Origin of the sequence: Micromonospora polyrhachis (assembly GCF_014203835.1) — a bacterium.
GTDB classification, from domain to species: Bacteria; Actinomycetota; Actinomycetes; order Mycobacteriales; family Micromonosporaceae; genus Micromonospora_H; species Micromonospora_H polyrhachis.
Genome location: NZ_JACHJW010000001.1, coordinates 6,468,119 through 7,152,484 on the forward strand (window position 1 = coordinate 6,468,119; position 684,366 = coordinate 7,152,484).

563 protein-coding genes, 3 tRNA genes, 5 pseudogenes and 2 riboswitches (1 of these 573 running past the window's edge) are annotated in these 684,366 nt (G+C 69.6%); of the genes and pseudogenes, 274 read left to right on the top strand and 297 right to left on the bottom strand.

The window, feature by feature from the left end; all coding sequences use genetic code 11:
• Positions 1 to 768 carry the 3' portion of a glycerol kinase GlpK gene (gene glpK, locus FHR38_RS28580; RefSeq protein ID WP_184538014.1) on the top strand. The gene continues 750 nt to the left of window position 1, outside the view, so 768 of the gene's 1,518 nt are visible here — the last part of the coding sequence; its start codon lies off the left edge, out of view; its stop codon occupies positions 766 to 768.
• A 49-nt stretch (positions 769 to 817) separates the two neighbouring features.
• Entirely contained in the window at positions 818 to 1,864 is a 1,047-nt protein-coding gene (locus FHR38_RS28585; RefSeq protein WP_184538016.1) for a linear amide C-N hydrolase, read from the top strand.
• A gap of 68 nt (positions 1,865 to 1,932) precedes the next feature.
• On the opposite strand, the gene FHR38_RS28590 is transcribed toward FHR38_RS28585, so the two are convergent.
• The 9 genes from FHR38_RS28590 to FHR38_RS28630 form a co-directional block, all read right to left on the bottom strand.
• Positions 1,933 to 3,972 carry an Hsp70 family protein gene (locus FHR38_RS28590; RefSeq protein WP_184538018.1) on the bottom strand — a complete coding sequence of 680 codons (2,040 nt, stop codon included), beginning with the start codon at positions 3,970 to 3,972 and terminating at the stop codon, positions 1,933 to 1,935.
• A gap of 115 nt (positions 3,973 to 4,087) precedes the next feature.
• A complete protein-coding gene (locus FHR38_RS28595; protein ID WP_184538020.1) occupies positions 4,088 to 4,708 on the bottom strand; it encodes a GTP-binding protein in 621 nt (206 codons plus the stop codon).
• Positions 4,689 to 5,075: a DUF742 domain-containing protein gene (locus FHR38_RS28600; protein WP_184538022.1), complete on the bottom strand. Its 387-nt coding sequence runs from the start codon at positions 5,073 to 5,075 to the stop codon at positions 4,689 to 4,691. Before FHR38_RS28600 ends, FHR38_RS28595 begins: the two co-directional genes overlap by 20 nt.
• Before the next feature lie 11 nt (positions 5,076 to 5,086).
• The gene (locus FHR38_RS28605; RefSeq protein WP_184538024.1) at positions 5,087 to 5,506 is read right to left on the bottom strand and encodes a roadblock/LC7 domain-containing protein; all 420 of its coding nucleotides are present in this window, start codon (positions 5,504 to 5,506) and stop codon (positions 5,087 to 5,089) included.
• A gap of 53 nt (positions 5,507 to 5,559) precedes the next feature.
• Entirely contained in the window at positions 5,560 to 7,953 is a 2,394-nt protein-coding gene (locus FHR38_RS28610; RefSeq protein WP_184538026.1) for a sensor histidine kinase, read from the bottom strand.
• Between the two features lie 185 nt (positions 7,954 to 8,138).
• The gene (locus tag FHR38_RS28615) at positions 8,139 to 9,782 is read right to left on the bottom strand and encodes a prenyltransferase/squalene oxidase repeat-containing protein (RefSeq protein WP_312882466.1); all 1,644 of its coding nucleotides are present in this window, start codon (positions 9,780 to 9,782) and stop codon (positions 8,139 to 8,141) included.
• Positions 9,779 to 10,693 (bottom strand): terpene synthase family protein, encoded by a 915-nt coding sequence (locus FHR38_RS28620; RefSeq protein ID WP_184538028.1) that lies wholly within the window; start codon positions 10,691 to 10,693, stop codon positions 9,779 to 9,781. Before FHR38_RS28620 ends, FHR38_RS28615 begins: the two co-directional genes overlap by 4 nt.
• Entirely contained in the window at positions 10,690 to 12,027 is a 1,338-nt protein-coding gene (locus tag FHR38_RS28625; protein WP_184540369.1) for a cytochrome P450, read from the bottom strand. Before FHR38_RS28625 ends, FHR38_RS28620 begins: the two co-directional genes overlap by 4 nt.
• A gap of 1,049 nt (positions 12,028 to 13,076) precedes the next feature.
• Complete coding sequence (locus tag FHR38_RS28630) at positions 13,077 to 14,588, bottom strand: LVIVD repeat-containing protein (protein WP_184538030.1); 1,512 nt, start codon at positions 14,586 to 14,588, stop codon at positions 13,077 to 13,079.
• Positions 14,589 to 14,729: 141 nt separating this feature from the next.
• Here FHR38_RS28630 and FHR38_RS28635 point away from each other — a divergent pair, with 141 nt between their 5' ends.
• Complete coding sequence (locus FHR38_RS28635; RefSeq protein WP_184538032.1) at positions 14,730 to 15,422, top strand: DUF305 domain-containing protein; 693 nt, start codon at positions 14,730 to 14,732, stop codon at positions 15,420 to 15,422.
• 138 nt (positions 15,423 to 15,560) lie between these two features.
• On the opposite strand, the gene FHR38_RS28640 is transcribed toward FHR38_RS28635, so the two are convergent.
• A complete protein-coding gene (locus FHR38_RS28640; RefSeq protein WP_184538035.1) occupies positions 15,561 to 16,154 on the bottom strand; it encodes a pentapeptide repeat-containing protein in 594 nt (197 codons plus the stop codon).
• A 104-nt stretch (positions 16,155 to 16,258) separates the two neighbouring features.
• Here FHR38_RS28640 and FHR38_RS28645 point away from each other — a divergent pair, with 104 nt between their 5' ends.
• Complete coding sequence (locus tag FHR38_RS28645) at positions 16,259 to 17,026, top strand: alpha/beta fold hydrolase (protein ID WP_184538037.1); 768 nt, start codon at positions 16,259 to 16,261, stop codon at positions 17,024 to 17,026.
• A 257-nt stretch (positions 17,027 to 17,283) separates the two neighbouring features.
• On the opposite strand, the gene FHR38_RS28650 is transcribed toward FHR38_RS28645, so the two are convergent.
• Positions 17,284 to 19,632: a PPC domain-containing protein gene (locus tag FHR38_RS28650; RefSeq protein WP_184538040.1), complete on the bottom strand. Its 2,349-nt coding sequence runs from the start codon at positions 19,630 to 19,632 to the stop codon at positions 17,284 to 17,286.
• A gap of 252 nt (positions 19,633 to 19,884) precedes the next feature.
• On the opposite strand from FHR38_RS28650, the gene FHR38_RS28655 reads away from it, so the two are divergent.
• Both FHR38_RS28655 and FHR38_RS28660 read left to right on the top strand, forming a co-directional pair.
• On the top strand, positions 19,885 to 20,157 hold the full coding sequence (locus FHR38_RS28655) for a hypothetical protein (protein ID WP_184538042.1): 273 nt from the start codon (positions 19,885 to 19,887) through the stop codon (positions 20,155 to 20,157).
• Positions 20,158 to 20,173: 16 nt separating this feature from the next.
• On the top strand, positions 20,174 to 21,454 hold the full coding sequence (locus tag FHR38_RS28660) for a cupin domain-containing protein (protein ID WP_221449229.1): 1,281 nt from the start codon (positions 20,174 to 20,176) through the stop codon (positions 21,452 to 21,454).
• A 77-nt stretch (positions 21,455 to 21,531) separates the two neighbouring features.
• On the opposite strand, the gene FHR38_RS28665 is transcribed toward FHR38_RS28660, so the two are convergent.
• From FHR38_RS28665 to FHR38_RS28685, 5 genes are all read right to left on the bottom strand, one after another.
• Positions 21,532 to 22,182, bottom strand: coding sequence for a hypothetical protein (locus FHR38_RS28665; protein WP_184538044.1), 651 nt, complete (start codon positions 22,180 to 22,182; stop codon positions 21,532 to 21,534).
• Entirely contained in the window at positions 22,179 to 24,896 is a 2,718-nt protein-coding gene (locus FHR38_RS28670; protein WP_184538046.1) for an FtsK/SpoIIIE domain-containing protein, read from the bottom strand. Before FHR38_RS28670 ends, FHR38_RS28665 begins: the two co-directional genes overlap by 4 nt.
• A complete protein-coding gene (locus FHR38_RS28675; RefSeq protein ID WP_184538048.1) occupies positions 24,889 to 25,758 on the bottom strand; it encodes a hypothetical protein in 870 nt (289 codons plus the stop codon). Before FHR38_RS28675 ends, FHR38_RS28670 begins: the two co-directional genes overlap by 8 nt.
• A gap of 6 nt (positions 25,759 to 25,764) precedes the next feature.
• Complete coding sequence (locus FHR38_RS28680; protein WP_184538050.1) at positions 25,765 to 26,025, bottom strand: hypothetical protein; 261 nt, start codon at positions 26,023 to 26,025, stop codon at positions 25,765 to 25,767.
• Positions 26,026 to 26,296: 271 nt separating this feature from the next.
• Entirely contained in the window at positions 26,297 to 26,686 is a 390-nt protein-coding gene (locus tag FHR38_RS28685) for a PIN domain-containing protein (protein ID WP_184538052.1), read from the bottom strand.
• Between the two features lie 90 nt (positions 26,687 to 26,776).
• Here FHR38_RS28685 and FHR38_RS28690 point away from each other — a divergent pair, with 90 nt between their 5' ends.
• The 3 genes from FHR38_RS28690 (at position 26,777) to FHR38_RS28700 (ending at position 29,915) form a co-directional block, all read left to right on the top strand.
• Positions 26,777 to 29,326 (top strand): ATP-dependent Clp protease ATP-binding subunit, encoded by a 2,550-nt coding sequence (locus tag FHR38_RS28690; RefSeq protein ID WP_184538054.1) that lies wholly within the window; start codon positions 26,777 to 26,779, stop codon positions 29,324 to 29,326.
• 62 nt (positions 29,327 to 29,388) lie between these two features.
• Positions 29,389 to 29,565 carry a hypothetical protein gene (locus tag FHR38_RS28695; RefSeq protein WP_184538057.1) on the top strand — a complete coding sequence of 59 codons (177 nt, stop codon included), beginning with the start codon at positions 29,389 to 29,391 and terminating at the stop codon, positions 29,563 to 29,565.
• On the top strand, positions 29,565 to 29,915 hold the full coding sequence (locus FHR38_RS28700) for a DUF3140 domain-containing protein (RefSeq protein WP_184538059.1): 351 nt from the start codon (positions 29,565 to 29,567) through the stop codon (positions 29,913 to 29,915). The genes FHR38_RS28695 and FHR38_RS28700 overlap by 1 nt, the downstream gene beginning before the upstream one ends.
• A gap of 61 nt (positions 29,916 to 29,976) precedes the next feature.
• Here the strand turns inward: FHR38_RS28700 and FHR38_RS28705 are convergent, their stop codons facing one another.
• On the bottom strand, positions 29,977 to 30,213 hold the full coding sequence (locus FHR38_RS28705) for a hypothetical protein (protein WP_184538061.1): 237 nt from the start codon (positions 30,211 to 30,213) through the stop codon (positions 29,977 to 29,979).
• Positions 30,214 to 30,634: 421 nt separating this feature from the next.
• On the opposite strand from FHR38_RS28705, the gene FHR38_RS28710 reads away from it, so the two are divergent.
• On the top strand, positions 30,635 to 31,636 hold the full coding sequence (locus FHR38_RS28710) for a phosphotransferase (RefSeq protein WP_184538063.1): 1,002 nt from the start codon (positions 30,635 to 30,637) through the stop codon (positions 31,634 to 31,636).
• On the opposite strand, the gene FHR38_RS28715 is transcribed toward FHR38_RS28710, so the two are convergent.
• On the bottom strand, positions 31,583 to 32,611 hold the full coding sequence (locus tag FHR38_RS28715; protein ID WP_184538065.1) for a LysR family transcriptional regulator: 1,029 nt from the start codon (positions 32,609 to 32,611) through the stop codon (positions 31,583 to 31,585). The genes FHR38_RS28710 and FHR38_RS28715 overlap by 54 nt on opposite strands.
• 114 nt (positions 32,612 to 32,725) lie before the next feature.
• Positions 32,726 to 33,415: a hemerythrin domain-containing protein gene (locus FHR38_RS28720; protein WP_184538067.1), complete on the bottom strand. Its 690-nt coding sequence runs from the start codon at positions 33,413 to 33,415 to the stop codon at positions 32,726 to 32,728.
• 234 nt (positions 33,416 to 33,649) lie between these two features.
• Here FHR38_RS28720 and FHR38_RS28725 point away from each other — a divergent pair, with 234 nt between their 5' ends.
• Together FHR38_RS28725 and FHR38_RS28730 are read left to right on the top strand one after the other, a co-directional pair.
• Complete coding sequence (locus tag FHR38_RS28725; protein WP_184538069.1) at positions 33,650 to 34,978, top strand: M20/M25/M40 family metallo-hydrolase; 1,329 nt, start codon at positions 33,650 to 33,652, stop codon at positions 34,976 to 34,978.
• Between the two features lie 83 nt (positions 34,979 to 35,061).
• Complete coding sequence (locus FHR38_RS28730; RefSeq protein ID WP_184538071.1) at positions 35,062 to 35,733, top strand: hypothetical protein; 672 nt, start codon at positions 35,062 to 35,064, stop codon at positions 35,731 to 35,733.
• 53 nt (positions 35,734 to 35,786) lie between these two features.
• Here FHR38_RS28730 and FHR38_RS28735 read toward each other — a convergent pair whose 3' ends face one another.
• Both FHR38_RS28735 and FHR38_RS28740 read right to left on the bottom strand, forming a co-directional pair.
• Positions 35,787 to 35,978 carry a DUF5703 family protein gene (locus FHR38_RS28735; protein WP_184538073.1) on the bottom strand — a complete coding sequence of 64 codons (192 nt, stop codon included), beginning with the start codon at positions 35,976 to 35,978 and terminating at the stop codon, positions 35,787 to 35,789.
• Positions 35,979 to 36,060: 82 nt separating this feature from the next.
• Positions 36,061 to 37,032: an aldo/keto reductase gene (locus FHR38_RS28740; RefSeq protein WP_184538076.1), complete on the bottom strand. Its 972-nt coding sequence runs from the start codon at positions 37,030 to 37,032 to the stop codon at positions 36,061 to 36,063.
• Positions 37,033 to 37,200: 168 nt separating this feature from the next.
• On the opposite strand from FHR38_RS28740, the gene FHR38_RS28745 reads away from it, so the two are divergent.
• The 5 genes from FHR38_RS28745 to mshC all read left to right on the top strand — a co-directional run bounded on the left by FHR38_RS28745 (position 37,201) and on the right by mshC (position 41,960).
• Positions 37,201 to 38,253 carry an LLM class F420-dependent oxidoreductase gene (locus FHR38_RS28745; protein WP_184538078.1) on the top strand — a complete coding sequence of 351 codons (1,053 nt, stop codon included), beginning with the start codon at positions 37,201 to 37,203 and terminating at the stop codon, positions 38,251 to 38,253.
• An 88-nt stretch (positions 38,254 to 38,341) separates the two neighbouring features.
• The gene (locus FHR38_RS28750) at positions 38,342 to 39,064 is read left to right on the top strand and encodes an Rv2135c family putative phosphatase (protein ID WP_184540373.1); all 723 of its coding nucleotides are present in this window, start codon (positions 38,342 to 38,344) and stop codon (positions 39,062 to 39,064) included.
• Between the two features lie 145 nt (positions 39,065 to 39,209).
• Entirely contained in the window at positions 39,210 to 39,785 is a 576-nt protein-coding gene (locus FHR38_RS28755) for an Rv2134c family protein (protein WP_184538080.1), read from the top strand.
• Positions 39,782 to 40,600 (top strand): Rv2133c family protein, encoded by an 819-nt coding sequence (locus FHR38_RS28760; RefSeq protein WP_184538082.1) that lies wholly within the window; start codon positions 39,782 to 39,784, stop codon positions 40,598 to 40,600. Before FHR38_RS28755 ends, FHR38_RS28760 begins: the two co-directional genes overlap by 4 nt.
• Before the next feature lie 118 nt (positions 40,601 to 40,718).
• Positions 40,719 to 41,960 carry a cysteine--1-D-myo-inosityl 2-amino-2-deoxy-alpha-D-glucopyranoside ligase gene (gene mshC / locus FHR38_RS28765; RefSeq protein ID WP_184538084.1) on the top strand — a complete coding sequence of 414 codons (1,242 nt, stop codon included), beginning with the start codon at positions 40,719 to 40,721 and terminating at the stop codon, positions 41,958 to 41,960.
• A 24-nt stretch (positions 41,961 to 41,984) separates the two neighbouring features.
• On the opposite strand, the gene FHR38_RS28770 is transcribed toward mshC, so the two are convergent.
• From FHR38_RS28770 to FHR38_RS28780, 3 genes and pseudogenes are all read right to left on the bottom strand, one after another.
• Positions 41,985 to 42,776, bottom strand: coding sequence for a GntR family transcriptional regulator (locus FHR38_RS28770; protein WP_184538086.1), 792 nt, complete (start codon positions 42,774 to 42,776; stop codon positions 41,985 to 41,987).
• Positions 42,777 to 42,922: 146 nt separating this feature from the next.
• Positions 42,923 to 43,137: pseudogene (locus tag FHR38_RS28775) on the bottom strand (methyltransferase); the annotation flags it as partial.
• An 86-nt stretch (positions 43,138 to 43,223) separates the two neighbouring features.
• Positions 43,224 to 44,093: a PAC2 family protein gene (locus tag FHR38_RS28780; protein ID WP_184538088.1), complete on the bottom strand. Its 870-nt coding sequence runs from the start codon at positions 44,091 to 44,093 to the stop codon at positions 43,224 to 43,226.
• A 288-nt stretch (positions 44,094 to 44,381) separates the two neighbouring features.
• Between FHR38_RS28780 and metH the strand changes: the two genes are divergently transcribed.
• Positions 44,382 to 47,912 (top strand): methionine synthase, encoded by a 3,531-nt coding sequence (metH, locus tag FHR38_RS28785; RefSeq protein ID WP_184538090.1) that lies wholly within the window; start codon positions 44,382 to 44,384, stop codon positions 47,910 to 47,912.
• 81 nt (positions 47,913 to 47,993) lie between these two features.
• Here metH and FHR38_RS28790 read toward each other — a convergent pair whose 3' ends face one another.
• The 4 genes from FHR38_RS28790 to FHR38_RS28805 are packed head-to-tail and all read right to left on the bottom strand — an operon-like array spanning position 47,994 to position 50,714.
• Positions 47,994 to 48,791 carry an ABC transporter permease gene (locus tag FHR38_RS28790; RefSeq protein ID WP_184538092.1) on the bottom strand — a complete coding sequence of 266 codons (798 nt, stop codon included), beginning with the start codon at positions 48,789 to 48,791 and terminating at the stop codon, positions 47,994 to 47,996.
• A complete protein-coding gene (locus tag FHR38_RS28795; RefSeq protein ID WP_184538094.1) occupies positions 48,779 to 49,732 on the bottom strand; it encodes an ABC transporter ATP-binding protein in 954 nt (317 codons plus the stop codon). Before FHR38_RS28795 ends, FHR38_RS28790 begins: the two co-directional genes overlap by 13 nt.
• A complete protein-coding gene (locus FHR38_RS28800) occupies positions 49,729 to 50,100 on the bottom strand; it encodes a hypothetical protein (RefSeq protein WP_184538096.1) in 372 nt (123 codons plus the stop codon). Before FHR38_RS28800 ends, FHR38_RS28795 begins: the two co-directional genes overlap by 4 nt.
• A complete protein-coding gene (locus FHR38_RS28805; protein WP_184538098.1) occupies positions 50,088 to 50,714 on the bottom strand; it encodes a helix-turn-helix domain-containing protein in 627 nt (208 codons plus the stop codon). Before FHR38_RS28805 ends, FHR38_RS28800 begins: the two co-directional genes overlap by 13 nt.
• 80 nt (positions 50,715 to 50,794) lie before the next feature.
• Between FHR38_RS28805 and FHR38_RS28810 the strand changes: the two genes are divergently transcribed.
• The 3 genes from FHR38_RS28810 (at position 50,795) to FHR38_RS28820 (ending at position 54,107) form a co-directional block, all read left to right on the top strand.
• Entirely contained in the window at positions 50,795 to 51,610 is an 816-nt protein-coding gene (locus FHR38_RS28810; RefSeq protein WP_184538100.1) for a neutral zinc metallopeptidase, read from the top strand.
• 336 nt (positions 51,611 to 51,946) lie between these two features.
• A complete protein-coding gene (locus FHR38_RS28815; protein ID WP_184538102.1) occupies positions 51,947 to 53,293 on the top strand; it encodes a cytochrome P450 in 1,347 nt (448 codons plus the stop codon).
• A gap of 160 nt (positions 53,294 to 53,453) precedes the next feature.
• Entirely contained in the window at positions 53,454 to 54,107 is a 654-nt protein-coding gene (locus FHR38_RS28820) for an HAD family hydrolase (RefSeq protein WP_312882607.1), read from the top strand.
• Positions 54,108 to 54,178: 71 nt separating this feature from the next.
• Here the strand turns inward: FHR38_RS28820 and FHR38_RS28825 are convergent, their stop codons facing one another.
• The 5 genes from FHR38_RS28825 to FHR38_RS28845 all read right to left on the bottom strand — a co-directional run bounded on the left by FHR38_RS28825 (position 54,179) and on the right by FHR38_RS28845 (position 60,744).
• Complete coding sequence (locus FHR38_RS28825; RefSeq protein WP_184538104.1) at positions 54,179 to 56,728, bottom strand: ABC transporter permease; 2,550 nt, start codon at positions 56,726 to 56,728, stop codon at positions 54,179 to 54,181.
• The gene (locus tag FHR38_RS28830) at positions 56,728 to 57,495 is read right to left on the bottom strand and encodes an ABC transporter ATP-binding protein (RefSeq protein WP_184538106.1); all 768 of its coding nucleotides are present in this window, start codon (positions 57,493 to 57,495) and stop codon (positions 56,728 to 56,730) included. The genes FHR38_RS28825 and FHR38_RS28830 overlap by 1 nt, the downstream gene beginning before the upstream one ends.
• Positions 57,496 to 57,863: 368 nt before the next feature.
• Positions 57,864 to 58,550, bottom strand: coding sequence for a response regulator (locus FHR38_RS28835; protein ID WP_184538108.1), 687 nt, complete (start codon positions 58,548 to 58,550; stop codon positions 57,864 to 57,866).
• Entirely contained in the window at positions 58,547 to 59,755 is a 1,209-nt protein-coding gene (locus tag FHR38_RS28840; RefSeq protein ID WP_184538110.1) for a sensor histidine kinase, read from the bottom strand. The genes FHR38_RS28835 and FHR38_RS28840 overlap by 4 nt, the downstream gene beginning before the upstream one ends.
• Positions 59,756 to 59,832: 77 nt before the next feature.
• Positions 59,833 to 60,744, bottom strand: coding sequence for a RecB family exonuclease (locus FHR38_RS28845; RefSeq protein ID WP_184538112.1), 912 nt, complete (start codon positions 60,742 to 60,744; stop codon positions 59,833 to 59,835).
• A gap of 87 nt (positions 60,745 to 60,831) precedes the next feature.
• Here FHR38_RS28845 and FHR38_RS28850 point away from each other — a divergent pair, with 87 nt between their 5' ends.
• The 3 genes from FHR38_RS28850 to FHR38_RS28860 all read left to right on the top strand — a co-directional run bounded on the left by FHR38_RS28850 (position 60,832) and on the right by FHR38_RS28860 (position 63,703).
• Entirely contained in the window at positions 60,832 to 61,974 is a 1,143-nt protein-coding gene (locus FHR38_RS28850) for a site-2 protease family protein (protein WP_376771444.1), read from the top strand.
• A 150-nt stretch (positions 61,975 to 62,124) separates the two neighbouring features.
• Positions 62,125 to 63,105, top strand: a complete 981-nt coding sequence (locus FHR38_RS28855; RefSeq protein WP_184538114.1) for a tRNA (adenine-N1)-methyltransferase — start codon at positions 62,125 to 62,127, stop codon at positions 63,103 to 63,105.
• A 22-nt stretch (positions 63,106 to 63,127) separates the two neighbouring features.
• Positions 63,128 to 63,703, top strand: coding sequence for a hypothetical protein (locus FHR38_RS28860; RefSeq protein WP_184538116.1), 576 nt, complete (start codon positions 63,128 to 63,130; stop codon positions 63,701 to 63,703).
• Between the two features lie 53 nt (positions 63,704 to 63,756).
• Here the strand turns inward: FHR38_RS28860 and FHR38_RS28865 are convergent, their stop codons facing one another.
• Entirely contained in the window at positions 63,757 to 64,056 is a 300-nt protein-coding gene (locus FHR38_RS28865; RefSeq protein WP_184538118.1) for a ferredoxin, read from the bottom strand.
• A 180-nt stretch (positions 64,057 to 64,236) separates the two neighbouring features.
• Between FHR38_RS28865 and arc the strand changes: the two genes are divergently transcribed.
• The 3 genes from arc (at position 64,237) to dop (ending at position 69,940) form a co-directional block, all read left to right on the top strand.
• Positions 64,237 to 66,015, top strand: a complete 1,779-nt coding sequence (gene arc, locus FHR38_RS28870; RefSeq protein WP_184538120.1) for a proteasome ATPase — start codon at positions 64,237 to 64,239, stop codon at positions 66,013 to 66,015.
• A 183-nt stretch (positions 66,016 to 66,198) separates the two neighbouring features.
• Positions 66,199 to 68,208, top strand: a complete 2,010-nt coding sequence (locus FHR38_RS28875; RefSeq protein ID WP_184538122.1) for a hypothetical protein — start codon at positions 66,199 to 66,201, stop codon at positions 68,206 to 68,208.
• Between the two features lie 214 nt (positions 68,209 to 68,422).
• On the top strand, positions 68,423 to 69,940 hold the full coding sequence (gene dop / locus FHR38_RS28880) for a depupylase/deamidase Dop (RefSeq protein WP_376771445.1): 1,518 nt from the start codon (positions 68,423 to 68,425) through the stop codon (positions 69,938 to 69,940).
• A 55-nt stretch (positions 69,941 to 69,995) separates the two neighbouring features.
• Here dop and FHR38_RS28885 read toward each other — a convergent pair whose 3' ends face one another.
• Positions 69,996 to 74,249, bottom strand: coding sequence for a LamG-like jellyroll fold domain-containing protein (locus FHR38_RS28885; protein WP_184538124.1), 4,254 nt, complete (start codon positions 74,247 to 74,249; stop codon positions 69,996 to 69,998).
• A gap of 618 nt (positions 74,250 to 74,867) precedes the next feature.
• On the opposite strand from FHR38_RS28885, the gene FHR38_RS33370 reads away from it, so the two are divergent.
• From FHR38_RS33370 to FHR38_RS28900, 3 genes and pseudogenes are all read left to right on the top strand, one after another.
• Complete coding sequence (locus tag FHR38_RS33370) at positions 74,868 to 81,116, top strand: RHS repeat domain-containing protein (protein ID WP_312882468.1); 6,249 nt, start codon at positions 74,868 to 74,870, stop codon at positions 81,114 to 81,116.
• Positions 81,117 to 81,661: 545 nt separating this feature from the next.
• Positions 81,662 to 82,410, top strand: a pseudogene (locus FHR38_RS28895) (transposase); the annotation flags it as partial.
• A gap of 218 nt (positions 82,411 to 82,628) precedes the next feature.
• Positions 82,629 to 84,128 carry an ISL3 family transposase gene (locus tag FHR38_RS28900; RefSeq protein ID WP_221449231.1) on the top strand — a complete coding sequence of 500 codons (1,500 nt, stop codon included), beginning with the start codon at positions 82,629 to 82,631 and terminating at the stop codon, positions 84,126 to 84,128.
• A 246-nt stretch (positions 84,129 to 84,374) separates the two neighbouring features.
• Here FHR38_RS28900 and FHR38_RS33665 read toward each other — a convergent pair whose 3' ends face one another.
• Complete coding sequence (locus FHR38_RS33665; RefSeq protein WP_376771446.1) at positions 84,375 to 84,530, bottom strand: hypothetical protein; 156 nt, start codon at positions 84,528 to 84,530, stop codon at positions 84,375 to 84,377.
• 287 nt (positions 84,531 to 84,817) lie between these two features.
• On the opposite strand from FHR38_RS33665, the gene FHR38_RS28910 reads away from it, so the two are divergent.
• The 4 genes from FHR38_RS28910 to prcA all read left to right on the top strand — a co-directional run bounded on the left by FHR38_RS28910 (position 84,818) and on the right by prcA (position 87,721).
• On the top strand, positions 84,818 to 85,510 hold the full coding sequence (locus tag FHR38_RS28910; RefSeq protein WP_184538128.1) for an ISAs1 family transposase: 693 nt from the start codon (positions 84,818 to 84,820) through the stop codon (positions 85,508 to 85,510).
• A gap of 34 nt (positions 85,511 to 85,544) precedes the next feature.
• Positions 85,545 to 85,760 carry a ubiquitin-like protein Pup gene (locus FHR38_RS28915; RefSeq protein WP_184538130.1) on the top strand — a complete coding sequence of 72 codons (216 nt, stop codon included), beginning with the start codon at positions 85,545 to 85,547 and terminating at the stop codon, positions 85,758 to 85,760.
• Between the two features lie 203 nt (positions 85,761 to 85,963).
• Complete coding sequence (gene prcB / locus FHR38_RS28920) at positions 85,964 to 86,803, top strand: proteasome subunit beta (RefSeq protein WP_184538132.1); 840 nt, start codon at positions 85,964 to 85,966, stop codon at positions 86,801 to 86,803.
• Positions 86,804 to 86,863: 60 nt separating this feature from the next.
• Entirely contained in the window at positions 86,864 to 87,721 is an 858-nt protein-coding gene (prcA, locus tag FHR38_RS28925; RefSeq protein WP_184538134.1) for a proteasome subunit alpha, read from the top strand.
• A 106-nt stretch (positions 87,722 to 87,827) separates the two neighbouring features.
• On the opposite strand, the gene FHR38_RS28930 is transcribed toward prcA, so the two are convergent.
• The 6 genes from FHR38_RS28930 to rfbB are packed head-to-tail and all read right to left on the bottom strand — an operon-like array spanning position 87,828 to position 93,106.
• Positions 87,828 to 88,853, bottom strand: a complete 1,026-nt coding sequence (locus tag FHR38_RS28930) for a glycosyltransferase family 2 protein (protein ID WP_184538137.1) — start codon at positions 88,851 to 88,853, stop codon at positions 87,828 to 87,830.
• The gene (locus FHR38_RS28935; RefSeq protein ID WP_184538139.1) at positions 88,850 to 90,154 is read right to left on the bottom strand and encodes a lipopolysaccharide biosynthesis protein; all 1,305 of its coding nucleotides are present in this window, start codon (positions 90,152 to 90,154) and stop codon (positions 88,850 to 88,852) included. The genes FHR38_RS28930 and FHR38_RS28935 overlap by 4 nt, the downstream gene beginning before the upstream one ends.
• 1 nt (position 90,155) lies before the next feature.
• A complete protein-coding gene (locus FHR38_RS28940) occupies positions 90,156 to 90,857 on the bottom strand; it encodes a glycosyltransferase family 2 protein (protein WP_184538140.1) in 702 nt (233 codons plus the stop codon).
• Positions 90,850 to 91,221, bottom strand: a complete 372-nt coding sequence (locus FHR38_RS28945; RefSeq protein ID WP_184538143.1) for a DUF2304 domain-containing protein — start codon at positions 91,219 to 91,221, stop codon at positions 90,850 to 90,852. Before FHR38_RS28945 ends, FHR38_RS28940 begins: the two co-directional genes overlap by 8 nt.
• The gene (gene rfbD / locus FHR38_RS28950) at positions 91,218 to 92,114 is read right to left on the bottom strand and encodes a dTDP-4-dehydrorhamnose reductase (protein ID WP_312882469.1); all 897 of its coding nucleotides are present in this window, start codon (positions 92,112 to 92,114) and stop codon (positions 91,218 to 91,220) included. Before rfbD ends, FHR38_RS28945 begins: the two co-directional genes overlap by 4 nt.
• A complete protein-coding gene (gene rfbB / locus FHR38_RS28955) occupies positions 92,111 to 93,106 on the bottom strand; it encodes a dTDP-glucose 4,6-dehydratase (RefSeq protein ID WP_184538145.1) in 996 nt (331 codons plus the stop codon). Before rfbB ends, rfbD begins: the two co-directional genes overlap by 4 nt.
• Before the next feature lie 99 nt (positions 93,107 to 93,205).
• Between rfbB and rfbA the strand changes: the two genes are divergently transcribed.
• The 3 genes from rfbA (at position 93,206) to FHR38_RS28970 (ending at position 95,905) form a co-directional block, all read left to right on the top strand.
• Complete coding sequence (gene rfbA / locus FHR38_RS28960; protein ID WP_184538147.1) at positions 93,206 to 94,066, top strand: glucose-1-phosphate thymidylyltransferase RfbA; 861 nt, start codon at positions 93,206 to 93,208, stop codon at positions 94,064 to 94,066.
• A 215-nt stretch (positions 94,067 to 94,281) separates the two neighbouring features.
• Complete coding sequence (gene pafA / locus FHR38_RS28965; RefSeq protein ID WP_184538150.1) at positions 94,282 to 95,640, top strand: Pup--protein ligase; 1,359 nt, start codon at positions 94,282 to 94,284, stop codon at positions 95,638 to 95,640.
• 64 nt (positions 95,641 to 95,704) lie between these two features.
• Positions 95,705 to 95,905 (top strand): hypothetical protein, encoded by a 201-nt coding sequence (locus tag FHR38_RS28970; protein WP_184538152.1) that lies wholly within the window; start codon positions 95,705 to 95,707, stop codon positions 95,903 to 95,905.
• A 51-nt stretch (positions 95,906 to 95,956) separates the two neighbouring features.
• On the opposite strand, the gene FHR38_RS28975 is transcribed toward FHR38_RS28970, so the two are convergent.
• Positions 95,957 to 97,042, bottom strand: a complete 1,086-nt coding sequence (locus FHR38_RS28975; protein ID WP_184538155.1) for a DUF3866 family protein — start codon at positions 97,040 to 97,042, stop codon at positions 95,957 to 95,959.
• Between the two features lie 133 nt (positions 97,043 to 97,175).
• Between FHR38_RS28975 and FHR38_RS28980 the strand changes: the two genes are divergently transcribed.
• From FHR38_RS28980 to FHR38_RS29005, 6 genes are all read left to right on the top strand, one after another.
• Positions 97,176 to 98,192 (top strand): helix-turn-helix transcriptional regulator, encoded by a 1,017-nt coding sequence (locus FHR38_RS28980; RefSeq protein WP_184538157.1) that lies wholly within the window; start codon positions 97,176 to 97,178, stop codon positions 98,190 to 98,192.
• A complete protein-coding gene (locus FHR38_RS28985; RefSeq protein WP_184538159.1) occupies positions 98,189 to 99,214 on the top strand; it encodes a helix-turn-helix transcriptional regulator in 1,026 nt (341 codons plus the stop codon). The genes FHR38_RS28980 and FHR38_RS28985 overlap by 4 nt, the downstream gene beginning before the upstream one ends.
• Before the next feature lie 10 nt (positions 99,215 to 99,224).
• Entirely contained in the window at positions 99,225 to 99,470 is a 246-nt protein-coding gene (locus tag FHR38_RS28990) for a hypothetical protein (RefSeq protein ID WP_184538162.1), read from the top strand.
• 209 nt (positions 99,471 to 99,679) lie between these two features.
• On the top strand, positions 99,680 to 99,979 hold the full coding sequence (gene tatA / locus FHR38_RS28995) for a Sec-independent protein translocase subunit TatA (protein ID WP_184538164.1): 300 nt from the start codon (positions 99,680 to 99,682) through the stop codon (positions 99,977 to 99,979).
• Between the two features lie 19 nt (positions 99,980 to 99,998).
• A complete protein-coding gene (tatC, locus tag FHR38_RS29000) occupies positions 99,999 to 100,931 on the top strand; it encodes a twin-arginine translocase subunit TatC (protein ID WP_184538166.1) in 933 nt (310 codons plus the stop codon).
• Positions 100,932 to 100,994: 63 nt separating this feature from the next.
• The gene (locus tag FHR38_RS29005) at positions 100,995 to 101,942 is read left to right on the top strand and encodes a diacylglycerol kinase (protein ID WP_376771447.1); all 948 of its coding nucleotides are present in this window, start codon (positions 100,995 to 100,997) and stop codon (positions 101,940 to 101,942) included.
• 45 nt (positions 101,943 to 101,987) lie between these two features.
• On the opposite strand, the gene FHR38_RS29010 is transcribed toward FHR38_RS29005, so the two are convergent.
• Positions 101,988 to 102,761 (bottom strand): HAD family hydrolase, encoded by a 774-nt coding sequence (locus FHR38_RS29010; RefSeq protein ID WP_376771448.1) that lies wholly within the window; start codon positions 102,759 to 102,761, stop codon positions 101,988 to 101,990.
• An 86-nt stretch (positions 102,762 to 102,847) separates the two neighbouring features.
• Between FHR38_RS29010 and FHR38_RS29015 the strand changes: the two genes are divergently transcribed.
• Positions 102,848 to 105,691, top strand: a complete 2,844-nt coding sequence (locus FHR38_RS29015; RefSeq protein WP_184538170.1) for a DEAD/DEAH box helicase — start codon at positions 102,848 to 102,850, stop codon at positions 105,689 to 105,691.
• Between the two features lie 21 nt (positions 105,692 to 105,712).
• Here the strand turns inward: FHR38_RS29015 and FHR38_RS29020 are convergent, their stop codons facing one another.
• A complete protein-coding gene (locus FHR38_RS29020) occupies positions 105,713 to 106,633 on the bottom strand; it encodes a 5'-3' exonuclease (protein WP_184538172.1) in 921 nt (306 codons plus the stop codon).
• Between the two features lie 90 nt (positions 106,634 to 106,723).
• Here FHR38_RS29020 and FHR38_RS29025 point away from each other — a divergent pair, with 90 nt between their 5' ends.
• On the top strand, positions 106,724 to 107,644 hold the full coding sequence (locus tag FHR38_RS29025) for an adenosine kinase (protein WP_184538174.1): 921 nt from the start codon (positions 106,724 to 106,726) through the stop codon (positions 107,642 to 107,644).
• A 61-nt stretch (positions 107,645 to 107,705) separates the two neighbouring features.
• Here FHR38_RS29025 and FHR38_RS29030 read toward each other — a convergent pair whose 3' ends face one another.
• A complete protein-coding gene (locus FHR38_RS29030; RefSeq protein WP_184538176.1) occupies positions 107,706 to 108,383 on the bottom strand; it encodes a macro domain-containing protein in 678 nt (225 codons plus the stop codon).
• 183 nt (positions 108,384 to 108,566) lie between these two features.
• Between FHR38_RS29030 and FHR38_RS29035 the strand changes: the two genes are divergently transcribed.
• The gene (locus tag FHR38_RS29035) at positions 108,567 to 110,183 is read left to right on the top strand and encodes an ADP-ribosyltransferase domain-containing protein (protein WP_184538178.1); all 1,617 of its coding nucleotides are present in this window, start codon (positions 108,567 to 108,569) and stop codon (positions 110,181 to 110,183) included.
• Between the two features lie 110 nt (positions 110,184 to 110,293).
• Positions 110,294 to 110,366: transfer RNA gene (locus FHR38_RS29040), tRNA-Gly, on the top strand.
• 65 nt (positions 110,367 to 110,431) lie between these two features.
• Here the strand turns inward: FHR38_RS29040 and FHR38_RS29045 are convergent.
• Positions 110,432 to 111,091 carry a C39 family peptidase gene (locus FHR38_RS29045; RefSeq protein WP_184538180.1) on the bottom strand — a complete coding sequence of 220 codons (660 nt, stop codon included), beginning with the start codon at positions 111,089 to 111,091 and terminating at the stop codon, positions 110,432 to 110,434.
• 427 nt (positions 111,092 to 111,518) lie between these two features.
• On the opposite strand from FHR38_RS29045, the gene FHR38_RS29050 reads away from it, so the two are divergent.
• From FHR38_RS29050 to FHR38_RS29060, 3 genes are all read left to right on the top strand, one after another.
• Complete coding sequence (locus FHR38_RS29050; RefSeq protein WP_184538182.1) at positions 111,519 to 112,634, top strand: M24 family metallopeptidase; 1,116 nt, start codon at positions 111,519 to 111,521, stop codon at positions 112,632 to 112,634.
• Positions 112,631 to 113,770: an acyl-CoA dehydrogenase family protein gene (locus tag FHR38_RS29055; protein ID WP_184538184.1), complete on the top strand. Its 1,140-nt coding sequence runs from the start codon at positions 112,631 to 112,633 to the stop codon at positions 113,768 to 113,770. The genes FHR38_RS29050 and FHR38_RS29055 overlap by 4 nt, the downstream gene beginning before the upstream one ends.
• A 64-nt stretch (positions 113,771 to 113,834) precedes the next feature.
• Positions 113,835 to 114,293 (top strand): Lrp/AsnC family transcriptional regulator, encoded by a 459-nt coding sequence (locus tag FHR38_RS29060; protein WP_184538186.1) that lies wholly within the window; start codon positions 113,835 to 113,837, stop codon positions 114,291 to 114,293.
• A 96-nt stretch (positions 114,294 to 114,389) separates the two neighbouring features.
• On the opposite strand, the gene FHR38_RS29065 is transcribed toward FHR38_RS29060, so the two are convergent.
• A complete protein-coding gene (locus FHR38_RS29065; protein WP_184538188.1) occupies positions 114,390 to 116,264 on the bottom strand; it encodes a heavy metal translocating P-type ATPase in 1,875 nt (624 codons plus the stop codon).
• A gap of 326 nt (positions 116,265 to 116,590) precedes the next feature.
• On the opposite strand from FHR38_RS29065, the gene kdpF reads away from it, so the two are divergent.
• From kdpF to FHR38_RS29095, 6 genes are all read left to right on the top strand, one after another.
• Positions 116,591 to 116,680 carry a K(+)-transporting ATPase subunit F gene (gene kdpF, locus FHR38_RS32635; RefSeq protein ID WP_184538190.1) on the top strand — a complete coding sequence of 30 codons (90 nt, stop codon included), beginning with the start codon at positions 116,591 to 116,593 and terminating at the stop codon, positions 116,678 to 116,680.
• Positions 116,681 to 118,336 carry a potassium-transporting ATPase subunit KdpA gene (gene kdpA, locus FHR38_RS29075; protein WP_184538192.1) on the top strand — a complete coding sequence of 552 codons (1,656 nt, stop codon included), beginning with the start codon at positions 116,681 to 116,683 and terminating at the stop codon, positions 118,334 to 118,336.
• 23 nt (positions 118,337 to 118,359) lie between these two features.
• On the top strand, positions 118,360 to 120,573 hold the full coding sequence (gene kdpB / locus FHR38_RS29080) for a potassium-transporting ATPase subunit KdpB (RefSeq protein WP_184538194.1): 2,214 nt from the start codon (positions 118,360 to 118,362) through the stop codon (positions 120,571 to 120,573).
• Complete coding sequence (locus tag FHR38_RS29085; protein WP_184538197.1) at positions 120,573 to 121,454, top strand: potassium-transporting ATPase subunit C; 882 nt, start codon at positions 120,573 to 120,575, stop codon at positions 121,452 to 121,454. Before kdpB ends, FHR38_RS29085 begins: the two co-directional genes overlap by 1 nt.
• A gap of 86 nt (positions 121,455 to 121,540) precedes the next feature.
• Positions 121,541 to 124,081 (top strand): sensor histidine kinase, encoded by a 2,541-nt coding sequence (locus FHR38_RS29090; RefSeq protein ID WP_184538199.1) that lies wholly within the window; start codon positions 121,541 to 121,543, stop codon positions 124,079 to 124,081.
• Positions 124,078 to 124,758, top strand: coding sequence for a response regulator (locus FHR38_RS29095; RefSeq protein WP_184538201.1), 681 nt, complete (start codon positions 124,078 to 124,080; stop codon positions 124,756 to 124,758). Before FHR38_RS29090 ends, FHR38_RS29095 begins: the two co-directional genes overlap by 4 nt.
• Positions 124,759 to 124,809: 51 nt before the next feature.
• On the opposite strand, the gene FHR38_RS29100 is transcribed toward FHR38_RS29095, so the two are convergent.
• Positions 124,810 to 125,421, bottom strand: coding sequence for a superoxide dismutase (locus tag FHR38_RS29100; RefSeq protein WP_184538203.1), 612 nt, complete (start codon positions 125,419 to 125,421; stop codon positions 124,810 to 124,812).
• 454 nt (positions 125,422 to 125,875) lie between these two features.
• Between FHR38_RS29100 and FHR38_RS29105 the strand changes: the two genes are divergently transcribed.
• Positions 125,876 to 126,784 (top strand): alpha/beta fold hydrolase, encoded by a 909-nt coding sequence (locus FHR38_RS29105; protein WP_184538205.1) that lies wholly within the window; start codon positions 125,876 to 125,878, stop codon positions 126,782 to 126,784.
• On the opposite strand, the gene FHR38_RS29110 is transcribed toward FHR38_RS29105, so the two are convergent.
• The gene (locus tag FHR38_RS29110; RefSeq protein ID WP_184538206.1) at positions 126,756 to 127,751 is read right to left on the bottom strand and encodes an FAD:protein FMN transferase; all 996 of its coding nucleotides are present in this window, start codon (positions 127,749 to 127,751) and stop codon (positions 126,756 to 126,758) included. The two genes, FHR38_RS29105 and FHR38_RS29110, sit on opposite strands and share 29 nt — an antisense overlap.
• Before the next feature lie 237 nt (positions 127,752 to 127,988).
• Between FHR38_RS29110 and FHR38_RS29115 the strand changes: the two genes are divergently transcribed.
• Both FHR38_RS29115 and FHR38_RS29120 read left to right on the top strand, forming a co-directional pair.
• Positions 127,989 to 128,735 (top strand): response regulator transcription factor, encoded by a 747-nt coding sequence (locus FHR38_RS29115; protein ID WP_184538208.1) that lies wholly within the window; start codon positions 127,989 to 127,991, stop codon positions 128,733 to 128,735.
• A gap of 160 nt (positions 128,736 to 128,895) precedes the next feature.
• Positions 128,896 to 130,332: a sensor histidine kinase gene (locus FHR38_RS29120; RefSeq protein WP_246447931.1), complete on the top strand. Its 1,437-nt coding sequence runs from the start codon at positions 128,896 to 128,898 to the stop codon at positions 130,330 to 130,332.
• Positions 130,333 to 130,455: 123 nt separating this feature from the next.
• Here FHR38_RS29120 and FHR38_RS29125 read toward each other — a convergent pair whose 3' ends face one another.
• The 3 genes from FHR38_RS29125 to FHR38_RS29135 are packed head-to-tail and all read right to left on the bottom strand — an operon-like array spanning position 130,456 to position 132,561.
• Entirely contained in the window at positions 130,456 to 131,622 is a 1,167-nt protein-coding gene (locus FHR38_RS29125; RefSeq protein WP_184538212.1) for an MAB_1171c family putative transporter, read from the bottom strand.
• A 5-nt stretch (positions 131,623 to 131,627) separates the two neighbouring features.
• Positions 131,628 to 132,092 (bottom strand): hypothetical protein, encoded by a 465-nt coding sequence (locus tag FHR38_RS29130; protein ID WP_221449235.1) that lies wholly within the window; start codon positions 132,090 to 132,092, stop codon positions 131,628 to 131,630.
• 28 nt (positions 132,093 to 132,120) lie between these two features.
• Positions 132,121 to 132,561 (bottom strand): helix-turn-helix domain-containing protein, encoded by a 441-nt coding sequence (locus FHR38_RS29135; RefSeq protein ID WP_184538216.1) that lies wholly within the window; start codon positions 132,559 to 132,561, stop codon positions 132,121 to 132,123.
• Positions 132,562 to 132,718: 157 nt separating this feature from the next.
• Here FHR38_RS29135 and FHR38_RS29140 point away from each other — a divergent pair, with 157 nt between their 5' ends.
• From FHR38_RS29140 to FHR38_RS29170, 7 genes are all read left to right on the top strand, one after another.
• Positions 132,719 to 132,943, top strand: coding sequence for a hypothetical protein (locus tag FHR38_RS29140; RefSeq protein ID WP_221449236.1), 225 nt, complete (start codon positions 132,719 to 132,721; stop codon positions 132,941 to 132,943).
• Positions 132,944 to 132,984: 41 nt separating this feature from the next.
• Positions 132,985 to 133,212, top strand: coding sequence for a hypothetical protein (locus tag FHR38_RS29145; protein ID WP_184538218.1), 228 nt, complete (start codon positions 132,985 to 132,987; stop codon positions 133,210 to 133,212).
• Positions 133,213 to 133,301: 89 nt separating this feature from the next.
• Entirely contained in the window at positions 133,302 to 135,155 is a 1,854-nt protein-coding gene (locus FHR38_RS29150; protein ID WP_184538220.1) for an alpha/beta fold hydrolase, read from the top strand.
• On the top strand, positions 135,152 to 135,730 hold the full coding sequence (locus tag FHR38_RS29155) for a hypothetical protein (protein ID WP_184538222.1): 579 nt from the start codon (positions 135,152 to 135,154) through the stop codon (positions 135,728 to 135,730). The genes FHR38_RS29150 and FHR38_RS29155 overlap by 4 nt, the downstream gene beginning before the upstream one ends.
• Entirely contained in the window at positions 135,727 to 136,491 is a 765-nt protein-coding gene (locus FHR38_RS29160; RefSeq protein WP_184538224.1) for a class I SAM-dependent DNA methyltransferase, read from the top strand. The genes FHR38_RS29155 and FHR38_RS29160 overlap by 4 nt, the downstream gene beginning before the upstream one ends.
• Positions 136,488 to 138,338: an ABC transporter ATP-binding protein gene (locus FHR38_RS29165; RefSeq protein WP_184538226.1), complete on the top strand. Its 1,851-nt coding sequence runs from the start codon at positions 136,488 to 136,490 to the stop codon at positions 138,336 to 138,338. Before FHR38_RS29160 ends, FHR38_RS29165 begins: the two co-directional genes overlap by 4 nt.
• Positions 138,339 to 138,367: 29 nt before the next feature.
• Positions 138,368 to 139,918, top strand: a complete 1,551-nt coding sequence (locus FHR38_RS29170) for a phytoene desaturase family protein (RefSeq protein WP_221449237.1) — start codon at positions 138,368 to 138,370, stop codon at positions 139,916 to 139,918.
• A 29-nt stretch (positions 139,919 to 139,947) separates the two neighbouring features.
• On the opposite strand, the gene FHR38_RS29175 is transcribed toward FHR38_RS29170, so the two are convergent.
• From FHR38_RS29175 to FHR38_RS29240, 14 genes are all read right to left on the bottom strand, one after another.
• A complete protein-coding gene (locus FHR38_RS29175; RefSeq protein WP_184538228.1) occupies positions 139,948 to 140,748 on the bottom strand; it encodes an HAD family hydrolase in 801 nt (266 codons plus the stop codon).
• A complete protein-coding gene (locus FHR38_RS29180) occupies positions 140,745 to 141,566 on the bottom strand; it encodes an inositol monophosphatase family protein (RefSeq protein WP_184538230.1) in 822 nt (273 codons plus the stop codon). The genes FHR38_RS29175 and FHR38_RS29180 overlap by 4 nt, the downstream gene beginning before the upstream one ends.
• Entirely contained in the window at positions 141,563 to 142,333 is a 771-nt protein-coding gene (locus FHR38_RS29185; protein WP_184538232.1) for an HAD family hydrolase, read from the bottom strand. The genes FHR38_RS29180 and FHR38_RS29185 overlap by 4 nt, the downstream gene beginning before the upstream one ends.
• Positions 142,330 to 143,487: an ABC transporter ATP-binding protein gene (locus FHR38_RS29190; protein ID WP_184538234.1), complete on the bottom strand. Its 1,158-nt coding sequence runs from the start codon at positions 143,485 to 143,487 to the stop codon at positions 142,330 to 142,332. The genes FHR38_RS29185 and FHR38_RS29190 overlap by 4 nt, the downstream gene beginning before the upstream one ends.
• A 2-nt stretch (positions 143,488 to 143,489) precedes the next feature.
• Positions 143,490 to 145,310 carry an ABC transporter permease gene (locus FHR38_RS29195; protein ID WP_184538236.1) on the bottom strand — a complete coding sequence of 607 codons (1,821 nt, stop codon included), beginning with the start codon at positions 145,308 to 145,310 and terminating at the stop codon, positions 143,490 to 143,492.
• Between the two features lie 34 nt (positions 145,311 to 145,344).
• The gene (locus FHR38_RS29200) at positions 145,345 to 146,541 is read right to left on the bottom strand and encodes an ABC transporter substrate-binding protein (protein WP_221449238.1); all 1,197 of its coding nucleotides are present in this window, start codon (positions 146,539 to 146,541) and stop codon (positions 145,345 to 145,347) included.
• A 132-nt stretch (positions 146,542 to 146,673) separates the two neighbouring features.
• On the bottom strand, positions 146,674 to 147,315 hold the full coding sequence (locus tag FHR38_RS29205; protein ID WP_184538238.1) for a DUF47 domain-containing protein: 642 nt from the start codon (positions 147,313 to 147,315) through the stop codon (positions 146,674 to 146,676).
• The gene (locus FHR38_RS29210) at positions 147,312 to 148,280 is read right to left on the bottom strand and encodes an inorganic phosphate transporter (protein ID WP_221449239.1); all 969 of its coding nucleotides are present in this window, start codon (positions 148,278 to 148,280) and stop codon (positions 147,312 to 147,314) included. Before FHR38_RS29210 ends, FHR38_RS29205 begins: the two co-directional genes overlap by 4 nt.
• A 6-nt stretch (positions 148,281 to 148,286) precedes the next feature.
• On the bottom strand, positions 148,287 to 150,143 hold the full coding sequence (iolD, locus tag FHR38_RS29215; RefSeq protein WP_184538241.1) for a 3D-(3,5/4)-trihydroxycyclohexane-1,2-dione acylhydrolase (decyclizing): 1,857 nt from the start codon (positions 150,141 to 150,143) through the stop codon (positions 148,287 to 148,289).
• Complete coding sequence (iolB, locus tag FHR38_RS29220) at positions 150,140 to 150,982, bottom strand: 5-deoxy-glucuronate isomerase (RefSeq protein ID WP_184538243.1); 843 nt, start codon at positions 150,980 to 150,982, stop codon at positions 150,140 to 150,142. Before iolB ends, iolD begins: the two co-directional genes overlap by 4 nt.
• Positions 150,983 to 150,986: 4 nt before the next feature.
• On the bottom strand, positions 150,987 to 151,853 hold the full coding sequence (locus FHR38_RS29225) for a Cgl0159 family (beta/alpha)8-fold protein (RefSeq protein WP_184538245.1): 867 nt from the start codon (positions 151,851 to 151,853) through the stop codon (positions 150,987 to 150,989).
• Positions 151,850 to 152,920, bottom strand: a complete 1,071-nt coding sequence (locus FHR38_RS29230) for a PfkB family carbohydrate kinase (protein WP_184540396.1) — start codon at positions 152,918 to 152,920, stop codon at positions 151,850 to 151,852. The genes FHR38_RS29225 and FHR38_RS29230 overlap by 4 nt, the downstream gene beginning before the upstream one ends.
• Entirely contained in the window at positions 152,920 to 153,789 is an 870-nt protein-coding gene (locus FHR38_RS29235; RefSeq protein ID WP_184538247.1) for a TIM barrel protein, read from the bottom strand. Before FHR38_RS29235 ends, FHR38_RS29230 begins: the two co-directional genes overlap by 1 nt.
• Positions 153,789 to 154,832 carry a Gfo/Idh/MocA family protein gene (locus tag FHR38_RS29240; protein ID WP_184538249.1) on the bottom strand — a complete coding sequence of 348 codons (1,044 nt, stop codon included), beginning with the start codon at positions 154,830 to 154,832 and terminating at the stop codon, positions 153,789 to 153,791. The genes FHR38_RS29235 and FHR38_RS29240 overlap by 1 nt, the downstream gene beginning before the upstream one ends.
• Positions 154,833 to 154,994: 162 nt before the next feature.
• Between FHR38_RS29240 and FHR38_RS29245 the strand changes: the two genes are divergently transcribed.
• Entirely contained in the window at positions 154,995 to 155,735 is a 741-nt protein-coding gene (locus FHR38_RS29245) for a GntR family transcriptional regulator (RefSeq protein WP_184538251.1), read from the top strand.
• Between the two features lie 79 nt (positions 155,736 to 155,814).
• Here FHR38_RS29245 and FHR38_RS29250 read toward each other — a convergent pair whose 3' ends face one another.
• The 3 genes from FHR38_RS29250 to FHR38_RS29260 all read right to left on the bottom strand — a co-directional run bounded on the left by FHR38_RS29250 (position 155,815) and on the right by FHR38_RS29260 (position 160,320).
• Positions 155,815 to 157,173 (bottom strand): phytase, encoded by a 1,359-nt coding sequence (locus tag FHR38_RS29250; protein WP_312882470.1) that lies wholly within the window; start codon positions 157,171 to 157,173, stop codon positions 155,815 to 155,817.
• 173 nt (positions 157,174 to 157,346) lie between these two features.
• A complete protein-coding gene (locus tag FHR38_RS29255) occupies positions 157,347 to 158,840 on the bottom strand; it encodes a CoA-acylating methylmalonate-semialdehyde dehydrogenase (protein ID WP_184538253.1) in 1,494 nt (497 codons plus the stop codon).
• Between the two features lie 103 nt (positions 158,841 to 158,943).
• Positions 158,944 to 160,320, bottom strand: coding sequence for a hypothetical protein (locus FHR38_RS29260; RefSeq protein ID WP_184538255.1), 1,377 nt, complete (start codon positions 160,318 to 160,320; stop codon positions 158,944 to 158,946).
• A gap of 423 nt (positions 160,321 to 160,743) precedes the next feature.
• Between FHR38_RS29260 and FHR38_RS29265 the strand changes: the two genes are divergently transcribed.
• The 5 genes from FHR38_RS29265 to FHR38_RS29285 all read left to right on the top strand — a co-directional run bounded on the left by FHR38_RS29265 (position 160,744) and on the right by FHR38_RS29285 (position 165,384).
• Positions 160,744 to 161,607: a polyphosphate polymerase domain-containing protein gene (locus tag FHR38_RS29265; protein WP_184538257.1), complete on the top strand. Its 864-nt coding sequence runs from the start codon at positions 160,744 to 160,746 to the stop codon at positions 161,605 to 161,607.
• Between the two features lie 6 nt (positions 161,608 to 161,613).
• A complete protein-coding gene (locus FHR38_RS29270) occupies positions 161,614 to 162,291 on the top strand; it encodes a DUF4956 domain-containing protein (RefSeq protein ID WP_184538259.1) in 678 nt (225 codons plus the stop codon).
• A complete protein-coding gene (locus tag FHR38_RS29275; RefSeq protein WP_246446787.1) occupies positions 162,291 to 164,039 on the top strand; it encodes a CotH kinase family protein in 1,749 nt (582 codons plus the stop codon). The genes FHR38_RS29270 and FHR38_RS29275 overlap by 1 nt, the downstream gene beginning before the upstream one ends.
• Positions 164,040 to 164,151: 112 nt before the next feature.
• Positions 164,152 to 164,634: a GNAT family N-acetyltransferase gene (locus tag FHR38_RS29280; protein WP_184538261.1), complete on the top strand. Its 483-nt coding sequence runs from the start codon at positions 164,152 to 164,154 to the stop codon at positions 164,632 to 164,634.
• 54 nt (positions 164,635 to 164,688) lie between these two features.
• Positions 164,689 to 165,384: a helix-turn-helix transcriptional regulator gene (locus FHR38_RS29285; RefSeq protein ID WP_184538263.1), complete on the top strand. Its 696-nt coding sequence runs from the start codon at positions 164,689 to 164,691 to the stop codon at positions 165,382 to 165,384.
• 27 nt (positions 165,385 to 165,411) lie between these two features.
• Here the strand turns inward: FHR38_RS29285 and FHR38_RS29290 are convergent, their stop codons facing one another.
• A complete protein-coding gene (locus FHR38_RS29290; protein WP_184538265.1) occupies positions 165,412 to 165,828 on the bottom strand; it encodes a VOC family protein in 417 nt (138 codons plus the stop codon).
• Between the two features lie 139 nt (positions 165,829 to 165,967).
• Here FHR38_RS29290 and FHR38_RS29295 point away from each other — a divergent pair, with 139 nt between their 5' ends.
• The 4 genes from FHR38_RS29295 to FHR38_RS29310 all read left to right on the top strand — a co-directional run bounded on the left by FHR38_RS29295 (position 165,968) and on the right by FHR38_RS29310 (position 171,149).
• Complete coding sequence (locus FHR38_RS29295) at positions 165,968 to 166,165, top strand: hypothetical protein (protein ID WP_184540519.1); 198 nt, start codon at positions 165,968 to 165,970, stop codon at positions 166,163 to 166,165.
• A 14-nt stretch (positions 166,166 to 166,179) separates the two neighbouring features.
• On the top strand, positions 166,180 to 167,631 hold the full coding sequence (locus FHR38_RS29300; RefSeq protein WP_184538267.1) for a class I SAM-dependent methyltransferase: 1,452 nt from the start codon (positions 166,180 to 166,182) through the stop codon (positions 167,629 to 167,631).
• Complete coding sequence (locus FHR38_RS29305; RefSeq protein WP_184538270.1) at positions 167,624 to 169,693, top strand: sulfatase-like hydrolase/transferase; 2,070 nt, start codon at positions 167,624 to 167,626, stop codon at positions 169,691 to 169,693. The genes FHR38_RS29300 and FHR38_RS29305 overlap by 8 nt, the downstream gene beginning before the upstream one ends.
• A 172-nt stretch (positions 169,694 to 169,865) precedes the next feature.
• Entirely contained in the window at positions 169,866 to 171,149 is a 1,284-nt protein-coding gene (locus FHR38_RS29310; RefSeq protein WP_184538272.1) for a citrate synthase, read from the top strand.
• A 171-nt stretch (positions 171,150 to 171,320) separates the two neighbouring features.
• Here the strand turns inward: FHR38_RS29310 and pdxR are convergent, their stop codons facing one another.
• Positions 171,321 to 172,802 carry a MocR-like pyridoxine biosynthesis transcription factor PdxR gene (gene pdxR, locus FHR38_RS29315; protein ID WP_184538274.1) on the bottom strand — a complete coding sequence of 494 codons (1,482 nt, stop codon included), beginning with the start codon at positions 172,800 to 172,802 and terminating at the stop codon, positions 171,321 to 171,323.
• A 106-nt stretch (positions 172,803 to 172,908) separates the two neighbouring features.
• Between pdxR and FHR38_RS29320 the strand changes: the two genes are divergently transcribed.
• Both FHR38_RS29320 and FHR38_RS29325 read left to right on the top strand, forming a co-directional pair.
• Positions 172,909 to 173,532: a DsbA family protein gene (locus FHR38_RS29320; protein ID WP_184538276.1), complete on the top strand. Its 624-nt coding sequence runs from the start codon at positions 172,909 to 172,911 to the stop codon at positions 173,530 to 173,532.
• A 29-nt stretch (positions 173,533 to 173,561) separates the two neighbouring features.
• Positions 173,562 to 174,962: an APC family permease gene (locus tag FHR38_RS29325; RefSeq protein WP_184538278.1), complete on the top strand. Its 1,401-nt coding sequence runs from the start codon at positions 173,562 to 173,564 to the stop codon at positions 174,960 to 174,962.
• Here the strand turns inward: FHR38_RS29325 and FHR38_RS29330 are convergent.
• Positions 174,897 to 176,378, bottom strand: coding sequence for a glutamate-cysteine ligase family protein (locus FHR38_RS29330; protein WP_184538280.1), 1,482 nt, complete (start codon positions 176,376 to 176,378; stop codon positions 174,897 to 174,899). The genes FHR38_RS29325 and FHR38_RS29330 overlap by 66 nt on opposite strands.
• A 152-nt stretch (positions 176,379 to 176,530) precedes the next feature.
• On the opposite strand from FHR38_RS29330, the gene FHR38_RS29335 reads away from it, so the two are divergent.
• Positions 176,531 to 176,875, top strand: a complete 345-nt coding sequence (locus tag FHR38_RS29335) for a DUF3817 domain-containing protein (protein WP_184538283.1) — start codon at positions 176,531 to 176,533, stop codon at positions 176,873 to 176,875.
• Between the two features lie 4 nt (positions 176,876 to 176,879).
• On the opposite strand, the gene FHR38_RS29340 is transcribed toward FHR38_RS29335, so the two are convergent.
• Positions 176,880 to 177,437, bottom strand: a complete 558-nt coding sequence (locus tag FHR38_RS29340; RefSeq protein WP_376771499.1) for a hypothetical protein — start codon at positions 177,435 to 177,437, stop codon at positions 176,880 to 176,882.
• A 179-nt stretch (positions 177,438 to 177,616) separates the two neighbouring features.
• On the opposite strand from FHR38_RS29340, the gene FHR38_RS29345 reads away from it, so the two are divergent.
• The 3 genes from FHR38_RS29345 to FHR38_RS29355 all read left to right on the top strand — a co-directional run bounded on the left by FHR38_RS29345 (position 177,617) and on the right by FHR38_RS29355 (position 181,836).
• Positions 177,617 to 178,741 carry a baeRF2 domain-containing protein gene (locus FHR38_RS29345; protein ID WP_184538286.1) on the top strand — a complete coding sequence of 375 codons (1,125 nt, stop codon included), beginning with the start codon at positions 177,617 to 177,619 and terminating at the stop codon, positions 178,739 to 178,741.
• Positions 178,742 to 178,991: 250 nt separating this feature from the next.
• Positions 178,992 to 180,404 carry a hypothetical protein gene (locus FHR38_RS29350; RefSeq protein ID WP_184540408.1) on the top strand — a complete coding sequence of 471 codons (1,413 nt, stop codon included), beginning with the start codon at positions 178,992 to 178,994 and terminating at the stop codon, positions 180,402 to 180,404.
• A gap of 256 nt (positions 180,405 to 180,660) precedes the next feature.
• On the top strand, positions 180,661 to 181,836 hold the full coding sequence (locus tag FHR38_RS29355) for a SigB/SigF/SigG family RNA polymerase sigma factor (protein ID WP_184538288.1): 1,176 nt from the start codon (positions 180,661 to 180,663) through the stop codon (positions 181,834 to 181,836).
• A gap of 92 nt (positions 181,837 to 181,928) precedes the next feature.
• Here FHR38_RS29355 and ctaD (FHR38_RS29360) read toward each other — a convergent pair whose 3' ends face one another.
• The 4 genes from ctaD (FHR38_RS29360) to FHR38_RS29375 all read right to left on the bottom strand — a co-directional run bounded on the left by ctaD (FHR38_RS29360) (position 181,929) and on the right by FHR38_RS29375 (position 186,957).
• Positions 181,929 to 183,944, bottom strand: a complete 2,016-nt coding sequence (ctaD, locus tag FHR38_RS29360) for an aa3-type cytochrome oxidase subunit I (protein WP_184538290.1) — start codon at positions 183,942 to 183,944, stop codon at positions 181,929 to 181,931.
• A 226-nt stretch (positions 183,945 to 184,170) separates the two neighbouring features.
• Positions 184,171 to 184,644 (bottom strand): DUF4383 domain-containing protein, encoded by a 474-nt coding sequence (locus FHR38_RS29365; RefSeq protein ID WP_184538292.1) that lies wholly within the window; start codon positions 184,642 to 184,644, stop codon positions 184,171 to 184,173.
• Positions 184,645 to 184,731: 87 nt separating this feature from the next.
• A complete protein-coding gene (locus FHR38_RS29370; RefSeq protein WP_184538294.1) occupies positions 184,732 to 185,865 on the bottom strand; it encodes a glycosyltransferase in 1,134 nt (377 codons plus the stop codon).
• A gap of 78 nt (positions 185,866 to 185,943) precedes the next feature.
• Complete coding sequence (locus FHR38_RS29375; protein WP_184540410.1) at positions 185,944 to 186,957, bottom strand: glucosyl-3-phosphoglycerate synthase; 1,014 nt, start codon at positions 186,955 to 186,957, stop codon at positions 185,944 to 185,946.
• Positions 186,958 to 187,329: 372 nt separating this feature from the next.
• Here FHR38_RS29375 and FHR38_RS29380 point away from each other — a divergent pair, with 372 nt between their 5' ends.
• The 5 genes from FHR38_RS29380 (at position 187,330) to FHR38_RS29400 (ending at position 193,423) form a co-directional block, all read left to right on the top strand.
• The gene (locus FHR38_RS29380) at positions 187,330 to 188,382 is read left to right on the top strand and encodes a Gfo/Idh/MocA family protein (RefSeq protein ID WP_184538296.1); all 1,053 of its coding nucleotides are present in this window, start codon (positions 187,330 to 187,332) and stop codon (positions 188,380 to 188,382) included.
• Entirely contained in the window at positions 188,375 to 189,469 is a 1,095-nt protein-coding gene (locus FHR38_RS29385) for a zinc-dependent alcohol dehydrogenase (protein ID WP_184538298.1), read from the top strand. Before FHR38_RS29380 ends, FHR38_RS29385 begins: the two co-directional genes overlap by 8 nt.
• Positions 189,470 to 189,581: 112 nt before the next feature.
• On the top strand, positions 189,582 to 191,876 hold the full coding sequence (secA2, locus tag FHR38_RS29390) for an accessory Sec system translocase SecA2 (protein WP_184538301.1): 2,295 nt from the start codon (positions 189,582 to 189,584) through the stop codon (positions 191,874 to 191,876).
• A 189-nt stretch (positions 191,877 to 192,065) separates the two neighbouring features.
• On the top strand, positions 192,066 to 192,806 hold the full coding sequence (locus FHR38_RS29395) for a GAF and ANTAR domain-containing protein (protein ID WP_184538303.1): 741 nt from the start codon (positions 192,066 to 192,068) through the stop codon (positions 192,804 to 192,806).
• A 110-nt stretch (positions 192,807 to 192,916) separates the two neighbouring features.
• Entirely contained in the window at positions 192,917 to 193,423 is a 507-nt protein-coding gene (locus FHR38_RS29400; protein WP_184538305.1) for a DUF2231 domain-containing protein, read from the top strand.
• Positions 193,424 to 193,499: 76 nt separating this feature from the next.
• Here FHR38_RS29400 and FHR38_RS29405 read toward each other — a convergent pair whose 3' ends face one another.
• The 5 genes from FHR38_RS29405 to FHR38_RS32640 form a co-directional block, all read right to left on the bottom strand.
• The gene (locus FHR38_RS29405) at positions 193,500 to 194,426 is read right to left on the bottom strand and encodes a DUF3500 domain-containing protein (RefSeq protein WP_184540412.1); all 927 of its coding nucleotides are present in this window, start codon (positions 194,424 to 194,426) and stop codon (positions 193,500 to 193,502) included.
• A gap of 152 nt (positions 194,427 to 194,578) precedes the next feature.
• Positions 194,579 to 194,806 carry a hypothetical protein gene (locus tag FHR38_RS29410; protein ID WP_184538307.1) on the bottom strand — a complete coding sequence of 76 codons (228 nt, stop codon included), beginning with the start codon at positions 194,804 to 194,806 and terminating at the stop codon, positions 194,579 to 194,581.
• Between the two features lie 155 nt (positions 194,807 to 194,961).
• Entirely contained in the window at positions 194,962 to 195,360 is a 399-nt protein-coding gene (locus tag FHR38_RS29415; RefSeq protein WP_184538309.1) for an ankyrin repeat domain-containing protein, read from the bottom strand.
• Positions 195,361 to 195,548: 188 nt separating this feature from the next.
• Positions 195,549 to 196,091: an MOSC domain-containing protein gene (locus tag FHR38_RS29420; RefSeq protein WP_184538311.1), complete on the bottom strand. Its 543-nt coding sequence runs from the start codon at positions 196,089 to 196,091 to the stop codon at positions 195,549 to 195,551.
• A 57-nt stretch (positions 196,092 to 196,148) separates the two neighbouring features.
• Positions 196,149 to 197,120 (bottom strand): DsbA family oxidoreductase, encoded by a 972-nt coding sequence (locus FHR38_RS32640; protein WP_184538313.1) that lies wholly within the window; start codon positions 197,118 to 197,120, stop codon positions 196,149 to 196,151.
• 57 nt (positions 197,121 to 197,177) lie between these two features.
• Here FHR38_RS32640 and FHR38_RS29430 point away from each other — a divergent pair, with 57 nt between their 5' ends.
• The 4 genes from FHR38_RS29430 (at position 197,178) to FHR38_RS29445 (ending at position 199,602) form a co-directional block, all read left to right on the top strand.
• The gene (locus FHR38_RS29430) at positions 197,178 to 197,735 is read left to right on the top strand and encodes a TetR/AcrR family transcriptional regulator (RefSeq protein ID WP_184538316.1); all 558 of its coding nucleotides are present in this window, start codon (positions 197,178 to 197,180) and stop codon (positions 197,733 to 197,735) included.
• 178 nt (positions 197,736 to 197,913) lie between these two features.
• Positions 197,914 to 198,372 carry a cysteine dioxygenase gene (locus FHR38_RS29435; RefSeq protein WP_221449240.1) on the top strand — a complete coding sequence of 153 codons (459 nt, stop codon included), beginning with the start codon at positions 197,914 to 197,916 and terminating at the stop codon, positions 198,370 to 198,372.
• Between the two features lie 74 nt (positions 198,373 to 198,446).
• On the top strand, positions 198,447 to 198,947 hold the full coding sequence (locus tag FHR38_RS29440; RefSeq protein ID WP_184538320.1) for a rhodanese-like domain-containing protein: 501 nt from the start codon (positions 198,447 to 198,449) through the stop codon (positions 198,945 to 198,947).
• Between the two features lie 58 nt (positions 198,948 to 199,005).
• The gene (locus FHR38_RS29445; protein ID WP_184538322.1) at positions 199,006 to 199,602 is read left to right on the top strand and encodes a winged helix-turn-helix domain-containing protein; all 597 of its coding nucleotides are present in this window, start codon (positions 199,006 to 199,008) and stop codon (positions 199,600 to 199,602) included.
• 53 nt (positions 199,603 to 199,655) lie between these two features.
• On the opposite strand, the gene FHR38_RS29450 is transcribed toward FHR38_RS29445, so the two are convergent.
• A complete protein-coding gene (locus tag FHR38_RS29450; RefSeq protein WP_184540414.1) occupies positions 199,656 to 199,991 on the bottom strand; it encodes a YnfA family protein in 336 nt (111 codons plus the stop codon).
• Positions 199,992 to 200,050: 59 nt separating this feature from the next.
• Here FHR38_RS29450 and FHR38_RS29455 point away from each other — a divergent pair, with 59 nt between their 5' ends.
• From FHR38_RS29455 to FHR38_RS29475, 5 genes are all read left to right on the top strand, one after another.
• Positions 200,051 to 200,722, top strand: coding sequence for a nucleoside/nucleotide kinase family protein (locus FHR38_RS29455; protein WP_184538324.1), 672 nt, complete (start codon positions 200,051 to 200,053; stop codon positions 200,720 to 200,722).
• Positions 200,723 to 200,866: 144 nt separating this feature from the next.
• Positions 200,867 to 201,265, top strand: a complete 399-nt coding sequence (locus FHR38_RS29460) for a TraR/DksA family transcriptional regulator (protein WP_184538326.1) — start codon at positions 200,867 to 200,869, stop codon at positions 201,263 to 201,265.
• Positions 201,266 to 201,296: 31 nt separating this feature from the next.
• Positions 201,297 to 202,187 (top strand): DUF72 domain-containing protein, encoded by an 891-nt coding sequence (locus FHR38_RS29465; RefSeq protein WP_184538329.1) that lies wholly within the window; start codon positions 201,297 to 201,299, stop codon positions 202,185 to 202,187.
• A gap of 308 nt (positions 202,188 to 202,495) precedes the next feature.
• Positions 202,496 to 202,924, top strand: a complete 429-nt coding sequence (locus tag FHR38_RS29470) for a DUF2267 domain-containing protein (RefSeq protein WP_184538331.1) — start codon at positions 202,496 to 202,498, stop codon at positions 202,922 to 202,924.
• Between the two features lie 260 nt (positions 202,925 to 203,184).
• Positions 203,185 to 203,634 (top strand): STAS domain-containing protein, encoded by a 450-nt coding sequence (locus FHR38_RS29475; RefSeq protein ID WP_184538333.1) that lies wholly within the window; start codon positions 203,185 to 203,187, stop codon positions 203,632 to 203,634.
• A gap of 137 nt (positions 203,635 to 203,771) precedes the next feature.
• On the opposite strand, the gene FHR38_RS29480 is transcribed toward FHR38_RS29475, so the two are convergent.
• Both FHR38_RS29480 and FHR38_RS29485 read right to left on the bottom strand, forming a co-directional pair.
• Positions 203,772 to 204,140 (bottom strand): FKBP-type peptidyl-prolyl cis-trans isomerase, encoded by a 369-nt coding sequence (locus FHR38_RS29480; protein ID WP_184538335.1) that lies wholly within the window; start codon positions 204,138 to 204,140, stop codon positions 203,772 to 203,774.
• 153 nt (positions 204,141 to 204,293) lie between these two features.
• The gene (locus FHR38_RS29485) at positions 204,294 to 204,989 is read right to left on the bottom strand and encodes a YqeB family protein (RefSeq protein ID WP_184538338.1); all 696 of its coding nucleotides are present in this window, start codon (positions 204,987 to 204,989) and stop codon (positions 204,294 to 204,296) included.
• Between the two features lie 293 nt (positions 204,990 to 205,282).
• Between FHR38_RS29485 and FHR38_RS29490 the strand changes: the two genes are divergently transcribed.
• Entirely contained in the window at positions 205,283 to 206,602 is a 1,320-nt protein-coding gene (locus FHR38_RS29490; protein WP_184538341.1) for a hypothetical protein, read from the top strand.
• 51 nt (positions 206,603 to 206,653) lie between these two features.
• Here the strand turns inward: FHR38_RS29490 and FHR38_RS29495 are convergent, their stop codons facing one another.
• The 6 genes from FHR38_RS29495 to gdhA form a co-directional block, all read right to left on the bottom strand.
• Complete coding sequence (locus FHR38_RS29495; RefSeq protein WP_184538343.1) at positions 206,654 to 207,274, bottom strand: hypothetical protein; 621 nt, start codon at positions 207,272 to 207,274, stop codon at positions 206,654 to 206,656.
• Positions 207,271 to 207,795 carry a hypothetical protein gene (locus FHR38_RS29500; protein WP_184538345.1) on the bottom strand — a complete coding sequence of 175 codons (525 nt, stop codon included), beginning with the start codon at positions 207,793 to 207,795 and terminating at the stop codon, positions 207,271 to 207,273. The genes FHR38_RS29495 and FHR38_RS29500 overlap by 4 nt, the downstream gene beginning before the upstream one ends.
• A gap of 5 nt (positions 207,796 to 207,800) precedes the next feature.
• Positions 207,801 to 208,115 carry a hypothetical protein gene (locus tag FHR38_RS29505; RefSeq protein ID WP_184538347.1) on the bottom strand — a complete coding sequence of 105 codons (315 nt, stop codon included), beginning with the start codon at positions 208,113 to 208,115 and terminating at the stop codon, positions 207,801 to 207,803.
• A complete protein-coding gene (locus tag FHR38_RS29510) occupies positions 208,112 to 208,609 on the bottom strand; it encodes an Asp23/Gls24 family envelope stress response protein (RefSeq protein WP_184538349.1) in 498 nt (165 codons plus the stop codon). The genes FHR38_RS29505 and FHR38_RS29510 overlap by 4 nt, the downstream gene beginning before the upstream one ends.
• Positions 208,610 to 208,776: 167 nt before the next feature.
• Positions 208,777 to 208,965, bottom strand: coding sequence for a hypothetical protein (locus tag FHR38_RS29515; RefSeq protein ID WP_184538351.1), 189 nt, complete (start codon positions 208,963 to 208,965; stop codon positions 208,777 to 208,779).
• A 123-nt stretch (positions 208,966 to 209,088) separates the two neighbouring features.
• Complete coding sequence (gdhA, locus tag FHR38_RS29520) at positions 209,089 to 210,429, bottom strand: NADP-specific glutamate dehydrogenase (RefSeq protein WP_446685682.1); 1,341 nt, start codon at positions 210,427 to 210,429, stop codon at positions 209,089 to 209,091.
• 312 nt (positions 210,430 to 210,741) lie between these two features.
• Here gdhA and FHR38_RS29525 point away from each other — a divergent pair, with 312 nt between their 5' ends.
• The gene (locus FHR38_RS29525; protein ID WP_184538354.1) at positions 210,742 to 211,518 is read left to right on the top strand and encodes a hypothetical protein; all 777 of its coding nucleotides are present in this window, start codon (positions 210,742 to 210,744) and stop codon (positions 211,516 to 211,518) included.
• A 75-nt stretch (positions 211,519 to 211,593) separates the two neighbouring features.
• Here FHR38_RS29525 and FHR38_RS29530 read toward each other — a convergent pair whose 3' ends face one another.
• The gene (locus FHR38_RS29530; RefSeq protein WP_246447943.1) at positions 211,594 to 212,976 is read right to left on the bottom strand and encodes an MFS transporter; all 1,383 of its coding nucleotides are present in this window, start codon (positions 212,974 to 212,976) and stop codon (positions 211,594 to 211,596) included.
• 92 nt (positions 212,977 to 213,068) lie between these two features.
• A complete protein-coding gene (locus FHR38_RS29535; protein WP_184538356.1) occupies positions 213,069 to 213,305 on the bottom strand; it encodes a hypothetical protein in 237 nt (78 codons plus the stop codon).
• Positions 213,306 to 213,485: 180 nt separating this feature from the next.
• On the opposite strand from FHR38_RS29535, the gene FHR38_RS29540 reads away from it, so the two are divergent.
• Positions 213,486 to 214,601: a geranylgeranyl reductase family protein gene (locus FHR38_RS29540; protein ID WP_184538358.1), complete on the top strand. Its 1,116-nt coding sequence runs from the start codon at positions 213,486 to 213,488 to the stop codon at positions 214,599 to 214,601.
• A 70-nt stretch (positions 214,602 to 214,671) separates the two neighbouring features.
• On the opposite strand, the gene FHR38_RS29545 is transcribed toward FHR38_RS29540, so the two are convergent.
• Positions 214,672 to 215,700 (bottom strand): alcohol dehydrogenase catalytic domain-containing protein, encoded by a 1,029-nt coding sequence (locus tag FHR38_RS29545; protein ID WP_184538361.1) that lies wholly within the window; start codon positions 215,698 to 215,700, stop codon positions 214,672 to 214,674.
• A gap of 285 nt (positions 215,701 to 215,985) precedes the next feature.
• Here FHR38_RS29545 and FHR38_RS29550 point away from each other — a divergent pair, with 285 nt between their 5' ends.
• Complete coding sequence (locus FHR38_RS29550; protein WP_184538363.1) at positions 215,986 to 216,186, top strand: hypothetical protein; 201 nt, start codon at positions 215,986 to 215,988, stop codon at positions 216,184 to 216,186.
• 252 nt (positions 216,187 to 216,438) lie between these two features.
• Here FHR38_RS29550 and FHR38_RS29555 read toward each other — a convergent pair whose 3' ends face one another.
• Entirely contained in the window at positions 216,439 to 217,380 is a 942-nt protein-coding gene (locus FHR38_RS29555) for a hypothetical protein (protein WP_184538365.1), read from the bottom strand.
• A 52-nt stretch (positions 217,381 to 217,432) separates the two neighbouring features.
• Positions 217,433 to 217,972: a hypothetical protein gene (locus tag FHR38_RS29560; RefSeq protein WP_184538367.1), complete on the bottom strand. Its 540-nt coding sequence runs from the start codon at positions 217,970 to 217,972 to the stop codon at positions 217,433 to 217,435.
• A gap of 444 nt (positions 217,973 to 218,416) precedes the next feature.
• Here FHR38_RS29560 and FHR38_RS29565 point away from each other — a divergent pair, with 444 nt between their 5' ends.
• Both FHR38_RS29565 and FHR38_RS29570 read left to right on the top strand, forming a co-directional pair.
• Positions 218,417 to 219,004 (top strand): hypothetical protein, encoded by a 588-nt coding sequence (locus tag FHR38_RS29565; RefSeq protein WP_184538369.1) that lies wholly within the window; start codon positions 218,417 to 218,419, stop codon positions 219,002 to 219,004.
• Positions 219,005 to 219,235: 231 nt separating this feature from the next.
• Positions 219,236 to 219,865 (top strand): hypothetical protein, encoded by a 630-nt coding sequence (locus FHR38_RS29570; RefSeq protein WP_312882472.1) that lies wholly within the window; start codon positions 219,236 to 219,238, stop codon positions 219,863 to 219,865.
• A 29-nt stretch (positions 219,866 to 219,894) separates the two neighbouring features.
• Here the strand turns inward: FHR38_RS29570 and FHR38_RS29575 are convergent, their stop codons facing one another.
• Genes FHR38_RS29575 through FHR38_RS29585 form a run of 3 tightly spaced genes read right to left on the bottom strand, consistent with a single transcriptional unit; the run spans position 219,895 to position 222,458 of the window.
• A complete protein-coding gene (locus tag FHR38_RS29575; RefSeq protein ID WP_184538371.1) occupies positions 219,895 to 220,554 on the bottom strand; it encodes a nucleotidyl transferase AbiEii/AbiGii toxin family protein in 660 nt (219 codons plus the stop codon).
• Positions 220,551 to 220,895 (bottom strand): hypothetical protein, encoded by a 345-nt coding sequence (locus tag FHR38_RS29580; protein WP_184538373.1) that lies wholly within the window; start codon positions 220,893 to 220,895, stop codon positions 220,551 to 220,553. Before FHR38_RS29580 ends, FHR38_RS29575 begins: the two co-directional genes overlap by 4 nt.
• 48 nt (positions 220,896 to 220,943) lie before the next feature.
• On the bottom strand, positions 220,944 to 222,458 hold the full coding sequence (locus tag FHR38_RS29585) for a serine hydrolase domain-containing protein (RefSeq protein WP_184538375.1): 1,515 nt from the start codon (positions 222,456 to 222,458) through the stop codon (positions 220,944 to 220,946).
• 108 nt (positions 222,459 to 222,566) lie between these two features.
• Between FHR38_RS29585 and FHR38_RS33375 the strand changes: the two genes are divergently transcribed.
• From FHR38_RS33375 to FHR38_RS29665, 15 genes are all read left to right on the top strand, one after another.
• Positions 222,567 to 223,718, top strand: coding sequence for a sensor histidine kinase (locus tag FHR38_RS33375; RefSeq protein ID WP_184538377.1), 1,152 nt, complete (start codon positions 222,567 to 222,569; stop codon positions 223,716 to 223,718).
• Positions 223,711 to 224,394 (top strand): response regulator, encoded by a 684-nt coding sequence (locus FHR38_RS29595; RefSeq protein WP_184538379.1) that lies wholly within the window; start codon positions 223,711 to 223,713, stop codon positions 224,392 to 224,394. Before FHR38_RS33375 ends, FHR38_RS29595 begins: the two co-directional genes overlap by 8 nt.
• A 493-nt stretch (positions 224,395 to 224,887) precedes the next feature.
• Positions 224,888 to 225,478, top strand: a complete 591-nt coding sequence (locus FHR38_RS29600) for a hypothetical protein (RefSeq protein ID WP_184538381.1) — start codon at positions 224,888 to 224,890, stop codon at positions 225,476 to 225,478.
• Between the two features lie 227 nt (positions 225,479 to 225,705).
• Positions 225,706 to 226,440, top strand: a complete 735-nt coding sequence (locus tag FHR38_RS29605; protein WP_184538383.1) for a phosphatase PAP2 family protein — start codon at positions 225,706 to 225,708, stop codon at positions 226,438 to 226,440.
• A 23-nt stretch (positions 226,441 to 226,463) separates the two neighbouring features.
• Positions 226,464 to 227,246 (top strand): SIR2 family NAD-dependent protein deacylase, encoded by a 783-nt coding sequence (locus FHR38_RS29610; protein ID WP_184538386.1) that lies wholly within the window; start codon positions 226,464 to 226,466, stop codon positions 227,244 to 227,246.
• Between the two features lie 425 nt (positions 227,247 to 227,671).
• Positions 227,672 to 230,935 (top strand): formate dehydrogenase, encoded by a 3,264-nt coding sequence (gene fdh / locus FHR38_RS29620; protein ID WP_312882473.1) that lies wholly within the window; start codon positions 227,672 to 227,674, stop codon positions 230,933 to 230,935.
• Positions 230,928 to 231,740 (top strand): 4Fe-4S dicluster domain-containing protein, encoded by an 813-nt coding sequence (locus FHR38_RS29625; protein ID WP_184538391.1) that lies wholly within the window; start codon positions 230,928 to 230,930, stop codon positions 231,738 to 231,740. Before fdh ends, FHR38_RS29625 begins: the two co-directional genes overlap by 8 nt.
• Positions 231,737 to 232,696 carry an NrfD/PsrC family molybdoenzyme membrane anchor subunit gene (nrfD, locus tag FHR38_RS29630; protein ID WP_312882474.1) on the top strand — a complete coding sequence of 320 codons (960 nt, stop codon included), beginning with the start codon at positions 231,737 to 231,739 and terminating at the stop codon, positions 232,694 to 232,696. The genes FHR38_RS29625 and nrfD overlap by 4 nt, the downstream gene beginning before the upstream one ends.
• Positions 232,697 to 232,794: 98 nt before the next feature.
• Positions 232,795 to 232,890: transfer RNA gene (locus FHR38_RS29635), tRNA-Sec, on the top strand.
• A gap of 89 nt (positions 232,891 to 232,979) precedes the next feature.
• Positions 232,980 to 234,311: an L-seryl-tRNA(Sec) selenium transferase gene (gene selA, locus FHR38_RS29640; protein ID WP_184538396.1), complete on the top strand. Its 1,332-nt coding sequence runs from the start codon at positions 232,980 to 232,982 to the stop codon at positions 234,309 to 234,311.
• A 6-nt stretch (positions 234,312 to 234,317) separates the two neighbouring features.
• Positions 234,318 to 236,087, top strand: coding sequence for a selenocysteine-specific translation elongation factor (gene selB, locus FHR38_RS29645; RefSeq protein WP_184538398.1), 1,770 nt, complete (start codon positions 234,318 to 234,320; stop codon positions 236,085 to 236,087).
• A 79-nt stretch (positions 236,088 to 236,166) separates the two neighbouring features.
• Positions 236,167 to 236,688 (top strand): SigE family RNA polymerase sigma factor, encoded by a 522-nt coding sequence (locus FHR38_RS29650; protein ID WP_184538400.1) that lies wholly within the window; start codon positions 236,167 to 236,169, stop codon positions 236,686 to 236,688.
• The gene (locus tag FHR38_RS29655; RefSeq protein ID WP_184538403.1) at positions 236,681 to 237,973 is read left to right on the top strand and encodes a beta propeller repeat protein; all 1,293 of its coding nucleotides are present in this window, start codon (positions 236,681 to 236,683) and stop codon (positions 237,971 to 237,973) included. Before FHR38_RS29650 ends, FHR38_RS29655 begins: the two co-directional genes overlap by 8 nt.
• A gap of 83 nt (positions 237,974 to 238,056) precedes the next feature.
• Positions 238,057 to 238,254 (top strand): hypothetical protein, encoded by a 198-nt coding sequence (locus FHR38_RS29660; protein ID WP_184538405.1) that lies wholly within the window; start codon positions 238,057 to 238,059, stop codon positions 238,252 to 238,254.
• A gap of 87 nt (positions 238,255 to 238,341) precedes the next feature.
• A complete protein-coding gene (locus tag FHR38_RS29665; protein WP_184538407.1) occupies positions 238,342 to 239,637 on the top strand; it encodes an exo-beta-N-acetylmuramidase NamZ family protein in 1,296 nt (431 codons plus the stop codon).
• Between the two features lie 74 nt (positions 239,638 to 239,711).
• Here the strand turns inward: FHR38_RS29665 and FHR38_RS29670 are convergent, their stop codons facing one another.
• A complete protein-coding gene (locus tag FHR38_RS29670) occupies positions 239,712 to 240,293 on the bottom strand; it encodes a type 1 glutamine amidotransferase domain-containing protein (RefSeq protein ID WP_184538409.1) in 582 nt (193 codons plus the stop codon).
• A 285-nt stretch (positions 240,294 to 240,578) separates the two neighbouring features.
• On the opposite strand from FHR38_RS29670, the gene FHR38_RS29675 reads away from it, so the two are divergent.
• Complete coding sequence (locus FHR38_RS29675; protein WP_184540424.1) at positions 240,579 to 240,743, top strand: amidophosphoribosyltransferase; 165 nt, start codon at positions 240,579 to 240,581, stop codon at positions 240,741 to 240,743.
• Between the two features lie 8 nt (positions 240,744 to 240,751).
• On the opposite strand, the gene FHR38_RS29680 is transcribed toward FHR38_RS29675, so the two are convergent.
• Complete coding sequence (locus FHR38_RS29680; protein ID WP_184538411.1) at positions 240,752 to 241,405, bottom strand: hypothetical protein; 654 nt, start codon at positions 241,403 to 241,405, stop codon at positions 240,752 to 240,754.
• Positions 241,406 to 241,604: 199 nt separating this feature from the next.
• On the opposite strand from FHR38_RS29680, the gene FHR38_RS29685 reads away from it, so the two are divergent.
• Positions 241,605 to 241,811, top strand: a complete 207-nt coding sequence (locus tag FHR38_RS29685) for a hypothetical protein (protein ID WP_184538413.1) — start codon at positions 241,605 to 241,607, stop codon at positions 241,809 to 241,811.
• Here FHR38_RS29685 and FHR38_RS29690 read toward each other — a convergent pair.
• The 3 genes from FHR38_RS29690 to FHR38_RS29700 form a co-directional block, all read right to left on the bottom strand.
• Positions 241,808 to 242,308 (bottom strand): hypothetical protein, encoded by a 501-nt coding sequence (locus FHR38_RS29690; protein ID WP_184538415.1) that lies wholly within the window; start codon positions 242,306 to 242,308, stop codon positions 241,808 to 241,810. The two genes, FHR38_RS29685 and FHR38_RS29690, sit on opposite strands and share 4 nt — an antisense overlap.
• A 6-nt stretch (positions 242,309 to 242,314) precedes the next feature.
• A complete protein-coding gene (locus FHR38_RS29695; protein WP_184538417.1) occupies positions 242,315 to 242,524 on the bottom strand; it encodes a phosphatidylethanolamine-binding protein in 210 nt (69 codons plus the stop codon).
• Positions 242,525 to 242,667: 143 nt separating this feature from the next.
• Entirely contained in the window at positions 242,668 to 243,549 is an 882-nt protein-coding gene (locus FHR38_RS29700; RefSeq protein ID WP_184538419.1) for a universal stress protein, read from the bottom strand.
• Between the two features lie 146 nt (positions 243,550 to 243,695).
• Between FHR38_RS29700 and FHR38_RS29705 the strand changes: the two genes are divergently transcribed.
• From FHR38_RS29705 to FHR38_RS29750, 10 genes are all read left to right on the top strand, one after another.
• Positions 243,696 to 244,085, top strand: a complete 390-nt coding sequence (locus FHR38_RS29705; protein WP_184538421.1) for a DUF2267 domain-containing protein — start codon at positions 243,696 to 243,698, stop codon at positions 244,083 to 244,085.
• 294 nt (positions 244,086 to 244,379) lie between these two features.
• Positions 244,380 to 245,027, top strand: a complete 648-nt coding sequence (clsA, locus tag FHR38_RS29710; RefSeq protein WP_376771449.1) for a cardiolipin synthase ClsA — start codon at positions 244,380 to 244,382, stop codon at positions 245,025 to 245,027.
• On the top strand, positions 245,024 to 245,923 hold the full coding sequence (locus FHR38_RS29715; protein ID WP_184538425.1) for a DUF881 domain-containing protein: 900 nt from the start codon (positions 245,024 to 245,026) through the stop codon (positions 245,921 to 245,923). Before clsA ends, FHR38_RS29715 begins: the two co-directional genes overlap by 4 nt.
• On the top strand, positions 245,920 to 246,252 hold the full coding sequence (locus FHR38_RS29720; RefSeq protein ID WP_184538427.1) for a small basic family protein: 333 nt from the start codon (positions 245,920 to 245,922) through the stop codon (positions 246,250 to 246,252). Before FHR38_RS29715 ends, FHR38_RS29720 begins: the two co-directional genes overlap by 4 nt.
• A 10-nt stretch (positions 246,253 to 246,262) precedes the next feature.
• Positions 246,263 to 247,126 (top strand): DUF881 domain-containing protein, encoded by an 864-nt coding sequence (locus FHR38_RS29725; RefSeq protein WP_184538429.1) that lies wholly within the window; start codon positions 246,263 to 246,265, stop codon positions 247,124 to 247,126.
• A 63-nt stretch (positions 247,127 to 247,189) separates the two neighbouring features.
• Complete coding sequence (gene gcvH / locus FHR38_RS29730; protein ID WP_184538431.1) at positions 247,190 to 247,570, top strand: glycine cleavage system protein GcvH; 381 nt, start codon at positions 247,190 to 247,192, stop codon at positions 247,568 to 247,570.
• Positions 247,571 to 247,786: 216 nt separating this feature from the next.
• Complete coding sequence (gene odhI, locus FHR38_RS29735; protein ID WP_184538433.1) at positions 247,787 to 248,239, top strand: oxoglutarate dehydrogenase inhibitor Odhl; 453 nt, start codon at positions 247,787 to 247,789, stop codon at positions 248,237 to 248,239.
• Positions 248,240 to 248,289: 50 nt separating this feature from the next.
• The gene (gene ftsR / locus FHR38_RS29740; RefSeq protein ID WP_184540426.1) at positions 248,290 to 248,997 is read left to right on the top strand and encodes a transcriptional regulator FtsR; all 708 of its coding nucleotides are present in this window, start codon (positions 248,290 to 248,292) and stop codon (positions 248,995 to 248,997) included.
• 176 nt (positions 248,998 to 249,173) lie between these two features.
• On the top strand, positions 249,174 to 249,638 hold the full coding sequence (locus FHR38_RS29745) for a bifunctional nuclease family protein (protein ID WP_184538436.1): 465 nt from the start codon (positions 249,174 to 249,176) through the stop codon (positions 249,636 to 249,638).
• 228 nt (positions 249,639 to 249,866) lie between these two features.
• Positions 249,867 to 250,469 (top strand): MerR family transcriptional regulator, encoded by a 603-nt coding sequence (locus tag FHR38_RS29750; protein WP_184538438.1) that lies wholly within the window; start codon positions 249,867 to 249,869, stop codon positions 250,467 to 250,469.
• Positions 250,470 to 250,611: 142 nt separating this feature from the next.
• Here the strand turns inward: FHR38_RS29750 and FHR38_RS29755 are convergent, their stop codons facing one another.
• On the bottom strand, positions 250,612 to 251,109 hold the full coding sequence (locus FHR38_RS29755) for an anthrone oxygenase family protein (RefSeq protein WP_184538440.1): 498 nt from the start codon (positions 251,107 to 251,109) through the stop codon (positions 250,612 to 250,614).
• A gap of 20 nt (positions 251,110 to 251,129) precedes the next feature.
• Complete coding sequence (locus FHR38_RS29760) at positions 251,130 to 251,996, bottom strand: NAD(P)H-binding protein (protein WP_184538442.1); 867 nt, start codon at positions 251,994 to 251,996, stop codon at positions 251,130 to 251,132.
• 45 nt (positions 251,997 to 252,041) lie between these two features.
• On the opposite strand from FHR38_RS29760, the gene FHR38_RS29765 reads away from it, so the two are divergent.
• Positions 252,042 to 252,983 carry an AraC family transcriptional regulator gene (locus FHR38_RS29765; protein ID WP_184538444.1) on the top strand — a complete coding sequence of 314 codons (942 nt, stop codon included), beginning with the start codon at positions 252,042 to 252,044 and terminating at the stop codon, positions 252,981 to 252,983.
• 61 nt (positions 252,984 to 253,044) lie between these two features.
• Here the strand turns inward: FHR38_RS29765 and FHR38_RS29770 are convergent, their stop codons facing one another.
• From FHR38_RS29770 to FHR38_RS29780, 3 genes are all read right to left on the bottom strand, one after another.
• Entirely contained in the window at positions 253,045 to 254,547 is a 1,503-nt protein-coding gene (locus FHR38_RS29770; RefSeq protein ID WP_376771450.1) for a SulP family inorganic anion transporter, read from the bottom strand.
• A gap of 254 nt (positions 254,548 to 254,801) precedes the next feature.
• Complete coding sequence (locus FHR38_RS29775) at positions 254,802 to 255,287, bottom strand: HIT family protein (RefSeq protein WP_184538448.1); 486 nt, start codon at positions 255,285 to 255,287, stop codon at positions 254,802 to 254,804.
• 65 nt (positions 255,288 to 255,352) lie between these two features.
• The gene (locus tag FHR38_RS29780; RefSeq protein ID WP_312882478.1) at positions 255,353 to 256,378 is read right to left on the bottom strand and encodes a saccharopine dehydrogenase family protein; all 1,026 of its coding nucleotides are present in this window, start codon (positions 256,376 to 256,378) and stop codon (positions 255,353 to 255,355) included.
• Between the two features lie 119 nt (positions 256,379 to 256,497).
• Here FHR38_RS29780 and FHR38_RS29785 point away from each other — a divergent pair, with 119 nt between their 5' ends.
• Positions 256,498 to 257,445, top strand: coding sequence for a helix-turn-helix domain-containing protein (locus tag FHR38_RS29785; protein ID WP_184538452.1), 948 nt, complete (start codon positions 256,498 to 256,500; stop codon positions 257,443 to 257,445).
• 146 nt (positions 257,446 to 257,591) lie between these two features.
• Positions 257,592 to 258,485 carry a Vgb family protein gene (locus tag FHR38_RS29790; protein WP_184538454.1) on the top strand — a complete coding sequence of 298 codons (894 nt, stop codon included), beginning with the start codon at positions 257,592 to 257,594 and terminating at the stop codon, positions 258,483 to 258,485.
• Between the two features lie 43 nt (positions 258,486 to 258,528).
• Here the strand turns inward: FHR38_RS29790 and FHR38_RS29795 are convergent, their stop codons facing one another.
• Entirely contained in the window at positions 258,529 to 259,860 is a 1,332-nt protein-coding gene (locus FHR38_RS29795; protein ID WP_184538456.1) for an aminotransferase-like domain-containing protein, read from the bottom strand.
• A gap of 138 nt (positions 259,861 to 259,998) precedes the next feature.
• Here FHR38_RS29795 and FHR38_RS29800 point away from each other — a divergent pair, with 138 nt between their 5' ends.
• The 4 genes from FHR38_RS29800 (at position 259,999) to FHR38_RS29815 (ending at position 263,707) form a co-directional block, all read left to right on the top strand.
• Entirely contained in the window at positions 259,999 to 260,838 is an 840-nt protein-coding gene (locus tag FHR38_RS29800; RefSeq protein WP_184538458.1) for an alpha/beta fold hydrolase, read from the top strand.
• A gap of 5 nt (positions 260,839 to 260,843) precedes the next feature.
• Positions 260,844 to 261,611 (top strand): SDR family oxidoreductase, encoded by a 768-nt coding sequence (locus tag FHR38_RS29805; protein WP_184540428.1) that lies wholly within the window; start codon positions 260,844 to 260,846, stop codon positions 261,609 to 261,611.
• 196 nt (positions 261,612 to 261,807) lie between these two features.
• Positions 261,808 to 262,641: a pentapeptide repeat-containing protein gene (locus FHR38_RS29810; RefSeq protein ID WP_184538460.1), complete on the top strand. Its 834-nt coding sequence runs from the start codon at positions 261,808 to 261,810 to the stop codon at positions 262,639 to 262,641.
• A 157-nt stretch (positions 262,642 to 262,798) separates the two neighbouring features.
• Positions 262,799 to 263,707, top strand: a complete 909-nt coding sequence (locus tag FHR38_RS29815; RefSeq protein WP_184538462.1) for a hypothetical protein — start codon at positions 262,799 to 262,801, stop codon at positions 263,705 to 263,707.
• A gap of 198 nt (positions 263,708 to 263,905) precedes the next feature.
• Here FHR38_RS29815 and FHR38_RS29820 read toward each other — a convergent pair whose 3' ends face one another.
• Positions 263,906 to 264,793 (bottom strand): SDR family oxidoreductase, encoded by an 888-nt coding sequence (locus tag FHR38_RS29820; protein WP_184538464.1) that lies wholly within the window; start codon positions 264,791 to 264,793, stop codon positions 263,906 to 263,908.
• A gap of 118 nt (positions 264,794 to 264,911) precedes the next feature.
• Between FHR38_RS29820 and FHR38_RS29825 the strand changes: the two genes are divergently transcribed.
• Positions 264,912 to 265,784, top strand: coding sequence for a hypothetical protein (locus FHR38_RS29825; RefSeq protein WP_221449246.1), 873 nt, complete (start codon positions 264,912 to 264,914; stop codon positions 265,782 to 265,784).
• A gap of 46 nt (positions 265,785 to 265,830) precedes the next feature.
• Here FHR38_RS29825 and FHR38_RS29830 read toward each other — a convergent pair whose 3' ends face one another.
• The 6 genes from FHR38_RS29830 to FHR38_RS29855 all read right to left on the bottom strand — a co-directional run bounded on the left by FHR38_RS29830 (position 265,831) and on the right by FHR38_RS29855 (position 271,544).
• The gene (locus tag FHR38_RS29830; protein ID WP_184538466.1) at positions 265,831 to 266,232 is read right to left on the bottom strand and encodes an erythromycin esterase family protein; all 402 of its coding nucleotides are present in this window, start codon (positions 266,230 to 266,232) and stop codon (positions 265,831 to 265,833) included.
• Positions 266,233 to 266,498: 266 nt separating this feature from the next.
• The gene (gene pip, locus FHR38_RS29835; RefSeq protein ID WP_376771451.1) at positions 266,499 to 267,467 is read right to left on the bottom strand and encodes a prolyl aminopeptidase; all 969 of its coding nucleotides are present in this window, start codon (positions 267,465 to 267,467) and stop codon (positions 266,499 to 266,501) included.
• A gap of 167 nt (positions 267,468 to 267,634) precedes the next feature.
• Positions 267,635 to 268,129 carry a DUF1062 domain-containing protein gene (locus tag FHR38_RS29840; protein WP_246447956.1) on the bottom strand — a complete coding sequence of 165 codons (495 nt, stop codon included), beginning with the start codon at positions 268,127 to 268,129 and terminating at the stop codon, positions 267,635 to 267,637.
• A 353-nt stretch (positions 268,130 to 268,482) separates the two neighbouring features.
• Complete coding sequence (locus tag FHR38_RS33380) at positions 268,483 to 268,962, bottom strand: GNAT family N-acetyltransferase (protein WP_184538471.1); 480 nt, start codon at positions 268,960 to 268,962, stop codon at positions 268,483 to 268,485.
• 1,071 nt (positions 268,963 to 270,033) lie between these two features.
• Positions 270,034 to 270,963: a CU044_5270 family protein gene (locus FHR38_RS29850; protein WP_184538473.1), complete on the bottom strand. Its 930-nt coding sequence runs from the start codon at positions 270,961 to 270,963 to the stop codon at positions 270,034 to 270,036.
• Positions 270,960 to 271,544: an RNA polymerase sigma factor gene (locus FHR38_RS29855; RefSeq protein WP_312882481.1), complete on the bottom strand. Its 585-nt coding sequence runs from the start codon at positions 271,542 to 271,544 to the stop codon at positions 270,960 to 270,962. The genes FHR38_RS29850 and FHR38_RS29855 overlap by 4 nt, the downstream gene beginning before the upstream one ends.
• A gap of 322 nt (positions 271,545 to 271,866) precedes the next feature.
• Between FHR38_RS29855 and FHR38_RS29860 the strand changes: the two genes are divergently transcribed.
• Entirely contained in the window at positions 271,867 to 272,550 is a 684-nt protein-coding gene (locus tag FHR38_RS29860; protein ID WP_312882614.1) for a hypothetical protein, read from the top strand.
• A 288-nt stretch (positions 272,551 to 272,838) separates the two neighbouring features.
• Here FHR38_RS29860 and FHR38_RS32655 read toward each other — a convergent pair whose 3' ends face one another.
• Together FHR38_RS32655 and FHR38_RS29870 are read right to left on the bottom strand one after the other, a co-directional pair.
• On the bottom strand, positions 272,839 to 273,306 hold the full coding sequence (locus FHR38_RS32655) for an HNH endonuclease (RefSeq protein WP_184538474.1): 468 nt from the start codon (positions 273,304 to 273,306) through the stop codon (positions 272,839 to 272,841).
• 119 nt (positions 273,307 to 273,425) lie between these two features.
• Positions 273,426 to 273,809: a hypothetical protein gene (locus FHR38_RS29870; protein ID WP_221449247.1), complete on the bottom strand. Its 384-nt coding sequence runs from the start codon at positions 273,807 to 273,809 to the stop codon at positions 273,426 to 273,428.
• A gap of 116 nt (positions 273,810 to 273,925) precedes the next feature.
• Between FHR38_RS29870 and FHR38_RS29875 the strand changes: the two genes are divergently transcribed.
• The 4 genes from FHR38_RS29875 (at position 273,926) to FHR38_RS29890 (ending at position 275,797) form a co-directional block, all read left to right on the top strand.
• Positions 273,926 to 274,288 (top strand): DUF2089 domain-containing protein, encoded by a 363-nt coding sequence (locus FHR38_RS29875; protein WP_184538479.1) that lies wholly within the window; start codon positions 273,926 to 273,928, stop codon positions 274,286 to 274,288.
• Positions 274,285 to 274,545 carry a hypothetical protein gene (locus FHR38_RS29880; protein ID WP_184538480.1) on the top strand — a complete coding sequence of 87 codons (261 nt, stop codon included), beginning with the start codon at positions 274,285 to 274,287 and terminating at the stop codon, positions 274,543 to 274,545. The genes FHR38_RS29875 and FHR38_RS29880 overlap by 4 nt, the downstream gene beginning before the upstream one ends.
• 24 nt (positions 274,546 to 274,569) lie before the next feature.
• Positions 274,570 to 275,001 (top strand): SHOCT-like domain-containing protein, encoded by a 432-nt coding sequence (locus tag FHR38_RS29885; RefSeq protein ID WP_184538482.1) that lies wholly within the window; start codon positions 274,570 to 274,572, stop codon positions 274,999 to 275,001.
• Between the two features lie 127 nt (positions 275,002 to 275,128).
• On the top strand, positions 275,129 to 275,797 hold the full coding sequence (locus FHR38_RS29890) for an alpha/beta fold hydrolase (RefSeq protein ID WP_246446792.1): 669 nt from the start codon (positions 275,129 to 275,131) through the stop codon (positions 275,795 to 275,797).
• 175 nt (positions 275,798 to 275,972) lie between these two features.
• Here the strand turns inward: FHR38_RS29890 and FHR38_RS29895 are convergent, their stop codons facing one another.
• Genes FHR38_RS29895 through FHR38_RS29905 form a run of 3 tightly spaced genes read right to left on the bottom strand, consistent with a single transcriptional unit; the run spans position 275,973 to position 278,966 of the window.
• Entirely contained in the window at positions 275,973 to 276,956 is a 984-nt protein-coding gene (locus FHR38_RS29895; RefSeq protein ID WP_184538485.1) for a phosphotransferase, read from the bottom strand.
• 31 nt (positions 276,957 to 276,987) lie between these two features.
• Positions 276,988 to 278,481 (bottom strand): carboxylesterase/lipase family protein, encoded by a 1,494-nt coding sequence (locus tag FHR38_RS29900; RefSeq protein WP_184538487.1) that lies wholly within the window; start codon positions 278,479 to 278,481, stop codon positions 276,988 to 276,990.
• A gap of 8 nt (positions 278,482 to 278,489) precedes the next feature.
• Complete coding sequence (locus FHR38_RS29905; protein WP_184538489.1) at positions 278,490 to 278,966, bottom strand: hypothetical protein; 477 nt, start codon at positions 278,964 to 278,966, stop codon at positions 278,490 to 278,492.
• Between the two features lie 149 nt (positions 278,967 to 279,115).
• Here FHR38_RS29905 and FHR38_RS29910 point away from each other — a divergent pair, with 149 nt between their 5' ends.
• Positions 279,116 to 279,763, top strand: coding sequence for a TetR/AcrR family transcriptional regulator C-terminal domain-containing protein (locus tag FHR38_RS29910; RefSeq protein ID WP_221449248.1), 648 nt, complete (start codon positions 279,116 to 279,118; stop codon positions 279,761 to 279,763).
• Positions 279,764 to 279,821: 58 nt separating this feature from the next.
• On the opposite strand, the gene FHR38_RS29915 is transcribed toward FHR38_RS29910, so the two are convergent.
• Positions 279,822 to 280,064: a hypothetical protein gene (locus tag FHR38_RS29915; protein WP_184538491.1), complete on the bottom strand. Its 243-nt coding sequence runs from the start codon at positions 280,062 to 280,064 to the stop codon at positions 279,822 to 279,824.
• A 22-nt stretch (positions 280,065 to 280,086) separates the two neighbouring features.
• Positions 280,087 to 280,986, bottom strand: coding sequence for a LysR family transcriptional regulator (locus FHR38_RS29920; RefSeq protein WP_184538493.1), 900 nt, complete (start codon positions 280,984 to 280,986; stop codon positions 280,087 to 280,089).
• Positions 280,987 to 281,075: 89 nt separating this feature from the next.
• On the opposite strand from FHR38_RS29920, the gene FHR38_RS29925 reads away from it, so the two are divergent.
• Entirely contained in the window at positions 281,076 to 281,435 is a 360-nt protein-coding gene (locus FHR38_RS29925; RefSeq protein WP_184538495.1) for a YybH family protein, read from the top strand.
• Between the two features lie 52 nt (positions 281,436 to 281,487).
• Here FHR38_RS29925 and FHR38_RS29930 read toward each other — a convergent pair whose 3' ends face one another.
• Positions 281,488 to 281,649, bottom strand: a complete 162-nt coding sequence (locus FHR38_RS29930) for a hypothetical protein (protein WP_184538497.1) — start codon at positions 281,647 to 281,649, stop codon at positions 281,488 to 281,490.
• A gap of 177 nt (positions 281,650 to 281,826) precedes the next feature.
• On the opposite strand from FHR38_RS29930, the gene FHR38_RS29935 reads away from it, so the two are divergent.
• Positions 281,827 to 282,030, top strand: coding sequence for a DUF397 domain-containing protein (locus FHR38_RS29935; protein WP_184538499.1), 204 nt, complete (start codon positions 281,827 to 281,829; stop codon positions 282,028 to 282,030).
• 63 nt (positions 282,031 to 282,093) lie between these two features.
• Complete coding sequence (gene uppS, locus FHR38_RS29940; protein ID WP_184538501.1) at positions 282,094 to 282,870, top strand: polyprenyl diphosphate synthase; 777 nt, start codon at positions 282,094 to 282,096, stop codon at positions 282,868 to 282,870.
• A 27-nt stretch (positions 282,871 to 282,897) separates the two neighbouring features.
• Here uppS and FHR38_RS29945 read toward each other — a convergent pair whose 3' ends face one another.
• On the bottom strand, positions 282,898 to 283,887 hold the full coding sequence (locus FHR38_RS29945) for a helix-turn-helix transcriptional regulator (protein WP_184538503.1): 990 nt from the start codon (positions 283,885 to 283,887) through the stop codon (positions 282,898 to 282,900).
• Positions 283,888 to 284,060: 173 nt separating this feature from the next.
• Here FHR38_RS29945 and FHR38_RS29950 point away from each other — a divergent pair, with 173 nt between their 5' ends.
• Together FHR38_RS29950 and FHR38_RS29955 are read left to right on the top strand one after the other, a co-directional pair.
• Entirely contained in the window at positions 284,061 to 285,068 is a 1,008-nt protein-coding gene (locus tag FHR38_RS29950; RefSeq protein WP_184538505.1) for a tyrosine-type recombinase/integrase, read from the top strand.
• 337 nt (positions 285,069 to 285,405) lie between these two features.
• The gene (locus FHR38_RS29955) at positions 285,406 to 286,257 is read left to right on the top strand and encodes a nitroreductase/quinone reductase family protein (RefSeq protein ID WP_184538507.1); all 852 of its coding nucleotides are present in this window, start codon (positions 285,406 to 285,408) and stop codon (positions 286,255 to 286,257) included.
• Positions 286,258 to 286,310: 53 nt separating this feature from the next.
• On the opposite strand, the gene FHR38_RS29960 is transcribed toward FHR38_RS29955, so the two are convergent.
• Positions 286,311 to 286,682: a VOC family protein gene (locus FHR38_RS29960; RefSeq protein WP_184538509.1), complete on the bottom strand. Its 372-nt coding sequence runs from the start codon at positions 286,680 to 286,682 to the stop codon at positions 286,311 to 286,313.
• Positions 286,683 to 286,746: 64 nt separating this feature from the next.
• Complete coding sequence (locus FHR38_RS29965; protein WP_184538511.1) at positions 286,747 to 288,453, bottom strand: acyl-CoA dehydrogenase family protein; 1,707 nt, start codon at positions 288,451 to 288,453, stop codon at positions 286,747 to 286,749.
• Positions 288,454 to 288,611: 158 nt separating this feature from the next.
• Here FHR38_RS29965 and FHR38_RS29970 point away from each other — a divergent pair, with 158 nt between their 5' ends.
• Positions 288,612 to 289,070 carry an Rv0361 family membrane protein gene (locus tag FHR38_RS29970; RefSeq protein WP_184538513.1) on the top strand — a complete coding sequence of 153 codons (459 nt, stop codon included), beginning with the start codon at positions 288,612 to 288,614 and terminating at the stop codon, positions 289,068 to 289,070.
• Positions 289,071 to 289,103: 33 nt separating this feature from the next.
• Here the strand turns inward: FHR38_RS29970 and FHR38_RS29975 are convergent, their stop codons facing one another.
• Positions 289,104 to 290,009, bottom strand: a complete 906-nt coding sequence (locus tag FHR38_RS29975) for a LysR family transcriptional regulator (protein WP_184538515.1) — start codon at positions 290,007 to 290,009, stop codon at positions 289,104 to 289,106.
• A gap of 122 nt (positions 290,010 to 290,131) precedes the next feature.
• Between FHR38_RS29975 and FHR38_RS29980 the strand changes: the two genes are divergently transcribed.
• Complete coding sequence (locus FHR38_RS29980; protein ID WP_221449249.1) at positions 290,132 to 291,211, top strand: YeiH family protein; 1,080 nt, start codon at positions 290,132 to 290,134, stop codon at positions 291,209 to 291,211.
• 35 nt (positions 291,212 to 291,246) lie between these two features.
• Here FHR38_RS29980 and FHR38_RS29985 read toward each other — a convergent pair whose 3' ends face one another.
• The 3 genes from FHR38_RS29985 to FHR38_RS29995 all read right to left on the bottom strand — a co-directional run bounded on the left by FHR38_RS29985 (position 291,247) and on the right by FHR38_RS29995 (position 294,203).
• Positions 291,247 to 291,963 (bottom strand): thymidine kinase, encoded by a 717-nt coding sequence (locus FHR38_RS29985; RefSeq protein WP_184538517.1) that lies wholly within the window; start codon positions 291,961 to 291,963, stop codon positions 291,247 to 291,249.
• Between the two features lie 64 nt (positions 291,964 to 292,027).
• Positions 292,028 to 293,416 carry an MFS transporter gene (locus tag FHR38_RS29990; protein WP_184538519.1) on the bottom strand — a complete coding sequence of 463 codons (1,389 nt, stop codon included), beginning with the start codon at positions 293,414 to 293,416 and terminating at the stop codon, positions 292,028 to 292,030.
• Between the two features lie 19 nt (positions 293,417 to 293,435).
• A complete protein-coding gene (locus tag FHR38_RS29995; protein ID WP_184538521.1) occupies positions 293,436 to 294,203 on the bottom strand; it encodes a glycerophosphodiester phosphodiesterase family protein in 768 nt (255 codons plus the stop codon).
• 42 nt (positions 294,204 to 294,245) lie between these two features.
• Between FHR38_RS29995 and FHR38_RS30000 the strand changes: the two genes are divergently transcribed.
• Positions 294,246 to 295,505, top strand: a complete 1,260-nt coding sequence (locus FHR38_RS30000) for an RNA-guided endonuclease InsQ/TnpB family protein (RefSeq protein WP_221449250.1) — start codon at positions 294,246 to 294,248, stop codon at positions 295,503 to 295,505.
• Between the two features lie 183 nt (positions 295,506 to 295,688).
• Here the strand turns inward: FHR38_RS30000 and FHR38_RS30005 are convergent, their stop codons facing one another.
• From FHR38_RS30005 to FHR38_RS30015, 3 genes are read right to left on the bottom strand one after another with little or no spacing between them, the layout of a single operon-like run.
• Complete coding sequence (locus FHR38_RS30005) at positions 295,689 to 296,327, bottom strand: hypothetical protein (protein ID WP_184538523.1); 639 nt, start codon at positions 296,325 to 296,327, stop codon at positions 295,689 to 295,691.
• Positions 296,324 to 298,192 carry a dynamin family protein gene (locus FHR38_RS30010; protein ID WP_184538525.1) on the bottom strand — a complete coding sequence of 623 codons (1,869 nt, stop codon included), beginning with the start codon at positions 298,190 to 298,192 and terminating at the stop codon, positions 296,324 to 296,326. Before FHR38_RS30010 ends, FHR38_RS30005 begins: the two co-directional genes overlap by 4 nt.
• A 58-nt stretch (positions 298,193 to 298,250) precedes the next feature.
• The gene (locus FHR38_RS30015) at positions 298,251 to 299,768 is read right to left on the bottom strand and encodes a dynamin family protein (RefSeq protein WP_184538527.1); all 1,518 of its coding nucleotides are present in this window, start codon (positions 299,766 to 299,768) and stop codon (positions 298,251 to 298,253) included.
• Between the two features lie 206 nt (positions 299,769 to 299,974).
• Between FHR38_RS30015 and FHR38_RS32980 the strand changes: the two genes are divergently transcribed.
• The gene (locus tag FHR38_RS32980; RefSeq protein WP_312882482.1) at positions 299,975 to 302,545 is read left to right on the top strand and encodes a helix-turn-helix transcriptional regulator; all 2,571 of its coding nucleotides are present in this window, start codon (positions 299,975 to 299,977) and stop codon (positions 302,543 to 302,545) included.
• A complete protein-coding gene (locus FHR38_RS30025; RefSeq protein WP_184538529.1) occupies positions 302,542 to 303,081 on the top strand; it encodes a LuxR family transcriptional regulator in 540 nt (179 codons plus the stop codon). The genes FHR38_RS32980 and FHR38_RS30025 overlap by 4 nt, the downstream gene beginning before the upstream one ends.
• 67 nt (positions 303,082 to 303,148) lie before the next feature.
• On the opposite strand, the gene FHR38_RS30030 is transcribed toward FHR38_RS30025, so the two are convergent.
• Together FHR38_RS30030 and FHR38_RS33390 are read right to left on the bottom strand one after the other, a co-directional pair.
• Complete coding sequence (locus FHR38_RS30030) at positions 303,149 to 303,748, bottom strand: dihydrofolate reductase family protein (protein ID WP_221449251.1); 600 nt, start codon at positions 303,746 to 303,748, stop codon at positions 303,149 to 303,151.
• The gene (locus FHR38_RS33390; RefSeq protein WP_184538531.1) at positions 303,745 to 304,614 is read right to left on the bottom strand and encodes an SRPBCC domain-containing protein; all 870 of its coding nucleotides are present in this window, start codon (positions 304,612 to 304,614) and stop codon (positions 303,745 to 303,747) included. The genes FHR38_RS30030 and FHR38_RS33390 overlap by 4 nt, the downstream gene beginning before the upstream one ends.
• A 239-nt stretch (positions 304,615 to 304,853) precedes the next feature.
• On the opposite strand from FHR38_RS33390, the gene FHR38_RS33395 reads away from it, so the two are divergent.
• A complete protein-coding gene (locus FHR38_RS33395; RefSeq protein ID WP_184538533.1) occupies positions 304,854 to 305,987 on the top strand; it encodes a methyltransferase in 1,134 nt (377 codons plus the stop codon).
• Between the two features lie 54 nt (positions 305,988 to 306,041).
• Here FHR38_RS33395 and FHR38_RS30045 read toward each other — a convergent pair whose 3' ends face one another.
• Entirely contained in the window at positions 306,042 to 306,833 is a 792-nt protein-coding gene (locus FHR38_RS30045) for a lysophospholipid acyltransferase family protein (protein WP_184538535.1), read from the bottom strand.
• A 182-nt stretch (positions 306,834 to 307,015) separates the two neighbouring features.
• Here FHR38_RS30045 and FHR38_RS30050 point away from each other — a divergent pair, with 182 nt between their 5' ends.
• The 3 genes from FHR38_RS30050 (at position 307,016) to FHR38_RS30060 (ending at position 310,849) form a co-directional block, all read left to right on the top strand.
• A complete protein-coding gene (locus FHR38_RS30050) occupies positions 307,016 to 308,428 on the top strand; it encodes a cytochrome ubiquinol oxidase subunit I (protein WP_184538537.1) in 1,413 nt (470 codons plus the stop codon).
• A gap of 15 nt (positions 308,429 to 308,443) precedes the next feature.
• Positions 308,444 to 309,439 (top strand): cytochrome d ubiquinol oxidase subunit II, encoded by a 996-nt coding sequence (gene cydB / locus FHR38_RS30055; protein WP_184538539.1) that lies wholly within the window; start codon positions 308,444 to 308,446, stop codon positions 309,437 to 309,439.
• Positions 309,440 to 310,102: 663 nt separating this feature from the next.
• Complete coding sequence (locus FHR38_RS30060) at positions 310,103 to 310,849, top strand: MerR family transcriptional regulator (protein ID WP_184538540.1); 747 nt, start codon at positions 310,103 to 310,105, stop codon at positions 310,847 to 310,849.
• Between the two features lie 68 nt (positions 310,850 to 310,917).
• On the opposite strand, the gene FHR38_RS30065 is transcribed toward FHR38_RS30060, so the two are convergent.
• Together FHR38_RS30065 and FHR38_RS30070 are read right to left on the bottom strand one after the other, a co-directional pair.
• Complete coding sequence (locus tag FHR38_RS30065; RefSeq protein ID WP_184538541.1) at positions 310,918 to 311,616, bottom strand: hypothetical protein; 699 nt, start codon at positions 311,614 to 311,616, stop codon at positions 310,918 to 310,920.
• A 96-nt stretch (positions 311,617 to 311,712) separates the two neighbouring features.
• On the bottom strand, positions 311,713 to 312,198 hold the full coding sequence (locus tag FHR38_RS30070; protein ID WP_312882485.1) for a peroxiredoxin: 486 nt from the start codon (positions 312,196 to 312,198) through the stop codon (positions 311,713 to 311,715).
• Positions 312,199 to 312,296: 98 nt separating this feature from the next.
• Between FHR38_RS30070 and FHR38_RS30075 the strand changes: the two genes are divergently transcribed.
• Positions 312,297 to 313,025: an SDR family oxidoreductase gene (locus FHR38_RS30075; protein WP_184538542.1), complete on the top strand. Its 729-nt coding sequence runs from the start codon at positions 312,297 to 312,299 to the stop codon at positions 313,023 to 313,025.
• A gap of 64 nt (positions 313,026 to 313,089) precedes the next feature.
• On the opposite strand, the gene FHR38_RS30080 is transcribed toward FHR38_RS30075, so the two are convergent.
• The gene (locus FHR38_RS30080) at positions 313,090 to 314,082 is read right to left on the bottom strand and encodes an LLM class flavin-dependent oxidoreductase (RefSeq protein ID WP_184538543.1); all 993 of its coding nucleotides are present in this window, start codon (positions 314,080 to 314,082) and stop codon (positions 313,090 to 313,092) included.
• Positions 314,083 to 314,352: 270 nt separating this feature from the next.
• Here FHR38_RS30080 and FHR38_RS30085 point away from each other — a divergent pair, with 270 nt between their 5' ends.
• Positions 314,353 to 314,760: a YciI family protein gene (locus FHR38_RS30085; protein ID WP_184538544.1), complete on the top strand. Its 408-nt coding sequence runs from the start codon at positions 314,353 to 314,355 to the stop codon at positions 314,758 to 314,760.
• A gap of 499 nt (positions 314,761 to 315,259) precedes the next feature.
• Positions 315,260 to 316,261 (top strand): tyrosine-type recombinase/integrase, encoded by a 1,002-nt coding sequence (locus tag FHR38_RS30090; RefSeq protein ID WP_184538545.1) that lies wholly within the window; start codon positions 315,260 to 315,262, stop codon positions 316,259 to 316,261.
• Between the two features lie 304 nt (positions 316,262 to 316,565).
• Here the strand turns inward: FHR38_RS30090 and FHR38_RS30095 are convergent, their stop codons facing one another.
• Positions 316,566 to 317,372 (bottom strand): isocitrate lyase/PEP mutase family protein, encoded by an 807-nt coding sequence (locus tag FHR38_RS30095; RefSeq protein WP_246446793.1) that lies wholly within the window; start codon positions 317,370 to 317,372, stop codon positions 316,566 to 316,568.
• On the bottom strand, positions 317,369 to 318,679 hold the full coding sequence (locus tag FHR38_RS31720; RefSeq protein ID WP_221449252.1) for a cytochrome P450: 1,311 nt from the start codon (positions 318,677 to 318,679) through the stop codon (positions 317,369 to 317,371). Before FHR38_RS31720 ends, FHR38_RS30095 begins: the two co-directional genes overlap by 4 nt.
• Before the next feature lie 64 nt (positions 318,680 to 318,743).
• Between FHR38_RS31720 and FHR38_RS30110 the strand changes: the two genes are divergently transcribed.
• Entirely contained in the window at positions 318,744 to 319,439 is a 696-nt protein-coding gene (locus FHR38_RS30110; RefSeq protein WP_184538546.1) for an ArsR/SmtB family transcription factor, read from the top strand.
• On the opposite strand, the gene FHR38_RS30115 is transcribed toward FHR38_RS30110, so the two are convergent.
• Complete coding sequence (locus FHR38_RS30115) at positions 319,436 to 320,239, bottom strand: endonuclease/exonuclease/phosphatase family protein (RefSeq protein WP_184538547.1); 804 nt, start codon at positions 320,237 to 320,239, stop codon at positions 319,436 to 319,438. The two genes, FHR38_RS30110 and FHR38_RS30115, sit on opposite strands and share 4 nt — an antisense overlap.
• 236 nt (positions 320,240 to 320,475) lie before the next feature.
• Between FHR38_RS30115 and FHR38_RS30120 the strand changes: the two genes are divergently transcribed.
• A complete protein-coding gene (locus FHR38_RS30120) occupies positions 320,476 to 321,243 on the top strand; it encodes a TSUP family transporter (RefSeq protein ID WP_184540453.1) in 768 nt (255 codons plus the stop codon).
• Between the two features lie 90 nt (positions 321,244 to 321,333).
• Here FHR38_RS30120 and FHR38_RS30125 read toward each other — a convergent pair whose 3' ends face one another.
• The 3 genes from FHR38_RS30125 to def form a co-directional block, all read right to left on the bottom strand.
• Positions 321,334 to 322,026, bottom strand: a complete 693-nt coding sequence (locus FHR38_RS30125; protein ID WP_184538548.1) for an RICIN domain-containing protein — start codon at positions 322,024 to 322,026, stop codon at positions 321,334 to 321,336.
• A gap of 164 nt (positions 322,027 to 322,190) precedes the next feature.
• Entirely contained in the window at positions 322,191 to 323,039 is an 849-nt protein-coding gene (locus FHR38_RS30130; protein ID WP_184538549.1) for a TIGR02452 family protein, read from the bottom strand.
• Positions 323,040 to 323,131: 92 nt separating this feature from the next.
• Positions 323,132 to 323,641, bottom strand: coding sequence for a peptide deformylase (gene def / locus FHR38_RS30135; RefSeq protein WP_184538550.1), 510 nt, complete (start codon positions 323,639 to 323,641; stop codon positions 323,132 to 323,134).
• 227 nt (positions 323,642 to 323,868) lie between these two features.
• On the opposite strand from def, the gene FHR38_RS30140 reads away from it, so the two are divergent.
• The 8 genes from FHR38_RS30140 to FHR38_RS30175 all read left to right on the top strand — a co-directional run bounded on the left by FHR38_RS30140 (position 323,869) and on the right by FHR38_RS30175 (position 334,694).
• The gene (locus FHR38_RS30140) at positions 323,869 to 326,658 is read left to right on the top strand and encodes an SCO1167/SCO6262 family helicase (protein ID WP_221449253.1); all 2,790 of its coding nucleotides are present in this window, start codon (positions 323,869 to 323,871) and stop codon (positions 326,656 to 326,658) included.
• Complete coding sequence (locus FHR38_RS30145; protein ID WP_184538551.1) at positions 326,655 to 327,920, top strand: SWIM zinc finger family protein; 1,266 nt, start codon at positions 326,655 to 326,657, stop codon at positions 327,918 to 327,920. Before FHR38_RS30140 ends, FHR38_RS30145 begins: the two co-directional genes overlap by 4 nt.
• A 287-nt stretch (positions 327,921 to 328,207) precedes the next feature.
• Entirely contained in the window at positions 328,208 to 329,455 is a 1,248-nt protein-coding gene (locus FHR38_RS30150) for a cytochrome P450 (RefSeq protein ID WP_184538553.1), read from the top strand.
• 27 nt (positions 329,456 to 329,482) lie between these two features.
• Entirely contained in the window at positions 329,483 to 330,973 is a 1,491-nt protein-coding gene (locus FHR38_RS30155) for a M28 family peptidase (RefSeq protein WP_221449254.1), read from the top strand.
• Between the two features lie 81 nt (positions 330,974 to 331,054).
• Positions 331,055 to 331,606, top strand: coding sequence for a S26 family signal peptidase (locus FHR38_RS30160; RefSeq protein ID WP_221449255.1), 552 nt, complete (start codon positions 331,055 to 331,057; stop codon positions 331,604 to 331,606).
• 63 nt (positions 331,607 to 331,669) lie between these two features.
• Positions 331,670 to 332,269 (top strand): MauE/DoxX family redox-associated membrane protein, encoded by a 600-nt coding sequence (locus FHR38_RS30165; RefSeq protein ID WP_184538555.1) that lies wholly within the window; start codon positions 331,670 to 331,672, stop codon positions 332,267 to 332,269.
• Between the two features lie 8 nt (positions 332,270 to 332,277).
• A complete protein-coding gene (locus tag FHR38_RS30170; protein WP_184538557.1) occupies positions 332,278 to 332,823 on the top strand; it encodes a TlpA family protein disulfide reductase in 546 nt (181 codons plus the stop codon).
• On the top strand, positions 332,820 to 334,694 hold the full coding sequence (locus FHR38_RS30175) for an ABC transporter ATP-binding protein (RefSeq protein WP_184538559.1): 1,875 nt from the start codon (positions 332,820 to 332,822) through the stop codon (positions 334,692 to 334,694). The genes FHR38_RS30170 and FHR38_RS30175 overlap by 4 nt, the downstream gene beginning before the upstream one ends.
• Here FHR38_RS30175 and FHR38_RS30180 read toward each other — a convergent pair.
• From FHR38_RS30180 to FHR38_RS30190, 3 genes are all read right to left on the bottom strand, one after another.
• On the bottom strand, positions 334,612 to 336,504 hold the full coding sequence (locus FHR38_RS30180) for an AfsR/SARP family transcriptional regulator (protein WP_184538561.1): 1,893 nt from the start codon (positions 336,502 to 336,504) through the stop codon (positions 334,612 to 334,614). The two genes, FHR38_RS30175 and FHR38_RS30180, sit on opposite strands and share 83 nt — an antisense overlap.
• A gap of 225 nt (positions 336,505 to 336,729) precedes the next feature.
• On the bottom strand, positions 336,730 to 336,906 hold the full coding sequence (locus FHR38_RS30185) for a hypothetical protein (protein WP_184538563.1): 177 nt from the start codon (positions 336,904 to 336,906) through the stop codon (positions 336,730 to 336,732).
• A gap of 163 nt (positions 336,907 to 337,069) precedes the next feature.
• The gene (locus tag FHR38_RS30190) at positions 337,070 to 338,281 is read right to left on the bottom strand and encodes a chorismate-binding protein (RefSeq protein ID WP_184538565.1); all 1,212 of its coding nucleotides are present in this window, start codon (positions 338,279 to 338,281) and stop codon (positions 337,070 to 337,072) included.
• Positions 338,282 to 338,406: 125 nt separating this feature from the next.
• Here FHR38_RS30190 and FHR38_RS30195 point away from each other — a divergent pair, with 125 nt between their 5' ends.
• Positions 338,407 to 338,607: a DUF5999 family protein gene (locus tag FHR38_RS30195; RefSeq protein ID WP_184538567.1), complete on the top strand. Its 201-nt coding sequence runs from the start codon at positions 338,407 to 338,409 to the stop codon at positions 338,605 to 338,607.
• Between the two features lie 87 nt (positions 338,608 to 338,694).
• On the opposite strand, the gene gcvP is transcribed toward FHR38_RS30195, so the two are convergent.
• Both gcvP and FHR38_RS30205 read right to left on the bottom strand, forming a co-directional pair.
• A complete protein-coding gene (gene gcvP / locus FHR38_RS30200) occupies positions 338,695 to 341,529 on the bottom strand; it encodes an aminomethyl-transferring glycine dehydrogenase (protein ID WP_184538569.1) in 2,835 nt (944 codons plus the stop codon).
• Between the two features lie 84 nt (positions 341,530 to 341,613).
• A riboswitch (glycine riboswitch) is annotated at positions 341,614 to 341,711 on the bottom strand.
• A 140-nt stretch (positions 341,712 to 341,851) separates the two neighbouring features.
• Positions 341,852 to 342,127, bottom strand: coding sequence for a hypothetical protein (locus FHR38_RS30205; protein ID WP_246446794.1), 276 nt, complete (start codon positions 342,125 to 342,127; stop codon positions 341,852 to 341,854).
• Between FHR38_RS30205 and FHR38_RS30210 the strand changes: the two genes are divergently transcribed.
• From FHR38_RS30210 to FHR38_RS30220, 3 genes are all read left to right on the top strand, one after another.
• On the top strand, positions 342,121 to 342,591 hold the full coding sequence (locus FHR38_RS30210) for a hypothetical protein (RefSeq protein ID WP_184538570.1): 471 nt from the start codon (positions 342,121 to 342,123) through the stop codon (positions 342,589 to 342,591). The genes FHR38_RS30205 and FHR38_RS30210 overlap by 7 nt on opposite strands.
• 416 nt (positions 342,592 to 343,007) lie before the next feature.
• The gene (locus FHR38_RS30215; protein WP_184538571.1) at positions 343,008 to 344,150 is read left to right on the top strand and encodes a coiled-coil domain-containing protein; all 1,143 of its coding nucleotides are present in this window, start codon (positions 343,008 to 343,010) and stop codon (positions 344,148 to 344,150) included.
• Positions 344,151 to 344,332: 182 nt separating this feature from the next.
• Positions 344,333 to 344,674, top strand: a complete 342-nt coding sequence (locus FHR38_RS30220) for an RNA polymerase-binding protein RbpA (protein ID WP_088983966.1) — start codon at positions 344,333 to 344,335, stop codon at positions 344,672 to 344,674.
• A gap of 106 nt (positions 344,675 to 344,780) precedes the next feature.
• On the opposite strand, the gene FHR38_RS30225 is transcribed toward FHR38_RS30220, so the two are convergent.
• The 3 genes from FHR38_RS30225 to lnt are packed head-to-tail and all read right to left on the bottom strand — an operon-like array spanning position 344,781 to position 347,775.
• Positions 344,781 to 345,308 carry an FxsA family protein gene (locus FHR38_RS30225; protein ID WP_184538572.1) on the bottom strand — a complete coding sequence of 176 codons (528 nt, stop codon included), beginning with the start codon at positions 345,306 to 345,308 and terminating at the stop codon, positions 344,781 to 344,783.
• A 60-nt stretch (positions 345,309 to 345,368) separates the two neighbouring features.
• A complete protein-coding gene (locus tag FHR38_RS30230; protein WP_312882487.1) occupies positions 345,369 to 346,175 on the bottom strand; it encodes a polyprenol monophosphomannose synthase in 807 nt (268 codons plus the stop codon).
• The gene (gene lnt, locus FHR38_RS30235) at positions 346,147 to 347,775 is read right to left on the bottom strand and encodes an apolipoprotein N-acyltransferase (RefSeq protein WP_184540463.1); all 1,629 of its coding nucleotides are present in this window, start codon (positions 347,773 to 347,775) and stop codon (positions 346,147 to 346,149) included. Before lnt ends, FHR38_RS30230 begins: the two co-directional genes overlap by 29 nt.
• Positions 347,776 to 348,143: 368 nt before the next feature.
• Between lnt and FHR38_RS30240 the strand changes: the two genes are divergently transcribed.
• Positions 348,144 to 349,388 carry an MFS transporter gene (locus FHR38_RS30240; RefSeq protein ID WP_184538573.1) on the top strand — a complete coding sequence of 415 codons (1,245 nt, stop codon included), beginning with the start codon at positions 348,144 to 348,146 and terminating at the stop codon, positions 349,386 to 349,388.
• Between the two features lie 509 nt (positions 349,389 to 349,897).
• On the opposite strand, the gene FHR38_RS30245 is transcribed toward FHR38_RS30240, so the two are convergent.
• Genes FHR38_RS30245 through kdd form a run of 6 tightly spaced genes read right to left on the bottom strand, consistent with a single transcriptional unit; the run spans position 349,898 to position 356,665 of the window.
• Positions 349,898 to 351,253 (bottom strand): glutamate mutase L, encoded by a 1,356-nt coding sequence (locus FHR38_RS30245; RefSeq protein ID WP_184538574.1) that lies wholly within the window; start codon positions 351,251 to 351,253, stop codon positions 349,898 to 349,900.
• Between the two features lies 1 nt (position 351,254).
• Positions 351,255 to 351,671, bottom strand: a complete 417-nt coding sequence (gene kal, locus FHR38_RS30250; protein ID WP_184538575.1) for a 3-aminobutyryl-CoA ammonia lyase — start codon at positions 351,669 to 351,671, stop codon at positions 351,255 to 351,257.
• A complete protein-coding gene (gene kamE, locus FHR38_RS30255; RefSeq protein WP_184538577.1) occupies positions 351,668 to 352,420 on the bottom strand; it encodes a lysine 5,6-aminomutase subunit beta in 753 nt (250 codons plus the stop codon). The genes kal and kamE overlap by 4 nt, the downstream gene beginning before the upstream one ends.
• Entirely contained in the window at positions 352,417 to 354,015 is a 1,599-nt protein-coding gene (gene kamD, locus FHR38_RS30260; RefSeq protein ID WP_184538579.1) for a lysine 5,6-aminomutase subunit alpha, read from the bottom strand. The genes kamE and kamD overlap by 4 nt, the downstream gene beginning before the upstream one ends.
• Entirely contained in the window at positions 354,012 to 355,580 is a 1,569-nt protein-coding gene (locus tag FHR38_RS30265) for an amidohydrolase (RefSeq protein WP_184538582.1), read from the bottom strand. The genes kamD and FHR38_RS30265 overlap by 4 nt, the downstream gene beginning before the upstream one ends.
• A 5-nt stretch (positions 355,581 to 355,585) precedes the next feature.
• A complete protein-coding gene (gene kdd, locus FHR38_RS30270) occupies positions 355,586 to 356,665 on the bottom strand; it encodes an L-erythro-3,5-diaminohexanoate dehydrogenase (RefSeq protein WP_184538584.1) in 1,080 nt (359 codons plus the stop codon).
• A 95-nt stretch (positions 356,666 to 356,760) separates the two neighbouring features.
• Here kdd and FHR38_RS30275 point away from each other — a divergent pair, with 95 nt between their 5' ends.
• On the top strand, positions 356,761 to 358,182 hold the full coding sequence (locus FHR38_RS30275) for a KamA family radical SAM protein (protein WP_184538586.1): 1,422 nt from the start codon (positions 356,761 to 356,763) through the stop codon (positions 358,180 to 358,182).
• 73 nt (positions 358,183 to 358,255) lie between these two features.
• Here FHR38_RS30275 and FHR38_RS30280 read toward each other — a convergent pair whose 3' ends face one another.
• Positions 358,256 to 358,450: a CsbD family protein gene (locus FHR38_RS30280; protein WP_184538588.1), complete on the bottom strand. Its 195-nt coding sequence runs from the start codon at positions 358,448 to 358,450 to the stop codon at positions 358,256 to 358,258.
• Between the two features lie 181 nt (positions 358,451 to 358,631).
• Positions 358,632 to 360,215 (bottom strand): bifunctional NAD(P)/FAD-dependent oxidoreductase/class I SAM-dependent methyltransferase, encoded by a 1,584-nt coding sequence (locus FHR38_RS33400; protein ID WP_184538590.1) that lies wholly within the window; start codon positions 360,213 to 360,215, stop codon positions 358,632 to 358,634.
• Between the two features lie 167 nt (positions 360,216 to 360,382).
• Here FHR38_RS33400 and FHR38_RS30290 point away from each other — a divergent pair, with 167 nt between their 5' ends.
• A complete protein-coding gene (locus FHR38_RS30290; protein ID WP_184538592.1) occupies positions 360,383 to 360,808 on the top strand; it encodes an OsmC family protein in 426 nt (141 codons plus the stop codon).
• A gap of 57 nt (positions 360,809 to 360,865) precedes the next feature.
• Here the strand turns inward: FHR38_RS30290 and FHR38_RS30295 are convergent, their stop codons facing one another.
• Together FHR38_RS30295 and FHR38_RS30300 are read right to left on the bottom strand one after the other, a co-directional pair.
• Entirely contained in the window at positions 360,866 to 361,822 is a 957-nt protein-coding gene (locus FHR38_RS30295) for an endonuclease/exonuclease/phosphatase family protein (RefSeq protein ID WP_312882490.1), read from the bottom strand.
• 61 nt (positions 361,823 to 361,883) lie between these two features.
• Entirely contained in the window at positions 361,884 to 363,041 is a 1,158-nt protein-coding gene (locus FHR38_RS30300; RefSeq protein WP_184538596.1) for a CapA family protein, read from the bottom strand.
• A gap of 331 nt (positions 363,042 to 363,372) precedes the next feature.
• Here FHR38_RS30300 and FHR38_RS30305 point away from each other — a divergent pair, with 331 nt between their 5' ends.
• A complete protein-coding gene (locus FHR38_RS30305; protein WP_184538598.1) occupies positions 363,373 to 364,203 on the top strand; it encodes a hypothetical protein in 831 nt (276 codons plus the stop codon).
• A 69-nt stretch (positions 364,204 to 364,272) separates the two neighbouring features.
• Here FHR38_RS30305 and FHR38_RS30310 read toward each other — a convergent pair whose 3' ends face one another.
• Positions 364,273 to 364,806 carry an ATPase gene (locus FHR38_RS30310; RefSeq protein ID WP_184538600.1) on the bottom strand — a complete coding sequence of 178 codons (534 nt, stop codon included), beginning with the start codon at positions 364,804 to 364,806 and terminating at the stop codon, positions 364,273 to 364,275.
• 187 nt (positions 364,807 to 364,993) lie between these two features.
• On the bottom strand, positions 364,994 to 365,314 hold the full coding sequence (locus tag FHR38_RS30315) for a hypothetical protein (protein WP_246446795.1): 321 nt from the start codon (positions 365,312 to 365,314) through the stop codon (positions 364,994 to 364,996).
• A gap of 272 nt (positions 365,315 to 365,586) precedes the next feature.
• Here FHR38_RS30315 and FHR38_RS30320 point away from each other — a divergent pair, with 272 nt between their 5' ends.
• Positions 365,587 to 366,579 carry a DUF2267 domain-containing protein gene (locus FHR38_RS30320; RefSeq protein WP_184538602.1) on the top strand — a complete coding sequence of 331 codons (993 nt, stop codon included), beginning with the start codon at positions 365,587 to 365,589 and terminating at the stop codon, positions 366,577 to 366,579.
• 60 nt (positions 366,580 to 366,639) lie between these two features.
• Positions 366,640 to 367,689 carry an AI-2E family transporter gene (locus FHR38_RS30325; protein WP_312882617.1) on the top strand — a complete coding sequence of 350 codons (1,050 nt, stop codon included), beginning with the start codon at positions 366,640 to 366,642 and terminating at the stop codon, positions 367,687 to 367,689.
• Between the two features lie 22 nt (positions 367,690 to 367,711).
• On the opposite strand, the gene FHR38_RS30330 is transcribed toward FHR38_RS30325, so the two are convergent.
• Positions 367,712 to 369,016, bottom strand: coding sequence for an NAD(P)/FAD-dependent oxidoreductase (locus FHR38_RS30330; RefSeq protein ID WP_184538604.1), 1,305 nt, complete (start codon positions 369,014 to 369,016; stop codon positions 367,712 to 367,714).
• Positions 369,017 to 369,529: 513 nt separating this feature from the next.
• Positions 369,530 to 369,943 carry a winged helix-turn-helix transcriptional regulator gene (locus tag FHR38_RS30335; RefSeq protein WP_184538606.1) on the bottom strand — a complete coding sequence of 138 codons (414 nt, stop codon included), beginning with the start codon at positions 369,941 to 369,943 and terminating at the stop codon, positions 369,530 to 369,532.
• Positions 369,944 to 370,041: 98 nt separating this feature from the next.
• Here FHR38_RS30335 and FHR38_RS30340 point away from each other — a divergent pair, with 98 nt between their 5' ends.
• Positions 370,042 to 370,860, top strand: coding sequence for an MBL fold metallo-hydrolase (locus FHR38_RS30340; protein ID WP_281384964.1), 819 nt, complete (start codon positions 370,042 to 370,044; stop codon positions 370,858 to 370,860).
• Positions 370,861 to 370,880: 20 nt separating this feature from the next.
• On the opposite strand, the gene FHR38_RS33670 is transcribed toward FHR38_RS30340, so the two are convergent.
• Together FHR38_RS33670 and FHR38_RS31725 are read right to left on the bottom strand one after the other, a co-directional pair.
• Positions 370,881 to 370,961, bottom strand: a complete 81-nt coding sequence (locus FHR38_RS33670) for a DUF397 domain-containing protein (protein ID WP_184540467.1) — start codon at positions 370,959 to 370,961, stop codon at positions 370,881 to 370,883.
• A pseudogene (locus FHR38_RS31725) lies at positions 370,958 to 371,678 on the bottom strand (helix-turn-helix domain-containing protein). The gene FHR38_RS33670 and the pseudogene FHR38_RS31725 overlap by 4 nt, the downstream one beginning before the upstream one ends.
• A gap of 700 nt (positions 371,679 to 372,378) precedes the next feature.
• On the opposite strand from FHR38_RS31725, the gene FHR38_RS30350 reads away from it, so the two are divergent.
• From FHR38_RS30350 to FHR38_RS30360, 3 genes are all read left to right on the top strand, one after another.
• Complete coding sequence (locus tag FHR38_RS30350) at positions 372,379 to 374,115, top strand: sensor histidine kinase (protein ID WP_184538610.1); 1,737 nt, start codon at positions 372,379 to 372,381, stop codon at positions 374,113 to 374,115.
• Positions 374,106 to 374,810, top strand: coding sequence for a response regulator transcription factor (locus tag FHR38_RS33405; RefSeq protein ID WP_184538612.1), 705 nt, complete (start codon positions 374,106 to 374,108; stop codon positions 374,808 to 374,810). The genes FHR38_RS30350 and FHR38_RS33405 overlap by 10 nt, the downstream gene beginning before the upstream one ends.
• A gap of 181 nt (positions 374,811 to 374,991) precedes the next feature.
• Positions 374,992 to 375,504, top strand: coding sequence for a hypothetical protein (locus tag FHR38_RS30360; protein ID WP_184538614.1), 513 nt, complete (start codon positions 374,992 to 374,994; stop codon positions 375,502 to 375,504).
• 107 nt (positions 375,505 to 375,611) lie between these two features.
• On the opposite strand, the gene FHR38_RS30365 is transcribed toward FHR38_RS30360, so the two are convergent.
• The 3 genes from FHR38_RS30365 to FHR38_RS30375 form a co-directional block, all read right to left on the bottom strand.
• Entirely contained in the window at positions 375,612 to 376,271 is a 660-nt protein-coding gene (locus FHR38_RS30365; protein ID WP_184538616.1) for a 4'-phosphopantetheinyl transferase family protein, read from the bottom strand.
• 2 nt (positions 376,272 to 376,273) lie between these two features.
• Positions 376,274 to 377,113, bottom strand: coding sequence for a metallophosphoesterase family protein (locus FHR38_RS30370; RefSeq protein WP_184538617.1), 840 nt, complete (start codon positions 377,111 to 377,113; stop codon positions 376,274 to 376,276).
• A gap of 182 nt (positions 377,114 to 377,295) precedes the next feature.
• Entirely contained in the window at positions 377,296 to 378,606 is a 1,311-nt protein-coding gene (locus FHR38_RS30375) for a COG1470 family protein (protein ID WP_184538619.1), read from the bottom strand.
• Positions 378,607 to 378,793: 187 nt separating this feature from the next.
• On the opposite strand from FHR38_RS30375, the gene FHR38_RS30380 reads away from it, so the two are divergent.
• The 6 genes from FHR38_RS30380 (at position 378,794) to FHR38_RS30405 (ending at position 390,617) form a co-directional block, all read left to right on the top strand.
• Positions 378,794 to 379,381 (top strand): response regulator transcription factor, encoded by a 588-nt coding sequence (locus FHR38_RS30380; protein WP_246446797.1) that lies wholly within the window; start codon positions 378,794 to 378,796, stop codon positions 379,379 to 379,381.
• A gap of 134 nt (positions 379,382 to 379,515) precedes the next feature.
• Positions 379,516 to 383,235 carry a VWA domain-containing protein gene (locus FHR38_RS32675; RefSeq protein WP_184538623.1) on the top strand — a complete coding sequence of 1,240 codons (3,720 nt, stop codon included), beginning with the start codon at positions 379,516 to 379,518 and terminating at the stop codon, positions 383,233 to 383,235.
• Between the two features lie 3 nt (positions 383,236 to 383,238).
• A complete protein-coding gene (locus FHR38_RS30390; protein WP_184538625.1) occupies positions 383,239 to 383,922 on the top strand; it encodes a Pvc16 family protein in 684 nt (227 codons plus the stop codon).
• On the top strand, positions 383,919 to 385,943 hold the full coding sequence (locus FHR38_RS30395; RefSeq protein ID WP_184538627.1) for an AAA family ATPase: 2,025 nt from the start codon (positions 383,919 to 383,921) through the stop codon (positions 385,941 to 385,943). The genes FHR38_RS30390 and FHR38_RS30395 overlap by 4 nt, the downstream gene beginning before the upstream one ends.
• 126 nt (positions 385,944 to 386,069) lie before the next feature.
• Positions 386,070 to 386,855: an eCIS core domain-containing protein gene (locus FHR38_RS30400; protein WP_184538629.1), complete on the top strand. Its 786-nt coding sequence runs from the start codon at positions 386,070 to 386,072 to the stop codon at positions 386,853 to 386,855.
• Between the two features lie 426 nt (positions 386,856 to 387,281).
• Positions 387,282 to 390,617, top strand: coding sequence for a phage tail protein (locus tag FHR38_RS30405; RefSeq protein ID WP_184538631.1), 3,336 nt, complete (start codon positions 387,282 to 387,284; stop codon positions 390,615 to 390,617).
• 10 nt (positions 390,618 to 390,627) lie between these two features.
• Here FHR38_RS30405 and FHR38_RS30410 read toward each other — a convergent pair whose 3' ends face one another.
• A complete protein-coding gene (locus FHR38_RS30410; RefSeq protein WP_184538633.1) occupies positions 390,628 to 391,200 on the bottom strand; it encodes a hypothetical protein in 573 nt (190 codons plus the stop codon).
• Positions 391,201 to 391,400: 200 nt separating this feature from the next.
• Here FHR38_RS30410 and FHR38_RS30415 point away from each other — a divergent pair, with 200 nt between their 5' ends.
• The 13 genes from FHR38_RS30415 to FHR38_RS30475 all read left to right on the top strand — a co-directional run bounded on the left by FHR38_RS30415 (position 391,401) and on the right by FHR38_RS30475 (position 404,146).
• Positions 391,401 to 392,954: a phage tail sheath family protein gene (locus tag FHR38_RS30415; protein ID WP_184538635.1), complete on the top strand. Its 1,554-nt coding sequence runs from the start codon at positions 391,401 to 391,403 to the stop codon at positions 392,952 to 392,954.
• Positions 392,955 to 393,000: 46 nt separating this feature from the next.
• On the top strand, positions 393,001 to 393,444 hold the full coding sequence (locus tag FHR38_RS30420; RefSeq protein ID WP_184538637.1) for a phage tail protein: 444 nt from the start codon (positions 393,001 to 393,003) through the stop codon (positions 393,442 to 393,444).
• 4 nt (positions 393,445 to 393,448) lie between these two features.
• Positions 393,449 to 393,907, top strand: a complete 459-nt coding sequence (locus FHR38_RS30425) for a hypothetical protein (protein WP_184538639.1) — start codon at positions 393,449 to 393,451, stop codon at positions 393,905 to 393,907.
• Entirely contained in the window at positions 393,904 to 394,062 is a 159-nt protein-coding gene (locus tag FHR38_RS30430; RefSeq protein ID WP_184538641.1) for a DUF6760 family protein, read from the top strand. The genes FHR38_RS30425 and FHR38_RS30430 overlap by 4 nt, the downstream gene beginning before the upstream one ends.
• A 181-nt stretch (positions 394,063 to 394,243) precedes the next feature.
• Positions 394,244 to 396,709: a hypothetical protein gene (locus tag FHR38_RS30435; protein ID WP_184538642.1), complete on the top strand. Its 2,466-nt coding sequence runs from the start codon at positions 394,244 to 394,246 to the stop codon at positions 396,707 to 396,709.
• Between the two features lie 43 nt (positions 396,710 to 396,752).
• Positions 396,753 to 397,190, top strand: a complete 438-nt coding sequence (locus FHR38_RS30440) for a phage tail protein (RefSeq protein ID WP_184538644.1) — start codon at positions 396,753 to 396,755, stop codon at positions 397,188 to 397,190.
• A 40-nt stretch (positions 397,191 to 397,230) separates the two neighbouring features.
• Positions 397,231 to 398,010: a CIS tube protein gene (locus FHR38_RS30445; protein ID WP_184538647.1), complete on the top strand. Its 780-nt coding sequence runs from the start codon at positions 397,231 to 397,233 to the stop codon at positions 398,008 to 398,010.
• Positions 398,000 to 399,835 carry a VgrG-related protein gene (locus FHR38_RS30450; protein WP_184538649.1) on the top strand — a complete coding sequence of 612 codons (1,836 nt, stop codon included), beginning with the start codon at positions 398,000 to 398,002 and terminating at the stop codon, positions 399,833 to 399,835. The genes FHR38_RS30445 and FHR38_RS30450 overlap by 11 nt, the downstream gene beginning before the upstream one ends.
• A gap of 12 nt (positions 399,836 to 399,847) precedes the next feature.
• Positions 399,848 to 400,129, top strand: coding sequence for a PAAR domain-containing contractile injection system baseplate protein (locus tag FHR38_RS30455; protein ID WP_184538651.1), 282 nt, complete (start codon positions 399,848 to 399,850; stop codon positions 400,127 to 400,129).
• 2 nt (positions 400,130 to 400,131) lie between these two features.
• A complete protein-coding gene (locus FHR38_RS30460) occupies positions 400,132 to 400,542 on the top strand; it encodes a gp25 family contractile injection system sheath assembly initiator (protein ID WP_184538653.1) in 411 nt (136 codons plus the stop codon).
• On the top strand, positions 400,542 to 402,503 hold the full coding sequence (locus FHR38_RS30465) for a putative baseplate assembly protein (RefSeq protein WP_184538655.1): 1,962 nt from the start codon (positions 400,542 to 400,544) through the stop codon (positions 402,501 to 402,503). The genes FHR38_RS30460 and FHR38_RS30465 overlap by 1 nt, the downstream gene beginning before the upstream one ends.
• Before the next feature lie 48 nt (positions 402,504 to 402,551).
• Positions 402,552 to 403,091, top strand: a complete 540-nt coding sequence (locus FHR38_RS30470; RefSeq protein WP_184538657.1) for a phage tail protein — start codon at positions 402,552 to 402,554, stop codon at positions 403,089 to 403,091.
• Positions 403,088 to 404,146: an NADase-type glycan-binding domain-containing protein gene (locus FHR38_RS30475; RefSeq protein ID WP_184538659.1), complete on the top strand. Its 1,059-nt coding sequence runs from the start codon at positions 403,088 to 403,090 to the stop codon at positions 404,144 to 404,146. The genes FHR38_RS30470 and FHR38_RS30475 overlap by 4 nt, the downstream gene beginning before the upstream one ends.
• Here the strand turns inward: FHR38_RS30475 and FHR38_RS30480 are convergent.
• The 3 genes from FHR38_RS30480 to FHR38_RS30490 all read right to left on the bottom strand — a co-directional run bounded on the left by FHR38_RS30480 (position 404,061) and on the right by FHR38_RS30490 (position 408,720).
• Complete coding sequence (locus FHR38_RS30480; protein WP_184538661.1) at positions 404,061 to 406,991, bottom strand: AfsR/SARP family transcriptional regulator; 2,931 nt, start codon at positions 406,989 to 406,991, stop codon at positions 404,061 to 404,063. The two genes, FHR38_RS30475 and FHR38_RS30480, sit on opposite strands and share 86 nt — an antisense overlap.
• A 520-nt stretch (positions 406,992 to 407,511) precedes the next feature.
• On the bottom strand, positions 407,512 to 407,796 hold the full coding sequence (locus FHR38_RS30485) for an adhesin (protein WP_184538663.1): 285 nt from the start codon (positions 407,794 to 407,796) through the stop codon (positions 407,512 to 407,514).
• A 120-nt stretch (positions 407,797 to 407,916) separates the two neighbouring features.
• Positions 407,917 to 408,720: a hypothetical protein gene (locus FHR38_RS30490; RefSeq protein ID WP_184538665.1), complete on the bottom strand. Its 804-nt coding sequence runs from the start codon at positions 408,718 to 408,720 to the stop codon at positions 407,917 to 407,919.
• 338 nt (positions 408,721 to 409,058) lie between these two features.
• Between FHR38_RS30490 and FHR38_RS30495 the strand changes: the two genes are divergently transcribed.
• The 6 genes from FHR38_RS30495 (at position 409,059) to FHR38_RS30520 (ending at position 415,742) form a co-directional block, all read left to right on the top strand.
• A tRNA-Cys gene (locus tag FHR38_RS30495) sits at positions 409,059 to 409,134 on the top strand.
• Positions 409,135 to 409,161: 27 nt separating this feature from the next.
• Positions 409,162 to 410,532 (top strand): SDR family NAD(P)-dependent oxidoreductase, encoded by a 1,371-nt coding sequence (locus tag FHR38_RS30500; RefSeq protein ID WP_312882491.1) that lies wholly within the window; start codon positions 409,162 to 409,164, stop codon positions 410,530 to 410,532.
• Positions 410,526 to 411,683, top strand: coding sequence for a leucine-rich repeat domain-containing protein (locus FHR38_RS30505; RefSeq protein WP_184538667.1), 1,158 nt, complete (start codon positions 410,526 to 410,528; stop codon positions 411,681 to 411,683). Before FHR38_RS30500 ends, FHR38_RS30505 begins: the two co-directional genes overlap by 7 nt.
• Positions 411,680 to 413,353: an ankyrin repeat domain-containing protein gene (locus FHR38_RS33410; RefSeq protein ID WP_184538669.1), complete on the top strand. Its 1,674-nt coding sequence runs from the start codon at positions 411,680 to 411,682 to the stop codon at positions 413,351 to 413,353. The genes FHR38_RS30505 and FHR38_RS33410 overlap by 4 nt, the downstream gene beginning before the upstream one ends.
• Positions 413,350 to 414,537 (top strand): AAA family ATPase, encoded by a 1,188-nt coding sequence (locus FHR38_RS30515; RefSeq protein ID WP_376771452.1) that lies wholly within the window; start codon positions 413,350 to 413,352, stop codon positions 414,535 to 414,537. Before FHR38_RS33410 ends, FHR38_RS30515 begins: the two co-directional genes overlap by 4 nt.
• The gene (locus tag FHR38_RS30520; protein WP_184538673.1) at positions 414,534 to 415,742 is read left to right on the top strand and encodes a vWA domain-containing protein; all 1,209 of its coding nucleotides are present in this window, start codon (positions 414,534 to 414,536) and stop codon (positions 415,740 to 415,742) included. Before FHR38_RS30515 ends, FHR38_RS30520 begins: the two co-directional genes overlap by 4 nt.
• Positions 415,743 to 415,914: 172 nt before the next feature.
• On the opposite strand, the gene FHR38_RS30525 is transcribed toward FHR38_RS30520, so the two are convergent.
• From FHR38_RS30525 to FHR38_RS30535, 3 genes are all read right to left on the bottom strand, one after another.
• A complete protein-coding gene (locus FHR38_RS30525) occupies positions 415,915 to 417,702 on the bottom strand; it encodes a M28 family metallopeptidase (protein ID WP_184538675.1) in 1,788 nt (595 codons plus the stop codon).
• A gap of 226 nt (positions 417,703 to 417,928) precedes the next feature.
• A complete protein-coding gene (locus FHR38_RS30530; RefSeq protein WP_184538677.1) occupies positions 417,929 to 418,699 on the bottom strand; it encodes a sulfite exporter TauE/SafE family protein in 771 nt (256 codons plus the stop codon).
• The gene (locus tag FHR38_RS30535) at positions 418,696 to 419,523 is read right to left on the bottom strand and encodes a GntR family transcriptional regulator (RefSeq protein WP_184538679.1); all 828 of its coding nucleotides are present in this window, start codon (positions 419,521 to 419,523) and stop codon (positions 418,696 to 418,698) included. Before FHR38_RS30535 ends, FHR38_RS30530 begins: the two co-directional genes overlap by 4 nt.
• Positions 419,524 to 419,715: 192 nt before the next feature.
• Here FHR38_RS30535 and FHR38_RS30540 point away from each other — a divergent pair, with 192 nt between their 5' ends.
• A complete protein-coding gene (locus tag FHR38_RS30540) occupies positions 419,716 to 420,921 on the top strand; it encodes an NAD(P)/FAD-dependent oxidoreductase (RefSeq protein ID WP_184538681.1) in 1,206 nt (401 codons plus the stop codon).
• A 73-nt stretch (positions 420,922 to 420,994) separates the two neighbouring features.
• On the opposite strand, the gene FHR38_RS30545 is transcribed toward FHR38_RS30540, so the two are convergent.
• The 9 genes from FHR38_RS30545 to FHR38_RS30585 all read right to left on the bottom strand — a co-directional run bounded on the left by FHR38_RS30545 (position 420,995) and on the right by FHR38_RS30585 (position 433,370).
• Complete coding sequence (locus FHR38_RS30545; protein ID WP_184538683.1) at positions 420,995 to 421,741, bottom strand: alanyl-tRNA editing protein; 747 nt, start codon at positions 421,739 to 421,741, stop codon at positions 420,995 to 420,997.
• Between the two features lie 566 nt (positions 421,742 to 422,307).
• Complete coding sequence (locus FHR38_RS30550) at positions 422,308 to 423,486, bottom strand: scyllo-inosamine-4-phosphate amidinotransferase (RefSeq protein WP_184538685.1); 1,179 nt, start codon at positions 423,484 to 423,486, stop codon at positions 422,308 to 422,310.
• Positions 423,487 to 423,594: 108 nt separating this feature from the next.
• A complete protein-coding gene (locus tag FHR38_RS30555; protein WP_184538687.1) occupies positions 423,595 to 424,125 on the bottom strand; it encodes a MaoC family dehydratase in 531 nt (176 codons plus the stop codon).
• Positions 424,126 to 424,145: 20 nt separating this feature from the next.
• Entirely contained in the window at positions 424,146 to 425,381 is a 1,236-nt protein-coding gene (locus tag FHR38_RS30560) for an 8-amino-7-oxononanoate synthase family protein (protein ID WP_184538689.1), read from the bottom strand.
• Positions 425,382 to 425,529: 148 nt separating this feature from the next.
• A complete protein-coding gene (locus FHR38_RS30565; protein ID WP_184538691.1) occupies positions 425,530 to 426,375 on the bottom strand; it encodes an HpcH/HpaI aldolase/citrate lyase family protein in 846 nt (281 codons plus the stop codon).
• 78 nt (positions 426,376 to 426,453) lie between these two features.
• A complete protein-coding gene (locus tag FHR38_RS30570) occupies positions 426,454 to 427,416 on the bottom strand; it encodes a quinone oxidoreductase family protein (RefSeq protein WP_184540471.1) in 963 nt (320 codons plus the stop codon).
• Positions 427,417 to 427,462: 46 nt separating this feature from the next.
• On the bottom strand, positions 427,463 to 428,797 hold the full coding sequence (locus FHR38_RS30575) for a preATP grasp domain-containing protein (RefSeq protein ID WP_184538693.1): 1,335 nt from the start codon (positions 428,795 to 428,797) through the stop codon (positions 427,463 to 427,465).
• 566 nt (positions 428,798 to 429,363) lie between these two features.
• On the bottom strand, positions 429,364 to 430,647 hold the full coding sequence (locus tag FHR38_RS30580) for an MFS transporter (RefSeq protein ID WP_184538695.1): 1,284 nt from the start codon (positions 430,645 to 430,647) through the stop codon (positions 429,364 to 429,366).
• A gap of 104 nt (positions 430,648 to 430,751) precedes the next feature.
• The gene (locus FHR38_RS30585; RefSeq protein ID WP_184538697.1) at positions 430,752 to 433,370 is read right to left on the bottom strand and encodes a CHAT domain-containing protein; all 2,619 of its coding nucleotides are present in this window, start codon (positions 433,368 to 433,370) and stop codon (positions 430,752 to 430,754) included.
• Between the two features lie 165 nt (positions 433,371 to 433,535).
• On the opposite strand from FHR38_RS30585, the gene FHR38_RS30590 reads away from it, so the two are divergent.
• From FHR38_RS30590 to fepB, 4 genes are all read left to right on the top strand, one after another.
• Positions 433,536 to 434,846: a S8 family serine peptidase gene (locus FHR38_RS30590; RefSeq protein WP_312882494.1), complete on the top strand. Its 1,311-nt coding sequence runs from the start codon at positions 433,536 to 433,538 to the stop codon at positions 434,844 to 434,846.
• Positions 434,847 to 434,892: 46 nt separating this feature from the next.
• Positions 434,893 to 435,531, top strand: a complete 639-nt coding sequence (locus FHR38_RS30595; RefSeq protein WP_246446798.1) for an RNA polymerase sigma factor — start codon at positions 434,893 to 434,895, stop codon at positions 435,529 to 435,531.
• Complete coding sequence (locus FHR38_RS30600; protein ID WP_184538701.1) at positions 435,506 to 435,967, top strand: hypothetical protein; 462 nt, start codon at positions 435,506 to 435,508, stop codon at positions 435,965 to 435,967. Before FHR38_RS30595 ends, FHR38_RS30600 begins: the two co-directional genes overlap by 26 nt.
• A 211-nt stretch (positions 435,968 to 436,178) precedes the next feature.
• The gene (gene fepB / locus FHR38_RS30605; protein WP_184538703.1) at positions 436,179 to 437,219 is read left to right on the top strand and encodes a Fe2+-enterobactin ABC transporter substrate-binding protein; all 1,041 of its coding nucleotides are present in this window, start codon (positions 436,179 to 436,181) and stop codon (positions 437,217 to 437,219) included.
• Between the two features lie 182 nt (positions 437,220 to 437,401).
• On the opposite strand, the gene FHR38_RS30610 is transcribed toward fepB, so the two are convergent.
• Together FHR38_RS30610 and FHR38_RS30615 are read right to left on the bottom strand one after the other, a co-directional pair.
• Positions 437,402 to 437,827, bottom strand: coding sequence for a nucleoside deaminase (locus tag FHR38_RS30610; protein WP_184538705.1), 426 nt, complete (start codon positions 437,825 to 437,827; stop codon positions 437,402 to 437,404).
• Positions 437,824 to 438,675: an LLM class flavin-dependent oxidoreductase gene (locus FHR38_RS30615; protein WP_184538707.1), complete on the bottom strand. Its 852-nt coding sequence runs from the start codon at positions 438,673 to 438,675 to the stop codon at positions 437,824 to 437,826. The genes FHR38_RS30610 and FHR38_RS30615 overlap by 4 nt, the downstream gene beginning before the upstream one ends.
• A 93-nt stretch (positions 438,676 to 438,768) precedes the next feature.
• Here FHR38_RS30615 and FHR38_RS30620 point away from each other — a divergent pair, with 93 nt between their 5' ends.
• Positions 438,769 to 439,227, top strand: a complete 459-nt coding sequence (locus tag FHR38_RS30620) for an Lrp/AsnC family transcriptional regulator (RefSeq protein ID WP_184538709.1) — start codon at positions 438,769 to 438,771, stop codon at positions 439,225 to 439,227.
• A gap of 96 nt (positions 439,228 to 439,323) precedes the next feature.
• Here the strand turns inward: FHR38_RS30620 and FHR38_RS30625 are convergent, their stop codons facing one another.
• The 11 genes from FHR38_RS30625 to FHR38_RS30675 all read right to left on the bottom strand — a co-directional run bounded on the left by FHR38_RS30625 (position 439,324) and on the right by FHR38_RS30675 (position 453,237).
• Entirely contained in the window at positions 439,324 to 440,391 is a 1,068-nt protein-coding gene (locus tag FHR38_RS30625) for a FecCD family ABC transporter permease (protein ID WP_184540475.1), read from the bottom strand.
• A gap of 29 nt (positions 440,392 to 440,420) precedes the next feature.
• Positions 440,421 to 441,488: a FecCD family ABC transporter permease gene (locus FHR38_RS30630; RefSeq protein ID WP_184538711.1), complete on the bottom strand. Its 1,068-nt coding sequence runs from the start codon at positions 441,486 to 441,488 to the stop codon at positions 440,421 to 440,423.
• Positions 441,485 to 442,303, bottom strand: coding sequence for an ABC transporter ATP-binding protein (locus tag FHR38_RS30635; RefSeq protein ID WP_312882497.1), 819 nt, complete (start codon positions 442,301 to 442,303; stop codon positions 441,485 to 441,487). Before FHR38_RS30635 ends, FHR38_RS30630 begins: the two co-directional genes overlap by 4 nt.
• Before the next feature lie 87 nt (positions 442,304 to 442,390).
• Positions 442,391 to 446,425 (bottom strand): thioester reductase domain-containing protein, encoded by a 4,035-nt coding sequence (locus FHR38_RS30640; RefSeq protein ID WP_184538715.1) that lies wholly within the window; start codon positions 446,423 to 446,425, stop codon positions 442,391 to 442,393.
• Complete coding sequence (locus tag FHR38_RS30645; RefSeq protein ID WP_184538717.1) at positions 446,422 to 447,504, bottom strand: 3-deoxy-7-phosphoheptulonate synthase; 1,083 nt, start codon at positions 447,502 to 447,504, stop codon at positions 446,422 to 446,424. The genes FHR38_RS30640 and FHR38_RS30645 overlap by 4 nt, the downstream gene beginning before the upstream one ends.
• Positions 447,501 to 447,719, bottom strand: a complete 219-nt coding sequence (locus FHR38_RS30650) for a phosphopantetheine-binding protein (RefSeq protein ID WP_184538719.1) — start codon at positions 447,717 to 447,719, stop codon at positions 447,501 to 447,503. Before FHR38_RS30650 ends, FHR38_RS30645 begins: the two co-directional genes overlap by 4 nt.
• Entirely contained in the window at positions 447,716 to 448,354 is a 639-nt protein-coding gene (locus FHR38_RS30655) for an isochorismatase family protein (protein ID WP_184538722.1), read from the bottom strand. The genes FHR38_RS30650 and FHR38_RS30655 overlap by 4 nt, the downstream gene beginning before the upstream one ends.
• A gap of 3 nt (positions 448,355 to 448,357) precedes the next feature.
• Positions 448,358 to 449,968 carry a (2,3-dihydroxybenzoyl)adenylate synthase gene (locus FHR38_RS30660; protein ID WP_184538724.1) on the bottom strand — a complete coding sequence of 537 codons (1,611 nt, stop codon included), beginning with the start codon at positions 449,966 to 449,968 and terminating at the stop codon, positions 448,358 to 448,360.
• Entirely contained in the window at positions 449,958 to 451,142 is a 1,185-nt protein-coding gene (locus tag FHR38_RS30665; RefSeq protein WP_184538726.1) for an isochorismate synthase, read from the bottom strand. The genes FHR38_RS30660 and FHR38_RS30665 overlap by 11 nt, the downstream gene beginning before the upstream one ends.
• Before the next feature lie 131 nt (positions 451,143 to 451,273).
• Positions 451,274 to 452,050, bottom strand: coding sequence for a 2,3-dihydro-2,3-dihydroxybenzoate dehydrogenase (locus FHR38_RS30670; protein WP_184538728.1), 777 nt, complete (start codon positions 452,048 to 452,050; stop codon positions 451,274 to 451,276).
• 290 nt (positions 452,051 to 452,340) lie between these two features.
• Positions 452,341 to 453,237, bottom strand: coding sequence for a LysR family transcriptional regulator (locus FHR38_RS30675; protein ID WP_221449257.1), 897 nt, complete (start codon positions 453,235 to 453,237; stop codon positions 452,341 to 452,343).
• Positions 453,238 to 453,409: 172 nt separating this feature from the next.
• On the opposite strand from FHR38_RS30675, the pseudogene FHR38_RS32685 reads away from it, so the two are divergent.
• Together FHR38_RS32685 and FHR38_RS30685 are read left to right on the top strand one after the other, a co-directional pair.
• Positions 453,410 to 454,006 (top strand): annotated as a pseudogene (locus FHR38_RS32685) (dihydrofolate reductase family protein); the annotation flags it as partial.
• 337 nt (positions 454,007 to 454,343) lie between these two features.
• Positions 454,344 to 455,480, top strand: a complete 1,137-nt coding sequence (locus FHR38_RS30685) for a hypothetical protein (protein ID WP_184538732.1) — start codon at positions 454,344 to 454,346, stop codon at positions 455,478 to 455,480.
• Between the two features lie 55 nt (positions 455,481 to 455,535).
• Here the strand turns inward: FHR38_RS30685 and FHR38_RS30690 are convergent, their stop codons facing one another.
• The 31 genes from FHR38_RS30690 to FHR38_RS30840 form a co-directional block, all read right to left on the bottom strand.
• Entirely contained in the window at positions 455,536 to 456,576 is a 1,041-nt protein-coding gene (locus FHR38_RS30690) for a methyltransferase (protein ID WP_184538734.1), read from the bottom strand.
• Complete coding sequence (locus FHR38_RS33675; RefSeq protein WP_376771453.1) at positions 456,573 to 458,990, bottom strand: aminotransferase class V-fold PLP-dependent enzyme; 2,418 nt, start codon at positions 458,988 to 458,990, stop codon at positions 456,573 to 456,575. The genes FHR38_RS30690 and FHR38_RS33675 overlap by 4 nt, the downstream gene beginning before the upstream one ends.
• Positions 458,991 to 459,129: 139 nt before the next feature.
• Positions 459,130 to 459,852 carry a tryptophan 2,3-dioxygenase family protein gene (locus FHR38_RS30700; RefSeq protein WP_184538736.1) on the bottom strand — a complete coding sequence of 241 codons (723 nt, stop codon included), beginning with the start codon at positions 459,850 to 459,852 and terminating at the stop codon, positions 459,130 to 459,132.
• Positions 459,853 to 460,160: 308 nt separating this feature from the next.
• Positions 460,161 to 460,514 carry a beta/gamma crystallin domain-containing protein gene (locus tag FHR38_RS30705; RefSeq protein ID WP_184538738.1) on the bottom strand — a complete coding sequence of 118 codons (354 nt, stop codon included), beginning with the start codon at positions 460,512 to 460,514 and terminating at the stop codon, positions 460,161 to 460,163.
• A gap of 230 nt (positions 460,515 to 460,744) precedes the next feature.
• Positions 460,745 to 466,306, bottom strand: a complete 5,562-nt coding sequence (locus tag FHR38_RS30710; protein WP_184538740.1) for a non-ribosomal peptide synthetase/MFS transporter — start codon at positions 466,304 to 466,306, stop codon at positions 460,745 to 460,747.
• Positions 466,303 to 469,476, bottom strand: a complete 3,174-nt coding sequence (locus FHR38_RS30715) for a non-ribosomal peptide synthetase (RefSeq protein ID WP_184538742.1) — start codon at positions 469,474 to 469,476, stop codon at positions 466,303 to 466,305. The genes FHR38_RS30710 and FHR38_RS30715 overlap by 4 nt, the downstream gene beginning before the upstream one ends.
• Positions 469,473 to 469,661 carry an MbtH family protein gene (locus FHR38_RS30720; RefSeq protein WP_184538744.1) on the bottom strand — a complete coding sequence of 63 codons (189 nt, stop codon included), beginning with the start codon at positions 469,659 to 469,661 and terminating at the stop codon, positions 469,473 to 469,475. Before FHR38_RS30720 ends, FHR38_RS30715 begins: the two co-directional genes overlap by 4 nt.
• Entirely contained in the window at positions 469,661 to 470,611 is a 951-nt protein-coding gene (locus FHR38_RS30725) for a TauD/TfdA family dioxygenase (RefSeq protein WP_312882499.1), read from the bottom strand. Before FHR38_RS30725 ends, FHR38_RS30720 begins: the two co-directional genes overlap by 1 nt.
• A gap of 20 nt (positions 470,612 to 470,631) precedes the next feature.
• A complete protein-coding gene (locus FHR38_RS30730) occupies positions 470,632 to 476,139 on the bottom strand; it encodes a type I polyketide synthase (RefSeq protein ID WP_184538747.1) in 5,508 nt (1,835 codons plus the stop codon).
• 13 nt (positions 476,140 to 476,152) lie between these two features.
• Positions 476,153 to 479,668, bottom strand: coding sequence for a non-ribosomal peptide synthetase (locus tag FHR38_RS30735; protein ID WP_184538750.1), 3,516 nt, complete (start codon positions 479,666 to 479,668; stop codon positions 476,153 to 476,155).
• Positions 479,665 to 481,986: a lantibiotic dehydratase gene (locus FHR38_RS30740; RefSeq protein WP_184538752.1), complete on the bottom strand. Its 2,322-nt coding sequence runs from the start codon at positions 481,984 to 481,986 to the stop codon at positions 479,665 to 479,667. The genes FHR38_RS30735 and FHR38_RS30740 overlap by 4 nt, the downstream gene beginning before the upstream one ends.
• On the bottom strand, positions 481,983 to 485,063 hold the full coding sequence (locus FHR38_RS30745; RefSeq protein ID WP_184538754.1) for a thioesterase domain-containing protein: 3,081 nt from the start codon (positions 485,061 to 485,063) through the stop codon (positions 481,983 to 481,985). Before FHR38_RS30745 ends, FHR38_RS30740 begins: the two co-directional genes overlap by 4 nt.
• On the bottom strand, positions 485,060 to 488,602 hold the full coding sequence (locus tag FHR38_RS30750; protein ID WP_184538756.1) for a beta-ketoacyl synthase N-terminal-like domain-containing protein: 3,543 nt from the start codon (positions 488,600 to 488,602) through the stop codon (positions 485,060 to 485,062). The genes FHR38_RS30745 and FHR38_RS30750 overlap by 4 nt, the downstream gene beginning before the upstream one ends.
• A 535-nt stretch (positions 488,603 to 489,137) precedes the next feature.
• Positions 489,138 to 490,673: an MFS transporter gene (locus tag FHR38_RS30755; RefSeq protein WP_184538758.1), complete on the bottom strand. Its 1,536-nt coding sequence runs from the start codon at positions 490,671 to 490,673 to the stop codon at positions 489,138 to 489,140.
• A gap of 155 nt (positions 490,674 to 490,828) precedes the next feature.
• Positions 490,829 to 491,770: an amidohydrolase family protein gene (locus FHR38_RS30760; protein WP_184538759.1), complete on the bottom strand. Its 942-nt coding sequence runs from the start codon at positions 491,768 to 491,770 to the stop codon at positions 490,829 to 490,831.
• Between the two features lie 92 nt (positions 491,771 to 491,862).
• Entirely contained in the window at positions 491,863 to 492,579 is a 717-nt protein-coding gene (locus tag FHR38_RS30765) for a GntR family transcriptional regulator (protein ID WP_221449258.1), read from the bottom strand.
• Positions 492,580 to 492,830: 251 nt separating this feature from the next.
• Positions 492,831 to 493,712: a fumarylacetoacetate hydrolase family protein gene (locus FHR38_RS30770; protein WP_184538761.1), complete on the bottom strand. Its 882-nt coding sequence runs from the start codon at positions 493,710 to 493,712 to the stop codon at positions 492,831 to 492,833.
• Complete coding sequence (locus FHR38_RS30775) at positions 493,712 to 494,122, bottom strand: RidA family protein (RefSeq protein ID WP_184538763.1); 411 nt, start codon at positions 494,120 to 494,122, stop codon at positions 493,712 to 493,714. Before FHR38_RS30775 ends, FHR38_RS30770 begins: the two co-directional genes overlap by 1 nt.
• A gap of 31 nt (positions 494,123 to 494,153) precedes the next feature.
• Positions 494,154 to 494,690, bottom strand: coding sequence for a cupin domain-containing protein (locus FHR38_RS30780; RefSeq protein ID WP_221449259.1), 537 nt, complete (start codon positions 494,688 to 494,690; stop codon positions 494,154 to 494,156).
• Positions 494,687 to 495,058, bottom strand: coding sequence for a cupin domain-containing protein (locus FHR38_RS30785; RefSeq protein ID WP_184538765.1), 372 nt, complete (start codon positions 495,056 to 495,058; stop codon positions 494,687 to 494,689). Before FHR38_RS30785 ends, FHR38_RS30780 begins: the two co-directional genes overlap by 4 nt.
• A 36-nt stretch (positions 495,059 to 495,094) precedes the next feature.
• The gene (locus FHR38_RS30790; protein ID WP_184538767.1) at positions 495,095 to 496,699 is read right to left on the bottom strand and encodes an FAD-dependent monooxygenase; all 1,605 of its coding nucleotides are present in this window, start codon (positions 496,697 to 496,699) and stop codon (positions 495,095 to 495,097) included.
• Positions 496,696 to 497,430 (bottom strand): SDR family NAD(P)-dependent oxidoreductase, encoded by a 735-nt coding sequence (locus FHR38_RS30795; RefSeq protein ID WP_184538769.1) that lies wholly within the window; start codon positions 497,428 to 497,430, stop codon positions 496,696 to 496,698. Before FHR38_RS30795 ends, FHR38_RS30790 begins: the two co-directional genes overlap by 4 nt.
• A 37-nt stretch (positions 497,431 to 497,467) precedes the next feature.
• On the bottom strand, positions 497,468 to 498,520 hold the full coding sequence (locus FHR38_RS30800; protein WP_221449260.1) for an Ldh family oxidoreductase: 1,053 nt from the start codon (positions 498,518 to 498,520) through the stop codon (positions 497,468 to 497,470).
• Between the two features lie 20 nt (positions 498,521 to 498,540).
• The gene (locus FHR38_RS30805; protein WP_184538773.1) at positions 498,541 to 499,371 is read right to left on the bottom strand and encodes an ABC transporter permease; all 831 of its coding nucleotides are present in this window, start codon (positions 499,369 to 499,371) and stop codon (positions 498,541 to 498,543) included.
• The gene (locus FHR38_RS30810) at positions 499,368 to 500,135 is read right to left on the bottom strand and encodes an ABC transporter ATP-binding protein (protein WP_184538775.1); all 768 of its coding nucleotides are present in this window, start codon (positions 500,133 to 500,135) and stop codon (positions 499,368 to 499,370) included. Before FHR38_RS30810 ends, FHR38_RS30805 begins: the two co-directional genes overlap by 4 nt.
• 70 nt (positions 500,136 to 500,205) lie before the next feature.
• The gene (locus FHR38_RS30815; RefSeq protein ID WP_184538777.1) at positions 500,206 to 501,198 is read right to left on the bottom strand and encodes an ABC transporter substrate-binding protein; all 993 of its coding nucleotides are present in this window, start codon (positions 501,196 to 501,198) and stop codon (positions 500,206 to 500,208) included.
• A gap of 849 nt (positions 501,199 to 502,047) precedes the next feature.
• Positions 502,048 to 503,973: a hypothetical protein gene (locus FHR38_RS30820; protein WP_221449261.1), complete on the bottom strand. Its 1,926-nt coding sequence runs from the start codon at positions 503,971 to 503,973 to the stop codon at positions 502,048 to 502,050.
• Entirely contained in the window at positions 503,970 to 507,683 is a 3,714-nt protein-coding gene (locus FHR38_RS30825) for a vWA domain-containing protein (RefSeq protein WP_312882501.1), read from the bottom strand. Before FHR38_RS30825 ends, FHR38_RS30820 begins: the two co-directional genes overlap by 4 nt.
• Positions 507,680 to 508,870, bottom strand: a complete 1,191-nt coding sequence (locus FHR38_RS30830) for an ATP-binding protein (protein WP_184538779.1) — start codon at positions 508,868 to 508,870, stop codon at positions 507,680 to 507,682. The genes FHR38_RS30825 and FHR38_RS30830 overlap by 4 nt, the downstream gene beginning before the upstream one ends.
• Positions 508,871 to 508,904: 34 nt before the next feature.
• Positions 508,905 to 513,983 (bottom strand): DNA-binding protein, encoded by a 5,079-nt coding sequence (locus FHR38_RS30835; protein WP_184538781.1) that lies wholly within the window; start codon positions 513,981 to 513,983, stop codon positions 508,905 to 508,907.
• The gene (locus FHR38_RS30840; protein WP_184538783.1) at positions 513,980 to 514,837 is read right to left on the bottom strand and encodes a DUF4132 domain-containing protein; all 858 of its coding nucleotides are present in this window, start codon (positions 514,835 to 514,837) and stop codon (positions 513,980 to 513,982) included. The genes FHR38_RS30835 and FHR38_RS30840 overlap by 4 nt, the downstream gene beginning before the upstream one ends.
• Before the next feature lie 510 nt (positions 514,838 to 515,347).
• Here FHR38_RS30840 and FHR38_RS30845 point away from each other — a divergent pair.
• The 3 genes from FHR38_RS30845 to fmdA all read left to right on the top strand — a co-directional run bounded on the left by FHR38_RS30845 (position 515,348) and on the right by fmdA (position 517,837).
• On the top strand, positions 515,348 to 516,061 hold the full coding sequence (locus tag FHR38_RS30845) for a winged helix-turn-helix transcriptional regulator (RefSeq protein ID WP_184538785.1): 714 nt from the start codon (positions 515,348 to 515,350) through the stop codon (positions 516,059 to 516,061).
• A gap of 191 nt (positions 516,062 to 516,252) precedes the next feature.
• Positions 516,253 to 516,537 (top strand): zinc ribbon domain-containing protein, encoded by a 285-nt coding sequence (locus FHR38_RS30850; protein WP_184538787.1) that lies wholly within the window; start codon positions 516,253 to 516,255, stop codon positions 516,535 to 516,537.
• Between the two features lie 49 nt (positions 516,538 to 516,586).
• Positions 516,587 to 517,837, top strand: a complete 1,251-nt coding sequence (fmdA, locus tag FHR38_RS30855; RefSeq protein ID WP_184538789.1) for a formamidase — start codon at positions 516,587 to 516,589, stop codon at positions 517,835 to 517,837.
• Between the two features lie 120 nt (positions 517,838 to 517,957).
• On the opposite strand, the gene FHR38_RS30860 is transcribed toward fmdA, so the two are convergent.
• From FHR38_RS30860 to coxB, 10 genes are all read right to left on the bottom strand, one after another.
• The gene (locus FHR38_RS30860) at positions 517,958 to 518,893 is read right to left on the bottom strand and encodes a golvesin C-terminal-like domain-containing protein (RefSeq protein WP_184538791.1); all 936 of its coding nucleotides are present in this window, start codon (positions 518,891 to 518,893) and stop codon (positions 517,958 to 517,960) included.
• Between the two features lie 140 nt (positions 518,894 to 519,033).
• Entirely contained in the window at positions 519,034 to 520,638 is a 1,605-nt protein-coding gene (gene qcrB / locus FHR38_RS30865; RefSeq protein ID WP_184538792.1) for a cytochrome bc1 complex cytochrome b subunit, read from the bottom strand.
• On the bottom strand, positions 520,635 to 521,504 hold the full coding sequence (locus FHR38_RS30870) for a ubiquinol-cytochrome c reductase iron-sulfur subunit (protein WP_184538794.1): 870 nt from the start codon (positions 521,502 to 521,504) through the stop codon (positions 520,635 to 520,637). The genes qcrB and FHR38_RS30870 overlap by 4 nt, the downstream gene beginning before the upstream one ends.
• Positions 521,501 to 522,367, bottom strand: coding sequence for a cytochrome bc1 complex diheme cytochrome c subunit (qcrC, locus tag FHR38_RS30875; RefSeq protein ID WP_184538796.1), 867 nt, complete (start codon positions 522,365 to 522,367; stop codon positions 521,501 to 521,503). The genes FHR38_RS30870 and qcrC overlap by 4 nt, the downstream gene beginning before the upstream one ends.
• A 115-nt stretch (positions 522,368 to 522,482) precedes the next feature.
• Positions 522,483 to 522,863: a c-type cytochrome gene (locus tag FHR38_RS30880; protein WP_184538798.1), complete on the bottom strand. Its 381-nt coding sequence runs from the start codon at positions 522,861 to 522,863 to the stop codon at positions 522,483 to 522,485.
• Complete coding sequence (locus tag FHR38_RS30885) at positions 522,860 to 523,816, bottom strand: cytochrome c oxidase assembly protein (RefSeq protein ID WP_184538800.1); 957 nt, start codon at positions 523,814 to 523,816, stop codon at positions 522,860 to 522,862. Before FHR38_RS30885 ends, FHR38_RS30880 begins: the two co-directional genes overlap by 4 nt.
• Positions 523,804 to 524,250 (bottom strand): hypothetical protein, encoded by a 447-nt coding sequence (locus FHR38_RS30890; protein WP_184538802.1) that lies wholly within the window; start codon positions 524,248 to 524,250, stop codon positions 523,804 to 523,806. The genes FHR38_RS30885 and FHR38_RS30890 overlap by 13 nt, the downstream gene beginning before the upstream one ends.
• Entirely contained in the window at positions 524,247 to 524,864 is a 618-nt protein-coding gene (locus tag FHR38_RS30895) for a cytochrome c oxidase subunit 3 (RefSeq protein WP_184538804.1), read from the bottom strand. Before FHR38_RS30895 ends, FHR38_RS30890 begins: the two co-directional genes overlap by 4 nt.
• Positions 524,861 to 526,768: a cytochrome c oxidase subunit I gene (ctaD, locus tag FHR38_RS30900; protein ID WP_184538806.1), complete on the bottom strand. Its 1,908-nt coding sequence runs from the start codon at positions 526,766 to 526,768 to the stop codon at positions 524,861 to 524,863. The genes FHR38_RS30895 and ctaD (FHR38_RS30900) overlap by 4 nt, the downstream gene beginning before the upstream one ends.
• A 23-nt stretch (positions 526,769 to 526,791) precedes the next feature.
• A complete protein-coding gene (coxB, locus tag FHR38_RS30905; RefSeq protein WP_184538808.1) occupies positions 526,792 to 527,838 on the bottom strand; it encodes a cytochrome c oxidase subunit II in 1,047 nt (348 codons plus the stop codon).
• Between the two features lie 131 nt (positions 527,839 to 527,969).
• Between coxB and ccsA the strand changes: the two genes are divergently transcribed.
• The 5 genes from ccsA to FHR38_RS30930 are packed head-to-tail and all read left to right on the top strand — an operon-like array spanning position 527,970 to position 532,648.
• Positions 527,970 to 528,731 (top strand): cytochrome c biogenesis protein CcsA, encoded by a 762-nt coding sequence (gene ccsA / locus FHR38_RS30910; RefSeq protein ID WP_184538810.1) that lies wholly within the window; start codon positions 527,970 to 527,972, stop codon positions 528,729 to 528,731.
• Positions 528,728 to 529,129: a cytochrome c maturation protein CcmE gene (locus FHR38_RS30915; RefSeq protein ID WP_184538812.1), complete on the top strand. Its 402-nt coding sequence runs from the start codon at positions 528,728 to 528,730 to the stop codon at positions 529,127 to 529,129. Before ccsA ends, FHR38_RS30915 begins: the two co-directional genes overlap by 4 nt.
• Positions 529,126 to 531,171, top strand: coding sequence for a heme lyase CcmF/NrfE family subunit (locus FHR38_RS30920; protein WP_184538814.1), 2,046 nt, complete (start codon positions 529,126 to 529,128; stop codon positions 531,169 to 531,171). The genes FHR38_RS30915 and FHR38_RS30920 overlap by 4 nt, the downstream gene beginning before the upstream one ends.
• Entirely contained in the window at positions 531,168 to 531,749 is a 582-nt protein-coding gene (locus tag FHR38_RS30925) for a TlpA family protein disulfide reductase (RefSeq protein ID WP_184538816.1), read from the top strand. The genes FHR38_RS30920 and FHR38_RS30925 overlap by 4 nt, the downstream gene beginning before the upstream one ends.
• Positions 531,710 to 532,648 (top strand): cytochrome c-type biogenesis protein CcmH, encoded by a 939-nt coding sequence (locus FHR38_RS30930; RefSeq protein WP_184538818.1) that lies wholly within the window; start codon positions 531,710 to 531,712, stop codon positions 532,646 to 532,648. Before FHR38_RS30925 ends, FHR38_RS30930 begins: the two co-directional genes overlap by 40 nt.
• Positions 532,649 to 532,673: 25 nt before the next feature.
• Here the strand turns inward: FHR38_RS30930 and FHR38_RS30935 are convergent, their stop codons facing one another.
• The 4 genes from FHR38_RS30935 to FHR38_RS30950 all read right to left on the bottom strand — a co-directional run bounded on the left by FHR38_RS30935 (position 532,674) and on the right by FHR38_RS30950 (position 539,531).
• Positions 532,674 to 533,117, bottom strand: coding sequence for a PPC domain-containing DNA-binding protein (locus tag FHR38_RS30935; protein WP_184538820.1), 444 nt, complete (start codon positions 533,115 to 533,117; stop codon positions 532,674 to 532,676).
• Between the two features lie 499 nt (positions 533,118 to 533,616).
• Positions 533,617 to 534,747, bottom strand: a complete 1,131-nt coding sequence (locus FHR38_RS30940; protein WP_184538822.1) for an enolase C-terminal domain-like protein — start codon at positions 534,745 to 534,747, stop codon at positions 533,617 to 533,619.
• 6 nt (positions 534,748 to 534,753) lie between these two features.
• Positions 534,754 to 537,762, bottom strand: coding sequence for an FAD-binding and (Fe-S)-binding domain-containing protein (locus FHR38_RS30945; RefSeq protein WP_184538824.1), 3,009 nt, complete (start codon positions 537,760 to 537,762; stop codon positions 534,754 to 534,756).
• Positions 537,762 to 539,531: a thiamine pyrophosphate-dependent enzyme gene (locus FHR38_RS30950; RefSeq protein WP_184538825.1), complete on the bottom strand. Its 1,770-nt coding sequence runs from the start codon at positions 539,529 to 539,531 to the stop codon at positions 537,762 to 537,764. The genes FHR38_RS30945 and FHR38_RS30950 overlap by 1 nt, the downstream gene beginning before the upstream one ends.
• Before the next feature lie 158 nt (positions 539,532 to 539,689).
• Between FHR38_RS30950 and FHR38_RS30955 the strand changes: the two genes are divergently transcribed.
• Positions 539,690 to 540,148: a hypothetical protein gene (locus FHR38_RS30955; RefSeq protein ID WP_246446801.1), complete on the top strand. Its 459-nt coding sequence runs from the start codon at positions 539,690 to 539,692 to the stop codon at positions 540,146 to 540,148.
• A gap of 9 nt (positions 540,149 to 540,157) precedes the next feature.
• On the opposite strand, the gene FHR38_RS30960 is transcribed toward FHR38_RS30955, so the two are convergent.
• Positions 540,158 to 540,742: a GNAT family N-acetyltransferase gene (locus FHR38_RS30960; protein WP_312882505.1), complete on the bottom strand. Its 585-nt coding sequence runs from the start codon at positions 540,740 to 540,742 to the stop codon at positions 540,158 to 540,160.
• A gap of 532 nt (positions 540,743 to 541,274) precedes the next feature.
• Here FHR38_RS30960 and FHR38_RS30965 point away from each other — a divergent pair.
• Together FHR38_RS30965 and FHR38_RS33680 are read left to right on the top strand one after the other, a co-directional pair.
• On the top strand, positions 541,275 to 542,321 hold the full coding sequence (locus FHR38_RS30965) for a hypothetical protein (protein WP_184538827.1): 1,047 nt from the start codon (positions 541,275 to 541,277) through the stop codon (positions 542,319 to 542,321).
• 135 nt (positions 542,322 to 542,456) lie between these two features.
• A pseudogene (locus FHR38_RS33680) lies at positions 542,457 to 543,697 on the top strand (S8 family peptidase).
• Positions 543,698 to 543,803: 106 nt separating this feature from the next.
• Here FHR38_RS33680 and FHR38_RS30975 read toward each other — a convergent pair.
• A complete protein-coding gene (locus FHR38_RS30975; RefSeq protein WP_184538829.1) occupies positions 543,804 to 546,560 on the bottom strand; it encodes a DUF6493 family protein in 2,757 nt (918 codons plus the stop codon).
• Positions 546,557 to 547,957, bottom strand: coding sequence for an SWIM zinc finger family protein (locus tag FHR38_RS30980; protein WP_184538831.1), 1,401 nt, complete (start codon positions 547,955 to 547,957; stop codon positions 546,557 to 546,559). The genes FHR38_RS30975 and FHR38_RS30980 overlap by 4 nt, the downstream gene beginning before the upstream one ends.
• A 105-nt stretch (positions 547,958 to 548,062) precedes the next feature.
• Between FHR38_RS30980 and rnhA the strand changes: the two genes are divergently transcribed.
• Positions 548,063 to 548,629 (top strand): ribonuclease HI, encoded by a 567-nt coding sequence (gene rnhA, locus FHR38_RS30985; protein ID WP_184538833.1) that lies wholly within the window; start codon positions 548,063 to 548,065, stop codon positions 548,627 to 548,629.
• Positions 548,630 to 548,815: 186 nt separating this feature from the next.
• Here rnhA and FHR38_RS32690 read toward each other — a convergent pair whose 3' ends face one another.
• Entirely contained in the window at positions 548,816 to 549,496 is a 681-nt protein-coding gene (locus FHR38_RS32690) for a YciE/YciF ferroxidase family protein (RefSeq protein WP_184538835.1), read from the bottom strand.
• Between the two features lie 179 nt (positions 549,497 to 549,675).
• On the opposite strand from FHR38_RS32690, the gene FHR38_RS30995 reads away from it, so the two are divergent.
• Positions 549,676 to 552,330 carry a M14 family zinc carboxypeptidase gene (locus FHR38_RS30995; protein ID WP_184538837.1) on the top strand — a complete coding sequence of 885 codons (2,655 nt, stop codon included), beginning with the start codon at positions 549,676 to 549,678 and terminating at the stop codon, positions 552,328 to 552,330.
• A 67-nt stretch (positions 552,331 to 552,397) separates the two neighbouring features.
• On the opposite strand, the gene FHR38_RS31000 is transcribed toward FHR38_RS30995, so the two are convergent.
• Positions 552,398 to 553,156 carry an SRPBCC family protein gene (locus tag FHR38_RS31000; protein ID WP_184538839.1) on the bottom strand — a complete coding sequence of 253 codons (759 nt, stop codon included), beginning with the start codon at positions 553,154 to 553,156 and terminating at the stop codon, positions 552,398 to 552,400.
• Between the two features lie 69 nt (positions 553,157 to 553,225).
• A complete protein-coding gene (locus FHR38_RS31005; protein ID WP_184538841.1) occupies positions 553,226 to 553,837 on the bottom strand; it encodes an ArsR/SmtB family transcription factor in 612 nt (203 codons plus the stop codon).
• 562 nt (positions 553,838 to 554,399) lie between these two features.
• Here FHR38_RS31005 and FHR38_RS31010 point away from each other — a divergent pair.
• From FHR38_RS31010 to FHR38_RS31020, 3 genes are all read left to right on the top strand, one after another.
• On the top strand, positions 554,400 to 555,008 hold the full coding sequence (locus FHR38_RS31010; RefSeq protein WP_184538843.1) for a hypothetical protein: 609 nt from the start codon (positions 554,400 to 554,402) through the stop codon (positions 555,006 to 555,008).
• 87 nt (positions 555,009 to 555,095) lie between these two features.
• Positions 555,096 to 555,322: riboswitch (cobalamin riboswitch) on the top strand.
• Positions 555,323 to 555,535: 213 nt separating this feature from the next.
• Positions 555,536 to 555,982 (top strand): acyl-CoA thioesterase, encoded by a 447-nt coding sequence (locus FHR38_RS31015; RefSeq protein WP_246448039.1) that lies wholly within the window; start codon positions 555,536 to 555,538, stop codon positions 555,980 to 555,982.
• Between the two features lie 3 nt (positions 555,983 to 555,985).
• A complete protein-coding gene (locus FHR38_RS31020; RefSeq protein WP_312882508.1) occupies positions 555,986 to 556,612 on the top strand; it encodes a LysE family translocator in 627 nt (208 codons plus the stop codon).
• 103 nt (positions 556,613 to 556,715) lie between these two features.
• Here the strand turns inward: FHR38_RS31020 and FHR38_RS31025 are convergent, their stop codons facing one another.
• From FHR38_RS31025 to FHR38_RS31045, 5 genes are all read right to left on the bottom strand, one after another.
• A complete protein-coding gene (locus FHR38_RS31025) occupies positions 556,716 to 557,597 on the bottom strand; it encodes an oxidoreductase (RefSeq protein WP_184540493.1) in 882 nt (293 codons plus the stop codon).
• A 162-nt stretch (positions 557,598 to 557,759) separates the two neighbouring features.
• Positions 557,760 to 558,974, bottom strand: a complete 1,215-nt coding sequence (locus FHR38_RS31030) for a globin domain-containing protein (protein WP_312882509.1) — start codon at positions 558,972 to 558,974, stop codon at positions 557,760 to 557,762.
• Between the two features lie 378 nt (positions 558,975 to 559,352).
• On the bottom strand, positions 559,353 to 559,622 hold the full coding sequence (locus FHR38_RS31035; RefSeq protein WP_184538845.1) for a DUF6289 family protein: 270 nt from the start codon (positions 559,620 to 559,622) through the stop codon (positions 559,353 to 559,355).
• Positions 559,623 to 559,732: 110 nt separating this feature from the next.
• Entirely contained in the window at positions 559,733 to 563,287 is a 3,555-nt protein-coding gene (locus FHR38_RS31040) for a CHAT domain-containing protein (protein ID WP_184538847.1), read from the bottom strand.
• Between the two features lie 8 nt (positions 563,288 to 563,295).
• The gene (locus tag FHR38_RS31045) at positions 563,296 to 563,622 is read right to left on the bottom strand and encodes a hypothetical protein (RefSeq protein WP_184538849.1); all 327 of its coding nucleotides are present in this window, start codon (positions 563,620 to 563,622) and stop codon (positions 563,296 to 563,298) included.
• A 168-nt stretch (positions 563,623 to 563,790) separates the two neighbouring features.
• Here FHR38_RS31045 and FHR38_RS31050 point away from each other — a divergent pair, with 168 nt between their 5' ends.
• Together FHR38_RS31050 and FHR38_RS31055 are read left to right on the top strand one after the other, a co-directional pair.
• Positions 563,791 to 564,189, top strand: coding sequence for a nuclear transport factor 2 family protein (locus tag FHR38_RS31050; RefSeq protein WP_184538851.1), 399 nt, complete (start codon positions 563,791 to 563,793; stop codon positions 564,187 to 564,189).
• Between the two features lie 2 nt (positions 564,190 to 564,191).
• The gene (locus FHR38_RS31055; RefSeq protein ID WP_184538853.1) at positions 564,192 to 565,406 is read left to right on the top strand and encodes a low temperature requirement protein A; all 1,215 of its coding nucleotides are present in this window, start codon (positions 564,192 to 564,194) and stop codon (positions 565,404 to 565,406) included.
• Between the two features lie 14 nt (positions 565,407 to 565,420).
• Here FHR38_RS31055 and FHR38_RS31060 read toward each other — a convergent pair whose 3' ends face one another.
• The 3 genes from FHR38_RS31060 to FHR38_RS31070 form a co-directional block, all read right to left on the bottom strand.
• The gene (locus FHR38_RS31060) at positions 565,421 to 567,505 is read right to left on the bottom strand and encodes a catalase (protein ID WP_184538855.1); all 2,085 of its coding nucleotides are present in this window, start codon (positions 567,503 to 567,505) and stop codon (positions 565,421 to 565,423) included.
• A 153-nt stretch (positions 567,506 to 567,658) separates the two neighbouring features.
• Entirely contained in the window at positions 567,659 to 568,621 is a 963-nt protein-coding gene (locus FHR38_RS31065) for an endonuclease/exonuclease/phosphatase family protein (protein ID WP_246446803.1), read from the bottom strand.
• 118 nt (positions 568,622 to 568,739) lie between these two features.
• A complete protein-coding gene (locus FHR38_RS31070) occupies positions 568,740 to 569,627 on the bottom strand; it encodes a phosphotransferase family protein (protein WP_184538859.1) in 888 nt (295 codons plus the stop codon).
• 145 nt (positions 569,628 to 569,772) lie between these two features.
• Here FHR38_RS31070 and FHR38_RS31075 point away from each other — a divergent pair, with 145 nt between their 5' ends.
• Both FHR38_RS31075 and FHR38_RS31080 read left to right on the top strand, forming a co-directional pair.
• Entirely contained in the window at positions 569,773 to 570,141 is a 369-nt protein-coding gene (locus FHR38_RS31075; protein WP_184538861.1) for a YciI family protein, read from the top strand.
• Between the two features lie 71 nt (positions 570,142 to 570,212).
• The gene (locus FHR38_RS31080) at positions 570,213 to 571,448 is read left to right on the top strand and encodes an RNA polymerase sigma factor (RefSeq protein WP_221449262.1); all 1,236 of its coding nucleotides are present in this window, start codon (positions 570,213 to 570,215) and stop codon (positions 571,446 to 571,448) included.
• A gap of 7 nt (positions 571,449 to 571,455) precedes the next feature.
• On the opposite strand, the gene FHR38_RS31085 is transcribed toward FHR38_RS31080, so the two are convergent.
• On the bottom strand, positions 571,456 to 572,769 hold the full coding sequence (locus tag FHR38_RS31085) for a phospholipase D-like domain-containing protein (RefSeq protein WP_221449263.1): 1,314 nt from the start codon (positions 572,767 to 572,769) through the stop codon (positions 571,456 to 571,458).
• 119 nt (positions 572,770 to 572,888) lie between these two features.
• On the opposite strand from FHR38_RS31085, the gene FHR38_RS31090 reads away from it, so the two are divergent.
• Positions 572,889 to 573,401 (top strand): NUDIX hydrolase, encoded by a 513-nt coding sequence (locus FHR38_RS31090; protein WP_184538867.1) that lies wholly within the window; start codon positions 572,889 to 572,891, stop codon positions 573,399 to 573,401.
• Positions 573,402 to 573,575: 174 nt separating this feature from the next.
• On the opposite strand, the gene FHR38_RS31095 is transcribed toward FHR38_RS31090, so the two are convergent.
• Positions 573,576 to 574,298 carry a CPBP family intramembrane glutamic endopeptidase gene (locus FHR38_RS31095; protein WP_184538869.1) on the bottom strand — a complete coding sequence of 241 codons (723 nt, stop codon included), beginning with the start codon at positions 574,296 to 574,298 and terminating at the stop codon, positions 573,576 to 573,578.
• Between the two features lie 61 nt (positions 574,299 to 574,359).
• Between FHR38_RS31095 and FHR38_RS31100 the strand changes: the two genes are divergently transcribed.
• From FHR38_RS31100 to FHR38_RS31115, 4 genes are all read left to right on the top strand, one after another.
• Positions 574,360 to 575,004: a TetR/AcrR family transcriptional regulator gene (locus FHR38_RS31100; RefSeq protein WP_184538871.1), complete on the top strand. Its 645-nt coding sequence runs from the start codon at positions 574,360 to 574,362 to the stop codon at positions 575,002 to 575,004.
• Positions 575,005 to 575,053: 49 nt separating this feature from the next.
• Positions 575,054 to 575,536 carry a DUF2243 domain-containing protein gene (locus FHR38_RS31105; RefSeq protein WP_312882511.1) on the top strand — a complete coding sequence of 161 codons (483 nt, stop codon included), beginning with the start codon at positions 575,054 to 575,056 and terminating at the stop codon, positions 575,534 to 575,536.
• Positions 575,533 to 576,354, top strand: a complete 822-nt coding sequence (locus FHR38_RS31110) for a cytochrome c oxidase assembly protein (protein ID WP_221449264.1) — start codon at positions 575,533 to 575,535, stop codon at positions 576,352 to 576,354. The genes FHR38_RS31105 and FHR38_RS31110 overlap by 4 nt, the downstream gene beginning before the upstream one ends.
• A 121-nt stretch (positions 576,355 to 576,475) precedes the next feature.
• Entirely contained in the window at positions 576,476 to 577,051 is a 576-nt protein-coding gene (locus FHR38_RS31115; protein WP_184538875.1) for a hemerythrin domain-containing protein, read from the top strand.
• A gap of 292 nt (positions 577,052 to 577,343) precedes the next feature.
• On the opposite strand, the gene FHR38_RS31120 is transcribed toward FHR38_RS31115, so the two are convergent.
• The 3 genes from FHR38_RS31120 to FHR38_RS31130 form a co-directional block, all read right to left on the bottom strand.
• Positions 577,344 to 578,495 carry a putative manganese transporter gene (locus tag FHR38_RS31120; RefSeq protein ID WP_184538877.1) on the bottom strand — a complete coding sequence of 384 codons (1,152 nt, stop codon included), beginning with the start codon at positions 578,493 to 578,495 and terminating at the stop codon, positions 577,344 to 577,346.
• A 76-nt stretch (positions 578,496 to 578,571) separates the two neighbouring features.
• On the bottom strand, positions 578,572 to 579,432 hold the full coding sequence (locus FHR38_RS31125) for a manganese catalase (RefSeq protein ID WP_184538879.1): 861 nt from the start codon (positions 579,430 to 579,432) through the stop codon (positions 578,572 to 578,574).
• The gene (locus FHR38_RS31130) at positions 579,380 to 580,363 is read right to left on the bottom strand and encodes a sensor histidine kinase (RefSeq protein ID WP_184538881.1); all 984 of its coding nucleotides are present in this window, start codon (positions 580,361 to 580,363) and stop codon (positions 579,380 to 579,382) included. The genes FHR38_RS31125 and FHR38_RS31130 overlap by 53 nt, the downstream gene beginning before the upstream one ends.
• A gap of 30 nt (positions 580,364 to 580,393) precedes the next feature.
• On the opposite strand from FHR38_RS31130, the gene FHR38_RS31135 reads away from it, so the two are divergent.
• The 4 genes from FHR38_RS31135 to FHR38_RS31150 all read left to right on the top strand — a co-directional run bounded on the left by FHR38_RS31135 (position 580,394) and on the right by FHR38_RS31150 (position 584,108).
• Positions 580,394 to 581,038: a response regulator transcription factor gene (locus FHR38_RS31135; protein ID WP_184538883.1), complete on the top strand. Its 645-nt coding sequence runs from the start codon at positions 580,394 to 580,396 to the stop codon at positions 581,036 to 581,038.
• A 118-nt stretch (positions 581,039 to 581,156) separates the two neighbouring features.
• A complete protein-coding gene (locus FHR38_RS31140) occupies positions 581,157 to 581,984 on the top strand; it encodes an MBL fold metallo-hydrolase (protein ID WP_184538885.1) in 828 nt (275 codons plus the stop codon).
• 205 nt (positions 581,985 to 582,189) lie between these two features.
• Positions 582,190 to 583,527: a helix-turn-helix domain-containing protein gene (locus FHR38_RS31145; RefSeq protein ID WP_184538887.1), complete on the top strand. Its 1,338-nt coding sequence runs from the start codon at positions 582,190 to 582,192 to the stop codon at positions 583,525 to 583,527.
• Complete coding sequence (locus FHR38_RS31150; protein WP_184538890.1) at positions 583,524 to 584,108, top strand: flavoprotein; 585 nt, start codon at positions 583,524 to 583,526, stop codon at positions 584,106 to 584,108. Before FHR38_RS31145 ends, FHR38_RS31150 begins: the two co-directional genes overlap by 4 nt.
• 140 nt (positions 584,109 to 584,248) lie before the next feature.
• Here the strand turns inward: FHR38_RS31150 and FHR38_RS31155 are convergent, their stop codons facing one another.
• The 4 genes from FHR38_RS31155 to FHR38_RS33020 form a co-directional block, all read right to left on the bottom strand.
• The gene (locus FHR38_RS31155) at positions 584,249 to 585,133 is read right to left on the bottom strand and encodes a hypothetical protein (RefSeq protein ID WP_184538892.1); all 885 of its coding nucleotides are present in this window, start codon (positions 585,131 to 585,133) and stop codon (positions 584,249 to 584,251) included.
• Between the two features lie 141 nt (positions 585,134 to 585,274).
• Positions 585,275 to 586,390 carry a galactokinase gene (gene galK, locus FHR38_RS31160; RefSeq protein WP_184538894.1) on the bottom strand — a complete coding sequence of 372 codons (1,116 nt, stop codon included), beginning with the start codon at positions 586,388 to 586,390 and terminating at the stop codon, positions 585,275 to 585,277.
• Entirely contained in the window at positions 586,387 to 587,481 is a 1,095-nt protein-coding gene (gene galT, locus FHR38_RS31165; RefSeq protein ID WP_184538916.1) for a galactose-1-phosphate uridylyltransferase, read from the bottom strand. The genes galK and galT overlap by 4 nt, the downstream gene beginning before the upstream one ends.
• Positions 587,478 to 587,603, bottom strand: a complete 126-nt coding sequence (locus FHR38_RS33020; RefSeq protein WP_281384968.1) for a hypothetical protein — start codon at positions 587,601 to 587,603, stop codon at positions 587,478 to 587,480. Before FHR38_RS33020 ends, galT begins: the two co-directional genes overlap by 4 nt.
• 132 nt (positions 587,604 to 587,735) lie before the next feature.
• On the opposite strand from FHR38_RS33020, the gene FHR38_RS31170 reads away from it, so the two are divergent.
• From FHR38_RS31170 to FHR38_RS31190, 5 genes are all read left to right on the top strand, one after another.
• On the top strand, positions 587,736 to 588,752 hold the full coding sequence (locus FHR38_RS31170; RefSeq protein WP_184538918.1) for a hypothetical protein: 1,017 nt from the start codon (positions 587,736 to 587,738) through the stop codon (positions 588,750 to 588,752).
• Entirely contained in the window at positions 588,749 to 589,351 is a 603-nt protein-coding gene (locus FHR38_RS31175; RefSeq protein ID WP_184538920.1) for a hypothetical protein, read from the top strand. Before FHR38_RS31170 ends, FHR38_RS31175 begins: the two co-directional genes overlap by 4 nt.
• A gap of 233 nt (positions 589,352 to 589,584) precedes the next feature.
• The gene (locus FHR38_RS31180) at positions 589,585 to 592,224 is read left to right on the top strand and encodes a fibronectin type III domain-containing protein (protein WP_184538922.1); all 2,640 of its coding nucleotides are present in this window, start codon (positions 589,585 to 589,587) and stop codon (positions 592,222 to 592,224) included.
• Positions 592,225 to 592,244: 20 nt separating this feature from the next.
• Positions 592,245 to 593,357, top strand: coding sequence for a DUF58 domain-containing protein (locus FHR38_RS31185; RefSeq protein WP_184538924.1), 1,113 nt, complete (start codon positions 592,245 to 592,247; stop codon positions 593,355 to 593,357).
• Positions 593,354 to 595,426: a transglutaminase TgpA family protein gene (locus FHR38_RS31190; protein WP_184538926.1), complete on the top strand. Its 2,073-nt coding sequence runs from the start codon at positions 593,354 to 593,356 to the stop codon at positions 595,424 to 595,426. Before FHR38_RS31185 ends, FHR38_RS31190 begins: the two co-directional genes overlap by 4 nt.
• Positions 595,427 to 595,465: 39 nt before the next feature.
• On the opposite strand, the gene FHR38_RS31195 is transcribed toward FHR38_RS31190, so the two are convergent.
• The 8 genes from FHR38_RS31195 to FHR38_RS31230 all read right to left on the bottom strand — a co-directional run bounded on the left by FHR38_RS31195 (position 595,466) and on the right by FHR38_RS31230 (position 610,052).
• Positions 595,466 to 596,608, bottom strand: coding sequence for a TY-Chap domain-containing protein (locus FHR38_RS31195; protein ID WP_184538928.1), 1,143 nt, complete (start codon positions 596,606 to 596,608; stop codon positions 595,466 to 595,468).
• The gene (locus tag FHR38_RS31200) at positions 596,605 to 597,135 is read right to left on the bottom strand and encodes a DUF6301 family protein (protein WP_184538930.1); all 531 of its coding nucleotides are present in this window, start codon (positions 597,133 to 597,135) and stop codon (positions 596,605 to 596,607) included. The genes FHR38_RS31195 and FHR38_RS31200 overlap by 4 nt, the downstream gene beginning before the upstream one ends.
• Positions 597,136 to 597,179: 44 nt before the next feature.
• A complete protein-coding gene (locus FHR38_RS31205) occupies positions 597,180 to 597,725 on the bottom strand; it encodes a hypothetical protein (RefSeq protein WP_184538932.1) in 546 nt (181 codons plus the stop codon).
• 1 nt (position 597,726) lies between these two features.
• Positions 597,727 to 599,034 carry a hypothetical protein gene (locus FHR38_RS31210; protein ID WP_184538934.1) on the bottom strand — a complete coding sequence of 436 codons (1,308 nt, stop codon included), beginning with the start codon at positions 599,032 to 599,034 and terminating at the stop codon, positions 597,727 to 597,729.
• Positions 599,031 to 599,357: a hypothetical protein gene (locus tag FHR38_RS31215; protein WP_184538936.1), complete on the bottom strand. Its 327-nt coding sequence runs from the start codon at positions 599,355 to 599,357 to the stop codon at positions 599,031 to 599,033. Before FHR38_RS31215 ends, FHR38_RS31210 begins: the two co-directional genes overlap by 4 nt.
• A gap of 28 nt (positions 599,358 to 599,385) precedes the next feature.
• Positions 599,386 to 609,114: a WXG100-like domain-containing protein gene (locus tag FHR38_RS31220; RefSeq protein WP_184538938.1), complete on the bottom strand. Its 9,729-nt coding sequence runs from the start codon at positions 609,112 to 609,114 to the stop codon at positions 599,386 to 599,388.
• Positions 609,115 to 609,564: 450 nt separating this feature from the next.
• Entirely contained in the window at positions 609,565 to 609,891 is a 327-nt protein-coding gene (locus FHR38_RS31225; RefSeq protein ID WP_184538940.1) for a hypothetical protein, read from the bottom strand.
• The gene (locus FHR38_RS31230) at positions 609,885 to 610,052 is read right to left on the bottom strand and encodes a hypothetical protein (protein WP_184538942.1); all 168 of its coding nucleotides are present in this window, start codon (positions 610,050 to 610,052) and stop codon (positions 609,885 to 609,887) included. Before FHR38_RS31230 ends, FHR38_RS31225 begins: the two co-directional genes overlap by 7 nt.
• Before the next feature lie 107 nt (positions 610,053 to 610,159).
• Between FHR38_RS31230 and FHR38_RS31235 the strand changes: the two genes are divergently transcribed.
• The 12 genes from FHR38_RS31235 to FHR38_RS31290 all read left to right on the top strand — a co-directional run bounded on the left by FHR38_RS31235 (position 610,160) and on the right by FHR38_RS31290 (position 652,255).
• Entirely contained in the window at positions 610,160 to 611,440 is a 1,281-nt protein-coding gene (locus FHR38_RS31235) for an MFS transporter (protein WP_184538944.1), read from the top strand.
• Between the two features lie 46 nt (positions 611,441 to 611,486).
• Complete coding sequence (locus FHR38_RS31240) at positions 611,487 to 611,705, top strand: MbtH family protein (protein WP_184538946.1); 219 nt, start codon at positions 611,487 to 611,489, stop codon at positions 611,703 to 611,705.
• 33 nt (positions 611,706 to 611,738) lie between these two features.
• Complete coding sequence (locus FHR38_RS31245) at positions 611,739 to 617,285, top strand: non-ribosomal peptide synthetase (protein ID WP_184538948.1); 5,547 nt, start codon at positions 611,739 to 611,741, stop codon at positions 617,283 to 617,285.
• 1 nt (position 617,286) lies between these two features.
• Positions 617,287 to 620,622 (top strand): non-ribosomal peptide synthetase, encoded by a 3,336-nt coding sequence (locus tag FHR38_RS31250; protein WP_184538950.1) that lies wholly within the window; start codon positions 617,287 to 617,289, stop codon positions 620,620 to 620,622.
• 7 nt (positions 620,623 to 620,629) lie between these two features.
• Complete coding sequence (locus FHR38_RS31255; RefSeq protein WP_184538951.1) at positions 620,630 to 621,295, top strand: SpcZ; 666 nt, start codon at positions 620,630 to 620,632, stop codon at positions 621,293 to 621,295.
• Positions 621,296 to 621,587: 292 nt separating this feature from the next.
• Positions 621,588 to 635,339: a non-ribosomal peptide synthetase gene (locus tag FHR38_RS31260; RefSeq protein WP_184538953.1), complete on the top strand. Its 13,752-nt coding sequence runs from the start codon at positions 621,588 to 621,590 to the stop codon at positions 635,337 to 635,339.
• Between the two features lie 5 nt (positions 635,340 to 635,344).
• Positions 635,345 to 639,559: a non-ribosomal peptide synthetase gene (locus FHR38_RS31265; RefSeq protein ID WP_184538955.1), complete on the top strand. Its 4,215-nt coding sequence runs from the start codon at positions 635,345 to 635,347 to the stop codon at positions 639,557 to 639,559.
• Complete coding sequence (locus tag FHR38_RS31270; RefSeq protein ID WP_184538957.1) at positions 639,559 to 648,717, top strand: non-ribosomal peptide synthetase; 9,159 nt, start codon at positions 639,559 to 639,561, stop codon at positions 648,715 to 648,717. The genes FHR38_RS31265 and FHR38_RS31270 overlap by 1 nt, the downstream gene beginning before the upstream one ends.
• 144 nt (positions 648,718 to 648,861) lie before the next feature.
• A complete protein-coding gene (locus tag FHR38_RS31275; RefSeq protein ID WP_184538959.1) occupies positions 648,862 to 649,632 on the top strand; it encodes a thioesterase II family protein in 771 nt (256 codons plus the stop codon).
• Entirely contained in the window at positions 649,629 to 650,696 is a 1,068-nt protein-coding gene (locus FHR38_RS31280; protein WP_184538961.1) for a GSCFA domain-containing protein, read from the top strand. The genes FHR38_RS31275 and FHR38_RS31280 overlap by 4 nt, the downstream gene beginning before the upstream one ends.
• Positions 650,659 to 651,354, top strand: a complete 696-nt coding sequence (locus FHR38_RS31285) for a hypothetical protein (RefSeq protein WP_184538963.1) — start codon at positions 650,659 to 650,661, stop codon at positions 651,352 to 651,354. Before FHR38_RS31280 ends, FHR38_RS31285 begins: the two co-directional genes overlap by 38 nt.
• Positions 651,355 to 651,379: 25 nt before the next feature.
• A complete protein-coding gene (locus tag FHR38_RS31290; RefSeq protein ID WP_184538965.1) occupies positions 651,380 to 652,255 on the top strand; it encodes a TauD/TfdA dioxygenase family protein in 876 nt (291 codons plus the stop codon).
• A gap of 10 nt (positions 652,256 to 652,265) precedes the next feature.
• Here the strand turns inward: FHR38_RS31290 and FHR38_RS31295 are convergent, their stop codons facing one another.
• Positions 652,266 to 653,354: an FAD-dependent oxidoreductase gene (locus tag FHR38_RS31295; RefSeq protein ID WP_246448057.1), complete on the bottom strand. Its 1,089-nt coding sequence runs from the start codon at positions 653,352 to 653,354 to the stop codon at positions 652,266 to 652,268.
• 124 nt (positions 653,355 to 653,478) lie between these two features.
• The gene (locus FHR38_RS31300; protein WP_184538969.1) at positions 653,479 to 654,633 is read right to left on the bottom strand and encodes an alpha/beta hydrolase; all 1,155 of its coding nucleotides are present in this window, start codon (positions 654,631 to 654,633) and stop codon (positions 653,479 to 653,481) included.
• A gap of 239 nt (positions 654,634 to 654,872) precedes the next feature.
• Between FHR38_RS31300 and FHR38_RS31305 the strand changes: the two genes are divergently transcribed.
• Positions 654,873 to 655,238, top strand: a complete 366-nt coding sequence (locus FHR38_RS31305; protein WP_184538971.1) for a hypothetical protein — start codon at positions 654,873 to 654,875, stop codon at positions 655,236 to 655,238.
• Positions 655,239 to 655,273: 35 nt separating this feature from the next.
• On the opposite strand, the gene FHR38_RS31310 is transcribed toward FHR38_RS31305, so the two are convergent.
• From FHR38_RS31310 to FHR38_RS31325, 4 genes are all read right to left on the bottom strand, one after another.
• Positions 655,274 to 656,224 carry a cation diffusion facilitator family transporter gene (locus tag FHR38_RS31310; RefSeq protein WP_184538972.1) on the bottom strand — a complete coding sequence of 317 codons (951 nt, stop codon included), beginning with the start codon at positions 656,222 to 656,224 and terminating at the stop codon, positions 655,274 to 655,276.
• Between the two features lie 308 nt (positions 656,225 to 656,532).
• Positions 656,533 to 657,768, bottom strand: coding sequence for an IS110 family RNA-guided transposase (locus FHR38_RS31315; RefSeq protein ID WP_184539125.1), 1,236 nt, complete (start codon positions 657,766 to 657,768; stop codon positions 656,533 to 656,535).
• Between the two features lie 275 nt (positions 657,769 to 658,043).
• Complete coding sequence (locus FHR38_RS31320) at positions 658,044 to 659,369, bottom strand: hemolysin family protein (RefSeq protein ID WP_184538974.1); 1,326 nt, start codon at positions 659,367 to 659,369, stop codon at positions 658,044 to 658,046.
• A 168-nt stretch (positions 659,370 to 659,537) separates the two neighbouring features.
• A complete protein-coding gene (locus tag FHR38_RS31325) occupies positions 659,538 to 660,521 on the bottom strand; it encodes an ion transporter (RefSeq protein ID WP_184538976.1) in 984 nt (327 codons plus the stop codon).
• Between the two features lie 282 nt (positions 660,522 to 660,803).
• Here FHR38_RS31325 and FHR38_RS31330 point away from each other — a divergent pair, with 282 nt between their 5' ends.
• Together FHR38_RS31330 and prfH are read left to right on the top strand one after the other, a co-directional pair.
• Positions 660,804 to 662,003, top strand: a complete 1,200-nt coding sequence (locus tag FHR38_RS31330; protein ID WP_184538978.1) for an RNA ligase RtcB family protein — start codon at positions 660,804 to 660,806, stop codon at positions 662,001 to 662,003.
• Positions 662,000 to 662,665: a peptide chain release factor H gene (gene prfH / locus FHR38_RS31335; RefSeq protein WP_184538980.1), complete on the top strand. Its 666-nt coding sequence runs from the start codon at positions 662,000 to 662,002 to the stop codon at positions 662,663 to 662,665. The genes FHR38_RS31330 and prfH overlap by 4 nt, the downstream gene beginning before the upstream one ends.
• Positions 662,666 to 662,757: 92 nt before the next feature.
• On the opposite strand, the gene FHR38_RS31340 is transcribed toward prfH, so the two are convergent.
• The gene (locus FHR38_RS31340) at positions 662,758 to 666,540 is read right to left on the bottom strand and encodes a S8 family serine peptidase (RefSeq protein WP_184538982.1); all 3,783 of its coding nucleotides are present in this window, start codon (positions 666,538 to 666,540) and stop codon (positions 662,758 to 662,760) included.
• A gap of 161 nt (positions 666,541 to 666,701) precedes the next feature.
• Here FHR38_RS31340 and FHR38_RS31345 point away from each other — a divergent pair, with 161 nt between their 5' ends.
• The 5 genes from FHR38_RS31345 to FHR38_RS31365 all read left to right on the top strand — a co-directional run bounded on the left by FHR38_RS31345 (position 666,702) and on the right by FHR38_RS31365 (position 671,383).
• Positions 666,702 to 667,658 carry a helix-turn-helix domain-containing protein gene (locus FHR38_RS31345; RefSeq protein WP_184538984.1) on the top strand — a complete coding sequence of 319 codons (957 nt, stop codon included), beginning with the start codon at positions 666,702 to 666,704 and terminating at the stop codon, positions 667,656 to 667,658.
• A gap of 151 nt (positions 667,659 to 667,809) precedes the next feature.
• Positions 667,810 to 668,250, top strand: a complete 441-nt coding sequence (locus FHR38_RS31350; protein WP_184538986.1) for a hypothetical protein — start codon at positions 667,810 to 667,812, stop codon at positions 668,248 to 668,250.
• 242 nt (positions 668,251 to 668,492) lie between these two features.
• A complete protein-coding gene (locus FHR38_RS31355) occupies positions 668,493 to 669,371 on the top strand; it encodes a helix-turn-helix domain-containing protein (RefSeq protein ID WP_312882515.1) in 879 nt (292 codons plus the stop codon).
• A 148-nt stretch (positions 669,372 to 669,519) separates the two neighbouring features.
• The gene (locus tag FHR38_RS31360; RefSeq protein WP_184538990.1) at positions 669,520 to 670,371 is read left to right on the top strand and encodes a dioxygenase family protein; all 852 of its coding nucleotides are present in this window, start codon (positions 669,520 to 669,522) and stop codon (positions 670,369 to 670,371) included.
• A gap of 250 nt (positions 670,372 to 670,621) precedes the next feature.
• Entirely contained in the window at positions 670,622 to 671,383 is a 762-nt protein-coding gene (locus FHR38_RS31365; protein WP_184538992.1) for an SDR family NAD(P)-dependent oxidoreductase, read from the top strand.
• A gap of 106 nt (positions 671,384 to 671,489) precedes the next feature.
• Here FHR38_RS31365 and hpnH read toward each other — a convergent pair whose 3' ends face one another.
• From hpnH to FHR38_RS31410, 9 genes are all read right to left on the bottom strand, one after another.
• The gene (gene hpnH / locus FHR38_RS31370; RefSeq protein WP_184538993.1) at positions 671,490 to 672,491 is read right to left on the bottom strand and encodes an adenosyl-hopene transferase HpnH; all 1,002 of its coding nucleotides are present in this window, start codon (positions 672,489 to 672,491) and stop codon (positions 671,490 to 671,492) included.
• Complete coding sequence (locus FHR38_RS31375; protein ID WP_184538995.1) at positions 672,488 to 673,180, bottom strand: phosphorylase family protein; 693 nt, start codon at positions 673,178 to 673,180, stop codon at positions 672,488 to 672,490. The genes hpnH and FHR38_RS31375 overlap by 4 nt, the downstream gene beginning before the upstream one ends.
• Entirely contained in the window at positions 673,177 to 675,288 is a 2,112-nt protein-coding gene (gene shc, locus FHR38_RS31380) for a squalene--hopene cyclase (RefSeq protein WP_184538997.1), read from the bottom strand. Before shc ends, FHR38_RS31375 begins: the two co-directional genes overlap by 4 nt.
• Positions 675,288 to 676,337: a polyprenyl synthetase family protein gene (locus FHR38_RS31385; protein WP_184538999.1), complete on the bottom strand. Its 1,050-nt coding sequence runs from the start codon at positions 676,335 to 676,337 to the stop codon at positions 675,288 to 675,290. Before FHR38_RS31385 ends, shc begins: the two co-directional genes overlap by 1 nt.
• Complete coding sequence (gene hpnE / locus FHR38_RS31390) at positions 676,334 to 677,683, bottom strand: hydroxysqualene dehydroxylase HpnE (protein WP_184539001.1); 1,350 nt, start codon at positions 677,681 to 677,683, stop codon at positions 676,334 to 676,336. The genes FHR38_RS31385 and hpnE overlap by 4 nt, the downstream gene beginning before the upstream one ends.
• The gene (gene hpnD, locus FHR38_RS31395; RefSeq protein ID WP_184539003.1) at positions 677,680 to 678,558 is read right to left on the bottom strand and encodes a presqualene diphosphate synthase HpnD; all 879 of its coding nucleotides are present in this window, start codon (positions 678,556 to 678,558) and stop codon (positions 677,680 to 677,682) included. The genes hpnE and hpnD overlap by 4 nt, the downstream gene beginning before the upstream one ends.
• Complete coding sequence (gene hpnC, locus FHR38_RS31400) at positions 678,555 to 679,445, bottom strand: squalene synthase HpnC (protein WP_221449265.1); 891 nt, start codon at positions 679,443 to 679,445, stop codon at positions 678,555 to 678,557. Before hpnC ends, hpnD begins: the two co-directional genes overlap by 4 nt.
• Before the next feature lie 175 nt (positions 679,446 to 679,620).
• Positions 679,621 to 680,463: a DMT family transporter gene (locus FHR38_RS31405; protein ID WP_184539005.1), complete on the bottom strand. Its 843-nt coding sequence runs from the start codon at positions 680,461 to 680,463 to the stop codon at positions 679,621 to 679,623.
• Between the two features lie 142 nt (positions 680,464 to 680,605).
• Positions 680,606 to 681,916 (bottom strand): MGDG synthase family glycosyltransferase, encoded by a 1,311-nt coding sequence (locus tag FHR38_RS31410; RefSeq protein ID WP_184539007.1) that lies wholly within the window; start codon positions 681,914 to 681,916, stop codon positions 680,606 to 680,608.
• A 309-nt stretch (positions 681,917 to 682,225) separates the two neighbouring features.
• Here FHR38_RS31410 and FHR38_RS31415 point away from each other — a divergent pair, with 309 nt between their 5' ends.
• The 3 genes from FHR38_RS31415 to FHR38_RS31425 all read left to right on the top strand — a co-directional run bounded on the left by FHR38_RS31415 (position 682,226) and on the right by FHR38_RS31425 (position 683,679).
• Positions 682,226 to 682,930 carry a hypothetical protein gene (locus FHR38_RS31415; RefSeq protein WP_184539009.1) on the top strand — a complete coding sequence of 235 codons (705 nt, stop codon included), beginning with the start codon at positions 682,226 to 682,228 and terminating at the stop codon, positions 682,928 to 682,930.
• A 69-nt stretch (positions 682,931 to 682,999) separates the two neighbouring features.
• A complete protein-coding gene (locus FHR38_RS31420) occupies positions 683,000 to 683,257 on the top strand; it encodes a hypothetical protein (protein WP_184539011.1) in 258 nt (85 codons plus the stop codon).
• Positions 683,257 to 683,679 carry a hypothetical protein gene (locus tag FHR38_RS31425; RefSeq protein WP_184539013.1) on the top strand — a complete coding sequence of 141 codons (423 nt, stop codon included), beginning with the start codon at positions 683,257 to 683,259 and terminating at the stop codon, positions 683,677 to 683,679. Before FHR38_RS31420 ends, FHR38_RS31425 begins: the two co-directional genes overlap by 1 nt.
• Positions 683,680 to 683,727: 48 nt before the next feature.
• Here the strand turns inward: FHR38_RS31425 and FHR38_RS31430 are convergent.
• The coding region (locus FHR38_RS31430; protein ID WP_221449266.1) for a hypothetical protein at positions 683,728 to 684,366 on the bottom strand (639 nt) is incomplete at its 5' end.

A 684,366-nucleotide genomic window follows, 5' to 3' on the forward strand; every position in this document is an offset into this window, starting at 1 on the left:
CAGGCCGCCACCGTCGGCCAGGTCTGCTTCGCCCCGGGCGAGGCGAAGAACACCTACGGCACCGGCAACTTCATGCTGCTCAACACCGGCACCGACATCGTCCGGTCCCGGTCCGGGCTGCTCACCACCGTCTGCTACCAGTTCGGTGACCAACCCGCCGTGTACGCTCTCGAAGGCTCCATCGCGGTCACCGGCTCGGCCGTACAGTGGCTACGGGACCAGCTCGGCATCATCAGCGGTGCGGCCCAGAGCGAGGCGCTGGCCGCCCAGGTCGAGGACAACGGTGGGGTCTACTTCGTACCGGCCTTCTCCGGGCTGTTCGCCCCCTACTGGCGTTCCGACGCCCGGGGCGCGATCGTCGGGCTCTCCCGCTACAACACCAACGCCCACCTGGCCCGCGCCACCCTGGAGTCGATCTGCTACCAGACCCGGGACGTCACCGAGGCGATGGCGGCGGACTCCGGGGTCACCCTGGACGTGCTCAAGGTCGACGGTGGGGTGACCGCCAACCGGCTCTGCATGCAGTTGCAGGCCGATATCCTCGGCGTGCCGGTGAGCCGCCCGGTGGTGGCCGAGACCACGGCGCTGGGGGCCGCGTACGCCGCCGGTCTCGCGGTCGGCTTCTGGAAGTCCACCGACGAGCTCCGGCAGAACTGGAACGAGCAGGAGCGTTGGCAGCCGACCTGGTCGCCGGAGCGCCGCGCCGACGGCTACACCAAGTGGAAGAAGGCGGTCCAGCGCACCCTCGACTGGGTGGAGGTGGACTGAACCGAAACGCGGGTCCCGGTCCGCCGGATTCTTCGGCACACTCGACGACATGAGCGTTACGACGATCGGATCGAGGCGCACCGCCGGTTTCCGGTCCATCCGTGCGACGATCGCCCTGAGCCTGACCGTGGTCGTGGCGGCGTGTTCCGGAACCCCGGTGGTGGACCAGCGCGACGTCGGGCCCGAGACCGTCGTGTCGGCCTCCCGGCAGTCCGCCGCCGAGGCCGAGCAGACCCTGGCCAGCCTGCGCCGCGTCGATGACCTTCCGCTGTACGCGATGACCTATACCGGGGACTACGACGCACTGGTCGACCTGACGGCGACGCCAACCCCGTCCCCGTTCGGCTGCTCGCTCTTCATGGCGTCCGGCGATCCGGCTCGGCCACTGTACGGGCGAAACTTCGACTGGGACCCGAATCCCGGGCTGGTTCTGCACACCGATCCGCCGGACGGCTTCGCCTCGATCTCCATCGTGGACATGGCCTACCTCGGAATCAGAGCGGACCCGACCGGAGACCGACGGTTGCTCAACGCGCCGCTGCTGCCGTTCGACGGGATGAACGAGCGCGGCCTGGTGGTGGGACTGGCGGCGGACGACTCCGGCAGTCTCACCTCGGATCCCGCCAAACCCACCGTCGGCAGCGTACGGATCCTGCGACTGGTGCTCGACCAGGCCGCGACGGTCGACGAGGCGGTAGCGGCTATCAGCCGCTACAACCTGGACTTCGACGATGGGCCGCCGCTGCACTACCTGATCGCCGACGCGTCCGGGGCGTCCGCCGTGGTGGAGTTCGTCGACGGTCGGATGCGGGTGTTGCCAGGTGGTCCACGGTGGCAGGTGTTGACCAACATCCGGCTGGCTGACGCCTCGGAGGCGGCTCGGCAGCGGGACCGTCGTTACGCCACGATGGCGGCACACCTGACCGGAGCTGGCGGGACGGTCGACTGGCGAGGTGCCATGGAGATCCTTCGGGCGGTGGCGCAGTCACACACCCGCTGGTCGGTTACGTACGAGCCGCGCACCGGCGCGGTGCACGTGGTGACCGGCCAGCGGTGGGACACGGTGCACGACTTCACCCTGCGGATGGCCGGCTGACCCCCGTCGCCAGGGCGGCGGACTCCCTACCGCCTCACGCGGACCGAGGCAGGCTACGGCCGGTCACATCAGGTCGAGTAGCCGGTGCCCATGGCCCGGTGGTGGGTGAGTGCGGCCAGCAGTCGCGGCATGTCCCCGCCGACATCCCGGGTCAACCGGGGTAGGTCGGCGATGACCAGAGCGTTGATGTCGGTACGCCACAGCTGTGCGAACGCCGGGTCCTGTGTCAGTTGCGAGGCGGCCGCCGGTACGGCGACCAGCGCCGGTGGCGAGTTCGGCCCGGGCGGCACCACGTCGACCCGGGCGAGGCTCGTCCACGGCAGCTCGTAGCGGCTTCGCCGGTCGGGCTGGTACGTGATGCCGAAGGCGTCGACCACCAGGCGTGGGTACGGGCAGAGCGCCCGCCAGAGCAGGGCGAGACCGCCGAGGACGACCAGAAGACCGACACCAGCGATGACGAGCGCGGCGACTAGCTGGTTGTCTCGGGGATCGTCGCTGATCACCGTAATGGCCACGAGGAAAAGGGCGATGGGCAACATGGCGGCACCGAGCGCGGTCAGGATCGTTCCGAGAGCACTCGGTCCGGGGCGGGGCCGGGCGAGCCCGAACCCTGCCCGCCCTGGTCGCCACGCCACCGCCCGTCTGAGCAGAAAGGCGCTGGCCACCGCGCAGCCGAGCAGCGCTACCCCGCCGAGCAGGGTGTGGAGCAGACCGCACAACAGTGGTAGCAGCAGGACCAGCACGGCGAAGATGCTCCACACCGGACGGGCTAGAAACCCTGCCCCGATCGGCCCGGCTGGCCATCCCGCCCCTGGTAGCGGCACCGGGGGCATGGTGGGCGCTGGAGACATGGTGGGCGCTGGCGAGCCCGACAGCGGTGGCCTCGGTGGTGGTGCGGTAGGCGTGGCGGGCGAAGCTACTGGCCGCGCTGTAGTAGGCGCGGCCGGCGGAGCCACCGGTGGCGGGGCGATGACCGGCGAGGCCAGGGGCATCGCCCCGCGTATCGACGGGAGCACGGCGGGTGGGGCCGCCGCCGATGGTCGGTGCATCGCGTGCAGGGCACCCTCAGCCACCACGATCTCGGGTTGTTCCAGCACGGTAGGCGCCAGTCCGGTGGCGCGGTGCAGGGTGGTGGCGACGAGCGGCACCCGGGATGCGCCCCCCACCAGGAAGACACCGGCCAGGTTGTCGGCAGTGGCATCGGCCCGGTGCATCACCTGCGCCGTCAACACCGCCGCCCGGTCGAGGTACGGGCGGGCCGCCTCCTCGAACTCCTCCCGTCCCACCGCCACCTCGCGGTCGACGAGTGGCACGTACAGCCCGGCGGTCGATTGTCGCGACAGCATCTCCTTGGCGGTCCGGGCGTCGTCCCACAGGGTTCGGAAGTGACGCTGGCCGGCGGGATCGGCTGGGGCGGTCACCTGCTGCCAGGCGGCGGAGTCAGCGGGCCGCATGGCAGCGGCGACGCGTGCGACCACCAGTGCGTCGAGGTCCAATCCACCGAAGTCGGTGAGCCCGTCGACTTCACGCACCTCGAAGCCGTTGCCGGTACGCCGTACCACCGCCAGGTCCAGGGTGCCGCCGCCCAGGTCGTAGACGACCAACAGGTGACCGGGACGGACAGCGTGGCCGAGTACGACGGTGAAGTAGCCGGCTGCGGCGACCGGCTCGGAGACAAGCGTCGGGGTGGGGAGTCCGGCACCGACTGCTGCCTCCACCAGCACATTGCGACGGGCCGCGCCCCAACTGGCCGGATAGGTCAGGGCGGTGGTGGTCGGAAGCGTTCCGCAGGCGCGGGTGGCCTCCTCGGTTACCCGTCGCAGGGTGGTCGAGACCACGTCGACCATCGCCACCTGCCGGTCACCCAACAACAGGGTTCCGTCATCGATACACCGCTTCGGATTCGGCTCGAACCGCGCCGGGTCCAGCCGGGCGCTGTGCAGCGCGTCCCGCCCCGGGATCAACTCACCGCCCGGCTGTAGGAACACCGCCGACGGCAGCAGGGGCGATCCGTCGAAGAACAGGGGCCGGCAACGCCCGTCCGGCCAACGCAGCACCGCGACCGTGTTCGTCGAACCGTAGTCGATTCCCAGTTCGTACCCGGACATGCGGGAAGTGTAGGTGACCGGCGATGAGCGGGAGACCCGTCACCATCCGCGGACGACGATGCGATGTGGGTGGATGGCCCGGGCGGAATGATCGTGTGCTCGCGCCCGCGACAGACTAGTGGGTGCCGGCCACCTGCCCGGACTGGTGCACCTGCGCCCGGACCTTCATCGCGTGCTCAAGGAGGGTGATCAGGACGTCCTTGCTGGACTGGCGCTCCCGGGCGTCGCAGAGCAGCACAGGCACCTCCGGTTCCAGGTTGAGGGCGAGCCGGACCTCGTCGAGCCCGTACTCGCGAGCCCCGTCGAAGCAGTTGACCGCGACGATGAACGGGGTCCCATGCTGTTCGAAGTAGTCGATCGACGGGAAACAGTCGGCGAGCCGGCGGGTGTCGGCGAGGACCACCGCACCCAGTGCGCCAAGCGCCAACTCGTCCCAGACGAACCAGAACCGGTCCTGTCCCGGTGTGCCGAACAGATAGAGCACCAGGTCGTCGCCGATGCTGATCCGGCCGAAGTCCATGGCGACCGTGGTGGTGCTCTTACTCTCCACACCGGACAGGTCGTCGATACCGACTCCCTGCTCGGAGAGGAGTTCCTCGGTACGTAGGGGCTGGGTCTCACTGAGCGCGGTGACCATCGTGGTCTTGCCGACACCGAAGCCGCCGGCGATGAGGATCTTGATGGCGGTGGGGACGCCGGGAGCGCCGGCCCGCCCGTCAGAGTGCTCGTAGTCCATTGATTACTGCCTCGAATACGCTGTCGTCGGGAAGTGTGGCCGTCGGCCGGGGGTTGCGTACCTGGACGAGGTGCCGTTCGAGCAGGTCACCGAGGAAGACCCGGACGGTGCCCAACGGCAGGTTCAGGTGTGCCGCGACCTCGGCGACGGACATCGCCCGCTGACAGAGGCCGACAATGGCGAGATGCTCCGGCCCCAGGCCGACCTCGTGCGTCGGCGTCGACCGGGTGGCCACCACCAATGAGATCAGGTCGAAACTTCCGCTGGCCGGCTTGGTCCGGCCACGGGTCATCGCGTACGGACGCACGACCGGACCGGCATGATCGTCGATCCACTGGTCTGCGGTGGATTTCTCAGGGACGCTCATGGCAGCCCCGGTTACTTCTCGTCGGCCGGCTGGTCGGCGGTTCGGGCCGGCGACCCGAGGAACTTGCCGGCCCGGGTGACCAGCATGGCCATTTCGTAGGCGATGAGCCCCACATCGGCGTCCTCGTTGGCCAGCACAGCCAGGCAGGCGCCGTGTCCGGCGGCGGTGACGAACAGGAACGAGGACTTCATCTCGATGATGGTCTGCTGCACCGGACCGCCACCGAACCGCTTACCGGCACCTCGGGCCAGGCTCTGGATGCCCGCCGCCATCGCGGCCAGGTGCTCGGCGTCGTCGCGTGTCATTGCCTGCGAGGAGGCCACGAGAAGCCCGTCCACCGACAGGACGATGGCGTTCTCGGCCTGCTTGACCCGGCCAACCAGGTCGTCCAGTAGCCAGGTCAGGTCGCTCGCAGCTGTCTTCAGCACCACTCGTTGTCCTCTTTCTTCCGGGCGAAGGTCGCGGAACCGATCTTGTAGGTCGGTCAGGTGACCGGTCCGTCCCCGGCAGCGGGAGCGTCCCCCGTATCCGGAACTGCCGGGACGTCGTCGTCCTTGTCGAGTAGTTGGGCCGCTTCCGACCGACCCCGACGGGTGCCCGACTGATAGGAACTCATCATCTGACGGATCTGGTCGGGCGGGCGGGGCGGCTCGACACCCGGCACCGCTTCCTCCGGTGCCGTTTCGGATTGTTGGCGCAGCGGGGTGGCGAGACTGGCCTGGCGTACCCGCAGCGGCAGTCCGGACGGTGTCTGCGTAGCCGACCCGGTGGTCTTTGTCTGGGCTGCCGCAGCGTCCGCCGCAGGCGCGCCGGTCGCCGTGGTGCGGGTCCGGGTGGGCAGCGCCGGGCCCGATGGGTTCACCACCAGGCTCGCACCGGGGGTCCGTACCGTGGGCCGCTCGTCGGTGGTGTTGGTGCTGGTGGCAGCGCTGCTGGAGCGGGCGGTGGTGTCCGCGGTTCCTGACGGTAGGGCCGGGTCGGTGGCGTCGATGCTGTCCGGATCCCCGGTGACCAGATTCGACGGAATGAGCACCACGGCGGTAGTCCCACCGTACGACGATTCCTTCAGCAGCGCGTGGATCCCGTGTCGCTCGGTCAGCCGACTCACCACGAACAGTCCGAGCCGGGCGGCGTTGGCCAGGTTGAACTCCTGGCGACTGACGATCTGCTCGTTGGCGGCGGCGAGGTCCTCCTCGCTCATCCCGAGGCCACGGTCCTCGATCTCGATCGCGTACCCGTTGGCCACCATCTGGCCCCGGACCTCGACCATCGTGTGCGGTGGGGAGAAGGACAACGCGTTCTCGATCAGTTCGGCCAGCAGGTGGATGACGTCACCGACGGCGCGACCGGCTAACCCGATCGAGCCGAGCGGCAGCACTGAGACGCGGGTGTAGTCCTCCACCTCGGCTACCGCACCGCGAACCACGTCGATCATGGGCACGTTGCGCCGCCACGCCCGGCCGGGCGTGGCCCCGGACAACACGATCAGGTTCTCCGCGTTGCGACGCATCCGGGTGGCCAGGTGATCGACCCGGAACAGGTCATCCAGCTCCTCGGCGTCGGTCTCCCGGCGTTCCATCGCGTCGAGCAGGGTGAGCTGTCGGTGGACGAGCGCCTGGGTGCGCCGGGCGAGGCTGAGGAAGACGTCGCGAACGCTGCGACGCAGCTCGGCCTGTTGGACGGCGGTACGGATCGCGGTCTCCTGGACCGCGTTGAACGCCTGGCTCACCTGGCCGATCTCGTCCGTGCCGAAGGCCAGGGGCGGTGCCTCGGTTGCCACATCGACGTTCTCGCCCCGACCCAGGCGGTCGACCACGTTGGGCAGCCGCTCGTCGGCGAGTCGGTGGGCCGCGTCGCGCAGCCGCTGCAACTGGGCCACCAGGGCGCGCGCCGTGGTCACCGAGACGACGATCGAGGCGATGACCGCGATCAGTCCCAGTCCGGCCGCGAGTACCACCCGGAGTACCACCCAGATCGCGATCGGCATGGCCCGATCGACGATGTGTTCACCACCGGTCACGACGATCTCGCGCATGTCGGCCAGCGATGGTTCCACCCCTGCGCGCCACTGCGCGATGTCGATCGAGACCCGGGAGCCGGGGCGGATCGACTGGATGATCCGGTCCTCCATGGTCCGGAGCTGGAGGAATGTCTGGCTGTCGACCAACTGGTCGTAGCGCTCGCGCTCGACGGCAGGCAGCTCCAGGGCGGTTTCGTTGGCGATGAAGCGTTGCGCACCGACGAGCTGCGCGAACTGTGCGTGCTCCGCGGCCGTGATCCGCCCAGCCGCGATGATGCCGGTGACGAGTGCGTCCTCCTGGGAGACCAGCTCTCGTGCGCGATTCAGCTCGATGAGCGCGGTCGTGTCCTTGGCGATCTCATGGTCGTCGAGCTTTGCCATGGAGTCGAAGACGCGGAAGATCGAGTCGATGACCCGGGTGTAGGCGTCCGATGCGGATGCCCGGTCGATGTCCTGGGTGTTGATCGCCGCCCGGGTTCGCGCCAGCCCGTCCAGCCCGCGGGTCAGCTCGTCAAGGCGTTGCTTGAGTTCGGTGCTCGCCGCGAGCTCGACCTGTTGGCTCTCGATCGACCGGCGGAACGCCGCCGCCAGTTCCTCGGATTTCTGGCGCTCCGCGGCCAGCGGGGCCCGCTGCTGCTCGCTGGGCCGCCCGAGATAGGCGACCGAGAGCCGGCGCTCCTGCTGTAGGGCGAGCAACAGCCGGTCGTTCGGGTCGAACACCTTGCTGTCCAGGGTCTGGACCCAGAGGAGGTTGAGGCCATCGCGTAGGGTCACCCAGGCTGCGAAGGCCCACAGCGCGGCCAACGAGACCAACAGGGCGACGACCTTGGTACGGAGATTCGTACTGCGAGAACTCATCACACCGTCCCGGACCGTGGAAGCGAGTTGTCTACGGCGGCCGACGAAGAGCCATCGAGGATCTGCTCCCCGTCAGCCCTTCGTCGGTTCCCGCGATCAATGGGGCACGCTAGCAGCGTCCGAAGAGTGCCTCAAGTTCGCCTGAATCCCTACATCAGTTGTTTCGTCCATGTATATCCGCATTCTTAGGTGGGCAGTGCGGGAGTGATCAGCTCAGGTCGGCGCGCTACCGGTACCAGTGCCGCGATGACGGCCGAACGCACGATCGCGGTCGGCAGATAGAGATCTTTGTCATGCCACAGTGGAACGTTGTTGGGCCGCTGCCACAGTGGAACGCCGTCGGTCCGGTCGGCGGGGGACAGCAGGTACGCCTGTCCTCGGGCCAGCGCGGCACCGAGTCCGGACAGCCCCGACCGCCCGGCCGTCGCCAGCACCTGCATCGCGTACGCGGTCTCCTCGGCGGTGCCGGCCCACCGTCCCCACGAGCCGTCGTCGCGTTGCGTCGCCAGTACCCAGTCTGCGGCGCGGGCCACGGCCGTCGACACCGCCGGTCCCCGTCCGTGCTCGTGCAGTGCGAGCACGCAGCAGACAGTCGCGTAGTAGGGCGAGGCGTGCCAGCGGTCGGCCCAGCCGCCGTCGGATCGCTGTTGCCCACACAGCCAGCCGGCTAGTCGGTCCACCGTTGTCCGGTAGCGCCCCGGTGCCGCCGGGACAGTGGCCAGGTGATGTCCCAGCGCGTCCAGGACGTGTGCGTTGGTGGTGATGGAATAGCCGTCCTCACCCGGCCAGGTGCAGAAGTGCGCCCCGGTGTCGAACGACCAGAGACAGTCGGGAGCGACCGGCTGACCCAGTTGCGCGAGGGCGTACAGGGCGACCGAGCTGCTGTCCGCGTCAGCCGGAAGGCCGGGACCGGCCGGTGCCCCGTCCGGGCCGAGTGCGGCACGCAGGCTCCGTACGAGATCCGCCGGCGGATCGATTGGCAGGTTGGCTCGGGCCAACGTGCTGAGTACCCAGCCCCGTTCGAAGACGGTGATCGGAGTGGCGCAGGGCACCGGGCCGCCCAGCTGGCTGGCCACGAAATCCAGATAGGACCTTGCCGGTCCGGTCACCTCCGGCCCACCGAGCCAGGCGGCGGTGGCCGCCGGCGAAGCGCCGACGGTACCCGGCGGTACCGGTGTGACCCCCCGCGCCGCCCGGGCCGCCTCGCCGGCGGTCTCCAGGGCATGCAGCAGCTTCTCAGGGATCGGAGCCCCCACGGCGAGCCCGTTTCGGACTTGGGTCAGCCGGGCGGGGTCCATCCGTGCCGGCAGGCCGAGGTGGACGCCTGCCCACATCGGGTCCAGACCGACGACGGGAGTGTCGCGGAGTTCGTCGAGATGGGTGTTGAGCAGGTTCACCAGGTCCGGCACGATGAGGTCGGCCGCCGGTGTGTCGGGTACCGACAGCGCCGGATCGGCCAGCCAGCGGACCAACACCCGGAGACCACGTTCGACGGCCGCAGCCAGTTCCGCGCGGGTCGGGCCGGGACCGGTGGGCCGCCGTAGCGTCACGAACAGCGCCTCGGTGGCGCTGAGCGTCGGCACCAACCCATAGCCGTCCGGCTGACCCCACCCGCCATCCGGATGCTGACTCGCCACCAGGTAGCGCACCCGTCCCGCGTGTCTGGTCAGCCATGGTGCCAACGCCACCAGCCGCCCGGTCTCGTAGACGGAGGGGGAGGCCTGTCCCCAGGGCTCGTCGACCATGCCGGCGACCAGCTCATCGGCCGCCGTCGCGAGGTCGACGTCGGTCGGTGGTGCCCATTCGGCGAGCAGGTTGTCGGTGCTCACAGGCTGCCCCAGAAGTCCGTCACCTGGTAGAAACCGCTGGCGAAGCCAAGCTGCCGGGTCAGGAAGGCGGCCTCGCGTGGGCACTCGTCGGTGAGCGGAGAGAGCAGCGTCCGACACCGGTCGACGTGTCGACTGATCTCGTTGGTCACCTCGGCCCGGTCGACGACCAGCATCAGGGCATTGAGGTCGCCCCAGCTGACATCCCGTTCGTACGTGGCCACGTCGTTGATCAGGCGGAGCGCCCGCTGCGCCTCGGCACTCGCCCCGATCAGTTCGGCGATGTGGCGGACGGCCGCTGGTGTTCCGGTCATGACCCAGTGCGAGACGTTGACGAACGAGGCACCGAGGTTGTCGGCGTTGGCCAGGTACTCGGCGAAGCTGGGCAATGATTCCGTTGGACCATCGGCTGGGTTCGTTGCTCGCCACCGCCGCTCGCGGGCCATCCCCGCCAGCATCCGCCGCAACTCCTCACGCCAGACGGGACGGAGCCTTCCGAAGGCTGGCGCGGCAGTCAGTTCGTCCCGGATCTCGGCCAGGAACCGGCCGAGCGGATGGACGACGTCGGTCGCCCCGTCCGCGACCGACAGGCAGTCCGCCACGAGGTCGTCGACCTCGTCGACGGACTTCGCCAGATAGTCGATCTGCCAGTCGGCGGCGAACCCCCACAGCACGGCGCGGGTGGCCACCCGGAGCTGCCCGGGGGTGCACCAGGGAGCGCTGAAGGCCATGGCCAGCGCCACCGTGCCGAACAGGGTCGAGTCGAACGGGTTGCCCGAGAACAGCTCCGGATGCCGGTCGACGCACTTCTGGAGGTCGCGCTGCCCGGTGGCGGCCAGGGCGCAGATCTGTCCCTGCTCGGCTGCGACAGCCAACGCGTCCCGTTCGTCGACCGGCGGTAGGTCGCCACTCATGCGGCGAGCGGGCGCGAGGCGGGGCGTAGGGTCAGCGAGACCCGTTCCTGGGCGCGCAACGCAGCCGCCACCCGGGGCATGGGGATGGTTCGGTTGCGCAGCTGGAACCGGTAGCGGGTCAGCATCGTGGCCACGATGAGCTGTGCCTCCAGGTAGAACAGGTACATGCCCAGGCACTGGTGCGGCCCGCCGCCAAAGGGGAAATGGGCCCAGCGGTGCCGGTTCTTCACCTGCTCGGGGGAGAAGCGGTCCGGGTCGAAGACCTCTGGATGCTCCCAGAACATCTCCATCCGTTGGGTGATGAACGGACTCAGGACGATCGTCGAACCGGCCTTGATGTGTACGCCGTCGATGACGTCGTCGGCGACGGCCATCCGGGGGATCATCCACCCCACCGGGTAGAGCCGGAGCAGCTCGTCGAGGACCATCTTCGTGTAGCGCAACTCGGGCAGGTGCGATCGTCGGACCCGATCCGTCCCGACCACCTGGTCGATCTCCGCGTAGAGCCGGTCGGCGATGTCCGGACGCGCGTCCAGGTGGGGCCACAACCAGGTCAGCAGGTTGATGGTGGTTTCGGTGGTCGCCGCGAACATGGCGACGGTGTCGTTGCGTACCTGGCGCTCATCGAGCGGGCGGCCATCGGCGGTGCGGGCCCGGCACAGCGTGGAGACGATGTCGTCGCCGTCACCGGGGTTGCGGCGGGCCTCCCGGACCACCGGCAGTAGCACCTCGTCGACGATCTTCACCGCCTCTCGGAAGGCGCGATCGCCGGGCATGGGCATCGACAGCGGAGCGAACGGCACCAGGATCCGGGGCAGCACGGCGGTAGCGATCGTGTCCTGGGCATCCACGACCCGCATCGCATCCGGGATCGAGATCCGGTCGGCGAAGAGCACCCGCATGATGGCGCGGGTCACGATCCGGGACAGTTCGGTGTTGATATCGACGGGGGCACCGGTTCGGGACGGCTCGTCCAGTTCGTCTACCGCCTCGTCGATCACCTCGGTCATCCGGTCGACCAGAGCCTCGACCCGTCTCGCGGTGAACAGGGGTTGCAGCATCCGGCGGCTGGCCTCCCAGATCTGTCCCTCGCCAAGGATTCCTTCGCCGAACAGTCGCTTGACTGGTCGCCAGAACAGGCCGTCACCGGACCGGGTGTAGTTTCCGGCGTTGTCCCGCAGGATGCGCTGCACATGTCGGGGATGGGTCACCAGGTGGGGTCGGAACGAACCGATGTTGACCCGCACGATCTCGCCCCCGGACTGGTTCCCATATTCCACAAGGGCCTTCATCGGGTCGCGGACCAAGCTCGGAAGCGCGCGGTACAGGGGCAGAGACCGGGGTGCGCCGGCCTTTGTGGTAACGGACTTCACCGGGGCATCGGACACCGCTGCGTAACTCCTTCTTGTCCAGTCCGCCTTCGCCGTCGCGGAGGGGTCGCGTGACGGGATTCCTGCGATGGTTTCCGTAGCAGAATGGGCGCTCGGGGTAACGATCCTCGGCGAGCATGCCACCATCGGCCGGCCAAAGCTAGATCGAAGTGCAAAGGAGTTCCCACGTTCTGGCGAAATATCTCGCCCGAAAGGTGTAGGAGGTGGCGATAGGGTCGGTGGATCTAGCTGGGACAAGCGCTGTCAGTCGCTATTGCCGCGCTTACCGTGAGGGCGATGCCGGATCTGTCTTCCGATCGGCACCGGTACGATGTGGACCGTCGGGCCGACACGGAGGGTCACCGCGATATGCGGCATGCGTCGACAGTGGTCCGCTCGTTGCCCGCTCGTCGGGCGCGTCCGAGGCGCTGTCACCCCGCGTGGACCTGCGAATCGTGATGCCGGGTGCCGGTTCCCGACCGGCGTCGGGTGTACCCACCGGCCTGGGTCGGCGGACGTTGGTCGTCCCCACGTTGCTTGATCCCCGTCTCACCGTCCCCACCCGACCACAGGCGATCCGTCCGTTCCGTTGGGACCGGGAGTGGAGCCTCACCCGGATGGTGGGCAGGAAGGATCGCCCTAGACCGGGGTGGCTACCGGTCCGCAGTACGCCGGAGCGATGCCCGAGGTCGTTGGGCCTGACCGGGCAGTGGTCACCGCGACCGACTCGGCCCGAGCGAGCCGTCGTACGGCGGGGAGGTGCCCCGACCGGAAGGTCAACGGGCCGGCTCGACCGGTACAGATGCGGGCAAGGTGTCGGCGCTGGTGTACGCGAACGGTCGGCAGTCCGACGTGTGGGCCATCAAGATGATCCGGCACACCGATACGACCGGTAGCGGCCATGCGCCGGTCGTCCGGATGTCCGGACCGATCGTTTTCCTTTAGCTGGGCTGAAGACGCCGACGCGGGCCCGACCCCGGTGAGGGGGCGGGCCGGCGGTCGGGACGATCCGGCTACCAGTCCCAGTAGCCGGGCTGGGTCTGCACGTTGAGTTCCCGGGTGTGTACCAACTTCGCGGTCCAGGTGCGCCAGTCGATGATCTCCAGGACGTCCAGTCCCTTCTGGATGTCACTGGAGTAGATGTGACCGTTGTAGTAGTAGGCCGACCAGGATCCGGCGATGATCAGCCGGGTGTCGGAGATCGGGCCACGCTCCCAGAAGCCGATCTCGACCGGGTGCGCCGAGTCGGTGAAGTCCCAGACCGAGATTCCACCCTGGTACCACGCCTGGACCATGATGTCGCGGCCGAGGACCGGAATCAGTGAGCCGTTGTGTGCGACGCAGTTCTCGAAGTTGGTGTTGGTTCGGGCGATCTTGTGGTAGCTCCGGAAGACGAGTTGCCGGGCGTCGCCCCGGCCGGTGATGTCGTAGATGGCGTTGGCTCCCCGGTTGGGGCCGACCGTCTCGTTGCAGGTGGGGCCACTGCCGCCGCCCAGTTCGTCGGTGAAGACGACCTTGGTGCCGGCGTTGTTGAACGTCGCCGAGTGCCAGAAGGCGAAGTTGGTGGTGTCCCGGACCCGGTTGATGACCCGGGGGGCCTCCCGGTTGCTGATGTCCATCAGTACGCCGTCACCCATGCAGGCGCCGGCGGCGAGGTCCTCCCGGGGGAAGACTGTGATGTCGTGGCAGCCGCTGGTGGTGGCGCTGCCGTTGCGGCCCGGGTTCCCGCCGTCCGGGAAGAGGTTGGGGGTGGCCACCACGGTCGCGGAGGTGGGTTGGGACAGCGGCACCTTGATGATCGAGATTGAGTCGTGTGGCGGCTGGCAGTCCGGGAACGACGCCGCGGGGGAGTACGACGACACGTAGATGTAGACGGAGCGGCGGTCCTTGGCCGGGGCCAGGGTGTGCGTGTGCGAGCCACACGCCGTCTCGACGGCCTTGACGTACCGGGGGTTGGCCTTGTTGGTGACGTCGAAGATCCGCATGCCCTCCCAGGAGGACTCGATCGTGGCCGACTGGGCGACGCTGTTGCAGGAGTCGTCGCTGCGGGACGAATCCGTCGACAGGAACAGCAGGTTGCCGTAGATCGAGATGTCGTTCTGCGACCCGGGGCAGAGGACCTGGGAGACGACCCTCGGTGCGCGCGGGTTCTTGATGTCGTAGATGACGAACCCGTCGTAGTTGCCGACGAAGGCGTAGCGTCCCTGGAAGGCGATGTCGGTGCCGAGGGCGGCCTCGGAGTCGAACGGCGACCGCTTCGGGATGTTGGCGATCTGCCGGATGTTGCCGCTGCTGGCGATCTCGTCGACGCCGAGGTCGACGTCGGCGTCGTCCATGGCGGTGAGCTGCTGCTCGGTGAGGCACAACTCGGGCAGTTCGACGCTGACCGATGGTGGGCCGCACGCGTCGGCCGGGGGGCGTGCGCTGCTGGGTGGGGCGGCGGCGAGACCCAAGAGGACGAGTACGGTCGCGGCCATCGCGAGGGTCTTGAGACGCCGTGGTTGCGGCAGGCTGAGTCTGGTCATCCGGCGGCCACCCTTCGAAAGGGGTTTCTGACTGGCCGACACCTTACTCGTTACTGATATTCATCGATGTGATGTAGGTCATACTGATGGTTCCTGTCGATTCGTTATGATCCCGCCAATCCCCGATCGAAGGGGCGTGTCATGGACCAGATCCATCGACGGACGACCGGCGTCTGCGTGCTGGCCATACTGCTGCTGGTCGGCGGGGCCGGGGCCGGATCCCGCACCGACCCACCACATGCCGGTGCCCTGGCCGCCGTTGCACCCGCCGCCGACGGTGCCGCCCGGCCCGCCGACCTGGTCATCGTGCCCGGCCGACCCGGAGAGCCGGCGACGGTTCAGCCGGCCGACCGGGTCGCCCCGACCGCCGGTCCGCGATACAACACATTGGACGTCTGGTACGTCCGGATGATGATTCCGCACCACACCCAGGCGCTACGGATGGCCGCGTTGGCCCCCGACCGCGCAAGCGACCCCCGGGTACGCGCCCTTGCCGGCCGGATCCAGGCCAGCCAGTCCCCGGAGATCCACCAGATGCGAGCCTGGCTGGATGCGCGTGGTCTGCCCCCGGAGGAGCCCGGCCACGACCACGGCGCCATGCGTGGCATGCAGAGCCCGGCGGCGATGCGCCGGCTTGCCGCCGCCACCGGTGCCGAGTTCGACCGGATGTTCGTGACCATGATGATCGACCACCACCGTGGAGCGATCGAGATGGCCGTCAACCTGCTCCGGGTCGGGGTCGACGTCATCACCGGAGAGATCGCCACCGCCGTCGCCGCCGAGCAGGGCGTGGAGATCGATCGGATGCGGGCGCTGTTCCCCGCCGCCGGATGACTGCTGGCCGCGCCGGGCCTGCCCCGGACGTCAAGCCGCCAGCGGACCGGCTGACCGATCAGCGGGCCGGGTGACCGATCAGCGGGCCGGGTGACCGATCAGCGGGCCTGTAGGCCGATCAGCGGGCCTGTAGGCCGATCAGCGGGCCTGTAGGCCGAGCGCCTGGGCTAGCACGACAGCCTGCGCAGCCGTGATGACGGCATCGGTCAGCTCGACGGTGGTCGGATCGAGCGCGGTCAGGTCGCTGCCGCGCAGATCGCACCGAACGAACTTGGCACTGTGCAACTGCGCGCCGGAAAGGTCGACATCGGCGAGTACCGCGTCCACGCAGTTCGCGCCGGTGAGATCGACCTCACGCATCCGGACCCCCTGTATGGTGGTCCCGCGCAGGTCGGCTCCGGGTAGCCCCACGAACGACCAGTCACCGCCGATCACCCGCAGCGGTCGTAGCGTCGACTGCTGGAAGACGCTGCCGGTCATCTTGCAGCCCGTGAACTCGGCCTCGAAGAGGTTGCACCGCTTGAACGTGCAGCGCAGGAACGCCGAGTCGGTGTGCCGGGAGGCGTTGAAGCGTACGTTGCCGAAGACGCACTCCTCGAAGGTCGCGCCCCGGCTCCACGCCTCGGTCAGATCGACGTGATGGAACTCGCACTCTCGGTAGTGGACATCGATCAGCTCCTCGGCGTACCAGTCCTCGTTGCGGAACGACTCACCCTCGACCAGCTTCGTCACTGGTCGAGGCTATCCGTCGGGAGTACGACGACGTGAACCGACGCCGCTGGCGGACCGTGTCCCGGACCGCGCTGACCGGGCCCCGACGGTGACACACTCTTGGCATGGTTGGCGAGGTACGCGTTCGTGGCGGCGGCGACGGTGAGCCGCTCCTCCTGCTGGTGCACGGACTCGGCGCGACCGCCGAGGTGTGGGATCGTTGGCGGCCGGTGCTCACCCGGCACTGGCCCGGCCGATGGCTGGCACCGGACCTGCCGGGACACGGCGGATCCGCCCCGCTGGCCCGATACTCGTTCGACTCCCTGGCCGAGGCGCTCGCCCGTCTCGTCGAGCCGGGGGTGCCGGTGGTCGTCCTCGGCCACTCGCTCGGGGGCGTGTTGGGCCTGACCCTGGCCGGTACGGATTTCAACCTGTCGGTTGCCGCCGTGGTCGGGCTGGGCATCAAGGTCTCCTGGACCGGCGAGGAACTGGCCAAGGCGCGCGCACTGGCGGACCGCCCGGTCACCTTCTTCGACTCCCGGCAGGAGGCGGCCCTCCGGCAGCTGCGGGTCTCCGGACTCGTCGGTCTGCTCGACCCCGACGACGAGGCGGTCTCGGCCGGGCTCCGCCAGGAGGACGGGCGGTGGCGGCTGGCCCTGGACCCGGCGGTCTTCGGGGTGGGGGCACCCGACATGCCCACCCTGCTGGCCGCCGCCCGCGCGCCGGTCGTACTGGCCCGGGGCGGGGCGGACCCCATGGTCTCCGCAGAGCAGTTACGCACCCTGTCGCCATCGGCGGTGACCCTGCCTGGTCTCGGTCACAACGCACACGTCGAGGACCCCGGCGCGGTGTTCGAACTGCTCCGGCCGTATCGGGCTGGCCGGTCCGGCTGACCGTGCCGCCGCCCGGCCCGGCCCGACGACACGGGGTGGCTCCCACCGATCGGGCCGGGCGAGCGCACCGACCGGGGGAGCCGCGCGGAACATGCGTCCGGACTACGCCGGCAGGCCACCGACCTGACGCGGACCGAACTCGGCGTGGAGCAGTGCGTGGCCATGCCGGCCCAGTTGGCCTTGATCGACGTGCCGGTGCAACCGGAGACGTAGACCATGAACGGGTAGTTCTCGGTGGCGGGCCGACCGCCGACCACTTAGCTGCGGGTCACCTGGTAGGTGCCTGTGCCGCTCCAGTTGACGATGACCAGACCGAAGTGGCCCGCCGCCGAGGCGGTGTAGGTCAGGGTCTCGGCCGCGCCGGTGCCGGCGGAGTTGGCCGAGGCCACCGCCTGGGCCCGGGTCCGGACCCAGGTGCTGGCGGTGGTCTGGTTGCTGCTGACCAGGTACAGCTCCGGGTTCTGGGTGGTGCTTCCGGTGATCTTGATGGTCACCTTCTGCCCGGCTGTCAGGGTGAGGTCACGTACCGCGACGATGCTGTCGCCCGTCATGATGACGTTGCTCGTCCCGACCGGCAGACTCGCTGACCCCTGGGCCAGCTCGATCCGGTACCAGCCGGCGTCTCCGGACGCCTTCACCCGGGGGTGGTAGTCACCCAACGCCCGCCACTTCGAGTCGACGGCGATGAAGTCCACGCCGCTGGTCACCGCGCTGGTGGCCAATCGGGTGGCCTGGGCCCGGTCGTCGTACAGCTCCAGGTCGTGGTTGACCCCGGCCCTGATCGCCACCACCGACCAGTAGTTGGTCGTCGTCTGGTAACCGAAGTTGTGTGGCGTCGGCGACGGCAGCAGCTTCGGCGCGTAGTTGCCCAGCGGGTTCTGGAACCCATAGTCGATGGTGCTCTGGTAGAGCGCCCCGAGAGCACCGGTGGGGGACACGTCGAACCCGTCGGCCGTCCGATGTGCCCAGAACTCGCTGAACGTGTTGGAGACGTGGTGGGTGAAGGTGTGCCACAGGTTGTCGAAACCCTCGCCGTACCGGTCCCAGGAGCCCTCGTTGGTGGAGTCGGTGATGTCGATCATCGCTGCGGCCACCCGGCCCTCGACGGCGTCGCCGTTGTCCCAGCCGCTGGTGCCCCAGGTGGTGTTCTCCAGGTCGAGGAAGGCGCCGCTGGGCCAGCGGTAGAACGGGTCGTTCAGCACGGTGGCCGGGAACCACTCGGCCCAGCCCTCGGTCCAGGCACAGCCCGTCGAGCTGGTCCGCTGTACGTAGTGCGGGGAGCAGTTCGGGAAGGCCGGGTACGCGTCGTTGTAGATGTCGTCCATCAACGCGTGACCGATCTCGTGGATCACCGTCGTCGGTGAGTTTGGTGCGTCCGCGTTCAGATGGACCTCGTTGTTGGCCAGCGAGTAGTAGTTGCCGCTGGTGGAGTCCGGGGCCCAGTTGATGGTGAGCCGGCGGCAGGTGGTGTCGTTCTGGTCGAAGCAGCTGTTCGTGGGCCTCGGGAGGAACAACCAGGTCTGGTTGGCCCGGGCGAAGGCGTGCAGACCACGTTGCAGCGTGGCGTCGTCCGAGGTACGTGAGCCCAGGTCGATCGTGCTGCCCGGCGCGACGTCGGTGAAGGTCTCCGACTGGAAGGTCAGCGGGGTGCCGCTGCGCTGCACCCGCCAGAGGGCGTTCGAGGTGAGCACCCGGACGAAGACGTCCAGACCGTTCTCCGGGTCGGTCGCGGCCAGCGCGTCGAAGCAGATGTTGTAGGCGCCGTTGGCGTTGCTCACCGCAGCGGCCAGCCGCTGTCCATCGGCGGCGTTCACCACCTCGACGGTGAGGTTCATCGCGTTGTGCCACGTGCCGGTCTGATCGGCGTAGGTCCAGTTACCGGTGACCCAGGTGTCGCAGGCGGCGGTGGTCACCACCGGGTCCGCCGGTTCGGGACTGGCCGGGCGCAGCCCGGCCGGCAGACCCGAACGCGCCGAGGTCGGCGTCGCGGTGCTACCGGCCGCGCCGTTCGTGGCCGTCTGGCCGAACGCGGACGTCCGTCCGGGCTCGGCGATGGTAAGGAAGACAACGTCCTTACCCGCGTGCCGCCGACCGGGCTCGGACGCGGTGGCATGGGCCTCGATCTGCGCCCGGCCCGCCTTGATCGCCCGGATCTGGCCGGTGAAGGTCAGCTTCTCCCCGGCCCGCAGCTGGCGGGTGGTCGACGCGACCGCCAGTTCGCCCGCCCGTTCCGGTTCGACAGCGGTCGCCCTGCCGACGGTCAATCCGGCGGGCACGCGGGCCCACTCCAGTTGTGCCGGGAGTTCGAGCCGAATCTCGGTCGGGGGCAGTACGGCATCCGCCTGGACGGTGACCGTCAGGTTGGCGGTCGCCCCGAGTGCGGGTGCCAGGTCCAGAGTCGCGCCTACGCTGAGGCAACTGGCCCACTCGTCGGTGTTGGGCTGGTTGGCCGAGGTGCTCAACGAGCAGGCCCGGGCACTGGATTGGGCCGCCGGTGCTGGCGCGGCGAGCGCCGGAGCGGTGCTGCCCAGGCCGATGGCCATCAGGCCCGCCGTGGTGACGGACAGGGTGGTCCTGCGCCATCTCGCAGCCGTGGCTGCAAACATTCGTCCTCCCCGAAATGTGGCGGCCATCGATCGATGCCGCTTTCGGAGATCATTCCAGACATACGCAAAATCTGTCATCCACCCCAACGCATCATTCGAGGCTCGGAACCGGACAAGACGCTCGACGTGCGACCCTACGCCCCGGAAGGATCGATCCCAATTGCCGGGTTAGAGGCGATCGGGTACCGGGTACCAGCGGATGCACGACGCCCCCGCAGACGACTCGAGGGCGCTGGACCCGAGGGAGCACCGATGAGACTGGACGACGACGACATCACCACCGGCGGCGTACTGCCCGACGAGGGTCCGGCGGACGGCGGGGCGACCCCGGGTAAGCGGGACGGCGGCGCGGACGGCCCAGCGGACCAGGGCCCGGCCGACGAGGGCCCGGCTGATGGCGGGGGAGTTCCCGGTAAACGCGATGGTGGCGCGGACGGCCCCGCCGACCTGGCTGACGAAGGCCCCGCCGACGGGGGTGCGGTGCCGGGTAAGCACGACGGCGGTGCCGATGGCCCGGCTCGATGACCGAGCGGAAACCCAGATGATCTCGTACGCGCCGGGCGGCGGTGGCCGCCCGGCGTCCGCCGTCGTTTCCGAGCCGACCGTGCCGTCGGCGCTCACCCGCTGTGTGGCGGTCGAACCGGCCAAGTTCGCCGCCGGCTACTGGGGGCAGGCACCGTTGCTGTCCCGGGCCAGTGAACTGGCCAACCCGGCCGGCTTCACCGACCTGCTCAGCCCCGCCGACGCCGACGAACTACTCAGCCGGCGTGGTCTGCGTACCCCGTTCCTCCGGGTCGCCAAGGACGGCGAGCTGGTATCGCCGGAACGCTTCACCGGTGGCGGCGGGGCGGGAGCGGAGATCAGCGACCAGGTGCTCGACGAGCGGGTGCTGGAACTCTACGCGGGCGGGGCCACTCTGGTCCTCCAGGGCCTGCACCGCAACTGGCCACCGCTGGTCGACTTCGCGCGGGAACTGGGCATCGAACTCGGTCAGCCACTCCAGGTCAACGCCTATCTCACCCCCGCCGGGAACCAGGGCTTCGCCACCCACTACGACACGCACGACGTGTTCGTACTCCAGGTCGACGGGCGCAAACACTGGCGGATACACGAGCCGGTGCTGACCCACCCGCTGGAACGCCAGCCCTGGGGTGGGCACGCCGACGAGGTGGCCGCGGTCGCCGCCGGTCCACCGGCGCTGGACGTGGTGCTCGCCCCCGGTGACGCGCTCTACCTGCCCCGGGGTTGGCTGCACAGCGCCCAGGCCCAAGAGGAGCGTTCCCTGCACCTGACCGTGGGAGTCCGCGCGCTGACCCGATACACGCTGGTGGAGACCCTACTCGGCCTGGCCGCTGAGGACGTCCGGCTGCGCGCCTCGTTGCCGTACGGGTTCGACGTGGCCGACGCCGACCAGGTGGAGCCGGAACTGACCGAGACCGTGGCCGCCCTGCGCGACTGGTTGGTCGGGGTCGACCCGGCGCTGGTCACCGAGAGGTTGCGGGACCGCTCCTGGCGGGCCTCCCGGCCGGCACCGATCCGGCCGTTGGCCCAGACGGCGGCGATCTCCACCCTCGACGTGGCGAGCCGGTTGGCCCCCCGGCCCGGACTGCGCTGGCGGCTCACGCTCGCCGGCACCGACCGGGTCAGCCTCCGGCTGTTCGACCGGACGATCGATTTTCCGGCACAGTGCGAGGCGGCGCTGCGGGAGTTCCTCACCACCGGGCAGATCCGGGTCGGTGACCTGCCCGGTCTCGACGAGGACGCCGACCGGCTGGTGCTGGCCCGTCGCCTGCTGCGCGAAGCGGTGGCGATACCCGCCTGACGCTGAGCTGCGTGGTGGTCTGAGCTGGGCACGTGGTGGTCTGAGCTGCGTGGTGGTCTGAGCTGGGCACGTGTTGGTCAGCGCAGCAGGGCGAAGAGCACGCCGGTGCCCACCAGCCCGGCGATCAGCACCACCGCCACCGGCCGGGGTCCGAGGACCGCATGCCGACGGTCGGCGAGCAGCTTCGCCGGTGCCAGCCCGACCAGTGGACCGAGTAGCGTCACCACCAGGGCCAGCACGGGCATTCCTACCGCCAGGTCCCCGCCATACCGGTCGCCGACCAGCCGTGCGGCCAGCCCCAGGGCGTACGCCGCCGCCGCCCCCAGGATGCCGAAGAGGGCCAGCAGTGGATGCGTCGAACTCGGCAACTCGTCAGGCTGCTTGGCCCGGTCGAGCAGTTGCCGAACCCCGTCCAACAGGGTGGCGGGATCGGCGGTCGCCCCCCGGGCGGGACCCGGCGGGCTGCCCAGCCGACGGGTGCCGGAGCCCAGCCGGCCACCGAGCACCTGCCAGAGGTGGGCCGCCTCGGCGTCGACGGTCTCGACCTCCTCGGCCGCTGCCGCCACCTCCGTCTCGGCCTGCCGGACCGCCGCCTGGGCCGTACGCAGCGCCCGCTCGGCGCCGACGCACTGGCGTTCGTACCAGGTCTCCGCCTCCGTGCGCTGGGCCTCGGCATGGGCGGCCACCTCGGCGAGCTGGCGGATCAGGCCGGCGTACGACCCGGTCACGACGACGGTCCATAGGGGATGATGGTCTGCCCGATCCGGTGTACCGCCCGATCGAAGAAGAGGCCCCGCCACGGCCGGGGATACCAGTCCGGCCCGCCGTTGCCCGGATAGAGGGATGAGGTCAACTCCCCGCCCTGCACGTCCAACGCCACCCAGGCACCGATCTGGTCGGTACGCGATGCCGGACCGCCCAGATCCGATCGCATCCGGGCCACGCCCCGCCACCAGGCCAGTACGTGGGTACGCCGCTCTGGACCGTTGTGCAGCACGTGCCGCAGGTGGTCCAGTCCGGAGCGCTGCCCCACCCGGGCGGAGAGTCGACCGGTCGCCGCGTCGACCGCGTAGAGCAGCAGGTAGTGCGGCTGCCCCAGAGCGGCGGCGTGGTCCAACCCGTCGGCTGTCTCGGCCATCAGCTCCGCGATCGTCTCCTCGTCGTACCAGGCGGCGTCGGCGTCCAACGCCTCGTAGAGCGAACGGGCCGAGCTGTCGGCGTCCGGGTCGAGGCAGGCGATGGAGAAGCGTGCGGTGCCGGGGCGGTGCTGGCGGGCCAGCGAGCGCGCGGCGGCGTCGAGCACGGCGCACGCCTCGTCCACCCGGGTACCGAGGACGGCCAGGTTACGGCCGGGGGCGCGGGGCAGTCGAAGCCCGGCCGACCGGGCCTGCACGTCGATGATTTCGCCGAGCAGGGCCACCGGGCCCCGGGCCGAGCCGGCCGCCCGGGTCGCTCCGACCTGCTCCGACCCGGCAGCGTCCAACGGACGCAACGCGGCAAAGTCGGGTGCGTCAACCAGCCGGGGGATCGCGTCACCGTCGAAGAGCCGGGCCGGTGCCGCGTCGGGCGGGCGCATCCGCCACAGCCGGTGCTGCAACTCGCTCCAGGTGCCCCAGTCGCTGGCCGACGGGATCCGGGCGACCTGGTTGCCCTCGACCATGCCGGACTCGGCATTGACCACGGCATGGTGCCGGGGCAGGGACTGGGCGGCGTCGTTGCGTTCGGCCAGGATCCGCAGCGCCTTGGGCAGCGCGATCCGCAGGGTGAACTGGGCGACCAGCGCCGGGCGACCCCAGAGCGCCTCGATGCCGCGTACGTCCTGCGAGGCCAGCACCAGGTGGATGCCCTGGGATCGGCCTCGGCGGGCCAAGTCCTCCAGCAGGTCGGCCGCTTCCCGGGCCATGGCGTCCCGGCCGGCGAGCAACATCTGGAACTCGTCCACCACGGCGACGATGCGTGGCCAGCGTCCCTCCGGGTCCACCGCCCGCAGTTCGGACAGTTTGGTGACCTCGTGCCGCTTGGCGGCGTCGGCTCGTCGGCGCAGCTCCTCGGCGAGGAAGCGCAGCAGGGCCAGCCCGAACTCCCGGTCGGTGTTGACGTTGATGCCGACCAGCCGCATGTGCGGCAGCCAGCTCGGGTCCCGCCGGCCCTGCGCGAACCGGGCGAAGGACACCCCCTCCTTGAAGTCGAGCAGATAGAACTCCAGCTCGTGGGGGGAGTAGCGGGCGGCCAGCGCACCGATCCAGGCGAAGATCAGATTCGTCTTGCCGGTGCCCGACGGGCCGCCGATCAGGGCGTGCGGCGGATAGTCCCCCAGGGTCAGCAGCACCGGTCGGCCCTGTGGACCGTCCCCGATCGGGGCGACCAGCGCGGTCGACGAATCCTCCTGCCACAGCTTGTCGTCCGGCGGCAGCAGGTCGGTGAAGGGGGCCGGGGGCGGGCCGGCGGCCACCTCCGTGGCGACCTGTCGACAGGTCTCGGTGACCAGGTGGGCCGGGGGCGGCGGGTCGAGGCGTACCGGCAGGCTGGTCGCCCCGCTGAAGGTGGTTACCTTCGGCCCCACCATCACCCGTTCGACGGTGGGTTCGTCGGGCAGCTCGATGCCCCGCACCACGAGGTGCACCCCGCAGGCCGCACCGGTACGGATCACCCGGTTGAGCTGGCTCCGTTCGTGCCGGGACGGTTCGTCGCCGCCAAGCAGCACCGCCACCCGCCACGGCTCGGGCCGCCGCCCGGTGGCGGCAGCCAGTTCCCGCAGGGAGGTGTACTCCCCGGCGAGTACCGTCTCGTTGATGCGCCGGATCTGGTCGGTGAGGTCGTCGAGCAGGTGGGCCAGGCCCCCCGGACCGACGAAGGTCAGTAGTCCGGCGGTGGACAGTGGTGCGAAGCCGGCCAGCCCGCCGCCGAGGTGCTCCGGGTCGTAGCCGATCAGCCGAAGCGCACCGGGCGTGGCCCGGCCCAGGGCCCGCAGCAGCAGGGCGGCCACGACCGTGTCGCAGCCGGTCCGGTCGGCCCCGCTGACGTGGACGTGGCCGTGGTCCAGCAGGGGGACCAGGGCCGGCACCGGCTCGGCACCGGGTAGAAGTACCGCACCGAGCCGGAGCCGGCCGGCGGCCTCACCGCGTACCGTCGGGGTGGGTTTCCAGTCCGGCCAGGCGGTGCTCGCGGCCCCGGGGGCCTCCTCGCCGGCCGCCTCGGCGGTCCGCCGGGCCAGCGCCGTGATCTGCGCGGCGTACTGCTCGTCGATCTCGGCGAGCCGGCGGTCCCGTTCCGCGCCGACCCGCTGGGGCAGGCGGTGGGCCGCCGCCCCGGTACGGGCCAGCCGGTCCCGGGCGGTGTCCAGATCCGATCGGGCTGCCGCCAGCCGGGCCCGGGTCGCGCCGAGGGCTTGCGAGAGCATGCCTCGGGTCCGGACCACGAGCTGCGTTCGTACGTCAGCCACGGGTCTCCTGAGTCGCTGCGGTGAGGGTCTCTTCGCTGCGGCCGAGTCGGCGCATCAGCAGACCGGTGAGCACACCGGCGGCGACCGCCGGGTCGGCCGGGTGCGGTTGGTCGTTCTGGTCCGGTGCGTTCTTTGGTGGTGGCATCCGGCAGACCCGGGTGAGCACCGTGTCGAGCACCGCCGGGGGTAGGCCCGGCAACAGGTCCTGCACGCCGCCGCGTACCTCGTCGCGCAGCTTGGGCAGGTCCTTGGCATGTGGCGGGTGGCCGAGCAGTTCGGCGGCCAGGTCCCGCAGGAATGGTGGGGCGACGGCGGCCAGGTTGAGCCCGACGTTGGCGTCCACGTCGCGTAACTCGGCGTGTAGGCGTCCCCGATCACCGGAGCGCACCTCGGTGGCGACCCGGCGTAGCAACTCCCCGGCGTCGGTGACCCGCTGGTTCGGCTCCGCGCCCGGGCTTTCCCGACCACCGGTCAGCTCGGCCACCCGGATCGCCCACCAGCGGCGTACCGTCCGTGACCCCCGACCGTCGGGCGCCCCACCCACCTCACCGGCGGGTGGGCCGTCCGCCCCCGGCCGCCGCTCGGCCACCGGCCCGGGCGCGCCGTCCTGCCCCAGCCCGATGGCGGCCAGATAGCTGGCCAACTGGTCCTGGGCGACCCGCAGGGCATGCCCGGCGGTCTCGGCGTGCTCGATGGCGGCGGAGAGCTCTGGCACGCCCATCGGGTCGGCCGACTCCTGCCGCACCCAACGCAACCGCTCCGAGGCCTGCCCGAGCCGCTCCAACGTCGTCAGCACCAGCGCCACGGGCAGTTCGTCGGAGGTGGCCCGGACCTGCGCTCCCAGCTCCTCGATAATCGACATGATGGCTCACAACGTCGATACGTAGAGCTGTGCCTGCTCGACCGCGGCCAGCGTCGCAGCGAGGCATTCCTCCAGCTCTTGGCCGGCCTGCGACAGTGAGGCCTGGGCAGCGTTGACCGTCTCGTGGCCGCTGCCCTCCAAGGCACCGGCCAGGGTTTGCTGTGCCTCGGTCAGCTTCTCGCTGGCCGCCTGCACGGCGGTCTGCCCTTCACCGATCTGTTGCAGGGCGGCATCGATGGCAGCCTTGAGCTCGGCGACGCTCGCCACGACGAAACCTCCTGGGGGCGGGGAGGACTCTCGGTAGAGCGTATCCCCATCGGGGCGATCGGCCATTCCTGGGGTGTTCCAGCCCTGCTGTCCGTTCTGCGCTGCCGATCTCCCGCACGATAGAGGTCGAGGTCGAGCCGGTGGGGGATCGGCGAGCCGGCGACAGAGTCGGATCTCCGACACTTTCGCCGCTGCCGCTGCCGCTGCCGCTGCCGCTGCCGCTGCCGCTGCCCGGCCAGCGGGCCGGCGGGCCGGCGGGCGGCGCGGCGGATTACGGGCGGAGCCACCGCGGCCCCCGAACCGCCGCGTGTAGCGCGGTGACCCGGTCCCGCAGCAGCCGGTCCGCGGTGACCACCACGCAGTGCCGCCCCTCGGCCGTGGCCTGGACCAGCTCGACGATCGCGTCGTCACCGGAGCCCTCGGCGGCGACCACCCGGACCTCGGGGGTGGGTGGGACGCCCCGGGCCACCCCCTCCACCACGAGCACCACCTCGACCGGCGGTGGCAATCCGGGCAGGCCGGCGCGGGCGACCGGGGCCAGCGCGTCCCGCAGCCGTACGGTGGCGCCAGCCCGGTCCCGCCACCACCCGTCAGGCCGCGAACCCACGACGTTCGCGGCATCCACGACCAGAAGCGGCAACAGCTGTGGCTCGGTGTCCATGCGCCCCAGCCTGCCACCGGCGGCACGTTTGTCGGTCCAACCGCCGGGTAGCCCACGCCGACCGTATGTGCCGGTGAGGGGGGCAGCTTCATGACGCAGGGACCTGGTGACCTCGGATCCGACCCGTGGGACGAGTTCCTGGCCCGGTACTTCGGTCGCATGGAGGGCCGTCGCCCGGCGCAGCGGGTGGACATCACCCGGCTGATGACCGCCGACGCCAGGGAACTGCTCGCCGACGCCGCCCGGCGGGCCGCCCAGGCGCGCAGTACCGACCTGGACACCGACCATCTGCTCTGGGCGGCACTGCAACGGGAACCGCTGCGGGACCTGATCCGGCGGGCCGGGGCCGATCCGGACACGTTGCTCGCCGCACTCGGTGGCCCCAAGGGGGGCGAGCCGGCGCCGCCCGGTGACTTCCCGGCGAACCTGTCGTTGACCCCGGCGGCGAAACGAGCGCTGCTCGATGCCCACCAGCTGTCCCGGGCGATGGGCGCGTCGTACATCGGTCCGGAGCACATCCTGATGGCGTTGCCGCTCAATCCCGAGTCTCCCGCCGGGCGGATGCTCGCATCCAGCCGGGTGCAGCCGCAGTCGTTGCAGGCCGCCGGGTCGGAACGGGGGGCACCGGCCGCCAAGCCGGACCGGGGCACGCCGACGCTGGACCAGTACGGCCAGGACCTGACCGACCTGGCCCGGGCCGACCAGATCGACCCGGTGATCGGCAGGGCCGACGAGATCGAGCAGGCGGTGGAGATCCTGTCCCGACGTACGAAGAACAACCCGGTGCTGATCGGCGAGGCCGGGGTCGGCAAGACCGCGATCGTGGAGGGACTGGCCGAGCGGATCATCGACGGGGACGTCCCGCAGACGCTGCTGGGCAAGCGGGTGGTCCAACTCGACCTGGCCGGTCTGGTCGCCGGCACCCGCTATCGAGGTGATTTCGAGGAACGGCTGAAGAAGGTCATCGACGAGATCCGGGCGCACGGCGACGAGCTGATCGTCTTCCTGGACGAGATGCACACGCTGGTCGGCGCGGGCGGTGGCGGTGGCGAGGGCGGCATGGACGCCAGCAACATGCTCAAGCCGGCCCTGGCCCGGGGTGACCTGCGGGTGGTCGGTGCCACCACGCTCAATGAGTACCGCAGGTACATCGAGAAGGACGCGGCGCTGGCCCGGCGGTTCCAGCCGGTGCTGGTGCCGGAGCCGTCGGTGGACGACACGATCACCATCCTGCGCGGGCTGCGGGACCGCTACGAGGCGCACCACCAGGTCCGGTTCACCGACGAGGCGCTGGTCGCCGCGGCGGAGCTGTCCGACCGGTACATCGCCGACCGGTTCCTGCCGGACAAGGCCATCGACCTGATCGACCAGGCGGGCGCCCGGGTGCGGTTGCGTACCCGGACCCCGGCCGGTGACGTCCGGGAACTGGAGCAGGAGCTGGAGGAGGTGCGCCGGGACAAGGACCAGGCGGTCGCCGACGAGCAGTACGAGCGGGCCTCGGAACTGCGGGACCGGTTGCAGCGGTTGCAGGAGCGGATCGAGGCGGCCCAGCAGGGCAACGGCGGCAACGGCGTACCCAAGGTGCAGCCGCAGGAGATCGCCGAGGTGGTCTCCCGGGCCACCGGCATCCCGGTCAGCCAGCTCACCGAGGAGGAGCGGGACCGGTTGCTGCGGCTGGAGGGGCACCTGCACGAGCGGGTCATCGGGCAGGACGAGGCCGTCTCGGCCGTCGCCGAGGCGGTCCGCCGCTCGCGTACCGGGCTGGCCGATCCGGACCGTCCGATGGGCAGCTTCCTGTTCCTCGGGCCGACCGGGGTGGGCAAGACGGAGCTGGCCCGGGCGTTGGCCGAGGCGCTGTTCGGCGAGGCCGACCGGATGGTCCGGCTGGACATGAGCGAGTTCCAGGAACGGCACACGGTAAGCCGGTTGGTCGGTGCCCCGCCCGGCTACGTCGGGTACGAGGAGGCGGGCCAGCTCACCGAGGCGGTGCGCCGTCGCCCGTACGCGGTGGTGCTGCTCGACGAGATCGAGAAGGCGCACGTGGACGTCTTCAACATCCTGTTGCAGGTGCTGGACGAGGGATGGCTCACCGACAGTCAGGGCCGGACGGTCAGCTTCCGCAACACCGTACTGATCATGACGAGCAACCTCGGCTCCGAGTTGATCACCGGCACCCAGCGCAGCGTCGGGTTCGGTGGGGACGGCAGCGAGCAGCAGGAGAGCGCCGAACTGCGGGAACGCCTGATGCGTCGGTTGCAGGAGCAGTTCCGTCCCGAGTTCCTCAACCGGATCGACGAGATCATCATCTTCCGCCGGTTGGAGACCCAGCAGTTGCGGCAGATCACCGAACTGCTGTTGGAGGAGACCCGGCGGCGACTGCACGCACAGGACATCGTCGTGGAGTTCACCCCGGACGGGGTGGACTGGATCGCCGAGCACGGACACCAGCCGGAGTTCGGTGCCCGGCCGTTGCGCCGGACCATCCAGCGGGAGGTGGACAACCGGCTGTCGCGGATGCTGCTCGACGGAAGTCTGTCACCCGGGCAGCGGGTCACCGTTGACGCCCGGGACGGGGCGCTGGCGCTCGACGTGTTTTCGGGGGAACGGACGGACCGCAGCGCGGCGGCGGCGAGCGGCTGACGCTGACGGCCCCGACCCTTCCCGCTGACGGCCTCGCGACCCGCTGACGAGAGGAGTACGACGTGACGGCACCCGAGGAAGAGCACGAGAAGAGCCGCAAGACCGACGCGGTACTGCGCCCGCCGAGTTCGGCCAGCCCGGCCGAGAGTAGGAAGGTGCAGCCGAAAGCCGCCGTCGAGGTGGAGTGGAACGAAGGCGAGCCGGTGGAGCCCACGCCGGCCCCCCGGGAGGAGCGGTGATGGTACGGGAAAGCCGTATCGAACCGGAGGTGGAGGAGCTGTGGGACGAGTTCCACAGCTGTGTCAACGTCACCTCCGAGCAGCTACGTACCTGGTTGATGGTGCAGGGGTCCGGGCCGGAGGCATTCGAGCCGGAACCGCATCTGGGCCTGCCCGAACCGGGCCGGCACATCCTCGCCATCCTCGGGAAGCGCAAGGTCGACCTCACCCCCGAGGACATCCAGGTGATGCGGGAGACCGTCGTGGAGATCCAGGACCTGATCGAGACGCGCCCGGAGGAGGGGTCGCGTAACGAGCAGTGGCGGCACTCCCTGATGAACCTCGGCCACGATCCGCTCAACGAGCGGTGACCCTGGCCGGACGAGCGGTGATTCCAGCCGGCCTGTGCGCGTCGGGGGCCGGCTGGGCTGCTTACTCGGCGGTACCCACGCTCTGGATTTCCAGGCCAGCGGCCGTCGCGGCAGCCTGCCGTTCGGCGCGGATCAGTTCCTCGCGGGCGATCAGGGCGGCGTACTCGGCGATGTCCATCGGAGTAGGCAGCGCCGGCAGGCGGGTGAGGAAGTCCTCCACGTCCTGGGAGGCGGCGGTGTGCGCGGCGGCGATCTGGCGTGCGGTGTCCCGGTCGTCGGGCTGGTACAGGTCGGTCATGCCCGGTGGCTACCCAGTATCGGCCGATTCGCACCCCTACACTGCTGGTCCTGTGCCGGTCAACGTCGCCGGCTGGAGTACTAGATTTCCGGCATGGCGATCGAATGGCATACCCGAATCACGTTCCTGCTTCGGAGGCCGTCGATCTGACGTACGTCCCGTGTGAATCGGTCGGGCTGCCTGGCGAGAATCGCCGCGAGGCGCCGCCACATGACCTGCCTGACCTATTTGGGCCAGGTCAGATGCATCAGACCTGGGATCTCATCGAGCCGTGCGATCCGCCAGATGACGTTTGAGGATTACGCCTGCCATCTGATAGCGGCATGTTCGTGCTGGGGGACACGTCTCCGACCGCATTCAGGTGGGGCCGACGTGGCGAGGGCACCGGTGCCGGGAGCCGGTCTGGGTATGCTCCAGGTCGATGTCTCCCGCTCCGAGCGCGCACGTCGTCGCCCGTGCCTTCCGGTTGGCTGATCCGACCGGCCCGCTGCTCCCCGTCCGGTACGTCAGTAGCGAGACCTGGCGGCTGGACACCCGTCGGGGGCGGTACTTCGTCAAGCGACTGGTCGTCGACGGTTGGCGGGACCAGCTCGATCGAGCCATGGCCTTCGAGCTTCGGGCCCGCGCGGCGGGCATCCGTACACCGGAGGCGATCGAGCCGGCGGACCCGGCCTGGGGACTGGCCGCCGATCTCGGTGACGGCCAGGGCGTGGTCCGGGTGCACACCTGGCTGGAGGGTGCCACGGCCGACCCGGAGGCCGACCTGTCCCACTGGTACGGAGCCACGCTGGCCGCCCTGCACGGCCTGGAGCCGGCGGGGGAGCGTCGTACCGATGGGATGTGGCCACTGTGGTACGGCGTCGAGCCGCCGCAGCGGTGGGCGGACTGGCTCGCCGCCGGGGTGCGGCAGGGGCGGGTCTGGGCTCCGGTGCTCAAGGAGCGACTGACGCTGGTCCTCGACCTGACCAGGCGGATCGAGGCGGCCTACCGGGCGGTGGACGACCACGTGGTGACCCACCGCGACGTGCTGCCGCACAACGTGCTGGTGCCGGCCGACGGCGGGCCGGTGCTCATCGACTGGGACACCGCCGGTCCGGACAGCGCCACCCTGGAGACCGCCGGTGCCCTCTACGACTACGCCCGGCATGGCACCGGCACGGAACCGGAGCCGGGCCGGTTCACTGCTGCGCTCGCCGTCTATCGGGCTCACGGGGGAGTCGTCCAGCCCAGTGAGTTCCCGCTCGCCCGGCGGCTGGGCGTACACCTGGCGCGCTGTGCCGAGCGGATCCGGGTGACCCTCGGTGTCGAGCCGGCCGGCTCGATCGATATCCGGGCTGCGGAGACCCACGTCGCCCAGCGGCTCGCCGCCCTACCGGAGTTCTCGACCAGCCTGTTCCGCTGGTCGCGACACCTGACCGGATGACTGGCCGGCCGCCGCCGGCTGTCGTACCCCGAAATCGGGGTGGTGTCGCAGCCAGGCCAGGTAGGGCGGGTTCCCGGCCAGGGTGTCGCGGTAGGCGGCCATTGCGTGTGCCAGCACCCGGTTGGCGGTCGGGGCGGCGGGCGCCTCCGGATGCCAGCCGAGCAGTAGCCGCCAACGCAGCGGCACACCGGCCAACGGACGGGTCACCAGCCCGGCCACCGGCCGGAAGGTGGCCTGGCACAATGCCACCGCGCCACCGGCGTCGACCAGGTCCACACATCCGCGTACGTCGGTTTCGTACATCCGGCGGGGTGTGAAGCCGGCCCGGGCGCAGGCGGCGGCGAAGCAGTCCCCGAAACAACCGTCGCCGGGGGCGGCCACCCACCGCTCGGATTCCAGCGCGCCCAGGGGGATCTCCTCCCGTACGGCCAGCGGATGCTGCTCGGGCAGCAGGACGAAGACCGGGTCCACCGCCACCGTGCGCCAGATCAGGCCGGACTCGGCGGACGGGGTGGCGTCGCCGCAGACCCCGGCCAGGGCGTAGTCCAACCGGCCGCTGAGCACGAGTTGGGCCAGTTCGTCGACGGACCATGATGCGTAGGTGCTGACCTGGGTATGCGGCTGCTCGGTGGTGAGCCGATGCACCAGTCGACCGAGGATCGGGCTGTTGACGCCGCCGAACCGGTAGCGGCTCATCGTCGAGCCGGCACCGGCCAGCCGGGCCGCCTCGTCCTGCAGTCCTTTCATGGCCGGCAACAACACCCGCGCCCGGGCCAGCACGAGTTCACCGAGGGCGGTGGGGCGGGCGCCGCGCCGGTCCCGTTCGAAGAGGGCACCACCGAGAGTGCGCTCGATGCGTTGGAGCTGCGCGGTGAGCGCCGGTTGGGCCAGCCCAAGGCTGGAGGCAGCCTTGGTCACACTGCCGGTCTCCGCGATCGCACAGACCACCTTCAGGTGCCGTAGCTCCAGGTTCATAGCGTGACGTTAGGACCGCGACGAGATCCATTGAAAGACTTTCGTCTATGAAAGATCCGCTGAAAGAAAGTGGAAGAACAATCGTGGGGCTGCCCGGGTTCAGCTGGACCGCCGTCAGGTGGTGCGCAGGTTCCGCTCTGACCGGCCGTCGGTGACCGTCGACTCCGACGCGTCGTCGTCGGCCAGGTCCTCGGCGTACGTGGGCCGACCGGTCACCGCGTCGCGGACCTTGTCGACCACCCCCAACGCCGGATCCACGAGCTTGTTCCAGTGTGGGCTGTTCGGCACGTCCGGGTGTGGCCGGGTCGGTGCCGCCTCCTCGGCGATCTCCACCCGGTTGCCCAGCCGGATCAGCTCCGCCTCGCTGGCACCGGCCCGCAAACCGGGGAAGATGTCCTGGGTCGCTGCGGTCACGTGGCGGTGCACCTCGCCGGCCACCCGCTCGGCGAGCCGCCCGAACTCCAGCTCGTCCGGATCACTGTCCAGCAGTTCCTGAAGTGCGTCCTCCATCGCCCTATCCGCACCGGCCTGCCGGTCGACCACCGCCGCGCCGTCGCCGACCACCGCCCGTACGGCGGGGTGGAGGTACTGCTGCTCGGCCGACAGATGCCGGGTCAGCGTCGCGGCCACCACCTCGGCCACCTCACGGCGGCGCTCGACGGAGGTGCCAGCATCGGTCAGCTCCCGGCAGAGGGCGACGATCTGTTCGTGCTCCTCGGTGAGGATGTCGAGCACGCTGCGTCCGCCAGGTCGGTACGACTCGTCGTCGCCGATCGGCGGCAGCGGAGGCAGGGGGACGGTCATGGAGGTCTCCTTCACCGGTCCATGGCGGTCGCGCCGGCCATGGAGGTCGCGGGCTGTCGATGGACTCTAGGGCGTCGTGGTTGCCTGTGTCGGGTCGGCGCACCGGCCGGGTGGCGCGGCCTGCTGCCGGTACCCGTACCCGTGATCGATGAAACCAGCGCCGCCGCCGAGGCAGCTGGTCACGAGACTGTCGCGAGTTCTGTCCGACACCGCGGGCAATGGTATGAAGACGGCATGACCAGTCATGCCGCGCCCACCGGCCCGAAGGCCGTCGACGAGGTCGTCGACCTCTGTCGGGATCTGCTCCGCATCGACACCAGTAACACCGGGGACAACGCCACCAGCGCTGGCGAGCGGGCCGCCGCCGAGTACGTTGCCGAGAAGCTCGCCGAGGTCGGCGTCGAGTCCCGGATCCACGAGTCGGCTCCCGGCCGGGCCAACCTGGTCGCCCGGATTCCCGGCGTCGACTCCAGCCGAGGTGCGCTCCTGGTGCACGGCCATCTGGACGTGGTGCCGGCCGACGCCGACGAATGGTCTGTGCACCCCTTCTCCGGTGAGATCCGCGACGGCTACCTCTGGGGTCGGGGCGCGATCGACATGAAGGACTTCGACGCGATGGTGCTCGCCGTCGTCCGGGACTGGCAACGCACCGGGGTACGCCCGCCCAGGGACATCGTGCTCGCCTACACCGCCGACGAGGAGGCCGGCAGCGAGTACGGCGCCCACTTCCTCGTCGAACGGCATCCCGAGCTGTTCGACGGGTGCACCGAGGCGATCGGCGAGGTGGGTGGCTTCTCGTACTCGGTCAACGACGACCTACGGCTCTATCTCATCGAGACCGCGGAGAAGGGGCTGGACTGGCTGCGTCTGCACGCCCGGGGACGCCCGGGACACGGTTCGATGGTGCACGACGACAACGCCGTGACCGCGTTGGCCGAGGCGGTCGCCCGGGTCGGCCGCCACCGGTTCCCGGTGGTGGTGACGCCCACCGTACGGGCCTTCCTGACCGAGGTCTCCGACGCCCTCGGCATCGAACTCGACCCGGACGATCCGGAGACGGCGATCGCCAAGCTCGGTCCGATCGCGAACATCATCGGCGCGACCATCCGCAACACCGCCAACCCGACCCGACTGGACGCGGGCTACAAGGACAACGTGATTCCGAGCCGGGCCACCGCCACCATCGACTGCCGCAGCCTGCCTGGGCAGTCGGAACTCCTGCTGGAACAGTTGCGCGCGGTGATCGGACCGGATCTGGAGGTGGAGTACATCCACCGGCAGCCGGCGTTGGAGACCACTTTCGACGGAGCCCTGGTGGAGGCGATGTCGGCGGCATTGCGCGCCGAGGATCCGGGTGCCCGGGCGGTGCCGTACATGCTCTCCGGTGGCACCGACGCCAAGGCGTTCCACCGGTTGGGGATCCGCTGCTTCGGCTTCGCGCCGCTGCGGCTCCCTGCGGACCTCAACTTTTCCGCCTTGTTCCATGGCGTTGACGAGCGGGTACCGGTGGACGGGCTACAGTTCGGCGTGCGGGTGCTCGACCGGTTCCTGCGCAACAGTTGACCAACCGGGCTACGTGGTAGTCGGCCAGCTACGTGGTAGTCGGCCAGCGGCCCGCGAACTCGCGACGAAGGGACTGCAACACAATGACCGACCAGCACGCCGAGCTGGACGCCGCTCTGGAACGTGTCGTCGAGGCCGCCCGGGCGCACCTGGCCGCGGTCAAGGCTGCCCAGGGCCGGATCGACGACGACGACGTCTGGCAGGCGTACGTCGCCTTCAACAACGCGTCGTACGAGTACGACGAGCGGCTGCTCGACGAATTCGGTGAGGTCACCCCGTGGGACGTCGAGGTGATCGACCCGGAGGAGGCCGACGCGCGGCTCGGTGTCGGCCTCGGAGGGGTGGACGGTACCGAACCGACCGACCCGCATCCGCAGGTGCTCTCGGTGCGTCAGCGCCGCGACTACCGGGTACCCAGCGTCGCGGCACTGATCCGGGTGGCGGAGGCGGCCCGTCGGGCGGGTGCCCCCGACGAGGATGTGTCGGAGCCGATCGAGGGGGTCGGTGAGGCGGTGCTGGAGCTGTTGCAGGTGGGCGATGGCTCGCTCGGTGCTCTGGACATCCCGGAGTTGGAGCCGCTCGACGGGGTGGTGATGGTCAGCGAGGTCGGGGCGCCGTTGGATCTGGAATCCTTCGATGACGACGACAGCGCCGGCCCGTTCCAGCCGGGTAGCGGCGACCGGCTCGTCGGCCGGCTCGACGAGCACCCGTTCCTGCCCTCTGCCGAGGATGCCGAGGACGAGCGGATCGGCTGACCGACCGTCTCGGGTTCGTCACGGAACGCCGGCTCTGGCGGGATTGCGCCCGACTAGTAGGAGAGGCCCGGTTGCGACTTGTTGACCAGCCGACGGCGGAGCACCACCTGACGGGTGCCGTCGCGGAAGAGTCGTACCCGGGCTAACTCCCAGCCCGAGAACTCGGCCTGGATCGCCAACTGCGCCGCTGCGGTCATCCGATCGACGTTGGGTGGTAGCCGCAGCGGCGCGTATTCGTAGTCCATGCCGCTATCCTGCCCACCGCTGGCGAGCGGCACCAGTCCTTCTGTCAGGGCAAAACTGGACGATGCTCACCTATCGCAGGGCTTACCCGTCCCGCTCGGGATAGCCGACCGGCACCGCCGACACGTCGTCCAGGGCCCGGGAGATCTCGGCCGGCAGCGTCATCTGTTCGACCTGCAACGCGCCGAGGAGTTGCCCCACCGTACGGGCACCGAGGATCGGGGCGACCACCCCTGGCCGGTCCCGCACCCAGGCGAGGGCGACCTCCAGCGGGGAGACGCCCAGTCCGCCGGCGGCCGTGGCGACCGCCTCCACGATGCTGGAGCAGCGCGGCTCCAGGTAACCGGCGACGAAGCGCTCGAAGTGCGGCGAGGCGGCGCGCGAGTCAGCCGGCCGGCCGTGCCGGTACTTGCCGGTGAGCACTCCACGGCCCAGCGGCGACCAGGGGAGCACCCCCAGGCCCAGGTCCGCGCAGGCGGGCAGCACCTCCCGCTCGATCCCTCGTTCGAGCAGGGAGTACTCCACCTGAGTGGCGACCACCGGTGCCCGACCGGGGAATGCGGCCTGCCAGGTGGCCGCCCGGGCGGTCTGCCAGCCGGAGAAGTTCGACACCCCCACGTAGCGGACCCGTCCGCTGGCCACCGCGTGGTCCAGTGTTGCCAGGGTCTCCTCCAGCGGAGTGTCCGGGTCGTAGCCGTGGACCTGCCACAGGTCGACGTGGTCGGTGCCGAGCCGACGCAGTGACGCGTCGAGGGTGCGCAGCAGGTGGCCCCGTGAGCCGTCCCGCCGCCGGGCGGGGCCCGGCCGGAGCCCGGCCTTGGTGGCGATCAGCAGGTCATCCCGGGGCGCCAGGGCACCCACCAGAGACCCGAGTACGGACTCCGCCTCACCGTCGCTGTAGACGTCGGCGGTGTCGACCAGATTGCCCCCTGCGTCCAGAAAACTCCTCAGCTGGGCGGCCGCGTCGTCGGCGTCGGTGTCCCGTCCCCAGGTCATGGTGCCGAGTCCGAGCCGCGAAACCGCCAGCCCGCTTCGGCCGAGCGGTCGTTGTTGCATGGGTGAACCTTATTCAGCCGGAGCCCTCAGCGACATCCGCGCTCCCGCTGAACTGGGCCGGTTCGCATGCTTCGTCGGACATCGGACCATACTCGGCGGATCCGACCGGCCGTCAGGCGAGCATTTGTGATTGCGTAACCTGGATCGACCGGCGGATCGGGAGGTCTCATGCGACTCGGGCTCAGTCTCGGCTATCAGACGGCGTGGAGCACTCCCGCCGACCACCTGGCTCTCGCGCAGGAGGCCGACCGGCTCGGCTACTCGGTGGTGTGGGCCGCCGAGGCGTACGGCTCGGACTCGCCGAGCATGCTCGCCTGGCTGGCCGGGCAGACGCAACGGATCGACGTGGGTAGCGCGGTGATGCAGATCCCGGCCCGTACGCCCGCGGCCACCGCGATGACCGCCGCCACCATCGACACCGTCTCCGGCGGCCGGTTCCGGCTCGGCCTCGGCGTATCCGGGCCGCAGGTCTCCGAGGGCTGGCACGGCGTACGGTTCGCCAAGCCGCTGGCCCGCACCCGGGAGTACGTCGACATCGTCAAGTTGGCGCTCAGCCGAAAGAAGGTCGAGTACGACGGCGAGCACTACACGTTGCCCCTGCCCGACGGTCCGGGCAAGGCGCTGCGGCTGGGCTTCCACCCGCCCCGGGAGCAGATCCCCATCTACCTGGCCGCCGTCGGGCCGAAGAACCTGGAGCTGGCCGGTGAGATCGCCGACGGCTGGCTGGCCATCTTCTACGCACCCGAGTTCGCCGCCGAACACCTGGCCTCCGTCACCGCCGGTCGGGCGCGGGCCGGTCGAGAGCTGGCCGGCTTCGACGTCGTGCCGAGCGTGCCGGTGGTGGTCGGCGAGGACATCGCCCAGTGCGCCGAGTTGGTCCGCTGGTACGCGGCGCTCTACGTGGGCGGCATGGGCAGCCGGAAGCAGAACTTCTACAACCAGCTCGCCACCCGGATGGGCTACGGGGACGCCGCTCGCGAGGTCCAGGATCTCTACCTTTCCCAGCAGCAGCGGGACGCGGCGGCGGCGGTGCCACTGGAGTTCATCGACCGCACCTCGCTGCTGGGCCCGAAGGAGCGCATCGCCGAGCGGATGCGGGCCTATGCCGAGTCCGGGGTCACCACGCTGTCCCTGACCCTCTTCGCGGCCGACCGGGACAGTGGAATCCAGACCCTGCGGACCTGCGCGGAGGCGCTGGACCTGGCCGGGGTCGGCGACTGACCCCACCTGGCTTCGACGTTTGGCAGGGCCCCTTGTTATCGCTTTCTGCCTTGGAAGGGGCCCTTCCTGACAGCTGACCGACCTTAGGCTGGTGATCGTGGCAACCCTTCTGCTCCTCCGACATGGCCGGACCACTGCCAACGCCGACGGGGGACTGGCCGGCCGGCAGCCGGTCGAACTCGACGAGACCGGCCGGGCCCAGGCCACCGCGGTCGGGGCGCGGCTGCGCGGCCTGCCCCTGGCAGCGGTGGTGACCAGTCCACTGGTCCGCTGCCGGCAGACCCTCGACCTGGCGTTGCCGCAGTTCGCACCGACGGTCGAGGAGGGACTGACCGAGTGCGGTTACGGTGCCTGGGAAGGCCAGCCGCTGAAGAAGCTGGCCAAGGATCCACTCTGGCCGGTGGTGCAGCAGCATCCGAGCGCGGTGGTCTTCCCGGAGGGGGAGGCGATGGCCGCGATGGCCAGCCGGGCGGTCGCCGCGGTGCGACGGTGGGACACCCGGCTGACCGCCGAGCACGGGCCGGAGGCGCTCTGGCTGGCCTGTACCCACGGCGACGTCATCAAGGCGATCGTGGCCGACGCGCTCGGCGTACATCTGGATCTCTTTCAGCGGATCGTGGCCGACCCGGGTTCGGTGACCGCGATCCGCTACACCCCGATCCGGCCGTTCGTTTTGCGCCTCAACGATGTCGGTGGGGATCTGGCCAACCTGGTGATGCCCCGGCGGCCCCGGCGCCGCTCCCGTAAGGCCGAGTCGGACGCCCCGGTGGGCGGTGGTGCGGGCAGTGGCGCGACCGGTCCGGAACGGTGACCCCAGCGGGATCCACCGTCGGACGAGTCCGTCCACGGTCTTGCTCCGGGAACGGCCGATGGGTGGCTGACCGACCGGGGCGCCTGGCGGCGATTCAGGTCGGTGCGCTGCGCGCCGACGAAGTCGGCCGGATAGGGTCGTGGGTATGACCCACCAGGTGCACGCCTTCGAACCGCCGGAGCGGTTCGTCGCCGGGACTGTGGGCGCGCCGGGGGAGCGCACCTTCTTCCTCCAGGCGCGCGGCGGTGGCCGGCTGGTCAGTGTCGCGCTGGAGAAGGTCCAGGTGTCGCTACTGGCCGAGAAGCTTGAGGAACTGCTCACCGAGGCGCACCGTCGGTTCGGGGTGGAACTGCCCGAACCGACGGCGGCGCTGCCCGACAACGACCCCCTGGACACCCCGGTCGACGAGGAGTTCCGGGTCGGGACACTGGGACTGGCGTTCGACGTCGACACGGCCACCGTGGTCATCGAGGCGATCGCCGCCGGTGAGACGGAGATCGAGCTTGGGGGTGCCGAGGATGCCGCCGCGGTGGACGAGGACGAGGAGCCTGCCGAGGACCTTGACCGGCTACGGGTGCGGCTGACCCCGGCGGCGACCCGGGACTTCATCGAGCGGGCGCGCCGTGTGGTGGCGGCCGGCCGTCCCCCGTGCCCGCTGTGCGGCCAACCGTTGGACCCGGCGGGTCACCTGTGTCCGCGCCACAACGGCTACCACCGGTGACTTCGTCCGACCTGCGGCCCGTGCTCGACGAGAACGACGCCCTGCGCCTGCTGCGGGGCGGCGAGTTCGAGTTGGAGGGTCGGCTGGTCGACGCATCCAACACGACACTGCGCGGCTTCCTCACCCTCGACGGGGTGACTGCCCGGTGTGTCTACAAACCGGTACGCGGCGAGCGGCCGTTGTGGGACTTTCCCGACGGCACGCTCGCCGGCCGCGAGGTCGCCGCCTACCGGTTCTCCCGCGCTACCGGCTGGGGCCTGGTCCCACCGACGGTGCTACGCGACGGGCCGCTCGGCCCAGGTGCCTGCCAACTGTGGATCGACGAGCCTTCGGACGCCGCACCACTGGTTGCGTTCGTGCCGGCGGCAAGCCTGCCGCCCGGCTGGTTCCGGATCGCCGCCGCGCAGGACGAGGAGGGGCAGGCGTACCTCCTCGCCCACGCAGACGACCCGCGACTGGCCCGGATGGCCGTACTCGACGCTGTGATCAACAACGCGGACCGCAAGGGCGGACATGTGCTCACCGGCCCGGCCGAGCGGATCTACGGGGTGGACCACGGGGTCTGTTTCCACGTCGAGGACAAGCTGCGTACCGTGCTCTGGGGGTGGACCGGCCAGGCCCTGCCCGAGGAGTCGGTCGAGGTGCTGACCCGGCTCGCCGGTGACCTCGCCGGCCCGCTCGCCGAGGAACTGGCCGACTGTCTCACCGGGGCGGAGATCGCCGCCGTGTCCGCCCGGATCGCCCGGCTGCTCACCCTCGGGCGGTTCCCGGACCCGCCCGAGGACTGGCCGGCGATGCCCTGGCCACCCATCTGACCCACCCAGCCGACCCGGCTGCGCCCGCCCGCTGGGGTCGTACGCTCGATCCGGTGCTGTCACCTTGATCACCTCCACCCCGGGGTCGGCCGCGGTCGGCGCTGGCTAGGCTGGCGGCATGGAATCTTGGGCGGGGCACGAGGTGCCGAGGCTGCCGGGAACCGGCCAGCCGCTCGCGTTGTTCGACTCGGCGCGCTGCGCCGTCCATCCCACCACCCCGGGTGCGACGGCGACGATGTACGTCTGTGGCATCACGCCCTACGACGCCACCCATCTCGGCCACGCCGCCACGATGATCGCTTTCGACCTGGTGCAGCGGGCGTGGCGCGACGCCGGCCACTCGGTGACCTACGTCCAGAACGTCACCGACATCGACGATCCGTTGCTGGAGCGGGCCGAACGCGACGGTGAGGACTGGGTCGTGCTGGCCATGCGCGAGACCGCCCTGTTCCGGGAGGACATGGAGGCGTTGCGGATGATCCCGCCCGCGCACTACGTGGGCGCGGTCGAGTCGATTCCGGATATCGCCGAGCGCGTGCGGGAGCTGCTTGACTCCGGTGCCGCCTACCGGCTCGACGACGGCACCGGGGACATCTACTTCGACATCGTCGCGGCTCCCCGGTTCGGCTACGAGTCGAACCTGTCGCGGACCCAGATGTTGGAGTTCTTCGCCGAGCGCGGCGGTGACCCGCAGCGGCCGGGCAAGCGTGACCCGCTCGATCCGCTGCTGTGGCGGGGCGCCCGAGAGGGGGAGCCGTCCTGGTCCGGCGGGACGTTGGGCCCCGGCCGCCCCGGTTGGCATATCGAATGCGCGGCCATCGCCCTCAAACTGCTCGGCGACAGCATCGACGTCCAGGGTGGTGGCAACGACCTGATCTTCCCGCACCACGAGTGTTCGGCGGCCCACGCGGAACGGTTGACCGGCACGGAACCCTTTGCCCGGCACTACGTACACGCCGGCATGATCGGGCTCGACGGCGACAAGATGTCCAAGTCCCAGGGCAACCTCGTCTTCGTGTCCCGGCTCCGGGCCGACCAGGTGGACCCGATGGCGGTTCGGCTGGCGCTGCTCGCCGGCCACTACCGGGCCGACCGGCAGTGGACCGACGACCTGCTCAAGACGGCGGAGCAGCGCCTGGCCCGGTGGCGGGAGGCGGTCGAGGTCGCCAGCGGGCCGTCCGGGGCCGACCTGCTGGCCGGGGTACGGGGACGGCTCGCCGACGACCTGGACACGCCGGGCGCGTTGGCACTGGTGGACAACTGGGCGGCGGAGGCCCTCGCCGGGGCCGGCACCGACCAGGCGGCACCCGCGCTGGTGGCCACGGCCGTCGACGCGTTGCTCGGGATACGTCTCCGGTAGTTTTCGCCCGTCCGGATCCGGGCCTCAGCCAAGTACGAGGCCGGGGTCCGGATCGGCGTCCGGCGTGGGGGCGGGGATCCGATACTCCTCGGTCAACGTGGTCATCGGCCCCGGCCAGGTTGCCTGGGAGACCTCGATCGGCCTGCGCCGCTCGTCGTAGGCCACGTGCAGCAGGTGTAGCACCGGGGTGTCCGGGCGGATCCGAAGGATCTCCGCCTCCTCCCGGCTGGGCTGGCGGGCGCTGATCTGGTCGGTGGCCGAGACGTACCGTCGGCCGATGACCTCCTCCGCTTCCTGATAGAGGGGGCGGCCGAAGGCTTCCGCGCGTTCCAGGGAGGTTTCCGCCGCGTCCGCGACGCGGAACCAGGACGCACCGACCTCGACCGGGGCATCCTCGGTGCGTACCAGATGGCGGCGGACCACCAGTTCGCTGCCGTCCGCGACACCGAACGCGTCGGCGACCTCGGCCGGCGCCGGTGCCCGGCCGACCTCGATCAACTGTTGGCGGTAGCGTGCGGCAAGATCGGCGTGGTAGCCCCGGTGGCCACCGTACCGCCCCCGGGAGAGCCGGTTCATGCGTCGGCGGGTACCGCGCACGAAGGTGCCGGAACCCGGCTTGGTGATCAGGATTCCCTCGACCCGGAGCTGGTCGATGGCTCGCTGCACGGTTTGCTTGGCGACGCCGAACATCTCGGCGATGCCGGGGATAGAGGGCAGCCGCTCGCCTGGCGCCCAGTCGCCGCGACGTACCCGTTCGCGCAGTTGAGCGGCGATCTGACGGTGGGGGAACTCCGCCGCCCCCGGATTGATCTCCATCCGTGCCCTCCCCTTCAGGCTTGCCCAACAGCTACAACTAGGTTCCTAGGATGCCCTAGCCGTTGTGAGGCGGTCAGCGGACACGCCGAACCCCGCCTCACGTTTCCTGACCGATGCCGCTGACCATTCGACGGCCCGGCCGGCTGGGGCTTGCGCGCCACGACCGTCCCGTTGGCTCCCGGTGCGTCGAACGCGACCAGTTCCACCTTGGTGAATCCCGCGTCGGTGAGCCATGCGGCGTACTCCACGCGGGAGTAGTTCTTGCCGCCTCGGTCTACCCGAGCATGTTCATGCCCATCAACGCCGCTGCTACGGGACCGGTGCGCTCGTCGTCGAACAGCAGTTCGGAGATCACGATCGCAGCGTCTCGGTGATCTTCTGGCGGCACGCGCCAACCCGCCCCGGGCGGCGGTTACCGCGTTGATTCCGGTGCGCTGGCGGACGCGTTCACCACGAGCCAGCCGTGGGGCCGGCTGAACCGCCTCGACGCCGCAGGTACTTTTCGAACTCCTGGGCGATCTCGTCCCCGGTCAGCGGCTGGATTCCGGCGTCACCCACCCGTTCCTCCAGCTCGCGGACATACTCACCCAGCTCGGCGTCCTGGTCGGCGGCGGCGCGTACCCGCTTCTCCCACTCGGCGGACTCCTCGGCCAGGTCGGCCACCGGTACCGGTAGGTCCAGCAACTCCTCGACCCGGTGGAGCAGGGCGAGGGTGGCCTTGGGGCAGGGCGGGTTGTTGGCGTAGTGCGGTACGTGCACCCAGAAGGAGACAGCGTCGACCTCGGCCCGGGTCGCGGCGTCGTGCAGCACGCCCACGATGCCGGTGGGGCCGTCGTAACGGGTCGGGGTGAGCTGGTAGCGCTCGGCGGTGTCCCGCATGGAGGCGCTGCCGCTGATCGGCAGGGGCCGGGTGTACGGCACGTCGGCAAGCAACGCCCCGAGCAGCACGATCCGATCGACCTCCAGGCTGTGGCACAGCTCCAGCACCTGCTCGCAGAAGGTGCGCCACCGCATGCTCGGCTCGATGCCGCGGATCAGCACCACGTCCCGCTCGGTGCCCTCCGGGCTGGCGACCATGAACCGGGTGGTCGGCCACTCGATCCGTCGGGTCTCGCCCTCGGCCATGGTGATGGTCGGCCGGCTCACCTGGAAGTCGTAGAAGTCCTCGGGGTCGAGCGCGGTGATCTCCCGGGCCTGCCAGACCTGCTCCAGGTGTTCGACGGCGGCGGTGGAGGCGTCAGCGGCGTCGTTCCAGCCCTCGAAGGCCGCGATGGCCACCGGTGACCGCAGTACGGGCAGCCCGTCGAACTCGGTCACGCCGTCACCTCGCTGTGCTTACCGGCGCCGGGCCGGACATCGTCTACGACGGCTCCCGCGCGCTGTCCGGTGGTGGCGTCCCTGTTGTTCCTCACATTGTCAGCCTACGTGCCTGATCGGGATGCGGCCTGCCGGCCGCGCCGGTCGGTCGGTGGGGTGAGCGGCCAGGACGGTGCGGACGAGGTAGGAGGTTCAGGTACGGAGCGGACAGCGCGATCCAAGTCACAGTATGTGGGAGGCTGCGCCCGGCAACCAATGGCTGACGGGTGCCGGTATTAGCCTGGCTGGATGCAGACTTCGCTGCTTGATGTGCTTGCCAGCCGGGTCCTCATCGCCGATGGAGCGATGGGGACGATGCTGCAGGCAGCCGACCTGAGCCTGGACGACTTCCAAGGTCACGAGGGCTGCAACGAGATCCTCAACGTCACCCGCCCGGATGTCGTCCGGTCGGTGCACGGTGCCTACTTCGCGGCGGGCGCGGACTGCGTCGAGACCAACACCTTCGGTGCCAACCTCGGCAACCTGGGGGAGTACGGCATCGAGAACCGGATCGTCGAACTCTCCGAGGCCGGTGCCCGGCTCGCCCGGGAGGTGGCCGACGACTGGTCGACCCCCGACCGGCCCCGGTTCGTACTCGGTTCGGTCGGCCCGGGGACCAAGTTGCCGACGCTGGGGCACAGCAGCTACGCCACGCTGCGCCAGGCGTACCTCGACAACGCGGCCGGCCTGCTGACCGGCGGGGCGGACGCGTTGATCATCGAGACCTGCCAGGACCTGTTGCAGGTGAAGGCGGCTGTGGTCGGTGCCCGGCGGGCGATGGCCGAAGCCGGTCGCAGCGTGCCGCTGATCTGCCACGTCACGGTCGAGACCACCGGCACGATGCTGCTCGGCAGCGAGATCGGTGCCGCGCTCACCGCCCTGGAGCCGCTGGGGATCGACCTGATCGGGCTCAACTGCGCGACCGGGCCGGCCGAGATGAGCGAACATCTGCGCTACCTGTCACAGCACGCCCGAGTGCCGCTCTCGGTCATGCCCAATGCGGGTCTGCCCCAGTTGACCGCGAACGGGGCCTACTACCCGTTGACCCCGGACGAGTTGGCCGAGGCGTTGGACCGGTTCGTCAACGAGTACGGAGTGTCGTTGATCGGCGGCTGTTGCGGGACGACCCCGGAACACATCCGTGCGGTGTCCGAGCGGCTGCATGGCGCGGCGCCGGCGGTCCGCCAGCCGCAGGCCGAGCGGGGTGTGTCCTCGATCTACCACCACGTGCCGTTCGCCCAGGACGCCAGCGTGCTGATGGTGGGAGAGCGGACCAACGCCAACGGGTCGAAGGCATTCCGGGAGGCGATGCTGGCCGCTGACTGGCAGGCCTGCGTGGAGATTGCCCGAGGCCAGGCCCGGGACGGCTCCCATTTGCTGGACCTCTGCGTCGACTATGTCGGTCGGGACGGTACGCAGGACATGCGGGAGCTGGCCGGTCGGTTCGCCACCGCCTCCACGCTGCCGATCATGCTGGACTCCACCGAGCCGGCCGTGGTCGAGGCGGGGCTGGAGATGCTTGGCGGACGCTGCGTGGTCAACTCGGTCAACTTCGAGGACGGCGACGGCCCGACCTCCCGCTATGCCCGGGTCATGCCGATCATCAAGGAGCACGGCGCGGCGGTGGTGGCGCTGCTGATCGACGAGGAGGGGCAGGCCCGTACCGCCGAGTGGAAGGTGCGGGTCGCCGAGCGGCTCATCGCGGATCTGACCGGCCGGTGGGGGCTGGCGCTGTCCGACATCCTGATCGACGCGTTGACCTTCCCGATCGCCACCGGCCAGGAGGAGACCCGCCGGGACGGGATCGAGACCATCGAGGCGATCCGGGAGATCGCCCGTCGCCACCCGGAGGTCAACTTCACCCTCGGCGTCTCCAACATCTCGTTCGGGCTGAACCCGGCGGCCCGGCAGGTGCTCAACTCGGTGTTCCTGCACGAGTGTGTGCAGGCCGGCCTGACCAGTGCGATCGTGCACGCCAGCAAGATCCTGCCGATGTCGAAGATCCCCGAGGAGCAGCGCGAGGTGGCGCTGGACCTGGTCTACGACCGGCGGCGGGAGGGCTACGACCCGGTGCAGCGGTTCATCGAGCTCTTCGAGGGGGTGGACGCTGCTTCGGCCCGAGCCGGCCGGGCAGAGGAACTGGCTGCCCTGCCCCTGGACGAACGGCTCAAGCGACGCATCATCGACGGTGAACGCAACGGTCTGGAGGCCGATCTCGACGCGGCGTTGACCACCCGATCCGCTCTGGTGATCATCAACGAGATCCTGCTCGACGGGATGAAGGTCGTCGGCGAGCTGTTCGGCTCCGGGCAGATGCAGTTGCCGTTCGTGTTGCAGTCGGCCGAGGTGATGAAGACGGCCGTGGCCTACCTCGAACCGCACATGGACAAGGCCGATGACGCAGGCAAGGGGCGGATCGTCCTCGCCACGGTCAAGGGCGACGTGCACGACATCGGCAAGAACCTGGTGGACATCATCCTGTCCAACAACGGCTACGAGGTCGTCAACATCGGCATCAAACAGCCGATCAACGCGATCCTGGACGCGGCCGAGCAGCACCGGGCCGACGCCATCGGGATGTCCGGGCTGCTGGTCAAGAGCACGGTCATCATGAAGGAGAACCTGGAGGAGATGACCGCCCGGGGCGTGGCCGAACGGTGGCCGGTGCTGCTGGGGGGTGCCGCGCTGACCCGCGCCTACGTCGAGGACGACCTGCGTGCCATGTTCCCCGGTCAGGTGCACTACGCCCGGGACGCGTTCGAGGGACTGTCCCTGATGGACCGGGTGATGACGGCCAAGCGGGGCGGCGCGGCGGTGGTGGACCCGGAGCGGGAGGCGGCGCTGGCGGCCCGCCGAGCCCGCCGCGAGCGGCAGCGGGCGATGGTCACCGAGGCGTTGCCCGACCTCGACGATGCGTCGGTACGCTCCGACGTCGCACGCGACGCCGAGGTGCCGAAGCCGCCGTTCTTCGGCACCCGGGTGGTGAAGGGTATTCCGCTGGCCGACTACGCGGCGTTGCTTGACGAGCGGGCCACGTTCCTCGGGCAGTGGGGACTGCGTGGTGCGCGTGGCGGCTCCGGCCCCTCCTACGAGGAGTTGGTGGAGACCGAGGGGCGGCCCCGGTTGCGCTACTGGTTGGACCGGCTGACCGCCGACAAGGTGTTGGAGGCGGCGGTCGTCTACGGCTACTTCCCGGCCTACTCGGAGGGCAACGAACTGGTGGTGCTCGACGAGAACGGGCACAGTGAGCGGGCGCGGTTCGCCTTCCCCCGGCAGCGGCAGGAGCGGCGGTTGTGCCTGGCCGACTTCTTCCGGCCTCGGGACGAGACCCTGGACCGGGGGGAGACGCTGGACGTGGTGGCGCTGCAACTGGTCACCGTCGGTCAGCCGATCAGCGAGTACACGGCGAAGATGTTCGCCCGGGACGAGTATCGCGACTATCTGGAGGTGCACGGCCTGTCCGTGCAGCTCACCGAGGCGTTGGCCGAGTACTGGCACCGGCGGATCCGGGCCGAGCTGACCCTTCCCGACGGTCGTACGCTGGCCGCCGACGACCCGGCGGACCTGGCCGGCCTGCTGCGGAACGACTATCGGGGCTGCCGGTACGCCTTCGGCTATCCGGCCTGTCCGGACTTGGAGGACCGGGCGAAGGTCGTCGAACTGTTGGGGGCGGAGCGGATCGGGGTGCAGTTGTCGGAGGAGTTCCAGCTCGTACCGGAGCAGGCCACCGACGCGATCGTCGTACACCACCCGGAGGCGAGTTACTTCAACGCCAAGTGATGGCCACCTGACCTGAACCTCCGAAGTGGCCGGGCCGGTGTACACCGGCCCGGCCACTGGTCGGGTGACGTCGCGGTCGGATCAGATGACGTCGCGGCGCATCGGAGCGATGACCGCGGCCGTGGCCGCGACGAGTGCGTACGCCACGAGCAGCAGGGCACCGACCGCCGGTGGCAGCAGCTCGATGGGGTTCGTGGCGAGCTGTTCCGACATGGCGTCAGCGAGGTAGGTGAAGTCGGTCAGGGACGCGGTCGCGCCGCCGGGCAGGAGCGGATAGATGGCGTTGACTCCGGGGATCATCATGAGCAGGGTCTCACCCAGGTACAGGTAGCCGACCACCACGCACAGCGCCGCGACCTGGTTGCGGATGAGCGCGCCGATACCGACGCCGATCAGCAGGTAGGTCACCATCGCGACGGCGATGCGGGCGAGCAGGGCCAGTACGGTCCCGGCGGGCAGGCCGAGCGACACGCCCCGGGCGGCGGCGACGCCGAAGAATGCCACGGCGGCGGTGCCGGCGAGGACGGTTCCGTAGGCGAGGCCGGCGACTCCGTACGCGACGAGCTTGGCGGCCAGCACCTGCCAGCGGCGCGGGGCGAACAGAAAGGTGACCGTGGCGGTGTGGTGCCGGTATTCGGAGGTCACCGCGACCGTGCCGATGGCGGCGGGGATGAAGGCGGTGAAGCCGAGGATGCCGAGAATGGACCGGATACCCTCCTCGGTGTCCAGACCGGGCATCGGCGGGGTGAAGTTCTCGGGGCCGATGAGTGTCATGCTGCCGACCAGCCCGCCGCCGAGGAGCGCGGCGGCCAGTAGCAGACCCCACCACATCGGGGTTGCCAGCAGTTTGCGGAACTCCGCGTTGACTATCCGTCCCATTGGGCACCTACCGGTTCGTGAGTGGCCTTCGCCTGGTCGGCGGTGAGGCGAAGGAAGAGCTCTTCGAGGCTGCTGTCGTCGGTGCGGAGTTCGTACACCCGCAACTGGTGCGACGCGGCCAGGTCGGCGACGTAGGCGACATCCGCCCCGTGTACCCGCAGCTGGTCGGGCCCCAGCGCCTCGACGCGCGGCGCGGGGGGGCCAGCCTTCGGATCGGCGGTCAGGACCGTGGCCAGGGCCCCGGCGTCGGGCGAGCGGACCAGCACCGCGGGCGACCCGGCGAGCTGTGCCCACGGTCCGGCCGCGACCAGTTCACCGCGCTGGATCACGACCACGTCGTCCACGAGTTGTTCGACCTCGCTGAGCACGTGGCTGGAGACGAGGATGGTGCGGCCCTGGTCGGCCAGGCTGCGTAGGAACTCACGCAGCCATGACATGCCGGCCGGGTCGAGGCCGTTGCTCGGTTCGTCGAGCAGGAGCACCTGCGGGTCGCCGAGGAGGGCGGTGGCGAGGTTGAGCCGCTGTCGCATACCGGTGGAGAAACCACGCGTGCGCCGGTTGGCCGCGTCGGTCAGACCGAGCAGCGCCAGCACTTCGGTGACCCGGTCGGAGCGGTGTCCGCCCATCGCGGCATAGATCCGTAGGTGGTCGCGGGCGGTGTGGCCGGGGTGGAAGGCGGTGGCGTCGAAGACCGCGCCGACGGTGCGCGAGGGGTGGGACAGCCGCTGGTAGCGCTGGCCGCCGATCGTCGCGGTGCCCGAGGTGGGGGAGACGAGCCCGGTGAGCATCCGCATCGTGGTGGTCTTGCCCGCGCCGTTCGGGCCGAGGAAACCGGTGACCCGACCTGGTTCGACGGTGAAGCTCAGATCGTGTACGGCGGTGATGTCGCCGAACCGCTTCGTCAGGTGGGATACCTGGATCGGGAGACGTTCGCGGGTCATCGGAGGGTCGCAATCGTGTGTCGGATCGCATCCGCGAGTTCCGAGGCGGCCGGATCGGAGAGCACGACCTCGTCGAACTCACCACCGGCCGTGGTGCGGTCGAGGACGAGGTGCAGGCCGGGGCTGCCCCGGCGGGCCGATACGAGTTGGCGGGGGCCGCCGAAGATGCCCCAGATGCCGATCTTGGTGAAGCCGGACACCACGTACCCGCTACGGGCGCCGCGTGCCAGGCTCAACGGCTTGTCGACGCAGGTGACGTGCCGTACCGAGGTGAGCGGAATGGTCAGCTGGTCACGTCGGATCCAGATTCGCTCTCCGGCGGTGAACCGGATGTCGATCCGTTGGTCGGTCAAGGTCACCGATGCCATGAGTCGTTTCCTTCCGTCGTGCCCGGGTCGTCTGTGGGCCCAGGGCTGTCCTCGCTGGTGTCGTTGCTGGTGCTCGGCTGGTCGACCGGCAGCAGGATGGTCGCCAGTAGCCGGGGTACCCGTCCCTGGTCGGGCTGGTTGGCCAGCAGTGGGCGGAGGACCTCGGTGAGGTCGTTGGCGAACCTGGCCAGTTCCGCGTCGGTCAGGTGCAACACGATCTGCTGGTAGCCGGCACCGTCGGCGGCGAGGTCGATGTGGTCCCGGGCGAGATACCGGGAGAAGTCGGAGAGCAGGCCCGACACGAAGGCGGTGAAGTAGCGGGCGTGGTCCTCCGGGGTGGCCGAGGCCAGTGTCGCCGGATCGAGGGTTGCGCCGTGCGCGGGTAGCGCGTACACCCGTTCGACCGTGCCGCGTACCTTTCGCTCCTCGACCACGTCGAGGATTCCACCCTTGACCAGCATCGCCAGATGCCGGTACAGCGTGGCCTGTGGGATGTCCGGCAAGAGTGCGACAAGTTCCCGGGGGGTGTGTCGGGCGCCAGCGACGGCGCGGAGGATCCGGATCCGGGCCGGATGTAGCGCCAGTTCGGCCCAGCGCTCTGTCGGGCTTTCCATGGCCGCAACGTTATCATTATCGAGAATGAGAATGAAATTGGCCTCCGGCTGCCCGTACCCGAGGTGGCGAATCACGCGATATGTGCCGGGGTAGGTGGTGGGCTCGGGAGTCGCCGGGAAGCATCGACCTCGTTCGGTGTGACTGTGGCGGCGAGGAGGATCTCGTGGGAAAGCGGATGGAGACCGGGTCGCGACGGATGTGGACCCTGGGCGGCCTGCTCACCGTGCTGGTCGTCACCCTGGCTTGCGGGCTGAGCCCGAACGGCGAGTCGGATGGCGACCCGGGCGGTGCGCCGGGCTCATCGGCCGGGTCGGAGGACGGGACGATGACCGCGGCGGAGTTCGAGCGGGACGTCGAGGGGGCCGTCGAGGTCGCCGAGCAGTACTGGCGGCAGCGGCTTGCGGAGGCCGGGCAGCGGTTTGAGGCGATTCGTCGGGTGGTCGCCTACCAGCGGGACGGTGAACTCGCGTGTGCCGGGGAGTCGGTGCCCCGCAACAACGCCGTCTACTGTCCGGCCGGGGACTTCATCGCGTACGACGTCAACTGGGCGGTGACGGCGTTCCGGCGGATCGGGGACGCCTTCCTGTTCTATCTGCTCGGTCACGAGTACGCCCACGGCGTCCAGGTCCGGTTGGGCATCCGGTACGAGTTCACGATCCAGCAGGAGTTGCAGGCCGACTGCATGGCCGGGGCGTACATCGGTGACTCGGTGAAGGCGGGGTCGCTGGCCCTGGCCGATGGCGACCTCGACGAGTTGCGCAACGGGCTGCTCGCGGTGGGCGACGCCCCTGGGCAGCCGTGGTTCGCCGAGGGTGCCCATGGTACGGCGGAACAGCGGACCGCCTCGTTCTTCGCCGGCTACGAACGCTCGCTGGCCGCCTGCGAGCTGAAATGAATCCAGGTCTGGCGCTCGTTGTTCTCAGCTAGTTAGACTTCAACAAATTTCGATGACTCTATCGAACTGGGAGGGAGACGGCATGCTTCGCTACCTGACTGCGGTCAAGCGGCGCGCCACCCGGGCGACGCGTGGCACCTGGTACTACTACCCGATCTACTAACCAGAAACGACACTCGATGCCCACCGCCACACCGGGCCGGTACGACCCAGCCCGGCGACCAGGGCGGTGGGCATCAGCGTGTCCAAGCAGCCGATGAAGTGTGGGGGTGTCCGATGGCATCGTGGTGGAGCCGGCTCAGCCGGGGAGGACCCACCGAGGTCGGATCCGTTCCAGTGCCCGGACCGAAGGGACTGCCCTACGTCGGTTCCGCGCTGGACTACGAGGACGATCCACTGGGCTGGATGATCCGGACCCGGACCGAGTACGGCGACGTGGTGCGGCTCGACCCGGAGAGCATCGTGGTGCACGATCCGCGACTGGTCCACCACGTCCTGGTGGAGACGAACGCCGACTTCATCCTCGACAACTCCTTCGTGGGCGGTCGGCGGGGCCGGCAGGAACTCCTCGACGGGCTACCCGAGTGGATGACCGTCCGCCGCTACCTCAACCGAGGACTCGTCCGGCCAGTGCTGCTCGCCCACGTCGGGCGGATCGAGCAGCGGATGAGGCGCACCGTGGACGCGCTCGCGGGCCGAGACGCGGACCTCTTCGACGAGGCCCAGCGGATGCTCGGCGCGGCCACCGCCGACTACTGCATCGGCGGCGGGGACGACGACGTGGACGCAGTGGCGCGGGCCGTCGAGGAGGTGTTCTGGGCCTCGCTCGACGTCACCGACAGCAAGGAGTCCCGCCTTCCGATCGGCCCCCGGCCGGTGGCCCGGCGGGCACGAGCGCTCAACACCAACCTGGTGGAGACACTGACCGACCTGGTCCGCCGCCGCCGGGCCGAGTCCCGCCCGGAGCAGCCCCGGGACGTACTCGACGGCCTGCTGGACCATCCGCTGAACCTGCCGGACCGGGAGGTCGTCGGCGTGGTCCGGCTGCTGATCGTCACCTCGCACGGGCCGGCCGGCGCCGCCCTGTCTTGGTGCCTGCTGCGCCTCGCCGAGCAACCGGCCCTGCTGCGCGCGGTCCGGGACGAGATCATCACCACTCCGGTCCACCCGGACCGGCTGCCCGGGGAGGACTGGCCGTTGACCTCCGCCGTGCTCAAGGAGACGTTGCGGATGCACCCGCCGAACTGGGCGATGGGTCGTACGGTGGCCGTACCCACCTTGCTCGGACCGTACCGGCTGCCGGCGGGTGAACGGGTGCTCTTCAGCCCCTACCTGATCCACCGCGATCCCCGCCACTGGACCGATCCGGAGATTTTCCACCCCGAGCGGTGGCTGGCCGCGACCCGGCCGCACAGCGAGCACGCGTACCTGCCGTTCGGGGCCGGCACCCGGGTCTGCCCGGGAGCCCGGCTCGGCCCGGTGCAACTGGCCATCGCGTTGGCGACGATCGTCCGTGATCACTCGCTGTCCTTTCCTCCGCTGGACACCGTCCAGCCAGCAACCAGCACGCTGCTGGTACCGGTGCACGCGGTGGGCCGGTGGAGCCGGTTGCCCGGTGCCGCTGCGGAGCGGGCGGCGACGGTGACCGCCGAACGGTCCGGGCGGAGCCCCACCGGCCCCTGAGGCATGGACCACACCTGGCGGCCGGATCTGGGACCTTGCCGCCCGGCGGGGAATGATCGAAGGACGGCCCCCGGTGACCGGGGTGTCGCGACCCGTCGACCCGGTCGGGAAATCCGCCGGGCCTGCCCAGGAGGACACCCTGACCATCCATCCGGCTGCCGTGCTCTTCGACATGGACGGCACGCTCATCGACAGCGAGCGGATCTGGGAAGTCGCGCTGCGGGAACTGGCGGCCAGCTACGGCGGTCGGCTGTCGCAGGACGCACGGCTGGCCATGATCGGTAGCAGCATGGCCAATTCCATGGCCATCCTGCACGAGGACCTCGGACAGCCCTGGCGGGACCCGACGGTAGGCGCTGCCTGGCTGGAGCAGCGCGTCGCCGAGCTCTTCGTCGACGAACTGCGGTGGCGGCCCGGTGCCCTCGCCCTGCTCGAAGCGGTATGCGCGGCGCGGATTCCCACCGCGCTGGTCACCTCGACCACCCGGCCGCTGGTCGAGGTGGCACTGGACACGCTCGGCCGGGACCGGTTCGACATCGTGGTCTGCGGTGACGAGGTGTCCGCCCCCAAACCGGATCCCGCGCCCTACCTGACCGCCGCACAGCTGTTGAACGTGCCGATCGAGCGGTGCGTGGCGATCGAGGACTCGCCGGCAGGGGTGGCCAGTGGGCTGGCCGCCGGGGCAGCGGTGCTGGCGGTACCCGGTGACGTGCCCCTCGACGTCGCCGACGGCGTACACCTGGTGGAGAGCCTGGCCAACGCGGACCTGGCATTGCTGGGTCGGCTGCTGACCCCGCTGGACCTGCGGCCCTGACCCGGCGACTCGGACATTGAAGCGGGGCGGCGTCTGTTCGCGACGCCGCCCCGCTCCACCCCCGATCCGAGCTAGTCGTGGGCGATCGCGCCGAGGACGTTGATCCGGGCGGCGCGGATCGCCGGCAGCACCGCGGCGACCACTCCGATGACGGCTGCCAGTCCCACGTAGAGCCCCATCTGTGACCAGGGGAGCACCAGGTCGGTGATGCCGTCCTCGCGCAGCGCGCGGACCACCGCCGCGCCGAGACCGGTACCGACAGTCACGCCGAGCAGTGCCCCGAAGACCGAGATCACCACGGACTCGACGGTGACCATGCGCATCGTCTGACCCCGGCGTAGCCCGATGGCCCGTAGCAGGCCCAACTCGCGGGTCCGCTCCAGCACCGACAGGGCCAGGGTGTTGATGATCCCGAGTACGGCGATCAGGATGGCCAGCGCCAACAGCACCTGGATCATCAACAGGAGTTGGTCGAACATGCTGGTCTGCTGCTCGATGAACGCGCCCCGGTCGGCGACCGACACTTCCGGGCTGTCCGCGAGCAGCGCCTCGACCTGCGGCAGCACCTGATCCACCGAGGCGCCCGGGGCCAGTTGCAGATAGGCCTGGGTGGGCATCGGTAGCCCGAAGTCCTGTGCCGCCCCGGCCGGCAGCACGAATCCGCTGAACAACTCGGACTCGACGTAGATCCCGGTCAGTGTGTACGTCCGGGCCTCACCCCGGGACAGCTGCACCGGCACGGTGGCACCGACCGTGAGGCCGCGCTTCGCCGCCGTAGCCGAGTCGACCAGGAGCTGGTTCGGGCCGAGGGCGTCGATACTGCCGGCGGTGGGGGCGGCCTGGAAGATGTCCCGCAGCGCCGGCACGTTGCTGGTCGCGCTGACGTACGTCCGCTCGCCGCCCACCAGCGCCATGTCGGCGTACAGGCCGGCGACCGAGGCGACCCCGGGCACCTGGGCGGCCCGGTCCAGCACCGTCGGGTCGAAGCTCGGCATCCGGGGTCCGGTCTGCACACCGGAGATGACCAGTTCCGCGTGGATGGTGTCCTCGGCCAGTGTGGTCAGGCTGCTCTTGGCCGAGGACAGGATGACGCTGACGCCGGTGACCAGGGCGATACCGACCATCAGCGCGGCGGCGGTGATCGCCGTCCGGCGGGGATTACGGCCGGAGTTGAGCCGGCCCAGCTTGCCCGGCACCGACCAGGCGAAGAGTCGGCCGAGCAGCGACACCACCGGCTTGCTGATCAGCGGGGTCAGCAGGGCCACCCCGACGAACGAGACCAGCACCCCGCCGAGGATGGTCCAGAGGGTGTTGTCACCGGCCCTACCGGCCAGGCCCAGAGCCAGCAGTGTCCCACCGACAGCCCCCACCACCGCGCCAACGACGGTGATCTTCGTCAGGGGCCGGTCCGGGGTCGCGGCGTCCTGCATCGCGGCGATGGGAGGGATCCGCGAGGCCCGCAGGGCCGGCAGGAGCGCCGCGACCACGGTCACCAACAGGCCCACCACGAAGGCGCTCACCACGGCACTCGCTGGAACGCCCAGCCCGGCCAGGGCCAGCCCACCGGAGATCTGCCCGAAGACGAAGGCCAGCAGCGCGCCGACACCGATGCCGGCCCCCAGGCCGAGCACCGAGGCGATGAGGCCGATGGCGACGGCCTCCACCAGCACCGAGCCGATCATCTGTCGGCGACTGGCTCCCATGGCCCGCATCAGGGCCAGTTCCCGGGTGCGCTGGGCGATGATGATCGAGAAGGTGTTGAGGATCAGGAAGATCCCGACGAACAGCGCCACCCCGGCGAAGCCGAGCAGGATGTTGTTGAAGAAGGCCAAGCCCTCCTTGAGCCCGGCCGAAGCGTCCTTGGAGAGCTGCTCACCGGTCTTCACCACGTACCCGTCGCCGAGCGCGGCGGAGATGGCGTCCCGCAGCGCCGCCGGCTTCACCCCGTCGGCAGCACGCACGCTGACCGTGCTGTAGACGCCGGTCTCGCCGAGCATCAACTGCTGGGCGACGCGTTCGGTGAACGCCACCTCCTGCACCCCGCCCAGGCTCTCCCGGTCACCGCTGTAACCGAAGATCCCGACCAGGGTGAACTCGCGCTTGGGCTCGAGGGTCCACACCGCCACCCGGTCCCCGACGGCCAGGTTGGCGGCCTTGGCGACGGTGGCGTTGACCACGATCTCGTCGTCGGCGGTCGGCCCCCGGCCCTCGCGCAGCCGCACCAGGTCGCTCTCGCCGGTCCAGTTACTGCCCAACTGCGGTGGCCCGAACGAGGTCAGCACCTTGCCGTTCTGTCCCATCACCCGGGCCCCGTCGGCGGCGGCCAGCCCGGTGGCCTGCTCGACGCCGGGCACCGCGCGGATCCGCTCCAGCGTCGCGGCGGGGAAGGTGGTGGCCACCTGCTCGCCCTCGAACTCACTGGTGGCGACCTTCGACTTGGCGCTGACCTCGACGTCGGTCTCGGCGTACGCGTCGGCGAAGACCGAGTCGAAGGAACGGCCGAGGGTGTCGGTGAGTACGAACGCGCCCGAGACGAACATGACGCCCAGCACCACGGCCAGGGCGGACAGCATCAGTCGCAGCTTGCGGGCCAGCAGGCTCCGGAGGGTCGCGCGCAGCATCAGCTGACCGCCTCGGTCAGCGCGTCCAGCTTCTTCATCGTGTCCAGCACCGTGTCCGGGGTCGGCTCGACCAGCTCGGAGACGATCTGACCGTCGGCGAGGAACACCACCCGGTCGGCGTACGAGGCGGCCACCGGATCGTGGGTGACCATGATGATGGTCTGGCCGTGTTCACGTACCGAGTTGCGCAGGAAACCGAGGACCTCGGCACCCGAGCGGGAGTCGAGGTTACCGGTCGGCTCGTCGGCGAAGATCACCTCAGGCTGGGAGACCAGGGCCCGGGCACACGCCACCCGCTGCTGCTGACCGCCGGAGAGCTGGGTGGGCCGGTGGCCGAGTCGGTCAGCCAGCCCGACCGTTTTGATCACGGTGTCGTACCAGGCCGAGTCGGGTTTACGGCCGGCGATCGACAGGGGCAGCAGGATGTTCTCCTTGGCCGTCAGCGTGGGCAGCAGGTTGAACTGCTGGAAGATGAAGCCGATCTTGTCGCGGCGCAGGTTGGTCAGGCCGGCGTCGCCGAGCCCGGTGATCCGGGTGTCGCCGATCCACGTCTCGCCCCGGGTGACCGAGTCCAGCCCGGCGAGGCAGTGCATCAACGTCGACTTACCCGAACCGGAGGGCCCCATGATCGCGGTGAAGCGTCCACGTTCGAACTCCGCGCTGACACCGCGCAGCGCCATCACCTGGGCCTCGCCCGAGCCGTACACCTTCCACACATCGCTGGCGCGGGCCGCCACCTGCGCGTCGCGGGCTACCGTAGCGGTCACTGAGCGTCCTCTCCAGGAAAGCATGGTCCGGCCGGACCCCCGATCCGGCCGGCGACATCAATCGTCGGTGCCGGCGAGCGGCGAACCGTCCACCTGTGGAGGGAACGAACGCGGATTTCCTGGTGCGGGTAGGCCCGGATGCCGAGTCAGGGTTGTCCCTGACCGCCGATTCCCACCTGTTGTCGTACATCCCCCGATGCCACCGACGGTGATCACCGTCGGTCACCAGAGTAGGGGGTCGGGTCGCGCTGATCCGTCGTACGCGGGAACGGTCTTCGGCTACGCCCACCGTACCGGCGTCCCTCCCACCCGAGGAGGAGAGCGGGCATCCTCCTCATCCCCGAGGCGTCGGCAGGTGGGGACGGGGGTTAGGCGCCGGGGCGTACCAGACCGGACTCGTAGGCCAGCACCACGGCCTGCACCCGGTCCCGTAGGCCGAGCTTGGTCAGGACGTGCCCCACGTGCGTCTTGATCGTGGTCTCACTCACCGACAGGGTCCGGGCGATCTCCGCGTTGGACAGTCCCCGAGCGACCTGCACCAACACCTCCCGCTCCCGTTCGGTCAACGCCTCCAGTGCCCTCGGCGGGGTGGCCGACGGGTCGGGCAGGGTCTCGGCGAACCGGTCCAGCAGTCGTTTGAGTATGCGCGGGGCGACCACCGCGTCGCCGGCCGCCACGGTCCGGATCGCCATCACCAGATCCTCGGCCGGCACGTCCTTGGCCAGGAACCCACTCGCCCCGGCCCGGAGCGCACCCACCACGTACTCGTCGAGGTCGAACGTGGTCAGGATCAGCACCCGTACCGGCAGCCGGGCGTCGACGATCGCCCGGGTGGCCGCCACCCCGTCCATCCGAGGCATCCGGATGTCCATCAGCACCACGTCGGGGAGCAACCGCCGGGCCAGGTCGACGGCGTCGACACCGTCCCCGGCCTCACCCACGATGTCCAGGTCGTCCTCCGCGCCCAGCACCATCCGGAACCCGGTACGCAGTAGCGGCTGGTCGTCTACGAGCAGGATCCTCACCGGTCGTGCCGGTACGCCGCCCTCGGTCATGCCGTCCCCTCGCTACTCGGTGCGCCCAACTGCTCCATCGGAATCTTCGCGTAGACCCGGAACCCCCCACCGGGCCGTGGTCCGGTACGCAGGGTCCCACCGTAGAGGGCGACCCGCTCCCGCATGCCGACCAGGCCATGTCCGGTCCGTCCCGGGTTCGGCCCCGGCCCCCGGCCGGTGTCGAAGACCTCCACGATCAGCCAGTAGACCCCGAAGCTGAGCCGGACGTCGGCAGTGGCGGTACCGGCGTGTTTGAGTGCGTTGGTCAACGCCTCCTGCACGATCCGGAAGATGGTCAGCGCCACGCCGGGATCCAGCGGCCCGGGCACGCCGTCGACCCGCAGCGACACCGGCAGGCCCGCCTCGCGTACCTGTTCGACCAGCGCCTCGATACCGGCCAGCCCCGGCTGGGGAGCCAGGTCGGCGGCGGGTTCGGTGTCGGTGCGTAACACGTCGAGCAGGCGACGCATCTCCCGCAGCGTGGTGCGACTGGTGTCCTCGATGGTGCCCAACGCCTCGTCGGCGGTCGCCGGGTCGCGGTTCAACACCCGGCGCGCGCCGGTGGCCAGCACACCCATCACGCTCACGTGGTGGGCGACCACATCGTGCAGCTCGCGGGCGATCCGCCGGCGTTCGTCGGCCACCGCCTGCTCGGCCAGGGATCGCTGATTCTCCTCCGCGACGCGGGCGCGCTCCCGCAACACCTGATCGGAGGCGCGCCGGGCGTTCACCGTACGGCCGACGAAGAAGGAGACCAGCGCGGTCAGCAGATTGTTCAGGACCAGATAGGCGGGCCCCACGTCCAACGAGTTGTCCATGGTCGGATTCAGGACGTTGAGTACGCTCACCGGTGCCCACAGGAGGACGGTGGCGAGGATGGCGGATCGCATCGGGTGCTGCGCGGCCATCGAATAGGTCAGCACGATGAAGGCGAGCGCCTGGGAGACCGGGACCTCGTCGAGCACCGCCGGCGCGATGAGGGACGCCACCAGGCCACCCACGGCGACCCAGGGAGCGACCCGGCGTAACGCCACCGGCGCGGCGGCGAGGAGGCTCCAGCCCAGTTGCGGCAGCAACGGATCCGGCCACAGCTCGCGCGGCAGGGGCAGGACCAGCGCGATCGGCACCACCGCCAGCAGGGTGGCGAGCAGGCTGTCGGCCAGCAACGGCCGATTCCGTGCCCAGCCCGCGACGCGCTCCATCATGTCAGCGACGCTAGCCGCTGTTTCGCGGAGATGATCCTCACCTGTGGTGAGTTGGTCGTCCTCCCTGGGGAGGAGGCTCAGTCGTCCGTACGGGACACCAGTCGCGACGGTGGGGCCACCCGCCGATCCTCACTGGGCACCGGACGCTCGGGGAACGGCGGCGGCGTGCCCCCGAAGGTGGGGCAGTGGGCCTGGTGGCTGCACCAGTCGCAGAGGCGGCTTGGTTTGGGACGGAAGTCCCGATTGGCGGTGGCCTGCTCGATGGCTCGCCACAGGGCCACGACGGTTCGTTCGAAGCGGGCCAACTCGTCGGCGTCCGGGCTGTAGTCGCAGATCTCGGCGTCCTTGAGGTAGAGCAGCCGCAACACCCGGGGGACGACACCCCGGGTGCGCCACAACACCAGGGCGTAGAACTTGAGCTGGAACAGGGCCCGCGCCTCGAACGCCTCCCGAGGCGCGCCGCCGGTCTTGTAGTCGACCACCCGCAGCGCCCCGTCGGGGGAGACGTCGAGCCGGTCGAGGTAGCCGCGGATGAGTAACTGGTCGTCCACGGTGGCGGAGATCAGACTCTCCCGTTCGGCCGGCTCGAGCCGCTGCGGGTCCTCGATCGTGAAGTAGCCGTCGAGAAGTCCACGGGCCGAGTCCAGGAACCCGGCGGCGCCGTCGGCATCGGCGAACAACTCGGCCAGCTCCGGCTCCTCGGCGACCAAGCGAGCCCACTCCGGGGCGATCAGGTCGGCTGCCGCGGCCGGTGTCCGCCCCTGCGCGGGCAGGTCGAACAGCCGTTCCAGTACGGCGTGCACCAGCGTGCCCCGGGCCTGCTCCGCAGTCGTGCGCTCCGGCAACCGGTCGATGCTTCGGAAGCGGTAGAGCAGCGGACAGGTCTTGAAGTCCGCCGCCCGCGACGGGGAGAGCGAAGGGCCCGCCGCTGGTTGCGTTGTCGCCTGTTCCTGCCCGTCCGCCTGCGTCGTCACCATCTCCGCCGTCATGACCGAAAGGCTAAGGCACCCGTACGACGGAACGCGGGGCACGGCCACCGGCGTCACCAGCCCACGGTGTTCCGTAGCATCGACCCGGTGCAGGACAAGCCACAACCACGTCGCCGCCCCGGGCTCACCATCGGGCGGGTGTTCGGGGTGCCGGTCCACGTCAACCTCTCCATGGTGTTGCTCGCCGTCCTGGTGACCGTGATGTACGGCGAATTCGTCCGCCGCCAGCTTGAGCTGTCCCAGTTGACCGGTTACGCGATCGGGTTCGGTTTCGTGGTCTGCCTGCTCGGTTCGGTGCTGTTGCACGAGTTGGGGCACGCGTTGACCGCACGGCACTACGGGATCGGGGTCCGGGGCATCACCCTGGAGTTGCTCGGTGGATACACCGAGATGGACCGGGACGCCCCCAGTCCCCGGGTCGATCTGCTGGTGTCGCTGGCGGGTCCGGCCGTGTCCGCCGTGCTCGGGGTCGCGGCGGTGGCGGCCACCCTCGCCCTGCCCGACGGGACTCTGGTCAACCAGCTCGCCTTCCAGTTGGCGGTGAGCAACGTCATCGTCGCGGTTTTCAACATCCTTCCCGGCCTGCCACTGGACGGTGGCCGGGCGCTGCGTGCCGCGGTGTGGGCGGTCAGCCGGGACCGGCACCTGGGTACGGAGGTGGCCGGCTGGGTGGGGCGAGCGGTGGCGGTCGGGACTCTGCTGCTGGTCGCCCTACTGACCTGGGTGGGGGTGCTCGCCCCGTTGGGCCTGGCCCTGATGTTGCTGGTCGCCTTCACCCTGTGGCAGGGCGCCGGGCAGTCGATCCGGGTGGCCCGGATCAGCCGGCGATTTCCGCTCATCGACCTGACCCGACTGGCCCGGCCGGTCTTTCTGGTGGCGACCGGGACCCCACTGGCCGAGGCCCAGCGCCGAGGCACCGAGGCCGGGCAGCCCGATGCCACGCTGGGCATCGCCGACTCGACCGGCCGGCTGGTGGCCCTGGTCGACCGGGTGGCCGCAGCCGCCGTACCGGCCGATCGGCGGCCCTGGGTCACGGTCGACACGGTGGCTCGCGCCCTGGATCGGGTGCCCCGGCTTCTCGTCGGTCTCACCGGCGAAGAGGTGATCCGGGAGGTGCAGACCCACCCGGGCGCGCAGTACCTGGTGGTGTCAGGCGAAGATGTCGTCGGCGTTTTGCATGTCGCCGATCTGGCGCAGCTTCTGGAACCGAAACGAAAGATGGGTACGTGACCGAGCGAAGCGAGGGAACCATTTGGTGGAGCACCGTGGGTCGTGGTGGCGTCGAGCGTAGCGAGGCGATGGCATGACCGAGCGAAGCGAGGGAACCATTTGGTGGAGCACCGTGGGTCGTGGTGGCGTCGAGCGTAGCGAGGCGATGGCATGACCGAGCGAAGCGAGGGAACCGTAGAAACCTCGGCGGGGGCGATGGTGGTGCGTCGCGGGCCGTTCCGGCCGGGTGATCGGGTACAGCTCACCGACCCCAAGGGGCGGTTGCACACCATCACCCTCGAACCTGGCAAGTCGTTCCACACCCATCGGGGCGCGTTGGAGCATGACGGTCTGATCGGCCTGCCCGACGGTAGCGTGGTGACCTCCACCGGTGGTACCGCCTACCTGGCACTGCGGCCACTGCTCGCGGACTACGTGCTCTCCATGCCGCGGGGCGCCCAGGTCATCTACCCCAAGGACGCCGCTCAGATCGTCGCGATGGGCGACGTCTTTCCGGGGGCGAAGGTGCTGGAAGCCGGGGTTGGCTCCGGCGCGCTGACCTGTTCCCTGTTGCGGGCGGTCGGACCGAGCGGTGAGGTGCACTCCTTCGAACTGCGGGAGGACTTCGCGGAGATCGCGCGGCGGAACGTGGAGTCGTTCTTCGGCGGGCCGCAGCCGACGTGGCAGCTGCGGGTGGGGGATGTGGCGACCTGCCAGGAGACCGGCTTCGACCGGATCATCCTGGACCTGCTGACTCCGTGGGAGGTGCTCGATCTGGTGGAGCGGGCTCTGCTGCCGGGTGGGGTCTTCATTGGTTATGTGGCCACCACACCTCAACTGTCGGAGTTGGTGGAGGCGCTCCGGGAGCGGGGCGGTTTCACCGAGCCCCGGGCCTGGGAGTCGCTGGTGCGGGACTGGCACGCCGACGGGCTGGCCGTACGCCCCGATCACCGGATGATCGCGCACACCGCCTTCCTGGTCTCCGCCCGGAAGCTTGCCCCCGGGGTGACCGCCCCGCCCCGTCGACGTAAGCCGAGCAAGGGCGCGGAGGCGTACGCACTGCGTAAGCAGAGCTTGCGCGAGGCGGCTGCCCGGCCGCCGGTCGAGCCTGGCGACGTCGACGACGTGGCGGGGGAGCAGGTCGGCCAGTGACCATCGATGTCGTGAGCCGGGCATGAGCAGTTCCGTCTTCGACGGCGGGGAGTCGTCCGCGGTCTTTCCGGACTGGTCGCCGTACCACGATCTGGAGGCGGCCGCTCGTGCCTACCTACGCGACCCCGACGTGGCCCTCGAGGCGCTCAGCGGGGTGTTGCGGGGGACGTCGGTGCTGGGCTTCACCCTCGAACGCTTCGTCAACGAGGTGAACGGCGTCTGGCAGGAGGTGGTCGTCTGCGACGGCAACCGCCTGCTCCTGTGGCACGGTGAGGATGTGCCGCCGGATGAGGGACCAGCCGGGGCGATGACGTCGTCGCTTCGGGTGGTGCCGGTCTCGACGGTGACCGAGGTCGGCTGCCGGCGCCGGTTGACCCGTACCCCGGACGGCCCGGTCCGGGTGGACAGCATCGATGTCTATCTGCTGCTCAGCTCGCTCGACGAGGGGTCCGTGCCGGGTACGGAGGGCCATCTGGGTTCACGCCACGACGCGTTGCGGTTCGGCAAGACGTTGGACGACGGCGGCCCCGGGCAGATCGCCCGGCTCGGCGAGTTCGCGCAGGTGGTGTCTATGTCGATCGGTCGACCGATCCAGTGAGACACGCCGGGCGGGGCACCTGTCGGGTGCCCCGCCCGGCGTGGCAGTCACGGTCAGACGGCGTCCGGCCCGGCCACCTCGACGTCGTCGTCGGCCCGTACGACGTGGATGCAGTCGCCGGGGCACTCCTTGGCCGCGTCGATCACGTCGAGTCGCAGGTGAGCTGGCACGTCGACCCGGCTGCCCGGAGCCAGAAGCAGCTCACCGTCGCCATCCTTCACGTAGGCTAGGCCGTCGACGTCAAACTCGAAGACCTCCGGGGCGTACTGCACGCACAGACCGTCTCCGGTGCACAGGTCCTGGTCAACCCAGACCCGCAGCTCGTCGGTTTCGGTCTCGGTCCGTGCCGTCACGGCGCACCCCCATGTTCTCGTCCGCCAACATGCCCGACGGTACCCGAATCGCGGCAGGGCTGTTCAAACGGCGTCCCCCTGACGATCAAGCTTCGGTGACGAGGGCGTTGCATGGGACCGAATCGGCGTCATACCGGTTAGTGTTATGGCAGAACGTTCAAGCCCCCGGGGAGGTGGGACGTGGCACGCAGCGACGACGCGGATTCGCGCGCCGCACGGTGGGAGAAGGAGGCCCACGATCTCTCCACCCAGGTCGCGTTCCTTCAGGAGGAACTCGCCTTGGTGCGGCGCAAGCTGACCGAAAGCCCCCGACACGTCCGGCAGCTCGAGGAGCGGCTTGCGGCGACGCAGGCACAGCTGGCTCGACTGACCGAGAACAATGATCGGCTCGTGAGCACCCTCAAGGAGGCACGGGCCCAGATCGTCACGCTCAAAGAGGAGATCGACCGACTGGCGCAGCCACCCAGTGGCTACGGCGTCTTCCTGGCTCGACATGACGACGGCACGGTGGATGTCTTCACCGGGGGCCGGAAGCTCCGGGTCGCGGTGTCGCCCTCGCTCGACGTGGGAGAACTGCGGCGGGGCCAGGAGGTCCTGCTCAACGACGCCCTCAACATCGTGGACGCGTTCGGTTTCGAGCGGACCGGCGAGGTCGTGATGCTCAAGGAGGTGTTGGAGGATTCCACCGGCCTGGGTGACCGGGCGTTGGTGATCTCCCATGCCGACGAGGAGCGAATCGTCCATCTCGCCGAAACGTTGATCGGTTCGCCGCTGCGGGCCGGCGACTCGCTCATGATCGAGCCGCGCTCGGCGTACGCGTACGAGCGCATCCCGAAGAGCGAGGTCGAGGAGCTGGTGCTGGAGGAGGTGCCGGACGTCGACTACGGTGACATCGGCGGCCTGCACACCCAGATCGAGCAGATCCGGGACGCGGTGGAGTTGCCGTTCCTGCACGCGGATCTGTTCCGTGAGCATCAGCTTCGACCGCCCAAGGGCATCCTCCTCTACGGCCCACCCGGTTGCGGTAAGACCCTGATCGCCAAGGCCGTCGCCAACTCGCTGGCCAAGAAGATCGCCGAACGCCGGGGCGAGGAGAAGCACACCAGTTTCTTCCTCAACATCAAGGGCCCGGAGCTGCTCAACAAGTATGTTGGCGAGACCGAGCGGCACATCCGGTTGGTATTCCAGCGGGCCCGCGAGAAGGCCGGCGAGGGCACGCCGGTCATCGTCTTCTTCGACGAGATGGACTCGGTGTTCCGTACCCGGGGCTCCGGGGTCTCCTCGGACGTGGAGAACACGATCGTCCCGCAGTTGCTCAGCGAGATCGACGGTGTGGAGGGGCTGGAGAACGTCATCGTGATCGGTGCCTCCAACCGGGAGGACATGATCGATCCGGCCATCCTGCGCCCCGGACGTCTCGACGTCAAGATCAAGATCGAGCGGCCGGACGCCGAGGCAGCCAAGGACATCTTCTCCAAGTACATCCTCACCGGGCTGCCGCTGCACCCTGACGACCTAGCCGAACACGGAGGTGATCCGCAAGCCACGGTCGCCGCGATGATCGAGGCGGTCGTGCTGCGGATGTACTCCGAGACGGAGGAGAACCGGTTCCTCGAGGTCACCTACGCCAACGGTGACAAGGAGGTCCTCTACTTCAAGGACTTCAACTCGGGTGCCATGATCCAGAACATCGTCGACCGGGGTAAGAAGTCGGCCATCAAGGAGTTCCTCTCCTCCGGCCGTAAAGGTCTTCGTCTCCAGCACCTGCTCGATGCCTGCGTCGACGAGTTCCGGGAGAACGAGGACCTGCCCAACACCACCAACCCTGACGACTGGGCCCGGATCTCCGGCAAGAAGGGCGAACGGATCGTCTACATCCGTACGCTCGTCTCGGGCGGCAAGGGCACCGAGGCCGGCCGATCCATCGAGACCGCGAGCAACACCGGTCAGTACCTGTAGCACCTGCCGAAGGTTGCCCGGGGCGGATGATCCGTCACGGGCAACCTTCGTTTGTACTACCTTGTCCCAAGACCCTCTGACCCGGATATCGCAACCAATGGCCGCCCCGGAGAATCAACTCCGGCACCTGAATAGACTGCGTCGGCTGTCACACAAACACCGACCCTTCAGGAGTGTGGACCAGTGAACGCCGACATCTTCACCGATCGTCGAGCGGACGGAGCTGACACCGGTCCGGTACCGAGCAAAGCTGCCGAATCCCGCCCATCATCTGGGATCCCCCGGTGGGGCCTGGTAGCGGTCCTGCTACTCGCCTCATGGGCAGTTCCAGCCGGAGCGTACGCCGTACACGCCGCGTGGCTGTTGCCACCATTGGTCCTGATCGGTACGGCCAGCCTTCTGCGCGGTGGACGTACCCTGCTCGATCGGCTGATGCTCGCCACCGGCCTGCTGATCGGCATGATCTGTGCGGTCGGGCTGTTGTTCTCTATCTGGCCATGGGGGCTGCACCCGGTACCGGTCTCGGGTGCTGCGTTCACCGTGTTGCTCGCGGTGGCGGTGTTGACCGGCCGCCGGCCGGCGTTTCCACGGCCCAGTTGGACCGATGGCCTCTCCATCGGCGCTGCACTGTTGCTCATCGGCTACCTGTCCGTGCCGTATCTGCGGGCTTCGGGTTTCACGCAGCGGCTGGGGTTCGTGATGATGGGAGAGGACAACTCCCGGCACATCGCGCTCTTCGATGTAATCGGACGAATGGGCGGGTACCTGTTCGTTGACGAGGCAGGAGCACGCGAGCACATCTTCTCCGGGCTGATCTACTATCCGCAGGGCTGGCACCTTACTGCGGCGTTGCTCGACGGGTTTGTACGCCAATCTGGCACCGCCCCCGGTGGTTCAGCTGCCGTGGACCATTACGTCTTCTGGACCCTGGCCGGCTTCGGGCTGCTCGCACTCTCGCTCATCTGGGCTGCGCAATGGGTCGCCGGGCAGTTGCATGCCCTGCATCGGCTGGTGTTGGTCGGCGCGGCGGTTGCGCTCTGTCTCGGGACGGAGCTGCCTCGTCTGCTGGTTTACGGATACCCGACGGAGGCAGTCGGCTTGGCGCTGACCGCATTGGTGGCCGCGGTGGCGATTCGTCCCCTAGCGGGAATGCGTGAACAGTTGGCGCTGATGGGGGCCTTGTTGGTGGCTATCGGCTTCGTCTACTACCTGTTTGTCTTCCCGGCTGGGGTGATGGTGGCGTTGTGGTTGGTCGCCGACCGCCGTGCTGTCGCCACCCGTCGCGGCACCTTGATCGCGGTGGCGCTGCTAACTGCCGTGCTTGCCCCGCTCACGGCTCTGCTCGGGGTGCTGGTCGCGGACCAGAGCGACGCGTTGGCCGCAGGGGGTCCGGCGGTCGAGACGGCATACGACACGTTGTTGGGCCTGGTTGCGGTCGTTGGGATCGGCCTGGTGGCCCGCTCTGGGCTGGGCAACGCTATCTGGCGGCGGTACCTGGCGGCGCTCTTGGTCACGCTCGGATTCGCCTTCGCGGTCTGGTCGGTCAACGTCTATTCCGGCATCAAGCCTGGCTACTACTTCGGCAAGAGCACCCACCTGGGCATCGTCCTGCTGATCATCGGTCTGGGGGCGGTGATCCGGCTGTTGCCGACTCCCGAACCGGCTACCGGCCCCACCGATGACAGCGCAGCCCGCCTTGCCCGCGCCACCGTCCGCCGATGGCTGCAACCGGCCACCGTCGCTGCGTTCGCCACCCTGGCGATCTTCGCCGGTTCGGGGGTCGTCGGCTGGACCGGAGGTTTCTTCCGGATTCCAGATGACACCACCTGGTCGCGAAAATGGGTGGAGCGCGGATTCCAGAAGCGGTCACTGGCCGAGGTGGTTGCTGCGGCAGAGCGGCAGTTCCCGGCGGTTCCTGGTACCACGACGCTGATCGTGGACCAGAGTGCGATGCACGGCTACATCGATTCGATGTTCCTGTCCGCCATGCAGGGCACCACGGGAGAGACCGAGCCCGGCATCTACGGCATGAAGTTCGTAGAGCCCGAACGCACCCGCCGGATATTGACCCGGTTGACTGGACCGGTCCGCCTGATCGTCGCGCACCAGGCCGGACTGGATGCGGTCAATCAGGTGCTGGTCGATGATCCGGGACTGGCCGCCCGGGTCACGATCGTCCACCTTGCGAGATAGCACGCACTGACAAGGGGCGGGCAGTCGAAGCAGATTCGCGTATCCAGGGGTCCGGCTGCGCGGTCGCCTGCGATCACGCGGACGCGCCGCCCGCCCCCAACCGCCGATGCGGACTACGCTGAAAGCCACGGCCGGCGAAGTGAGGCGAGAGCATGAGCGAGCGTAACGGGCGAAACCAGCCACGCATCCTCAGCGAGCAGAGCGAGGCAGCGGCATGAGCGTACGGCGGATCATGGGCACTGAGGTGGAGTACGGCATCTCGGTTCCCGGCCAGGCCGGGGCCAACCCGATGGTCACCTCGTCACAGGTGGTCAACGCCTATGGCGCCCGACCCGAACTGACTCGGGGCGGGCGGGCGCGGTGGGACTACGAGGAGGAGTCACCGCTGCGGGACGCCCGCGGGTTCACCTACTCCGGCGCGGCCTATGACCCGGCCGAGGCGCTCGCTGACGAGGACCTCGGACTGGCCAACGTCATCTTGACCAACGGTGCCCGGCTCTACGTCGACCACGCCCATCCGGAATATTCGACGCCGGAGGTGACCAACCCGCTGGACGTGGTGCGCTGGGACAAGGCCGGGGAGCGGGTGATGGCCGAGGCTGCTCGCCGGGCGGCGACCATTCCTGGCACCCATCCGATCCATCTCTACAAGAACAACACCGACAACAAGGGCGCCAGCTACGGGGCCCACGAGAACTACCTGATGCGTAGGCAGACCCCCTTCGCGGACATCGTCGCCTATCTGACGCCGTTCTTCGTGACCCGACAGGTCGTCTGTGGTGCCGGACGGGTCGGCCTCGGTCAGGACGGCTCACAACCGGGTTTCCAGATCTCCCAGCGGGCCGACTTCTTCGAGGTCGAGGTCGGCTTGGAGACGACCCTCAAACGACCGATCATCAACACCCGGGACGAGCCGCACGCCGACGCCGACAAGTATCGGCGACTGCATGTCATCATCGGCGACGCCAACCTGTCGGAGATCTCCACGTACCTCAAGGTCGGCACCACCGCCCTGGTGCTGACGATGATCGAAGAGAAGGTGCTCACCCCGGAGTTCGGTATCGCCGATCCCGTCGCCGAACTACGCGCGGTCAGTCACGATCCGTCCCTGACCCATCTCATCCGGCTGCGGGATGGACGCCGGTTGACCGCGCTCGACCTGCAGTGGGCCTATCTCGAACGAGCGCGCGCCTTCGTCGAGGATCGGTACGGCAGCGACGTCGATGATATGACCGCCGACGTGCTCGACCGCTGGGAGAGCGTGCTGGACCGGCTGGGGCGCGACATCATGCTGTGCGCCGGCGAGCTGGACTGGGTGGCCAAGCTGCGCCTACTCGAGGGCTATCGGGAGCGGGAGAAGCTCGGCTGGGCCTCGCACAAGTTGCAACTGGTCGACCTGCAGTACTCCGACGTCCGGCCGGAGAAGGGCCTCTACCACCGGTTGGTGGCCCGGGGCTCGATGACGACGCTCCTGTCTGACGAGGCGGTCCGTACCGCGATGGTGGAGCCGCCAGAGGACACCCGCGCCTACTTCCGTGGCCGCTGCCTGGCCCAGTACGCCTCCGAAGTGGTCGCTGCCAGCTGGGACTCGGTCATCTTCGACGTCGGCCGGGAGTCGCTGGTCCGCGTGCCGATGATGGAGCCGGAACGGGGCACCAGGAAACATGTCGGGGCGCTTTTCGACCGGTGTGCCAGCGCCAAGGACCTACTGGAGACCCTGACCGGCGGCTGAGGTTACACGTGCTGCTGGTCGGTGGGATCGGCCCGCCGACCAGCAGCACGATCTACTACCAGCCGCCGCTGATCATCTCGCGGACCGCTTCCGGTGACTGGTCCCACATGTCACCATAACGCCACAGGATTCCCGTGGCATCGTGGCGAACTATCAATTCAAGTTCGTTGTCGTCGTCGAAATCGGCGATACCGAAAAACGTGTAGCCGTTCCAGCCGGTACCGATTTGCCGTCCGGTGCTTCCCGGGAAGTCGTAGAGTCGCAATGTGTCGGTGGTGCTCATTCGCGTGACGATGTCAGGTATGCCGTCGGAGTTTACGTCAGCTAACCCGTATGGTGAATAGCCCGTTCCCCAACCGTTCCCCATGAAAACGCGAGCACCCGTGCCTCCAGTGAGATCACCCGGATAGTAGTACATGTTCGAGTTTGCCTTGTCCACCGTGATGACGTCCTGGTGACCATCCTGGTTCCAGTCGCCAACGCCGAATATGGTGTGGTTGCACCAGCCGATTCCGAGTTCGGTGGGCTGCGGGCTCAGGTCGTCGGCGGTGCCGAGGAACACCTGGAGCTTGCAGGTGGTGTTGTCACGTACCAACACGTCCTGATATCCATCGTGGTCCCAGTCCGCGATGCCGACTGTGGTGAACTGGTTCCATCCGGTCGCCATCAGCCGGGGTTCCCCAACGGTGTTGCCATTCTTGGGGTACCGCCACAGGTTTCCAGTGGGATCAGCAGCGTAGATCTCGACCACCTTCTGGGTTGTCCCAGGAGGCGTCCACTTGGTTGCCCCGAACGGAACGAGGCTCCCGCTGGGCTGCGTGTTGCTGGCGTTGACCTGGCTCGGCGTCAGCGCGGTGTTCCATACTTGAAGGTTGCTGATCTGCCCCGAGTAGTAGGCCGCCGGGGCGCCCAGATACAGGAAGCGGCCGACGACGAACTTGCCGGTGGCAGGCCACGTCGGTGTATTGGTGTACTGGGCAGTCGCCTTCAGGCTTCCATTGACATAGAGAGCCAGCGTCCGGTTTCCGGCGTTGTAGGTGGCGATCAGATGAGTCCAGACTCCGAGAGCCGTACCAGCGGGAGTAACCGCCTGGGTGTAGACCCACGTGTTGGCGTCTCCTGCAGCCATTCCGAAGCGCCAGGTGTTGTCGACCTCGTTGTTCCACAGGATGAAGCGTGAAGAGTGGGCTCCGTCCTCTGAGACGATCACCCCACCCTGCCCCGTGGGTTTCACCCATACCGAAATGCTGAACGACTTTGTCGTGTCGATGAGCGCCTCATTGCTGGTCAGGTGCCCGGTTCCGGAATGATCGATGTTGGTGCCAGTGGCATCGGTGTTGAGCAGGATGCTGGGGCTGAACAGGTCACCCGTCCGCCAGACCGCGTTCCCGGTGGCGGTCAGCGTCTTGCCGCTGGTGGTTTCAGTGGCAGTCGTGACCGTTCCGCTGCTGCCGTCGTTCATCGGCCAGGTGTAGTTGGAGGTGATCAAGGCCTGGCTTGCCTGGGCAGAAATGGTGCCGGTGCCGGCGGTCAGGTTGGTGACGAGCCAGGCGCCACTGTGTGCGCCTGCACCGATGGTCCACAGGTCGGCCGTGCCGTCGTTGTTGATGTCAGCAGCGCGGAGGCTGTGGGTCGCGCCAGCGTTCCAGTTGGTGGAGAGGGCGTACGGAGTGTAGGTGAGCTGGCCTGTCTCGGTGTTGAAGGCGAGGTTGGTCCAGAGGTGGAGAGCACCGGTGGCCCGGTGCCACAGGAACATCGACGTACCGCTGGTCAACTGGGCGGTACTGATGGTCCAGGAATCCCAGTCGGTTCCTCCGGTCGGGGTGATTGCGGTGGTACGAATTACTTCAACATAACCGGCGGGCCAGCCACCGTTGAGGTAGTAGGTGAGGTGATAGCCGGCGGCGGCATCGCCGCTGGTGCCGATGAGGTCGGGGAACGGGCTGCCCAGTCCGCGGCTATCACCAGCATTGGCTAGTTGTAGCGGCCAGTTGCCGTCTTCGTCCGTGAGTAGGGCTGGATCTATCCCGAACCGGTTGTCGTTCAGTTGCGCCTGGATGACCGACCCATCGCCGTTTGCCCGCAGAATGCCAGTGCTTCCTTGATCTGCGCCCGCAGGGTAGTAGATGAGCACGTCCTGCAGCCCGGTTCCGGTGAACCGGCCCGTTATCGCCTTGGCGCTGTTGAAGTCGCTTGGAGACTTGCTTCCGGCCACCCCGTTGCCGTTGGCGCCGATGTTGGTGATGTTCGTATTGACGCTGGCGCCGCTCTTGCCTGCTCCCAGCCAGAGGCCGGAGGGCAAGCCATTGATGCCACCGGTAGTGACGAGATCGGCCGTTCCGTCGCCATTCATATCAGCGTCTGCGGCGACGGCACTGGGGGCAGAGTTGAAGGTCACGCTGGCGGTCTCACCGAAGTTTCCACCGGCAGAGAGGCTGGTGACGGTGAGGGTGTTGGTGAACCGGGTCGGAGTGACGGTCACGCTTGCATTACCGCTGGTTGCCGTGACGGTAAGCGGTGCTGAGTCATTGAGCTGGTAGCTGTACCCGGCGGGGATACTTCCTGACGGCGGGGCGATGGTGAAGGTGGCACCTTGGCCGATGGTTGTTTGCTCGGCAGGCGGGGTTACCACCGGTGGCCCAGCCCGGGTGGGGTCGTAGTCGAATCGGCAGGTGTCCGACCAGTCGCTGGTCATGTTGAAGTCGGTTGTCTGCACCTTCCACGAGAAGCCGGTGACACTGCCACCGGCAGCAGCGAGGAGGGTGGCCGCCGGTATGACGAGCACCGCCGTACTTCCCGAGGAATAGGTGAGCAGGTTGGGGTTGGACGAAGCGATGGGGGTCTCGGTCGAGTCTGCGGTCTTCCACAGTTTGAAGGAGACCCCGAGGACCCCGCCATTCCGATCCGAGGCCGGGGCATAGAGGGAGACCGGGCCGTCTCCGACAGTGGTCGGAGTCGCGGCCGTGCAGGAGGTCTGGGGGGACGTGGTCAGCCCGGCTGGCTTGTTGGGCTTGTGGTTGTAGAGGATCGTCAGGGTCGGGCTGGTCTCGAGAAACTTCTTCCAACCCCATACGTCGTTGGCTTCGTTGTCGGCGGTGAGGATCAGGGTCTGGGAGGATTTACCAGCGGTGACGTTGTTCCGGATTTCCGGCGTGACGTCAAAGGAAGCGGCTGCGGCCTTGCAGCTGTTGCTGTAGCCGTAGGCGAATTCCTTCTGGTCCACGATTGAGCCGTAGCTGACGTTCTTCCAGTGGTTCCAGGTTGCGTTGGAAGAGGTCAGTGTGGCTGCCGGAGCGTACAGGTTGACCTTCTTGGCGGTACACGAGTACGAGTACGTATTAGTGATCTTGAAGGTGGCCGAGTTGATTACGGCGCCCGCCAAGGTGCCGGTGGGGACCGGAAAGTTGACTAACGTGTGGGACCACTGACTGCCGGAGTTGCCGACCTGCATCCGGCCGTCTGGGTCCGGGGTCTTCTTCCAGAAGTTGCTGGCCGGATGGTCTCGCGAGATCGTCGACCATCCGCTCTTGGCGGCACCTGCGCTTGCCCAGTTGAAGGTGGGATCGATGAAGACCGGGTAGGTGGTTGCCGGCGAGGTCAGCATCGACCGGTCCGGGGTGAGGTCGATCCGGCCGGCGCGGAGATTCGTGCCGATTCGGGCCACCTTTGCCCGCGATCCGGGGGCTTTGGCGGTCGACGCTGTCCCTTGCGCCGCGCTGGCGGCCGTACCGCTGGCCGAGTCCCACATGGTCGCGGCGGGTGCGAACAGAACCTCTTTCCCGGCCCGGTCGCGGCCGGTGATGTTGCCGGCCTTGTCCGTACCCAGCGTGAAGCCCTGTGCCTTCGTGGTGAGGGTGAGCTGGCTCAACGCCGGGTGGGTCGCTGCCGTCGCGTCGCGAACCACCAGGACATGCGAGAAGCCTCCTTCCCTGTTGACCGTGACCTGCAAGTCGACGCCGGAGAGGACGTTCGGGTAGGTCGCGGTCGCGCCGGTCAGGGATGGTTTCGGCAGCGGGAACGGTAGCGATAGCTCCAGGGATCGATCCCCGCTGACCATCGTGGCCATCGGCCCGGTGCCGCCGCCGGAGAGCGTGATCTCGTGCAGGGAAGTGACCGGGGTGATGCGACCATCGCCGTGGCGGACCAGGGTCGCGTCGAGCGGCTTCCAGGCCTTGCCAACCCGCTTCCGGGTGGGCGCCGCCGACTGATGGACCGCCACGGTGCCGTCCGGATTCGCGGTCATGGTCGATGTCGGGGTGGCTGCGGCGGTTGCCTCCACCGGCTTGCCACTTCGCTTGGCCTGAGCCATGGCGCTGTCTACGCCCAGCTCTCCGGTGGTCGACCTGGTTGGGGCCGACGATGCAGGGGACGCTGCGACGACGAGCGCTACTGCGGTAGACGCCAGCAGCATTCCGGTCGCGGCGACGTCACTGACAACGCGTTTCCATCGTGGACTGAGCCTGGACAAGTCTTCCCAACTTTCGCTGAGGGGTGAGGAGAAGATTCGGGCCCACAGCTAACCAGTCTCGGTAGCGCTGGGAGAGTGAGATGTAGCTCTCTGGAGTTGGATTGGTGTGACTATCGATCGATTTGTCGCCCATCGAAAGATCTATCGTTATGATCTCGTGATCTTCGATGAGTTCCGATCATGAGAAGGTGGCTTCGCCACGCGGAGTGGGCGACACAGCGCCCTGCGTGGTTTCTCTGTCTCTCGCTGATCGGGTGGGCTCGCATGGGCAGGTACGGCGGTACGCGGATGCGCGACCGGTGGATGACGACCGTCGCACTGGTAACAACAACGACCCTGGTCGCCAGTTTCCTCGTGGCTACGCCGTCGACTGCGCGTCCGAACGACTCACAGCGGGCTGCCGCCACACCGTCCCCGGGGCCGTCCGTGACCGGCGTCAAACCGTCATCGACCCGGTTCGTGACACCGAGGGACGCAGCCAAGAGCAGCTATCGGCCCAGCCGAGTCAACTGGCCGGCGGCGTCTGCGGCCGACGTGTCACTGGCCCGACCTGCTGCCCTCGGCGCTGTGGGTGCCAAGGTGCGCGTGGGGAAGACGCCAGTTTGGGTGCAGCCGGTGGTGCGGACCAACGACCGAGCAGGCTCCCAGCGAGTCGGCGTACGGTTGCTGGACCGTGCGGCGGCCACGGCCGCCGGGATCGACGGTGTCCTCTTCTCCCTGACACCGGAGCAAGGGGCAGCGGGAGCCGGGACGGTACGTGTCGGTATCGACTACGCGAACTTCGCCGAAGCCTACGGTGGAAACTACGGCTCCCGGCTACGGATGGTCCGGCTGCCCGCCTGCGCCCTCACCACCCCAAATGCGACGGTGTGTCGAACGGCCGAGTCTCTCCCGTCGAGTAACGACCCGGCGAGTCAGACGGTTGCCACCGAGATCCAGATGACCGGCTCGACAACCGCCGAGGCGGTCGTGATGGCGGCAGTGGCATCGGCGGGTGACGAGGGTGGCAAGGGCGGTACCTACGCCGCGACCGACCTGAAGCCCGCTGGCTCGTGGACCGGCGGCGGCAGCAACGGATCGTTCAGCTACTCCTACCCCGTCACGGTGCCCCCGGCCGCCTCGGATCTGGTGCCGGCGGTGGCGTTGTCCTACGACTCGAGCGGTGTGGACGGTCAGACGGCGTCGACCAATGCCCAGGCGTCCTGGGCCGGTGACGGCTGGTCCACGCCACGTTCATACGTTGAGCAGACCTTCGTCTCCTGCCAGGACGATCCAGGGGGCAAGGCGTCGCCCGTGAAGACCTACGATCGGTGCTATACCGGTCCGATTCTGACGTTGTCGCTCAACGGGTCTTCGTCGGCGCTGGTCTGGGACGCTGACAAGGAGGTATGGAAACCGGAGTCGGACAACGGTTCGGTCATTACCCGGGTGACCAACTCGAACAACGGCAGCGGCACCTACCACACCGACTACTGGCGGGTGACGCAGCGCGACGGCACGGTGTACGAGTTCGGTCGTAACCGGCTGCCGGGCTGGTCCGCTGGTAAGGCGGAGACGAAGTCGGTGGACCACACCCCCGTCTATTCGCCGCACTCGGGCGATCCGTGCTACAACTCGGCCGGCTTCTCCTCGTCGGTCTGCACCATGGCGTACCGGTGGAACCTGGACTACGTCACCGACCTGCACGGCAACGCGATGGCCTACTACTACAAGCAGGCCACCAACTACTACGGCCGAAACAAGGGCGCTACCGACGTCTCGTACGTACGGGACAGTTGGCTGGAGCGGATCGACTACGGCTTCACCGACGGTGGGGCCTACGGCACCCCGCCGAACCAGGTCGTCTTCGCCACCGGCCCCCGCTGTGTGGCGGCCACCTGCGAGCCGCTGAACTCCTCGACCAAGGCGAACTGGCCGGACGTACCGTACGACCTGGTCTGCAACCAGGGCACCGACTGTGACGACTGGAGCCCGGCGTTCTTCTCCACCGTCCGGCTGACCTCGATCACCACGCAGCAGTACAACACGGCGACGTCCGCCTATGAGCCGGTCGACTCCCACGCCCTGGCGCACACCATGCCGCCGACCGGGGACGGCACCTCGCCCACCCTGTGGCTGACCTCGATCACCCGTACCGGTCACGACACCAGCGCGGGCGGGTCCGCCTCGGCGATCGCGCTGCCCTCGGTGTCGTTCACCGGCATCAAGCTGGCCAACCGGGTCGATGCGGTGACCGGCGGGCTGCCCGCCTTCTATCGCCAGCGGATCGAGACGATCACCACCGAGACCGGCTCGGTGATCACCGCCAGCTATGAGCTGCCCCAGCCATGTACCGCTCCGGTCTCGCTCGACCCGGCGACGAACACACGATCCTGCTATCCGGTCTACTGGACCCCGGACGGCTACACCGCGCAGTTCCGGGACTGGTTCAACAAGTACGCGGTCACCCGGGTCACCAGCACCGACCCGACCGGCGGGGCACCCGCGTTGTCCAGCAACTACGAGTACCTCGATGGTGCCGCCTGGCGCTACGACGAGAACGAGGTCGTCAAGGCCAAGTACCGCACCTACGGACAATTCCGGGGGTACGCCAAGGTCAGGACCCGCAACGGCGACGGGGTCAACGACCGGAAGACCCTCTCAGAGGCCATCTACTACCGGGGCATGTCGAAGAACAACAACACCACCGTAGTGAACGTGACCGACTCCGCCGGTGGGGTCCACGAGGACCACGAGCAACTCGCCGGACGGGAGTTGGAGACCACGACCCACCTCGGTGACGGTGGCCCGGTCGATTCGTCCACCATCACGTCGTACTGGATATCACCGGCGGTCGCCTCGCGGGCCCGGACCGGACTGCCGGCCCTGACCGCCACCTGGGTCGAGCCGATCAAGACCTACAGTCGGCAGGCGGTGACGGGCGGCGAGGCCACGACCTGGCGGTACACCGAGACCGACCAGTCGTACGACGCCGATCCGGCCAGCGCCACCTTCGGGCTACTCAAGCACACCTACACCCACACCGTTCCGACCGACGCCGCCTACGACCAGTGCACCTCGCTCACGTATGCCGCGGTCAACATCGATAGGAACCTGGTCGGGCTGGTCAGCCAGACCGAGACGGTGGCTGTTGCGTGCGGCGGGTTCACCCAGGGCACCCCGGCATCGGTCCCCGGCAGCGTCAACACGCTCACCGCGCCGGCCAGCGTCGACCGGCCTGCCCAGGTCGTCAAGCACGAACGCACCTACTACGACGACGACGAGGACTTCGACACGACGTTCCCGCAGGCCACCGCCCCAGCCAAGGGCGACGTGACCATGACCCGAGTGGCCGCCGGCTGGTCCTCCGGGGCCTACAGCTACCAGACCGATACGCGGTCGACGTACGACTCGTACGGTCGGGTGGTCGACGCATACGACGCCATCGGCAACAAGGACACCACGGTCTACACGATGAATGCGGTCGGACTGACCACCGGCACGTCGGATACCAATCCACTGGAGCATGAGACGTCCACAACGATCAGCCCTCGACGTGGGCTGACTTTGACCACCACCGACGCCAATGGTGTCGTCGCGCGGCAGCAGTACGACGCCCTCGGCCGAGTGACCTCGGTCTGGCTCAACTCCCGGGCAACCACCACACCGGCCAACCACAAGTTCACCTACACGGTCTCGAAGACCGGCGTGACCGGGGTGACGACCGAGCAGTTGACCAACGAGGGGAAGTATCGTTCCTCCGTCACGATCTATGACGCGTTGCTGCGACCTCGACAGACGCAGGCGACGACTCCGCAAGCCGGACGAATGATCACCGATACCTTCTACGACACCCGGGGCTGGACCCGTGCCACATACAACGGTTGGTGGGACCCGGTGACGACTCCGGTGGTCGGCGCTCCGGCGACGGCCGTGGACCTGGTCGAGAAGGTGCCCAACCAGACCTTCAACACCTACGACGGCCTCGGCCGAGCCGTGATTAGTGCTGCCGCCAAGAACGGCGTCACCGTTTCGACCACCACGACTGTCTACAACGGTGACCGGACCACCGTCATCCCGCCGGTCGGGGGTGTTGTGAAGTCGACCGTGACCGATCCACTTGGCCGGACGAAGGAGCTGCACGAGTATTCCGTGCTGCCCACCCTGAACACCCCGACGGACACCTTCACCGGGATCTTCACGGTGACCGGGGGGACCGCGACGATCAGCCGGTACGGCTACGACCAGCGGGGCAACCAGACCACCCTTACCGACGCCCAGGGCAACATCTGGACCTCGACCTACGACCTGCTTGGCCGGTTGACCAGCAAGGACGACCCGGACGCCGGGGGCAGCAGCATGGTCTACGACGCCAACGGCAACGTCGTCCAGAGCACCGACGCCCGTAACAAGACCATCTCCTACATCTACGATGCGCTGAACCGTAAGACGGGCGAGTACGCGGCGACGGTCGCCAACCAGTCCGCCGCCAACCAGCGGGCGAAGTGGGTGTACGACAACGCTGACAACGCCGTCGCCAATATGACCTACCCCATCGGTCAGCTCACCACCACGACCGCCTATTCGGGTGGTCAGGCGTACACTACGCAGCAGAAGGGGTTCGACGTCTTCGGGAACTCACTCGGCACCACGGTGACCGTCCCGCAGTCCGAAGGACTGCTGGGGGGCAGCTACGTCTTCGGTCACAGCTACACGTCGACACTCGGCCTGCCTCTCAAGGACACCTACCCCGCCAAGGGCAGCCTGCCGGCTGAGACTGTGACGCACGGCTATACCCCGTTGGACCTACCTCGCTCCCTCGGTGGCCTCGCTCCGTACACGCAGAACACGAGCTACGACGCCTGGGGGCGAGTCACCTTCCAGGCGCTCGGTGGCCCCACCACCGTGGCAGGGGTAACGAACACCTATGACGACCACACCGGTCGACTCATCCGGCAACTCGTTGACCGACCCGGTACCCCCACGACTTATATTGATGATCAGCACTACAAGTACGACCTGGCGGGCAACGTCATCAAGAAGACAAGCACCAGGCTCGGTGCCAGCACCCCGTCGGAGACCCAGTGCTACGGCTACGACGGCCTGGCCCGCCTGACCGAGGCGTGGACCGCCACCGATGACTGTGCCGTCGTTCCCACCGCCGGCAACCGGTCCATGGTGGGCAACGCCATCGGGGGCGGTAGCGCGTACTGGACGAGCTGGAGCATCGACGTGCTCGGTAACCGTACACAGCAGGTCGAGCGCAACCTCGCCGGTGGCGCGGATACCGTCACCACCTACAGCTACGACGGCAATGGTGGAGGTCAGCCGCACACCCTCACCGGCACCAGTACGACCGGCGGTGAGACCGGGTCGACCAGCTACGCGTACGACGCTGCCGGCAACACCACCAGCCGCAACGCCGGTCAGGGCAACCAGACGCTTGCCTGGAATGAGGCTGGCAAGCTCACCTCGATCACCGGAGGAACCGGCGGAGACAGCAGCTTTGTCTACAACGCCGACGGGGAGATCCTGCTACAACGGGAACCGGGCAAGACCACGCTTTACCTACCGGGCCAGCAGCTCACGCTCGACACCGCTGCCAACACGGTGAGCGGGTCGCGATACTACGCCCTGCCGGGCGGCGGCACCTGCATTCGGAGTGGCAGCGGTAGCGACTACACTTTCGCCATCGCCGATCATCAGGGCACGCCGAGTCTCTACCTCGACTCCACGGGGCAGAACCCGACCTGGCGGCAGTACACGCCGTACGGGGCGGCACGCGGTGCTGACGGGGCTTATCCCGACAACCGGGGTTTCCTCAACAAGCCGATGAGTCCGAGTGGACTGACGATCGTCGGTGCCCGGGCGTACGACCCTGAGATCGGCCGATTTATCTCCGTCGACCCGCTACAGGACACCGGCCAGCCGCAGCAGTGGAACGGCTATTCGTACACCAACAACACCCCGGTCACCCTTAGTGACCCGACCGGAATGATCCCTGCTGACTGTCGTGATCACGACTGCTACGGCTACAGTGCGCAAGCGCTCAAGAAGAACGGTGGGGGCTGCAAGTACGGCTGTGGCACCACCAAGAACAAAGAGTGGGGCAAGAAGAATCGCAAGACGAGCACCAAGGCCAAGCAGGTCAAGGCGCGGTGGCCGAAGGTGCCGGCCACGGATTTGGATGGAAAGAAGCGCCCTGATGGTCGGGGTGGCCATTGCTTCCTAATGGTCTGTTCGCCCCTGCTGGGACCTAGTGTTGTCCAGTCCCGAACCTGCATCTTTACTTGGTGTATTGATTGGAGCACTGGTGATGGTAGAGATGAATGGTGTTGGGATTGCACGTTGCAACCCATTGCAGAAGGGCTGACCGACCTAAAGACTCGCGCGGTAGAGGGACTGTATGGGGAGGTCAGTGTTTGCTTCCTCGCTTGTGTGGCCGTTCAGGCGAACAGTGACGGTGTTTTCCTCAATGGGGGAGGGCATGGTTGTTGCAAGGTTGGCGGAACTCTCGGTGTCATGAGTGCGCCTCCGGCAGAACAGCAAGGTATCTCCTATGGCGGATGCCTGGTTTACTATGTGGGCGCCTGTTATGCGGGGGGTGAGCGTAAGGGTTCAGGTCCGCCAGATCGTAGTTATTGGCATGGCGGCGGAATCGGGGTCGGGGCCGGGGCGGGCTATTTTGGGGGTGGTACTTTTTGGAGTCGGCGGCTAATCGATTGGTGATCTACGATTTAATTATCCATGATGAAGGGCGTGCAACGTCCGAGGATCCGATACAATCTCTTTTCCTGGGGCTGTTTGTCGTGGTCTTTACTGTTGCTCTCTCGCTTGTCTCAATCAATGAGCTGAGGAGAGGTGGAGGAAGGGTAGAGTCTTCGTGGTTGAGTCCGCTTAGGCAGCTCCGGCAGTATCCGAAGTATTCTTTGACCATACTTGCTGTTTTGTTTATTGCGGGAGTCGTTGCCGTCGTTCAAGGTGTATATTATCTGATTCTGGGTGTGGAGTAGTTTGCTTGTTTAGTTATGGTGGTCGCGACCTTGTGGATGGGTTTCTGAGGGGCTGAATTGTTCGATCGAGGCGGTTATGGCTGGCTACCGTGCGTGGCCGAGTTGGGCTAGCCTCGGCCCTTCGTTAAGGGTTGTCCAAGGAGTGGGCCGGAAACAAGGAAGTGCCTTCTGATCAGGGAAAATAGGACTTGCTGAGGGTCCGATGTTCCTGTCACGGAAGGCACTTGCCGGGTGAAGGCTACCGCAACACGTCCGAAGATCATGGTGACCGGCGGTGGGCGGGGCGTGGTCGGGCACGCGGGTGCCCGTTTGCTCGCCGATCTGGCCGACGTAACAGGGTTGACCAGCGCGTTCGGTGAGGCCTTGACCGGGCTGCGCCAGCGGCAGCGGCGGGGCGGGCACGATCCGGGCCGGATCGCCGTGGACCTGGCGGTGATGCTCGCCGATGGTGGTGAGGCCATCGCCGATCTGGCGATACTGCGTAACGAGGCCGTCCTGTTCGGGCCGGTCGCGTCTGATGCGACCGCGTGGCGGCTGTTGTCCCGACTGGACGAGCCGATGCTGGCCGGTCTACGTGCCGCGCGGGCACGCGCCCGTGAAGTCGCCTGGGCCCAGCACGCCGAGGTGAACGGTGACCTGCCGCAGCCGATGGCGGCCGGCCAGCAGGCCGAGGGTCTGGTCCTGGACATCGACGCGACCATCGTGATCTGCCACTCGGAGAAGGAATCGGCGACCCGTACCTGGAAGAAGACGTTCGGGTTCTACCCGGTGCGCCGTGAGGCGCTGTTGACGGAGACCTACGTGAACGCGCCGAGGTCTGCGAGATCACCGGCCTGTTCGACACGGCCGGCTGGCCTGAGGGCACCCGATTCCTCGTCCGCCGCGAACGCCCACACCCCGGCGCCCAACTGACCTTGTTCGACACCATCAAAGGCTGGCGGCACCAAGTCGTGGCCACCGACACCCCACCCGGCAACGGCAGCATCCAACACCTCGAAGCCCGACACCGCGCCCACGCCCGCGTCGAAGACCGCATCCGCACCGGCAAAACCACCGGCTTCGGCCGATTCCCGTCCCGGAACTGGGCTCTGTCGCCGATCTTGTGATGTGGACAGTTCCATGCCGGGTAGGGCAGGCTCGTTGATCATGTTTGGCGTGTTCGCTTGTGGAGCAGTTACTGCCGCATCTGTCGGGTCTGTCGATCGAAGCTGTTGAGCATCGTGACGGCGTGGTGGTGCTGTCGGGTCGGGCTCGGGCCGCGACCGCGCGGTGCGGCCGTTGCCAGCAGCGGTCGGGCAGGGTTCATGGGCGTTATCAGCGGCGGCTGCGGGATGTCGCGATAGCCGGAACGGCGTTGCTGCTTGAGGTGCAGGTCCGGCGGTCTCGCTGCGAGAACACCGGTTGCCCGGCGAAGACGTTCGCCGAGCAGATCGATGGGCTGACCGCGCCGCATGCGCGGTTGACGCCGGGGCTGCGCGGCATGCTCACGCAGATCGGACTGGCGCTGGCGGGCCGGGCCGGTTCTCGGCTGGCGTCGGTGATCGGGGCCCCTGCGGGCCGCGACACGTTGTTGCGGCTGGTCAAGGCATTACCTGACCCGCTGATGCCGCCGATCACGGTGCTCGGCGTTGATGATTTCGCGTTCCGCAGAGGGCGTCACTACGGCACCGTGCTAATCGATATGATCAGCCACCGTCCGGTTGACATGTTCGACGGCCGTGACGGCGCCAGCCTCGCCACGTGGCTGCGGCAGCACCCCGAAGTTGAGGTGATCTGCCGCGACCGCGCCGGCGGCTATGGCGAAGGTGCCCGCACCGGCGCCCCGGACGCGGTTCAGGTCGCGGACCGGTTCCACCTCTGGCAGAACCTGGGCCAGGCGGTCGAGAAGACCGTCAACGCGCACCGGTCCCGGCTCGTCGCCCCGGCACCGCCACCAGCCGACGACACCATGCCCGCCGAGGTGCAGCCGCTACCCGAGAAGAAGATCGTGACCCGCCTTCGTGAACACCACGTCGCTGTTCACGGACTGGCCGCTCAGGGATTGAACAAGTCGGCGATCGGCCGCAAGCTCGGTTTGCACCGGGCCACGGTCCGCAAATACCTGAACGCCACCAGCGTCGCCGAGTTGACCGTTGTTACCGAGCAACGCGCGCACCTGGTCGACGACTACGTCGCCTACCTGCACCAGCGCTGGAACGAAGGAGAACGCAACGCCACCGGACTGTTCCGTGAAATCAAACAGCAGGGTTATCCCGGCGGGGAACTGGCCGTTCAGCGTTACCTACGCCGCTTCCGCAAAGGCCTCGGCCACGCCCCGCGACCCGGCCCGAAACCATCATCAGTGCGGCAGGTCACCTCATGGATCATGACCCACCCCGACGACCTCGACCCCCGCAACACCGCCAAGCTGCGCGAGGTTCGCAACCGCGATCGGGACCTGAACCGGCTGGTCCAACACGTGCGAGCCTTCGCAGTCATGATGACCGGCCGACACGGCGAGCGCCTCGACGCATGGATCACCGCCGTCGAACACGACACCCTCACGCCCCTGGCCGGATTCGCCCGGAACCTACGCCGTGACCTCGACGCCGTCCGCAACGGCCTGACCCTGCCGCACAGCTCCGGCCCGGTCGAAGGCAACATCAACCGCATCAAGATGATCAAACGCCAGATGTTCGGCCGCGCCGGCCTCGACCTACTTCGCAAACGCGTCCTACTCACGCGCTGAGGCATCTTCACAAAACCGGCGACAGAGCCCCACAGTGGTGTGTCGCGTGGCGAGGTAGGGACGAAGCTCCGATAGGACGAGGTCTTCTCATGGATCTTGTCTTCAACGGAGCTTCGTCGTGGTGCAATGTGTCATGTCCGACGCTGATGTGGCGTCGGTTGCGGGTGTTCCGGTAGCTCAGGCGTACGCTGACCTGCTGGAGTTGCTGTCCGGGGTGTCCGACGGCCGGTCGTCGCAGGGCCGGGATCATCCGGCGGCGGTGGTGTTGGCGCTGGTCGCGGCGGCGACGGTGGCGGGTTGGGTGGCCGACGTGCCACAACCCGCGTTGACCGACTTGTACCTACGCGCCGGTGTGCTGCCGGCGGGTCGGCCGTCGCGGTCAACGCTGTGGCGGGTGCGCACCGATACCGATCCGCAGGACCTGGACACCGCGATCGGGGCCTGGACGACGGCCCGCCGATCGGGTCTCGATCCGGCCGCCAAGGCTCTGCCCGAGAACGATCCGGCACCGCAGTCCGCACCGGCTGACCTGGTCCGCTTGGACGGCAAGACCGTCTGCGGCGCCGTCGATGCCGACGGGCAACAACTACACCTGCTCGCGGCGTTGGCCGGTGGCGTCGAGCCCGGCACACCGGCGGTGGTGATCGGACAGGTCGACGTCGCCGGGGCCAAGACCAACGAGCCGGCCCGTGCCCGGGGACCTGCTCGAGACCCTCGACCTCGACGGCAGGACCGTCACCGCGGACGCGTTGCACACCGTCAAGGCCACCGCCGAACTCATCCACGCCCGCAGCGGCCATTTCCTGTTCCCGGTCAAGGAGAACCGGCGGGCCCTGTTCGACGCCCTCAACACGCTGCCCTTGCCAAGTGCGCCGGTCGCCGCCAGTCGCATCGATACCAGCCACGGACGGATCACCCGGCGCACGATCCAGGTCCTGCCCGCCCCGCCCGGCCTACCATTTCCCCACGTCAACCAGGTCTGGCTGATCGAACGCTACGTCACCGACGCCGCCGGTCGGCACCTCAGCGCCGCCGCCCAGCTCGGCGTGGCCAGCCACACCCCCGAGCAGGCCACACCCGCCCAGATCGCCGCCTTCAACCAGCGCCACTGGGCCATCGAATCGCTGCACTGGATCAGATACACCTGCTACCGCGAAGACGCCAGCCGAGTCCGTACCCGCAACGGACCCCGCGTCCTGGCCTCCATACGCAACCTGGCCATCAACGCCCTCCGCCTGGCCGGACGCTGCGACATCACCGAAGCCACCCGCTGGGCCAGTCGCAACATGACAGACCCTTCACCATCCTCGGACTCGCATCATGGTCTCGAAACGCCCGTGCCCGTGCAAGTGACCGCCCACATCGTCGCCGCTAGGGGGTAAGTTTTCTCCAAGCGATCGTGGAGGAGGCACCCTGATGGCTACTCGTGACACCGGCGGTCAGTCCCAGTCCGGCAAGGCACGTCGAGACGAGGAAATCGAGGACGTCGCGACCGAGGTCAACCCCGAGGTCGCCGAGCGGCACGCCGAGATCACCGAGGACGTGGACGACCTGCTCGACGAGATCGACTCCGTACTGGAGGAGAACGCCGAGGAGTTCGTCCGGGGGTACGTGCAGAAGGGCGGGCAGTGATCATCCGCCGCTAGTATTGCGGCAGGCCCTCCGGCATGGCTGGCTGCTCGGCCGTGACCAGGGGACAACACGATGACTACGAACTCTCCCGGCCTGCGGTCGGGAGGTAGTCTGCTTCAACCGCAACGGTGGCCTTGCCGGCTCCGCGTGGCGACGCGTGGGGTCTTCAGCCGAGGCGATCACGTACCTGAGAGAGGAACCACGTGGCAGCGGGTTTTGATCCATCCGGCCGTCTACCAGATGTGTTCACCAACGCGGGGACGTCCTCCTTCACCCAGTTCCTGAGCATGGCCGCCCCGGATCTGCTGCCCGGTCGCCGGCCGCTGCCACCGGGTATGGCCGCCGACCTCGCCCCGCACGCCACCACCATCGTGGCGATCTCCTGCCAGGGCGGGGTGGTGATGGCCGGCGACCGGCGAGCCACCATGGGCAACCTGATCGCCAGCCGGGACATCGAGAAGGTGCATCCCGCCGACGCGTACTCCCTGGTGGGCATCGCCGGCACGGCCGGTATCGGCATCGAGATGATGCGGCTGTTCCAGGTCGAGTTGGAACACTACGAGAAGATCGAGGGCGCGATGCTCTCCCTCGACGGTAAGGCCAACCGCCTGGCGTCGATGATCCGAGGCAACCTCGGTGCGGCGATGCAGGGGCTGGCCGTGATTCCGCTATTTGCCGGCTTCGACCTGTCCGCCAGTGACTCGGCCCAGGCTGGGCGGATCTTCAGCTTCGACGTCACCGGCGGTCCCTTCGAGGAGCGCGGCTACAGCGCGATCGGCTCCGGCTCGCTGTTTGCCAAGTCTGCGCTGAAGAAGCGCTATCGCACCGGGCTGAGCACCGACGAGGCGGTCCGGCTCGCGGTCGAGGCCCTGTACGACGCGGCTGACGACGACACCGCCACCGGTGGACCGGACCTGACCCGCCGGATCTTCCCGGTGGTGATGACCGCTACGGCCGAGGGCACGCACCGGCTCACCGACAGCGAGAGCGCCGCGATCGCCGAAGCGGTGGTCGCCGGCCGGATGGAGAACCCGGGCGGCTGACTCCGGTCTCACCCGCACACCCGTACGCCGTAGGCACAGTTCAGAAGGAGAACCGCCGCCGTGGCCATGCAGTTCTACGCCTCGCCCGAGCAGATCATGCGCGACCGTTCCGAGCTGGCCCGCAAGGGCATCGCCCGGGGACGCAGCACGGTGGTACTCAGCTACGAGGGCGGCGTCCTCTTCGTCGCGGAGAACCTCTCCAGCGCCCTGCACAAGGTCAGCGAGATCTACGACCGGATCGGCTTCGCCGCCGTCGGCCGCTACAACGAGTTCGAAAACCTGCGCCGGGCCGGGGTCCGGATGGCCGACCTCAACGGGCTCAGCTACGACCGGCGGGACGTCACCGGCCGGGCCCTGGCCAACGGCTACGCCCAGACCCTCGGCGCGATCTTCACCGAGCAGTCGAAGCCGTTCGAGGTGGAGCTCTGTGTTGCCGAGGTCGGTGCCACCCCGGAGGACGACGAACTCTACCGGCTCACCTACGACGGCTCGGTCAACGACGAACCGGGTTGCATGGCGATGGGCGGGCAGGCCGAGGCGATCTCCGGTGTGTTGCGAGCCAGCCACCGTGCCGACATGTCGCTGAGCGAGGCGGTGCAGTTGGCTGTCAAGGCGCTGGGCACGGTCGGTGGCGAAGGCGGTGCCGCCCGGACGATCGCCGCGAACCAGCTGGAGGTCGCGCTCTTGGACCGGCACAAGGTGGGGCGTACCTTCCGGCGGATCACCGGCGCTGCCCTCACCGCACTGCTCGACGGTGGCTCGGCGGCGAAGGACGCCGAGGCGGAGGTCGCGGCCGAGAGTCGCCCCGAGGAGCCGAAGGCACCCGGCGGCAAGCGGGCCAAACCCACCACCTCGGCCGCCTCCGCCGATCTGGAGGGCCAGGAAGGGCAGAAGGGCCAGAAGAAGAAGCCCGAGTAACCCGGATTCTGCGCGCTGAACAGCGGATGGGCCCGCCCCGAGTGGTACGGGGCGGGCCCATCCGCGTTTGAGAACGGCAGGTCAGCTTCGTTGCAGCGACGGCGGGTCAGGCCCGCTTCAGCAGCGGCCGGGACAGCTTCCAGTAGGCGCCGGCGAGTAGGTTGAACAGCCCCATGCCGGGTGGGGCGGCTTCGTTGAGCGCGACCTTGGCGGTCATCCGCTCGGCGATGACGCCGTCGGGCACCCGTCGCTCCGACTGCAACTGTCGCCGCCGGGCCCGTACCCATGCCCGGTTGGTCCAGAGCCAGCCCCAGCCGCGCGCCTTCTGCCGCCCCCAACCCCCGGCCACCGAGGCGGCGAGCATCGCCAGCTCCGTGGTGAGCAGCATCGGCGCGAGGACCGCCAGCGTACGGCCCTCGTAGGCGGTGAGCAGCGTGATCAGCCGGTTACGCTCCACCAGGTACAGCTTGAGGGTGTTACGGGAGAACTCGTAGTGGTGGCGGACCACGGCATCGGGGACGTACTCGATGCGGAAGCCCTGCTGCCACAGCCGGAGGCTCAGCTCGGTGTCCTCGTGGTAGGCGAAGTATTCGGCCGCGAAGCCGTCCAGCTTTCGCCACACCTCGGCGCGCATCGCGAAGCAGCATCCGCTCACCGACGGTACGGTTGTCCGCCGCATGTGCTGGCTGGCCGGCTCGCCGTTGCCACCGGCCCAGGACAGGCCGGTGAAGTGCAGCGGGTTGCCGGAAGTGTTGATCGTGTCGGGGCGGTCGGCCAGCCGGATCGAGGCCATCGCCGCGCCGACCCCGTCCTCGGCGGCGACCGCGACGATCTTGGCCAGGGCGTCCGGAGTGACGATCGCGTCGGAGTTGACGAAGACCAGGAAGTCGCCGGTCGCCTCGGCCGCGCCCACCCGGCAGCCGCCGGAGTAGCCGGTGTTCTCCTCCGGCCGCAGGACGCGTACCCCGGCGAAGCCCTTGACCACCTCCACCCCCTCACCGGTGCAGCCGTTGTCGACCACGATGAGGTCGACGGCGACGTCCGTGCTGGCGAGTACGGCCCGGGCGGCGTCGGCCAGCCAGGGCTCGGCACCGTAGGCGAGCATCACCGCGGTCACGCGGGGAGGGGTCATCGGTAGTCTCCGGTTGCGGGGGACGACGTCACGGGTTGGGGGGTAGTCGTCGGGCCGGTGGTTCCCGCCGATCGGCGGAGGAACAGGGCCATGCCCGCGACCACCACCAGCGAGCCGACCGTGTAGGCGATCTCGACCCGCTGGGCCACCGACATCGGGACGAGGGTGACGACACCGAGGGCGACGGTGCCGACCACCCAGGACAGGGCCTGGGCCCGGTGTCCGTTCCGGGCCAGGATTGCCTGACCGAGCACCATCGCCCAGAGGTAGAGCAGGGTGCCGACGGATAGCCAGGCGAAGTCGACCCGGGTCAGCACGTCCGGCGCGTCGAACAGGGTGCGTACCAGCCAGGGGCCGAGCAGGGTGGCGAAGAACGAACCGACCGCGCCGAGCGCCGTGACGATCATCAGGGCGCGGCGGAGCAGAGAGTTGAAGGCGCTCTGGTCCCCGGCGGCGGCGGAGGCCGCCAGGCCGGGCAGCAGGGACGCCTGCAGGGAGGCGAAGACGAACAGCGGGATCCGGACCAGGACCAGCGCGGAGAGCAGTGCCCCGGCGGTGGCGACGTCATCCGGTTCGAGGAGCCGGACGTTGATCACGCCGATGTTCACCACGACCTGGGCGAGCAGGCTGGAGACGGTGAGCAGCCCGAGCCCGCGCAGCAGCGGGGCCCAGGGCAGCGGTAGGCCCCCGCCGATCGCCCGCAGCACCGGGGGCAGGGTGCAGACGACCGACACCACCGGAGCGAACACCAGCACCATCCCGTACCAGAACGGGGAGGTGACGCCGGCCAGTCCCAGGGCGGCGACCAGGCCGATCCGCAGTGCCCCGTCGATGCCGAGCTGTGTGCCGTACCAGGGGAACAGTTGTAGTCCAGAGAGCAGTCCCCGGGTGGTGTGTGCCACGGCGAGACCGGCCAGGGCCCCGACGAGCACCCAGACCAGGGCGGTGTCCCCGTAGAAGAGCCGTTCGGCGATCAGGTCGGCGGCGGCGACGATCAGTATCCCGAAGAGCGCCAGGAGCGCGGCGGCGATCATGCCGCCGCGCGCCAGCACGGGCCCCGGGGGGAGGCCGTCGGTGCGCCGGGTGGCCACCAGTCGGGCCACCTCCTGCTCGATCGGCATGAACAGGCCCAGCCCGACGGTGAACACGATGGACCACAACACGGACAGTGATGAGTAGTCGCTGGCGTTGAGCTGGTGTCCCGCGACGCCGAGGTGGACGTAGGAGGCGGCACCGAGCAGGGCAAGGCCGCCGCCGACCGCTATCGTCCCGGGCGGAAGCAGGTTGAGCAGACGTTTCATGTCACCTACGGACGAGGGCCAGGAGTAGTACGGCGAACGCGCGACCCAGATAGATCATCGCCTTGAACGGGGACTGGCTGGGGTTGCCGGCCATCCGCTTGCGCATCGCCACCGGCACCTGACGGACCTTGTGGCCACGCCGTGCCGTGTGCACGAGCGTCTCGACCGTGTCGCCGAGGTACTCCACCGGATACCAGGTGGCGAACATGTCGATGAGCTCGCGGTTGGCGGCCCGGAAGCCCGAGGTGGTGTCGGTCAGCCGGGTACCGGCCACCCAGGAGATCACTCCGGAGAGCATCACCATCGCCCACCGACGGGGACCGCCGACCCGGTAGTCGCCCTCGCCCGCGAACCGGGCGCCGATCACCAGATCGGCGGTGTCGAGCGCGTCGACCAGCTTCGGGATGTAGCGCGGATCGTGTTGACCGTCCGCGTCGACCTGGATCGCCACGTCGTAGTCGTGTTCCCGGGCGTACCGGTAACCCAGCCGCATGGCCCCACCGACGCCGAGGTTGAAGGGTAGCTTCGCCACGGCCGCACCGGCGGCGGCCGCCACCTGCGCGGTACGGTCGGTCGAACCGTCGTCGACGACGAGGACATCCACGGTGGGAAGCTCACCGCGAACCTCGCGGACCACGTCGCCGATCGAGCCCGCCTCGTTCAGCGCCGGGATGACGATCAGGACCCGCTTGTTGTTAATCATTGCGCGCCATCACTTCGGTCTCGGTCTGCTGACGTTCTTCGATCTTGGCCCGGAGTAGGGCCAGGTCCTCCGCGATGGTCCTGGTCTCCTCCTCCAGTCGGCTGACCTCCCAGCTCAGATGCACAGACATCAGCAGGAGGAAGACGATGCCGAGGAACAGGACCAGGCTGACCCCGGACTTCGCGCCGATCAGCTCGGCCGGCCGGTCCAGTAGCTTGGGGAAGATGGCCAGCGGGATGACGAGCAGTCCGACGCCCAGCCAGAGCAGGGCGTACTTCTCGCGGAGCTGGCGGCGGCGCAGCAGTTCCACGATTGCCGCGACCAGGACGAGCCCGGTCAGCGCTGTGATGAGGGTGAGCTTCATGCGACCTTCCGAGAGGTGAGCAGGCCGGACAGGGGGAGTGCCTCAGCCAGCGTCACGCGCCAATGCGGTAGCGGAGCCAGTCCTGCCGCCGCCCATCGACCGTGACCCAGCACACTGTACGCCGGGCGTCGTGCGGGTCGTGGATAGCGGTCACTGGTGGTCGGGCGGACCCGGTCGGGATCGAGGTCGGCGAGTTCGAAGATCGCTCGGGCCAGGCCGTACCAGCTGGTCTGACCGGACGCGGTGCCGTGATAGCTGCCGGCGGCTGCCCGGCCGGCCAGGGCCGCCTCACCGAGGGTCACCAACCGCTCGGCCAGCCGGTACGACCAGGTGGGCTGACCCAGTTGGTCGTCGACCACGTCGAGGTGGTCGCGCTCGGCCGCCAGCCGCAGCATCGTGGCGACGAAGTTGGGGCCGTGCGCACCGTAGAGCCACGCCGTCCGTACCACGTATCCGGCGTCGGGCAGGAACCTGGCGACCGCCAGCTCCCCGGCCAGTTTGCTCCGCCCGTACGCGTTGATCGGTGCGGTGGGGGCGTCCTCCAGGTAGGGGACGGTGGCGTCGCCGGGGAAGACGTAGTCGGTGGAGACGTGGATGAGCCGGGCACCGTTCTCGGCGCACGCGCGGGCCAGGTTGGCCACCCCGTCCCCGTTGACGGCGGTGGCCTCCGCCTCCCGGGTCTCGGCCCTGTCGACGTCGGTCCACGCGGCGGCGTTGACCACCACCGAGTGACCGGCGACGGCGGACCGGACGGCGGACCGGTCGGTCAGGTCCAGCTCCGCCCGGGTGGCCGCGGTGACCGGCCGGTCGGCCCGGCCGGTGAGTACGGAGACCAGGTCCCGGCCCAGCATTCCGCCGGCGCCGGTGACCAGCCAGCTGGCCGGAGTGGTCACGCCGCCGGGCCGATGCCGGCCTGTGCCTTCAGCGGCTGCCACCAGTTCCGGTTCTCCCGGTACCACTGGACGGTCTCGGCGAGCCCCCGGTCCAGGTCGATGCTGGGCGCGTACCCGAGTTCATCGCTGATCTTCGTGATGTCCAGCGAGTAGCGGCGGTCGTGGCCCTTGCGGTCGGCGACCGGGACGACCCGGTCCCAGCCCACGCCGCAGGCGTCGAGCAACCGCCCGGTCAGCTCGCGGTTGGTCAGCTCGGTGCCGCCGCCGATGTGGTAGACCTCGCCTGGGCGGCCCTTGTCCTGGACCAGTGCGATGCCGACGCAGTGGTCGTGCACGTGCAGCCAGTCCCGCACGTTGCCACCGTCGCCGTAGAGCGGCACGGTACCGCCGTCGAGCAGGTTGGTGACGAACAGCGGGATGACCTTCTCCGGGAACTGGTACGGCCCGTAGTTGTTGGAGCAGCGGGTGAGCACCACGTCCATGCCGTGGGTGCGGTGGTACGCCAGCGCGAGCAGGTCGGAACCGGCCTTCGAGGCGGAGTACGGGGAGTTGGGCGACAGCGGCCAGTCCTCGGTCCAGGAGCCCTCGTCGATCGAGCCGTAGACCTCGTCGGTGGAGACGTGGACGAACCGGCCGGTGCCGTGCCGTAGCGCTGCGTCGAGGAGGGTCTGTGTGCCCAGGACGTTGGTGGTGACGAACGGGGCCGCGCCGTGGATGGAGCGGTCGACGTGCGACTCGGCCGCGAAGTGCACGATGACGTCGTGGCCGGCGACCACCTGGTCGACTACGTCCGGGTCGCAGATGTCGCCCACCACGAACCGTAGCCGGGGATCGTTGGCCACCGGATCGAGGTTGGCCCGGTTGCCCGAGTAGGTGAGCTTGTCGAGGACGGTTACGGAGCTGGGCACCAGTTGTGGTCCTGTGCCGGTCAACAGCATCCGTACGTACTCAGACCCGATGAATCCGGCTCCGCCGGTGACGAGGATCCTCACGGGATCGGGAGTCTACGCGACGTGACGGTCGGGGGGCCGGGACCGTCAGCACGCTGACGCGCCGCGTCACCATGCTCGGCGTGCCGGTAGGCTCCACGGGTGCGCGGAATCCTTCTCGCCGGTGGCACCGGCTCCCGGTTGTGGCCGATCACTCGAGCGGTGTCGAAGCAGCTCATGCCGATCTTCGACAAGCCGATGATCTACTACCCGCTCTCCACGCTGGTCATGGCCGGGATCCGGGAGATCCTGGTGATCACCACTCCCGAGGACCAGCCGCAGTTCCAGCGGCTGCTCGGGGACGGCAGCCAGTTCGGCCTCAGCCTGGACTACGTCGCGCAGGCCCGGCCAGAGGGCATCGCCCAGGCGTTCGTCCTCGGGGCCGACTTCATCGGGGACGAGTCCGTGGCGTTGATCCTCGGCGACAACATCTTCCACGGGGTCAACCTCGGGCAGCAGCTCGCCGACCACAACGGGCTGGTGGGCGGTCGGGTCTTCGCCTATCCGGTGGCCAACCCCGAGGCGTACGGCGTGGTCGACTTCGACGACGACGGGCGGGTGTTGTCGATCGAGGAGAAGCCAGCCAAGCCGAAGTCCCGGTACGCGGTTCCGGGGCTCTACTTCTATGACAACAAGGTCGTCGAGATCGCCCGGAAGCTCGCTCCGAGTGCCCGGGGCGAACTGGAGATCACCGGGGTCAACGAGGCGTACCGCGAGCTGGGCGAGCTGACCGTGACGGTGCTCGACCGGGGCACCGCCTGGCTGGACACCGGAACCTTCGCGTCGATGATGCAGGCCGCCGAGTTCGTTCGGGTGATCGAGGAACGACAGGGCATGAAGATCGGGTGCGTGGAGGAGGAGGCGTGGCGGGCCGGGCTGATCGACGACGACCAGCTGCGCGCGCTCGCCCTGCCGCTGACCAAGAGCGGGTATGGCGAGTACCTCCTCGACCTGCTTCGCTGAGCCCTGCTTCGCTGAGCCCTGCTTCGCTGAGCCCCGCTCCGCTGAGCCGCACTCGGTCGCCTCGCGTGCCGGTGCGGCGCTGGCCGACACCTCGGCGTTCTGCGGTGGGTAGGACCGATCTGCCGCCGTACGTCCCGGGAGTTTTCGTCACCCGTGGTCAAGATGTCCCGCTGAGACAGTGACCAATGACGGCTTCGGGCGGCTAGTGTCTCATCATGGAACGGCGAATCTTCGGCCTCGAAACCGAGTACGGCGTCACCTGTACCTATCGTGGACAACGGCGGCTCTCCCCGGACGAGGTGGCCCGCTACCTCTTTCGCCGGGTGGTGTCCTGGGGTCGGTCCAGCAACGTCTTCCTACGCAACGGTGCCCGGCTCTATCTCGATGTCGGCTCCCACCCGGAGTACGCGACCCCCGAGTGTGACTCGGTCGCCGATCTGGTCACCCACGACCGGGCCGGCGAGCGGATCCTGGAGGGGCTGCTCATCGACGCCGAGAAGCGGCTGCACGACGAGGGCATCGCCGGCGAGATCTACCTGTTCAAGAACAACACCGACTCGGCTGGCAACTCCTACGGCTGCCACGAGAACTACCTGGTCTCCCGGCACGGCGAGTTCGGCCGGCTGGCCGACGTGTTGATTCCGTTCCTGGTCACCCGGCAGCTCATCTGCGGTGCCGGGAAGGTGTTACAGACCCCGCGCGGCGCGGTCTACTGCCTCTCCCAGCGGGCCGAGCACATCTGGGAAGGCGTCTCGTCGGCGACCACCCGGAGCCGGCCGATCATCAACACCCGCGACGAGCCGCATGCCGACGCCGAACGCTACCGCCGGCTACACGTCATCGTCGGCGACTCGAACATGAACGAGGTGACGACGCTGCTCAAGGTGGGCAGCGCGGACATCGTGCTCCGCATGATCGAGGCGGGCGTGGCGATGCGGGACCTGTCCCTGGAGAACCCGATCCGGGCTATCCGGGAGGTTTCCCATGACATCACCGGTCGCCGCAAGGTACGGCTGGCCTCCAACAAGGAGATCAGCGCCCTGGAGATCCAACAGGAGTACCTTGCCCGGGCCACCGAGTTCGTCGAGCGTCGGGGTGGTGACCAGACCGCCAAGCGGGTGGTCGAGCTCTGGGGTCGGGTGCTGCGGGCCATCGAGACCGGTGACCTCGAACCGGTGGCCCGGGAGATCGACTGGGTGACCAAGCTGCGGCTGATCGAGCGTTACCAGGCCAAGCACGAGCTGCCGCTGTCGCATCCCCGGGTCGCCCAGATGGACCTCGCCTATCACGACCTGCGCCGGGGGCGGGGCCTCTACGGTCTTCTGGAGCGCCGCGGTCAGGTCGACCGGATCGCCACCGACCCGGAGATCTTCGAGGCCAAGGAGACGCCACCACAGACCACCCGGGCCCGGCTGCGGGGCGAGTTCATCCGACACGCCCAGGAGAAGCGCCGCGACTTCACAGTGGACTGGGTGCACCTGAAGCTCAACGACCAGGCCCAACGCACCGTGCTGTGCAAGGACCCGTTCCGGGCGTACGACGAGCGAGTGGAACGCCTGATCGCGAGCATGTAGTCCGGCTCCGGCCGGCCCGGGTGCTCCACTGGCACCCAGGTCGGCCGGGTAGGCTGGGCGCGCTATGGCCTCTCACGAACCCTCCGACCGCGATCGGCGTGACCCCATCGAGGCACGCCGGAGCTGGATCGAACGCCGCCGCCAAAAGATCATCGACGAGGTCGCCCGCAACCGGCGGGGCGAATACACCGTACCGACCTGGGTGCTCGCGGCAGCACTCGTGCTGATCGTGGGCGGCTGGCTCGCCCTGATCTTCATGGTCTGAGTCGGCTGACCGGTGCCACGTTCGGGTCAGCCAGTCGGTTCCACGCTCGGGTCAGCCGGCCACGGTTGCCGCGTACCGGCCGGCGGCGGCAGCGGTGAGGAAGTAGGCGTAGTCGGCGTCTAGGCCGCGTCCCATCGTGGATAGCGGGACCGGGGTCGACCGCAACGCGGCGTCCAGTCCTTCGGTGTCGATCCGTACGACTCGGTGGCGCGCGGCCAACGGGACCAGCGCCTCGTCCACGGCGGCCGCCAGCTCCGTGGGCAGACCGACCGGCAGCACCAGTTCGGCCGGGGCGAGCGCGACCCGGCCGTAGGCGGTCACGCTGTGGTGGGACAGTCCCTGGTGCCGGGGACGAAGGTCGGCGGCGGAGACTCGCAGCGACCCGATCGGACGACCGCCGAGCGCGGCCGTGGCGTTGACCGCCTCGCCCACGGCGACGCCGGAGAACCCCCACCGCGTGCCGGTGCCCAGGTTGCCCGGTCCCTGGGCGACCACGACGATGTCCGCGCCGAGGGCGTGCTGGGCCGCCAGCAGGCCGCTGTGGATGTTGGTCGCCTCCAGGTCGCCGCCGAAGGCCTGACCGACGGTGACCGTTCCCACCAACTCGTCCCGCAGGCCGTCGAGGGTGCGGGAGAACCAGGCCGGCAGGGCACCACCGTCGGTCATCACGTACGCGATCCGGGAGGTGGGGGCGTCGGCGCGGATGCCGGCGACGATCGCTGGTAGGGCCGAGTGCAGGTCGGCGGTGACCACCGGGAGCCCCGCCAGGTCGTCGGCGTCGGCGAGTACGGCCCGGTACGGCGAGGCCTCCTCGTCGACGCCGAGCATGATCGGCTGGAGCGGGGTGTACCTGGCCTTGACCAGGTGGCCGGTGTCCCGGCTGTCCCCAGCACCGGGCGGGTCGGCGGGGAGCCGGTCGGGCAGGGCCACCACCAGCGCGTAACCGCCGGTACCCAGCCCCATCACCAGTGCCCCGACATTGAGCAGCACCCGATCACCGGGCTCGGCCGTGCCGACCAGCGCGGGGTAGGCCAGGGCCCGTAGCTGGGTTCCGTCGGGCAGGGCCACGTCCAGTTCCATCGCCCCGCGCCAGCTTCGCCGTACCGCCGTCACCGTGCCCGACCGCCATCGCACCATGCCCGGCACGCTAGCCGGCTGGCCGCCGGATCCGACAGCGGGGGCGGAAGGTCCGCCAGCACAGCGGGGCAGCAGGCCGAAACCGGGCGCACGGGTGTACGGCCAACAAGCGCGCACTGCTAGCGTCATGCACGTGTCGCGGACCCGCACCGAACGCCTGGTCAACCTGGTGATCTGCCTGCTGTCCACGCGGCGGTTCCTCACCGCCGCGCAGATCGCCGCGACCGTGCCAGGCTATGAACACGATCCGGACGACATCCGCGACCACGAGGCGTTCCAGCGCAAGTTCGAGCGGGACAAGGCCGAACTGCGGGAACTGGGGGTGCCCCTGGAGACCGGCACCGCCAGCGTCTTCGATACCGAACCGGGCTACCGGATCGCGCACCGGGAGTACGCACTACCCGACATTCCCCTCGAACCAGACGAGGCGGCAGCCGTCGGTATCGCCGCTCGGCTCTGGCGGCATGCCGGACTAGCGGCGGCAGCCTCCTCCGGACTGGCCAAACTCCGCGCGGCCGGCATCGACGTCGACCCGCAGGCCACCCTGGGCATGGAGCCGATGGTCACCGTCGACCCGGCGTTCGCGCCACTCACCTCGGCCGCCCGGGAACGGCGGACAGTCACCTTCGAATACCGGGTGCCCGACGACGACGCCTCCACCAGTCGCCGGTTGCAGCCCTGGGGGGTGGTCTGCTGGCGGGGCCGGTGGTATGTCGTCGGCCACGACCTGGACCGAGCCGCGACCCGCTGTTTCCGGTTGTCCCGCATCATCGGCCCGGTCCGGGCCACCGGCCGACCGGGTGCCTTCGTGGCCCCCACCGATGTCGACCTGATCAGCCACGTGGCGCGTTGGTCTGGACCGGTCGAGCAGACCGGCCGGGCCACCGTGCTGGTGCCCTCCGGTCGGGCGGCCGGACTGCGGCGCTGGGCGCACGAAACCCGTCCCGGCGCCGATGGCGACCAGCTGGTCCTGCCATATGCCGATGTCGAGTCGCTGGCCAGCCAACTGGTCCGCTACGGTCCCGACGTGCGGGTGCTGGATCCACCCGAGGTGCGGGAGGCGGTCATCCAGCGGTTGAAGGAAATCACCGCTCGGCACGACGAGGTGATCGCCACCGGTACGTGGCGGACCGACGGGGGGACGAGATGAGTGGTCCGACGCAGCGCGGGGGTGGCTCGCGCGCCTCGGCCGACCGGCTGGCCCGACTCCTCAACCTGGTGCCCTACCTGCTCGCCCGCCCCGGCATCGAGCTGGCCGAGGCCGCCGGCGACCTCGGGATCAGTGAACGGCAGCTACGCGAGGACCTGGAGCTGCTCTGGGTCTGTGGGCTGCCCGGCTATGGCCCCGGTGACCTGATCGACATGGCCTTCGACGGCGATCGGGTGACCATCACCTACGACGCCGGCATCGACCGTCCGTTGCGGTTGACCCCGGACGAGGCACTGGCGTTGGTGGTGGCACTACGGATGCTGGCCGAGACCCCGGGGATGGCCAACCGCGACGCCATCGACCGGGCCCTGGCCAAGATCGAGCATGCCGCCGGGGACCTCGCCGACGCACCGGTGACCGTCCGGATGTCGGGCACGGGAGACGGCGACCAGGTCGAGGCGCTGCGGAGTGCGGTGCAGCGGCAGCGAGCACTGCGGATCACCTACTACACCGCGGCCCGGGACGAGACGACCGAGCGTGTGATCGACCCGGTCCGGGTGCTGGTGATCAGCGGGCAGGCCTACCTTGAGGCGTGGTGCCGGCAGGCGGAGGCGATGCGCCTGTTCCGGACCGACCGGATCGATGCCCTCGACGAGCTCGACGAATCTGCCATGCCGCCGGACCAGGCCCAGCTGCACGATCTCAGTACCGGGATTTTTCGCTCCGCGCCGGACCTGCCCCTGGTGACGCTACGGGTTGGTCGGGGGGGCCGGTGGATCACCGAGTACTACCCGTGTGAACAGGTCCAGCCGGGCGAGGGCGAGGAGTGGCTGGTGTCGCTGCGGGTCAGCGATCTGGACTGGGCTCGCCGGTTCGTGCTCGGTCTCGGCCCGGACGCCACCGTGGTGTCCCCACCCGAGCTGGCCGTGCGGGTACGGGACCAGGCGGCGGCAGCGCTGGACGCGTACGCCCAGCCGGCGTCGCTCTCGGCCGATCCAGCGCCGGTCGCGGTCGGGCACTAGGCTGGCCGCCGTGGTGAAGTGGATCGTGCTCACGGTGGTGTTGCTCGCGCTGGTCGTACTGGCTCTCGCGATTCGGCCGGTGCTCGCCCGGCTGCGTCCCCTGCAACAGGCGGTGCGCAACCTGCAACGCCGGCAGGCCGAGGCGGAGTCGCTGCAGGCGAGTGCCTTCGCGTTGCAGGAGCGGCTGGCCGATCTCCAGCAACAGACCGAGACCGTCCAGCAACGGGCCACCGTGATCAGGGCCAAGCGCGGCTAGCTGACACCGGCATCGCCGGGGTGTGCGAAGCCGGGGGACGGGACGGCCAAATCGGGATGGTGCCCCGGTTGACGGGACACTTGTCGTTGGTCAAGACTTCACCGACCGGGCGAAACTGTCCTACGCCCGGCGGGTGGCGCGGACCGTCAGCACACGTACGATGGGCTGGTTACCCCTTACGTTCCCAATAAAGACCAACAGGAGCTTTCATGGGTGCCCTCAAGCCGTGGCACATCATCGTGCTCGTGGTCGTGCTGATCCTGCTGTTCGGCGCGAAGCGGCTCCCGGACGCGGCCCGTTCGCTGGGCCGATCGCTGCGGATCATCAAGGCCGAGACGAAGAGCCTCGCCGACGACGACAAGGATCTGGCCGAGAAGGCCGACGTCCAGCACGGCCGCCAACCGCTGCAGCCGGACAACGTCGTCCACCCGACCAGCGTGCACCAGCCCGGCTACCAGCCGCCCGCACCGCCGGTGAACGACCCGCAGCGCGTCCGCGACAACCACTGATTCGAGAGGCCCGGTAACTGTGCGGTTCGCCCTTCGTAAGCGCGGTCCGAGCAGCTTCGAGCGGGCCGCCGACGGCTCGATGACGCTCATCGAGCACGTTCGCGAGTTGCGCAACCGCCTGTTCCGCGCATCGTTGGCCATCGTGGTCGGGTTCGGCCTCGGAATGTGGTTGGCCGGCCCGGTCCTGAATCTGCTGAAGAAACCGTACTGCGACTTGCCGAAGGCCCAGTTGGCCAACGGCCAGTGCAACTTCGTGCAGCTCGGTCCGGCCGACCTGTTCCTGCTCAACCTGAAGATCGCCCTCTGGGTGGGGTTGATCGTGGCCGCGCCGATCTGGCTGTACCAGCTCTGGGCCTTCATCGCCCCGGGCCTGCACCGGCACGAGCGGCGTTACGCGTACGCGTTCGTCGCCATCGCCGCGCCCTTGTTCGCCGGCGGTGCGGTGCTCGCCTACTTCGTCACGTCGAAGGGGCTGGAGTTCCTACTCGACATCTCGGCCGCCGACATCAACACCACGTTGGACATCACCCGGTACGTCTCCTTCGTCACCAACCTGATCCTGCTGTTCGGAGTGGCGTTCGAGTTCCCGTTGGTCGTACTCATGCTCAACTTCGTGGGGGTGGCCAGCGCTCGTCGGCTCCTCGGCTGGTGGCGGATCGCGGTCTTCATCTTCTTCGCCTTCTCGGCGGTCGTCACACCGACGCCTGACCCGTTCGGTATGACGGCGCTGGCGCTCTGCCTGTCGGCGCTCTACTTCGTCGCCGTCGGGGTCGCGTTCATCAACGACAAGCGCCGTGGCCGGGGCAAGGAGATGTACACGGGACTGGACGACGACGAGGTGTCGCCGCTGGCCGACGACCGGGAACCGGTCGAGGCGAGCGAGGCGGTCGCCCCGGTCACCCCGGTTTCCGCGCCGACTCCGATCGATCGTCGCTACGACGACATGACCTGATCAGGTCGCCGTTCGCAGCCCACACGGCGAGCACCGTACCGGTGAGGCGGTACGGTGCTCGCCGTGACCGCACACGATCAACTTGCCGGTGCCGTGCCCGACGGTGGGCTCCTCGACGGCCCGGTGGCCGTACTAGCCAATCCCACCGCTGGCCGGGGCCGGCGTCGGCTGCTGTTGCCTGCCGTGTTGGAGCGGCTCGGCGCGGCGGGGCGGGACGTATGGCTGTTGGCGGCCGACACTCCGGACGAGGCGCGGGCGGCGTGTCGCGACGCGGTCCGCGACGGGGCCGCCGCCCTGGTCACCATCGGCGGTGACGGCACCAGCCACCTGGCCATGCAAGCCGTCGGCGGAAGCCGGGTGGCGTTCGGTCCGGTGCCGGCCGGCACCGGCAACGACTTCGCCGTCGAGGCCGGCTACCCGGACGACCCGCTCGCCGCGGCCGACGTAATCGCCGCCGCGCTGGCCGCCGGCCGGACCCACACCCTGGACCTGGCCCGGTTGACCGGGGCCGATGGCGAGCAGCACTGGTACGGCACGGTGCTGGCCGCCGGCTTCGACGCAATCGTCAACGAGCGGGCCAATCGGATGAACTGGCCGCGCGGGCCACGCCGCTACGACCTTGCCATCCTGGTCGAGCTGGCTCGGCTCCGGCCCCGTCGCTACACGTTGCGTCTGGACGGGGAGGAGGAGCACCGGTTCGACGCGGTGCTGGTGGCGGTCGGCAACTGTGCCAGCTACGGCGGTGGGATGCGGATCTGCCCGATGGCCGATCCAGCCGACGGGAAGCTGGACGTGGTGGTCGCCGGGGCGGTCAGCCGGAGCACACTGGTGCGGATCAAGCCGCAGGTCTATCGGGGCACCCACGTGACGCATCCGCAGGTGCGGACCTATCGTGCGCATACCGTCGAACTGCACGCCGAGGAGATCGTCGGGTATGCCGACGGTGAGCGGCTCGCCCGGCTGCCGGTGACCGTGACCGCCGTACCCGGGGCGTTGCGGTTGCTGCGTTGACCTGTCCGGGCCGGTGGGAACCGGGTGGCTTCGACCGGGAGCGGGTCACTTCACCGGTAGGGCGAGGGCCAGCGTGGCGGTCAGACCGTTGGCGAGCCCGGCCTCGGCGGCTGGCAGCACCAGGGTGGCGAGCCCGGCGCGTACCGCCCCCGCATCGGCCGGGGTGTCCCCGACCATCAGCGCCCGCTCCGGGTCCACCCCGAGCATTCCGCAGGCCCGCAGGAAGATCCCCGGGTCGGGCTTGCAGCGGCCCACCTCGTACGACAGCACGAACGCGTCGACCAGGTCGGTGAGTTCCCACGCGGCGAAGAGCGGCCGGATGTCGAAGCCGATGTTGCTGACCACCGCCACCGGGACGCCGGCTGCCTTCAGCGTGCTCAACGTCGAGGCGGTGTCGGTGTAGGGCAACCAGCCCTCGGGACCGAGGAGGCGGTCGTAGAGGGCGTCGGCGAGTCCTTCGATGTCGGTGGCGACGGTGGCCGCCAGGCCGACGTAGGCATCCCGGTGCGCGTATGTATAGAGATCCCGGTCGGCCCACACCTCGGCCAGGTGCGGTGGGACCCGGGTAGGCAGCGGGCCGCCGGCCCGACCAGCGGTGATCAGACGGTCGGCGAGTGAGGTGGCGCGGACCCGGTCCAGGGTGACGCCGCACGCGGTGGCCCCGGCCAGGACCCAGCCGACCGGGTCCTCCACCTGGGCGAGCGTGCCGTGGAAGTCGAAGAGAACCGCGTCGAACGGCCGGCGCGGGGGCACCGGGTCCGGGTTGCTGGCGGCTCCGCTCGGCGTACGGGGCGTGGGGGGTTCGGCATGGTCCGGCACGTGGTGCACCCTACCGACCGGGTCGGACAGGGCTGTCCGACGGCCTGGCCGCATGGAGTTCCCCGGCACGCACTAATCTTGGGGTCATGTCGAGCCCCGCCGAGCGGTACGCCGCGGCGCGCCGCAGGGCCGCGCAGGCCAACATGTTCCCCGCGTTGGAGGAGTTCGCCCTCGATCTCGGGTTTGATCTTGATGATTTCCAGCGTGAGGCCTGCCAGGCGCTGGAACGGGGGAGCGGGGTGCTGGTCTGTGCCCCGACCGGTGCCGGTAAGACGGTCGTCGGTGAGTTCGCGGTGCATCTCGCCCTGCGCGCCAACCGGGCCGGCAGTGCCGGTGCCCCCCAGGCGGCCAGTGCCGATGTCGCGGTGTCGCCACCGGCCGGCGGACCGGCAGGCGCCCCCCGACGTAAGTGCTTCTACACCACCCCGATCAAGGCGTTGTCCAACCAGAAGTACCACGACCTGGTGGATCGCTACGGTGCCGACCAGGTGGGGCTGCTGACCGGCGACAACGCGATCAACGGGGACGCGCCGGTGGTGGTGATGACCACCGAAGTGCTGCGCAACATGCTCTACGTCGGCTCGGCCACCCTGGAGGGCCTCGCCTACGTGGTGATGGACGAGGTGCACTACCTCGCCGACCGGTTCCGGGGCGGGGTCTGGGAGGAGGTGATCATCCACCTTCCGCCGTCGGTGACGCTGGTGTCCCTGTCGGCGACAGTCTCCAACGCCGAGGAGTTCGCCGAGTGGCTGGTCACCGTCCGGGGAGAGACCGAGGTGGTGGTCAGCGAGCACCGGCCGGTGCCGCTGTGGCAGCACATGCTGGTCGGCCGACGGATGTTCGATCTGTTCCACGACGCGGACGCGGCCCGTAAACACGACGTACATCCGGAACTGCTGCGCTACACCCGGGAGACCATGCGCCGGCTGGAACTTGGCGACGCCGCCTCCGGCGGGCCGGGGCAGGGTTGGAATCGCCGCGGCCCCCGCTGGCGCGGCCCGCTCCGAGCCGACGTGGTGGAACGACTGGATCGGGAAGGACTACTTCCGGCGATCCTGTTCATCTTCAGCCGGGCCGGCTGCGCTGCCGCCGTACAACAATGCCTGGCCGCTGGGCTGCGTCTGACCACACCCGATGAGCGAGCCGAGATCCGGCACGTGGTGGAGAGCCGGATCACCACCATCCCCAGTGAGGACCTGTCGGTGCTCGGCTACTGGGAATGGCTCGACGGACTGGAACGTGGCCTGGCCGCGCACCACGCGGGGATGCTGCCGGCGTTCAAGGAGGTGGTCGAGGAACTGTTCGTACGCGGTCTGGTCAAGGCGGTCTTCGCCACCGAGACGCTGGCCCTGGGCATCAACATGCCGGCCCGGTGCGTGGTGCTCGAACGCCTGGTCAAGTTCAACGGTGAGGCACACGTCGACCTGACGCCGGGGGAGTACACCCAGCTGACCGGCCGGGCGGGGCGGCGGGGCATCGACGTCGAGGGGCACGCGGTCGTCGTCTGGTCCCCGGAGGTCGAACCGCGGCACGTCGCCGGCCTGGCCTCCACCCGTACCTATCCGCTGCGGTCGAGTTTCCGGCCGTCGTACAACATGGCGGTCAACCTGGTCGGCTCGGTCGGTGCCGAACCGGCCCGCGCGCTGCTGGAGTCGTCGTTCGCGCAGTTCCAAGCCGACCGGTCGGTGGTCGGATTGGCCCGGCAGGTGCAGCGCAACGTCGAGACCATGGAGGCGTACGACGTCGAGGCCGACTGCCACCACGGCGACTTCGGTGAGTACTTCGCTCTGCGGGTGGCGATCGGGGAGCGGGAGCGGGCCCTGGCCCGGCAGGGACAGGCCCAACGCAAGGCCGACGCGATCGCCTCCCTGGAGCGACTGCGGATCGGCGACGTGATTCGGGTGCCGTCGGGCCGCCGGTCCGGTCTGGCCGTGGTGCTCGAACCTGGCGGCGGCGGCTTCGGCGAACCGCGCCCGCTGGTGCTGACCCAGGACCGGTGGGCCGGGCGGGTCACCCCGGGCGACTTCACCAGTCCGGCCGAGGTGCTGGCCCGCATCCGGGTGCCCCGGCACTTCAACCCGCGTTCGCCAGCCGCCCGTCGGGACCTGGCCGCAGCGGTCATCGCGACCGGGCTGGACCGGCATCCTCGTCGTCGGGCGGGTCGAGCCCGAAGCAACGGCGAGGACCACCGACTGACCGAGTTGCGCGCCGAACTGCGTCGGCACCCCTGCCATGCCTGCCCGGAGCGGGAGGAGCATGCCCGCTGGGCCGAACGGCGGCGGCGGCTGGACCGGGACACCGACGAACTGCGCCAGCGGGTCGCGGGGCGGACCGGCTCGCTGGCTCGGACCTTCGACCGGATCTGCGCCCTGCTCACCGCGCGCGGCTACCTCGCGCCGGAGGGCGGGGTTACCGAGGCTGGCCGGATGCTCGGCCGGATCTGGACCGAGACCGACCTGCTGGTGGCCGAGTGCCTACGCCGGGGGGTGTGGGACGGGCTGTCCCCGTCGGAGCTGGCCGCTGCCGTGTCCGTGATCGTGTACGAGGCCCGTCGGGACACCGACGAGCGGGCGTCCGTGCCCCGGGGTGCGGTGGCCGAGGCGGTCGATACGACGTTGAAGCTCTGGTCCGAAATCGAGTCCGACGAGGCGTCCCGAGGGTTGGAGGTGACCCGGGAGCCGGATCTCGGGTTTGTCTGGCCGATCTACCGGTGGGCCCGCGGCGAGGCGCTGGCCAAGGTGTTGGCCAGTGGGCACGACCTCGACGGTGAGATGCCGGCCGGGGACTTCGTCCGGTGGGCCCGGCAGGTGGTCGACCTGTTGGGGCAGCTCTCCGACTCGGGGGGCGCCTCCAGCGACCTGCGGTCCACCGCCCGGGCGGCCATGACCGCCGTCAACCGGGGCATCCTGGCCTACCACGCCGCATCCTGACCGGAGTCCACCCGGAGCGGGTCACCGCGTTGCGCTGATCGCCTCGATCAGTCGCCGGCAGGAGCTGGCGAGGTTCCACTGTTCGGCGAGTTTCAGCAGCCGCTCCTCGTCGACCGGCACCGGCGGCAGTGCGGTGACCAGCTTCGGCAGTGGTACGTCCAGCGCCACCCGCACCACCTGGGGCGCCACCGTCAGATACTCACGGGCGGCGAGCAGCTTGGCACGTAGCCCCGGGGCGAAGCCGGCGTCCGGGTCGTCCAGCCCGGCCAGGATGGCGTCCAGGCTGCCGTACCGGTCGATCAGCCGGGCGGCGGTCTTCTCCCCGACCCCCGGCACGCCTGGCAAGCCGTCGCTCGGGTCACCGCGCAGCGCGGCGAAGTCGGCGTACCCGACCGCCGGCACACCGTACTTCGCCCGTACGGCCGCGTCGTCACAGTCCTCCAGCTTGGCCACGCCCCGGCCGCAGTAGAGCAGCCGTACGCCCCGGGCGTCGTCGACGAGCTGGAACAGGTCACGGTCCCCGGACACCACCTCGACCGGGCCGGGCTGGGTCACGGCCAACGTGCCGAGTACGTCGTCCGCCTCGTAGCCCGCCGCACCGATCGCCGGGATGCCCACGGCGGCCAGCACCTCCAACAGCAGCGGCACCTGGGGAACCAGGGTGTCCGGCACGACCTCGCCTCCGGCGGGTGCCAGTCGGTGTGCCTTGTACGACGGCAGCAGCGCCACCCGCCACTCCGGACGCCAGTCGTAGTCCAGGGCGCATACCAGTCGGTCCGGTCGACGGTTACGGATCAACGTGGCGAGCATGTCCAGGAATCCGCGTACGGCGTTGACCGGACTGCCGTCGGGTGCCTTGGCCGCGGACTCCGGGATGCCGAAGTAGGCCCGGAAGTAGAGGCTCGGCGCGTCGACGAGGAGCAGGGGAGGGCTTTCGTTCACTCACACAGCCTCGCACAGCGGACTGAGAAAACCGGCGATGCGCCGGCCCGGGTCATCAGCGATACCCTCGGCGGGAACGAGGGAGATCAGTTGTCTGACCAGACCGACGTGCTGGTGCTCGGTGGTGCCGGCGTCGACACCATTGTCCACGTGCCCGACCTGCCGCTGCCGTTCCAGGACAGTTACCACGTCCCGGCGATCGAGATGCGCGCCGGGCAGACCGGTGACAACGTGGCCCTGGGGCTGCGGGCACTGGGACTGCGCACCGTGCACATCGACGTGCTCGGCGACGACCGGGAGGGTGAGCTGGTCCGTGCCCTGCACGAGGCGTACGACATTCCGCTGCTCGCCGTACCGACGGGTGCCGGCACCAAGCGGGCGGTGAACCTGGTGGACCCCACCGGTCGGCGACTGTCGCTCTACGACGGAAGCCGGAGTGACGACAGCGACCGGCTGCCGGCGGAGCTGCTCGCGGCGCACACGTCGAAGGCCCGGCTCGTCCACGTGTCCATCACCCACCCCTGCCAGCACGCCATCGGACAGCTCGTCGACTCTGCGGCGGTCGTCTCCACCGACCTGCACGACTGGGACGGCGAGAATCCGTACCACGAGGCATTCGCCTACGCCGCCGACGTGGTCTTCCTCTCGGCGACGGCGCTGGTCGACGGCCCGGCCGCCCTACGTCGGATCATCGACGCAGGGCGGGCCCGGATCGTGGTCGCCACGGCCGGTGCCCAGGGCGGGTACGCCCTGGTGCGGGGCGAGGACGAGATCCGCCCCTTCACCGCCGTCCGCCCTGTGGCACCTGTCATCGACTCCAACGGCGCCGGTGACGCCTTCGTGGCCGGGTTCCTGTGTGGACACCTGGCGGGGGCACCGGTGGAAACCTGCCTGAGGTACGGCGCGATCGCCGGGGCGCACGCCTGCACTGTCCCGAGCACCCGGGTCGATCCCATCGCGCGGTCCGTTCTGCTCGACCGTGCCGCCATACCGGCAGTGTCGCCCGGCTGAGGCATTGCCGCTGCCGTCCCACGTTCGACAATGGGCGTACCGGGCGTTATCGCGTTACTCGTCAGCGGCGCGGGCCCGACGGTGCGGGGGGCGTAATCCGTACCCGCTCGTCCGCCGGGCGGCTCTCGATGTCGTTGAGCTGCGCGCAGATCGTCTCCCGCAGGTCGTCGTAGTCCTGGAAGCGGTAGTCGTGGAAGAGGGTGTGCGCGGCCCACATCAGATTGGCGCAGACCTGGGCCGGCACCCGGCCGGTCGCCGCGCCCATGCCGACCAGCGCCACCGACCTGATGCTGCCTGGCTGCCGTTCGTTCTGCAGGTGGATGGCCTGGAAGGCCGCAGCGCAGGCCAGTGCCACGTTCAGTGTTTCGCGCACGTCCGCTACGGACTCTTCCATCGTCGGGGTCGAGATCAGGAACTTCGGGTTGGCGGCGCCGGAGGTTACGCACACGGCACTTCCGACCGGCAGGGCTTCTCCGAACCGGTCCCGGATCGCGCGCTGGACACGCAGTTGGATTCCCGGTCCGAGGTGTCGTTTGATGACGGCGTCGACCCCGCCGTCCATCCGTCCACGGGAGTTGGTCGGACTGACCCAGGCATCGACCCGCTGGACGAGGATCGACCCCTTGACGATCTCGACGTCCGGGCTGTCGGCGAACGCCGACCGCCACGCCTGCACCACCTTTGCGTTGACGTCGGTCAACACCACTCTGAGCGGCGGCTGTACGGGTTCGATGGTCATAGCTCACTCCGGGTCGGGGAACGGATTGTCTCCAGCGCCCAGGAAGGTACCGGGCGGCACCGACAAGCAGGATGCCGAAGGAGGCGACGCGATCGATCAGGTGGATGTCCGAGCCCGGTGCTATAACGACAGCCCCTGCCACTCGTGCCGTCGCCGGCACGGTTCGCCTCTCCGGAGCCCACGATGAGCGACACCCACGTCCCACCGCCACTCGACCCGGACGACCAGCTGGGTCTCGCCGAACTTTTCTCCGGTGGCGGCGAGCCGTGGCTGCCGCTGTTGAAGCCGGCCATCGAGGCACAGCCGACAGCACACACCTTCATCGGCCCTGCCCGCAGCCCGAAGATCGTCCCCGTCCGCGAACTGACCTTCCAGGCGCTCAAGCCCAACCCGCCACACAAATGGAAGGTCGTCGTCTTCGGGCAGAACCCGTACCCACGGCCGGAGAGCGCCACCGGCATCGCGATGTTCGACAACACCTTCCACGACTGGGCGGACAGCCAGTTCGGCAAGGTCATTAGCATCCGCTGCATCATCAAGGCCGCGGCGATGTGGAAGCACGGGATACCCAAGAAGACGCCGATCGCCGACATTCGCGCACTGCTCAAAGAGCACGACACCGTCCAGCCACCGGAGTGGTTCCAGGCGATGCTCGCGCAGGGTGTGCTGCTGCTCAACGCTTCGCTCACCGCCAGCAGTGACGGTGTGATGGCCACCGACCAGCACACCGCGTTCTGGCGGCCGGTCGTCGAGAAGCTCGTCGAGGAGATCCTGCGGGCCAAGCAGAACGCCGACGAGCAGGACCGGGGCGTGGTGTTCGCGTGGTGGGGAGCCCACGCCCGTACGCTCAAGAGCGTCGTGCTCCGGCTCCAGAAGAAGTACCCCGGGGTGGAGGTCCGGCACATCGACCACCCGAACCCCGCAGCGCAGGGGGACATCTTCTGCGACGGGGACCACTTCGCCACAGTGAACGCGGCGCTCCGAGCGCTCGGAGCCGACGAAATCGACTGGTTGCCCAGCAAGGGGTGGGACAAGCTCGCGGCCGTTCAGGGCGGTACGGACGCGGCCACAGCCGACCGCATGGGGGCGTTCATCGCCTCCACCATGGAGCTGCACAAGCTCTACCTGGACCGGCTGGCCAGCGTCAAGGACGAGGGTCTGGCTCTCCCCGCCATCACCGGCGTCTTCGACACCCCACTCATGGACTTCCGGGAAGCCGTCGCCCCGGCCGCCAAACTGCTGTCGAATCTCGACTGGCACGTGGTGCGATCGCACGAGTTCGGCAAGCGGCAGACGGACAGCGTGACCAGCGGGTTGTCCGCCGACGAGGTCGCGGCTCTCTACCTGTACACCTGTGAATCGGCGTTCTACCGGCAGATCAATGCCACCCTGCGCAATCCGGATCGCACCAGGATCGTTCCCTATCTCCCGTACCTGCGACTTCTGTTCTCGGCCGTGTCCCGGCTGCCAGCCCGTACCGGGCCGCTGTGGCGCGGGGTGTCGCTGGATCTGCGGGCGCAGTATCCGCTCGGCGAGACCGTGACCTGGTGGGGCGTGTCCTCGTGTACGTCGAAGTTGGGCGTGGCCGAGGCGTTCCTCGGCCGTCGCGGCAAGCGGACGCTCTTCGAGGTACGCCCCGTTCGCGCGGTCAGCATCCGCGACTTCTCCGCCTTCACGGGTGAGGAGGAGTTCATTCTCGCTCCCGGTACGCAGCTCAAGGTGACCGACGTCAAGTCCGAACGTGGCGGCCTGTGCACCGTACGGCTGACCGAACTGGATGAGCAGCGGATGGTGGCGTGACGTAGCTGGAACGCGATCGATGCCAGACGTTCCGGTCGTACCACTGAGTGGCTGCTGCGATCAGAGTGCTACGGTTCTTGCCGGTCATCGGGGAGAAACCTGGATGACAAGCGGACGTAGCGCAGCTGGTAGCGCATCACCTTGCCAAGGTGAGGGTCGCGGGTTCGAATCCCGTCGTCCGCTCAGACGACGACGAAGGGCCAGCCCGGTGTGGGCTGGCCCTTCGTTGTGTTGCTTGTGTGTCTGGATCAGGCGGAGTAGCCGCGGGTGGCGATCCAGTCGGCGAGGTTGTCGGTGGTCATCCAGTAGCTGGCGGTGTTGGGGTTGGCGGAGTCTGCGATTTTCACCTTGTTGCCGTTGTCGGTGTAGCCGGTGACGGAGATGTAGTGGCCGCCTTGGAAGGAGTGGGTGCCGCCTTCTGTGTCGGTGGCGGTGCCGGCGATGTTGGCGACGACGGCGCGGCCGTTGTCGACTGCCTTGCGGATGTCGTCGGCGAGTTTGTTGGTCTGCTTGTCGTCGGCTGACCGGTCGGGGATGGCGATGGTTTTGTACTTGTTGCCGCCGACGACCTTGTTGAGGACGCGGGTGGTGTCTTCGGCGGAGTTGGTGCCGTCTTCGGTGGTGCCGAGTTGCTTGGCGGCTTCGTCTTGGTTGATGTGGTGGCCGGAGGCGCTCAACGCGTTTCGGGTGGCGGCGGGGCCGCAGTAGTAGAAGTTGGTTTGGGCTTCGTACTTGAGGTCGAGTTCCTTGGCCTTACCGCTGTCGCGCTTGTCGTGCTGCACCTTGGCGGCCGGCTTGCCGGTGTCGGCGTGGGCGGGGGTGGTGGTGAAGGGGGCGGCGGCGAGGCCGCCGGTGAAGGCGAGGCCGGCGATGCCGAGGGCGGTCTTGCGCATGGTGGTGGTGTTCATGATGGGTGGTTCCTTTCGTTCCGGGGGTGTGCGGCACGCGCGTCACGTGGGGGTGTGGGGTGCCGCGAACAAAGGAAAGGAAGTAAGTAGGAAGGGGGAAACCCTGGTTCGCTGTGCGTCTTCCTTGGGTGTCCCGGGGGTGTAACGACTGTGGGCCGGCGGCTATTTCCGCCGGGGCCGGGGTGCCGGGCTCCGGGTGCCGGGGGGCGGACCTGTTGGTCGCCTGGGGGCTGTCCGGGAGGCTGTCCGGGGAGGCCGGAGGTGGGGGGTGCTGCTCCGGGCGTCGGTGGGTTCAACGCCTGGGGGTGGGGGGTCATTCCACGGATCCGGACACCGACCAGTGTCGATCATGGGGGCAATCGGGCATGAACCGGACGCCGAGGCGAGGCTGTTCGTAACCGACCCGAACGACCGTTAAGCTGATCGGGTGGATGTTGACGATCTTTTCCCGCCGCACCGGCTGGCCGCCGCCCAGCAGGCCGCCGCCGAGGCAGGGCTCGACGCGTTGCTCATCCCGCCCGGCTCCGACCTGCGTTACCTGACCGGATACCACGCTCACGCGTTGGAACGGCTCACCTGCCTTGTACTGCCCGCCGAGGGTGAACCGACGCTGATCGTGCCAGCACTGGAGCGTCCCGCCGCCGAGGCGTCTCCCGCGTCCCGGGCCGGCGTACGCATCGTCGACCACGTCGACGGTACGGATCCGTACCCGTTGGTGGTGAAGGCCCTCGGCGGCCCGGTTGGCGCGATCGGGCTGGGTGACCGGATGTGGGCCGAGCAGGTCCTCGCGTTGCGTACGGCGCTGCCCGGAGTGATCCAGCGACTGGCCGGTGAGACCCTGCGCGAGCTGCGGATCCGTAAGTCCCTGGCCGAGGTGGCAGCACTCCGGGCGGCCGGTGCGGCGATCGACGCGGTACACGCCCGGATGGGCGAATGGCTGCGGCCCGGCCGCACCGAGGCACAGGTCGCGGCGGACATCGCGGTAGGCATCCGGGACGCCGGCCATGCCAGCGTCGACTTCGTCATCGTGGCATCCGGGCCGAACGCGGCCAGTCCGCACCACGAGCCTTCGGACCGGCTGATCGAGCCCGGCGACCCCGTGGTGGTCGACATCGGCGGGACCATGCCGTCCGGCTACTGCTCGGACTCCACCCGCACCTATGCCACCGGCGGTCGGCCGCCCAGCGAGTTCCTCGAATACTACGAAGTCCTGCACGTGGCACAGCGGGCCGCGGTAGCCGCGGTAGGTCCCGGGGTCACCCCCCAGACGGTGGACGCCGCCGCTCGGGAGATCATCACGGAGGCCGGCTATGGGTCGCAGTTCCTGCACCGTACCGGGCACGGCATCGGCATGGACACTCACGAGGAGCCGTACATCGTGGCTGGTGCCACTCGCCCACTGGAACCGGGGATGACGTTCTCCGTCGAGCCGGGCATATACCTGGCGGGCCGACACGGGGCCCGCATCGAGGACATCGTCGTCTGTACCCCGGACGGCGTGGAACGGCTCAACCTCACCCCCACGGAGCTCACCCCGCTATGACTGTCGACCGGATCCTGCCTACCGACGAGGCATACGACCTGCTCGCCCTCACCACGGAACTCGCCGACCGGGAACTCGCCCCCCGGGTGGCGGAGTTCGAGACCCGGGGCGAATTCCCCCGTGAGGTGCTCCGTACCCTCGGCCGGGCCGGGCTGCTCGGGCTGCCCTATCCCGAGGAGTACGGCGGTGCCGCCCAGCCGTACGAGGTCTACCTGCAGGTGCTGGAGATCCTGGCGAGCCGGTGGCTGGCGGTTGCCGAGGCGGTCAGCGTGCACACCTTGTCGGTCTATCCGGTCGCCACCTATGGCAGCGAGCAACTGCGGGAACGGCTGCCCGAGATGATTGGCGGCGAACTGCTGGGGGCCTACTGCCTGTCCGAGCCGCAGGGCGGGTCCGACGCGGCGGCCCTGGCGACTCGGGCTCGACGGGACGGCGACGAATTCGTCGTGTCCGGCACCAAGGCGTGGATCACCCATGCCACCATCGCCGACTTCTACAACGTCTTCTGCCGTACCGGTAGTTCGGGAGCGTCCGGTATTTCCTGCCTGCTCGCCGATCGGGGCACTCCGGGCATCCTGCCTCAGACGCCGGAACGGACGATGGGCCTGCGGTCGTCGCCGGTGGCGCAAATCGCCTTCGACGACGCGCGGATACCGGCCGACCGGCTGATCGGCACGGAGGGTGTCGGATTCACCATTGCCATGACCGCGCTGGATTCCGGCCGGCTCGGAATCGCCGCCTGCGCCGTCGGGTTGGCCCAGGCGGCACTGGACTACGCGGTGAGCTATGCCCGGGAACGGGAGCAGTTTGGACGTTCCATCATCGACTTTCAGGGGTTGGGTTTTCTCCTCGCCGACATGGCCACCCAGGTGTCCGCCGCCCGGGCACTGACGCTGACCGCGGCCCGGCTGCGCGACGCCGGCCGGCCCTACTCGATCGAGGCGGCGAAGGCCAAGTTGTTCGCCTCCGACATGGCGATGCGGGTGACCACCGACGCGGTGCAGGTCCTGGGAGGTGCCGGCTACGTCGCCGATCATCCGGTAGAACGGTTCATGCGAGAGGCGAAGGTGCTTCAGATCGTCGAGGGGACCAATCAGATCCAGCGAATGGTCATTTCCCGTTCCCTCGCGCGGTGATGAACGACTCGACGCGCGATCGGCACCGCCCCGAAACTCAGTTACTGCGTGTAGGTTCCTGCCTGTGGAGGACATCGATCGGGCTATCATCGCCGCGCTGACCGCGGACGGCCGCCTTTCCTATACAGATCTTGCGGAAAAGGTGGGTTTGTCGGTGTCTGCGGTGCATCAACGGGTGCGCCGGCTGGAACAACGCGGAGTCATCAAGGGATACACGGCCAAGGTCTCGTACGAAGCCCTGGAACTGCCCCTGACCGCGTTCGTGGCGATCCGGCCGTTCGACCCGTCCCAGCCCGACGACGCCCCGGAACGGCTGGCCCACCTCCCCGAGATCGACTCGTGCTACTCGGTAGCGGGGGAGGACTTCTACCTTCTGTTGATCCGGGTGGCCGGGCCAGCCGACCTGGAACGGGTGCTGCAGGAGATTCGTACCGCGGCCAACGTGACCACCCGCACCACCGTCGTGCTTTCCACACCGTACGAGGCCCGACCACCGAAGATCGGAACCGCACCGACAACCTAGGTCGGGGTCGGTCCTCCACTATGGAAGGCCATCGCCCGAACGGTCTTGGGACCGCCGCCCCGGTCCCCGCTGATGCCCGCCCGTCCCGGTGGTCCGCTATCCGGGCTGATGCGGGACGGTCGGCTGGGCGCGTACTCCGCCGGACAACGCGCGCAGGGCGTTGAGGATGACCGCGACGTCGATCCCCTCCTGGAGGAACGCCCCGGCGACCGGGGGAAGCGCGCCGGCCGCCGCCACGATCATGGCGATGACGGCCAGCCCCATCCCGCCCGTCGCGCTCTGCACGGCGATCCGCCGGGCGTACCGGGCGATCTCCACGGTTTCGGCGAGCCGATCCAACCGGTCAACGGTCAGTACCGCGTCGGCGACCTCCGCCGAGGCGGTCGCCCCGCTCGCACCGATCGCCACTCCGACGTCGGCGGCGGCCAGCGCCGGAGCATCGTTGATGCCGTCGCCCACCATCACCGTCACGGCGTGCTCCGACTCGGCCCGTACCCGTTCGACCTTGTCCTCGGGGCGGCACAGCGGTACGACCTCGTCGACCCGGACGATCCGGGCGACCCGCTCGGCCACCGGTGGCTGGTCCCCGGTGAGCATCAGGATCCGGGTGAACCCGGCCTGCCGCAGCCGGTCGATGGTGGGCACCGCGTCGGGGCGTACCGGGTCGCGGAGCAGCAGCACACCGGCCACCTCACCCTCGACGTCGACCCATACCGCCGACATGCCTTCCCGGTCTGCCCGCTGTCGCGTCTGCTCAGCCCAGCCGGGCAACTCGGCGCTCACCTGGCCGACCCGTACGCGGCGACCCTCGACCCGTCCGCTGACCCCCCATCCGGGCTCCTCGGTCACCTCCTCGGGAATCGCCAGTTTCAGCTGGCGGGCAGCGGCCTCCCGGACGATCGCGGTGGCCAGCACGTGCTGGGACAGCTGCTCGACCGACGCCGCCAACCGGAGCACCTCGTCCGGGCTCCGCCCGGGTGCCGCCACCGTCTCCGCCGTCGCCGGGCGGCCCTCGGTCAGGGTGCCGGTCTTGTCGACCAAGAGCGTACGGGCCCGCCCCAGCACCTCCAGTGAGCCGCCGTCCCGGACCAGTACGCCCCGGCGGGCAGCTCGGGACACACCGGAGACGATCGCGATCGGGGTGGCCAGCAGCAGGGGGCACGGGGTCGCCACCACCAGTACCGCCACGGCCCGGCCGAACGAGCCGGATACCGCCCAGCCCAAGCCGGCGACGATCAGCGTGAACGGTACGAAGGCCGCCGCGTACCGGTCGGCGAGCCGGACCACCGGTGCCTTCCGGGCGGTGGCCTCCTGCGCCAGCCGGACGATCCCGGCGTAGGTGCTGTGGGCTGCCGTCTCCGTGGCCCGCATGCCGAACGCCGCCCCGGCGTTGACCACACCACTGGCCACCGGCCGGTCCGGCCCGAGTTCGACCGGCCGGGACTCGCCGGTCACCACCGACTCGTCGATCGACGCGGCCTCCTCGGTGCGGCCGTCGACCGCCACCACCTCGCCCGGGCCCACCAGCAGCCGGTCCCCGGGGCGGACCGCCTCCAGGTCGACCACCTCGACCCCGCCGCCCGCAGTCCGTCGTTTCGCCGTACGGGGTGCCCGGCTGAGCAGTTCGTGCAGGTCGCGCGTCGCCCTACGCTGGGCGTACTCCTCCAGGGCCCGGCCGGTCGCCAGCATCAGCGCGATCACCGCACCGGCCAGGTACTCGCCGATGACGAGGGCCCCCAGGAGTGCCAGCGCTGCGATCACGTCGACCCCGAAGTGCCGGTGAAACAACGAGCGGATCACCGTGTATGCGGTCGGCAGCAGCGTGCCGACCGTCGCGGCAGCCCAGAGCAGTTCGGCGCTCCATCGTGGGCCGGTGAACCAGAGCACCCCACCGGCGACGACCACAATGCCGAGGCCGACCAACGGCCCCCACTCCCACCAGCCGCGCCATCGCGCCAGCCATGACTTCATCGTCGGTCGCCTCCCGGGCACTTGCTGCCCGTACCGATCCTCGCAATCCGATCGCTGAGCCACGCCGGAAACGGCACAGCCCTGAGCCGGCACGGCCCCCGAACCTGGTGTCAAGACGGCGTCAAGAACCAGGACCCGGCCGTAGCGGGACCGTCAGGAGGGGTTATCGGAGCTGGCCAGGGACGTTTGCATGGTCTGACGCGGCCGGTTGTGGCCGTGGTCGACCTGTTGTGGAGGAGACGTTCGGTGCTCGACGTCGTGTTCGTGCTGCTGACAGTGGGACTGTTCGCGGCCCTCACCCTGCTCGTGCGGGCGGTGGAGCGACTGTGAACGCGGTCAATCTCATCGGCTTGATCGTGGCGGCCGGGTTGGCCGTCTTCCTGGTGGTCGCCCTGCTGTTTCCGGAGCGTTTCTAGATGACTACGACGACCGCGGGCGTGATCTTCATCGTCACGCTCGGCGCCGCCCTGGTGGCGGTCTACCGCCCGCTGGGCGACTACATGTTCCGGGTGGTCTCCGCCACCGCCCACTCGCGGGTCGAGCGGGGCATCTACCGGGTGGTGGGGGTGGACCCGGCCACAGAACAGTCCTGGGGCCGGTACGCCCGTAGCCTGTTGGCCTTCTCGGTCCTCTCCCTGCTGTTCCTCTACGGTCTGATGCGGCTCCAGGACAAGCTCTGGCTGTCCCTGGGGCTCGACCCGGTCACCGACCACGTCGCCTGGAACACCGCCGTCTCGTTCGTCGCCAACACCAACTGGCAGGCGTACTCCGGTGAGTCGACCATGGGCCATCTGGTGCAGATGGCCGGGCTGGCGGTGCAGAACTTCGTCTCGGCGGCGGTGGGCATCGCGGTGGCGGTCGCCCTGGTCCGGGGCTTCGCCCGGAGCCGCACCGAGCAGCTGGGCAACTTCTGGGTGGATCTGGTGCGGATCACCCTGCGGATCCTGCTGCCCATCTCGGTGCTCGGCGCCATCGCGCTGATGATCGGTGGCGTGGTGCAGAACCTCTCCAGCGGTACGGAGGTCTCCACGCTGGTCGGCGGGACCCAGACGGTCACCGGCGGCCCGGTGGCCAGCCAAGAGGTGATCAAGCTGTTGGGTACCAACGGTGGTGGCTTCTACAACGCCAACAGCTCCCATCCGTTCGAGAACCCCACCGCCTGGACCAACTGGCTGGAGATGTTCCTGATCCTCGTCATCCCGTTCAGCATGCCGCGGCTGTTCGGCCGGATGGTCGGGCAGAACCGGCAGGGTTACGCCATCGTGGCCGTGATGGCGGTCCTGGCGGTGGCCAGTATCGCCCTCACCAACGTGTTCGAGCTGACCGGCCACGGCACCGTGCCGGAGGCGGTGGGTGCGGCGATGGAGGGCAAGGAGTCCCGGTTCGGCGTGTCGAACTCGGCGACCTTCGCCGCGGTCACCACGTTGACTTCGACCGGCGCGGTCAACTCGTTCCACGACTCCTACACCGCGCTCGGCGGCATGATGCCGCTGGTCAACATGATGCTGGGCGAGGTCGCCCCGGGCGGGGTCGGGGCCGGGCTGTACGGCCTGCTGGTCCTCGCCGTGATCACCGTCTTCGTCGCCGGTCTGATGGTCGGACGCACCCCCGAGTACCTGGGCAAGAAGATCGGGGCCAGGGAGATCAAGCTCGCCTCGCTGTACTTCCTGGTCACCCCGACCCTGGTGCTGGCCGGTACCGCCGCCGCGTTCGCCACCGGCAACAGCTCCACCGCGCTCAACGTCGGGCCACACGGGCTCTCCGAGGTGCTCTACGCGTTCACCTCCGCCAGCAACAACAACGGCTCGGCCTTCGCCGGGATCACCGTCAACACCCTCTGGTGGGACACCGCGCTCGGGCTGTGCATGCTGCTCGGCCGCTTCCTGCCGATCGTCCTGGTGCTCGCGCTCGCCGGATCACTGGCCCGGCAGCGGCCCGTACCCGAAACCGACGGCACGTTGCCGACCCACCGGCCGCTCTTCGTCGGCATGGTCGTCGGTGTGACCGTGGTGTTGGTGGCGCTGACCTTCCTACCCGCGCTCGCTCTCGGCCCGCTGGCCGAGGGCCTGTGAGAGACCTGCTGAGGAAAGAGAAGATGACTGTCACCCCTGCACCGCCCGCCCCGGTGGACGAGCAGCCACCGGCCGGACGAACGGGTACCCGCCCGTCCGCCGGTGAACCGGGTCGGCGGATCGGCGGCGGCCTGCTGGACCCCCGGCAGATGATCCGCTCGCTGCCCGACGCGTTACGCAAACTCAACCCCGTCACGCTGTGGCGCAACCCGGTGATGCTGATCGTCGAGATCGGCGCGGCGCTCACCACGGTGCTCGCCGTCGTCGACCCCAACCTCTTCGCCTGGGCGATCACCATCTGGTTGTGGCTGACCGTCGTGTTCGCCAACCTCGCCGAGGCGGTTGCCGAGGGCCGCGGCAAGGCGCAGGCGGCCACCCTGCGGCAGGCCCGCAAGGACACCATCGCCACCCGGCTCGTGGGCTGGACCCCGGGTGCCCGGCCGGCGCAGTACCGGGAGGAGGCGGTCGCCGCCCCGGAGTTGATGCCCGACGACATCGTGCTGATCGAGGCCGGCGGCGTGATCCCGGGCGACGGGGACGTCGTCGAGGGCATCGCCAGTGTGGACGAGTCGGCGATCACCGGCGAGTCGGCACCGGTGATCCGCGAGTCCGGTGGTGACCGCAGCGCGGTCACCGGCGGCACCCGCGTGCTCTCCGACCGGATCATCGTAAAGATCACCCAGAAGCCGGGGGAGAGTTTCGTCGACCGGATGATCAGCCTGGTCGAGGGGGCCAATCGGCAGAAGACACCCAACGAGATCGCGCTGAACATCCTGCTCGCCGCGCTCACCCTGATCTTCCTGCTGGCGGTGGTGACCCTCCAGCCGCTGGCCATCTTCGCCAAGGACTACCAGGCCGCCGCCCCGGACAGCGCCGCGATCACCGGCGACGGGGTCACCGGTATCGTGCTCGCCTCGCTGCTGGTCTGTCTGATCCCCACCACCATCGGCGCGCTGCTGTCGGCGATCGGAATCGCCGGAATGGACCGTCTGGTCCAGCGCAACGTGCTGGCGATGAGCGGCCGGGCCGTCGAGGCGGCCGGCGACGTGGACACCCTGCTGCTGGACAAGACCGGCACCATCACCCTGGGCAACCGGCAGGCCGCCGAGTTCCTGCCCGTCGAGGGTGTGACCCCGGCGGAGGTGGCCGACGCCGCCCAGTTGGCCAGCCTCGCCGACGAGACCTCCGAGGGCCGCTCGGTGGTCGTACTGGCCAAGAACGAGTACGGCCTGCGGGCCCGCGAGGAGGGCGTGGTCCCGCACGCCACCTTCGTACCGTTCACCGCGCAGACCCGGATGAGTGGCGTGGACCTGGGCGCCGAGGGGGTCGACGGCGGGGTACGGCAGATCCGCAAGGGTGCGGCCACCGCCGTGATGAAGTGGGTCCGCGACAACGGCGGCCACCCCTCGGACACCGTCGGGCAGATCGTCGACGCTATCAGTGGTGGCGGCGGCACCCCACTGGTGGTCGCCGAGTGTTTCGAGGGCAGCCCGGCCTGCGCCCTCGGGGTCATCCACCTCAAGGACGTGGTCAAGAGCGGGATGCGGGAACGCTTCGACGAGATGCGCCGGATGGGCATCCGGACCGTCATGATCACCGGTGACAATCCCCGTACCGCGAAGGCCATCGCCGACGAGGCCGGGGTGGACGACTTCCTGGCCGAGGCGACACCGGAGGACAAGCTCGCCCTGATCCGGCGGGAGCAGGAGGGCGGCCGGCTGGTCGCGATGACCGGCGACGGCACCAACGACGCACCCGCGCTGGCCCAGGCCGACGTCGGGGTGGCGATGAACACCGGTACGTCGGCGGCCAAGGAAGCCGGCAACATGGTGGACCTGGACTCCGACCCGACCAAGCTGATCGAGATCGTCGAGATCGGCAAGCAACTACTCATCACCCGGGGCGCGCTGACCACGTTCTCCATCGCCAACGACATCGCCAAGTACTTCGCGATCATCCCGGCGATGTTCGCCACCGTCTACCCGAGCCTGGACACGCTCAACATCATGCGGCTGTCCAGCCCCGAATCCGCGATCCTGTCCGCGGTCATCTTCAACGCGATCATCATCGTGGCGCTCGTACCACTGGCGCTACGTGGAGTGCGCTACCGGCCGAGCAGCGCGGCGGCCCTACTGCGCCGCAACCTGTGGATCTACGGCCTGGGCGGCATCGTCGCCCCGTTCGTCGGCATCAAACTGATCGACCTTCTCATCCAGTTCATCCCAGGGATCTCGTGATGCGTCTACCAGCCTGGTTCTCCCAGCACCTCGCCGCGCTACGCGCGGTCCTGGTCCTCACCGTCCTGCTCGGGTTGGTCTACCCGCTGGCCATGGTGGCCGTCGGCCGGCTACCCGGCCTGTCCGACCGGACCGACGGCTCGCTCGTTCGCGACGGCGGGGGCAAGGTGATCGGCAGTCGGATCATCGGACAGTCGTTCACCGACGCCGACGGCAATCCGCTGCCGGCCTACTTCCAGAGCCGCCCCTCGGCCGCCGGGGACGGCTACGACCCGACCTCCACCAGCGCCAGCAACCTCGGCCCGGAGAGCGTGGTGGACACCCTCTCCGACGATCCGGAGGAGGCGTCGCAGAGCCTGCTCACCCAGGTCTGCGCCCGCAGCCGCGCGATCGGTGAACGGGACGGCGTGGACGGGCGCCGGCCGTACTGCACCGACGACGGGGTTGGCGCGGTCCTGTCCGTCTACCGCCGGGACGGGCTGACCGGGCCGGTGATCCGGGTGGTCAGCGTCAACCAGGCCTGCCCGGTGACGCCGTTCCTGGCGACCTACGCCGGGACCACCGTCGAGTGCGCCCGGCCCGGCGAGGACTACCGAGGTGGCCTGGTCACCCCGGTACGGGGTGACGCGCCGACCGAGCCGGCGGTGCCGGCCGACGCGGTCACCGCCAGCGGCAGCGGGCTCGACCCGCACATCAGTCCGGCGTACGCCCGGCTCCAGGTGGCCCGGGTGGCCCGGGAGCGGGCCACCGACGTCGCCACGGTGCAGCGGCTGGTCGACGCGTACACCTCCGGCCGTCAGTTGGGCTTCCTGGGGGAGCCGGTGGTCGACGTGTTGGGGCTCAACCTCGCCCTGGACCGGGACCTGCCGGTCCGCCGCTGAGGCGTTGAGGCGTTAGGAAGGGCCCCTTGTTATACAGAAAACGATAGGAAGGGGCCCTTCCTCACATGCGAGGGCAGGATCGACACGTGGCACGTGGCCAGTTGCGGATCTACCTCGGGGCGGCCCCCGGGGTGGGCAAGACCTACGCGATGCTGGAGGAGGCGCACCGACGAGCCGAGCGGGGAACGGACGTGGTCGTGGGGTTCGTGGAGCCCCACGGCCGGCAGGCCACCGCGGCCATGATCGGTGACCTGGAGGTGCTACCCCGGCGGACGATGAGCTACCGGGGCGTGGAGTTCGCCGAGATGGACCTGGCCGCGCTCCTGGAGCGACGCCCCGAGGTCGCCATCGTCGACGAGTTGGCCCACACCAACGTCCCGGGCTCCAGCAACCTCAAGCGCTGGCAGGACGTGCAGGAGTTGCTGGAGGCCGGCATCACCGTGTTGTCCACGGTCAACATCCAGCACCTGGAGTCGCTCAACGACGTGGTGGAGCAGATCACCGGGGCGAAGCAGCGGGAGACCGTACCGGACGAGATCGTCCGCCGGGCAGAGCAGGTCGAACTGGTCGACATGACGCCGGAGGCGTTACGTCGCCGAATGGCGCACGGCAACATCTACCGTCCCGACAAGATCGACGCCGCGCTCGGCAACTACTTCCGGATCGGCAACCTCACTGCTCTGCGCGAGCTGTCCCTGCTCTGGTTGGCCGACAAGGTAGACGAACAGCTGGGCCGCTACCGTACCGACCACGACATCGGGGCCACCTGGGAGGCGCGCGAGCGCGTGGTGGTGGCGCTCACCGGCGGCCCCGAGGGGGAGACGTTGGTCCGCCGGGCCGCCCGGGTGGCGGCCCGCAGCAAGGGGGCCGACCTGCTGGCCGTACACGTTGCCCGAAGCGACGGGCTGGTCGGCGCGGACCCGGCCCAGTTGGCCCGGCAGCGGGTACTGGTGGAGAGCCTGGGCGGCACCTACCACCAGGTGGCAGGCAACGACATTCCCGCGGCGTTGCTCGACTTCGCCCGGGGAGTCAATGCCACCCAGATCGTGCTGGGGGCCAGCCGCCGGGGCCGGTTCGCGCAGTTCCTCTCACCCGGGGTCGGGGTGACCACCACCGCGCGATCCGGGTCGATCGACGTCCACCTGGTCACGCATGAGCAGATCGGGCGCGGACGACGACAGGTCTCGGTCGGCAGCGCGCTGTCGCGCCGCCGCCGCCTGGCCGGGTTCGCCCTGGCCGCGGTGGGCATGCCACTACTCACGTACGGGGGGCTCCTCCTCGAGGACGGCCTCTCCCTGACCAGCGAGATCCTGGTGTTCCTCGCCGGGGTCGTGGGAGTGGCGCTGGTGGGCGGGCTGTGGCCGGCACTGCTGGCGGCAGTGGTCGGCTCCCTGCTCATCAACTACTTCTTCACCCCGCCCACCCGCGACTTCACCATCGCGCAGCGGGAGAACCTGCTCGCGCTCGCGGTCTTCCTCGTCGTCGCGGCGGCGGTGAGCGCGGTGGTGGACCTGGCCGCCCGGCGGACCCGGGAGGCGGCTCGGGCCAGCGCCGACGCGCAGACCCTGGCCACCGTCGCGGGTGGGGTGCTGCGGGGTGCCCGACCGCTGACCGCGCTGCTGGAACGGCTGCGGGAGACGTTCACCCTGCGTACGGTGGCCCTGCTGGAACGGCTGCCGGACGCACCGCCCGGCCCGGACCTGCAACGTGACCCCAATGCCTGGCGGATCGCCGCCAGCGTCGGCCCGCAACCGTGCGCCACCCCGGCCGCTGGCGACGTCGACGTACGGGTCGACGAAAACCTTTCGTTGGTGCTCAGTGGGCGGCTGCTGGACGCCGCCGATCGACGCATCGTCGAGGCGTTCGCCGCGCAGGCGGCGGTGGCGCTGCGGCAGGAGCGACTCAGTGAGGAAGCGGCAGCGGTTCGGCCGTTGGCGGAGGCCGACCGGATGCGTACCGCCCTGCTGGCGGCGGTCAGCCACGACCTGCGTACCCCGCTGGCCTCCGCCAAGGCGGCGGTGACCAGTCTGCGCAGCGTGGAGGTCGAGTTCGACGAGGCCGATCGGGACGAACTACTGGCCACGGCCGAGGAGTCGTTGGACCGACTGGGGCAGCTGGTGGCAAACCTGTTGGACATGAGCCGGTTGCAGGCGGGGGTGCTGGGCCTGTCGCTGACGCCGATCGGGCTGGAGGACGCCGTACCACCGGCGCTGGACGAGTTGGGTGAGCCGGCCCGGCAGGTCCGGGTACGACTTCCCGCCCACCTGCCGGCGGTGTTGGCCGACCCGGGGCTGCTGGAACGGGTGTTGGTCAATGTGGTGGCCAATGCCCTGCGGTTCAGTCCGTCGGACCGGCCGCCCCTGGTCACCGCCAGCGAACACGGCGGACAGGTTGAGCTGCGGGTGGTGGACCAGGGGCCGGGCATCCCGCACGAGGAGTGGGAACAGGTCTTCCTGCCCTTCCAGCGCTACGGTGACCGCGACAACCATGCCGGTGTGGGGCTCGGACTGGCCCTGTCCCGAGGGCTCGCCGAGGCGATGGGCGGCAGCCTGGTGCCGGAGGATACGCCCGGCGGTGGACTGACGCTGGTGCTCAGTCTGCCCTCGGCGGAAGGAGAGAGTCGGTGACCCGGGTGCTCGTGGTCGACGACGAACCGCAGATCCTGCGCGCGTTGCGGATCAACCTGCGCGCCCGCCGCTACGACGTGGCTGTGGCCGCCGACGGTGCCGCCGCGTTGCGGCTGGCCGCCAGTCACCATCCGGACCTGGTGGTTCTGGACCTGGGTCTGCCCGACATGGACGGGGTCGAGGTGATCCGGGGATTGCGGGGGTGGACCAACGTCCCGATCATCGTGCTCTCCGGCCGGGCCGGCAGTCAGGACAAGGTCGCCGCGCTCGATGCCGGGGCCGACGACTACGTCACCAAGCCGTTCGGGGTGGACGAACTGCTGGCCCGGGTGCGCGCGGTGACCCGACGCACCACGGGGGCGGGGGAGGCGGTGCCCGCCGTCGTCGTCGGACGGCACACGGTCGATCTGGCGGCGCACGTCGTACGCGCCGACGACGGCACCGAGCTCCGGCTGACCCCGACCGAGTGGCACCTGCTGGAGATCCTGGTCCGTAACCCGGGCCGGCTGGTGAGTCAGCGTCAGTTGCTGCACGACGTGTGGGGCCCGCAGTACCAGTCCGAGACGAACTATCTACGGCAGTACATGGCCCAGTTGCGGCGAAAACTGGAGGCCGACCCGGCCCGGCCCCGGCACCTGCTGACCGAGCCGGGTATGGGCTACCGCTTCCAGCCGTAGCCCGTACCCGATACCGGCCCGTCCGTCGGCGGGTAGCCGGCGGCGGACGGGTCAGCCCTTGCGGGCGGTGGTTGCCGCGGCGTACCGGGCCGCCACGTCCGGCCAGTTCACGACCTCCCACATGGCCTTGACGAAGTCCGGCCGGACGTTGCGGTACTGCAGGTAGTAGGCGTGCTCCCAGGCGTCGAAGGCGAGCAGCGGCACCGAGCCGATGCCGACATTGCCGTGGTGGTCGTAGACCTGCTCGACGATGAGCCGGCCGCCGACCGGCTCGTAGGACAGCACGCCCCAGCCGGAACCCTGCACCAGGGTGGTGGCCGCCGACATCTGGGCGTGGAACGCCTCGAACGAGCCGAAGTACTCGATGATCGCCTCGGCCAGGTCGCCCTCGGGCCGCCCGCCGCCGTCCGGCGACATGTTCTGCCAGTAGAGCGAGTGCAGCACGTGCCCGGAGAGGTTGAAGGCGAGTGTCTTCTCCAGTCCCACGATGCCGGTCAGGTCGCCCTTGTCGCGGGCCTCCGCGATGCGGTCGAGGGTGTCGTTGGCGCCCTTGACGTATGCGGCGTGGTGTTTGTCGTGGTGCAGCTCGAGGATCTGTCCGTTGACGTGCGGCTCCAGTGCCGCGTAGTCGTAGGGCAGGTCGGGCAGGGTGTAGGTGCTCACGTTCGGACCCTTTCGGCCTGGGAGATGACACTGCAAGGTTTACTCATTTGCCACTCTTATGCAATAAGGGGCGGGGCTCACCCATCGCCGAGCACCCCGGTGTTCTGGCACGCGGTCAGCCGCCACTGCCCGTCCTCCTTCGTCAGGACGAACAGTGGTGGCCGGTCGTCCAGATCGTGTCGGCCCGGAACGGGCCGACGAACTCGTCAGGTAGCTCGTTGTTCTGGCTGTGTTCGACCGCGGCAACCACCTGGCTGATCGCTCTGATCTCGGCCTCGCGGACCTCTTTCGTCGATGTTTGTCGCGCTCATGGGGCCGACCGTATGACCTCAAGTTGACTTGAGGTCCAGCCGTTCCAGAGTGATCAGTCGCACTACGCCAGCCCGCTCGTACGGCGCCCGGTCGTGACATCACCGAGGTTTGGCTGTCGGTCCTGGGTGGGCAGACCATTCGCATGTTCGAGGGGTTCCAGGAAGCCATGGTGGACGTCGGCGCGGTCCGGGTGCGGGTCCGTAGCGGGGGAGCGGGTCCGCCGGTGGTGCTGCTGCACGGGCATCCGCGTACCCACACCACGTGGCACCGGGTCGCGCCGCTGCTGGCCGCCGCCGGACACTCGGTGGTGTGTCCGGACCTGCGGGGCTATGGGCAGTCGACCAAGCCACCCACCACCAGTGATCATGCCCCCTACGCCAAACGGGCGATGGCTGGTGACGTCCTGCGACTGATGCGCCAGCTCGGGTACGAGCGGTTCGCCGTGGTCGGTCACGACCGGGGCAGCTACGTGGCGACCCGGCTGGCGCTCGACACACCCGACGCGGTCACCCAGCTCGTCGTCATGGACAGCGTGCCGATCGGTGAGGCGCTGGCCCGCGCCGATGCCACCTTCGCCACGGCCTGGTGGCACTGGTTCTTCTTCGCCCAGCCGGAGAAACCGGAACGGGCCATCCTGACCGATCCGGACGCCTGGTACGGCGGTGACCCCGGCCGGATGGGGGCGGAGAACCATGCTGACTATCGGGCCGCGATCCATGATCCGGCCACCGTGCACGCGATGCTGGAGGATTACCGGGCGGGGCTCGGCGTGGATCGGGCCGCCGACGACGCCGATCGCGCCGCCGGCAGACGGATCGGCTGCCCTACCCTCGTGCTCTGGTCCACCCGGGACGACATGCAGCAGCTGTACGGCGATGTCGTGGCGGTGTGGCGGAACTGGGCCGAGGACGTGCGGGGCGCACCGGTGGAGAGCGGACACCACATGGCCGAGGATGCTCCGGTGGAGTTGACCGAGAAGATCGTCGAGTTCCTGGCCACGCCGGTGTCCGGAGGTGACCGCTTCAGGAGTGACGCCGCCGGACCGGGGTGAGCGTCGATGCCGGGTGCCAGGCCGGCCAGAGGCCCGGCCGTTCCAGCCCGGCGCCGACCGACTTGCGGATGCCGTCCACGGTGACCAGACGAGCTGCCACGCCGAGCGACTCCAGCCACGACACGGCGTCGTAGCCACGTAGCACCGCCGCCATGCTCAGCGCCTTCGCGGCGACGCAGGTTGCCGCCGCCACCGACACGCCCGCCCACAACGGGGCCGGTGGCAGTCCGGTACGCGGATCGACGATGCCGAAGCCGGGCGGGTTGCGGTCCAGACCGGAGGAGGTCGCCAACGCCCCACCAGCCAACATGATCCGTTCGGTGTCGACAGAGACCGGCCAACCGTCAGCGGGGATGGCGCCGGCGGTGGCCGCGCATCGGCCGACGCCGACCAGCGCACCGCCGTCGTACCGGGAGATGAGCAGATCCGCGCAGCGTTGGGCGGCGTACGCCGGCACGATCGCCCCCAGATCGAGCACCACGGCTGGCGGCACCGTCAGACACCCCTCGTGCAGGATCACGCTCCGCCAGCCGGCTACCGGGCCGGCTGGCCGCGCAGTGTCGGCTGGGGCGGCCGGGCGGGGCAGATCGGTCGGGCCGGGCGCGTGCGCACTGCCGGCAGGGAGGGCACGGTCGGTCGAGGCCGCGTCACCGCCGGAGAGCCACGGCCGACGCAGCCGCAGCCGCAACAGCGCCGCTCCGATGGTCGGGTCGACGTCCCCGTCGGTCAACTCGGCGGCGGAGAGTGCGGCCGACATCAGGCCACCGAGCGGTGGACTGACCGGCGTCGGCTGTCCCGTTGCCCGGTGCACCTGGGCCAGTTCGGTGTCGGACCGGCCTCGACCGCAGACCCGGTTGATCTTCGCAAGCTCGGCCATCACCAGTCTCCGGGCACCGATCATGGTCGTCGGATCGGTGACCGTGACCCGTACCGGTGTTCCCTGGTACGCCCATCGTGCCGTCCGCATACGTCACTCCCGTCGCTACCCGTGGCTCCGCCAGCCTCGCGGCAACGCCTGTACCGGCGGTGTGGTGAACCTGTGAGTCAGCTGTGACGACGGCCGCTGGCGGGCTGGGGTGTCCAGCCTTTGGCAGGCACGGGTACGTCGGTGCCCGGCTGGCCTCGGGGCGGTCATGGCGATCGCACAGGTGACACACAGACCGCCCTGAGGACAGACCCAGCCAGGAACGGCATCATGCAGGTCATGGGCACCGATCCACGAAACACCGGCGGCCAGGTCGAGTTACGCCGACCCGACGGTGAGCCGGTACGGGTGCTGGTGGTCGACGACGAGACGACGTTGACCGACCTACTCGCCATGGCGCTGCGCTACGAGGGCTGGCAGGTGCAGGGCGCGAACACCGGCACCGACGCGGTGCGGGTGGCGAGACAGTTCCAGCCGGACGTCGTCATACTCGACGTCATGCTGCCCGACCTGGACGGGTTCGAGGTGCTTCGGCGGCTGCGCGGGCATCTTCCCGACGTGCCGATCCTGTTTCTTACCGCCCGGGACGCGGTCGAGGACCGGATTGCCGGGCTGACCGTCGGCGGCGACGACTACGTGACCAAACCGTTCAGCCTGGAGGAGGTGGTGGCCCGACTCCGAGCCCTGATGCGGCGCTCCGGGGTGGCGGTAGCTGCCCGGGAGGAGGCGGTGCTGGTGGTCGGCGACCTGACCCTGGACGAGGACAGCCACGAGGTACGCCGGGGCGGGCAGCTGATCTCGCTGACCGCGACCGAGTTCGAGCTGCTGCGGTTCCTGATGCGCAACCCCCGGCGGGTACTGAGCAAGGCGCACATCCTGGATCGGGTGTGGAACTACGACTTTGGCGGCCAGGCCAACGTGGTCGAACTGTACATCTCCTATCTGCGCAAGAAGGTCGACGCTGGCCGGGAGCCGATGATCCATACGCTGCGCGGTGCGGGGTATGTCCTCAAGCCCGCCGACTGACGGCCGATCCGGCGACCGGGGGGCCGCCCCTGCGACGGCGGACCGGGCACCGCAGCCCGGCCGGCGCTGGTGGCCGCGGCCGGAGGACACGGTCCGGCCAGCACCGGTGGGTGCGATCCGGCGGTGGTGGTTACGGCAGTTCGGCCCGGCCCGCAGGTGGCTGGCGGGCCGGTCGCTGCGCGCCCGACTGGTGGCGGCGGTGCTGGCGCTGCTCGCCGCCGTGTGCGTGGCGATCGGCGTGGTCACCACGGTGGCGCTACACCAGTTCCTGGTCGACCAGCTTGATCAACGTCTCGGTACGGCGGCCACCCGGGCGGGCGGGCCACCCGGACGACCGGCCCCCGGTCAGGACGCGTTCTTCCGGGGACAGGCCGCCGGAACGCTCACCGCCAAAATGGAGGGCGGGCAGCTCGTCTGGGCCGCCACCTTCCAGCCGGACGAAGCCGTCGAACAGCGGCCGGTGCCGATGGAGCAACGGTCCACGCTGCTGGCGTTACCGACCGACGGTCGACCCCGATCCCGAGACCTCGGTGAACTGGGGGAGTACCGGCTGGTCGCCCGCCGGACGCCGGCCGGCGACGTCTTCGTCACCGGTCTGCCGATGGCCGAGGTACAGCGCACCGTCTGGTGGATGGTCGCGTTCCAGGCAGGGATAGCCGGTGCCGGGTTGCTGGTCGCCGGTACGGCGGGAGCGTTGATCGTCCGGGGCTCCCTGCGACCGCTACGTCGGGTGGCGGCCACCGCCAGCCGGGTCGCCGAACTGCCGCTGGACCGGGGAGAGGTGGCGCTGCGGGTCCGGGTGCCGGCCACCGACACCGACCAGCGTACGGAGATCGGCCAGGTCGGTGCGGCGCTCAACCGGATGCTCGGGCACGTCGCCGCCGCGCTCACCGCCCGCCAGGCCAGCGAGACCCGGGTACGTCAGTTCGTCGCGGATGCCAGCCACGAGTTGCGTACGCCGTTGGCCGCGATCCACGGCTATGCCGAACTCGCCCGTCGGGGCCGGGAGCCGGTGCCGGCCGACGTCGCCCACGCGTTGCGCGGGGTGGAGTCGGCGAGCGCCCGGATGACCCGGCTGGTCGACGACCTGCTGCTGCTCGCCCGGCTGGACTCGGGACGGCCCCTGGCCACCGAGTCGGTCGACCTGTCGGCGCTGGCGGTCGAGGCGGTCAGCGACGCCCACGTCGCCGGGCCGGAGCACCGGTGGCGGCTGGACCTGCCCGCCGAGCCGCTGCGGATCGACGGCGACCCGGTCCGGCTACCCCAGATCCTGGCGAACCTGCTGACCAACGCCCGGACCCACACCCCACCCGGCACCACCGTCACGACCGGCCTGTCGGCACCCGGTGACGGAACGGTCGAGATCACCGTCGGCGACGACGGGCCAGGTATCCCCGCCGAGTTGCAGGGGGAGGTCTTCGAACGGTTCAGCCGGGGGGACACCTCACGATCGCGAGCCGCCGGTAGCACCGGCCTCGGCCTGGCGATCGTGGCGGCCATCGTGGAGGCGCACCGGGGCACGGTCACGGTCGCCAGCCGGCCGGGGCACACCCTCTTCACCGTACGACTTCCCGGGCTCGTCGTCGGTGCACCGTGACCGGGGTCGCCGGTCTACCGTCGTGGGTGGCCGGATCGCCGGTCTACCGTCGTGGGTGGCCGGGGTCGCCGGGTGTGCTCGGCCCGTGATCCCCACGGCGTGGTCCGAGGACCATCTGTCCTATCAGGACTGGTTGGCCGGGGTGCGGGCGTGGGTGGCGGCCTGTTGGCGTACCCGCTCGACCTCCGTGGAGCGGGTGAACCGTCGCGTGACCTGGGCCAGCCAGGCGCTTTCCGAGGCCAGTGACGGGTCGACGTCCTGGAACGGGTGGTCGGCACCGTAGGTGCGCCCGGCTGCGTGCCCGACCAGGGCGGCGGCGATCACCGCAGCCTCCAGGGTGGCCGGGTCCGCACCCGGGCCGACCCAGCGGGACACGTCCGGATGGGCGTACGAGCGCAGGGCCAGTTGTGCGTCACGGATCTCGATGACCCGGCGGTAGAGCGCGAACTCCGGTCCGGTCAGCAGTCGGGGGGTGGTGGCGAGGGTGACCTGGGGCACCGCCTCGTGCAGCGTGCGCCAGAGGGGATGGATCTGCCGGTAGCGCAGTGCCGCGCGACACCAGCGCAGGGGTGCGGCGAGCCGGTTGCCCCAGGCGGTGAGGGTTGCCCCGATCAGCCAGAGGGCCACGCAGATCGCCCCGATCGACGAGCCCACCGGCAGGGCGGTGGCCAGCGACCAACCGGTGATCAGAGTGATCACCGGCCGTACCCCGGACCAGCCGGCCCAGACGATCCCCAGGGCCGCCCCGGCGACCACGAACCGTAGTCCGGCCCGCAGCGTGGTGGCCTCGATGTGGCGTACGTAGCCGCCGACGCTGTGGATGAAGGTGACCAGGCTGACGGAGATGTAGAGGAAGAAGACCGCGAGGTAGCCGACCACCAGCGGATCGCGGGAGTAGACGTTGACGAAGTTGAGCGTGTGCCGGGTGTCCGCCAGCAGTAGCAGTACGGCCATCAGGGTGATGGCCCCGGCGAGGACGAATCCGTGTCGGCGCAGCCATCGTCGGGTGTGCTGCGGACGGGCGATGCTCTGCCCGAGCGCGCCGAGGAAGTAGGCGGCGACCATCTCCAGCCCGTTGCCGAGCAGTCGGGTGAGGTTGGGCACGGGTTCGAAGTGACTGGCCAGGATCAGGGTCGGCTGCGCCATGGTGGCCAACCCCAGCCCCAGACACAGGAAGAACGCCGACAGGTAGCGCAGGCCGGAGGCCCGGCGGTCACGTCGTACGCGCAGCAGCTTGTAACCGCTTACCCCGACCGCGAGGGCGCATGCGCAGTAGTTGAGCCAGTTCATTCCGCTCAGGGGGTGTCGAAGACTGAACCCAATCGTGCCAGACCGTCGGCGACATCCGGGGAGGCGGTGGAGCCGGCGCGTCGCCGGGCCCGCTGGGCGATCATCGAGGCGACGAGTTCGGCCTCCTGCTCCTGCGCGGCCGTGTAGTCGGACCGCCCGAGGACCCGCCGGACGAGGTCACTGGAGAGGTTGGGCAGCAGGAGACGGGGCAGGGCGTCGAGAGCGGTGTCGCCGATGTGTCCACAGAGGAGATGGCACACCTCGTGCAGCAGGATGTGGTCCTGGTGCAACCGGGTGGTGCTGGCCGAGTAGAAGATGTAGTCGGCCTGGTCGGTGGCGACCAGGGCGCCACAGTGTGTGGCTCGACCGGACATCGGTACCAGTTCGACGGGACGACCGCGTTGCCGGGCCAGCGCGGCGACGAACCCGGTGGGCTCGAAGGGCACCGGAATCGACAGGGCCTCGACCATCCGTTCGCACCTGCGCCACATGGTGCGGTCAACCGTCATCGCGCCCCGCCGCCGCGCTTCGTCGCGCCTCGCGTCGGCTGATCGCCTCGATCATGTCGCTGATCGTGTCGAGCCCCTCGGGGGAGAGGGTGACCGCCCGCAGGGCGATCTGCCGTACGGCGTTGTCCCGCAGGGCGCCGAGTAGTTCCAGTTCACCGGCGATTCGGGCGCTCTGCTCGTCGTCGAAGAAGTAGGCCGGTGGTACCTGGAAGAACTGGGCGAGTGCCTCCAGGTGTCGCTTGGTGGGGTTGTCCCGGCGACCGTTGCGCAGCTGCCAGAGGTAGGTGGCGGAGAAGCTCTCCCCGGTCGCCTCCCGGCAGGCGCTGGCGACCTCCTCGTTGCGGTACTGCTCGCGATCCGGGCGTCGAATGATTTCGAAGAGCCGGTTGATCTTCTCGGCAAGGGTCGACCGGGCCTCGCTCTGGCCCATTCAGCCACTCCTCCTTCCGGAACGGATAGATCCCCCTGTCGGTGTTGACGGGGCGGACGGCCTCCGACATTCTAGCGAGACAGTTTTTAGCTGAGATGAATCGCGAGCTAGCGGTTTGCCATCTCAGCTAAGAGGCTTTGGGGGAGGTGAAACAGCAATGAGCACATTGGTCACGCACACAAACGGGATCTCCCAGGAGATGTTCGGCGAGTTGACGGAGACGGATGGCGGTCACGGCCAGGTGACCATCATGCCGGTGGCGGCCACCCCCGCCTCCGCCGTCGCCCTCGGCGTCGCCGTGGGAGCCGTCGCCTTCCACGCCGGCTACATGGTCGGCATCGCCCGCAACATGGCGGAGGGCAAGTATCCGCAACCGAAGTGACCGACGTCCAGACGATGTCCACAGTTTAGGCAGGTGATGGAATGTCTGTCCTCGTCGAGAAGGTGAACGCCGATCCCGCGCTCGCCGCGATCTCGATCCACGACGCCGACACCCGGCACCAGGTGGGTGGGATGCCGGTGACGGCGACCCCGGGCACCATCGTGACCGTCGCCGCCGGCGTCGGCCTGGTCGGCGCGGTCGCCGGCCTGTTCGGCGCCGGCTACGCCGTCGGTCGCAACCTCGGCGGCACCCGGCCTCAGCCGAAGTAGCCGCCCGAGGACCGAGCCGGTGTGTCGTCCCCCGCGGCACACCGGCTCACCCCGTACCGCCACCACCAGCAGGAAGCACTGAACTTGCCATGAGAAAGCGAGCCCCCCGTCGCCGTCCCGGGCTGCTGTCGTCGTTGACCCGCTCCACCGTGCTGACCTGGACCGAACGGCTCAGCTCGGTGACCCACCTCCTCGCCAGCCTGGAATACCTGACCCGGGGCCAGGACCGACGGTGGGGCGGCGCCAACAACTGGGACGTCAACCGGCGCAACTTCCACGCCCGATCCCCGCGGATCGCCCGAGCCCTCGATGTCGTGGCCGACGACCGGGTCGTACGGGTGTTGCACGTCAGCCGGGCCGTCGCCGCCGTCGCCACCTGGCTGCCGCTGTCCCGGCGGCAGCGGGTCGTCGCCAACACCCTCCTGACCGGCAGCCAGGCCGCCCTGCATGCCCAGCACCTGTACGGAAGCGACGGCGCCGACCAGGTCTCCTTCCTGGTACAGGCGCTCACCACCATTGCCCGGGCCGGACAGCGCCGCTCCGCCATCGTGGATGCCGCCCTGTGGTTCATCTCCCTGCAGTCGGTGCTCTCCTACACGGTCTCCGGGTGGGCCAAGCTGCCCAGCGAGACCTGGCGTAGCGGTCGCGCACTGCCGGGCATCACCCGGACCCTCACCTACGGCGACCCGCAGGTGTGGGGAATCATGAAGCGCTATCCCCGGTTGAACCGGCTCACCGCCCACGGGGTGCTCGCGATGGAGTGCGCCTTCCCGCTGGTCTTCCTCGGTCGGGGCCGGATCACGCCCTACCTACTCGGCGCGGCCGGCGCGTTCCACCTGGTCAACGCCCGGGTCATGGGATTGGGGCGGTTCTTCTGGGCGTTCACCTCCACCTATCCGGCGGTGGCCTACACGACCGGCCCGAAGGAGCGTACCGACGCCGACGGGACGGTGAGCCGACGCGACGACACCATGCCGGCCGCCGTCGCCGCCGCCGGACTGGCCCTGTTCACCGTCGGCCAGGTGATCCGTAACCGGCAACGACGGATCGTCGAGGCGGGCCGGGGCGACGAACGCACGGTCACCGTCTCCTCCGGCAACGTCCTCGCGTACCGGTTCGTCGGCGACCCCGACGGTGCGGGCCCGGTGGTCGTGCTGGAGAGTGGTCTGGCCTCCACCGCGGAGCACTGGGAGTGGGTCTCCGCACCACTGGGGGAGCACTTCACCACCCTTACCTACCAACGGGCCGGCTACGGGATCAGCCGCTACGAGGCCTCGGGGGCGGAACGGTTCGAGACCCAGGTCGACGACCTCGTCGACCTGGTCGGGCAGGTCGCCGGCGACCGGCCGGTCGTACTGGTGGGCCACTCCCTCGGCGGATACCTGGCCCTGCTGGCCGCCGAGCGACTGGGGGAACAGGTACGCGGGGTCGCGCTGGTCGACTCCAGCCACCCGGCGGAACTGCAGCGGTCACTGCGGCAGGCGGAGGGCGGACGCGCGCTCACCAGTGCCCTGGCGCTCATGCCGGCCTCGCTGCGACTCGGTCTCGGCCCGATGTTGCAGCGTCCCGCCTGGCTGACCCAACTGCCCGAGCACGTCCGCCCCCTAGCCGAGGCCCAGTACCGCGATGCCGGTCTGTGGACGACGGCCCGGCGCGAGTGGCGGGTCGCCAAGGCGAACTTCGAGGCTTTCGACGGGCAACTGCCCCGAATCACCGCGCCGCTCGTGGTGATCACCGCCGGCCAGACCATCCGGGACGACTCCGTCCAACAGGAACTGCACGACGAGTTCGCCGCCGCCGCTCCCCGGGCCGAACAGCACCTGATCTCCGAAGCCGACCACCACGAGGTCATCACCCATCCGGACCGCGCGGCCGAGGTGGTCAAGATCCTGACCGCCTTCATCGACGACATCCGGGACACGTCGAAGGGAGGCGCGCGATGAGGAAGACACCGTCGCGTCCCGGGGCCGTCGAGCGGGGACCACTGGCCACGCTGGTCACCGCCGGCCTGGTCACCTGGTTCGGGGTGACCGTACTGAGCCAGCACCCGCAGCCCCTGTTCGACCGGTTCCGTCGCTACGACATCACCGGCCTGCTCATCGGCAACTGGCGCTTCTTCGCACCGGAACCGGCCCAGCACGACTTCCACGTCCTGCACCGGGTGCTCACCGCCGACGGGGAACAGACCCCGTGGGCCGAGACGACCGAGATCCCGAAGCGGCACTGGCGGCAGGTGGTCTGGTTCCCGGAGCGCCGACAGGACAAGGCGGTCTTCGACATCTGTGCCGACCTGATCGTCCACCTGGGCCAGCCGCACATCGAACTGACCAAGACCACCGCGTTCGAGGTGCTGCGCGACTTCGTCGAACTGACCGTGCGCCGGGAGTACGCCGGGGACCGGCTGCCGAAGGGGTTCCAGTTCGTCATCGCCCGCAGCGCCGGGTACGACGAGTCGCACGATCCCGACTACCTGCTCGTCTCCCCGTTCGTCCCGATGAAGGAAGGGCAGCCCGCATGAGCGAGATCGCGGACAGCGGCTACGGACGGCAGTTCGCCGACTTCTACGACCGGCTCGTGCCCGGTGGCCCGCTCGCCGAGCCGACCGCCGCCCGGCTCGCCGAGCTGCATCCGGGTAACGGGCTGCCGACCCTGGAACTCGGCGTCGGCACCGGGCGGGTCGCGTTGCCCCTGGCCGAGCGGGTCGGGGAGATCGTCGGCGTCGACTCCTCGCCGGAGATGCTCGCCGTACTCGCCACCAACCTGGCCGAGCAGCCCCGCCCGGTCACCGGCGTGCACGGCGACATCCGCGACTACACCGACGGGCGCCGCTACGGGCTGGTCTACTGCGTCTGCGGCACCCTGTCGATGCTGCTGGACCCGGCCGAGCAGCAGCAGGTCCTCGACGTGGCGGCGGCACACCTCGCCCCCGGTGGTGTCGTGGTCGTCGAAACCCACAACCCGGCCTTCGCGGAGGCGCTCAACCAGGGACGGGTACGGGACTCGTTCTTCGTGCCCTACCCGGCGCCGGACACCGGGCTGTTGTCCTACTCGACCGTCGACATCGAAAACCGGTTGTGGCACCTGGCGCACATCTGGATCGACAACGGTCGGTCCCGGATCGCGACGGAGCTGACCCGGCTGACCACTGCGGAGGAGGTCGACGCGTACGCCGAGAAGGCCGGCCTGCGTCCGGCGGGCCGGTACGGCGACTGGCTCGGTACGGAGTTCACCGGCCTGGAGCCCATGTTCGTCTCCGTCTACCGGGACGGCCCGGCATGACCACCGGGACCGCCGCCGTGCCCGAGGCCGGCTCACCAGCGGCCGGCCTACCCGGCTTCGACCCGACAGCGGGCGATGACCAGCAGTCCCCGGCCGAGCGTCCGTCGCACTGGCTCCGGATGCTGCTGGGCTATGTCCGGCCGCACCGGGTTACCTTCGGCGCGGCGGCGGTCCTGCTGCTCGCGTCGAGCGGCCTCGGGCTGCTGCAACCGCTCGCCGCGAAGGCGCTCATCGACCGGCTCACCGAGAACAGTCCGATCGGTCCCACGCTGACCGCCCTGACGCTGCTCGTGGTGACGGCCGCCGTCATGCTCGGCATCGGCAACTACCTCATGTTGCGTACCGCCGAAGCGGTCGTGCTGGACGGGCGCCGGGGGCTCGTCCGGCATCTCTTCCGCCTGTCCGTCGGAAGCATGCGTAGCCAGGCACCGGGGGACCTGCTCGCCCGGGTGACCACGGACACCATGCTGTTACGGCAGATCGCCAGTCAGTCCCTGATCGACGTGCTGACCGGCGGGTTGATGCTGGTCGGCGCGGTGGTCCTGATGGCGATCGTCGACCTGGTGCTGCTCGGTGTCACGGTCGTGGTCGTGCTGGTCCTGGTCGTCCTGCTATCCATGATCATGCCGAGGATCCGTACCGCCGCGTTGCGCGCGCAGGAGTCGGTGGGCGAGATGGGGGCGGCCCTGGAGCGGGTGTTGGGTGCCTTCACCACCGTCAAGGCGTCCGGTACGGAAGTGGCCGAGATGGAACGGGTGGATGTGGCCTCACGTACCGCGTACCACCAGGGGATCTCCCTGGCCCGCTGGGGCTCGGTGGCCGGCACCACCGCCGGGCTGGCCATCCAGGTGGCCTTCCTGGTGGTGCTCGGCGTGGGCGGTGCCCGGGTGGCCAGCGGTGCGATGACCGTCTCGGCACTCGTCGGCTTCCTGCTCTACGTGGCCTATCTGACCCACCCGTTGATCCAACTGGTCAGCGCGAGTACCTACCTGCAGGCCGGACGCGCGGCGTTGTCCCGGATCGCCGAGGTGAACGCCCTACCGGCGGAGCCGTTGGACCTGCCCGCAACCCCGACGGCACCGGTGGCCGTCCGGCGGTCGACCCACGGCCTGGGCCCCGCCTCGGTGATCTTCGACCGGATCTGGTTCACCTATCCCGGTCGGGCCGAACCAGCCGTGGCCGACTTCACCCTGACGGTGCCCGCCGGCGGGTTGACCGCCCTCGTCGGGCCTTCCGGCTCCGGCAAGACGACCGTGCTCAGCCTGCTGGAACGCTTCTACGACCCGCAGCGGGGACATCTCCGGCTGGACGGTCGTGACCTGCGCAACTGGGATCTCAACGAGCTGCGGGCGAGCATCGGCTACGTCGAACAGGACGTCGCGGTGCTGGCCGGCACCCTGCGCGAGAACGTGGCGTACGCGACCCCCGGGGCCAGCGAGGCCGAGATCCGGGACGTGCTGCGCACCACCCGGCTCCTGCCCCTGCTCGACCGGTTGGGCGGCGATCTGGATGCCGAGATCAAACATCGGGGGGTGTCGCTCTCCGGCGGTGAGCGGCAGCGGATCGCCATCGCCCGAGCCCTGCTCCGCAAACCACGCCTGCTGCTGCTCGACGAGGCGACGTCACAACTCGACGCGGCCAACGAGGCGGCGCTGCGGGACGTGATCCAGGAAATCGCGCACCACACCACCGTGGTCGTGGTGGCCCACCGGTTGTCGACGGTGCTGGAGGCCACGCAGATCGTGGTGATGCAGGATGGAGCGGCACGGTCGATCGGACGGCACAGCACGCTCGTGCGTACCGACCCGCTCTATGCCGAACTGGCGAAGGAACAGGCCCTGGTGTGACCATCCGGGATTCGGGGGAAGGTGGTGCGGTGAGCGACACGATGGCCGCCGGAGCCGATGTCGGCGTCCGGGCCCGGGTCGACGCGGTCGTGGTCGGGGCCGGACCCAACGGCCTGGCCGCGGCGCTCGTCCTCGCCGGAGCCGGTCTCAGCGTCGAGGTGTACGAAGCGGCCGACACGATCGGCGGCGGCACCCGTACCGAGCAGCTCACCCTCCCGGGCTTCTGGCACGACGTGTGCTCGGCGGTGCATCCGATGGCCCTGGCGTCCCCGTTCTTCCGGGCGTTCGACCTGGCCGCACACGGTGTCGAGCTGCTCCAGCCGGAGATCGCCTACGCCCACCCCCTGGACGGGGGACGGGCCGGTCTGGCCTGGCGGGATCTCGACCGCACGGTCGAGGGGCTCGGGGTCGACGGGCCGGCGTGGCGGTCGCTGCTCGGCCCGCTGGCCACGCACTGGCGGGCACTCGTCGCCACCATCATGTCCGACTTCCGCAGTGTCCCCCGCCACCCGGGCATCGCGCTGCGGCTGGGCCTGCGGATCCTGGAGCAGGGCTCGCCGCTGTGGTCGGCCCGGTTCCGGGGCGAGGTGGCACCCGCGTTGCTCACCGGCGTTGCCACCCACGCGATCGCACCGCCCCGAGCACTGGCCCCGGCCGGTGCGGGGCTGCTGCTGGCCGCGCTCGGGCACGCCGTCGGGTGGCCGCTACCCCGGGGCGGCAGTGCGGCCATCACCCGGGCGATGGCCGCCGAGCTGACCCGCCTGGGCGGGCGGATCGTCACCGGCACCCGGATCGACACCCTGGCGCAGCTCCCGCCGGCCCGCGCCGTCCTGCTCGACGTCACACCGGCGGGACTGTTGCGTATCGCCGGTGACGCGCTACCCGCCGGCTACGCGCGCCAACTGCGTTCCTTCCGGTATGGCGGTGCCGTGTGCAAGGTCGACTTCGCGCTCTCCGGTCCGGTGCCGTGGGCCGCACCCGACGTGGATCGGGCCGGCACCCTGCACCTGGTCGGCAGTCGGGAGGAGGCGGTGGCGGCTGAGCAGGCGGTGGCCGCCGGCCGGCATGCGGCCCGGCCGTACGTGCTGGCGGCCCAGCCGGGCATCGTCGACGACACCCGGGCACCGGCCGGGCGGCAGGTGCTGTGGACGTACGCGCACGTGCCGAACGGGTCCCCCCGGGACGTCAGTGACCAGGTGATCGCCCAGGTGGAGCGGTTCGCCCCCGGCTTCCGGGACCTGATCCTGGCCACCAATGTGATCACCGCCGCTGAGGCGTCGACGCACAACGCCAACTATGTCGGCGGGGACATCTCCAGCGGTGCCACGACGCTCTGGCAGCAGGTGATGCGGCCGGTGCCGCGCTGGGACCCGTACCGTACCCCGCTGCCGGGGGTGTACCTCTGCTCGTCGTCCACGCCGCCGGGTCAGGCGGTGCACGGCATGGCCGGGGTGCACGCCGCAGGTCGGGCGCTGCGACACCGGTTCGGCATCGGTGCCGACCCGCTGCGGTTCGTGGAGTTCCCCGAGTCGGCCGAGAGCGCGGTGGCCGACCGGCCGGGAGGCACCGACGACTGCTGACGGGGTCGTGCGACGGTCCGGAGCGCGGGTCAGGCGAGGGTGGTGATGTGCGAGATGACGTCGGCCACCGCGCCCTCAGCGCACCGGCCGACCACGATGGTCGCCGCCGCGCAGGTATCGGGGTGCCCGCCGTACACCGCGGCTCCGAACCCGGCCACCGCGAACATCGGGATGTCGTTGGGGTTGTCGCCCACCGCCACGACCTCCGCCAGCGGGACCCGACAGCGATCGGCCAGCCAGGTCAACGCCGTGCCCTTGTCCACCCCGAGGGGCAGCAGTTCGACGTAGGTCGGCTCGGACACCAGCGTGGTTACCCCGAGGGCACCCGCCCGGCCGGCGAGATCGTCCGCGACGACCGAGTTCGCGCAGATCACCATGGCCTTGCTGATCTGGTCGGCGGGGAGCTCGTGCCAGCCGGCCACCGGCCGGAGGGACACCCGATCCCGGGCGGCGTACGCGTCCAACAGCGCCGAGTCCACCACCCGGTACGCCCCGTCGCCGACGAAGGCGACGCCGGCCGCCGTCGCCGGCAGATCGTCCAGTAGCTGGCTGACCCCCGCCCATGCCCGCGCCGACAGCCGTTGGTCGAGTAGCACCTCGCCGGTGCTCAGATCGCACACCTGCGCACCGTTGAGCAGGATCGCCGGGCCGGTCAGGCCCAGTTCGGTGTAGTACGGCGCGGCCGACTCGCGGCTGCGGCCGGTGGCGATGACCACCTGGCCGCCGGTTCGGCGGAACCGGCGCAGCGCCTCCCGGCTGCGCGGCACCATCCGCAGCGAACGATCGACCAGCGTGCCGTCGAGGTCGGTGACGATCCACCGGTAGCTCACCAGGTCACCTCGTGGCTGTCCGCGAGCGCGTCGAGGATGACGCCCCCGGTCGGGTCGAGCGTGCCGACGGTGGCCAGGTAGCCGGGGCCCTGCCAGGACGGGGTGGCCGGGCTGCCGGCCGGGCGCAGGCCGAGGAAACGACCACCGGCCTGACGCACGAGGAGGCTGCCTGCGGCCAGATCCCAGGTGCTGACGCTGAGCCCGAGCGCGACGTCGACCCAGCCGGCCGCGACGTGCGCCAGCGACAGCGCCGCGCTGCCCGGCCGTCGGGTGGTCCGGAACTCGGTGATGAACCGGCCGAGCCGGGCCAGCGCCAGGTCGCCGTCCGCGCGTACCTCCCGGGGATTGGGGTAGCTGCTGACCAGCAACGCCTCGGTCTCCTTGGCCGCACCGGCGCTACGCAGCGGTGTCCCGTTGTGGAAGGCACCCGACGGCCCGGCCGTGAACAGGTCCCGGCGCACCGGGTCGTAGATCGCTCCGGCGACCACCGTCCCATCCACCACCGCCGCCACCGAGGTGCAGAAGAAGGCCAGCCCACTGGCGAAGTTCGCGGTGCCGTCGATCGGGTCGACGTACCAGTGCACCCGACCCTGCCCGACCGCGCCACCCTCCTCACCGACGATGCGGCTGTCCGGCACGGCGTCGAGGATGACCTCGCGGATCGCGGCCTCGGCGGCCCGGTCGTGTGCGGTGACGGGGTCGTGTCGGTCGCGTTTGAAGTCCAGCTCCGGCCGGGACCGGAACGCCGTCCGCAACTGCTCGGCGACGCAGGTCGCGGCGCGCTCCGCCACGGAAGCCAGTTCCTCGTCGGCCGTCATACGTACGCCTCCTTCAATAGCACCAGCAGGTCTGCGGGGTCCGCGACCACCGCGTCAGGCTCGTCGGCCACCTCGTACGGCCGGTCGTAGGTGTCCCGTGCGGTCATCAGGATGGTGGCGCCGACGCCCGCCCGACGTCCGCACACCACGTCGCGGTCGAAGTTGTCGCCGACGTACCACACTTGGTCGGGTGACACCCCGAGGCTGCGGCAGCCGATTCCGATCATGTCGGGGTGGGGTTTGCGGATGCGCACCTCGTCGCTGTAGATCTGCAGGGCGAAGTGCCGGTCCAACCCGGCGTGAGCCAGCCAGTCCCGATGGACCACGCCGGAGAGGGCGTTACTGACGATGCCCACCGGCAGCTTCTGCTCGCCGCACCAGGCCAGCAGGTCGGCCAGGCCGTTGCGGGCGTGTCGCTGCGAGCGCAGCTCACCCATCCGTCGACAGAGCAACCAGGCCTGGCTGGTCACGATCGCCCGGGCCTGGGGCGGCCAGTCCACCGCCACGAAGTCACCCCAGAACATCGCCGGGGTCAGCTCGGCTGGGGTGGGCAGCCGCGACATGGCATTCTTCCAACCGGAGTCGGCGGCGGCACCGGCCAGGAGGTCGCGGCGTATCGCGGCTGTGTCGAGCCGCGTGCAGCCACAGCGGTGGAGCAGGGCGCACACCTCAGCCGCGAGGTCGTCGGCCCAGCCGGCGCGGTGCACCGTCTGGACCACCACGCCGCCGAAGTCGAGCAGCAGGGCCCGAGGCGAGATCAGGCTCATCGCACCCCACCCGTACGCACCGTTTGATCGCCGGCACCCGGCCGTTGGTTGATTAGGTCCCAGTCTTCGCTGCGTCGGCCGTCCGCCCCGAACAGGTGCAGGTCGGCCGGGGGTGCCCACACCACCGTGCTGCTGCCGGGCACCGCGTCGAAGGCCCGGAACGTCAACGCGAACAGTTCCGTGCCGTGGCACCGCAACTGCACGGTCCAGCTGGATCCGGTCGGCAGCACCGTTTCCACCTCGGCCGGCGCGTGCCACATCCCCTCGGGTACGTCCGCTTCGGCCGCGAGCCGCAGCGACTCGGGCCGGACGCCGGCCGTACCGTCCTCGGGTGGCCGCCCGCCCAGGTCGGCGAGGTAGCCGGTCAGGTGTGCGCCGAGCCCGGCACCGTTTTGGTTGCCCAGTGGGATCAGGTTCATCGGTGGGCTACCGACGAAGGCGGCGACGAAAACGCTGGCCGGTCGGTCGTAAATCTCCATCGGTGCCCCGAGCTGCTCGACTAAGCCCTCGTTCATCACCGCCACGTGCGTGGCCATGGTCATGGCCTCCAGTTGGTCGTGGGTGACCAGCACCACCGTGGACCCGGAGCGCTGGTGGATGCGCTTGAGTTCGGCCCGCATCTCCAGGCGTAGTCGGGCATCCAGATTGGACAGCGGCTCGTCGAGCAGCAGCACCTCGGGATCCACGGCGAGCATCCGGGCCAGTGCGACGCGCTGCTGCTGCCCGCCGGAGAGCTGCGACGGGTAGCGCTTGGCGTAGTCGGCGATCCGCAGCATTCCCATCGCGGAGCGTACCCGGGTGTCCCGCTCCGGTCCCGGCACCCTGCGCATGCGCAGCCCGAACTCGATGTTGCGGGCGACCGTCATGTGCGGCCACAGCGCGTAACTCTGGAACACCAGCCCCATGCCGCGCTTCTCCGGCGGCACGTACACGCCCTGCTCGACCGAGTCGAGCACCTTGGCGCCGACCCGGATGTCACCCGACGTCGGCTGCTCCAGCCCGGCGATCATGCGCAGGGTGGTGGTCTTGCCGCAGCCGGACGGCCCCAGCAGGCACATGAAGGCGCCATCGGGGATGACCATGTCCAGATCGCGTACGGCGTACTGTCCGGAGAGGTAACTCTTGCTGACCCGGTCCAATTCGATCGACGGCATGTCTAACCTCCCAGTCCGCTGGCGAGACTGCTCCTGGTGGCCCGCTGGGCCAGGTAGGTCACGGCGAACGAGACCACCGCGATGACCAGCACCGCCGCGTTGGCCTGCTGGGTGTAGCCGTAGTCCACGAGGTGGATGGAGAGCGTGGTCAGCAGCGGCATACCAGCCGTCGCGAGCATGATGACGATGGACAACTCCTTGATTCCGGAGATGAACGGCAGGATGACCCCGGTCGCCAGGGAACCCTTCTGGATCGGCACCACGATCCGCCACAGTCGGCGGAACCAGCCGGCCCCGACGACCTGCGCCGCCTCCTCCGGCTCCTTGCCGAGCTGCATCATGGCGGCGATGCCGGAGCGCGACGAGTACGGCAGGTGGGTGACCACCATGACCAGCACCAGCAGCGTCACCGTGCCGTACAGGGCGGGGATCGGGCCGCGTGGCACGGCGAACAGGGTCAGGTACGCCGCGGCGAAGGCGATGCCGGGCACCAGGTACGGCAGGAACGACACCTGTCGGAGCAGCCCGGAGATCCGTGGGCTGCCGGAGCGGGCCACCACATAGCCGACGAGCAGCCCCAGCAGGCCGCACAGCAGCGCCGAGGTGCCGACGATTCGGACGCTGTTCCACATCGCCTCGTACAGTTCACCACCGCGCAGCAGCCCGTGTGGGAAGCCGACCGCCTCGGGAATGTCGGCGGCGAGCCAGAACCGGAGGGTGAAGTTGTCCGCTCGGAACACCCCGGGGGTGTGGGTGACGGTGGAGATCAGCAGCGTGAGCAGTGGTACCACCACGCTGACAACGAAGACCCCGAGCCCCAGCCCGTACGCCGGCCAGCGCCAGCGCCGCAGGTCGGTGGCGCGGTCCATGCCGCCCTTGCCGCCGATGGTGACGAACCGCCGCTGCTCCCGGACCAGGCGCATGTCGAAGAGCACCACCAGCACGCCGAGCAGCACGATGACGGCGGCGAGGACCGCGGCGACACCGGAGGAGCGGGTGTGGATGCTGCGGTAGAGCGAGGTCGACAGCAGTGAGTAGTCGGTCGGCAGGCCGAGGATGTACGGCGTGCCGAAGGTCCCCAACACCCGGCCGAAGATGAGCAGGGTTGCCGAGGAGAGCGAGGGCAGCAGCAGGGGCAGCACCACGCTGCGCATCGCCTGGCCCCGGCTGGCGCCCAGTACCCGGGCCGACTCCTCCAGTTGGGAGTCCATCCGGCGCAGCGCGTTGCCGAAGAGCAGCAGCACGAACGGGTAGTAGTGCAGGCCCAACGTCACGATCATCGGGACTGCGCCGTATGCCAGCCAGTTCGGTGTGGTGACGCCCCAGCTTTCCAGGTAGCCGGGGGTGCCGCCGGAGCCGCCGTTCTTGAACAGGGTCAGCCAGGCCAGCGCGAACGTCCACGACGGCAGCATGTACGGCACGACCAGCGCACCGGCGAGAAACTTGCGTCCGGGGACGTTGGTCCGGGTGACCAGCCATGCCATCGACCCACCCAGCGCCACGGCGAACAGGATCACCCCGATGCCGACGGTCAGGGTGTGCCAGAACGGCTCCCAGAAGAGGTCCGAGCTGATCGGCGAGCGGAACACCCGCCACAGGTAGTAGCTCGTCGAACTTCCCACCGAGGCACCGGCCCGCAGGTCGTCTCCGTACTGCACCCGTACCGCGTCGGAGACGATCGCCACCAGGGGCGCGATCACCAGGTAGGCGAAGGCGCCGATCAGCAGCACCCCGATCAGGGTGGTCGGCTCGGAGAGCAGCACTCGTGCCCGGTATCGCAACTTGCCACGCCAGCCCGTGGCGGGCGGATTGATCACAGACATCTCGTGGTCCTCCCCGACCCCCCGAACCTCTCGGTCAGCCGTGCTTGACGCGCCAGAAGTCCTGGACCGTCTGTGCCTGTTGGTAGTCCTTGAGGAGTTGGTCCGACTGCACGGCGAACAGTTGGGTGTCCCAGTTGGTCAGGCCCGGCGGGTTGTTGGGGCTGGCCGGGACCGCCTTGTTACCGGAGATGCCGCCGGAGCCCATCTCGTGGACGATGCCCTCCTGGGTCATCACGAAGTGGATGAACAACTTGGCCGCGTTGGGGTGCTTCGACTTGGCCGCGATGGCACCGTACTTGTCGTACGAGAAGCCGACCCACGGTGCGAGCCCTTCACAGACCGCCATCTGGTAACCCTTGTCGGCCACGTCGCGGAACTTGGCGATGGACAGCAGGCCGATCCGGGGCTCCTTCTGCTGTGGTGCGGCGACGGCGGCGGTGGTGTCCTCGTCGGCCTTGGTGAGCACCGGCTTGTTGGCCGCCAACCGCTTGATCCACTCCCAGGACGCGTTCTGCTCGCTGGTCCGCAGGGCGGATCCGGCGTGCTTCTGGTAGTCCTGCGCCAGGCTGTCGGCACCGTGGTTGGTGGTCTGTGACAGCCACTGCATCAGGGTCGGTTTGCCCAGCGGGTCCTGCATCACGACCTTGCCGGACCAGGCCGGCTCGGTCAGCTCCCACATGCTCTTGACCGGGCAGCCGTTGGGGAACAGCTTGGTGTTGTACGCCCACACGTTGGCCTTGGAGAGCACCAGCAGCGGATCGCGGTTCGCGTCGGGGATGTCCTTGGCCAGGTCGGGTGGGATCCAGGTGGTGACGACGTTGCGCGGCAGCAGTTCGCCGACGAGCACCGGGCCGTCCTCGAACAGCGTCACGTCGATGGTCACGTTGTCGGCCTGGTTCTCGCGGGTCAGCTTCTCTGCGGTGTCGCCGCTCTTGGACTTCACGCCCTCGGCCTTGATGCCGTACTTCGCCTCGAACGCCTTGGCCACCTCGACGATGTCGCCGCTGGAGTCGTAGGCGAGGACGCTGCCTTCCTTCTTGGCCGCCTCGATGAGGGCGTTGAGGTCGAATGATGCCGCGTCCTGCACGGACGTGGTCGGCAGTGGACTGTCGGCGCCCACACCGTTGCTCGACGGGGCGCAGGCGACTGCTGCGGCGAGCACGATTCCGGTGAGGAGCATCGCCGGCAGTCGACCGGCCGTCTGGTACGAACGCGTTGAATGCCTGCGCACGGTGCAAGCTCCTTCGCTCGTCGGGCACCTGCGGCACCCGGTGGGGGTACGGCCGTCGGCCGCGTGTCAGAAGCGTAACGCCGTTCACATCTTTGTCAAGACATAATTACTTTGTCGAAACCTGTTGAGGATTCACAGCATGCGCTTGAGCATCGCGTCGGCGAGCGCGTCCGCACACTCCGCGAGCCGCAGCCCCAGCACATCGAGGCGGCGGAGTAGCTCCCGTCGCTTCAACATGGCCGCATCCACCTCACCGGAGAGCAACGCCGCCAGAGCGATGCCGTACCGGTGCCGGACCTGACCGGCGCGCTTGTGCGCGACCAGGGCCGCGGCCGGCACGTCCTGTGGCCGGGGCAGAATGCGGTTCACCGCCCGGCGCAGGTCCTTCAGACCCAGATTGACCTGCTCCAGCAGCGCAACCGCCGCACCATCCAGCCGTACCCCGTACAGGTCGGTCTCCCGCACGTAGTCCCGCAGGTGGTCGAGCACGTCGTCGATGGAGCGGGAAAGTCGGAACAGGTCCTCCCGGTCGATCGGCGTGGTCAGCGTGGCGGACAACTCCGGCACCAGCCGGGCCCGGTGACCGTCACCGAGATGCTCCAGATCGGACATCATGTGGCGCGCTTCGGCCGGTCCCACCCGGCCGGTGGTCACCCCGATCGCCAGCGCGACACCGTCCAGCGCCGCATCGATCTGCTGCACCAGGATGCCGATGACGCGGCGATGCGAACGACCAGCCAGGTCGTCGAAGACGCGACGCAGGCGGGAGATCATGTGACCGTCCGGAGCAGGCCGCCCGCCAACAGTCCGGCGAGCAGGCTGGCCGGCAGGGTCACCAGCCAGGCCACCAGCACCGGCATGGCGAACTGCCAACGCACCCGGCGGACACCCTGGCTCGTCCCGGCACCCACCAGCCCGGCCGCCATCGACTGGGTCATGCTGACCGGTGCGCCGAGCCCCGCGCTGCCGAGCACCGAGGTCGCCGCCGCCAACTCGGCCGAGACCAGGCACCAGGGTCGGGGCGGCAGCAGGCCGAAGGTGGCTCCCCGGGCCATCCGCCGCAGGCTGAGCACCGCACCGGCACCGAACACGGTGACCAGACCGAGCAGGACCGGCCAGTGCGGGGGCCGCATACCAACCGAACCGTGCAGCATGGCCAGCCCGACCCCGACCACGGCGAACATCTTCTGTCCGTCGTTGGCGGCGTACGCGAGGCTCTGCCCGGAGAACGCCGCGAGGTGCGTGAGGCGTAGCGCAGTCGTCAGCCGCGAGGTGGTCGGTAGGCGGCGGGCCAGCATCCCGAAGAGCAGGCCCAGGGCGCCGCCGACCAGCGGGGCCACCGCGGCGACCACGAGCACCCCGGCCAACGTGGCCCAGGCGGTGTGCGCGCCGGCACCGGTGGCGGCACCGGCCAGGCCGCCGAGCACGGCGAGGGTGATGCTGGTTGGCACGCCACGCCAGGTGAGCATGCCGACCAGCAGCAGGGACGCGGCGACGCCGACCAGCACAATGAGCGGGCCCCGCCGGTCGGTCGGATCCAGCAACCGGTCGGTGAAGGTACGCGCCACGGTCAGCCCGAACAGCGCCGGCCCGGCTGCGATCGCCGCGAGCAGCACGGCGAGTACGACATACGGCGGGACCTCACGATGACGTACCGCCAGTGCCAGCATCGCCGCGCCGTCGTTGGCCCCGCACACGAACACGAACACCGCGGCCAGCAGTACGAATCCGAGGCTCACCGGAGCTCACCAGTGGCCGCGCTGCGTCGCCTTGCCCTCGGCGTACCCACTCTGCGCCGCTGACAGTTGGCTGGTGGTGCCGACCTGCGCGACCGGTACGTCCCACCAGGCGTCGGAGGGCGGCCCCGGGTCACCGGTGAGGCCGGTACGGACGTAGACCACCGTGGTGCCGGCCGCCGAGCGGGCCTTGGCCAACGCCGTCCGGAGCTCGTCCAGCGTGGCCGGGCGGTCCACCTGCGCGCCCAGGCTGGCGGCGTTGGCCGCCAGGTCGACCGGCAGATCCGGCCCGTCCAGCCGGCCGGTGTCGGGATGTCTGGCCCGGTACGACGTGCCGAAGCGCTCGCCGCCCACCTGCTCCGACAGCTCGCCGATGGAGGCGTAGCCCCGGTTGTCGACCAGCACCACGGTGAGCTTCAGGCCTTCGGCGATCGCGGTCGCCAGTTCCTGCGCCATCATCAGGTAGGAGCCGTCGCCGACCAGGACGAACACCTCGGCCTCCGGGTCGGCCAACCGCACGCCGAGGCCACCGGCGATCTCGTAGCCCATGCACGAGTAGCCGTACTCGACGTGGTACTGGCCGGGCCGGGCAGCGCGCCACTGTCGGTGCAGGTCACCCGGCATGGAGCCGGCTGCGCACACCACCACGTCGGCGGCCTCGGCGGCGTCGTTGACCGCCCCGATCACCTGGGCCTGGGTCAGCGGGCCGCCGGTTGCCGCCCGGCCGGCGTCGACCGCCGCATCCCAGCCGGCGACCAGCGTGGCGGCCCGTTTCCGCCGCGCCACGGGTAGGGACCAGCCGGCGAGCTGCTCCGTCAGCTCCAGCAGGCCCGCCCGGGCGTCGGCGGTGAGCGCCACCGCACCGAGCTTCACCGCGTCGAACGTGGCTACATTGAGGTTGACGAAGCGCACCTCCGGGTCGGCGAAAAGACTGCGTGAGGCGGTGGTGAAGTCGCTGTAGCGGGTGCCGATGCCGAGCACCACGTCCGCCTCCCGGGCCAGGGTGTTCGCCGCGGTGGAACCGGTGACGCCGATCGGGCCGACGGCACCGGGATGACCGTGCGGCAGGGCCCCCTTGCCGGCCTGGGTCTCCACGACGGGAATGCCGGTGGCGGCGACGAAATCGGCCAGGGCCTGCGTGGCGCCGCTGTAGATGACGCCGCCGCCGGCCACGATCAGCGGACGGCTCGCGGTACGCAGCAGTTCGGCCGCGCGCGCCAACGCCGGGTGGTCCGGCCGGGCCCGGGCGATGTGCCAGAGCCGGGGAGCGAACAACTCGTCCGGGAAGTCGTACGCCTCGGCCTGCACGTCCTGCGGCAGGGCCAGCGTCACCGCCCCGGTCTCGGCCGGGTCGGTCAGCACCCGGGCGGCAGCGAGCAGCGCGGCGGGCAGCTGCTCCGGCCGGTTGATCCGGTCCCAGTAGCGGCTCACCGGTCGCAGTGTGTCGTTGACCGAGACGTCGTACGAGCGCGGGTCCTCCAGCTCCTGCAACACCGGGTTGGCGACCCGGGTGGCGAAGACGTCGCCGGGCAGCAGCAGCACCGGCAGCCGATTGACGGTGGCCAGCGCGGCACCGGTCACCAGGTTGGTCGCGCCCGGCCCGATCGACGTGGTGCAGGCGTAGGTGGAGGTACGTAGCCGGGTGCGGGCGTACGCGGCGGCGGTGTGCACCATCGCCTGCTCGTTGCGGGCCTGGTGATACGGCATCCGCGAGCCGGCCTGAAGCAGTGCCTGGCCGAGTCCGGCCACGTTGCCGTGCCCGAGGATGCCGAAACAGCCGGCGATCAACCGCTGCCGTACGCCGTCGCGTTCCGTCTCCTGTTGGGCCAGGAACGTCACGACGGCCTGGGCCACCGTCATCCTCATCGGGTTCTCCCTCGGTACGACGTCAGGGGTACGCGCGGATCGGGCACCTGTTGCTGCCAGGACTCCCGGACCCAGTGGTGCACCGGATCGTCCCGGCAGGCCATGGTGCGCTCCGGCGCCGGCCCGGCCAGCACGTTGAGGTAGTACAGGTCGTATCCGGGGGCGGCGATCGACGGGCCGTGGTAGCCGTTCGGGACCAGCACCACGTCCCCGGTGGCGACCTCGGCGAGCACTTCGGTGCTGCCGTAGACGCGCTGGTAGGCCAAGCCGCTGGTCTCGAAGTAGTAGATCTCCTCCAACACCGCCTCGCCGTCGGCCTCGGTGTCGTGCTTGTGCGGCGGGTACGACGACCAGTTCCCGCCGGGGGTCAGCAGCTCGACCGCGACGAGCTTGTCGCACTCGAACACCTCCGGCGCGCAGAAGTTGTTGACCTGCCGGGTGGCCGGACCGGCGCCACGTATCTCCACCGGCACCCGCTCGGCCGGTCCGTAGCGTGCCGGTAGCCGGCGCGTGGCCCGGGCCGAGGGCAGTGCGCAGCGCAGGCCGGTGCCGGTCCGGACGGTCACGGTGGCGTCGATCGGCAGGTACGCGAAGTCGGTCACCCGCTCGAACACGCTGTCCCGGCCGGTCAGCTCGAAGACCTGCCCGTCGCACCACACCACACCGCCGCCGCTCAGTGGCAGCAGCAACTGTTCGAACTCGCCGGTGTCGAAGGTGATCTCACCGCCGGCGGGCAGCTCCAGCACCCGCAGCCCGCAGTATCGCCAACCGGCCCGTTCCGGGGTCACCTCGACCGGGCAGCCGTCCCCGCCTCGTGCCGTTCCCGCTGGTAGGTACATCTCCTCACCCCAGCAACGCGGCGGCGGTGTCGACGGCGGCGGCCACGTCGTCATCCGGTGGATAGAGCAGCGCCCGCCCCACCACGAGGCCGCGTACGCCTGGATTGGCCAGCGCCTTCTGCCAGGCGGTGTACGCCTCCTCGCCGGCCGACTCGCCGCCCAGCAGCAGCACCGGCAGCGTGGTCGACTCCAGGACCCGGTCCATCTCCGGCACCACCGGCAGCTTGAGCCAGGTGTACGCGGACGACCCGCCCAACGCCTGGCCGACACCGATGGCCCGGATCAGTGCCTCGGGGCGGGCGTCCAGTTGCGCCCGGCCGTCGATCCGGCTCACCGGCAGCGGCTCGATCATGGCCATCAGTCGATGTCGGGCCAGCTCGGTGACGGCCCGTCCGCAGGATTCCAGGGTGCTGACCGTCCCCGGGTCGGCCGGGTCGATGCGGCACAGCATCTTGCCACCATCGAATCCCATCTCCACGATGGTCTGCGTGTCGTAGCCGGTGAACCGGTCGTCGAGTTCGAACACCGCCCCGGTGATTCCGCCCCGGTTCATCGAACCGATCACCAGACGGTCGTTCAGTTCGCCGAGGAGGAGCAGGTCCTCGATGACGTCGGCGGTGGCCATGACGCCGTGTACGCCCGGGCGGGACAGCGCGGTACGCAGCCGCTGGAGCAGGTCGGTCCGGTTGGCCATGGCGTCCGGCCGGTTCCGTACCCCGACGGTTCCCCGGGCCGGATGGTCGGCCGCGATGATCATCAACCGTTCGTCACCCCAGCCGGTCGGCCGGCGTCGGTCGGTGGCGGCCTGTGCCACCAGTTCGGGACGGCCCGCCCGCTGGCGGGTCAGGGCGCGGATCGTGTTCTCCGTCATGGCGCCTCTCCCATCAGTCCGTACACCTCGTCAGCGGTCGGCATCGCATCCGAGCAGGACAGTCTCGCGGCGACGTGCGCGCCGGCCGCGTTGGCGAAGCGCAGGATCCGCTCCAGCGGCCAGTCCGCGAGCAGGCCGTGGCAGAGCGCACCGCCGAAGGCGTCACCCGCGCCCAGCCCGTTGACCACCTCCACCGGCACCGGCGGCACCACGACCCGGGTGCCGTCGGCGCGTTTGGCCAGCACACCCCCGGGGCCCTGTTTGACCACCGCCAGCCGGACGCCGGCTGCCAACAACGCGTCGGCTGCCGCATCGGGGCTGGTCTCGCCGGTGGTGATCGCGCACTCCTCGCGGTTGCCCACCGCCACGGTCACCGCGCCGGTCGCCAGGGCGTCGCGGTAGGCCCGGGTGGCCTGCGTCGGATCGGCCCACAGCATCGGCCGGTAGTCCAGATCAAGCACGGTCTCGCCGGTGTCGGCACCTTCGTGGTCGCGAGGGGTCTCGCCGATGTCATGACCTTCGTGGCCGTGGACGGCTCGGTCCCGCCGCAAGCCGAGCACGACGTGGTGGGCGGTCCGGCTGGGCTCGGCGGACAGGCCGGTGCCGGTGAGCCACACCAGGCGGGCGGCGGCCAGCGCCGACCGGTCCAGGTCGTCCGGACGTATCTCCAGGTCGGGTGCCTTCGGTGCCCGATAGAAGTAGATCGGGAAATCGTCCGGTGGGAAGATCTCGCAGAAGGTGATCGGGGTGGAAAGGCCCGGCACCTCGGTCACGTACCCGTCGTCCACCCCGTACGCCGTCAGCGCCTGGTGTACGAACGCGCCGAACGGGTCGGCCCCGGTCCGGGTGACCACCGCGGTACGGCACCCCAGCCGGGCCGAGGCGACGGCCACGTTGGTCGCGCTGCCACCCAGGAACCGGGCGAAGATGTCCACCTCGGACAGGGGCACCCCGCCGCGCAGCGGATAGAGGTCGACGCCGACCCGGCCGACGGTGATGACGTCGTACGGCACTGCCGGTCGGCTCGGGGCGTTGACCGGGGACCCGTCCAGCGGCACGGATCCCATCACGTACCCACCGAGGCGAGGTAGGCCAGGCTGCGGCGAACGTCGGCCAGCGGACCGGTACCGTCGGCCGGCTCACTCGCCAGCACGGCGTCCTGCTCCATGACGTACCAGCCGGGGTAGCCGGCGTCGGTCAACGCTGTCACGATTTCGGCGATGCCGACATCGCCGTCGCCGAGCGGGCGGTACATGCCGGCCGCCACCGCATCGCGGTATCCGATGGCACCGGCCCGCACCCGCGAGGCGAGGGTCGCGTTGACGTCCTTCAGGTGCACGTGTGCGGTCCGTCCGGCGGCCTTGCGGGCGACCTCGACCGGGTCCGCGCCACCGACCAGCAGGTGTCCGGTGTCCAGGCAGAGCCCCACGACGCTGCCGTCCAGCACCCGCCAGACCTCCTCGGCCCGCTCGACCATGGTGCCGACGTGCGGGTGTAGCGTCGCGACGACCCCGTGGTCGGCGGTGACTCCGGCCAGCGCGTCGAGCCGGCCGAGCAGCGTCCGCCAGCCCGCCGCGTCGAGGACCGGCCGCTGGTCGTAGCCCTCCGCTTCGGTCGCCGCGGCCAGCACCAGCGTGTTCGCGCCGCTGGCCAGGAACGCCGGCAGGTGCGCCAGCACCTCCGGGAGCGGGTCGTGCCCCGGGTCGTGCAGCAGCACCGGCACGAAGCCGCCCACTGCGGTCAGCCCGTACGCCGTGAGCAGTTCCCGCCGCTGTACCGGGTCGGTGGGCAGGAACCCGTCCGGGCCGAACTCGGTGGCGATGATGCCGGTGCCGGCCATCTCGGTCAGCACCCGCTCGGCCGTCATCTGGTGCCCCCAGCCGGGCACCTCGCACACGCCCCAGGAAATGGGGGCCCCGGCGATTCGCATGGCCATCACCGGCTTCCCACCCCGGCCGGATGGGTGAGCCGGACGTCGTCGCCCCGAACCTCGTCGACGCGTACCGGGCGCCGCTCGTGGCGGGACAGCTCGGCGGCCTCGGCCACGTACAGCGCCTCCAGCGCGTCGGCGACCGGACACGGGTTTCCGGTCCGGCCCGCGACCAGGTCCAGGAAGGCCGCCATCTCGGCGGCGTACGCGGGCCGGAAGCGGTGCCAGAAGTCGGGCCAGGCGGGCCCGGCGGACGGGGGCGCGCCGGGCTCGGCGGAGCGTAGTGGGGACCGCCCGTCCAACCCGACGACGTAGGTGCCCCGGGTGCCAGCGAGTTCGGCGCGTACGTCGTATCCCGCGCCGTTGTAGCGGGAGCCTTGCACCGTGGCGAGTGTTCCGTCGGCGAAGGTGAGGATGGTCGTCGCGGTGTCGACGTCGCCGGCCTGGGCGAAGAACGGCGCGCCCCGGTTCGCGCCGGTCGCGTACACCTCGACCACCTCGGTGCCGGTCAGCCAACGGGCGATGTCGAAGTCGTGGATGTGGCAGTCGCGGAAGATGCCACCGGAGAGCGGTACGTAGTTGGCGTGCGGTGGGGCGGGGTCGCCGGTGACCAGGTGCAGTCGATGCAGTGTGCCGACTTCGCCGGCGCGTAGGGCGGCCCGGGCGGCCTGATAGCCGGCGTCGAATCGACGCTGGAATCCGATCTGGACGGGGATCCCGGACTCGGCAACGCGCCGGGCGACATCGACGGTCTGCCTGACGTCCCCGGCGACCGGCTTTTCGCAGAACACCGGCACGCCCGCGTCGACCGCCCGGAGAATGAGCTCGGCATGCGTCGAGGTGGGAGTGGCGATCACGACGGCGTCGGGCGCGGCGGCCAGGGCGGCGTCCACGTCGCCGGCGGGTTGGGCACCGACCAGTTCGGCGGCGGAGCGGGCGCGCCCGGCGTCGGAGTCGGCGATGAGCAGCTGGGACACCTCCGGGTGAACGCGCAGGTTGGCCGCGTGCGCCGTGCCGATTCTTCCGGCTCCGAGCAGGGCGATGCGCATAGAACACCTCCTGGTGAATACGGTGGGGCCGTTGAGTCGGGCAGGAGTTGCTTCTGTGGCTAGATTCTTAGTCCTCGACCGAGCGTCGTGTCAACACTTTGTAAGGACATAATGATGTCTGCTATTGTCATTTGATAGCGAAGGACACCTGCGAGGAGCATCTTGACCAGGCCGCTACCCATCACCCTCGACCGGTCGAGCCCGGTTCCCCTCTACTTCCAGGTCGCCCTGCAGATCGAACAGCTCATCGATCAGGGCGAGCTGCCACCTGGTTCACGCCTGGACAACGAGATCCAGCTCGCCGACCAGACCGGGCTGTCCCGGCCCACCATGCGTCAGGCCATCCAGTGCCTGGTGGACAAGGGGCTGCTGGTCCGCAAGCGTGGTGTCGGCACCCAAGTCGTGCACGGCATGGTCAAGCGGCCGGTGGAGCTGAGCAGTCTCTACGACGACCTCAGCCACGGCAACCAGCGACCCAGCACCATGACGCTCCTGGTCGAGACGATTCCGGCCGACGACGCCATCGCGGTCGCGTTGCGGCTGGCACCAGGCACCGACATCGTCCACCTGGAGCGGCTGCGGTTCGCCCAGGGTGAACCGCTCGCCATCATGCACAACTGGCTGCCCACCGGGTTGACCGAGCTGACCGAGGAACGGCTGGAGCGGCACGGCCTCTACGAGCTGCTGCGCGGTGCCGGGATCCACATGCGGGTGGCCAACCAGCGCATCGGTGCCCGGGCCGCCACCAGCCCGGAGGCCCGGTTGCTGCACGAGCGCCGGGGTGCGCCACTGCTGACGATGAGCCGCACCACCTACGACGACAGCGGCCGGGCGGTCGAGCACGGATCACACGTCTACCGGCCGACGCTCTACAGCTTCGAGATCGCCCTCGTCGAGCGCTGACCCATCCGCCCCGGGTCCGCTCGGGAAGTCGACGCGCCGGTCCGGCCAGGACGGCTCGACCGACGCGTCGACTCGTACCTCAGAAGCGCGGGTTCCAACCCGAGGTGTCGACGGCCAGACCGGCCTCCTCGGCTACGTCCTCCCACTGCACGAACTTGAAGTTGGTGTTCTCTCGCTCCTCACCGTTGTCGTCGACGACGGTTGGCGTGTTCTGACCGTCGTGTACCACGAGCAGTCCCTCGTCGAAGGTGCTGCCGAGCGGTGCGTTGAGCACCATCGCGCCGTCGCAGACCTCGGAACCGTCCGGCTCGTCCGAGTCGTCACCGGAGACGACCCGGAAGTGACCCGTGTACGCGTTGGCACCCTGCAACTGGTAGACGGCGAAGGCGTTCTCGCCCTGACTGGATGCCAGCAGGTATCCCTTGCCGCCGCCCCGGTAGTAGATAGTCAGGCCCTCCACGTCGGAGGACAGGTGGCTACCGCCGTAGCCCGGGTCCGGGCCGTACGCGCACTCGTCGGTGACCGGGTCGTACGCCGCCGGTACGCCGTATTCGCGTACTTTGTCGACGAGCACTGGCGTGCCGAGCAACGTGGCCGGCATCCGCCAGATGCCGACGTCCTCCTGTCCGGCGTAGAGCGTGCCGGTCCGCGCGTCGACCACCATGCCCTCGAACTGCGGGTCCTCGCCCGGCTCAAGGCAGGGCTGCCAGGTCGCGCCGTTGGGCAGGGTGAAGCTTGCCGGCATGGTCAGTGTCCGCTCCACGGTGTAGGTCACCGTGCCGGCCGGGGTGGCGATGAGCCGCAGCAGCGCGAGCTTGGTGGTGTCCCGCTGGCTCACCAGGGCGTACGACCGCCCGGTGGCGCGGTCCTGCCAGGTAGCCAGCCCGTATGCGGTTCGTTTCTCGTTCACCTCATCCTGATTGCTGGAGAAGACCAGTGGTGCCGCCGGGTCGGTGACGTCGACCAGCGGAGGTGCTCCCACCCGCGCGGCCGAGGGGTCGATCCGGTAGACGCGTAGCTGGTCGCGGCCCCGGTCGGAGACGACCGCCAGGTCGCGGGACGCGCCGCCGACCCGCATGCCGTACACCAGGTCGACGTTGTTGAACCGGCCGCCCTCGTCGCCGGGGCGGGGCGGCGCGGGTGCCGCGACGGTCTGCAGGACGGTGCCGGACAGCGAGTACGCCAGTAGGCCCGCCTCCTTGGCGGTGCCGATGACGACGCTCCGGGCGGAGTGCGTCGGGTGTAGCCAGATGGCCGGGTCGTCGGCATTGGCCCTGCCGCCCGCGTCGTCGTCGAAAAGCGCTGGCGTCTCCAGCTTCGCTTCGACCTCGGGCATGCTGCTGGCCTGTGCCGGCAGCGGCGAGAACGGGGAGATGGACAAGGCGGTGGTGATGGCGACAGTGGCCGCCGTGAGTAGGCGACCCCTTCGGTTGCGCACAGTACCTCCAAGGGTGGGGGGAACCCATCGGACAGGAGACCAGTTGCGAAATGAGATTACATTAAGATGTATTGACAAACAATCGGCCGATAAATAGATAGAGATAAACGTGTTCGACCTGCTGGCCGGTCGACCCAGTGGCGGGCGTCGTCTCGCCCGCCCGGAGTGACGTGCTAGGACGCGGTGGGGAAGTGCAGGGTGGGCTGAGCCGTCTCGACCGGCTCCGGCCAGCGGCTGGTGACCACCTTGCCGCGCGTGTAGAAGGCCACCCCCTCGGTGCCGTGGGCGTGCGTGTCGCCGAAGAGCGACGCCTTCCAGCCGCCGAACGAGTGGTATGCCATCGGCACCGGCACCGGCACGTTGACGCCGATCATGCCGATCGTCGTGCCGCGTACGAAACGGCGGGCGGCGGCACCGCCCGAGGTGAACAACGCGGTGCCGTTGCCGTACGGATTGGCGTTGATCACCGCGATCGCCTCGTCGAGGTTCCGCGCGCGGAGCACCACCAGGACCGGACCGAAGATCTCCTGCTGGTACGCCGCCATGGTGGGGGTCACCCGGTCGAGCAGACACGGTCCGACGAAGAACCCGTCCTCGTGCCCGCCGACCCGCAGGTCTGATCCGTCGACGACGATCGCGGCTCCGGCTTCTCGTGCCCCGTCCACCGCGGCGAGCACCCGCTCCCGTGCCTGCGCCGTGACCACCGGACCCATCTGGCTGCCCGGCTGGTCGCCAGGGCCGACCACGATCGCTGCCGCCTGCCGAGCCAGCAGCGTGACCAACTCGTCTCCGACCGGGTCCACCGCCACCACGGCGGAGATGGCCATGCAACGCTGACCAGCGGAGCCGTAGGCCGCTGCCGCGATCTGCCGGGCCGCGTCCGGCAGGTCCGCGTCGGGCAGCACCACCGCGTGGTTCTTCGCGCCGCCGAGTCCCTGTACCCGTTTGCCCGTCGCCGAGGCGCGCTGGTGTACATAACTCGCGATCGGGGTGGAGCCGACGAACGACACCGCCGCGACATCGGGGTGGTCGAGTAGCGCGTCAACAGCCCCCCGATCGCCGTGCACCACGTTGAACACCCCGTCCGGCAGGCCGGCGTCCGCGTACAACCGCGCCACGAAATTGGCGGGGGACGGGTCGCGTTCGCTCGGCTTCTGTACGAAGGTGTTGCCGCAGGCGATGGCGATCGGGTGCATCCACATCGGCACCATGACGGGGAAGTTGAACGGGGTGATGCCGACGCACACTCCGAGCGGTGTGCGCAGCGAGTACGAGTCGACGCCGGTCGAGACCTGGTCCGAGTACGCTCCCTTGAGTAGCTGCGGAATGCCGCAGGCGAACTCGATCACCTCTCGGCCGCGGATCACCTCGCCCCGCGCGTCCTCGACGGTCTTGCCGTGTTCGGCGGTGATCAGGCGCGCCAGTTCGTCCTCGTGCCGCTCGACCAGGTCACGTAGGGCGAACATGACCTTGGTGCGCCGGGACAGCGACACGTCGCCCCATGACCCGTACGCCTTGACTGCCGCGGCGACGGCGAGGTCTACCTCGACCCGCCCGCCGAGCGCTACCTCTGCCTGTGGCTGTCCGGTCGCCGGCTGCCAGACGGTCGCGTACCCACTGCCGCCGGTGACCGAGGTGCCGCCGATCCAGTGCTCGATGGTCCGCATCGGGCTCCCTTCGTCGATGGATCCGCTGTCGAGCCTCATGCGGGTGCCGCAATTTGTCAAGACATACTGATGTCATCGCCGCCAGACGGCAACGCCTCGGTGGCTAGGAGACCAGACAGCCGGGGTTGTTCACCGTTCCGGAGGCCCGGACCGAGGAATTGGCGCCGCTACTGTCCCTGACCCAGACCACGAGCTCCCACGTGGTCGAAGCGGCCGTCAGCACGTCCGAGCCACCGCCCGGTGGGACAGTGCCAGAGAAACGAGTCGAGCCGTTACCACTGAGTGGATATCCGTAGCTGGATCCGCCCTTGACCACCGTCCAGGCGGTGGGGTCGTATCCGGCGGACGCCTGATACAGCTCGCCGGTGATGGTGAAGGCCCAGCTCCGACCACTGTCCCGGCAGAACGGGGTGACCGAGGTGACCAGGCGCCCGCCCGATCCGGATCCCGTTCCCGAGCCCGGATCGGGCTGTGTCTCCACGCCGCCTCCGCCGGTCGACGTGCGCTTGGGGGTGGGGCTCGGCGACCGGCTACCGGACCTGTTCGGTGTCGGCGTCCGGGTCGGCGTGGCGGACGGTGTGCCCGTGCCCGGCGAAGATGGACCCGAGCCGGGAGTTGTCGGACCGTCCGGGTCGTCGGCGTCGATGATCAAATCCGGGGAGGCGTCCGCATCGGCAGGGCCGTTTCCGGGGACATCACGCAGCGCTCCGACAATGAACCCGGTTGCCACCACCAGAAGGATCAACAGGAGCACGCCGGAGAGCACACGGGACGACCAGCCGGTGCGATACATGATCGGGGGAATCAGCCAGCGCAGCCCGGCGGGCCGGGGCACCTCGTCGGCGGGGTCGTGTCGGTGCAGCCCGATCCACCGGTACCGCTCGCTGGTGGCGGTGGCAGCGCCGAGTCGACGCTGGCCACCGTCGCGTACCGGCCAGGTCCGGTCATCGTCGGGGCCGCCCCCAGCGGTCAGCGGCGGATCGGTGGCGGCGACCGGCGTCACTGTCTCGGTCGGCGGGAGGGCCGCGGTGTCCTCGGTGGCACCGCTATCCGTACCGGATGTCGGGTCTTGCGGAGGCTGCGGGGCGGTGGCTGCCGCCGGCCGGTCGGCATGCTCGGGCGCGACGGCCGTGCCAGCTCCGGTCAGGTCACCCCCCATCGCCGGTACCGTCTCGGTCCCGACCTTCTTCTCGGTCGGATCGGACCTGTCGGGTGCCGGTGCGGTGTCCCCCGTTTCGGAGGGCTGAGTAGACCGACCACTGTCGATGGCGATGCGCTTGCGGACCGCCAGCCAGCCGTCGACCGTCACCGGATCACCGCCGCAGGCCCGGACGAAAGCCCTGACCATCTCGGCGCGGGGCAGGGTGGAGCGACCGAGCGCTGCGGCAATGGTGCTGTGCGGCAGCACCTCCCCGGCGGCCTCGGCTCGCCGTTGCAGCTCGCGATAGGTGAATCCGGACCACTGCTTGAGGTCGCGCATCGCAGCGAGGAACGCCGGTGCTGATGTCGCCGACTCAGGCGGTCCGATATCGTCACCGCCGCTCCACTTTGGACTCGTTGCGCCGGATTCGAGATCAGACACGGCCGCTTCTCCCTCTTATCAGGTGACTGACCGCGAATCCACCGGGAGGTAGGAAACGAGCGGCCTCCATATCAGAGCGCAGTCCGGATCATACTCAACCCGCATTGGTCGTATCGTGCTTGTTCACAACGGGTCCGTTTTCCTGTTCCGAGCGTGGCCGACGGGACCCGGACTGCCGTCCGCTGATCCGCGACCACTCTGTCGTGCCGAACATCCCGGGATACCGGGTAGCGACGTCGCCAGCGGGCAACCGTCCGGTTCACAGGTCTTCACAGCTCGTTCCGAGCTGGTTTCCATGTTGGCAGGGTTTTTTTACTCCTCGTGACCCACGAGAGAGGAACGGCGCTGCCAGCCGGATCGGGTGCTGATCATTCCGGTCATGCCCTACGCGCGCCCAGCAAGCTGCATGCCTTCAACCGGTACGAGGTCAAGTACCTGGTGGATGCGGCGGCGGTGCCGGCATTGCGGGGCGCGTTGGAAGAGCGGATGGATCGGGACAGCCACGGTGCCAACGGCGGATACGGCGTGTGGAGCGTCTACTACGACACCACCCGGCTGCGCTTCTACTGGGAGAAGATCGAAGGACTGCGGTTCCGTCGCAAACTTCGGGTCCGCCACTATGGCGACCGGTTCGGCATAGACGACGACACCACCGTCTATGTCGAGATAAAGCAGCGGGTCAACCGGGTTACCCAGAAGCGTCGGGTGGCCCTGCCGTACCAGCTGGCCCGGCAGCTCTGCGACGAGCGGACGATGGTCGACCATGCCCCGGCCCAGGCCGCGTTCCTGGAGGAGGTGCTCGGCCTGGTGTCGGGCCTGGATCTCCGGCCGGTGGCGATGACCGGCTACCAGCGGCAGGCCTTCATCGGCCAGGGATCGGAGCTGGGCCTGCGGGTGACCCTGGACCACCGGGTGCGGGGCCGGGACCGGGACTTCCACCTGGGAGCGGACGCGGAGAACCGGTTCATCGTTCCGCCGTCGAAATCGATCATGGAGGTGAAGGCGAACGAACGGGTTCCCTATTGGCTGACCGATCTGGCGGCCCGCACGAACCTGTCGGTGGTGCGGGTCTCGAAGTACTGCCAGAGCATCGAAACGTTCGACCGCGCCCCGCGATCGATCTTCCACATTTCCGATGATGCCAGCGACGAACTGTCGCCGGTGGTTTCCCGAGGCGAGGGATAAGCAGCAATGGACTTCAACATCCAGGACCTTTCCGGCACGTTCAGTGTCGGCGACATCGCGATCGCGCTCGCCCTGTCGTTCGTGCTCAGCTCGGTGATCGGCTGGATCTACCGGGCCACCCACCGTAACGTCTCCTACAGTCAGTCGTACGTCCAGACCCTGGTCATCCTCGGGATGCTGGTTTCGCTGATCATGTTGGTGGTCGGCTCGAACATCGCCCGTGCCTTCGCTCTGGTCGGCGCGTTGTCCGTGGTGCGGTTCCGTAACGCGATCAAGGAGACCCGGGATGTCGGGTTCATCTTCCTCGTGATGGGCGTCGGAATGGCCTGCGGCACCCGTTTCTACACCCTGGCGGTCATCGCGGCCGTGGCGATCGGCCTGGTCATTCTGGTGATGTACCGGTTCAGTTGGTTCCAGCTGAACGTGCAGCGGCAGGTGGTCAAGGTGCAGGTGCCGCCGGACGGGGACTACACCAACGATATCCAGGACGTGTTGTTGCGGCACACCTCGGAATTCGAGTTGGTGAGCCTGGAGTCCATCCGTGGCGGGGCGCTGACCGAACTGCTCTACACCGTACGACTCAAGAAGGGTGTCAAGCCCGGTGAGCTGATCTCGGCGTTGAGCGAGCGGACAGCCGGACAGCGGGTGACGGTCCTGACCGGCTACGACCAGACGGATCTGTGATGCCGGCACCACTGTCGGCGGCATCCATGCCCCGGCCGGTCCGACGCTCGATGGTTCGGCGGCTGAAACACCGGATTCCGCTACGGGTGCGGCACTACTGGAAGCTGTTGACGGTCTGCGTCGCCTTCCTGACCGTCCTGACCCTGGTGTTCGGTAGTGACCGGATCCGGCCGTACGTCAGCAGTGCCAGTGACGAGGGCGGCGACGCGGTGACGGTCGACCTCGCCGGCCGGCAGGACCTGTTCGACTCGACCACCGCGCACAGCATCTCGTTGACCTTCCGCGATGCCGACTACCAGCGGATGCTCGACGGATACTTCGCCAACGGCGAGAAGGATTACGTCGAGGCGGATCTGATGATCGACGGGACCGCCGTGCCGAGTGTGGGAATCCGCCTCAAGGGCAACTCCACGTTGCGGGGGCTGACCCGGGACGGCGAAGCGCGGCAGAGCCAGGGCGAAGGTGGTCCTCCCGGTGGTGGTATGCCGGGTGGCGGTATGCCCGGCGGTGGCCAGCCCGGGGCAGGGATGCCCGATGGGCAGCCTCAGCAGGATGGGCAGCCTCAGCAGGGTGGCGAGGGAGCACCGGCCGGTGGTGGACAACGTCCGGGCGGCGCGGGGCCAGGCGGAGGAGCGTCGCTCGCGGCCGAGGAGCCCGAGGACCTGCCATGGTTGATCAGCTTTGACGAGTTCGTCGATGGCCGCCGCTACCAGGGGCACCAGGAGATCGCGGTACGGGTCGCCGGCATGGGGGGCGGAGCCACCGTGCTCAACGAGGCGCTGGCGTTGTCCCTGTTCAACGTCGCGGGGGAGCCGGCGCAGCGGTACGCGTACAGCTCGTTCACGGTCAACGACCGGCCCACCACCGCCCGTCTGATCGTGGAACATCCCGACGAGCACTTCGCCGACCAGTTCGACTCACCGGGGGTGTTGTACAAGTCGCTGAGCACCAGCCGGTTCGAATACCAGGGTGAGGACCCGGTCGACTACCAGGACGACTTCAAGCAGATCAACAAGAAGGGCAGTCAGGACCTGCAACCGGTGATCAACCTGGTCAAGTGGGTCACCGAGGCCAGCGACGAGGAGTTCGCGGCCAGGCTCGCCGAGCACGTGGACGTGGAGTCGTTCGCCCGTTACGTCGCGATGCAGAACCTGCTGCTCAACTTCGACGACATGGCGGGACCCGGGCGCAACTACTACCTCTGGTACGACCTGACCACGAAGAAGTTCAGCGTGATCAGCTGGGACCACAATCTCGCCTTCAGCGGCAGTGCCACCCAGGGCCCGCACGACGCGGGCTCGATGGGGGGTATGCGTGGTGGGATGGGTCGCCCGCCCGGTGGTGGTGACGCCACCGGACAGGTTCCTGACGGGGCACCTCCCCAGCTTCCGGAGGGATTCCCGGGTCAGCGTCCGGAGGGGACGCCACCGGGGGCGGGCGACGACGGGGCGGCACCGCAGGGCGCGGACGGCCGGCGGACCGGGCCCACCATGGGGCATGCGCTCAAGGAGCGGTTCCTGGCGAACGACGCCTTCACCGAGGTCTACGAGAGTGCCTATCGTGAGCTGTACCAGCAGTTGTACGGCAGTGGTCGGGCGCTGGAGATCATCGACGGGATCACCGCCGTGATGGCCACAGTGGATGGCTACCAGGCAGAGACCGGGAGCACCGAGGCCGAGCAGCTGCGAACGATCGTCAAGCAGCGCACCGAGAGCCTCGCCAAGAATGAGGTGATCAGTAAGGGATAGCGCCTTCGCGGGCCGGTCCGCCGACATCGACGGTGGACCGGCCCGGTGCGCTGTCCAGCGCTCGGCATCTATGCTCCCGTCCAATGATCGATCTCGGCGGAGGCGGTACCGAATGGGGCACTCATCGATCCGGCGTGCCCACGAGGCGGACCTTCCGGCCATTGCCCGCCTCCGTCGTGAGTGGACCGAGGAAGAGCGCGGTGGCCGCGACGATCCAGAGTTCGAGCAACGCTTCGCCACCTGGTACGCGAGCGAGTCGAGCCGCCGCATCACGTGGCTGGCGGAGGTCGACGGCCGGGTGGTGGGCATGGTGAACCTGGCCGTCTTCGACCGGATGCCGAGACCCGGGTGCGCCCCGGGTCGATGGGGCTATCTCGGTAACGCGTTCGTGCTCAGGGCGTACCGGAATCGGGGCCTCGGGCGGAGGCTCGTCGCCACCCTTCTGGATCATGCCAGCAGAAACCGGTTCGCCCGGGTGGTGCTCAGCCCGACCGAGAAGTCGGTCCCGTTCTACGAACGAGCGGGTTTCGGGCCGGCCGACATGCTCATGGTCAAGGTGCTCGACGAACCCGGACCGCCGGAATCCGGCTGGTGACCACCGCACCGGGGTCGGGTCCTGGTCGCTGAGCCGTACTGGCAGGCTGGGCGCGTGTATCGGGAAACGGGGTCCCGGGTGGCGGGCGCGGTGTTGTGGTGGAACACCGCGCCGGACGAGGCAAGGCCGGGCCGGGTGCTGCCCGACGGCTGCCTCGACCTGATCTGGTCCAGTAGCCGTGGCCTGTTGGTGGCCGGACCGGACACCATCGCGGAGGTGACCACCAGCGTGCCGGGGGAGCGGTACGTCGGACTCCGGTTCCCGCCCGGCACCGGACCGGCCGTGTTCGGCGTGCCGGCGTACGAGTTGCGGGACCGGCGGGTTCCGCTGGCGGAGGTGTGGGCCGCGCCGCTGGTCCGGAAACTGGAGGATCGAGCGGCGGGCCTGGTCGATCCCGGCCGGCTTCTGGAGTCGGTCGCGTACGACCGGCTGTGTGCGAACGGGGGCCCCGATTCGCTCGCCGCTGCCGTGGTCGCCCGGCTCGATGCCGGAGCCGGTGTCACCGCCATTGCCGATGCGCTCGACCTCGGCAGTCGTCAACTGCACCGCCGCTGCCAGGCTCTGTTCGGTTACGGTCCGAAGACTCTGGCCCGGATCCGGCGGATGCAACGGGCCCTGGCGCTGGCCCGGGCCGGGGTGCCCGCCGTCGAGGTCGCCGTCCGGACCGGGTACGCCGACCAGCCGCACCTGTCTCGGGAGGTGCGGGCCCTGGCCGGCGTACCAATCGGGGTGCTCCTGGCCGGCGGCTAGCCGGGTGCCCAGGGTCGCCGGCGGCGGCTAGCCAGCCGGCGGGGTCGGGTTGGCGGCGAAGAGGTCCACCCCGTTGCCATCCGGGTCGTGCAGCACCGCGTACCGCTGTCCCCAGAACGCGTCCCATGGTGTGAGCTCGCCGTGATAGCCGGCCTTGGTCAGCTCGGCGTACACCGCGTCCACCTCCGCTGGGCTGTCACAGGCGAAGGCGAGGCTCGACCCGCCGGCGCTGCCGTCACTCGGTGGCGGGGTCCAGCCCGGATAGAAGGACCGGATGACGTCGAAGGTGTCGAAGGCCATGCGGAGTCCGCCGGGCAGGGTCACCTCTACATGCTGCTCGGTGTCGGCGCTGGCCGGGATGTCCAGCCCGAGACGGCGGTAGAAGGCGAGGGAGCGGCCCATGTCGGCGACAGCCAGGCCGATGAGATCCATTCGAGGTGCCATGTGTCGACCGTAAGCCCTGCTGGCCTGGGCCGTCTTGAAGGAATCGGACACCCGGGACCGGTTCGTGCGTGCCTCTGTGGCGCGACGTTTCCCGGCGTACGGTGTGGTTATCGGCACTCCAAGTCCGACTGTTCAGGACATGTCCGGCGAGGTGCGGACAAGTGACTGGAAGGAGGTGGCTCCGATGGACCTGGCCTATCTTGACGCGGGATCTGGCAGTCTCATCGTGCAGGCGGTGGTCGGCGGCGTAGCCGGGGTGGCGGTGGCGACCCGGCTCTACTGGCGTCGCCTGGTGGCCCGGTTCCGCAAGCCGCCGGCTGCCAACCAGCAGGACTGAGGCGAGGTCGTCGGATGCTACCCCGCTCGTCCGCGCCCGATACCGGCCCTCGACCGGAGCCCGGATCCTTCCGTGATCCCACCAACCGAATCTTCTACGCCGGTGAGCAGGTACTTCGCGGGCTCGGGCCGAGCGCGGCCGAGGACTGGCAGGCCCTGGCGGCCAGCGACTTCTTTCCACCGCTGTTGGCCGCCGGCAAGGTCTGTGGCACCGAGACCGCCGAGGCGGCGACGATGCCGTCGGCCGCCTCGACCGGCTGGACCACGGTGTTGCGACACGAACGCATTCCGTTCGTCTCCTACCCGTACGAGTGGTCCTTCGCCATGTTGCGCGACGCGGCGCTGCTGCACCTGGAGATCCTGCGGTCCGCGCTACCGGCCGGCTTCACCACCAAGGACGGCTCGGCCTACAACCTCCAGTGGCGCGGGGCCAACCCGGTCTTTATCGACGTCGGCTCCTTCGAGCCGGCCCGCGACGGTGAACCCTGGGCCGGCTATCGCCAGTTCTGCCAGACGATGCTCTATCCGCTGATGCTCCAGGCGCATCTCGGCATCGACTTCCAGCCCTGGCTTCGGGCCCGGATCGACGGTGTCGAAGCCGGGCAGATGCGCAAACTCTTCGGCGGCACCCGCCGGTTCTCGGCCGGAGTGTTCAAACACGTCCACCTGCACGACGCGATGCAGGCCCGCAATGCCGGCACCAGCACCGGGCAGGTACGTGAGCAACTGCGGGTGGCCGGCTTCTCACGGGAACTGGTGCTCGCCATCGTCCGTGCCGTCGACAAGCTGGTCCGCCGGCTGGACTGGCAGCCGCCGGCCAGTCACTGGTCGGACTACCAGCAGACCTGCGGCTACTCGCCGGACGACCGGACGCGCAAGGAACGCTTCGTCGACGCCGCGCTGGCCGAGGCGGGCCGGTCGAAGCTCGTCCTCGACCTCGGCAGCAACGACGGTACCTACGCCCGGATAGCCGCACGCCACGCCGGTTACGTGGTCGCGGCGGAGAGCGATCCGGCCGTCGTCGACCAGCTGTACCAGCGGTTGCGCGCCGACCAGGAAACCCGGATCCTACCGCTGGTGGTGGACCTGGCCGACCCGTCCCCGGGTGGCGGTTGGCGGGGGACGGAACGGGCGTCGTTCGCCACCCGGGCCCGGGCGGACGCCGTACTGGCCCTGGCGGTCGTGCACCATTTGGCCATCGGACGTAACGTACCGCTGGGCGCGGTGGTCGACTGGCTGGTCGGGTTCCTGGCCAGCGCCGGCCGACGCGGCCGGTTGGTGGTCGAGTTCGTGCACCCGCAGGACCCGATGGCGCAGCGACTCCTGGCCAACAAACCCGCTGGACTCTTCCCCGACTACCGGCGCGACGAGTTCGAGCGGCTACTCGGGCAACGGTGCGAGATCATCCGGCGGGAGGAGTTGCCGTCGGGGACCCGTACCCTCTACGTCGGGGTCCCGCGTGGCTGAGGCGGCGGCCGACCTGATCGGCGGTGCCGGGTCGGCCCCGGCGCGTCGGCTCACCGAGCGACGGGCCGCGCTGGAGATCGTGGCGCTGTGTGGTCTGGTGATCACCCAGCCGTTGCTCGACGTCACCGGGCGCAGCCCGGACTTCTTCCTCTTCCACGGTGCTGCCGGCCGGGACGTGCTGCTCTTCGTGGCGGCATGCGTGCTGCCGCCACCGCTTGTCCTGTGGGGAATCGGTGCGCTCACCCGGCTGGCCGGGCCAGCGGTACGGGCCGCCACCCACACCGCGACCGTCGGGTTACTGCTCACCGCGCTCGCCCTCCAGGTGGGCAAACACCTGTTGCCACTGCGGGGCGTGCCGCTGGTGTTGGCCGCCGTCGCGCTCGGTACGGCCGGTGGGTACGCCCATCGGCGCTGGTCGGCGCCGGGGCAACTGCTCCGGTTCGCCTCGGCCGGACCGCTGATCTTCGTTCTGCTCTTCGTCCTCGTCTCGCCGGCCTCGGCGGTGGTGCTGCCGCGCGAACGGGGTGGCTCGGGGCCCGGCGCCGCCCGGTCGGCCGGTCATCCACCGGTAGTGCTGATCGTGCTGGACGAGCTGCCGCTGGTCTCGTTGCTCGGGCCGGACGGGCGGGTCGACGCGGACCGTTTCCCGCACTTCGCCCGGCTGGCCGGACAGTCGACCTGGTATCGCAACGCCACCGGAGTGAGTGGCTGGACGCCGTACGCCCTGCCGGCGATGCTGACCGGCCGTTACCCGACCGTCGCCGGCGCGCCGCACTACTCGCGGTACCCGGACAACCTGTTCACCCTGCTCGGCGGCCGGTACGACATCCGGGCCCAGGAGAGCATCGCCCAACTCTGCCCGCCCAGCCGGTGCGCCCGGAGCGCCTCGGCCGGCCCGGTGCTGCCCACGCTGCTGCGCGAGGGTGCCGGTCTGCTCGGCCAGGTGCTTTCACCGACCGACGACGACCGCGATCCGACCTCCTCCTACCGGGAGGTGCCCCGGCAGGAGGCCGAACGCGACCGCCAGCAAACCGCACCGACCGATCCCCGGTTCCGGTGGGACACCCTCGACGACAACCAGCCGGCGCGGTTCACCGACTTTCTCGCCGGGTTGCGGGCGGGTCGCACCTCGGTCCGCCCGACCCTGGACTTCCTGCACCTGTTGATGCCGCACAGCCCGTGGAGCTACCTGCCCTCCGGGGTCCGCTACGACGCACCGCCCGACCTGCCCAACGACGGTACCGGCTGGGTGACCCTGGCCCGGGACCGTCATCTTGCCCAACTCGGCTACACCGACAGGTTGATCGGCGAGACCCTGCGCACCCTGGAGGAGACCGGCGGTCTGGACGAGGCCCTGGTAGTGGTCACCGCCGACCATGGGGTGAGCTTCACCCCGCAGGCCCAGGGCCGGGGTCTGGACTCGGTACGCAGATCACCGGGTGAGGTGCTGTGGGTGCCGATGTTCGTCAAGGAGCCGGGCCAGCGGGTCGGTCGGGTGGATGATCGTAACTGGGAGCACGTCGATCTGCTGCCGACCATCGCCGACCTGGTCGACGTCGAAGTGCCCTGGCGGGTCGACGGCGTGTCGGCAACAGGCGGTGGCCGGGACCGGTCGGAGAAGTACTACTACGACCAGCCGGGCAAACGTATCGCGATACCCGGTCCGGCGGCCTTCACGGCGGTCGTCGGCGCCACGGTCCCGCCCCGGACCAGCCGGTCGGAACTGCTCGGCCGGGCCGTGACCGACTTCGAGGTGGTCGAGACCGGTGTGTCCGCCCGGGTCACCAACCTCGCCGCGCTGCGCCGGGTCGACCCGGCGGAGGGAAAGCTACCGGTGCTGCTGCACGGCACCGTACCCGCGACGGTGCCGGACGGTACCCGGTTGGCGGTCGCCGTCAACGGCCGGATCGGGGCGATCGTCCCGGTCGTCGCACCCGACCCGGGAGGCCGCCGGTTCGCCGCTCTTGTCGGCGACGACGCGCTGTACAACCCGGGGGTCAACCAGCTCGAACTCTTCGAGCTGACCGACGACCAGGCGACCCTGCGTCGGCTGCGCCTGTGACCAACGCGGCATGCCGCGTTCCTAGCCAGTGCCGCCCGCTGCGCGGGCGTGATCACCCGTAGGGTGACGCATCCCTCACCCCGAAGCCATGGCAGGAGGTAGGCAGCGACCGGTTATTACGGTAAAAGCGAAGGCAATTCAGTGAAAATTTTGCCGGCGAAGCGAGGATTAGATGACGGAAGTAAAGCTCGAGCACCCCCAAGGGCAACTTTCGATGCCGGTGCAGCCCGCCGTCGAAGGCCCGTCGGGCATCGGCGTCGGCAAGTTGTTGAAGGAGACCGGGCTCGTCACCTACGACCCTGGCTTCGTCAACACCGCCGCGTGCTCCTCAGAGATCACCTACATCGACGGCGATGCGGGCATTCTGCGCTACCGTGGCTACCCCATCGAGCAGTTGGCCGAGAAGTCGTCCTTCCTGGAGGTCTCCTACCTGCTGGCCTACGGCCAGCTGCCCACCGAGCAGCAGCTCGCGGACTTCGCCGAGCGGATCCGTCGGCACTCGCTGTTGCACGAGGAGATGCGTCGGTTCTTCGACGGTTTCCCGCGTGACGCGCACCCGATGGCGGTGCTCTCCTCCGCGGTGAGCGCGATCTCCACCTTCTACCAGGACAGCCTGGACCCGTTCGACCAGGAGCACGTGGAGATCTCCACGATCCGGCTGATGGCCAAGGTGCCGACGATCGCGTCGTACGCCTACAAGAAGTCCATCGGACAGGCGATGCTCTATCCGGACAACTCGCTGGGTTACGTCGAGAACTTCCTCCGGATGACGTTCGGCGTGCCGGCGGAGGAGTACGAGGTCGACCCGGTGATGGCCAAGGTGCTGGACATGCTCTTCGTCCTGCACGCCGACCATGAGCAGAACTGCTCCACCTCCACGGTGCGGCTGGTCGGGTCCAGCAACGCCAACCTCTTCGCCTCGGTCTCCGCCGGTGTCAACGCGCTCTTCGGGCCGTTGCACGGTGGTGCCAACCAAGCGGTGTTGGAGATGCTGGAGCGGATCCGGGTCGAGGGCGGGGACGTGCAGTCCTTCGTCCGTCGGGTCAAGGACCGGGAGCAGGGCGTCAAGCTCATGGGCTTCGGTCACCGGGTCTACAAGAACTACGACCCGCGCGCCGCGATCGTGAAGAAGGCCGCGCAGGACGTGCTCTCCCGGATGGCCAAGCCGGACCCGCTGCTGGACATCGCGATGCAGCTGGAGGAGATCGCCCTGGCGGACGACTTCTTCGTCTCCCGTCGGCTCTACCCGAACGTCGACTTCTACACCGGTCTGATCTACAAGGCCATGGGTTTCCCGACGAAGATGTTCACCGTGCTCTTCGCGCTCGGCCGGCTGCCCGGCTGGATCGCCCAGTGGCGCGAGATGATCTCCGACCCGGAGACCAAGATCGGTCGCCCGCGGCAGATCTACACCGGCGCGGACGAGCGCGACTACGTGCCGCTCGACCAGCGCTGACCGACCAGCGCTGACCGACCCACGCTGACCGACCCACGCTGAGTCGGCCCGCAGGACGGCCGTCGACCCCACCCGGGTCGGCGGCCGTCGTCGTCTCGCCCCGGCCGCCGTTATCGACCCGGCGGTGCCGCTGTCCGGCCGCAGTGGGCTGTTCCCGGATCGCCGGACGGGTCAGGGACAACCGGCTCGACAACTCGCCGCGAGCCGCCGCAGTCCCGGTGCGATGCGATCCAGGGGGATCGCGCCGTACCCGAGCACCAACCCCGGTCGGGCGTCTGTCGGTGCGCCACCCGGCGTCGTCCCACCGTCATCGCTGCGGCCCACCCCGGTGCGGTAGTCGTCGAGGTCGCGTACCCGGACCCCGGCCTGAGCAGCCTGGCGGACCACCCCGGCCAGCTCCATCGGGACACCCGGCCGGAGCAGGGCGCACAGGTGCAGCCCGGCGGCGGAGGGAACCGGTTCGAGCCAGTCGGCGAAGTCCCGTCGCAGGATCCGGTGGATCAGGCCATGCCGGGCCGCGTACTCCTTGTTGGCCCGGCGCAGGTGTCGGGCCAACAGGCCCTCGTCGATGAAGCGGGCCATTGCCCCCTGGGTGTGCTGGTCGCCGTGCCAGTCGGTCAACTGTTTGGCGGTCCGCAGGGCGGTGCGCAGCGCGGTCGGGGCCACCAGGAAACCGAGCCGCAGGGTCGGCAGCATGACCTTGGAGAAGGAGCCGACGTAGACGACCCGGCCGTCCTGGTCGAGGGCCTGTAACGGTTCCAGGGGCCGGTCCGCGAAGCGGAACTCGCTGTCGTAGTCGTCCTCGACGATCACCGCCCCGTTCCGTTTCGCCCAGGCGAGCAACGCCGACCGGCGACGCAGGGACATGGGGACACCCAGCGGGAACTGATGCGACGGCGTGGTGTAGACCAGCCGGGCCTCGGCCGGCAGGGCCGACACGTCCAGCCCTTCGCCGTCGACCGGCACCCCGACGATCCGGGCACCCAGGGACTGGAACAGGAGGCGGGCCGCCCGGTAGCCCGGTTCCTCGACCGCCACGCAGTCACCCGGCTCGATCAGGATTCGGCCGACGAGGTCCAACGCCTGCTGGGCGCCCTGCGTCACCAGCACGTCGTCGGCTCCGGCCCGTACGGACCGGGAGACGCCGATGTGGCGGGCGATCGCCGTACGCAGGGCGGGGTGCCCGGATGGGTCGCCGTAGCTGGTAGGCGACAGGGCACCGATGCGTAGCTCGCCGGCGACGATCCGGCGCCAGCTCTCCAGCGGAAACAGGTGCGGGTCCGGGATGCCCACGTCGAAGTTGAAGTCCGGAGTGCCCCGGGCCGGGCCGGGCGGGGCGGGCATGGCACGCCAGAGCTGTCGGGGAGTGACCGCACCACCGCTCGGGGCGCTGCGGTCGGGTATCCGGTCGGCGGCCTCGTCACAGACGAAGGTGCCCGCACCGACCCGGCCGACCAGGAAACCCTCGGCGGTGAGCCGGTCGTAGGCGGCGGCGACGGTGTTGCGGGAGACGGCCAGGTGTCGGGCCAACTCCCGGGTCGGGGGCAGCCGTTCGCCCGCGCGGAGCCGACCGTCCAGGATCGCGTCGAGAAGCTGCCGGTAGATCCGGGCGGTCAGGTCGCCCCGGCCGGCGAGGGTGATGTGGATGTCCACCGGACCAACCTACATTGGCCCAATCTGATAGCCGGAAATTGGATCTGATGCCGCGCCAATCCAGCTCCTAGGCTGATCCGCGTCGCACCCCGCTGCCTCGAGGAGGATGACGTTGACCGTCGCCAACATGTGGTTTGACCCGATCTGCCCCTGGGCCTGGATCACCTCGCGATGGTTACTGGAGGTGGAGCAGGTCCGGGACGTGCAGGTGCGCTTCCATGTCATGAGCCTCTCCATGCTCAACGCCGGACGTACCGGCCTGCCCGAGTGGTACCAGAAGTTCCTCAGCCGGGGCTGGGGGCCGGTACGGCTCGCGATCGCCGCCGAGCAGAAGCACGGCAACGACATACTGCGTGACCTCTACACCGCGCTCGGCACCCGAATCCACCACGGGAAGGCGCCGGTCGACCGTGACCTCTATGTCGAGGTGCTCACCGAACTCGGGCTGGCCACCGAACTCGCCGACGCCGCCGAGACGGCCGATCACGACCCGGCCCTGCTCGCCAGCCACCACGCGGGAATGGACCCGGTGGGCGACGAGGTCGGGACCCCGGTGATCCACACTCCCGGTCCGGACGGCCGGTCGATCGCATTCTTCGGACCGGTGGTCACCCCGACGCCCCGGGGGGAGGCGGCCGGAAAGCTGTGGGACGGCGTGCTGCTGGTCTCCGGCACCGACGGGTTCTTCGAACTGAAGCGCACCCGTACCCGCTCGCCGAGCTTCGAGTGACCACCCGCCGACCACGAAACGGGCAGGACATGAGCCGAATGACCGTGCCGCAGGGGGCGGCGCTGTCGATTGGAGCCGTACTCGGCACGGGTGTGATCGCCCTGCCGGCTCTCGCGGCGCAGATCGCCGGTCCGGCGTCCATCCTGGCCTGGATCGCGATGATCGCGCTCTCCGTGCCGCTCGCCGCCACCTTCGCGGCGCTCGGCACCCGGTACGCCGACACCGGTGGGGTCGCCACCTACGTGCGGCGGGCGTTCGGTGCGCGGGCGGCCACGGTGGTGGGATGGTGCTTCTACTTCGCGGTGCCCACTGGCGCGCCGGCCGCCGCGATGTTCGCCGGAGCGTACGTCGCGGAGGCGTTCGGTGGTGACCGTCGGACGGTCCTGCTCACCGCGGCCCTGGTCATCGCGACGGTCACCGTCACCAACGTCGGTGGCCTGCGAATCTCTGGTCGGTTGCAACTCGTCCTCGCCGGCCTGTTGGCCGCGCTGTTGCTGGTCGCCACGGTCACGGCGTTGCCCCATGCCCGGTGGGACAACCTGGAGCCCTTCGCGCCGCACGGCTGGCTCGCCGTCGGTTCGGCTGCTGCCGTGCTCGTCTGGGGTTTCGCCGGGTGGGAGGCGGTCACCTCGCTGGCCGCCGACTTTCGTCGTCCGGCCCGGGACCTGCCCCGGGCCACGGGCATCGCCCTGGTCGTGGTCGGTGTGCTCTACCTGGGGGTAGCCGGCACGAGTCTGCTGGTGCTCGGTGCGGACACCGGCTCCACCGAGGCACCGTTGGCGCACCTGCTCGCCATCGGGGTCGGCGGTGAGGTGCGGGTGCTGACCGCGCTCGTCGCGCTGCTGCTGACCATCGGCACGATGAACGCCTACTTCGCCGGAGCAGCCCGGCTGGGGGCCGCTCTGGGCCGCGACGGCGCGCTGCCCGGCTGGTTCGCGCAGGGCAGCGCGCCGGGGCAGGTTCCCCGACGCAGCCTGGCGGTGCTCGGTCTGCTCTCCGCGCTGGCCCTGGCCGGGGTGGCCGGCACCGGCATCGGTCCCGGGCTGTCCGTGCAGCTCACCAGCGGGTCGTTCACCCTGGTGTACGTCCTGGGCGCGGCTGCGGCGGTGCGCCTGCTTCCGGTTGGCAGTTGGTCTCGACGAGCGGCGGTCGTGTCGCTCGTCGCCGTCTCGGCGCTGCTGGTCATGACCGGGGTGTACGTCCTCTGGACGCTGGCGGTCAGCGTCGCCGCCCTGCTCTACGCCCGCCGGCGGCGATCCGGGTCGCCGGAACTCGAAACTGCTGCGCCGCAACCTGTCATGTCGCGATCCGAGACTGCCGCGCCGCTACCCGGGGTGTCCCCACCCACTGATCGCACCAACGGGTCAGCCGGCCACCGGCCACTCGTGGACCGGACGGTTGCTGTGCATGAGCGGGATGTAGCGGTGTAACACCTCGCGCAGGGCGGCTCGCCGGTCCATGTTTCCGGCATCCAGCAGCCGGCGTAGCGTCGCCACCTGCCAACTTGCCCCGTTCCGCCCGGTGAGGCACCGCTGCTCGATGATGCCCAGTAGTCGATCCCGTTCCGCGGTGACCAGCCCCCACCCGGCCAGGCCCTGCTGGGCCATCGGTAGCAGGCGGCGCAGCACCAACTCGGTGACCGGTAGGTAGCCCAGGTGGGGCCAGTAGACCCGGGCGGCCATGCCGTGTCGGGCGCAGGCGTGGAAGTTCTCCTCAGCGGCGCTGAACGACATTCGCGACCAGAGCGGACGCTCGGCCTCGGCCAATGTCCGTACCAGGCCGAAGTAGAAGGCGCTGTTGGCGATGGTGTCGACCACGGTGGGGCCGGCTGGCAGCACCCGGTTCTCCACCCGCAGATGGGGCCGGCCGTCGACCACGTCGTAGACCGGTCGGTTCCACCGGTACACCGTGCCGTTGTGCAGGCGTAACTCGGACAGGGCGGGGATCCCACCCTGGGCGAGGGTCTGCGCCGGATCTTCGTCGTCGCAGACCGGCAGCAGGGCCGGGAAGTAACGGACGTTCTCCTCGAACAGGTCGAACACCGAGTTGATCCAGCGTTCGCCGAACCAGACCCGGGGCCGTACGCCCTGGGCCTTGATCTCCTCCGGCCGAGTGTCGGTGGCCTGTTCGAACAGCGGGATGCGGGTCTCTCGCCACAGCTCCCGGCCGAACAGGAACGGTGAGTTGGCACCGAGGGCGATCTGGACCCCGGAGACGACCTGGGCGGCGTTCCAGTACGCGGCGAACTGCGCCGGGCTGACCTGGAGATGGAGTTGCGTACTGGTGCAGGCTGCCTCCGGGGTGATGGTGTCGGCTGTCGTCTCCAGCCGGTCCACCCCGTCGATCCGGATCTGTAGGTCCTCGCCCCGAGCGGCGAAGATCTGCTCGTTGAGCTGTGCGTAGCGCGGATTGGCTGAGAGGGTCTGCGCGGTCAGGTGTTCCGCCTCCAGCGTCGGCAGGATGCCGATCATGACCATTCGGGTGCCGACCGCGCGCGCCTTCTCCTCGGCTGCGTTGAGGCTGGCGCGGACATTCTCCTCGTATTCGGCGGTGCCCCGGCCGGCCAACTGTCGCGGTGGCACGTTGATCTCGACGTTGAACTGCCCGAGTTCGGTCTGGAAACTCGGGTCGGCGATGGCGGCGAGCGCGTCCGCGTTGCGCATTGCCGGCATCGACCGCTCGTCGACCAGGTTCAGCTCGATCTCCAGCCCGGTCAGCGGCCGGTCGAACTCGAACCGTGCCGCCCGGAGCATCTCGGCGAAGACGTCGAGACAGGCGTGGACCTTCTGTCGGTGCCTGGCCCGATCCTCTCGGGTGAAGGTCTGAATGCCGACGTCCTCGCCCATGGCCACCGTCCGGTTGTTGGTTGATATTCACCAAATTGCCATGTCAGGTGTGATCAGTCGGATATTTCCGTCGGACGCGCCGGCTGGACCAGCTCGCAACGCCGATGACGAGGGGGGATAACATCATTATTCGACGAATCCGGGAGGGATCCATGCGCCGTACGGCAATGAAGCTGTTCGTGGTGGCGGCGATTGCTGAGGCGATCTCGTGGCTGGCGTTGCTGATTTCGATGGTGGTCAAGTACGGGCCGCCGGAGAACGAGATCGGCGTCAAGATCTTCGGCCCTATCCACGGTGCGCTCTTCGTCTTCTATGGCGTGCTGGTCCTCCTGGTTTCCCGGCTGGGCCGGTGGTCCCTGCCGGTGACCGCCGTCGCGTTGCTCGCCTCCATCCCGCCCTTCACCACCCTGCTCTTCGAACGCTGGGCGCGGCGGCGAGGCCTGCTGACGGTGCCGGAGAGTGCGACGCCGGAGCCGGACCGGATCGCGGTCGGCTGACCGGTCAGGTCGCGGTCAGGACGTAGCCGGCCACGACCAGCCCGAGCACCAGTAGCCCGACCAGCGATTGCAGGACCAGCGCCGGCCCCAGGTGGGACCAGAGGGTCGGTATCCGCGGGGTCAGTAGCTGGCCGGTGGTGATGTTGACGATTCGTTCGACCCGGGGCGCGAGGTCAGCGTCCTTCTGGCTCCGCACCGTCACCTGGATGTGGTCGGCCGGTTCCAGCGCGCTCTGCGGCAGATGGCCGTGGATCTCCATCTCGTAGAGCACCCCGTCGCTGTCCCGCAGTCGCAGCGGAGTCACCAGGAACTCGGGGCCCTTACGTAGCTCCTTGAACTTGCGCCGCCCGCCGCTGCCGGTGCCAGCCCGGAGCACGGATAGCACCAGGACGCCGATCAGACGGGCCACGCTGGCGGCGGTGAGCACCGCGACCAGGGCCGGCCGCCGTATTTTCATCTCTCGCGAGTAGCCGTCCCGGAGCCGGATGACCCGGCCGGTGATGATCGGGCCTCGGGGGTACGCAGGCCGTTCCGGAAACAGCTCCCTGTCCACGTTCACCACCGAGTGTCCGAATTCACACACGGATTGTATCGACGGCGGAACGTGAATGGAGATGAATGAAAACTATTCACGTCGGTGTCGCGGTCGTCGACGTGCCCGATCGCCATGGGCCGCCCGGCTGAGGTGACAAGGCGAGCGCCTCGGGTATGCGTGCGGCGAGTTGGAGAGGGGGGCGACACATGGAGCTGTCCTTCCTGGGGCCGGTCTGTACCCGTCCCGGCCCATGGGCCTCGGTCTACCTGGACGCGTCCCGGGACACCCAGGACGCCCGACCCGCCCTGGACCTGCGTTGGCGGGCACTCAGTGAACGGTTGGCCCAACAGGGGGCCGATCTGGACACGATCCAGGCCCTGGACGCGGTGGTACGCGGACACGTTCCGCTGGCGGGGGACTACGGACTGGCCGCGTTCGCCAGTCACGGCACGGTGGCGCTGAGCGAGTACATGTCAGCCCCACCGGTTCGGGAGATCGCCACCTACGCGCCACTGCCGCACGCCATGCCGCTGGTGGCCCAGCGGGGAGCCCAGGTGGCGTGGGTGCGGGTGCTGGCCGGTCGTACCGGTGCCGACGTCAAGGGCGTCAGCGTCGGCGGGGTGACTCGTCGCGCGCGTGTCAAAGGCAGCGAGCAGTTCCCGATCCGGCGGGTCCAGCCGGGTGGCTGGTCGCAGTCGCACTTCCAGCGTGAAGCTCGAATGGCCTGGAAACGCAACGCCGGGGACGCCGCCGCGGCGACCGCCGAGTTGGCCGACCGGGTCGGTGCCGAAGTGGTGGTGGTGGCCGGTGACAACCAGGCGAGATCGCTGCTCGCGGGTCAGCTGCCGGAACGGTGGCAGGACCGGATCGTGCAGACCGATGCGGGCTTTCGGGCCGACGGCGCCGACCTGAGCGCGATGGATGACGTGACGGTCCAGGCCATCGCCGAGGTCGCCGACCAGCACACCCAGACCACCCTCGACCGGTACGGGGTGCAGGAGGACGTTGGCGGCGGGTTCGATGCCGTGGTGGCGGCGCTGCAACGTGGGCAGGTCGACACCCTGTTGATCGTCGATGACCCATCCTCCACCCAGCGGCTCTGGATAGGTCCGGAACCCACCGAGATCGCCACCTCGGCGGAGCAACTGACCGCCATGTCGGTGCCCGAGCCGCAGCAGGTACGCGCCGACGCCGCACTGATTCGAGCGCTGGTCGGCACCGATGCCGCGATGACCGTGCTCGCCCCCGAGGAGGCGCCGGAGTTGGATGACGGGATCGGGGCGGTGCTGCGCTACGTCGACGCCGGGACACCCGGCCGAGGTAACACCTGACCGAACCGGCTCGCGCCGCGTCACCGGGTGGCAACGCCGTACGGTGACGCGGCGTCGCCGTACGCGCTGCCCGGGGGTGCAGGGGAGCCGATGGACGGGGGAGAACGGGTGTTTGAGGCGTCCCGACACAGACCGGCACCACGCCCGAAATCACTCGCGCCAGGTTGCCCAGGCCTCGTTTGAACCTGATTCGGGCGGGAAGCCGGGGCGGGCGTGGCGCGAACGAGAGAAGGTGAGCCCGGTGCCTGAGATTCCCCAGGGGTGGGCCGCCGATGACGCCGGCACCCAGGCACCAGAACCCGAGCACGTCGTGGCCCCGGACAGCCTGGCCCGGGTGCTCCTGGCCGCGGCGTCCCGCGCACTGCGTCGAGAGGACTGTGCGGACCTCGGTCGGCAGCCGACGTTGTCCCGCTTCCGCAGGACACCGCAACCGGTCCGGCGGTTGGCGGTGGCCCGGGCGGGCAGTCGGGCGGCGATGTCGGTGCCGCGCGCCGGGGAGATCGACGCCGAACGGGTGGCCCGCTGGATGGTGGACCACTACCGAGCGCGATGGTATCCGGGAATGGTGATCGGGTCACCGCACGGTGCTGCGGTCCATCTCGCCACGGCCCTCGGGGTTCCCTGGTTACCGTCGGCGTTCGAGGTGACGGTGCAGTGGCCGAAGGGATGCGTAGACAATCCCGTCGGTGCCCTGGCTCAGGGGGCCCAGGTCGCCGCCCGGATCATCGCCGGCAACCCGGGAGTCGGCATCCGGCAGGTACACGATCCGGCCGTGCGCGGAGTCCTGGCCGGTTCGACGGTGTCCCTCGTGGTGCGCTGGCGCGGACTGCCCGGCCCGTACCGGCGGTTTCTCGGTAACCACCTGGCTCCCGGTGCGCCGGTGCTGCTGCTGCGCGACGCGCGTACCTGGCCGGCGCTCGACTCCGGTCCCGGGCACACGTTCCAGGTGGGCAGCCCTGCCAGTGGACTGGCGCCGGCCGACTTCCTGCCCGCCAGCAAGGTGCTCGACCAGTTGCTGCGTGGGCTCGGTGGTGATCCTGCCCGCTGGGAGCTTCCCGGTGCCGTGAGCCCGCCCGGCTATGCCGAGCACGGAGTCGAACCGGGGTTCGAGGCGAGCTTACGGGACTGGGTGCAGGGCCGCGGTGGCCCGTTACACCGAATTCTTGCCCCCCGTCCCGAGGCGTTGAGCGCCGCCGTCGCGGACGCGTATCGGGGCTGGCTGCGCAGTGCCGGCAAGAGCGGAAACCGGTGTGTGGTGGAGTGTGGACGTCTGCTCGATCCCTGGCAGGTCGTCCGGGCCGGATTGGTGCCGTACTGGTGTGAGAACGCCTCCCGGCGAAGTGTGGCCGGTGCCGAGTGGTGGCTGGCCGGGAGTTCTCCCTTCACCTCCGTGGATGTTCTGCCGGAATCACCTGGAATGCGCTCGCCGGCGCTGGCCGGGCTGCCGCAGTGGCTGGCGGTGGCGTCGTTCGGTAGTCGGCGCAGGGCAGTCGATCGGGTGGCTGCTCGAGGTTATCCGCTCACCCCGATGCCGACCCGGCGCGCAACCGAGGTGCTGCGCGGGCAACCGTACGATCTTCCGACGCCACCGCCGCTACGAGTGGTCGACGCGCTCGCCGCACTCCGGGACAGTGGCAGCCCGCAGGGGCTACTCGTGTGTTGAGACGTGTCCGGTCCGGCAGGGGCGGCAACCACCACCCGACCGAAACGACCTCGGGAAGGCCCGCTCTCGTGATTGAGTACCTACAGAGCGGGAACATGGCTGACTGCAATGGATCGAGTGCGCTGCGTCATAACGACATGTAGTCCGTAGTCGACATTCCGGTCGCAGATTCGCTTCCAGCCCCCACTCCATGGTCCGTGGCAATCAATGACCGGTTCCGCAATCCGGGCGGGGGACCTTCCTGAGGGAGGCGCGGATGTTCGGACAGACCACCACAAACACCACAGGTGTCACAAGCACCACCACAACCACCACAACCACCACCTCACCTACCGAGCGTGGACTTGAGGACCTGGACGCGGCGGCGACGGCCTATGCGGCCCGGATCGTCGGGCTGTCGCCCGAACGGCGGCAGGAGGCCCGGGACGACCTGGTGCGCTTCGCGTTGCCGTTCGCCGGTCGCCTCGCCCGTCGTTACCGGGGGCGGGGCGAACCGTTGGAGGACCTCGAACAGGTGGCACGACTCGGCTTGGTCAACGCGGTGGACCGCTACGACCCGGAACGGGGGTCGTTTACGGCGTACGCGGCCATCACCATCGTCGGAGAGATCAAGCGGCACTTCCGTGACCGCACCTGGGGCGTCCACGTGCCCCGGCGGCTGCGTGACCTCATCCTTGAGGTCGGTCAGGCGACGGCCGCGCTGACCAGCGAACTGTCCCGTGCCCCCACCGTGGCCGAGTTGGCCGAGCGGCTGGAGACCCCCCAGGAGGAGATCCTCGCCGCCCTGGAGTCCGCCGCCGGATACAGCCCGGCCTCGCTGAATGCCCCGGTGGGCGGGGAGAGTTCGGCCGAGTTCGGTGACCTGGTCGGGGAGTCGGACAACGATCTGGAATCGGTCGACGACCGGGTGACGGTCAGCGGACTGTTGTGCCGATTGCCCTGGCGAGAGCGGCGCATCCTCGCCATGCGGTTCTACGGCAACCAGACGCAGGCTGAGATCGCCGCCCGGTTTGGGATCTCCCAGATGCACGTTTCCCGACTCTTGTCCCGGGCGTTGACCTGGCTCCGGCAGGCCATGCTGGCCGATGCCCCGGCTACCTGGCAGACGGGTGGGGAGGCGGAGCAACATCGGATGCGAGTATCGGTGCGGCGGGCCGGTGACCGGGTGGTGGTGGAGGTCGGCGGAGAGCTCGATCGGGAGACCGCGGATCAGTTGCGATGTGCGGTCGTGGACGCGGTCACCGCCGGCCAACCGGCCGAGGTGGTCGTCGACCTGGTCGACCTGGCCGCTGTCGACGCCGGTGGGGTCGCCGCGTTGCTCGCCGGTCGGGACGCCGCACTGCGGAGCGGGACACCGCTGCGGCTCGCCCGGGCCCAGCCCGGTGTCCGGCAGTCGCTCACCGCCGCCGGTCTGGCACCGCTGTACGCCTGATCCGACGCGTCGGCTCGCCAGCCTCGACCGGTGGTCCGTGAGCGCGAGCCCACCACCACACGGGACGGACCTCCTCGGTCGAGGCGTGGATGTCACCGTTGGTCCTTCTTCCCATCGTCGTCGGGGGAGCGCCCGGTACGCCACCGCTCGTCGACCTTGCCACCCCGCTCTTCGATGTCCCGGGTCTCGTCGGGCTGGCTGGGTTCGAAGCCGGGCCGGAGCACCTCGTCCGGCTCGGGCACCTCGATCGGCCGTGCCCCTGATTCCGGTGCCGGGTGGAAGGAGGTGGCGGCCTCCGCGCCATGTGCTCCCTCGACGGTCGGTGGCTCCGGCTCCGGTGGCCGAGCCTCGTGGTGTAGCTCCTGCTCGAAACTCTGTGGCGGTTTGGTGGACCGCTGTGGCAGGTCCCGGCCCAGGTCAGCGACCAGCGGGCCGTACTTCAGGTCGAACGCGGGACGCTCGGAACGAATTCGGGGCAGTTTGTTGAAGTTGCGTAGCGGCGGCGGACAGGTGGTCGCCCACTCCAGCGAGTTGCCGAATCCCCACGGGTCGTCCACCGACACCAACCGACCGAACCGGTACGACTTCCAGACGTTCCAGATGAAGAAGAGCGTCGACGCGCCGAGGATGAACGAGCCGATCGTGGAGATCGTGTTCAGTCCGGTGAATCCGTCCTGCGGCTGGTAGTCGGCATAGCGTCGGGGGAAGCCCTTCGTGCCGAGCCAGTGCTGCACCAGGAAGGTGGCGTGGAAGCCGATGAACATCGTCCAGAAGTGGGCCCGGCCGAGCCGCTCGTCGAGCATCCGGCCGGTCATCTTGGGGAACCAGAAGTAGACACCGGCAAAGGCGGCGAAGACGATCGTGCCGAACATGACGTAGTGGAAGTGCGCCACCACGAAGTAGGTGTCGGTGACGTGGAAGTCGACCGGCGGGCTGGCCAGCAGCACCCCGGAGAGCCCACCGAGCAGGAACGTCACCAGGAAACCGACGGCGAACAGCATCGGTGTCTCGAAGGTGATCTGTCCTTTCCACATGGTGCCGATCCAGTTGAAGAACTTCACCCCGGTCGGGACCGCGATCAGGAAACTGAGGAAACTGAAGAACGGCAACAGCACCAGTCCGGTGCCGAACATGTGGTGCGCCCAGACCGTCATCGACAGGACGGTGATCGCGATCGTCGCGGCGACCAGGCCCTTGTAGCCGAAGATCGGCTTACGGGCGAAGACCGGGATGACCTCGGTGATGATGCCGAAGAACGGCAGCGCGATGATGTAGACCTCGGGATGGCCGAAGAACCAGAACAGATGTTGGAAGAGCAGCGGGCCGTTGTTGGCCGGATCGTAGATGTGCGCCCCGAGCCGTCGATCCGCGTAGAGCGCGAGCAGGGCGGCGGCCAGCAGCGGGAACACCATGATCACCAGTACCGAGGTCAGCAGGATGTTCCAGGTGAAGATCGGCATTCGGAACATGGTCAGTCCGGGCGCCCGCAGGGTCACGATGGTCGTGATCAGGTTGACCGCCCCGAGGATGGTGCCCAGCCCGGAGAGGGCGAGCCCGATGATCCACAGGTCGGGTCCGATCCCGGGGGTGTGGTCGGCCCGGCTCAGCGGCGTGTAGGCGGTCCAGCCGAAGTCGGCGGCACCGTTCGGGGTGACGAGACTGCTCAGGACGAGTGAGCCACCGAGCAGGTAGAGCCAGTAGGCGAAGGCGTTCAGTCGGGGGAAGGAGACGTCGGCCGTGCCGATCTGCAACGGAACGATGTAGTTGCCGAAGGCGAAGACCAGCGGGGTGGCGAAGAGCAACAGCATGATCGTGCCGTGCATGGTGAACAGCTGGTTGTACTGCTCGGTGGAGAGGTACTGCAGGCCGGGGCGGGCCAACTCGGCGCGCAGCAGCAGCGCCATCACCCCACCGATCAGGAAGAACGCGAACGAGGTGACCAGGTACATCAACCCGATCTGTTTCGCGTCGGTGGTGCGCAACAGCCGGCTCAGCGTGTTGCCCGGGACCACCTCACGGACCGGGCCGGGGTATCCGCCGAACCGTGCTGGCACCAGGATCGTTGGCCGCCGGCCGTGCTCCGGCTCGGTGGTAACCCGCTCAGACATCGATCTCACCCCGTACGACCTGGAAAGGACGGCGGTGGCTACCCCGTCCGGCCAGGTCGAAACCAGGGCAGTCAGGAAATTTCGTACTGCCGGGTCGCTGGACCCCAAGTAAGCCGCCGCCCGCCCAGCCCGGGCGAGCGGCGACCAGACGCAAGGAAGGACCCCTTCCTGTCACTTTCTGCCTTGGAAGGGGTCCTTCATAACTCCGCAAGTACGCGGGAGCCGCTCACCTCGTGGCGCGGCCCCGCCGAGGGGTTACCAGGCCCAGCGCGATCATGCCGATACCGAGGAACAGGTGCAGCCAGTTGTCGGCATCGTTGAGCGGAATGAAGTTCGCGGAGCTCTCGTAACCGACCGCCAGGCCGTACAACCACAGCAGCAGATAGACGACCCCGCCCCCGACCAGGAAGATCCGGGCGCCGGAGACGGTACGGGCCAACGCCAGACCGACCACCCCGAAGAGGAGATGGACGAGGTTGTGCAGGATCGAGACCTGGAAGACGCCGAACAGCTTGGCGTCGGAGTGGTGCGTGGCGAACTGCATCGTGTCGTAGTTGGTCGTGATGCCTGGAATGAAGCCGAGGATGCCGATCAGCAGGAACACGGCGGCCACCAGGGCCGCCACCTTACTCACCAGAGCACGTCCGGCCGGGGCGGGCGGCCCGGTGCGCACCGAAGGTCGTGACTTGCTGCTAACCATGCCCTTCACCTCCGTCGGAAACCTTGCCGCCGGGTTCCCGACGCCCATCCGGACAAACCCCGCGGTCCGCCGCGCGGACGATCAGGGCTACCCGGCCAACCGGCGTACGTCGTCGTACAGCTCCAGATAGCGCTCGGCCATCACCCGAGGGGTGAAGCGGCGTACGGCCTCCTGGCGGCACTCGTTGCCCTCGATCCGGTTCGCGGTGTGCACCAACTCGGGTAACTCGTCCGCTGCCCCGGCCAACAGGCCGGTCCGCCCGTGCTCGATCAGCTCGGGCAGGCAGCCCCGGGCGGTCGCCACCACGGGCGTACCCAACGCCAGGGACTCCACCACCGCCGTGCCACCCGGCTCCTCCCAGCACAGCGGGAAGAGACTGGCGCGAGCGCTGGCGACCAACTCGTCGCGGTCCCGTCCGGCGACCGTACCGACCCAGCGCACCCGTACCCCGTCGACCAGCGGGGCCACCTGCTCGTACCAGTAACGCACGTCCGGGTTGTGTCGGGCGGCGTCACCGGCGGCGCTCAGTTCCGTCGGCCGGTGGTACGGCCCGACGGGCCCGGCCAGCACCAGCCGGAAGCCGGCTCGGTGGGCGAGCTGGGCACCGACGTGTTGCCCCTTGCCGGGCGTGATCCGGCCGAGGATCACCACATGGTCCCCCGGCTCGACCGGGGACTTCCGCTCCGTCGTCGCCAGCGGCGTGGCCAGGTGTACGTGTCCGACCGAGTGCGCCCGCAGCGCCTGCGGGGCCCGGGCCAGCTGCGCCGCCGAGACGCCGTTGACCCGTACCCGGTTCGCGCCGTCGACGTACCCGTAGAGGTCCGGGTGTTTGCCGAGGTCCCAGTGCAGGGTGTGCAGCACCGGGGGTGCGTCGCGACCCATGGCGGTCAGGGTGGCCAGCCCGACCGCCTCGACGTGATCATGGACAAGGTCGATGTCGTCGCGTTCACGCAGGGCCCGGACCACCCCGTTCAGGTGCGCCTGAGCCACCCCACACACCTGGTTGTAGGGCCGTTGCAGCGCGGCGAACTGGCCGTCGGCGAAGACCGACAGTCGATCGTCGACCGGTAGGGTGCTGCTGGCAACCGAGGCGAGGACCACCCGTACCCCCAGCCGTCGAAGTTCGGGCACCAGGGTGGCGACCACGTTCTCGATGCCGCCGTAGCCCGGTGGCGGTACCGAGAGCCACGGCCCGGCGTTCATCAGGACCGTCAGCACCATCAGCTCCGCCTCCGTCCCGGATGCCCAGCGGCCGTCGGCACGGTGCCCCTGTTCACGTCGGCCCTCCGGGGTCTGTCGTCACACCGACACCCGGCCGAGTCCGGAGAGCCGGTCCCGCAATTCGATCAGCGGGGGCCGTTCCTGCACGGACACGTCGCTGACCACGATCTCGCGGTCGAGGCTGGGCACGGCTGTCGCGGCACCCCGCCGGAACTGGGTCAGTACGCCGGCCGGCGTCCCGGTGGCGGTGACCCGACCCTGCCGTTGCAGCCGGGACCACGCGGTCAGCATGATCTGCGCGGACATCCGCCCCAACGCGTCGGTGCTCTGGTGCCGGTGCAGACGCTCGCCAAGATCGACCTGGGCGAGCGCATCCAGGCCGACCAACTCCAGTAGATCGATGAGCATGGCGATCTCGACGCCGTAGTCGGAGACGAACGGGATCCGTTCCAGGGCGGTACGTCGACCGGCGTACTCCCCGGCCAGCGGCTGTACGAAGCCGGCCAGCTCCGGCCAGAACAGGTTCAGCAGCGGACGGGCGGCCAGTTCGGTGACCCGGCCCCCGCCGTCCGGGTCGATGTCGGCGCGGTCACCATCCCGGCCACCACGATGCGCGTCACGGCCGGGCGAGTCAGGGTCGACCGAGTCACGGCCGGGCGAGTCAGGGCGGCTTTCGGTACCGATTAGGGGTCGGTGGTAGAAGCCTTTGACGAAGGCGACCGACGGGTCGAGCAGCAGCGGGCCGAGCAGCCCGGTCACAAAGTGCGGCCGGAACTCCCGCAGGTCGGCGTCGACGAACGCGATCACGTCACCGGTGCTGCCTGCCAGGCCGGCCCAGAGCGCGCCGCCCTTGCCGTCGAGTCGGGGGAGGTTCCGGCTGATCTCGTCCTGCCCGACCACCTCCGCGCCGGCTGCCGCCGCCTTGGCAGCGGTCCGGTCCGTGGAGTGCGAGTCGACCACGATCAGCTCGTCGACCAGCGGGACGCGTTCTACCAGGTACCGACGGATCGTCGTGACGATCGGGCCGACCGTGTTCTCCTCGTCGTGCGCCGGAATGACCACGCTGACCCGGGTGTCGCCTTTCGCCGCCATGAGCTGGTCAGCCGTCCACTCTCCGGCCGAGGCGGTGCGATAGGCCGTCCAGGCTTCGACGACGGGTGACACGGTCGCTCGCGAGTGCCGCACGGGCATACCCCCAGATGATCCGACTAGCGCGGGTTCCCTTGTCGGGAGAGCGCTAACCGCGCTCCGTCGAACATCCTGATCTCGCCGACGAACCCGCGCGGTCCGGGGTCGGACACGGGTCCGATCGAGCACACCGGTTTGAGCCCGGCGAGGCCGGGCAGGCGGAATCACGGCCGAGCGCCGGCCGGGGGCGAGACCGGGCAGGCGGAATAACGGTCGGGCAGCCGCCGGAGGCGAGGCCGGACCGCCGGGGCGACGCGGTGGGAGAGAGGAGACGGGATGCGCGGATGCCGGATCGGGCTGGTGGGTGCCGGCAACGTCGCGGACCGGCACGCCCGGGTGCTCACCGGCTTCGACGACGTCACGCTGGTCGGGGTGACCGACGTGGCCCCGGACGCCGCGCTGCGGTTGGCGCAGCGCTACGACGTACCGGTATTCGGCGATCTCGACGCGTTGCTCGACGCGGCACCGGATGCTGTCTATATCTGTGTACCGCCGTTCGCGCACGGCGCGGCGGAGGAGGCGGTGCTCGCCGCCGACCTTCCGCTCTTCGTGGAGAAGCCGATCGCTGCGGACCTGGCGACCGCCACCCGGCTCGCGACGCTGGTCGCCGGGCGAGGCGTGCTCACCGCAGTCGGGCATCACTGGCGCTACCTGTCGGTGGTGGAGCAGGCGCTGCGGATCCTGGCCGATCGGCCGGTACGGATGATCGGCGGTGCCTGGCTGGACAAGGTGCCCCCGGTGCCCTGGTGGGCCCAAGCCGAACGATCCGGTGGCCCGGTTGTCGAACAGGCCGCCCACGTCCTGGACCTGACCCGGTTGCTGGCTGGTGAGGTGGTGGCGGTGACCGCGTACGGGGACGGGGCACCCCCCTGCGACGACGCCGACATCGACGGGGTCACCGTGGCGGCCCTGCGCTTCGCCAGCGGGGCGGTGGGCACCGTGACCTCGGCCTGCGTACTCGACTGGAAGCACCGGGCCGGTGTCGAGGTGTTGGCCGACGGCCTCGCGCTGCGGATCACCGAGGACGAGCTGGTGGTCCGGGACGGTGATCGGGAGCAGCGGTATCCGGGTGACCCGGCGGCGGCCCGGGTGGCCGTGGACCGGGCCTTCGTCGACGCGGTCCGGGGCGTTGGCGCGGACATCCGGATGCCGTACCCGGAGGCCTTTCGCACACACCGCTTGGCCTGCGCCGTGGCCGAGTCGGCGGCGACCGGCCGATCTGTCCGGCTCGACCCGATGGAAGTCGCCCCTCGCGCCTCATCGAGCACGCCTGTCTCGTCGAGCACACCGTCGGTAACAGCCAGGTCGACCGAGGATGCCCATGCCTGACCGGGTGGTGGTGGTCGACGGGCCGGGACGGGTGACGATCCGAGCCGAGGAGCCGACACCGTTGCGAGACGGGACGTTTCGGGTACGGACCCGGTACAGCGGGATCTCCACCGGCACCGAACTCAGCTACGTCAAGGGCACCAATCCCTACCTCTCGGCGGCCTGGCACCCCGATCTCGGACTGTTCCGCCCCGGCGCCCCGTCGGCCCCCTATCCGGTCACCCGGCTCGGCTACATGGAGGTCGCCCAGGTGGTGGAGAGTCGTACCCCGGTCGTGGCCGAGGGCAGCGTCGTGGCGATGAGCTACGGCCACCGGACGGGATATCTGGCCGATCCGCTCACCGATCGGTTCGTCCCACTGCCGGCGGACCTGGACCCGTTGCTCGGGATCTACGTCGCCCACATGGGGCCGATCTGCGCCAACGGGCTGCTCTACGCCGCCGCCGACCTGTACGGCACCGATGTGCGCGACCTCGGCGCCGGGGTCCGGGGCCGGCGGGTGGCGGTGACCGGGGCCGGCGTCGTCGCGTTGCTGACCGCACTCCTCGCTCGCCAGCACGGTGCCGCCTCGGTGGTCGTGCTCGATCCGACACCGCAGCGGCGGGCGGTCGCCGCCGCACTCGGTGTGGAGACCCTCGACCCCACCGCGGGGGACCCGGCGGAGGTGCTCAAGCTCCGCTGGCCGCACGGTCCGGGTGACCGAGGTGCGGATGTGGTCTTCCAATGTCGGGGGCAGCCCTCGGCGTTGCAGCTGTCGCTGCGGCTGCTCCGCCCGCACGGGACCGTGATCGACCTGGCCTTCTACCAGTCCGGTGCCGACGAGGTACGGCTCGGCGAGGAGTTCCACCACAATGCTCTGGCCCTCCGCTGCGCCCAGATCGGTCGGGTGCCCCGGGGCCTGGCTCCCACCTGGGACCGGGAACGCCTCTCCGCCGAGACGATCACGTTCCTGCGGGCGTACGGCGACCTGATCCGGACCCACCTGGTGTCGGCCGTGGTGCCCTTCGACGACGCGCCGACCCTGTTGACCGAGCTGGCCACCGGGCACCGGAACGAGGTACAGGCCGTTCTCGCCAGCGAGCCCTGAGCCGTACCGGACACTCGTTGTCGGGACCGCCCGAAGCCCTCGTCGGGTAGCTCGACATCTCCGGCCAGCCGGGCCACCCGGATCCGCGTCCGGTCGCGTACCGTTGCCCGTCATGGGTGTGTCGCAACGGTTGAAGAGCAGGTTCCGGCGTTTCCTCCAGCGTCCGGGCAGCACCGTCGATCTGGCGCCGCTGGAGAAGCGGCTACCAGCCATTGAGGCGCGCGAGGAGGAGTTGGCGGCGCTGGACGACGCCGAGTTGACCGAGGCGGCCGGCCAGGCCGACGACTACGTGGAGATCTGCGCGATCGGGCGGGAGGCCGCCCGCCGTGGTCTGGACCAGCGGCCGTACGACGTGCAACTGCTCGGCGCGATGGCGCTGCTCTCCGGCAAGGTCGCCGAGATGGCCACCGGTGAGGGCAAGACCCTGACCGCCGCGATCGCCGCGTACGGACACGTCCGGCGGGGCAATGGCCCGGTGCACGTGTTGACGGTCAACGACTACCTGGCCCGCCGCGACGCCCAGTGGATGGAGCCGGTATACAAGCTGCTCGGCCTCACCGTGGGGTGGGTGACCGAGGCGTCCAGCACCGAGGAGCGGCGCTCAGCGTACGCGAAGGACGTCACGTATGTCGCGGTCAGCGAGGCGGGTTTCGACTTCCTACGCGACCAACTCGTCACCGACCTCGCCGACCGGGTCCAGCCGGAGCTGACCACCGCCATCGTCGACGAGGCGGATTCGATCCTGATCGACGAGGCTCGGGTGCCGATGGTGCTGGCCGGGGCCGTGGCGGGTGAACAGGATCCCGTGCACACCGCCGCCGCCCTGGTCCGGGGCCTGCGGGCGGGCCGGCACTACGAGGTCGCCGAGGACGGCCGATCGGTCGCCTTCACCTCGGCCGGGCTGTCCGCGATCGAGGCCAAGCTCGACGGGATCGACCTGTACGCCGACGAGAACATCGAGCAGCTCTCCGCGGTCAACGTGGCGCTGCACGCACATGCGTTGCTGCATCGCGACGTGGACTACATCGTCCGGGACGGCTCGGTGGAGTTGATCGACGAGATGCGCGGCCGGGTGGCCCAGCGTCGACGCTGGCCGGATGGGCTCCAGGCCGCCGTCGAGGCCAAGGAGGGGCTCTCCGCCACCGCCGAAGGCGAGATCCTGGGCACCATCGCGGTGCAGGCGTTCATCGCGCTCTACAAGACGTTGTGCGGGATGACCGCCACCGCGGTGCTCGTCGGCGACCAGCTGCGGGAGTTCTTCTCCCTGGAGGTGGCGGTCATCCCGTCGAACACGCCTTGCGTCCGGCAGGACGAGCCGGACCGGATCTACGCGACCCGGGCCGAGAAGGAAGAGGCGCTGATCGACGAGATCAAGCGCTGCCACGAGGCGGGGCGCCCGGTGCTGGTCGGCACCCTGGACGTCAAGGAGTCCGAGGGACTGGCGGCCGGCCTGAACGCCGCCGGGGTGCCGTGTGTGGTGCTCAACGCCAAGAACGACGACGAGGAGGCGGCGATCATCGCCGAGGCCGGCGCCTACGGCACGGTCACCGTCTCCACCCAGATGGCCGGCCGAGGAGTGGACATCCGGCTCGGCGGTAGCGACCAGTCCGACCGGGAACGGGTCGCCGAGTTGGGCGGGCTCTACGTGATCGGCAGTGGCCGGCACGACAGCCGTCGGGTCGACGACCAGATCCGGGGCCGGGCCGGGCGGCAGGGCGACCCGGGCGGCTCGGTCTTCTTCGTCAGCCTGGAGGACGACCTGGTCGTGCGGCACGCAGGAGACGCGATCCCGTCCTCGCCCCGGATGAACGCCGACGGACTGGTCACCGACGAGCAGGTGGACTTCGCCGTCGAGCACGCCCAGCGGGTCGCCGAAGGCGTCAACCACGAGATCCACCGCAACACCTGGCGGTACAACGTGGTGATCGAGCAGCAGCGTAAGGCGCTTGCCGAACGCCGCGAACGACTGCTCACCTCCGAGGTGGCGGCGATCATGCTGATCGAGCGGTTCCCGGAGCGCACCGAGGAGATGGACGAGGACATCCTGTCCCGGGCGGCCCGGTCGATCGCGCTCTACCACCTCGACCGGCTCTGGGCCGAACACCTGGCCGAGCTCTCCGAGGTCCGAGAAGGTGTGCACCTGCGGGCGCTGGGCCGGCTCGACCCGCTGGACGAGTTCCACCGGGCCGCCGTGCCGGCGTTCAACGCCCTGATCCCGGAGATCGAGGCGCGGACCGTGGCCACCTTCGAGGAGACCGAGTTCGACGAGGACTGGCAGCCCGACGAGGCGAAGCTGGTCCGACCGAGCGCCACCTGGACCTACCTGGTGCATGACAACCCGTTCGGCTCGGAGCTGGACCGCCTGATCGCCTCCGTCGGTCGTCGGCTCAGCTCCAGCTCGCGCTGAGGTCGGGAAGGGCCCTTTCCATCGGTTCAATCCTGGGAAGGGGCCCTTTCCCAACGCCGGTTTGACGGTGGCCCGGTCTGGGTAAGAGGCCGGGTCCGAAAGTCGCGGGGGAGAAGCGAGCATGACACAGGCGATCGCACGAGCTGGGCGTACCGCGTCGCACGCGGTGATGGCGAGGATTCCGCAGCGGTGAGCCTCCAGACGCGGGAAACCGATGTCGAGACCCTGAATGTCCTGGAAACAGCCGCGCTGCTGCGCGAGCTGACCGCCGGTCTCATCAACAGCAACGACTTCGACGATGCCTTGGCCCAGCTGGTCCGAACCAGCCGTGACGCGATACCGGGTGTCACCTGGTGTGGGGTGACCGTACTGCGGGCCGGGGAGCCGGCATCGGTCGCCGCCTCCGACCCGCTGCTGACCGACCTCGACGATCTCCAGTACGGCGCGGACGGACCGGCGATGACCGCCATCCGTCGCCGCGAGCTGATTCTGTCGGGGGACCTGCGTACGGAGACCCGCTGGCCGTTGTGGACCCGGCGGGCGCTGGCGCTCGGTGTGCACGGAGTGCTGTCCGCGCCAGTGGACATCGATGATCATGTCATCGGGTCGATCAGCCTGTATGCCCAGGAACCGAACAGACTGATCGAGTCTCGGCAGCTCACCGCGATGCTGCTCGCCGAACACGCCGGGCTGCTGCTCGCCGCCGTGCGGGACCGGGCCCGACAGGCCGCCCTCGTCGGCGAGTTGGACGGGACGCTGCTCGACGGTGAACTGATCGGCCAGGCGATCGGTGTGATCATGACGCAACGCGGCTGCCCGGCACCGGAGGCGTTGCAGGTGCTCCGTACTGCGTCAGCGGCGTTGTCGATTCCCCTGCGGGACGTCGCCGAGCGGCTGGTCGCCTCGGTGTCGAGACCGCGCGGCAACTGACCGCACACGCCCTGACCAGCACACAAGGGTGACTACTGTCGTTTTGCTGCTTCTCCGTTCGGGTACCGACCTGGACAATGGTCGATGCGCGAACTGGGGAGGTCGCTGTCATGGAGAGCCGGTTGCGAGTCCAAGGCCACCCGATCCAGCCGATGCTGGTGACGGTTCCGTTCGGATTGTTCGTCTGCGCCACGGTGTTCGACCTGACCGACCTGCTCGGCGGGCCCGGCATCCTCGGGGAGGTCGGTTACTGGACGGTGGTGGCTGCCCTGGTCTCGGCGGCGCTGGCGGTGGCGGCGGGCATGGTCGACCTCTGGGACGTTCCAGCCGATCGGACCCGCCGTACGGTGGTCATGTTCAACCTGGCCAACGCGGTGATGGCGGTGCTGTTCGTCTTCGTGTGTCTGGCCCGCGCCGGTGGGCCGGACCGGGGGGCGAGCGGCGGGCTTCTGGCGGTCGAGCTACTTGGCCTGGCCATCGGCGCGGTCGGGGTGCGGCTGGGCGCGGTGCTGGTCCAGCGGTTCGATCGGCACCCGGGCGAGGCGCCGACCTTCGACGCCCTCGGGTCGGCGGCCGGGGTCGGGGTCGAAGGTCCCGCTCATCCCACGCGAAGCTGACCCCGTACGACGTGCCATTCGGGCAGCCCGTGCCACTCGGGCCAAGTGTCGGACGTGGCACCGGCTAGCCGGATGGTCAAGGATGCGCCTCGGCCCGATGCGCGGCGAGTACGTCGTCACCGAAGTCGCTGTACGGCCGGCGGAGCACGGTGTGCGCGTGGTTGCCGTCGTCGCTGGTGTTGTCGTACTCGATCAACAGATCGTCGCCCTGCACCCGGTAGTAGTGGCGCTGGCCCGGCCGGGTCGGCCCCTCCCAGGCGAAGTGCAGGCCACCTCGGGCGATTCGGGTCGCTTCCCGGGCGGCCAGCTCCTCGGGTAACCGGTCCAGGTAGAGCCCTACGAGCTGGTCGAACAGTGATCGGGCGGTCGGTCCGAGATGTGCGGCGGAGATCCCAGCAGGCTCGATTCCGGTGGTGAACCGGGGCCTGGTGGCGCTGCGGATGTCACCGGGAGCCTGGTCGGCCACGATCGCGGCGGCCCGTCCGGCCGGCCCGAGCGCGTCCAGCAGTGCTCGGGCCAGATCCTCTTCCGGGGCCAGCGGCCGGGTCACCGTACGGCCGGCGTAGCTCACCCGGGCCGGGTTGGCCCCGAGGAAGATCGGTGCGGGGGAGACCTGGTCGCCGACGATCGTCATGGTCACGGACAGGTGATGTCCCTCGAACCGCCAGGACCAACGCTCGTCCCGCCGAGGATCGCCGAAGACCGCCACCCAGAAGTCGGCACTGTGTCGGCCCCGGCGCCAGCCCTCCGCTCGGTCGAGCACCTCCTCCAGCGCGATGATCGTCATCGCCTGGGCGTATGCGTGTGGGCTCAGCGCGGTGGCCAGCAGCCGGTGGGCGGCCTTGCGAGCGGCCCGGTCCAGGTCGGCGATGCAGGCACCGGGACGGGGCCGGGGACGGTACTCGATCCACCGGCGGGCCTCGTCGTCGGGAAACGGTCGCGCGGCGAGTGTCCGTACCGGATCGTCCAGGGCGTCCAGCAGGGTGCTCGCGGCCCGCCGCATGTGCCCGGCAAGAGAGGAGTCGTCCACGTCGCATGTATACCGGGCGGAGCTACGACAGGGGCCAGCGGCCTGTCCGTTGTGCGATGTCGATCCTGGTCACGCCCCCGTACGGGGGACCGGTCCTACGGAGCAGGTCGCCGGAGGGGGTGGGGTCAGCCTGGCTCCAGACCGGATCCAGCGCCGCCCGCCCCGCTCGCGCCGTCGTAGACGAAGACGACCAGCGGCTGGCCGTCGTGCTGCTCGTGCCGGGAGGTGCGCAGATAGCGCTGGATCAGTCCGTCGATCTCCAGCTGCACGATCGCGGCATCCTCGGCGGTGAAGAGCGTGCCGTCCCGGGGACCGCCGAGCAGCAGTGCGTCGGGTGCCTTCGACGTCGTCATGGCTGGCCGGCTACCCGTCCTGCCCGGGCCCAAACGGTGGCCGGGCCAGTTCGCCGCCGAAGAGGTGAACGCCCTCGCGGCCGGTCCACCCGGTCCTCGGGGTCAGCCGGGCCTCGGCTTCTTTCAGTATCGGGGCTTCAGCAGGGGCTGCTGCGTCAGGAGGCTTTCTGGTCCAGTAACTCCAGCATCTCGGGCAGGTCGAAGAAGGTGGCGGTCTCGATGGCCGACGGGCTGCCGTGTGTCGGGTCGGCGCCGGCTTCGAGTAGCGCCGCGACACTCTCCGTCGAGCGTCGGAACGTGGCCGCCGCGAGGGCGGTCTGCCCCCGGTCGTTGACCCGGGAGTGGTCCGCACCGCGACTGATCAGGGCGCTGACCGTCTCGGGATGCGCGTGGTAGGCGGCCAGGATCAGCAGCGTGTCTCCCTTGTCGTTGGTCATGTTGACCGGCAGGCCAGCATCCACATAGCCAGCCAGTTCGTCGGTCTGGCCCGCGCGTGCCAGGTCGAACATCCGGTGTGCGAATGCCAGCGTCTCCTCGTCCCACTCCTCGACCATGTGACGAGCCTAGTGGCTGTGCCGGCGGCCAGCACGGTGGTCGACGCGGCCTCGCGGCGCGGCAGTGGCCGTGGTCTTGCCCCCCGGGCACACCGCCGGTCTCCAGCCGCTGGTCGTACGCCAACCCGGCGGCGCGGTCCGGGAGTCCATCCGAGACTGAAGCCGACCGGAGCTGTCCGGGCCGGGGATCAGACCGGTTGGAGCGGGCGATGTGGCTGCGGTGCGAGTTCGACGTGGATCGGATCGCCCGGCCGGACCTCGCCCTCGCGCAGCACCACCGCCATCACACCCGCCTTACGAATCACGTTGCCGTCGTCGTCCCGGCCCAGCACCGCCGCCATCAACCCGTCCTGGAGCCCGTTGATCTGGGCGCACGGGTTGCGCAGCCCGGTCACCTCGATCACCGCCGTACCGCCCAGTTGTAGCCGGGTACCGGTGGGCAGGCCGAGCAGGTCGACCCCGCGTGTGGTGATGTTCTCCCCCAGGGCGCCGGGGGAGACCGTGAACCCAGCCGCCCGCAGCTCGTCGTGCAGTTCACCGTGGATCAGGTGTACCTGGCGGAGGTTGGGCTGCTGGGGATCCCGGGCCACCCGTGAGCGGTGCTTGACGGTCCGACCCAGGTGGGCGTCCCCCTCGACCCCGAGCCCGGCCAGCAGCCGGATGCTGGCCTGGTGGGGCTTGCTGAAGGTGTGGGTCGCGCTTCGGCTTACCGCAGCCACCACCGGTTCCACCAGAACACTCCTCTCGCCGGCCACCGTTGCCAGAGCCAAGGTAGACCGGTCCGGGGTTCAGACGTAGTCCGGACTCATCGCGGCCGTGAGCCGCAGGTGTGCCGCCGCCTGTGTCGCCCGCCCCTGACGCTGGAGGGTACGTCCGAGCAGGTGCCGGACGTAGGCGTCGCCCGGCGACCGGTCGACCAGGATCCGCAGGAGCTGCTCGGCCCGGCCGAGCTGTGCCGAGGCGAAGTAGGCGCGGGCGGCGAGCAGTCGGACGTTCGGGTCGTCGCCGTGGTCGGCCAGCAGCGGGGCCAGCAGGGTGAGGGCACCGAGCGGGTCGCGGCGGTCCAGGAGCGCTTCGGCGTGCCGTAGGCGGCGCACCTCCGTCGGCAGCGTGGATTCCGCGTGTCCAGCGGCGAGGAACTCGCGGATGGCCTCCGGTGCCTGCGCACCGGCCAGCCGCCGGTCACCGACGACGAACGTCGGCGAGGTGACCCCCATTGCCCGACCGTGCAGAAGTTGGTCGCGGAGTAGCTCTTCGCCCGCCGATCCGGCCAGCAGCCGTACCCCGGCGGAAAAGCCGGCGTCGACGGCGATCTGGTCGAGGACCGTACGGTCGCTGATGTCGCGGGCCTCGATGAAGTGGGCACGCAGCAGCCGCTCTGCCACGGCGTCCTGCACCGCCGCCCCGGCTTCGGCGTAGGCGAGGGTGAGCAGTCGGTGCGCGTGGTGGCTGTTGGCCCGCCACGCGGCACCCCAGCGGGGGCCGAGCCCGACGGCGGCGGCCACCTGGGAGACCCGGACCTGGTTCTCGGCGGGGGAGAGCCCTGGCGCGCACTGCCGCAACGCCGCGTCGACGATCGGATCCCGAAGTATCTCGTCCATCGGCTCGGCCTGGTCGGGGGCGGTGGGGTCGATCCGGTACGGCCGCCAGACGACCTCGACGGCGTCGTCGCCGTCCCAGCTCTCCAGGGCCTTTTCGAGGCGACGCTTGCCGATGTACGCCCAGCCGCAGACCACGTCCGCCCAGATTTCGATTCGCATGCCGCCGACACTACACAACACATGTTGGATAAACGACGGGTGTTGTACAGTTCGCCCGTGAATCCTGATGACCCCCGAGCCCGTCGTACCCGGTCCCGGCTTCGCGCCGCGGTGCTGGAGCTGGCGGCCGACCATGACCTGACCGCCGTCACGATGGCCGAGGTCGCCCGGCGTGCCTCGGTCAACCGGGCCACCATCTACGCGCACTACCGTGATCAGGACGAGCTGTTGACCGATGCCATGGAGGAGGCGGTCGCCGAGGTCGCGCGCGCGGCGGGCCTATGTCCGCTGGATGCGCCAGACACCCGGACGCCGCAGCCGCTGGTCGACCTGTTCGCGCACGTGGGCCGGAACGCGACGCTCTACCGCCGGATGCTGGGTGCGCAGGGCAGTGCCCGGTTCGCCACCCGGCTGCGCGACCGGCTGGCCGAGGAACTCGGGAGCCGGTTCCGGGCCGGCGCGCGACCCCCCGGTCTCGACGCCGTGCCGGTCGAGGTGCACGCCAACTATCTCGCCGGTGCCCTGGTGGCGGTCGTCGCACACTGGGTGGCCGAGCCAACTCGCTCCTCGGTCGAGGAGATCGCGTTGGCGACCTGGCGGCTGCTCTGTCGCTGACCGTGCCGCCGAGTGCTCGGGGGCGGGCCTGACGGTCAGGCGAGAGTGGGTTCGATCCGCGAGCGGATGTCGAATCAGTCGGGCTGTCTCGACATCCGAGATTGCCTACCAAGTCGATAGGATTTATCGGCTAAGCTGGTCGCGGCGGGTTCAGGCAGGCAGATCAGCGAGGTAGATGATGGTTACTCTCCAGTCAGGTGCGCCAGACCTGCTCGCGGTCGCCCGTCAGCACGCGACGGATGCGGGCCGCTGGCCCCCGGTCCGGTTCGGTCCCGTGGACCGGTGGTACGCGCAGATCGGAACCACCGACGAGTACGAGGTCTGGTTGCTGACCTGGCTGCCCGGCCAGGGGACCGACCTGCACGACCATGGCGGCTCCGCCGGAGCGTTCGTGGTGGCCGCCGGGACGCTCACCGAGGAGATCGTCGCCGGTGGTCGACTACGCCCAGCCGAACTGTCCACCGGCGACGGGCGACGGTTCGGTCCCCGGCATGTGCACCGGGTGCGCAACCGGACTGGACGACCCGCGATCAGTGTCCATGTCTACCGGCCCGCGCTGGTACGGATGACCAGCTATCGCCTGCTCGACGGGGAACTCCGGGTCGCCGAGGTCGCCGAGGCCGGGGTCGCCTGGTGAACTGTCACCGGCCGTACTCCGAGCCGTCGGCGACCGAAATCGAGAAACCGAGAAACGGGAAGGACGAGATGGTCATGCCAGGCGACACTCCCACTGCGGGGCAGGGCTGTCCGGGCGGGCAGCCGCCGGCCGGCGCGCGCAGCATCGACGAGATCCTCGCCGCCGCCCGGGCCCGGCTGCGACGGCTCGAACCCGAAGCCGGTCACCTGGCCCGCCGAGGCGGTGCCCTCCTGGTGGATATCCGACCAGCCGCCCAACGGGCGGCCAGCGGCTCGATCCCCGGTGCGCTGGTGGTGGAACGTAACGTCCTTGAGTGGCGATTCGACCCCCGTTGTGCCGCCCGGCTGCCCATCGCCGATCGCTACGACCTGCCGGTTGTCGTCTTCTGCCAGGAGGGCTACACCTCCTCCCTGGCCGCGGCGGCCCTACAGGACCTCGGGCTGTACCTGGCCACCGACATCGTCGGCGGATTCGTTGCTTGGCGGGCGGCCGGCCTGCCGACGTTCGGCCCGGCCGACGTCTACGCACAACAATCCGTCCCACCACCGGCGGCCGTGCGGCAATCGATCCCCTGACCCTCGCCGCGCGGCACCCTGCGCGGAGGGCTACCACCCCATCCACAAGGAGGCCTCCATGTCGGTCAGCGCCATCTCCTCGCATCGGCCCCCCTCGGCGAGGTCCGCCCGGACGACGCGGAACCGTCGTCGTCACGACGAACCGAGCACACCGACGGTTCTGACCGTCAGCTTCGATGTCCTGCTGGCCGGTGACGCCTCCGACCGGCCCGCCGCCCGACTGCTCGACCTGCTCCAGGAACTGGTCGACCGAGGGGAGGGAAAGGTCACCGTGTCGACTGACGCCAGATCCGGGACGGCGGCAGTCGGGCCGACCATGACACTCCCGCTGGCGGACGCCGGCACCGATCGTGATGCCATTCAGATCCTCGCCGCCTCACGGCTGGTGCTGCGGAGCGGGCGGGCGGTGCCACTCACCCGATTGGAGTTCGACCTGCTGCTCTTCCTGACCAAGCATCCACGGCGGGTCTTCACCCGGCTCCAGTTACTCAACAACGTCTGGGGATACGACCACGCGGTGGCTCGCACGGTCGACGTACACGTACGTCGGCTGCGCGCCAAGATGGGGGAGGACAGGCCGCTCGTCACCACGGTCTACGGCGTCGGCTACCGCCTCGCCGACGACCTCCGGATCAGCATCGATCCGGAGGGCTGACCCGGCAGGTTTCAGGGGCCTCGCCGGCCCGGTCCGAGCGGCCGACGGGTGGATCAGCCACTGCGCGGGGCGTACATGATCACCGCGACGCCGACCAGGCAGATGCCGGCGCCGATGAGGTCCCAGCGGTCGGGGCGGAACCTGTCGACGAGCACCCCCCACAGCAGCGAGCCGGCGACGAAGACACCCCCGTAGGCCGCCAGGATACGGCCGAAGTTCGGATCGGGTTGGAAGGTCGCCACGAAACCGTAGGCCCCCAGGGCGATGACACCGGCCGCGATCCACCACAACCCCCGGTGCTCGCGCCAGCCCTGCCAGATCAACCACGCGCCGCCGATCTCGGCGAGCGCGGCGAGGGCGAACAACAGCAGGGAACGGGCGACGGTCACGCTCCGGACCGTACCGGAGGCGGGGTGCCGGGCGGTCACCACCGGGCACCATGGTACGGGTGAAGATCCGTCCCATCTCGCCGGAACTGTTGCTGACGGAGCTGGCCGACCGACTCACCGCCGAACGGGCGGGCCCGTGGCTCCGGGTGGCGGTGGACGGTGCTCTCGCCGCGGCCCCCGACCACCTCGCCGACGCTCTCGTCGACCCCCTGCGGGTCCGGGGCCGCCCGGCGCTACGGATCCGGGCCTCCGACTTCCTGCGCCCCGCCTCGCTGCGCCTGGAACACGGCCGTACCAACCCGGACTCGTTCTATACCGGCTGGCTGGACGAAGCCGGGCTCCGACGAGAGGTGTTCCGGCCGACCGCACCCGGGGGCAGCGGCCGCGTTCTGCCCTCGCTGTGGAATGCGGAGATCGACCGGGCCAGCCGGGCCGACTACGTGGACCTGCCGCCCGGGACGGTCGTGCTCGTCAGCGGTCCGCTCCTGCTCGGCGGTGGCCTACCCTTCGACCTGACCATCCATCTTGTCCTGTCCGATGGTGCGCTCGTCCGGCGGACCCCGAAGGACCAGATGTGGACCCTGCCGGCCTATCGCCGCTACGTCGAAGAGGTCGTCCCGGCGGACCTTGCCGACGTGGTGGTCCGGATGGACGATCCACGACACCCCGCCCTGGTGGAGACACTCGTGGCCGACGGCGACCTCAGCGACGGCCGAGAGAGCATTCGGTGACGCGGCGAGCGGCCCACCAGCGGCGACGGTTTTCCGAGTTTGGCCGCTACCGCCCGTGGGTACTCGCCCGGGTCACAGCGGACCTTTGGCCGGACGGTCCGGTTCGGCGACCGGTTCCACGTTCTCATGGAAGGCAGGAAGCGCATGCTCGCCAACGACGTGATCAGCACGGGGCGTTCCCAGGCGGAGACCGCCCAGATCCGCCTCTCCCTGCAGATGCGCTACGACGAGCTGACCGTCGAGTACGACCAGGCCGTGGCCCAGAGCCAGGTGCTGCGGCTGGTCGAGGTGGGGGACACGGCCGGCGACGACCAGGCCGACAGTGGCACCAAGACGGCGGAGCGGGACACCGCCCAGTCGCTGCTGCGTACCATCCTCGATCGACGTGCGCAGTTCGAGCACGCGCTGGCTCGGCTCGCCGACGGGAGCTACGGCTGGTGTGAGGGGTGCACCAAGCCGATCCCGGTCGAACGACTGGAGATCTTCCCGTCGGCCACCTCGTGCGTGACCTGCCAGCAGACCCGCGAGCGTCGGGCCGCGTGACGGGCGGTCCAGCCGGCGTGGGATAGGGCGAATGGGCGAGATCGCTGTCGGGACCGCCTCGTGGACCGACCGGACGCTGATCGAGTCGGGTTGGTATCCGCCGGGGGTGGACACGGCAGAGAAACGACTCGCCCACTACGCCCGACAGTTCCCACTCGTCGAGGTCGACGCGACCTATTACTCCCCGCCGGCCGAGCGCACCGCCCGGTTGTGGGCAGAGCGGACCCCACCGCACTTCACCTTCAACATCAAGGCGTTCAGCCTGCTGACCGGCCACCCGACCCGGGTGGCCGCGCTCTATCGCGATCTGCGACCCACGACCGACAAGCGCAACGTCTACCCGAAGGACCTGACCCCCCAGGCGTACGAGGAGGTGTGGACGCGCTTCCTGTCGGCACTGGATCCGCTGGTGACTACGGGGAAACTCGGGGCGGTGCTGTTCCAGTTTCCGCCTTGGTTCACCCTCCGCCGGGACAACAAGCAGTATCTTCTCGAGGTCCAGCAGCGTTGCCGGCCCTTGCGAGTGGCCATCGAGTTCCGGCATGCCTCCTGGTTCGCCGACGACAACGGCACCGAGACGCTGGACTTCCTCCGCCAGCACGACCTGCCATACGTCTGCGTGGACATGCCGCAGGGGCACCGGTCGTCCGTGCCTCCGGTGCTGGCCGCCACCGCCGACCTGGCGGTCGTCCGGTTCCACGGCCACAGCGACCGATGGACCAGTAGGGACATCCAGGAGAAGTTCGGCTATCGGTACTCGGATCGCGAGTTGGCGCAGTGGGCGCCGAGGCTACGGGAACTGGCGAACGAGAGCGGGCAGACGCAGGTGCTGTTCAACAACTGCGCCGGGGACAACGCCCAGCGCAACGCCGCCACCCTCACCGGCCTGCTGGCGGATCCGGCAGGCAATCCGGTCGGCTGATTCACCCTTCCCGGGTGAGGACACCTCACCCGGGCTCCGGTGAACATCACAGTTGGGTCGTCAAACACGGCCACGGTCAACAGCGACACCGGGACGGGGGTAATCCGAGATGCCATTTCGGGACGTACGAGGGTGGCGCGGGCGGAGTGCCGTGCTGGCCGGCCGGCTGCGGAGATCCGGCCCGGGCAGGACGTGTGTGGTGGGGGCCAGCGCGGTCAGCCCGGCGCAGGTCCCGCCACGACGGGGCAGCGAAGGACCGCCACCTCGGGACGATTGGCGGGTCGAGCCGTCCGGATGGGGGTGGAACCATGTCTAGCATGTCGTCGTCCATCTACGAGACGTCGGTGGACAAGACCAATCTGATCCTCAAGGACATCGAGCAGGCGTACGGGTGGCCGAAGGAACGCCGCACCCAGTCGTACGCGGCGCTGCGGACCGTCCTGCACCTGCTCCGGGACCGGCTACCGGTGCAGGAGAGCGTCGAGTTCGCCGCCCAGTTGCCGGTGTTGGTGCGAGGCATCTACTTCGAGGGCTGGGATCCGAGTGTGGTGCCGATCAAGCTGAACCGGGAGGAGTTCCTCTTCGAGGTACGGCAGGGGTTCCCCTTCGACGTGGATGGGGGAGTGGAGAACCTGGTGCGTACCGTGCTGAATGCTCTCCGCCGGCACATCACCGAGGGGGAGTGGGACGACATCCGGGCGAACGTACCCAAGGATCTCATCACGATCATCCCGTAACCCCTGCCACTCCGGACTGGCCGGCCGACGTACGGACATCGGCTCCCGACCGGCGGGGAGGGTCGTCCGGACCGTCGGACCGCTCTCTCCCGCCGGTCGGTCGACTGTGACCACCTGATCCGGGGCTGTTCAGGGTTGTTCCCTCAGGGGGGTCTCCTCCTCCAGGTGGAGCCCGGATGAGCCTGGACCGGCCAGAGGTGTAGGGCCATTTCAGCCGCTGGCAGGTCGTGGCGGTCGGTGCCGGCGCCTATCGTCGAGATGTGGGGGAGAGCGGAGACGAGTTTCGCATCGAGGTCCACGTCAGCGATCAGATGATCGTCGTCCGGGTGGCGGGGGAGATCGACATCGCCAACGTGGACGAGTTCCGGTCCGTACTCTGGATGCTGCCTGTCCATCCGGCGACGTTGCGGGTGGATCTGTCACGGGTGACGCTGCTCTCCGCAGCGGGGGTACGGGCACTCGTGGGGGTGCATCTGCGGCGGAGGGCCCGGGCCGGTCAACTGGTGTTGTGCAACCCGAACTCGACCGTACGCCGGGTCCTGCGCGCCACCCGCGTCAACCGGGTGATCCCTATCATTGGCGGCAACGCCGCCTCACTCGACTCGACGGTACGACGGCCCTGGCCAGCGGCCGTGCCGGTTCCGCCCAGTCCGAGGACGGCGGCCGAAAGGTGGTGGGAACCGGCCTGTGTCGGCCGACCCGCTTCGTGACTTTCCGAGCCCACCGATCCTTCGGCCGCCGGTCATCCCAAGGCCCGGTGGGGCCAGCTCGACCGTTCGTGTTCCGGGAGCACCCGCGCCGCCGCAGCGGTGTGACCGCGACACAGGTGCTCCGCGTACCGGTCTGGCTAACGCACGCCCAGCAGGTCGACGACGAACACGAGGGTCTCGCCCGGCTTGATCAGGTTGCCGGCACCGTGGTTGCCGTAGCCCAGATGCGGGGGAATGATCAGCTTGCGTCGCCCGCCAACCTTCATTCCGGCCACACCGCGATCCCAGCCTTCGATCACCTGTCCGCCCCCCAGCCCGAAGCTGAACGGCTGGCCACGGCCCCAGGACGAGTCAAACTCCCGACCTGTGGAGAAGGACACCCCGACGTAGTGCACCGTGACGAGTTGCCCGGCTTCCGCCGCAGCGCCATCCCCGACCACGATGTCCTCGACGACGAGGTCGGCCGGCGGCGGTCCCTCGACCAATTCGATTGTGGGCTTTTCCATACCTTGGTCCTCATTACGCAGTGATGTGGGCAATGACTGCCTCGGCCATCCTGCCGTATCCGCGCCCGCCACCCCACGGCAGGGATCAACCTCGAGGCTCCGGAACGTCGGGCACCGCACGGGCCTCCAGCCAACCCAGCGCGGTTCCGGTGGTCAGCGTGGCTGGCTCAACCGCCAGTACTGGCGGTTCTCCTCGTCTCGGACGACCACGCCCAGTTGGGCCAGCTCGGTGCGGAGTTCCACCACGTCCTGGTTCTCTCCTTTACGCAGGGCACGCTCCCGGGCCTTCAACAGAGCGTCGGCGCCGGTCGGCAACTCCGGCAGCCCGGGTACCCAGCGGCGGTACTCGTGCCGGTAGGGGTCGCCCTCGGCGAGCCAGGGGTAACCATGGGCACGGAACGCTTCCGTGAGACGGGTGGCGTCCAGATCGCTCTTCTCCCGGGCCAGCTCGTCCGTCGACCGGCCGAGCAGGACGAGTTGCTTGCCGTCGAGGAAGACCCCGGCGACCGCGCTCCGGTCGATTTCCCGGATCCCTCCGTCCCCCCGTCTCAGGGACACCCGGTCGTTGGCGACGGTGACGGTGAGGCTCTCCTGCGCGCCGAGGAAGGCCAGGACCAGGCCGGCGAGTCCGCCGAGGACGGGTGCCCCGATCGTGGCGTACGGCTCGGGAGCGGAGGCGACGAGTTCGAACGGCCCTTGAAACGGTGCCCACGGCAACGAAGCGACCCATCCCGCCCCGGCCTTGAGTAGCCATCCCAGACCGGCACCGAGCACCGGAAAACCGCCCCACATCAGCAGGCGGTCCCAGCCGGGGGCGCCCACCACCGTCCCGCCGTCGTTCCCCACCATCAGCGGACCTCCCGTCGTGCTGGCCGGATCGGGCCGATGCCCGAGAGTGTCCACGCCATCCCGAAGACCATCCCAGGTCGGTCGTGAGGATGGACTACCGCTCCCGTTGGGCATGATCATGCTGCCAGCATGCTCGGTCGGGGCTGCCGGCGCGACGGCCGGAGGTGCGTGTCGTTGCGACCAAGGTCGACCATCGGATGTCGACTTAAGTCGACCGTACTGACCGGTCGGAACGGGATGAACAGCGATCGCCGGGGCGCGTCGGTGAAGGTTTGTTGCACTAGCCTGTATCGATGCGAAGAAGATCTACATTGACGGCCCTGACGGTCATCGCCGTCACCGCGGTCACCGTCGCGGTTCCTACCGCCGCTTCGGCGGCGCCTGCGACGCTTGACCCCGCCACCTTCACCCTCGACCAGGACTTCGGCCTGTACGACACCGCCCTGGCCAAGCTCGATACCGCACTCGCCGGAAAGAAACGCAGCGTCTCCCAGGTGATGGCCGCGGCGAACCGGACCCGGTCTGCCCTGTGCAACCAGGCTGCCTGGCAGCCGCTGAAGGACCGTTCGGGTGCCGACACCATCGGCTTCTGTTGGCAGGCCGGCGACGACGACTCCCCGGAGTGGTACCCGCAGGGGCTCACCACCACCCGGGAGGCGGCGGCGGACGGCCACTTCGACGGCCACCAACTCGTCGCCTCGGCCTGGTACCACAAGGGCGTCGGGGTGACCTCTCCGGACGGCCGCTGCTTCCGCGACCCGGAGGTTCCGCTGTCGTCCCGACTGCCGATCAAGGGTGTCCGGATCTCCCTGACCGACTGGGACGCCGACTTCGCCAACACCTACCGCCACCTGCTGCTGGTCGAGCCGTACGTCGACAGCGCCGGCCAGGCCACCTACCGGCCCCTGCTGACCGGCGGCGGCGAATCCCTACACGCCGGCGGTATCGCCTGGTACGGCCAGTACCTCTACGTCATGGACACCAGCGGCGGCCTGCGGGTCTTCGACTTCGCCCGGATCTACTCGGTGGCGACCGACTCGGCAACGGCGGTCGGCCGGCAGGCCAACGGCACCTACCAGGCCTTCAACTACGCGTACGTCATGCCGCAGGTGGGACGGGTCGGCTCGAAGACCGGTGGGCTGCGCTTCTCCTTCGGCAGTGTCGACCGGGGTCCCGCCTCGGCCGAGAAGGCCCTGGTCGTCGCGGAGTACGCCGCCGATGCGGCGACCGCGGCCAGCAAGTCCCGACTGGTGCGGTTCCCCTTCGGGGCCGACTCGCGGTTGCGCACCGGCGCGGACGGCCGCACGGTCACCGCGGTGGCGGCGTACAACACCGGCTACCCGCAGATGCAGGGGGTGGCCGCGTACGACGGGCGCTACTGGTTCGCCAGCAGCAACGGCTGTCGGGGCGGCACGATCGCGAGCCACTACGGCACCCTGCGGCACTGGAACAGCAAGACCGGCCGGACCGCCGCCTACCCCTGGGCGTTCGGCCCGGAGGATCTCTCCTACTGGCACGACCCGACCACCGGCGTCGCCGACTACCTCTGGACGCAGACCGAATACCTGGGCAACCGGGTCGTGGTGGCCGTGCCGCAGGCCGACTGGGACTGACCGTGATCCCACGCCGGGACCGGTCGGTTTCGGCGCGGTGCCACCCGTGGGTCAACTGACCCGACGGGAACGGGTGGGCCCGACCATCCGGGTGGTGACGTCCAGCCGGTGTGGGTGTAGCCCGGAGGTGGCGACGAACCGGTCCACCGCGGCCCCGACGTGGTCGCGGATGACCGCCAGCCGGGCGCGCGGCCCCACCTGTAACTGGATCCACAGTTCGGGACGGGCCGCCGCACCGGTCAGGGTGACGGAGGCTCGTCGTACCTCGGGTTCGCTGGCGAGGTCGCGTTCCAGTCCGCGGGCCAGTGCGGTGCCGCGTACCGTGGTGGTTCCCGGTAGGCGTGGCGCGGCTGTCCGGCGGCTCTCGTCTCCGGTCCGGCGATCCGGTTGGCCGAGGGGCACCTCGTGCATTGCCGGCCGTGACCGGGGAAGCAGCAGCCGGGCGAGCAGGTTGAGCCCGAGCAGGGCGAGCAACAGCCCGAGCACGACGAACAGGGCCAGGCCCGCCGGAGTGGTGTCGCGCCACAGGTTGAGCAGCCCCGACCAGAGCAGCGGTGCGTCGGGATCGGTACCGGGTAGGAGGCCGTAGCTGGCGGCGATGCCGACGCCGCCAATGGCTACCAGCAGTAGCCCGATAGCCGTCCACAGCACCCGGTACGCGGCGTTGCTCACCGGACCCGCCCGCCCCTGGCCAGGTCGACGTCGACCGCCGCGGTCTGCGGCGCGGCGATTCGGTCGAGTTCCCGCCGAACGGCCTGTTCGACTGCCGGGCGTACCGACGGATCGCCGACAACGCGGATCCGGGGTTGCCAGCCCCGGCCCCGGCGGCGGATCCGGGCACTCGCCGACGTCACTCCCGGTACCTCGCCGGCCACCCCAGCCAGTCGTCGCTCCACCGATCGACGGTGCAGGTGCCATTGGTCGCCGAGGGTCACGCTCAACCGCTCCGGGGTCCAGCGGCGGAGTTGGCTGAGCAGGATCAGCAGACCGAGCGCGGTCACGCCGATGGCGACGGCCTGGGTGCGCGAGTCATCGAGCCGGGTGCCGGTGAGCCCGTCGTACCAGCCGGTGCGGTCAATCACCGCCGGTGCGCGGTCCCATCCGGCCAGTATCGTCTCCGCGACGATCAACAAACCGCCGACCAGCAGCGCCAGGGCCAGCAGCAGCGACGCCAGCCGGTTGAACAACCGCATGGTCATCACCTCTCCGGTACGGTGACAGCGAGCGCGACCGGGTCGATGTCGTCGACGACGACCTCGACCGGACGGTGTTCGCCGGAGCGGTCCAGGACGGCGCGTACGGCTGCCCGAACCCGTTCGGTCACCGGAATGATCGGGGACCGGTCCACGGCGACGTGCACCTCGACGGGGTTGCCCAGGCGTACTCCCACCACCTTGCCACCCGGAAACTGGGTGGCGACCTCGACCGCGCCACCGGAGGTCAGTCGGGCCACGCCCGGCACGGCAAGGGCCGCGTCGCGTACGGCCGAAGCGAGTCGTTCCTGATCGTTCATTGGACCCGCTGTCCCTGCTGCTGTTGCTGCCGGTCCGTATCGCCCTCGACGTAGACGTCGTCGACGTTGATGTTCACTTCGACCACCTTGAGCCCGGTGGTCGACTGGATCTGATCGATGACATTGCGGCGGACGGCGTCGCAGACGTCTACGATGCTCTGCCCGTACCAGGTCACGATGTCCAGGTCGACGGCGGCTTCGTGCTCGCCCACCTCGACCGAGACACCCTGCCGGGTCGCTCCGTCCCCGCCGCCGGGCACCAGGTTGCGCAACTGTCCGATCCGGCGGCTGGTCGCGGCCCCCATGGCCTGCACACCGGGGATCTCCCGGGCGGCGAGTCCGGCGATCTTCGCGATCACCCCGTCGGCGATCCGGGTCTTTCCCGCCTCGGTGGTCAGTTGGGCACGGGCCGGTCCGGGTCCGGTGCTCCCGCCGAGCGGTGGTCGCGTCCTGGTCTGCCCGTCGCTACGAGCGGCGGTTTCGGTGTCGGTCATCCGCTTCCTCCTCGCGCTTGCGCTCGTGTTCGCTGGTAGCCGTCCGGCTTCTGGGACAGCAGGATGGCCAGCGCGGCCGCGACTCCCCGGCCACCATGGTCGCGATCCGCCCGGCTGGCCGGGTGGACACCGGTCGACTGGGTGTTGCGGGTGGTGGCGGGTGGTGGTCAGCGACGCCGGGACGCGCTGGCCCGGTCGGCCAAACCGCCCACGGTGATGTCGCCATCGAGTACGCGAACAGCGACCCAGCCGAGCAAACCGGCGAGCACCGCGCCGGCTGCGGCGCCGAAGCCGACGAATGCCCAGAGCGCCGCGATCAGGAAGCCGATCACGAAGCCGAACTGTTGTCGGGTCATGAGTCCCTCCGCAGTACGTCCCGCACGGTCGCCAGTGGATACACCGTCGGCGCGGTACTGAACGCCTACCCGTCCGGCAAATTGGTGACATGCGTCACATTGTTTGCCTCGTTCGGTGGTAGTTCAGATCAGGCCCAGGGCGAGCATCGCGTCGGCCACCCGACGGAAACCGTCGATGTTGGCGGCCGCCACGTAGTTTCCCGGCATGTCGTACTCCTCAGCCGTGTCGAAGCAGCGGGCGTGGATGTCCTGCATGATCTGTCGCAGCCGCTGCTCGGAGTAGTCGAAGGTCCAGGAGTCCCGGGTGGCGTTCTGTTGCATCTCCAGAGCGCTGGCCGCCACGCCTCCGGCGTTGGCCGCCTTGCCCGGAGCGAATCGCACGCCCGCCTGCGTGAAGATCCGTACGGCCTCCGGCGTCGTCGGCATGTTCGCTCCCTCCACCACCGTCGTACAGCCGTTGGCGACCAGGGCGGTGGCGTCCGAAGCGCCGATCTCGTTCTGGGTGGCGCACGGAAGGGCGATCTCGCAGGGAACCTCCCAGACGTTGCGACCGACCACGAACTGCGCCTCCGGGCGGACGGCCGCGTAGTCGCTGATCCGGCTGCGGCGTACCTCCTTCAGCTGCTTGAGCAGTTCGACGTCGATGCCCTTCTCGTCCACCAGATAGCCCGAGGAGTCGGAACAGGCGACCACGTTGCCGCCGAGCTGCTGGGCCTTCTCGATCGCGTAGATCGCCACGTTGCCGGAGCCGGAAACGACCATCCGCTTGCCCTCCAGGCTGTCGCCGTCGGCCCGCAGCATCTCCTCGGTGAAGAAGACCGTGCCGTACCCGGTGGCCTCCCGGCGGACCTGGGCACCGCCGTAGCTGAGGCCCTTACCGGTCAGTACGCCGGACTCGTAGCGATTGGTGATGCGCTTGTACTGCCCGAAGAGATAGCCGATCTCGCGTCCACCGACCCCGATGTCGCCGGCCGGCACGTCGGTGTACTCGCCGATGTGCCGGTACAGCTCTGTCATGAAGCTCTGGCAGAACCGCATCACCTCACGGTCGCTACGGCCCTTGGGGTCGAAGTCCGATCCGCCCTTGCCGCCACCGATCGGCATACCGGTGAGCGCGTTCTTGAAGATCTGCTCGAAGCCGAGGAACTTGACGATGCCGAGGTAGACCGAAGGGTGGAAGCGCAGCCCGCCCTTGTACGGACCCAGGGCGCTGTTGAACTCGACCCGGAAACCCCGGTTGATCTGGACTCGGCCGCGATCGTCCTCCCACGGCACCCGGAAGATGATCTGCCGTTCGGGCTCGCAGATCCGCTCGATGATCCTGGCCTCGGCATACTCCGGATGCCGACCGAGGGCCGGGCCGATGCTCTCCAGGACCTCGCGTACCGCCTGATGGAACTCGAGTTCGCCGGGATTGCGCCCCACCACGTTGGCGAACACGGTTTCCAGCGTGTCATTTATCACGATTGATCCTCCAAGGCGGTTGGTCCGCTGTCCGCGATGATCAACCGGAATCGGCTCGGCGAAGACGCGAATCGTACTATTGATCAAATCTGGAATGTCGGGCTGGCCAGCTCTGTTGCAATCCTTGAGACCCAGGGCGCCTCCGCCGGGCAAGCCGGACGCCTCCCTCCGCGTCCGCCGCCCCTGGCCGTCCTGGGGCTACCTCCGCCAGTTTGTCGTAGTACGCCCCACCGGCGACGGCCGTCCGGGCAGGTTTTCCGGCGGTCCTCACCCGGTGCGGACCGCCCTCCCCCCACCGAGAGGCAGACCATCTTGAAGGCCACCTTCAGTCGATGGCTCCCGGCCATCACGCAGACCAAGGCCCCCCGGGCGGCACTGGCCATCGCCGGTGTGGCCATCCTCGGCGGCCTGGCCACCACACCGGTCCTCGGACCGGCGAAGATCAACCCCGCGCCCTCCGGCGTCGACCCGGGCGCGGCGGCCGCACTACGACTGGCTGTCTCCGGTGCGCAGCCCGGCGACGGTGCGCAGTCCGGTAGCGGTGAACCGTCTGCTGCGGCGTCGTCGGGTGCCTCGGGCGACCAGGCTTCCGGTAGCTCGACGGAACCCCGCGTCTCCGCCGTGCCGGAGGCCAAGCCGAGCATGGAGACCCTGATCCCGCATGGTACGCAGGGCGTGCAGGCGAGGACGCAGTTGTCCCCGGAGCAGTTGGACAACGCGACGTCGATCGTGGGCACCGCCAAGCGGATGGGGCTGCCGGAGCGGGCCGCAGTGATCGGTGTGGCGACCGCGTTGCAGGAATCCAAGCTGAACAACTACGGCCACCTCGGCGTGCTCAACGACCACGACTCCCAGGGCCTGTTCCAGCAGCGTCCGTCGACCGGGTGGGGGACGGTGGAGCAGGTCACTGACCCGGAGTACTCGGCGACGGCGTTCTACCACGGCTTGCAGCGGGTGCCCGGTTGGCAGGATCTGCCGCTGACCGCCGCTGCGCAGCGGGTACAGGTCTCGGCGTACCCGTTCGCGTACGCACAGTGGGAGCAGCAGGCCGCGGAGATCGTCCGTGACCTCTGGACGGGTCGATCCTGACGCTCGTACCCTCGGCCAGACCGGCCGCTGGTCCCGCCGGCTGACCACTCCGTCCCGGTCGCCCTCCCCGGCTTCTTATCCGACCGGGCCGTGGCTGCCCTGGCCCCGTACAGGTCGGTGGTGCCTGCCCGCCAGGCTGTCGGCCAGGGCGGCGACGAGCGCGACCAACACGAATCCGATCGCCACGAACAACGACATCCGGAAGGCTCTGGACCAGCCCTCGCCGGTGGTGGCCAGGGTGGCGAAGAAGGCCGTACCGGCACTGGCGATTCCGATGGCGGCCCCGATGCGCTGCCCGGTCTGCAACATGCCGGCCGCGCTCCCGCCCTGCGCCGCCGGGACCTCGGAGAGGGTCAGGGTCTGGTTCGGGGTGATGACCAGGCCACTGCCCAGACCAGCCAGCAGTAGCGGTCCGGCCGTGGCCAGCGGAGCCTGATGCCCAGGGACGAAGTGCAGCGCCAGCACGGTCGCTCCGAGCCCGATCGCGACCAGCGCCAGGCCGGTGGTGACCAGCGGACGACCGAACCTCTCGACGATCCGGCCGCCCAACCCGGCCGCCGCCGCGGAACCGAGAGCGAACGGGGTGATCGCCAACCCGGCGAGTAACGCGCTGTAGCCCAACCCGTTCTGTAGGAAGAGCGTGAAGATGAAGAAGATCCCGGTGAACCCGGCGAAGTAGAACAGGGCGATGAGCGCACCCAGCGAGTAGGAACGTCGGCGGAACAGCGCCAGGTCGAACAACGGGTCGCTGTGCCGTGCGTAGCGGCGTTCCCAGAACAGGAAACCGGCAAGTAGCACCAGCCCAGCCGGCACAAGTAACCACTTCAGCGGGGTGTGCCACTGGCGTTGCTGCACCAGGGGCAACAGCAGCAGCACGACCCCGAAGCCGAGCAGGAGCACGCCAACAGGGTCGAGGCTCTGCCGCCGTCGCTGCGCCTTCGGCTGGGTGGGGATCAGCCGCCAGGCGAAGAGGATGGTCACGATCCCCACGGGCACGTTGACGTAGAAGACCCAGCGCCACCCTTCCTGCGTGCCGTCGAGGGCGATCAGCCCGCCGCCCAGCAGCGGCCCGACGGCGGTCGAGATACCGACCGTGGCACCGAGCAACCCGAACGGACGGCCCCGCTCCGCTCCCTGAAAGAGCTGCTGGATCAACCCGGCGACCTGCGGATTCAATATTCCGGCAGCAGCCCCCTGGAGCAGTCGGGCGACGATCAGCCAGGTGGAGGAGCGGGCCAGTCCGGCCGCCGCGCTGGTCAGAGTGAACAGGGCGAGGCCGAGGATGAAGACGTTACGCCGGCCCCGGGCGTCGCCGAACCGACCTGCGGGCACCAGCACCAGACCGAACATCAGCGCGTAACCGGAGAGCACCCACTGGAGGTCGCTGGGACCGGCATGCAGTGCGGCCTCGATCGACGGCACCGCCACGTTGACGATGCTCACGTCCAGCAGGGTCATGAACGCGGCCACCAGGCCGACGGCCAGCGTCTGCCAGCGGCGCCGGTCAGCCGGTGCCGTGGCGTCCGGTGGGCCCGGTCGGGCGGCCCTGGCTATGCCGGTTGCCTCGCGCACCAGCGGGGACCGAAGTCCAGCCCGGCCATAGGGGAGTCCTCCCGGTGGACCAGATTCTTCACGCCGAGTTCGTGCAGCGGAGCCACCAGTTGCTCCTCGGGAATCCCGGACTCCTGTGCGATGGCTGCCGGATACGGCACCTGCCCACGCGCCTCCAGTGCGGTGACCGCGACGTATACCCGCTGCTCAAGCTCGGACAGCTGCATCTGTTGCATCGTGACCTCCTAAGTCCCCGACAGCGCTGTCGGGCACGCTGCGATGCGGCGGTTACCCGCTGTCGCCGGGTTGACTCCTCTCGGATCGGAGAAGGCACCTCGTTCTGGTGCGACTCCTGCTGATTGCGGGGGACCCGCTCTTGCTGATCAAGCGCGGCAGTGGTCGCCTAGGCTGCTCCTGTGACCGAATGGGACGTCGTGGTCGTGGGCGGTGGGCCGGCCGGCCTCTCCGCCGCATACGCCGCCGCGCGGGCGGGCGCCCGTACCCTCGTGCTGGAGAAGGCCGAGCATCCGCGCTACAAGACCTGCGGCGGTGGCCTGATCGGCAGCTCCCTGACCGCGCTCGCCAACCGGATCCAGGTGCCCGCGTCGGATCAGATCGGTCAGGTCACCTTCACCCGCGACGGTCGGCGTTCCTTCACCCGCCGGAACCGGTCCACCCCGTTGCTCACCCTGGTCCAACGGCCGGAGTTCGACGACCGGCTTCGGCAGGCGGCCGTCGAAGCCGGTGCCGAGGTTCGGCAGCGAACCGCAGCCCGGGCCGTCGAGCAGGACCCGGACGGCGTACGGATCCGCCTGGCCGATGGCAGCCAGGTGACCGCCCGGGTCGCGGTCGGTGCCGACGGGTCGTCCGGGATCACTGCCCGCCAGGTGGGCGTCGAGTACGGCCAGGTGGACCTCGGCCTGGAACTGGAGCTGCCGGTGCCAGCCTCGGTCCAGGCCCGCTGGCGGGGCCGGGTGCTGCTCGACTGGGGGCCCATCCCCGGGTCGTACGCCTGGGTCTTTCCCAAGGGGGAGCAGCTCACGGTGGGGGTTATCGCCGCTAGGGGGCAGGGCGAGCGAACCCGTCGCTACCTGGCGGATTTCGTGAACCGGCTCGGGTTGACCGGCGTGTCACCCGTACACGACTCGGGGCACCTCACCCGATGCCGTACCGCCGATTCACCGTTGCGTAGAGGTCGGATCATCGTTGCCGGGGACGCCGCCGGGCTGCTCGAACCGTGGACCCGCGAGGGCATCAGCTATGCGCTACGTTCCGGCGCGTTGGCGGGCACCGCAGCGGCCAGCGGCGACCTTGACGGGTACGTCCACGCCGTACATCGGCAACTGGTCCCGGAGATGCGGGCCGGCCAGCGTTTGTTGCAGGCATTCTCCCGACGGCCGGAGGTCTTCCACGCGTTGCTGGCCACCCCGCCTGGCTGGCGGATGTTCACCAGGTTCTGTCGCGGTGACGTCTCCTTCGATCGGGCGGTGGCCAGTAGGCCGGTCCGGGCCGCACTGACCATGCTCGGCTGACCGGCCTTCGGTGGTTCCGGCGCGGTGCGGCAGGCCCGGTCAGCGCGTCGCAGGTCAGGGGCACCGCGGGTCAGGGCACCAGGACCGCCCGACCGTGGATCTCGCCCCGGCGCAGCTTGTCGTACACCTCGACGACGTCGGTCAGCGGGAAGGCGTGCACCTCGGCTTTGACCAGGCCCTGCTGCGCCAGGGCGACGACCTCCTGAAGCTCGGCCCGGGTACCCCAGAACGGGATTCGGGCGGTGGTCTCCAGCGGTACCGGAACCGGTCCGGCACCCGTCTGCAGGGTCAGTCCGCCGCCACCAAGCCCGACCAGCATGAGTTGGCCACCGGCGGAGACCACCGACCGGGCCAGGGTCAGCGTCGAGTCCACCCCCACGAAGTCCAGTACGACGTCCGCCCCGTCCGGCGGCGGTCCGACGATCCGCCGGATCTGGTCCACCGCGTCCTGGCCCGCCCGTACGGTGTGCTGCGCGCCCATCCTGCTGGCCAGCGCCAGTGCTTCCTCGTTGCTGTCCACGGCGACGACGGTGACTGCGGTGGTGGCGGCGAGGATCCGTATCGCCATGTGGCCGAGACCACCGATACCGATGACCACACAGCAGGTACCCGGCCGTAGTGACGGGCGGCTCAGTTCGATGGCGTGGTACGGCGTCAGCCCGGCGTCGGTGAGCGGCGCGGCCTGGGTCATTTCCAGGTCGCCGATCTTCAGCAGGTGGGACGCGGGGACCACCACGTAGTCGGCCAGCCCACCGTCCCGACTGATCCCGATGCCGCCGACCGGCACCGTCCGACACTGGTTTTCCAGGCCGCGCAGACAGGCGCGACAGTGCCCGCAGCCGATGATGCCGTAGACGGCGGCGGCCTCGCCGGGTGTCCAGCCGGTGACGCCCGGCCCGAGCGCCTCGACTCGTCCGGCAATCTCGTGACCGAGGGTGATCGGGGTGGGGAAGCCCCCCGGGGCGTCCAGGATGTGCAGGTCGGAGTGGCAGGCGCCGACGGCTCCGACGCCGAGCAGCACCTCGCCGGGCCCGGCTGTGGGCACGGGTACGTCGACCAGTTCCAGGGTTCCCGGGGCGGTTAGGCGAGCGGCGCGCATTGGTTCTCCAATCCAGCCTGGTCGCCGGTGCCGGACTGTCGGCGACCCGGCGAAGACCGTCATCGGGCGGGTCGAAGCACCTGTCTACCCAGGGCGGCCGTGATGATGTCGCCACCTTGGCCCGGTGGTGGCGACGGAATGGGGGACCGGGCCGAAGCGGTGGGTGCGTCGGCTTGGCGACCGACCGGTGCCGGCGGTCGTCTGCTCGGAGGATGATGTCGGAGACGGTAGGTGTGTCGGGTGGATGTCCGTGGGCGGCAGTCGGCCGGAGCCTGGAGGTTGGTCATGACGGAGGACCGGGAGCCCAGGGAGCGGTTTACGGACGAGGAGTTGGCGTTTCTGCGGTATGCCAGGTTTGGTGAGTTGCCAGACCGGGTGTGCCCGGAGGACCGCGTCGAGCTGACGGAGACGGAACCTCGACGCGACCGGCCGGATCCGGCCGGTAACCCCGACCAGTGGGCCCTACGGCTCGGTCCGGGCGGGTGACGGGTCCGGCGGGTCCTGGCCGGGCACGCCCGGGGTGGGGCTGACCCCACCCCGGACTGGGGGGCAAGCTATAGCGCGCTGTCAGTGTCGTACCGGGCAGAATCAGGCACGCACCACTCGGGTGGTAACGGTCCGGGAGTCGTCGTGATGCTCAACGGGGGACGGCGACTCCCGGACCGATTGCGTCCGGCGCATGTTCGACCCCAACCTCTGGTTCTCGTGCTTTTGGGGTGGGGAGGCAAGCACCCACTGTTACCGCACTTTGCGGCTGCGGTAGGCGAACATGACAACGGCGATGACGATGACGCCGACCACGATGCCGAGGGGGATGAGGATCCGGCGTCCTCCGGAAGGCTCCATCATGTCTGCGATGACTGGTCCAGGCAGGGTGATCTTGCCTTCCGCCTTCCGCTCAACCGTGCCGCTGACCAGCACCAACTGCGCGTTCCAGCGCCCCGGTAGCGATTCTGTCAACTCGGCGCGGACCTGACCGCTCTCCCCGGGAAGAATGGTGACGCCTGTCCGCACGCTGAACGGACCAGCCCGTGCCGTGCCGGATTCACGGGACAGGGACAGGGTCCCGGCGAGGTCCAGGGCGCGCTGGCCAGTGTTCTGCACCTGGGCGGTGATGACGGGCCATTCGCCGGGACCAGGAGCGACCGCGAGGCCACCGATGCGGAAGTCCGTTGGCGGTTCACCTCCCGGCCCGACGTCCAGATAGATCCGGACCCCAACCCGGCGAATCTGACCGATGTTGCCGCCGTTGGTCGGTGGCCTGGCTACCTCAGCCCAGACCGCTGCGTACCGTTCGCCCTGCGATGCGGATTCTGGTACGGCGATGGTCACCTTCACAGACGCCTTGGCCCCGGCTGGCAGGTCGATGTGGGATGCGTCGGTGCTGACCCAGCCGCTTAGTTCATTGCCGGTACGTCCGGCTGATCCGGTGAAGACGTTCCCCTCGATCGAGGCACCGGCAGAGTAGAGGTCGATGCGCTGTCGTTCTCGTGATGCATTGCGGACCTCGACCCGTCGATGGATGGTGGTGCCTGGTCTGAGATGGTCGACGATGTAGGCGCGGGCACGTGGATCCTTGACCCGGACGAATGGGATATCCAGCAGCCGGATGCTTATCGTCTCGTCAGCCGCAACCTGACCGTGGCCGTCGGGGCGCGCGTCGGCTGACGATACGGGCACCGCGAATGCCAGGACGGTAGCGGACGCCAGGATCGCCAGCCGACGGATACGGTCACAGGACAGAATGGGTCACGGTTCCCGTGTAGGTGCCAGCGATGGCGGTGCTGGGGATGTTTACCACGATGGTGGGGTTCCAGGTGGCCGAGTTGACGCCGTTTCCGCCGCTGAGGCTGAATGCCGTACGGGGCACGTTGATGATCTCCGCCTCGGCCGGCGTTTCCTGACCAGGCGTGAAGGTGCCATTTCCGGTGGTCGACGTGGCCGTACCCGACCAGTGGAGGATGTTGATGTTCGGGATCGTCTCCGCCGGGGTGCCACCGCCAGTGGTGAGGTCGGTGGCGATGACCGTGGTGTTCCAACTGGCGTTCAACGCGGCACGCTGGTCGGACACCGTCACCGCCCCGAGTTGACCTGACACGGTGCTTCCCGGCACTCCGGCTCCTATGTTCGCCGTCGCCGGTACGGTGATCGCCAGTCCGTCTGGGGCTGTCACGGTCACCGTCACAATCGTGTCCTCCGCTGAGGCGGCGGTGGCGGACCCGACGACCAGGGCCAAGCCGGCGATGACGGCACCCACAAGCTTTGATCTCATGAAGTTTCTCCGCTGATGTGAAGTATGGCTAAAGCGACATTCTGCATGCTAGTTCCGCAATGCGATCAACCCTGTGCAAACAGAACATCTGCGTGAATCCTTCGTGCGCGGCGGCCCACCGGTACGCCCGCCGTGCGGGGCACCGTGCCGACGCGCTCCTTCGCAGCCCTCAGGGTTGATTCCTGCCCGACCCTGTCTGGGGCGGATGCCCGGTTTTCGTTCATGATCAACAGGCTGGCGACGGGCTGACGCGGAATGTTGGCGGTCGGCCGGTCGTTACATCTTGTCTACGCCCCCACCCCGGGACCTCGGGGTTGGGTGTGGCGTTCTGATTCTTTCCCCCCCCCTCTTTCAGGTGAGCGCGGCGCGTATCTGCGCGTGTGTTCCCTGGCGTCTTCTGTCCCCCGGGAGGCGTTTCCTTTCCCCCGTATTGGAGCTTTGGTCATGAACACGATTCTGCGTAAGAGTGTGCTTGCTGCTGCTGGTCTTGCTTTCACCGGTGGTGTGTTCGCGGGTCCGGCGCTGGCCGACCAGACTGTCACCGCGTCGCCGAAGTCGACTGGTGTCGCCGTGCAGGCTGACAAGCCGGCGAAGGACAAGCTGATCCCGCACGGTGTGCAGGGTGAGCAGTCGCGGATTCCGTTGAACGGTGAGCAGACCGGGAACGTGAAGGCGATCGTCAAGGCTACGAAGAAGGCTGGTATGGACGAGCGGGCTGCTGTGGTGGCTGTCGCGACGAGTCTGCAGGAGTCGAAGTTGGAGAATCTGGGTCATCTGGGTGACCGGAATGATCACGACTCGCAGGGGTTGTTCCAGCAGCGTCCGTCTTCGGGTTGGGGTTCGGTGGAGCAGATCACGGATCCGGAGTACTCGACGACGGCGTTCCTGAAGGGTCTGAAGCAGGTTGACGGTTGGCAGGAGATGCCGTTGACGCAGGCGGCGCAGAAGGTTCAGGTGTCGGCGTACCCGTTCCACTATGCGCAGTGGGAGAGCCAGGCTGCTGACCTGGTAGCCGAGCACTGGAACAGCTGACCCGACCAGCAACTGACAGATAACCGAACCGCAACGGGCTCCCGACCGGACGACATCCGGTCGGGAGCCCGTTTTGCTCTCTGCACTCGCAGCCTGGGTGTCTCGCGGTCGAGTCGCTAGGAAGGGCATTCTTCTATGTAAAATGCGATAAGAAGGGGCCCTTTCCTCCTTTCCGGCTGCCGTTATGATCTTGGTGTGTCTAGTGGATCAAGCCCGTCAGGACCTGCATCGGTGCCCATCCGCCAGCCGACCGGGCCGGGTCAATCGCCTCAACCGGCGGGACGCTGGTCGGCTGGTGGTTCGCTCGTCGTGACGTTGCTGGTTGCGATGCTTGGTGTGGCCGTCATCGGAGTCAACGCCGGCATCGCCTATGCCACGGTTGTCTGGTCGAGCGTCATTCCGATCATGACTGGGCTCGTCTTCTGTCTGGCCTTCGCGGTGGCCGTCCGCCTGCTGCATCGCGCGACCTGGCTGGCCGTCCTGTCGATCCTTCCGGCCGTGTTCGTCCTTGTGGGGTCGGTGCAGCTTGCCCCCGAGGCAGTGCTGGAGAGGCGTGGCACCCGGCAAGAGGTGGCCATTGTCGATGTGGAGGTCAATGGCAATCGGCATGCGTTCCACCTTCAGGGTAGTGACGGGCCGCTCGATGAACAGCTGATCTATCAGGGCAGCTTTCCCAGCTATCGGGTTGGTGACAGGCTGACCGTGGTCGTTGACCCGGACGGGGTGGTCGAGCTTGAGGATGCCGACGACGTCGACTCTGCGGGCAAGCTGGGGATGCTCGTCATGGGCGGCGTCGGCTGGAGTCTCATCGCCTCACTGGCCGGATGGCGTGGGCACGTCCGCCGTAAGAAAGGCCGGTAACGCCCTGACAGGCTAGGCGTTCTCCCTGGTCAACGCGGCCAGTCGGCCAGTTGCTGACGAAGGAGTCGTACCTGCGGGTCGGTCAGACCGTAGCGGGCGAACCGTTGATCAGGAAGCCGATCGAGATAGCGGCCGACGTCGCGGATGTCGTCCAGTTCGAGAGCGGGATCGATTCGGTGAGCGAGCTCGATAAGGCGCTGGACCGAATACCGCTCCAACGCGGCGGCGACGTCGATGTAGTCGCGTGCCTCGCGGCGACTGATCAGCGCGGCGGTCTTGCTGGCCACCAGATCCTCGACGTGCATGACCGGACCGAGGTCCATGACGACCGGGCTGCGGTGCCGGTCGAGGCGGCCCAGGGTGAGCCGAAGCTGCCGACCGTCCCGGGCAACGATGAAGTCCTTCATGTCGAGTTCGAATCCGGCGAAGAGCCCGGCCAGGTCCGTGTCGGGTTCCTCGTCGACCACCTCGAACCCGGCCGACTCGAGCGCGAGGCGTACCTCTGCGGTCGCTGCTGCCGCTGCTCCGTCCACGTCGGCGAACAGGTCGACATCCTCGGTCGGGCGGGACACCAGGCCGTGTGCCACCCACGCCACCCCGCCGCCGAGTACGAACCGGTGCTTGTCGGCGACGGAGAGAGCGATGCGGGCGACCTCTCGGTAGAAGCCGTTGACGTGGGTGGTGGTCATGCCGCCTGACGCAGCGTGGGGTGCCGGCTCTCCCAGGCCCGCCGGACACCGTGCGGCAGGTTGAGGTCCGGCCATACCCGCCGCAGGATGGCACCGTTGATGAGTTGCCGCAGGTCTGCGCAGCGGGTGGTCTCGCGCAGTACGTTCTCGTACATCCACAGCAACTGGTCCGGGTCGGCCAGGTCAAAGGTGCGGTCCGGGCTCCACATCAGCCGTAGCGGCAGTTCCACCACGCCCTGGGTCGGCCCGGTCAGCTCGCCGACCGTCGGGGTCACGACGGCCGGGCGTCCCGGGCGGGCCAGGTAGGTGACGCTGGCCAAGGTGGTGGTGTCGCCCCGCATGGCCTCAGGGTAGCCCGAACAGCGCCTGCCGGGTACGTCCCAAGCCGGCTACGCCATGTGATTTGTGGTAGTTCTTCCCCTGGCCGTGCCCGTTGGGTGCTTTGGCGCCCGTACCTCTCGGCCGACGCGTGCCAGCCCGGTAAGGCGTGCCACGAGTACGGCGATGCAGCCCACCATCGCGGTGCCGAGCAACACCATGAAAGTGGGATAAAGGTATGTCACCTGGATCCAGGCGACATCCCGTCCCCGGTAGAGCACGCTCACCACGTGGTGGATCGAGCTGAAGAGCAGCAGTGGCAGGAGGAGTGGAAGCAACCGTGCCACCGTCCAGAGCCATGCCCTTCGGCCTGCCGCCCAGCGGCGTGCGCGAAGCACCCCCCAGCCGGCGAGTAGTGCGGTAACGCTGGCGAGTGCCAGCAGCACTCCGTCGATGACCAGGAGCGGCGTACCGGTCGAGGGAACCGGCGTGCCCTCCAGCAGCGCGATGATGCGTGCGATGAGCGCCGAGGCGTCGCCGTGGGCCAGGCCGGTGTTCGCCATGACCGCGACGCCGTAGCCGGACGCCGGCAGGAGCGCCTGGTACGCCGTCGAGGTGAACAGGTCTCCGCTGTGTTCGATCACCGGTGCTCCGGACGCGCTCGTTGCGATCGACCAGCCCAGGGCGTAGGACCCCGAGACCGTGGAGGGGGTGTGCAGCGTGGTGAGACCAGCGGGGGAGATGATCGCCGTTCCGTTCCGGCCGCGTCCCTGGTTGCCATGCGCGATCAGCCACGCCGCCATGTCGTACGCGGAACTGAGTACCCCGCCGGAGCCGTTGCCGAAGGCCGGCGGTTCGGGTACGGCGACGGCCATACCGAGGATCATCAGGTGACCCCGCGCGCTTGGCGGCAGGTCACTCGCCACGTTGGCGGTGCGACTGTCGGTCATGCCGAGCGGACCGAACACCTGCTGTCGTAGGTAGTCGTCGAACGAGCGGCCGCTGACCACCTCGACCAACCGGGCGGCCACCTGGAAGTTCGGGTTGTGGTACTCCCACCTCGTACCGGGGTCGGCGGCCAACCGGGCGGTACGCATCGTCGCCACGGCCTCCTGCAACGATCTTGGTACCGGCCGGCGGCTGAAGGAGCGGTATGTCGTGTCCGACATGCCAGAGGTCTGATTCAGCAGCTGCCGTACGGTGATCTGGCCTGCCCGGGGGTCGGCCATCGTGAACTCCGGCAGGTACGCCTGCACCGGCCCATCGAGCGCGACCCGACCCGCCTCCACCAGTTGCATCACGGCGAGTGCGGTGAACGACTTGCTTACCGATGCCACCGCCATCGGGGTGTGTGCCGTGATCGGGTCACCGGCCGGGGTGTGGCCGTAGCCGGCGGCGTGCACCACCGTCGATCCCCGAGTGACCGTCACCGCCGCCCCGGGTAGGCCGGTGGCGTCGCGGTACTCCCGTACGACAGTGTCGATGGCCGAGGCGTCGACGCCGGCCGGTGGACCGAGCGGCGTCGTCGGAGTGGGTGATGCGGCGAGTGTCACCGCGCCAGCCAGGGCGAGTATTCGCGTGATCATGGGGGAAGTCTCGGCCGGTCAGGCGATTCGTACATCGGATCGCGGTCCGAATCCAGGGTCGGACCGTGGTCTGATGCCCGGGCGGCAGCCGGCGGATACGGTGTCCGCGTGGTCATCTCGGGACGGCTCGGGCTGCGGCAGCTGACGGCGTTCGACGCCCTGGTGGGAGTTGGTCTTGCCCTCTTCACGGCCGTCCGGACGCCCGGTGCCGCCGTGCTGGTGTGCGGACTCGCCGCACTGTTCTGCCTGCCGCTCACGGTACGCAGGCACTGGCCGGTGCCGGTGCTCACCGTCGTGACGCTGGCCGGGACGGTGGCGATCGCCGTCGGCATTGCCGGTGACGCCGTGGTGCTCGCGATTGCGTACGCGATCTATCCGGTCGCGCTGTCCGTCGTCCCGAGGCAGAGCTGGCTCGCGCTCGTGGGAGTGCTGGGCGCGGTCGCGGCTGCCGGCCTGCTGGGTATCACGGTTCCCGGGCTCCCGGTCATCCCGGCTCGGGCGGGGGAGGAGTCGTTCACGACAACTCCGGTACCCGTCCTGCTATACGCCGCGACCATCATCGCCGGCTCGTGGGCGCTCGCCCGCGCGGTACGGGCCCGTCGCCAGCAGGTGGCCCAACTCGCCGAGCTGCGGGCCGACCAGGCTGTGGCCGAGGAACGGCTACGTATCGCCCGGGATATCCACGACGTGGTCGGACACAATCTCAGCCTGATCGCGATGAAGGCGGCGGTCGCCAACCACCTCGCCGACAGCCACCCCGACCAGGGGCGCGCCGCACTCCGCACGATCGAGCGGGTCAGCCGTAGTGCGCTTGACGACGTCCGAGTCGTGCTCGGTGCCCTGCGCGATCCGGCCGACACCGTACCGAGCTTCACCGAACTCGACCGGCTGGTCGAGGACATCCGCACCACCGGCATCACCGTCGACGTCGAGCGGCCGGCGGATCTGTCACCAGTGCCGGCGGCCGTGCAGGCCTCGGCGTACCGCATCGTGCAGGAGGCGCTGACCAACGTGCTGCGCCACGCTGGCCCCACCCGCTGCCAGCTCACCGTCACTGTCGAGCCCGAGGTGCTGATCATCGCCGTCGTCGATGACGGAACAGTCGGGCGTTCCGACGGACCGGCCGGGCACGGTGTGCGGGGTATGCGGGAACGGGCGGCGATGCATGGCGGCACCCTCAAGGCTGGCTTCGCGCCTGGCGGCGGGTACGCGGTCCGCGCCCAACTACCATTCAGCCCGGTGGTGCCGGACGATGAGTGAGCCGGTACGGGTACTGCTGGCCGACGACGAGGTGTTGCTGCGGGGCACACTACGTCTGCTGATCGAGGCCACCCCCGGGATGACCGTGGTGGCCGAGGCGGGAACCGGTCAGGAGGCCGTCAAGCTTGCGAGAGCACATGCACCCGACGTCGTCCTGATGGACATCAGGATGCCCGGCATCGACGGCATCGCTGCCACGGAGGCGGTGACCGCTGCCCAGAATGCCCCTCGGGTGCTTGTCCTCACCACCTTCGACCTCGACGACTACGTGTACCGGGCGCTGCGCGCCGGGGCCAGCGGTTTCCTGCTCAAGGACACCCCACCCGTGCGACTGCTCGACGGGATCAGGGTGGTGGCCGCAGGTGAGGCGCTGCTCGCGCCAAGCGTCACCCGTCGCCTCATCGACGAGTTCACTACCGGTATGCCGGTGGCGCGGCGCATGCCGAGCAGGCTCGACGGGGTGACCCCGCGGGAACGGGAGGTGTTGGCACTGATTACCCGTGGGTTGTCCAACGCTGAGGTCGAGCAGTCGCTGCACCTTAGCCGGGGGACCGTCAAGACCCACATCGGCCGGCTGATGACGAAACTGGCCGCTCGGGATCGGGCACAGTTGGTGATCGCCGGCTACGAGTCGGGGCTTGCCGACAGTTGGCGCGACTCCGAGCCGTCGTTCTGACCTTTGACAACCTATCTATGACGCCTTCGACGTCAATCCGCGTGGCTGGCAACATTCCTCGTTCCGAATGCTTCCGAATGCGCCTGGTGTCCGGTTCCGGGGGTCCGGGTTCTCCGAACAGGTCTGGCGGACTGCGCGGACTGGGGGATTGATGCCTGGGTGGGGCATTTTCCGCCATGATCAACAGGCCCTGGGTGGGGCTGGCGCGGAATGTTGGCGGCCGGCGGGTGGTTATATCTCGCGTACGACCGAGTAGCGTGACCCCCGGGTGGGTGATCACCCCGGCTGGGTTGCGGGACCGTGGAATGTTGGCGGTTGGCCGGTCGTTACATCTTGTCTACGCCCCCGCCCCGGGACCTTGGGGTTGGGTGTGGCGTTCTGGTTCTTTCCCCCCTTTTCTTCAGGTGAGCGTGGCGCGTGTCTGCGCGTGTGTTCCCTGGCGTCTTCTGTCCCCCGGGAGGCGTTTCCTTTCCCCCGTATTGGAGCTTTGGTCATGAATACGATTCTGCGTAAGAGTGTGCTTGCTGCTGCTGGTCTTGCTTTCACCGGTGGTGTGTTCGCGGGTCCGGCGCTGGCCGACCAGGTGACGGTTGCCGCTCCGGTCAAGTCGGTGGGTGTGGTGCAGGCTGACAAGCCGGCCATGGACAAGCTGATCCCGCACGGTGTGCAGGGTGAGCAGTCGCGGATTCCGTTGAACGGTGAGCAGACCGGGAACGTGAAGGCGATCGTCAAGGCTACGAAGAAGGCTGGTATGGACGAGCGGGCTGCTGTGGTGGCTGTCGCGACGAGCCTGCAGGAGTCGAAGTTGGAGAACCTGGGTCATCTGGGTGACCGGAATGATCACGACTCGCAGGGGTTGTTCCAGCAGCGTCCGTCTTCGGGTTGGGGTTCGGTGGAGCAGATCACGGATCCGGAGTACTCGACGACGGCGTTCCTGAAGGGTCTGAAGCAGGTTGACGGTTGGCAGGAGATGCCGTTGACGCAGGCGGCGCAGAAGGTTCAGGTGTCGGCGTACCCGTTCCACTATGCGCAGTGGGAGACCCAGGCTGCTGACCTGGTCGCCGAGCACTGGAACAACAGCTGACGTACGGCTTACATATCGCGTGAACGGCCGGTGGCCGGCCCCCGAAACCCTGGGGACCGGCCACCGGCCGTTTGCGGGTTGGGACGTGCGGAGTGGGCAACACGTAGACCAACTAATTGATGTCAAGTCGCGAGCGGCAGCGGCCCGGGGAGGGGCATCGACGGTAGGCCGGGGTGGCCGGCTGGGACGGTGCCTCGTTGAACCGGATGCCAGCGGAGTCCAGGTCGGTGACGACCCCGAGAGCAAACCTGGAGGAGGGGATGCGTGGGCAACCGTTGCTGACGGCGTCGTGGCGGCCACCGGCTTGGGCCGCCGCCTCGGGCATGGCCTTCTGCGTTCTCGCCGGGCTGGTCGTCACCGGTCACACCGAGTTGATCGCGGCCGACGCGGCGCTCAGCGCCGCCGCGTACGACTTTGGCGAACGGCACCCGACGGTCCGCGCCGCCGCCGCGCGACTGACCCACCTGGGGCATGGCGCCGTCGTGCTGGCCCTGGTCGGCGGCGCGGCCGGGACGCTGCCGCGGCACCGACGAAGGCGGGGCTTGGTCTTCGCCGTCACGGCCTTCGCCGCCGGCGGGTTGCTGCGCGGGGCGGTGCGGGCCTGGACCGCCCGGGTACGTCCGGTCCGGCCGGGACCCCCCGTCGACGGGTACGCCTTCCCCTCCGGGCATGCCAGCCGCTCGGCGACCGCAGCTCTGGTCGTGGCGGCCCTGCGCTGGCCGGAGCTGTCCCCGGCGACCCGGGGCGTCCTGATCGCCGTGCTGGCCGGCTGGCCGCTGACGGTGGGTGCCAGTCGCGTGGTGTTGGCCGCCCACTGGCCCAGTGACGTGCTCGCCGGTTGGCTGGTCGCCCTGACCGCCGCACCCGTCGTTGCCAGCCTGACCGAGCCACTACCGTCGGCCAGTGTTCGCCGATGCGATCCTTCGCGTCGTGCGATGACTAATCAGCTCGCCGGTTCTTAGCCGGGCACCTACTATCGGCGACCATGACGCGGGCAATCAGCGACTGGGCGTACGGGGTCAGCCGGGTCGCGGTGATGACCGGGGCCGGGATCTCCACCGACTCGGGTATCCCGGACTACCGTGGCCCGGACGGGGTGTGGACCCGTGATCCGGCCGCCGCCGAAGTCTTCACCTATCCCCATTTCATGGCCGAGCGGGCGGTCCGGGTCCGGTTCTGGCGGCGCTATCTGCACCACGCCGCCTGGCACGCCGAGCCCAACGTCGCACACCGGGCACTGGCGGAGTTGGAGTGCTCCGACCTGGCGGTGCGGATCGTGACCCAGAACATCGACGGGTTGCACCAGAAGGCGGGCAACACCGCGCGCAAGGTGCTCGAACTGCACGGCAGTATGCGTACCGTGGTCTGCACCCGCTGTCGGGTGCGGACGCCGGCGGCGGAGACGTTGGCCCGGGTCGCCGAGGGTACGGACGACCCGGCCTGTACGTCCTGCGGTGGCATCCTCAAGCTCGGGGTCGTGATGTTCGGTGAACGTCTCGATCCCGGGATCCTGGATCATGCGCAGCGGATCGCCGTGGCGAGCCAACTCCTGCTCGTGGTGGGCAGTTCCCTCCGAGTGGAGCCGGCGGCGTCGCTGTGCGCGGTCGCGGTCGACGCGGGTGCCCGGCTGGTGATCGTCAACCGGGATCCGACGCCGTACGACTACCTGGCCGTCAACGTGGTTCGTGAGCCGATCGGGACCGCCCTGCCCCGGATCGTTGCTGCGCTAGCCGGCGTCACGGCTTCCCCCCCAACTCTCGGACCTTAGCCAGTGCGTCCCGGATGGACGAATATTCACCCTGGTACGCCCCATTGAGATAGACCTTGTACACCGATCCGGTATAGCCTCGCTCGGATTCGATGGTGACCTGCCCCCCGTTGTCGGTGCGGGCGGACTTGACCAGCATCAGACTTCCTCTCTCCCCAAGACGAATGTCGAGCCGTGTGGCCCGACCCTACTCCCCGGTACAGGGATAGATCGACCCGCGAAAATATCTTCCGGTTGTTGCCGCTCTGGCCAGCGCGAATGTCCATCCGTAGGTGGCGCGCGGAATCGGTGTCTCGGGACGGTCGGCAGGAGGTACCGCGGTCGGCTGGACCGGTCGTCAGATCGGTGATGAGCCCGACAGGCGAGGCCTTTTTCACTATCGTCAGATGGGTCGGGGCTGGTCGCTGCCGGGAGGAGGTGTCGCGGTGGGCGTCCGTACCTGGATCGAGGGCTGGCCGGTCTACCGTCAGCTGGTCGGCACCGACCCGCTCGGGCTCGGCGCGGCGGCCAAGTCCGCCCGTTCGATGGCGCTGACCCCCCGTACTGAGACCGCCGACTCGATGGCCCGTTCGGTCTGCCCGTACTGCGCCGTCGGCTGCGGGCAGCGGGTCTACGTCACCGACGGCAGGGTCACCCAGATCGAGGGCGATCCGGACAGCCCGATCTCCCGGGGGCGGCTCTGCCCGAAGGGCGCGGCCAGCAAGAACCTGGTCACCAGCGAGCTGCGCCAGCAGAAGGTGCGCTACCGCCGGCCGTACGGCACACAGTGGGAGGACCTCGACCTCGCCACCGCCATGGACATGATCGCCGACCGGATAATCGCCGCTCGCGACGAGACCTGGGAGGAGACCGACGAGGCCGGTTATCTCCTGCGCCGGACCCTCGGCATCGCCAGTCTTGGCGGCGCGACGCTGGACAACGAGGAGAACTACCTCATCAAGAAGTTGTTCACCGCCATGGGCGCGATCCAGATCGAGAACCAGGCCCGCATTTGACACTCCGCCACCGTCCCCGGTCTGGGGACCAGCCTCGGCCGTGGCGGCGCTACCGGGTTCCAGCAGGACCTGGTCAACGCGGACTGCGTCATCATCCAGGGCTCCAACATGGCCGAGTGCCACCCGGTCGGGTTCCAGTGGGTGATGGCAGCCAAGGAGCGCGGGGCTCGGGTCATCCACGTCGATCCGAGGTTCACCCGGACCAGCGCCATGGCCGACACCCATGTGCCGATCCGGGCCGGCACCGACATCGCCTTCCTCGGCGGGATCGTCCGGTACATCCTCGACAACGAACTGGACTTCCGGGAGTACGTCCTGGCGTACACCAACGCGGCGACCATCGTCAGTGAGGACTACCGGGACGCCGACGACCTGGACGGGCTCTTCTCCGGGTACCAACCGGAGACGGCCAGCTACGACCAGACGACCTGGCAGTACCACGGCCAGGAGCGTGACGGCGGGAGCGGTGACACCGCCACGCAGCGGGAGACCGGTGCCGGCCTGGAGCACGAGTCGCACGGTGTGCCGGTCGGCGGCGACACCGAACGGGACGAGACGTTGCGCCACCCGCGCTGCGTCTACCAGATCCTCAGACGGCACTACGCCCGCTACACGCCGGAGCTGGTCGAGCGGGTCTGCGGCGTGCCCCGGGACCTGTTCGAGGAGGTGGCCCGCGCCTGGACGGCCAACTCCAACCGGGAACGCACCACCGCCCTGGTCTACTCCGTCGGCTGGACCCAGCACAGTGTCGGTGTGCAGTACATCCGTACCGGGGCGATCATCCAGTTGCTGCTGGGCAACATCGGCCGCCCCGGCGGCGGCGTACTCGCGCTGCGCGGGCACGCCAGCATCCAGGGCTCCACCGACATCCCGACCCTGTTCAACCTGCTACCCGGCTACCTGCCGATGCCACAGCACACGACCCACCCGACCTTCGACAAGTGGGTCGACACCATGCGGCATCCGCAGCAACGGGGCTTCTGGGGCGACGCCGACCGGTTCGCGGCGAGCTTGCTCAAGGCGTACTGGGGGGAGGCGGCCACCCCGGACAACGACTTCTGCTACGACTACCTGCCCAGGATCAGCGGCGACCACGGTACCTACCAACAGGTGCTCGACATGATCGACGGCAAGATCAAGGGCTACTTCCTGCTCGGGCAGAACCCGGCGGTCGGCTCGGCGAACGGCCGTGCCCAGCGGCTGGGCATGGCCAACCTGGACTGGCTCGTCGTCCGGGACCTGTTCATGATCGAAAGCGCTACCTTCTGGAAGGAAGGACCCGAGGTCGAGACCGGTGAGATCGTGCCGGAGCAGTGCCGCACCGAGGTGTTCTTCATCCCCGCCGCCTCACACGTGGAGAAGGAGGGCACCTTCACCCAGACCCAGCGGCTGTTGCAGTGGCGGGAGAAGGCCGTCGAACCGCCCGGCGACTGCCGCTCGGAACTGTGGTTCTTCTACCACCTCGGCCGGATCATCCGGGAGAAACTGGCACCCGCCAACCGGGACCGCGACCGGCCCCTGCTCGACCTCAACTGGAACTACCCCACCCACGGTCCGCACGCGGAGCCGAGCGCCGAGGCGGTGCTCTACGAGATCAACGGGTACGACGTGACCACCGGCCGCCCGCTGGCCTCGTACACGGAGATGAAGGCCGACGGCTCCACCGCCGGCGGCTGCTGGATCTACTCCGGTGTGTACGCCGACGGGATCAACCAGGCCGCCCGGCGCAAGCCCGGCCGGGAACAGAGCTGGGTGGCCCCCGAGTGGGGCTGGGCCTGGCCGGCCAACCGGCGCACCCTCTACAACCGCGCCTCGGCCGACCCGGAAGGGCGGCCGTGGAGCGAACGCAAGGCGTACGTCTGGTGGGACCCGGCCGTCGGTGAGTGGGTCGGCCACGACGTGCCGGACTTCGAGAAGACCAAGCCGCCGTCCTACCGCCCGCCCCCGGGCGCCACCGGTGTGGCGGGGATCAGCGGGACCGACGCGTTCATCATGCAGGGCGACGGGAAGGGCTGGCTCTACGCGCCGGCCGGCACCCTCGACGGCCCGCTACCCACCCACTACGAGCCGGCCGAGTCACCGGTGCGCAATCCGCTCTACGGCCAGCAGGCCAACCCCACTCGCAAGGTCTACGACCGGCCGGAGAACCCGACCAACCCGAGCCCGCCCCAACCACACTGGGACGTCTTCCCGTACGTCTTCACGGTCAGCCGACTCACCGAGCACCACACCGCCGGGGGCATGAGCCGCAACGTGAAGTACCTGGCCGAGTTGCAGCCGGAGATGTTCCTGGAGGTCTCCCCGGAACTGGCCGTCGAGCGCGGCCTGACCCACCTCGGCTGGGCCCACGTGATCACCACCCGGGCCGTCGTCGAGGCCCGGGTCCTGGTCACCGGCCGGGTCACCCCGCTGCGCATCGACGGGCGGATCGTCCACCAGATCTGGCTGCCGTACCACTGGGGAGATCAGGGGCTGAGCCGGGGGGATTCGGCCAACGACCTGTTCGGGATCGTCCTCGACCCTAATGTGCTGATTCAGGAGAGCAAGGTCGGCACCTGTGACCTGCGAACCGGCCGCCGACCCCGGGGACCGGCCCTGCGGGAACTGGTTGACGACTACCGCCGGCGCTCCGGCACCGCCAACGGGCAGTACCCGCCGATGCTGACCACGGACGGAGATTCCGGCCATGACTGAGACGATCACCAGATACGAGCCGGGGGAGCCGGCTGCGGCCGCCGGGTACGTCGACGCGCCACCCCGGATGGGGTTCTTCACCGATACCACCCTCTGCATCGGCTGCAAGGCCTGCGAGGTGGCCTGCAAGGAGTGGAACCAGGTGCCCGCCACCGGGCTGGACCTGCTCGGCATGTCGTACGACAACACCGGCGCGTTGACCGCCAACTCGTGGCGGCACGTCGCCTTCGTCGAGACCGACGCGCACTGGCTGATGATGTCCGACGTGTGTAAGCACTGCACCCGCGCGGCCTGCCTGGACGTCTGCCCGACCGGCTCGCTGTTCCGCACCGAGTTCGGCACGGTCGTGGTGCAGGAGGACATCTGCAACGGCTGCGGCTACTGCATCCCGGCCTGTCCGTACGGCGTGATCGACCAGCGCCGCGACGACGGCCGAGCCTGGAAGTGCACGCTCTGCTACGACCGGATCGGGGCGGGGATGACCCCGGCCTGTGCGCAGGCCTGCCCCACCGAGTCGATCCAGTACGGGCCACTCGACGAACTGCGGGACCGGGCCCAGTCCCGGGTGCAACTGCTGCACGACGCAGGTGTCCCCGAGGCCCGACTGTACGGACACGACCCGGCCGACGGGGTCGGCGGTGACGGTGCCTTCTTCCTGCTGCTGGACGAGCCCGAGGTGTACGGCCTGCCCCCCGATCCGGTGGTGACCACCCGGGACCTGCCCCGGATGTGGCGGCGTGCCGGGGCCGCAGCCCTGGTCATGGCGGCCGTCACGGTCGCCGCGTTCCTGGGCGGGTCGTCGTGAGCCGCGACGGCGTCACCGTCCCGCCCCTGAATTTCGAGTCCTACTACGGCCGCCCCATCATCAAGGCCCCGGTGTGGCGGTGGGACATTCCCGCGTACCTCTTCACCGGCGGCCTGGCCGCCGGCAGTGCGCTGATCGCCGTCGGCGCGGACCTGACCGGGCGCTCGGCGTTACGCCGGTCCGGCCGGCTCGCGTCGCTGGCCGCGGTCGGGGCCAGCACCTACTTCCTGGTCCATGACCTCGGCCGTCCGGCCCGCTTCCACCACATGCTGCGGGTGGCCAAACCCACCTCGCCGATGTCGGTGGGCACCTGGATTCTGGCCGTGTTCGGACCGGCGGCCGGGGCGGCGGCGGTCAGCGAGGTGGGCCCATGGTTGCCCCGACACGGCCTGTTCGGCCTGGCTCGGCGGATAGCGCCCCCGGTCGGCCGGGCCGCCGGTGTGGTCTCCGCCGCGATGGCACCGGCGCTGGCCACGTACACCGGGGTGTTGCTCGCCGACACCGCGGTGCCCTCCTGGCACGAGGCCTACCCCTGGCTTCCGTTCCTCTTCTCGGGCAGCGCCCTGGCCGGTGCCGCCGGCCTGAACCTGGTCGCCGCCCCGCGCGCCGAGGCCGGGCCACTGCGCCGCCTGGTCGTGGCCGCCGCCGGCCTGGAACTGGCCGCTGGCCGCCGGGTCGAACGGATGGGACTGGTCAGCGACCCCTACCGCACCGGCCCGGCCGGGGTCCTGTTGCGTGCGGGGCGGGCACTGCTGGTGGCCGGAACCGTCGGAGCACTACTCGGCCGGCGTAGCCGGGTGGTGTCGGCGCTGTCCGGCGTGGCCCTGCTCGCCTCCTCGGCGGCGACCCGGTTCGCCGTCTTCCAGGCCGGACTCACCTCCGCCCGAGACCCGAGATACACCGTCCTCCCGCAGCGGCAGCGGCTGACCGAGGCCGCTGCGGCAGCCGACAACTGAACCGGCTTACCCACCCGGATTACCCCGATCGGGTCGGTCCGTGTCACCGCTGCGTCTTCCGGCCCGGACGCCTGATTCCGCTGGTTAGAGTGCTCGGTGGAGGCGTTCAGGCGGCTGGTGCCCCTCCCGGTCTTCAAAACCGGTGTGGTCCGGGATCCGGGCCGGGCGGGTTCGATTCCCGTCCGCCTCCGCCAATTCAGGACCGTCCGTCTCCGCCAACCCTGGGACCGGACGGCTGCCCTGACGGGATCCGTCCGGGTCCGTCGAGCCGGCGAGGTGAGGCATGCGCGAAGGGGCGACCGATGCGCGGCGACGTATACCCCGTACCGATCTGGTGTTGACCGATCCGCGCCTGGCCGCCGCCGTGGCCACGTTCGGTCGGGCCCGGGTCAAGGCGGTCGTCGTCGGGGCGCAGCACCGGGCCCGCCGAGGGGAGATCCGGCCCGAGGAGGTGCCCGATGCGGCAGTGGCGGCGCTGCCCGGCAACCGTCCCCGGCCGGTCGTCAACGCCACCGGCGTGCTGCTGCACACCAACCTCGGTCGGGCGGCACTGTCCACGTCGGCCGTGGAGGCGGTGGTCGCCGCCGCCGGCTACACCGCCGTCGAACTCGACCTGGCGACCGGGCAGCGGGCCCAGCGGGGACGCGAGGCGCTCGCCGCGCTCGCCGCCGCCGTACCGGCGGCGGCAGCGGTGCACGTGGTGAACAACGGCGCGGCGTCGCTGGTCCTGGCCGCGACGGTGCTCGCCGCCGGTCGGGACATCGTGGTCAGCCGGGGGGAGCTGGTCGAGATCGGCGACGGGTTCCGCCTGCCGGACCTGCTGGAGAGCACCGGTGCCCGGCTCCGCGAGGTCGGCACCACCAACCGCACCACCCTGGCCGACTACTCCTGGGCGGTCGGTGCGGCCACCGGTTTCATCCTCAAGGTCCATCCCTCCAACTTCGTCGTCCGCGGCTTCACCACCGCCGTGCCAGTACGCGAGCTGGCCACCCTCGGCGTCCCGGTGGTGGCCGACATCGGTTCCGGGCTGCTCGCCCCGGATCCGCTGTTGCCCGACGAGCCGGACGCCGCCTCGATGCTGCGGGCCGGGGCTGCCCTGGTCACCGCCAGCGGCGACAAGCTGCTCGGCGGGCCGCAGGCCGGCCTGCTGCTGGGTGACGCTGACCTGGTCGAGCGGCTGCGCCAGCATCCACTGGCCCGCGCGCTGCGGGTGGACAAACTCACCCTCGCCGCCCTGGAGGCGACCCTCCGCGATCAGGACACCCCCACCTGGCAGGCGCTGCGGGCCGGCCCGGGGCAACTGCACGACCGCGCCGAGCGGCTACGCCAGGCGATCGGCGAAGCCGGTCACAAGACCGAGGTCGTCGGCTCGCTGGCGGTGGTGGGCGGCGGCGGTGCCCCGGGGGTCGAGCTGGAGTCGTGGGCGCTCGCCCTGCCGGCCCTCTACGCCGAGGCGCTGCGCCAGGGCGATCCACCGGTGCTGGGCCGGGTCGAACGCGATCGACTACTGCTGGACCTGCGGGGCGTACCCCCCGAACAGGACGACACCCTGCGTCGGGCGGTCCTGCGGGTGCTGCAACGTTGCGCACCCGACGGTCCGACCCGGAACCGCTGAGCAGTCGTGCGGGTCGTCGCGACCGCCGGGCACGTCGACCACGGCAAGTCCACCCTCGTCCGGGCGCTGACCGGGATGGAACCGGACCGCTGGGCCGAGGAACGTCGCCGGGGCATGACGATCGATCTGGGCTTCGCCTGGACCACGCTGCCGTCCGGTCAGGTCATGGCGTTCGTGGACGTGCCGGGGCACGAGCGGTTCGTGTCGAACATGCTCGCCGGGGTCGGCCCGGTACCTGCCGTGTTGCTGGTCGTCGCCGCCGACGAGGGTTGGATGCCACAGTCCAGCGAACACCTGGCGGCGTTGGACGCGCTCGGTGTCGGGCACGGCCTGCTCGTGGTGACCCGAGCCGATCTGGCCGACCCGCGACCCGCCACCCGGCAGGCCCGCACCGAACTGGCCGGCACCGCACTGCGCGACGTCGAGGCGGTTGCCGTCAGCAGCGTCACCGGGGCCGGTCTGATCGAGTTGCGGAGCGCGCTGGACCGGCTCGCCGGGCGGATGCCACCCCCGCCGTCGTCCACCCCGGTACGGCTGTGGGTGGACCGGGTGTTCACCGTCGCCGGTAGCGGCACGGTGGTCACCGGCACCCTGGGCGGAGGCCGGTTGCAGGTCGACGACGAACTGGAACTCGGCACCACCGGTCGTCGGGTCCGGGTCCGGGCGCTTCAGTCGTTGGGCGCACCGGTCGACCGGGTCAACGGGGTGGCCCGGGTGGCGGTCAACCTACGTGGGGTCGCCCGGGACCAGGTGGCCCGGGGCGACGCGTTGCTCACCCCGGGACGGTTCCAGCCGACCGACCTGGTCGACGTGCGGCTGGTCGGTGACCCGGTGAGCGCTGTGCCGGCCACGCTGACGTTGCACATCGGTTCGGCCGCGGTGCCAGTGCGGGTACGGCCACTGGGGGCCGACACCATCCGGTTGCGGCTGGCCCGGCCGGTGCCGCTGCACGTGGGTGACCGGGCGTTGCTGCGGGACCCCGGCAGGCATCGGGTGGTGGGGGGCGGGACCGTGCTCGACGTCGTACCGCCACCTTTGACCCGACGGGGCGCGGCGGCGCAGCGGGCAGTCGTACTGGCCACGATGGACGGGACGCCGGACGAAGTCGGCGAGTTGGCCCGACGGGGCCCGTCGCGCCGCGGCGACCTGGAGCGGATGGGGGTACGGGTCGGCACCACGCCCGTGGCGGGGGACTGGCATGTCGACGACGCGTACTCGCGGGAGCTTCGTCGTCGCGCGGTCGATCAGGTGTGTCGGTATGCCGCTGACCATCCGCTGGAGCCGGGCATGCCGGTGGAGACGCTGCGCCGAACGCTTGGCCTGCCCGACCGAGCCCTCGTCTCGGCGTTGGTGGCGCCACCCCTGGTGGCCAGTGCCGGTCGGGTCAGCCTGGCCGGGCCGGAAACCGGGCTGCCCGCCGGGCTGCTGCGGGCAGTCGAGCGTCTGCGGGCCGACCTGACCGTCCGGCCGTTCCTCGCCCCGGAGGCGGCCCGACTGGTGGAGCTGGGCCTGGGCCGCCGGGAGATCGGCGCGGCGGTTCGGGCCGGGGCGTTGTTGCGGCTGGCGGAGAACGTCGTGCTGCTGCCCGGCGCCCCGGACGCGGCGGTACGGGTATTGGCCGGCCTGCCGCAGCCGTTCACGCTCAGCGCCGCGCGACGGGCGTTGGACACGACCCGCCGGATCGCCGTGCCGTTGCTGGAGTTGCTGGATCGTCGGGGTGTGACCCGGCGGCTGCCGGACGACGCCCGGGTCGTGGTGACACCGCCGCCAAGCTGATGGTGGACCGACGAAATCTGAGTGCAACCCTTCGGTGCCGTTGCTGGTCCTTTCCATGACGACGTTGCGAAGGAGTGCAATGGATGGACAGGATGCCGTTCACCAGGCGTATCAGGCCTACTACCACCGATTAGTCGGCCAACTCTACGGACTCACCGGCGATCTGCCCGAGGCGCAGGACGTGGTGCACGAGGCGTACGCACGAGCGCTGGCCAGCCCGGCCCGGTTTCTCGACCTGAATGATCCGGAGAAGTGGCTGCGTACCGTGGCGATGAACGTGGCCCGTAGCCGCTTCCGACGTCGCTGGGTGTTCGACCGGCTGCTCCGGTCCGGCCGGGTGGACCGCCCCGACGACACTCTGCCCGGGCTGTCGCCCGACCATGTCGCGCTGGTTGCGGCGCTGCGCAAGCTCAACCGGCCGACCCGGGAGGCGGTGGTGCTCCACCACCTGGCCGATCTGTCGGTGGAGGAAGTGGCCGACACCCTGGAGGTCCCGGTCGGCACGGTCAAGGCGCGGCTGTCCCGGGGACGGGCCGCACTCGCCCGGCTGCTGTCTGACAACCCTGGGACCATGAGAAAGGAGACGGTACGTCATGCCTGAACCGGACTACCACGGTCTGCGGGACCAGGCCGCCCGTTCCGCCCACCAGCCGGCGTTCGAGACGGTGCGGAAACGCGCGGGCCGACTGCGTGCCCGCCGCCGGATGAAAGCTGCGACCGTGGGGGTGGCGGTGGCCGCGCTGCTCGGTATCGGGGGTTTCGCCGTGTTGCCGCCGGCAACCACTGACCCGGACCGGGTGGCGGCCCTACCATCGTCCAGCACGCCAGGGGATGATTCCCGGCCGCGGCTTCTCTGGCTGGCGGTGGGGGGTGACGCCAGCCATCTGTACACGGTGGCCTCCGACTGCATGGAATGCCCCTTCACGTTGAAGTCATCGTCGGACGGGGGGCGGAGCTGGCGGGAGCGGCCCGGGTATCGGGAGTTCCAGAACATGGCACCGCAGAACCTCAAGGTCCTTGGCCCTGAGATTCTGTTCACCAGCGATGCCGTCAAGCAGCCCGGCGGATCGTCGAGCCCGTTGTCCCTTCAGGACAGGTTGATGAAGGGCCCGTTCAAACAGCGATACTGGATCAGTGTCGACGACGGGGTGAGTTGGTCGGAGATGACCACCACTACCACGACGGTTGGCGCGGCCCCTGTCAACGGCGGCTTCGACATGCAGCGTCTGGGCGAGAAGCTCTTGCTCTGTGTGGTCGATCCCGCCAACCGGCAAATCGCGCCGCTGGCCACGCAACCGCCGCTGGTCGAGTTCGAACTGGTCGGCACTCCGGCAAAGGCCGGAGTGTGGGTTCAGGGCTACGACCCCGCCACTCGTCGTCCGGCCGTTGCGGTGAGCCGGGATCGCGGAGTGACCTGGGAGGTGTCGGTCTTCGAGGCGGAGGCACCCGCACGAGCGGTCGGGGGTCTCACTCCAGCGATGTACCTGCCCAATGTCGCCACCACCGACGGCCGGACGGCCTATGCCGTCTTCATCGACGACAGTCGGACCCAGCGGGTCTACCGCAGTACCGACGCCGGCCGGACCTGGGCTCGTACCAACCCGGACGGCCGGATCACGCAGCTTTCGCTGGCGGGTCCGGAGTCGTACGTCACCCCGGACGGGTCCCACGTGCTGACTGCCCAGCATCCCAGTGCCGGTTACGTGTTGTTGGCCAGTCGGGACGGACGTACCTACGCGCCGCTGGCGGACACGGGTCTGCCACCGGCCATCACAGGGTCGCCCGGTGTGGGCGAGATCGCGGAAGGTCGCTACTTCTACCTGACGCGTGAACAGCTCTACCTGTCCGACGACGGCATGCGCTGGTGGCCGGTCGCCGGGCTGTAACCGGCGGGCAGGGCGGCCCGGACCGGACTGATTCGGCGGCGAACGCCGATCGGTACCGGTTCGGGCCGCCTAGCGTGGGACCCATGGATCCTGCGGCGACGTGGCGGGACAAGAACCACCGGTGGCGGATCGAGGCATACCGGGCGCCGGACCTGCGGTTCGCCATCTATGCCACGAACGGGCTGACCGAGTCGGCACCGTTGTGGTTGTTCGGTATGCCGGCGCTGGCCCGCTGGCTGACCATCCAGAGCATCAGCCTGGATGACCTGGAGAGCGGCTGATTGCGTAGCTTTCCTTCTTGACCGTCGTGTATGACGTAGGTAACTTTCGGGGCGTCTCCCTGCCGGGTCGATTGACGGAGGTACGCCTTGGAACGCAGGAATTTCCTCACCGCCACCGCTGCCGCGGGTGCCCTCGGCGTCACCGCTACGACGGTCGCGGGCACCCCCGCCTCGGCCGGAGGCCGGGGCCGAGGCGTGCAGACCGGTCTGGACGTACTCGTCGCCTCCCGGTTCGCCGTACTCGCCGGCCAGCGGGTCGGCGTGATCTCCAACCCGACCGGGGTCGACTCGGACTACCGGCACCTGGTCGACCTCATGCACGAGTCCGGTCGGGTCCAGTTGACCGCCGCGTTCGGTCCGGAGCACGGTTTTCGGGGGTCCGCCCAGGCCGGCGGCAGTGAGGGGACCGGGACCGACGCCCGCACCGGCGTTACCGTCTACGACGCCTACGGCGCGTCCCAGGCCAAGTGGGCCGAGCTGATCACCAGGGCCGACGTCGACACGGTCGTCTTCGACATCCAGGACGTCGGTGCCCGGTTCTACACCTACATCTGGACGATGTACGACTCGATGGTCGCCGCCGCCCGGCTCGGCCGCCGGTACGTCGTCCTCGACCGGCCCAACCCGATCGGCGGACGGGCGTACGGGCCGATGATGACGGCCCCCTACACCTCGGGGGTGGGCAAGAAGGAGATCGTCCAGCAACACGGGATGACCGTCGGTGAGCTGGCCCGGTTCTTCAACGGCGAGTTCCTCCCCGCCGAGGCGGGCCGTCCGGTCGACCTGCACGTGGTCACCTGCCGGCACTGGAAGCGGGACCGGCTCGCCGCCGAGACCGGGGTGCCGTGGGTGATGCCCAGCCCCAACATGCCGACGGTGGACACCGCCCTGGTCTATCCGGGCACCGGCCTCTTCGAGGGGGTTGCCTCGATCACCGAGGGGCGGGGCACGTCTCGCCCGTTCGAGCTGATCGGTGGCCTGGCCACCGACTTCGACTACCACTGGTCCGACCGGCTCAACGCCCGGAACCTACCGGGCGTACGGTTCCGCGAGGCGTACTTCTCACCCACCTCGGCCGGCCAGAAACCGCAGCTGCTGAACAAGCTCTGCGCGGGAGTGGAGGTCAAGGTCGTCGATCCAGCCCGTTACGACCCGATCCGTACTGCGGTGGCGATGCTCGTGGAGGCCCGGAAATATCCGGCCTTCGCGTGGCGGGCCGACACTTGGGACGCCGTCCGCCCGTACTGGATCGACAAGCTGACCGGGTCCACTCGGCTCCGGACGATGATCGATGCCGGCGCGGATGTCGCGGACGTGGTGGGTGCCTGGTCGACCGAGCTGACGGCGTTCAACCGGCAGCGCGCCCCGTACCTACTCTACTGATCGGCGGGGAAGCGCGGTCGGCACCAGAGCGGTGGCCCGTTCCGGAGTTCCGGAACGGGCCACCGACGGTTGGCTCAGATGGAGGTCAACTGGCCGACGTGCAGTCCCTCGGAGAACTCCTCGACCAGCTTCGCGCCGAACGCGGGTAGGTCCGCCGGGCCGCGACTGGTGACCAGGCCCGCGTCGGTGTGTACCGGCTCGTCCACCCAGATGCCGCCGGCGTTGGTGATGTCACTGCGCAGGCTCGGGAAGGACGTCAACGTCCGTCCGTTGATTACATCCGCCTCGACCAACAGCCACGGGCCGTGGCAGATCGCGGCCACTGGCTTCTCCTGCTCGAAGAAGGTACGGACGAAGACCACCGCCGTCGGGTCCAGGCGTAGCCGGTCCGCGTTCGAGACCCCACCCGGTAGTACCAGGGCGTCGTAGTCGGAGGCGTCCGCCTCGGACACCGTGAGGTCCACCTCGTACTCGGCGGACGGGTTGATGTCCTGCCGTACCGACTGGACCGGTTCCGGATGGGTGGAGATCAGATCCACCTGCGCGCCGGCCTGTTCGGCAGCGGCCCGCGACTGGGTGTATTCCACTTCCTCCACCCCGTCGGCCGCGAGGAACGCCACTGTCTTGCCCATCAAGGGAGTGTGCTGTGCGGTCATGATGCCGTCTCCTCCCGCGGCGCGGGTCGACTACGGTGGCCGCGCCGCTGCCGGTGGCCTTCCCCGAGGCCACCGAGCACAAACCGTCGCTGCTGTTCTGCCTGATGGTGCTCTGCCAGGGGCGGGAGTGGGCTCGTTTCATCAACCTGCCTGCCTGGTTCGTCGGGGTGCCGCTTATTCGCCCATGGGGGTGCCGCTTATTCGCCCAGTGGTGGGAAGCGGTTGATGAACGCCCAGGCAGTAGGGCATATCAGCTCTAACGTGAATTTCGTGAAAAATAAGGGTTTGCGGACATTTCTAGCTGTGGCCGCTGGTCTTGCAGTGATCTATTTCGGCAGCCAACCCCCGGAGGGGGGCGGCGTCACCAATGCCCTGGTCGTGTTGGGCCTGGTTGCCGCCGCACTCGTGTGGTTCCTTACCAAGCCTAAGTCCGACAAACCGGTCAGCTGACCCGTCGATCACCGCGCGCCCGCTGTCTTGACCAGACTCTCCGCCGGCGCCTCCCCGAGCGAGACCCGGACCAGGGCCGAGGCCAGCCGGGAGAAGTCGCGTCCGGTGACGAGGCCGGCCAGCGCGTCGGGTGCCGCAGGCAGGCCGAGCCGACGGGCTCCGCTGGTCATCCGCCGATCCGTGTACGGCCGTACATCAGACCACACCGCCTGCACCTCGCGAAGAAAGATATCCGCACCGGTCGGGCCGATTCCGGGAAACTCGGTCAACAGTCGCCGCAACGCCGCCAGGTCGCCATTCGCCTCCCGGTGCAGTCGGCGCAGATCGCCACGCCAGCGCTCCAGGCACAATCGGGCCCCGGTGCCCAGCATCGTCGAGGTCCGCTCGTCGTAACGCCGGTAGTGCCCCCGGCCCAACGCGTCGACCCGGTTCTGCCAGCTGGCCGCCTCCATCGTCTGGGGGGTGCGGTATCCAGCGGCGAAGAGTTCTCGGGCGGCGGCTACCGCGACCCCGGCCCGGATCCGGGTGCTCAGCAGCGTGGCCAGCACCAACAACTGGTACAGCGGTGCCGGGCGGTCGGCGAGTTGGATACCACAGTCCTCAGCGTAGGTGCGGCCATGCCGGTCAAGCAGCGTGCGGACGAGCGCCTGGTTATTGCCCATAACTCCCGCTTACCCGGTAGGAGGCCGGCTAGCCCCGTCACCGGGTAGGACGGGTTCGGTGACCGATGCCTCTCGGGGACCACCAGCGACCCGGGACCTTCGACGGGAGCACCCGCATGCCGGCCGACCCGCCGGGTAACCCGCAGGTGCGCACCCGGTGGCGCGACCACCTTCGCGCCCTGGGCGGAAGGAGACAGACATGACGAACGTACAGCAGCCAGAGTTGCGCCGTAACGGACGTAACCCCACGGTGCAGGACAGCAAGGCACCTGGCCCGGCCGACCGTCGACCGAAGGCCCGTGGTGGTCAGGCCCGTCCGGTGCCACGTGAGCAGATCTCGCCGTACGGCCCGTCGCCCCGGCCGGTTGCCGAGCACACCGACCGGAACGAGCCGTCCGGCGGCTAGCATCTCGACCGGGCCGCCCGCTGTGCCAGTCGGTGCCAGGTCGCTACCGCGACCGCGCCGTAGATCAGGTGCGGGATGATGTCCGAGATCCAGTCCGTCCGGCTCCACTGCCGGGGATCGGTCACGCGGAGCGCGGTCATCGACCCGTCCGAGAGCAGCATCAGGCCGGCACCGAGCAGCGTGGCACCGACCGGCGTCGGGAGCCGTGGCCGTCCGATCACCGCTGCGCCGGCGGCCGCGACTCCCACCCCGATGACATATCCGAGTAGGGGCCCGAGGCCCGAGCGGCGGTTCGCTGCCCGGTCCTCGGGTCCCAGACCCAGGTGTGCCAACGCAGCCAGCTTCCCCGCGGTGCGCTCCGGGGTACTGCTGGCCGGCCTGCCGCGTAACGCCATGTCCAGGTAGGTCACTCCGTTGAGGGCGGTGCTGCCCACCGCCCCCGCGATGGCGCCGTCCAGCAGCGCACGTCCCCGATCTACTTCTGTACCGCGTGCCATCGCCGGTTACCGCCGCTCACCGCGGCCGCGTTCACCCTTGGGGCCGCGTCCACGCTCGCCGCGCAGGATGCCCCGCTGTTCGCGGTCCTCCTGCAGGATACGGTTGGCGACCGCGTTCGCCTCCTGGTCGGCGGCCCGCCCCGAGTCCTCGACGAGTTTGCGCAACCGCGCGCGTTCGACGTCGTACGCTTTGCTGCCCGGCCGTGGTCCTGGCATGGGTGCCTCCCGTGGTGTCCGGTGACGTACGTCGGCCGTCTACCCGCCTTCGGGCGGACCATTCCGCGCATCAGCAGGTCTTACGACGACCCCGGCCCGGTCCATGCCGGACCGGGCCGGTTCGTGGCGGCGCGGGTGTGGGGTCAGTTCTGGTGCCGCACGATGACCACGGGGCAGTCGCCGTGGTGCAGTACCGACTGGCTGACCGAGCCGAGCAGCAGGCCGGTGAACCCTCCCCGGCCCCGGGCACCCACCACCACGAGCTGAGCGGTGGCCGACTCCTCGATCAGCGTCGAGGCGGCGCGTCCCTGCACCAGCCGCTGGACGACCCGCAGGTCCGGATAGCGGTCGGCCAGGCCCGCTACCGCCTCGGCGAGGACCTGCCCCTCCTCGACCCGCAGCGCCTCTACGTCGTAGACCAGCGGCAACATGTCGCCCGGACCGAGCGACGTCGGCTGCCGGTAGGTGTGCACCGCAACGAGTTCCACGCCCCGAAGGACGGCCTCTTCGGCGGCGAAGGCGACCGCTACGGCGGAACGGGTCGAGCCATCGACTCCGACGACCACCGGACCGGTGGTACGCGGAGCGCCGCGAGTGATCAACACAGGGCACTGGGCGTACTCGGCGACCTGGATCGCCACCGAGCCGACCAGCAGGCCGGCGAAGCCGCCGAGCCCGCGATCACCGAGTACGAGCAGATCTGCGTCCCGGGACTGGCCGAGCAACACCGCTGCGGGCTGTCCCTCGACGATTCTTCCGGTGACCGTGATCCCGGGTGCGGCTGCCTCAGCCTGGGTCACCGCGTCCGCCAGAACGCGTTCCGCCTGGTTGCGCAGCCCACCTTCGGCAGGGCCGCCCGGCGGTGGGCCGACCGGAACCCGCAGCATCGGCCAGACGAACGCGTGCACGACGTGGAGGGTGCGTCCCCGGCGGGCAGCCTCGGCAGCAGCCGTCCGCACCGCGTTCAGGGAACTGTCCGAGCCGTCGACCCCGACGACCACGGTCTTGCCAGCTGTTGTACTCATCGCCCCACTATCCCGGACCCCACTGCGGAAAGTGCAGCCGGCATCCGGTCGCCACCGCGTGGTGTCGGCGCATCATCACCCTCTGTCGGGGTAACCATTCGCGGTCGCCGTGGCGGACTCCTGGCACGGCGCGCGGAGGGGGAGTGATGAAGTACGACGAGTTCGTGGCGCGGGTACGGGAGCGCGGTGAGTATCCCGACCACGTAGCGGCGGAACAGGTGATCCGCCTGGTCCTCGGCGTGCTGTCCCAGCGACTGGATCCGGCGGAAGCCGAAGACCTCGCGGCACAGTTGCCGTTGCCGGTGGGGGCGTGGCTGACCGAGGAACAGGGGCCGGCGATGGCGTTCGGAGTGCGGGACTTCCTCGACCGGGTGGCCAGTGCCACGGGTGCTTCCGCGCAGACGGCCCAGTGGGACGCCAGCGCGGTGCTGTGCACGGTCGCCGAGGCGGTCACCGGCGGTGAACTGAACGACGTGCTGACCCAACTTCCCTCCGGCTACGCCGTCTTGTTCGGCCGCGCCAGCCTGAGCGGCTGACCCCGACCAAACCCCTAGCATCCTAGGATGCTCTAGGGGTAGTGGCTACTCTCTCACCACGGGAAGCAACCCGCCGACTCGCATCCGCCAAGATCAACTCCGGCCGGATATAGTGGCACGGCAACGCAGCAGCCCAGACCAGATCCGTCAGCCGGGAGGTCTGGGATGTGTCGATGTGCCGGCGTCGCCCGGGGGCCGGAGAGGTCCCACGACAACCCGGCCGGAGCGCGCACCGGTTCCCAGCCGCTCGCCATCCCGAGGCGAGCACCGGACCGTGTCGCGGAGGGAGGTTCGGTGTCGCGTCGGCCGGCGAGGGCAGAGCATGCCCAGCCAACCGGTGACATCCCTGCCCAGTCTTCGGACATGGGCAGCCAGGTCTTCACCATTCCCAACCTGATCAGCTTCGCTCGGCTGCTGGGCGTGCCGATCTTTCTCTACCTGTTCCTGGTGGCTCGTGCCGACGTTGCGGCCATCGTGGTGCTGGCCGTCGGCGGTACGAGCGACTGGATCGACGGCTACATCGCCCGGCGGCTTCGTCAGGTGAGCCGGCTGGGGGAGTTGCTCGACCCGCTAGCCGACCGGCTCTACATCCTCGCCACCCTCGTCGCGTTCACCGTCCGGGAAGTGGTGCCCTGGCAGTTCACCGCCGCCCTGCTGGCTCGGGAACTGCTCCTCGGTCTCTCCCTACTGGTGCTACGCCGCTACGGTTACGGCCCACCGCCGGTGCACTACCTCGGTAAGACCGCCACGTTCATCTTGCTCGCGGCATTTCCAGTGCTACTGCTCGCCAGCACCGCATCCGCGACTGCTGCCGGTGCCATCGGTTGGGGCCTGGCGTGGTGGGGCCTGGTCCTCTACTGGGCAGCCGGTGTCCTGTACGTGATTCAGGCCGTCGACCTCGTCCGGACGGCTCGGGGGTATCCGCCAGGGGCCACCCGATGAGCAGGACCGAGCCCGAGCCGGCGCGGTCCTACGCGCCGGACTTCCTGACCGAACTGTTCCGCAACCCGCTCGATCCGGGGTATCACGACGCGGCGGAGCATCGCCGTTCCCAGGGGCCGATACGCGGCTGGCGCCGAGGCACGATCCGGGCAGTGAGTCTGGTGACCTTGGTGGCTCTGGGATTCCTGCTGGCGGTTGCCTATCGGCAGACCCTGGCGGAGGAGCCGAGTCGGCGTCAGGCACGGGCCGGCCTGGTCGCGCAGATCAAACAGCGCGAGGTCGAGACCGATGCCCTGGCTCGGCGGGCCGAGGGGCTGCGGGCCGAGGTGGCCCGGCAACGAGACGCTGCCCTGACCGGCAGCGACGCAGCCCGACTGCGGGACCTCGAGGCCATCACCGGGCTGGGACGGGTACGCGGCGATGGCGTGGTGGTCCGGGTTGCGGACGCCTCATCGAAGGCGGACGCGGTCACCGGTGCTGGCGGGACGAACCTCGGGCGGGTGCTCGACTCCGATCTGCAGAACATCGCCAACGCGCTGTGGAGCGCCGGTGCGGAGGCTATCGCGATCAACGGTCAGCGTCTGACCGCAACCTCGACGATCCGGGCTGCCGGGAGTGCGATCCTGGTCGACTTCCGGCCGGTCTCAGGGCCGTACGAGGTGTCGGCCATCGGTCCGGATGAGATGGAGCGGCGGTTCAGGGACAGCGCCGCCGCCCGCCTGCTGCGCAGTGTCGCCGCCAGCCACGGCATGTCCTTCGGTGTTCGCAAGGCAGATGACCTCACCCTGCCTTCGGCGAGTGAAGCGCACTTGCGGTATGCGCAGCCGTCGCCGAAGGCCACCCCGACGCCGTCCGGCTCTGGGGCGTCTCCGAATCCCTCCGGAGGGGGCCGATGATCGCTGTACTCGCCTTGATTGCCGGCGTGATGCTCGGTGTCTGGCTGGACCCGAGTGTGCCTGCCGCGTTGCAGCCGTATCTGCCGATCGCGGTGGTGGCTGCGCTGGATGCGGTGTTCGGTGGGGTGCGGGCGAAGCTCGACGGCATCTTCGACGACAAGCAGTTTGTGATTTCGTTCATCTCCAACGTCCTGGTGGCGGGGATCATCGTGTATCTCGGTGACCAGTTGGGGGTGGGGGGACAGCTGTCCACGGGTGTCGTGGTGGTCCTCGGGGTACGGATCTTCGGTAACGTGGCGGCTATTCGTCGGCACCTGTTCCGGGCGTAGGTTCGATCCGATGAGCGCGGATGAGGAAGAACGCGAGACGGCGGCAGAGTCGTCGGCTTCGGTGACGTCGCCGGAGTCGGAGTCGGAGTCGTCACCGAAACCGTCGGAACCGACTGGGGCGGTAGCCGGGGATGCTCCGACTGACCGTCCGGCTCCGGGAGACTGGTTGGGGCGGGCACGGGCGCAGCTCAGTGGCGCTGGAGCGATGATCGTCGTGTTGCTCGTACTGCTTGGGTTCGCGCTGGTGGTGCAGTTGCGTAGCACGTCGACAGATCCGACGTTGGCGGCGGCCCGGCAGGAGGACCTGGTCCGGATCCTGTCCGACCTGGAGTCGCAGGAGGAGCGGCTCCGGCAGGACATCGCGGCGCTGGAGGAGAGTCAGCGACAGCTGGCTTCGGGAGCGCAGGGTCGGCAGGCGGCGTTGGAGGAGGCGACTCGGCGAGCGAACGAGCTGGGGATCCTGGCGGGGACGTTGCCGGCGCGAGGGCCCGGGCTGGAGATCAGGTTCGTGGCGGGCGCGAAGCCGATTCGGGCTTCGGCGCTCCTGGACGCGGTGCAGGAGTTGCGGGGTGCGGGGGCCGAGGCGATGCAGATCGCGGGTGCCGACGGTACGCCGGTGCGGATCGTCGCGGACACCTTCTTTCTGGACGCGGAGAACGGTATTTCGGTGCGTGGACGGCCGATGAGCGGGCCGTACACGATCACGGTGATCGGGGATCCGACGACGATGCGGACCGCGCTCAACATTCCGGGCGGGGTGGTGGCGTCGGTCAACGGGGACGGCGGTAACGTGATCGTCCAGGAACGCGAGGTTGCTGATGTTTCGGCGCTGAGCGTGCCGAGCGATTTGAAACACGCGCGGCCGGTCTCCTGACCGGCTGCGGCCGCGCCGGTTCGCCGGTGCGTCACCGATCAGTGCGACGAGAAGGACGGTCTGGTGATTCCTGAGGAGCTGCGTTACACGGCCGAGCACGAATGGGTGGCGGGCGATGGGAGCGGGCCGGTGCGGGTGGGTATTACCCATTTCGCGCAGGAGGCTCTGGGTGACATCGTCTACGTCGAGTTGCCGGACGAGGGCGCGGTCGTGACGGCGGGAGAATCGTTCGGTGAGGTCGAGTCGACCAAGAGTGTCTCTGAGTTGTATGCCCCGGTGACGGGTACGGTGGTGGCCCGTAACGACAAGCTTGGCGATACTCCGGAGGTGATCAACACTGATCCGTACGGAGTTGGTTGGCTGGTCGAGATCACCCCGAGTGACCCGAAGTCGATCGATGGTTTGCTGGCTGCTGCGGCCTATCGTGAGTTGACTGAAGGCTGATCGTGGATACATCCCAGCCGTGGGTTGTGCCCGCGCGTCTGGTTGCCCTGTTTTTCGGCGCTGGCTAGGCTCGCCCAGTCGACCGAGAACCCGATAGTTGCGCGTTGCGGAAGTGCCTACCCAGGCAACGGGGAGCCAGCCGCCGGGAGTCAAGCGCCCGGCGGCCAGACCCGCCATTACCCGACGCCGACCGATCTGATCCGTGAGGTGGTCCCCATGACGCGCCCAGACGACGAGTTCCCCCCACTCGACGTCACTTCGACGCTCAATCTCGGTGCCCTCGAGGAAGTGTTGGAGGGTCCGGATACCGATGTGGTGCCGAGCCGCATGTCGGGCTCATTGCCGCCCGGGATGGCGTTGCTGGTCGTTCGGCGCGGTCCTAACGCTGGTGCACGGTTCCTGTTGGACCACGATGTGACTACCAGTGGGCGGCATCCCGACAGTGACATCTTCCTCGACGACGTGACGGTGTCACGTCGGCACGCCGAGTTCCACCGTGATGGTGGCACCTTTACGGTTCGTGATGTGGGCAGCCTCAACGGCACCTATGTGAATCGGGAGCGCGTTGAGGCGGCGACGTTGAGTAACGGCGATGAGGTGCAGGTCGGTAAGTTCCGGCTGGTGTTCATCGCTGGTCCGCGTCCGGAGGAGGAGGCCAGCCGGGGGTGAACGAGCGCGCGGCGGCAGCGGCGCCTGCGGCCGGGCGACCCCAACCGCTGATGAGCATCGGTGAGGTGCTGGCGCATCTGCGGGTGGAGTTTCCCGATACGACGATTTCCAAGCTGCGGTTTCTGGAGGCCGAGGGCCTGATCGAGCCGCAGCGCAGCCCGGCCGGCTACCGCAAGTACAGCTGGGACGATGTGGCGCGGCTGCGGTTTGTCCTGACGGCGCAGCGGGATCAGTATCTGCCGTTGCGGGTGATCCGGGATCAGCTGGCGGCGATGGACCGGGAGCCGGAGGTTACTGGTCGACAGCGGCCGACGTTGGTTGCGGTGGGGCCGGCCGGTGAGGTGCCGGGCCGTGGGCCGGGGGATGTGTCGTCGGCCGAGCCGGGCGAGGTGCGGTTGGGCCGGACCGATCTGGTGGCGCGTAGTGGCATCGACGAGAGCACCTTGACCGAGTTGGAGCGGTTGGGGGTGCTCGTGTCGAGTCCTCCGGGCTGGTACGACACGGATGCGTTGATCATCGCGCAGGCGGTGGCGGGGTTGGCGGCGTACGGGTTGGAGCCTCGGCATCTGCGGGGGTATCGGACGGCGGCTGACCGTGAGGTGGGGTTGTTCGCCCAGTTGGTCGCGCCGTTGGCTCGGCAGAATGATCCGGCGGCGCGGGCGCGGGCGGCGGAGACGGCGCGGGAGTTGGTGGGTTTGTCGCAGCGGCTGCACGCGGCTCTGGTCCGGGTGGGCTTGCGGGCGACGTTGGGCCGTTGATGGGACGCCCGGCTGTCGGAAAGATCTGTCAGTCCGGGCGTGCCGTAGGCTTCGTGGGGTATCCCTTCGTGCGGGAGCAGGGCGGGTGACGCGTGTCGGACGATGACATGCCGGCCCGTGTACCGTGCAGGGAAGGGTGCGGTGCTGGGGAAGTAGACAACGACACGGAGGCGGCGGTGCGCGAGCTGAGCGTGGTCGGGGTTCGGGTGGAGCTGCCCAGCAACCAGCCGATCGTCCTGCTCAGGGAGGTGGAGGGCGACCGCTATCTGCCGATCTGGATTGGTGCGGTGGAGGCTACTGCGATCGCCTATGAGCAGCAGGGGGTCAAGCCGGCTCGGCCGTTGACGCATGATTTGTTGCGGGATGTGCTGTCGGCGTTGCAGGCGCCGTTGGAGGCGGTGGAGATCACGGAGTTGAAGGACAGCGTCTTCTACGCGGATCTGTTGATCGGTGATGGGCTTCGGGTGTCGGCTCGGCCGAGTGATTCGATTGCGTTGGCGTTGCGGGTGGGTGCGCCGATCCGTTGTGCCGAGCAGGTGTTGACCGAGGCGGGGATCGTCATTCCGGACGAGCAGGAGGACGAGGTCGAAAAGTTCCGGGAGTTTCTGGAGCAGGTGCGACCGGAGGACTTCGCGGGCTGAGTTGGTGGTGCCGTGCGGGGCTGGAGATTAGTCTTCGGCCCCGTTTTGTGTGTTCTGGTGGGGTGGGTGGGTTCGTCGCTGGGGGCGGGGGCTTCGGGGTGTCGGGCTGCGGCGTGTCGCGGCAGATCTTGCGGGGTAACCGGAACGGTGGGCGTTAGTGTTGCCTTGTCGAGGGGTGACACGTCCCGGAAACGATGTGTTACCGCACTGGCGGGGGAGGTTTTCCGGATGCACGAGCCACAGGACCCTGACCCAGGTTCGTCCGAGTGTCGTCAGGTCGAGGTGGACCCGACGGGGACCGCCGGTTTGGACGATGGCTCCGTGGGCTATCGCGGAGTTACCGCCTGCCATGCGGTCAGCATCAGCTATCGCCAGTTGGACTACTGGGCGCGTACCGGTTTGGTGGTGCCGAGCATACGCGATGCGTCGGGTTCGGGCACATCGCGGCTCTACTCGTTCCGTGACCTGGTGGTGCTGAAGGTGGTCAAGCGGTTGCTGGATGCGGGGGTGTCGTTGCAGAACATCCGTAAGGCGATCGAGACGCTGCGTTCGCACGGGGTGGCTGATCTGGCCGGCATTACGTTGATCTCCGATGGGACGAGCGTGTACGAGTGTCGTTCGCCGGAGGAGGTGGTCGACCTGTTGCAGGGCGGCCAGGGGGTTTTCGGTATTGCGATCAGCGGCGCGTTCAAGGAGATCCAGGGGTCGTTGTCGCATCTGCCAGCGGAGCGTGCGGCACCGTCGACTTCGGATGGTGATCGGGAGTCTGAGGCGGCGGAGTCGTTCGGTGACGAGTTGGCGGCGCGGCGGGCTCGTCGGCGGGCGGGTTGACCGCCTGAGGTCGGGGGGCGCTTTACCTGGGCTTGGACCTGGGTAAGACGGGTCGCTCCCGTGGTTGGCCTGGTGTTTACGCTGGTCGGGTGAGGTAGAGGTGCTGCGGCCGAACGCAGGAACCCTTGGCCCGTCGGGTGGTTTATGGGCTGCCGAGGCGTCCGCACAGTATGAGCGCCCAGCTGAGGCAGGCGAGTGCGGCGGTGGGGGTGGCGGCTCGGGCGATGTTCCAGCGGACCCATTTCGCCTCGAATTTTCTCCGGATCGTCGCGGGTGTGGTGCTGTTCGGGTTCGCTGTGGCGAGTTCGTTGTTGAGCGGCACGTTGATGCCGAAGGTGATGGCGATCATGGCGGTGTTCAGGAGGAACGCGGCCACGATCCAGGGCAGCATGGGTCGTCCGGCGGTGGGCAGGTGGAGTACGACGGCTGCGGCGGTCAGTAGTGGTGCGCCGACGAAGATGATGGCGAACCAGCCGTTGAGGATGGCTTCGTTGATCTGCCGCATGGTGGTGACGAACGTCTGGTCGTCGGTGCGGCGTAGTCCGGGCATGACCGAGCAGGCGTACGCGTAGAAGAGGCCGGCGATGAGGCCGGTGGTGATGGTTGCTGCGACGAGTGTGGCGGCTCGGAGTAGTGCCATGGTGGGTTTGTCTCCGGTGTTCAGGGGTTCCAGATGCCGGTGGTGGCGGTGTCGTGGGCGTAGTTGGTGAAGTCTCGGGGGTCGCGGCCGAGGGCGCGGCGTACTCCGTCGGTCAGATGGGCGTTGCGGCCGTCGAGGACCCGGGTGAACAGGTCGGTGAGGGCTGCGATTTGTTCTTCGGGTACGCCGTGGGCGGCGGCTGCGGCCGCGTACTGGGCGGGGGTGACCGGGGTGTAGTGGATTTCCCGGCCGGTGGCCTTGCTGATTTCTGCGGCGACGTCGGCGAAGGTGAGCAGTCGGGGACCGGTGAGGTCGTAGGTCCGGCCGGTGTGGGTGTCGCTGGTCAGCGCGGCGACTGCCACGTCGGCGATGTCGTCGACGTCGATGAACGGTTCGGCCACGTCGCCGGCGGGGAGCACGATTTCGCCGTCGAGTACTGGTCCGAGTAGGAAGTGTTCGCTGAAGTTCTGGTTGAACCAGCTGGCTCGCAGGATGGTCCAGTCGACGCCGGAGTCTTTGACGGCCTGCTCGCTGGCTTGGGCTTCTTCTTCGCCTCGGCCGGAGAGCAGCACCAGGCGTCGGGTGCCGCTGTGTACGGCGAGGGTGGTGAAGGCGCGGATTGTCTCGGCGGCGCCGGGGAAGGCCAGGTCCGGGTAGAACACCAGGTACACCGCTTCGACGTCGTGGAGTAGGGGCGCCCAGGTGTTTTGGTCTGCCCAGTCGAATGGGGGCTGGCCGGTGCGGGAGCCGATGCGTACCGGTAGGGCGTGGGTGGTGAGCAGGTTGGCGACTCGGCGGCCGGTCTTGCCGGTGCCGCCGAGGACCAGGGTGGTTTTCGTGTTTTCTGTCATGCCGCTAGTCAAGCGTGTGACCTTGAGACGTGCCATGGTCGTAGAACTCTCTTCCATGTTTCGTCGTCTACGCTCTGTGGGGTGGATGCGTTGGTGGGGTTGTTGGACGGGCCGCGGGCCAGGGGTGCGTTCCTGCTTCGGTCGGTGCTGGATCCGCCGTGGTGTCTGCGGATCGAGGACCGGGCGCCGCTGACGCTGATGGCACTGGTGCGGGGGGACGCCTGGGTGGTTCCCGACGAGGGGGAGGCGGTACGGCTCAAGCCCGGGGATGTCGCGATCGCGCGCGGCCCGGATCCGTACCTGGTGGCCGACGATCCGGCGACTCCACCGCAGGCGGTGATTCATCCCGGGCAGCGGTGCAGTACCCCCAGCGGTGAGCCGTTGTCTGGTCTGACGGACCGGGGGGTGCGGACCTGGGGTGCCGGTGTGGATGGTGCGACGGTCCTGCTCACGGGCACCTACCAACTGGCCAGTATGGTCAGTCAGCGGCTGCTGGCGGCGTTGCCCACGTTGCTGGTGCTGCCGGGGGAGGCGTGGGACAGTCCGCTCGTGGGGTTGCTCAGCGACGAGATGGTGAAGGATGAGCCGGGGCAGGAGGTTGTCCTGGACCGGTTGCTGGACCTGTTGCTCATCGCGGCGCTACGGGCCTGGTTGTCCCGTCCAGAGGGGAACGCCCCGGCTTGGTATCGGGCGCACAGCGATCCGGTGGTGGGTCGGGCGCTGCGGACTTTGCATGACGATCCGTCCCACCCGTGGACGGTTGCCGCGCTCGCGGCCGATGCCGGGGTATCCCGGGCGGCGCTGGCCCGTCGGTTCACCGAACTGGTTGGCGAGCCGCCCATGACCTATCTCACGGGTTGGCGACTGGCCCTGGCGGCGGACCTGCTACGGCGTTCCGATGCCACCATCGGGGCGGTGGCTCGGCGGGTGGGGTACGGCAGTTCGTTCGCCCTGAGCGCCGCCTTCAAACGGGAGCAGGGGGTCAGTCCGCAGCAGTATCGCCTCGCAGGTGCCCGGGACTGATCGCTGCGGGCGGTTTCGACAGTCGCGGCGCGGGTGGCGGTGATCGCGTCCCCGGGGGCGGTCAGTGGCCGCCCGCGAGTTCACCGGTGAGTTTCGCGTGGAGTTGGGCACTGGGCTTGTTCAGGCCGATGATCTCGACGGTTTTGCCGCGCTGGGCGTACTTGGTTTCGATCGCGTCCAGCGCCGCGACGGAGGACGCGTCCCAGATGTGCGCGGCGGAAAGATCGATAATGACCTGATCCGGATCGGTGGCGTAGTTGAACTGGGTGACCAGGTCGTTGGAGGAGGCGAAGAACAACTCGCCTGTGACGGCGTAGACCACCGTGCTCCCGTCGGGGTCGAGGACGGCGGTGACGGTGGCCAGGTGCGCGACCCGCTTCGCGAAGATGACCATCGCGGTGACGGAGCCGGCGACGACACCGATGGCGAGGTTGCCGGTGGCGACCACGCAGGCCACGGTCATCACCATGACGGTGATCTCCCCGGCGGGCAGCCGCTTGAGCGTACGGGGTGCGATGGAGTGCCAGTCGAAGGTCGCCACCGAGACCATGACCATCACGGCGACCAGGGCGGCCATGGGGATGTCCGAGACGATCGGACCGAAGACGATGCACAGGACCATCAGGAAGACGCCCGCCAGGAATGTGGAGAGGCGGGTCCGGGCACCGGACACCTTCACGTTGATCATCGTCTGGCCAATCATCGCGCAACCGCCCATGCCGCCGAAGAAGCCGGTGACGATGTTGGCGATGCCCTGGCCGATGGACTCGCGGGTCTTGGAGGAGTGGGTGTCGGTGATGTCGTCGACCAGCTTGGCGGTCATCAGCGACTCCATCAGGCCGACCAGTGCCATGGCGAGCGCGTACGGGGTGACGATGGTCAGGGTGTCCAGGGTGAACGGCACGTCCGGCAGGCCGGGTACGGGCAACGAGGACGGCAGTGTCCCCTTGTCGCCCACGGTCGGTACCGCTATCCCGGCGGCGATTGTGATCACCGTGAGGATGACGATGGACACCAGTGGTGCCGGGACCGCCTTGGTGATCCTCGGGAAGAACACCATCAGCGCCAGCCCGCCGGCGATCAGCGGATACACGGCCCACGGCACGTCGCGCACCTCCGGCACCTGCGCCATGAAGACCAGGATCGCGAGGGCGTTGACGAAGCCGACCATCACGCTACGCGGCACGAACCGCATCAGCCGCGCGACGCCGAGTGCACCCAGGATGACCTGGAAGACGCCGGCCAGGATGACGGCGGCGATCAGGTAGCCGAGGCCGTGTTCGCGGTTGAGCGGGGCGATGACCAGGGCGACGGCGCCGGTGGCCGCTGAGATCATCGCGGGTCGTCCGCCGACGACCGCGATGGTCACGGCCATGGTGAAGGAGGCGAACAAGCCGATAGCCGGGTCGACACCGGCGATGATCGAAAATGAGATCGCCTCGGGGACCAGCGCCAGGGCGACGACGAGCCCTGCCAGTGCCTCGGTGCGGAACACCTTGGGGGTCAGCCAGGACGGGCGGAGGCCGCGCAGTTGCGCGGCCCACGGTAGCGCGGAGGAAGGCAAGGGGGAACCTGTCGTACTCGGGCATGCCCGCGGTGGTGGGCGTGCGTCTTCGCCGGGGGCGTCGTCGGCCCGGCGGGGTGGAGGAGGAGCGTGGTGGCACTCGCGCCACCTGTGGTGTGGAGACGGCATGGACTCGTCTCCGCCGGCACCGACCTTACCCTAAGGTCACGGTAGAGATCGGTGACGGATGACCTGAGCCCACCGCGCGAAGTCCGGAAGGTAGCCTCACAGCCGGTACCCGACTGGCCGAGTGGTCAGCTCGGCGACCTGGACGTCGCGGGGCGGTCTGGCGCGAGACGCGTCCGCAGCGCCCGGGCCAGACCGTCCATGCGCTTGCTGTCGACTCGCGCATCCCCGGTCACACCCAGTAGCCCGAAAATGTTCGGCCCGAGCCGGTCCGGCGCCAGGTCGTCCATACGAGGGACGATGTGGAAGTGGACGTGGGCGAAGCCCTCGGCTTCGGCGAACTGGACCACGTAGGTCTTCACGCAACCGGTGACCGCCTTCAGCGCCCGGGAGATCCGGACCTGCCACCCGCCCAGGTTCGCCGCTTCGCTGTCGCTCAGGTCGGCGATGGCTGTCACGTGCCGGCGGGGGACAAGGATCAGCCAGCCCGGTAGCGCCGTGTCGAACGCGTGCGCGACCCGCCAGTGCTGATCTGCCGCGACGAACTCTCGGGCCGGGAGTGAGTCGATTCGATTGTTGTTCTCGCAGGCGAGGCAACTCGACGGCGCATCCATGCCGGTGATGCTACAAACGCTCTGTTCCGGTCGATGACCGCACTGATCGTGGTCTGGATCGCCGGTCAGTCACGTGCGTCGAGCGGGCTGTGCAGTGAGAGGTGCGCGGTAAGGGCGCGGAGGAAGTCGGGGGCGTCGAAGACCGCTCCTGCGGAGGCGACGCCGACGGTCCTGGTCCGACCGGTGAGGATGCGGTCGACGGCCTCCACCGCGAGCGGTGCGCTGATGGCGTAGATGTCCTGGCCAGTGGCGACTGCGCGGCGTTCCGCGCCACCGGAGCGGACGATGACGTCAACGACGAAGGTCTGCGCGGACCGACCGTGCTCGTCGACGGCGGTCGGTGCCGAGGCGTCAGGAGCGGACAGGTCCGCGGCGGCCTTGGCGGCCATGTAGGTGCGTACCTCCGGGATGGCCAGGTGGCTGGGAATGGTGACGACGTCGGCCATGGTGAACTCTGCGATGACGCTCTGGGTGCCGAGCGGAGCCGGGAAGGGCCATTCCAGGGTCGGCATCGCGTCGTTGTGGTATTCCAACTGTCCGCGGGTGTAGCGGACACGGCGTCCCCCGCGTCGCTGTCCGGAGACCGCGCCGGAGACAATCGTTCCGTTGGTGGGGTGCCAGCTGCTCAGACCGTAGGCGATGTGTGCCTCGTCCGCGGACGTCCAGTCGCCCATCACGGCGGTGGCCAGCAGGTCGCCGAGACCACCGTAGAAGGCCATCGCCGGGACCACCACGGTGCCGGCGGCGCGGGCGCGCTCGGCGAAGTGCGTGAACGTGTCAAGGTTTGCCTCGATCTCGGCCGCCACGTCGACGTACGGGATGCCGGCGCGCAGTGCCGCCTCGACCAGCGGTCCGGCGGTCGAGGCGAAGGGCCCGGCGCAGTTGATCACGGCGGCCGCGCCGTCCAGTGCACGGTCGAGCGAGGCCGGATCGTCGACCGACGCCTGCTGTGCCTCAAGCCCGGGTTGGTCCTGCGCCATCGCCAGCAACTTGTCCTGGTCACGGCCGAGGAGCAGGGGGACATATCCACGCTCGCGCAACTCCGCGACCACAAACCGTCCGGTGTGCCCGTACGCACCGAACACTGCCACGTTCCGGCCCGATCCCATATCTGCTCCCAGGTGCTCGAAGTGATCCACTGGGGAAATCCTGTCGCCGACGACCCGTCGGTACCAGTGTCTGGAACGACAAGACCCGTACAGTTTCCGACATGAACGCTGTTCCGCGCTCTGTCGCGGTCGCTGCTACCGACGGGATGCTGCACTTCGAGCTGGCCCTGGCCTACGAGGTTTTCGGCTCCGCCCCGGCTACCCTGCCCGGCCCCTGGTACGACGTCACGGTGTGCGGTACGCGCGCTGTACGGGTCGGCCGGTTTCTATTGGAGCCGGACTGCGGGCTCGACCGGCTGGCGTACGCCGACACCGTGATCGTCCCCGCCTTGGCGGACGTCGACGAGGACCCGCCGGCCGACCTGGTCGAGGCGGTACGCGTGGCCCACGAGTCGGGCGCGCGGGTGGTGTCCCTGTGCACGGGCGTGTTCGTGCTTGCCGCCGCGGGCCTGCTGGACGGGCTGCGGGCGACCACGCACTGGGCCCACACCGAGGAACTGGCCGCGCGCTATCCCCGGGTGCAGGTCGATCCGGACGTGCTCTACGTCGACAACGGCAGCGTGCTCACGTCTGCGGGTAAGGCCGCGGCGATGGACCTGTGCCTGCATCTGGTCCGCCGCGACCACGGCTCGGCGGTCGCCAACGTGGTCGCCCGCCGTCTGGTCGTACCACCCCACCGGGCCGGTGGGCAGGCCCAGTTCGTCACCACCCCGGTGCCCGCCCAGGACGGTCATCCCCTGGCCGAACTTCTTCCCTGGGTGATGCGGCGGCTGGACCAGCCGCTCACCGTGGAGGACCTGGCCCGTCGGGCGAACATGAGTTCGCGCCACCTGACCCGCCACTTCCGTTCGGTGACCGGCACCACCCCGCTGCAGTGGCTGCAGACACAACGGATCCGCCACGCGCAGGAACTGCTGGAAACCACGGACGACAGCGTCGACACCATCGCTACGGCCGCCGGCATGGGCACGGCGACGACGCTGCGCCGCCACTTCCACCGCGTGATCGGCGTACCGCCGGACGCCTATCGGCGCACGTTCCGGGTGTGAGGCTGGCGTTCCCAGCCAGCGCCGGTTGGCCTTTCGGAGCCGCCGGCTCTGTCTCCGACTCTGCCTCCGGGTCGGTCGACCGGTTGCTGACTGATACGGGCAATGGCACACTCTTGCTGCTACCCGAGTTGCATTTGGAGGTCCTTGTGTCTGGGTTCGTTGGCCGATCGATCCGTGAGACCGTCGTGAGCGACCCGGAGGCAGGGCCGTACGGCATCGCCGTTGGACCGGACGACGCGCTGTGGGTCACCCTGGTACACGCTGGCCAGATCCTTCGCCTCACCGTCGATGAAAAGTGCGACACGTACGACCTGGACTCCCCGACGTGCGGACCCTCGACGATCACGGCTGGCCCCGACGGTGCGCTCTGGTTCACCCGGTTCCGTGACCACCGGATCGGGCGGATCAGTGTCGACGGGCATGCGACGTCAGTTCCGCTGCCGACCGCAGGTGGCCCGTTCGGCATCACCACAGGGCCAGACGGCGCACTGTGGTTCACCCAGATGCACACCGACCGGATCGGTCGCATCACCTACGACGGCGCGCTCACCGAGTTCGAACTCCCCACCCGGGGAGCCATGCCGTCGGCCATCACCGCCGGGCCGGACGACGCACTGTGGTTCACCCTCAACCAGGCCCACGCCATCGGCCGGATCACCCTCGACGGCAACGTCACCAGCTATCCGTTACCTACCGCAAACGCCGCACCGGTGGGTATCGCCGCCGGAGTCGACGGTGCCCTGTGGTTCGTCGAGATCGGCGCGGGCCAGATCGGCAGCATCACCCCCGACGGTCAGCTCCACAACTTTCCGCTGCCAGACCGCGCCTGCCGTCCGCACGCCATCGTCGCTCGCCCCGAGGGGGGCTGCTGGTTCACCGAATGGGGTGCCAACCGGGTGGGCCTCATCGCCCCGGACGGCACCATCGAGGAGCACGACCTGCCGACCCCGTCCAGCGAGCCGCACGGCATCACGGTCGGCCCCGACGGCGCGGTGTGGACCGCGTTGGAGATCGGCAAGGTTGCCCGCCTCACTCCCTGACCGCCGTCCCCGCGGTGTGCCGGGCGGGGACACGGGCACCGACTCACTCCGGTACGGCGTCCTCGGGTGCACCGCGAGCCAGGCCGGTGAGCAGGTCCAGGGCGTCTGCGAGTGTGTCGTGGGTGGGTGAGCCCAGAGCGAGTCGTACGGCGTTCGGGGCATGGCCCGAACCGACGGCGAAGGCGGCTCCTGGTGCGACGGCGATCCCGTGCCGGGCCGCGGCAGCGACGAAGGTGTCGGCCCGCCAGGGGTCCGGCAGTTCCCACCAACAGTGGTAACCGTTCGGGTCGGCGTGCACGGTGAATCCCGCCAGCCGTTCCGCCCTGATCCGCTGCCGTTGCCGCGCATCCAGGCGTTTCGCCTCGCCGATGGCGGCGGCGGTGCCGTCGGCCAGCCACTGGGTCGCCGCAGTCAGGGCGAACCGGGAGGCTGTCCATGCTCCCGAGCGCAATGCCGACATCACGCGCTGCTCCCCGTCGCCTGCGGGCGGCACGGCGAATCCCAGCGTCAGCCCGGGTGCCAGCCGTTTGGAGAGGCTGTCCAGCAGGATCGTGCGTTCGGGAGCGAGTGCCGCCAGCGGCGGCAGGTCGTCACGGAGGAAGCTGTAGATGCCGTCCTCGATCACATGCAGGTCGGCCCGGCGGAGGGTTTCCACCAGCCGCACCCGGCGTTCCTGCGGCATCGTCACGCCGAGCGGATTGTGCACTGCTGGCTGTAGGTATACGGCGCGCAGCGGCAACGCTGCGGCCACCGCCTCCGGCAGGAGCCCATGCTCGTCCATGGCGAGCGGCACCAGGGTGATGCCGAGTCGGGCGGCGATGCCCTTCACGACTGGATAGGTGAGGCGTTCCACGCCGAGTCGTTCGCCTGCCGGGACGTAGGCGGCGAGGGCGGCGGCTATCGCCTGCCGGCCGTTGCCGGCGAAGAGGATGCGTCGAGGGTCGGGAGCCCAGCCGGCGCGGGCCAGGAACGACGCGGCCGTCTCCCGGGCCGCCGGCGTGCCGGCCGGTCCCATCGCCCCCATGCTGGTGGCGAGAACATCCGGGCGGGACATCCGCGTCAGGCCGGCGGCGAGCTGTTCCGCCTGCTGCGGCAGCATGGGGAAGTTCAGTTCCAGGTCGATTCGGGCCTCGCCTGGCTCGGCGAGCGCGGGCTCGGGACCGGCGGGGGCGGCGCGTACGAACGTTCCCCGGCCCACCTCTCCCACGGCCAGCCCCCGACGGACGAGTTCGCCGTATGCCCGGGCTGCCGTGGAGCCGGCGATGCCATGCTGCCGGGCGAACCTGCGCTGCGGCAGGAGCCGCTCGCCTGGACGTAGGCGTCCGGCGGTGATGTCGGCCGCGAGCTGGTCGGCGATCCGCCGGTAGTCCTCCATCAGTCATCCCCGTTCCGGTTCGAGTCTCTGGATTTGGGCTCTGACACAAATATTGCACCGAGATCAATTCTTTTATTGCACCGAGATATTGCACCAAATAACATCGAGTCGTCAAGGCGGAAACCTGGAAGGATCCCGATGGGCACTGTGACTCTTGGCGACGTCACGCTTGGATACGACGACGAGGGCAGCGGCGAACCGCTGGTCCTCGTGCACGGCCACCCCTTCGACAGGTCGATGTGGGCCCCGCAGGTCGAAACCTTCGGTCGGCTCGGCTGGCGGGTGATCACCCCGGACCTACGCGGCTATGGCGAGAGCACGGTCGTGCCCGGTAAGACCACGCTCACCACCTTCGCCCGCGACATCGCCGCACTACTGGACCACCTGGGAGTCGACCGTTTCGTGCTCGGCGGCCTCTCCATGGGCGGACAGATAGTCATGGAGTTCCACCGACTGTTCGCGGCGCGCATCCGCGGCCTCGTACTCGCCGACACCTTCGCCGCCGCAGAGACCGAGCAGGGCAAGGTGGGGCGTAACGCACTGGCGGATCGGCTGCTGCGGGAGGGGATGGGCCCGTACGCGGACGAGGTGCTGCCCAAGATGGTGGCACCAGCCAACATCGCGGCGCTGCCATCGGTGGCCGCGCACGTGCTGCGCATGATGCGGACCACCGCCCCCGAGGGAGCCGCCGCCGCGCTGCGCGGTCGGGCCGAGCGCCCCGACTACCTGGGCATGCTGCCGCACATCGAAGTGCCCACGCTGGTCGTCGTCGGTAGCGAAGATGAGTTCACCCCGGTCGCCGACGCCCGGGTGCTGCACGAGCACATCCCCGACGCGACCCTCGCGATCATCTCCGGGGCCGGGCACATGCCCAACCTGGAACGGCAGGCAGAGTTCGACGCAGCCCTCCACAGCTTCCTCGACCGCCTGCCGGCCGCCGGCACGCAGCCCACAACGACTGTGACGGAGGTCCGGTGAAGACCATGTCCGCGCGGCCGTACACCGTGCTCGTCACCGGCGCCAGCGCCGGCTTCGGTGCCGCGATCACCCGGCGGTTCGCCGCCGACGGGGCCCGGGTCGTGGCCTGTGCCCGCCGGTCCGACCGGCTCACCGCGCTCGCTGCCGAACTGGGCCCGAACGTACTGCCCCGGCAGGTCGACGTGCGTGACCTGCCGGCGGTGGAGCGCCTCGTGTCAGCCCTGCCCGCCGACTTCGCGGACATCGACATCCTGGTCAACAACGCCGGCCTGGCAAAAGGCCTGCAGCCAGCCCACGAGACCGACCCGGACGACTGGGCCGAGATGGTCGACACCAACTGCAAGGGGCTCCTGCACTGCACCCGGGCGATCCTGCCGGGCATGGTCGCCCGGGGCCGTGGGCACGTCATCAACCTGGGCTCGATCGCCGGTACCTACCCCTACCCGGGCGGCAACGTCTACGGCGCGACGAAGGCCTTCACCCGCCAGTTCAGCCTCAACCTACGATCCGACCTGCACGGCACGGGCGTCCGGGTGACCTGCGTGGAGCCCGGTCTCAGCGGAGGCACGGAGTTCTCCACGGTGCGCTTCGGCGGCGACGATGTCCGGGCAGGCGCGGTGTACGCGGGTACCCAGCCACTGCTGGCCGACGACATCGCCGAGGCGGTGTGCTGGGCGGCGGCCCAGCCGGACCATGTCAACATCAACACTATCGAGTTGATGCCGGTCGCCCAGAGTTTCGCCCCGCTGCAGGTGCATCGGGAAGTCACCTGATCCGAGGCTCGCGTCATCCGCAGCGAACGGCCGCCACGGCCGTTCGCGCCCCGGTCGATGGATCCACGATCGCAGTCGCTCCACTCACAGGGGGCCGACCCGAATGGCTGCTACAACGCCGGATCAGGAAGACTGAACTTTCGTCCAGAGCACAGCAGGAAGCGCGATGCTCGCCGTGTAGCAGGAGATTCGTACGTTGGCTGGAGAGAAGCACCCCCCAGCCGCCGACCGGGACCGCCTCGGTCTGCGGGCGGACTGCGCGAACTGCCTCGGGCTCTGCTGCGTCGCGTTGCCCTTCGCCGCGTCGACCGACTTCGCCGTCGACAAGGCGGCCGGAAAACCGTGTACGAACCTACGGGACGACTTCCGGTGCGGTATCCATTCTCAGCTTCGCCAGCGGGGCTTCACCGGATGCACCGTCTTCGACTGTCTCGGGGCGGGACAGAAGGTGTCCCAGGTGACATTCCAGGGCCGGAGCTGGCGACAGGACCCGGACAGCGCGCGGCAGATGTTCGACGTGTTCGCCAACATGCGGCAACTCCACGAGCTGCTCTGGTATCTGACCGAGGTACTCCAACTCCCGCCGGCCCGCCCGGTTCACCGCGAGGCACGCCGGGCGCTCGACGACGTCGAGCGGCTTACCCACTCCGACCCGCAGATCCTGACCACGGTGGATGTCGCCGCAGTCCGTCGGGACGTCAGTGACCTACTGCTGCGCGCCAGTGAACTGGTGCGGGCAAAGGTTCCCGGCCGGAAGAAGAACCACCGTGGAGCCGATCTGATCGGCGCCCGACTGCAAGGGGCCAACCTTCGGGGCGCCAACCTTCGTGGTACCTACCTGATCGCCGCCAACCTCAGGGATGCCGACCTGCGAGACGCCGACGTCATCGGCGCGGACTTCCGGGACGCCGACCTGAGCGGCGCCGACCTCACCGGAAGTCTCTTCCTCACCCAGCAGCAGCTCAGCGCGGCCCGGGGAAGTGCTGCCACGAAACTGCCCGCAACGCTGCGCCGCCCCCAGCACTGGTAGCCCCTCTCAACCAGGCGGACCGTGCCCCGCCAAGCGGATGAATAGCGGGCGGCAAGCGCGACTCTCCAGGCTTGTCCCCAACCGTCAGGGACCACCTGACGGCGGTCGACCGGTACGCAACAGCTCCGGTTACCGCTTCGGGACAAGGAGAGCAGACATGCGAGTTCCTACCAGATTCGGGCTCGGCCGGGCGGCCGTCGCACTGGCGGTGCTGACGGCCGGAGGCATCGGCTGGGCGGCACCGGCCTCGGCGGCACCAGCCGGGATGGAGGTGATCACCCTGTTGACCGCCCCGAACAGCGCGGACAAGAGCCGTACCCTGACGTGCCCGGTCGGCAAGGTCGTCACCGGGGGCGGGGGGTATCTCACCGCATCACCGGGAGCTGTCGGACGGGTGGCGATGGACCAGTTCGCGCCATCTGCCGACGGCCGGTCGTGGACCGTCGGGATGCGCGAGGTCGGCCCGGTGAAGTACACCGGCGACTGGGCCTTCACCGTCGTCGCCATCTGCGCCACCGCACCCTCCGGCTACCAGATCGTCTCGGAGGTCAAGAGCGGCTGGAACGACTACCACCAGATGTCCAAGACGGCGACCTGCCCGGGAACGAAGAAACTCCTCGGCTCGGGAGCCCAGGTGGAAAACACCAACGGGGCGTTCGTCCTCACCTACGTGGAGCCTGGCTTCAACTCCGTGACGGAACTACCCACGTACACCATCGGCACGGCCCGCACCGTGGAGCAGGGCACGGTGGCGCACGGCCAGGAGTCGCTCCGGGCGTTCGCGATCTGCGCCAACCAGCCGGCCGGCTATGAACGGGTACGGGCCACATCGCCGATGACCAGCCCGTCGATGCACAACGTTCCGGTGTCCTGCCCGACGGGGAAATCGCCCTACAGCGTCGGCGGCGGAATCAACGTCTCCAGCATCCACGAGGACGACCGCACGCAGGTGATGCTCACCGGGGTGCGGTCCAGCGGCAGCCAGGCCAACGCCTGGGCGTACGAGGACGCTGATGGTTGGGCTGAGACCTGGTACGCCAGCGTGACCGTGATCTGCGGTAGCTGACGTGGTCCGGGTGCGGGTGGCGTCACTGGCGGCGCCACCCGCACCCGGCTCAGGACGTTGGCCGCGTTGCGCGGGTCGGATGCCCGGGCCTCGACGAACTGCCGACGTTGCTGTTGTCCTCGATCGCCGCAACGCGCGGCCGGGGCCGGGGCCCGACCGCGTCGAACGTCTGGTCAAGGTCGCCATTCAGGTCCGGAATCAGACTGCGGGTGGCTGGACGAAACGGGTGGCCGCGACGACACCACCATCGACGAGCAGGTCGGTGCCGGTGACGAACGACGACTCGGGGCCGAGAAGGAAGGCGGCGGCATGGGCGATGTCAGTCGGCGTGCCGATCCGGCCGGTGGGCGAGGCATCGATCATGGCGCGCATATGCGTGCCGTGCTCGCCGGCGAGTTCCTCCTGGCCCATCGGTGTGGAGATCACTCCGGGGCTGATCGAGTTGACCCGGGCGGCACGTGCTCCCCAGGCGCGGCTGGCCGCCTGTACGCGAAGATGGTTCGCGCGCTTGGCGAGGCTGTAGGCGATGCCCGAGTCGAGGGTCTCCTCGGCGAGGAAGGGGAGCCGCAGAAGATCGTCGGTGGGGGTGGTCGCCAGCAGCATCTCCTGTTCCGCGGTCAGTGCCATGGCACCGTGGCCGGCCATGCTGGAGATGACCACACCGGCACCGCCCGGGGCGATGAGGGCACCGAACTCATCCAGGACCAACGCGACGCCGAGCAGGTCGACCCGGAGGATCGCTGCCGGGGAAGCCTGCACAGGGGACAGGCCTGCGGTGTGCACTACCTGGCGGACGGCCCCCAGATTCGATGCGGCTGTGGCGAGCGCGCGTACCGATTCGCGGGAGGCGACGTCAACCAGCTGAGTGGTGACGGTGTATCCATCGCCGCGCAGGCCCTCGGCGGCTGCCTGCAGGGTCGCCTCGTTGAAGTCGGCGATCAGGACGGCTCGGCCGTTGCCCAGACGACGAGCAATCGCCTGCCCCATCCCACCCACACCGATGACGACCAGCACCTCTGGGCGCGTGGTGTGTGCGTGACCCGACGTGCTGGTCGTGGCGGCGGCTTCGGTGCTGGAGGTGTTCATTTCACTCCTTGTCGTCCGAACGACCGTGGTCGACGTAGGCTATTCGACCCGGTTGACAGATTCAGCTCCGATCCAGAAATCGGGGCTGATCGCAGCCTGAGATTGCGAAACTACCGTCATGGAATCGCGGCGTAGCCATGTCGACAGGCACCCCATGCTGTACCGCGACGAGGCCCGTCCCGGCGTGGCACCTGGTTCGGTGCCGAGCGCCGGCACCATGTTCGCTGCCCTGTACGGCGAGTTGGTCCCGCACGCCTGGCGCGATCCCAAGTTGGGGCACGATGCCTATTCGCTGTTCTACCACCGGTCGATCGCCATGGGGTGGCTCGACGACCGAGGGGCCGGAGGCGATTTCAAGGACCGGATGCTGCGCGCGCCTGGGCTGTGGGGCATGAACGACGCCGGCTGGGACCATCCTCTCGCTGTTCCCGGGCTGGTCTCCTGGTTCCAGGTCGGAGTCAGTGCCGTGCCCGGTGACCGGCCACTACCCGTACAGCCGTTCCTGCGGTGTGCCCTGGACGCGACAGCGCGGGCCGGCGCACTGGACCTGTCGGCGGTGCAGGTCCTGCTGCCAGTTCAAGGGCTCGATCCGGCGTCGCGGCCACCGTACGCGCCGGTGCCAGCGATCGGTACGGTCGGTTGGTTCGGCGAGCGTGACCCCGGGTCGAGGACAACGGTGGAGGTCGACATCAGCAGCGGCCGGGACTCGTCGATCCTCGGCGCCACGCAGCAGCTCAGCGAGCACCTCGCCGACCTGGGCCGGGACGTGTTCATGTGTCGGTCCCGCGAGGTCGTCGGCCGGGACGTCATTCCCGATCCGCCTCTTGCCGACAGTTTCTGGAACGGTCCGCCTCTGCACGGGGTGGTGCTGCGCGGAGAGCTTGTCGAGTGGTCGCATGACGTGATCGGGTGGCTGGCCGAAGTGGTCGCCGACTCCGCGGCGCTGCTCGGTGTCCGTACGCCGCTGTTGCTCACCCTCACCCGGACGTAGGTCGGCCGGGCGGCTTACGTCCGGGTGATGGCGAAGGTGAGGGACCTTAGCGGCGCGATGTGTCCTTGACGAATACGAGCCCGTCATGGTCAGTTACATGGGTCGGGTCCAGCGGGGAGTAGCCGTACCAGGCAGAAACGCGGGGAGTGGGCGTCGCGTCGCCCAGGTGGGCACCGGCGCTCCACCATTCCACCGGCCCCTCCCACATCCGCATCGTGCTCTTGTTCCGCTGGAGGTGGCTGTTGTGGGCGTTCACCAACGTCGGGCCCCGTTCGGCGAGGGCAAGCAGGTTGGTGGCCATCATCGAGTCCCGCACGCCGAGCAGCCTCGCCATCCGGCCCGGTGACGTGTCGGCCATCCAGAAGTGGTAGCTCAGCAGCCCGGTGGCAGTGCGCCCGTACAGGCAGGCCCGGCCGGGCTGGGAGCAACCCCATGATGGCAGCAGCATCGACGGCCCGGATGGCGTCAGTGATATCGACGTTCATGCCATCAACGCTATCTTTGAACCGACGGTGGAGGCTTTTTCGTGATGATGCCAGGACAGCGAGGCAAAGCCTTCAACGCAAGGGGCGGCTCAGGCTGATCGATCTGGCATTGTGGGCATCGTCCATCCCTTCAGGCAGGAGCTGGTGATGTCCGTTCGTCGTAGCGCGTTGGGCGAGCGCGGCGCGGCCGGCGGTGCACGTCGGCCGGGGTGCCGACCGTTGGCAGACATCAGTTTTCGGCTGCGGCGAAACCGTCGAGGGCCCGAAGAACGTGCGTACGCGTCGCCGAGGTACTGAGATGCCCCGCACTTTCGACCACGATCAACTCCGAGTTGGGCCAGGCGCGATGCAGCTCCCAGGCGGTTTGCAGCGGACCGCCCATGTCGAGTCGGCCGTGGATGAGGACACCGGGGATGCCAGCGAGCCGGCCAGCTTCGCGCAGTAACACGCCTTCCTGCAGCCAGGCACCGTGGGAAAAGTAATGCGTGCAGATACGCACAAAGGCCAGCCTGGCGGCCGGCGGGCGGTCGCCGTACGGGTTGAAGGTGCCGCCGGTCTCTCCGGACAGGACCGCGTCCTCCCATGCGCACCAGTCGGCCGTGGCTTTCTCCCGTACGGCGGTGTCGGGGTGCCCTAGGAGCCGGGCGTAGGCGGCGACGATGTCACCGTCGCGTGGTGTGCCGGCGGGCGCTCCTTCGAGGAAGCGTTCCCACTGTACGGGGAAGAATCGGCCGACGCCCCGGTAGAGCCAGTTGATTTCCGATTGCCGGGTCGTGGTGACACTTGGGATGACGATCTTCGACACGTGCTGCGGGTGTTGTTCCGCGTAGGCCAGGACGAGCGTGGAACCCCACGATCCGCCGTACAGCAGCCAACGGTCGATGCCCAGGTGCTCGCGCAGGCGTTCCATATCGGCGACCAGGTGCCAGGTGGTGTTGCATCGCATATCGGTTGCCGGGTCGCTGGCGTGTGGTGTGCTTCGGCCGCAGCCACGCTGGTCGAACAGCACTACCCGGTAGCGGTTCGGGTCAAAGTACCGGCGAGCGCTGGTGCCACACCCTGACCCGGGTCCGCCGTGGACAACGAGCGCGGGTTTGCCGTCGGGATTGCCGCAGACCTCCCAATATATGAGGTTGCCGTCGCCCACATCGAGCATCCCCGTTTCGTACGGCTCGATCGGTGGATACAGCTCGCCCACGGGTCCAGACCTCCAAGCAGCAGGGACGCGCTGACACATTCGCACACCCCGGCCCCTTCGGGCGCCCCGATTCTCGCTGCCGCTAGCCACGCTCGCCTGAGCCACGGTGGAGTGGTGATTTGGGGGCAAGCTGCGGCGGGCCGGCCGCGGCCGCAGCCACATTTCGGTTACTCCCTGGCCATCACGGTAAAGGTGAATCCGGTGCTCGTTGGGCGGCGCAGCGAAATGTCGCACTTGATCCGGCGCAGTACCTCGTTCCTGCTGAGGCCGAGCCCATGCGCGATGAGCTGTTCCGGGCGTACCGGTATCGGATCCTCGAAAGTGACCTTGACCTGGACCGGCCACGCCCCGTCGGGGCATGCCGATGGTGTGTCCAGCCGCCAGGCCCCCGTCCAGTCCAGGCTGAAGTGGTTACGCCGGGCAAGCAACCGATCCAACAGCCGGGACGCCACCAGGTCCGGATCGTTGACGTGGTAGCCGTGGAGTTCGGCCGGATCGAAGGACCTGACCGGCGCTCGCTCGTGCACGGCGAGCTTGCTCGTCCGATCGCAGGATACGCAGCGGACCAGCAGCCACACCTCCAGCAGCTTGCCGTTGGCGTTGACGCGGAACCTGCCCTCGCCGGTGGTGGCCGAATCCGACCGGCAGTCCACGCATCGCATCGTCAACAACGGCAGCCTGGTCCGACGAACGACCCAGGGCAGCACGGTATGAGGTTGTGAAGACATGATTTTTCTAGACCTGATCTCTTGGAACCTGACACGAGGCCGATTGCGCGCGACCTCAAACGCTGTATGGCCAGGCGCACCAGGGCAGCCCGGCAGAACCGACGGGAGCGTCGGCTACAGGTGAGCGATAGAAGGTGTCAGGTCTAAAGAGCAGGCGGGGTCACGCGGTCTTGTCCTTTGTCCTCATCTACGACGGGCCGCAGGCAACCTACGGGGACGCGGATGAAGGCTCAACCGGTTTCTCGTCCGGAATTGTGACACTGCTACCGGGAGCCCTCAGAGCGACGTCAGTCTTCCGGGACGTGCGCCGCCGCGATCTCCGATTGCACTGTCCAGCCAAGGGCGCGGTAGAGATGGCGTCCGTCCTCGGTGGCGACAAGGATGCCGGTGCCCAGTCCGATGCGCGCGGCTTGGTCACCCAGGGTTCGCATGACGATGGTGCCCAGTCCGCGGCGCTGGTGTGCCGGCGCGGTTTCCACCTGGTCGATCACGCCGTACTCGCCCGCAGGTGCCAAGCGTCCCGAAGCCGCCGTGACGCAGGTCGCGTCGACGACAGTCGCATCGACGACGTCACCCTCCATCGAGACTCGCGTCTGGTACGGGGATGGAGGGTCGTCGGTACCTACGGCGAACCGAGTGCGCATCAGGTAGGCGGCGCTTTCCATCGTCCAGTGTGCTGACAGGGCACGCTGTAGATCGGTAGCGCCTCCGCTGACCTTGATCCAGGTTCCGGGCGCGGTGAACTGCTCGGTGAGGTTCTCGATCACAGTGGCGTCCCAGGTGTGCAACACGTACCGGACTCGGTGACCGTGCCGGCCCACATCGGCTCGGAAGCCGCCCGGGATTTCGACAGGGTCGGGCACGCCACGGGCAACAGCCCAGCCGCGACCCCACGCCATGACGAGTTCGGGCAGGCGGTCCGGAGTGCTGCGCGAACTCGCGGGAGTCGTTCTGCCGGGCTGGAGGGATAGTGAGGCAGCGCGCTCGTTGAGCACCTCCATATTATTGCAAACCTCTTGCAATAAGCCCAGGCCCCGATCTCCACCAAGCGGCGGCGTGGCCATCGATTCAGGTCAGGATGATGGGGTTGGTGGGCGCTGCCATGTGCCCTCCGGGATGGCGTACCTCGATCCGCACGAAAGATGATTCCGCTGCGTCGGTGCGCCACTCCACGGTTACCAACACCCGAACGGTCATGTCCAACGTGATCAGTCATGGCCAAGGTCAGGATCGTTGGAACGGTCAGTTCCGGGCCAGCCCGGAACTGACCACAGGCTTCGGCGCGTCCAGACGATCGGTAGCCGTTGCCGTCCCGGTAGATTATTGGATTGCCGGTAATGGCAATCCAATAATCTACGTGGGCAAACGGGACATTTTGGTGCTACATCATAATGACAGTTATTGTGCGCAAGGCTTTAGGATGGTGTAAGCCAAGAGGTCCGTCGCCCCTGTCCTGGCTGCACACGTCCGATGCGGCTCGGGAGAGTTGACGCCTCGGCTCGGTAGGGGTGCCGGCATCGGACGTGTCACCAGCTGCCAAACGGCTGATCTTGCATGCTGGGAGTGTTCGACGGGCGGACGCGGAAAAGCCGATCGGCTGGTTGCCCGCGGACGTGGCGCGAAGGAACGGCGCTTCGAGCTGGTGCGCGAGGAACTGCTGGACGAGTGCCGCCGGGAACAGATCGAATCACCAGCCGACGGCGGGTGGAGCGGATCGTGCGTTCGGCACTGCGCCAGGCCGAGCAGACGCTGTGCGCGGGTGCAGTCCTGACTGCCGGCTTTGTACGTCTGGTGGTGCCAGCCTGCGTCTTGATCTGCGGCAGCTGGCTGCTCGACAGTCACCTCTCTGGACGCTGTCCGAGCTTCGACACCACGGCTCGCTGTAGCACCGCGGTCGTGCCCAGCACTGTCCCGGCCGGCCCGTCGGCGGTGGCCGCCACGAGATAACTGCGTTCACCGAGGTATTCATACGTCTGCTCATCGAAGATCCACTCGTTGCGTCGGCTCCGATCGGTGTGCGCGACGGCTATCCCTCGCCGCCCGACCGCGTCGGTGACTCCGCGGACCACCTCGACCCCCGGGATCTTCGCCGCCGCCCGGTAAAGCGCCGCGCTTGTCTGCGGCGGCACCAGCGACTCGCGCAGGATGTCGCCGATCGCGTCGAACGCCCCGCCGTCACGGCTGGTGCCACGGCCACGCTCGTCGCGCTCCCGGTAGAGCTTCGCCAGCAGTGCATCCGGATCGCTGGGCAGATTGACGAGCTCCGCGTTCGGCGTCACGTTCGTGAGCGTCTCCCGTTCCGGGATCACACCGATGATCGGTATATCGAAGAATGGCTGCCGGAGTAGGCCGTCACCCCGCTCGTAGCGCGGAATCCAGATCTCCCGCTCGTACACCGGTTGCAGCCGCGCCGGGCCGTCACCCAACTCGGCGAACGCACCGCGGCTCCTGATGTAGATGTACTTGCCCTCACCGGACGATGGTCCCGACCTGTCGGCCGCCGCCGCCATCCGGTTCAGCAACAACATCGCTCCGCTGTGATCCCCCTGCTCGACGGTCACGATCAGCGGCGAGCTGTCCGGCGCCCATGGCTGGGCGATCGCTCCGGCTGCGACCACGACCGCCAGCACGCCGGCAGCCGGAGCGAGTATCAGCATCCGCCGCGGCCGCCGGGCCGGCCGGTCGATCTCGTTCATCAGATGGTGCCGTAGTGCCTGCCGGCGCACCGCCGGCATGGCCGGCACGCGGGGGGCGGTGGGCTCGCTCATCGGTATTCTCCCTGCTCGACGGGGATCGTTCGGGTTGGCGCCATCTCCTGCTGTGCCAGCGCCCGCAGCCGGGTCCGGGCCCGCGACAGCCGCGAACGCACGGTCCCGACCGGTACGCTCAGCGCCTCTGCCGCAGCCGCGTAGTCCAGTTGTGACCACACGCAGAGCAGGAACACCTCCCGATCCGCCCGACGCAATGACCGCAGTGCCGCCATGGCCGCAGCCACCTGTTCAGCGTTATACATCCGGGCGACCACCTCGTCGGCGAAGTCTGGAACGGTGTCGCGTACCGGCAGTCGTCGCAATGCCTCCCGGTGCCGGCGCGCCGCCCGTTGACGATTGCGCAGCACATTGGTGGCGATTCCGAGCAGCCACGGCCGCAGGCCGTCTCCGTCAAGGCGCAAGGATTGGCGGATCCGCCACGCCTCAAGGAAGGTCAGCGACACCACATCCTCGGCCTGAGCCGGATCGCCCCCACTCCACACGGCATGCCGATGAATCGCATCGGCATGCTCATCGAAGAGTTCGCCGAAGGCATCGGCGTCTCCGGCCCGGATCCGGACCCGCATCTCGGCTGTCACACCTGTACCTGTCCGCAGCCGGCCCTGAGTTCCCACATCCGGAGACACTTTTTCCTGAGGTCACATGGCTCGCGGTTGCCGGCACTGGCGCTACGCTTCCCGTAGCCCGTCGGCCAGCAGTGTGGCAGTGTCGCCGCCTGACTCAAGCGAGGCCAGAACTCGCCGAGTCACTTTCGGCGTTAGCAGGTAGGGGCACCATTGGCCAGCCTTGCGGGACTCGCTCGCCCGGGACGTAATGGCCCGGCCGAACGGATTGCGGGTGTCCCGAATGCGGACGTGACGGTGGCCCTGGGTTGGCGCGAGGAGCGCCGGGTTGATTGATGTGGTGATCACGATGCGGGCGGTCGTCGAGGTTCCGGCGTTGGACGCCGAGGCGCCACGGCCCTGGCCGGTGGAGTCGGCGGCACCGTTCTCGTGGCTGGCACTCGACGCCAGCTGTAGCGAGGAACAGGTTGGACTGTTCGTGGCGGCCCTGGCTGACAGGATCGATGTTCCAGAGCCCGGCGGGCCGGATGAGGTGGTGGACGCGCTACTGGCCGAGGAGATGCTTGTCGTTGCCGGCGGGCTACAGCTGTGCGATATCGACACTGGGACCGCCGTGGTTCCGGGTTGCTGTGCTGGGTTGGAAGACTGGCGGGACTGGACAGAAGCCCTTGCCGGGGATTCGCCATGGCTGGGCCACGATCCGGGGCCGGAGGTCGAGGTGCTTGGCGACCATCTGCGGGTGTGGCAGGACGGTGGCTCTAACCGCCATCACGGTCGCTGGGCCGGCGTTCACATCGACCTACCACGGGTGGCGCTGCCCGCTCTGCTGGGGAGTGCGCATCGCGACCTGGTGGGCTTCATTGCCGTTCTTGCTGGCTGGACCGAGCAACTCGGATTGGGATCACGGGGGAGTGCGCTGGTAAGGACGATCGACAGGGACTTCGCCATCACCGCCCCGTTTGACCTGGCGAATGCTTGCGAAGCGCCTGGCTGGCCTGTCGGAGATCGATTGCGACGATGACGGCCCACCTCAATTCAGTGAGACTGCCTCGGTCCAGAGGAGAAGCCTGCGAGTCGTTCTGGGCGGGCAGTTGGCTTACCTGGCTAGGTTCGAGGTCGTGTATCTCGATGTCGTCGGCGGCAGAACCTTGACAATCGGTGGTTCCGAGCTGCAACGCCCCGCGCGTAGTTTGGTCATCTGGTCGTACTGAGTGACCTGCGCGCGTTTGGATTCGTCGGAGCCCGTGGCATCCCGCTTGCCAGCTCAGCTCGGCCCCGCACCTTCAGCAGGTCGCGTTTGACCTCGCCGCTAACCCTGGGCGGCGATCCACGAGGATCGTCCCCGCTCGACCTCGGCCGCCTGCCGCTGCCGCCAGCGTCGCTGCGCATCCCGGTTGCATTGGCGACAGGATCGCCGATATTCCCCGGTCGTACCGTCGATCTCCCGGTCATGGCCGTTGCGACATTGCCCCTGGCGTACCCGGGCGCGGCAGTTCTCGGCCCGAGTGAGCTGCCGTAGGTGGGACGGCTCGATGCAGTCCTTGACGCCACATTCGTGGTCGACGTCCAAGCGCGGATCGTATCCGCCCACGAAAACCACGTAAGCCGCGATGTGTGCCCAGGCCCGACCGGCGACCTTCTGGTAGACCCCCCGTTGATCGCCGTAGCCGCGCACAATCAGACAGCCATGGTCCGTACGAGTCGAGCGGTCCAGTAGATAGTGGCGAAGGGTGTCTTCAGTGAAGTGCCGGGAGAGGCCCTTGACGGCGGAAAGCACCGTCGTAGGTTACCCACAGGCTGGCCGCCGTTGCTTCCTGACACCGGCCTCGAGTCAACGTCCACCGCAAGACCGCGAACGGTTGGCGGGCAGGGTGGCTGGTCGCCCGTCATCAGTCGTCAGTAGACGTTGTCCCAGATGGTGCGACTGGTTGGCTGTGGGTCGTGCATGGCCCTGGCTTCGGTGTCGAAGCGGATCGCCGGTCGCTTGATTGGGTCGTATCCGCCCTGGCTGGGATCGGGATGCGGCACCATCAGTCGCGCTGCAACAGCGAGAGTAGCGCTGCGGACCGGCACCCGGGCTGGCCGCACGATGACCTCCGGTACCTGATCCACCGGCAGGCCGTACAGCTTCAAGGCCGCGACCAGGTCATCATCGGTGATCGCGTCCCGGGTCGGCTGGACACTCCGCTCAACGGGGAGCAGTCGACCGATGTACTGCGCGGGTGCCGGTGCACCGCTGGGGCGGCCCCACAACGCATGGCTACCTGCTTGATCCGGCACACCGGAAGCCCGGTCAAAGTCAAACCTTGAAGAAATTAAGATTCAGGCGTTGAGATCTTAAGAAAATCAAGGTACAACTAAATGGCGAACGCATCGTTGGACGGAAGGGGTCGAGGGTGGACTGGCGGGAACTGACGGACCTGACGCAGGGGAAGCCGTTCGTGGTCGAGCGGGTCCGCCTCGCCGGCAGCGGCATTGCGGTCGAGGGCCAGTTCGAGCCGCCGCAGTTGGCTCAGCTCAGTGCCGACGACCAGGTGTTCGTTGCCGCGTTCGTCCGGTCGCACGGTTCGATCAAGGAGATGGAGCGGATCTTCGGGGTGAGCTACCCGACGGTCAAGTCCCGGCTGAACCGGATCGCCGAGCAACTCGACTTCGTCGACACCGACCCGGCGCCGACCGGTGCCGACGTTGTTGACCGCCTGCGGCGGGGAGAGATCAGCGTCGAGGAGGCACTAACCGAGTTGGAGAGGTCCCGATGATTCCGCACCTGGTGACGTACCGCCAACGGCGTCGCGACGGCCGCTGGCTGCGGCTGTACGTCCCTGTCCTACCGGTGCTGCTGGTGCTGTCACCGCTGCTGCTGGTGGCCGTACTGGCCGGACTGGTTGCCTGCTTGGTTTTCCGGGTCAGCCCGGTGGGCGCGTTGCGCGGTATCGGGCAACTGCTGTGGGCGCTGCCCGGCACCCGGATTGAGATCGAGGATGGCCAAACGGCCGTGCTGGTAAGCGTCAGGTAAGCCAAAAGAGGGGGAGGAGCAACGATGAACGAGCAGCGCCGCCAGGTTCTGGAGATGCTGGCCGAGGGGAAGATCACCGCGGATGAGGCCGAGCGGCTGATCGATGTCCTTGAACGGAAGCAGCCCGAGTCGCCGCAGGGAGCCGTGTCCGGCCCGAAACCCCGACCCAAGTACCTGCGTGTCGTGGTGAACTCGGAGGACGATTTCAGCGGTGATGGGCCGGCCCGGGTCAACGTCCGGGTCCCGCTGCAACTACTGCGCGCCGGGGTTCGGCTTACGACCCTCATCCCTCCGCAGGCGCTCACCAAGGTCAACGACGAGCTGACCAGGTCCGGCGTACCGATCGACCTTACCCAGCTCAAACCGCAGCACATCGAGGAACTCATCGAGCACCTCGACGACCTCACCGTCGACGTCGACCAGCCCGACGCCAAGGTGCAGGTGTTCTGCGAGTAACACCGCCACGGCGACGTGGCCGGCGGCAGGGCGCTGCCAAGACGTACGGACACCCGCCCGGACCACGGGGTCGGGCGGGTGTCCATGCGCCGTTCTTGCTCCACCTCTGGCCCTGGGAAGGGAAACCATGACCATCAACGAATCCGCCTGGACCGGCATGGTGCCGGTCGATGACACCGCACTCTACGTATCCGACACCGGTGGCCACGGCCGTCCCGTGGTCTACCTCAACGGCGCCTACGCCGACCAGTCGCACTGGCGGCGCGTCATCTCCGATCTCGGCAGCGACTACCGGCACATCACCTACGACGAGCGTGCCCGCGGCAGGTCGAAGCGTTCGTTGGACTATTCGTTTGAGGCATGCATCCGAGATGTGGATGCCGTCCTCAAGGCCAGGGGCGTGGACCGGGCGCTGCTGGTGGGCTGGTCCTATGGGGGCATCCTGGCATGGCACTGGGCCGACCGGAATCCCGACCGCGCCCTGGGAGTGGTGACCGTGGACGCTTTTCCGGTCGGTCTGACCGGTGAGGCCGGCCATGAGCGGATCCGGAAGCTGTTCCGCCGGATGCGGTTGTTGTTTCCGATCGCCAGCCGGCTGGGCCTGGCCGCGCGGATGACCGCTGACCAGCACGCCGACGTCAACATCGAGCTCAACGAGATCGCCGCCGTCAGCGCGCCGGTCCTCGACCGTCTGACCTGCCCGGTGCGGTTCGTCCTGGCCACGGGTGACAGCCTCGGAAGCCAGGACGGAGAAATGGAACAGGGGCGGGCCGTGCTCGATCCGATCCTCGCGTAACCCGAACATCAAGATAAGCGCGAAGGTCGCGAGCAACCACAGCAAAATTCTGCGCCACGACTCACCCGCCGTCGCCCAGACCGTACGCGAGCTCGCCGCCATCAGCGGCCACGCCGTCGGTTGAGCTGAGGGCGCGCCTCGGTCAGGCGTCGCAGGGCCCCGCCCGAGACCCTGATCAGCGGCCGGCATACCCCCCGGCGTCGAGTGTGGCCAGCTCGTCGTCGGGGAGTCCATCGGCGACCCAGCGCCGGATCTGCGCCGCCGCCTGGTCGGCCACCGGATTCTCAGCCGGACGGGTGATCAGGTCGCTGAGCGCGAACATGTCCAGCACCCGCCCGAGATAGGCCCACTCTTCGGCGGATGGCAGGTCGGCCGGCAGATACGCGGCGAAGGCCGACCGGAAACCGTCGAGGTAGGGGGCGGGATAGTCCGCGCCGAACCGCATCATGTTCGCCGCGTCCCCGTACGGGCAGCCGGAGTAACTGAACTCCCAGTCGAGGACGGCGTCCACCCGCCATCCGTTCCGTGTACGGGTCACCAGGATGTTCTTGGGGTTGATGTCGCCGTGGACAAGTCGACTGTGCTCGTCGACCCTGGCGAGCGCCGGGGCGTGTGTCACACACAGGTCCCGCCAGGCTTGTTGCGTGGCTGGGTCGAGGCGGGCCACGTCGGTGGCGGCCAGGCAGGCGCTGGCTATCTCGGGTAGCTGCTGTGACCAGGGGCGTTCCGGGCCGACGGTGAGTTGCGCGTCGGTGAAGAAGCCCGGTCGGTCGAACCGTACCCGGCTGATGCCGGCGACGACCCGTCCCACCTCCGCCCCGAGGGAGGCCAGGGCTCTGCTGTCGAGGGTGGTGTCTTCGAGTACGTGGCTGAGCAGCGTTCCGCCCACGTATTCGACGACCATCGCCGGCCGGGCCTCGTCGGGCATCGCGGTGGCCGGTAGGAGGTGCAGCACCTGCGGTACGGGAACGTGGCGCCCAGCGGCAGTCATGACGGCGGCTTCGATGGCGGGATCTGGCCCGCCGAGGCGTACGACCACCTGACGGTCGGCCAGCCCGAACAGCCACGTCTCGTGCGAGAAACCGCCAGCCAGTGGCCGTGTCGACAGGACAGGGCTGCCCAGCGCCGCCGCGATCGCGGGTAACTCCCCAGTGCGCATCGACCCAGTAAACCAGGAACGGGCTCCGGGCTCAGTAGACGCCGTCCCAGATGCTTCGTTCGGCCGGCTGTGGGTCGTACCCAAGTCTGGATGCCGTGTCGAAGCGCATCACCGGTCGCTTGACCAGGTCGTATCCGGCCCAGCCCGGATCGCCGTGGGTGGCGAACGCGATCCAGCTGGCGTGCATGGTGGCGGCGAGTGCCTGCGGAGGCCGCGTACCGGTCAGTTTCTGGAACAGCGGGGAGTCCAGCAGGTCGAAGACGAACGGAACCTCCAGGAAGTGGCAGGCACCGAGAAGCCCGTCGAATTGGGGTGAACGCCAGGCGAACTCGTACAGGTAGGTGGCTGCGGCGATCCCGGCTCTGGCTTCGGCGAGCCGGTAGGCCGGGATGCGGTACCACCAGTCGCGCTGCAACAGCGAGAGCAGGTCACCGGGACCGGCACCCGGGTTGCTCGCACGATAGACGGCCAGGGCCCGATCCACCGGGAGGCCGTACAGCTTCATGGCGGTGAGCAGGTCGTCGTCGGTGATCGCGTCGAGCAGCCCGAACGGCACCAGTGACAGTCTTCCCTCCTCCGCGTTGGTGCCGATCAGGATGTCGACGTCCGCACCGACGCCGGCCCGGATGGCGTCGATCGGCCGGGTGGGAAGGATCTGCCCGTCGACGACCGGCTGCCAGGCGGTCACGCGGGCGCCGGGCTCGCCGTTCCAGCGTCGGGGATCGGGGTACGGGGCCAGCTGCGCCATCACCGCGTTCTGCGCGTCGAGCAGCCGCTCCATCTCCACGGCGGCGATCGCGTCTCGGGTCGGTGGGACGCCCAGTTCGGCGGCGAGCAGCCGACCGATGTGCTGTGCGGTCTCGGGTGCGAACGTGGTGTTCCCGGCTCCGCTCTGCATGATGGCCCGCTGGAACAGTCCGTGGGCGGCTGGCATGGTGAGCAGCGCGCCGACCGACATCGCCCCGGAGGACTCTCCGAAGATGGTGACGTTGTCGGGGTCGCCGCCGAAGGCGGTGATGTTCTCCCGTACCCAGTGCAGGGCGGCGATCTGGTCGAGCAGTGCGAGGTTGACGTTGCCGTCGCCCAGGTCGCCGAAGCCCTCCACGCCGAGCCGGTAGTTGAGGCTCACGAAGACGACCCCGTCGCGGGCGAACCGGCTGCCGTCGTAGATGCTGCTGCTGCCCCCGTCGAACCCGCCGCCGTGTAGCCACACCATGACCGGCTGCCGTGCCCCACCCAGGTCAGCAGACCAGACGTTGAGGTTGAGACAGTCCTTTCCGGCGATGGTGGGGTAGAAGCCGTCCATGTTCGCGGGAAGGGGGAACTGCGGCTGGGGCGCGGTGGGGCCGAAGTCGACGGCCGGGCGGATCGCGGTCCACGGGGTGCCCCGTTGCGGCGGGCGCATCCGGTAGGGGCCGAAGGGTGGCCTGGCGTACGGGATGCCTTTGAAGCTGTGGATTCGGCCGTGGGTGGTGCCCCGGACGGTGCCGTACCGGGTCCTGACGGTGGGGTCCGTGTACGTCATGGCGGTCACTACCGGGGGGTGGAGTTGCTGTCGGTCGACCGTCCACGCCAGAGCAGGACGACCAGCACCAGTCCCACCAGTGAGGGCAGCAGGCCGGGAATGCTGTACTGGGCTGGGATGACGTTGTCGTACGCGCCGCCGGTGAAGGTCAGGTTGAGCAGGGCGGCGCTGACCCCGAGGACGAACATGATCGTGGCGACGGTTCGGGCCCAATTCCTGTGTCGGGTGACGCCCCGGATCGTCCACAGCCAGCCGGCGATGCCGAGTACGCCGACGGCGACCAGATAGCCGACGATGGCATTGCGGTCGAGGGCCACCGTGGCGGCGGGCCACTCGGGATACGCGGCGCGTACGTGGTTGGTGAGGGTGTCGGCGGTGACCAGGTCGATCAGCGGTACGAGGGTGGTGATCGCGGTCAGCGCCAGTCCGGCGTACATGACGACCGGGTGACGGTCGACTGATGGGGATGGAGTTGTTGACGGCATGGTTCTTCCTTGGAAAGTCAGGGGTAGATCTAGTCGACCCACCGTGGATGCCCAGGTCTGATCGACCCCACGGGTGAATCTTACGATGTAAGTTAGGGTCGTCCCCACGGTAGGCTTACGATGTAAGAATCGTCAACAGGGGAGGCGCTGTGGTCGGTCGCACACGTGGCCAGCGGGCGGGACTGACCCGGGAGGCTGTACTCGAAGCCGCTATGACGCTGGCCGACCGGGAGGGCTTGGCCGCACTGTCGATGCGTCGCCTCGGTGCCGAACTCGGCGTCGAGGCGATGACCCTCTACCACCACGTGGCCAGCAAGGACGAGCTGCTGGACGGGCTGGTCGAACGACTCTTCGTCGAGGCCGCGCCGCCTCGCTTCACCGGCCGGTCGTGGCGGGAGGGTCTGCGCAGCTACGCCCACTCACTGCGGGCAGCCCTGCTGGCACACCCGAACGTGATCCCGCTCGTCGTGTCCCGGCCGGCATTGACGCCACAGAACCTACAGATCATGGAAGATGGGCTCGAGGCGCTGGTCGAGGCGGGATTCCCGCTGGAGATGGCGCTGGACGTCGTGTACTCCCTGTCCGACCTCGTGGTGGGACAGGTCGCCACCCGGCGAGGTGCCACGACCACCGGAGCACGAGACCGACCCGTCTCCGTACCGGACCCCGATCGGTTCCCGCTACTGACCGAGGCGGTACGCACCGCGCAGCACGCCGGCCCGAACGCCCGGTTCGACTTCGCGCTCGATGCGATGCTGTCCGGCTTCGAGGCGGCACGAGTGACGGACGGCGGATAGCCGGAGCCGTCGTACGGGCGCTGGTCGACAGCTGATCAGGCCGAGGACTCCGGCGAGATCATGAGGACGGGCCGCTGCACCCCTCGTCCCGGCCCTCTTCCAGCTGGTCGAACAGGTCCGGCCCCTCCTGAGGAGCGGCGCGTACCCGGGCGGTGCCGGGCAACATGCCGAGCCGGATCGCGCAGTCGATCCCGTAGCCCTCGAAGAGTCGTCCGCGTGGAACCGGGTGGCCGCACCGGCGGCATCGGCGCGGTGCACTCTCCTCAGCAGGCAACAGGGCATCCGGCTCGGGGTACGACATGAAGTCATTCTGCCCATGGCGGTCATCTTCCACGGCTGCTAGCGTCGCCGAGCAGCTGGCGGGCGTGCCTGACCAGGGCGCGACCGGCGGGACTGGGCGGACCGTCGGCGCGCCAGGCGAAGACCAGGCGACCACGTATCGACGGTCGACCGATCGTGACTGGTCGCAGATGTTCGGACCGGGCCTCGACGAATGCCCTGGGCAGGATGGCCACTCCCAGCCCTCGGGCCGCGAGTTGGGCGAGGAACTCGGGGGAGCTGGCTTCGAACGCGATCCGGGGCGTGAACCCGGCGGTCGCGCAGGCCTCTTCGAGTCGTGCCCGCAGGCCGGTGCCCCGGGGCATGCTGATCATGAGGCGACCCCGGAGCGTGTCGATCGAGATGACCTGGTGCACGGCGAGCTCATGGTCGTGACTGACCGCCGCGACGATGGGCTGGTCGTCGACCACCTGGATCGCGAGTCCGGCCGGGATGCCACCGCCCACACTGATGATCGCCGTATCGAGACTTCCCGCGCGCAGGTCCTCGACAAGCTGGTCGGTGTTCGCCTCGGCCAGTGTCACCTCCACCGCCGGATGCGCCTCGTGGAACCGTGCCAACAGGCCGGGCAGGTCGACGTTGTGCGAGGTCACCATCCCGATCGAGACGTGTCCGCGGACGAGGCCAGCCAGCTCGTCCACGGCGAGCCGGACGCCGTCCACCGCTGCCAGCGCCGCCCGCGCGTACGGCAGGACGGCCATGCCCACCTCGGTCACCCGTACGACGCGTCCGGACCGGTCCAGCAGCTCCTGGCCGAGTTCGCGTTCCAGTCGTCGGATCTGGGCGCTGACCCCCGGCTGTGCCACGTGCAGCTGCTCGGCGGTGCGAGTGAAGTTTCCCGTCTCGGCCACGGTCACGAAGTATTCGAGCTGCCGCAGTTCCATAACCGATGATTCTAGTCGCCAGACAAACTAGCTCTTGGACTTCTAGATCCACCGAAGGCAGGCTCGGATAGCGAGGAAAGGAGACCACCATGACCGAAACCCGGGAACCTGCCGCCACCCCCGAGGACCTGGCCCGGCTCTTCGTCGAGCGGGCCAACGCCGGGGACGCCGACGGGCTGGCCGCGCTGTACGCACCCGACGCCGTACTCGCCTACCCGCCGGGATCCACGACCGTGGGGCGGGAGGCGATCCGGGCCGTGTGTGAGCGGATGCTCGCCCACGCGCCGCTGCCCTTCCCGCTGGAGAAGCCACTACCGACGATCCGGTACGGCGACCTCGCCCTCACCTCGACCCGACCGGCCGACGGGACCGGGGGCCGGGTGCAGGTCGCGCGCCGTCAGCCGGACGGGACCTGGCTGCGCATCATGGACCGGCCGGAGGCAGGCTGACCGCACAGGACCCAAGCGTGCGGCCTGCCCCGGGAGACTGGCAGATACCGGGTCAGGCCGCACGGGGCACAGCGTCCTCCGCCCGCCGCAGCAGATCCCGGAGTACACCCACCAGGGCCCGGGACTGTGCGAGGTCGATCGGCCAGCACTCGACCTCCTCGCCGACCGACAACTCCAGCAGCACCCCGTCGATGCGGGTCGGCCCAATGTCCATTTGCCACAGTCCGGCGCGTACCTGGATCACCTCGTCGCCGCGCGGCGCGACCTGGCGCAGCGGCGACTGGTGCCGGCATGAGGAGACTGCCGGGCTGCACCGGAGGTGGGGAAGTGTCCGCGGGGAAGCCCTATCCCGGCGGCAGTCGTTGACCCTGATCGAAGAAGTGGCGAAGACATGGAGCTGACCGGCGCGCGCTGGCGCAAGTCCACTCGTAGCAACAACGGTGGTGCCTCCTGTGTCGAGGTCGCCGACAACCTTTCCGGCGTCGTACTGGTCCGCGACAGCAAGGACCGCACCGGCCCTAACCTCACCTTCGCCCCCGACGCCTGGGCCAACTTCGTCAGCTTCGCCCGTGAGAACACCACCGGCCAGCGCTGACGAGGCGTCAAATCAGGCAGCCGGGCTCTGTCTACCGGCACCATCGGGCGGTAGGTTGTTGCGGTGCTGCTCGGTGATGCGCTCTACGGCCCGTACGTCCGTCGCCTGAAGGCGCACCTGGCCAAGGGGCCGCTGCCCCGGCACGTCGCGCTGGTCATGGACGGCAACCGCCGCTGGGCCCGCCGAATGGGTTTCGACAACCCGAGCCTCGGCCACCGGTACGGTGCCGAACACATCGAGAAGGTACTCGGCTGGTGCGCCGAGGCGGGAATTACCCACGTCACCATCTTCGTCGCCTCCACCGACAACCTGCGCAAACGGGAGTCGGCGGAAATGCAGTTCCTGATGGAGACGATCGAGCAGGTCATCGCCGGCCGGATGGTCCGCCAACCCGGCCGGTGGCGGCTGCACCTCGCCGGCCGGATGGACACGCTGCCCGACTCGACCCGGCACGCCCTGAAACTCGCCCAGGACGCCACCCGGGACTGCGACACCGGGCAACACCTGACGGTGGCGGTCGGCTACGACGGCCGTGAGGAAGTGGTCGACGCGCTGCGTTCGTTGTTCGTCCAGGAGGCGGAAGCCGGCACCACCGCCGAGGAGTTGGCCCGGAAACTCACCGCCGACGACATCGCGGCCCACCTCTACACCAGCGGCCAGCCCGACCCGGATCTGATCATTCGTACCAGCGGCGAACAGCGACTCTCCGGCTTCCTGCTGTGGCAGGCCGCCTACTCCGAGCTGTACTTCTGCGAGGTCGACTGGCCAGGCTTCCGACACGTCGACTTCCTACGGGCACTGCGCTCGTACGCCGCCCGGCACCGCCGCTTCGGGGGCTGACCGGCCACAACCCCGGTGGCCGGGATGTCACAACCCGACGGCTGGCCGGGGATACAGGCTGACCAGGGCGTGTGCGGTCTCGACGAACCGGTCCCGCAGTTCGGGCGGGTCGAGCACCTCGACCTCCGCGCCGAGCTTGAGCAGTTCGGTGTGGCCGTGCTTGATGGACTCGATCGGCACCCGGGTGCCCAGCCAGCCGGTGTCGTCCGGAGCGCCGGCCGCGTCCCGGGCCGCCCGGGCCATCGCGGGCGGAAAGATGTACGGCATCCGGTCCAGGGCCATGCTGGTCATCCGGACCGTCGCCTCGGTCCGATAGACGCTGCGCTCGTAGCGGTCGGTCCAGGATCGCCAGAACTCGGCCAGGTCGAAGTCGGCGGGCCGGTCGAAACCCTCGTCGCGGACGGCCAGGTCGAGAATGGCCCCGACCCGGTAGGTGCGAATGTCCTCGCCGGCCCGGGCCACCAGATACCAGCGGCCAGCCTTGAGCACCACCCCCAGCGGTGCGAGCGTGCGGCTGACCTCCCGGGGTGTCTTCCACCGGCGGTAACGGACCTCGACGAGCCGGTCCCGCCACACGGCTTCGGCGAGCGCAGCCAGGTGCGGGGTCGGCTCGGGGGCCCGGAACCAACTCGGCGCGTCCAGGTGGAACCGGTCCCGGACCCGCCCGCCGTGGTCACGCAGCTCGCGGGGGAGCGCCGCGCGGAGCTTCAGCTCGGCGGTGGCGAGCACATCCCTCAGGCCGAGTTCGGCCGCCGGTCCGGGCACCCCGGCCAGGAACAGCGTCTCCGCCTCCTCGCGGGTCAGCCCGGTCAACCGCGTCCGGTAGCCGTCAAGCAACTGGTAGCCACCGACGGGACCACGGTCGGCGTAGACCGGGACACCGGCGGCGTTGAGTGACTCGACGTCCCGGTAGACGGTACGTACCGACACCTCCAGTGCGTCGGCCAACTCCGGCGCGGTCATCCGCCCCCGGGTCTGGAGCAGCAACAGCAGGGACACCAACCGGCTCGCGCGCACCCGCCGAACCTAGCCCCCGGCTCTGACGACGCCTGACAGGTGTCCCTGCTCATCGACGTCCGACCGCCATGGCGGTAGCCGCTCCGCTACGGTGGGAGTTGGTCGTCTTCCCCACTGGGATTCGTGGGCGCGCCTCTGGCATCCGGCCCGACGAGGCTGAGAACCTTTCTCGCATGTCCCGATCCACCCCCCTCGTCCGTCGCCGCCCCGGCGGCCTGCCGACGCTGCCGGGCGCTCCGCTCGACTTCACCGAGGCATGGCTGGTCAACCGTCGGCTCTCCGAACACACCCGGGACGCCTACCGGCGGGACATCACCGGCTGGCTGTCCTGGTGTGCCGAACGGGAACTCGATCCGCTCGCCGCGAACTTCCTGGACGTCAACGAGTACGCCCGGACGTTGGAAGCCCGCGTCGATCCGCGCAGTGGCCGTCCGCTCACCCCGGCCACCGTGGCCCGGAAGCTCTCGGCCCTGTCCAGCTGGTACGACTTCCTCGTCAAGTTGCGCGCGGTCGACGCCAACCCGGTATCCGGTGCCGACCGCCCGAGGGTCAGTCGGGACCATTCGGAGACGGTGGGGCTGACCCCGCAGGAGGTGGACGCACTGCTGGCCGCCGCCGAGGTGGAGACCGGTCCGACCGCTGCCCGTAACCGGGCCGCGTTGGCGCTCCTGGCCGACCTCGGCCTGCGGGTGGGGGAGATGGTGTCGCTGAACCTGACCGACCTGGGCTACGAGCGAGGACATCGCAGCGTACGGTTCGTCGGCAAGGGCGGCCGGTCGCGGCGGCGGGCATTGACCCCGGGTACGGCGTACGCGGTCGACGCCTATCTGGCGGAGCGTGCAGCGGCGGCCGGCGTGCCGGTGCACGAGTTGACCGGGCCGCTGCTGGTCACCGCCAGCGGTGGTCGGTTGGATCGGCACGCGGTGTTCCGACTGGTCCGCCGGTTGGCGCAGCAAGCGGGCATCCCGGCGTGGGCGAAGCTGTCCCCGCACTCGCTGCGGCACGCCTTCGCCACCACCGCCCGCGCCGAGGGGGTGCCGTTGGAGGACGTGCAGGACGCGATGGGGCATGCCGACCCGCGTACCACCCGTCGGTACGACCGGGACCGACACAACCTCGACCGTGACCCGGCGTATGCAATCTGGGCCGCTCGGTCCCGGCGCGCCCCGGCGTCGTCCTGACCGTCTGCGCCTACGGCTCCGTTGACAGTCCGCGGCGCAGGCGATCCAGACAACCGAATTGCCTTCGGCCGAATACGCCTACTACGGTTGGCGGCATGACTGCCGGGTCGGCCATGGGCCACGAGCGATTGAGGCACCCGGCCACGGCGTGAGCGCCGGGCGGGCCAGAGGGCCGCCTCATTCTTCCTCCGCACTCGTTGCGCGAACTCACCTCTCGCGCCCTGACCGGGCGAGCACTGCCAATTCCGCGTGTCGCATCGGGCGACGGCCGTATCGGTGCCTTACACCCAGGCAGGTAGAGGCCCCAGGCTTCTGTGTCCACAACAGAAAGAAACGCATGTCGATTGATTTCAATCAGCACATTATCGACGAGTTCCGGGCCAACGGCGGTCGCGTGGGCGGCCCCTTCGAGGGCGGCCGGTTACTCCTGCTGACCACCGTCGGGGCGCGCTCGGGCACCCCGCACACCACTCCGGTCGGATATCTTCCCGACGGGGACCGGGTCCTGGTCATCGCCTCGGCCGCCGGTGCGCCGAAGCATCCCGACTGGTTCCACAACCTGGTGGCCAACCCTCAGGTCACCGTCGAGAACGGGACTTTCACCTACGAGGCGCAGGCGACGGTGCTGACCGGCACCGAACGGGACCGGCTCTTCGCCCGAGCGGTCGAGGCCGACCCGGGTTGGGCCGATTACCAGGCCAAGACCAGCCGGGTGATTCCCGTGGTCGCCCTCGAACAGGTCCCGGCTGGACCGCCACGGATGTCCGGTGGACCGGTGTCCATGGGAACCGCCCTCAGGCGAATCCACGACGCGTTCCGCCGGGAACTCGCCCTGGTCCGTAAGGAGATCGCGACATCGGGGCCCCGGCTGGGCGCCCAACTGCGGGTGAACTGCCTGACCGTCTGCCAGGGGCTGCATGTGCATCACACCAAGGAAGACACGGGCATGTTCCCGGCCCTGGCCGCGCAACATCCCGACCTGGCCCCCACCATCGACCGGCTGGGCGTGGAACACGAGAAGATCGCCGCGCTGCTGGCCGCCCTACAGAAGGTCATCTCCGCCGATACGTCGGAGCCTGAGCTGGTGCTGGCCGAGGTGGATCGACTCACCGAGGAACTGGAGCGGCACCTGGTTCACGAGGAGGAACAGCTGATCCCGATCCTCGACGCGGCCATCCCGTCGAGCTGAGCACATGTCGGGTGCCGCCCTCGCGAAGGGCGGCACCCGACACGGCAGGACGGTCAGCCCTGCGGCCGACGGCAGATGCAGAACGGCTGCCCGGCCGGGTCGATCAGCACCCGCCACCGCTCGCCACCGGGCTGGAACTCGGGCTTCACCGCGCCCAGCGCCAGGCAGGACTCCTCGGCCTTGTCCAGGTCGTCGACGAACAGGTCAAGGTGGTAGCGCTTGCCGGACGAGGTGTCCGGCCACTGCGGGGGCTGGTACGCCTCGACCAGACCGAACCCGATCGCGGTGCTTCCGTTGCTGATCATCATGTACTCGTCTTCGCTGTGGGTTACCTCCCAGTCCAGCACCCGACGATAGAACTCGGCATGAGCCTTCGGGTTCGGGCTGTCGAGGTTGACCATGGCGAGGTCACCGATTGCTGTCATGGTCGGCAGTCTGCCGGCCGTACCTGACATCTTCTGTCAGGATCGTCCACGGAATCCGACGCGCTCAGCACAGCACCTCCAGGTGCTGGTGAGCGTCGACGGCGATGTCCTCGTGCCGCAGCCACCGTCGCGCCCAGAGCCGGGCCGCCACCTCGGCCAGTTCGTCACCCCCGGCCGCCTGCTCGACCAGCAGGGCGGCGGTCAGCGCGTACGCCAGCCGCAGGGCGAGGCCACGAGCCCCGGCGACGACCGCCGCCGCGGCCGGTGCGGCGCGCACCTCGGCCACCGCGGCCCGCAGCTCGACGGAGGCGTCGGCCAGCGCCTCGGCCAGGGTCGGAGAGATCCGCCGGGCCACGTCGGGGGCCGCGTCGAGCCGCCCCAGCAGAGGACCGGCGGCCTCCTCCCGGGCGATGGCCCGCACCACGTCCAGGGCAAGCACGTTGGTGGTGCCCTCCCAGATCGGCAGCACCTGCGCGTCGCGCAGCAGCCGGGGTACACCGGTGTCCTCCACGTAGCCGGCACCGCCGAAACACTCCACGTACTCGCTGGCGGAGGAGACCGCCAGCCGGCCGGTGGCCAGTTTCGCCAGCGGCGCCACGATCCGCAGCTCGGCGGCGGCCAGCGGGTCGGCACCGACCTCCACCCGGCCCAGCAGGGCGAACGCGTGGCCGGCGAGGACGAACGCCCCGGCCGCGTCGACCGCGAGCGTGCCCAGCGTCGCCCGGTGCAGGGGTGACTCGGCCAGCCGACCGCCGGCCACCTGACGCTGCTCGGCGTACGCGTGGGCGTACGCCAGCCCGCGCCGCATGCCCCCGGCCGCAGCGGCGGCGTTGTGCAGCCGGGTGACGACGACCAACGTCATTGCCCGGGCCAGCCCCGGCCGGGCCGGATCACCCAGCGGCAGGGCGTAGGCGTCCCGTAGCCCGACCTCGGCGGTGGGCAGCGCCCGGGTGCCGAGTTTGTCCTTGAGCCGGTGCACAATCACCCCGGGCGCCGGGGCGACCGGGTCGGTGTCCGGCCCGGCCAGGGGCGAGTCGGCCGCGTAGCGCGGCACCAGGAACGGCACCAGGGTGCGGCTGCCCGGCCCGGCCCCCTCGGGGCGGGCCAACGCGACCGCCACGGCGGCGTCCACCGCCGAACAGAACCATTTCTCGCCGGTCAGCCGCCACGAGCCGTCGCCGGCCGGCCGGGCGAGCGTGGACGAGCGGGCCAGGTCGGAACCCCCCTGCGACTCGGTCATCCACTGGCCGCTGGTGCTCGCCGTGTCCGGGTCGGTGCTGACCAACCGGGGCAGCCAGGCATCGCGTACCGCCGGGTCGACCTCCGGCAGGGACAGCAGCGCCGCCGCGCCGTCGGTCATCGCCACCGGGCAGGAGAAGGTAGCCGACTCGGGCCCGTACAGGTGCAGCAGGGCGTGCTGGACGACCCGGGCCGCCGCACCCCAGGTGGCCCGCGCCGAATCCAGGTAGGGCAGCGCGGCCACCGCGTGCCGGGCGGCGGCGGCCCGCTGGGTCTGCCAGCCGGCGGAGGTGTCGATCCGGTCGATCCGGGCACCCCACGGGTCGTACCGGGTGAGGGTCGGTGGATGTGCTTCGGCGTCGGCGTGCGCGGCCCGCAGCGGGCCGGCGACATCGGCCGACAGGGCGGTCAACCGGTCGGCGGCGGTGGCGTGCCCGTCCGGGCCGAGTTGCCGGTCCAGCCAGGACCGCAACAGCCGGTCGTCGGTGTACGGGTCGGCCGGCACACAGACCGGCTGCACGAAACGTCCCATCGGTGATCTCCTCCGCCGGATCGGGGATGGCAGGCGGGATCCGCTGACGTTAGACCACCGGCAGGGGCGGCGACAGTCCTGTCGACGCCGGGAACGCGGCCGTGTGGCACCACGCTGGTTTGCCGCGCCGCCGGCCCGTCGCTGTCTACCGTCTACCCATGGCGTACGAGCGGGCCCGCCCCTACCGGCATCGGCCCCGACGTCGCCTGCGTACCGCGTTCACCCTCGCCGCTCTCGTCACGCTGGTCTGTTGCGTGGGGGCCGCCGGGTTGGGCCTGTGGAACTTCCAGTCCGTACGGCGGTCCACCGGCCCGGCCCGGTCGGCCGCCGAGACCTTCCTGGCGGATCTCGCCGCCGGCGAGCACGCCCGGGCGTACGACCGGTTGTGCCCGGCCACGCGGCAACGGTGGAGCCGGGAGGACTTCGTCCGGCGGGCGGTCACCCCGGAGAAGATCAGCCGGTACACCATCGAGGACACCTCGGTCGCCGCCAAGGACGGTCGACTCCGCGCCACGGTCACCGCCCAGCTGATCAGGGGGCACGACACGGTGGACCGGCACGACCTGCCGGTGGTGCAGTCCGACGACGGGTGGCAGGTCTGCGGCGACCCGTTCTGACCGGCCCGGTCGTCGCTGGACCGGGGCGTCCAGTCAGCGGCGACTGGCGGCGGCGATACGCAGCAGGTCTCGGGCCGGTCCGCTGACGTGTTGGCCCTCCGGCCAGACCGCCCGCAACCGCCGGGTCAGGTCGACCCCCTGCACCGGAACCTTGACCAACCGCCCGGCGGCCAGGTCGTCACCGACGGCCAGTCCGCTGAGCACCGCCGGGCCAGCCCCCGAGGCAACCGCCAACCGCAGCGCACTGGTGGTGGACAGCTCCAGCAGCGGCGTGGCCATCGGCCCGTAGGCCGACAGCGCGGCGGTGAGCGCGGCCCGGGTGCCCGATGTGGGCTCACGTTGCACGAGCCGGGTGCCGGCCAACTCGGCCGCGTCGATCGGCCGACGGCGGCGTACCCAGGGATGGGTGGGTGGCACCACGACGACGAGCCGGTCCCGCGCGACCACCTGGGCGCTCAGCCCGGTGGCGACCTGCGGTCCCTCCACGAAGCCGAGTTCGGCGTCGCCGTGCAACACGGTGTGTCCGACCTCGACGGAGTTCATCGCGGCCAGGCTCACCGCCGTGTCCGGCCGCTCGGTGGCCAGCCGGACCAGCCAGCGGGGCAGCAGGTGCTCGGCGATCGTGAGGCTGGCCGCCACCCGCAGTCGGGCCTCCCGGTCGGAGCGCAGCGACGCGATGCCCGCGTCGAGCACCGTGGCGGCGTGCAGCACGTCCCGGGCCCAGTCGGCCAGCAACGCGCCGGCCGGGGTCAGGGTCGAGCCGCGTGCCCCCCGGTTCACCAACGGAAAGCCGACCAGACGCTCCATGCCCCGGATCCGGGCGGTCACCGCCGGCTGGCTGAGACCGTGCGCCGCCGCAGCCCGGCCGAGACTGCCGGTGGCCGCCACCTGGAGCAGCAACTCCAGGGAGTCCAGATCCGGTACGCGTGACAGTCCCATCCGCTCAGGTTATGCCCTGCCATCAGTGCTGCTGATGGGTGCATCGGCCTGACCCGACTACCGGCCCCACTCCGACGACGGCACCCTGGACCAGGGAAAACGACCAGGGAACAGGTGACGAAGTGGGATGTGACGCGCGGGTGGTTCGCGCCGGCCGGCAGCCATGGCCGGTTGGGCAACGCCGCATCGGTGACGGGACGGCCCCGGCTCGGGTCGACCCCCCGCCCGGAGGTGGCCGTTCACCCCTGCCCGGCCTGGTGTTCGTTGCCGGGGCGACCGGGCTCGCCTACGCGACCGCATACCTCGTACCCGCCGTGAACGCCTCGACCATCGCGGTCGTGCTCGGCGCACTCGCCACCAATCTGGGACTGCACCGGCCGGCGCTGCGGGCCGGCACCCGGATGGCCGCGCACCGGCTGCTGCGCGTCGCGGTGGTGCTACTCGGGCTACAACTGGCCCTGCCGCAGCTGGCCGCGCTCGGCTGGGCTGGTCTGGGTGTGATCGTGGTGACGGTGGCGCTGACGTTCACCGGCACCCGGCTGCTGGGCCGGGCACTGGGCCTACCGCCGGCGCGCTCGCTGCTGGTCGCCACGGGGTTCTCGATCTGCGGCGCGTCCGCGATCGCCGCCATGCGGGACGTCGCCGACGGCGACGAGGACGACCCAGCGGTCGCGGTGGCGCTGGTCACCCTCTGCGGCACGCTGGCGATCTTCGTACTGCCGGCGCTGCGCGGCCCACTGGGGCTGGACCCCTCGGCGTTCGGCAGCTGGGTCGGGGCCAGTGTCCAGGACGTCGGCCAGACCGTCGCCGCCGCCAACCAGGTCGACGGGGCGCTGCCGCAGGCGGTGGTGGTCAAACTCAGCCGGGTGGCGCTGCTCGCCCCACTTGTCACCGGGGTCGCCCTGGCCGGGTCGGGACGGTCCCCGGAACGGGTCGGTGGGCGACGTCCACCCGTGCTGCCCCTGTTCGTGGCCGGTTTCCTCGGCGCGATCGCACTGGCGAGCACCGGTTTGCTACCCGGCCGGGTGCTCGCCGCCGCCGCGACCGTGCAGCAGGTACTGCTCACCGCCGCCCTCGTCGGCCTGGGCGTCAGCGTCCACCGGTCGGTGCTGCGCCGTACCGGACCGCGCCTGCTATGCCTCGGGCTCGGCTCCTGGCTGCTGGTGGCCACCGTCGCCTACGCGGGGATACGACTGACCTGACTGTGCGGCTGGCCGGGTCGGCACCGGCGGCCGAGTCACGCCCGAGGCCCCAGGTCGCCAGTGCGGTGGTGCCGCCGGCACAGCACCTGGTAGCGCACCTCGGCGGTGTCGACGGTGTCACCGATGACCACCTGCTGGCCCTGGCGGGCCACGGTGCCGTCCACCACCCGGGCGTTGAGCAGCCCTTCCCGCCCGCACCAACACAGCACCTCGACCTGGATCCGGGTCACCTCGTCGGCGAGTTCGAACAACCGCTGCGCGGCCGGGAAGAGGCACGACCGAAAGTCGGTGGCCAGGCCGAAGGCGAACACGTCGACGTCGTACCGGTCGACCAGTTCGGCCATCTGCTCCACGTGCTCGACGTTGTAGAAGCACGCCTCGTCGCAGATCAGGTAGTCGACGCGTACCCCCTCGGCCCAGCGGCCCTGTACCAGGGTGAGCAGGTTCAGGTCGTCGGTGACCTCGATCGCCTCGTGGGCCAGACCGATACGGCTGGTGACCCGTGGGCCGAGCGACCGGTCGATGCGGGTGAGCACCAGTCCCCGCCGACCCTGCCGGGCGTGGTTGTAGTTCATCTGCAACGCCATCGTCGACTTGCCACAGTCCATCGGCCCCCAGAAGAACTTCAACGCGGCGGCGTGCCGGGGGCGGCCGTCGACGAGGTGGCCGCCCGCGCAGTTCAGGTGGGGGTCGGCCACGCCGAGCGGCGGGTGTGCCAGGCAGGCGGGAGCGAGGGCGTCGTCGTCGGTCACGGTCGGGCAGCCTAACGCATGGTCAACAAGCGTCCTGTCCGGTCCAGAAGGTGACGAATCATCCTCACAGTCGACGGGGCGGCGTGTTGCCCGCCGCGATGATGGCCCGGCGCATCGGCACGGCCAGCAACAACGCGAACCCGACCACGAAGAAGATCAGCAGTGAGACGAGGCCCACCCGGTAGCTGTGGGTGAGCTGGAACACCAGGCCGAACGCCAGCGGTCCGAGCCAACTGGTGCCCTTGTCGCTGATCTCGTAGAAGCCGTAGTACTCGCCCTCCTTGCCCTCGGGGATGAGCTGGCTGAACAGCGACCGGCTCAGCGCCTGACTGCCGCCGAGCACCAGACCGATGGCCGCGCCGAGGATCATGAACGGCACCGGCGCCTCGGCCGGCAGCCAGAACGCGGCCAGGACCACCCCGGTCCACAACACCAGGCTGATCAGCACGGTCTTCCACGCGCCGATCCGCTTGGCCAGCGCGCCCAGCAGCAACGCCCCACCGAAGGCGAGGAACTGCACCAGCAGGATTGTGATGATCAACGTGGTCTGGGTCAGCCGCAGCTCCTCGGTGCCGTACTGGCTGGCCAGGGCGATCACGGTCTGGATGCCGTCGTTGAAGACCAGGAAGGCGAGCAGGAAGAACAGCGTCAGCGGGTACGCCCGGATGCCGCGGATCGTCCGGCCGAGCTGCCGGAACCCGTCGACGAGGACGTTGCCCCCGCCGGTCAGTGCCTCAGCCGTCGGGTGTTCCCGCAGCCAGCGCATCGGCACCAGGGTGAACACCGCCCACCAGACCCCGGCCGACACGATCGACCAGCGGGCCAGGTCCAGGGTGCGCTGCGCGTCGCCCTCGATGCTGAACGACATCACCACCACCAGGTTGATCGCCAGCAGCAGCCCACCGCCGAGGTAGCCAAGAGCCCAGCCCTTGCTGGAGATGTCGTCGCGTTCGTCCGGCCCGCCCAGCCGGGGCAGGAACGAGTTGTAGACCACCACACCCGCCCCGAAGGCGATGTTGGCGATCACGAACAGCACCCCGCCGAGCAGGTAGCGGTCACCGGTGACGAACAGCATGCCGATGGTGGCACCGGCACCGAGGAACGCCGCACCGGCCAGCAGCCGCTTCTTGTGCCGGGACCGGTCCGCCACCGCGCCCATCACCGGCAGCACGAACACCGTCAGGAACACCGACAGCGACACCAGGTACGGAAAGTAGGAGCCGGCGGCGACCTTGATCCCCAGCGGATAGACGTACCCGGCGCACGTGTCGGCACCCAGCTCGCAGCCGGCCGCCACCTTCGTGATGCTGGTCAGGAACGGGCCGAGGAAGACGGTGATGACCGTGGTGTTGAAGGCCGACATCGCCCAGTCGTAGAAGTACCAGCCGGTCCGTTCGCGCCGGGTACTGGCCGGGGCGCCCTCGGCGCTGGCAGGGGACAGGGTGTCGGCCATCGGGGTCCTTTGCCGGGGGTCAGGCGGCCCAGTGGCCGCGACTGCGGTAGACGTCACGTAACACGTCGACGTGATCGGTCATGATGCCATCCACACCGAGATCAAGTAAGTCGTGCATCTCGGCAGGTTCGTCGATCGTCCACACGTGCACCTGCAACCCCAACCGCTGTGCGTAGCGGATGAACCGGCGGTCGGTCACCGGTATCCGCCCGTAGCGCACCGGCACCTGGGCGGCCACCACCGACGGGGGTAGCCGCAGCCGCTGGCCGGTCAGCGACGCCAGTCGCAGCCGGGCCACCCCGCGCATGCCCAACGACGTGGCGACCTTCGGACCGGCCAGGGCCCGCATCCGGGCCAGCCGGGCGTCGCTGAACGAGGCCAGCAGCACCCGGTCACCCGCCCCGACCCGTTCGACGGTCGCCACCGTCGGGTCGACCCCACCGTCGGCCTTGACGTCGATGTTGAACCGGACCTGCGGCCACGCGCCGAGCACGTCGTCCAGGCGGGGCACCGCCGCCGCGCCGCCGACACGTACGGTGGCCAGGTCGGCCCAACGTAGGTCGGCGATGCGCCCCGGCTCGCCGGTCAACCGGTGCAGCGTCGCGTCGTGGAACACCACGGCCACCCCGTCGGCGGTGCTGTGCACGTCGGTCTCGACGTACCGGTAGCCGAGCCCGACCGCCCGGGCGAACGCCTCGGTGGTGTTCTCGTCGCCATGCGCGGCCCCGCCTCGGTGCGCGAAGGCCAGCGGGGCGGGGGCGTCGAGATAACCGAAGTGCGCTGTCACTGAGTTGCCGCCAGGATGCCCCGTCCTTCAGGGCGGGGAGGAATGGCGGATGCATCGTTAGCCATGATCGTCCTTTCTGGCAAAATCTGTCCTGTGAGGACGGCGTACCGGTGTCGGGTCTACCCGACACCCGAACAGGCGGCGGTGTTGAACCGCACGTTCGGGTGTGTGCGCGTCGTTTGGAACCGCACCCTCGCCGCCCGGCATGCCCGCTGGCACACCGAACGGAAGTCGTCCTCCTACGCGGAAACCGACCGGGCACTCACCGAGATGAAGAAGCAGCCCGACCTGGCATTTCTGTCTGAGGTGTCGTCGGTGCCGTTGCAGCAGACCCTGCGACACCAGCACACCGCCATGACCGCGTTCTTCCAGAAGCGGGCACGGTACCCGCGCTACAAGTCCCGCCACGGCCGGCAGTCCGCCTCCTACACGCGGTCGGCGTTCCGCATGCGCGACGGAGTCTTGTCTCTGGGGAAGACCCCGGGAACGCTGAGATTCGTGTGGTCGTGGCCAAACATCAACCCGGCGCTGTTGGATCCGACGATGGTGACCGTCGCCCGTGACCCTGACGGCCGTTGGTTCGTGACGTTCGCTGTTGACATTGACGCCCCGGCAGCGCCCGAACCCACTTGGCAGGTGGTTGGCGTCGACCTCGGTCTGACCGACTTCGCAGTTCTGTCCACCGGCGAACGTGTCCCGCACCCGAAGCACATGGAGCGTCGGGAACGCCGGTTGAAGCGGTATCAGCGGATGATGGCCCGCAAGCGTAAAGGCTCCGCGAACCGGGCCAAAGCCAAACAGAAGGTTGCCCGCGCCCACTCCCGGGTACGAGACGGCCGCCGGGACTTCCTCCACAAGACCAGCACGGACCTGGTGCGCCGCTTCGACGCCATCGCCGTGGAAGACCTCGCCGTGGCGAACATGGTCCGCAACCGTTCCCTGGCAAAGGCAATCTCCCGCACCGGCTGGGCCGAGTTCCGCACCCTGCTGATGTACAAGGCGCATCGCGACGGCCGCACCATCGCCGTCGCGGACCGCTGGTATCCGTCGAGCAAAACCTGCTCGGCTTGCGGGCATCTCCTCGCAAAACTTTCCCTCGGCACCCGCCACTGGCAGTGCCCGAGTTGCGGCACCCGGCATGACCGGGACATCAACGCCGCCAAGAACATCGCGGTCGCGGCCGGGCTGGTCGAGACCATAAACGCCTGCGGAGCGGACGTCAGACACGAAGGACCTCCTTCCGTGCTGTCTGCGGTGAACCAGGAACTTTCGGGCGCGAGCCCGGGAATCCCCCGCCTTTAGGCGGGGGAGGATGTCAAGCAGCGCAGTATGCCTGACCGAGGGCCGGATCCCGCGACGCCCGCGACCGGCCGCCCGGGTGGTCCCCGTGGCGACGGCGGCGTGCACGGACAGGCCCTGGATCACCGCCCGCCCGTTCGGCGGCGGTGCCCTCGGGCTCCGCCGCGGCCGCCGCCCGAATTCGGGTCAGCTCGCGTTGGGCGGGTCAGCGCCGCCCCGAGGTGCCCAGAACCGGGCCAGGCTGCTGGTCGCCGGATCGTCGGAGGCCGCCAGCAGCGGCCACGGGTCGGCCCCGGCGGGCAACTCCAGTCCGGCGTAGGCGGCCAGCCCGGCCGGGTCGGGTCGCGGCGGTGTGTCGTCCCAGGCCAGGGGCTGCGGGTCGGTGCCCAACGTCGCCGGGTCCGCCCACGGGTAGCCGTCGATGGGTTCGGGTGGTTGCGCAAGCTCCAGCCGCGGCGGAAACCGCAGGTCCGCACCGGAGCCGTCGTCGGCGTACGGGTCCACGTCCGGGTTCGCCCCGACCGGCACGGCAGCCGGCCCGAACCCCTCCTGCGGTGTGCCGTCGACCGCACCCGAAGACGAATCCAGGTCCGCCTCGAACGGCTCGTCGACGCCGTCGTCGCCGTACCCGATGGGCCGGTCCGCCGCCCCGGCGCCGCCGGCCGGATCCTGGTCTGCCTGGTCGAACTCGGACAACCCGCTGTCACCGGCCGGGCCGAACCCTTCGACCGGGTACTGCGGCCAGTCGTCCGGCTCAACCGGCCCGTCGGACTCGTCGAAGTCCGCCCCGTCCGCCGCCGGCCACCCGTCCCAGCCCTCGTTCACCGGTCACCCCCGGCCGGGGCCGGCGTCAACGCCCGGGCCCGGACCAGCACCTCATCGACCTGCTTGAGGCGCGACCGCAACGCGTCCCGTTCGGCCTGCACCTCGGCCTTGCGCCGAGTCCGGTCTACCTTGTCCTCCGCCATCGCCTTGTCGATCTCGGCGATGTGCGCGTCGAGCTGGCGCAACCGGCGTTCGATCGCGTCGTCCAGGGCCAACGTCAGGGCGTACTGCAGGTCGGTGAACCGGTGTGTGACCTCGTCGGACAGGGCGGCGCGGGCCTCGGCCAGCACCTCCCGCAGCCAGGTGCGGGCCTGCTGCCGGTCGGAGTGCACTCGCCGCCGGTAGAGGATGAACGCCCCGGCGGCCAGCCCCAGCCCGAGCCCGGCGACCGGCACCAGTAGCCCACCGCCGACCAGCGCGCCGGCCCCGAGCGCGGACGCCCCCGCCATCGCGCCCCGGCCGGCCATGAACGCCATCCCGCCGGCGGACATGGCCACCATGAGGTTGTCCTGACCGCCCTCCCGGCGGGGTTTGCTGGCCAGCGCGTGCCGCAGCGTGGCGTTGAGCCCCTGGAGCACGTACTGCACCTCGTGCGGCGGGAACACCTGGGCCAGCACCCGCTCGCCGACCTGACGGAACCTTAGTTCCAGGTCCTGCGACAGGCGTACGGACAGCGCGTGCAACGCCTGGTCGACCTGCTGCGGCAGCCCTTTGAGGTCGTCCCGGCTGCCCTTGTCGATCCGATTGAGGAAGTCCTCCTGCAGTTGCCCGACGGCGGTACGTAGCCGACCGGTGGCCTCCACCCGGGCCCGCTGGGTCTCGGTGCTCAACGCCAACGACCACTGCCGCGAGTCGGTGCGTTTGCGCGCGGCCAGGTCGGCCCGTTCCTGTTTGGCCCGGGTCATGTCCGCCGGATCCGGGTCGCTGGCCTTGAGCCGGTCACCCAACTCCAGGTCCAGCCGGACAAACTCGCTGCGCACGGTGCGCAGCACGTTGGCCTGGTGCAGTAGGTGCCCCCTGCCGGCCAGGTCGATCAGGGCGTGTTGCAGGTCGGCGACGCGGGATTCCCGGACCAGTTCCCCGGCTGCCGCCTCGGGTAGTGTCATCGCCAACTCGGCCAGCCGGGCCGACACCGGAAACCAGGGGACGCTGCCGAACCGTGGCGCGTGGGCGCGCAACTGGGCCCGGTTGTCGTCCCAGATGGTGCGCCACCCCGGATACGCGTCGGTCTTGGTCAACGCGAACACCACCGAGTTGACCCGTTTACTGGCCTCGATCAGGAAGTCCAGTTCGGGTTTGGCGAACGGGGCGGAAGCGTCGACGACGAACAGCAACGCGGTGGCCCGTTCCACCGCGTCCAGGGCGATCTCGCAGTGCAGCGGATCGAGTCCACCGGTGCCCGGGGTGTCCACCAGGGTCAGGTAGCGAAGCAGCGGCGCGTCATGCCCCACCTCGATGCGCCGCGGTGGACGCAGCCCCTCGGGAAGCTGTCCCAGGACAGTGGCCCAGTCCCGCAGGTCGGCCACGCTCAGCGGCACCGGTTCGGCACGGCCGGGCAGCCAGGCCCGCGCCCCCGGCCGCTGCGCCGGCACGAACTCCAGATAGGTGGCGGTGGCGACGGCGGCATCCACCGGCGACAACCCGGGCACCCCGATCAGGGCATTGACCAGGGAACTCTTACCCCGCTTGGTTTCCCCGACGACAACGATCGACGGTCGGGTCACCGTACGACGGCGGATCTCATCCACCTCGGCGGCGGCATCCGGGTCCGACTTGCGCAGGTAGGCCAGTGATATGTCGACCGCGCCGGCAAGCAGCTTGTCCAGGGCCGTCTCCGGCCGGGCCTGCGCGGTAGCGCCGGTCATCGTTGCGTCCCCTCATCCGGGAAGATCCACCTGTTCACCGGGCCCCTGTCCCAGTTGTTCACCATGTCCCCGTCTCCGTTCGGATCCGCTGGGACAGCAGGTAGAAACCACGGTGCGCCACCTGCGCCACCCGGGACTGGGCGGGACCAGCCCCGGCGACCGCGTACGCCCGCCACCGGGTCGCCGCCTCCCGGGCCGACCGGGCCAGCCGCTCCGGGTCGGCGTCGGGCAGGGCGAGGATCCACCGTGGGTCGGTCGACAGGGCGAGCCGGGTCAGTTCCTGTTCCATCGGCTCGGGCAGCTCCACCGTCCCGGCACTGACCAGCTGGGCAACCTCCAGCAACCGCAGCCGGTGGTATTCCGGCTCACGTACCACCCGTTCGATGGCGTCCCGCAGCACCTCCCGCTCCTCGGCCCGCTGGGTACGCCCGGCCAACTGTTCCAGGCTGGACAGCCCCCAACCGGCCTTGATCGCGTCGGTGCGCCACCGGAACGCCTGTTCCAGGGTGTGCCGCAGCCGGGGAAACCCAGACGCCTGGAACAGCATCCGGATCAGCTCCCCACTGGCCAACTGAGGACGGGCGGTCAGCTGCGCGATGGCGAACCCGATCCCGTACAGGTCCAGCCGGTGCAGTAGCCGTTCCCGCTGCGCCCGGGGCACCACACAGTCCCGGCCGGTGAACAGATCCACCGAGGCCAGCAACACCGTCCGCTCCGTCACCGGCAGGCGGGCCAGGGCCCGCAGCGCCTCGCAGTCGGCGGCGGTCAACCGCCCCGCCTCGGTGGTCTCGGCGAGCAGCCCCACGACCGGCACCACGTCCGACACCACCCGTCGCAGCACCCGGGACTGTTCGACGGCCAGCGGCCCGGCCCCCGGCCACGGATCGGCCGCCCCACCAACCAGTTTGTCCACCTTGTTGAACAGGCCCAGCGAGTTGATCGGGTTGCTGGCCAGTCGCGCCGACGCGGCCTGGAACGCCGTCAACGTCTGCACGTCGTCAGCGCGCACCGCCTGGGTGAACACGTAGATGATGGCCTCGGCACCGGAGATCGCCCCCGCCGAGTCGTCGTCGAGGTTCTCGTCCAGCGGGGCGGCCCCACCCTCCAGCAGGAACCGGCTCGCCCCGGCGCTGACCGACGTGTTCGTCGACGCCAACCCGGGGGTGTCCACCACGGTCAGGTCCCGCAGGTGGTCACTGGTCAACGTCACGTCGACGAACGCGACATCCGACCGGGGCACCCCCAACCGCTGCGGGATCATGCCGGTCTCGTCCAACGGCAGGCTGACCCGGGCACCGTCCCGACGTACCACATCGACCCGGTCAGCCGTGCCGTAGCGAAACTGGGTGACCACCCGGGTGCACTCGCCCACCTCGGTGGGGGCGACCCGTCGGCCGATCAACGCGTTGACCAGAGTCGACTTGCCGGCCTTCAACCGACCCGCGACGGCCACCCGCAGCGGCTCGTCAAGCCGCTGCCGCACCCCGCGCACCCGGGCCTGCGTGGCGGCGTCGAGCTTCGACCCCACCTCGTCACACAGGGCGGCGACCCGAGCACTCAGTGGACCTGGACCCATCCGTGTCACCCCTCGGCACGGTCAGCGACAATAGAGGAAATCCGCAGGTCGCGCTCACTCATACCGATCGGGTCCCTCCACCACGACGGCAGGGCGGGGCGCCCCTGCCGGACCTCACACTACGAATATCCTGCCGGCGCAGGATCCCATGTTCGTGCCACCGTCTCACGCGCCGGTGGCCGCGAGTCCCGGCGGGGGGAGGAGCAGTGCCACACGCACCCGGCGACGTCACCGGCCAGCCGTCGGCCCACCATCAGCCCCGGCACCCGATACCCGAGGAGGCGACCCGCCTTCTCACCACACCCGGCCTGGTGGTGATCCACGGCGGCCCCGGCTGTGGCCGCAGCACCCTGCTGCGGCACCTGGCCACCACGTTCCATGGACCGGTGTTCCACGGCAGCGCGCTGGCCACCCTACGGTCGGTGCCGGCGTTCGCCCTGACCCACGCCCTGCGGATACGTCTACCGGAACACGACCCGCCGCTGCTGGCCGAGGCAGTCCAGTCCCGGGTACGTGGTGGCCTGCTGCTCCTGGACGACATCCAGTGGGCCGACCCGGCCACCCTCGCCACACTCGTGCCACTGGCCCGGCACTGCCGGGTGGCGGTCACCCTACGCACCCCACACCGCCTGCCCCAACCCGTGGAGAACGCCCTGCGTACGGCCGCCGCCGGGTGGCTGGCCGTACCAGCCCTGGACCCGGCCGCCGCAGCCGACCTGGCCCGCGCCACCGCCCCCGACCTGCCCCCGGCCACGATCACCGACGTGGTCACCCGCGCCGGCGGACTACCCCTGGCGGTACAGGCCCTGGCCCGGCACGCCACCGCCACCGCCACCGCACACCCCACACCCGTGGACCCGGCCGGCGGCCACGACCTCACCCAGGTCGAATACGCGGTGGCCACCGCACTGGCCGACCTGACCCGCCCCGCCCGGACCGCACTCGCCGCGCTCGGGCTGCTCGGCCATCCGGCCCCCGCCGGACTGCTCGGCAACGGCGTACCGGAACTGACCCACAGCGGGCTGGTCACCACCGATCCGACTGGCACGGTCGGCCCGGTGTCCCCGTACGTGGCCGAGGTCGCCGCCGGGCTGCTCGACGAGCCCAGCCGCCGCGCGCTGCACCGGCGACTGGCCGACCTGGTGCCCCCCGCCGAGGCCGCCCGGCACCTGGCCGCCGCCGGTGACGGCCCCGCCGCCTACCGGCGCGCACTGGCCGCCGCCGACACCCCCGACATCAGTGGTGGGAAGCGCGCCGACCTACTTCTGTTCGCCTGCCAACTGCCCGACGTCACCCCGCAGCCGCAGGTCCGGCTCGCCGCGGCGCAGGCCGCGCTGGACAACGGTCGGCCCCACGCCGCCGCCCGACTCCTGGCCGCCGACCACACCTGGGATCCGGCGTCGACCATGCTGCACGCCGAGGCCTTGCTACATCTGGGCGACCCGACCGCCGCCCGCACCACGGTCACCGCCGTACCCGATGACGCGGCGGCGGACCTGGTAGCCGCCCGTGACCGGATTCGGCTGCTGGCCGAACTCGCCGACGACCCGGCCGCTGCGGCGGCCACCGCCGCCCGGATCACCGCCCGGCACGGCCCCACCCCGACCCACACCGGGCTGCGGGCCGCGCTGGCCGCCGTCGCCGCCCGGACCCACACCCCCGGCTGGGAGGACGCGCTCGCTTCGGCAGCCGCCGACGCCGCAGCCGCTGGGCAGCTCCTGACCAGCCGGTGGAGCGCCTGGTTGCTGGTGGAGACGCTTGCCGCCGACGGTCGGCTGACCGAGGCAGCGCAGGCGGCGAGGTCCGCCGGGCAGGCCTGCGGACTGGACCTCGCCTACAGCTGGCAGACCCGGTTCCTGGCCGCAGAACTGTGGTGTACGGCCCTGCGGGGTGGCCGCACCGGTATCGGCACCGCCGACGACACGCTTCGCCGCGCCGTGGACCTGACCGACCGCACGGTGCCGCCGCTGGCCCACGGCTACGCGGTAGCTACCGCCAGCCTGATCGAGGCCGACGGCGGGCTGCTCGCCCCGGCCCGGGCCCGGCTGGCCGGGGTCGTCGACGCCCCGCTACCGGCGGCCGGCGTGATCGACTGGGTGGATCGGGAGGCCGCCTGGCTCGACGGGCAGCCGGAGCGGGCCGCAGCCGGGGTCGGACCGTCGACCGGGTCGCCCCTGATCGACGGGCTGCGTCAGATCACCGCCCGCTGGGCCGCCTACGACGGGGCCCCGGTCGACACCGACCGGGACGACCGCTACCCGGCGACGCCCCCGGTGGGGCAGACCCTGACCGCCTGGCACACCCTCGACGCCGACCGGTTCACCCAGGCCGCCGACGCCTGGCACGACCTCGCCGTCCGCGAGCAGGTGCGATGTCTGCTGGCCGCCGGACTACACCAGAGCGATCCGGCCCGGGCGGTGCCGCCGCTGCTCGCCGCCGAGCGACTGGCCGAAGAGTCCGGGCTGGTGGTGCTGCTGGGCCGGACCCGGCGGGCGTTACGCCGACACGCGGTCCGCCGCGACGGGCGCGGCCCGCGCTCGGGCGGGGCCCTCACCAGCCGGGAACGTGACGTGCTGCACCTGGTGGCGGCCGGTGAGCCGAGCCGGCGCATCGCCGGCCAGCTGGGCATCTCCGCCGAGACGGTGGAGACCCACATCCGGGCGGGCATGCGCAAGCTGGGGGCCCGTACCCGCACCGAAGCGGCGGCACTGGTCCTGGTCGGGGAAACGCCCCCGGAGAACCGGGTACCGGGACAGCGGCAGGTGGTACAGCCGTGAGCCCACCCACGCCGCCCTGTTACGTGCTGTCGTCAGCCACAGACGCCCCGGTGGTGCTGCGCCGCCTGACCCGGGAGGGCTGGCAGACCCGGGAAGGGTTCGCCCTGCCCGAGTCGACCTGGGACCTGACCGGGTCGCGGCTGGCGGTGTTCGGCCGCGTACCCGACCTGGAGACGGCCCGACTGGTGCTGTTGGCGGCGGCTCGGGGCGCGGCGGTGGTGGCGATCCTGGACGTGACCGGTGAGGTGGGCCGAGCCCTGATCGACGATCTGTCCCGGTTGGGGCCGGTGTACCGGACCTCGGACGCCGGGCCGGCCGGAGAAGCCGAAACGACCGTGGACCGGCTGGTGCCGCAGCAGCGTGCCCTGCTGGACCGGCTGGCCAACGGGGAGACGATCGCCGCCGCTGCGGCAGCCGAGTTCCTGTCCCTACGTACGGCCAACCGGCGGATCGCCGAGGCCCGGGCGGCGCTGGGGGTACGCACCACCCGGGAGGCGGTCCTGGCCTATCTGCGCCAACGGGGCCCCAATCCCTGATCCAGGGCGATGGTGGTGCGCCGACGTCTGATCGGAATCATGCCGGACAAGCCGCTGGTCGGCCGAGTCAGCGGATCCGGTCGTAGACGAGGGCCAGCGTGCCGTGCTCGCCTGCGGTCTGGCTGACCAGCGCCCACCGTCCCGGGGGCAGGCCGTCGTCGAACAGGCGCGGCCCGCCGCCGAGGAAGACCGGAAAGATCGTCAATGTCAGACGGTCCACCTCGTCGGCTGCCAGCAGGGCCTTGATGACGCTGGCGCTGGAGAGTACGAGGATGTCGCCACCCTCGCTGGCCCTGAGGTCCGCGACCACTTCGGCGGCCGGCTTGTCGACGATCGTCGTCCGCTCCCACGGGGCCCGGTCGAGGGTGCTGGAGAGGACCACCTTGTCGGTGTCGACGAGCCACTTCGCGAAGCCCTCGTCACGCGGGTCGGCACCCGCCATGCCGATCACGGTGGGCCAGAAACTGAGGAAGCCCTCGGCGTTGACCCGGCCGAGCAGGGCTGTCGTCGCTGGCTCCCAGATGCTGGTCAGGTGGTCCCGGGCGACGTCGGTGTGGGCGTACGGCATCACCCAGCTCATGTCCTGCGGGTCGCGCCCGGCGTAGTGCCCGTCGAGGGAGAGGCTCATGTTGGTGACGACCCTGCGGGCACCGTTCTGCGCTGTCACGTGGTGCTCCTTGATGCGTTGTCGGACCCGGCACCGTCGGTGGTGGCCGGGTCGGCGGCGAGGATCGCCGCCAGGTTGTCGAGGCTCTGACCGAAGCCGATCTCGATGCCTGCGATGAAGTCCGCGGATGCGATGGTGCTGTCGGTGATCCGGTAGTGAACGTCGAGGTCCGTACCCGTGTCGGTGGCCCGAAGGTCGAACCCGACGTGGGCGGTGAAGGCGGTGCCACCGTCGGGAAGCGCAGGGGAGAGTCGGTAGGCGAGGCGCTCACCGGGGCGTACCTCGTCGACGACTCCCTCCGCGTAGCCGGCGACCTGGTCGCTGGCCGCGGCGTCCTCGGCATCCCGGTACTCCAGGACGATCCGCCCACCCGGTCGTGTGTCGAAGGCGAACCGGGAAACCCGGAGGTCGTCGGGTGTCCACCAGCGGGTGAGCAGGATGGCTTCGGTCAGGTGGCGCCAGACCAGGTCGGGGTGCCCGGTCAGTGACCGGAGGAACCTGAACGAGCGGCCGTCGGCCCACCCCGCCGCCTGCGCGGCGAGCCGCTCCGCGTGGAGGCTGAGTCCGTACCGGTCGTAGGTGGTGTGCGGCCCACCGGCCTGCTCGGCGGTGTCGGCGAGCAGGCCGAGCGCAGCCGCCAGGTCCCGCAGGGGATCGGGCCGCAGTGCGTAGATGCGGCGCTGGCCGCTGCGTTGGGAGGTGACGACGCCAGCGCGTTCGAGGGTCTGCAGGTGTTTGGTGGTCTGCGGCTGGCGCGCCTCGGTGAGCTGGGCGAGGACGCCGACCGAACGGGGGCGCTCGGCCCTCGTGGTCGATCGGGAGGGCGGCGAGCACCCCTCGTACGGTCTGCTTGAGCATCGCCCCACCCAGGGGCTGGCTTGCCTGCGCAGAGAGGGCTGTGCGAGCCTTCTACCTCGTCTCTCCGAAAGGGCTGGTCGTGACGCTCGGCATGGTTCTCGGCGATACCTCCTCTCGCACTTCGATGCGGGAGCGGTAGCCCTACCTGCCCTGACGCACGCGCCCGTGCTGCGGCACGGGCCGTTTGCCCTGCTCCTGGTCGAAGTGCTCTTCGTGTCCCTGCACGTTCGATCACGAGGAGTACGTGGTGTCCACGATTCACTGGACCGAGACGAACAACCCCCGTTGCGCCCACTGGCATTCCGAGAACGCGACACCGCCGCCCAGCCGGGTCATCAGCGTGGACGACCGGATAAAAGCCGATGCCGCTTACCGGTTGGCCTGCGAAGGCACCGCCCTACTGTGGCAGGGCGACTTCCACAACGCACGTCAACTACTGCAGGCGCTGGGCCGCCGCATCGACCGGAAACCTTCCCGGCAAGGCGGCAGCCCAGCAGAGTCCTTCCACCTGCACCGCAGGGCCCGCAGCCACCGTGCCCGCGTACTCGGCAGGCTCCTCGTACTACTGGGAGACGACTACTGCCTGAACCTGCGCAGGGCTCCCGACGTCCGCCAGGCATGCACCGAGGCGTACGGACCGCCGTCCGAGCCGATGGCCGTCTCGTTTCCAGAACTACTGGGCGTGATCGGAGCGCATCAGTGGCGCACGAAGGGCGTGGAGGTACCGGCCCTCGACGCTCGCATTCACCCGCACTACGGCGTGTTCTCCCCGGTCAGGGGCGAATACATCGACCTCGTCGCACATACACCGCTCCCCGTGCCGGCGGCCCGTCGCGCGGGCCGCCGTACCGCATTCGACCTCGGGACGGGGACAGGAGTGCTCGCCGCCGTCCTGGCCCGCCGGGGGATCGACCACGTCGTGGCAACCGACATCAGCCCGCGTGCCCTGACCTGTGCCCGCGATAACGTCCGCCGACTGCACCTCGCCGGGCGCGTCGACATCGTGGGCCCCGGCCTGTTTCCCGAAGGGCGCGCGGACCTCATCGTCTGCAACCCACCCTGGATTCCAGCCCGGCCCACCTCCGCCGTAGAGCAAGGCGTCTACGACCCGGGCAGCAGTATGCTCCGCGACTTCCTGGACGGACTCACCGCGCATCTCGGACCAGGAGGTGAAGGATGGCTCATCCTGTCGGACCTGGCCGAGCGCCTCGGACTCAGGACGCGCAGTGAACTTCTGTCCGACGTCAAGGCAGCGGGCCTGCACGTGGTGGACAGGATTGACACCCGGCCCCGGCATCCACGAGCGAGGGACACCGCAGATCCCCTCCACGCCACACGCGTCGCGGAAGTCACTTCACTCTGGCGGCTCGCCAACACGTGACGATCAGCGTCGGCGGTCGCCAGGGGCGAGCAGACTGGTGACCGTCGTCTGTTCCTAGTTTTCCGGCGGCGCGGACCGAGGCCGGCGGCGGTGCATCCGGGAGGTGTCGGCCGGCCGGCCGGGGTCGACGTGTCGGGGCCGGTCGGGTTCGTCGGGGCGCAGCGGTGCCAGGGTGTCGGTGAGCGCGTCGATGATCCGGTCGGTGGCGCGTACGGCCGCACCCGGTACGCCCGGGTCGGGTTCGCCCAGGTCGATGGGGGTGCCGAAGTGCACCCGGATCACCGGTCGGCGGACCAGGGCTCGGGCCACGCCACGTAGCAGACCTTTCGGCGCCCGGTACGGCAGAATCTCGTGGGCACCCCACTGGGCCACGGGTACGACGGCGGCACCGCTGGCGAAGGCAAGTCGTGCGGTGCCGGTCTTGCCCCGCTCGGGCCACATGCCGGGGTCGAGGCCGATGCGGCCCTCCGGGTAGACCAGCACCACGGAGCCGCCGGCCACGGCCGACGCCGCGTCCCGTAGGGCGTCGGACACCGCCGCGGTGCCCCGGTCGACGCGGATGTGCCCCCAGTGCCGCATCGCCGCACCGACGACCGGCACCCGGAACAGCCCACCCGTGGCCATGATCCGGGGGGAGACGCCGCGTACGCCGGTGGCGGCGGTGAGCACGACCGGGTCGAACGGGCTGATGTGGTTGGCGGCCAGGATCAGTGGGCCGCGGCGTAGTTCGTCGGGCACGTCGCCGGTGACCTGCAGCCGGGCTACCAGCCCGACGACGACGCGGGCGGCGGCCTGCGCGCAGCGCCACAACCAGGGCGGCTGCCAGGGGGAGTGCGGGGTGCTCATCAGCCGTTGATCGTCGCACGTTCCCGGGTTTCCGGGGCGGTCAGGGCCTTCTGGCCCGGGCCGGCGGCCCTACCGGTCGGGGCCTTCGACCCGGATACTTCAGGCCCCGGGCCCCTGCGGCAGCCTCCGCGACGACAGGTAGGATCTACTACGTTCCGTAGTACGTAGACCTGGGGGTCCTGGTGGATGCGTTAGATGTGGCCCGTTGGCAGTTCGGTGTAACCACCGTCTACCACTTCCTGTTCGTGCCGCTGACCATCGGCCTGTCCGTACTCGTGGCCATCCTCCAGACCATGTGGCACCGCACCGGCAACGAGCGCTACCTCAAACTCACCAAGTTCTACGGCAAACTGTTCCTCATCAACTTCGCCATGGGCGTCGTCACCGGCATCGTGCAGGAATTCCAGTTCGGCATGAACTGGAGCGACTACTCCCGTTTCGTCGGCGACATCTTCGGCGCACCACTGGCCATCGAAGCCCTCGTGGCCTTCTTCCTCGAATCCACCTTCCTCGGACTGTGGATCTTCGGATGGGACCGGCTGCCCAAACGCATCCACCTCGCCACCATCTGGGCCGCCGCCATCGGCTCCACCTTCAGCGCCTACTTCATCCTCGCCGCCAACTCCTGGATGCAGAACCCTGTCGGCTACCACATCAACCCCGACACCGGCCGCGCGGAACTCACCGACTTCCTCGCCGTGCTCACCAACAAGGTCGCACTGATCACCTTCCCGCACACCATCTTCGGCTGCTTCCTCGTCGCCGGCTCCCTCATGGTCACCGTCGCCCTCTGGCACCTCATCCGACGCCCCGGCAACAGCGACACCCCGACCTACCGCTTCGCCGCCAAGTTCGGTTCCTGGGTCACCCTGATCGCCGCCGCCGGCGTCCTGCTCACCGGCGACATCCAAGGCAAGATCATGACCGAGGTGCAGCCCATGAAGATGGCCGCCGCCGAAGGTCTCTACACCACCGAAAGTCCCGCCGCCTTCTCCGTACTCACCGTCGGCAGCCTCGACGGCAGCCGCGAACTGTACGCCCTCAAGATCCCCGGCCTGCTGTCCTTCCTCGGCACCGGCAGCTTCGACGGCGAAGTCAAGGGCATCAACGACCTGCAAGCCCAGTACGCCGCCCAGTACGGCCCCGGCAGCTACACCCCGATCATCCCGGTCACCTACTGGAGCTTCCGCTTCATGATCGGGTTCGGCATGGCCGCCGCCGCCATCGCACTACTCGTCCTCTGGACCCACCGCCGCGACCGCACCACCACCAGCCGCTGGCTCCTGCGCGCCGGCCTCGTCATGCCCTTCCTCCCACTGGCCGCCAACTCCTTCGGCTGGATCTTCACCGAGATGGGCCGCCAACCCTGGATCGTCTTCGGTGAAATGCTCACCCGCGACGGCGTCTCCCGCACCGTCAGCCTCGCCGAAGTCCTCACCTCCTTCACCGCCTTCACCCTCGTCTACGCCACCCTCGCCGTCATCGAGTTCCGCCTCCTCGTCAAGTACGCCAAGAACGGCCTGCCCGACGAAACCCCGCCCCCACAAACCGACGACACCGACGACGCCGACCGGCCCCTCGCCTTCGCCTACTGACCCCGGAGCCCCACCGTGGAACTCACCACCGTCTGGTTTCTCCTCATCACCGTCCTCTTCACCGGATACTTCATCCTCGAAGGGTTCGACTTCGGCGTCGGCATGCTCCTGCCCGTACTCGGCCGCGACGACCGGGAACGCCGAGTAATGATCAACACCATCGGCCCCGTCTGGGACGGCAACGAAGTCTGGCTACTCACCGCCGGCGGCGCCATGTTCGCCGCCTTCCCCGAGTGGTACGCCACCCTGTTCTCCGGCTTCTACCTGCCGCTACTACTCATCCTCATCGCCCTCATCCTGCGCGGCGTCGCCTTCGAATACCGCCACAAGCGCCCCGAAGCCAGTTGGAAACGCCGCTGGGACGCCGCCATCACCTTCGGCTCCGTCGTACCCGCCCTCCTGTGGGGCGTCGCCTTCGCCAACATCGTGCGCGGCGTCCCCCTCGACGCCAACCACGAGTACGCCGGCGGATTCTTCAACCTACTCAACCCCTACGCCCTACTCGGCGGCCTCACCACCACCGCCCTGTTCCTCACCCACGGCGCCGTCTTCATCGCACTCAAAACCACCGGCGACATCCGGCACCGCGCCCGCAAGCTCGCCACCCACACCGGCATCGCCGCCATCGTCCTGGCCGGCGCGTTCCTCACCTGGACACTCAGCATCCGCAACACCCCGGCCGCCATCGTCCTGGCCGTCGTCGCCGCCCTCGCGCTCGCCGCCGGTGTCGCCGCCGCCCACGCCGGCCGTGAAGGCTGGGCCTTCACCGGCACCGCCCTGGCCACCGGCCTCGCCGTGATCACCCTCTTCGCGGCACTCTTCCCCAACGTCATGCCCTCCACCCTCGACGCCGCTGGCACCCTCACCGTCGACAACGCCGCCTCCACCCCCTACACCCTCAAGATCATGACCTGGGTGGCGGTCATCTTCACCCCGATCGTGCTCGCCTACCAGGGCTGGACCTACTGGGTCTTCCGCAAGCGCATCGGCGTCACCCACATCCCGAACTGAAAACCCCCTCCCCAAACCCGGGTGTGGCCGACGAATCCCCCGAACCGTCGGCCACACCCGGGTTTCCCGTTCCCACCGCTCGACGCCAACAGCCACCAATCACTGGACCCCACCCGTCGACACGCCATGGGCGGCGACACCCAACATCAGCCACCAGTGACCCAGCACCGGATCAAACCCCATGCACATCTACGCGTAGCAGTCCCTGGTTCGTGCCCACCACCAACGAAGCCAGCGCCACCGAAACCAGACACGTAGCGGCGGCATGCAAGGCGATGGTGCGCAAACAACGACCGGTAGCCGGCTCCCAAAGCCGCAACGCGGCATCGGCACCAGCAGTGACCAGCACCCTCGCAGTGCAACACCCACTGCGGACAGAACCGCCGACCAACCCGCAACCACCGGATCGACCACGCACCAGAGCCACCCTGACCGTCCGCCGCGTCGCCCGGCCACCACGCGCCCAACCCACGTACCACCCGCTGCCCACCCGGGTCCGCCGACACCTTCGAACCCACCCGTGACACCCCTCAACCAAATCGGACCAGGTCACAGATCACGACCGGCCACGCCCGGGTTTCCCAATCCACGGCTTGACGTTGACGCAACGTCAAGCCCTACCGTCGACACCACCGGGCCAGAACGGGGGAGAGGAGGCCAACCATGGAATGGTCAATCAACGACATCGCACGCACCGCTGGCACCACCAGCCGTACCCTGCGCCACTACCACACACTCGGCCTCCTCACCCCCAGCCGAACCGGCGCCAACGGCTACCGCTACTACGACCAAGACCGGCTGATCCGCCTCCAACGCATCCTGCTGCTCCGCGAACTCGGCCTCGGCCTACCCGCCATCGCCAAAATCCTCAACGGGCAACAAGACACCACCGCCGCCCTACGCACCCACCTCGAACTCCTCCAGAACGAGCGCCAACGCATCGAACGGCAGATCCGGTCGGTCCACACCACCCTGCGCAAGACCGAAAAGGGGGAACCGCTCATGGCCACCGAAATCTTCGACGGCTTCGACCACACCCAATACGAACAAGAAGTTACCCAACGCTGGGGACAAGACGCCTACGCCAAGGGCGACCGCTGGTGGCGTTCACTCAGCGACACCGAAAAACGCGCCTTCCAACAAGAACAACTCGACATCGCCCACGCCTACGGCACCGCCCACGCCACCGGCAAGACCGCCGACAGCGACGACGTCCAAGCCATCACCCGACGCCACGTCAACTGGCTGTCCCACACCGCCGCACCCACCAAGGGCTACCTCATCGGACTCGGCGAAATGTACGTCGCCGACCCCCGGTTCACCGCCAACTACGACCAACACGGCCAAGGAACCAGCCTCCTCGTCCGCGACGCCATGAAGATCTACGCCGAACGGCACCTCACCGACTGACCCACGGACAACCAAACAAACGGTGGCGGGGAGGGTTCACCCCTCCCCGCCACCATCACCGCCACACCTCAGCTCGCGTCGCGCAACTCCGCCAGCCGCGCCTCGATCTCGGCCAACTCCGCCCGCAGCTTCTCCGCCTGCTGCTCCGCCTCGTTACGCTCCACCGACATGATCTGCTCGACCGCCTCCTGCACCCCCGGCACGTCGATCAGACCCACCATCTTCAACGCCTCCGCTGGCTTGATCACGTATGGTTTCGCCAGCGACTTACTGCCCTGCGTCGCGGCCACCGTCCACTCACCATCGGCGTAGGCCAGCGTCACCGTCAAACCCGCAGGGGCCTTCGGCTTCGCCGCCTTCACCGCCCGCTTCGCCGGCTTCGCCTCAGCCGGGGGAGTATCCACTGTGGTCACGCTTGCCTCCTCGCGCGCCGCCGGAACCGGCGACCTGGTGATCATGAACTCCGGCTCCGGGTCAGGCTCCGGAGCCGGCTCGGGCTTCGGCTCCGCCCGCTTGCCCGCACCCTTCGGCGGAATAGCCACATCAGCAGGGGAGAACGGCAGCTCGTCACGACCGAACCGCACCACCACCCACTCATCCGACACCACCGGATCCAACAACTCGACCACCTGGCCGATCTGCCCGGCGATCTGCCCCGCCGCCTCCGTGAACATCACCTTCGGCTTACGGCCAGCAGCCAGCGTGTCCCGAATACTCTGCAACTCGTCATCGGACAGTCCATGAACATCGGCACCTGCGGCAGTCATCAGATCCTTCTTCCGTACACCTGTTTGATTCCTGCCTTACTACCAGGCCCGTCCGACACGGCCGAACCGGCCCCCACCGCCCGAAAAACCGCGCCGTCACGCCTCCGGTGACGCCGACTCCGCCCGCAACACCCGCAACGCCAGATCCGCATGCTCAGTCATGCTCAACTCGGTGTGGATCACCTCGATGATCCGCCGGTCCACACCGATCACAAACGTCATCCGCTTCGTACTCAGCGGTCCCAACGGCAACCGTCGCCGCACCCCGAACTGGCGCGCCACCACACCATCCGGGTCGGACAACAACGGATAGTCGAACCCGTGTCGATCCGAGAACTCCCGCTGCCGGTCCACCGGATCCCGACTGATTCCCACCCGATGCGCGCCAACCTGCGCGAACTCCGCCGCCAGATCCCGGAAATGGCAGCTCTCCACCGTGCACCCACGAGTCAACGCCGCCGGATAGAAGAACAGCACCACCGACCCGGTCGCCAACAGGTCGGTCAGCCGCCGAGGCGCGCCCGACTGATCCGGCAACACGAAGTCCTCGACCAGGTCACCCCGCACCAGACCAGATGACACCAGACACCTCCCACCGGCTCCACCGAGAGCAGCATCACGTAGCGGAGCGTACGCACCATACCCGACGATCAAGACAACAACCACGGGGGAGAGCCGTCATGGATCCAGTAACCGTAGTAACCGGCGGCAGCCGAGGAATCGGCGCAGCCACCGTACGCCGGCTCGCCTCCGCCGGCCACGACATAGCCCTGTGCTACCGACAGGACAGCGACGCCGCCGAGGCCGTCCTGACCGACGTACACGCCGCCGGCCGGCAGGGCATCGCCGTACGCGCCGACACCACCAACCCTGACCAGGTCGCCCACCTGTTCGAGGCGGCAGCCGAGCTAGGGGAGATCACCGGCCTGGTCAACAACGCCGGCGTCACCAGCCAGATCGGCCCGTTCGTCGACCTGACCCTGGCCGACCTACGCCGGGTCATCGACGTCAACCTCATCGGATACGTACTCTGCGCCCAAGAGGCCGTACGCCGTATGTCCTCCGGAGCGGCCATCGTCAACATCTCCTCAGCCGCCGCCACCCTCGGCAGCCCCGGCGAATACATCCACTACGCCGCCGCCAAGGCCGCCACCGACACGCTCACCATCGGCCTGGCCAAGGAACTCGGCCCGCAGGGCATCCGGGTCAACGCCGTATCACCCGGCACCATCTGGACCGACATCCACACCGTATCCGGACTGCCCGACCGTCCCGCCCGTGTCGCGAACCGGGTACCGCTCGGCCGCGCCGGATACGCCGACGAGATCGCCGCCGCCATCACCTGGCTACTCAGCCCCGAAGCGTCGTACACCTCCGGTGCCATTCTTCGAGTTGCCGGCGGTCAATAGAACACGCCCTCGGCGAGCCCGCCAGCACATCCCAACGGCCAGCCCGGTGACACCCAGGCCCGGGCTACCGCCTGATCGGCAACCCCAACGCGTCGGCCGTCAGCTGCGCGGAACGCAGACGGTCGACCACGGCAGCAGTCTGGTGCGCGACGATCAGCTCGTCGGCACCCGCGTGGTCGGCGAAGCCGGTCAGGTACTCCCTGATCGCAGATGGCGTGCCCACAGCGGTGTACTTCAGGTTGTGCTCGATCGTCCGGCCCGCCGCAGAGGCAAGAATCTGGTCGACCTCCTCATCCGTGAAGGAACGGCCCCGGCCCAGAAACATCCGGACCCAGCGGCGCTTGAGAGCCAGGAACTGACGCTGGGCATCCTCCTCAGAGTCAGCGGCGACCACGTTGGCAGCGGCAATCACATACGGCCGGTCCAACTGATCGGAAGGCCGGAACTCACGGCGGTAGAGCGCGACGGCGTCCTCAAGCGCGTTCGGCGCGAAGTGGGAGGCAAAGGAGTACGGCAGTCCGAGCGCGGCGGCCAGCCTCGCACCGAAGAGCGAGGAACCGAGGATGTAGAGCGGAACGTTGGTGCCCTTACCCGGGATGGCATCCACGCCAGGGATCAAACTCGTGCTGCTGAGATAACCCCGCAACTCCTGCACATCCTGAGGAAAGGAATCGGCGGAGTGCGCGTCGCGACGCAGCGCACGCAGCGTGTTCTGGTCCGTGCCAGGCGCCCGACCCAACCCGAGGTCGATACGACCGGGGTGCAGGGTCGCCAAGGTGCCGAACTGCTCGGCAACAGTGAGCGGGGCGTGGTTGGGGAGCATGACACCACCCGCGCCAAGGCGGATGGTGCTGGTGTGCTGGGCAATATGCGCAATAAGTACAGCGGGAGCCGAGGACGCGATGGAAGCACTGTTGTGATGCTCGGCGTACCAGATGCGCCGATAGCCCGCCGCCTCCGCGAGCCGGGCAAGTTCCACGCTGCCCTGAAGGCTCTCGGCGGCACTCTCACCCGCGCCGATGGTAGCCAGATCAAGAATGGAGAGAGGAACGGTCAACGCGAGGACCTTTCGTGCAGGGGGAGTGGCGTACCGGGTGCCGCCACGTACGAGTCTGCCAGGACAAGTGCCCAGCGGGGCCCGGGGATGACCCACCGCTGCAATGCGTCAGCGGTCGCGTCAGATCGTGACCCTGGACGCCGGCAGGCGGCTCACCCCAGGCTCCTTCTACGGGAGCCGAAGAACCAGACGGCGATGTCGAGAAGCCATGACCGGCTTCCTCGGGTGAAACATGACCAAAATAGGTCAGAACAACACGAGGAGGACATAATGACCAAGTACCTGCTGCTCAAGCACTATCGCGGTGCTCCGGCTCCGGTCAACGACGTACCGATGGACCAGTGGACCCCGGAGGAAATCTCGGCGCACATGCGGTACATGCGCGACTTCGCGGCCCGACTCCAGGACACCGGCGAGTTCGTCGACAGCCAGGCACTTGCCCCCGAGGGGACGTTCGTCCGGTACGACGGTGCGGGGTGCCCGCCAGTCACCGACGGCCCGTTCGCCGAGACCAAGGATCTCATCGCCGGCTGGATGGTGATCGACGTCCACAGCTACGAGCGTGCCATCGAACTGGCCGGAGAACTGTCGGCTGCCCCCGGGGCAGGCAGGATGCCCATTCACGAGTGGCTCGAAGTGCGTCCCTTCCTGGCTGAGCCGCCCACAAGCACGCGGTGACCTCTCCGCTGGACGACTCGCTGCTGCCTCGGCTCAACGCCCGCTGGGTCTTGCTGACGGGGCACCCTCGGATCTCCCGCCGGCACCCCTCGCAGGGGTTTATTCGATCCCGACTCGTCGGTTCGATAATGTACATTATGTCAACCTAGCGGTTCTGGGGTCGGTCGAACCGGTTCCCCAGGAGCGACCGACAGAGCCTCGTCAAAGCCCGGCTGGCGACCACGCACGCGCTCGGAGATCAGTCGCCGCCCCGCTGCGATCACCAGTCGTCGTCCACGCGGAAGCCGGCGGGCACGGTGCAGTGGTTCACCCGTTGCGCAGCTGCATCGAGCGCCGATCTGACGGCCATCCCGTGTGCGGCGACCAGCGGCTCGCCGCACACGGGATGATGTCGCGATGCGGTTCGGCTGCATGTCGCGTGTCGAAGCAGTACGCCCCCCTGTTGAGTCGAGGCGTTCTCATCTCGGCAAATACCTGAAAATCATGCATAATATCTCTTATGCAGGACAAAGTGGACAGTCGAGTTTTGCTGCTGGTGGAGGACTTTCTCACCGACCGGGCCACCCGCAAGCCTTCTCCGCACACGCTGCAGGCCTACCGGCGGGACCTGATCGCGGTCGCACAGCTGGTGGCCGATGATTCGGCCACTCCCCTCCCCCTGGCCGAGTTGTCGATCACCGCCTTGACGGCCCGGTCGCTGCGTACGGCGTTCAGCAAGTTCGCCGCCCCCCGGGCTGCCGCCTCCATCTATCGCGCCTGGTCGACCTGGAACACCTTCTTCACGTTCCTGGTCGCCGACGGGATTGTCCCCGGGAACCCGATGCCGGCAGTCGGCAAACCGAAGGTCGCGACTCCCCTACCCAAGCCGTTGCGGGGCGAGGACACTCCGGAGCAACTGCTGACCGCGGTGTCCCGGGACGACCAGCGACAGCGACATCCCTGGCCGGAGCGCGATCTTGCCGTACTCGCGCTCGCGTTGTGTGCGGGGCTGCGCCTGTCGGAGCTGCTGGCGCTGCGGGTGGCGTCGCTGGCGGGGCGACCCGGCGAGCGCCGGGTGGAGGTACTCGGTAAGGGGGGTCACCTGCGGGTGATTCCGGTCGAGTCGGAGTTGGACGAGGTGCTGACCGGTTACTTGGACAGTCGGCGACGGCGGTTCGGGGCGCGGTCGGTGGAGCGTGATTCGGCGTTGCTGGTGGATCGGCATGGTGAGCCGTTGCGGCGGGGTGGCCTGCAGTATCTGGTCGAGTCGTGCTACCGGCGGGCAGGGATTACTGATCGGGTGCCGAAGGGTGCGCGGCTGCACGCGCTGCGGCACACGTTCGCGACGCGGTTGGCGGAGGATGGCGCGAGCGCGTCGGAGATCATGCGGTTGTTGGGGCATTCGAGTTTGGCGACGAGTCAGAACTACATCGATGTGACGGCTGGGCAGCAGCGGGCGGCGGTGCGGGCCAACCGTACGAACCGGGTGTTGGCTGGGCTGTTGCCGAGTGTGGGTAAGTGAGTGGTCTTGAGGGACGTCGTCGTCAAAGCGGGGCGGGTCCAGGTGTCGATGGTGGGGGCTTCTGCGGATCTGCGACTGCCGGAATTGGGATGATGTTCGACCATGACGCAGTGATACTGCTGCGGTGCGGCATCTGGCATACCAAAGATCCCGACAGCCCAGTAACTCGGCAGATCGTCCGGACTCTGGTAAACGATGCGCGGCTGGCCAGCGCCCGGTTGAAGGATGAATAACCTTGTCCGCCAGACCGCAGTCATCCAGCAGGCCAACGGCCATGCCACTGGGTGAGCAGCGGCGCGAGGTCCTACCGGGCGCCTGCGCTGCCGTACGTCGAGTTCGGTGTTGCCAGGCTCAGGTCCCGCACCTCGGCGTATGTCGGTGCCTTCCCGGTTACCGGGCGGCCCGCCTGGATGTCGACTGCTGTGGCCACTGCGGCGGCGAGTGCCGTCCGGAACAGTAGTGATCCGAGGCTTACCCGGGCCACGCCGATCTCGCCGAGTTGGGTGACGGTAGGGCCGGAGGGTGAGTACAGGATGTTCAGCGGAATGTCGAGCATCTTCGTCAGGGCGGTGATTCCAGCAGGGTTTGATAGGCCCGGGACGAAGACGCCGTCCGCGCCGGCCTGCCGGTAGGCGTCGAGTCGTCGTGGGGTTTCCGTCTCCCGGCCGCCCAGCCAGTAGGTGTCGGTGCGGGCGTTGACGAACAGGTCCGGTGCGGCGGCCTTCACCGCTGCGATCTTCGCTGCGTGTTCAGCGACGGGGGTGAGTGTGCCGTCGTCGCGACCGTCTTCCAGGTTGATGCCAGCTGCTCCGGCCGCCGCCAGGTCGCGGGCGAACTCCCCCACTTCGTCGGGGTCGTTGCTGAACCCGGCCTCGGCGTCCACGGAGAGCAGGTATGGTCCGTTGCCGAGTCGTTGGGCCAGGCGGAGGGTTTCGTCTCGGGTCGCTGCCGTGCCGTCGGTCAGGCCGGCGGCTGCGGCTACGCCGAGGCTGGTGGTGCCGATTGCCGGGAAGCCCTGCTGGGCGAGGGCGGTCGCCGAGGCGTGGTCCCAGGCGTTGGGTAGTAGTAGTGGTGTACCGGTGTGGTGCAGTGCCGCGAAGGTGGTCATCATGGCCCTTCGGTGGGGGTGAGGTCGCCGACGGCGTCGGCGTAGTAGACCGATCCGGCCAGGTGGAAGGCGAGTTGGCGGAAGGTCCAGCCTGCGCCGGGCGAGTGGTCGAGTTGTTTGGGTGTCAGGTCGCTCAGCCGGTTTGTCCAGATGCGGGCGAGTCGGTGGAGTCGGCTGTGGGTCTCGTCGAGGTCGGCCTGGGTGAATGGGGCGAGGTCTGCTTTCGTGGTTGTCGCTGAGGCGTGCCAGTGATCGGGCAGTGTCGGCTCGCCCGCGAGGCGGGCCTCCATCTCGGCGAGGTGGTCGACAAGGTGGTCTGCGACCCGGCGGATCGCCTTGTGTGGGGTGTAGATCCGGTCGCCGATCAGTCTGGGGTGTCCGTCCCATGCGGTCCAGGTCGTCGCGAGTGCTAGGACGTGTTCGACCATTGCCGTGATCATCGTGGCCGGGTCGCGGTCGTCGGTGGCCGGTGCATCGGGATCGGCGCGCAGTGCACCGGCAGCGATGGCCATGGCGTGGTCTCGCCCTGGACACCTGCGCGGTGGGCCGCCGAAGGTCAGTGGTGGTGGACCGGTGCGTTCCGGGTCGAAGGTCTCCGGGTCCGTGAATATTTTCGGGTCGCGGTTGGCTGCGGCAATGTCCAGGATGACGAGGTCGCCTTTGGCGATGTCTACCCCCGCGATGTGGGTGTCGCGGATGGCAACCCGGCGCATCGTGCGTATCGGTGGGTCGTGTCGCAGGGTCTCGACCAGCATGGTTTCGATGTCGTCCTCGGCCGGGCGGTCGTGGGCGGCTCGTCTGGCGTGGTCGATCAGGTTGCCGGTGGCGTCGCATGCCTGCACGAGCAGTCCGATCCGGTTGGCGGCGGCCTCCAGCGCGGAATCGTCGCGACGGTCTGTGGGGAGCATGAGGGTCAGCAGCTTGGTGACCGCCTGGTCGGCGGCGGGGTCGTGCGCGTCGCCGAAGTATGCCCCGGCCAGGGTGGTGATCACAGTCACGACCGCGTCCGGTTCCGGAATTTCCAGGGCGTGGGTGAGAGCCCGGACCGTGGCCCGGCGAGCGTCGTCGTCGGGGTCGGCGGCGACGGCCTTTCGTAGTGCGACCGGGTCCAGTCGGGCGAGATCGGCTTCCACCAGTGCTCGACGTCGCGTGTGGGTTTCGCCGGCGCTGAACCGGGCTACGGTGGCGCGTAGCCAGGCGATGCTGCCCACCGGGCCGCGTGCTCCAGGGGGCGGTGGGACAAGATGCGGGTCGGCGAGGGCGGCCTGAATGTCGGCGTACTGGTCGAACTCGTGGACGAGGTTGGTCATGTCCCGACGGTAGGTCCGGCACAGTTCGGCAGTCGCCGAACTGTGCCGGAGGGAGGATGGGGACATGTCACTTGCCCAGACCGCGGCGCTGCTGGCTGACGAGACCCGGGCGGCGTTCTGTATGGCTTTGCTCGACGGCCGGGCGTGGACTGCGGGTGAACTGGCCCGGCATGCCAAGGTCTCGCCGTCTACCGCGAGCGAGCACCTTACTCGCCTGATTGACGGCGGTCTGCTGGCCGAGGATCGCCAGGGGCGCCATCGTTATGTCCGGCTGGCTGGCCCTGCGGTGGCGGCCCTGGTCGAGGATCTGGCGTCGTATTCTCCGTTGACGGCGGCGGCCCCCCACAATCTGCGCGAGTCGGTGCGGATGAGCGCCGAGGCTAGGGCGCGGACCTGCTATGACCATCTGGCGGGGGCGCTGGGCGTGGCTGTCTTCGATGCTATGCGGGGTCGGGGTCTGCTCGCCGATGACCGGGGGCTGGCCATTACCGGGGCGGGGTGGGCGTGGCTGACGGATCTGGGGGTCGATTTGGCCGTTGGGAGTGGTTCCAGGCCCATGATCCGGCCTTGTCTGGACTGGACGGAACGGCGGGTCCATCTGGCCGGTGTGGTCGGGGCGGCGTTGTGTGATTGGGCGTTTCGCCGGCATCTGGTGCAGCGGATCGGGTCCGGTCGGGCGTTGCTGGTTACAGCGGATGGCCAGCGGGTTTTCGGGGAGGCGTTCGGGATCGATGTCGTGGCAGCATGGGCGGACCGTTAGGCGGGTCGGTTCTGCGGTTGTTGGGCGAGGTCGACGACGAGTGGCCGGTGGTCGGAGATGGTGGACAGGGGTGCGCCGACGGCGGTGACCGGTGGCAGTGTCTCGGCGCCGCGTGGGTCGGCGAGGATGTGGTCGAGTTGGACGCGGGGTTGTCCGGCCGGGTAGGTGGGTTGGCGGCCGAGGGGTCGCCAGCGGGATACGAGTGTGGCTGGTCGGGTTGGCAGGTTGAGGTCGCCGAGGAGTAGGCGCGGCGGGGGCATGGTGCGTAGGGCGCGGATGACCTGGCGGAGTTGGCGGAGGTTCCAGCCGGGCACGAAGGAGAGGTGGGTGGCGCCGACGGTCAGGGTGCCGGCTGGGGTGTCGAGGATGGCGGCGAGGAGTACGCGGGGTTCGTCGCGGAGTAGGAGCAGTCCCCCGCCGGGGCCGGGTACGTAGACGGGTGACCGGATGGGGGCTGGGGTGAGTCTGGTGACCTGCCAGGTGTGGGCGGGGTAGCGGCTGACGAGGCCGACGCCGTAGAGGGGTTCGCCGTTGCCGTCGTCGTCGGAGGTGAGGGGGCGGATGTGTTCGCCGGGGGTGCCGACGACTGCGGCGGCGAATTGGTGGGTGGGGGCGTTCATGGCCTGTGCGGCGATGCTGGTGAGGTCGAGGTGGCCGCTGCGGGCCTGGTCTCGGTCGACTTCCTGGAGGGCGAGGATGTCGGCGTCGAGGGCGGTGACGGCGGCGGCGAGTCGGGTTCGGTCGACGAGGTTGTCGTGCAGGGAGCGGCCGTGGAGCAGGTTGAAGGTCGCTAGCCGCACATTTGCCACTTTACTGCGTTGTTATGGGAGTTTTGTCGGGTGCTCTTCAAGGTGGTGGCGTGTTCGGCGTTGTTGTTCGTTGCGCTGGGCGGGGTGGGTGTGTGGCTGCGTCGCCAGCGGGGGCGGTGAGGCGGTCCGGGTGTGGTGATGGCCGCTGATGTAAGGGTTTTGCCGGGTCGGTGAGCCCTGACACAGGTGGCCTCGGGTGGTGGGTGGGGCGGGAAGAATGCCGGTTCGTGGATGTCGGTTCGCTGATCACCCTGTTGGCGGCCGCTGCGGCGGCGGGGTGGGTGGATGCTGTCGTTGGCGGGGGTGGCCTGTTGCTGCTGCCTGCTTTGTTCATTGCCGCGCCTGGTTTGCCGTTGGCGACGGCGTTGGGGACGAACAAGTTGGCGGCGATCGCGGGGACGACCACGGCGGCGGTGACGTACGCCCGGCGTACGAAGATCGATTGGCGGGTGGCGGGGCCGGCGGCCGGGCTGGCGGTGGTCTTCGCCGGGGTTGGTGCGGCGCTCGCCAACAGTGTGCCGGCCTCTGCGTACCGGCCGGTGGTGCTCGGGGTGCTCGTTGCGGTGGCGCTGTTCGTGTCGTTGCGTCCTCGGCTGGGGGTGGTGGCGCAGCCGCAGCGGCGGACCCGGGTGCGGGTGGTCGCGGCGGTGGCGGTGGCCGGCGGCGGGATCGCCGTGTACGACGGGATGATCGGGCCGGGTACGGGCACGTTCCTGGTGTTGACGTTCACGGCGTTGGTGGGAGCCGACTTCGTTCATGGTTCGGCGATGGCGAAGTTGGTCAATGCCGGCACGAATCTGGGTGCCCTGGTGGTCTTCGCCTCGGCTGGTCACGTGTGGTGGCTGCTGGGGGCGGCGATGGCGGTGTGCAACATCGCCGGGGCGGCGTTGGGTGCGCGGATGGCGTTGCGGCGCGGGTCGGGTTTCGTCCGGGTGGTGTTGCTGGTCGTGGTGGTCGTCCTGGTGGCGAAGTTGGCTTACGACCAGTGGGGATAACCGGGTAATGGATCCCCGGAACGGGGCCCTGGGTCACCTCGGCTTCCCGGGTCGGCGTGGGAAGCCGAGGTGACCCAGGGGTCGGGGCGGTCAGTTCCGCAGGGTCCAGCCCTGGTTGGTCCAGCCGTTGCAGGCCCACAGCTGCACCTTGGAACCGTTGCGGGGGATCGTGTTTCGGTCCCCGTCCAGGCACTGGCCGCCGTAGTAGTTACGGAAGGTGGTGCCGTTCCACACCCAGACCTGGTTGGTCCAGCCGTTGCAGGCCCACAGTTGCACGATCGCCCCGTTGCGAGGAATGGTGTTGCGATCGCCGTCGAGGCACTGGCCGCCGTAGTTGTTGCGGATGGTGTAGTAGCCGGTGGGTAGTCCGCCGACCTGGGTCAAGATCCACCCCTGGTTGGTCCAGCCGTTGCAGGCCCACAGTTGCACGATCGCCCCGTTGCGAGGAATGGTGTTGCGGTCGCCGTCGAGGCACTGGCCGCCGTAGTAGTTACGGACGTACTGGAAGAAATATGAGGCCTGGGTGGTGGCCTCGCTCTGCGGCGTGCCCACGGCAGGCAGTTCAGACAGGTCGCCGAGCGCCATCGGTTGGTTGTCCGGCACCACTTTGGCCATTGAGGCCGGCTGGCTGGAATCGGTCCGGTGGGCCTGCGCGTGGGCGGGTTGGAGGGTGGCGGCGAGAGTCAGTCCCGTCGTTGCCAGGACGATGGCGGCGAGCAGCAGGGGCCGCTGTCGTCCTGGTTGCCGGGTGTGGTGGGGGTTGTTGTTCGGGGTTCGCGCCATGCCGGATCACCGATCCTCCTTGTGGGGTGCGCCGGGGGGCGCGGCAGCACACGTTCCTCGTTGACGAGGTTGAAGGTAGTGGCGGGTGGCGGGTCTGGCTGTCAGCGAGGCGACTTTCGGGTCGTATTCCCAGATGTAGGTATTTAGTTGGCGAAGTTGGCTGATCACCGCAAATGCGAAGAATATTTCCCGGTCGTTGCCCAGCTTCCGGGTGGGATGGTGAGGATCTTTTCGAAGGCGGCGTACGCCGGGGTGTGGGGCAGGTTGTCGTAGACGGCGAAGACCACCCGGTCGAACCGGTCGACCTCCCGCAGGGCCTCGGCGAAGGCGTTCGCAACCGTCGTCGGGTCGTTGCGGAACACGCCGCAGCCCCAGGCGCCGAGCACCAGGGTGCGGTGCCGGTGGGCGGCGGCGACCTGGAGTATCCGCCAGGCGCGGCGGTGTAGTACGGCTGGTACGTCGGCGGCGTGGGTGGGCTGGTTGCGCAGGATCGCGCCGAGGTTGGGGGCGGCGGCCGCCAGGAAGGTCGTCCGGTACGGCTGGTCGAGCAGATTTCCCTTGTCGTCGCGGAAGACGGGAACGTCCGGTGAGTAGATGACCCGGTCGCTGTAGCGTAGGTCCCGCTGCTCCCGGTGGAAGGTGTAGAAGTCGGGCGCGGCGAGTAGGCACGGGTAGAGGGCTGAGGCGCGGGCGATGCTTTCCTCCTGCGCCTTCGCGCCACCGAGGAATCCGCCGCCGGGGTTCTTGGCTGAGGCGAACACCAGGCATGCGGCGTCGCCGCCGAGCCGGCGGGCGGCCATCAGGGTCGATTCGCGGGTCACTTCGATTGTGGGTGCGGCGCCCGGTGCCGCGGTGATCGTGAGTGTCTCGTCGGGCAGGTGGTGGCGGGTGGCGGTGACGGCTGCGGTCACCGCCTCACCGATGGTGATCAGGTCGCCGGCCGGGTTGTGGTATTCGCCGGTCTCGGCGATGGTCACGGTCTGTCGGGCGATTTCCCGGAGTCGGCCGCTCATCGGGTTGGATATCGATCGGCTGGTTGTTGTCGCACGCCGGCAGGCTACCGACGTACCCGATGGGTGATCAACGGGTTTGACTCGGTGGGTGGCTAGCCGCGCTGGCTCGGGGAGGAGTACCGGCCGGCGCGGATCTCGCGTAGGGCCCGGCGGCGGGTGTCGCCGCGCAGCGTGTCGACGTAGAGGTGTCCGTTGAGGTGGTCGGTCTCGTGTTGCAGGGCGCGGGCAAGGAAGCCGCTGCCGGTGATGGTGAGTGGTTCGCCGTGCTGGTCGACGCCGTGGGCGGTGGCGTGCATGGCGCGGGGGGTCGGGAAGTAGAGGTCGGGGACGGAGAGGCAGCCCTCGTCGTCGTCCTGGAGTTCTTCGGAAAGTTCCAGGGTGGGGTTGATGAGGTGGCCGCGGTGTCCGTCGGCGTCGTAGACGAACACCCGGGCGTTGACCCCGATCTGTGGTGCGGCGACGCCGGCCCGTCCAGGAGCGCCCAGCATGGTGTCCATGAGGTCGGTGACCAGGTCACGCAGTTCGGCGTCGAAGGTGGTGACGGGCTCGCACGGAGTGCGTAGCACAGGGTCGCCGATGATCCGGATGGGCCGCATGGTCATGACCGAGAGGCTATCGGTTCGTTACCGGCGGGTGGTGCCCGACCCGTGGTCCGGTGCGGTGGGGGCGGCGGCCCGGCACCGGATGATCGCTTCGATTCTTCTTCCCAGGAGCGGAATACTGTACGGCGTACGGCGTGTTGTACGGCGTGCCGCACGGTCAGGGGTGCGGCGTGGGCGAGCCGGACGATGAGGCGGGGGGACGTGAATTGGCCGGACAGGTTGTGGGGATGGCCGACTGCGGGGTGGTGTTCGAGGCGGCGGACCCTCCTCGGGCGGGGACGATGGCGTTCTGGACGACCGGCGAGGCGGGGCCGCTCACCGTCGACGCTGGACAGCCGGGCGTGGTGACCGTGGTGTTGGCCGAGGCCGGCGAGGTCCGCTCCGGTGTGGTGCCGGCGGTGCGGATGCCGGTCGGCGAGGCGGTTCCGGCACTGCTCGCGGCGACCCGGTCCGGCGGCCAGCCAGCGCACCCGGCGGTGCAGTTCTGGGCGGCGGCGGCCCGGCTGGCCCTGCACCTGGTGGCCCGGCGGCGGATCCTGCCCGGGGTCTCCCCCGCCGGTGTCGACGCCTGGCGGGTCGGCCCGCTGGATCGGCACGACGTCACCCGGATCGCGGAGTTGGCCGCCGCGATGCCGGCGCTGGCCCGGGCCAACCCACTGCCGGACCGGGCGGCACTGGAATTGCCCGACGCGCAGCGCCTGCTGCGGGCGTTCCTGGACGCGGTCGCCGACACGATGCCCCGTACGACGGCACTGGCCAGGGCCACCGGTGCCACCGTGTTCGCCGGCACCGAGGCTCACCGGGTTCCTGACCTGCGGGCGTGGGCCGACGAGATCCGCGCTGGACACGACTCCGCGATCGAGGTCTCGCTGCGGCTGGAGACCACCGACGCGCAGATCGAACAGGCGGCACTGCGGGTCGTGGCGCAGGTGCACAGCCGTACCGACCCGGGTCGGGTCGCCGACGCCGGGCAGTTGTGGACCGCATCCGGGCACGGTTTCGGCGAGCCGGAGCGGGTCGACACGATTCTGGCCGTACGCCGGGCCGCGCGGCTGTGGCCGGTGCTGGGGCGGCTGCTGGACACCGCCGTCCCCGAGCCGCTGGTCCTCGGCGACGAGGAGGTCGCCGAACTGCTCGACGGGGTCGCCGACCGGCTCGCCGAGGCGGGGATCGCCGTGCACTGGCCCCGCGATCTGGTCCGGGAGTTGACTGCCGGTGTCGTGCTGGGCGGCCGGGACGGGCCACCGTCGGACGTGCCGGGTTTCTTCGGCGGGGACCGGGTGCTGTCGTTCGACTGGCAGCTGGCGTTGCGGGATCAGCCGTTGACCGAGGCCGAACTGGACGTGTTGGCTGAGGCGCACCGGCCGGTGGTGCGGCTACGTAACGAGTGGCTGCTGGTGGATCCCGAGCTGGTCCGCCGGGCCCGGGAGCGCCACCTGAAACCGTTGTCCGCCATCGATGCGCTTGGCGCGGCGTTGACCGGGTCGGTCGAGGTCGACGGAGAGCGGGTCGAGGTGGCCGCGAGCGGCTGGCTGGAGACGGTACGGCAGCGGCTGGCCGACGGGGGCGACGGTCACGAGGTGTCGGCGCCGGCCGGGTTGGCGGCCACACTGCGCGACTACCAGCTGCAGGGGTTGCGCTGGCTGGCGGGGCTGACGTCGATGGGGCTTGGTGGTTGCCTCGCCGACGACATGGGGCTCGGCAAGACGATCACCCTGATCGCGTTGCACCTGCACCGGCAGGCCGGAACTGCCCCGGCTGGCGGCGGGCCGACGCTGGTGGTCTGCCCTGCTTCCCTGCTGGGCAACTGGGAACGGGAGATCGGCCGGTTCGCCCCGGACACCCCGGTACGGCGGTACCACGGCGCCGGGCGGTCCCTGGACGGGATCAGCGACGACGGTGTTGTGCTGACCACGTACGCGACGATGCGGTTGGGCGTCGACCGGTTGGCGGCGGCCCGGTGGGGCCTGGTCGTGGCCGACGAGGCGCAGCACGCGAAGAACCCACTGTCGGGTACGGCGAAGGCGTTGCGGGCGATTCCGGCCGGTGCCCGGGTCGCGTTGACCGGCACGCCGGTGGAGAACAACCTCACCGAGCTGTGGTCGATCCTGGACTGGACCACCCCGGGGCTGCTGGGCACGCTCACCGGGTTCCGGGCCCGCTGGGCGCGGCCGATCGAGGCCGACCGGGACGCCGAGGTGACTGCCCGGCTGTCCCGGCTGGTGCGACCGTTCCTGCTGCGTCGCCGCAAGTCCGATCCGGGAATCGCTCCGGAGCTGCCGGCCAAGACGGTGACCGATCGGCCGGTGTCGCTGACCGTCGAGCAGGCCGGCCTGTACGAGGCGGTGGTGCGGGAGGTCATGGCGCAGATTCGGGACAGTGACGGGATGGCCCGACGTGGGCTGATCGTGAAGCTGCTCACCGGGTTGAAGCAGATCTGCAACCATCCCGCCCAGTACCTGAAGGAGCCGCAGCCACGGTTGGTGGGCCGGTCGGGCAAGCTGGAACTGCTCGACGAACTGTTGGACGTCATCCTGCCGGCCGGCGGGGCGGTGCTGGTGTTCACCCAGTACGTGGCGATGGCGCGGCTCATCGAACGGCACCTGCGGGATCGGGGTGTCGCGGCCCAACTGCTGCACGGCGGCACTCCGGTGGCCAGGCGGGAGGAGTTGGTCGGCCGGTTCCAGGACGGCGAGGTGCCGGTGTTCCTGCTGTCGTTGAAGGCGGCTGGCACCGGGTTGAACCTCACCCGGGCCGACCATGTCGTGCACTACGACCGGTGGTGGAATCCGGCGGTGGAGCAGCAGGCAACCGACCGGGCGTACCGGATCGGTCAGACCCGGCCGGTGCAGGTGCACCGGCTGGTCGCCGAGGGCACCGTGGAGGACCGGATCGCCGCGATGCTGGCCGCCAAGCAGGACCTGGCCGATGCGGTGTTGGGAGCCGGGGAGGCGGCGTTGACCGAGTTGACCGACGCCGAACTGGCGGAACTGGTCGAGTTGCGGAGGGCACCGTGAGTACGTTCGACGACGGGTTGGTGCGTGGTTTCCCGGCGTTCCCGCCGACCGGGCGCGGCGGGCGTCGGGCCCGCACCTGGTGGGGCACCGCCTGGGTGCGGGCGTTGGAGGACACGGCCCTGGATCGGGAGCCGCTGCGGCAGGGCCGACGGTACGCCGGCAGCGGCCGGGTCAGGGCGATCACGGTCTCCCCCGGCCGGATTGCCGCGCTGGTGCACGACACCACCGAGGACGTCGACTACCAGACCCGGGTACGGGTCGAACCGCTGACCGACGCCGAGTGGGACCGGTTTCTCGACGAGGTGGCGGGCCGGGCCGGGTACGTCGCGGCGCTGCTGGACCGGGAGATGCCCTGCGAGTTGGTGGCTGCCGCCGACGATGCAGGGGTACGGCTGCTGGGTGACCTGCACCCGGACTGCGACTGTCCGGACTGGGAGTTTCCGTGCCGGCACGCCGCCGCCTTGTGCTACCAGGTGTCCTGGCTGCTCGACGCCGACCCGTTCGTGTTGCTGCTGATCCGGGGCCGCAGCGAGCAGCAGGTGCGCGACGCGGTGCGGCGGCGCAGTGTGCGGGTGGGACAGACTACTGCTGCTCCGGCCGGAGCGGACACTGATGGCGGCGCGGCCGGGCGGGATGTCGGGTCGGGCACGCCAGCGCTCGAGGCGTACGCCCGGCCGGTGTCGTCGCTGCCCGTCGACCCGCCCGCTCCGACCGGTGGTGGAACGTGGCCCGGCGTACCGGCCGCACCGGGGGTGGAACCGGCCGCCCTGCGGATGCTCGCCGTCGACGCCTCGGCCCGGGCCGGGCAGCTGCTCGACTGGAACGGGATCGGCAACCCGCCCGGGGAGACCGACCTGTGGCGCGAGAGTGTGCGGCTGGCCGCGTCGTATCCGGACGCTGCGGTGTCGGCCCGGTTGTGCCGGGCCGGTGGCTGGGTCCCGGTGGACCTGGCGCGAGCCGCCCGGGCCTGGGAGTACGGCGGGGCCGCCGGCCTGGACGTGTTGGAGACGCCGGTCAGCCCACCGAGGGCGGTGCTGGCTCGGGCCGCAACAGTTTTGGCCAGGGGTTGGGACGGCGAGGATTCGCCGGAGGTGACGGTGTGGCGGAACCGGTGGACGCTGCCCGGGCGGGGGGTGCAGGTGCGCTATGGGCAAGACGGCCGCTGGTATCCGTACCGGGAGGAGCAGCCTGGGGACTGGTGGCCGGCCGGGACGGCCCGGCCCGATCCGGCCGCCGCGTTCGCCGAGCTGCTCGACGGATGACCGGCGGGTGGGTCGCGACGGAATCGACTGTCCGGAAGCCGTTCACAGACGCGGAATTCGCGCGTATGGTGACGGGTGTCGATGTAGTCGAACCCCGACCGGAGGTGTGACCATGCTGAAGCGTGCCTACCTGACCGTGGCTGACAAGCTCGGGTTCGTTCGCAAGGACCTCGCCGGGTTCTACCCCTGGCACTAAGGTCCAGACCGGTAGCAGGGCTCGTGATCGGGTCGGATGCCCACGCATCCGGCCCGATCGTCGTTTGTGTGGCCGGTGGAAGGACATGGCGATGACCGCAGACGGGCTGCGCCGGCCGGTGAGCACCGGGCTGTCCCGGGTGGACCTGGTGGACCGCTACGAGCGGGACCGGTTGGGCACCCTGCTGGAGCTCACCCGCGAGTACGGCCCGATGGTGGAGGCTGCCCCCGGCACGATCCTGGTCACCGACCCGACCGCGGCACACGAGATCTACCAGCGCACCAACACCGACTTCCTCATGTCGCTGGACGCGTTGCTCGACGACACCGACGCGCGGCGCGGCACAGACAGTCTCGACCGGTGGATGGTGACCCGTCGGGCCGCGTTGGCGGCCATCGGTCGGGAGTCGTTGGCCACACACGCCACGTGGCTCGACGGTGAACTGTCGGCCCTCGCCGACCGGTGGCTGGCCGACGGCTTCGTCGACGATCCGGTGCTGGAGCTGCGCGAGTTGACCCTGCGGTCGTTCAGCCGGTTCTGCTTCGGCACCCGCGACGCCACCGGGTTACGGGGCCGACTTGTCGCGCTCGACGTGGCCCTGCGCAGAGTGCAGTCCAGTCCACTGCGGGTTCCGGTGTTCGGTCGACTCTTGCCCCGGCACCGGCGGGCCCGGCAGGCCCGGCAGGATCTGGCCACCGAGATCTCCCGGGCCTTGGCGAGTCCCGGGTCGGGTGGTCTGGCTGAGGCATTCGTCGGTGTCGGCACCGACCAACCCGGCGTGGTACGGATGTTGTTGGCCACCGCCACCGCCGCGTACGGGGTGCCCGCCGCCGCCATCGGTTGGGTCCTGCACGAACTGTCGGCCAACCCGGAGGTTGCCGAGCAGGTGGCGCAGGCCGGGGCCGGGACTGGATACGCCAATCCACCGCCGCTCGTCGACCGCGTGGTCGACGAGTGTCTCCGGCTGTGGCCGCCGACCTGGTTGGTCTACCGGAGCACTGACCGCGACCAGACGTGCGCCGGGTGGCTGCTGCCGGCCGGTTCGGCGGTGATGCTCAGCCCGTTCGTGACCCACCGCACCGCTACCTGCTACGACGAACCGGAGCGGTTCCGGCCCGAGCGGTGGTGCACACTCACCCCACCGCGGGGCGCGTTCACTCCGTTCGGTGCGGGTCCCCGCTGGTGTCTGGGTGCCCGGTTCGCGAAGCTCGAACTGACCCGGGCGGCGACGATCCTGACTGGCCGGCTCCGGTTCTCCCCCGCCGGGAACGGCGTACAGCGCGACGTCCGAGGCACCCTCACCCCGGTCGGCCTCAGGCTGACCGTGACCCCACGCTGAATCCGACGATTCTGGAGGTGTCTGATCGTGTCCCGTGAACAGCGTCGCCGCCGTGGTGCACTGGCCGTGCTGGCTGGTGCGGTGGTGGCGATCCTCGCTGCCACCACCGCACCAGCCACTGCCGCACCACAACCGACCGGCGGGTCGCACCAGCAGTGGCTGGCCCACCGGCTGGCCAACAGCGTCGACCCCGGTACGGTGCTGGACACTCTGCGGAAGCTGGAACGGTACGCCGTCACCGGTGACGGCAGCCGCGAAGCCGGCAGCGAAGGGTTCGACCGTTCGCTGCGCCTGTTCACCGAGCGGCTGACGAGGGCCGGTTATCGGGTGAGCACGCAGGACGTTCCGTACCGGGCGTTCGCATTCGACGCGGAGACGCTCGTGCCGGCCGCAGGTGCGCCGGTGCGGATCCTGATGGCGCACTACTCGGTGTCGACACCGGCCGGTGGACTGTCCGCGCCGCTGGTGCCGGTCGACCCGAGCGGCACCGACCCGGCGGTCGGTTGCGCGGCCGCCGACTACCCGGCGCAGGTCGCCGGCACGGTAGTCCTGGTCCGTACCGGCGGCTGTGTCAGCGTCGACAAAGCTGTCGCGGCCACCGCCGCCGGTGCTCGCGCGATCGTCATGTACGACGTGACCCCCACCGCCCCGGGTAGCGTGTTGCGGCGGCGGGCGACCGGCGCGAGCATCCCGATGGCGTTCGTCAGCAACGCCGACGCGGACGCGTTGATCGATGCCGCGGGTGGCGGGGCGCTGCCGGTGACGCTGGAGTTGCGGGGCCGGGAGTTCGACGACGTCACCGTCAACCTGTTCGCCGAGACCACCGGCGGCCGGGCTGACAGCGTGGTGATGGCCGGGGCGCACCTGGACAGCGGTCACGACGGGCCGGGAATCAACGACAACGGCTCCAGCGCCGCCGCGTTGCTGGAGACCGCGCTGCGCCTCGCGCCGTACCAGGGAACGGTGCGTAACCGGGTCCGGTTCGCCTTCTGGGGCGCTGAGGAACTGGTCAACCTCGGCTCCACGTACTACGTGCAGACGTTGCCGGCGCAGCAGTTGGCGCGGATCCGGTTGTACCTGAACTACGAGATGATCGCCTCGTCGAACTTCGTCCGGTTCGTCATGGACGGGGACGACAGCGACCATCCTGACGTGGGGCTGCCGGCCGGGCCGGTCGGCTCCGGGCAGGTCGAGGCGGTGGTGAAGCAGGCGTACGCGACGCTGGGGCTACCCGTGAAGACGGTGGACCTGGGAAATGTCCGTTCCGACAACGAGCCGTTCATGGCGGTCGGTGTCCCGATGGGTGGGGCGCACGGCGGGTCGCGTGGGGTGAAGACCGCTGACGAGGCGCGGGTGTTCGGCGGTGTGGCCGGCCAGTTCTACGACCCGTGCTACCACCAGCCGTGCGACACGGTGTCGAGCCTGCACCTGGGCGCGTTGGGGCAGGTGACCCGGGCGATGGCGTGGACGGTGGGCCGGTTCGCGATCACTGCCGACGACGTGCCCGGACGGTCGTAACCGGTCAACGTCGTACGGCTTTCAGTGGAGTGATCGGCTTCGGATCGTGAGCGGTTCGCCGAGCACTTGGTATCGTGTGTCATGAATTCGCTCGGCTGGGGCCTGGGCATGATCGGTGCACTCATCCTGTGCGTTCTCGGGTTGGCTGTGGTTCTGCTGCGTCGCCGGTATCTCGTGGTGACGGTCAGAGGAACCAGCATGGAACCCACCCTCAGGTCCGGGGACCGGGTGCTGGTTCGACGTGTCATGGTGGCTGCGGTCCGCGTCGGCGACGTCGTGGTGCTACGTAACCCCCAGTCCGAGCAGCCTGCCACAGCGTCTGTGCTGCCTCAGGCAGTCACCGACCGCATGCCGGGGAATACTGTCGACTTGTCGTCGATGGTGCCCTGGATAATCAAACGGGTCCGTGCCGTGCCGGGGGATGCGGTGCCCAGGGCAGAGGTCGAGAGTCTACGGGAGGCCGTCGGATCGGCCGTGCCGGTGGGCAGTCTCGTGCTGCTAGGAGACAATCCTGCTGCCAGCTTCGACTCCCGGCAGTGGGGTTACTACGCCGAGGAGCATCTGCTTGGTGTCGTGGCCCGGCGAGTTGACGCGCCCAGCGGTGATCCGAAGCCGCATATATCTCGCGCTTAGCTGTCCATATATCTCCGCCGGCTAGCGTCCAGTTCCTGTTGGACGCCAGAGTGGAGGCGGGTCATGGAGGGCTTGGCTGTTGGTGCCGAAGCGCTGCTCTGTGTGGTGTTCGGCGTCGCCGCCTCAGCGAAACTACACAGCCGGGATGCGCTCGATACCTTTGCCCGGGGACTGTTCGACCTCAGGATGCTGGCCCGATGGGCGGTTCAACCCGTCGCCGTCCTGGTGGCGATCATTGAGGCGGCCGTGTCCGTTGCGTTGTTGGTCGCGTGCCTTGGTCAGCTCGGCCTGCCGCTGGGGGCGGACGTGGCGGTCCTCGGGACGGCAGCACTCACGGTGGGATTGGGATTCCTGTGCTGCCTCACCGCCACGATCATGCTGGCCCTACGACGTGGCGTACGGGCGGCGTGTCCCTGCTTCGGCCGCTCTGCGGTGCCACTGGGGCGCCGGCACGTCATCCGTAACAGCGGACTGGTGTCGGTCGCGGTCATCGGCATCGTCGGACATCTCGTGGTGCCGTCATCCACACCACCAGTCGGGGGGCTCCTGGTCGCGGTCCTGGCCGGGCTGGTCCTCGCCTGGCCGTTCGTCTTCTTCGACGAGATGGTCGGGCTGTTCGCGCCGGTCGATGCCGCCGACGACACCACCAGAATCCGGAATTGAGGAACCAGATGTCATACGTGGTCGCGGCCCTGGCCGTGCTGGCAACCTTCTCCGTATTTCAAGTTGTTCTGGTCGCCGGACTGCTGCGGCGGGTCAACGAACTGTCAGGCAGGCTCACCCAACTCAGCCAGGATGGACCGGTCTCACTCGACCGGATGGTTCCGGCCGGCTCAGCACCGGCGCAGTTCACCACTTCTACCGTGGACCAGGAACTCGTCACCAGCCAGACCCTTACCGTGCCGACGCTTCTGGGTTTCTTCACTCCCGGCTGCAAGCCATGCACCGCACAGCTCCCGCACTTTGTCGAGCGCGCAGGCGCAACACCGGGCGGTCGGGCACACGTCTTGGCGGTGATCACCGATGCGCCGGGGACGCGAGAGTACGTCGCTCGACTCAGCCCGGTCGCCCAGGTGGTCATCGAAGAACCGAATGGACCGGTCGCGACGGCGTTCGGGCTCAAGGGGACACCGGCCTTTGCTCTCCTGGGTGAGCGGTCGACCGTGACGGCGTCGGCCATCACGGTCGCTGGTCTGCCCTCGGCGGTGCCGGCGTGACCGGTAAGGAAAGCCGCAAGACGGATGAATCCGGCCTCCGACTTGCCGTTGCCGCAGTATTACTGGGCCTGCGGGCCGGCCCAGGACACGTCCTCGCCCAATTTGTCGGTTCCGTGCTTGTTGGTGCCGCGCCGATCGCAGTGGCCTGGCTGACCAAGCTCGTGATCGACACGTTGGTGGCGGCACGGCCCGAGCGGCTCGTGACCGTTGTCCGGCTCGTCGTCGCCCTGTCCGTCGTCGGAATTGTGGCCGCCGTCCTACCGCAGTTGGGACGCTACCTCAATGAGGAGTTGAACCGCCGGGTACAGCTGATCGTTCAGCAACGCCTCTACCTGGCTGTCGAACGCCAACCGGGACTGCGCCGACTTGAGGATCCGCGGTTTCACGACCGGCTACGCCTTGCCGAGCAGTCCGGCAGGGACGGACCGAGTCAGGTGCTGCAGAGCATCGCGGGCCTGACCCAGAGCGGCGTCACCCTGGGCGGCTTCGTCATCACCCTATTTGCGCTCAGCCCGGTCATAACCCTGACAGTGGTCCTCGCCGCACTACCGGTGTTCGCATCCGAGATGTCCCTCAGCCGCCGAAGAGCGGCGGTGCTGTGGCGGATCGGCCCCACCGAGCGCCGTGCGTTCTTCTACACGAGCCTGCTCACCGACCTACAAGCCGCGAAGGAGATACGGCTGTTCGGCATCGGCGCGTACCTGCGCGGCCGGATGCTCGACGAACTGCGCACCAGTAACCGGTTCCGACGGCGGCTGGACCTGCGGGTGCTGCGAACCCAGGGCACCCTGGCGCTGCTGTCCGCGACCGTGTCCGGCGGCGGCCTGCTCTGGGCAGCCGCCGAGGCGCGCTCGGGTCGGCTCAGCGTGGGTGACCTCACGCTGTTCATCGCGGCGGTGGCCAGCACCCAGGGCACCCTGCGCGGGCTCGTCACCAGCTTCATCGGCATGCACCAGGCGATCCTGTTGTTCGACCACTACCAGGCTGTGGTGCGCATGCCACCGGACCTCCCGGTCCCGGCACCGACCCGGGCCGTGTCGCCGCTCAGTGAGGGCATCGAGCTGCGCGGCGTGTGGTTCCGCTACAGCGACGACCAGCCGTGGATCCTTCGTGACCTGAATCTTCGTATCCCCCGGGGACAGGCGGTGGGAGTGGTGGGACGCAACGGCGCGGGCAAGTCCACGCTGGTCAAGCTGCTCTGCCGGTTCTATGACCCGCAGCGGGGCAGCGTGCTCTGGGACGGGGTCGACATCAGGGAGTTTGACCCGGCGGAGCTACGGACCCGGCTGAGCGTCGTGTTCCAGGACTTCATGTGTTACGACATGAGCGCCGTCGAGAACATCACCATTGGCGATCTGACCGCTGCGGCTGATCGGCCGAGAATTCAGGCGGCAGCTCAACGGGCCGGTGCGCACGAGGCGTTACTGGCCCTCCCCCGTGGCTACGAGACCGTGCTCAGCCGGGTGTTCTTCGACGGTGACGACCGTGACGGCGCTCTGCTCTCCGGCGGACAGTGGCAGCGTGTGGCGTTGGCGCGGGCGTTGCTCCGGGAGACCAGTGATCTGCTCATCCTCGACGAACCGAGTTCAGGACTTGATGCGGTCGCCGAGCATGAGATCCACACCCAACTACGCGCGTACCGGGCCGGCCGAACCAGCCTGCTGATCTCTCATCGACTGGGCGCGATCCGTGACGCAGACCGGATCGTCGTGCTGTCCGCAGGCCGCATCGTCGAGGAAGGAACCCACGACACGCTCATAGCGGCTGGCGGCGGCTACGCACAGATGTTCACGTTGCAGGCGAGCGGCTATCAGGATTCGGCCGGTCTGGCTGGCGAGCCACCTTCGCTTGCTCGGCCGCGAACAGCCTGACCAGATCCGACCTGCGGTACGCGCCATCGGCCGGGCAGTCCGTCAACAGCCGCTCCCGCACCAACCGTCCGAGGGCTGCCTCCGTGGCCGACACGCTGACCCCCAGCCGCGCGGCGACCTCGGCGGCGTACAGCTTGCCGGCCGGGATCAGCCCCATGTGTTCGAAGATGCGGGTGGCGAGTCGGTCGATCGGGCGGCAACTGTCGAGCAGACATCGGTAGCTGCTCCACAGCGCGGACCGCACAGAGAGATGCTCGAACTCCAGTTCAGTCAGCCGGGTCCTTTCGTCGACAAGCCGACCAGCGTACGTCGAGAGCGGCAGGTCCGGACGAGCTGCCAGTATTCCACCGACGATGGTGACGGCCAGTGGACGTCGCTCGCACAGGTCGACCAGTTGGCGGCCTGCACCGGGTTCCTCACGGACCCGGTTGTCGAGCAGGATCTGGTCGAGTAACGCCAGGGCCTGTGTGGACGGCAGGTCACGAAGGTCCAAGCGATGTCCGGTCACCGTGGGTGCGAGCACCCGGCGCGAGGTCAGCAACACCAGCGAGTGGGGTCCGGCGGGTATCAGCTCCTTGATCTGCCGGAATTCGGCGATGTTGTCCAGGATGATCAGAAGTCTCCGGGCGGCCATCAGCGAGCGGAGTCGGGCTGTCGCCGCCGGCCACGGCAGACTCGGAGCGCGGTCGTCACCCAACGCGGTGAGTAGGGAGTTGAGTGTGTCGACGGGCGTCAACGGGGGCCGGTCAGACCGGGTACCCAACAGGTCCAGGTAGACCTGCCCGTCAGGAAAACGATCGGCGTGCTCATGGGCGGCACGCAGCGCGAGGGCGGACTTCCCCACCCCCGGGGGACCGCTGATCGCCACGACCGCGGGGGCCTCGGCCACCCGGCCGGTCAGTATCCGGTCGAGCTGCGCGCACTCTGCTTCCCGACCAACGAAGGGCACCGGCGCGGCGGGCAACTGCCGCGGCACCACCGAGACCAGGGGTGCCGTCGCCGCGCGCTCCGCGGACGGATGGTCGAGTATCCGGAGCCCCTCGTTGCTGGTCAGTCGGGGATCTCGCTGGAGGATCGCACACTGGAGCCGCGCCAGGCTCGCGCTCGGCTCGATCCCAAGACCATCCACCAAGGCCTTGCGCACCTGCTCATAGGCGGCCAACCCGGCGACAGCGTCCCCGGAACGGTAGAGGGCGAGCATGAGCAGTTCCCAGGCCCGCTCCCGATAGGGATGATCTATCAGGAACTGGCGTAACCGTCCAATGACCCTCCAGCAGTCACCGAGCGCCAGCAGCGCCTCCACGTGGTCCTCCTCCACGCCCAGCCGGCACTCATCCAGAGCCACCAGGTAGGAGTCCAACACTGCGGAGCGGGCCACGTTCTCCGCCGCTTTGCCTCGCCAGAGTCGGCGTGCCTGATCGAGTAGGTGTCTCGCCCCGCTCCAGTCCATCCTGCGCAGCGCTTCCCTGCCCTCCGTGGCCAGCACCTCGAACTGGCGTACATCCAGTTCTTTCTGCTCCACCCGCAGTTGGTAGCGTCCGTTGTCGGCGATGAGCCGGGCCGAGTAGACGTCACCGGACCGCCGGAGCGCGGCCCGGATGCTGGCGGCATAGTTGCGCAGGTTGGCGATGGCCGAGGGGGGCGGTTGTTCCTCCCACAACGAGTCCGTGAGCCTGTCCAGAGAAACCGCCTCGTTGGGGTTGAGCAGCAGCATCGCGAGGAAAGCCCGGGCTTTGGGGCCACCGATATTGACGTTCACGCCATGCGCCAGCATTTCCACAGGTCCGAGCAGTCGAAGGTACAGCGCCATAGACTCCCCCGTGCCTTTTACCGTCTCCCTGCCGACGACTGATTTCGACAGTCACCCGACGATGCGAAAAGAACACATCGCAATGGGATACGAGATTTTGGCAAAGCATAGCCACACGGCGTGTCCTCACACCGTGTACGACTGTTCGGACTTGTTCGGAACCGTTCGTTCCCGGATACGGGTCGGCGGACCCCATCACCGATGGGGTCCGCCGAATGCGTGGGATCAGCCTGCGCAGGTGCTGCAGCCCTTCTCGATGGTCCGGTGCTGCCCTTCGCAGTTGTAGTGCTCGACGACCTGGTCGAGCCAGAGCGTTCCGCACGGGTCGCAGGTGGTGCCCAGGTAGCGACAGGCCAGAGTCGAGGCCGCGTCGGCGGTGATGCTGGGGCTCACGAGTCGCATGACTCGATCGCTGATTGTGGCGAGAAGCCGCATGACCTTTGCCGTCCTTCCGGTTGACCGATGGGAATACAACGTATCGACCGCAGCTATATGCGACATAAGAATGCGCTACACGTATTCCCGATCATTAGAGGGAAGGGCCCGGCCAGGGCGGCGCGGTAGATTACCGGTCGGCCAGGGCGGCGCGGACCGGGGCGGCCTTGGCCGCCGCCTCGGCCACCTCGGCGTGCGGTTCGCTGCCCCAGGTGATCCCGCCGCCGGCCCACAGGTGGACCCGGTCGGCGTCGACCGCGACGGTGCGGATGGTCAGCCCCAGGTCGATGCGGTCGGTTCCGACCCAGCCGAACGCACCCATGCTGGCCCCCCGGCCGACGGGCTCCAGGGCGGCGATCTGGGCCAGCGCGGCGAGTTTGGGAGCGCCGGTGACCGAGCCGCCGGGGCAGACCGCTCGGAGCAGGTCGGCCAGGTCGACACCGTCGGCGAGCTCCGCCGATACCGTCGACTCCGCCTGCCACAGGTCACACCAGCGGCGTACGGCGTACAGCTCGTCGACCCGTACCGACCCGGTACGGGCCACCTGGGCCAGGTCGTTGCGTTCCAGGTCGACGATCATGACGTGTTCGGCCCGTTCCTTGGCCGAGGCGAGCAGTTCCCGGTGGCCGGTTCCGGTGGCCGGCCGGGTGCCCTTGATCGGCCGGGTCACTGCTCGTCCGCCGGTGACCTCGACCAGGGTTTCCGGTGAGGCGCAACCGATGGCCCAGCCGGGGCCGGTGAGCACCCCGCCATAGCGGGCACCGGGTAGCCGGCTGAGCCGGGCCAGAGCGGGCCGGGGATCACCGGCGTACGGCGCGGCGCTGTGGCCGACCACGTTGACCTGGTAGACGTCACCTCGGCCGATGGCTGCCCGGGCCGCCTCGACGGCGTCGGCGTGCTGCTGTTCTGTCCAACTGGGCCGCCAGGGCCCGAGCCGCCAGCTGGTCGGCGTACCTCCGGTGGTGGTGGACGGGTCGGGATGCGCCCGGTGTTCGTAGACCACCACCACCAGGTCGGGTACGGCCGGCGCCGGGCTGGGCGGGCCGGCGGGGCCGCCGGCCAGGATCGCGCCGGCGGCGGCGGAGACGAACATCGCCGCTCCGCACGGTACGGCTGGATCATGGGCGGCGGTGTGGGGCCGGGCGACAGCAGGAAGGTTCCCGGTCAACTGTCCGGCGAGCCCGTGACCGGTCAGGAATTCGCCGGCCAGGTCGGCCGGGTCGCCGCCGTCACCGACCCACCACTGCAGCCGGTCACGTTCCCGGAGGGAACCGGCACACAACGGTGGTACGACTGCCGGGGCTGTCAGTGTTCGCACGACGAGTGGACCTATCTGCCTCATCCGTTGGGTGGATTCTCCCGGGTTGCTGTCGGATATTGCTCGATGTAGTGCGGTTTCGCTTGGTACTGTGCGTCACTGGTCATGTGAACCATGCCACAGCACCCCCCACACTCCGGAGAACCCCGATGTGCCAGCACCAGCCCACCTGTCCCTCCGCCGAAGCAACCGACCGAGATGCCGCCCGGGTCATCGCCTGCTTTCCTGAGCAGGGATGGAGCCTGCTCTGCAACGGTGTGATCGTGTTCGAGGACACCGGTGAGCTGCTGCCCGACGGCAGTCCGATCGCACCACACCGCGGTCCAGCCCGACACGCCCTAGCCGCCTGATCCCACTACTGGCGGTAGTCGCCGTCGTTGTCGACGGCGACGAAACGGGCGGGCCCACGACCGGACCCGCCCCGACCCTCACGCCGCTCAGTTCTCGAACGCCTCCGGCGGCGGACAGGCGCAGACCAGGTTACGGTCGCCGTACGCACCGTCGATGCGGCGCACCGGCGGCCAGTACTTCGCCGCCCGGTCCACCCCGTCCGGGTAGGCCGCCACGGATCGTGGATATGGGCGGGTCCACTCGTCGGCAGTGACCATCGCGGCGGTGTGCGGAGCGTTCGACAGGGGATTGTCCCTCGCCGGCCACTGACCCGACTCGACCCGGTCGATCTCCTCCCGGATGGCGATCATCGCGTCGCAGAACCGGTCCAGCTCGGCCAGGTCCTCGCTCTCGGTCGGCTCCACCATCAGCGTCCCGGCCACCGGGAAGGACATGGTCGGCGCGTGGAACCCGTAGTCGATCAGCCGCTTCGCCACGTCGTCCACGCTCACCCCGGTCGCCTTGGTCAACGGCCGCAGGTCCAGGATGCACTCGTGCGCGACCAGCCCCTTGTTGCCGGTGTAGAGCACCGGGTAGTGCCCACGTAGCCGGGCTGCCACATAGTTGGCCGCCAGGACCGCCACGCCGGTGGCCCGGGCCAGCCCGTCCGGCCCCATCATCCGCAGGTAGGCCCACGGGATGGGCAGGATGCCGGCCGACCCGTGCCGGGCCGCGGAGATCGCCGGCCGGACCACGGTCGCGTCGCTGTCGGCGGCGGTCAGCGGGTCGCCGGGCAGGTACGGTGCCAGGTGCGACCGGACCGCGACCGGACCGACCCCGGGCCCCCCGCCACCGTGCGGGATGCAGAAGGTCTTGTGCAGGTTGAGATGGGACACGTCGGCACCGAATGTGCCCGGCTTGGCGAACCCGAGCAGCGCGTTGAGGTTGGCGCCGTCGACGTACACCTGGCCACCAGCGTCGTGGACCTTGGCGCACAGCGAGGCGATGCCCGTCTCGTACACCCCGTGGGTGGACGGGTAGGTGACCATGATCGCGGCCAGGGTGTCCCGATGCGCCTCGATCCTGCGGTCCAGGTCGACCAGGTCCACGTTGCCGTCGGCGTCACAGGCCACCACGACCACCCGCATGCCGGCCATCACCGCGCTGGCGGCGTTGGTGCCGTGCGCCGACGACGGGATCAGACACACGTCACGATGCCCCTCGCCCCGATCCCGGTGGTAGCCACGGATGGCGAGCAGGCCGGCGAGTTCCCCCTGCGAACCGGCGTTGGGTTGCACGCTCACCGCGTCGTAGCCGGTCACCTCGGCCAGCCAGCCCTCCAGGGCGGTGACCAGTTGACGGTAGCCGGTGGTCTGCGCGGCCGGCGCGAACGGGTGGATGTCGGCGAACTCCGGCCAGCTCACCGGCTCCATCTCGGTGGTGGCGTTGAGCTTCATCGTGCAGGAACCCAGTGGGATCATGCCCCGGTCCAGGGCATAGTCGGAGTCGGCCAGCCGCCGCAGGTACCGCAGCATCGACGTCTCGGACCGGTGACGGTGGAATACCGGATGGGTCAGGAAGTCGGTCCCGCGGGCCAGTCCGACGGGCAGCGCCGGTTCGGCCCGGCCGGGGAACCGGGGCACCCCGAACGCCGCCCAGACCGCCGCCAGGTGCGCCTCGGTGGTGGTTTCGTCGCAGGCGATCCCCACCCGGTCGGTGCCGACCAGTCGCAGGTTGACCCCCTGTTCGGCGGCGGCAGCCACCACTGCTTCCGCCCGGCCCGGCACCACGGCGGTCACGGTGTCGAAGAAGTCGTCGTGGGCGACGGTGACGCCGCCGGCGCGCAGCCCGGCGGCCAGGGTGGCGGCGTGCGCGCCGGTCCGCCAGGCGATCGCGGTCAACCCGTCCGGACCGTGGTAGACGGCGTACATGCTGGCCATCACGGCCAGCAGCACCTGGGCGGTACAGATGTTGCTGGTCGCCTTCTCCCGGCGGATGTGCTGCTCACGGGTCTGCAACGCCAGCCGGTAGGCCCGGTTACCGTCCGCGTCCCGGGACACCCCGACCAGACGGCCGGGCAGCATCCGCTCCAGGCCGGCCCGCACCGCCAGGTAGCCGGCGTGCGGCCCACCGAAACCCATCGGTACGCCGAAGCGTTGCGTGGTGCCGGCGGCGATGTCGGCACCGATCTCCCCCGGCGACCGCAGCAGGGTCAGGGCGAGCAGATCGGCGGCGACGGTGACCAGTGCCCCGACGGCATGGGCGGCGCTGACCAGATCACCGTGGTCGCGGACCGCACCGGACGCGCCAGGGTACTGCAGGTGCAGGCCGAAGAACTCCTCCGGCAGAGCCTCGGTGCCCAGGTCCAGCACCCGCACCTCGATGCCGAGCGGTTCGGCCCGGGTGGCGATCACCGAGATGGTCTGCGGCAGGGTGTCGGCGTCGACGACGTACACCGGGCTCTTGGTCTTGGCGGCGCGGCGGGCCAGGGTCATCGCCTCCGCCGCCGCGGTGCCCTCGTCGAGCATCGACGCGTTCGCGGTGGCCAGCCCGGTCAGATCGGTGACCATCGTCTGGAAGTTGAGCAGCGCCTCCAGCCGACCCTGGCTGATCTCCGGCTGGTACGGCGTGTACGCCGTGTACCAGGCCGGGTTCTCCAGCACGTTACGGCGGATCACCGCCGGGGTGTGGGTGCCGTGGTAGCCGAGCCCGATCATCGACACGGCCACCGTGTTGCGGGCCGCGATGGCCCGCAGTTCGGCGATGGTCTCGGCCTCGGTCGCCGCCGGGGGCAGGTCCAGGGTGCCGTGCCAGCGGATCACCTCGGGAATCGCGGCGTCCATCAACTCGTCGACGGAGGCGTATCCCACGGTCTCCAACATCCGGCGTTCCTCGCCGGGATCCGGGCCGACGTGGCGTACGACGAAGGGTTCAGCGGTCATCGGATGCGCTCCCGGAGGGCGAGGTCGACAGGGCGGCCTCCCCCTGAGTCGCATCCGCGCCAGCAGACGGAACGCTCCACAGCGCCTGCCCACGAGGTCCTTTTGCCTGAGAGGTTCCGGGGAGGATTTGCCCCTTCGGCGCCGCCTGAACGGTTTCAGGTGGTCTCTCCCCCGTGGGTGGTACCGGCATCGGCCACGGTACCAGCCCTGCACCCAGGCCTGACGCGGCACTGGAACAATAAGATCAACGTGTGGGTCCGCCAGCGGGGCGCGCGGTGGTGCAGGGGCTTCACGCCCCGACGGACCCACCGCCGTCGTACGGTCAGCCCACCCAGCGGGGCGCGTTGCGGGGCAACGCCGCCGCGCCACCCGGGTCCGGCTGCTCGACCGGAGTGGGACCGGCCGGACCGTCGAGCCGGTCCATGGTGCGCGCCAACTGCTCCCGGCCCTGACTGAGGTGCTGGGCCGCGGCCTGCATGTGGGACATCATCATCTCGCCGGAGATCCGCAACGCCTCCCGGCAGTAGTCGTCAGCGTCAGCAGCTGCCTGACAGACTTCCTCCCCGAGGACCAGGACACCTTCACCGCTCCGTGGCACACGCCCAGCCGGTTCCGACACCGCCCGGCATCATCCAGGGAATTGAGGTCCTCGGCTTCGACACCGGCCGGTTCCATTCCTGGCTCTGCTACAGCCTCCTCGGCCAAGCCATCGACAAGCTCGGAATCCGCGCCAACGACCGCGGCCTGCTGACCACCCTCCTCGAAGCCCAGCAGGTCACGGACATGGCCAACAGCAACCGTGGCACGTACGACGGCACACCCGAAGACGTCACCTGGTTCCCGGCACTCATCACCGAGTACGACACCGAGCAGCCGGTTCCATCGAACTCACCGGTCCGCCACACCTCACACTCGGGGCCGCGCTCACTGAGCACCTCCTATGCCTCGCCAAGCGGACCTGTTCTCCAGCGGACCGCTGGCCGTACGCCAGGTCGGGCCGTACCAGTACGTGCCGAACCCTTCGTGGTGCAGTTGACCGCTGTGGTAGCCGGACTGGAGTAGCCGGTCGACCGCACCGGCCACCATCGTGTCCGCCCCGCACAGGTAGACGTGCCGCGAGCGAAAGTCACCGTTGGTCAGGGCTTGGTCGATGAGCTGTGTGAACTCACCGGGACGGGTCGCGTCGGACCCGACGACGTAGGTGACCCGCAGCCACGGACACGAGGCGGTCAGCTTGTCGATCGCGTCGCTGTCGTAGAACTCCAGCCGGGAACGGGCCCCAGGTAGAGGTCCACCCGCCGGCTCTGTCCCGATAGGGCCACCTGCTCGACCAGGGCCTTCAGTCATACCCGTAGCGGCCTATCCGGGAGAAGATCGACTTCGGGCTTGTGGAATCGGTGCCGTGGTGTTCGCCCTGGGCACTTCAGGCACGTGGCGGGCCGACGGGTTCACGAGCCGGGCACTAGACTTCCGCGGCGATGGATACCCAGGTCCCCACCGGCGAGCCGCCGGCCGTCACCCGCCCCTGTGGACACTGCGGACGACCTGTGCCGCAGCGGGCCGCCGCCGGCCGCCCGTTCCGCTACTGCCGTGACAACGACGGGGCTTGCCAGCGCGCCTCCCGCAACAGCCGGATGCGGCATCGCAACGCCCCCGGTCTGGCCGGCCAGGTCGCCCGCACCTGGGAGGCGGTCGACCGACTCGACCAGGTGGTCGACACGTTGACCGAGGCACTGCACGCAGAACTCTCCCCGGCCGGGGTGGAACGGCAACTCGCGCAGGTACGGGCCGAGACCGCCGCCCAGGTCGCCGCCGCCCAGACCGAACGGGACGAGGCCCGCTGGGACGCCGAAGCTGCTGTCCGGGACGCCACCGAGGCCCGACAGCAGACGCAGAACGCCGTCGTTGACCGTGACGCCGCCCGCCGGGACGCCGAGGCCGCTGCCCAGGCCACGGCCGAGGCCCACCGCCGTACGACCGAGGCGCTGGCCGCCCGGGACGAGGCACAACACGTGGCCAGCGCGGCGCAGGCCCTGCGGTCGCAGGCCGAACAGGACCGTGACGCCGCCCGCCGGGACGTGCGGGAGCTGAGGGGCCGGATCGAGACCGCCGAACGCCAGGTCGCCGAAGTGACCCGGGAACGGGACACCGCCCGCTCCGACGCCGACCGGGCCGCCCAGGCGGCGACGGAGGCGCTGGGCCGGGCCAGGCACTTCCAGGCGGTTGCCGCCGAGGCACAGGACGCGGCCGACGCCGCCGCCCGCGAGGCGGTGCAGGCCCGGGGGGAGGCCGAGCTGGCCCGCGCCGCCGCCGAGCAGGCCCAGGCCACGGCAGCCACGGCGACCGGGGAACTCGACCGGACCCGCGTCGCGTTGGATCGTGCCGCCGCGGAACTGGACCAGGCCCGGGGCGAGCTGCGGACCGCCCGCGACAGCGCCACCGGCCTTCAGGGCCGCTTGGCCGAGTTGGCCGTACGACTACGCGCGGCGGAATCGGACCGGGACGCCACCGCCGCCCGGGCGGCGCAGCTGTCGGCGCAGGTCGGCGACCTCGCCGCCGCGCTGGCCAGCCTCGGTGCGGCCGCCGCCCGGCCCGCCAACGACGGCGGTGGCACCGGGTGAGAGGGGGCCCGTCGGCGGGAACCGGGTGAGGCGGCTCACCGGTCGCAACGGCCGGCTACGCTCGCATCGTCGCACCACAGGTAGCTTTTCCGGGTACCTTTCCTGTCGCAGCGGGAATCGCCCGCCCGGGACATGTCGTTACACCAAGAAGACCAGCACCGGAAACAAGGGGGAAACCGACCATGGGCGAGCGCATGCTGCGCGGAAGTCGTCTGGGAGCGGTCAGTTACGAGTCCGACCGCAACACGGAGCTCGCGCCGCGCCAGACCCGCGAGTACCTCTGCGCCAAGGGCCACCAGTTCGAGGTGCCCTTCGCCGTCGACGCCGAGGTACCGACCACCTGGGAATGCAAGTTCGACGGCAGCGTGGCCCGGCTGGTCGACGGTAGCGAGCCGGAGCAGAAGAAGGCCAAGCCGCCGCGTACCCACTGGGACATGTTGCTGGAGCGCCGCTCCATCACCGAGCTGGAGGACATCCTCGCCGAACGGCTCCAAGAGGTCCGCACCCGGCGCGGCCGGGCCTGATCGACCAGAATACCGCCGCCGTCGTCGCCGGGAGTCACCGGTGACGACGGCGGTTCTGTCTGCGGGACGCCTGGTCGCCTGCCGACTGGCGGCCGACCGACCGCGGTCAGGGCTGGCGCGGCTCCACGATTTCTCCTTCGATCGCCACCCCGGGCGGGACATCCTGTGCGGCGGTAGGCCCGGGTGACGTATCGCTGGGCTGTGGCTGCCCGCGGTGTACCCGTACCCGGCGGGGACCGAACAGGTCACCGGCCACCATCGCCGACACCCGCCGCTCGGCGGTGGCCTGCACCTGACGGCGGACCAGCCGCCGCACCGGGGGTACCACCAGCAGCAGCCCGACCGTCCCGGTGACCAGCCCCGGCACGGCCAGCAGCAGCCCACCGGCCAGCCCCACCAGACCGTCGGTCACCTGGATCCCCGGCGGCTGTCCCGAATCAACAGCGGACCGGAACCCGCGCCACGCCCGCAGTCCCTCCCGCCGCAGCAGCATCAGGCCCAGCGCGGACGCTGCCAGGACCAGCAGGATCGTCCAGCCGAATCCGATCCATCGCCCGAACGCCACGAATACGGCAAACTCGGCGATTGCTGTGAGCAGCAGTGCCAGCGGCACCAACCTGAGTCCTCGGCGCATGTCACCTCAATCCGGATCTGCGGCCGTGTGATCCGCCCATCCAGCATGACACGCCCACCATCACGGCCAGCGAACCTGCCCGGTGGGCGTACGACGCAAGCCCCGCCGTAACGTCGCCCGACGGTCCCGCACACCCCACAGGGCGACCCGCCACAGCCCCTCCCCGATGATCGTCGGGCTCATCTTGCTCGCCCCGTGTTCCCGTTCGGAGAACGTGATCGGCACCTCGACGATGCGGAAACCCGCCTGGTGGGCGCGGCGGGACAGTTCGACCTGGAACGAGAAACCCTGCGATGACACCGACCCGAAGTCGATCTTTTCGAGCACCGGTAGCCGGTAGACCCGGTATCCGCCGGTGACGTCGGAGACCGGCATCCCCAACGCCAGCCGGGCATACAGATTCGCCCCACGGGAGAGCACCAACCGGTGCCACGGCCAGTTGACGACCTCCCCGCCGGGCATCCACCGCGACCCGATCACCACATCTGCCTCACGGGCTGCGTCCAGCAACTTCGGCAGCTCCTCCGGAGCGTGCGAACCGTCGGCGTCCATCTCGACCACCGCGTCGTAGCCCCGGTCCCGGGCCCACCCGAACCCGGCCACATACGCCGCCCCCAGGCCCTGCTTGCCGCTGCGGTGCAACACATGGACATGATCATCGTCGGCCGCCAGTCGGTCGGCCAGCGCCCCGGTGCCGTCCGGGCTGTTGTCGTCGGCGATGAGGATCTCCACCTCGGGCGCCGACCGGCGTACCCGATCGGTGATCACCGTGACGTTGTCGGCCTCGTTGTAGGTGGGAATCACCACCAGGACCCGACCCACGCCGGGATAACCGGCCCTACGATCGCGCTTCAGCGCCTCGCTCACCACGTTCCTCCGCCCCCGCCGGGTCACCGACGTCCCCCGTCGTCACGTCCCGCCGGGCCGCCCCCGGGCGGCGGCGTTCCCGCACCGCCAAGGCCAGGACCAGCACGGCAGCGGCCACCAGGGCCACCTCCGGCCACAACCCGACGCGGGTGGCCACCGTACGACCGTCCTGCGGCCGTAGCTGCCGTACCACCACCTCACCGGTGTTGAAGCCGGTGGCGTCGGATACCCGCCCGGCGGGGTCGACGAACCCGGACACACCGACCGTGGAGGCCATCAACGCCGGACGGCCGTGCTCCACCGCCCGCAGCCGCACCATTGCCATCTGCTGCAGCGCCTCGGACTCGTCGAACGTGGCGTTGTTGGTCTGCACCACCAGCAGCTGCGCCCCGCCGGTGACCGTGTCCCGCACCACCGCGTCGTAGGCCACCTCGAAACAGATCACATCCCCCAGTACCGCCCCGGCGGCCCGCACCACCCCAGGGGTGCTGCCCGGCACGAAGTCCGCCCGGACCCGGTCGACCTCCTTGCTGACCAGCCGGGCGATGTCGCGCATCGGGACGTACTCGGCGAACGGCACCGGATGCCGCTTGACGTACAGCTGGTCCAGGTCCGGGCCGCTGCCCGGCTGCCACAGCAGCCCCACGTTGCGCACCTGCCCCGCGCCCGGACCGGTCAGTACCGCCCCCACCAGGACCGGCACCCCGATCGCCGAGGCCGCCTCGGAAATCCGGGCGGCGGCATCCGGATACCGCAGTGGGTCGATGTCACTGGAGTTCTCCGGCCACACCACCAGGTCTGGTTTCGGCTGCTGGCCGCTGGCAACCCGGGCGGCCAGGGCCACCGTCGCGTTGACGTGGTTGTCCAGCACCGCGCGCCGCTGGGCGTTGAAGTCCAGCCCCATACGAGGCACATTGCCCTGCACGATCGCCACGGTCAGCGCCCGTCCGGTCGGGGTACCACCCACCGGCACCAGTGCCCCGACCAGCATCAGCAGTCCCGCCACCGCCACCAGGCCAACCGCCGGCCACCACCCGGTCAGCCGACGCCCGCCGTCGTCGGGGCGCCGCCAGGGCCGCCACACGGCGGCCACCAGGCACCCCCCGGCCAGCGCCACCCCGAACGTCACCAGCGGCGCGCCACCCAACGCCGCGACCCGCAGCAGCGGCGAATCACCCTGGCTGAACGCCAACCGCCCCCACGGGAATCCACCAAACGGCGTACGGTCCCGCAGCGCCTCCTGCGCCACCCACAGCAGCCCCGTCACCATCGGCCACGACCAGCGGAACCGGTCCACCAGGGCACTGGTCCACGCCCCGGCCGCCCCCAGCAGCGCCAGGTACGCCGCCTGCAACACCGACAGCAACACCCACGGCAGGGAACCGGTGTGCAGGTTCGTCCAACTCAACAGCGGGGCGAAGAACACCAGCCCGGCGAGCATTCCCAGTCCCGCCCCGGCGCGTAACCGCCGCCGGTGCACCGCCGCAGCCAGCAGCGCCACTCCGACCGGCGCCAACCACCACAGCCCGTACGGCGGGAACGCCGCCAGTAGCGCACCACCGGCCACCACCGCGGCCAGCACCGCCAACCCCAGCGGCATTGGCCGAGCCGCCCGGCCGTCGACGACCTCCACCGGCGTCTTCACCCCACCCCATCACGTCGCGTCTCCAGCGGTGGACCGTCAACCGCAGTGCCACCGGTGGCACGAGGAAACTCCCGCCGAAGGCTACCGGCCCCACCGCCCGGCCTGCCCGACCCGCCCCACGGGTCCGGCGGGAGCGCGGATAGGGCAGGCCGGGCGAAAGACCGGCGGCCGGGGACATCACGGGCAACCGACGGTCTGGGAGCACCGAAAGGTGATCGGGATCATAGCCGGCAAATCGGGCGTACCCGTGGAAGCATCCCGTGCACAGCTCACCCCAAGAGCCTGCGGAAACGTGACACCACACCTGGAAGGGCACAGCGGCAATGACACAAGTCAGGAGCAAGGAACGGTTATGGACCCGGGATCTGGTGCTCGCCTCAATGGCGAACCTCTTCCTGGCGTTCGTGTTCTACCTGCTCATGACCACGATGGCCGGATACGCCATCGAACGGTTCAGCGCCTCGGACACCATCGGCGGACTGACCTCCAGCGTCTTCGTCATCGGCGCCACCGTAGCCCGCCTGTTCGCCGGGAACCTCGCCGACCTGGTGGGCCGCCGCCGGACCCTCACCATCTCCCTCGTGGTATTCCTCATCGCCTCCCTGAGCTACCTGCCAGCCGACGCGCTCGACTCACTCGGCGTCCTACTCGTCGTACGGGCGATACACGGGGTGGCGTTCGCCACCGCCAGCACCGCCGCCATGACCCTGGCCCAGTCGCTCATCCCGGCGTCCCGCCGGGCCGAAGGCACCGGATACTTCACCCTCAGCATCACCCTCGCCACCGCGATCGGACCATTCGTCGCACTGCTGCTGGTCCACGGACCCGGCTACCGGGCGCTGTTCACCGCCGGCTGCATCGCCTCCGCACTCGCAATGATCACAGCACTGTTCCTACGGACCCCACACGTGCCACTGCCCGCCGAACAACGGGCCCGGCTACGCCGATTCCACCCCAGGGACATGCTGCACGCCAACGTCGTCCCCGTAGCCAGCTTCATGTTCGTCATGGCCGTCAGCTACTCCGGAGTACTGACCTTCCTCAACTCCTACGCCAACGAACGCGGCCTGGAAACAGCCGCCAGCGTCTTCTTCCTCGTCTACGCCGCCGTCCTGTTCCTGTCCCGGTTCGTCGCCGGCCCGCTACAGGACCGCCGAGGCGACAACCTCGTCGTCTACGTCGCGATCGGTGCCTTCGCCGCCGGCCTCGCCGTCCTCGCCGCCGCCCACACCAACACCGTCCTTCTACTCGCCGGCGGCCTGATGGGACTCGGCTTCGGCACCCTCATGTCCGCACTCCAGTCGATCGCGGTCGCCCGCGTTCCCATGCCCCGCATCGGCGTGGCCATCTCCACCCACTTCCTCATGGTCGACCTCGGCGTGGGCGTCGGCCCGGTCCTACTCGGCCTATTGCTCAGCCACACCGGCTACACCCGGATGTACCTGCTACTCGCCACCGTCGTACTGCTCTCCGCCGCCCTGTACCACCTCGTACACGGCCGGGTGGACCAGGCCCGACGGCGGCAGACCGACCCCGTCGAGGTCGCCGAACCGGCAGCGGCACAGTAGGTAACCCGCCAGCCGGGAAAAGAACGCGGACAGCGGAACACCGGCCCGGGAACCGGCGGCCGACAAGCGGAACACGCGCCGGGAACCGGCGGCCGACAGCAAAATCGGGGCGCGGCCACTGGCCACGCCCCGATGCTCCCAGGCCCTTCCCGGCCGGTGCGGCAGAGGTATCCAGCACGACCTTCGGACCGACCAGACGCGGGCTGGCTGCCCCCGTAAGGCCGTTGTCTACTGGCCGCGTACATTCCCCTGCCCGTACACCGGTAACCGCGGCCGGTTCGCGCCGCCCCGCCGACCCCCGCCCGCTGGACCTGGCCGCCGCGACACAAGAACCATGTCGCTCGGCCAGCGGACGAAGAGACGAAGCGAACAACAGCCGCTTCCCGTAGTAGGACTCAAAGACGGTACGTGGTCGACCCCGGTAACTGTCAACCGCCCCCGGCCAGTCGCCCAAATCGACCCGGCGTGTCGCACCCGGCGCGCCCCGACCACCACCCGGAACGCCCCGATCACCGGCCGCCCGACCCCGCCGCGACCGCCAGATGCCGCCGCAGCAACGCCACCGCCGCCCCCGGATGCTCGGCGGCCAACAACCCACCCGCCGCCAACACATAGTCGACGTCCACCGCCCTACCGGCCGCCCGGGGCAACGCCCAGCCCCCCGCATGATCGGTGAGCACCGCGTCCAGCACCGCCGCCGACCGGGCCGGCTCGGCGTGGCGAAGCACACCGCCGGAACCAATCAACAACCGCACATCCCGCAGATCCCGGGCCGCCCGTTCCCCCACCGAACCGCCCCGCACATGCCGACGCACCGCCACCGTCGCCGCCAACGCCGCGATCCGCTCGTCGACCGCCCGCTCGGCCCCGCCAACCGACAGATGACCCGGGTCGGCCGCCCGTACCGCCGCCGGCCCCGCCAACGCCACCCGGTCCGCCTCGGTCAGCAACCGTTCCGCCGCCGCCGCCTCGACCACACCCGGCGCGCTCCACCGCATGCCCAGATCACCCTCGACCGTACGGGCCCGCCACAACGTCCCAGCCGCCGCCACCCCCGGCCCGCCGGCCGACTCGTCCGGAGTCAACGCCGAATACACGTCCGTGGTCGCCCCACCCACGTCCACCACCAGCAGATCCCCGCCCAGGTGGTCGGCCAGCAACTCCACCCCGGTCAGCACCGCATCCGGGGTGGCCGCCCGCACCAGGCCGGCGAACCGGTGCCCCCGCGACAACCGCTTACCGCCGATCACATGCCGCAGGAACACCGCCCGGATCGCCTCCCGCGCCGGCCCCGGCCGCAGCACCCCGATCCGGGGCAGCACATTGTCGGCCGCCGTCACCGGCACCCCCCGCTCGGCGAGCAGACCCGTCAGCGACTCCCGGACATCCCCGTTACCGGCCAACACGACCGGGATCCGCCAACGGGCCCGAGCCAACCGGGACGCGTTGTGGGTCAACACCTCCGCGTCCCCGCCATCGGTGCCGCCCACCAGCAACACCACGTCCGGGCGGGCAGCCCGCAACGCGGCCAACCCCGCCCCGTCCAACGGGCCCGCCGCGACGTGCACCACCCGCGCCCCCGCCGACAGGCCCACCCGATGCCCCGCCTGCGCCGTCACCAACTCCTCGTAGCCCACCACCGCCAGCCGCAACCCACCGCCAGCCGACGAGCACACATACCACGGCATCGACGACCCGGCCGGCAACCCCACGGTGGCCTGCGCGACCGCCGCATCCAACCCGTGCAGCACATCCGTGCCGACCGTCGTGGGCCGGGTCGCGGTCGCCACCAGCCGACCATCGCCGAGGTCCACCACCGCGACCTTCGTACAGGTGGAACCCACGTCGGCGCAGACCGCGTACACGTCACAGGCCCCCAGGGACCGCCCCCGGCGCCGGCGGCGGCACCACCACCGTGCCAGTCGCCGACACCGCCACCACCGGCTCGGCCAACACCTCCGCCGCCGACGCCCCCAGATCCGGCCGACCCCGACACACCACCCGGCACTCGAAGTCGATGGTGCGACTACGGTTACCCACCCGGGTCACCGTCGCCACCACCTCCAACACGTCCCCCGCCCGCATCGGAGCACGGAACTGCACATCCGAATAGGACGCGAACAACCCCTCATCCCCGTCGGTACGGATACACACCTCCGTCGCCACATCACCGAACAAACCCAGCGCGTACGCCCCATCCACCAGATCACCGGCATAGTGCGCGTGCGAATACGGCACATAGCGCCGATGGGTCACCGTCAGCCCGAGACGCGGATCAGTCATGCCGAAGCCTTCACCTTCTGTGCGACCAACGCATGGACCAGGTAACTGGCCACCTCACTCGGAGTGGTGCCCCGACCGAAGATACGGTCCACCCCCAACTCCCCGGTCATCTTCTCGTCGAACCGAGGCCCACCAACGATCAACAACGGTCGCCGCCCCGCCGGCATCGCCTCCCGGAACGCCGCCGACATCTCCCGCGTGTTGTGCAGATGCGCATCCCGCTGCGTGACCACCTGCGACACCAGCACCGCGTCCGCGCGTTCCGCCCGGGCCGCCTCCACCAGATCCGGCACACTCACCTGCGCACCCAGATTGGTCACCTTCAGCTCGCGGTAGTACTCCAGGCCCTTCTCACCGGCGATGCCCTTGACGTTGAGGATCGCGTCGATGCCCACCGTGTGCGCATCGGTGCCGATACAAGCACCCACCACCGACAGTTTGCGCCGCAACCGCTGCTTGACCAGCGCGTTGACCTCCTTGGCGGACAACAACGGAAAGTCCCGCTCCACCACCTGCACCGCCGACAGGTCCACCAGATGGTTCACCCGCCCATAGACGACGAAGAAGGTGAACCCGTCGCCCATCTGCTTGGCGTGCACCAACATCGCCGGGTCCATGCCCATCTTCCCGGCCAACTGCAACGCCGCACCCTCGGCCCGCTTGTCGTGCGGCACCGGCAACGTGAACGACATCTGCACCATGCCGTCACCCGTGGTGTCCCCGTACGGCCGCACGATCGACCCGCTCATCGCCCCTCCCCCTCGGCGGCCGCCACCGCCGGGCCAGCCGACGGAGCCTCCAGGATCTCCGTGGCCGGGTTGAAGTAGTCGTCGGCCTGCGCCGCCACCCCATCCAGGCCCTTGCCCCGGTCCGCCGGCCGCTTCATGATCCCGAACGTGCCCTCGGCGATCGCCGTCAACAACGTGTCGTCACCGATCCGCTCCAACAACCGCACCGCGTCCGCCAACACCCGGTTCGCCCGCTGCTGGATGAACCCACCCGGCGCCGGCACGAAATCCTCGCGCAACCCGCCAGCGGCCCCCAACACGTACCGCACGTTCTGCAGGGCGATGTCCCGATCCGACAACCACGGCGTCACCACCGCCTCGGTCATCATCCCCACCAGCAGGATCCCCTGACCGGTCAGGGTGCCCACCAGGTTGAAGAACCCATCCAACAGGTTGCCCCGGAACACGTCACCGGTCATGTGCTTCGTCGGCGGCATCCACTTCAACGGCGCGTCCGGAAACAACTCCCGCGCCAACAACGCGTGCGCCAACTCCAACCGCAACGACTCCGGCACATCCGGATTGATCTCAAACGCGTGCCCCAAACCCAGCTGCCAGTCCGCCAACCCCGCCTCGTGGGCGAAGAACTCGTTGAGCAACTGCGACACCGTCACCGTGTGCGCCTCGTCCACCGCGTCAGCGGTGGTCAGATAGTTGTCCTCACCGGTGTTGATGATGATCCCCGCCCGGGCATGCACCTGCCGGGAGAACCGCTGATCCACGAACGTCCGAATCGGATTGATATCCCGGAACAGAATCCCGTACATCGAATCGTTGAGCATCATGTCCAGCCGCTCCAGGCCAGCCAACGCCGCCATCTCCGGCATACACAACCCAGACGCGTAATTCGTCAACCGCACATAGCGGCCCAACTCCTTCGACGAGGCATCCAACGCCGCCCGCATCAACCGGAAGTTCTCCTGCGTCGCGTACGTCCCCGCGAACCCCTCCCGGGTCGCCCCCTCCGGCACATAGTCCAACAACGACTGCCCCGTCGACCGGATCACCGCGATCACATCCGCACCCGCCCGCGCCGCCGCCTGCGCCTGCGGAATGTCCTCGTAGATATCCCCGGTCGCCACAATCAGATAGATCCACGGCCGCTGCTTCGGATCACCCCACCGCCGGACCAGCCGCTCCCGCTCCGCCCGCCGCCGATCGATCAACCGGATCCCGGCCCCCACCGACCGGCGCGCCGCCTTCCTGGCCGCCGTCGCTGCCTTCCCCGACGGCACCTCGAACCGCACCGACCCCGCCGCCGCCTTCTGCGCCAGCAACGTCAGATCATCCACACCCTCCCGCGCCAGGGCAGCGAACACCGGCAACGACACCCCGTGCCCCAACCCCACGTCGGCGACCACCGCGTCCACCAACCGGTTCACCCACGGAATCCCATCCGGATCCGCACCAGTCACCCCGGCCAGCCGCAACACCGCCCGCTCCACCGACACAGTGGTATGGCTACGCGCCAAATCCACCACCGGCTGACCGGCCCGCCGCGCCAACTCCCGCGCCCGACCCACCAACACCGGATCCAAAGCCAGCTTCCCGCTCACGGCGCCGTCCCCTCCTCGTAGATCACCTCGCCGCGCAGCACCGTACGACGGCACACCGGCAACGGCGTCGGATCCTGCGGTCCCCGCAACTCCGCCACCTCCGACACCAACACCGGCAACCCCCGGTCCACCCCCGCCGGCGTCGACCACACCGCGAAGGTCGCCGGCGCACCCGGCACCAACACCCCCTCGTCGTCCCGGTGCACCGCCCGCCAACCACCCCGCGTGTGCGCGGCGAACGCCGCCCGCGCACTCAACCGCTGCGCCGGATTGAAATGCGACATCGCCGCCCGCACCGAACCCCACGGATCCAACGGCGTCACCGGCGAATCCGAACCCAACGCCAACGACACCCCGACCCCGTGCATCGCCCCCACCGGGTTCGACTCCAACGACCGCGCCACCCCCAACCGCGACGCGTACATCTGCTGCTCGCCACCCCACAACCGGTCGAACGCCGGCTGCACGCTCGCCACGACCCCGTACTCCACGAACCCGGCGATCGTCGCCTTGCTCATCAACTCGGCGTGCTCCACCCGATGCCGAGCCGCCCGCAGCCGCTCCACCCCCAGCGTCCGCGCCGCCAACCCGAACCCAGCCACCACCGTGCCGATCGCCGCATCCCCGATCGCGTGGAACCCGCCCTGCATCCCATGCTCGGCACAATCCAACAGATGGTCACGCACCTGCTCGGCAGTGACATACCCATGCCCACAACCCGGCTCGTCCAGGTACGACTCCGACAGGAACGCCGTACGCGACCCCAACGCCCCATCCGCATACAGATCGCCACCCGCGCCAACCGCACCCAGGTCACGGGCCTTCGCCGACGCCATCAACTCGCCCCAGTAGCCGTACACCTCCGGCAGACCGACCCCGGACAACGCCAACACACTCTGCAGATCGGCCTCGTCCGACGTACCCGGCCCAGCACACTCGTGCACCGCCGCGATCCCCACCGACGCCGCGTGCCGCAACGCCGCCCGCTGCACCCTCGTCAACTGCGCCGACGAGAACGACCCGAACGCGATCTCCGCCACCCGATGGTGCGCATCCAACCGCAACCAACCCGACTCGTCGTACCCGGCCAACCCCGCCGCCTGCGCGTCAGCGGCCATCATCGCCGTCGAACACAACGCCGAATGCCCACAGACCCGCGACAGATACACCCGCCGCCCCTGCGCCGCCCGATCCAACTCCCGAGCTGTCGGCAACCCCGGCCGCTCCCACCGCGACTCGTCCCAGCCGTTACCGAACACCATCGCGTCGGCCGGCAGACCCGCCGCGAACGCCGCCACCGCCGCCAGGATCTCCGCCCCCGACCCGACCCGCGTCAGATCCAGCCCCGTCAGCGTCAGGCCAGTGCCGGTCGCGTGCATGTGCGCGTCCACGAACGCGGGAGTCACCAGCGCGCCATCCAGCTCCACCACCCGATCGGCCGCCGGCGCGTCGGCATCCATGCCCACCCAGGCAATCCGCCCATCACGCACCAACAACGCCGTCGCCTGCGGATCCGCCGGGCAGTAGAGCTGTCCACCACGGTAAAGAGTCGAGGGGTTCGTCATGGCACTCAGTCTGCCGTGAGCCGCGCTGAAAACAGATCCCGCACCCCGGCGACCTCCCGCACCAACGACAACGCCAACTCGGCGTGCCCCGGCACATAGCCGTTACCCACCAGCATCGTCACGTCCGCCGCCAGCCCCTCCGCGCCCAACGCCGCCGCCGCGAAACTCGTCGCCATCGAAAAGAAGATCACCGTGCCACCCTCGGCCGTCGCCAGGATCGCCCCGTGCTCGCAGCCCGGCACATCCACGCACACCACCGTGACATCCGCCGGGCCACCCAACACGCCAGAGACCGCCGCCGACAGCGCCACCGGATCCCGGGCATCGGCCAGCACCACGTCCGTGGCCAGGCCAGCGGCCAACAACCGGTCCCGCTCCGCCGGCACCGGCACCACCCCCACCGTACGACCGGCACCCGCCCGCGTCGCCGCCGCCAACGACAACGAACCGCTCTTACCCGCGCCCCCGATTACCGCCACCGTCGGCCGGTCATAGCCGGCCACCACCCGCGCAGTCAGCGCCGGCGCACCACAGACGTCCAGCACCGCCAACGACAACATCGGGTCCAGGTCGTCGGGCAGCACCGCGGCGATCGACCGAGCGAACAGGATCGCGTGCCCGGCACAGGGCACCTGCTCGCCGCGACCGTCCCAGGAGGCGAGCCCGTCGGTGATGGCCAGCGGGGTCAACGTGAGCGACACCAGGGTGGCCACCCGATCACCGGGCTTGACCGGCAGCGGTGACTCCGGACCGACCTCGTCCACGACGCCGATCAGCATGCCCCCCGACCCGGTGACCGGATTGTGCATCTTGCCGCGACTGGCGATGATCTCCAGCACCTCGGCCCGCACCGCCGCACCATCACCGGCGTGCTTCTCCGAGAGCTGACGGAAACTGGCCGCGTCGAGATTGAGCCGCTCCACCCGGATCCGCACCTCGTCGGCGCCAATCTCCCGACCCGCGTCCAGCCGCGTCGCCGCCTGCGGCAGCACCCCCGCCGGCTCGACCACCCGATGCAGACCCACTGGAGACGTCACGACGGCCCCTCCCTCCCCACCCGTCACACGACACCCAGCCGGTCGCATGGCGGGAAAACTTCCGGCAGAATAGTTTCTCCACAGGATATTTTCCAGTAGCCTTCGTGCGGCCAAGAGCAACACGCGGGACAAGAGGAGGGCTCGTGACACAGACACAACCGGTTGAGGCCATCCCTCAACCCCGCCACGCCCCCACCGACCCGCCCCAGAGCGCCGCCGGACAGCCCTACGAATACCGCCGACGGCCCCTCGTCGAACCCGACTGGACCCGTTTCCCCGGCTGGCGACACGTCACCCGGCAACAGTGGGAATCCGCCCAATGGCAACGAGTCAACTGCGTCAAGAACATCAAGCAACTACGCGCCGTACTCGGCGACCTCGTCGACGAGTCCTTCTACACCGACCTCGCCGCCGACCAGGCCGACCTGGCCACCATGTCGATGCTGGTCCCGCCGCAGATGCTCAACACCATGGTGCCCTTCGAGCCGATGAGCACCGAGGCGCTCCTCGCCGACCCGGTACGCCGCTACATGATCCCGGTCGCCTCCGACCGGCGCACCGACTGGCCATCGCACCCGTACGCCAGCCGTGACTCGCTCCACGAACACGACATGTGGGTCGCCGAAGGTCTCACCCACCGCTACCCCACCAAGGTGCTCGCCGAACTGCTCTCCACCTGCCCCCAGTACTGCGGGCACTGCACCCGGATGGACCTGGTCGGCAACTCCACCCCGACAGTGGACAAGCTCAAGCTGACCCTCAAGCCGGTCGACCGGTACGACGCCCACATCAACTACCTGAAGGCCCACCCCGGGGTACGAGACGTGGTCGTCTCCGGTGGCGACGTCGCCAACGTGCCGTGGCGAAACCTCGAGTCCTACCTGATGCGGCTACTGGAGATCGAAACGATCCGGGACATCCGGCTCGCCACCAAGGCGCTGATGGGCCTGCCCCAGCACTGGTTGCAGGCCGACGTCGTCGAAGGCCTGGAGCGGGTCGCTCGCACCGCCGCGCGCCGGGGCGTCAACCTGGCCATCCACACCCACGTCAACCACGCCCAGTCCCTCACCCCGCTGGTCGCCCGGGCCGCGCAGACCGCTCTCGAGGTCGGCGTACGCGACGTCCGTAACCAGGGTGTGCTGATGCGCGGTGTCAATGCCAGTGCTTCCGACCTGCTCGACCTCTGCTTCGCACTTCAGGGCGAAGCGGGCATCCTGCCGTACTACTTCTACATGTGCGACATGATCCCCAACGCCGAACACTGGCGGGTCCCAGTCTGGCACGCCCAGCAACTCCAGCACGACATCATGGGCTACCTACCCGGGTACGCCACTCCCCGGATCGTCTGTGACGTGCCGTTCGTCGGCAAGCGTTGGGTACACATGCTCACCGACTACGACCGCGAGCGCGGCATCTCGTACTGGACGAAGAACTACCGCACCTCCATCGAGTCCGCCGACCTGGAGGCCCTCGACAAGCGCTTCGCCTACTACGACCCGATTGACACCCTGCCCGACTCGGGGCAGGCATGGTGGGCGCGGCAGGAGGCCGACATCCTGGCCTGATAGCGATCTACCCATGGTGAAGGGGTGACCGGACGTCCGGTCACCCCTTCACCATGTCAATCGTCGGGCTGTGTCAGCCCTTGAACATGTCCTTCACATCACGTCCAGCATCCTTGGCGTGCTCACCAGCCTGCTTGGCCTTCGCGCCGCTACGCTCCGCTCCGCCCTCGGCCTGCTGATTCTGGTCGCCCCTGGCCTCGCCGGTCTTCTGCTTGGCTGCGCCCTTCAACTCCTCGGCCTTGTTCTTGGCCTTGTCGGTCAAGCTCATGGTTCCCACTCCCTCCGGTAGGCGCATCCCGGGTCGGGTTGCGTTCGTCGCTAGCGGTGGAGATGCCCGTCCTGGTGTCGGTGGAAACCTGTGCTGTCGATCTGGGAGGGGGCCCACTACCTGTATCGCGTCCTAGGACGCTAGGTTATTGGGAGGCTCAGAGTTCGGCCAGTCTGTTCGGTCACGCCCGACGCCGGGCGACCAGCACCGCATCGTGGACGACAGTCTCCTGCCCCTGCTCACCCCACGTCGGACGCGGACGGGTCTCGGCGATCAGCACGTCCCAACCCGCCGGGTCCAGCGCGGCCGCCACCTCCTCGGCAGTGAACATCATGTCCGGAAAGTGCATCCGGTGTGCGCCGGCCCGCAGATCGGAGGGATGATGTCCGACGATCAGCAGAGTGCCGCCCCGACTCACCGCTGCGGCCAGCCGCGCGAACAGCTTCTGTCGGACCTCCCCGGGCAACTGCATGAACTGTGCCGACACCAGGTCGTACGCGCCCTCCGCCGGCGGCTGGTCGCGTAGGTCCGCGTGCACCCACTCGATCCGCTTCCCCACCTGCTCCCCTACCGCTGCGGCATGGGCGGCCGCACGGTCGAGGGCGGTGGTGGCGATGTCGACCGCGGTCACCTGCCAGCCGCGCTCGGCGAGCCAGATCGCGTCGGCCCCCTCGCCACAACCGACATCGAGCGCCCGACCGGAAGGCAACCCGGCCGCCTCAGCGACCAACTGCGGATTCGGACGTCCGCTCCACAACGCCGAGCGGGTACGGTACCGCTCCTCCCAGCCGGCTTCTTCGAACATCGTTCGTACCTGGTGCCGATAGGTCGCCACGGCGTCGCGGGTCTCCTCGGCGACGAGGTCGGCGTTGATCGCCGCGCCTGCGGTCAGGCCAGCCGCAGCGGCCACGATGACCTGCGCCCGTACATCTGCCACATTGCCCGCGACCCACACGCCCGGCACGGTGGTGGCACCGGACGGATCGGCGGAAACCTGACTGCCGACGACGTGCCCGCGCATCTCCACGTCGACCGCCCTGAGGCCGAGTGACTCCAGGACGCTGGAGCGGGCCATGGGCCTCGGAGCAACGACCACCGCGTCGAGCGGGACGACCTCACCGGTCTCCAGTCGTACGCCGGTCAGCGCGTCGTCGGCCACCTCAAGCCCCGTCACCCGGCCGGGCACGACGGTGATCCCGCGCGCGGCCAGCCGCTCGGCCTCCTCGCTTCCGGGTGCCAGGGCAGCGTTCGCCAGGAACACGACGTGCGGGCTCAACTGACGCCACAGCTGCGCCTGATGCTCGGCCAGCGGGCCGGTTGCCAGAATGCCGATCCGCTGGTCCCGGGCCTCCCACCCGTGGCAGTACGGACAGTGCAGCACGTCACGGCCCCACCGCTCGGGTAGCCCCGGCAGGTCTGGCAGCTCATCGACCAGCCCGGTGGTCACCAGCAGTCGCCGCGCCCGAACCTCCCGGCCGTCCGCCAACGTCACGAGGAAGCCTGCCGCCTCCCTCGACACGGTCACCGCCCGGCCCACCTCGATCTGGCCGCCGTAGCGGGTCACCTCGTCGCGGCCGGCCGCCAGCAGGTCGGCTGGCGGTGTGCCCTCCCGCGACAGGTAGTTGTGCATGTGTCCGGCCGAGGCGTTACGCGGCTCCCCGGCGTCGACCACCAGCACCGGCCGCAGCGACCGCACCAGTGCCAGTGCACCGCTGAGTCCTGCAGCACCGCCCCCGATCACCACGACGTCGTATGTTTCGTCCACCTGTTCTTCCTTCCGTTGGTTGCTTCTTGATTACCGTGCACGCCGTCGCGATGATCTGGCAAAGAACGTTGCCGTTTTGGCAAAGGACACGGCCGACACGCCTGGCCCAGGGGTGTTTTACGGCGGGTCGGCCGGGTAGCCCGCGTGGGAGTGACGGGGGGAACACCATGCCGGAACCGAGTTCGTGGGTGCACGAGGCCACGGCCACCGCCGAGGGTGGTCATCTACACACCGACGACGGGGAGTTGTCCACGACCCTGGCGTCGCCGCTCGCGCCACACTGCAACGGGCTCGCCCCCGAACAGTTACTGGCGGCGGCCTTCGCTTCCTGCCTGCATCATGCCGCGGTCGAGGCGGCAACGGACATCACCGACGAGGCGCACACCGTACGGGTCTCCGCGCAGGCGCGCCTCGCCCGGGATCCGGACGGCCGTTACCGGGCCGACGTACGGGCCAGCATCGCCTCCGTGGGGCTGACCCGAGACCAATTGATCGACCTGGCCGAGTACGCCGACCGGTTGTGGCCGTTCTCCAGTGACGGCGACGGGCGGCACACCCTGACCGTGGTCCCGGCGGAGCCACGCGGACGCTGACCGCTGCCCTGATCCCGACCGGCGCTGCGGTGCGGCATCGCGTCGGACCACGACAGGTCATCTCCGGAAACCGGCGACAACCGCTCGGTGGTCGCTTGCCGGGGTCCGCACCACACCCGCCGAGGTCGCGGTAAGTCCCCGGTAGAGCACGTGATCGGGTCGGGTGACCGGCAACGCGGCGGGCCAGGTGAAGCCCAGCCCACGGCCGGCGTCGACCTGTGCGTCGTCGAGCAGGTCGGTCAGCGGCGCGATCACCCGGTCGGTGCTGGCCGTGTTGAGATCACCGAGCACGATCAACCGCTCGGCGGCATCCCGACGCACGGCCTCGGCGAGCGCGAGCACGGTACGGTCCCGGGTGCTGGTGTCCCCGGCCCGGGCCGAACCGAGATGGACCACGTACACGGCTACGTCTCCGGTGGGCGTGGCGACCACGGCGCGCAGCGCCCGGGTCCAGTCGAGCCCGGTGTCGACCCCTACGGACTCGCGGATCGGAAAGCGGCTCCAGAGTTCGACCGTGGACATGGACACCTGGTGCGGATAGTGGTCCCGTAGGACCGCCGCCACCGAAGTGTGCACGTCATCGGCGACCTCCTGCAGTCCGACCAGGTCCGCCTTCGTGTCGACGAGGGCGTTCGCCGTAGCCGCCGGATCTGGATTGCCGGCGAGCAGGTTCTGGCTGGCCACCCGAAACTGCACCGGCCCGCTCCCCTCCGCTGGTAACCAGGCGGTCCCGAAGACCACCGCCCAGATCGCGGCCGGTATCACCACCATCGCGAGCGCGAGCCGGGACCGACGCAGCACCGCGGCCAGGGCGAGCAGCGGGATACCGGCACCGAGTACGGGTGCCGCGCTGTCCACCAGGCTGCCCAGTCCGTACACGTTGGGGACGAACCGGTGACCCACGATGAGCAGGGCCAGCAGGACAGCCGCCGTCACGGTCAGGACACCGCGACGAAGGACCAGCGGGCCGCCCGTCGGTCCGTTTCCGGATGGGTCGATCTTGCTGCCAGTCACCGTCGACATCGTATCGAGGTGGGGAGAGATCACATCGAAGGTCTGCGGGATGGGCTGGTGGTCAGTCTCGCATCCGTAGGCCGTCACCCCGTGCTCCGCGTAGATCGACGTACCGGGTGATCCGCTCCTGGATCCGGGCATAGTCGGCCCGCCGCTCGGCCGGGATCCGGTCGTCCGCCACAGCCGCCTGCAGATCGACGACCCGCGCCGCCGGCTCGTACTCCATCCAGGTGGCGAGCACCTCCACCCGGGTCACCTCCCACCTGCCGGACGCGGTACGGGTGAAGGTGAACTGCGGGACCACGGCGTCCTGGGTGTTCTCCGGCGAGCCGTCCGGGAACCTCGTCGTCAGGTTGCCGATGCCGTACGCCACCCACTTGCCGCCGATCTTCTCGAATGGCTGCACCACGTGTACGTGATGCCCGACGATGAGATCGATGTCGGGTGAGTCCAGCAGTTCCCGGGCCAGACCGAGTTGTCCCTCGTCCGGCTCGTTCTGGTATTCGGTGCCCCACTGCACCGACAGGATGACGATCTCCGCGCCCTGCTGCCGGGCCCGTCGCGCCTCGTCGAGAATGGTGTCCCGGTCGATCAGGTTCGCTGACCACTCCTTACCCTGCGGGCGGGGAATGCCGTTGAAGCTGAACGTGTACGACAGTTGGGCGACCTTGACTCCGGCCACGTCGATGACGTTCGGCCGGTTCGCCTCGACCTGGTCCCGGGCGGTGCCGGTGTGCCGCAGGCCCACCCGGTCCAGGTTGTCCAGCGTCCGCGCGATGCCCTCCTGGCCGGTGTCAAGAGAGTGGTTCGAGGCGGTCGAGCAGGTGTCGAAGCCGGCCCAGGCGGCAGCGTCGGCCAACGAGGGCGGGACGCTGAAGATCGGATAGCCGGTGAACGGACCGGACGGTTCGGCCAATGGCGTCTCCATGTGGCAGATCGCCAGGTCGGCTTGGCTGACCACGGGCCGCACCGAGGCCAGTACCTGGGTGAAGTCGTGCCCGTCCCGGCCGGCGGTCCGCGCGTCGGCGGCGGCCTGGTCGGTCAGTGGTGGGTGTACCAGCAGGTCACCGGCGGCAACGATGGTGAGTTCGGATCTCGGCATCACCGGTTGGACGGTGGCCGGCGGGTGCGAGCGTTGCACCGTCGTTCGATCCGGTGCCGCGGTGCAGCTGGCCGTGAGCAACACCGCGAGCAGGGTTATCCCCGGCGCCTTTCTCATCGCACATTCCTTAGCTCAGGGTGGGCCCCGGAGCGGCCCCACCAGGGCAAAGCCGCCTCCGCTACGGAGCCGATCAGCCCTCGCTCGAACAGATGCCCACCCTCGGTCGAACAGAGGATCCAGAGGGAGGCCCGGACTCTTCTGGCAGTAGCCGCTGGAACTGAAGGGATTCAGACCCGTCGGTGGCAGGGTTTCTGACATTTGCCTTTTGTCGCTTGTATCCAGGCGAGTGATATCTTCGCCTCCGTTGCCCGGCCAAGTGGACGAAACTGTGGCTAATGCCACCTTCGGGTACGGCCACCCTCGCACCACGAACGCCTAACCTCGGCGGGTGCTTGCCAAGGACAGCGCGGTTCAGGAAGCAATCGCAGACAAGTCAGCTACCCATACCGCCGACTCGACCTCAGCCGATCGGCCAGTTGGACGACATCGGGCGTGCGGCTCGGCGAGACGATCGTCGACGTCGCGGCTGGCCCCGCCCCCGATACAGCTGGCGCTCGCCGTCGGCATAACCGGCTGCCTCGGGCTCGTCGCGTTCACCGGATCGCAGGCACCCATCAGGTCGGCGGAACCGCCGCCGACCGTGCTCGCCGAACTCACCGAACGCGCGATGGCAGCCGAGGTGCCACCCGCCTCCCGGGCCACCGAACGGGCACCGGTGCCAACGAACTCACCGACCCCTCGGCCCAAGCCGACCCGGACCGCGCCGCCCAAGCCGACGAAGCCCAAGCCCGTCGCCGGCCTCACCCAGGCCCAGATGGACAACGCGCACACCATCGTCCAGGTCGGCGTGAAGCTCAAGATCCCCCGCAAGGGACTTGTGGTCGCCATCGCCACCGCGATGCAGGAGAGCAATCTCTACAACCTGGCCAGCGACGTGCTTCCGGAGTCGAAGAACTATCCGCACCAGGGCAGTGGCGCGGACCACGACTCGGTCGGCCTGTTCCAGCAACGCACCAGCAGCGGCTGGGGTGCGGTGAAGGACCTCATGCGCCCCGCTTACGCCGCGCAGAAGTTCTTCGAAGCACTGGTCCAGGTGCCCGGCTGGCAGCAACTCAGCATGAGCGCCGCCGCCCAGGCCGTACAGGTCTCCGCCTTTCCCGACGCGTACGCCCAACACGAGAGCCGCGCCACGACCATCGTGGCCGCCCTGCTGGCCTGACCGGTGGTGGGCCGGTGTGCGGGCCACCACCGGTTCCGCGCGATGGTCGCTGTTCGGGTTGGCGTGTCCTCAACCGGCCGGGGTGGTCCGCTCGGCGGGACCAGTGGCGGCCGCCCGGGTCGCCGGCACCGCTGACGCCGTGGTCCCGCCCGCCCCCGGCTCGACGGACACGGCAACCAGGTCCACCTCACGGAGGATCTCGTCCACCCGCGCCTCCCGCCGCCGCCGGGCCTGCAGCGCCGTCTCGAAGTCTCGCCGGGCCTGCAACGCCTCGGCGTAGACCTGGTCGCGCAGCAGCCGCGCCTCCTCACGGGCCGAGGTCAGTTCGTCGCGGGCCTGTGCCCGGATCTGCGCCGCCTCCTCCTGGGCAACCGCCAACATCTCCTGGAACCGGGTCGCGGTGGGTGTGCGATAGCCACCCGGCTTTCCGCTCAGGAGACCGCGTAGCCGCTCGACCTCCTCCCGCACCAGGGTTAATTCCTCGGTGGCCTCGGCGGCGGCCTCCGCCTGCGCCGCCATCCGGCCCAACTGCCGGCACAGGTCCTCCAGACAGGAGTCGACCTGGTCCTGGTCATAACCAATCTCAACGACGGAGAACTCCATACTTCGCCCCCCAGGCAGCCTGGTCCTACCTTCCAATGGAATCCTCGCCGAGCCGGTGGCCCACGGACGGCGGAATCAGAAAAATGCTCGACATTATCGGGCCGCCCGCAGGGCCGGCAGCCTCCCCCGGTCCCGGGTTTACCCGGACGTGTCATGGGTAGGTGCGTCATCGGTTCGCCCCTGCCCCTCAGGTCGTGATCGCCGGCTCCAGGAGCGCCTGCGGCACCCCGCTACCGGATGTGCTCCGACCAGCGTGGAAGGCGTCCGCCGGCTGTCCCTCGTCGGGTGCGTGGAAGAGATAGCGCACGAAGTCCACCCCCGCCTCGTTGTCGTCGGCGCCGGGCCACTGGCCGACAGAGTCGACGCCGACCACCTCACGACTCACTTCGTCGGTGTCCTCCACCAGCGCCCACACGGTCACCGGGTAGGAGCAGGTGGTGCCGGGCGCGGTGCACCAACGGGCGTACCAACCAGGCCGAGCAGGGACAATCTCGATGATTCTCCTCATGGCGACCTTCCTTCCGCGAACGTCGGAAGCCTGTGGTCCAGCTCGATGATGGGGCTTCGACAGGTGAGCGCCCCTCATCCCCGCCGGGTGAACCTCTGCCGGCCAGCCCGCCCGCCACCCACCGCTGTCGGCCCGTCAGGGTGGACGCCCGGTTTCGGGGTGCGGAGCGGGGGAAGGCGGCACCCAAGGTAGTCACGGCCACGCCAAGGCGCGACGGTGCGGCACAGCGAACCGAGCAAGACGCGGTTTCCTGAGCGAAGCGAGGCGCAGTCATGGGAAAGCAGATGGAGGGCGACAACAAACGGCGGCGGGCCCTGGCCCGGCAGGCCCGCAAGGGCGGTCAGCAGCCCAGCCAGGCCGGGGTGACCCTGGGCTCATCCAAGCAGCTTGAACATCTCGATCGCACCCAGCGGGACGGACCGCCGCCGGACGGGACGCACAAACCAACGCCGGACCGGGGTGGACCGGTTCCGCCAACACCACCGGCACCCGCGGCCCGTCCCTGGCCCATCCCGGACTCGCCCGCTGAGGCAGAACTCGCCGACACCAGCACCGGCATACCCGTCATCCGGTACCAGGACCTGGTGGCCGACGTCGGACGCCGTACCGGTATCGACTTCGAGGCGGCCCGGGCCGCCGCCGAGGCAACCGTGATCGCCCTGGCGCAGGCGCTGAACGAGACCGACCGGGAACGGTTGCTCGACGCGGTACCCAACGAGCTGTACGACGACAACCGGTCGACCGCTACCACGAACAGCCACCGGGACCTGGGCGGTTTCCTCGACGAGATCGCTCGGCTCAGCCGTCGTACCCCGGAACAGGCGCGCTATCAGGCCGAGGCGACACTGCACGCGATCGCCGAGCGAGACCAGGACCTGGTCGAGTCGCTGGATCTGCCCTCGGACCTACGGCAACTGCTGCAACCGGTACCGAGCGGAGGATCGATTCGGCCGGGTGCCCCGGTCGCCCCACTGACCGACGACGAACTGCAGGTTGCGCTGGCCGCGCTGCCGTACTGGTCGGGAGATCGACGGGCACTCTCGCGCACCATCGAACTGCCTCGGGAGAACCTCGACCGGGTGCTGCGGCGACTCGAACTGCTGCATGAGCAGACCGGGCGCGGGCCACGCATCGGCCGGGAGAGCGACCGTACCGCCCGGATCGTCGTACGGACCCGCCGGCTCGACGCGGTGACCGCGATGGATGTGGAACTCGCCCACCAGGTCGACGCGGCCATCGACGAGGTGGGGGCCGGAATGGCCTGACCGGGCCCGCCAGCGGAGAGGAGAGACCGGATCGCACTGGACAACACCGAGGACCGGACCATCGTACGGCGGTTCGCGATCATCCTCGGTCTGCTACTCACCGTCGTACTGGGTTTGCTCTTCGTGTACGCGACCCGGCGGGTGCTGGTGTGGATCCTGATCGCGGTCTTCTTCGCAGTCGCGCTCAACCCGGTAACCAACTGGACCCAGCGCCGACTGGTCAAATGGCGCTGGCTGGCCACCCTGCTGGTGTTCCTGGCCACCCTGGGGTTGCTCACCGCGCTGACCGCACTGCTCGTCGTCCCGCTTCTGGACGAGGTGGGCCGGCTGGCCGAGCAGGTCACCCAGTTGCTGCACGACGCCCGGGCCGGGCGAGGGCCGATCGGACATCTGCTCGAACGGCTCCACCTGCGCCGTTACCTGGATTCGCGGGACATCCGGGAGTACGGTTCCCGGCTCCGGGAGCCGAGCCTGAAGGTGTTACGAAAAGCGGTGTTCGGCGTCGCCGGAACCGTGACCATCTTCGTGCTGGCGTATCTGATGGTCCTCGAGTCGCCGAAGGTCGTCGACCGGACGCTGGGGCTGGTCCACGAACGACACCGCGACCGGGTCCGCCGGGTCGGTGGCCGCTGCGCCCGCACCATCACCGGTTACCTCTCTGGCAACCTGCTGATCAGTGTCATCTGCGGGGTGCTCACCTACGCCACCATGGCGATCATGGGCGTGCCGTACGCCGGTGTGCTCGCCCTACTGGTGGCCGTCGCCGACCTGCTGCCGCTGGTCGGTGCGACACTGGGTGCGGTGATCGCCACCGGCGCCAGTTTCGTCCACTCGACCCGGGCCGGCATCGTGGTCCTGGTCTTCTTCGTGCTCTACCAGCAGATCGAGAACCACGTCCTCCAGCCGATGATCTACGCCCGGGCGGTCCGGCTCAACCCACTGACCGTACTGATCAGCCTGCTGATCGCCGCCGACCTGGCCGGCATCCTGGGCGCACTGCTGGCCATCCCGGCTGCCGGCATCATCCAGATCATCTTTCTCGACGTGTACCACGGTCGTCGTCAGCGCAGCAGGTCAGGAAGGCCCCCTTCCAAGGCGGAAAACGATTGAAAGGGGCCTTCCTGCCCAACCGCTAGGCGCGGGAGCGGACCGGGATCTCGGGCGACTCGCTCTCCAGCGGCACCGCATTGGCGGGGACCAAGCCCAGTTGCACGCTCTGCCGGGACGAGGTCGCGTCGAGCAGCCAGTCCGCCCCCACCCGGGCCCGGTTCCCCGGCATCGCGTAGAGGTGGTAACCCCGGGTGACCGTCTTGGCGGGCAATCCGGACAACGGCCACCGCAACGGGTTGGCCGCCGCATCGGTGCCGCCCAGATCCACCACGAACCCCAGATCATGGTGGCGGTACGGCCGCCGCTTGCCCTGCCCGAACGAGGCCGCCACGTTGTGAGCCACCAGCTTGCCCTGCCGCTCGGCGTGCTGGGCGGTCATCGTGGTGACCTCCCCGGGGCGGGTCAGATCCGGCACGGCGGCGGCATCCCCACAGGCGAACACCTCGGGAAAACCGGGCACCCCCAGGAACTCGTCGACGACCAGCCGCCCCTTCTCCGTACGCAGGCCGAGGCTGGCCACCAGCGGATCGGGGCGTACGCCGACACACCAGATCAGGGACCGGGTGGCGAGATAGCTGCCGTCGCTGAGGCGTACCCCGTCGGCGGTGGCCTCCTTGACCGTGGTGCCCATCCGTACGTCGACCCCCCGACCGTCCAGAACCCGACGCGCCGTGTCGGACATCCGCTGGTCCAGCTCGGGAAGCACCCGGTCGGCGATGTCGAGCAGCAACCACCGGGGTCGAGTGGTCAGCCGGGGATGCTGGGCGGCCAACGCGTCGGTGAACAGTTGTCCGTGGGCGGCCACCTCGGTGCCGGTGTATCCGGCACCGACCACCACGAAGGTGCAGTGCGCGTCCCGCTGTGCCGCGTCGTCGGTCGCCTCGGCCAACTCGATCTGACGAACCACGTGGTCGTGCAGGTACAGCGCCTCCGGCAGCCCTCGGAAGCCGTGTGCGTGCTCGGTTATCCCCGGAATCGGCAGCAGTTTGTTCACACTGCCGACCGCGAGGACCAGCCGGTCGTACGCCAGGTCGGCGCTGTCCCCCTCCGGCTTCCGGTAACTGACTCGGCGCTGCTGCAGGTCGACCCCGTCCGCCTCGCCGATGACCACCCGTACCCCACTGAGCGTGCCCGCCAGCGGAATCGTCAGCCGGGTGGGCTGCAGAATTCCCGCCGCCACCTCGGGCAGCAGGGGCACGTAGAGGAAGTAGTCAGTCGGGTTGAGCAGCACTATCTCGGCACGGCCCCGGGCGATCCGGGACAGGTTCCGGGCCGCGTGGTAACCGGCGAAGCCGGCCCCGACGATCACTACGCGTGATTTTGTCATTGCCTCGCCGTTCCCGGGCACAAGCTGGGCAAACCTCGACCGCGCAACGACCGGCCCGGTCACGTCGAAACACCCTTGTACGGGACGAGTCTCCACCAACTCGACATCGACCGACAGTGACCTCACGCCGAGGCAGCGAGGCTCGGCTGATCGGACTCAACATCACCCTCCTCACGGCCGCCGCCGCGACCGCATGGCTGGAAACCACCTGGCTCTGAAACCGGCGCATCTCCCGCAGCCAAGACCGCGAGCGGGCCGGGACAGCCCGCCGACACGTACGGGAACGGCCGTCACCACCGAAACCGGACCACGGCCTTTCCCGTTCCCATGTTCGTCCCGGATGCCCGCCTTCCGGACGGCTGTACACCGCGAGTACTCCCTGGCAACGAAACCGTACAAGCGGCTGCCGGTCTTCCCGATAGATCTGCCTGCGGCGAACGCAATAGCTGACAAACACTCATCTGTCGATGTGAGGCGTCGGCGAGGAGTTTGGGCGCTATTTGGAATTTGTGGTCAGTCTTTTTCGAAGGCGAGGCGGGATCGCTCGATGTCATTGATATGATGCTGCGCCCAGGAACGCACCGCGGCAAGTGGTTCCAGTACCGAGTGACCCAGCGGTGTAAGCCGGTACTCAACCTGCGGCGATATTTCTGCGTCCGACCGTCGGGTGACGAAACCGTCGCGTTCCAGACCGCGCAATGTCTGTGTCAGCATCTTCTCACTGATTCCAGCGACCGCATCGCGCAATTGTCCAAACCGCATAGGCCCGCTCTCCAGTTGCCCTATCAGCACGACCGTCCACCGATCGGCGAGCCGGTCAAGCGTCTGCCGTGTCGGGCAGACCAGGGTAGGCGGGGCATCATCGGACCGGCTACCGGCCGGTCGGCGGCTGCCTGGCCGCGGCCGGGACCCCCACTGTGACGACATGGCGCGAGAGTAGCGCGCGCACTTACAAGTGCGTACTTGATCTAGCTGGTGCGCTCGCCGACCCTGGGGGGGACCGTTGGCACGACATAGGGGAAATGATGGCCGAACCCGCACCTCGCAGCCACGTCCGATTCGGCGCGACAACCGTCACCTACCTACCCGACGGTGTCGTGCGCACGGACCCGCTCGCAGCGTTTCCGGGCACGACACACGCCGACTGGGACTCGTACCCGGATCTGCTCGACACGCACGGGTGGCTGGTGGTCAGCGTGGGATCCTTCCTGATCCGCAACGACGCCGGCGTGACCCTGGTCGACCTCGGACTGGGCGAAGTGCATTTCGAGGTTCCCGCCGCGGCAACCTACAACGGTGGTCAACTGCTGACGAATCTGCGCGCAGAGGGGCTGTCGCCGGACGACGTCGACCTCGTCCTGTTCACCCACATGCACCGCGACCACGTCGGCTGGACCAGCGACGGGGCCGGCGGGTTGATGTTCCCGAATGCCCGTCACGTCGTCGACCAGAAGGAGTGGAATCACTGGCAGTCAGGCAGTGACCCGGTTGGGCCGGACCCCAAGACGGTCCTCACGCCGCTGACCCCGGCAGTCACGTTCTTCACCGCCCTGCCGCCTACACCCGGAATCCAGGCGCTACCGACACCCGGCCACACCCCGGGCCACACCAGCTTCCTCATCACCGATCCCACAACCGACGAAAATCTGCTCATCCTCGGCGACGCGATTCACACCCGCGCCCAACTCGAAAACCTTGATTGGGTGTTCCGATCCGACTACGACACACGCCTCGCGGCTGAGCACCGTACCGACCTGCTACACCGCCGCAGTGGAAGCGAGCTAATAATCGCGGACAGCCATTTCTCCGGTGGTGTCTTCGGCCGCTCAGGCGTCAGCAGATGACGACAAAATCCGGCAGCAGATCACAGCCGAACATATACACAGTCGCCGCCGCTGGTGCCGCTGCGGGTGGACTTGCGCCACCTAGCGCCATTCAGGTTCATGAATTCGCTACTTCCTTGAGGAGGTCCAGGGACCGCCGCCAGGGAAGCGCCTCGTTGCGCACGCTCTCCCACCGCTCCAACAGCGTATCCAGATCATCTGATCGGTCCACCACGGTCCCGCCAAGCTGATTTTCGAGGTGTCCCACCCAGGTGCTATCGGCCATGCGCTCCAGCAGCAGTGGGCCGGACAACCCCGCGTCGGACGGGATGACGTGGACGCTGACATTTGGAGCTCAGCGCAAACCAGAAGTTGCACCAACTGCTCGGACATGAGTTTGCCGCACCCCTCGCCAGATCGGCAAACGGCGGACTCGTCCACTACCGCGATGAGCTGGGGCGCATTGGTCAACCGAGGATCGAGACGCAGCACGGCGCGAGCGTAGTCCGCCGTCTGGAGCAGGCCGGGAATCAACGTCGGATGGAAGCAGCAGAGCTGGGTGGTTGACCGTTCGGCGTCCAGCCACGGCCGGAACCAGGACGGAGCGCCGAACGTGGTGATCAGGCGTTCATAGACACCCCCCCCGTCTCCAGGGCAGGGTCAGTCCCGCGCACAAAATCCATGGTCAACGCCCGCGTCTCGCCCTCCACGGCGATGACATGTGATGCACTGAAGCCGGCCTTCCTGCCGAGGGCTTCCTGGGTCATGCCGGCGGTCCCTCTGCCCCGGCGAATTTCCCCAACGACAGAGTCAGCCAACGGCCTCGGCAGATCAGCCACTCGCGCCCCCTCGGTGCTGTAGATCAACAATTCACGCCACTCCACCGCGGCCACGACCTGCTCAGCGCAGCCCGCATACCCCAAGCGCCTTCCGAGAGTATTCGTCCGCGTACCAACAGGTCTCTATCGGACGCGGTGGTATGGCAAGCCGCAAAAAACGGGAATGCGTCCCTAATCGAGGCCACCGCCCACGTCCCCCAAAGATCGCGTGGTGGCCCCTCCCTGCCTACAACCGGGAGAAGATCTGCCATGTACAGCGGAGGCTACGAGCCCGTCCCAGCCACACCCGCGAAATCAAAGCGGCAACCGGAGACCGAGCCGGAACCGGCTCGCTCAGCCGGACGAGAGGAAGTCCGAGCGGGCATCCGCCCGCCGGATACCCAACCAGAGGTCGATCTGATGTTGACCTGGCGGCGTCTCTGGGCACGGCTCCGAGCGCGGCGAGTCACCCCTGCACCGCCACTTCCGGCAATTACGCCACCGCATTGGAGCGAACAACCCACTGTCCTTCTTCGACGCGTCGACCACGTACGCGCCACAGCGCTTCCGGCACAACGGGGGACGCTGGTGACCGGGTCCTTTCGTACATCGTCTCTGTCTGACATGCGCCGGTTCCTGGTACCGCTGGCCGGCCATGGTTACCTTCTGACTTCCGGGCGACTCGCGCTCGCCCTGGCCTAGGCCCTCCCCTGGAGTCGGATTGTCCTGCCTGTCCTGGCGTCACCTCGTGGTGGTCTGCTCGATGCTCGGCGGCCTGGCCTTCGCCGCCATCGGGACGCTGGTGTCCCAGCCAGTGCTGAAGGGCGGTCCGGTCGAGATCGCGTTACACGGCTTCGGGGCGCTGGCGATCGTCAGCGGCGCACTGGTGTGGCTCCGCTCCCCCGCGCCCCGGATCGGTCGACTCCTGCTACTGCTGGGCACCTCCTACTATCTGGGGGATCTGCGGGCCAGTTCCGACCAGACCCGGTTCGCGATCGGCTTCTGCCTGGCCTACCTGTGGACCGCGATGGTCGGGCACATCGCCCTGGCCCTGCCGAGCGGACGGGTCACCGGCATCCCGGCCCGGCTGCTGGTGGTGGCCTGCTACCTAGGCGCGGTCTGCACCCAGGTCGGCCGCTACGTCACCGAGGCTCCCCAGCCACCGTGGTGGTGGAACGTCGCCCCCGGGCCAAACACCGGCTGGGCCAAGGCGAGCAGCTTCGTCTACATCCTGCTGGCCCTGGCCGTGCTGCTGTTGCTGGGCCGCCGGTGGACATCCGCGACGATGCTCCGCCGCCGGCAGGCCACCGCGATGTGGATCGCGGCCGGGGTGGCCGGGTGTGCCGGCATCGCCGCCGCGATCGTGGCCGCGTTCGGCGCACCGACCGAGGTCCGCGTGGGTATCCTGCTCGTCGCCCTGACGGTCGACCTGGTGGTCATCCCGCTGGTCGTACTGGCCCGCCGGATCCATCAGGAGGTAGCGCAGGGACGCGCGGCACGGGCCATGCTCGACCTCGAACGGAGCCAGCCGCTCGATCCACATCCGATCCGCCTGCAACACGCACTCGCCGAGGCGATGGGCGACCCGACGCTGACCATCACCTATCCGACCACGGGGCTGCCCCACTCCCCGGTCGGCATCGGCCCGTCGCCACCGGGCCGGGCCGTCACCCCGATCCAACGTCGGGGAACACTTGTCGCCCTGGTGGAACACGACGCGACGCTGATGGAACAGCATCGGGTGGTCGAGGCGGCCATCGGCGTCGCCGGCCTGGCCATCGAGAACGCCCAACTCCACGCCGTGCAGCAGGAGCAGACCGAGGAGCTACGCCGGTCCCGTACGCGACTGTCGACCGCCGCCTACGAGGAGCGGCACCGCATCCAGCGCGACCTGCACGACGGAGCCCAGCAGCAGTTGTACGCCGTACTGCTGCTGCTCGACGTGGCCCGGCACCACCTGACGGGGGCCACGCCGGACGCCACCACGGCCGGGGTCACCGTCGGTCAGGCCCACACGGTTCTCCACAACGCGATCGCGACGCTGCGGAACTTGACCCAGGGCATCTACCCGGCCGAACTCGTCACCCACGGTCTCATCGCCGCCATCGAACACCTGACCGACCTCTCCGCCGTGCCGGTACGCGTGGACGTGGCCGCCGGCCGGTGGCCACAACACATCGAGTTGACCGCGTACTTCCTCGTCGCCGAGGCGCTGGCCAACGCGTACAAGCACGCCGGGGCCAACCGGGTCGACCTGACGGTCCGGCCCGATGGCTCCCGGCTCGTCGTCGAGATCGCCGACGACGGCCGGGGTGGGGCTGCCGGCCACCCCGGCTCCGGGCTCAGCGGACTGCACGACCGCGTGGCGGCGGCTGGCGGCACGCTCACCGTGACCAGTCCACCCGGCCGGGGAACCCGGCTGCGGGCAGTGCTACCAGTGGAGGAACCGTGCGGGTAGGCATCATCGAGGATCAGCCCCTGCTCCAGGACGTCCTCGCCGCCGGACTGACCGGCCGGGGCGTCACCGTGGTCGGACGGGCCCGAGACGCGGCCGGGGCGCTCCGCTTCGTGGCGCAGACCGCACCGGACGTGCTGCTACTCGACATCCGGCTGCCGCCCAGCTATTCCGACGAGGGTCTACGCATCGCCGAGGTGGTACGGGAACGTCATCCCACGGTCGGTCTCCTCGTCCTGTCCTCGTACGCCGAGGTCTCCTTCGCCCAACGCCTGCTGAGCATGCAGGACGACTCCCGGGCGGTGGGCTACCTGCTGAAGGAGCGGGTTGGTGATCTGGACGAGCTGGTCGAGGCGATCCGCCGGATCGCCGACGGCGAGGTGGTCATCGACCGGCAACTGATCAACCGACTGCTGTCACGTCGGCGCAGCACCGACCCACTGGAGCGGCTCAGCCCGCACGAGCGTCGGATCCTGGCGCTGGTCGCCGAGGGCCGGTCCAACCTGGGAATCGCCCAGCAGATGGAGTGCCGGATCAGCACCGTCGAGAAACACCTCACCGCGATCACCCACAAGTTGGGCCTGGGTGGAATCGACGAACCGGCCCGCCGCGGTGTCAACGTACGGGTGCTCGCCACGCTCGCCTTTCTCCGTGGTGCCGCCAACGAGCCGGCGAGCCGGCCGGTCGGGCTGCACTGACGCGTCCGACCGTCGGCGGGTCGGCGGGTCGGGACACCACCGGGTTTTCCGACCATCCGGATACGGGATTCCACCGCCGACCGGCACGGTTTCCCCCGTCGTCGGGATGGTCGGCAGCGACAAGGCTGGGAGCAGCCCGGATTCGGGCTGGTAGATCCGACACGATCTGGAGGAGAGCCACATGAGCTTCCGCCCCGCCGCCGTACTGAAACGAGCTGCCCTACTCCTGGCCACGGCCGTGCTGGCCACCGGAGCCGTCGGCGTCGCCGCCGCACCGGCCAGCGCCGGCCCGATCGGGTCCTGCAAGGACCTGCGCAGTTTCGTCCTCGACTTCCGCACCGGTGGGGACGACCTGCGCTACAACTCCGAGGTCATCATCTGGCTCACCACCACCTCGGGCAGCACCCTGGAGCTTCAGCACGTCTGGGGTCCATTCGGCGGCAACAGCAGCACGTCCCGGACCGTGACGTTCCAGAACCCCAACTGGACCGTCAACTCCTGCACCGTCACCGGGGCGAAGCTGCGGTTGGTCTCCCACCCGGAGTGGCACCAGACCGCAGACAACTGGAACATGGACGGTTTCGCCCTCTACGGCTACTCGGCCACCGGCGCGTACGGGTACCACGTCTCCGCCGTGGGCGCTCCGGTGAAGCGGTTCACCGGTAGCGACCCGTGGTGGACGGTCGTGGGCTGATCAGCCGCTACGGCTTTTCTCCGGGGCGTACCACCGCCGCCAGTTGGCGGTGGTACGCCTTCGGCGGTCCGCGATCGCGGGCGTCCGACCTTCCCCGGATCCCCGGTTCAACGGGTCGGCACCGCGATCGCGGTACAGACCAGTCCGTCCCGCACCAGCCATCGACCGGTGAACCCCGACACGGTCTGGCCGGCCACCACCGGGCCGGGTACGAGCAGTCGGGCCGCGAAGCCATCCGCTCCTGAGTCCATGGTCAACACGGCGTCCTCGAAGCCCAGCCACCGCTGGGTCAGCGGAAACCACGCCTTGTAGACGGACTCCTTCGCGCTGAACAGCAGCCGGTCCCAGTGCACGTCGGGCCGGGCCTCGGCCAGCCGCCGCAACGCGTCGCGTTCCTCGGGCAGCGAGATAGCGTCCAGCACCCCGTCCGGCAGCGGCTCGTGTGGCTCCGCGTCGATACCGACGGTCACAACCTCGGTGGCGCGACCCACCACGGCTGCCCGGTAACCGGCGCAGTGGGTCATGCTGCCGACCGTGCCGTCCGGCCACAGGGGAGCGCCGCGCAGGCCGCGCAGGATCGGTCCGGCCGGCACTCCGAGCGCGATCAACGCCCGGCGGGCACAGGCGCGGACGGTGGTGAACTCCTGGCGCCGTTTGTCGACCGCCTTGGCCACCAGTTCCTCCTCCTGCGGAAACAGCTGGGCTCCCACCTCGTCCTCGAACGCCTCGACGACCACCACCGTCGTCGGCAGGATCTGCTCGATCATCGTCACGCCCCGTGGGTCGGCAGGATCTGCCGGAGTTGACCTGGCGCGCTGGCCCGTCGACGCCACTCCCGTGGATAGCCCACCGAGACCTCCTCGAAGCGCACCCCGTCCTGCCAGGTGGTACGGGGAATGTGCAGATGTCCGTACACCACCGCTGTCGCGTCGAAGCGCAGGTGCCAGTCAGCGGTGTGTTCCGTACCGCACCACTGGGCGAACACCGGGTACCGCAGGACCTCGGTGGGATGGCGGACCAGCGGGAAGTGGTTGACCAGCACGGTCGGCAGGGTGGGATCGCGTTCCGCGAGTCGCCGTTCGGTCAGTGTCACCCGATGCCGACACCACTGCGCACGGCTCGGGTACGGGTCCGGATGCAGCAGGAACTCGTCGGCACAGACCACGCCCTCGTCGTACGCCCGAGCCAGCGCCTCCTCCCTGGTGGTGATGCCGTCGGGCAGGAACGAGTAGTCGTAGAGCACGAACAGCGGGGCCACGGTGACGGCAGCACCGTCCGGTCCTCGCCACACCGGGTACGGATCCTCCGGTGTGATTACACCCAGCCCGCGGCAGAGTTCCACCAGGTGCTGGTAGCGCTGCTCGCCCCGAAGCTGCACCGGGTCCCTCGACGGGGTCCACAGCTCGTGGTTGCCCGGCGCCCAGACCACCCGGGCGAACCGCTGGCTGAGTAGCCGTAACGCCCACTCGATGTCGGCCACCAGCTCGCCGACATCCCCGGCCACGAGCAACCAGTCGTCGGGTGAGCGGGGGCGCAGTCGTTCGACGATCTCGCGATTCTCCGGATAGGCGACGTGCAGGTCGCTGATGGCCAGCAGTGCCCCGCTCATGACCGCTCGACCGTCCGCCCTGGGCTCCACCGGCGACACTGCGCGGACGGCATTGATCACCTTAACCTTGATGTCCGTGGCTGGCCGCGACGGGCCGGGAAGTCAAGGATATGTCGTCGGTCGTCGTGTGCTCCAACCCGTCGCCGGGGCCGGCGGGACGAGCGCAGGCCGAGTCCTGTGGGTCAGGGCGTCGGGCTCGATGCGACCGTACGGTGGTAGCCGCTCAACAGTGCGAAGTCACGACACTGCCCGCCGCCTCCGGTGCCGGCCAGTGGCGCACCGGCCCGTTGGCAGGTGACCCGCATGCTGATCACCCGACCGGCGGGAACCTCGATGGGCGAGACCATGTGGTAGTCGAGGTCCCGGAAGTTGTTCAGGGCCACGGTGAGCACGACGGTGCCGTCCACAACGAGGTCGAGCCGCCCCTCGTCGCCCTGCGGGTTCTGCAGGAAGATGTCGGTGAGCACGAACGTCCGCCGCGACGGAACCGTGTACTGGTCGGTGCGGCTGGCCCCCGTGCCCGTCGTGGTCTGCAACCGGCGGGCGAACGCCTGGGCACCGGGCGGTACGCCCGGTAGCGGTGGGGTGGGTGCGACGCTGGGGGCGGCGGTCGGAGTCGGCCGGCCCGCGCCGCCGTTGGCCCCACCTGGACCAGCGGCCTCGACCGCCTTCTGCGCCTTCTCGTTGGCCTCGTTGGCCTTCTGCGCGATCGGCGCGAGCTGCTCCTGGGTCGCCTCCTTGGCCGCCGTCTTCACCGCTGGCCGCAGCAGGGCGAACCACAGGCCGGTCAACAGCAGCAGCAGGACAACCAGCGCTGCCAGTAGCCGACCGAGGTTGTTCGGCAGGATCGGAGGCTGCACGGTGGCCGCGTCCAGGGCCGCCGGGGGTGCGTCGTCGGGGGTCACCACCACCTGGAACGGGAGAGTGACCGGGTGTCCCCGCCACAGCATCCGGCGCGGCTTGACCCGCAACTTGACGAACGCCGCCTGCCCGGGGTTGATGGTCAGGTTTTCGGGCTGGGTACGGAACCGCAACCGGTCGTCAGGGTCGGTCGCGGTGAGCGCAACCTGGACCGGGGTGTTGCTCCGGTTGTCGATCGCCACCTCGTGCTGGGCACCCCACCGCCCCTTCGAGGTGCGCGGGACGATCTCCGCCGTGGTGTCCACGAAGGGCAGGACGTGCACCGTCCCCTCCGGCACGGTCAGGTCCTCCGGATGCTCCGTGGGCACCACGCGCAGGGCGTACGGCAACTCACCGGCCGGCACCTGGGCGGAGCGCGGTGGCCGGAAGTGGACCGACACCCGCTCGGAGGTACCCGGGTAGACGGAGACCACGGACGGTTCGACCGTCGTCCACGCGGCGACGTCGCCGACCACCTCCACCACGTACGACTCGACGATGGAGCCGTCGTTGCGGATCTCCAGCAGGCACCCGGCCTCTTCCCCCGGAGTTACCTCCACGGAGATCGGGTCCAGGTTGGCAACCGTGGTCATGGCGTGACCCTAGGAACATCGACAGCCGGCGGTGGCAGCCGGAGAGGAAGACCTAAGGGCAATCCGGATGGCCCGTTGAGCCCACGTTAACTGCACGGTTGGTACGCACCGAAATACTGACCGACAGTTCACGTCAGGGATGGGGGACGAAGTGGATCGCATACCTGTCTATCTGTCGGCAACCGACATGATTTCACGCGCCGGGCTGGTCAGCCAGTTACGACCCCGACCGGAGGTCCTGGTGCTCGCCGAGGAGGAACTGGCCCAAGCCCGGGTAGGCATCGTGATGAGCGACAGCATCGACGATCCGACGTTGCAGACCCTGCGCGTCCTGCGTTCCCGAGGGGTCCCCGCGCTGGTGCTGGTGGTCACACAGGTGGACGACGCGGGGCTGGTCGCGGCGGTGGAGAACGGGGTGGCCGGTCTGGTCCGTCGGGCCGAGGCGAACGCCGACCGGCTGGTCGGTGTCATACACGCCGCTGCGGCCGGGGACGGGTCGGTACCGCCGGACCTGCTCGGGCGGCTGCTGCAACAGGTCGGTGCCCTTCAGCGCAACGTGCTCGGCCCCCGGGGCATCTCCTTCTCCGGCCTCGCCGACCGGGAGGTCGAGGTGCTGCGACTGGTGGCCGAGGGATTGGACACCGCGGAGATAGCCGCCAAGCTGTCCTACTCGCAACGGACGATCAAGAACGTGCTGCACGACGTCACCAGCCGGCTACACCTGCGCAATCGCTCGCACGCGGTGGCGTACGCGCTACGCAACGGACTGATCTGATCCGGCACGACGGCCATCCCTCGCGAGCTGCCCGATGGGGCAATGGCAGCTGCCCTCATTCCGGCACCGCGTGGCGCTACCTGAACGAGTCGCTAGGACCACCGTGTGAGGCAGGTCGGACCGCAGGAGGTGTCGTGCGCAGGGGGATCCGTCGAGCGATGCCGCTCGTCGTCGTACTGCTCTCCGGTCTGGCGCTGGCGGGTGCCGCGCCGGTGACCCGGTCGGCACCGCCGGCCGCGCTGCTCGCCGCGCCCGCCGCCACGGGTTACCGGCTCGGCTACACCAGCACCGAGCAGCCCGCCCTACGGGTGGCGATCCCGGGTCAGTCGGCCCGCCCACTGTTGACCGGAGACGACCGGGGCGATGCCGATCTGGATGCGGACACGCGTGCCGGGATGCTGGTTTGGGTGAGCCGCCGTGCGGCGGACGCCCCGGCCGATCCTGGTGGGGACCTCTATCTGCGTCGACCGGGCTCGGGGATCGCTCGGTTGACCAGCGGCCCCGGCGCAGACAGTCAACCGGCGCTGTCGCCAGACGGCCGCCGGGTGGCCTTCGTCTCCGACCGGGGCGGCAGCGCCGACCTCTGGCTGGTGGTGACGGACGGGTCGACACCACGGCGGCTCACCGACCACCCCGGCGAGGACATCGGCCCCAGCTGGTCCCCGGACAGTACCCGGATCATGTTCAGCAGCACCCGGGACGACCCCGCCGGGGACCTATACGTCCTGGACGTCGCCAGCGGCCGGACCACCCGGCTCACCAGCGACCCGGGGGCCGACACCCAGCCCGCCTGGTCCCCGGACGGCACCCGGATCGCATTCACCACCACCCGGTTCGCCCCGGCCGACGGTTCGGGTGCGGCCACCGAGGTGGTGACCATGCCGGCGACCGGCGGTCCGGTGACCCGGGTCGTACCGGCTCCGTGGGATTCCGCCCAGCCCGCCTGGGCACCGGACAGTCGGCGGATCGCGTTCGTCAGCACCCGGTTCGACAACGCCGGAGACGTCTACTTGCTCGATCGGGGTACGGTCACCCCGGTCGCCGCCTCGGAGCTGGCAGAGCGGCATCCGGTCTGGCAGGCCAACGAGGTGATCTTCACCGGGACCGAAGTCGAGCCCTCCACCGACGTGTGGACCGCCGACTCCAACGGGCAGGACCGCCGCGACCGGACAGTACGGCCGGGGTATGACGAGACCGGGCCGGCGTTCACGGCCGACGGGACCCGTCTCGCCTACAGCGCCGAACAGCCAGCGGGTGGAGCCCGAATCGTCGTCGCCGACGGTGACGGGCGCAACCCGCGGATGCTCGCCCCACCCGGCACGCAGGTCGGCGACGAGGACACCGACCCCACCTGGTCCCCCGACGGCACCGCGATCGCGTTCACCCGGCGGCCCGCCGGCCGGTCACTGCCAACGCGGATCCTGGTGGCCCGGGCCGCTGACGGCCACCTGCTCGGGCAGCTACCGGTGCCACACCACCTGGCCGCCCAGGACACCGAGCCGGCTTGGTCCCCGGATGGCACCCGGATCGCGATCTCCCGTACCGCCACCCGACGGCAGAGCATCGTCGATCCCACGCTGGTCGACCAACCGTCGTTACCCGGCCGTGAGTTCACTGTCACCACCCGGGTACGCACCCCGGCGGTGCCGCCCCGACCGGACATCGTCTTCCTGGTCGACAACACCGGCTCCATGGCGGCACCCGGAGAGGACGGCAGCAGCGTCATCGAGCAGCTCAAGGCCCGAATCCCCGAGGTCATCGACAGTGTCCGGGCCGACCAGCCGGACGCGCACTTCGCCCTGGCCACCTTCGGCGGGCAGGGTGATCCGAGGCTCTACGACCCACGGCTGGCGCTGACCGACGTGGACGCCGACATCCAGGCGGCGGTCGACACCCTGGAGGCGGACAGCGGTTACGGCACCGAGAACTGGTTCTACGCGCTGCGGCAGATAGCCCGCAACGACCGGATCGGTTTCCGGACCGACAGCAGCCGGATCGTCGTACTGATCAGTGACACCTACAGCATCGACCAGACCACCCCCACCGGGGAACAGATCACCCGGGAGTCACTCGGGGACGAACTGGTCGGGGCCGGGATATCCCTGATCGGCGTACCAATCACCGGCGCGGGCGGCGAACTGGGGCTGAACTACGACGGGATCGCCGAATCGCTGGCCCAGCAGACCGGCGGCCGACTCACCCCCAACAGCCAGCCGGGCCAGCTCATCCCGGCGATCAAGGACGCCATCCGGAGCCTGACCCTGACCGTCACCCCGGTTGTCGAGCACTGCGACGACGGGCTCGACGTCACCTTCACCCCGAACCCGGCGCGGGTACCGGCGGGCGAACCGGCGGTCTTCCAGGAACTGGTGACCGTGGCGTCGGGGGCGACACCCGGTGCGGTGCTGCGCTGCGTGCTCCGCTTCGACGTCAACGCGCCGCAGCCCGGGTTGGACTCCCGGCAGGACCTGGTCGTCCGGGTGGCCCACCCGGACCATCCCTTCGTACGGGTAGACGACGTCACCGTGGCGGCGGAGGGCACCGACGGCACCGTGGTGCAATATCAGGCGAGCGCGGTCGACGCCGCTGGTCGGCCGCTGATCCCCCGGTGCGAGCCGGCCTCGGGGTCCCGGTTCCCGATCGGGCAGACCGTGGTGACCTGCACCGCGGTCGACTCCGCCGGGCGAAGCTGGCAGGACGTCGCCACCATCACGGTGCTGGACAAGGACGGTGGCGGTACCCGGATCTGGGTGGTCCGGATCGCCGCGGCCACCCCCGACGCCGTGTCCTTCGGCGACCAGATAGACGTCAGCGCCCGGGTGAGCGAGCCGTGCCGGGCCCGTACCGGGGACCGTGGTCCGGCCTGGTCCCCGGACAGTACGGCGCTGGCCTTCACCGACGGCGGACGACTCGCGACGCTGTGCGTGGTCACTGCCGACGGGACCAATGCCCGTACTCCGCTCTCCGCCGTCGACCAGGCGGATCGGCCGGCGGCCGATCCGGCGTGGGCACCGGACGGCAGCCGGATCGCCGTCGCGCTGAGCCTTCCCGGACCGGGCCTGGCCGCCGCCTGCGACTGCACCATGCCGTCCTCGATAGTTACCGTGCCCAGTGGCGGCGGTCCAGCGACCACCGTGATCCGACACGTCGGCTACCAGCCCGTATACCAGACCCTTCCGGTGCCGGACCTGAGCCTGACGGTCTCCGTGGGAGGACAGCCCGGTTACGTCGGCGGGGACAGTATGCCGGTCACCTACACGGTCCGGAACACCTCCCGGCAGCCGGCGAGCAACGCCTGGCTCAGCCTCGCCCTGCCTCCCGCTCTGCTTCCGGCGGTGTCGATGGACAGCCGCTGTGACGCCGCCACCGGCCTGTGCCGGCTCGGCACGCTGGGCATCGGCGACCAGCAGGTGGTCAACGTGGTCCTCCCCGCCCGGGCGGCGACCGCGCAGGCCGTTACCGGCCGGTTGACCGCCACCGTGGGCGAGGGCACCCCCACCACCCGGTTCGCGCAGGCTCCGCTACTGGTGCTGGCACCGACCCTCGTGGTCGAACCGCGGATCGGTCCACCCGGGTTCGTCACCAAGGCGGTCGGCACGAACTTCCCGCCCGGGGCGACAGTCCGGCTGCGCTGGGACGTCGGCATCACCGCCACCCCGAACACCGTGGTCGTCCAACCCGACGGAACGTTCCAGGTCCAGGTGCTGATCCTGCGAAAGGATCCGTTGGGCCCCCGTTATCTGGGTGCGGTCCGAGTCACCGGTGGTAGCCGGTTCGGGCCGGTCCGCACCGAGCAGCCGTTCCTGGTCGTACCTAGGGCCCTTGATCCACCCAACTTCCACGAACGGCGGTAACTGGTGATCCACGAGATCGACGAGGCGCTACGTCGGCTGGTCCGCGACGAGGCCCTGCCGGCGGCAACGGTGGACATCGTGTTCGAGGCCCCCACCAAGGAGTGGGCGGCCCGACGGAACGCCCCGACCGTCAACATCTACCTCTACGACATCCGCGAAGACCTGCGCCGCCGGTCCCGAGGTCTGATCAACGAGTACGACGAGCAGGGCGTCGTCGCCCGTCGGGTGATGCCACCGCGCTACCTCAAGCTGTCCTACCTGGTCACCGCCTGGACCCAGCGGCCGGAGGACGAGCATCGGCTGCTCTCCGCCCTGCTGCTGGGTTTCATCCGATTCGATGCCGTGCCGGCCGCCCTGCTGACCGGCTCGGTGGCCCAGGTCGGCATGCCGGTGCCGATGACGGTCGCCCTGCCGCCGCCCGAGGACCGGGCCTTCGCCGACGTGTGGACGGCGCTGGGCGGCGAGTTGAAACCGTCGTTGGACGTCGTGGTGAGCACCCCGCTGATCAGTGGGCAGGGAGCGCCGGCCGGCCCGCCCGCCCGCGAGGGGGTCCAGGTGGACGTCGCGGATCTCACCGGGCAGGGTGGCACCGACGACCGGGTCGGCCACGTACCGGGCATCACCGATCCGACCGGCGGCGGTCGGGTCGCGATGCGCCGGAACTCCGGTGGTGAACGGTCGTCATGACGCATCCCCCATCGGCACTGCTACGTCGCCTGCAACGGCTGGAACAGGCGGTACGAACCGCCGTGGCGCAACGCCGCGACACCGACCCGAACCCGGACGATCCATTCCGTGGGCTCTACCTTTCCGACGAGACGCTCGACGCCACCCTGGCCAGCGGGCGGGGGCCGTACGTCCCCTGGCCGGAGCCGAACGACGAGGCGACGGCGGGCAGTCCCGATGATCGGCTCGACGCGTTGGCGAGGGCGGCCGAGCTCACCCCGCTGGACGTGGCGCTGCTGCTGGTGGCGCTCGCGCCGGATGTGGACAGCCGGTTCGAACAGTTCTACGGCTATCTCAACGACGATGTCACCCGCCGTCGGGCCACCGTCGGGCTGGCGTTACGGCTCTGCGGCCTGCCGGAAGCCGCCGCGGCGGCCCGGGTCCGGCTGGCCGCCGGAGCACCATTGATCGATCTACGTCTCGTCCAGGTGGACGACCCGGACCGGCCGGTGCTGACCCGCGCGTTGCGCGTACCGGACCGGGTCAGCGCACACCTGCTCGGTGCCGACGCACCCGAGCCACTGCTGGCCGGGGTCGCCGAACCAGTCGACGCGCAGGGGCAACCCCCACCGGGCGCGACAGAGCTCGCCCAGGCACTGGCTCGGGCCGGGGTACGGCTGGCCTACCTCCGGGAGCGCCCCGGTGCGAGCGCGCTGGCCCTGGGGGCTGCTGCCCTGGACCAGGCCGGCCATACGGCGCTGGCCGTCGACCTGGCTCGACTCGCCGACAGCCCGCACGCGGCCGAACTGGCCACCGTCGTGGTCCGAGAAGCCGTACTGACCGGGGCCGGGGTGGTGGTCGGCCCGGTGACCGGAACCGAACCGTGGGAGGTCTGGGCCCAGCTCTCCACCGGGTCGGCACCGGTCCTGGCGTACGGCGGGCAAACCTGGGACCCGGCCTGGAGCCCACGGGCACCGTTGCAGGTCGAGGTGGCACCGCTGTCCGGTGCGGACCGGGCGGCGGTGTGGCGGGAGACGCTGGCCGGCACCCTGGCTGAGGGGGTCGACCCGGCCGCCGCCACCGCACAGTTCATCCTCGGTGCCCCGGCCATCCGGCGGGCCGCCTCGGTCGCAGCCCAGCTCGCCGCCGCCGCCGGTGAGGCGGTCGACGAGTCACACCTGCGTGCCGGTGCGCGTACCCAGAACGCGGCCGGCCTGGAACGGCTGGCTCGGCGAATCGTCCCCGAGGTCTCCTGGGACGACCTCGTGCTACCCGGTCCGATCCTGGCGTTGTTGCACGAGCTGGCCGGTCGGGCCCGCCACCGGGACCGGGTGCTGCGCGAGTGGCGGATGCGACCCGGCGGTGGCCGGGGGCACGGCGTCACCGCCCTCTTCGCGGGTGACTCCGGTACCGGCAAGACCATGTCGGCGGAGGTGGTGGCCGGCAGCCTGGGGCTGGACCTCTACACGGTCAACCTGGCCACGGTGGTCGACAAGTACGTCGGTGAGACCGAGAAGAACCTGGAGCGCATCTTCGCCGAGGCGGCGGGGGTCAACGGGGTGCTGCTCTTCGACGAGGCAGACGCGATCTTCGGTAAACGCTCCGAGGTACGCGACGCGCACGACCGGTACGCCAACATCGAAAGCGCCTACCTGCTGCAACGGATGGAAACCTTCGACGGCTTGGCGGTGCTGGCCACCAACCTGCGGGCCAACCTGGACGAGGCGTTCACCCGGCGACTGGACATCGTGGTCGACTTCCCGGTGCCGGACGAGGAGGCCCGCGGGGCACTGTGGGAACGCTGCCTCGGTGGCCGGGTGCCCCGCAGCAATGACGTGGACCTGGATTTCCTGGCGCAGGCATTCGAGCTGGCCGGCGGGCACATCCGCTCGGCAGCGGTGACCGCCGCGTACCTGGCCGCCGGACAGAGCCGTCCGGTCGGGATGGCTGAGCTGATCGGCGCGGTGGGCCGGGAGTACCGCAAACTCGGCCGGCTCACGCTGGAGAGCGAGTTCGGCCCGTACCTGGCCCTGGCGCACTGATGATGGTCACTCATCGCGGTTACCCGAAGAGGCAGCCGCGTCTGCCCGGAAGGCGAGGCGGCGGGATCTGGCCGACGACTGCCCAGAGGTGGACGGTCAAAGGGGCCGGTAGCGAAGGAGGTAGAGATGCGGGGAGAGCGCGAGTTCAACTCGGAGTCGGCGGTACGTCCCGCTGGTGATCGGGTCCGAGCAACCGAACCGGAGCACGACGCCTTGATGTACCAGGCGGCGGCAACCGGCCGGACCGACGTCCTGGGCGCGTCAGGGCTGCTCGGGCTGCAACGGGCGGTGGGCAACGCCGGAGTCACCGAGCTGCTGGAACCGACCGAGGAACGTTCACCGGTGCACTCGGTGGTCCACTCGGGCGGCGGGTCAGCGCTCGCCCCGGACGTACGCACCGACATGGAAACGCGCTTTGGTGGTCAGGACTTCGGCGACGTACGGGTGCACACCGACGGGGCGGCACACGAGTCGGCGAAGTCGGTGAACGCGCAGGCGTACACGGTCGGCTCGAACATCGTCTTCCAGCGGGACACCTACGACCCGTCGAGCGCCGCCGGGCAGCACATGCTGGCCCACGAACTGACCCACGTGGTGCAGCAGCGCAGTGGCCCGGTAGACGGCACCGACGCGGGTGGCGGGGTGAAGGTGAGTGACCCGTCGGACCGGTTCGAACGCGAGGCGGTGGCCAACGCCGACCGGTTGATGTCCCAGCCCACACCCACCGCTGACTCGGCCGGCGGGCCGGCAGTGCAGCGGCACACCGAGGACGACGGTCACGACCACGCCCAGACGTACGTCCAGCGTCAGGAGAGCGGCGACGAATACGAAGAGGACGAGGCCGCCGCCCAGACGTACGTCCAGCGTCAAGAGTCTGGTGAGGAAGAAGAAGAGGAAACGCCCGCCGCGTAGGAGGTGCGTGTGAAGGCGCCGGCTGAGGACCTGGGGTTGGAGCGGGATTCCGTACGCCGTCCCACGACGCATTCCCCCGATCGTGTCCCCGCCGATGCCACCGCCTCAAGTGAGTCACCAGCTACCAGCTCGGCGGTGTCGTCCCGGACGCTGACTCCGGCGGTGGCGCAGCGGTTGCAGGCGGCGGCGGGTAATCGTGCGGTGTCGGGGTTGATCGCCCAGCGACGGGCTACACCCGCGCCGGTGGCACGGACGAGACCTACGACGGGCAGGGCCGGGGCCTCGCGTTCGACGGGTACGCCGACAGCGCAGCGGTCGCCGGGCCCGGTCTCGACCGAGGTCTCGGCTGGTGGATCAGCCAGTACCGGGGGCGGGACGGTCGATGGTGTTGTCCCGGTGCCGTCGTCACCGTCTTCCGTTCAGCGGATGGCGGTGGATGCGCCGTCGGTGGCCCGGCCGCCGGCTTCGGCCGATCCGAAGTTCGCGGTGTTGACCGGGGATGTGCGGGCGAAGCAGAAGCAGATGTCGGCGCATCCGCCCGCATCGGCGGAGGCGGCGAAGGCGCAGGGTGCGGCGAGGCCTCCCTCGGATGACAAGGAAGCCCAGGGGAAGACCGCGAACGCGGAGAAGATGAACGCCGCGAAGCCGGGTGGGTTCGACAAGGCCGGGTTCGTTACGGCGGTGAACGAGGCGATCGCCGCGCAGGCCCCGAAGAATTTGGATGAGGCGGACAAGTTCGGGGAGTCGGGTAAGGCCGACGCGGTCAAGGGGCGGGTGCAGGGGCAGGTCACCGACGGGAAACAGGCCTCGGCGGAGGCGATCGACACCGCGACGAAGGCACCCCCGGACACGTCGGCGGCGAAGGACAAGCAGGTCACGCCGTTGGTGGCGGACCGGCCGCCGGGTGCACCCGGGACGCCGGATTCGGGTAAGGCGGTGCCGGACAAGGCCCCCGCTGCGGCGACTGATTTCTCGGCCGGGCCGGCGCAGGTGGATCAGCAGATGACGGATGCGCAGGTCACCGAGGAGCAGTTGGCGAAGTCCAACGAGCCGGAGTTCACCGGGGCGTTGAAGGAGAAGAAGGCCGGGGAGGCGCATGCGGCGACCGCCCCTGGTGAGGTGCGGGCGGGTGAGGCGCAAACCCTGGCCGGGGCGAAAGCCTCGGCGGGGGCGGCGGGTGCGGCGGCGATGACCGCCCTCGCCACCGACCGGAAACAGGCCGGGCAGGCGGTCGGTGAGGGTAAGGAGACGGCGAAAGGCTCGGACGAAGCCAAACGGGCGCAGGTCACCGCCGTGTTGCAGAAGGTGTTCGACGCGACGAAGAAGGACGTCGAGGGCATCCTCACCGGTTTGGACAAGAAGGTCGATGAGGCGTTCACCCGGGGTGAGAAGACGGCGCGGGATGCGTTCACCGCTGATCACAAACGGCGGATGGACGCCTACAAGGACAAACGCTATTCGGGGCTGATCGGCAAGGGTCGGTGGGTCAAGGACAAGTTCGCCGGTCTGCCGAAGGAAGCCGACGAGATTTTCGTGACCGCCCGGAAGGGCTACGTCGACCGGATGCAGCAGGTCATCTCCGCCGTGGCGGACATCATCGGCGCGGAACTGGGTCGGGCGAAGCAGCGTATCGCCGCCGGCCGGGACCAGCTACAGGCCGAGGTCAAGAAACTCCCGGCTGACCTGCAGGCCATCGGGAAACAGGCGGCCGGCCAGTTCGCGGGCAAGTTCGACGAGTTGACCGAATCCGTCGACGCCAAAGGCAAAGAGTTGGTCAACACCCTCGCGTCGAAGTACAACGAGGCGTTGAAGGCGGTGGACGCGGAGATCGCCGCGGAGAAGGAGAAGAACAAGGGGCTGATCGCCAAGGCCGTAGACGCCGTCGCCGGGGTCATCAAAACGATCATGCAACTCAAGGACCTGCTGCTGGGTGTGTTGGCCAAGGCCGCCAGCGCCGTCATGGGCATCCTCAAGGACCCGATCGGGTTCCTCGGCAACCTCGTCACCGCCGTCGGCGCCGGACTCAAGGCGTTCATGGCCAACATCGGCACGCATCTGAAGAAGGGCCTCATCGGTTGGCTCCTCGGCGCGATGGCCGGCGCCGGCCTGGAACTACCCGCCAAGTTCGACCTACGCGGCATCATCACCATGATCGCCAGCCTCCTCGGGCTCACCTGGGCAGCACTACGCACCCGGATCGTGTCCCGTGGTGTTCCCGAACCCGCCATGACCGCCGTCGAGCAAACCGTGCCCGTCGCCCAGAAACTCCAGTCCCAAGGCGTGGCGGGCGTGACTGACGAGATCGGTCAACAGGTCGGCGACCTCAAGGGCAACCTGCTGGGCAAAATCGCCGAATACTTGATCCCCACCGTCCTCATGGCCGGCATCACCTGGATCATCAGCCTGCTCAACCCCGCCAGCGCGTTCATCCGCGCCTGCAAAATGATCATCGACTTCGTCATGTTCATCGTCAACCAGGGCGCCCAGATCATCCAATTCGTCAACAGCGTCCTGGATGCCATCATCGCCATCGCCGGCGGCGGCGCAGGCGGCGTCCCCACACTCATCGAGAAGGCCCTCGCCAACTCCATCCCGGTATTGATCGGCGCCCTCGCCGCCATCCTCGGCATCGGCGGCATCGCCAACAAAGTCAAATCCTTCTTCCAAACCCTCACCAAACCCATCCGCAAAGCCGTCGACTGGATCACCGACAAAATCGTCGCCACCGGCAAGAAACTCTGGACCAAACTCAAGAGCAAGTTCAGCAAGAGGAAAGGCAATGACCAACAAGGCCAGCAGAAGAAGATCGATCCTCGAATTCGCGAGCTCGTAGCCGCAGACGTCAATGCACAACTACCTGATGGCGTCGCAGATGAGAAGGTGAAACCCGCAGCAATGGCGATCATGGCAAAGCGTCGCTCGCAGGGCCTACACCTACTCGAAGTCAAGCCGGGCAACAGGCCAGGCCGGTTTGAAGTCTACATGGCGGCGAGCCCGACGACACTGGTTCGCTCGACACAGGTCGATCCCGGAGACGAGAGAACACGCGATCTGATCAACGGGAATCGATACCCGGAGGCGACCTTCAACATCCCGAAGGACGTCATCATTAGCGGGCAGATCAAACTGCCCGTATCCGGAGAGAAGGCTGGCTACGGCGCAACGTATGCTATTGCAACACTGCACACACCGACACGAGTCACCGCCTTTGACAAAACATCCAGTGGCGATTCACTGCACGCCGAGGAGGTGCTCTGTCAGGATCTGCAGAGCAACTGGGACTCGTACGTGGGACCCGTCACTCAGGAAACTCGGCCCGGAATGTCGAAACCACAGGCCAACCTCGTGGTGAAAGTTACTCGAAGCCCATGCGGAAGATGCGCACCGCAGTTGGGTGCCTTACGCAGTTTTGCCAAGAATGTCAAAAATTGGGATCTCACCGTCGAGGTCCGCGCTATAGGTCTTTACCACGGCAAAACCGTTGACCCGGCGACAGGGTCGGTAGTCAAGGGCACGGGAGCAAAAGGTCAGACGGTCACCACTGGACCCGCCGTCGGTAAGGAAGGCCTCAAGACACTCAGGGAATGGGGCATCACCGTTCGCCCCCTCTCCCCCACTGACCCCACCATTCGCACAGAGCTAGCCAAGCTCTCACCGGCGGATCAGAAGGAGATCGTTACAAAGATCCTCGACTGGAACACCAAGTTGTCCGACGCCATCGCCGATGTAAACACCGTTCCGATCAAATTGGTGGCGATCTGAGAAAGGACCGCTAGCCGTCCGCCAACTGTGCCGCCAACTCCAGAAGCATCCGAATCCCGCCGGCAGTCTCCCGCACATCTAGATCAGGGTCGCCTTCATCGAGCCGAATTATCTCCGGAAGGAATTCACTCCAGCTCGTGTACTGCGGAACGATAAGCGCAGATTTCCGGACGTGCGGCCGATCATCACCCAGGCCACGGATCGTCGTTGCGAATACCGCGTCGTCGAAGGCCCCGACCGCTGTGCATGCGATGAGTCGAAACCCGCGACGGACAGCGCCTTGACCCGCACCAAGGTCGAGTGACCGGACGGCCTCTTCACGATCAAAGCACACGAAACTTGCGCGTATCTGCTCCTCGTCGGCGACACTCTCGACCTGGACGTACTGGCAACGGATTATACTGTCGTCAATAAAGCAAACCGATCCCGACGCAGCCTCCCATCGAAGCATTGGGCGATCTTCGTCGATGTCGCCGTCCAGATCGATTGACACTTCCTCCGAACTCCACCCCTGCTCCTCCGCGAACCCAGAAAACTCCCGCATCGACGTCTCTTCGACAAACACGAGCCTTCGCCCAGCCATCGAAACACCCCCTACCTGCCATAAATGCGTGCCTAAACCTAACCACACCATCGACGCCAAGGGCGACCGCCGGGCCTCGCGTGCCCGCACGACGATGCCCCTACGGGCATCGAAGGTTTCCCGATCAAGCGTCCTGTCGGTCGTGTCCGCCGGAGCGCTGCCGCGCGACGCTCTCCTCATTCACAGGACGAGGAGGCGTGATGCCCAACTATCTGGCGCCGGGCGTGTACGTCGAAGAGGTGGAGTCCGGCTCGCGGCCCATCGAAGGCGTGGGTACCGCAGTGGCTGCCTTCGTCGGCTTCGCCGCGCAGGGCCCGTTCAACACCCCGACGCTGGTGACCAACTGGAGCCAGTATTCGCAGGTCTTCGGCGAGTTCGTGCCGGACTGCTATCTCGGCCACGCGGTCTACGGCTTCTTCCTCAACGGTGGCGGGGCCTGCTATGTCGTACGCATCGGTGGTGACCGTGCGAACGGCGCGGCGGGAGCCGGACAGTCCGCGATCGGCCCTGGCCCCACCGCGACGGTCGGCTCCTATCGGGTCACCGCCCGGGAGCTCCCGCGCGGCGGTGGCACCCCGGACGATCTGACCGTCGAGGTGACCGACGCCCCCGAAGGGGCCCCAGAGGAGCGGTTCAACCTGGTGGTCAAGCGTGCTGGCAAGGTCGCGGAGACCTTCGAGAACGTGACCACCAAGCGGGGCAAGGACAACGTCGTCACGGCGGTCCGCGAAAAGTCGAAGCTGATCACCCTTGAGGAGACGGTGCCGGCGGCACAGCTGACCCGCCCGAGTGGTGGCGAGGTCGCGCTCACCGTACCCGCACCGGCCACGGCCGCCCCCACCGAGGTCGCTGCCGACGAATATGTCGGCGATGCGGCGGAGCGTACCGGTTTCGGTGGCCTGGAGGCCGTCGAAGAGGTCACCATGGTGGCGGTGCCCGACCTGATGGGCGCCTACCAGCGAGGGGCGATCGACCTGGAGTCGGTCAAGGCGGTCCAGACCGCGATGATCGCGCACTGTGAGTTGATGGGCGACCGGATGGCGATCCTCGATCCGCCGCCCGGCCTCTCTCCCCAGCAGGTCAAGGAGTGGCGCACCGACCAGGCCGGCTACGACTCCAAGTACGCGGCGCTCTACTACCCGTGGATCAAGATCTTCGACCCGGCCTCCGGCATCAACCGGTACGTCCCGCCGTCCGGCCACATCGGCGGCATCTGGGCCCGCAACGACAACGCCCGGGGCGTACACAAGGCTCCGGCCAACGAGACGATCCGGGGTGCGGTGGCTCTGGAGACCCAGCTGACCCGGGGTGAGCAGGAGTTGCTGAACCCGATCGGCGTCAACTGCCTCCGCACCTTCCCGGGACGGGGCATCCTCGTCTGGGGGGCCCGAACCCTCTCCTCCGACCCGGCCTGGCGCTACCTCAACGTACGCCGGTTGTTCAACTACCTGGAAGAGTCCATCCTGGCCGGCACCCAGTGGGTGGTCTTCGAGCCGAACGACGACGCACTGTGGGCCCGCATTCGCCGTACGATCAGCGCCTTCCTGGTGATGGAGTGGCGGCGGGGTGCCCTGTTCGGATTGACCCCCGACGAGGCGTTCTTCGTCAAGTGCGACCGGGAGACCAACCCCGCCGAGAGTATCGACGCCGGCCAGGTGGTCTGCCAAATCGGTATCGCCCCGGTGAAACCGGCCGAGTTCGTCGTCTTCCAGCTGGCGCAGATGTCCGGCGGCACCAGTCTGGTCAGCGAGTAGTGACCGACCAGAAGTCAGCACTGGTCAGTGAGTTGAGGAGGTAACCGTGCCGCTCCCCGATTTTGACTCCGCCGTCGGCCACTCGTTCGGGCTGGAGGTGGACAGCGTGATCATCAAGCAGATCACCGAGGTGTCCGGCCTGAAAATGGAACAGGACGTCATCGAGTACAAGTCGAACACCGCGGACGGCAAGTTCTTCGTCCGTAAGGCGCCGGGTGCGCCGAAGGCCGGCGAGGTGACCCTGACCCGGGGTCTCACCGCCGACAACAGCTTCGAGCGCTGGATCAAGGACTGCCGGTTCGGCAAGATGGGCGATGCGCGCAAGGGCGGCGCGATCATCGTCTTCGACTACGAGGGCTTCCCGATCAAGCGTTACAAGTTGATGAACGCTTGGGCGAAGAGCCTGGAGATCAGCTCCCTCAAGGCCGGTGACACCAGCGTGCTCACCGAGAAGCTGGTCATCACCTACGAGTCGATGGAAGTCGAGTAGCCCGATGCGCCGTACCTCCGCGCTGGCCTCCCCCACCGCGATCGTCCCCGGTGCGGCCCCGACCGATGTCGCGGTCGCACCGCAACGGGAGACGCTCCGGACCGAGTTCCCGTTCGAGCTGCCCCGAGGCTACGTCGACGGCAGCGGTACGGTGCACCGCGACGGCGTGATGCGGCTGGCCACCGCCCGGGACGAGCTGGTGCCACTGCGCGACGACCGGGTACGGGAGAACCCGCCCTACCTGACGGTGGTGCTGCTCAGCCGGGTGATCACTCGGATCGGCACGGTAGTCGACGTGCATCCGGGAGTGGTGGAGGATCTGTTCGCCTCGGATCTGGCATTCCTCCAGGACATGTACCGACGGATCAACAGCGAGGGGCACACCCGCGCGAGCGTCGTCTGTCCCGAGTGCCAGCACCGGTTCGCGGTAGACCTGGCGGGTGGGCGCCTGGGGGAATCGTGACGTACGCGGCCGAGCGGATCTACACCGAGGTCGCGTACGTCGCCTATCACTTCCACTGGTCGTTGGACGAGATCCTCGACCTCGAACACGGCGAACGGCTGCGCTACGTGGCCGAGATCGCCAGTATCAACAACCGGATAAGCCAAGGGCGGTGAAAACATGTGGCCGTGGCGTCGCCGTCGAGCGTCGGTGCAACGGTCCACTGCGGACTCGGCACTACCGCCCGTCCCGGCTCCCGCCCAGGCGGCGAAGGTAACGCCGACTGGGCCGACGGCACCGGAAGTCGTCCCGCCAACGCCGGCGGCCTGGCGTTCTCTGCCGCCGATCCAGCGAACGGTGACCGGTAGTCCGCTGCTGAACCCATCGGACGAGTTCTCTTCCTCGTTGGCGGCCTGGGGAAATCCGTCGTTCGTCGGCTCGCTGGGGCATGCCCTCGGCCCGGCCGAGCCGGCCGGGGTGCTGCACGACCTGACGGTGCCGGTGGCACCGGCTTCGGCGCACAGTGCTCCCCCACAGCCGCACTCGGTTGATCCGCCGCTCGCCCTGCCGCCGACCCGTACCGCGTCGTCGAAACCATCCGTCCAACGGCAGGTCAGCGGGACACCGGCCGCGCCACCACCAAGCTTCGCACCGCTCTCCAGCCCAGCGCCGTCACCAAGCTTCGCGCCGTCACCAAGCTCGACGCCAATACCGAGCGCCGCGTCGCCGCCGGAGCGACTGGCGCCTACGGAGTACCTGGTGCCGGCGGAGCCGTTGACCGTCAGCCGCCTCACCGTCGCCCCGCCCCCACCGGTGTCGCTGACATTGCCGGTGGTCGCCGCCCCGCCAGTCATTCCCGCCCTCGATCCGGTGCCGACCGCTCCGCCCGTTCCCGCTTCATCAGAGGTAGCCGCCCCCACCGAATCGTCCAACGTGCAGCGGCAACCCGAACCAGGCGGCGAGAACGTACCGGAGCTGACACCGGAAGGCGTCGCACCCACCATCGGTGTGGCAGCCGTCGAACAGGCCGGTGACACCCAAGACAGCACTGCCGCAGACAGCCCAGTCTTCTCGTCGTACGACCCGTCACCCGCGTCGTCAGCGCCACCTGTCGTCGTGTCCCGCTCGCTCGCCGACTCCCGACCGTCGGCCCCGTCCCCGCCCTCGGTAGCCTCCCCGCCCTCGTCCCCCGGCATCGAGTGGTCGGCATCGGCACGTGCCGGAGACGGGCCAGCAGCAGCGATCGTGCAGCGCAGCACGGACTTCCTGGCCGACGCCGGTAGCGCGACCCGACCGTCGCGCCGGCTCGGGCTGGGCGAACCGATCGTGCCGCCGACCCTGCCGATGACCGCGCAACGCACCCCGACCAACCCGTCGATGCCCACCGGACCGGTGGTGGGACCGCCGGAGAGCGCACCGGCCGGGCCGGTAATGCCGATGGTGCAGCGTACGCAGGCCGCAGCGTCCCCATCCGGCCCAGCCTCGAATCCGACGGCACCGACACCAGGACCGGCACAGGCACAGGCACCGACATTGCCGGCCGTGACGACACCGACCTTGCCGGCCAACCCGAGCGGCACCGCCGACCTGCTGGGCAGTGAGGTCATCGTGTCCCGGCTGGCCGAGTCAGTCGGCACCGATCCGGCGGGGCAGGGAGCCGGTACGTCGAACTCGGAGCCAGCGACGCGCAACCAGTTCGATGAGCTGCCACTGACCGATGGTCCGTCGCCGGCAGAGTCGCCCCGGCCAGTCGCTGCCTCGCCCAGCGATCCGGTGCCACCTCCGTCGGTGGCCTGGACCGACACCGCTCCGGCCGACAGTGTGCCCACGCTCGGTAACACCGAGCTGGCGACAGCCACCCCGAACGTCTCTTCTGCCGCGCACGGTTCCGCGGACGGCCGGTCGATACAGCGGCTGACCGAACCGGCAAGCCTGGATCTGCCGCTCAGCCCGCCGGCCGGCGGTGACAGGTCGACGCCCAGCAGCGCTATGGAGGCATCCCGCTCGACCACCGTAGCTGCCCCGCCACCGGTGGTGGCCCGGCTGATCGGGGACCGCCCGATCGAGCCGCTGACCGGCGAGGGCAAGGAGAGCGCGAGTCCCTACCTGCCGGCTCCGCTGCCGCCGACCGTGCAACGGGTCCACTGGGGTGCCGCTCCTGACGGGCCGACCGGGGACGGCAGCACGGCCCTTCGGCGTGCTGCCACAGCCGACATGAGCTACCCCGCATCCGGCCCGACGTCCACACCGCCCCCCAGCGGCGGCGACCTCCCCACCGGGGCAGGTGCGGGACATCCGGGCGGCGACCAGCTCGGACTGGTCACTGTGGTGCCGGTACAGCGATGGGGTGACGTCGGGCCGGTACCGGGCCTACCGAGGGCCTTGACGCAGCCCAGCCCTTCCCACGGCGTCGCCAACCCGCCCGTACTGGCCGTGCCACACCTGGTCAGCCAGCCAGCAGGTGTCCTGGCAACGCCAGCAGTCACATCGGTGGCACAGCGGCTGCCGGAGCCGATGATGCCGCCCGTGGCACAACGGCTGCCCGAGCCGACAACGCCGCCCGATCCGCCGTCGACCGTACCGGAGGAGCCGGCCCCCGCGCCCGAACCGGAGCCCGCGCCGGCACCGACGACGTCCGGGGCGACTCCACCACCACCCGCGCCGGGCGGCGGCTCCCCCGGCTCCACCGGTGCGGTCGGGGCCGCCGGTGTGGCGGAACCGGAGGAACTGCTCAAGAAACTGTTCGACCCGCTGCTGCGCCGGCTGAAGACCGAGCTGCGCCTGGATCGGGAGCGGTACGGGGTGCTGGACGGTCCGGACTGACGACCGGAACCGGAACGGAGCAGCACCCAGAAGGAGGAGAAAGATGGTCAGGGACGAAGTCGCCGTCGCGGTGGCCTTCGTGGTCAAGATCGACGATCAGGATCTCGGCGCGTTCAACAGCTGTGACGGCCTGGGTTGCGAGGTGGTCGTCGAGCAGCGCGAGGAAGGTGGCAACAACGGCCACGTCTGGCAGCTGCCGACCCGGATGAAGTTCTCCAACGTCAAGCTCTCCCGTCCGGTCACCGCGGACAGTGCCAAGCTGATGCGCTGGTTCTCCGGCATGGCGGGCGGGCTCAAGCGCAAGACCGCGACCATCGAGGCACGTACCCAGGAGGGCACGGTGATCGCGCGGTGGGGGCTGCTCGACGTCATCCCGATCCGGTGGACCGGACCGCAACTCAACCCGGACACCCCCAAGGTCGCCACCGAGACGCTGGAGCTCGCCCACCACGGTTTCTTCGGCCCCGGCACCGGCGGCTGAGGTGGCTGGCGATGACTGACGACCGTAGGGAGTGGTCCGGATGAGCGCGTCACCGGTCACCTTCAGCGCCGCGGGCGGTTCGGGCGTGGGTGGTAGCGGTGGGGCACCGCCACAGCTCACCCACGCGTACCTACAACTGCACGAACCGCCGAAGAACGGTGGGACGGCCAATCCGGGCCCACCGCTGAGTCGGATCCCGTTCCAGTTCAACCCCAAGGAACTGGCGCTGACCAAGACCGCCAAGTGGAAGCGGGACGCCCAGCGTAACGCCAAGAAGAGCGGCGTACCGGAGTTCACCGGGGCCGACCCGTGCAAACTGACCGTGGAGATGTTCTTCGACGCCACCGACACGATGGACTCCAGCGTCGTCAAACGGGTCGAGGAGCTCTTCTCCTGCTGCGTGCCCACCGATGCGAGCCGGGACCAGAAGAAAGGCTCCCCACCGTGGGTGGTCTTCCACTGGGGTGGCATGGTCGGTTTCCCGGCGTTCGTGGCCAGTGTCAGCGCGAAGTACACCCTCTTCACCCCGGGCGGTACTCCGATCCGGGCGCTCTGCACGGTGACCCTGGAGGAGATCTCCGGCGAGCAGGCCGGCCAGAACCCCACCTCCGGGGCGCTGGCCGCCCGGGACGTACACACCGTCGTCTCCGGGGACACCCTGCACTCGGTCGCCTACCGAGCGTACGGCCGGTCCGGGTTGTGGCGCGAGATCGCCGACGCCAACGACATCGACGACCCGATGCGGCTACGCCCGGGTACGACACTGCTGGTGCCCGCGCTGGAGGAGATCGAATCCGGCGGAGGTCGGCGTGGCCAATGAACAGTTCGCTAACTCCCTGCTGATCGAGGTCGGAGGCAACCCGTTGCCGGCCGACGTGGCGTCCCTGCTGGTCTACGCGTACGTCGACGACAGCAGCAACCTGCCGGACCGGTTCCTGCTGCGCTACCGGGACCCGGGCCGGACGGTGCTGAGCAAGGCGGGCTTCAAGATCGGGGCTGAGGTGAAGCTGCGGGTGCAGACCTCGGACCCGGGCGGCCCGGAACCCCTGCTCACCGGCGAGGTCACCGGCCTGGACTGTGAACTCGACAAGACCGGCACCTTCACCGAGGTTCGCGGGTTGGACCTGGCCCACCGGCTGTTCCGGGGACGCCGGGTGGCGGCGTACCCGAACATGACCGTGCCGGACGTGGTGCGCAAGGTGGTCCAGCGGGCCGGGCTCAAGGCCGGCCAGATCGACCCGGTCAAGGGCTTCGGCGGCAGCCCGGACAGCCAACTCAGCCAGGACAACGTCAGCGACTGGACGTTTCTGACCCGGCTGGCCGAGTTGGTGGGGGCACAGGTGATGATGCTCGACGGGGCACTGCACTTCCGGCTGCCCGAGCCGCCCACGGGGGCACCCGACCCGAGCACCAAGGCCACCCAGGACCCGTTGGTGCTGGAGGTCAACCGCAACCTGGTTAGTCTGCGCGCGGGCATCACCGCCACCGCACAGGTGCCCGAGGTCACCGTACGCGGGTGGGACCCGGCCGCGAAGCAGGCCGTGTCGGCGGCGGCCAAACCGAAGGCGGCCGGTACCGAGGTGCCCGGGGTGGACCCGGAGAAGCTGGGAAAGACGTTCAACAGCCCGCCGTACCTGGTCACCGATCCCACCCTGGCCAACGACGCCGCCGTCCGGGCGGTCGCTGACGCCACGGCTGGACGACTCGGCACCGGGTTCGCCGAGATCGAGGGAGTGGCCAAGGGCAACCCCAAGCTACGGGCCGGTACGGCGGTGGCGCTGGCCAACGTGGGCGAGCCGTTCCAGGGCAAGTACATCCTGACCAGCACCCGGCACCTCTTCAGCCAGCAGGCCGGCTACACCACCGCGTTCACCGTTTCCGGCCGCTCGGACCGCTCGCTGTACGGACTCACCGGTGGCGGCCCGGCGGCCGGGCGGCTGGCCACCGGGGTACTGCCGGCGATCGTCAGCGACGTCAAGGATCCGCAGAAGCTGGGCCGGGTACGGCTGACCATGCCCTGGCTGGATGGGCAGTACACGACCGGCTGGGCCCGGTTGGTCCAGCCCGGGGCGGGGGCGAAGCGGGGCCTGGTCACCGTGCCGGAGGTCGGTGACGAGGTGCTGGTCGGGTTCACCGACGGCAACCTGGACGCGGCGTACGTCCTCGGCGGCCTGCACAACGGCAAGGACGCCCTCCCCCAGCTCGGTGCCGAGCCGGTGGACGGCAGCAGCGGCGAGGTGGTGGTCCGGGCGCTGGTGTCCCGTACCGGGCACCGGTTGGAGTTGACCGAGACCTCAAGCGGCGCGGACGGCGTGCTACTCACCACCGGCGACAACAAGTTCAGCCTCCGCCTCGACAAGAAGGGCCAACTCGTCGAGATCATCAGCGAGGGCAAGGTCAAGGTCACCGCGAAGAACGGGATGACCGTCGATTCTGGCACCGGCCCGCTGGAGCTGTCCGGCCAGAAAGTGACGGTGAAGTCCAAGAGCGACGTCGGCATCGAGGGCACCGGCCAGGTGAGCGTTAAGGGCACCGCCGGCGCCTCCGTGGAGGGTGCGACGGTGAAGGTCGCCGGTCAGGGCAGCACCGAACTCACCGCCAGCGGCTCGGTCACCGTCCGCGGCGGCATCGTCAAAATCAACTGAAGGGGGTACGCCATGCCACCTGCCGCGCGCGTCGGCGATCCGACCGGCCATCCCGGTGCGATCGGTGGGCCCGGCGTACCGACGGTGCTGATCGGCGGACAGCCAGCGGCTACCGTCGGCACCACCCACGCCTGCACTTTTCCCGGCACTCCCCCGCACCCGCCGAGCCCGATTGTCCCGCCCGGCTGCCCCACGGTCCTGATCGGCGGACAGCCGGCAGCCCGGATGGGCGACATGACCGGCTGCGGCGCGCCGATCGTGGCGGGCTGCCCGACCGTTCTCATCGGCGGCTGACCATGCGCTCGGACTTCGTCGGGGCCGGCTGGGCGTTCCCGCTGCGTACCGACGCCACCGGGGCGATCGCCCTGGTACGTGGCGAGCGCGAGGTGGTGGAGAGCATTCGGCTCATCCTCGGCACCTCACCCGGGGAACGGCCCGCTCGACCCGAGTTCGGCTGCGGCATCCACGAACTTGTCTTCGCCCCGGCCGACGCCAGCACCGCGGGCCAGATCGCCTACCAGGTGAGAGTGGCCCTGGAACGGTGGGAGCCGCGCATCGTGCTCGACGACGTCATCGTCGACTTCACCGATGCCGGGGAAGGCACCCTCTACATCGACATCCGGTACCGGATCCGCAGTGACAACGACCCCCGGAACCTGGTCTTCCCGTTCTACGTGATCCCCCCGCACCCGCCCGGAGCCGACTGATGCCGCTACCCGCCCCGAATCTCGACGACCGGCGCTTCCAGGATCTGGTGGACGACGCCAAACGCCTCGTCCAGCAGCGCTGCCCGGAGTGGACGGACCACAACGTCTCCGACCCCGGGGTCACCCTGATCGAGACCTTCGCGTTCATGGTCGACCAGTTGTTGTACCGCCTCAACCGGGTGCCCGACCGGCACTACCTCAAGTTCCTGGACCTGCTCGGGGTCACTCCGTTCGCTCCCACCATGGCCAGCTGCGAGGTCACGTTCTGGTTGTCGGCCGCCCGGGACACCGGCGTGACGGTGCCTGCCGGAACGCACATGGCGACGGTACGGCTGGAGACCGAGGAGCCGGTGACCTTCGAGACGGTCGAGGAGTTGGTGATCACCCCGTGTGGCCTGGACCGGGTGCTGACCGCCCGGGGCGACGCCGACGTCACCGACCGCACCACCGAGCTGACCGGTGAAGACTGGGTGGCCTGCTTCGCAGACCCGCCCGCACCCGGCGACGCCACCCTGTTCGGGCTCACCGAGCCGATACCGGGCTGTGCGGTGCTGCTGCGCATGGACTGGACGGTGGCCGGGCGGGGGGTGGACCCGACCGACCCACCGTTGGTCTGGGAGGCGTGGACGGCCGACGGTTGGCAGCCCTGCGTCGTCGACCGGGACACCACCGGTGCGCTCAACCGGGCCGGTGAGGTCGTCCTGCACGTGCCGGCCGGACACATGGCGTCGGTGATCGGCCGCCGCCGGGCCGGCTGGTTGCGCTGCCGGTTGACCGAGCCGGCCGAAGGGCAGGCCTTCTACCATGCCTCCCCCCGGTTACGTAGTGCCAGCGCCGCCACCATCGGCGGCTCGGTCCGCGCCGAGCACGCCGTACTGGTCCGGGAGGAGACGCTGGGTCTGTCCGAGGGGGTCCCCGGCCAGCGGTTCACCACACAACACGTACCCATCGTCACCGGTGACCAACCGATCGAGGTGGAGGTGGCCGGCGGGGACGACTGGACGACCTGGCAGGAGGTGTCGTCGTTCGCCGGATCCGGACCGGAGGATCGGCATGTGGTCGTGGACCGGTCCAGTGGCGAGGTGGCCTTCGGTCCCGCGGTACGGCAGGCCGATGGGACCATCCGCCAGTACGGCGCGGTGCCGCCGAAGGCCGCGCCGATCCGGATCGCCAGCTACCGGACCGGCGGAGGCCGGCGGGGCAACGTGGCGGCCAACAGTCTGACCGTGCTGCGGGACCCGGTGCCGTTCGTATCCACCGTCACCAACCGGGCCGCTGCCGTCGGGGGCGTCGACGGCGAGTCGCTGGCGGAAACGGCGGCGCGCGGACCGTTGACGTTGCGGACCCGGGAACGGGCCGTCACCACCGACGACTACGAGCAGCTCGCCCGGGAGGCCGCGCCGGAGGCGCTGCGGGTGCGCTGTGTACCGGCGGGGGCGGGCTCGCCCGCGATTCGGCTCCTGGTCGTGCCGGCGCTCAGTGAGCACACCGAAGCCGACGACGACTCGACCCGGTTCGCCGCGCTCCGACCGCCGGACGAGATGTTGCAACGGATCAGCTCCTACCTGGACACCCGGCGCTGCGTCGGGGCCACAGTGCTCGTCGAACCGCCGTTCTACCAGGGGGTCACCGTGGTGGCGCAGTTACGGCCCCAGCCCCGTACAGCGGCGGCGACCCTGCGCGAGCGGGCACTACGCGCGTTGTACGACTACCTGAACCCGGTGGGCGGGGGCCCGGACGGGTCCGGCTGGCCCTTTGGTCGGCCGATCCAGTCCGGGGAGGTGTACGCCGTGCTCCAGCGGGTCAACGGGCTGGATCTCGTCGAGGACGTCCGGTTGTTCGCGGCCGACCCGATCACCGGGGAACGGGGCGACCCGGTGCAACGGATCGATCTGGGCTCCCACGCGCTGGTCTTCTCGTACGCCCACCAGGTGCGGATCACCAACCGGGCCAGTGGTTGACCGGCACCGTCGGCGACCAACCTCTCCGAACAAGTCCAGGAGTTGCCAATGCGCGCTGCGGTACCGGGGCTGGCCAGTCCCTTCCCGATCGGGATGGCGTTACCTGCGCTCTATCTCGACGATGACTTCACCCAGCGGTTCACCGCCGGGCTGGACGAGGTGCTCGCGCCGGTGCTGCTCACGCTCGACTGTCTCGACGCCTATCTGGACCTGGAGTTGGCCCCGCCGGACTTCCTGGACTTGCTGGCGAGCTGGGTCGCGGCCCCGACGGACGGCACCTGGCCGGTGGCGCTGCGCCGGGAGCTGGTCCGACACGCGGTCGAGTTGCATCGTTGGCGCGGCACGGCCCGAGGGATCGCCCGCGAGATGGAGATCCTCACCGGTGGCACCGTGGAGGTCGACGACAGCGGCGCGGTGACCTGGTCCAGCACTCCGAACACCCCTGCGCCACCGGCAACTCCGGCCGAGGTACGGGTGCGGATACGGGTGCCCGACCCCGCGTCGGTGGATCAGCCCCGCCTTCAACACCTGCTGGCGTCCAGCGTGCCGGCGCATGTATCGGCAATCGTCGAGGTGGAGGCGGCATGATCGTCTGCGCGGAGTGTGGCACCAGTAACCGGGACAACGAGCGGTTCTGCGGCGAGTGCGGGGCGTTCCTGGAATGGGATGGCGCGGTGGTCGAGGGGGCCACGCCCGCACCGGCCACCCAGACCGCACAGCGGGCCGAGACCACCGACCCCGGCCTGGCCTCCCCCTCCCCTGGCGACAGCCCCGACACCAAGTCGAGCGATCCGGTTGATCGACCGTCGGTGGTGGACCGGACCACGGATCCGGTGGCGGTCCAGCCTGGCCAGGCACAACCCCGCCGACCGGTACGCCCCGTCGAGGAGCCCCGGTCGGCAGCAGCAGCCGACGATCGGGCCTGTCCTCGGTGCCAGGCCGGCAACGAGAAACTCCGCCGGTTCTGCCGCACCTGCGGTGCTCCGCTGGTCGAGACGGAGGTGGCCGCGCGGCTGCCCTGGTGGCGCCGGTTACTCGACCGCCTACGTCAGCGCAGCCAGGAGGCCCGCAGTCGCCGGGACCGACGAGCGACGACAAACGCGAAGCGGCTGCTGAAGATCGTCGCGGTGATCTGCGTACTGGTGATCCTGGCCATCGTCGGCCCGCCGCTGGTGTCCAGGGCGATCAGCGAGGTCCGCGACCTGGCCCAGCCCCACGTGCCACTCACCCCCGCCACGGTGACCGCATCCTCGGCTGGGAGCGCGACACCGGCCAGCCGGGTCGCCGACGGCGCGCACAACCGGTACTGGGCACCCACCGGTCCGGCGGTCGACTCGTGGGTGGAGGTAGCCTTCGCTCGCCCGGTACGGGTGTTGGACATCCTGGTGACCCCGGGCATCAGCATCGACCAGGCGAAGTTCCTCACCGTCGGGCGGCCAGACCAGTTGGAGGTGTCGGCCACCACCAGCGACGGAAAGGTGGTCGGGGAGACGCTGAAACTACGCGACCAGCCGGGCGCGCAGACGTTCAAGTTCGAGGCCAGTGGTGTCGTCCGGCTCAGGATCGTCGTCCGGTCGACGTACGGGCCGCAGTCGGAGCCGACTGTGGCGATCGCTGAGGTGGAATTCTTTGGCCGTACCTGATTTCCGTGTCCCGATCCGGCTCCCGGCCGGTCACCGGGTCCAACCCCAACGACACCAGCACCTGGGCGTACTCGCGCCGGGCTCGTTCGGCCGCGGCGACGTTGCCGGCCCGGCGGTGTGCCTCGATGAGCAGCCGCCAGCCGGCATCGTGACAGGGGTCGATCTCCACACAGCGACGCGCCGACTCCACCGCCGTACCTGTCGGTTGGAGCAATTCCGGCACGCCGTCGAGTTCGGACTGGGCCAGTGCCGCAGCGGCGTCAGCAGCCTGCTGGCGCAGAGTCTCCCGCTCGCTGACCACCCATTCGGCCGGGCCGTCCTCCGGCAGCAGGTCCCCGCCGTAGGTGTCGACCACGGCGCGGAGCGCGTCCAGGTGGGCGGCGCCCTGGCGGTGCTGGGTCCGGCGGGCAATCTTCAAAGCGGCCCGGAAGACAGCGACGTCGCTGTATCCGTCCGGAGGCACCGCCAACAGGTAGGCATCGCCGTCCCGACAGAGCAGGCGCTCGGATGTCGCGGCCGGCAGGTTGAGTTCGAAGAACCGGCGCAGGCTGGAGAGGGCGACGTGCAGACTGCGGGTCGCCGCCCCGGGCGGCACCCCGGGCCACAGAGCTTCGACGAGCTTGTCCCGGTGTATGGCACGACCGGCGTTCATAGCGAGGATCCGGGCCACGGCCCGGGCCCGTGGCCGGATCGACGACCAGTCCAGGTCCTGACCGCCGAGGCTGATCCGGAACCCGCCGAAACAGCAGATGCTGAGCAGTGTCTGGTCGGCAGGGCTGGTCGATGCTCGTTCATCGGCGGGGGCGCAGCCCGCTGTCCAGGCCGCCACCACCGTTTCCGGCAGCCCGGCCTGAGCTGCGGCAGCGTACACCGCAGTCAACTGGTCAGCGGATCCGGCACACGCTGCGGCGGCGAGTGCCAGCACCCGGGCACCGGGCACCCCGGCGGCTCGGGCGGTGCCCTCCGCTCGGCGTACCTCGATCTCAGCGTCTGGCAGCCGGGCCTGTACGGCGGCCAAGGCCACAAGCGACTGGGCCCACGCGGCAACCACACCGCTGTCCAATGCCCGCGCCCGCGCCAGCAACTGGGTTGCCTCGTCCAGGTCGGTAGCACCCACGAGTGACTGCATCAGTCGGGCGAGCGCCGTGGCGAACAGGGCCCCCCACCTGTCTCCGAGCCGATCGCACTCCTCGGTGACCGCGACGGCCTCCTTGAGGCTTGCCTCGGTGCCATCCAGTGCCGCCATCGCCCGGGCCAACCGGCCGAGCCACGGCTGATGCGCCCGTTCGGCGTCAACCGTGATGTCGGCAAGACCGACGGGGCCGTACGGTTCACCCGCGCCGGCGGCGCAGGCGGCCAGCAGCAGCCGGCCGGCCAGGCCGACGAATCCAGCATCGTCCTGCGGCACCTGGTGCAACAGCCGCCGCCCTTCCCCGACGTTGCCGGCCAGGAAGTGGGCGAAGCTGCCGACCAGTCCGGCCACCGGCGTGGGCAGCAACTCCGCTTCGCCGGCGACGACGGCCGGGTGTCGCCGGGTCGCCGCCCGGAGCCAGCCGCTCCAGTGGCCCCGCCACGGTGTGGCGTCCGGCAGCCAGGCGGTGGCCATCGTCCGCAGCGTCCGGCAGCGGGCCCGTTCCGGCTCGGCGCCGAACATCCCCTCGGCGCGACGCAGCGCGGCGATACCCGCCTCCAGCTGGCCGTGGTTGATCCGGTGTCGGCCCTCGGCGAGGACGAGCCAAGGATCCTCCGCGATGAACCAGCTGGGCAGCAGATCGCTCCACGGGTCCAGCCCGTAGTCCGCGACGCGGGCACCGGCTGTGGCCAGTAGTTGGTGCACCGCCGTCCAGTCCTCGGCCCGCGCGGAGCAGCGGGCTGCCTCCAGCACCTCGCCCTCCTCGGTGAGGATCTCCGCGGCTCGGGCATGCCACGCCCGGGCACCGGACTCCCCCAACTCCTCGACCAGGCCGGCCACCAGATGGGCCCGCAGCACCTGGTGGTAACGGAAGGTGCGTCCCCCGTCGTGGGTGACGGTGAACGCCTGCCGCTGTTCCAGCTGTTCGAGCAGCAGCTGGCTGTCGGTGCTGCCCAGTAGCTGGTCGCACCGGGAACCGGTGAGCACGTCGAACACGCAGGTCCGGGCGAGGAACCGACGCAGGGTCTCCGGCAGCTCGGCTAGTACGGTACGGGTCAGGTAGGCCCGGGACAGGGCGGAACGGCCATCCAGCGCGGCGACGGCTCGCCGCCGTTCGCTGAGTGGGTGGCCGTGGGTGGACAGGTAGTAGAGCTTGAGTCCGGCGGCCCAGCCACCTACCCGTCGAGACAACGCGGCGACGTCGTCGGCGGGCAGTGGCTCCCGATAGATCTCGCGAAGCAGACGTTCGACCTCCCAGGCCCGAAACCGCAACTGCTCGGCGTCGACGATGTCGATCTCCGACAGCTCATGCCGCGACAGGTTCAGGTGGGGCATGCGCCGACTACCGATGACCACCTTCCGCACCGGGCTGGTCCGGTCAAGCAGGTGGTGCAGAAGCATCCGCTCGGCGGCGGACTCTTCGATCAAATGGAGGTCGTCGATCACGAGCAGCGAGGGCGGGGGCCCGCCCGGGTGCGACGAGTCCGTCGGGTTGGTCGGTGCATTCGGGACAAACGACTGGAGTCGCTCGGTCAGCCGCTCGGGCTGCACGTCCGCTGCCTCGATCCGCAACCAACCGACTGGACCGTCGAAGGCGGCAGCGTACTGGGCCAGCAGGGTGGTCTTGCCCCATCCGGCGGGTGCGACAACGAGGGTCGGCGAGGTGGACTGCCGGCCGATGGCCGCCATGAGTCGCGGTCGTACGAGGCTCAAGGTCTGACGGTACGGAAAGCCGGAACGCACCACCCACCCCCTCGTCACCCACTCGGCCATCGAACGATGGAACCGCGTCGAGGTTCGACTACGCAGATGATAGTCAGCAGTCCCAATCGAACCGCATTATCGTTCCCCGGTTCCGGGAAGCGAAGGTTCGAAGGGTGTCGATCATGAAATTTTCGCTCGACGATCCTCGCCGTGCTCATTACTTCGCCGTCTCACCGCGCCGGCTGGCACCATCCGCGCACTGCTTCACCTGCAAGGATGCACCTGTTGTCCGAGCAAAGCGACAGGCTTTGGACAGCTGTCGGTTTTCCTACAGTCGCCTCGGCGGTGCTCTAGATCCGAAGGCCGGTACGTGTGGATACACAATTGCGGCCAGCAGAAGGTTAACGATCACTAGCACGGATGCAATTTGCGTCTGACGCGTCGTGAGCGGAGATTTTCACTGCACCGCCCCCGGCCGTGATCATCGGCGCGTTCCGGTGGCGCGTCGACCGGAAGGCTGGCCGTCACCTCACCCAGGCTGTTCGGCGAACTCGAACTGCACGTCGCCGTCCTCGTCGACTGCGGCATCGAGAGCCTTGTCGTCGAGGAGGCGGGCTGCTGCCGGGTCGAGGAAGAGGCGGGCCCCCGAACTGTCGACCACCTCGTCCCCCTGGGCCGGCGCCTCCGCGACGGCGATCTCCAATGATCCGGCGGCGGGATCACTGGAAATCCGGAGGCCGCCGTCGGGAAGCGCGTTCTCCTGCGCGGTCAGGTCCCGAATCACCATCACGGCGTTTTCCGTCAGAATGACCATCGCGTCTCCTTTTGGTACGGCCCGCTATGCCGAGGCCGGGTGGTCGTGGCCGTCGGGGCGTACCCAAATCGGCGCCAAGCATGCCGCCGGCCCGTCGTACGACGTTCAGCCCCGACCGCACTATTCGAAGGAGATATGGTCGAAAAGGTAGTCGCCCGCCATCTCGTCGTGGCGTCGCAGCAGTTCCACGAGTTCGTGTTCCAACTGTCGACGGGTGCGTAGCGGCGGTTCGGTCGAGACAAGGACCTTGAGCTGTTCTCCGATCGCCAGGGCGGCAAGGTCCTCGGCGAGCCGCCCGGGGTCCACGCCACAGGAGAACCGGTATGGCGCGACCCTGGTCCGTTCGAAGATGTACTCCCCGTCGCGCACCTCAATCCAGCCCCAGCCCTCGGCGCAACCATCCCGCCACTCGACGTGCAACCCCCGGATGATGGGATCGGCGAGCTGCCGGTCCACATAAGCCTCGATGGCGGCGGCCCGGGCGACCGCGCCAAGGTCGTTGACGAAACCGCTGCGGCCGTCCGGTAGCCGACCGATGATGTCCCGGTAGGTCGGCGGAGCGCAGAAGCCCTCCACTTGCGACTCGTCGTCGTGCTCGGGTGCGGCGGCCGCGTAGGCGCGGGCGTCGACGACATAGTCCACGATCCCCCGGCCGTGCACAGCGGGGCGCAGCGTTGGCGACTCGACGACCAGGACCGGGAGGTCGACCGCTGCCCAGACGGCGTGCTTCATCCGCTGGCTACGTCGGGTGTCGAGCGTGTGCTCGCCCGGGTCGTCGAACTCGACCCCGAAGAGCGGCGAATGACGGTCGGCGGCGAAGACGACGAAGTCGAACCGGGTACGGGTGGCGCAGCTCCACTGGTGGCCGGTGACCCCGGGCGGCCTACGTTGGACGATCTCGTTCAGCGTCCGGGCCGACTGCACGCGGCAACCCGCTCGCTCGTAGCTCTCCCCCCGACCGGTCCGGGATTCACCCCCGCCAGTCCTGGCTGACGGCTGCCGCCAGGGACCTACGTCGTTTCCGGTGTCTACCATCTGCCCCTGTAATCCAGTACCTCGGTTACTCGCCGCTCTCCGCCGCTGGTCGGGCCGGAAGCCTGCGCCCATGCTAGAAACCGGCATCGGATTCGCCGACGGCGGACCGGCGGTGGCGGCACTGACGCTGGAACACAGCAGCCCGCCCGTCAGACGCAGCCGGGACCGAAAAGGCCCGCGCACCTCTCCCGAATCTTGTCGGTGGGGTCGAGTACGCTGCCGGCGGCGAGGCTGTAGCGCAGAGGTCGTCGCGCCTTGACTGCAATCTGGAGGACGTCGGTTCGAATCCGACCAGTCTCGCCACCTTGTTTCTCTGGGGGGAGGAGAGACGTGCCGTCGATCGGCCACGGCGAGGTGGAGGTCTGCCTCCGGGTGCTCGCGGCGGCGGGTGCGGGGACGCTCGATCCGGAGTTGACCGCACGGGTGGAACGCGCTGCGGCCGAGGCGTACCGGGACGCGAAGAAGCGACGGAAGCGAACCCGTTCCGCCGAGGACCGGCAGCACGATCAGGCCCTGCTGGCGACCGCCCGTCGGTTCTGGGACGAGATACCCGCCCCCACGGCGCCGCCCGCCAGCGAGGAGCGCGGCATGGTGTCGGCGGTCGAGCGGTCGATGTTGCGGCGGTCCCGCCGGTGCTATGTCTGTAAGGACAGCTACCGCGAGGTGGACTCGGACTACCACCAACTCTGCCCGGACTGCGCCCAGGAGAACACGGCCCGCCGGAGCGCCCGGTGCGATCTGCGCGGCCGACGTGCGCTGGTCACCGGCGGCCGGGTGAAGATCGGCTTCCACACCGCGTTGAAACTGCTCCGCGACGGTGCCGACGTCCTGGTCACCACCCGGTTTCCCCGGGACGCGGCGCGACGCTACGCCGAGTTGCCCGACTTCGACGACTGGTCCGACCGGCTCCACCTGCACGGCGTCGACTTCCTCGACCTCGGTGCGGTGCTCGACCTGGTCTCGACCACCGGGAAACGCTGGGACAGCCTGGACATTCTGATCAACAATGCCGCGCAGACGCTGTACCGACCACCCGAATTCCATCGCGCGGTCCGGGCCGCCGAACGCGAAGGACTCTCCGGCCGAGCGGCCCGGCTCGAACTGACCACCGCAGCCGTCGCGCCGGCCGAGCCAGACCCGGCGCACCTGCCTGCCGCACTGGCCGCGCTCTTCCCCACCGGTCGAACCGACGAAACCGGGCAGCCACTCGATCTGCGACCGGTCAACAGTTGGATGCTGCGCGACAGCGAGGTCACCCCACAGGAGTGGCTACAGGTGCAGGTGGTGAATGCGTTCGTGCCCTTCCTGCTCACCTCCCGACTCCGGCCGCTGTTGACGGCGTCGCCGCACCCCGACCGGTACGTGGTCCAGGTGTCGGCGATGGAGGGCAGCTACTCACGACGCAACAAGACGGCCCGGCACCCGCACACCAACATGGCGAAGGCCGCGCTGAACATGTTCACCCGGACCGTCGCCGACGACTACCAGCGCTCGGGCATCCACATGAACAGCGTCGACACCGGTTGGGTCACCGACGAGCGGCCCCACCCGGGCAAGACCGCCCAGCGGGAGGCGGGGTTCCGGCCGCCCCTGGACATGATCGACGGTGCGGCCCGGGTCTACGACCCGATCGTGCGCGGTGTGGCTGGTCACCCGGTGCACGGTCAATTCCTCAAGGACTACCGGAGTGTCCAGTGGTAGACGGCCCCGAGCCCACGGCGACCCCCGTACGCTGCCCGGCGATCAGCCACCCGGAGACCGGGCTGGCCGATCCCGCCGACTTCGGGCCGCTGCTGGCCCGCCTCGGTGACCCTGCCGGGGTCGAGCAGTCCGAGGAGTTTCCCCGTGGCACCCTGCAACCGGACGGTCGGCTCGACCTGTGCAAGCAGGGCGTCGGTCCGACGATGACGTCCCGGGTGGCGCTCGCCGCCGCCCGGTCGGGACATACCCGTCATCTGCTGCTGGGCACCAACGGCCTCGGCGACGAGGGGGCACAGGCGGTGGCCGAGGCGCTCATACCCGGTCATCGGCTCGAGACCCTCTATCTGGGCTGCAACCGGATCAACCCGGCCGGGGTGGAGGCGCTGGCCGGACGACTCGCCGGAGACCAGATCGTCCGCGCGCTGTGGCTCAAGCGCAATCCGATCGGCGACGAGGGCGTGCTGCGATTGTGCGCCGCGCTGGCCGGCAACCGCAGCCTGCGTACCCTCGACCTGGTCAACGTGGGCGTCACCGCACGTGGCCTGACCCGGCTGGCCGAGACACTGGCCGAGCGGGAAACCCCGCTGGAACGGCTCTTCCTGGGCGGCAACGGTCTGGGCCCCGAGGCCGTCCCGACGCTGACCGGGCTGATTCACCAGGCAGGCATCCGCGAGCTGTACCTGGCCGCCAACCACCTCGGCGACGGTGGCGTCGCCGCGCTGGTCGAGTCCGCCACTGGCCTGCCGATGACCTTCGGCCTGGGCGGTAACGGCATCACCCCGGTCGGCGTCGCCACCCTCGCCGGCCGGCTGTCGGGCTGGCTGGCGCTAGACCTGGCCCGGCCACCATCCGAGCGTGCGTTGGGTGCGTCGGGCAACGTGGTTGGCGACGAAGGGGCCGCGGCATTGGCGGCGGCACTACCCGGCAGCAGTCTGCGCCGTCTCGACCTACGGCATAGCGGGATCACTGGTCGGGGCGCGAAGTTGCTGCTGGCCGCCCTGGACGGGCATCCCACGCTGGAATACCTCGGCCTCAACGGCGGGGTGCCTCGCCGGATGCGTCGGCGGGCCACGGCCACCCTGCAACCCGCCGATCGGGCGCTCACCCCGGCGCACCCGGACCTTCGAGCCATCGCGAGCGTGTACCGGTGACCGGCATCGACCTGGCCGAACTGTCGACGTGGCAGCGGATCCGGCGGTACGCGGTGCCGGAGTGGATGATCGAGGAGTGCGCCCAGCGTCAGCGAGCCAACGACTGGCGGGGAGCGTGCGCGGCCGGCCGGATCGACCTCGGCTTCGATCTCGCGGAGGTGGCTGACCAGTTCGGGGCCGACACCGCTGAGCGAATCGAAGTGGAGTTGTCGCTGCTCGCTCCCGACCTGCTGCGCTGGCATCTGCCCCGGGCGCTGGGCGGCCGGACCAGCCTGGCCACGGACCAGCGCTGGGTCCTCTCCCTGCTACCGGACCGGCTGACCGACGACACTCCCCTGCTGTCGGTACGGCTGCCGAGCACGGTGGACGGGTCGCAGCGACTGCGCCTCGACCTGCTCGACTCGTCCGCCAAAGGTCACGCGATATACGATCTGCCTCCCTACCTCTGGAGCGTCGAACACGTCGAGTTGCTGCGGTACGCGTACGGTGGCTCCGCCGAGCGGCTACCGCGATTCGATCCCGACGGCACACCACTACCGGTGGCCGAGTTCGCCGAGAAGTTCGACCCGACGGACCGGGCCAGCCAGTGCGAGGCAGTCCTCAGACGGCTACATGAGGGTGAGTTCCTCGAAGCCTGGCGGCTCGCCGGGGTCGACTTCGACCCGACCCCGGCCGACGGGACACCCCACTACGAGTCACAGGAGCGGGCCCTCGTCGAGTACCCCTACCACTTGACTCTCCTGCCCTACGAGGCCGATCGGCTGGCGACCCGCTATGGCAGCCCGACCTCGGTGGTCAACGTGGACTGGGGTGTGCGGGTCAAGCTGGACATGACCGACCGGGATCGTCCGCGCGCCAGCCTGGTTAAGCGGAAACGCGACGACCGTCAGATCGGATCGGTGGTGAGCCGACGGCCGCCCGACCTGGACCTGCTGTGGCACGAGCTGATCACGCCCGAGGAGCTGCATCCGCTGGTCCGCCACGCGCTGTTTCCGGTGCTGTCGGAAAACGCCTCGCCGGAACCGATCCCACCGGCCGAGGTTCCGGTTCGGGTGCGTTGCCGGAGCGAGTGGCATACGGTCGAGTACCGCGAAGGAAAGCTCGACACGCCCTCGCACACGCCGGAGGAGGCACAGCGTGAGCAGGTGCTGCGCAGTCTCGGCGGGCAGGTGACCGGCTGCTTCGCGATCCAGCACCGGTGGACCAGCGGTCGTGGTCGACTACCCCGACAGCTCCGACAGCAGCGGCAGGACATCCTGCAACGGGTGCTGCACGGGGGATCACGTACGCTGCTGCCTCTGCTCGACACCGGGATGGACCCGCATCTGCGGGACGGCCGTGGTAGGTCCCTCCTGCACCACCTCCGGGCCATGGACCACACCGAGGTACTGCCCCGGCTGCTCGCCGCCGGCCTGGCCATCGATACTCCGGACGCGAAGGGTCGTACCCCGCTGAGTGTTGCGGTCGGCGATGTGGGCAGCTTGGAACTGGTCCGGGCGCTGTTGGAGAACGGTGCCGATCCGAACGCGAAGGACCACGAGGGCATGAGTCCGTTCGAGCTGGCCTACTACAAGAGCGGTGCCGAGTACTACGACGACGACGACGAGGATCGAGAGGACAGCGCCATCGGCCGCATCTACCACCTGCTCAAGGAATGGACCGCGCGGTGACCGGCGAGACCGACCGGTTGGCCGTTGCCGACGAGCTGATCGCGGCCACCCGCGCCTGGCGTACGGAACACGCCGACGACCCTCAGGTGGCGGCGCTGGCGATGGCCGTATCGGCGAACCTGCCGGTGTTGCTCTGGGGCGAGCCCGGGATCGGCAAGTCGGCAACGCTGCAACAGCTCGCCGACGGCCTCGGCACCCCGCTGGAGACGGTCATCGCCAGCGTGCACGAACCGTCGGACTTCGCCGGCCTGCCCATCGTGGGTGCGGACCCGGCCGTTGACGGGGTGCCGATGGCCCCGCCGGACTGGGCGGTACGGATCGCCCGGCGGGGCGAGGGGCTGATCTTCTTCGACGAGCTCTCCTCCGCTCCGCCGGCAGTCCAGGCAGCCCTGCTGCGGGTGGTGCTGGAACGCCGAGTGGGGAGCCTGGAGCTGCCGCCCCGGGTACGGATCGTGGCCGCCGCGAACCCGCCGACCAGTGCCGCCGACGGCTGGCACCTGAGCCCGCCGCTGGCCAACCGCTTCGTCCACCTGCACTGGGTCCACAATCCACAGGTCGTGGCCCGAGGGCTGGCCGGCACCTGGCCGGCAGTCGAAATGCCGACCGTCGACCGCAACCGGTTGGACAGCGCGGTCGCCCGGGCACGTGGCACGATCGCCGGATTCCTCACCGCCCGACCCGGCCTGACGCATCACCTACCCGCCGACGCCGAGTCTCGGGGCGGGGCCTGGGCGTCGCCCCGGAGCTGGGAGATGGTGCTCCGGCTGCTCGCCTTCCACCATGCCGCCCGTACCGGACAGGAGGCGTTCCGCGCGGCGGTGGTCGGCGCGGTCGGCGACGGGGCAGGGCTGGAGTTCCTCAACTATCTGGACGAGCTGGACCTGCCCGACCCGGAACGGGTGCTCGCCGATCCTGACGCGTTCCGACTGCCCGAGCGAGGGGATCGGCAACTGGCCTTCCTGACTGCCACGGTCTCGGCGGTGCAGGCCCGGACGACCCGGCCACGGTGGGAGGCCGGTTGGACCGTACTGGCCAAGGCCGTGGCCGCCGGGGTGCCCGACGTCGCGGCCCGGGCGGCAGTGGACCTGGCGGCGATGCGGCAGATCGACTGGCCGGTACCGGCCACGATCGATGCCTTCGTCGACGTACTGCGACTCTCCGGCCGTCTGCCCAGCCCAGCATGACCGACCCGGCGCAGCGGGTGTCGCCCGGCGCCGCGTTGGACCGGACGAAACTGTTGGCCGCCCGGTTCCGAGCCGCCAACGACCGGCCCTACCTGGCGACCGCCCTGTTCAGCATGACCGTGGTCGCCAGCGACGAGGTGCCCACGATGGCGGTGGATCGACACTGGCGGTGCTACGTCTCACCGGCGTTCGTCGCCCGGTTACCGGTCGAACAGCTGGCCGCAGTCTGGGTCCACGAGGTGGCGCACCTGCTGCGGGACCACCATGGCCGGGCCGACCTGCTCAGCGCCAGTCAGCGGGACGACCACCGCCGGGTCAACGTGGCACAGGACTGCGAGATCAACGACGACCTACTCGCCGAGCGGATGCCCCTACCGGACGGTCGGGTAGATCCGATGTCGATGGGGCTGCCCATGGGACTGCTCTTCGAGCAGTACCTGCCGATGCTGCCACCGAGCGGGCACACGGCGAACTGTGGTTCAGGCGCGCACGGTCGGGCCGAGCCATGGGAACTCGGCGTCGCCACCGGCACGGCGACGGTACGACCGGTGGAGGCCGATGCGATCCGTCGGCAGACCGCGCAGGGCATCCGGTCACACCTGCGAAGCCGGGGCACGGTGCCGGGCGGCTGGCAACGGTGGGCCGACCAGGTGCTCGAACCCACGGTCGACTGGCGCCAGGTGCTGACCGGGCTGGTACGCGAGGCGGCGGCCTGGGCCAGTGGCGCGGTGGACTATACGTACCACCGGCCTTCGCGCCGTAGTGGGGCACTACGGGGAGTGGTGTTGCCGAGTCTGCGCCAGCCGCTCCCCCGTGTCGCGATCGTGGTGGACACCTCGGGTTCGATGGGGGATGACGCCCTCGCCGCGGTGCTGGGCGAGGTCACCGGCGTGCTGCGGGCGGTCGGGATCCGGGGCAACCGGGTGACGGTGATCGCCTGCGACGCGGACGTGCACGCCACCCGCCGGGTCACCTCGGTCCAGGACGTCGTATTGGCCGGCGGCGGCGGAACCGACATGCGGGTCGGTATCGATGCGGCGCTACGCGCAGCCGAGCCGCCCCATTTCGTGGTGGTGCTGACCGACGGGCTCACCCCGTGGCCGGAAACGCCACTGGACCGCACCCGGGTGATCGCAGGCCTGGTGGGGGTGGACGCCCCGCAGCCACCCGACTGGATCGCCGTGGTCCGAATCCCGCTTGCCTGACCATCCCCGCGACTCCGGCGCCATCCTGCCCGTATGCCCGTCGGGGAATCGTGTCGCCGACCCGGTCGTAGCTCAGCGGTTCGGTCGGTCATGCGGCCGACCGTCGTCCGATGGTGGCCACCCGGCAATCGTCGGTGGCCACCATCGGATCAGTGCCGTCCCCGGTAGCGGGTCAGGAGACGGTGAGGTCGGTGTCGTCGACGACGAAGGAGGTCTGTAGGGAGACGTCTTCGGTGGCGGTGAATCGGAGGGTGATGGTCTGGCCGGCGTAGCTGTTGAGGGAGAAGGTCTTCTGGCTGTAGCCGGTGGCCTTGTTGAGGTTGGAGTAGGTGGCCAGGGTGCCCAGGACGGTGCCGGCGGAGTTGAGGACCTGGACCCGGAAGGTGTCGTAGGCGATGCTGCTGGTGGTTTCGGCGGTGTCGATGTGGAGCCAGAAGTTCAGGTTGTAGTTGGTGCAGCCGGCGGGCAGGGTGACGCTCTGGGAGAGGGTTTCGGTGCTGGTGCGTCCGTTGCCGCCGAGCCAGGCGACGCGGGTGCCGCCGTGGGCGGGCTGCTGGGTGAAGGAGCCGATGGCGGCGGTGGTGCCGGTCCAGGGGCTGGTGCCGGTCTCGAAGCCGGGGTTACCGAGCTTCTGGCCACCGGCGCATCCGCCGCTACCACCCACGGTGAGGGTGTAGGTGGTGCTACGTGTCGCCACGGTACCGGTCCCGGTAATCGTGATCTGGTAAGTGCCGGCGCCGACCGCCGTACCGACCGAGATGGTCGCCGTCGCGGACTGCCCGGACTGGACCGAGGACGGGGTGAACGACACTGTCACGCCGCTCGGCGCGCCGGTCGCGGACAGGGCGACGGTCTGGGCCGACCCACTGGTGACCGCCGTCGACACCGTGGTGCTGGTCGAGGCCCCCGGCTGGGCGCTGCCAGAGCCCGGGTTGGCCGCGATCGAGAAGTCGTCCTGCACCGGCCCTGAGGAGACGGCAAGGTTCCAGATCGCGTACGCGACACCATCGGCGCTGCGGTTCACGCCGGTCGCGTTGACGTTGCTGGTGGTGTCGCAGGATCGGTGGTAGCAGGGGTCGTACGCGGAGTTCGCGGTGCCGCCCCACTTGGCAGCCTGGGCACTGGTCTTCCGGGCACTGGCACCCATCGCATATCCCGAGGTGGGGATTCCGGCCTGCTGGAACGGGTAGTCGTCGGAGCGGCCCTGGCCCTCGGTGTTCTCCTCCGGCTGGAGGTTGAGCGAGTCCCAGTACGCCTTGAGCGGTGCCGCCGTCGTCGAGGTGAGGCGGTTGATGAAGTAACCGCCGTTGGTCGAGGCCACCATGTCGAAGTTGTAGTAGCCCTTGATGTAGCTCCGCTGGGTGGCGTTGAGCGAGGCGACGTAGAACTCCGAGCCGTTGAGTCCCTGCTCTTCGTCGGTCCACCAGGCGAACCGGACCCGCTTGGTCATCGTCGGGTTCCGTTGCGCGAGGACGAGCGCGTTCTCCAAGAGGACGGCGGAGCCGGAGGCGTTGTCGTTGATCCCCGGACCGGCCGAGACGCCGTCCAGATGGGCACCGAACATCACCACCTGGTCGGCGGGACCGCCGGGCCACTCCGCGATCAGGTTGTTCGACCGGTACGTACAGGTGGTGCACACCTGCTCGGTGACGGTGTAGCCCGCCGTCTGGAGCCGACTCTTGACGTAGGTGAGCGAGGCGGTGTGGCCGGCGCTGCCGGCCCGCCGGTTGCCGCCGTTCTGCGACGCGATGGTGTTGAACTCTGTCAGATGTGCCTGGAGGTTCGCCACGTCGATGTCCGGTGGGGCGTCGGCGGTCGACGTGGCGACCGACAGGGGGCCGGTCCGGGCCGCTGGGGCGGGCAGCGTCGCCGAGCCGGGTGTCGCCTGACTGGGGGCGGCCACCACCATCGCACCGAACACGGCCAGGGCCAGCCCTGCCGTCACCGTTCTGCGTCGCATCTGGGCTCCTTGGGGGTTAGGAGGAGGACTTCGGTCAACAGACCGTCGTCGGATCGTCGCTACCGGCCCGGTCCCCGACCATGACCCACACACACCGGGTCAGTCGGGGAGGGACCGATCACGACGACGCCACTAGGCATCCAGACATTCCCATGTAGCGATTAGAACGTCAACGGTTCCGTCGGCGGTCGGAAAACCGCAAGGGCGCGGGGTTGTGGAAGGCCCGTCACCAGAGGAGGGTGCGGACAGCGGTGTACGCGGCGACCATGAGGATAAGGACAGCAAAGGCCCGGGTGGCGACCGCAGCCGGCAGCCGATCCGCGATCTGCTTACCGCCCAGCGTGCCCACCATCGCGGCCAGGGTGAACGGGGCGATCACAGCCCAGTCGAACGATGCGGTGCCGGCCCGGGCCAGCAACGCGACAGCGGAATTGACCACGATGATGAGCAGGGACGTGCCGACTGCGGCCGACATGGGCAGGCCGAGGGCCAGGACAAGCGCGGGCACGATGATGAAGCCGCCACCGACACCGAGGAAGCCGGTGAGGAACCCGACCCCGGCGCCGGCCACGACCAGACGCAGCGCACGGGTGCGGGTCGACGCCGCCTCGCCCTGGCCGGCATCGGTCCCACCTTCGGGACGGACGCGCAGGAGCATGCCGGTCGCGGCGAGGACCATGAAGGCCGCGAAGACGAGCAGCAGGACGTCCTGCGCGACGTGTCGGTTGAAGACGGTGCCGAGCAGCGCGGCGAGCGTACCGGCGGCGCCGAAGGCGAGACCTGTACGCCAGCGTACGTTGCCGGATCTCGCGTGACTCAGCACGCCCACCACCGAGGTGAGCCCGACGATCACGAGGCTGCCGGTGGTGGCCTCCCCGGCCGGCTGGTCGAGCAGATAGACCAGTACAGGAACGGTGAGGATGGCACCGCCGCCGCCCAGCGCGCCGAGAACCGTACCAATGACCAGGCCGAGTGCCAGGATGGCGACGAGGGTCACCTCGTCATCCCAGCCGGTGCGCTGGCTACGTCGAGGTGGTACCCGGTACGGCCGGAAAAGGCGGCGGTAACCGCGAACCGGTCGCCACGTACCAGCGTGTGCCGCCACTCGATCGGCCGACCCCGATGATCCGTCCTCCGGTCGATGGTGAACGCGGCCACTCGCTCGGGGAGGTCCAGTAGCCGCCGTTCCGCCGGGGTCGGCACCACCGCACGAATCGTCTCCTGGCCACCGGTGGGACGTATCCCGCATCGGGTGGCGAGCTCGTCGTAGAACGCGGTGTGGGTGAAGTCGGCCTGTAGCAACGGTGCGGCCAGTTGCGCCGGCAGCCAGACCCGGTCCACGGCCAGGGGTTCCTCGTCGGCCAGGCGCAGCCGTTCCAGGTGTAGCAGCGGGGTGGACTCCTCCAGGCCGAGACGGACGGCGACCACGCCGTCCGCTCGGACGTCGAGAATCCGCACGACGCTGCGCTGGTGCTGCCCGGCAGCCTCGACGGAGGCAAACAGACTGTAGAGGGCACCCACCGGTTGGATGATCTCCACGGTGCCGGCGAGTCGAGGTGGCCGGCCACGTTCGGCGATCACGCTCCCGTCCTCGCGCAGCCGCCGCACCGCCTCACGGACCGTGTGGCGACTCACCGCGTACTCGGTGACCAGCGCGTGTTCCCCCGGAAAGGCGTCGGTGAACTCACCCGCGTCGAGCCGACGTCGCAGGTCGGCGTGGACCTGCGCCCAGAGGGGAAGGGCGCTGCTCCGGTCGACCGGCGCCGCTCCGGAGTCGAGCGCACTCCGCGCGGTGACGGAACTTTTCCGCCTTGCTGACATCTCCATCGAGGTCGTAATGTACGGACATTCGAACCGGCCGGCAAGGCGCGGCGCGGAAGCCCGACCGGGCACCGCGTCGTTTACCTCGATAGGGACCAGGCCACGGCGGACGGATCGGATCGGATCGGCGACCCACACAGGGGTGGGGTCCGCCGCCGGTCCGACCCATCCCCGGAACATCGGAGGCAGACCTTGACCATCCGAGCTTCGCATCACCAGATCCTCATCGTGGGCGGTGGTAGCGCCGGCATCACCGTCGCGGCCCGACTCCGTCGCGCCGGCGCCCCGGACGTGGGACTGATCGAACCCTCTGACACCCACTACTACCAGCCGCTGTGGACGCTGGTCGGCGGAGGACGCGCCCCGATCGAGCAGAGCGCCCGGCCGCAGGCATCGGTCCTACCTCGGGGGGTGTCGTGGATCCGGGACGCCGCAGTGGCGGTCGACCCGGACGAGCACTCGGTCACCACCGCCGGTGGCAGCGTCATCCACTACGACCAACTCGTCGTCTGCCCCGGAATCCAACTGGACTGGACCCGGATCCCCGGCCTGGCCGAGGCGGTTGACACCCCCTACGCCTCCAGCAACTACGCCTACCACCTCGCCCCGAAGACCTGGCGACTTATCCAGGGCATGAGATCGGGAACGGCGGTGTTCACCATGCCGGCCGGACCGATCAAGTGCGCCGGCGCACCACAGAAAATCGCCTACCTGGCTGCGGACCACTGGCGTCGGCAGGGGGTGCTCGACAACATCCGGCTCGTACTGGTCCTGCCCACCCCCGGCATGTTCGGGGTGACGGAGTTCGCCGAGGAACTCGAACGAGTGGTCGCCCGGTACGGCATCGAGGTACGCAAGAACAGCGAAATGGTACAGGTGGACCCGGACAGCCGACAGGCCGTGATCGTCGATCGTGTCCGGGGCGGAAGGGACGTGATCGACTACGACCTGCTGCACGTCGTGCCGCCGCAGTCCGCCCCAGACTGGATCAAGACGAGTCCGCTCGCCGACCCGGACAACCCGGGCGGGTATGTCCAGGTCGACAAGCACACCATGCAGCACGTCCGGTTCCCGGACGTGTTCGCCCTCGGCGACGTCGGCTCCACCCCCAACTCCAAGACCGGGGCGGCCATCCGGAAACAGGCCCCGGTGCTGGTTCGGAACCTGCACGCGGCTCACCAGGGCCGTCCCCTCCCGGCTGCGTACGACGGGTACGCCTCCTGCCCGCTCACCACCGCCCGGAACAAGATGCTGCTGGCCGAGTTCGACTACACAATGCGCCCCACGCCGAGCTTCCCGCTCATCGACACCACCCGGGAACGCCGGGACATGTGGCTGCTCAAACGGTACGGACTACCCGCGCTCTACTGGCATCTGATGTTGGCGGGCCGGGCCTGAGTAGCTAGCCGGACCGGGCGGGCCGGGCCTGAGCGACCGAAGATACCCAGGCCGCGATCCGGAACTGGTCGGCTCACTCGACCAGCCGGATCCGCACTCTCCGGTTCTGCCGGCCCTTGCTCTCCACCTTCTGGACCTGGATCCGGCCGACCTGGCCGGTGGAGGCCACGTGCGTCCCGCCGTCGGCCTGGACGTCCAGGCCGACGATGTCCACGACCCGGATCTCCGGGGTCTGCAACGGGGGAAGCGCATCCTGGGTCCGTATCAGATCGGGAATGGCCAGCGCCTCCGCCCGGGGCAGCACCCGTACGATGATCTTGCGGTCGGCGACGATCTCCGCGTTGACCGCGTCCTCCAGGGACTGTTTGAACCCGGGCGGAACCTCTGGCAGGTTGAAATCCATCCGGGCCTCCCCCGGCAACATGTTGCCACCGGTGACCAGTGCCCCAAAGTCACGGAACGCCGCTCCGCAGAGCACGTGGAGCCCGGAGTGGGTACGCATGAGCGTGCTTCGCCGCTCGTCGTCGACGGCACCGCGCACCGTCACCCCGGCCGGCGGCACAGGATCGCCGGGGGCCGGAATCAGGTGGAGGTCCTCGCCCTTGCGCGAGTCGACGATCCGGGTCTGCACTCCCTGCCAGAGCAGCACACCGTGGTCCGGTGGTTGGCCCCCACCGCCTGGGTAGAAGGCCGACTGGTCAAGCACGATCCCGGCGTCCGGATCGGCTGGGTCGGACCAGACGACCACACAGTCCCATTCACGGATCGACGGATCCACCCAGTCGAGCCGGCGGGTACGTCCGTGATGTTCGAAACCCATTGCCGAAGCCTATCGATTTCCACGTGGCAAGCAGCGCGTCCAGGCGCGTTTCGTGGGCCTGGGACCGGGCTCGGTTCGGAACCAGGCGTCGACTCAGAACGGCACCCGGTGCTGGTGGGCGGCAGTCATCACGGACCCGACCCGACGTACGGCGCGAAGCGCCCGGGACACGAGGGAAGGCCGGGTGGGTGGATCGGACCGCTCACTGACGCTGTCAGACGCAGTGTCGGACGGTCGAGAGCCGGGTCGACCGGCGGTGGACGGGTAACGGGACGGTGGCTGCATCGGGGGTCCTCGGCTCGCGGGGGCACTGGCGGGGACGGTGCCGGGCGCAGCGAACCTGGTGACGGGTCAGCCGTGCACGGCACCGCGACGACAGAGCCGGTCGTCGACCGAGAGCGCCGTCACCGCGATCAGGCACACCGTGAAGACGTCCCGGACCGGGGCGGGAACCGAAGCCATCTGACAAGATGACCACCCGGTCAGGCCGGTTGGCAACCCGATCCCGCACTTCGGTGCGGCCCCGGAGATTCCGGTCGGACCCGTCATTCCCCCACCGTCCGCCCTCAGTCGAGGTAGTTCTCCGGCCCGCCGTCCCGAACGGTGTCCAGCGTGACGCAGTGGAAGCCGCCGCCGAGGACACGCGCGTGCCGCAGCCGGTGGGGCAGCACGGTAATGCCGTGCCGCTCCAGCAATGCGATCAACTCGGGTTGGTCGGCATCGACGATGGCGTGCTCCGGGTCGACCATAAGCAGGTTCATGCTGATCCAGGACTCGCTCAGGGGGTACGGCAGGGCGGTCGGCCGGTCCGCAGGAGTGGGACACCACAGCACGTCCCAGCCGCGTAGGGGCTCGGGCACCTCGTCCGGCCTGATCCGCTCCGGATTGAGCAGCACCAGACCGGGGCGAAGCAGGGCGATCGTGCTGTCGATGTGGGTATAGCCGTACACGCCGCGTAGCGGATGCACCCGCAGGTCGTCCCGGATCAGCCGCAGGGTCGAGATCAGCCAGCGTAGTCCCAGTTCGTTGCCGCTGCGGGACACCTGGTAGAAGACGTCACGACCGAGCCGCAGGACATTGGCGGCGTCGAAGACCGGCTCGGTCTCCCCGAGGTCGGGCAGACCGTCGGCGTCGACCTCGAACAGTTCGTCGCATAGCTGCGGCCGGGGTGCGGCCAGCCAGGACGCTCCCCGGCGTAGATAGTCCTGGAACAGCGGACGCATCCCGAACAGTTCGAAATAGCGGGCCCGCATCGGGCTGGGGGTCTCGATGATGGTGGAGCCGACGACCAGGGTGAGGTCCCGGGGGCAGTACGACGCCAGGCCCACGCTGCGCCAGTGCGGAGACGAGAACTCGACCGCGTGGTCGACCGCCGCCGGCTGGTGCACCGTGACACCCAGTCCGCGCAGTGTGGCGATCAATTCGGCCAGGTCCTCGTTCGTCTCGTCGACCACGTGCTTCGGGAACTGCCCCACCTCTACCGCCTTCAACTCGGGCGCGGTCAGCTTGGGGTAACAGTTCAACCAGGTCGACGGATCGGTCTGTTCCGGCATGCGGGCATGGGTGGCGTCCCCGACCACGATTTCCCGGAGCGTGGTGAACTCGTCCCACGAGTTGACCGCCGGCCGGTCGGGATCGGCCGACCTGCGGCCCGCTTCCGCCGGCGTCGGCTGCCCGTCCGGCCCGACCCCACCGGCCGGGGCCTCCGGCCGGGTTGCCACTGCGCCGATCTGACCTGTGCTCATGCCTGTTCTCCTCTTGGTACACGTGACGGATGGCACCGAGGTACGCGTGGTGGAGCGCACCTCGGTACGCGTGGTGGATGACATCGATGGTCGGTCGGACCGCCGGGATCAGTACCCGGTCTTGTCGTCAATGCCGTTGGCCAGAGTCGGCACCAGGAAACTGCGGTCGAAGGTGAGGACCACCTCGCCGGTGGACTTGATGCCGGTCGTCCGGCAGGTCACGATGCCGTCACCTGGACGACTGGCGGAGAGGCGCGTGGCCAGGACCTCGCTCTCGGCGTAGAGGGTGTCGCCGGCGAAGACCGGATTGGTCATCCGGATCCGGTCCCAGCCGAGGTTGGCGATGCCCCGACCACTGGTGCTCCGGGCCGTCATGCCGCCGACGATGCTCAGGGTGACCAGGCTGGAGACGATCGTCCGCTGCCACGGTGTGTGTTCGCAGAACGCGCCGTCGATGTGCAACGGCGAGTCGTTCATGCTCAGGGTGCTCATCAGGACGTTGTCCATCTCCGTAACGGTCCGGCCGGGACGGTGCTCGATCACCATTCCCACCACGAATTCCTCGTAGTAGAAGCCGACCGCCTCCCGGTAGCGGTTCTCTCCGACACGGCGATATCCGCTCGGGGCCGTACCCTCCATGGCTGTTCCTTCCCCGGCGGTCAGTGGTCGGCGGTGAGTTCCTGGACATGTCCGGCGAACTCGGCGAGTTGCTCCCGCTCGATGTCGGCCCGGATCATGATCCGGATGCCCGCTTCGCCCTTCGGCACGATCGGGAAGAAGACCGCCGAACTGTAGAAACCACGCCGGTAGAGTTCGGCCGAGAGCTGGACGGCCCGCTCGGACTCCCCGACGGTGATCCGGCGCACCGGCAGCCCGTTGCCCGCGAACGAGGTCGGCAACAACTGGTCGAAGTAGTCGACGTTGCTCTGCAGTCGGCGTTGCAGCTCACCGAGTTCCGGGGACCGGTGAATGGCGGCGCTGGCCAGGGAGGCACCCACCAGCGGTACCGCCATGTTCTGCGACCACCCCACCGGGCCGGCGTGTCGGGCCAGGAACCGGTGCATCTCGGCCGACCCGAGCATCGCGATGCCGCCCCCCGTGCCGAACCCCTTACCCAGGCTGCTGACGATCACGGTGAGCGGGTTCATGGTGAGCCGGGATCGGACGAACCCCTCGCCCCGCTCGCCGATGATCGACAACGAGTGCGAGTCGTCGATGTAGAGCATCAGCCCGTACCGGTCCTGTAGCTCCAGCAGACCGTCCAGCGCCGCCGCACCCCCCATCGAGTAGGCACCGTCGGCGACGTAGGCGACCCGGGGGTACTTGCGGCAGACGTCCTCAAGGTAGTTGAGATCGTTGTGGTCACAGGTGAGGACGGTGGTCTCGTCCGCGCAGATGGGCTTGACGTACGACATACAGAAGTGGCAGAACCGGTCGAAGACCATCACCCGGGGCCCGCCCCCGTCGAGGTGGCCCGAGGCGATCAGCGGCAGGATGCCCGCCGTCAGCGCGCTGCACGACGCCCCCGGCAGGATGTGCGCGCCGAACAGCTCGCCGAGTTCCTCCTCCAGCCGAGCCAGCAGGTTGTGCCGGATCCGGGTGGTGGAGACCACCAACCAGGTGGTCCCGGCCTCGCGCAACGCGTCCATCGCGCCCTCGATGACGGCGGGGTGGTAGTTGAGGCCGAGATAGGCGCAGGAGCACATGTTGACGAACTCGTGCCCGGTCTCCCGTACGACGAGCCGGTTGTTGGACTCGGCGTCGACGTGGATGCCGATCAGCCCATGGTCGGCGGCGGCCTGCCACACCGGGTCCGCGGTGCGGATCATCTTCTCGCCGTTGCGATACCGGCGGGGACCTACGATGCTCTGTGGGACATCCGTGTTGGTGGTCATCGGCTCTCCTGGGCGATGGTCGGGTACCGGTCCGGCACCATCGGTCACGGCTGCGGTCGTTGGCGGGTAGGCAGTCACGGCTGCGGTCGTTGGTGGGTAGGCGGTCACGGCTGCGGTCGTTGGCGGGTAGGCGGTCACGGTGGGTGGGTCAGCGCGACGAGCCGAACTCGTCGAGCAGACGGCGGGAGGCCTCGAAGAACGGCTTGCCGACCATCGAGCCGTCGACCACGGTTATCCCCTGCCCGTGTTCCTGGGCTGCAGAGACGACCCGACGGGCACGGTCCAACAGCTCGGCGTCGGGCGAGAAAGTCTCGTTGATCACGGTCACCTGGTGGGGGTTCAACGCCACCTTCCCGCTGAAGCCCAACTCCCGCGCCAGGGTGGCCTCGTACTGGACCTGGGCCGCGTCGGCCAACTCGAACGTCGGCGAGTCGATCGCCTCGATGCCGGCGGCCCGGGCGGCATTCACGATCCGGGCACGCGCGTGCGCCATCGGCGCCCAGGACATGCCCGAGCCCAGCGCGAAGGAGTAGTCCGCCGCGCCGAAGATCAGGGCCCGTAGTCGGCGCGAGGTGGTCGCGATCTGTGTGACGTTCTCCAGCCCACGCGGGGTCTCGATCACCGCGAAGAGCTCCACGTCGGGGCAGTCCGGCCTCAGCAACTGCTCGACTATCTCGATGTCCCGAGGTGCCTCCACCTTCGGCACCAACACGATGGCGGGCTTGACCGGATAGCCGTGCAACGCCAGCAGATCGCGCAACCCGTCCGGCTCGGTGACCCCGTTGACGCGTACGGCGCATCGGACGCTCGCCGCCGACGGCGCGGAGAAGAAGGACTCGGCCTTGATGCGTGCCTCCTCCTTCTGCGGCGGTGGCACGGAATCCTCCAGGTCGACCAGGCAGATGTCGGCACCGGCCTGATGGCACTTGGCGTACCGCTCGACCGAGGTCGCGGGAGTGCACAGCACGGATCGGCAGTACCGGGTGTACTTCATGGGATCTCCGGTTCGATGACGGCGCTGATACGGCACGTTCGGTGATGCGATCGGAGCTGTGGTCGGCCGGCGCGGCACTCAGGAGAGCAGGCCCACCTCCCGATTCACGTCGATGAGGACCTTGCCGCTCGTGTCCCGGGCGGCCATCGCGGCATGTGCGGCACCGACCTCGTCGAGCGCGACGATCCGGTCGATTCGGGCAACCAGTTCGCGCCGGCCGGCGAGGGCGAAGAGCTGGTCGGTGATCGTGCGGAGTAGCCTCCGGTCGGCCACGACGTGCCGCATCCAGAAGCCGACACAACCGACCGACAACTCCGCCAGGTGCTCCGTCGACACCTCGTCGGGTTCGTCCCGCCAGCCGATGCAGACCAGCCGTCCAAACGGCCTCAGTCCACGCATCGCCGATCGCAGCACCGCGCCTCCGACCGAGTCGACGAACAGGTCGACGCCGCCGCCGGTGGCCTCCCGCAGCCGCTCGGCGAGCTGCGGGTCGGCCGGGTCCAACGCCACGTCGGCACCGAGCGTCTGGACGAGTTTCCGCTTCTCCGGCGTGGAGGCGAGGCCGACGACCGTACCGGCGCCCAGTGACCGGGCCAGTTGGATCGTCAGGTGTCCCACCCCGCCGGCAGCCGCCGACACGGCGACGCTCTCCCCACGCTGGAGCCGCCCGGCGAGGACCAGGGCCCCGTACCCGGTGGCCCCCTGCTCCAGCAACGCGGCGGCCTGCTGATCGTCCACCTCGTCCGGAAGCTCCACGGTGTGGGCGTCGGTGGCGGCGACGACCTGGGCGTACCCGCCGCCCTGACGTAACAGGACCGCCACCCGGTGGCCGTCGAACCGGCGGCGACCCACCGCGTCCACTCCGAGCACCGCGGGTAGTGAGTGCGGGTGGTGCCCGCTGCGTAGGTCCAGGTCCTCGTAGTTGACGCCGGCAAACACCACGTCGACCAGGCTCTCTCCGGGGCCGGCGACGGCCTCGGGTACGTCCTCGACCCGGAACACCTCCGGTCCACCGGTACGACGTACCACGGCCGCACGCATCCGCCCGCTCACCGTGTCCTCCCGCCCATGGGCACCACGAACCTGGTCACACCGACACACCGGTCAGCAGGGCGGCCAGCCGACGTTGGTACTCCCGTACGGCGGCCAGGTCCTCGGCGACGACGCAGTACACGACGGTGTCGTCGGCGGGCACGTGGCAGGAGGTGAGGATGATGCCGGTTCGGGTGGCCGGGTCATAGGCGAGACCGGCGGCGGTGAGCTGTTCGAGCGCTCCGGTGAACGACGCCGCTTGCCATCCGCCCCGTTCCATGATCACGCGATGGTCCCGATGGTTGGCACCGACGACGCGCGCGCCGATCACCGCGTGCAGATGGGTGGAACCGGTGATCCGGCCGTTCGTCTCACTGAAGACGATCTCGCCCTCCGGGGTGAGGATGGCGTCGGTGCTGAGGTTTCCCCGGTAGCCAAGCCCTCGGATCGGCTCGCACAGCCGGCGGCCGGCGACGACGAGCCGGTCCCGTACCTGCGGATCGATGGACTGGGCCGGAACGATCTCGCCGACCGCCACCGGCTCCATCAGGATCTCGCCCACACCGAGGAGTTCGATCTCCTCGTCGGTGATGACGAACTCGGCGTAGATCGTGACGGAGTCGGCGAAGTACCGCTCCACCACCAGCCGGTGGCCCCGTCCACCGGTGAGCCAGGTCCAGCGTTGGGTCACGTAGTCGGTGACGGCCGGGCCATCCGGCAGCACGACGACCTGCGGCGCACCGGCCGGCCGCAGCGCGTCGGTGGTGGCGAGGATCTCGTTGCCGAATCCACCACCGTGAAACTCCTGTTTGACCATGACCGGATATCCCTGGCCCAGTAACGCGTTGATGGCCGCCTCGGCCTGCTCCGGTCGGGTGACCACGGTGCCCGGGGCGATCGACACGCCGGTACCGGCGGCCATCGCCCGGAAGGCTGCCTTGCTGTTGACCAAGGCGTCGCCGCCCTGGGCGCTGAACCGGTGACCGGGCAGTGCGGGCTCGATATCCAACACGGTGGCGAGTTCCGCGATGGCGGTGTCGGTGTAGACGGCCAGCACCTGATCGATCCGTCGGGTGGTGAGCACTGTCCGTAGTTCGTCCCGGAAGCCCTCATCGGCCAGCCGGTCCGGGGTCAGGATGTCACCGCCGAGGAAGCCGGGCGGCGGTACGACCAGTGTCAACGTCGCCAGCCGGGTACCGGTCAACGCGGTGACGTAGTTCAGATAGGCGGTCTCCGGCAGCCAGGGCAGCACCAGGATGTCACCGTCCCGGGCATACCAGAGCATGCGTTGGGCGCCACAGCCACCACTGACCAGATCATCCGGGGAGAGTGTCGTCAGGTCGCCCACCATCTCCTCGGTACGGCTGTTACCCACGATCAATGTCGTCATGCCCATGTCTCCGCTCTACGTGCCACGGTGCCGTCCATCAGCGCTGGCGTGCCGTCATAAGCGCTGGCCAGTGGCCCCGGATCGCTCCGGAGAGCAGGAGCCGAATGATGTTTCCGGTGATCGGTGCCAACGTCCCGCCAAGCCGAACCTGAGCTGGTCCGAGAATTCCGATTCGGAGCTCTTGGTCCCGACCGGATGCGATTTCCGCAACATTTTCATCGACGCACGTCAGCGGCCATTCTGCAGCCTTCCCGTGATGTCACAACGGGAGATCCGCGTGGATCTTGCCCGGGTTGTCACCTGGCTACAGGCTTACACAGTCGCCAGCCCATCGCAAGATACACATTGAACAACATCAACTGACAGACGCTTCGACCAGGGCCCCCGCGGCGACCGGAGGCAGACCCAACCGCCCCAACCGCAGCCCTCCCGGCGATCCACACCAGAGGCGGACGACCAGCCCAGAGTCGACCTGATCCACCGCCAAACACGACCCAATTACATTGTCCACAATAAATATATTGCGTTGATTCGTGGGGGCGACACGGAGCGACCTCCGGAACTGGTCAACGCCCGGTGTGGTCGGTGGCCACCGCGCTCGACCGGCGGGTGGTGACCGTGCGCCGCAACGCGAAGAAACCGGCGGCGAGGATCCCGACCACGACGATGGAGACCGCCGAGGCCAACAGGGTCCCGCGGGCGCCCAGAACCACCAGGGCGGGCGCCCCCAGTACCGCACCCAGCGGTACGGATATGACCGTCACCGCCCCCCGGGCGGCCAACACCCGAGGTAGGTTCTGCGCATCGGTCGACTGCTGGAACAGCGTGATGGTCGTCGAGGGAAAGGGCCCCCAGATCAGGCCACACAACGCGAAGGCGGCCCAGGCGACGGTGGTGGGCACGCCCAACCCGAGCGGCACCAGGGCGACACCGAAACACAGGACGATCCCGATACTGGTCGGCAGCAGCGGCCAGGTCCGTAGGTATCCGGCAGCGAACGCGCCCACCACCGCGCCGATGCCGAAGGCGGTGTAGAAGGCGGCGAGCGTGGCGGGGGTCCCACCCAGCTCCTCCACCGCGTACACCGGGAGGGCTACCGTGACCGGCCCGTAGAGGAAGAACCAACCGAAGGAGAGGGCCAACAGGCCGAGCAGCCGGGGGTCCCGCCGGATCACCCGCAATCCGGCCGTACGGGACGCACTGGACTTCGGCTGAGCGGCACTGGCCCGGGGAAGGGCGTACCGGTAGGTGACGGCGAGTACCGCGAAGGTGGCCGCGTCGACAGCGATCACCCACACCGCCCCGCTACCGCCGATGAGCAGGGCGGCCATCGGCGGACCGACCACGGTGGTGAACTCCAGCATCATGTTGACCACCGCGTTGCCGGCGAGCAGGTGTCGCTGGGGCAACAGTTCGGTCAGCATCGTGTAGCGACCGGCCGTCCCCCACGCATGTAACAGGGAGGAGACGCCCAGCAGGACGACGTACCAACCCACGGTCAGCGCACCCAGCAGATGCGCAAGCGGGATCGCCGCGAGGGTGCCGGCCCGGAGCGTGGCGTCCCAGCCGGCGAGTTGGGCGCCGCTACGGCCGCTGAGGAGCCGACCGAACAGCAACGCGCCGGCCGCACCCGGCAGGGTGTACGCGGCCACCGCCAGCGCGACCCAGAGACCACGTTGCCCGGCCGGGGCGAGTTCCAACGCCAGCCAACTGATCGCGACGGTGCTCATGCCGTTACCCAGGCTGGACAGTCCAATCCCGGGTAGCACCCGACGCAACAGCGGATGCCTCAGCACCGGCCAGTACGGCGAGCCTGCGACGGTCCGACCCACCGTGACGCGAAGCGACATCGCTCAACTACATCCATCGATACCTGGGGCGTCAAGGCTCTTGCAACATCCACGGCAGTTGTTAGCCGGACGCCTGATCCCGGTGGCTTGGCCGGTGGGTCCCGTCAACCGGCCCCGAGGCAGACGAAGGCGGCTGCGGTGGCCTCGGCCCGCCCGTCGTCGCGTCGGGCGAACACCTGCTGTGCCCCGGCCAGCGCCGACGCGGGTGGCTCACCAGACCGCATCCGGTGGTGCAGGTCGAGCATCAGGGCTGTGGTGAGGTCTGCCGGTACCGGCAGCACACTGGCGATCAGCGTACGGGTACCGGCCGCCAGCAACACCGAGGTGAAGCCCAACAACTCGTCACCGGGCCGTACCCCGGACAGACCGGAGTCACAGGCGGAAAGGACGACGCACCCGGGCGACCGCGGCAACCGCTCCAGTTCGTAGGCGGTCAACGGCCCGTCGGCCAGCTCCAGCGTGGAGAAGAGCGGATTGTCCGCCCGAAACGTGCCGTGCGCGGCGACGTGGGCCAGCCGGGTACCGTCCAGCGCGGCGGTCACCGCCTCGGCCGTCGCGGCGGAACCGGCCAACACCCGGGATGTGGGCAGGATTCCGGCGAGCGCGCGTACCTCGGTCTGGCCGGCCGGCAGCCGCGCTCCGGCGACCAGGACCGGTGCCCGCTGCGGGATCTCCCGGCCGGTGGCCCGGAGCCAGGCCGCCGCCGAGGGCGCCACCGTGACCGACCGGCCGACACAGGTCGGCAGCCCGGCCCACGGTACGGCGTGCAACTGCCCGATCGGGACGATCACCAGCGGCCAATCGGCCAGCCGTCGGCGGATCGAGCCGAACAACTGTTCATCCAGGACGCGCGCCGAGGCCAGTACGCTTTCCCGCACCGCGACCGAGTCGCCCTGGGTCACCAGCCGACGCAGCCCGAACCGGTGTAACCGGCTCTGGCGCAGCACTTCGGCGAGTGGGCCGAGGTCGTGCAGGGTGGCCCGCCCGGCGCGGACCACCACCGCACCCAGCCGTTGGTCGTTGGTCACCAATTCCACCAACGCCGCGTTGTCCAGTCTGGTGGAGAGCGCTCGGATTCCCGGTGGCCGGTCCGCGGGCCCACCCCCGGCGTCGACCTGCCGGGTCAGCTCCCGGATCCGCTGCTCCAATTCGGCCTGGCGCCGCCGCAGGCTCCGCACCGGGCGGCCCGCCAGCAGTGCGTCCTCCAACGCGGTGCTGACCATCCGCAGTTCGGCCAGCACGTCGGCGAGGTCAGGGTCCCGGGGCGGCACCGCCGGCCGCACCCGTAGCGCGTTCGCCCGCCAGCGTTCGGCCCAGGCCAGGACCTGCCCGGGTACCCGGGAGCCAATCGCGATGTCGAGTCCCTCACCGGCGAGTTCCTGCCCGTGCGAGCCACTGTTCGCCCGGAGTTCGGTCGCCCCGAGCGACGCCCGGTAGCCGTCCAGCACCGCTAGTCCCCGTCGCAGCGCCGCAGCGGCCCCCCGCTCGTCGCCGTCCAGTCGGCGCAGGAGGGCCAGTGCGTACCAGCCCTGCGCCCGGCGACTGGCGGTGCCCTGGCGACGAGCCCCGCTGGCGCGGCTGAGCAGGTCCCGGGCCTGGTGGCGCCGACCCAGCCCGAGGGCGACCCGGGCCGCCTCGATCCGGGCGACCAGCGGCGGCCCGGGCCAGCCAGTGGCTTCGAGCAGGGCCACGTTACGCACCATCGCCCGGAGCAGGACCGCGGTCCGGGTCCCCCGGCGGTACTCGGCACGGAGCTCGACGTGTCGGGCGAACGCCGCCCAGGTGTGCCGGCCCTGCCTCCGAAACCGGCCGGCAGCCTGCCGGGCCGTGGTGGTGGCGGTGTCGAGGTCGTCGGCGAGCAGCCCCGCCCGGGCCCGGGCCAGCAACGCCTCGGCGAGGTCCGAGGTCATCGCCCGGCGACGCAGCTCGGTGACCGCGGTGGTGGCGACCTCGACCGCCTCGTCGACCAGCGGCACCGACAACAGCAGCTCGACCCGATCGAGCAGCAACGCCGGGCGGGGCACCGCCAACCTGCGGTACTCGTCGTCGCCGGCGTCAAAGATGCGCAGGGCACCCCCGACGTCACCCCGCTGGGCAGCGGCGATACCCAGGTTCCAGCGCGCGTCCGCAGCCGCGAGTTCGAGGCCGAGCCGACTGAAGATCTCCGCCGACCGGTCCAGGTCGTCGTCCGCGCCACGCACGGTGCCTCGGTGTGCGTTCAACAGGCCCCGGTTGTTCCGGGCCCGTGCCTCCAGCAGCAGGTCACCCTCGCGTTGGGCGATCTCCACCGCCGCCCCGTAGTCCCGCACCGCCTCGTCGTACCGCCCCCGGTAGTGCAGCACCACCCCCCGCTGCATCCGAGCCCGTCCGGCGTCGGCCCCGGTCAACTGGGTCAGGGCCGCGGTGACCGTCCGCAGCGCGGCGGTGTTCCGGCCGGCGGTGGCCAGGACGTATCCGAGGCTCATCCGGGCCAGTGCGGTCACCCGGGGCGAGCCGGTACGGGCGGCCACTCGTACCGCCCGGCGTAGCTGCCGCAACGCGCCCGGTAGGTCGTTGAGTTCCCGTAGGGCCAGGCCGATGGCCCGGTGGGCGGTGGACCGTTCGTCCGGATCGGCCGAGGCGGGTACCCGCTGACCGAGGGCGATGGCCTCACGGGGAAAGCGTTGCACGGCGGCCAGCGCCGCCTGGGCCAGACTGCGGCCGGGGTCAGCGCTGTCGACCATGTGATGAGGGTGGCCGATCCGCCATCCCTGGGTCAAACCGGTCGATGTTGTCGGTCTCCGTGGTTCGGACTCCCACCATCGGCGCGGCTCACACCACGGTCAATCGAGGGGCGACTATATTTGCCTCTGATCCCTGACGGAGTCGCACTGACCCCTGGAGGAGCGGTGTCCGCAGCCTGGTTCAACGAGTCCCGACCGACGGGCGGCATGTCACGCCGGCAGCTCATGTTCCTCTCCACGGCGGTGGCCACCGCACCGCTGGTAGCCCCGCTATCCGCCGGTACGGCGCACGGCGCGGAGGGCGAGGAACAGGCGTACCAGCAGGCGTTCGAAACCATGCTGGCCACCGACCCGAACGTCCGCCGCCACCGGGAGCCGGGACGCGAGTTCTGCTACCGACCCCGACAACTACTCGTGGCCCAGGCCGACACACCGCGCGTTGTCGCCCGGCTCCGGGAGTACGGCCACCCCACACAGACCGGAGGTCGCTTCGCCGGGGTGACCAAACTGGTCTTCGGCACCGAGGCCGACATCCCGACGCTCGTCAGACGACTACGGGACCCGAAGCAGTGGCCGGGTGGTGCGGTCCCGGCGGTGCAGCCACACCACGTGGCGGTCGGCTTCGGCAACATCATGGGTAACCCTGGCGCACCGCCCCGGGCTGCCGGTGCGCTGCCCGTACCCGACCCGGCACGCCTCGGTGAGGGAGCCGGGGTGACCGTCGGTGTCTGCGACACCGGCATCTGGCGCGACGCCGGGGCCTACCATCCGGTCTGGCTCGCCGGCAGCTACCTGCCGGAGTTCGACGACGAGGATCCGGTCTACCTGCACGACGACGTCCTCGCCGTGCAGGGCGGCCATGGCACCTTCGTCGCCGGAGTCGTCCGGCAGGCCGCCCCCGGCGTCCGGTTCGATCCCGAGCAGGCACTGAACCGTTCCGGTGTCGGAGACGAGGAGATGCTGGTCGGTGCGCTCGCCCGGCTCGGGCAGGCGGTGAGCATCGTCAACCTGTCACTGGGCTGCTTCACCCAGGACGACGTACCGCCGGTGCCGATTGTCAACGCGGTGGCGGCCCTGCCGGACCGTACCGCCGTGGTAGCAGCGGCGGGCAACGCGGGCGTCGGCCGTCCAACCTGGCCGGCCGCGCTGGACCGGGTGGTGGCGGTGGCCGCCGTACGCCGCTCCGGTACGACCATCGAGCCGGAGCCGGCCAGCAACTTCGGCCCCTGGGTGTCGGCGTGCGCCATCGGTGACCGGGTGAGCACCTACGTGCCGGGGGTGTTCCCTTTACCCGGGCTGCCGGACCGACTGTTCGACGGCTTCGCCTCCTGGTCCGGCACCTCGTTCGCCGCAGCGCACGTCTCCGGTCGGCTGGCCGCGATGATGACCGCCGGCAATCTCGACGCCGAACAGGCCCGGCTGGCACTGCTCGCCACCCCGCCCTGGCACCCGGACTACGGGGTGTTCGTCAGTTGACCAGCCGACCCGCAATCGGATCCGGTACCGAGAAGACAGGGACATGATGACCGAAACCCCCAGCAACCTGGTGGCAGCCGCCACCACCGGGGACGAGGATGCCTGGGCCGAACTGGTCCGGAGGTACACCCCGCTGGTCCTATCGGTGATCAAGTCGTACGGCCTGGACCGGACCGACGCGTCGGACGTCAACCAGACCGTCTGGCTACGTCTGGTGGAGCATCTGGACCGGATCGAGAAGCCGGCCGCTCTGGCCAGTTGGCTGGCGAGCACCACCCAGCGAGAGTGTTACCGGTTGCTGCGGCTCGGCCGCCGAACGCAGCCCGTCGACGTGTACGACGAAGAAGCATTCGAGTCCCACCTCGGAATGTCCCTACTGACGGATTCGGCCACTCCGGACGAATACCTGCTGCGAGCAGAACGCCTGCAGGCGTTGCGGGAGGGCTTCGCCCAACTCCCGAGACGGTGCCAGGACATGTTGTCCATGCTCACCGCCGATCCGCCGGCCAGCTATCGCGAGATCAGTGAACGGTTGGCAATGCCGATCGGCAGCATCGGGCCGACCCAGGCCCGGTGTCTGCACAAGCTACGGAACTGCCCGGCGATCGTCGCGTTCGTCCGGGCGGTCCAGCACGCCGACGGAGAGGAAGGTGACCGTGATGGGATCGTGGCGGCTGGACGATGACGGGGCTCTGCTGGTTGACCTCGGAGACGCGCTCAGGGCAGCGGAGGTTCCGGCCGAGTTCCTGATGGCGGCCCGCGGGGCGCTGGCATGGCGCACGGTGGAAGAGGATCTGGCCCTCGCCGAGCTGACCTTCGACTCCGCCTGCGACGCGGAGCCGGCCGGTCTCACCCGCTCCGGTGCCGCCACCCGGACGTTGTCCTTCGACAGCGGTACGGCCTGCGTCGAGATCGAGGTGACCAGCGGTGGCATCGTCGGCCAGGTCTCGCCGGCGAGCCCAGGTCGGGTAACGATGGACACCGCTCACGGCACTCGGGAGGAGGTGGCCGTCGACCCTGGCGGCTACTTCACCCTGTCGGGTCCTCCGTCCGATCCGGTCCGGCTGCACGTCCGTACGCCGGCCTGCACGTTGGTGACCAGCTGGATCTGCCTGGCCTGAGCCGTCGGCCGCAACCTGTCGACCAGCCTACGACCAGCCCACGACCAGCCCACGGTCCATTTGGGATGGCCACTGGAGATCGACCGCTGTGCGGTCAGCCACTCCGAACACCATTCGATCGAAAGATAGGTTAGCCTACCCTGCGAAAGCGGGCCCTCGAATCGGCCGGAGCAGCGCCGTAACCCGCTCGCCTACGCAAGGAGGAAACCAAGTGCGGACAGCGCTTTTCCGTCGCTCGTCGGGCGACGGGGCCGACACCGGCAAGCTGGGTATCCGGCGGCGGGCTGGCCTCGTGGCCGCCGCTGCGGTCGTCGCCGTCACGGCGCTCGCCGGTTGCGGCTCGGACACCGACGAGCCGGCCGACAACGGCACGGACAAGGCCCGTAGCGTCACCCACGACGCTGGCACCACGGAGAACGTACCGGCCAAGCCGAAGCGGATCGTCTCGCTCAGCGTCACCCTCACCGGTCACCTACTCGCCCTGGACGCCCCGGTGGTGGCCACCCAGGTCGCCCCCGGCCCGTTCTCCGACAAGACCGGCTATTTCCTCCAGTGGTCCGATGTCGCCAAGCAGCGCAACGTCGAGGTCGTCTATGCCGGTGCCGAGCCGAACCTGGAGAAGGTCGTCGAGGCCAAGCCCGACCTGATCATCGGGGCCGCGTCCGGCGCGGACAGCACGGCGAAGTTCTACGACCAGCTCAAGGGCATCGCGCCGACGCTGATCTACCGCTACGACAACATTTCCTGGCAGGACCTGACCAGCAAGCTGGGTGAGGCGATCGGCTTGGCGGACAAGGCCAAGGAGGTCCTGGGCAAGTTCGACGCGCAGGTGACCGCGGTCAAGGGCAAGATCAAGGTCCCGACGCAGGATGTTGCCCCGCTGCGCAACAACGGTACCCAGATCGTCATCTTCACCAAGGAGTCCGCGCAGGGCAAGCTCCTCGCCACCCTCGGCCTGAAGGTCCGGGAGGTTCCGAAGAACTTCAGCGCCGACGGTCCCGAGGGGGGCAACCGCAACGACGTCGTCACCGTCGCCCAGGAGAACCTCGGACCGGCACTCGCCGACAGCTCAGTCTTCTTCGTCGGTCACAACGCCGAGCAGATCGCCACGGCCAAGGCCGCGCCGCTGTGGAAGTCGCTGCCCGCCGTCACCGAGAACCGGGCGTACGACCTGGGTCTGGACTCGTTCCGGATGGACTACTTCAGCGCCAGCGCGGTGCTGGAGCGGATCGAGAAGACCTTCGCGGTCTGATCCCCACCACGATCCGAACCTGCGGGCTCCCGGCACAGCCGGGAGCCCGCAGGTTTCTATGGCTGCGGAGTTCGGCGACGACCGGCACCGGTGGGTACGGATCGTGCCTGGAGTCCAGCCCCCTGACGCTGCTGGACTTCGACCCGGTGATGGCCGGGAGGGCTCGCGGCCACGCGGATGCCCTAGTAATAGTTGTCGATCGGCTGGCGTGCCTCATCGAACAGCGCCGGTCCCTCGTACCGGACCGGGGGCAGCGGCGGGGTGGCTGGCCTGACCTCCTCGAACTGCTCGCTGGAGAGGGCGTACACGACCCGGCCGAGACCGGACCGGTTGATCGCGGTCGTGCACATCGGACAGGGCTGGCAACTGGTGAACATAGTGGTGCCAGCGGCCAGGTCGGGGGCGAGTTCCCGGGCGGCCCAACGGGCCAGCTTCAGTTCCGGATGGGCGGTGATGTCCGAGTCGGCGACCACGGTGTTGTGGTCCTCGATCAGGACGGTGCCGTCCGCACCGACCAGCAGCGAGCCGAACGGCCGTTCGCCGGACGCTCCGGCCATGCCGGCGAGTTCCACGGCACGGCGGAGGAACTTCTCGTCGTCGGGGGTCATCGGTCCTCCTGGGATCTGTGGTACGCGGCCACGGCCGCAAGTGTCCGCCAGGCGCGTTCGGGCTGGCGGATCTCGGTCAGGTCGTCGTTGAACGGGTCGAGCACCACCGTCTCCGCGCCGAGCAGACGCATCTGATCGATGTCGGAGATGATCTGCTCGATGGTGCCGACACCGGCGAGCCGGTCCGGGGCGGTGATCGCTTCTCGGGTCTCCCGGAGTTTGATGCGCGGCGTCAACGCGGGCACCGGGCGGCCCAGTTCGTCGGCGGTGGCCTTCAGTCGCCCGGCTGCGTCCGCCAGCCATCCGGTGTTAACCCGCAGCGGGTGCCAGGCGTCACCGAGCAGTACCGCGCGACGCATGCCGGCTTCGCTGTTGCCGCCGACCCAGATCGGGATCGCGGCTGTGTCGTAGTCGTCGGTGTTCCGCCAGGCGTCGCGCATGGTGTGCAGGTACTCGTCGGTCAGCGCGCCGCGCCGCCGGAACGGCACACCAAGCGCCTCGAACTCCTGCCGAGCCCAGCCCACACCGACGCCGAGAACGAGTCGGCCCGCACTGAGCCGGTTGAGGTTCGCCGCCATCCGGGCGGTGAGCAGCGGGTGCCGGTACGGAACGATGAGTACCGTGGTGCCCAGCCGGACCCGCTGGGTCACCCCGGCCAGCCAGGACAGCGTGGTGAACGGCTCGTAGAACGGCGCCGGATACTTCTCGGCCACGTCCGGGGTCACCGCGATGTGATCGGAGACCATCAGCAGGTCGAAGCCGAGGCCCTCGACCGTCTGCGCCCACCGTCGCAGCACATCGGGGTCGGTACCCGGAGCGAAGTTCGGTACGTTCACACCAATTTGCACGTCTTATACGCTAGCCAGGGTGAGTCCGCGCGGGAACATCGTGTTCCCTGCCTTTGCCGGCTTTTCCCGTGGTTCCACCGGTAAAATCGCCCGATGGCCGAGAATCTTGATTCTGTCGATTGGTCCATCCTGATCGAGTTGCAGGACGATGGCCGACTGCCCATCACCGAACTCAGCCGCCGGGTGAAGTTGAGTGCGTCGGCCACCAGTGAACGGGTGAGGCGGCTGGAGGCGACAGGCGTGATCAGCGGCTACCGCGCCGAGGTCGACCTACCCAAGGCGGGCTTCGCCGTGCTCGCGGTGGTCCGGCTGAAGTATCCCGGCAGCCGGCACGAACCGCTGCACCGGCTACTGGAGCGACGGTCGGAGATCCTGGAGTGCCTGCGCACCACGGGAGACGACTGTTACGTGCTGAAAGTGGCCGCGACGTCGATGGCACACCTCGAACAGGTCGTCAACGACCTCGCCGGGTTCGGCAGCACCACCACCAACGTGGTCTACAGCGCCACCCTGCCCTATCGCGGCCCGCGCCCGACGCCGTCCCGCACGTGACCGCCGCACGAACGCCCCTGCGGCTGCACCTACTGACTCTGGTCTGCTCGGAGCCCGTGCGGAGCGGTCCACGGCGAAACGGTGGAGCGGAACGGTTCAGGCGCGGCCGGACCGATGCTCACGCCACAGCAGCCAAGCCAGGTAGCCACCGCCGAGACCGCCGGTGACCACGCCGACCGGAAGTTGGCCGGGCAGTGGCAGCAGCCGAGCGACCAGATCGGCGACGCAGAGCAGCAGGGCACCCATGAAGGCCGCCGGGATGACACCGACCCCGGGGCCGGCGGTGAGTCGGCGGGCGAGTTGCGGAGCGGCGAGCGCCACGAAGGCGATCGGTCCGACCGCGGCAACGGACACCCCGGAGAGGATGACCGCCGTGGCGAGCACCGCCAGCCGGGTCCGCTCCACCCGCAGCCCGAGCGAACGGGCCGCCTCGTCGCCCAGACTCAGCTGGTCCAGCGGCCGGGACAGCATGACCGCCGCCGGCACCAGCAGCACGATCACGCCCACCAGCAGCCAGACCTGGTCCCACTTGGTGGCGGCGAGGCTTCCGACGAGCCAGACGTGCGCCGCCTGCGACTCGTAGATGTCGGCCTGGATCAGCAGGTAGGCGGTGACGGATTCGAGCATCGCGCTGACCGCCACGCCCACCAGGACCAGTCGCACCCCGTTCACGCCGCGCCGCCAGGACAACAGGTACATGATGACGGCGGTGGCCAGGCCGAAGCCGATCGCGCCGGTGGACACCGCCATGGCCTGCTCACCGATGACCAGCAGCACGAAGACCGCACCGGCCGACGCGCCGCTGGTGAAACCGACGATGTCGGGGCTACCCAACGGGTTACGGGTCAGGCTCTGGAACTGTGCCCCGGCGACGCCGAGGCAGATTCCGACCAGCAGTGCCCCCAGCACCCGGGGCAGCCGGATCTGGAAGACCACCAGGTCCGTGGCCGGGGTACCGGCACCGACCAACGCGGCCAACGTCTCTGCGACCGGCACCGCGCTGCCCCAGCTCAGTGAGAACAGGGCGGTGCCCACCGCGAGCACCAGGAGCAGCAGGCTCACCAGCAACGGCCGGCGACGAAGCCGTACGGAGAACCGGTCGGTGGGCGAGCGCAGGGCCGGGGTCAGCGTCACGCCGACCCCGCCGGCCGAGCGGTGGTCCATGGCCGTCACGGGTTACCTCGCTTGGCGGGTCAGTGCGTCACCGCGTGCCGGCGGCGCAACAGGACGATGAAGATCGGCGCGCCGAGGAAGGCCATGACGATGCCCACCGGCACCTCGGCGGGGAAGGCGATCACCCGGCCGAGTACGTCGGCAAGGAGCAGCAGGGCCGGGGCGTAGACGGCGCTGTAGGCGAGCAGCCAGCGATGGTCCGGACCGGTGATCAGCCGTACGATGTGCGGCACCGCCAGGCCCAGGAAGTGGATCGGTCCGGCCCCTGCGGTGGCCGCCCCGCAGAGCAACAGCACCGCCAGCGTGCCCAGGGCTCGGGTACGGCCGGGGCGGGCACCGAGCGCGCGACCGGAGTCGTCGCCGAGGGCGAGCGCGTTCAGCGACCGGCCGAGGAAGAGGGCCAGCACCGCGCCGACGGCGATCAGCGGTGCCACCCCGACGACGACCTCGGCCTCTCGGCCGGCGAAGGTCCCCACCAGCCAGAACCGGATCTCGTCGTACGCGGTGGCGTTCATGGTGGTGAAGCCGTGGGTGACCGCCTGAAGCGCGGCGGCGACCGCGAACCCGGCCAGCGCCAGCCTGGTGTGGGAGGAGGGACGGCCGGCTCCCCCGAGGACGTAGACCACCGCCGCGGTGAGGCCCGCGCCGAGGAGCGCAAACCACAGGTATTCGCCGGGTTCGGTGAGGCCGAAGAACACCACGGCGGAGACCACCGCGAACGCCGCACCGGCGTTGACCCCGAAGAGGCCGGGATCGGCCAACGGGTTGCGGGTCAACGCCTGCATGAGCACACCGGCGAGACCGAGCCCGACCCCGACCAGCAGACCGAGCAGGGTGCGCGGAATCCGCAGTTCGTGGATGGTGACCGACAGTTCGGATCCGTCCGGATGCCACAGCAGTTGCCACACGGTGTCGGGCGGGATCGCCCGGGCCCCGACGGCGATGCTGAGCAGCATGGTGACAGCGAGGATGACGAGACCGACGACGAGACCGAGCCAGCGGCGGCCACGGGGTCGACCGAGCGGGGGCGGCGTCGCCTGGTGTGCTGGTGTGCCGGTGTCGCCAGGGTGGACCGAGGCGGTGGTCATGCGCCGACCAACGCGGCGGACCTGGCCCGGCGCCGGGCGACCGGCACCACCAGGGGGCCACCGGACTGCGGGTCGGTGATCACCTCACAGTCCAGGTCGAACACCCGACGGACCAGCTCGGCGTCGACGACCTCGGCCGGTACGCCCTCGGCGACGACCCGGCCGTCCCGCATCGCGATGATGTGAGTCGCGTACCGGCACGCCTGGTTGAGGTCGTGCAGGACGGCTACCAGGGTCCGACCGGCTTCCTGGAGGTCGGCGCAGAGGTCGAGCACCTCGATCTGGTGGGTGATGTCGAGGAACGTCGTCGGCTCGTCCAGCAGCAGCAGATCGGTGCGTTGGGCCAGCGCCATGGCGAGCCACACCCGCTGCCGCTGGCCACCGGAGAGTTCGTCGACCCGCCGCTGGGCAAGGTCGGTTACGCCCGTGGCCACCATGGACTCGTGTACGACCCGTTCGTCCTCGCGTGACCACTGCCGCCACACCGTCTGGTGTGGATAGCGCCCCCGGGCGACGAGGTCGACCACGGTGATCCCGTCTGGGGCGATCGGGGTCTGCGGTAGCAATCCGAGCTGGCGGGCCAGTTCCCGGGCCGGATAGGTGGTGATCTGCCGACCGTCCAGGTAGACCGCGCCCGCCTGGGGACGCAGCATCCGGGACAGCGCCCGCAACAGCGTCGACTTCCCGCAGGCGTTCGGTCCGACGATCACGGTGAACGAGTTGTCGGGAATCGTCACGTCCAGGTGCTCGGCGACGACCCGCTGGTCGTAGGCGAGCGCTAGTCCCTCGGCGCGCAGCCGGGAGGATCCCGCCACGACGATCACCTCTCTTCTTAACTTTGGTGAGGCTAACATAAGCCCACCCATCGACCGTCCGGCTCGATTCCTGCTCGGCCGTCGGACTCAGCAGCCGGGTGCGGGTAGCAGCCCGACCTTGACGGCATGGTCGAGGTAGCGGTGCATGAGCGCTCGATCGACCGGTGGGCACGGTGGGCCGGCAACGGGCGGCTGTACCTCGAGGAAGCCGGGCCGCCGGCCCGATCCGGGCTGGCCGGAGCCGACTCGTCCGGGCTGGCCGGAGCCAATGGACTCGGGCCGGTCAGGGGCAATGGAATCGGCCTGGTCGAAGAAGGCCAGGGTGGCGCTGTCAGGGTCCGAGGCGTCGGCCCGTACCCGGTCCCGCCACCTGGGCAACGGCACCGTTTCCACGGCGAAGCCGTAGTCGCTCACCCAGGCGGCCACCTGCGACAGCCGTACCGGGGGCAGCGGCACCAGGTTGTGCACGCCGGTCGCACCGGAGCGGGCCAGCGCGACCACCGTCGCCGCCACCCAGTCAACCGGTGTCCACGGCTCGGCAACCCCGAGATCGGGCAGCACTCCACGGGGTACACCCGCACGCAGGATCCGCCAGACCAGGTCGTCGGGGTTGACGTAGCCGGTGTCGGCCGGGCCGACCACCCGCCCGAGTCGGTAGACGGTGACCGGGAGACCCCGGTCACCGGCCTGTCGGACGAGTTCCTCCGCGGCCCACTTGGACCGCTGGTAGCCGTCCCGCAGGCCGGGATGCGCCGCGACGAAGCCGGGTTCAGTGGCGACCGCGACGGTGGAGACGTGGTGAAACGGCACGCCCAGGGCGAGCAGGTGACGCGTACCGTCCACGTTGGCCGGACGCAGGCTGCGATAGCCGCGTACGACGCTGACCGATGCTCCCGCGTGGTAGACCTCGTCCACGGTCGGCCCGGCGTACGGCTGGGCCAGGTCGCCGACCACGACGTCCACCCGGTCCAGTGGCACCCGCAGCCCGTGCCGGTCCAGGGTCTCCCGGAGCCGGTCCAGTCCGGCGGCCGGGTCACCGGCCCGGACCAGGCAGGCCACCCGGTCAGCCGAGCTGGCGAGCAGTTCGGCGAGGAGGTGGACCCCGACGAACCCGGTGGCCCCGGTAAGCAGGACCCGGCCGACACCGGGCACCGGGCGGCGGATGATCCCGGCCGGCAGTACCGCGTCCCTGACGTGTTCGGCGACCTCCTCCGCCGGCGGGGCGGCAAACCGGGCCGGCGCTGTTGCGACAGCCGGCTCCGGTCCGGACCGCTCGGCCAGCACCCGGGCCAGCCCGGCGGCGGTCGGATGCGCGAACACCGTCGCCACCGGCACCCCGAGCCGGTTGGCGACCTGGATGCTCTGCAACGACTGCCCGCCCAGGGCGAAGAAGTCGTCGTCCGGCCCGATCCGACCGGCACCCAGCACCTCGCGGAGCACCATCAGCACCGCGCGCTCGGCGTCGCTGGCCGGCTCGTCGGTCTCGGTCGGCGCGGCCTCGACCGCCCGCAGAGCCGCCCGGTCGATCTTTCCACTGGAGTTACGCGGCAGCCGCGTCGTGCGGACGAAGACCGACGGCACCAGCGCCGCCGGCAGTGCCCGGCCGGCGTGCTCCCGCAACTCCACATCGGACAGCTCGGTGACGACATGGGCCACCAGGTGCTTGACTCCCCCGGTGCCGGCCCGGCCGACCACAGCCGCCTCGGCCACGCCGGGATGGCGCAGCAGCACCGACTCGACCTCACCCGGGTCGACCCGATGCCCACTGATCTTGAACTCTTCGTCCACCCTGCCGGCAAAGACGAGTTGGCCGTCGGGACGCAGCCGCACCCGGTCCCCGGTGCGGTAGGCCCGCGCACCGGCCAGCGCGCCGAACCGACGCCCGGTCAGCTCCGGCTGGCCCAAATAGCCGGTGGCCAGTCCCCCGCCGAGCAGCCACAACTCGTCGTGTACGACCGCACACCGCACACCCGGCAACGGGCGCCCGATCGGCACCTCGGTCTCGTCCGGCGTCAACTCGGCGACGGTGGCCACCACGGTCGCCTCGGTCGGGCCGTAGGTGTTGAACAACCTCACGTCCGTGTCGACCGTCTCGTGCCAACGGGCGACCCGCTCTGGGAGCGCCGCCTCCCCACCGATGATCACCGTACGGAGTCCCGGGGGCATCGGCAGTCCCGCGTACGCCAGCTCGTGCCAGTACGCGGTGGGCAGGTCCAGCACGGTGACGCCGTACTCGGCACAGCCGCCCAGCAGGTCGGCAATGGACTCCAGCATCTGCTCGGTACGCACCACCAGCGTGCCGCCCGCACACAGGGTCAGGAAGATCTCCTCCACGCTGGCGTCGAAGTGCAGCGGCGCGAACTGGAGCACCCGATCGGTGCCGGTGATGCCGTACCGGTGGGTGGCGCCGGCGACGAAGTGGGCCAGTGCGGCCCGGCCGACCGCCACCCCGTTGGGACGTCCGGTCGAGCCGGAGGTGTAGATGACGTAGCCGAGGTCAGGGTCCCGCTCGATCCCGTCCGACCGGCGCTGGATGCCATCCGCCGTGATGCTCAGGGCAGGCCGGGCGTCGGCAAGCACGGTCTGGGCCCGCTCGACCGGCCCGTCCGGGTCGAGTGGCAGGTAGGCGGCACCGGACAGCAGGGTCCCGAGGATCGCGGTGACCGCCTCGACGCCCCGGGGTAGCGCCACCGAAACCAGAATGCCTGGTCCGGCTCCGAGTGCGGCCAGCCGGTCGGCGACCCCGGTCGCGTCGGCGAGCAGCTCGGCGTAGGTCACCTGGCGGAGGCCGTCAACGACCGCGACCCGGTCCGGATGGGTGGTGGCCGCCCGACGGATCAGCTCGGTGACCGGTTCGGCGGGCACCGGCAGCGGTCCACCGTCGAGGATCGGCACCGGCCGGGTCACCGCGGCATCCCGCTCTACCGTGGCGAGCAGGTCGAGCAGCTCCTCGGCGTAGCCGGCCAGATCGGCAGCCGAATAGGCGGCCGGGTTCGCGTCCAGGTCGAGGTGCCGGCCGTCGCCCCGGTCGGCCACCGCGACGGAGAGGTCCTCCACCGGCCCGGCGGAGACGTTGTGGCTGGTGGCGGTCAGCCCGTCGAACGCGAGCCGGTAGTCGAACGGCATGATGTTGACCACCGGCCCGAAGAGCCGCCAGTCACCGCCGACCAGTCCCAGGTCACGGCGCAACTGCTCGTAGCGGTAGCGGTGGTGCGGTCGGGTGACGCGCAACTGGGCACCGACGACGGCGGCCAGGTCGGTCAGGGTCGCCTCGGGCGGGACGGGGATCCGCAGCGGCACGATGTTCATCGCCATGCACGGCACCCGCAGCGCGGCGGAACCGAGCCGCCCCATCACCGGCAGGCCGAGCACGACTTCGCCGGCCCCGGTACGGCGGTGCAGCAGCGCCACCACCGCCGCCAGCACCAGATCGGGCCAGCCTGTGCCGCTGGCGTCCAGCGTTGCGGGTAGCGCCACCCGGTGCCGCCGCACCCCGTGTCCCATCGAGATGGCCGGGGCCAGCGAGACGGGGGCCGGCGCGTCGGCAAGGTACTCCGTCCAGAACTCCCGATCGGCGGTGTACCGCTCGGAGCCCCGGTAGGCGAGGTCCTCGTCCAGTACGGGCCGCAACGGTGCGAACCGGCCGCGTTGTGCGTCGCGGCCGGTCCGGGTGGCGGTGTAGAGCTGGGCGACCCGTCGGGCCAGCAGCGCGAAGGCGTAGCCGTCGGCGGCGATGTGGTGCACCCGCTGATACCACAGATGGGTGTCCGGACCGGTGCTGATCAGCGCCTGGGTGAAGAGCGGACCGGCCGTCAGATCTGCCGGGGTGGCCAGGTCGGCGCGCATCCAGGCCAACGCCTCCGCCTGGTCGGCCACCTCGACCCGGTGCAGCGGCCACTCGACCGTCGAATCGAGGCGTTGCGCCGGGGCGTCGGTGAACCGGGCATGCAGTGCTTCCGCCTCGGCCATCGCCTGCCGCAGTGCCGCCTCGAACACCGGTACATCGAGCGGGCCGCGCAGTTCGACGTACTCCCCCGCGTTGTAGGCCGGGCTGCTCCGGTCGAGCTGCTGGCCGGCCCAGATTCCGGCCTGCGCGGCGGTCAGGGGCAACGCGTCGGTCACGGCTGGGAAACCTCGTCGTCGGGGTGGGCACGGTGCCGCCGCTGTCGTACCGCGTCGGCCAGGGTCGCCAGGGCAGCGGTGGTGTCGGGCCAGCCGAGGCAGGCGTCGGTGACGCTCATCCCGTACCGCAGTGGGGTCGCTTCTATCTCCTGTCGTCCCTCGGCGAGGAATGACTCGATCATCACCCCGACCAGGCCCCACTGGCCGGCGGAGAGCTGTGCGGCCAGATCGGCGACGACCAGCGGCTGCCGCCGGTGGTCCTTGCCGCTGTTGCCGTGCGAGGCGTCCACCACCAGCCGGGCCGGTAGTCCCCCGGCCCGCAGGACCGCCCGCGCCGAGGCCATTGAGGCGGCGTCGTAGTTCGGTGTCACCCCACCGCGCAGCACCACGTGGCAGTCCCGGTTACCGGCGCTGTGCAGTACCGCCGGATGGCCGTCCGGGTCGAGCCCGGCGTAGACGTGTGCCGCGGCGGCGGCGTGCACCGCCTCGGCGGCGGCCTTGACGTCACCGCTGGTGGTGTTCTTCATACCGACCGGCATGGGCAGGGCCGAGGCCAGTTGCCGGTGCGGCTGGCTGGCCACGGTCCGCGCGCCGATCGCTCCCCAGGAGACCAGGTCGGCCAGGTACGGGGCGAAGAGCGGCTCCACGAACTCGTACGCCAGGGGCAGGCCGAGTTCGGCGGCCCGACACAGGAACTCCCGCCCGATGCGTAGCCCCGCGCCGAGGTCCTGGGTGCCGTCCAGGTACGGGTCGGCCAACAGCCCCTTCCACCCGATCATGGTGCGGGGCTTCTCCAGGTAGGCCCGCAGCACGATCAGCAGGTCGTCGGCGAACTGGTCGGCGACGGTCGCCAGTTGGCGGGCGTAGTGCAGCCCGGCTGCCGGGTCGTGCACCGAGCAGGGTCCGACGACGACGAGGAGCCGGTCGTCCGCCCCGTCGAGGACGTCGGCGATGGCCCGCCGATGCCGGCCGATATCCGCCTGCCGCTCGGGTCCGAGCGGGTACGCGGCCCGCAGCTCGGCGGGCGTGGGCAGACCGGCGACGACGCGCGGGCCGGCCTCCACAAGTGCGGCGTTCATCGGGCGTCGGCGTCGGCGAGCAGGGTGGCCCACCCGGCGATCGTCGGGTCCTCGGCCAGGTCGAGGAAGGACACCTCGTGCCCGTCGGCCCGCCAGCGTTCTACCAGGGTCATCAGCCGGATCGAGTCCAGCCCGGCGTCGAGCAGGTTGTCGTCGTCGCCGACCGGCTCGCCCAGTACCTCGATCACCTGCGCGCGCAGCGTCTCGATGGTCATGCCGCCACCCCCAGCAGCGCGTCGGCGGCGGACCGGGTGGTGGTGACGTAGCCACAGCGCTGGGCGACGTGGCGCAGGGTGTCGCGGTGGTGTTCGGCGGTGAAGTCGGCCACCGCGTCGGCCAGCAGGAACGGCTGGATGTCGCGCATGAAGGCGTCCAGCACGGTGGCGAGCACACCGATGTGGCCGTACACGCCGGTGACGAGCAACTGGTCCCGCTCACCGAAGAGCGCGTCCAGGTCAGTGCGGACGAAGGCGCTGTAGCGCCACTTGGTGAGCTGCACGTCGCCCGGTGCGGGGGTGAGCGCGTCGGTGATCGCGGCGGCGCTCGGATCGGCCGGCAGACCGTCGCCCCAGAAGTCGAGCAACAGCCCGCGCTGCTCGGAGGTCTGCCCGCCGGGCTGGGCCGAGAAGACCACCGGCACGCCCAAATCGATGCAGTGCTTGCGGATCGCCGCGATGTTCTCCACCACGCCGGGCAGGGGCGTCTCGTGCGTACCGAACGCGTCGAGGAAGTAGTTCTGCATGTCGTGGATGAGCAGAACCGCGCGGGCCGGGTCGGGCCGCCAGGCCACCCGGTTGGCGGGCAGCTCCGCCTCGGTCGGCAGTGGATAGGGAGCGATGCTGGGCAGCACGGTTCAGCCTTCCTTCGGAGTGGTCGAGCTGGCGAGTCGGTCCCGCAGGGCGGCGCGCAGGTCCTTGCGACTGACCTTGCCCACGCCGGTGACCGGGAACGTGTCGACAAACTCCACCTTGTCTGGGATCTTGTACGCCGCCAGCCCGCGCTGCCGGACGAAACCACGGATCATGGGCGCGGTCATCGGCTCCGTGTCCGGGCGGGCGACGACGAACGCGTACGTCCGTTCGCCGAGATACGGATCGGGTACGGCGACCACGGCGACGTCGTGCACGCCGGGGTGGGCCAGGATGTGGTTCTCCACCTCCTCGGCGGCGATCTTCTCCCCGCCCCGGTTGATCTGGTCCTTGGCCCGGCCGGTCACCACGAGGTAGCCGCCGTCGACGACCCGGACCAGGTCACCGGTGCGGTAGAACCCGTCCGGGGTGAACGCGGTGGCGTTGTGCTCCTCGGCCCGCCAGTAGCCCCGGATCGTGTACGGCCCCCGGGTGAGCAGATGACCCACCTCCCCCGGTGGGACCTCGACCCCCTCGTCGTCGACCACCCAGATCTCGTCGTCGGGTGAGATGGGCCGGCCCTGGGTGTGCAACACGATGTCGCCCGGGTCGCCGAACCGGGTGTAGTTGACCAGACCCTCGGCCATACCGAACACCTGCTGAACCTGGCAACCGAGGGTCGGGCCGACCCGCCCAGCCACCTCGTCGGCCAGCTTCGCCCCACCCACCTGCAACACCCGCAGGGTGGACAGGTCGGCGGCGGTGCCGGGCCGGGATGCGGCGTCCAGCCAGAGCAGCGCCAGCGGCGGGACCAGGGCGGTGATGGTGACGCCCTCGCGTTCGATGAGCGGAAATGCCGTGGCCGGGTCGGGCCGGGGAGCCAGGACGACCCGCCCTCCGGCGTACAGCACACCGAGGACGCCGGGCGAGGAGAGCGGGAAGTTGTGCGCCACCGGCAACGCGCACAGGTAGACGGTGTCGCCGGAGAGTTCGCAGATCTCGGCGCTGGCCCGCACGCTGTAGAGGTAGTCGTCGTGGGTGCGTGGGATCAGTTTCGGTAGCCCGGTGCTGCCGCCGGAGAGCTGGAGGAACGCCAGGTCGGCGGCGGCGGGGCCGGGTGGCAGCGCGGTCGGTGTGAGGTACAGGTCGGCCAGGGCGGTGTGCTCGCCCGGGTCAGCGGCCACGATGACCCGCGCATCCCCGGCGACCGCGGCCAACTGCCGGTGGTCGAAGCCCTCGTGCACGGCGGTGGTGATGTACGCGACGGCCTCGGTGTGCGCACAGAAGTAGCCGATCTCGGCGGCCCGGTGGGCGGGCAGCGCGAACACCGGCAGGGCACCGAGGCGGAACAGCGCGAAGATGACGTCGAAGAACTCCACGACGTTGGGCAGCTGCACCACCACGCGGTCGCCGTGCCGCACGCCGATCCCGGACAGGCCGGCGGCCAGCCGATCAGCCCGGTCAGCCAGCTCGGCGTAGCTGACCCGGCGCTCGCCCTCGACCACGGCGATCTGGTCGCCGTAGCGCCGGGCGCAGGTCGCCAGCAGGTCGCTGAAGGTCTCGCCGCGCCAGTAGCCCTGGGCGCGGTAGCGGGCGGCGAACTCTTCAGGCCACATCGGACACCCCCAGCGCGGTCAGGAAGGTACCGAACTTGGCGGTGGTCTCGGCCAGTTCCGCCTCGGGCACCGAGTCGGCGACGATGCCGGCTCCGGCGTAGAGCCGCAGCGTGTCCCCTTCGGCCAGGCCGCAGCGCACCGCCACCACCCATTCGCCGTCGCCGTTGGCGTCGCCCCAGCCGACCAGCCCGGTGTAGAACCCCCGGTCGAAGGGTTCGAGTTCGGCGATGGCTGCTCGTGCGTCGGCAGCCGGGGTGCCGCAGACCGCCGGGGTCGGATGGAGGGCGGTGGCCAGGGCCAGCGCCGAGATCGCCGGATCGGCGACCTCGCCGGTGACCTGAGTGGAGAGGTGCCAGAGCGCCGCCGTACGGACCAGCGACGGTTCGGCCGGTACGTCGAGGCGGGCGCAGAGCGGCCGAAGGCCAGCGGCGACCGCGTCCACCACCACCGCGTGTTCGTGCCGGTCCTTGGCCGAGGCGAGCAGGGCAGTGCCTCGCCGCGCGTCCTCCACCGGATCGGGGTGCCGGGCGGCCGAGCCGGCGATCGGGTTCGCCACCACCCGTGCCCCGAAGCGGGACACCAGCAGTTCGGGGCTGGCCCCCACCAACGTACGACCGGCGCCCAGGTCCATCGCGAAGGTGTAACCGTGCGGGTCCCGCCGGGCAAGGGCTCGGGGCAGTGCGGGCAGATCCAGCGGGGTGGTCGCGGTCAGCCGCAGCGATCGGGCGAGCACCACCTTCGTGTAGTCGCCGCCCCGGATCCGACCGACGGCGCGGCCGACCGCGTCGGCGTACTGGCGGGGCGCGGGCTCGGCCTGGACGGTGCAGCGTAGTGCGGTAGCCGGTCCAGCCGCCGGGACCGGCGCGAAGGCGGACAGTGGGCCGGCCCGCCGGACCCGCTGTGGGACCACCAGATGGGCCGACGCGCCGGGGTCGAAGGGAACCGCGCCGACGACCACGCGGGTCTCGTGGCCGGCCGCCTCGGCGACACCGAGCCCAGCCTGGACCCGTTCGGCGAGGTCGCCCAGCCCATGCGGTCGGGCGGAGGGCGGTACGGCGAAGTACGTGCCCTCGGCGAGCAGGGTGCCGCGCGGCGAGACGAACAGCGACGACGTGCCCGGTTCGTAGGCCGCCACCAGTTCGGTGGCGGTGGCGTCCGGCGGGGCGATGATCACGGTGGCGACTCCATTCGACAGGCACGGCGCTGTCCTGCGGTGACAGATTGTTGAGCTGGACGGCACGGGGTGGTGGCCCCGGGTCCGGGACTGCTCCTCGGGCGGCCGGTCGGACCGCTGCGAGGGCTGGATCAGGCGCGCAGCGTGGCGCCGCCGTCGACGTACAGGTCGTGCATGGTGATGTGCCGGGCCTGGTCGGAGACGAGGAACAGCACGGCGTCGGCGATGTCCTCGGGGGCGGCGAGCCGACCCAGCGGAATGCCGACCCGGTACGTGTCCGGTGTGCCGGCGATCACCCGAGCGGAGTCGTCGTCGCCGGTCCACAGTGCCCGCTGCATCGGGGTGTCGGTCGAGCCCGGGGCGACGACATTGCATCGAATGCCGTGCGGGGCCAGTTCCAGGCCGAGGGACTTCGTGAACATGGTGGCGGCGGCCTTGGATGCGGCATAGGCGGCCATGCCGACACGCGGCACGCCGGCGGCGTTGGAGGCGACGGTGACGATCACTCCCTGTCGACGCGGGGTCATCCGTCGGGCCACCGCCCGGCAGGTGTGGAAGACGCCGGAGGTGTTGACCGCGAAGGTGGTCGCCCAGTCGGTGTCGCGGTAGTCGAGCACCGCCCCGACCCGGAGCACACCGGCCACGTTGACCAGGATCCCGATCGGACCGAGGTCACGCTCGACGGTCGCCACAACCTCGTCGACCTCTGTCGACTGGGCGACGTCGGCGCGGTAGCCGAGGATGGTGTCCGGGTGTTCCTGAGCCAGTCGTTGGATCCCGGTGGCTTCCCGGTCCACGGCGGCGACCCGAGCCCCGTGTGCCTGCAGCGCTCGTGCGACCGCCAGTCCGATGCCCTGGCCAGCACCGGTGACCAACGCGGTCACCCCGGCGATTCCACTCTGGCGCATTCCATTCCTCCCGATCAAGGGGTGCCCGACCATCCACACTATGTAGGTGAGGCTAGCCTTAGTTAGGCTAGGGCAACATAACCCCTCGGGACGCTCCTGTCACCCTCCAACACCCCAATAAACCGAAGTTTGTCGATTGAATGACGTGTTGATCTCGACCTACGTCGGAGAAGTGTCGAAGGTCACGGGGCGTCGAAGACCGCGCAGTACTCGACCGGGCGCAGGCGACGACCCTGTTCGTGGCTGGCACCGCCCTCGTCCGCCAGCGGCTGGCTCTGCGCCAGATCCGACTACGTCACGCTGGGGGTGACCATCCGCGCCGCAGCGGCAAAGGCCCGGACGTGTGCGCTCTCACCTTCGGCGGCCCACACCAGGACGAACTCGGCAGGGGCACCGTCGATGACGGGGACGTAGGTGATGTCGGGGCGTTGGAAGTACTGGCCAGCCTGGGCCGTGGCCAGGGCGATACCCTGGCCCGCCCCGATAATCGTGAGCCCAGCCTGGACGGTGTCGACGTCCGGGCCACGGTGGATGGGCCTGCCGCTGGGAGTTCGCGTGGGGTGGTGGAACTCCTGCCAGTACGCTGGTGCCGGACTTGCGGCATAGATGGCGGTTTCCCCGGCCAGATCCTCCAGCGTGATCTGGTCCCGCCGAGCGAAGGGATGACCGGTCGGCACCGCCAGGATGCGTCCCTCCCGCAGCAGGCTCGGACCGACCACCAGGTCGGGTTCCTCGATCGGAAGCATCGTGGCCAACACGTCGACCATGCCCTCCCGCAGCGCGGCAACATGATCGCTGAGCGACGCCTCCAGGACCACCTGCACCTCGCAGCCCGGATGGCGGTCTCGGTAGGTGCTGATCACTCGGAAGAGGACGGCACCCGTCGCGGGTCCCAGGAATCCCACGCGCAGGATGTGGCTAGCGTCTCGGGCAGCGGCTGTCGCACGGGCGACGGCCTCCTGGATGGCGCGGTGATGCGGGGCGATGTCGTCATACAGGCGGCGACCGACCTCGGTCAGCTGGACGTGGCGGCTGGTGCGCTCGAACAGCGCCGAGCCGATACGACGTTCCAGCTTGGCGATGGTCTGGCTGACCCGGCCGCTACTGATGTGCAGCCGCTCGGCGGTACGACGGAAGTGCAGTTCCTGCGCGAGAGCGAGGAAGGTCTCGATCTCGTGACGCTCCATCACACCCCGCTATCGCTTAGTTCTGCTAATCGGACGTTCCGCGACTAGCTATTGTTCCAGGTGAGACCCGGCGGTAATGATGAAGATCCGGCGGCGGGAGGCGGCAGCCACCGTCGCTGTCCGTTATCTCATGTCTCTAGCGAAGATCTGATATCTCTAGCGAGGGAACCTCTTGCGCAAGCTCGTGTACTACATCGCCTCAACGCTGGATGGCTTCATCGCCGGTCCTGATGGCGCCGACCCCACCGGGCCCGGTGGGTTCTGGCCGATTCCAGAGGACTACCTGCGTCACCTGGTTGCCGAATACCCGGAGACCCTGCCGGGGCCGGCCCGGCAGGCGCTCGGCATCACCGCCGAGGGGACCCGCTTCGACACCGTCCTGGAGGGCCGTCACTCCTACGAGATCGGGCTGAAGGCCGGCGTCGCCGACGCCTATCCGCACCTGCGCCACCTGGTGTTCTCCCGTACCCTGTCGGAGAGTCCGGACCCGGCGGTGGAGATTGTGTCCGGCGATCCCATCGCCAAGGTTAGGGAGCTGAAGCAGCAGCCCGGCAAGGACATCTGGGTGATCGGCGGCGGCAACCTGGCCGGGGCCCTCTACCCGGAGATCGACCAGCTCATCGTGAAGCTGGCGCCCCTGACCATCGGCACCGGCATTCCGCTGTTCGGACACGGAGCCGAGTTCGACCCGCGTACGTGGGAACTCGTCGACCACCGCGTCATGGACAGCGGCGCGCTCTTTCTCACCTACACCCGCACGACCAGCGGACAGAACTCCGCGTGCCCGCCCCCCGCACCACCCTCGGCGAGGTGCCCTTCGCCTGCGACCGAGCCGGCTACGTCAACTTCGAACGCCCCACCAACATGGCCTGTTAGCGACGGCGAGGCCGACACGTCGCTCGACTCCCGGGCCGGTGTGTACGTCGACTGGTCCGGTCGACGCACCCACCGGCCGGGATGCGCTGATGTGGTGGAACACAGGGTCGATCCTGGCCAGAGGATTAGCAGCGGCATGCCTCGTCACCTCCAGTCGCCGGATGCAACTGATCGACGTGTTCAGGCTGAGCCAGACCGACACTGAGCCGTTCGACTGCGACAATCAGAAAATGAACGACAGCGATGGGAACGACGGTCGTACCTCCGAAGCCGCGAACTTCCTGGAATGGAACTTCACGATCATGGCCAACAGTTCGCCGTGGTCGGTCGAGCAGGGCATGACGCAACTCCTTGCCCACCAGAGCGCGGAAGGCTTTGGACCGGCGCTGTCCGATGCGGTGCAGATCGACGCCAGCATCATCCACGAGCTGGGTCGCCGACAGACACCAACGGCCCTGGCGGCGCTACGCGCCTTCCAGGCGATGAGCACGATCGATACCCAACGGGAACTTGCCCGGTCGCACGCCGACCGACTCGTCCAACAGGGTCTGCCAGAGCCGTCCTGGGCACCCAGAATCGGTCAGGTACGGGTGGACGGCTGCTGGTGGGCACACGACCAGTTCGACGAGACCGCGATCCTGCTCTGCGCCTTCTCCTACGACGGGGTCGACGAACACGGCATCCTGGCCATGATCGACCGTACGATCGGCACCGGCCTGTTCCGGGAACTGACACTCGGCACGCACGTGGAATCGCTGCTCGACCTTCTTCACGATGCTGGAAGCGGCAACGACGGCCTGGTCACCACGCCGCTCGACCCCGCATACGCCCGGCGGCTACTCGAAGACGCACTGGCTACCTCGGACGAATTGCTCGAAGACCGAGAGTACCGGCCCAAGCCGATGCCGACAGCGTACCGGAAGATGCGCGCACTGACCCTGGCGCGCGCCCGCGCTCTGAGCGATGTCGCCGCACCACCGGAGCCCTTTCCCGACGGTGTGGAAATCGAACTCCTGAAACGGTCGTTCCTCGCTTCCGATGCCGCGTCGACGCTCCCCTCGACCTCGGCGACAGGGCAGGCAGTCGACCTGCTCGTCGCGCACTTCGTCGAAGAGGCTGGCTGCCACCCCCTGCACCTTGGTCCGCGCCGGATCCTGGCCGTCCTGGGCCTGCCGACCCTCGCTGCCGACCAGGTCGGTGACCCGGCCGTGGCGCGAGTTCTTCCTGATGTTGCCGATGCGTGGATCTCCTGGACCGCGGTGGAGCGTGGTCTCGCCGATGACGCCGCCCATCGTCTCGGGCAAGCCGCACGGCAGGCCCAGGTACGTTGCCACTCCACCGAGGTCGAGGGTCAGGAAACAGCCTGAACGACCCCACTGGCGGTGGTCCGGTCGGGATCCGGCCGAGAAGCGCTGCCCCCGGTCACTCCGCGAACGGTTCTTCGGGTTTGACCGCGATGACCAACTCCCAGGTACCGGGCAGCACCTCCACCTTCTCGAAGCCGACCTCCTGCAGCAGTCCGGTATAGAACTCCGCGTCCCGCAGGCGACTGAAGGAACTGTCGACACCGATGAGGAAGTAGCTCCAGAAGAACTGCATCGCCAGCCGGTCCGGGGTACGGAACTCCTCGCAGATCAGCAGCAGGCCACCTGGTGAGAGGGCCTGGTAGGCACTTTCGACCAGTCTGCGGGAGACGTCGTTCGGCCAGTCGTGCAGCACCCGTACGAAGGCCAGCGCGTCGTAACCGGACGGCAGCGGCTCAGCGAAGAAGTCGCCTCCGACGAACCCCAGCCGCTGCGGATCAACACACCGGTCCCGGGTCCGGTCGACCAGCGGCGCCACCTCCGGCAGATTGAAGACGTCGACCAGCAGGTCCGGAGCGTCGCCGAGCACCTGAGCGGCGAGCGTGCCGTCCCCTCCGCCGACGTCGAGGAAGCGGCGTCGTCCCGGCCACAACCGGTACGCGTGGCGATGAAACGTCTCGATGGCTGGGCCGAGCCCCGCGGACATGCTCTGTTCGAAGGCCGCGGTTTGCTCGTGGGTCTTGGGGGGCCAGCCGAAGTCGTCGTCGGGGATGGCGATCTCGCCCCGCAGGCTCTCCGCCAGTCGCCCGTGCAACTGCCGCCACGGGTACCGGTCCCGATCACGCTCGATCGCGTCCGGCCCGACGACCGCCACTACCGCAGCCCGGAGTCCGGGAACGGCGGCGTACGTGGCCTGCTCGATGTCGTCGTCGGGCTCGTCGCGTACCACGCACCCGAGACTCTCCAGACAGTCCAGGAACTTGTAGAGCCGCACTGGTTGCAGTCCGAACCGTCCGGCGAGGTCACCGAGGCGGGCCGGGCCCGACTCCAACGTGTCGAGCAGCCCGAGGTCGAGTGCGGTCGTCAACACGTCCATGGCCTTGGCCCCGTTGGCCAGCAGACTCATCAGTGCTCGGGGGGACAGGGTTACGGTCGTCATCGACGGATCCCTCGCCATTCCTGCTCAAGTGCGTCCATGAACTCGTCGATCTCGTCCAGCGTGTTGTAGACGTGCGGACCGACCCGCAGGTACCGCCGCCAACTACAGATCAGGTTCCGCTCGGCCAGCCGGCGTTTGACCGCCTCGCCGTCGGGGACGTCCAGGCACATGACACCACCGCGCCGGTGCGGCTCCACCGGGCTGACCACGGGTATGCCGGCTGCCTCGGCGCGGGTCAGGATCCGCTCCGTACACGCCAGGGAGTGCGCCCGGATCGCGTCAATGCCGAGCCCGGTCAGCAGGTCCAGCCCGGCCTGGGAGACCAGTGAGGTGAGTGGGAACGGCGTGCCGCCAGCGAACCGTTGGGCACCGGCCGCCCAGCCGGTCGACGGCTGGAAGGTCAATGCCCGGTCGCCGGCCTGCCAGCCGGTCGCTGCGGGTTCGAGGACGGGCAGTAGCTCCGGACGGACGTACAGGAAGGCGGTGCCGACCCCGCACAGCCACTTGTGCGCGCCACCGAGAACGAAGTCGACGCCGAGCGCTGCCACATCGAGTGGCATGACACCGACGCTCTGGAAGGCGTCGACGACCACCAGGGCACCGACGTCGTGGGCCCGGGTCACCAGGCGCGACAGGTCGATGGTGGCACCGGAGGAGTAACTGGCGTGCGGTACACACACCAGTAGGGTCCGTTCGTCGATCCGCTTCTCCAGGGCGTCCTCGTCGAACTGCGGACCACCGGAGTCGACCATATCGAGTTGGGCGCCGTACCGGCCGTATGCCTGCCAGATGAACGGTACCGTCGGAAACTCCAGGTTGGTCGTCACGACCCGGTTGCGGGGCGCGCGGTAGTCGAAGCAGGAAGCGACCCTCGCCAGCAGCGTGCTCAGGTTCGCGTCGGTGATCACGCTTCCCGGCGGAGCGCCGATGAACGTGGCTATCCCGTCGGCGTATCTCTGGAGGCCGTCGTGCCACCCCATCCACACGTCGTCCCGCCAGGTCCGCAGCGTCTCCCAGTAGTGGGTCAGGACGTTCTGCGCTGCCTGGGGAACCGCGCCCGTGGAATTGCTGTTCAGGTAGACGCAGGTTTGTAGCAGGGGGAACTGGGCACGTAGCGCGGCCCGGGAGTCGTCGTCCAATTGTCGTGTCCCGTCGACCACAGGCTCCGGATCAGGTTCACTCACTTGATTCAGCCTCCAGTCGGTTCGGGCGGGTGGGGAGTCCTGGGCGACAGTGGTGAAGACCGGGATGGATCGGATCGCTGCCAGATAAGGCGTCCCCTCGGTGTATCCGGTGCCCGGCCGCGTGGTGCCGAGCATGCGGGTCGCCAGCCGGTAGTGGGTCTGGCGCCACTGGAGGAGCGCTGTGGCGAACTCTCGCATCCGCTGCTCGATCAGGTGCTGCTCCGACTTGGTCAACCGGCCGGCCCGAATCGCACTCTGGTACGCCTGGTCGACGGAGAGCTGTCCGGCCAACACCCGCTCCCGGATCTCGGGCGCCGCCCGGTAGGCGGCGGAGGCCAACCGGGAATCCTCCGGGAGGCGACACAGCGACTCGACCAGCTTGTAGGAACGTGACTGGATGGCGCTGGCTCCCTCGGTGTAGACCCGGAACGTGCGGAACGAGTCCGGCTGCATCGTGGCCAGCAGGGAGAAGAGGGGTGCCGCAAGGTCGAGCTGCTCCCGCGCATAGGCCAGTCGCTCAGCCGCCAGGTGCGCCAGGCCCTCGGACAGGGCGCTGATCGTGGCGTGCAACTCGACGGCGAGGGATGCGAATGTGCACTCGTAAGCCTGAAGGACCCGGATGAACAGGTATTCGTCGTGCATCACGTAGACCGGCAGCAGGCTCACCCCCAGGGCGGTGCGCTCCGCTGCGGTCTGGTCAGCGAGGGCCACCGCGTGCAGGGCCGTAGCCGCTGCGGCCGGATCCGCGGCGGTGTCCGGTATGCACAGCCCGATGCGGGTGAGTACGGGCGATGTGGCGCGCAGCCCCAGCCGGTATCGCTTCGTCACCAGGGATGCTGCCGGGCGGTGCATCGGAAGCAGGTCGGTGGTGCCCGTCTGGGCGGCCAACTCGAAGGCCAGGATGTCGGCTATCAGCTGGAGGAAGAGGCGATCCCGCTGTCGGCGGGGCTCGGTCAGGTCCACCTCGGCCCCGGCTCCGTCCGGTTCCGGTGCCGTGGTCATTGGCAGTAGGTTCAGGGCAAGGTAGCTGCGGTAGTCGTATCGGCCGTCCCACTTGTCGAGCGTGACGTCGAGGAAGTCGCGGAGCAGTCCGATCGGGGTATGCCCCTTCGCGACCGGGACCGCGGTACCACCGGCCGCCGGCACGGTGGTTTCCGCCCGGACCTGATCGAGGAGGGCGAGTAGTTCCTTGTCGACGAAGTGCTTACCGGTCCGGTGGAGCTCCGCCACCACCGCGGGGTAAGGAAATCTGTCGGGATCAGCCCCATCGGACAGCCAACTTGTCAACTCGCGCACGGACGTATCCCAACGTTCAGATGAGATGATCGCGGACAGTGACGACCCTGTGCTGTCAGAACCAGTCAGTACGCTAGGCGGGGCTCGCGACGTGCTGATCGCCACCAGCACCGCCCGCCCCGGCAAGGTCGACACGCACCTGCCACAGCTCCGGAAAGAGCCGGTGGTCAATCAACTTGGCGAGCATGTTCGCCGGACTGCCCTTGGTGCCGATCCGGCCGTGGCCGCCGATCCGGACGGCGAGCTTGTAGTGACGTACCCGCCACAGCGAGACCCGCTCGTCCCACTCCACCATCGCCTCGGCCAACCGGTAGCAGGGGTGTGCCGGATCCCCCGCATAGAGTGTCGGTAGATCGAGGTGCTGCTCGGCGAGGAACCTGGTGAACGCCGGGCCGAGCCGCCGGCTCGCGGTCTGGATCTGGCGCCACCCCGGCGACTCCGCGCCGGAGCCGTTGCCGAGCGCCGGTTGGAGCGCCTGGAAGACGGCCGGCGTCAGATGATCGAGCATGTCCAGTTGGTCGGTGACGAGCCGGACTCCGAGCGTCGCTCTGCCCAGCAGCATCTCGGCGCGTCCCGGCTCGCCGGCGTCGACCTGGTTGGCCGCCTCGGCCAACTCGGCCGCCGCCAGTTTGAGCCACAGCTCGCTGGACTGGTGCACCACCTGAAAGAGCAGTTCGTCGCGGTGGATCATTTCCTCCCCGCGTCGTTGCAGATCGAGCAACTCGTCCGTACGCATGTAGCGCGCGTAGTCCGTGGCACCGTCGCCGGGCAGCACAGGCGCGTAGTCCCGCTTCACAGGGCTTCCCTTCCGCCGGGGCAGGTGTTCTCGGACACGACCCAGCACGGGTCCATGATCGTTGCGCGGCCCATTATGCAGTGATCGTCAACAATATGTCACGCGTTCTTGGGGCTTGTTTTTCTCGACCAGGGAGGTCAGCATGCACCACCACTGACACAGTCGGACGCAGCCAACACGTACCACTGCCGTGCCGAACAGGAGTTGGACGGCGACAGGGGGAGCCTGGGCGGGCTACCCAAGCAAACGCCCCGGGTGCCGCCGCCATCACGGCAGGCGAACCCGGGGCGGGTGAGGTCAGCCGACCATCACCAGATCCGCACCTCGTACACGCTGACAGTGTTGCTGCCGAAGCCGACTCCCTGCCATTTCTCCAGAGTGCTCGTGTAGTACTGGCTACCGAACTGGTAGTTGACCGTCACCTTGTTGTTGCCCGACGTGATCTGGTAGACGCCGCCGATGTCCACCGCCACAGCGCCGGAGTTGGCGAAGCACCTATTGGTGCCCAACCCTCCACCCAACGAGATGTCAAGCTTGAGGAAGTCCGTCCGGTTTCCGCAGGCGACCGAGTTTATGGCGAAGGCAGGGCTTGCTGGAAGCGCGAAGGTCAGGGCGAGGGCGGCCGCCGCTCCAAGGGTGAACTGCTTCAGACGCTTTCTCATGCCAGGCAAGGTCCTTTCTGGTCCGCGACAACCTCGGGATCGACCGATGCCTATGGCACTCTATACCCGTCGACAGCTTCCCGGGCGCACGGTCTGACGCGTGACGGAACGGTGGGCTCCCGGTTCGGCAGCCAGAACTGGACATACGGCGATCCGCCCGGTAGCGGAGAACGGTGACAAGAACCGGGGTGAGCCGGGCATCGGCCCGACCCACCCCGATTGTCACCGACTCAGCCGACCGAGACCTTCTCGCCGTCGACCTTCGCCTCAGCCAGGCGCCGTTCCCGCTCCTGCGCGCCGATCAGGTCGTCGGGCAGGGAGTCGGGCACCTCGGTGTCGAACCGGCGCAGCGTCTTGATCATGAAGCCGCCGCACGTCACCAGCATCAGCAGCACCCCGAACACCAGGTACGAGAAGCCGATCCCCCGGCCCTCACCGACACCGATCAGTGCGCCGACCGAGTCGGCAAGCGCGCCGCCCGGGGCGAACATCGGCTCGAACAACGCACTCGCCCCGGGGGCCACCAGCGCGAACCCGATCGGCAACGTCGACCACGAAATCGTCTGGTTGAGTGCGAACACCCGACCGTGGTACCGCTGCGGCACCTTGACCTGCACGATCGTGGCGTAGATGCCCTGCGCGGTGGTCATCGCCATGGCCATCCAGAACACGCCGATGCCGATGGCGACGACCGACGGGTGCACGCCGATCAGGAAGCAGCCGATGGCGGTACCGAAGTTGCCGATCAGCACCCCGATCATCCGCCGGTGCCGGGGACCACCCCAGAGCGACATCAGCACACCACCCGCGATGCCGCCGAGCGCCTCCGCCAGGGCGACCTGCGCCACCTGCGTCTGGGTCGCGAACGACAGCACCAGCGGGGTGATCAGCACCAGTGCCGGGGCTAGGAAGATGTTGCCCAGCGAGAAGTAGCCGAGCATCAACCGGAAGCCCCGGTGGTTCCACGAGTAGCGCAGGCCGTTGACGATCGCCACCAGCAACCGCTCCTTCGGCCGCCAGCCGAGCAGGTCGGGGAAGCGGATGAAGGCCAGCGCCACCACGGCGAAGATGTAGCTGCCGATGTCGATCAGCAGGATGCCCTTGAGGCCGATCGCGGCCAGCAGGCCCGCCGCGATGACCGGCATCATCAGCATCGCGAAACCGTTGGACATCTGGGTGATGCCCATGGCATGCCCGAGGTAGCGCTTGGGCACCAGCTGCGGTACGGCCGACTGGAAGGCGATCCGCTGGAACGACGACGCCACCTGACTCAGTGACACCAGCAGGTAGATGTGCCAGAGCTGGAGATTATCCGACCAGAGCAGGGCAGCGAGGATCACCTGCAACGAGCCGGAGGTGCAGCTGGCGATCATCATGATCCGACGCCGGTTCACCCGGTCGGTGATGGCTCCCGCCAGCGGCAGCATGAGCACGCCGCAGAGTAGTGCCAACGCCCACAGCAGACCGAGGTTGGTCACCGAGTTGGTGGTCTGGTAGAGCCAGATCGGCAGCGCGAACGCGGTCAGCGCCGACCCGGTGGTCGAGACCACCTGGCCGAGGGTGACCGCCACGAACCGACCCATGCTCGGCTTGACGACCTTCCGGCCGGTCGCCGCAACCGCGTCCGCCTGCCACCGGTCCCGGACCGTCCAGGCGGCCAACTCACCCCGGGCTTCCGGACCCATCGCCGAGATGTCGCCGGCCACCACCGCCGGATGCACGGTGGTGACGATCGCGGCGAGTTCTTCCGCACGGTACTTGAGGAAGAAGTGCCCGGCCTGGTCCAGCACGACCAGCCCGAGGGTGTCACTGAGGAACTGCCACTCGATGTACCGCTCGGTGAAGTAGTCGGTCACCGGATCCTCGGAGCCGACCACCGAGATGATCGGTGCGCGCAGCTTCTCGGCTCCCCGGTCGAGCAGGCCGGTGAAGTACTCCTCCGAAGCCCGGGAGTCGGCCCGCATGTTGCTGATGATCCGGTCAGCCTGCTCCGGGTCCAGTTCCTCGGTGTCGACGCCCATCGACTTCAGCCAGTCGGCGTAGTGCCGGTTACTCTTGAGCGCCTCCAGCTTGTTACGAATCGCCGAGAACGGCCCCTTCGGGCGGGCGAACGGGAACATCGCCCCGATGTAGATGGCGTCGATTTCCCGACCGGCGGCCTCGACCTTGCGCGCCACCTCGGCGGTGATCGCGCTACCCACGCCGCAGTGACCGTAGAGCGCGATCGGTCCCTCGATCCGCTCCACGATCTCATCGGCGACCCGGCTGGTCAGCTCGTCGAAGGGCAAGCCGTCCTCGTCGAGTCCGACGTCGTGCCCGGGGATCGCCAGCGAGTACAACGAGTGGCCGGACGGCAGCGCGTCGGCCAGCGGCTGGTAGACGATGGCGCTACCGCCGCCGTAGGGCACACAGACGTAGGTCAGTGTCCGCTTCCCGGCCGGAATCGGCTTGGTCAGCTCGTAGAGCAGGCGACGCGGCCCGTCGTCCTCGGCCGACCCGGTCATGAAGGCCGCCAGGTCGCGGATCGTCCGGTGCTGGAACAGGTCCATCACACCGACCGCACGACCGTTCTGGTTCACCTTGCGGATCTTCGCGACCACCTGGGTGGCCAGCATCGAGTGGCCGCCCAGGTCGAAGAAGTCGTCGTCGATACCGAGCGTGGGTACGGCCAGCACCTCCGACCACATCTGCGCCAGCATCCGCTCGGTCTCGTCCCGGGGCTCGACCAGTTCGACGGAGGACTCGCGGGACACCACCGGAGCGGGCAACGCCTTACGGTCCAGCTTGCCGTTCGGCGTCAACGGCAGGACATCCAGCGTGACGAAGGCGTTCGGCACCATGTACTCGGGCAGCGAGTCCTTGAGCGCGACCCTGAGGTCCGCGCTCTGCGCCGAGCCGACGACGTACGCGGTCAGTCGCTTGTCCCCGGGTACGTCCTCCCGCACGATCACGACGGCGTCGGTGACCCCGTCCTGGTCACGCAGTGCGCTCTCAATCTCACCCAGCTCGATCCGCAGGCCGCGCAACTTGACCTGGTGGTCGATCCGGCCCAGGAACTCGATCACGGCGCTCGGTGCCGCGTCCGGTGAGCCGATGCTCGACTCGTGGTTCGGCGAAGCCCCGGCCGGGTCGGCCGCCGGATCCGCCGCCCGCCAGCGGGCCAGGTCACCGGTGCGGTAGAGCCGGGCACCCGGGGTCGTGGCGAACGGGTCGGGAACGAACCGCTCGGCGGTCAGCGAGGCCCGCCGATGGTAGCCCCGGGCCAGGCCCACCCCACCGATGTAGAGCTCCCCGCTGACCCCGACCGGCGCCGGGTTGAGCTGCTCGTCCAGCACGTACAGCCGCAGGTTGTCGATGGGTGTGCCGATCGGCACGCTGGTCAGCCCGGCCAGCGCCGCCGGGGCACAGTGCCACGAGCTGACGTCCACGGCGGCCTCGGTCGGCCCGTACAGGTTGTGCAGCTCGCAGTGGGGGAACCGGCCGGTGAAGTCGATCGCGGCGGCCAGCGGCAGCTCCTCACCGCTACAGATCACCCGACGCAGGCTCGTGCACGCCTCGATCCCGTCCTCACCGAGGAACACCGTCAACATCGACGGTACGAAGTGCGTGGTGGTGACCCGCTCGGAGATCAGCAGGTCGCGCAGGTAGCCGGCGTCCTTGTGCCCGCCGGGCTTGGCCAGCACGATCCGCGCCCCGGTCTGCAACGGCCAGAAGAACTCCCACACCGAGACGTCGAAGCTGGCCGGTGTCTTCTGCAGCACCGCGTCGTCGCCGCCCAACCCGTACCGCTTCTGCATCCAGTCGAGTCGGTTGACGATGCCCCGGTGGGTGTTCGGCACCCCCTTCGGGCGTCCGGTCGAGCCCGACGTGTAGATGACGTACGCCAGGTTGCTGGCGGTGGCGGTCGGCTCCGGGTCGTGCGTGGGCTGGTCGGCCCACTCCGACTCGTCGTCCAACGCCAGGATCCGGGCGTCGGTGGCAGGCAGCACGTCCCGCAGCCGGTCGAGCACCAACACCACCGGTACCGCCGCGTCGGCGACCATGAACGCCAGCCGGTCGGCCGGGTACTCCGGGTCCAGCGGCAGGTAGCCGCCACCGGCCTTGAGCACCCCGAGCAGCCCGGCGACCAGTTCGACGGAACGCTCCGCGCAGACCCCGACCAGGGTCTCCGGCCCCACGCCCTCGGCGCGCAGCCGGTGGGCGATCCGGTTGGCCATCGCGCTCAGCTCGGCGTACGACACCGAGCGCCCCTCGAAGGTGACCGCTACCGCGTCCGGGGTCCGGGCGGCCTGCTCCTCGACCAGGCCGTGCAGGGTGGCCGTGTCGGGGAAGGCGCTGCTGGTGTCGTTGAGGGTGTCCAGCAGCAGCCCACGTTCCTGCGGTGCCAGCAGGTCCAGCTCCGACACCCGGGCGGCCGGGTTGGTGACGATCGACCGCAGCAGGGCGCGGAACCGGTCGGCCATCCGCTGCACGGTGGCCCGCTCGAACAGGTCGGTGTTGTAGACAAGCTTGCCCCAGAGCCCGCCGGTGACCTCGACCAGGTGCAGCTCGAAGTCGAACCGGGTGGCCCGCAGCTCCATCGGGGTCCACTCGAAGGTGACCGCCGTACTCTCCGACGCCTGCGCGAACCGGCCCATCTCGTAGTTCTGCAACACGAACATCGACTGGAACACCGGCGACCGGCTGACGTCGCGTGGCAGGTTCAGCTCCTGCACCACCTTGGCGAACGGCACCTCGGCGTGTTCGAAGCCGTCCAGCACCCCCTGCCGGGTGCGGGCCAGCAGTTCGGTGAAGGCCGGATCGCCGGCGAGTTCGGCGCGCATCGGCAGCATGTTGATGAACATGCCGACGACGTTCTCCAGCTCCGGCGCGGACCGGCCGGCGACCGACGCGCCGACGGCGAAGTCGTCCTGTCGGGAGTGCCGGGCCAGCAGGACCTGGTAGGCGGCCAGCAGCGTCATGAACAGCGTGCCGCCCCCAGCCCGGGTCAACTCGGCCAGCCCCTCGGTGACCTCGCCGTCCACGGTGAACTCCACGAAGTCACCGCGATAGGTCTGGGTGGCCGGCCGGGGCAGGTCGAGCGGCAGCTCCAGCGGGGTGATGCCCGATAGCCGCTGGATCCAGTAGTCGAGGTGTGCCCGGGACTGCGCACCGTCGAGCGACTGCGCCTCCCAGTGCGCGAAGTCGCCGTACTGGACCGGCAGCTCCGGCAGCGGGCGGTCCTGGTACAGGGCGATCAGGTCCCGTATCAGCACGTCGACCGACCAGCCGTCACCGACGATGTGGTGCTTGGTCAGCAGCAGCACGTGGTCGTCGTCGGTGATCCGGATCAGCAGTGCCCGCAGCAGCGGACCGTTGGCCAGGTCGAACGGCTCCAGCACCGCGTCGTCGACCAGTGCCTGCGCGGCGGCCTCGTCGACAGCGTCGACGACCCGCAGCGGCACCTCGACGGCGTCGGCGACGACCACCAGTGGTCGGCCGTCCTCGTCGGCCGGGAAGCGGGTCCGCAGCGCCTCGTGCCGCTGGGTCAGCCCGGCCAGCGCCGTCCGCAGCGTGTCCACGTCGAGCGGGCCACGGACCCGCAGTGGTACGGCGATGTGGTAGGCGGCCTCGCCCGGAGCGATCTGGTCCATGAACCAGACCCGCTCCTGGGCGAAGGAGAGCGGCGGGACGGTGCCCGCCGGCCGCGGTGCGATGGTGACGGCGGCTGATGCGGCTCGGCGTTTGCGCAGCCGTTGCGCTATCAGCGCCTCCCGGGCGGCGGTCCGCTCGGCGTCCTTCAGGTCGGTCATGCAGAACTTCCCTCTTGCGCCGCGAGCAGGGCGGCGACTTCGGCTTCGGACAGGTCGTCGAGCTCGGCGGCGATCGACTGCTCGATCTGGGCGGCGAGGTCGGCGACCACGGGATAGGTGAACAGCGACCGCATGGGCAGGTCGACGTCGACCTCGGCGCGGATCCGGGCCATCGCCCGCATCCCACGCAGCGAGTTACCGCCGAGGGCGAAGAAGTCGTCCTCCGCGCCGACCTGCTCCACCTGCAGGATGTCGCTGAAGATGTCGGCGACCAGCCGCTCCGCGTCGGTACGCGGGGCCACGTGGCCCACCGACGCGGCTGCCGCCGCCGGCTCGGGCAGCGCGGCCCGGTCCAGCTTGCCGTTCGGCGTCAACGGCAGCGCGTCCAACGGAATGAAGGCGGTCGGGACCATGTGGGCGGGCAGGGTACGGGCCAGGTCGGCGGCGAGTTCCGCCTCGCCGACCGTGGCCACCACATAGCCGACCAGGGTGGACTCCCCCAGGTCGTCGGCGCGGACGACCACCACCGCCTCGGTCACCTCGGGATGGGCCAGCAACGCCGACTCGATCTCGCCCAACTCGACCCGCATACCCCGGATCTTGACCTGGTGGTCCGAGCGGCCGAGGTAGTCGATCGTCCCGTCCGTCCGCCACCGGGCCACGTCCCCGGTGGCGTACATCCGCCGCCCCGGGGCCCCGAACGGGCAGGGCAGGAACCGTTCGGCGGTGAACGCCGGGCGGCGCAGATAGCCCCGGGCGACCTGGTCGCCGGCGACGTACAGCTCACCCGGCACGCCGGGCGGCACCGGTTGCAGGGCCGCGTCGAGCAGGTACACCTCGGTGTTCCACACCGGACTACCGATGCTGACCTGCCCGCCGGGCAACTGCTCGCCCGGTGCGATCCGGGCGGCGACGCAGCCCACAGTCGCCTCGGTGGGGCCGTACTCGTTGGTCACCGTGGTGTCCGGGTTCGCCGCCCGCCAGGCGGCCAGTGCCTCGCTGGCCAACGCCTCGCCGCCGAGGACCAGGTCACCGGTGGGCGACAGTTCGCCGTCCAGCAACGGCAGGTGTCCCGGAGTGGCCTTCAGGAACGTGGGGCGACCGCCCACCCGGGCGGCGGCGTCGTCGATGGCGGCCAGCCGGACCGAGCCGCCCGCGGTCAGCGGGCCGAGCAGCCCGGTGACGGTGAGGTCGAACGAGACCGGCGAGTGCAGCAGCGCGGCACCGGCCAGACCCGGGTACGCCTGCCGGGCCCAGACCAGGTAGGCCACGACCGAGCGGTGCTCGACCACGACCCCCTTGGGGCGGCCGGTGGAACCCGAGGTGTAGATGACGTACGCCGGGTTGGCCGCGTGCAGCGGCGCGATGCGCTCGGCGTCGGTCAGGTCGGCGTCGGTCACGTCGGCGTCGACACCGTCGACGTCCGTCCCGTCGACGGCGGTCCCGTCGCCCGCAGTGCCGAGCACCAGCGCGTCCGCCGGCACCAGCTGGGCGGTCTCCGGGGCGGCCAGCACCAGCGTCGGCGCCGCGTCGGCGAGCAGGAACGCGATCCGCTCGGCCGGGTAGGCGGTGTCGACCGGAACGTAGGCGGCACCGGACTTCAGCACCGCCAGGATCGCGACGACCAACTCGACCGAACGCGGCACCGCCAGCGCGACCAGCGACTCGGGCCCCGCGCCCCGGCCGATGAGCACCCGGGCGAGCCGGTTGGCCCGGGCGTTGAGCTGTGCGTAGCTCAGCGTCTCGCCGGCACAGACCAGGGCGGTCCGCTCCGGGTCACGCCGGACCTGCTCCTCGATGACCGCCACCAGGGTGGTCTCGACGGTCTCGCGTGCGGTGTCGTTCCAGGTACGCAGCACCACCTCCTGCTCCACCGCATCGAGCAGTGGGAGTTGGGACACCCGGAGTGTGGTGTCGGCGACGAGGGCTTCGAGCAGCCGGAGGTAACGACGCACGATGGCCTCGGCCGTGCTCCGGTCGAACAGGTCGGTCCGGTAGAGCAGTCGGCTGGTGTCGGTGGTGATGTCGAACGCCAGATCGTCCTTCGTGGTGCCCAGCGCCACCGGTTCGATGCCGGAGTCCGGGATGTAGTTGAACGCCACCTGGAAGATCGGCTGCACCGACGGGTCCCGCTGCGGGGCGACCGCCTCCACGACCCGCTGGAACGGCGTCTGGCCGTACTCCATCGCCTCCAGCAACCCGTCGCGGACCCGCAGCAGCAGTTCGTCACCGGTGGGGTCGCTGCTGACGTCGCACCGCAGCGGAAGCGGGTTGACGAACATCCCGATCAGCGTGTCGAGTTCGGGGCGGTCCCGGCCGGCGGTGGAGATCCCGACGACCACGTCGTCGCTGGCGGCCAGCCGGGACAGCAGCGCGGCGTACGCGGTCAGCAGCACCATGAACGGCGTCGCTGCCGCCGACCGGCCCACCTCGGCCACCCGGTCGAGCAGGCCGGCAGGCAGTTCGAAGCGCACCTCGTCACCGGCGAAGCCCAACTGGGCCGGCCGGGGCCGGTCCAGCGGCAGCGCGGTCACCGGTGGGGCGTCGCCCAGCCGGTCCTGCCAGAACGTCAGCTGTTTGTCCAGCTCCGCCCCGGCGAACTGGTCGTGCTGCCACACCGAGAAGTCCGCGTACTGGATGCTCAGCTCCGGCAACCGCGCCGTCGTACCGGCGAGCGCCGCCTCGGCGAGGAGGTTCAGCTCCTCGGTGAGGATCATCAGTGACCGGCTGTCGAACACCGCGTGGTGTACGACGAAGGCCAGCACCCACTCGGTGTCGGCGTAGCGCAGCAGCCGGCCGCGCCACAGTGGCGCCTGGTCCAGCGGGATCGGCTGCCGGGCCAACTCCGCGCCGATCCCGTTCACCCGGTCCAGGCGCTGCTGGCCGGTGAGGTCACCGACATCGGTGATCGGCAGTTCGAACGGCTCGGCGGCCTGGACCACCTGCACCAGCGCCCCGTCGGCGGTACGCAGGTGGGTGCGCAGTGCCTCGTGCCGGGCGACGACCTGGTTGATCATCTCGGTGATCTGCGCGCTGGTCAGTCCGACCGGGGACTTCCAGAACGCCGGTACGTTGTAGACCGGCGATTCGAGGTCGAGCTGGTTGGCGATCCAGACCCGCTCCTGCGCGCCGGAAGCCGGGAAGGTCCATTCCCGAGGTGCCTGCGTCATCGGGCGGCCTCCCGTACCGACCGGGGCCGCATGTCGGTCCAGACCTCGTCCACGTGCGCCAGGCACTCGGCCCGGGTGCCCGTGAACCCGGCGTCGTGCCAGCCCGGGGGAAGCTCCCGGTCGGCCGACCAGATCGAGTACTGCTCCTCGTCGTTACGGACGACGACAAAACGGGGCTCGCTCATCACTGCTCCTGCTGGTGGGTGGAGGGGGCGTACGGCTCGGCCATCGCGACCGCGATCTTGCGGGGACCGGTGAACGGCTCACGGGCGTGCGCGGCGGTCATGTTGTCCACGACCAGCACGTCGTCCTGGTGGTAGTCGAACCGCACCGAGGCGGACCGGTACACCGATCGCAGGTGGTCCATCACGTCGGCCGGGATGGTGCCACCATCGCCGTAGTAGGTGTTGGTCGGCAGCCCCTCCTCGCCGAACATGGCCAGCAGCGCCTCCTGGAGGTCCTTGGCCAGGGTGCTCACGTGGAAGAAGGTGGCGTGGTTGAACCAGCGCGGCTCGTCGCTGCCGGGCCGGAAGTGGATGGCGTCGCGGACCGAGGTGGTCCGCATGCCGTCCTTACCGAACCATTCGATCTTGATGCCGTTCTTCTCACCGTAGGCGGCGATCTCGTCCCGGTCGTCGGTGTTGAACACGTGCTGCCACGGCGTACCGAAGTCGGGGTGGAAGTTGCGCACCACCATCCAACGCCGCCGGGCGAACTCCTCCCGTACCGCCGGGTCGATCTCCCGATACACCCGCCGGACGTCGGCCAGCGGGGTGGCGCCGAGCGAGCTGGGCGGCGTGATGCAGTAGAAGTACAACGTCAACGGCCAGGCCGCCTGGTACGAGTTCTCGTTGTGCAGGAAGATCTCTTCCTCCGGCGGATAGTCCGTCGAGGTGTAGACCTGACCCTTGATCGTGCTGCGGGGTGACGAGCGCTCGGTGTAGGTCAGCGGGTCCCCGGACAGGGTCCGGACCACCTGGTCGAAGCCGTCGACCCCACCGACGTCGAAACCACGGAACAGTACGCCGCCGTGCTCGACCAGCGCCGCGCGGATCTCCGCGCGACGACCGGCGATCAGTTCGGTTATGGGGGTGCCGTCCGACTCGATGGTCAGCGGCAAGGTTGTCTCGTTCACTGGTTCTCCTTGGGTCCCTGTCATCCGCGCGGCAGCCGGGGGATCGCCTGGATCTGCGGCTCCGGCGCGGCCTCCTCGGCCGACGCGGCCCGCAACTCCTCGATCCGGGCGGCGAGACCGGCCACCGTGGGCGTCTCGAACATGCTGCGCATCGGCAGCCGGACACCGACCGCCTTGCGCATCGCGGCGATCAGCTGGACCGCGACCAGCGAGTTGCCGCCGAGGGCGAAGAAGTCGTCGTCGACGCCGACCACCGGCACGCCGAGCGCGTCCCGCCACACCTCGACGAGGGTCGCCTCCAGCTCGCTGGAGGGTGCGGCAGCCGTACCGGCCGAAGTGGTCACGACGGCGGTCGTGGGATCCACTTCGGTCTCGATCGTGTCCGTGGTGACCCGACGGGCCCGGTCGAGGATCTCCGCCACCGCCCGGGTGACGATCACCACCTGGGGTCCGAGGTCGGCGGCCACCGTCCGACGGAACGCCTCGGCACCGTCGACCGGCCGGATATCGTCGGTCAGTACGGCCGGCACGTCGACCGCCGCCGCGTCGGTGCCGGTGAGGCCACCGGTCACCGCGTCCTGGTCGACCCGGCGCAACACGAACTCACTGATCGTGACCAGTTCCCGGCCATCGGCGTCGACCAGCGACAGGTCGGCGGCGACCACGTCGTCGGTCGAACTGTCCCGGTAGCGCAGGTAGCTGTAGAAGGTCCGGGGCAGGCTGCCGCGCACCACGATCCGGCCGTAGGAGAGCGGCAGGTAGGTGCCCTCGCCCCGGCCCCGGCCGAACGCCGTCGCCACGTCCAGCAGCGCGGGCTGCAATCCCCACGCCGACAAGTCGTCGAGCGCCACCTCGGGCGCCTCGATCCGGGCCAGTTCCTCGGTCTCGCCCAGGTAGTGCTCCCGCAACGAGGCCCAGCGCGGCCCGAAGGTCAGCATGCTGGTCCGGCCCCGGCCGAACGAGTTGTCGTCGTCGATCCGGCGGGACCGGGCGATGACTCCGGCGATGTCCACGGCCGGTCCCGGCTGCTCGCTGGTCCACCCGGTCGACCCGCGTACGTGGGTCCGGGCGGTTCCGGCGGTCAGGCTCTGGATCTGGAACTCCGCACCGTCGCCGTCACCGGTCAGCTCGACCCGGTACTGCGCCACCGCGCCGTCCGGTACCGAGAACGGCTCCAGGAAGGCGACGTCCCGCAGCTCGACCACGTGCCCGTCACCGGGGGCCGGCACCGCTTCGGTGACCGCGGCCCGGGCGCACTCCAGGTGCCCGGTGCCGGGCACCACCGGCACCCCGCCGATGCGGTGCTCGTCGAGCAGCCAGTGGGTGCCGGCCGAGACCAGACCGTGCACCACGGTCTGGTCCGCCGAGACGACCCGGGTGGCGAGCACCGGATGCCGAACGGCGCTGCTGACGCTGTCCCGGTTCACGCCGGCGAAGCCAGCCGGCGCCTTGGTCTCCACCGCCATGCCGACCTCGGCCCAGCCACCCCAGTTCTGCGACAGGACCGGGGCGGTCCAGCCGTGTCCACCGCGGGCGTACGCGTCGAGGAAGTTGTTGGCGGCGCAGTAGTCGACCTGCCCGAAGCCCCCGGCCACCGCCGTGATCGACGAGCAGAGCACCACGAAGTCCAACGGCAGGTCACCGAAGACCTGGGCCAACGCCAGGGTGCCGGCCAGCTTCGGGGCGAGCACCCGCTCCGCCTCGGCCCGCTCCTTGATCTCGGCCATGCCACCACCGGGCAGACCGGCGGCGTGCACGATGCCGTCGACGCCGCCGAAGCGGGCCTCGGCGGTCTCGCGTACCCGACGCAGGTCGGCGGGGTCGGTCACGTCGGCGGCGAGCACCAGCACCTCGGCCCCGGCGCTCTCCATCCGGCGGATCGCGGCGATGGCCCGGCCAGCCCGGTCGTCACCGCCGTGCACCGCGAGGTGGTCGTCCCACTCCTCGCGCGGCGGCAGACCGGACCGGGCCAGCAGCACCAGCTTGGCCTGCGCCCGCCGGGCGAAGTCCTCGGCGAGGGTGATGCCGATACCGCCAAGACCACCGGTGATGACGTACCGGCCACCGGGACGCAGGGCACCCGCCTCCGGCTCGCCGTCGAGGCGTACCTGCTCGTAGCCGGTGACCCAGCGCCGGTTGCCCCGCAGGGCGACCTCGGCTCGGTCCGGCCCGTCGGGACGCCGCAGTTCGGCGACGATCCCGGTGACCGCGTCGGTGGCCGGGTCCGCGTCGATCAGCCGGACCGCCACTCCCGGCAGCTCCACCGGGAGCACCCGGGCCAGGCCGAAGAGGGTGGCGTGCTCCGGGCGGACCAGGTCATCGCCTCGGACGTCGCCGATGCCCGATCCGATCAGGTCCAGCCGCAGACCGGACTCCCCGGATTCGGCGGTGAGCCCGGCCCCGGCCAGCGCCTGGGTCAGGTGCAGCACGCTGAAGAAACCGAGGTCCTGGGCCGCCCAGGCGGCGTCGATGTCGATGCCGACGGCGTCACCGTCGAGCGCGAACGCGTGCACCACGCGCGGCGGCATCCCGATGCCGGCCAGCGCATCGACCAGGGCGTCGTAGTCGGCGCGTACCCCGGGTCGCAGCTGGTAGCCGATCGACGTGGCGGTGAACTCCGGACCCGGTCGTACCTCGACCAGGTCGGCACCGGCTGCCCGCAGCGCCTCGGCCAGCGCGGTGCCCCGGGGACCGGCCACGAAGGCCAGGCAGCGGCCCAGCGGCAAGGTGCCGGTGTCGGCCGCGACCTGCCGCCAGGTCGGCACCGCGAACCACTCGGCCAGCGGGCGGGGACCGCTGGGCGCGGCCACCGCCGCCGGCCCGGTCTCGGTCACCGGGTCCGGGTCGATCCAGTAGCGGACCCGCTCGTACGGGTACACCGGCAACGGCACCCGGCGGATCCCCACACCGTCGCCGAAGCGTACGGCGACCCCGTGCACCCACAGCGCACCGATGGCCGCGAGGAGGATGGCGGCGTCGCCGGTGGACTCCCCGGGGGAGGGCAGGCTCGGCAGCGGCGTCAGCTTCCGCTGCGCCGGCTCCCCCTTGGCGACCTGCATCCGGGCCAGGCTGGCGAGCTGCTTGCCGGGGCCACACTCGACCAGTGCCCAGGTCCCCTCGGCGAGCAGCGCCGCCACGCAGGCCCCGAACCGCACCGGCTGACGCAGGTGGGCCGCCCAGTAGGCCGGATCGGTGGCCTGCTCGTTGGTGATCCAGGTGCCGGACACGTTGGACATGAACGGAGTGGCCGGGCGACGCAGGGTGGTACCGGCCATGATCGCCGTGAACTCGTCCAGGATCGGGTCCATCATCGACGAGTGGAAGGCGTGCGACGTGCGCAGCGCCTTGACGCTGATCTTCTTGCCCTTGACGCCGTCGTTGATGCTCTCGGCGAAGGCTGCCACCGCATCGCTCTCCCCCGCCACCACACAGGTGCCCGGGCCGTTCACCGTGGCGACGGTGACCCCGGCCGGCAGCCGCTCGGCCACCACCGACTCGTCCAGCGACACGGCGAGCATCGACCCGGCCGGCAACGACTGCATGAGCCGGCCCCGGGCGACTACCACCCGCAGCGCGTCGGGGAGGGTGAAGACGCCGGCCACGGTCGCCGCGACGTACTCGCCGATGGAGTGGCCGATCATCGCCGCGGGCCGGACCCCGAGGCTCTGCCAGAGGGTGGCCAGGGCGTACTCGACCACGAACAGGGCTGGCTGGGTGTAGCGGGTCTGGGTGAGCAACTCCCCCGCGTCGTCGACCCGGCCCAGGATCAGGTCCCGGATGTCGAGCCCCAGATCGGGAGCGAGCAGCGCGGCGCACTCGTCGACGGCGGCGGCGAAGGCCGGCTCCTGGGCGTACAACTCGGCACCCATGCCCGCGTACTGGGCCCCCTGGCCGGAGAAGAGGAAGGCCACCCGGGGTGCCGCGCCCTCCACCGTGCCGATCAGCCGTCGGTTCTTGCTCCGCAACGCGGCGACCGCGTCGGGCAGGTCGGTGGCCACCACGCTGGCCCGGTGGGTGTACTCCGGGCGACCGAAGCGCAGTGTGGCCGCCACGTCGGCCAGATACTGCGGGCTCGCCTCGGTGGTGCCGGCCAGGTGGTCGGCGAGCTGCGTGACGGCACTGTCGAGCGCGGTCGCGGACTTCGCGGAGACCTGCAGCAACTGTGCGGGTCGGGCGTGCACGTCGATGGCCCGGCCTGGCTCCGGCGCCTGCTCCAGTACGACGTGCGCGTTGGTACCACCGATGCCGAAGGAGCTGACGCCGGCCCGGCGGGGCACCCCGTCGGTGTCCCACTTGGTCAGCGTGTTCGCCACGTAGAACGGGGTCTCGGCGAAGTCGATCGCCGGGTTCGGCCGCTCGTAGTTGATGGTGGGCGGAATCAGTCCGTGCTCCATGGCGAGGACCGTCTTGATCACGCTGACGATGCCCGAGGGCTGGCTCAGGTGACCGATGTTGGACTTCACCGAGCCGATTCCGCACCAACTGCGGTCGCTGCTGTCCTTGCCGTAGACCGACGACAGCGCGGCGATCTCGATCGGGTCGCCCATCGCGGTGCCGGTGCCATGTGCCTCGACGTAGGTGATGGTGCGCGGGTCGACCCCGGCCACCGCGACGGCCTGGGCGATCGCCTCCATCTGGCCGTCGATGCTCGGGGCGGTAAAGCCGACCTTGCTGGCCCCGTCGTTGTTGATGGCGTTACCGAGCACGACCGCCCGGACGGTGTCGCCGTCGGCGATGGCGTCGGAAAGCCGCTTGAGCAGGGTCACCCCGGCACCGCTGCCCCAGACCGTGCCGCTGGCGTCGGCGTCGAACGGTCGGCAGTGCCCGTCGGGCGAGGTGAACCCGTCCATGCCCAGGTAACCGGTGGGCGGCTCGATGTTGACGCCACCGGCCAGGGCCATGTCGCACTCGCCGTTGCGCAGCGCCTCGCAGGCGAGGTGGAACGCGACCAGCGAGGTCGAGCAGGCGGTGTGCAGGGTCAGGCTCGGCCCGCGCAGGTCCAACCGGTACGACGGGGTGGTGGCCACGTAGTTGGGCGAGTTGCCGGTGGCGATGGAGACCGCCGTGTGCGGGGAGCCGCTGACCCGCTTGTTGCGCAGCACGTTGTCGCGGAAGTAGTTGTTGCCGCCGGTGCCCGCGTACACCCCGATCGCGCCGGAGTAGCGGGCCGGGTCGTAGCCGCCGTCCTGCAGGGCGGTGAAGCACGACTCCAGGAACATCCGGTGCTGCGGGTCCATCACCTCGGCTTCCCGGGCGGTCATCCCGAACAGGCCGGCGTCGAACTTGTCGAAGTCCTCGACGATCGGCGCGCTGTTGACCCAGCCCGGGTCGTCGAGCTCCTCCGGCTTGGCGCCCCGGGCGAGTTGCTCCTCCCGGGTGAAGTGGGTCAGCGACTCGACCCCGTCGACCAGGTTGCGCCAGAACTGACGCACGTCGTTCGCGCCGGGCAGCCGGGCGGCCAGCCCGATGATCGCAATCGGCTCGACACCGAACTCCGCGTCGTCGGCGGGCTGGTTCTGCTGTTCCATCTGTCAGTCCCTCTTATTCCGCGATGCCGCTGGCACGGCGAGGTGGGTTACGACGAATACGGCCCCGGCGGGCGGCGGCCCGCTCCACGGCTCTGGTCAGTTCCGGTCGTTCGGTCGCCCCATCGAGGTGGGCGGCGAGCGCGCGGATGGTCGGATAGCGGAACAGGTCGAGCATCGCGACGGTGCGCCCGGTCTCGGCGACCAGCCGCGCGTGTACGGCGGCGAGGGCGAGCGAGTGTCCGCCGATGTCGAAGAAGTTGTCGGTCACCCCGAACCGGGTGTGCTCCAGGACCTCCCCCCAGACCGTGTTGATCAGCTGCTCGGTTCGGGTCAGCTCGTCGGATCCGACCGGTACGGGCGGGCGGGGCGGCTCGGCCGCGACGGTGGTCATCGCCCACGGATCGGCGGCCCGGATCGCCGGCCGGGGCAGGTGGACGGCGACGGTGTCGGCCGGCTGTTCGGCTGCGACGGTCAGTGCCCCGGTCAGCTCCGCCAGGTCGGCGAGCATCCCGGTGATCCGGTCGGCGTCGAACAGGTCGGGGTTGTAGACGACCTCGAACCCGATCCGACCCGCCCGCTCGACGACGTACAGGGTGATGTCGAAGGGCGATCCGGGCTTGTCGACGGTGATCTGCTCACCGTCCAGTCCGGGCAGCCGAAGCTGCGGCTCGGTGAAGTTGAGGACGTTGAACAGCACCTGGACCAGCGGCGCCCGGGAGGTGTCGCGGCCGACGCTGAGCGCCTCCACCACCCGTTCCAGGGGTGCCCCCGGGTGGGCGACCGAGTCGCGTAGCTCGACCGAGGCCCGCTGGACCAGTTCGGCGAAGGTGGTCCCACCGTCGGTGCGTAGCCGCACCGGAACGGTGTCGATGAAGAACCCGATCACGTCGTCGAACGCGGCCAGCCGCCGGTCGGCGACGATCGCGCCGATCACCTGGTCGTCGCTACCGGTCAACCGGTTGATCAGTTGCCCGAAGCCGGCGAGTAGCACCCCTGCCGGGGTGACCCCCAGCCGCGCCGCGAGTTGCCGTACCGCCCGGTCGGTCGGCTCGGACAGCGCCACGGTCGCCTCGGCACCCGAATAGGTCTGCACCGCCGGGCGGGGCCGGTCCCGGGGCAGGTCGAGCACGGTCGGCGCGCCGGAGAGGTGGTTCACCCACCAGTCCAGGTCGGACTGTCCCCGGCGCTGGTCGCGGTCGGACCGCCAGACGGCGTAGTCGGCGTACGAGGCCCGCAGTGGCGGCAGCCGCATCGGGTCACCCGAGACAGCGGCCTGGTACGCCTCGGCCAGATCGTTGTAGAGGACCGCCTGCGACCAACCATCGAAGACGGCGTGGTGCAGGGTGATCGCCAGGACGTGCTCGGTCGGGCCCAGCCGGTAGACGGTCACCTGCCAGGCCGGGCCGGTGGCCAGGTCGAAGGTGTGGCTGGCCCCGGCCGCGAGCATGGTACGCAGTTCGGTGGCCTGGTCGGGGCTGTCGGTCAGGTCGACGACCGGTGCGGAGATGTCGGTCGGCTCCTCGCACATCGCGTAGGGCACACCGCCGGTCTGTGGCACCCGCCACCGCAGTACGTCGTGCCGCTCGGCCACTGCGCGGAGCGCACGACCCAGCGCGGCCACGTCCAGTTCGCCCCGCAGCCGGGTGGCGAGGGCGATGTTGTACGGGGCGCTGGACGGTGCGAGCTGGTCCATGAACCACAGCCGGCGCTGCGGCGGGGAGAGCGTCGGCGGGTTGCCGGTGGTGAACTCGTCCGCGGTCAGCGGCTCGGCGTCCGCCACCCGCTCGGCCAGTCCGGCCAGGGTGCGGCCGGTGAACACGTCGTCGGCGTTGACCTGCCGACCCAGTTCCGCACGGAGCCCGGCGACGAGCCGCATCACCGCGATGGAGTTCCCGCCGGAGAGGAAGAAGTCGGTGTTCCGACCGGGCGTCGACCCCAGTACCTGGCACCAGATCCGGGCGACCGCCTGCTCGGTGGGGGTGGCGGCCGGGTCGTCCACGGCGGCGTCGACCGGGTCGGCGGCGCTGGTGGCCAACTCCCGCAGGGCCGCCCGGTCCAGTTTGCCGGTGACCGGATTGACCGGCAGCTCGGCCAGTCGCAGCACTCGGGCGGGCAGCATTCCGCTGGTCAGCCGGGTCTGCGCGTAGGAACGCAACTGCGCTTCGGTCGGCGCGGTGGCCGGGGTGAGGAATGCGACCAGTTCGGCCCCGACGGGGCCGGGAACCGCCTCCACGGCCGCCTGCCGCACGTCCGGATGCTCGCCGAGCACCGTCTCGATCTCGCCCAGTTCGATCCGCTGTCCACGGATCTTGACCTGGCGGTCGGCGCGGCCCAGATAGACGATCCGGCCGTCGGGTAGCTGGCGCACCAGGTCACCGGTGCGGTAGAGCCGCTGCCCGGGCAGGTCGGAGTAGGCGTCCGGCACGAACCGGTCGGCGGTCAGGCCCGGTCGGTTGAGGTAGCCGGTGGCCAGGCCGGGGCCACCGATCAGCAGTTCGCCGATCTCACCCGGGCCGACCAGACGAAGGTCGGCGTCCACCACGTACGCCCGGTGGTTGGGTAGCGGCCGACCGATCGGCATCGGGTCCTGCGGCAGCCCGGACACCTCGTCGGTGACGACGAGAACGGTTGTCTCGGTGGGACCGTAGCTGTCGATGAACCGCCGCCCGGGCAGCCATCGGGCGGCGAGTTCGGCGGGCACCGCCTCGCCACCGCACATCACCAGCCGCCAACCGGGCACCTCGGCCGGGTCGAGCATGGACAGCATGGTCGGGGTGATGAAACCCCAGTTCACCTCGTGTTCGACGACGAACTGCCGTAGGCGGGTGGGGTCGCTGCGATCCTCGACGCCCAGCAGTTGCACCGAGCCGCCGAGCGCCAACGGTACGAACAGGTCAATGCTGGCGGCGTCGAACCCCAGGGAGGCGATGCCCAGGGCCCGGGTCGACTCGTCGGCACCGGTCGTCGCCGCGCAGCCGAAGACGAACTCCACCACGTTGCGGTGGGTGGTGAGCACTCCCTTCGGGCGACCGGTGGAGCCCGAGGTGAACAACACGTAGGCGGTGTCGTCCGGCGTCGCGGGGCAGGCGTCGGGCGAGCCGGGAGCCGGCAGTCCGAGGGTACGAATACCCGGCAGGTCACCGAACTCCGCCTCGGCGCGGTCCCCGACCACGACGGTGAGGCCGGCGTCGTCGACGATCTCCAACAGCCGCCGGCGCGGTCCGCCCGGCTCCAGTGGCACGAAACAGCCGCCGGACATGAGTACGCCCAGCACCGTGGCGACCAACTCCGGTCGCCGTAGGCCGCAGACACCGACCCGGGTCTCCGGGCCGACGCCCAGCTCCCGAAGGGCGGCGGCGACACCGGCCGCCTGGTCGACGAGCTGCCGGTAGGTGAGTTGGGCCGACCACTGGCGTACCGCCACCGCGTCCGGGCGGCGCTGCGCCTGGGTCACGATCAGATCTGCCAGGGTGGCGTCCGGATAGGACAGTGCGGCGCCGGTGGCGACGCTCGGCAGGGTTTCGGTCACGTGGGTTCTCCACTGGTCCGGTGGGGCGCTGGGTCGGTGATCTGGAGCCTGAGTTCGCTGACGTAGGTCTGCCCGGCGGCGTCCGGCAGCCAGGTGTCCTCGGGGCCGGGCAGCAGTTCGCTGACCACCACGCTGACCTGGTCGCCGGTCTTGGCGGCGGTACGCAGCATCGTGCAGAACGTCGAGGCGTACAGCGGGCCGCGCAGATCCAGGTAGCACGGCTTGGTCTCGGTCCCGATCTTGACGAAGATTCGCTCCGGCAGGCCGAGTCGCTGCCGCCAGCGACGGACGGCGAGGAACCGCTCTCGCTCACCCTTGACCTCGGTGAGACCGGTCTCCCCGACCGTGGTGCGCCAGGTACGCCGGGCCACCACCAGCCGGTCGATGGTGATCCGTGGGGTGTGCGGGGCCGGAGCCAGCAGCTTGAAGCTGTCCAGAAGCAGCACACCGAGCAGGTGACCGAAGACATCGATCAGCGGCCAACTGCGTCCGTCCGGCAGTACGGCGGTCAGCTCGCCATCGACCCGGTCCACCAGCACCGTCGACATGGACACCAGCAGGTCGACGTTGGCCCCTCGGGCCTGGTCGACGCCCAACTGGCCGTCCAGCGGCCCGTCGAGCCCATGCTGGGTCCGGGTGGTCTGCCGGGGGAACCCCTCCGGGTAGAGCAGCCGCAGCCGGGCCGGGCCGAGATCCGTGTCCATCGCGGCGCGCAACGCCGCCGGGTCGGCGTGCCACATCGCGAACACCGCGCTGTCGAAGGGAATCGACGCCGGGTGCATCTCGCCGAGCACCAACTGGAACTCGCCCCGGTTCATCGCCTCGACACTGCGCGCACAGATCTGGATGTCCGGGCTGTGCACCCGGGCCGACGTCCATCCCGGACGGTCGGCGGCGAAGACCTCCGCCGCCCGACCCGCCAGCTCGGCACTACTGAGCTGAAGCTCCGCCTGATCGGTCGGCAGGGAGTCGAGGCCGAACAGGCGGGACCACCGGGCGGTGAAGTCTGCCGCGATGCTCCCGGTCGGGCTGTCCTCGACGCTGAAGAGCAGCCCCTGCGCCAGGCGCCACACGTCACCGAGGCGCACCGGCTCGGTGCCGTGCAACTCTTCGTACAGCTCGGCGACCACGTCCGCACACGCCCGACCGAACTCGGCGGTCAGCCAGCGGGCGGCCTGCAGGACGATCGCCAGTGGTGCGGCGAGCTCGTCGACCAGCGCCCGCCCGAGAACCAGCTCGACGTCCCGGGTGGTCTCCTCGTAGACCACGGTCCGACCGGCGTACATCTGCCCGCTGTTGCGCTGGGACTCCTGGCCGGTGACGCCGGTGAACTCCGCGTTCAACGCGACCATCGCGATGCCCAACTTCTCCGGGTCACCGGCTGCGGCGGCCACGGCGTCCCGGGCGGCGCAGAGCCGGTCGAAGTCCGCGCTGACGCGGGCCCGGACGTCCGCGTCGCCGATGGCCGCGATCCGGGTCCAGAGCGTACGTTCGGCGTCCGGGCTCATCGGCAGCGTCGCGTCCCAGGAGAGCAGCCCGCGTTGCACCATCCGGTCGAGCAGTAGGAAACCGTCCTGGTCCGAACGGACCCCGAGGGCCGGGTCGTCACGTAACCGCTGGACCACCTGCCAGGCCGGCGTACGCCCGTTGCAACTTGCCAGCGCCACCGCCTCCGGTGCCGGCAGCGGGGTCGGCGGCTGAAGCGGACGGATCAGCTCCCGACCATCGACGACCAGGTGAGGAGCAAGCAACGGTGCCCACCACCGACGTACCGCCAGGTCCTGGCCAACCTGGTTCGCGTAGGCCTCCAACGCCCACGACTCGAAGATCACCTTGCGCTTCGCCACCAGTGCGGGACCAGGATCCACCCTGGTGTCCGGCGTCTTCTCGGCCAATGCGGCCCAGGACACCGGGCCGAAGAAGCCGATCGTCTCGCTCTTGCCGCAGTATCGCTGCCAGTAGAGCAGCAGCGTCTTCTCCCGCTCGCGCCGGCGATTGTTCCGTGGGCTGTCCGGGCCACCGGAGACCAGCCGCTCCAGCGCCACGAGCGCACCCGGGTTCTGCCAGGTGACCGCCTCCCGCAGCAACGGATCGGCGGCGACCTCGCTGGCCGCCGTCGCAGCATCCCGCACCGCGACCTCGAACGCCTGGTCGAAGTCGGTCGGGTCGCCGCCGTCGGTCAGCAGCTCGTCGGCGACGGCGGCCGCCTCCGGCGCGGCGAACCGGTCCAGGCCGGCTGCGGGAAATCCGGCCGAACGCAGCAGTACGTCGCGCCACACGGACCAGCCGGTGTCGCCGAGTGGAAATCGGTAGCTCATTGTGTCCCCGTTGCATCGTCGAAGATGTGTATCCGTAACTCGCTGAAGTAGTGCCGCCCCTCGTTGTCAGGCACCCACGCCTGCTCCGGCGTGGGCAGCATCTCGCTGATCATCAGGGAGACCTCGTCGCCGGCTTCGCGGTGCGCCGCGCGCACCATCGCGCACAGATGGCCGGCATAGAACGGGCTGGCCAGGTCGACGAAGCAGGGCTTGGTCTCGGTGCCGAGCTTGACGTACACCTGCTCGGGCAGGCCGAGCTGCTGCCGCCACCGCCGGACCGCCAGAAACCGCTCGGGTTCGCCGAGGACACTGGCAAGCCCGGTCTCCCCGACCGTGGTGCGCCAGGTCTGCCGTGCGACGACCAGCCGGTCGATGGTGATCCGCGGGGTGTACGGCGCCGCCGCGACCAGTTTGAACGCGTCGACCGCATGCGCGCTGAGCAGGACGGAGAACATCTCGATCAGTGGCCACCGCCGACCGTCCCGAGCCGTCGCCACGAGGGCACCGTCCACCTCGGAAACGCTGACGTCGACCGTCGGCAGCAACCGACCGGTCCCAGCGGCCGGGGCCGGGGCGAACGCCAGCCGCCAATCCGTCGGGCCGACCAGGCTCTCCGCCATCCGACTGGTCCGCCGGGGCCAGTCGTTCGGAAAGAGCAGCCGGACCCGATGCTCGCCCAGGTCCTCGGCGAGCCCGGCGCGCAACCGTTCCGGGTCGGGATGGGAAGGGGTGAACGCCGAACAGTCGAACGAGGCCCAGGCGGCGTGCAGCTCGCCCAGCACCACCGTGTAGTCCCCGCGGGCCAACGCCTCCGGGTCGGTGGCGCAGATCTGCAGGTCCGGGCTGTGAATCCAGCCCGCTGACCAGGTCGGTCGGGCTGCCGGAAAGACCTCGGCCACCCGGGCTGCGAGATCCGCGCTGGTCAGCTCCACCTCGGTCGTTCCGGCCGGAAGGCGGTCCAGGCCAAACAGCCCGGACCAGCGGTGGGCGAATTCGGCGGCCAGCGTGTCCACCGGGCGTTCGCCGGTCCCCCAGAACAAGCCCTGGGTGAGGAACCACAGGTCGGACAGGGCCACCGGGCCGGCACCCCCGTCGGCGCGCAGCTCGTCGTAGAGCTCACGCAGCACCGCCTCGTAGGACTCGTGCAGGGCACCCACCATCCACCGGGCGGCCCGCAGCAGGACGTCCATCGGGGCGGCAAGTTCGTCGAGCAGCGGTCCGCCGAAGACCACATCGAGGTCCCGGCTGGTGTCCTCGTAGCAGAGCGTGCGGCCGGCGTACATCTGGCCGTCCCGACGCCGGGGCGGCTGGCCGGTCAGCTCGGTGAACACCTCATCCAACCGGGAGAGCGCAGCACGCAAGACGATCGGGTCACCCGCCGCCGCCGCGACCTCGTCCCGGGCCGCGCACAGTCGGTCAAGCCCCGACCGGGCGGCGTCACGGGCGGCATCGTCCCCGATCGCCATGATCCGTTCCCGCAGCACCGCCTCGGCGTCCGGGCTGACCGGCAGCGCCGCGTCCCAGGTGATCAATTCCCGCTCGACGAGTCGTTCGAGCAGCGGGTAACCGTCGTCCGGGCGGCGCAGCCCCAGACTCGGATCGGACACGATCGTGACCGCCGGACGCGATCCGTCACACGCGGCGAGCATCGCCGCCTCGACCGGGGAGACCGCTACCGGTGGCCGTCCCGGCCGCAGCACCTGCCGGTCGACCAGGCTGAGCTGGGGGCACAGTACGGGTGCCCACCAGCGTCGGACGGCCGGGTCGGCGGTGAGGATGTCCGCGTACGCCGCCAGTGCCCAGGACTCGAACACCACCCATCGACGTCGGGTCAACCCGGGGCCGGCGGTAGCGGTCACCGGCTGCGGAGCCGCCGGATCGACAGTCACCCAGCAGCTGGGTCCGAAGAAGCCGACGGTCTCGTTCTTTCCGCAGTAACGCTGCCAGTACTTCAGTACGGCTCGTTCCCGATCCCGACGCTTGACGTTGCGGGGCGCGTCGTCGCCGCCTCGGATCAGGCCATCCAGCGCGGTCAACGCGCCGGGATTCTGCCAGGTGATCGCCTCACGGAACAACGGGTCCGCTGCGATCGCCCGCATCCGGTTACCGCCGGTCCGCAACGCCTCGGCCACCGCCGTGGCGTACCGGTCGGCACCGGTGCCGGTGGCGATCAACTTGTCTGCCGCCACGGCGGCCTCAGGCGCGGAGAGCAGGGTCAAGCCGTCGGCGGGGAATCCGGTGGTACGCAGCAACGCGTCCCGCCACACCGACCAGCCGGTGTCGCCGAGCGGCACCCGGTGCGCACCGGTGGTACGCGCACCACCGCTCCGGTCGACGTCACCGACCGGACCGGCCGACAGCAGGTCGGTCCGGAGCAGACCGATCAGCTCGGTGCGTACGTCGTGCAGGAAGAAGTGACCGGCGTCCAGCTCGTACAGGGTGAACCCGGCGGCGGTGTGCTCGGCCCAGGCCTGGCTCTCGGCCAGCGTCACCGCCCGGTCGGTCCGGCCGGAGAACGCCACGATCGACACCGGTAGCGGCTCCTCCGGCAGGTAGGTGTACTCGTCCACCCGACCGAAGTCGGCCCGCAGCAGCGGCAGCAGTAGCTCCACCAACTCCGGGGTGTCGAGTATCTCGGCCGGCAGGGAGCCGCTCGCCGCCAGGCGACGCAGCAGCTCTTCGTCGTCCACCTTGGACAGCCCGTCGAAGAGGCTGACGGAGTCGACATGCGGGGCGCGCGCCCCGCCCACGTACAGCTTGTTGGGCAGCCGCCGCCCGGCCCGCCGCAGCTCGCGGACCACCTCGAAGCCGACGCGTCCCCCCATCGAATGGCCGTAGATCGCGTACGGCCGGTCGGCGCGCTCCGCGATGGCGGAGGCGACCTCCGCGATGGTGAACCTCGGGTCCTCCATGATCCGGTGTTCCCGGCCGGGCAACTGGACTGGCAGCACCTCCACCTCGGGACCGATCTCGTCCTGCCAGCCCCGGAACGCGCTGGCACCCGCCCCGGCGTAGGGCAGGCAGAACAACTGTGTCCGAGCGGTGGAGCGAGGGTTCGTGGGAGCGAACCAGTTCATCGTTGCTGTTCCTTAACTGGGGGATCGATCCAGTACCTGGCGCGTTGGAAGGCGTACGTGGGCAGGTGCACCCGCCGTCCGGGCCGGCCACCGAGGCTGGACCAGTCGACCTGACCACCGGCCACCCAGCGCGACCCGGCGTCGAGCCGGTCGGTGGGGACACCGGCAAGCTGCCGGTCGGTGGCGAGCAGTTCGTCCAGCGCGGCGATCACCTCGGGACGGTTCGTCCCGCCGGCCACGGCCCGGCAGGCGAACTCCCGCCGACCCACGGCCAACGTGTAGACGACGTCACGCAGGGCGGGCGCCCCGGTCGTCAGGTACACGCGCAGCCGGTGGATGGCCGCCCGCAACGCCGCCGGGGTGTGGGCCGAGATGGGCAGCAGATAGCTGTCCGATCCCCCGTCGCCGGCCGCGTCGTCCGACTCGACCGGTGGTGCCTGCTCGACGAGCACGTGCGCGTTGGTGCCCCCCATCCCGAAGGAGCTGACGCCAGCTACCCGCCGGTCCACGGCCGGCCAGTCCCGCACCTTGGTCGGTACGTAGAACGGTCCACCCACCAGGTCGACCTCCGGATGCGGCCGGGTGAAGTGCAGATTCGGCGGGATCACGCCGTGGTGCACGGCGAGCACGGCCTTGATCAGGCCGGCCACGCCAGCCCCCGCGTCGAGGTGACCGATGTTGGTCTTGATCGAGCCGAGTGCACACAGGTCACCCCGGCCGGCATCGCCGTACGCCTCGTTGAGCGCGGAGACCTCGATCGCGTCGCCGAGCGGGGTACCGCTGCCGTGCGCCTCGACGAGGTGTACCTCGTCGGGGGTGACGTCGGCGGCGACCAGCGCCCCGGCGATGGCGGCAACCTGGCCACCGGGGCCAGGCACGGCGAACCCCGCCCGGTCCGCTCCGTCGTTGGTGATCGCCCAGCCGGGCAGGATCGCGTAGATCCGGTCCCGGTCGGCGAGTGCGTCGGCCAGGCGGCGCAACACCACCACACCGGCTCCCGAGCTGAATCCCGAACCGTCGGCGGCCTCGTCGAACGCCCGACAGCGGCCATCTGCCGAGGCCATGCCACCGGTGACGTACCGGTAGCGGGGTGAGGTGACGCTGACACCCCCGGCCAGCGCGACGTCGCACTGGTAGTCGAGCAGACTCTGCGCGGCCATGGCCACCGCGACCAGCGAGCTGGAGCAGGCGCTCTGCACCGCGACGGCCGGACCGGTCAGGCCCAGCCGGTAGGCGACCTGGCCCGGCAGGTGGTCGGTGAACTGTCGGGGCGGGATCCGGGCCTCCCAGTCGTCCGGGTCGACCTCCCCCACCACCGCCGGGTTGTCCATGAGGTGGAACAGGAAGTACCGGTTGGCCGAGGCTGCGGAGAAGACGCCGATCGTCCCGTCGAACCGGGCCGGGTCGTGCCCGGCGTCCTCAAGGGCCTCCCAGGACGTCTCCAGGAACAACCGGTGCTGCGGGTCGGTACGCGCGGCCTCCTCGGCACCGAAGGAGAAGAACTCCGCGTCGAAGTCGGCTATCCCGTCGAGCCGCCCGCCGGCGCGTACGTGCCGGGGGTCTTTCCGCAGGCCCGGCCCGATCCCGAGCCCGGCCAACTCCTCGTCCGTGTAGTCGTGGATGGAGTCCGCACCGACACACAGGTTCCACCACAGGGTGGACACGTCGGGAGCGCCGGGGAACCGGCCGGCGAGGCCGATCACCGCGATCTCGTCACCGGTGTAGTCCCGAACGCCGGGCTGGGTGGACGGTCCGTCGGGATCCGCTGTGCCCGGCCCGCTCCGGTCGACCGGTTGGGCAGGTCTCCCGGCGGCTTCCTCCCCGGTCGGTGGCGTGCTGCCGGCGAGCCCGTCGAGGAACCGGGCCTGGGTGGTGACGGTGGAGTGGTCGAACAGTCGCAACATCGGCACCCGGACGCCGAATTCGGCGATCATCCGTTGCTGGACCTGCCCCAGCGACAACGAGTGTCCACCGAGGTCGAAGAAGTTCTCGTCGAGCCCCACCCGGTCGACTCCGAGTACGGCGGACCAGATGTCGTGCACCGTCCGCTCGGTGGGCGTCATGGGCCGCTGCGGCATGGTCGAGGAGGCGGGCTCCGGTAGCGCCCGCTCGTCGATCTTTCCGGTGACGGTCAACGGGAACTCGTCGACGACCACGACCGCACGGGGCAGCGCGTAGTCCGGTAGCCGCTGGGCCAGCGCGTCCCGGAGCTGGGCCGGGCTGGGCGTCGCCAACGCGGGCCGCAGCCGCACGTAGGCCAGCAGTTGGCCGTCCCGCGCGATCGCCCGCGCCGCTACGACGCCCGGCTGGGCGAGCAGCCCGGACTCGATCTCGGTGAGTTCGACGCGGAACCCGCGCACCTTGACCTGGCGGTCGAGCCGGCCGAGGCAGACCAGGGCACCATCGGGGTGGAGCTGTCCGAGGTCACCGGTGCGGTAGGTGATCCGACCGTCGGCGCAGACCTGGAACCGGTCACTGTCCTGATTGGCATAGCCGGGAATCAGGCGGTGACTCGTGACGGCGATCTCGCCGGTCCCGGCCAGCAGGCTCACCTCGTAGCCCGGCAACGCGGTGCCGATCGGCAACGGTCCGCTGCGGTCCTCGACCGACTCGGCCGGCGGCAGCTGGTATTGCGCCGCGAAGGTCACCTCGGTCGCGCCGTAGCCGTTGACGAAGACACAGTCCGGCGCGAACCGGGCCCGACCCCGTGCCACGTCGGCGTAGGTGGACTGCTCGCCACCGAAGAGCACCACCCGCACCCGGTCCAGGCAGGTGCTACCCAGGGCGTCGAGCAGGTACCGGTAGACGGTGGGGGTCGAGTGGTAGACCGTCACGCCGTGTCGGGCGAGTGCCGCCGCCGCGTACGGCACGCCGTGGCGGCGTAGGTCGATCGGCACCACCGAGGCACCGGTAAGCAGTGCCGGGTAGAGATCCGGGATCGCCGCGTCGAAGCTGAACGAGGCGAGCAGGCTGAGCCGGTCGGCCGGAGTGATGGCCAGGGTGGCGATCTGGTTGTCCACCGCGTGCAGCAGGTTGCGATGCGTCTGCTCCACCGCCTTGGGGACACCGGTGGAGCCGGAGGTGCAGAGCACGTACGCATGGTCGTCGAGGTCGACCGGCTGTGCCCGTAGCGGCGCGGGGGGCACCTGGTCCGGGACGATCACCAGGCGACGCTCCGGCCCGCAGAGCCGCCGAGCCAGCTCGACGTGCTCGGGATCGGTGAGGATGGTGGTGACAGCGGCGGCGGTCAGCACGTGCCTCAGCCGCTCGACCGGAAAGCTGGCATCCAACGGCACGTAGACGCCGCCGTGGGCGAGTACGCCGAGAATGCCGGTGACCGTCCGTCCACCGTGGGCGGTGAGTAGGCCGATGCGCTCGCCGGTCCTCGTGCCGGCCTCGGTGAGTACGGCGGCGTAGCCGCCAGCCTGAGCAGCCAGGTCAGCGTAGGTCAACACGCTGTCATCGCTGACAAGCACCGGGTTGTCCGGAAAGCGCTCAGCGATCTGGATGAAACGACTGATTGTTGTCGACTGTGTCATCTCAGTACGGAAGCGTCACCCGACTGTCCACGGGCACGCGACACCCCACGCGGAAACGCGCAATCATGAATTTCCCCCAGGCCTTCTAAAGTGGAACGCAGCCTAAGGCTCGGGAACTGGGCCTGGGGAAGAACCGGGGCAGATTTGACTGAAGGTATTACGTCTGCTTAGCCGTTTGACCGAAAGACCTAGGCCATTCGGCCCTGTTGACGACAAAAAATACGTCCAGACCCCAACCGAACCATACACGCCGCGAAGCCTTACGGTCACCCCGAGCGACACCATTGCCAGCCGGCGCGAGCGTGACGAAACCGCCGTCAGACCAGAATTGAACGACAATCTCCGATAGATTATTCGAACTCGGGTCAGTGCGCCGACGGATGAAATCCTGACAAGTCTCGTTAGCCAGTTCTCGCTCACGCAGATCGGCTTCAATTCGCGGGCAATGCGACCCGCTGTCGCAAGGGTCTGCGTTCCGGCACGGTTCGTGCCGCCACCGGCACCGCCGGCCAGCGCGGGGTGGACCGAAGGTCGACTACCGGGCCGGGTCGCCGTTGGCGTTCCGGCCGTCGCCGTTGTTGTCCTGCGGGTGTGGCCGAGAGGATCCTGCCGACGTGGTACCGGGTGCGTCGGGCCGGGTGGCATCAGCAGCAGGTGGGGTGAGTTCGGCCGGCGCGGCGGTCATCTCCCGATAGGCGATCACCCCCACCAGGGCGGCCAGTAGGCCACCACCGAGGATCACCGGTCGAGTGCCATCGATGACTATCGAACTGTCCCAGATCGTCACTGTCCGTGGCTTGATGAGGGTGACCAGCAGTGGTGCCAACGCTACCGAACAACCCGCCACGACCTTCAGCATGGACTGGTAGAGGGCGTTGATCCGGCCACGCATCGCATCCTCGACCCGGGATCCGATGATCGTGGTGCCGGTCAGGAACGCCGCTCCCGCGCATGCCCCCACCGCCGCCACGGCGAGCATGGAGAAGGCCAGGTGTGGGGAGAACGCGACCGGGACCAGCCCCGCCCCCGCAGAGACGATCGCGATGCCGAACACGCGGTCGTGGGGCCACCAACGGGCGAGCTTCGGTGCCCCGAGGAGGCCGACAACCAGTCCCGCGAAGATCGACAGAAGCAGCAGTCCGAAGGCGGCCTGTCCGCCCAGCAGGCTCAGGGCGTAGGTCTGTGCGACGCCGACGATGGCCCCCCCGGCAGCGAACGCGCCCATCAGACCGACCAGCAGTCCGCGTACGAGCGGGGTGCGCCGGATGTAGGCGGCGCTGTCACGCAGCATCCGGCCGGCTCCCGGCCCGCTCGGCTGGCTGTCTCGTGCCCCGGCGGCGCTGGCCGGCTGCTGGCCCTCCCCCGCCGGGACGACGGCGGTGGGTCGCTGCGACAACTCGGGCAGCCGCACCGCAATGATCATCGCGCTGGTCAGGTAGAACAGCGCGGCGACGACGACGGCGATCCGGGTCAGCCCGACCGCGTCCAGGAACTCCGGTGGCAGGCGCAGGGTGGTACCGGCACCGGTGATCAGGGTGAACAGGCCACCACCGACGAGTACGGCGATGCCGTATGTCATGACCAGGCCCAACTGGGTGGCGGGCTCCATCTGGTCCGGCCGGCGCAGCAGGTTGGGTAGTGCGGCGTCCTTCGACGGAATCCACATGATCGCGGCGGCCTGGATCAGGAACGTGCCCGCGAAGATCCACCAGTAGCTACCCACGATCACGATCGAGATCAGCAGGGCAGCCCGCACCAGGTCGGCCACAACCATGATCACGCGTCGGTTGAACCGGTCCGCGAGCAGCCCACCGATCGGCGCGAAGAGCAGTCCGGGTAACAGATTGGCGAACAGTACGCTACTGAACGCCACGTTCGCCCCCGTCGCGCTCGGGGCCAGGAGCCCGGCCAGCGCGGCCAGCGAGAGCAGCGCCAACCAGTCCGCGGCGCTACAGAAGCCGGTGACGATCCACAACCGGCGGAACGGTCCCAGCGCCAGCACCTGCCGCGCCCGTCGGATTGTGGACGCGTGTGCCTCCGGCAGCACGATTCCGGTGGCACCGGTCGCCAATGTCCCGCCCCCGCTAGTCCCGGCTCACTCCCACATGTGGGCCATCCGATGGCTCGGGACCTGCGTCAGCAGGTCCCGATCGTCCCGGCAGCATATCCGCCAACCGTCACCGACCGAGCGGCACGGCCCACTCAGCCCTGGTACCGCGTGGGCCGTCAGCGCCCCAGAGCGGCGGCGGCGTTGGTGGTCGCCACCCGCTGGGCGAATTCGGCACCCCGGTGGGCAACCGCCGCCGGCGGGTCGTCGGTGCCCATCGGGAACGGCCAGTCGCTGCCCAACACCAGACGGTCGGCACCGAAGACCGACACGGCGAGGTCGACCACGGCCGGGTCGTGGGCCAGCGAATCGACGTAGAGCGCCCGTACCGCCTCGACCGGGGTCGGCGAGAGCACCGGTACGCCCGGCCGGGAGGTCACGTGCCCGCGCTCCCAACGTCCGACGACCATCGGCAGGCAGCCGCCGCAGTGCACCAGCACGATCCGGATTCCGGGGAAGTTGCTCAGCACCTCGCCGAAGACCAGTTGGGCGGCGGCAACCGTCGTCTCCATCGGGTTACCGAGCAGGTTGGCCAGGTAGTACGGTGCCAGCCGGTCGTCCGACGAGTGTGCCGGGTGCAGTTGCAGGGTACGGGCGTCCGCGTCGAGCCGTCGCCACAGCGGCCGTAGGTCCTCGGCGTCCAGCGCCATCGATCGGCCACCGGCGGCACCGACCAGCCCCGCCCAGCGAGCATCCGCAGCTATCCGCTCGTATTCGGCGAGGGCCACCTCGGGGTGCTCCAACGGCAGGTACGCCAGCGGGGTGAGCCGGGGACGACCGGCCACCGCCGCGAGCAGACCGTCGTTGACGGCGCGGGTCCAGTCCGCCGCGTCGGCGGCCGACAGCCGCTGCCGGTAGAACGGCGGCGGGACGCTCACCACTGCCTCGTCCAGACCGGCCGAGTCGAGGTACCGCTCAAGCCGCTCGGGGTGGTACAGGTCGGGCGGCCCGACCCGGCCGCCGTTGAGCAGGACGACTCCGCTGTCGTCGACCTCGACCTCGGGCAGGTCGAAAGAGCGCAGGTCGGGGGCGAGGTGGGTGTGCATGTCTATGCCGGGCACGAGCTTTCCTTAACAGATGGTGGGACCGACCGCCGTCGGCATCCGATGTGTGGACGTCGACGGCGGCGCGATGGTGTCGTGTCGCGGGCGGCCTACCGGGCACCCCGGGGTCGGGGGGCCGCCTTGCTGGAACCGGACTTGCCGGGTGCGGCGTCGGCCGTCATCTTGGCGACGACCCGGTCCGCCGCGTGCTGGATATGGACCCGAACCGCGTGCACCGCGGACTCCACGTCATGCGCGATGCACGCTTCGAGGATGGCCCGGTGTTCGCGTACCCGGTCCTCGCTCTGGCGGGTCGGGGTGACCGTGGCGAACCGGTAGCGTTCGCTGTTCTCCCAGACCGGCTCCAAGCCGCGCAGCAGCCAACGGGATCCAGCTGCCCGGTAGATCGTGAAGTGGTATTCGGTGTGCGCCCTTCGTGCGGCGGGCACGTCGCCGCGTTCGGACGCGGCCAGGTGCTCGTCGAGGGCCGCCTGGGCGCGGCGGGCGTCGTCTGGGGTGAATCGGGCGGCGGCCCGTTCGATGAGCACCGACTCCATGGCGATTCGGGTCTCGTGGGTGTCGATGGCGTCCTCGACGGTCAGCGGCATGACCCAGGCGCCCTTGTGCTGGACGACCTCTACCAGGCCGATGGCGGCCAGCCGACGGATCGACTCGCGCACCGGGCTCATACTCATGCCCAGTAGTTCGGCCATCTCGTTGAGGCGTAACGGCGTGCCGGCCGGCAGGCGGCCGGTGAGAATCGCCTCGTGCAGGGTCGCCGTGGCCGAGTCGACGAGGGTACGGTGCTGACCGCCGCTGGGAGGCACTCGGCTGTCATCGCTGACGTCGCTCAGGACTGCCCTACGATGCGTCACTGCCAATGTGTGCCTCCGGAAAACGCTGCTGGCGGATTCTCTCAGTGCCCTCGGTTGCGAGACATGCGCGACCTGCCCCTGGTACGGGTCCGTGCCCGTCGATTTCGCTAACGCACCGCGCCGTACGTGACGGCGTTGATTTTATCCAATACCGAATGCCCTGCGGGGTGCGTGGAGCGCACACACCCCGCCGGCCGATCGACTCAGTGCAGTGTGGTGAGTGCGACCCGGTTGCGCAGTTCGCCCAGTCCACCCACGCGAGTCACCACCACGTCGCCGTCGTGGAGGAACACCTGCGGGTCGCGGGCGTTTCCGATTCCACTGGGGGTACCGGTCAACACCACGTCCCCGGCCCGTAGGGTCATCCCCCAGCTCAGCTCGGCGATGATACGGGCAACCGAGAAGGCCATCTGCGCGGTGGAGGCATCCTGCAGCACCACGCCGTTGACCTCGCACTGGATGCGCAGATCAGCCAGGTCAGGCACCTCGTCGACCGTGGTCAGCCAGGGACCGAGCGGCATGGTGGCGTCGATGCTCTTGCCCTTGAGCCACTGCCCGCCATGGGCCCGTTGCAGGTCTCGCTGGGAAACGTCGTTGGCGATACAGACCGCTGCCACGTGGGACATCGCGTCGGCCTCGCTGACCGATCGGCAGTCGGTGCCGATGACAAGCGCCAGTTCTGCCTCGTAGTCCCACTTACTGGAAATCTGCGGGTCATAGGCGATGTCGTCGTATGGGCCGATGACCGTATCGGGTCCCTTCGTGAAAAAGGTCGGGTGCTTGGGACGCTCCGGCGGATCCTGTCCCTCGCGCTTACCGGCCGACTCCTCGAAATGGTCCCAGTAGTTCCATCCCGTGCACAGGATGTCCCGGTTGAACCGACGCAACGGGGCGCCGAGGCGCACCTCGGACAACGGTACGACCGGTGCCCGCTCCCCGGCGGTGCGAACAGCGTCGAGTGCGTCCGCGCCACCGCGGATGGCGTCATCGACGGTGCCCGCCTCGACCGGCAGCACCGTGACGGTGCCGTCGCCGACGAGACCGATCCGGGGACCGGTCTCGCCCAGGACACTGGCGAGCCTCATCAGCTGTCCCGCTCGTCGTCGATCACGGCGATCGCGTTGATCTCGATCAGGTAGTCCTTGTTGACGAACTTCGAGACCTCCACCAGCGTCGAGGCGGGCGGTTCGGTGGTGAAGTACTGCCGGCGTACCTCGTGGATCGCCTGGAAGTCCTCCATGTTGCGCACGAAGACGTCCACCCGGGCGATGTCGTCCAGGGTGCCGCCCGCCGCCTCCATCGCGGCCCGCAGGTTCTGGCAGACCTGGTGGGTCTGGGCGGTGATGTCGCCGACCCCGGTGACGCCTCCCTGCGCGTTGCGGGCGGTCATGCCGGAGACGAAGACCAGCCGACCCCGGGCGTTCACCGTCGTGGCCTGGGCGAAGTGGCCGTTGGGGACGGCCAGCTCGGGAGAGACAACCTGTTGCTTGGGCATGACACTTCCTTACTTCAAAGGGTGGTGCGAGTTAACGTGCGTCCTGCGGGTCCGTGTACCACTCCGGCTGGGTGGGGTAGTGCGGCCCGTCGTAGATCTCGAGCAGGACGCTCTCCTCCTCGGCCAGGGTGGGGCCGTGCAGGCTGCCCTTCGGGTTCCAGTAGAAGGAACCCGGGGTGAGGGTCAGTCCGGTGGGCAGATAGGTATACCGGCCGCTGAGGCAGAACATGAACTGGTTCGACGCGTGCGAGTGGCGCAGTGGGATGCCCGCTCCCTTGACGAAGCGGACCAGCGAGATGGAGGCCTCGGTCTCCTCGTTGCGCCACAGTGCCTTGTGCGACAACCCGGCCAGGGTCTTGTCGGCCCAGTCGAGTTCGTCGGTCTGGAGCAGGATCTCCCGGAACCGGGCCAGCACCACCCCGCCCGGTCCCGGCACCAACTGCTCGCGGGAGCGGTCGGCCGCCTCGCCGCCGTAGTTCGACGGTTCGGAGAGGTTGTTGGCCCACTCCTGCGGGTCGACTCCGGCCGGCACCGGCGGGGCGGGAACGACCGACGGCTGCTCGGTCACTGCGGTTCCTGTCCGGCGACGAGGTTCTCGCCGAGGCACTTGAGCTCGACGAGCCGGCTGCGGTAGCGGGTGGTGCCGTTGTTGGTGAGCATGTGCACCTCCCCCGGTGCGCGGTAGACCACGCCACCGACCGACTCGTGCACCAGCCGCGGGTCACCGCCAGCGAGCGCGTCGATCCGGTTGTCGGCCGCCTCCAGTGCGATCACCAGGTACGGGTTGAGGTGGTGGTGCCACGGCTGCTGCTCGCCGGGCTCCAGGGTGATCTCCCAGACCCGCACCTCGTCGTTCTCGAAAACCACCTGCTGGCCGACGGCACCGAGCTTGACCTCGGTCCCGTCCGGTGCGGTCGCGTGACCGTAGTTGTCCATCGTGGATCCTCTCGATTCTCCGTTGGCTGCTTCGGATCAGGCCGCGTCGCGCGGCGGCGGGCAGCCGGTGGTCCGGGTGTATAGCTCGACCGCCTGTCCGGTGGAGATGGCGGGGTCGAAGGGGACGATCGCGGCCACGTGCCCGTCCGGCCGGATCAGGACGAGCGTGTCGTCCTTGACGCCGAAACGACGGCGTACCCGGTCGCCGGGATCGAACAGGGCCCGGTCGCGTAGGCCCGAGTCGTGCGGGGCGTCCCACCGGCTGACCACGTAGTGGCGCAGGGCGGGCGAGTCCTGGGGCGGCAGCGCCGGCACCCGACGCGGGTCGGTGAAGTAGAGCGCGACGAAAGCGTCGGAGACCAGGTCGTGCAGGTGGACCGTCCCGGCTGGGCCGAAGACCGGCAGGTCGGGGCTGCGCGCCCCGGAGAGCACTGGCACCGGGTCGTCGCCGGCCGCCACCATGGACCAGTCGCCGGTGCCGTCGACGTCGAGGCGTACCCCGAGCATGCCCCGGGTGAACGCGTTGCCCCAGTTGCCGTCGGTCATCACGCCCGGGTCGTCCGCCCGCCGGGCCATGTAGGCCCGGGCGGCGGCGGCCATCGCGGCCGACCCCTTGGTGGCCACCGGTTCCTGCTCGGTCTGGTAGCCGTCGAGCAACGCCGGCTCGGCCCAGCCACGCAACACCCAGGCCATCCGCCAGGGCAGGTTGGAGGCGTCCAGCACGCCGGTGTTCAGGCCCAGCGCCCACATCGGGGTGATCAGGTGGGCGGCGTCCCCGAGCAGGAACACCCGGCCGTCCTGCCACCGGTCGGCCACCCGCTGGTGCACGTTGTAGATGTTGGTGCCGACGATCTCCAGGGTCTTGGTGTCGCCGATGAACCGGCGGGCCTTGTCGACCAGTTCGTCCCGGGTCGGCTCCGCCTGCCCTGCCGGCAGCGGGTAGAGGAACCGCCAGCAGTGTGGCTGACGGACCAGGATCATCCACTCCTTCGGGTCACCGAAGTAGGCCAGGTACGGGTAGTCGCGCGGGTTCTCCACGTCCAGGTCGACCTTCAGGTCGACCAGCATGTAGCGCTCCTCGTAGGTCTGCCCCTCGACCACGGCGCCGATCTGGTCCCGGACGACGGACCGGCCGCCGTCGCAGGCCAGCAGGTAGCGCACCGGCACGGTCCGCTCCCCCTCGAGTGTGGTCAGCCGGACGTCGACCCGGTCCGGGTGCTGGGTGAAGTCGAGCAGTCGGTGCCTCATGTGCAGCGCGCCCGGTGCGGCCTCGTCGAGCCGACGCCGCAGGATTGGCTCCAGTTCGTGCTGCGGAATGTTGATCACGAACGGGAAGCGGGTGTCCTCGGTCAGCTCGCTGGTCCGGACGCTGAGCGTCTGGGTGTTGGTCGCCCGGTCCAGTTCGCCGATCTCGTCGATACGCAGCGATCCAGCCAGCACGTCGTCCAGGACGCCGTAGCGGTGCAGCACCTCCAGCGTACGGGTGAGGACGGTGCCAGCCTTGGTATCCAGGGAGAGCCGGTCGTCCTCCTCGAAGATCACCACAGGGATTCCGTAGTGGACGAGTCCCAACGCCGTCACCAGACCGACCGGTCCGGCCCCGACGATGCCCACCGGCAGCTGCTCGGTCGTGCCGCTCATTTCGCCTCGCTCTTCGGGTATGCGCGATCACGGGTCAGGGTCGACCCGGTCATGGTCGCAGCGGGAGATAGCAGGAACATCAGTGGCCCGACCACATCGACCGGATCGCCGATGCCGGTGGCCCGGGCCCAGTGCTCCCGTTCCCCGCCGGAAGGATTGGCCTGCCGGAACTGCGGGGTGTCGATCACTCCGGGAAAGACGGTGTTGACCCGGACACGGTGTTCGGCGACCTCGGCCGCGAGTGACTTGGCGAAGGCAATCAGCGCCCCCTTGCTCGCCGCGTACGCCGACGCCTGGGCCCGGCCCGCGGTAGCCAGCCCCGAAGCGAAGACCAGGATCGTGCCGGCACGGCGGGCGATCATCCCGGGCAGTACCGCCTGTGCGCACCAGACCACGCCGTCGAGGTTGACGGCGAGGGTACGTCGCCACTGCTCCGGGTCCATGTCGACCACATCGCAGCGGGGCTGCACCGCCGCGCCGGCGACCAGCGCGTCGACTTGGCCATGCTCAGCCTGGACCTGCGCCACCGCCGCCAGAACGGCACCACGGTCGGCGACGTCCACCTGGTAGTCGTGTACCCGTCCGCTGGGGTGCGGCGGCCCGGGCACCACGTCGAAGACCGCAGCCGTTCCACCGGCGTCGGCGTAGGCGTGGGCAAGGGCCGCACCGATGCCGTTGGCACCGCCGGTCACGACGAGGACCTCGCCGGTGGCGTCGAAACGGGCCTGCATGCCTGTTCCTTCCTGTCGATCGTTGGATGGGTACCGGTCAGTTGGCGGTCACGGGGTCGCCCAGCGGCACACCCAGGTCGGCGGCGACCTCGGCGAGGCCGGCGAAGACCGACGGTTCCAGCGCGACACCATGGCGCAGCGCCCGCGCGTACCGGGCGGCCTCGATGTCGCCGGGCAGGTAGACCTGCTCGACCCCGGGAGCCCGGTCCGACGAGAGCACCTGGTCGGCCAGATCGGTCACCCGGCGGCCGATCTCCTCGGCATCGTCGAACGCCTCGACGTCCAGGGCGAGGAAAAAGTGCGCGCAGTCGTTGGGCACGGTGGTGTCGGCGTACAACCCGTTGACCCGCCGACCGTACGAGCCACCGGCGAGTACCCCGGTCAGCACGTCGATCATCAGGGCGAGGCCGTAGCCCTTGTGGCCGCCGGAGGGCAGCAGCAGCCCCTTGAGGGCGGCGGCCGGATCGGTGGTCGGTCGGCCGGCCGAGTCGGTCGCCCAGGTCGCCGGAATCTCCCGGCCCTCCCCCGCCGCCAACCGGATCTTGCCGAGCGCAGCCTCGGAGAGGGCGATGTCCAGGATCACCGGCTCGCCGTCGGAGCGCGGTACGGCGATCGCCAGCGGGTTGTTCCCCACCACCGCCGACGCACCGCCGGGTGCCGGCATCAGTGGTCGGGTGTTGGCCGCGGCGACACCGATGCACCCGTTGGCGGCGGCGAAGCCGGCATAGCGGAAGGCACCGCCGAAGTGGAACGCCCGACGGACGCTGACCGCGCCCACCCCGTATGTCTGGGCCTTCTCCACCGCCAGGCGCATGGCCTGGTCGCCGGTGAGCTGACCGAGCGCGTGGCCCGCGTCGAGCACCGCGATGGCGCCCTTGTCCCGGACGATGTCGGCCTTCTCGGACCGGGTGACCGAGCCGGCCTTGATCCGGTCGACGTACATCGGCACGAGCAGTACGCCGTGTGAGGGGATGCCTCGCAGGTCGGCGTCCACGAGGGACTCGGCGACCACCCGGGCTGCCGGGTCGGAGAAGCCCAGCGCGCTGAAGACTGAGGTGACAGCGTCGGTGAGCCAGGAGACGGAAATCATCCGTTGATGTTGCCGAGTACTCATTTCCGCTCCGCCCAGGGTACGCAGAACCGCTCGATCGCGGCGAGAAGGTAGAAGAGGACGACGCTCATCACGCCGAGCAGGATCATCGCGGCGAACGCCAGCGCGGTGTCGGCACTCGCGCCCGAGGCGACGATGGCGTAGCCCAGGCCCTCGGTCGCGCCGACGAACTCGGCGATGACGGCACCGATCACCGCCAGGGTGATGGCGAGCTTGAGGCCGACGAAGAGTTGCGGGATGGCGGCCGGCATCCGGATCATGCGGAACATCTGCCACCAGTTGGCCTTCATGGACCGGGCCAACTCCACCAGGTCGGGCGGAGTGGCGCTGAGTCCGGCGGCGGTGGAGATGACGATCGGGAAGAAGCAGACCAGGAAGACCAGGAAGACCTTGGGAAACTGCCCGAAACCCATCCAGACCACCAGCAGCGGTGCGACCGCCACCTTGGGTACGGCGTTGAGCATCAGGAGCAGCGGATAGACCGTACGCTCCAACACCCGGGAGGAGGTGACGATCAGGGCCAGCGGCACACCGACCACGATCGCGAGCAGGAAGCCCTGCACCGTCTCCCAGAGGGTGACCAGGGTGTTGTCCCACAGGTAGTCGGCCTGGTCGACCATCGCCTCCGCCACCAGCAGTGGCGACGGCAGGATGAAGCTCTCGATCTTGAAGATGACCGTGAGCGCCCACCAGAGCCCGATGGTGACGACCACGCCGAGGACCGGGAGGAGTTGCTGACTCCAGCCACCCTCCGGACGGCGGGCGCGGTGGCGACGGGTGGATGCTGCGGGCTTGGGCGTGGGCGTCGGTGCGGGCGCGGTGACCGTCACGGTGCCACCTCCTCCGGGGTCATCAGCAGGTCGTGCAGTTGGGCGCGCAACTCGCCGAGCTCGGCGGAGTGGCCGTCGTGTCCCAACGAACGCGGCCGGGCGACATCGATGTCAATAATCTTGTAGAGGCGGCCCGGACGAGGGCTCAGTACGACCACCCGATCGGCGAGCAGGACCGCCTCGTCCACCGAGTGCGTGACGAACAGGACCGTCGACGCCTGCTTCATCTGCAGACGCTGCAGCTCCACCGAGAGGTCGGCGCGGGTCAACGCGTCGAGCGCGGAGAACGGCTCGTCCATCAGCAGCACCCGGGGCTGCTGGATCAGGGCTCGGCAGAGGGAGACCCGCTGCTGCATGCCGCCGGAGAGTTCGTGCGGCAGACGCTTGTCGAAACCGGTCAGCCCGACGAGGTCGAGTAGTTCGTCCGCCCGCTTGCGGGCCGCCCTGCGATCCAGCCCGAACACCTCGGTCGGCAGCAGCACGTTGTCCAGCACCGAGCGCCACGGCAGCAGCGCCGGCCGCTGGAACATGAAGCCGACGTCCCGCCGGGGTGAGCTGATCGGCGTACCGGCGACGGTGATCTCGCCCGAGGTGGCCGTCTGCAGGCCGGCGACGAGCCGGAGCAGGGTCGACTTACCGCACCCGGAGCGGCCGACGATCGCGACGAACTCACCGTCGGCGACCTCGAGCGACACATCGCGCAGGGCTTCGACGTCGCCGGCCCGGGTGCGGTATATCTGCGAGACGTTACGAATTCCGATCATGGTGTCGCTCCCTCGCGGTGCGTGCGACGTCGCCGCACGCACCGCGATGTCGAAGAAGAGGAGTCAGGAACTACTTGACGATGTCGTACACGCCGAGATCTTCGACCTTCGGCGTCGACTTGAGCGTGCCGGTGCCGGCGAGCAACGCCACCATCCGCTCCACCCGGGCCTGGTCAAGGTGGCCGACGGTGGCACCGTCGACGAGGACGTACGGCCGCATCGCGGTGAGTTCGGCGGCGGCGACCTTCTCGTCGGCGGTCCGGTCGTGCTTCTTCAGCAACTGCGCTGCCTCCTCGGGGTGCTCGACCGCATAGACGAGCCCCTTGAGCAGGGCGGCGGTGAACTTCTCCACCTGCGCCCTGTCGCTGGTCAGCTTCGAGGCGGAGACCAGCAGCCCGTTGCCGTATAGGTCGGGCAGCTTGTCGGCGTACGGCAGCATGGTGACCGTCTTGCCCCCGGCCGCCTTCTCCAGCAGCGGCTTGCCGGCGACGAACTGGCCGATCGCGTCGACCGAGCCGGAGGCGAGCAACTGCGGCAGGGACTGCGGGGAGGAAGGCACGAACTTGACCGAGTTCGCGTCGATGCCCGCCGCCTTGGCGTACGCCGGGAAAATGATCATATTGGTCGACCCGGCGGCGTCGGCGATGCTGCTGCCCGGCAGCTTCTCCGGCGAGTCGATCGCCTTGGCCAGCGACGCGATGCCGGCCATGGACTTCTGGTGCACGGCGGCCACGGCACGGACCGGGAAGCTCTCGTTGGCCTGCGTCGTGATGACCCCGGCCAAGTCGCCGGTGCCGTAGTCGGCCTGCCCCGACCCGATGAGCTTCATGACATCGGCGGTCCCGGTGCCGGGCTTGATGGCGACCTTGAGGCCGGCCTCTTCGAAGTAGCCCTTCTCCAGGGCGACGTATGCGTACGCGTCCCGACCGAACGTCCCGAAGGAGGTCAGGTAGGTGACCGAGGCGGCGTTGGGCGAATCTTCTGACTCCGAGCTGCAACCAGCGGCGGTGACGAGGAGAGCGGTCGCGGCGAGGGCTGCGACGAGACGGTTACGACCTGACATGAAACCTCCTGCGAAAGCGAGATTTATCAAATGTCAAACCTGAGAGTTCGTCAAGACCCGTACCGGAACGGCCTCGGTTCAGGCGGCGACCCGACCGACGAGCGGGATACCACTACCACCGCCACCGTCAACGCCACCGGCCGGGGCCCGCAATAGCGTCCGATACCTGGTCAACGCCTCCCGGGAGGGAGGTGCGTCGCAGGATGGGTGAGGTCGCTGCAATTCATAGCCGATCCCCCAGTCCGTACGATTCGGACGAAGCGGGGTTCGTGAGACTGATCACGCCGACACTGGACAGCGGTCTGCCGCCGGCCACGGCGACCAGATAGGCCAGTCCTGTCAAATCTGTGCTGTCAGGCCAATCCTGTCAGGCCACTCCTATCGGGGCAGTCCTGTCAGGGCAGTCCTATCGAGCCGATGCCGCGCCGTGCGGGGTCCGCGAGGCCGTAGCCGTTGTCGCTGCTCTCGGCGGTGATCATGCCGTAACGTCGGCGTCGGTCACGCGCGAACGGGTGACGAGGAGGCCGTCGTGATGTACAACGTCCTCCAGGCGCCCCACCTTTCGGATGCCGCCGGATAGCTGTCCGCGACCGCTACCGCACGGATGCCGTCAGCTGCATGAGCCGCCCGACCGTCACCAGCCGGCCCGTGGCGGGAAGCATCCGACGCGGCATTCTGGTGCTTACCGACGCCATGCTCGAACGTCCCTCTCACCTGCGCCTCGGCGTCCGCCCAAGGGACGGGCGGACGCCGAGGCGCAGGTGATCGCCACCGGTCCGCGTCGCGGCAGCGACCACCTGGCCCGCCAGCCATTCGGCCCGCAGTTCGATCGCCCCGCATCCCGGCAGGTCAGCCGACGGGTGGTGCCGTCCAGGAGGACCGGATCAGTTCCCGCTCGGTGGCGGCGAGGTGGGCGGTCACGGCCAGCCAGGCCCAGGCGTACCGGTCCGGGTCGGGATCGGTGAGCCGGCCAAACACGTCCCGGCCGCGCCGCCCGGACTCGTCGGCGAGCGCGGCGGCCACCGTGGCGGCGGTCGTGAAGCCGGCGCGCCGCAGTGGACCAACCAGCCCGGTGCCCTCACCACGCACCGCCTCGGCGACGGCGCGGCGACCGCCGGAGACGGCCAGTTCCACCAGCCGGCGGACCCGCCACAGTGGGGACTCCGCAACCGCGTCGGCGCCGAGGGCGAGAACCGGTTCGGTCATCGCGGCCGGGTCGCGCGGCGGTAGGTGGCCGCCCTGGATCTCGTCGTAGCCGAGGTCCGCCCGACCGTGCCAGTCCGCCGGCAGGCGAAGTGTCGTAGCCGCACCGGGCACCGGGCCCACCGCAAGCGGGTGCAGTGTGCTGGCCCGGTCCGGGTCCAGCCGGCCGACCACCCGGATCCGCAGGCCCGGGCGGGAGGCGAGCCGCCGCAGGTTGGCCACGTGGGCCAGCATCGGGTGAGAGTTGACCGGCACCAGCCGGATCACCGGCCCCTCCGGCACCGGCGCGCGGTCCGCTCCGGCGTCTGTGCCCGGGGCCAGCTCGCGGGCCAGCACCTGGTCGCCAACGGCGCCCACGACCATCAGGTCACCGCCGACCAGCGCGGTCCCGGCCCGGACCGGGTCCTCCGGGTCGTCGGCGGCGAGTTGGGCGGTCACCACCTCGGCGAGCGGGCGGGCAAACAGTTCCGCCAGCGGTCCGCCAGACCAGTCGATCCCGGTGAGCGGGGTGGCCCGGACGCCCTTGCCGGCGCCGAGTCGACCGTCCGGGGAGACGGTGGTGCCGCTGATCCGCAGGCCGCCACGGGCCAGCACCGCGTGGTTGACCGCTACCGCGCCCATCTCGGTGACCGCCCGGGCGCAGTCCCGTGCCCGGTCCGGGCCACCCGGTTTCACGTCGCCGAAGGAGAGCCGACGCCCGTCAGCGGCGACCAGGTGGGTGACCACCCCGGCGTACCCGGTCGCACTGATCACCGGTTCCCGACAGACGCCGTAGACCTCCAGCGTGCCGTCCGGCTGGTACGCCCGCCGGAGGATGCCGATCAGCGCCGGATCGGGATCACCGGCGGCCAGCCGGCCGGCGACGTACAGCAGGTCGTGCAGCACCTCGACCAGCTCGGCCAGCCGGTGGCCGGCGTGTCGTCCCCGGTGTGCGCGCAGGCCACGCACCGTGCGCAGCGCGGCACTCTCCGCCCGCGGCAGACCGGCCAGCCGGGCGCTGTGTGCGGCCCGCAGCAGTTCAGCCTGGGGAACCGCACCGGCGGCCGGCGCGCCGGCCGCGAGCACCGCGGCGGCTGACCGCCACAGCGCGCTGGCGGCGGCCCGTTGCGCCTTCGTCGGTGCCGTGCTCCGGCCGGTACGACCGGAGTCCGCGCCAGCCGACATCGCAGGCCCTCCGGACCGGCGGGTGGACGCGCCGAGACTGTCCTGTGCGGACGAATCTGCGGTGGATACCGGGTCGGAATGGGTGGCCGGGTCGGCGACCGGGCAGGCAACCAGGACCGCGGTCCGGTGCAGGCAGCGGGGTGCCAGCAGGCAGCTACACCGCGCCTGGTGTGGATCGGTGACCGCGCCGGTCGGTCCGGGCGTCAGGGTGACCAGGGCCTCGGTGCCACAGTCGACCGACACGCCACCATCGACCCGACCGACGGGAACACCGGCCAGCCGTTCGACGGTGGCGTCCAGCCGCTTGTGTAGCCGGGATGGCAGGGCCGCCACCGCCGCGCTGGCGACCGCCGGCAGCACCGGTGGCAACCGGTCGGTCTGCACGGCGGTGGGTGTGCTGTCCGTCAACGTGATCCTCCGCGGATGCGGTCGCCCACCCAGCGGGCGAGTTCGAGCGGGCTGAGAGCGGCGACCGGCATCCCGGCCGCGACGAGCTGCTCGGCGACCGGCACCGAATAGCAGGGCACTCCCCTGTCGTTCAGCGCGGCGCAGCCGAGCAGGTGCACACCGGAACTGGCCAGGGTGCGAACCTCACCGAGCAGCCCGGCCAGCGGGTAGCCCTCCTCGAAGTCGCTGACCACCGCGACGATGGTGCGGCTCGGCACGGTCACCAGCGAGCGGGCGTGGGCCAGCCCGGCGGCGATGTGCGTACCGCCGCCGACCCGCACCTCCAGCAGCAGGGACAACGGGTCGTCGACCCGGTCGGTCAGGTCGACCACCTCGGTGGAGAAGGCCAGGAAGTGGGTGGACAGGGTGGGCACCCCGCCCAGCACCGCGGCCGTCAACGCCGACCACACCACCGACGCCTCCATCGAGCCGGACACGTCGACCACCAGCACCAGCCGCCAGTCGGCCTCCCTGCGGGTCCGGGTGTTGAAGACCGGGCGTTCCGGCACCACGACCGTCCGGCCGTCGTCGAGCTGCTGGGTGTGCCGCAGGTTCGCCTGAAGCGTACGGGCGAGGTTGAGCCGGCCGCCGGGACGGCGGGACGGACGCGGGTTGGTCAGCCCGGTCAACGCCGGACGCACCTGGGTGGCCAACTGCTTTGTCAGCTCCTCGACCAGCCGCCGGACCAGCGGCCGGAGCTTGGACAGGTGCCCCTCCGGCAGGCCACCGGCCAGGGACAGCACCGAGGTCAGCAACTCCATCGAGGGGCGTACCGCGGCCGGGTCGAGCTCGGTGAGCACGTCGGTACGGCCACTCTCGGCCGCCCGGGCGATGACTTCCTCGCGTACCGCGTTGCCGAAGAGCGCCTCGAGTTCGTCGGCCCACTCGCGCGCGGTCGGGAAGGAGGCCTCCTGGCCGCCGCCGGCCGCCTGGCCGAGGTCGGTGGCGCCCTCGCCCTGGCCCGCCCCGTACAGCTCGTCCAGGGCGCGGGCATAGCGGCGGGCATCGGCCGGCAACCGGTCGGGTTGGCGGCCGAGCAGCAGCCGCCACCGGTCGGTGGCGGTGAGCTGGGCGGTCGGCGTGTCCGCCCCGGGCTCGACGTCGGCGGAGCCGGTCGGCGTGTCCGACCCGGGCTCGACCTCCGCGGAGCCGGTCGGCGTGCCCGGGATCGGTATGTCGCGGGCGATCAGGGCGGCCCGACCGGTCAGGTCGGCGGCGGTCCAGCGGGCCAGCAACTCGGGCGGGGCGGACAGGGCCAGGTCGAGCCGGTCGCCGAGCCGGTCGGCGACGGTGTGCAGCAGCCGGTCCCGGGCCGCCGGGGTGAGCACGTCGAACCCGCCGCGCAACGCCGGCAGCCGGTCCAGGAACTCGGTGTCGGTGAGCCGCTCGATCCGCTCCAGCAGCGGGTCCAGCGCGGCCGGGGCGGACTGCAGCAGCGGGTGCGCCGCAGTGAGCAGACCACCGAGCAGCCGGTGCAGGTGCCGCCGGGTGTCCGGTCCGGTCGCGGCGTCGATCCAGCCGGCCACCCGGCTGCCCAGGACCTCCAGATCGGTCAGGTCGAGCAGCACCCGGGCGGCCAGGGCGGCACCCTGGATCAGTGGTGAACCGGCCCGGGCCAGGTAGCCGAGGGCCTCGTCCAGGCGCAGGCCGATCCGATCCTCACCGGCCCGGACCGCGAGGTCGACCAACGCGGCGGCGTCGGCTGTGGCGTCGCTGCCGGCCAGGCCGGGCAGCCCGCGGACCGCCGCGTCGAGCAGCACGACGGCCAGCTCGGCCGCCCGGACCCGACCTTCGGCGGTGGTGCCGGGCAGGTGTTCCCTGCGCAGCGCCTCGAGCAGGTCCAGTGCGGCCAGCAGTTCGGGGAGCGTCCCGGTGCCCGGCAGCACCACGGTGGCCAGTTCGAGCCGGTCGGTGACCAGCTCGGGCAGGTCACAGCGGGCGGCGTCGCGTAGCCCGGTGAGCAGCTGCCCGGCGGTGGGGCCGCCGTCGGCGGCCTCCCGGCGGAACCGCTCGCGCAGGGTGCCGGCCGCAGCCAGCGCCGCGGTCACCCCGCGTACGCCGACCAGGTCCAGCCGGGCCGCCACGGACGGCGTCCAGGCCAGTTGCCAGCGGGTGGTCAGGGCGGCACCGTCGCCGGTGCCGGAGACCGCGATCGGCTCGCCGTAGCCGATGCCGCAGATCTGCAGACGTTGCAGCAGGATCTCCCGCCGCCCGTCCAGCTCGGTACGCAGCGGGTCCAGTCGGACCTCGCGAGACTTCGGGCTGTCCGGGTTGGGCAGCCGCAGCGCGGTGAGTTCCGCCTCGACGGCGGGACCGAGGCCGGACCTCGGCGTACCGGGGGCGATCCGGCCACGCTCGGCACCGACCAGCACCGTCTCCAGCGCCTTGGCCAGTGCTCGGCCGCGGCCGAGCAGTTCACCCTGGCCGAGCACGGTGGTCACCGCCTCCAGCACCTCGCCCCGGCCGGGGGCGGGCAGGTCCCGCAGCCGGGCTAGGTCGCCGGCCAGCCGTACCGTCTCGGCGGCCTCGCCGGTACCTGCGGTGTGACCGGCCGAGCGGAGTTCCCGGCACAGGTCGGTGACCGCCCGGGCGGCGGCAGCCCAAATCCGTTCCGGGTCGCCGGCAGCGGTGAAGACGGACTGCTGCCAGCGCGGGTCGCGGATCCCGGCCGGGTAGCCGGAGCGGGAGTCGAGCAGGTCGAACGCGTACGGCACCAGCGAGGTGATCGCGGTGCCGCCGCCCTTGGTGGCTGGCCCGGGCTGGGTCGTCACGGATCGGACCGGACTGGCCGGGGTGGTGCCGCCGGTCGTGCCGGTCGTCGGGGCGGGGTCGGCGTCGGTCGACGCGGTGGCGAGCAGGGCCGGGGCATGGAAGGCGCCGATGACGGCGGCGACCCGCCGGCCGTCCGCGCCGGCCTCGGCCAGCACCCGGCGCATGTGCTGCTCGCGCGCCAGATCCCGGACCGGTATGCCGTCGCCGCTGGCACTGTCGGTACGCATCGCCCAGCCGACGCCGAGGGCGGCCCGACGGACCGCCTCGGGCGGGCAGCCCGGGGCACGCACCTCGACCACCCGGTCCCACAGGTCGTCGCCGTCCCGACCGGTGCCGCTGGCGCTGAGGGCGGCGGCGTAGCCGGACCAGCGCAGGCCGGGAACCGGGGCACCACCGGCGGTCGGGTCGGAGTCGGTGGTCGGGTCGGACCCAGCGGTCGGGTCGATGGCGTCGGCACTCCAACCGGGGTCGGTCAGCGGCAGATCACAGCAGACCACCTCGACGCCGCGCTGCCGGGCCCAGCGGATCGCGGCCAGTTCCGGGGAGAAGTCGGCGAACGGGTAGAAGCCCGTCGGTCCGTCCTCGCCATGGCTGCCGACCAGGGCCAGCGGCGCCCGGGCAGCCGGGTCGGACAGGTACGGCAGCCAGGGCTGGAAGTCGGCCGGCAGCTCGATGCAGACCACCTCGGCCTCGGCGGTGTCGAGCAGCGCCGGGACCACCGCCGCCAGGGCCGGGCTGTGATGCCGCACCCCGATCAGGTACGGCCGGACCGTACCGGCGAGCGCGTCGACCACGGCTCGCGGGTCGGCCGGCGTCGAATCGACCGTCGACGGGTCGACGGGTGGCGGGTCGACGGGCGGCGGGGCCACACCGGTCGACGTGCTGGCGAAGGTCGTCACCGCAGGTTCTCCCGCAGGTCCCAGAGCCGGCGCCACATCGCCGAGCCGTCCTCGGCGCGGCGGCGGACCGGGCCGTCCCAGTAGCCGAGCAGCCGGGCGTGGTCGTTCTGGTCATCCTTGCGGACCACGCCGAGCAGGTGCCCGGGCACCAGGTCGAGCGCGTCTCCGCCGGGCAGGTACGCGGCGGCCAGCCCGAGCGACGCCGCCACCTGCACCGCCTCGGCCGTGGACATCACCGTGCCAGGCCGTTCCACGTCCCAGCCCTCGCCCGACCGGCCGGAACGCAGGTCGCGGAACACGGTGACCAGGGCGTCCAGCACCGCATCGTCCACGGTGTAGGCCGCGCCAGCGCGCTGCACGGCGGCGGTGGCCTGCCGGCGGACCAGGTCGGTCTCGGTGTCCACGTCCGAGATCGGGTGGATGGTCTCGAAGTTGAATCGGCGCTTGAGGGCCGAGGACATCTCCGACACGCCCCGGTCCCGCAGGTTGGCGGTGGCGATCACGGTGAACCCGGGTGCCGCGCGGATCAGGCCGTTCTCGGTACCGCTCAGCTCCGGCACGTTCATCCGCCGGTCGGACAGGAGGGACACCAGCGCGTCCTGCACCTCGGGCAGGCAGCGGGTGACCTCTTCGATCCGGACCACCCGGCCGGTACGCATGGCGGTCAGCACCGGCGAGTCGACCAGCGCCTGCGGGGTCGGCCCCTGGGCGAGCAGCAGGGCGTAGTTCCAGCCGTACCGGAAGGCGTCCTCGGTGGTGCCGGCGGTGCCCTGCACGGTCAGCGCGCTGGTGCCACAGACCGCGGCGGCCAGCAGCTCGGACAGCATGGACTTGGCGGTACCGGGTTCGCCGACCAGCAGTAGGCCCCGCTCGCCGGCCAGGGTGACCACGCACCGCTCGACCAGGCTCCGCTCACCGACGAACTTTGCCGCGATGGTCATGCTGGCCGGCAGTCCGGTGTCGGCCGGGCCGGTGCGCCGGTCGGCGGGCAGCTTCAACGCCTCACCGTCGCTGCCCTGGATGAAGGTAACCACGGCACGCGGGGTCAGCGCCCAGCCCGGCGGCCGGGCCCCGTCGTCGTACGCGGCCAGGAAGGCCAGCTCATCGGCGTACCGCTGTTCGGCGGAGAGAACCTGGGCGGCGGTCTCCGGCGCCCCGGTGGAGCGGACGTGTTCCGTCACGGTCACTGGTATTCCTCGATCTCTCTGGTTTGGACGGGGGTCAGCGGCGGGTGCCGCGGGTGGGCAGGTTGTCGAACCGGGGTCGGTCGCCGTCGCGGAGACGTTGCCAGGCCCGCCGGTAGAGGTCGGCGGCCGGTTCGAACGGCACGGTCACGTCGAGCCCGGCCGTGCCGTCCGGTGCGAGGTCGAACAGGGCGGTCTTCCAGCCCTCGATCGGCGCCTGCCCGCTGCCGCGCTCCAGCCACGGGCCGGGCAGAAACAGCGACCGGCCGGCCCGGGGCCGGCTGGCCTCGACGACCAGGTCGGTGCCGGCCAGTTCGGCGCGGGCTGCCTTCAGTCGGGTCGGCTTCCAGCCGGTCCACTTCGCCGTGTTGCGGTCGGTCGGGTCCGGCATGGCCAGCAGCATCAGGTACACCGCCGCCGCGTCGACGCCCAGGCCGTGTTCCCCGGACACCGTGGTGACCAGTTCGGGCACCGAGCGGGTCGGATCCTGCGGCCACCAGGTGCCGTCCGTCGCCCGCGCACCGCCGCCCGGCTCCCCCGGATCGCCGAGCAGCGCCGCGAACTGTGGGTCGCGGGCCAGGCGCAGGGCCACCTCCGTCGGGTACGGCTTGGCCGCGTCCGACCGCAGCGCCGGCAGGTACGGATCCGTCCCGTCTGCGTCGAGCAGGTCCGGCCGCAGCGCGGGTGAGGGCTGGTTGTCGTGGGTGGCCAGGACGATGGCGCCGTACCGTTCCCAACCCGGTCCGGTCTCCGACGGGGTGCCCGCCACCTGGCGGAACGCGGGCAGGGAGGCGTACTGGTTGAGGTCGAGCAGCAGGCGGGGGTTGGTCAGCCGGGCCCGGATCGCAGCCAGCGCGGCCGGCAGCGCGGCCCGGCACGGATCGCCGGCCGGTGTGTGGTGGGCGACCCAGGCCGTGAGGGCGACCGTGGAGCGCAGCACCTCACCGGTGAAGCCTTCTGCCTGGCCGTCGACCGACCGGGCCCGGTCGCCCTTGATCTCGAAGGCCAGGTCGGTGGTCAGCTCGGCCGAACGGGCCGGGTCGAGCAGCGCCGGCAACGCCTTCGCCGGCCCCCAGCCGGTGCGGACCGTGCGCACCGCCTCGGCGAGCAACTGTTCGGGCACCGCCACCCGACGTCCCAGAGCCGCGTTCCAGACCGCCGCGGCGGCGGTCACGTCCGGACCGTCGGTCCACAGCCGGGCCGGGTCGTCCGGCAGCAACGCCGAGACCACCGCCCGCCGGAGCTTCGGCCTGGCCTCGTTCAGCATCCCGAAGGCCAACTTGACCTCGCCGATCTGCTTGATCCCGAGCGCCTTGCGCAGCTCGGGCGGAACGGTGTTCGCCGAGTCGGCGTACGGAAGGCCAGCCAGCACCAGCTTCGCGGCGGTGGGGGTGACGCCGGTCAGCTCGGCGAACTGCTCGGCCGCTTCCGGCCGCCAGGGCAGTACGCCGCGAGCGGCCCACTCGGTGCGGAAACCGGCCAGCCAGCCGGCCTGCCGTTCGTCACCGACCGGCACCGAGGAGCGCACCGTGTACGGCTCGGGAACGGCGAACACGCCGGCCGGATCGTGGTGCAGCGCGTCGAAGGAGTAGCCGGTTCTCGTACCGCTGCTGCTGAGGATGCCGATGAATGCCCCGTCAGGCAACGGCAGGATGCCCGGCCCGGGGTACCGGCGCGTGCCGTCGGGGTTGTTGAGGTCCTCGTCCAGCAGGTGCAGCGTGCACCGGTGCCACCGGGCCGGTTCGGCCGTCGCGCCCAGGCCGAGCTGGTCCAGCTCGGTGAGCAGGGCGCGCAGCGTCTCCCGGTGTTCGTCGGGGGTGACCGCCGCGACGGCCCGGTAGGCGACGGCTGCGACACCGCCGAGCAGGGACCACCAGTCGAGAGCGTCCGGCAGCGACGGTCCGTCGAGGTGCAGCCGTACGGCGGGTTCGCTTCCGGTGGTGGCGGACCGCTGGGCGGCGAACGCCTGGAACTGGGTGAATGCCTTGGTCGAGTCACTCGCCCCGTAGGCCGAGCCGCGCAGGCCGTCCAGCGCCAGGTTGAGCTGCGTGTCGGTGGGTCCGCTCGCGGTGACCACCGGTGCCACCGGTTTCGGGGCGGACAGCGACCTGGTGAGCCGCTCGGCCACCTCCTCCAGGTCGGTACGCACCCGGGCGGCCAGCCGCAGCACCCCGGCTACCCCGGCCAGCACCGCGTCATGGCTGATCGCCGGCATCGTCGAGCGGACCAGCTCGACCAACGCGTCCTTGTCGTCTTCGTCGGCGGTGGCACCGGTGCCGGGTGCGCCGGTGCCGGAGGGACCGCCCGGTGCGCCGCCAGTGGACGCCGGGACGGCGACAGAAAAGCCGGTGATGGCCTGCGTGGCCGTGGTCAGCCCGGATCGGTTCGCCGCCTTGGCCGCGGCCCGCGCGGCCTCTTCGGCCAGGGTGGCGCGACGTTCGTCGAGGGCGGCCTTGAACAGCGTGGCGGCGGTGTGCCGGTCCACCCGGCGCAGGGCGGTGGAGCCGGCCACATCCCGGGGCAGCAGGTTGCCGAGGAACTCCCGCAACGGCAGCGGGACCACCCTGGAGGTGTAGTCCCGGCCGGACGACGCTCCGGCGGTGGCCGACACCACACCGTCCGGGTCGACCAGGACGAGACCCTTGAGTACGGCCCGCGGCCGGTCGTCGCCGGGCAGCACCAGCGCCGCGATCGGTGCCTGTCCCGGGGCCACGGTGACGGTACGACCGGCCAGGTCCTCGCCGCGTACCGAGCCGTCCGGAAGGGTGACCACCCGCCAGCCGAGTAGACCGTCCACCGGAGCGGCGGCCGGGGTGGCCCGGTCGGACAGGGCCGGCCGCAGCCAGCTGGCCGACTCCTGGAGGCGGCTTCCGTCCACCGGCAGCTCGGCCAGGAACCGGGGTAGGCTTCGCCGGCCGTGGGTGTTGCTGGCCGGGTCGTACTCGCGCCAGCCGCGGTCGCCGCTCTCCGCGCCGGAGCGGTGGACCCAGTGGGAGATGCCGTCGGTGATGACCGGCAGCTCCACCGGGACAGCGGTGTCACCGACGTGCAGCACACCGTCGCCGGTGGTGCGCCCGCCGCCGGTCAGCGGCAGGGTGATCTCGTTGCGGCGCTCCCGGCCGCCGTGCAGATAGCCGCTGATGGCCTGCGGCTCGCCGGGCGACGAGTGCCAGTAGCCGCACGCGTCGTAGTTGAACGCCCGGGAACGCCAGAAGACCAGCAACTGGCCGTCGACGTAGTGGTAACCGGGCTGGCCCCACATGTCGCCGGCCGGGATGCGCAGGTCGTGACGGAGCACGATGCCCTCGGCGCCGACCACGCGTACCGTGGTCGGCCCGCCCAGGATCACGTACGGCCAGGCTTCGTGCCGGGTCACCTCGACCCGATGGTCCCCGCCGGTCACCTCCTGCCAGGCCAGCTCCCAGTCCGGCCAGCCCAGCTCGTCGATGATCCCGCCGCGCAGGCTGCGGGCGACGTGCTCGGTGAGATCGACATCGAGAGCCTCCCGGAGTTCGCTGCCCGGACCGAGTTCACCCGATCCGCCGGGCTCGTCGGACACCAGGCGCAGCGCCTCGACCGGGATCCTGCCCAGCCAGTTCACCGCCTCCGGCAGATATGGCAGCCCGGTGGTGAACCGGTCGCGGATCCGGGCCCGCAGCCAGTCGGTCAGCAACGGCCGGACGCCCGCCGTCCCGGCCAGCCGGCGCTGGGCCTGCTGCTGATTGTCGACCTGGTCGAGGCCGCGGCGCAGGGCCCCGGCGAACCGGTCGTCACCGGTCAGGGCGAGCAGATCCCGCTGTCCCTCAACGTTCACCCAGTGCGCCAGGTTCAGGGTGTCGCGTTCCCTCGGCGGTGCCACCGGCACGTCGAGGGCGAGCAGCAGGTCGAGCAGGTCCAGGTCGCCGTCAACGGCAAGGGTCGCGCCGCTGTCGGCCAGCTCGGCGCGCAGCCGGGCGGCCATCCGCTCGACGAGTGGGTACAGCTCCCGCAATGGACGGTAGCGGACTGGGTCGGCCCGCTTCACGATGCGACGCAGCCAGCCGACGGAGCCGTCCTGCGGGCGGGCCGGGTCAGGCACGTCCGGGTCGGACAGTCCGGCGAGCGCACCGGTGTCGGCCAACAGGGTCAGCCACATGACCAGGTCGTCCCGGTCGGCGGGCATCAGATCGAGCAGGCTGCCACGGACCGCCGGGTCGCGGCCGGCCAGCGCCATCACCGCCGGCAGGTGCGCCTTCCACCAGCCGGCCGGTGCCTCGGCGGCCACCGGTAGCCGGAGCAGCTCGGCCAGGTAGGCCGCCTCACGGTCGGTGACGACGGTGGCACCGGCCTTACCAGCGGCCTTGGTGGCGGCACGGACCAGCCGGTTCACCGCGTTGGCCGACTGCGTGGAGGGAACCACGCCGCCCGCGGCGGCCCGTAGCGCCAGCCGGCAGAACCGGTCCAGCGCCTCGTCGGCCGGCAACTGGGCGGACAGCGCCTTCGCGTGGCCAGCCAGCGCGGTCGCGGAAACCACCTTGGCCGCCGCGAATTCCACGTAGACCTCGTCCAACCGGTTCAGGTCGACCGGCAGGCCGTGCTGCGCCTCCGCCTTGCGCGCCTTGTTGAACAGCTGCGTCGCGTAGGCGTCCTGCCCGGCGGCCAGGAACACCCGCGCCGCCTGCTCGAAGAACGTCGGCAGGAAGTGCGGCAGCGTACGGGCGAACCGGTCGGCGATGCCCTGGTGTCCGTCCAGGGCGGCCTTCGGCCGCGACCGGACCTGCTTGGTCAGCTTCTGCAACTCCGGCACCACCGCCAACGCGTGCCGGCCGTCTGCGGGGTGGTGCACCAGCACCCACTCCGGGAAGGCCAGCGGGCGGCGCGGGCCCAGCCCGACGACGGCCGGTTCGGCTCCCGGCGTCAGGCCGAGGAACCCGACGGCGATGTCCTCGCCCTCGCCGAGGGCGGCGTCGACCAGGCGGACCACCGGCCGGTCGTCGAGAGCCGGGTGCCGGTAGGTGCGGACAGTGAGGGGAACCGCCCGGTCGCCAGCGCCAGCGGTGTCGACCGGCAGCACCGCGCCAGCGGCCAGCAGGCTCTCGGCCGAATCCCCGTCCGACATGGTCGTCATCCCGGTCACGCCTTCTCCCCCGTTCCGGTCTGGGCGCCGGAGAGTGCCGTCGCCATCCGTATTCCTTCCGACCAGGCCACCGGCCCGACCTCGGTCAACCGCAGCGTCGGCCCGTCCACGACCGACCAGGAGAGGCTGCCCAGGGTCGCCTCGGAGTCCCAGTAGTCCTCGTCGAACCACATAGCGGCCTCGACCGTGCGACCGGCCTCCCAGACCCGGCATCTGACCTGCGAGCCGGAGACCCGGAAGCCGAGCGCGGCGGCCCGGGCGGCCAGCCGGTTGGGGACCGTGGTGCCGTGGTAGTCGGTGATCGTGGTGTCCCGTTCCTTCACGTTGGCGGGTCGACCCCAGGTGCCCCGGTGCAGTTGCTCGACCCGCTGGGTGATGTCCAGTTCGTCGGCGAACTCACGCAGGTCCGTCAGGTCGGGTAGGCGCACCGGATGGGGCAGCGTGGCGCTGGCCGGCGAGAGCCGGACGGTGTCCCCGTCGAGGTTGACCACGCGCAGGTCGCCGGTGTCGGTGACGTCCCGCAGGAAACCCGGCTCGGCCGGGTCGTCTCCGAGCACCACGAGGTCGCGCAGCGCGTCCTGCCAGGCGGGGTCTGGCCAGACCCGGGCCAGCAGCCCGGTCGGCACCGGCAGCGAGGAGACCACCCAGGCGTCGACCCGGGCCAGACATTCAGCGCTGTGCCGGTCCAGCCACTGGGCGAGCTGGCGCAACCGGTCGACCTCGGGGTCGTCCCGTAGCACCTTCGGCAGGGTCTTCAGTGGACGCCCGGTGGCCCGCAAGCCGACAGAGCGGGCCGTGACCTTCCCGTCCACAAGGGAGATCTCGTACGAGTCTCCCACCGGTAGCCAGCCCATCAGGAACACCCTCCGCAGTGGCGAATTAGCCAGATTTCGTGAGGAATCGCCTGCGATCGACGACGCACGGAACGCTAACAGTAGTGACCGACACGACAGGCACCCATCGGCGGGCGGCGGTGGGCGCATCGGCCCTGGGGGCCGGCGGGACGAGTGGGACGGGACCCGCGAGAGTCGCAGGTCCGGCCGGTCCGGGAAGCATCAGCACAGCCGAGACGAAACATCGACCAGTGACTCAGGTCACATCAAAAGGGCCCACGGAGAGGCCGGCGACTCCCACAAGCCCGTTGCGACCGGCGATACCCAGCAGTGTGGTCGGTTGAGTGGAAGCTTCAGGGTGAACGCACAGCTCCACCCTGGGCATCGCGGCGATGAGGGCCAGCACCTCGGGGTTCGTCGGCGCGGTGGTCACTGACACGGGTGCACGGGGTCCGGCGCCGTTCACCCCACGGTACTATTTCTTATTAAAGAGCACTGCGAACAACTGCGGCGACGCACCTGGGAGTAGGAGTGAAAGAGCACCGAAACCGAAGGACGTACGACCAGCAGTGCGGGCTGGCCTTCGCGCTGGACATCGTGGGTGAGCGGTGGACTCTCCTGATCATCCGCGAGCTGCTGGTGCGGCCACGTCGCTATCGAGACCTGTTGGACGCGTTGCCTGGGATCGGGACGAACCTGCTCGCCGATCGACTCACCTTCCTGACCGAAGCCGGCATCATCTGCTCCCTCGACGCAGAGCGTCGTACCGCGGGTTATGCCTTGACGATGCTGGGCGAGAGGCTGCGCGAGCCGGTACTGGCCATGGCGCGGTTCGGTCTGTCCGTGCTCGCCGAGCACCGGGGACAGCTACGGGGCTCGGTGAGGCGAGCCTCGTGGGCGGCGCTTGCCATCGAGGCGATGGTCGATCCCAACCGGTCCACGGTGGACGAGACCTACGAGTTCGACGTGGCCGGCGAAGTGTTCCACATCCAGGTCGAGAACGGTCGGACACAGACCCGACCCGGGCCGGCTGCCGCCACCACACTGCGGATCGCGACCGACGAACAGACGTTCTTCGACCTCGGCAGTGGCGCTCTCGATCCGGTCGAGGCACTGGTCAGCGGCGCGGTCACGGTGACCGGCCATCCGGCCGCCGTGCCTCGTTGTCTGTATCTGCTCGGTCTCGGCACCGGCCCGGCGGATCGTCCGGTGCCCACTGCGGTCGGTGTTGGACGAGTTCACTGATCAACACCCACTCCCAACTGCCTCCCTGGTCACAGTAATCACTACTTGCCGCGTTCCTCTGCGACGCAACTTGTCCACCTTCCATGCTTTCCTTGTCCGCCTGCCGGGGTTCGGTCAAGAGCCGGGCTACGACATCGGACCGTGCGCGAGCGACAGGCGCCACGACTTCCTATCTGGGGACGGGGGCGGAGATGGCCAGATACGAATACCGATGCCCACAGGACGGCTGCTTCGAGGTCACCCTGCCGATCGGCTCGGCAGGTCCACAGCTCCGGTGCGTGGTCTGTGGGAACGCCGCGACCCGGATCTTCTCCACACCGATGCTCGCCCGCACCCCCCAGTCCCTGGTCGGGGCGATCGACCACGCGCGGCGGAGCGCGGAGACACCCGAGGTGGTGACCCGGATTCCGTCCCGATCTCGGCCGGCGCGATGGCGGCCGGCACGTCCCGGCCACGCCCGACTACCTCGGCCCTGACCAGCGCCGATGGCCAGGCCCTGGCGCGATCCAACTGGAGGAATCGCCGATGCCCAAGCTTGTCTTCCCCTTGGATTCATCGAAGAAGTTCACCGACCAGGAAAAGGTCGGCCACAACAGATGGCATCCAGACATCCCGCCGGTGGCCAGTGTCAAGCCGGGTGACTCCTTCCGGGTGGACTGTCGGGAATGGTTCGACGGATTCATGCGCAACGACGACTCGGCCGAGGACATCCGGGACGCTCCGTTGTCGGTCGTACACGCGCTGAGCGGACCGTTCCGCATCGAGGGGGCTGAGCCGGGCGACCTGCTCATCGTCGACATCCTCGACATCGGCCCGATCCCCCAGGAGGACTCCGGCCCGTTGGCCGGCCAGGGATGGGGGTACACCGGCATCTTCGCCAAGAAGAACGGCGGCGGCTTCCTCACCGACCAGTTCCCGGACGCCTACAAGGCGATCTGGGACTTCAGCGGCCAGACGGCGACCTCGCGTCACATTCCAGGGGTGAAGTTCACCGGGATGATGCACCCGGGTCTGGCCGGCACCGCACCTTCGGCCGAGCTCCTGGCCCGGTGGCACGACCGGGAGGGCCGGCTGATCGCCACCGATCCGGACCGGGTGCCGCCGTTGGCGTTGCCGCCCGAACCGAAGGACGCCATCCTGGGTTCCCTCACCGGGGCCGACTTCGACCGGGTGGCGGCCGAGGGGGCACGGACCGCGCCGCCCCGGGAGAACGGCGGCAACCAGGACATCAAGAACTTCACCAAGGGGACCCGGGTCTTCTATCCCGTCTATGTTCCCGGCGCGAACTTCTCCATCGGCGACCTACACTTCTCCCAGGGCGATGGGGAGATCACCTTCTGCGGCGCGATCGAGATGAGCGGCTTCGTCGACCTGCACGTGGACCTGATAAAGGGCGGCATGCAGACCTACGGCGTAGGCGAGAACACGATCTTCATGCCGGGTAACACGGCGCCGCAGTACTGTGAGTGGCTGGCGTTCTCCGGGCTCTCCGTCACACTCGACGGCGAGCAGCGCTATCTGGACTCGCAACTGGCCTACCAGCGGGCCATCCTGCACGCCATCGACTACCTGACCAAGTTCGGCTACAGCCCGGAGCAGGCCTATCTGCTGCTCGGTTCCGCCCCGATCGAGGGGCGGTTCTCCGGGGTGGTGGACATCCCCAACTCCTGCGCGACGGTCTACCTGCCGACCGCGATCTTCGATTTCGACGTACGGCCGTCGGCCGGCGGCCCGGTCCGGATCGATCCGGGCATCGGTGCCCCTCGGGCCGCCTAGCCGGGGCGGGCTGCTCGGGGGGCGTCCCCTGGTAGCCCGCACCCGATACCACCAGGGGACGCGACGCGACGGCGCCTGCCGAACACCGCCGCGTGCCGGTTCGCTGCCCGCGAGTTCTGACTAGTAGGAGCAGCCGCTGGTCGGCAGGCTCGTCGCCGCCGGCGGAGTGACGTTGTCGTAGAGCGCCAGCAGGAAGTTCTGCGGGCAGCGACGTACGGTGCCGGTCCGGATGCCGAAGTGCAGGTGCGGGCCGGTGGAGTTTCCGGTGTTGCCGGTCGAGCCGATCCGCTGGCCTGCGGTGACGGTGGCACCGCTGGCGACCGACCAGGCGGAGAAGTGGCAGTACGTGTAGATCGCGCCGTCCGTACCGGTGAGGTTGATCCCCTGACCGCAGGAGCTGTCGTTGATCCGGGTGACGGTGCCGGCTCGGACGGCGTACGCGGCGGTCCCGGTCGGCACCGGCAGGTCGATCGCCGGGTAGTCGTGGTGCGGGTCGTCGTACTCGCTGCGCGGCAGAGCCGTGCGCGGCAGGGGCATGGAGAACTCGGTCCCACCCGAGGACGAGGTGATCCGGACGGCGTCGGCGACGACGTATCCGGTGCCGGTGGTCCAGCGGCTGACCCCGACGACGTTGTAGTCTCCGGCGGCGAGCGGGAACACCCCGAGGCTCACCCAGCGACCACCGTTGGCCCGCTGGTTGACCCGTACGGTCTGGCTGCCACTGCTGGCGACGACGACGAACGGCGTCGAGTCGTTGTAGCCGGCGTCGGCCGGGTACCAGACCTCGACCTGGTAGTTGCCAGCGGCGGGAATGTCAGCCTTGTACCAGGCCGCATCGCTGGCCGAGGTGTCCGGGCTGGCGAACATGTAGTTGGCTCCGTAACGCTGGCTGGACCAGGCGGAGCTACCCCAGTTGCCGCTGGCAGTGAAGCGGCCGGCGGTGTCGTTGTCGACGATGGTCGTCGCCGCGCTGGCGGCCGTCGCTGGCGTCAGGATCGCGGCTGCCATCGCCACCGCTGTGGCCAGCACACACCCGCGCAGGTATCTCTTCCTCATGAGGCCTTCTTCCCACTCCACATGACCGGGCTGAAACTATCCAACCAAGGTCATCGAAGTTTGGAAAGACTTCTACATTGACGTAGACGAGATTATCTCGATCGGACCAGCAACCCACGCTCCCGGATCACCGGCCCGGATCATCCACGCGGCCGACCTCGTCGCCATCGAAACACACCGATGACAAGCAAGGCCAGGTAACCGGTGGCCCGAGCGAGGCGACCCGCGACACGAGTGGCCACGCCCGGACCGGTCGCCTCGGGCGGCGGCGACACCACGACGACCTGGTGTCCCGGGTAGGCCGTGCCAGCAGCGGTCACCGCCTCCTGCTGGGACAGGAAGCCCCGGTTGCCGGTCAGCCACCGTCGCGACGACGGCTCGCGGTAGCCCCATCGCCACACCCGGTCGGGGTCGGCCCACACCTCGATCCGTCCCTCGACCGGCCGTGGCGGTTGTGCTCGGCGTAGCGCGGACGCGGCGAGGTAGGCCACCACCCCGGCCACCGGCGGGGCGACGAGCACCAGGATCCGCAGCACCGACACCACGTCCAGCAGCGACACCCGCAACAGCCGGGCCGCGACGTCGTCCGCCGCCGCGAAGACCAGCAGGGCATAGAAGACGAGTACGGCGACGCCGACCGCAAGTCGGACCGGGTGGTCCCGGGGCCGGTCCAGCAACTGGTGTACGGCGCGGTTCCGACCCCGCCGGCGGTCGAGGAACGGCCAGGCGTACAGGCCCGCGAAGGTGAGGCCGCCGAGCACGACGCCGGGCAGGAAGGGTGCCGGCACCAGGTAGCCGGCGATCCGGAACTCCACCGGTGGGAAGAGCCGCAGGGCACCGTCGCCCCAGGCGACGTACCAGTCGGGTTGGGCCGGTGCCGTCACCTGCGCCGGATCGAACGGACCGTAGATCCAGACCGGATTGATCTGCACCAGTCCACCGAGAGCGAAGAGCACCGCCAACACCCACGCCAGCAGGGCCAGGGTACGCAGCGTATAGCTCGGCCAGAACCGGGAACCGACGACGTTGTACTCGGTACGACCCGATCCGGCGAACTGACTGTGCTTCTGCCGGACCAGGATCGCCAGGTGTACGGAGATCAACGCGACCAGGACGGCCGGCACCACGAGCACATGGGTGATGAACATCCTCGGAATCATCTGCCCGGTCGGAAACTCGCCCCCGAAGGCGAGGAACGCCACCCAGGTGCCGACCACAGGGATCGACTCGACCACCGAGTAGATGATCCGCAGGCCGGTGCCGGAGAGCAGATCATCCGGTATCGAATAGCCGGTGAAACCGTTGAGCAGCGCCAACGCCAGCATCGTCACGCCGATCAGCCAGTTGATCTCCCTTGGCCGGCGGAACGCACCGGTGAAGAAGACCCGCAGCAGGTGCAGCACGATCGCGCCGACGAAGACCAGCGCCGCCCAGTGGTGGGTCTGCCGGATCAGCAGACCACTACGTACGTCGAAGCTCAACTCCACGGTGGAGGCGTACGCGGACGAGACCCGCGACCCCGACAACGGCTCGTACGCGCCGGAGTAGACCCGCTCCGCGGTGCTCGGCTCGAAGAAGAAGGTGAGATAGACGCCGGTCAGCACGAGTGCGACAAACGAGTAGAGCGCGACCTCGCCCAGCATGAACGACCAGTGGTCGGGGAACACCTTGACCAGTGCGCGCCGGGCCACCGGGGCGACCCGCAGCCGGTCGTCCAATGCCCGTACCAACCGGCCGACGATCATTGCCGGCTCCAGAATCCGGCACCGGGCGGTGCGGTGAAGTCACCGGTCGCCCGCAGGAATCCGTCCGGCCCGACCTCGACCGGCAGGCCGGGCAGGGCCCGGGCCGCCGGGCCGGCGACCGGCCGAGCACCGGCGAGCAGGTCGAAGGCGGACTGGTGGCACGGACAGAGCATCCGCCCGGTGCCCTTGAGGTAGAGGGCCACCGGGCAACCGGCGTGGGTGCAGAGCAGTGAGTGGACCACCAGCCCGGCCAGGTCCCCGGCCGGCGGTCGCACGGCGTAGCGGGCCGGGTCGAGGCGTACGGCGAACGCCGGGCCGTCGCCGGATCGGGGATGTCCCTCGGGAAAGACCGGCAGGACAGAGTCGTCGGTCACGTCGTCGGGACGGACCGGCCTTCCCTCGGCGGTCACCAGTCGCACTCCGGCCGCCCACGGGCTGTCCCGCAGGGCCCGGTCCGGTCGCCGACTTCCCACCGGCAGCAACGAGCGCAGTGGGAAGAGCGCCGCCACGCCGAGCGCCCCCAACGCCAGCGCCAGTGCGCCGAGCAGGCCGCGTCGTCGGATCGGGCTGCCAGATCCGGTCAGGTCTGCCGCCGCGAGCCGCCGTTGCGCCGGTGGCGAGGCGAACGGCTCGTGCTCCTCGACGTACCCGCCGGTGGGCAGTAGTTTCCGGGCCCAGATCGCCAACCCGACCGCGAGGCCGGCGAAGGCAACCGCGAGGGTTGCGCCGGCCAGTTGTGTCTGGCCACCGGTGACGTACCCGACCGCGAAACCGACCGCACCAAGTGCGCTGATGGCGAAGGCACCAGCGATCAGCCGCGACGTGGCCCGGTCGCGCCGATCGGCTTGCTGCTCGGGCCGGGTCATCGGTCCGCCCGAGTGCCGAGCCAGCGAACGGCCAGCACGATCAGCAGCAGTCCGACCACCCAGGCGACCAGCCCCTCAGTGGTCGGTCCAAGCCGGCCGAGCGCCGCACCGCCGCGATCCAACTGGTCCGACTGCAACACCCCCACGTACGCGGCCAGGGCGTCGACCTGCTGGTCGGTGAGTACCGTGCCGGGGAAGGCGGGCATGAGGCCCGGACCGACCCGCACCGCCTCAGCAACCTCGATCGCGGTCGACCGGTCCAGTGCCGGGGCGACCTGGTCGTTGGTGAGCGCGGTGCCGGCCCCGGTCGCCGAGTGGCAGGCCGCGCAGTTGGCCAGGAAGAGTTCCCGGCCGGTGCGGACGTCACCAGGCCCGACGCGCGGGATCGGCGGGCCGCCGCCACCGAAGCTGTCCACGTGCCGGACCAGCGCCTCGATGTCCGGTGCGGTGAAGACCGGGTCACGGTGTGGGGGTTGCGCTCGCACCCGGGTCAGCGGCATCCGGCCGGTACGCAGTTGGAAGTCGACCGACGCCGGTCCGACGCCGATCAGGGTCGGGCCGCGCTGGCTACCCTCACCACCGGGTCCGTGACAGCTCGCACAGCTCTCCAGGTAGAGCTGGGTCCCCCGGTCCCGGGTTGGCCCGGCCGACGATTCGGACGGACCGCTGGTGCCCGTCTGAGTTGGCGTCGGCACACCGCCACCCGTCGGAGTTGGCGCGGCGGTGACCGGCGGCGGGCTGGGCTCCGGGGCGGGGGCGAGCAGCGCCGGCCCGATGACCAGGGCCAGTACGGCGGTGGCCGCTCGTGCCCGGTACCGCTGGCGGCGGCCGGACGGCCGGCCGGTTTCTCCGGCTACGGTCACTGGTTCCACTCCCCTCGTTGGTGTCCCGGGTCGCCCCGATCGGTTTTCCCTGTCGGTCAGTCACGCATCCGTCGGTCAGTCACGCATTTGTCGGTCGGTTGAACGTCTGGTGTGGTCAGTCGAGTGTCAGCAGGTAGGCGGCGATGTCCTGGGCGTCGATCGGTCCGACGCCCAGATCCGGCATGGCGGTGCCCGGCTCCACCGACTGCGGATCCTCGATCCAGTGCCGCAGGTTCTCGGCGTTGTTCGGCAGCTCCCCCGCCACGTAGGAACGGGCACCGAACCGGGTCAGTGGAGGCCCGACCAGTCCGTCGGCCCGGTCGACCCCCGGTACGGTGTGGCAGCTGCCGCAGCCGTACTGCTCGATCAGCTGTGCGCCCCGGGCCGGGTAACCGCTACCCGCCTCGGGTGGTGGGGGCGGCGACACCCGGGTGCAGGCAGTGGCGACACACACCAACGCCAGAGCGGCCGGCCACAGGGAACGGTTCCGCCTCATCTCGTCACCTTCCGCGTCACCCGGTCACGCTCGTCGGGTGGCGTCGGATCGCTGCTCTCCGGTGGCATCAGGTCCCGCCCGGCGGGTGTCCTCCGATCGAGGCGACCGAACCAGCGCAGCACCAGTATCACCGCCGCTACCAGCACGGCCACGTCCATCGGAATCCACATCACCAGGCCGCCCCACTGCTGGTCGGCGAGGGCGTCCGGGGTGGTCGTCGCCAGTCTGTCGGCTGTCGTCTGTGTTCCGGTCGGATACAACGGCTCGGGTGCGAAGGTGAGCGCGGCGGCCAGCGCCGAGGCGGGCAGCATGGTCAGGAAGAGCAGCAGGATCCCGACCGGGCCGGGCAGGCGGTGCCGTTGCGCTCCCCACACCGTCGACCACAACAGCCAGGCGGCGGCCACGAACGTCGTGTGCTGCACCGCGTGCAGGGCATCGTCGCGCAGCACCGCCCGGTACGGTGCCGGCAGGTGCCAGAGCCACAGGACGAGGCTCTGGGTCGTACCGGCCACCGTGGCGAGGACCAGCGGCCGGCGTAGCCACCGCCCTATCGCGCCCACTCGCCAACGGGCCCAGCGGCGACGCAGCCACCGTGGGCCGGCCAGTGCGAACGGTAGTCCGGCCGCGCCCGCCGCCAGCAACGGGCCGACCATCAGCAGCAAGACCATGTGTTGGGCCATGTGACCGGCAAACGAGCGTTCCGCCATGGTGTGCAGCGGCCCGGTCTGGGTGGCGCCCAGCGCGACAATTCCCGTCACGAAGGAAACCACCCGCCAGGCTGGTACGACCGCCCCGATGCCCCGGCGCAGCCACAGCTCGTGCACCCCTCGGCCGTAGGTGGCCAACAGACCAGCGGTCGACACGACGAGCACCACCCCGGAGAGCCCGGTGCCGTCCGTACCGCCGTGGGCCAGCGGCACGAACTCTCCGGTGAGGAGGGTCAGCGCTGGCATGGCGGGAACACCAGGGTCGCGACACCACCGAGGACGATGATAGTCAGGAACAGCAGGTTCGAGGCCAGGCCGACCAGGGCCAGCATCCGGGCCCGGCCCAACGCGTGGCCGACGGTCCCGGCGCGCGGCGACCCGGCATCCTGCGAAGTACGCCACCTCCCGGCCCGGCCGGGCTCGGTACGCCGCCAGGCCAGGCAGGTGACCGCCAACGCGGCGACCGCGGCTGCGGCCGGAATCAGCACGGTCATCCCGATCACGTATCGCAGGGGCATGCCCGCGACCTCGGAACTTCCCGCCGCGCAGGCGAGTTCGTCGATGCTCCAGGCGGCCAGCGCGTGCACCGTCCAGGCGAGCGCACCGCCGAGCACGCCGAACCACAACAGCAGTCCGCCGATGAGACCCGTCCGCCGGTCGGGCAGTCGATCGGTGGTCACAGCCGTGGGGACAGGTAGACGGTGAACAGGATGGCTGCCCAGACCAGGTCGACGAAGTGCCAGTAGAGCGCGGCGATCCGGACCCGCTCGTGCCGACGTACGCCGAACTTGCCGCGGAGGGCGGCGGCCAGCAACCAGGTCAGCATCAGTAGCCCGATGGTGACGTGCGCGCCGTGGAAGCCGGTGATGACGTAGTACAGCGAGCCGTACACGTCGGTGGTGAAGGTGAACTCCTCGAGGCTGGACGCGTACTCCATCGCCTGCAGGCTCAGGAACGACGCACCGAGTGCGATGGTGGCGGCCAACCCGGCCCGTAGTCGCCACTGCTGGCCCCGGCGGATCCCCCGTTCGGCCCAGAGCAGTGGCAGGCTGCTGGGTAGCAGCAGCGCGGTCATGATGAGCGGTAGAAACAGTTCTGGGGGACGGATCCCGGCCGGCGGCCACTGCGGTCCGGCCTGGAACCGCAGGTAGAAGTAGCTGCCCAACAGGGCGGCGAAGAGCGTTGACTCGGTGGCGATGAACAGCGCCATCCCCCACCAGCCGGTGGACCGGCCGGCGGGCAGTTCCGTGGCGAGCGCCGCTGGCTCGGTCACCGCCGCCACGCCGCCCCTCACGTCGGCTCCGCTGGCGGCCACAGCCAGCCGACCATGGTCAGGGCGAGCAGGAGGCCGCCGCCGGCCGCCACCCAGTACCAGTCGAAGAGGAGGCCGCCGAAGACGACCAGGAGTCCGGTCGCGGCGACGAGTGGGCGCAACGACGACTCCGGCATCTCGATCGGCTGCTCGTAGCGGGCATCCAGTTCGCTGGTGCGGATGGTCTGGCGGCCCTCGGCCAGGGTCCGGGCCTCGGGTGCCCCGGCAGCCACGGATTCGGCGGTCCGGGGATCCCAGACCGGATGCAGGCTGTGCACCTCGGGCAGCACCGGGAAGTTGTAGGGGGCGGGCGGGGAGGTGGTGGCCCACTCCAGGGTGTCGCCGCCCCACGGGTCGTCGGCGGCCGGTTTGCCACGGCGCAGCGCGTGGACCACCCCGACGACCACCAGGAGCAGGCCGACCGCCAGGATGTACGACCCGAGGGTGGCCAGCAGGTTCCACGGGTCCCAGCCGAGTCCCTCCGGATAGGTGTAGACCCGGCGGGGCATGCCGAAGAGCCCGGAGAGGTGCATCGGAAAAAAGGTGACGTTCATGCCGATGAAGATCAGCCAGAACGCCCATCGGGCCAGCCGTTCACTGAACATCCGGCCGGTGATCTTCGGCAGCCAGAAGTAGACCGCCGCCAGGATCGGGAAGACCGCGCCACCGAAGAGTACGTAGTGGAAGTGCGCGACGACGAAGTACGAGTCGGTGACCTGCTGGTCGAACGCGGTCAGCGCGAACATCGCCCCGGTGAACCCGCCGATCACGAAGGTGACGATGAACCCGATGACGAAGAGCAGTGGCGCCCGCATCACCAGCCGGCCCAGCAGCATGGTCGTCAGCCAGGCGAAGAGCTGTAGGCCGGAGGGGATGGTGATGATGGAGCTGGCCGCGCTGAAGAAGCTCAGGGAGAGCTGGGGCAACCCGGTGGCGAACATGTGGTGCGCCCACACCCCGAACGAGATGATCGAAATCGACACGACACCCAGCACGACCAGTGGGTAGGCGACCAGGCCGCGTCGACAGAAGGCCGGGAGGACCGCCGAGACGATTCCCAGTGCTGGCATCACGATGATGTAGACGTCCGGATGGCCGAAGATCCAGAACAGGTGTTGCCAGAGCAGCACGTTGCCGCCGGCCTCGGGATCGAAGAAGTGCGTGCCGAACCGGCGGTCCAGGAAGAGCAGTCCGTTGTCGAGGTTCAGCGCCGGCAGGGCGAAGAGCACCATGAACGAGGTGGCGACGATCGCCCACACGAAGATCGGCACCCGGTTCAGGGACATACCGGGGGCGCGTAGTTTCAGGGCGGTGACGATGAAGTTGATCGCGCCGGCGGTGGTCGAGATGCCGAGGAAGAGCAGGCCCAACGTGTAGACGTCCAGGTGCAGACCGGGGCTGTTCACCTCGTCGGTCAACGGTACGTAGGCGAACCAACCGCCGTTGGGCGCGGCTCCGGCGGGCAGGCTGGCCCACATGAACACCCCGGCGAAGAGGAACACCCAGTAGCCGAAGGCGTTGAGCCGGGGGAACGCCATGTCCCGGGCACCGATCATCAACGGCACGAGGAAGTTGCCGAACCCGAACAGCATCGGGGTGGCGAAGAGGAAGATCATCGCCGTGCCGTGCATGCTGAAGAGCTGGTTGTACTCCTGCGGCGACAGCAGCCCGGCCTCTGGTCCGGCCAGTTGGGTACGTAGCAGGATCGCGCTGACCCCGGCCAGTCCGAAGAACACCGACGCGGTCACCAGATAACGCCGGCCGATGCGCTTGTGGTCCACCGTGGTGAACCAGGCCCGTACCGTCCGGGGCTCCTCCCAACGGGCGGCCAGCTGCTCGGCCGGCGCGGGGCCAGCTCCCGCGGGTAGCTCGGCGACCGTGGACACGTTCCCCCCTCTCCGGGTACGGCCTACCGCAACGATTCGAGGTAGGTGATCAGGTTCGGCAGTTGCGCGGCGGGCACCGGCTGGGGTGGCATCGCGTTGCCGGGCTTGCTGACCTGGGCGTTGGCGATCCAGCCGCCCAGGTGCCCGGGATCATTGGGCAGCGTGCCGGCACCCAGGCTCCACCGGGCTCCGACATCGGACAGGTCCGGTCCGACCGTCCCGTTCGCCGTGGTGCCCCGTACCGTGTGGCAGGCGGCGCAGGTGCCCTGGGTGAAGGCGACCTGTCCCAACCGCTGCGCCTCGGTACGGGGCTCGGGCGCCGGTGCGTCCAACTTCGCCAGCCAGGCGTCGAACTCGGCCCGGGGCTGGGCCACCACCCGCAGGCCCATGTGCGCGTGTTGCAGACCGCAGTACTCCGCGCACTGGCCCCGGTAGCTGCCCGACCGCTCCGCGTGCAGCCAGGTCTCGGTGGTCTCCCCCGCGATCAGGTCGGTCTTCGGCATCAACTCCGGAACCCAGAAGCTGTGCAGGACGTCGGCGGTACGCAGACGCACCCGTACCCGCTCACCGACCGGAATGTGGATCTCGTTGGCGGTGGCCCCGAAACGTCCGGCGTAGCGCACCTCCCACCACCACTTGTGGCCGGTCACGTCGACCGTCGTCGCCGAATCATCCGGACCGTCGCCCAGGGCCGCCAGCTCGCGCAGGCCCAGGCCGTAGACGGTGACCAGGATGATCAGGGGAATACCGGCCCCGGCGACCGCGACGAACCGTACCGGGTCGCCCCGGCGCACCTTGGTCCTCTCGCCGCGCCGAAACAGTAACGCCCAGCCAAGCAGCAGTAGGACCTCGGCAAAGACCGCGACGGAGATCCAGAACAGCAGCCACCACAGCCCCTCGACGCGGCGAGCCCCGTACCCGGCCGGGTCCAGGGCGGATGGCGCGTCGCCGGCACATCCGGTGAGGACCAGGGTGGCGATCAGCACGACGATCGCCGGGGCATGACCCGGTGATCGTCCCGTTCGCCCGCTCGTCGGCTCCATGGTCGCCCGACGCTCTGCCTTCTCCATCGGAAGCAGCTTATTGCGCAATAAGTCTTCTACTGCACAGATGACTGGATTCTCCATGAAACGACGCGAACAGCGCTAACTTGGGACAGTGGAGGGGTAAAGCGTAATAACGGCTAGGAACGGGGAAAACCATGCCAGGAGTGTTCCGAATCCCGCTCACCTCCGGCCCTCGGGCTGCGGCGGATCGGCGCACTCTCGGTTGGGCGACGGCGGGGCTCACCGGGGCCGCCCTCGTCACCAGCCTGCTGATCGCGCCACCGGACCACATCCAGGGGGACGCCCAACGCCTGATGTACCTGCACGTACCGGCGGCCTGGACCGCGTATCTCGCGTTCGCGGCCGTCCTGGTCACCAGCCTCGCGTACCTGATCCGCCGCGACCTACGGTGGGACCGGTGCGCGCGGGCCGCAGCCGAGATCGGGGTGGGCCTGACCGCCCTCACCATCGCTCTGGGTGCCGTCTGGGGACAACTGGTCTGGGGCACCTGGTGGGCCTGGGATCCCCGCCTGGTGAGCACCGTCCTCCTACTGCTCGTCTACGCCGCCTGCCTCACCATCCGACACCACCCCGGGGGTGGTGGTGAGCCCGCCGCACACCGGGCCGCGCATCGCGCCGCCCGGCTGGGCATAGCCGGCTTCGCCCTGGTGCCGCTGGTGCACTGGTCTGTCGTCTGGTGGCGCTCCCTGCACCAATCGGCCACCGTGCTCACACCCGGCAAGCCGCCGATCGACCTGCTGATGGGAATCGCGTTGTTGCTGAGCATGCTCGCCTGCACCGTCGGTGCAGGTGGGGTCTTCCTACGCCGCGTCGCCACCCTGGAGGACCGGGTCCGGGACAGGACCGACCGGCTCGCGACCCGCACACCGGCATCGGCCGGCCGGAAACACCGATGAGATCGGACCGCCGCGGCCGATACGCCACCCTCGCCATCCTGACCGCCGCCGTCGGTCTGCTGGTGACGAGCGGCCTCAACGGCACCCTGCGCTACTACCGCACCCCCGGAGAGGTCACCGCCGACCCCGCCACCAGTCGCGAGCGGGTACGACTCAGCGGTGTGGTCGCGCCCGGGTCGGTCCACCACGAGGCTGGCCGCACCGTGTTCCGGCTCACCGAGGACGGCCAGGAGGTGACCGTCATGCAGCACGGAGTGCCCCCGGCCACATTCCGGGAAGGAGAAGGCGCCGTCGTCGAGGGGGTACTCGGTCCCGACGGGATCTTCCACTCCGATCAGGTGATCGTGCGCCACGGTAACGAGTACCAGGCGCCGTCCGCACCGCCGGCGGCGGGATGATCGGCACCATCGGCACGGCGACCCTCGCCGGTGGTCTCGTCGTGGCAAGCGCCGCCACCCTGCTCTGGCTCCGGGTCGCGCTGACCGGATCGGCCGTGCGCCGGCCCGCCCGGATCGCCACCGGTACGGCACTGCTGGCCGCCGTACTCACCTGTGGGGCCCTGGAGTGGGCACTGTTGAGCCACGACTTCACCGTACGGTTCGTGGCCGAGAACGGCGGCCGACACGTCTCGACGTACTTCACGATCACCAGCCTGTGGGCTGCCCTGGACGGCTCGCTGCTGCTCTGGCTGCTGATCCTCGGCGGATACGCCACGCTGTTGTCCCGACCCGGACCGCGCGCCCGCGCCGCACTCCAGTCCTGGGCGATGACGGTGGTCAGTGCCGTCAGCGTGTTCTTCTTCGCGCTGACCTACTTCGCCGCCAACCCGTTCCGCACCGTCACCGCCCCGCCCGACGGTGGTCCCGGCCCCAATCCGCTGCTCCAGGAACATCCGGCGATGGGACTGCACCCACCCCTGCTGTACGCCGGCTACATCGGACTGGTGATCCCGTTCGGGTACGCGGTCGCCGCACTCCTGGTCGGCCGTCCCGGCACGACATGGCTGCGGGCGGCACGCGGCTGGGCCCTACTGTCGTGGTCCCTGCTGACCGCCGGCATCGCGCTCGGCGCCTGGTGGTCGTACGCCGTCCTGGGCTGGGGCGGCTACTGGGCGTGGGACCCGGTGGAGAACGCCTCCCTGCTCCCCTGGTTGACCACCACCGCCTTCCTGCACGCCACGCTGATGTCCCGACGTCGACCGCCGCTGGCCGGTTGGGACGTCACCCTGGCCTGCGCCAGCTTCCTCCTGGTCCTGGTCGGCACCTTCCTGACCCGGTCCGGGTCGGTGGAGAGCGTGCACGCCTTCACCGAGTCCGCGCTCGGACCGATGCTGCTGGTGTTCGTGCTGGTGACGGCGGTTGTCGTGGTCACGCTGATCGGATGGCGGGCGCGATCCGTTCCCGCTGCCACACCCCCGTCCCCGGCGACCGGCCCGGCACTGTCCCGCCAGACCACGTTGCTCGGCAACGGTGTCCTCCTCACCACCCTCGCCGCCGTGGTGCTGATCGGCACCGTCCTTCCGCTCGTCGCACAGGCGCTGACCGGCGTCCGGACCGCCGTCGGGCCGCCCTACTTCAACCGGACGGCGGTCCCGCTGGCCGTCGCGGCCGTCGTCCTGATGGGGATCGCACCCCTGTTGCACTGGCGTACGGGTCCGAGCCGGGAGATTCTGCGTCGGCTGGCCGTACCGGGCTACGTCGGCCTGGCAGTGGTCGCGGCCGTCGGCCTGGCCAGCCGGCCCGGCATGCTCACCCTCGCCGCCTTCGGCGGTGCCGCGTTCGTCCTGACCGGAACCGGCACGCTGCTGGTCACCCGGGTACGTCGAGACACCACCACGACCTGGAACGCCGTCGCCCCGACGCGGAAACCCACCATCGGCAGTCGGATCCGGGGACTACTCACCCGACGGCGGGCCATCGGCGGGCTGCTGGCGCACATCGGTGTCGCCCTGGTGACGGTAGGGGTCGCCGCCTCATCCGCCTATTCCCGTACGACGGAGCGGGAGATCGCCGTCGGCCAGACGATGGCGATCGGCGGGACGGCCGTGCGGCTGGCCACGGTCGAGCGCGAGGGCGGTGCCGCGGAGATGCGGGTGACCGCCCAGCTCGTGCTGACCACGGACGGGAAGGCCGCCGGTAGTCTCCGGCCCGAGTTGCGCTACTTTCCCGCTCGGGACATGACGGTCAGTGTCCCCGGCATCCGATCCGGGCTGCTGCGGGACCGCTACGCGACGCTACTGGCCGTGTCGCCGGATGGCGGTCGGGCCACGATACGGCTGGCCGTCAACCCGCTGGTCAGCCTGCTCTGGGCCGGCAGCGGCCTGACCGTGCTCGGTGGTCTGCTGGCCATCGGCCGTCGGCCCCGCCCCGCATCGGCGCAACCGGCCACGACCGACCAGTCGGAGTCCCCCGTCGCCGTCGGAGAGGTCGGCCGGCGATGACACAGCCTGCCCACCACCCTCGGTCGCCGCGGCGAGGCTGGCTGACCATGCTCGGCGCACTGCTCTGCGTCGGCACGCTCGGTGTCACCCTGGCCGTCGGCCTGTACCGCTCCCCGGCGGACCAGGCCGGTGCCGACCGGGTTCCGGTCACCCGTACGCCCGGCACCGCCGCGCCGGCACTTGCCGGTCGGACGCTCGACGGCGATGTCTTCGACCTCGCGAAGCTACGCGGCCGGGTGGTGTTGGTGAACGTTTTCGCGTCGTGGTGCGCCCCGTGCCGGGCCGAGTTGCCGCTCCTGGTCGAGGCGCAACGGCGCTGGTCGGAGCAGGGTCTCCAACTGGTCGGCCTGGCCGTACGGGACAGCGACGACGCCACCCGGAGCCTGCTGCGGGAGGCGGGTGCCGAGGACCTGCTCGTACTGGCCGACCCGACCGGTGGCATGGCGGTCGACTGGGGAACACGGGGAGTACCGGAGACCTTCGTCGTCGACCAGGCGGGGCGGGTGGCGCACTGGGCACAGGGGCAGGTCACCCGAGGGTGGCTGGAACAGCGGGTGGCGCCGCTGTTGGCGACGTGACGCTCCGCCGGGTCTGCGCCGTCGCCCTGCTGGTCGTGCTGCTCGCCGGTGCGGGCCTCGCGACCTGGCGCTCGACCGGCGGCGCCACCGCATCCGACCCGGTGCGGGACCTGGCCGCCGGGTTACGCTGCCCGGCCTGCCAGGGCGAGTCGGTAGCCGATTCACGATCTCCGATCGCCGCCGCGATGCGCGAGGTGGTCGCCGCCCAACTCGCCGAGGGCCGCAGCCCGGACGAGGTGCGGGCATACTTCGCCGAGCGGTACGGGCCCGAGGTGCTGGCGACGCCACCGGCCCGGGGCCTCGGTCTGTTGCTGTGGGTGGTGCCGGCGCTCGTACTGCTGACGGTCGCGGTGGCGGCGATGCGGACCCATCGACGGTCGGAGCGGCATCGCTCTCCCGCGCCCCGGTCCGACCAGCCGGCCGGTCGCCTCCGCGTACGTGCCCGGACGACCTGGAACGTCGGTGCCCTGAGCCTGGTCGGGTTCGTCGGCGTGATCGCCGTGATCGCGCCCCCCGGGTCCGAACCCGCGCCACCAGCCTCGGCGGTCACCGACCCGGTGGCGGCGCAGCTCACCCTCGCCCGCTCCCTCGAACAGCGGGGCGAGTACGCCACCGCGGCGGACGTATACCGGACCGCGCTGGCCCAGCGGCCCGTCGACGACATTCGACTGCGGCTGGCGTTCACGCTGGTCCGGGCCGGGCAGCCCACGCCGGCCGAGGAGGCGGCCCGACAGGTGCTCGCCGGCCGGCCGGACGAACCGGATGCGCTGCTGATACTCGGGCTCGCCCAGCGGGCGAGTGGTAGACCAGCGGCCGGCTCGACTCTCCGGCGTTTCCTCACCCTGGCCCCCGACCATCCGGCCGCCCCGGAGGTGCGTCGCCTGCTCGACGCCAGGTGACGACTGCCGGTCGTGGCCGGCGACGTCAGCCGGGAAGGTCGGGGGTGAGCAGGGCGAGCCCGATCTCCGGGTCGAACCGTTTGGCCAACGACGGAGCCACCTCGGTCAGGACGACCTCCAGGGTCGGCCACACCTCGCCTCGCAGCAGATGCCCGCCGATCGTCGAGCCGTCCCGCCGGCCACACACCGCGTGCACGTGCAACTCGGGCCGACCATCGTGTTCCGCAACGTCGCCGAGCAGGGAGAGCACCTCCACCTGCCCGTCGATCGCGATCGGCAGGTAGTCGTGGACATTGGGATCGAAGTAGCCGAGTTCGCCGGATCGGAACCCGCCGACCGCCGTGACCTGGGCGGCACGGATGTCGTACTCGCGAATGGCGTCCCGGAGGGTGGCCACCGCCTCCTCGTCCCGGTCGCAGACCACCACCAGGACCCGGCGCTGATCTTCCTTGATCTCCCGCACCCGCATTCGCGTTGGATACCCCGGCTTCTGCCGATGATTCCAGACGGGTTGGCTGGTCATCGGCCTGGTGGGGATAGCCAGCCGGCGGCGTACTCTTCTTTGCCACATCGGGCCTGCTCGGCGGCGGAAAGGGCGATGCCGGCGAGTAGGCGACTCAGCCGCCGAACGCTTCGACAAGGCTGGCCCGGGGTATCCAACCAGCGGACAGGAGCCGCGACGCGTCTCGTTGCCGACAAGCACCGGAAGGGGTATGTCGTGACATCGGTTACCCAACGAATCAAGGGATTCCTGAGCAGCCCGCAGGGTCGCAAACTTACGGACCGCGGGCGACGCGAGATGTCGAAACCAGGCACGCAGCAGAAGTTGCGACAGTTCGCGCAGCGGCTGACCGGCCGATCGGCCCCCCGCCGCTGACCTGGCCAGCTCGTGCTCTTGTCGTGGTCTACGTAGACCACGACAAGAGCACGAGCTGCCCGAGCGAAAGGGTTCCGTCAGGCACGTCGGGCTAGGCGACACGGTAACGCTGGGCGTCGGCCTCCCGGAACTCCAGCCCGTTGCCGGGCACGGTCAGGTCCGGTGCGAGCAGCCCGCCGTCCGGCACGAGGGCACCGTCGAAGAACAGCGACTCGATGCGTACGTGATCGTGGAACCACTCCAGGTGACGCAGGTTCACCGTGGCCGCCGCCACGTCGACGTGCAGGTGCGGGGCACAGTGACCGGAGACCTGCAGCCCGTGCGCGGCGGCCACGGCACAGACCCGCAGCCACTCCGTGATCCCGCCGCAGCGACTGACGTCGACCTGGAGACAGTCCACTGCTCCGGCGGCACACATCCGCTGGAAGTAGGGCAGGTCATAGCCGTACTCCCCGGCGGTCACATCTGGGCTGACCGCGTCCCGTACCGCCCGCAGGCCGATGAGGTCGTCGGAGGAGACCGGCTCCTCGAACCAGCGCACGTCGAGATCCGCCATGGCGTCGGCAACCCGGATCGCCTGTTTCTCCGTGTAGCCGCCGTTGGCGTCCACGTAGAGTTCGGCGTCCGCGCCGATGGCGTCCCGGGCCTGCCGCATCCGGGTCAGATCCCGTTCGACCGCCTTCCCCCAGGACTCACCGATCTTGATCTTCACCCGGGGAACGCCCAACTCGTGCACCCAGTGGCTCATCTGCTCGCGCAACCGCATCTCGTCATAGGTGGTGAAGCCGCCGCTGCCATAGATCGGAACCTGCTCGTGCACGGCCCCGAGCAGCCGGGTCAGGCGTACCCCGATCAACCGGGCCTTGAGATCCCACAACGCGGTGTCGATCGCGGAGATGGCCATCGCCGCCACCCCGGGCCGCCCGACGTTACGCACCGCCCGACACATCGCCTCGTACACACCGGTGACGTCGAGGGCACACCGCCCCTTGACCACGTCGGCGAGCAGTTCTCCGATCAGCGCGCCGCCGGCCGCCGCCCCGTACGTCCAACCGGTACCGACCGCGCCGCCGGCCATGACCCGGACCAGCACCATGGTGGTGGCGTCCCACCGGAAGGTCCCGTCCGCCTCCGGTTGGTCGGTGGGTATCCGGTAGACCGCCCAGCGCAGATCCTCGATGGGCACCTCGATGTCGGAGTTGGGCAGGTCGATGTGGAACATGCCAGATCACCCGAGGACATGGGCGCGGCCGGGACGCCGGGCGAGCACCTGTTCCGGGTAGTCCCCTGGGGCCAGCCCCCGGACGGCACCGTTGAGGATCTCGGCAAGGTGTACGGCCCGGCGGCCGATCGCCGCGTCCTCGATCTGCGTACGGCAGGAGAAGCCGTCGGCGACGAGCAGGGTGCTCGGGTCAGCGGCGCGTACGGCCGGCAGCAGGACCCGTTCGGCGCAGGCCAGGGAGACGTCCCGGTGTTCGGTGGTCATACCGAAGTTGCCGGCCAGCCCGCAGCAGCCCGAGTCGAGGACCTCGACGTCGAGACCAGCCCGCGCCATCAGCGTGGTGTCCGGGTCGAAGCCCAGAACAGCGTGCTGGTGGCAGTGGGTCTGCACGACCGCCTTCGGCCGCCGCCCGTCGACGCCGGTCAGCTGCGGGGTGAAGTCGGGGACCCGCTCGGTGAGCAGTTCCGCCAGCGTCTTGGTCTGCGCGACCAGCCGTTCGACGTCCAGGTCGTGGCCGAGCAGTTCGTGTGCATCGGATCGGAAGACCCCGGTGCAGCTCGGCTCCAGGCCGACCACCGGCAGGCCGTCGCGCAGATAGGGGGCGAGGACGTCGAGGCTGCGCCGCAACACCCGCCGGGCGGTGCCGAGCTGACCAGTGGAGATCCAGGTCAGGCCGCAGCAGACCTGCTGGGTGGGCATGACCACCCGGAACCCGGCCGCTTCCAGCACCCCCACCGCTGCTGCCGCCACATGCGGCGACAGGTAGGTGGTGAAGGTGTCCGGCCAGAGCAGGACCTGCCCCCGCTCGCCGGAGCCGCCCGGGGTGCGGCGGTGGAACCAACGCTTGAAGCTGGCCGCTGCGAAGGTCGGTAGCTGCCGTCGTGGATCCACCCCGGCGAGCAGCTTGGCCAGGGTGCCGACCCCGGGGGTACGCGCCGCGCGGTTGACCGTGCCGGGGGCGAGCGTCGCCAGCCGGGCCCAGACCGGCAACCAGCCGAGGCTGTAGTGGTCGCGAGGACGGATCCGGCCGGCGTAGTGGTGGGCGAGGAACTCGGCCTTGTAGGTGGCCATGTCGACGTTGACCGGGCAGTCCCGCTTACAGCCCTTGCAGGCCAGACAGAGGTCGAGAGCATCGGCTACCGCCGGATCCCGCCAGCCGCCGGTGATGGTCTCACCCCGCACCATCTCGAACAACAGCCGGGCTCGGCCCCGGGTGGAGTGCTGCTCGTCGCCCGTGACCATGTAGCTGGGACACATCACCCCGTTCCCGCCATGCCGCCGGCACTTACCGACGCCGACACAGCGGTTGGCGGCGCGGGCGAAGCTGTCCTGGTCGGACGGGTATTCGAAGAAGGTGGCGGGTTCGGCCGGGGCGTAGTCGGGGCCGAGGCGCAGTTGGGAGTCGAGCGGGTTGGCGTGTACAACCTTGCCCGGGTTCATCCGGTTGTCCGGGTCGAAGATCGCCTTGAACTCCTCGAACACCCGCACCATGTCGGGGCCGTACATCTTGACCAGCAGTTCACCTCGGGCCTGTCCGTCACCATGCTCGCCGGAGAGCGACCCGCCGTGCCCCACGCACAGGTCGGCGGCCCGCTCGACGAAGGCCCGGAACTGCCGCACCCCCTGCACGGTGATCAGGTCGAACGGGATGCTGGTGTGCAGGCAGCCGTTGCCGAAGTGCCCGTAGAGGCTCGCGGCACCATAGCCGAACTCGTCGAGCAACTTACTGAACCCGCTCAGGTAGTCCCCGAGCCGCTCCGGCGGCACGGCCGAGTCCTCCCAGCCCGGCCAGGTGTCCGGCATGCCCGGCACGCGAGCGGTGGCCGCCAACGCGGACTCACGTACCTGCCAGATCTGGTCCTCGTGCTGCGGATCATCAAACACCTGCACCGTCGGCGGGTGCTCGCCCTGACTCAGCGTCTCGACGAGCACGTCGACCTTGCCGCGCGCCTCCGCGACGGTGTCGCCACCGAACTGCGCCAGCAACCAGGCACCGCCCTCCGGCAGCAGGTGCAGCGCCGCAGGATGCATGTGTTTGCGCATCTCGTAGCCGATGAGCTTGTCATCCAGCGCCTCCAGCACGAACGGCTGGTGCGGATTCACGTCCCGTACGGCGTGCGCGGCGGCGACGATGTCGTGGTAGCCGAGCAGCACCATCGCCTTGGCGGGTGGTTCGGGCAGCAGGGCCAGCTCGGCGCGCAGCACGGTGACACAGGTCGACTCGCTGCCCACCAACGCCTGCGCGACGTTGAAGCCATGCTCGGGCAGCAGCGCGGCCAGGTTGTAGCCGGAGATACGCCGGGGCAGCTGGGGCAGGTTGCGCAACGCGTCGGCGTGCCGGTCGACCAACTCGCGGAGGCGACGGTGGATGTCGGCCGGTCGGCCACCGGCGGCGAGGATCCGCTCGTACTCGGCGTCGGAGGTGGGGCCGACCCACATCCGGACGCCGTCGTAGGTGAGCACCTCCAGTCGCCGGACGTTGGCGGCGGTGGTGCCGCTCCACTGGGCGGTCGAGCCGCAGGAGTTGTTGCCGATCATCCCGCCGATGGTGCAGTGCGAGTGGGTGGCCGGTTTCGGACCGAAGATCAGGTTGTCCCGCCGCCGGGTGTACGCGTTGAGTTCGTCCAGCACGATGCCCGGCTGCACGATCGCGCTACGCAGCGCCGGGTCGAAGGACTCGACGCGGTTGACGTACTTGGTGAAGTCGATGACGACCGCGACATTGCAGCACTCACCGGCCAGGCTCGTCCCCCCGCCCCGGGCGAGCACCGGTGCACCGTACTCCCGACACAGTTCGACGGTGGCGACCACGTCGGCCAGGTCCCGGGGTACGACCACGCCGATCGGCACCTGCCGGTAGTTGGAGCCGTCGGTGGCGTAGAGCGCCCGACTGCCGTCGTCGAAGCGCACCTCGCCGACGACGCGGCGGGACAGCGCCTCGGCCAGGGCGGTGACGTCCACCTCGACGGGGCGCCCACCAGGGCGCATCGTGGGGGTGGGAAGGACAGTCGCCATCACCGCTCCCGCAACTGCTGGATCTTGTCCTTGAACAGGGTGGTGGCGATCGACGCCCGATGCGGCTGCCCGCGCAGGAACGCCTCGGCGAAGTGCTTCGCCTGCTCGTACTTGATTTTCCCGGGCATCGGCGGCTCGTTGGCGTCGACCACCACGTCGACCAGTGCCGGACCGTCGTACGCCAACGCCTCCCGCAACGTCCCGCGCAGGTTACCGGGCCGGTCGACGTACGCCCCGAACCCACCGCAGCCACGCGCCCAGCCGGCGTAGTCCGGTTTCGAGCCCTCGAACCGCACACCGTACTCGGGATAGCCGAGCACCATCTGTTCCCACAGGATCTGCCCGAGGGAACTGTTGTTGTTGATCACGACCTTGATGGGCAGCCGGTACCGGCAGGCCGTATGGAACTCGGCCATCAGCATGGCAAACGCCCCGTCACCGGGATAGGCGATCACCTGCCGATCCGGATAGGCGTGCTGGATCGCGATCGCGTACGGCAGTGCGGGTGCCATGGTGGCCAGGTTGCCGGAGAGGTAGAACTCCCGGTCGCCCCGGATCGTCCAGTGCCGGGCCGCCCAGGTCGCCACGGTGCCCGAGTCACAGGTGAGTACGGCGTCGTCGGTGGCGAGGTCGTCGATCAGTGCGGCGAGGTACTGCGGGGCGATCGGGTCGCGGTCGGCGGACTCCAACGCCGCCATGTTGGTGCGCCAGCCCGCCATCTTCGCCTGATAGCTCGGTAGCAGCCGCCGCTCCGGACGGCGACGCAGCATCGGTAGCAGCGCCTCCAGGGTCGCGGCAACGTCTCCGATCAGCGGCACGTCGGTCGGCATCCGTACCCCGGCCCGAGTTGGCTCGATCTCGACCTGCACCGTCTTCACCTTGCCCGGGGTGGGCAGGTGCTTGGTGTAGGGGAAGTTGGTGCCGAGCATGACCAGGGTGTCGATCTCCTCGATCAGCTCCTCGCTCGGCTTCGTGCCGAGCAGGCCGATGCCCCCGGTGGTGTACGGCGAGTCGTCGGCCAGCACCATCTTGCCGGAGAGTGTCTTGATCACCGGCGCATCGAGGGTGTCGGCCAACTGTTCGACCAATCGTCCCGCTCCCCTGGCCCCGATGCCGACCAGGATGCCCACCTTCTGCCCCTCGTTGAGCAGCCGGGCCGCGGCGCGTAGTTCCGCCTCCCGGGGCCGGACCGCAGGGGCCAGGTAGATGGGGGCGGTCACCGGCGGGTTCGCCGGGGCAACCAACTCGTACGGCTGCTGCCCGGCCTCGGCGACCTGTATGTCGTTGGGCACCGTCAGGTGCGCCACGCCCCGCCGGCCGTACGCGGTGCGGATCGCGATGTCCACCAGGCTGGGTAGCTGCGCCGGGTTGACGATCATCTCGTTGTAGACGGCGACGTCGGCGAAGAACCGGTCGAGTTGCACCTCCTGCTGGTAACCGGTGCCCAGCACGCTGGTCTCCTGCATCCCGGTGATCGCCAGGACCGGTTGGTGGTCCATCTTCGCGTCGTAGAGCCCGTTGGCCAGGTGGATCCCGCCCGGTCCGCTGGTCGCCAGGCACACCCCGATCTCCCCGGTCGCCTTGGCGTGTGCGGTAGCCATGAAGGCCGCCGCCTCTTCGTGGTGCACGAGCACAAACCGGATCCGGTCGGCGTTACGCCGCAGGCCCTCCATGATCCCGTTGATGCCGTCACCCGGCAGACCGAAGACGGTCCGGACACCCCAGTCGGCCAGGCGGCTGACGAGCACTTCGGCGGCAATCGCACCCATGCCGGACCGCATACCCGCTGCGCATGACCTAAACGTTCGGGTCGACCGATGCTGGCGTCGTTCCGGCTCGCCAGGGCGGGATCCTGGCCGCATGGCCAGCGGTCACCTGGGCATTCAGCCGGACGGGGACACGTATCCGAGCAGATGGGGTGGCTGCCATGAACGCGAGGAAGCAACCGTCGACCAGCGGCGGGTCTGGCCGTGCCGGAGATCGATCCGGCCAGCCGCCGACCGACGGATCCGGCCCGGACACCGGTGGCCCTGAGTCGGCGGGGGTGTGGGGTTGGGGCGGTGGTTTCGATCGGGACACCCCGGTCGGCGTCGGTGCGGACTCGCCGTTGGACGAGGGCAGCGAGCCGACGGCTGTGCCACCGGGCCGGCGGGGTGAACGTCGGGCCGGGGAACCGAGCGAACCCACCGGGCCGGCCGGGCGGCACGGGTTCGGCCCGGTCGAACCGAGCCGGATACCGGCCGCCGGGCCGGGTGCGCCACCCGACCCCGCGCCGCGCCGCCGGACCTTCCCCGACGAGACGATGACCGGTGACCTGCCGGACAACGCGGTCGAGGAACAGACCGGCATGCGTCCGGAGGGCGTCTCGAAACGAAGCGCCCGGTAACCGCAGTCGTCAGCCGGCCGGGTCCGGATCACTGTCGAGTCGGGCATGCACGTGCATGTCGTGCCAGCCGTCGGTGTGCCGGGCCTCGCCGCGTTTCGTGCCCTCGGCAGTGAAGCCGGCGCGTTGCGCCACCCGGCAGGACGCCGGGTTCGATGTCGAGTGGTACAGCTCGACCCGGTGCAGACCGAGGGTGGCGAAGGCCCAGGTGGCCAACGTCGTCAGCGCCCGCGGGGCGACCCGCCGACCCCGGGCGGCGGGCAGCACCCAGTACGCCGCCTCGGCCTGTCCCTCGGACAGATCGAGGCGACGCAGACTGATCTGGCCGACGACCTCCGACGAGTCGACCACGGCCCAACCCGCGCCGGTCTCGGCCTGCCACCGGTCGGGCCAGTGGGCGATCCAGTCCCGCGCCTCGGCATCGGTCATGGTCCGGCAGTGCCAACGTTGGATGGCCGGATCGGCGTACCCGGCGAGCACCGCCGGACGATCCGACGGCTCCCAGGGACGGAGGACAAGACCGTCGGCCCGGAGCAGGGGCTGCTTCAGCATCGCCATGTTCCCGGCTGACAGGACGGGTTCGACCAGGGACGGCACGCGCCCACTATAGCGACGTCCCGAATGCCCCTTCCTGCCCAGGAACGTCCCCGAGCACCGCGAGATCAGCCGGGAAGAGGCCATCCCGGACGCTGATTCACGCACAGAACGCCGAGTCCCAGTCCGGTCGACGCCCCTCCCGATCGAACTGCGGCACCACGGACCATGGCCGGACGCGAACAAAACAACTTGGAATCCGCCCACCAAGACGCACTTCGCCATCATGAACGCGAAGTCCGGCACATGTCCGAGCGCGTTCTGGGGGCTGACGGCACGGCCATCGACCAGCCGAACTGACTCGATCAGCCGCCCGACCAGCGAAATACATTCGCGCACAATTTTCTCCACCCCAGATTGGACTTCATCTGAGACATTGAATGTTCCCCGACATAAGCGGACACGCTCCTCAATCGCGAATTTCGCTTATTACATCGACGCCTATAGGTGTCTTACAGTGAGCCGGCCGGCGCCACGAGAGATGGCACCTCGGGGTGACCGGCGTTCCCATAACCTCCCTCGAAGGGATCCGTCCATGGGTATCGCAAGCCGGTCGGTCGGCCGGTCCGCTCCTCGACTCCTCGTCGGAGCGGTGCTGGCCGCGCTACTGACCATGTCGACCGCTGGTGCCGCGTTGGGTGACACCAGCACCACCGTTCCGTCGAGCGCCGACTCGACGATCGCCGCTCCGACCGATGTCTACATCCGGGACGTCGCCGCCGACGTCGGCCTCCAACCGCACAGCTACAACCCGCTCTGGGCCAGCCCAGACATCAAGGTCTGCCACACCGCGGTCGAGTGCGCGGTGAGTCAGAATCCGATCGTCGGCATCACGAACTACATCTTCGTGAAGCTCCGGAACCCCGGCCCGTACGGTTCCGGGCTCGGCAACGGCACGTTGCGCGTCTACCGCACCACCCCGGGTGGCGGCGCGACCTGGCCCGGCGCATGGACGCAGATCGGCGCGGTGAGCGTCCCGGTGCCCGCCGGCACGACCACGGTGACCATTCCGTGGAACGGCGTACCCGGTCCCGGGCACTTCTGCCTGCTCGCCCGGTGGGTCTCCCCCACCGACCCGATGGTCTTCGAAGGCCCGGACATCAGCCTCAACACCCGTTACAACAACAACATCGCCTGGCGCAATGTCAACTCGGTGAACCTGTTCGTCGGCCAACCGCAGGTCCGGCCGTTCGCCATCGGTAACTCGCTCACCGTGGCGACCCGCAACGACCTGGTCTTCACCCCGGTCGGGGCCCCGTTCCAGGCTGCCGGCGGCCGGATCATCGCCGACCTCGGCCCGACCCTGTTCGAGCGTTGGGTGGCGGCCGGGCGGCCCGGTGAAGGCATCCGGGAGGTCGGCAGGAACCAGGTAGAGATCGTCAGCCAGGGCTCAGCCCGGATCAACGACCTGCTGCTGAACCCGGGTGAGCGGCCGGAGTTCTCGCTCATCTTCACGGCGACAGCCGCGACGACGCGCCCGTTCACGCTGCACGTCAACCAGGCCGGCCCGGACAAGGAGGGCGCGGCCAAGACCGACCTGGGTGGTGTGGAGTACCAGATCACGGTCGGCCAACAGGGCTGACCCCACCCCTGCCGGGGCGGGGTGGGGTCACCGGACACCGTCCGCCCCACCCGCCCCGGCACCGGCCGCACGTAGCACGCCGACTCGGCTCGTGTCGGGTCCCACCACCGGCACGGCCCACTGAGGAGTGATCCCATGTCTCACCACCGCTGCGCGCAGCCCGGCCACCCATCGTCCCGACCGATCCACCGCCGGCCCCTCGTACGATGGTGGCGGTGTCCCGCCGCCGTCCTGACCAGCCTGGTCCTCGCCACTGTCGCAGCCAGCCCGGCCGCAGCGGTCCCCGCCACCGGCGTCGTGCTCGGTGCCGGCAGCGCCGGTGCCGTACCCGGCAGTTATCTCGTCGTGCTCAAGGGTGACCACCGGCTGGACGCGGCGACCAGCACCGAGTTGGCCGCCCGCCACGGCGGCACGGTGACCCGGGTCTTCGACCGGGTTCTGCACGGTTTCGCCGCTCAACTCACCGAAACCCAGGCCCGGCGACTCGCTGCCGATCCAGCGGTGGCCTACGTCGAGCAGGACCAACGAGTACAGGCCATGGGCAGCCAACCCAACCCGCCATCGTGGGGGCTGGACCGGATCGACCAGCGCTACCTGCCGTTGGACGGTACCTACCTCTTTGGCCCGAGCGTCGGTGTTCGGCTCTACGTCATCGACACCGGTATCCGGATCACCCACGCCGACTTGGGCGGTCGAGCGCTGTACGGGTACGACTCCGTCGACAACGACTACGTCGCCCAGGACGGTAACGGGCACGGCACGTTCGTCGCCGGGCTCATCGCCGGCAACGTCCACGGCGTGGCGAAGACCGCCACCGTCATCGCGGTACGGGTGCTGAACAACTCCGGTGCCGGCACAGTCGCCGGGGTCATCGCCGAATCAACTGGGTCACCGGTAACGCGGTCGCCCCCTCCGTCGCGAACATGAGTCTCGGCGGTCCGGCGAGCAACGCCCTCGACACCGCGGTACGCAACTCGATCAGCAGCGGGATCACCTACACCGTGCCGGCGGGCGCGGCTAACGGCAACGCGAACACCAGCTCGCCGGCTCGGGTCACCCAGGCGCTGACCGTCGGGGTGACCGACCGCAACGACGTGGTCCCGGCGTGGTCGAACTGGGGCGATGTCATCGACATCTGCGCCCCCGGTGTGCAGGTCGTCTCCCTGTGGAACGCCAGCGACAGCGCCACCTACACCGCCAGCGGAACGTCCTTCGGCGCGGCGCACGTGGCCGGTGCCGTCGCGCTCTACCTCTACGACAATCCGGCGGCCAGCCCGGCGACCGTACATTCGGCCATCGTGTCGCATGGCACCACCGGTATCGTCCCGGATGGCCGGTGCGGCGCCCCCGGCCGGTTGCTCTACACCGGCGTGTGAGGCATGACAGCTCCGGCCGGTCGCTCCGCTCCTTCACCCGCCTCCGGCGGTGGTACGTGGCTACCACCGCCGGAGGGTCCCGATCGCGACCAGCGGTACGTCCGGCTCAGCCGGCGAGTACCCGCTGGAGTCGGCGCGCCTCGGTCGCCAGTCGACTCGTACCACCGCGCGCGGCGACAGCGGTGAGTTCCGGGCAGGGCACCGGGTCACCCGCACCACGGTGCGTCGCCACCTGGGCCCCAAGGGCCAGCAGGTCGGGCAGCCCTCGGGGCGCGGCGGGCAACAGGCCGGGTAGCGCGGCGACGATCACCTGCCACACGGTCGCCCCCGCGCCGGCCCGGGCCGCGTCGGCCAGCGCCGGCACCACCCGGCTCAACTTGATCGTCCCGTCCGCACCGAGATCACCCAGTTCGCGCCCGACCCCGGCGGCGAACTCCGTACCCGTGCCGGACAACAGCAGGAACGCGTCGACCCCGGCCACCCGGTCGGCCTCGTGGCGGGCGGCGAGCGTGTAGGCCAACGCGAGGACCATCGCCGATCCGACCGGGCCGTCGCATTCCGCCAGCAGCGGCAGCAACGCACCGTCGCCCCGGCCGTCGCTGTCGGCCAACGCCGCGATGCCCGGTAGCGCCCACGCGGCCACCACCTCGCGATGGTGCGGCAGCGTCGCGGGCCACAGGTCACTGGCCGTGACCGAAGCGATCGTCGGCGTCGTCCTGCGATGCAGGGTGAACAGTTGCTCGTCGAGACGACCGAGCGGTTCGCCCGCTGGCTGGAGATTGACCACGACCCGGCGGACCAGGGTGGCAGCGGGTTGCCAGTAGTTCCGCGACCGGTTCGGCTCGGGGCGCTGCTCCACCCGGACTGCCACCGGATCCGACGCCCCGCCGGCTGCCAACCAGCCGGCGAGACGTTTCCCGGACGGGGAACTCAGTGCCCGGACCCGGGTGCCCAGCGTCGGATCCGTCTCACGAGGCAACCGCAGCAGCGCCTGTTCCAGGTCTCTCGACCAGGGTTGCCAGCCGGCCGCCTCCGCTGCCTCGATCCGGCCGAGCAGCACCTCGACGGCGAGTGATCCGGTGACCGACGTGGGGGTCGAGACCAGCAGCGGCACCGGCCGACGGTCTAGTTGCACCGCGACCTCCGCGATCCGCAACCCGAGCACCTGGTCGAAAGACCGTGGAATCCCCGAGTCCGGCAGTCCGAACGAGTCGTCGTCCCGGGCACCTCGGATGACGGTGACCCGGCGCACCCCACCAGCAGCAGACGATGTCCTGCGCGACGACACCATCCGGTTCCAGACACCGCTGTGCCGGCCGGGCGTGATTGCGCTGCGGATCGCCTCTCCGAGCCAGACCAAGCGATGCTGGTGCACCCAGGTCTGGTTGTCGAAGACATCTTCGTGGCGGTCGAGCACCGCCATCAGCGCGTCGGCCAGACCGGCCCGGTCGACGGCATGCAGTGCCACGAGGCCGGCGAGGATCCGCTCCCAGGCCACCGCCGTTTCGCCGCCGTGCACGAGGGCCGCGATCTCCTCCGCCAACTCGGCGGCGCTGCCGATCGGTGTGGGCATCTCCGCCGGGGTGGGTACCGGTAACCCGAACAGCCCAGCCGAGGTGCTGTCGGCCGGCGTCTCGCCCGAGGATGCGCCTGCGGTGCCGAACAGTTCGGCAGCCCGGGTCGGTAGGTCCCCGCCGAGCAGGTCCGCCGAGACCGCCAGCCCGGCCACCGCCGCGGCATCCACCCGGGTCAGGTGCCTGGCCACGACGGTAAGAGCCCGGTCCTGGACATCGAGCGCCTCGTGTCCGAACGCGACCGACACCACGTCGAGCACCTCGCCGGCCCGGTCGGGGTGTCGGCGGGCCACCCGGTCGAGCCAGCCGAGCTGGGCCTTCACCAGTCCTTTCTCCCGTCGGAGCAGGGTCTGCCGGCTCACGTCCAGCAGGGTCGCCAACTCCAGCCGTCCGGCATCGTCGATGACGCGCAGGGCACGCTGGGCCAAGCCGGCGACGGTGCTCGACGCGTCCGGCAACAGCCGGGCGTAGTCGAGGACCCGGTCGGCGAGTTCGTCGACGGTCGGGGTCAGCGTCTCGTGCAACAGCAGGAACGGGCGCAGCGCACCGGGCCGGTCGCCACGCAGGAACCGACCCAGGCAACCGTCCAGCAGGACCTTGCGGTCCAACCGCCCCTCCCCGGCCAGCAGCGCGAGCGTGGTGGGGAAGATCGGGGTGTCGTCCCACACCCCCCGCTGGTTGTCCCACCTGCCCTGGACGAGGTGGTTGCCGATTCCGTCGACCTCGAAGATGGACGGGAGGACCAGGTCCAGGAAGGGATCGTCGCGCAGCCGGTCGGCGAGGGGCACCGCACGCCGATGCGGGTCAACGGTGAGCACCCCGTTCAGCCAGCCTCGCAGGAAGCCCTCATTGGCCGGTGGCGTGGCTCCGGTCTCGATCAGCAGTGCCGCCACGAAGTTCCAGTGGAAGGCGTCCCGGTCGAGTCGGTCGGCGAGTCGTACGGCGAGATCCCCGAGCCACGGCACCTGCCGGGCTCGGGCCAGGTCGAGGAAGAGCCGGGTGGGGATGCGGCCCCACACGTCCCGCACGCTGCGCCGGCACAGCAGTGCGGCGGCCCGCGCCGCCGAGGGTAGGCAACCGATCGCGGCCAGTCCCACCCCGGCGGCCGGATTGCCCTTGTCGCCCCACCACCGGTCGGCGGGCACCTGCCGGACGTACGCCTCCAGGTCACGGGCCAACGCGAGACGCTGCTCCTCGGTGGCTGCGATGAGCAGCCGAAACACGCTGCTCCGGTCAACGCGTTCGATCCGGTCCCGGAGCATCGGCCAGGTCAGCGTCGACTCGGTCACCTCGTCACCTCGGTCCCGGTCACCGTGCCCGACTGGGTCACCGGAGCGGCTGCCGCCTCGGGAACATCCCGGTCCACACCGTCCCGCACCATCCGTACCGCCAACGCGTGCTTGCACGGCCCGCGTCCGCCCCGGTGTTTGGCCCACCAGGGACAGGTGCAGGTCAGCCCGACGTCGGACAGCCGTACCTGATAGTTGCCGTTGTCGCCGCGTACGGTGGCCAGGTCGCCAGCCAACGTGACGGCATGTGCCGCGACCAGTGCCCGTGCCGCGCGGAGCCGGGGGTTCATCCGCTCGATCGTGCCCGCGTCGTAGGGAAGTGTCCGGTGGAAGTAGCCGGCCTCGGCCACGTCGTAGCCGACCCGACCGGCGGCGCCGAGCTGGGTCAGCGCGGCCCGCACCCGTACGGCGTCGAGCCCGGACGCGTCGGCCAGCACGGCCGGGTCGATCGTCGGATCCCAGGACAGCAGGGCGCTGATCAGGTCGGCGTCGTCGGCGACCTCGTCGGAGGCGAGCGCGGACAACACCGCTCCCTCGCCGGAAAAGCCTCGGTGCGGTTCGGGCGAGAGCGTCACCGACAGCCGCATCGCGGGGGTGGTCAGCTCCCAGGTGCTCGACACCGGGCCACTGCTCGCCCCCACTGGCGGGCCGTAGATCCGCAGATGGGTGGCGAAGCGCAGGAACGGGCGCAGGGCAGCGAGCCGGCCGGCTCCGGGCAGGCAGACCGCCCCCGGCAGCGGTCGGGAGGTCAGCCGCAGCGTCCGGCCCGCTGGCACCGCCCAGAGCACGGACCAGTCGTTACCGGCGGGCAGTCGACGCAGAAACGCCATGGCGTCGGTCGCGCCGACCTGGGCCCGGAGGTCGAAGCTGGACGTGATCACCTGGGCTTCGGCGAAGCCGCGCAGCCAGCGTGACGGCAGCGGCACCTTGCGCTCGACGATCGGCCCGTCGAAGGTGGTGACGGTAAGGTCGTCCGGGCCGACCGCGAGGTGCAGCGGGTCCGCGCCAGCCACCCGGGCCAGGGCCTGCCGCAGCGGCGGGTTGACGTCGACGTTGGTAGTGCCGTGCGCGACGATGTCACCATCCAGGCCAGCCGACAGCACGTCGAGGCGGGCGTAGACGCCGCAACAGCCGGAGAACGACTCGAACCGCAGCCGGTCCCGGCCGCCGGTGACCACCGGGTCCAGGCTCGCCGGGTTGATCGGCTGGTGGTAGCGGGTGCGCGCCACCTCGGCGACCGCGAGCAGGCCGACGGCCGCCGCCTCGGCGGCGGTGACGAAGCCGGTGAAGAACCTCGGGTGGGTGGTCGGGCCGCCGGAGGTCTGTAGGGTCAGGTGCCCGCCGTCGGGCGCGAGGCTCGACGAGCCCAGATAGGAGTACGACGCAACCGCTGCCATGGCCCGGGAAACTACCTCCGGGGTACGACGCGCCATCGACCCGGCACTCCCCACCCGGTCGGGAGGTGCACGATATGCGGCGCTCCGGACCGGTATCGTGCCGTCGTGACCGACCACGAGAACCAGCGAGCCGTGGACATCTACACCGACGGCGCGTGCAGCGGCAATCCGGGACCGGGCGGGTGGGGCGCGGTACTGCGTTACGGCAACACGGAGAAGGAGATCCACGGCGGTGAGGCAGGCGACACCACCAACAACCGGATGGAGCTGATGGCAGCTATCCGGGCGTTGGAGAGCCTGACCCGGCGGGTGATGGTACGGGTGCACACCGACAGCACCTACGTGCGCGACGGCATCACGCGGTGGCTCCCCCGGTGGAAGGCCAACGGCTGGCAGACCGCCGCCCGGCAGCCGGTCAAGAACGCCGACCTGTGGCAGCGGCTGGACACGGCGACCAGCGGCCACGAGGTGCGCTGGCACTGGGTGAAGGGGCACGCGGGACATCCGGAGAACGAGCGCGCCGACCGACTGGCGGCCAAGGGGCTGCGGGAGGCGTGCGCGTCGGCTGGTCTTCCCGTACCCAGCGACGGTCCGAAGGCGCGTCGGGTCGGGCGGTCCACCGCAGCGGCCGGCACGGCGAGCCGCAGCACGGTGCCTGCCGCACGAGGTTAGTCCAGCGGGCCGGTACAAACGTCGGCCCCACGGAGCATGTCACGCCCAACCGCACGGCAAACCCTTGCCCTGTCCGTCGCCCTTGGGCGTGGCCGCCTTCACGCATGACATCGCTCTCGAACCGCCTGTCCGCCGGGCGGAGCTGCGTGTCCGGGCGGCCTGGCGGGGTGCGACAACGACGCCAGGCTAGGCGGGGGTGAGCATCTCGCGGCTCAGTTGGTGACTGATCCGTTCCAGGGCCTCCACGCCCTGTTCCTTCTGGGCGAGGTTGGTTTGTAGGTACTTCACGCATTCGGTCTCGCCCATGACCGAGGTCCAGTCGACCAGGCTCTGGTAACTGGTGATCGCGAAGTACATGAACCGGATGGCGGTGCCGAGCGCGAACAGGTCCAGTACGTCGCGGGCGGGCTGTAGAGCGATGAACTGTTCCAGCCGTTTGCGGATGCCCTCGATGGTGGTGGAGGGGGTTTCCAGCGGTGCGGCGCCCAGGGCACGCATACACATCAGGATGTTCTCGGACTGCCGTCCGCTCGCCTTCTCCTCTTCGCACAGGGTTCGCTTCAGCTCACTGTGCTGAACGTACCCGGCTATCCAAGCAAGCATCTGCCCGCCGGCCTTCTCCGCATCGCGCAGTACGCCCATCTCGTAGTAGAACAGGCCCTCTGCGGTATCCAGTCCCATCCGTCGTCCCCCGCCCGCTTCTCGGTGCCGGTCGAAGTCGTCGGCTACCCAGGAAGCCGGGATTGAATCCAGCCGGTCGGCGTCGATCTGCATCGCGCTACCCGGCTCGGCGGGGACGAGCGCGACGAGGAAACCTCCGCAGTCGGGCGGTTGGGCGGCAGCACCGTCGGACCAGGCGAAGAGCACGCCGGACGGGTTGCGGTGCTGGTGAGCGACTTACACCGCAACGGTGTAGCCAACGATCCGAGCCGCAGACCTTGACACAAATCGATCGATGCGTCAGGTTGTGCCCACCTGATCACGAGATTGACCAATGGATCAGTGACGACCAGACGCGGGGGGACCCGAGGACGATCGGAGAACTGATGCGAGTAACGACAACACGGAAACGGGCGCTCGCGCTGCTCGCCGCCGCAGGCCTCCTCCTGGTACCGATGAAGACGACGGCCGAGTCGCCGGCGACGACGCCGACCGCGCAGGAGTGGACCCCGGCAGCACAGACCCAGGCCCGCAACATCCCCACCCCGGAACGCTACTTCGGCTTCAGGATGGGCACCACCGGCCGGCTCGCCGGGTTCCCGAAGATCAAGGACTATCTCCGCCTCGTCGACCGTAACTCCGACCGGGTCACCTACCAGGTGGCCGGCACCACCACGGACGGCAACGAGTACCCGGTCCTGTTCGTCAGCTCGCCGGGCAACCTGCGCAGGCTCGATCGGATCGTCGAGATGAACCGTCGACTCGCTGACCCCCGGGGCCTCACCCCCGAGCGGGCCCGCGCACTGGCCGCGCAGAGCGTTCCGGTCTACATGCTGGAAGCCACCCTGCACTCCACCGAGGTCTCCAACACCCAGGCCATCGTCGACCTCGTGCACCGGTTCGCCACCGAGGACTCCGACTACACCCGCAACGTGCTGGACAACGTCGTCATCATGCTGATCCCGTCCGGAAATCCCGACGGGCAACACCGGGTGGTCGACTACTTCAACAAGACCGCCGGCACCAACCTCAACCGGGTCTACCCGGACCTCTACCAGAAGTACGTCGGGCACGACAACAACCGGGACTGGTTCATGTTCACCCAGCCCGAGACCCGGATCCGTACCAACCTGGAGAAGAAGTACCGGCCGGTGGTGTTCCACGCCGGCCATCAGGCCGGCACCGGCAGTCCCCGGATCTGGCTACCGACCTACGACGAGCCGCTCAGCCGGGACATCGACCCGATCACCATCGAGTCGGCGAACTCACTCGGCGCGCAGGTCGGCCGGGCCCTGATCGCCGAAGGCAAGACGGGCGTCCAGCACGACGACGCGTACGGCATCTTCTGGAACGCCGACGTCGCCGGGTACTCCTCCTACCGGGGCACGTCACTGTTCCTGCACGAGATCGCCAGCGCACGGGACCTGGCGTACCCGGTCAAGAGCACTGACGGTAGACCGCTGGGGTCGCAGGATCGGACGATGCGCAACGTCGCGCCGTACGACAGCGACACGTGGACGCTGGAGCAGATGGTCGACTATGCCAAGACCAGCTACTACACGGGTCTGAAGACGGTCGCCGACAGCGCCCAGGGTTGGCTCTACAACAACCTCTACCAGGTGGCCCGCAACAGCCTCACCTGGACCGGCGGCCCCCACGCCTACGTCATCCCCGCCGCGCAACGAGACCCGTACGCCACCTTCGAACTGCTGGACATCCTGGAGCTCGGCGAGGTCGAAATCGACCGTGCGACGAGGGCGTTCACGGCCGGCAACCAGCGTTACGAGGCCGGCTCATACGTCATCCGGACCCAGCAGCCGCTGGGCCGGTGGGTCGACCAACTGTTGAAGATCGAGGCGTACCCGCAGAACGCCCGCAAGTGCGCCAACTGCCCGCTGATCATGCCGTACAGCGAGACCACCGACAATCTCGCGTTGCTGCTCGGCGTTGACGTGGACGCCGTTCAGGACTCGTTCACCGCCCGGCTGGAGCGGGTCGGCCACATCGGCCCCACCCCGGTACGGATGCCAACCGCGCCGAGGGCCAGCGGTGCGTACCTCGTCTCGCCCCACTCGTACGCGATCGGCAAGATGCTCGCCGCCCTCCAGGCCGCCAACGTCCCGGTGTTCCGGTCGGCGGGCACATTCGCCGCTGCCGGCCGCGACTTCGCGGCTGGCACCGTGATCGTCCCGCCGAGCGGCCAGGCCCGTACGGTACTGGCCCGGGTCTCGGCCGAAACCGGCGTACCGGTCTTCGCCACCGACAGCACCCCTCGGGTGAAGGGCTTCCAGCTCAAGCCGAACACCCGGGTCGGGCTGATCCGGGGCGCGAACAACATGCCCGGCGGTTGGCTGATGTGGATGTTCGACCAGTACGGCGTCAACTACCGGGTCGTCAGCGCGGACGACTACACCGGCGGTGGGCTCGCGTCCCGGTACGACACGATCGTCATCGCCGACGGCGTCACCAAGCAACGGATCGTCACCGGGCTCGACCCGGCCCGTCATCCGCAGGAGTTCGCCTGGGCACGCGGGGTCGGTGAGGCGGGCTGGGCCCAACTGCGGGCGTATGTCCAGGGCGGTGGCAACCTGGTCGCCATCGGCGACGGGGCGGACACCGCGCGGGAGTTGCTCGACCTGCCGATCCGCAACGTCGTACCGACCAACCGCGATCAGTTCAACGTGCCGGGCGCGCTGGTGCAGAACACCTTCGACCCGGCCACTCCGGCGGCTTGGGGCATGCCGGCACAGTGGCCGGTGTGGTTCTACAACAACGCCGCCTACCAGGTCACCGGCACCGGGGCCCGGGTGGCGGCCAGCTATCCGACCCGGGGTGAGCTGTTGGCCAGCGGGTACGCCCATGGCCAGCAGGCCCTCGCCGGCCTGGCCAACGTCGTGTCGTTCGACGTGGGGCAGGGCCAGGTGACCATCGCGGGCGGCGAGATCACCTTCCGGAGCTGGCCACGTGCCGCCTTCCCGGTGCTCTACAACTCCATCTACCACGGTCCGGCACAGCCGGCGGACGCACCACGGTTCGACTGACCGTCTCGCGTGGCGGTGGCCGGGCCGGCCACCGCCTCCCGGGAGCGATCGGCGAACGTTCGCCGGCTCAGCCGACCGGCAGGCCGGTCAACCAGTCCTGCCAGACCTGCCGTGTCCCGGCCGGGTCGGCATCGGCGGCGAAGATGTGGTGCCCGACGACCAGGACGTTGCCTCGGTCCGGACCGGAGTGGATGAACCGGTAGAGGGCGTCGGTGGTCCGTACGCCGAAGTAGGTCGGCAGCTCCACGAGGTCCACAACCCCGCCGGTTGGTGGCAGTCCAGGCAGTTCGAGCCGGGCAGGTTGCCCCGCGACGGCAGGGCCGGTGAGCCCGAACGCGCTGGTCACCGCCGCCCACACTTGGTCGGGATCGCCGGCACCGGGCCGAAACGCGGTGACCGGGGTTCCGGTACGACCAGCGAAGTGCGCCAGGTACGCCGTTAGCGTCCCGAGGTACATGTCCCAGCCAACACGTAGGGCGTCGTACTCGGTCTCCCAGTTGTCGCCGAGCACGCCGCTGTGCACCATCCGCAGCACGGTGCTGCCCTGGTCGCGGCCTTCGATCAGGTATTCGATGGCCATGAAGGTGCCATCCGGTCCTGGTTCGGTCTGGTACGCGTACCGCTTCCCGGGCTCCCAGGCCGTCACCGTCGCGTCCTCGACCTCGCCGGCCATGGCGAACCGGTGCCGACCACCTTCGCGCGGTTCGACCTCGCTGTGTCCCATGAACCAGGAGTCGATGCCCGGACCGGTGGCGATCGCAGACCAGACCTCCTCCGGGGTGGCGGACAGTTCGATTTCCTTGCCGAGTTCAAACGGGTGTCCCATGGTGGCACCTCTCTGTGTCGGTGGGCTGGCCTATCCGGTCGATCGGATCGGGCAGGGCTGACGACCCGGTCAGGGCTTCTCGGAATCGGGCGTACGATTCGGTGGGCTCACACTCGGATGCAGGGCAATCACCATCCGGTGCGTACGCCCCTCGGAGGCCTGTTCGTCGTGGTATTTGCCGACCAGGCGGGTGACGGTGGCGGCCAACTCCTCGGCGAAGGCCGCCCGGTCGCTGGCTGAAGCGAAGCGGATGTCGGCGTCGAGGGCGAAGGTCCCCACCCGTTTCTTGACCCGGTCCGCGCCGCTGATCAGCGCACCCACGTCCTGGACGAGTCGGGCGGAGATCGCCAGTAGCCACCGCGCGGAGAGCCGGTCCGGTGCCTGGGCCGGATCCGGGCGTACGGCGGCGAGTGCGGTTGGTGAGATCACGTAGGACGCGGCGGTGGCCTGCATGACGCGCTCGGTGACGTTCCCCTTTCGGCGCTCCTCGACCAGCTCGATCAGGCCGTGCTGCTCCAGTGTTCGCAGGTGGTAGTTGACCTTCTGGCGGGCGAGGCCAACCCGGGCCGCGAGCATCGTCGCCGAGGCTGGTTCGGCGAGTGCGGCGAGCAACCGCGCCCGGATCGGGTCGAGCGATGCCTCCGCCGCCGCCGGCTCCTCGATCACTGCGATGTCGAACATGCCACCACCTTCTCACCGACATATTTTCTTGTCAAGAAAAGTTCAATCGTCGGCCCACCGATCCTCCGACTTCGTTAGCCCGTACGCCGCGACCCGCTCGCCGGCCATCCGCAACATGCCCGAGCCCGGATCGTTACCCGCGACTGAGACGGCGACGTACGGGGACACCTGCGCGTCGAGGCAAGCACCGGTCGTTGGACCCGGCTCGGTTTCAACGGCTACGCGGAGGGCGGGAGTACCCCTCCACTGGACGCACGGCCCTCCGTGCTCATGACCGAGACCGCCCTCTCGCTCCGGGTGTCCCTGCTGGTGGTGGCTGTCATGGGTCGACGGTTGGCCCGGTACGGTGGGGACAGCTGGTTGGCACACTCCGGTCGGTCTATGTGAGACTCTGCCCGTGACGACCCCTCCGCCGCCGGGTGTGCCCCAGCCGCCGGGTGCGATTCCGCCAGATCCGGACACGACACAGTGGTCCGTAGATCCCAGCGTCCTTCCACCGGGACCGGGCACCCCGCTACCACCGCCAATGCCTCCGAAGCGCAATGGCCCCCTCATCATCGGGGTGATCGCCGGGGTGCTGGCACTGTGCCTACTGGGAACCTGCGGGATCGCGGTGGCCGCGGTGGCCTTCTTCAACGCCAAGGACGACCGGCAGAATCAGGCGACCGGTGATACTGACCCGTGGACCTCGCCCACCCCGCGAAGGACCAATTACCCGACACCGTCCAAGACGGAGACGGACTCGCCGAACCGACTCCCGACAACCAAGGCACCGCCGCCCCCGCCGGCGAAGATCGGGCAGTGCATCGCTGTCAGCGAGCAGGGCGACTTCCAGGGGGTCGGCAACTGCAACGGCACTCGTGGCACCTACCGGGTGCTCTCGGTGGACTACGAGCGGAACGACTGCGCAAACCCCAAAGCCGCATACATTACCGAAGATGGCTATCGACTGTGTCTGGAACTACACCTGGTGCGCTTCTACTGTTACAAGTTCCCGAAGGGTAACGGCTGGATCGTGGCTGCGTCGAAATGCAAGGCAAAGGGCACCGTCCACATCATCGACATCGTTCCCGGCGCCGCCAACGACCGCCAGTGCACCCGCGACTACAAATGGAACCGCTGGTATCGGTTCACCGACCCGGTCGTCGTCTACTGCGTCATGCAGTACTAGCGCCACCAGAGGCTAGCGCGACCAAAGCGGGGCAGCCTTGGTGACGATCCGCAGGACACCTGCGCGCTGGCCCGTCCCCGGCCGGCTATGCTCGTCCACGGCGCTGGTCCGCCCCGGGTATTGGCTGCTCGGGCGGCGTAAGAGGGAACCCGGTGAGAGTCCGGGACTGCCCCGCAGCGGTGAGCGGGAACGACCGCCGTCAGACGCACTGGACGAAGCACGTCTGGGAAGCGACGGCCAGTAGGACGCCATCGGAGGCTGTCTCCGATGCGATGCCCGCGAGTCCGAAGACCTGCCCGCGCTGCGTACACGAACCCGTGTGCGCAGCCGTCGGCTTCGCGGGTGGGCCGGGCGGACGACGCGCCGTGGCCGGCTGGTGCCGCGACGTGGCAGGCCGCTGCCTCCCGGGGATCGACGGTTCGGTTCTCGAGGGACGGACTGTAGTTGTGACCACCACCATCGTTTCCCCGCCCGACGTCGGCGACGGCCGACCGCCTTCGGCCTCGCACCTGACCCTGTCGCAGATCATGGACCAGCACCACACCAACCTGATGGGTACCGTCCACGGCGGCCGGATCCTCAACCTCATCGACTCCGTTGCCGGCGTCGTGGCCGCCCGGCACTCCGATGGTCCGGCGGTGACCGCCGCCATCGATGAGACCGCCTTCCTGCGGGCGGTACGCGTCGGCGACGTCGTACACGTCGACGCGCGGATCACCTGGGCCGGCCGTAGCTCGATGGAGGTCGCCGTCAGGGTCACCGCCGATCGGTGGGACCGGGCGGTACCGGCCGACACGGTAGCCACCGCGCACCTGGTCATGGTCGCCGTGGACAACGCGGGTCGGCCGCGTGCCGTCCCCGCCCTGCTACCGGAGACGGACGACGACCGGCGCCGCTACCGGGAGGCCCGGATCCGGCGTGAGCACCGGCTGACCCTACGGCAGGCACTCCTCCAGCACACCACCGAGGGCTGAGTCGTGGGCCCCGTCTCCACCAGTGTGCTGGTCGGCTACCTCGCCGCGATCACCCTTCTCATGATCACGCCCGGACCGGACATGATGTTCGTCCTGGCCAACGCCGCCCGGTACGGCGTCCGCGCCGGAGTCGTCGCCGCGGTCGGCGTCGCCGTCGGCGAGGCCATCCACGTCCTGGCCGTCGTGCTGGGACTGGCCACGGTGATCGCCACCTCGCCGGTGCTGTTCACCGCGATCAGATGGGGTGGTGCGGCGTACCTGGTTCTGCTCGGCCTGCTCGCACTACGCCGAAGTCCGCAGCCGGGTACCGACCTGGCCGGACCGGCCAACGCCGAGTTGCGCCGGGCCTTCAGCCGGGGGCTCATGACCAACCTGCTCAACCCGAAGATGATCCTGTTCAGCGTCGCGTTCCTCCCCCAGTTCGTGGACGCGTCCGCCGGCAACGTCACGGCGCAACTGGTCACCCTCGGTGCGCTGTTCGTGCTGGTGCAGCTGACCGTCGACATCGGCCTGGGCATGCTGGCCGGCCGCCTCTCCGGTCGCGTCTCCACCGACCGTTGGTCCCGACGGGTCAGCCGGATCTGCACGGTCGCCTTCATCGGCCTGGGACTGCGCCTGGCCCTGGGCTGACCGGGGACGCCGGGTGGGGTCCGTCGACCCCACCCGGGCAAGGTCATCTCCCAGTCCAGCAGGTCCTCACCGTTCGGCAGGTCCTCACCGCCGTGCCCTGCCCCTAGGCGTCAACCGCAAGCGAATCGAGGCAGGCCATCTCATCCGCGGAGAGTCGTAGCGCGCCCGCCGCGATGTTGGCGACCAGATGTTCGGGGTTACCGGTACCCGGTATGGCCAGCACGTGCTGGCCACGCTGCAACGTCCAGGCCAACCGGACCTGCGCAGCCGTCGTGCCGTGGGCTCGGGCGATGTCGAGTATCTCGGTGCGGTCCGTGCTGCTCGCGCCCGCCTCACGGCCGGCACCGGCGATGGCGAAAAAGGGTACGAAGGCGATGCCCTGTGCACCACAGGCGCGCAGGAGGTCATCGGTATGCCGGCGGAACCCGATGCCGTACGGGTTCTGCACGCATACCACCGGCGCGATGGCCTGGGCCTCGGCAAGATGTTCGGGCCTGATGTTGGAGATGCCCAGATGGCGGATCAGGCCCGCGTCACGCAGCTCCGCCAGTGCGCCGAACCGCTCGGCAATCGACTCGGGGCCGTGGACCCGCAGGTTGACCACATCGAGATGGTCGCGCCCGAGCTGACGCAGGTTCTCCTCGACCTGGCCGCGCAGTTGCTCGGGCCGGGCCGGCGGCAGCCATGCCCCCGACGGGTCCCGGCCCGGCCCGACCTTGGTGGTGATGACCAGATCATCCGGATACGGCGCCAACGCTCGGTTGATCAGCTCGTTGGCCGAGCGCAACGGCGAGAAGTAGAACGCGGCGGTATCGATGTGATTGACGCCGAGTTCGATCGCTCGCCGCAGGAGCCCGATCGCCTGGCCGCGATCGCTGGGTACGCCGTCGGCGTCACCGGTCAGGCGCATCGCGCCGAATCCCATCCGGTTGACGGTCAGATCTCCCAGGGTCCAGGTGCCCGCCGAAGCCGCGGTGATATCCATGTCCACGGCGGGCAGCCTGCCACGTGGAAGTTGCTGCCCGGGCTGGTAGGGGCCGACCGGGCAACAAATCGCCGGAAATACAATTTGTGCGGCGGTACGGCTCTCGCATCGCCTCCGCGTCACACTTCGGGCGCGGCCGCTGGTGGCCTGCCGCCAGGCCGATCAGGCGCCGTGCAGCATCCCGGGGCCGAAGACCTCGTAGCCGATCCGCTCCACAGGTACGCCCCGGGTGAGCAGGTTGCCGCGGACCAGGGTCATGAACGGCAACGGACCACACAGGTGGACGTCGACCTCCGAGGCGACCTCCAGCGGAATGAGATCCGGGTCGATCCAGCCCGCCTTCACCTGCGCCGTCGGCAACCAGCAGTCGGAGGTGACATCCTCGTACCAGAGGTTGACCCGCAGGTTTGGCAGTTGCTCCAAGAACCGGGGCAGATGCTGACGCAGGGCGTGGTGGCTCTCGCTGCGGTCGGCGTGGGCCAGGAGCACCGCCCGGTCCGGAGTGGTCTCGGCGACGTACTCCAGTGCGGACATGGCGGGTGTGAGGCCGATGCCGGCGCTGATCAGCACCAGCGGGCCGTCTCCGGCGACCGCGCTCACCTCACCGAAGGCAGGGCTGAGCCGCAGCGTGTCGCCCACCGAAACCTGCTCGTGCAGGTAGGTTGAGACCGCTCCGGCGGGGCTGTCGGCGGTGGCACGTATCCGCTTGACGGTGATCTGCCACTCGGCGGCACCCGGACGACCGGAGAGGCTGTACTGCCGGATCTGCTGATCGTCCTCGGTGAGGTCGACCGCGACGGAGACGTACTGGCCGGGGGTGAAGGACGGTGCCGGGGTGCCGTCGGCGGGGGCCAGGCGGAACGACACGACGTCGCCGGTCTCATCGGTCCGCCCGGTCACCCGCCACGAATGCCAGACGTCGACGTCGAGGCCCACGCCGGCGGTGTGGTAGAGCCGCGATTCGCGGGCGACCAGCTCGCAGGCCATCAACCAGTACGTCTCGTCCCACGCGGCGGCGATCTCCGGCGTCACCGCCTCGCCGAGCACCTCGCCTACCGCCGCGATCAGGTTCCGACCGACGATCGTGTACTGGGCCGGGGTGATCCCGAGTGAGGCATGTTTGTGCGCGATGCGGTCGAGTATCGCGTTCCACGGCGCTGCGGTGTCGCCGACAAGTCGCTCGGCGTACGCGACCACGGAGGCGGCCAACGCCTGACGTTGCTGCCCGGTGGCCTGGTTGCCCCGGTTGAACAGGTTGAGCAGTTCCGGGTTCTCCGCGAACATCCGCTGGTAGAAGTGGCCGGTCACCTCTTCGCCGTGTGCCTTGAGCAGCGGCAGGGTGGCGGTGACGATTGCTGCGGAAGTCGCGGTGAGCACGATTCCTCCTCGGTGGTTTTCCAGGACGACCCTCCCATCAAACAGGCGCAGAAAATACCTCTTTAGGGACTAAAGTCCCGGGTCATAAGGCCGTCCGGTCGCCCTATCGGCGGCCCTTCGGCCCGACCGCCCCACCCGCCAGCTGCCCTGGTCGGCCGCCCTGCGGGCTGGCTAGGAGTCGACCCGGGCGCGGCTCCAGCGGATGGGAATGCCGGCCACCGCCCGTGGCCGTTCCGGCGGGGCGATCTTCCCCGAGCACGCCCACGGCGTCACGGTCGGCGACGTCGTACGTCAACTGGAGGGCCTGCCAAGGCCCACCCCTACGCTGGGCCGACCAACGTAGGGGCTCCTGCCAATCAGAGGACAGCAGACAACCGATCAGAACGGGTCGTTGCACTGGGCCGTGGTGAAGCGCAGCCAACGGCTGGTGGCGCCGAACGTGTCGCTGGTGCCGTCGCAGAAGAGGGTGCGGCCACCGACGACCGTTTCGTAGGTGTTGGAGCTGTAGTAGGTGTAGGTGCACTGGTAGCCGGCGCGACAGGCGGGAATCGCTTGCGCCGGGGCTACCGGACCGAGCACGACGGCGACACCGACGCCAGCGAACGCGGCGGCGAGGGTACGACGGATCACGGCAGAACGAGGGGACACATGGCCTCCTGACGACAACAACGAGAATCGATGGATACATCGTCGGGCAGCATCGCGCCGCACGCAATGACCAACTTCCATCGACTGATGCGTCCCGGCCCCAGCCTCGGTCAGGATCGGGCGGCGATCTGGTCCAGGGCCGCCCCCAGCTCCGCCCGTTCGCCTGGAACCAACCGGGAAAGCACGACGCGGGCGGTTTCGACGTACTCCATCGCCTGTCGCCGGTTCCCCTGGCCGTCGTACGTCTGGGCCAGGAACAGGCTCACCCGTACGACGTTCGACCACGACTCGGCGGCCGTGAACTCACCGAGCAGCCCGGCGCACCGCTCCAGCGCCTCCGGTACGTCACCGGACTCGCCGATCACATACGCGATCATGAAGGCCGTCTCGGCGGCATAGACGGACATCGAGCGGGCCTGGTAGACGCCGAGCGCTGTCTCGAAGGCGGACCGCGACTCGGCCAGCCGTCCCCGGCAGAGTTCGACGATCCCAAGCTCATGGTGGGCGTCGGCGGAGAGGCGGGACGACCGGTCAGCGGTCTCGATCACAAAGGCGCACCAGTGTGCGGCGTCGTCGTAGTTGCCCGACTGCTCCTCCACCATCGACAGTTCGTGTGCGGTCTCGGCGAGGCTGGTCCGCCCCAGCCGCCCCTCGCCCTGGTCCACGTCGAGCGCTGCGGCAAGCCAGCGGCGGGCGGTGTCGAAATCACCACCGAGTCGGGCCCGACGCCCGAGGTAACGACGGATGTTGACCGCGGACTCGAAGTCGCCGCGCAGCTCCGCCGTGCGTAGCTGGACGATCAGCTCGTCGGTTTCGGTCACGTCCCAGTGCCGTGCGGGTGTAGGCGCGGTGGCGACTGGTAGTCCGACCTCGACGGCGAGCGCGGCCGCCTGCGGTTCGCTGAGTGCCAGCGTCTCGACCAACCGCGCGAACTCGATCCGGCAGGCGGTCAGCGCGTCGTCCGTCGCATCGGTCACGGCATGCCCGACGGCCACCCGCAGCGCCTGCACCGCCGCTGGCGGCTCTCCCAGCGCCAGCAGGATCGTCACCTGGTGCAGGCGCATCCGCACCCGGTTGCGCCGCATGAACGACGTGTCCTCGTCCTGCACCAGCCGGTCGATGTGCACCCGGGCGGTGACCCAGTCGTCCCGCACCATGGCGGCGTGTCCCAGGATCGCGTCCAGCATGTTGAAGAGGACGTCGGCTCCGGGGCGGGTGGCGTACTCGTCGAACACGAGTTGGTGGAAGTCGTCCAGCAGGCTGCGAGCCCGGTTCCAGCCGAACGAGCCGACCGGCTCGTCGGCGAACGCCTGCGCCACCGAGCTGGCCAGTTCGTACGCGCCGGTCCGTACGGCGTGCCACAACGACAGCAGTGTGGTCGATTCGAGCAGGTTGATGGTCAGGTCCCGGATGTGCCGGTCGGCGTAGGCACCGCGCCCCTCGCCCACAGCCGCGCCCCGACCGGGTGTGTTCGCCAGCAGCACCATCGCCGAGGCGCTGACCCCCCGGCTGAGGGCGCCCACCTGCGCCGGGGTGAACCATCGGCCCAGCAACGCGCGGAAGGCGTACCGGACCGCCGGCGTGACTTCGAAACCCACGTCGGGATCGGCGGCGATCTGCCGTACCAGTCCGGCCCGGGCCGCCTCGGCGAGCAGTTCCCGCCACTGGGTTGCCGGAACGACCATGCCGGTGGCCTGGGTGAACGGGTCCTCGGTGAGCCCCCTGTTGGTCAGGACGGCGAGCAGCCGGGGCAGGACCACCGCACCGTTGAGCCCGAGCAGGGACAGCGGACGCAGGCTGGCCTCCGGCAGTGTGTCCAGGCAGCGGGCGACCGATTCGTCGTAGAGCGGATCCGACGCGGGCAACGGGGAGACGGGGCCGGCAGTGTCCCCGGCCTCGGCCGGTGGCCCGAACTCCATCTGCTGACAGACCTGCTCCACCGAACAGGTGCCCAGCGCCCGGAGAACGGCCTGAACCGAGCCGCCGTGCCACCCGGTGCAGCGGATCAGCCAGCGCAACAGCGGCGCGGTGACCGACTGGAGCTGCTCCTCGCCGCCGTGGTCGACAATCGCCCGGCGGAGCAGCGTGCCGGCGACCTCAGGTGGGACGTCCTGTAGCGGGTACGCGTGATGCGGCACGCCGAGCGCGTCGTGCCGCAGCCCGATGACGACCCGGTGCCCGGGGGGCAGCAGGCGCAGCGCCTCCTCGCAGGCCGACACATACTCGTCCATTCCGTCCCAGACGTGCAGCACCCGGGACGGCTGCGCCCCCAGTGCGGCATCCCGCAGTTGCTCGACCACAGTCCCGATCTGTGCACCGGTCACCAACTCGACTCGCTCGAAGGTGTGGACGAGTTCGGCATAGCGGGCGTACGACCACAGGAAGACGCTCTTTCCGATCCCGACCGGACCGTGCACCACGACCGGGGTCGGTGACCTGAGCTGCCGGTCGAGGTGGGTGACCTCGTCGTCCCGGTACATCAGCATGTCGAGGTCGTCGAACTCGCCGTCGGGTACGGGCTCACCGGGCAGTATCGGTACCTCCGCCATCGGGGTGGTGGGCACCGCCTGGGTGTAGAGCACCGGCATGACCTGGAACGGCCGGGTGCGGCCCAGGGTGGTCGACGGATGGCGGATCTGGTCCAACAGGGCGCGACGGCCGGCGGAAGCTGCGGCACCGATGGTCTGCCGGTCGCCGAGGGCCCGGTAGAAGGCGGCCATGAAGCGGGCGGCCACCGTGGCGGGCACATTGTGGGTCATGGCGAGCACCGCCGGCACTCCGGCAGTGAGTAGGGCCGATGCGACCGTTCGCAGGTTGGGGTCGGTCGACCGATGCGCCGAGCGGCAGGCGTTCAGCACCACGACTGGTGGCCGGTCGATGGGGACGACGGTCGCGAACTCGGCCGCCGAGACCGGGTCCGGCCCACCGTCGGCCCGCTCGAAGAGGAGGCCGCTGGCGAGCTTGTCCGAGGTCGACTCGGATCGGAAGAACCCGTGCCCGTCGAAGTGGATGATCGAGTAGTCCGGCGTCGTGGTAAGCACCTCCCGGAGCCGGTCGATCGTCGGCGGATGCAGCAGGTCGATGTGCACCGCACCCGCCGACCGGGCGGCGACCTGCAACATCGGTCCCCGGATGGTCCGGGCTCGGACGTCCTGGGCACCGTACGGCCGAGGCGACACGAGTAGTACCCGCAACGCCCCGCCGAGTACGGGCGCGGCCACGTCCTGGCCCGTCCGGCTACGGCACCGGGTCAGTTCCCGGGCGCTGGCCAGCGGGTACGCCTCGGTGTCCGGAATCCGCAGCAGTTCCCAGGGGATGGCAAGGAATTCGGGGTCCTCGGAGATCAGGCGGACGGCCCGTTCGCCACCAGCCGCCGCCACGAAGCTGGCGAAGATCTCGGTCAGTCCGGCGGAGGCCGTGAGTGCCCGATAGAGTTCGTAGCCAAGCTGTTCCGAGTCGCTGAGCGCTGCCGTGTAGCGCTGCCGTTCGGGCCCGAACGGCAGCGGCGCACACTCCTCCAGGAGCCAACGCAGTGTTTCCGCGCGCTCATCCGTGAACGGGTTGTGAAACCCGGCCTCGGCGCTACGCGCACCGTCGGTGAGCGTGATCCGGTCGACTCCGTCGAAGGTGACGAGAAGATCGCCACGCTCCGGTACGCCGGACACGCTACGGCTCAGTTTGGCTCGGTGAGGCGAAATTCGACGACACTGCTGCCGTCGGGTCGTTCGGTCCTGCGGTAGTAGACCTCTCGGCCCCGCGCCTGACGGCTCAGTAGGCGTTTGATCAGATCGTAGAGGGCGTTACCGGCGACGCCGGTGGCCAGGGAGCCCAGCACCACCAAAGTGCCGTCGATCAGGGCACCGGGGTCGAACCGGCCGGGGCGGCCGGTGTGGGGGCGAGCTACCGCCACGGATGCGTGGTCTGCGCTCATGTTCCACTGATGCGCGAACTCCGATGCGGTAACCCCGAATTCGTCGTCGACGGCGACGATCACATCCATGCCAGCACCTCCGGGCGTCTTCCCGGGTCGAACGATAGAGGACGTCCGCCACCCCGCCAGACTCTGCTCCGGTGTCTCGCGTTGGCCGGTCGGACACCGGTGCTCCGGGCGATAATCGAGTTCCGCCCTGGCCGCCGGCCCGAATCGATTGAGGTGGTGGAGGTCCGAATGACTCAGGACCTGCGAGCACGTTCGGCCACCGAGGTCCTCGACGACCACCTCAAACTGTCCGCTGAGAACCGGTTCGAGGAGGACATCGAGCGGAACGTCTCACCGGACTGCGTGGTCCTGGAGCGTCGCGGGGTGTTCCGGGGCCGTGAGGGGGCACGTGAACTGGCCCGGTTTCTCGCCGAAGAGATCCCTGATGCGCGGTACACCTACACGTGCCGGCTGGCCGAGGGGCGCGTCGCCTTCCTGGAGTGGTCTGCCGAGGCGGCGCATTCACGGATACGGGACGGAGCGGACTCGTACGTCGTCGAGAACGGCTGGATCGTGGCACAGACGATCCACTACACGGTCGAGCCAAAAGATCCGGGAGGAGGTAGGTCGAGGAACGGAAAAGGTTGATCATGCGTACGGGGATCGAGGCGGAGTTCGGCTCTCCGGAGGAGGCGGCTCGCCGGCCCACCTTCCTCGAACTCTTCTTCGACCTGGTCTTCGTCTTCGCGCTGACCCGGATCGTCGCCCGTATCGACGAGGGCCTGACTGTCCATCCCGGCGGCAACGAACTGTGGGATGTCACGCTCGGGTTCTTCAAGGCCGTCGTGTTACTGCTGGCACTGTTCGCCGTCTGGGAGGGAACGGCCTGGACGACCACCCGGTACAACCCGGACTCGGCCGTGGTCCAGATCGTCGTGGTCATCGCCCTGGTGTGCAGCATGGTGATGGGGGTGGCGATGCCCCGGGCGTTCAGCAGCAGTGGTCTGGCCTTCGCGATCGCATTCTGTATCGCCCAGATCAGCCGACCGCTCCTGCTGCGGATCGCGCTGCGTCAGCGGGACCGGCGGGCCCTGAAGCTACGCATGTTGATCACCCACAGCGCGTTGGCCGTGCTATGGATCTCCGGTGCGCTGGTCATCGGATGGCCGCGTGGCTTGCTCTGGGGTACGGCGCTGGTCGCCGAGTACGTCCTGATCCGGTTCGGGTGGCCGGTCCCCGGGCTGGCGCGCGCCGACCTGTCCCGCTGGGACGTCGCCGGTGGCCATCTGGCCGAGCGCTTCCAGCAGTTCTTCCTGATCGCGCTGGGAGAGACGATCCTGGTGATCGGCTTCACCTACAGCCAGGGCAGCTTCGACTCCGGTCGGACCACCGCCTTCGCGTTGGCGATCGCCACCTCGCTGCTGATCTGGTGGATCTACTTCCACCGCGCCGGGAAGATCCTCGCCGAGGCGGTGGCCGCATCGACGCATCCCGCAACGATCGGCCGTTCCGTGGCGAACACCCACATCCTCATGACGATCGGCATCGTCGCCACCGCCGCGGGCTACGAGATCTCCATCGATCATGCCTTCGACTATCCGAAGGCATCCTGGTTGATCCCCATCCTCGGCGGGCCGGTGTTGTTCATCGCCGCCCGGTCCCGGCTCGAATACGAGGTCTTCTCCCGGGTGTCACCGTCGCGCATCGTCACGATCGTGGCGCTGCTCGCGCTTGCGCCGGTCGTACTGTTCGCACCGACGCTGGTGGCCTCCGCGGTCGCTGCGGTGGTGCTCGGTGTCGCTGCCGTGGTCGACCTGCGCCGGTCTCGGGGGGCACCGCCGGAAGCGGCGGTGCCCCCCTTCTGACGTCGCGGCGAGGGTCAGGCGGCTATGGCGTCGACCGGCCGTTCGTTGAACCGGTGCCCGGCAATCGTCGTGATGAACGCGTCGATGAACTGGCTGCCGAGACCGTCACCCTCGGCGGTGACCACCCCCGCGTCGGCGGTGCCACCGGTAGGTAGGTGCGCGGCCGTCCAGAGTTGGGCGCCAGCACCGACGAAACCCAACGGCTTGGCATGCTTGTACGCCTCGGCGACGAAGTGCACCGCGTATCCGTCGGCCCGCAACGCCTCGGCGGCGGTCACGCCGTCCGGGACCACGACCGCGTCGTACAGTACCGACGCCATTGTGGTGATGGCCCGATCCACCGGCAGGGTCGATCCGTCGGCGGCGGTGACCGCACCGTCGGCCGCAGCCAGCAACTCCGGTACGGCGTGCTGGGCTCGCAGGGCGTCGACCAGTGGCGTCACGCTGGCCGCGTCCACTCCGTCGGCGACGAGGATGGCCACCTTGCGTCCCTTGATCGAGTCGGGTGGCATGTTCGCCTGGCTCAACGCGGGTGAGCGGCGATCATGGTTCTCCCCCACCTTGGCCGGTGCCTGGACACCGATTCCCTCGGCGACGGCGACGGCGAGCCCGTGGTCGATCTGGGTGAGGTGCTCGACGACCCGCTGCCGGATGTGCTTGCGCTCGACCTTGCCCAGCTCGAACCGATAGGCGGCCACGATGTGCCGCTTCTCCCAGTCGGACATGCTGTTCCAGAACATCGTCGCCTGGCTGTAGTGGTCGGCGAAGCTCTCCGGTCGTTTACGGATTTTCGGGCCCTGCACGATCTCCGGGTAGTGCACGTAACCCGCGTCGCCCGCTGGCTCCGGCGAACCGTCGCTGATCGAGTTGGGATGGTAGTTGGCCTGGCGGGCCGGGATGGGGTCGGCGTGGAAACCGTCCTGCTGGTGGTTGTGCATCGGCGCGACCGGGCGGTTGATCGGAATCTGGGCGAAGTTCGGCCCGCCCAGCCGGGTCAGCTGGGTGTCGAGATAGGAGAAGAGTCGAGCCTGGAGCATCGGATCGTCGGTGAAGCCGATGCCCGGTACGACGTTCTGCACACAGAACGCCACCTGCTCGGTCTCGGCGAAGAAGTTGTCCGGGTTGCGGTTGAGCACCATCCTGCCGATCGGGCGGACCGGCACCTCCTCCTCCGGAATGATCTTCGTGACGTCGAGCAGGTCGAACCCGAACCGGTCGGCGTCCGCCTCGTCGATCAGCTGGACCCCCAACTCGAACTCGGGGAAGTTGCCTGCCTCGATGGAGTCCCACAGGTCCCGGCGGTTGAAGTCCGGGTCCTTGCCGGCCACCTTCTGTGCCTCGTCCCAGACCAGCGAGTGCGTGCCCAACACCGGCTTCCAGTGGAACTTGACGAAGGTCGACGTACCCTGCGCATTGATGAACCGGAACGTGTGGACACCGAAGCCCTGCATCATCGCGAAGCTACGGGGCAGCGCCCGGTCCGACATCAACCAGATCACGTGGTGCATCGACTCCGGCGCGAGCGAGACGAAGTCCCAGAAGCTGTCATGCGCCGATGCGGCCTGCGGCATCTCGTGGTACGGCTCCGGCTTCAGCGCGTGGACGAAGTCGGGGAACTTGATGCCGTCCTGGATGAAGAAGACCGGCATGTTGTTGCCGACCAGGTCGAAATTGCCCTGGCCGGTATAGAACTTCGTCGCGAAGCCGCGCACGTCACGGACGGTGTCCGCCGACCCCCGTGAGCCCTGCACCGTGGAGAAACGAACGAAGACCGGGGTACGCACCGACGGGTCGGCCAGGAACTCCGCACAGGTCAGCTCGGCCAGTGACTCGTACACCTGGAAATAGCCGTGCGCGCCGGACCCACGGGCGTGCACCACCCGCTCGGGAATGCGCTCGTGGTCGAAGCGCATGATCTTCTCACGGAGGTGGAAGTCCTCCAGCAGAGTCGGACCTCGCGCGCCGGCCTTCAGCGAATTGTCGGTGTCCTGGACCGGTATCCCCTGGTCCGTAGTCATCACCTTGCCCCGGTTGTCGAGGCGGTAGCTGGCGAGTTGCTCGTCCTTGCTGGTCGGGCTGTTCTGACGCGGACTACTCATGAACCTCTCCCTGCACGGCACGCGGTCGCTGCCGTTGCATCTTTTCCGCCCATTGCCAGTTTTATGCCTAAATCGCGAAATTCACGGCGCTGACCAGGGCTGGGGAGATTCAGCCGTCATCGGCACCGACGCTGACGGAGCCGTACGGAGAAATCAGAACCTGACCCGTGCGGCGATGGGCAGATGGTCACTGCCGGTCGCCGGTAGCGACCAGGTCTCGACAACGGTCGCGGCCCGCGTCATGATCTGGTCGATCCGGGCCACCGGAAAGGCGGCGGGCCAGCTGAAGGCGAAACCGTATTCTGCGGACGTCAACCGCGAGCTGACCGGAAGGAGGCCTCGGTCGTCGACCGTGCTGTTCAGGTCTCCCAACAGGATCACCCGGTCCAGTGGCTCGGCGGCGATCGCGGCACCGAGCAGGGCGGCGCTCTCGTCCCGCCGCTCGGTGCTGAATCCGCCCGCCAGGCCGAGACGTACCGAGGGTAGGTGGGCCACGTACACCGCGGCATCCCCCGTGGGCATCCGCACCGTGGCTCGCAGTCCTCGGTTCCAGTCCGTTCCGACCCCCGTCGGCCTGAGGTCCAACAGCCGTGCGTCGACGATCGGCTGCCTCGACCAAAGCCCGACGGTGCCGTGCACGGTGTGGTAGGGGTAGCCCGGGGCCAGGATCGCCGCATAGGTGGACAACGCCGGGGACGTCAGTTCCACCAGGGCGATGAGATCAGGCTGGACCTTCAGAATGGCCCGGGTCGTGCCCGCCGGGTCCGGGTTCTCATCACTGACATTGTGCTGAAGTACGACGATGTCGTACGTCGTGTCGGCGTGGGGCAGCAGCAGGCCGCCGAAGACGCCGAACCAGGCAACGACCGGCAGCAGCAGGGCGACCAAGGCAACCACCGAGCGGCGCAGCAGCGCCAGGCCAAACAGCAGCGGCACGGTCAGGCCCAGCCAGGGAAGGAAGGTCTCCAGGAGGCTGCCCAGGTGCCCGACCGAATTCGGTATGGCCCGATGGAACACCAGAAGACCGGTGACGAACCCGGCGAGCAACGTGATGATCGGGCCGCGACTCCAGCCGGAGCGTCCGCGCGCATCCTTGCCCCAACCGCGGCTGGGCAATCGCGGGACCCAACGGAGCCGGACGGGTAAGCCCTGTGCCGAGCCACTGTCCACGTTCTTCATCAACACCCATTCTCCACCTGGGAGTTATGAAAGGAGTGGTCCGGCCCGGACAGGGCTACGCCGAGAAGAGCCACTCCAGCGCTGCGATGCTCTTCCCGGTGTATGACTCCTGACCTGTCTCGACGCCGTACGCCAGGTCCTCCAGCACGCTGCACCTGGCATAGAAGGTGACCCGTTCGCGTAGTCCGGTGGAATCATCGACGGCGGCCCGGTAGCTCTCGACGGCCGCGCGGGCTGGCGCCGGGCCCAGATCACGGTAGATCAGACCAAGGTCGTAGGCCGGGTCCACCATGCCCGCGTCGCTCCAGTCGATGACGCCCGTCACCGTCCACCTCACCGGGTCAACGAGGACGTGCTCGATGCCCAGATCGTTGTGCGAGAAGACCGCGGTGTACGCGGATCCGGGCGGCTCGGCGGCCAGGAACGCCTCCACCGCCCGGTGGTGGCCGACCGGTACATGTGCGACAACAGCAGCGAAGTTCGCCTCGGCCTCCCCACGCCACTCGGTCAACGGATGGTCATCTGCCTCCACCAGCCCGCTGAACCGCTCGGCCGGCGCAGCGTGCAGCGTCGCGAGCAGTTCGCCCAGGGTTGCGCCGATCGGCGTGCCGTGTGCTGCGCGTGCGGTGGGAGGCAGGTCCAACAGCGGCCGGCCGGGCAGTTTGAAGTAGGCCAGACAGCCCAGTTCCGTGACGGTGAACACGGGCTCGGGAACCGGCACCGGAGAAATGTCGGCGACGGCGGAGAGCACCCGGGCCTCGGCTTCGAGCCGCGCCGGGTCGGGTTCCCGGCTGAACCGTACGATCAGCCCGCCGCTGGCCTCGTACACCACGTTGTCCAGGCCCGCACCGATCCGGGTCACCGAGTCGACCGGGTGCTCCGGCAGGTAGGCCGCCACGATCTCGCGTACGTCTGCGGCGTGCGGTGCGTGGTGGTCGGACATCGCCCGACCCTATCGACTGGTAGCACCTCACGACGGCAGAAATCCTGCTCGTCGTTGTCGATCAGATGGTCGGTCGTTCGTATAGAGGGTGTACGGCGGGCGCGAGGCCCGGTCCGAACGGCACACAGGTCCGGAGGTTCACGAGATGAAGCAGTACCTGCTCAGCATCCAGCAGCCCGACGGTGGCCCACCCGGGGCGGAGATCCTGGAACCGATCATGCGGGACGTCGAGGCGTTCAACCGGGACGTCAAGGCCGCCGGGGCCTGGGTCTTCTCCGGCGGGCTGCACGACCCGAGCACCGCGACCGTGGTGCGACTCCGAGACGGCGAACTGCTCACCACCGACGGTCCCTACGTCGAGGGCAAGGAGCACATCGGCGGACTCACCATCATCGCCGTAGCTGACCTTGACGCTGCCCTGGACTGGGGCCGTAGGCTCGCCCGAGCGACCACGCTCCCGGTCGAGGTTCGCCCGTTCCATGGCGGACCCGGTGACGACTGCGGCGGCGAGTAGTCGTCACCGGGTTCGAAATCTCCGTCGATCATGCTCCGCGCCCGGTCCGACGACCAACGTCAACTGGGATGATGCCTATCGTGTCGGCGACCACCGATGAGATCGAGCGGCTGTTCCGCATGGAGTACGGACGGGCGGTGGCCGTCCTGGTTCGCGCGTTCGGTGACATCGACGTCGCCGAGGAGGCGGTCCAGGACGCGTTCGCCGCGGCGGTGGGGCGCTGGCCGTCGACCGGGGTGCCGCCGAGCCCGGCAGGGTGGATCATCACCACGGCTCGCCACCGGGCGATCGACCGGCTCCGCCGGGAAGCCGGCCGGACCGATCGGCACGCCCAGGCCGCCCTGCTGCACGCCCCCGACGAACCGGCGGAGTACGGCCCCGTACGCGACGAACGGCTACGACTGATCTTCACCTGCTGTCACCCGGCTCTGTCCCCGAATGCCCAGGTCGGGTTGACCCTGCGGCTGCTGGGTGGCCTCACCACCGCGGAGATCGCACGCGCATTCCTGGTTCCGGAGTCGACGATGGCCCAGCGGCTGGTCCGCGCCAAGGGCAAGATCCGGAATGCGGGGATTCCGTACCGGGTTCCGGACGCAGCCGAACTGCCGGAGCGACTTCGGGCCGTGCTCGCCGTCGTCTACCTCGTCTTCAACGAGGGCTACACGGCGACCGCGGGCGGCCAGCTCGTTCGGGCGGACCTGTGCGGCGAGGCGATCCGCCTCGGGCGGCTGCTGGTCGAATTGCTACCGGCCGAACCGGAGGCCATGGGGCTGCTCGCGCTGCTGTTGCTCGTCGAGTCTCGTCGGGCCACCCGCACCGGCCCGGAGGGCGACCTGGTGCTCCTGGCCGACCAGGACCGGAGCCGCTGGGATCACCGGCTCGTCGCCGAGGGGCAGGCGCTGGTCCGCGAGTGCCTGCGACGTAACCGGCCGGGGCCGTACCAGATCCAGGCGGCGATCAACGCCGTACACAGCGACGCGGCGACGGCGGACGCCACCGACTGGTCGCAGATCCGGCACCTGTACGACCAGCTTCTTACCCTGGATCCGAGCCCGGTGGTGGCGCTGCATCGCGCCGTCGCCGTTGCCGAGGAGGCGGGGCCGCGCACGGCGCTCGATCTGATCGAGCGCCTCGACCTGGATCGTTATCACCTTTTCCACGCCGTCCGGGCCGACCTGTACCGCCGGTTGGGGAGCGTCGGCGAGGCGACGCGGGCGTACGACGCGGCGATCGCCCGGACCGGAAACGCAACCGAACGTGCCTTCCTGCACCGCCAGCGCGAGACCCTCCACACGTCGCAGCGCTAACGGGGGATCAGGCTCCGCTGCTGCCACAGGCCGTACGGATCTTGTAGAAGTAGCTGAGGTAGCTGGCGTGGTACACGGCGCTGCTGATCCGGATCAGGGCCTGGTCGGACGAGCGCAGGGACGATCCGTCGAAGTTGGGGCTGCCGGTGTAGACGCGGGGCGTGATGCTGCCGTTGTAGTCGCCGTCGATCAGCATGAACTTGTTGTGGGGCCGGACGTCGATGCCCGGGGCGACGTTGAACTTGCAGCGCAGGTGCTGTATTCCGGCGGCTGCCAGCACGTCCACGACGTCGACCACGCCAGGGACGTCCGGGCTGGTCTCGGCGTAGATGACATCGATCCAGCAGCCCCGGCCACGCAGTTCGGCGAGCTTTCGGGCCACCTGGAGCCGGGAGTTAAGGAAGTGCAGCACGACGATGCGGATGTCGGTCTGGTGCCGCAGTCCATCGTGGCCGGTATAGCCGCAGCTGATCTCGTTGAGGGCGTTGACGATCGTGTCGCTGGCGGGGTTCCGGTAGTTGCTGTCCCGGCGTGGGAAGAAGTACGCGCGGAACGTGCTGCCGGTCGGCGTGCTCCAGTAGTAGGCGTTGCTGCCGGTGCTGGAGTAACGCAGTCGCCGCATGTCCTCGTGGTACCTGCGGAACCCGTTGTAGACCGTGGCGTCGACGAACGTCACCGCGTCGTTGTAGGACTCGACCTTGTACCAGTCGGTCAGGTTAGACGAGGTCTGGAACACCACGTTCGAATAGGTCGTGCCGTCGTCGAACGGCCCGATCTTGGAGAACAGGAAGAACTTGTTGTGGTTGTACGCCGGTCCCGGCGGCGGTGTAGCGATGCAGCCCCGCCTGACGTCGTCCACGCCACCACCCCCTTCGAACTGGTCGTCGCAGACGACGATCCACGACCGGGCGGCGTCGTCGCTGCCCAGCCCGGTGGTCGGGTCCCGCAACGCGTCATAGGCGGGACTGGGCTTGAGCTGACCCGCGCCGCCGAGGTACGACGAATCGTCAATGATGACCTTGACGTTGACCCCGCGGCCGTGTGCCGCGTTCAACGCGTCGGCGACGCCGATGTCGGTGAAGTCGAACATCGAGACGTGGATGTGTTCGCCCGGGGGTGTGGCGTCGACCAACGCGATGATCTGGTGAAAGATCGCCGCCTGCTGCTCTGGCGTTCCAAGTGGGTCGTTGAAGGTGCCGCCATCGATGGTCGGTTTGACGAGCGTCGCCGAGGCCGGACCGACCGGGATCACCGGTCCGCCGACCAGCAGCGGCAGTGCGGCGGCCAGAACACCGAGACGGGACAGGTTCCTCCTGGTCATCTTCGCTCCCCCGTTCCCCTCACACCGAGCGACATAGAGGTTTGTCGACATCGTCCGATAGGCTCGCAACAACCCTGGGCAGGATCGGGCCATGTTGGTTGCGTTACGCTCCATGGCCCATGGCCGAGCAACCCACCAGCACACCCAGACGCCGGTCGCCGAGGGTCCAACTCGTCATCGGGATCGTCCGCCGTGGCGACGATGTCCTGCTCGTTCGGGAGCGCCTGGGTCGCGCTGGCGAGCTGCTCTGGTCGTTGCCGGGCGGCGGGGTGCAGGACGGCGAACTGTTCCACGAGGCACTGCGACGCGAGATGCGTGAGGAGACCGGACTGCGTGTCGGTGATCCGACGCGGACCGCCTTCCTGCTACACATCGACTCACCGCAACACCCCTCGGCGATTGCGACAGCCTTCGAGCTGACCGAGTGGGAGGGCGAACTGGCACCTCAGGACGACGAGGTGACCGCGGCCCGCTTCTTTCCGTTGGCCGAGGCGCTCGGACTCGTCGGACAGTTGGACAGCGCCGCCCAACGCGACCCGATCGTCGGCTACCTCGACGGGTCGGTGCCGCCCGCGACCACCTGGCTCTACCGCAGCCGTGACGGCGAGGACCACCTGCTCGCACGCTGGTAACGCCTCCCCCGTCATCCCGCAGTGCTCCGCCGGCTGACGGCCGGAGGTCGATGGGTGACAAGCTCTGCCCATGGCCGACCACCCTGGCTCGGGCGATACGGCCTGGTCGCTGAGGAAGCATCGCCCAGCTGCGACTGCCGCCGGTCTAGTCGGCGGCTTCACCAACTCGCGTACTCAGCCGGCTTGGGCGGCAAAGGCCAGTACGACCAGGGCTCCGTTGCTCGCGGCATGCGCGATGATCGGCACCCAGAGGTTGCGGTAGCGGTGCAGCAGCCAGGCGAAGAGCAGGCCGGCAAAGAGCGCGCTGATGGTATTGAAGACGCGGGGCAGATGGACCACGGCGAAGAAGCCCGCCGAAAGGGTGATGGCGGCGAGGGCGGGCAGCCGGGCAGCCAGCCCTCGGTAGAAGACGCCGCGGTAGAGGACCTCCTCATAGATGGGGGAAACAATGGCACCGAAGGTGAATGCGAAGGTGAACTGCGCCAGCAGACTGCCGGCCGGATAGCCGCCCTCGCCCCCACCGCCGTCGACGAGGGCTGGGGGTAGCACCAGAAGCAGACCGAGGGTCAGCGCCGCCTTGGTCGCCCCCCAGCCGATCGCGATGCCAACTTGACGTCCCTGCGGACGGCCCAGCATGAGCGGTTCCCTCATCGCCCCGAACCGGTGGCGGACGATCACAAGGCCGACAGCCAACTGGGTGCCATTGATCATGACCCAGGCGATGCTCGACGCCGCCATCTCCGACATACCCAGGCTTAGTGGTCCCCGGGCCAGGAAGTCGGCCACCGACGAGTTGGCCAGGCCGATCCCGACGACGAGGACGATGGCCAGGTCGGCGTAGCTGAAGCGGATCACGTGCGGCGGTGCGCTGGTGGACCCCGGGGTGGAGTGGTTCATGAGGCTGACATTAGGTGGCTGACCTATATCGGTCAAGCGACCGGTAACCTAGAATCGGATCATGCCGAAGGTTGTGGATCACGAGGAACGGCGACGGCATCTCGGTGCCGCCGCCTGCGTCGTACTGGCCCGTGCCGGGTCGGCCGGAATGACGGTGCGCGCTGTCGCGAACGAAGCCGGGCTGGCCCTGGCCACCGCGCAGCACTACCTCCCGACCCGGGAACGCATGGTCCGGGCGGCGATCGACCATCTCGCTGGCCGGGTGGTAGACCGGGCCCGGACGATTCCCGCCGAATCCATCACCCTGGAGGTCGTTCGGCAGGCGGTCCTGCAGCTCGTTCCGCTGGACGACGAGCGGACCTTCGAGGCACGCGTGTGGCTGATCCTGACAGCGGAAGCGCTGGTCGACGACCAGATCGCCGCGATCCTGGCGGAGAGCGAGGCCGAGTTGCTGGCCAACCTCGAACGGCTGATCTCGCTCGGCATGACCAGCGGCAGCATCGGTTCCCACGTCGATGCCCGACTCGAGTCGACCGCACTGACCACGCTGATGGATGGCCTCACGGTACGCGTCCTGACCACCGGCCTGAGCCCAGCCGACGCCCACCGGGAGATCGACGCCCACCTCGCCCGGCTCACACCGAGGGGCGACGAGTCCACCACATCCGACCGGGATGGCAGGTTTGGTCCCCGCCTGCCGGGGTAGCAGCGCCGGACAGACCGAGGAACCAGTGACGACCAGGCAGGAAGTAGTCGTGGCCGAGCGCAGCCGGGTGACACCGACCGAGTCAGGATCCTGGGCCCGCTCCACGGCGGCAGCCACCCTGGTCGGCATCGGACTGATGGCGGCCGTGGACGAGATCGTCTTCCACCAGTTGCTCCAGTGGCACCACTTCTACGACCGGTCCACTCCCACGGTGGGCATCTTCTCCGACGGGCTCCTGCACACCGCCGAGTTGATCGCGGTGGTCGCGGGGTTCTTCCTCCTCGCCGACCTGCGCCGACACGGGCGACTCGTGCCAGCATCGGCATGGGCCGGGCTGATCCTGGGGCTGGGCGTGTTCCAACTCTTCGACGGCATCGTGGACCACAAGGTGCTGCGCATCCATCAGATCCGGTACGACGTGGACCTTCTCCCCTACGACGTGGTCTGGAACGCCGGGGCGGTACTGCTGCTGGTGATCGGGACAGTGCTGGCACTGCGCGTCCGCCGCCGGATGGCCGGACCGTCCCGATGAGCATCGTCTTGGCTCACTCGGCCAGCGAGCCGAGCGGTCTGGACTGGCTGCCGGTCCTTCTGTCGATCTTCGCCACCATGGCCTATCTCGTCGCCGCAGCGCGGGCCGGGCGGACGCCGACGGGGTGGTCCCCGCTGCGGACGGCCGCCTTCGTCACCGGGATGGTGCTACTCGCCGTGGCCCTCTCCCCCACGATGGCGGCGCGCGCCCACCACGACATCCGAGTCCACATGGTCCAGCACCTGTTCGTCGGGATGTACGCGCCGCTGGCGATCACCCTAGCCGCCCCGGTGACACTGCTGCTACGTAGTGCTCCGCTGGGCTCACGGCGGCGCGTCGCGGCGATTCTCCGCAACCGGTCATTGCATCTGCTGGGCCACCCGCTGACCGCCCTACTGCTCAACATCGGTGGTCTCTACCTGATCTACCTGACCCCGCTGTACGCCCTCGCCACGACGAACGAGACAGCACACATCGCAGTACACGTACACGTCCTCGCGGCCGGCTACCTGTTCACCTGGTCGATCGCCGGGCCGGACCCGGCCCCACGGCGACCCGGCCTCGCGGTCCGGCTCACCGTGCTCGTGGTGGCCGGTGCCGCGCACTCGGCCCTGGCCAAGCTGCTCTACGCCCAGGCATCGCACTGGCCGGCGGGGGTCACCATCAGTCCGGTGGCGACCCGGGACGCGGCCCAACTGATGTACTACGGGGGCGACCTCGCGGAGGTGCTCCTGGCTGTCGCCCTCTTCGCGGCCTGGTACCGACGCCGAGCCCGCCGCGTCACCGCGGTCCCCGGCGAGGTTGCCACCCCCGCCTGACCCAGCCTGCCCGTCCGCCCGTTCGACCGGCCCCGAGCAGGACGGACGTGACTGACATGGAAGCGGGTGGGTCGGGAAAACGGCCAGCAGAAGAAAGCGCCGGGACCGGAAGGAATAAACCATGACAACCAGCATTAAGCAGGACGTCTTGGACCTACTCACCGATCAGCACCATGAGATCAAGGCGCTCTTCGGCCAACTGGCCCGCGCGCAAGGTGCCGACAAGCGTGAGCTGTTCGAACGTCTGGTACGGCTGCTGGCAATACACGAAAGCGCCGAGGAGATCGTCGTTCACCCCACCGCCCGACGCCGGATCGCCCAGGGCGAGAAGGTGGTGGCGAACCGGGAGCACGAGGAGGACCAGGCGAAACGGGAGCTGGCCGCGTTGTACGACATGGGTGTCGAGCACCCGGACTTCGACGCTCGGCTGGCCTCCTTGGCGGAGGCGGTCATCCAGCACGCTACCCGGGAGGAACTGGAGGAGTTCTCGGCCCTTCGGCAGAACGCGTCGCCGGAACAGCTCCGGCTGATGGCCGGGGCGGTACGCGCGGCCGAGGCAATGGCACCGACCCGGCCGCATCCGCACAGCGGGGAGTCCGCTACCGCGAATCTCGTCGCAGGTCCGCCGATGGCACTGTTCGATCGGGTACGGGACGGAGTACGCGACTGGCGTCAGTCCCACCACGAACAGGATTGAGCGGCACCAGGAGGATAGGCAGCAGTCGTACCCGCCGCTCCTGCACCGCCACCGCCACCGGGATGAGCAGCGTGGTTGTCGCCAGGACGACCTGCGTCCAACCGGGCCAGCCGGTCAGAACGGCGACAACCACGACCGCGGCCAGGGCATGGAACTGAACGCGGGTCCGGGTCAGGGAGACCACCCTGCCGGCCGGCTCGGATCTGATCTCGTCACCATCCCGGCCGCATGGCCGACTCGGCGTCTCCATTTCCACATCCCTCCTTGCTCGACGTGTCCCCGATGTCGCCATCTAGACGGCCAGTAACAGGCTCACACCAACGACGATGGCCGGGATCGTGGTGATCAGGGTCGCCAGCGCGGCGGCCCGACGGCGTAGTGCCGCCAGCGGGATAAGGGCGTCACCGTCCTGACTGATCGCGTTGGCCACCAGGGTGGGGGTGGGTAGGCCCCCGCTGACGTAGAGGCCGGTAAAGACGATCTGCACCGCACATCCGGGAATGAGACCGATCAACGCCCCGACGAGGACACCGACCACACCGGCGAACGCCAACTCGGAGCCGTCGAAGCCGGTGGTCGTGGTGAGGATCTGCCAGCCCAGATAGGCGACGGCGACCCAGACGGTGATGAACGACGCCTCGTGTGCGCTGTGTCGGAACGTGTCCCGCAGGCTGTGCGGACGCGCGGTCTCCAAGCTGTCGTCGGCGAACCGGCCACGCCCGGCGGCGAAGATCAGTAGGGCGGTCAGCGTGCCGAGGCAGCCAAGCGCGAGGTAGGGGTCGATGCCACCGAGCGCGGCGCTGAGTAGGGACGGATCGACCGCATGGAAGACCACCGGTACGGAGACCAGGAAGGCCGGCGTGGTCAGTCCCCAGAACGCCACCGACATCCTGCGCTGCCGGTCGACCCGGCCCCCAGCCTCGTCGAGTACGGCGAGCGGAGCCGACCGTGCGGTCGGGGCGGGTGCCGGTGCCGAGGATCCGACCGGCAGCGGCCGACCGATGCCGGACCGGTCGCCGAGAGTGCCGGTCGTTCGGTCCGGCGCCGTCCGCGCGGGGTCCACGCCGAACAGGTCGATCGCGTACCCGGTGGCCAGCCCCACCGCGAAGAGCAGGGCGTGGATCTTCAGCGCGAACATGGGGTCCGCGGCGATCACCACCCAGGAGGAGTCGCCCATGGTCGAGGCCAGAGCAGCCACGACGGTGCCGAAGGACACCTTGCCCCGGGCATACAGCGGCATGAGGATGATCGCGCCGCCACAACCGGGGCTCACCCCGAGCAGGGCACCGACCAGGGGCCCGAGCCGGGGATGCCGGGTCAGGCCATCAGTGGTCCGGTCACCGTAGCGCCACCGAAGCCAGCCGAAGAGCGCGACCAGCACCGCGACGTACACACCCACCTGCATGAACGCGTCCGCCAAGGGACGAACCAGAAGTTCTACCATGATCGACTCACTCCCGATGGGCAGCGCCGGACCGTCGTACGCGTCGGACGACCCGGCGCAACGCGAGACAGCTCAACTACTTCTTTTTCTTGCCCGCACCGGAGGAACCGGCGGGTGGCGGAGTGCCGTACAGTCGCGGGTCGCCGGCCGGTAGTACCGGCTCGCCCGCGTGCGCGGTCGGCTGCGCCTGGTAGCTGAACTCACCCTTGCCATCCGGGCTGGGGCCGGAGGCCCACCTGCCCTCGGCCGCTTCCTGCCCTTCGGAGAAGTCGATGTACTGGTAGGCGAACGCGTTCTCCTGTTCGGCGTCGGGGAACGCCTCGGGTACCGGCATCTCCTCCAGTCCGTCCTCCTTGAGTTGCTCGATCGCGGCCAGCCACATGTTCTGGTGCATGGTGTCGCGGGCCAGCAGGAAGCGGAGCATCTTCTTGACACCCGGGTCGTCGGTCATGTTGAACAGGCGGGCGACCTGCAACCGACCCTGCGCCTCGGCGGTGACGTTGAGGTGGAAGTCGGCGAGCAGGTTACCGCTGGCGGTGATGAACGCTCCGTTCCACGGCACACCGTTACTGTCCGCCGGCAGGGGGCCGCTACCGGCGTGGATGAAGTGCGCCGGATTCGACCCGGCGTAGATGGCGGCCAGCATCGGGTTGTCCTCGGCCGCCGCCTCCTGCACGGACAGCGGCGCGCTGTCCAGCAGTCGGGCGATCATCGTGCAGATCATCTCGACATGGCCCACCTCCTCGGTCCCCACGTCGAGCAGCAGGTCCTTGTACTTGCCGGGTAGCCGGCAGCTCCACCCCTGGAACAGGTACTGGGTGGCGACGGTCATCTCGCCCCACTTGCCGCCCAGCACCTCCTGCAGCCGGCGGGCGAAAGCGGCGTCAGGGCCGTCCGGCTTGGCCTCGAACTGCAGGTCCTTGATATGGCTGAACACGGTGTCCTCCTCGATCGCGGATGGCAGACACCGGCTCCATTCCCTTCCTGCCGACCCATCGGGGCCAACCCCCGACCCGCCGGGGCCAGTTGCCGGCCACCGGTTCGTGCGGGCCGCCGGGAAGCACCACCTCGACCGCGGTGCCGGACGGCCGGATAGCGTACGCGTCGACGCTTCCACCCTCTGCCACGACCAACCGATGCACGATCCAGAGCCCGAGGCCGGAGACGCCGGGCGGTGGGGTCGGCCGACGAAGGGCGGCGCGCAGCAGTCCGGAGCTGTTCCCCTCGTCGGTCACCACGAGCACCAGATCGCCCTGTCGGATCGAGGCGGAGATCCGTACCCGGCCCTCCGGTGGACCGTGTCGCAGGGCGTTCTCGACCAGATTGCCCAGCACCTGGCGGATACGCGGCACCGCCACCGGGCGGTTTCCGGCCGCGCGGCTGATCCGTACCCGTATCCGCCCGGGTGGCCCGGTCGCGGTCACGGCCGGCAGGACCTGGCGGAGCGGGAGTGTGCGACCGTCGGTGACCGTACCGGTGGCCTGCGCGACCGCTCCCCGCCACACGCCGTCGAGATGCACCGCCTGCGCCCGGACGAGCTGGAGCAACGCCCGCTGGTCGGCCGCACCGAGCCGCGCCGGTTGGTCGATCAGCGCCCGGGTCAAGGACTGCAGCGCGGTGATCGGCGTCCGAAGTTCATGACAGAGCGCCCGCAGGATCAGGTTCTGTGCCTCCGCGCCGGCGGTCGCTGCCGGGCCGGTCCGTAGCCGGAGTCGAGGCCCGAGCCGGCGAACGGGGTTTGCGGCGAGCACCGACGTGGCCGCCCGCGCCACCACGGCTCCCGCCACCCCCGCCAGTACGACCGGGAGCAGCAGCCCGCCGGTCGTCGGCCGTGGTCCCGTCCTCGCTGGCTGCACCCTGTGGGGCATGGTCACGTCCCTTCGGGGTAACGGATCGGCGTGCCCGGACCGGCCACCGTTCGTATCGCGCTGGTTGACGATCATCCCCTCTTCGTTCGAGGTCTGGAACTACTGCTCTCCACCACCAGCGGCGGGCGGGCAGAGGTGGTGGGATCAACCGGAGACGCCGCTGCTGCCGCGTCGCTGATGCGCAGATGCCTGCCCGACCTCGCCCTGGTCGACCTGCACATGCCACCCCCCGGTGGAATCCGCGCCATCGCCGCCATCCGCCGAACCACCCCCGGTCTACGGGTCGTCGCCATGTCCGGTCTCGACGAGACCAGCCTCGCCCTCGACGCGCTCCGGGCCGGGGCCGTCGGCTACCTGCCCAAGAGCAGCGAGCCCGAGGAACTGTTGCCGCCCCTGCTGGCGGTCCTGGACGGCTGGGCGGTGCTGCCCACCGGCCTGCTCACCGCGCTGCTCACACCGGCACGTACCGGTGTGCTGCCATCGGTGCTGCTCGACGACGAGGAACGTCTGCTTCTGCAGCTTATTGCGAAGGGGAACAGCACGGTGGAGATCGCCGACAGGCTGCACGTCTCGGAGCGAACCGTGAAACGGCTGACCGCCGCCCTGCTCCGCAAGCTCCGGGTCTCGACCCGGACCGAGGCCGCCGCCCTGGCTGGCAACGCTGGCCTGATCTGACCGTGCTTCGGCCGGACGGACCAGTCGACTGACAGAGGTCAATTCTTCGGACGCTCGACCCGCCACCGTGGTTCGATCTCCATTGGTACGGCGATCAGCAGCCAGTCGAGGGGTGAGGATGGCGGAGAGTCACGGCACGACAACCACCGTGACATTCGTCGGTACGGCGACCACCCTGCTGAACCTGGGTGACTTCACCCTGCTCACCGATCCCAACTTCCTGCACGCCGGCCAACGGGCCTATCTCGGGTACGGGATGTGGACCCGACGCCGTACCGACCCGGCCATGTCAGTCGAGGACCTGCCGGCGCTCGACGGCGTCGTCCTGTCCCACCTGCACGGCGACCACTTCGACCGGGTCACCCGGGCCGGACTGCCCAAGGACCTCCCGATCATCACCACGCCACAGGCCCAACGTCGACTCCGCCGCTGGGGTTTCGCCCACGCGGAAGCCCTGAGCACCTGGGAGAGCCAGGTGATGACCCGTGGCAACCAGCGCCTGCGTATCATCTCGATGCCTGGCACGCACGGGCCCGGCATCGTCGGTCGTCTCCTCCCCGCCGTGATGGGCTCGATCATCGACTTCGAGCAGGACAACCGCCGGCTGCTCCGGCTCTACGTCACCGGCGACACACTCAACCGGTCGATGCTCGCCGAGATCCCACAGCGTTATCCCGGCATCGACGCGATGCTGATCCACCTTGGCGGGACACGCATCCTGGGGATACTCGTGACGATGGACGACCACCAGGGGGTCGAACTGGTGAACCTCGTCCGCCCTCGGCTGACCCTGCCGATCCACTACGACGACTATCCCGTCTTCCGCTCCCCGCTACAGGCCTTCCTCGACCTGGCCCGTCTCGAGGGAATGACGGCGGGCGTACGTCCCATCCGCCGGGGCGAGACCGTCGCCCTCCCACAGTTGGCCACGCCCCCACCGGCATGACGGTTCGACAGCGACCACGAGCCCCGACCTGCCACAATCCGCCGATTCCGGCTGGGCGTCGCGGTACGAGGCACTTCCCAAACCAGTGACGGGCGAAGCGCTCGCTACTGGAAATGCGTCATCACCCGGTGCGCCCTGCGGGGAGTCACTCCGCGTGCCGATACGATCACCAAGTCGGGGACTGTCCGTTTCGGAAGGACGCGCGATGGCTGCGGTAACGACCTGGACCGGCCGGGAAGCGAACGCGCTACGCAAGGCGTTGCGGATGAGCATGACCGCCTTCGCCGAGCACCTGGGCGCGGCCGAACGGACGGTGGCCAAATGGAGCAGCCAGGGCGACACAATCCTTCCGCGTGCCGACATGCAGGCCGCGCTGGACACCGTGCTGGCACGAGCCACACCCGACGTACAGGAGCGCTTCGAGGCACTACGGACAGCGGACACCAGCGGTACAGCCGTACGCACCACGCAGCCGCACACCGGCGCGGATGCTGACCCTGGAGGTGACGGATACTGCGGCGCGGGCTCGGCTGGTGACGTGCGACGGAGAGACCTGCTGCGTGGCACGGCGACCGGCTCCCCCGCTGTACCCGGCGTCGCGTCACTGCTCGACATGCTCCTCTCGCCGCTGCATCCACACACGGTGGCATTGTCCGTTCAACAGTTCTCCCGCGACGTATCCGCCGCCAAGGTCGACTATCAAGCCTGCCGGTACGAGCACGTGCTCGACCGGCTCATGACGCTGCTACCGGCCGTCGAACCCACCATGGCCAGCGCGGAGGGCGGGCAACGCGCGCAGGTGAACGTTCTAGCCACCGATCTGTATCACGTCGTCGGTAGCGTCCTTCTCAAGGTGGGCTGCCGGGGGATGGCCCTGGTCGCTGCCGAGCGGAGCACCCGCGCCGCTGCGGCGAGTCAGGACCCGGTGGCGATCGCCGCGAGCGCACGAATCATGACCCATGCCCTGATGAGCAGTGGCCACGAGGACCAGGCGGTGACCCTCGCCAGCAAGGCTGCCAGTGTGCTTGACCAGGACACCCGCCTTGCGTCAACTGACGCAATCGCCATGTACGGTGCCCTTGTCCTCCGGGGTGCCGTCGCCGCAGCCCATCGGGACGACCGGGACACCGCCCAAGCCATGCTCGACGAGGCGACCCGCGCGGCGGTCCGGCTCGGTTACGACGGCAACGACCGGTGGACCGGCTTCGGTGCCACCAACGTCCTACTGCACCGGGTCAACATCGCACGGACCCTCGGCGACGCCGGCACCGCCATCACACTCGCCCATGAAATACCCCTGGACAAGATCACGCTCGCCGAGCGCAAGGCCTCGCTGTACGTTGACGTCGCCCGCGCCTACACGCAGTGGGGGCGCTACGGGCAAAGCCTGACCGCGCTGCGTACCGCTTACGCGGTGGCACCCGAGGAGATCCGCTGTCGTCCGGCGGTCCAGCAGATCGCTCGCGACCTCGCCCTCCTCGCCAAGGGCTCGGTCCGCACCGCCATCGTCGACTTCACCCAGGGCATCGGAATCCCACTATGACCGGAGGTCATCTGCAGATCGTCGTCTGCGGCGCAGGCTGTGCCGCAGACGTAGCCCGACTCGTCGACACCGCACAGAAGCAGACCTGGACGGCGGCGGTCACCGCCACACCCAATGCGATGGACTTCATGGACGTGCCGGTGATCGAGAAGCTGGCCGGCGTTCCCGTCAGATCCCACTACCGGGCTTCTCCCGGCGCGCGACGCTCGCTTCCCGCCGCTGACGCCCTGGTCGTCGCACCCGCGACCTACAACTCAATCAACAAGATAGCCCTTGGCCTGGCCGACAACTACGCCATGACCTCGGTCGCCGAGCTGATCGGACGTCAACTGCCGACCGTCATCGTCCCGTTCGTCAACGCCGCCCTCGCCGCCCGGCTCCCCTTCCGCCGCGCCGTGGCCAGCCTCCGTGACGAGGGAGTACGCGTCCTACTCGGCCCTGAAGACGGCTGGGAACCCCACCCCCCGGGGAGTGGAGACGATCGGCGGCGTGTGTTTCCCTGGGCGGCGGCCTTCGAGACAGCGGCCCGGCTCGCCTACGAAGTGCGGTCCCCTCGGGGGCGCCCGATGCAAACGTGGTAGTGGGTCGGCCGGGCCGACGGCGACGAAACCGTCGTTCTCGAGCGTACGCCGAAGTCGGCTGAGCTACCCGAGTCGAGCGCGAACCGGCCTCGTAGCGCTGCCACCTCGGCACCACCGGGATCGATCTCCCACAGCAGGCGCTAATCGACGCGGCGCAGCCGGCCCGTCTCGACGGCCCGCGCGTCGAGAAGCACCAGGATCTCACCATCGAACCCGGCTCGCCGAACTGTCCAAAGCCAGGACGCAACCGGCACGTTGTCGCACGCCGCCAGGGTGACGGGACCGGCCACGCCGAGCAGCGTGCCACGCGGTGCGGAGACCCATCGACCATCCTGGTCGTTGCAGCCATCGGACGCGCGCCACTCACCATCCGCAGCGAACTCCACATACGCCGCCCTATGCCCGTCGACCGGAATCCACCGCCCCATCAGTCGCTGCCGGTCGGCGGGAATCAGCGTTGCCGGCAACTCGGCGGCCGGTGCCACGGCCCGGCGGAACTGCTCTGTGACCACGGCTGGTTCCACCTCGGTGGTTGCCAGCTCCGGGACGGGTGTGGGCGTCGCGCCCGGGATCAGCCGGGCAACCGGTTGGCCCAGCCCATCCAGGAGCACGACTACCCGGCCGTCGAACCGGTACGCGACGACACGTCGCAGCCATCGGGGGGTCTGCTCGCTGGCCCGCTCACAGCCCCGAATGCCCTGGGTGGCGGTGGGAGCACCGAAGATCTTGGCGACGAAGACGCCATCGACGTCGGCCTGCCATGATCCGCTCAGGGTTCCACAGCGGCTGCCGAACACGTACAGATCATGGGACGCGAGCCGCAGGATGGTGCCGGTGCCCTTCTCCCCGACACCGGCGAGCGTCCAAGAACCGACCAGCGACTCGGGTCCCGAAGATGCGTTAGCACCGGTGACGACTGGCAATGGGACCTCGTCCGCCGCTAGCGGTGCGTCACCCTCCACAGCACACCCGGTGAGCAGTGCGCCGGTCATGGCCAGCGCCATGAAATGGCCCTGCCGTCTCATTCTGTCCCCGTTCCGTGACCGTCAGCGAATCTGCTGATTCGACGACCGGGATGCGCTGACGGTTCCCCTGGCCTGCGGCTGGACTTCCCGCCGCCGCACCTGCTGACCAGTTGCGGCGACCACCCGGGCTCGGGTGGTCACCTACCCGAGACGCGTCGCGCCCCGGGCGGGCGTCGCCGGGAACACGTGCGGAGCCGCGAAGCCGTGCGTCGCGAACGCGTCGGTCACGGCCGCGCCGACCTCGTCGGCACGGTCGGTGTCGACCAGGGCGAGGACGCACCCGCCGAACCCACCGCCGGTCATCCGCGCCCCGTACGCACCGGCAGCCAGCGCGGCGGCCACCGCCACGTCCAACTCCGGCACGGTGACCTCGTAGTCGTCACGCAGCGACTCGTGCGAGGCGGTAAGCAGCGGCCCAATGCCAGCGGCACCACCCGCCCGCAGCAGGCGCACGCATTCGAGCACCCGCTCGTTCTCGGTGACGACATGCCGTACCCGTCGGCGCATCACCTCGGAGCCGAGCCGGTCGACCGCGGCCAGGCCCACGTCTCGGAGGGCCGACACGCCGAGTTCCGCTGCCGCAGCCGCGCAGGTCGCCCGGCGGGCCGCGTACTCACCGGACACCAGCCGGTGTGGCGCCCGGGTGTCGACGACGAGCAGGGTCAGGCCCGCGCCGGCCAGGTCGAGTGGTACGTGCGACGACGCAAGCGTCCGGCAGTCCAGGAACAGGGCGTGGCCCTCCCGGCACAACGTCACCGCGGACTGGTCCATGATGCCGCAGGGCATCCCGACGTACGCGTTCTCCACCTGCTGTGCCAGGCGGGGCCAGTGCGCGGGGGCCAGTGGGATCTGCCCGAGATCGACCAGCGCACCGAGCACCGCGCACGCCAACGCCGCCGACGACGACAGCCCCGCACCGACCGGCAGGTCGGAACTGATCGTCAAGCGGGCGCCCGGCACGTCGTATCCTGCCTCCCGCAATGCCCACACCACCCCGGCGACGTAGGCGCCCCAGCCGGCCGGCTCACCGGGTGTCAGGTCGGTGGCGTCGAAGGAGACCGGATCCGTGGCACTATCGGACGTCGCGATCCAGCGCCCCTGTGGCAGCGGCGTCGCGGTGACGACACAGCGTTGTGGGATGGCGAAGGGCAGCACGTACCCGTCGTTGTAGTCGGTGTGCTCGCCGATCAGGTTGACCCGGCCCGGGGCCGCCCACACCACGCCTCGGTCCCGCGCCACCGACAGAATCGCACTCACGCCGCCACCTCCCGCAAGTGTCGCGCCGCCTCCTCCGGCCGGATGTCGTTGATGAAGACCCCCATCGCCGATTCCGACCCCGCCAGGTACTTGAGCTTCCCGGGTGCCCGCCGGATGGTGAAGACCTGCAGGTGCAGGTATGCCAGGTCGCGGTCAACCCGGGTGGGCGCCTGGTACCACGCCGAGATGTAGGGTGCCGGCCGCCCGAACAGACGGTCGAACCGGCGGAGCACGTCGAGGTAGATCGGGCCGAACGCGTCCCGCTCCGGTCCGGTCAGCGCGGGGATGTCGGGTACCCGGCGGTTCGGGTAGAGATGCACCTCGTACGGCCAACGGGCCGCTGCCGGCACGAAGGCGGTCCAGTGTTCGTTCTCGGCGACGATCCGCTCCCCCGTGGCGCGCTCAGCCGCCAACAGATCGGCGAACAGGTTCGCACCTGCCCGGTCCGCCGCGTACCGCCGCGCGGAGGTGAGCATCCGGCGTACCCGGGGTGGCACGAACGGGTAGCCGTAGATCTGCCCGTGCGGATGATGCAGCGTCACACCGATCTCCTCGCCCCGGTTCTCGAAGCAGAAGACCAGTTCCACGTCGCCCCGCGCGGACAGTTCGGCGGTCCGGTCCGCCCAGGCCTCGACGACGGTGCGTACCCGCGACGGTGACAGCGACGCGAACGATCCGCCGTGTTCGGCGGTGAAGCAGACGACCTCACACCGGCCGGCACCGGACCGAGATGCCGCAGCTGGGCCGGACCGCACCACAGCCTCGGCTGGCATGTCCGAGGCCCGGTGGCTGAACGCGGGAAACCGGTTCTCGAAGACCACCACGTCGTAGTCGGACGCCGGGATCTCCGATGGTCGATCGACCGTGGCGGGGCAGAGCGGACACTCGTCGGACGACGGAAGGTGGGTACGGGTCTGCCGGTGCGCCGCGATCGCCACCCACTCGTCGAGGACCGGGTCGTAGCGCAGCTCGGAGGCGACCGGTGGGGGCGGGAGGGACCGCCGGTCGACGGCGTCACGCACCGAGTCGTCGCGTTCGTCGAAATAGATCAGCTCCCGACCATCGGCGAGCTGGGCAACGGTGCGCTTCACGCTGACGCGGGCCCGGTGGAATCGACCGTCACCAGCTCGCCGACCCGTTCGGGTGGGCTGATGACGGGTTTCGGCCGGTGGGCCAGATCAGGCATCGCCACCTGGCGTTGCTGCGCGAGCATCCGTTGTCACCTTTCCCACCACGAACTGGTGGCTGGACACAGCTTCGACCTTGTCGACACAGAAGTCAACGGAGATCAACAATCCGACCGGGCTGCTTGCTTCCGCTCGGGGATCTACTGAACTATGTCCGCGTGACAGGGGACCGGAACCCGACCAGGCTCCAACCAGCCTTCGCGCTCTGGGTAGCCGCGGCACTCCTCGCCGCCACCACGGTGTTGCCGGTCATCCGCGGCCGTGGCTTCGCCCCCCTCGCCACCGGCGCACTCGCCTGCGCGATAGGAATCGGCCTGACCTGGTGGGCGGCCCGCCAGGGGCAACGGTCCGCCGCGACAGCTCTCCTCGCGAGTACGGGCCTGTGGGCCGGTCTCACCGGCTGGCTGTCGACGCTGCTCCTCGACCGGATTCCGGTGGTCGCCGTCGCGTCGGCGGCGGTCTGTGCGGTGGCGGTCACCGCCCTGGCGAGCCGCCTGGCCGCCGGGGTCGGTCGGGTACTCGTCACCGCCGTGGCCGTGGTCACCGTCGCCACCGCCGTGGCGGCTGGTGGGATCACCGCAGGCGCTGACGTCGGGCAGCCGGCCCGCCTCGCGCCGGTCGTCGTCCTGCTCAGCTTGGGGCTGCTGGCCCGGCACTCGCTCGCGGCCGGCGGGCTGACGCAGGCCACCTTCCGGCTGCGCACCGCCACCGAGCCGGCGGAGCGCTCCGAACGACAGCTCACCGTGGCCGAGGAGTACCTACGCGGTGGGCTGGTCGGGCTCGCCACCGTCGCCGGTGCCGGCGCGGCGACCCTGCTCGCTACGGGCAACGTGACCGATGTGGCGCTCGGTGTGGGAACAGCCCTGCTGTTGTGGACGCGGTCCCGGCTGTTCGAGCGGATCGCGCACGTCCTGCCGCTACGCGTAGCCGCCCTGTCGGCGCTCCTCGCCGGAGCGGCCCGGATACTGGCCGCCGCACCCACGTGGGGCTTGGCGGTGGGTCTGCTCGTGCTCGGTGTCGTGACCGTCTGCGCGGCCAGGTCCGACGGTTGGCTCGTCCACCGGGGCCGTTGGCTCCGGGCTGGTGAACTGGCCCTCGCCGGGACCGTAGCGGTCACGCTTCCCATCGCGGTCGGCTTGTTCGACTTCGAGCCAACGATTGGGGCGGCCGGATGAAGCGCTGGTTTCCCGATCCGGGTGACATCGCGGCAGAACGCGCCGCCGCCGAGAGGTTACGGCAGCTTCCCGCCACCCCACGCGTGGTGGCGGTCTGTTCCGGAGCGGGCGGGGTGGGTGTGACCACGGTGGGTACGGGTATCGCCGCCACGCTGGGCACGCTCTGGCCGGACCGGGTGGCGTACGTCGGGCTGGCCGCGACGCCGAGCCTTTCCGGGGTGCACGTCGTCACGGCACCACTATGGACCGATCAGGTCGACCTTGCCGAGGTCACGCGGCTCACCGAACGGTTCACCGTCCTACTCCTGGACATCGGCGCGTACGCCGACCCGACCGCACGCGCACTGCTGGGGCTGGCGGACCGACTGCTGATCGTCACCGACCAGGCCGGACGGGGTGTGGAGCGTGTGCTGGCCCGGGTGGCGGAAGCCGGGCCGGCAACGCGTACGACGGTCATCGTCGGTCGGGACACCGAAAACCGCGATCACCTTTGTTTGCCGCACGACAAGGCGTTACGGAAATTGGACGCCGAAATCCTCGACCGTGTCCGTCCGGCGACCCGGCGTGCCTACCTGACGATCGCCGCCTGGTGCCTGTAGACGATCGCCGTTTGGCACAGTGGACAAGGCATCCCGGTCCGCCTGCCCGGTCGTCCGTGCATTTCCGCCGTGCGAAACGCCCTCGATGGCGCACCGAAATCGTCTACGTCGGACGCGCGTCGTACCCGGCGTCGGCGCTCGTTTTTATCGACCGCTGAAGACGGGTTTCGCTCACGATGGAAGGCGCGATAGGCTGCCGCCCGGCCACACCTGCACGCGCTGCGGAGGCGACAATGAAGCTGTACCGGCTGACAAAGCTGCGAAAGCTGACCAAGGGTTACGCGGCGGGGGCAGGAGTGGCGGTGCTCGCCCTGGCGGCCACCATATTCGCGGTCGGGGCCACGGCACAACAGCCGGCGATCGCCGATGGCGCCTCATGGCTATGGAGTCGTGACACCGGGGAGGCCGCCCAGGTCAATGCCGTCTCCGGAGTCGTCGGCCTCCGCCAGCCGATGATCGACGCCCAGGGGCACCGGGTCCGAATCAGCCAGAGCGACCAGTACGTGATCCTCCATGATCTGGACACCGGTCAGGTGACCTCCATCGACCTCGCCCGGCTCGGCTTCTCGGGCTCGCTTGAGCTGGGGGTCAAGGAGGAGACGGCACTGCTGCTCGACAAGGGCATGGCCGTCCTGGTCGATCGCAGCCGCGGCATCGTGCGCCCGGTCGACCCCGCCAACCTGCAGGCGACGGGCGAGCAGTTGCGACTGCCCAGCCCGCTGGTCGGTGGCGGATTCGACAAGTCCGGGCAGTTGTGGCTGAGCGTGCCGAGCCAGGGCACCGCGGTCGCCCTACGAGTCCATGAAGGAAAGCTGCGGGTCGAGCGGACCGAGGCGGTCACCTCACCTGGCCGTGCCCAGACGCTGACCGTACTCGATGAGGGCGCGCTCATCGCCGACCGAAGCGGCGCCGACACGATAACCATCGTGGGGCGGAAGGGCACCCGGCAGATCAAGTCACCCGTTTCGCTCACCAGTGCGGTCGTACCGGACCGTACGATCGGCACGACCGCGGTGATCACCGTACCGGCCGAGCAGAAGGTCGTCACCATCGGTGACGTGGCGAATGGCGCGTTGGTGCGTACTCTGCCGCTACCCGCCAAAGGCGATACGACGCAGCCGGCGGTCAGCTTCGCCAACCGGGTCTACGTTCCCGATCAGTCGGCCGGTGTGGTACGCGTCTTCAAAACGGACGGTAGCCCCGCCGGCACGATCAATGTCGGTAAGCCACAGACTCCGGTGGAATTGGAGGTGCGCGAGGATTTCCTGTTCATAAACGCACCCGATTCGGAGACCGCGGTAATGGTCAACGGTTCGGGGGAAACCTCCAAGGTGGAAAAGTACGACCCGAAGCAGACCAGCCCGACTCCGGGTCCCAGCGCGCCAGCCACCGAACAACCCACTGGACAACCCACCGTGGCGCCGCCCACCGCCCCGGTCGATCCGACACCCGCCCCGACCACGACTCCCACGCAGGTGCCGGTGCAACCGCAGCGCCCCGGTCCGCCGGTCCCGGTCACCGCGCTGGCCGGTGACGGCGATGTGCGGCTCTCCTGGGGCCGGGCGAAGCGCGGCTCGGCACCGGTGCGCAACTACACGGTCGTGTGGGAAGAGGGCGGCGGTGGCCAGGTCCGGGTCGACGGCGACGTGCTCCGCACCACGATCAAGGGCTTGGACAACGGCACCACCTACCGGTTCCGGGTCTTCGCCACGAACTCGGTCGGGGCCGGTCCGCCGGCGCTCTCGCAGCCGGTGACACCGCAGGCCAGCAAGCCACCGGCCACTCCCGCCGCCCCCAAGGCGACGATGGAACTCAACGACGCCGGATTCCCCACCGGTGCGATCGAGGTCAGCTGGGCTGCGGTGGCACAGGCCGCCGACTACGTGGTGACGCCGATCCGGGATGGCCAGGCCGGCAGCAATCCACCGCAGATCGTCTCCGACAACAGCGCCCGGTTCCCCGGCCTCACCGCCGGTCAGACCTACACGTTCACCGTCACGGCGCGTAACGCGGCCGGTCGGGCCTCGGCGGCCAGTCCGCCGAGCGAGCCGATCCGGGTCCACTACGCCCCGGCTGCGCCGGGTGGCGTCTCCGGCCAGCAGACCGGGCCGAACACGTACCTCATCAAATGGAGCGCCGCGAAGACCCACGGGACCGCGGTGACGTCCTACACGGTGCGCGACAGCAGGGGCGCGGAGCTGGCCAAGGTCAACGCCTCCACCCTCACCGCCACCGTCACCGCGACCGGGCTTACCTCGGTCACGGTGACCGCCGGCAGCAGCGACGGGGACGGGCCGGCCGGATCCGGCCGGATACAGACCGCCACCACGCCGCAGGTCAGGATCACGTCGACGAGCGCCACCCAGAACTCGATCACGGTGCGGTTCACCGTAGCCGGCGGCGGTGCGCCCACCTGCGCGATCCTCGTGGACAACCAGCGTCGGGCCGAGTCCTGCACGTCGCCGATGACCGTGCGCGACCTGAGCCCGAACACGGCCTACCGGGTGACCGTCGAGGCGACGAACTTCATGGGCACCGACAGTGCCGAACGTGAGCAGCGCACCCAGCGCGTCACCTACGGCGCACAGGTCACCTGCACCGACGCACCGAACAACCCGCAGCCCAACTTCTGCGCGAACGGCCTGCCGGTCTACTCGGACAGCAACGACAACGGTGCGGTACGCCGACGCGTCGGCAACGGATCCCGGATCACGCTCCACTGCAAGGTGCACGGCGAGAACCAGCAGGCCGGGCCGTACAACCACTACAAGGAAGGCGACCACTGGGTGGAGCTCACCGATGGCGGTTGGATGTCGTGGGTGTGGCTACGGTTCGACAACGGCGACAACGTGGAAGCGATCCAGAACTGTTGATCAGACCAACCGCACGGGGGGTGGGCACGACACTTGGTGGTTGCCTCCTGCTGTTAGCCGGCCTGCTGCTCGGCTATCGCGAACTGTTCATGCTGGGTGCGGCCGGACTCACCGCGGTGGCGGTGGGTACGGTCTGGGGCCTCGTCCCCCCGGCCCTGCACGTCGACCGCGTCGTCGTACCCGGGCGGGTACGACGCGGCGAACCGGCCGATTCCGTCGTCGACGTCATGGCGCGGGGTCGCGCGGGTAGGCTCCTCTCGCTCCACGACGGGGTGTGGGACGCCGACGGCAAGCCTGCGTCCGAGGCGGTCACCACCGAGGTGTTCGCCCGTCCCGGCCTACCGACCCGGGTACGGCTGAGGTTGCCCACCAACCAACGTGGGGTCTTCCAGGTCGGGCCGCTACGAATCGGCCGTACGGATCCACTCGGCCTGTGGTCGGCGCTACGGCCGGTCGGTACGGCGCAACAGCTCGTCGTCTGGCCGACCTGGCATGCCGTGCCCGCGTCCGCGATCGGCCGCACCGCGCAGATCGAGGCCACCCGGGATCCGCAGCACACGGAGAGCACCACCTTCCACACCCTGCGCGAGTACGTCTCCGGCGACGACCTACGCCACATCCACTGGCGTACCTCGGCCCGCATGGGCACCCTGATGATCCGTAGGCACGAGGGCGCCTCCATCGCGCGTCTGGTGCTGCTGATCGACGACCGCGCGCCGTCGTACGTCGACGCCGACAGCTTCGAGCAGGCCGTCGAGGTCGCCGCCTCGGTGTTGGTGTCGCTGACCGATGCCGGGCGCCGGCTCGCGGTGATGAGCGCTTCGGACCCGACCCGCGATCCGGTGACCACCACCGCCGCTGGCCTCGATCTGCTCGCCGCAGCCCGGCTGACCAGCTCGGGCGTGTCCGACCAGCGGATCCAGGCCCAGCTGCGGCTACGGCCGTTGGGTGACGCGCTGCTCGTCGTCACCGGCACCGTCGGGGACGTGACACTGGCTGCTCCGCTCGCCGCCAAGTACCACTCGGTGCAGACCTTGGAACTTGGCCCGGAAACCAGACTCGATGTCGCCGGCGCGGTGATCGCCGCACCGACCGCCGCCGGTATGATCGCCCGACTGCGGGAGCAACGATGAACCAACTGGTGCTCGCCGTGGCCATCGCCACCGCCGGCGTCGCCGCCGGTGGCCAGATCGCGGGCGGCTACGTCGGCGACCTGGCCTTCTGGGCCATCGCAGCCGCCGCGGTCGGCGCAGCCCTGGTCGACCAGGTGACGGCCAGACACCGGGCGCTGACCATACCGGCCAACATGGTGGGCCTACTCGCGGTGCTGCTCACCCTGCACCGGCTGGTGCCGGCCCCGGACGGTCTGCTCGACGCTCTCCTCCACGCGGGGGCCCGACTGCTGACCAGCGCCACCCCCATCCCGCCCCGGGTGGACACCCTGGCCCTGCCCGTGATGGCCACCTGGATCGCGGTCGCGACGAGCGGCGCGCTGGCCCGGGGCCGCCATTGCGGCACCGCCGTGGTCCCGCCCGTCCTCCTCGCCTGCGCGATGTTGGCGATGGCCGGCCCGCGCCGGGACCCCGGTTACCTGCTCACCGCGCTCCTGGTCGCGGCGCTGACCGTCATCCTCGCCGCCACCCGGACCGCGCGAGCGCCCCACCCGCAACCACGACTGAGCCGGCTGGGCGCCACCATCCTTCTCGCGATTGTGCTGGCCACGGCGACCGGGCTACTGACACCCGGGCTGCTGCGCAACGCCACGACGAGCCCGCCCGACCTGCGTACGATGGTGCTCCCCCCGGTGCAGGCCCCGAACCAGGTGCACCCGCTGAGCCTGCTGGGCCGCTGGCAGGCCCACCCGGAACAGCCGCTACTCGCCGTCGACTCGAATCGCCCGGTCGCGTTGCGATGGGCCGTGCTGCCGGACTTCGACGGCAAGGGCTGGCAGCCGGCGGCGTCCTACCTCGCTGCGGGCGGGGACCGGGCGCCCCGACAGTTGGCGGTCGCTGCCGAGTCGGTACGCGCAAAGGTCGTAGTGGTGGGTCTGACGGGTGGCTGGTTGCCGGTGCCCGACGGTCTGGATCGGATAAGTGGGGTGTCGATCGCCATCGACGAGGAGTCCGGCAGCGTCGTCGTACCGGGCGGGCTGCGCGCGGGACAGCTGTACGAGGTCGAGGCGGCGGTACCCGCGCCGACGCCAGCCCAACTACTCACGGCGCAGATCCCCACCTCGCCCACCTTCGACCGTTACCGGGAGCTTCCCCCGGGCAACACCGGCCCGATCTTCTCGTTGGCACTCGATGGCGCGGGCGACGGGCTGCCGTTCCAGCAGGCGACGGCGTTGGCCACGTGGTTGAAGCGGAACTACCGCTACGACCCGTTGGCTCCGGGCGGCAGCGGCTATCCGAGTATCGTCCGCTTTCTCGCGGCCAAGCCGCAGCTCGGCGGCGGTCGGGGCACGTCGGAACAGTTCGCCGCCGCGTACGCCGTCCTGGCTCGGGCACTTGGCATCCCGGCCCGAGTGGTGGTCGGGTTCGATTCGAAGGCTCCCAAGGCGGGCTCGACCATAACCACCATCACCGCTGGTGACGCGCGGGCGTGGCCCGAGGTCTACCTGGAACCGGTGGGCTGGATTCCGATGGACGTGACCGCCCCTCGGGCGTCCGACAAACCCGAGACGAGTCCCGCCCCCCAGCCCACACCGTCCACCGCAGCGTCGACGTTGCCGGCGCCAGCCGTACCGGATGTCCCGACGGTCGAGATGGAGGGTGGCGATGGTTCCGGCGTTCCCTGGTGGTGTCTCGCCCTGCTGCCGATACCGGTGGCCGGTGCACTCGGGCTGATCGTCCTGCTACGCCTCCACCGGAGTCGCCGTCGCCGGACCGGCCTTGACGACCTGAGCCGACTCCGGGGTGCCTGGGCCGAACTGCTCGACGCCGCGCGACTCGCCGGGATCCGGATCCTACCGTATTGGACGGTTGGCGCGACGGTAGCCGCGATGAGCACCGCCGTGGCGACCGCCCCCGCGTCGCACCTGGTCGTGGTGGTGAACCGGACCTGGTACGCCGCCCGGCCCGACACCGATGGCGTGGCGCTGGCGGTCACCCAGGCCATGGATCTCGTACGTGGGATTCGCCGGAACGCGAGTCGGCTGCGTCGCTTCCTCTGGTGGCTCGACCCTCGACCACTGTGGTGGTGACGGGACGCGCCTGCGGCTGGTCGACCGCCCTTGCTCGGGTCAGCCCTCCTTGAGTAGATCGGCCGCCCGGATGACCGCTGACTCGTCGACCGCCGGCAGTTGGTATCGCCGACCGGCCAGATGGGCCAGGAGATCGACCTCGGGGGCGATGCCGTACCGCTGGGCGAAGTAGGCCAGCGACTCGGACCACACCCACTCCCCATCGGTACGGAAGTGCAGTGGCACGATCTCCGGACGCGCCGGGTCGAACGGGTCCGGGTCGAAGCCGTACGCCACCGCCACCAGCGGGGCGGTCCGTAGGTAGGTGGCGACCGCGGTACGGTCCGGCTCGGCGAGCCGGGGTGTGCGTACGATCGGCTGGCCCTGCTCGTCCCGCTCGGCGTCGACGGCGGCGGCCAACCTCGGTCCCGGCCGATCGTGCCCCACCGGACCGTCCGCAGTTCCCGGCTTGCGCTCGGCCACGGTTCCGGACCGCCGCTCGGCCACGGTTCCGGACTGCCGCTCGACCAGCCCTCGCCACCAGGCCGTCACCCGGTCCGCGACTGCGGCTTCGATCGGCACCAGCTCGTCATCGAGTTCGCCCAGCTCGGCCAACTCCACGGTCTCCGTGGCGCGCCACTGGCCGTCCCGGCCGAGTGCCTCGTCGTGGTCGACCGCGCCGATCCTGACCCGGCGCAGCAGGCCGCTCGGGCGGTCCGGCGTGTCGTCGGGGGCCACCCGGGCGTAGTACCGGATCTCGATCTGGTCCAGCCCGAGGTCGAACGCGAAACGCCGGCCGTCGTCGGAACTCCATGCCTGGTAGGCGAGTTCCTTCGGGCTGGCCAGCCCGAAGACGTCCCGCGCCAGCCGGACCAGGTGGGCGGCCAGTTCGGCGTGGCCGGCGGCCGGAGCCGGCCAGGCGAGCTCCCGCCACCAGTGCCCGGGATGCGCCACGTCCGGCACGGACCATCCCGACTTCCGCAGGGCGTCCTCCCGCTCGGCGGGGAGCCGGGCGGCGCCCACCCCGGGGGCCGCAGCGGAGACCTCGACGACCAGCCGGTCGGTACGCTGCCACAACTGGGCGAAGTATCCGTCGACCGGACGCGCCACCTCGTGCAGTTGCAGCACCGCACCGTCCGACAACCGCCCCAACAGGCCGGTCAGCCGGACTGTGAGCTCACCCCAGGTGGTCTCCACAGTCACCACTCCTCCTCGTCGACCGACGGTTCCGCCGCCGAATCGGCCAGGCGCGCTACCTCCTCGTCCAGGCTGGTCGCGTACTCGGGCGACAGCAGCGCCAACTCGACGAAGACACCGCCGTCGCGTACCCGCAAAATCCCGCTCGCAGCGGCCCACCGGACCTCGGGCGCGGGGCCCGGTCGGCGGTCGGCCGGCGCGCCCAGGACGGCCCCGACGGCACGTACGGCGGTGGCGAACGCGTCCCGCCGGAAGGCGACGGCCTCCTCGGACTCGCCGACCGCCCCGGCCGTCACCATGGCCGACAAGACGGTCGCGGCCGGGCCGGAGAACGACAGCTCGGCGTAGTCGGTGACCGGGGCGAGCCCGACCCGTAACACGACGCCGCTGCGGGTGGGTCCGGCCGCCACCGACCAGCCCAGCTCCGTCAGCGCCCGGTCCAGCTCGGCGACGGACCACGACCACCGCAACCCGGCCAACTTGCCCGTCAGCCCTACGAGCTGTTCCGGCGTGAGCGCACGGGCTGGGTCCATGGTGTTGATCGTAACCACCTCCGGTGGGGCGGCTGGGACGCGAACTACCGGTCGAACTCGGACAGGGCCCGGTCGTAGGCGGCCTGAGCGGCCTCCAGTCGCACCCGACCGAACCGACCCGGCTCCGCTGTTCGGACCAGCCGACCTCGATGCGACCAGAACGCGTCCTCCGGGACCGCCACCGCACCGGCCGGCAGGAACTTGAGCACCTCGCTGATCGCCGCGCGGGCCGCCAACAGGTCGATACGTGCCTGTTCCCGTTTCGCGTCGGCCAGGTCGTCCAGCTCCACCGGGACGCTGCCGTAGACGTCCGCCACCCACAGCCACTCGCCCGCGTCGATCAGCTCCGACGGTTGTCGACCAGGTGCCCACTCCCCCTCGCCCGGCGCGACCAACTCGTCAGGCTGCCGGAACTCGAACCCCCTCGGCCGGCCGCACTCCACACACTCACCGGTGTAGCTGACGAGCCAATCGTCACCCACCAGTTCGAGGGAGCTGGTCCCGCCGAAGTCGACCTCTCCGCAGGGGCAGGGATGCAGCTCGAAGTAGAGGTGCGCCTCCTCGTTCGTACGGACCAGCGGCGGCGCCATGTCAGCGACCGTCGCGTTCGACGAGGGCGGTGAGCTGTTGCTGCCGCAGGAACCGTTGCTCGGCGAGGTAGGTCCGCCGGAACCACTCGGGGCTCGTCCGGCGCACCTCGTGCCCGTTGGCCGACCAGCAGGCGCTGCCGGGCAACTCCTCGACCCCGGGTGGCAGGAACTTCACCACCTCGTCCAACGCGTACACCGACATCGTCAGCATCGTGACCACCGCCTCCCACTCCGTCGGATCCGGCTCACCGACCGCACCGTTGTCCTCGCCCTCGGGGTCCGCCATCATCGCCAGCGCCGCCAGCATTTCGTCCGCCAGCACGGCGTACGCCTGGCTCACCGCCACCCACTGGCCCGGATCGAGCAGCTCCGACGGACCGTCCTCGGGGTAACTGAACCGCCACGGCTCCCCGGGCAACGAACCTGGGCGCTGCGGCAGTCGGAAGACCTGGTCGCGGGGCAGAGCACAGTCGTCACAGGGGCCGCTGTAGCCGACGACCACCCCGTTCTCGTCGCTGGTGAGGACCGCCATCTGGTCCCGGGAAAACTCCACCGACCCGCAGCGACACGGATGGGTGTCCAGGTAGGTGTGTATCTCGGCGTAGGTCCGAGCCGGGAGTGGCGCGGCGGCGGTAGTCGGGACTGCGGTTGGCGGGACGACGGTTGGCGCGGTGGCCGGTTCACCGGCCGCGGTGGAGAACGACGAGCCGAACCGCCGCTGGAAGTCGTCCCGGCGCTCCCGGTAGAAGGTCACGTCACGGACCATCCGGCTGCGCCGGAACACGTCCCGACGCTGCTCGTGGACATGTCGGCCGAGATCGGTCCAGAAGGCCGTCTCCGGCACCTCGTCGACGCCGCCCGGCAGGAACTTCTCGATCTCCCTCGCCGCTGCGGCGGCCCCGTTCCAGGCGTTCAGGATCGACCAGTACGTCTCCTCGTCGGGTGGTTCGTCCCCCATCCGGTCGAGACCAGCCTCGGCCATGCCCGCGTTCGCCGACTCGATGACATACCACTGGCCGGCGTCCACCAGGGTCGACCGGTCCACCCCGTACAGCTCGTCCGACTCCTCCGCGGCCTGCGTGCCGGCCTTCGACACGGGTACCTCCGCGACGTACCAGTCCCCCTCGTAGGGGCCGTCGAAGCGAAGCAGCCAGTGCTCGTCGTCGAGGTCGTCCAGTGCGGTGTACCGGAGGTAGTCGACCCAGCCCTCCCCCTCGGGCAGACTCAACTCGAGAAAGACGTACGCCTCGGCGACCGTCCGGGCTTCCGCCGCCGCCCGCCTATTGGGCCCGGCAGTCAGCCGACTCACGCCGCCTCCTCGATCGCCTCACGTAGCAGGTCCGCGAGCTGGCTCAGGAAGGCGGCGGCCGCAGCGTCGGTCGGCTCGTCGAGGACCCAGTTCGCGTCCCATTCCACCAACTCGACCAGCTCGCCGGGCCTGGTGGGCTCGCTGAGAACCGCCTCCACGGCGGCCAGATCACGGCGCAGGCCACGCACCGTCGACTTCGCCATGAGCCGAAAACCACCCCGCACCTCGTCCAGGCTCGACGCGTCCGCCACCTGCCCACGCAGGAGGGACCGAACGGCCTCGATCGGGGACTGCCGGGCCAACTGCTCGGCTCTGTGACGCAACGACTCCGGAGGATGCGACCCATCCATCTCAGGACCTCTTGCTTTCCGGGAAGGCGGTCACGATGAAGGCTCGGGCGGGAGCACTGCCGGGCACAAGTTTCAGAGTCACCCGGAAGAGCTTGGTCAGGTAGTACCTGGGGACCGGACTCGCCCGGGTTCCCATGCTCAGATTGGCGTACCCCTCGCCCACCAGGCGGGCGTGCATGGCCACGTCGACGTGCCTACCTTCCAGCGCGAGATCCTCCCTGATGGTCTGCCAGTTCTCCGCCACATACTCGTTGATCGCCCGATTCATGACAGCGACATCGAGCCAGCGGGAGGAGAAGTTCTGACGCCGGGGCCAGGGAGCATCTCCATAGATCCGTCCTTCGACAGTGTGCGTGTGGGGTTCTCGGGTCAGCGGCACAGCAGGTCCATGCCGCTCGAGTGTGTGGGCACCATCGCTGGCATGGGCCGCGTCGTTGTCCGCGACATCGAACCTGGGCGGCGTGTCGCCGAGTTCGTTGAAGACCATGGCGACCCGAGCCCATTCCGCGCGCTCCGCAGCCAGTTGCGGTGTCTCGCCGGGGCGCGGAGTCGGATCAAGGTCGCTCGGATCGTAGGACAGATCACCGCCTGCCGAGCCCTCCACGCCCCAGGACATCGGCTCGCCGGGCAGGAACCTCGACAGGTCCTGGAACGGCACGGGTCGCTCGGCGGGCGGCAGGTTCGCCGCGATCTGCTCCAGGTACCTCAACCGGTTGAATGCCCATCGGGTACGGGTCAACAGCGTGTCGGCCTCCGCCCCGAAGATCGCCAGGTGCTCCTCACCCGTGGTGCTGAGTCGCCGCTTGGCCAGTTCGCTGCGGTTCTGCGCCGAGACCGCCTCGTTTCCCTCGTAGGAGATGCCGGCCAACTCCGCGACGCCGCTGGTGACGCTCGCACTGACGCTGTAGGCGGTCTGTGTCTTGACCGACTTGTCCCATGGTTTGTGGCGGATCTTGGCCTCGACGAGCCGTACGCCGGAGGCCATCGCCTGACCGACCGCGTCCCGGGCGAATCTGAGCCAGCGGAACTTCGGGCTGGGCAGCCCGGTTGGTTGCTGCGAGATGCGGATGATCTCCTGCTGTGCCCACGCCTGGATCGCGTCGGCGATCCGCTCCGGGCTCTGGGTGGGGTCGACGTGCAATACGTACGTCACGTCGGAGTTGACGCGATACGCCGTGACGATCCCCTCAGCACCGACGGGACCGGTACGGATCTCGAAGGTCAACTGTTCGGGACGGTTACCTGCCCCTCGAAAGGCGAGCCGGAAGGTGTGTTCGGTGTCGCGCACCCTCGCGATCACACCGGCCCGGGGCAGTTCTTCGAAGTTGGTTACGGTCGCGTCGACGTTGGGCAACACATCTGCGTCGGCGGGCGGCAGTTGCTCGTAATGTCTGACCAGCCGCGCCACGTCGTCGGTTGTGCGAGGGTCGGCGGCCAGTTCCGCCTCGATCTGCCTGGCTTGCCGTTCGAGCTCCTCGACAGCTCTGCGCTGCTCTTCGACCTTCTCCCGGAGGCGCTCCGGCGGCGTGTTGTCCTTGTTGGTCTCGGACAGCGACCGAACGATGCCCAGATCGTTGTCGTGAATCTGCTTCATTCGCAGGGCTGCGCGACCGGCGACCGAAAGAACAGTGAGCGCGGCGACCACACCGAGGGAAAAGGAGCCAGTGAAGATGGCGGTCAGCATCCCGCCACCAATCCCCGCGGACAGCGCCGGCAGGAGATCCTCCCGAATCCACCGAGCGCGTGAGATTGGGTTCTTGCGGTCGTACAGCACGTTGTCCATGAGGTGTCTGACGGCACCGGCAACCTGATCCGGATCAGCATCCACGTTCACGGTGAAGTCGAAGCTGTTCCGACTCATGCGGTCGGCGGTCGGAACTAGCAGCCGCTCATCCTCGACCTGGCCGAAGATGAACCGCACTTCGATGTCGCCGCGCCGGTACAGGCTCGAAACGTACCGATAGAGCTTTCGGGTCCGCTGCAATCTACGTCGAGAATCAGCCTCACTACACGACACGCCCACGAGTCGGCCATTCTCGTCGATGATGTCTCTGGACGAGAAGGTGACATCATGTCGCTCGTTCAGTTCGGACATGGCCGCCTTGATCGAATCTCTCCGGACGGACTTCTGCTCCTCGGCCGCTGTCTTACCGTCTTCCTCGGTTCGGGTTGTCTCCCCGGCGGCGGGTGGCGCCGAGACGGGGACATTCCGCCGCTGGCCCTGTAAGCGCTCAAGCGTTGCGCGGGCCAGATTGCCGCCGATCTTTGCCAAATCCTCGATCTGTGCGCCGACGTTCCGCCGTTGAGCCGCACTCAGCCGGCCCGCGTGCTTCAGGTCGTACTCCTCGAGGAAAGCGGTGAGCTCGCGGTCGCGGCGACCGACGAAGCGGTCGACCAACACCTGCACCAGGGCCTTGGCCATCCCGGCAGCCGCCTGCATGTGGCCATAGCCATTGATCGCCCAGTTGCCCAGCGGCCAGGCCAATCCAGAAATCGGCGCCTCCTCGGCGGCCCGCCGCTCAAGGTGTATCCGGCCGCTGGTCACGAACTGGGTAAGTTCATGCTGGCGCTTCGCGACAGCGGCCAACGCGTCCCGCACGGCGGTACGCATGGCCTTCTCCTCGACTTCCGCCAGCTTCGGCGGCACCCGAAGGGTGATCCGCTCCTCGGTGTACTCGACCTCGATCTTGTCCGGATCCGCGGTGTGCGCCACCTCGACGTACACCACGACCCCTGCCCCGCCCCTGACCTCCAGCTCATAGCTGTCCTCGCTACCCGCCCTGACGGCCGAACGCCGACGACGTTGTCGTAGTCCGGCCTCCCCGAGGGGTCGCCCAATCCCCTTGAGAACGCCGATCGCCCCGCTACGTCGCCAGCGACTGAACAGACCAGTACGGTCACCCGTGAACCAAATCCCCTGCAGGTGCTCGATCGGGTCGCTCGCAAGGTCCTGGCTGATACTCGCTATTCCGTTACGGATCCGTTCTCGAACCTTCCGGCCCTCCGGCTCCGAAATCTCTGCGGTGTCCGGCTTCTTCCCCGGCTCTGGCTGGACGGTACGTTCGGCGAGCGTACGGTCACCCTGGATCCTCACGGCCAGTTCGCCCGCCTGGTCGTAGCTGTCGTCGATCCGCCGCTGGAGTTCTCCGTCAGCGATGCCGCTACGGTCCGGTAGCTGCGCCAACACGCGATCGTGCTTCCGTTCCTGCTTCGTATAGCTGTCGCCGCGGGAGATCGGATCGTTCGTCAACAGGTCGACGCTGCTCGCGACGGCCCGCCGGAGCACGAGCAGCGGGTTGTTGTTGAGCCAGGAAAGGACAGCCGAAACGCCGATGCTCACGACGTTCGGGAGGTTCGCGAACACCCGGTCGATCCGCCGGTACGGCACCTGGGCCGGCCGCGCCTGCTGCAACCGCGTCAGTTTCCGCAACGTGTCATAGAGCTCGCGCTGGAACGCGGCCTCGGCCGCCTGAAGGTCGCGGACCGATCTTGGATCGCCGAGCGCGAACCTGTCCCGGTCCACCACGAGATGGAAATGCCGTTCCCAACCCCCGCCCTGGAATGTGGCGATCTGCCCATCGGGCACCGATCCGGATACCACCTCGATCGTGAACGAGAGCTGGCCCTGGTTGCGCCAACCCGCAGGGGTGACCCGGTAGACGGAGCGACCCGGCACCGACGCCGGCTCGATCGTCAACTCCGGAACGACCAGGACTGGTTCATAGAGCAGTCGAGCGACCTCGTTCAGGTGATACATGGTTCCGGCGACCACCGGGTCGGAGTCGTACCACCACCGTCGGCGTTCCTCGAACAGCACAGCCGCCGGCCTGGACAGATGCCGACGGACCAGCTCGGCGCGCGCCTCCGCACCGGGCACCCCCTCGCGCAGCGCCCGGGTTTCGATGAACGTCCGCAGTTCCGCTTCGATTGCCGTGCGCCGTGGGCCGTCCGCCTGGGCGTGCAACTGAAGCTGCGCGTCGAGTTCGGCGAGCGCCACCAGATCGGCATGGCTGGGACGCGGCCGGCGCGGCGGGGTCGGATCGTTGGTCAACGCGTCGTTGCTGTTCAACGGGCCACCTGGCCGCCCACGCAACCGACCGAACCGGCCGCTGCTGGTGGCCCGCACCTCACCCACGACCTGTCCGATCGCCCGAGCCACGTACTGGTCGAGGGTCGCTGTGGTCACGCCGTCGAGATGGTTCGCGGCAAAGCTCACCTCGTACACGCCGTCGTCGCGGAGCTGGTAGCCGATCAGCTTCTCGGCCTTCGACACCGCAGCGAACTCGATCCGGAAGGTTCGGGCGCGCCCCAGGTGGACCCCGGGGATGGAAAGGCCGCTCTCCACTGTGACCTCGACGTACCCGTCCTGCACCTCGATCCGCGTGATGCCGTACCGCCCCGGCCGGCTGGTGTGGGCTTCGCCCACTCGGCGAGCCGAATCGAGCAGTCGCTGTCTGAGCGCCGGATCGGGGTTGCCGGACGGGGGTGGCAGCCGCTCGGTCAACCCGTCGAGTGCCAGCCCGCTCAGATCGGCCTGTCGGGTCGTGATCGACACCTGCTGGTCACCGTCGACACCGACCTCGATGCGGTGGAGTTCCACCTCGAGGTCTCCCAGAGCGAGTGCCCGGTGCAGCTCATCGAGGAGGTCGGGGTTCTGACGCAGTTGCGCGTGCAACTCGGGATTGGTCTCCAGCACATCCCGCACATACTGCGGTGTGCCACGTTCGGTGAGGCTGCCGTCCGGCAGCAGGTACCGTGATCGACGGAACGGCCGGGTGTCCACGATCACCAGTCGATGGCTGGTCCGGTCCAGACCGAGCGCCACGAACTCGCGGGCCGGAGTCGGTCCCTCCCCTGGTTCACGGGTGAGGACATCCGCCTCGGCCAGGCCGAATCGATCAGCCAAGAGTCGCAGCGCGGCGGCGTGTGGCACCGCGGCTTCCGCCGCCCGGGCCGCCGCCACCAGGTCGGAATGCTCCCGCGCCGCCGCGACCAGCTCCTGGACGTGGGCGAGCATGGCCGGGTCGTGGGCGTACTCGGCCCGCAGGCGGTCGCGCGTACGGTTCAGGTTCGACCGGGTCAGCTCCTGCGGGTCGGAGACCCCCAGGAGTTCCATCTGCGGACGAAGCGTCGTCTCCCGGAACTCGGCAAGCTCCCTCCGCGCTGCTGCGGCCCGCCGAACGGCCTGCACCGCCTGGTCCGGTGGCTGTCGGAACTGGTACGTCTGGGCTGGCCCCTCGGCGGCGCGGTGTCGCACCGGCCGACGCGGGTCGGTCAGTGGGTCACGGACCGGCCGACCGGTCTCGGCGGAGCGCAACGAGAAGTCCGACTCATCCCGGTAGGTGCCTGGCGCATCCAACTCGCCATGCAGTCGGTCGGTGCCCGGCTCGCGAAATGTCCCGGCCCGATCTCCGATCCGGTGCAGCCGACCGTCCGGGGTGCGGTGACTGTCCCACCGGTCGCCCGTCATGCGGGACCGGTCGTCGCGGCCCACTTCCGACGCCGGGCCCGCTCGGCTTCCCCCACCGGACTCGACCGGCGGATTCGGTGCCGCTGCCGCATCCGCGCCGTCGACCGGTACCGATGGAACCTCTCGACCCCTCGAGTCGAAGGTCCGCTCCCTACCGTCGGCTGGGACGGCCGGCCTCCGTCCGTTGTGCACGTCCGGGCTGGCCATCACCTCGGTACCGTCGAGATAGGTCCACATCTTCTCGGTGACCCCGGTGACCTTCCGACGAAGAATCCGAGCCAGCGCCGCCGCTGCGGGCCGACTCCCCGCCCCGGAATAGCAGGAGACCAGCTTGATCCGCCGATCACCGAGGCTGATCCGGCCGGACCGGTTCAGGTCGGCAAGCCCACGGGCGAAACTCTCGGCCGACATCCGGTAGCCGCCGACCACCACCTCGCCGTTACGCAACCCGTGCAGAGCAATCTTGAGTACGCCGTCCTCCGGATGCAGCGCCTCGGCGTACCGCCCCAGCTGCGGGTCACCGGTGAACTCCAGCCCGGACGGAGTCGAGTTGACAAAGTCACGAACGGCCTGGATCGCCCGCCGACCGGTCACCAACGGCAGCCGGGCGAGCTGTTCGTCGTTCCACGCCGCCGCCAGTTCAGGGGTCGGCTGAGCCGATTCCCGACGGTCGGCAGCCGCCTGCTCAGGGGTGCGGGACGTCTCCGCCGGGCGGGAGTCGGTTGGCGCGGCGACACCCGGCAACTGGATCCCGCCGAGACCCTCGGGTGGGCGGACCCGCGCCAGCGCCTGCTGTCGTCGCTCGGCCAGGTGACGCAGCCGGTCCGGATCGGCATCGGCGCGGCGGGCCTCCTGCCATTCCCGTACCGCGTCGTACGCGGCCCGGCTCTGCGGAGTATCCAGCCTGAGGTGGAACTCCCGCCCGGTGCTCGGATCGCGCCACTGGCTGACCAGACCGCCCACCTCGCCCGCCGCCCATCCGTCGACCAGACGGACCGGCTGGTAGCCCTGCGCGGCCAGGTCGTCGAGGGTCCGCCGGACCGCGTCGGCATAGTCGGTCGCCGGCAACTCAAGCGCGTACCGCAGCCGGGGGGACGCCTGCCGCTCCGGTCGGCCCGGCCGCGACTCGGCCGCCTCGGCGGCGACTCGTCTCCGTACCGCCGCCGGGTCCTCGTCCATCCGTACCGGCCGGGTGCCGCCGCCCACGGCCACCGCCGCCTCCACGGCTCTCCTGATCGCCGCATCGTCGAGGGCGGATCGGAGGTTCTCCGGGCGCGTCAGACTCGTCCGCAGGCCGCGCATTCTGCCAGTGGGAGCGTAAGGCGTCGGCTCGCCGTCGGTCGTCCGTCTGGTGACCGCGGGCTCGGGCGACCCGGGCTGGGTGCCGGATTCCTCGCTCAGGCTCACGCGGCGCGTGTCCGGGGTGGAGACCGCGACTCCATCGGCGTCGAGCAGCAACGCCTGGGAGGACTCGACATCGGTGTACGGCGGCGTGAGCGCTTCGGCGACGCCCGCCACCGGGTCGATCCACTTGACCGTACCGCCCTCGTTGACCACGGCAAGCTCGTGTGCCGTCTCGACACCTGGAATCCGCACCTGGACGAAGGCGAACGCGCCGGGACCGGCCTCCCGTACCGCCGCGTGGATCTGGTCGAGCCCGGCGATCCCGCCCGGCTGGACAACGTACGGACTGCCGATCCACGCCTCCGTTGGCTGCGACGTGGAGGATCCGCCACGGTTGGACCCGGCCACCACGGGGCGTCCGAACCAGGTCGAGGCCAGTGCCCGGGCGACCTCGGTCCCGTTGTTGTGCCGGCCGACCTGGAACGGGCCACCCCCATTGGTCAACAAGGTCCAACCGCTGGTCAGTGGAGGATGGATGACGGGCAGCCCCTCCGCATCCCGGGGAATGGCGTCGTCCAGGGCTCGTTCCTGGGCGGGAGTGGGCGGATCGTAGGCTTCCGGCCGTACGCTCTCGGCCGGGATGCCGCCGCCCAGTCGCAGCTCACCGGCGGGCCGCGATCGGCGGGCCGGTACTGATGGCCGCCCCTGGATACCTATTGATGGCCGCCCCTGGATGCCCAGCGACCGGTTACCGGCGAAGCCCCCGGGTGCCGCCGGCAACCCGGGCCGGTCGGGGTTCACCGGTGTCGACCTGGGTGCGGGTGAGTCCGACGGGTCCGCGTCGCTGCGGGTGTCGCCGATCAGCTCACCGTCGGTGTCGCCGGGGATGGACGGATGGGGGTTCGGGTCGGGCGCACCTGCCGCGTTGTCAGAACGACCAGACCCGGTACGCGACGCGCCGCCCGGAGCCGTCGGTGCGGCTCGACGCGCACTGCCCAGCGTGGTCGTCGTCCCCGGTGGCATGCTGTTCGGCCAGGTCCCGGTCGACGCCCCCCGGCTCGTCGGGGTTACCGCGTCGGCAGGAGCGTCGTTCCTTGCTGAGGTACTCGGGTCGGTCGTACCCGTGCCTGGCGCATCTTGCGTGTCGGCCGCAGGCGAGGCATCGCTGCCGTTCGGGTTGGTGGCGGGTGTCCTATCAGCATCGGCGGTGGGTTCGGTCTCGATGCTGGCATGGGCTGCGGCGACGTTTCTGGCTTGGATGGCTTCGTTGCTCGCGACCGCTGCGGCTCGAACCGCTTCCGCAAGCTCCTCGGGAGACTCGGCCCGGGCGGCCCGCTCGGCTGCTTCCCGCGCGTCTCGGGCCGCCTGCTCGGCGAGTTGCGCCTGCCTCGCAGCGGTGTCTGCGCTCACCCTTTCCTGCGTCGCCAACTCTTCGGCAAGCCGTACCTGTTCGCTCTGCTGTCCCTGATTCTGTATCGGCTGCCCACCCTGTACCGGCTGCCCACCCTGTGACGGCTGAGGTGCTGTGTGGGGCGCATCGGTGGTCGGCACTCCGGGAGCTGGCACACCCGGCCCGACCGGAGCCGGTGTGGGAGAACCAGACTCCGCCGGCGTCTGCGCGCCGGACGGTTGCGCATCAGGAGCCTGGGTACCGGCAGGTCGCACATCAGGAGCCTGGGTACCGGCAGGTCGCACATCAGGAGCGTGAGTCGGAGCCGTCGAAGGTGCCGGGCCAGCGGATCGGTCATCAGCAGCCGATCGCGCGGCTTCATGAGCCGCCGCCGATTCCTGGGCACGCCGCTCGGCCACATCAGCAGCCGCACGGGCCTCGGTCGCCGCACGCTGCGCATCATGCTGGTGTCGGACCGCCCCCTCCCGCATCCCACGGGCCTGCCGCTCCATCTGCTGCTGCGTCGTCTCCAGCCCCACCAGACCACGACCGAAGTTGCCCACCCGCTCACCGATACGCGCACCATCACTGATGTAGTTACGCGCCATGCCGGCGACGACCTGATCCAATCCCGGCGGATTCAGCGCAAACGTGCCATCGGTGGCCAGCGAACCACCCAGGTTCCCCAGGAGTTCTTCGGTCCACTCCGAGACCGCGTCTGCGCCAACGTTCGACAAGCCCCGAACGGCTTCGTTGTCGATCTTCCGCGCCAATGTACGGCCGATATCGCCGACCGGCGCCCCCATCGCCCCGAACCCGCCAGCGACGGCGTCCACCGCCACAGCGTGCACATCCACCTCTTCACGGGTCTCCAGCACCTTGACCTGGATCCACTGCGGCAGAAGATTGACTAACCCCTCTCGACCCGCCTCGTTACCCGCCATCAACACCAGGGTCTTGCCCCGCAACCCGGACACCAGCTCACGCATGCTGGCGTAACCAGACCGCTGGGTAAACGACGCACCCGCCCGACTCACCAACAGCTCGAAGATCTGACGAACCGTCAACCGCGCCGCATTGAGCCGCACCGCCGCCGCCGCCATCGCCGCTCCGAACGACAGCCACCACATCACCGCGAAGACGAAGATCTCCGTAATCACGATCCCGATCTCGAGCAACGTGGACAGCTTGCTGTGCTCGATGTCGAGCGCCGCCGCGTCCAACGAGTCGGCGATCTCACCGATCGCATCGAACAGCGTCTCTGGTATTACGACCCCAACCTCTTCCCACGCCCGCGCGAACCAGGCTCCCGAATCACCACCCCAGAGCTCACTCAACACGTTCGCGGAAAGTTGCGCCCCCGCCACAGCAGGACCCAACTGCGCCGCCAACGCTCGCCAATCGGCAGCCAGCAGGCGAAGCTGATCCTCGTTACCTTTCGGCCAGGCATTGCCACCCGAACCGAGCCACACCACAGAGTCACGAACCACATTCCACGGGTCACCAAAATCCCACAGCTCAATCACAGGCCGCACCTATACGCAGCGCAATGACCGACGCAGCCAGACCCCACCGCAAAGGACGGAAGGTAACGCAGAAGCAGCGCTCCACTCCGGAGCGAAGGAAAGTCAGACCAGCAGGTGAACACACCCGGCGAGGGTACGTCGCCACCACTGCCCGTTGATCAATTTCAGGTAAAGATCCTATTTCAGGAAAGATCACATTCAATTACCGAACGCGGCAATTACCCTCAGCTAACTCCGCTTCGAAAGTCATCGAGGGCGAATAGGCGACCACCGTCGCCGAGGATGACTACCCGCAGAACGGCTCACCAGTCGAGGGCGTATCGTCCATCGACCCGACCGAACGGAATATCAGGCAGGGCGGTGCGCTCGACATGGCCGAATCTGGCTATCCATCCCGTCCGACTACCAACAGTCAGCGATAGACACGGATAGATTACTGAAGCTCGGCCTTCACCCGCGTATGACACGTGGGTCGTCGTGCTCCACCACCTGGCTCAGCAGTTTGCCAGTCTCTATCCCGATCTCGGCCAACCCCGCGCAGAACGTCTGGATCATCCTCTCCAGATCCGGCGCGGCCCCGTCGTAGTTCTTCCGGTACCTGCGGCCGGCATCGTCATCGCCGAAGAGGGGCGCCAGCGCCGCCGTACGGGCAACGAGGCTCAACGCACTCGTGCCCACCGACTGGACCTCGGACGTACGGGCGGCAAACCGCGCCGCCGCGGTCAACGCTCCGTCGGCATCCGTGACGTGTGCGTACTGGACCATGCTCTTCAGCACCCCCGCATCAGGTCATCGTAGGCAGTCGAGACAGAGGTCACCGCACGCGTGCCGAACCCTCCGGTGCGCTCGTGGAAGGCACCGCTTGCCCGCCCCACCTGGCTGCGCGGCAGCTCGGCGCGCTGGCGCAGCGCCTCGATCTCTTCCCGGATGGCTGACACGGTCATACCGTACGACAACCGACCGGCACGCGGAAGATCCAACTCTGGAGAGCACGAGCCACTGCTCGACCAGATCAGCAAAAGGCCGCCGGGTAGCCTGCGACACCATGGGCAGGAGTCGATCAATCTCAACCAGGCTGCTGCCACCGCCTGGCCTGCCTCGCCTGATCGCGTTCCAGTCCGCAATGGTCGCCGTCGGTAGTGGCACGTTCCTCACCGGCAGCGTCGTGTTCTTCACCCACGTCCTCGGGCTCAGTCCACTACAGATCGGGGCCGGCTTCTCTATCGCCGGTTTCACCGGCGTGGTCAGTTCGCTCCCGCTCGGCGTCCTGGCCGACCGGATCGGTGGACAGCGAGCCTGGGGCGTCGGGGCGGTCGGTTCAGCTCTGGCGTTCGCCGGCTACTCCCTGGTCGACTCGTTCGTCGGATTCGTCGTCCTGATGGGCCTGGCGGCCGTCACCGACTCGTTCGCCAACGCCGGCCGCACCATCTACACCGCCGAGGCGATGCCGGCCGAGGATCGGGTACGGACCATGGCGTACGCCCGCTCCTACCTCAACGCGGGCTTCACCATCGGCACCGCGCTGGGAACCGTGGCGCTGGCGTTCGACTCCACCGCGGCACTCGTCGCCCTCGTCCTGCTCAACTCGGCGGTGTCGCTACTCAACGCCATCCTGGTGACCCGGCTCCCGGCCGCACCAGCGATACGACACGCCAGGACGGTCTCCCGCTCTCGGCTGGCGGTGCTGAAGGACCTCCCTTACGTCACCGTCGCCGGTCTCTTCGCCGTCATGATGTTCCACTCGGTCATCCTCATCGAGATCCTGCCCCTGTGGACGATCACGCACACCGACGCGCCGAAACCCGTACTCGGGGTGATGCTGGCGCTCAACACGGTGCTGGCGATCGCACTGCAGGTGCCAGCGTCTCGGGGTGCCGACTCGCTGCCCGGTACGGCTCGGCTGGTCCGACGCGGTGCCCTGGTCACCGCGCTCGCCTGCCCGGTGGCCGCGCTCGCCGGCATGACCAGCGGCGGGTGGACCGTCGTCACGCTCATCGCTGCCGTACTGCTGGTGACAGTCACCGAGCTGTGGTTCTCGGCCGCGCTGTGGTTCTTCCAGACCAACGTTCCACCGGCGGCGACGCGCGGCGTGTACCTCGGCACGGCACAGACGATCAGTTCGATGGCCGACATCTTCGCGCCGGTCGGCCTGACCCTGCTGGCGATCCAGACCGGCGGTTGGGGCTGGTGGGCCATCGCCGCGATCTTCGTGAGCTGTGCCCTCGCCGTCGGCCCGGCCGTCGGCTGGGTAACCCGTACTCACCGGGTCGGCAGCGACCCTGCCGAACTGCGGCCGGTGGATCAGCCCGGTCAAACGAAATCTTGACCGGAGATCGACGACCGTGCCATCCTTCCCGAGCGAAGGGGGTCCCATGACCGGTGACGACGATGCCCGGACCTACGCCGTGGTCGTGAACGACGAGGAGCAGTACTCGATCTGCTGGAACGACCGGGACCTGCCCGCCGGCTGGCGGCGTGAGGGCACCGCCGGGACCCGGAGCGAGTGTCTCGCCCACATCGACGAGGTGTGGACCGACATGCGACCGCTGTCGCTGCGACGCTGGATGGACGAACAAGCTCCCACCGGCTGACGCCACCCGATACGGCTCATGGGACAGGGGCGCATGGACGAGAGCTCTTCGCACCGGCGCTACCCCGCCCTGGCCGTCCAACGTGGCATGATCCTGCAGACCCTGCGTCACCCGACCGTCGGCACGGACGTCCAGCAGGTCACCATCGAATGGGACGAGACACCGGACCCCGATGCCTTCACCACCGTCTGGCGGTCCGCCGCTGGACGGCACCCCGTGCTCCGTACCGCATTCGAGATCGATGGCGAGCACGGTGTGGTGCAGGTGGTCCAGCCCACGATCGTGCCCGACCTGCGCTGGCGGGAGACACCGCTCGCCGACTTCCTGACCGACGACCGGTACGAGCCGTTCAACATCGACCGGGCACCCCTGTTTCGCGTCACCGTCCTGGGCGACCGGCACGTCGTCGTCACCTTCCACCATGCGATCCTCGACGGTCGGTCCACGCGGATCCTGCTTGACGAGGTCATCGCCGACTACACCGCCCGTCGGGCGGGGCGGAGCCCCGAACATCCGTACCGGCCGCCGTTCGCGGAGTTCGTGCGCTGGTGGGGCACCGCCGATTCGACGGCCGACGAGGCGTTCTGGAAGGGATACCTGGCCGGGGCACCGATGCCCCGGCCACTGCCCGGCCATTTCGATACCGGCGGCGGCGGTGCCGCGCGCGCCGAGCCCGCCACCCACGAGATCGTGCTGACCCAGACGGAGTCCGATCGGGTCCGGGCGGCTGCTGCCACGGCCGACGCCGGGGCGAGCGTGGTGGTCAATGCCGCCTGGGCACTGCTGCGCGGTGCCTACGGTGGGGTGGACGACGTGACGTTCGCGGTCACCCGGTCCTGCCGGTACGACAGCGTGCCCGACGCCGACCAGATCGTCGGATGTCTGATCAACACAGTCCCGCTGCGGATCCGACTCGACCCACGGTGGACGGTACGGCGGCTACTCGCCGACGTCGCGGCCCGGGTCCGGCAGGTGCGCGAGCACCAGCGCACGGCGCTGAGCAGCATCCTCGACCAGAACGGCCTCGCCCCCGACACCCCCCTGCTGGACAGTCTGGTGGTGTTCGAGCGGCAACGACTACCCACCGCACTGGCTCAGTGGGGCTCGGAGCCGACGCGCCGCTCGGTACGCGTACACCGGATGCCCGGCTATCCGCTGACGCTGCACGCCTTCGACGAGCCACAGTTGCGGCTGGGTGGGGTCTGGGACCGCAACCGCCTACTCTCCGTCTCGGCGCGGCGGGTCCTCGAGCAGCTACGCGGCACGGTGCTGGAGCTGGCGGACCGGCCCGACGCCCGGCTCTGCGACCTGGACCTCGGTGCGGCCACCGAGGCCACCCTCCGGAACACCTGGAACGCCACCCGCCGTCGCTATCCGCGCGAGGCGTCCATTCCAGAGGTGTTCTCCGCACGCGTGGCCGAGGATCCAGACGCCGCCGCGCTGCTCATCGGCGACCGCACGGTCAGCTACGCGGAGCTGCACCGGGACAGCGACCGGCTGGCCCGCGCGCTGATCCAACACGGCGTCACGCCGGAGGCTCCGGTCGCGGTGCTGCTTCCCCGGGGCGAAACCCTGGTCCAGGCCCTGCTGGCGATACTCAAGGCCGGTGGGGCCTACCTGCCCGTGGATCCGGCGGCCCCACCGGCCCGCGTCGCGGCGATGCTCACCAGAAGCGGCACCCGCCTGCTCCTGACCACGGCCGAGACCGCCACCAGGGCCGCCGCCATCGTCGCGACCGCCGTGGAAGGGGCCGCCGGCATCGTCGCGACCGCAGGCCACGACCCCGGTCCGGTACGGATGCTGACGGTCGACGCACTCTCTGCGGCAGCGGGGCCGCCCGGTCCACCACCACCGGTGCGGATCCATCCGCTGCAACTGGCCTACGTCATGCACACCTCGGGCTCGACCGGCCTCCCCAAGGGGGTGGGGATCACCCACCGAGGGGTGCTCCGGCTCGTCACCGGACCGGACTTCGCCCGCCTCGGGCCGGGCGAGCGGCTGCTCCAGCTCGCCCCGACCGCGTTCGACGCCTCCACGTGGGAAATCTGGGGTGCCCTGCTCACCGGGGCGGCGGCGGTGGTCGCGCCGCCGGATCCGGTGGACCTCGCCACCCTGACCACGCTGCTGCGTAGCGGCCGGGTCACGATCGCCTTCCTCACCGCCGGGCTCTTCCATCAGCTTGTCGAGGAGGACGTCGGCGCGCTGGCACAGGTGCGGCAGTTGCTCACCGGCGGGGACGTCATCGACCCGGACGCGGTCCGGGCCACGCTGCGGGCGCGTGGTGGACTTTCCCTGGTCGACGCGTACGGGCCGACCGAGAACACCACGATGACCAGTTGCCACGTGCTCCACGACCCGGATCAGGTGGGCGACCGGGTGCCGATCGGTCGTCCGGTGCCACACACCAGCGTGCACGTGCTCGACCCGACCGGCCGGGCAGTGCCGATCGGTGTGGCGGGTGAGCTGTACACCGGCGGCGACGGGCTGGCCCGGGGCTATCTCGGTGATCCGGCGGTGACCGCCCGGTCGTTCGTCCCGGATCCGGAGGTGCCCGGCGAGCGGCTCTACCGGACCGGCGACCTGGTCCGCTGGCGGGCCGACGGCGTGCTGGAGTTCCTCGGCCGGCGCGACGACCAGGTCAAGATCCGTGGCTTCCGGGTCGAGCCGGGTGAGGTCGAGACGATACTCCGGGCGCACCCGGAGGTGACCGCCGCCGTGGTGTGCGTCCGGGGCGACGGAGCGGAGCGCCACCTGGCCGGTTACGTCACGCCGGCCGAGGGGACGGCACTCGCTGGTGAACGCGTCCGGGACTTCCTCTCCGCCCGGCTACCGCACTACCTGGTACCCGCCACGGTCACCGTCCTCGACCGCTTGCCGCTGACCGTGAACGGAAAGGTCGACCGGGCCGCGCTACCGGTACCCGATGTCCCGGGCCGGGCACCGGTGGGTGCCGGGCCTTCCTCACCCACCGAGCAGCGGCTCGCCGAACTGTGGTCCCGGCTGCTGCCCGGTGCCCGCCAGCCGGCCGGCATCGGGCGGGAGACCAGCTTCTTCGCCCTCGGCGGCAACTCGCTGACGGTCACCCGGATGATGTTCCGGATCCGGGAGACGTTCGGCGTCGACTGCGGACTGGACGAGTTCTACCGTGCGCCGACCCTGTCCGCGACGGCCGCGGCGATCGACGCGGCAACCGGCGCCACCGGTACGGCTGGACGCACGGCCAGCGGACCGGTGATGCGCCGCCGGGCCCGGATCCCGGTCCGGGGCGAGGCGGAGCTGCCGCCGCACCTCGTGCGGCTCCACGTCGGGTGGGCACTGTGGCGGACCGTCTGCCTGCGCGGCGCGGGGTTCCCGATCGACCTGCTCGCACCGCTGGGTGATGCGAAGCTCGCCGCTGCGGCGGATCGCCTGGTCGCCGCGCGTACCGCAGACGACCCGGCCGAGTGCGCCGCCGCCGAATCGGCCTACTCGGCTGAGTTCTCGCTGGCGGTCGGCCGACTCTCGGCCGCCCTGCGCGCGGTGGCCGGCGACCCCCGGTTCCGTGCGGCGGTCGCCTGGCAGAACCCGCACGCGCTGCGCACCGGCATCGACGCCCTACTGCGTCGTGATCCCGTCCAGCCGGTCCGCAACACCAAGCATCGGCAGCACGAGACGCTGGTCGCCAGCTATCTTCAGCGGTACTGCGCCAAGAACGACACCATCGGGTTCTTCGGTCCGGTCGGCTGGGCGCGGATCGAACCGGGTGCCGACATCCGGTTCGACCAGCCGCCCGCCCTGCTGGCCAAGCGGACCGTCCACCTCGAAGGGTGGGCGGTCGTGGCGGTGCTGGCACCGTACGCGACCAGGCTGCGCCCCTGGCTCGTACCCCGGCGGATGCCCTTCCTGGACCTGGCCGGTACGACGCTGCGGGTGCCGCTCGCCCCGCCGGTGGCGTTGACCGACGCCGAGGCAGCGGTGCTGCGGGCCTGTGACGGGATCCGGGACGCCATCGAGGTGGCCGCCACCGTGATCGCCGATCCGGCGTCGGACCTGCGGTCCACCCGGGAGGTACACCAACTGCTGGCGGAGTTGGCCACCGCCCACCGGATCGCCTGGCAGCCGGAGGTGGCACCGCACGACCTAGCCCCGGAGCGGAGCATGCGTGCCCGGCTGCTCCGGGTCACCGACGGGTCGGTACGACAGCCGGCACTCGCCGCCCTGGAGGAACTCTGCGCCGCCCGCGACGCGCTCGCGGCGGCGGCCGGTGATCCGCACCGGTTGGCCGGTGCGATGGCCGAACTGGAGACGACGTTCACGCGGCTGGCCGGCGTCCCCTCCACCCGCCGCGCCGGCACGATGTACGCCGGTCGCACCCCGGTCTACGAGGAGTGTCTACGGGCCGGCACGGTTCGCGTCGGTGAGGAGAGTCTGGCCGGAATCCGGGGGGCGCTCGCGCTGGTGTTGGACAGTGCACGCTGGTTCACCGCTGCCGGGGCCACTCTCTACCAGCGGCTCTTCACCGACCTCTACCGGCGTCGGGCCGCCGAACTGGGCACCGAGGTGGTGCCGTTCGCCGACTTCTGGCTGCTGGCCGGCGAGGCGCTGTTCCATCCGCCGGCCCGGCTGCGCACGCTGCTGACCAACGCGCTGCATCGGCGCTGGGCCGACGTACTGGCGCTGCCGCCGGACCAGCGGCGGGTCCGACTGGCGGCGGCGGACCTGGCTCCGGCGGCGACTGCCGCGTTCCCACTGGGACGCCCCGGTTGGCCGACGGCGGCGCAGCACAGCCCGGACCTGATGCGGGCCGGCACCGAGTGGGTGCTGGGTGAGCTGCACCCGGGGGTCAACACCATGCGGTACGCCACCTGGGTGGCCTACCACCCGGAGGTGGAGACGCTGCGGGGCGCGATGACCCGCGATCTGGGCGGCGGGCTGGTCTATCCCGCCGAGACCGGCCAGGAGGGCGGTGTGCCCACCCGGCAGAGCAACGGGCTCGCCGGCCCCGACGACCTTCGGTTGGTGTTCGCGCCCGACTCGTTCGGCCATGACCCGCGCAACAGCCTGCGCGTCGGCGAGTGCGACCTGGTCGGTACGACGAGCGGACTGCGGGTACGGTCCCGCGACGGTCGACTCGACCTCGAGCTGATGCACGTGCTCGGCGACATCGTGGGCGCCGGGCTGTCCCAGCTCTTCCGCATCCTGCCCCCGGCGGCGCACAGCCCCCGGGTCACCCTCGACTCGCTGGTGGTCAGCCGGGAGACGTGGACCTTCCACGCGGCCGAGCTGGCCTTCGCCGACACCGCCGACGAGGCGCTCCGGTTCCACCAGGCACGGGCCTGGGTCGGCCGCTACGACCTGCCCCGCCACGTGTTCCTGCGGTGCGCGGGGGAACGCAAGCCGGTCTACGCCGACCTGACCAGTCTCGCCTCGATCGACCTGGTGTCCCGGTCCATCCGCCGGGCCCGTCGGCACGGCGGGGACGAGGCGGTGGTCAGCGTGACGGAGATGCTGCCGGCACCGGACCAACTGTGGCTCACCGGTCCCGACGGCCGGTACACCGCCGAGCTGCGGGTCGTCGCGGTCGATGGTCAGGGAGACTGAGATGGCGTTGTTCGAGTTCCCGGCGTCGGCCGCGCAACGGCGGATGTGGCTGCTCGACCAGCTGGATCCCGGCCAGGTCACCTACCACATCGGTTGGGCCGTGTGGCTGGACGGACCGCTGGACGCCGCCGCCCTCGACGGGGCCTGGGCGGCTGTGGTCGAGCGGCACGAGATCCTGCGCACCACGTTCCGGGCCAACGGCGGCCTACCGATCCAGGTGATCGACGACGGCATACGCCCGGCCGGCATCGAGACCGTGTCCCTGGCGCACCTGCCGCAGGCGGATCGGGAAGGTGCGGTCCGATCGGCACTCCGGGAGCACGGCCGGATCCCGTTCCAGCTCGACGGCGGGCCGCTGACGCGTACCCGTCTGCTGCGGCTGGCCCCGGACCGGCACGTACTGTCGCTGGTCGCGCACCACGCCATCGCCGACGGCTGGTCGTTCCGGCTGCTCTTCGAGGAACTCACCGCCGACTACGCCGCGCTGCACGCCGGCCACCCACCCGTCTCAGGCGAGCCGAGCCTGCAGTACGCGGACTTCGCGCTCTGGGAGCGGGAGCACAGCGACGCGGGTGGTCATGTCGAGGCGGAACGGTTCTGGTCGGCCGAGCTGGCCGACGCCCCACCGGAGGTGGCGCTGCCGGTGGACCACCCGTACCCGGCCCGGCTCGGTCCCGCCGCCGCCGAGCTGCCGGTCCCGGTCGACGCCGCCCAGGCAGCGGCGCTGCGCCGGTTGGCCGAGGGGCGGGACAGCACTCTCTTCGCGGTGCTTTTGACCGCGTACGTCGCCACGCTGTCCCGGCTCGGTGGCGCGGACGAGCTACTCGTCGGCGTACCCGTGGCGGGGCGTACCCGGATCGAGACGGAGTCGATACTGGGCCTGTTCGCGAACACGCTGACCATCCGCGCGGCGCTGCCCGACGATCCCCCGCTCAACCAACTCCTCGACCGGCTGCACACCGCCATCGCGCGGGCCCAGGCCCACCAGGATCTGCCGTTCACACGGGTGGTGGAGTTGGGCCGGCCTGAGCGGCATCCGTCTCGGGCACCGCTGGTACAGGTGATGTGTACGGTCGAGGACGCGTCACCGCCGCTGGAGCGGGGCGGGCTGCGCTGGCGGCCGGAGTTGGTGCCCACCGGCACCGGCAAGTTCGAACTCGAACTGGCGGCTGTCGTCGGCCCGGACGAGCTGACCGTGCGGTTGCGTTACCTCACCGATCTCTTCACCCCGACTGGCGCGGGCCGGATCGCCGACGCACTCGGCGCGATGCTGACAGCGTTGGCGACGACGGCGGAAAGCCCCGTGTCCGAGGTGGACATCCTGTCCCCGGCGATGAGGGAACTCGTCACCCGGGTGTGGCCGACCGCCGCATCCCGGTCGACCCCACCGCCGGGCAGCACCGCCGCCGCCTGGGTGGCCGAGGTCGATCCCGGCGACCGGATGGTGATCCAGGGCCCCGACGTCGCCCTCACTGGTGTCCAGCTGCGTGCGATGACCGATCGGATCGCCGCCGGTCTGCTGGGGCTCGGCGTACGGGTCCAGGACACCGTCGGCATCGTCCTGCCCCGGGGCGCCCGGGTACTTCCGGCGCTGCTCGGCGTGTGGCGGGTCGGCGCGGCGTACCTGCCACTCGATCCGACCCATCCGCCGCAGCGGCTGCGCGGGATGCTCGCCGACGCCGGGGTACGGGTCGTCGTCACCGACCCTAGCGCCCTTCCCGCTCCGCTCCTGGCCGAGCTGACAGCCTCCATGGCCCTGCTCGACCTGGCCGAAGCGCAGTTGGCCGGAGCGCAGTTGGCCGGAGCGGACCCGGCGGACGCTGCTCCACTGCTGCCGCCGCCTCCGGCGATGCCGCCGACAGCGGCGGCGTACGTGCTGTTCACCTCGGGTTCCACCGGCCGCCCGAAGGCGGTCACCGTCACCCAGGGGGCGGTGGCCCACCTGCTGCACACGTTCCGGGAGCTGGTTCCCCTCGGTCCGGCCGACCGGGTCGTCTCGGTCAGCACGTTCGCCTTCGACATCGCCCTGCTCGACCTGCTGCTCCCACTGCTGTGCGGTGCTCCGGTGGTGGTCGCCGGGGACGACAACGTGATCGACGGGAACCGGTTGCGCCGGCTGCTCACCGCCGTGTCCGCCAGCATGCTCCAGGCGACCCCGACGACCTGGCGGATGCTGGTCGCGGCCGGCGGCGTGCCGCCCGGGGTGCGGCTACGCCTCAGCGGCGGTGAGGCGCTGCCCCGGGCCCTCGCGGACGCCCTGCTCAGCCCGGACACCCACCTGTGGAACCTCTACGGCCCGACCGAGACGACCGTTTACTCGACCGGCACCGAGGTCGCCACGGGGCCGGGCCCGCTGGATATCGGTCCGGCCATCGTCGGTAGCCGGATCTACCTGCTCGACCGGTGGCTGCGGCCGGTCCCGCCAGGCGTGGTCGGCGAGATCTACCTCGGCGGTGCGGGGCTCGGGCAGGGCTACGCCGGTGCCCCCGGGGCAACCGCCGACCGGTTCCTGCCCGACCCGTTCACCTCCGGCGGCCGGATATACCGCAGCGGAGACCTGGGGCGGTGGTTGCCGAACGGCCGGATCGAACCGCTCGGTCGGGTCGACCGGCAGGTGAAGGTACGCGGGTTCCGGGTCGAGACGGCGGAGGTCGAGGCGGTGCTGCGTGGCCATCCGGAGGTGCGCGACGCCGTCGTGGTGGCCTCCGCCGACGTCGCCCACGACGGTGTACGACTGGTCGGCTACGTGGTCAGCCGGGCCGGGGTGGGCGACCTGCCCGACGGGCTGCCCGAGTACGCGCGCGGACTCCTGCCTGAATACATGGTGCCGGCGACGTTCGTGGCGTTGGACGAGGTGCCCCGGACGACCCGGGGCAAGCTGGACCTGTCCGCCCTGCCGAAACCCCGCTGGGGCTTCGGCCCTGGATCGACGGTCGCGCCGCGTACCCCGCTGGAGCGGGAGTTGGTGGCGCTCGTGGCCGACCTGCTCGGTCTGCCCGGTCCGGTCGGTGTCCTCGACAACTTCTTCGTCCTGGGCGGACACTCCGTGAAGGCCACCCAGTTGATGGCCCGGATCTGGACGACCTACGGGGTCGATCTGCCCGTGCGAGCCCTCTTCGAGAACCCGACGATGGCGGGGCTCGCCGCAGCCATCTCCACTGCCGGTGGTGCCGCAGCCGATCCCGTTGCCGGTGGTGCCGCCGGTTCGGCGCCGAGGTCGGCGAGCGCTGACGTCCCTGTTGGCTCCGGGGACGTCGACTACCTCAACGCGTTGACCGACGACGATGTCGACGACCTCCTGGCCGCAATGGACCGGCCGGCGAACCGGGACCGGTGAGCGCCCGATGAGTGACCTGCCGGAGTGGCTGGCCGCACTGCTCGCGTCCCTGGGCGAGGGACGGGACCCGGACACGGTGGCGGAGTGGACCCGTCGGGTGCGACGGGAACTCGATCGCCTGGCCGGCCGGGTGCCGTTCCAGGTGGTGTACGACTGGCATGCCCGGCTCGTCACCTCGATGCCGGACGACATCGACGATCAGGATCGGGTGATCGAGCTACACCGGCGGGTGTCGTCCGGGGATCGGGTCGGGGCGACCGAGTGGAGTGACACGCTCCGGCCGGTCCTGCGCGAGTGGTACCGGGCCGCCTATCCGTACGCCGAGGCGTGGGCGGTAGCCCAGGCGAACGCGCGCGCCTACGCAACCGCCAACGGCTACCGTCCCGACGAGGTCGTCGAGTACGCCGAGTACTACGCCAATCTCAGCACCGGGGCGAACGCCGAGGCGTATGCGAACGCCAATGCCATCGCGAACGCGGACGCGATCGGGACGGCCCTGGCCCACGCGGACGAGTCGGCGTACGCGTTGACCTACCCGGCCGCTCTGCTGTGCGCTCGCGCCTTGGCGGAGGCGAACCGTGCCGGCCCTGTCGGGTCAGCACAGACGCTCAGGGCTGTCTACGCGCGGCTCGCGGACGAGTTGGTCGACAGTTTGGCGCGGGTCGCGGTTTGAGGCGATTCAAGGCCAGAACGCAGCTACGCCCGTTGCGGGGATTATCTGTCTACTCTCGCCATTCGCAGATGGGGAAAATGGCCTTCCAGCCGGGTACGGCGGTGGGCAACCGGCTTACTGGCCTGCTCAGTCGCTGTGTCGGGACCGGCCTTCGGACGTCGCCACACGCCGGCCCAGCCATCAAGATCGGTTGAGACATTGATCCTGGCCTCAGCCAGATGGATCAATTAATGTGAATCAACCTTTTCAAGGTCATGTACTCGGCGGCCAGCCAGAACCGAGGGGGCACACGTTGCCGCACGATCAGCCGTTCCAGGGTTCCGCCCCCGCCCCGGCCGTTGCCTCGGTCCCGGAGGGCCGGGCAGCCATCGAAATCGAGCCGCTACCAGACCGGTCGGGTCCGCTGCCGTTGTCCTTCGCCCAGCAGCGGTTGTGGTTCCTGGAACGTCTCGGCGGCGTCAGCCACGCCTACCACATGCCCCTGGCCCTACGCCTCGACGGCTGGCTCGACCGCGACGCCCTCACCACCGCGCTGGACACCATCGTCGCCCGACACGAGATCCTGCGCACCCGCATCGTCACCACCGAGGACGCAGAGGCGTACCAGCACGTCGACCCACCGGAGATCGGCTTCCCCCTCCACGTCGACGACCTCACCGAACACCCGGACCCCGGCAGCCGGCTGGCCGAGCTACAGGAAGCCGAGACCAGCGCACCGTTCGACCTGGCCACCGGACCACTCATCCGGGGCCGACTCGTCACACTCGCCCCCGACCAGCACGTACTGCTCATCACGATGCACCACATCGTCTCCGACGGCTGGTCCATGTCCGTACTCACCCACGAACTCGGCGCCCGCTACACCGCCAACCGAGACGGTCGACCCGACCCCCTGCCGCCACTACCACTCCAGTACGCCGACTACGCCGCCTGGCAACGCCAATGGCTCACCGGCGACACCCTCGCCCGGCAGGAAACCTACTGGCGGCAAACCCTCACCGGAGCCCCCACCCTCCTCGAACTCCCCACCGACCGACCCAGACCACCCGAACAGGACCACCACGGCGCGCGCATCACCGTCGAACTCGATGCTGACCTGACCGCTGGTCTCAAAGACCTCACCGCCGCGCACGGCGGAACCCTGTTCATGACCCTGCTCACCGGCTGGGCCATCGTCCTGTCCCGCCTCTCCGGCCAACACGACCTCGTCATCGGCACCCCCACCGCCAACCGCCGCCGCACCGAACTCGAAACCCTCATCGGCTTCTTCGTCAACACCCTCGCCCTACGAATCGACCTCACCGACAACCCCACCACCACCCAGCTCCTCCACCGGGTCCGCGACCTCTCCCTCACCACTCTCGAACACCAGGACCTCCCCTTCGAACACGTCGTCGAACTCGTCAACCCCACCCGCAACCTCGCCCACACCCCGCTGTTCCAAGTCATGTTCGCCTGGCAGAACACCGAGGACGGCGAACTGGCCCTGCCCGGCATCCAGGTCACCCACCTACCCACCCCCTACCCCACCGCCAAGTTCGATCTCACCCTCGCCCTCGCCGAACACGACGACCGGATCCGCGGCAGCCTCGAATACGCCACCGCCCTCTTCGACCACACCACCGCACACCGCTACCCCCACTACCTGCGCCACGTCCTGACCCGGATGGTCGAGCATCCCGACCAACCCATCACCGAACTGTCCCTGCTCGCCCCGGAAGACCGTCGTCAACTTCTGGCCGCCGGTGACAGCGTCGCTTCCTATCCGGCCGAGGAGACGATCCCCGCGCTGTTCGGGAAACAGGCGGCCATCCGGCCGGACGCCGTGGCGGTGAGTTTCGAGGGACAATCGCTCAACTACGCCGACCTCGACACCCGCTCGAACCAACTCGCCCACCACCTGCGGACACGGGGAATCGGCCCGGGCTGCCTGGTCGCCGTCTGTCTGGAACGCTCCCCCGACCTCGTAATCGCGCTGCTGGCCATCCTCAAGGCCGGAGGCGCGTACCTGCCGCTGGATCCGTCCCACCCCGCCGACCGCCTCACCCACCTACTGCGGGACAGCACACCCCGCCTGCTGCTCACCGACGACACGGCCCACGCCGCGCTGGCCGACGTCGCTTCCGTACCGGTGGTCCACATCGACACCGAAGCCTGGACGGACCAACCACGTACCGCACCGGTCGTCGACCTCACCCCGAACCACCTCGCATACGTGATCTACACCTCCGGCTCCACCGGACAGCCCAAGGGCGTCCTGGTGGAACACGCCAATGTGGTACGACTCTTCTCGGCCACGGCACGCTGGTTCGACTTCGGGCCGACCGACGTGTGGAGCCTCTTCCACTCCGCAGCATTCGACTTCTCCGTCTGGGAGATCTGGGGCGCGCTGCTGCACGGCGGCCGGCTGGTGGTCGTACCCCGGTCGGTCACCCGCTCCCCTGCGGAGTTCCACCGGCTGCTCTGCGACGAGGGCGTCACCGTCCTCAACCAGACCCCCAGCGCCTTCCGCAGCCTCATCGCGGCGCAGGCCGACAGTGGCCGGGTGCATCGCCTGCGGACGGTGGTATTCGGTGGCGAGGCACTGGACCCGCCGATGCTGCGACCGTGGTACGCCGACGCTCGCAACGAGCACACCGAGCTGGTCAACATGTACGGCATCACCGAGACGACGGTGCACGTGACCTACCGGCCGTTGGCCCCGGCCGACATCGAACAGCCGGGGCGTAGCCCGATCGGGCGGCCCATCGACGACCTGCGGCACTACGTGCTGGACGAGCGGCTGGAGCCGGTACCGCCCGGGGTCGCCGGTGAACTCTACGTCGGCGGCGCGGGAGTGGCCCGGGGCTACCTCAACCGGCCCGAGCTGACGGCGGAACGCTTCCTCGACAGCCCCTTCGTGCCCGGCGATCGGCTCTACCGGACCGGTGACCTGGTTCGTCGGCGGCCCGACGGAGAGTTGGATTATCTCGGCCGCAACGACTTCCAGGTGAAGATCCGAGGTTTCCGGGTCGAACTCGGCGAGATCGAGGCACACCTGACCGCCGCCCCGGGCGTACGCGAAGCGGTGGTACTGGCCAGCACAGATCCGGCTGGCGGCACCAGACTCGTCGCCTACTACACCGCCTCGGTCCGTAGGTTGACCGCCGACGCGCTGCGTCACCGGCTCTCCGGAGTCCTACCCGAGCACATGCTCCCGGCCGCGTACGTGCCGGTCGCCGAATGGCCCCTCACCGCCAACGGCAAGCTCGATCGCCAGGCGTTACCGTCGCCCGAGGGAACCGCCTTCGCCACCCGGCGGTACGCGGCACCGGTCGGCCCGATGGAGACCACCCTCGCCGCCATCTGGGCCGAGGTGCTGGGCATCGAACAGGTCGGCCGGCACGACAACTTCTTCGCGTTGGGCGGGCACTCGCTGCTGGCGCTGCGGGTGTTGGAACGGATGCGCCGGCAGGGCGTGCACGCCGACGTACGGATGCTGTTCGGATCACCGGTCCTGGCCGACCTGGCCACCGCCGTCGGTGCCGGCCCGGCTCGGGACGAGGTCCCACCCAATCTGATCCCGGCCGGCTGCCCACGGATCACCCCGGATCTGCTGCCCCTGGTGGAGCTCAGCCAGCCAGAGATCGACGCGATCGTCGCCACCGTGCCGGCTAGAGCGGGCAACGTCCAGGACATCTACCCGCTGGCCCCGATGCAGGAAGGCATCCTGTTCCACCACCTGATGGCCCACACCGGTGATCCGTACCTGGTCACCACCTTGATCGGGTTCGCCGACCGGAACCGGCTGGACCGCTACCGGGCCGCGCTGGAGGCCGTGATCGCGCGGCACGACATCCTACGTACCGCAGTGGTGTGGCAGGGGGTCAACGAGCCGGTACAGGTGGTGTGGCGGCGGGCCCCGCTGCCGGTCGAGGAGGTGACGCTGGATCCGGCGGGCGGCGACCCACGTCAGCAGCTACGGAAGCACTTCGACCAGCGGCTTGGTCGACTCCCCCTGCACCAGGCACCCCTGCTGCGGCTGCTGGTCGCCCGGAACCCGCACGACGGGAGCTGGCTGGCACTGGAGCTGATCCACCACATCATCGACGACAACACCTCACTCAAGCAGCTCACCGCCGAGATCCGGGCACACCTGGCCGGCCGGGCCGACCGGTTGCCGCCACCGCTGCCGTTCCGCGACTTCGTGGCCCGGATGCGCCGGGGTGCGGACCGGGCCGACCAGGAGACCTTCTTCCGGGGCATGCTCCGGGACGTCGACACGCCGACCGCCCCCTTCGGCCTGCTGGACATCCACGGCGACGGCCACAGCATGCGGCACTCCCGGCTACGTCTCGACGCGGCGCTGTCGCGCCGGCTGCGGGACCGGGCGCAGGCGCTGCGGGTCGGTGCGACCAGCCTCTTCCACGTCGCCTGGGGACAGGTGTTGGGCCGGGCCAGCACCCGTCACGACGTCGTCTTCGGCACCGTCCTGCTCGGGCGAATGCGGGCCGACGCCGGCACCGATCGGGTGCTGGGTCCATTCATCAACACCCTTCCGCTGCGGATCAGCCTCGGTGCGACCAGCATCGCGGACTGTGTGCTCCGTACCCACGCGATGTTGACGGAGCTGATCCGGCACGAGCATGCACCACTGGCCCTGGCCCAGTCCTGCAGCGGCGTGGCACCACCGGCTCCGCTCTTCACGGCGCTACTGAACTACCGGCACGTCGAGGTGCTGGCCGAATCCGACACCACACCGACGGTCGACCCGGACGACCTGACCTACCTGGCCGCCGAGGAACGCGGCAACTACCCGCTGGCGCTGGACGTCGACGACCTGGGCGACGGGTTCGTGTTGACGGTCGCCGCCACGGCCGGCGTCGCCGCCGAGCAGGTCTGCGCGATGGTCGAGCAGGCGCTCGTCGCCCTGGCCGACACGCTGGAGCAGGCACCCGGTACGCCCATCGGGCGACTGGACGTACTGCCGCCGGCCGAGCGGCACCGGCTACTGGTCGACGGCAACGAGGCAGCGGTGGCGTACCCGCCGGATCGGTTGGTGCACCACCTGTTCGAGACTCAGGTGGCTCGGGACCCGCACGCGGTGGCCCTCGTCCTCGACGAGTACCGGCTCACCTATGGTGAACTGAACGCGCAGGCCAACCGGCTGGCGCACCACCTGCGGACCCGGGGTGTCGGACCGGACCGGCTGGTCGCGATCTGCGTGGAGCGTTCGCTGGACGCGGTGGTGGCCCTGCTGGCGGTGTTGAAGGCGGGGGGTGCCTACCTGCCGCTGGACCCGGCCTACCCGGTCGAGCGGTTGGCCTACATGTTGCGGGACGCCACCCCGATCGCGGCGCTGACCCACCGTCCGGCACGCGACCGGTTACACGCCGCACTCTCCGGGACCGCGCTCTCCACGCCTGCGCTGTCCGGAGCCGCACTCTCCGGGACCGCGCTCTCCGCGCCTGCACTCTCCGGAGCCGACCTCTGTGTCATCGACCTCGACCTCGACGCGGCCGACTGGACGGAGCAGGCCGAGACCGATCCGGTGGTCGAGGGATCGACTCCGGACAACCTGGCGTATGTCATCTACACCTCCGGCACCTCCGGTGCGGCCAACGGCGTGCTGGTCGAGCACGGTCAACTCGTCGCCGTCGCCGCGGCCTGGGAACACCTCTTCGACCTGCGGTCCGATCTGGTGCACCTACAGATGGCCAGCTTCTCCTTCGACGTGTTCACCGCCGACGTGGTGCGGGCGCTGGGATTCGGTGGGCGGCTGGTGCTCTGCCCCCGCCCGCTGCTGCTCGACGGGCCGGGGCTGTACGCCCTGCTGCGGCAACACGGCGTGGACTTCGCCGACTTCGTACCGGCGGTGCTCAACCCGCTGATGGGCTACCTGGAGACCGTTGGCGGCAGCCTCGCCGGCCTGGAGACGGTGGTCTGCGGCTCGGACGCGTGGACGGTGGCGAACGCGGCGCAGTTGCGGGCGTTGTGCGGCCCGCAGGTGCGGATCGTCAACGCGTACGGGGTGACCGAGGCCGCCGTAGACAGCACCTGTTACCAGCTTCCGAGCACCGGCGTGGCCGAGCTGGCCTGCCTGCCGATCGGCCGACCGCTGCCGAACGTACGGGTCTACCTTCTCGACGAGGCCGGTGAACCGGTTCCGGCAGGGGTGATCGGCGAGATCGTCATCGGTGGTGCCGGCGTGGCCCGGGGCTACCTGAACCGGCCCGAGCTGACGGCGGAACGCTTCCTCGCCAGCCCTTTCGTCCCCGGTGACCGGCTCTACCGCACCGGCGACCTGGGACGTCGGCTCCCGGACGGGCGGATCGAGTTTCTCGGCCGGGACGACTTCCAGGTGAAGGTCCGGGGCTTCCGGGTCGAACTCGGCGAGGTCGAGGCGCGGCTGGCCGCCTGTCCCGGCGTACGGGAGGCTGTCGTCGTCGCCCGGCCGGACACCAGTGGCCACCAGCGGCTCCTCGCGTACTTCCTGGCTGGGACAGGCCAGCCGCCGAATGCCATGGTGTTGCGGGACCGGCTCGCCACCGAGTTGCCCGAGTACATGGTGCCCGCCGCGTACGTCCGCCTGTCGGCGTGGCCGCTGACGCCCAACGGCAAGCTCGACCGGTCGGCGCTGCCGGCACCGGACGGAGATTCCTTCGGACAGCGCGGATACGTCGAGCCAGCCGGGCTGCTGGAGACCATGGTCGCGGGAGTCTGGGCCGAGGTGCTGGGCATCGATCGGGTCGGTCGCCACGACGACTTCTTCGCCCTGGGCGGCCATTCGCTGCTCGCCATGCGACTGGTCGCGAGGATCCGGCAGACGCTGGGGCGGGAGGTCTCCCCGGCGGCGCTCTTCGCCGCACCGGTCCTGGCCACTTTCGTCACCCGGTTGACGCCGGACGGGCGCGACGTGCTGCCACCGATCCGCCCAGCCGATCGCACCGGCCCGTTGGAGCTCTCCTTCGCGCAGCAGCGGTTGTGGTTCCTGGAACACCTGGGCGGCGTCAGCCACGCCTACCACATGCCCCTGGCCCTACGCCTCGACGGCTGGCTCGACCGCGACGCCCTCACCACCGCGCTGGACACCATCGTCGCCCGACACGAGATCCTGCGCACCCGCATCGTCACCACCGAGGACGCAGAGGCGTACCAGCACGTCGACCCACCCGAGGTCGGACTCGCCCTACAGGTCGAGGACCTGACCGGGTGCGCCGACATCAGCGCCCGGCTGGCCGAGCTACAGGAAGCCGAGACCAGCACCCGGTTCGACATCACCACCGGTCCGCTCATTCGGGGCCGGCTCGTCGTACTCGCCCCAGACCAGCACGTACTGCTGCTGACCGTGCACCACATCGTCTTCGACGGCTGGTCCATGGGTGTCCTCACCCGCGAACTCGGCGCCCTCTACACCGCGATCCACCACGGCCAGCCCGATCCGCTAACACCACTGCCGACCCAGTACGCCGACTACGCCGCCTGGCAACGCCAGTGGCTCACCGACGACACCCTCGCACGGCAGGAAACCTACTGGCGGCAGGCCCTGACCGACGCTCCCACCCTCCTCGAACTCCCCACCGACCGACCTCGACCGCCGGAGCAGGACCACCATGGTGCCCAACTCCACCTGGACCTGGGCACCGACCTGACCGCCGCGTTGACCGGCCTCGGCACCCGATACGGCGGCACCCTGTTCATGACCCTGCTCACCGGCTGGGCCATCGTCCTGTCCCGTCTCTCGGGCCAACACGACCTGGTCATCGGCACCCCCACCGCCAACCGCCGCCGCACCGAACTCGAAGACCTCATCGGCTTCTTCGTCAACACCCTCGCCCTACGGATCGACCTCAGCGGCAATCCCATCGGCACCGAACTCCTCCACCGGGTCCGCGACCTGTCCCTGACCACCCTCGAACACCAGGACCTCCCCTTCGAACAGGTCGTCGAACTCGTCAACCCGGCCCGCAACCTCGCCCACACCCCGCTGTTCCAGGTGATGTTCGCCTGGCAGAACACCGAGGACGGCGAACTGGCCCTGCCCGGCATCCAGGTCGGCACCCTGCCCGCCCCGTACCCCACCGCCAAGTTCGACCTGATGCTGTCCCTGGCCGAGCAGAACGGTCGGATCCGCGGCAGCCTCGAGTACGCCACCGCCCTGTTCGACGAGGCCACCGCGCGTCGCTACACCCGTTACCTCCATCAGGTACTGACCCAGTTGGTCGACCAACCCGACCGACCAATAGCGGAACTCACCCTGCTCGACGAGCGGGATCGGGAACAGTTGCTGCGACAGATCCCGCCGGTGCCGGTGGTGCGGGGTGTCCGTGGCCGGTTCGAGGCGCAGGTCGTCGCCACACCGGACGCGGTGGCGGTGTCGTTCGGGGACGAGTCGCTGCGGTACGGCGAGCTGAACAGCCGCGCCAACCAGCTCGCCCACCACCTGCGGGCACAGGGCGTCGGCCCGGACCGCGTCGTCGCGGTCTGCCTGCGCCGGTCACCGGAGCTGGTCGTCGCGCTGCTGGCCATTCTCAAGGCCGGGGGTGCCTACCTGCCGCTGGATCCGACACACCCCGCAGAACGCCTCGCCCACCTGCTACGGGACAGTTCGCCGGTCCTGTTGCTCACCGGCCGGGACACCGGGGCGGTCGCCCGGCTCACCGGCGCGCCGCCCGCCGTCGACCTCGTCACCGATGTGGGGCGCTGGGCCGGGAACCCTGCCAGCAATCCCGGTCCGGCCGCCGGACCGGACCACCTCGCCTACGTGATCTACACCTCCGGCTCGACCGGACAGCCCAAGGGGGTGGCGCAGACCTGGCGTTGCCTCGACAACCTGATCGACTGGCAGCTCCGCTACGCCACCCCCGGCAGCCCGGTACCCGAACGCGTGTTGCAGTTCGCCTCGATCGGCTTCGACGTCTCGGTCCAGGAGATCTGGAGCACCCTGTGTCAGGGGGGCACGCTGGTACTGGTCGACGAGGACCAGGTACGGGACCTGGGTCGCCTGCGCCAGTTCGTCACCGAGCAGGGCGTACGACGGGCCTTCCTGCCCACGGCGGTCGTGCACCAGTTGGCCGGAGTCACCGGCACCGTCCCCCCGCTCGACCCCGGCTGCGAGATCGTCACCGCCGGTGAGGCGCTCCGGGTCACCGACGACGTTCGCGCCCTGGTGGTCGGGCTGGGCGGCAGGTACCTCTACAACCAGTACGGACCGACCGAGACCCATGTGGTCAGCCAGTTCGCCCTGGCCAGCGCGGATACGGCCAACTGGCCGACGCTTCCGCCGATCGGCCGGCCGATCGCCAACGCGCGGCTGTACGTGCTCGACACGGGGCTGGAACCGGTGCCGTCTGAGGTCGTCGGCGAGCTGTACATCGGCGGGACTGGGCTGGCGCGCGGCTACCTCAACCGACCGGGCCCGACCGCGTCGCGGTTCCTGCCCGACCCGTTCGCCGGACCGGGTGAGCGGATGTACCGCAGCGGTGACCTGGCCCGTCGACGCGCCGACGGCACGATCGAGTTCGTCGGGCGAGCCGACGACCAGGTCAAGGTACGGGGCTTCCGGGTCGAGCCGGGCGAGGTCGAGAACGCCCTGCGGGGCGTTCCCGGCGTACGCGAGGCAGCGGTCCTGCTGCGCGAGGACACCCCGGGTGATCCGCACCTGGTCGGTTACCTGGTCGGTGACGTCACCGCCGAGACAGCCCGCGACCAGCTACGGCTCCGGCTGCCTGGTCACCTGGTGCCGACCCGCTGGGTGGTGTTGGACCGGCTGCCCCTGACCACCAACGGCAAGCTGGACCGTCGGGCGCTGCGGGCACCCGACCCGGCGGAGGCGGTCACCACGTACGTCGCCCCGCGCGACGACCGGGAGGCCCAACTCGCCGCCGTCTGGGCCGAGGTACTGCGCCGGGACCGGGTCGGGGTGCACGACGACTTCTTCGCACTCGGTGGGCACTCGCTGCTGGCAACCCGGCTCGTCCACGCCGTCAACGAGCGGATGTCAGCCCAGTTGTCCCTGCGTACGCTCTTCCAGAAGCCGGTCCTGGCCGACCTGGCCGCCGAGCTGGCGCAGCACGGTTCTCCCGCCGTCGAGGGCCTCGGCCCGCTGGTCCCCGATCCCGCCGGCCGGTACGAACCGTTCCCGCTCAGCGACATCCAGGAGGCCTACTGGGTAGGTCGGGAGTCCACCATCGAACTCGGTGGGGTCGGCGCGCACGGCTACAGCGAGCTGCGGGTACGCGACTTCGACGAGGAGCGCTTCACCCGGGCACTGCATCGACTGGTCGACCGGCACGACATGCTCCGCGCGGTCTTCGACGACGGCACGCAGCGCATCCTGCCGTCCGTACCGCGCTATCGGATGGCTCGGCAGGACCTGCGCGGACTCGATCCCGAGACGGTCGAGCGGCGGCTGGGGGAAACCCGGGAGCGGATGTCCCACCAACTGCTCGACGCCGGCTGCTGGCCGCTGTTCGAGTTCGCCCTGACCCTGCTCGACGGCGAGGTACGACTACACGTCAGCATCGACGCGCTGATCGTCGACGCGGCCAGCACGCAGATCCTGGAACACGAGCTGGCGTTGTTCTACACCGATCCGGACGTCGACCTGCCGCCGATTCCGGTGAGTTTCCGAGACTACGTCCTGACCGAGCGGGTCCTGCGGCAGACGCCGCGCTACGAGCGGGCGCTGGACTACTGGCGGCAGCGGGTCGACAGCCTGGCCTCCGCGCCGGCGCTGCCGTTGGAACGTCAGCCGGAGAGCATCGAGCGGCCCCGGTTCACCCGCTACGACGAGGTGCTGTCCGCCGAGCGGTGGAGCCGGCTGAAGGCGGCGGCCGGCCGGCACGGGGTCACCCCGTCGGTGCTGCTGGTGACCGCGTTCGCACAGGTACTGGCCCGGTGGAGCCGCCAGCCAAGGTTCACGTTGAGCCTGCCACTGTTCAACCGGCTGCCGCTGCACCCCGGCATCAACGCCGTCATCGGCGACTTCACCTCCCTGGTGCTGCTGGAGGTCGAGGTGCCGCCCGGCGTCGACTTCGCGACCCGGGCCCGGACGGTGCAGGAACAACTCTGGCAGGACATCGACCATGCCGCGGTCAGCGGGGTACGGGTGAACCGCGAACTCGCCCGCGCCAGGGGCACCCGGCACGCCGCCGTGCCGATCGTCTTCAACAGCACGCTGAGCGAGTTGGCTCCGGACACCGGCGACGGTGGTCTCGCGTCGGCGTTGCAGGGCGAGGTCGTCCACGGCATCACCCAGACTCCACAGGTGTGGATCGACCACACGGTGCTGGAGGCTGGCGGGCGGCTGCACTACAACTGGGACAGCATCGACGAGTTGTTCCCCACCGGTCTGGTCGCCGAGATGTTCGCGGCGTATCGGACCCTGCTGCGTCGCCTGGAGGTCCCCGAGGCCTGGCGGGGCACGCTGGACGAGCCGGTCGCCCCACCCGCCCCGACGGACCGGCCCGCCACTCGGCCGTTGCTGCACGAACTGTTCGACCGGCAGGCACTGGCGACCCCCACCGCACCCGCGGTGCTGGCCCCGGACCGGCAGCTGGACTACCGGATATTGCGGGTCGAGGCGCGGCGGTTGGCCGGCCGGTTGCAGGAGCATGGCGTAGGCCCGGGGCAGCTCGTCGCGGTACGACTGGACCGTGGCTGGCGTCAGGTCGTCGCCACTCTGGCGATCCTCTACGCCGGTGGCGCCTACCTGCCGGTCGACCCGGAGTGGCCGGCCGAGCGGGTGGCGCGGGTACTGGACCGGGCCGAGGCCACCCTGATCCTGGTGGACTCGGCGCCTGTGGTCGTACCCGGTGGTATCCAGCGACTGGTGGTCGACACGACCACGGGTAAGGCGGACCGCACCGGCGGTGCGGGTGGGTCCGATGGGGCAGGCGGCGCGAGTGGGCCGGTGCTCCGGCCGGTCGCGAGAGCCGACACCGAACTCGCGTACGTGATCTACACGTCCGGCTCCACCGGCACGCCGAAGGGCGTGATGATCGATCATCGCGGTGCGGTCAACACGCTGCTCGACGTCAACGAGCGCTTCGCCGTCGGCCCGGCCGACCGGGTCCTGGCCATCTCCGCGCTCAGCTTCGACCTTTCGGTCTTCGACATCTTCGGCACGCTCGCCGCCGGCGCGGCGGTGGTGACACTCGACCCGGAACTGGCCCGCGATCCGGCCCACTGGCTGGACCTGGCCCACACCCACCGGGTCAGTGTCTGGAACTCGGTACCAGCGTTGGCCGGCATGCTCGCCGACCACGCCGACGGTGGTCACCCGTTGCCACCGTCGCTGCGGTTGGCGATGCTCTCCGGTGACTGGATCCCACTTCCGCTACCCGGGCGGCTGCGGGCGCTGCTGCCCGACCTTCAGGTGCACAGCCTCGGTGGGGCCACCGAGGCGTCGATCTGGTCGATCCACCATCCCGTCGACGAGGTGGATCCGGCCTGGCGCAGCGTCCCGTACGGGCGGGCGTTGACCCACCAGCGGATGTACGTACTGGACGAGGCGCTCCGACCCCGGCCGACCTGGGCCACCGGTGACCTCTACATCGGCGGGGTGGGCCTGGCGCAGGGTTACTGGCGGGACGAGGCGGCGACCACGGCCAGCTTCGTCACCCATCCGGTCACCGGTGAGCGGCTCTACCGCACCGGCGACCTGGGACGGCTGCGGCCCGACGGGACGATCGAGTTCCTCGGCCGCGAGGACGGCCAGGTCAAGGTGCACGGCTATCGGATCGAACTGGGCGAGATCGAGGCGGCGCTGGAGGCCCACCCCGGGATACGCGCCGCAGCGCTGCGGCTGCTGGGGTCGGCCCAGGGCGACAAGCGGCTGGCCGCGTACGTGGTGCCGGAGGGCGTCGCGCTCGACCCCACCGCGCTGGTCGAGCACCTGGAGGACCGACTGCCGGCGTACATGGTGCCGGCGTCGTTCACCATGCTCGACGCGTTGCCGCTGTCGGCCAATGGCAAGGTCGACCGGGGGCAACTGCCCGACCCGAAGCCGTCGGCCATGGTCGCCGTCGAGACGCTGCTGTTCGACGATCCGGCCGAGAACCGCCTGGTGGCGATCGTCACCGAGATCCTCGACCTGGCGGTGGTCGCACCGGACGCCAACCTGCTGCTGCTCGGCGCGACCTCCATCGACATCGTACGAATCGCCAACGCCCTGGCCAGCGAGTTGGGTTTCCGGCCGAAGCTGGCCCGGCTGATGCGTACCCCGACCCTCGCCGACCTGCTCGCCATGTTCCGCGAGTACGCCGCCCAGCGGGCCGTCGTCGCGACCGCCCAGCGGGCCGTCCTCGGGGTGATCGAGGAACCGGCCGCCCGCGCCGAGTTCAAGACGGACCGGCGGGGCCGGCGCGTCCTCACGCCCGACAGCCCACAGGTCACGTTACCCGCACCAGCCGATCCGGCGTTCGAGCAGTGCTACACCGGCTACCGCTCGGTCCGGCGGTTCGACCCGGCCCCGGTACCGGCCGAGGCGCTCGGACTGCTCCTGGCCCCCCTGTCCCAGCGAGCGGTCGACGGCCAGGGGAAATTCCAGTACGGCTCGGCTGGCGGCACCTATTCCGTACAGACCTACCTGTATGTGAAGCCCGGCCGGGTGACCGGAGTGCCGGGCGGGGCCTACTACCACGACCCGGCCACACACCACCTGGTGGCGCTCGGCCACGACCGCGAGCTGCCCTCGGACGCCTACGACTACTTCGTCAACCAGCCGGTCTTCGAGGCGGCGGCGTTCGCGCTGTTCCTGGTGGCGCAGCGGACGGCGATCGAGCCCCTCTATCCAGAGCAGAGTCATACGTTCTGCGCAATCGAGGCGGGTGCGATGGCCCAACTGTTGACGATGGCCGCCCCCGACCACGGCCTCGGCCTCTGCGGAATCGGCTCGCTGGAGGCGACCGAGCTGACTGCCCTGTTCGACCTGGAGACGTCCCACCAGCTGATCTATTCACTGGTCGGTGGCCGTCCCGTCCCGTCCCACGCGAAGGGTGCCGGGACCCACGCCGATCAGCCCGATACCAACCCCACCGACACGATCACGGTCGAGCTCTGAATCTGATGAACGCCTACGAGTTACTCGACACGCTCCACCGGCACTCCGTGCGGCTGGAGGTCAACGGTGACCGGCTGCGCGTCAAGGCGGCACGCGAGGTCCTCACGCCCGAACTGCTGGCCGAACTCAAGCTCCACAAGCAACAGTTGATCGCGATCCTGACCGGTTCGGACACCGACACGATCCCCCGCCGGAGCCGGCCGAGCGCGCCGGTGCCGCTGGCGTTCGCCCAGCGTCAACTGTGGTTCCTCGACCAACTCGCCCCGGGCAACCCGTTCTACAACAACCCGGTCGCATTCGATGTCGTGGGTGCCCTGGACGTGCCCGCGTTGGGCCGGGCCCTGACCGAGGTGGTCCGCCGGCACGAGGCGCTGCGCACCGTCTTCACCGACGTCGACGGTGAGCCCCGCCAGCTGGTACGCCCCGCCGGGCCGGTCGCCCTGCCGGTCACCGACCTCACCGCACTGCCCGGGTCGGAGCGGTTGCACCGGGCCGACGAGGCCGTAGCGGCCGACGCGCGTACCCCGTTCGACCTGGTCACCGGGCCGCTGCTGCGCAGCAGCCTGCTCCGGCTGGCCGAGGACGAACACCGCTGGCTGCTCAACGTGCACCACATGGTGGCCGACGGCTGGTCGATCGGCGTTCTGGTCGGTGAGGTCACCACGCTCTACCGGGCGTACGCGCGGGGTGATGCCAGTCCCCTGGCCGAACTGCCGGTGCAGTACCCCGACTACGCGCTGTGGCAGCGCCAGCATCTGTCCGGCGGCGAACTGGACCGGCAACTCGACTACTGGACCGATGCGCTGGCCGGCGCGCCCGCGCTGCTGGCCCTGCCGACCGACCGGCCCCGGCCGGCGGTGCAGCGGTATCACGGCGACTGCCACACCGTGATGGTGGACGCCGAGATGCTCCAGGGGCTGCGGGCGACCGGCCGGGCCAGCGACGCGACCCTGTTCATGACGCTCATGGCCACCCTGTCGGTGCTGCTGTGGCGCTACAGCGGTCAGGACGACGTCTGTGTCGGCACCCCGTTCGCCAACCGTAACCACCGGGCGGTGGAGGACCTGATCGGCCACTTCATCAACACCGTGGTCATCCGTAACCGACTGGACCCGGACCAGTCCTTCGCGGCGTTGCTGGGCGAGGTACGCCGGCGCCTGCTCGACGCGCACGCCCATCCGGACCTACCGTTCGAGCGCCTGGTGGAGGCACTCAAACCGGAACGGCACACCAGCTACTCACCCCTGTTCCAGGTGATGCTGGTCCTGCAGAACATTCCACGCGGTCGGATCCACCTGCCGGACCTCGAACTGCGGCCGCTGTCGAGCAGCACCGGCGCGGCCAAGTTCGACCTGTCCGTGGAGGTGATGGAACACGCCGACAGGTTGCACGTCACCTTCGAGTACGACACCGATCTCTTCGACCCCGCGACGATCACCCGGATGGCCGACCACTTCGTACGTCTCCTCGGGCAGGTGGCCGCCGACCCGTCGACGCCCGTGGGCGAGCTGCGCCTGCTCGGCCCGGCCGAACGGCAGCGCCAGGTGGTGGAGTGGAACGCCACCACGCGAGCACTCACCGCCCCGACGAACCTGGCCGAACGGATCGCGGCACAGGCCCGGCGGCATCCCGAGCGGCCTGCCGTGGTCTGCGCCGGTGCCCGGATCGACTACGCCACGCTGGACCGTCGAGCGAACCGGCTGGCGCAGGCGCTGACCGGCCGAGGCGTCCGTCCGGATCAGCTTGTTGGTGTGTACGCGCACCCCTCGGTGGAACTGGTCGTCGCCATCCTGGGCATCCTCAAGGCCGGGGCCGCCTATCTGCCACTGGACCCGGCCCTGCCGCCGCGACGGTTGGCCGGGATGGTCACCGACGCCGCACCAGCGCTGGTGCTGGGCGGCGGGGGTGTGACCCCCATCCGGTGCGACGGGGACAGCGCGATGATCGAGGTCGAGGAGGTGGTCCGGATCGAGGACGTCGCCTTGGTCGAGGACGTGACCCTGGTCGAGGACGTGACCCTGGTCGAGGACGTGACCCTGGTCGAGGACGTGACCCTGGTCGAGGACGTGACCCTGGTCGAGGCCGAGGGACGGCGCGACGACGCCCCCGACATCGTCCGGCACCCTGCCGACCTGGCCTACGTCATCTACACGTCGGGCTCGACGGGCCGCCCCAAGGGGGTCGCCGTCACCCACGGCAGCATCGTCAACCTGCTCGACCACTGGGTGGCCCAACTGGGTGCCGCCCCGGGTGAGGCGGCAGCGCTGTGGTCGAGCATCGGCTTCGACGTCTCGGTACAGGAGATCTTCCTGCCGCTGACCACCGGCGGCACGCTGCACCTCGTACCCGAGCCGGTGAGAGGCGATCCGACGGCGTTGATGAGCTGGCTGGGCGAACATCGGATCGTCCAGGCCTACCTACCGCCGGCCTTCATCCGATGGATCGACGAGGAGCCATCGACGCGGTTGGCCGGCCTGGCACTGCGGCAACTGCTGGTCGGGGTCGAACCGCTGCCCGAACAGGGCCTACACCGCATCCAGGAAGTCCTTCCCGGCCTGCGCGTCCTCAACGGGTACGGGCCGACGGAGACCGCCGTCTACAGCACCGCGTACCTCGATCCGCAGCCCCTGGCGCGACAGTGCCCGATCGGGCGGCCGGTGGCCAACACCCGCGTCCACCTGCTCGACGAGCGCCTCGAACCGGTGCCGATCGGCGTGACCGGGGAGATCTACATCGGTGGTGCCGGCGTGGCCCGGGGGTACCTCAATCGGCCGGGTCTGACCGCCGACCGGTTCCTCCCCGATCCGTTCCTGGCCGGCGAACGCGTCTACCGCACCGGTGACCTGGCGCGGTTCCTGCCCGGTGGGGACATCGAGTATCTCGGCCGCCGGGACAACCAGGTCAAGGTGCACGGGTTCCGCATCGAGCTGGGCGAGATCGAGGCGGCGCTGCTCGACCAGTCGGACGTACACGAAGCGGCGGTGCTGGTCGACCGGGACGGGGCCGACGAACCGCAGTTGGTCGCCGGGATCAGCCGGGGTGGTGCCGCGCCGATGCTGGCGAGCGAGTGGCGCGCGGCCCTGTCCCGCCGGCTGCCCGGTTACATGATCCCGGCTCGGTTCGTGGAACTGCCGCAGTTGCCCCGGACTTCCAACGGCAAGCTCGACCAGGCCGAGCTACTACGGCTGGCTCGCGCGAACGCCCCCTGGCAGGTCAACCTGGCCAGCCCGCGGGACCAGATCGAACTGACGCTCTACCAGATCTGGAAGCGGCTGCTGCTGGAGCCCAACATCGGCATCAGCGACCGGTTCTTCGACGTCGGCGGCACGTCGATCTCGGCGATCAAGCTGGCCCACGCCATCGGTGAGGCGTTCGGCGAGACCCTGCCGGTCCACGAGATCATGCTGCACCCGACGATCGAGGCGCTGGGCGGCCGGCTGCGCCGGGGCGCGTCGGGCAAGCCGCCGAGCAATCTGATCGAGTTCCGTCCGGGCGACGGTGGCGGCCGGGTGATCTGCGTCCATCCGGCCGGCGGCACCGCCTTCTGCTACCTGTCACTGGCGAAGGCGCTGCCGGAATCCGTCGGTGTCTACGGCATCCAGTCGCCGGGGGTGAACCCGGGCGAGGAGTTCCTGCCCACGGTGGAGGCCATGGCCGAGGCGTACCTGCGGCAGGTCGCGCCCCTGCTCGACGGGCCGGTCGTCCTCACCGGACTCTCCTACGGGGGTCTGGTGGCGTACGAGATGGGACGCCGGCTGGCGCTCGCCGGCCGGACCGGGTCGAGTGTGCTTCTGCTGGACACCCTCGGTACGGACGATCCGGCCCACCGGGCCGCGATCGATCCGGTGGACATGGCCGAGTTCCGGGACAAGCTGATCAAGTTCAACGGGATGTACCCGGGCATCGACGACCAGCAGATCGTCCAGTACCACCGGATCTACAACCACAACCGGTCGACCATGCGCGAATATCCGACCCTGCCGTCATCCGCCCGGCTGGTCCTGTTGCAGGCCACCGCCGGGCGAACCGGGGAGTTCCTGCGCGAGGTGCGCGGCTTCTGGCAGCGGCGCGGCGACGACTTCCGGCTGGAGTTAGTGCACTGCGACCACTGGGACATCCTGGAGAGCGCGGAGGTGCTGCGGGTGGCCACCCTGCTGCGGGACGAGTTGGATCGGATCCGGGGCGGTGGCCCGCTGACGCCGGTCGTACGGGAGGCGTGATGGCTGGCCTCGCCCACGCGGTGCTCGCGCAGATCCGTCGTACGCCCGAGGCGGTCGCGGTGGTCGACGGTGACCGACAGCTGAGCTACGCCGAGCTGGACGTCGCCAGCGCTGGGGTCGCCCGCTCCCTCCGGCAGCACGGGGTACGCCCCGGGCAGGCGGTCGCGGTCCGGCTGCCCCGCTCCTGGCAGCTGGTCTGTGCCATGTTCGGCCTCCTGCGGTTGGGGGCGACAGTGGTGCCGGTGGACCGGCAGAGCCCGCCCGAGCGTCAACGGCACATGCTGCGGGACTCGGCCGCGGTGGCGCTGGTCCACGGCCCGGAGGAGCCCGGTGACCTGCCCGACGGGGTCCGGGCGCTGCGGGTGGACGCACTGCTGGCCACGGCGGGCGAGTGGGTGTCGGCTCCGCCTGCCCGCTCCGGGAACCCCGCTGGACCCCAGGATGCCGTTGAACCCGAGGATGCCGCCGGCCCGGGGGACGACGGCGAACCTGCGCCGGACGGGTTCCTGTTCTACACCTCGGGGACCACCGGCCAGCCCAAGGGTGTGCAGGTACGCGACGAGGGGATTCTGCGGCTGGCCCGGGCGGGCTACATCGAGCTGACCGAAGCGGCTCGCTACGCCTGTCTGTCCAACCCGGCGTTCGACGCGCTGAGCTTCGAGGTCTGGGTGCCGCTGTCGACCGGCGGCTGCTGCGTGATCCTCGACGAGGAGACCGCCACCACCCCGCGTCTGCTGGCCGACGCGCTGCACCGCAATCTGATCGACACCGTGTTCATCACGGTGGCGCTGTTCAACGCCGTCGTCGACCAGGTGCCGGACTGCTTCGCCGGGGTCGGCCAGGTGCTGGTCGGTGGCGAGCAGCTCAACGCCCGGCTGATCCGGCGGTGGTACCGCGACAACGCGGCCAGCGACACCCGACTCTACAACGTGTACGGGCCCACCGAGGCGACCACCTTCGCGCTGTGCCACCCCATCCCCCGGGACTTCGCGGCGGAGGTGGTGCCGATCGGCCGGGTGCTGCCGGGCACCGAGGCGCTGCCGGTGGTCGACGGCGTCCGCCGCGCCGAGCCGGGCGAGGTGGCCGAGCTGTACCTCGGTGGCGAGGCGGTGGCGGCCGGCTACCGCGGCCTGCCCGAGGAGACCGCCGCCCGCTTCGTCCGGCTGCCCTGGTGGGATGGCTCCGCCGACCGCTACTACCGCACCGGCGACCTGGTCCGGGTCGACGCCACCGGCCGGTTCGAGTACGTCGGGCGGGTCGACCGGCAGGTCAAGGTCCGGGGCTTCCGGATCGAACCGGGCGAGGTGGAGCGGCAGATCGTCACCCACCCGGCGGTACGGCAGGCATACGTGCTCACCCGACCCGACCCGGTGCAGGGCACGAACGAGCTGCTGGCGTACCTGGTGGTCGACCCTGAGTTGTCCTTCGTGGACTTCGATCGGCATGTGGCCGCGACCCTGCCGGCGTACATGCGGCCGCACCGGGTGTACCGGGTCGAGACGCTGCCGCGCAACGCCAACGGCAAGGTGGACTCGGCGGCCCTGCTCGGGCGCGACGACCCGCCCTGGCGAGGTGCCGACGACGGATCCGGTTCAGCCGTCACCGATCGGCAGCGGGAGGTACTCGCGTTGGCCGGCGAGGTGTTGGGCGTGTCGGACCTGCGGCCGGGCGACCGGTGGCTCGCCAGCGGCGGGGACTCACTCAAGGCGCTGCGCCTGCGCTTCGAGATCCACCGGCGCTGGGGTGGCGAGGTACCGCAGCAGGTGGTCCTGCACGGTGACTTCGCCGCGCTGGCCGCCGCGATCGACGGGGCCCGTGGCACAACCGGATCGCCCTATCCGGTGCCGGCCGCCCCGGCCGGTGCCCGGTCGGCTCCGGCCACCTCCGAACAGCAGCGGCTGTGGCTGTTGCAGCAACGGTCACCGGGGTCCGGTGCCTACCACGTGGGGCTGGCCTTCACGCTGCGGGGCCGGGTCGACGCCGACGCGCTGCGGCGGGCACTGCGGAACGCGGTGGTCCGACATCCGGCGTTGCGCACCGCCTTCCGTACCGCCCCGGACGGGTTGCGACAGGTCGTGGCGGAGCCGTACGACCCGTGGATCGAGCCGCCGGCGGTCCCCGACGACGACTGGCGGGCCGAAGCCCGCACCCTGTTCGCCCGTCCGTTCGACCTGGGGCAGCCACGCATGCTGCGGGCCTACTGGCGGGCCCGGCACGACGGTGGGGTGCTGCTGTTGCACCTGCACCACATCGCGGTCGACGGCTGGTCACTCGACGTGCTGTTCCGTACGCTCTCGACCGACTACGCGGCAGCGCTGGCCGGAACCGCGAGCGTGGGTGACGACCCGATGGAGGCGGCCGGGGGTGACGACCCGGCGGCGGTCGCCACGCCGCTCGACTACGCCACCTGGCAGGCCGACTGGTTCAGCCAGCCCGCCTACCTGGCCCAACGCGCCGCACTACGGGCCCACTACGCGGACCTTGACCGGGTCGCGGCACCGCTACGGCCGGTCCGCGCCGACGGCGGGGACCACCTGTTCCACACCTCGATCGACACGGTACGTCGCAGCGCGCTCGACCGGCTCGGTGCCGAGTGGGGGTTGACCCGGTTCCAACTCCTGCTGGGGCTCTTCGGCTGGGCCGTCTACGGCGTGACCGGCCGGGCCCAGCCGCGGGTCGCCAGTCCGGTCGCGAACCGGCCGGTGCGGGCCTTCGAGCACACCGTCGGGATGTTCGCCAACACGGTGCTGCTGCCGTTGGCGCTGGCACCGCGCGAGGAGCTACGCACCCAACTGTTGCGGCAGGCCGATGGCCTACATGCGGTGCTGGACGCGCAGGACGTGGCGTTGGCGCACGTCGTCGACGACCACGACTTCGGCAGCGGTACGGCGTTGTTCGACTTCCTCTTCGTCCTCGACAACACCGACTTCTCCGCGTTGGTGCTGCCCGGCTGCGAGTCCCGACCGGTGTGGCTGCCCCCGACCGAGACCAAGTGCCCGCTCACCCTCTCCGTCGTCCCACACGAGGCCGGGTTCGACTGCCTGTGGGAATACTCCGGCGACCACTTCGACATCGATGACGTGGCCGCGCTGGCCGACCTGTTCCGGCAGGGGCTGGACGCGCTGGCCGACGGCGACAACATGACCCTGGCCGAGCTGGTCCGGTCGTACCGGGGCAGCCTGCCGGAGCCGGGCCGGGCAGATCCGGCCCCGTCGACCTACCCGACGGTGGCCGAGGGCTTCGCCCGGCAGGTACGCACCGACCCCACCGCCGTCGCGCTGGTCGCCGGTGACCGCCGGTTGAGCTACGCCGACCTCGACGGGTATGCCGCGACGCTCGCCGCCGAACTGGCGCAGCGCCACCCGGCCCCGGCCGAGGATGCCGCCGTCGCGCTGTACTTCGAGCCGTCGGTCGAGCACGTGGTGGCGATGCTGGCGCTGGCCCGACTGAACCTGACGATCGTGCCGTTGGACCGGACCTACCCACCGGTGCTGCTGCGCCAGATCCTGGAGCAGGTCGAGCCGCTGTGCGTGCTGCTGTCCCCCGGTGCCGAGACCGCCCTCGACCGGATCGACCAGGGCGCCTACCCTCGACACCCGGTCAGCTTGTCCCGGGGCGGCGGGTCAGTCACCCCGGCGTACGCCGGCCGGCCGCTCTACACGCTGTTCACCTCGGGCTCCACCGGCACACCGAAGGGTGTACGGGTCCACGACGCCCTGCTGTGCAACCTGCTGCAGTGGCAGAGTGGGCCCGGTGGTCTGCCGGGTCGGGCGGTCACCCTGCAGTTCTCCATGCTCTCCTTCGACGTCTCATTCCAGGAGATCTTCGGCACGCTCTGCGGCGGAGGCACGCTACACCTGCTCCGGCCAGGGTGGCGGCAGGACATGCCGGCGCTGCTGGACCAGCTGGACACCGCCGGCATCGAGCGGATCTTCATGCCGTACGTCGCGCTGCAACTGCTGGCGGAGCATGGTGTCCGCCTCGGTCGGCACCCATCCCGGCTGCGCGAGGTGGTCACCGCCGGCGAGCAGCTGGTCTGTACCGACAGCATCCGCCGCTGGTTCGCCGGGCTGCCCGGAGCACGCCTCTTCAACCACTACGGTCCGACCGAGACCCATGTGGTCAGCAGTCTCTGCCTCGACGGTGATCCGGCCACCTGGCCGGAGCGGCCCGCCATCGGCCGGCCGATCGCCAACGTCTCGCTTCGGGTCGTTGACGAGGCCGACGAGGTCGTACCGCCGGGCTGCCCCGGACAACTGCTGATCGGCGGGTCGCTGGTCGCCCCCTGCTACCTGGGCGATGCGGTGCTGAATCGGGACCGGTTCGTGGAACTGTCCGGAGTTGGTTGGTTCTTCCGCAGCGGTGACCAGGCCCGGTTCGACCGCGATGGTCTGCTGCACTACCTGGGTCGCGACGACCAGCAGGTCAAGGTCAGCGGACACCGGCTGGAGCTGGGCCAGGTCGAGGCGGCGATGCTGCGGCACCCGGCGATCGTCAACGCCGTGGTGGTCCGCGACGGCGAGCAGTTGGTCGCATGCCTGGAGTTCCGGGATGAGCCGCCGGCCGTGACCGAGCTGACCGACCATCTCGCCCGCCTCCTGCCCGCCTACGTTCGCGTCGACCGGTTCCGGTCCGTGGCCCAGTTGCCGCGTACCGCCAGTGGCAAACTGGACCGCCGCCGGGCACCGACCGCCCCGGGCGAGGAACTGCGTCCCCACCTCGGCGCGGCCGCGCCGGTCCGGTCACCGCTGGAGGCGCGGCTCTGCACACTGTTCGAGGCAGCGGTCGGAGTGCCCATCGAGCCGGAGCAACGCTTCTTCGACAACGGCGTGGGAAGTCTCGGGTTGATGCGCTTCCACCTGCGTTGTGTCGCCGAAGGGCTGTCACTGACCATTCCCGACCTCTTTGAGCACGTCACCATCCGGCACCTGGCCCGCTTCCTGGCGGGCGCGGTGGCACCGGACGAGCCGGTCCCGGTCGCCCAGGTCACCACCGACGAGCCGATCGCCATCGTCGGCATGGCCGTGCGGCTGCCCGGTGCGAACGACCTGGCCGCCTTCTGGACGATGGTGGAGGCCGGCGAGCGAGGCATCGAGCACTTCGCCGCCGCCGACGGACTGGTCGGTGCCCGCAGTCATCTGGGCGGGCCGCTCGCCTTCGACCCCGAGCACTTCGGTATCAGCCGCTCCGACGCACGGCTGATGGATCCGCAGCAGCGCCACCTGCTGATGAGTTGTGTCGAGGCGCTGGCGCACGCCGGCATCGCCGACCCCGGTGGGCAACGGGTCGGCCTGCTCGCCAGTTGCGGGGAGAACACCTACTTCCAGGCGATGCTGCGGGAGGCTGACCCGGCCAGACTGCCGGACTCCTTCCAGTTGGCGTTACACCACGACAAGGACTTCCTCGCCACGAAGGTGGCCTACCACCTGGGGCTGTCCGGGCCCGCCTTCACCGTCCAGGCGGCCTGCGCGAGTTCGCTGGTGGCGGTCCACGTCGCCGCCGGGTTGCTGCGTCAGGGCGAAAGCGACGTGATGCTGGTCGGCGGGGTCCTGGTGGACACCTCGCTGAGCGACGGCTACCGCTACCGGCCGCAGCACATCTTCTCCCGGGACGGGCACTGCCGGCCGTTCAGCGACGATGCCAGCGGCACCATCGGGGCCAGCGGTGTCGGTGTGGTGGTGCTGAAGCCCCTGCGGCTGGCCCGGCGGGACGGCGACACCATCTACGCCGTGATCACCGGGTCGGGGGTCAACAACGACGGGGCGGAGAAGATCGGCTACTCGGCCCCATCGGTCGCCGGCCAGCGGGAGGTGATCAGCGCCGCGCTACGCCGCAGCGGACACCCGGCCACCGACCTGGCCTACGTCGAGGCGCACGGCACCGGCACCGAACTGGGCGACCCGGTGGAGGTGGCCGCGCTGCGCCAGGCGTTCGACCTGGCCGAGTCCGGTCGTTGCGCCTTGACGTCGGTGAAGAGCCAGATCGGCCACCTCGGTGCGGCGGCCGGGGTGGCCGGCCTGATCCGCGCCGCCATGTCCATACACCACGGGCTGATTCCGCCCAACATCGACTTCCGCCGACTCAACCCACGGCTCGGCCCCGATCCGACGCCCTTCTATGTACCTACCAAGGCTCGGCCCTGGCCCGCTGGGCGACCGAGGGTCGCGGCGGTGAGCAGCTTCGGCATCGGCGGCACCAACGCCCATCTGATCCTCGACGGGGCCGAACCGGCAGACACCGGGCCGACCAGCTCGCCGCCGCCGGTCGTACCCGTGGTGCTGCTCGCCAGCAGCAGCGCGGCCGGGCTGCGTACCGACGCCAGCCGACTCGCCGACTACCTGGCGGCCCGGCCCGAGACCTACCGTCAGGTGCTGCGGCACCTACAGGCCGGTCGCCCGCCCCGCCGCTGGCGGGCGGCTGCGGCGTGTGCCGAGGTGGACGATGCCGTCTCCTGGCTACGCGCCGCCACCGCCGTCGAGATCGCTCCGATCGAGGTGGAGGACCTGCCGGGGACCCTGCCAGCGACGGAGCTGGCCGCCGGCTGGCTCGCCGGTCGGGCCATCCGGTGGCCCGCCGGGCCGGCGCAGGCCCCGTGGGACCTGCCACCACCGGCCTTCGCACTGGCGGAGTTCGACTTCGTCCGCGCCGCGCCGCCGGCCGAGCCTGGGACACGGGCGGTCGAGCAGCGGTGGCCGGTGCGCCTGCCCGAGGGCGAATGGCTGCACCAGCCGCACTGGCTGCGCTGGCGGTACGCCGATGACCGGGTCGGTGCACGTCGACCGACGATGCTCGTAGTGCTGACGACCGAGCCGCTGCCGCCAGCCGCGCGACACACGTTCGAGGCGGTGTACGACCGGGTGGTGGCCGTCACCGCCGTCGACCGGTACGTCCGGCTGGGGCGGGACGACTACCAGGTCGACCCGACCGATGCCGGGTCGCTGCGCCAACTGCTCGACGCACTCGGCGACGGTGACGTCGACTGGTTGCACGCGCTACCCCTGGCCGTGGACGGACCGGTCGACAGCCAGGCGCTGGCCCACGCCTACCGGGCCTGTGTCGACACACCGGCCGCGCTCCTGGCGGCGGTGTCCGGCCTGCCCCGCCGGCCGCGAATCCGAGTCTGGTGGCTGTCCCACCAGGCTCAACCCGTCGCCGACGGGGTGCGCCGACCGGAGCTGGGCCTGCTGGCCGGCGCGTGCGAAGTAGTTCCTCAGGAATCGGCCCTCGAAAGCCACTGGTTGGATCTGCCGAGTGCCCAGTTGGCCCGGTGGGCACCGGCGGTGTCGACGCTCGTGGCGGACGCGCGAGCAGGGCAGGCGACGGAGGGGGCACCGCCCCGGCGGCTCGCGCTCCGCGAGAACTACTGGTGGGAGCAGGCGCTGCTGCCGGTGCGCCCACCGGCCGTGGCGACGGCGCCCCTGCTGCCGGCCGGACCGGCCGGTTACCTGGTCCTCGGGGGCACTGGCGGCATCGGGCAGAGCATCGCGGCCTGGTTGCTGGCGCAGGGCGACTGCCGGGTGATCCTGCTCGCGCGGCGGGGGCGTCTACCGGCCGTACTGGCTCCCTGGGGCGACCGCGTCGAGATCGTCGAGGCGGACCTGGCCGAGATCACACCCGACGCGCTACTGACCCGTCTCGACGCGTACACCGGGCGGATCGACGGGATCGTGCATGCCGCCGGGGTCGGGGCCGGCGGATTGACCGCCCGGCGGGACGCGACCACGATGCGGTCCGCCACCGCAGGCAAGATTCGCGGCGCCCTGCTCGTGGAACACCTGGTGGAGCGCTACCAGCCGGCGTTCGTCGTCTACTGCGCGTCGCTGGCCGCGCAGTTCGGCGGGATCGGTCAGCTCGACTACGCCGCCGCCAACGGGCTGCTGGACGGCTTCGCCCAGCACGGTACGACGGCGACCCGGGTCACCCAGCGAATCGTCATCGACTGGGATATCTGGCACGAGGTGGGCATGGCCCGGGAGGCCCTGACCAGCGACGCCCGGCACCGGGCACACCTGGCGGTTGGCCTGTCCGTGGCCGAGGGGCAGCGGATGTTCGCACAGGCCCTACGGCTGCGGCTGCCGCACCTGCTGGTGTGCACCACCGCTCCAGACCGGGCACGAGACTTCTACGCGCCGCCGGTAACACCGCAGGTCGAACCGCAGCTCGAAACACCGGCGGTGGCGGCGGCGGCGGGGACAGGCTCAGCCGTCGACCAGTTGACCGGCTGGCTGGGTCACTGGTTGGAGGTCGACCGGATCGACCCGGACACGTCCCTCTACGACCTGGGTGCCGACTCCCTGGTGTTACTGAACCTGCTCGACGAGGTGAGGGAGCGCTTCGACGTCAACCTCGCGCTGTCCCAGCTGAGCCACCGGGTGAGCCTGGCCGAGGTGCTGCGCCTCCTCCACGAGGCGGTCCCACCCACCCCGGACATCGTGCCGCTGGAGATCTGGCAGCCGGGCGATGGGCACTCGCTGCTCTGTCTGGTCCATCCCGTCGGCGGCGACATCCAGCCGTACCGGGCACTGGTGTCGGCGCTCGATCCGGCGTTCACCGTGTGCCTCATCGCCGATCCCGCGTTGACCCGTCCCGACCATCCAACCTGGTCCCTGCCGGGACGAGCGAGGCACTATCTCGCCGCGCTACGGGACCGCTTTCCTCCGGATCAGTGGCGGTGGCGGCTCGCTGGCTGGTCCTTCGGCGCCTGGGTAGCGCTCGCCATGGCGGCAGAGGCGGAACAGGCCGGTCGACCGGTGCGGGACCTCTACCTGATCGACCCGCCACCACCGGATGCCGGGCCGGGCTTTCAGGCGTACGACGACGAGCGGCTCGAAGCGCTCTTCGCCCACGAGCTGGGAGCAGCCGGCGGTACGGCAAAGGCGTACACGGACGCGCTGGCCCGTTGCTGCCGGGCCAACCTGGCGAGTATGGCGCAGTACACGCTGCCGCGACTGGCCGACACCCCCAGTCGACTGTGGTTGGCGGACCGGCCGACGCAGGGTCTACCGACGCTCGGTTCGCCCCAGACGCAGGCCCGGCAGTGGCAGGTGCGGCTACCCGGGCTGGCGGCGTGGCATCGCGTCGACACCACGCACTACGGCATCGTCGCGCCGCCACACGCCCGAACCCTGGCCGAGATGATCAACAAGGCGGTGCAATGACCGAGCGAAGCGAGGGAATCAGCCAACGCAGAACCATGTCATGCGACCGCCGACCAACGGAAGGTGACGCATGACCGAGCGAAGCGAGGAAGTCAGCCAACGCAGAACCATGTCATGCGACCACCGACCAACGGAAGGTGACGCATGACCGAGCGAAGCGAGGGAATCAGCCCATGGTTCTGTGGCACGACCCGCGTGGACGCGTCGACGCGACTGTTCTGCTTCCCGTACGCGGGCGGTAACGCCGCCGCCTTCCTGCCCTGGCAGCCGCTGCTCGGCCCGGACGTGGAGCTATGGGTGGCCCAGTTGCCCGGGCGGGGCACCCGGCTGTTCGAGACACCCCTGCCCGACCTGGACGAACTCGTAGCACGGTTGGCCGATGTGGTCGGCGAGCACACCGACCGTCCGTACGTCCTCTTCGGCCACAGCCTCGGCGCGCTCGTGGCGTTCGAGGTGGCGCGGGCCCTGCGTCGCGCCGGCCTGCCGCCGCCGTGCGGCCTGTGGGTCGCCGGGGCCGAGGGACCGCAGACGCGCGTCATCGACCAGCGGTTGCACAATCTGCCCGACGCGGAGCTGGTCAACGCGCTGCGCGACTACGGTGGCACCTCGACCGAACTGCTGGACGACCCGGAGATGATGGCGTTGCTGTTACCCGGGCTGCGGGCCGACCTGGCGGTGGACGAGTGCTACGACTACCGGACGGAACCGCGGCTGGAGCTGCCCATCCACCTGCTGCTCGGTAGCCGGGACCCGCACGTGGACCGAGAACGTGCGGAGGGCTGGTCGAGGGAGAGCAACCAGCGGATCCACCGGCATGTCTTCCCCGGCGAGCACTTCTTCCTCTTTCCCCATCAGGCCACCATCACCGCGCTGTTGGCGACCGCACTGGCCACCAACTCGATGACGTCGCGATGAACCCGTACCAGTCGCTGCCGGCGCGGTCGTTCTGGCGGTCCGCAGTGGCCGAGCCGGAGATGCCGAACATCGCTGACGTGTGGACGTCGAAGTTCGAGATCGGCCCGGACGACCCGATCCTCACCGCCGGTTCCTGCTTCGCCCGGCACATTGGTCCCGCCCTACTCGACCAGGGGATGGACTGGCGGGAGGTCGAGTTGCCCCCGCCCGGACTGACCGAGGCCGAGCGGCAGGCGCGTCACTACGGTCTGTTCTCCTTCCGTACCGGCAACATCTACACCGCCGCCGCCCTGCGGCAGTGGCTTTCCTGGGCGTCGAGCGAAACGACGCCCACCGACGAGATCTGGTGCGAGGACGGCCGCTTCTTCGACCCCTGCCGGCCGTCGGTGGAACCGGACGGATACGGCTCGGCCGAGGCGGCCCTGGCCGCGCGCCGGATCACCCTGACGGCGATCCGGGACGCGGTCGCCGGAGCCGGCTGTCTCATCTTCACCCTCGGTCTGACCGAGGCCTGGCAGGACCGGATCACCGGTGTCGTCCATCCGGTCTGCCCCGGTACGCCGCGCGGCGTCTTCGACGCCGGACGGCATGTCTTTCGCAACTTCACCGTCGCCGACGTGCACCGGGACCTGTCCGCCGCCGTCGCGCTGGCCCGCGCCGCCAACCCACGGCTGAACGTCCTGCTGACCGTGTCACCGGTGCCGCTGACCGCGACGGCGACCGGGGAACACGCGTTGGTCGCCAGCACCTACTCCAAGTCGGTCCTGCGGGCCGCAGCGGGACAACTGGCGCAGGAAGACGACCAGGTCGACTACTTCCCGTCGTACGAGCTGATCACGGGTTCCCCGTTCCGGGGCGTCTTCTTCGAACCGAACCTGCGCACCGTGTCGCCGGATGGGGTCGCCTTCGTCATGCGCCACTTCTTCCACGGAATCGCGCAATACGCCGTCGGGGCGGGGTCGAGCCGGCCAACCGGAAGCGGTTCCGTCCAGATCGACGGCACCAGTGACGGAGGTGACCTGTTCTGTGACGACGCCGTCCTCGACTACTACCGCGCCGGCTAGGTTCCTGCTGCTGGGTGACTCGCACGCCGGGCCGATCGGCCGGGCGGCCGCAGCGGCCGGGGTGCCCTTCGTCGGTGGCCCGATCGGCTCGGGGCGGGACTTCAACGCCGACTTCTTCGACGTACGCGACGATCGGCTGGTGTTCCGCGACGCTCGGGCGGACGGACTCTACCGCGGTTTCCTCGCTGATCTGGCCGTGGGCGACATCGGCGAACTGGCGGTCCCGCTGGTGTGCACCTTCGGCCTCAGCGCCCACTTCTTCGCCACCACCCAGAACTGGCACCTCTACCGTTGCGGCGACGGTTCTTTTCCGGCCGGATTCCTGGCGAGCCGGCTGTTCGACGACATCGTCCGGGCCATGGCCCGGGACGCCCTGGCGTTCTATCGTCACGCCCTCGGCCTCGGGCTACGGGTGCTGGCGGTGCTGCCACCGCAGCGGGTACCGGGCATGTCCGACCCGTTGGTCTTTCAGGCAGCCCAGGAGACCATCCGCCGTGCGCTGGTCGTATCCGGTGTGGAGATCGTCGATCTGCGTGCCCGGGTGACCGACGAGACCGGGCAGCAACGTGCCGCGTTCTGCGCGGCCGACGACCCGATTCACGGCAACCTCGCCTTCGGCCGCCTGATCGTGGCCGACCTGCTGAACCAGGGCCTATGACACGCGACCCACAGGAAGGAACGAGATGGAAGAGCACGTACTGGCCGCCATCGAGCGGTTGACGACCCGGCCGCAGGAGCACTACGACACGTTCACCGCCCGGCCACTCTCCCCGGTCATCGGGGTGGAGATCGCCGGTATCGACCTCTCCGCCGAGCTGACCGACAAACAGTTGGCCGAGGTCAAACAGGCCTTCCTCGCCCACCATGTGCTGGTCTTCCGGGACCAGGTGCTGTCGCCCGAGGACCACAAGCGGTTCGCCAGCCACTTCGGCGAGTTGCGGCTGCAACCGCTGGCCGATGTCGACGGCGGAGATCCGGCCATCCTGGAGATCAGTGCTGGCAAGGACTCTCGGTTCGTGGCCGGTGAGGACTGGCACACCGACGGCAGTGCCGACGCGGAGCCCTCCCTGGGCTCGATGCTCTATGTGACCCGGACCCCGGAGATCGGTAGCGGCGGCGACACCCTGTGGGCCAACATGCACCTGGCGTACGAGATGTTATCTCCGTCGATGCGTGCCTTCCTGGACGGGCTGACGGCTGTCCACGACGGCCTCATCCCGTGGCAGGGCTACACCCCGCCGCCGGAGTACGTCGTACCCAAGAATGAACACCCGGTGGTCGTACGTCACCCCGATACCGGCCGCAAACTGCTCTTCGTCAACGCCGGTTTCACCTCGCACATCGTGCAGTTGTCGTCCCGGGAGAGCCGGGCACTGCTCGACCTGCTCTTCGCCCTGGTCGCCCACCAGCCCATCCTGAGCTGCCGGGTCCGCTGGACGCCGAACACGTTGGTGTTCTGGGATAACCGCTGCACCCAGCACCACGCGGTGTGGGACTACTACCCGCACTCACGTTACGGGCAGCGGGTCACCATCAACGGCACCCGGCCGGTGGCGTAGTCGGCCGCCGTCAGCTCTGCTCCGGGGCCACGATCTGCTCGGTGTAGGCCCACTCCGTCTCGAGTGCCGCGTCCCGTTCGTCGGTCAGACCGGTAAGGTCCACGTCCGTGACGCGGCCGACGGCGGCGATCCGGTCGCGCAGGATCCGGGTGGTGACCAGCGCGGCTCGGGTGCCCTGGGCGGTCACCGGGTCCAGGTGGTATCCGACGTCACCGACCAGGCACCAGCCGGGGCCGCTCATCGGCCGGCGCAGCATCCGCAGTCGGCCGGCACCGCCGACCGAGGTTGTCCGGCGTCCCCCCGCGACCGCCGGGCCCAGGTACGGATCGTCGCGCACCATCCGGTCGTACGACCGCACCGGGTGCTGGCCGGATTCGTCGATCAGGCTCTGGTGCCGGTCCAGGGCGATGCACCACTGCTTGTCGCCGCACGGCGTCGAGATGAGGACGCTACGGTCCTGCAACGAAAAGTAGGAACGGTCGGTCGGCAGCGGCAGGTTCTCGTAGTAGGCGAGCAGCGCGAACCAGGGTGACTCGACGACCCGGTACGCCTTTGCGCCGACCCGGCCCGCGTTGCGGGAAAGGCGCCCGTCGGCGAGCACCAGCAGGTCGCAGGTGATCTTGTGGTCGGTGCCGGCATGACGGACGGTCACCCCGCCCGCCCGACCTTCCGCGTCGAAGGCGATGTCACGCACCTGCGCCGGCCGTAGCACGTCGACATTCTCCCGGCTGCACGCTGCGGCGAGCAGCGCCGGATCCAGCACCTCGCGGGAGACACTCATCCGGTAGGAGTGTTCGTCCTCGCACGGATACTCGCGCTCGACGACCTCGTCCCCGACCCGATAGGTGTCGCCGTAGGTGCGGGGCGCACCGCAGGCCAGGACCGTGTCCAGTAGGCCGAGTTCGGCCCAGGCCAGGTTGCCGGAGCGGTCCCAGGTGGACTGTTGCGGCCAGAAGGTGGTGGCGCGCGACGCGTCCACAACGAGGATCCGTTCCGCGTAGGGGGCGAGTGCCCAGGCGGTGGAGGCGCCCGCGATCCGACCGCCGACCACGACGACTTCCCAGTGACCGGCAATCATGGTGCCACCGGTCTGGCGCATCGGCACCTGGCAGAGCATCGACTGTCATGGCTGGACACGGTGCAGTGTCCCATCCCAGGTCGTCGGAGTGAAGGGGTCTGGCACGGTTTCCGGCAACGGTGCCAGACGGTGGTGTGACCTCCGCTCAGCTGGTGTAGTGGCAGGCGATCGGGGTGCCGTAGACAAGGTTCAGGAAGTCGGTGAGGTCACGCTGCCAGTACTCCCAGCTGTGCGTACCGTCCCCGACGCACCAGTGGAACGCGACCTGCCGGGCGGTCAGCTGGGCTCGGAACTGGTTGTTGTAGGCGTAGATATCTGTCTCACCGCCTTGCTGACCGCCGGAGTAGAGCGCAATTCGCCCCTGGTAGGCCGCGTATCGGGCGGCCATGTCGTACGGGTTGACGTGGGGCCAGTTCGTCGGGGAGCCGAATACAGCCTGGAACCGGTAGTCCTCCTGGCGCTGCTCGTCCTGCACGGGCCAGCCGTTCTCGTAGAGGTTCACCCGGGTCGCCAGATCCAGGAAGTTGACCTCCCGGATGGCCGCGCCGGACCACTGCATGTGCTGGCTGAAGGTGGCCGGGGCGTCGTGGGTGCCATCCGCGTACCGCATGTTGGTGGCCCCCGAGAAGCTACCCACGGCCGAGAAGAGGTCCGGGTGCCGACCGGCATACTTCAGGGCCCCGAAGCCGCCCATCGACAGGCCGGCGATGGACCGTCCGGTGCGGGTGGCATCGGTACGGAAGTTCGCGTCCACCCAGGGCAGCAGTTGCCGGATGTGGAAGGTCTCCCATTGTGGGCTGTGGCCGCCGTCTGCGTGACCGGTCCAGTCGGTGTAGTAGCCGGTGCTGCCGCCCTCGGGCATCACCACCAGGCCGGTGAAGGCAGCGACTCCGGTCACCAGTTCCTTGACGCCGTTGTTGGACCAGTCGTCCCACTTGCCGAGCCCACCGTGCAGGAGGTACAGCACCGGATAGCGGCGGGCCGCCGTCTGGTCGTAGTGGGCCGGCAACAGTATGCGGACCTGGATCTCCGGACGGCTGACGCCCGGATAGATCGCTTCGGTACGCAGCTTCAGGTTGACCAGTCGGCGCTTGTCGAGCGGCACGGTGGGATCGACGTCGCTCCAGCCGGTCACCGTGATGCCAAACGAGTGGGGATTGGGCAGGAGTGGCAGGGCCGGCGGCGCGTCGGCGGCTGAGACGGACACCGGCGGCCCGAGCGTCGCCACTGTGGTCGCCAGCACGACGAATGCCTGCGCCACCAGGCGCCGGCCAGCCGTCCACTTGATTCTGATCCGCACGTCGCCCCCCAACAGTCGGCAGCAATCTCGGCTCACCCTATGGAAACGCCGCAGGTACGACATCCAGCAGCAGGTTGATTCGCCAACCACACCATTACCGCCCTGGTTGTACGCATCGCCGGCCTTCGCGTCATGGCGGTCCGGACATATCTGCATCCCCTTTCCGACGTTGACAGCTCCGAATCGGTCTCGTCATTCCACACCGTTCGATCCAGGAGGAGTCAGGCCCGAGCCGTCGGGTGGCGCTCGGGCAGGCCCTGCACCGGGTCGCCGCCGAGCTTCAGGCCGATGAGATCGTCACCGAGTCCCAGGCCGATCCGGCGATTCCGGCTGTCTCTTCCGCCGACCTCTGGGCGGCGCTGGCGCGGCTGCACACCGACTGGTGCATCGGATGGACGCTGGAGGCACCGGCCGACGACCTGCGGGCGGCCGAGCCGAGGCGGGCCATCGACCGGTTGGTGCGTCAGGTCGGAAGTTCCACGACTCCCGGCTCACCATTGCCGGCCCCGGGCAGATGTGGCTCACCGACCGGTCGGCGGTACGTTGCCGAGCTACGTTTCGTCGCCGTGTCTGTGCCCGAGATCGACACCGTGGAACGCTCGTGATCCGAGGTGGACCCTCGCGTCCGCCGGCTTCCTGGCTACTGGGTGGGCGTGGGCGACCCCACGCTCGACGATGCGGGTCGACGGTAGATGTCGGGTTCGAGGTAGACGATCGAGGTGATCGGCAGCGCTTGGCGCAGGCGAGCCTCGGCGTCGTCGATGACGGCGGCGATGTCGGCACCACTCTGCTGGGCGTCGATCGCGATCTTCCCGGCGACCAGGAGTTCGTCCGGCCCGAGGTGCAGGGTGCGCAGGTGGATGACCCGGCCCACTCCCGGGGTGGCCAGCAGCGCGCTGTGGATCGCGGTGACCTCCTCGGGCAGCGCCGACTCACCGATGAGCAGGCTCTTGATCTCGATGGCGAGGACGACCGCGATGGTGACCAGCAGGACACCGATGCACAGGGTGCCGATGCCATCGAAGATCGCGTTTCCGGTGAGGACGCTGAGGCCCACGCCGGCGAGGGCGAAGACGAGGCCGAGCAGGGCACCCGCGTCCTCGAGGAGGATCACCGGCAGTTCGGGGGAACGGGCGTGGCGGATGAAGGAGACCCAGCCACGATCACCGCGGATCTTGTTCGCCTCCTGGACGGCGGTCCGCAGCGCGTAGCTCTCCAGGCCGATCGCGATCAGCAGAACGACGACGGCGATCAGCGGCGAGGTCAGCTCGTGCGGATCGCTGATCTTGTGGTAACCCTCGTACAGCGCGTAGAGACCGCCGATGGTGAAGAGGATGATCGCGACGATGAACGCGTAGATGTAGCGTTCGCGGGCATAGCCGAACGGGTGCAGGGCGGAGGGGGCGCGGCGGGCCCGTTTGCCGCCTACGAGCAGCAGAGCCTGATTGGTCGAGTCCGCGACCGAGTGCACACCTTCGGCGAGCATCGATGCCGACCCGGTGATACCGGCGGCGACGAACTTGCTGATCGCGATGCCCAGATTGGCGATCAGGGCGGTCAGCACGGCCTTGGTACTACCCTCAGCGGCCATCGGTCGGTTGCCTCTCCTTGGTCCTACAACTGGTGGTCGCTGTGCCCGCCCCGGTCCACCTGCGGCTCCGCTGGTAGGCAGCGGTCCGCGCTGGTGGACGGGATCGTTCCGCCGATCCCCGGGGTGGATCCGGTAGGCGGCGGCGAGCGGGGTCCGTACGGCTACCGCCCCCACCGCTTGGGACCGATCGACCGCGTCGTGCTCCGTTTCCGTGGCCCGCCGACAAATCCATCGTGGAGCGCTGCAGCGGAGGCAAGCTATCACCGCAAACTGGGAGAACGCTGAAAGACATCCCAGGAGCTTGAATGTCAAGCAGCGGCCTTGGTGAGGTGATGCGACCAGGCGGTCGCCTCGTCGTAGAGGCTGCCGGTTTTGAGGCATCCGTGCAGGATGCCGACGAGCCGGTTGGCGAGTTGCCGCAGCGCGGCGTTGTAGCTAGTGCCGCGGGCGCGTTGCCGGTCGTAGTAGGCGCGGGCACCCGGCGAGGTCGTCAGTGCGGTGAACGCCTGGGTCATCAGCGCGTCGATGAGCCGGTCGTTGTGGACAAACCGGGCAGCGACGGTCTTCTTCTTGCCGGACGCACGGGTGATCGGGCTGGTCGCGGCGTAGTTCTTGCGGGCCTTGGCCGAGGCGTACCGGTCGTGGTCGTCACCGAACTCAGCGAGCACCCGGGCGCCGAGGACGACACCGAGTCCGGGCTGGGACAGGATGATCTCAGCATCCGGGTGCTGGCCAAAATGGGCCTCGACCTGCCCTTGCAGGGTCTTGACCTGCTCGTTGAGGGTGGCCAGCAGCGCGACCAGGGCACGCACCGACACGGCGTACGCGGCGGTGACCAGGGCCGGCTGGCCGAGGTGCTCGGCGCGCAGGACGGCCTGGATCGCGGCAGCCTTCGTCGGGATGTCACGGCGGCGGGCGCGTTTGAGGGCCGCGCTGATCTGGCTGATACTCAGCCTCGCGGCGCTCGCCGGGTCGGGTGCCTTCGCAAGCAGTTCCAGGGTGTCGGCGGCGTCGAGGTCCTCGAACGCTGCGAGGGCGGCGGGGAAGTACTCCCGCAACGCGTGCCGCAGCCGCTGCCCGGCCCGGGTGCGTTCCCAGATCAGCGTCTTGTGTGTCCGGGTAACGACCTTGACCGCCTCGGCCTCGGCGCTGTCCCCGGCGACCGGGCGCAGTTGGTGCGAGTCGGTGCGCACCATGTCGGCCAGCATGTGCGCGTCGGCCGTGTCGCTCTTGGCACCGGACACGCCGAGCCGTTCCCGATAGCGGGCCGCCTGCAACGGATTGACCGCGTACACCGTGTATCCGGCGGCGACCAGCGCCTGGACCCACGGCCCCCGGTCGGTCTCGATACCGATCTTCACCCGCGCGGCAATGTCGGCGGTGTCGGCGGGGTCGTCGCCGAACCATTGGCCGATCATCGCGTGCAGCCGGGTGATCCCCGTGACGCCCTCGGGCAGCCGAGCCTTGGCCAACCGGCGGCCGGAAGCATCCATCAGCTCGACGTCGTGGTGGTCCTCCGCCCAGTCATCTCCCACGAACAGCAACACGTCTCCCACCTGTCGAATCGATCACCTCCGGTAGCCAGGAGGAGAACCATCAGCGACCTAATGAAGCAGTGCTCACGCCGCAACCGGACGGGCACGACATCCCATCAGCGATCAACTCTCCACACCGACCAGCCAGGGCACGATCTTTCATCAGGACTCGATGTCCAGGAACGACGAGTGCTCACCAACTGGCGGCTACCTACCCACCAGGAGTTTGCCGGATGGCTCACTCCCAGAACTCATTAGGAACCGTCCTGGTCGAGTGACCGGGATCAGGGTCTCGTCGACTCGTCAGCGTCGCCCGAGCCGGTCGGGTCGGCATCGGTCACCGCGCGCCGGTTCGGGCGGAGCCGGACCTTGGTGATCGCCCGGCCGGTCACCTCCAGCACCTCGACAGTGAACCCGGCGAGGCGTACGGTCTCCCCCGCACCGGTCGGGATGTGTCCCAACTGCGACAGGACCAGACCCGCGACAGTCGTGTAGTCGCCCGCGACCGACTCGTCGACGTCCACCCCCACGTCGGACAGATCGTGCAGGGGAAAGCCGCCCGGTAACACCAGCGCCCCGTCGGCGGTACGTACGACGGTCTGCACATCGCGGTCGGTCTCGTCGTAGATCTCTCCCACGATCTCCTCGACCAGGTCCTCCATCGTGACGATGCCGTCGATGGAGCCGCGCTCGTCCACCACGAGGGCGAACTTCTGGCGTTGCAGCCGCATCTCCCGGATCGCCTCGGTGACCTTCAACGTCTCGGGTAGGAACATCGCTGGGCTGGCGTAGTCGGCGACCGGCCCCTCTCGGTCGAGCAGGTCCCGCAGGTGCACCAGGCCGACGACATCGTCGAGGCCGGCACGTCCCACCACCGGGGCGCGGGTCTGCCCGGTTCCGCCAAGTTCCCGCAGGGCCTCCGGTGCGCTCAACCCGATCGGGAGGGTCACCACGTCCCGCCGTGGAACGAGGATCTCTCGCAAGCTGCGCTCGGCCACCTCGAACGCACCACTGATGATCATCCGGTGTTCCGGAGTCAGGCTGCGCTGGGCCGCGACCATGTCCCGCAACTCCTCGGTGGTCACCTCCTCCCGCCGGGCCTTCGGATCGCCACCGGTCAGCCGCACCACCAGGTCGGTGGCCTTGCCCAGCAGCCACACCGCGGGACGGGAGAACGCCGACAGGGTGTCCAACGGCCGGGCTACCAGCAGTGCCCAACCCTCCGCGCGCTGCATCGCGATCCGCTTGGGAGCCAACTCGCCGAAGACCAGGGTGATGAAGGTCAGGACGATCGTCACCAGTACGACGGAGGCGGGCCCGGCCGCGCCGCCGAGAAACCCCAGTGGCTCCACCAGTGGTGCCGCGAGGGACACCGCAGCCGCCGCCGAGGCCAGGAAACCCGCCAGGGTGATGCCGATCTGGATCGTGGCGAGAAACCGGTTCGGATCCCGCGCGAGTCGGGCCAACACCTGACCGCCCCGCGAGGTGCGCTCCAACCGCTGCAGCTGGCTCTCCCGCAGGGAGACCAACGCCATCTCGCTGCCCGCGAACAGAGCATTGACCAGCACCAACACCAGCACCAACGCGACCTGCACGCCATAGCCGCCCACGGGCGCGTCGCCTCCTCGTACGGACCGTTCAGGACATCAACGGTAACGGGCGCATCGCACGCTCAGTGACGAGTCCGAGACTCCTTCCTCCCGGACGGTTCGCCCGGGCGATCATCGGTCGGCGCCAGCCAAGCACTGCGCCAAGGATCGCGGCACGCGGACAGCGGCTCAGGTTCGCGAGTTGGCGGCGGCGCGGCGGCCCTTCGACCGCCGGCTGGTGGAGCGGCGACCCGTACCGGCCCGGCTCGTTGATGGCTGCCGCGCCAGTTCGGCCTCCAGGGCGTCCAACGCGGTCCGCAGCTCACGGAGCCGGGTACCGATGTCGGACAACTCGCCGACCGGAGCCGGCGACGGCGTAGCCGGTACCGCCATGACCGCCGCGCCAGGGGCGATCGGGGGCGGCTCAGGGTTTCGCTGGGTTGGCCGTTCCGCCTGATGTGCGTCCTCCAGTGCCTTCAGCACGATGCCGACGAGAAGGTTCGTGAGGAGGTAGGAGGCCATGATGATGTAGGAGGCGTAGTAGATGACGCTCCACTCGGATACGGCCCGTCCGGCGTTGAAGGCGTCGGTGATGCCGTCGAGGGAGAGCAGCAGGAAGAGGGTGAACATGGCGCGTCCGACCGTGCCGTACAGGTCCGGGTAGGCGTCCCCGAAGGCCATCCAGCCGACCATGGCGTAGAGGTAGATGGTCAGTGCCGCGATCAGCAGGAAGCTGGCGAGACCCGGCAGACTGCGTAACACTCCGCCGATGATGACCCGGAGGCCCGGGAAGAGCCGAACGGCCCGGACGATACGGGCGAGCCGGATCAGCCGCAGCAGGGTGACGTTCTCCCGCACGCCGGGCAGCAGCGGAGCGCAGATGATCAGCAGGTCGAAGATGTTCCAACCGTCGCGGAAGAAGCCGCCGGGGGCGGTGAGGTGGGCACCGAATCGCAGGCCCAGTTCGACCAGGAAGAGGGAGAGGAAGACGTACTCGGCGGCCCACAGGATCGGGCCGGCTTCGGCGAGTGCCCGGTCGTAGGTCTCGACACCGAGCACGACCGCGTTGACGATGATCAGCCCGAAGGATGCGGCATTGAACCAGTCTGCGCTGACTACCCGCTCACACCAGCTCGCCAGGCGCTCCCTGACGGTAGTCGAGACCTCGTACACGCCGACACGCTCCCCTGTGGATGGCTCCGTCCGGCGGACAGCCTAATTTGCGGCGTACGTCCGGGACCGGCAGACCACCCGGTGTTCGCGGCGGTCATCCGGTCGTGGGCTGAGGACGGTTACGGCAACCGGTACGCCGGAAAACCGCTTGCCGCTCGTCGAAGGCTCAGGGAACGTGTGGGCATGACGTTCTGATGGACCTCCCCGCCCCTGCCCGGCCCACGCGCCGGCCAGCGCCGTGCCGCTGTTCGCCCGTACCCTTCCTCAGCGAAGAGAGCGTCCTTGTCTACGCAAGACTCCCGGCAGGAATCCCTGCCGCAATCCGCCCGGACCACCGGTTCGGCCACCGTCACCGTTTTCGCCTCCCCCACGAGCTGGATAGAGTCCGACGCCCTGGCCCAGTGCCACCAGGTGGCGGCCCTCGACGGAATGATCCACGTCGCCGCCATGCCCGATCTGCATCCCGGCAAGGGCGCCCCCATCGGTGCCGCCATGGCATCGAGTGTGCTGTACCCGTTCCTGGTGGGCTCCGACATCGGCTGCGGCATCGCGGTATTCCCCATCAAGCTCAAGCACGCCGTACCCGAAAAGCTCGCCGCCCGGTTCCCCGACCTCGACCAGGCGCTCGACCCGGTGCGCGACGCCGACGACCCGGCCTGGGCCGTGGTGGACGATGAGATCCCCGCCGGTCACCTCGAAGGCCTCGGGACGGTTGGCCGGGGCAACCACTTCGTCGAGTTGGCGCGGATCGACAGCATCCTCGATCCGGCCCACGCGACGCGTCTCGGGCTCACCGCCGGTGGCCTTGTCCTCATCGTCCACAGCGGCTCCCGAGGGCTGGGCGAGCAGATCCTGCGGGCGCACACCGAGGTGCACGGTGCGGGATCCGCCCCGGACCCCGCCGCCTACCTGGCGCTGCACGACGATGCCGTGCGATGGGGGTCGCTCAACCGGCGGCTGATGGCCGCCCGGGTCGCCTACGCCCTGGGGGCCGAGCCCACCGAGCCGCTTGTCGACCAGTGTCACAACCTGGTCGAGGTTCGCGATGGCGTCTATCTGCACCGCAAGGGGGCGGCCCCGGGCGACGGTCGCGACGTGCTCATCGCCGGTACGCGTGGCACCCGTTCCTACCTGGTCGCCGGTCACGCCGGTCCGGACGCCAACCATTCGGTGGCGCACGGGGCGGGCCGCAAGATGTCCCGTGCCGACGCGTTGCGCCGGGGCCGGGCCAAGCACACGGTCGAGGAGTTGCGCCGTACGCCGGTGGGTTCCCTGGTCGTGTGCGGGGACCGCCAGCTTCTCTTCGAGGAGGCACCGACGGCCTACAAGCGCATCGAGCAGGTGATCGCCGACCTGGTGGACCACGACCTGGCCACCCCCATCGTCAGCACGGTTCCGCTGGTCACATACAAGACGCCCACCCTCGGGCCGAACTCTCCACGGGATCGGCGGGACCAGCGTCGCAATCGGGGCCGTTCGTGACCGTCCACCTGCTCCTGTCGGCCGGACGTGGACCGCAGGAGTGTGCCTGGGCGTTGGCCCAACTGTTGCGCCGGCTGGAGGCCGACGCCCTCCGGCAGAAGATGACCACCCGTCGGATCCAGACCGTCGCCGGTGACCAGCCCGGCACCTACCGGTCGGTCCTGGTCCGGATCGCCGGAGCCGGTGTCGACGACTTCGTGGCGTCGTGGAGCGGGACGCTCTGCTGGCAGGCCCCCAGCCCCTACCGCACGGACGCCGGCCGAAAGAACTGGTACGTCACCGCCCGACCGTGCCAGGTCGACGTCCCGCACACCACGTTCGCGGAAGCGGACGTCGACATCGTGGCCTGTCGCACCGGAGGTCCCGGCGGTCAACATCGGAACAAGGCCAGCACAGCGGTACGGGCGACCCATCGCCCGTCGGGGACCGTCGTGGTGGTCGACACCGAGCGGCAGTTCAGTCTCAACCGCAGCATCGCCCTGGAGTTGCTGCGACAACGGATCGAGCACCGCGACGAGGAGGCGGGACGCGCGGTTACCACCGCCCGGTGGCGGGTCCACGATGAGCTGGTACGTGGTAACCCCACCCGCGTCGAACGCCCAGGACCCGACCTGCCCCCGCGAGACCGGACCCGCAAGCGGAGACGGCAGGCAGCAGACTGACCGGCGACGATGGGCCGGGCTCCGCCGGGATCGACGTCGAACGCCCCCACCCGTTGCCAGTCGGGTGGGGGCTTCGATCGTGCTCCGTACGCTCAGCGAAGCTGGTACGCGCGGGTCACGGTCTGCTCGACGGTGTTGCCGTCCGCGTCGGTGGCCTGCACCCGCAGCGAGACGAATCCATTCGTGGTGGCCAGCTTCGGGTGCCGGACGATGGCCTCGAACTGCCCCGCCCGTTTCCGGTCGACGTCGGCCAACTGCCAGGTCGTGCCGTCGTCGTAGGAGACCCACAGCTTGGTGTCCCGGATCGCCGGACCGGACAGCCCCTTCGGGTGTCGAACGTTCAGCCCGATCTCGAACCGGCGGTCGGCCTTTGCCCGGTTGTTGATGTCGACGTCGATGTCGTAGTCGACCGACAGCATCGGCACGAGCTGTCGGGCGTCCGGACGCTGCGAGTGGAACGTCCACGCGGTGTTGACCTTGGTGGAGGTCGTCCACCACGGGTCTGCCCGTTCCACGTCGAGGGTGACCCGGTACTGGGCCCGTTCCGGTGCCGCCGGGAACGCGAACGTGGGCAGCTTCGACGTGCCGAGGCGCTCGCCGTTGCGGTAGACGGTGGCGAGCACCTTGTCACGCTGGATCGCCACGTAGGTCTGCGTGTGGTCAGTCCCGGTATCGAGCAGGCCGGCGGCCTGGACCACGACGAGATCGCCGTCCCGGAACGCCGCCTCGTCGAGCGCAGGCGGCAACGCCGTACGGGATACCGCCTTGTTCCAGGTCCGGGACAGCCGCTGTCCCGGTCTCAACACACCGATCGACTCCCCGAGTTCCGACCCGCCGAGCTGCCAGGTCGGACCGATCAGCACCCGCTGGGTGGTCCGTAGGCCGGTGGTGACGTACTCGGTCCGGGTGGCCGGCATGGGTAGCCGGGTGTACTGGCCGAATGCGGTGTTCTGTCCCGGCACCCAGAAGAACCTCAGGTCGCCGCCCTCGGTGCCGGCCGCCGATGCGCGGTAGACCGTACGCAGGGTCGCCAACTCGTTGTTCCGCACCTGGTAACGCGGGTTGGCCGGCCACCCACCCTGCGGCGACTTGACCAGGTCGTAGGAGTACGGGCTGACCGCCACCCCGGTGAACTCGATGGTCACCCGGTCCCGACGCAGCACGTCGAGCAGTTTCTCACCCTGTTTCCCGGAGAGGGTCATCGCCGGAACCGCGCTGGGCGTGGTGTCCCCCCAGAGGTCGGCACCCCACCGGCCGGGTGCGTTGTTGAAGATGATCACCGCTGCGGCGCCGGCCTCGATCGCCCTGGCCAACTGGTCCCGGAACGGGACGTTCGCACTGCGCCTGACCAGTGCGGTCTTGCCGCGCACGTCGAGTCCGGCATATTCCTGGGCGGTTCCGGTGCCGGCGGAGACCACCGGCAACCGCTTGGTCCCGTCGAAGCGCAGGGAACCGACGTGTCCGCCGAAGTAGGCGAGTTCGTCCAGCGACACCTTGTTCCGGCCGACGACGCGGGCAGCCAGGTCGGGGGCGGTCAGCTTCCAACCGAAGTACGGGCGGAAGTTGTCATTCGGCTGCGCGGTCGGAATCGTGTAGACGGCGGTTTCTCCGCCCAGCCACTGCTCAAGGGCCCAGTAGTACTTCTGGTCGGTGCTGTGGGCGGTAAAGCCGACCCGGGCATGGACGGTCTGCGAGGGCTTCGGCGTCCGTACCGTCACCGGGGCACCCTTGCGCGCGTCGAAGGTGATGGTCCGATCACCGGTGATCACCACGTTGGGCAGGGTGCCCATGGTGTACTCCCAGACCCGGTCGTACTCGGGGCTGCGGGTGACGGTGTCGGCCTGGAAGAGGTACTCGGTGTCGGCGGGCAGGGTCAACGACAACGTGCCATCCGGACTGGGATTGGTGAAGTTCGACTCCCCACGTCCATCCATCGAGACGTACCGGACCAGGGTCGACGCGGGGTCGGCCGGAGCGCCGTCGCGTCCGACGACCTTGACCGTGACCTTGAACCGCTTCACGTCCTTGACCAGACCGATCGCCGTGGACACGACGGTGGCACCGTCAGCGGAGACACCGGACAGGTGGCCACTGTAGGTGCCGGTCGGGACATCGGCGGCGGACATGGTCACCGGCACCGTCGCGGTGCCCTTCGCCGGCACGGTCACCGAGTCGGCCCCGAGGCTGAGCAGCCCGGCCGGCAGTTCGGTCCCCGTCCCCCGGAGGGTGAGGGCGAGGGTGACCGGCTGGTCACCGGGGTTGGTGTACGTCACCTGCTTGACCACGGGTGTGGTGGCGTCCCACTGCGCGATGCCGAAACTCACCACACCGGTGCCGGAGACGGCCTGTCGGGTGGCCCGGGACACGTCCACCCGACCCGCCCCCTGGCTGAACGCCGGGGTGCTTGCGTGCGCCTTCGCCGTGCTGACCAGGTGTCCCTTGAGCCGATCGGCGGGCCAGTCCGGATACCGCTGGGCGAGGATCGCCGCCGCTCCGGCGACGTGGGGGGTGGCCATCGAGGTTCCGCTGGCCGAGGTGTAGTGCTCGTCGACGACCGTTCCCATTGCGGTTCCGGTAGCGCGCGCGGCGACGATGCCCACTCCCGGCGCGGTGATCTCGGGCTTGACGACACCATCACCGACCCGGGGGCCACGGCTGGAGAAGTCCGCGATGTCGTCCGCGTCGTCGACCGCGCCCACGGTCAGGGCCGCATCGGCCGTTCCCGGGCTGCCGAGGGTGCTGGCCCCCTGCCGGCCGTCGTTGCCGGCGGCGATGGTGAACAACGCACCGGTCTCCGCGGTCAACTCGTTGACCGCCAACGACATCGGGTCGGTGCCGTCACCCCCCGGGCCACCAAGGCTCATCGAGACGATCTTCGCACCGGAGCGGGCGGCCCACTCCATGCCTTCGATGATTCCGGACTGCGCGCCGCTGCCGCCGTCGCCGAGCACCTTGCCGACGATCAGCTGCGCTCCGGGTGCGACACCCTTGTGCCTTCCGCCGGAGGCCGCACCGGTGCCGGCGATGGTCGCGGCGACGTGGGTGCCGTGGCCGTGGCCGTCCTTGACCTCCTCGTTCGGGACGAAGCTACGACTGTCGACGATCTTGCCGGCCAGGTCCGGGTGGCTGGTGTCGACCCCGGTGTCCAGCACCGCCACCTTCACGCCGGTGCCGTCGTAGCCCGCGGCCCAGGCATCGGGAGCACCGATCTGGGGCACGCTCACGTCGAGCAGCGCCTCGGCCCTGCCGTCCAGCCAGACCCGTTCGATCCCACCGGCGAGTTGGGTACGGGCCGTACCCGCCTGCGGGCTGTCGTCGTCGATGGCTTCCCAGAACACCTCCGCCTGCTTCTTGTCGGCCGCCATCGCCGCGCCGTTGATGCTGGTCAGCGAACGCAGTGCCTGGGCACCGGAGGGGGCAGCCGGTGCGGCCCTACGTGCGTCGACCGCCGCCGCCCGGTAGCGCACGATCAGCGGGATCGAACCGCTACGCGCGTCGTCGTACCCCTGCTCGATCAGGCCGGTGACGTTGAACAGTCGCCGGTCCAGCTTTCCGGAGATCACCAAGGACTGGGCCTCCCGGGGTAGGACGTAGGTGTCCCGGCCCTCGGTCGTGATGGTGACATTTCCGTTCGAGCCCGTCCGACCGTTCACGGTCACCTGGGTCGGTTGGTTGCCGCCGCTCGTGACCGTGACGACATCACCGGTTATCAGGGTGACCCGGCTCGTGGTCTGTCCCGACCCGGGGGCCTTGGTCACCACCCCACCTGTTGGTGGTTCCGACGGTTGCCCGTGGGCGGCCGCGCCACCGCCCGGTACGACGAGCGCGGCGGCGACAGTGACGCCGAGCAGACTGCGTCTACGCCATCTTGGCATCTCAGTGACTCCCCTCCATAGACGCTGATGGGCGTCCAATGATCGAGAAGCTTCGCCAAGGTCCGACCGGCGGCGCTACGGTTTCTCCTGGCGAAGATCAGACATGTCAGGTCTCCGCCAACGTGGACGGGTCGGGGCAGACCAGCGGGCGGGGAGGGCTAGTGCTGCGTGGGTTCGGCATCGACGAGCTCGATGAGGCGGTGTACGTCGAGATCCTCCGGCGCCGTCAGGCGACCGCCGCCGAGCTGGTGGACGTGCTCGGCATCGATCCGGCGATCGTCGGCGACTGCCTGGCCAAGCTCGCCACACACGGCCTGGTGACCGGACACGCGGACGGACTACACACAGCGGTGGCGCCGGACGTCGGCCTCGGCACGCTCATCGTCCAACGGCAGGCCGAACTACAGCAGGTCCAGAGCAGACTCACCGAGTTGGTCGCGGTGTACCGCACCGGTTCGTCGTGGCTGTCCGGCCAGGTCGAGGCGATCACCACACCCGAGCAACTCGCCAGTTGGCTCGACTCCATGGAACGCGGTGCCCAGCGTGAGGCCCTGGCGTTCTTCCGGCCGCCGTACATCCTGAACCCCGACCTCGAAACGATCACCCGATTCGCACCGACCTACCGCTACGTGTACGAGCGCAGCGCCTTCGACGATCCTCGGGCACCCGAGGAGATCAGCGGCTACCTGAAGAACGGCTACGAGATCCGGATCGCGGACTCCCTACCGAGCAAGCTGATCATCATCGACCGGCAGGCGGTCGTCCTCCCGATGCGATCCGACCAGGTCAGCATGCATCCGGGTTTCCTCCTGGTCCGAGGTGAGTCGTTGGTACGTTCCCTGGTCGACCTCTTCGAACGGGTGTGGGCGACGGCGACACCGCTACGGGTAACCGCCGCCGGTGACCTGGCCAACGACGTACCGGCCATGGACGAGGTCGACGTCCACCTGCTCACGCTCCTGCTGTCCGGTCTACCGGACAAGACCGTCGCCAGCCGGCTCGGCACCAGCGAACGTACGGTGCAGCGTCGCCTCCGTCGTCTGATGGCCCTGACCGGAGCCAGCAGTCGGATGCAGCTCGGCTGGTACGCCGCCCGCTCCGGGCTCATCCCGCTCTGACCGCTGTTTCGGTCCGGGCCAGGCGGGTAGTCGGGGGGCGACCAGGCGGGTAGACGGGGGTGCCGCGCCTCGACGGAGGTGCCCGGAGGTCAGCACGTCCCCGGAGGTCAGCACGTCCCCGGAGGTCAGCACGTCCCTGGAGGTCAGCAACATGACGAAGGCGGTCCCGATCGTGCGGGGGGCGATGCGGGGCGCGATCGCCGCCATGGCCATGTCCGGCCTGCGTCAGCTCACCACCTCCCTCGGCCTCGTCGAGCGGATCCCACCGGAGTCGGTCCTCCTGCACACCGCCCCCGGTCTCCTGCGTCGGATCCCGGTCAAGCGTCGCAGCGCGCTGGTCGAGGTGGTCCACTGGTCCTACGGGCTGGCCGGCGGTGTGTTCTTCGGCGTACTCCCCCGCCGGCTGCGTCGCTGGCGGTGGGCGGGACCGGCGTACGGGTTCCTGTTCTGGGCCGGGTACGGGGCGGCCATCGCCCCACTGCTCGGTATCAGTATCCGCCGCGGCGGACTGAGCGAGCAGTTGGCCCTGCTGGCCGATCATCTGCTCTACGGCAGTGTGGTCGGCGCCGCACCCTGGCTGCACCAGGACTGACCATCGGACTGGCGGGACATCCGATTCCGGCAACAGTGATCGATATCCGTTCGTCATAGGCTCGCTGCCGAGGGGTGGAGACGATGGGCGGGTGAGCCAGTGACACGGCAGCGTACGAGGCGTCGCATGGCGAGTACGACATGAGGTCGCCGCTCTCCGAGCCGCCGCCTTCATCCACCCGGACGAACCGCTGTGAAACGGTGTCGGCCGGTCGGGGCACGTGGGGAGATGGCCCACTGCCGGTGCATCGGTTGGCGGTGCCCGCCCCGGAGGCACTACCGTTCGCGATCGGTACATTCGAGACGATCGGCCCGCTGTCGCGGGCCAGCTTTCCGCACCGGCACACCTTCTACGAGGTGGTGCTGGTGACCGGCGGCACGGGCACCCACGTCATCGACTTCGTCGAGCAGCCGCTGCGACCGCCGCACCTGTACGTCATCGCCCCCGGTCAGGTGCACTTCTGGGACCGGGTCTCCGGCCTGTGTGGACGGGTGACGCTCTTCACCGACGAGTTCCTGCTCGCCCATCCGGGCGATCGGGCCGTACTTCACGCCCTCAGCGAAGTGCCGTGGCTGGAGTTGACCGCAGGTGAGGCAGCCGACTTCGCAGCGCTGATGGCCCAGATGGAGCGCGAGTACCGCCGTCGGGACGAGGGGTTCACCTCCGTCCTACAGGCATACCTGCACGTGCTGGTCGTGCGGGCCCGACGCTCACCGGGCATCGCACCGCCGGCACGGGGTACGGATCGGGCCACAGGGGTTGTCCAACGGTTCAGCCAGCTACTGAGCGATCCGAAACCCGGACAGCGGTCCGTGGCCGCCTACGCCGGCCGGATCGGCGTATCGGTCAGCTACCTCAACGACGTGGTCAAGGAGGTCACCGGGCGGACCCCGGGCAAGCTCATCCGCGAGGTCCAGGTCCTGGAGGCCAAACGCCTACTGGCGCGAACCGGAATGACGGTGGGGCAGGTAGCCCGCGAACTGAACTTCGACCCGGCGTACTTCTGCCGGTTCTTCCGCCGGGAAACCGGAGTCAGTCCCGGAACGTTCCGGCGCGGTGTCGGTGGAAATCACCACATCCACCCACAGAAATCCATCGACGTTTCCGAATTTGAAACATAGCGTCGACACACACCCGTCGAGCGGCCCCCGCAACGGCGGCCGGCAACCCGGTCCTCGCGGTCGAGAACCGTGGCGGCCGGTCCCCTGCCGGCCGCCAACGAGTCCCGGGCGTCCCCCGCCCGCACCCCTGACGTCTAGGAGAACGAGCATGACTGGCGAACAGAGCGAACACCCGCCCATCGGTGATACCGCCGGCTCCCCGCCCACTGGCGGGATCACCCGGAAGAAGCTGCTGAAGGCGGCCGTGGTCGCCGCACCAGCACCGTTCCTCGTCGGTGCCCTGCCCGCCCTGGCGGGGAATCGGACTCCGTCGGGTCAGTCCCTGGACCCGACACCGTACTGCGACGACGGGGACGATCCGACGCCACCGCAGATGGAAGGCCCCTACTTCAAGCCGAACTCACCACAGCGCACGTCGATGCTGGACGGCACCGGCACCCGGCTGGTCCTCACCGGTACCGTCTACGGCCTCGCCTGCCAGCCCATCGCCAACGCACTGCTCGACTTCTGGCAGGCCGACGCCAACGGCGCGTACGACAACACCGGCTTCCGCTTCCGGGGACACCAGTACACCAACTCGCAGGGCGCGTTCAGCCTCACCACCATCGTTCCGGGCCTCTACCCGGGCCGTACCCGGCACATCCACGTCAAGGTGCAGGCACCAGGGCGGCCCATCCTCACCACCCAGCTCTACTTCCCGGGCGAGCCGCGCAACGCCACCGACTCGCTGTACAACCCGGCGCTGTTGATGTCGATCCAGAACGTCGGCACGGAGCGGCGGGCGACCTTCGACTTCGTGCTCAACGTCAACCAGACCCCGGGCCCCACGCCGACCTCGACCGGCACCCCGCCACCCAGCGGCACCTGGCGGGCCGGCGTGTCGTACCCGGTCGGCACCCAGGTCAGCTACAACAGCCTGAACTACCGCTGCCAGATCGCCCACACCTCGATGGTCGGCTGGGAACCGCCGAACGCGCCAGCGCTCTGGCAGCGCATCTGAGCTGATCCGAGCCGATGACAGGCCCCGGGCGGCCCCATCGTCAGGTGCGGGTAGCCCGGGGCGGTCCGACGCGGCACGGAAACCGACGCGGGGCGGCACGGAAACCGACGCGGGGCGGCACGGAAACCGGCACGACGCGGCACGGAAACCGGCACGACGCGGCGTGGAAACCGGCACGACGCGGCGTGGAAACCGGCACGACGCGGCGTGGAAGCCGCCGCAGCCGGACCGGGTGGGCCAGACTGACGGCATGGCAGCTTCGCGGCTCGACGGGGCGGTCGCGCTGGTCACCGGCGGCTCGTCGGGCATCGGTGCGGCGACGGCCCGACGCCTGGCCCGACACGGGGCCACCGTCTTCCTGTCCGGTCGGGACGCCGACCGGCTGGCGGCGCTCGCCGCCGAACTGGGCGGCACGGCGGTACCCGGCGACCTCACCGAGGCGGGAGCGGCCGAGGAGTTGACGCAACGGGTGCTGACGACGGCCGGCCGGATCGACGTGCTGGTCAACAATGCCGGCCTGGGTTGGGCCGGACCGCTCGACGAGATCACCGGTCCGGAGATCTCCCAGTTGACGACGGTCAACCTACTCTCGCCGATGCTGCTCACCCGGGCCGTCCTGCCGGGCATGTTACAGCGCGGGCGGGGCCACCTCGGCTTCGTCAGCTCCATCGCCGGCCGGCTCGGGGTCCGCGACGAGGCGGTGTACGCGGCCACCAAGGCCGGTCTGGACGTCTTCGCCGGGAGCCTACGGCAGGAGACGGCGGGCACGGGTGTGACGGTCACCGTGCTGGTGCCGGGCGTGGTGGACACCCAGTTCTTCACCCGCCGCAACCGGCCGTACCAGCGGAGCAGGCCCGGGCCGGTGACCGCGGACCGGGCGGCTGCCGCGCTGGTCGCCGCGATGCTGGGCGGCCGGGACGAGGTGTACGTGCCGCGCTGGTTACGCCTGCCGGTGGCGGTCCGGGGCACTCTGCCCGGCACCTACCGGCGGCTCGCCGGCCGGCTGGGTTGAACCTCCTCCAGTCGACACTGGCCGCCTGGGTCGCGTCTCGACCTGCGAGGTCCACGCGTTGGCGCGGGTCGACCGGGTCAGTTGCGCAGCACACGGGCCGACCGGGTCAGTTGCGCAGCGCGCGGATCGACTGGCGCAGCGACGACATGGTCGCCAGCACCGCCGTCGGTTCGTACCCACAGTGCGCCATGCAGTTGGCGCAGCGCGGATCCCGGCCCCGCCCGTACGCCGACCAGTCGGTCGTCTCTATCAGCTCCCGATAGGTCTCGGCGTACCCGTCGTTCATCAGATAACAGGGGCGCTGCCAACCGAAGAGCGAGTACGACGGGATGGCCCAGGCGGTGCACTGGAAGTCGACCCGGCCCTCCAGGAAGTCCAGGAACAGCGGCGAATGGTTCAACCGCCACCGGCGACGCCGCCCGTCGGCAAACGCCTTGCGGAACATCGTCCGGGTCTCCGACACACCGAGGAAGTGCTCCTGGTCCGGCGCCTTCTCGTAGGCGTACGCCGGGGAGAGCATCATCTGGTCGACGCCGAGATCGTCGTTGAGGTAGTCGAGCACCTCGATGACGGTCTGCGGGGTGTCGGTGGAGAAGAACGTCGTGTTGCTGGTAACCCGGAAGCCACGCCGCTTCGCCTCCCGCACCGCATCGACGGCCTGGTCGAAGACCCCCTCCTTGCAGACCGAGGCGTCGTGCCGCTCCCGCAGGCCGTCGATGTGCACGGCGAACGAGAAGTACGGTGAGGGCTGGAACAGGTCCAGTTTCTTGATCAGCAGCGCCGCGTTGGTGCACAGGTAGACGAACTTGCGGCGGCGGACCAGTTCCGCGACGATCTCGTCGATCTGCGGGTGCATCAGCGGCTCTCCGCCAGCGATGGAGACGATCGGCGCACCGCACTCCTCGATCGCCCCGATCGCCTGCTCCACCGGCATCCGGCGTTTCAACACGTCGGCCGGGTGCTGGATCTTCCCGCAGCCGGCGCACTTGAGGTTGCAGGCGAACAGCGGCTCCAACTCCACCAGCAACGGATAGTACGTCCGGCGGCGCAACTTCTGTTCGAGCAGGTAGCGGCCGACCCGGAGACTCTGACGTAGTGGCATGCTCATCTCGGACGTCTCTCCTTCGGAAGGGTGAGGCACACGTCTTCGACACTGGTCGTGCGTTCTCGTACCGCCCCGGTCCCGCACGAGCACGCTCCGGCCAGCGGCACCTCGGGCTCCGGGTTCGCCCCGGCCCACTGCGCCAGCGCCGGGCCGACCCGGGCCAGCGCCCGCAGCGCGCACACCACCCGGAGCAGCGTCCCGGGCCGGTACAGCGGTGTCTCCGGGCCGTCCGCGATCGCCCGTACACAGGCCACCGGCCGGTCGGCGGCCCCGGCCAGCAACGCGGCCGACTCGGTGTCGACGGCCAGCGCCCCGGTAGCGGCCAGTCGGGTACGGGCCGCGCCGTCGACCCAGCGGCGGTTGCTCACCACCGGCCCGAGATGCACCGTCAATCCGCGCCGTCGTAGCGCCCCGGCGAGCATCGGCGCGGTCGGACAGAGCAGTACGGCCCCGCCGTCGGCGAGCCGTACCTCGGTGGCGACCACCAGATCCCCGGGGCGCAGCGCCGGGGAGAGCGCACCGGCGATACCGGCCACCGCCAGTGCCGACGCGTCCCCGTGTCGGGACGCCGCACGGGCGGCCCGGGCCAACCCCGTTCCGGTACGGCGGATCGGCGCGCCTGCGGGCAGCGCGCGGCGCAGCGCCCAGGTCTCCAGTCGCATCGGCGCGAACAGGACCCAGTCCCCGGTCAACTGCCGGCTCCTCCGCCGGTCGGCAGGACACCGACGGCGCCGCCGGCCGACGGGATGCCGACGATGTCCCCGCCGGCCGACGGGATGCCGATGTTGGCCTCGGTCGACCGGGTGCCGGCGACGACGTCGGTCGACGCATCGCGGGTTCCGGCCGCGTCGAGCAGTCGGCCGAGCGCGGTGACGGGAAAGACCAGACGGTATAGGTGGTAGTTGATGTAGAAGTCACCGGGGAAGCCGGTCCCGGTGTAGTGCGGTTCGTCCCAGCTGCCGTCCGGGCGCTGGGTCTGCACCAGCCAGTGCACCCCCCGCCAGGCCGCCGCCGAGTCACCGACCCCGGCGGCGTGCAGGGCGAGCAGCGCCCAGGCGGTCTGCGAGGCGGTCGAGGCACCCCGGCCCAGCCAGTACTGGTCTCGGTAGGAGCGCAGGTCCTCGCCCCAGCCGCCGTCCCGGTTCTGCTGTCGGTGCAGCCACTGCACGGCCCGTACGATCACCGGATCGTCCGGGCGCATTCCTGCCGCGACCAGTGCCGGCACCACCGCCCCGGTGCCGTAGACGTGGTTGGCTCCCCACCGGCCGAACCAGGAACCGTCTGGCTCCTGGGCGCGCAACAGCCAGTCGACGCCACGAAGTACCGCCGTCGAGCGGACCATGCCCTCGGCGCAGAGCGCCTCCACGATATGTGCCGTCACATCGGCGCTGGGCGGGTCGATGACCTCCCCAAAGTCGCAGAACGGCAGTGACCGGGCCAGGGTCCGGGTGTTGTCCGCGTCGAACGCCCCCCACCCCCCGTCCCGGGACTGCATCCCGCACAACCACCGCAGGCCCCGCTCCAGCGCCGCCCCGACCTGTGGCCCCGGGGCGGTACGGCGCAGCGCCAGCAGCACCTCGGCGGTGTCGTCGGTGTCCGGGTAGCCGTCGTTGTCGAACTCGAACGCCCAGCCGCTGGGAGCCAGTCCCGGCCGGCGTACCGCCCAGTCGCCGGTTACCCGGATCTCCTCGTCGATCAGCCACCGGCCAGCCCTTACCAGCGCGGGGTGCTCGGCCGGCAGGCCGGCATCGGCCAACGCGACCACCGCCAGGGCGGTGTCCCAGACCGGTGACTGGCACGCCTCCAGTCGCCGTACCGGCCCGTCGGGGGTTTCCTCGCGTACGGTGAACCGGTCCAGGCCGGCCAGGCCGGTCCGCAGCACCGGATGGTCCAGCGGATAGCCGAGCAGATGCAGGGCGAGCAGTGAATAGACCCACGGCGGTTGGATACCGCCCCACGAGCCATCGGCCTCCTGCCGGGCCACCACCCACTCCGCCGCGCGACGTAGCGCGTTACGGCGCAGCAACCCGATCGGGCGGCGCTCGTAGCCGCGCAGCGCCGCGTCGAGACCATGCAACCAGCCGGCCCGACCCCGCAGTGACGGGGCACGGGGTGGGCGGGCACCGGTGCGCAGCTCGGTGAGGGAGAAACCGAGCGGACGTACCGGGCGCTGCGCCCGGACGATCGCCAGCGGCACGATCGTCTGCCGGGCCCAACAGGCGAAGTCGTAGACGTTGAGCGGCATCCACGACGGCAACAACACCACCTCCGGTGGAATGGCCGGCAGCCGGTGCCACGACCATTCCCCGAACAACGCCAGCCAGATCCGGGTGAAGACCCGGCTGCGCTCGATGCCGCCGTTGGCGAGTACGAAGTCGCGGGCCCGGACCATGTGCTCCGCGTCGACCCCGTCGCCGGCCAGCCGCAGCGCCGCGTATGCCTCGATCGTGGTGGACAGGTCCGAGGGGCCGTCGTAGAAGGTGGCCCATCCGCCGTCCGGGTGCTGCCGGCTACGGATCCAGCGGGCGGTGGGGTCGGTCTCCGCGGGCGTGAGGATGCCGAGGAACTGCCGCATGAGCAGATCCTCGGCCTCCATGGTCACGTTGGTCTCCAGTTCCCCCTGCCACCAGCCCTCCGGCTGCTGACGGGAGAGCAGGTGCTCCCGGGCGCGGGCCAGCGCCGCCTCGGCGCGGGGCCGCAGGTCGTCGTCGGGCCGCTCAGTGGTGGCGGTGGTGGTGGCGCTCCGGCCGGCGGTGGGCTCGACCGGCTTGGCACCGGCGGTGGAGAGCAATCCGGTCATCAGTACGTCCGTCCGGTCATGAAGTGTGCGATCGCGGTCAGGTCGTCGTGCAGCGGGGTCAGAGCCGCCGTACCGAGCAGGCCGGCCGCGCTCATCCGGGCGAGCTGGTCCAGTTCGGTCAGTGCCTCGGTGAGTAGCCGGTCCGCCTCCTTCACGGTCCAGTCCCGAGCCCCGGTCTCCTCGATCAACATGGCGGCCAGGGAGAGATCGGTGGGGCTCAGCTCCCCGGCGGCGCAGTACAGCTCCCGAAACTGGTCGCTGGCCGGGCCACCGGCGGTCAGCGCCCGCACCACCGTCACCGTCTTCTTCCGGGCACGCAGATCGGCGAGGACCGGTTTTCCGGTGACGGCCGGTTCACCCCAGATGCCGAGCAGGTCGTCGACGAGCTGGAACGCCAGGCCGAGACGGTCGCCGTATCGGGCCAGGCCGCGGGTGAGCGGCGTCGGCCCGCCACCCAGCACCGCGCCGAGGGTGGCGGAGCAGGACAGCAGGGCCGCGGTCTTGTTGCGGGCCATGGCCAGGCATTCGTCGAGGGTCACATCGGTACGCCGTTCGAAGGCCATGTCGGCGGCCTGCCCGGCGATCAACTGCCGGACCGCCACCGTCAGACACCGGGCGGCGGCAGCGGCATCGGGGCCGGGCAGCTCGGAGAGAACGTCTGTGGCGAGGTTCAACAACGCGTCGCCGGCCAGGATCGCCGGGCCGACCCCGAACGCGCACCAGGCGGTGGGCCGGTGCCGCCGCTCCAGGTCACCGTCGATCACGTCGTCGTGCAGCAGGGAGAAGTTGTGCACCAGTTCCACCGCGACCGCGCTCGGCATGCCGTCTTGATCGGACTTCCCGGCGGCCCGGGCGGAGAGCAGCGCCAGTGTGGAGCGCAGTCCCTTTCCACTACCCCCCTCGGTCGGTTCGCCGGTCGCATCCCAGTAGCCGATTTGGTAGCCGGCGGTCAGCCGGGTGTGCGGGTCGAGCCGGTCGAGCGCCGCGTGGATCGCGGGCCGGACGAGCGGGTCGGCCTCGGTCAGAATGTGGGGTCGCGCGACGGTCATGTCGATGCCTCCGGCAGAGTTGTCTTCGACGCGAGGTGTTCGAGCACCACGCCCGCCGCTCGCTGTCCGCTACGCACCGCCCCCTCCATCGTGTCCGGCCACCCGGTGTCGGTCCACGCCCCGGCCAGGGCCAGGCCGGGTAGCGCGGTCCGCGACGGGGGCCGAACGCTGCGCGTACCGGGGCGTTGCCGAAAGGTCGCGCGGGGTTCCCGGGTCACGAAGACCTCGTGCACGGCGGTACGTCCGGCGGACGGAAAGAGTTCCGCCAGGGCGGCCAGGTAGGTGCGGGCCAGCACCCCGGCCGGGGTGTGCAGGGCCGACTCCGCAGCGGAGATCGACACCACCAGGTACTGGCCCGGGGAGTCCGGCGGGGTCCGATCGAAGACCCACTGCACCGGCGTGTCCAGGCCGGCGGCGAACTCCAGGTCGGTGACCCGCTGCCGGTAGCGCACGTGCACGTTGACGATCGGCGCGGCACCGAGGGACGACCAGCGGGCCCGGTCCGGTACCGCCGCCTCCGGCACCAGCCGCGCCGCCTGCTGGTGCGGTACGGCGAGTATCACCGCCTCGGCGGTCACCCGGATGTGGTCGGAGCGAACCTGGAAGCCACTCGGGTCGACCGTGATATCCCGAACCCGGGTGCCGGTACGAACGTTCGCGCCCTGCTGCCGCAGCAGCCCGAGCGCCGGTACGGAGTGCAGCTCGGCCAGGGACGCGGTCGGCCGTCCGATGTCACCGGCGTCGGCCCGGTCGAACAGTCCGGTACGGAACACCCGGGCGGCCAAGGCCAGCGAGGCGTGCCGGGGCGGGGCGTTGAGCGCGGCGACGCAGATGAGTTCCCACAGTCGTTGCACGGTCTGCGGATCCTGGCCGTGGTCGGCCAGCCAGGCACCGAAGCTGATCTCGTCCGAGGCGGGGGCCTCCGGTTCGACGGCGCGCAGCGCGGAGGCTGCCCGGATCGCGGCGAACCGCTGCCGCAGCCGCAGTGGACGGTAGGTCAGCAGCGCCGGCAGTAGATGTGCTGGTGCGGGCAGCCGGCGATCCCGGGTCAACGTGTGCGGCGGTGCGCCGGGCCGCAGGATCGGTACGGTGAACGCCTCCTGCATCGCGGTGCGTTCCGTCGTACCGAGGCGCCCCAGCAGGTTGCGGTATTCCTCGTAGCAGCGCAGGAAGACGTGCTGGCCGGTGTCCACCGCGAGGTCGCCCCGGCGGAACGAGTAGGTCGCCCCGCCCAGTGCGGGGCGGGCCTCCAGCAGGGTGACCCGGTGGCCGGCGTCGGTGAGGCGCAGTGTCGCCGCAATACCGGCGAGCCCACCACCGATGACGCAGACGTGCCCGGCCTTCACGCGGTGCTCCGGGCCATCGCCCGTGCCGCGACGTACGCCTTCTCCCAGCCGGTGAGCGCTACCCGACGGCGGGTGACCGCGAGCGGGTCGGTGATGATCCGGGCCAGCAGACGGTGGTAGATGCCGGCCATCGCGGCCACACAGGCGGCACTTCGCCGGTCCAGCATGGGCAGCAGTCCGAGCCCGGTCCGGTAGTAGCGTTCGGCACGGTGTGCCTGGAACCGGAGCAGTTCGACCAGTCGGTCGGGTTTGTCGCCGAGTCCGCCGTCGGCGGTCAGCTCCAGCCGGCAGCCGAACTGGTCGAGGTCCTCGCCGGGCAGGTAGACGCGGTCCTGGGCCCGGTCTTCGAGGATGTCGCGCAGGATGTTGGTCAGTTGCAGTGCGATGCCGAGGGTGTCGGCCAGTTCGCTGGCCTCGGTCCGGGAGACGGACGGACGGATGTCGAAGACACCGAGGGAGAGTCGGCCGATCGAGCCGGCGACGCAGCGGCAGTAGCCGGTCAGTTCCTCGAAGGAGTCGTACGGGGTGCCCTGCACGTCGGCCACGCAGCCGTCCACCAGCTCGTCCAGGGCGGCGAGCGGGATGGGTAGCCGGTTCGCCGCGTCTGCCAGGGCCAGCAGTACCGGGTCTTCGGTGTCTCCGGGGAGCTGGTGCAACGCGGCACGGATCTGGTCGAGCCGGGCCAGTTTGGTGGCGTCAGGCAGGTCCCCGTCGCCGATGTCGTCGATCCGCCGGGCGATCGCGTACACGGCGCAGAGCGCGCTTCGCCGTTCCGGCCGGAGCAGCCGGATTCCGTAGTAGAAGTTGCGGGCCTGGTTCCGGGTGATCTGTTCGCATTCTCGGTAGGCCAGCATCAGTCGGGGGTCGCCGGTCATCCGGTCCTCCCCAGGAGCGTCCGGAGCAGTTCACCGACCAGGGTGGCGCGAGTGGCCCGGGGTGGTCCCGGCAGCGGGTCGTGGTCGCACCGGGCCAGCGCCCGTAGTGTGGCCCGGCCGCCGGCGACGTAGCCGCTGACGGCGAGTCGGGCCCAGCCCCGTAGTTCGGCGACGAGCGGCGCGCCGGCGTCGAGTTCCGCCCTGGCCCGCTCGGCCTGCTGCTGGATCACATTCCGCAGGCCGGCACTGGCGTACGACGCGTCCAGGGCCGCCTCGGGCACTCCGGCACGAACCAGGTCGTCGGTGGGTAGGTAGATCCGCCCTCGCCGCCGGTCCTCCGCGACGTCCTGAAGGTGCTCGACGATCTGTAGTGCGGTGCAGATCCGGTCCGAGAGGGCCACCCGCCGCGGCGATGCTTCGTCGAAGATGTGCAGGACCAGCTCCCCGACCGGATTGGCGGAGAGATGGCAGTACGCGACCAGGTCCTCGAACGACGGGTACCGGACGACGGACTGGTCGCGCTCGTTGGCGGTGATCAGCCGGAGCAGGGGCTCCATCGGCAGTTGACAGGCCGCGGCGGTCGGTGCCAGCCGGATCAGTGCCGGTGTGGTCGGGCGGCGGCCCGAATACATGTCCCGCACCTCGTCGGCCAACTCGGCCAGTCGGGCCAGCCGACTCACCGGGCTGTCGACCACACCGGCGTGGCCTGGTTCGTCGCCGATGTCGTCGACAAGGCGCGCATAGCCGTACAGGGCGTGCAGATGCTGCCGGATCGCCTCGGGCAGGATACGGAGCGCGACGGGGAAATTCTCGCCGGCCCGTACCGTATCCGGGTCTCGCCGATCGAGGGCGGGATCCGGCGGCGGGCTGGTCACACTGTCAGTCACAGCGAGCACATGCTTCCTCTCACGGCTGGTTCGAACACCAGGGAGAAGCCGTAGTCATTCACTTGCACTGAGTAGTTGTTTCGGAGCCTAGCCGACATCCCGCACGAATGGCTGGCAACACCCCGAAATCGCTCCTTCTCAGGGAACATCCTGGTAAGGCATGGTTTAGCCAGCGCTACTTCGACCGGGTTGTGGTGGTCAGCCAGATGCCGACGACCATGACCACCACGGCCACGATCTCGATCGGCAGGCGTATCCCGTCGAACGAGAGCTGTTCCTTGAACGCGACCACGCCGATGATGACGCCACCGAACGGGTCCAGCAGCGTGATGGCCGTCAACGGGGCGGCGATCGGCCCGGCCTGGAGCGCGTTCTGGTTCAGGATGAACGCGCTGATCCCCACCACGAGCAGTCCGTAGAGGTGCCAGTCCGCGAACAGGGACAGCGGATCGTCCGTCACCTTGGTGGCGACGTCCTTCAACAGGCCGGCGGCCAGGGCGTACAGCAGTCCGGTGGCGATGCCGAGCAGGGTGCCCCGGCGGGCCCCGTTGACCCGCCAGGCGAGAGCGAGGCATACGCCGACGAGGACCCCGACCACGCTCACCACCGCCAGCCAGGCCGCCAGGGAGGGGCTCGACACACCGGCCTTCGGGTCGGCGGCAACCAGAAAGGCGGTCAGCCCCGTGGCCCCGACCGCCACCACGACGAGGTCCCGCCTGTGTGGCCGCCGCCGTTCCAGTGCCGCCTCCAAGGGGATCGCCATGAACAACCCGCTCATCAACAGTGGCTCCACCAGCGCCAGCGGACCGGCCCGCAGTGCGAGCGCCTGTAGGACGGTGCCGACGACATCCGGGACGCTGCCGAAGAGCCACATCGGCCGGCGAAGCAGACGGGTCAGCAACCGTGGGTCGAGCGTCCTCGTCGGTCGTTCCTGCTTGGCGGCATGCTGCTCCAGTGCCGAGCTCAACGCGAAACAGATGGCGGCACCGATGCCGAACAGGATGGCAGCGACGTTCATGGCGTGCCTCCCTGGTATCGGGCAGACCGACTGGCCACCGCCGATGCAGGCATCAGGCCGGCCGATACGGTCGGGGCGAGAGCCAGGGCGACCGGTCGGGTCGGGGCGAGAGCCAGGGCGACCGGTCCGGCCGGTTGGCTCATCAGCCGCTCCGCTTGCCGGCCCGCGCTGGCGTCCGGGTCCGATACCGACGCGGCGACCGGCCCCGGCGCACACCCCACCCGGTCAGCATCCGGCTGGCCACGTCGGCCACCATCCCGGAGCGTAGGGCGCGGAGCGTGTGGCTGGATGACGGTATGAACAACGCCCGTTCCTCCCGCCGGACAAGCTCATTGATCCACTGGGTCGGGTCCGACTCGAACAACCGCAACCCGGCCTCCCGCTGTCGGCTCCCCCGCTCACCCTCGATGAGTTCGTCGAGGATGGGGCCAAGTTCCTTACGCCGACGTATCCAACTCGACACACCAGCCCGCGCCATCGTGACGGCGTTCGCCCTGCCGTGGCCCGGGATCGGACGATAGGTGGCGACAGGCACCCCGGTGGCCATCGCCTCCAGTGCGGTGAGGCCCCCCGCGTTCTCCACCAGCACGTCGGTGGCCCGCAACAGGTCGGCCATGTCGTCCACCCAGCCCAGGACGTACCCCAGCCCCAACCGTCGGAGCCGGCGATACAGCGGCGCGTTGCGGCCACACACCACCACCGGAACCGCCGCCCGGCTACGGATGATCTCCGCGGCGGTTCGTTCCACCTCCCCCACGCCCCACGAGCCGGCCACCAGCAATGCCAGCCGCCCCTGGGCAGGTAGTCCGAACCGCTGCCGGGCACGGACCCGCGCCCGCGCCGACCCGGGCCTGAAGCGGTCGGCAACCATACGGCCGGTGACGTGCACGTTCCCGGCTCCCAGTGCGAGCGCCTCGGACCTGGTGGTGCCGTGGGCGGCACAGTGCAGATCGACGCCGGGCGACACCCAGATCCGATTGACCGCAAAATCGGTCAGATAGGTGACCACCGGTACGGAAAGTCGTCCGTCCCGGCGCAGGGGCCCGAGGATCTGGCTGGCGATCGGATAGGTGGACACCACCAGTCGGATGTCGGCCGGCAACCGGTCCAGGATCCGCTGGCGGGCCGGACGCAGCAGGAAGCGAGTCGCCGGGGCGGAGCCGACGAACGTGTTCCCGATCGCGAACAACAGGCCGTACACCCACGATGCCCGGGTGAGTATTCCCCGGTAGGTGCCCCGGAGCACCCTGCCCAGCCCCCAGGGCAGGACGTCCGCGAGGTCGTACAGCCGGACCTGGAAGCCGTGCGTCCGTAGCCGGTCGGCCAACTCGTTGGCCGCTCCGTCGTGTCCGGCACCAGCGCTGGCCGAGAGGATGATCACCGAGCCGGCCGGTACGGCACCATCTGAATTCGCCGGGACGCGGCGATCAATGCCGTTCGGGTTGAACGTCATCCGGCCATCTACCCGAGCAGCAGGCGAAGAATCCCCGAAATCGTCTCGGATGCGAACGCCACGCAACCTACCTACCCGACACACGGCTCTATCGGGGACGAACAGCCACTCTCACCTCTATTCCCCGGCCTACGCCTGTCGGGGTGGCGACAACCTGCCGCGCACGTCAGGAATGCGACAGCCATCGACATTGCCTGATCAAAGTCGGTGGATAAGGCTGCGATCACCGCTGCGGGCGGCATCTCCCGGACTCGTCGGAGCTCGGGCTCCGGCCGGCGGCCAACAACCACACGACCAGGAAGGCTGACCATGGACGACACGCGCCATCCGGTCTCCCGCCGGGGACTGCTGGTGGGGACGACGGTGGTCTCCGCACTCACCCTCAGCGTGCCGGCCGGCGGCCCGGCGCGGGCCAATCCGTCCACCGGGCCGAGTGGTGAACTCGTAACCCGAGATCGGATCGCCGCAGCCCGGACCCGGCGGCCCGGCGGTGGTCCGGCTCCGTTGCGTTACACGCCGGACTTCCACGAACGGTTGACCGAGTGGCTGCGCTTCTGGTGGGCCAACACGCCACGCCGGTGGGTGACTCCCCTGGAGGTGGTCGCGGAGACCACGGCCGACGGGCGAGCCCTGCTGTTGACCGGCATCAGTCATCTGCACCGGGGCCGGGCCGAAGACGGTTTCGATGCCCGGCGGCCTGATCCGGCGTACTGGGCGACCCTGTCCAGCCTGCACCACCACTTTCCGGTCGTCCGGCCTGAGCCGGCGGCCGGTCGGGTGCGGGTCGAGGACGGGGTCTCCGGCTTCACCAACTCCGCCGAGCAGGTCGACTTTGCCGTGCACGCCTGCCGGGCGGTGTGGGGCTACTCCGCCACGACGACCGACAACTGGCCGGAATACGGCGACCGGGCGCTACGCCGGGCCGCGCAACAGGTCGAGGTCAGGACCCGCGCCGGCTGGGCCGCCTTCACCCGAGCCACCGTACGACTCGGTCTCGGCACCGAGTCGTACTAGAAGAACCAACCGGGCGTACGGAAGAACAGCGCCCGGTCGGACCAGGAGAAACCGAACCGAGGGGGCACCATGGCAAGGAACGAGTTCCGATTCGTCGTCGACGGGGTCGAACTGGACGAGGTGCAGCGGGCACGCATCACCGGAGAGATCCAGAAGGCGGGGTTGGCCGCCCTGCACGTCGTCCAGGCACGCCTGGACAGCCCGGTGACCGTCGGCCACGGCAACATCAAGCTCCGACCCGAGTGGAACGGTCTCTGGGTGCTCAGCGGCGAGCGCGCACGGGAGATCGGCGCGAAGATCAACGACATCGGTTTCTTCCTCGACTGATGTCCGACGAATCGCGGCGTGCCGACCCGCCGGAGCGAATGTGCCCGAGCACTCCACGGGAGAACGCCACCGTCTTCCTCGGGATGATCACTCCGGCGGGTCGGGTCGCCTACGTCACGCCGGCGGTGCCCGCCCAGGTCGTACTCGACGACCAGGCCGACGCTGCCGACCAGGACAAGCCTGCCGGCCCGGTCGAGGCACGCTACCGGCTCGCCGGCCCGTGTGTCACCACGTCCTGCGGTTTCTGGACCGGTGACCACTGTGGCCTGGGGGCCCGGCTCAGCGCCTCCTATCAGGAAACCGTTACGCAGCAGGAGACGGGGCTGCCCCGGTGCGCGATCCGGCGGAGTTGCCGCTGGTTCGCCGAGCAGGGACCGGCCGCCTGCGGTCCCTGCTCGCACGTCATCACCGACGCCCGCTGAGGGCACCGTCGGTCCCCGGCGCGGCACGCCGGGGACCGGTTCGACCGGTCAGCCCTGTTGCAGCGAATGCGCGAACCGGGCGGTGCGCTCGGCCAGCCACAGCCATCGGCGCTGGACCTCGCCGCTGGTGGCCGCCACCTGGTCGAGTGCCTCACCCCGCACCCGGGTCAGGGCCGACGCGGTGGCGGCAGGGTCGTCCAGTACCCGCACGCCGGCCTGGAACGCCGCCGCCTCCGCCTCACCACCGAACCGGGGTGCCACCTCGTCCTGCCAGAACGACTCCCCGCTGCGGTTCGGGTCCCAGGTGAACCGGGCGTACGCCAGATAGTTGATCTCGTTGGTGGGGTGATAGGCGGAGGGCTCGGCGAAGATCGTCAGTACCCGCATACCCGCCGCCCCGCTCCGCGTCGCCATGTCGGCGAACATCTCCGGTGCCCAGGCGTGCCGCTGCCGGTTCCACTGCGATCCGGCGTGGGTACGCAGCACGTTCGTCCGGTGTGGCAGCCGGGCCACGTGTTCGGCGGTCAACTCGTCCCGCCGGTCGTACCAGAACGCCCGGTTGACGCAGTACTGGTAGGCCACGTCGTCGGGCAGGTCGGCCAGCGGCTTCTGTGCGTCCAGGTCGAAGATCTCGCCGTCGTCCTTCAGAGCCATGCGTACCGGTGTGGCAGTTGCTCGGCGGTCAGA

Excerpts from the sequence above, each read along its gene's own strand:
- FHR38_RS31290 (WP_184538965.1), top strand. The coding sequence starts at position 651,380 with ATGGAAGAGCACGTACTGGCCGCCATCGAGCGGTTGACGACCCGGCCG.
- FHR38_RS29065 (WP_184538188.1), bottom strand. The coding sequence starts at position 116,264 with ATGAAGTCATGGCTGGCGCGATGGCGCGGCTGGTGGGAGTGGGGGCCG.
- FHR38_RS28800 (WP_184538096.1), bottom strand. The coding sequence starts at position 50,100 with ATGGCATCGGTGACCTTGACCGACCAACGGATCGACATCCGGTTCACC.
- FHR38_RS29950 (WP_184538505.1), top strand. The coding sequence starts at position 284,061 with ATGTCCCGATCCACCCCCCTCGTCCGTCGCCGCCCCGGCGGCCTGCCG.
- FHR38_RS30675 (WP_221449257.1), bottom strand. The coding sequence starts at position 453,237 with ATGGAGCGTCACGAGATCGAGACCTTCCTCGCTCTCGCGCAGGAACTG.
- FHR38_RS29670 (WP_184538409.1), bottom strand. The coding sequence starts at position 240,293 with ATGACCGCACAGCACACTCCCTTGATGGGCAAGACAGTGGCGTTCCTC.
- FHR38_RS30800 (WP_221449260.1), bottom strand. The coding sequence starts at position 498,520 with ATGATTTCCGTCTCCTGGCTCACCGACGCTGTCACCTCAGTCTTCAGC.
- FHR38_RS30315 (WP_246446795.1), bottom strand. The coding sequence starts at position 365,314 with ATGAGGAGAATCATCGAGATTGTCCCTGCTCGGCCTGGTTGGTACGCC.
- FHR38_RS29565 (WP_184538369.1), top strand. The coding sequence starts at position 218,417 with ATGAACACGATTCTGCGTAAGAGTGTGCTTGCTGCTGCTGGTCTTGCT.
- FHR38_RS29750 (WP_184538438.1), top strand. The coding sequence starts at position 249,867 with ATGCACGAGCCACAGGACCCTGACCCAGGTTCGTCCGAGTGTCGTCAG.
- fmdA (WP_184538789.1), top strand. The coding sequence starts at position 516,587 with ATGCCCAAGCTTGTCTTCCCCTTGGATTCATCGAAGAAGTTCACCGAC.
- FHR38_RS29935 (WP_184538499.1), top strand. The coding sequence starts at position 281,827 with ATGGAGCTGACCGGCGCGCGCTGGCGCAAGTCCACTCGTAGCAACAAC.
- FHR38_RS29505 (WP_184538347.1), bottom strand. The coding sequence starts at position 208,115 with ATGAACGATCAGGAACGACTCGCTTCGGCCGTACGCGACGCGGCCCTT.
- FHR38_RS29345 (WP_184538286.1), top strand. The coding sequence starts at position 177,617 with ATGGAGCTGTCCTTCCTGGGGCCGGTCTGTACCCGTCCCGGCCCATGG.
- FHR38_RS28585 (WP_184538016.1), top strand. The coding sequence starts at position 818 with ATGAGCGTTACGACGATCGGATCGAGGCGCACCGCCGGTTTCCGGTCC.
- FHR38_RS31070 (WP_184538859.1), bottom strand. The coding sequence starts at position 569,627 with ATGTCCGACCACCACGCACCGCACGCCGCAGACGTACGCGAGATCGTG.
- FHR38_RS28700 (WP_184538059.1), top strand. The coding sequence starts at position 29,565 with ATGGTACGGGAAAGCCGTATCGAACCGGAGGTGGAGGAGCTGTGGGAC.
- FHR38_RS30440 (WP_184538644.1), top strand. The coding sequence starts at position 396,753 with ATGGTCAGGGACGAAGTCGCCGTCGCGGTGGCCTTCGTGGTCAAGATC.
- FHR38_RS30010 (WP_184538525.1), bottom strand. The coding sequence starts at position 298,192 with ATGACCGGCGCTACCGCGCAGGCCCGGCCGGAGACGGCCCTGGACAAG.
- FHR38_RS28715 (WP_184538065.1), bottom strand. The coding sequence starts at position 32,611 with ATGAACCTGGAGCTACGGCACCTGAAGGTGGTCTGTGCGATCGCGGAG.
- FHR38_RS28845 (WP_184538112.1), bottom strand. The coding sequence starts at position 60,744 with ATGACGGCGGAGATGGTGACGACGCAGGCGGACGGGCAGGAACAGGCG.
- FHR38_RS33670 (WP_184540467.1), bottom strand. The coding sequence starts at position 370,961 with ATGAACCTGAATGGCGCTAGGTGGCGCAAGTCCACCCGCAGCGGCACC.
- FHR38_RS30915 (WP_184538812.1), top strand. The coding sequence starts at position 528,728 with ATGAGATCGGACCGCCGCGGCCGATACGCCACCCTCGCCATCCTGACC.
- FHR38_RS33020 (WP_281384968.1), bottom strand. The coding sequence starts at position 587,603 with ATGCTCGCGCAGCAACGCCAGGTGGCGATGCCTGATCTGGCCCACCGG.
- FHR38_RS31250 (WP_184538950.1), top strand. The coding sequence starts at position 617,287 with ATGGCGTTGTTCGAGTTCCCGGCGTCGGCCGCGCAACGGCGGATGTGG.
- FHR38_RS30715 (WP_184538742.1), bottom strand. The coding sequence starts at position 469,476 with ATGACGCAGGCACCTCGGGAATGGACCTTCCCGGCTTCCGGCGCGCAG.
- FHR38_RS29320 (WP_184538276.1), top strand. The coding sequence starts at position 172,909 with ATGACGTTGACCGTCGCCAACATGTGGTTTGACCCGATCTGCCCCTGG.
- FHR38_RS30565 (WP_184538691.1), bottom strand. The coding sequence starts at position 426,375 with ATGAAGTACACCCGGTACTGCCGATCCGTGCTGTGCACTCCCGCGACC.
- FHR38_RS31245 (WP_184538948.1), top strand. The coding sequence starts at position 611,739 with ATGGACGAGAGCTCTTCGCACCGGCGCTACCCCGCCCTGGCCGTCCAA.
- FHR38_RS30265 (WP_184538582.1), bottom strand. The coding sequence starts at position 355,580 with ATGACGAACCCCTCGACTCTTTACCGTGGTGGACAGCTCTACTGCCCG.
- FHR38_RS31410 (WP_184539007.1), bottom strand. The coding sequence starts at position 681,916 with ATGACGTTCAACCCGAACGGCATTGATCGCCGCGTCCCGGCGAATTCA.
- FHR38_RS31180 (WP_184538922.1), top strand. The coding sequence starts at position 589,585 with ATGAAGCTGTACCGGCTGACAAAGCTGCGAAAGCTGACCAAGGGTTAC.
- FHR38_RS31085 (WP_221449263.1), bottom strand. The coding sequence starts at position 572,769 with ATGACCAGGAGGAACCTGTCCCGTCTCGGTGTTCTGGCCGCCGCACTG.
- FHR38_RS30620 (WP_184538709.1), top strand. The coding sequence starts at position 438,769 with ATGGCCGAGAATCTTGATTCTGTCGATTGGTCCATCCTGATCGAGTTG.
- FHR38_RS29470 (WP_184538331.1), top strand. The coding sequence starts at position 202,496 with ATGTCTAGCATGTCGTCGTCCATCTACGAGACGTCGGTGGACAAGACC.
- FHR38_RS29655 (WP_184538403.1), top strand. The coding sequence starts at position 236,681 with ATGCCTGAACCGGACTACCACGGTCTGCGGGACCAGGCCGCCCGTTCC.
- kdpA (WP_184538192.1), top strand. The coding sequence starts at position 116,681 with ATGACTACGACGACCGCGGGCGTGATCTTCATCGTCACGCTCGGCGCC.
- kdpB (WP_184538194.1), top strand. The coding sequence starts at position 118,360 with ATGACTGTCACCCCTGCACCGCCCGCCCCGGTGGACGAGCAGCCACCG.
- FHR38_RS28855 (WP_184538114.1), top strand. The coding sequence starts at position 62,125 with ATGACCGAGCGAAGCGAGGGAACCGTAGAAACCTCGGCGGGGGCGATG.
- FHR38_RS31155 (WP_184538892.1), bottom strand. The coding sequence starts at position 585,133 with ATGAGACGGCAGGGCCATTTCATGGCGCTGGCCATGACCGGCGCACTG.
- FHR38_RS29850 (WP_184538473.1), bottom strand. The coding sequence starts at position 270,963 with ATGAGCGAGCCCACCGCCCCCCGCGTGCCGGCCATGCCGGCGGTGCGC.
- FHR38_RS29290 (WP_184538265.1), bottom strand. The coding sequence starts at position 165,828 with ATGGCACCTCGAATGGATCTCATCGGCCTGGCTGTCGCCGACATGGGC.
- FHR38_RS29800 (WP_184538458.1), top strand. The coding sequence starts at position 259,999 with ATGGGCACTGTGACTCTTGGCGACGTCACGCTTGGATACGACGACGAG.
- FHR38_RS30280 (WP_184538588.1), bottom strand. The coding sequence starts at position 358,450 with ATGAGCTTGACCGACAAGGCCAAGAACAAGGCCGAGGAGTTGAAGGGC.
- FHR38_RS28650 (WP_184538040.1), bottom strand. The coding sequence starts at position 19,632 with ATGTTTGCAGCCACGGCTGCGAGATGGCGCAGGACCACCCTGTCCGTC.
- FHR38_RS30560 (WP_184538689.1), bottom strand. The coding sequence starts at position 425,381 with ATGACCACCAACACGGATGTCCCACAGAGCATCGTAGGTCCCCGCCGG.
- FHR38_RS31255 (WP_184538951.1), top strand. The coding sequence starts at position 620,630 with ATGAGTGACCTGCCGGAGTGGCTGGCCGCACTGCTCGCGTCCCTGGGC.
- FHR38_RS30415 (WP_184538635.1), top strand. The coding sequence starts at position 391,401 with ATGCCCAACTATCTGGCGCCGGGCGTGTACGTCGAAGAGGTGGAGTCC.
- FHR38_RS28660 (WP_221449229.1), top strand. The coding sequence starts at position 20,174 with ATGATCTCGTACGCGCCGGGCGGCGGTGGCCGCCCGGCGTCCGCCGTC.
- FHR38_RS28655 (WP_184538042.1), top strand. The coding sequence starts at position 19,885 with ATGAGACTGGACGACGACGACATCACCACCGGCGGCGTACTGCCCGAC.
- FHR38_RS30475 (WP_184538659.1), top strand. The coding sequence starts at position 403,088 with ATGATCGTCTGCGCGGAGTGTGGCACCAGTAACCGGGACAACGAGCGG.
- FHR38_RS29085 (WP_184538197.1), top strand. The coding sequence starts at position 120,573 with ATGCGTCTACCAGCCTGGTTCTCCCAGCACCTCGCCGCGCTACGCGCG.
- FHR38_RS28770 (WP_184538086.1), bottom strand. The coding sequence starts at position 42,776 with ATGGAGATCAATCCGGGGGCGGCGGAGTTCCCCCACCGTCAGATCGCC.
- FHR38_RS30545 (WP_184538683.1), bottom strand. The coding sequence starts at position 421,741 with ATGGGTTTCGAACATCACGGACGTACCCGCCGGCTCGACTGGGTGGAT.
- FHR38_RS30220 (WP_088983966.1), top strand. The coding sequence starts at position 344,333 with ATGGGCGAGCGCATGCTGCGCGGAAGTCGTCTGGGAGCGGTCAGTTAC.
- FHR38_RS29895 (WP_184538485.1), bottom strand. The coding sequence starts at position 276,956 with ATGCGCACTGGGGAGTTACCCGCGATCGCGGCGGCGCTGGGCAGCCCT.
- FHR38_RS29840 (WP_246447956.1), bottom strand. The coding sequence starts at position 268,129 with ATGCGATGCGTGGACTGCCGGTCGGATTCGGCCACCACCGGCGAGGGC.
- FHR38_RS30690 (WP_184538734.1), bottom strand. The coding sequence starts at position 456,576 with ATGACGACCGTAACCCTGTCCCCCCGAGCACTGATGAGTCTGCTGGCC.
- FHR38_RS30555 (WP_184538687.1), bottom strand. The coding sequence starts at position 424,125 with ATGGAGGGTACGGCCCCGAGCGGATATCGCCGTGTCGGAGAGAACCGC.
- FHR38_RS30335 (WP_184538606.1), bottom strand. The coding sequence starts at position 369,943 with ATGTCGTCACAGTGGGGGTCCCGGCCGCGGCCAGGCAGCCGCCGACCG.
- FHR38_RS31275 (WP_184538959.1), top strand. The coding sequence starts at position 648,862 with ATGACCGAGCGAAGCGAGGGAATCAGCCCATGGTTCTGTGGCACGACC.
- FHR38_RS29405 (WP_184540412.1), bottom strand. The coding sequence starts at position 194,426 with ATGCGGCGGGCCGCGAGCACCCTGCTGGACGCCCTGGACGATCCGGTA.
- FHR38_RS29480 (WP_184538335.1), bottom strand. The coding sequence starts at position 204,140 with ATGGAAAAGCCCACAATCGAATTGGTCGAGGGACCGCCGCCGGCCGAC.
- FHR38_RS30360 (WP_184538614.1), top strand. The coding sequence starts at position 374,992 with ATGAGCTTCCGCCCCGCCGCCGTACTGAAACGAGCTGCCCTACTCCTG.
- FHR38_RS29260 (WP_184538255.1), bottom strand. The coding sequence starts at position 160,320 with ATGCGCGACCTCAAGCAGTGGTCCGGATTCACCTATCGCGAGCTGCAA.
- pafA (WP_184538150.1), top strand. The coding sequence starts at position 94,282 with ATGGAACGGCGAATCTTCGGCCTCGAAACCGAGTACGGCGTCACCTGT.
- FHR38_RS31365 (WP_184538992.1), top strand. The coding sequence starts at position 670,622 with ATGGCAGCTTCGCGGCTCGACGGGGCGGTCGCGCTGGTCACCGGCGGC.
- FHR38_RS28975 (WP_184538155.1), bottom strand. The coding sequence starts at position 97,042 with ATGGTGCGATGGCGGTCGGGCACGGTGACGGCGGTACGGCGAAGCTGG.
- FHR38_RS31000 (WP_184538839.1), bottom strand. The coding sequence starts at position 553,156 with ATGGGACACCCGTTTGAACTCGGCAAGGAAATCGAACTGTCCGCCACC.
- FHR38_RS30810 (WP_184538775.1), bottom strand. The coding sequence starts at position 500,135 with ATGATCGGAATTCGTAACGTCTCGCAGATATACCGCACCCGGGCCGGC.
- FHR38_RS30950 (WP_184538825.1), bottom strand. The coding sequence starts at position 539,531 with ATGGGTGCGATTGCCGCCGAAGTGCTCGTCAGCCGCCTGGCCGACTGG.
- FHR38_RS31120 (WP_184538877.1), bottom strand. The coding sequence starts at position 578,495 with ATGGTAGAACTTCTGGTTCGTCCCTTGGCGGACGCGTTCATGCAGGTG.
- hpnH (WP_184538993.1), bottom strand. The coding sequence starts at position 672,491 with ATGAGCATGCCACTACGTCAGAGTCTCCGGGTCGGCCGCTACCTGCTC.
- lnt (WP_184540463.1), bottom strand. The coding sequence starts at position 347,775 with ATGCCGCTGGGGTTGGCGGTGCTGGCCGCGGTGGTGGCCGGTGGTGCG.
- FHR38_RS29610 (WP_184538386.1), top strand. The coding sequence starts at position 226,464 with ATGACGCGGGCAATCAGCGACTGGGCGTACGGGGTCAGCCGGGTCGCG.
- secA2 (WP_184538301.1), top strand. The coding sequence starts at position 189,582 with ATGGGTGTGTCGCAACGGTTGAAGAGCAGGTTCCGGCGTTTCCTCCAG.
- FHR38_RS30595 (WP_246446798.1), top strand. The coding sequence starts at position 434,893 with ATGACCGAAACCCCCAGCAACCTGGTGGCAGCCGCCACCACCGGGGAC.
- FHR38_RS31015 (WP_246448039.1), top strand. The coding sequence starts at position 555,536 with ATGGACCAGCACCACACCAACCTGATGGGTACCGTCCACGGCGGCCGG.
- FHR38_RS29530 (WP_246447943.1), bottom strand. The coding sequence starts at position 212,976 with ATGACCCTGCTGGACGTGAGCATCGTCAACGTGGCGGTGCCGTCGATC.
- FHR38_RS28690 (WP_184538054.1), top strand. The coding sequence starts at position 26,777 with ATGACGCAGGGACCTGGTGACCTCGGATCCGACCCGTGGGACGAGTTC.
- FHR38_RS29270 (WP_184538259.1), top strand. The coding sequence starts at position 161,614 with ATGGACTTCAACATCCAGGACCTTTCCGGCACGTTCAGTGTCGGCGAC.
- FHR38_RS31110 (WP_221449264.1), top strand. The coding sequence starts at position 575,533 with ATGAGCATCGTCTTGGCTCACTCGGCCAGCGAGCCGAGCGGTCTGGAC.
- FHR38_RS31090 (WP_184538867.1), top strand. The coding sequence starts at position 572,889 with ATGGCCGAGCAACCCACCAGCACACCCAGACGCCGGTCGCCGAGGGTC.
- FHR38_RS31720 (WP_221449252.1), bottom strand. The coding sequence starts at position 318,679 with ATGACCAACCTCGTCCACGAGTTCGACCAGTACGCCGACATTCAGGCC.
- FHR38_RS30455 (WP_184538651.1), top strand. The coding sequence starts at position 399,848 with ATGCCACCTGCCGCGCGCGTCGGCGATCCGACCGGCCATCCCGGTGCG.
- FHR38_RS30945 (WP_184538824.1), bottom strand. The coding sequence starts at position 537,762 with ATGGCGACTGTCCTTCCCACCCCCACGATGCGCCCTGGTGGGCGCCCC.
- FHR38_RS29385 (WP_184538298.1), top strand. The coding sequence starts at position 188,375 with ATGCCTGACCGGGTGGTGGTGGTCGACGGGCCGGGACGGGTGACGATC.
- FHR38_RS30585 (WP_184538697.1), bottom strand. The coding sequence starts at position 433,370 with ATGGTCGACAGCGCTGACCCCGGCCGCAGTCTGGCCCAGGCGGCGCTG.
- FHR38_RS29310 (WP_184538272.1), top strand. The coding sequence starts at position 169,866 with ATGACGGAAGTAAAGCTCGAGCACCCCCAAGGGCAACTTTCGATGCCG.
- FHR38_RS31350 (WP_184538986.1), top strand. The coding sequence starts at position 667,810 with ATGACGAAGGCGGTCCCGATCGTGCGGGGGGCGATGCGGGGCGCGATC.
- FHR38_RS29775 (WP_184538448.1), bottom strand. The coding sequence starts at position 255,287 with ATGGATGCGCCGTCGAGTTGCCTCGCCTGCGAGAACAACAATCGAATC.
- FHR38_RS29300 (WP_184538267.1), top strand. The coding sequence starts at position 166,180 with ATGCTACCCCGCTCGTCCGCGCCCGATACCGGCCCTCGACCGGAGCCC.
- FHR38_RS30090 (WP_184538545.1), top strand. The coding sequence starts at position 315,260 with ATGCAGGACAAAGTGGACAGTCGAGTTTTGCTGCTGGTGGAGGACTTT.
- FHR38_RS31145 (WP_184538887.1), top strand. The coding sequence starts at position 582,190 with ATGGCTGCGGTAACGACCTGGACCGGCCGGGAAGCGAACGCGCTACGC.
- FHR38_RS31050 (WP_184538851.1), top strand. The coding sequence starts at position 563,791 with ATGACTCAGGACCTGCGAGCACGTTCGGCCACCGAGGTCCTCGACGAC.
- FHR38_RS29400 (WP_184538305.1), top strand. The coding sequence starts at position 192,917 with ATGGAGAGCCGGTTGCGAGTCCAAGGCCACCCGATCCAGCCGATGCTG.
- FHR38_RS29180 (WP_184538230.1), bottom strand. The coding sequence starts at position 141,566 with ATGACGGCCGACGAGGAACTGGCTTCCGTGGCGGAGCGCGCCGCGACC.
- selA (WP_184538396.1), top strand. The coding sequence starts at position 232,980 with ATGCGCGAAGGGGCGACCGATGCGCGGCGACGTATACCCCGTACCGAT.
- FHR38_RS29185 (WP_184538232.1), bottom strand. The coding sequence starts at position 142,333 with ATGAGCCTGATCTCGCCTCGGGCCCTGCTGCTCGACTTCGGCGGCGTG.
- FHR38_RS31095 (WP_184538869.1), bottom strand. The coding sequence starts at position 574,298 with ATGAACCACTCCACCCCGGGGTCCACCAGCGCACCGCCGCACGTGATC.
- FHR38_RS29625 (WP_184538391.1), top strand. The coding sequence starts at position 230,928 with ATGACTGAGACGATCACCAGATACGAGCCGGGGGAGCCGGCTGCGGCC.
- FHR38_RS29165 (WP_184538226.1), top strand. The coding sequence starts at position 136,488 with ATGACCACCGGGACCGCCGCCGTGCCCGAGGCCGGCTCACCAGCGGCC.
- FHR38_RS29375 (WP_184540410.1), bottom strand. The coding sequence starts at position 186,957 with ATGGCGGCGAAAGGCGACACCCGGGTCAGCGTGGTCATTCCGGCGCAC.
- FHR38_RS30380 (WP_246446797.1), top strand. The coding sequence starts at position 378,794 with ATGATTTCACGCGCCGGGCTGGTCAGCCAGTTACGACCCCGACCGGAG.
- FHR38_RS28840 (WP_184538110.1), bottom strand. The coding sequence starts at position 59,755 with ATGATGGAGCGCGTCGCGGGCTGGGCACGGAATCGGCCGTTGCTGGCC.
- FHR38_RS29925 (WP_184538495.1), top strand. The coding sequence starts at position 281,076 with ATGACCGAAACCCGGGAACCTGCCGCCACCCCCGAGGACCTGGCCCGG.
- FHR38_RS29435 (WP_221449240.1), top strand. The coding sequence starts at position 197,914 with ATGGTTACTCTCCAGTCAGGTGCGCCAGACCTGCTCGCGGTCGCCCGT.
- FHR38_RS31075 (WP_184538861.1), top strand. The coding sequence starts at position 569,773 with ATGAAGCAGTACCTGCTCAGCATCCAGCAGCCCGACGGTGGCCCACCC.
- FHR38_RS31100 (WP_184538871.1), top strand. The coding sequence starts at position 574,360 with ATGCCGAAGGTTGTGGATCACGAGGAACGGCGACGGCATCTCGGTGCC.
- FHR38_RS29600 (WP_184538381.1), top strand. The coding sequence starts at position 224,888 with ATGAATACGATTCTGCGTAAGAGTGTGCTTGCTGCTGCTGGTCTTGCT.
- FHR38_RS31270 (WP_184538957.1), top strand. The coding sequence starts at position 639,559 with ATGGCTGGCCTCGCCCACGCGGTGCTCGCGCAGATCCGTCGTACGCCC.
- FHR38_RS29255 (WP_184538253.1), bottom strand. The coding sequence starts at position 158,840 with ATGCGGACCATCGAGCACTGGATCGGCGGCACCTCGGTCACCGGCGGC.
- FHR38_RS28725 (WP_184538069.1), top strand. The coding sequence starts at position 33,650 with ATGACCAGTCATGCCGCGCCCACCGGCCCGAAGGCCGTCGACGAGGTC.
- FHR38_RS30705 (WP_184538738.1), bottom strand. The coding sequence starts at position 460,514 with ATGAGAAAGCGTCTGAAGCAGTTCACCCTTGGAGCGGCGGCCGCCCTC.
- FHR38_RS29355 (WP_184538288.1), top strand. The coding sequence starts at position 180,661 with ATGTTCGGACAGACCACCACAAACACCACAGGTGTCACAAGCACCACC.
- FHR38_RS29720 (WP_184538427.1), top strand. The coding sequence starts at position 245,920 with ATGATCGCTGTACTCGCCTTGATTGCCGGCGTGATGCTCGGTGTCTGG.
- kdd (WP_184538584.1), bottom strand. The coding sequence starts at position 356,665 with ATGCGACCGGCTGGGTGTCGTGTGACGGGTGGGGAGGGAGGGGCCGTC.
- FHR38_RS30065 (WP_184538541.1), bottom strand. The coding sequence starts at position 311,616 with ATGACTGCCGCAGGTGCCGATGTTCATGGACTGTCCGATGACGAGTTG.
- FHR38_RS30410 (WP_184538633.1), bottom strand. The coding sequence starts at position 391,200 with ATGGCTGGGCGAAGGCTCGTGTTTGTCGAAGAGACGTCGATGCGGGAG.
- FHR38_RS28620 (WP_184538028.1), bottom strand. The coding sequence starts at position 10,693 with ATGAGTGGCGACCTACCGCCGGTCGACGAACGGGACGCGTTGGCTGTC.
- FHR38_RS29595 (WP_184538379.1), top strand. The coding sequence starts at position 223,711 with ATGAGTGAGCCGGTACGGGTACTGCTGGCCGACGACGAGGTGTTGCTG.
- FHR38_RS29055 (WP_184538184.1), top strand. The coding sequence starts at position 112,631 with ATGACTGTCGACCGGATCCTGCCTACCGACGAGGCATACGACCTGCTC.
- FHR38_RS30085 (WP_184538544.1), top strand. The coding sequence starts at position 314,353 with ATGACCAAGTACCTGCTGCTCAAGCACTATCGCGGTGCTCCGGCTCCG.
- FHR38_RS29650 (WP_184538400.1), top strand. The coding sequence starts at position 236,167 with ATGGATGGACAGGATGCCGTTCACCAGGCGTATCAGGCCTACTACCAC.
- FHR38_RS29240 (WP_184538249.1), bottom strand. The coding sequence starts at position 154,832 with ATGCGCATCGCCCTGCTCGGAGCCGGAAGAATCGGCACGGCGCACGCG.
- FHR38_RS28630 (WP_184538030.1), bottom strand. The coding sequence starts at position 14,588 with ATGACCAGACTCAGCCTGCCGCAACCACGGCGTCTCAAGACCCTCGCG.
- FHR38_RS28940 (WP_184538140.1), bottom strand. The coding sequence starts at position 90,857 with ATGATTAACAACAAGCGGGTCCTGATCGTCATCCCGGCGCTGAACGAG.
- FHR38_RS29325 (WP_184538278.1), top strand. The coding sequence starts at position 173,562 with ATGAGCCGAATGACCGTGCCGCAGGGGGCGGCGCTGTCGATTGGAGCC.
- FHR38_RS30630 (WP_184538711.1), bottom strand. The coding sequence starts at position 441,488 with ATGACCACCGCCTCGGTCCACCCTGGCGACACCGGCACACCAGCACAC.
- FHR38_RS29415 (WP_184538309.1), bottom strand. The coding sequence starts at position 195,360 with ATGGTCGAGGAGTGGGACGAGGAGACGCTGGCATTCGCACACCGGATG.
- FHR38_RS30425 (WP_184538639.1), top strand. The coding sequence starts at position 393,449 with ATGCGCCGTACCTCCGCGCTGGCCTCCCCCACCGCGATCGTCCCCGGT.
- FHR38_RS29140 (WP_221449236.1), top strand. The coding sequence starts at position 132,719 with ATGAGCACATTGGTCACGCACACAAACGGGATCTCCCAGGAGATGTTC.
- FHR38_RS29030 (WP_184538176.1), bottom strand. The coding sequence starts at position 108,383 with ATGACCATCGAACCCGTACAGCCGCCGCTCAGAGTGGTGTTGACCGAC.
- FHR38_RS29805 (WP_184540428.1), top strand. The coding sequence starts at position 260,844 with ATGTCCGCGCGGCCGTACACCGTGCTCGTCACCGGCGCCAGCGCCGGC.
- FHR38_RS30310 (WP_184538600.1), bottom strand. The coding sequence starts at position 364,806 with ATGGAGTTCTCCGTCGTTGAGATTGGTTATGACCAGGACCAGGTCGAC.
- FHR38_RS30225 (WP_184538572.1), bottom strand. The coding sequence starts at position 345,308 with ATGCGCCGAGGACTCAGGTTGGTGCCGCTGGCACTGCTGCTCACAGCA.
- FHR38_RS29990 (WP_184538519.1), bottom strand. The coding sequence starts at position 293,416 with ATGGCCGACACCCTGTCCCCTGCCAGCGCCGAGGGCGCCCCGGCCAGT.
- FHR38_RS30060 (WP_184538540.1), top strand. The coding sequence starts at position 310,103 with ATGGAATGGTCAATCAACGACATCGCACGCACCGCTGGCACCACCAGC.
- FHR38_RS28740 (WP_184538076.1), bottom strand. The coding sequence starts at position 37,032 with ATGCAACAACGACCGCTCGGCCGAAGCGGGCTGGCGGTTTCGCGGCTC.
- FHR38_RS30095 (WP_246446793.1), bottom strand. The coding sequence starts at position 317,372 with ATGATGACCACCTTCGCGGCACTGCACCACACCGGTACACCACTACTA.
- FHR38_RS30750 (WP_184538756.1), bottom strand. The coding sequence starts at position 488,602 with ATGACACAGTCGACAACAATCAGTCGTTTCATCCAGATCGCTGAGCGC.
- FHR38_RS30740 (WP_184538752.1), bottom strand. The coding sequence starts at position 481,986 with ATGAGCTACCGATTTCCACTCGGCGACACCGGCTGGTCCGTGTGGCGC.
- FHR38_RS29725 (WP_184538429.1), top strand. The coding sequence starts at position 246,263 with ATGAGCGCGGATGAGGAAGAACGCGAGACGGCGGCAGAGTCGTCGGCT.
- FHR38_RS30650 (WP_184538719.1), bottom strand. The coding sequence starts at position 447,719 with ATGACCATCGAGACGCTGCGCGCGCAGGTGATCGAGGTACTGGGCGAG.
- FHR38_RS28595 (WP_184538020.1), bottom strand. The coding sequence starts at position 4,708 with ATGGACTACGAGCACTCTGACGGGCGGGCCGGCGCTCCCGGCGTCCCC.
- FHR38_RS28635 (WP_184538032.1), top strand. The coding sequence starts at position 14,730 with ATGGACCAGATCCATCGACGGACGACCGGCGTCTGCGTGCTGGCCATA.
- FHR38_RS29105 (WP_184538205.1), top strand. The coding sequence starts at position 125,876 with ATGTTCGAGGGGTTCCAGGAAGCCATGGTGGACGTCGGCGCGGTCCGG.
- FHR38_RS30465 (WP_184538655.1), top strand. The coding sequence starts at position 400,542 with ATGCCGCTACCCGCCCCGAATCTCGACGACCGGCGCTTCCAGGATCTG.
- FHR38_RS31310 (WP_184538972.1), bottom strand. The coding sequence starts at position 656,224 with ATGGCCGCTGAGGGTAGTACCAAGGCCGTGCTGACCGCCCTGATCGCC.
- FHR38_RS30860 (WP_184538791.1), bottom strand. The coding sequence starts at position 518,893 with ATGAGGAAGAGATACCTGCGCGGGTGTGTGCTGGCCACAGCGGTGGCG.
- FHR38_RS29660 (WP_184538405.1), top strand. The coding sequence starts at position 238,057 with ATGGATCCTGCGGCGACGTGGCGGGACAAGAACCACCGGTGGCGGATC.
- FHR38_RS30015 (WP_184538527.1), bottom strand. The coding sequence starts at position 299,768 with ATGGGTCCAGGTCCACTGAGTGCTCGGGTCGCCGCCCTGTGTGACGAG.
- FHR38_RS29160 (WP_184538224.1), top strand. The coding sequence starts at position 135,727 with ATGAGCGAGATCGCGGACAGCGGCTACGGACGGCAGTTCGCCGACTTC.
- FHR38_RS30790 (WP_184538767.1), bottom strand. The coding sequence starts at position 496,699 with ATGAGCGGCACGACCGAGCAGCTGCCGGTGGGCATCGTCGGGGCCGGA.
- FHR38_RS29515 (WP_184538351.1), bottom strand. The coding sequence starts at position 208,965 with ATGACCCGACAACAGTTCGGCTTCGTGATCGGCTTCCTGATCGCGGCG.
- FHR38_RS29965 (WP_184538511.1), bottom strand. The coding sequence starts at position 288,453 with ATGGGACGTTTCGTGCAGCCGGTCTGTGTGCCGGCCGACCCGTACACC.
- FHR38_RS30185 (WP_184538563.1), bottom strand. The coding sequence starts at position 336,906 with ATGCGACTCGTGAGCCCCAGCATCACCGCCGACGCGGCCTCGACTCTG.
- FHR38_RS29785 (WP_184538452.1), top strand. The coding sequence starts at position 256,498 with ATGAACGCTGTTCCGCGCTCTGTCGCGGTCGCTGCTACCGACGGGATG.
- dop (WP_376771445.1), top strand. The coding sequence starts at position 68,423 with ATGAGCGTACGGCGGATCATGGGCACTGAGGTGGAGTACGGCATCTCG.
- FHR38_RS29235 (WP_184538247.1), bottom strand. The coding sequence starts at position 153,789 with ATGGCCATGCGAATCGCCGGGGCCCCCATTTCCTGGGGCGTGTGCGAG.
- ftsR (WP_184540426.1), top strand. The coding sequence starts at position 248,290 with ATGAGCATCGGTGAGGTGCTGGCGCATCTGCGGGTGGAGTTTCCCGAT.
- FHR38_RS29130 (WP_221449235.1), bottom strand. The coding sequence starts at position 132,092 with ATGGTCGAGGCCCTGTCGATTCCGGTGCCCTTCGAGCCCACCGGGTTC.
- FHR38_RS30610 (WP_184538705.1), bottom strand. The coding sequence starts at position 437,827 with ATGACCCCCGACGACGAGAAGTTCCTCCGCCGTGCCGTGGAACTCGCC.
- FHR38_RS28735 (WP_184538073.1), bottom strand. The coding sequence starts at position 35,978 with ATGGACTACGAATACGCGCCGCTGCGGCTACCACCCAACGTCGATCGG.
- FHR38_RS30180 (WP_184538561.1), bottom strand. The coding sequence starts at position 336,504 with ATGGCGCTGTACCTTCGACTGCTCGGACCTGTGGAAATGCTGGCGCAT.
- FHR38_RS30920 (WP_184538814.1), top strand. The coding sequence starts at position 529,126 with ATGATCGGCACCATCGGCACGGCGACCCTCGCCGGTGGTCTCGTCGTG.
- coxB (WP_184538808.1), bottom strand. The coding sequence starts at position 527,838 with ATGGAGAAGGCAGAGCGTCGGGCGACCATGGAGCCGACGAGCGGGCGA.
- ctaD (WP_184538290.1), bottom strand. The coding sequence starts at position 183,944 with ATGTCTGAGCGGGTTACCACCGAGCCGGAGCACGGCCGGCGGCCAACG.
- FHR38_RS28935 (WP_184538139.1), bottom strand. The coding sequence starts at position 90,154 with ATGAAACGTCTGCTCAACCTGCTTCCGCCCGGGACGATAGCGGTCGGC.
- FHR38_RS29535 (WP_184538356.1), bottom strand. The coding sequence starts at position 213,305 with ATGCAACAGATGCAGCTGTCCGAGCTTGAGCAGCGGGTATACGTCGCG.
- FHR38_RS30940 (WP_184538822.1), bottom strand. The coding sequence starts at position 534,747 with ATGTTCCACATCGACCTGCCCAACTCCGACATCGAGGTGCCCATCGAG.
- FHR38_RS30460 (WP_184538653.1), top strand. The coding sequence starts at position 400,132 with ATGCGCTCGGACTTCGTCGGGGCCGGCTGGGCGTTCCCGCTGCGTACC.
- FHR38_RS30195 (WP_184538567.1), top strand. The coding sequence starts at position 338,407 with ATGTGCCAGCACCAGCCCACCTGTCCCTCCGCCGAAGCAACCGACCGA.
- FHR38_RS30720 (WP_184538744.1), bottom strand. The coding sequence starts at position 469,661 with ATGAGCGAGCCCCGTTTTGTCGTCGTCCGTAACGACGAGGAGCAGTAC.
- FHR38_RS30885 (WP_184538800.1), bottom strand. The coding sequence starts at position 523,816 with ATGCCAGCGCTGACCCTCCTCACCGGAGAGTTCGTGCCGCTGGCCCAC.
- FHR38_RS30880 (WP_184538798.1), bottom strand. The coding sequence starts at position 522,863 with ATGAGGCGGAACCGTTCCCTGTGGCCGGCCGCTCTGGCGTTGGTGTGT.
- FHR38_RS29755 (WP_184538440.1), bottom strand. The coding sequence starts at position 251,109 with ATGGCACTACTCCGAGCCGCCACACTCGTCGCAGCAACCATCACCACC.
- FHR38_RS30525 (WP_184538675.1), bottom strand. The coding sequence starts at position 417,702 with ATGCGACGCAGAACGGTGACGGCAGGGCTGGCCCTGGCCGTGTTCGGT.
- FHR38_RS31295 (WP_246448057.1), bottom strand. The coding sequence starts at position 653,354 with ATGCGCCAGACCGGTGGCACCATGATTGCCGGTCACTGGGAAGTCGTC.
- FHR38_RS30870 (WP_184538794.1), bottom strand. The coding sequence starts at position 521,504 with ATGACCCGGCCCGAGCAGCAAGCCGATCGGCGCGACCGGGCCACGTCG.
- FHR38_RS30770 (WP_184538761.1), bottom strand. The coding sequence starts at position 493,712 with ATGAGGCTCGCCAGTGTCCTGGGCGAGACCGGTCCCCGGATCGGTCTC.
- FHR38_RS29445 (WP_184538322.1), top strand. The coding sequence starts at position 199,006 with ATGTCGGTCAGCGCCATCTCCTCGCATCGGCCCCCCTCGGCGAGGTCC.
- FHR38_RS28885 (WP_184538124.1), bottom strand. The coding sequence starts at position 74,249 with ATGGCTCAGGCCAAGCGAAGTGGCAAGCCGGTGGAGGCAACCGCCGCA.
- FHR38_RS29510 (WP_184538349.1), bottom strand. The coding sequence starts at position 208,609 with ATGACCGACACCGAAACCGCCGCTCGTAGCGACGGGCAGACCAGGACG.
- gcvP (WP_184538569.1), bottom strand. The coding sequence starts at position 341,529 with ATGACCGCTGAACCCTTCGTCGTACGCCACGTCGGCCCGGATCCCGGC.
- FHR38_RS29760 (WP_184538442.1), bottom strand. The coding sequence starts at position 251,996 with ATGGCACGTCTCAAGGTCACACGCTTGACTAGCGGCATGACAGAAAAC.
- FHR38_RS29500 (WP_184538345.1), bottom strand. The coding sequence starts at position 207,795 with ATGCGGTTGTTCAACCGGCTGGCGTCGCTGCTGCTGGCCCTGGCGCTG.
- FHR38_RS31025 (WP_184540493.1), bottom strand. The coding sequence starts at position 557,597 with ATGGATATCACCGCGGCTTCGGCGGGCACCTGGACCCTGGGAGATCTG.
- FHR38_RS30000 (WP_221449250.1), top strand. The coding sequence starts at position 294,246 with ATGGCGGATGCATCGTTAGCCATGATCGTCCTTTCTGGCAAAATCTGT.
- FHR38_RS29045 (WP_184538180.1), bottom strand. The coding sequence starts at position 111,091 with ATGAACACCACCACCATGCGCAAGACCGCCCTCGGCATCGCCGGCCTC.
- FHR38_RS30670 (WP_184538728.1), bottom strand. The coding sequence starts at position 452,050 with ATGCGCCAGAGTGGAATCGCCGGGGTGACCGCGTTGGTCACCGGTGCT.
- FHR38_RS30660 (WP_184538724.1), bottom strand. The coding sequence starts at position 449,968 with ATGTGGCCTGAAGAGTTCGCCGCCCGCTACCGCGCCCAGGGCTACTGG.
- hpnD (WP_184539003.1), bottom strand. The coding sequence starts at position 678,558 with ATGACCGGCGACCCCCGACTGATGCTGGCCTACCGAGAATGCGAACAG.
- FHR38_RS29920 (WP_184538493.1), bottom strand. The coding sequence starts at position 280,986 with ATGGAACTGCGGCAGCTCGAATACTTCGTGACCGTGGCCGAGACGGGA.
- FHR38_RS31055 (WP_184538853.1), top strand. The coding sequence starts at position 564,192 with ATGCGTACGGGGATCGAGGCGGAGTTCGGCTCTCCGGAGGAGGCGGCT.
- FHR38_RS29410 (WP_184538307.1), bottom strand. The coding sequence starts at position 194,806 with ATGACGACGTCGAAGGCACCCGACGCACTGCTGCTCGGCGGTCCCCGG.
- FHR38_RS28915 (WP_184538130.1), top strand. The coding sequence starts at position 85,545 with ATGGCTACTCGTGACACCGGCGGTCAGTCCCAGTCCGGCAAGGCACGT.
- FHR38_RS31190 (WP_184538926.1), top strand. The coding sequence starts at position 593,354 with ATGAACCAACTGGTGCTCGCCGTGGCCATCGCCACCGCCGGCGTCGCC.
- FHR38_RS30745 (WP_184538754.1), bottom strand. The coding sequence starts at position 485,063 with ATGAACTGGTTCGCTCCCACGAACCCTCGCTCCACCGCTCGGACACAG.
- FHR38_RS30625 (WP_184540475.1), bottom strand. The coding sequence starts at position 440,391 with ATGGACCACCGCTCGGCCGGCGGGGTCGGCGTGACGCTGACCCCGGCC.
- FHR38_RS28810 (WP_184538100.1), top strand. The coding sequence starts at position 50,795 with ATGTGCCGGGGTAGGTGGTGGGCTCGGGAGTCGCCGGGAAGCATCGAC.
- FHR38_RS29915 (WP_184538491.1), bottom strand. The coding sequence starts at position 280,064 with ATGTCGTACCCCGAGCCGGATGCCCTGTTGCCTGCTGAGGAGAGTGCA.
- FHR38_RS28720 (WP_184538067.1), bottom strand. The coding sequence starts at position 33,415 with ATGACCGTCCCCCTGCCTCCGCTGCCGCCGATCGGCGACGACGAGTCG.
- FHR38_RS29905 (WP_184538489.1), bottom strand. The coding sequence starts at position 278,966 with ATGCCGTCAACAACTCCATCCCCATCAGTCGACCGTCACCCGGTCGTC.
- FHR38_RS28600 (WP_184538022.1), bottom strand. The coding sequence starts at position 5,075 with ATGAGCGTCCCTGAGAAATCCACCGCAGACCAGTGGATCGACGATCAT.
- FHR38_RS29295 (WP_184540519.1), top strand. The coding sequence starts at position 165,968 with ATGTCCGGCGAGGTGCGGACAAGTGACTGGAAGGAGGTGGCTCCGATG.
- FHR38_RS29365 (WP_184538292.1), bottom strand. The coding sequence starts at position 184,644 with ATGGTTAGCAGCAAGTCACGACCTTCGGTGCGCACCGGGCCGCCCGCC.
- FHR38_RS30795 (WP_184538769.1), bottom strand. The coding sequence starts at position 497,430 with ATGCAGGCCCGTTTCGACGCCACCGGCGAGGTCCTCGTCGTGACCGGC.
- FHR38_RS29150 (WP_184538220.1), top strand. The coding sequence starts at position 133,302 with ATGAGAAAGCGAGCCCCCCGTCGCCGTCCCGGGCTGCTGTCGTCGTTG.
- FHR38_RS31415 (WP_184539009.1), top strand. The coding sequence starts at position 682,226 with ATGGACGACACGCGCCATCCGGTCTCCCGCCGGGGACTGCTGGTGGGG.
- FHR38_RS29545 (WP_184538361.1), bottom strand. The coding sequence starts at position 215,700 with ATGCGCGCCGCTCGCCTAACCGCCCCGGGAACCCTGGAACTGGTCGAC.
- FHR38_RS29830 (WP_184538466.1), bottom strand. The coding sequence starts at position 266,232 with ATGCTGCTGCCATCATGGGGTTGCTCCCAGCCCGGCCGGGCCTGCCTG.
- FHR38_RS30290 (WP_184538592.1), top strand. The coding sequence starts at position 360,383 with ATGCCGGAACCGAGTTCGTGGGTGCACGAGGCCACGGCCACCGCCGAG.
- FHR38_RS30965 (WP_184538827.1), top strand. The coding sequence starts at position 541,275 with ATGGGTATCGCAAGCCGGTCGGTCGGCCGGTCCGCTCCTCGACTCCTC.
- FHR38_RS30320 (WP_184538602.1), top strand. The coding sequence starts at position 365,587 with ATGGGAAAGCAGATGGAGGGCGACAACAAACGGCGGCGGGCCCTGGCC.
- FHR38_RS30365 (WP_184538616.1), bottom strand. The coding sequence starts at position 376,271 with ATGATCGAGCAGATCCTGCCGACGACGGTGGTGGTCGTCGAGGCGTTC.
- FHR38_RS30535 (WP_184538679.1), bottom strand. The coding sequence starts at position 419,523 with ATGTCAGCAAGGCGGAAAAGTTCCGTCACCGCGCGGAGTGCGCTCGAC.
- FHR38_RS28755 (WP_184538080.1), top strand. The coding sequence starts at position 39,210 with ATGACCCACCAGGTGCACGCCTTCGAACCGCCGGAGCGGTTCGTCGCC.
- FHR38_RS30240 (WP_184538573.1), top strand. The coding sequence starts at position 348,144 with ATGACACAAGTCAGGAGCAAGGAACGGTTATGGACCCGGGATCTGGTG.
- FHR38_RS30550 (WP_184538685.1), bottom strand. The coding sequence starts at position 423,486 with ATGAGCACAGGTCAGATCGGCGCAGTGGCAACCCGGCCGGAGGCCCCG.
- FHR38_RS32640 (WP_184538313.1), bottom strand. The coding sequence starts at position 197,120 with ATGCGAATCGAAATCTGGGCGGACGTGGTCTGCGGCTGGGCGTACATC.
- FHR38_RS30395 (WP_184538627.1), top strand. The coding sequence starts at position 383,919 with ATGACGCATCCCCCATCGGCACTGCTACGTCGCCTGCAACGGCTGGAA.
- FHR38_RS31140 (WP_184538885.1), top strand. The coding sequence starts at position 581,157 with ATGGCGGAGAGTCACGGCACGACAACCACCGTGACATTCGTCGGTACG.
- FHR38_RS28945 (WP_184538143.1), bottom strand. The coding sequence starts at position 91,221 with ATGAAGCTCACCCTCATCACAGCGCTGACCGGGCTCGTCCTGGTCGCG.
- FHR38_RS31080 (WP_221449262.1), top strand. The coding sequence starts at position 570,213 with ATGCCTATCGTGTCGGCGACCACCGATGAGATCGAGCGGCTGTTCCGC.
- shc (WP_184538997.1), bottom strand. The coding sequence starts at position 675,288 with ATGACCGGATTGCTCTCCACCGCCGGTGCCAAGCCGGTCGAGCCCACC.
- FHR38_RS29885 (WP_184538482.1), top strand. The coding sequence starts at position 274,570 with ATGAACGAGCAGCGCCGCCAGGTTCTGGAGATGCTGGCCGAGGGGAAG.
- FHR38_RS28610 (WP_184538026.1), bottom strand. The coding sequence starts at position 7,953 with ATGAGTTCTCGCAGTACGAATCTCCGTACCAAGGTCGTCGCCCTGTTG.
- FHR38_RS31200 (WP_184538930.1), bottom strand. The coding sequence starts at position 597,135 with ATGGACCCAGCCCGTGCGCTCACGCCGGAACAGCTCGTAGGGCTGACG.
- FHR38_RS30980 (WP_184538831.1), bottom strand. The coding sequence starts at position 547,957 with ATGGCAGCGGTTGCGTCGTACTCCTATCTGGGCTCGTCGAGCCTCGCG.
- FHR38_RS28860 (WP_184538116.1), top strand. The coding sequence starts at position 63,128 with ATGAGCAGTTCCGTCTTCGACGGCGGGGAGTCGTCCGCGGTCTTTCCG.
- FHR38_RS29335 (WP_184538283.1), top strand. The coding sequence starts at position 176,531 with ATGCGCCGTACGGCAATGAAGCTGTTCGTGGTGGCGGCGATTGCTGAG.
- FHR38_RS29550 (WP_184538363.1), top strand. The coding sequence starts at position 215,986 with ATGACGGAGGACCGGGAGCCCAGGGAGCGGTTTACGGACGAGGAGTTG.
- FHR38_RS28590 (WP_184538018.1), bottom strand. The coding sequence starts at position 3,972 with ATGTCCGGGTACGAACTGGGAATCGACTACGGTTCGACGAACACGGTC.
- FHR38_RS29795 (WP_184538456.1), bottom strand. The coding sequence starts at position 259,860 with ATGGAGGACTACCGGCGGATCGCCGACCAGCTCGCGGCCGACATCACC.
- FHR38_RS29110 (WP_184538206.1), bottom strand. The coding sequence starts at position 127,751 with ATGCGGACGGCACGATGGGCGTACCAGGGAACACCGGTACGGGTCACG.
- FHR38_RS30110 (WP_184538546.1), top strand. The coding sequence starts at position 318,744 with ATGTCACTTGCCCAGACCGCGGCGCTGCTGGCTGACGAGACCCGGGCG.
- FHR38_RS30375 (WP_184538619.1), bottom strand. The coding sequence starts at position 378,606 with ATGACCACGGTTGCCAACCTGGACCCGATCTCCGTGGAGGTAACTCCG.
- FHR38_RS29155 (WP_184538222.1), top strand. The coding sequence starts at position 135,152 with ATGAGGAAGACACCGTCGCGTCCCGGGGCCGTCGAGCGGGGACCACTG.
- FHR38_RS29440 (WP_184538320.1), top strand. The coding sequence starts at position 198,447 with ATGCCAGGCGACACTCCCACTGCGGGGCAGGGCTGTCCGGGCGGGCAG.
- FHR38_RS29695 (WP_184538417.1), bottom strand. The coding sequence starts at position 242,524 with ATGCCAGGACCACGGCCGGGCAGCAAAGCGTACGACGTCGAACGCGCG.
- FHR38_RS28730 (WP_184538071.1), top strand. The coding sequence starts at position 35,062 with ATGACCGACCAGCACGCCGAGCTGGACGCCGCTCTGGAACGTGTCGTC.
- FHR38_RS29145 (WP_184538218.1), top strand. The coding sequence starts at position 132,985 with ATGTCTGTCCTCGTCGAGAAGGTGAACGCCGATCCCGCGCTCGCCGCG.
- FHR38_RS31045 (WP_184538849.1), bottom strand. The coding sequence starts at position 563,622 with ATGGATGTGATCGTCGCCGTCGACGACGAATTCGGGGTTACCGCATCG.
- FHR38_RS31385 (WP_184538999.1), bottom strand. The coding sequence starts at position 676,337 with ATGACCGTCGCGCGACCCCACATTCTGACCGAGGCCGACCCGCTCGTC.
- FHR38_RS31420 (WP_184539011.1), top strand. The coding sequence starts at position 683,000 with ATGGCAAGGAACGAGTTCCGATTCGTCGTCGACGGGGTCGAACTGGAC.
- ccsA (WP_184538810.1), top strand. The coding sequence starts at position 527,970 with ATGCCAGGAGTGTTCCGAATCCCGCTCACCTCCGGCCCTCGGGCTGCG.
- FHR38_RS30330 (WP_184538604.1), bottom strand. The coding sequence starts at position 369,016 with ATGACAAAATCACGCGTAGTGATCGTCGGGGCCGGCTTCGCCGGTTAC.
- FHR38_RS30840 (WP_184538783.1), bottom strand. The coding sequence starts at position 514,837 with ATGGGCTGGCTACCGGTGGGAGACTCGTACGAGATCTCCCTTGTGGAC.
- FHR38_RS28835 (WP_184538108.1), bottom strand. The coding sequence starts at position 58,550 with ATGACCGAGGGCGGCGTACCGGCACGACCGGTGAGGATCCTGCTCGTA.
- FHR38_RS30340 (WP_281384964.1), top strand. The coding sequence starts at position 370,042 with ATGGCCGAACCCGCACCTCGCAGCCACGTCCGATTCGGCGCGACAACC.
- odhI (WP_184538433.1), top strand. The coding sequence starts at position 247,787 with ATGACGCGCCCAGACGACGAGTTCCCCCCACTCGACGTCACTTCGACG.
- FHR38_RS29490 (WP_184538341.1), top strand. The coding sequence starts at position 205,283 with ATGCGAAGAAGATCTACATTGACGGCCCTGACGGTCATCGCCGTCACC.
- FHR38_RS29195 (WP_184538236.1), bottom strand. The coding sequence starts at position 145,310 with ATGTCTGTGATCAATCCGCCCGCCACGGGCTGGCGTGGCAAGTTGCGA.
- FHR38_RS29705 (WP_184538421.1), top strand. The coding sequence starts at position 243,696 with ATGAAGTACGACGAGTTCGTGGCGCGGGTACGGGAGCGCGGTGAGTAT.
- FHR38_RS29960 (WP_184538509.1), bottom strand. The coding sequence starts at position 286,682 with ATGACAGCAATCGGTGACCTCGCCATGGTCAACCTCGACAGCCCGAAC.
- FHR38_RS29575 (WP_184538371.1), bottom strand. The coding sequence starts at position 220,554 with ATGACCACCACCCACGTCAACGGCTTCTACCGAGAGGTCGCCCGCATC.
- FHR38_RS30400 (WP_184538629.1), top strand. The coding sequence starts at position 386,070 with ATGCGGGGAGAGCGCGAGTTCAACTCGGAGTCGGCGGTACGTCCCGCT.
- FHR38_RS29820 (WP_184538464.1), bottom strand. The coding sequence starts at position 264,793 with ATGAACACCTCCAGCACCGAAGCCGCCGCCACGACCAGCACGTCGGGT.
- FHR38_RS30170 (WP_184538557.1), top strand. The coding sequence starts at position 332,278 with ATGTCATACGTGGTCGCGGCCCTGGCCGTGCTGGCAACCTTCTCCGTA.
- FHR38_RS30045 (WP_184538535.1), bottom strand. The coding sequence starts at position 306,833 with ATGAGCACCCCGCACTCCCCCTGGCAGCCGCCCTGGTTGTGGCGCTGC.
- FHR38_RS29815 (WP_184538462.1), top strand. The coding sequence starts at position 262,799 with ATGCGAGTTCCTACCAGATTCGGGCTCGGCCGGGCGGCCGTCGCACTG.
- FHR38_RS30570 (WP_184540471.1), bottom strand. The coding sequence starts at position 427,416 with ATGCGTGCGGCCGTGGTACGTCGTACCGGTGGACCGGAGGTGTTCCGG.
- FHR38_RS29880 (WP_184538480.1), top strand. The coding sequence starts at position 274,285 with ATGATTCCGCACCTGGTGACGTACCGCCAACGGCGTCGCGACGGCCGC.
- FHR38_RS28985 (WP_184538159.1), top strand. The coding sequence starts at position 98,189 with ATGAGTGGTCCGACGCAGCGCGGGGGTGGCTCGCGCGCCTCGGCCGAC.
- qcrB (WP_184538792.1), bottom strand. The coding sequence starts at position 520,638 with ATGATCGTCGGCCGGTTGGTACGGGCATTGGACGACCGGCTGCGGGTC.
- FHR38_RS30485 (WP_184538663.1), bottom strand. The coding sequence starts at position 407,796 with ATGGTCATTCTGACGGAAAACGCCGTGATGGTGATTCGGGACCTGACC.
- FHR38_RS29225 (WP_184538245.1), bottom strand. The coding sequence starts at position 151,853 with ATGACGGAGAACACGATCCGCGCCCTGACCCGCCAGCGGGCGGGCCGT.
- FHR38_RS29465 (WP_184538329.1), top strand. The coding sequence starts at position 201,297 with ATGGGCGAGATCGCTGTCGGGACCGCCTCGTGGACCGACCGGACGCTG.
- mshC (WP_184538084.1), top strand. The coding sequence starts at position 40,719 with ATGGAATCTTGGGCGGGGCACGAGGTGCCGAGGCTGCCGGGAACCGGC.
- FHR38_RS29975 (WP_184538515.1), bottom strand. The coding sequence starts at position 290,009 with ATGGGACTGTCACGCGTACCGGATCTGGACTCCCTGGAGTTGCTGCTC.
- FHR38_RS30995 (WP_184538837.1), top strand. The coding sequence starts at position 549,676 with ATGCGAGTAACGACAACACGGAAACGGGCGCTCGCGCTGCTCGCCGCC.
- FHR38_RS30955 (WP_246446801.1), top strand. The coding sequence starts at position 539,690 with ATGAACGCGAGGAAGCAACCGTCGACCAGCGGCGGGTCTGGCCGTGCC.
- FHR38_RS29035 (WP_184538178.1), top strand. The coding sequence starts at position 108,567 with ATGAGCGACACCCACGTCCCACCGCCACTCGACCCGGACGACCAGCTG.
- FHR38_RS29370 (WP_184538294.1), bottom strand. The coding sequence starts at position 185,865 with ATGGTGCTGACGGTCCTGATGAACGCCGGGCCGTGGCTCTCGGTACCG.
- FHR38_RS31240 (WP_184538946.1), top strand. The coding sequence starts at position 611,487 with ATGACCGGTGACGACGATGCCCGGACCTACGCCGTGGTCGTGAACGAC.
- FHR38_RS28825 (WP_184538104.1), bottom strand. The coding sequence starts at position 56,728 with ATGCTGCGCGCGACCCTCCGGAGCCTGCTGGCCCGCAAGCTGCGACTG.
- FHR38_RS28710 (WP_184538063.1), top strand. The coding sequence starts at position 30,635 with ATGTCTCCCGCTCCGAGCGCGCACGTCGTCGCCCGTGCCTTCCGGTTG.
- FHR38_RS29715 (WP_184538425.1), top strand. The coding sequence starts at position 245,024 with ATGAGCAGGACCGAGCCCGAGCCGGCGCGGTCCTACGCGCCGGACTTC.
- FHR38_RS30190 (WP_184538565.1), bottom strand. The coding sequence starts at position 338,281 with ATGAGGCAGATAGGTCCACTCGTCGTGCGAACACTGACAGCCCCGGCA.
- FHR38_RS30160 (WP_221449255.1), top strand. The coding sequence starts at position 331,055 with ATGAATTCGCTCGGCTGGGGCCTGGGCATGATCGGTGCACTCATCCTG.
- FHR38_RS29190 (WP_184538234.1), bottom strand. The coding sequence starts at position 143,487 with ATGCCGTCGATCGAATTGGACCGGGTCAGCAAGAGTTACCTCTCCGGA.
- tatA (WP_184538164.1), top strand. The coding sequence starts at position 99,680 with ATGGGTGCCCTCAAGCCGTGGCACATCATCGTGCTCGTGGTCGTGCTG.
- FHR38_RS28970 (WP_184538152.1), top strand. The coding sequence starts at position 95,705 with ATGGCCTCTCACGAACCCTCCGACCGCGATCGGCGTGACCCCATCGAG.
- FHR38_RS31130 (WP_184538881.1), bottom strand. The coding sequence starts at position 580,363 with ATGCCCCACAGGGTGCAGCCAGCGAGGACGGGACCACGGCCGACGACC.
- FHR38_RS28805 (WP_184538098.1), bottom strand. The coding sequence starts at position 50,714 with ATGGAAAGCCCGACAGAGCGCTGGGCCGAACTGGCGCTACATCCGGCC.
- FHR38_RS29955 (WP_184538507.1), top strand. The coding sequence starts at position 285,406 with ATGTCGATTGATTTCAATCAGCACATTATCGACGAGTTCCGGGCCAAC.
- FHR38_RS28675 (WP_184538048.1), bottom strand. The coding sequence starts at position 25,758 with ATGTCGATTATCGAGGAGCTGGGAGCGCAGGTCCGGGCCACCTCCGAC.
- FHR38_RS30470 (WP_184538657.1), top strand. The coding sequence starts at position 402,552 with ATGCGCGCTGCGGTACCGGGGCTGGCCAGTCCCTTCCCGATCGGGATG.
- metH (WP_184538090.1), top strand. The coding sequence starts at position 44,382 with ATGCAGACTTCGCTGCTTGATGTGCTTGCCAGCCGGGTCCTCATCGCC.
- FHR38_RS28645 (WP_184538037.1), top strand. The coding sequence starts at position 16,259 with ATGGTTGGCGAGGTACGCGTTCGTGGCGGCGGCGACGGTGAGCCGCTC.
- FHR38_RS30580 (WP_184538695.1), bottom strand. The coding sequence starts at position 430,647 with ATGTCGCTTCGCGTCACGGTGGGTCGGACCGTCGCAGGCTCGCCGTAC.
- FHR38_RS29135 (WP_184538216.1), bottom strand. The coding sequence starts at position 132,561 with ATGGGCCAGAGCGAGGCCCGGTCGACCCTTGCCGAGAAGATCAACCGG.
- FHR38_RS30850 (WP_184538787.1), top strand. The coding sequence starts at position 516,253 with ATGGCCAGATACGAATACCGATGCCCACAGGACGGCTGCTTCGAGGTC.
- FHR38_RS30405 (WP_184538631.1), top strand. The coding sequence starts at position 387,282 with ATGGCGGTGGATGCGCCGTCGGTGGCCCGGCCGCCGGCTTCGGCCGAT.
- FHR38_RS31280 (WP_184538961.1), top strand. The coding sequence starts at position 649,629 with ATGAACCCGTACCAGTCGCTGCCGGCGCGGTCGTTCTGGCGGTCCGCA.
- iolD (WP_184538241.1), bottom strand. The coding sequence starts at position 150,143 with ATGAGGATGACGGTGGCCCAGGCCGTCGTGACGTTCCTGGCCCAACAG.
- def (WP_184538550.1), bottom strand. The coding sequence starts at position 323,641 with ATGACCATGCGGCCCATCCGGATCATCGGCGACCCTGTGCTACGCACT.
- FHR38_RS31405 (WP_184539005.1), bottom strand. The coding sequence starts at position 680,463 with ATGAACGTCGCTGCCATCCTGTTCGGCATCGGTGCCGCCATCTGTTTC.
- FHR38_RS29330 (WP_184538280.1), bottom strand. The coding sequence starts at position 176,378 with ATGGGCGAGGACGTCGGCATTCAGACCTTCACCCGAGAGGATCGGGCC.
- FHR38_RS29485 (WP_184538338.1), bottom strand. The coding sequence starts at position 204,989 with ATGGTGGGGAACGACGGCGGGACGGTGGTGGGCGCCCCCGGCTGGGAC.
- FHR38_RS28685 (WP_184538052.1), bottom strand. The coding sequence starts at position 26,686 with ATGGACACCGAGCCACAGCTGTTGCCGCTTCTGGTCGTGGATGCCGCG.
- iolB (WP_184538243.1), bottom strand. The coding sequence starts at position 150,982 with ATGTACCTACCAGCGGGAACGGCACGAGGCGGGGACGGCTGCCCGGTC.
- FHR38_RS28795 (WP_184538094.1), bottom strand. The coding sequence starts at position 49,732 with ATGACCCGCGAACGTCTCCCGATCCAGGTATCCCACCTGACGAAGCGG.
- FHR38_RS29930 (WP_184538497.1), bottom strand. The coding sequence starts at position 281,649 with ATGGACATTGGGCCGACCCGCATCGACGGGGTGCTGCTGGAGTTGTCG.
- FHR38_RS29205 (WP_184538238.1), bottom strand. The coding sequence starts at position 147,315 with ATGATCTCCCGCCTGCGTCGCGTCTTCGACGACCTGGCTGGTCGTTCG.
- FHR38_RS30645 (WP_184538717.1), bottom strand. The coding sequence starts at position 447,504 with ATGAACGCCGCACTTGTGGAGGCCGGCCCGCGCGTCGTCGCCGGTCTG.
- kamE (WP_184538577.1), bottom strand. The coding sequence starts at position 352,420 with ATGAGCGGGTCGATCGTGCGGCCGTACGGGGACACCACGGGTGACGGC.
- FHR38_RS31235 (WP_184538944.1), top strand. The coding sequence starts at position 610,160 with ATGGGCAGGAGTCGATCAATCTCAACCAGGCTGCTGCCACCGCCTGGC.
- FHR38_RS30935 (WP_184538820.1), bottom strand. The coding sequence starts at position 533,117 with ATGCGGGTGCGGGAGATCAAGGAAGATCAGCGCCGGGTCCTGGTGGTG.
- FHR38_RS30685 (WP_184538732.1), top strand. The coding sequence starts at position 454,344 with ATGAACGACAGCGATGGGAACGACGGTCGTACCTCCGAAGCCGCGAAC.
- FHR38_RS30140 (WP_221449253.1), top strand. The coding sequence starts at position 323,869 with ATGGCCGACTGCGGGGTGGTGTTCGAGGCGGCGGACCCTCCTCGGGCG.
- FHR38_RS29015 (WP_184538170.1), top strand. The coding sequence starts at position 102,848 with ATGTCGAGCCCCGCCGAGCGGTACGCCGCGGCGCGCCGCAGGGCCGCG.
- FHR38_RS30370 (WP_184538617.1), bottom strand. The coding sequence starts at position 377,113 with ATGAGCGGGGCACTGCTGGCCATCAGCGACCTGCACGTCGCCTATCCG.
- FHR38_RS31060 (WP_184538855.1), bottom strand. The coding sequence starts at position 567,505 with ATGAGTAGTCCGCGTCAGAACAGCCCGACCAGCAAGGACGAGCAACTC.
- FHR38_RS29690 (WP_184538415.1), bottom strand. The coding sequence starts at position 242,308 with ATGGCACGCGGTACAGAAGTAGATCGGGGACGTGCGCTGCTGGACGGC.
- FHR38_RS31005 (WP_184538841.1), bottom strand. The coding sequence starts at position 553,837 with ATGTTCGACATCGCAGTGATCGAGGAGCCGGCGGCGGCGGAGGCATCG.
- FHR38_RS28790 (WP_184538092.1), bottom strand. The coding sequence starts at position 48,791 with ATGGGACGGATAGTCAACGCGGAGTTCCGCAAACTGCTGGCAACCCCG.
- FHR38_RS29585 (WP_184538375.1), bottom strand. The coding sequence starts at position 222,458 with ATGATCACGCGAATACTCGCCCTGGCTGGCGCGGTGACACTCGCCGCA.
- FHR38_RS29275 (WP_246446787.1), top strand. The coding sequence starts at position 162,291 with ATGCCGGCACCACTGTCGGCGGCATCCATGCCCCGGCCGGTCCGACGC.
- FHR38_RS31425 (WP_184539013.1), top strand. The coding sequence starts at position 683,257 with ATGTCCGACGAATCGCGGCGTGCCGACCCGCCGGAGCGAATGTGCCCG.
- FHR38_RS30150 (WP_184538553.1), top strand. The coding sequence starts at position 328,208 with ATGACCGCAGACGGGCTGCGCCGGCCGGTGAGCACCGGGCTGTCCCGG.
- FHR38_RS29825 (WP_221449246.1), top strand. The coding sequence starts at position 264,912 with ATGGAATCGCGGCGTAGCCATGTCGACAGGCACCCCATGCTGTACCGC.
- FHR38_RS29230 (WP_184540396.1), bottom strand. The coding sequence starts at position 152,920 with ATGGGATCCGTGCCGCTGGACGGGTCCCCGGTCAACGCCCCGAGCCGA.
- FHR38_RS30785 (WP_184538765.1), bottom strand. The coding sequence starts at position 495,058 with ATGGACAACTACGGTCACGCGACCGCACCGGACGGGACCGAGGTCAAG.
- FHR38_RS30215 (WP_184538571.1), top strand. The coding sequence starts at position 343,008 with ATGGATACCCAGGTCCCCACCGGCGAGCCGCCGGCCGTCACCCGCCCC.
- FHR38_RS30300 (WP_184538596.1), bottom strand. The coding sequence starts at position 363,041 with ATGAGAAAGGCGCCGGGGATAACCCTGCTCGCGGTGTTGCTCACGGCC.
- FHR38_RS29970 (WP_184538513.1), top strand. The coding sequence starts at position 288,612 with ATGGCGTACGAGCGGGCCCGCCCCTACCGGCATCGGCCCCGACGTCGC.
- FHR38_RS28745 (WP_184538078.1), top strand. The coding sequence starts at position 37,201 with ATGCGACTCGGGCTCAGTCTCGGCTATCAGACGGCGTGGAGCACTCCC.
- FHR38_RS29115 (WP_184538208.1), top strand. The coding sequence starts at position 127,989 with ATGGGCACCGATCCACGAAACACCGGCGGCCAGGTCGAGTTACGCCGA.
- FHR38_RS29700 (WP_184538419.1), bottom strand. The coding sequence starts at position 243,549 with ATGAGTACAACAGCTGGCAAGACCGTGGTCGTCGGGGTCGACGGCTCG.
- FHR38_RS30710 (WP_184538740.1), bottom strand. The coding sequence starts at position 466,306 with ATGACCGACCTGAAGGACGCCGAGCGGACCGCCGCCCGGGAGGCGCTG.
- FHR38_RS30730 (WP_184538747.1), bottom strand. The coding sequence starts at position 476,139 with ATGGAACAGCAGAACCAGCCCGCCGACGACGCGGAGTTCGGTGTCGAG.
- FHR38_RS29900 (WP_184538487.1), bottom strand. The coding sequence starts at position 278,481 with ATGACGTACACGGACCCCACCGTCAGGACCCGGTACGGCACCGTCCGG.
- FHR38_RS30925 (WP_184538816.1), top strand. The coding sequence starts at position 531,168 with ATGACACAGCCTGCCCACCACCCTCGGTCGCCGCGGCGAGGCTGGCTG.
- FHR38_RS29280 (WP_184538261.1), top strand. The coding sequence starts at position 164,152 with ATGGGGCACTCATCGATCCGGCGTGCCCACGAGGCGGACCTTCCGGCC.
- FHR38_RS30445 (WP_184538647.1), top strand. The coding sequence starts at position 397,231 with ATGAGCGCGTCACCGGTCACCTTCAGCGCCGCGGGCGGTTCGGGCGTG.
- FHR38_RS31150 (WP_184538890.1), top strand. The coding sequence starts at position 583,524 with ATGACCGGAGGTCATCTGCAGATCGTCGTCTGCGGCGCAGGCTGTGCC.
- FHR38_RS30575 (WP_184538693.1), bottom strand. The coding sequence starts at position 428,797 with ATGACGACATTGATCGTGGGTAACAGCCGTACCGAGGAGATGGTGGGC.
- FHR38_RS30520 (WP_184538673.1), top strand. The coding sequence starts at position 414,534 with ATGACCGACCCGGCGCAGCGGGTGTCGCCCGGCGCCGCGTTGGACCGG.
- FHR38_RS30125 (WP_184538548.1), bottom strand. The coding sequence starts at position 322,026 with ATGGCGCGAACCCCGAACAACAACCCCCACCACACCCGGCAACCAGGA.
- FHR38_RS29680 (WP_184538411.1), bottom strand. The coding sequence starts at position 241,405 with ATGGGCAATAACCAGGCGCTCGTCCGCACGCTGCTTGACCGGCATGGC.
- FHR38_RS29685 (WP_184538413.1), top strand. The coding sequence starts at position 241,605 with ATGACGAACGTACAGCAGCCAGAGTTGCGCCGTAACGGACGTAACCCC.
- FHR38_RS29560 (WP_184538367.1), bottom strand. The coding sequence starts at position 217,972 with ATGAGATCAAAGCTTGTGGGTGCCGTCATCGCCGGCTTGGCCCTGGTC.
- FHR38_RS28705 (WP_184538061.1), bottom strand. The coding sequence starts at position 30,213 with ATGACCGACCTGTACCAGCCCGACGACCGGGACACCGCACGCCAGATC.
- FHR38_RS29460 (WP_184538326.1), top strand. The coding sequence starts at position 200,867 with ATGCTCGCCAACGACGTGATCAGCACGGGGCGTTCCCAGGCGGAGACC.
- FHR38_RS30600 (WP_184538701.1), top strand. The coding sequence starts at position 435,506 with ATGGGATCGTGGCGGCTGGACGATGACGGGGCTCTGCTGGTTGACCTC.
- FHR38_RS31340 (WP_184538982.1), bottom strand. The coding sequence starts at position 666,540 with ATGCCAAGATGGCGTAGACGCAGTCTGCTCGGCGTCACTGTCGCCGCC.
- FHR38_RS30130 (WP_184538549.1), bottom strand. The coding sequence starts at position 323,039 with ATGAGCGGCCGACTCCGGGAAATCGCCCGACAGACCGTGACCATCGCC.
- FHR38_RS29890 (WP_246446792.1), top strand. The coding sequence starts at position 275,129 with ATGACCATCAACGAATCCGCCTGGACCGGCATGGTGCCGGTCGATGAC.
- FHR38_RS29125 (WP_184538212.1), bottom strand. The coding sequence starts at position 131,622 with ATGAACTGGCTCAACTACTGCGCATGCGCCCTCGCGGTCGGGGTAAGC.
- FHR38_RS30165 (WP_184538555.1), top strand. The coding sequence starts at position 331,670 with ATGGAGGGCTTGGCTGTTGGTGCCGAAGCGCTGCTCTGTGTGGTGTTC.
- FHR38_RS30075 (WP_184538542.1), top strand. The coding sequence starts at position 312,297 with ATGGATCCAGTAACCGTAGTAACCGGCGGCAGCCGAGGAATCGGCGCA.
- FHR38_RS29580 (WP_184538373.1), bottom strand. The coding sequence starts at position 220,895 with ATGCGGGGCGACACCACCACCTTGGCCAGCGTCACCTACCTGGCCCGC.
- FHR38_RS28930 (WP_184538137.1), bottom strand. The coding sequence starts at position 88,853 with ATGACCCCTCCCCGCGTGACCGCGGTGATGCTCGCCTACGGTGCCGAG.
- FHR38_RS31205 (WP_184538932.1), bottom strand. The coding sequence starts at position 597,725 with ATGGCGCCGCCGCTGGTCCGTACGAACGAGGAGGCGCACCTCTACTTC.
- FHR38_RS31115 (WP_184538875.1), top strand. The coding sequence starts at position 576,476 with ATGACAACCAGCATTAAGCAGGACGTCTTGGACCTACTCACCGATCAG.
- FHR38_RS31175 (WP_184538920.1), top strand. The coding sequence starts at position 588,749 with ATGAAGCGCTGGTTTCCCGATCCGGGTGACATCGCGGCAGAACGCGCC.
- FHR38_RS30775 (WP_184538763.1), bottom strand. The coding sequence starts at position 494,122 with ATGCCCAAGCAACAGGTTGTCTCTCCCGAGCTGGCCGTCCCCAACGGC.
- FHR38_RS31265 (WP_184538955.1), top strand. The coding sequence starts at position 635,345 with ATGAACGCCTACGAGTTACTCGACACGCTCCACCGGCACTCCGTGCGG.
- FHR38_RS29380 (WP_184538296.1), top strand. The coding sequence starts at position 187,330 with ATGCGCGGATGCCGGATCGGGCTGGTGGGTGCCGGCAACGTCGCGGAC.
- FHR38_RS30815 (WP_184538777.1), bottom strand. The coding sequence starts at position 501,198 with ATGTCAGGTCGTAACCGTCTCGTCGCAGCCCTCGCCGCGACCGCTCTC.
- FHR38_RS31360 (WP_184538990.1), top strand. The coding sequence starts at position 669,520 with ATGACTGGCGAACAGAGCGAACACCCGCCCATCGGTGATACCGCCGGC.
- kal (WP_184538575.1), bottom strand. The coding sequence starts at position 351,671 with ATGACTGATCCGCGTCTCGGGCTGACGGTGACCCATCGGCGCTATGTG.